Raw genomic sequence first — 922,746 nt, forward strand, 5'->3', positions numbered from 1 at the left:
TGTGTACAAGTAACGAATTATAAGTTAACATAAATAAGTGAAGTATACCAATGTTTAAACTATGGTAAGAGATAGTGTGAGGTGCAAATGTATGAATAAAGGTCAGCGCCATATTAAAATCAGGGAAATTATTGCGAACAAAGAAATTGAAACACAAGATGAATTAGTTGATATTCTACGTAATGAGGGATTTAATGTAACGCAAGCGACAGTATCGCGCGATATTAAAGAATTGCACTTAGTGAAAGTGCCATTACATGATGGTCGCTATAAATATAGCTTGCCAGCAGATCAACGATTTAACCCGTTACAAAAATTAAAACGCAATCTAGTGGATTCATTTGTAAAATTAGACACGGCAGGACATATGCTTGTGCTAAAAACATTGCCTGGTAACGCTCATTCACTTGGGGCACTTATTGATCATTTAGAGTGGGATGAGATTATCGGAACCATTTGTGGTGATGATACTTGCTTAATTATTTGCCGTACACCTGAAGATACAGGTGTTGTCTCTGATCGTTTCTTAAATATGCTGTAACAAAAAATCTTGTTTGCTTTCCTCTGTAAAGTGGAAAGTGAACAGGATATTTTTATTGGTTAAAAACGTGAATTCTTAATTGTAATATAATATTTTCTTTGAATAAAATTAGGAAATAGGTGGATTGACCCGTAAAACAAATGTTTGGTACAATGGAGCGGTTAGAAAAGTAATTTATACATACAAACATATAGTATGACTATTTGAATAAAGAACTGAGAAAAGCCCTTCATAGGGGATTAGTTTATAACGAGGTGAATGGGGCATTGTTATCGGAATTATCGATTAGAAACTTTGCTATTATTGAGGCATTAAATATTTCTTTTCAAAAAGGATTAACGGTTTTAAGTGGTGAAACAGGGGCCGGAAAATCGATTATTATTGATGCGATTAGTTTACTTGTAGGTGGCCGTGGTTCAGCAGAATTTGTTCGATACGGAACAGAAAAAGCTGAGATAGAGGGGCTATTTTATGTGGAAGATGATAAGCATCCATGTATTGAAAAAGCAGAAGAGTTGGATATAGAAATAGAAGACGGCATGATTATTTTGAAGCGTGATATCGCTGCAAACGGAAAAAGTGTATGTCGTGTAAATGGAAAACTAGTTACCCTTAGTGTATTAAAAGAAATTGGAAAAACACTTGTTGATATTCATGGACAACACGAAACGCAAGACTTAATGAATGAAGAACGTCATCTATTTATGCTCGATCATTTTGATGGAGAGCGTATCGTTAAACAATTAGATATATACCAAAACGTATATGCTGACTATGAGAAATTAAAAAAACAGTTGAAATCGTTAAGTGAAAATGAACAACAAATGGCACATCGTTTAGATTTAATTCAATTTCAGCATGAAGAAATCCGTAAAGCGGATTTAAAGATAGATGAAGAAAATGACTTAACTGAAGAACGATTGCAAATTTCTAATTTCGAAAAAATTTACAAAGCATTAGGGGATGCGTATCGCTCGTTAAGTGCTGACGGACAAGGGTTAGATAATGTACGAAGCGCAATGGGACAAATGGAGAGTATTACACATTTAGATGAAGTGTATCAAGAAAATCATGATTCCATTGCCAATAGTTATTATTTATTAGAAGAAGTTGCCTATCAACTAAGAGAAAAGCTCGATATGATGGAATATGATCCGAATCGCTTAGATGAAATTGAAACGCGTTTAAATGAAATTCGTATGCTAAAGAGAAAATATGGAAATACTGTAGAAGAGATTTTAGCGTATGCTGATAAAATTGAACAAGAAATTTTTACGATTGAAAATAAAGACGTTCATATTGAAACGACGAAGAAACAGTTGAAGGAATTAGAAAGTGTTATTCTGAAAGAAGCAACGTTGTTAAGTAATATGCGTCATGAACTTGCAGAACATCTTACAAATGCCATTCATCAGGAATTAAAAGAATTATATATGGAAAAAACAAAATTTGAAGTGAGAATTATGAAGCGAGAAGGAAATGCAGAAGAGCCTCTCGTGGAGGGAGCACCGGTAAGACTTACAGCGGATGGTTACGATCATGTGGAATTTTATATTTCAACAAATCCGGGTGAGCCGCTAAAACCACTTTCAAAGGTTGCTTCTGGCGGAGAGTTATCCCGTATTATTTTAGCTTTAAAAAGCATTTTTTCTAAGCATCAAGGTGTTGCATCTGTTATTTTTGATGAAGTGGATACTGGTGTAAGTGGCCGGGTCGCACAGGCTATTGCGGAAAAGATTTATCGAGTATCAGTAAACTCACAAGTACTTTGTATTACGCACTTACCTCAAGTAGCTTCAATGGCGGATTCGCATTTATTTATTCGAAAACAAGTAGCAAATGATCGAACAATTACATCAGTTACCGTTTTAACTATGGAGGATAAAGTAACAGAAATAGCTCGAATGATTTCTGGTGTGGAAATTACAGATTTAACGACAGAACATGCGAAAGAATTACTTACGCAAGCGCATCATTTTAAACAGACAGCAGAGGCTATCCAGTAATGGATAGCTTTTTTTCTCAAATGATGATTTCTTAATTCTTCCGGTTATAAATAAAGCATTGCAAGGAGAGATTAAAAAGTGAAGCCAAAAGGCTGAATGTGGGGTAGGAGCGAGGAGAGTGAACAAATTGAAATTAGAAAGATTTCGCAAAATAATAGGTATTTTTCTCCTTGTTTCTTTAGTTTTTATTGGGTGTTTTAAACCGCTTCGGACGTTTATTTCATCTCCGAAGCAACTTGTTGTTTTTGAAGGACAACAATCAGAAATAGCTTCATTACCAGTATTTAAAGCTTCATCTACAGATCGTCATGTGTTTACAGTAAGTTCAAATGAACAAAAACAAGGACTTATGGTAAATTCTCATCAAAATGGTGAAGCAGATATGGTGTTTCAGCTTGCTGGTTTTCCAGTGAAAAAAGTAAATGTGAGAGTATTAAAAGATTTCAAAGTTATTCCAGGTGGACAATCAATTGGTGTAAAGTTAAACACAAAAGGGGTACTTGTTGTAGGCCATCATTTAATTCAAACTGAAAAAGGGAAAGTATCTCCTGGTGAAACAGCTGGTGTGCAAATTGGAGATATGATTACTGAAATTAATGGTAAAACAATTGAAAGAATGAGTGATGTAGCACCATTTATTCATAATAGTGGGGAAACAGGCGAACCGCTTAATCTCGTTTTGCTAAGGGATGGAAAGCATATCCGCACTAAATTAACACCACAAAAAGACAGTGGAGAATCGTCTTATCGCATTGGTTTATATATTCGTGATTCGGCAGCTGGAATCGGAACAATGACATTTGTTCATCCTGATTCTATGAAATATGGGGCACTTGGTCATGTTATTTCTGATAATGATACGAAAAAGCCGATTCAAGTCGAAGATGGACAAATTATGCGTTCGACAGTTACATCAATTGAAAGAGGTAGTCATGGGAATCCAGGGGAGAAATTAGCGAGGTTCTCACCTGATCGTGAAGTGATTGGCAATATTACAATAAATAGTCCATTTGGTATTTTTGGCAAATTGAATACAAATATGACAAATGGCGTAATGGATAAAGCAATGCCTATTGCACTATCTCATCAAGTAAAAGAAGGACCAGCAAAAATATTAACGGTTATTGATCAAGATAAAGTGGAAGCGTTTGATATTGAAGTTGTGAGTACAGTACCGCAAAAGTTTCCGGCAACAAAAGGCATGGTAATAAAAGTAACAGATAAACGTTTATTAGCGAAAACAGGTGGTATCGTACAGGGGATGAGCGGAAGTCCAATTGTACAAAATGGAAAGGTAATTGGCGCTGTTACACATGTATTTGTAAATGATCCAACATCAGGATATGGTGTTCATATTGAATGGATGTTACATGAGGCTGGAATTAACATTTATGATCAAGAAAGAAAAGCGAGCTAATTAATAATTAGCTCGTTTTTCTATTGAAAAATTCGTTGAAATTTTGTAAAAGCTCCGCAAGAGGTGTTTTTTGTTGTAAAATAAAAGGAAAGGGTTGAACGTTTCGTTGTTTTTCTATGATGGAATGTGTTGCGAAAAGGAATAATTAAACGATAAACATATTTTTTTGTGATTTTATCGGAAAGTAACAAATTTTAAAAGGGAATTTTCACACAATTGTCGAACAATTCATGTAGCCTAGAAGGATACACATGTCGGAGAATCGATTCGGTAAGGGAGGAAAAGCTGTGGAGAAAATTAAAGTATGTCTTGTGGATGATAATAAAGAATTAGTATCAATGCTAGAGAGTTATGTAGCTGCTCAAGAGGATATGGAAGTAATTGGTACTGCTTATAATGGTCAAGAGTGTTTAAATTTATTAAAAGATAAGCAGCCGGATGTACTTGTATTAGATATTATTATGCCACATTTAGATGGGTTAGCTGTACTAGAGAAAATGCGCCATATTGAAAGGTTAAGACAGCCTAGCGTAATTATGTTGACAGCGTTTGGACAAGAAGATGTGACGAAAAAAGCAGTTGACTTAGGTGCGTCATATTTCATATTAAAACCATTTGATATGGAGAATTTAACGAGTCATATTCGTCAAGTGAGCGGTAAAGCGAACGCTACTATTAAACGTCCACTGCCATCTTTCCGATCAGCAACAACAGTAGATGGAAAACCGAAAAACTTAGATGCAAGCATTACGAGTATCATTCATGAAATTGGTGTGCCTGCTCATATTAAAGGGTACATGTACTTAAGGGAAGCAATTTCTATGGTGTACAATGACATCGAATTACTGGGATCTATTACGAAAGTATTGTATCCAGATATCGCGAAGAAATATAATACAACAGCAAGCCGTGTCGAGCGTGCAATCCGTCACGCAATTGAAGTAGCATGGAGTCGTGGGAATATCGATTCTATTTCGTCCTTATTCGGTTATACAGTATCTATGTCAAAAGCAAAACCTACGAACTCTGAGTTCATCGCAATGGTTGCGGATAAGTTGAGACTTGAACATAAGGCTAGCTGAGAATAGAAGAAGTAAGGGATTTAAGTTTTAATAAAGCTTAATAATTCTTGAAATGTATACTCGATAGTAAATTTAAAACCAATGAACTTTTTAATTAATGACCAATGAATGTTAGAATTCGTTGGTCTTTTTATTGTACATGTTCGAAGTGAAGGTTAAATTGAATCATGGTATATCCAATGAGGGATTTTAGCAAGGAAGCCATCCATGATATAATAGAAAATAATAAAAAGTCCTGCGAAACAGGACTGTATTATTCTTCGTCTTTATTTTGTTTTTCTAATTCAACTAACTTTTGAATTAAAATGTGCTGCGGCATATGCATAAGTTGTTCAAGTGGAACACCTAATGCTTTTGATAGGCGGACTGCAGTGTCTGGAGAAATTTGTAATGGTCTCATAGAAGTACCTCCTTTTTCGTATAGTATAGCATAAGATTGGGGGAGTGAGGATGACTCTTATATTTGCGCATCGTGGTGCAGCGGGAACGTACCCAGAAAATACGATGATTTCATTTGAAGCAGCTGAATCTTTTAAGGCAGATGGAATTGAGCTGGATGTTCAATTAACGAAAGACGGAAAGGTTGTCGTCATTCATGATGAAACAGTGAATCGGACAACGAATGGAAAAGGTGCGGTTCGAAATTATGTATATGAGGATTTATGTAAATTAGATGCGAGTTATAAATTTGGTGATAAAGTAGGATTTTGTAAAATACCTCTTTTAGAAGAGGTGTTAAAATGGATTGAAAAAACAGAGTTGTTACTTAATATTGAACTTAAAAATAATAAAATTCCATACAGAGGTTTAGAAGAAGAAGTTATAACGCTTGTACGGAAATTTAATCTAGAAGATCGTGTTATATTTTCTTCATTTAATCATTACAGTATGAAAAGGTGTCATATGATGGCTCCAGATATTCAAACAGCGATTTTATATCGCGAAGGTTTGCATAGTCCGTGGGCATATGCAAAAAAAATGGGGGCTACAGCAGTGCATCCTAATTATCGTTATCTTCAAGATGCTGTTGCCGAACTAACGATGGAAAGTGATGTAGAGGTTCGGCCCTATACAATTAATGAAGAAACACTTATGCGTAAATATTTTGATATGAATATTTCGGCGATTATTACGGATTATCCTGAAACGGCAAGAACATTATTGCCAATAAAAAAATGAGACCGCTTGTAACGGTCTCATTTTTTTATTTGTAAATAGTAGGGCTTTCCTATCTTCGAAAGCGAGCTTGTACTTTATTTCGTTTACGATCTCGGTGTAAGACGAAACCACCAAAGATATAAAATCCGAGCGCGAAGCAGAGAGCCCCGATTAAAAATTGTAACCATAGTATAGAGAGTGGAGGAAATAAAATCCCGAATACGGTATCTCTCATTAACTTAATGCCAAACACAGCTAATGAAATAGGGATGAGTGCTAATAATAGAGCAAGGTAACGCTGCATATAAACGCTCCTTTTCAGATTATTTTGTTTATTTTAATGATGTTATATGAAAAGGGGGTTTGTCAAGAGGGGGCTGAACGAGTAAGATAAGGGTGTGAAAAATTTTGCAGAGATACTCCGAGAGGAAGTGTAATATATGAAACAAAAAGTTTTAATTGTTGGTGCAGGTGAAGGTGGTAGTACACTGCTGCGTCTGTTACAGAGTTCGAATATATTTCAAATTATAGGGATTATTGATATAAATCCAATAGCAAAAGGGTTACAGATGGCAAAGGAATACGGGATTGCAATTGGAGAGAGTGTGACTCCGTTTCTTTCTATGCACATTGATGTAATGTTTGATATGACAGGTGACGATGATTTACATAAAGATTTATTAAAGAAAAAGCATAAAGATACTCTTCTTATACCAGGTGATATTGCAAAAATTGTTACGAGATTAGCACATGAGAAGGAAAATTTAATTGGAAAGTTAGAAGAGCAGACGCAGCAAGGCGATTTAATTTTAAACTCTACGCATGACGGTATGATAGTGATTGATCAAGAAGGACAAGTTCGCCTATTCAATAAAAGTGCAGAACGTATTATCGGATATAAAAAAGAAGATGCGGTAGGGAAATATATTTTAGAAGTTATTCCGACTAGTAAGTTGCTTCGTATTATACGTACGAAACAAATAGAAGTAAATTATGAACTGACGCTTGAGAATGGAAAGAAAATTATTACAACCCGTATTCCAATATTAAAAGAGGGAGGAGAAGTGCAAGGGGCATTTGCGATTTTTAAAGATATAACAGAGGTTGTAGATCTTGCGGAAGAAGTTACAGATTTAAAGGAGATTCAAACGTTACTTGAGGCGATTATTAACTCGTCTGAGGAAGCCATTTCGGTCGTGGATGAAAAAGGTCGAGGGTTAGTAATTAACCCTGCATATACGAAATTAACAGGTTTAACAGAAGAGGACATTATTGGAAAGCCGGCTACAACTGATATTGTAGAAGGTGAAAGTATGCATATGAAAGTACTTCGAACGCGTAGGGCGGTACGAGGCATACATATGAAAATCGGACAAAAAAAGCGAGATGTAATTGTAAACGTAGCACCAGTTATTGTGGATGGAATATTGAAAGGGAGCGTCGGTGTAATTCGCGACGTATCAGAAATTCAAAAATTAACAAATGAATTGAATAGAGCAAGGCAAATTATTCGAACGTTAGAAGCGAAATATTCATTTGATGACATTGTCGGAAATTCAGATGAAACAACGGCTGCTATTGAACAGGCGAAACTGGGGGCGAATACACCAGCAACAGTGTTGTTACGCGGGGAGTCAGGGACAGGTAAAGAATTGTTTGCGCATGCTATCCATAATGGAAGTAATCGGAAATATAATAAGTTTGTTCGTGTAAATTGTGCAGCTATTTCGGAGACGTTGTTAGAAAGTGAATTGTTTGGTTATGAGGAAGGGGCGTTTTCTGGCGCGAAAAGAGGGGGAAAACGTGGATTCTTTGAGGAAGCGAATAACGGCAGCATCTTTTTAGATGAAATAGGGGAACTATCTGCAAATACGCAAGCGAAACTCCTTCGCGTTTTGCAAGAGAAAGAAATTGTAAAAGTTGGTGGAACGAAAGCGATCCCTATCAATGTCAGAGTAATTGCAGCGACGCACGTGAATTTAGAAAAAGCCATTCTAGAAGGGAAGTTTAGGGAGGATTTATATTATCGATTAAATAAAATTCCAATTCAAATCCCATCTCTTCGTCAGCGTAAAGGGGATATACCGGCAATCGCAGACAGATTAATTCAAAAAATCAACCAAGATTATGGCCGAAATATAGAGGGGCTCACTAATTCTGCTATTTCATATTTACAATCATATGAATGGCCAGGGAATGTGAGGGAACTTGAAAATATTTTGGGGAGAGCTATTATCTTTATGAATTATAACGAGACCTATATTGATGTACAACATTTACCGCCATTACATAACGAAGAGCAAGTGGAGTCAAAACAAGCTCATTTATTGCCTGAGTTAGAAGAAAAGCCACTTGAGCATTTAGTGACGGAGTTTGAAGGGAATATCATTCATGAATATTTAGAGAGATTTGGTGGAAATAAAACACAAACAGCAAGAGCGTTAGGAATTTCGGTTCGAAATTTATATTACAAGCTAGAAAAGTATGAGTGTGCAAAAAATAGCATGCAATAAATTGCGTACCGTGCAATTTATTGCATGGTATACAAAAAGCGACAAAATAAGACAGAATCTTTTGTTATTTTCCAAAGTATTGATTTTACTGTGTTTTGAATGCGTTTTCATTATTGGTAAGACCACTTTTGAAAGTTGGCACGGTATTTGCTTAATAAAAAGACGAGGGACGACGGAAAGGGTTGATTACAAAATATGAAGTTAGAACACTTAATTGATCAAGCGGCAGGCCAGCCTAAAAAAACTGTGGCTGTAGCAGTAGCTGAAGATCATGAAGTAATTGAAGCTGTAGCGAAAGCAATTACATTACAGCTAGCTCAATTTCGTCTATATGGAAATCAAGAAAAAATAATGGGGATGCTACAAGAACATAGTTTACAAACTTCAGAACATATTGAAGTGATTGCAACACAGTCAAGTGCTGAGGCTGCAGAACTTTCTGTTAAAGCTGTAAGAAATGGCGAAGCAGATGTGCTTATGAAGGGGAACATCCCAACAGCAAATATTTTGAAGGCTGTATTAAATAAAGAGTGGGGACTTCGTAAAGGTAGCGTACTTTCACACGTTGCAGCATTTGAAGTTCCAAACTACAATCGTCTCATTTTTGTTACAGATGCAGCGATGAACATTGCACCTGATGTAACACAAAAAGCTGCTATTATACAAAATACTGTAGAAGTTGCCCGGGCAATAGGAATTGATTTGCCGAAGGTAGCACCAATTGCAGCGGTAGAGGTTGTGAATCCTGCGATGCAAGCGACAATTGATGCAGCGATGTTAACTCAAATGAATCGCCGCGGACAAATTAAAAATTGTGTCGTTGATGGACCACTTGCTTTAGATAATGCAGTATCACAAATTGCAGCAGAACATAAAGGCATAGTAAGTGATGTAGCAGGTAAGGCAGACATTTTACTCGTCCCAACAATTGAAGCTGGAAATGTACTATATAAATCACTCGTATACTTTGCGGATGCAAAAGTAGGAGCAATGATTGCTGGCGCAAAAGCACCGATTGTTTTAACATCTCGTGCTGATTCAGCAGAAACAAAAGTATATTCATTAGCATTGGCAGTTGCCACTGCTTCAAAATAAACCAAATAGGGTAAAACATTAGGGGGAAACGACAATGGCATTAGAAATATTCGAATACTTAGAAAAATATGATTATGAGCAAGTAGTATTTTGTCAAGATAAAGAATCAGGTTTAAAAGCAATCATTGCAATTCATGATACAACACTTGGACCTGCTCTTGGTGGAACAAGAATGTGGACATATGATTCTGAAGAAGCGGCGATTGAAGATGCATTGCGTCTTGCAAAAGGGATGACATACAAAAACGCAGCAGCTGGTTTAAACTTAGGTGGTGCGAAAACAGTAATTATCGGTGATCCACGTAAAGATAAGAGCGAAGCAATGTTCCGTGCATTAGGTCGTTATATTCAAGGACTAAACGGACGTTACATTACAGCTGAAGATGTTGGTACAACAGTAGATGATATGGATATTATCCACGAAGAAACTGACTTTGTAACAGGTATTTCACCATCATTCGGTTCTTCTGGTAACCCATCTCCAGTAACTGCATACGGTGTTTATCGTGGTATGAAAGCTGCTGCGAAAGAGGCTTTCGGTACTGATAATTTAGAAGGAAAAGTAATTGCTGTTCAAGGTGTTGGTAACGTAGCATATCACCTATGCAAACATTTACACGCTGAAGGCGCAAAACTAATCGTTACAGATATTAATAAAGAAGCTGTACAACGTGCAGTAGAAGAATTCGGTGCAACAGCAGTTGAGCCAAATGAAATTTACGGTGTTGAATGTGATATTTACGCACCATGTGCATTAGGCGCAACAGTTAATGACGAAACTATTCCACAACTTAAAGCAAAAGTAATTGCAGGTTCTGCAAATAACCAATTAAAAGAAGATCGTCACGGCGACATCATTCATGAAATGGGTATTGTATACGCACCAGACTATGTAATTAATGCAGGTGGCGTAATTAACGTAGCAGACGAGTTATATGGATACAATAGAGAACGCGCATTAAAACGCGTAGAATCAATTTATGACACAATTGCAAAAGTAATCGAAATTTCAAAACGCGATGGCATTGCAACTTATGTAGCAGCTGATCGTCTAGCTGAAGAGCGCATTGCAAGCTTGAAAAACTCTCGTAGCACATACTTACGCAACGGTCACGACATTATTAGCCGTCGCTAATCATTCATATATTACTTTTACAAAAGGTGTGGTTACCTCTTATGAGGTTTCCACTTCCTTTTGAATTTATTAGTGGAGGTAGCAACAGTGTCTGTAAATCGAATTCTTGTTATTAATCCGGGTAGTACATCCACAAAAATTGGTGTTTTTGATAATGAAAGACCCGTTTTAGAAGAAACTATTCGTCATGACGAAGAACAGATTGGAAAATATAAGCGAATTATCGACCAATATGAGTTTCGTAAAGAAACGATCTTAGAAGTTCTACATTCTCACGGTATTAACATTTCAAAATTAAACGCAGTTTGTGGCCGTGGGGGATTACTTCGTCCAATCGAAGGCGGAACATACACAGTAAACGATGCGATGTTAGAAGATTTAAAAAATGGTTTTAGCGGTCATCACGCTTCAAACCTTGGGGGCATTTTAGCATATGAAATAGCTTCTGGATTAAATATTCCGGCATTCATTGTAGACCCTGTCGTTGTAGATGAAATGGAGCCTATTGCTCGTATAAGTGGTATTGCTGGTATGGAACGCAAAAGTATTTTCCATGCATTAAATCAAAAAGCAGTTGCTCGTAAAGTAGCTGAACAGTTAAATCACAAATATGAGGATTTAAATTTATTAGTTACACATATGGGCGGCGGTATTACAGTTGGTGCTCATAAAAAAGGAAGAGTAATCGATGTAAATAACGGTTTAAACGGAGAAGGCCCATTTAGTCCAGAGCGCGCTGGTACAGTACCAGTAGGGCAACTAGTAGAAATGTGTTTCTCTGGTGAGTATTACCGAGATGAAATGATAAAAAAACTTGTCGGACAAGGTGGACTTGTAAGTCTTATCGGTACAAATGATGCGATTAAAGTAGAACAAATGGTTGAAAAAGGTGATCCTGAAGCAACTCTTATTTATAAAGCTATGGCATATCAAGTTGCAAAAGAGATTGGCGGAGCTAGCGCTGTACTTCACGGGAAAATCGATGCAATCGTATTAACTGGTGGACTTGCTTACAGTAAAATCCTTGTTGATGAAATAAAAGAACGAGTAGACTGGATTGCAGATGTTATCGTACATCCAGGAGAAGATGAATTACAAGCATTAGCAGAAGGGGCACTTCGTGTACTACGTGAAGAAGAAGCTCCAAAAGAATATATTGTACGTGAAAAAGAAACGGTAGCTAGGGGTTGAGATAATGGCAAAAGAATATGATTTAGTCATCGTTGGCGGCGGTACTGGTGGATATGTTGCTGCAATTCGTGCATCACAACTAGGGTTAAAAACTGCACTTGTTGAAAAAGAAAATCTTGGTGGTACTTGTTTACACAAAGGATGTATTCCTAGTAAAGCCCTTTTACGTAGTGCGGAAGTATACGCAACTGCTAAAAAAAGCGAAGAGTTCGGAGTTATTGCAAGTAATGTAGAACTAAACTTTGCGAAAGTACAAGAGCGTAAAGAGAAGATTGTAACGCAACTTCATAAAGGTGTTCAGCACTTAATGAAACAAGGTAAAATTGATGTGTTTGAAGGTATTGGCCGTATTCTTGGCCCATCTATTTTCTCTCCGATGCCAGGGACAATTTCAGTTGAACTTGCAAGTGGAGAAGAGAATGAAATGTTAATTCCAAAAAATGTACTTATTGCAACAGGTTCTCGTCCGAATTCATTACCAGGTTTAGAATTAGACGGAGAGTATGTAATGTCTTCCGATCATGCCCTAAAAATGGAAACGCTTCCTAGCTCGATTATTATCGTTGGTGGCGGTGTAATTGGTATTGAGTGGGCATCTATGCTTGCTGACTTCGGTGTAGAAGTTACAGTATTAGAGTATGCGAAAACGATACTACCACTAGAAGACCAAGACGTTTCAAAAGAAATGCAACGTCTATTCAAGAAAAAAGGTATTAAAGTGGTAACTGGTGCAAAAGTATTACCAGAAACATTGGTAAAAGATAATGGAGTAACAATTCAAGCTGAACATAACGGTGAGAATAAAGAATTTAAAGCAGAAAAAATGCTTGTATCTGTAGGACGACAAGCCAATACGCAAAATATTGGTTTAGAGAATACGGATATCGTTGTGGAAAAAGGATACATTCAAACAAATGAGTTTTATCAAACGAAAGAATCTCATATTTACGCAATCGGTGATGTAATTGGTGGCTTACAGCTTGCTCACGTTGCTTCTCATGAAGGAATTGTTGCAGTAGAACATATTGCTGGTAAAGAAGTTACACCAATTGATTATTCTATGGTATCAAAATGCGTATATAGCAGTCCGGAAGTTGCTTCTGTCGGTTTAACAGAACAAGAAGCGAAAGAAAAAGGCTATAAGCTAAAAGTAGGTAAGTTCTCATTCCGTGCAATCGGAAAAGCGCTTGTATACGGCGAATCAGATGGTTTCGTAAAACTTGTAGTTGATGAAGAAACAAATGATATTCTCGGTGTTCATATGATTGGACCGCATGTAACAGATATGATTTCTGAAGCGGGTCTTGCAAGAGTACTTGATGCAACACCTTGGGAAGTAGCACATACAATTCATCCGCATCCATCATTATCTGAGGCGATTGGTGAAGCAGCATTAGCTGTAGATGGAAAAGCGTTACACGCATAAAAATGTGGATTTAGGAGGTTATGAAAAATGGCAGAAGTAAAAGAAAAGCGCCATGAAGAGCTTGGCTTAAGTGATGAGCAAGTATTAGAAATGTTCCGTACGATGTTACTTGCACGTAAAATCGACGAACGTATGTGGTTATTAAACCGTGCTGGTAAAATTCCATTCGTAATTTCTTGTCAAGGACAAGAGGCAGCACAAGTTGGAGCAGCATTTGCTCTTGATAGAGAGAAAGATTATGCATTACCATACTACCGTGATATGGGTGTTGTACTAGCGTTTGGTATGACAGCGAAAGAACTGATGCTATCTGGTTTCGCGAAAGCTGGAGATCCAAACTCTGGTGGTCGTCAAATGCCTGGTCACTTCGGTCAAAAGAAAAATCGTATTGTGACAGGTTCATCTCCAGTAACAACGCAAGTACCACATGCAGTTGGTATTGCATTAGCTGGAAAAATGGAAAAGAAAGATTTAGTAACGTTTGTTACATTCGGTGAAGGTTCTTCCAACCAAGGTGATTTCCATGAAGGTGCAAACTTTGCTGGCGTACACAAGTTACCTGTTATTTTTATGTGTGAAAATAATAAATACGCAATCTCTATTCCAGTTGAAAAACAATTAGCATGTAAAAATGTATCAGACCGTGCAATTGGATACGGTATGCCTGGATATACAGTAGACGGAAACGATCCGCTTGCAGTATATAAAGCTGTAAAAGAAGCAGCAGACCGTGGCCGCCGTGGTGAAGGTCCAACTTTAATTGAAACAGTATCATATCGTTTAACAGCACATTCAAGTGACGATGATGATCGCGTTTATCGTGATAAAGAAGAAGTAGAAGAAGCGAAGAAAAATGATTCAATTGTAACATTTGCTGCTTATTTAAAAGAGGTTGGCGTGTTAACTGAGGAATCAGAAAAACAAATGTTAGACGAAATTATGCATATCGTAAACGAAGCAACAGAATATGCAGAAAATGCTCCGTATGCAGCACCTGAAGATGCATTGAAGCACGTATACGCAGAATAGGGGGGAACGTTTCATGGCTGTAATGTCTTATATTGATGCTATTACATTAGCAATGCGCGAGGAAATGGAACGCGATGAGAAAGTATTCGTTTTAGGTGAAGATGTTGGTAAAAAAGGTGGCGTATTTAAAGCGACACACGGATTATATGATCAATTTGGTGAAGATCGTGCGCTAGATACACCACTTGCAGAATCTGCAATCGCTGGGGTTGCAATTGGTGCAGCAATGTATGGAATGCGTCCAATCGCTGAAATGCAGTTTGCGGATTTCATCATGCCAGCAGTAAACCAAATTGTTTCTGAGGCAGCAAAAATTCGTTACCGTTCTAATAATGATTGGACTTGTCCAATCACAGTTCGTGCGCCATTTGGCGGCGGTGTTCACGGTGCATTGTATCATTCGCAATCTGTAGAAGCGATGTTTGCAAACCAACCTGGTTTAAAAATCGTTATCCCTTCTACACCATATGATGCAAAAGGCTTACTAAAAGCTGCAATTCGTGATGAAGATCCAGTATTATTCTTTGAGCATAAACGTGCATATCGCTTAATTAAAGGTGAAGTGCCAGAAGATGATTACGTATTACCAATCGGAAAAGCAGATGTAAAACGTGAAGGTGATGATATTACTGTTATCACATACGGATTATGTGTTCATTTTGCTCTTCAAGCAGCTGAAAAGTTAGCGCAAGATGGCATCTCTGCACATATTCTTGATTTACGTACTGTATATCCATTAGATAAAGAAGCAATCATTGAAGCAGCTTCTAAAACAGGTAAAGTTCTTCTTGTAACAGAAGACAATAAAGAAGGAAGTATTATGAGTGAAGTGGCAGCAATTATCGCTGAAAACTGTCTATTTGATTTAGATGCACCAATTGCGCGTCTTGCAGGTCCAGACGTTCCAGCAATGCCATATGCACCAACAATGGAAAAATTCTTTATGGTAAATCCAGATAAAGTTGAAAAAGCAATGCGTGAACTTGCGGAATTTTAATCGGGGGGACTATACATGGCTGTAGAAAATATTACAATGCCTCAGCTCGGGGAGAGCGTTACAGAGGGTACAATTAGTAAATGGCTCGTTAATGTTGGCGATCACGTAAACAAATATGATCCGCTTGCAGAAGTAATGACTGATAAAGTAAATGCTGAAGTACCATCTTCTTTCACTGGTATTGTGAAAGAGTTGATCGCTGGTGAAGGTGATACGTTAGCTGTAGGTGAAGTAGTTTGTGTGATTCAAGTAGAAGGCGCAGATGAAGTAGCAGCAACAGCTGTTGAGGAAAAAACAAAAGAAGAACCAAAGGCAGAAGTAGCTACGCCTGAAAAAGCACCGAAAGCAAAACAACCAACTGATGGAAAACCTCGTTTTTCACCAGCTGTGTTAAAACTTGCAGGTGAACATAACGTTGATTTAGATCTAGTAGAAGGTACGGGAGCAAACGGCCGTATCACTCGTAAAGATATTTTAAAGCTAGTGGAATCAGGAAATATTCCGCAAGCAGGTGCGGCGAAGAAAGAGGAAGCGGTAGCGGCAGTAGTAGAAGCGCGTCCGGAAGCACCAAAAGCAGCGCCAGTAGCACAAAAAGTAGAAGCTGCGAAACCAGTTTCTGTACCAACAATGCCTGGCGATATCGAAATTCCAGTAACAGGTGTACGTAAAGCAATCGCAGCGAACATGTTACGTAGTAAACACGAAGCGCCACACGCTTGGATGATGATTGAAGTAGATGTGACAAACCTTGTGTCATACCGTAATTCAATTAAAGGTGATTTCAAAAAACGCGAAGGCTTTAACTTAACGTTCTTTGCTTTCTTCGTAAAAGCAGTAGCACAAGCGTTAAAAGAGTATCCTCAAATTAATTCAATGTGGGCTGGCGATAAAATCGTTCAGAAGAAAGATATTAACCTTTCTATCGCTGTTGCGACAGAGGACGAACTATTTGTACCAGTAATTAAACACGCGGACGAGAAGACAATTAAAGGTATCGCTCGTGAAATTACAGAACTTGCGGGAAAAGTACGTACGAAATCGTTAAAAGCGGACGAAATGCAAGGCGGAACATTTACAATTAATAACACAGGATCATTCGGTTCTGTTCAATCTATGGGTATTATTAATTACCCACAAGCGGCTATTTTACAAGTTGAATCAATTGTAAAACGCCCAGTAATTATGGAAAATGGTATGTTCGGTGCTCGCGACATGGTTAACTTATGTTTATCACTTGATCATCGTGTACTAGATGGTTTAATTTGTGGTAAGTTCTTAGGACGTGTAAAAGAAATTTTAGAAAATACGTCAGAAAATAATACATCTGTATATTAAATAAAAAGCTCGCTTATGCGAGCTTTTTATCATCTTATTTCTTCATCTACATCCTACTATATGTATAATACCTTTCCCAGTAATCTTACAATGAACCATTATGTATTAGGAATTTATGAAAATACATTGCTGATATATGGTATATGGATATAAAATAAGAAAAGAATAATTTTTTTGGCAAATCTTACTGACGAAACTGTAGTATAATATATTGTATTGTATGAAAAAGAGAGTTATTCTATATAAGTGTTTTATAGATAATGTGTAATCAGTCGTCAAAACATGAAGAATGTTGACTCCTGGTTTTTTATTTTGCTGTAACAATGTTTCAGGAGGATGTCATGAAAAGAAGTACCGAGTTTCTAAAAAGTTTAGATGTAAAATTAATTTTAATTTTGTTAGCATTATGTGTTACAAGTATAGCTGCTATATATAGCAGTCAGCAAACTGGCCAATATGGAGAGGCAAACTTTGCGATGAAACAAGGTTTGAACTACATAATTGGGGTTGTATTGTTATTGCTTGTTGCAAGCATCGACTTAGATCAATTACAAAAATTGTCTTGGCCACTTTATATCGTTGGATTTGCTTCACTTATTCTTTTGAAAATACTACCGGTTTCCAATTTCACACCTGAAAAATTAGGTGCAAAAAGATGGTTTGTATTTCCGTTAGTTGGACAAATTCAGCCATCTGAGTTTTTCAAAATTTCATTGCTTCTCGTAGTAGCAAGTATAGCAGTGAAACATAATGCGCAGTATATGGCAAGGACATTTCAAACGGACTTAAAATTAGTAGGTAAAATTATGCTAGTATCCCTCCCGCCTATGGCTGTTGTATATAGCCAACCGGATACGGGGATGGTGTTCTTATACGCTGCTGCCATTGCATGTATTTTATTTATGTCAGGTATTCAGAAGAAATTGATAGCGTTATGTACAGTTATTCCAGTCACCATACTATCCACGTTAATATTTATTTACGTAAGGTATGAGGATTTCTTCTTTAATAAGTTAGTTACGCTACTAAAACCGCACCAACAATCACGTATTTTAGGTTGGTTAGATCCATTTGAACATACAGATCAAGGTTATCAAACACAGCAATCAATTTTAGCTGTAGGTAGTGGCGGTATGGAAGGGAAAGGGTTTGGCGAAGGGAATGTTTATATCCCTGAGAAGCATACAGACTTTATTTTCGCTACAATTGCCGAAGAAGGTGGATTTATCGTAGCAGCGTTAGTTGTATTCTTGTTCTTATTACTACTATATAGAACAATTATTATCGGTTATTCTGCTGATAATTTATTCGGTACATTATTATGTGCTGGGTCAATTGGGATATTAACGGTTCAAATATTCCAAAATATCGGTATGATTGTTGGATTAATGCCTGTAAAAGGGATTGCATTACCTTTCTTATCGTATGGGGGAAGTTCCTTGTTCTCGAATATGATTATGATGGGTCTCATATTATCGGTACGAAAAACGTATAAAAAGTATATGTTTTCCGTTAAGTAAAAAAAGCTGGTTCGTTTTTAAACGAACCAGCTTTTTTACATATATACTCATAAACGTTGCAAACTAAAACAGACTAGCAGTTTAGGATGTAAGGAGTGCAAAGTGATGCATATGCATATTTTTGAGGGAGCACGGCATCTTTCTAATAGTGAATGGGTTATTCGGGCTATTATAGCATACATATTTTTAATATTAGTTGCGAAAGCGATGGGGCAAAGGTCCATCGCACAACTTCGCTTTTTAGATGTTGTATTGGTGTTATTGCTTGGCGGGAATATTTCTAACGCATTGTCTGATGAAAAAGTAGGATTAATGGGCTCGATGATTACAACGTTTATACTCGTTGTACTTCATATTATAAGTTCAGTTTTAATGTTGAAGTGGGATAGATGGAGACGCTTTTTAGAGCCAGCACCTATCATTCTTATACACAACGGCTCCATTGATTTTAGCAATTTGAAAAAAGCGAGAATTACCGTGGAATATTTATTTTCAGAACTTCGTATGCGAAATGTGAGCGATATTCAAACAATCAAATTAGCATTATGGGAAGCGAACGGTGTCGTTTCTATATTTCGGTATCCAGAATATGAGGCAGTTTCCCGACTTGATCTAAAAGTGGCGGGAAAAAAATCTCCAGTTTCTTTTGTATTAGTAAAGGATGGGAGCATTCAGCAAGATGTTCTTGCATTATTAGGGAAAACAGAAGAATGGGCGAGAGAATTTCTAGAGAAAAACGCAGAAGTTGAATCCATTTTGTTAGCTACAGTAGATGAAACACATAAAATAAATATTTTGTTAAAAAAATGAAAAATATACGCATTTTGTCGTTTCATACATATGATACAATAGTGTGGACAACGAAAAAGGAGGGATACGATGGGATATGTAGAAGAATTACGGAAAATAGTTGGTCATCGCCCTTTAATTTTAGTTGGTGCTGTTGTACTCGTTATAAATGAAAATAGATATGTATTATTACAACAAAGAACAGAGCCTTACGGAAAATGGGGGCTGCCTGGTGGATTAATGGAGCTTAGTGAATCACCAGAAGAAACTGCTTTTCGTGAGGTATACGAAGAAACAGGAATAAAGGTGAAGAACCTACGATTAATCAATGTGTTTTCTGGAGCGAACTATTTTACAAAATTAGCAAACGGTGATGAATTTCAATCTGTAACGACCGCTTATTATACGGACGAATACGATGGAGATTTTGTTATGAACAAAGAAGAAGCGGTTCAGCTTAAATTCTTCCCACTAACAGAACTACCTGACTATATTGTTGGGTCGCATAAAAAAATGATTAGTGAATATATGAAGATTATGGAAAAAAAGATATAATAATAGTGAAAGAAATACAAAAACACAGTTCTGGTTGGTAGTCCAGACGCATGATTTCATGTCAGTAACCTTCCCCTCCGGGATGTCCCGTATTTCTAATTTTTTTAGGGGGGGCTGTCAATGGATTTGACAGTATATCACGATGGCCAATTTTTTGTTGGAATCATTACATGTAAAGAAAAAGGGAAGTTGTATGGAGCGAGATATATTTTTGGAACGGAACCTTCAGACGAAGAAGTGCTTATATTTGTGAACGGTTCAATGTTAGCGTATTTTCAGCACTTTGCAAAATGTGGCGTGGAAGTGAAAGAAAAACAGCGTCCCAAAAATATAAAGCGAATCATACGACAAGCTGCAAAAGAAGTAAATGTAAACCGCTTTACTAAGGCGCAAGAGGCAATTAGCTTATCTTATGAACTGCATAAACAAGAAAAGAAAGTGCAATCTAAGGAGAAGCGAGAGGCTGAAAAACAAAGAAGACGTTTAATCAAAGTACAAAAAGCAAAGCAAAAACATCGTGGTCATTGAGAAAAGGTGTTAGAGCAAGAGCTCTAACACCTTTTCTATGCTGAAATACAAGTAAACTTACTTGTATTTCATAAACATTAACTGGTAAGATACAAATAGGTAGTTTTAGAGGAGGGAAAAGATTGATTAATTTTAACTTTTTTATGAATGATGTTGTCCGCCAAGCGCGTGAAGAGATTGTCTCTGCTGGATATACAGAATTGACGACGCCAGAAGCAGTAGACGAAGCGTTTAAAAGAAATGGAACAACACTTGTAATGGTAAACTCTGTATGTGGTTGTGCAGGCGGTATTGCTCGTCCTGCTGCTGCGCATTCTGTACATTATGATAAACGTCCTAACCACCTTGTAACGGTGTTTGCAGGTCAAGATAAAGAAGCGACAGCAAGAGCTCGTGAATATTTCGAAGGGTATCCACCATCTTCTCCATCATTTGCTTTATTAAAAGATGGAAAAATTGTAACGATGGTAGAGCGTCATGAAATTGAAGGTCATGAACCGATGCAAGTTATTGCAAAACTACAATCGTATTTCGAAGAGAATTGCGAAGAACTATAATCAGTGGAGGTGGTTCATCCCAACTGATTATAAGTCCTTATAAAAATAAATGAAAAGGCGGTACGTCCATACTCAAGTGGATGTACCGCCTTTTTTTATTTCGTATTAAAATTTTTGGGATATGCATAGTTTTGTTATTTTATGCATCTTTTTATACACGGATAACTGTATTTTAACTCGTTTTATTTTTATTTTTATTTTATATATTGCATAAAAATAAAAGTGCTGATACAATACAAACATCGAATAAATATTCTATTAAACTTTTAAATATACATTATTAGGGGGAAGAAAGATGAAGAAGTTATTATCAATATCGTTTGCACTTATTTTAATTGTAAGTATGTTCAGTGCTTGTAGTAATGGGGAAGAAAAGGCTACTGGAAAAAATAAAAAAGTACTCGTTATGGGGACTTCAGCAGATTATAAACCATATGAATACGTAGAAGCTTCAAAGAGTGATGAAATTATCGGCTTTGATGTTGATGTTGCTAAATATATCGGAAAAGAACTTGGTTATGAAGTGAAAGTGAAAGATATGGATTTTGGTGGTTTATTAGCATCTCTTAGCTCAGGAAAAGTTGATTTCGTAATGGCAGGTATGACGCCAACTGCAGAGCGTAAAAATAATGTTGATTTCACAGATATTTACTTTGTTGCGAAAAACATGGTCGTTTCTAAAAAAGACTCTAACATTAAATCTATAGAGGATTTAAAAGGGAAAAAAGTAGGGGTACAAACAGGATCTATTCAAGAAGAGAAAGCAGCAGAATTTAAAAAGCAAGTAGATTTCAAAGTTGAGGGACGTGACCGTATACCAGAAATCGTACAAGAAATTAAAGCTGGTCGTTTTGATGCTGCAATTATAGAAGACACAGTTGCTAAAAATTATTTAGAGAAAATGAAAGATTTACAAGGAATTGAAATTAAAGAAGCTCCAGAAGAAGTTGGAGCAGCAATTGCCCTTCCGAAAAACAGTGATAAAACAGCTGAATTTAATAAAGTAATTAAAAAAATGCAAGAAAATGGAGAAATGGATAAATTAGTGAAGAAATGGTTTGGCAGCGAAAAATAAGCTGCCTTTCACTTTTCTGTGAGGGGAATGAAAAGAATGAACTTAGATTTTTCGGCGATTACGCCTTCGATACCATATATATTAAAAGGTCTAGAAGTTACTTTGAAAATTGTAGCAGTATCAGCTTTAGCAGGGTTTCTTTTAGGGACGTTATTAGCACTTTGCAAAATTGCTAGAATACGAGCATTAAATATAGCGGCAGATCTTTATACATCAATTTTCCGTGGTACACCACTTGTATTGCAATTAATGATTATTTATTTCGGTGTCCCGCAAATAATTGGTTATGAAATACCGGCATTCTTAGCAGCTGTACTTGCATTTAGCTTAAATTCAGGTGCATATATGTCAGAAGTAATCCGTGCCGGCATTCAAGCGGTTGATAAAGGACAAACAGAAGCGGCGATGGCTTTAGGAATTCCATACGGAAAAATGATGCGAAATATCATTTTTCCTCAAGCTTTAAAAAATATATTACCGGCACTTGTAAACGAGTTTGCGACACTTACGAAAGAATCGGCTGTAGTAACAGTAATAGGAGCAACGGATTTAATGCGTCGTGCTTATATCGTAGGCGGGGAGACTTTTAAATACCTTGAACCATTACTTTTTGTTGGACTCATTTATTATATGCTAGTCATTATTCTTACATTAGTCGGGAAGGCAATTGAAGGGAGAATGAAGAAAAGTGATTAAAATTGAAAACCTTCATAAATCATTTGGAAAAAACGAAGTATTAAAAGGGATTACAACAACGATTGAAAAAGGGGAAGTAGTAGCAATTATTGGACCGTCTGGATCAGGGAAATCAACATTTTTACGTTGTATGAATGTGTTAGAAGCACCGACAAATGGTCACATTTGGATTGGAACGGAAGAAGTAACGAATCCAAAAACGAATATTATGCACGTTCGTGAAAATGTCGGAATGGTATTTCAGCATTTTCACCTATTTCCTCATATGACTGTATTAGAAAATATTACGTATGCTCCTATCAATGTAAAAGGAGTAACGAAACAAGAAGCTGAAAAGAAAGCCGAAAAACTGTTAGAAAAGGTCGGCTTATTAGATAAAAAAGATACGTATCCAAATCGTCTTTCGGGAGGACAAAAGCAACGTGTAGCAATTGCAAGAGCGTTAGCAATGGAACCAGAAGTAATGTTATTTGATGAACCGACATCAGCACTAGATCCAGAGATGGTAAAAGAAGTGTTAGAAGTTATGAAATCATTAGTTACGACAGGAATGACAATGGCGATTGTTACACATGAAATGGGATTTGCAAAAGAAGTAGCAGATCGTGTTCTCTTTTTAGATGGTGGAAAGCTTGTAGAAGATAGTGCGCCAGCAGAATTTTTTGCAGCACCGAAAAGTGAGCGTGCGCAACAATTTTTACAAAAGATATTGTAATATGTAAAGGTTACGTGAATAATAAGTAGAAAAGGATGACATTGTGTCATCCTTTTTTTATACTAACTGTAAATACGTTTATACATATAGGAGCAATGCTATGTTCAAAATTGGATACCGTACAGTAAAAACAGCAATAGGGACAGGCGCAGCCGTTTTTATTGCACAGTTATTAGGGTTGGAATTTTATAGTTCAGCGGGTATTTTAGTTATATTATGCGTACAAAATACGAAACGTAAATCACTTCAAGTGTCGTTACACCGTTTTTTAGCCTGTGTATTATCAATGGTGTTCGCGTTTTGTATTTTTGAAACAATTGGATATACACCACTAGCAATTAGCGTACTATTACTTACATTTATTCCGACTGCAGTCATGTTTAAAATTCAAGAAGGTATTGTTACGAGTTCAGTTATTGTGATGCATCTATATTCATTGAAACAAATTACATGGCTTATTGTTGGGAATGAAATTGCGATATTAACGATAGGGATTAGCGTGGCTCTATTAGTAAATATGTATATGCCAAGTAGTGAAAATAAGCTAAAAGAGTATCAAGGTAAAATAGAAAATAATTTTAAAACGATTTTGTTTGAAATGGTTGTATATTTACGAAACCGAGAAAGTAGTTGGAGCGGGGCAGAACTTATTGAAACTGAACAGATGCTAAATGAAGCTAGAGATTTATCGTTTAAGAAACTTGAGAATGCATTTATGCGAGAAGATGACTATTACTATCGCTATTTCAATATGCGTATGCAACAATTCGAAATTTTAGAGCGAATGATTCCGTTAGCAGCTTCTTTATCATGGACATATGAACAAGCGGACATGATTGCGGATGTGGTTGAAAACATTGGAAATGCTATTAGCCCTCAGAGTACCGGGGTTATTTCTTTAAGGCAGCTTCAAGAAATGCGAGAATTATTTAGAGATATGCCATTGCCGGCTACCCGTGAAGAATTTGAGATACGTGCGAAACTTGTTCAACTTGTATACGAAATGGAACAATATTTACTCATTAAAAGTCGCTTTAAAGGAAAGGATAATATAAAAGAACTTATATAGAAGGTAGGAATTATCTATGCCGTATCTTCTCTCTTTCCTATTATGTCTTTCTTTATCGCCTATTTGGCCTCTTGGTGATAATCCGCGTGCCGGTGATCCTTTCATTATTGTAAATAAAGCGACGAATAAACTAGCTTATATTGACGATGGAAAGATTCAAAAGGTTTTTCCAGTCGCGACAGGAAAAACAAATGAATTAACCCCAGAGGGAACTTTTGATATTGTAATGAAAGCAAAGGACCCATATTATATTGCGAAGAATATTCCTGGGGGATCACCGAAAAATCCACTTGGATCTAGGTGGATGGGATTTAATGCAAGAGGAACTGATGGGAGTAAATATGGAATACATGGAACAAACCAACCGAGTTCAATTGGAAAGTATATTTCACAAGGATGTATAAGAATGAAGAAAAATGATGTGGAATATTTATTTGATCGCATTCCAATTGGAACGAAAGTATGGATTGTAAAATCGAAAAAGTCATTTCAGCAATTGGCAAAAGAAAAAGGAGCCATTGCATATGAAAAAGTCAACGGAAAAGTTGGCTTTTTCTATTGTAATAAGTTGTCTTGACATGTGTACATAACCATGCGTTAATGAGAGTATAGAAAGATAAAATGAGATAAAGGGGTTGCTCATATGTACTTGAATCCAAAACTTTCGTATATGCAGTTTTTTATGGGATTTCTATTTATTATTACATTCATATTGGCAACTTTTAATATATGTTCTTATCTTGTAGCGATTGTATGTATGGCATTACTTAATCTTACTTTTGTTATTGGGGCATTTCAGCAGAAACAATATACAAGTTTTGTGATAGCACTTGTAATGTCATTTTTCTTTAGTATTGTAGCGATTGTGCTTTACATAAAATAAACCATCTCGATTTCGAGATGGTTTATTTTATTATGTGTAAAAAGTAAAAAAAGGACGAACAGATCGTCCTTTTTACCAAAACATACTTGCGCCAGCAAGTAATGTTGTTACAAGCATAGAAATTAGCATTACATAAATCATAACTTTTTGAGCTTTTTTATGCATCGTTAAACCTCCTTGCAAATCAGTACAATATCATTGTAACGAGAAATGATATTGTGGACAAGGGGGAGAGAAATGACAAAATTCGAGAAGTGTGTGTAAAGTATAACAGGAAATTTGTATGTACGTAGAGAATATATAAGAATGATAGGGTATAAGTTTTTTGTTATGCAAGCTGAAGAATGGAGATACGATGATGAAAATATATGAAACAAATCGTTTACATTTAAGGGAAATTGATGAGTCGTATGCTGAAAAAGTTCTTCAATATTACGACAGAAATCGTGAATTTTTAAAAGCCTGGGAAGAGTATAGACCGGATGATTTTTTTACGTTAGATTATCAAAAGAAAAAGTTACAAAAGGATAGAAAAGAGATCGCAGAAGGTAAAATCATCAGACTTTGGATTTTTAAAAAAGGTGATGATACGAAAATAATTGGATGTATTTCATTTAATTTAATTGTTCGTGGAATTTACCAATCTTGTGTACTCGGCTATAAATTAGATAAGGAAGAGTTAAACAAAGGTTATACGACAGAAGCGCTTAGAAAAGCGATTCAAGTTGCTTTTGAGGAATTTCAATTACATCGTATAGAAGCACCGATTATGCCACGAAATTTAGCATCTATACAAGTTGTAACGAAGATAGGTTTTCAGTATGAGGGCGTGTCTAGGAAGATGTTAATGGTTAATGGAGTGTGGGAAGATCATATGCGCTGGGTATTGTTAAATGAGTAATAGAAAGCAGATGGTTATCTAGACATATAAACCGTCTGTTTTTTGTCTTGTATTTCGAAACTTTTGCGAAATTCTGTTATAATTAATAGTGTTACATACATAATGGTAGTGCAGGAGGCGCAGTCTTATGATTAATCAAGAACGTTTAGTAAATGAATTTATGGAGTTAGTACAAGTAGATTCTGAAACGAAATTTGAAGCAGAAATTTGCAAAGTATTAACAAAGAAATTTACAGATTTAGGTGTAGAAGTATTTGAAGATGATACAATGGCTGTTACTGGGCATGGTGCAGGTAACTTAATTTGTACATTACCAGCAACAAAAGATGGTGTTGATACAATTTACTTTACTTCTCATATGGATACAGTAGTTCCTGGTAATGGAATTAAGCCTTCTATTAAAGATGGATATATCGTATCAGATGGTACTACGATTTTAGGGGCGGATGATAAAGCGGGATTAGCATCCATGTTCGAAGCAATCCGTGTTTTAAAAGAAAAAAATATCCCTCATGGTACAATTGAATTTATTATTACAGTTGGAGAAGAATCTGGTCTTGTTGGTGCAAAAGCATTAGATCGTGAGCGCATTACAGCGAAATATGGTTACGCGTTAGATAGCGATGGGAAAGTTGGCGAAATCGTTGTTGCAGCTCCAACACAAGCGAAAGTGAATGCGATTATTCGCGGGAAAACAGCTCATGCTGGTGTAGCACCAGAAAAAGGTGTATCTGCAATTACTATCGCAGCGAAAGCAATTGCGAAAATGCCACTTGGTCGTATTGATTCTGAAACAACTGCAAATATTGGACGTTTTGAAGGTGGTACACAAACGAATATCGTTTGCGATCATGTACAAATCTTTGCAGAAGCGCGTTCTTTAATCAATGAAAAAATGGAAGTACAAGTTGCGAAAATGAAAGAAGCATTTGAAACAACTGCAAAAGAAATGGGCGGCCAAGCAGATGTTGAAGTAAAGGTTATGTATCCAGGATTTAAATTTGCTGATGGCGATCATGTTGTAGAAGTTGCAAAACGCGCAGCTGAAAAAATTGGTCGTACACCTTCTCTTCACCAAAGTGGTGGCGGAAGTGATGCAAACGTAATTGCTGGACACGGAATTCCAACAGTTAACTTAGCAGTTGGTTATGAAGAAATTCATACAACAAACGAAAAGATTCCTGTTGAAGAATTAGCGAAAACAGCAGAATTAGTTGTTGCAATCATAGAGGAAGTAACGAAATAATATAACAAAAAAGCGTGTAAATCAATTGTGATTTACACGCTTTTTACTTTGATTCGATTGCTTTTACAAGGCGGATAAGCCAATACAAGAAAATCCATGGCAGTATGTAAGTTGTTACTACATGGACTAGACGAGGAAAGAAACCAGCTATGTTTATATCAAATATAGGAAGAAGTAAATAATTGATTGCGACGATTAGTATAATTATGAGAAACGTATAATTGAGTTTATCAGTTGATTTCATAATAATCACCCCTAATTACAAAAATATCCACTTCATTTAAATTATAGCAATAAATATGATGGAAAAGAACAAGTAATAATTATAATTATTGTGCAAAATTTGCTATAATAAAAGAACGAACGTTCTGATTAGGGGGTGAGTACTATGCGAGAAATGTATCCAAAAAAAGGTCGTGTTATTTTACATGTAGATATGAATTGTTTTTTCGCATCTGTTGAAATTGCTCATGACTCATCGTTACAAGGGAAGCCGTTAGCGGTTGCTGGAAATGAAAAAGAAAGAAAAGGAATTATCATAACATGTAGTTATGAGGCGAGAGAATATGGAATACGTACAACGATGCCACTTTGGGAAGCGAAAAGGTTATGTCCGCAATTAATTGTAAGGCGCCCTAATTTTACATTATATCGCGAAGCTTCATTTCAAATGTTTCAAATTCTTTCCCGTTTTACGGAAAAAATACAACCAGTCTCAATAGATGAGGGGTATTTAGATATTACAGACTGTTACGCACTCGGTTCACCTCTTGAAATAGCAAAGATGATTCAGCAGGCGTTATTAACAGAATTGCAGCTTCCGTGTAGCATCGGGATTGCTCCGAACCTTTTCTTAGCAAAAACAGCTTCTGATATGAAAAAGCCTCTCGGTATTACCGTGCTCCGAAAACGAGATATTCCAGAAATGATTTGGCCACTTCCGGTTGGAGCGATGCATGGAATTGGAGAAAAAACAGCTGAGAAATTAAAAGATATTCATATACAAACAATTGAACAGTTAGCAAAAGGAAATGAACATATCATTCGCGCTAAAATTGGAAAGCATGGTGTTGATTTACAAAGAAGGGCGAAAGGTGTGGATGATAGAGAAGTTGATCCGAGTCAAATGGGACAACATAAAAGCGTTGGTAATTCGATGACTTTTTCAAAGGATATGGATGAAGAAAAAGAATTACTTGATATGTTAGAAAGGCTATCAAAATCAGTGAGTAAAAGATTACAAAAGCGAACTCTTGTCAGCTATAATATTCAAATTATGATTAAATATCATGATAGGCGGACAGTAACGAGGAGTAAGCAATTGAAAAATGCCATTTGGGAAGAACGAGATATTTTTCAAGCGGCCTCTCGTTTATGGAAGCAACATTGGGATGGCGATTCCGTTCGTTTATTAGGTGTTACAGCTACTGAAATAGAGTGGAAGACTGAATCGGTGAAGCAATTAGATTTGTTTTCATTTGAAGAAGATGCGAAAGAAGAGCCGCTACTTGCTGTCATTGATCAAATTAATGATAAGTATGGAATGCCGCTTTTACAACGAGGTAGTCAATTATTACGTAAGCAAGAAAAGTCTTTTCAGCAAAAATTAGAAAATAAGTTTATGTAGAAGGTGTCATGAAGCTGTAAATATCATGACACTTTCTATTTTTATAAAAAACAAATTGTCGTTTTGGCACTACAAGCAAAACAATTATTTAATAATAACTCAAGTAAAAAGATAATTTTAGATGAATTTGATTTAAGTATGTATACAAATTTTTTGACGGAATATGCCGATTTGCTAAATAAGTATAAATAAAAAGCACTGTAACCAGTGCTTTTTACGATAGATTAAGAGATTGTATGATTTTCAAAAATAACAATCTCTGAGTTATTTGTTGTTGAAACACGTTGTGCATAATATGTTAAAGCTGAAGAAATATATGTTGGTAACGAGTCATTTGTATGTGTTGTTGTATATTCATGGATTAATTCTTTCAAAGTCGTCCATTCTAATTGTGCTGGGTGATCAGACACGAAAGAACTTACCCAGCGATCAAATGAAGATGAAAAATCAGTTTGTAAACGAAATGCTTCTTTCATAATAAAACGCTCCCTTAAAATGTAGTATAATCATTTTAACATAAAACACGAACGATTGCTAAGTTTTTTGAGTATAACGTTCGTGATATATAGTTGTCTAGATGATTGGTTATGTAAATTCGATTTGCCATTTGAAATAACATTCCGTAAGATGAAAGGTAGATTATATAAAGAGCTGGAGGAAAGAAAGTGGAATTTGTATTTTTAGGAACTGGTGCAGGTGTTCCTTCGAAAGGAAGGAACGTTTCAGCAATTGCTTTGCAATTGTTAGAAGAACGAGGACAGACTTGGTTATTTGATTGTGGCGAGGCGACGCAACATCAAATATTACATACATCAGTACGTCCACGCCGCATTGAAAAAATATTTATTACGCATTTACATGGTGATCATATTTTTGGATTGCCTGGTTTATTAGGAAGCCGTTCGTTCCAAGGAGGGACTACACCTTTAACAGTGTATGGACCAAAAGGAATTAAACAATTTATTGAAGTCGCATTATCAGTAAGTACGACACATGTAAAATACCCGCTTGAAATTGTTGAGATAACAGAAGAAGGTACTGTGTTTGAAGATAATGAATTTCATGTGGAAACGAAAAGATTGTCACACGGTATTGAATGTTTTGGGTATCGTATTATAGAGAAAGATATACAAGGCGCCCTTTTAGTCGATAAATTGCTGGAGATAGGCGTGAAACCAGGTCCACTCTTTAAACGTTTAAAAGATGGAGAAGTGGTTGAATTGGAAAATGGTACGATACTAAACGGAAAAGATTTTATCGGCCCACCTCAAAAGGGAAGAATTATTACCATTTTAGGTGATACGAGATATTGTGAAGCGAGTAGAGAGCTAGCACAAGACGCTGACGTACTTGTTCATGAAGCAACTTTTGCAGCAGAAGATGAACAACAAGCTTATGATTATTTTCATTCCACATCTAAGCAAGCTGCAAGTATTGCACTTCAGGCAAATGCAAAACGATTAATATTAACTCATATTAGTTCTCGTTATCAAGGGGATACATATAAGGAATTATTGAAAGAGGCAAGAGAGCTATTTTCTAATACAGAAATAGCTACAGATTTAAAATCATTTCCAGTGGACAGATAATAATGTTGTGAAAAAATGGTGACGAAAGGTTGCCATTTTTTTATTTCTAAAAAAAAATAAAAATAAAACTGTTATCATTTTACGCTTATATAGGATGAAACAGAAAGTTTTAATGATGTAAAGATATAAGATGAAACAACATAGTATCGATTGTTTAGAAAAACTGTTATATAAGTCGGACGACATACAAGTAGTACAAATAGTAAAAATGGATTGTTATTCAGAACTTTTAAAATTCATTAAAAGTAAGCGTTTTATTAAAAACAAGCTATAATGAGGACAGATTATAATTTACTGTAGGCTACATGTGTTTGAGACGTTTATCATAACAAGTGAAGTTGAATAAATTGTGAGAGGGCAACATGGAAATTATAATAGGAAGGACATTACTATTATTTGTATGAAGCCTTTTTCACTTTTTAGCTTTAAGGCATCAAAAGGTATGAAAGCAATGGGCGTTTCACTTGTTTATGCTATGCTTGTAAGGGGTTCTGTGTTAAACTTTGGATTGCTACAAGGCTTTACTGTAGATTATCTTATATTATGTGTAAATGAAGGTAATGCTAAGTTTCTTATTTCATATTATAACTGGTATTATTTCAGGATATATCGCTTCACTGTTATTCAAAAACGATCCAATTCGTATAGCGGAACAAATTCGTAGTACAACTGGAAAAGCAACCGATTTGGTAGCTTAATAGAATAGTAAAAAATTTTTTCATAGAGGTTTAGGGGGAGTTATGATGAAGTATCGCTCAGTATTTGATATTATCGGTCCAGTTATGATTGGTCCATCAAGTTCACATACAGCAGGCGCAGCAAGAATGGGGCAAGTTGCTCGCCAGCTGTTTCGTCATGAACCAGAAAGAGTAAGCATTTCATTATATGGATCATTTGCAAAAACGTATCGTGGGCATGGTACAGATGTAGCGCTAATAGGTGGGATATTAGGGTTTGAAACAGATGACTTACGTATTCCAGAGGCGCTAGAGATAGCAAAAGAGCGCGAAATTGAAGTGGAATTTATTGAAGAGGATGCCAATGCACCTCACCCAAATACAGCGAGAATTCGTTTGTATAAAGGTGAAGAAGAAATTGAAGTTGTTGCTTGCTCAATTGGTGGCGGTAAAATTGAAGTTGTAGAATTAAACGGATTCGATCTTCAATTATCAGGCACGAGTCCAGCACTACTTATTGTAAATAACGATCGCTTCGGTGCTATTGCAGCAGTAGCTTCAATCCTTGCGAAACACGAGATTAACATTAGTACAATGAGTGTTTCTCGTAAGGAAAAAGGAAGAAGAGCGCTTATGGTCATCGAAACAGATGAAATATTAGCAGATGAAGTGATTGAAGAAATAAAAGCGCAACAAAATATTTGTCAAGTAACTATTATGGAATAATTGCAGGGGGGACACACCATGTTTCGGAACGCAGCGGAACTAGTGGCGCAAGCTAAAGAACAAAATGTAAAAATCGCAGAAATTATGATTCAATGTGAAATGGAAACAAGAAGTATTTCACGTGAAGAAGTAATTGCTGGTATGGAAAAGAACTTAGTCGTGATGGAGCAAGCGGTAGAACGTGGTATTCGCGGAGTGAAATCACCAACTGGTTTAACTGGTGGAGATGCTGTAAAAGTTCAGGCGTATATGAAGAGTGGAAAAGGCTTATCTGGAGATACGATTTTGGACGCAGTGAGTAAAGCTGTTGCAACAAATGAAGTAAACGCAGCGATGGGAATTATTTGTGCAACACCAACAGCAGGGTCTGCTGGAACAGTGCCAGGTGTACTATTTGCACTAAGAGAAAAATTGCAGCCTACACGTGAAGAAATGATTGAATTCTTATTTACAGCGGGAGCTTTCGGTATGGTTGTTGCGAATAACGCTTGTATTTCTGGTGCAGCGGGAGGATGCCAAGCTGAAGTTGGTTCAGCAAGTGGAATGGCAGCTGCAGCTGCAGTTGAAATGGCTGGTGGAACACAAGACCAAGCAGCTACAGCGATGGCAATTTCATTAAAGAACATGCTTGGTTTAGTATGCGATCCTGTTGCAGGACTTGTAGAAGTACCTTGCGTAAAACGTAATGCAGCAGGAGCTGCAAATGCGATGATTTCAGCTGATTTAGCATTAGCTGGTGTAACGAGTACGATTCCATGTGATGAAGTAATTGAGGCGATGTTTAGAATCGGACAAACGATGCCAGTAGCACTTCGTGAAACAGCTGAAGGTGGACTTGCAGCAACACCGACTGGTCGTCGTCTGCAAGAAGAGATTTTTGGGAAGACGAATAACTAAACAATATATGTTTATAAAAAAATGGAGCTCAAGTAAGATTGAGCTCCATTTTTTATTTTTCTTTTGTTAGTTGTTCTAATGTTTTTCCGAGATTATGCGATCGTTGCGCTGCCTGTGTAATACAAGAAATAAGTGCTTGTTGAAATTTATGTTCTTGTAATACTTCAATGCCTGCTTCGGTCGTTCCACCAGGAGAAGTAATTTCCTTTCGCAAAATAGAAGGATGTTTTTCACTTGCTTTTAGCATTTCAGCAGCACCAATCATTGTTTGAAGAATAAGTGACTTTGCAACATCTTCTTTTAAACCGATTTTTTTTGCAGCTTCTTCCATCGCTTCTACTACGTAATAAATATAAGCAGGCCCGCTTCCGGATAATGCAGTGACAGCATGCATCTCTTCTTCCTCTACAACAGAGACGAGACCGATCGTTTCAAATAAAGCTATGGCAGTTTGAATATGTTCCTTTGTTGCATGTTTTGAAGATGAGATAGCAGTAGCTGATTTTAAAATAGCTGCAGATGTATTTGGCATGGCACGAATAATCGGAACGTCTTTTTGAAGTAGATTTCTAATTGAATGAGTAGAAACACCTGCTAATAACGAAATAATAAGCAGGTTATTATGTATGTCTTCTTTAAAAGGGGTAAGCGCTTCTGCAACATCTTTTGGCTTCATTGCTAGAAAAAGAATATTTGTATTAGTAAGTAGTTCTTTTTTATTATGTGTACCTTTGACACCGTATTTGTTATGTAGCTCCTGTAACCTTGTCTCATTAGAACGATTACTTACAGTAATTTGTTCGCCTTTCACAACATTTGCATGTAACAAGCCACCAATAATCGCTTCAGCAATAGAGCCCGCACCGAGAAAGGAAATGTTTTGAATAGACATGATGTTCCTCCTTTAATTTTGGTTAGAAATTCTTATAAATGTACATACATTCGTTTTTTTCTAGGAAACACCTCTTTTTATCTGAAAATAATGACAAATATATAAGGAAGTTGTAAACTGAAGAAGTATTCATTTTTGAACCGGAAAGAGACAGGGGGGCTAAGCATGACGGCAATTCACCGAATGGAGATTCCTGTGCCATTTGCAGTTGAAACTGTGAATGTGTTTTTAGTTGAGGGGGAGACATTAACATTAATTGATACAGGGACGAATACAGAAGAGGCAAGAAATGCGTTAGAAAGTCAGTTAGGTACATTAGGATATACGATAGAAGATATTAAAACAGTAGTTATTACGCATCATCATGCGGATCATTGTGGGCTTTTAAATATATTTTCTGAGAAGACGAACATTATTGGACACCCTTGGAATGAGCCGTGGATCACACAAAATCCAGCTTTTTTAAAGCGATATCATGATTTTTTTAGAGAGACGGCTTTACAATTTGGTGTTCCAGCAGCATTTTTGAAAGACGAGGCGTTATTGACGACAAGGACACTGAAATATTCTTGTAATAGATCGTTAACGCATACTGTGAGAGAGGGAGATCGTATTGATTCAATGCCTGGTTTTACAGTAATTGAAACACCAGGTCATGCTTCCACTCATATTTCATTATATAGAGAATCTGATGGAATACTAATTGGAGGGGATGCTCTCATTAGTCATATTTCTTCGAATCCAATATTAGAACCACCATATGAAGGACAAACAGAAAGGGCGCGCCCGTTATTACAATATAATCAAACGTTAAAGCGTTTAAGTGAAATGAATATTTCGCGCATTTTATCAGGACATGGAGAAGATGTTCTCCATGTGAAACAACTTATTGAAACGAGATTACAAAAGCAAGAAACACGTGCATTTAAAGTGCTTGAGTTATTAAAGGAAAAACCAATGACAGCATTTGAAGTATGTGTAAAACTATTTCCGGTATTGTATAAGGAACAATTGCCACTTACTATTTCAGAAACGGTTGGACAATTAGACTTTTTAGCATATAATCAACAAGTGATGATTGATGAATCTTCGCAACAATTGATTTATTATGCAAAGTAGGTGACAGCAATGACGGGACGTTTACAAAATAAAGTAATCGTCATTACAGGTGCTTCTAGTGGAATTGGAGAGCAAGTTGCAATGCAAGTTGCAGAGCAGGGGGCGACTCCAGTATTAATGGCTAGAACAGAAGAGAAATTAAAAGCGCTAGCAGACAAAATTAAAGAAACTTATAATACGCCTTGCTATTATTATGTATTAGATGTAAGTGAAGAGACGGAAGTACAATCTGTTTTTTCAAAAGTATTACAAGAGGTAGGACGTATTGATATATTAGTAAACAATGCGGGATTTGGTATTTTTAAAACGTTTGAAGATGCGTCAATGGATGAAGTGAAAGATATGTTCCAAGTAAATGTATTTGGATTAGTAGCTTGCACGAAAGCGGTACTACCTTATATGGTGAAAAGAAACGAAGGGCATATTATTAATATTGCTTCACTTGCTGGGAAAATTGCAACGCCGAAATCGAGTGCGTATGCAGCAACGAAACATGCAGTACTAGGATTTACGAATAGTTTACGCATGGAGTTGTCTAGTACGAATGTTTTCGTAACAGCGATTAATCCAGGTCCGATAGATACAAACTTTTTTGAAATAGCTGATCAATCCGGTACATATGTGAAAAATATGGGACGATACATGTTAAAACCAACATATGTAGCAGAGCAAATTGTAAAATCAATGCAAACGAAAAAGCGTGAAGTAAATTTACCGAAATGGATGGGCATTGGTCCGAAACTGTATGCTTTATTCCCAGGTTTATTTGAGCGTGTTGCAGGTAAATCATTAAGTAAAAAATAGGAGATTTCCATATGGAAATCTCCTATTTTTTATTTTCCAGTCACATAATCGTAAACGATATCCTCAACTGCCTCGTATACATCAATTTTAGTATTTGAATGAATTATTGCTTGAATATGTTTAACAAGCATTTCCTGATCCTCATTTGACATAGGACTACATTGATATTGCTGAAAACTTTTTATAATCATTTTCTCAATTAATTTTTCATTCATGTTTTCCTCGCCTGTATGTACGTATGTATTGTTTTATTGTACTTGAAGTGAAATAAAAAAACTACTATGCACTATTTTTGTATAAAAATTCGGTTGTGCATATTATTTTTCTAGTAAAATTAAGTTTTTTAAGTTTGTAAAATTTATAAATATTTAATTGACTCTATAAATATACAATATTATAATCATACTTAATTTAAAGAATCGATATGAGGAGGAGCATATGAAGGTCGCGATTATTGGAGCAACTGGGTATGGAGGTATTGAATTAATTCGGTTATTAGAGCAACATCCATATTTTTCGATAGCATCTCTCCATTCTTTTTCACAAGTTGGCGAGTGTATAACAAATGTATATCCGCATTTTCAAAATGTTCTTGTTCATACGTTACAAGAAATTGATGCGGAGGAAATAGTGAAAGAAGCAGAAATTGTATTTTTGGCAACCCCGGCAGGAGTATCAGCAGAGCTAACTCCAAAATTATTAGCAGTAGGTTTAAAAGTAATTGACCTATCTGGAGACTTTCGTATGAAAGATCCTTTCATATATGAACAGTGGTACAAAAGGGCAGCTGCAAAAGAAGAAATTCTTAGTAAAGCTGTATATGGGCTAAGTGAATGGAAAAGGTCCGAGGTTCAAAATGCAAATTTAATTGCAAACCCAGGATGTTTTGCTACAGCTGCATTATTAGCGACATTGCCATTAGTTCGTAGCGGCATAATTGAAGAAGATTCGATTATTATTGATGCGAAATCAGGAGTATCTGGAGCAGGAAAAACGCCAACAACGATGACTCACTTTCCTGAGTTATACGATAACTTGCGTATTTATAAAGTAAATGAGCATCAACACGTTCCTGAGATTGAGCAAATGCTTGCGGAGTGGAATAGGGAAACGAAGCCAATCACGTTTAGTACACATTTAATACCGATATCACGGGGGATTATGGTTACACTTTATGCGAAAGTAAAACGAGAAATGGAAATAGAACAACTTCAAAAATTATATGAAGAAACGTATGAACAATCGCCTTTCATTCGAATTCGTCTGCAAGGAGAGTTTCCAAGTCCGAAAGAAGTGAGGGGCTCAAATTATTGTGATATGGGGATAGCTTACGATGAAAGAACAGGAAGAGTGACAGTCGTTTCTGTTATAGACAATATGATGAAAGGTGCGGCTGGGCAAGCAATTCAAAATGCAAACATAATAGCGGGACTAGAAGAAACAACAGGTTTACAACATATGCCGCTTTATCTATAAGGGGGGACATGATGATTAAAGTAGCGTCTATTACAAAAGTAGAAAATGGTTCGATTGTAACTCCAAAAGGTTTCTCGGCCATTGGCAATGCAATTGGTTTGAAAAAGGAGAAAAAGGATTTAGGGGCAATCGTTTGTGATACACCAGCATCATGTGCTGCTGTTTATACAACAAATCAAATACAAGCAGCCCCCTTGCAAGTAACGAAGGATAGTATAACGACTGAGGGGAAATTACAAGCTATTATCGTCAATAGTGGAAATGCAAATGCTTGTACAGGGATGAAAGGATTACAAGATGCATACGAGATGCGTGCATTAGGGGCGGAACATTTTGGAGTGAAAGAAAATTATGTTGCAGTAGCTTCAACAGGTGTAATTGGTGTTCCGTTGCCGATGGATATAATCCGAAAGGGAATTGCAACTCTTATCCCGGCGAAGGAAGAAAATGAAGCTCATTCTTTTTCTGAAGCAATCTTAACGACGGATCTTATAACGAAAGAAACTTGCTATGAGATGATGATTGATGGAAAGAAAGTGATGATTGCTGGTGTTGCGAAAGGTTCAGGGATGATTCATCCAAATATGGCAACGATGCTAAGTTTTATTACGACAGACGCTCATATAGAGCATGACGTATTGCAAACCGCATTATCACAAATAACGAATCATACATTTAATCAAATTACGGTGGATGGCGATACTTCTACGAATGATATGGTCATCGCTATGGCAAGTGGATTATCAGAAACGAAACCAATCGATATGGAACATGCAGATTGGGAAACTTTCATATTTGCCTTACAGAAGGTATGTGAAGATTTAGCAAAAAAAATTGCACAAGATGGTGAAGGCGCTACGAAGTTAATAGAAGTAAATGTGCTAGGAGCTCAAACGAATGAAGAGGCAAAGAAAATCGCAAAACAAATAGTCGGTTCGAGTCTTGTGAAAACAGCAATACATGGTGAAGACCCAAACTGGGGGCGAATTATTAGCAGCATTGGACAAAGTGAAGTAGCGATTAATCCAAATACAATTGATATTACTCTTCAATCTATCGTTGTGCTGAAAAATAGTGAACCTCAAATGTTTTCTGAAGAGGAAATGAAAGAGAGATTACAAGAAGATGAAATAGTCATTGATGTGTATTTACATTTAGGTGAAGAGACCGGATCAGCTTGGGGCTGTGACTTAAGTTATGAATATGTGAAAATAAACGCTTGTTATCGTACATAAGGAGAGGGAAGATGAGCGATTATATTGTAGTGAAATGCGGCGGTAGTATGTTGGATCAATTAAATGATGTGTTTTTTGATTGCATAAAGAAATTACAACAGAAGTATAAAGTAGTGATTGTTCATGGTGGTGGCCCAGAAATTGATGCCCAATTAAAAGATTGTAACATCAACGTAGAAAAAAGAGATGGATTACGGGTAACACCAAAAGAAGTTATGGATGTTGTTCAAATGGTGTTATGTGGAAGTACGAATAAAAAACTCGTAATGAATTTACAAAAGCATAATTTACGAGCGGTAGGTTGTTCAGGATGTGACGGCAATCTACTTCAAGTTCAACCTGTCAGTGAGGAGATAGGATATGTGGGAGAAGTAAGGTATGTCGAAACGGCCTTACTAAAAGGATTAATAAATATGAATTATATTCCTGTTATTGCTCCGGTCGGCATAAATGATAATGAGATTTATAACATAAATGCGGATACCGCTGCAGCTGGGATTGCGGCCGCATTATCTGCAAAAGAACTCATTTTTATTACAGATGTAGATGGGGTATTGCATGAAGGAAAGTTAGTAAAGAAAACCGACGAATTTGAGATTGTTAATTTTATAGAAAACGGTGTTATTACCGGTGGGATGATTCCGAAAGTACAGGCAGCACTAGCATCATTAAAAATGGGAGTGCAAAAGATTAGTATCGTAAATGGGATGAAGGATTTTACCGAGGTTACAGGTGAGTGTATCGGAACGACGGTAACGAGGGGTGTGAGTATTGCATGACAAGTCATCTTTTTCAAACGTATGGGAGAAGAAAGATTGAGTTTGTAAAGGGAAAAGGAACGAAAGTCATTGATAATAACAGTAAGCAATATTTAGATTTCACATCAGGAATCGGTGTATGTAATTTAGGACATTGTCATTCTACTGTTATGAAAGCTGTACAAGAGCAACTGCATGAAATATGGCATATATCTAACCTGTTTACAAACAGCTTACAAGAAGAAGTCGCGTCATTATTAACAGAAAACATAGCATTAGATTATGTGTTCTTCTGTAATAGCGGGGCAGAGGCGAATGAAGCTGCTTTGAAGCTAGCCCGTAAGCATACTGAAAAATCTCTCGTCGTAACATGCGAGCAATCTTTTCACGGTAGAACATTCGGAACGATGAGTGCGACGGGACAAAATAAAGTGAAAGAAGGATTTGGTCCGCTCCTTCCATCTTTTTTACATACACCATTTAACGATATAAAGGCATTAGAGGAAGTAATGAATGAAGAAGTTGCGGCAGTAATGATAGAAGTTGTTCAAGGAGAGGGAGGAGTCATACCTGCTGATCTATCTTTTTTGAAAGCGATTGAAGCATTATGTAAGAAGTTCGGGTCCTTATTTATTATAGACGAAGTCCAAACAGGAATCGGAAGAACAGGGACATTATTTGCTTACGAACAAATGGGAATAACACCTCATATCGTTACTACTGCTAAGGCGCTTGGAAATGGCATTCCAGTTGGAGCAATGATTGGCCGGAAAGAACTTGGAATATCGTTTCCTGCAGGGTCACATGGTTCAACGTTTGGTGGAAATTATGTTGCAATGGCTACGGCGAAAGAAGTATTGCAAATAATTAAAAGACCATCGTTTTTAAAAGAAGTAAAGGAAAAGGGCGAGTACGTATTACAGAAGTTGCAAGAGGAATTACGACATGTCGAATGTATTCAAAATATACGTGGTAAGGGGCTTATGGTTGGAATTGAATGTACGCATGAAGTTGCAAGTTTTATAGAACAACTAGAAGAAGAAGGACTTCTCGTATTACAAGCAGGACCTAATGTTATAAGACTATTACCGCCACTTATTGTAACGAATGAAGAACTAGAACAGGCAGTATATATGATGAAAAAAGTAGTTTGTACAAAAAACGTATCAATCATATAAGGGGGAATTTTCATGTCAACTGTACAAGTACCGAAATTAAATACGAAAGACCTTTTAACATTAGAAGAACTAACGCAAGAAGAAATTATTTCTTTAATTGAGTTCGCAATATATTTAAAAAAGAATAAGCAAGAGCCTTTACTGCAAGGCAAAATATTAGGTCTTATCTTTGATAAACATTCAACTCGTACTCGTGTATCTTTTGAAGCAGGAATGGTACAGCTTGGGGGACATGGTATGTTTTTAAGTGGAAAAGAGATGCAAATGGGAAGAGGAGAAACTGTTTCAGATACTGCGAAAGTATTATCGCAGTATATTGACGGGATTATGATACGTACATTCTCACATGCGGATGTAGAAGAGCTTGCAAAAGAATCGAGCATACCTGTTATTAATGGATTAACGGATGACCATCATCCTTGTCAAGCATTGGCAGACTTAATGACAATATACGAAGAAACAAATACATTTAAAGGAATAAAATTGGCTTACGTAGGTGATGGAAATAATGTATGTCATTCATTGTTGTTAGCGAGTGCAAAAGTTGGAATGCATATGACTGTTGCAACGCCTATAGGGTATGAACCGAATGAAGAGATTGTAAAAAAAGCGTTAGCGATTGCCAAGGAAACAGGAGCTGAAATTGAAATTTTGCATAACCCTGAATTAGCGGTGAATGAAGCAGATTTCATTTATACTGACGTTTGGATGAGCATGGGGCAAGAGGGCGAAGAAGAGAAATATACGTTGTTTCAACCATACCAAATCAATAATGAACTTGTTAAGCATGCGAAGCAAACATATCGCTTCTTACACTGTTTACCTGCCCATCGTGAAGAAGAAGTAACAGGCGAAATTATAGATGGGCCAAAATCTATCGTATTTGAGCAAGCCGGTAATCGATTGCATGCGCAAAAAGCATTATTAGTAAGTTTATTTAAAAATGTAGAAGAGCTTTCCTAAATGATGTACACCTCCAGTTGTGAGACACAAATAACAATTGGAGGTGTATTTTTTTTATTGAAATGTCATATGTATATTTAGTTAACTATTTCGATATCATCTATAATAAAAGAGGAAATGAAATTTGTTTTTCGGGGTGTGTAAGGGCATACTAGGTATAAAAATATAGTTAAAGAGATGATGAGAGTGAAAACAACTAAGAAAACATATTCGTTTTTTCAGCGGATGTGGAGAATATTAAAGTTTCAATATTATAAGTTGCTTCGATCACCAGAAGGAGCGAAGAAAGTATCGTTAGGTTTTGCGATTGGTTTTGGTTTAGAGATGTTGGTTATATATACAGCATCGCTCGTCTATTTAATATTTTATCCAATCGTCAGGTTAGCAAAGGGATCTTTTCCTGCCGCGGTGATTGGCAATATTATTGGAAAAATATCGTTTCTCCCAGTAGTTTTATTTCCGCTTGCGTATGCGCTAGGGAAAATGATTTATCCATTTCATGTGCAAAAAATACATCATGAACCCTTTACAATATCGGACTTGTTTTCAAGTCACATTTTTACGATATTAAAGAGCTTATTACAGAGTGAAGTGTATGTATTAATTGGAATGACGATTTTAGGGGTTGTGTTTGGTGTAGTTTCATATTTCGTTGTGCATTATTTATATGAAAAGAACCGTAAGTTACGTTTGAAGAACAGAAAGAAAAGAGTGAGAGAACCACTCATGCAAATATAAAGAGTGTCACACTCATTTTCTCCTTTGAATATGTTTAAGAAAAAGGAGGAGAGAATGAATGTATTATTATTACGTACCGCAAGTATATCCATATGTAAATTATTATCCGGTTTATGATACGAGTAGGCAATATGAATTATATCGACAACAACAACTACCGCAAATACCATCGCAACAACCTACGCAAGATCAAAAACCATATTTAACGACATGGCCATATTCAAATGTATACTATGGCAATTATTACGAATCATAAAGCTGCTTCTATTTAGAAGCAGCTTTATACGTTTGTTTTCAAAATTAAATTTTGAATGGTTTGAAGAGAGTGAATGAGTTTTTCACGTTCTTCCTCAGATAACGTTTGGAAATTTTCTTTTAATTTGTCTAAAATGAATTGTTGATACTGATTTACTAACAATTTCCCTTCAGCTGTCAGGGAAATTAAAATGACCCGTCGATCTTTTTCGCTATAATGACGCTCTATTAGTTCTTCTTGGATCAGTTTGTTTAATAGAGGTGTCATGTTAGGCCGTGAAATCGCTAGCCGCTTGCCGATTTCGGAAACTGCTAATGTGCCATTTTCATGCAGAAGCAGTAATACTTGTGTATGTGATGGCGGCATATGTCTTTGAGAAGAAAATTCTCCAGGAAGCATAAATTTGCGATAAAAAAGAGGCACTAGCGAAAGAAGATGATCAACAATACGTTCCCACTCGCGTGATTCCATATAAAGGCCCCCTTCCACTCTCATTGTAACAAAAAAGACATGTTATAAAAATAGAATTGTTTCATGCGAATTTTAATATTTGTAGGCCAACACTTTTTTTGTAAAGGAATCGGCAATAATCGAATAGCCTTTATCATTTGGGTGTACTTGGTCAAAGAGTAAATCTTTCTTATCATTCGATATTAATTTGCGAATTGGTAAAACGATAGATGGTTGATTTGCTTTTGCAATGGAATAAACGGATTCATTCCATCCGTCTAAAAACATATCTGCATAACTTGCGATGGAGTCATCGAGTTGTAACGGGTTATAGAGTTCAGAAAGAATGAGTAAAGCATCCGGATTTTGATCTCGGACTGTCTTTACAATATTTTTTACATCCGCTTCAAAATGAGCTTTTTCTTTATTTAACATTTTAATACCGTCTATAACACCGACATCACGATTTAAGCGAAATAAATTATTTCCCCCAATGTTAATTGTAATAATATTGGCTGCTCTAATTTTTTGCTTTACATCTTCTGATTCAACCTTTTTAGCGAGACGATCTGTTGTAATACCGTTTATCCCAAGGTTTTCTACAGTAATTGGTTTATGAATTTGTGCTTCTATTTGTTTAGAGGCTAATTCAGCAAATCCACCTTGTGTCGATCCATATCCTTTGGCGAGCGAATCACCTAGTACGAGATGATAAAAGGAATCGTTTGTTTGCTTATCAATCCAACTTGGAGTAGATGTTTTTTCTGTTTTTTCTTCGGGTTCATTTTGTTTTGTCTCATCGTTCTTTTCAAAATAAGAATAAGAAATGATTAGAAGGAGGAGACAAACAATTGTTAAGATGACTTTTTTCATAATTCATCCTCCTTGTAATTGGTAATTGTATCATATTCAGCAGTATTAACAATGTAAGGGCATATTATATGTTTATGAAAAGTTTACAATAACTTTACAGAAAATTTGTAGAAGTATGTCAAAAAATATTGACGATATGAAAGTACATTATATATGATAATGTCAGATAAGGTGAAATTCTACATAGTGGGAGCTTTATCTCCCGTTAATTGCTAGTCTCCATCAATGGATCGTTTAAGGAGACTACTCGTTAGCGTAGGGTGAAATGAAAATCGTGTATCTACTAGAAGAAAAAAGGTATGTGGTTAGAGAATGCTAGAAATTCATTTCATTATTCTTTGGTAATTGTATAAGGGGGATTTTTTGTGAAAAAGTCAAAAAAAATGCTAGCTGGAGCAACTCTTGCTATTGGTGTTATAGCGCCGCAAGTATTGCCAGCAACAGCTCATGCGGATGAGCAAACTGGGGAGAGTACGGTTAACTTACGAATTCTAGAAACATCAGATATTCACGTTAACTTAATGAATTACGATTATTATCAAACGAAAACCGATAATAAAGTAGGTCTCGTGCAAACTGCAACACTTGTGAATAAAGCGCGTGAAGAAGCGAAGAACTCTGTCCTGTTTGATGATGGGGATGCATTACAAGGGACACCGCTTGGAGATTATGTAGCGAATAAAATAAATGATCCGAAGAAGCCTGTGGATCCTAGTTATACGCACCCATTATATCGTTTAATGAATTTAATGAAGTATGACGTCATCTCTCTTGGGAATCATGAATTTAACTACGGTTTAGATTATTTAAACAAAGTAATTAGTAAAACAGAATTCCCGGTTATTAACTCGAACGTCTATAAAGATGATAAAGATAATAATGAAGAGAATGATCAAAATTACTTTAAACCATATCATGTTTTTGAAAAAGAAGTAGAAGATGAATCAGGTCAAAAACAAAAAGTGAAAATTGGCGTAATGGGATTTGTTCCACCTCAAGTTATGAACTGGGATAAAGCAAATCTAGAAGGAAAAGTGAAAGCAAAAGATATAGTTGAAACAGCGAAAAAAATGGTGCCAAAAATGAAAGCAGAAGGTGCCGATGTTATCGTTGCACTAGCGCATTCAGGTGTTGATAAGAGTGGTTACAACGTTGGCATGGAAAACGCATCGTATTATTTAACAGAAGTTCCTGATGTAGATGCGGTATTAATGGGACATTCACATACTGAAGTGAAGGACGTATTTAATGGTGTTCCAGTTGTAATGCCTGGTGTCTTTGGAAGTAACTTAGGTATTATAGACATGCAATTGAAAAAAGTAAATGGAAAATGGGAAGTACAAAAAGAGCAATCGAAGCCGCAACTTCGTCCGATTGCTGATAGTAAAGGAAACCCACTCGTACAATCTGATCAAAATTTAGTTAATGAAATTAAAGATGATCACCAAGCGACAATTGATTATGTGAATACAGCTGTAGGAAAAACGACAGCGCCAATTAATAGTTATTTCTCATTAGTACAAGATGATCCTTCTGTACAACTTGTGACAAATGCACAGAAATGGTATGTAGAAAAGTTATTTGCTGAAAATGGACAGTATAGTAAATATAAAGGAATTCCAGTTTTATCTGCAGGTGCACCATTTAAAGCAGGTGGCCGAAACGGTGCTACATATTATACGGATATTCCAGCTGGAACGTTAGCGATTAAAAACGTTGCAGATTTATATGTATATCCAAATACATTATATGCTGTAAAAGTAAATGGGGCACAAGTAAAAGAATGGCTTGAAATGTCTGCAGGTCAGTTTAATCAAATTGATCCAAAGAAAACAGAAGAACAGCCGTTAGTAAATATAGGTTATCCTACATATAACTTCGATATTTTAGATGGCTTAAAATACGAAATTGATGTAACACAACCGGCGAAATACGATAAAGATGGAAAAGTTATAAATGCAAATACGAATCGTATTATAAATATGACATATGAAGGTAAGCCAGTAGCTGACAATCAAGAATTCATCGTCGCTACAAATAACTATCGCGGAAGCAGCCAAACGTTCCCGGGTGTAAGCAAAGGGGAGGTTGTATACCAATCACAAGATGAAACGCGTCAAATCATTGTGAAGTATATGCAAGAAACGCCAGTTATTGATCCAGCAGCAGATAAAAATTGGACGTTTAAACCGATTGTTGCCGATAAATTAAATACAACATTCGATTCTTCACCAAATGCACAAAAGTATATAAAGAAAGATGGAAAAATATCATATGTTGGACCATCTGAAAATGAATTTGCTAAATATGCAATTGATATAACGAAGAAGAACGATGATGATAAAGAAACTGGTGGAGAGAATCCAACAACACCGCCAACAGGTGAAGGAAATAATGGAGAAAATCCAACGACACCACCAACAAGTGAAGGAAATAATGGAGAAAATCCAACGACACCACCAACAAGTGAAGGAAATAATGGAGAAAATCCAACGACACCACCAACAGGTGAAGGAAATAATGGAGAAAATCCAACGACACCACCAACAGATGAAGGTAATAATACAGGATCTGGACAAACTACAACGGATAATCAAAACGTAAAAGAAACAACAACTGTAAGTGAAAAGAAAGAAGAACGTGATTTACCGAAAACAGGTACAAGTGTTGTTTCTACAATTGGAGCAGGTTTGGCGTTTATTGGAGCAGGATTCCTTCTGTTATTTAGAAGAAAGAAAGCAAATAGATAGTGGAGAAATATAAAAAGGATTACCGATTCAGGTAATCCTTTTTGATATATTATGAAAGTGTTACAGCTTTTTCCTTCTTCCATGAAAGGCCAAATCCAGTAAAGCCGACGATAATTGTTACAACTGGACAAGCTAAGCAGAAGATTGCGAATGGAACGTAATCAAAAGTTGGAACGCCAAGGACGTTCGATAAGAATACGCCACTTACTCCCCATGGTACGAGCGGGTTAATAACTGTACCTGCATCTTCTAATACACGTGATAAATTACGATGTTCTAAACCGACTTCATCATATTTATTAGCGAATGCTTGTCCTGTTAAAACGATAGATAAGTACTGCTCACCAAGTAAGAAGTTCACACCGATTGCAGTTGAAGCAGTAGAAATAATTAAGCGTGTGCTAGTTTTTACGAAGCTAGAGATGATATTCATTAGCTGCGTAATAATACCCATTCCTTGTAATAATCCTCCCATACAAAGAGCTAGGAAAATAAGAGCGATTGACATCATCATACTTTGCAGGCCACCGCGAGATAATAAGCTATCAATATCTTTCATACCCGTTTTAGAAACGTAACCGTCTTGCATAATTTTCATTAAATCAGTTAAAGAAGTACTAGGTTTAAATATAAATAGGATAATGATCCCTACTATAATTCCAGCAAGTAATGTTGGAACTGCTGGAACTTTTTTAAATGCGAATAGGAACAGTAATAAAATTGGAATAAGTGTAAAGATAGAAATCGTTGCATTTTTCTCTAATGTGCTAATGAAGTTTGTGAAGTCAACGTCTCCACTAGTACCGCTTCCTAAAATGAAAAATGCGATAAAAGCAATAATGAAAGCTGGAACTGTTGTCCAAAGCATGTTACGAATATGCTCAAATAAATCTACACCCGTTACAGCTGGCGCTAAATTTGTTGTATCAGATAAAGGAGACATTTTATCTCCAAAGAATGCACCAGAAATAATTGCACCAGCGATTAGAGCAGGATCGTATCCGAGAGCACTACCCATGCCCATAAAGGCAAGTCCTACAGTTGCGGCAGTTGTAAAGGCACTACCGATACTTGTTCCAACAATTGCACAAACAACAAAAACAGTTGGAATGAAAATTTTTGGGGATACAAGCTGGAAGCCGTATACCATTAAAGTTGGGATTGTTCCAGCAGCGATCCAAACACTAATTAATACGCCTACAAGTAAGAATATAAAAATAGATGGAATACCAGCTGAAATACTACTTATCATTCCTTTTTCCATCGTAGACCAATCAATTTTTTTCATAAATCCAAATGCTAATAAAAAAACGATACCAAATAAAATTGGGATGTGTGGTGAAACTTCTAATTGAATAACACTAAAGCCAATGCAGAAAAAGATAAATACTGTTAAAAGAACAGATTCAATTTTTGAAACCATTGTTTTCCCCTCCTAAGTAATCTAAAATAGCTCTTTTTTATATAAAATTCGCCAATATTGTTTATTTCCTTCTAAATTTTAGAATTTTGTGACAAATTACCGGTAATTGTTGTTTCTTTAATATGATACGGAAATGAATGGATAAAAAAACGTCCCTGCATATAATTATGCAGGGACGAAGAAATCGCGGTACCACCCTAGCTTGTGAAATGAATGTATCACAAAATAAAGGGTCGTATGATATGCGCTAATAAAATAAAAACGCCCCTGCAATATATGCAGGGACGAAAAGTTCGCGGTACCACCCTAAATTGTGAAACAGTGTCGTTTCACCACTCTTTAGATATAACGGTCTATAACCGTCTTTCACTACTCCTTACGTTTCGCAAAAGAAGCTCCAGGGGGTAATTCATAATTCGCTCTGTACTGGTTCGCACCGACCACCAGCTCTCTGAAAGCAGAAATCGAAATACTACTAAATCCTATCAATGCCGATTCATATGATGTTAGTTAAATTTTTATCATATATTCGTCTCACATGTCAATAAAAATATTCAATAATTTTTTAGGGAAATAAAGGAGAACGATTTTAATCCTATGAAAATGTGCGTTATAATGAATTTGAAAGGGGAGGAAAGAGTGAAGAAAAAAATAATTCTTTTTACCACTTTACTAGTCATTGGCGGAAGTGCTGGCATTTACACAGCTTTTGCAGCTGAATCAGAGCAGGCGAAGCAAAAGCAAATACAGCAGTTAGAAGTGAAGAAAGCGAAAGAAGCTGAAGAGAAGAAGTCGATGGAAAAAGCAGCTGATAAACTAGGGGTTTCTACGGAAGGAAAAACAAAAGAAGAGGTTGCGAAAGAAGTAAATACCGCAAGATTTGAGAAGCGCCATGATCTATTGATTGAACATGCAAAACAACTTGGAATTGAAACAGAAGGAAAAAAAGACGAAGAGATTATTTTAGAAATCGGAAAGATACAACATGGAAAGTAGAACAACTTATCTTATGATAAGTTGTTCTTTTTTAAGAACTACTTGATTTAAAAATAATTGACAGTCATTTAGATTTAATGTTAACTATATTTATAAACTAGTTAACATTAGGGGTGACAATTGTGACTTTTAGTAAGAGTACGACTGACAAACCATCATATACATATGAAGAGTTATCGGAGAAAAATAAAGCCTATGTATGGCATCCATTTACACAAATGAAGGATTATTTAGAAGAAGATCCTGTCATTATTGAACGGGGAGAGGGAAGAAAGCTATACGATGTAAATGGAAATGAATATTGGGACGGTGTTTCGTCTATTTGGTTAAATGTTCATGGACATCAAGTGCCAGAACTAGATGAGGCAATTCGTGAGCAATTAAATAAAATTTCCCATTCTACTATGTTAGGGCTTGCTAACGTTCCATCTATTTTATTAGCCGAAAAAATAATTGAAGTTGTACCAGAAGGTTTGAAGAAAGTGTTTTATTCAGACTCCGGTTCTAGCGCTGTTGAAATTGCAATTAAGATGGCCTTTCAATATTGGCAGCATAAAGGAAAAACGAAGAAACAAAGATTTGTTACATTAAAAGAAGCGTATCATGGTGACACAATTGGAGCTGTTTCAGTGGGAGCAATAGACTTGTTTCACCAAGTGTATAGTTCGCTTTTATTTGAAGCAATTAAAATGCCTTATCCATATACATATCGTTCTCCTTATGGAAATAATAAGGAGGAAATTGTAAAAAAACATTTAGAAGAAATGGAAGAGCTGCTGAAAGATAAACATGAAGAGATTGCGGCGATTATTGTAGAACCTTTAATGCAAGGTGCTGGCGGTATGATTACAATGCCAAAAGGATACTTAAAAGGGCTACGTAATTTATGTACAAAATATAATGTTCTATTTATTACAGACGAGGTAGCGACTGGATTTGGGCGTACTGGAAAAATGTTTGCATGTGAACATGAAAATGTAACACCGGATATTTTGACAGCCGGAAAAGGTTTAACAGGCGGATATTTACCAGTTGCAATTACTGTAACGACAGATGAAATTTATAATGCCTTTTTAGGAGGCTATGAAGAACAAAAAACATTTTTCCACGGACATAGTTATACAGGAAATCCGTTAGGGTGTGCGGTAGCAATTGCAAATCTAGAACTATACGAGAAAACAAATTTAATAGAAGAGGTGGCACGTAAAACAGAATATGTGGCGACGCAATTAGAAGACCTCTTTGCATATAAACATGTAGGGGACATTCGTCAATGCGGGTTAATGGTTGGAATTGAACTTGTGAAGAATAAGGAAACGAAAGAAGCGTTTGAATGGACAGAGAGAGTCGGTGTTCAAGTATGTAAACGCTCAAGAGAACTAGGTATGATTTTGCGCCCGCTCGGTAATACGATTGTGTTTATGCCCCCTCTTGCTTCTACAATTGATGAGATTGATGATATGTTACGTATTTTGTATAAAGCAATCTCGGATGTTACGGAGGGAGAATAATGAGTGGCTTTTTTATAACAGCAACGGATACTGAAGCGGGGAAAACTGTAGTCGCCGGTGCATTAGCAGGTGTATTTAGAGAACTGGGATATAACATCGGGGTATATAAACCGTTACAAAGTGGACATGTTGCATCAAATCCAGAAGGAGATGCAGCAAGGCTAAAGGCATTATCAGGTGTACCGACAAAAGAAGATGAAATTTGCCCTTACTCTATTGAAGAGCCGCTTGCCCCGAGACTTGCCATGAAAAGAGCTGGAAGGACAGTAACGTTAAAAGACATTATTCATCACTATAATGAACGATTGAAAGATTTTAATAGTCTACTTGTAGAAGGAGCAGGTGGATTAGCTGTTCCATATACAGAGGATGCTTTAGTAATTGATTTCGCAAAAGAATTACAACTTCCACTTATTGTAGTAGCACGCCCTACATTAGGAACAGTAAATCATACAGTTTTAACGATCGCTTACGCAAAGGCATATGGTTTAACAGTAGCAGGTGTCATTTTATCTGGCTGCAAAGAATGCGAAATGGAAAGAGTGCAAGAAAATAAAGAAATGATTGAAGAGCTAAGTGGGGTACCGGTTTTAGGTTTATTACCATTCTTTGCAGGTGAGTTTACAAGAGAAGAAGTCTTGGAATCTGCTAAAGAATATATAATGATTTCAAAATTAGAGGAGCTTATCCGAAATGAATCAAACGTGGCGCACACATCTTCAATCTAAATTGCAACAATTACATGAGCGAGAGCAGTATCGTAATTTGCATGTAACAGAACAAGCAGAAGAGACATGGCTTATTCGAGATGAGAAAAGGATGCTAAATTTAGCGTCAAATAATTATTTAGGGTTAGCTGGAGATGAAAGGTTAAAAGAAGCTGCTATCGCATGTACAAGAAAATATGGAACTGGGGCGACAGCATCAAGGCTCGTGGTAGGAAACTATTCACTGTATGAAGAGGTTGAGAGAAGTATATGCGATTGGAAAGGCACTGAAAAAGCCTTAGTTGTGAATAGTGGATATACCGCAAATATTGGAGTGATCTCTTCATTAGTGAGTCGTCACGATATTGTGTTTAGTGACAAATTAAATCACGCAAGCATTGTTGATGGAATTATATTAAGTGGGGCAGAGCATAAAAGGTATCGTCATAATGATTTGGATCATTTAGAGAAGTTATTGAAAACAGCGTCACCTGAAAAGCGGAAATTAATCGTAACAGATACTGTTTTTAGTATGGATGGTGATACTGCGTATTTGAGGGAGTTAGTAGAGCTGAAAGAGAAATACGGGGCAATTATTTTAGTGGATGAAGCGCATGCGAGTGGAATATATGGAATTGATGGAGCAGGGTTGTCTCATATAGAAAAAGATCTTTCTCAAAAAATTGATATACATATGGGGACATTTAGCAAGGCTTTAGGGTGTTATGGTGCGTATTTGACAGGCGATGCAATTTATATAGAGTATTTACACAATATGATGAGAAGTTTTATTTTTACTACTGCATTACCGCCTGGAACGTTAGGAGCGGTACAAAAAGCAATTGAAATTGTACAAGAAGATCATAAGAGAAGAGAGAATCTTATAGCAAATGGAGAATACTTCAGGAGCAAATTACGAGAAGCTGGATTTGATATAGGGAATAGTTCAACTCATATTATACCGATTGTAGTCGGTTCAAATGAAAATGCTTTACGGTTTAGCAAAAGGTTACAAGAGGTAGGTATTGCAGCTATTGCAATTCGTCCGCCAACTGTACCGATTAATAGTTCTCGAATTCGCTTTGCAGTTACATCGCAACATACAATAGCTGATTTAAAATGGGCTATTGACCGAATTACTCACATTGCGAAAGAAGAGGAGCTTTTCGTATGAAAGAGCTGAAGATTATTTTTATCCCTGGATGGGGAATGGAAGAAAATATTTGGGATTTAGTACTTCCCCATTTTAAAGGATATCCTGTTCAATGCATTAATTGGCGTAACGTGAAAGAACAAAGTGAGTTTGCGAACAGGATTATAGATGTAGCACAGGATGAAAATGTAATTTTAGTTGGATGGTCACTAGGAGCATTAGCGGCAATTCAAGCTTATAAAAAAATTAAGGCAAAGGGTATCGTGCTAATTGGTGGTACTGCTAAATTTACAAATACAAGTGACTATAGTAGTGGATGGAATACTTTGCATGTAGAACGGCTGAAAAGAAATTTGGAGAGAAGGAAAGAAGATACGCTCAAGCGGTTCTATGAAAATATGTTTACGAAAGATGAGTTGAAAGAGAATAAAAGTTTTGAAGACATCGTAAAACATTTTAAAGGTGATTCTATGCAGTCTTTACAATTCGGTTTGGATTATTTAATAGAAACAGATATGAGAGCAGCATTGAAAGAAATTAACGTCCCTATACTACTTATTCACGGAGAGAGGGATGTAATATGCCCATTGTCTGCAGCATGTAGTATGGCTGAGAATGAAACTGCCACACTCAAGGTAGTAAGTGAGGCTGGACATGCATTATGCGTAACGAATTTCGAATATTGCGCAAATGAAATCATTCAATTTGTAGAGGGGATACGACATGATTAACAAAACGTTACTACAAAAACGATTTAACGTGGCAGCTGTATCCTACGATCAATATGCAAATGTACAAAAAAAGATGGCGCATTCATTACTTTCTACATTGAATCGGCGATATAGTGCAAATTCATCGATACGTATTTTAGAACTTGGATGCGGGACAGGATATGTTACAGAGCAATTATCAAACTTATTTCCGAAAGCACAAATTACAGCTATTGATTTTGCTGAAAGTATGATTGCAGTTGCGAGAACTAGACAAAATATAAACAATGTAACATTTTATTGTGAGGATATCGAAAGATTACGACTAGAAGAAACGTATGATGTCATTATTTCAAATGCCACATTTCAATGGCTAAATGATTTAAAACAAGTGATAAGAAATTTATTTCGTCATTTATCTATAGAGGGGATATTACTCTTTTCAACATTTGGACAGGAAACATTTCAAGAATTGCATGCTTCGTTCCAGCGGGCGAAAGAAGAAAAAAATATACAAAATGAAACATCGATTGGGCAACGTTTTTATTCGAAAAATCAGTTGCGCCATATATGTGAGATAGAAACAGGGGATGTACATGTTTCTGAAACGTGTTACATAGAGAGATTTACAGAAGTTAGGGAGTTTCTACATTCTATTCGTAAAGTAGGAGCGACCAATAGTAATGAAGAATCATATTGTCAAAGTCCCTCACTCTTTCGTGCGATGCTTCGCATATACGAAAGAGACTTCACGGGAAATGAAGGGATAATGGCAACGTATCATGCTTTATTTGTGCATATAACAAAAGAGGGGAAGAGATGAAATGAAACAAGTACAAACAAAAAGGGATTGGAAAAAACTTGCATACGACGTAGTAGAAGAGAAAGTGATTACGAAAGAAGATGCAATAGCGATATTAGAGGCTGACGATACAGAGATTTTAGAAATTATGAATGCTGCGTATATCATTCGCCACCATCACTTTGGTAAGAAAGTAAAATTAAATATGATTATTAATACGAAGTCTGGATTATGCCCTGAAGATTGCGGATATTGTTCACAGTCTATTATTTCAGAGGCGCCGATTGATAAATATGCTTGGCTAACGCAGGAAAAGATTGTAGAAGGGGCACATGAAGCAATTCGTCGTAAAGCGGGTACATATTGTATTGTAGCATCTGGTCGTCGTCCGACTGATAAAGAGGTAAATCACGTAATTGGAGCAGTTAAAGAGATTCGTGAAACGACAGATTTAAAGATTTGTTGTTGTTTAGGTTTCTTAAACGAAGATCAAGCAGGACGTTTAGCGGAAGCGGGTGTACACCGTTATAACCACAACTTAAATACACATGCGAATAATTACGAAAGCATTTGCTCTACTCATACGTATGACGATCGTGTTGATACAGTTCAAAAAGCGAAACAAGCCGGTATTTCACCATGTTCTGGGGCGATCTTTGGAATGGGAGAGACAATAGAAGAGCGAGCTGAAATTGCATTCGAATTACAACGTATAGATGCAGATTCAATTCCATGTAATTTCCTTGTTGCTGTAAAGGGTACGCCGCTTGAAGGACAAAAAGAGTTAACACCAGTAGAATGTTTAAAAGTGCTGGCGATGATGCGCTTTGTAAACCCAACGAAAGAAATTCGTATTTCAGGAGGGCGTGAAATCAATTTACGTTCTGTACAGCCAATCGGTTTATTTGCAGCAAACTCTATTTTTGTTGGAGACTACTTAACGACAGCTGGACAAGAACCGACTGCAGACTGGGGTATGATTGAAGATTTAGGATTTGAGATTGAAGAATGTGCATTATAAGATAGAAAAAAGCAAACTTGTAAAAGAGTTTGCTTTTTTGTAAATAAAATGTAATAAATAGTTGTGAATGCTTGATACTAGTGGGTTTTGAGCGAAAAAAAGAATTTTGGTGGACGAATTTTCCAAGCCCCAATTGTACATAGTAAATATGTAATTTATATTGGGTTGGAGGATTTTACATGCACAAATATATATTAGCGATTATGACTTGTCTCATTTTACTAAAAGCAATAAGTGCTGATCCAGTTAAGGCCGCCGAAAATCCTGAACAAAAAGAGATGCAACAACGAATTGAACAACATTTTCGAACGAAAGCTGAACATTTTGGATTGAAAACAGAAGGGAAAGATTTAAAGGAAGTACGAAAAGAAATTACTATTATAGAAGAAGCGAAGAAAAGAGAGAATGTATGGAAAACAGCACAGACGCTTCGTATACAAACAGAAGGAAAGACAATGGATGAATTAATAAAAGATGTACGGAGAAAAGTGAAGAAATAAAAAAAGAGGCTGCAGCCTCTTTTTTTATGCCCATTGTTTTGATAAGTGAGCCATTTCAATTGCAGCGACGGCGGATTCATAGCCTTTATTACCAGCTTTCGTGCCCGCGCGTTCAATCGCTTGCTCGATCGTTTCAGTCGTCAATACACCGAAAATAACGGGGATGTCTGTTTGTAGTGATAAAGATGCAACACCTTTTGCTACTTCATTACAAACGTAATCGTAATGTGTTGTAGCACCACGAATGACAGTGCCTAACGTAATAACAGCATCATATTTCCCGCTATTCGCCATCTTTTTAGCGATTAAAGGAATTTCAAATGCACCAGGAACCCAAGCAACATCGATATCAGCTTCTTCTACACCGTGACGCTTTAATCCGTCTAAAGCGCCGCCAAGTAATTTACTTGTAATAAATTCATTAAAACGTCCAACAACAACCCCAATTTTTAATCCTGTACCAACTAAATGACCTTCGAATACCATAATAAATCTCTCCTTTAATTATAAGTTTAGTAAATGTCCTAATTTGTTTACTTTCGTTTGTAAATACGTTTTATTCTCTTCTTTTGCTGGCATTTGTAACGGTACACGCTCGATTACTTCTAAATCGTAACCTTGTAAGCCAGCAATTTTTCTTGGGTTATTCGTTAATAATCGTAAATGTTGTAAACCTAAATCTTTTAATATTTGAGCGCCAATACCGTAATCCCGCAAATCAGCAGGGAAGCCAAGCTTTTCATTTGCTTCTACAGTATCGAATCCTTCTTCTTGTAACTTATAAGCGCGAAGCTTATTCAGAAGCCCAATGCCTCGTCCTTCTTGTCTCATATAAAGAAGAACGCCCTTTCCTTCACGCTCAATTTGAGCAAGTGCAGCATGGAGTTGTGGTCCGCAATCACATCGGCACGAGCCAAATACATCTCCTGTTAAGCACTCTGAATGAACGCGTACAAGTACAGGATCTCCTGTTGAAATATCACCTTTTACGAGTGCGATATGCTCTTTCGAATCTAAGGAATTAGAATAGCCAATTGCATGGAAAGTACCGAAATCTGTAGGTAATGTAATTTCCACTTCTCGCGTCACTAATGTTTCATGGTGGCGGCGATAAGCAATTAAATCTTCTATTGTAATCATTTTTATATCAAATTGTTTTGCGCACTGTAGTAAATCAGGTACCCGTGCCATCGTACCGTCCTCATTAATAATTTCACAAATGACGCCAGCTGGTTCTGCTCCGCAGAGCTGTGCTAAATCGACAGCAGCTTCTGTATGACCAGCCCGGCGCAAGACACCACCTTCTTTCGCAATTAATGGAAAGATATGTCCGGGACGATTGAAATCAGCACCTTTTGATGCAGGATTTAACATTTCTCGTATCGTAGTTGCACGTTCGTGAGCACTAATCCCAGTTGTTGTAGAAACATGATCAATGCTCACTGTAAATGCAGTATGATGCGAATCTGTATTATGAGCTACCATTGGTTCTAATTGTAGACGTTCTGCGTACCCTTCTGTAATTGGTACACAAACGAGACCACGTCCATGTGTAATCATAAAGTTAATTGTTTCTGGCGTAATATACTCTGCTAAAGCGATAAAATCGCCTTCATTTTCACGGTTTTCATCATCACATACGATCACGACTTTTCCTTGTTTTAAATCTTCTAGAGCTTCTTCAATACGATGAAACATAATGCTTCCCCCTTATAGAAATCCGTTTTCTTGTAAAAAGCTTTCGGTCATTGAACCTGTTCGTTTTACTGGTTTAGAAATAAAGCGTTCGATATATTTACCAATCATGTCACACTCAATGTTTACGATGTCACCGGCATTCTTTTCTCCGATAACAGATTCACTTACTGTGTGCGGGATGAGTGAAATTGTAATGGAAGATTCGTCTATATCAAATATTGTTAAACTCGTTCCATCAACAGCAATGGACCCTTTATGCAAACAATAGCGTAGCAATTCATCAGAAATAGCTATTTTGTAATAGACGGCATTATAGTGTTGTTTTTTGTTTAATATCGTTCCGATGCCATCGATATGTCCTGAAACGAAATGTCCACCGAATCGTCCGTTTGCAGCCATTGCACGTTCTAAATTTACTTTGCATTGCGGTTTAAGCATGCGAAGTGATGTTGATTGCATCGTTTCAGGCATTGCGTCTACTGTGAATGAAGTTGTTGTGAAACTCGTTACAGTCAAGCAAATACCGTTAACCGCGATGCTATCACCTAAGTGAACATCTGATAAAATTTTATTGGCATGAATCGTTAACTTCATCGCTTCGCCGCTTTGTTGCATGTTTGCAATCGTTCCTAATTCTTCTACAATTCCTGTAAACATTCCATCACCTCACTTCTGGCATGCGCAACAATTTTTATATCATCGCCAACTTGTTTCATCTCTTGAATTTCCAAGGAAAGTGCATCTTGTAATGTTGAAAAACCATTGCCGCCAAATAAAGTAGGGGCATTTTTTCCACCAATTAATTTTGGACTTATATAAGTTACAATTTCATTGAAATACTTTGTTTGTAAGAAACTTGCATGAACGGTTTGACCACCTTCGACGAAAAGAGAAAGAATTTGTTTTTCGCCGAGTAGGTGTAAAACATCCTGTATTTCAATCTGTTTCGTTTTCATTTGGAATATAGCTATATTTTCAGATTCATAAGAAGCTATTTTCTCTGGATTTACATCCTTACCAACTATAATCCATGTCGGTGCTAAACCATCTGTTATGACATGAGAAGATGGTGGCGTTCGTAAATGGGTATCTAAAATAACGCGTATAGGATTTTGCCCTCCGTTAGGAATTCTTGTTGTTAAATGCGGATTATCAGCTATAACTGTATTCACTCCAACAAGAATTGCATCGTGTGTATGACGATATTGATGAACATCAGCTCGTGCATCTTCACTTGTAATCCACTTACTTTCACCGGTTACGGTTGCTGTTTTTCCGTCTAAGCTCATCGCTGTTTTTATTGTTACAAATGGATGTTTCGTTTTCATGTAGTGAAAAAAGTAGCGATTTAATAAAACTGCTTCTGCTTCCAGAACACCGGTAGTTACTTCGATGCCAGCTTCCTCTAATCTTTTTTTTCCATTACCAGAAACGAGAGGATTGCAATCAAGAGTAGCAATTACAACCCGTTTGACTTCTTTTTTGATGAGCAATTCACAGCAAGGTGGTGTTTTTCCAAAATGGCTACACGGTTCAAGTGTTACATACACGGTGGCTCCTTTTGCTTTGTCACCAGCCATATGAAGAGCATGAACTTCTGCGTGTTCTTCACCAGCACGTAAATGAGCTCCCATACCGACGATGTTTCCGTCTTTTACAACAACAGCACCAACCATAGGATTTGGACTTGTTTGCCCAGATGTTCCTTCTGCTAATTGCAGAGCAATCCTCATATATTCTTGATCTGTCATTTTCTTCACCTCTCCTAAAAAAATCAAAAAACCCCAAGGATTTTAATATCCTTGGGGTTTGGGAGACGTGATTTCTAGAAATATAGTTCGAATACGAAAGTATAGGAAAGAAACCTAACGATGATTGATATTTTGGCATAAGGAAGAAACCTAGCAAAAATATCAAATTTTTCAAACGCTAGTCGTATCTTTTTATTTCAGCATAGAAAGATAAGTATACAAAATAAAACATATATATAGATTTGAATTGAATCTATAAAAATATGCATACTGAAATAAAAGTGTATTCGCTATATAAAATTACTAGAAAACATATCCTTCTCCCATCCAGACTATACTGTCGGCCCTAGAGTTTCACTAGATCCACCGTTTTCGAGTTGAAAACGGGTCACGGACTTAGAAGTTTGCACTTCATCACCGCCGGTTGGGAATTTCACCCGACCCCGAAGGATGCTGTTTGCTCAAATTATAGCACAAAAAAAATAAAAGGCTAGTAAAAAGTATTCGAATGTGAAGAATTGTGTGAAAATATATGTAGGCTGAGATGGAGGCAAAAGTATTAGAAATGTTGTAAGGAGAAGGGATATAACGGAGTTGCTAAAAAGAAAAAACATGCACAAAAAAATGTGCATGTCACATGTAAAATTATTCTGCCTCTGGTGCTCTAACAACAGATTCGAATTTACCTTTATGCGAAGCATCGCAATAAGGCATATTTTTTGATAAACCACAACGGCATAAAGAAAATGCCGGTTTTGCTGGGAATACATTCCCTTGTGAATCAACTAATTCCACGTCCCCTGTAACGCGAAAAGAGCCATTATCATTTACTTTAATTTGTACTTTAGCCAACGCTATCCCTCCTTCCCAAACGCTTAATTTCATCATATAATCAAGAAAAGTACTTGACAATATGAAAAGAGCACTTTCTTTGGAAGAGAAGAGAGTGTTATAATATTTTTTATAACTGACTAGAGTAAGGTGACGAAAGATGGATAAACAATTACGTACATTACGAAATATTGCAAATGAGCGCACGTGGGCTTCATTTTTGAATGATAATCATCCATATAGTTTGTTACACTGGTCCATTGCTGGTGTAGGACAAGAGTCAAAGGATGTTTGGTTACTGCAAGATGAGGTAACATTTCAAACGACAGAATTTCCAACGCTAGATGATGCAATAAAGTGGATTTCTGAAAATATGGAACAAGTTACAGACGTTTTAGCGCAATAAAAAAACAGGCTTATGCAAGCCTGTTTTTTGTTTCTTTTACATATGAGTTTAAAAATTGATCAACGGCTGCTTCATACTCTTCTTTATTTTCGTTATAAGAGCAAGCGTGTGCGCCGTGTTCTGCAATATAAAGTTGTTTATTGTTTTCCTTCGCTTCATAGAGCGCTTTCGTCATATCAGCTAAAATATAATCATCATCTTTACTATGAATAAAGAGGACGGGATTGTTAATGTTTTTTATACAATCGATTGGTGAAACTTCACGAATCGTATAACCGTCACGCACTTTTAAGAAAGCATTTGCTAAAGGTAATAAAGGCCATTTCGGTAAATGGAATTCAACCTTTAAACGATGTTGTAATTGTCCGTAGAAATCAGAAAAAGGACAATCTGCAATATAGAAATCAGCACCATCTTCTACAAGTCCTGCGTACTGAAGAAGTGTTGCAGCTCCCATCGATTCACCATGAATACCGAGTGTTATATTTGTTCCAAAACGACTTTTTAGCCAGTCAACTACAGATTTTAAATCATGCTTTTCATAGTATCCATAGCTTGTTGTTTTTCCGCCAGTTTTACCATGACGACGATGATCGTAAATAACGACATTATATCCTCTGTTTAAAAATAACCTTGCATATTTTACAGAGTTCATTTTATTTACAGTTACGCCGTGACAGAAAATCATAAACTTATTGGAATGACCAGCAGGAATGTAATATCCGTGAAGATCATATCCGAATTGCGAAGGAATATGAATTTCTTCTTTATGAAGAGCTTCAAAATCCTCTATACGAAAATGTTTTTTCGTTTCTCTTTCGAGTATTTCTTCCTCTGTTTTTTTCTTTAAGTACATCACCTTATTTGTAAAGAAAATCCCAAGGGCAGTTATCGCACCTAGTATAGTAAACAATGCTGCAAAAAAACGTTTCATACTTTACCTCATCCTCCAAATACCGTTACATGTGATACACTTATATTGTATCACAAGGATAGAAAAGGGGAGAAATAGGAAATGGTGCATATACAAAAAATTACGCCAGCGATGAAAGAAACAATTCGAATGTTCATGTGTGAGAACTGGGGAAGTTCATTGATGGTTTCACGTGGTAAGGGACATCAGTTAGAAGAGTTGCCAGGATTTGTTGCGCTCTCAGAAGACAGAATAATCGGAATTGTAACGTATGAATTGATCGGAAATATGTGCGAAATTGTATCGTTAGATAGCTTTGAAGAAAGAAAAGGAATAGGGACAAAACTTGTGGATTGTGTATTACGAGTTGCAGAAGAAGAACGGTGCAGGAAGGTTTGGCTTATAACAACAAATGATAATATGAATGCGTTACGTTTTTACCAAAAACGTAATTTTTTGATGACGAATTTATATGTAAATGCGGTGGAAGAGGCACGAAAAATAAAGAAAGAAATTCCGCGCATTGGGTATGATAATATCCCGATTTTACATGAAATTCAATTAGAATATAGTTTAGTGTAATGATGTAACAATTTTCAGAAATATAAATTATTAACCTTGACGAATATTGTAATTTAGGTTACCGTAAAATTGTAATCTATTACCATATTAAGGGGTGACGATGTGGCAACTATACGTGATGTTGCAAAATTGGCAGGTGTTTCAGTCGCAACCGTTTCACGAGTTATAAATGAAAAAGGATACGTTCATGAGGACACAGTAAAACAAGTAAAGGAAGCAATTGAGGAATTACGTTATAGGCCAAATAGTGCAACAAAGCCACTATTTAAAGAGAATTCAACGATAATTGCATTACTTGTAGATAATCTATATGACCCATCAAACATCACTTTGCTACATTGTATTGAGGAAATAGCGTATAAAGAAGGATATCAAATTATTGTTTGTAATATAGAGAATAAAGATAGATACATACATATGTTGAAGGAAAATAACGTTGCAGGTGTTATTTTGACAAGATCCGTTTTTAAAAGTATAGGAGAAATCCCACTTCCGTTTGTTGTGATTGATGAAAAAAAATCTCATGCAAATTATTATGAAAGTGGCCAAAGAGCGGTCTCTTTATTAAAAGAAAAAGGTTGTCACTTTCTTGCTTATTTCGGTGAGGGCGAAGATAGTGAAGAAATGGAAGAGTACATATCAGGATTTTTAGACGCTGTTTGGGAGGAAGGAATCTCTTATCGAGAAGAATGTGTACAAGGGTATACGAATAAACAGTTTGTTACATTATTGCAAACTTATCCGTATATAGATGGAATTGTAACTTCAAGTGATAAGATTACCTTTGAGTTAATTCGAGCAGCAAAAAAATTAAATATCCGTATACCGGATAAATTGAAAATTATTGGACTGAACGGGAGTATAGACAGTGAGTGGGCAGGTCCGTCATTTATGCAAATGGAAAGTTGTATCGAAGAAAATGGGAAAATAGCATTGCAACAATTAAAGGGAAAAATAAAAAAGTAAAAGGTGCGTATAAAACGCACCTTTTATAATGTAATTGCGGCAATAAAGCCGAATATAAGTAACGGTATATTGTAATGTAAAAAAGTTGGTACACACGTATCCCATATATGATGGTGTTGACCATCAGCATTTAAACCGGATGTTGGTCCAAGTGTACTATCTGATGCTGGAGATCCTGCGTCTCCTAGCGCTCCGGCTGTACCGATAATTGCAATGGTGGCCATTGGACTAAATCCAAGCTGAATACAAAGAGGTACAAAAATTGTTGTTAAAATAGGGATGGTTGAAAAAGATGATCCAATCCCCATCGTAACGAGCAGTCCAATTACAAGCATAAGAAATGCAGCGAGTGGTTTGTTATTCCCAATTATATGTGCACTCGTTTGTACAAGAGATTCAACATGTCCTGTTTTTCGAAGAACAGCTCCGAACCCAGCGGCAGAAATCATAACAAATCCGATAAAGGACATCATACGCATTCCGCTTGTTAAAATTGCATCAGCTTCTTTAAGAGGTAGACTACCACTAACTGATAAAACGATAATCCCCGCTAGAGCGCCGAAAATCATTGATTCTGTTGCTAATTGAACAGTTAATGTAGCTAAGATAGATACTAGCCCGAAAGTAATGCTTCGTTTTGTATAGGGAACGATTTCATTTTCAGTAGTATGAATTTGTTCTGTTTCATACGTACGAGGTTTTCGGTACGTAATAAATACTGCCACACATAATCCGATAATCATACCGATTGCTGGAATGGTCATTGCTTTTGGAATAAGTGCGACATCAAATGTAAGACCGCTTTGCGCAGCATTTGTTTGTAATACATCATGATAAATTTTTCCGAATCCTGCTGGAATCCACATATAAGGAGTAATCAATCCGAATGTAATAATACATGTAACAAGTCTGCGATCCACTTTCAGCTCATTTAATACTTTTAAAAGTGCTGGAATTAAGATGGGGATGAAAGCGATGTGAACAGGAATCACATTTTGTGAGAAACAAGCCATCGTTAAAATGATAAATAGAATAAGTATTTTAGAGTAAACTTGTTTTTTCGTGTCTTGTTCATTGCCAATCCACTTTAATGCAGTTTGAATCATAGCATCTGGAAGTCCGGTTTTGGAAAGAGAAATAGCGAAACCACCAAGCATTGCATAACTTAAAGCGATTGGAGCACTGTTTCCAAGACCAGTTGTAAAAGTGTTAATCGTTTCTGAAATACCGAGTCCACCGATAAGTCCGCCTGTTAAAGCTCCAACAATGATGGCGACAATGACCTGGACACGTAACAAACTAAGCAATAGCATAACTGCTACTGCAATGAGTACAGCATTCATAATAAATGTAATCTCCCCAAAATTTTATTGTGTTAAGGCAAGGAAATATGAATCACCTTGCTAGATTTATACATAGTTGCGACATATTATTATAAATTGTTTCTTATGAAATGTAAAAGAGCCTTTTGTTACTAATGGTGAAAAGCTAGCTCTTGTTTAATGGATTGTAAAGAACGAGCGAATAATTCTGGCTCTTCTAAATCGGGAGAATGTGCTGAATTTGGGAACCAAATCATCTTTTTTATCGGTGCTTCTATTACATCACAATATTCCTGAACGAGTGCATAAGGAGTTTGATAATCATAGCGACCAGAACAAAAATAAACTGGAATAGATAAACTCGTAATAGAAGAAAAGAAATCGATTGTCAACATTTCTTCCCATAAAACGCCAGATTTTAAATTTCCTGCGAGAAACTTGAACCAATCTAATAGTGTATATTCGGGAGAAAAGAAGCCTTTTCGTATGAAAGAAAAGGAAGATCCGTTTTGGATTGCACCTCCGAATGTGCCAAGCCATTTTCTTTGAATAATAAGGCGTCTCGTATCTAAAAATGGCGGTTTTCCTAATTTTAAAAGGGACGCTAATGCTTTTTTATGATTATATTTTTTTGCAGAACGAATTAAATGCTGATATAGTAATTCCTCGTTTTGTTTCATATGTACAATTTGCCCAATACCGATATAAGCCTCGATATATTGTGGATAATAGTGTGCTATGTTAAGCCCGATAATACTTCCCCAAGAATGACCAGCGAGAAATAGTTTCTGTTTATTGAACTTTTTAAGTACATATTGAATCACTTCTTTTGCATCGGAAATGAATTGTTCGATTGTAAAATTTGCTCCGAAATCTTTCATTGAAAAGGATTTACCTGCCCCGCGCTGATCCCAATTAATTACGATGAAGTGTTTCTCCAATTCTTTTTGAAAATGACGAATAAATCCGATTTGTGCCATGCCTGGTCCACCGTGACAGCATAATAAAATAGGCTGCTCTACGTTTTGCCCGCGCATAAGGAGAGTTTGTTTTCGGTTGTTAATCATAACGCTTTCCATCGTAGCGATACTATTGGGAATGAGTTTTTTATTTTCATTATAGAACTGCGGGGTATTGCTACGAAAAAGCATATTGAAAACCTCCTTTTCTAAAATCGTATGAATCGCACAGGCTATTCGTTTTGCATATACTGTTAGAAAATCATTGTAACATACCATACTAGTGTCATTTCAATATGGGAGGAGGGAAATTGTGACGATTGGAGAAATTATCGATTGTTTAAATAGGCGTGAATCCATCGCTATTATAGCAAAACGTCTTGAAATAAGCCCGTATACATTATCGAAGAAATTAAGATTGATTGGATACGAATATGATGGAGAACAGAAAAAGCGTATTTTTGTAGGAGATGGAGAAGAACCGCGTCACTTACAACTCCAAGAAGCGACAGCCCTTCAATATGCGAAAACGGATTATCAACTATTAATTTATGAACAATTACAAAGTATTTATGAGTTATTAAGAAAGAAAGAAGAAGTAATTGCCCCCATGATGAATATAAGTACAGAAAAAAAGAAACGTACCTTTTCTATTAATAAAGAAGTATTAGCAAAACTAGACGTTATATCAGAATCGAAAGGAATTCAAAAATCTAAACTTGTAGAAGAGGCGTTACAACAATTTTTACAACAATATGATTTTAACAACACATCACATATTGATAAATAAAGAAAAGGATACTATGTTCATTGTAAGAACGAGTATCCTTTTTAGGTTTCACATATATGACGGATAAAAGGTTTATGTGTATCTTTTACGATGAAAAATTAAGATTGTTTATTATGAGTGTACTTAATTTGTTTTTTGAATTCTACCATCGATAATTGGCTGAATAGGTTCTTTTAATTGTTTTACGTAATCGACTAGCGCTTCAAAGTCGTTTGGACCAGTCTCTGCATTTTTACCATTTTTAAATGATACAAATCCATCACCGCCAGAAGCTAAAAAGGCATTTGCCACTACGCTATACGTTTTAGATGGAGATAATTCTTCACCGTTTGTTAAACGTATATTTGTAACTTTTTCACCGTTTGGTTTATTTGCATCCCACGTATATTGAATACCTGAAATTTGAAGCATTCTCGTCGTTCCTTTTTGCCATTGTTGATTTAAAATGTCGCGAATATCTTGACCTGTTAAATCTACTTTAATTAATTGGTTTCCAAAAGGCTGAATGCCGTATAATTCGCCCCATGTAATATCGCCAGCATCTAAGTCATTACGAATGCCGCCCGGATTCATAAGTGCGATTTGAGTTTGCATCGTTTGGCGCTGGGCATCGGCAACTAAATTTCCAAGAGTGGACTCACCAGCATCATTTTGTTTACGGTCGATAGGTGCTGTAGATTTTCCGACAACTTCATTTACAAGCGGTGCAATTTTTTCTTTATATTGATCTAGTTTTTTCTTTACTTGTTTATCAGGTTCTACACCTTCATGGTATGTTGTAACAACTTCAGCTTTTTTCTTTACAATATCTTTTGTTTTACGATCAATTGTTACATCTACATCTGAGAAAGCCATTCCGTAAGAGTTCGCTTGGACGATTAGTTTATTATTTACAGTACCATTTACATACGTGTGACTATGCCCACCAAAAATAACATCAACTTCCGGATCTGTTTCATTTGCAATTCGAGTAAGGTCTCCATTTGTCACACCAGACTCATCTGTTGTTCCACCGACATGAGCAAGGACGACAATGGATTTAACGCCAAGACGCTTTAATTGCTGCGTTGATTTATTAATTGCTTCTACTTCGTCAGTGATTTCTACATTTTTAAGCATAGTAGGCATCACGACATTTGGTGTATCAGTTGTAACTACGCCAATGAATCCTACAGGCACACCATTTACCATTTTTACAGTAAATGGCGGTAAAAATAAGCGGCCAGTGGATTTATTATAGAAGTTTGCAGCGACATAAGGGAAATTTGCACCTTTGAAATTCCCTGTTTTTTCGTGATAGCCACCGTAAATGAGACGTTTCATTTCATCAATACCTTCATCAAATTCGTGGTTACCGATTGTACCAACATCAAATTTTAAGTCATTTAAAAATTCAATCGTTGGTTCATCTTGTAACAATGCTGAAACTGGTGGACTAGCTCCGACAATATCGCCAGCGTGTACGAGAAGTGTATTCGGGTTTTGCTTTTTACGTTCTTTTAAATAAGTAGCTAAGTAATCAGCGCCACCAGCTTCTTTGTTATTAATTTTTTTAACAGTATCTAGTTGTCCATGGAAATCATTAATACCAAGCATTTGTACGTCTATGTAGCGGTTTTGTTCAGCTGGAGTCTGGGATGGGGGAGCAGCAAATACGGTTGAAAAAGTAATGGTGCTTAAAACGGCAACAGCAGGAATGATTTTTTTCCACATAATCTAATTCTCCTTTTTTTATAATCTGACATCATACGACATAATTTTAATAGATTCATAGGATTATATCTATACAAAAAAATAGTTTTTTCGAAAAATTAACATATTTACAAAAAGTGAATAATAGAGTAAAGGACCTTTTTTATTGTCGAGTTCATTGTGTATCTACTATAATGGAGAAAAAAGTAAAAGGTGAGTAGTATGAAGAAAAAGAAACAAAGACAAATGCAAAGACAAGCGCAAGTGAATCAACAAAAGAAAGAGTCGCTTACATTAGGTGATCAATTAAATGATTCACTCATGCAGCAATTAAAGAATAAGAAGAAAGAGTTGCAAGTGAGAGAAGAGGAAAAAGTGGCAGCTGAACAGGAAAGAAAGCGCCAAGAACAAAAAGAACGTGAAAAGAATAAATCATTTGAAGAACTGTTAAGTGAAAGTAACCTTACTTGGAAAGACTTTAAATAATAACGAAAATGATCAGTGAATAACGCTGATCATTTTTTTGACGAGCTTGTAAGAAAAGGGGAGTTAGAATGAGAAAAATTGTAGTTGTTCCGCATGAAAATCATTGGGGTGAAAAATTTCAAATGGAGGCTGAAAGATTAAAAGCGGCGATGCCAGAAAAGGTGAAGGTCCATCATATTGGAAGTACGTCGGTGCCAGGACTGGCAGCGAAACCAATTATAGATATGATTATGGAAGTAGAGAGTATCGACAGAGTAGATAGGTGGAATGAACGTTTTGAAGAGCTTGGCTATATCGTAAAAGGGGAGAATGGTATTTCAAGACGCCGTTATTTTATTCATGGAACGGAGGAAAAACGCTCGTATCACTTACACGTGTTTGAAAAAGGAAACCCTGAGATAGTAAGGCATTTAGCATTTCGTGATTATATGATGGCTCATTGTGAAGAAGCTGAGGCATATGCAACTTTAAAGAAAGAATTAGCTGAAAAGTATACATATGATGGTGCGTTATATTCGGAAGGGAAAACTGAGTTTGTACGTAATGTTGATGAAAAAGCGAAGAAATGGATGGAAAATAATGTTAATTAATGAGTTCGCATTATTTTAGAAAGTATATAAGTTTATTATGTAAACTGTACATATGTTTTGACTTTTTGGTTGAATCTTGTTCAAATAAAGTGGTGGCTTATAAAAAAATGTAATGATGAAAGGGAGACGACTGTGCACATTCCAACAACTACACTTCATAATGGCGTAAAAATGCCGATGATTGGTTTAGGCGTTTATAAAGCGAAAGAAGGCGACGAAGTAAAACAAGCAGTAAAAACAGCGCTAGAAGTTGGATACCGTTCGATTGATACAGCAACTGTATATGAAAATGAAAGCGGTGTCGGAGAAGCGGTTCGTGAATCAGGAATTCCGAGAGAAGACATCTTTATTACAACAAAAGTTTGGAACGATGATCAAGGATACGAGGAAACACTTGAGGCGTTTGAGAAAAGCTTAAAAAAATTACAAATGGACTATGTAGATTTATATTTAATACATTGGCCAATAAGAGGGAAGTATGTTGATACGTACCGAGCATTAGAAAAACTGTATGAAGAAGGTAAAGTGCGCGCGATTGGTGTTTCTAACTTCCATAAACATCATTTAGAACTGCTATTACCAAATTGCAAAATAAAGCCGATGGTAAACCAAGTGGAACTTCATCCGATGTTAACACAATTTGAATTGCGTAATTTCTGTCAAGGTGAGCAAATTCAAATGGAAGCATGGAGTCCATTAATGAGGGGCGGAGAAGTATTTCAGCACCCGATTATTCAGGCCATTGCTACTAAATATGAAAAAACACCTGCGCAAGTTATATTAAGGTGGGATATTCAAAGCGGGATTGTGACGATTCCTAAGTCTGTTACACCATCTCGCATTCAGGAGAATTTTTCTATCTTTGACTTTTCATTAACAGAAGAAGAGATGACTCAAATTAATACGTTAAATCGTAATTTACATGTAGGAACGAATCCTGATAAATATGATACGTTATAAAAAGACGCTACCAGTATGGTAGCGTCTTTTTATCGGTGTAATGCGTACGTATCACATTTCACAATTTGCTGAAGCTGTGTATATTCTGCTGTTGTTAACTTTGTTTGTTTACTAGCTTGTACATTTTCTCGTAATTGCCCAATAGAGCTTGCACCAGGTATAACAGCTGCAACAGTTTCGTTATGTAAGCAATATTGAATAGCTGTTCCAGTTAAGGAGTTTTCTCCAATTATTTCTTTTACATTCGCAAGCGTCGCATATAATTCATCGTAAGAATAAGAAAGGTAATCTTTTTCTTTTACTCTTTCTATCTTTCTTGTATTGTTATCAGTTAATATTCCTTTTGCAAGTGGTCCGCGAGCAATGACGCTAATTTGATGTTCATTAAGAAGCTGGAACCATTCTTCAGGGCGACGATTCAAAAGGCTATATTCCATTAGAACACTAACGATATTTGAACGCTGTGCATATTCACGGATGACATTTGGACGTATAGAAGAAATACCGTAATGGCGAATGATACCTTCTTTTTTCAATTCTTCAAAGGCTTCAATTACTTCATCTATAGGATCTTCAATCGTCCCGCCGTGAAGTTGATAAAGATCAATATAATCAGTTTGAAGTCTACGTAAACTTTCTTTCACTTCAGCCTTTATGTAATTTTTAGAAGGATCCCAAGACCAGCCGTTTTTTTCTTCTGTCCATCGATTCCCAACCTTCGTTGTAAGGATAATTTGGTCTCGTTTTCCTTTTAAGGCTTTTCCAACAAATTCTTCGTTTAATCCATAATCATATAAATCCGCTGTATCAAAAAAATTGATTCCTAAATCGATTGCTTCATCGATAATACGCAGGGCTTCTGTTTCAGATGTACCGAGGGACATACAGCCAAGTCCCATTTCTGTCACAAATAAATCTGAGTTTCCTAATTGACGTTTTTTCATAGTTCAACCTCCTTCTCCTTATTGTACGCAAGGGAAAAGAGGTTGACAAACGTTTACTTTTTAGTTGCTGTAATCCACTCTTGTACAGTTGTATACTCTTTGCCATATTGTTTTAGCTTATGGCGAATTTGCCATGCTTTTCCGACTAAAGTGACGCGATTTGGTAAAATATAAACTTTCATTTCTATCACGCTCCTTTCAATGTGGTAAAATGTATGAGGAAAGAATAGGAAATAGAACAGGGAGATGAAGTAGTATGAGTAATCTTGCAGAGAGAACAGTAAAAACTGAGCCGATTTTTGATGGTAGAGTTATAAAAGTTCGTGTTGATGATGTAGTATTACCAAATGGAGCAATGAGTAAACGTGAAATTGTAAATCACCCTGGTGCAGTTGCTATTATTGCTATTACTGATGAGGGGAAAATTGTGCTTGTTGAGCAGTATCGTAAAGCGCTTGAAAAGGCGATTATAGAAATTCCGGCTGGCAAGTTAGAACCAGGTGAAAAACCTGAGGTGACAGCAGTTCGTGAATTAGAAGAGGAAACAGGTTATGTATGTGAAAATATGGAGCTTATTACTTCTTTCTATACATCTCCAGGATTTGCAGATGAAATTTTATATGTATATAAAGCGACAGGTTTGACGAAAAAAGAAAATAAAGCTGCGTTAGATGAAGACGAGTTTGTGGAATTAATGGAAGTATCATTAGAAGAAGCAACTACTCTTATGAAAGATCTTCGTATTCACGATGCGAAGACGATGTTTGCAGTACAATATTTACAACTACAAAAATAAACACTCGCCAAAGGCGAGTGTTTTTAATTAATTTTTGCATATACGCGTGCATCACGTAAGCTACCATCTGGTGCTATGAAATCATTTTCCATTGTACCTTCTAGAATAAATTCTAAACGTTCTGCTAAGTTACATGCATTTGTATTTGTTGCATCAATACGAATTTCAATTCTTCGAGCGCTTAGCTTATCAAAGGCAAATTGAATGGCACCTTTCACAGCTTCGGTCATATAGCCTTGTTTTGTATAAGCGCTATGTAGCCAGAAGTGAAGTGAAAACTTTGGAATATCCCAGTTTTCAGGCTTGAGCGTTATAGCTCCGATGAATGTACCAGATACTTTATCGTATAAGTGAAAATCAAGTGTTTCACGAAGTAAAAACTGTCCGTGAGCGTTACGAACGATTTCTTCAGCACTTTCTTCTGTTTCAGCGTTAATTGGCATCCACGGTACTAAGTCTTCTAGAGAAGCTTGTATTGCTTCATACACTTCTGCACCATCACCTGGAAATGGCTTACGAACCTGTAAGCGTTCAGTTTGAAATAATGTTGGAAAATCTAATAATAATGGTTTCAAGAGAAATCCCTCCTATTCTCTACTTTTTAGTTTAGCAAAGTAGAGCGGAATTTCAATGTTAATTCGTCATACTTTTTTCTTTCTTTCATACATTTTTAGTAAGAGTGTGAACGGAGGGAAGAAAAATGTGGAGAAAAACTTGGCAAGACCGTGTAATGTCTCACATACAGGAAAACTCTTCATTATATATATTTAACGCTGTTTTGTTATTGATGGGAGTAATATTTGGAGCAATTCTTGTAAATAGTTTACAATTAAATCAAAAACAAGATTTATCATTTTATTTGCAACGTTTTTTTGGACAAGTTTCTAAAGGAGAATTTGCCATTGCAGGCGAAATGTTTCGAGAAAGTTACTTTTCACAATTAAAATACATTGGATTTATTTGGATTTTAGGGATTTCAATTATTGGATTGCCACTCATTTTTATTTTATTATTTGCAAAAGGAGTAGTTGTCGGATTTACAGTAGGTTTCTTAGTAAGTCAGCATGGATGGAATGGATTATTATTAGCATTCGTTTCTGTATTGCCACAAAATCTCATTATCATCCCAGTATTTCTCGTTATGACAACAATTGCCGCAAGTTTTTCCTTACGCATGATTAGGCATCAATTTATCCGAAAAATAACTGAGCCGCTATTACCATTATTGATCCGTTATACATGCTTCTTTCTTGTAATTGGAGCGGTGTTAGCTCTTGCTTCTAGTGTAGAGGCTTATGCATCACCAGTTTTAATGAAAGAAGTCGTTGAGGCTATTAATAAACAATAAATACTTTATGAGAATAATTATCAATTTGTTTTTATTGTTTTTCTTTTGACAGAAGCCCTTCTTCTGATATAATGGTGTAAGAGTGGCGAGGAGGGAGTAGTACCGAATGGAAGAAAGAATTGAACGAATTAAGAAGCAATTACATGCAGCGAGCTACAAATTAACACCGCAACGTGAAGCAACAGTTCGTGTGCTGCTAGAAAATGAAGAAGATCATTTAAGCGCAGAAGATGTTTACCTCCTTGTAAAAGAAAAGTCGCCAGAGATCGGATTAGCAACCGTCTATCGAACTTTAGAACTATTATCTGAGTTAAAAGTTGTCGATAAGATTAACTTCGGAGACGGTGTTTCACGCTATGACTTACGCCAAGAAGGTGCGCAGCGTTTCCACCATCATTTGATTTGTACACAATGTGGTGCTGTACAAGAAATACAAGAAGATTTACTTGGTGAAGTGGAAAGGAAAGTAGAACATGACTGGAGCTTTAAGGTGAAGGATCATCGTTTAACATTCCATGGGATTTGTAAAAATTGTCAAGAAAATGAAACGGATGAAAAATAACCTTTTCCTATTTAACTAGGAAGAGGTTTTTTATTTGAATAAGGTATAAATTGGTGAAAGCTTGGCATATGTTGTAATAACTTATATTTTGGAGGAATTTACAATGCGCCGAGCTTTAAAATTAACTTTTGATGGGATAAAAGTATTTTTATTATTTACAAGTTGTACGATTTTGTTTTATTTCGCTATACTATGGATAAATGAAGAATATGAAAGCTATCATCGTTATGAAAAGCCAAAAGAAGAGACTGTAGAAAAAGTATCAGGGAATGAAGAGCCGGCAAAGGATGCTTTCGTAAATAGAATGATGTTTTTCTATGAAAATGGGGAGTAGTGTAGATTGGAAGATCAATTAAAAGATTTTATTCATTATATGGTTGTTGAAAAAGGACTAGCGAAAAATACAGTAGTATCTTATGAACGTGATTTAAAAAGTTATGTAAAGTATTTGCAAAATGTAGAACAAGCGAAAAGCTTTCACGAAGTGACACGCTTGCACATTGTTAACTTTCTGCAGCACTTAAAAGAAAACGGAAAATCTTCGAAAACATTAGCACGTCATATTGCATCGATTCGTTCGTTTCACCAATTTTTACTTCGGGAACGAGCGGTAGAGCACGATCCATCCGTACATATTGAAACGCCGCAAGGAGAACGGAAATTACCGAAAGTATTGTCAGTTGATGAAGTAGAGGCGTTACTGCAGACACCAAAAATGACGAGCGCTTTTGGGGTTCGTGATAAAGCGATGCTAGAGTTATTATATGCAACAGGACTTCGTGTTTCAGAATTAATTGCATTAAATTTAGAAGATGTACATTTAACGATGGGATTTGTTCGATGCATAGGGAAAGGGAATAAAGAAAGAATTATTCCACTAGGAAGTTTAGCGACGGAAGCGATTCAAAAGTATATTGAAAAGGGAAGAAGAGAATTGATGGGGAAAAAAGTAGTAGATGCACTCTTTTTAAACCATCATGGCAATCGATTATCAAGACAAGGATTTTGGAAAATTTTAAAACGATTAGCGAAAGAAGCAAATATTGAAAAAGAGCTTACACCTCATACATTGCGTCATTCTTTTGCTACGCATTTATTAGAAAATGGAGCAGACTTACGTGCTGTGCAAGAAATGCTTGGACATGCAGATATTTCAACGACACAAATTTATACGCATGTTTCAAAAACTAGATTAAAAGATGTATATAAACAGTTTCATCCGAGAGCATAGGTACTATGCTCTTTTTTCATAGATTCAAAAGGCTATAGCACTTCACAGAAACTTCACAAACATTTCGTACATTGTTTTCAGCAGAAGACTAGAATATTACAATGTATTTCCTCTATACTAAATAAAGTATGAAGGAGGAAATGATGATGAAAAAACTTATTATGACTTTATTTATCGCGATGCTAGCATTGGCTGGCTGTAATACAAACAAAGAAGAACCGAAAAAAGAACAGAAACTAGAAGCTGTAAAAGTAGCAGTTCAAACAAATCCGAAAGAAATTAAACCTGGTGAAAAAACAGAAGTACAAGCACTTGTTACACAAGGAAAAGAAAAGGTAACAGATGCTGATGATGTAAAGTTTGAAATTTGGAAAGCTGGCGACGAAAAGCACGAGATGCTAGAAGGTAAGCATAAAGGAAAAGGTGTTTATGCTGTAGAGAAAACGTTCGAGACGGATGGCGTATACCATATTATTGCTCACACAAATGCGCGTGAAATGCATGTTATGCCAGAAGTAAAAGTGGCTGTAGGAAATGCGAAAGTAGAAGATGCGAAAAAAGAAAATAGTGATCATGGTGCAGGACATGGTGATCATAAAAGCGATACAATGATTCACCTTATGGCTGGTGACATAAAAGCAAATGCTGAATCAACAATGAAAGTTCATTTAAAACAAAAAGAAGAAGCTTTAACTGGTGCTGAAGTACAACTTGAGATTTGGAAAGATGGTGTGGAAAAACACGAATTCATTCCAGCAAAAGAAGGAAATAAAGGGGAGTATGAAACGAAACATACTTTCAAAGAAAAGGGTTCTTACAAAGTGAAAGTTCATGTTAAAAAAGGCGAATTGCATGAACATAAAGAAGAAACAGTAGAAGTAAAATAAAAAGGTAGCTCTTTAGAGCTGCTTTTTTTATTTTTATTCTGAAAATGATTAGTGGGAAAGAACAAAACCGCCACTGATTAAAATTTCACTTTATATGAAGAAATAAATCATAAAATGATTAGCACTTCTGTGCATAATGGATTACAATAGAAGTGTGAAGAAAATGAGAAATTCTACGAAAATGTATTAAAAAGAAAGCGTAAACATGTTATGATATCAGTATCAGATGTCTGACATCTGACTTAGAAAAAACTAGAAATGTTTTTGAGTCGTTTCAAGGTAAACGAAATAGGTTAGAGAATGATTTAAAGAAGTACTGTTTGATAATGAGAACGAAAGATAATTCTTATGGAGAACAGTTTCACTTTATAGCGTTTTGAACATACTACAAGAAGTAGAACTGAACTTATAGGAGGTCGCAGTTATGAATAAATATAAACGTATATTCCTAGTCGTAATGGACTCTGTTGGAATCGGTGAAGCACCAGATGCTGAACAATTTGGTGATTTAGGATCTGACACAATTGGTCACATTGCTGAACATATGAATGGGTTACAAATGCCTAACATGGTGAAATTAGGTCTTGGTAACATTCGTGAAATGAAAGGCATCTCTAAAGTAGAAAAACCACTTGGATATTATACAAAAATGCAAGAAAAATCTACTGGTAAAGATACAATGACAGGCCACTGGGAAATCATGGGTCTTTACATTGATACACCATTCCAAGTGTTCCCAGAAGGATTCCCAAAAGAATTACTTGATGAATTAGAAGAAAAAACAGGCCGTAAAATCATCGGTAATAAACCAGCTTCTGGAACTGAAATTCTTGATGAACTTGGTCAAGAACAAATGGAAACAGGCTCTTTAATTGTTTACACTTCTGCTGATAGTGTACTACAAATCGCAGCACACGAAGAAGTAGTGCCGCTTGATGAGTTATATAAAATTTGTAAAATTGCACGTGAATTAACGTTAGATGAGAAGTACATGGTAGGCCGTGTTATTGCTCGTCCATTCGTTGGTGAGCCTGGAAACTTTACACGTACACCGAACCGTCATGACTATGCATTAAAACCATTCGGCCGTACAGTAATGAATGAATTAAAAGATAGTGATTATGATGTGATTGCTATCGGTAAAATCTCTGACATCTATGATGGTGAAGGGGTAACTGAATCACTTCGTACGAAGTCTAACATGGATGGAATGGATAAGCTTGTAGATACATTAAATATGGACTTTACAGGTCTTAGCTTCTTAAACTTAGTTGACTTTGATGCATTATTCGGTCACCGTCGTGATCCACAAGGATACGGAGAAGCTCTGCAAGAATATGATGCACGTCTTCCAGAAGTATTTGAAAAACTAAAAGAAGATGATCTATTATTAATTACAGCAGACCACGGTAATGACCCAGTGCATCATGGTACTGATCATACACGTGAATATGTACCGTTATTAGCATATAGCCCAAGCATGAAAGAAGGCGGAAAAGAGTTACCACTTCGTCAAACATTTGCTGATATTGGTGCAACTGTAGCAGAAAACTTCGGTGTGAAAATGCCAGAATACGGAACAAGCTTCTTAAACGAGCTAAAGAAATAGGGGGATAAACAAATGAATCGTGAACTTATTACAAAATCAGCTTCATATTTAAAAGAGAAATTTCAAGAGACACCACAAGTAGGACTAATCCTTGGATCTGGACTAGGTGTATTAGCGGATGAAATCGAGAATGCAGTAACAGTACCTTACAGTGAAATCCCTGAATTCCCAGTTTCCACTGTAGAAGGCCATGCAGGTCAACTAGTATTCGGTACACTTCAAGGTGTAACAGTAGTAGCAATGCAAGGACGTTTCCACTTCTATGAAGGATATGATATGCAAAAAGTAACATTCCCAGTTCGTGTTATGAAAGAACTAGGAGTAGAAACAGTTGTTGTAACAAATGCAGCTGGTGGTGTAAATACATCATTCGAACCAGGCGATCTTATGTTAATTTCAGATCACATTAACTTCATGGGTACAAATCCATTAATCGGACCAAATGATTCTGAAATGGGTGTACGTTTCCCTGATATGTCTACATCATATACAGTAGAGCTTCGCGAAATGGCGAAACAAGTTGCAGCAGACTTAAATATTAAAGTACAAGAAGGTGTATACGTTGGAATGACAGGTCCTGTATATGAAACACCTGCTGAAATTCGTATGCTTCGCACACTTGGTGGAGATGCAGTTGGTATGTCAACAGTACCTGAAGTAATTGTAGCGCGTCACGCTGGTATGAAAGTACTTGGTATTTCTTGTATTTCAAATATGGCAGCTGGTATTTTAGATCAGCCACTTCACCACGATGAAGTAATCGAAACGACAGAACGTGTTAAAGCTAACTTCTTAGCATTAGTAAAAGCAATCGTAAAACAAATGAAGGGGTGACCTCACAATGAGAATGGTGGACCTAATTGCAAAAAAACGTGACGGACATGCATTAACGACAGAAGAAATTAACTTTATTGTTGAAGGATATACAAATGGTGATATTCCTGATTATCAAGTAAGTTCACTTGCAATGGCAATTTTCTTCCAAGATATGAACGATCAAGAACGTGCAGATTTAACGATGGCAATGGTAAATAGCGGTGATACAATCGACTTATCAGCTATTGAAGGAGTAAAAGTAGATAAGCACTCGACAGGTGGCGTTGGTGATACAACAACACTTGTATTAGGTCCATTAGTAGCCGCTTTAGGTGTACCGGTTGCAAAAATGTCTGGACGTGGTCTAGGACATACTGGTGGTACAATTGATAAATTAGAAGCAGTTCCAGGATTCCATGTTGAAATCGAAAATGATGAATTCATGCGTCTTGTAAATGAAAATAAAATCGCAGTTATTGGTCAAAGTGGAAACTTAACACCTGCGGATAAAAAATTGTATGCACTTCGTGATGTCACGGCAACAGTAAACTCAATTCCGCTTATTGCAAGCTCAATTATGAGTAAAAAAATTGCTGCTGGTGCAGATGCAATTGTTCTTGATGTAAAAACTGGAGCAGGTGCATTTATGAAAACAGATGAAGATGCAAAACGTTTAGCAGAAGCAATGGTGCGCATTGGTAATAACGTTGGTCGTAATACGATGGCTGTTATTTCTGATATGAGTCAACCACTTGGTGAGGCTATTGGTAACGCACTTGAAGTACAAGAAGCAATTGATACATTACAAGGTAAAGGACCGAAAGATTTAGAAGAGTTATGTTTAACGCTTGGAAGTCAAATGGTATACCTTGCTGGACAAGCTTCATCTCTAGAAGATGCACGTGAGAAATTAATTGAAGTAATGAACAACGGTAAGGCGCTAGAATCATTTAAAACGTTCTTATCAGCGCAAGGCGGCGATGCATCTGTTGTTGATGATCCTTCTAAATTACCACAAGCACAATTTAAAATTGAAGTGGAAGCGAAGGAAGACGGTTATGTATCAGAAATCGTTGCAGATGAAATCGGAACAGCAGCAATGCTTTTAGGAGCAGGACGTGCGACGAAGGAATCTGAAATTGATTTAGCAGTTGGCTTAATGCTTCGTAAAAAAGTAGGGGACAGCGTGAAAAAAGGTGAATCCCTTGTTACCATTTACGCAAACCGTGAAAATGTAGAAGACGTAAAAGCAAAAATTTATGAGAACATGAAGATCTCTAAAGAGCATGTAGATGCACCAACATTAGTGCACGGCATCGTTACTGAATAATAAAGAAGGGCCAGGGAGTGTTTCTCCTTGGCTTTTTTTACTATTTTTTGTTTATAATAATAATGGGTGAAAATATGATTAGAATTTGTGCAATAACAAAAACAGATGAAGTATTATATGATGTTTCGCTAGAGGAAACAAAGAAAGACCATATTGTATGGTATTGGCTAGATTTATATAAGCCAACGAAAGAAGAGTATACATACATTTTGCAAGATCATTTTAAGTTCCATCCCCTTGCAATTGAAGACTGCATAGAATATGTACAGAGGCCAAAAGTTGATTTTTATGATGGATATAACTTTTTAGTTCTTCATGCATTTGGTGAGGATGGATTAGAACCTCACGAGATTGATTTATTTATTAGTGATCGTTATATTGTTTCTTTCCACTTTTCTCATAACAATGCAATTGAAAGAGTATGGAAAACGCTTGGAGAAAAGAAGCGTATTAAAAATAGTCCCCTGCACGTAGCGCATACAATTATCGATCAAATTGTAGATGACTATTTTGCGCCTGTATATTACATTGAGGATCATTTAAATGCAATTGATGATAATTTAACGGGTGAAACGGCAGGAAGTGTACTAGAAGAAGTATTTGATATACGTGCAGATTTATCGAAGTTAAGACGTACAATTATTCCGATGCGTGATTTATTGTATCGTATTTTAAATTCGACTCGTTTTTACGGTATAAGTGATCATGAAATTTATTTTAAAGATATACATGATCATTTGCTTAAATTGACCGAAATGATTGAAGCAAGCCGGGAGTTAACAGCAGATATTCGAGATAGCTATTTTTCATTAAACTCGCATCATATGAATAACATTATGAAAACATTAACTGTATTCTCGACTATTTTCATGCCATTAACATTTATTGCGGGAGTATATGGAATGAACTTTACGCATATGCCAGAGCTCGGTGGACAATATAGTTATTTTATTTGTTTACTTATTATGGCACTAATTGGTGGCGGCATGATGGCTTGGTTTTATAAAAAAGGATGGTTTAAGTAAAAAACACCGAGGGAAAATTCCTCGGTGTTTTTACTTAACCAATAGCATGTAATACGAACATGGCTAAGAATAAGCATGTAATGATATACATAGACGGTGCGACTTCTTTACGCTTTCCAAGAGCAACTTTTAAGATAGGATAAGCAATAAATCCGAACGCAATGCCATCAGCGATACTATATGTGAGCGGGATCATGACGATAATTAAGAATGCTGGAAATCCTTCTGAAAAATCGTTCAGAGGAATTTGTTGAATGCTTGTAATCATCAGGCCGCCAATAATAATTAAGATTGGTGCAATGGCACTATCAGGAATTAGTTTGACAAACGGAAGTGCAAACAGTGATGCAAAGAATAACAACCCTGTAACGATAGACGTCAGACCTGTCTTTCCGCCTGCAGTAATACCTGCGGCACTCTCTACTGTTGATACGGTAGGGCTTGTGCCAAATAGACCACATGTCATTGCTGAAATTGCATTGGCTTGGTAAGCACGTGGGAATTTACGGTCATCTTCTAATAAACCGTGCAGAAGTCCCATGTTCTCAAAAATAAGCACCATGCTTAAGGAGAATGTTGCAATCCAAAATGGTAAGGAAGAAAGTTTGCCAAATGACATAGCCCCAAACACATCGCCGTAATTAGCGAATGAGAATGAACTATTTCCGATTTGACTTGTATCAACAAGGCCAAACAGCCATGCAATACCAGTTCCTATTGCAATCGTCCATAAAAAGTTTCCACGTACGTTACGAATAAATAATACGAGTGCAACGATAAGAGTAAGCACGGTCGCAAGAACGACAGGGCTACTTAATTTACCCATTGCAACAGCAGTATTTGGATTCGAAACGACTAAACCACCTTTTTGCAATCCGATAAATGCTAAAAATAATCCGATGCCGACAGTGATAGCTTCCTTTAGTGACTTTGGAATCGATACTGAAAGCACGCGAGCGATTGGTGTAAACGCAGCAATTGCAAAAATAATACCAGAGATGAAGACAGCTGCTAATGCTTCCTGCCAAGCTAATCCGAGCGTATGGACAGCAGTGTACGTGAAGAATGCATTTACACCCATACCAGGGACAAGAATAGCAGGTGCATTTGCCCAAAATGCCATGAGCAGACATCCGACAAATGAACTGAAAACAGTTGCTAAAATTCCAGCTTCAAGAGGAATGCCAGCATCGGATAAAATGGATGCATTTACAATCATAATATATACGATCGTAAAAAATGACGTAACTCCAGCTAAAACTTCTTGTTTTGGTGATGTTTCGTGTAAACCTAATTTAAATGTTCTTTCAAGTATTCCTTTCATGTTAAACCTTCTTTTTCATATCCCTCTCCCACCCGTGATATCTCTTTCGTAAGAGCTCACCGTCCTTTATTATATCAGAACATCATGTTTTTACAACAAGGAAAATGATAACGTTTACTTATAAATGAAATTATTTATAAATACGTAAAAATCGCCCGTATTGTAGAAATGATTTCTAATTCTCCCGATTGAATGGGAGGAGACGCTTGTGCATGTAAAGTAGCATAGGACGCGACTTCCCTTGGTAATTGAGCAGATTCTTCAACGAATGAGAGTGGAACAGGATTAATGTTTAAATTGTATGTACTCGCAATAGCACGAGCTTTTTCTACAGCTTGTTGCAGAGCTTGAATGAGAGCTTGCTCATAATATTTATTTGGGTGAGATATTCGAAACCGTAAACCTTTTGCTACGTTTGCTCCATTTGAAACGGCTATATCATATACTTCCCCTGCTTTTTGTACATTTAAAACGGTAATTTCATACAAGTGTTCCACCCGATATCCTTGTAGTAATGCTTTATCATTTACATACTCGTATTGAGGAGTGATCGTATAAGAAATCGTTTCTATATCTTTATCAGCGATACCAAGCTGTTTAAGTGCATCCAGCAATTGTTTTGATTGTACTGCATTTTCTTCTTGCGCTTGTTTCACATTTTTACTATCAGTTCGAATGCCAAGTGTTAGTATAACAACATTTGGTTTCGCTTTGACAACACCCTCACCTTGTACAGTAATAGTCGCTTCTTTACCAGTATTAGCTGTGCGTACATTGTGTAAATAAGGATTCATTCCACCTTGCATCTTCCATCACCATCCTTTTTATATGTATATGTGTGAACAAAAAAGAAATTTGTATGAAAAAGTTACATAAATGGGAATGTTAAAGAAAGAAAGAAAGCATATACAACGAGGGTATTTATAGATTATAATATGTGTAAATATGATAAAAAAGGGACGAGGCTAGTGAACGAAAAAAGAGAAACACTGATTTTAGAGTTATCCGGATCATTTCGAAAGATGATACGTTTATTACAAAATGATATTAATACACGTTTTGCAGAACATATGCCATATAATGAATTTTCTGTATTACGCGCGTTATTTTTAAACAGTCCACAGATGGCTTCGCAAATTGCGAGTGAAGTAAACGTAACCTCCAGTCATATTACTGCTGTTACAGATCGTCTTGTACGAAAAGGATTAGTAGAAAGAAAACGTTCTAATTCAGATCGTCGTATCGTGTACTTAGAAATTACAGAACACGGAAGAGAAGTAACTGAAAAACTAGAAGCTGTACGAAAAGAATATTATAAAGAGAGATTTAAAGGTTGGAGCGACCAAGAAATAGAAATGGTGTTAGAGCTATTTGGCCGCGTATTATAATAAATGAGGATAGGGAGCGACAGCTTTCCTATCCTTTTTCTTTTGAATAAAAACATTTTGAAACTCCAATACTTTAATTAAAAAGAATCGGAGTGAAAAATAATGAAACGTATTTGTACGCTTTTCATTATGATCGGAAGTTTTTTCTGCTTTCATCAATTCGCGGATGCCGCAACGCCTCTTCAAGTCGTTCAAAAAGAATTACAACATATTTCAAATAAGCAACCTGTTTTATATTCAAAACTATGGATTCGCTCTATGCAGAATGCTATTTTATTTCATCACAGTGATAACATTCGGCATGAAGATACGATAAGCAATGTAACGAAGTCTTCTCTTGTAAAAGTAAAACAACTTCCACTTCAAAAAGCATCACAGTACATCCCGAGATTATCACAATATATTTCTAAGTTTGAGGCTGAGAATGTGCAAGTGTATTATGTTGCAGCGCGTTATGAAGTAAAAAAAGAAAATCCGTATCAATTAAATGGAATGAATTATTTTATGCAAGTGTTTATTCAACAAGGTGGAGAATGGAGAATTGCTGAAAGTATAGTTGCTCCAACAGATCAAATTGTCGCAAATGGTGACGGGTTTGGAACGAAACAAGAAAAAGAGTATGGGAAAAGAAGAGAAAATGTGAAATAACCTCCTCATCGAGAGGAGGCTATTTTATTTAAAATTCCAAGAGACTTTCCATTTTAATATTTTAGGTAGGAAGAAATACGTAATGAAACTAGTTACTAAAAATCCGATGTAAAAGCTGGACAATGAGTGCGCTCGACTTAGTATTAAACCTCCAACAATCCCACCAAAGAAAATAGCGCATGCCATTACTAACTTTTGTAACTTTGGATATAATAGATAGTTACCATTTCGCTCATTGATTGAACGGGCATATAAATATATACCGAGTGGTAATAAAAGAATAATATGTGCAATAGGTCCAATCAATGTTTTTGCCGGTGGAATCTTTGTAAAGTTTGGTTCGTTATGACGTACTCCATTTTGATCAGTATAAGCGCTCTGTGGATCATAATTAAAGTAAATACGAAAATCTTCTGCTGGGCTAGAGATACGTATGTTTTCCATCACATCATGTATAAGGCTGTTGTCTTCATGAAATTCAGTGTTTGAGTGAACAGCAATGACTCCGGAGATAAGTGATGGAAGTAAAGCTGGAAAGATTAATATAGTTGTAGTGAGAAATCCTTGCGATATAATATTCCCTGTAATTGTACCTACACATAAGGTAATTGTATAAATAGCGATTAATACAATTAACATGTATATAAAATAACTATGAAAGGGAGAGAATACTTGATATTTATTATGAAAAGTTAACTTTTTCATAATAGCAAATAGCCCCCAGTTTAAAATGACAACTGCGACGATATTACAGATTCCAAATAACCACTTTGTTATATAAAGGTGCGAACGTTTAAAGGGCATAGACCATAACAAGTCGCTAGCGTTATTTTGTCTTTCCCATCCAATTAACGTACAAGCTAGAACGATAAGTACACTACCTAACAGCAGAACAGAATCTAGAAGTGTTAAATCAAAATGGTAATGATATACATAGTTCCACTTTTTATTGTCATTTAGAAATTGTTGCTCTTGAATAGAAGTCATATAGTATTGATATGACAAAGTATAGAAGCTGACGAGCCAAAATAACCATACAACATATTTACTTTGTTGATACGTTCTTAGCCACAGTGCTTTTTGAAACATAGGATCTCTCCTTTAAAAAACTTTATAATTTGTTAGGCGTGATAATATAACATAAGTAATGATTCCGGTTAGAAACAAACCGACATAGTAACTAGGTAGGAAATTAAAATGGTTTATTTTATAGCCGCCTAGTAATGCAAAGTAAATGGTTGAGCCCCATATCCATATCGGTAAACTCTTTTGGAACATAAATATCTTCTGAGTGTTTTCATTTGGTGATCTTGTATATAAATATGTTCCAAGTAGTAAGTAAACTAATGTATAAAAAATCGGAACTAACATTGATTTTGCTGAATAATATATATGAGATGCTGGATCTCTTAAAGCAGTTGGATTGTTCTCGATCTTACGGGATTCCGGATCATAGTAATAATTGATAGAAAAATGACTAATTGGTGCAGCTGTATTTGTTTTTTGATTGATTTCATAAAGTTGTCGATATAAGTTTTCATTTTTAATATTTGCAGCGTATAAATGGTTAGTTGTAAAAGTGTATAGTAATGTAATAAATGTAACCCCTGCTAGTAACCATGGAACACAAAAAATAATCTGCGAAACGATGCTTCCAGTAAAAGTACCGATACATAAGGAAGCTGTATAGACTGCAACATAAGAAACTATCGCATAAAGAAAGTATCGATGAAACGGACTAAAAGATTGATAATCAAAATGAATCGTTGTTCTATAAATAACATACATAAGAACCCAATTGATAAGTAATGAGCCCACAATACAAAATGAACCGAAAGCCCATTTTGATAAGAAAACATCTTTTCTTTTAAATGGCAATGTCATAAGTAGTGTATTAGATTGGTAGCTGCGTTCCCATCCTATCAATAAGCAGGCTAAAGCGATAATAAGAATAGTTAACCAAAAACTATTACTTTCTCCTGAAGAAAAAATATAAAAATAATAATACTGTTTCCCCTTTTCTTGTAATTCATAATACGCATCAAGTTGTTGCTGAGCACTTCTATAGTAGCCAAAAGGTAACAAGTAAAACGAACTAAAGAAGAATAGTAACACAGCATATTTCCCGCGCTTCCAATTCCACATCCATAACGCCTTATGAAACATACCCATCCTCCTCCAGTGTCGTAACGAAGACATCTTCAAGCGACATTGTTAATTCTTCAATGAGCAGTGGTTGTTCTTTATAAAACTTTTCCAGTGTTGTAGCTACATTTCCCTCGATTAAGATTGTATATACTTTTCCTGTTTGATTTAATATTTTAATATTGCTTAAGTTTTCTAGTTTTTGAGGTAGTGAACGTTCATAAGCTACTTGGATTTTAGCAAATCGTGATTTGGCATCGTCTAGTGATGTAATAGACGAAATAGTATGGCCTTTTAATATAATGATTGTATCTGCAATTTGTTCCACTTCATCTAAATGGTGAGTGGAGATGAAAATGGTAATCTCTTTTTCTGCAACTTCTCCAACGAGAAACTGTAAAATTTTCCTTTTCACGATAGGATCAAGTCCATTTGTCGGTTCATCTAAAATGATATATTCTGCTTTTGTAGAAACAGCTAAAATGATGGCGAGCAGTGCTTTCATTCCTTTTGAGTAACTACGAATTCTTTTGTTTGGTAAGTTAAAACGTTCTAACAGTTCATAGAAATATGCTTCATCAAATGCGGTATAAACCTCTTTGTAAAACTTTACAATTTCTTTTACCGTATATCCGTTCAATATGTTAGTAGAATCCGGAACATATACGATTTTTTGCTTTATTTCAGGACACTGATGAACGTTTGTATCTTCATATGTAACAGTCCCTTCATCAGGGTCTAAAATGCCGACCATCGTTCGTAATAAAGTTGTTTTCCCCGCACCGTTTCTTCCGAGTAATCCGATGATACTCCCTCTTTGCAATGTGAAAGAAACATCATCTAAAATCGTTTGATTATCAATTGTTTTCTTCAAGCTTGTCACTTTCAGCATCCGCATTTCCTCCAATCTCTTTATAGTATGAATCTATCCAATCATGAATTTTATCTTTCGTAACACCAAGATAAGAGGCTTCTAATAGTAATTGATGAAATTGCTTTTCAACCATAGCGATTTTCCTTTCGTCTAATGTTGGGGTAATCGATTGGGATACAAATGTTCCTTTTCCTCGTAATGTTTCAATAATCCCTTGTCGCTCTAACTCTTGATACGCTTTACTCACTGTATTTGGATTTATAACGAGTAAAGAAGCGAGTTCTCGTACAGAAGGTAGTTTGTCACTTGGAGCTAACATGTTCTTTAATACGAGTTCTTTTATATTTTGAACAATTTGTTCCCATATCGGAGTGTTGCTTCTTGGATCAAGTTGAATATGCAAGAGCAATGTCTCCTTTCTAACTTGTATTAAGTGTACTATTTCGAGTAATACACTTAATACAATAAAGGTGATGAATTTGTTTGTCAACTGAAAATGTTAGAAAAATATGGTATTAAAAAACAGTGAATTGGAAAAAATAGGTTTGATATAGAATGGAGGGTTAGTCATGAAGCGAGTTTTTGGAATACTTGTTTGTTTCATGTTATTGCTTTCTGGTACTTCAGTTAGTTTCGCACAATCTGAGAAGACGAAGCAGGATAAAACAGAAGAAACAACGCCGAAGTTAGCAGAACAAGCGTCGTCAGCAATCGTAATTGAACAAGATACAGGTAAAGTTTTGTTTGATAAAAATCCAAATGAGAAATTACCGCCTGCTAGTATGACGAAGATTATGACAATGCTATTAATTATGGAACAAGTTGAAAAAGGAAAACTAAAACTGACCGATAAAGTGAGAGCAAGTGAGCATGCAGCTTCAATGGGTGGATCACAAATCTTTTTAGAGCCTGGAGAAGAGATGACCGTAAATGAAATGCTAAAGGGTATTGCAATTGCATCTGGAAATGATGCGTCTGTTGCAGTAGCAGAGCATATCGCTGGTTCAGAAGAAGGTTTTGTAAATATGATGAACAAAAAAGCGAAAGATTTAGGACTGAAAAATACTCATTTTCAAAATCCGACAGGTCTTCCGGCTAAAGATCATTATTCCACAGCAAATGATATGGCTATAATGGCGAAAGAATTGATGAAGTACCCACTTATTCGCAAATACACAGGAAAATACGAAGACTATTTACGTGAAGATACGGATAAGAAGTTTTGGCTCGTTAATACGAATAAGTTAGTGCGTTTTTATCCTGGAGTAGATGGTGTAAAAACGGGCTTTACGACAGAAGCAAAATATTGTTTAACAGCATCGGCTGAAAAGAATGGGATGCGTGTTATTTCAGTTGTTATGGGAGCACCTACATCGAAAGAACGGAACAATCAAGTAACGAAGCTTCTTGACTACGCATTTGGTCAATATATGACAAAGAAATTGTATACACGAGGCGAAAAAATTAAGACTGTCCAAGTAGGAAAAGGGAAAAAAGAAAAAGTAGATTTAGTTGCGTCAGATAATGTATCTCTTCTTATGAAGAAGGGCGAAAATATGGACAAGGTAAAGCAAGAAGTAATTGCTGAAAAGAAAGTGAAAGCGCCGATTAAAAAGGGCGATGCGCTTGGTACACTTGTTATAAAAAAAGATCAAGATGTTTTATTAAAACAAACAATTGTAGCAAAAGAAGATGTTGCTGCAGCGAGCTGGTGGGAGTTATTTAAAAGAAGTTTTGGGATGTTTTCAACATCAAAATAGCGGCAAATATTTTGCCGCTTTTCTATTCGTATGTAAGTAAATAATTGCTGAATGGTTTCACTTTATGGCGAAATAGTTCTTCTTTTGTCAGTAGGAAGGATTCTTATGTTGTATCACGAAAATCTTTATGTATGTAAATGAGTAAAGTTTGAGCATAAGGAGGAAATCGTGTGAGTCTTTCCATGCAATTAGAAGTAAAACGTGACGTCCTATGTGTGAGGCTAGCGGGTGAATTAGATCATCATACTGCTGAAGAGTTGCGAACGAAAGTAACAGATATGATTGAGACACATGGTGTTCATCATATTGTTTTGAGCCTAGAGAACTTATCGTTTATGGATAGTTCTGGTTTAGGTGTTATATTAGGCCGATATAAGCATGTAAAGGGATTAGGTGGAGAAATGGTTGTTTGTGCAATTTCACCGCCTGTTAAACGTTTATTTGAAATGTCGGGCTTATTTAAAATTGTTCGCTTAGAAGAAAGTGAAGCGCATGCGCTCGCGACGTTGGGGGTGGCATAAATGAGAAATGAAATGAACCTTCAATTTTCAGCGTTAAGTCAAAATGAATCGTTCGCTCGCGTTACAGTAGCTGCTTTCATTGCACAAGTAGATCCTACGATGGAAGAACTTACAGAGATTAAAACAGTTGTGTCAGAAGCGGTTACGAATGCAATTATTCATGGGTACGAAGGAAATGCAGAAGGTGTTGTTTATATTTCTGTAATTTTGGAAGAAGCAATGGTGAAACTCACGATTCGAGATGAAGGGATTGGTATCTTTAATTTAGATGAAGCGAGACAACCCCTTTTTACAACTAAACCTGAATTAGAGCGTTCCGGAATGGGATTTACTATCATGGAAAATTTTATGGATGAAGTAGAAGTTATTTCAAACGAATCTTTCGGGACAACAATCCATTTGACAAAATACTTATCAAATAGTAACGCTCTATGCAATTAAGGAGAATAGCCTATGGACATAGAGGTCAAAAATGAGAAGAAGAAACCTCAGTTAAAGGACCACGAGCTAAAAGCGTTAATTCAAAAAAGTCAAGATGGAGATCAACAAGCAAGAGATACAATTGTTCAAAGTAATATGCGTCTCGTATGGTCGGTTGTGCAACGTTTTCTTAATCGCGGATACGAACCAGACGATTTGTTTCAAATTGGATGTATTGGACTCTTAAAATCGGTAGATAAATTTGATTTATCTTTCGACGTGAAATTTTCAACATATGCAGTTCCCATGATTATTGGCGAAATACAACGATTTTTACGTGATGATGGATCAGTGAAAGTAAGTAGGTCTTTAAAAGAAACAGGAAACAAAATTCGAAAGATGAGAGATGAGCTTTCGAAAGAATTCGGAAGGGCTCCAACGATTAATGAAGTAGCTGAAGCGTTAGAACTAACGCCAGAGGAAGTGGTTCTGGCGCAAGAAGCAAGTCGTGCCCCTTCATCCATACATGAAACGGTGTATGAAAACGACGGAGATCCAATTACTATTTTAGATCAAATTGCAGATCAATCTGAAACGAAATGGTTTGATAAAATTGCTTTAAAAGAAGCAATTAGAGAATTAGATGAGAGAGAGCGTTTAATTGTATATTTACGCTATTATAAAGACCAAACTCAATCAGAAGTAGCAGAGCGAATAGGTATTTCGCAAGTGCAAGTTTCAAGACTTGAAAAGAAAATATTAAAACAGATGAAAGATCGAATAGATGAATAGTTATCTATTCGATCTTTTTTTATGACTTTAATAGGAGGAGATTGTAAACTTTCTTAAAAATTAACAGAATTTATTGATAATTTAGTAAATTTAAAATATAATCCAATTATGAACTTGTCACAAAGGGGGAAGGAAATATGGAAACGAGGCAACAATGGGGAACGAGGGCTGGATTCATTTTTGCAGCGGTCGGCTCTGCCGTTGGATTAGGAAACATATGGCGTTTTCCTTATACGGCGTATGAAAATGGGGGAGGCGCATTCTTTTTACCGTACTTATTCGCATTATTAACGACTGGTATTTCATTATTGGCGTTTGAATTTGCTCTTGGGCACCGTCACCGTGGTTCAGCACCACTTACGTTCTTCCGTATTCATCCGCGTGCTGAATTTATCGGTTGGTGGCAAATGTGTGTAACATTTATCGTTTCAACATATTATGCAGTAATTATTGCTTGGTCTATTTCATATACGTATTTTGCAATTACTGGCGCATGGGGGAAAGATACGGAATCATTTTTATTTAAAGAGTATTTACATGTTGCAGATAAACCGGGACAGTTTGGAGGGCTCGTACCGGAAGTATTAATTCCACTAGCTCTCGTTTGGATTATTGTGCTTGGTGTTGCTTTTAAAGGAGTTAAAAAAGGAATCGAAGTTGTGAACCGTATTTTCATCCCTTTACTAGTTGTTATGTTCCTTATTATCGTAGTTCGTGCAGTGACGATGGAAGGTGCAATGCAAGGATTAGATGCATTCTTTAAACCAGATTGGAGTCGTATTTTTGACGGAAAAGTATGGCTTGCTGCTTACGGTCAAATCTTCTTTAGCTTATCTTTAGCATTTGGAATTATGATTACGTATTCTAGTTATTTACCGAAAAACTCAGATACAACAAATAATGCCTTTATTACTGGATTTGCAAACTCAGGATTTGAATTATTAGCAGGGATTGGGGTCTTTGCGGCTCTTGGATTTATGGCAAATAATATGGGAGTACCAGTTGATAAAGTGGCAAGTGCTGGTGTAGGGCTTGCGTTCGTAGTATTCCCGCAAATTATTAATGAATTACCGATGTCACCTTTATTTGGCGTATTATTTTTCTTATCATTAACGGTTGCCGGAATTACATCCCTCATCTCGCTTGCGGAAGTATGTTTTGCTGCTGTATCTGAAAAGTTCAGCTTAAGTCGCCAAAAAACAATTGGAATTATGGGGACGCTTCTCGTACTCGTTTCTCTCGTTTTTGCGACACGTGGCGGGCTTATGTTCCTAGATGTTGTGGATTACTTCGCTAATAACTTCGGATTAATTACAATTGCTCTAGCGGAAGTAGTTACGATAGGACTCATTTTACGTCGTTTACCAGTTTATCAAAATCACGCAAACTTCGTATCTGATATTAAGTTAGGGACGTTTTGGAGAGTGAGTTTACTCGTTATTACTCCGCTTATGTTAGGGTACATGTTAATTGATGGTACAATCCAAAATATTAAAAAGAACTATGGAGGTTACCCAACGGAGTTTGTCGTAACATATGGTTGGTCAATTGCAGCAGCGTTCCTTATCATTGCGCTAATCATTAGTTTAAAGAAATGGAATGCACAAATACATTCAGATTCTGCTAAGCTTGAAAAAGAATGGAAAGATCGAGGTGTTTCATAATGAGTGGATCAGCGATTATGATGATGGTTATTGGAATAGTAGTCATTTGGGGAGGGCTCGCATTAAGCATTGCAAATTTATTTAAGAAAAAAGCATAAACTAAAAAACATCTGTACCGAAATGGTACAGATGTTTTTTTATGAAAAAATTGTATTAGAAAAAAATTGAATAACCATACTACAACTACGAGGAAGAGTGAAGAGGTGAATGGAAATTGGAACAAACAATTTATATTAAAATGCGTAATCGATTAAAAGTTTCTCCTACGTATGAAGTAAAGCTGGGAGATGTTGCTCAACTTGCCGGAGATGCTGCAGTAGTTCAGTCGTTACAGGATGAGGTAATTTATAAAATTACAGCGCGTGATAAAACGCATGTTGTAATTGATGTTATGAAAATAATTGAGATTATTAGGCGAAAAACCGCTCATATACAAATTAATTTACTCGGTTCTGGACAAACTCTTGTTGAAATTATATATGAAAAAAAGAAAGTACATCCGATTTTTTTCGGACTTGTATGGTTGTTACTTTTCATTGGAGCAGCTCTTGCCATCATATATTTTCATGAAGATGTAAGCATGCAACAAGTGCACCAACGGTTATATTACATGATTACGGGAGAATTTAAGGCGCAACCACTTTTATTTCAAATTCCTTATTCATTAGGTCTTGGGCTAGGCATGGTTTTATTTTTTAATCATGTATTTCAAAAGCGTATTAATGAAGAGCCGAGTCCGTTAGAAGTGGAGATGTTCCAATACCAGCAATCACTTGACCAATATGTAATTGTTCATGAAAACAAGGATAATATGAAACAACTTACCGATGATTGAGTCTGGATTCGTTATTTTAATTGCTTTAGCAGGAGGAATTGCTGTAGGTAGCGGATATGTTGCGTTTTTAGCTGTACTTGGTATAATCCCTCGTCTAGCTCAATTAACGAGAAGTGGAAAGCACATTCAATATTTTGAGTGGGCAGTTATTGCAGGTACGTTAACAGGAGCTTGGTGTAGTTTGAAAAACATTACATTTCAAACGTCGCAATATTGGCTTGTTATATTAGGAATATTTTGTGGTACATTCATTGGAATGCTCGCTGCCGCATTAACGGAAGTGTTAAATGTTCTACCTATTTTAGCGAAACGAGTAGGGGTAGAGGGGAAGATTGTTGTTTTACTCGTTGCTCTTGTACTTGGAAAAGTAATAGGCTCGTTGTTTCACTGGATTTATTTCGTAAAGTAGGAGGCAATATATAAATGACAGGGCGAAAACTAAAGGACGATTACGTAAATAAAGTGAAGGAATACCATCCGAAGCCAAATTATTTTATAAATTGTGTTAAGGCATTTTTTGTAGGTGGATTCATTTGTACAATCGGAGAAGTATTGATGAAATTTTATATACATTATTTTCATTTTAGTGAACAAGAGGCAGGGAATCCAACAGTCGCAACTCTTGTACTATTATCGGCGATTTTAACAGGTTGTGGTGTATATGATAAAATCGGTCAATTTGCTGGAGCAGGTTCGGCCGTACCTGTTACGGGATTTGCGAATTCTATGGCAAGTGCTGCGCTAGAGCATAAGAGTGAAGGAATTGTACTTGGGGTTGCTACAAACATGTTTAAGCTAGCGGGAAGTGTAATCGTTTTTGGTGTTGTCGGTGCGTACATTATTGGGTTAATAAGATATACTTTTAAAATTTTTATGTCTTAAAGGAGGGGCTAGTATGAGGTTGACAGGAAAACAAACGTGGGTATTTCAAAATGATATTTATGTGAATGCAACCGGTACTGCCGTCGGTCCAAAAGAAGCTGAAGGCCCTCTTGGAAAGGAATTTGATATTTCATATGATGATTTACATTGCGGAGAGGAAAACTGGGAGCTTGCGGAACGAAGATTAATGTCAGATTCTATTCAACAAGTCATGCAAAAAGCAAATGTAGAAACATCACAAATTGATTTCTTTTTAGCGGGTGACTTATTAAATCAAACAGTAACAGCAAATTACGTTGCGCGTAAGTGGGGAATTCCCTTTTTAGGCATGTTTAGTGCTTGTGCGACCTCGATGGAGACTTTAGCGGTCGGATCAGCCTTTATAGATGGCGGATTCGCAAATCGTGTTTTAGCGACGGTAAGTAGTCATAATGCAACAGCTGAAAGACAGTTTCGTTATCCAACAGAGTATGGGGGACAAAAACCAGGAACAGCAAATTCCACTGTTACAGGTGCGGGATCCATATTAATTAGTAAAGAAAAAAGTGCCATTAAAATCAAGGCGGCTACGATTGGAAAAGTGCAAGATTTAGGAATTGCGAACCCTTTAGATATGGGATCGGCGATGGCACCTGCTGCAGCTCATACAATTCAGCAACATTTTGAGGATTTGAAGAGAAGTGCAGCCGATTACGATTTGATTGTTACCGGTGATTTATCAGCTATTGGGACACCAATTGCGAAACAACTGTTACTGGAAGAAGGTTATGATATTGGGCATATATATAACGATTGCGGATTAATGATTTATGATCCCGGTCAAGAAGAAGTATTTGCTGGTGGTAGTGGTTGTGCTTGTTCAGCTGTTGTCACATATGGTCATTTATTAAGCGAGATGCAAAAAGGGAATTTACAACGAATTTTTGTCGTTGCTACTGGTGCGTTATTAAGCCCGATGATGATGCAGCAAAAAGAAACAATTCCAACAATTGCACATGGTGTCGTATTTGAGAGAGTGAAGGGAGAGTGAATTGTGGATTATATATATGCATTTCTTGTAGGAGGCGCTATTTGTGTAGTTGGGCAAGTATTGTTAGATTTCGCAAAGTTAACACCAGCCCATTTAATGGCTACCTTTGTAGTGATAGGAGCAGTTTTAGATGGATTCGGATTGTACGATAAGCTTATAAAGTTTGCTGGTGCTGGGGCGACAGTTCCTATTACAAGTTTTGGACATTCCCTATTACACGGGGCAATGCATGCTGCAGAGAAACACGGATATATAGGGATTGGTATGGGTATGTTTAGTTTAACGTCTGCAGGTATTTCAGCAGCAATATTATTTTCATTTTTTGTAGCACTTATATGTAAACCGAAAGGATAAATCAAATGAGACGAAGGGTTGTTTTGGTCACAGATGGAGATGAATATGCAAAGCGAACAATTGAGCTTTTAACGAAGGAATTTGGGGGAAGGTGTATTTCAGCATCACAAAGTAATCCAACCAAATTAACAGGGAAGAAAGTTGTTGAGCTTATTATGCAAACGCCATATGACCCTGTATTTGTCATGTTTGATGACAGTGGATTTATTGGAGAAGGATCTGGTGAAAAAGCTTTAAAATATGTAGCCACGCATAAACAAATTGATGTACTTGGGATTTTGGCAGTAGCGTCTAATACACACCATTGGGAATGGGCACGTGTAGATGTAAGTGTAGATCGGAACGGGAATTTAACGGAATATGGTGTTGATAAATTTGGACTTCCAGATGGTGAAATTGGCAGAATTAGCGGAGATACAATTTATTGTTTAGATGATTTGAATGTTCCCGTCATTGTTGGTGTGGGTGATATTGGTAAGATGTGTGGAAACGATGAATGGGAGAGAGGCTCACCAATTACGAAAAAAGCAATTCAGTTAATTTTGGAAAGGAGTGGATTTTATGACGAAGCCTAAAAAAATAGATATTCCGATTTCAACTTTCATAAGTGACAATGAAAATTATTTAAAACAAACGGCTGGATTAGGCGTCACATTTGATGTTGGTATTCGTAAATTTCAAATTTTGAATAAAGAAATTGCAGTGTTATTCGTAAATGGACTTTGTGATACAAATTATATTATTCCTATTTTAGAAGAAGCTGTGGATACGAATGAAATAAGGGATGTTGAAGAAGACACTGTAAAGCTTTTAGAGAATCGTTTAATTCATCAGCAAGTAAGTAAAGTGAAAACGATGGATGAAGTAATGCTTCAAGCGTTATCAGGGCTTATTGTTATATTTGTGGAAGGCGAAACAGAAGCGTTCGTGATAGATGTTCGTAGCTATCCAGGACGAACACCGACAGAGCCAGATACTGAAAAAGTAGTACGCGGTGCGAGGGATGGATTTGTTGAAAATATCGTTGTAAATACAGCGTTAATTCGTAGAAGAATTCGAGATCCACGTCTTCGAAATGAAATTATTCGAGTAGGGGATCGATCGCAAACGGATATTTGTATTACATATGTACAAGATGTTGCAAATCCAGATTTAGTAAAGATTATAAAACAAGAATTAAATAACATCGATGTCGATGGCATTACGATGGCGGATAAAACAGTGGAAGAATTTGTTGTAAAGCAAAGCTATAATCCATTCCCGCTTATTCGATATACAGAAAGACCGGATGTAGCAGCAAATCATTTATTAGAAGGACATGTTCTAGTACTAGTTGATACATCACCGAGTGCTATGATTACGCCAACAACATATTTTCATCATTTACAGCATGCAGAAGAGTTTAGACAAAATCCAGCTGTCGGAACATTTTTACGTTGGGTACGCTTTTTAGGTGTTTTATTCTCCTTGTTTTTACTACCGTTTTGGTTAGTATTTGTATTTGATCCAACTCTTTTACCAGAAAATCTTGCTTTTATTGGACCGACTAAGATGACACATTTACCAATTTTATTACAGGTGATAATGGCAGAAGTAGGACTTGAATTTTTAAGGATGGCAGCCATTCATACTCCAACGCCGTTATCGTCAGCAGCAGGATTAATTTCTGCCATATTAATTGGTCAAATAGCAATCGATGTAGGTTTGTTTGTACCAGAAGTTATTTTGTATGTAGCAGTTTCTATGATCGGTGCTTATGCAACACCGAGCTATGAATTAGGGCTAGGGAATAAGGTTGGAAAATTATTTGTTATTATTTTAACAGGTCTCTTCCATGAGATGGGCTTTGTAATTGGTATGACGATATTGATTTTATTTTTAACGTCTATAAAAAGTTTGCAAACCCCTTATTTATGGCCGTTTTTACCATTTGATTGGGGCGCATTAACAAAAATTCTACTCCGTCCGACGATGTCTAGTTTAAAAGTACGACCAAGTATTGTAAGACCTCAAAATGTAAAAAGACAAAAATAAACGGGATTATACACCCGTTTATTTTTTTAGCAAAAATTTATTGTTTTTTAACAAAAATCAAACATTTTCTGTGTACACTTAGAGTAGATATTGTGTATGGAAGGGGAAGAGGACATGATTAAATTATTTGTAAGTGATTTAGACGACACGCTCGTTTACGATGTAAATCATATGCAAAAAGAAGATGAACGTGCAATTTGTTGGTTAGCTGAAAAAGGGACAAATATTTGTTTTGCCTCAGGCCGCTTTACTCATCGAATTGATGAAGTCGTAAATAGGTTTGAATTCCCATATTACACAACTGGCTTAAATGGAGCGACAATGTTACTTCCGGATGGGAATTTGTTTTATGAATCGAGTTTTGAAAATACGGTTGCCCAGGAAATATATCGATATATACATAAAAAAGGACTAGCGGATATTGTTTGTGCAAATGAGCAGCGATATACAAAAAGGAAGAATGAATATCACCATAATTTTGAAGCGTATATGGGCGTGCATATCGCTGAAATTGAAGCGTTAGAAGAGGAATTTGGTAAAACTGTACATCCTGCGAAATTGTTTGTTTTTGGGGAAGAAGAGACAATTGAAGCATTAGATCAAGAATTACGAGATACATTTCAGAATGAAGCGGAAGTTTTTATGTCTGGTAAACGCTATGTTGACATTATGCCAAGGGGAGTAAGTAAAGGGAGTGCTTTAAGACGACTAATGGAACATTTGCAAATTGAAGCAAATGAAGTTGCATGCATTGGAGATTCTTTCAATGATATTTCTATGTTTGAAGTAACCCCGCATTCATTTACTCTGCACCATGCTCATCCATATGTGAAGGAGAAAGCGAATCATATTGTTCGTTCGGTTGAAGAAGCTATTATGAAATTGCCGTTACTTGTATAAAAAAGAAGCTCGCTACTAGCGAGCTTCTTTTTACTTGAATAACGATTTAACAAAATCAATGATACTTGAGAAGAAATCTTTCACTTTATCTAGGAAACTTTGCCCTTCTTCAGATCCTAAAAAGGCAGAAACGTGTTCTTTTGCTTTATTTAACTGACTGCCAACTTGATTCCAATCAATGTTAAGATTTTTCATTTTATCAAATAGAGCAACTAAGTTATCTAACTGTTCATCCGTTAATGTAATACCAAGTTGATCCGCAATTTTTTTAATTAATGAACGTAAATCTTCAGTCGTTTTTGGCTGCTCTTTCGCAATTTCTTCTTTAATTTTCGCAACAAGTTGAACTGCTTTTTCTTCACCAATTTTATCGCCGAGCTGGGATGTTTGCACCATTTCTTCATTGGCTACTTTTTTTACTTCCTCAGGAATTGCTTTGTTTGATGTTGTCTCATAGGCTTTCATTAAACCAGTTAAAGCAGCAGTTCCAGAAACTTTAAATGGTGCAGTAATTTGAATTTCTGCATCTTTCACACCTGCTGTAATAAGTGCGTTTGTGTACATTGCATCTGTTATTGAATTAATGTTTTTTGAACGTACAATGAGACCAGAACCTGGCTTTGTGTATGTGATCATAGAAGAGGAAATTGCTCTCGTACCAATTTGCGCTTTTGGAACAATCCCTTCTAGAAATTTATGTTCTTCCGCATTAGACACAGTAATAATTGTAGCATCTTTTGGTGCTTTCATTTCTTTTAACAGATCTTGTTTTTGTTGTTCAGACAAGTTTTCTCCTAGTGTAACAATTGATTCTCCTTCGATGATGTCTGCAAACGAAGCTGTTGGCATAATAAATACTGCTACAGCTAATAGCAGAGCTAGTAATTTCGTTTTCACGAAAAATCGCTCCCTTTCTCTTTCTAAAATTTTCGGGCAACACAGTTATTATAGTATATATTTCTTATTTGTCACCTAGCTTTTTCCACATTTCAAAAAAGAAGTATGTAGATTGTCGGATTCTTTTTGTTTCTAGTCATGAATGTGGTAATATAGTGCTGAGATAGTTGAAAGGAGACATATACGTATGAAAACTTTAGGATACATAGTAATGGAAAATGGTGAAAAAATCGATTTGGAATTTTTCCCAGAAGAGGCACCAAAAACAGTAGAAAACTTTAAAAAACTAGCAGAGCAAGGATTTTATGATGGTGTGACATTCCACCGCGTTATTCCTGGCTTCGTAAGCCAAGGTGGAGACCCAACAGGAACAGGTGCGGGTGGCCCAGGTTACTCTATCCCATGTGAAACTGATGGAAATCCTCATAGACACCTTGTAGGATCACTTTCTATGGCTCATGCTGGCCGTAACACAGGCGGTAGCCAATTCTTTATCGTTCACGAGCCACAGCCACACTTAGATGGTGTACATACTGTATTCGGTAAAGTAACAAGCGGTATTGAAACAGTATTAAACATGCGTCAAGGTGATGTAATGAAAGAAGTTAAAGTTTGGGAAGAATAAGTGAATGAGAAAAGAGAGCTATTGCTCTCTTTTTTTAATAGGAATGGGTATTTCGTTTACGGTACATGATACAAGTAGTAATGTGATTGTAGTGAAAATAAGTCGCTTATGAGAACAAAATATTAACAAATTACATAGAATACATTAGATTACACATTTCAATAAAAGTTGTTTATTACATTCATTTTGCTAGAATTCATCTGCTCTAAGGTGATGAATAGTGAAGTGATAATGAGCGGTGGATGTTTTTTTCACTTTCATATAACAGTGTTTCTTCTTTTATCTACTTAACAAAAATAGTAATGAAACGTATATTTGACTTTCTTCTTTTCGCTTTGTATGATTATCAAGTTGTTTTAAGCTCTTCTCACTCTGTTGAAAATATTGTAAAATGAATGTGATATGAAAAGAGTGATTGAGGGGATTTAATAGTTTGTAACTTTTGTAAGAAGGGATAAGGGTTATGTTAATTCGTTTTAAAAAAAGTTATGAAAAGATTGCAATGGGGCTTCTTTCATTTATGCCAACTGAAAAAGATGTGAAAACATTACAATTGACTATGAAAGATTATGAAGCAAAGGATGATTGGCAATTGTATTTGTGGAAACAAAACGAAGATTTTGTTGGGATAATGGGGATTGTAAAAAAAGAGAATCAAGTTTTGGAAATTCAGCATTTGAGTGTGAATCCATCTCACCGTCATATGGGTATTGGGACGAAGATGGTTCAAGAGTTAAAGAGTAAATTTCTTGAATTTACAATTTGCGGAAATGAGCAAACAGCAAGTTTTTGCAAAAAGTGTAAAGGGCTTGAACAAAATATACATTCGTGAAAGCAGAGATAAGTAGTTTATTATCTCTGCTTTCTTTTTTGTAATTGTTCGTTTCGTTCAGCGATGACTTCTGTTCGATCACGTAATGTATGCTTATGTATTATAAATTCATTAGAAGTAGCATTCACGTCTTTCCAAGGAAGGTTTTGTTTCTGACATAATTCTATGCAGTACTTTTCTAATGTTGTATCCGATAATGGTAAAAATAACGGTGTAAAACTTTCTTTTTTCTGGATAGATTGCAATTTATCTTTGAGTAAGAACAGAAGTTGTGCCTCATTTATTCCTAAACGAAGTAAATGTGCACTGTTTTTTTCTAAAATCGTTATGGCGCTTTTCATCATCTTCTCTGCGCCATTCCAGTTAGAGCGTCTGTGATGGTATAAAGAAACTGCAATTTGAATGAGGCCGACTAAATAATGATCCCGATTTCCTCTCGGTTTTGTTTTCCAATATTCTTCCAGTATTTCGTGGCATTCAAAATAATCATAATCTCCGTGAAAATGAATTAAAAACTGTATGTATTCCGTAGGATACATTTTCTTCGCCCCTATCTAACGGTTATAAGTATAAGTTTATCATAGAAATATGAACAATAAACGACTAGGGAATTTCTCCCTAGTCGTTATTGTTCATATTAGCAGAAGCAAGCTGCCCCTACAATAATGAGTAAAATAAACAATACAACAAGTAATGCGAACCCACCGCTAAAACCACAATCAACGTGACCCATAGTTTTTTGACCTCCTACATTGTTCTTACTACACTGTTATCATATGAAGTGGTGGGCATGATGCCATAGGCATAGGTCTATTTTTAATTAAATTTCTTAAAAAGGTTGGATAGAACATGAGTATGCTCTATACTTATGTTGTTATAGAAAAAATGTGGTGGGATGCTTTGTGCAGTATAATTTTAAAGTAGAGGCTTTTGAAGGGCCTTTAGATTTATTGTTACATTTAATACATCGTTATGAAATTGATATATATAATATTCCTGTAGCGGAAATTACAGAGCAATATTTATCTTATGTTCATACGATGAAAGAACTACAATTAGATGTTGCAAGTGAGTATTTAGTAATGGCTGCAACATTATTACAAATTAAAAGTAAAATGTTGTTGCCGAAACATGAAGAAGATGTACTTGATAACGGTGATGACTTTATAGATGATCCTCGTCAAGAATTGATGGAGAGGTTAATTGAATATAAGAAATATAAGCAAGTTGCTACTGAACTAAAAGAAAGAGAACAAGAAAGAGCACAGCTATATACACGTCCGCCAATTGATTTTACATCGTTGCAACAAGAAGAGGAGACAAGCTTGCCTCTTGATGTTACGTTATATGATATGCTAGCGGCATTTCAAAAATTAATGCGCCGTAAAAAAGCAAAGAAACCTGTGACAACACGTATTACTCGTCAAGAAATACCAATTGAACAGCGTATGACGGATATTTTAAAGCTGTTAGAAATACAAGGTGGTCGTCAAAGTTTTTATGATTTGTTTGTTGATGATGAACGGGAAATAATGGTTGTAACATTTTTAGCGGTTCTTGAGCTTATGAAAAATCAACAAATCGTAATTGAACAAGAACATAATTTTGATGAAATTTTCGTATCAAGCTATACTAAATCTGCATAGAGTTAGTATGGAAAATGGGATAGAAATAGTATATCTCATGCTAGGTTTGAATGTATCGTTTGGAACAAGAGAAAAAATATTGAACCGAACGCATTGATTGTGATTCGGTTTTTTGATGTGTATTTTTATGGAGAAAATAGGAGGAAGGAGCTCGTAAGATGGATAGAACAGAACAGAAATCAATCATTGAAGGGCTTTTATTTGTTTCTGGTGATGAAGGGATTTCTCCTGAACAAATAGCAAAAGTCCTTGAAATTGAAGGAAACGAAGTAATCGATATTTTAGAAGAAATGCAAAAAGAATGTGAAGGTGCACACCGAGGTTTGCAAATTGTACAGTATGCAAAAGTATATCGTTTTGCTACAAAGAAAGAACATGCGTCGTACTATCAAAAACTAATAGATATCCCAACAGCTGCTTCACTCTCTCAGGCTGCGCTAGAAACGTTAGCAATTGTTGCATATCGTCAACCCATTACAAGAACAGAAATGGAAGAGATTAGAGGAGTAAAAACCGATAAGGCGTTACAAACGTTAGTATCACACTTACTTATAAAAGAAATGGGAAGAGCAGAAGGACCTGGGCGTCCGATTTTATATGGAACGACGAAAGAATTTTTAGACACATTTGGATTAAAAACATTAGATGATTTACCTCCGCTTTCTGAAGAAAACGAACAAATGAATGAAGCGGATTTATTCTTTGGTTCTTTACAAGAGATATCGAAATAAAAGCTTAGCATTTTGCTAAGCTTTTTTTTGTATATCAATTATATACCGTGCCATACTAATTGAAAAAAGGAGACGAGTTATGAGAGGTATACGAAGTATTTTATTATTAGTTTCTGTTTTGTTATGCTTTTCTTTAAATAGTGCATCGGCAAAAAGGTATATGATGTCTATTCATACCGCGTCTCCTTTACATATGCAGCGGCAACATCTTGGTAAAATGAAAGTGAGTTTCTTAAAAGTTGGGCAAGGTGATGCAACACTTATTATATTGCCAAATGGACAAACGATGTTAATTGATGGAGGACCTTATGAAGCTGGTGAGGTTATCATCCAAAAGCTAATTGAAAAAGGAATTAACCATTTAGATGCTATCGTCAGTACTCATCCTGATATGGATCATATTGGAGGGCTTATTCCGATTGTAGAGCAAATGCCGGTATCACTTATATTAGATAGTGGAAAAACATATAGTTCTCTTACTTATCATACGTATCGAAATCATATAAAGAAAAGGGGAATCCCTTTCATTTCAGTAAAAGAGGGCCAATACATACCGCTAGATCCGCATGTTTCCATACAAGTATTAAACAATGGGAAGTCCAAAGATGAAAATAATGAATCTTCAATTGTATTAAAGGTTCGGTATGGTAAGGCAGATTTTTTACTAATGGGTGATGCTGATGTGCGGACGGAAACTGAAATATTAAAGCAATTTGATGTACATGCAGATGTGCTAAAGGTGGGACATCATGGCTCATATACTTCAACAAGTGAAAGGTTTATAAAGAAGGTAGAACCACAGTTCGCGATTCTTTCTTATGGTAGCAAAAATCCGTATGGGCATCCGCATCAAAGTGTAGTGAGACGATTAAAACGGCGTGGTATAATGATGTATGGAACAAATAGACGTACGGTAGAAATAGAAACAGACGGCGAACATATTACAATAGGGTCTAGCGGATTAATGCCATTACTTAAGTGATTCATACGTTAGATGATATAGTTCCTTTTTGGAAAAAATGAATAACATATATTATAATTGCGAGAGACGTACTAAGCTTCCTTTTTGTTAAGCAAAGAGGAAATTTCATTAGAATGTATAGACAACTACTCGTGCATATATTAAGATGGAATTAGGCGAATAAGGTAATAATAACAAGTAGGTATTTCATGGGAAAGGATCGATGAAAATGAAAACGCAAGTTGTCATCAATGCCAAAATTTATACAGGTCAAGAAGTAGTAGAAAACGGATTTATTCGTTACGCAGAAACAATTAAAGAAATTGGTTTGATGGCTCAATATGTATCACAAGAAAATGAAACTGTTTTAGATGCGGCAGGGAAAATTGTGATTCCAGGTATGATTGATGTTCATATTCATGGTGGATACGATATTGATGCGATGGATGCAAATAGCGATGGGTTAGTAACTCTAGGGAAAGAAATGTTAAAAGAAGGAGTTACAACTTACTTCCCAACAACAATGACACAAGCTCCAGAAGCAATTGAAGCAGCACTACATGCTGCGAAGGAAGCGAAAGAAAAAGGAGCGCATTTCGAATATATTCACTTAGAAGGACCGTATGTTTCAAAAAAACGTGCAGGTGCACAACCACTTGAACATATTGTTCCTGCGAATATTGAACAATTTAAACAATGGCAGGAAGCAAGCGGAAATTTAATTAAATTAGTAACATACGCACCTGAAGAAGAAGGAGCGTTAGAGTTTGAGCAGTATCTTGCTGAAACTGGTGTTGTCGGCACAATGGGGCATACAGATGCAATTGATGCGCAACTAAAAAATAGAAACATTACACATGCAACGCATTTATACAATCAAATGCGTGGATTACATCACCGTGAACCAGGAGTTGTTGGTCATGTGTTATTAAATCCAGATGTAATGGTTGAAGTAATTACAGATGGTATTCACATACACCCAGATATGGTGAAATTAGCATATAAATTAAAAGGACCGAAAAAAGTAAGTGTTATTACTGACGCAATGCGTGCAAAAGGTCTTGAAGATGGATTATATGAGCTTGGCGGACAGCCAGTACATGTAAAAGATGGTAGTGCTCGATTAGAAGATGGAACGTTAGCTGGTAGTATTCTAAAAATGGATCAAGCTTTCCGAAATGTAATTGAATTTACAGGTTGTTCAATCGAAGATGCAGTACTAATGACATCAGTGAACCAAGCAGAAGAGTTTGGATTAAATAATAAAGGTGCATTAGCGGTAGGAAAAGATGCAGACTTTGTTGTGATGAATGAAGATTTACATGTATATGATACGGTTCGTTTAGGAATTCATATGAAGGAAGGGAAGTAATGAAATGAATATTCTTGTTGTAAAAACTCCAGAAGAACTAGCAGAAGCAGGTTATAAATTAATTGAAGAAGTTGTAAAAACAAAAGAAAATCCAACATTAGGAATGGCTACAGGAAGCTCTCCATTAGGTATTTATGCAGAAATGCGAAAAAATAAACTTGATACAAGCCGTGTAACCACTGTAAACTTAGATGAGTACGTAAATTTACCACATGAAGATAAAAACAGCTATCACTATTTCATGCAAGAACAGTTGTTTGATCATCTTCCATTTAAACAAACTTATGTACCAAACGGGATGGCAAGTGATTTAGAGGAAGAGTGCAAACGTTACGAGGGCATTCTAGCTGCTAACCCAGTTGACCTACAGATTCTTGGAATCGGTGAAAACGGTCACATCGGATTTAACGAACCAGGAACACCGTTTAATTCTCCAACAAACATTGTTGAATTAACAGAATCTACACGCCAAGCAAACCTTCGCTTCTTCGAAAAAGAAGAAGATGTGCCAACTCATGCAATTACAATGGGAATTGGAAGCATTATGAAAGCGAAACAAATTCTACTTGTTGCTATGGGTTCTAAAAAGGCAGAAGCTGTTAAAGAATTATTGCAAGGTGCATATAGTGAAGCGTGTCCTGCTACAGTTTTACAACGTCATCCGAATGTAACCGTAATCGCTGATCAAGAAGCTCTATCTTTATGCAGTGAGGCGATTGCTGATGAACATCGACAAGTATTCACCATTTCCGATCTATTATCAGATTCAAGAGTGGGTGAAACAGCTAATTGAGGACGGCGAATGGAAGCCGGGAGATAAAATCCCATCTGAGAATGAACTTTGCGATAAGTTCGAAGTGAGTCGTATGACAATCAGACAGGCGATTAATAATTTAGTGGAACAAGGTTATTTATATCGGAAACGTGGAATCGGTACGTTTGTCCAACTTCCGAAAGTGGAACAAAAACTGCAAGGAATGACAGGATTCACGGAAGATATGATTTCTCGTGGGATGAACCCAAGTAGTCAATTATTAAGTTTCCGCCTAGTTCCAGCTACTGTGAAAATAGCAGACCGGCTGAGAATACAGGAGGGAGAGTCGGTTTATGAAGTGAGGCGTATTCGCTTAGCTGACGATGAACCGATTGCTTTTGAGACGACATATTTGTCGCCAGCTCTTGTAAAAGATATTAACGAAGAAATATTGCAACAATCTTTATATGAACATTTAGAGAAAAAACTGGGCTTCAAACTTGTTAGCGCTACTCAATCAATTGAAGCTTCAATTGCAACGGATAATGAAGCGGAACATCTGCATATTCCTAAAAAGGCGCCAGTGCTTGTCATGCGTCAATGGTCATATTCAGAAGGTGAAGTACCGTTAGAGTATGTGAAATGTATTTATCGTGGAGATCGTTATAAGTTTATTACAAACATCGCACGTAACAAATAATATATTTCAGTTTGTGAAGTACAGTAAATGTCAAATTGTTTAACATGTAAAGAAAAAATACGACTCATCCTTACAAGGAGTGAGTCGTATTTTTATTATGAGCAATTACGTGGTTAACAGCATCTTTAACTGTATTTACTACATAGTGAGCGTGTTCTTTTACTGCGTCATCTGCTTGAGCCATAGCAAAACTGTGAGGAGTTAGAGCAAACATTGGAATATCATTATAAGAATCCCCTATGCAAGCAACTTCCTCTGGTTGTAATTGAAACTCTTTTAATAAAACAGAAATAGCAGAACCTTTACTAATATTAGGTGGCATTACATCTAAGCATTGTTCTGCTGAAATGAACGTACTAACTTTTCCATGAAATTTTTCATCAATTTTTTTCTGAAGGAGTTGTAAGCTCTCCTTTGTGCCACCGACAGAAATTTTATTCGGGAAAATTGTATCATCTATTTTCTGTAATAAATTTGGTTCTTCGACAGAAGTCATCGTTACTTGTTGCTCAAGTTCGTGAATAAACGGTGTTTTTTCTTCAATGTAGTAATTATGTTCATCACTAACATAACGGAAATAAGGATCTTCATTCGTCATGTGTAACAATTCAGGAAGAATGCTGGAATCAAAAGTTGCAGATAATAGCTGCTTATTTTCATTTGTATATACAAAAACACCATTAACACTAATGCGGTGGAAATTTGTATTTACAGCTTTCATTAAGTCTGCAATTTCATTATCAAGTCGGCCAGAAGCGAAACAAAGAATCACATTTTGTTCAGCAAGACTACGAAGTGCTACAATATCCTGTTCGTCAATTAAACCTCCGTGTTGCATCATTGTACCGTCGATATCACTTACAAACATTTTAATCATGTTGTTATCTCCTTTCTATGTACAGTTGCTCTTACATTATACGCATCATATATAAACATGTCTAAAAAATGAATTTTTATGAAATGGTAGATGTTTTACATTGACGACAAAGAAGAATATTCTGTAACATAAAAGCAGGCTATTTAAGTACGAGGGTGGTGTTATATGAGTAATTATCTAGAAATTAAAAAAGTTTTAAATAATAATGTCATCATTGCTAGCCATCCTGAACATGAGGAAGTAGTAGTGATTGGTAAAGGAATTGGATTTGGGAAAAAAGCGAAAGATGTATTGGAGCAAGAACAAATTGAAAAAATGTTTGTTCTAAAAAATGAACGTGATCGTGAACAATACAAACTGCTAGTTCCGCATGTGAGTGAAAAATTAATTGAATTAATGAATGATATTATGTTCTATATTCAAGAAAAAGCAAAATCCCCATTGAATGAACATATTCATATCGCTTTAACAGATCATATTTCTTTTGCAATTAAGCGTTTAAAACAAGGGTTTACAATTGATAATCCTTTTTTAGTTGAAACGAAAATGCTCTATCCAGAGGAATATAAAATTGCTGAAGGTGTTGTAAACCTTTTAAATTCTCGTTTGCAAATTACATTGCCAGAAGGAGAAATCGGGTTTATTGCACTGCATATTTACAGTTCACTTACAAATTCAGATTTATCTTCAGTTAATCAAAACTCCCGTCTCATCGCACAGCTTGTATCTTTAATTGAGACGAACTTACAAATTACATTAGACCAAGAAAGTATTCACTATTTACGCCTTATTCGTCATCTTCAATATGCTATTGAGAGGGTGAAAAAAGGAGAAAAAGTAGAGGAATCGCAAAGTTTTGCTGATTTATTAAAGGCGGAATATCCTGTCTGTTATAATTTAGCTTGGAAGCTAGTTAAGGTTATGCAAAAAGAATTGCAACTTCCTGTTTATGAAGCAGAGAGTATATATTTAACGATGCACCTGCAGCGCTTAGTGAAGGCAGAGCATGTGTAAAATGACATATATTTTTGTCGAAAATGAAAACGTTAAAAAAAATCATTGAATCGCTTACAATAGTTATGTATAATAACTATTGCAAAGTTATACAAATTTCGACAAACACATTAAGGTATAAAACGAAAACGTTTGCCTTAATTATAGTGAACTTATACGTAAACCTATTTTTGACACGTGTTACTGATTCGATCAGGCATGAGTGGAGAAAAGTAAGGAATGTAAGCTAGAGAAAGGGATATACTACCCTTTGTATAGCTATCGTTCTATCTTTTTTTCCTCATGCCTTTTTGGCGTTTGTCGGAAGGTATCAATATAGATAAGAGAGGAAGGGTTTCCATGTTTAAGAAGATCTTTGGTGTTCTTCAAAAAGTCGGAAAAGCGCTTATGCTTCCAGTAGCGATTTTACCGGCAGCAGGTATTTTACTTGGATTTGGTAATGCATTTCAAAATCCACAGTTAACAAATGTTATTCCTGCTTTAAAAGCAGATTGGTTCGTAATGGTAGCAAAAATTATGGAACAATCTGGTGATATTATTTTCGCTAACCTTGCATTACTATTCGCAGTTGGGGTAGCAATTGGCTTAGCTGGTGGAGACGGAGTAGCTGGTTTAGCAGCATTCGTTGGCTACTTAATTATGAACAAAACGATGAGTGTGTTCTTAGAAGTAGATAAGCTAGTGAAAGTAACAAGTTCTGGAGCAGACCCAGTAAAAGTTGGATTTGCAGATCCAGCGTATGCAAACGTATTAGGAATTCCAACGCTACAAACTGGAGTGTTTGGTGGTATTATCGTCGGGATAGTAGCGGCATATTGCTATAATAAATACTTCAACATTGAATTACCATCATACTTAGGTTTCTTTGCAGGTAAGCGTTTCGTACCGATCGCAACTGCAACATTCTCTTTAATAGTAGGTATTATCATGTGCTTCGTTTGGCCATACATTCAAGGTGGCTTAAACACGTTCTCACATCAAATGATTGATGCAAATAGAACGTTAGCAGCATTTATTTTCGGTTTAATTGAACGTTCACTAATTCCATTTGGATTACATCACATTTTCTATTCACCGTTCTGGTTCGAATTCGGTCAGTATACAAATGCGGCTGGCGAATTAATTCGTGGTGACCAAAAAATCTTTATGGCACAGTTAAAAGACGGTGTAGAATTAACAGCAGGTACATTTACAACTGGTAAGTATCCGTTCATGATGTTCGGTCTTCCAGCGGCAGCTTTAGCAATGTACCATGAAGCACGTCCAGAAAATAAAAAATTAGCAGCTGGTATTTTAGGTTCTGCTGCATTAACATCTTTCTTAACAGGTATTACAGAGCCACTTGAATTTTCATTCTTATTCGTAGCACCAGTATTATTCGGAATTCACGCTGTATTCGCTGGTCTATCATTTATGACAATGCAAATTTTAGGTGTTAAAATTGGTATGACATTCTCTGGTGGTTTAATCGACTTCCTATTATTCGGTGTACTACCAGGCCGTACGGCATGGTGGTGGGTAATTATTGTTGGTCTTGTACTAGCGGTTATTTACTACTTCGGATTCCGATTTGCAATCCGTAAATGGGATTTAAAAACACCTGGCCGTGAAGTTGCAAATGGGAATGAAGGTACAGGAAAAGCAGAAGCTGGTGAACTTCCTCGTGAAGTATTAGTAGCACTTGGTGGTAAAGAAAACATTGCTTCTTTAGACGCTTGTATTACTCGTTTACGTGTTCAAGTTAACGAACAAAAGAATGTAAATAAAGATCGCTTGAAAGAACTTGGAGCAGCTGGTGTACTTGAAGTTGGAAATAACATTCAAGCTATTTTTGGACCGAAATCTGACACATTAAAATCACAAATTCATGATATTATGTCAGATCGTACACCTCATGTTGAAAAAGCAGAGCCTGTAAAAGTAGAAGAAGCTCCTCAAAAAGTTGATGAAAACGAAACAATCGTTTCACCAATTGAAGGGAAAATCCTACCTATTACAGAAGTGCCGGATCAAGTATTCTCAGGAAAAATGATGGGAGATGGATTTGCAATTGAGCCAACAGAAGGAACAGTAGTTTCTCCAGTTAATGGTGAAATTGTCAACGTATTCCCTACAAAGCATGCAATTGGTATTCAATCTGAAGGTGGAAAAGAAATTTTAATCCACTTCGGTATTGATACTGTAAAATTAAATGGTGAAGGTTTTGAAGCACTTGTAGCGCAAGGTGACAAAGTGAAACAAGGACAACCATTATTAAAAGTAGATCTTGCATTTGTAAAAGAAAATGCACCATCTATCATTACACCAATTGTATTTACGAATTTACAGCAAGGGCAGCAAGTCGAATTGAAAAAAGATGGAAATGTTAAGAAGGGCGAAAACGCTATTATTGACATTCAGTAGGAATTTGACGCAAAATGTTTATAATTATAATAGGTGATGTGGTTGACCGAACATCGCCTATTATATACAATAGATGATGTAGTACTCACGTCTATACAACTAAAAAAATACTGTAATTTAAAGGAGATAAATTATCATGGAAAAAATCTTTAAAGTAACTAGCGACTCAGGAATTCATGCTCGTCCAGCAACTCTACTTGTAAACACTGCAAGCAAATTTGGTTCTGACATTAACTTAGAGTATAACGGAAAGAACGTTAACTTAAAATCAATCATGGGCGTTATGTCTTTAGGTATTCAACAAGGCGCGGAAATTAAAATCACTGCAAATGGTGATGATGCAGCTCAAGCACTAGCAGCTATCGAAGAAACTATGAAAAACGAAGGATTAGGAGAATAATGACTCTTAACATTCAAGGGATCGCTGCATCAAGTGGGATTGCTATTGCAAAGGCTTTCAGACTTGAAAATCCTGAATTTAACATCGAAAAGAAATCAATTACAAACGAAGCTGCAGAAATTGCACGCTTAGAAGCTGCGCTTGAGAAAGCAAAAACTGAATTAGAAGCTATTAAAGACCACGCTTTTGCTGAGCTAGGTGCTGACAAAGCTGCGATCTTTGAAGCACATTTATTAGTGTTAAATGATCCAGAACTAGTAAACCCAGTAAAAGATAAAGTAAATAGTGAAAAAGTAAATGCTGAATTTGCAATGGATGAAGTTGCATCAATGTTTATTTCTATGTTTGAAAACATGGATAACGAATATATGAAAGAACGTGCTGCGGACATTCGTGACGTAACAAAACGTGTTCTTGCACATTTACTAGGCATTAACTTCTCAAATCCTGGTACAATTTCTGAAGAAGTAATCATTATTGCTGAAGATTTAACACCATCTGATACAGCTCAGTTAAACCGTAAGTATGCAAAAGGTTTTACAACTGATATCGGTGGACGTACATCTCACTCTGCAATTATGGCTCGCTCTATGGAAATTCCAGCTGTTGTTGGTACGAAAGTTGTTATGGAGAAAATCCAAAACGGCGATATCGTAATCATCGATGGTTTAGATGGAGAAGTAATTGTTAATCCATCAGAAGAAACTCTTCGCTCGTTTGAAGAAAAGAAAGCGAAATTTGAAGAGCAAAAAGCTGAATGGGCAAAATTAAAAGATCAAGCTACTGTAACAAGTGATGGACATCACGTTGAGCTTGTTGCAAATATCGGAACACCAAATGATGTACAAGGTATTATCGATAATGGCGGAGAAGGCGTTGGTTTATACCGTACAGAATTCTTATACATGGGCCGTGACAATCTTCCAACAGAAGAAGAGCAGTTCGAAGCGTATAAAGCAGTTCTTGAAGGTGTAAAAGAAGGTCAACCTGTTGTTGTTCGTACACTTGACATCGGTGGAGATAAAGAGCTTCCATACTTACATTTACCAAAAGAAATGAACCCATTCTTAGGATACCGTGCAATTCGCTTATGTCTTGATGAGCAAGATGTGTTCCGTACACAACTTCGTGCATTACTTCGTGCTAGCGTATACGGTAACTTAAAAATTATGTTCCCAATGATTGCAACTCTTGATGAGTTCCGTCAAGCGAAAGCGATCTTATTAGAAGAGAAAGCAAAACTTGTAGAAGCGGGTACAACTGTTTCTGATTCTATTGAAGTTGGTATGATGGTTGAAATCCCAGCTTCAGCAGTATTAGCAGATCAATTTGCAAAAGAAGTTGATTTCTTCTCTATCGGAACAAACGACTTAATTCAATACACAATGGCTGCAGACCGTATGAACGAACAAGTATCTTACTTATACCAACCATATAACCCATCTATTTTACGTCTTGTAAAAATGGTTATCGATGCTGCTCATAAAGAAGGCAAATGGGCTGGTATGTGTGGTGAGATGGCGGGAGATTCACTTGCGATCCCATTATTATTAGGATTAGGTTTAGATGAGTTCAGTATGAGTGCAACATCTATTCTTCCTGCAAGAACACAACTAAGCAAGTTGTCAAAAGCAGAAATGGAAACATTAGCAGAAAAAGCATTAATGATGTCAACTGCTGAAGAAGTTGTTGAACTAGTTAAAAGTATATAATCAATAAAAAAACCTGAGTCGATTTGAAATCGGTCTCAGGTTTTTTCTATGAGAAAAGTAAAACTTATTTTCTTACTTTTGAAGATAAGGAACAAAATTAGATAGCGATAGCAACGATATCAGCTGGGCATACACGTAAAATACCAGTAAAAGTATTTCGGTTTTGATTGTGCTTATCGTCTTTATTGTTATCTTTGTTATCTTTGTCATTGTTATTACGAGCTAAAGCAGAGAAAAGAGCAACACCGTTACAGAAACCTTCAAAAATTACATTGTTGAAAGATCCAACACCTTTAACGCTTAATAGAGAAAGCTCTGTTCCAACTGAAATGCTAGCAAGTACGTTACATACAGCTGGTTGTTGTGGTCTAACTACTTCTTTCTCTTTCTCTTTCTCATGATGTCTGCACTCTCTTTCATGATGATGACAGTCTCTAAAGTTATCACAGCATCCAAATGATCCAAACATAATCCTCATCACCCCCTTCACACTTATAATCTATGTAAGTTCGGTAGTGAGTGACTGGACAGAGAGTGGAATTTTTTCTAGGGGAATTTCTCATTTTAAAAGACTAGCTGGGTGTTTATTACGGAATGATGTTTAAAATAGGATAGATATCACAAAAAAGTGTAAAGACCACCGAAATGAATGAAATAGGTAGCCTTTACACTTTTTTGCTTTTATATAAAACGATGATATATACAGGAAGAGCTAACAGTAGCGGTACAATGGATCGTGCAGTATGTTTTTCTGATTCTAATTGGAATGCTTCTTCTTTTGGAAATTGTAAAACTGAAATATTTGCAGCATCGCCAATAAAATATAGAAGCAGTACAGTTACTATGTAACATAAAAGTGCAATAAAGCTTCCGTATGAACTCAATGAAAATCCCTCTCTTGTTATCTATTTGTTATCATTGTATCATAATTGTAACAAAAACACACGGTTATATTTCGATGCTTTAACAAAATTCGACACGAAACGTCATTTATATGTATGTGAATAGCATGAAATTTACTGTTTTTTATGTGTGGATGTCGAATCATACATTTTAGTATTACGGATGTGTGACAGAATAAAAAAGAAACGAAGGTAATGAAATTACCTTCGTTTCTTTTTTATTCGTATGAAAGGGCAGTAAGACCCTCACACTGATTCAAGTTTCGCTTTATTATTTTGCCCATTCACTCACTTGTTCTACGCTCATTCGTGGTGCAGGATGGCCTTTTAAAGTTGATTCCCCAATTGTAATAAGCATAATTGGTACGTAGCGAGATGAAACATTGAATTCTTCTGTAAGTGCTTGTGGGTTGAAACCACCAATCGCACAAGTATCCCAGCCAGTTGCTTTAGCTGCAAGCATAAGTTGCATTGCTGCTAAAGATGCATTTGAAAAGGCTGCATCTCTTGGGAATTGCTCACGGGCATATGCAGACTCAATATTTTTAGCTAAGCGTTCTTTTGCTTCTTCTTTCATAAATCCTTGTTCTACAATTGGACCATAAACGGGTTCAACGTTTTTATAAGCTTCTAAATCACCTAAAATAGCGACTACAGCAGAAGCATCAAGAATTTGTTGTTGGTTATAAGCAATTGGATGTAATCGTTTCTGTACATCTTCACCTTAGAATACAAGGAATTTCCAATGCTGTAAATTCCAAGCGGAAGGTGCTTGAGCAGCTCCCTTTAAAATCTCGTGTAACTCTGTAGATGAAATTTCTTTCTCTGGGTTGAATGCACGTGTAGATGTGCGTTCATATAAAACATTAAAAAAGTTTTCGTTTGTCATTATATATCCTCCAAATTACATATCAAATTATGAAAAAAATACATGTAATATATTCTACTTACATTTTGTAAGTTATCGAATTTAAGAATATAATATCTTTATTTTAATTGTCAAGTTTTCAAGCGGAAGCTAGGGCATTCATACAAACGATACAATTCCTATAATCATACACTAAAAAAGGAATTTATAGAGTGAAAAAGCAAAGATAACATTCTCAATTAGCTTGTTAACATGTATCCCTCACTCATTAAAGTTTTTAGAGAACAGTTTTTTATAAAATGTTTGTGAGGAATTCTGTAGAACAAGATATATGAAGTGAGTGAAGACTAGTGATGAACATACTACATTTTTTATTAGAGAATACGGTTTTCCAAAATGTATTACAAGATCTTCAGTTAAATGTCCTTTATATAGAAAATGGATGCACACATCAACAAACGATAGAAAATATCCATCCAAAATGTATGTTTATAGCAAATAGTTTTGAAGAAGGAGAAGTATTATTTCAGAGGACTAAACCACATATTGTAATTATGTATGTAACAGATTTTTCTCAAATAAAATATATAAAGAATATGTATAATCCACAGAGTACATTTATTGTCATTTGGGATCAACAAATAACAAGCGAGTTTGCAGAGGTGCTTACGTTAGGAATACGTAATATTGTGATAGCCCCTGTGACTCCGCAAATGGTGTTAGAGGAAGTAAATAAAAGTTTATATCAGCTTTCTTTAGTGCGGCAAGTAAGTTTGCAACAAGAACTACTTCAAACGATGTTTGATTTTCGAAATGATCTATTATTTATAGTAGAAGACGATGAGATTGTTGATTGTAATACAAATTTTTTAGAGTTTTTCGGATATGAAAATTTGTTTGCTTATCGTGAGCAACATTTAGTATTTGCTGAACATCTTATTAGAGAAAATGGATACTATTCAACAACTCATGATATAACATGGTTAGATGATACATTATCATACGATAGAAGAATTAAGATGTCCAACTATGAAGGGGAAGTGTCAACTTTTTTATTGCGTGCGACACCATTGCCAGAAGATTTATCAAGATTTATTGTGAAGTGTACAGAGATTACCGAATTAGATGAAATCTATCAAGAACAAGAAAGACTTGCTATGATAGATTCGTTAACAGAGATTTATAATCGTTTGAAATTCCAACAAATACTCGAGGCAGAATGGGATAATGCGATGCGTAATAATGAAAACATAGCACTTATTTTATTTGATATAGATAATTTTAAAGCAGTAAATGACACGTATGGCCATGATTTTGGTGACTTAGCATTAATTGAGCTTGCAGAGCTCATGAAATCTAAAGTGGAGCAGCAACATGTATTTGCTAGGTGGGGAGGAGAAGAATTTATTATTTTAGTAACGAATACAGTAGAAAAAGAAGCATTTCAAGTTGCGGAATCATTACGATTTTTCATTGAAACAAAGCAATTCTCAGGAATTTCGAAATTAACAGCGAGCTTTGGAGTTGCATTATATGAAAAAGGGATTACAAGAGAAGAATTAATGCAACGAGCGGATATTGCATTATATGAAGCGAAAAAAAATGGGAAAAATCAAGTGTGTGTATATAGAAAAGAAAAAAAGTGATTTTTCGCAACAAATTGTTGCGATTTTTTTTTATTACTTGATAATAGAGTGTAGGGGGGATTTTGAACGAAGGAATTATGGAGGAACAAAATGATAAAAAAAATAATGATGATAGTTTCAATATGTGCTTTAGTTTGTGGAGGAGTATACTATTTTCTCTATAATTCTAATATAAAGGAAAATAAAGAATTAACAACTAAGGTGAATCCTGCTGTTGAATCAGAAGTACAAGAGAATATAGAAGAAGAAAAAGAAAAGCAAATTGATTACGCTAGCATATCTCAAAAATTAGATCAATATTTAGTCGGAAAGCAATTCAATGGAACAGTTTTGGTAACAGATAAAGAGCATGTTATATTGAATAAAGGATATGGGTATGCTGATGTTCAAAATAAAATAGAAAATACGCCTCACACAAAATATCGTATCGGTTCTATTACGAAAACAGTTGTGGCTACATCTATTTTACAACTGCAGGATCAAGGTAAGCTAAATATTCAAGATAATGTAAATAAATATATTCCTTCATTTCCGGAGAATAAAAATATTACGTTATATCATTTATTAACGCATACCTCTGGTTTACCTGAACACGCAAAAGGCAATGTTAATGCTGCTTCCCGTTTACAGTTAATTAATTGGATTGGACGTCAAAATTTAGAATTTCCTGCAGGAACAGGTTGGAGATATACAGATTATAATTATATGGTGCTTGCCTATATAATAGAACATATATCGAAAAAAACTTTAGGAGATTATATAAAAGAAAATATATTTACAAAAGCAGATATGTATGAATCTGGTATGGGAAATATGGTACCTGGAGATAAAAATTTTACAAAGGGTTATGTGAAAAAAAATCAAGAGCTTGTACCAGCGCAGAAGGTAGGCATAGATTGGCTATATGGTTGTGGTGAGATGTATACGACAGTTGGAGATATGAAGAAATTAGACGAAGCAATTATAAATGGAAAACTTCTTTCTGAACAAAGTATACAAGCGATATTTTCACCTTCACCAGAACGAAAATATGCATTTAGTTTTTACATATATCCGGATTATTTTCATAATCATGGTGTACTATCTGGTTGGAACACTTTCAATAATTTTAATAAAGAAAAAGGGACTTTTGTTATTTTATTTTCAAATGTGAAAAATAGTATGGATGATGACTTCAATAAAGATTTCCGAAAGATGGTAAGTGATTTATTAGAACAAAGGGGATGAGAAAATGAAACATAAAAATGTATCAATTGGTTTCATTGGTATTGGTGTAATGGGAAAAAGTATGGTGCGTCATTTCATGCAAGACGGTCATACAGTATATGTATATAATAGAACAAAATCGAAAACAGACTCTTTAGTACAAGATGGTGCAAATTGGTGTGATACACCGAAAGAGTTAGTAAAGCAAGTTGATGTTGTAATGACTATGGTTGGGTATCCACATGATGTAGAAGAAGTGTACTTTGGGATAGATGGAATTTTGGAGAATGCAAATGAAGGTACGATCGCAATTGATTTCACGACATCTACACCAACATTGGCAAAACGTATTAATGAAGCCGGTAAAAGTAAGAATGTATATACGTTAGATGCACCTGTATCTGGAGGAGACGTTGGTGCGAAAGAAGCAAGACTCGCAATTATGGTCGGTGGAGAGAAAGAAATATATGATAGATGTTTACCGTTATTTGAAAAACTAGGAACAAATATTCAGTTGCAAGGGCCTGCTGGAAGTGGACAACATACAAAAATGTGCAATCAAATTGCGATTGCTTCTAATATGATTGGAGTATGTGAAGCTGTTGCTTATGCAAAAAAGGCTGGATTAGATCCTGATAAAGTATTGGAGAGTATTTCAACGGGAGCAGCAGGTAGCTGGTCATTAAGTAATTTAGCTCCTCGAATGTTAAAGGGAGATTTTGAACCAGGTTTTTATGTAAAGCATTTTATGAAAGATATGAAGATCGCGTTAGATGAGGCTGAAAGATTACAATTACCAGTACCAGGTTTAAGTTTGGCGAAGGAATTGTATGAAGAGCTAATAAAAGATGGGGAAGAAAATAGCGGAACACAAGTGTTATACAAAAAATATGTAAGGGGGTAAATGAGATGGATCTTCAAAAATTTGATGAGATGATTGATACTGTACAAAGAGCAACATGTATACAAATTAATGAAAAACAAAAAGAAGCTTTTAAACAAAAATATGATTTTGAACCGAATTTCGAATATGGAAGAGATGAGAAAGGGCATTACGTTATTCGAACTTCAAAAAAGATGCTAGAAGAAATGGAATTTTATTTGGCATTGAAATATGATCGAGATGGAGTTGACCTTTACATGGAAGCGGAGATTGATGGTATATATCATGTATCTGTTAGCTATAGTGAAGACGCTTTGCACCTACAAGAATTGTTTCAATTTCTAGAAGAAAAAAAATAAAAGTCCTCATTTGAGGACTTTTATTTTTAATTTTGTAATTATAAGCTAGAAGCCCGGCGGCATCGTTCCATTGGGAATGGAATAACTTGCGCGATGTGATTAGGACCAAATTGTTTTGTACGAGCATGGCGTATTATATAAAATGCACACAGAATTGAAACAGGAATAGCACCGAACAACCCGAAAAATAAAGCGCTTACACAAGATGCAACAAAACCTAAAACACCAACTTCTAATTCTTCCATAATAGCTCCTAGAATAATAGGAAGTGCTCCACACGTAACCCCTAGTATAAGTGCGATAAGTAAACTCATGATTATCCCCCTCTGTTTGCGATATTTTTTCCTTCTTAGTTAATTGTAGTATATCATATATAAAACAGAATTTTCAGAAAAAAATCAAAAAAAGTTCAATAAATGTTCAAAAAGTATTAATAAATATACTTGAAAAATTGAAGGGAGAGATTGTACTGAAAAGAAGGAATAATACGGTTAGAACCATAAAAAATCAGGCTTATTTCAAAATGAAATAAGCCTGTTCCATAGGAGGATGTATATATGTAGAGTGAATAAAAGGTTGGAAAAGGGGGTCCAAGACCTTTTATTCAACTAACTACCTTAATAGATTGGAACCCAACCTTCAGTTGTAACAAAAATACGAATAGCTACAACTTGACGATCATCTTGCAAGGTAAAATAATGTCTTGCATTTTCAGGAACAGATATGAGATCGCCTGGCTCAAGTTCAACGTCAAAGAATGTCCCATCTTTTCCTTCAATGGCAAAGATGCCATGACCACTAACAATAAAGCGAACTTCATCATCAGTATGATGGTGTTCTTTTTGAAAATTAATTAATAATTCGTCAAGGTTAGGTGTGCTATTTGAAAGTGAAATTACATCATGTGCTTTATAACCTCGGCGTGCTGAAACATCAGCAATTTCTTTTGAAAACACAGCTAATATTTCAGCTTTGTTTTCATCTGTTAATGAGTAATTTTCTTTTAAATGAGTAGGAAGTTTGGAAATATTCCATTTCTCATATAAAACGCCTTCCTCTTGTAGAAATTTTGATACTTCCACTTCATTTTCAATGCGAGTATTTATTTCATGAATACGAATTTGCGCCATTAGAAACGCCTCCTTGAATTGATAATAGTTTTATATGAAATTGGAATAAAAACTCATAAGCTTCTAATCTTTTCTTTGCATCAAAGCTATCTCGGCCCCATACGGTAATACCATGGTTACGGATTAATACTGCCCCCGAATCTCCCTGTATATGCTTGCGGAAGTTTTCTCCAAGCTTTGGGATATGAGCATGGTTTTCGATAATAGGAATGTGAATTGTTGCATCTTCTTCCCAAATATCGAGAGCTTTAATAATTTCTTGATTTTGAAGTGTGACTGCATCACTATATAAATTTGTGATAACATTGTTATCAGTTGTATGAACATGAAGGACACACCCAGCATTCGTATTGTTATAAATATGTGTATGCAAGATTGTTTCTGCTGAAGGGCGTAATTCAGTCTCTAATACGGGAACCCCTAGATGATCTACTAGTAGAAAGTCATCTGGAGTCGTTTTTGTTTTATCTTTACCGCTTGCTGTAATGAGAAAAGTGAGTGGTTCATGACTAACCTTTATAGAAATATTACCACTCGTTGCTGGAAACCAATTTCGTGTTGTTAATTCTTTTTTTATCTCGCTTAAGTCATACCATTGACGAAAAAGTTGTTTCATAATTTCACCTCCAACAAATGTTTTAATTCAGTTTGAACATCGTGAAACGTTTCAAATGCTGTATAAGAAATATGATTTTCTTCGCATTTTGTAATAAGGAAATCACGAGCGAACACTTTATCCGCTTGTTTCGCAGCTTGTAAATCGGTAATTGAATCTCCAATTACAATATGGAAGTCATTCGTATCACTCAATTTACGGATGAGTGATGATTTACATAATCCGCAATGATTTTGACAAAGACGATCACAAGGATGAGGCCAATTCACCGTAATGTATTCATTTGAAAAATCTGTTTCATTACAGTAAATTTGCTCTTTTGGAATGAGTCCTTGTAAGAGTGGATAGACGAAGAAATCCATTCCACCTGATATAACATAAAAGGAAATATTGTTTTCATTTACAAATTGTATAAATTCATGAAAACCGTTACGAATTTCAGCAGTCTCTATTAAAAATTGAATAATTTCATCGTGCAGATTAGTAGGTATGAATTGAAATAATTGAGAAACACCTTCTTGAATAGATAGCTCTTGTGATAAAATTTTATTCTTTACTTCTTCAGCTTCTGGTGGTGCGAATTTTTCCATAATGGACATAATGTTATCATTATTTGTAATCGTGCCATCGAAATCACAAAATACTTGAATACTCATAATTTCACCTCATGAGAGGGATTTCCCCATATTTGTAGTGCGCTATGCAAATTTATGTCATCTACTTCATGGAGTGGTTTATTTTGCAAAGTAGCATCAATTGCAGCACGGAAAGCTTTACCGCCGCCCTGCGCCCCATTTGGATGTCCATGTATTCCGCCACCAGCATTAATAACAACATCTTTACCGAAATCTCGTACAATAAAGGGAACGAAACCAGGATGAATACCAGCAGACGGAACAGAAAAGCTCTTCTTGAAAAATACATCGTCTTCAGTTAAATATTTTGAGATAGCAAGAGCCTCCTCTTTTTCTAGCGCAACACTTCCGTATGGAGATGGGAATAATGAAAAGTCAGCCCCAGCATAACGTAGTAGCTTTCCAAGTAATAATGGTGATGAAACTCCATATAACTTGGATGCTGAATAAGCACCACTTACAGCGGGATGTGCCATAATAGGAACTGGGATTTCATCATCTTCTGCAAGTGATTGTAGTACATCTAGTCCGTAAGAGAATACGTTAAATAATAGAATATCGGCTCCAGCTTGCACTGCACGTTTCGCATTTTCTTTTAAATCAAAAGTTCGTCCTGTTAAATTTACGGCATATAACGTTTTATGTCCGTACGTTTCATATACGGATTGTAAAACTTCTTTTCCAGATATGATGCGTTTCGTAAGTGGTGTTAATGCATTTTCAAATAATATTTCATCATCTTTTACGATATCTACACCACTAATTGCTTGATCGCGTAATTGCGTTTTTAAATACCCAATATTTCGTCCAATCATTCCTTTAAAAATACTCATTAAAAGGGGACGATCATGTACTTGTAAAAGATTTCGAATACCATCTATCCCGAATTTTGGACCAGGAAAATGTTTTTTTAACTCGTCTGAAAAAGTTAAGTCAATTAATTTTACTTCGCCATCAAGGGATAGCTTTCCGAATGTAGTTGTTAAAATAGCTGGTAAATCTGGACTGAAATTTAATAACGGATATTCAATTTTAATAATCCCGCGTGTTACTTTTTTACGTAAATACGAATTGGTATGTTCATGTTCAGCTAATTCCTCAACATGAATGACGTTGCCTTTATGTTGTTTTAATTGTTCTTGCAATAAATGCGGCAAATGAGTCCAAGAGCCAATTGTTAAACCGAGTGCAATTTGTTCAGCTTTTTTTTCTAAGTTATGTGAATCATCATGGATTAAATATGTCGCTATAATTCCGCTCATTGTTATAACCTCCTAGTTAAATAAAAAAACCTCTCAGCTAAGGAGAGGTTTTTTTACAACCAGCTCCTTATCTGTCAGCGTAATGCTGCGAGAATTAGCACCGTGTCTACAATTGTAGATCGGTTGCCGGGTTTCGTCGGGCTCGTCCCTCCACCTGCTCTTGATAAGAAGTATTTAGAAATGTTTAAATTTTTAAGATAACTGAATTTTGTCAGATATTTTTCATGTTGTCAATTACTTTTTGAAAAAATTTAATTTATCGATTCGATTAATGGCTTCTCGTAATCTATCTTCTGTATGCAAGAGACCAACGCGGACGTATCCTTCACCATGCTCACCAAATCCAACACCAGGAGCAACTGCGACATGTGCTTTTTCTAGTAAAATATTAGAAAATTGCTCAGAAGTATATCCTTTTGGAACAGGAAGCCATGCAAAAAATGACCCTGTTGGAATGTCTACATTCCAACCAATTGAGTGACAAGCTGAAATAAGAGCGTTTCTTCGAGATTCGTAACTATTTACAAGGTCTATGACGCAAGACTGTGAACTTAATAGTGCTTCGCGGGCAGCATCTTGAATGGCACCAAAAATACTAACATACATATGATCTTGTAATAAGTTAATTGTTTCAATGACACTTTCATTCCCTACCGCAAAAGCGATGCGCCAGCCAGCCATATTGAAAGTTTTCGATAATGTGTAAATTTCGATTCCTGTATCTTTGGCACCATCTGCTTGTAAGAAACTAACAGGTTTTTGACCATCGAATCCAATCGCACCGTAAGCAAAATCATGAACGACTAATATATTATGTTTATTAGCAAAATGAATGGTTTCATCAAAGAAATCTTTTGATGCAGTAGCACCGGTCGGATTATTTGGATAGTTTAAAAACATTAATTTTGCACGCTCGGCAATAGAGTCGTCAATTTTTGTATAATCTGGTAAAAACTTATTTTCTGCAATAAGCGGCATTGTTTCAAATTGTGCTTTCGCTAAAGCAACTCCTGATAAATAATCTGGATAGCCTGGATCGGGAACGAGAATTGTATCACCAGGGTTTGTAAAGCAAACTGGTAATTCTACTAATCCAGCCTTTCCACCAAACAATATAGCAACTTCAGTTTTCGGATTTACTACTACATCATATTCACGTTGATAGAATGTTGCCACGGCTTCTTTTAAGCTTTCATGTCCGCGAAATGGCGGATATTTATGATGAATGGTCTTTTCTGCAGCATCTTGCAAAGCTTTTACGATATGCTGCGGTGTTGGTTGATCTGGATTACCTTGACCTAGATTAATAACATCGTGACCAGCTGCTACAACTTTGTTAACTTTTGCAACAAGTGAAGCGAAAAATTGTGTTGGCAATGATGTTACTATCTCAGAAGGTTGAAATGATTTCATACTTTCCACCTCTTTTGAAAGTTGTTACAATTCTAGTGACAAATGATATAATCTTTCCAGTATTTTGTAAAGAAAAAAATAAGAATGGGGCTGAAAAAATGAAAGTCGCATGTATTCAAATGGATATTGTCTTTGGAGATGTAGAAAAAAATATTGAGAATGCTAAAAATAAAATAAGTGAAGCGATGAAAGAAAGACCAGATGTTATTGTTTTACCAGAACTATGGACAACAGGTTATGATTTAACGAGACTCTCTGAAATTGCAGATAGGGATGGATTGGAAACGAAAGAAAAGTTGATAGAATGGTCGAAACAATATGGTGTACATATTGTTGGTGGTTCTATAGCAAGGCAAACGGAACAAGGTGTTACAAATACAATGTATGTTGTAACGAATAAAGGAGAACTAGTCAATGAATATAGTAAAGTGCATTTATTTCAGCTTATGGATGAACATAAATATTTAATCGCTGGAAATCGTACTGGTGAATTTAAGTTAGATGATGTAGAGTGCGCCGGCACCATTTGCTATGATATTCGTTTTCCGGAGTGGATGCGCGTTCATACTGCTAAAGGTGCAAAAGTTTTATTTGTTGTAGCTGAATGGCCATTAGTTCGTTTAGCGCATTGGCGTTTACTATTACAAGCAAGAGCAGTTGAAAATCAGTGTTATGTTGTAGCATGTAATAGGGCAGGGAAGGATCCAAATAATGAGTTTGCTGGCCATTCTTTAATTGTCGATCCTTGGGGCGAAGTTGTTGTAGAAGCAAATGAAGAAGAATCAATTCTATTTGGAGAGCTTACACTCGAGAAAATTAAAGAAGTACGCAAAGGAATTCCAGTTTTTGCGGATCGACGTCCAGAATTATACAAATAAAATGTTGACAAGTGATTTTTATTCTTGGTATAGTCTTCAACATAAAGTTAAAAATTCTAAAAAATTATACAACTCTTATCAAGAGCAGGTGGAGGGATTTGGCCCGATGAAGCCCAGCAACCGACCGTAATACCATTGTGAAATGGGGCGTTTATGACGCCAAAAGGCACGGTGCTAATTCCAGCAGAAAGTAAAACTTTCTGGCAGATAAGAGGGGAGAAGATAAACTTCAAACCTCTTTCTTAGTGGAAAGAGGTTTTTCTGTGTTAGAAAAACCTCTGAATTAAAAAAAGGGGGAGAAGACGATGGGATATTATTCATTAACAGAAGTAACCGCTGTACAATATGCGAAAGAACATGGCTATTTTGAAAAGAAAGCAAATGTAGTTTGTCATGAAATTGGAGATGGAAATTTAAATTACGTGTTCAAATTAGATGATGGAGAGAAGTCTATTATAATAAAACAAGCACTACCATATGCGAAAGTAGTTGGTGAGAGCTGGCCGTTGTCTATAAAAAGAGCGACGATTGAAAGTAAGGCGCTGCAAATTTTTGCAAAGTATGTGCCGGAATATGTGCCGGTAGTGTATAGTCATGATGAAGAATTAGCGGTAACAATCATAGAAGACTTATCAAAATTAACTATTACAAGAAAAGGATTAATAGATGGAGAAGAGTATCCACTTCTATCCCAGCATATCGGTCGTTTTCTAGCGAATGTTTTATTTTATACTTCAGATTTTGGTTTACAGTCAGAAGAGAAAAGGGTACTAGAAGGTACATTTGTAAATCCAGACCTTTGCAAAATTACAGAAGATTTAGTGTTTACAGATCCGTTTGGGCATTACGATACGAATGATTATGAGTCGGAGTTACAATTGGCTGTAGATGAACTATGGAGTGATAAAACTTTAAAACTAAAAGTAGCGCAATATAAATATAAATTTTTAACGAGAAAAGAGGCACTCATTCATGGAGATTTACATACTGGAAGTATTTTTTCATCACCTTCTGAAACGAAAGTGATTGACCCAGAATTTGCAACGTACGGTCCATTTGGATTTGACATCGGGCAATTTATTGCAAATCTATTATTAAATGCTCTATCTAGAGAGGAAGAACAGAGAAGTGTGCTATTTTTCCATATTGAGAAAACATGGAGCTATTTCGTAGACACTTTTACGAAGTTATGGATTGGAGAAGGTGTAGAAGCATATACGAAAGAGAAACAATGGTTGCCGATTATTTTGCAAAATATTTTTACGGATGTGGTCGGATTTGCTGGATGTGAGCTTATCCGAAGAACAATTGGCTTAGCACATGTAGCTGATTTAGATGAAATAGCAAATAAAGAAACGAGAATTCAAGCTAAGAAACAAGCGTTATCCTTAGGTAGAGAACTAATAAAATATGAATCTAAAAACGCTGATATTCAACTGTTCCGAGCATTATTCCAACAGACAGTTTCTGGAGGGGTAAAAGCATGAGTACAGTTGTTACGATTCCGAGGTCTGTCAGTTGGAAAGGTGATGCCATTGCAGTATTAAATCAAACAAAGTTGCCGCATAGCACAGAATACAAAACATTAACGACGATTGAAGAGGTATGGAAAAGTATTGTCATGCTAGAAGTACGAGGAGCACCTGCAATTGGAATTGTAGCTGCATTTGGCTTGGCGCTTGCATCAAAAAAATATACTACTTTACATATTGAAGAATTTCAAAAGAAGTTTAATAGAGATTGTAATTATTTAGGGACGTCACGCCCGACAGCAGTCAATTTATTTTGGGCAATCGATCGTATGAGAGAATCTATTCAAGAAATTACTACAATAAAAGAAGCGCAAAAAATATTAGAAGAAGAAGCGCTTCGTATTCAGCAAGAAGATGAAGCGGTATGCCGGAGTATTGGAGAACATGCATTAACATGCTTTAAAGACGGTGATAACATTTTAACAATTTGTAACGCTGGCAGTATTGCAACTGCTAAATATGGTACTGCATTAGCACCGTTTTATATTGGGAAAGAAAAAGGTGTACATTTACATGCATATGCATGTGAAACGAGACCGGTTTTACAAGGCGGTCGCTTAACGACTTGGGAATTAAAACAGGCAGGTATTGATGTAACACTTATTACAGATAATACGGCAGCTCATGCTATTCAAACGAAAGAAATCAACGCAATTATTGTAGGAGCGGACCGAGTTGTCGCAAATGGGGATACAGCAAATAAAATCGGAACGATGAATTTAGCTATATTAGCAAAGTATTTCGATATCCCGTTCTACGTTGCAGCTCCACTATCTACATTTGATATTACGAAACAAACAGGTGCAGAAATTGTTATTGAAGAAAGAGATGAAACAGAAGTTACGAAAATTTTTGGGAAACAGGTAACGCCAGTTGGAACTACTGTTTATAATCCTGCATTTGATGTAACACCGAATGAATTAATTACAGGTATTATTACTGAGCAAGGTATTATACGTGGAGATTATAAGCGAGAAATTGCATCATTGTTCGAAAAAACAAGCTAATACATAATAGCTTGTTTTTCTATGCCTAAATGTGTTCTTTTTTCTTATTTATATAATGAAAGGAGGAGAAAAAGATGGAAGAGTGGATCAAGATGATAGGTAATGTAGGGTTTCCAATTGTTGTAACATTATATTTACTTCATCGAATTGAAAGTAAATTAGATGGGGTAATTGTTGCAATAGAGAAGTTGCCACGGCAATTACTACAGTATGATGATCCTCGCGATAAAAAATAAAGTTTGCTCTTCGTGAGCAAACTTTATTTTTTATTGAGCAGTATAACCACCATCGATAACGACAGCTTGTCCAGTTATACCTTTAGCTTTTTCGCTCGCTAAAAACATCGCATAATCAGCAATCTCTTGTACTTGTAATAAGCGTTTTTGTGGGACAAGTGGATAAATGACATCCTCTAGAACATTTTCAAGTGGTACATTTCGTGTAGTGGCCAAGTCTTGTAATTGATTCCGTACGAGAGGGGTATCGACATAACCGGGACAAAGCGCATTAACAGTAATTCCGTGAGTAGCCCCTTCTAAAGCGGCAACTTTTGTTAATCCAATTACACCATGTTTTGCGCTATTATAAGCAGCTTTTCCAGCGAATCCAACGAGGCCATTAATGGAAGCTACATTAATAATTCGGCCATATTTTTGCTTTTTCATAATGGGAAAGGCATGCTTAACGGCGATAAAAGGAGCGATTTGCATAATTTTAATTAGTAGCTCGAATTTTTCGGTTGGAAAATCTTCAATTGGTGAAACGTGTTGCATGCCTGCATTATTAATTAATATGTCTAATGAACCGAAATGAGTAACAGTTTGAGAAATGGATCCTTCTATTTCTTCTTCGGATGTAACATCACATTTTAAGCCGATAGCTTGAAAGCCCTCTTTTTGTAGTTGTTCAGCAGCTTCTTTTGCACGTTCTTCAAGACGATCGGTAATAACAACTTTTGCCCCTTCTTTTGCAAAAGCGTTTCCCATTTCATATCCAATACCACTTGCAGCACCTGTTAAAAAAACAACTCGATTTGTAACCATGATGAAAAACATCCCTTCGTAATAAAGTTCTCATATTGCTCTATTTAGAGAGTGGATAAGAAAAATCCTGCAAAGATTTGGAAAAATATTGTTAGCTATCTTGTTTTGCAAAATAGTCTCTGCTATACTATTTTGTAAAGCAAGATACTTACGCTTATCTATCTTGTAAAACAAGATAGTAGGAGGATTTGAATTATGTCGACAAGTCAAATGCTGAAAGGGATTTTAGAAGGATGCTTACTTGCTATTATTTCTGAAGGTGAAATATACGGTTATGAAATGAGTGAGAAGCTAGCAAAGTATGGCTTTACAATGGCGAGTGAGGGAAGTATTTATCCGTTATTAATACGAATGCAAAAAGAAGGATTCATAAAAAGTGTAATGAAGGAATCCCCATCTGGTCCAAAACGGAAGTATTACACGTTAACAGAAGATGGCGAAGATGCACTGGATGAATTTATGGATCGCTGGGAAGCGATGCAAAGTAGTGTGGAACGTCTACTTGAAGGGAAGGGGAGAAGAAAATAATGCTATCAAATGAAGCACGAAAGTTTTTATTAGATATGAGGTTGTTTTTGACTGCAAAGAGTGTGAAAGAAAGCGATATTGAAAGCTTTATTGAAGACGCAGAACTTCATTTAATAGAAGGTGAGAGTAATGGAAAAAGCGTAGAAGAAATTTTCGGAAGCTCACCGAAAGAATACGCAAATGAACTTGTAAAAGTGATGGAAAGAGATAGACAGGAAACGTGGAAGCAAATTGGTTTTACAGTAATGAATATCGTATCGTTTTGGATTATTGCTTCTGTTCTAATAGTAAATAACGGACTATTACAGATGTCACTTATTCAGTGCGTTGGATATAGTTTGTCATTAATTTTAGTTGTGATAGGTCCTAATTTTCTACTTCGCAAAATGACTTTCGTAACAAGTTTTACAAAAACATGGTTTGCTATGTGGTCGTTAGTCATAATCGCACCAATGTTTCTAATAGGGGCTGTAACGATATTAGATGTGATTTATCCTACAAAAATGTTTATATTCACCCAAATGCAAAGTTATATATTAGCTGGTAGTATTTTCATCATTACAGTAGCAATAAATATATATTTTAATGGATGGTTTAAAAACTTATATTTAATCATCCCGCTTTCTATTATGTTAGTGTTTAAAACATTTACATCAGAAGACCTTGTTCCAATGTTATTTCAAATTATATGTTTATACGGAAGTTTGTTTATTTTAATTTTCCTTGAAATTATGATGAAGACGAATAGAAGAGAAGCGATTAAATAAGGGAGGGATTATCATGCAGATTTCTAAAGAAGGAGAAAAATTTTTAATTGATACGAAAGTGTATTTAATAACGAAAGGAATGAAAGAAGAAGATGTTGACGCTTTTTTAGAAGATGCAGAACTTCATTTAATTGAAGGTGAGAAAGAAGGGAAAACGGTAAGTGATATATTTGGTGATTCGCCAAAAGAGTATGCGGAAGAATTAGCGAAAGAGATGGAGAAAGATAAAGGCGGGAGTATAAAGAGTATTTTAGGAATGATAATTGGTATTGGCGGGTATTGGTTACTTACAAATATTTTATTTGAAAGCCCAAATCATGAATTTACATTAACGAATGTACAATTAATTGGATACCCAATTGTTTTAATGATTACGATTGTAGGAATTATATTTGCTTTTAAAATGTCATCATTTAAGAGTAAAATAAAAGAATTTAGCATTATTTATGTAGCAGCATTGCTACCGATTTTATTACTAGTATTATTAATGTTTATGAATAAATGGTATGGGACACCTGTATTACAATTAACGACTATACAAAGTTATATACTAGCTGGAGTTATCTTGTTAGTACTGTTAATTGGAGAAGCATACATACTTGGCTGGATTGGGATATTAACTGTTATTGTCCCGCTATTCATTATGTTTGTATTTAAAGGATTGGGAGAAAAAAGTCCATACATGGGAATGTTAGAATCTTTACTTCTGTATGGAAGTTTATATGTATTAATGCGATGGTCTTTCAAAAATGAGGAGAGAAAAAGTGTAAACTAGTAATTTGGAAGGAGGGAATGCGATGCTTTCTCAAGAGTCACGAGATTTCCTTGCAAATACAGGTACTTATTTAACGGCAAAGGGGATAAGTGAAAAAGATATTGAATCCTTTTTAGAAGATGCAGAATTGCATTTAACTGAAGGTGAAAAAAGAGGCAAGAATGTAGAGGATATATTTGGTGATTCACCAAAGGAATATGCAAATCAACTTGTAAAAGAAATGCAAGTTGATTATAAACGGAATTTAGGATGGCTAGCTACAGCTGTTATGAGTATATTATGCTATTGGACTATTCCAGATCTTTTATTTCGAAATTTAAATGAACCTTATACCATTTCTTTAATAGGATTAATCGGATATCCGGTTATCTTACTGTTAATGATTATGGGAGGGGTTTTATTTTTAAGAGGTGCTAGTTTTCAAAGGAGTATGTTGAAAAAAGGCTTACTGCTATTTGGAGCAGTAATACTCACTTATTTACCAATATTAATAATGTTCTTAAAGGGTTGGTACAGTTTTCCTTTATATGAACTCCCTCAATTAGGAAGATATTTAATTGGAGGAGTTATGCTATTGATAACAACGATTGTGAATGTTCGGTCTCTTGGTTGGATTGGTTTACTTGTTTTAGGAATCCCAATTTTTATGATATTTATGGTTGAACAAATAGTAAGAGTGTATTTCTAAGAAGAAGCTCTAGAAATACAAAGGATAATCATATTTGTATTTTATATTATAATATTGTGATATATTTTGTTCTTCGGTTTAATAGGAAAGTGGCTGCTCTGGATATGCAAAAAAATATTTCCAAAGAAATATTATATAGAGATTTTTAGAGTAATTGTATTTATGTTTAGTTGTATATTTGCATCCGTTGCAGCCGGAATGTGGTTTATTGATTGGAATCTATTGTTTTAAACAGTAACAAGGGCGTTACTGTTTTTTTCTTTGCAATAAAGAGCTTTGTAAAGAGAGAGCTTTTTGTTCGTTCGTTAATAGAGACTGAATATGGACATTTTCAGGGCGAGGGACGATCGGATACATAAGATTTGTTGGAGAAGGATGGTGCTCCGAGCCAGTTGGGGAATGAGGATCTGCGTGAGTAAGTTTTCCGTGAACACGTCTTGTAAATAAAATATGACCAATTTCATGAGCGAGCGTATATATATTTTTCATAGGAGCAGCCGAGTTTGTTAAAACGATATACCCTGTAAGTTGCTGTTGTTTTGCTAAAGAGTAGGCACAGGCAATTACTGCTGTTTCTTTGAAATAATCACTGCCAATATAACAAATGTAAAGGTCGCATTCAGGAGCTTCATTTACACAAGTTTGAAAAAAGGATGCTAATTTTTCCTGACTTTGAATAGAATCTTTATAACTAATTTCACGGTCAGAAAAACGAAAAAGTTCATTTAAAACAATTACTTCTTGAATTTGAAATGTAATGGGGTGCCAAATTGATTCTGCAACTGCTAAATCTTTTGCAATACGGTCATCAGAAATATCGGCGCCTGGCGTAATGCAAATACATATATTGACGTATGGATCCATAAGGAACACCTCAACTGAAAAAATTCTTTCTATAATATATGTTGGGAAAAGATCCTATGTATGGATAAACGCCTTGTTTATTACAAGTCGAAAAAATTTCATAGTTCTATAACATGGTTTGGCTGTCTTTTTGATATAGTAAAGGAAAGGGGGAGAATATATGTATACATTAAAAATCGTTTCAGACAGAGAAGCACTGTATCAATTTGCAAGTTATGTAAGAGTTGTACAAGGGGTGGAAGATGTATATGTAGAGGTGGGAGAACCTTTATATGAACATCCTTTAATGAAATTTTATGTACATATTAAGCTTGAGGAAACATATGAGCAACATAAAGCGTTACAAGAAATAGCAAGATTAGTAGAATTAGGGCGTTTTACATATGTCCATTATCGTAATGATGAAATAGAAGAAGCTTTTGAAGCTGTAAAATATGAAAGTTTTAAGAAATAAAGGTGAAAAAAGGGAGCGAAAGCTTCCTTTTTTTCTTTAAAATTACATCAACAAAAGGAGAAAAATTTTGTTATGATAAGGGAGGGTGAGGAAAGGAGAGTTTACATATTGGGGTATATTGAAGAGTTACGCAAAGTCGTTGGTACAAGGCCGCTTATTCTAGTAGGATCAGCAATTATTATCTTAAATGATAATCAAGAAGTATTGCTTCAATATCGTTCAGATACATATGATTGGGGTGTACCTGGTGGAGCGATGGAGCTAGGAGAAACGACAGAAGAAACTGCTCGTAGAGAACTATTTGAAGAGACGGGACTAAATGCGAAAATTATGCAATTTATCGGGGTTCTTTCGGGAAAAGAAGTGTACTTCCAATATCCAAATGGAGATGAAATTTTTAATGTCATTCATCTGTATCAGGGGCATCATGTGAGCGGGGAATTAAGGCTTGACTATGAAGGATTACAGCTTCAATATTTTCCGGTAGATAAGTTACCGAATTTGAATAAAACAACAGAGAAGATTTTACAAAAATTCCTATACGCATTAACAGAATAGAAGGTTAATTCCTTCTATTTTTATTATATTAAATATTTTGATTTTTTAGTATGTTTATAGTATGATAGTTGTAGACATACATCTTATGGAATTTCACCTAAAAACTGACTAGGGTACATAAGAGAGGGGCAAGTGCAAAATGCATAATGTTGTTATTACAGCTGCAGTTCGTTCGCCAATTGGAACTTTTGGGGGAGCGCTAAAAAATGTAACGCCAGTAGAATTAGCTGTTCCTGTACTTCAGGAAGCTGTAAAACGAGGCGGGGTAGAACCACACGAAGTTGATGAAGTGATTTTAGGTCATTGTATTCAAAGAACTGATGAAGCAAATACGGCAAGAACGGCTGCATTAGCGGCAGGATTTCCTGACACAGTTACAGGTTATACAATCCAACGCCAATGTTCTTCAGGTATGCAAGCAATTATGTCGGCTGCAATGCAAATTCAATTAGGTGTAAGTGAAGTTGTCGTTGCAGGTGGAGTAGAAGCAATGAGTTCAAGCCCTTATGCATTAAAACAACACCGCTGGGGACAACGCCTACAACACGGAGAAATTCGTGATACGGTGTGGGAAGTATTAGAAGATCCAATTCATCATATTATGATGGGGGAAACAGCGGAAAATTTAGTTGAACAATATGAAATTACAAGAGAGGAACAAGATGAAGTTGCGCTTCGTAGTCATACATTGGCATTGAAGGCAATCGAGTCTGGATACTTTGACGATCAAATTGTTCCTATTACAATAAAAGAACGTAGAAAAGAAGTAGTATTTTCAAAGGATGAACATCCACGTGCTGACATTACAGCAGAAAAATTAGCAGGATTAAAACCAGCTTTCCGTAAAGACGGATCTGTAACGGCAGGGAATGCATCTGGCCTGAATGACGGAAGTGCGGTTCTAGTATTAATGAGCGAAGAAAAAGCGAAAGAAAAAGGCTTACAACCGTTAGCTAGAATTGTTGGATATTCAGTAGCTGGAGTAGATCCAAAAATTATGGGTATTGGACCAGCACCAGCAATTCGTAAAGGGTTAGAAAAAGTAGATTGGTCATTAGAAGATGCAGATTTGCTGGAAATTAACGAAGCTTTCGCTGCACAATACTTAGCTGTAGAGAAAGAATTAGGTTTAGATCGTGAAAAGGTGAATGTAAACGGTAGTGGTGTAGGACTTGGACATCCAATCGGTTGTACAGGAGCTCGTATCACTGTAAGCTTAATTCATGAATTGAAAAGACGCGGATTAGAAAAAGGAATTGCCTCTCTATGCGTCGGCGGCGGTATTGGGGTAGCATTATTTATAGAAGCACTATAAAAAAGAAGCAGCAATCGCTGCTTCTTTTTTTATGATTCAAATAAATGATGAAATAATCGATCACGATTTTCAAAGAAAAGTTTCGTCGTTTGGTAATGCTCAGTTTCTTCTAATGTGGATTCATGAATCCCTTCTTGTGTTAAAGAATATATAGTGGATTCGGGATAAGCCATTAAAATAGGAGAATGCGTTGCGATAACAAATTGTGAACCTTGTTCCGCTAGTTCATGCATTCGAATGAGCATAGAAAGTTGTCTCATTGGTGATAGAGCGGCCTCGGGCTCATCTAAAATGTATAAGCCTTGTCCTGAAAAACGATTCATAAATAAGGAGAAGAATGATTCACCATGGGATTGCTCGTGAAGTGAAACACCGCCATAAGATTTTATAGCATCTATTTCATCAATATAAGAAGCAACGTTATAAAATGATTCAGCACGAAGAAAGAAACCATCGTTTGGTGTATTGAAACTTTTGGAAATTCGAAGATGTTCATGTAAAGATGAATGTGAATCGTTTGTACTAAAACGGAAGTTTTTCGTTCCACCTTCTGCATTAAATCCTAAAGCAATTGCAATCGCTTCGAGTAATGTTGACTTCCCCGTTCCGTTTTCTCCAATAATGAATGTTACATTTGGATGGAAAGCTAGTGATTGTAATGTTCGAATAGCGGGTAAACAGTAAGGATATGCGGAGAAACTAGGGATATTTTCTTTTTTTAATGTGACATTTTGTAAAAAGGGTACGTCAATCAATATAGAAACCTCAATTCATAACGGATTTTGATTCTAAAAAAGCAGCAAATACAAGGGGAAGACAACTTGCAAATAGTATTGTATATTGAAGTGCGCCAAAGCCAAGACCTTCCCAGCCGAAAGTCATTCTCTTCCATATGAAAATAAAAAGAATGCTTATAAAACCAACGAGAGCAGGTATATATTTTATAATTTTGTAGTGCTTCCATAGATAGAAGCCAATGTATGTACTTAAAAACAAGGTAAACAGAACAAGAAAAAAGACAAGTGTTAATGACACGTGAATCCCTCCTTATTTTCTGAATATTTTATGTGGATTATATCATTTAAACTATCATATTCCAATGTGAAAATAAATATTGCATGGAGATTATTCATGTCGTTATGATAGTATGTAATCTATTGTAATTATAAAAAGGAGTTAAAACATGCCGTTTACATTTGCACATCCAGCAGCAGTTCTTCCTTTTGCAAAAAAGTATTCTCAACATATTTCAGTAACGGCTCTTATATTAGGTAGTATGGTGCCTGACTTTGAATATTTCCTACACTTTAGACCGTATGGTGTAATTGGGCATACGTGGCTTGGATTCTTATATTTTAATTTACCACTCGTATTTTTATTAGCATACATATATCACTACATTTTAAAAAAGCCGTTTATAACACATTTACCTAAACCATTTGCTGGCTACTATACATATGCAGTAGATGAGAGGTGGGGGCTTTACACAAGGAAAGATTTCTTTGTATTTTGTTATTCAGCATTATTCGGTATGTTAACGCATGTTGTTTGGGATGCATTCACTCATAAGACAGGCTATTTTGTTATGAAAATACCATTATTGCAAAGAGAATGGTACGGTATCTCTGTTTATAAATATATGCAACATGGAAGTACATGTATTGGTTTTCTGTTATTAGTATACGTTTTATGGAAGTGTAGAAATGAAATGGGTAAAGACCTTATTTTAGCTTCGGAAAAAATAAAATATTGGATTTCGGCAATTGTTGTGGCAACTATTATATTTATCGTGCACGCGTTCGTAGATCCCTATTTTCATATTTTCCAAATAGGGGGTATAATAGTATCTGGACTGACAAGTTCGTTTTGTGGACTTCTCATTGTTTCTATAGTTTACAAAGCAAAGGACTAATTAATATTAATGAATGATAGTGTTAGGAGAAATTATATGATGAAAGCATGGAAAAGTATTTTTGTTTTATGTAGTTTTCTTCTTATGTTAAGTGGTTGCTTCCATCAAGAAGAAAAGAAAGCTGAACCGAAGAAGAAAGAATCTATTCCTGAAACAAAAGAATATGGTGGGCGTGAGCTGAAAAAAGTAGGACAAAAAGTGAAAGAAACAGGATGGGGTACTTTTAAATTAGAACAAATTCATTCTGTGAATCAAACATTTGAAGTAGCACCAATGAAAATTCACGTACAAGATGTGAAAGTAATCTCTTTATCGCAGATGAGTAAAGATGCAAAAAATACATTAAAAGTATATACGGCATTAACTCCTGAAGAAGTAAAGCGTAGATTAGGAGATAAAGTCAGTCAAGAAGATGCGGAGTTATATGCATCGCTAAGTGGTACAGAGATTAGTGATACGATTCGTTACGTTGAAATTACATATAAGGTGGAAAATAGCGGGAATAAAAATATACAATTTTTCTCTATGAATGATGTTGCGATTAATGATAAACAACATTTTAAAGTAGCAACGCAAAACTTTTTATATGATGAAGATACGCTCGTTGGTACAAAAAATGTATCAAGGGAAGACTATAAGCCAGGTGAAACAAGAGATGGTATTATCGGCCTAATACTTGATGATGGAAAAGAAAAGGTAAAGGATATTAAATTTACAACAGATAATGTAATCGCAGCAAATACAGAAACGCAAGATGTTGTAAAAGAGCCACAAACTTTTAATATCTCACTTTCTGAGTAAGTTGTTTTTAAATATATGCAAGAAAAAACAGTCAGCGCTCAAACTATTATGCTGACTGTTTTTTCTGTTCTTCTATGTATGAATCTACACTTTGAAAAGGTACCTTAATTTTAAACGCATCTTTTTGTTCATGAAATTGTTTTTCATTATAGGGGCCAAAACGTTTATTATGCTTTACGTCAATAATCCAATAATGCTCGCTTTTTTTATTTGCAATTGCTGCGTCAGGATTATTAGGATCTGACTTTTCCTCAGTTTGTTTTGCAATAATGTATTTATCATCCCAGGCTATGTCTGTAATTTTTGCAGGAATGTATTGTGTGGCATATACAGCATCTTGCGTGGGGAAAAGTTCAAATGCATTTCCAGAAGTACGTATGAGTTCGTATTCATCGTTAATCGTATATGTTATATGATTTGTATTTCCAGCACAACCGGCTAATAGGAATGCGACGAATAGGATTATCCATTTTTTCAATATGGGAACCTCCTTTACAATGCTGTTGTAACACATTGTACAAGAAAAGTAAGAGAAACGCTAGTTTACAATGTTTTTTAGAAGTGGTACGATGAGACGGGTAAAGAAGGATATGAAGGAGTCGACATAAAAATGAAGTTAAAGATGCATCGTCCAGCGCTTGTAATGAACCGCATAGGTGCTTCCCTAATTGACATGTTTTTAATCTCGGTTATGTATGGTGCAGTAGTAGCTGTTATGACTGGAAATTATAGTGCTATTTTTAATCGCTTTAATATTAGTTTTGGCGATTATAGATATGATCTTGCAGTAGTTTTTATATTAATGGCGATATATTTTATTTTGCTACCCTTTATTTGGAACGGTGTAACACTTGGTAAAAAGGTAACGAGAATAAAATTAATTTCATTGAAGAGTGAAAAGTTAACATTACAAACATTAACGATTCGATTTTTTGTATTGTTATTACCGAACATATTACTGCTTGGAATTCCGGTATTATGTAACGTATATATGATGTTATTCCGCAAAGATAATTGTGGTTTTCAGGACTTAATTACAAAAACGAAAGTGATAAGTCTTGTATAACAAAAAGAGACCTTTTTATGTAAAAAGGTCTCTTTTTGTTATACAAATATATTTTAATGGATATATAAAAAAGTTAATCTATATCATTTTCAAATTTAATAGATTGAAAATTAAGAAAATGTTATAATGATTAAAATAATATGTTTATATAATAAGGGGGAAATTGAAGTGACTGGAGGTAGCGTAATCTTTTGGGGGATTTTAATTTTCATCGGTTTAGTTTTCGATCAGCGTAATAGTAAGAAAAAAGAAGGAGTAAAAAAGTAACCGTTTACAAATGAATAAGCAACTTTTCTTGCTTGCAGACTAATCTCATAAAGGAGTATACTGAATGACGGTAAGACTTATAGAAGGGGTAATGAAAATGAAGCTTGCAGGAAAAGTTGCTATCGTAACTGGCGGTGGCATCGGTATTGGACGTAATACAGCTCTTTTGTTGGCTAAACAAGGCGCAAAAGTAATTGTGACGGACATTGATCAAGAAAGTGGACAAGCAACAGTGGAGGAAATTACGAATCTAGGCGGAGAAGCACTTTTTGTATCCTATAATATGGAAAAACAAGGAGATTGGCAACGCGTAATCAGCATTACTTTGAATGCATTCAGTCGCATTGATATGCTTTTTCAAAATGCTGGTTTATATAAAATAGATTCTATATTTTCACGCCAACAAGAGAACGATTCCAATGTACTTTGTATTAATGACGTATGGATAGAGATAAAACAATTAACGTCATCTTTTATGAAACAGCAAGAAGAAGTGGTGCTAAGTGACTTACCGATTTTCGGTATTATTAGCACGAAAGGACAATCATTTCATACAGTAGAAGCCCTCGTATAATAGTGAAAACCGCCCTCAATATATGTGGACGGTTTTTTTGTATGAAAATTATTTTTTAACGAATGCGTTGTTCGTTTTGACTATCAAAGAAATGCGCTTTATTCATATCAAATGCTAGTTTAATTTGGTCACCAGGTGAAAATGTATGTCTTGCATCAACACGTGCTGCAAAATCTTGATTTCCAAGTTTCATATATAAAATAGATTCAGCACCTAATAACTCAGCAACTTCAATTTTTGTTGTGAAGGCAGTAGATTGTGAAGCTTCTAAAAATAATAGTTCATCATGAATGTCCTCAGGACGAATACCTAAAACAATGTCTTTATTTACATAGCCTTGTTCACGTAATATCTTCATTTTTCCTTCAGTTACTTTAATTTTTGCAGCATTGTCTATAACGAAATCGGTTTCAGTTAATTTACCACGGAAGAAATTCATCGCTGGAGAGCCGATAAATCCACCAACAAAAATGTTTTCAGGTGTTTCATATACTTCTTTTGGAGTACCGATTTGTTGAATTTTTCCGTCTTTCATAACAACAAGACGAGAAGCCATTGTCATCGCTTCAGTTTGATCATGCGTTACATAAATTGTTGTCGTACCAAGGCGGTGGTGTAACTTAGAAATTTCTGAGCGCATTGCAACACGTAATTTAGCGTCTAAGTTAGATAATGGCTCATCCATTAAGAACACTTTCGCGTCTCGAACGATTGCTCTCCCTAACGCAACACGTTGACGTTGTCCACCAGATAATGCTTTCGGTTTTCTATCTAAATATTGTTCCAGTCCTAAAATTTTTGCTGCATCTTTTACACGACGATCAATTTCATCTTTTGGTATTTTTCTAAGTTTTAATCCAAATGCCATATTATCATATACACTCATATGTGGATATAGGGCATAGTTTTGGAAGACCATTGCGATATCGCGATCTTTTGGAGGGACATCATTCATTAGCTTACCATCAATTGAAAACTCTCCTTTTGAAATATCTTCTAGTCCAGCAACCATTCGTAATGTTGTAGATTTTCCGCATCCAGAAGGACCGACAAATACGATAAATTCTTTATCTTGAATGTGTAAATTGAAGTCTGTTACAGCTGTTACATTATTATCATATATTTTATAAATGTTTTCTAATTTCAGTTCTGCCATGGTATTTCCCCCTAGAAATAATTATGCAAACGTTTTCTTTGAGTTCATTATAAACGAATAGATTCAAAAAATAAACAAAAAAATAAAACGTTTTCATATATTGGATAGTTATTAGTGATTTTCATATGTTTTCTTAGAAAAATAAGAATAAAAGTTGTAAGCGCTATTTTAAATTAAGATAGAATCTGTTATCATTCATTAATGAAAACGTTTGCGCCTTAAAAAGAGAAAATCGAATTATGAATGAAATGGGGTAGCATAATGGAAAAACAGTGGTGGAAAGAAAGTGTAGTATATCAAATTTATCCTCGTAGCTTTATGGATAGCAACGGTGATGGCATCGGGGATCTTCGCGGTATTATTTCAAAGTTAGATTACTTAAAAGAATTAGGGATTGATGTAATTTGGTTATCACCAGTCTATGAATCTCCAAATGATGATAATGGTTATGATATAAGTGATTATTGTAAAATTATGAATGAGTTCGGAACAATGGAAGATTGGGATGAGCTATTACATGAAATGCATGAACGTAATATGAAACTTATGATGGACTTAGTTGTTAATCATACTTCTGATGAACATAATTGGTTTATTGAATCACGTAAATCAAAAGATAATAAATATAGAGATTACTATATATGGCGCCCTGGAAAAGAAGGAAAAGAGCCGAATAACTGGGGAGCAGCGTTTAGCGGATCTGCATGGCAGTATGATGAAATGACAGATGAATATTATTTACATCTGTTTTCTAAAAAACAGCCAGATTTAAATTGGGATAATGAAAAGGTAAGACAAGATGTTTATGAAATGATGAAGTTTTGGTTAGAAAAAGGAATTGATGGCTTCCGTATGGATGTTATTAATTTTATTTCTAAAGAAGAGGGATTACCAGCTGTTGAAACAGAAGAAGAGGGGTATGTTTCAGGTCATAAGTATTTTATGAACGGTCCAAACATTCATAAATATTTACATGAAATGAATGAAGAAGTATTGTCTCATTATGATATTATGACGGTTGGTGAAATGCCTGGTGTAACGACAGAAGAAGCGAAATTGTATACCGGGGAAGAACGAAAAGAACTGCAGATGGTATTCCAATTTGAACATATGGATTTAGACTCAGGAGAAGGCGGAAAATGGGATGTAAAACCATGTTCACTTCTTACTTTAAAAGAGAATTTAACGAAGTGGCAAAAAGCATTAGAACATACAGGCTGGAATAGTCTGTATTGGAATAACCATGATCAGCCTCGTGTTGTATCTCGTTTTGGTAATGATGGAATGTATCGCATTGAATCTGCGAAAATGTTAGCGACGGTGCTTCATATGATGAAAGGAACACCTTATATTTATCAAGGCGAAGAAATCGGAATGACAAATGTTCGATTTGAATCGATTGATGAATATCGAGATATTGAAACATTAAATATGTATAAGGAAAAAGTGATAGAGCGCGGTGAAAATATAGATAAAGTGATGCAGTCTATTTATATAAAAGGCAGAGATAATGCTAGAACACCGATGCAGTGGGATGATAAAGATCATGCTGGATTCACAACAGGTGAGCCTTGGATTACGGTAAACCCTAACTATAAAGAAATCAATGTGAAACAAGCGATCCAAAATAAAGATTCAATTTTTTATTATTATAAAAAACTAATTGAGTTACGCAAAAATAACGAAATAGTTGTGTATGGATCATATGATTTAATATTGGAGAATAATCCATCTATTTTTGCATATGTAAGAACGTATGGAGAAGAAAAACTTCTTGTTATTGCAAACTTTACTGCGGAAGAATGTGTATTTGAATTGCCTGAGGACATTAGTTATAGTGAAGCAGAGTTATTTATACACAATTACGACGTAGAGAATGGACCGATAGATAACATGACATTACGTCCGTATGAAGCAATCGTGTTCAAATTGAAATAAGAAAAATCCTTATACCACTTTGGTATAAGGATTTTTTTGGTTACCATTTTAATATGGAGAATCCATATGGAGGAAGTGTAACTTGTAATACACTTGCTTCCGCTGAAAATTCTTCGTTTGTATAAATATTAATGATTTTCTTTCCAGTAACATGGAGAGGCAGTGAAGCTGTAATATCACTATTAGTCGGATTTAAAACGAAAAAGATAGTTTCATCTTCATATGTTTTTGTATAAGAAATATAATTATGTTCATCATTTGCTTCAATGAATTGGAAAGTACCATGTCCTCCAAATGCTTTATATTGCTTTCGTAACGAAATTAATGTTTGTACATGTGTAAATAATAGATGATCTTGTTCTTTCGTATCCCAAACCATACATTTGCGGCAATTAGGGTCCATACCGCCATCCATACCAATTTCGTCTCCATAATAAATACAAGGAGAGCCGATGAAAGAAAGGTGGAATACATAAAGTAACTTTAACTTATTTTTATCTCCGTTACATGTTGTCAATATTCTTGGTGTATCATGGCTGTCTAATAAATGAAATGCTGCTTCATTTACATTCATAGAGTAGGAATGTAGAGATTCTATAATTTGTTTCATAAATTCATTTGCCTTAATGGAACTGTTAGCAAAGTAAGACAGTAGAGCGTTTGTAACAGGGTAGCTCATTACAGCATCAAATTGATCTCCTTGTAGCCAAGGAAGTGCATCGTGCCAAATTTCTCCTAAAATATATACTTCAGAATTTAATGCTTTTATCTCACTTCGGAACTCTCTCCAAAATTTATGGTCGACTTCATTTGCTACATCAAGGCGCCAACCGTCTATATTGAATTCTTTTACCCAATAACGCCCTACTTCAAGTAAGTATTCTTTTACATCCGGGTGTGCAGTGTTTAATTTCGGCATATACGGTGTAAACGCGAAAGTATCATAATTCGGAAGTGGCTCAGTTCTAATTGGGAACTCATGAATATGAAACCATTCTTTATATGCTGACTGTTCACCATTTTCTAGTACGTCTTGAAATTTATCGAAAAAGTATCCACTGTGATTGAATACGGCATCGAGCATTACTTTTATACCGTGTGTATGACATGCCTCAACGAGTTCTTTGAATGTTTCTTTTGTGCCAAATTGCGGATCGATTTCCATGTAGTCAATTGTGTCATATTTATGGTTTGAATGTGCTTTGAAAATAGGTGTGAAATATATTCCCGAAATTCCAAGCTTAACAAGGTAATCGAGGTTTTGCATAATACCAGCAAAATCTCCGCCGAAAAAATTAGTTGGAGTTGGTTCAGCGCTTCCCCAAGGAAGGGTGTTTTCTGGATTCAACGTATGATCTCCATTAGCGAACCGTTCTGGGAAAATTTGATACCAAACAGTATCTTTAATCCAGGAAGGTGCTTTGAATACATCATTTGCATGAATAAATGGAAAACAGAAAAAGTTACCAACGTCATCATTTGGAATGCTAGAAAAAAATCCGCGTTCTGCATAAATAAGCGTTTCTGTCTCTGCTTTTAATTCAAATCCATAACGTAAGCGCTTAAATTTTGGCTCGATGGAAATGGACCAATAATCAAATAATGCAGTAGAACCAGTTTTTTTCATCGGTGCACTTGAAGAAATCCACTTCCCGTCTGTCCATTCATAAGGATCACCATAAATAAGATTGGTGCTTTGAACATCGTCTCTTTTCGTACGTATTCGGATATGAATCGTTTTTTCATCGTAAGCGTATGCGTAATTATCTTTTGGCCTATGATAGATGGCGTCTTTAAGCATATAAAAAATCCCCCTTTACTATCTCTATGCATATTGTTCCCTTAAGTATAATAATAAAGCATATGTTGCAAACGATTGCTTTTTGCATAGCTTTAATATTGCTTATAAGAGTAGTATTCATTTCATATAAAGTCAATCTATAAAGAGTGTAGTAATAATATTTTAAAAATTAATATTTGCAAAATGAATAAAAGAATGTATAATGATAGACAAATAGCGCAAACGTTTTCATAAATTGAGATATCGTTTGCGCTTCTATTAAACTATTCAATGCAAACGTTTTCAATTGGTAAGGTACATATACAATTCAGGGAGGTTTTTGGGATGAAGAAAGCATTATCATTATTAACGGTTTCAGCATTATCAATTGGTATGTTATCTGCATGTGGACCGAAAGATTCAGGGAAAAAAGAAGAAAGTAAAGCAAAGAAAGATTACGATCTACTCGTTTGGGAAGATGATAAAAAAGGTGTTGGTTTAGAACCAGCAGTGAAAAGCTTTGAGGAAAAATATAAAGTAAAAGTAAAAGTTGTTGAAATGCAAATGACAGATCAAGTGAAGAAGTTACGCCTTGATGGACCAGCGGGGACGGGACCAGATGTTGTAACATTGCCACATGATCAAATCGGAAATGCAGTAACAGAAGGTTTACTTTCTGAAGTGAAAGCTGATGATGCTGTAAAGAGTAAATTTACTGATTCATCAATAGAAGCACAGACATATAACGGAAAATTATATGGTTTACCAAAAGCAATTGAGACACCAGTCTTTATTTACAATAAAAAACTAATGCCAAAAGCGCCAGAAACGATGGACGAGCTGTTTAACTTCTCAAAAGAATTTACGAAAGATGGCAAGTACGGATTTTTAGCATTAGGAGATAACTTCTACTTTGCTAATGCATTCATGGCAGGTATGGGTGGTTATGTGTTTGGTGAAAAAGATGGAAAGCCAAATGCAAGTGATGTTGGATTAAATAATAGCGGAGCAGTACAAGGTGCTGAGTATCTTCAAAAATGGTACAAAGAAAAGTTATTCCCGAAAGGTATTATCGGTGAATCTGGTGGACCTGCTGCTGATGGGCTATTTAATGAAGGAAAAGCAGCATCTATCATGAACGGCCCTTGGGCGTTCCAAGCAATGGAAAAGAACGGAATTGATTATGGCGTTGCTCCAATGCCGAAATTACCAAATGGTCAACCAATGAAAACGTTTGTTGGGGTTAAAGGATGGCATGTAACAAGTTTCTCTAAACAAAATGATTTAGCTACAAAGTTCACTGAATGGGTAACGAATGAAGAAAACGCAAAAATTCGATTTGAGAAGACGAAAGAAATTCCTCCAGTAAAAGCAGTAATGGAAGATCCAATTATTAAAGATAACGAAGCTGCAAAAGCAGTCGCAACACAATCTGAAAATGGAATTCCAATGCCAAACATTCCAGAAATGCAAGAAGTATGGAAACCAGCTGGAGATGCGCTTCAATTAGTTGTTACGGATAAAGAGGCACCAAAAGCAGCACTTGATAATGCAGTGAAGCAAATTAAAGGTAATATTGAGGCAAATCATAGTAAGAAAAAATAAGGTGAAATTCGTGCCTCTAATATGAGGGGCACGAATTCTCTCCCAAGAAAAAAGGGGGAAGGAACATGCAAACATCTATGGAACCAGCAAACGGCTTAAACGGTTCAAAACATAGGAAAATGGCAACCATGTTATCAATCATTCCAGGCGTGGGCCAAATGTATAATAAACAATTTGTAAAAGGTCTTATTTTTCTAGTATTAACAGGTTCATTTATTGTAGCCTTTGCTGATTTATTAAATATGGGATTATGGGGAATTGTAACGCTTGGTACAGAAGTTCCACGTGACCATTCTGTCTTTCTATTAGTAGAAGGAATCTTGGCACTCATTGTCATCGTGTTTGGACTCGGAATATATGCATTTAATTTATATGATGCATACCAAAACGGAAAGAAACGGGATATAGGAACACCGTTAAACTCTGTAAAAGAGCAATACCGTAATTTACTAGACCAAGGTTTTCCGTATTTAATGGTTTCACCAGGGTTTTTATTACTTATCTTTGTCGTTGTATTTCCAATCATTTTCGTAATTTTAATTGGATTTACGAACTATGATTTATATCATTCTCCTCCAGCTAAATTAGTAGATTGGGTAGGATTTAAAAACTTTATTGATATCTTTACATTACCGATGTGGAGAGAAACGTTTTTAAGTGTATTTTCTTGGACTGTCATCTGGACATTCGTTGCAACGACATTACAAGTTGCACTTGGTATTTTCTTAGCGATTATCGTAAATCAGCCTGGTATTAAAGGGAAGGCGATTATTCGAACAATCTTCATTTTACCGTGGGCGGTCCCAGCATTCGTATCTATTCTTGTTTTCTCTGGTATGTTTAATGAAACATTTGGAGCGATTAACAATCAAGTATTAGCTTTATTCGGAATTGAAAAGATTGCTTGGATGACAGATCCATTTTGGGCGAAGATTGCTTTAATTATGATTCAAACGTGGCTTGGATTCCCGTTCGTCTTTGCAATGACAACAGGTATACTGCAATCGATTCCAGGAGAATTATACGAAGCGGCTACAGTAGATGGAGCTACAGCTTGGCAACAGTTTCGTAAAATTACATTGCCACTTGTTCTATATGCAACAGCACCAATATTAATTACGCAATATACGTTTAACTTTAATAACTTTAGTATCATCTATCTATTTAACGGCGGAGGTCCTGCTGTAGCTGGACAAGACGCAGGTGGAACAGATATTTTAATTTCATGGATTTATAAGTTAACGATGACTTCCGCGCAGTACGGAAAAGCAGCAGCTCTTACAATGATCTTATCGTTAATCGTTATTACAGTTGCGTTATGGCAATTTAAGAGAACAAAATCATTCCAAGAAGAGGATATGATGTAAATGAATATTAAAAGACAAAAGATGTTACGTCTCTCATTAAGTTATCTCGTTATTTTCGTAATGTGTGCCATCATTTTCTATCCATTATTATGGATTATTGGCTCATCGTTTAATCCGGGTGATAGTTTATCTGGATCAAGTATTATTCCGCAAAATGCAACGCTAGATCATTATCGTAAGTTATTAGATTTAGAGAATAGTAATTATTTACTATGGTATAAAAACACATTAAAAGTAAGTGTTTTAACGATGATTTTTTCAGTGTTAGCAATTAGTTTTACTGCTTATGCATTTTCGAGATACCGTTTTGTTGGAAGAAAAAATGGTTTATTAACATTTTTAATTTTGCAAATGATTCCAAACTTTGCAGCGTTAATCGCTTTATACGTATTAGCACAGTTAACAGGATTAATTGATACGCACCTTGCATTAATTTTAATTTATGTAGGCGGGGCAATTCCAATGAATACATGGCTTATGAAAGGGTATTTTGATACGATCCCGAAAGAATTGGATGAGTCAGCTCGTATGGATGGAGCAGGACATTTTCGTATTTTTTGGCAAATCATTATGCCACTTGCAAAGCCAATCGTAGCGGTTGTAGCGTTATTTACTTTCATCGGCCCATTTACAGATTTTATTTTAGCGAGTATTATTTTGCGCACACCAGAAAATTATACGTTAGCAGTTGGATTATATGAAATGGTGGCGAAGAAATTTGGGAATGAATTTACAACGTTCGCAGCGGGTTCCGTATTGATTGCAATCCCAATTTCAATTTTATTCCTATCACTACAAAAATACTTTATCTCTGGTTTAACTGCTGGAGGTACGAAAGGATGAAAAATGGGACATTATGTCCCATTTTTCTTTTCATCTTCCTATAAAACATTTTATAGGGAGATGAAAAGAGATTTGACATCCCATATGAAAAGAAGTGAAATAAATAGTATATTATAGTATAGGAAAAAAGAGCTCTATCCCTTACAATACATGGAGAGGGAGAATATGATAGGTTTTACAAGATAGAATCAATGAAAGTTTATGACTTCCCCTATTACTTGCAACGGGTGCAAGATGAAAATATATAAAATGGCAGAGAAGTGAAAGGAGGGGGATTTTTATGACAGTTACAATTAAAGATGTGGCGAAGAAGGCGAATGTAGCACCATCTACCGTTTCTCGTGTAATTGCTGATAATCCAAGTATAAGTGAAAAAACAAAGCGTCGTGTTCGGAAAGTAATGAGTGAACTAGGGTATCATCCTAATTTAAACGCAAGAAACCTAGCTAACCAAACAACAAAAACACTTGGCCTTGTTATGCCAAGTTCTGCAAGTAAAGCTTTTCAAAATCCGTTTTTCCCAGAAGTTATAAGAGGGATTAGTTCGTTTGCACATGTGGAAGGGTATGCGCTTTATATGTCGACAGGTGAAACGGAAGATGAAATTTTTAATGGTGTTGTAAAGATGGTGCAGGGGCGTCAAATTGGTGGCATTATTCTTTTATATTCAAGAGAGAATGATCGGATTATTCAATATTTACATAAACAAAATTTCCCGTTCGTATTAATCGGGAAACCATATGATCGTAAAGAAGAAATTACATATGTAGATAATGACAATTATACAGCTGCAAGAGAAGTAGCAGAATATTTGATTTCATTAGGTCATAAACAAATCGCGTTCATCGGCGGTGGATCAGATTTACTTGTGACGAGAGATCGTTTGGCTGGTATGAGTGATGCTTTAAAATTAGCAGACATTGTATTGCCGAAAGAGTATATTTTACATTTTGATTTTTCAAGAGAAAGTGGTCAACAAGCCGTGGAGGAATTAATGGGGCTAAAGCAACCACCGACAGCAATTATGGCAACGGATGACTTGATTGGACTTGGTGTGCTAAGTGCACTTTCTAAAAAAGGATTCGTTGTACCGAAGGATGTTTCAATTGTAAGCTTTAATAATGCTTTATTATCAGAAATTGCGAGTCCTCCGCTTTCAACAGTTGACGTGAATATATATCAGCTAGGATATGAGGCAGCAAAAGCTTTAGTTGATAAAGTAGAGAATGCGGAGTCTACTGCAAAGTGTATCATTATTCCGCATAAATTACTGAAGCGTCAAACTTGCGATCATTATGCATAAAAAAAGCTAAGAGTTTAACTCTTAGCTTTTTTGTTGTAGAAAGGCTTCTAAACGGTCACAGCCTTCTTTTAAAGTTTCAATACTATATGCATAGGATAAGCGAAGGTAGCCTTCACCATATTCAGAGAATGCTGTTCCAGGAACGACGGCAAGTCCAGCTTCTTTCACAAGATCAAGTGCAAAATCAAATGATGAAGATGTTAAATGACCAACATATGGGAATAAGTAAAATGCACCTGTTGGCTTTTCAACTGTTAAGCCCATTTGAATAAGTCTATTATATACGTAATCACGGCGTTTTTTGTATTGATGACGCATCATTTTTGGTGCATCTTTAGCAGCTGTTAATGCTTCAATTGCAGCATATTGAGCGATTGAAGTAGCGCACGTTACGTTGTATTGATGAACTTTTAATATATGCCCAGCTAAATAGTTTGGTGCGAATAATAGACCGATACGCCAGCCAGTCATAGAATGCGATTTTGATAAACCGTTAATGACGATAGTCTTTTCGCGCATTTCTGGGAAATGAGCGATCGATGTATGTGTTTGTTCATATACAAGTTCGCTATAAATTTCATCAGAAAGGACGAAAATATTTTTATCTTTTAAAACATTTACAATATCCTGTAGTTCTTCTTTTGATAAAGTTACACCAGTTGGATTAGAAGGATACGGCAGTACGACGCATCTTGTTTTTTCTGTAATGGCATTTTTTAGTGCATCGGCTGTTAAACGGAAGCCAGTTTCACGAACATCTATAAATACAGGGGTTGCACCGCATAATCGAATAATCGGCTCGTACCCTGGATAAATAGGGGCAGGTAAAATGACTTCTGTTCCTGGCTCTAAAATCGTTCGAAATGCAACATCAATTGCTTCACTAGCACCGATTGTAACGATGGTTTCGTTTTCAGGTGAATAATGTAAATCATAGTTATCTTTTACAAAGTTACAAGCTGCCTTGCGTAACTCTAGTAAACCAGCGTTATGTGTATAGCTTGTATAATTTTCTGTAATAGCCCGTTTTGCCGCTTCTTTTACGAGAGAAGGTGTAGGAAAATCAGGTTGTCCAATTGTTAAAGAGATAAGATTATCATAGTTTTGAATCATGTTAGAGAATTGACGGATTCCAGAAATTTGGATGTCCTTTACTCTAGGGTTAATGAATTGTTCCATTGTATCTCCCTTTCTTCCGTTTGAAAATTAAGTTCATTTTAACATATTTTCTATCATTTCGCTTGCGTATATGGTATGTAGAAAGAGAGGAATAATAGAAAAAAAGCCGCTGTAAGCGACTTTTTAATATCCGTATTCCCAATCTATTTCATCTTCATTCCAAAGTACAGAGGATACTTTGCCAAGGTGAACAACTGATTCATTCACAGCGCATGTGCAATTTTCTTCTCCTGTTTTATGCTGTAACTCTTCATACACTGATTTTTCAACGTTTTCTAGAACGACCAAATTTTCTTCTTTTAAAACAAGCGTAGTACCCGCCATATTTATCTTCCTCCTACTAAAATAATGATCACTTATTTGTAAACATAGATAGTATGGATTATATGCTGTATTTTGCTATAGTTGTCCGTCTTATGAAGTATTTTTTATTTTCTTTGTAATCCGTATTCATTGTATACTGTCGGGCAGAAATTTGGTACAGGGTTTACATTCATTTCGAAAATCTGTAACAATTATTATGTGTTGTTAACAAAGAATTAACAAATATGTTAAGAAAAATCAAAATTTTAAAACAAACAAACCTGTAAAATGATATAATCATATCAAAATACATATAGGGGATGAGAGGCTATGGAGCTTATCCGTGATTTAATGATCCAAATTGCAATCATTATTTTGCCACTATTTTTATACGAAGCGATTCGTTTAAATCGTTATCAAGAAATGCCTCCGAAGCCGAACCGCTACTTTATTATGTTTTTATCTAGCATTACACTCGTTCTCTCTATGACATATTCTATTTGTTTTGGGGACGTTTGCGGGTATAACTTTCACCCAATCCCAATTGTTAGTGGTTTTTTATATGGTGGGATTGTTGGTTTAATCCCGGCCGTTATTTTTGTTATCTATGAATGGGCGCTAAAGGGCATAAACCTTCTTCCAGTCATAGAAGTAATATTTCTATTGATAGTTCCATTATTTTTATCAAAGAAATGGTCTCTATTTTCAAGGGATAAGAAGCTAATTTTAGCATTTATGATTTCATCATTGTACGTACTTGTTTCTTTAGTGATTGGTATGATTAACGTTCTGTTAGAAACGGGGTTTACACCATATGTTTCACACTTATATAGCGGATATATATTTGCTTCGCTTATTATGGTTATGACAATGGTATTTCAGGTGTACTTAACAGAATATTTAAATGAAAATGCAATACTACGTACAGAGATGCAAAAGTCAGAGAAACTTAATATTGTAAGTGAGTTAGCAGCAAGTGTTGCACATGAGGTTCGAAATCCGCTCACTGTTGTTCGTGGTTTTATTCAATTGCTAGAAAGTACGGAAGATGTGAAGAACAAGGATTATATGCGTCTCGTATTAGCTGAATTGGACCGGGCAGAACAAATTATTTCAGATTATTTAAATTTAGCAAGGCCACAAATTGAGAAAAAAGAACATATTTGCTTATCAGCTCAATTAATAGAAATGACGACTCTTATGTCATCATTTGCAGCGATGCAAGGTGTATATTTGCAAGTTGAGATTTCTGAAAGTCTTTATACGATCGGTGATAAAACGAAATTGAAGCAAGCCATTATGAATGTTGTTAAAAATGGTATTGAAGCAATTCAAGGAAATAAAGGATATTTAAAAGTAACGGCTATACAAAAAGATGAAACGATTGTAATAAGAGTTAAAGATAGTGGTGTTGGAATGACGAAAGAACAATTAGCAAGGCTCGGACAACCGTATTATTCTTTAAAAGAAAAAGGGACAGGATTAGGACTAATGGTAACATTTAGTATTTTACAAGCGCATAATGGTACGCTGGAATATAAAAGTGAAAGTGGGAAAGGAACTGAAGCGATTATTATATTGCCAGCTGTAAGAAATAAGGAATAAAAGTTACCGATAGAAGGTAACTTTTTATTTTATATTAGAAAAAATATATTATGCTATTCAGTTGTTTTTTCTTGTTTTGTTCGGCTAAATAAACTTCTAAATGATTGGAAAAAGCTTTGTTCTTTTGAAGCGGCGACTAATCTTTTTGTTTCTTGAATTTCGCGAATTACTTGCATAAGTTGTGCATCACGGTTGCTATCTTTATTATAAATTTGATTTACGAGTTTATTCATTTTTTCTTCTTGTTTAGATTCTCGTTTATACATATGATTCATTAATAAGTCCATCTTTTCTTTTTGCAGAGCATCTGTTTGAGCGGCATGATCCACTAACTCTTGTAGCATTTTTTCCTGAGATCCTTCTTTTACATAAACTTGTTGCATCAACTCATCTAGCTTTTCATCTTTTAAACGATTTTGGGTAATAAGGGTAGAATTTTGATGAATAATGGCTTCATTTAGTTGAGCGAGCATTTCAAGTTTTAACATGAATTCCTCGAAGTTGCGCCCATCTTCTTTTTCTTTCGGTTGTATTTCTTGCGTATTTTGTATAACTGGTACAGGTGGGGCCTCTTTTTCTTTTAAAATAATTGGTATCGTTTCTGAAATATCTTCCTGCAATGTAGCAGCTCTTTCATGTATAGATTTCAATAGTTTTAAATCATCAAGTTTATAAATACGAGCATCAGCTGTTTTGGAAATTATATAACCATGTTCTTCTAACAGTTGACTATATTTGCGGACTATATGTTTTGGGATGCCTGTTTTATTCGTCACATCTTTCGTTTTATAGGTAGCTTCCATAATATTTCCTCCCCAAAAAGTATCGTATATATCATTTCAATCTTTTATGAGGACTTCCTTTGAAAAAGAATGTCGGAAGGTTATTAGTTTTCTACAGCATTAGTGAAAAGATGAAGAAAAATGAGAGTTTTTGGCGGAATGGCGAAGAAGAGCTAAAATAATGTCTGAAAACATATACAGGAGAAGTTTGTTATAATAACTGAGGAAAAGAAACTGGTAGAATCATGGAGGTATACATGAAGCAATTAAAAGGTATTATCATTTCAATTATTGCAATTCTTTCTATTGTAGTAGCGGTGTATGAAGTGCTTGTTCCAGAGGAAACAAGTATTAAAAAAACAAATGCGTATGATCAAGTTCTAGAATTTCCGAAAGATCGATACCCAGAGACAGGGAAACATATTACGGATGCTATAAAAGAAGGGCATTCAGAAGTGTGTACAATCGACCGTGGTGGCGCTGCGGATAGAAGAAAATTATCGTTAGCTCCATACCCATCAAAAAAAGGGTATGATCGTGATGAATGGCCAATGGCGATGTGTAAAGAAGGCGGAAAAGGAGCGCACATCGAATATATAAGTCCAGCAGATAATCGCGGAGCAGGCTCTTGGGTAGGAAATAAGTTAGATAAATACCCAGATGGTACGCGTGTAAAATTTGACGTAAAGTAGTAGTTGTATATTTCATAATGAAGGAGGAGGGAAACGATGGAGTTAACAATTTCGTATTCGCAATTAATGTTGATGAACTATGACGGTGATCAGCCTTACGTTGACTGGACGGATGAAGATTTTGAGAGAGGTTATGCGAAGACGGATGGAACTGTTATTTTTGAAGCACTTTCTGATTATACTTGTGAAGTAAAAGTGACCCCAGGGAAACATATTGAGAAAGAAGAAGTAATTAGAACGGTTACAGTTCCTTTTACAGTTGAAAATGAATGTATCGTTGTAACAAGTATTCTTTCAAATAAATTTCAAATTCCTATTCCAAATGGTGAGTATACGGTTGTATTACAGGCAACACCCCTTGAAGAACCAACGGATGATGAATTATATAAAATACAATATGAATTCTTTTTTGAAAGTAAAGAATAAAAAATGGGGTATCCTCAAAAAGGATACCCCATTTTTATTATGCGTTTGTTTTTAGCAAGGAACGAGCGTCTTTTGCCGCTTGCACCATGTGCTCTAAAGCTGGAATAACTTCTTCTGTTCTTCTCGTTTTTAAACCACAATCAGGATTAATCCAGAAATATTTAGGATCGCATACTTTTAAAGATTGTTCTACGATTTTATACATTTCATCTTTACTTGGTACACGTGGGCTATGAATATCATATACACCTAGACCGATGCCTTTTTCATATGTTGTATGTTTTAATGTATCAATAAATTCACCGTGACTTCTTGATGTTTCGATAGAAATCACATCTGCATCTAATGCGCGAATCGCATCAACGATATCTTCGAAGTTACTGTAACACATATGAGTATGAATTTGTGTTTCATTTGCTACAGATGAAGTGGCTAAAAGGAAGGATTGTACTGCCCATGTAATATAAGCGTCCCAATCTTTTTCTTTTAGTGGCATTCCTTCACGAAGTGCTGGCTCATCGACTTGAATTACTCGAATTCCGGAAGATTCAAGTAGTTCAATTTCATGACGAAGAGCTAATGCAATTTGATATGAAACTTCTTTTCTTGGAATGTCATTTCGAACGAAGGACCAATTTAAAATCGTAACAGGTCCAGTTAACATGCCTTTTACAACTTTCTCTGTTAAGCTTTGTGCATAAACAGTTTCCTTAATAGTCATTCCGTTAATAAAGGCTACATCACCATAAATAACAGGTGGTTTTACGCAGCGGGAACCGTATGATTGCACCCAACCGTTTTTAGTGAATGAGAAACCAGCAAGGCGTTCACCAAAATATTCGACCATGTCAGTTCTTTCAAACTCACCATGTACAAGAACATCAAGACCAATTTCTTCTTGGTAACGAATCCATTTTTCTGTCTCTTTTTCAATAAATTGTTCATATTGTTCATTTGAAATAACACCGTTACGCCATTCTTTTCGCGTTTGGCGAACTTCAGTTGTTTGCGGGAAGCTACCGATAGTTGTTGTTGGTAACAACGGTAACTTCAGAGCAACTTGTTGCAATTCATATCGTTTTTCAAATGGAAGAGGTCGTGAAAAATCTTCTTCTTTTAGTGCTGTTCGTGCTGCTTTGACATCTTTTCGATTACGTGCAGCAGATGAACGAATCGTATGATGTACATTTCGATATGTTTCCAGCTCATTACGAATGCTTTCTGTACCTTGAGTTAGAGCGGAATGAATAAGAACTAACTCTTCTAATTTTTGATTTGCAAATGCCAACGCGTCAAATAGCTCAGTCGATAAGTGAGTTTCTTCTGTTTTATCGATTGGCGTATGCAATAAGCTACAAGAAGGCTGAACGATGAAGTTTTTCGTTTGGACTTGTTTTTGTAACGTTGTAAATAACGTAAGAACTTCATCAAGATCGGCTCTCCAAATGTTACGGCCATCTATACAACCAACAGCTAAAGTTTTATCAGCTGGGAATCCATATTTTGAAATAGCATGTAGATTACCTTCTTTACCATGAATGAAATCTAATCCAATACTTGATACTGGGAATGTAATGATTTCTTCATAGTTTTCTTCTACACTATCAAAATATGTTTGTAAAAGAAGATTCGCATTTGGAATTTCTTTACGAATAGCTTCATAAATTTCTTTTGCTTGTTGAACTTCTTCTTTCGTTAAAGAAGCGAAAATCGGTTCATCAACTTGAATGATTTGTGCACCAGCTGCATGTAGTTCTGAAAGCAGTTGTACGTAAGGTGCAACTAACTGTTTTAAAATAGTAGCAAATTGCTCTTGTGTATAGCCTTTAGCTAATTTCAAGAAAGTATATGGTCCTAAAATAACAGGTTTTCCATCTACTCCTAATTCTTGTTTTGCCTCTTCGTATAAGCGAAGTGGACGATTATCTTTTAAAGAGATTTGTAATCCTTCTTCATATTCAGGAACGATATAATGATAGTTTGTGTTAAACCATTTTGTCATTTCGGAAGCTACGTGATCTTTAGAGCCACGCGCCATTGCGAAATATACATCAAGGTAAGATGTAAACTGAGAAAAACGTGATGGGATAAATCCTAGCATATAAGCAGTATCCAAAACGTGATCATAATATGTAAAGTCGCCAATTGGAATAAGTTCAATCCCTTTTTCTTGCTGTGCTTTAACGTGTTTAAGACGAATTTCTTTCATTGTTGTTAAAAATTGTTCTTCATCGATTTTATTAGACCAAAAAGCTTCCAATGTTTTTTTCCACTCTCGTTGTAGTCCGATACGTGGATAACCTAAGTTACTTGTTTGAATAGCCATTTCAAATTCCTCCCTAATTGAAAGTAAGCATTTCCGTTTACTAGGAAATACCTATAACAAAAAGTATAAAGGCATAGAAAATAAGCCTTCCTTTTTGTTTTAACACCTCATCATCATCCGTGAATCTATCAGTGTTGTTAAAACAGGCAGGTCTCCTGACTTATGCTTCATATGATTTCTTTCACCTTCCCGTTTTCACAGTGGCATTAAAAAGAAATCTCAGCATTTACAGTGGCGGGACCGTGTTGGAGTTTCACCAAGCTTCCCTTTTAAACACGAAACAAACTGTTCGTGTACCCATTTTCCTTTTGAAAGGAATTTAACAAGCGATATGATATTGAAACAAATTCTAACACAATTTTTGGAATTTTGTCTACTGTTTTGAAATAAGAAAATTCTAAAGTTTTTTATTTTAATTATTTTCATTTTTCTGATTTTTTTAGAGTGAAGAAACATGAGGAGAATTGAAATAAAGTGCGATTAAATTTATAAAGAAATGGGTACCTATACATACATAAGATGCCAGTTATGTTATTAAATAATTGGTTTATCTTATATAGAAAATTAAACAAGCATAACCCCAACCTAAATTAGAATGGGGTTATACTTGTTTTAGACTTTGAAATAAAATAACTATATTGTCATTTTACAGTTTCTATTTTAAAAGTTTAATCCGTATCTATATCAATTTCTGAAAGTCGCCCGGCAACAGCATCTGCAAGAAGGGTGTTTAACCATTGCAATTCCACTGTAATATGTTCAATAACGCTTTGCAAAATATATAGTTGTGCACGTGGAATTTTTCCTTTGCTACAATCATAAATAGTTTGCATATTATGTAAATATTGAATGGTGTCATTTTTCTTCTTTTCTAAAATAGGAACTAACTCTTGATCATTACCAAAATGAGCGAAAGAGAGTGCCGAATAAATTGGTTTATATATTTGATTTTTTGCCTCGAATTGTTTTAATAGTAACGTGTGAAATAACCGCTTACCTTCGTCTGTTATATGAAAAATTGTTTTATCTGGTCTATTTGTATCTCGAACAATAGTTGTAACACGAATTGCCCCTTGTTTTTCTAATTGCTCAAAGGCATAGTAAAGTGATCCTTTTGCATATTTAATGTAACAGTCCATTTGTCTTTCTTTCATGATGTGCTGCACTTCATATGGATGTTTATCTCCTTCGAGTAGTAAGCCGAGAATGACTAATTTCATGCTCATGCTGTCTCAACTGCTACTAAAAATATAGACAAATGTATATTCTTAGAGTATTCCTGCTTCTACGTGCCCTGCCTCGCTAATCACTTGCTACTACAGTTTGCTGTGACACTCCACAGGCGTAAATTCCGATGTAGCCCACCGTACATATATACAAACTATTTACGTTAGTATTGTATATTCTTTTGCTTGTAAAAGGTTGATCGCTGCGTTCAAATCTCTATCCATTACATTGCCACATTCACATGTATATACTCGGTCAGATAGCTTTAAATCCGCTTTCTTTTGACTGCAACATGAGCATAACTTTGACGATGGATAAAACCGGTCTACTTGACGTAATTCAATTCCATATTCCTCACATTTCGTCAAAAGCCACGTTTTAAAAGTAAAAAAAGACTGCTTGGCAATTGTTTTAGATAAATGTTTATTCTTCATCATACCTTTCACATTCAAATCTTCTACTGTAATAAACGTTGGTTTGGTTTTCACCACATTCGTTACAATAGACTTTACATATTCTATTCGAATATTCGCTAATCGAGCATGCAACTTTTGCACTCTAAGAACATTTTTATCTATATTCACTCTTTTATTAGTAACAGATTTTTCACCTCTTTTTTTTAGATTTTCAAATTTACGTGCTAAAGAGCGTTGTTCACGTTTTAACCGTTTTTCTATCTTTTTTACTTTTATTGTTTTGTTGATGTTTTCATGAACGATACCATCGCTACGTGTAGCAAAATCCTTCACTCCTAAATCAATCCCTAGACCTATTTTATTGAGTGCTAACTTTGTTGCCATTTCTTCCAATTCGCAAAGTACAGATACAAAATATCTTCCTTTTGGGTTTCGGTAAGCAGTTAAAACACCTTGATTGTCCCACCTTTGCAATGTCTTAACAGAGACATTAAGCATTTCTGAAAATTCTTTTGGTTTATATTGTTTCATAATTACTTTTTTGCTATATATGCACACTTTTGTCTATGTTTTTGTTTACTGTTTCTTTCTCCTGTATATAGAAACTTGATCCCGATTGGTGAGGGATAATAACCAGTAGGAATGGTTCCTTACTGATCAAAGATTTACTTTATATATTATAAACGGCATACCCTTTTTCATAAAGGGTATGCCGTTTCTTTTTTCTATACTAACTTACCTGCTTTTGTTTTTGTTTCGTTTTTGGTCCTGTAAAAAGACGCTCATTTCCCATAAGTAAAATGCAAATAATACTTAGTACAGCCGGGATCAGTGCCCAGAAGAATGTACTGGCAATAGATGTAGCTAGAGCTTCTTTAATACCAGTTAATATTTCAGTTGGTATTTTATCGGTAGCACTTGGTGATAATAAGAAACTTGTGTCTCCACCCTTTGGAGCTAATTTTGCTAGTTCAGGTGGGAAGAGAGTGTTTAGTTTATCTGTAAAAATATGATTTTGAATTGTACCGAAAATCGTTACACCAAGAGTCATACCGAGTGAACGGAAAAATGAGTTTGTTGATGTAGCAGAACCACGGTCTCTCATTTCTAATTTGTGAATCGAAGACATACTTAAAACTGAGAATGAGAAACCAACACCAAGTCCAGCGAGAACCATAAATAGTGTTACGAGTAGGCGAGGTGTGTCCATTGTTAAAGTGCTTAGTAAATAAATGCCAAGAACGAAGAAAACTCCAGATGCCATCATAATGTTACGATAACTTGTTCGAGAAGCTAACTGTCCACCCGTTTGACTTCCAATTACAGAGCCAATCATCATAGGTGTTAAAATTAATCCAGCATTTGAGGCTGAACCACCGAGAACACCTTGAACGAAGATTGGGATATAAACTGTACAGATGATAAAAGCGGCACCATAGAAAAAGGCAACACCTTGGCTAGCTGCGAATAAAGGTTTTTTAAATAGATGGAAAGAAATGATAGGCTCGGTTGCTTTTCGTTCTACGAAGAAGAAAATAATAAGCATAATAACAACTGTTGTAAATAAGCCGATAATTACAGTGGAATCCCATGCGTATTCTTTACCACCAAGTTCTAATGCGAACATTAAGCAAACGATACTAATAACAAGTGTAATAGCGCCAGCCCAATCAATTTTTTGTTTTCTAAATTCTAGAGATTCACTATAATATTTCGTAATGAAGAAGAAGGAGATAAGTCCTAATGGAATATTAATATAGAAGACCCAATGCCAACTTATATAGTCTGTAATATAAGCACCTAATAAAGGGCCGAATACACTAGATGTTCCGAAAACAGCACCGAATAGCCCTGTCATTTTTCCGCGCTTTTCTGGTGGGAATATGTCGTACATAATAGTGAAGGCGATAGGCATAAGAGCTCCGCCACCAATTCCTTGAATTGCTCTATAAATACTTAATTGCTCAATACTAGATGCTGTTCCACAAAGTGCAGAACCGAACAAGAAAAGAATAAGGCCACCAATATAAAAGCGTTTCCGTCCGTACATATCAGAAAGTTTTCCGAAGATAGGCATTCCTGCCATTGTTGCTACCATATATGCAGACGTGACCCAAACGAACTTGTCAAATCCTCCTAGGTCTCCAACGATTGTTGCCATTGCTGTTGCAACGATTGTATTATCCATTGCCGCCATTAAAATACCAAGTAGTAAACCCGCAACAACAAATTTTGTCTTGCTGGAGTCTTTTTTTGATAATTGAGATTCCAAAGATAACCCTCCTTTAATAATAAGTAAACTATATTAAGTTTTGAGTGCAGCGCATAAAAATTATAAATATATTTTTAAAAATCAATTTACACAAGTGCACTGACAAAGCCATAAAGAATATTATAGTCAAGTTTGACTAAAAGGCAAACTTTTTCTTCCGTCAAAATATTCTGTTGTATGGACAGCGAAAGAGTGAGTAATACTTAGTATTGGTAAAAGTCAATGAAGGAAATTGTAAAAAAATATTTCAGTAAGAATACCTGCTGTTAACAGATGAAAAATGGTTTTTTCTTTACTTTGTCGAATAGGATAAAAGGAAGAGTAATAACTATATATCGTTTGTAACGAGCTTTATTAATATTGTGTAGAGAGGCAGAATAAGGTCGTATGGATATGATGCATCTGAAATGGGGTGAATATTATTATGAAAATATGGAAACGAATTCCGGATCAAGGAAGGCGTTCAATACCGCTACAACCGGTATTATGGATTGATGGCTCAAAAAAGGAAAATGAATGTCCTAACGTAGCAGTTACATTACAAATCCGTAGTATGTATAAAGAAAAATTTTCATATGAACTGACCTATGATGTAAACGACATACTTATTATTCGAATTGAAGTTGAAAATAAAGGAATGGAAATGATTTCACGAGTTGTAGTAAGTCATATGATTCGAGATTATTTTGCCTATATTCCAAATTCATTAAAGGTTGATAAGGGGATGAGCGAGTTTCTGTTCCAGCTTGTAAGGTGGAGAATTGATAATTTATTACCAAATGAGAAGGTAGAATTAATTTGTAAAATAAAAGCAAATAAAGATAAAGAACTCAAAAACACACTATTTCAGGCTACATATACATTTCAATATAACGGAGTATCATATGGTCCGTTGCAAACAAATGAAGTTGTTGTACGGCAATGATAAAAAGGAACCTGTATGAAAGGTTCCTTTTTGATTCCCTTTTTGATTCCCTTTTTTGTTCGATCCATATTTACAATAGCGTCGATTTGATTGTATGTAATGAAGTTTACTCCGAAAGAATTAAATAGTAATTTTAGCGACTACAGAAACCCCGATAGTAAACGTATAATATCTGATAGATTTTTCTTTTGTAGCATGTAGGTCACCATATTTCTAAAATGATGCATGGCATATATATGAAATAGAATAGAAATGGTAGACAAGCTTAAGCGGAAATGTACACTCAATATGTACATTTTTTATTTTGTAGAAAAACATAATTGTTATAGAAACATATATTGGTATAGAAGGGAGGTGAAGTATGAAACATAAAGGGAAAATTAGTGGATTATTACTTGGGAATACAGTGGCAGTTACAGAATGGATTGCGCTTCAGGATGTAATTACAAAACTGGATTCGCGATCATTTTATACCGTCTTTATTATTTATATATTGCAAATGATACTCAGCTATTATTTTGGACATTGGTATGATAAAAAAGCGAGTGGGCGTATGGATACGGAAGTAGGAGGAATGGCAAGTAATGATTTTGTAGTTGATTTTTTTGAGAAAGTAGCTGCTTTATCAGAACGAGATTCTCATAATATTACAGTGTACATTCTTTCTGTGAAAGAATGGAAAGGACTAAAAGAAACAGTGCAAGAAAAAAAATTGGAGGTGTTAGTACAAAAATTGGAGAGCACGATTGTAAAGACAATTCGTAAAGGTGATGTCGTTACGAAGTGGGATGAAAATAAGTATGTGATTGTGGCGATTGATAACGGACATGAAAAGTCGACAATAACAAACCGATTAATGAAAAATATTGAAAGTGAAATAGAAAATGGTTTGGTAAGTATGACTCTATTATTTGGGGCTGCTAGTTATCCTATAGAAGGAAAAACGTTTGAAGAATTGTTAAGAAAGGCACAAAATCAATTGTACCAGCATAGAAATTTGTAAAAAAATAAGTGAAATTTTGATTTGAAGAAATATGATATGAAGAAGTTTTTATTGTAACATTTTTTTGACTTTTATTACAAAAAGAACTTTTTTTGTAATAAAAGTCTTTAAAAATATATGAAATAGGCATATAATTATGATGGATGTGTCAATGCATTTTGCACAATGTGTTTCATTTTAAAAGTGTAGAGGAAAGTATACTCTACACTTTTCCTTTTTAGGGAATGGCAAGAATAATTGTAAGTTGTTGCAAGATAGCATTTATACTGTGTAAAATGAACGAAGAGATTATTTGATAGAAAGCGGGAAAGGGAATGATAGACGTGTGAGAACAACGAACATCTTTTATCAGGTGAATGATTACTGTTGTTCTTCAAATTATTATGGTTGTGATGAATTCCGTTGTACTTTTGTGTAATACATAATATCAATAGGTTTTAAAAAGTGCCAAGTAAAAGATGGATATGGAACTACTATTTAGTTCAAAAACGGAAAATGTAATTTCAAGTAATACAATTTGTACAAGCATTATAAACAATATGAATGATTTTCGTGAAAAAGGTGCGAGTGTGGAGTTTATAGAAGGTTATATAATTTCATAGCTTTTTACACGATGATCGTATATAAGTAGGAGGAAAAAGATGTTGAAATATAGTAAATTAGCAATTGTAACTGCATTATCAATGACTTTACTAGCGGGTTGTTTCGGACCGAAACCAGAAGAGGAATTATATGTTGCATTTGAAAATGCTGCAAAGCAAGAAAAAACAATGTTTGAAGATGCAAAAAAACTTGAAACTTTAGAGAAAGAGGGACAAGAATTATATAACCAGATTGTTCAAGAAGGAAAAGATAATAATCAAACTGTTAAGGAAAAACTAAACCAAGCAGTGAAAAATACAGATGAACGAGAAAAAGTGCTTAAAAAAGAAAAAGAATCTTTAAATAAGGCACAAGAAGAAGTGAAATCGGCAGATAAATATGTGAAGAAAATTGAAGATAAGAAATTGAAAGATCAAGCGGATAAAGTGAAAAGCACATATGAGAAACGACATGATTCATTTAACAAAATGTATGATAGCTATAATAAATCGTTAAAACAAGAAAAAGAATTATATACAATGTTACAAGATAAAGGTACGAAATTAAAAGATATTAGTGAAAAAGTAAAAGTAGTAAATCAGTCTTATAAAGATATTGAATCAGAAAAAGACAAGTTTAATGAATTTACGAAGTCTTATAATACAGAAAAAATTGCTTTTTATAAACAAGCAAATATTAAAATTAAAGAAGAGAAAAAATAAAACAGTTTGGCCTACAATTGGCCAAACTGTTTTATTTTTTTGTATAGGTACGACTATACCATGGGACAGGTTCACTTAATTTTTTTTCTTGTTTTAGCGCTTCAGGACCAATATAATCTTGAAGTGTTTTTTTTGCTACTGTTAAAGATAAGGTTGTTTTCGGATTTCGATAGGAGGATTCAAGATGACCGAGATGTGGTAGGATTCGAAAATCTTCTTTTGTAGGAGGAATATGGAAAAAGTAATCACCTAAACGTATAAGAACATCAGATTGTTGTTGGCTAAAACGTGGATTTCTAGAGAAATGTAATCCTTCTTTAATAGCTTTTTTTTCAGTAATTAGGCGTTCTAAAGCTGTCTTTTTTAACCAGTATAAATACTTCGGATTAGTTGCAGCTTTAGCATGACGATTCACAACGAAAATAGATTGAGCTAGTCGATTAATAGAATGTTGGTTTTGTAATTGAGATTGTGGTTGTGAAGGTTTCATATTAAATCTCCTTTCAATTTTTCATTATTATACCATAAGTAAAAGCGATTTTTATTATATGCAAAAAGTGATTGTATATATTTTCAATATTAAAGCAATATTGTTACAAAAAACAACTATTTTGTATAATAGTAATAGAATGTGTTTTAGAAATTTGATAATGAAAGAGTGAGAAGTTTGAAAGAAATATTAAAACAGCAATATGCCATTATAGATATTGGATCTAATACAATGCGTTTAGTTATTTATGAAAAGCAAAACGGAGGTTTTTATAAAGAGATTGAAAATACGAAAGTGGTTGCAAGGTTAAGGAATTACTTAGTCGATGGTGTGTTGATTGAAGAAGGAATAGAGGTATTGTTACAAACATTATTTCAATTTCAAGAAAGTACACGATTCCATCAGTTGCGCCATGTACTTTGTGTTGCAACAGCAACAATTAGGCAGGCTGAGAATCAAGAGGAAATTAAAAAACTTGTTGAAGGACAAACAGACTTTACTCTTAGAGTATTATCAGAATATGAAGAAGCACGTTACGGCTATTTAGCAGTTATGAATTCAACTTCGTTCTCTGAAGGAATTACAGTAGATATTGGTGGAGGAAGTACGGAAGTTACATACTTTCGAAATAGAGAGATTTTAGAGTATCATAGCTTTCCTTTTGGAGCACTTTCTTTAAAGCAGTTTATTAAAGAGGACATACCTACTGAAGAAGAGTTGGAAAAGATTCGAACGTACTTAGAATATCAATTTCGAACATTACCATGGTTAATTGATAAGAAGTTGCCTCTTATTGCAATTGGTGGTAGTGCGAGGAACTTAGTGAAAATTCATCAAAATTTAATTTGTTATCCTATAGCAGGGGTACATTTATATAAGATGAAAGAAGAAGATATTAAAAATGTGAAAGAAGAATTAGAAGCATTGTCGTTCATAGAACTTCAAAAATTGGAAGGATTGGCAAAAGATCGAGCAGATACAATTGTTCCAGCAGTCGAAGTATTTCATACGCTTGTTAATGTTATAGAGGCGCCATCATTTGTATTAAGTAGAAAAGGATTACGAGAAGGTGTTTTCTATGAAGAGTTGACAAAAGATTTGGGGATTTCATATTATCCGAACGTGGTCGAAGAAAGTTTGTATTTATTATCACATGAATATGAAATGGATATGGAATTTGTAATGCAGCTTATTAAACATGGAAGATTGATTTGTCAACAACTTGAACAAACAGGGCTGATTTCTATGTCAGTAAAAGACTGGGAAGTATTCCATCAAGCAGCGAAAGTATTTAATATAGGCAAATATATAGACGAAGAAGCGAGCCGCTTACATACGTTTTATTTATTAGCGAATAAAACAATTGATGGTATGATGCACAAAGAGCGAGTAAGATTAGCGCTTATTGCGTCTTATAAATCAAAAATGTTATTCAAACAACATTTGTCACCATTTGAAGGATGGTTTGATAAAAATGAACAAAAGAAAATTCGCCTTTTAGGGGCTGTTTTACAATTTTCAGCAGCTTTAAATATAAGACAAAGATCGCTTGTTGAATCAATATCTATAACAGAAAGTAAAGAAGGATTAACATTTGAAATTGTATGTGAACAATCGGCGTTAGCGGAAAAAGTGCAAGCTGAAAAGCAGAAGAAACAGCTAGAAAGAGTATTGAAAACAAATATTAACTTATTATTTAAATTAAAGCATTGAGTTGTACGGATGTCTTTACAAAAAATTTACACTTTATAATATTGTAATTTGCTAAAATGAAAGTAACTAAATTATAGTAAAAAAGTTTCAAGGGGAAGTGTGAAGAGAATGGAATTATCGAAGGGGAATATAGTAAATTTAAATGATACAGCTTATTACAACAATCGAGAGTTAAGTTGGTTAGCATTTAATGAACGTGTACTACAAGAAGCACAAGATGAAACGAATCCACTCTTAGAAAGATTAAAGTTTATTAGCATTTTTAGCTCAAATTTAGATGAATTCTTTATGGTACGCGTGGCAGGATTGAAGGATCAAGTGAGTGCCGGTTTTAACCAACCAGAAAATAAGGCCGGCTTAACACCAAAAAAGCAACTAAATAAAATTGCGATAAAAGCACATGAATTAATGACCGTACAGTATGGTACGTTTAAAAATTATGTGTTGCCAGCGCTGGAGTTAGAGGGGATTGAGCGTTTAACATTCCATGATTTGACGAAAGAACAGAGAGAATTTATAGAAGAGTATTTTGATGAACAAATTTTCCCAGTCTTAACACCTGTTGCTATCGATGCATATCGTCCATTTCCGATGTTATTAAATAAAAGTTTAAATTTAGCTACTCTTTTATATGATGAGAAACAAGTGGAAGAAGAAAACCGCACGAAGTTAGGAATTGTACAAGTTCCTTCACTACTGGAACGTTTCATATTTTTACCGAGTGAAGGACAAAAGCATAAATTTATTTTATTAGAAGACGTAATTAGTAGTTTTACTCATAAATTATTTACAGGATATAAAGTATCATCTGTTACTCGTTTCCGTATTACACGCAATGCGGATTTAACAATTCACGAAGAAGGTGCGAGAGATTTATTAAAGGTAATTGAAAAAGAATTAAAAAAGCGTAAGTGGGGAGCTGCTGTACGTTTAGAAGTTGGCAAAGAGCATATTGATGAAAGAGTATTAGCATTATTATATGAGGTGTTGGAAGTAAAGGATGAAGATGTGTATATAATGGATGGACCGTTAGATTTAACATGTCTATTTTCTTTATATAAAAAACTAGCTCCTTTATATGAGCATCTAGTATATCCGGCTCTTATTCCGCAACGGCCTCAAGACTTAGGGGATGCAGAAGATGTATTTGAAAAAGCGATTGAGCATGATATTTTATTACATCATCCCTTTGAATCGTTTCAGCCAGTAGTTGATTTTGTTCGTGATGCGGCAGACGATCCGAATGTACTTGCAATTAAACAAACATTATATCGAGTAAGTGGGGATTCGCCGATTATTCAGGCGCTAAAGGTAGCGGCTGAAAAAGGGAAGCAAGTGACAGTATTAGTTGAATTAAAGGCAAGATTTGATGAAGAAAATAATGTGCATTGGGCTAAAGAATTAGAACAGGCGGGATGTCATGTTATTTACGGTGTAAGTCATTTGAAAACACATAGTAAAATTACACTAGTTGTAAGAAGAAAAAACGGAAAAATCGAAAGGTTCGTACATCTTGGGACTGGAAATTATAATGATGCAACCGCAAAGCTATATACCGATTTTGGCTATATTACATCGCGAAAAGACTTTGGGGTCGATGCAACAAATTTCTTTAATTATTTGAGTGGTTATACAACAAAACCGCATTTTCATCATTTATCGGTTGCGCCATTTGATATAAGAGAGCAATTTATCGATTTAATAGATGAAGAAATTCGTTATCATAGGCAATATGGAAATGGATATATCATTGCTAAAATGAATTCGTTAACTGATAAACCACTCATTAAAAAAATGTATGAAGCATCACAAGCTGGAGTAAAGGTAGAGCTCATCGTTCGAGGAACATGCTGCCTACGACCTGGTATTCCAAATGTAAGTGAAAATATTCGGGTAGTTAGTGTTGTCGGGAGATATTTAGAACATAGCCGTATTTATTATTTCCATCATAATGGAGAAGAGAAAATATATTTATCTTCAGCTGACTGGATGACAAGAAATATGGAGAAACGTGTAGAAATATCTTTCCCGATATTAGATATTGAAATGAAGGCACGAATTAAGGCGATTTTACAGCTTACTTTAGCTGATAATGTGAAAACACGTGAACAAAATAAAGACGGTGACTATTATTATGTTATTAATAATGGGGCAGAAGAGATTGATAGCCAAGTGAAGTTATTTAAGATGGCGTATCAAAACACAGATGCCGAATAATGAGAACAAAGTAAAAACCTCTTTTTAAAAAGAGGTTTTTACTTTGTTCTCTACTTATTGTATGTTCTCAAAATAGAAGCATGCGTAGAGAGAATAGTTTTTATTGTAAGCATGTTAATGGATTATGAATCGGTTAAGAGAGGGAATAACATTGGTAGAATTGTTGCGGTACATTAATAATAGTATGGCTGTTGACAAGGTCCACCATAACAAGGGTAAGGTGCTGGCGGTGGAAAAGGTGGTGGATATGGTGGGTAATATGGTCTAGGACCGAAAGCTAATGCCCCGCCAAGCAGTCCACCAGCAATACCAGCTAGAAATGGAACTCCAAAAAATGGAAAGAAGCGTGAGTCGCCTACTGGACCAATAGGTGCTGAACGGACTGGGATTGGTTGATAATATGGATACATGAACAAACCTCCTTTATTGGACTCACTTTTATCATATGGTAAATGAAACGTGGATGAGCGCGTACAAGAAAGGATATGTAAGAAAATAGGCGAATGATTACGAATGTTGGAGCGTGAAAATCGTAATTTCAGGTTTTGACATAAATCGGAAGGGGACACGAGTTCTTCCAAGGCCTCGGTTGACATAGAGAGCTAAATCTTGGATCGTATAGAAACCTTCTACATAGTTTTTAGCAAGTGCTGGGGTAATAATAGCGCCCAAAAAAGGAATTTGTACTTGTCCGCCATGACTATGACCAGAAAGCTGTAAGTTAACTGGATAGTTAGCGATTTGCGGTGCAATATCTGGTTCGTGAACAAGAACAATGTTATAAGTGTTTTTCCGAGCGCGCTGTAGTGTCTCCTTTATTTTTGGTTTGCCTAATAGTATATCATCAAGACCGAAAATGGAAATCTCACTATTATCCAGCAGACGGATTTTCTTTTCGCTATTTAGTAATAGTTCAAATCCAGATTCACGCATGATGTGTTCGTAGTACTCCGTTCCATATCCGCCGTGATCATGGTTACCATAAATAGAAAATTTACCGAAGGGAGCTTGTATATTTTTTAAAATGGATGCAACGAAAGGAGTGTCAGTATATGTTTGATAATTATCAATGAGATCGCCAGTAAAAAGAACAATGTCGGGTTTTACAGCATTAATTTTAGAAACGATTTTAGATAAATGGTGGAGAGAGAAATAGTATCCGAGATGTAAATCGCTGAATTGAAGAATCTTCATACCATGAAAACTTTTTGGTATGAGTTGTGATTTCAGTGTATGTTCTGTAAAAGAGAGTAGATGAGGCTCAATATATTTAGCGTAATAGTATCCGATGCTAGTCGTTATAAATGAATATAGACAAGTTCGCGTTCCAGTTTTTAAAAAATCTCTTCTTGTAATTTTCTTCATAAAAATATGAGTATACCTATTTGACTTATATCATATATGTTCGCTCTATTTACAGGTTACTCAAACCTCCTTTTCAGTTTATTTGAAATATATTTTAAATAATAAAAAAGTAGTATTGATTACGAAAAAACGAATGAAAAGAAATCTCTTTACGTTAAAATATCAGAAAAGTTTAAAAATATAAAGATTTCTATTAAATAAAATGATAAAATGAATGTGTATTCATTTTTTGGAGGGGATATATATGAAAGAAAAAGTAGTTATTATAACAGGTGGATCGAGTGGAATGGGAAAAGGAATGGCGACTCGTTTTGCAAAAGAAGGGGCACGAGTTGTTATTACAGGACGTACAAAGGAAAAACTAGAGGAAACAAAATTGGAAATTGAACAATTTCCAGGACAAATATTACCGGTACAAATGGATGTAAGAAATACGGATGATATTCAGAAAATGATTGAACAGATTGATGAGAAGTTTGGACGAATTGATATTTTAATAAATAATGCAGCTGGAAACTTTATTTGTCCAGCAGAAGATTTATCCGTGAACGGCTGGAATTCGGTTATTAATATTGTGTTAAACGGTACATTTTACTGTAGCCAGGCTGTCGGAAAATATTGGATTGAAAAAGGTATAAAAGGAAATATCATTAACATGGTAGCAACATATGCGTGGGATGCAGGTCCGGGAGTTATTCATTCGGCTGCAGCGAAGGCTGGAGTATTAGCAATGACGAAAACACTCGCTGTTGAGTGGGGACGTAAATATGGAATCCGAGTTAACGCTATTGCGCCAGGACCAATTGAACGTACGGGCGGTGCTGATAAATTATGGATTTCAGAAGAAATGGCTAAGCGTACGATACAAAGTGTTCCGCTTGGAAGACTGGGTACGCCAGAAGAAATTGCAGGTCTAGCTTATTATTTATGTTCAGATGAAGCTGCGTACATAAATGGAACGTGCATGACAATGGATGGAGGACAACATTTACATCAATATCCATTTTAAAAGGGATAAGAAAAATGTGACGGAATTGTGACATATGAAAGAAAAGTGTTTACAAGAGGTCATATATACGTTATATTTAAGACCTCTTTTTTCTTCATAGTAGAATTGCTAATTCCCCTTAGCATTTTACCCCTCTAATCCCTTCAGGAAAACTGAAGGGATTTTTTATTATTTTTCCGTAAATATCATGTTATAATTTTTGAAAAGTAAAGGGAGGGAAGCACGTTGATAGATGCATTAGATGTAATGAGTAACTTGGATAAAGTCCTTCCTTATTATCAAGCAATTTTTAGTGCTGATGAACATACTGTAATTGGATATGAAGTAGTAGGGCGTATTCAAACAGAAGAGGGCATACAAAGTTTAGCTTCTTTCTTTCATGATGACTCTATTCCAAGTGAGTTTCAACTAGAAGCGGATAACATTATAGTAGAAAAAGCTTTAAATCGTTATTTAGAAAGTGATCAAAAACTATTATTATTTATACATCGGAATGCTAACGTATTAATGAACGATGATGATGAAAGTTTGCTTCAACTTTTATTGATGTATGAAAAACAAGGTTTAAATTTGAAAAACATTGTTTTAGAGATTACAGAACATGAATGTAAAGAAGATATAGAGCAATTTAATCATTTGCTTATGTATTATCGTACATACGGTATTCAAATTTCGATTAATAAAGTCGGAACAGGTACAAGTAATTTAGAACGTATTAGCGTGTTAGCACCTGATATTTTAAAAGTAGATTTAACAAATTTAAGGCAAACTGCACTTTTACAATCTTATCAAGATATTTTATATTCTTTATCATTACTTGCTAGAAGAATTGGTGCGACATTGTTATATGAAGAAATAGATGCTTTTTATCAATTACAATATGCATGGAAAAACGGTGGTAGGTACTATCAAGGGAATTATTTGAAAGAATGCTTACCTGATTTTATTGAAACGAACGTTTTGAAAGAACGACTTGGTAATGAGTGTCATCAATTTATTCAACATGAGAAGAAAAAACTACAAAAGATTTATAATTTAACAGAAATGTTACGTGATCGAATTGGCGATGTTTTAGCCAAACAGAAAAAGAATGAAGATATAAATGATTGGTTATTACAATTTAGCCAAAGTGTATCACAATGTAGTTTTCGTATATTTATTTGTAACGAAGATGGTTTCCAACAATCAGGAAACGTTATGAAAAAAGATGGGGAATGGATTGTGATGCCTGAGTATTATATGAAGAACTGGAGTTGGCGCCCGTATTTTCTAGAGAATATTATGAAAATGCGTTTTGAGAATAAGGCAAGACTTTCAGATTTATATGCTGATATTGAAACCGGTGAGATGGTACGAACATTTTCTTTCCCGATTGATGATGAAAACTTTTTATTTATAGATTTATCGTATGAATATTTATATGAAGAAGATGTTTTATTTTAATGCACGAAGAGATTCGTGCATTTTTTGTTTGTTTTTATCATAAATTGGTAATAGTGAAAATGGTGCCGAAAATGCTGTCTATCGTTGTAAAGATTTTACGAACGAAACCAGCCCTTTCTTTGCATAATCATTGTTACAATGAATACTACAAAGACAAGTTTTCTTAAAAGGAAGGTGAAAAAATGAGAAAATATGGAATATGGTTAGTTCTATTTGTATGCGTTGCCTTTCTAGTTGGTTATAGTGTTACAACTGTTTTAGGAAAAGAGGAAGTGAAAGTCGATCGGAAAGAAGTGTTTGTAACGATACAAAAAGGCTATGAAAGCCAATTTTCAATTCGTGGGAAGCGTTTGCCGATGAATAAGATGATAGAAACGTTATCACCATATTTTACAGAGAATTTCCTTCAAGTATTTACAGATGAAAATAGTAGAAGTGATAAACAAAGTGGTGAATATTTACTTCCAGCAAAAGAAGCGCCATTTTCTTTTAATTCAGAAACGAAAATGTCATATGATGAAGAGCATAAAATTTTATATGTTTATGAGCGGGCGAAAAGTGGACAATATCAAATTTTAACATTGCAAAGAGATCAAGGGAAGTGGAAATTGGCTGGATATCATGAAAGTCAAGAACTTTTAACTGAAATAAAAAGGTTACAACAATTATAAAGTGAAACTTTAATCAGGGGCATATCCCGTTTAATATGAACTTGCCACAATCAGATGCATACTTCCAAAATATATCGGGATAAAAATAGGAATAGGTCTTTACCTATTCCTATTCTATATTAAGAAGTTGTTGTAATTTTTCAATTTGAAAACCAGCAACAACTTCTCCATCAATTACAACCGTCGGAGTTGAATAAGAATCATAGTCATATAAAAGACGATTGCGAGCAGCGGCGTCTTTTTTTACGTCAAACTCTTCGTATACAACGTTATTATGCTTTAAAAATTCTTTCACAATAACACATGGCGGACAATCAGGTTGTGTGTAAACCTCAATTTTTTTCATTGCAATTCCTCCTTTTTACTGTTTTTTATTATATTCTTCCAGTATAAAAATCGCAATAAAGAAGGGAAAAGATGTTCTTTCTGTTTTTTTCTTCGTATTTCGACAAATTTTTAGTTGAGTTTCTGGCCAATAACCTTTATCCTAGAGTGTGGAACATTTTTTCTGTTATGACGGATAGAATGAGTATAGCTGTAAAACCTATTGGTAGGAAGATCAGAGAAAGGAGAGATTTCATGTCTCTACTCCAAGGAATTTTAACTCGACTTGTTAGTCTACAAGAACAAGCTGAAAGCGGTGAAGTAGCACAACGCTATTTTGAAGTGAACGGTGAGCGCAAATGTAGCGTGAAATTTTTCGATAAAAGTGAAATGTATGAGTTAGAAGTGTATCAACAAGGTGAAAAACCTCAAGTGTATCAATTCGATAATATCGACATGGTTGCAATTGAGATTTACGATATCATTTCTTGATACATATAAAAAAGGTGTTGCCATAGGGCAACACCTTTTTTAGTTCTATTACTTTTAGTATATATGTATAAGGATTTTTCATTTTTCCTACAATGGTAATAAAGTGAAAGTGTAATTAGTAGGGTTTCTTCGTCCTATACAGCTTATTATCCATCACCAATTGAGGACGGATAGTAAATAGCGGGATGAAAATAGTGAGGAGGTGTGTTATATGGAACGTTTACCAGTTGTGATTTGTCCTAATTGTCACAATTCTGCTGAGATTATTCATGTACTAACGGCTCAATCGAATCAAAACGTAATTTATACGTGCCAAGTTTGCCATTATGTAATTCGGAATATTGAAACGAATAAAGGGTAGGGAGTTATAATTTTTGTTTTTGTCCCATACAATGAGAATACGAAAAGTCTGTCTAATTGAAAGGACGTGACTATGTGGCCGGTGAACATAAATTTTATAATGTTTCAGAGAGGCATTTAAATTTTGATATGGTCTTTACCCGTATTTGTAACTTCATTGAAAAGGATCCGCGAAATTTATATCGTTTATCCATTGGGACAGACTCACAAGCACATCAAAAGGATACGAGGTTTATTACAGCAATTCATATTCATCGCGTTGGAAAAGGAGCCTGGGGGTGTTTACACCATCAATCAGTAAAAGATAAGCCAGCAACTTTACGTGAGAAAATATATTTAGAGACGCAGTTTAGTCAAGAAATCGCATGCCTATTTACTCCAAATCATATACAAACAATATGGGATTTATTGCATCCATATGCTCAAGATGGGGCTGGTTTTATAATGGAGATTCACTTAGATATCGGAAATGATGGTTTAACAAAAGAATTTATTCTAGATATGACAGCGAAAATTCAAGCGATGGGATTAACTGCAAAAATTAAGCCAGATGCTTATGCGGCGTTTAGTTATGCGAATCGATATACGAAATAAAAACAATTTATATATTTCTTCCACTAAAAACTGAATATTACATCTATTAAATAGGCTGAAAATTTTATATAATAATGGTAACGATGTGAGTATAAGGAGAGGGGTATATGAAAAGGGATTTTGTTTTAACGGAAGAAGAGGAAAGTTTGTTACTAGATATTTTATTTCAGCAAAATTATGCGAGTGAAATTTTAGCTGTGGAACTTACAGATATCGAGAATGGTTTAAAAAAGACAGACGTGATGCAATATAAAAAAATCACAAGGTTATTTTACAGATTAAAAAATAAAGGGTATTAAGCGCTACCGGAATGGTAGTCTTTTTTTTGTGTTATATGCTAAAATAGCTGTGTAATTTTGTTTTTTACTGAAAGAATGTAAGGACAAAATAATAATATGAAAACGCTGTCATAAAATGTGAATAGAGCCGGTGATTATAAGCAGGAAAAAGGGAAAATGGGGGATGTAATATGATTAGTATTCCAAAAGACGAGTTTCAACAAATTTTTGTAAAAGATTTAATGATTTCATCAGAAAAAGTAGCACACGTTCAAATAGGGAATGGTTTAGAGCATGCTTTACTCGTACTTGTGAAATCTGGATATTCGGCGATACCTGTTTTGGACCCGATGTACAAATTGCACGGGTTAATTAGTACTGCTATGATTTTAGACGGTATGTTAGGGCTAGAACGCATTGAGTTTGAAAGACTTGAAGAGATGAAAGTAGAGCAAGTAATGAAGAAAGATATTCCGGTTCTTAAGTTAGAAGATTCGTTTGCAAAAGCATTAGAAATGACTATTGATCATCCATTTATTTGCGCTGTCAATGAAGATGGGTATTTTGAGGGGATTTTAACACGTCGAGCGATTTTAAAATTGTTGAATAAAAAAGTAAGGCAACATAATCGATAATGTGAGAAAAGTGACTTCATAGAACCGAAGAAGTCACTTTTTTTTCGTGCATATCAGTTGTGTATGTATTATATTTAAAAAGATAAAAAATATAAGCGTATGTAGTTAAATTACGGATGAAAAGCTTATTGAGATAAGGTGTATGGAAGCTAAGGAAAGAGGGAGAAAGTTGCAAATTGATGATTTTCAAATGATGGTTGTGTTAGCACAGGAATCAAATATGAGAAAAGCGGCGGAACGTTTATTTGTTTCACAACCTGCGCTTAGTCAACGATTACAATCTATGGAGAAACAATGGGGAATGAAGTTTTTTATTCGCTCGCAAAAAGGATTGACAATTACACCTGAAGGGGAAAAAGTTGCAAATTACGCAAAAGAAATGCTACAAAGGGAAGAGGATATTAAAAGTGAACTAGCTGTTTTTAGAACAGAAACTCACGGGACGTTAAAAATAGCTGTCGCATCAGTTATTGGTCAATATTGGCTTCCTCCTGTTTTGAAGAAGTTTGTACATAAATATCCTTCTGTAAAAATATCGCTGTTTACTGGCTGGAGTAGTGAGGTGCAAAAGCAATTTTATGAAGGAGACGTGCATGTTGCTATATTGAGAGGAACACAAGAATATAAAGGCCAGAAGCAACAATTATTTGAAGATGAACTTTATTTAGTGGATAAAGAAATAAAAGATATTTCGATGTTAAAAGAAACAAATAGACCATTTATTCAATTTAAAAGTGATTCGACTTATTATGGACAAATACAAAATTGGTGGTATGGTTTATTTTCTAATCCACCTAAGAGAACGATTGTCGTTGATCAAATTGAGACTTGCAAACAACTCGTTTTAAATGGTATAGGTTATGCTCTTTTACCTTCTACTGTTCTAAAAGAAGTACAGGAAAATATGTATAAAACACCTGTCCAATTAACGAGAGAAACATGGTTATTGACGAGTGAATCAGCTAGACAATTGAAGCAAGTACAAGCATTTTTAGAAATTATAGAAGAAATTCAAATGGAAAAATAGGATTATTATCTTGCTACTCGCCCTATCGTTTGGTAGAGTAACATTATAAATGGATTTAGGAGGCAACAAGAATGAAAATGATGGACGCTAACGAAATTATTTCGTTTATTCAAAAAAGTGAAAAGAAAACTCCTGTAAAGGTATACATAAAAGGGGATTTAAAAGAAGTAACATTCCCTGAAACGGTACAAGCATTTGTAAATAAAAAGTCTGGTGTATTATTTGGAGAATGGTCTGAAATTAAGACAATTCTAGATGAAAATAGCAAGTACATTGTTGATTACGTTGTTGAAAATGACCGTCGTAATTCTGCAATTCCAATGCTTGATTTAAAAGGTATTAAAGCTCGTATTGAGCCAGGTGCGATTATTCGTGACCACGTTGAAATCGGCGACAACGCTGTTATTATGATGAATGCAACAATTAATATCGGTGCTGTAATTGGTGAAGGGTCTATGATCGACATGAACGCGGTACTTGGTGGACGTGCAACTGTTGGTAAGAACTGTCACGTAGGTGCAGGCGCAGTACTTGCAGGTGTTATTGAGCCACCTTCAGCAAAACCAGTTATCGTTGAAGACGATGTTGTTATTGGTGCTAACGTAGTTGTGTTAGAGGGAGTTACAGTAGGTAAAGGTGCAGTTGTAGCAGCAGGAGCTGTTGTAACAGAAGATGTACCTCCATATACAGTTGTAGCAGGTACTCCAGCACGTGTAATTAAAGAGATTGATGAGAAGACAAAAGCAAAAACTGAAATTAAACAAGAACTTCGTCAATTAAACCCAGAGAAATAAAAACAAAAAAGCGTAAGAGCATAAACAGGCTCTTACGCTTTTTATAGATAGAGGTGCAAAAATGGTAGTAAGCAAATTCGTTCAAATTCGTAGAGACTTACATAAAATACCGGAAATTGGATTTAAAGAGTGGAAAACACAACAGTATATTTTAGATTACATAGGAACGCTTTCGAATGAACATGTGGAAGTGAAAGTGTGGAGAACAGGTGTTATTGTTAAAGTAAAGGGAAGGAATCCAGAAAAAGTTATAGGTTATCGCGCAGATATAGACGGTTTACCAATTACAGAGGAAACTGGATATGAGTTCGCTTCTGTTCATGAAGGAATGATGCATGCATGTGGACATGACTTACATACGACAATCGGTTTAGGCCTCCTAACAGCAGCTGTAACAGAAAGAATAGATGATGACCTTGTATTTCTATTCCAACCAGCTGAAGAAGGGCCTGGAGGGGCTCTTCCTATGTTAGAGAGTGAAGAGTTAAAAGAATGGAAGCCAAATATTATTCTCGGCCTTCATATTGCACCTGAATACCCTGTAGGGACAATTGCTACAAAAGAGGGGCTATTATTTGCAAATACATCAGAGTTATATGTTGATTTAAAGGGGAAAGGTGGACATGCAGCTTATCCTCATACTGCAAATGATATGATTGTCGCAGCTAGTCACCTTGTTACACAGCTTCAGTCTGTTATTAGTCGTAATGTAAACCCACTTGATAGTGCAGTAATTACAATCGGAAAAATAACAGGCGGTACAGTTCAAAATATCATAGCAGAAAAGTCTCGATTAGAGGGAACGATCCGAACGTTATCAGTGGAATCGATGAGCCGTGTTAAAAGTAGGATTGAGGCAATTGTTGCAGGTATAGAAGCTTCCTTCCAATGTGAAGCCGTTATTGACTACGGAGCGATGTATCATCAAGTATACAATCATGAAGCATTAACGAGAGAGTTTATGCAATTTGTAAGTGAACAAACTGATATGAAAGTAATTACATGTACTGAGGCAATGACAGGTGAAGATTTTGGTTATATGCTTCAAGAGATTCCTGGATTTATGTTTTGGCTTGGGGTAAATTCAGAATATGGTTTACATCATGCAAAATTAAAGCCAGATGAAGAGGCTATTGAGAAAGCTATCGTATTTTTAGATCAATATGTAAAATGGAAGGGAACTAGAAAGTAAATTTGCTCGCCAACTTGGTGGGTATTCGTTAGTTCCAAGGTGAAAACATTTTTCATATTTGTTTTGAATACACATCGGCATACAAATGGATAAAATAATGAGCAGTGGTTTTGAGCCGCTGCTCATTATTCATTATCGCTTATTGAGAAGATGATTAGTTAACTAGCTTATATATGTTTACAATTCGTGTGGAAAGTGTGTAAAATCAAGGTGAAACGTAGAAAAAAGGGTGGGGAATTACGTGCAGATTAGCAGTGCGATTTTATGTTTTGTTTTATATACATATGTTATTATTGCGGCGGTTTATTTTGGGATAAGTTTTTATGCCTACCGTTTAGCGAATAATAATGAATATGAAGAGACATACAACTGGGTGAAAAGGTATTTATCACCTGTACTAGAAATTATGAATGGGTTTGTTCTTTTTTTATTTATTGGATTAATTGCTTTTTCAACGAGCTTAGTAGGAAATAAGACTACATTATTTGTACTAGGTATCATTATTTTTATGCTATTAGGAATTCGTATTGGTAATACGGTATTTTGGAATGAGAGAAAAGTAGATGGTTGGACGGGAATGCTAATACCGTGTATGCTAGCTGCTATCGTGACGAATATAGAACATGAATATTATCAGTTGCATTTTTGGCTCATAATTGTTTTAACAATTCTCTCTGTGTTGTATATAAGTACTGTCGTGCTAACATACATTGCAAATGAAAAGGGAGATGTAAAAGGTACGCATTTCTTTAGAGGGCGTGCATTGTTATGGAGTGTGCCAACGATGGCGGTTATAGCAATTATTGCGATATTAGTAAATGGGTATCAATTTACGAATTGGCAACTGTTTTTAGAAAATTGGTGGATTTTCATTCTTTCGTTTATCGCTTTTTTAGGTGCAACGCATTATTTATTTCATCAACACCATTATATATTGGCATTGCTATTCGCATTCACACAACTATTATTTGCTTTCTTCGGACAAGAAACGTTATTATTCGTTTTTGAAACGTTTAGTTCATTTGGAAACATATTTGTATTTGGTATGTTAATTTTCAGTATCGCATTTTATTTACAACAGTATTTTTATATGCAAAAACAAAAATAAAGAATGATATACAGGTTTTTGTAGCAAATCTAAAGTATGTTACAATAAAAATACATAGTATTCGATGTTATTGGAGGAATTCCTGTGGGTGAAAAAGAGAAAGAATTTGCTGTCATTGGGCTTGGGCGTTTTGGTGGAAGTATTTGTCGAGAACTTGCTCAATTAGGTATGGAAGTAATGGCAATTGACTCAGATGAGGATAAAATTAATGAGTTTGCAAATATAGCTTCACATGCTGTAATTGCAGATTCAACAGATGAGATGGTATTAAAAAGTCTTGGTATTCGTAATTTTGATCATGTAGTCGTTGCGATTGGGGACAATTTGAATTCAAGTATTTTAACAACGTTAATTCTGAAAGAGTTAGGTGTAAAAAATATTACTGTAAAAGCTCAAAATGATTACCATGAAAAAGTATTAAGTAAAATAGGAGCAGATCACATTGTGCACCCAGAGCGTGATATGGGAAAAAGGATTGCTAATAATATTGCATCAAGTAATGTATTAGACTATCTTGAGCTTTCAGATGAGCATAGCATTGTAGAGATTATTGCAAATAAAAAAATCGATGGTCATTCTTTAATCGAATTAGATATTCGTGCGAAGTTTGGATTGAATATTGTAGCGATTAAACGTGGTAAAGAAGTTATTGTATCTCCTCGAGCTACGGAAAACATTCAAGCGGGAGATATATTAATTGTAATTGGTCATGACGATGAAGTAGATCGTTTCAAGCACTTTTTAAGATAAGAGAAAAGGACAATACCATAAAGGTATTGTCCTTTTTCTTATATCTCCATAATGATTGGTAAAATCATTGGGCGACGTTTCGTTTTCTCATATAGGAATGGTGCTAATGTATCTGTAATTTCATTTTTAATTTCAGACCATTGCGTTGTTTTACGTTCCATTACTTTTTCTAAATGAGTTGTAATTAATGTTTGAGCATCATTAATTAAATCACTACTTTCGCGCATATAAACGAAACCACGTGAGATAATATCAGGCCCTGCTGCAACTTTAAATTCTTTCATATCAATGCTTACAACGACAATAACAAGTCCTTCTTCAGAAAGGATACGACGATCGCGTAATACGATATTACCGATATCTCCAATACCATTTCCGTCAATATAAACAGATCCAGATGGTATTTTACCAGCTACACTTGCTTCATCTGAACGTAAGGCAAGAACATCACCATTATCCATAATGAAACAGTTTTCTTCTGGAATACCACAATCATTTGCTAATTTCATATGCATACGTTGCATACGATATTCACCATGAATTGGCATGAAATACTTCGGTTTAATTAGACGAAGCATTAGTTTTTGTTCTTCTTGTCCACCGTGTCCACTCGTATGAATGTTTGACAGTTTTCCGTGGATTACATCAGCACCAGCACGGTACAACATATTAATTGTACGGCTTACACTAATTGTATTACCAGGGATTGGTGAAGAAGAGAACACAACTGTGTCGCCAGGAATAATTTGAATTTGACGATGGGTACCATTAGCAATACGTGAAAGTGCTGCCATTGGCTCCCCTTGACTACCTGTACATAAAATAACAACTTTATTAGCCGGTAGACGATTTAATTGAGATGCATCTATGAATGTATCTTTCGGACAGCGAATATAACCGAGGTTTTGTCCGATTTCAATCGCTGCCTCCATACTTCGGCCAAATACAGCCACTTTACGATTGTTTTCAACAGCCGCTTCAACGACTTGTTGCAAGCGATGGATATTTGATGCAAAGGTTGCGAAGATAATACGACCTTCTACTTTGCGGAAAATATCTTGAATACTATCACCAACACGGCGCTCAGACATTGTAAAGTTTGGAACTTCACTGTTTGTACTGTCAGATAAGAGACAAAGTACACCGTCTTTTCCGATTTCAGCCATTTTTGTTAAGTCCGCTGGTTCACCAACCGGTGTGAAGTCAAATTTGAAATCTCCAGTATGAACCACTTGTCCTTGAGGTGTTTTCACAACAACTCCGTATGAATCTGGGATACTGTGAGTTGTACGGAAGAAGGAAACAGATGTCTTTTTAAATTTAATAACATCATCTTCTTGAATTTCATAAAGCTTTGCTTTACGAAGTAATCCGTGCTCTTCTAATTTGTTTTTGATTAGTGCAATTGCTAATTTTCCGCCATAAATCGGAATGTTCACTTGACGTAATAAGTAAGGAATTCCACCGATATGATCTTCGTGACCATGTGTAATGAATAATCCTTTAATTTTATCTTCGTTTCGCACAAAATAAGTGTAATCTGGTATTACATAATCGATTCCGAGGAGTTCGTCTTCTGGAAACTTAATTCCAGCGTCAATTATAATAATTTCATCTTGAAATTGAACAGCATATGTATTTTTACCGATTTCACCAAGACCACCTAAAGCAAAAACGGCTGCTTGATCATTCTTTAGAAATTTCATATGACTATACGATTTCCGCTAATGTTAAATCAGCGTTTTCTTTTTCATATTCAAGATGATTGCCAGTCACAGACTGAACGAATTCGATATTATATGCGAACTTATTTAATTTTGTACGAACATCCTTCTCAGACGTAGCCTCTAAATATAAAACTTTTGTATTTTCACGTACTGGAACCTCAGTCATTTTTTCTTGATAAAATACTTTAAAAATCATTTGGAAAACCTCTCCTTGTCTATGTTTTGCATTATCTGTTACTTATTATAAAGCAAACAGTCACGATTTTCATGTTTTTTCGAATGAGAATGAAGAAAAAGCCCGAAATGGGCACAATTTAAGCGATCGTCTTTTTACGGACTAGATCTTTTAAATAACGCTTCAGCTTTTTCTTCAGCTTCTTCAGCATGATTACTCCTTCCTTTCCTTATTTTAAACATGCATATTACTAGTGAAAACGCCGTCTCTGATATAAGAAAGAGGACAAAAGTGAATGTTGAATCTTGTCTTTTCTCATACAGAGAAAGTTATTCTATAGTAACGATTAGTAGCCGTTAGTTATAGCTATAGTATGAGAAAGAATAGAAAAGAAAATTCATACGAACAAGTATCCACATTTTTTACTAATATATATATGCAGGTTTCATAAATAAGGTCAGAAAGTGAACGCTTTCTTCACAGATGTTTAATATGTTATACTTTTTTTTAGTATTTGAAAAGCGATAATCAAAATAGGAATATAGAGTAACAGAAAGGATTTTGACAAATGAATGATAAAATTGTCTTTTTTGATATTGATGGAACATTATTAGATCATGATAAGAAGATTCCGCAATCTACGCGAGACGCAGTAAGGCAGTTACAAGAAAAAGGCGTGCATGTAGCAATTGCGACAGGACGTGCGCCATTTATGTTCGAAGATATTCGTAAGGAACTTAATATCCACAATTATGTTAGCTTTAATGGACAGTACGTTGTATTTGAAGATGAGGTAGTATTTAATAACCCATTACATCCAGCTGCTCTACATAAGTTTACTCAGTTTGCAAAACAAGAAGGATATCCACTTGTATATCTTGATCATCAAGAAATGAGAGCATCAGTGGAATATCATGATTATGTGAAAGAAGGGTTTGGCAGTTTACATTTTGAGCATCCGGCATATGAACCTGATTTTTATGAGAAGCGTAATATTTATCAAACACTTCTTTTCTGTGAAGTAAATGAAGAAGAAAAGTTTATAAATCAGTACCCAGACTTTCATTTTATTCGCTGGCATGCGTATTCAATGGATATTATTCCAAATGGTGGTTCTAAGGCAAAAGGGATTGAGAAATTCATTGAAAAATTAGGATTTAACCGTGAACAAGTGTATGCATTTGGGGATGGCTTAAATGATTTAGAAATGATTGAAGCAGTTGGGACAGGTATTGTGATGGGGAATGGTCATGAAGACTTGAAAAAACTTGCAAATCATGTGACAAAGGATGTTAGTGAAGACGGTATATATCATGGTTTAAAATGGGCTGGATTGCTATAAGTGAATATGGAATCTATTTCATATAGTAAAAAGGCGGAAGAGTATATTCCGCCTTTTTTACTATCGCTCTAGAGGTTTTGAATCGTCAGGAGCGGCAAATGGATTTTCTTTATTAATGTGATCATAGAACATAACACCATTTAAATGGTCAATTTCATGTTGAAATACAATTGCTGGTAACCCTTTTAAACGTAACTTTACTTCTTCGCCGTTAATAGAAGTTGCTTTCACTGTAATTCTTGTATAACGAGGGACATAACCAGGTACTTCACGGTCTACTGATAGACAGCCTTCACCACTTTGTAAATATGTACGTTCAACAGAATGGCTAATGATTTTTGGATTGAATAATGCATGACTATATAACGTACCGTCCGTATCTGTTACATGAACCGCAATCATTCTTTTTGAAATACCGATTTGCGGAGCCGCTAATCCGATTCCAGGGCGTAAACTATATTTTTCAGCCATTTCAGGATCTTGGCTATTTATTACAAATTCAATCATTTCCTTAAGAGTATTTGTATCTTCTTCGCTCGCTGGTAGTACTACCTCTTCTGCAACGTTTCGCAAAATAGGATCTCCTTCGCGAATTACATCTTTCATTGTAAGCATATGTAATCTCTCCTTTCCTTTTTAGTCTACCAAAGGAGATGGAAAAAGTCATCGGCAAGTAAGGGGAAGATAGATCGGTTATGTAGGAATAAAAAGAAAGAGACGGCAGAGCCGTCTCTTTCTTTCCATAGTTGTTTCATTTTACATTAGCGAATGCAAGCAGCACCAACGATAATTAAAAGAATAAACAACACAACGATTAAGGCGAAGCCGCGTCCAGACCCACCACAAGAACCGCCATAACCGTAGGAAGGATATGAACAAGTTGGATAGCAATATGAATATCCGTACATGAGATGACCTCCTTTATCATTTCCCGCTAATACTGCGGTTACTATAATGTATGGAGGGAAGAGTAGAAATGTATGGGTAATTACCTATAAAAGGAAGAAGAGTTTGTATATTTTTGCTAAGAAGAGAGAAAAACTAAAGGGAATTAAATCGTTTACATATTATTCTAAGAGAAAAAACAAGTTAAAAAGGGAATAATATAACAGTAGGTTAATGCTTACTAATACAGATGTGAAAAATAAAAACACGTTTGTGTAGGAGAAACCTGCAGATTATTTATAAAAAAACGTATTCAAAGTAATTGACATCGTAATTAGAATAGTTGTAAACTAAAAAACGTGATCAAGATTGTATTAATATGTTTCTGAAAAAACATTAGTACAGATTGTTAGGTACACAAAATTATTCTCAACCGGCAAATAAATTTGTTGGTTTACATTGTTGCGGTTTCCATCTAGCTAATAGATAGTGAAAGCGTTTCAGAATATGGTTCAAGAGAGGAAGAGGTGAACGGAATGGGTACTAAAACAAAAAAGACCCTATTTAATGTTGATGAGCAAATGAAAGCTATCGCAGCTCAATTTGAAACATTACAAATTTTAAATGAAAAAGGCGAAGTTGTGAATGAAGCAGCTATGCCTGAATTATCTGATGATCAATTAAAAGAATTAATGCGCCGTATGGTGTATACTCGCGTACTAGATCAACGTTCTATTTCTTTAAACCGTCAAGGACGTTTAGGTTTCTACGCACCAACAGCTGGACAAGAGGCTTCTCAATTAGCAAGTCATTTCGCACTTGAAGCAGAAGATTTCATCTTACCAGGATATCGTGATGTGCCACAATTAGTATGGCACGGTTTACCATTATACCAAGCATTCTTATTCTCTCGTGGACATTTCATGGGTAACCAAATGCCTGAGAACGTAAATGCACTTGCTCCACAAATCATCATCGGTGCGCAAATCATCCAAACTGCTGGTGTTGCGTTAGGTATGAAATTACGTGGTAAAAAATCTGTTGCAATTACTTACACTGGTGACGGTGGTGCTTCACAAGGTGACTTCTACGAAGGTATGAACTTTGCGGGTGCATTCAAAGCTCCAGCAATCTTCGTTGTACAAAACAACCGTTATGCAATCTCTACTCCAGTAGAAAAGCAATCTGCAGCTAAAACTGTAGCACAAAAAGCAGTAGCAGCAGGTATTTACGGAATTCAAGTAGACGGTATGGATCCATTAGCTGTATACGCAGCAACTGCTTTCGCTCGTGAGCGTGCAGTAAATGGTGAAGGTCCTACTTTAATCGAGACTTTAACATTCCGTTACGGTCCACATACAATGGCTGGTGATGACCCAACTCGTTACCGTACAAAAGATATCGAGAACGAATGGGAACAAAAAGATCCAATCGTACGCTTCCGTGCATTCTTAGAAAACAAAGGCCTATGGTCTCAAGAAGTTGAAGAGAAAGTAATCGAAGAAGCAAAAGAAGATATCAAACAAGCAATTGCTAAGGCTGACCAAGCTCCAAAACAAAAAGTTACTGATTTAATGGAAATCATGTACGAAAAAATGCCTTACAACTTAGCTGAACAATATGAAATTTACAAAGAAAAGGAGTCGAAGTAAGCCATGGCTCAAATGACAATGATTCAAGCAATCACTGATGCTTTACGCGTTGAAATGAAAAATGACCCTAACGTACTTGTGTTTGGTGAAGACGTTGGTGTAAACGGCGGTGTATTCCGTGCTACTGAAGGTTTACAAGCTGAATTCGGTGAAGACCGTGTAATGGATACTCCACTTGCAGAGTCTGGTATTGGTGGACTTGCAGTTGGACTTGCACTTGAAGGATTCCGTCCAGTTCCAGAAATCCAATTCTTCGGTTTCGTTTATGAAGTAATGGATTCAATTTCTGGTCAATTAGCTCGTATGCGTTACCGTTCTGGTGGACGTTGGACTGCTCCAGTAACAGTTCGTTCTCCATTCGGTGGTGGTGTTCATACTCCTGAACTACATGCTGATAGCTTAGAAGGTTTAGTGGCTCAACAACCTGGTCTAAAAGTTGTTATTCCATCTACTCCATACGATGCAAAAGGTCTTTTAATCTCTGCGATTCGTGACAACGATCCAGTTATCTACTTAGAGCATATGAAATTGTACCGTTCATTCCGTCAAGATGTACCAGAAGGTGAATACACAATTGATTTAGGCAAAGCTGACATCAAACGTGAAGGTACAGATGTATCTGTTATCGCTTACGGTGCTATGGTTCACGCTGCATTAAAAGCTGCTGAAGAACTTGAAAAAGAAGGTATCTCTTTAGAAGTTGTTGACTTACGTACAGTTCAACCATTAGATATCGAAACAATCATCGCTTCTGTTGAAAAAACAGGCCGCGTAGTTGTCGTTCAAGAAGCACAAAAACAAGCTGGTATTGCAGCTAACGTTGTAGCGGAAATTAACGACCGTGCAATTTTAAACTTAGAAGCTCCAGTTGTACGTGTTGCAGCTGCTGATACAGTATTCCCATTCTCTCAAGCTGAGAGCGTATGGTTACCAAACCATAAAGATATTGTTGAAGCTGTTAACAAAGTAATGAACTTCTAATTTTTACTTATTCATGTGCAAAAGAAATCAGCACATGCTGATTTCTTTTGCCATATTCCATAATAAAGAAATGAATCAGGGGGCTGAATTCCGTGGCATTTGAATTTAAACTACCAGATATCGGTGAAGGTATCCACGAAGGTGAAATCGTAAAATGGTTTATTAAACCAGGTGACGAAGTAAACGAAGACGACGTACTTCTTGAAGTACAAAATGATAAAGCAGTAGTAGAAATTCCTTCTCCTGTTAAAGGTAAAGTACTTGAAGTACTTGTAGAAGAAGGTACGGTTGCAGTAGTTGGAGATACATTAATTAAATTTGATGCTCCTGGATACGAAAACCTTAAATTTAAAGGCGACGATCATGACGAAGCTCCTAAAGCTGAAGAAGCAAAAGAAGAAGCTCCTAAAGCTGAAGCTACTCCAGCAGCAACTGCAGAAGTAGTAAATGAGCGCGTAATCGCTATGCCATCTGTTCGTAAATATGCTCGTGAAAACGGCGTAGACATTCATAAAGTAGCTGGTTCTGGTAAGAACGGTCGTATCGTAAAAGCTGACATCGATGCATTTGCAAATGGTGGACAAGCAGTAGCAGCAACTGAGGCTCCAGCAGCAGTAGAAGCTACTCCAGCAGCAGCGAAAGAAGAAGCACCAAAAGCACAACCAATCCCAGCTGGTGAATATCCAGAAACTCGTGAGAAAATGAGTGGTATCCGTAAAGCAATTGCGAAAGCAATGGTTAACTCTAAACATACAGCTCCTCACGTAACATTAATGGATGAAGTAGATGTAACTGAACTTGTTGCTCATCGTAAGAAGTTCAAAGCTGTGGCAGCTGACAAAGGTATTAAATTAACTTACCTTCCATACGTTGTTAAAGCTTTAACATCTGCATTACGTGAATATCCAATGTTAAACACTTCTTTAGATGATGCTTCTCAAGAAGTAGTTCATAAACATTACTTCAACATCGGTATCGCAGCTGATACAGACAAAGGTCTATTAGTACCAGTTGTTAAAGATACAGATCGCAAGTCTATCTTCACAATTTCTAACGAGATCAATGATCTTGCTGGTAAAGCACGTGAAGGTCGTTTAGCTCCTGCTGAAATGAAAGGCGCTTCTTGCACAATTACAAACATTGGTTCTGCAGGTGGACAATGGTTCACTCCAGTTATCAACCACCCAGAAGTAGCAATCCTTGGTATCGGCCGTATCGCTGAGAAACCAGTTGTGAAAAACGGTGAGATCGTTGCAGCTCCAGTATTAGCATTATCTCTAAGCTTTGACCATCGTTTAATTGACGGCGCAACTGCTCAAAAAGCATTAAACCAAATTAAACGTCTATTGAATGACCCACAATTATTAGTAATGGAGGCGTAATAACAATGGTAGTAGGAGATTTCCCAATTGAATTAGATACAGTCGTTGTTGGTGCAGGTCCTGGTGGATACGTTGCGGCAATTCGTGCAGCACAATTAGGTCAAAAGGTAGCGATTATTGAAAAAGCTAACCTTGGTGGCGTATGCTTAAACGTTGGATGTATTCCTTCAAAAGCGTTAATCAATGCAGGTCATCGTTATGAGAATGCAATGCATTCTGATGACATGGGTATCACTGCAGAGAACGTAAAAGTTGACTTTACAAAAGTTCAAGAATGGAAAAACGGCGTAGTTAAGAAATTAACTGGCGGTGTTGAAGGCCTTCTTAAAGGTAACAAAGTTGAAATCATTCGCGGTGAAGCTTACTTCGTAGATGCTAACACATTACGCGTAATGACTGAAGATGCAGCTCAAACTTATACGTTTAAAAATGCTGTTCTTGCAACTGGTTCTACACCAATCGAAATTCCAGGATTCAAATACTCTAAACGTGTTATCAACTCTACAGGTGCTTTAAGCTTACCTGAAATTCCTAAAAAACTTGTTGTAATCGGCGGCGGTTACATCGGTATGGAATTAGGTACTGCATATGCTAACTTCGGTACAGAAGTTACTGTAGTAGAAGCTGGCGACGAAATCTTAGCTGGTTTCGAAAAAGCTATGAGCTCTGTTGTTAAACGTGCTCTACAGAAAAAAGGTAACGTAACAATCCATACAAAAGCTATGGCTAAAGGCGTTGAAGAAACAGAAACTGGCGTAAAAGTTAGCTTCGAAGTTAAAGGTGAAATCCAAACTGTAGAAGCAGATTACGTATTAGTAACTGTAGGTCGTCGTCCAAACACTCAAGAAATCGGTCTTGAGCAAGTTGGAGTTAAAATGACTGACCGCGGCATCATCGAAATCGATGAGCAATGTCGTACAAATGTACCAAACATCTATGCAATCGGTGATATCGTTCCTGGACCACCATTAGCTCACAAAGCTTCTTACGAAGGTAAAGTAGCTGTAGAAGCAATTAGTGGCCATGCGTCAGCTATCGATTACATCGGAATTCCTGCAGTATGCTTCACTGATCCAGAATTAGCATCTGTTGGTTACACTAAGAAACAAGCTGAAGAAGCTGGAATGACTGTAACTGTATCTAAGTTCCCATTCGCTGCTAACGGTCGTGCATTATCATTAAACAGCACTGACGGTTTCTTACAACTTGTAACACGTAAAGAAGATGGTCTTCTTGTAGGTGCTCAAGTTGCAGGTGCAGGCGCTTCTGATATTATTTCTGAGATTGGTTTAGCTATCGAAGCTGGAATGACAGCAGAAGATATCGCTCAAACAATCCACGCTCACCCAACATTAGGTGAAATCACAATGGAAGCAGCTGAAGTTGCTCTTGGAATGCCAATTCACATTGTAAAATAATTTAAGTAATGAAAATAGCCCATCTCTTATTTAAAGAGATGGGCTATTTTTTATTTTATAATAAAAGTGGCTTGCAAGGTCTTTATACGTACTTGTCGAATGAATATATAATAATTTAATTGAATTGTTAAAACATATATAAATCCAAAAGCCATATATATGCTTTCGTGTAATATGTAATTGATTCAAACTTAATACCATATATTAATAAAATAGAGCATGTCAAAGGAGAAGGTTCCATGAGAATATTACATGTTATATTTTATCATTTTTTATTATGGAGTGGTTTTTCCGTTGTATTATCATTGTCAAATGGTGATAAGTTGCATTATAAAGTTATTCTATTTTTTGTATTTCTTTATTTAGCATATGTGATCGCATATTTTGTATTGCAAATTAGAAAGCAGGCATTATTCCTTACGTGTTCAAATTGCATACTTTTCTTAATTATATTTTCTATTTTTTAAATTAACGTTTATAGAAATACATTGTTCTTCCATTAAATAATTTTAACTCTCCTTCTAATTTCTTCGCTAGAAAACGGCAAAATTCATTTGCTTTTCCTTTATCACCAAATGTTGCATTAGGTGGTAAAGAAACTTGAATATAAGTTTGTTCCTTTTCTATACCGACACCAACATAAATGGAGTCATATCGATCGTGAGTAGATTGTAGTTTGAATGTTGTTGCTGATGTATCTAAAATTTCATACGGAAAAGCGGTATTTGTATAAGCGTAATTAATTTGAACACCGGTTTTGGAAGTAACTGTTTTATAATAATGAAAAAGTTGTTTTATATCATCTATTGAAACAGATTGTTGATTGGATTTAGGTACAAGCGTAATAAAGGCATGTTGCATATAAGTTCCCCCTAACTTAGTAGAATACTCTCATTCTACATCCTACTGAATTTTTTGACAATTAAAAGGAGTATTCCTTTTTTTGTTTAATATACTAATGAAAGGTGATGTAGAAAGGTGGAAACCGATGTTTGAAAAATTGTATGATGAGCATGAAAGTGTGAAGGTACGATTTTTGGGGTTTATGACACATGATAATCGTTATGATTTTGGTGTTATTTATACAAATATGTTCTTTGGAAAGCCACTTATTGTTTGCATGCAAACAGGAAGGTCTACTTTACTTGGACGAGATGATGTAGAGAATGTTCAACATTTACAGGAAGTTTTCAAATTAGGCTCAGAAGAGGAAGCAGCTGAGTTATCTCAGTTTTTCTCATTTCTAGTTCCATCTACATCTTTGCATGCGGAATACGAAGAATAAATAATGTAAAACAGTCGTACGTATAAATATGGCTGTTTTTTTATTTGAATATCGCATACTAATTTAAATTTAAAATATTTAATGTGTTATACTAAAAACCTATTGACGTAAAAAGTATAACATATTAAAATAAAGACAGAAAGTTAAGCGGTTACAAAAAGTTTTTGGGATTATAAACTTAGGGGGAAATGAAAAATGGGAACAATCGTATGTCAAGATTGTGAAGGTACAATTGCACACTTCGAGGATGAGAAAGTAACAGTACTTTACGGGAAATGTGGATCTTGCGGATGTGATCACACAGAGCATACAAAAGCCCAATAATTGATAGGAAATGGACAGCTGAAAGTTTTTAGGACCATAAACTTAGGGGGAAATGAAAAATGGGAACAATCGTATGCCAAGTATGTGAAGGAACAATCGGACATTTTGAAGATGAAAAAACGACAGTGCTTTACGGAAAATGCGGAACAAATTGTGACTGTGCTAGTAGAGATAATGCGAAAGCTTAATGATAAATAAATAGATTACTATTAAAACTCAGGGGGAAATGAAAAATGGGAACAATCGTATGCCAAGTATGTGAAGGAACAATCGGACATTTTGAAGATGAAAAATCAACAGTACTATACGGGAAATGCGGATCTCATTGCGACTGTGACCATAAAGAACATTCAAAAGCTTAAATAAAAAAAGCGCCTACATATGTAGGTGCTTTTTTTTAATAAACTGTAGTTGTGTTGCCAACTGTTGCAACAATTGCATCATCTCTAATCGGAATAAATCCTATGGATGTCTGTGGTGTGCTAGGAGAAGCATGGTAGCTCATGAGACGGCTATCAATACGGGTAATAGTATCGGTTAAGAAAGCGGAAATGAAAGCGTAAGGGACTCGTCGCTCATTTAATGCGTATATAATTTCTTCTTTTGTTTTTACACCTACGCCATGCCCATAAAAAAAGAAATTTCCTAGATAGATAGTATTTTCTCCTTGCCACTCGATTGTAGCTGGATTCACTTGTGGATTTTTAAAGTAAACGAGATCACCTGGGACAAGATCACCACCTGTCTTTGTTATGAGCTTTAAATCTTGATCGTAGTCCCACGTATAAAGTAAAAGGTTTGCAAAGAGACGGTTGAAAGTTTCTTCCTCATATAATGCTAGTAAAGCTTTGTAAAAAATAATGATCATAGCGGTGGCACATTCAGTTCCATATAGTTTTCCGTTTTTGAAAATATCTTGTATGGCAATGGAAGGGGGTATGTTTGGAAGGAGCTCGAATCCTCCAAGAGATGTTCTTTTCCAATACTGAGGGTTACAAAAAGATTGTTGAAATGTACGAAACTGAAAACCACTTTGAAAAAGTTCTAATGCAGAAGTAATAATATGAACACGCAAATTTAGATCAAAGCTGAGTTCACCAGATGTTCGGAAGGAATAGATTTCTTGATTTCCTGCCATTATAGATAAAATTTGTTGTTTCTCATTTGCAAATGGCTCATATTCATTTGTGATATAAGGATGTACAATAGAACGGCCTATTACAATCATAATAGTATCCCCACCTATACGTTACATTACATAATATCGTATGAGAAAGGGCCAAAAGGGTGAAAGAAAAGCCTATCAACTGATAGGCTTGTACTCTTTAATCACGCGTAATGTTTGTAATGTCATATCTTCAGGACCTTGTACAGGTAAACCTGCTTCTAAGTTTTTACGAATATAATCTAAGTTATCTTGTGTAATAATTTCCCCCGGAGTAAAGATTGGAATCCCTGGCGGATAAACCATAACGAAATCAGCTATAATACGACCTGCTGCATTTTCAAATGGGATGACTTCTGTTTCCGAATAAAAAGCATCTCGAGGAGAAAGTGCTAACACAGGTATTTCTGGAATTTCTACTTGCACTTGAACACCTTTATCAGCTTTATTTTTAAATGTTGCTGATAAATCTTGTAATGCCGCAATAAGTGTATTCGTTTCACTTTCTGTATCCCCAAAAGTGACAAGACATAGTATGTTGTATAAATCTGAGAGTTCTACTTCAATGTTATATTGCTCTCTAAGCCATACTTCAGCCTGATGGCCTGTAATACCTAAATCTTTTACAGATACAATTATCTTTGTAGGATCATAGTTAAAAGTAGCATCCGTACCTAGCATTTCTTTCCCTGGACAGTAAAGATGTTCAATATCATTTATAGCATTACGAACTTGTTCCGCTAATTGTATTGTTTGTTCTATGAGCGCCTTTCCTTCTGTAGCAAGACGTTTTCTAGCAACATCTAGGGAGGCTAACAAGATGTAAGACGTTGATGTAGTCGTAAGCATGCTAATAATAGATTGAACATGTTTTACGTTCACAAGGCCTTCTTTTACATTAAGAATAGAACTTTGCGTTAAAGATCCACCTAATTTGTGAACACTCGTTGCTGCCATATCTGCACCGGCTTGCATCGCTGACATCGGCAGTTCATCGTGAAAATGAATATGAACACCATGAGCCTCATCAACGAGTACAGGGATATCGTAAGAATGTGCTAATTGTACAATCTGTTCTAAGTCCGCAGCAAAGCCAAAGTATGTTGGATTAATAACAAGTAAGCCTTTCGCATCTGAGTGCTCTTCAAGTGCTTTTTTGACAGATTGGATTGTGATTCCATGTGAAATACCAAGTTTTGGATCGATTTCAGGATGCATGAAAATAGGTTTTGCACCTGAGAAAATAATAGCTGACATTACTGATTTATGCACGTTTCGTGGCACTAGTATTTTGTCACCAGGACCGCAAACGCTCATCACCATTGTCATTATTGCGCCACTTGTACCTTGAATAGAAAAGAAAGTATGATCCGCACCAAATGCAGCGGCTGCTAAATCTTGTGCTTCTTTAATCATACCTTTTGGATGATGTAAATCATCGAGCGGCGCAATGTTAATTAAATCAATTGCTAATGCATTATGCCCAATAAATTCGCGAAATTCAGGATCCATGCCTTGCCCTTTTTTATGACCTGGAATATGGAATTGAATTGGATTTCGCTTACTGTGCTCAACTAAAGCGGTAAACAATGGTGTTTCGTATTGGGACAATCTATACACCCCTTCTTTTTTTATATTTATTAGAGTTTGTTTTATATAATCTTGTTCTAAAAAAGTTAAGTTCTTTTTTAGAATGAGACTTGTTTTTCTGCCATTCACAAAAGCTTTTTTGAGATGGGAGCTTCACTTTATTTCCTATAAAACAAAAGCATTATATCACCAATAATTATAGATGTATAGCAAAAAATATTTTTACGGTGAGTATGTTAAATAGTAGCTGCCTACTAACTTCTAGTGGAAGGCAATTCCATTAAAATGAATAAATAGTGTATAATGCAAAGTGACTATAGTGAAGTAGAAAAAATCACTTTAAGATAGCGTATTGAAATAAGAAGAAATGATAAATGAGGTGCGAAATGGAATATCAATATCCGTTAGATTATGATTGGTCAAATGAGGAAATGGTTACAATTGTGAAGTTTTATGAAGCGATTGAGAAAGCATATGAAAAAGGAATTGTAAGAGAAGAATTAATGGGTTTATATCGTCGTTTTAAAGAGATTGTTCCATCGAAAGCAGAAGAAAAGAAAATTGATAAAGAGTTTCAAGAAGTAAGTGGATATTCTATATACCGTGCGATTCAGAAGGCTAAAGAAATTGAAGAAGAAAAGCTTGTGAAAATGTAAAAAATATTTTGAAAAATAAAAACTGAAGTGATATAATGTGATAACAACTAAAAACGGACAATATAAATTGTCCGTTTTCTACTATCGATTACAAAGTGCATATAAAGGAAGGAGTGATTGCATCGTAGATTCAATCTTAGCAAGGAATTGTTCGTTGGTCATTGCTGAAAACTCCTCTGGTGATATATGAATACCAACTAATAATTCTGCTTTTTTTACAGTAGCTAGACGTTCAATCATCTTTTGTAAATCATTTGTTTCAAGTGTTTTATGTAATTTTACACTTGGTTTAGTATGGTCAATGGACCAAACGAAGTCATTTGGAATATTTGTTTTTAAATCATTTATATGTTCTAAGAAGGCGTGAGCCGTCTCCACTTTTTGTGGACACTCATAGATTAAACCAAAGTATATGAAGGCATGAGTACCCCATAATCCAATTTGGAAATGTGGTAGCATTTTATATCCGCGTTTATTTGTTGAAAAAGCAACCCAAGTATCGTTTGGTGGATTGACTTTGCGACGTGCGTGTTTTGCTACATGATAAAAAAAGTTCTCATCAGTTTGTTTGGATAAATACGCTGCAAACTGTTCCCCTAAAGCTTCTAGCTTAGGATGAATGTTCGTTTTAATTGCACTCATTCGTTCTTCGAGACCATCAACTGTAAAGACCTCAAAATCAGTTGATTTGAATGTTTGTAGTGTCATGATTGTTCCTCCAACTCCTATTTTGCTTTTATTTTAGCATAGCTTGTACTATTCATAAAAAAAACAGCACAAAAAAATTTAAATAAAAAAATATAATTTTGTTGCATAGATGATTTATCCAACATAGTATAGTATAAAACAAAAAATCAGAAAATTGAATTAATTCTAGTCCGAGGGCAGACGAATATTGGGAGGAGGCAAATAATATGAGACAGGTGATTAATGCGTTAAAGAGAACAGATGCTGAAAAGAGAATACCGGTGCTACGTTTGGAGCTAGATTATGAATTAGCAACTTTATATGATGCGATGATGGAAGATGATAAACAGAAAAAAGAAGAGTGTGTACAAAAGTTAGAAGTGTTAAGACTTGAAATGATTCGTTTAGAAGCGTAATAATAGTATATGTATAAAAAATTAGTTGGTGCGAACCTTATAAAGGGTTCGTTTTTTCTGTGAACAGTATAGATCGGAGTGTTTAAACATGCAAGAAGTATGGAAAGACATCGATGCACACGCCAAACAGTGGATTCGGGATGCGGGAGAGCATTTAATGGCATCAATGAAAAAAGCACTTATTATAGAAACAAAATCAAATGCAGCTGATTTAGTAACAAATATGGACCGAGAAATAGAACAGTTTTTAATTGGGAAAATTAAAGAAACATTCCCACATCATCATATTTTAGGTGAAGAGGGCTATGGAGACGAGGTAACTTCTTCTGACGGGGTTGTTTGGTTAATTGATCCAATTGACGGCACGATGAACTTTGTTCACCAAAAAAGAAATTTTGCAATTTCAATTGGAATTTATGAGAACGGTATCGGAAAGATTGGACTTATTTATGATCCAGTTCATGATGAATTATATCATGCGTTAAAAGGGGCTGGAGCATTTTGTAATGAAGTACCGATACCTTTATTAGAAAAAGGTACTGTAGAGCAAGGTATTGTAGCTTTAAATGCGATATGGCTTACCGACAATCCATTGCTTAATATGGAAAGTATGATGGCACTTGTTAAGAAAGCAAGAGGCACGAGATCATATGGCTGTGCAGCATTAGAGATGGTATACGTTGCAACTGGAAGAATCGATGCATATGTAACACCTAGGTTATCGCCATGGGACTTTGGCGGGGGACAGATAATTGTAGAGGAAGTTGGAGGCAAGGTAACAACATTCTCCGGAGCGCCACTTTCTATCGTAGAGAAGAGTAGTGTATTAGTTGCGAAGCCAGGGGTGTATGAAGAAGTGTTATCGTTTATCCCGATTGGTGAGGGCTGATAATCAGTGGGGGATGAAGAAAAAAACCACTGATTAAAGTTTCACTTTATATCCAAGTAACAAAAAAAGTAAGAGGCTGTATACAGGCTTCTTACTTTTTGACGTTATTGCGATTTACGCATTTTTCTTTTTGTTACAAAACCGTATCCAACTGTAACAAATGTGCCGATAATGCAAATAATAATACCGATTGGACTATTTTCAGCAATCATAATGCCGATACCAATTAAGAAAATAACACCGATAATTGCAGTTAATAAAAAGCGATATTGAATGTGTTCCATTTCTTCACCCTCCAATCTCATTTTACTTTCACAAAAGTAAGAATACAACTATATTTTCATTCTTGATTTTATTTTAATTGCTATTGTATCCCCTTCGCTCTTATAATAGAGAAGGATTAAAAAGACATTAGGAGTTGGACATGTTGAAAAAACGACAAGATTTACGTAATATAGCAATTATTGCCCACGTTGACCATGGTAAAACAACACTTGTTGACCAGTTATTACGTCAAGCGGGGACTTTCCGTGCGAACGAACACGTTGAAGAGCGCGCAATGGATTCAAATGATCTAGAAAGAGAGCGCGGTATTACAATTTTAGCGAAAAATACTGCGATTCACTATGAAGATAAAAGAATTAACATTTTAGATACACCAGGTCACGCTGACTTCGGTGGAGAAGTAGAACGTATTATGAAAATGGTTGATGGTGTTTTACTTGTTGTTGATGCATATGAAGGTTGTATGCCACAAACACGATTTGTTTTAAAGAAAGCTCTTGAGCAAAACTTAACTCCAATCGTAGTAGTAAATAAAATTGACCGTGACTTCGCTCGCCCTGATGAAGTAGTTGATGAAGTAATCGACTTATTCATCGAACTTGGTGCAAACGAAGATCAATTAGAGTTCCCAGTTGTATTTGCATCAGCAATGAACGGAACAGCAAGCTTAGATTCAAACCCAGCAAATCAAGAAGAGAATATGAAATCATTATTTGATACAATTATTGAACATATTCCTGCACCAATTGATAACAGCGAAGAGCCACTTCAATTCCAAGTAGCACTTCTTGATTACAACGACTATGTTGGACGTATTGGAGTTGGACGCGTATTCCGCGGTACAATGAAGGTTGGACAACAAGTTGCTTTAATGAAAGTAGACGGAAGCGTAAAACAATTCCGCGTAACAAAATTATTTGGTTACATGGGATTAAAACGTCAAGAAATTGAAGAAGCAAAAGCTGGAGACTTAGTAGCTGTTTCTGGTATGGAAGACATTAACGTTGGTGAAACAGTATGTCCAGTTGAACATCAAGATGCGTTACCATTATTACGTATTGATGAGCCAACACTACAAATGACGTTCCTTGTAAATAACAGTCCATTTGCAGGTCGTGAAGGTAAATACATTACATCTCGTAAAATTGAAGAGCGTCTTCGTTCACAATTAGAAACAGATGTAAGTTTACGTGTAGATAATACAGAGTCTCCTGATGCATGGATCGTATCTGGACGTGGGGAACTACATTTATCTATCTTAATTGAAAACATGCGTCGTGAAGGTTATGAACTACAAGTATCTAAGCCAGAAGTAATTATTAAAGAAGTTGATGGCGTAAGATGTGAGCCTGTAGAGCGTGTACAAATCGATGTACCTGAAGAATACACTGGTTCTATTATGGAATCTATGGGTGCTCGTAAAGGTGAAATGTTAGATATGGTGAATAACGGAAACGGTCAAGTTCGCCTTACTTTCATGGTTCCAGCACGTGGTTTAATTGGTTACACAACAGAATTCTTAACATTAACTCGTGGTTACGGTATTTTAAACCATACATTCGATTGCTACCAACCAGTACACGCTGGACAAGTTGGTGGACGTCGTCAAGGTGTTCTAGTTTCACTTGAAACAGGAAAAGCATCACAATACGGTATTATGCAAGTTGAAGATCGTGGTGTAATCTTCGTTGAACCAGGTACAGAAGTATATGCTGGTATGATTGTCGGAGAACACACTCGTGAGAATGACTTAACAGTTAACGTTGTGAAAATGAAACAACAAACTAACATTCGTTCTGCGACGAAAGATCAAACTTCAACAATGAAAAAACCACGCTTAATGACTTTAGAAGAATCATTAGAGTACTTAAACGATGACGAGTTCTGTGAAGTAACTCCAGAATCAATTCGTTTACGTAAAAAGATTCTTGATAAGAGCGAACGTGAAAGAGCTGCTAAGAAAAAGAAATCTGTAGAAGCGTAAAATAGTAAAACAGCTACCTTTAATTAAGGTAGCTGTTTTTTTATGTTTATTTTTTAGAATATTTACTCTTTTTGTGGACAGTATTTTTTTCACAGGTTACTCTTGTATTAAGTACATAAAGAAAAATGGTTTGATTTATGAGGAAGGGGGATAAATGGTGTTAGAAAGAATGTCGTTTTTTGCGAAGTTATGTAAAGTCGATGGAAATCCAGAGCTAGGGATGTGGTTACTGTATGGCGTCATTATTATATTAAGTGCACTTGTGTATAATTTAGGTTTTGCAAGAAAACTATCTATAATAAAAAATATAGTGATATATATATCGTTAGCGATTGGGTGTACAGTATTAACTTTCTTTGCAGTTTTTTTACCTGTTGGAGAGGGGCTTGTTGTAGCAGCAATTGTACTTGGGATTTATAGGTTGCGATTACGTCAAGCAAGACAACAAAAAGCAGGATGAGGGGGAGTTTTATGCGTTCCGTACAAGATGCGTTATATAATTGGTTAACAATTAAAACAGTTGCCGAAGCACGTCCGGATGATAGTGCTGCAAAAGAAACGTATTTGTTATTTCAAAATATGATATATGAAGAACATAAATTGAGAAATGTGGAAGTTAAGAAGAACGAGGAAATGTATTTAGTTACATATGAAATAAATGGAGAAAGAAAATCTGCAAGGTTTCCATTAGAAGCTATTGATTGTTTTTTGGATCAAATGAATCGTGAACCTGAAAAATATAAATAAGTCCTTTATCATATTGATAAAGGACTTATTTATATTTTACCAATCGTCTTCGACTTTTTTATCACGATATAATCGGAAATTACCACTTGCATGACGTTCCATCGTACGTTCAGCAATTCGTTCCGAACATTCCATGCACATATATGTATGAATAGGGCGATTACGCAGCTTTTTTGCCATAGGATTTTCATCATCTAACATATCTTTTTTATCACAAATCATACATTTGACTCTCATTTCGTCACCTCAATACGAATTCTATCAGTATAAGTATATCATGGAAGTGTAATGTTTTTGAATAATAGTGGGAAAAAATAATATTTTCGCAATTCAAAAAATAGGTTATGATAAGGATATATGAAGTATATTTGGAGGTGGAAATATGGCGAATGTAGTAGAGCCCACATTAACAGATGATTTAGTACAAACGTTACGTAAAGAGTGTATTGTTATGGTAGCAACAACAGATTTTGAAAAACAAGTTCCTAACGTAAGTGCTATTTCTTGGGTGTATGCAGTGAGTAAAACTAGTATTCGATTTGCAGTAGATCAACGTTCACGTATTGTGGAAAATATAAGACATAGTACTGGAGTGGTATTGACTATAATGGCGAATGAGTCCGTATTTTCCATAAGTGGTGCAGGTGAAATTTTGACTGATAGAATGGAAGGCATTCCTCTAAAATTAACTGTAATAGAAGTAAATGTACAAGAAGTACGTGATGTTATGTTTTATGGTGCAAAACTTGCAATTGAGCCAACATATGAAAAAACGTATGATCTTCGTGCAGCTAAAAAGCTCGATAACCAAGTGTTAGCAGGAATGAAAGAATTATAAATGTGATAAATAAGAAAGTCAGTTATTAACTTTTGTAATCGCTTATTGTGATTTTATGTTAATAATTATAATTAAAAGTAATATATTGAATAGAAATGAATAAAAAATAAATAAAAGGTTTAATGGCTATAAATTTCGATTCTACCTCGTTTATACGGTACATATAATTATAACAATGGTTCGTCCATATTTTATGGATGAAACCCTTGTTCTACAAATTTAAAAGTGGAGTCAGGGGGTAACAGGTTGGATAAAATTTATGTGTTAGATACGAATGTACTTTTGCAGGATCCTTTATCTATTTTTTCATTTGAAACCAATGAAGTAGTGATTCCAGCAGTTGTATTAGAAGAGGTTGATTCGAAAAAACGTTATATGGATGAAGTAGGACGAAACGCTCGTTATGTATCTAAGTTAATAGACAAATTTCGTGAAATAGGAAAACTGCATGAAAGTATTCCGCTAGAAAACGGCGGTACATTTCGTATTGAATTAAATCATCGTTCGTTTGTCCAACTACAAGATATTTTTGTAGAAAAAACAAATGATAATCGAATTTTAGCTGTAGCAAAAAATCTATCTTTAGAAGAACAAGAAAAAGAGGACGGGAAGTCTGTTATTTTAGTAAGTAAAGACGTGCTCGTAAGGGTAAAAGCAGATGCAATAGGTTTAAAGGCGGAAGATTATTTAAGTGATCGGGTTATTGAAGTGGAAAATATATATTCAGGATTTTTAGAAGGATATATATCAAAAGAACAATTGGATTATTTTTATGAAAAAGGCGAATTGCCTTTATCCGAAATTGCAAATCATCCTTTTTATCCAAATCAGTTTGTAGTAATGAAAGATGCGTTAGGTGGATCTAGTTCAGCACTAGGCATTGTGGATCATTTAGGTAAGAAGGTAAAGAAACTTATTTTTCCAAATGAACAAGTATGGGGAATACGACCACGAAATGTGCAGCAAATTATGGGATTAGAATTGTTGCTTCGTGAAGATATTCCACTAGTTACGCTAACAGGGAAAGCTGGTACAGGAAAGACATTACTAGCTTTAGCTTCGGGGCTCATGCAAACGGAAGATTTAGGGTTATATAAAAAACTACTCGTTGCACGGCCAATTGTTCCAGTTGGGAAAGATATCGGTTATTTACCGGGAGAAAAAGAAGAAAAGTTAAGACCGTGGATGCAACCGATTTTTGATAATCTAGAGTATTTATTTAATACGAAAAAACCAGGAGAGTTAGATGCTATTTTAGCTGGAATGGGTTCGATAGAAGTAGAAGCTCTTACGTATATACGCGGGAGAAGTATTCCAGATCAATTCATTATAATTGACGAAGCACAAAATTTAACGAAGCATGAAGTGAAAACGATACTAACGAGGGTAGGAGAAAAAAGTAAAATCGTATTAATGGGAGATCCTCAGCAAATTGATCATCCGTATTTGGATGAATATAATAACGGTTTAACATACGTTGTAGAGAAGTTTAAAGAGCAACGTATTAGTGGTCATGTAAAGTTTGTTAAAGGGGAGCGATCTAATTTAGCTCAACTAGCCGCAGATTTACTATAAAAAGGAGTGAGCAAAAGCTCACTCCTTTTCTTTAAATAATTGTAAATTTGCGGATGTTACGGATTGGATTTTGTCTATTAGATCCATCATTGTAATATAAATGAACAGGTCCATCTTCTTTTAATGGTTTTCCTTCTTTTGAAAAACCAAGAATAGCATGTTTGACAGTTTCTAATGGAAGCGTTATTGTATCATCTACTGTTTCGATCTCGACTTGCGTAGCGTCATCTGAAATTTCGGCATTAGCAAGAAAAGGTTGAAATGGTATACCGAACGTTCCAGTAATTAGCTGTTCTTTTTTAAATTTCTTTACACTTTGTTGTATCGGCGGGAAAGCAGCACCATCACGGATTTCGCGATCCCAATGTTCCGAAGTGTTTTTTAAATAAGCTTCTAGTTCTGAAGTGTTTTCTCTCGTTTCATCAAAGTAAGTTGTCAAATCTACTTTTCGATCATCAAAGATCCAAACGGTTGGATCGATAGTGATTGGAAAACGAACTTTTCCATTAATAAATAAAATTTCGCTCATTGTTGTTCCCCCATTTGTGTTATACTCCCACTTTTCAGTATAATAGTATTAGACACTATTGTCACAAAAAATGTTTCTATTGCAATTTATTAAAACTATCGCTAATATTAATAGATAGGAGAGAGTAGGACGGAAACGGAGGGAATCAATTTGGCGTCTGAGACAGTATCAAATCATCAGGAAAAGGCACTAGCCCTTCTACAAGCGGATGCGGAGAAGATTTTAAGACTTATTAAGGTGCAAATGGACCATCTTACAATGCCGCAATGTCCATTATATGAAGAAGTGTTAGACACACAAATGTTTGGACTATCCCGCGAAGTCGATTTTGCAGTTCGCCTTGGTCTTATTGCAGAAGAACAAGGGAAAGCAATGTTAGGAGAGCTTGAACGTGAGTTATCTGCACTTCATGAAGCATTTACAAACAAACAACAATAACGGGTTCAAATAAGGGGGCTCAAACTGAAAAAGTTTGAGCTTTTTATTTGTATAATAAAGCAGGAAGAATCAATGTACATATGGAATACAACAATAATTAAATTGAAACAGAGAGAGGAAATGAAATGAAAAGAGTATGGAAATCAATGGATTATTCATTATTACTTCCTCTTGTTATCTTATGTGTGCTGGGAGTTATAATGGTATATAGTTCTAGTTCCATTGTTGCGATTTCGAGGTTTGATAAACCAGCAAATTTCTTTTTTAAAAGACAATTAATTACTTTAGCTGCTGGGACAATAGTATTAATAATTCTTGTTATTATCCCATATAAAGTGTGGAGAAAACGAATCTTTTTATTGGGGAGTTATGGAATTAGTGTAGCATTATTAGCAGCAGCTGCCTTCTTTGCTAAAGCGGTAAATGGTGCAAATGGATGGATATTTGGAATACAGCCTGCGGAATTTGTTAAGATAACAGTTATTCTCGTATTGGCCCATTTCTTTGCGAAAAGGCAAGAAACGAATACGTCTGTTTTTAAAGGATCAGGACCAGTACTTTTAGGTGTTGGTTTAATCATGTTTTTAATTTTAAAGCAAAATGACTTAGGTACCGATATGTTAATTGCGGGAACAGTAGGAATTATGTTTCTTTGTTCAGGAGTTAATGTAAATTTATGGATAAAGAGATTCTTGTTAACATCTATAGTATGGGCTCCGGCGTTGTATTTTCTTGGGAGTTATAAATTAAGTCAGTACCAAAAAGCACGGTTTTCTGTTTTTCTTGATCCATTTAGCGATCCGCAAAAGGATGGATTTCAATTAATAAATTCGTTTATTGGAATTGCTTCGGGAGGGCTAAATGGTAGAGGATTAGGAAATAGTGTACAAAAGTATGGTTACTTACCAGAACCACAAACGGATTTTATAATGGCAATTATATCTGAAGAACTTGGTTTTATAGGTGTGGCTATTATTTTAATCTGTTTATTACTTATAATTATTCGGGCCTTTAGAGTTGCACAAAAGTGTAAAGATCCATTTGGAAGTTTAATAGCTATCGGAATTGCAAGTTTGTTTGGAGTCCAAACATTTGTTAATGTTGGTGGTATGTCTGGATTAATACCACTTACAGGAGTTCCTTTACCGTTTGTTAGTTATGGCGGGAGTTCCTTATTAGCTAATCTACTCGCGATGGGGATATTACTCAATATTGCTAGTCATGTAAAACGACAAGAGAAGCAACAGAACGAGACAGTTAAAGAAAGAGAACAAGGTGGACCACATCTTGTAGTTGTAAAATAAAACACATTGTGCTTTAGAGCATGATGTGTTTTTTATTTTTAAGTAGTTTTAAATATGATGTATTAATTTATCTTTCAGGTGAATTGTATATCACATTAATGAAAAAGTGATATACAATTAAGTTGTTAGAAAAGGAAGAGGTATGCTATACTATTTTTGTGAGACAAATTGCTCAGAAAACTTATCATTTGTTAAAAAATAAGGTATGATGGATAAAAATAAAGTGAAGCTTTCTAAGTATAATATAATGTGGAAAGTGAAGAACTTCACGCTCTTTATGGTGTGTATATATTTTATCTCTAGAGTGGTAGGAAAGTAGAGGGGGAAAATCATGACAAAGCTGCAACGTATTCAAAAAGTATTGGTAGCTAACCGTGGAGAGATTGCAATTCGTGTGTTTCGAGCTTGTTCGGAACTGGGATTAAAAACAGTTGCAATCTATTCTAAAGAGGATAGTGGTTCTTATCATCGTTATAAAGCCGATGAATCCTATTTAGTTGGGGAAGGAAAAAAGCCAATTGATGCTTATCTAGATATTGAGGGCATTATTGAGATTGCGAAAAGTAATCATGTAGATGCAATTCACCCTGGATATGGTTTCTTGTCAGAAAATATTCAATTCGCAAAACGTTGTGAAGAAGAAGGGATTATCTTTATCGGTCCAAAAAGTAAGCATTTAGATATGTTTGGAGATAAAGTAAAAGCAAGAACACAAGCGCAGCTAGCACAAATTCCAGTTATTCCTGGTAGTGATGGGCCAGTAGATTCATTAGAAGAAGTCGAAAAATTTGCTGAAAAGTATGATTACCCGATTATTATTAAAGCTTCCCTTGGCGGGGGCGGTCGTGGTATGCGTATTGTACGTACTAGTGAAGAATTAAGAGAATCGTATAATCGAGCAAAGTCAGAAGCAAAAGCAGCCTTTGGTAATGATGAAGTATACGTAGAAAAATTCGTTGAAAAACCTAAACATATAGAAGTTCAAATTTTAGCAGATGAAGAGGGCAATGTTGTTCATTTATACGAGCGAGACTGTTCTGTACAACGTCGTCATCAAAAAGTAGTAGAAATTGCACCTAGTGTGTCGCTTTCAGATGATTTGCGTCAGCGTATTTGTGATGCTGCTGTAAAGTTAACGAAAAATGTAAATTATTTAAACGCAGGAACAGTTGAATTTCTTGTAAAAGATGATAATTTCTATTTCATTGAAGTGAATCCGCGTGTTCAAGTAGAACATACAATTACAGAAATGATTACAGGAGTCGATATCGTTCAATCACAAATTTTAATAGCTGATGGACATGCATTACATAGTAAAATGGTAGGTGTTCCAAAGCAAGAGGAAGTTGTTGTACATGGATTTGCAATACAATCTCGTGTAACGACCGAGGATCCACTAAATAATTTCATGCCGGATACAGGAAAAATTATGGCATATCGATCAGGTGGTGGATTTGGGGTTCGTCTTGATACAGGTAATAGTTTCCAAGGTGCTGTTATTACACCGTACTATGATTCTTTACTCGTAAAAGTTACAACATGGGCGCTTACTTTTGAACAAGCTGCTGCAAAAATGGAACGTAACTTAAAAGAATTCCGTATCCGTGGTATTAAAACGAATATTCCATTCCTAGAGAATGTAGTAAAACATAAAAACTTCTTATCAGGGGAATATGACACTTCATTTATTGATGCGTCACCTGAACTATTCTTGTTCCCGAAACGTAAAGACCGCGGAACGAAAATGTTAAATTACATCGGGACAGTAACAGTAAATGGCTTCCCGGGGGTAGGGAAAAAAGAGAAACCAATTTTCCCAGATGCTCGTATACCGAATGTATTACACTCAGAGCCAATCCAAAATGGAACGAAACAAATTTTGGATGAGCGTGGGGCAGACGGATTAGTAAAATGGGTACAAGATCAAAAACGTGTACTTTTAACGGATACAACGTTCCGTGATGCGCATCAGTCATTACTTGCAACGCGTATTCGCACAAAAGATTTACACCAAATTGCAGAGCCGACAGCGAGAATGTTACCGAACTTATTCTCAGCAGAAATGTGGGGCGGTGCAACGTTTGATGTTGCATATCGTTTCTTAAAAGAAGATCCGTGGGAACGATTACTAGATCTTCGTGAAAAAATGCCAAATGTTTTATTCCAAATGTTACTTCGTTCTTCAAACGCGGTTGGTTACAAAAACTATCCGGATAATTTAATTCAAAAGTTTGTGGAGTGTTCTGCCCAAGCTGGAATTGATGTGTTCCGTATTTTTGATAGCTTAAACTGGGTAGAAGGTATGAGAGTTGCGATTGATGCTGTACGAGATACTGGTAAAATTGCAGAAGCAACGATGTGTTACACAGGGGATATTCATGATCCACTGCGTAGTAAATATGATTTAAATTACTATAAAAATTTAGCAAAAGAATTAGAAGCATCAGGAGCTCACATTTTAGGTATTAAAGATATGGCGGGCTTACTAAAACCAAATGCAGCATATGATTTAGTTTCAGCATTAAAAGAGACGGTATCGATTCCGATTCACCTGCATACACACGATACGAGTGGAAATGGTATATTAACGTATACGAAGGCAATTGAAGCAGGTGTTGACATTGTCGATGTAGCAGTAAGTTCTATGGCTGGTCAAACGTCACAACCAAGTGCGAACACGCTATACTATGCGTTAGGTGGAAACGAAAGACAGCCAGATGTTAATATAGATTCATTAGAAAAATTATCTCATTACTGGGAAGATGTACGTAAATACTACGCACCGTTTGAAAGTGGTATGAATGCTCCTCATACAGAGGTATATATGCACGAAATGCCAGGCGGACAGTATAGTAATTTACAACAACAAGCGAAAGCGGTTGGCTTAGGCGATCGTTTCGATGAAGTGAAAGTAATGTACCGCCGTGTGAATGACATGTTTGGTGATATTGTTAAAGTAACACCATCATCTAAAGTTGTTGGTGATATGGCATTATTCATGGTTCAAAATCACTTAACAGAACAAGATGTTTTAGAGCGTGGACATTCTATGGACTTCCCAGGATCTGTTGTTGAAATGTTCTCTGGAGATTTAGGACAACCATATGGTGGTTTCCCGAAAAAGTTACAAGAAATTATTTTAAAAGGGAAAGAGCCATTAACAGTAAGACCAGGTGAATTATTAGAACCAGTAGATTTCGACGCGTTAAAAGAAGAGCTATTCCATAAACTTGGACGCGAAGTGACGATGTTTGATGTAGTTGCATATGCATTATATCCAAAAGTATTTATGGATTACGAAAAAGTTGCTGAGATTTATGGAAATGTATCTGTGCTCGATACACCGACATTCTTCTATGGTATGAGACTTGGTGAAGAAATCGATGTGGAAATTGAACAAGGTAAAACATTGATGGTTAAACTAGTATCAATTGGAGAGCCTCAGCCGGATGGAAATCGTGTGCTTTACTTGGAGTTTAACGGTCAACCACGTGAGATTGTTGTGAAAGACGAAAGTGTGAAAGCGACAGTTGCACAACGTGTGAAAGGAAACCGTGAAAATCCAAACCACATTAGCGCAACAATGCCAGGAACGGTTATTAAAGTAGTTGTAAAAGAAGGCGATGAAGTGAAAAAAGGCGATTCTATGGCAATTACAGAAGCGATGAAAATGGAAACGACAGTTCAAGCGCCGTTTAATGGTAAAGTGAAAAAAGTATATGTTAACGATGGAGATGCAATTCAAACGGGTGACTTACTCATTGAATTAGATCACTAAAATAAAAAAGAGTTGTGGAAACACAACTCTTTTTTATTACGAAAAAAATACCTTGCCAATTCGGGCAAGGTATTTTCATTTATTTTGTTTGTTTAGAAATTGATGCAGCTTCTTTTGCATTCACTTTACTTCTTGTACCTAACATAACTAAATAGCATAGTACAGCAAACAAGCAAGAAATGAATAGGGAATGTAATAATGCCATTGATAAACTAGCATTTGTAAATACGACTAAAATTCCTACGATAGCTTGAAGTGTAACAAGGATAAATGAGATGATCCATCCCCAGTATACGACAGGCTGCTGTTTGTAATGGCGGATAGCGAGAATCATCGCGTATAGTATCCAAGCGAAAATTAACATCGCTGCAACTCTATGTCCCATTTGAACCCATTCATGTAATTGAGTTGGCATAGGTCTATTTTTGCTGCATAAAGGAAAGTCTGGACAGGCTAAGCTAGCTCGTTCGTGACGTACTAAAGCCCCTGTGTAGACGACAATATAACTGTAAATTGTTACACCATAAATATGAAATTTCATTTTTTTGTCCATAATAAGTGAACGTGCATCGAATTTTTGGTCAATTTCAAAGATAAGACACGTTAATAAAATGACAGAAGCAAATGAAATTAAGGAAATACCGAAATGGATAGCAAGTACAGCTGGCATTTGCCCCCAAACAACCGCTGCGGCTCCCATTAATGCTTGTGCAACTAAAAATACGAAGGATAAAATTGCTAACGTTTTTGTTTCGCGCACATGTTTATAATATTTCCAGGACAAAATACAAAGGAGAGTGACAAGAATTCCTGCTGATCCTGATGTAAGGCGATGACTTAGTTCAATAATAGTTTCCATTGATAAATTAGATGGAACAAATTCACCGTTACAAAGTGGCCATGATTTACCGCATCCTTGGCCAGAGCCTGTTTTTGTAACTAAGGCGCCTCCTAATAAAACTATTAATAAATCAAGACTCGTAATGACTGCTAACCATTTAATAAAGCGTTGCAATCTCTTTCACCATCTTTCTGCTATGAAGTTATTGCGAAATATTTTCATTCCATTATGTATAGAATAAAACGCGCTAGTTCCTATGATATATAAAAAATAATAAAATAGCAAAGAAATGGAGGGGGAAGACAGGGAAGAGAAAACGGGTGTGGAAATAAGGTTTATAAGGAAATTTTTAGGTGAAAAATAGGCTATTTTGAAAAGAAATGGGAAGAATACGTGTTAAATATGACAAAAAAGTTTATTATAGAAGGTAACATCATGTTATGATATGGATAAGTAACAATTAAGTTTTTTATGTTCGACACAAAAAGTTCATGTTTTCTTCACAAAATGTTCGGGAAATATGATTTAATATATTGGAGTATGGGCGTAGATTAGTAGTAGAATGGGTTAACAATGTTTCTACTGTAATAATATTGCTATATAGAAGCGAAATATTTCAATTTGAAATAGGCGCAAAAAGAAAGACGAAAGTTTTAAGAGGGGGTTAAAGTGATGAACCATGCAACAAGTGAGCTGCATGATGAGTCTGCTGTTACAAGCGTACCGGAAACAACTCGGTTACAAGATTTAAAAGCGCTCGTTAAAATGGGGATTGTAAACTCAAATACACTTACTGTATTTACAGGATTTTGGTTGGCATTACACTTTAATGGATTAAGTGTAATGGACAATCTGGATAAGTTATTCTTTACAATCGTTGGTTCTGGATTAGTTATGGCAGGGGTATGTTGTTTAAACAACTACATTGATCGAGACATCGATCCATTAATGGAAAGAACAAAGACCCGTCCAACGGTTACTGGAAAGTATAAACCAGGATTTGCACTTACATTTGGACTAGTTATATTACTTCTTGGTTTTGTATTTTTATTATTAACAACACCAATGGCAGTCTTAATGGGATTTATTGGTGCTTTCACATATGTTGTTCTATATAGTTTATGGACAAAGAGAAAGTATACACTAAATACTGTTGTAGGTAGTATATCTGGTGCAGTTCCACCTTTAATTGGATGGGCAGCAATCGATCCATCTTTAGGCCATCCAATTGCTTGGATGTTATTTTTAATTATGTTTATTTGGCAAATCCCACATTTCCTTGCATTAGCAATGAAACGTGTTGATGAATATCGAAACGCAGGAATTCCAATGCTTCCTGTAGTTCATGGATTTGAAATTACGAAACGCCAAATTATGATTTGGACAGTATGTTTATTACCACTACCATTTTATATGAGTGGACTAGGGATAACATTTATGGTAATTGCAACACTGCTTAACATCGGATGGATCGTTTTAGGTTTTTATGGCTTCCGTAAGAAAGATGACATCAAATGGTCTGTGCAAATGTTTGTTTATTCCCTAAATTATTTAACAATCTTATTTGTATCAATGATTGTAGTTACATTCTTCTAAGACAACGACATAATTGGATTTCTTTACGTTGAGATTTACTTTACTTAACTATAAAGTACAATCTAATTCACAAGGAAAGTGGGGGTTGTTTGTATGAAGAAACAGTGGCGACTGCTTTCGTTCGTTTCACTGCTGGCTTTACTGTTAGGGGGATGCGGTAAAGCCTTTCAATCTACTTTAATTCCGCAAGGAGAAGTAGCAAAAATGCAATATGATCTGCTCTTACTAGCAAGTGCGATCATGGTAGGAGTAGTACTAGTAGTTACTATTATTTTCTTATATGTAATTGTGCGTTTCCGACAAAAGAAAGGTCAGGAAGATTATATTCCGGAGCAAGTTGAAGGGAATCACAAACTAGAAATTATATGGACAGTTATTCCGATTATTCTTTTGCTAATCTTAGCTGTTCCGACGGTTACATATACATTCAAACTTGCTGATGTAAGTGCGATGGAGAAAAAGAATATTGATAAAGATACTATCGTTGTTGATGTAACAGCGAATCTTTATTGGTGGGAATTTTCTTATAAATCAGAAAAGATAGTAACTTCTCAAGATTTAGTCATCCCCACAGGTAAGAAAGTGTATTTGAATTTGAAGGGTGCCGATATTAAACATTCGTTTTGGGTTCCATCTTTAGCTGGGAAAATGGATACAAATACAGATAATGTGAACAAAATGTGGTTAAAGGCAGATAAATCGGGCACTTATAATGGTTTTTGTACAGAATTTTGCGGCCCATCACATTCTTTAATGCAATTCAAAGTGAAAGCTTTAGATGAAAGCGAGTACAAAAAGTGGCTTGCTGATATGAAGAAAATTGATGGGAAGAAAGAAGTAGCTTCAACAAAGGCGCAAGAAGGCCAAGAAATATTTAATAAAAGCTGTATTGGTTGTCACGCAGTTGGATCTAATGATAGTAGACCACCTTCCGCTCGTATCGCACCAAACTTAGCAAACTTTGCGGATCGCGATACAGTTGCCGGCATTGCTGAAAACAATGAAGAAAACTTAAAAAAATGGCTGAAAGATCCTGAAAATATGAAACCAGGAAATAAAATGACTGGTAAATATGGCAACTTAACAGACGATCAAATTGATGCATTAAATGCATACTTACAAACGTTAAAAGTTGAAAAGTAAAGAGGGATTATTCGCGAAGGGGAGGTTGAAAACGTGAGTTCTGTAGCAAAAAAACAGGGGATGGGTGCTGTCATATGGGATTATTTAACGACAGTAGACCATAAAAAGATTGCCATTCTCTATTTAATTGCAGGTGGATTGTTTTTTATAATAGGCGGAATAGAAGCTCTATTTATTCGCCTTCAATTAGCGATTCCTAACAACGCTTTTCTTGTTGGGGATGCTTATAATCAAGTATTAACTATGCACGGTACAACAATGATTTTCCTCGCAGCTATGCCACTCGTGTTTGCATTTATGAACGCCGCTGTACCACTTCAAATTGGTGCACGTGATGTAGCGTTCCCGTTTTTGAATTCACTCGGATTTTGGTTATTTTTCTTTGGTGGAGTATTTTTAAATTTAAGTTGGTTTTTAGGTGGAGCGCCTGATGCAGGATGGACATCTTATGCATCTTTAGCTTTAGCCTCTAAAGGCCATGGTGTTGATTTTTATGTGCTTGGCTTGCAAATCTCCGGTATAGGTACATTAATTGGAGGTATTAATTTCCTTGTAACCATTATTAATATGCGTGCGCCAGGGATGACGTATATGCGTATGCCGATGTTTACGTGGACGACATTTGTAACATCTTCATTAATATTATTTGCTTTTCCGCCGTTAACTGTAGGATTAGGACTTTTAATGTTAGACCGCTTATTTGGAACAAGTTTCTTTAATCCAGCACTGGGCGGGAATACAATTATATGGGAGCATTTATTCTGGATTTTCGGTCATCCAGAAGTATACATTCTTATACTCCCAGCTTTCGGAATATTCTCAGAAATCTTCGCGACGTTTTCGAAAAAACGATTATTTGGTTATTCGTCGATGGTGTTTGCGACAGTATTAATTGGATTTTTAGGGTTTATGGTATGGGCGCATCATATGTTTACTGTTGGGCTTGGTCCAGTTGCAAATGCTATTTTCTCAGTTGCAACAATGGCGATTGCCGTTCCGACCGGTATTAAAATATTCAACTGGCTCTTTACAATGTGGGGCGGAAGTATTCGTTTTACGACACCGATGATGTGGGCAGTAGCCTTCATTCCATCATTCGTAATGGGAGGAGTTACAGGTGTTATGCTAGCATCTGCACCAGCTGATTATCAATTTCATGATAACTATTTCGTAGTAGCTCACTTTCATTATGTAATTGTCGGTGGTGTTGTATTTGGTTTACTTGCAGGAGCCCATTATTATTGGCCGCTGATGTTTAATAAAGTATTGAATGAAACGTTAGGAAAGATAACATTTTGGTTATTCTTTATCGGTTTCCATTTAACGTTCTTCATTCAGCATTTCCTTGGCTTAATTGGTATGCCACGTCGTTACTACACATATCTTGAAGGGCAAGGGTTGGAAATGGGCAATATGATTAGTTCTATTGGAGCGGTATTTATGGCTCTTGGAACGATTGTTCTTCTATTCAATGTAATTAAAACAACAGTATCAAAAGAAAAGGCTGGTCGTGATCCGTGGGATGGACGTACATTAGAATGGACAATGCCAGCACCTACACCAGAATATAACTTTAAACAATTACCATTTGTTCGCGGGTTAGATCCGTTTTGGATTGAAAAACGTGAAGGGAATAAAGAGATGACAGCGGCGGAACCAGTGGGTGATATTCATATGCCAAATCCATCATTTTCACCATTTATCATTTCTTTAGGATTGTTTATAGCGGCATTCGGTGCAATGTATATGCAGGGTGGAAAAGATAAGTTTTGGTTATTAGTAGCAATTATCGGTTTAATTATTACGTTTGGTACAATGTTCCTACGTTCAGTAATTGATGATCATGGATATCATATTCATAAAGAAGATTTAGAAGATAAGGGGGGCAAGGCGTAATGCATGTAGATGAAAAATTAACGAATGAAACATTTCCAGCAGAGCCTGAAAAAGCAACCCTTGAGGGGAAAAATAAGTTTGTCGGTTTTTGGTTATTTCTTGGAGGCGAAACAGTATTGTTCGCTTCCTTATTTGGCACATATTTAGCATTAAAGAATTCTACAAATGGCGGACCAACATCTCAAGAGATGTTCCAAATGCCACTCGTTTTCATTATGACGATGCTTTTATTAACGAGTAGCTTAACGAGCGTATATGCGATGTATCATATGAAAAACTTTAATTTTAAGAAAATGCAACTTTGGCTACTAGTAACAGTGCTGCTAGGTTTAGGGTTTTTAGGATTTGAGATATATGAGTTTTATCATTATACGCATGAATTTAAGCATACTATGAGAAGTAGCGCATTTGGTTCCGCGTTTTATGCTCTTGTTGGTACACATGGACTCCACGTATTGTTTGGATTGTGTTGGATTTTAACATTAATCTTTAGGAATGCGAAGAGAGGTCTAAATTTATACAATGCACCGAAGTTTTATGTTGCATCGATTTATTGGCACTTTATTGACGTAGTTTGGGTGTTTATTTTCACTGTAGTATATTTAATGGGAATGGTGGGATAAACAATGGCGATAAAGCAAACGAATAATCCTAAAGTTGATCTTGTTTATCGGAAAAGAAAAAGTGCGGAGGAAATGAAGCATCAAGTTATTACATTTGCATTAATGATTTTTTTAACATTAGTTGCATTTGCAGCGGTAGCATATCCGAAAACTTTTAGTCCGACTTTTTCAGTACCATTTATTTTACTATTAGCGGTGGTACAAGTAATTTTTCAATTGTATTATTTTATGCATATGAGTCATAAAGGACATGAAGCGGCAAGTTTCTTTCTTTATTCTGGTCTGTTGATCGGATTAATTACAATTTTAGCTTTTATGACAATTGTGTGGATTTGAAAAGTGAAGAATAAGGGAGCTTGTGTTGACACAGCTCCCTCTTCATATTATGTGAACGGATAACCTTAAGAAGGTAGGTGTGAAAATGAGTAACTTGTGGATATTTGGTTTTCAAGCGCTATGGAGTCCAATCTTTTTATTATTTATGCTTTCGATCCTCATTGGATATTTTTTAATTATTGGGCCGTATAGAATGCGATTTGAACATGCGACAAAGGTAAGTAAGAAGCAAGTTTTTTATTTTACGACTGGAATTGTTCTTTTGTATTTTGTAAAGGGAGGGCCTATTGATTTAATTGGTCATATTATATTTAGTGCACATATGTTTGAAATGGCAGTTATGTATATTGCCGTTCCGCCTTTGTTGTTGCTTGGTATACCAGTTTGGTTATATCGTTATATTACTTCTTTTAAGTTCGTTCAAATTATATTAAAGATATTTGCTAAGCCACTTATTGCATTGTTTGTATTTAATGGCCTGTTTTCTTTTTATCATTTACCAGTTGTTTTTGATGCAGTAAAACAAAGTCAAATTGCTCATCCTATCTGTCTCGCTATATTGTTCTTTACGGCAATCATGATGTGGTGGCCGATGCTAAATCCATTACCAGAATATCAAACGTTAAGTGATATAAAGAAACTTGGTTATATGTTTGCTAACGGTATATTATTAACGCCAGCTTGTGCGTTAATTATTTTTGCAACGGCGCCGTTGTTTGCAACGTATACGGATCCGGCTGCTTGGATGAAGGCGATGGAACTATGTGTACCGGCGGGAACTTTATCTGATTTAAATATAACTGGACCAGAATTTTTACACTGGATGCCGATCGTACAAGACCAACAAACAGGCGGCATCATTATGAAAATTGTCCAGGAAATAGTGTACGGTACAATTATTGGTTATGTGTTCTTTCGATGGGCGCGTCGAGAGCGTGAAAAGGATAAAGAGCAGTTACAACAATTGCCGCCGTATTTACAAACGAAGTAAAAAAGTGTATGGGTTTCCATACACTTTTTTAGTTTTACTAAACTTTAATAGATTGAATTTTCTAATTATTTATGTTAAGTTAGTGTAGGCATGTACTAAAAGTGGATATAAGATTTACTACTAGCTTTAATGCATAATAATTCCATGTGTAGTACAAGTTTTTTAGAGAGTTACAAATTTATATTGTTATCTTTAATAAAACAAGGACTATTTTAAGGGGGAATTTAAATGGGTAGTAGTGGAAGTATGGTAAAGCCAATTAGTGGTTTTTTAGCAGCATTAATACAATATCCAGTACCGGTAGTAGAGTCACGTGCAGACATTGATAAACAAATTAAACAGATCATAAAAACAATTCATTCAACTAAAGCAGGGTATCCTGGATTGGAATTGATAGTATTTCCAGAATATAGTACGCAAGGGCTTAATACAAAAAAATGGACTACAGAAGAGTTTTTATGTACGGTCCCTGGGCCAGAAACAGACTTGTTTGCTGAGGCATGTAAAGAGTCTGAAGTATATGGTGTTTTTTCTATAATGGAAAGAAATCCTGATGGTGGAGAACCGTATAATACAGCAATAATTATTGATCCACAAGGTGAAATGATTTTGAAGTATCGTAAGCTAAATCCTTGGGTGCCAGTTGAACCTTGGAAGGCTGGAGATTTAGGTTTACCTGTTTGTGATGGGCCAGGAGGAAGTAAATTAGCTGTTTGTATTTGTCATGATGGTATGTTTCCTGAAGTAGCTCGTGAAGCAGCTTATAAAGGTGCAAATGTCTTGATTCGTATTTCTGGATATAGCACACAAGTTAGTGAACAATGGATGTTAACTAATCGTTCGAATGCATGGCAAAATTTAATGTATACATTGTCGGTGAACTTAGCCGGTTATGATGGTGTATTTTATTATTTTGGTGAAGGACAAGTATGTAATTTTGATGGGACTACTTTAGTGCAGGGACACCGAAATCCTTGGGAGATTGTTACTGCTGAAGTATATCCAGAGCTAGCAGATCAAGCTAGATTAGGATGGGGTCTCGAAAATAATATATATAATCTAGGTTCAAGGGGATATGTAGCGACTCCTGGTGGGGTGAAAGAAAACCCATATACGTTTGTAAAAGATTTAGCTGAAGGTAAATATAAGGTTCCTTGGGAAGATGAGATTAAAGTAAAGGATGGAACTATTTATGGGTATCCAGTCAAAAAGACGATTCATTCTTAAGTAAGATAAATAGAACAAGCGCATCATATTGATGCGCTTGTTCTATTTACTCAATGATTTGGAATTCTTTTAACTCTTTTTCGATATTTTGTAGGAGTTGTTCGCTTTTTTGAATTACATTCGTTGGGAAAGTTTCACCATCACCATATTCAACGCCGTGAGGATAATAATGTTTACCTAATAAGGGAGGGAGTAGCTTTATTTCAGCGTGTCTGCTGCCAATGTCACCTTCAACAGCTAAACCTTGTACACGTAAATAATAAACATCGTTTAATATTTCGAATTTATAATCGTATGTAACTCGTTCATAATCCCACTGTCCAGCAAGTACAAAATGGTTCTTTTCCATAATCTCTGTTAATAGTGTTAAATCAACGACTGCCCCATTAAATTTCGTATTTGTAAATTGCATAAAATACCTCCTTTTTTAATGTTACACCATTATTTTTATAATAGTATGAATAATAAGAAAGTGCAATTCATATTGAGAGAAAAGGGATAATCCAGACTTTTTTTGCGAAAATATGATATAGTGAAAAGAGTACGGTACACACAAAAAAAGGAAAGAAAAGGATTTGTGTATATCTCAATTTTATGTTTTTTGCAGGAGGTATATCGATTGAAGAAATTATTGCGTATCGTAATGATTACAATTTTAATTTTAGCTGTTGATTTATACGGGAAATTACTCGTTTCACAATATATATTAACCCCATCTCAATCAAAGCAAGAAAATAAAATTGTGAAAAAGAAAAAACAAGTAAATGAAGACTCTTCTGATACGGTTTTAAATATGATTGGTGGGGACTCTGAAAATTTATTAGCAAAATGGGGCGAACCTTCTCGAATAGAACCATCTGCTTACGGATATGAATGGTGGGTATACAATCAAGATTTAGCTCAGTATGTTCAATTTGGGGTTGCTGAACGTAAAATTGTAACGGCGTATGTCGCTGGTGAGCAAGTTAAGGTGCCACCTTATTATATAAATGAAAAGTATGAAGATGTGTATAAAAAGAATCCACTTTCTCATGAGATTTCGTTAAAAAGAGGAAAGAATAGTTATCAATTTGAGTTATCTGATACCGAAGTGATGGAACAACCATTAGTACCAGTAGAAGATGGTTGGGCACAATTATATTTTGATCATTTTACGCATGAGCTTGTCGGTGTTCGTTATATGGATGACGAAACGTTATTGCGTCAAAGACCGTATCAGCTCGTTTATTCGGGTGAATTATTAGCAGAACAACCATTAACTCCAGATAAAATGAAACAAATAGAGAATGGGAATATGCAACAAATTTTTGATTTAACAAATATTATTCGAAGTCGTCATAATTTACCGTTATTAGCGTGGGACCAACAAACGGCAGAGGTGGCAATCGGTCATAGTAAAGATATGAAGGATAATAATTACTTTTCACACGATTCACCTACATTAGGTACGTTAGGAGATCGTTTACAGCGCGGGAAAGTAGGATTTCAACTTGCCGGTGAGAACATAGCGGCGCAACATAGTGATGGGGTTGCGGCATTGCAAGGTTGGTTAAATAGTGAGGGACATCGAAAAAATTTATTGAATGAACAATTTACAGGATTAGGTGTTGGCGTATACGATAAGTTTTATACACAAAACTTTATTCGGAAATAAAATGAAACTGTAAATTGTGGATGGGAATCTTCCCCTATGCAAATAGTAGGATAAAAAGGTGCATGAATCGTCTAAAAATAGGCGAACCATGCGCCTTTTTTTTCTTATTATATAGTAGATATACATGAAGAGGTGAGGATTATGCCGACAACAAAAGGACCGTTACATCCATCGGTTCAACAGTTTAAAGAGTTTGTAAACCATCACCCTAAAATGCTTCATGAAGTTCGAAGTGGTCATAAAACTTGGCAACAGTTTTATGAGGAATGGTACTTACTTGGTGAAGAAGATCCAATATGGGCAACTTTTAGACCGGATGGAGCGCCTGCTTTTTCTTCGGTAAAAGAAAAGAAAAAAGAAAATGGAAAAGAAAAGGATACTCGAACTGAAGAGGAAAAAACTGCTGATGTGATGGGACAAATGCTTTCTTTCTTTAAAAAGTTAGACGTGGAACAAATGCAACATCATTTAGCCAATGTGACGAGTGCTATTGGGAGTGTGCAACAAGTTTTTCAACAATTTCAAGGAAAACGCACGCAGCAAGAAGAGAGTACTTCCGAAAATAATCCATTTTTCTTTCAGAAGGATTAGGAGGAAAGCGGATGAGAGCAGAAATTATGGAGTTTATAAAGGCTGATGAGGATTTATCTCGCTATATTAGGGAGCAACCTTACTGGTATAGAAAACTAACGCGAAACCCTGAAGAAAAAGAGGCATTTGAGTTAGCAGCTATGCAACATTTCAAAAAAACGATACCAGATAAAGTTGAGAAATTTCAAAATCAATTGGCAGTTGCTTCCATTATGATTGATATGTTTCAGTATATGAAGCAGCAAAATGCAACATAATTGGAAGGGAAAACTATGTCCGTCATGCAGAACTTTTGATACAATAGAAGCGGATTATTTAAAAAGGAGTTGCAGCATGAGCATGACGGAAATTTGTTTAGTACGACATGGACAAACTGATTGGAATTTTCAAGAGATTATTCAGGGACGTGAAGATATTCCGCTTAATGAAGTGGGGAAGAAGCAAGCGAGTCAAAGTGCAGCTGCTTTGCAAGCGGAGGCATGGGATATAATTATAAGTAGCCCATTAATTAGAGCGCAAGAAACAGCTAAGGAAATTGCAGAGGCAACTGGATTACAATCAATTTTATTAGATGAGCGATTTGTTGAACGTAATTTTGGTGAAGCTTCTGGGAAGCCAGTTGCGACTGTTAGGGAATTAATTGCAGAAGGTAAAGTAGAAGGTATGGAGCAAGATGAAGAAATTGTAGCTCGTTGTTTTGCTGCGGTAAAAGATGTTGCAGAAACTCATTCTGGCAAACGTATTATTATTGTAGCCCATTCTCATGCGATAAAAGCAATTTTACATGCAATTGCTCCGGAAGATATTTCGTTTAAAACACCGTTAAAAAACGCATGTATTAGTTATGTGAATGAAAATAGTGGGAAGTGGGATGTTGTTAAATACAACATCGCGGAACATATTAATGTATAAATGTGTACTGAAATTATTAAAAAATAGTTAGAATGATATCTTTCTGTTTAGTGAGACACTTCAATTAGTAGTTCTATTCTAAATGTGGTATGATAAATACTCGGAGGTGTCTCTCATGATTGTAGCGACGCTAGAAAGCGTATTAATATTAGATAAGGCAGAGCAGCTTGCAAAAGCGATCATCTGTTCAGATATAGCAGAAGATTACCGTAAATGTTATAAAGACTTGCATGAAGATATGGAAGTTCAGACGTTAATTCAGCAATTTACAGCGATGAAAGAACGATATGAGGAAGTGCAACGTTTCGGTAAATATCATCCTGACTATACTTTCGTTTCGACGAAAATGAGGGAATTGAAGCGTTCTGTAGATTTACATGATAAGATTGCAGCTTTTAAACGAGTAGAAACGGCTTTACAAAAGTTGTTAGATGAAGTTAGTGTAGCAATCGGTTCTGAGGTGTCCTCTTCCATCAAAGTTCCAACAGGAAATCCATTTTTTGATGCTGGTGGCTGTGGTGGCGGTTGTGGTACCGGCGGAGGTTGCGGTTGTAAAAAAACGGGGTAAATCACCCCGTTTTTTAGAAGGTAGAAGAAAACGTATACAGAGTTTGTCCTGTAATGTCATAAATTTCTGATTGGTTTTCATAAAATATAAAATATATGTTTTTAAAAGGAGAAGATGGAGAAGATTATGTTCGGGCAACGACAAAGTATGATTGTTTATTTACATTCATTGAAACATGCCAAGATTTTAAGAAAATATGGTAACATACATTACATATCAAAACGTTTAAAATATGCAGTAGTATATTGTGATATGGAACAAATTGAGCATATGATGCAAAAGTTGAACAAACTTCCTTTTGTGAAAAAGATAGAACAGTCGTACCGCCCGTATTTAAAAACGGAATTTGAAAATTCACGTCCTGATCGGGCAAAAGAATACGATTATAGCTAATAGAAAAAATCCCCTGCTAATTTTAACAGGGGATTTTTTATTTGAAATAACACATTATTTCATTGGAGGAATAAAATTATTCATTCGTAAAATACCAATTAAATGATTGAAAAACAGTTCTTTTTCTGGGAAAGTTGTGGATGGTTTTACCGTAAAGGTAGTCACTTTTTTTCCAAGTTGTTCTGCCGTTTCTTCAAATAAAATGACGCGTTTACTTTTTTTATTTTCAAGTACAGGAATGCCTTCACGACATATGTATAATGGTTGGAAATCACCAGTAGTAGTTGGTTTTAATATTACAACAAGTGAGCACACTTTTTTTTCATTTTTAATTGTTTCAAATTGTAACATATGTGTTATACGTTCTTGATTTGCTTTGGCAATTTCAAGTAATTCATATAAATCAGAGTAGCCCTCTCCGAGTTCTATAAAGCGTTGAATCATATCTTTTCCTCCTCTTTCTTTTACTGTACCATCTCACTTTTTAAATGAAAAGTAGACAAAGAAAAAAAACCCTGCAAAGCAGGGCCCTTCTTATACTAGCATGTACTAGTAAGAAGGCAAAGGGAGAGGAGAAACCGGAGGAAGAACTTATGGGGAAACGTAAGTCTTCTCCGCGGTTGGCAACAACATCGAAGGTGATGTTGTTATAGTTATTTATGTCCAATCTAAATGAAGATATACATGATGAAATTAAATTTTATGTTGGGCTTTTTATTTTTCTTTTTTTTATTTTATGATAGGATAAAAAAGATAAAGTGAAACGAATAGTTCGTGTTAGCGAATGGTGAGATGAATACATAAAAATGCAGAGCGGTTATTTTAAGCTAAGTTCTTCTAGTCTTCGTTGGAAGATGAATGGAATCGTAAAGTTTGGTAGCGGTTACCGAATGGAGAAGGGCTTTCTATAATTGCTCTATAGATTGAAATAAAGGTAGTGACAACAGATGAGAGTAGTTTCAGGAAAATGTAAAGGACACCCACTTAAAGCGGTGCCAGGTAATACAACACGTCCAACGACTGATAAAGTAAAAGAATCCATTTTTAATATGATAGGCCCTTATTTTGATGGGGGTGTCGCTCTTGATTTATTTGGTGGTAGCGGTGGTCTTGGAATCGAAGCTATAAGTAGAGGGATTGATAAAGCGATTTTTGTTGATCGAGACAATAAAGCGATAAAGGTAATCCATCAAAATTTAGAAAGTTGTAGAATACAGGAACAAGCTGAAGTATATCGGAATGATGCAGAACGTGCGATAAAAGCACTTATAAAACGTGAAATATCATTTGATCTTATATTAATTGATCCTCCATATAAAGATCAAAAAATTGTATCTTTAATTAGTGTAATGGATCAACATGGATTGCTACATAACGATGGTTTAATTATGGCGGAGCATGGTAATGATGTAGTTTTACCTGAGGCTATAGGAAGACTTGTAAAAGTGCGAGCTGAAAATTATGGCATTACAGCGATATCGATTTATAAGTATGAAGGTGAGGGGACGGAATGACAAGTATAGCTATTTCTTCGGGAAGTTTTGATCCAATTACCCTTGGGCATCTGGATATTATTAAAAGGGGAGCAAAAGTATTTGACGAGGTATACGTAGTAGTTTTAAACAACTCGTCAAAAAAACCGTTCTTTTCAGTGGAAGAGCGTTTAGATTTAATTCGAGAAGCAACAAAGGATATTCCTAATGTCAAAGTAGATTCACATAGTGGACTATTAGTTGAGTATGCAAAAATGCGTAATGCGAACGCGATTTTACGTGGATTACGCGCAGTTTCTGATTTTGAATATGAGATGCAAATTACTTCTATGAATCGAAAGTTAGATGAAAACATTGAAACCTTTTTTATTATGACAAACAATCAATACTCATTTTTAAGCTCGAGCATTGTGAAAGAAGTTGCGAGATATGGAGGAAGTGTAGTAGATCTTGTACCTCCTGTTGTAGAACGTGCTTTAAAAGAAAAGTTTCAAACCCCGTTAAAGTGAACGGGGTTTTTCTTTGTTGCTCCGAAAAAATAATAAGATGACATATACATATAAGCAAAATAATGTAAATATCGGTCCGTAGTGTATAAAAGATGTCCAAAATTCATGCAGAATAGAAGAATGATTCGATAAAAAGACAGGGATATCTTTTTGCATAGGTGAGAAAGAGCTTACTTTTTCATAAAATGGTTTCCAAAATATAAAAGTAAAAATAGGGGCAAGAATACTTTGGATAATTCGTGCGAAAAAATAGGGCTTAAATCTAATGTCTGTTTCAGCTAATATGCTAGCGACTTGTGCCTGAATAGAAAGGCCGCTAAATGCTAAAATAAAGCTTGTTACCATAGCTTGCTGCAGGAGGGGTGTTTCAGTTATTTGACTAATCATTTGGCTTCCAAGTGTCATTTCAAACATGCCAGATAATATTGGGATACTAAATTCAGTAGTTAGTTGGAAGAATGATAAAATATGTTGCATAATAAAAGAAAGGGCTGCTGTAATATGAAATACAGTAATCATTTTATTTAAAACAGAGAATAAAATAATAAATCCACCAATCATAAGTAGCGTTTGAATAGAAGAAACGATAGCGTCCCCAAGTAATTTTCCTATTGGTCTTTTTTCTTGCATACGTGTCTCGTGTAGAATTGAAAAAGGGTTTTGAAAAGGGTGTTTTTTAGTAACATGTTTATCATGCGTGGAACTGTTGTTATTGCCATAAAAACGCATCAGTAACCCGACAGCAAAATTACTTACATAATGTGCAGCAGCTAATACGATTCCTAATTTCGGATTATTGAAAAAACCGATAGAAACAGCGCCAAAAATAAAAAGTGGATTGGATGAGTTTGTAAAAGATACGAGGCGCTCTGCTTCAATTTGTGTTAGTTGATTGCTTTTGCGCAGTCTAGCGCTTAATTTGGCGCCAGCGGGAAAGCCTGAAGCCATTCCCATTGCCCAAACAAATCCGCCTATTCCTGGAACGCGGAAAAGTGGTCGCATAAGTGGTTCTAATATAACGCCTATAAATTTTACAACACCAATACTAATGAGAAGTTCGGCAATGATGAAAAACGGTAAAAGTGAAGGGAATACAACTTCCCACCATATATTTAACCCTCGAATGGAAGCTTGTAAAGCAGCTTGGGGGTGGAGTACAAGAGAAAAGGTTAAAAAAAGTGTTGATATGGTAAGGAAAGCCGTTTTCCATTTTTCATACATGTAAGTAAATCCCCCTTTGTCCCAAAAAACGTTCATTTCAGTATACGTGGATACGTAGTGAATTTAGACCATAAGTATGAAAAAGGAACGAAAAAAATTAAAGGGTGAGAAAAGTGAAAGAACCGAAAATTGGCTTAGCTCTTGGATCTGGGGGCGCAAAAGGTTTTGCTCATATTGGTGTTATAAAGGTTTTAAGGGAAAATGATATACCGATTCATATGATTGCAGGAAGTAGTATGGGGGCTTTAGTAGGTACATTTTATGCGGCTAGTTCAAACGTTGAAAGACTGTATAAACTGGCAAATGTTTTTAAGAGGAAATATTATTTAGATTTTACGGTTCCGAAAATGGGATTTATTTCTGGAAAACGTGTCAAAGATATGATTAAAATGTTTACATATAATAAAAATTTAGAAGAATTAGATATCCCGACGGCTGTTGTGGCTACTGATATCTTAAAGGGGGAAAAAGTAGTTTTTACAAGTGGTCCAGTTGCAGAGGCGGTGAGAGCAAGTATTTCTGTACCCGGAGTGTTTGTGCCAGAGAAAATAGATGGACGATTATTGGTAGATGGCGGAGTAATTGATCGCATCCCAGTATCGGTTGTGAAAGAGTTAGGTGCCGATATTGTCATTGCTGTTGATGTATCCCCGATTAAAGTAAATGGAGAGGTTACGTCTATTTATGATGTAATTATGCAGAGTATTGAAATTATGCAACATGAGCTTGTGATAAATCGGCAAATTGCATCTGATTTAATGATGCGACCAGCTGTAGAACAATTTAGTTCCCGGGCTTTTACAAACATTGAAGACATTATTCGAGTTGGAGAGGTAGAAGCGGAAAAGCATGTTGCAAATATTCATTTATTAATTGAGCAGTGGAAGGAGAAACATAATGTTTAAGCGTTTTCGGTTTATATATGCAATTTTAATAGGGGTTATATTGGCAATGTTACTTGTTTATGTACGTCTGCCGTATTATGTAACGAAACCAGGAATGGCTGCCAAATTAGAGCCTTACGTTCAAGTTGAAGGGGGAACAAAAGAATCAGGTGATTTTATGCTTGTTACGGTTTCAATGGGACCGGCAAATGTAGTGAATTTAATAGCGGCACAGTTTAATAAATATACACATATTTCAAAAGCGGAAGAAATATTGCAAAAAGGTGAAAGTGATGAAGAATATCAATTTCGCCAAAATTATGCGATGAAAGATTCGCAAAATGCAGCGATTTATAATGCTTATAAACGTGCACATCGTACTGTTTCTTTTGAAAATAAAGGTGTGTTGGTTGCTGGTGTAGCGAAAGGGATGCCTTCAGAAGGAAAGCTTAAACTTGGAGATGTTATCATTGCCGTCGACGGAAAAACATTTGAAAAGACAGAACAATTTATTGAATATATGACAGGGAAAAAAGAAGGAGATACAGTAAATATTGAGTACAAGAGGGATGGGAAACAGTTAAAAGAAAATTTAAATGTAAAGACTATTCCGAATGGAAATGGACGTGTTGGTATAGGTGTTTCTATCGTTACGGAAAGAGAATTAGTGGTAGATCCGAAAGTGAAAATTGACTCTCATGAAATAGGCGGACCATCGGCAGGCCTAATGTTTACATTAGAAATATATAATCAACTGGTGGAAGATGATTTAACAAGAGGGCATGAAATAGCTGGAACAGGGACGATCAATGAAAAGGGAGAAGTTGGCCCGATTGGCGGTATTCAGCAAAAAGTGGTTGCTGCAAGTGATGCTGGTGCTGAAGTGTTCTTTGCACCAAATGAAAAAGGTGCAGAGAAATCGAATTATAAAGATGCACTTGAGGCTGCGAAAGATATTAAAACGAAAATGAAAGTTGTGCCAGTTGATACGTTGGATGATGCATTAATGTATTTGGAAAAAATGGGCAATAAATAAAAAAATCTCTCTTTTTCAGAGAGATTTTTTTATAGGAATTTTGCAGTTGTTTCATCGTAACGAATTGGGTGATGTGTTGCATCTTGTTTTAGTAGTTGTGTTCGTAATGGTTCTTGTATGATGGAGAAATATACAGAATTGGCTTTTCGATCTATGTGTAAAGTAGGATGGTCAAATGTTTTTGTATGGGTAAGGATTGGAAGCTCTATTTTTTTCTTGTTTTTTGAAAGGTACGTTTGTCCTTTTTGTGACATGCCTAATAGACGAATGTATGGTGCATGTTGCTCTATATTTGCGCAATGTATTTCTTCTTTTGTTGTATTTGTTAAAATATGTGTACAAGCTCTTTGTAATCTAGTCCACGTATAACGTTTCGTTTTTAACGCTTCCATGAATGAATGGAAGGAGGAACTGGTTTGTATTTTTGATAAAATACGATGCTCTAAACCTTCCTCAATTTCATATATATGTCGTAAGTCTTCTGGAGACATCGTCATAAGTTTGTATTTAAAAAATGAAAAGTATTGTTCCCAATTATGTAATGTCCCGTAGTTTTGTTTATAACTTGCTAAAAGAGAAGCGGTCGCTTTTGGGATGAAAGGCTCAATTTCTGTAAAGGAACTATTTTCACTAAAAAGTTGTTTGCGAATACTTGTTGCGCTTGCAATATGTTGGTCGTTAAATGTTTCATCATGATAATGAGATGCGAATCTTTTTATCGTTTGTGCTTGCATAGAACTATTTTGCATTAGAATTGCTTTTATGTATTGGAAGCCTAAAATGTTATTTGGTTGTGACATGTCTATATTTTTTTCAGAAGATAAAATGTGTAGGAAAGCTTCAGATGTAGCTTTTGCGTAACTATTACCTGCGTTCATAAATTGCTTTACAAGACGATTAAAAGTCTCTTCTTCATTTTTCTGCACAGAGATGGTGTTATAAAAATTTTCGATTTGTCCATCTTCACTGCCGAAACAAATTTCAGAAACGTGTAGGGCGTTTAATATAGAAATAGCGCCATTTGCAAAGGTTTCGGCCTTTTGCGTTGAAAAGGCATAAGGAAGCTCTACAACGAGGTCTACACCGCATGCTAAGGCCATTTTGGTACGATACCATTTGGATACGAGTGCTGGCTCACCACGTTGTAAAAAAGGGCCACTCATAACAGCGATTGTAATATCAGAGTGTGTTAACTTTTTTGTTTGTTGCACATGATAAGCATGACCGTTATGAAAAGGGTTATATTCAACAACAATACCACTGGCTTTTATGGTAATCTCTCCTTTCGATGTAGCATCTTTTTGAAAAACGTGATACTCTATATATTATTTACTATGATGACTTCATTATAGTGTAAAGAAAAAACTTACACTATAAATGCATTATATCACTTATACCTTAGGGTTTAACCATCTTGTTTTTCCTCATTGACCACTTTTTGACCACTTTGACCACTTTTCAGTACATTTCCTAGCATTTCAGTCACTTCAATTTGACGTTCTTCATAAACATCAGTATAAATATTTAAAGTTGTAGAAACATTTGTATGACCAAGCAATTTTGAAACAACCTTTGCATTTGCGCCAGAATCGATTAAAATAGTTGTAAACGTTCTTCGGATATCGTGGAATCTAATATACGGTACGTCAATTGCTTCGCACAAAGCTTTCATTTGGTAGCGTATCGTATATGGATGCACGATTTTTTTATTTCTTGTGCAAATTAACAAGTCGAAAGAGTTCTCCTTCTTACGACTTTGATATTCTAACAACTCTCCCATTAATTCTTCTGTCATCGGGATTATGCGATTAGATGCTTCAGTTTTTGTCTCACCTAATTCATATTTTCCATCAACAAGCGTTAATGTTCTTTGTACATGGATAGTCTTATTTTTGAAATTAATATCATCCCACTGTAAAGCTAATACTTCTCCGATTCGCATGCCTGTATGCAAAGCTAAAACAAACGCAATATAATAGCTTCCTTGTATTTTTGCATACTCCATAAACTTCATGGCTTGTTCAACTGTCCAACTAGCTTGCGACTTCTTTTTAACTTTAGGGCGCTTAGCTTTCTTAGCAGGATTAGAGTTAATCATTTCTAGTTCTACGCCTTTATCGAGGATTTGTTTTAACATAACATCAACAGATGAAATGTATTTCGTAGTTAGACCCTCTTTAAGTAGCTTCTGGTGAAAATTATGAACGGTCAATGGTTTTATATCTGATAACCTCTTCTCACCAAATTCAGGCATAACACGGGAGCGTAGAATGCGTTTGTATTGATACAATGTGGATGGTCTACATGATGATTCTTTCTCTTGCATCCAGATTTCTACGAGCTGAGAAAAGCGAATATCACTATTCTCGTAATCCCCATTTGCTAAATCATTTGTTACTCTTGCCACTTCTTCTTGAGCAGCTTTCTTTGTTTTAAAGCCACCTTTAGTGATTTGTTTCCGTTTACCTGTGATAGGGTCTTTGCCGACATCCATAGTAAAAGACCACTTCTCACCACGTTTACGAAAATATGCCATGATTTTTCACCTCGTCATAATCGTTTTCTAGATACAAGCTGTGATATGTGGTAGTGGTATAAGAAATGATAGCATGTATGCCTAATTTCTGTAAAAGGAAATTTACAGATATAGAACAAGTGAGCTACAATATTTATACACGAAAAGAAAGGGGGATAAAAAATGGGAGCGTTCACAAAAGAACCTGGTGGACATAAAGTTACTGATCCAGGTGTAGGCTGGCACAATGAACCAGGTGGTGGTGGTTGGAAATGCAATGAAGACCCTGGGACGGGTTGGAAAACAATTTTTGGACCAGGGACAGGTATATAAGAAAAGAGGGATAATGAAATGAAAAGGTACATAAAAGATCCAGGTGGTTCAAAGATGATTTCTGATCCAGGGACAGGTATAGGGATTTTTGACCCAGGACCTGGCGGCGGGTATACAGCTGATCCAGGGGGAGGATGGCGAAAAGAACCAGGAGGTTTGAGGAAATGAGGAGAGATAATTTTGATCCAGGCGGTTTAGGTGGAAGTCAATTGAAGTATGATCCGAATCCGGGTGGAGGATATCGAAAAGATCCAGGTGGCGGAATGGGTATGTATGATCCTGGAGTAGGTGGAGGGTACATAAAAGCCCCAGGTACAGGAATATAAAAAAGAGAGCTAAGTGCTCTCTTTTTTTTGTTGATAAAAATTTGTTAATTTTTACCGTTGTGATTGGAAATGTTTTCTACTACAATCGACTCATAACAGCTCGTTATGAGTTTTAAGGAACTTTGCATATAAAACGAGGTGTTTACAGAATTGCTCTCGTTGAGATTCATCCAGGCCTGCGAAAACCGTTTGAATTTCATCGAGGGCATTTGCTATGTTCTTTTCATGTGGTGTACTCGTTCTACCCATTAACGCATCAACAGAAACACCTAGATATGTTGCAATACGATCGAGGGTGTCGAGATCGGGTTGATTATAGTTAGTTTCTAAATTGCCAACTTGACTACGACTTAACTGTACTTTTTCACCGAACTCTGATTGAGTAAGGGAACGGCTTGCTCTAAACTTTTTTAAATTTTCTCCAAATGTATTCATAGTTTTAGTATAAATACATGAGAATTTTTAGACTATACATGTCACGAAATCTGTCTGTATAATAGTAAATGCCACATAAATTGACATTAAAGTTTAAAAAATATAGAACAAATGTTCTTTTGGTGGTAAAATATTCTTAGTGAAAAAATGGATTTTTTGAAAAAAACTTTCTCAACATGATTTGACTATAAATGAAATGAAGATTCTAAATCTTGTGATAAACTGATTTTAAAGAATAAATTAGAACAAAAAAGACCCATAGCGCAGCAAAAGTAGTGTGCAGCCACTCTTATGCTGTTCCCCTAATACGGTAGGGAAAACACTTGCCATGAGTCAGCACAAGTATAACATATTAAATTCAAAAAAACTTAAGTGGTATAGTTTTTCTATTGAGAAATTTCAGGGAAGGTGTCTCGCGTTCAAAGGAGGCTTCATTATGAATAAAGTATCTAGTTTAAGCGGTATTATTTTAGAGGATGAATTAAATTCATTAAAGCTTTCAAAAATAACAAATTTATCGCAATCAAATTTATGGAAAACACTGAATGGAAAAGTGCCTATGACTTTCGCAAAATTAGTTAAGATATTAAATGGTCTTGATTCTGAAGAACAGAAGATGGAAGTAGTTAAAGAATTTTTAAAGTGTACTGATAAAGAGGCAGATATAAGAACTGCAATGTATTATTTATATTTGTCAGGTTATACAGAGTTACTTCAAGACCTCGTGAAGAAAGAATATAAACAATCAGTAACTAATAATTACAGAGATGTATTCCGTGTCTGTTTAGATAGACAAACACATTCATTAAGAGCAGGAGCATTTCTTAAAGAAATTGAAATATTACGTACAAAGGTAAATCTAAATAAAACAGGTGTGAATATTCTTGTGAACACCTTAAGTGTATATGGCTATTTTGATTTAGGAGCATATAATGTGTTAACAGTTATACAAGGAATGATACAAGAAAAAATTAATGGAATGCCAAAAGGTTTGGAAAAGACATTAAATGAAGTTGAATTAAATATAATTTGCGCATATGCATATTTAATGCAAGACGAAGTAAAAACAGCAAGGGAATTGTTACAGAATGTGCTAGAAAAACAAGAGATTCCACGTTTAATGAAAGCTACAGCACTAAGTATATTTGCTGAAAGTTATATTTTTTGTGATCCTGATAAAGCATTACATTTTTTTGAACTATCACTTTCAGAATTAAGAAAAATAAAAAATAACAAATCATTACTAAAAAGAAAATTAGTGGAAAATACGACTGCTTTTTGTTGTATTATTCATAATATTCATGTAAAATTAGAATATATACATGATAACGCTGAAATTGCGTTACAGTATATCCGTCAAAACAAGAAGAGCGAAGCTTGTGAAATATTAAATCGGATTAGTAATCGAACTGCAATCCAAGATTTTTATTTATCTGTTGCAACGAATGATGAAGAACTGCGCAGAAAAGCATATCATCGGTTTTTAAAGGACGGAAACTTATTCTACATAAAAATTTTTGATATTTTAAAGTGAGGGATAGTGACAATGAAAAAAATAATTGCTAGTGTAGTTATTGCATGTACGCTCGCATTATCAGTGATATCGATTAGTTCGGTACCAACTAAAGATGCTCAAGCTGCAGGAAACGTAAAAGAAACACAATTAATGAAAATGGATCCGGGTACTTTAGGATAATAAATAAATGAAAATGCCATTGCATCTAAGGGTGCAATGGCATTTCGTACGTTTAAGGGGTTATTCATTTTCTGCATTTTGATATTTTTGAATAATTAAGGATGATGGGGGAACCGACGATGGAAAATGTACTAGAGAGCACATTATGGGAAATGTTAAAATTAGGAGTATTAACAACAGATGAGAATGAAAAAAAATTGGTAGAGAACATAAAAAATATAGTTAAAAAAGAAAAAAATGATTGTTAGCCCAATTGCTGACAATCATTTTTTGTTATGGCCTACAGCAGCCTTCATCATATCTAGTAACATATCTTGTTTTTCTTTTGGCATTTTTTCTAACATGTCCATTAGCTCGTTAAATTCTTTTCTTAATTCAGTGAACTGAACTGCATTTAATTCTGGATCATCAGATCGACCTAATAAATAATCGACAGATACGTTTAATACATCTGAAATGATAACTAAAGTTTCATTAGATGGCGAACTATAGCCTGTTTCATAATTAGAAATTGTAGTTTTCGTTACTTTAGTTTCTGTATCCATTTTTTCTTTTATCTTTAATGCTAATGCATCTTGTGTTAATCCACGTTTTTTTCTAGAAAGTTTTATCCTTTGCCCTAAAATAGTCATAAATTCACCCCATATATATTATATCCAAAACTGTAAACTGTTTTTCTAATTTGAAAGTACAACTAAATTGTACTTTGTTTGTAAAAGTTTTGCATTAGTTTTTTGAAACTTTGTTTAAAAATCCAAAAAACTCAAATATTATTATTGACAGTACAAAAAACTTGGATATATAATAAGTGTAACAAGTTCAAGAAAGTTGGATTTTAGGAGGTGTCATCATGGGAAAGAAAAGACATAATTTAATTAAAGCTCGCAAACGTAAAAATTTTACCCAGGAACAACTAGGGGCATTGATAAATAAGCAGAAAACGGTAATCAGTAATTGGGAAACCGGCTACGCAACTCCAACATTAGATGATGCAATGCAAATAGCGCAAATATTAGAAGAAGACATATATAATCTTTTTTTAGGTGTTGAAGTTCAAGAAAATCAAACTTCATTTTAAAAAGTTCAATTGTAGGATGAATTAAATAAAAAATGAAAAGGAGCTAAAAACATGTACCAAATAAAACAATTACCATTCTCACTGAAAGCAGAGGATGTACAAGAATTCTTAAATATTTCTCGATCAGCCGCTTATGCACTTATGAAGAGAAAGGACTTCCCAACGATCGTAATTGGAAAAAGTAAACGTGTTAAAGCGGAAGACTTTCTTAAATGGGTAGAAGCACAAAAGGTGGGAACAAATGCTAGTTAAAACAGAATTTCAGATGTTTAACAAAATTACCGTTTGATAAATAAGGAGGTGATTTAGTGGAAGATACAACATCGTTAGTAGTATTCGCAATGTTTATCGCATGCAGTGTATGGTTGCTTTACATTACTTACGAACCGATAAAACGATGGGCTTGGAGTGATGGAAAACAAAATAAAAAGACCCATGGCAGTGGGTCCTTTGAAAAAAATAAGTTGTTATAAGTATATCACGGAAAGTAGGGAAATAGTACATGGATTTAATTGAATATCAAGTGCTATTACCTAGTAAGTTCTGGGAATTAGCAAGAAGCGAAGATGGATTAAAAGAAATGATCCAAAAGTATTTCAAGATTGGTTATCCGCATTATGAAATACAACGTATTATCCAAAGTGGACAAGCATATGTGGCGATTTGTACGAGGAGGTAAAACAATGGGGATTTTTAGAGTTAAGAAAGATGTTAATTATTCAGTTATTCATAATACACCATTACGCGATGAGAAATTAAGCTGGAGAGCAAAAGGGTTATTAGCATATATGCTTTCTTTACCAGATGATTGGACGTTTCATGCAACTGAACTCAGCCAACACGCTAAAGACGGAAAAGAAATAACCACCAAAACTATACAAGAATTAAAAAAAGCAGGGTATTTAAAAAGGTATCCTGTTCAAAATCCAAAAACAGGGAAAATATCACATTGGGAAACAGCAGTTTACGAAGTCCCATCCACGGAGTCAGAAAACCAGTCAGTGGAAAAACCAGTCAGTGGAAAAACCATTCGACGGGAATCCAATGACAGGGAAACCAGTGATATGGAAAACCATCCAGTGGAAAAACAGACACTACTAAGTACTGATAATTTACCAAGTACAAATAAACGAAATACTAATATACAAAGTAGTAGTAGCATCTTCTCTTTTTACGAAAATAATTTCGGGATTTTAAATTCATTCATAGCTGAAAGTATTTCACAGTGGGTAAACGATACAAGCGAAGAACTTGTACAAGCAGCGATGGAACGTACTTTGAAACAGCAGAAGAAATGGAATTATGCTGAGGGCATTTTAAAACAGTGGGCTAACAATAACGTGAAGACTTTAAAAGATGTTGATGCTTTAGAAACTGAATATCAACGAAATAAAGGAGTGAAAAAGCGTGTCGGAATCAATCGGAAGAGTGATGACTCGGATAGTGAATACATCGGCTTGTAGTGAAGAAACGGAAGGGTATACATGCGAACACTGTAATAAATATATCGCAGCAATTACTGTAGAAGTTCCGCAGTTATGTATTAAAAATAAAATACTTCCTACATGTGAGTGTGTTGTAGAACGTGAAGAAGCAAAAATACGTGAAGCTCAAAACTTCGCTAAGAAACGAGAAATAGAAAAGTTGTTCAGCATCAGTAACTTAGGAGAAAGGTTCTCCAAAAGTACATTTGAATCATTTCTAGATAGAAATGGATCAGAGACAGCTTATAAAGTTGCAGTGAAATACGTGAAGACGTTTAAAGAGTGGAAAGGTGAATCGTTACTACTTTGGGGAGAACCTGGTAATGGTAAAACACATTTAGCAGCCGCAATTGTAAATGAGCTTTCTAAAAAAGGATACATCGTAGTATTTCAAAGTGTTCCAGAATTATTACAACGCATTCGCAGTACGTTTAACAGCGAAAACAAAGAAAATGAAACACAAATTATGAGAGCTCTTTTAGAATGCGACTTACTTATATTAGATGATATTGGAGCTGAAAAAACTACGGAATGGGTAGAAGAAAAATTGTTCAATATCATTGATGGTCGATACAGAAAAGAACTTCCTACTTTATATACGAGTAATTTGGAACCAAAAGAGCTGAAAAACCAAGTTGGAAAACGTTCATATGACCGAATGGTTGAAACAAGTCTAACTGTAAAAAATGAAGCTGCGAGTTATAGAAGAGAGATAGCGAAGCAACGTTTACAAAGATTTGTAGAAGCATAAAAGGAGGAATAAGCATGTGTGTATCATGTCGTAATACAGGCATTATTCGTAAAAAAACTTATCCGGGTGTAATCGAAACGAACGGTTGTAATTGTGAAGTAGCAAAGCAACAGCAAGCAGAAAATGATAAGCGTTGGCAAGCATGGTTAATAAAATTTGAATCCATGAAACAAGAGTTGCAACGTAATAAACAACAAAAAGTTAGTTAATAAGGGGGAGAAAGCTATGAAAAATACAGGTATTGCAAGAAAAGTGGACGAACTAGGGCGTGTAGTAATTCCAGTAGAGTTACGCAGAACTTTGGGGATCGCTGAAGGAACGGCATTAGACTTTCATGTTGATGGGGAAAATGTTGTTTTAAGAAAACAAGAAAAGTCATGCTTTGTAACAGGGGAAGTTTCTGAACACAACATTGAATTGATAGATGGGCGAATGTTTTTGAGTAAGAAAGGGGCAAGTGAGTTGCTGGACCTTCTTCAAAAGAATGTGATGGAACGTGCCTAAACAACTAAATATTTTCGATGTAGAACCAGAAATTTGTCAGTTCGATGTAATGAAAGCAAATGTGAAGAAAGGGATTGGCCGCGTTACATATGCTGATGTACGTGTCCAAGTTCCAAGAAACGCAAAGGGTACGGATGAATTACCACGCACAACTAAACAAGATGATCGTTATGACATTTTTGAACAATATGTAATGGCAATTTGGAGATTTCAACGAGCTGTAGATAAGTTCTTTAGTTGGGAAACAGCGGAAGAGTTGTGTAAGGCAGCAAGGGATAAAAAAGAAGCTATTCCAGCACGGATTTATCTGGGAAGTGGCTTTAAACCAGATGTTGTCGAGTATATGCGGTAGTAAAAGGGAGAGGAACACATGAAAAAAATAGAAATTGATACTAGTAGTAATAAGCTCTTTGTTGTTAATAATGGTGAAATTCTTGCATTTAATCCACCTGCAAGTGGCTATGGTGAACAAGTTGTAGTTTGGGTTAGCGGTAAGGTTGGTCATATCAAAACTACTTCTAATGAAAAGATAAAATAATTATTTGCTAAGAAGGTAGGTTCGATTATGAGTGTAGCAAGAAATCATGAAGCGATGAAGGAATCAAGGTTGAAAATTTACATTGCTTTAGAAGAAGCTAACTTCATTTGGGATGAAAGAGATGTAGTTCGTTTTCGTGAAATGTGGAGTCAAGGTATGAGTTTACCGAAGATTGCAAAAGCGTTAAGGAGACACCAAGCGGAGGTTGCACTCCTTGTAATAGATCAGGCTGATAAGTATTTAATTGAGAATCGTTCAATTGGGTTGGGCACATAAGAGGTGAACTACTTCCCTCTTATGTACTCTTCAGCGTAATCTGTTGTATCAGTTTGACACATTTCAGCAGAAACTTTTAATAAAAATGTTTCGCCACCACAAGACTCACAATAGAAAGCGTCGGGTGGATTAATGTTTAAACAAGTATCTTCAGAATCATTACAACTATTGTATAAAGAAGTACCGCAACGTTTGCAGAAATGCGCATCTGGTGAAAAATCTTCATTTTCACAGTAAATACATTTGGAAAATCTTAATTTAGGATCATCTTTCATTAGTGATTACACCTCCTTTTCTAAATATAGTTTATAACAAAATGTTGAGGTTAGCACGTGTGAAATAGATTAGTTCGATAAGTATATGATTGAACATTTGGTAAATAGGAAGGGGAAAATAAAATGAATTTAACTAAAATATTCGGAATGCAAAAGGTATTAGATACAAGAATCATCAAGGAGCATGGATTGGAAGGACAAAATTTATTTTACAATATGATCCTTGCTTTACAGGTTGAAATTGGAGAACTTGCAAATGAAACAAGATGCTTTAAGCATTGGAGCAATAAAGGTCCTAGTGATAAAGAAGTCATTTTAATGGAGTATGTAGATGGATTTCATTTTATAGCTTCATTAGGGAACGGTATCGAATTTAATCCTAATGAATATAGCCTGAAGTTATTAGAACATAATACAAACGTCTATACCGCAAGTACGTTAGTCAATCAATTTAACAATGTATATGAAGCTGTATCGGAATTTCGTGCAACTCAAGACATTGAGCTTTATGAGGAATTATTGTACTCGTTCTTAGGGTTAGGTAAGAAATTAGGATTCACATTTGAAGAGATTGAGCAAGGTTATTACAAAAAGAATGAAGTGAACCATCAGCGCCAGGAAAACGGATATTAAGACCAAATTTGAATTTTATTAAAAAAGGAGAATGAGAGATGAATATGTATGTAGTCACATTAAGTCATTATACGGACGAAGCATACTTTGAAATAGAGTGTGTTTGTCCAACAAAGGAAATAGCAAAAGAACAAGTAGCTAAACTACAAAGGGAAAAAGACCCTGATCATAATGAATGGAAATATAGTTGGGACATTGTAAAAGTCATAAGCGAATAAAAGCGTTATTTGAATAGAAAATGGCAGGTAAGTGACTAAGTTACCTGCCGCGATCCAAAACAGTACGGAGGAACAAGCTCCGTTTTGAAAGAGTGTAGTCATGGGAAGTTGACTTACAGATAGTTTGTGTAATGTAAACAATATTATTCGTAAAGGAGAATGAAAATGGAAGAGATATTAGTGCAAGGGAACATAACTGAAGATTTAAAAAGATTAGGGGTTAATGCAAAGAGAACGTATGGTGATGAAAATACATCGTACCAAGTATATGAGGTATCGGAAGAAGATTTTCAAAAGTTAAGTGATGATGCGGATAACAGAGATTTAGATGATGGTCATTGGAAGAACGGTGGTTGGCGCTGGTGTAAGGGAAGTAATCAACCTATTCCAACTGATATGGCGGAAGTTAATCATCAAGAATTAGTGTGTTGGGTAGAAACGTTGAATGATGGTGAAGAGACGTATCGGAATGACTGGCATGTGAACTTGCTAGAGTACCTTGAAATTGAAATGGATTGTTCATCCTTTAAAAATGTATGTGCTGTCACGAAAGATTTAGCAAAATACAACAATATGACAATGGCTGATTTATTCCAAAAGTATCAAGGGTAATTTGTACAAAATAGTTATTCGAATAAGAAAAGAGGAGCGGCGATGAAGAAACAAAGATGGAGAAAAACAAAAGTTAAAACTTGTTACTTATGTGACAAGAAATTAAATATAAACCAGATCCGAGGCATAAATGATTGGAGTTATAAAAACAAAATTTTGTATTGGTGTGAGGATTGCGTAGAGTATTAAAACAAAATTCTTATTGTATGACCAAAAATAAAAGAACCCGTTTGCTATAAACGGATTCTTCTCTCAAGGTCTGCAAGAAATTCAAGGTAACTGGACCAGAGCACCATATTGAATTTCTTATGATATTAATGTATTCAAAGAAATCTAAAAGGTGAATGGGAATTAAATAAAATCTTTATTTGGTCGGAAAGTGAGTGAGATAAATGAAAGATAAATTAGAAGGTGTTATGCGCTGTTCTCGATATGAATACGAGCAACTCAATAGAAAAGTCAAAAAGTTAAAAGAAGAAAAAAATGAACTTTTAGAACAATTGGCATCATGTAGAGAGCATTTGCTCCCATTAATGGAAAATCACAATGACTATGAAGAATTACTTGCTTTGACTGTATCTGATCCACTGCAAATATCATATTTGTGTAAACGTGTAGCAGAAGAGTTTTATGCATTGAAATAAATTTATTATTTGATAGGGGAATGAAGCAGATGAGACATACAAGAAATAGACAAATGACAAAAATAGGTGAAGAAAATTTTATGAGAATGAAGAATATCAAAATCTCAACGATACGAAAGCCTGATGGGAAGTTTCCTAATAGATTAGATCCAACTTTTAAATGGATCAGAAAATCACTTGTGACTGGCGGGAATACCGTATTTTTTAGGAAAGACTTATGTTTGCACGTTATAAGAGTTAAAACACAATAAAAACGCTATTTTGTACTTAGTAAATGGTAATGTTTATTTTAAATGATAAAGCAGCTAGCTCAATGAACTAACTGCTTTATCGTCCAACAAGAACAATACCCACAATACATTGTAACTAAAGGTTACAACTATAGTATGAGCAGAAGTGAAAAAGTTATGTAAGAAAGCAAAAAAATTTCATTAAGCACAACTAAGCAGCTAGTTAATAAAACTAACTGCTCGTTGTACAAAAGAAATTTAGGCCCTACAAGTAAATGATATGTAACTTTAAGTTACAGCTATATTATAAGCAGAATTAAAAATATTATGTGGAAGTGAAAAAGAACTAAATAAAAACTTCATTTTGGAGAGAAAGGAGGGATAGGATGGTCCTTTTATATGATCCTAAAACAAATATATTATCTGAAACTACTTATGAATATTTAGTTGAATTAACAGGAATGATGAAAGGTTCTCTTATGAGTGCGCGAAGCAAAGGGAAGAGGATTAGGAGTATTGGCTGCTATCTTGCTAAAGATGATTTGACAGTGCAGCAGAGGCGAGAATGGTATGAAAAGGAAAAGTATCATAACGAAACTTGGAAAACGATTAAAGGGTCTGATGATACATTTCTCATTTCTAATTACGGCAGGTTCAAGCGAATAGGTAAGAAGAAGATATGGTTCCTTCTCCCGATACTTAAAAAGAAGAGCGGATACTTAGAAATTAAGGTGAAATATAAAGGCGTGTACAAGAATTATATAATAGCTCAATTAGTCGCTGCGCATTTCCTTGGCGCTCCAAAACAAGGAGAGTCAGTCAGATATAAGAACGGGATAAAGACAGATACCTTTGTTGGAAATCTAGAATACATTTCAAAAGAAAAATTAGGTAAGTTAACAGGTTTTAGATCTCGTAGTAAACCAGTTGTTCAATTGGATATGAATACAAAAGAAATTATTGGAGAATTTAGGTCTGCAAGAGAAGCCGGAAGGAAAAGTTATCTTTCTTATCAAGCGGTACTAGACAATTGCAATCATAAATCACGGACAAGCGGTGGATATATCTTTATGTTTGCTGACGAATATGAACAAATAGCCAATTAGAATAAAAATTTCATTTTGTAGAGAAATGAGGTGCTAGGATGAAAGGCTCTACAAAGTATCAATTATTAAAAGCTGATTTCGATCATGCTGTAAAGCAGCTTAAACAGAGGAATAAAGAAATTGGGCTTCTTAGAGCAAGTCGTGATTCATCTATACACGAATATCGCCAATTGTTTAACGAACGGATGAAACTTAAAGAGGAAATTGAGTTTTTAAAAGATGATGTTCAAATAAGGGATGAACATATTGAAAGACTCGAGAAGGAATTACAGGAATATAAAAGAGCAGCTAGCAAAGGCTAACTGCTCTACGAAAGAAACGTTAAGAAGAAAGTTCAATCATTAAGTGTTATTTATAGTATGGCCAAGATTTTGGGCTTTATTCAAGGGGGAATAAAGATTGGAAGATATAAAGTGGCATGAAGCAGAAGAGAATAATGATGGTATTAAGACAATTGCAATGATTGAACTTGATAAGAAATTAAAAGGTGTAACAATGTATGGATACAACAGGATAGTTGGTTATAACGGTATTTTAAAAGGTGAAAAAGTTTTCTATAAAGGAGAAGAATATACCGTGGTAATGGTATCGAGATTAGGGGACTTTGGTTTATCTAAAACAGGAGAATTGCCATACATTTTACGTGCTTGCCCAAAAGATGTTGTAAAAAAAATAAAAGAGCAGCTAGCAAAAGCTAACTACTCCTTTTGACAAAAGATTCCGGGCTGCCAACACTGTTAAGAAAGCAGCTTATAGATAGTATGCACAAAGTTATGCTAATTATTCAAATGAATAAAGGACAGCTAGCGGAAACTAACTGCCCAACCCTTAAAAAAAGGGAGGAATTAACGGGTATGTAAAAATTCCTCACCTATAGTGTTAACGAAATATTGAGTTTTATTCAGAAGGGACCGAAATATTGTGAGTAATTTTAACGGTGAGAAGTTAACGGAACTTCGGCATTTATTCGGAATGACTCAAGGACAAGTTGCTGAATTGTTAGAGGTTGATATTAATAAGTTGATTGAGATAGAGCGGTCAAGAATTATCCCATCGTTTAATCAAATACAAGTACTATGCAGAACATTTCATGTTAAATCAAAGTATTTTTATAGCAAATCATTTGTAACTAGTGTGGTAGATCCGAGTTATATTTCTTTTCGATACTAAAAAGGAGGTAGAGGGAAATGAGAGCAAGATATTGTGAGTATTTTATTAATTACACTTTTTATGATGAAAAAGACAAAAGTGAGTATGAGAGTAGCGCTACAATAACGATCACTAAGAAAATGAACAGAAATATGATATTTGCAATCGCCAATGATATAGAGGAAAGAAATAACGTTAAGGGCGTCATTATACGTAATTACCAATTACTTCGAGAAAAACGAGGGCGGAAAATTTAGAACAAAATAATCCTTTTGAAATTATATAGGCATAATGCATATTCAATCAATTTTTTGAATGTAATAAGGTATTAAATTAATGAAAACACCCAAAAATGGACAGTAAAACTGTTTCGTACGAAGGAGTGAGAGGATTGAATAATTTAAAAAAGAAGAAATTGAAAAAAGCAATTTCTCGTCGTACAAAGGCTATACAAAAATATGAGAAAGAAAGATTAGATAAAGCATGGAGGAACCTTTTCATGCAGACAAGTATGACGAAATAAATATAGTCCGGCTAGAAAACTAGAGGACACCAATTCATTAAAGCGGCAATTAAGGCTGTTTTAGGAATAGGTGTCCTTTTTATTTTGAAAAGACCAACTATGAGAAGTCAAGAGGAATTTTATAAATAGGAAACTTAAAAAAGGGTGCACCAAATAACCCTAAGAGATGTTAAAAAAAATAAAAGTATCAAACTTCTTTTGAATATTGAGGGATTTCATACGGTTTATTGTTTTTTAGGATGGCATAGATAATGTAGCACAACTTTCTAGCTACAGCTCCTATACAAACATAGTAGTGCTTTCCTTGTTTTCGTTTCTTCTCATAAAAAGCTTTCAAGACAGGGTCATGTTTATGGGCTGTAATAGCGGCTTGGAATAAGGCTCTACGTAAATGAGAAGAGCCACGCTTAGATATAGACATACCTGATGATTCAAATTGTCCAGATTGGGACACAGAGGCATCAATGCCTGCGTAAGCGACAAGTTTAGATGGTTTATCAAAGCGGTGTATATCCCCAATTTCACTTAGTATAGTGGCACCTAAAATTGGTCCAACGCCAGGTACTGTCATGATAGGAGTATCTAAATCAATTAAAAGTTGTGACATTTCGTCTTCACATTCTTTGATTTGATCTTCGATAAAACGAATTTGCTCCATCAACATTTTTAGTTGGAAGGAAAAAGCGTTTTTACAGAAGGTAACACCAAACGAATTAGAGGCTAATTCCATTAGCTTGTTAGCTGTTTTCTTTCCTAGTCGGTTACGACTGGTTTGCTCAATTATTTGTGTTAAATCATCAATAGATATCTGTTCATAGTCACTAGGAGAGGCATATTCAAGTAAGATTTGCGAAGAAGTTTTACCAAAAACATCCGAAAAGATGCTTTGGTACTCTGGGAAAGTCTGATCTAATACGACAAGAGCTTTTCGTTTTAAATCACTCATATTACTTACAAGCGCATTACGAAAGCGGCTCATTTGTTTTAGAGCGAACATTTTTTCGTCCACAAGTGGGGTTTCAACAAAACGGCCGAATCGAATGATATCGGCAATCATAGTGGCATCAATGGCGTCTGTTTTTCGCTTTCTAATTTCTGTTCCTTTTCGCCAGGCATTGGTTTGAATGGGGTTTAATACAATGACTGAAAATCCATGATCCAGTAGAAAAGAATAAACAGCTAACCAATAATGTCCGGTGGCTTCCATTCCAATCAGTATTTCTGTAGGAGACTCAATGTATTGGTAGATCTGATTTAAAAGGGTTTGTCCACCTTCTTTGTGATTCTGAAAAGGAAATGGCTTAGTAATAGGTTTTCCCGCTTGATCGATAATGGACGCATAATGTTTATGTTTAGCGATATCAATACCTAAATAGAACATAGCTTACACCCCTATATTAATTAGTGTTAGATAGTGCTTTCCTCCCCTGAACTAATAAGCGCTACTACCTCGTAAGAGATACGAAGAATGACCAATGGTCATCAACATCCAACTCATTCGTAAACTACTTATTAGACAGAGGTACCGCTCTTTTTTACGAATACAAAGATTCAGGGAGATGGTCGGCAACACTCTATCTACAAATATTAGTATCTCATAAAAATAGATACCCTTGGGTTTATAGGTACATCCCGTCCCTAAAAACCTAACTTAATCATACGAGGGAGATGGGGAAATGAAGGCACTAAGAGATCAATTACGTGAATGGAAAAAGCAATCCAAGCAAGGAAAGAAGAAAAACCAGAAAAAAAGAAAAGAAAAATTAAGTACTCGTGACATTGAAGATTTAATGGGGATTCGTGGTCCGCGTTATGAACGTAGACGCGGAGCTTTAAGACAAAAGTAAAATTATTTAAGGAGGAACTCAAAATGAGAGAACAGTTATTTTTTAATATGCCAGTTGTTGATACAAAGAAAACAAAGAAAGCGGTAGAAGAAGTGTTGGAGAATTATCGTGAGTATTTGAATACATTGCCAAGTAATCTAATGCCGAAAGTAACGACAATGTTTTCAGAGGTTCCTCCGACATTTACAAATCAATTCCATAGTTCTACTGAAGACATTGCTATTGAAAGAATTGAACTAGAGCAACAAAGAAAAGAATACATGGATTGGGTACATCAAGCTGTGAATACGTTAAAACCTGATGAAAGATATATTATTTTTAAAAGCTATATGGAAGAAGAAATTGAATCAGATTTAAATATTTGGCTTGAATTAGGTGTAGGAAAGACAAAGTATTATAAGTTAAAAGGTTCAGCGTTACTACGTTTAGCGTTTAATTTAAAAGTGGAAGTATACAAGAAGAAAGCAAAACGTAAGGAGGAGGTGAAGAATGTATGAATCTTGTTCAGCCCATTAGAGATAGGGAAGCAATCCAGGAAATGAAGGAGTTTTTCAAGGAGCAGAATGAAAGAAACTACATTCTGTTCCTTCTTGGTATTAATACAGGATTACGCATATCGGATATATTACGTCTTCGCATTCGTGATGTGGAGGGTTGGAGTATCTTTATTCGTGAAAAGAAGACAAAGAAGGTAAAGGAAGTGAAGATGCCTCCAGAATTAAAGAAGGCAATACGTGAGTATGCGAAAGGGCGACCGAAAAATGAGTTTCTTATTAAGAGTAGGAATGGTAAGAATAAACCAATTACTCGATCCATGGCCTACATCATATTGAACCAAGCAGCAAAAGAGTTTGGCTTAGAACGTATTGGGACGCATTCTCTCCGAAAAACATATGGATACCATCACTATAAGCAGTTTAAAGATGTGGCAGTGTTACAACAAATGCTCAACCATACTGATCAAAAAGAAACGCTAAGGTACATTGGGATAGAACAAGATACGCTAAATGATTATCAAAAGAAATTTAAAATCTAGAGACCTATATTTTTTTAGGTCTTTTTTGAATTAGCTACAAAAGAAAAGTGTCAAATTCATTTTGAAGAATTAAAGCAAAGCCTTGTTACTCTAGGAAAAAACGGAATAGGTCAATTCAACACTCTATGGTTTATAGTGAATTCATTTCTAAGGATTAAAGAACATATTTGTTCAAAACTATGCAAAAAGGGACTGAAAAACGGTGCGGAAAAACGCAGAAATAAAAACGCGAACTATTTGCGAACTATTTACGGACACGTTTTGGTTTTTAACATGATATATTTGTATTGTGAGAAGTGGCGGAAAACATTTCTCACAGAATTCCTGATAATGAAAATGGATCGTCATGACCGGTGGCGATGGTTGCAGATTGGATGAATAGTTGTTTCTTGATTTCGCATTCAACTGTAATTTATGTTATTCAAGCGAAGAGGGGCTTTTGCTCTTCTTCCAGTTACTTAATAATGTTGGCGCGGATATATGTAACAACACTAGGTGATTGGAAAAAGAATAAAACTTCACGTACCACAATTAAAATACAAATGAATAATCGAGAGAAAAGCATCCATTCGGGTGCTTTTTTATTTTAGAGGAGGATGAAGAATGAACTATAAAACGCAATTAGAATGTAGAGGTAAAGAATGTCGTACAGTAATGTTTGGTCATTTTTTAGAAGGAATGAACTGTGTTAAGTGTGGCGGCCCGACAATAGAGAAACCGTATAGACCAGTCGAAAAGCAAGTAAATCAAAATAAGAATAGTGAACTAATAATACAAGTAGGTGTAGATACAACTGAGGCGTTAGAAGGAATTAAAGAAGTAACTGAAGCTGCTAATGGATGTACAGATGCGTTGGAGAAGTTAGAAAAGGTAATGGATAAGTTTATAAATAGAAGTGATACAGTGGAACTCTATTGTGAAGGTAAATTGTTATCGAAGTCTACAGTTAATCATACAGCTGATTCAATCCAAAGTCGGGTAATTAAGGGAGAAGAACTTAGGAGTGACATAAATGAAACTAACTAAACAAGAACAAGCAGTTATAATCAGCACATTCATTTCGATGCTAGGGACAGATCTTGTAAATGAGCGAATCGATAAACAAAAATTAGAAAGTGTGCTCCCTATTTTTAATGAGATGGAAGATAACACAACACCAAGGCAAAGAAGAGAAGCAATGGTTAGTTTGCTCGATAAAACAATAGATGAATTCTTAAAACAATAGCCATAAAAAAAGGAAAAGCAACTCGCATGGGGGCGAATCACTTTTCCAGATGGCAATGTTAATTTCATTATAACAACTTGTATTTATTTGTAAATATATAATCGGAATATTCTTTCAAAGGGGGCGAGGAAAGATGATTAAGTTCAACGGTATTGATAATACACAAGTAGATAAAGAGCGGCAAAAAATAGAAGGTATAAGGAAGTTAGAATTAACGTTAACAGAAGAAGGAGACGTTGGTACGGTATCAATTGAGCGATATCCTTTTGCATGTAACTGGAGTAATGAAGATGAGAAACAATGAACGAATATAAAACCAAGCAACAACGAAAGTTCTACGATAAATACAACAGGGATAAAGAAGCGAAGAAGTTCTATGACAGTACAGCTTGGCGAAGGTGTAGAGAGTTAGCATTGATACGAGACAACTACCGTTGCCAAGAGTGTATGAAGCATGATCCATTGATACCAGTACCTGCTGATATGGTCCATCATATCAAAGAAAGAAGTGAATATCCTGAACTTGCATTAACATTAGATAATTTAATTAGTTTATGTAATGCATGTCATAATAAAGAACATCCTGAAAAGGGTGGAGGGAAAAAGAAAAACAAAAGAAAGATTCAGTTTGTAAAAGTAAAAGCGAACAAAGAATTCATATAGCCCCCCTCCTTTTATTGTTCAGATCCGTTTCCGCCCAGACCGGCTGCCACCTTCGTGTGCAGCGCAAGTGGTTTTTCTAAAGGGGGGTAAACCCTAAAAATAAGAGCTTTTTAATTTTAGATCGATACTTTTTATCCATAAAATGTAAGTGGGGTGATGTCGTGGATAAAGGATTGAATGAAAGGAAACCGCCTACTCATTTAAAGAAGGTAGGAAAAGACACTTGGATTCGTATTTGGTCTGTTTTAGAAGGAGAAGGTAAGGCTGATATCAATGATCCAATTGTAGTTGAAGCGATTGCCTTCAGTTATCAAATGTTTAGGGAAATGGCAGCCAATGTTAAAAAAGAAGGTCTGACAATGGAGTATACAAATAAAGCAGGCGCTACAAATCTAACTAAGCATACTTTAATTCCAGAGATACCTAAGTATTTACAGCAGATTCGTCAATATTTAGGGGAGCTAGGGTTGACTGGGGCAAGCCGGAAAAAGCTTCAGGAAGAGTTAACTGGAGATTCTGATGATGATTACGACAACTTCTAAGCCATCTGAAATAGCTAAGTGGTATAAAAATTGGCGAAATGAACAGATACAGCATTTTAATATTTTGATCGATCCATCTCCTGAACTAAGAACAACATGGTATGCCGAACAAGTTGTGAAAGGAAACATAATAGCTAGTAAGAAAAACATCTTGTCTTGTCAGCGTCATCTAAATGATTTAAAGAGACAGGGGACTGAGGAGTTTCCTTGGATATTTGATGAAGAAAAGGCTCATAGACCAATACGATATATCGAAAAATTTTGTCGTCCATCAAAAGGTGACTATAAAAGGTTAGTTCTTCAACCGTGGCAACACTTTGTTATAGGTTCTTTATATGGATGGATTCATAAGGATACTGGTTATAGGCGCTTTCGTGAGGGTCTTATTTTTATTGGGCGTAAAAATGGGAAAACGACAATGATTTCTGGTTTGTCTAATTATGCTGTTGCTAAAGATAATGAGCCAGGTGCTCGTGTTTATGTTTTGGCAAATACAAAACAACAAGCTGGAGAATTGTTTGATGAAAGTCGTGCAATGGTTCAAAAATCCCCCCTTCTTCGGAAGCATTTACGTGAAAATCAGAAAGGCATTTTTCATGATAAAACGCATTCTAAAATTGAACCTCGCGCATCTGACAGTAAGAAGCTAGACGGATTAAATACACATCTTGGTATTTTTGATGAAATACATGAATTTAAGAATTTCAAGTTAATCAATGTTATTAAAAAATCACGTGGTGCACGTAAACAACCAATGATTGTTTATATCACTACAGCAGGGTATCAGCTTGAAGGACCGCTTGTTCAATACTATGAAATTGCAACGGATGTTTTGGAAGGGGTTATCGACCAAGATAGAAAGTTTTATTTCATGGCTGAAATGGATAATGTAGATGAAATTGAGAATCCTGAACTATGGATTAAAGCAAACCCTAATATGGGAGTTTCGCTAGACCTTCCATCGCTTATTGATGATTGGAATACAGACAAGCATACGGATGCTGAAAAAAATGACTGGATTACAAAGCAATTTAACATCTTTGTTGATAATGATGAAATGTCCTTTGTTGGTATTGAGATATTAAAAAGGAATGAAGGAGTTATTGATATAAAGGGATTAACTGGTAAAGAATGTGTTGCAGGTTATGATTTATCTGCAACAGAAGATTTTACAAGTGCTTGTTTAGAGTTCCCTTTAGATGATGGAAATGTTTTTGTATTATCTCATAGTTGGGTTCCGCAGGCTAAAGTTGATCGTGATAACGAAAATATTAGCTTTAAAGAGTTTAAAGATAAAGGTTGGCTCACTATTATCCCTGGTGAGTATGTGAAATATGAGTATGTGTATGATTGGTTTGTTGAGCAATCTGAACACTATTTCATAAAGAAAATTACTTATGATCCAGCCAATGCTTATCGTTTAAATGAAGATTTGAAAGCATATGGATTTAAAACTGAACCAGTTCGACAAGGTCATTTAACTTTAAGCCCAGCATTAAAGGATGTAAAAGAATTGTTGTTAGATGGAAAAATAATTAGTAATAAAAACCGTCTTTTCCGTTGGTATATGAATAATGTAAAGCTTGTGGAAGACAGGAACGGGAACTTTTTACCATCTAAACAGAGTAAATATCGAAAAATTGATGGTTTTGCAGCGTTTTTAAATGCTCACACAGAAGTAATCCCTATGTTATCTCAATTACAAGGTGATGGAAATATTGAATTTATATCAGTTAACGATCTTTTTAAATAGAAAGGCGGTGAGAAATTGAAACTGATTAATCGTGTTAAGGGGGCAATTAAAGGAGCTTCATTGGGATGGAAAGGTGCTGGATATGACTTCACTTCATGGTTTGGAAGGAAGTTTTGGGGTATTGATAATGCGAAGTTAGCTACAAATGAGACGATTTTTAGTGTGATTAGCAGATTATCTAATACAGTAGCATCTTTGCCATTAAAGCTTTACAAGGATTATGACACGGTTTTTAACCAAGTGTCTGATGTTGTGATTAATGAACCGAATCCAAACATGACCGGATTTGAATGGATAAATAAAATTGAAGTTTCAAGAAATGAGACTGGAAATGGATATGCAGCTATTATCCGTGACATTCGATTTCAAGTGGAATCATTAATCCCTATTGAATCCGCTTATGTAACGCCTTTTTTAAACACTGATGATAATAATTTGTGGTATGAGGTACGTGGGATTGAAGGTACATATTATATCCACAATATGAACATGTTTCATGTTAAACACATCACAGGTATTTCAAGATGGAAAGGTATTTGTCCAATTGATGTATTGAGAAATACTCTTGAATATGATAAGGCAGTACAAGAATTTAGTTTGTCAGAAATGCAGAAGAAAGATAGTTTTATTTTGGATTATGCAACACAGGTAGATAATGACAAGAGACAAAAAATCATTGATGATTTTAGACGATTCTATCAAGAGAATGGTGGTATTTTATTCAGGGAACCAGGTGTGAATATAGAAGAAATGGAGCGGAAATACTTCGCTTCAGATACGTTAGCATCAGAACGGATTACTCGTTCAAGGGTTGCTAATGTTTTTAACGTTCCGGTTACATTTTTAAATGACACGGAAGGACAGAGTTATAGCAGTAATGAACAGCTGATGATTCAGTTTGTTCAAATGACTTTAACTCCTATTGTTCGCCAGTATGAGCAAGAAATGAACCGTAAGTTGCTGAATAAAAAAGAACGGCAAGAAGGCCATTACTTTAAATTTAACCTTGGAGGGCTGTTAAGAGGTGATACGGCTTCAAGAACAGCTTATTATCAAGCTGCAATTAGGAGTGGATGGTTATCACAAGATGATGTTCGTCAAAAAGAAGATGAACCGCCTGTGGGTGGTAATGCTTCAAAACTTTGGGTAAGTGGTGATCTATATCCGATTGATATGGACCCAACTCAACGGAAGGGGGTGAAAAACGGTGGCAAAGAACAAACAGAATAAGTTTTTTCAAATGAAAGCATCTGCCAATGGTAAAACGGCCGATGTTTTTATTTATGGAGAAATTACAAAGTATGCATGGGAAGAGTATGGAGAAGTATCTTCTATTACGTTCAAAAATGAACTTGATGAATTAGGTGACGATATTGAAACGATCAACCTTTACATCAATAGTCCAGGTGGATCTGTCTTTGAAACGATGGCTATTATCGCAATGTTACAAAGGCATCAGGCGAAGGTTATCTCTTATATTGATGGAATAGGCGCTTCATGTGCGTCAGTATTACCAATGATTTCAGACAAAATTATTATGTATGCTAATTCAATGATGATGATTCATAATGCGTGGACATACGCATCAGGAAATGCCAATCAGTTACGTAAAGCAGCGGATGACATTGAACGTATTAACCAGTCGATGGTACAACACTATTTAACTCGTGCTGGCGATAAGTTAGATGAAGATACATTAAAACAATTACTAGATGCAGAGACATGGTTATCAGCTGAGGAAGCAATGAATTATGGACTTTGTGATGAAATTATCTCAGAAAATAATGCGGCAGCATGTCTAGATGAAAAATGGATGAAAGAATACAAAAATGTTCCACAACAATTAGTAAACGCACAAGCTAACATACCATCCAACGAAATGTTAGAAAGACAAAAAATTGCCGAAGAAGCGAAAGCTAATGCGGACTATATAAAGACAATTTTAGGAGGAATTCATTTATGAAAATGAAAAATAAATTTCGATTATCTCTTGGTAACTTTCAATACTTTTCAAAAAATACATTATTTGAATTAAAGCAAAATTTATCCACTATTGGTCAACAGCTCCAAAAAGTAGAGAATGAGCTTTCTCAGAAGGCAATTGATCCATCCGCAACCATGGATAGTCTTCAAGCGTTACAACAATCTAAGAAAGACCTACAAATGCGTTTCGATGTAATTAAAGAACAACATGATACGATGGAAGCTGAACAAAAAGCACAATTCCAAAGTCAAACTGGTTTGCAAGCTATTGAAGATCCAAAACAAAAGGTAGTTGCAGCGAAAGCAGAATTGGTTCGGGCAACAATTCGCGGTGGTACCTTATCACAAGAAGCGCGAGCGGCTCTTGGTGATAAAAATTCCACAGGTGGAGAAAAGATTCTCCCAAGTACGATGACGAACGAACTATTACATGAGCCATTTGTTAAAAATCCATTAAGAGAGGTATCTACATTTACAAGTGTGACTAACCTTGAAATTCCCAAAGTTACATTTACATTAGATGATGACGATTTTATTGCTGATACAGAAACAGCGAAAGAATTAAAAGCTGAAGGTGATGTTGTAATATTTGGGCGCAATAAATTCAAGATTTTTGTCCCTATTTCAGAAACTGTTTTAGCAGCAACTGACACAAACTTAGTACAAACAGTAGATCAAGCACTAGAAAGTGGTTTAGCAGCAAAAGAGAAAAAAGTAGCATTCACAACAACTCCTAAAGCAGGAGAAGAATCCATGTCATTCTATAAAGCTGGTATTAAAACTATTAAAGGTGCTAATTTATACAAAGCTATTAAGTCAGCAATTGCAGATTTACATGAGGATTTCCGTGCAAATGCAACTATTAAAATGCGTTACGCTGATTATCTAGATATAATTGAAATGCTTGCAAATGGTAGCGCTACTTTATACAATGCTCAACCAGAACAGGTTTTAGGTAAACCGGTTAAGTTCTGTGATTCAGCAGTAAATCCTGTTGTGGGTGACTTCCGATATTCGCACTTCAACTACGATCCGAAGATGATTTATGATCGTGACAAAGATGTGAAAACAGGTATTGAACTGTTTGTTTTAACAGCTTGGTTTGATCATAAAATTAAGCTAAAATCAGCATTCCGTATCGCAGAAGTACAGACTACACCCTAATCCTCCCCAGGGACCAACAGGATTAAAAGTTGATTCAACTACGGTAACAACGGCCAACATTAGTTGGTCTCCTGTTGTCTATGATGGGGGCATTAAAGAATATCAAATAATCCGTAACGGAAAACAAGTAGGAACATCGGTAACAACAACATATAAAGATACAGGTTTGACAGGTGATACAACGTATTCTTATCAAATAAAAGCTGTAGCCAATAATGGGTTAATTTCATCTTTAAGTGATGAATTATCAGTAAAAACAAATGCTTCAGGATCGTAGGTGATAGTATGCTGGAGCTTATAAAAGGGAAATTAAAAATTGATGGGAATGAAGAGGATACTGTTATTCAGCTTCTAATTGATGGAGCAAAAGAAGCTTTATTAGGATCTGGTGTTCCTGAAAGTGAAAAGGCACTCTACAAAATAGCAGTAATTACACATGTCTTATTAAACTACGAGAATCAAGATAAGTCATTAAATGTCCCTGCATTAAAACAGTCATTAGAAACTACTATATTGCAATTAAGGGACTATAATAATGGTGATAATCATGAATCCAAGTAAATTAAATAAACGAATAACAATTCAACAAGAAATTACAAATAAAAAAGATGAAGAGGGGAATCCAATTCCATCTGAATGGAAAGGTGTTGTCACTGTTTGGGCAAGAGCAAAAACACCATTTGGAAAGGGATTTAATTATGAAATATTCGCTGGAAATACCGAGAATGCGGTACGTACAGTGAATTTTTTTATGCGATTTCGTAGGGGGATTGATTCGAAAATGCGAGTCTTGTATGATGATCGACTCTTTGAAATAAAAGCTGTTGTAGATGTTGATGAACAACATAAAGAAACATGCTTGGTGTGTGAGGAGCGATCTATATGGCAGAAGTAACGACCTTTGGAATACAAGAAGCAATTCAGCGTTTTGAAGCTTTAGGAAGAAGTGTAAAAACAATTGAAAACTCAGCATTAAAGAAAGGTGCTGGGGTAGTAAGGGATGCTTTAGAGGCAGAAAGTCCAGTAAGTGCACATCCGAAACCACCTTCACCAAAAGAATCATGGAGAACAGGTAAACATGCAAAGGATGAGGTGCTTGTCGGAAAAATAAAAACTCGAAATGGAGTCAAATCAATTAGTGTGGGGTGGGAAAAAGATGATAATTCTCCACACTTTTATATGAAATTCCAAAATTGGGGAACCAGTAAAATGCCCCATCCACCACATAAAGGGTTTATAGAAAAGACAGTAACTCACACGGAAGTAAAGGCAGTTCATGAGATGCGAAATGTCTTTGCAGCGGCATTGCAAATCGTATGAGATTTTTAGAAAAGGATGTGTTACGTGCTCTTACAAATCCTTTTATTGTAGAAAAAATTGGTGGAGAATATATCTACAATATGGTTCGTGGTGATGATAACGGAAAAACATGGATTACTTATTCTGAGCTAGATAATGGTGCTGGGAGATACGCAGAGGGTGTGGAATCTACCAGCATTATTTTATTTCAAGTAGATATTTGGTCCTTTAGTCCCGTGAAGGGGGATTTAAAAGAAGCGGTAAACACCTGTATGAAAAATATAGGATTTCAGCGTATTACAACAGCAAATTTATATGAACCAGATACGAAAATCTATCATTATGGTATGAGGTTTCGTACAGAATTAAAAATTTAGGAGGAAAACAAATATGGCAATTGCAGTCGATTTTAGAGATTTACATTATGCGATTTTGACAGAAACACCAGATGGTAAGTTTACGTATGCAGCACCTAAGAAAATTGGAGATGCAGTAAGTGGCAAAGCTTCACCTAAAAATGAATCTGTAACGTTCTATGCAGAAGGAGGTCCACTAGCAACAGCAAGTGCTTTTGGTGGTGTAGAAATCGAATTAGAAACAGCGGATATTTCATTATCTACTTACGCTGAACTATTAGGAAAGAAACTAATTAAAGGTCAGGTAATCGATAATGTAAATGATGTGGCTCCGTATGTAGCGTTATTATATCGTTTACCAAAAGACAATGGGAAAAACCGTTTTTATTGCTACTACAAAACGAAATTTGAAATTCCTGAAGATGAGCACAAGACAGCTGAAGATAAACCAACTTTCCAATCAGCTAAAATTAAATGCAAAGCGATCCAACGTTCAGATGGAAACTGGAGACATCGTTTAGATGAAGAAGAAACAGGATATGATGCAACCGTTGCAGCGAACTGGTTTAAAACAGTTCCAGCACCACCAACAGAAACAGCGCCGTCACTTAGCAAATAAAATTATAAAAAAAGGTACAGCTAATGCTGTGCCTTTTATTTATGAAGGGAGATTCAATCATGCAAGAAAATCAAAAGACAGAATCATTTAAATTGGTTTTAAATCTACCTACTGGTAAAAAAACTTTTTTCTTACCAACATATATTTCATCTACGGATGGTTTTGAAGCAGCTGAATGGACAGAAAAATTAAATGTTGAAAATGTTCGTTTTGATGTGCTAAAAGAGGCTACTCATTTTGTTGTCAAAGTGTTTGGAAATCGATTTACGGTGGAAGAATTTCTTGAGGGAGTACACATTTGGTTTTTAACATCAACTATTTATGCTATTTGTTTAGCCATTGTAGGTCGTATAGCTGAGGCTGTGGCAGTTATTAATGCTATTGACTCAAAGACAAATTCAGCAAAAAAAAAGAGACAGAGGAACAGAAAGAACCGTTCAAACCAACAGAAATGATGTTAGGAATATACAATATGTTACAAGATTCAGGAATATCCCAAGCAGATATTAATCAGATGGATTTAGTGCTTTTCTTTAAAACATTAGCTTATAAGAAAAAGCAAGAAGATAAAAAAGTAGTCCGAACAGCAAATCAAGCACCAGATTGGTTGTAAAGGTAGGTGAGATAAATGGCTGGAGATATGGAAATTGGCGCACGAGTTACGCTTGATACCCAACGTTTTGAAAATGGAGTAGCAGGAATTAATCGTGGTTTACGTTTGCTAGATTCAGAGTTCAATTTAACAAGTGAAAGAGCTAGATTGCTTGGTAATTCTGTTGAACAGTTACAAAACAAGTTAACTCATTTGAATGAAAAATTCACATTACAAGGTCAAAAGATAGAACATTACCGCCAGAAAATTGAACAAGCAAGACAAAAACAAGAGCAATTACAAGCCACAAATCTAACATTGGCAGCATCAATGGAACGTCTTGAAACACAATATAATCAAGCAGTTCAGACATTTGGGAAAAATTCGCAAGAAGCGAAACAATTGAAACAAGAATTAAAGCAATTGCAAGCTGAATATACAGCGAACGGACAGGCGTTACAAAGATTAAATACACAAATTGATAACAATACAATTGCTATGAATCGTGCTGAAACAGCTCAGGCACGAATTCAAAATGAGATAAGAGAGACAAATCGTGAATTAGCTGAACAACAAAATCGCCTTCACCGTACTGGAGAACGGATGCGTGATACAGGGAATAAAATGCAAGATGTAGGCGGACAGGTGGGTACTACCTTTGCAGCCATGACAGGCGTTATTGGTGCTGGGCTTGCGATGGCTGTTAAAGAATCTATGAACTTCGAACAGAAAATGGCTGATATTCAAGCAGTTTCTGGTGCGACTGGAGAAGAGATGAAACAAATTGGTGACCTAGCAGTCACTATGGGGGAAAAAACAAAATACTCTTCTGTGGAAGCAGGACAAGGAATAGAGGAATTAATTAAAGCGGGGGTAAGCCTCACTGAGATTATTAATGGCGGTTTGGAAGGTGCCTTAAACTTAGCGACAGCTGGAGAACTAGAATTAGGAGAAGCAGCTGAAATTGCATCGACAGCTTTAAATGCGTTTAAAGCCGATCATCTTTCAGTAGCAGATGCAGCCAATATTTTGTCGGGAGCAGCAAACGCATCAGCTACTGATGTAAGAGAGCTTAAATATGGTTTATCGGCATCATCAGCAGTAGCAGCAGGAGCTGGTTTGACATTCAAAGATACAGCTACAGCTTTGGCAGTATTTGCGCAAAACGGATTAAAGGGTTCCGATGCAGGTACATCTTTAAAAACCATGCTAATGCGGTTAAACCCATCTACAAAAGAAGCATACAACAAAATGCGTGATTTGGGTCTTATTACGTACAATGCACAAGCTGGCTTTGATTTCTTGGTTAAAAACGGTATTCAACCAGCTTCCAGAAATGTAGGGGATATAGAGGTAGCTTTAGAAAAATATGTAATGAAAACAGAAGGCGTTACGAAATGGAATGATAAATGTGATACAACATTCCGCGAATTAGCGACCAGTTCCGCTTTTTTATCTTCAAAATTCTATGATCAGCAAGGACATATTCAAGGATTGGATAAAATTTCTGGATTATTAAACGAATCTATGAAAGATTTAACGGATCAACAAAGAAGTATGGCATTAGAAACATTATTTGGTTCTGATGCAGTACGTGGTGCAACAATCCTTTATAAAGAGGGCGCAGAAGGCGTTAATAAGATGTATGGAGAAATGTCGAAAGTCACAGCATTAGAAGTTGCTGAGACGAAGATGAATACAACTAAAGGTAAAATTGAACAGCTAAGCGGTGCTGTAGACACTCTTAAAAAGTCCTTTGGAGATGCTTTGTTACCGATATTAGTTGACGTTGTAGAGGGTGTTCAAGGGGTAGTGGATTGGTTTAATAATTTAGATGAATCTACACAACAAATGATTGCTAAAAGCTCGTTATTAGCTTTTGGGATAGCAGGAGTAACAACAGCTGTAGGATTTTTAGCGATGGGTATCGGTGCTTTATTAGCAAATCCAGTCGCTTTAGCAATTACGGGAGCTGTTCTTGCTGTAGGAGCGCTAGGTATAGCAATTGTTGATCTGAACGAAAAATCCAAACAGGCACAAAATGATATGGATAAGTTTGGACAAAGAGTAAGTGACGCAACGAGTAAAGCGGCTGGTGCCTATGTGGATTTAAAAGATAAGGCTATCAATAACATGATGGATTTAAAGCTTAAAACAGGTGAAGAGGCGAATAAAGCAGCTGACGAAACCATTAAAGCTTTTCAAAGAATGACAAATGAAGTCATTAAAGAGTTAGAGGGAAAGAAAAGTGAATTTAATAAGATGTTTAGTCAGTTAATGGGAGCTGTCCCTGAGAGTGCCAAACAAACCTTAGAACAAGTTAAGAATAATGTCATTGAATCCATTAATAAAGAGATTGAAGTTGCTACACAAGCAGAAAAGATTTTGGAAGAGGGTATTAAAAGGTATCAAGGAGATACCATGAAAATGCCAAAAGATTTCGCTCAAAAATTCGAACAAGCATTACAGGTCGCTGACAAAAACGTTCAACAATTCTATACAAAAGCAAAAGAAATCACATCGATTTCGAAAGAGATTGAAGCTGGCGGAATGTTATCTTTAGATGCTGGAAAAAAACGGTTTGAAAGCATCATAAAAGTATATGAGGACGGTGTTAAATCTTTAGAGAAGCAAACTAAAGGTTGGCGTGAAAATGTAGAAAAAGCGTTTAAATTAGGTGAAATTAAGCCGGAAGAAAGAAAAGCAACTTTAGATGCTATTGCACTTTATGAATCTAAGCATGTGAATGATTTACAATCTATTAGAAATGATGGATTTAAAGTATTGCAACAGCATATGAAGGAAGAAGATGCTGAGATTTTAGCGTCACAAGCCAAAAGGATTGAAGCAGAAGATAAAGGCTGGAGCGCACGCTTTAAAGCTGCATATGGATTTCGAGAAAAAGCAGCTGATTTAGAGCAAAGATTTAGAAGTGATCAAGAAAAGGCAGAAAAAGATTATCAAGATAAATTACTTCAGTATGAGTTGCAATATGGTAAATCTAAAATTGAAAGCATAGGAATGTATCTTTCTGAATTAAAAAAGGGTACAGAGTCATCTAGATTGTTAGCTGAATCAATGGCAAAAGAAATTGATGGGAAAATGAAAATTGATTTAGGACCCGCTGGGCAATTTACAATTGATACATTCTTACAGAAGCTTCAAAAGGGAGAATTAGATTCTTCAGCTGTAGCAACAGCAAATGCTAATAAACTGAAAGAAGTTTATAAAGTGGACCTATCACAAAGTGGTATTGAATCCATGCAAAAATGGATTGATGGTATTAAAACCAAAGATACTGGTGAAGTGAGAGAATTCCTAAGTAAAAATATGCAGGGTAATACCACAATTGATTTAGGAATCTATGGGAAAATGACAATGGACTCATGGATTACAGGACTTCAAACAGGTACTTTATCTTTTGATACTGTATTTCAGTTTTTCCAGCAGCAAGTAAAAAATGGCGTGAAAGTAGATGCCACTCAAGAAGGTCAGAATAATATTCAAACTTTAATTAACGGGATGCAAATTGGAGCTTTATCTTTACCACAAGTAGCACAAACTATGGGGTTAGATATTAAAAGTAATGTTCAAGTTGATCTTGGAGAAGCTGGTCAATTTAATGTGCAGACGCTTGTGCAAGGGATGCAAAATGGCTCTATTAATGCTGAGCTAGCAGCAAAGGCGATTGCACTGTTAGTTGAAAATGGAGCTAAGTTAGATCTAACTCAGGTCGGATTTGATATAAGTCAAACACAGGCTAATGGAATTTCTGGTAATATGGCTCCAGAGAATGCATCGACAGGAAAAAAACAAGCTGTGGAAGGAATTATGGGTAGTACCACTGATGGCGGTGGCGGAAGTAAGAGTGGTAGCGAACTAGGGCAAGGGATAATAAGCCAAGATGGCTATATTAAAGGGAGCGCATTGCAAGTAGTTGCTAGTGCTCATAACGCTTTTAGCACTATTAATGGAAACCCAGCAGGTAATCAAGGTGGACAAGGTGTTGGAAGTGGTATTGTTAATCAAAAAGGCTACATTAGAGGAAGTGCTCTGGAGGCTGTTACGTCGGCTCATGCTGGTTTTAATACAATCAATGGTACTCCACAAGGGCAAAAAGGTGGTAGTCAGTTTGCTCAAGGGATGGAAAGTACAAAAGGACAAGCGAGATCAAGTGGTTCTAATGTAGCGGAAAGTGGAAATTCCGGTCTGAAAAGTGTTAGTTCGGTGAGTCCTGGTGAAGCATTCTCAAGTGGATTTGCTAAAGGTATTTCCAATGGTCAATGGAATGTACAAACTGTAGCCGCTAGTTTAGCACGAGGTGCGTTTGAAGCATTGAAAGCTACACTTAATGTAAACTCTCCGTCAAAGTTAACTAGGGATCAAGGGGGTAAACCTTTTAGTGAAGGGTTTGCTCTAGGTATTCAAAAGGGATCTTATATGGCTGAACGAGAGAGTCGTACACTTGGCTCAAAGGCAAATAAAGCTTTAGTGAACGAGTTAGCATTAGGTAGTACTTCGAACAAGATGCAATTTACAGGGGTTCAAATGGCAAATGGAATTGCAGAAGGAATTAAAACACAATATTCCGTTGTAAGGGATGCATTACAAAATACAGTATCAGGAGCTGTTAATAGTATACGTTCTTTAAAACCCGAAGAAATATTTAGTTTTCAGGGAGATGATCCGTTAACTAAATATTTTAATGCTATTTTTGTAGATGGAGATTGGCAAAACGATTGGATTACACATATTCCTGAAAGTATGCGTGATATGGTCAGAGAAATTGGTCGTCAAATGGAAAGGTTTGAAGGGCTTTCTGTTTATGATGTTGGGAACCTTTCTAGATGGAGAGAGGTGTTATCAGACAACCCTAATGTTGTTCAATATAGACCTGACAATGATAATCCAGACAAACAACCATATACAAAACAAAAACCTGTATATATTGAGATTCCAGTTGTATTGGAAGGACGGGAGATAGCAAGAGTAAGTCATCAATATATAACTGAATATCAAAATAGAGCACAAGAAAGAAACTCAGTCTTTTAGATTTGGGTTTCTTTTTTTGACAAAAGGAGTGATATGATGAGTTCTTTTTCATTTAATGGGGAACGGAAGAATTATATTCACATCGAAAGAGGATGGAAAAGACCAATATGGGCACCGTTAAGAAGGAATTTCCTAAGTGTTCCGAGTTATCCAGGAGCAAGATTATTAAATACACAGACTGAAATGCGTGTGTTTTCTGTTCCTGTTGGTATTATTGCTCCATCTGGAGTTGATATGAAAATACTTAGTGAAGATATAGCGAGTTGGTTAATTACAGATCAACCAAAAGAACTTATTTTCGATACAGAACCTGACAGAACTTATTTAGCTGTTGTAGATGAAGAGTTCGATGCTGATGAGTTTGTAGAAATTGGACAAGGAAATTTAAAATTCATTTGTCCAATGCCATATAAATTAGGCAAAACAAATACTCATAAGTTTACTCAAGAGTGGTCTACAGAAACAACTTCTTATTTCACGAATAAAGGAAGCGTAGAAGCTCCAGCATTAATTGAAATGACTGTAAAAAAACCAAGTACCTTTTTAGATGTATGGTTTGGTGAGTATCCGTATAATCGTGATTATTTTAGAATCGGTTATCCGTTGAAAACAGAGCAACTACCTGTAGAGAGAAATCAAAGGCTGATATGGGATGAAATGACTACCACTGTTGGGTGGAGTAAAGTAAGTTCAATGGAAGATGGCAACCCAGTCGGTGAAATGGAATCAGACGGTTATCAATTTTATTGCTCTAATTATGGTACAGGGACAGGAAAAGGATGGAATGGTGCAGCTGTTAAAAAAAATATACCTAATGGGCCAGTGCAAGATTTTATTATGCAGGCTTATGTTACATGTAAAAGTAAACGTATCAATGAGATGGGTCGAGTGGAAATAGCAATATTAGATGAAAACAGTAAAGTGCTTTCGAAAATAGCTATGACTGATGTATTTTGGCAAGCTGAACAAAACTTCGGAACAATGGTAATCGGTTATGATAATAAACCAGGAAGAAGAAGTTTAATTCATGAAAGTGGAGATTATCCAAACACTTGGAACCAGTATCAAGGGCGATTGTGGATAGCTAGAACAGGAAATGTATGGGAAGCGTATATTTCGAAATTCCTCCCGGGGACGGAAAAAGATGATTCTGAACGATTTGTGCGGTGGACGGATGAAAATAACTATCACATGGAAAAAGCGGCGCAAATTCAAATCAGTATTATGCAATGGCAAGATGTACCGCCAGTAGAAGCGATGACCGTTTCAGATTTAAAGTTTTGGAAAGTGAATTTAAATACTCAAAATAATCCGCCTTACATTTTTGATACGGGAGACAAGATTATAATTGATACAGAAAAAAGTCTTGTAACCATTAACGGTAAAAATGCGATTAATTTAAAAGACATTTTTAGTAATTTTCCAAATATCATACGTGGTGAGAATCGTATTGATATAATGCCACCAGATGTTAAAGCGACTGTTAGTTATAGGGAGAGATACAGATGAGAACACCAAGCGGGATTTTGCATGTTGTGGATTTCAAAACAGATCAAATCGTTGCAGCTATTCAGCCAAATGACTATTGGGATGATAATAGGCGTTGGGAACTAAAAAACAATGTTGATATGCTGGATTTCACTGTTTTTGATGGAACTACTCATTCAGCTACACTACAACAACAAAATCTTGTTCTAAAAGAAGTTCGCGATGGAAGAGTTGTACCATATGTCATTACAGAAACAGAGAAGAATTCAGACAAACGATCCATTACCACATATGCTTCAGGAGCTTGGGTTCAAATTGCTAAATCAGGCATTATAAAACCACAAAGGATAGAAGGTAAAACAGTAAACGAATTCATTGATATGGCTCTTGTAGGCATGAAATGGAAACGTGGAAAAACAGATTATGCAGGTTTTCACACTATGACCATTGATGAATTTATGGATCCGTTAACTTTTTTAAAGAAAATAGCTTCTTTATTCAAATTAGAAATTCAATATCGCGTTGAGGTTCAAGGGTCACAAATAGTTGGATGGTATGTTGATATGATTCAAAGGCGTGGCCGAGATACTGGTAAAGAAATAGAGTTGGGGAAAGATTTGATAGGTGTTACACGTATTGAACATTCAAGAGATATTTGTACAGCACTAGTCGGATTTGTAAAAGGTGAAGGCGATAATGTAATTACCATTGAAGGTATTAACAGGGGACTTCCGTATATTGTTGATAATGATGCATTTCAACGATGGAACGAACGTGGTAAGCATAAGTTTGGTTTTTATACGCCAGAAACAGAAGAGTTAAATATGACTCCGCAACGTTTAATGACATTAATGGAAATAGAACTGAAAAAACGTATTAATTCTTCAGTTTCGTATGAAGTAGAGGCACAATCGATTGGTCGCATTTTCGGACTAGCACATGAACTAATCAATGAAGGCGATACAATCCGAATCAAAGATACAGGCTTCATACCTAAGCTATATCTTGAAGCTCGTGTTATTGCTGGTGACGAATCATTCACTGATCCTGAACAAGATAAATACGAATTTGGGGATTATAGAGAGATAGTAGACCAAAACGAGGAATTACGGAAGATTTACAACCGAATCCTTAGTAAATTCGGTGAGAAACAAGAAATGCTGGATCAGCTAGATAAATTGGTGAAAGAAGCTAATGAAACAGCAAGTAACGCTAAGAAAGAATCAGAAGCAGCGAAAACACTTGCCGAAAAGGTACAAGAGAATATTAAAAATAATACTGTTGAAATTATAGAAGCTAAGAATCCACCAACAACAGGACTTAAACCTAATAAAACGCTTTGGCGTGATATTAGTAACGGAAAGCCCGGCATTTTAAAAATATGGACAGGTACAGCGTGGGAATCGGTTGTACCCGATGTGGAATCAGTCAAGGAAGAAACACTAGAGCAGGTTAATAAAGATATTGAGGCCACAAAAATAGAGTTAAATCAAAAGGTTCAAGAAGCACAAAATCAAGCAACAGGACAGTTTAAAGAAGTGAAGGAAACCTTGCAAGGTGTTAGTCGTACAATTTCAGATGTGCAAAACGAACAAGGAAATATTAATAAAAAAGTGACTCAAATAGAACAAACTTCAGATGGATTTAAAACTTCTATCGAAACGTTAACGAAAAAAGATAGTGAAATAAGCAGTAAATTAAATACAGTAGAGCAAACTGTGGAAGGCACAAAAAAGACTATTTCTGACGTGCAACAAAAAACAGGTGAACTAAAGCAAACAACAACTGAACTTAAAGAACAAGCAGGGAAAATCACCGAAAAGTTGACAAGTGTAGAAACAAAGGTTAATAACGATAAAGCAGGAGGACGTAATCTTTTATTAGATTCAAATATTAAGTATGAAAAAACAGATTATCTAATCAATCAATATTCTCTAACTGAAAATTTCTTTGCAGGTGAGGAATATACCTTTGTAATTAAGGGGAGTGTCCCACAAGGTCAGAAATTTGGGATTTGGCAGAATGGTGGTTCGAATAACGTTGGATATGCAACAAGTGTTTATGCTAATGGAATAACGTATGTAACCTTTAAAGCTGTTGCAACTACAAGCGGGAATGAACGAAAGTTAAGTTTATATAACTACCCAAGTAATACTACAAAGGCAATTGTAGAATGGGTTGCTTTATATAAAGGGAATAAGCCGCAGGATTGGACACCAGCCCCAGAAGATCAGGTAACAAACGATGAATTCACCAAGAAAACAACCGAGATTGAAAAAAGTGTAGATGGCGTAAAAAACACTGTAACCACTGTTCAAAATAGCCAAGCCGGATTTGAAAAGCGTATGTCTACAGTGGAACAAACAGCAAGTGGATTATCTTCCACAGTAAGTGATTTAAACAATGTAGTATCAGATCAAGGAAAGAAGCTTACTGAAGCAAATACAAAAATTGAACAACAAGCAACGGCAATCGGGGCGAAAGTTGAGCTTAAACAAGTAGAGGATTATGTTGCGGGTTTTAAGATTCCTGAGTTGAAACAAACAGTTAATCAGAATAAACAAGATTTATTAGATGAATTAGCTAATAAGCTTGCAACTGAACAATTTAATCAAAAGATGACTTTGATTGATAATCGTTTTTTTGTCAATGAACAGGGTATCAATGCTTCCGCTAAAAAGACAGAGGTATATACAAAAGAGCAAGCAAATGGACAATTTGCCACATCATCGTATGTAAGAGATATGGAAACCCGTCTTCAGTTAACTGAAAAGGGCGTTAGTATATCTGTAAAAGAAAATGATGTCATTGCAGCATTCAATATGAGTAAAGAAAACATTACTTTGAATGCAAACAGGATTAACTTAAGAGGTTTTATTACAGCAGACCATATCAAAGGGCAAGTTTTAGAAGGAGTAACACTTAGAACTACTGGAAGTAGATTTGTTGAAATAAACCAGCAAAACTTTAAGATTTTTGATGCAAACAAACCTCGCGGTTATATGGGATTTATGGAGACGACAGATGGAAGTATTCAACCGTCCATCGTTCTGGGTTCTGACAATACTAAATATAGAGGTACAGGGTCATTCTATATGTATCAAGCGATACCCCGAATAGATGGTGTTGAGCAACCTTCTAAAGCATGGGCGAAACTTGGAATATCTAAAGGGGAAAATGCTGAGGGGAATAATATTTGGTCAAATTATATTCAAATGCAGAATGACGGTGGACATCTGAGCGTATATTCAGATGGACAATTTCGTTTTAAAAACTTGAATGATATTATTTTTGAATCTGAAGGATGGGCTCCAGGATATGGTTACTTCTCTGTAACTACAACTGAACCACATATTTTTACAAATAACTCGGGGCAGTTTACTTTCAACAGAAAAGGCAGTGACTATAAAATACATTTCGTAAACGGCGCCACCGATCATGATTTAATCATGGGTAATGCAATGATAAGGTCAAGTTTTGTACAAGGTTATAACAATGGCTTGCAGATTAAAGATATGATGGGGCAAGGGTGGAAAGATATAGAATTAAGAACGCTGCGAGCTAAAGAAAATATATCTGCTACAGGGCGTATGTGGGCGCAAGAATTTATCCCTAATTCTTCTCGTACGCTTAAAACGGACATAGAAGACCTTCCGTTCTCTGCTTTAGATAAAATCAACTCTGTAAACATCAAACAGTATCACTTTATAAGAGATGTTGAACGCTTCGAGTCAGGGGAGTCTATTACACTTCCAATTAATTACGGTATGATTGCGGAGGACTCTGACGATGTATTCACCACACCACAGAAAGACGCTGTAACACTTTATAGCTCGGTTGCAATTTCTATTCAAGCAATACAAGAAGTTGACTTTAAAGTTAAAAATCTTCAATTTGACCACGGTATGTTGAAGCAGGAAGTTGTCACTCTTAAAGAACAACTTGAAGCAGAAAAACTTGAGAAAGTTTCAATGAAAGCTGAAATTGATGAATTAAAGGTATTAGTACAACAATTAATAAATGAGGAACCAAAGCAGCCATAAGCTGTTTTTTATTTTGCATAAAATACGGCTTTGAGTAAAAATTCAATTCATAGATCAGGAGGAGCGACTTCGCTTCTCTTTTTATTTTGAGGAGATGATCAGTGTGAAACGAATAGTAGACCAAGCAATTTATGAAAAGTATGTTAGCCAAGAAAACAAAAACCTAGTCAAAGATTTTCTAATCGAAAAGAAAGCACAAGGGAAAGCGGCAAGCACTTTACAGCAATATCATTGGGATTTACGAATTATTTTGTTTCTATTACATCAACACTTCGAAAATAAAAATCTAATTGAATTAACACGTAAGGATATTCGAAACTTATCTATTATTTTTCAAGAGCTGGGAATGTCTAATGCACGTGTAAATGGACTGATGAGCGCATTAAGGTCCGCGTTAGAGTTTTGTGCGGATGATGACGACTATGATTATGAATTTAATGTAGGCTCACGGGTTAGAGGATTACCTAAGAATCCAGTCAGAGAAATCACTTTTATAACTGAAGAACAAATTGAGTGGTTAATCGATGAATTACTTGAACAAGAGAAATATATGTTAGCAACCTATTTAGCGCTTTCTTACTACAGTGCAGCAAGGAAGAATGAAGTTTACCAAGTTCAAAAAGAAGAACTAACAGAACGTTATTTTACGAATGTAGTACGTGGTAAGCGAGGTAAGAAATTCAGATTGTATTATAATCCCCGAGTACAGAAATGTATTCGTTTATATATAGAACAGCGCGGTAAAGATGCTATTCCAGATTTGTTCGTACGAGTTTATAAGAATGGTGAACGAAAACTTTTAAATAAGAGCGCATTTAATTACTGGTGCAAGATATTTTCTAAGATGTTATACGAAAAAGAAGGTAAGGAATATAAAATGAATCCTCACTGTTTTCGTCATAGCAGATTAGATAATTTAAAAGTGCAAGGTGTACCACTCGAAAAATTAAAATCACTTGCAAATCATTCGGATATTTCGACAACACAATCCTATTTAAAAGATAGGAGTGAGGAAGATATTGCAGATATTTTCGGAATGGATCCAAGTTGCTTTGCAGCTTAAAAGGAGGCTTAATAAATGCCAGAACAAAAACATGATGACTTTAAGGAATTATTAGTTGGATTAACAAGGGTGGAAACAAAGTTAGATACGCTTGGTAACGTTAAGGATGTTGCAATTGAAGCGCAGCAGTCAGCGAAAAGTGCTCATTTGAGGATTGATCGATTAGATAAATTAGTATTTTGGATTGGTACTACAGTAGTTGGAGCTATTATCACCGGTGGGATAATGGCTCTTTTTAAATTCGCAGGGAAGTGATCGTATATACGGTCACTTTTTTTATTGAAAGGAGGTGAGATTATGAAAAACTTTGATGCAGCTTCAATTAGTCGTTATGTCGTATTAGTAATCGCTGTGATTAACAGTGTTTTGAATCTTATTGGGTACCAAACGATTGATGACAAAATTACAAACGATTTAGTGGCAGTAATTACAGGAGCTTTCACTCTATATATGGCATGGAAGAACAACTATTTAAGCAATAAAGGATTACAACAAAAAGATGTATTACAAAAAAATAACTTACACTAAAAGGAGATGTTGAACAATGGGTTGTTTTGCAGGATCAGGTGGTCACAATAGTATCGTGCAAGGTGCAAATAGCGCTTATGGGAAAGAACATGTGGAGGATAGAAAGTTCCTTGATGCAGTTGCTAAGTATGTACAAGCAGCTGGATGGAAATATGTGAATTGTTCTGATGAAGTTGGAACAACACAAACTGCAGTTTGGAGCAATGCAGCAAATAATCATTTACGTGTAGCGGATAGTAATGTAGATTTGCAATTTCATTTGAATGCTACACCTGGTGGTACAGGGTGTGAAGTTTGGTTACATCCTTCGTACGGAAATAGAGAATTAGCAGCAAAGATTTCAAAGGCAATGGCTGATGCATTTGGATTGAGAGATCGAGGGATTAAATTTTCTACGGATTTAGGATGGATTAATAAAACTAAGACTGGATTACTCCCTGAAATTTGCTTTATCGATAATGAAACAGATATGCAAAAATACCGTGCTAACTTTGATAAGGCAGCTAAAGCGGTAGCTGAAGTTATTGTTGGCAAAACAATTCAATCAAGTACAAATAATGGAGAGGTGGAGATCACAGTGAATAAATTTAATAAAGTTGTTACGTATGAATTTGGAACAGCGTTAGTACCAGAAATGTTAGGAATGATGGATTCTTTAGGATATGAATCTCGTATTATTTCTGGTGGGGACAAGCAAGGTCTAGTTAGATTTGAGACAAATTACCGCCAAGGGAATGAATTAGATCGAGCAACAGTATGGTTAGATGCGAAAGGACTTAAATACTTCTATACAAAAGAATAGTTTGATTAACAAAAAAGCCGTCATGTGACGGCTTTTTTTATTGTTCAATTACTGTTGCACTAATTTTAGGCATTCCTGTTTTATCTTTTTCATCATAGGCGCCATAAATCGTTACTGTTGCACCTTTAGATATTTTTAGCCCGCTTTTGAGTGTTATGTCATTTTCATTTGATTGCACACCACTTTGTGCAATTTGAATAGTGTACATACCTTTTCCATCATTTTCATTTGTACTTAAGACAAAAGAAGGTAACGCTGAAGATTTTAATAATAAATCTACCGTTCCCGTAGCTTTAAGCCTTTTTCCTTTTTCGTATTGACCTCCATTTGCTTTAACAAAACTAACTTCTTCAGCATTTTGCTTTATCTTCTTATTTAATTCATCCTGAGATGTTAAATCTTTTTTAGTTTCTGGTTGGGATTTGACGTTTGCTTTTTCGCTTGATTCACTTTGTTTAGAAGAATCACAAGCTGTGAGACCTAACAATAAGGTACTTCCAATGCAAATACCTATAAGTTTTTTATACATTTTCATTATCCCCCTCTATATCCTCTACCCAAATTTCTTCCATGTGCAATTTTAATTCTTTTGCAATTTTGTAAGCCGTAAGAAAACTAGGGAGCGTCGTATTATTAACAAGTGAGCTCATTGTAGTTTGACTAATTCCAATAAGTTTTGAAAATTCCTTTTGACGTATTTCCCTTTCAGCAAAAATAATACGAAGTTTACATTTTAATCGCACAATATCACCTCTTTAATTATATACAATTCGCATATGGAAATGTGTCCTCCTTTAATTTAATCAACGAATATTTAGAAAAATTTAAATGGACAGGCAATATAGCCCCTTCTAAGTCATATACCTATATCAAGACCACGAGGAACACCAAGTGGGATCGAGGACAACAAGAGGGGAGAGGGCGCGCATGCGTTGGCAATATTCACACTTAAATGAAACGCCTTACCTGTATCCATCAAAAGAATTAAGAAGTATGTATAGAAATTCCGATGGCAAGAAAGAAACAAATGCAATTATGGACCACATGGAAAGACATGAGGTTTTTGATAATCGTGAGTACAGAGGTTATTACCGTTTGTCAAAAGATATAATGGATGATTTATATGAAGATGAGGATGAAGTGCTTGAGTGGGGAGATGTCATTAATGAGTATCAACCGGTTATGACACCGAAGGGATTACAACTCATTCGAAAAGAGGGATTCAAATGACAATCGTAGGAGAAGCAGTAGTAGTATGGACGGCAACAGGCTTGTCAGTTATTACGATGAAGGTTGCAAAGAAAATGGGTCAGAGTGTTCCATATTGGCTTCCACGTATGACCATGTACACAACGCTCACAGGCTCGTTCTTGTATCTTCTACGATATGTTCTCTTTGCGTTTCTATAAAGGAAGAGAGTTATGGAATTTGAGTCGCTAGGGCTAACAACGAAACTCCCTTGTACGAACGATGTTTACTTGCGAGGGAGTTTTATACCCAATTAAGGGTATAAAAAGGGGGAGAAAAATGATCGAATTATTAATGGTGCCAGCTACTGGTTTAACAGTCGCATTGTTCGGTGATAAGTTCAAACGTAAAGATGATGATAAGCGAAAGATACAAGTGTTCTTTGAGGTATCTGGAATTGCTATAAAGAGAGAAGACAAATTGCATTATCCGAAGTTTCAAAAGCAAGTCGATGATGATCGAAGCACAACTTTTATTTATACCTTGCCCGTTGGAATGCCAAGTAAAATTATTCAAAAGGTCGAGGATGTTGTAAGCGAAGGATTAAATAAGCCTGTTCGAATTCAATATGATAATTACAGATTGAATATTCGTGTATTCCATAAAGAAATACCGAAGAAATGGGATTGGTCTACACGATTAGTGACAAAAGGAAAATGGCGTGTACCGATTGGCCAGAGTTTAGAAAGAATTATGTATCATGATTTCGATGAAACGCCACATATGGCAATTGGCGGGTTAATCCGTATGGGGAAAACAGTGTTTTTAAAGAATATGTTTACTACCTTATCATTAGCTAATCCTGATCATGCACATTTTTATTTAATTGATCTGAAAGAAGAAGGATTGGAGTTTAGTGAATATAAGAAACTGCAGCAAGTTGAAATGATAGCAGAAACACCGCAACAAGCGCATGCGATGTTAATAAAAGTCATGGAGAAGATGAGTGAGCGCGGAAAGTTCATGAAAGAGCGCGGCATTAAGAATATTGTTCATACAAAAGAAAGAAATCGGTATTTTATCGTTATTGATGAAGGTGCGGTATTAGCTCCAGCAAAAGGATTACCAAAACCGCATAATCAAATGTTAGAAGAGTGTCAATATATGATCAGTCATATTGCGCGAGTAGGTGGAGCGCTAGGTTTTCGAATTGTTTTTTGTACGCAATATCCAACTAGTGATTCGTTGCCAAGAGTCGTGAAGCAGATGTCTAATGCCAAACTAGGATTTAGATTACCTACACGTACCGCATCTGAAGTTGTAATTGATCAGCCGGGATTAGAAGTATTGCCATCCATTCCAGGAAGGGCCATTTACATGAAAGACACCTTCACTGAGTTACAAGTACCTTTTATTGAAGATGAGATTATGTGGAAACATCTTAGAGAATATGAGGTGGAGAAGGATGAGTACATTGAAACAATTGAAGAAAGAACGTCAGATGATGATACTTGCGACGATTAGAAAGCTGCAGTTTGCCACCAGACGGCATTTAATGTGTGTGCATAATATGGGTGGTATACGGAATGCAAATCGTATTATGAAAGACTTAACGCCTTTTATTAGTCGTGTTACTTACTATAAAGAATATGTTTACTACTTAAATAAAGAAGGGCATGCATTACTAGGGGAAGGAAAGGTTGTTTCTAGAAATAGAATGGAGCATGCGATATTGAGAAATGAAGCGTGGCTGCATTTATTTTGTCCTGATGATTGGCAAATAGAAACAGAAATAAAATATAGAAAAAATGGTGAGAAAAAAAGAATTATTCCTGATGTGAAGTTTCGTGATGAGGAAAGTATACTTCATGCAGTTGAAATAGATCGCTCACAGAAAATGAAAGTGAATGAAGAAAAGTTGAAAAAATATGAAGAACTCACACAAATTTATAAACAAAAGCATAACGGGAAAGTACCAGTTATTCATTTCTTTACAGTGACAAAATACAGAGAAACGAAACTAGAAGAGTTGGCAGCTAAATACGATGTTTTTGTGAAGGTTTATGTAATAGAAGAATTTTAATCACAAAATAAATTATGGGCATATATATAAGAAGAGAGTGGCGAATAAAACGACCACTCTCTTTTGACCACGTTGACCACATTGACCACAACTTGTACCACATTTATTATTTACTTTATGTCCATTTTGTCTAAAATAGAAAATATAGCTGGACAAGAATACACGTTTTATCACATAATGGACACAATGCATCTTTAGAGGTGTAAAGAAAAAACATTGACAAATATAAAATGGCTAGCTATAATTTTGTTTGTTGCCTTGAGGTGATATGATATGAAATGGTCCATCCATCAATTGAATAAATTGAGAAATAAAGGATTGACATTGGATGAGATGGTAGATGTAAGTGAGCTAAAAGAGGTCGAGAAAGATATTCGTGAAATTAATCCTGTTCACGTAACAGGAAGAGTTGATTTTGGCTCCGGTAAGTTTACGTTCCATCTACATATAACTGGAAGCATGGTTTTACCATGTTCTCGCTCTTTAGTAGATGTGACATTACCATTTGACATTAAAACAACTGAGGTGTTCCAAACTTCACAAGAAGAATTTGAAACTGAAGCTGAAATTCATTGTTTAGAAGGAGAAGTACTTGACTTACTGCCCGTAATCAAGGAAAATATACTTTTGGAGATTCCAATGCAAATTTTCAGTGATGATGTTTCTGGTGGAGCACCGACGCAAGGTCAAGACTGGCAAGTGATTTCGGAAGAAGACAAAGAAAAGCCTGTTGATCCAAGATTGGCAGGACTTGCAAAGTTTTTTGACAAATAATCGGAAGACTGGTTCAGGCCTTCATATGAAAATAACTATTTCTTTTAAGGAGGTGGGAAGAATGGCTGTACCTTTTAGAAGAACTTCTAAAACAGTAAAAAGAAAGCGTCGTACGCATTTCAAATTATCAGTACCTGGTATGGTAGAGTGCCCAAGCTGTGGTGAAGCGAAATTAGCTCACCGTGTATGTAAAGCATGCGGTACTTACAAAGGTAAAGAAGTAATCAGCAAGTAATTGCGGGAAAATAAACGTAGAAGATATCTTCTACGTTTATTTTTTTTGTCTTATTCTTCATTTGTTGTATTCTATCTTTTCTAGTAACTGCATATGTTTAATAAAAAATGCATAGGGAGGACTAGAGAGATGGCGACAACAAGACAAGATGCTTGGACTGATGATGAAGATTTGCTTCTGGCAGAAGTAGTACTCCGGCATATTCGAGAAGGTGGAACGCAATTATCTGCCTTTAAAGAAGTGGGAAGACATTTATCTCGTACACCAGCAGCATGTGGCTTTAGGTGGAATTCTTACGTTAGAAAGCAATACAAAGAACGTATTGAAGAAGCGAAGCAACTGCGTAAAGTGGAAAATTATGAAGTGAAAGAGACGAAGGTATTAGAACCTACGTCAATTACATTGAATGATGTTATTGATTTCTTGCAAAATTATAAAGATGAAAACTCTTTAGTGGTGTTGCAACAGCAAATTGAATCGTTACAAACAGAGAAAGAGAGCCTGTTGGAGCGATTATCAGTATATGAGGAAGAATATAGAACATTGCTTGATTATATCGATCAAAAAAGAAGTGTAATGGTAGCGGAAAGAAATAGCGCTCGTTCGAATGGGAAATTAGAGAAGTTAAAGAAATAAAAAAACAGCTGCTATGTAGCTGTTTTTTTATTTCTTATGCAGACTCTTCATTTGTAACCGCATTCAAATTTGTTTCTGGGTGCCAAACGTAAAAATCACCATCAGGTACTGACACAGGTTGGAAATTTAATTTATCCCAAAAACCAGCTGAATGGATACGTGCGATCGTTTTAATTGGGAACTGCAGTCCCTTCGCATAATTTACAAGCATTTCTCCGAATCCTTGTTTTTGGAAAGTTGGTAATACTTCAAGTTTATAAAGTTCTAGGTAAGTACCTGTAATTTCGAATGGTTCCCCGCCGTTCCTTTTCATGTATAGACTCATACGTGCAATGAGTGATCCACCGTAATAAATACCGTAAAATGGAGATTCACTATTGTTTTCAATAATGTTTGCTTGTAATTCTTCTAACATGGATAGTTCTTGAGCTCCGCAGCCTTTAAATTTTTTAAACTCGTCTAATGTTTTATAATTGATGAGCAAGCGCTCAACTTTTGGGAATCCCATAACATCACATCCTTTTTGTCTCATTGAATGCAGAAAAGTGAAAATATTTATAATAATATTATAACTCATTTTTTTATTTTTATGAAGATGATAGTGTATTTCTTTTATTATTTTTTTGAGGATTTGCTAAACTAAGAGTAGAAGTATAGTAATAAGTAGTATATACATATTGAAAGAAGAGGTGGCATTTGATCATCTTTAGTTAATTATGATTCCGTATGAATCGGGGGTTCGCGGAATAAAAGAGGAGGGGAAAAAGGGACTTATGTATCGTGTTCAAATGAGTTCCTTGTGTGAAAATGAAAATTGGAGTTGTGGGACCAGGAGCTATTGGTCTATTGTATACATTTTATTTACAAAAAAGTAATCAAGATGTTACGTTGTTTACAAAGACAGCTAAGCAGGCTGACGAATTAAATATAACGGGTGTAACTTGTATTAGGGAGGGGAAACGTGAAACGGTATTCCCGCCAGTATTACCAATAGAAAGCATGCTAGACCAGCAGCTAGATTATATATTTATTGCTGTTAAGCAATATCATATAACTGACATACTACCTTTTGTGCGAGGGAAATCCTCAGTAGTCTTTTTGCAAAACGGAATGTCACACCTTCATGCTATGCAGAAAATAGAGAATGAAAATATTGCAGTTGGAATTGTAGAGCATGGTGCGAAAAAAGAAGAAAGACATACCGTTTATCATACAGGGATAGGTGTAACGAAGTTTGGAATCGTGCGCGGTCGGTCTATACATTTTGAAAAAATATTTAATTGCTTTCCTTTTCCGCATTTTCCAATTCGAATAGAAGATAATTGGAAGGATGTTATGCACAAAAAATTAGTAGTGAATGTATGTATCAATCCATTGACGGCATTATTACAGGTCAAGAACGGAGAATTGATCACGAACCCGTTTTTTTATCAGATGATGGAGCAAGTATTCAAGGAAGTCGTTTTTCTCGTTAAAGAAGAAAAAGAAATGGTATGGGAAATGGTACGTCATGTATGTGAAAGAACATCTCATAATACATCATCTATGCTGGCAGATGTAAGGGCGAATAGACAAACAGAGATTGGTGCGATTGTTGGATATGTATTAGAAGAAGCTAAGAAACAGCAACGATCCGTTCCGACACTTCAATTTTTGTTCGATGCAATAAAAGGGTTAGAAGTAAAAGTATAAGTGTAATTCTTTGCTTTTACGTGAAACATTGACTACAATGTGGATTGGTGAGAGAACAGGATACGAAAGGAAGAATTATATGGAGATAAAAGAAATCTCTGTTCCGCAACAAGGTGTTGTAGCGGACTATATGAACGGTAAAAAAGAGATACAGTCGTGTTTTGATTATATGTTAACAGAAGATGCTTTTAAACAGCGTGTACAAGATTTGCGTGAGAGGGAGTTTTTCCGCCAAGATTTAGTAGCGCATTTATTAGAATATAATACAAAATTACAAGCGGGAGAAGCTACAATTCAAAATGTAAAAGCGCTTGAAGATGAAGATACATATGTTGTTATAGCTGGACAACAAGCTGGGTTATTAACTGGGCCACTTTATACGATTCATAAAATTATTTCAGTTTTACAGCTTGCGAAGGAAAAGGAAGAAAGTTTAGGCGTTAAAGTTGTTCCTGTTTTCTGGATTGCTGGTGAAGACCATGATATGGATGAAATTAATCATACTTTTGTAACGAAGAATAAAAAAATAAAAAAGACCATTTTTCATGATCGTAATCCGAAAAAGGCGAGTGCTTCAGAGTCTGAGCTTTCTTTGGAAGACTGTAGAAAGTGGATTGAAGAAATTTTTAAAACATACCCTGAAACGAATTTTACAAAGGATGTACTGCGATTTATTGATGATTCTTTACGGAAATCGAATACGTATGTAGATTTCTTTGGTCACCTTATTATGAAAATGTTCATGAATTCTGGTTTAATTCTTGTCGATTCGCATCATCCTGAATTAAGAAAATTAGAAGTGCCGTTTTTTAAACAAATTGTAAGTAAGTATAAAGAAGTGCAAGAGGGGCTTCATAACCAACAGGAAGTAATTAAAGAATTAGGATATAAGCCAATTATTGAAACAAAGTCTAATGCAGTACATATATTTATGGAAATTGATAATGAGCGAGTGTTGCTTGAAGACAATCAAGGGAAGTTTGTTGGGAAAGATGGGACGTATTCCTTTTCATATGAGGAATTGATTGAAGAGATGGAAAGAAGCCCAGAGCGCTTTAGTAATAATGTTGTAACGCGCCCTCTTATGCAAGAGTATGTATTTCCTACGTTGGCGTTTATTGGAGGTCCAGGGGAATTAGCTTACTGGAGTGAATTACAACAAGTCTTCCATACTATCGGCTTCCGAATGCCTCCTGTCGTTCCTCGTATTACAATTACTTATATTGAGAGGGATATAGCGACAGATTTACACGATTTACAATTGCAAGAGAGTGACCCGTTTTTGAATAACGTAGATAAGTTGCGTGAAAACTGGCTATCTAATCAAATAGAGGAACCGATAGATGAACGATTTGTAGAGGCGAAAAAAGAAATAATTGATATTCATAAGTCATTACAACAGTTTGTGAAGAAAATAGATCCTGGATTAAGTTCGTTTGCAGGGAAAAACGAATTCAAAATTAATGAACAAATTGAACTGTTGGAAAGAATGTTGAAAAGAAATGTTGAGAAAAAACATAAAGTGGAACTAAATAAATTCCGTCGTATACAATTTGCACTACGCCCATTGGGAGCGCCACAAGAGCGTGTGTGGAATGTATGTTACTATTTAAATCAGTTCGGTTTAGATTTCGTTGATCGTGTAATGGAAAAACCGTTCTCTTGGAATGGAAAACATCACGTTATAAAACTATAGAATCTTGCTCTTAGGAGCAGGATTTTATTTTTATTCCGTTGAATTTACTGTGAAGTGAAATTTTTCTGAATTATTAATTTTAAAAAAGCTAATATCGTAATTATGCAGGATACTTAAATATATGACAAAATAGCACAAAATGTAAACGTATTATTATCTTTTTCGACAGTTTTTTATTTAAATTCCCGCAAAAGATGATAAAATTTAGTATATAATAAAAGAAAATGGCGATTTGTATAGTATGCTGCCTTTGTAGGCAAGTTAAATGAGTCGTTCTTTCATAGTATTTCGTTCTCTAGTCGTGAAATATGCGTTTAGAGGAGGAGATACATTCAACATAATTAATTGGAAAAAGAGTAGGTGCAACAATGTTTAATCACGTAACAGTGCTTTTGAAGGAAACAGTAGATGGCTTAGATATAAAGCCAGGTGGTACATATGTAGATTGTACACTGGGGGGAGGAGGACATAGTTCTTATTTATTATCCCAATTAACTGAAGGCGGAAGATTAATCGCGTTTGATCAAGATGAGATAGCAATTCAAAATGCGAAAGAAAAATTCTCTTCATACGGTGAGCAGTTCATAACAGTAAGGAGTAATTTCCGTTACCTATCTGAAAAACTACAGGAATTAGGTATAACAGAAGTAGACGGTATTTTATTTGATTTAGGTGTTTCATCCCCGCAATTAGATACACCAGAGCGTGGCTTTAGTTACCATCATGATGCACCGTTAGATATGCGAATGGATCAAGATGCCCCATTAACAGCCTATGATGTTGTAAATAGTTGGTCATATGAACAACTTGTAAGAATTTTCTTCCAGTATGGCGAAGAGAAATTTTCAAAACAAATAGCAAGAAAAATTGAAGCGTATCGTGAGAATAAAGCTATTGAAACGACAGGGGAATTAGTAGAACTAATTAAAGAGGGTATTCCAGCTCCTGCTCGTAGAACGGGTGGACATCCTGCGAAGCGAGTGTTCCAAGCGATCCGTATTGCGGTAAATGATGAATTGAAAGTATTTGAAGAAGCGTTGGAATCTGCAATTGAGATGGTTAAGCCAGGCGGAAGAGTTAGCGTTATAACATTCCATTCTTTAGAAGACCGTATTTGTAAAACGACGTTTAAGCGAAATAGTACAACGCCACAATTGCCACCAGGATTACCAATTATTCCTGATGAATTTAAGCCGAAATTAAAGCTTATTACAAGAAAACCGATTTTACCTTCTGATATAGAGTTAGAAGAAAATAATCGAGCGCGTTCTGCGAAATTGAGAATCGCTGAAAAACGATAAAAAGGGGAGAGAGGTATGAGTAACTTAGCTGTAAAGTACAAGCAACAAGCGCAAGAAGAGGTTCAGATTCAAACGCCCCCACAGCAGATGGTTCAACCAAAAGCTAAAGCGAAGATTACAAGAATCGAAAAACTGTTGTATGTAGCGTTTATTGGCTTTTTATTGTATGCCTGTGTAGCGTTTATTGGAAATAAAGCAGGCCTTTATCAAGTTAATGTAGAAGCTGCGACAATAGAACAAAAAATTGTACAGCAGCAAAAAGAAAATCAAGAGTTACAGGCTGAAGTAGAGAAGTTAAGTCGTTATGAACGAATCGCTGAAGTTGCAAAAAAACACGGGCTAGAAATTAATGCGAATAATGTGAAAGGCCTCAAATAAGGCAATAGGTGTGAAGGGAAAATGAAGAGAAATATGACTAAATTTCATACCAATAAGGGAGCAGGGTATTTTATGATTTTATTCCTCCTGCTCTTTTTGCTGTTATTAGCCCGATTTTTTTACATACAAGCGACAGGAACAGTGCATAATCAGGATTTGGATAAACTCGCTCAGCAAAAACATAGTAAAACAGGAATTCTCGAAGCAAATCGCGGGACGATTTATGATCAAAACGGCCATGTATTAGCACAAGATGCAAACTCTTATAAACTTGTAGCGGAATTAAAAGGTGCGAATCCGGTTGAGAATAAAGAGGATACTGCAAAGAAAATTGCGGGAGTGCTCGGAAAAGATGAAGAGAAGATTTTAGCTACATTAAATAAAAAAGATAAAAGTCAAGTTGAATTTGGAACGCTAGGTAAAGATTTGACAAAAGAACAGAAGGAACAAATCGAAGCATTGAAATTGCCAGGTATATCATTTATTACTGAAAATGCAAGAGTGTATCCAAACGGTGATTTTGCATCTTACGTCATAGGACATGCAAAACCAAATGATAAAGGAACCTCAGTAGGTTATTTTGGTTTAGAACAAAGCTTAGATAAATATTTAAGTGCTTCTAACGGAGAAGTAGCTTATACAGGCGATCGTAGAGGCGTATCTCTTGATGGCGGGAAAGTGAATGTAAAGGCACCTAAAAATGGAGAAAATGTATATTTAACGCTTGACCAACGTATTCAAAGTTATTTAGAAGACGCAATGAAAGAAGCGAGTAAACATTATGAACCAGAAAGCTTAATAGGAATCGTTGCGGATCCAAAAACAGGGAAAATATTAGCGATGTCTACTAAACCTAGTTATGATCCAAATGATCGTCAAATTAAATATTTTTTCAATGACGCAATTGCAAATGCATTTGAACCTGGATCAACAATGAAAATTTTCACGCTAGCAGCAGCTATTAATGAAGGTGTGTATAAGGGACAAGATTATTATCAGTCTGGTACATATCAAGTCGGGAACCGCAAAATAAAAGATCATAACGGCGGCGCTGGATGGGGCTCTATCACATTTGATGAAGGGGTAGAGCGTTCTTCCAATGTAGCGTTTGCTATTTTAGGGGATCAAAAACTTGGTCCAGACCGTTTCCGGAAATATATCCATGCTTTCGGATTAGATGAAAAAACGAATATTGATTTACCTGGTGAAGGTTCAAATACCATTTTATTCGATCAGCAAATACAGCAAGTAACAACAGCTTTTGGACAAGGTTCTACTGTAACACCAATTCAGCTTGTACAAGCTGCAACTGCTATTGCGAACGATGGGAAAATGATGAAACCTTATACAATTGATAAAATTGTAGATCCGATAACAGAGGAAGTAAAATTAGAACATAAACCAGAAGAAGTGGGAAAACCTGTTACAAAAGAGACAGCAGCGCAAGTAAGACAGTTATTAGAACGCGTTGTTACATCTCCGAAAGGAACAGGAACTGCTTATAAAGTCGATGGCTATTCAGTTGGTGGTAAAACAGGAACAGCGCAAATTCCGGATGGAAAAGGAGGCTATATGACAGGAAGGGCGAATTATATATTCTCATTCTTAGGTATGGCACCCATGGACGATCCGCAACTTGTTGTGTATGTAGCTGTTAAAAAGCCGAAATTGAAAGATGATGAGAGCGGCGCACAACCTTTAGCTGATATTTTTAAATATGTAACGAAGAATAGTTTAGAGTATTTAAAGATTAAGCCTAATGAAGTGAAAGATCCGAAGAAATATGTGAAAGAGCAACAAACTGCTGTTCCAGATGTAACGGGAAAAACGATGGAAGAAGCGAAAAAGGCTATTGATAAAGCAAAACTTCGTCCGATCGTATTAGGTGAAGGGAAAGTACAGCATCAAGTACCGAAAGCGACTGAACAAACATTGAAGGGTGATCGAGTCTTCTTAGTGGGAGATAAACCTACAATGCCAAATATACAAGGCTGGGCACTTCGTGATGTTATGAATTTAGCAAAAACATTAAAGCTTAATCTAAAACCTACTGGTACAGGATACGTAACCGAACAAAGTGTACCAGAAGGAACATTGTTGCAACCTGGTACAGAGTTAGGTGTAACACTTGTACCGCCACTTGAACCACAACAAGAAGCAGAAAAGCCGTAATGGTAAAAGAGAAGAAGTTCTAATTAAATAAGTACAAGCATATATTGGAACAAGCTAGGCGTAAGGGAGGCTTGTTCCAATATGCGTGTATCAAATGTAACAGTTAGAAAACGACTTATTTTTATACTCATATCAGGTATACTTATTTTCACTATCATCGATATTCGTCTTGGATATGTGCAATTTTTTCTTGGGAATATGTTAACGGATCGTGCGAAAGATTCATGGAGTCGTAATATTACTTTTGAACCTGAACGTGGAAAAATTTTAGACCGAAATGGTGTGGAACTTGCCACGAATAAAAGTGCTCCAACTGTCTTTGTTGTACCGAGGCAAATTGAAAAACCAGCAGAGACTGCAGAGAAGTTAGCTGCAGTATTAGGTGTGGAAAAAGATGAGATTTATAAGAGGATTACAAAAAAAGAATCAATTGTAAGGTTAGATAAAGGCGGAAGGAAAATATCACATGATAAGGCGAAAGAGGTAAGAGGATTAAGTTTGAAAGGTGTTTATATCGCAGAAGACTCTATCCGGTACTATCCATTTGGCAACTTTTTATCACATGTATTAGGGTTTGCAGGTAGTGATAACCAAGGTCTTATGGGACTAGAAAAATATTATGATAAAGAACTGAATGGTGATGAAGGTCATGTGCGCTTTTTTGCAGATGCAAAAGGGCAAAGGATGCCTAATGTTGGCGATGATTTCAAAAAACCAGAAGCTGGTTTGAATTTAGGCTTAACAATTGATGCACGTATTAATAGAATTATGGAAAGAGAAATGAATATCGCAGAGTCGACATATAATCCAGATGGTATGATTGCGATTGCGATGAATCCGAAAAATGGTGAAATTTTAGGTATGTCGAGTCGGCCGAGTTTTGATCCGGCAGATTTTCAAAGTGTTTCTCCAGAAGTGTACAATAGAAATTTACCAGTATGGAGTACGTATGAACCTGGTTCAACATTTAAAATCATTACGTTAGCCGCAGCTTTGAATGAAAATTTAGTAGACTTAGAGAAAGATACGTTTTATGATGATGGAGCAGCTGAAGTTGGTGGAGCAAGATTGAAATGCTGGAAAGCAGGAGGCCATGGTAGCCAAACGTTTTTAGAAGTAGTTCAAAACTCTTGTAACCCAGGATTTATTGAGCTGGGTGATCGTCTTGGTAAAGATCGATTGTTTAAATACATTCGTAATTTTGGCTTTGGACAAAAAACCGGAATTGACCTGCAAGGTGAAGGTAGTGGGATTTTATTTAATTTAGACAAAGTCGGTCCAGTCGAGCAAGCAACAACTTCATTCGGTCAAGGTGTTTCTGTTACGCCAATTCAACAAGTGGCGGCGGTAGCAGCAGCTGTAAATGGTGGAACATTGTATCAACCGTATATAGCTAAAGAATTTATTGATCCGAAAAACAATCAAGTTGTAAGTAAAAAGACACCTGTGGAAAAAAGAAAAGTTATTTCCAAGGAAACTTCAGAAAAAGTTCGGTATGCATTAGAGAATGTTGTAGCAAAGGGATCTGGTAAAGGTGCTTTTATTGATGGGTATCGTGTAGGCGGAAAAACAGGTACAGCCCAAAAAGTGAAAGATGGTAAATATTTAGAGAATAATTATATCGTATCTTTTATCGGTTTTGCTCCAGCAGATGATCCGGAAATTGTTGTATATGTTGCTGTTGATAATCCGAAAGGTGTAACGCAATTTGGTGGAGTAGTAGCAGCTCCAATTGTTGGGAATATTCTGCGGGATGCACTTCCTGTTATGGGAGTGAAACCGAGAAAAGAACAAGTTGAGAGAGAATATAAATGGGGCGATACACCAACTGTGGAAGTTCCAAATTTAATTGGTATGAAAAAGAAAGACTTACAGACGCAACTCGTTGATTTGAAGCTTGATATAAGCGGAGATGGAGAGAAAGTCATTAAACAGTCCCCAGAAGCAGGAGCTAAAGTGAAAGAAGGCTCAAAAATTAGAATTTACTTCGGGAATTAAAGGTAACCTAGTACGTTTTATGGTACAATTGGTGGAAGTGAGTTCTTTATAGAAGAGTTACTTAATTTGAGACCGCAAGAGTCTCGGTTATAAATAGGTCTATTTATTAGACACAGTAGCACTTACCTCCTATTTTACATAATTAGGAGGTAACGTGTTGCTTATTAATAAAAGAGATAAATACACAATGTAGAGAGGGTTTAGTGAAATGAAGTTGCATACACTTGTATCATGTTTGCATGATTTTCCAGTTGTTCCAAAAGAAAATCCAGAAATCACATCTATAGAAGCTGATTCACGTAAAGTGAAAGAAGGAAGCTTATTTGTATGTATGAAAGGATATACGGTTGATAGCCATGATTTTGCTAAGCAAGCAGCGGCACAAGGAGCGGCTGCTATTGTTGCGGAAAGACCAATTGATGTTGACGTTCCAGTTGTACTTGTGAAAAATACTTTTCGTTCGTTAGCGGTTTTAGCTGATTATTTTTATGGTCAACCAACACACAAGTTACATTTAATCGGTATTACAGGTACAAATGGAAAGACAACAACATCGCATATTATGGATGAGATTATGCGCGCACATGGTCATAAAACCGGGCTAATTGGAACGATTAATATGAAAATCGGTGATGAAACATTTGAGGTGAAAAATACAACACCAGATGCACTAACACTTCAACAGACGTTTGCAAAAATGGTTGAACACGGTGTGGATAGCACAGTAATGGAAGTTTCATCACATGCTTTAGATCTTGGCCGTGTACACGGATGTGATTACGATGTCGCAGTGTTTACAAATTTAACACAAGATCATTTAGACTATCATAAAACGATGGAAGAATATAAACATGCAAAAGGGTTGCTATTTGCGCAACTTGGCAATAGTTATAATCATAATCGTGAAAAATACGCGGTATTGAATAACGATGATGCTGTAACAGCGGAATATATGAGAAGTACTGCAGCAACTGTTGTAACGTATGGAATTGATACAACAAGTGATGTTATGGCAAAAGATATCGTTATGACAAGTGGTGGAACTACATTTACGCTTGTAACACCGTATGAGAGTGTAAATGTTACGATGAAATTAATTGGGAAATTTAATGTATATAACGTACTAGCTGCGACAGCGGCAGGACTTGTTTCTGGTGTAAGTTTAGAAACAATCATTGATGTAATAAAGGAACTAGCTGGAGTTCCAGGACGTTTTGAAGTAGTTGATGGTGGACAAAATTATACAGTTATTGTTGATTATGCACATACACCAGATAGCTTAGAAAATGTATTAAAAACAGCAAAACAGTTTGCAAAAGGTGACGTATATTGCATCGTCGGTTGTGGCGGTGATAGAGATAGAACGAAGAGACCAATCATGGCAAGTGTTGCAACACGATATGCAACTCACGCCATTTACACTTCAGATAATCCAAGAAGTGAAGAGCCAGGAGCTATTTTAGATGATATGGTACATGGTGCAAATGGAAATAATTATGAAGTAATTATTGATAGAAAAGAAGCGATATACCATGCAATTGCTAACGCAAAAGCTGAAGATATTATCATTATTGCTGGTAAGGGTCATGAAACATATCAAATTATTGGTAAAGATGTTCATCATTTTGATGATCGTGAAATCGCTAAAGAAGCAATTACAGAGCGTTTAAACAACGAAGAGTAACAACGTGAGAGGAGGACTACATGTGCTTGAGCAAGGTTTATTAGTAACGGCTGGGGTAGCATTCTTAATTTCTGTTGCCCTTTCGCCATTGTTTATTCCATTTTTAAGAAAATTAAAGTTCGGACAGAGTATTCGTGATGAGGGACCAAAATCACATCAAAAAAAATCAGGGACACCGACAATGGGTGGTATCGTCATATACGTATCTATGATGGTAACTTCACTTATTATGGCGATTAAGTTTAATCATTTAGGTGCAGAGGTATCGTTATTACTATTAGTGACATTTGGTTACGGATTGATTGGATTTTTAGATGACTACATAAAGGTAGTTAAGAAGAGAAATCTTGGTTTAACATCAAAACAAAAATTAGTAGGTCAGCTTGTTATTGCTATTGCGTTCTTTTTAATTGGAAAAGGGCAAGCGTTCCACACATACATCATGATTCCGGGAACGGATGTTAAGTTTGAATTAGGTTGGGCGTATTTTGTACTTGTACTATTTATGCTTATTGGTGGATCAAATGCAGTTAACTTAACTGACGGTTTAGATGGTTTATTATCAGGAACTGCTGCTATTGCATTTGGAGCATTTAGTATTATTGCTGTGGCACAAGAGCAATTTGGAGTAGCGATATTCTGTATGGCAGTTGTAGGAGCTGTACTTGGATTTTTAGTATTCAATGCGAATCCAGCAAAAGTGTTTATGGGAGATACAGGTTCATTAGCTTTAGGTGGAGCCATTGCAGCTGTAGCAATTTTATTAAAACAAGAATTGCTACTTGTAATCATTGGCGGAGTATTCGTAATGGAAACTTTATCGGTTATTATTCAGGTCATTTCATTTAAAACAACAGGAAAACGTGTCTTTAAAATGAGTCCACTACACCATCATTATGAATTATGTGGTTGGTCAGAGTGGCGTGTCGTTGTGACGTTTTGGTCTGTAGGATTTTTATTAGCTGTGTTAGGAATTTATATCGGGGTGTGGATGTAATTGAAAACTGTAACTGAATTTCAAAATAAAAATATTCTTGTATTAGGCATTGCAAAAAGTGGTTATGCAGCAGCTACATTGTTACAAAAGTTAGGGGCAAATGTTATTGTAAATGACGGAAAGCCTTTAGCAGAGAATGTACTTGCTGCAGAATTACAAGCAAAAGGAATGGACGTTGTATGCGGTGGTCATCCTTTAGAATTATTAGAGAGAAATATTTCTCTTGTAGTAAAAAATCCAGGAATCCCGTATTCTAATCCAATATTAGTTGCTGCGAAAGAAAAGCAAATTCCAATTGTTACGGAAGTTGAATTAGCATATCGTATTTCAGAAGCACCATTTGTTGGGATTACGGGGTCTAACGGTAAAACGACGACGACAATGCTTACATTTGAAATGCTAAAAGAAGGACAAAAGCATCCCGTAATTGCAGGGAACATTGGAACTGTAGCGTGTGAAGTTGCACAGGATGCGAAAGAAAATGAAGTTGTAGTTACAGAACTTTCATCGTTCCAATTGATGGGAGTAGAATTGTTCCAACCTAAAATTGCTGCGTTTTTAAATTTATTTGAGGCCCACTTAGATTATCATGGGACGAAGAAAGAATATGGTTTAGCAAAAGCGAATATTTTTAAAAACCAAACAGAAAATGATTATAGTGTAATAAATGCAGATGATGCAGATGTGATGGCTTTATCTGCTTATAGTAAAGGTCAAAAAGTACTGTTCTCAACAACGAAAGAAATTGAAGATGGTGCGTGTATAAAAGATAATGCTCTTTATTTTAAAGGTGAAAAAGTTGTTGAAGTAGGCGATATCGTTTTACCTGGTCAACATAATTTAGAAAATATTTTAGCAGCGATGAGTATCTCAAAATTATTGGGTGTTTCTAATGAAGCGATTACGGCAGTTTTAAAACGTTTTACAGGTGTAAAACATCGTTTAGAATACGTAACAACTATAAACAACCGTAAGTTTTATAATGACTCAAAAGCAACGAATATGTTAGCGACAGAGAAAGCTTTATCTGCGTTTACACAACCGACTGTGTTATTAGCAGGTGGGCTAGATCGTGGAAATGAATTCGATGATTTAATTCCGTATTTCAAAAATGTTAAAGCGATTGTAACATTTGGACAAACAGCTCCAAAATTAGTAAGAGCTGCAGAAAAAGCGGGATTAGATACAATTGAAAGTGTCGATACTTTAGATGAAGCTGTAGTGAAAGCTTATGCTCATTCTACAGATGGCGATGTAATTCTTCTTTCTCCAGCATGTGCAAGCTGGGATCAATTTAAAACATTTGAAGAAAGAGGAGACATTTTTATACAAGCTGTGCATAAACTTATATAAAGTAAATCAAAACATCAGTAGGCTAACACCTACTGATGTTTTGTTACATAGGGCAAAAGTTTCTGCCTAAAGAGGTGGTGTTTATGGGTAATGAAGAAAACGCCTGATTTTATTCTCATCATCGTTACACTTGCGTTGTTAACAATCGGAATGATTATGGTTTATAGTGCGAGTGCGGTTTGGGCCTCTTATAAAATGGGGGACTCATTCTTTTTTGCAAAAAGGCAATTGCTATTCGCAGGTCTTGGTGTAGTGGCTATGTTTTTTATTATGAAAATTGATTATTGGGTGTGGCGTACGTATTCAAAAGTAATTTTGCTAGTTTGCTTCATTCTTCTTATTCTCGTTCTTATTCCTGGAGTAGGTCTTGTTCGAGGAGGAGCGCGAAGTTGGATTGGAATCGGGGCATTTTCCATTCAACCGTCCGAATTTATGAAGTTTGCGATGATTATTTTCTTAGCGAAATTTTTAGCGGAACGACAAAAATTAATTACCTCTTTTAAACGTGGTTTACTACCAGCTTTAGGTTTTGTATTTCTTGCTTTCGGAATGATTATGTTACAGCCCGACCTTGGTACAGGGACGGTAATGGTTGGGACATGTATCATTATGATATTTATCTCAGGAGCAAGAGTCTTTCACTTTGCAATGTTTGGTTTGCTTGGTGTAGCAGGATTTGTAGGGCTAATTGCATCAGCACCGTATCGGATGAAACGTATTACATCATATTTAGACCCGTGGTCAGATCCGCTTGGAAGTGGATTTCAAATTATTCAATCGTTACTCGCAATTGGACCAGGTGGATTATTCGGGCTTGGACTTGGACAAAGTAGACAAAAGTTTCTTTATTTACCTGAACCGCAAACAGACTTTATATTTGCAATCTTATCCGAGGAATTAGGTTTTATTGGTGGTTCATTTGTGTTATTATTATTTAGTCTATTATTATGGCGTGGGATTCGTATAGCTTTAGGAGCGCCAGATTTATATGGTACGTTTTTAGCAGTAGGTATTGTGGCGATGATTGCGATTCAAGTAATGATTAATGTTGGTGTTGTAACAGGATTGATGCCTGTTACGGGTATTACTTTGCCGTTTTTAAGTTATGGTGGATCAAGTTTGACATTAATGTTAATGGCAGTAGGTGTATTATTAAATATAAGTCGCCATTCTCGCTACTAAACCCTGTTTTATAAGACAGGGTTTTTCGTATGTGTACGAAGAAACAATATGTATATAGAAATAAATACGACTGTAATAAGAAAAAGAGAAGCGGAGGAGTTAGTAGTGCGTGTATTAGTAAGTGGTGGGGGCACTGGAGGTCATATTTATCCGGCTCTTGCTTTAATAAGAGAAATAAAAAAATTAAATCCGGAAGCAAGGTTTTTATATATTGGTACGGAGAATGGATTAGAGAGCACAATCGTGCCCAAAGCAGGTATACCGTTTCAATCTATTGTTATAAGTGGATTTAAGCGTAAAATATCGTTAGATAACGTGAAAACGGTGATGCGTTTTCTAAAAGGTGTACAAGATAGTAAACGATATATTCGTCGTTTTAATCCAGATATTGTAATTGGAACAGGTGGATATGTATGTGGACCTGTTGTATATGCTGCGGCAAAATTAGGTATTCCAACTATTGTACATGAACAAAATAGTGTACCTGGTGTAACGAATAAATTTTTAAGCCGCTATGTTGATAAAGTTGCAGTTTGTTTTGAAGCGGCTGCAGAACATTTTCCGCAGTCAAAAGTGGTCATGACAGGAAACCCACGAGCGTCAGAAGTAATGGATCAAAATGGAATGAAAGGAAAACGTTCAGTAGGTTTATCTCTTCCTAAAAAATCCGTGCTTATTTTTGGTGGCAGCCGTGGGGCTAGACCAATTAACGATGCTTTCGTAGAGGCAATTGAACAGTTTGGAAATAAAAGTTACGAAATATTGTATGTAACAGGTGAAGTTCATTACGACAAAGTGATGGACGCAGTGAAGCAAAAAGGGAACCCGAATAATGTTATTATTAAACCTTTCATTCATAATATGCCAGAAGTACTTACAGGTGTAGACCTTGTTGTCTCAAGAGCTGGAGCAACAACACTTGCAGAATTAACAGCGTTAGGTAAGCCAAGTGTGTTAATTCCGAGTCCTTATGTAACAAATAACCATCAGGAAAAAAATGCACGTTCTGTTGTCGATAAAGGAGCAGCAAAAATGTTGCTTGAAAAAGATTTAACAGCTGAAACACTTATTCGTGATATTGACGAGATTTTATTAGATGCACAAACATTACAAAATATGAAGCTTGCTGCTGGGCAATTAGGTATTCCAGATGCAGCAAATAAGTTGTATGAAGTAATGAATAAGCTTGTAAAAAAATAACGTTAGGTGAACGCCCTGCATACTACTGTAATAAGGATGCTTAGTATGGGGGAGATTGTTTATGGAGCAATTAGTAAATGAGCTTATAGAAGCAAATGTTGGTCGTGTGTTAGTGGATGAACCGTTAGCACGTTATACAACTATGAAAATAGGTGGACCAGCTGATATTTTAATTGTGCCAAAGCATGTTGCCGGTATTGAAAAAACGTTGCAGTTAGTAAAGAAATATAAAACAAAGTGGACTGTAATTGGTCGCGGTTCGAACCTTCTTGTATCTGATCTAGGTATAGAAGGTGTCGTTATTCGTTTAGGAGAAGGATTAGACCACTTAGAAGTCGAAAAACATAGAGTAAGAGTTGGTGGTGGGTATCCCCTAATTAAATTATCAACTTTACTTAGTCGGCAAGGGTTAGCCGGTCTGGAGTTCGCAAGTGGTATTCCAGGAAGTGTTGGCGGTGCAGTGTATATGAATGCAGGAGCACATAATTCGGATATATCAAACATATTATCAAAAGCTCTTATTTTGTTTGAAGACGGAACAATTGACTGGTTAACGCATGGAGAAATGGAGTTTTCCTATCGTACATCTGTATTGCAAACGAAACGTCCTGGTATTGTTTTGGAGGCTGAGTTTCAATTACAAATAGGTGAGCGTGAGAGAATTGTAAGTGTTATGCAAAAGAATAAAGATTACCGTCGTGAAACACAGCCATGGAATCATCCGTGCGCAGGAAGTGTGTTTCGGAATCCAACTCCATACTTTGCAGGAGATTTAATAGAAAAGGCGGGGCTTCGTGGTTATCAAATAGGTGGAGCTCAAATTTCTGAAATGCATGGGAATTTTATTATTAATACTGGGGGAGCCAGCGCGCAAGATGTCTTATCTTTAATTGCATTAATAAAACAAACAATTAAGGATGGATTTGGCGTAGAAATGCATACAGAAGTAGAAATCATTGGAAGATAACGGTTATTCGTTCCGCTCATTATCATTTATGTTATAATAAGAAGATAAGAACGGCATGAGGAACATGCCGTTCTTTATGTTACGTAGGGGGATCGTACATGAAAAATAGTAAAGTAATTAAACTACAGGATCGTGTACCAAAGTTAAAAAATCAACAGAAAAAAAAGAAGAAAAATGTTAATCATCGGTTGATTTTATACATATCAATTTTATTTCTATTAGTTCTCTTTTTAATTTATTTTCGGTCTCCACTTAGCAATATAAAAAAGATAAGCGTGTTTGGAAATAATTATATGACAGATGAACAAGTGATGAAGGAATCAGGTGTGACATATGATACAAGTTATTTCCGAGTGACAGCACATAAAGCAGAAGAAAACTTAACGAAACGAAAAGAAATTAAAGCAGTAAATGTAAAGAAACGTTTTCCAAATAAAATTGACGTTCATATTGAAGAATATTTAACGATTGGTTATATAAACAAAGATGGGAAATTACAACCGTTATTAGAGAACGGGAAAACACTTGATGTACTCCCGAACGGAAAACTTCCTGTTGCAGCGCCAATTTTTGAACCTTTTAAAGAGGAAAAAATGAAGGAGTTAATTGCTGAGCTTGAAAAATTAACCCCAACTATTTTAAGGTCTATTTCTGAAATTCGTTATTCACCGACGAATGCGAATGAAGACCACCTTACTTTATATATGAATGAAGGGTATGAAGTGAGCACTACGATTCAAAATTTCGCAAAACGTATGGAAGCTTATCCACTTATCTTAAAAACAATTGAGCCAGGTAAAAAGGTATTAATTGATTTAGAAGTAGGGGCGTATACGAAAGAATTAGGAGCAGAAGAAAAAAAAGAATAGAATGATAGTTTTCACTACGTTATTGTAGAAAAAAACGAAACAAATGTTCTGCTTGGTGCATAGGAGTTTACAAGAATGGTTCATTTGATGAAAAAGATGTAAAAATTCTTAGATTCATACTAGGATTGGTACAAGTTTCACTTTTCTATGAGTACATCTTAGTGTAGACTTATACTTGGCGGTAATCTTTACACTTGAAATGGAATTATTTCAAGATAAGCAGTTATTCACAGTTTACTGCGATATTCTTAAATGAATGTTAAATAAAAATAAGAAAAATATAGGGTTAAAAAAGGGAAACGTATAAAGACGTTGAATATTTTTCTTATAAATAGTAAAGTTGCGATTGTTGTTCCATATATTGAGTTGTATGGTATAAATAAAGAAGGAGGTGCCAAAGAATGAACAGCAATGAAATATATGTTAGTCTTGACATCGGTACATCCAATGTTAAAGTCATCATTGGTGAAATGGTTAATGACAGCTTAAACATTATTGGTGTTGGAAATGTAAAATCAAATGGTTTAAAGAAGGGATCGATAGTTGATATAGACGAGACTGTTCGATCAATTAAAAAAGCAATTGAACAAGCTGAGCGCATGGTGGGAATCCACATTGAGCAAGTTGTAGTAGGTGTCAATGCAAACCAGGTACAACTACTTCCTTGTCACGGAGTAGTCGCTGTTTCAAATGAAGATCGTGAAATCGGGAATGAAGATGTCTTACGCGTTCTAGATGCAGCACAAGTTGTGTCAATTGCTCCAGAACGTGAGTTTATTGATGTGGTACCTCGACAGTTCATTGTAGACGGTCTTGACGAGATTAACGATCCACGCGGGATGATCGGTGTAAGATTAGAAATGGAAGGTACACTTATTACAGGCTCGAGAACTTTACTACATAACCTACTTCGTTGTGTAGAAAAAGCAGGTCTTGAAATTGTTGATATTTGTCTTCAACCTTTAGCGGCTGCAACAGTTGCTATATCTTCGGATGAAAAAAATAGAGGAGTAGCCCTTGTTGATATGGGCGGAGGATCTACAACTTTATCTATTTTTAAAGATGGAGAGTTACAAGCGACGAGCGTATTACCATTAGGTGGAGACCATATAACGAAGGATATTGCAATTGGGTTGAAAACTTCAACAGAAAATGCAGATCAAATTAAGTTGAAATATGGACATGCTTTTTATGATACAGCATCTGAAGAAGAGATGTTTACGGTTCCTATTATGGGAAGCGATCAAACAGAACAATATTCTCAGTTGGAATTATCGGATATAATAGAGGCTCGTGTAGAGGAAATTTTAATGTTTGTTCAAGATGAAGTGCGTAAGTTAGGAGTAAAGCAAGTAGCTTCTGGTTATGTACTAACTGGTGGAATTGCTTCTATGCCAGGTGTCCTTGATCTTGCATATGATATTTTACATGAAAATGTTCGTATAGCAACTCCTGATTATATTGGTGTGCGTGAGCCACAATATACAAGTGGAGTAGGATTAATTAAACATTCTTATCAAAAAGCTAAATTACGTGGGAAAAATGTACAGGAAAAGCAAGAGCATTTTGAACCAGTACCAGCACAAGCTCCAGCGCCGGTACAACAGCAACCTGCGAAACAAAAAACTCGTAATCAAAACAATAATAATCAAAATGATGACCGTATGATGTCAAAAGTAAAACGTGTATTCCGTTATTTATGGGATTAAAATTGGACACGAAAAATGAGGTTCTAGGGGGATTTCGACATGTTAGAGTTTGATACTACTCAAGATCAATTAGCGAATATAAAAGTTATCGGTGTCGGCGGTGGCGGAAACAATGCTGTAAACCGTATGATTGAACACGGTGTACAAGGTGTAGACTTTATCGCTGTGAATACTGATGCACAAGCATTAAATCTATCAAAAGCTGAAACAAAAATGCAAATTGGTGGAAAATTAACACGTGGACTTGGTGCAGGTGCAAACCCTGAAGTAGGGAAAAAAGCTGCAGAAGAAAGTAAAGAACAGATCCAAGAAGCACTTCGTGGTGCTGATATGGTATTCGTAACTGCTGGTATGGGCGGCGGAACTGGAACTGGTGCAGCGCCAGTTGTTGCTCAAGTGGCAAAAGAATTAGGTGCATTAACAGTTGGTGTTGTAACACGTCCATTTACATTTGAAGGACGTAAGCGTGCAACACAAGCGGCATCTGGTATTGCAGCATTTAAAGAAAATGTAGATACACTTATTGTAATTCCAAACGATCGCTTATTAGAGATTGTTGATAAAAACACGCCAATGTTAGAGGCATTCCGTGAAGCGGATAACGTATTACGTCAAGGTGTTCAAGGTATTTCTGATTTAATTGCAACACCAGGTTTAATTAACTTAGACTTCGCAGACGTAAAAACAATTATGTCTAATAGAGGTTCTGCTTTAATGGGTATTGGTTCTGGTAATGGAGAAAATCGTGCTGCTGAAGCTGCGAAAAAAGCGATTTCTAGTCCATTATTAGAAACATCTATTGATGGAGCTCAAGGTGTTATCATGAATATTACTGGTGGAGCTAACTTAAGCTTATATGAAGTACAAGAAGCGGCAGATATTGTAGCTTCAGCTTCAGATCCAGAAGTAAATATGATCTTCGGTTCGGTTATTAATGAAGGATTAAAAGATGATATCGTTGTAACTGTAATTGCAACTGGTTTTGATGATACAATTGCAACTCAACCACCAAAACCAATTATCCGTCCGAATGTGAATCACACGCAACAACAGCAACAGCCAGTAGCTCAACCACCAAAACAACGTGAAGTAAAACGTGAAATGAAGCGTGAAGAGCCAGTTGTACATGAGCGTCATTCAGATTCAGATGATATCGATATTCCAGCATTTTTACGTAATCGTCGTAGACGATAAAAGAAAAGGAGCATTTATGCTCCTTTTTTGTTTTATACGGGGAAAAGATCTGCCTAAGCAGGTCTTTTTTTATTTTATATATTTTAATCTATTTCGCTATTTGCCGGATAACATGATTGGTGCGTGGTGATTAAAGTTTCACTTTATATGTAAGTAAAAAGTATATAGCATTCTATGAAACATATACTTTTATTTTTTACCGACAGATTATGTCTAGAAAGCACAAAATAACAAAAAAACACCTCCGCAAATTGACACACTTTCCTATTGGATATGCATTATACTAGTCTCAACTTAAAAAAAGAGGTGAATTGTTTGGTTGTTTACGCCGACGTTGTTTGGTTGTTAAACGCCTGCATTGATTTTCTTTTACTTTTATTAACGGCTACCGTGTTAAAAAAGAAGATCAAAAGATGGAGGCTTGTGTTAGGGGCATTGATAGGTTCAACCATTGTTATTTTTGCCTTTACTCCTTTTGCTTCTATGATGACACATCCGATTATGAAACTACTGTACTCGTTACTTATTGTGTATACAGCATTTGGGTTTACAACATTTAGAAATTATGCACAAACTGTTTTTACTTTTTACTTTGTAACCTTTATGGTTGGCGGAGGATTAATGGGCACTCATTTCTTTTTGCAAACGAATGAAATGGTAAATGGGTTGGTTCAATCTCAATCAATTTCTTATGGTGGCCCAATTAGTTGGTTGTTCGTTATTTTTGGTTTTCCAGTCATTTATTATTTTTCTAAAAAGCGTATTGAAAGCGTAGAGGTTACAAAAATACACTATGATCAAATTGTGAAATTGAAAATTCAATTAGCTGAAGAGGAACTAGAACTCGCAGGTTTAATTGATAGTGGGAATCAACTTTACGACCCGTTAACGAAAACACCTGTTATGATTATGCATATTTCATCGTTAGAACATTGTTTACCAGCTTGGTTAACAGAACAAATTTATTCCAAAACACAGATTCCTCAAATACCAGAAAATGATTCTGGGTGGGCGACAAAATTACGCTTAATTCCTTTCCGAGCAGTAGGAGTAGAGAATCAATTTTTATGGGCAATTAAGCCAGAAAGTGTACAAATTTATCATGAAGGTAGTTCTATTGTCGTCAATAAAGTATTGATTGGATTAAATACACAACAGTTGTCAACCAATGGAGAGTATCAATGTATTGTGCATCCGAAAATGTTAATTTCGCAAAAAATGGTAATTGCTTAATAATGGGAGGCGGGATAATATGATGAAATTAAAATTTTATTTAGTATACCTTTGGTATAAAGTATTGTTGAAATTAGGAATTAAGACCGATGAAATTTATTACATTGGTGGAAGTGAAGCGTTACCACCACCGTTAACGAAAGAAGAAGAGGAAGTTCTTTTGAATAAATTGCCAAAAGGAGATCAGGCAGCAAGGTCGTTACTGATTGAACGCAATTTACGGCTAGTTGTATATATAGCAAGAAAGTTTGAAAATACAGGGATAAATATTGAAGATTTAATTAGCATTGGAACAATTGGGCTTATTAAAGCGGTAAATACATTTAATCCAGAAAAGAAAATAAAATTAGCAACATATGCATCACGTTGTATAGAAAATGAAATTTTAATGCATTTGCGCCGGAATAATAAAAATCGTTCAGAAGTTTCTTTTGATGAACCGCTTAACATCGATTGGGACGGGAATGAACTTTTATTATCAGATGTATTAGGGACAGACGATGATATTATTACAAAAGATTTAGAAGCTACGGTTGATCGTCATCTTCTAATGAAAGCATTACATCAATTAAATGATCGTGAAAAACAAATTATGGAACTTCGGTTTGGGCTTGCTGGAGGAGAGGAAAAGACGCAAAAAGATGTAGCGGATATGCTTGGGATTTCACAGTCATACATTTCGCGTTTAGAAAAAAGAATCATAAAAAGATTACGAAAAGAATTTAATAAAATGGTGTAAAGAATAAGACCAGCCGTTATGTAGGCTGGTCTTATTCTCTTTCGTTGTATGAGGGAGGACAACGAAAATGAAAAATGAAGAGAAAACCGCATGCATAAAATCTCCTTCAAAGGAAATACTTTACACTGTACAGCAACTCCCGATAGGAGGGAACACTTTGACGAGAAACAAAGTAGAAATTTGCGGTGTTGATACAGCTAAACTTCCCGTACTAAAAAATGATGAAATGCGTAAATTATTTCGTGAAATGCAAAGTGGAGAGATAAGCGCAAGAGAGAAATTAGTGAATGGAAACTTACGTCTTGTACTGAGCGTCATCCAAAGATTTAATAACAGAGGAGAATATGTTGACGATTTATTTCAAGTTGGTTGCATCGGACTTATGAAATCCATTGATAATTTTGATTTAGGCCAAAATGTAAAATTTTCAACGTATGCTGTGCCGATGATTATTGGGGAAATACGCAGATATTTGCGTGATAACAATCCGATTCGCGTATCTCGTTCATTACGAGATATTGCGTATAAAGCGTTACAAGTAAGAGAAAAGTTGATTGCAGAAAATTCAAAAGAACCAACAGCAATGGATATTGCAAAAGTGCTTGAAGTGACTCATGAAGAAATCGTTTTTGCTTTAGATGCAATTCAAGATCCAGTTTCATTATTTGAGCCGATTTATAACGATGGGGGAGATCCTATCTTTGTTATGGATCAGTTAAGTGATGAAAAACAAAAGGACGAGCAGTGGGTTGAAGAGCTAGCACTAAAAGAAGGAATGAAGCGTTTAAATGATCGTGAGAAAATGATTATTCGCAAACGTTTCTTCCAAGGGAAAACACAAATGGAAGTTGCAGAAGAAATTGGGATTTCTCAAGCACAAGTGTCACGTTTAGAGAAATCAGCTATTAAACAAATGAATAAGACAATTCAAGGATAAGGTTTCACCATTTATGGTGAAACCTTTTTATATGTCATATAGTTTGTTTGCGCTCATAGTAGGGTAGCTGTGTTCATATAATGAAAATAATATGAAGTTGGTAAGAGGTTGCTTCCTGTTCATTTGAGAAACAATGTTTTTTCGATTCGTCATATATAAGGGAGAGGATGAAAGTGATACAAATTTCGGAATTGCAGATGAAAGATATAATAAATGTTTCAGACGGAAAAAGGCTGGGTAATATTGGTGATATTGAAATTGATATGAACACAGGGAAGATCGATTCTATTATTATTTCTAAACAGGCACGTATGTTTGGGATTTTTGGGAAAGACGTAGAAATTGTAATTCCTTGGAAAGAAATTGTGAAAATTGGGGAAGATGTCATACTTGTTAGAGTAAATCCTGTTAATTCTGTAACAGAATCAATACAAACACCGACAATTTCATAAAGAATATTACAAATTCCTCTTTTTTTTCTGTTAGGATTATGAAAAAATAAAAGTATGGTAAAATAGACAGGAAGTACCATGCTTTTTTATGTTATTTTAATTAAAAGGAGCCGCTGTTATGAGAGAACCATTTAAATATGTGGACGGTATACTGTATTTAGAAGCGTGGAAAGAACTTGGAAACATTACTGCTGGATTTACGACAAAAGATGGTGGGATAAGTACGGGCTCCTTTCATGCAATGAATTTAGGATTACATGTGAATGATATTGCCGAGAACGTTCATGAAAATAGACGCATTTTAGCAAATAAGTTACAAAAACCATTAGAAAACTGGATTTGCTCTGAACAAGTTCATGATCATCATGTTGAAAAAGTAGGACAACAGGAAAAAGGAAGTGGCGTTTATTCATATGAAGACGGCATTTCAAAAACAGATGGCATTTATACGACTAATAATGATGTTCTTTTAACATCTTGTTATGCTGATTGTGTTCCACTCTATTTTTATGCACCATCACATGGTATGATAGGACTTGCGCATGCTGGATGGAAAGGGACTGTAAAAGAGATTGCAAAAGAAATGATTCAAAAATGGAATGCAGAAGGGATTTCGAGTGATGAAATTCATGTTGCGATTGGACCAGCAATTGGATCTTGTTGTTATGTTGTTGATGATCGAGTGTTAACAGCAGCAGAGCAAGTAGTAAACGGTTCTGTTCCTTATAAAAAAGTTTCTGACGGACAGTACGCAATTGATTTAAAAGAAATTAATCGTATATTATGTGTACAAGCAGGCATAAAAGAAGAGAATATTGTAATGTCATCTCTTTGTACAAGCTGTGAAGAACAACTGTTTTTCTCTCACCGTCGTGATCAAGGTAAGACAGGGAGAATGTTGAGTTTCATAGGTTTTAAGGAGGATGAAAGCAAGTGACAGTACAAACAAATTTAACAACTGTAAACGAAGCAATTAAACAATCTTGCGCGCGAGCGGGACGTTCTTTGCAAGATATTAAACTCGTTGCAGTTACAAAAACGGTAGGAATTGAAAAAACAAACGAAGTAATTGAAGCAGGAATTATCGATTTAGGTGAAAATAGAAATGAAGGTTTCTTACAGAAGTATGAACATTTCGGTTCAAAAGTGAATTGGCATTTTATTGGATCATTACAAACGAGAAAAGTAAAAGAAATCATTAATGAAATCGATTATTTACATTCATTAGATCGTCTTTCACTTGCAAAAGAAATTCAAAAACGTGCGGATAAGAAAGTGAAATGTTTTATTCAAGTGAAAACATCATCTGAAGAATCAAAGCAAGGATTGGCAATAGAAGAAACCGTTTCTTTTATTCAAAGTTTGCAAGAATTGGATAAGATTGAAGTGGTTGGACTAATGACAATGGCTCCGTTTACAGAAGAAGAGGAAGAAATCAGACGCTGTTTTAAGACATTACGTATGCTACAAACAGAGGTGCAGGAGTTAGAATTATTACATGCGCCATGTAAAGAATTATCAATGGGAATGTCTAATGATTACACGATTGCAATTGAAGAAGGTGCTACATACATTCGTTTGGGGACGATTTTAGTAGGAAAAGCGTAAAAGGAAGGAGAATCTTATTATGAGTTGGTCAAAAGTAAAATACTTCTTTTTTGATACACCTGAAGAAAAAGAAGCAGCTCAATATAGTTATGAAAAGGAGCAAACGGACATGAAGAAGCAGCAAGATCCGCCAGAACAACAAGATGTTACGTTTCCAAAAGCGCAAACGAAACAAAATGTTGTGAGCATTGAAACAGCGAAGCAATCCTCAAAAGTTGTTTTATTAGAACCACGCACATATTCGGAAGCGCAAGGAATTGCGGACCATTTAAAAGGTAGACGAGCTGTTGTAATTAATTTACAACGAATGTCTACGGATCAAGCTGTACGTATCGTTGACTTTTTAAGTGGTACTGTATACGCTATAGGCGGGGACATTCAAAAAATAGGACCGAAAACATTTATGTGTACGCCTGAAAATGTAGATATAGTTGGTGCAATTTCAGAGTTATTCGGTGAAGAAGAAGACACAAATATAAAGAGGTGGTAATACGCCATGGAAACCGTTTTAAGACTTTTAGTTTATGCTATCGAGATTTACTCGTGGGCACTTATTATTTACATTCTCCTATCATGGTTCCCAGGTGCAAAGGAATCAACTTTCGGAGAGTTTCTTGCGCGTATTTGTGAACCATATTTAGAACCATTTCGCAGATTTATTCCGCCGCTTGGTATGATTGATATTTCGCCACTCGTTGCGATCTTTGCTTTAAGACTTGCGACAAATGGTTTAATAAGTTTATTCGGCTATTTCTTATAGTAAGAGGTTATATGTATGAGCATCTACGAGCATTTTAGACCTGATGAAGTGGTCTTTGTGGATAAAGTGTTAGAGTGGAAGCGAGCAGCGGAGTACCATCAAGTGAAATTAACAGATTTCCTTGATCCAAGGCAACAACAAATTGTCACGATGGTAATAGGCCAAGGGGATGTTGCTGTACAATTTGATGGTGCAACGTCTCAAGCAGAGCGCAAAAGAGCACTCATTTATCCGGACTATCTAGTAATAAATGAAGAGGAATTTCAAGTAGAAGTATTGGAAATTGACTATCCTTCCAAGTTTTATACGCTAGAGCATAGGCAAATATTAGGTACATTTATGTCTCTCGGTTTAACGAGAGAAAAATGTGGTGATATTTTGCTTCAAGAAGATCGTGCCCAAATTGTAGTCGCGAAAGAAGTTGTATCTTATATTGAGATGAACTTACAATCTATAGGAAAAGTGAAAGTCTCCTTATCACCAGTGCAAGGGGAAAAAATTCTACAGATACAAGAAACGTGGGGGGAGAAATCCGGAACGGTTTCTTCACTTCGTTTAGATGTTATGTTAGCTGAAATGTTACATATATCTAGGCAAAAAGTACAACCTTTCATAAAAAATGGTTTAGTAAAAGTGAATTGGAAAACAGTGGAGCAAACCTCTTATGAATGTTATCCAGGAGATGTTTTTTCAGTGAGAGGATATGGACGCAGTAAATTGTTTTCTGTAGAAGGTAGAACAAAGCGCGACAAATGGAGAATTTTGTATGGTATACTAAAATGATTGGTTTTTTAGAAGGAAATCCTCCTATTTTGTCGAAGAAAAGATATAATTGAAAGAGGAAATTTAGATAACTACTTGGAGGTGGCGTTGTGCCGTTAACACCATTAGATATTCATAACAAAGAATTTGGTCGCGGATTCCGTGGCTATGATGAGGATCAAGTAAATGAGTTTCTTGATCAAATTATCAAAGATTATGAATTAGTCATTCGTGAGAAAAAAGCTTTAGAAGAACAAGTTGCGCAATTAGAAGGGAAGTTAGATCATTTCTCTAATATTGAAGATACGTTAAACAAATCTATCGTTGTTGCACAAGAAGCAGCGGAAGAAGTAAAACGTAATGCCCAAAAAGAAGCGAAATTAATTGTACGTGAAGCTGAAAAGAATGCAGACCGTATTATTAACGAAGCTTTAGTAAAATCAAGAAAAGTTGCTTTTGATATTGAAGAGCTAAAGAAACAAGCGAAAGTATTCCGCACTCGTTTCCGTATGTTATTAGAAACACAGCTTGAAATGTTAAACAACGATGATTGGGATAAACTAATTGAGTTAGAAGACGAAGTAGACGAGCTGTTGAAAAAAGAAGAAACAGTGTAAGCTTGACGTTTTTCTCATTATTACATATAATTTTAAACAACATATTTATTAAGAAAAACGAAGATAGGGATAAGTACCTTTTTCATACCTTATATAGCGAACTGAGGATGGTGTAAGCTCAGGATAAGGAGATAATGGGAATATCACCCTGGAGTTCCGCGCTGAACAAATAGAGTAAGCGTAGGCGTATATTCGCGTTAAGAATATAAAGAGGATTGTATACATACGTATAGAATCTACTAGGGTGGTACCGCGGGAGACTTTCTCGTCCCTTTTTGGGATGAGAAAGTCTCTTTTTTATTCCGTTTTTTAGGTCTTTCTTTTATACATGTAAGGAGGAATTGAGCATGGAGTACAAAAATACATTACTAATGCCAAAAACAGAGTTCCCGATGCGTGGGAATTTACCAAAACGTGAGCCTGCAATGCAAGAAAAGTGGGCGGAAATGAATATTTATGAAAAGGTACAAGAACATACGAAAGGTCGTCCTTTATTTGTACTGCATGATGGACCTCCATATGCGAATGGTGACATTCATATGGGACATGCATTAAATAAAGTATTAAAAGACTTTATCGTTCGTTATAAATCAATGACTGGTTTTTGTGCACCATATGTCCCAGGTTGGGATACACACGGTTTACCAATTGAACAAGCTTTAACAAATAAAGGTGTGAAGCGTAAAGAAATGACAGTTGCTGAGTTCCGTAAGTTATGTGCAGAGTATGCATATGAACAAGTAGAACGTCAGCGTGAGCAATTTAAGCGTTTAGGTGTACGTGCTGATTGGGATAACCCATACATTACTTTAGAGCCAGCATATGAAGCACAACAAATTAAAGTGTTTGGTGATATGGCGAAAAAAGGTTATATCTATAAAGGGCAAAAGCCAGTTTATTGGTCACCAACGAGTGAATCAGCTTTAGCAGAAGCTGAAATTGAATACCAAGATAAAAAATCTGCATCTATTTACGTAGCATTTCCTGTAAAAGATGGAAAGAACGTATTAGAAGGTGATGAGAAATACATTATCTGGACAACAACGCCTTGGACGTTGCCTGCAAACTTAGGTATTTCTGTTCACCCAGAACTTGAATACGCTATTGTAAAAGTAAATGATGAAAAATATATTATTGCTTCTGAACTACTTGAGACAGTTGCAAAAACGTTAGAGTGGGAAAACGCTGAAGTTGTGAAAACAGTAAAAGGTAGCGAGCTTGAGTATACAGTTGCAAAGCATCCATTCTACGATCGTGATTCATTAGTTATGCTAGGAGATCACGTAACAACAGATGCAGGTACAGGTTGTGTTCATACAGCACCAGGACACGGGGAAGATGACTTTATTGTTGGTAAAAAGTATGGCTTAGAAGTACTTTGTCCAGTTGATGATAAAGGTGTATTAACAGAGGAAGCACCTGGATTTGAAGGCTTATTCTATGATAAAGCTAACAAGCCAATTACAGAAAAATTAGAAGAAGTAGGCGCATTACTGAAGCTAACATTCATTACGCATTCATATCCACATGATTGGAGAACGAAAAAACCTATTATTTTCCGTGCGACAGCACAGTGGTTTGCATCTATTGAAGCATTCCGTAAAGAGTTATTAGAAGCTGTTGCGGAAACAAAATGGGTACCAGCATGGGGCGAAACTCGTCTTCATAACATGGTTCGTGACCGTGGTGACTGGTGTATTTCTCGTCAACGTGCATGGGGTGTGCCAATACCTGTATTCTATGCTGAGAATGGTGATCCAATCATTACGGATGAAACAATTAACCATGTAGCTGATTTATTCCGTGAACACGGTTCTAACGTATGGTTTGAGCGTGAAGCGAAAGATCTATTACCAGAAGGATTTACACATCCAGGTAGCCCAAATGGTGAATTCCGTAAAGAAACAGACATCATGGATGTATGGTTCGACTCAGGTTCTTCTCACCAAGCAGTATTAGAAGAGCGCGATGACTTACAACGTCCAGCAGATTTATATTTAGAAGGATCTGACCAATATCGTGGTTGGTTTAACTCTTCATTATCGACAGCAGTTGCTGTAACAGGAAAAGCGCCATATAAAGGCGTACTAAGCCACGGTTTCGTATTAGATGGTGAAGGACGTAAAATGAGTAAGTCGATTGGAAACATCGTCGTACCGAAGAAAATTATGGATCAATTAGGCGGAGATATTTTACGATTATGGGTATCTTCTGTTGACTATCAATCTGATGTACGTATTTCGGATGATATTTTAAAACAAGTAGCAGAAGTGTATCGTAAAATCCGTAACACATTCCGTTTCTTATTAGGAAACTTAGACGACTTTAAGCCAAGTGAAAATACAGTAGCTATAGCTGAACTTCGTGAAGTAGATCGTTACATGTTAGTGAAATTAAATGACTTAATTACAAAAGTAAAAGAAGCATATGAGACATACGACTTCGCTGCTGTATATCATGCAATTCATAACTTCTGTACAATTGATTTAAGTTCATTCTACTTAGACTTTGCAAAAGACATTTTATACATTGAAGGTGCGAACCATGAAGATCGTCGTGCAATTCAAACTGTATTATATGATGTTCTTGTTGCATTGACGAAACTTGTAACACCAATCTTACCGCATACAGCTGATGAAGTATGGCCATACATTCCAGGTGTAACAGAAGAAAGTGTACAATTAACTGATATGCCAGAAGCTGTACAATTAGATGGTGCAGAAGCATTAAAAACAAAATGGGATGCATTTATGACATTGCGTGATGACGTATTAAAAGCGTTAGAAGTAGCTCGTAATGAAAAGGTAATCGGTAAGTCATTAAATGCAAGCATTACGCTATATCCAACTGCAGAAATGAAAGCTATGTTAGAGTCTATTAACGAAGACTTAAAGCAATTATTCATCGTTTCTGAGTACAAACTTGGTGGTATGATGGAAGAGGCGCCAGCAGATGCACCGAAGTATGAACATACAGCGGTTGTTGTTGTTCAAGCAACTGGTGAAACATGTGAACGTTGTTGGGTAGTTTCAGAAACAATTGGTAAAGATGCTGAACATGAAACATTATGTGAGCGTTGCGCAACGGTTGTTAAAGAAAATTATGTAAAATAACAAGGGGTGACTGCACGTAAAGTGCAGTCATTTTTTTGGTTAACAGTATATTGAAATAACTTTCACTCTCTTTCCTATGAAGGAAAAATGTGTGAGAGGTAAGCATATAAATTTCGGACACACTAATCGTACATTGCAACTGGGAGGAATGTACACGTGAATGAAATGTATATGGAAATCAAAGAAGAATTGCAATTGATGCGAAAAGAGTTACAAGAGAGGCTAGCTAAAGAGGTTATGTACAAATATAATACAGAGTTTAGCGAAGAGCTTGGGTATGAAATTAAGGAAGAGATAAAGAAAAAACTTTTATTACATGATATAAAAGAGGATTTAAAAGATGTAGAACGTGCATTATTTAAAATGGAAATAGATATGTATGGTATTTGTGAAGACACAGGGAGAGTAATGTCGGTAAAACAAATGAAAACGATGCCGACTGCACGTACCATTCATGAATTTTTCTATGAAAAAGTAAATGTATGAATGTGCACAACGATATTATATTACCTTTTTTTAATTTATTTTATTCTTCTATAAAGGTTCATTGTGAAAAGGTTGCAGCTATGCTAAAATTTTGAGGTACACTGTCTTTGTGGGGGAAATGAAAATGATATATTATGTAATAGCGTTATTTGTCATTGCCATCGATCAAATATCGAAATGGCTAATTGTAAAGAACATGGAATTGGGTACGAGTATTCCGATTATCGATAATGTATTATACATAACATCACATCGAAATAGAGGAGCTGCTTGGGGTATTTTAGAAAATAAAATGTGGTTTTTCTACATTATTACAGTCGTTTTTGTAGCATTTATCGTATTTTATATGAAAAAATATGCAAAAACAGACAAGCTTCTAGGAATTTCATTAGGTCTAATTTTAGGCGGAGCAATTGGTAATTTTATTGATCGTGTATTTAGACAAGAAGTAGTGGATTTCATTCACGTGTATATTTTCTCGTACAACTATCCAGTATTCAATATCGCTGATTCAGCATTATGTATTGGTGTTGTATTAATTATTATTCAAACATTATTAGAAGGCAAGAAAACGAAGGAGTAATTGAATGAGTGAAGTAGTACAAGTAACAGTTGCAGAAGAACAAAAAAATGAGCGAATTGATAAATTCGTTGCAGGAATAAATAATGAATGGTCACGTACACAAGTACAACAATGGATTAAAGATGACGTTGTTACAGTTAATGGAAAAGCTGTAAAAGGGAATTATAAAGTTAGAGAAAATGATGAAATTACAGTGACGATTCCTGAGCCAGAAGAGTTAGATATTCAGCCAGAAGATATGAATTTAGAAATTTATTATGAAGATGCAGATGTACTTGTTGTTAATAAGCCGCGTGGTATGGTTGTGCATCCAGCACCAGGTCATACAAGTGGTACACTTGTGAACGGTCTTATGCACCATTGTACAGACTTATCAGGCATTAATGGTGTGATGCGTCCGGGTATCGTACATCGTATTGATAAAGATACGTCTGGTCTATTAATGGTTGCTAAAAATGATATGGCACACGAATCACTTGTAAATCAACTTGTAGCAAAAACAGTAACGAGACGTTACAAAGCGATTGTACACGGTGTTATTCCGCACGATAAGGGAACGATTGATGCTCCGATTGCTCGTGATAAGAAAGAACGCCAAAGTATGACGGTTGATGAAAATGGTAAGCATGCTGTTACGCATTTCCAAGTGTTAGAGCGATTCAAAGATTTCACACTTGTAGAATGTCGCTTAGAAACAGGGCGTACACATCAAATTCGTGTTCATATGAAATATATTGGCTATCCACTTGCAGGAGATCCAAAGTATGGACCAAAGAAAACATTAGATATGAACGGACAAGCACTTCATGCAGGTATTTTAGGCTTTGATCATCCTCGTACTGGTGAATATATTCAGTTTGAGGCACCGATTCCAAAAGTGTTTGAAGACGCATTAAATATTTTGCGAAAATAGTATTGACAAATCATAAGAAAACTGAGATACTGACAACAGTTAAATAATGATCCTTTAACACAGCCCCGTGAGGTTGAGAAGGTAACGGTTTGAAATGCATAGGGTATGCTATACCCTTTTTCAAAAGTCCTCTCGCACACGCTGAGAGGACTTTTTTTATACCATTACTCTCACGCAAGAAAAAAGCTTGGAGGTGTAGAGCATGCAAGAGAAAGCTGTCGTTTTAGATGACCAAATGATTCGCCGCGCTTTAACACGAATTAGTCATGAAATCGTGGAACGAAATAAAGGTGTCGATAATTGTGTTCTTGTCGGAATTAAAACTCGTGGAATTTTTATTGCACAACGTTTGGCAGAACGAATTGGTCAAATTGAAGGAAAAGAAATAGAGGTTGGAGAGCTAGACATTACGTTATACCGTGATGATTTAACGCTACAATCGAAAAATAAAGAACCACTTGTAAAAGGTTCTGATATCCCTGTAGATATTACGAAGAAAAAAGTTATCCTTGTGGATGATGTATTATATACAGGCAGAACTGTTCGAGCAGCAATGGATGCTCTTATGGATTTAGGTAGACCATCACAAATCCAACTAGCGGTTCTTGTTGATAGAGGTCATCGTGAACTACCAATTCGCGCTGATTATGTAGGAAAGAACATTCCAACATCAAGTGAAGAGCGTATCGAAGTTGATTTGCAAGAGACAGATCAACAAGATCGAGTAAGCATATACGATAAGTAAAGCCCTTTTAAATGTAGTCCTGTGAGGCTGCCAAAGGGTCTTGGCTTTCATATGTCAAATTTGGCATACGAAAGTGTAGGACTCTTTGTGCACAGGCACAAAGAGTTTTTTTATTGCAAAGATTTAAACTGAAGGAGGATGTAACAATGGAACAAAAGCCAGTGTTAGACGTTAATGAAGTACCGAAACCGGGAAAATGGTTATTTTTAAGTATACAACATTTGTTCGCGATGTTTGGATCAACAGTGCTTGTTCCGTTTTTAACAGGATTGAATCCGTCAGTAGCATTAATATCAAGTGGATTAGGAACGTTAGCGTTTCTTCTTATAACGAAAGGTCAAGTACCTGCCTATCTTGGGTCATCATTCGCCTTTATCGCACCGATTATAACAGCGAAAACGGCAGGGGGACCTGGAGCAGCAATGCTTGGTGGTTTGCTAGCAGGACTTGTATACATCTTAATCTCACTCGGAATTAAGAAATCAGGATCAGAGTGGATTATGAAATTACTACCACCAATCGTAGTTGGTCCAGTAGTAATGGTAATCGGGCTAGCTTTAGCACATACAGCAGTTAACATGGCGATGAATGGTGCGGATGGCAAATATAGCTTTACACACTTTTCAGTAGCATTAGTAACATTAGCAATTACAATTATATGCTCAATATTCGGAAGAGGATTTTTCAGTATCATACCAGTGTTACTTGGCATTATCGGCGGATATATCTTCGCTTACTTCCAAGGGTTAGTAGACTTAAAGCCGGTAGCTGAGGCAAAATGGTTTGTTGTACCAGATTTCACAGTACCATTTGTAACATACACACCAGAGTTTTCATGGAAGATTGTACTCTTGATGGTACCAGTTGCACTAGTAACAATTTCAGAACATATCGGACATCAAATTGTATTAGGAAATGTTATTAAAAGAGATTTAATTAAAAAACCAGGTTTACACCGTTCAATCTTCGGTGATGGAGTAGCCACATTAATCGCATCACTAATCGGTGGACCACCGAATACAACGTATGGTGAAAACATCGGTGTGCTAGCAATTACAAGAGCGTACAGTGTATACTTATTCATCGGTTCAGCGGTATTCGCAATCATGTTCGGATTTATCGGTAAGATTTCTGCACTGATTCATTCGATCCCCACACCAGTTATGGGTGGTGTATCAATCTTACTATTCGGTGTAATCGCATCAAGCGGATTACGCATGATGGTAGACGATAAAACAGATTTAAGTGACAAACGAAACTTAATGATTGCATCAGTAATACTAGTAATCGGTATTGGTGGAGCGGTACTTCACGTAGGAGAATCATTCCAAGTAGAAGGAATGGCACTAGCAGCAATTGTAGGTGTACTGTTAAATCTACTACTACCGGAAACGAAACAAATAAAACAATCTAAGCAGATTGCTTCATAATAATAACCTTTTAATTCAGTCCTGTGAGACCGGAAAGGGTGGCTTCTTTCTTGCACCCTAGTCTCACATGACTAGGGTATTTTTATGCAAAGGTTGTTATAAAAATACAAAAGTGGTAACATAAAAATCAGAAAGATGAGGGATGACGATGAGCCATTTGTTAACGATGAGTGAATTATCGGAAGTAGAAATTTCAGAAATCCTAAAAGACGCAGAAGATTTTGCGAATGGAAAAGAGAGCAAAACGACAGAGCAAACTTTTGTTGCAAACTTGTTCTTTGAGAATAGTACGAGAACGAGATTTAGCTTTGAAGTTGCTGAGAAGAGATTAGGACTTGATGTTTTAAACTTTTCAGCGGATGCATCTAGCGTACAAAAAGGAGAAACTTTATACGATACGATAAGAACACTAGAATCAATCGGAACAAAAGCAGTGGTCATCCGCCATGAGCAAGATCGCTACTTCGATGAACTAAAAGATCAGGTGAATATCCCGATCTTAAACGCTGGAGATGGATGTGGAAACCACCCAACGCAGTGCCTACTCGACCTTCTTACAATTAAACAAGAGTTTGGAAGATTTGAAGGTTTGAAGATTGCGATAGTAGGAGATGTTCGTCATAGCCGAGTAGCACGTTCTAATGCAGAAGCATTAACGAAGCTAGGTGCAACAATTTACTTTGCAAGTCCAGAAGAGTGGAAAGATGAAGACAACACATTTGGAACATACAAACCATTAGATGAACTTGTTCCGGAAGTGGATGTAATGATGCTACTTCGTGTACAACATGAGCGTCATGATCATTATGAAACAGACATTATGAAAGAGTATCATGAGAAACACGGATTAACAGTAGAAAGAGAAAAGCGTATGAAAGAAGGAAGCATTATTATGCATCCAGCTCCTGTAAACCGAGATGTTGAAATTGCAAGTGAACTTGTTGAGTGTGAGCGTTCACGCATATTTAAACAAATGGAAAATGGAGTTTACGTAAGAATGGCTGTACTAAAACGCGCCTTACCAAATGTATTAGGAGGAATGAAACATGAATTATTTGTTTAAAAATGGTCGTTATATGAATGAAGAAGGAAAAATCGTAGCAACGGATCTTCTCGTACAAGACGGTAAAATCGCTAAGGTAGCAGAAAATATTACGGCAGATAATGCTGAAGTAATCGATGTGAACGGAAAGTTAATCGCACCTGGATTAGTAGATGTACACGTACACCTTCGTGAACCAGGTGGTGAACATAAAGAAACAATTGAAACAGGTACGCTAGCAGCGGCAAAAGGTGGATTCACAACAATTTGCGCAATGCCAAATACACGCCCAGTACCAGATTGCAGAGAACATATGGAAGACTTACAAAATCGTATTAAAGAAAAAGCACATGTTAACGTACTACCATATGGAGCAATTACAGTACGTCAAGCGGGTTCTGAAATGACAGATTTCGAAACATTAAAAGAGCTTGGAGCATTTGCTTTCACTGATGACGGTGTAGGCGTACAAGATGCTAGCATGATGTTAGCTGCTATGAAGCGTGCAGCAAAACTGAATATGGCAGTAGTTGCGCACTGTGAAGAGAATACTCTTATTAATAAAGGTTGTGTACATGAAGGGAAGTTTTCTGAGAAACACGGATTAAACGGTATCCCATCAGTATGTGAATCTGTACATATTGCAAGGGATATACTGCTTGCTGAAGCGGCAGATTGTCACTATCACGTATGTCATGTAAGTACGAAAGGATCTGTACGTGTAATACGTGATGCGAAACGCGCTGGAATTAAAGTAACAGCAGAAGTAACACCCCATCACTTAGTGTTATGTGAAGATGATATCCCATCAGCTGACCCTAACTTTAAAATGAACCCACCGCTTCGTGGAAAAGAGGATCATGCAGCATTAATTAAAGGTTTATTAGATGGAACAATCGATATGATTGCAACTGATCATGCACCGCATACAGCGGAAGAGAAAGCGCAAGGAATTGAAAGAGCACCGTTCGGAATTACTGGTTTTGAAACAGCATTCCCACTTCTATACACAAACCTTGTGAAAAAAGGAATTATTACACTAGAACAGTTAATTCAATTCTTAACAGAAAAGCCAGCTGATACATTCGGCTTAGAAGCAGGTCGCCTGAAAGAAGGTAGAACAGCTGATATTACAATCATTGATTTAGAACAAGAAGAAGAGATTGATCCAACAACATTCTTATCAAAAGGAAAAAATACACCATTCGCAGGTTGGAAATGCCAAGGATGGCCGGTAATGACAATCGTTGGTGGTAAGATCGCATGGCAAAAGGAGAGTGCATTAGTATGAAAAGACAACTTATCTTAGAAGATGGAACAGTATTAATTGGAACAGGTTTCGGAGGAGAAATCGAAAAGTCAGGTGAGGTTGTATTTACAACAGGAATGACTGGATATCAAGAAACATTATCTGATCCATCATATTGCGGTCAAATTGTAACATTCACGTACCCATTAATCGGAAACTACGGCATCAACCGTGACGATTTTGAATCGATTCACCCATCTGTAAATGGTTTAATCGTAAACGAAATTTGTGATCACCCATCAAACTTCCGTAATGAAATTTCGTTAAATGACTACTTAAAAGAAAGAAACATTCCAGGATTAGCAGGAATTGATACGAGAAAATTAACGAGAAAAATTCGTCAATACGGTACATTACGCGGACGCCTTTGTAACATGGATGCAGATGTAGAATACATCGTAAGCCAATTAAAAGCGACAGTATTTACAGACCATGTAAAACGCGTATCAACGAAAGATCCATACCCAAGCCCAGGCCGCGGACATCGTGTTGTATTAGTAGACTTCGGTATGAAACATGGTATTTTAAGAGAATTAAATAAACGTGATTGTGATGTAATTGTAGTTCCTTACAACACGACAGCTGAAGAAATTTTACGCCTTAGCCCAGATGGAATTATGTTAAGTAACGGACCTGGGGATCCAAAAGATGTACCAGAAGCAATTGAAATGTTAAAAGACATTATCGGTAAAGTTCCTTTATTCGGAATTTGCCTAGGACACCAACTATTTGCTTTAGCATCTGGTGCGAATACAAGTAAGTTAAAATTCGGTCACCGTGGTTTAAACCATCCAGTAAAAAATCTTGCAACTGGAAAAGTAGCAATTACATCTCAAAACCATGGTTACGCAGTAGAAGAAGAATCAGTTGAAAATACAGAACTTGAAATTACACATGTTGCTTTAAATGATGGAACAGTAGAAGGTCTTCGTCATAAGAAGTTCCCAGCATTTACAGTTCAATACCATCCAGAAGCTTCAGCAGGACCAGAAGATGCAAATGATTTATTCGAAGATTTCTTAACAATGATTGAAAACTTCAAGAAAGAAGGGGAAGAGTTATGCCAAAACGCCTAGACATTAACACAATTTTAGTAATCGGATCAGGACCAATTGTAATTGGGCAAGCAGCGGAGTTTGACTACTCTGGAACACAAGCTTGTCAATCTCTTAAAGAGGAAGGTTACAAAGTAATCCTTGTTAACTCTAACCCAGCGACAATTATGACAGATACTGCAACTGCAGATAAAGTATACATTGAGCCTTTAACATTAGAATTCGTAAGCCGAATCATTCGTAAAGAACGTCCAGATGCAATCTTACCAACATTAGGCGGTCAAACAGGTTTAAACATGGCTGTTGAACTTGCAAAATCAGGCGTACTTGAAGAGTGCGGAGTTGAAATTTTAGGAACAAAATTATCAGCAATCGAGCAAGCGGAAGATCGTGATTTATTCCGTACATTAATGCAAGATTTAAATGAACCAACACCACCAAGTGAAATTATTCATAACCTTGATGAAGCATATGGCTTTGTAAACGAAATTGGTTATCCAGTAATCGTTCGTCCAGCATTCACATTAGGCGGAACGGGCGGCGGAATTTGTCATAACGAAGAAGAGTTAATTGAAATCGTAACAAGTGGTTTAAAACATAGCCCAGTAACACAATGTTTATTAGAGAAAAGTATTGCTGGCTGTAAAGAAATTGAATATGAAGTAATGCGTGATTCAAATGATAACGCGATTGTAGTATGTAACATGGAAAACATCGATCCAGTTGGTGTTCATACAGGTGATTCTATCGTTGTAGCACCGAGCCAAACGCTAAGCGACCGTGAATACCAAATGTTACGTAACACGTCATTACGAATTATTCGTGCACTAGGAATTGAAGGTGGATGTAACGTTCAGCTTGCACTAGATCCATATAGCTTCCAATACTATGTAATCGAAGTAAATCCACGTGTAAGTCGTTCATCTGCACTAGCGTCTAAAGCAACTGGATATCCAATTGCGAAATTAGCAGCGAAAATTGCAGTCGGCTTAACATTAGATGAAATCGTAAACCCGGTAACACAAAAAACTTACGCTTGCTTCGAGCCAGCATTAGACTATGTTGTTTCAAAAATTCCACGCTGGCCATTTGATAAGTTTGAATCAGCGAACAGAACACTTGGAACGCAAATGAAAGCAACTGGTGAGGTTATGTCAATCGGACGTAACTTAGAAGAATCATTATTAAAAGCGGTTCGTTCTTTAGAACTTGGTATTTATCACTTAGAATTAGACCACTTAAAAGAACTTGATAAAGAAACAATGAAAAAACGCATTATTAAAGCAGATGATGAGCGACTGTTTATCGTAGCAGAAGCAATTCGTCAAGGTGTAACGAAAGAAGAGATTAACGAATGGTGTGAAATGGACTTCTTCTTCTTACAAAAAGTTGAAAATATCGTAAATATGGAACGCGAAGTAAAAGCGAATGTAGGAAATATGGAAGTACTACAAACTGCAAAAGAAATGGGCTTCAGCGATCACTACATTGCAGCAGCTTGGAACAAAACGGAGCGCGAAATTTACGATATGCGTAAAGAAAATAATATGACGCCGGTATTCAAAATGGTAGATACTTGTGCGGCAGAGTTTGAATCTGCAACACCGTATTACTACAGCACATACGCTGATGAGAACGAATCAATTGTAACAGATCGTAAGAGTGTAGTAGTTCTAGGATCTGGTCCAATCCGCATTGGTCAAGGTGTTGAGTTTGACTATGCAACAGTTCACTCAGTATGGGCAATTAAAGAAGCTGGATATGAAGCAATTATCATTAACAATAACCCAGAAACTGTTTCAACAGACTTCAGTATTTCTGACAAATTATACTTTGAACCATTAACGATTGAAGATGTAATGCACATCATCGATTTAGAAAAACCAGAAGGTGTTATCGTTCAGTTCGGTGGACAAACAGCAATTAACTTAGCGGCAAAATTAGAAGAACATGGTGTGAAGATTTTAGGAACATCACTTGAAGACTTAGACCGTGCAGAAGATCGTGATAAATTCGAAGCTGCTTTAACAAAACTTGGTATCCCACAACCAGTTGGTAAAACAGCAACGACTGTAGAGCAAGCGGTAGCAATCGCAGAAGAAATTGGTTACCCAGTATTAGTAAGACCATCTTACGTACTAGGTGGACGTGCGATGGAAATCGTATATCGTCAAGAAGAACTACTGCACTACATGAAAAATGCAGTTAAAGTTCACGCAGATCACCCAGTATTAATCGACCGTTACATGGTTGGTAAAGAAATTGAAGTAGATGCAATTTCAGACGGTGAGAATGTATTCATTCCAGGTATTATGGAACATATTGAACGCGCTGGAGTTCACTCTGGTGACTCAATTGGAGTATATCCACCACAAAGCTTATCTGAAAAATTAAAAGAACAAATTATTGAACATACAATTGCACTTGGAAAAGGATTAAACATTGTTGGATTACTAAATATCCAGTTTGTCGTATTCGAAGATCAAGTGTACGTAATTGAAGTAAATCCACGTGCGAGCCGTACAGTACCATTCTTAAGTAAAATTACAGGTGTACCAATGGCAAACGTTGCAACGAAAGTTATTCTAGGGCAAGACCTAGTAGAGCAAGGATACGGAACGGGCTATCACCCAGAAGAGAAAGAAGTGTATGTAAAAGCTCCGGTATTCTCATTCGCGAAATTACGCTCAGTGGATACAACATTAGGACCTGAAATGAAATCAACAGGGGAAGTAATGGGTAAAGATTTAACGCTTGAAAAAGCATTATACAAAGGTTTAGTTGCTTCTGGAATTAACATCCCAACGCACGGATCAGTAATCATTACTGTAGCGGATAAAGATAAAGAAGAGGCGATGGAAATTGCAAAACGTTTCCATGAAATCGGCTATAACTTATTAGCAACAGCTGGAACAGCAAAATCGTTAACAGAGCAAAATATCCCAGTACAAGTTGTAAACAAAATTGATTCTGAAGACTACAACTTACTAGATATTATCCGCCAAGGAAAAGCACAGTTTGTAATCAATACATTAACAAAAGGCAAACAACCAGCGCGTGATGGTTTCCGCATTCGCCGTGAATCAGTAGAAAATGGTGTAGCTTGCTTAACATCACTTGATACAACGAGAGCAATCTTACGAGTATTAGAATCTATGACATTCTCAGCTCATTCAATGAAAGAAATTACGCAAACAAAGCGTCACGAGGTGGTACATGCATGATGCAAAAGCAAAATATGATCGTCGTTAATCAAAAAGAAATCGCAAAGAACATTTACGAATTAGTGCTTCAAGGAACTTTAGTACAGCAAATGAACGAACCAGGGCAGTTTGTACACATTAAGGTAGCAGAGGGCATTGCGCCCCTTCTGCGCCGCCCAATTAGTATTTGTAATATAGATCAAGAGAAGAACGAATTTACAATGCTATATCGTGCGGAAGGACAAGGAACAAAAACATTAGCCACTAAAAAACAAGGTGAAATGGTAGACGTACTAGGACCATTAGGGCACGGTTTTCCTGTAGAAGAAGCAGAAGCTGGTCAAACAGCTTTACTAGTAGGTGGGGGGATTGGTGTACCACCACTTTATGAATTATCACAGCGCCTCGTTGCAAAAGGTGTACGCGTAATTCACATCTTAGGTTTTCAAACGAAAGATGTTGTTTTCTATGAAGAAAAATTTGCAGAACTTGGTGATACGTACGTTGCGACAGTAGACGGTACACACGGTACAAAAGGATTTGTCACAGATGTAATTGATCATTACGGAATTGACTTTGATATTCTTTATTCATGTGGTCCGTTAGCGATGCTTCGTGCATTAGAAGGACGTTACAAAGAGAAAAAAGCCTATATTTCATTAGAAGAACGTATGGGCTGTGGTATTGGAGCTTGTTTCGCATGTGTATGCCACTTACAAGAAGATCCAAGTGGACATTCTTACAAGAAGGTGTGTAGCGACGGACCAGTATTTCCAATCGGGGAGGTTGTACTATGAACAGATTGCAAGTTGAATTACCAGGATTATCATTAAAAAATCCAATTATACCGGCATCTGGATGCTTTGGATTTGGTCGTGAATATGCACAGTTTTACGATTTAAGTGTACTAGGATCAATCATGATCAAAGCGACGACAGAACAACCACGCTATGGAAATCCTACGCCTCGTGTTGCTGAAACACCGGGTGGCATGTTAAATGCAATCGGACTTCAAAACCCAGGATTAGAAAAAGTAATGAATTCTGAATTACCATGGTTAGAACAATTTGACCTTCCAATCATTGCAAACGTTGCAGGTTCACAAGCTGAGGATTACGTAGCGGTTGCAAAGGAAATTTCTAAAGCGCCTAATGTCCATGCACTGGAATTAAATATTTCTTGTCCAAACGTAAAAACAGGTGGTATCGCCTTTGGTACAAATCCTGAAATTGCTGCTGATTTAACGAAGCGAGTAAAAGAGGTTTCTGAAGTACCTGTATATGTGAAGTTGTCACCGAACGTGGCAAACATTGTGGAAATTGCAAAAGCGATTGAAAATGCAGGTGCAGATGGTTTAACGATGATTAATACATTGCTTGGTATGCGTCTAGATTTAAAAACAGCTAAACCAATTTTAGCAAACCGTACAGGCGGATTATCAGGTCCTGCGATTAAGCCAGTAGCAATTCGTATGGTACATGAAGTAAGCCAAGCGGTTAACATTCCAATTATCGGAATGGGTGGTATTGAAACAGCGGAAGATGTAATTGAATTCTTCTACGCTGGCGCAAGCGCAGTTGCAGTAGGTACAGCGAACTTTATCGATCCGTTCGTATGTCCGACAATTATTGAAGAGTTACCAGCATTACTAGATGAATTAGGATTTGATCACATTTCGGAATGTCAAGGAAGGAGCTGGAAGCAAACATGTCACAGTCGTTAATCGTTGCACTAGATTTTCCGGGGAAACAAGATGTAGAACAATTCTTGCGCCACTTTGAAGGGGAAGAGTTATTTGTCAAAGTTGGTATGGAGTTATTTTACAAAGAAGGCCCTGCGATTATTACGTACTTAAAAGAAAAAGGGCATAAGATCTTTCTAGATTTAAAACTTCATGATATTCCAAATACGGTAAAAAGCGCTATGCGTAGCCTAGCTAGTCTAGATGTTGATATGGTAAATGTTCATGCTGCTGGGGGAAGCAGCATGATGAAAGCTGCAATTGAGGGATTAGAGGAAGGTAAGCAAGAAGGAAAAGAGAGACCGATTTGTATTGCAGTTACACAACTAACAAGCACTTCGGAAGCTATGATGAAAAAAGAGATCGGCATTGAGAAAACGTTAGAAGAAGCGGTTGCTCATTATGCAAAATTAACGAAAGAAAGTGGACTGGATGGCGTTGTTTGTTCAACGCTCGAAGTTCCAAAATTACGTGAAGTATGCGGAAATGAATTTGTAACAGTAACACCGGGGATTCGTCTTGCAAGCGATGATGTAAATGACCAGGTGCGCGTAGCAACACCGAAACGTGCGAGGGAACTTGGCTCAAGCTATATCGTAGTTGGACGTAGTATTACAAAAGCAGAAAATCCGCTTGAAGCGTATAAAACAGTAAAACAACAGTGGGAAGGTGTAACAGTATGAAAAAAGAAATCGCATCGCATTTATTAGAAATTGGAGCAGTATTTTTACAACCGAATGATCCATTCACATGGTCTTCAGGTATGAAATCACCAATTTATTGTGATAACCGTTTAACTTTATCTTATCCGAAAGTACGTCAAGCGATTGCAGCTGGATTAGAAGAGTTAATTAAAGAGCACTTCCCAACTGTAGAAGTTATTGCAGGAACAGCAACTGCTGGTATTGCGCACGCTGCATGGGTAAGTGATCGTATGGATTTACCAATGTGCTACGTACGTAGTAAAGCAAAAGGTCACGGTAAAGGGAATCAAATCGAAGGAAAAGCTGAAAAAGGTCAAAAAGTTGTAGTAGTAGAAGACTTAATTTCAACTGGCGGCAGTGCAATTACATGTGTAGAAGCACTTCGCGAAGCTGGCTGTGAAGTATTAGGAATCGTATCAATCTTCACATACGAGCTAGAAGCAGGAAAAGAAAAGTTAGAAGCAGCGAACGTAGCATCATATTCTTTAAGTGATTACAGTGCATTAACTGAAGTTGCAGCAGAAAAAGGTATGATCGGACAAGCTGAAACGAAAAAATTACAAGAGTGGCGTAAAAATCCAGCTAACGAAGCTTGGATCACAGCGTAACACGAAAAAAGACGACTGCGGGGGAACGCGGTCGTTTTTTTTTATTATTGTTAAAACTTCATGTAAAGTTCCATCAATATCAAAGAAAATCATATTCCTGTCTCCTTGCTAACAACTATTTAGCGTTTTCAGCAACCTCATATCCTTTCACAAACAATAGCGTCATATAAGAAACAATAAATGAGAAGATGCTGTACATGCCAACCCAAAAGAAAAATTTTGGAGTAAAGGCGATAACACCTATTATTAAAAAACTAGCAAACGTTACAATCGGCATTACGTAATACGTTTTCGTTTTGCGTGTTCCAATAACAGATACGATAAAGATAAATAACGGACAAATTAATAAGACGAAAATCAATTCATTCATAGGTATGTCCCCTTTTCTAATTGCAGTAATCTGTTTCTTATAAACGTTTTGAAATAATTACTCTCCTAATATAATTTCGCTAAGTAATAACGAATCCCTCTTGAAAACTGATCATTCATGATGAATTTTACAAGCAAAAAACGTAAGCAAGAGAACACTTGCTTACGCTATAGAATAAACATCGCAACGATCGTGGTGACAATTAAGCCAATCATAACTGGTAAAAAGTTTCGACGTGCAAGTTCAAATGGATCGACTTTACAAATCGCAGCGGCAGGAATAAGTGCCCAAGGAATTAACGTCCCGCCCCCGGTCCATATAGCTGCAATTTGCCCGAGTGCTGTTAATGTAGCTGTTCCATGGCCAAGTGCTGTTCCGAAAAGATTGGCAATGGAACCAGCAAGTGATATACCTGAAAAACCTGATCCATCTAAGCCGGTAATGACACCAACGATAGTTAATGTCCCTGCCGATACATATTGATTTAAAGGAACAGTTTGAGATAAAGCGATGCCTAAGTCGTTAATGATTCCGTGTGAACCTTTCGGTAAATAGTCCCCGATAATTTTCACAAAGCCACTATCTCCTAAATAAAAGAGTGCAGCGATAGGAATAACTGGTCCGAAAATTTTAAAGCCAAATTGGAGCCCTTCTATAAAGTAATCGGTCGTTTTATTCAGTCCATTACCTTTGTAGGCGATGAGAGAAATGATGATAATCATAATAACAGTTGTTCCGCCGATAAGTGCAGTTGCGTCGCTTCCTTGTAGTTTAAATTGAATCATGCAAAGGATATCGATGGCATATACGATCGGAATACAAATAGCGAGCCATTTTTTTGTCCGAGTAGATAATGAAGTGAGTGTTTTAGAAGACGCAGTTGATGAAATAGACTCTTGTATAGATAAGCCTGTATGAAATTCTTTTCGTAAGAAGAAAAAAGCGACGGAAGTTGTCACAATGCCCATAACGATAACGAGTGGAACACTTGCAGAAACAACGCTAAAAACAGGAAGACCAGCAGCGTCTGCGGTTAATTTTGGTGCGCCTTGTATAACGAAGTCGCCGGATAAAGCAATCCCATGACCGAATAAGTTCATAGCAATTGCCACTCCAATTGGCGGAAGGCCGACACGTACAGCAACCGGTAATAAAATAGCTCCCATTAAGGCAACAGCTGGAGAAGGCCAAAAGAAGAAAGAAATTGTCATCATCAAAAGACCGATAATCCAGTAGGCGAGGGTAGGGGTACGAATCATCTTTGTAAATGGTGAAATCATTGTATCATTTATGCCAGTATGAACGAGTAAATTGCTCATGGATACGATAATGGAAATGATTAATATAGTTGGTAATAGCTCAGTAATAGCGTAAATAAAACTTTGAAAAATGCCGCTAACAGCAAGAGGGATAGAACTTGTAGCAGTTAATGCTAATAAAAAGATGAAAACGATACAAATAATCGTCGTATCCTTTCGAAAAATAAAAAAGGTAATAATGGTGAGTAAACAAATAACATAGAGAGCGTGTAATAGCGTTAATTCAACTCCCATAACATTCACATCCTTTAGGCATTCGTGTAGTTTATTGTATGAAAGTAGGGAAAGTATGTGAGTATAGGAAACCGAAAAACCAAAATTTCATGTACCGTAGTGGCAAGGTTAAAAAATGGATGTTAAAATACAATTAATCCTAAAAATGGAATTAAAGGAGGGCTTATGCGCAAAATAATTGGGTTTTGGGGCTTTATTCTCTCTTGTAGTCTATTAATCATTTTAAATTTGTTTACAAGCAATGAATGGATCAGTATTATACCTGTTTTTGGGTTTGTACTTATACTTTTATATAACTGGGATGATATGAAACAATATAGCAAGAAAAGTATTGGAATTATGATAGGTATCATCGTTGTTTGTTCATTATTCGTAGGAGTTATTTTAATAGAGGGTCAGAAACAAATGAAGAAAATGTCTATTTTTCAAGAATGGATGTCGTCTGCAAAAAGTCTTTATATTGTAATTGTAGTAGTTATTTTTCTAAGAATTGTTATAAGCATAGCAAGTTACATATTAAAGGAGAAGTAGAATGGGGGAGTACGAATGAGAGAGAAAATAGGTTATTATGGTGTGCTCGTTTGTTTACTATTATCAGTTATTTCAGGGCAATTTTTTAAAAATGAATGGGTACCAGTTATATTATGTATAGGAGTATTGATTTTTGCTCCTATGTATCGCTGGGATGAGTGGAAAGCATATAGCCGAAAAAAGAAAATTGTATTCAGTATTGAGTTTGTCATGATAATTAGTACGATTCCGTTTTTGTTACTGAAGGGAAATGAGATAATAGATGGAATTGTAATGTTTCAAGGGTGGTTATTTATTGCGAAATTGCTATATTTAATTTGCATTTTAATGTTGGTAGCGGTAGTCACTAAAACAGTAAATGAAAAGCTATTCGTTAATGAATAGAAGAAAGTGCCACCTTATCTGGTGGCACTTTCTTACTTTATTGAATGAGCTTTTTGCATCTTCTTAATTAAACGAATTTGTCCGCGATGATTGATTTCATCTTCAAATACGTGAAACCACTTAAAATAGTTATTTGCTTGTTTGTCATACCAAAAGTCTGTCGTTTTAAACAGCCATTCATCAGGTAACGATTGGAATGTTTCAATTGTTTTGGAACGTACTTCTTGTAATGTATCAATATAAAATTCTATAGAGTTTCCTTTTATTTCCTCACGTCCAAGAGCTTCTAACTCGAGGCCAGGTAACCATCTTTCTAGTTCGGCCTCCGTTGGTTCGCGGTCTTCAAAAGTATGAATCTGGTAGTAAAATTCAACAGCAGCCATGTGATATAATAGCATGCCGATTGAATTTGCTTCCTCATTATATAAATAATCAAGTTCTTCCATTGTTAAATCTTCCACCGCTTGCATTGTTGTATAGCGAGCGTAATTCATCATGGAAACTAGTTTGGAAAATTCAGGATGTAAACCATCTATTTTATCGATTACAAAGTTCAATTACAATTCCCCCTCTTGAAACGAATACTCCAGAGAAGGAATTCTATGTGCAGAGAAAAAATCCTGTTGGAAATTTCAAAATATTAACAAGGGATTACAATTAGTTCTCTATTTGATTTTGTAATAACTTCATATCCGTCTTTTGTAATGACAATATCATCTTCAATTCTACAACCGCCCCAGTTCGGTATGTAAATACCTGGTTCAACTGTAACGACCATACCCTCTTCTAAAGTAGCCTTACTTTCTTGGGATAGGCGGAGAGGTTCATGAATTTCTAATCCAAGACCATGACCAGTAGAATGTCCAAAATATTGACCGTATCCATGCTCAGTAATGTAGTTTCTCGTTATATCATCGATACGTTTTGCAGTTTCTCCAGGTTTAATCGCTTCAGTCCCGCGTTTTAATGCTTCAAGTACAATATTGTATATCTTTTTGAATTCTTCTGATGGTTCCCCGATTACTACAGTACGTGTTATATCGGAACAATATCCGTCGTAAAGTGCACCGAAATCTAATGTAACGATGTCGCCTCGTTCAATTATTTTATTTGATGCAACTCCATGTGGAAGGGAAGAACGAACACCAGAAGCTACAATAATTTGAAATGATGAAGATGCAGCACCTTTTTTTCGCATGAAAAACTCTAATTCATCTCGTACAGTATTTTCACTTATTCCTAGTTTTAGAAACGTAAGAATGTGGTGAAATGCTTCGTCCGCAATATTAGCTGCAATTTTCATTATTTCTATTTCAGGCGTGTCTTTAATGATACGAATATTTTCGATAATTTCGCAAACTTGAATCATTTCCGCCTGTACGTACTTTTGCAAGTTTTTATATTGTTGCAATGTCATGTTGTTTTCTTCAATTCCGAGTTTTTGAATGTTTAATTTTGACACTTGATTTGCAACTTCTTCCTCTAAATTTCCTTTATGCATAATAATTTCAGCATCTTTTATTTGTGATTTTGCTTGATCTACATAGCGGAAATCTGTTATAAAAACAGCTTGATCGGCAGAGATTAAGACGGCGCCAGCACTACCTGTAAAGCCTGTTGCATATTGGCGGTTTTCTTTTTTTGTAATAAGTAACCCGTCAATTCCGTACTTATGTAGTTGTTTTTGGATATTAGTTATTCTTATATTCATTTTAATGCCTCCTTTTTATATTTAATAAAGCAAAACTTGTGCCAATATACTTATTGACAATAAAAGAGAAGCGGGAGTTTTGTGTCAAAAAAACTAGACAAATATAAAATGAGGATGTCAAAAATTTATACAGTAATGTAAACTTGCATATTATAATCTTTCAATTCTAATATTATATTTTTTGTATAAATAAATGGTGATAATTGGTATAATAAGAGGTCGTTATGTTTTCTTGTAGATAAAGGTGCGTAACGAATAAATAGGAATAAGGAATGTGAGTATATGAAGAAATTAAGTAAAGTCATGTCATTTTGCTTCGCTGCTAGTATGCTAGTTGTAACAGGGTGTGAAAAAAGTGAAATCAAAGTTCAAGCAAATGAAACGATTGAACAGCTTGATGAAGCCCCAGAAGTGACAGAAAAAGAAGCGAAAAAGATTGTAAGAAAGAGTGTAGATGCAATAGCAAATGCATTTAGTGAGATGGAAAAAGAAAATGGATGGAGTCGAAATAATCCAGGAGATTTGGCGACAGCGAAAAAAGGAGTTAAGGGATTGGTTACAGAAAAATTTGTAGAGAACCAGCTTCCTAATTCGCTTGAAACATTTAATAGATCTAGAGAGACAGATATGTTGCCATTCCCTATTAATATTGAACCAGAAATGAGATTAACGTATACACAGAAAGATAAAAATTTAACGATTGAAACGATTATACCTTCAAATGATATGGGAAATGAAGCAGAGATATGGGAATTTATTTTCGTTTATAAAGATGGAAAATGGTTAATGGATAAATGGTCATCGCATACACCGAGAGATTTAAAACTTACGAAGGAAGAAGCTAGTGAGTTTCTGAAAATTCGAGGCTTTAAGAATGTCGATTTTGTTAAAGAGGAGAACAGTGGTGACAAAAAATATATTTTTAAAGAAAATGCTAGATTAATTGCTGTAGATGCAAAAACATCGGTTATTACATATGATTTAGATGAGCAAAAGCAGGAAAAAGAAACGAAAGAAAATAATAGTCAAGAACACGAAAACATTAAGGAAAATAGCATGAGTACGCATGCTATTTCTAAAGAAGAGAAGCAGACTAAAAAAGAAACTTCGTCAGCAGTAGGTAAAACTAAAGTTTTAAATGAGTTAGCGGCTCTAGAAAACCAAGAAAAACATACAAATGTCATGTCAACAAATGACATAGTAAATGAAATAGAAGGAAATTATGAACTGTGGGATAATAAACTAAATGAAATTTACAGTACATTAAAAAATACGATGTCCCCTGATGCATTTCAGTCATTAAAAACGAAACAAATTGCGTGGGTTAAAGAAAAGGAAAGTAAGGTTAAAGCAATTGGTACTGATACAAATAACGGGACGATGAGACATATAGATGCTTCAGAAGAGAAATACAAGATGACAAAAGAAAGATGTTATGAATTAGTGAATGGGTATATGAACTAGTTGGAACGAATAAAAAAATGCGCTGCTTATAAGCAACGCATTTTTTTATTTAAGCTTTTAATTTCATTACAGTATCAGCATCGGGTGTTACATAAACAGTTTGCTGATTGTCGTACGTAACAAAACCAAGTTTTGCACCACTCGGTTTTTTCACATGGCGTATTTTGGTGAAATCAACAGGTACAGAACTAGACTCTTTTGCTTTACTGTAATAAGCAGCAATTTTGGCAGCTTCTAGTAAAGTTTCTTCAGCAGGTTCTAAAGAACGAATGACAACGTGAGAACCAGGTATATCTTTCGTATGTAACCAAATTTCATCACGACGGGCAAATTTCGTTGTTAAATAATCATTTTGTTTATTGTTTTTACCGACGAAAATCTCTGTGCCATCACTTGCTACATATTTATCTAATACTGGTTTAGTAGGCTTTTTCTTTCCGTTTTTCGTTTTACGATTGCGCATATAACCTTCTTCAGCTAATTCCTCACGAATTTCTTCAATATCTTTTGAAGAAGCAGCTTCCATTTGTTGAAGTAAGCTATCAAAATAAAGAATTTCTTCCTTTGTTTTTTCGATTTGTTCTTCTACAACAACAACGGAATTTTTCGCTTTTTGGTACTTTTGGAAATAGCGTTGTGCATTTTCAGATGGCGTTTTTAAAGGATCTAATGCGATCTTTACAGTTCCGCCATTTTCATCATAATAGTTAACGACTTCAATATCTTTATCGCCTTTTTTCAAAGCGTACATATTGGCTGTAAGTAGTTCTCCAAATAGTTGATATTTATCTGCTTTTCCAGCATCTTGTAATGTTTTTTCTAGTTTAATGAGTTTTTTCTCATTTTTATTTTTTTCGTTTTGCATAAAGCGCTCTAAATCATGAGCTTGTTGTTTTACACGGTCACGCTCTGCTTTTCCAAAAAAGAAACGGTCTAGCAATTCACTAACAGATGAGAATGTCTTGTCTTCTCCAGCTAAGTGCGCAAGAGGGAAAAGATAAAAGAATTCTTTCCCATTTGAAGTAGTCATTGTTGGTGAATATGTATGAGTTAATAATGGTTTTTGTATGGAGAAAAATGCGTCAGCTAATGCTTTTTCATTTACCATACCTGCTTTTTTCACTACTTCTTTTGCGAATAACGGTGATATTCCGGTAAAGGTTCCGACTAGCTGTTTATCCATGTTTCCAGATAGAAAGTCCAGCGGTCTAATAAATTCATCATTTGTTTCGATCTGAAGTGGGTTAATTTTATGTTGTGCTGGTGGTGCAATATATTCAGCTCCAGCGTATACAGTTCGATGTCGGTTTACTGCTAAGGAAACGTGTTTTAAGCTATCTAAAATATTGTTTGTTTTTGTGTCTACTAAAATGATGTTACTATGTCGTCCCATAATTTCAATTACTAATGTTTTTAGCGATTCATCACCAATTTCATTTCTGCTACGAACGGTAATTTGAATAATACGCTCTAAATCAATTTGTTCAATTTTTTCAATGAATCCACCTTCTAAATGCTTACGAAGAAGCATACAGAACATTGGCGGAAGTGCAGGTGAATCATAATTTTGATTTGTTAAGTGTAAACGTGCATATGTCGGATGAGCGGAAAGAATCAGTTTTTGATTTTTTCCGTTTGCTCGAATATGTAATAAAATCTCGTATTTTGAAGGTTGATATATTTTTGAAATTCTTCCCGTGTAAAGAGAATTTGCAATTTCATGTGTAATCGCTCTTGTAAATAATCCATCGAATGCCATAAATGAACACTCCTTTCTAACTAAAAGTTAATTATAGCATTTTTTTGGACGAGGCTGAATAAGCTTTCAATAGAGTATGTCTGGAATCAGGAGGTCGATAGCAGGATGAACTGGTATGGAATGCGTGCACATGAAGTGGAAGAAAGAACGAATACGAATGTGAAGGTTGGACTTACAGAGAAAGAAGCAGAAGGGCGAATTAAAAAATTTGGTACAAATGAACTAGATGAAGCAAAGAGGCCTTCTGCACTAATGGTATTTTTGGCGCAATTTAAAGATTTTATGGTGCTTGTTTTGTTTGGTGCAACAATCGTTTCGGCTTTTTTAGGGGAATACATTGATTCTATTGCGATTGTGGCAATTGTTATTATCAATGGTATTCTCGGATTTTTTCAAGAAAGAAAGGCTGAAAAGTCATTGGAAGCTTTAAAAGAGCTAGCCGCCCCGCAAGTAACTGTACTGCGAAATGGAAAGTGGGTAAAGGCACCGTCTAAAGCACTCGTTTTAGGTGATGTTATTAAATTTTCTAGTGGCGATCGTATTGGAGCTGATGTACGTCTTGTTGAGGCGTCGAGTTTATATATTGAAGAATCAGCTTTAACAGGAGAGTCAGTTCCAGTGCAGAAGAAAGTAGAAGCGTTGCAAGGGCAAGATGTTTCAATTGGTGATCAAAAAAATATGGCTTTTATGGGTACGATGATTACACGAGGGTCTGGAACAGGAGTCGTTGTAGCAACGGGTATGAATACAGCGATGGGCCAAATTGCAAATATGTTGCAAAATGCAGAGCAAATGGAAACACCATTGCAAAGAAGATTAGAGCAACTTGGAAAAATATTAATTATTGTGGCTCTTATTTTGACAGCGCTTGTCGTGTTAGCTGGTGTGTATCAAGGGAATGAAGTATATCATATGTTTTTAGCTGGCGTGTCGCTAGCTGTTGCTGCTATTCCAGAAGGGTTACCAGCAATCGTTACAGTAGCTTTATCGCTTGGTGTACAGCGTATGATAAAAAAGAGAGCAATTGTAAGGAAGTTACCAGCAGTAGAAACGTTAGGCTGTGCTTCTGTCATATGCTCTGATAAAACAGGAACGATGACGCAAAACAAAATGATGGTAACACATATGTGGTCAGGTGGAGAATTGTGGAAAGTGACAGGCCAAGGGTATGAACCTAATGGCTCTTTTATGAAAGGTGAAAAAGAAATTAATCCAGCTAAGACGAAATCACTTTATCAACTACTTACATTTGGTTCGCTATGTAATAACGCAAATATTATTCAAAAGAAAAAGGCGTATGTATTAGATGGAGATCCAACTGAGGGGGCGCTTGTAGCTGCAGCAATGAAAGCGGGGATAACGCGTGAGGCGCTGAAAGGGAAATTTGAAATTATTCGTGAATTTCCGTTTGATTCAACTCGAAAAATGATGAGTGTTATTGTACGAGATCGAGAGGGGAAAAAGTTTGTCGTTACGAAGGGAGCACCAGATGTCCTTCTGCAAATGAGTCAAACGATTTTATGGGGGGATAAGCAGCAACCATTAAGTGAGTTGTATAGAAAAGAAGTACAGGCGGCTATTCATAGCTTAGGTAGTCAAGCACTTCGAACAATTGCAGTTGCTTTTAAGCCTTTAAAAGTAACAGACTCAATTGAACATGAAAGAGATGTTGAAAAAGATTTTATGTTAGTTGGAATACAAGGAATGATTGATCCGCCAAGACCAGAAGTAGAGCAGGCAGTAAAAGAGTGCAGAGAAGCTGGTATTCGAACAGTGATGATTACAGGTGATCATAAAGTGACTGCAATGGCGATTGCAGAACAATTAAGCATTTTACCACCAGGTGGACGCGTTGTTGAAGGGGTAGAACTCGCAACTATGGATGTAGAAGAATTAGAAAATGTTGTAGAAGATACGTATGTATTTGCTCGTGTATCACCAGAACATAAATTAAAAATTGTTAAGGCGTTGCAAAATAAAGGACATATAGTGGCGATGACAGGTGATGGAGTAAACGATGCTCCAGCTATAAAAACTGCGGATATTGGGATAGCGATGGGAATTACAGGGACAGATGTTGCAAAAGAAGCTTCATCTCTCGTATTGCTGGACGATAATTTCGCTACGATAAAATCAGCAATTAAAGAAGGTAGAAATATATACGAGAACATACGTAAGTTTATTCGTTATTTATTAGCATCGAACGTTGGAGAAATTTTGGTCATGTTATTTGCCATGTTACTTGCACTACCGCTGCCGATGGTTCCAATTCAAATTTTATGGGTGAATTTAGTTACTGACGGTTTACCGGCGATGGCGTTAGGTTTGGATAAGGCCGAGGGAGACGTGATGAAGAGAACGCCGCGTCATCCGAAAGAAGGGGTATTTGCTAGAGGGCTTGCCTGGAAAATTATAAGTCGTGGCTTTCTAATTGGGGCAGTGACGCTAGTAGCATTTATTATTGCGTATAATCAACATCCAAATGAACTGAAATATGCACAAACTGTAGCGTTTGCAACATTGGTACTTGCTCAGCTGATTCATGTATTTGATTGCCGAAGTGAGCATTCTGTTTTCCACCGCAATCCGTTTGGAAATGTGTATTTAGTAGGAGCGGTTATCATTTCATTACTACTCATGCTAGTCGTTATATATTATCCACCGTTACAACCGATTTTTAGCACGATGCCAATACAAGCGAGAGATTGGTTGTTAATTGGAGGTTTATCGTCAATTCCGACCTTCTTATTAGTAGGCTCTTTATTAACAGGGAAGAAGGGGAAGAAGGAAAAGCCAATATTATATAAGAAGGGATTAAACTTGAAATAGTCAATGATATGAAAATGTGATATAATTTACAGAAGGTAGTAGAGCCTTGTCTCTATTACCTTTTTCATTGAGTTATTTCATGGCTTGGATGTGATAAAAAATGATTTGTAGTATGACAGGATTTGGAAGATCGAAAGTAGAGAGTGATACTTTTCAAATTACAGTAGAAATGAAATCGGTGAACCACCGTTTTCTAGAGATGAGTATTCGACTACCGAAGCAAATGACGGTATTTGAAGACAAAATTCGTAAAATAATTGCACAGCAAGTTCGCCGTGGACGTATTGAAGTGTCTATTAGTATAGCGGGTGAAGGGCTTGTTGAAAGAAAATTAAGTGTGAATTGGTCGCTTCTTGAGCAGTACCAATCGATTATGGAAGATATAAAAGGAAAATTTCAATTACAAGATTCTATTACACTCGAGCAATTAATGGCAATGCCAGAAGTAACAGCGATTGAAGAGGTAGAAAACGTAAATGAACAATTTGAGAACAGTTTATATGAGGCTGTTCGCCAAGCTGCTCATATGTTAAAAACGATGAGAGATGGCGAAGGAGAACGATTACATAAAGATATAGCGTATCGCTTACAAGAGATTCATAATTGTGTAAATGCTATTATTCCGCATGCACCAATTGTTACACAAAAATATCGTGAACGATTAGAAAATCGCTTAAAGGAATTACATAATCAAGATCTAGATGAACAAAGATTGCTAACAGAAGTTGCAATTTTTGCTGAGCGTTGTGATATTCACGAAGAGTTAGTTCGTTTGCAAAGTCATTTAGAACAATTCCATGAAACACTGCAGATTGAAGAGCCTGTTGGAAGGAAAATGGATTTCATCGTGCAAGAGATGCATAGAGAAATTAATACGATTGGTTCTAAGGCAAATGACTTAACAATTTCAAAATATGTTGTAGAAATGAAAAATAACCTTGAAAAAATTCGTGAACAAGTACAAAATATTGAGTAGCTTTCAAAAAATATATAAAGTTATACGTGGTGGAGAAATCGGATAGACTTACTAGGAGGCGCAAACTATGGCCATGCGGTTTTTAAATATTGGATACGGAAATATTGTATCTGCTCATCGAATTATTGCTATTGTAAGTCCGGAGTCAGCTCCTATTAAACGAACAGTACAGGAAGCACGCGAACATAATGCTTTGCTTGATGCTACGTATGGGAGAAAAACAAGGGCGGTTATTGTTATGGATGATGGGCATGTTGTATTAAGTCCAATTCAGCCAGAGACGATTGCACATCGTTTGAATAATAAAGAAGAGTTAAGTGAGGAAGGGTAGGTTTTACATATTTATGAGAAGTAGAAGAGGATTGCTCATCGTTCTTTCAGGACCTTCTGGGGTTGGTAAAGGAACGGTTCGAAAAGAGCTGTTTAGTCATGAGGATACACGTTTTCAGTACTCCATTTCAGTAACGACACGTAAGCCACGTGAAGGTGAAGTGGATGGTGTGGATTATTTCTTTAAAGAGAGAGAAGAATTTGAGGAAATGATTCGTAATGAAAAATTACTTGAGTGGGCTGAGTTCGTAGGTAATTATTACGGAACACCAATTGACTATGTTGAAAAAACATTACAAGAAGGAAAAGATGTATTCTTAGAAATTGAAGTGCAAGGAGCAATTCAAGTTAAGAAAGCTTTCCCAGAAGGTGTATTTATTTTCTTAGCACCTCCAAGTTTATCTGAACTAAAGAACCGAATTGTCGGTCGTGGTACAGAAACTGAAGATGTTATTGAAAATCGTTTAACGGTAGCGAAAGAAGAAATTGATATGATGGACGCTTACGACTACGTTGTAGAAAACGACCAAGTTGAACTAGCTTGTGAAAGAATTAAAGCAATTGTGGTTGGCGAACATTGCCGCCGCGAAAGAGTAGCAAAATATTATAAAGAAATGACGGAGGGTCTATAATTATGTTAAATCCATCAATTGATTCATTATTAACAAAAATCGATTCTAAATATACACTTGTAACAGTGGCTGCAAAACGTGCGCGCGAAATGCAACTTGCTAATAACTGTGTTGTAGAAAAACCAGTTTCTCATAAATGTGTAGGTAAAGCATTAGAAGAAATCGATATGGAAGCGTTAAGCTACGTACCAAGTGAAGATAAAGTAACTGAATAAGACTTTGTCTTCGACAATTTAAAACATAGACTTTATAATTTTCTATGTAACGGTAACAACCTATTTACAAGTAGGTTGTTATTTTTTTACGGTAGGGAAGAAATATTGATACTGATGAGCTGATAATCTTGTTTCAGTATTATAAGTTTGAAAAAGAAAGAGGACGAGCCATATGCTAAAAGGGAAAAAGATACTTTTATGTGTAACAGGAGGCATTGCGGTCTTTAAAGCGGCTGCGTTAACGAGTAAATTGACACAATCTGGTGCTATTGTAAAAGTAATGATGAGTGAGTCGGCAATGAAGTTTGTTACACCTCTTACATTCCAGGCGCTTTCTCGCCATGATGTATATACGGATACATTCGATGAGAAAGACTCAGCTGTTATTGCTCATATCGATTTAGCAGATTGGGCAGATGTTGTACTTGTTGCACCTGCTACAGCCAATTGTATTGGAAAGTTAGCTAACGGTATTGCAGATGATATGATTACAACTACTTTGTTAGCTACTACAGCCCCAGTGTGGATTGCACCTGCTATGAATGTGCATATGTATGAAAATAAAATTGTTCAAAAAAATATGATGACGTTAAAAACGTTAGGATATACATTTATTGAGCCTGGAGAAGGTTTTTTAGCGTGTGGTTATGTAGCGAAGGGAAGATTAGAAGAACCTGAAGCGATTATTGCACGGTTAGAAGAGGCTTTTTCAGAGCAAAAACCACTACAAGGAAAAAGAATATTAATAACTGCTGGCCCAACTCGTGAAAAGATTGATCCAGTCCGTTTTATGACTAATTTTTCTTCTGGAAAAATGGGATACGCGATTGCGGAAGTGGCAGCGAACTTAGGCGCTGATGTTATACTCGTTTCGGGACCGACAGCATTACATCCACCATTACATGTAACTACGGTGCAAGTGGAATCTGCACAAGATATGTTAGAGGCGGTTATTCAACATTATGAAGACGTAGATGTTGTCATTAAAACAGCAGCGGTTGCAGATTATCGTCCGAAATATGTTCATGATAATAAAATGAAAAAGAAAAATGGCGATGCTGTAATTGAACTTGAGAGAACAGTAGATATTTTAAAAACGTTAGGTGAGATGAAAGACAAACAGTTACTTATCGGTTTTGCGGCTGAAACGACAAACGTAGAGGAATATGCAACGAAAAAATTACGTGAGAAAAATGCGAATATGATTGTTGCAAACGATGTAAAGGCGCAAGGAGCTGGATTTGGTACAGATACGAACATTGTAACAATGTATAGAAAAGATGGAGAAGTTATAGAGTTGCCACTTTTAACGAAGAAAGAGGTTGCTCGTGAAATATTAAAGCAAATTGAAATAATGTTAGAAGATGATCGTCTATGAAATTTGCAAGTGTAATTGTTGATGTACCTGCACGTCAGACAGATCGACCATTTGATTATATTATTCCCAAAAAATGGGAAGATATTGTCCAGACAGGCATGCGTGTAGTAGTTCCGTTTGGCCCAAGGAAATTGCAAGGTTTTATTATTGGGATTAAAGATTCGGTTGAAGTAGAAAGTAAGAAGTTAAAGACAATTCATGAAATTTTAGATGTAACACCCGTTTTAAATGAAGAGTTGTTAAAGCTAGGGTATTGGCTTACAAGTGAAACGTTATGTTATATGATTTCAGCTTTTCAAGTTATGCTTCCAACGGCGATAAAAGCAACATATAAAAAACGTCTACAACTTCGTAAACAAGAAGAAGTAGCACCTGAACTACTGTTTTTATTTCAGGACAAAGAAGCGATAGATTGGGAAGCGATTGAGACGCAGCCACAGCTATACCGCACGATTCAACAAGAAATTAAACATGGCACGATTGAAGTCGTTTATCAAGTAAAAGATAAGGTACAAAAGAAGAAACAAAGAGTCGTTCAACCGGAGTTGCCAGAAGATAAATTAGAATTAGCAGCATTTGAACTGAAAAGTAAAAAACAACAAGATGTCCTCTATTATTTTGTGGAAAATTATAAAAGTGTACCGTTGAAAGTAATAACAGAAGAGTTACAAATAACAGATGCTCCAATTAAAGCACTTGTTAAAAAGGGACTACTCTCAGAAAAGTATGTGGAAGTGTACCGAAATCCGTATGACGATGACGATTTTGAACAAACGAAACCATTCCCACTTACTGAGGAACAAAAGCAAGTTATTACACCGATTTTATCATCAATTACAAATGAAACTTACAATCCATTTTTACTATATGGTGTTACAGGAAGCGGAAAAACAGAAGTATATTTACAATCTATAGCAGCGGTGCTCGAGAAAGGAAAAGAAGCTATTGTACTTGTTCCTGAAATTGCACTAACGCCTCAGATGGTAGATCGTTTTAAAGGTAGATTTGGCTCACAAGTTGCAGTTCTTCATAGTGCGCTGTCTGTTGGAGAAAAATATGATGAATGGCGTAAGATTTTAAGAAAAGAAGTGAAAGTCGTAGTTGGTGCACGTTCAGCTGTATTTGCTCCTTTTGAAAATTTAGGGATTATTATCATTGATGAGGAACATGAATCGAGCTACAAGCAAGAAGATAATCCGAGGTATCATGCAAGGGATGTAGCTGTGTGGAGAGGACAATATCATAAATGCCCTATCGTTCTTGGTAGTGCAACACCGACGCTTGAATCGTTTGCAAGAGCGAAAAAAGGTGTGTATGAATTACTGACGATGGAAAAACGTATGAACGAACAAGCTTTACCGACAGTAGAGATTGTTGATATGCGTGAAGAACTTCGTGACGGGAATCGCTCCATGTTTTCAAAGGCACTGCATGAAAAAATAGCAGATCGGTTAGAAAAGAAAGAACAAATGGTGCTCTTTTTAAATAGAAGAGGTCATTCTACATTTGTTATGTGCCGTGATTGCGGGTACGTTGTACAATGTCCGCATTGTGATATCTCGCTGACATATCATAAAATGAATCATCGTTTAAAATGTCATTATTGCAGTTACGAAGAAAATATGCCGACTGCGTGTCCTGCTTGTCAAAGTACATACATTCGTTTCTTTGGTACAGGTACGCAAAAGGTAGAAGAAGAAATTACAAAACTATTTCCAGAGGCACGAGTCATTCGAATGGATGTAGATACGACGAGTCGTAAAGGGATGCATGAGAAATTATTAAAGGCGTTCGGGGAAGAAAAAGCAGATATATTACTTGGAACACAAATGATTGCAAAAGGGTTAGATTTTCCGAAAGTAACGCTTGTTGGTGTTTTAACTGCTGATACGATGCTTCATTTACCTGATTTCCGGGCGAGTGAAAAGACTTATCAGTTATTGACGCAAGTAAGTGGACGAGCAGGCCGACATGAATTGCCAGGGGAAGTTATAATTCAAACGTATACGCCAGAACATTATAGTATAGAGTTAGCAAAGAACCAACAATATGATGTGTTTTTTGATCAAGAAATGCAAATGAGGCGAACGAGACAATACCCACCTTATTACTATGTTGTACTTGTGACGGTATCTCATCCGGAATTATTAAAAGCAGTACAAGTGACGGAAAAAATTGTCGGTCATTTACGGACGCACTGTTCGCAGCAAACGATGGTGTTAGGACCGGTTGCTTCAGCAATTCCAAGGATAAAAGATAGATATCGTTATCAATGCATGATAAAATACAAACGGGAACCAAACTTAAAGAACGTGCTCAAAATGGTAAATGAACATTATCAAGCAGAAATGCAAAAAGAGCTACAAATCTCAATTGATTTTAATCCAACAATGTTAATGTAGCGGAGGGAAATATGGCAGTTTTAGAAATAGTAAAGCATCCAAATGAAGTGTTAGAAACACCGTGTGAAAGAGTAATTAACTTTGATAAAAAGTTAGTGAAATTGTTGAAAGATATGCATGAAACAATGTTAATTGCGGACGGAGTCGGTTTAGCTGCGCCTCAAGTAGGGGTAAGCTTGCAAGTGGCGGTAGTTGATATCGGTGATGATACTGGGAAAATTGAGTTAATCAATCCATCGATATTAGAAAAACGTGGTGAACAAGTAGGTCCCGAAGGCTGTTTAAGCTTCCCGGGACTTTATGGTGAAGTGGAACGTGCGGATTATATTAAAGTGCGTGCGCAAAATCGTCGAGGCAAAGTATTTTTACTAGAAGCAGAAGGGTTTTTAGCGCGTGCAATTCAACATGAAATCGATCATTTACACGGTGTGTTATTTACATCGAAAGTGACAAGATATTATGAGGAAAATGAATTAGAATAGGTATTAAAAGGAGCGGTTTTTAAATGATAAAAGTAGTATTTATGGGAACACCGGACTTTTCAGTGCCGGTGCTTCGTCGTCTTATTGAAGATGGCTATGATGTAATAGGTGTTGTTACGCAACCAGATCGTCCGGTAGGCAGAAAAAAAGTATTAACACCTACACCTGTTAAAGTGGAAGCAGAAAAGCATGGTATTCCGGTGTTACAGCCGTTAAGAATTCGTGAAAAAGACGAATATGAAAAAGTATTGGCATTAGAGCCAGATTTAATTGTAACAGCTGCGTTCGGTCAAATTGTACCAAATGAAATTTTAGAAGCACCGAAGTATGGATGTATTAACGTCCACGCTTCTTTACTTCCTGAACTTCGTGGCGGTGCACCAATCCATTATGCAATTATGGAAGGGAAAGAAAAAACAGGTATTACAATTATGTATATGGTAGAAAAATTGGATGCTGGTGATATTTTAACGCAAGTAGAAGTGGAAATTGAAGAGCGTGAAACGACAGGTTCGTTATTTGATAAGTTAAGTGAAGCAGGGGCACATCTTCTATCTAAAACAGTACCTTTACTAATTCAAGGTAAGTTAGAACCAATTAAACAAAACGAGGAAGAAGTAACGTTTGCATATAATATAAAACGTGAGCAAGAGAAAATTGATTGGACAAAAACAGGTGAAGAAGTATACAATCACATTCGCGGATTGAATCCATGGCCAGTTGCTTATACAACTTTAGCAGGACAAGTTGTTAAAGTATGGTGGGGAGAAAAAGTCCCTGTAACGAAATCAGCTGAAGCAGGTACGATTGTTGCGATCGAAGAAGATGGTTTCGTTGTAGCAACTGGTAATGAAACGGGTGTTAAAATTACAGAATTGCAACCTTCTGGTAAAAAGCGTATGAGCTGTTCACAATTTTTACGTGGAACAAAACCTGAAATTGGAACAAAGTTAGGAGAAAATGCATGAGACAAAATGTTCGTGAATTAGCTCTTGATGGTTTAATTCAAGTAGAAAAAAGTGGTGCATACAGTAACTTACTTTTAAATAATCTAATTGAAAAAAGTACAATTGATAGAAAAGATATTGGTTTATTAACTGAGATTGTATATGGAACAATCCAACGTCGTGATACATTAGATTATTATTTACAGCCTTTTTTAAAAAAGAAAGTTGAAGCGTGGGTAAGAGTATTACTTCGCTTATCTTTATATCAAATGATTTATTTAGACCGAGTGCCTGAAAGAGCGGCTATTCATGAAGCCGTTGAGATTGCAAAGCGTCGCGGGCATAAAGGAATTGCTGGTATGGTGAACGGTGTATTACGTTCGATTCAAAGAGAAGGTGTACCTTCTGTAGATGAAATCAAAGATCCAGTAGAACGTTTGGCAATTGCAACAAGTCATCCAATTTGGCTTGTCCAAGAGTGGACTTCAGAATATGGTTTAGAAACTGCTGAGAAAATGTGTGAAGTGAACATGTTACCGCCTGTACCAACAGCGCGTGTAAATGTTGATAAAATAACAGTAGAAGAAGCAATTGCATTATTAGCTAGTGAAGGTATAGAAGCGAAGCGTGGCGATTTATCAGATGATGCAATTCAAATTGAAAAAGGGAATGTAGCGCACACAGATGCGTTTAAAAAAGGTTTTCTTTCTATTCAAGATGAAAGTTCTATGCTGGTAGCACGTGCCTTAGAACCAGATGAGGGAGATGTAGTTCTTGATAGTTGTGCTGCTCCAGGTGGAAAAACAACACATATCGCAGAGCGATTAAAAGGAACTGGTCAAGTCATGTCCCTTGATTTACATGCACACAAAGTACGTTTAATTAAACAACAAGCAGAGCGACTTGGTCTAGGAAATGTCGAAACAAAGGCATTAGATGCTAGAAAAGTGCAAGAACATTTTGCAAATGAAACGTTTGATAAAATATTAGTAGATGCCCCATGTTCTGGATTTGGTGTAATTAGACGTAAGCCTGATATTAAGTTAGGTAAAGATAAAGGCGATAGTGAAAGATTATCGACGATCCAACTTGCAATACTAGAAAAAATCGCACCGTTATTAAAACAAGGTGGTCGCCTTGTTTATAGTACGTGCACAATTGAAAAAATAGAAAATGAACAAGTAATAGAACGATTTTTACAAGAGCATCCTGAGTTTGAGTGGGATACTACGATAAAAGAGCGTATGCCAGAAAAGTTAAGTCCGTATATTGATGAAGGTCAAGTACAAATTTTACCGCATTATTTTGCAACAGATGGCTTTTATATTGCTTGTTTAAGGAAGAAGGTGTAGCATCGTGGAAACGACTGTGAGAAAACAAAAGAAAAATTTAGAAACGAAAAAACCATCAATTTACTCTTTACAACTTCATGAAATGCAAGATTGGTTAAAGGAGCAAGGAGAACCAAAGTTCCGTGCTGGACAAATTTTTGATTGGTTATATAAAAAACGTGTAAAAAATTATGAGGATATGTCAAACCTTTCTAAAGGATTGCGTGAAAAATTGTCGAATTCCTTTGATATTACTACTTTAAATACGTTAGTAAAACAAACGTCTTCGGATGGAACAATTAAATTCTTATTCCAATTATACGATGGATATTCTATTGAAACGGTATTAATGCGACATGAATATGGAAATTCCATTTGTGTAACAACGCAAGTAGGTTGTCGTATTGGATGTACGTTCTGTGCTTCAACGCTTGGCGGTTTAAAGCGAAACTTAGAAGCTGGAGAAATTGTAGCGCAAGTAGTAGAAGTGCAACGTGCACTTGATGAATCAGAAGAACGTGTAAGTTCTCTTGTCGTTATGGGAATTGGAGAACCATTTGATAACTATGATAATTTAATGGGATTCTTACGCATCATTAATCATGAAAAAGGACTTCATATTGGTGCGAGACATATGACAGTTTCGACAAGTGGAATTATCCCGAAAATTTATAAGTTCGCTGAAGAAGACTTACAAATTAATTTTGCGATTTCACTGCATGCTCCAAACTCAGAATTACGTTCAAAATTAATGCCGATTAACCGTGCTTATAAGCTACCAGATTTGATGGAAGCTATTAAATACTATGTAAATAGAACAGGGCGTCGTATTACTTTTGAATATGGACTATTTGGAGGAGAAAATGACCAAGTTGAGCACGCTGAAGAACTTGCTGCGCTCTTAAAAGGTGTAAAATGTCATGTGAACTTAATTCCGGTAAACTACGTACCTGAACGTGATTATGTACGTACGCCACGTGAACAAATTTTCTTGTTTGAAAAAACGTTAAAAGATCGTGGAGTAAATGTAACGATTCGCCGTGAACAAGGTCATGATATTGATGCAGCCTGCGGTCAGTTGCGTGCGAAGGAGCGCAAAGAAGAGACGAGGTGACGAGATGAAAGCCGTGTTTCTATCAGATAAAGGAAAAGTTCGTCAACATAATGAAGATAGTGCAGGAGTTTTTCATAATTTAGATGGAAATATTTTAGCGGTAGTAGCAGATGGAATGGGAGGTCATCGAGCTGGTGATGTAGCTAGCTCGATGACCATTCAATTATTCCATGATTATTGGAAGCAAACGCATAATATGAATGAGCCAAAAAAAGTAGAAGAGTGGTTACATACTAGTGTTGGGATTATTAATGAGCGTATATATGAGTACTCTAAGCAACATGTAGAATGTAATGGCATGGGAACAACACTTATAATAGCAATTTGTACGCCGAGCTTTGTGACAATAGGTCATATAGGGGATAGTCGTTGTTATATGGTATCAGAGGGAGAAATCTCGCTTGTAACGGAAGATCACTCACTTGTAAATGAACTTGTGAGACATGGTGAAATTTCAAAAGAAGACGCAGAATATCACCCGAAAAAGAATGTTTTATTAAGGGCATTAGGAACAGAAGAGAAAGTCGGATTAGATGTTAAAACGTTGGTGCTAGAGGAAGATGATCAGTTACTTCTTTGCTCTGATGGATTATCTAACAAAGTTTCTATTGCTGATATGCAACAAATTTTACAGTTAAATGAACAGCTAGAAACTAAGGGGCAACGTCTCATTCAATTGGCGAATGATCGTGGTGGGGAAGATAATATTACCCTTGTTCTGATTGATTATGCGGGTTCGACAAACGAAAGTAGGTGAAGTGCAACGTGCTGATTGGAAAACGCTTAAATGACCGTTATAAGCTGCTGAAAATGATTGGTGGCGGTGGAATGGCCAATGTATATTTAGCTCATGATGATATACTGGGCCGGGATGTAGCGGTAAAAATATTACGACTCGACTATTCAAATAACGAAGAGTTTATTAAACGTTTCCATCGAGAAGCGCAGTCTGTTACAACGTTGTCGCATCCAAATATTGTGAATATGTATGATGTCGGAGAAGAAGATGGTATATATTATCTTGTAATGGAGTATGTACCAGGACAAACATTGAAGCAATACATAATTGAGCGAGGGATGTTATCGATAGGAGAAGCTCTTGATATTATGGAGCAGTTAACATCCGCCATGGCACACGCCCATCATTTTGAAATTGTGCATCGTGATATTAAACCGCACAATATTTTAATTCGAGCTGATGGAGTAATAAAAGTAACAGATTTTGGAATTGCGACAGCTACAAGTGCAACAACAATTACACATACAAATTCAGTACTCGGTTCGGTGCATTACTTATCACCAGAACAAGCGCGTGGCGGGATAGCAAATAAACAATCAGATATTTATTCCCTAGGGATTGTTATGTTTGAGTTGTTAACAGGAAGACAACCGTTTTCTGGTGAATCTGCTGTTGCTATAGCTTTAAAACATTTACAAAGTGAAATTCCGTCTCCAAAAAGATGGAATGAAAATATTCCGCAAAGTGTCGAAAATATTATATTAAAGGCAACTGCGAAAGATCCGTTTCATCGATATCAATCTGCCAATGCGATGAAACGAGATATTGAAACGGCGCTATATCCAGAGAGGATAAATGAGCAGCCATTTTACATACCGGAAGATATGGAAGCGACAAAAGCGATTCCGATTATTCAACAAGAACAATTATTTGAAAACGTTACTGATGAAACAATTGTTTTAAAAGGAAGTAAAGTGGATGAACAGACAAGAAAAGAAGAAACGGATTTAAATAAGAAGAAAAAACGAAGTAATAAATGGCTCAAAATTTTAATTACAATATTTTTACTTTTAGCAATCGGAATAACGTTAGCGCTTACTGTTATTCCAGGATTCTTTATTCCAAAAGATGTAAAAGTCCCTGATGTGTCTGGTATGAAATATACGACAGCAGTAAATACATTAGTTGAAAAAGGTTTTGAGGTTACGGAACCTAATATTGTATATACAGATGATGTTGAAACTGGTGATGTCATAAAAACAGACCCTGTGGCAGGAAGAGTCGTGAAAGAAAACTCTAAAATTACTATCTATCAATCAGGTGGAAAAAAGAAAAGTAAGATGAGTGATCTTACAGGGAAAGATTTTGAGAGCATAAGGTCTGAATTAGAAGAAAAATATAAACAAGTTACAATAAATTATATTGAAAATGATAGACCAAAAGGTGAAATCGTTGAGCAAATTCCGACGCCAGATCAAATGGTAGTAGAGGCGGAACAAGACCTGAAAATTTGGGTAAGTAAAGGTCCTTATCAAATTAGACCAGGTGACTTTTCAGGATGGACTGAAAATAGTGTCAATGGTTATTTGAATGAGAGGAAACTAACTCCAGATATAAAACGAGAGTATTCCGATACTGTTGATAAAGGACTTGTAATTTCGCAATCTCCAAAACCAGGAACTCCGTTAAAAGAAGGAGATAAAGTGACGATTGTTATTTCAGATGGTCCTAAGCCGAAAGTAACGAAAACAGTGAAAGTGGATAATATTTCTATTCCGTATGAGTCTTCTATAATAGGTGAGAAAAAACCGCAAACGATAGAAATTTATAAAGAAGATATGCAACAAAAAATGGATAGACCAATTGAAACTAGAACAATTTCAGAGTCGGCAACTATTTCATTAGAATTTGTAATTCAAGAAGGTACAAAAGGACACTATAAAATTGTACGAGATGGTGTAACGATTATTGACAAAGAAGTACCATATCCAACTCAATAATAATGAATTCCATTTTCTTTCTAGAGGGAATGGAATGTATTACTCCTGCCTGTTATGCTGTCTACATATAGTGGACCGTATAACAGGCAAAAATATATGGTTCAAAAAGCTATAAAAGTGATACTGTTATAAATAATATTTTAAATTTAATGGTAGATTAAACGTATTAACTTGTATATATGACGGGTTTTGAAATCTTTATTTAAAGAATGATAATCCATTCAATAGGAATTACAGCTTCACTTTATACAGAATAAAGGAGAATTATATGCCAGAAGGAAAAATTGTAAAAGCTCTAAGTGGATTTTATTATGTGCAGCATGAAGAAGGGATTACACAATGTCGCGGGCGTGGTGTGTTTAGAAAAAATAAAATTACACCATTGGTAGGAGACCAAGTTGTTTTTCAGGCTGATAATCCAAGTGAAGGATACGTGCTTGAAGTATTTGATCGAAAAAATGAACTTGTTAGGCCTCCTATTGCTAATGTTGATCAAGCGATACTCGTATTTTCTGCAGTAGAACCAGATTTTAATCCGGGACTGTTAGATCGATTTTTAGTGCTGATTGAATATCATAACATTAAGCCGATTATTTGCATTAGTAAGATGGATTTAGTGGATGAAAAAATGAGAGAGACTGTTGAATCTTATGCAAATGACTATCGTGAGATGGGATATGATGTATTATTTACTTCTATAAATACATCGGAAAGTATTGACATTTTAAAACCATTCTTAGAAGGTTGTGTTTCCGTCGTTGCGGGGCAATCTGGTGTTGGAAAATCTTCTATGCTTAACGTCTTACGTCCAGAATTAGAACTGAAAACGAATGATATTTCCTCACATTTAGGACGCGGGAAACATACGACAAGACACGTAGAATTAATTGCGATTGGAAGCGGACTAGTTGCAGATACACCTGGTTTTAGTTCACTCGATTTCATAGATATAGAGGTAGAAGATCTTACATATTGTTTTCCAGAGTTGAAAGAAGCGAGCCAATACTGTAAATTTAGAGGGTGTACACATCTTTCTGAACCGAAATGCGCTGTGAAGGCTGCGGTTGAAGAGGGGAAGATTACAGAATATCGTTATAAGAATTACAAACAATTTGTAGAAGAAATTAGAGAGAGAAAGCCGAGGTATTAGTTATGATTAAAATTGCACCATCGATCTTATCAGCAGATTTTTCAAAATTAGGGGAAGAGATTAAAGATGTAGAAAAAGGCGGGGCGGATTACATTCACGTCGATGTAATGGATGGACATTTCGTACCAAATATTACGATTGGACCATTAATTGTAGAAGCAATTCGTCCGATCACATCGTTACCGTTAGATGTACATTTAATGATTGAAAATCCTGATAACTATATCCCGACTTTCGCAAAAGCGGGAGCGGATATTATTACTGTTCATGTAGAGGCGTGCCCTCATTTGCATCGTACAATTCAGTTAATTAAATCTCATGGCATTAAAGCAGGAGTTGTATTAAATCCGCATACGCCAGTTTCAGTGATTGAGCATGTATTAGAAGATATTGATATGGTATTACTTATGACAGTAAACCCTGGATTTGGTGGGCAGAAATTTATCCATTCTGTATTACCGAAAATTAAACAAGTTGCAGAAATGGTTAAAGAGCGCAATCTAGAAGTAGAAATTGAAGTTGATGGTGGTGTAAACGCTGAAACAGCAAGACTTTGTGTAGAAGCAGGAGCAAATGTACTTGTAGCTGGGTCAGCAGTATACAATCAAAAAGACCGCGGTGAAGCAATTCGTGTCATTCGTGGATAATGAATGAACGAGTCTTTATCCCAGTGAATCTTCTAGTGTAGTAAGTTTTCACTATTTATAAAGGGTAGAGAAAAAATATATAAAAAGGCAATCTACCGAATGGCAGATTGCCTTTTTACAATAGAAGGGGAAGGAAACATGATTATTCATATTTTAGCGGGAGGACCCGCGGAATATTGTGCAGATTTTTCTTCATATGAAAATGAGAAAGTAGTGTGGGCGGCAGTTGATAGAGGAGTATATCGTTTATTAAAAAGAGGTATTACTCCTGCTGTTGCGTTTGGAGATTATGACTCGGTTACGGAAGAAGAATTAGCATGGATGGGGCAACAAACAAATGATTTACATATTGTTCCTCGTGAAAAAGATCAAACTGATTTAGAAATTGCGATTAACTGGGCGTTAGAACAAAAGCCGGCACTCATTCGTATTTTTGGTGCTACTGGCGGAAGACTTGATCACGGTTTAGCGAATATACAAATGCTTTTAAAAGGATTAGAAGTAGGAATAGAGATGTGTATTGTAGACAATCAAAATGAAATAAGTGTAAAAAGAGTAGGTACACATATAATTGAAGAAAATAAAAATTTCCCTTATGTATCTTTTGTGCCTGTTACTGAAATAGTGGAAGGGATTACATTACTTGGTTTTAAATATCCTCTAACGAATAAAAAAATAGAGTGGGGATCCACACTTTGTATTAGTAATGAACTCGTTGAGGAAAAAGGTACTTTTTCATTTACTTCTGGCATATTAATGGTGATAAGAAGCACTGATTAAAGAAACAATTTTGCTCCTTACATCATATAGTGACCAAGTGGAGTAATGGGGATTAGGAGGGAAACCATGAGATTTTATACAATTAAGTTACCTAAATTTCTTGGTGGAATTGTTCGTGCCATGTTAAATACCTTCAAAAAAGATTAAAAAAAGCACCTATTACCGGTGCTTTTTCCATTGGTATAGTAAAAAAAGAGCCTAGCGGCTCTTTTTTTTATTATTAAACACGTTCGATTTTGCCAGATTTTAATGCTCTAGCAGAAACGTAAACACGTTGAACTTTTCCGTCGATGCGTACGCGAACTTTTTGAAGGTTAGCGCCCCACTTACGTTTTGTAGCGTTCATTGCGTGAGAACGAGAGTTACCAGAACGAGCTTTTCTTCCAGTAATAGCACAAACACGAGCCATTTATATTTCCCTCCCTTGATACCTTACCATACGTAATTTTTCAATGTTAGTCTTTTATGCGATGCTAAAAACACTACTATAATTTAACACAACTAAAAAGAGAATGCAACACTGTAGAAAAAAGAAATCAAGAAAAATTACTTGACACTATATGTCAATGAAGAAAAGTTGAAATCAAGAAAAATTGCTTGACATATTATAGTGATACATGTTGTATAATAACAATGGACTATTTTGCTCATCATAAAAAAGTGTAGTTTTCAACATAAAATATGAGAGTGAAAAAGAAAGAACGATGGAATTTTCTTTAAAAAGATTATATGATAGTAACTAAAGTAGTCTAACTCACTTTCACCATTTATGAAGGGGGAAAACGAGATGTCAATTGAAATTAAAACGAAGTACGGTCAAATTGATATTAGTACAGATGTAATTGCAACAATTGCTGGAGGTGCCGCGGTAGATTGCTACGGTATCGTAGGTATGGCATCAAAAAATCAGTTAAAAGATGGATTAACAGACATTTTACGAAAAGAAAATTTCACTAGAGGTGTTATTGTTCGTAAAGATGAAGATGAAGTACATATTGATATGTATATTATTGTGAGCTATGGTACGAAAATTTCAGAAGTAGCACATAACGTGCAGACGAAAGTGAAATATACATTAGATCAAACTGTAGGACTAGCAGTAGATTCTGTAAACATCTACGTACAAGGAGTTAAAGTAATAAACTTGTAATGTGCATTAAGGAGGAAAATCTGTGTCAATTCAAAAAATTGATGGAAAACGTTTATCACAAATGATCATTCAAGGAGCGAATAATTTAACGAATAATGTTCAGCTTGTTGATGCATTAAACGTATTTCCAGTTCCAGATGGCGATACCGGTACAAACATGAACTTATCTATGACTTCAGGCGCACGTGAAGTGAAAGCAAATCCTTCACAACATGCTGGTAAAGTCGGCGTAAGTTTAGCCAAAGGATTATTAATGGGAGCTCGTGGTAACTCTGGAGTTATTTTATCTCAGTTGTTCCGTGGTTTCTCGAAATCCATTGAACAAAAAGAAGAATTAACAACAGTTGATTTTGCTGCAGCTTTAGAAGCTGGAGTAGAGGCGGCTTACAAAGCGGTTATGAAACCGATTGAAGGAACGATTTTAACGGTTGCAAGAGAAACGGGTAAATATGCAGTAACAGTTGCGAAAAAACAGCGCGACTTTGTTTTGTTTATGGAAGACGTTGTGAAAGAAGCAAATGCATCGTTAAATCGTACGCCAGATTTATTACCTGTATTAAAACAAGTTGGCGTTGTAGATAGCGGTGGTAAAGGTCTTGTAGTAGTTTACGAAGGGTTTTTAGCTGACTTAAAAGGAGAAACGATTTCTTCTGATGCACCTGCCCAACCATCTATGAATGAAATGGTGCGCGCAGAACATCACCGTAGTGTACAAAGCCAATTGAGTACAGAAGATATTAAGTATGGATATTGTACGGAGTTCATGGTGAAATTAGAAGCTGATAAAGTGAAAGAACATAATTTCTCTGAACAAAAATTCCGTGAAGATATTAGTGTGTATGGTGATTCACTACTAGTTGTATCTGATGATGAAATTGTAAAAGTTCATATTCATGCAGAACATCCTGGAGACGCTATGAACTACGGACAACGTTACGGTAGTTTAATCAAGATTAAAGTAGAGAATATGCGTGAACAGCATACCGCTTTATTAGATGAGCCTGCTATGATGCCTGAGCCAACTAGCCAGCCTAAAGAGAAACAACCGTACGGTATCGTAACTGTAGCTATGGGATCTGGTATTAAAACTTTATTTGAAAGCATTGGCGCGACGAAAGTTATCGAAGGTGGCCAAACGATGAATCCAAGTACTGAGGATATCGTGAAGGCGATTGAAGAAGCAAACGCTGAAAAAATCATTATTTTACCGAACAACGGGAATATCGTAATGGCAGCAGAACAAGCAGCGTCAGTTGTGGATCAAGAAGTGATTGTAGTTCGTTCAAAAACAGTTCCTCAAGGTATGGCTGCAATGTTAGCATTTAATCCAGTTGGAACGCTAGAGGAAAATGAAGAAAACATGAAAGAAGCTTTATCTCATGTGAAAACAGGTCAAATTACGTATGCTGTACGTGATACGGAAATTGATGGTGTGGCAATTCAAAAGGATGATTTCATGTGTATCGCAGATGGAAAAATCGTATCAACAAATTCTGAAAAAGTAGGAGCTGCGAAGCAATTACTAGAAGCACTAATTGATGAAGATTCTGAAATCGTAACGATTCTACAAGGTGAAGATGCAACTGATGAAGAAGTAGCTGAATTAGTTGAGTTTGTAGAAGAGAATTTTGAAGATGCAGAAGTAGAAGTACATGCTGGAAACCAACCGGTGTATTCTTTCATCTTCTCTGTAGAATAAGAAAAAATTCGTTTTGAAAATAAATGGATTACTTACTTGCTAATGGATAATAAGTAGTAATATGAAGTTTATTACTAGTTTTTATTCAAAAGGCTAGCATATTGAAGATAAAAAAGAGCCTTGCTGCTAATAGTGAGGCTCTTTTCTTTCGTGTTGTTTATGAGGGATTTGAGTAGTTTCTCTTAGAATGCCTATGATAGAATATATAGGGTGAAAGAGAGCGATTACAGATGTCAATCATGTTAATGGATAATGAATCAAAAAATAATGTGACGGAGCGTGAGAATCTTGAATGAAGTTGTACAAGTTCCTGTTACGGATGTAAAGGGAATCGGAGGAGAAACATCTGAATTACTACACGAGATGGGAATTTATACAGTTTCTCATCTATTAGAACATTTTCCGTACCGTTATGAAGACTATGCGATGAAAGATCTTGCTGAAGTAAAGCATGATGAACGTGTAACAGTAGAGGGAAAAGTTCATAGTGCTCCTTTACTGCAATATTATGGGAAGAAGAAGTCGCGTCTTACGGTTCGTGTCCTCGTAGGTCGTTATTTAATTACAGCTGTATGTTTTAATAGGCCGTACTATAAGCAGAAGTTAAATTTAGATGAAACGGTAACGATTACTGGTAAATGGGACCAGCATCGTCAAACGATTGCGGTATCAGAACTTCATTTTGGACCGGTTGTACGTCAACAAGAAGTAGAGCCTGTGTACTCAGTGAAAGGGAAACTTACAGTAAAACAGATGCGCCGTTTTATTGCACAAGCGTTAAAAGAGTATGGAGATTCTATAGTTGAAGTGTTACCTGATGGATTGCTAAGTCGATATAAATTATTGCCGCGTTATGAAGCGCTTCGGGCGTTGCATTTTCCAACAGGTCAGGAAGATTTGAAGCAAGCGCGTCGCCGTTTTGTATATGAGGAGTTTTTCTTATTTCAGTTAAAAATGCAAACGTTACGGAAAATGGAGAGGGAAAATTCGAAAGGGACGAAAAAAGAAATTCCTTCAGAAGAATTGCAAGAGTTTATCGATGCACTTCCGTTTCCATTAACTGGTGCGCAACGCCGAGTTGTAGATGAAATTATGAAAGATATGACATCTCCTTATCGAATGAATCGTCTGTTGCAAGGTGATGTAGGTTCTGGTAAAACTGTGGTCGCTGCAATTGGTCTTTATGCAGCGAAATTAGCGCATTATCAAGGTGCTTTAATGGTTCCAACAGAAATTTTAGCAGAACAACATTATCAATCGCTCGCAGAGACGTTCTCGCACTTTGGTATGAAGGTTGAATTGTTAACAAGTTCAGTTAAAGGTGTGAGACGCCGAGAGATTTTGGCAAAATTAGAACAAGGAGAAATAGATATCCTTGTTGGAACGCATGCTTTAATTCAAGATGAAGTTATTTTTCATAGGTTAGGTCTCGTGATTACTGATGAACAACATCGATTTGGTGTAGCGCAGCGACGAGTTTTACGTGAGAAAGGTGAAAGTCCAGATGTATTATTTATGACAGCAACACCAATTCCACGTACGTTAGCAATTACTGCATTTGGAGAGATGGATGTTTCTATAATCGATGAGATGCCAGCTGGTAGAAAGGTAATTGAAACATACTGGGCAAAACATGACATGTTAGATCGTGTTCTCGGTTTTGTAGAGAAAGAGATAAAAAAAGGAAGACAAGCATATGTTATTTGTCCTCTAATTGAAGAATCTGAGAAACTTGATGTACAAAATGCAATCGACTTACATAGTATGCTGACTCATCATTATCAGGGGAAATGTCAAGTCGGATTAATGCATGGAAGATTATCATCTCAAGAAAAAGAAGAGATAATGGGGCAATTTAGTGAAAATAAAGTGCAAATTCTTGTGTCGACAACAGTTGTTGAGGTGGGTGTGAACGTACCAAATGCGACTGTAATGGTTATTTATGATGCAGAGCGTTTCGGTTTATCACAGCTTCATCAGCTAAGAGGCCGTGTTGGGCGTGGTAGTGAACAATCGTATTGTTTATTAATCGCGGATCCAAAATCGGAAACGGGAAAAGAACGAATGCGTATTATGACCGAAACGAATGATGGATTTGTATTGTCAGAAAAAGATTTAGAATTACGAGGTCCTGGAGATTTCTTTGGGAGTAAGCAAAGTGGTTTACCAGAATTCAAGGTTGCTGATATGGTACATGATTATCGGGCGCTAGAAACAGCTAGACAAGATGCGGCGTTACTAGTAGATTCAGAAGCGTTTTGGCATAATGATCAATATGCGTCGTTGCGTACGTATCTTGACGGGACAGGTGTGTTCCAGGGAGAGAAGCTCGATTAAAGGGAGGCAACAAAAGTTTTTGTTGCATTCTACTTTTAATGATTATATACTACTGTTAGTACCTAGTCATAAAAATGGATGGTGCGGTATGAAAAAAAGAAGAAGTAAAAAAGAAAGACAAGAATTATTACAACAAACGATAGAAACGAATCCTTTTATTACGGATGAAGATTTAGCAGAAAAATTTCAAGTGAGTATACAAACTGTACGTCTTGATCGTATGGAATTATCTATTCCTGAATTAAGAGAAAGAATTAAACATGTAGCTACAAAGCAACATGAAGAAGATGTGAAATCTTTACCGTTAGAAGAGGTTGTCGGAGAAATTATTGATATAGAATTAGATAGACATGCGATTTCTATTTTTGAAGTGAAGGTAGAACACGTATTTAAAAGAAATCAAATTGCCCGTGGGCATCATTTGTTTGCACAAGCAAACTCACTAGCTGTTGCGGTTATTGATGAAGAATTAGCTTTAACTGCAAAGTCTACCATTCGATACATTCGTCCTGTAAAATTAGGAGAGCGTGTTGTTGCAAAAGCGCGCGTGGAAGATGTAGAGAATGATAAAGGACGGACGGTTGTCAAAGTGCGTAGCTTCGTTGGAGAAGAACTTGTTTTTACAGGCACTTTTGAAATGTATCGATCTAGTAATTATAGTGAGGAAGGTAACAACTTATGAAAATCGCAATAGATGCAATGGGCGGCGATCATGCTCCAAAGGCTGTCGTACTAGGAGCAATGAAAGCTATTAAGGAATATTCTGATTTACATATTACGTTAGTGGGGAAAGAAGAGGAAATTCGTCAATACTTAACGAGTGAAGAACGAATTACTATACTTCATACAGACGAAAAAATTGAATCGACAGATGAACCAGTAAGAGCGGTTCGTCGAAAAAAACAAGCTTCAATGGTACTTGCGGCGCAGCAAGTGAAAGACGGTGTAGCGGATGCTTGTATATCAGCTGGTAGTACAGGAGCTTTAATGGCGGCTGGATTGTTTGTTGTAGGTCGTATGGAAGGAATTGAGCGACCAGCTTTATCCCCTACAATGCCAACTGTTGATGGAGAAGGTTTTGTTATGTTAGATGTTGGAGCAAACGTTGATGCAAAACCAATTCATTTATATCAATATGCAGTAATGGGATCTGTATACGCTGAGAAAGTAAGAGGAATTAAAAATCCTCGCGTTGGACTTTTAAACGTTGGAACAGAAGATGGTAAAGGTAACGAGCTTTCAAAACAAGTCTTTGCAATGCTTAAAGATGCCCCAATTAATTTCGTTGGGAACGTTGAATCAAGAGATTTATTGCAAGGTGTAGCAGATGTTGTTGTATGTGATGGTTTTACAGGGAATGTAGCACTGAAATCATTAGAAGGAACAGCACTTGCATTATTCTCTATGTTAAAAGAACAGTTAATGAGTTCGTTTACGAGCAAATTAGCAGCAGCGGTATTAAAGCCAAAACTTATGGTATTAAAAGATAAAATGGATTATTCGGAGTATGGAGGAGCGGCATTATTTGGATTGAAGGCTCCTGTCATTAAGGCTCACGGTTCTTCCAATGACCAATCAATATTTAGTGCGATTCGTCAAACGAGAGAAATGGTAGCGAAAGAAGTTATTCCTACTATTTCAAGCGTAATGGAGAAAGAGCCACTCCAATAAGAGGAGGATTTGAAATGGGAAAACTAGCATTTCTTTTTCCGGGCCAAGGTTCACAGGCAGTTGGAATGGGTAAACAGTTAGCAGAGAATAATAAAGAGGTTGCAAATGTATTTGCAAAAGCAGATGAGGTGTTGCAAGACTCACTTTCAGAAGTGATTTTTGAAGGGCCGCAGGAAAAGCTTACGTTAACAACAAATGCGCAACCTGCTTTATTAACAACGAGTTTTGCTATTTTGACAGCTTTAAAAGAGTATGATATTACACCAGACTTTGTCGCAGGGCATAGTTTAGGTGAGTATAGCGCTCTTGTAGCAGCAGGTGCATTAACTTTTGAGGATGCAGTATATGCTGTAAGGAAACGTGGGGAATATATGGAAGAAGCTGTTCCTGGCGGAGAAGGTGCAATGGCGGCTATTTTAGGTGCTGATCCACATATGCTGAAACAAGTTACAGAAGAAGTAACAAGTGAAGGGTATGCAGTACAAATTGCTAATATGAATAGTACGAAGCAAATTGTGATTTCTGGAACAAAGCAAGGAGTCGAGATTGCTTCTCAAAGAGCGAAAGAACATGGTGCAAAGAGAGCAATTCCGCTTAAAGTAAGTGGACCGTTCCACTCTGCGCTTATGAAGCCAGCGGCGGAGAAATTCCAAAGTGTCTTAAATGAAATTACAATTCAAGATACGAATATTCCGGTAATCGCAAATGTAACAGCAGACGTTATTACAAGTGGTGCGCATATTCAAGAAAAGCTAATCGAGCAGCTCTATTCGCCTGTCTTATGGTATCCATCCATTGAATATATGGTGAGTCAAGGGGTAGATACATTTATTGAGATTGGACCTGGGAAAGTACTTGCTGGACTTATGAAGTCAATTGATTCATCAGTGAAAGCATACGCGATATACGATGAAGAGACATTACAAGATACCATTTCGAATTTGAGAGGAGAAAACTGATGTTAAAAGGGAAAGTAGCATTAGTAACGGGTGCTTCACGTGGAATTGGTCGCGCAATTGCGATTGATTTAGCAAAACAAGGGGCAAATGTTGTAGTAAATTATGCTGGTAACGAGCAAAAGGCAAATGAAGTAGTTGATGAAATAAAGAAATTAGGTTCGGATGCAATTGCAGTAAGAGCAGATGTTGCAAATGCTGAAGACGTTACAAATATGGTGAAACAAACTGTAGATGTATTTGGACAAGTTGATATTCTTGTAAATAATGCAGGTGTAACAAAAGATAATTTATTAATGCGTATGAAAGAAGAAGAATGGGATACAGTTATTAATACAAACCTAAAAGGTGTATTCTTATGTACAAAGGCAGTATCTCGATATATGATGCGTCAACGTCATGGGCGTATTGTAAATATCGCTTCTGTTGTCGGAGTAACGGGAAACCCAGGACAAGCAAACTATGTTGCTGCTAAAGCAGGTGTAATCGGATTAACAAAAACATCAGCAAAAGAGTTAGCAAGCCGCAATATTACTGTAAATGCAATTGCTCCTGGATTTATTGCGACAGATATGACAGACGTATTAGATGAAAATATAAAAGCTGAAATGTTAAAATTAATTCCTGCAGCTCAGTTTGGTGAAGCGCAAGATATCGCAAATGCTGTAACGTTTTTTGCTTCTGATCAAAGCAAATATATTACAGGTCAAACGTTAAATGTTGATGGCGGTATGGTAATGTAATAAAAGAATCGATTTCAGCTAGTTTTTTTGGACAATATTTAATATAATATTTGAGGGGAGGTGAATGGAATGGCAGATGTTTTAGAGCGTGTAACAAAAATTATCGTTGATCGTTTAGGAGTAGAAGAAACAGAAGTAGTACCAGCTGCAAGCTTCAAGGAAGATTTAGGAGCAGACTCCCTAGATGTAGTAGAACTTGTAATGCAATTAGAAGACGAATTCGAAATGGAAATTTCTGATGAAGATGCTGAAAAGATTGCTACTGTTGGCGATGCTGTGACTTACATAGAGAGTCATCTATAATGCTTGAATGAAGTCCCGTTTTTTAGCGGGGCTTCTCGGCTTATATCTGGAGGGACCTATGCCGTACCGTAAATATAGAGAAAAAAAATACGAAACAAAATATCGTGAAGCGTTTAAAGTATTTCAAGAAAAAATAGGTATTACGTTTACAGATGAAAAATTATTGATTCAAGCATTTACGCATTCATCGTATGTGAATGAGCATCGAAAAAAACCGCATGAAGACAATGAGCGTCTCGAATTTCTTGGAGATGCAGTATTGGAACTTACTGTATCGCAGTATCTGTTTCAAAAATATCCGACAATGAGCGAAGGAGAGTTAACAAAACTACGTGCAGCTATTGTATGTGAACCATCTCTTGTTCGTTTTGCAAACGAGTTGTCATTTGGTAGCCTAGTTTTATTAGGAAAAGGTGAGGAAATGACAGGCGGACGTGAACGACCAGCTTTATTAGCGGATGTCTTTGAAGCGTTTATTGGTGCCCTTTATCTTGATCAAGGGTTAGAAACAGTATGGGGCTTCTTAAAAGAAATTGTATACCCTAAAATTAATGAAGGTGCTTTTTCTCATGTGATGGATTATAAGAGTCAATTACAAGAGTTGATTCAGCGTGATGGTAGTGGCAATATTGAGTATCAAATTTTGCAAGAAAAAGGACCGGCTCACAATCGAGAATTTGTGTCACGTGTTACGTTAAATAACGTGGCCTTAGGTCTTGGTAGTGGCAAGTCGAAAAAAGAAGCAGAGCAACAAGCTGCTGCAGAAGCGTTGAAAAAGTTAAAAGAACAACTATAAGGAATCCCCCTTTGAATGAGGGGGATTCCTTGTGCATAGAATGAAACTTTCCTTTCGTTTATCAATGTAAGGAAATGAAATCCGTATAATCGTTTGTTTTTGTATAAACAACATTTATAGCAACGGAGAATAGGAGGAAGGCCTTTCGTGTTTTTAAAAAGATTAGAAATAGCAGGATTTAAGTCTTTTGCTGAGCGTGTATCTGTCGATTTTGTCCCAGGTGTAACGTCTGTAGTAGGACCTAATGGAAGCGGGAAAAGTAATATTACTGATGCCATTCGTTGGGTACTTGGTGAACAATCGGCAAAATCATTACGTGGTGCAAAGATGGAAGATATTATTTTTGCAGGTAGTGATACGAGAAGAGCGGTTAATGTTGCTGAAGTAACATTAACTTTAAATAATGAAGATCAACGTTTACCGATTGAATATAATGAGGTGTGTGTAACGCGTCGTGTATCTCGTTCTGGTGATAGTGATTTTTATATTAATAAACAATCATGCAGGTTGAAAGATATTATCGATTTATTTATGGACTCTGGTATGGGAAGAGAAGCTTTTTCGATTATTAGCCAGGGGAAAGTTGAAGAAATTTTAAGTAGTAAATCAGAAGAACGTCGTGGTGTATTTGAAGAAGCGGCGGGAGTGCTGAAATACAAACTTCGTAAAAAGAAAGCTGAAGGTAAATTAGCAGACACACAAGAAAACTTAAATCGTGTACAAGATATAATTCACGAATTAAGTAGTCAAGTAGAACCTTTAGAAAGACAAGCTTCTATTGCAAAGGATTATCTCGAGAAAAAAGAAGAATTAGAGAAAGTAGAAGCGGCGCTTATTGTACATGAAATTGAAGAATTACATGAGAAATGGGAAGCGCTTCGAAATCAGTTTGGGCATAATAAAAACGAAGAAGCGAAAATGTCAACGCATTTACAAAAAGGTGAAGAAGAGCTAGAGGAATTACGAGGCCAATTACAAGCAGTAGATGAGTCTGTAGATTCCCTGCAAGAAGTACTTTTACTTTCTAGTAAAGAGCTAGAAAAGTTAGAAGGACAGCGTGAGCTATTAAAAGAGAGAAAGCAAAATGCAACGACGCATTGTGCACAACTCGAACAGTTAATTGTTGAATTAACAGAGAAAGCTACAAGTTATGATGGTGAAATTGAATCGAGTACAGAAGTATTGATGCAATTTGTAAATCATGTAAAAGAGTTGGAGACGAAATTGCATGATAATGAGCAATTACTTGCAACGTTTGCTGACAATTTAGAAGAGCAAATTGAGAATTTAAAAGGTGACTATATTGAACTTTTAAATCAACAAGCTAGTCATCGTAATGAGTTATCTATGATTGAAGAACAATCTAAACAACAAAACTCAAAAAATGAACGCCTTGATGAAGAAAATGCGAAATATGTAGAAATGCGTATGGAAATTACAGCGAAAAAGACAAAACTTGTGGAAAGTTATGAACAAGTAAAAGAAAAAGTAGCTGGAATCCTTTCGAATATACAAAAGACAGAAGCGGCACTTGGGAAATGCAAGGCGCAGTATAGTGAAAACGAAACAAAACTGTATCAAGCATATCAATTTGTACAACAGGCACGTTCTCGAAAAGAAATGCTAGAAGAGATGCAAGAGGACTACTCTGGTTTCTATCAAGGGGTACGTGAAGTATTGAAAGCTAGAGAAAATAGGTTGCAAGGTATTGAGGGTGCTGTTGCAGAACTGCTAACGGTACCGAAAGAATATGAAATTGCAATGGAAATTGCTCTAGGTGCAGCGATGCAGCATATAGTTGTACAAAAAGAAGAACATGCTCGTAATGCAATTGCGTTTTTAAAACAAAATAAACATGGACGAGCAACGTTTTTACCGCAAGCTGTTATTAAAGGTAGATCGTTATCATTTGAGCAATTACGTATTGTAAATCAGCACCCATCGTTTGTAGGTGTGGCAGCAGAACTCGTGCAATATAACAATAAATATGAAAATGTAGTTTCAAATTTATTAGGTACTGTTATTGTTGCAAAAGATTTACGCGGAGCGAATGAGTTGGCGAAACAATTGCAATACCGTTATCGCATTGTAACAATCGAAGGTGATGTAGTAAACCCTGGCGGTTCTATGACGGGTGGAGCGGTAAAACAGGCGAAATCATCTTTATTAGGACGTCAACGTGAACTAGAAGAGTGGACGAGTAAGTTAACTGATATGGAAGAAAAAACAACGAAGTTAGAAAACTTTGTTAAAGCAGTAAAACAAGAGATTCAAGAAAAAGAAGTGCAAATACGCGAACTAAGGCAAAGTGTAGAAGCAGAGCGTGTAGATGAACAGAAATTAAGAGAAGAAATTAGTCGCTTAGAATTAGAAGAACATCGTATTAATGATCGGTTATCTATTTACGATTTAGAGATTGAAGGGTTCTTGCAAGACCAAGTGAAAATGCAAGGCCGTAAAGAAGAGTTAGAAAAGATTTTAGCGACTCTTCAGGCAGAGATTACGGAATTAGATAGCAAAATCACAGCTTTAACAAAACAAAAAAGTGAGCAACATTCTTCGAAAGAAAAAGTTCAAAAAGAAATGACTGAGTTAAAAGTGTTAGCAGCTGAAAAGCAACAACGCTTATCTAATCAAAAAGAAAAAGTAGAACGATTGACGAAGGAAAAAGAAGAAACCGATGCAACGCTTGTCAAAACGAAAGAGGATTTAGCATTCTTAAAACAAGAAATGACATCGAATTCAAGTGGTGAAGAACAAATTACGAATATGATTGAGAAGAAAGCATATGATCGCAATCAAACTTCAGAGTTAATTCGCTCTCGTCGTGAACAACGTGTATCGTTACAAGAGAGAGTAGAACAGTTAGAGCGTAACCTGAAAGAAACAACAGGTAAACATAAATACATTCTTGAGATGTTGAAAGATCAAGAGGTAAAAATAAACCGACTTGATGTAGAGTTAGAAAATAGATTACAACATTTACGTGAAACATATACGATTTCATTTGAAGCGGCAAAACTGAAGTATACAATGGTGATGCCTGCTGAGGATGCACGTAAAAAGGTGAAACTAATTAAACTCTCCATCGAAGAGCTAGGTACAGTAAACTTAGGAGCAATTGATGAGTATGAGCGTGTGGCAGAGCGTCATACATTCTTACTAGAGCAAAAAGATGATCTAGAAGAAGCAAAAACGACATTGCACCAACTTATTACTGAAATGGATGAAGAAATGAAAAAACGCTTTTCTACTACGTTTGAAGGAATTCGAATGGAGTTTCAATCGGTGTTCTCTGAATTATTTGGAGGCGGTAGAGCGGATTTAGTTATGACGAATCCAGAGGACTTATTAAATACGGGTATTGATATCGTAGCGCAACCGCCAGGGAAGAAACTGCAAAACTTAGGTTTACTTTCAGGTGGAGAGCGTGCTTTAACGGCAATTGCGCTGCTATTTGGTATTTTAAAAGTACGCCCAGTCCCATTCTGTGTATTAGATGAGGTAGAGGCTGCTCTTGATGAGGCAAACGTTGCCCGTTTTGCTCAGTATTTAAAGAAATTTAGTGATGAGACACAGTTTATTGTAATTACACATAGAAAAGGTACAATGGAAGAGTCTGACGTATTGTACGGTGTAACAATGCAAGAGTCAGGGGTATCTAAACTTGTTTCGGTTCGTTTAGATGATGGAGAAGAACTAGTTGCAAGCAAATAGAAAGGATGGGACAGTATGAGCTTTTTTAAAAAACTAAAAGAAAAAATTTCAAAACAAACAGATACGGTAACAGAGAAGTTTAAACAAGGATTAGAAAAAACGAGAAATTCGTTTGCAGATAAAGTAAATGATTTAGTCTTTCGTTACCGTAAAGTAGATGAAGATTTCTTCGAAGAATTAGAAGAAATTTTAATCGGTGCAGATGTAGGCGTTTCGACAGTGATGGAATTAATCGACCAGCTGAAAGAAGAAGTGCAACGTCGTAATATTCAAGATCCAAAAGAAGTACAAGCTGTTATTTCGGAAAAATTAATAGAGATTTATAAAGGTGACAGTGATTTTACTAATGAAATTAATGAGCAAAAGGATGGCTTGACAGTTGTTTTATTTGTTGGTGTGAATGGTGTAGGTAAAACGACAACAATTGGTAAGATGGCTCATAAGTTTAAATCAGAAGGTAAGTCTGTTTTATTAGCAGCAGGAGATACATTCCGTGCTGGAGCGATTGAACAATTAGAAGTATGGGGCGATCGCGTTGGGGTAGAAGTGATTAAACAAGGATCAGGGTCTGATCCAGCAGCGGTTATGTATGACGCTGTACAAGCTGCAAAAGCACGTAAAGTAGATGTATTACTATGTGATACAGCAGGACGTTTACAAAATAAAGTAAACTTAATGAAAGAGTTAGAGAAGGTAAAGCGTGTAATTGAGCGTGAAGTACCAGGAGCTCCTCATGAAGTATTACTTGTTATTGATGCAACAACAGGACAAAACGGTTTAAGTCAAGCGAAAACATTCCGTGAAGCAACGAATGTGACTGGTATTGTTTTAACGAAGTTAGATGGAACTGCTAAAGGTGGTATTGTATTAGCAATTCGTAACGAAATGGATGTACCGGTGAAATTCGTTGGATTAGGAGAGCAAATGGATGATCTGCAACAGTTCGATCCAGAACAATATGTATATGGTTTATTTGCGAACTTAGTAGAAACAGAAGAAGTATAAGTGAAAGAAGCGGTATTTTCCGCTTCTTTTTCTATAAAAATATGAGATGTTAAGAAAAAAACTTGACACTCTTTTGTACTCCATGTAAACTAATTCATGTAAAGGGAAATCACTTAACAAAGGATGATCCAACATGCTCGAAAAAACAACGAGAATGAACTATTTATTTGATTTTTATCAATCGTTGTTAACGCAAAAACAAAGAAGTTATATGTCGCTTTATTATCTAGATGATTTATCTCTTGGTGAAATTGCGGAAGAATTTGATGTAAGTCGCCAAGCCGTGTATGATAACATTAAACGGACTGAAGCGATGCTTGAAGAATATGAAGAAAAATTAGTATTACTTCAAAAGTTTCAAGAGCGACAGCGACTTGTTGCAAAGCTAAAACAGCTAATCAGCGAAGAAGAGCATGTGAATGAAGAAATGAAACAAGTTGTTGAAGCTATCGAAAAATTAGATTAGGAGGGCGGCAATATGGCATTTGAAGGATTAGCCGACCGACTTCAACAGACGATGCAAAAAATCCGCGGCAAAGGAAAAGTTTCTGAAGCCGATGTGAAAGAAATGATGAGAGAAGTTCGTCTAGCTCTTTTAGAAGCGGACGTTAACTTTAAAGTAGTAAAAGATTTTGTAAAGCGTGTATCTGAACGTGCTGTCGGACAAGATGTAATGAAAAGTTTGACACCTGGACAACAAGTAATTAAGGTTGTACAGGAAGAACTTACAGAACTTATGGGCGGAGAGCAAAGCAAAATTGCTGTTGCTAATAAGCCACCGACTGTTATTATGATGGTTGGTCTGCAAGGTGCAGGTAAAACAACGACGACAGGTAAGCTTGCGAATTTGCTTCGTAAAAAGCATAATCGTAAACCGATGCTTGTTGCGGCGGATATTTACCGTCCTGCAGCGATTAAACAGCTTGAAACATTAGGGAAGCAATTGGACATGCCTGTATTCTCTTTAGGAGATCAAGTAAGTCCTGTTGAAATTGCGAAACAAGCGATTGCAAAAGCGAAAGAAGATCATCATGATTATGTTTTAATTGATACAGCAGGTCGCCTGCATATTGATGAAGAACTAATGGATGAATTAGCGAAAGTGAAAGAAGTTGCGAAACCGGATGAAATTTTCCTTGTTGTCGATGCGATGACAGGACAAGACGCGGTTAATGTTGCACAAAGTTTCCATGAACAGCTAGGTTTAACAGGGGTTGTATTAACGAAGCTGGATGGTGATACGCGCGGTGGTGCGGCATTGTCTATTAAAGCTGTTACAAATACGCCAATTAAATTTGCTGGTATGGGTGAAAAACTAGATGCACTTGAAGCGTTCCATCCAGAACGTATGGCATCCCGTATTTTAGGGATGGGAGACGTCTTAACATTAATTGAAAAAGCGCAAGCTACAGTTGATGAAGAGAAAGCAAAAGAACTTGAGCAAAAAATGCGTACGCTTTCGTTTACACTTGACGATTTCCTAGAACAACTTGGACAAGTGCGTCAACTTGGACCGCTTGATGAATTGTTAGGAATGCTTCCTGGTGCAAATAAAATTAAAGGGCTGAAAAATGCACAAGTTGATGAAAAACAAATTGGGCATATTGAGGCAATTATTCGTTCTATGACTAAATTAGAGCGAGAACAACCGGAAATAATCAATGCTAGTCGCAAAAAACGCATTGCCAAAGGTAGCGGTACAACGGTACAAGAAATCAATCGTTTAATCAAGCAATTTGATGATATGAAAAAAATGATGAAAACGATGACTGGAATGCAAAAAGGTAAGAAAAAAGGACTAGGTGGATTGAAGTTTCCATTCATGTAAGGAAAAAAGATGGCTCTGTTAAGAAAAAATACTTTACAAAGCAATAGTCTTTTTGCTAATATAATTATCTGTGTGAAATAAATTCGGAGGTGCTTTATAAATGGCAGTTAAAATTCGTTTAAAACGTATGGGAGCTAAAAAAACTCCTTTCTATCGTGTAGTTGTTGCAGATTCTCGTTCTCCTCGTGACGGACGTTTCATTGAGGAAATCGGTACTTACAATCCGGTTGCTCAACCAGCTGAAGTTAAGATCAACGAAGAAGCAGCATTAAAATGGTTAGGAAATGGTGCTAAACCATCTGATACAGTTCGTAACTTATTCTCTAACCAAGGTATCATGGAGAAATTCCACTTATCTAAACAAGGTAAGTAATTGAGGCAATGACTATGAAGAAGTTAGTCGAGACGATTGTCAAGCCTCTTGTCGATTATCCTGAAGATGTAAAAGTTACACAGGAACTTTACAACGGAGAGATAAAGTATCGATTAACTGTACATCCTGAGGATGTTGGAAAAGTCATTGGAAAACAAGGGAAAGTTGCGAAAGCAATTCGAATGCTCTTGTATTCAGTGGGACATCACAATAGTGAAAAAGTAACACTGGAAATTCAATAAACGTAAAAAGGGCGAGGAGTTATTCCTCTCCCTTTTTTAACATTTAAAGAGAAGTTGCATGTTCCATATGTGAAATGGGGATGCTTAATTTATATAGAAACCAGGGGTGACATACTGTTTATGACAAAATGGTTTAACGTAGGAAAAATTGTAAATACTCATGGCGTAAAAGGAGAAATTCGTGTGGTTTCTCGTACGGATTTTCCAGAAGAGCGATATAAAGTAGGGAATACGTTATACATATCGAATGAAAAAGGTGGAGAGCCTTTCCCAGTAAAGATTACTTCTCATCGTCAACATAAAACATTTGATTTATTGACATTTGAAGGATATGGGAATGTAAATGAAGTAGAACAGTTTAAAGGTTCTCTTTTAAAAGTGCCTGAAGATCAATTAGGCGAACTAGCTGAAGGTGAATACTACTATCATGAAATTATTGGTTGCAACGTTGTAACGGAAGAAGGAGAAGCGCTAGGGACAATAAAAGAAGTTCTATCTCCTGGTGCAAATGATGTTTGGGTAATTAAACGTCCAAAAGGTCAAGATTTGTTAATTCCTTATATTGATGATGTTGTGCTTCAAGTTAACATTGAGAATAAATTAGTAACCATTCATGTAATGGAAGGGCTACTATAATGAAAATTGACATTTTAACTTTGTTTCCAGATATGTTTACAGGTGTGTTTGGATCTTCAATTTTAAAGAAAGCACAAGAAAAAGAAGCGGTAGAGCTTCGTGTTGTCAATTTCCGCGATTATACAACGAGTAAGCATAATAGTGTGGATGATTATCCGTATGGTGGCGGCGCTGGGATGGTGTTAACTCCTCAGCCTATTTTTGATGCTGTAGAAGATTTAACGAAAGAGACAGAGCGGAAGCCGCGAGTTGTCTTAATGTGTCCGCAAGGTGAAAGGTTTACTCAGAAGAAAGCGGAAGAGCTTGCAGAGGAAGAACATTTAATCTTTGTATGTGGGCATTATGAAGGATATGACGAACGAATTCGTGAACATCTCGTAACAGATGAGATTTCTATCGGTGACTATGTATTAACGGGTGGAGAGTTAGCCTCTATGGTTATAACTGATAGTGTCGTACGTCTCCTTCCAGGAGTACTAGGAAATCATGCTTCACAAGTCGAGGATTCGTTTAGTACAGGTTTATTAGAGCATCCTCATTATACACGTCCAGCTGATTTTCGTGGTATGAAAGTGCCAGATGTATTAATGTCGGGAAATCATAAAAATATTGATGAATGGCGACATAAAGAATCGTTGCGTCGTACGTACACGCGTAGACCGGATTTACTAGAAGAACGAGAATTGTCTAAGCAAGAAAAGAAGTGGCTAGAACAGATTAAAGAAGGCAAATAAGTGCTTGATATATTTTCTATTGCAACAGCCTTAGCAATATGCTATTATAACACTTGTGCTGCTGAAATCAGTAGCCGTATTAACGATGTTCCGCTGTAATTTATTTAGACTTTATAAGAGCATCTGTTTAAAGGAGAGAATTTAATATGCAACAATTAATCGCAGAAATTACAAAAGGCCAATTAAAAACTGACCTTCCTTCATTCCGTCCTGGAGACACTTTACGTGTACACGTAAAAGTAGTTGAGGGAACTCGTGAAAGAATTCAGCTTTTCGAAGGTGTTGTAATTAAACGTCGTGGTGGCGGAATCAGTGAAACATTCACAGTTCGTAAGATTTCTTACGGTGTAGGTGTAGAGCGTACATTCCCAGTTCACACGCCAAGAATCGCGAAAATCGAAGTACTTCGCCGTGGTAAAGTACGTCGTGCTAAGTTATATTACTTACGTAACCTTCGCGGTAAAAAAGCACGTATTAAAGAAATTCGATAAGACATGTATGGGAGCTTGTAAATGCACAAGCTCCCTTTTTCCAATCTATATAAAATTTTGATATAATACGATCAGCTTACATAATCGTGGAGGGGAAAAGCATGAAGAAAGAAAAGAGTTCACTTTGGGAATGGATCAAGGCAATTTTGATAGCTGTTGTATTAGCAGGTGTTATTAGACAGTTTTTCTTTGCGCCAATTCTCGTAGATGGAGTATCGATGGCGTCTACATTACATGATCGCGATCGAATGATTGTTAATAAAATTGGTTATCACATAGGAGATCCGAAACGATTTGATATTATTGTATTCCGAGCAACGGAAGATAAAGATTATATTAAGCGTATTATCGGCCTGCCAGGCGATGAAATAGAGTATCGTAATGATAAACTATATGTTAACGGAAAGGCTTATGAGGAGCCGTATTTAGACAAGCAGAAAAAACAAATTGCTGACGGACCGCTTACATATGATTTCACTCTTGAAGAAATGACAGGAAAGAAAACTGTTCCAGAAGGTCAATTATTTGTTTTAGGCGATAATCGTCGTTTTAGTAAAGATAGCCGTTCGATTGGTACAATTTCAATGGACCAAGTGATTGGAAAGGCAAATATACTATATTGGCCGTTAAAAGATGCTCGTATTGTGAAATAAAAGAAAAAGAAGGTGGCAACATGGTAATTCAATGGTTCCCGGGACATATGGCAAAGGCTAGACGCCAAGTAACAGAAAAATTAAAGTTAATTGATGTTGTAATTGAGCTTGTAGATGCTCGATTACCCTTATCTTCTCGAAATCCGATGATCGATGAGATTATTACACATAAACCGAGGCTTGTTGTTTTAAATAAAGCGGATATGGCAGATGATCGTTTAACAAAGCAATGGATCGCATATTTTAAAGAAAAAGGCCATATGGCAATTTCAATTAACGCACAGGCTGGACAAGGTATGAAGGAAATTGCAGCGGCTTGTAAAGTGTTAGTGAAAGAGAAATTTGATAAAATGGTTGCAAAAGGTATTAGACCGAGAGCGATTCGTGCATTAATTGTGGGGATACCGAATGTTGGTAAATCTACGTTGATTAATAAGTTAGCGAAGAAAAATATTGCTAAAACAGGAGATCGTCCTGGTGTGACAACAGCTCAGCAATGGATTAAAGTTGGGAAGGAAATGGAATTACTTGATACACCAGGTATACTATGGCCTAAATTTGAGGACCAATTAGTTGGATTACGTCTAGCTACGACTGGTGCAATTAAAGATTCTATTTTAAATCTACAAGACGTAGCTGTTTATGCGCTACGTTTTATGGAGAAACATTACCCAGAGCGATTAAAAGAGCGCTATAATTTAAATGACATTCCAGAAGATATCGTGGAGTTATTTGATGCGATTGGAAAAAATAGAGGCTGTTTAATGGGCGGCGGAATGATTGATTATGATAAAACATCTGAACTTGTACTTCGTGAGCTTCGTGGTGGCAAACTTGGAAAAATGACGTTTGAAACACCAGAAGAGTTTGCAGAGCAGACAGAAGATGCAGAAAAAGTAGAAGAAGTATAAGACGTGCGTTTGTACGTCTTTTCTTTTTTGTATATAAAGGGAGTGGCATGAATGCAAAAAGTGACGATTCAAGAGGCGGAACATTTACTACAAGAAATTATGAGTGAAGAGGACGACCGCTTTCAGATATTAATGAAAGATGAGCGAAAAGGGGTACAAAAGCTCATTTCGAAGTGGTATAAACAAAAAGAGTTAGCACAAAAGGAAAAAGAAAAATTTCTAGAAATGTCTAAATATGAAAATGCATTACGTGAAAAAGGTCTCACATATATCGCAGGTATAGATGAAGTAGGTCGTGGACCGTTAGCTGGGCCTGTTGTGACGGCAGCTGTCGTTCTTCCTAAGGATTTTTATATTCCGGGGTTAAATGACTCGAAAAAGTTGAGTGAAGCGAAACGTGAGCGTTTTTATGATGAAATTAAAGCGCAAGCAATTGCAATTGGAGTTGGAATTGTATCACCGCAAGTTATTGATGAAATAAATATTTATCAAGCGACGAAACAAGCGATGTTAGATGCTGTTGCGAATTTATCTTGTACACCACAATATTTATTAATTGATGCGATGAAACTCCCTACACCAATTCCGCAAACATCTATTATTAAAGGTGATGCAAAAAGTATTTCTATTTCAGCTGCATCCATTATTGCGAAAGTAACGAGAGATCGTATGATGAAAGAGCTTGGAGAAAAGTATCCTGCATATGGATTTGAACAACATATGGGATATGGCACAAAACAACATTTAGAAGCGATTGAAGCGCATGGCATATTAGAAGAACATCGAAAATCGTTTGCGCCAATTAAAGATATGATTCAAAAATAAGCTGCGAAAACGCAGCTTATTTTGTATTTTGACATATAAACATTACTATTTTCCAAAAAGAATAAAGCGATTTCAGTTTTCTGACACTTTATTGTAGACAGCGTGCCAATCATCTTATACAATGGCAATGTAATGTTTTTTAAACATTAAAAAACTTTTCGAGTAAAACAGGAAAACAGGGGAGGATGGGACCATGAATATCCATGAGTATCAAGGTAAGGCAGTCCTTAGAAGCTATGGGGTTAGCGTTCCGAACGGGAAGGTTGCATTTACAGTAGAAGAAGCTGTAGAAGCGGCGAAAGAATTAGGAACGGATGTATGTGTAGTGAAAGCACAAATTCACGCTGGTGGACGCGGCAAAGCTGGCGGAGTAAAAGTTGCAAAAAATTTAGATGAAGTTCGTACATATGCAGAGAGCATTTTAGGAACTACACTTGTGACACATCAAACAGGTCCTGAAGGTAAGGAAGTAAAACGCTTACTTATCGAAGAAGGTTGCGATATTAAAAAAGAATATTATGTAGGTCTTGTTTTAGACCGTGCAACTTCTCAAGTTGTTTTAATGGCTTCTGAAGAAGGCGGAACAGAAATTGAAGAAGTAGCAGAAAAAACACCTGAAAAAATCTTTAAAGAATATATTGATCCAGCAGTAGGCTTACAAGGCTTCCAAGCACGCCGAATTGCATTTAACATCAATATTCCAAAAGAGCTTGTAGGACAAGCTGTGAAGTTTATGATGGGCTTATACCGTGCTTTTATCGAAAAAGATTGCTCTATCGCAGAGATTAACCCACTTGTTACAACAGGTGATGGTAAAGTTATGGCATTAGATGCGAAATTAAACTTTGATTCTAATGCTTTATATCGCCATAAGGATATTTTAGAACTTCGTGACCTTGATGAAGAAGATGCAAAAGAAATCGAAGCTTCTAAATATGACTTAAACTACATTCCTTTAGATGGAAATATCGGTTGTATGGTTAATGGTGCAGGTTTAGCGATGGCTACTATGGATATCATTAAACATTACCATGGCGATCCAGCTAACTTTTTAGATGTTGGTGGCGGTGCGACAGCTGAAAAGGTTACAGAAGCATTCAAAATTATCCTTTCTGACAAAAATGTAAAAGGTATCTTCGTTAACATTTTTGGTGGCATTATGAAGTGTGATGTTATTGCAGAAGGTGTTATTGAAGCAACGAAACAAGTAGGTCTTGAATTGCCTTTAGTTGTACGTCTTGAAGGTACAAACGTAGAGTTAGGTAAGAAAATTTTAAATGAGTCTGGCTTAAATATTGTTGCAGCAGAATCTATGGCAGACGGTGCACAAAAAATTGTTTCACTAGTGGGCTAATAGAAAGCGGGGGAGAAAAATGAGCGTATTAGTTAATAAAGATACAAAAGTTATTGTTCAAGGTATTACAGGTTCTCAAGGGTTATTCCACACAAAGCAAATGATAGAATACGGTACGAAAATTGTCGGTGGTGTAACGCCAGGTAAAGGTGGCACTGATATTGAAGGTGTACCAGTATTTGATACTGTAGAAGATGCAGTGAAAGCAACAGGCGCAAACGCTTCAGTTGTATACGTTCCACCCGCTTTTGCGGCTGATGCAATTATGGAAGCAGTTGATGCAGAAATTGATTTAGTAGTATGTATTACTGAAGGAATTCCTGTATTAGATATGGTAAATGTAAAGAGATATATGGCTGGTAAACATACACGTTTACTTGGACCGAACTGCCCAGGTGTTATCACACCTGATGAATGTAAAATTGGTATTATGCCAGGGTACATTCATAAAAAAGGTCATGTAGGTATCGTATCTCGCTCTGGTACATTAACGTATGAGGCTGTACATCAGTTAACACAAGAAGGTATTGGTCAATCTACGGCTGTAGGTATCGGCGGAGACCCTGTTAACGGTACAGACTTTATTGATGCGTTAAAAGCATTTAATGAAGATGAAGAAACACATGCTGTAATTATGATTGGTGAAATCGGTGGTACAGCGGAAGAAGAGGCAGCTGAATGGGTGAAAGCTAATATGACAAAACCGGTTGTAGGCTTCATTGGCGGCCAAACAGCGCCTGCTGGCAAACGTATGGGTCATGCTGGTGCAATCATTTCTGGCGGTAAAGGAACTGCTGCAGAAAAGATTAAAACGATGGAAGCTTGTGGTATTAAAGTAGCGGAAACTCCAGCAGTTATGGGTGAAACGCTAATCTCTGTCTTAAAAGAAAAAGGTCTATTTGAGACTTGTAAAAACTACTAATCTGTTGAAAGACACCTTCTTGCTTGAAGGTGTCTTTTTACAAACTTCTTGTTAACATAATAAAAATTATGGGTAAGGAGAATTGGGATGAAAAGAGAACGATTATTACATCTTCATTACTTGTTAGCAGACCATTGGAAGGCGATAGAGAGGCTATTACATGTCGATCCAGAATTGAAGGAAATATACAGTTTTAATGCAAAACAAATTGAATGTTACACTGGAATATCCTCGAAAAAATCTTCAGAATTAGTAAATTTTCTTCAAAGTTCAAATCTCCCACAATATATATCTTATTTAGAGAAAAATCGATTCTTTTATATGACAATATGGGATGAAGATTATCCAAAATTATTACGTGAAATACAAGATCCTCCCTTTGTATTATATGGAAAAGGAGAAAAAGATTTTCTCAATAAAGTGAATAAATTAGCGGTTGTTGGAACGAGAGAACCGACTTTATATGGATATGAAAGTTTGAAATTTATTTTACATCCATTATTAGAAAAAGAATGGCTTATTGTCAGTGGATTTGCAAGAGGGATAGATGCGATGTCTCATGAAATTACAGTAAGACGGCATTGCCCAACAATTGCGATACTAGGACATGGATTATCGTATATATATCCAAGAGAGAATCGATATTTATATGAAGTGTGGAATGAATATATATTGTTATTAACAGAGTATCCTCCGCACTATGCACCGAAAAAATGGTATTTTCCAAAAAGGAATCGCATTATTAGTGGCATAAGTAAAGGTGTTTTAGTTGTAGAAGCGAAATCAAGAAGTGGAACACTTATTACCGCAGACCTTGCTCTAGAGCAAAATAGAGAGGTATTTGCACTGCCTGGACCTATATTTATAGATAGTGCATCAGGAACAAATCATCTCATTCAACAAGGAGCGAAACTAGTAAGAAATACAGAAGATATACTGGAAGAGATTTTAAATTAACCTTATATTTTTATGTTTTTATTAAACAATTATTGACAAATGGTAGATAGGCACTGTATGGTATATTCATTCTTGATTGACAAAAACAAGAGAAATCAATAAGATTAATGAAGACTTGAATCCACCTCTTAAGGAGGCACTAGCATGTCAGATTACCTCGTAATCGTGGAGTCGCCTTCTAAGGCGAAGACCATTGAGAAATATTTAGGGAAAAAATACAAAGTTGTCGCGTCTATGGGACACGTTCGCGATTTACCTAAAAGCCAAATGGGGATAGAAGTAAAGAACAACTTCACCCCGAAGTATATTACCATTCGTGGTAAAGGTCCCGTCTTAAAAGACTTAAAATCAGCAGCAAAAAAAGCAAAGAAAGTCTATCTCGCGGCCGATCCAGACCGCGAAGGGGAAGCTATTGCTTGGCATTTAGCCAATACGTTAAATGTGGATGTTGAATCAGATTGCCGAGTTGTGTTTAATGAGATTACAAAAGATGCAATAAAAGAATCATTCAAACATCCTCGCGCGATTAACATGAATTTAGTAGATGCACAACAAGCAAGACGTATACTAGATCGTCTTGTTGGTTACAATATTAGTCCTTTATTATGGAAGAAAGTAAAAAAAGGATTAAGTGCAGGACGCGTACAATCTGTAGCAGTTCGTTTAATTATCGAACGTGAAAGAGAAATACAAAGTTTCGAGCCTGAAGAATTCTGGACAATTAAGACAGAATTTGTGAAAGGGAAAGACACATTTGAAGCAAGCTTTTACGGTGTAGATGGTGAAAAAGTTCAATTAACGAATGAAACACAAGTGAATGAAATAATTGAACGGCTGAAAGATAATGCGTTCTCAGTTGAAAATGTAACGAGAAAAGAGCGAAAACGTAATCCAGCATTACCATTTACAACATCTTCCTTGCAACAAGAGGCGGCGCGTAAGTTAAACATGCGAGCAAAGAAAACGATGATGCTTGCGCAGCAATTGTATGAAGGAATTGATCTTGGAAAACAAGGAACTGTAGGTCTTATTACGTATATGAGAACTGATTCAACACGTATCTCAGAAACAGCTCAAACAGAGGCACGTACGTACATTACTGAGGCGTTTGGTACGGAATACATAGGAACAGAAAAGAAGAAAGAAACGAAGAAGTCGAACGCACAAGATGCGCATGAGGCAATTCGTCCTACTTCGGTAATGAGAAAGCCAGAGGAACTAAAGAGTTTCTTAAGTCGTGACCAACTTCGATTGTATAAATTGATTTGGGAGCGATTTGTTGCAAGTCAAATGGCGTCTGCTATAATGGATACTGTGACAGCGAGACTCATTAATAATAATGTTCAGTTCCGTTCAAGTGGATCGGTTGTAAAGTTCCCAGGATTTATGAAAGTGTATGTAGAGTCGAAAGATGATGGGGCTGAAGAAAAGGATAAGATGTTGCCACCTTTAGAAGTAGGGGAAACCGTATTTTCGAAGGATTTAGAACCGAAGCAACACTTTACACAACCTCCGCCGCGCTATACAGAGGCTCGTTTAGTAAGAACACTTGAAGAGCTTGGAATTGGAAGACCGTCGACTTACGTACCGACACTTGAAACGATTCAAAAACGTGGATATGTAGGTTTGGATAATAAACGCTTCGTTCCAACTGAACTAGGTGAAATAGTAATTGAACTTATTTTAGAGTTTTTCCCGGAAATTATTAACATTGAATTTACTGCTAACATGGAGCAAAGCCTCGATGAAGTAGAAGAAGGAAATGCGAATTGGGTAAAAATTGTTGATGATTTCTACGTAGGATTTGAACCGCGTTTAGAAAAAGCGGAAAAAGAAATGCGTGAAGTGGAAATTAAAGATGAACCAGCTGGGGAAGATTGTGAATTATGTAATCACCCAATGGTCTTTAAAATGGGTAAATACGGGAAATTTATGGCTTGCTCGAATTTCCCAGATTGTCGTAATACAAAACCGATTGTGAAAGAAATCGGTGTTACTTGTCCGAAATGTGATAAAGGTCAAATTATTGAACGTCGTAGTAATAAAAAGAAACGTCTTTTCTATGGGTGCGGTACGTATCCAGAGTGTGACTTTGTATCTTGGGATAAGCCGATTGGCCGTAAATGTCCGAAGTGTGAAGGTATGCTAGTAGAGAAGAAGTTGAAAAAAGGCGTACAAGTACAATGTATTTCGTGTGATTATGAAGAAGAACAACAAATGTGAGCGTAACTGCTCACATTTTTTTCGGGAAGAAAAGGAAAGGTGATAAATATATGACAACACAAGTAGTAAACGTCATTGGCGCAGGTCTTGCAGGAAGTGAAGCAGCTTACCAAATTGCAAAACGTGGTGTCCAAGTAAGATTATACGAAATGAGACCGGTAAGGCAAACGCCAGCTCATCACACAAATAAATTTGCAGAATTAGTATGTAGTAACTCGCTTCGCGCAAATACATTAACAAATGCTGTTGGTGTTATTAAAGAAGAAATGCGTTTAATGGATTCTGTTATTATTCGTGCAGCTGATGAGTGTTCTGTACCAGCAGGAGGGGCTTTAGCGGTAGATCGTCATGAATTTGCGGCAAAAGTAACGGAATATGTGAAAAATCATCCGAACGTAACTGTGGTGAATGAAGAAATCACTGAAATTCCAGAAGGTCCTACTGTTATTGCGACAGGTCCACTTACGTCGCCTGATCTTTCTGCGCAATTAAAAGAATTAACGGGTGAAGACTACTTTTATTTCTATGATGCAGCAGCACCGATTGTTGAGAAAGACAGCATTGATATGAATAAAGTGTATTTAAAATCTCGTTACGATAAAGGTGAAGCGGCATATTTAAATTGTCCAATGACGGAAGAGGAATTTGACCGTTTTTACGAGGCTTTAATCGCTGCTGAAACAGTACCTTTAAAAGAATTTGAAAAAGAAATTTTCTTTGAAGGTTGTATGCCGGTAGAAGTTATGGCAAGTAGAGGAAGACAAACACTAGTATTTGGACCGATGAAACCTGTTGGATTAGAAGATCCAAAAACAGGGAAAACGCCATATGCTGTTGTTCAGTTACGTCAAGATGATGCAGCGGGGACGTTATACAATATCGTAGGTTTCCAAACGCATTTAAAATGGGGACCGCAAAAAGAAGTGTTACAGTTGATTCCGGGACTGGAAAACGCAGAGATTGTACGTTATGGTGTAATGCATCGTAATACGTTTATTAATTCACCTAACTTACTTCGTCCAACATACCAATATAAACAACGTGATGATTTATTCTTCGCTGGTCAAATGACTGGAGTAGAGGGGTATGTTGAATCGGCGGCTTCAGGATTGCTAGCAGGTATCAACGCTGCTCGACTTGTAAAAGGTGAAGAGCCGGTTGTATTGCCACCTGTAACTGCAATGGGAAGTATGGCGAATTATATTACTGCGACAAACGCGAAAAACTTCCAGCCAATGAATGCAAACTTCGGTCTGTTTGCACCGTTAGAGAAGAAAATTAAGAAAAAAGCAGAACGTAATGAAGCCTATGCAGCACGCGCTTTAGAAACGATTCGAAATTTTGTAAATATTTAGTTAAATTTCTTGCAAAGGCTACTAAGTTGTGATACGATTTAGTAGCCTTTATTGAGGTGAATTGTGTGAATGTGAAGAAATTGTTACAATTATTCGTTGGATATTTACAAATTGAAAGAAATTATTCAAAATATACAATTGCAAGTTATCAAAATGATTTAGAACATTTTGTGCAATTTATGGAGCGAGAAGGCATATCCTCTTTTTTAGATATTACATACGCGGATGTTCGTTTGTACTTAACGACGTTGCACGATGAAAAGTTAGCCCGTAAATCTGTCGCAAGAAAAGTATCAAGCTTACGAAGTTTATATCGTTTTTTGATGCGTGAAGGTTATCGGAAGGATAATCCGTTTGCACTTGCGTCACTCCCCAAAAAAGAATTGTCAATCCCAAAGTTTTTATATGCTGAAGAATTAGAGGAATTATTTGAAGTTTCTGATACGGAAACCCCGTTAGGTCAAAGGAATCAAGCTTTATTAGAGTTGATGTATGCGACCGGGATCCGTGTGAGTGAATGTGTCAATTTACAACTTACCGATATTGACTTTGCGGTGGGAACAATTTTAGTAATGGGAAAAGGAAAAAAACAAAGGTATATTCCGTTCGGGAGCTATGCACAAGATGCTTTAATTACTTATATAGAGAACGGGAGAAAACAGTTAGCCAAGAAAACTGAAGAACAATCTCATATGGTATTTTTAAATGCGAAAGGCACGCCGCTGACAAGTCGAGGAGTACGCTATGTATTAAATGAACTCATTAAGAAAGCTTCACTGACAATGCGTATAAGTCCTCATATGTTAAGGCATACATTTGCTACACATATGTTAGATGAAGGGGCAGATTTACGTACTGTACAGGAGCTACTCGGTCATGAAAATTTGTCTACGACACAAATTTATACGCATGTCTCTAAAGAAAGATTGCGTTCTGTCTACATGAAGCATCACCCACGGGCATAAATTGCTTTTAAAGCTATAAAAACATATAAAGGAGTTTTTTCTATGGGAAATTTCCACGCTACAACGATATTTGCAGTTCATCATAATGGAGAATGTGCAATGGCTGGAGATGGCCAGGTGACAATGGGAAATGCTGTTGTAATGAAACATACAGCTCGTAAAGTTCGTAAACTTTTTCAAGGGAAAGTTTTAGCTGGTTTTGCAGGTTCAGTTGCTGATGCATTTACTCTTTTTGAAATGTTTGAAGGGAAATTAGAAGAGTATAATGGAAACTTGCAGCGTGCTGCTGTTGAGATGGCGAAGCAATGGCGCGGTGACAAAATGTTACGTCAGCTAGAAGCGATGCTCATTGTCATGGATAAAACAACGATGCTCCTTGTTTCAGGTACGGGAGAAGTGATTGAACCGGATGATGGTATTTTAGCAATTGGATCTGGCGGAAATTATGCGCTTTCAGCAGGTCGTGCTTTAAAACAATATGCAAGTGAACATTTAACAGCGAAGCAAATTGCGAAAGCGAGTTTAGACATTGCAGGCGATATTTGTGTGTATACAAACCACAATATAATTGTGGAAGAATTGTAGAATCGTAAGGGAGGCATTTTATATGCATTTACATTTTACTCCGCGTCAAATTGTGGAAAAATTAGATCAATACATTATCGGTCAAAAGGATGCGAAGAAAGCGGTTGCTGTAGCTTTAAGAAATCGATACCGCCGAAGTAAATTAGTTGAAAATCTACGTGATGAAATTGCACCTAAAAATATTTTAATGATTGGACCGACAGGTGTTGGTAAAACAGAGGTAGCACGACGAATGGCGAAACTCGTTGGAGCACCTTTTATTAAGGTTGAAGCCACGAAATTTACAGAAGTTGGATATGTAGGTAGAGATGTAGAATCGATGGTACGTGACCTTGTGGAAACGTCAGTTCGCATTGTGAAAGAAGAAATGGTAGTAAAAGTACAAGACAAAGCAGAAGAACAAGCGAACCAACGTCTTGTTGAAATTTTAGTGCCGAGTCCGGAGAAGCAATCTGGATTTAAAAACCCATTAGAAATGCTATTTGGTGGCGCTCAAAATTCGAATCAAACAACAGATTCACAGGAAGATGTTGAAATCGAAAAGAAACGTCAAGATGTGGAAAGAAAGCTTGCTGCAGGACTTCTTGAAGATGAAATTGTATCGATTGAAGTGACTGAACAACAGTCTTCCATGTTCGATATGCTGCAAGGAACTGGCATGGAACAAATGGGGATGAATTTTCAAGATGCATTAGGAAGTTTTATGCCGAAAAAAACAAAAAAACGTAAACTTTCTGTAAAAGAAGCAAGAAAAGTCTTGACAAATGAGGAAGCACAGCGCTTAATTGATATGGATGAAGTTACACAAGAGGCTGTTTATCGTGCTGAACAGCTCGGGATTATTTTTATCGATGAAATTGACAAAATTGCTGGTAAGCAGTCGAATAGTGTAGATGTATCACGTGAAGGTGTGCAACGTGACATTTTACCAATTGTAGAAGGATCAAATGTTGCGACAAAATACGGATCAGTAAAAACGGATTATATTTTATTCGTTGCAGCTGGAGCGTTTCATATGTCTAAACCGTCAGATTTGATTCCGGAATTACAAGGGAGATTTCCGATTCGAGTAGAATTAACAAAATTATCGACGGATGATTTTGTTAAAATATTAATCGAGCCTGATAATGCGTTAATTAAACAATATATTGCTTTATTAGCGACTGAAGGTATAGAAATTGAATTTTCAGACGAAGCTATTCGTAAGATTGCTGAGATTGCTTATCAAGTTAATCAGGATACAGATAATATTGGAGCAAGAAGACTTCATACGATTATGGAGAAGCTCCTTGAAGATTTATCGTTTGAAGCATCTGAAATTACGTTAGAGAAAATAACGATAACGCCTCAATACGTTGAGGAAAAATTAGCAACGATTGCTAAAAATAAAGATGTGAGCCAGTTTATTTTGTAATAGTGTCATCAGGTGACTCGCCCTAGTTTCCAAGTGATGAAAAAATATGTGAGTAACATGTAGGAGGAACTTTTGAAATGGAATTATTAGCAAAAACAAGAAAATTAAATGCGTTATTACAGAGCGCAGCAGGAAAGCCTGTAAACTTTAGAGAAATGTCTGACACAATGTGTGAAGTAATCGAAGCGAACGTATTCGTAGTAAGCCGTCGTGGTAAATTACTAGGTTATGCAATTCACCAACAAATCGAGAATGAGCGTATGAAACAAATGCTTGCAGAGCGTCAATTCCCAGAAGAGTATACACAAAGCTTATTCAACATTACAGAAACATCTTCAAACTTAGATGTAAACAGTGCTTACACAGCATTCCCAGTAGAAAATAAAGAATTATTTGGTCAAGGCTTAACTACAATCGTACCGATCGTTGGTGGCGGTGAGCGTCTAGGTACATTAGTTTTAGCTCGTCTTGGTCAAGAGTTCTTAGATGATGATTTAATTCTTGCTGAGTACAGCTCAACTGTTGTAGGTATGGAAATTTTACGTGAAAAAGCAGAAGAAATTGAAGAAGAAGCACGTAGCAAAGCTGTTGTTCAAATGGCGATCAGCTCATTATCTTACAGTGAGTTAGAAGCAATCGAGCACATCTTCGAAGAATTAAACGGAACAGAAGGTTTACTTGTTGCAAGTAAAATTGCTGACCGCGTAGGAATCACTCGTTCGGTAATCGTAAATGCACTTCGTAAATTAGAAAGTGCTGGTGTAATTGAGTCGCGTTCTTTAGGTATGAAAGGAACATACATTAAAGTACTAAACGACAAATTCTTACATGAACTTGCTAAATTAAAAACAAACTAATTTATAAAACTCTTCTCATTTTTTGAGGAGAGTTTTTTTGTATAACAGATTGATGTTGTTCGTACATAGCGTCATAATCGCATTTTTTTGAAAGGCCATGAATTGCATTTCACTTTTTTTGCTTAAAAGAAATGTAGGTTGGTAATACTAGAATTCGAGTATGAACAAAGAAAGTTTTACATTGTTCGCATTTTCGACTTGATTGTAATATTTCAGTATGATATAGTAAGCAGTGGTGTCAGTACAAAGTACACACGTTTACTGATTTAAGTGTTGGTGCTACGTTTGTAGTTTCGCTTAGAGATGAAGTAAACGGAGGATATCAAAAACCATTTAGGAGGAACTATATTATGTCAGTAATTTCTATGAAGCAATTGCTTGAAGCTGGTGTTCATTTCGGACATCAAACTCGTCGTTGGAACCCAAAAATGAAGCGTTACATTTTCACAGAGCGTAACGGTATCTACATCATCGACTTACAAAAAACTGTGAAAAAAGTTGAGGAAGCTTTCAAAGTTATGCGTGACATCGCTGCTGAAGGCGGAGACATCTTATTCGTAGGTACTAAAAAACAAGCACAAGAAGCTATTAAAGAAGAAGCAACTCGTGCTGGTATGTACTTCGTTAACCAACGTTGGTTAGGTGGAACATTAACTAACTTCCAAACAATCCAAAAGCGTATCAAGCGTCTTAAAGACATCGAAAGAATGCAAGAAGATGGTACTTTCGAAGTACTACCTAAGAAAGAAGTTGTTCAACTTAAAAAAGAGTTAGAGCGTCTTGAGAAATTCTTAGGCGGTATTAAAGATATGAAAGGTCTTCCAAGTGCATTATTCGTAGTAGACCCTCGTAAAGAGCGTATTGCAGTTGCTGAAGCACGCAAATTACACATTCCAATCATCGGTATCGTTGATACAAACTGTGATCCAGACGAAATCGATCACGTTATCCCAGCGAACGATGATGCAATTCGTGCTGTAAAACTTCTTACATCTAAAATGGCAGACGCGATCCTTGAAGCAAAACAAGGTGAAGAAACTGTTACTGCGTAACAAAGTTGGAAAGGTGATAAGGGGTTCGGCCTTTTATCACCTTTTTTAAGGTATAAACACCTTTATAAAAGGTATAAATACATATTTTAGGAGGATGAAAAGTATGGCAATCACTGCACAAATGGTAAAAGAATTACGTGAAAAAACTGGCGCAGGTATGATGGACTGCAAAAAAGCTTTAACAGAAACTAACGGCGACATGGAGAAGGCAATTGACTTCTTACGTGAAAAAGGTATCGCGAAAGCTGCTAAAAAAGCAGACCGCATCGCTGCTGAAGGTTTAACTTTCATCGAAACAAACGGTAACGACGGTTTAATCTTAGAATTAAACTCTGAAACTGATTTCGTTGCAAAAAACGAAGGTTTCCAAACATTAATTAAAGAATTAGCTGCTCACCTATTAGCTAAGAAGCCTGCTAACGTTGAAGAAGCTATGGCTCAAACAATGGAAAACGGTAAAAAAGTTGAAGAGCACATCAACGAAGCAATCGCTAAAATTGGTGAAAAGCTTACACTTCGTCGTTTCGAAATCGTATCAAAAACTGATGCAGATGCATTCGGTGCTTACCTACACATGGGTGGACGCATTGGTGTTCTAACAGTTCTTGAAGGTTCTACTGATGAAGCGGCTGCTAAAGACGTAGCAATGCACATCGCTGCAGTTAACCCAAAATACATCGATCGTGATGCTGTAACAGCTGAAGAAGTTGAGCATGAGCGTCAAGTATTAACACAACAAGCATTAAACGAAGGCAAGCCTGAAAAAATCGTTGCAAAAATGGTTGAAGGCCGTCTAGGCAAATTCTTCGAAGAGATTTGCTTACTTGACCAAGCATTCGTTAAAAACCCTGATATGAAAGTTCGTCAATTCGTTGAGTCTAAAGGCGCAACATTAAAAGGATTCGTTCGCTACGCTGTTGGTGAAGGTATCGAAAAACGCGAAGACAACTTTGCTGAAGAAGTAATGAACCAAGTAAAAGGTAGTAACTAATACAGATTAGGGAACACATTGTGTTCCCTTTTTTAAAATAAAGATGTAAGCAATTGGAGGTTCATTATGAGTAAACCGAAATATAATCGTGTCGTTTTAAAGCTAAGTGGAGAAGCTTTAGCTGGCGAGCAAGGATTTGGAATCAACCCAGCTGTTATTAAGTCAGTTGCGGAACAAGTGAAAGAAATTGCAGAACTAGATGTAGAGGTTGCTGTTGTTGTTGGCGGCGGTAACATTTGGCGTGGAAAAATTGGAAGTGAGATGGGCATGGATCGTGCAGGAGCGGATTACATGGGCATGTTAGCGACAGTTATGAATTCATTAGCTCTTCAAGATAGCTTGGAGAACATCGGAATTCAAACTCGCGTACAAACTTCAATTGAAATGCGTCAAGTGGCAGAGCCTTACATTCGTCGTAAAGCAGTTCGTCACTTAGAGAAAAAACGTGTTGTTATCTTTGCAGCAGGTACTGGTAACCCATACTTCTCTACAGATACAACGGCAGCATTACGTGCAGCGGAAATTGAAGCTGACGTAATTTTAATGGCGAAAAACAATGTGGATGGCGTATATAATGCAGATCCATCTATTGACCCAACAGCTACGAAATACGAAACACTTACTTACTTAGATGTATTAAAAGAAGGTTTAGGTGTAATGGATTCTACAGCTTCTTCTCTATGTATGGATAATGATATTCCATTAATTGTATTCTCAGTTATGGAAAAAGGGAATATTAAACGTGCCGTGTTAGGCGAAAATATCGGAACAGTTGTAAGGGGGAAATAAATATGGGACAACAAGTATTGAAGTCTGCAAATGAAAAAATGGAAAAAGCGGTTGCTGCTTATTCACGCGAATTAGCAACAGTTCGCGCTGGTCGTGCAAACGCGTCTGTATTAGATAAAGTACAAGTTGATTACTATGGTGCACCAACACCAGTTGTGCAATTAGCGAACATTACAGTTCCAGAAGCACGTTTACTTGTAATTCAACCGTATGATAAAACTTCTATCGGTGATATCGAAAAAGCAATTTTAAAAGCAGATTTAGGCTTAAACCCTTCTAATGATGGAACTGTAATTCGTATTGCATTCCCTGCATTAACAGAAGAGCGTCGTCGTGATCTTGTAAAAGTTGTGAAAAAATATGCTGAAGAAGCAAAAGTTGCTGTTCGTAACGTACGTCGTGACGGTAACGATGATCTTAAGAAGCTTGAAAAAGCTGGCGAGATTACAGAAGACGATTTAAGAGGATATACTGAAGATATCCAAAAAGAAACAGATAAATATATTGCAAAAGTTGACGAAATCGCAAAAAACAAAGAAAAAGAAATCATGGAAGTGTAATAGCGATACTTTCGCAAATATGACCCTCTTCTTAAGGGGGTCTTTTTACACTTTTAGGCATACGTCTGCTTGTTGGAGGGTATGAATGATGTTTAAAAACTTTCCTTTTTTTAAAGGTAAAAAGGACACATCGTTTGATCATCTCGTTGAAGAAGTGAAAAAAGGATACATCCCAGAACATATTGCCATTATTATGGATGGTAATGGAAGGTGGGCAAAGAGGAGAGCGATGCCTCGTATTGCGGGACATCATGAAGGCATGCAAGTTGTAAAGAAAATCACAAAATTTGCAAGCAAACTTAATGTGAAAGTATTAACTCTTTATGCTTTTTCAACTGAGAACTGGAAAAGACCAAAAAAGGAAGTTGATTATTTAATGAAGCTTCCAGAAGAATTTTTAGGTACATTTTTACCAGAATTGATTGAAGAGAACGTACAAGTCCGTGTAATAGGGCAACAAGATCGTCTTCCTACGCATACACGCAGAGCGATGGAGAAGGCCATGGAAGAGACGAAAGAGAATACGGGATTAATTCTGAATTTCGCGTTAAACTATGGAAGTCGAGATGAAATCGTTTCTGCTGTGCAACATATGATGAAAGATAGTGAGGAAGGAAAAGTTCGTGTTGAAGATGTAAGCGAAGAAATGCTTTCTTCCTACCTAATGACGAGTTCTTTACCTGACCCAGAATTGTTAATCCGTACGAGCGGAGAGCTACGTATTAGTAATTTCATGTTATGGCAAATTGCATATTCGGAATTTTGGTTTACAGATGTGTATTGGCCAGATTTTACCGAGGAACATTTGCTAAATGCGATTACAGACTTTCAGCATAGAGGGCGCAGATTCGGAGGCGTGTAGAAAGAGAGGGTTTGGTAGTGAAACAGAGAATTATTACTGGAGTGGTTGCTGCCGCGCTATTCATTCCCATCGTAATTTACGGTGGCGTGCCTTTTACGGTTTTAGTGTATGCACTTGCTTCTATAGGTTTATATGAATTAATTCGTATGAATAAGCTTACGCTTATTTCAGTACCAACAGTTTTAGCTGCAGTATTATTATGGATTATTTTAATTCCAAGTAGTGCATCAGAACTGTTTACTTGGATTGGATTAGGTAAATTAGAAATCACATTTGTGATTGTTCTATTACTTTTATCATATACAGTCCTTTCTAAGAATACATTTACTTTTGATAATGCTTCATTTTTACTAATGGCGACAACATATGTTGCAATGGGATTCTTATATTTGAATGAAACGAGAATTTTAGGAATTAAATATGTGTTTTGCGCATTATTTGTTATATGGGCTACTGATTCAGGTGCATATTTCGTAGGAAAAGCATTAGGAAAAAGAAAATTATGGCCAGAAATTAGTCCAAATAAAACGATTGAAGGTTCATTAGGCGGCATCGTTTGTGGAATTATTGTGGCGCTTGTTTACAACATGTTCTTCCCAGTGGAATCGAATGTAGTAATTTTAATTGTGCTGACAATTATCATTTCTATTTTTGGACAAATTGGTGATTTAGTACAATCTGCATTTAAACGTCATTATGGCGTAAAAGATTCAGGTACAATTTTACCTGGACATGGTGGTATATTAGATCGAACAGATAGTTGGTTATTCGTTTTACCAATTCTCTACTTCTTATTACAATACAATTAATAAATGAACGAGGGGTTGGAGTCATGAAAAACATTAGTTTATTAGGTGCAAGCGGATCAATTGGTACACAAACTTTAGATGTATTACGCTCGCACCCAGACCAATTCCGTCTCGTTGCTTTTTCTGTAGGGAAAAATATTGACTACGCAGTAAAGGTCATTCAAGAATTTTCTCCGCAAATTGTCTCTGTGCAAAGAGAGGAAGATGTTTTAAAATTACAAGCTGTCTCTGGTAATACAAAGATTGTATATGGTAGTGAAGGACTTTTAGAAGTAGCATTACATCCAGATGCGGAGATAGTAGTAAATGCTGTTGTAGGTAGCGTAGGGTTGTTACCGACACTTCGTGCAATTGAGGCGAAAAAAACAATTGGAATTGCAAACAAAGAAACGTTAGTAACTGCAGGGCATCTTGTAATGGAAGCAGCGCGAAGACATAATGTTTCGTTACTTCCAGTAGACAGTGAACATTCAGCTATTTTTCAATGCTTGAATGGTGAAAATGAAAAAAGAATTTCTCGACTAATTATAACGGCTTCTGGTGGAAGTTTCCGTGATAAAACGAGAGATGAATTGCATCATGTGACCGTAGAAGATGCGCTTCGACATCCAAACTGGTCAATGGGTTCGAAAATTACAATTGATTCTGCTACAATGATGAATAAGGGGCTAGAAGTAATTGAAGCACATTGGCTTTTCGGTATCCCTTATGAGCAAATCGATGTTGTTTTACATAAAGAAAGTATTATTCATTCTATGGTTGAATTTGAAGATCGTAGTGTGATGGCACAGCTTGGCTCACCTGATATGCGAGTGCCAATTCAATACGCACTTACATATCCTGATCGATTGCCTCTTTCAGACACAAAGCAGTTAAATTTATGGGAAATGGGTACATTGCATTTTGAGAAAATGAATCAAGAACGTTTCCGTTGCTTGCGCTTTGCGTATGAAGCTGGAAAAACAGGTGGAAGTATGCCAGCTGTAATGAATGCAGCGAATGAAGTAGCTGTTGAAGCTTTTTTACAAAAGAGAATTGGTTTCTTAACAGTGGAAGACCTCATTGAAAAAGCAATGAACCATCACAATGTCATTGCACGTCCAAGCTTAGAGGAAATTCTGGAAATTGATGCAGCCACAAGACGGTTTGTGATGGAACAAATTTAGCAAAGGTGGTATGGAATTGAATACAGCGATTGCCTTTATATTAATTTTCGGTGCACTCGTATTTTTCCATGAGCTAGGGCATCTATATTTCGCAAAACGAGCAGGTATTTTATGCCGTGAGTTTGCGATTGGTTTTGGTCCGAAAATATTCTCATTTGAAAAGAATGAAACGGTGTATACGATTCGATTACTGCCCCTTGGCGGCTATGTAAGAATGGCTGGCGAGGATGCAGATACAGTTGAGTTAAAGCCTGGGAAAAAGGTTGGACTTGTATTAAACGAAAAAGACGAAGTTGTAAAATTAGTTTTTGATGGATATGAAAAGTATCCAAATGTTCGCGTTATTGAAGTCGAACAATCTGATTTAGAGCATAATTTAACAATTTCGGGTTATGAAGAGTACGAGGAAGAGCTTCAAACATTCCGAGTGAATGAAAAGGCCCGTATTATTACTGCTGGTGAAGAAATTCAAATTGCTCCGTATAATAGACAGTTTGGCTCTAAGAAATTAGGTCAACGTGCTTTAACGATCTTTGCGGGTCCTGCAATGAACTTCATTTTAGCATTTGTTATTTTTGTGATTCTTGGATTTGTACAAGGTGTTCCTGTTGACAAACCAATGGTCGGAAAAGTGATGGAGAATAGTGCAGCAGAGCAAGCTGGATTAAAAGAAAATGATACAATTCAAGCTATTGATGGGAAAAACACAAGTACATGGAAAGATGTTGTTACCATTGTACGTGAAAACCCGAATAAAGAACTTACGTTACAAGTAAAGCGTGATAGTGAACAGTTTAATGTGAAAGTAACGCCAACGCTTGATAAAGAAGGTAAAGAAGAAATTGGTAGAATTGGTGTTTACACTCCAGTAGAGAAAACAGTAATGGGTTCGATTAAATCAGGTTTTGAACAAACATATTATTGGACGAAACTAATTTTTGAATCTCTTGTGAAATTAGTAACGGGTCAATTCTCTATTAATGAGTTGTCAGGTCCAGTAGGAATTTATAATCTTACAGATCAAGTGGTAGATTATGGATTTACGCGTGTATTAAATTTAGCAGCCGTTTTAAGTATTAACCTTGGTTTATTTAATTTACTACCAGTTCCTGCTTTAGACGGTGGACGTTTGTTCTTCTTCTTAATTGAAGCGTTACGCGGGAAACCAATTGACCGTCAAAAAGAAGGAATGGTTCACTTTATTGGTTTTGCATTATTAATGTTACTTATGTTAGTTGTAACTTGGAATGACATTCGTAAGTTTTTCTTGTAAAATAAAGTGAAACTTATAATGAAATAGAGCTCGTAGAATAAAATCCCTCACCTAACTCGAGGTGAGGGGTTTTCCTGCGTGTAAGAGTAAAATGAAGAGGTGCGAATAAATGAAACAAAGTATGGTATTTAGTCCTACATTACGTGAAGTTCCAGCTGATGCGGAGATTAAGAGTCATCAGTTATTACTTCGTGCAGGTTTTATGCGTCAAAATGCTTCTGGTATTTATAGTTTTCTACCATTTGGATTAAAAGTACTACACAAAGTAGAACGTATCGTTCGAGAAGAGATGGAGCGCGCAGGTGCTGTAGAATTATTAATGCCAGCGATGCAAGCTGCAGAATTATGGCAAGAGTCAGGTCGTTGGTATTCTTACGGATCTGAATTAATGCGTATGAAAGATCGTAACGCTCGTGAATTTGCATTAGGAGCGACACATGAAGAAGTAATTACGGATCTTGTACGTGATGAAGTGAAATCGTATAAAAAATTACCGTTAACATTATATCAAATTCAAACAAAATTCCGTGATGAACAAAGACCTCGTTTCGGTTTATTACGTGGAAGAGAGTTTCTAATGAAAGATGCATACTCTTTCCATGCTACGCAAGAGAGCTTAGATGAAGTGTACGATCGCTTATACAAAGCATACTCTAACATTTTTGCTCGTTGTGGCTTGAATTTCCGTGCGGTTATTGCTGATTCTGGAGCAATGGGTGGAAAAGATACACATGAATTTATGGTATTATCTGATGTTGGTGAAGATACAATTGCATACTCTGATACATCTGATTATGCAGCGAACATCGAAATGGCTCCTGTTGTAGCTACGTATACGAAGAGTGACGAAGCAGAAAAAGAGCTTGAAAAAGTAGCAACACCAGACCAAAAAGCAATTGAAGAAGTATCTGCATTCTTAAACATCGAAGCTGAAAAGTGCATTAAGTCTATGGTATTTAAAGTAGATGAGAAATTAGTAGTGGTACTTGTTCGTGGTGATCATGAAGTAAACGATGTAAAAGTGAAAAATGTATACGGTGCTTCCGTTGTTGAGCTTGCCTCTCATGAAGAAGTAAAAGAATTATTAAATTGTGAAGTTGGTTCATTAGGTCCAATTGGTGTAACAGGTGATATCGAAATTATTGCTGATCACGCTGTAGCATCAATTGTCAACGGATGTTCAGGAGCGAACGAAGAAGGATTCCATTATGTAAATGTAAATCCAGAACGTGACTTTAAAGTAAGTCAATATACGGATTTACGATTCATTCAAGAAGGAGACCAATCTCCAGACGGAAACGGAACAATTCTTTTCGCACGCGGAATTGAAGTTGGTCATGTATTTAAATTAGGAACTCGTTATAGTGAAGCAATGAACGCAACATTCCTAGATGAAAACGGAAAAACACAACCACTTATTATGGGTTGTTACGGCATTGGTGTGTCTCGTACAGTGGCAGCAATTGCAGAGCAGTTTAATGATGAGAACGGTTTAGTTTGGCCAAAAGCTGTTGCACCGTTCCATGTGCATGTAATTCCAGTGAATATGAAGTCTGATGCACAACGTGAAATGGGTGAAAACATCTACAACTCATTACAAGAGCAAGGATATGAAGTATTACTAGATGATCGTGCAGAACGTGCAGGTGTTAAATTTGCTGATGCTGATTTATTCGGCCTTCCAGTTCGGGTGACAGTTGGTAAAAAAGCAGACGAAGGTATTGTAGAAGTGAAAGTACGTGCTACAGGTGAGTCTGAAGAAGTAAAAGTAGAAGAACTTCAAACATATATTGCTAATATTTTAAAATAGGAAGAGGTACCTCGTAATGAGGTACCTTCTCTTTCTTTGTAAACGTATTTTGTAAAAGAAGAAGGGAGAAATCTTTCTTTGTAGTACGTTTCAATTTATAATAGCAAATGGAAGGAGAGTGCTTATGTCTTTAACAAATGAACAAAAAGAGCGATTTCAAATTTTGCTCCAGCAGTTGCAAATACCAGACGACCTTATAAATCAATATTTACAAGGCGGTGGTATTGAAAGGCTCGTTATCGATAAAGCGAATAAAAGTTGGCATTTTAATTTACAAGTGCCACGTATTTTGCCTACAGAATTATATGAATTGCTAGAGACAAAGCTTAAGCAATCATTTTCTCATATTGCAAGAACAACATTTGCATTAGAAACAGAGAACAAACAATTTACTGAAGAAGAAGTGAGGGCATATTGGCCACTTTGTACGGAACGAATTACATTTTCACCTATGTTTGCTTATTTAAAGAAGCAGCTTCCGCAGGTCAATGGAGTGAAGTTACTTATAAATGTGAATAATGAGCTGGAATCTACTGCTTTAAAGAAAAACGTTGCGAAACCAGTAGGGGATCAATACGAGGCTTTTGGATTCCCGCGTTTCCAGTTAGACACACATATACAGCAAAATACAGAAGAAATGCAAAAGTTTCGTGAGCAAACGCAGCAAGAAGACCGCGAGCGTGTTATACAAGCTATGGAAGAAATGGCGAAGAAGCAAGCTGAAGAAAGCAGCGTTGTGCATGAAGGGCCGATCACACTCGGGTATCTTATTAAGCCAGATGAAGAGATTACACCAATGCGAGAAATTCAAGATGAAGAAAGAAGAAAAACAGTTCAAGGATATGTCTTCCATGTGGAAACGAAAGAGCTTCGTAGTGGACGTACGTTATTAACTTTAAAAATAACGGATTATACAGATTCGATTATGATCAAAATGTTCTCACGTGATAAAGAAGATATTCCAATGCTACAATCCTTGAAAAAAGGAATGTGGGTGAAGGCTCGTGGTTCTGTTCAAAATGATACATTTGTTCGAGATTTAGTAATGATTGCAAATGATATTAATGAAATAACAGGACCGTCTCGTAAAGATAAAGCACCAGAAGGTGAAAAACGAGTAGAGCTCCATCTTCACACGCCAATGAGTCAAATGGATGCTGTTACTCCAGTTTCTAAGCTTGTTGCTCAAGCTGGTAAATGGGGGCATGAGGCTATTGCCATTACAGACCATGCTGTTGCACAGTCATTCCCAGAAGCATATTCAGCTGGGAAAAAAGCTGGAATTAAAGTTATATATGGTGTGGAAGCAAACTTAGTGAATGACGGTGTACCAATAGCGTATAACGAAGCGCATCGTTTACTTGCAGAGGAAACGTATGTTGTTTTCGACGTTGAGACGACAGGTTTATCAGCTGTATATGATACAGTTATTGAGTTAGCTGCTGTAAAAGTAAAAGGCGGCGAAATTATTGACCGCTTTGAATCTTTTGCAAATCCGCATCAACCATTATCGGCAACGATCATTGAATTAACAGGTATTACAGATGATATGTTAACCGACGCACCAGAAGTGGACGAAGTGTTTAAAAAGTTTGAAGAATGGATGGGCGACCATACACTTGTTGCTCATAACGCAAGCTTCGATATGGGCTTTATTAACGTAGGATTTAAAAAAGCTGGTTTAGAAAAAACAAAAAATCCAGTAATAGATACGTTAGAGCTTGCACGATTCTTATTCCCAGAAATGAAAAATCACCGTTTAAATACGTTGTGTAAAAAGATGGACATTGAATTAACTCAGCATCACCGTGCAATTTATGATACAGAAGCAACGGGATACTTACTAGTGAAAATGTTAAAAGATGTAATTGAAAAAGGTTTTGAATATCACGATCAATTAAACGATAGTATGGGACAAGGGGATGCATATAAGCGCGGGCGTCCAAGTCATATGACATTACTTGCTACATCGGATGTTGGATTGAAAAATTTATATAAACTTGTTTCATATTCTCATTTAAATTACTTTTACCGTGTACCACGAGTACCAAGATCACTATTAAAAAAGTATCGTGAAGGTATTTTAGTAGGAACGGCTTGTGATAAAGGTGAAGTGTTTGAGGCGATGATGCAAAAAGCTCCTGAAGAGGTAGAAGAAATTGCGCAGTTCTACGATTACATTGAAGTAATGCCACCAGAAGTGTTACGTCATTTAGTAGAGCGTGAACTCGTTCGAGATGAGGGACAATTAAAAACAATTATTTCTAACTTAGTAAAACTAGGTGAGACGTTAGATAAACCAGTTGTGGCTACAGGAAACGTGCATTACTTAAATCCAGAAGATGCAATGTATCGTAAAATTTTAGTAAGTTCACAGGGTGGAGCGAATCCGTTAAACCGACATTCATTACCACCTGTACATTTCCGTACAACGGATGAAATGTTAGAGTGTTTCTCATTTTTAGGTGAAGATGTAGCGAAAGAAATTGTCGTAACGAATACACAAAAGATTGCATCATTAATTGGTGATGTTCATCCAGTAAAAGATGATCTATATACACCGAAAATTGAAGGTGCAGATGATGAAACGCGTGATATGAGTTATAAAATGGCGCGTAGCATTTATGGTGAAGAGTTACCTGAAATTGTAGAAGCTCGTTTAGAAAAAGAATTAAAAAGTATCATCGGGCATGGATTCGCCGTAATTTATTTAATTTCACATAAGCTTGTGAAAAAATCGTTAGTAGACGGATATCTAGTAGGTTCGCGTGGATCGGTAGGTTCATCATTCGTTGCAACGATGATGGAAATTACAGAAGTAAATCCATTACCACCACACTATGTATGTCCGAAATGTAAGCAATCAGAATTCTTTAATGATGGTTCTGTAGGTTCTGGTTTTGACTTACCGGATAAAGAATGTCCAACTTGTAATATTCCATATGTAAAAGATGGACATGACATTCCGTTCGAAACGTTCCTTGGATTTAAAGGAGATAAGGTACCCGATATCGATTTGAATTTCTCCGGGGAATACCAACCACGTGCCCATAACTATACGAAAGTACTATTCGGTGAAGATTATGTATATCGTGCAGGAACGATTGGTACAGTTGCGGAAAAAACTGCTTATGGATATGTAAAAGGTTATGCAAATGATCATAACTTAACAATTCGAAATGCAGAAATTGACCGCTTAGTAGCAGGATGTACCGGTGTAAAACGTACAACAGGGCAGCATCCAGGTGGTATTATCGTTGTGCCAGATTATATGGACATTTTTGATTTCTCACCAATACAGTATCCAGCAGATTCAATAGGTGCTGAGTGGAGAACAACACACTTTGACTTCCACTCTATTCATGATAATTTACTGAAGCTTGATATACTAGGACACGATGATCCGACAGTTATTCGTATGTTACAAGATTTAAGTGGTATTGATCCAAAAACAATCCCAACGGACGATCCAGAAGTAATGAAAATTTTCTCAGGGCCAGAATCGTTAGGCGTAACGGAGGAACAAATTAACTGTAAAACAGGTACACTTGGTATACCAGAGTTTGGTACGAAATTCGTAAGACAGATGTTAGAAGAGACGAAACCGACGACGTTCTCAGAGTTAGTCCAAATTTCTGGGTTATCACATGGTACGGACGTATGGCTTGGTAATGCAAACGAGTTAATTTATAACGGTACATGTACGCTGAGTGAAGTTATCGGTTGTCGTGATGACATCATGGTATATTTAATCTATCAAGGTTTAGACCCATCATTAGCCTTCAAAATCATGGAGTCAGTACGTAAAGGTAAAGGTGTACCAGAAGAATGGGAAGAGGACATGAAAAGTAATAATGTACCAGGTTGGTATATTGATTCATGTAAGAAGATTAAGTACATGTTCCCGAAAGCCCATGCGGCTGCTTACGTACTTATGGCTGTGCGTATCGCATACTTTAAAGTACATTTCGCGCTTTTATTCTATGCGGCATACTTTACGGTTCGTGCAGATGACTTTGACGTAGAAGCGATGGCAAAAGGTTCAGCATCTATACGTGCAAGAATTGATGAAATTGCGCAAAAAGGTTTAGATGCAGCACCGAAAGAGAAGAGTTTATTGACTGTACTAGAAATGACACTTGAAATGTGTGAGCGTGGATACTCATTCCAAAAGGTGGATTTATATCGCTCACATGCAACAGACTTTATTATTGATGGAGACTCATTAATCCCTCCATTTAATGCGGTGCCTGGTCTTGGTACAAACGCAGCTTTAAGTATTGTGGAAGCACGCAAAAATGGAGAATTCTTATCAAAAGAAGACTTGCAGCAGCGTAGTAAGGTTTCGAAAACAATTATTGAGTATTTAGATAGTCAAGGTTGTTTAGGTGATTTGCCGGATCAAAACCAGTTATCGCTGTTCTGATAGGTAGGAAAAGTCTTTGCAAATCAACATTTGGTATGGTATACTATTAACCGAGATAACCATGTCATGTATATTGTGTGAAAAGAAGAGTGGGGAAACCCACTCTTTCGTGTTACTATCTACATTTTATTGATGTGGAGAGGTAAGAAATTTCTGTCGTATATACATATTTTGTTACAAGTTTTACTTCTTAAATTTGGTAATACTAAGACAGATATTCCCTGCTTAACGGCAGGGGCTTTTGTTAGCTAACGAGAAAGAATAAGATAGACCGTTCTATGGACGGGGTCTTTTCTTGTGAATGGTACATGGCGGCAGGAAGGAGGCTGTTTATGGATAAGAAAGTCACAGAAGTTGTAGAAGCATTTGCGCAGCCAATTGTTGAAGAGTTAAATCTTGAACTTGTAGATGTAGAGTATGTGAAAGAAGGACAAGACTGGTTCTTACGCGTATTCATCGATTCTGAAAAGGGAGTCGACATTGAAGAATGCGGTGCGGTGAGTGAACGTTTAAGCGAAGCTTTAGATAAAGAGGATCCAATTCCTCATCTTTACTTTTTGGATGTGTCATCTCCTGGAGCAGAACGTCCATTAAAGAAAGAGAAAGACTTCCAGCAAGCGGTAGGAAAACAAGTGGCAATTAAAACATATGAGCCGATTGATGGTGAAAAGATGTTTGAAGGAAAAATGCTTTCCTACGATGGTACTACAATTACACTATTATTAACAATTAAAACACGTAAAAAAGAAATCCAAATTCCAATGGACAAAGTTGCAAATGCGCGACTTGCTGTTACGTTTTAGTTAGAAGGGGGATCTTCATGAGCACTGAGTTGTTAGATGCCTTGCTCGTATTAGAGTCAGAAAAAGGAATTAGCAAAGATATTATTATTGATGCGATTGAAGCAGCGTTAATCTCTGCTTATAAACGCAATTTTAACCAAGCACAAAACGTTCGTGTGAGCTTTAACCCACAAGTGGGAACAATCCAAGTTTTAGCACGTAAAGACGTTGTTGATAATGTGTTTGATCCACGTCTTGAAATTTCTGTTGAAGAAGCAAGACAAATTAATCCAAACTATCAAGATGGTGACGTACTAGAAATTGAAGTAACACCAAAAGATTTCGGTCGTATTGCAGCACAAACTGCAAAACAAGTTGTAACACAACGAGTGCGTGAAGCTGAGCGTGGTGTTATTTACTCTGAGTTTAGTGACCGTGAAGAAGATATCATGGTTGGTATCGTACAACGTCAAGATGCTCGTTTCATCTATGTAAGCTTAGGAAAAGTAGAAGCTTTATTACCTGTAAGTGAGCAAATGCCAAACGAACAATACAAACCACATGATCGTATTCGCGTATTCATTACGAAAGTAGAAAAAACAACAAAAGGACCACAAATTTACGTATCACGTACACATCCTGGTCTTTTAAAACGTTTATTCGAAATGGAAGTTCCTGAAATCTATGATGGAACGGTTGAAATTCGTTCTGTAGCACGTGAGGCAGGAGATCGTTCTAAAATCTCTGTACATGCAGAGAACATTGATGTAGATCCAGTAGGTTCTTGTGTAGGACCGAAAGGACAACGTGTACAACGCATTGTAGACGAACTAAAAGGTGAAAAGATTGACATCGTTCGCTGGTCAAATGATCCAGTAGAATATGTTGCCAATGCTTTAAGCCCATCACAAGTTGTGAAAGTACTTGTAGATGAAGAAGAAAAAGCAACAACAGTTGTTGTTCCAGACCACCAACTGTCATTAGCTATCGGTAAACGTGGACAAAATGCACGTCTTGCAGCTAAATTAACAGGTTGGAAAATTGATATTAAGAGTGAGTCTGATGCGAAACAACTTGGTATTGTAACAGAAGAAGATAGCGTAGTCGCATTCGGATTCGATTCTGTTGAAGACGAAATCGAATAGAGGTGATGAGTATGAGCAATCGAAAAGTTCCGTTACGAAAATGTGTTGCAACGCAAGAAATGAAATCAAAACGAGAGCTCGTTCGCATTGTTCGTTCCAAAGAGGGAGAAGTGTCTATTGATTTAACTGGAAAGAAATCAGGACGAGGTGCTTATTTATCAAAAGATAAAGAAAGCATTCTTCAAGCTCAAAAGAAAAATGTTTTGGAACATCATCTAAAAGCGAAAATCGACAGTTCTCTTTATGAAGAACTTCTTGAGCTTGTTGAGAAGGAGTCGAAATAAGTGTCCGATTGGAAATCGTTTTTAGGACTAGCAAACCGGGCTCGAAAAATTATTTCGGGTGAAGAACTCGTTTTAAAGGAAGTACGAAGTGGCAAGGCAAAACTTGTGTTGCTATCTGAGGATGCGTCAGTAAATACTACAAAGCGTATCACGGATAAAACGACGTACTACAACGTACCAATGAGAAAGGTCGAAAATCGACAACAATTAGGGCATGCGATTGGGAGAGATGAGCGAGTCGTTGTAGCTGTGTTAGATGAAGGCTTTGCGAAAAAGCTGCGTAGCATGCTCGATACAAATTACCGGGGGTGAAGGTATGAGTAAAATTCGAGTGCATGAATATGCGAAAAAACATAATATCTCAAGTAAAGATCTTATGACAAAACTAAAAGAAATGAATATCGAGGTTTCGAATCATATGACAATGTTAGACGATGAAGTAGTAAACAAATTAGATAATGAGTATCAAGCTGAAAAACTTTCTGTTGCAGATGAGTTTGAAGTAGAAGAAAAAGTTGTTCGTAGTAAAAAGAACAGCAATAAGAAAAAGAAAAAAGGCAAAGGAAATGAAGATAAGCGTCAAGAGAACTTTGCTGGAAGACAACAAACACAAACTGTAGAAACACCAGATAAAATTACTTTCTCTGGAAGTCTTACAGTAGGTGATCTTGCTAAGAAATTAAGCAAAGAGCCATCTGAAATTATTAAAAAGCTCTTCATGCTTGGAATTATGGCAACAATTAACCAAGATTTAGATAAAGATACAATTGAGTTAATTGCTAACGACTACGGTATTGAAGTAGAAGAAGAAGTAATTGTAAGCGAAACTGAGTTTGAAACATTCATCGATGAGCAAGATGATGAAGAGAACTTAAAAGAGCGTCCAGCTGTAGTTACAATCATGGGACACGTTGACCATGGTAAAACAACATTGCTTGACTCTATCCGTAACTCTAAAGTAACTGCTGGTGAAGCGGGTGGAATTACTCAGCATATTGGTGCATACCAAGTTGAAGTAAATGACAAGAAAATTACATTCTTAGATACACCTGGTCACGCGGCGTTTACAACGATGCGTGCTCGTGGTGCACAAGTAACGGATATTACAATCCTTGTTGTTGCAGCTGATGACGGTGTTATGCCACAAACAGTTGAAGCAATTAACCATGCGAAAGCAGCAGGAGTACCAATTATTGTTGCTGTGAATAAAATGGATAAACCAGCTGCGAACCCTGATCGCGTAATGCAAGAACTAACAGAATATGAATTAGTTCCAGAAGCATGGGGCGGAGACACAATTTTCGTACCAATTTCTGCGATTCAAGGCGAAGGAATTGACAACTTACTAGAAATGATTCTTCTTGTAAGTGAAGTAGAAGAGTATAAAGCAAATCCAAACCGCTATGCAACTGGTACTGTAATCGAAGCCCAGCTTGATAAAGGTAAAGGAACTATTGCGACATTACTTGTTCAAAACGGTACGCTTCGAGTAGGAGATCCAATCGTTGTTGGAACTACATTCGGTCGTGTTCGTGCAATGGTAAGTGATATTGGTCGTCGTGTAAAAGTTGCTGGTCCATCAACTCCTGTTGAAATTACAGGTTTAAACGAAGTACCACAAGCAGGAGATCGTTTCATGGCATTCGCTGATGAGAAGAAAGCTCGTCAAATCGGTGAATCACGTGCACAAGAAGCGTTACTTGCTCAACGTGGTGAGAAATCTAAATTAAGCCTTGAAGATTTATTCCAACAAATCCAAGAGGGCGATGTAAAAGAAATTAACTTAATTGTGAAAGCGGACGTACAAGGTTCTGTAGAAGCAATGGCAGCATCACTTCGTAAAATTGATGTTGAAGGTGTTAAAGTTAAAATTATCCATACAGGCGTAGGTGCGATTACAGAATCTGATATCATTTTAGCTTCTGCATCTAATGCAATTGTAATTGGATTTAACGTACGCCCAGATGTAAATGCGAAGCGTACAGCTGAATTAGAGAACGTTGATATTCGTTTACACCGCATTATTTATAAAGTAATCGAAGAGATCGAAGCAGCGATGCAAGGTATGCTAGATCCAGAATTTGAAGAAAAAGTAATCGGTCAAGCAGAAGTACGTCAAACGTTTAAAGTAACAAAAGTTGGAACAATCGCAGGTTGTTACGTAACAGATGGTAAAATTACACGTGATAGCGGCGTGCGTATTATCCGTGATGGTGTGGTAATCTATGAAGGTCAACTTGATACGTTAAAACGTTTCAAAGACGACGTAAAAGAAGTTGCTCAAAACTATGAGTGTGGTATTACAATTGAGAAATACAACGATCTTAAAGAAGGGGACATCATTGAAGCGTACATTATGGAAGAAGTGAAGCGATGATTATCGCTTCTCTCTCATTTGAGTGTATGATTTACGATGTGCATTCTTTAAAAGAGAAACGAGCAATTTTGCAACGGGTGTTAACTCGTGTGAAACAGCGTTATAACGTAGCTGTTTCAGAAGTAGGGCATCAAGATGTATGGCAACGTACAGAAATTGCGATTGTTTCCGTATCCTCAAATCGTGTTATTTGTGAAAAAGAAATGAATCGTGTACTTGAATATATCGATTCATTTCCTGAAATTGAACGTACGATAACACAATTGGAATGGTATTGAATGAGGTGAAGAGTTATGAAATTACGTGCAAACCGTGTAGGCGAGCAAATGAAAAAAGAATTAGGCGACATCATCAGTCGTAAAATTAAAGATCCACGTGTCGGATTTGTTACTGTAACAGATGTACAAGTGAGTGGAGATTTACAAATTGCTACAGTGTATATTTCTGTTTTAGGTGATGAAGAGCAGAAAGAAAGTACACTAAAAGGTTTAGCGAAGGCAAAAGGCTTCATTCGTTCAGAAATTGGCCAACGTATTCGTCTTCGTAAAACGCCTGAAATTTCCTTTGAATTTGATGAATCTATCGGATATGGTCATCGAATTGATACACTTTTACATGAAATTAATAAAGAAGGTAAACGTGAAGAATAATGGATAGACATTTGTCTATCCATTTTTTCAATGTAAAATAAGTTTTAGGTAATGATTATGAAAGAATTACGATGAGGTGAACATATATGGAAGGTGTAGTATTATTACATAAGCCAAAAGGCATGACATCACACGATTGTGTATTTAAATTAAGAAAGATATTGCGTGAAAAACGAATTGGTCATACAGGAACATTAGATCCAGATGTAACAGGAGTATTGCCTATTTGTGTTGGACGAGCAACGAAGATTGCACAATTTTTAACAAGTGAAACGAAAACATATGAAGGTGAAGTAACATTAGGGTTTTCAACAACAACTGAAGATGCTTCAGGTGAAGTTGTGGAAACGAAACATGTAGATCGTGTTATTACTCGTAAAGAAGTGGAGGAGGTTCTTGCCACATTAACAGGTACGATTGAGCAAATGCCTCCGATGTTTTCGGCTGTAAAAGTTAACGGAAAAAAATTATATGAATATGCAAGAGCAGGACAAGAGGTTGAACGTCCAGTTCGTACAATTACAATTCATGAATTTGTATTACTAGATGATCGTGAAGTGTTTGAAGGAGAAAATATTTCATTCCGTTTCCGTGTAACGTGTAGTAAAGGAACATATGTAAGAACATTAGCGGTAATGATTGGTGAAAAACTTGGTTTTCCATCACATATGTCACACCTTGTAAGAACGGCTTCTGGTGAATTTTTATTAGAGGATTGCATATCATTTGAAGAAATTGAGGAAAACGTGCAAAATGGAACAGTAGAGTCTATCTTCATTTCAATTGATGAAGCATTAAGTAAATTCCCAAAAATGGTTGTAGATGAAAAGCAAGCAGAAAAAATAAAGAATGGTATGTTCTTAAAAAATGAATTGCAAATAACGGCGCCATTTATAACAGTGTTTGATAAAAACGATCGTTGCCTTGCAATTTATGAGCACCATCCAAAGCACCCTGGTATGCTAAAGCCGATGAAAGTACTTGTGAATAATCAAGAACTAAAGCTATAATGAATTATTGGAAGGATTATTACAGAAAAAGGTGAATTCAAGCGTGAAACTTATTCATTTAACTCATCCACATGAACAAAATAAATTAGAATTACCACCTACTGTAATGGCATTAGGATTTTTTGATGGCATTCATTTAGGACATCAATGTGTGATTCGAACTGCGAAACAAATAGCGGATGAAAAGGGATATAAAAGTGCAGTGATGACATTTTATCCGCATCCATCTGTTGTTTTAGGTAAAAAGGAAGCGCATGCGGAGTATATTACACCAATGTGTGATAAAGAAAAAATAGTCGAGAGTTTAGGAATCGATATATTATATGTTGTTAAATTCGATGAATCATTTGCAGGCTTATTGCCACAACAATTTGTAGATGATTATATTATTGGTTTAAATGTAAAGCATGTAGTAGCAGGGTTTGATTATTCATATGGACGTTTAGGAAAAGGAAAGATGGAGACTTTACCATTTCATGCAAGAGGGGAGTTTACACAGACTGTGATTGAAAAAGTTGAATTTCAAGAAGAGAAAGTAAGTTCTACGGCATTACGAAAGTTAATTCGAAATGGCGAAATGGAGCAAATTCCATCTATTTTAGGTAGAGCATATACAGTAGGAGGAACGGTTGTACACGGTGATAAACGTGGACGTCAAATTGGTTTCCCAACAGCTAATGTAGGTTTAAGTGATGAGTATCTATTACCACCTGTAGGTGTTTATGCAGTGAGATTAAAAGTTCACGATGAATGGTACGATGGTGTATGTAATATTGGATATAAACCAACCTTTAAAGAAGATGAGCGCCAACTATCTATTGAAGTGCACTTATTTGAATTTAACAAAGACATATATGATCAAAATGTTACAGTAGAGTGGCATATGCGTATAAGAGAAGAGAAGAAATTCAATGGCATCGATGAGTTAGTTGAACAAATCGCAAAAGATAAGAAAACAGCACAAGAATATTTTGCGAACGAAAATAATATACTTGCTTTTTCAAATGAAAAGTAGTATTCTATGTTATGTACTTTATGACAACCATTGCTTGGCATTGCGACTCACCGACGCTTGCTAGGTAATCGGGGGTTTAATTAATAGGAGGTGAAATAGGATGGCTTTAACACAAGAGCGTAAAAATGAAATCATTGCACAATTTAGAACTCATGAGACTGATACTGGTTCTCCAGAGGTTCAAATTGCTGTCCTAACGGAGCAAATTAACACTCTAAACGAGCACTTACGTACTCACAAGAAAGATCATCATTCACGTCGTGGTCTATTAAAGATGGTTGGTAAACGTCGTAACTTACTAACTTACCTTCGTAATAGCGATATCACACGTTACCGTGAATTAATCACAAAGCTTGGCTTACGTCGATAGTCAAAGAAGCGGGAATATTCCCGCTTTTTTGTTAGGTAAAAATATATCTTCTACTCTTTATAGCTTACTTCATTTTCGGTAATACTAGAGGTAGAATATTGTGATATACTATCCATTTACATAGAAGAATTGAATACTTTAAATTGAGAGGGGTACTTAAATGAGTCAAGAAAAGCAAGTCTTCTCGATAGATTTAGCTGGTCGCCAGCTAACAGTTGAAACAGGTCAGCTTGCAAAGCAAGCGAACGGAGCAGTATTAGTAAGATATGGCGATACAGCGGTTCTATCTACAGCAACTGCATCAAAAGAAGCAAAAAATGTAGATTTCTTCCCACTTACAGTAAACTATGAAGAGCGTTTATATGCAGTCGGAAAAATTCCTGGCGGTTTCATTAAACGTGAAGGTCGTCCAAGTGAAAAAGCAATTTTGGCAAGTCGTTTAATCGACCGTCCAATTCGTCCACTTTTCGCAGATGGATTCCGTAACGAAGTACAAGTTGTCAGCATCGTAATGAGTGTTGATCAAGATTGTTCTTCTGAAATGGCAGCTATGCTTGGTTCTTCATTAGCGTTATCGATTTCAGACATTCCATTTGAAGGTCCGATCGCGGGTGCAACAGTTGGTCGTATTAACGGTGAATTCGTTATCAACCCAACAGTAGAACAGCAAGAACAAAGTGATATTCACCTTGTTGTAGCTGGTACGAAAGATGCAATTAACATGGTTGAAGCAGGAGCAGATCAAGTGCCTGAGGAAACAATGTTAGAAGCAATTATGTTTGGTCATGACGAAATTAAACGTCTAATTGCATTCCAAGAAGAGATTGTACAAGCTGTAGGTAAAGAGAAATCAGAAGTGAAACTTTATGAAGTTGACGCTGATCTTAACCAAGCTGTACGTGAAATGGCTGAGAAGGATATGCATTCTGCAATTCAAGTACATGAGAAACATGCACGTGAAGATGCAATTAACGAAGTGAAAAAGCGTGTAATTGAGCATTACGAAGCGCAAGAAGCTGATGCTGATACATTAGGACAAGTAAATGAGATTTTATATAAAATTGTAAAAGAAGAAGTACGTCGTCTTATTACAGTTGAGAAAATCCGCCCAGATGGCCGTAAAGGTGACGAAATCCGTCCATTAGCATCAGAGGTTGGCATTTTATCTCGTACACATGGTTCTGGTTTATTCACACGTGGACAAACACAAGCATTAAGTATTTGTACATTAGGCGCATTAGGCGATGTGCAAATTTTAGATGGCCTTGGTGTAGAAGAATCAAAACGCTTTATGCACCATTACAATTTCCCATCATTTAGTGTTGGTGAAACAAGACCAATGCGTGGACCAGGTCGTCGTGAAATTGGTCACGGTGCACTAGGAGAACGTGCTCTTGAGCCTGTAATTCCGTCTGAAAAAGATTTCCCATACACAGTACGTCTTGTATCTGAAGTATTAGAATCAAATGGTTCTACTTCACAAGCGAGTATTTGTGGTAGTACTTTAGCAATGATGGATGCTGGTGTTCCACTTAAAGCTCCAGTTGCAGGTATTGCAATGGGTCTAGTTAAATCAGGTGAGCATTACACAATTTTAACTGATATTCAAGGTATGGAAGATCATTTAGGTGATATGGACTTTAAAGTAGCAGGTACAGCACACGGTGTAACTGCACTACAAATGGACATTAAAATCGATGGTCTATCTCGTGAAATTTTAGAAGAGGCATTACAACAAGCGAAAGTTGGTCGTATGCACATTCTAGATCATATGTTATCTGTAATTGCAGAGCCACGCACTGAATTATCAGCGTACGCTCCAAAGATTATTACAATGACAATTAACCCGGATAAAATCCGTGACGTTATCGGACCAAGCGGTAAACAAATCAATAAAATTATTGAAGAAACTGACGTTAAAATTGACATCGAGCAAGATGGTACAGTATTCATTTCTTCAATAAATCAAGAAATGAACGATAAAGCTAAGAAAATTATCGAGGATATCGTTCGCGAAGTACAAGTAGGTGAAATCTACGAAGGAAAAGTGAAACGTGTTGAGAAATTCGGTGCTTTCGTTGAATTATTCAGCGGTAAAGATGGATTAGTTCACATTTCTGAACTTGCACTTGAGCGTGTAGGTAAAGTAGAAGACGTTGTGAAAATCGGTGATGTAATTACAGTTAAAGTTATCGAGATTGACAAGCAAGGTCGCGTGAATTTATCTAGAAAAGTATTGCTAAAAGAAGAGCAAGAAAAAGAAGCTGCTAAAGAAGAAAACAAACAAGAGCAGCAATAAGCAAAAGCCAGTTTAACTGGCTTTTTTTGTTATGTAAAAATATGATTTGCATATATTTTTATGTCAGTATAGGTATAGTTTTCATTATAACGCTCAAATTAACAAAGATAAGAAGAAAAATGGTTTTTTATATAGTTAATGGGAGGGTTTATATGAAAACTCGTATATTGGCATACATATGTATATTCTTTTTATATGTCAGTGCAGGTTCTTATTCTGTTTTTGCACAGGATCACTTATATGAAGAAATTCAAAAGCATGCAAAACAATATGAGATTGCACCGCAAAATGCGATGATTGATAAGATATGGAAAGCAACACCAGGATATAATGGAAGACAAGTTGATATGGAAGCATCCTATAACAATATGAAGAAATTAAAGCAGTTTGATCAAAAACATCTTGAATTCAAGGAAGTATCACCGAGTGTCCACTTAGAAGATTTATCACCAGCACCAATTTATAGAGGTCATCCGGATAAAAAGATGGTCGGGTTAACAATAAATGTGGCATGGGGAAATGAATATTTGCCTCGTATATTAGAAATATTGAAAAAGCATGATGTGAAGGCGACTTTCTTTTTAGAAGGACGTTGGGTGAAAGAAAATTTACGATTTGCAAAAATGATTGTCGATGCAAATCAAGAAGTTGGAAATCATTCTTACACACACCCTAATATGAAAACGTTATCGTCTGATGAAATAAGAGATCAGTTACAAAAAACAAATCGAATGATCGAAGCAGCTACGAATCAAAAGGTAAGATGGTTTGCACCGCCGAGTGGAAGTTTTCGGGATGAAGTCGTGAAAATTGCAGATGATTTTCAAATGGGAACGATTATGTGGACTGTTGATACAATTGATTGGAAGCGACCTGAGCCAGGTGTACTATTGCAGAGAGTAATGAGAAAAATACATCCAGGTGCTATCGTATTAATGCATCCTACTTCGTCCACAACAGAAGCATTAGATACAATGATTACAAAATTGAAGGAACAAGGATATAAAGTAGGGAATATAACAGAATTACTGGATGAAAAACGTGTAGATTAAATACATTTGCATGACATTCATCCTTAAACTTGTTATCATTAAATAATAGCACTTATTTAGAGAAACTGGCAGTAGGAGGAAAGTTTTTGATTAAAAAATATACTTGTAAAAATGGTGTAAGAATAGTTATGGAGAATATACCAACTGTAAGATCGGTTGCGATTGGTATTTGGATCCATGCAGGATCAAGAAATGAAAATGAAAAAAATAACGGGATTTCTCACTTTTTAGAGCATATGTTCTTTAAAGGAACAGAAACACGTAGTGCACGTGAAATTGCAGAATCATTTGATAGCATTGGTGGGCAAGTGAATGCTTTTACTTCAAAAGAATACACTTGTTACTATGCAAAAGTGCTAGATGAGCATGCTAAATATGCTTTAGATGTATTAGCAGATATGTTCTTTAATTCAACATTTGATGAAGAAGAACTGAAAAAAGAGAAGAATGTCGTATGTGAAGAAATTAAAATGTACGAAGATGCTCCAGATGATATTGTGCATGATATGTTAACGAAAGCAACATATGAAACGCATCCGCTTGGATATCCTATTTTAGGAACAGAAGAAACGCTTAATACGTTTACAGGTGATACGCTACGTCAATATATTAAGGATCATTACACACCTGAAAATGTAGTTGTATCAATTGCAGGAAATATTGATGAAGCCTTTTTACAAACAGTAGAGCAATATTTCGGTAGTTATGAAGGAACGACAAACCGTGAACAAGTACATAGCCCAATTTTCCATTTTAATAAGGTAGCACGTAAAAAGGAAACAGAACAAGCTCATTTATGTTTAGGATATAAAGGCTTACAAATGGGACACGAAGATATTTATAACTTAATTGTATTAAATAACGTTTTAGGCGGTAGTATGAGTAGCCGTTTATTCCAAGAAGTACGTGAGCAACGCGGGTTAGCTTACTCAGTATTCTCTTACCATTCTTCTTATGAAGATACAGGTATGTTAACGCTGTATGGTGGAACAGGTAGCCAACAATTGGATACACTGTATGAAACAATGCAAGAAACATTAGAAACATTGAAAAATACAGGTATTACAGAAAAAGAGCTTATGAATAGTAAAGAGCAATTAAAAGGAAACTTAATGTTAAGTTTAGAAAGTACGAATAGTCGTATGAGCCGTAATGGTAAAAATGAATTGCTACTTCGTAAGCACCGTTCACTTGATGAGATTATTGAAAGTGTAAACACGGTAACAAAAGAAAATGTAGATGAGTTAATTCGTAACATGTTTACAGATGAATTTTCTGCAGCATTAATTAGTCCAGATGGAAAACTTCCAAAAGGAATAAAACTGTAATTACTATATATGATTTAAAAATAACCGTATCTCTTTTAAATGAGATACGGTTATTTTTTGTGGGTATATAGAATAGGTACTAATTATGGATAACTTAAATGAATAATTTGGGTAGGGGGAGAGAGTATGCGATTAAGTGAACTAAGTGGGAAAGAAATTGTTAATTTAGAAAGAGCAGAAAAAATGGGGGTTTTAGGTTATGTGGATTTAGAGGTTGATGAGAAGGATGGACAAATACAGGCTCTTATTATACCTGCTGGGAAATGGGGAGGTTTCAAAAAGGAACCACAAGAAATAAGAGTAGCATGGAGGCAAATTAAAAAAGTGGGGCATGATATGATTCTTTGTGATATTACAGATCGTTCAAATTCGAAGTGAAAGATGGCCATTTTGGTCATCTTTTTTTGTTCATTTTACTCAGAGCAAAATCCAACAGAATATCTTTCCTATGCCGAATTTTGAGGTAGGGCCTTCCTACATACAAATAGCGGGATACATGATAGGTGCTTTTTGTTTTTCAATCACCTAAAACTCGTACATTACATATGATGTGGAGGAAAAAGAAAAAGTAGGCACTTTTCTTATAAATGACAGAAAAAGAAGGTGAATTAGGGAATGTTGACTGAGATGCATATTGCTGTCATAGGAGGAGATGCAAGACAGCTAGAAGTAATTCGCAAGCTCGTTGAATTGGATGCGAAACTTTCATTGATAGGGTTTGATCAGTTAGACCATGGCTTCACAGGGGCAGCAAAAGAAAGTATACAAAATTTAGATTTCACTTCTTTAGATGCAATTATTTTGCCAGTTGCAGGTACAAATGCCAAGGGAGAAGTAGATACTATTTTTTCAAATGAAAAAGTTTCTATAACGAAAGAACAAATTGAAAATACACCAGAACATTTTACTATATATTCAGGTATTGGTACGCCTTACTTGGAAAATCTCGTATCTACTACAAACCGTAAACTAATTAAATTATTTGATCGTGATGATGTGGCAATCTACAATTCTATACCAACTGTAGAAGGTACATTAATGATGGTAATTCAACATACCGACTATACAATTCATGGTTCTAATGTAATGGTTTTAGGATTTGGTAGAACAGGGATGAGCGTTGCCAGAGCATTTCAATCATTAGGAGCCCATGTCAAAGTTGGAGCAAGACGATCGGAACATATTGCACGTATTACAGAAATGATGTTTTCTCCTTTTCATATGCAGAACATTGAGAAAGAAGTAGGGGATATCGATATTGTCATTAATACAATTCCGCATCTCGTTGTGACAGCGAATGTCATTTCAAAAATGCCGGCTCATACGTTAGTAATTGATTTAGCTTCTAAACCAGGCGGTACCGACTTTAGATATGCAGAAAAAAGAGGAGTCAAAGCGTTGTTAGCACCTGGATTACCAGGTATTGTTGCTCCAAAAACAGCAGGACAAATTTTAGCGAACGTTCTTTCTCAGTTATTAGCAGAAGATGTAATCGCAAGAAAGGAGAATGGGGAATGAATTTAAAAGGGAAAAGAATAGGGTTTGGTTTTACGGGTTCACATTGTACGTACGAAGAAGTAATGCCTCATTTAGAAAAGTTAATTGCTGAGGGAGCTGAAGTGCGTCCAGTTGTTTCTTACACTGTTCAATCAACAAATACGAGATTTGGCGAAGGGGCAGAATGGATTAAAAAGATTGAAGAAGTAACAGGTTTTAAAGCGATTAATTCAATCGTTGGCGCAGAACCACTTGGACCTAAAATCCCATTAGATTGTATGGTAATTGCTCCTTTAACAGGAAATTCTATGAGTAAATTTGCGAATGCAATGACAGACTCTCCAGTACTAATGGCAGCAAAAGCGACGCTAAGAAATGGCAAGCCTGTCGTATTAGCCGTTTCGACGAATGATGCTTTAGGGCTTAATGGAGTAAATCTCATGCGCCTAATGGCCACAAAAAACATCTACTTCGTCCCATTCGGTCAAGACGCACCAGAGAAAAAACCGAACTCAATGGTAGCACGCATGGAGCTGCTTGAAGATACAGTATTAGAAGCACTGCAAGGGAAGCAATTGCAACCGGTTGTCGTAGAAAAATTCAGATATATGAATTAAAAAACGAAAAAAAACGGACAATTTTTGATGAAACCATCATTCTTACTGTAGAATATGATAAAATTAACGTTATTAAGATTAGAAGGGGTATTCTATACTCCTTCTCATTCTAAGTTATAGAAGGATTGGTATCTAGAAAGGGGCATAGTGATGGAAAAGCAAAAAACTTTTCATGTCGCTGTAGTTGGAGCAACCGGCGCAGTTGGTGAACAAATGTTAAATACTTTAGAGAAACGAGAATTTCCAATCGGGAAGTTAACGTTACTTTCATCTAAACGATCTGCAGGTAAGAAACTTGTATTTAAAGGCGAAGAATTTACAGTTCAAGAGGCAACTCCTGAAAGTTTTGAAGGAGTAGATATCGCACTATTTAGTGCTGGTGGATCTGTATCAAAACAATTAGCGCCAGAAGCAGCAAAGCGCGGTGCGATTGTTGTTGATAATACAAGTGCATTCCGTATGACAGAAAACGTGCCACTTGTTGTACCTGAAGTAAATGAAAACGACTTAAAAGAACATAACGGTATTATTGCAAATCCAAACTGTTCTACAATTCAAATGGTAGTAGCTCTTGAGCCAGTTCGTCAGCAATATGGTTTAAAACGAGTAATCGTTTCCACATATCAAGCTGTATCAGGTGCTGGTGCGGCAGCGATTGAAGAACTTCATGAACAATCACAAGCAATCTTAAATGGTGAAGAAGTGAAGGCGAATGTTTTACCTGTATCAGGTGATAAGAAACATTTCCCAATTGCTTTCAACGCGATTCCACAGATTGATAAGTTCCAAGATAATGGATTTACATTTGAAGAAATGAAAATGATTAATGAAACGAAAAAAATTATGCATATGCCAGAGCTAGAAGTAGCGGCAACATGTGTACGTTTACCAGTTGTATCAGGTCACTCTGAGTCTGTTTACATTGAAGTAGAAAAAGAGGGCGTAACAGTAGAGGAATTAAAGAACTTACTTGCAAATGCGGAAGGTATCGTTCTGCAAGATAACCCAGAAGAGCAATTATATCCAATGCCAGCTACTGCAGTAGGTAAAAACGAAGTATTCGTTGGAAGAATCCGTAAAGATTTAAATAACGATAAAGGATTCCATCTTTGGGTCGTATCTGATAACTTATTAAAAGGCGCTGCATGGAATTCTGTTCAAATTGCAGAGCGCTTAGTAAAATTACAATTAGTGTAAACGGCTAAGAGAAGGTGCAAAATATGAAAATTATTGTTCAAAAATTTGGTGGCACATCTGTACGTGATGAAAATGGACGTAAGCATGCGCTTCATCATATAAAAAAATCGCTAGATGCGGGTTATAAAGTAGTGACTGTCGTATCTGCTATGGGTCGTAAAGGTGAACCATATGCAACTGATACGTTGTTAAGTCTTGTAAATCAAGAGGAATCTCACATTTCTAATCGTGAGCAAGATTTATTATTATCATGCGGAGAATTAATCTCAGCAATCGTTTTCTCTAACATGTTAAATGAGAACGGTATAAAAGCGGCGGCATTAAATGGTGCACAAGCTGGTTTTGTAACAAATGATGATTTTACAAATGCTAAGATTATTGAAATGAATTGTGATCGTATACACGAAGAGCTAGAAAATGTAGATGTAATCGTTGTGACAGGATTCCAAGGACAAACGAAAAAAGGTGATACGACAACACTTGGACGCGGAGGTAGTGATACTTCAGCTTCAGCTTTAGGTGTTGCGCTTCATGCTGAATATATCGATATCTTCACAGATGTAGAAGGTGTGATGACTGCGGATCCTCGCATTGTAAAAGATGCACGTCATCTTCAAACTGTAACGTATAACGAAATTTGTAACATGGCATACCAAGGTGCAAAAGTCGTTCATCCACGTGCAGTTGAAATTGCGATGCATGCAAAAGTACCGCTTCGTGTACGTTCTACGTACTCTGATAGTGAAGGTACGCTTATTTCAGCATCTGACGGCGCTACAAAAGGCCGTGATGTAGAAGAACGTCCTGTTACAGGTATTGCACATGTATCAAATGTGACGCAAATTAAAGTACTTGCAAAAGAAACAGCATATGATTTGCAGCAGCATGTGTTTAAAGAAATGGCGAATGAAGGAATCAGTGTCGATTTAATTAACATTTCACCTACTGGGGTAGCTTATACGGTGAGTGATAATGTATCAAATCGTGCAGTTGAACTATTACAAAACCTTGGATATGAGCCAATTGTGACAGAGCATTGTGCGAAAGTATCTATTGTAGGAGCTGGAATGGCAGGATACCCAGGGGTTACTGCGAAAATCGTTACAGCTTTAGCTGAAAAAGGTATTCAAATTCTGCAATCAGCAGATAGTCATACAACTATTTGGGTTCTTGTAAAAGAAACTGATTTAGTGGAGGCTGTAAATGCATTACATAGTGCGTTTGAGCTTTCAAAAGAAAAGCAACTGGAACAATAAGGAGTGAGACCATGATAGATTTTGGGACAATTGCAACCGCGATGGTAACACCGTTTGATATAAACGGCAATATCGATTTTGCAAAGACAACGAAATTGGTAAATTATTTAATTGATAACGGTACAACAGCAATCGTGGTAGGAGGAACGACAGGAGAATCTCCTACATTAACTTCAGAAGAAAAAGTAGCGTTATATCGCCATGTCGTATCTGTTGTCGATAAAAGGGTGCCCGTAATCGCTGGAACAGGTAGTAATAATACGCATGCTTCTATTGACTTAACAAAAAAGGCAACAGAGGTTGGTGTTGATGCAGTAATGCTAGTAGCACCGTATTATAACAAACCGAGTCAAGAAGGAATGTATCAGCACTTTAAAGCAATTGCTGAAAGCACGCCGCTTCCGGTTATGCTATATAACGTTCCAGGACGATCTATTGTACAAATCTCCGTTGATACAGTTGTTCGTTTATCAGAAATAGAAAACATTGTTGCGATTAAAGATGCAGGCGGCGATGTGTTAACAATGACAGAAATCATTGAAAAAACAGCGGACGACTTTGCAGTATACAGCGGTGATGACGGTTTAACGCTACCAGCTATGGCAGTTGGAGCGAAAGGTATCGTTTCTGTAGCATCTCATGTTATCGGAAATGAAATGCAAGAAATGATTGCAGCGTTCCAAGCAGGTGAATTTAAGAAGGCGCAAAAATTACATCAATTACTTGTAAGAGTAACGGATTCATTATTTATGGCGCCAAGTCCAACACCAGTAAAAACAGCGTTACAAATGGTTGGATTAGATGTAGGTTCTGTACGTTTACCACTTCTTCCATTAACAGAAGAAGAAAGAGTAACGTTACAATCTGTTATGCAATCTATCCCTCGTTAATAAAAAATGACCTAGTATAGAACTAGGTCATTTTTTATTTGTATGAAAGTCTTTCCCTCTCTTTTCTTATCTTGCCTATATATGTTTTTATAAGATCATTAACTGGTTTTTCATTATATATTGCAACATGTAAAAGAAAATAATCTTAACCCTTTAAAGGAATTAAAAAGTCATAGTTATTTATAGAATGAACGCTTATATAAACGTAATAAAGTACCAATTCTATTTTTGAGAGTAATTACTTCAAATATGACGTAATTCATAAAAAAACTCCATTTTATAAGTATTTTTGTTCAATTCTAGAAAAATAAGTCTTTAAAATCTATATTATGAAATAAATTTAGAGTATTTATAGCTATTTCTTTAAAACGATATGGGGTACGAAATCGGAGTAAATATAAAGGACATCAGTTCGATAAGTTTGTTGGGAATGCGTTCTTTTCCTTTTTCTTTCGCACGATTTAACTTGTGTTCTATTTCTTGTATCAGGTATAATATGGCTAAGTAGCTTAGTACGGGTATGCTTAGCAAAATTGGTAAAAATTATAATTTGATTACATTTTCATATCATATCGAATAAGATATTTGATTTATATAATGAAAGAGAGGTGAAACCTGGTTTAAAAAATAAACAAGGACATGATATCGCATAACGGTAAGGACATTCGTCTTGGACGGTGAATATATGGTGGTTGTAGAGTTTCCCCTGGTGTCTCTGCAATTTTAGTGAAATCAGTGTTTGAAAGATTTTTAAACCAGGCAACAACATGAAGAGAAAAGAGAATGAGTCTGTTAAAGTATTTGCTCTTGGTGGAGTAGGTGAAATCGGGAAAAACATGTACTGTGTTGAAATTGATTCTGAAATCTTTATTGTAGATGCAGGGTTAATGTTCCCGGGAGATGAAATGTTTGGAATTGATATCGTTATTCCTGATATTACATATTTAGTAGAAAACCAAGAGCGAGTAAAAGGTTTATTTATTACTCACGGTCATGAAGATCATATTGGTGGCATTGTTTACGTACTTCGTAAATTATCAATTCCAGTGTATGCAACGAAATTAACGGTAGGACTTATACAAGAAAAACTTGGCGAAGCGGGTATGTTAGGCCGTGTAGATTTAAAAACAATCGATTCAAATTCAACAGTAGAGTTCAATACTACAACGGTGTCATTCTTTGGAACGACACATAGTATTCCAGATTCTGTTGGTGTTTGTTTCCATACATCAAAAGGTGCGATCGTATATACGGGAGACTTTAAATTCGATCAAACTCCAATTGGAAATAGTGGAGCAGACCTTGGGAAAATGGCTCAAATCGGAAATGAAGGCGTTCTATGCTTATTATCTGATAGTACAAATGCTGAGCGTCCAGGCTATACAGGTTCTGAAAAAGAAGTTGGTGTAGAAATTTCTAAAGTGTTCTACGGCGCAGAAGGACGTATTATCGTTGCTTCATTTGCATCGAATGTACATCGTATTCAACAAGTATTTGATGCAGCTGCTGAAACAGGACGAAAAGTAGCGGTTGTAGGACGTAGTATGGTGAAAGTGGTAGATATCGCAAGACGTCTTGGTTATTTAGATGTTCCAGAAGGTATGGTTATTTCACTACAAGAAGTAGACAATTTCCCAGAGAAAAAGGTAGCTATTTTAACGACAGGTAGCCAAGGTGAACCGATGGCAGCCCTTTCTAGAATGGCAAAGCAAGCTCATAAACAAATTTCAATTCGTAAAGGTGATACGGTTATTATCGCGGCATCTCCAATTCCAGGTAATGAAATATCTGTATCAAAAATTATTGACTTGTTATTTAGAGCGGGAGCTGAAGTTGTTTATTACGGTGAAAGAAAAGTTCACGTTTCAGGTCACGGTAGCCAAGAAGAATTAAAATTAATGTTAAATTTAATGAAACCGAAATATTTTGTACCCGTACATGGTGAGTTCCGTATGCAAAAAGCACATGCATACTTAGCTGAAGATGTAGGTATTGCAAGAGAAAATATCTTTATTGTAGAAAAAGGCGATGTAATTGCTTTTGGTGACGATGAAGCAAACTTAGTTGGCAAAGTGCAAGCTGGTAATGTGTTAATTGATGGATTAGGTGTAGGTGACGTTGGTAATATCGTTCTTCGAGATAGAAAAATGTTATCTCAAGATGGAATATTAGTAGTTGTTGTAACACTGGGTAAAGATGAAAAGAAAATTATCTCTGGTCCAGAAATCATCTCACGTGGATTTGTATATGTACGTGAATCAGAAGCGTTAATTGACCGCTCTACAGAGATTGTACGTATGATTGTTGAGCAATCAATTAAAGAATATTCAATTGAATGGTCTATGTTAAAACAAAATATTCGTGAATTATTAGGGCAGTTCTTGTACGAAGAGACGAAGAGAAAACCTATGATTTTACCGATTATTATGGAAGTATAAAAAAAATCACCTTTACGGGTGATTTTTTTTCTTTTTTCACTCTATCGAATGAAATTTATAACTTAAGAAATACTAATTATATACGAGTGAAAGGGGATGCGATATGACAGAACGTGATCGTTATACAAATGAAGAGAAAGAGGCTGAGCCGAAAGAAACCGGAAAAGAAGCTTCAATAGTGGAAAAAATTCAGCAGCTTGGACAAACGAATGTACCGCAAATGAATGAATCACGTATTCATTGTTTAACAATTGTTGGACAGGTGGAAGGTCATGTTCAGTTGCCACCGCAAAATAAAACAACAAAATATGAGCATATTATTCCGCAAATTGTTGCGATTGAACAAAATCCGAAAATTGAAGGCTTGCTTTTAGTGTTAAATACAGTTGGAGGTGACGTTGAAGCTGGGCTAGCAATTTCTGAGATGGTCGCTTCACTTTCAAAACCGACAGTATCTTTAGTTTTAGGCGGAGGGCATTCTATCGGTGTACCGATTGCCGTTTCTACAGACTATTCATTTATTGCAGAAACTGCGACGATGACAATTCATCCGATTCGTCTAACAGGTCTTGTTATAGGTGTGCCGCAAACATTTGAGTATTTAGATAAAATGCAAGAAAGAGTCATTCGCTTTGTGACGAAGCATTCGAAAGTAACGGAAGATCGTTTTAAAGAGCTTATGTTTGCGAAAGGGAATTTGACGCGAGATATTGGTACGAATGTAATTGGTGGAGATGCAGTGAAGTATGGTCTTATAGATGATGTCGGTGGTATCGGAAATGCGATTCGAAAATTAAACGAATTAATAGATAATCGCGCGGATGATCATGTAGAAGGGACAATGTTACAATGATTTTATATACAATTATGCCAGAGCAACTCGTGTATCCAGCCGATTATTCGCAATGTGAAAGTCAAAAAGTCGTAAATATAAATGGTGTTGAATTAATGGTTTCAGAGGAAGAACATGGGTATTATTCTATTGTACGCGTGTTAAGTACGGATCCGCTTCACTACTTAGAGTTTGAGCCGGGACAGAAAATAACCTTTTAGCAAAAAGAAGGATTTTGTTTAGAAGCTATGGTATAATATAAAAAACAAGACGGTTGAGCAGCCATGAGAGGGCTGCTTTCTTCTGTTTATTTAACATTTTACAAGAAGTGTAAAAATAGAAGATATAAAGACCTGAAAAAATAGAGAAAACAAACATATAAGCAGAGTTTTTTAGGAATTTTTACTTATATGTAGATCACGAGGTGAAGAAATGGCAAAACAAAAGCAAAGAGGGACGAAGGCAAAGGCAAGACGTACGATAAAGCCAACTTTGTATTATGAAATCGTCGGTTTAACTCTTTTTGCACTTTCAATCATTACGATTTTACAGCTAGGCGTTGTAGGAAAATCGTTTGTGTTATTTTTTCGCTTCTTCTTTGGTGAGTGGTACATAATTGGTGTGTTAGGTGTAATAGCTTTATCCGTTTCATTCGTTATAAAACGTGGATGGCCGAACCTTTTAAATAAACGGTTAATCGGTTTTTATTTAATAGTATTGGCGATATTAATGTTTAGTCATATTACATTATTTAACCTTCTTACGAAAGATGGAGCAGTGCAAAATACTTCTGTTATTGTAAGTACGAAAGATAATTTCTTTCTTGAAATGAAAAAAGGGCCAGATAGCGTTCATTTAGGTGGTGGCATGTTTGGTGCACTTATGTTCGCCACTTGTTACTTCTTATTTGACGAAGTTGGAGCTTATATTATTGGTATTATTTTAGTTATTCTCGGTATACTTTGTATAACAAATAAGCATATTGGAGAAGTGTTAGCTCCAGTTGGTAGAATTCTTAGAAGTCAATTTCAAGTGATGCAAGGGGACTATAAAGATTGGAGAGCCAAAAGAACGGCTGAACAAACAGAAAAGAAAAAAACAACAAGAAGCACAAGGAGCAAACGTGCTGCAGAACATGAAGAAATTATTGAGCCGATGGAAGAAATCTCAATTGATCCTCCGATTATTTCGAATTTCACTGAGAATTATCCTGTAAATGAAGAAGAGGATAAACGAATTGAAGTAGAGGAAGAAGAGTTAATCACTTCACCGTTTATTGAAGAGGCTCCACCAGTTGAAGAGCCGAAGAAAAAGCGTGGAGAAAAAATCGTTGAATCGCTAGAGGGGGAAACACAAGCACCTCCTATGCAATTTTCAAATGTAGAAAATAAAGATTACAAGCTTCCTGCGCTTGATATATTGAAATTTCCAAAGAATAAGCAAGTTACAAATGAAAATGCGGAAATTTATGAGAATGCTCGTAAATTAGAACGTACTTTCCAAAGTTTTGGAGTGAAAGCGAAAGTAACAAAAGTACATAGAGGTCCTGCAGTTACAAAATATGAAGTGTATCCTGATATGGGAGTAAAGGTAAGCAAAATCGTCGGTTTAAGTGATGATTTAGCACTTGCGTTAGCGGCGAAAGACATTCGTATTGAAGCGCCTATTCCCGGGAAATCAGCTGTAGGAATTGAAGTTCCGAACTCAGAAGTCTCCATGGTAACGCTTAGAGAAGTTCTTGATTCTAAAGCTAACAATCATCCGGAAGAGAAGTTGTTAATAGGTCTTGGACGAGATATTACAGGTGAAGCTGTATTAGCCCGCTTAAATAAAATGCCCCATTTGCTAGTGGCAGGTGCGACAGGTAGCGGGAAAAGTGTATGTATTAACGGTATTATTGTTAGTATTTTAATGCGTGCAAAACCACATGAAGTAAAATTAATGATGATTGATCCGAAAATGGTAGAGTTAAATGTATATAACGGTGTGCCTCATTTGTTAACACCAGTTGTAACGGATCCGAAAAAGGCATCGCAAGCATTGAAAAAAGTTGTAAGTGAAATGGAGCGCCGTTATGAGTTATTTGCTCATAGTGGCACGCGAAATATTGAAGGATATAATGATTATATAAAAGAGCATAATAATCAGTCAGAAGCGAAACAACCGGAATTACCTTATATTGTCGTAATTGTGGACGAGTTAGCAGATTTAATGATGGTTGCTTCGTCGGATGTAGAGGATGCGATTATGCGTCTAGCGCAAATGGCTCGTGCTGCCGGTATTCATTTAATTATTGCAACGCAACGTCCATCAGTTGATGTCATTACGGGAGTTATTAAAGCGAATATTCCGTCACGTATTGCATTCGCTGTATCATCTCAAACAGATTCTCGTACAATTCTTGACGGCGGTGGTGCAGAGAAACTGCTAGGTCGTGGGGATATGCTATTTATACCAATTGGTGCATCGAAACCTGTACGTGTACAAGGTGCGTTTTTATCAGATGATGAAGTTGAGAGAGTTGTAGAATATGTTATTGGTCAGCAAAAAGCGCAATATCAAGAAGATATGATCCCGCAAGATGTTCCTGATACGAAGCAGGAAGTAGAAGATGAATTATATGATGAAGCAGTTCAGCTCGTAGTGGAAATGCAAACAGCCTCTGTTTCTATGTTGCAACGTAGGTTTAGAGTTGGTTATACCCGTGCTGCCCGATTAATTGATGCAATGGAAATGAATGGTGTAGTAGGTCCTTATGAAGGTAGTAAACCACGAGAAGTGCTCATTAATGATGTACAAGAAAAAAGTTCATAAAAAAAGCCTAATTGTTTTTACAATTAGGCTTTTTTATATGCTGGTTTTGTTATATACTATATTCAGCGATAAAGAAAGGGCTTACATTTAAGGTGGTTCTTTAGAATACGAATACTTTGGTATGGTTTTTTGTGAATGTTCGATATTTCATGTAGAAAAATGTTAAATTTTGTTGACACGTATGGGAGCAAGTGGTAAGATTACTTCGAAAAGAATCACTGCCTCATATAATCTTGGAGATAAGGTCCATAAGTTTCTACCTGGCAACCATGAATTGCTAGACTATGAGGGGAAAAGTGTGTAACAAAGGATGTAAGAGATCTTTGTGCCGAACTTTTTCTCGCTATGAGGAATGTTTATGGTGCAAAGTTTTTTTTATGCAGTAAAGAGTGAAAATTTTTTTTAAAAAAATTATTAATATTTATTCGACAATTATGCTTATTTTTAGTATTTAGCAATTTTTATTATGTTGTAAGTTGAAAAAAGAGAAAAGAAGTCTTACATCAGAGGTCGAATAATTGAAATGCGGGGGAGTCTTATGTCAGTAAAATCCGATAGTCGTCACCTATATTTACGGGTGATTGATCACATCAAAGAAAAGATTAAAGATGGGGCTTACAAAGAAAGACAAAAGTTGCCATCAGAGTTTGATTTAGCGAAAGAACTTGGCGTAAGTAGAGCGACTTTAAGGGAAGCGCTGCGTATTTTAGAAGAAGAAAATGTTGTCATTCGTAGACATGGTGTAGGAACATTTGTAAATGCAAAACCGCTATTTTCTTCTGGGATTGAACAACTTTCTAGTATTACAGATATGATTTCTAGTGTGGGGAAAACACCAGGAACTATCTTTTTATCATCATCTACAACAAGTTTAACAGAAGAAGAAAAAGAGAAGTTTAATAGTGAAGATGGTTTTAATGCAGTGATGATTGAGCGTGTGCGTACAGCAGATGGGGAACCTGTTGTATATTGTATCGATAAACTTGCAAAAGAAATCTTGCCAGATTTATCGGGATACAACGAAGAATCATTGCTTACAGTGATACATAACAATACGCACAAACGTATCACATACGCAGTTGCTCATATTGAGCCAATTGGCTATCATCCGAAAATCTCACCGATTTTGGAATGTGAACCGGAAACGGCACTGCTAGTATTAAAACAAATGCACTATGATCAAAATGATGAGCCAATCTTATATTCTATCAATTACTTTAGAGCTGATAAGTTTAGCTTCCACGTATTAAGAAAACGTATGTAGGTAGGTTCCTTTTTAGGGAGGTGACAGCAAGAAGTTAGGGACAGCAGCGAAAAAATAAATAAATATATATCATTTTTGGAGGGGTTTCTAGTATGAAGAAAAAAGCAGGTCTTTTATTATCATTAACATTAGCAGCAAGTGCGGTGTTAGGTGCATGTGGTAACTCGGATAAAGCGAGTAGCGACAAAAAAGAGTTTAAAGTTGGTATGGTTACGGATGTTGGGGGCGTTGATGACAAATCATTTAACCAATCAGCTTGGGAAGGTTTAACGAAATTCGGTAAAGACAATAATTTAAAGAAAAATGAAGGATATCGTTATCTTCAATCAAGTAAAGATGCTGATTATATCCCGAACTTAACGAAGTTTGCGAAAGATCATTATAACACAACATTTGGTATTGGTTACTTAATGGAAAAATCAATTGCAAAGGTAGCTGAACAATATCCAAAAGAGCAATTTGCGATTGTAGATACAGTTGTAGAGAAGCCAAACGTAACAAGTATTACATTTAAAGACCATGAAGGTTCATTCCTAGTTGGTGCTGTAGCAGCGATGACGACAAAATCAAATAAAGTTGGGTTTGTTGGTGGTGTAAAAAGCCCATTAATTACAAAATTTGAATCAGGCTTTAAAGCTGGTGCAAAAGCAGTAAATCCAAATATCGAAATCGTATCACAATATGCTGATGCATTTGATAAACCAGAAAAAGGCTCTGTATTAGCTTCAGCAATGTACGGTGGTGGAGTTGACGTAATTTATCATGCTTCAGGTGCAACTGGTAACGGTGTATTCACAGAAGCGAAAAACCGTAAGAAAAAAGGTGAAAACGTTTGGGTAATCGGTGTTGACCGTGACCAAAATCAAGAAGGTATGCCTGAAAACGTAACTTTAACATCAATGGTAAAACGTGTTGATATTGCAGTAGCAAAAGTAGCGCAAGAAGCGAAAGACGGTAAATTAAAAGGCGGTAAAGTAGAAGAATTCGGATTAAAAGATGACGGTGTTGGTATTGCGAAAACTACTGACAATGTGAAAAAAGTAAATCCAGAAATCTTAACAAAAGTAGAAGAGCTTGAGAAGAAAATCACTGACGGTGAAATTAAAGTCCCTGCAACTGATGAAGAATATAAAACATATGAAGCTTCTCTAAAGAAATAATAATAGAGAAATAGCAAAGGTTAGTTCGTAGAACTAACCTTTGCATATATAAAAATACTTTTAATAGAGTGTAATTAGGGAGTGTTCCCTGCTAAAAGGAGGAACAAAATGGAATACGTAATTGAGATGAACAATATTACAAAAGTATTCCCAGGCATTGTAGCGAATGACGATATTACGCTGCAAGTAAAACAGGGAGAAATACATGCTTTACTTGGAGAAAATGGTGCAGGGAAATCCACATTGATGAATGTACTATTTGGTTTGTACCAACCAGAACAAGGTGAAATTAAAATTAAAGGAAAACCTGTAAAAATTACAAATCCGAATATAGCAAATGACCTTGGTATTGGGATGGTCCATCAGCATTTTATGCTTGTTCATAATTTTACAGTTACAGAGAATATTATTCTTGGAAATGAGCCGAAGAAAAACGGGAAAATTGCTGTTGAAGAAGCGGCAAAAGAAATTAAGCAATTATCTGAACAGTATGGTTTGGCTGTTGATCCACATGCGAAAATTGAAGATATTTCTGTTGGGATGCAGCAAAGGGTTGAAATATTAAAGACTCTTTATCGTGGTGCTGAGATTTTAATATTTGATGAGCCAACCGCGGTGTTAACTCCTCAAGAAATTCATGAGTTGATTCAAATTATGAAAAAGCTTGTGCAAGAGGGGAAATCTATTATCCTTATTACACATAAGTTGAAAGAAATTATGGAAGTTTGCGATCGTTGTACAATTATTCGTAAAGGTAAGGGGATTGGTACTGTTGATGTAGCGGAAACGGATGAGCATAAACTTGCAGAGTTAATGGTCGGACGTCAAGTGAATTTTAAAACAGAAAAAATAGAAGCTAAACCAATGGAAGAAGTACTATCTATTGCAAACCTAATTGTTCATGATACGCGCAAGTTACCTGCTGTAAAAGGCCTTGACTTAACTGTTCGTGCAGGAGAAATCGTTGGGATTGCAGGGATTGATGGAAATGGTCAAAGTGAATTAATAGAGGCGATTACTGGTTTACGAAAAGTTGAGTCAGGTTCTATTGCAATTAAAGGAAAAGAAATAACGAATTGGCCTGTTCGAAGAATAACAGAAGAGGGGATTGGTCATATTCCTGAAGACCGTCATAAACACGGGCTTGTTCTCGATTTTTCTGTTCGGGACAATATTGTTTTACAAACATACTATAAAAATCCATTTTCAAAGAAAGGGATTTTAAATTTTAGTAAAATTACAGAAAAAGCGAAAGCACTTATTGAACAGTTTGATGTACGTACACCTAGTGAACAAACGTTAGCTCGCGCTCTATCTGGTGGAAACCAACAAAAGGCAATTATTGCACGTGAGGTAGATCGTAATCCAGATTTACTAATTGCAGCACAGCCGACACGTGGTTTAGATGTAGGTGCGATTGAATTTATTCATAAAAAATTAATTGAGCAGAGAGATAATGGTAAGGGAGTATTGCTTTTATCTTTAGAACTGGATGAAATTTTAAATGTAAGCGATCGAGTGGCTGTTATATATGAAGGGAAAATTGTAGCAATTGTGGATGCGAAAGAAACAAATGAACAACAGCTTGGATTATTAATGGCCGGCGGGACAGGGAAAGAGAAGGTGAACACAAATGGCTAAAAAATTTTTAACAGAACGAACAATTAATATTTTAGTACCTGTGTTATCCGTAGTTTTCGGTTTACTTGTTGGTGCCATTGTAATGTTAGTTAGTGGATATGATCCAATTGTTGGATATGCCGCGCTTTGGGAAGGGATGGTTGGCAATCCACAAGCTATCGGTGAGACGTTGCGTACGATGATTCCGCTTGTATTAGCTGGTCTTTCAGTAGCATTTGCATTTCGTACAGGTCTTTTCAATATTGGGGTGGAAGGACAGTTATTAGTTGGGTGGCTCGCTGCTGTTTGGTTTGGATATGCAGTGTCGTTACCAGCAATTTTGCATATTCCGTTATCTATTTTAGTGGCGGCAATTGTCGGCGGTTTATGGGGCTTTATACCTGGATATTTAAAAGGGAAACTTAAAGTAAATGAAGTAATTGTTACAATTATGATGAACTACATTGCACTTTATGTTACGTATGATCTTATTAAACGTTTTATCCACGAAGGTAATGAAAAATCTTATGACGTACAAGCAAGTGCTTCGTTAGCTTCTGATTGGTTATCTTCATTGACAGATGGATCTCGTTTACACTGGGGAATTGTTGTGGCTATTATCATTGCGATTGTAATGTGGTTCTTATTAGATAGAACAACGTTAGGGTATGAATTAAAATCGGTTGGTTTTAACCAAAATGCCTCTCAATACGCAGGAATGAAAGTATCGCGTAATGTTGTATTATCAATGACAATTGCTGGTGCTTTTGCAGGAATTGGTGGAGCTATGGAAGGATTAGGGACATTCCAAAGTATGACAGCAATGTCTTCGTTTACTGGTATTGGATTTGATGGGATTGCGGTAGCACTTTTAGGCGGAAATAATCCATTTGGTATACTATTAGCAGCTTTACTGTTTGGTGGTTTGAAAAGTGCAGCACCACAAATGAATTTCGAAGCAGATGTACCTTCGGAGTTAATTAACGTTATTATTGCATGTATTATTTTCTTTGTAGCGTGCAGTTATGTTTTACGCTGGGCACTTACACGCATGAGCAAGGAGGGGAAATAAATGAGCTTTTTAGATATTTTAGCCATTCTTGTGACGGGTACGTTATATACGGCAGCGCCACTTATTTTTACGGCGTTAGGTGGAGTGTTCAGTGAACGTTCTGGAGTTGTAAATATAGCGTTAGAAGGTTTAATGTTATTTGGTGCATTTATTGGTATTGTTACAACGTTATTAATGGGTGATACGTGGGGATCGATGACTCCTTGGATTGCATTATTATTTGCAGCAATTGGTAGTGGATTGTTTGCACTTCTTCACGCAGTAGCATCCATTACATTCCGTGCAGATCAAGTAGTGAGCGGAGTAGCAATTAACTTCTTAGCACTTGGTTTAACAGTATTTGCGATTAAGAAAATCTTTGGCAAAGGACAAACTGATTTCATTCAATACCGCATTGAAAAAATCGATGTTCCGGGTCTTTCGGATATTCCGGTAATCGGAAAAATCTTTTTCTCTAATGTACCGTTAACATCATATATTGCTATTATTTTAGCGTTTGTCGTTTGGTATATCATTTATAAAACACCGTTCGGTCTTCGTCTTCGTGCGGTTGGTGAGCATCCAATGGCAGCGGATACGATGGGGATTAACGTATATAAAATGCGTTATATTGCAGTTGCTATATCTGGAATGTTTGCAGGAGTTGGTGGAGCGGTCTTCGCTATGTCGATTTCTGGTAACTTCTCAGGTGCTACAATTACTGGACAAGGTTTCTTGGCGTTAGCAGCAATGATTTTCGGTAAATGGAATCCACTCGGTGCTCTTGGAGCGGCTCTGTTCTTCGGATTTGCTCAATCATTAGGAATAACAGGCGGTACAATTCCAGTACTAAAAGAAATTCCAAGTGTATTCTTAACGATATTGCCGTATGTATTCACAATATTAGCGCTTGTTGGTTTTGTAGGTCGTTCTGAAGCTCCGAAAGCATTAGGAACTCCTTATGAAAAAGGAAAACGATAAGTATAAAAAAGCTCGCACATTAGTGCGGGCTTTTTTACATAGACTATATTTAATACGGAATTTTACTATGTTCCTTACATATTACAGTTTTTAGAAAGGGCCTAATGTAAGTATAGTGAGGAAGAAAAGTTGATTTTTCATTTCTAAAAACTGTATATTGAAGAGGAATATTCCTATATACGTAAAGGAGGGCTATAAATGAAACTGATGGAACAACAGTTACATGAGTTAGGTGGTTTACGAGTACATATTATTCCAACTGATAAATATAAAACAAATACATTTGTATTTCGTTTTAAAGCACCTTTAAATGAGGAGACGGTGACAGAGCGTGCCCTATTGCCATACGTATTGCAAAGTGCGACAGAAAAGCTTCCTTCTGTAATTCGTCTTCGTCAATATTTAGAAGAATTATACGGATCTTCTTTGGCAGTAGATGTAAGTAAAAAAGGAGAAGATCATATCATCTCTATTTATGTAGACATTGCAAATGAAGTATATTTACATGATGCACCACCGTTATTTGAAAAAGCGCTTTCTATGTTATCGGATATCGTTTTACATCCAGCGAAAGAGGGGAATGGTTTTCTGCCTTCTATTGTAGAAAGTGAAAAGAGAGCGCTCTTACAACGAATTGAAGCGACGTATGATGATAAAATGCGTTATGCAAACGAGCGTTTAATTGAAGAAATGTGCAAAGTAGAACCGTATCGTTTAAGCGCAAATGGGAAAAAAGAGAGTGTTTCTTCTATTACAAATGAAAGTTTGTATCAATATTATCAAAAAGTGTTAGCGGAAGATGAAATGGACCTATACATTATTGGTGATATTTCAGAAAACGCAGTTGATCTTGTAAGTAAGTATTTTTCTATTTCAGCACGTCCTGTGAGGGAAAGAAATGTACTTCTTCATAAGAGAAATAATGAAGAAAAAGAAGTTGTGGAAAAACAAGAATTAAAACAAAGTAAATTACACATCGGATATCGTACATTTATTACGTATAAAGACGAAGATTATTTTGCGCTGCAATTGTTTAATGGATTGTTTGGAGGATTTTCTCATTCGAAGTTATTCGTTAATGTTCGTGAAAAAAATAGTTTAGCGTACTATGCAGCATCTCGCTTTGAAAGTCATAAAGGTTTATTATTTGTCATGTCAGGAATCGAAGCGAAAAATTATGAAAAAGCGGTTGAGATTATTAAAGAGCAAATGCTTGCAATGCAAAATGGTGATTTTTCTGAAGAAGAGATGCATCAAACGAAAAGTGTTATTCGAAATCAAATATTAGAAGCAATTGATACACCGCGTGGATTTGTGGAAATGCTGTATCATGGTATTATTTCAGATCGTACGCGTCCGGTTGAAGAATGGCTTACAGGTATTGAAAGTGTGACGAAAGAAGAGATTGTGAAAGTTGCTAAAAATATTGAATTAGATACAATTTACTTTTTACACGGAACGGAGGGAGAATAAATGGAGAAAATTGTTTATGAGCAATTAAAAGAGACACTCTATTATGAAAAACTTCCTAATGGATTAGATGTATATATTTTACCGAAGCAAGGATTTAATAAAACATTTGCAACGTTTACGACAAAATATGGTTCTGTGGATAATACATTCGTACCACTAGGTAAAGAAGAAATGATTCGTGTGCCGGATGGGATTGCTCATTTTCTTGAGCATAAACTATTTGAAAAAGAAAATCACGATGCCTTCCAATTGTTTAGTAAACAAGGGGCATCGGCAAATGCTTTCACATCATTCACAAGAACAGCTTACCTTTTTTCATGTACATCAAATGTAGAACAAAATTTAAATACATTGTTAAATTTCGTACAAGAGCCTTACTTTTCTGAAAAAACAGTTGAAAAAGAGAAAGGTATCATTGGGCAGGAAATTCAAATGTATCAAGATAATCCAGATTGGCGCTTATATTTTGGGTTAATTGATAGCTTGTTTGTAAAGCACCCGATTAAAATTGATATTGCGGGTACAATCGAGTCTATTAGTAAAATTACAAAAGATCTACTATATGAATGTTATGAAACGTTTTATCATCCAAGCAATATGTTAATGTTTGTTGTAGGTGCAATTGATCCAGAGAAAACGATGGATTTGATACGTGAAAATCAAGCGAAAAAAGATTATAAAAACCAACCAGAAATAGTACGTTCATTCGAAGAAGAACCAGATGAGGTGAATGAAAAGAAGAAAATTATTTCAATGCCTGTACAAACTCCGAAATGTTTAGTTGGTATTAAAGCGACAAACTTAAAAGAAAAAGGGGAAGCCCTTTTAAAACAAGAAATTGCGCTTACGTTACTTTTAGATTATTTATTTGGGAAAAGCTCCGTTCATTACGAATCTTTATATAATGAAGGGCTCATTGATGATTCGTTCTCGTATGATTATACGGAAGAGAATAACTTCGGTTTTGCAATGGTTGGCGGCGATACGAAGCAACCTGATGAGCTGGAAGAGCGTTTGAAAGGTATTTTATTAAATACAAATTATGATCAATTAGATGAGGCGGCATTAGAACGAGTAAAGAAAAAGAAAATAGGTGGCTTTTTACGTTCCTTGAATTCACCGGAATATATTGCAAATCAATTTACAAGATATGCGTTTAATGAATCGAGTCTGTTTGATGCATTGACTGTATTAGAAAGTTTAACTGTTCAAGATTTACAAGAAGTAGCCAAATTACTATTATCAGAAGAAAAAATGAGTGTTTGCCAGGTTTTACCGAAAAAATAAAAGATTTTATAATAATACCTTCATCTTATCATTGATAAATTGTAAGATGAGGGTATTATTTATTTGTAGAAAAAAGATTTTGTTGAGATAAGAGAGGAATTGTATGAAAAAGTATGCATTAGTAACTGGAGGGAGCGGAGGGATTGGCTCTGCTATTTCGAAACAATTAATTCAAGATGGATATACAGTATATGTTCATTATAATAACAGTGAAGAGAAAGTGAATGAGTTGCAGAAAGAATGGGGTGAAGTAATTCCTGTTCAAGCAAATTTAGCTTCTACTGATGGAGCAGAGCAATTGTGGAAACAAATTGAACATCCTCTTGATGTTATCGTATATGCAGCTGGGAAGAGTATTTTTGGACTCGTAACAGATGTAACGAACGATGAATTGAATGATATGGTAGAACTTCAAGTGAAGAGTATCTATAAATTATTATCGATGGCATTGCCATCTATGATTCAACGGAGAAGCGGTAATATTGTACTTGTTTCGTCTATATGGGGACAAATTGGCGCGTCATGTGAAGTTCTTTACTCGATGGTAAAAGGTGCGCAAAATTCATATGTGAAAGCTTTAGCAAAAGAGGTTTCATTAAGTGGAATAAGAGTGAACGCGGTGGCGCCAGGTGCAATTGAAACGGAAATGTTAAACGTATTTTCAGAAGAGGATAAGAATGAAATTGCGGAAGAGATTCCGTTAGGACGATTAGGATTACCGGAAGAAGTAGCAAAAACTGTGTCATTTCTCGTATCATCAGGTGCATCTTATATAACTGGACAAATTATTGGAGTAAATGGCGGGTGGCATTGCTAAAAATTTCTTACATAAAAAATGAAAAACTGTACAAATTAAGCATGATTCTATTACTAAGTAGTGAGGTGCTTACACATGTCAGTTTTAGATAACTTTGATCAATGGAAGAGCTTTTTAGGAGAACGTTTAGAACAAGCGCAAGGAAAAGGTCTTGATGGTGGTGCTGTATCAGATATGGCATTTCGTGTTGGTGATTATTTAGCAAATGAAGTAGAAGCACGCAACGATCAAGAGAAATTATTAGCTGAACTTTGGAAAGTTGCTGACGAACAAGAGCAACATACAATCGCAAACTTAATGGTAAAGTTTGTACAACATAAGTAAAAAATAGAGAGGGGATTCTCCTCTCTATTTTTTTTGTATAATAATTGAAAGGGATAGATTATACATTTAGCTTCCCTATTAAGGTGAAATCATATAATATAGTACGTAGGTGTAAAGTAAGCAAGGGGAGTGATCTTGGATGATTGAATGGTATTTTGAATATGAAATACATAAAAACCGACCTGGCTTGCTTGGTGACGTTTCTTCGTTAATCGGTATGCTCGGCATTAATATTGTCACAATTAATGGTGTAGATAATGCAAGGCGTGGATTACTCCTTATGTGTGATAATCAAGAGCAAATCTCTAGACTAGAATCAATTTTAAATACGATGGATAACATAACGGTAACGAAATATCGTCCGCCAAAGCTAAGAGATAAGCTAGCGGTTAGACATGGTAGGTACATACAACGAGATGCAGATGATAAGAAGACATTTCGGTTTGTGCGTGATGAATTAGGGTTACTTGTAGACTTTATGGCTGAAATAATGAAAAAAGAAGGCCATAAGCTAATTGGTATACGAGGAATGCCTCGTGTTGGAAAAACAGAATCCATTGTTGCCGCAAGTGTTTGTGCAAATAAAAGATGGTTATTTGTATCGTCTACTCTTATTAAGCAAACTGTTCGTAGTCAATTGATTGAAGATGAGTATAGCGACGACAATATTTTCATCTTAGATGGAATCGTGTCAACAAAGCGTGCTAACGAAAGGCATTGGCAGCTTGTTCGTGAAATTATGAGATTGCCTGCAACGAAAGTTGTGGAACATCCTGACGTATTTGTGAGTCAGTCAGAATACACATTGGATGATTTTGATTATATTATCGAGTTGCGTAACGATTATGATGAAGAAATTCAATATAATTTAGTAGATGAAATTGAGCAAGGTACGCAAAATAATTTCTCTATGTTTGACTTTTAAAGAAATATTGAGGTGTTAGTAGTGACAGAATTAGGACAAAAGCTGAAAGAAGCAAGAGGAACGAAAGGCTTGTCTATTGATCAGCTGCATGAGATTACAAAAATTCAAAAACGCCATTTAGTAGCAATTGAGGAAGGCAGTTATGATGTATTGCCAGGAGCTTTTTATGCGCGTGCATTCATTAAACAATACGCAGATGCGGTTGGATTAAATGGAGAGGAACTGCTTGTAGAATATCAGAGTACGATACCACAATCTGAAAAACGCGACGTTCCACAAGTGTCAACCGGACAAAAAACACAAGAAACAATGCAGAAATCTTCATCATGGCCAATTGCAGATCATATGCCGAAAATCTTAGTTGCGCTGCTAGTAATCGCAGTTGGAGTGGTAATTTGGTTTATTTTCCAAGCGTTAACTGGAAAAGGTGATGAGAAGGTTCCGAATGCTCAAAGTGAGAAAATTGAAGTTAAAAAAGCGGAAAATTCTCCGTTAGATACGAAGAAAGATGAAGTGAAAGCGGAAGAGCCGAAAAAAGAGGAACCAAAAAAAGAAGAATCGAAAAAAGAAGAGCCAAAGAAAGAAGAACAACCAGCGCAACCAACAGGACAACAAGAAATCAAAGTAGTTGGGACAACTGGTAAGGAGTCCACTTTGGAAATTCATAACAATAAAACGTTAGAATTAGAAATTACAACAAAAGGTGCAAGTTATGTAGGTATTAAAAATGAGGCAGGAAATGATATCTTTAGTGGAACAATAGAGGAAGGTCAAACTCAAAAATATGATTTATCAACAGCGAAAGTGGTAAACCTTAATATAGGAAGTGCACCGAATGTTGAATTTAAATTAAATGGCCAAGTGGTTACATTCCCGTTGAATCCAGAAGAGAATTATCATCAAAAATTCTTGATTAAAAATCTAGGGATAGAGCAACCTGCACAATAACAGTCATCGCTTCGATGACTTTTTTCAATGAACAAATGTTTTTGATATGATGGAGGAATAGCTGTGAATTTACCAAATAAAATTACAATATCTAGAATCTGCTTAATTCCAATTTTTATGGTAATTATGTTAGCGCCCTTTGATTGGGGTTCATACACAATTGGTGATGTTGATTTACCAATTCAACATTTAATAGGAGCGCTTATCTTTATTGTTGCTTCGGCTACAGATTGGATTGATGGACATTACGCAAGAAAGTATAATCTTGTAACGAATTTAGGGAAGTTCCTTGACCCGTTAGCTGATAAATTACTTGTTTCAGCGGCACTTATCACGTTAGTTGAGATGCAATACGTACCTGCTTGGATCGTTATTGTCATTATAAGCCGTGAGTTTGCGGTCACTGGTTTACGTCTTGTACTTGCTGGAACAGGGGAAGTAGTTGCGGCAAATCAGCTAGGGAAAATTAAGACGTGGACACAAATCATCGCGATTGCGGCATATTTATTACACGATGTACCTTTAAATTTAATCCATATTCCAGTTGCTGATATCTTTATATGGATTGCATTAATTTTTACTGTTATTTCAGGATGGGATTATTTCTGGAAAAATAGAGCTGCTTTTGTAAACTCAAAATAGAAGTTTATGGGGGAATTGGGATGAACGCTGAAATTATTGCGGTTGGAACAGAATTATTACTTGGACAAATTGCAAATACGAACGCCCAGTTTTTGTCTGAAAAGTTAGCTTCAATTGGAATTAACGTGTACTACCATACTGTAGTTGGTGATAATAACAAGCGACTGCAGCAGGCGATTGAAGTTGCAGAAGAACGTGCGGACATGCTTATTTTTACAGGTGGATTAGGACCGACAAAAGATGATTTGACGAAGGAAACAATTGCGTCTAGCTTAGCGGAAGAGCTTGTATATGATGAAAAGGCATTGGCATCAATAAGCGATTACTTTAAGCGAACAGGTCGAGAGTTCACGGAGAATAATAAAAAGCAGGCACTCGTTTTGGATGGAGCGACTGTATTTGCAAATGATCACGGTATGGCACCTGGTATGGGATTAAATAAGAACGGAAAAGTTTATATTTTATTACCAGGACCACCGAAAGAAATGAAGCCGATGTATGTAAGTTATGTGGAGCCTTTTTTACGTAACTTTACAACAGGAGAAAACATTTATTCTCGCGTGCTTCGTTTTTTCGGAATTGGGGAATCTCAATTAGAGGTGAAAGTTCAAGATTTAATTGATGGACAAACGAATCCGACAATCGCCCCGCTTGCCAATGATGGAGAAGTGACATTACGTTTAACGGCTAAACATCAAAATGTTCATGAAGCGGAGAAACTCATTCAGCATGTGGAAGATTTGATTTTAGAAAGAGTTGGAGAATTTTTCTACGGGTATGACCAAGAGTTTCTACATTATAAGGCGATAGAGTTATTGAAGAAAAAAGGATTAACTTTAGCGTGTGCGGAAAGTTTAACAGGTGGTCTCTTTGGTAATCAAGTAACAGAAAACGCTGGTGTGTCTTCCGTATTTAAAGGCGGTGTCATTTGTTACCATAATGATGTGAAGCAACATGTATTACATGTACCTGAGGAAGTCTTGTCTACTGACGGTGCAGTTAGTAAAGAATGTGCTCGTTATCTTGCTGAAAATGTTAGAGAATTATTAAAAGCGGATATCGGAATTAGTTTCACTGGGGTAGCAGGACCAGATGCTTCAGAACATAAAGAGCCGGGAACTGTATTTGTTGGATTGGCGATTAAAGATGAACCAACTGTAGTCTTTCCTCTAAATTTAAGCGGAAGTCGTCAACAAATTAGGGAACGCTCAGCAAAATATGGATTTTATCATTTGTATAAAAAGCTAGAAGAGATATAAGTCTCTTTTAGCTTTTTTTAATGGTTAAATGTGGTTATATTTAATGAAAAATAAAAAAATCGAATAAATGTTCGATTTTTGTTGGCAAATTGAATTGAAAATAGGTATAATAAGATTAGCAATTCAGTTAAGGAGGAATTTTGAATGAGTGATCGTCAAGCGGCATTAGATATGGCGTTAAAACAAATAGAGAAGCAATTCGGTAAAGGTTCAATTATGAAATTAGGAGAACAAGCGGAGCGTAGAGTTTCTACAGTTTCTAGTGGTTCTTTAGCACTTGATGTGGCATTAGGGGTAGGCGGATACCCACGTGGCCGTATTATCGAGATTTATGGACCTGAGAGTTCAGGTAAAACAACAGTTTCATTACATGCAATTGCAGAGGTACAGCGTCAAGGTGGACAAGCAGCATTCATCGATGCGGAGCATGCAATGGATCCTGTATATGCACAAAAATTAGGTGTTAACATCGATGAATTACTATTATCACAACCTGATACAGGGGAGCAAGGTTTAGAAATCGCAGAAGCACTTGTACGAAGTGGTGCGGTTGATATTATCGTAATTGACTCTGTAGCAGCTCTTGTACCAAAAGCTGAGATTGAAGGAGACATGGGTGACTCACACGTAGGTTTACAAGCTCGTCTAATGTCTCAAGCACTTCGTAAACTTTCAGGTGCAATCAATAAATCAAAAACAATCGCAATCTTTATTAACCAAATTCGTGAAAAAGTTGGGGTTATGTTCGGAAATCAACTACAAGTTGCTTAATCAAAGTGATGTACTTGAGTCTTTATTTGTCTTCTTCGACTAAGTCTTTATAAGGGATTTCTTATAGGGAGAGATTAAAGTGGCAGTGACAATTGGTAATAGAACTTATCGAAACATAGAACAATGGCAAGTGGATTTTATTGTGACACATGCGGATAGAAAATTGAAAGATATAGGTAAAGAAATTAATCTTGATGAAAGGCGAGTAGGTGAAATATTAAAGTTACTCGGAATTAAAAGAACCAGACATAGAAAGATTTACTTGCCTAAAACCGCAGAAGTTGAACAAGAATTGAAAAATCCATATTTATCACATGTTGAAATTGCTATTAAGTATGGCGTATCTGATACATGTGTTGCTAAAAGGAGAAAAGAGCTTAATGTAAAGGTCAGAAAGAAAAATTATGATACTTTACTGGAACAACAGGTTGAACAGATGTTGCTAAGTTTAGATCTGGCGTTCATTAAGCAAAAAAGAATCGATAAGTGGTCTATTGATTTCTACTTAGGTAGAAAATATTGTTTAGATGTCCATGGGAAATGGGCACACTCACTCCAAAAGATAAAAGAACGAGATAAAAGAAAACTTTTATTTATGGAAGAGGGCTGCTATAAATATCTTGTTATACATGAAGAAGAGTTAGCAAATAAAGAAAAAGTCTTGCAAAAGATTAAGGAGTTTACCATGGGTTTCCCTTGCTAGTGATAGCATGTTAAAAAACCTTGTGAACCTTATTGCCTAAGGGTGTAACTATTCATATAGTTGCTAACGGTGAAGCCCACCATTATTTAGGGTAATACCGTGCCAAGCTCCATAGTGATATGGGGAAGGTGTAGAGACTACCGAAAAGGACTTTTAGTTAACTGAGTAGGGTACGGCAGATGATAGGCTACTGCTGGAAGTGCAAGGCTCTCTGTAAAGAGATGAAGAGATAGTCCGGACTATAGAGATGGAAAATCTATAGATAGTGCCAGAAACAACTCCAGGTGGTCGTGCGTTGAAATTCTATTCAACTGTTCGTCTTGAAGTACGTCGTGCGGAGCAATTAAAACAAGGTAACGACATTGTTGGTAATAAAACAAAAGTAAAAGTAGTTAAAAATAAAGTGGCACCACCATTCCGTGTTGCGGAAGTTGATATTATGTACGGAGAAGGTATTTCAAGAGAAGGTGAAATCTTAGATATGGCTTCTGAACTTGATATCGTTCAAAAGAGCGGTGCTTGGTACTCTTATAATGAAGAACGCTTAGGACAAGGTCGTGAAAATTCGAAGCAGTTCTTAAAAGAAAATACGGATTTAAGAGAAGAAATTGCCTTCTTTATTCGTGAGCATCACGGAATTAGCGAAGATTCAGGTGCTGAAGATATGGAAGATCCAAGTCTTCTTGATTAAAGTGGGATAAAAGACACGGCTTCGTGTCTTTTATTTTTGTATCATTATGAAAGCGTTGTATATCGTTGGAGATAAAATATTTAATCCATCTAAAACAGTATGTGTACAGAGGGATATATGCGTGTTTTACATGAATAAACTGGAATTTACTAAGGTTTTCCAGGATAATATGCTCTCTGCTTTTTAAATTCCTATATAAATTAGAGCTGAAGGTAAAGAAAGTAAAAGTAGACAACGCTTGACAATGAAAATTGCGATAGATACAATGAGAATGTATATTTTTTCTTATATACGAAACACTCTTCTCAAGAAGAGAAGTAATATTCGGAGTAAGACTTAAATCTTGCCGAAATAATAATATGACATTTTAATTGTGAAATGAAGAAAGTCCCTTAAAAAAGCGGGACGACGGTCTTTGCTGTATGTTGTTATTCAATGTACATGCCGACAGTCTTTTTTCATTCATAGCAAGGGGAGGTGAAATCATGAGTAGTACTGCAGTTTGGATACTCATCTCCATTTTGCTTGCAACAGTCGGTGCAGTTGTTGGCTTTTTTGTTCGAAAGTCTATTGCTGAAGCGAAGATTAATGGTGCAGCTAATGAAGCGAAACGTATTATAGATGAAGCGAATCGTGAAGCTGAAGCACTTAAGAAAGAAGCGCTTTTAGAAGCAAAGGATGAAATTCATACACTTCGTACAGAAGCTGAATTAGAAATTCGTGACCGTAGAAGCGAATTACAAAAACAAGAAAATCGTTTAATGCAAAAAGAAGAGAACCTTGATCGTAAAGACGAAACGCTCGATAAACGCGAGCAACAGTTAGAAAAGAAAGAGGATTCTCTTGTAGCGAGACAACAACAGATTGAAGAGTTGGAAAGCAAAGTGGGAGAGTTAGTTCAAAAGCAACAAACAGAATTAGAGCGCATTTCCAATCTGACACGCGAACAAGCGAAAGCAATTATTCTTGGTAAAGTAGAAAGTGAAGTTTCTCATGAAATTGCCGTAATGGTAAAAGAAAGTGAAGTTCGTGCGAAAGAAGAAGCAGATAAGAAAGCAAAAGAGATTTTATCTCTTGCAATGCAGAGATGTGCAGCTGATCATGTTGCTGAAACAACCGTTTCGGTTGTAAATCTTCCAAATGACGAAATGAAGGGACGTATTATCGGACGTGAAGGTCGAAATATTCGTACGTTAGAAACGTTAACAGGTATTGACCTAATTATCGATGATACACCAGAAGCGGTTATCCTTTCTGGATTCGACCCAATTCGTCGTGAAACAGCTCGTATCGCTCTTGATAAACTAGTACAGGACGGACGTATTCACCCAGCGCGTATTGAAGAGATGGTCGAAAAATCAAGACGTGAAGTGGACGAGTATATTCGTGAAGTCGGAGAGCAAACAACGTTTGAAGTGGGTGTTCACGGTTTACATCCAGATTTAATTAAGATTTTAGGTCGTTTAAAATACCGTACAAGTTACGGGCAAAACGTCTTAAAACACTCTATGGAAGTTGCATATTTAACTGGACTTATGGCAGCAGAGCTTGGTGAGGATGAAAAACTAGCAAGACGTGCTGGTCTATTACATGATATCGGTAAAGCGATTGACCATGAAGTAGAAGGTAGCCACGTTGAAATTGGTGTTGAACTCGCAACGAAATATAAAGAGCATCCTGTAGTTATAAACAGTATTGCATCTCACCACGGAGACACAGAACCAACTTCTATCATTGCAGTTTTAGTTGCAGCAGCAGATGCATTATCAGCTGCAAGACCTGGAGCTCGTAGTGAAACACTTGAGAACTATATTCGTCGTCTTGAAAAGTTAGAAGAGATTTCAGAGTCTTATGAAGGCGTAGAAAAATCTTTCGCAATTCAAGCAGGACGAGAAGTTCGTATTCTGGTAAAACCAGATACAATTGATGATTTAGAAGCTCATCGTTTAGCTCGTGATATTCGAAAACGTATTGAAAATGAACTGGATTACCCAGGGCATATTAAAGTAACTGTTATTCGTGAAACACGCGCAGTGGAATACGCAAAATAAAGTGGTGAAACACCACTTTATTTTTTTGTGTTGGAATTGGTTAAAATAAAGGAAATTAGTTATACCTAGCATACAAGTGAAACAAACTTATAATAAATATATTGTAAGATAATTACTTGAAGCTATAGTAATAAAAAATGTAGTACATAGGAAGGGTAAGACATATGAGAATATTATTTGTTGGGGATGTAGTAGGATCTCCTGGTAGAGGTATGATTCAACAATACGTACCGGCATTAAAGAAGAAATATACACCTACAGTAACCATTATTAATGGGGAAAATGCAGCAGGTGGACGTGGAATTACGGAAAAAATATACCGAAACTTTTTAGAATGCGGAGCACAAGCGGTTACACTTGGAAATCACGCTTGGGATAACCGTGAAGTATTTGAATTTATTGATGATGCAAAATATCTTGCAAGACCAGCTAACTTCCCAGAAGGCACTCCAGGAAAAGGGCTTATTTTTGTGAACTGTAATGGAACAGAAGTTGCAGTTATTAACTTACAAGGACGTACGTTCCTTCCTCCAATTGATTGTCCATTCCGTAAAGTGGATGAATTAATTAACATTGCGAAAAAACGTACGAATATTATTTTTGTTGATTTCCATGCGGAAACTACAAGCGAAAAACAAGCGTTAGGTTGGTATGTAGATGGTCGTGCTACAGCGGTAGTAGGTACACATACGCATGTTCCTACAGCAGATAATCGCATTTTACCAAGCGGAACGGCATATATCACAGATGTTGGTATGACAGGGCCGTACGATGGAATTTTAGGTATGGACCGAGAAGCAGTATTGAAGAAGTTTTTAACAAACTTACCAGTACGATTTGAAGTGACAAATGGTAGAACACAATTAAGTGCAGTGCTAATTGATGTGGACCCTAATACGGGAAAAGCTAAGAAAATTGAGCGTATCTTAATTAATGATGATCAGCCATTTTTTGAGTAATTCCTATTAAAATTTAGATAAATTATTATTTTTTAATTTTTTAGAAAAATTACAGAAATTTAGCAGGAATACGTGTCATTCCTCGTGAATATAAGTTAAAGTGAAATAATTGCTAATACTTTTTATAGAAACGAGGAGGAAACGCGGAATGGAAATATTAAAAGTTAAAGCAACGTCGGTCCCTAATTCTGTAGCTGGTGCACTTGCAGGTGTTATTCGCGAACGCGGAACAGCAGAAATTCAAGCCATTGGTGCAGGTGCATTGAACCAAGCGGTAAAGGCAGTAGCAATTGCAAGAGGATTTGTAGCGCCTAGTGGTTTGGACCTGATTTGTATCCCAGCGTTTACGGATATTATGATTGATGGGGAAGAACGTACAGCAATAAAATTAATTGTAGAACCTCGTTAAGTTTAAACAACCTGTTTGCAGTATGCAAACAGGTTGTTTTTATAATGGAGGAATGAAAATGAAAATTTTTGATGCTCATTGTGATGTGCTTCTTCAGTTATGGAGTGCACAAGGGAGAAAGGATTTTAAACATGATTCGCAATTACATATTACATTTGAACAGTTAAAGAACAGAAAAGGAAGTATACAATGTTTTGCTATATATGTGCCAGAAACAGTGGCATATGAAAACCGATTTGAAGTAGCATTGCAAATGGTAGATATTTTTTATAATGAAATTTTATCCCTACCAGGTGTGAAGTTTATTCAGACAAAAGATGATATTAACATGTTAAAACAGGACGAGATTGGAGCGATATTAACACTAGAAGGATGCGAAGCAATTGGAAAAGATGCAATGAAAATACGGTTGTTGTATCGCCTAGGAGTACGTTCTTTTGGACTAACATGGAATTATGCCAATCTATTAGCTGATGGTGCGCTAGAGACACGTGGGGCAGGTTTAACGACTTCTGGTAAACATGTTGTACAAGAACTGAATGCGTTACATGTATGGACTGATGTGTCTCATTTGAATGAAAGAAGTTTTTGGGATGTTATAGAAATTGCAAAAAATCCTATTGCTTCCCACTCAAATTGTATGAAACTTTGCCAGCACCCACGTAATTTAAACGATGAACAACTTAAAGCTCTTATAAAGCGAAATGGCATGATCGGTGTCACTTTTGTACCGCAGTTTCTAACAAATGAAAAACAAGCGAATGTAGCAGATATAGTAAGACATATCGAATATATTTGTTCATTAGGTGGAGAGAACAATATAGGGTTTGGTTCGGATTTTGATGGGATAGTAGAAACAGTTGTAAATGTATCAGCGTATCGAGATTATGAAAATGTAATGAATGAGCTTTGTAAACACTATGCTGCATCTACTGTAGAGCGATTTTTATATGATAATTTTGTTGAACATATCGGCTTTTAAGATTTTTGTTTTAAAAATCCAGAAAAATTAGAATTAATTCATTTGATATTATTGCTTTTTTTAAGACCTAATACTAGAATGAAAAACAAAATAGCTTTATACTAAAGATTCAGGGAAATCAGAAGAGGCATAATTTGCGTCCATTGTAGTTTATTTGCATAAAAAATGCTAAACTATTACTGTAAAAAAATACACTACAATGAATGCAGCCAAAAGGGGTGTAGGAGATGATTAGTCAACTTTCATGGAAAGTTGGAGGCCAACAAGGTGAAGGAATTGAAAGTACAGGAGAAATCTTCTGTATTGCATTAAACCGATTAGGATATTACCTATACGGTTACCGCCACTTCTCATCACGTATAAAAGGCGGCCATACAAATAATAAAATTCGTGTAAGTACAACAGAAGTACGCGCGATCTCAGATGATTTAGATATTTTAATTGCTTTTGATCAAGAAACAATTGATTTTAACTTCCACGAACTACGTCCGGGCGGGATTGTAGTTGCAGATGCGAAATTTAATCCGACAATACCTGACAATACAGATGTAAATCTATATGTGATACCGTTTACAGATATTGCTTCAGAATTAGGCACATCATTAATGAAAAACATGGTTGCTGTTGGAGCATCAAGTGCGGTATTAGGATTAGATGAAACAGCTTATTTAGATGTTGTTGAAGAGATCTTTGGTCGTAAAGGAGAGCAAGTTGTTCAAAAGAATATGGACGCAATTAAGCGCGGCTCTCAATATATGAAAGAGTTACTAGGTGAGAAAGTAAACATGATGCAGCTTGAAAAAGCTGATGGTCAGAAGCGCATGTTTATGATTGGGAACGATGCGATCGCATTTGGTGCAGTAGCTGGTGGTGCTCGCTTTATGTCTGCATATCCAATTACACCTGCATCTGAAATTATGGAATACTTAATTAAAAAATTGCCAAAAGTCGGCGGAACAGTAATCCAAACTGAGGATGAAATTGCAGCTTGTACAATGGCAATCGGTGCAAACTATGCTGGTGTTCGTACATTAACTGCATCTGCTGGTCCAGGTCTATCTTTAATGATGGAAGCGATTGGTTTAGCAGGTATTACAGAAACGCCATTAGTAATTGTTGATACACAACGTGGTGGTCCAAGTACAGGATTACCAACGAAACAAGAGCAGTCTGATTTAATGGCAATGATTTACGGTACGCACGGTGAAATTCCAAAAATCGTAATGGCGCCAAGTACAGTGGAAGAAGCTTTCTATGATATTGTAGAAGCGTTTAACTTATCTGAAGAATATCAAGTACCTGTTATTTTCTTAACAGATTTACAGCTTTCTTTAGGGAAACAGACAGTAGAACCACTTAAGTTAGATAAAGTGGAAATTCGTCGTGGTAAGCTTGATTTAGAAGCGGAATTACCAGAACGTGAAAATAAAGCATACTTCAAGCGTTATGAAGTAACAGAAGATGGCGTTTCACCACGTGTTTTACCTGGTATGAAAAATGGTGTTCACCATGTTACAGGTGTAGAACATGATGAAACTGGTAAACCATCTGAATCAGCATTAAACCGTAAAGATCAAATGGACAAACGTTTCCGTAAAATGGAGAACTTGAAGTTTAATACCCCTGTTTATAAAAATGTTAAGCATGAAGAAGCAGACGTATTGCTTGTTGGATTTAACTCAACTCGTGGTGCGATCGAAGAAGCAATGGAGCGCTTAGAACAAGAGGGTATGAAAGTAAACCATGCTCATGTGCGTTTAATTCACCCGTTCCCAACAGCTGAAATCGATCCACTTGTGAAAAATGCGAAGCGTGTTGTAGTGGTAGAAAACAATGCAACAGGTCAACTTGCTAACATTATGAAAATGAATCTTGGTAACGGTGAGAAAATTTCTAGTCTTTTAAAATATGATGGGAACCCATTCTTGCCGAAAGAGATTTACAACGAATGCAAAAAAGGGGTTGTATTAAATGGCAACATTTAAGGACTTTCGTAACAGTGTAAAACCAAACTGGTGCCCAGGTTGCGGAGACTTCTCGGTGCAAGCTGCAATTCAACGTGCGGCAGCTAACGTTGGCTTAAATCCAGATGAACTTGCTGTTATTTCTGGTATCGGCTGTTCAGGTCGTATTTCAGGTTATATTAATTCATATGGTGTGCATAGTATTCATGGTCGTGCCCTTCCAATTGCACAAGGTGTAAAAATGGCAAACCGTGATTTAACAGTTATCGCATCAGGTGGTGACGGTGATGGATTTGCGATTGGTATGGGACATACGATCCATTCTATTCGTCGTAACATTGACATTACGTACATCGTAATGGATAACCAAATTTATGGATTAACAAAAGGACAAACTTCACCACGTAGTGAAGCTGGATTTAAAACGAAAAGTACACCACAAGGTTCAATTGAACCGTCACTAAATGTTATGGAAATGGCTTTAACAGCTGGTGCAACATTTGTGGCACAAAGCTTTTCAAGTGATTTAAAAGAATTAACACAAATTATTGAAGCTGGTATTAACCATAAAGGATTTTCATTAATTAACGTATTCAGCCCATGTGTTACTTACAATAAAGTAAATACTTACGATTGGTTTAAAGAGAATTTAACAAAACTAAGTACAGTAGAGGGATATGATCCGTCTAATCGCATGATGGCTATGCAAACATTAATGGAAAACAACGGATTAGTAACAGGGTTAATTTATCAAAATACAGCGCAACCTTCATACCAAGAACTAGTAAAAGGCTATAGTGAGAAGCCTTTAGTGCAATCTGATTTAAACATGGATCAGAAAATGTTTGATGAACTTGTTGCTGAATTTATGTAATATAAGAAGAGGAGGTTGCCATTTGGCAACCTTTTTTTATGAGTGAAAATATAAGGTAGTCTTATTTACTTAGAAAATTCAGAATGGTAAAATAATATATAAATCGTTGTATGAAAATTGCATGTTCATTAACTAGGAAATGTAATAATAGGATAAGCCTTCTTCTTTGTAAAAATTGGCGAAACACTTCATACTATGGTAATGTGTATAGGGATAAAGCAATATGTTTTTGAGTAGGACAAAAGAAATACAAAAAGGGAATGTCTATTTGTGTGGGGAAGACTTCATTCTTATAGATGATTAGATTGATTACTCAAGTTTCAAAGGACAAGTATCTCTCAAGCTATCTAACCATTTTTGAGGTGGGTCTAAGCGCATTAAAATGGACTATAAAGTGTGTATAGTTAAGGGTGAAAGGAGATTACCGATGAACGAGCAACAACGATTAGCAAGTCAACAAGTGAATTCCTCTACGAAAAAAGAAGAGAAAGATTATAGTAAATACTTTGAAAGTGTATACCAACCACCTTCCTTAAAAGACGCGAAAAAACGAGGGAAAGAAGAAGTTAAAATTGAACGGGATTTTGGCTTACCTGAAGAGTTTCGCAATTTCGGTACAGGAAGAAAGTTTTATATTCGTACATATGGTTGTCAAATGAATGAGCACGATACAGAAGTAATGGCGGGTATTTTCACTGCACTTGGATATGAACCAACCTTTTCAACTGAAGAAGCAGATGTAGTATTATTAAATACTTGTGCTATTCGTGAAAATGCTGAAAATAAAGTGTTCGGTGAACTAGGGCATTTAAAGGCACTAAAACGAAGAAATCCTGATCTTTTAATTGGTGTATGTGGTTGTATGTCCCAAGAGGAATCTGTTGTAAATAAAATTATGCAAAAAAATCAGCATGTAGATATGGTGTTTGGAACGCATAATATTCATAGATTACCGTACATTCTAAAAGATGCAATGTTCTCGAAGGAGACGGTAGTTGAAGTTTGGTCCAAAGAAGGAGACGTAATTGAAAATCTTCCGAAAGTACGTCGTGGTGATATTAAAGCTTGGGTAAATATTATGTATGGCTGTGATAAGTTCTGTACATATTGTATCGTACCGTATACACGCGGAAAAGAGCGAAGCAGACGTCCAGAAGACATTATCCAAGAGATTCGTCATTTAGCTGCGAATGGTTATAAAGAAATTACGTTACTTGGACAGAACGTAAATGCATATGGTAAAGACTTTGAAGATATAGAATACGGTCTTGGCGATTTAATGGACGAGCTCCGTAAAGTTGATATTGCCCGTATTCGTTTTACAACGAGCCATCCACGCGATTTCGATGATCACTTAATTGAAGTGCTTGGAAAAGGTGGCAACTTAGTAGAACATATTCACTTACCAGTTCAATCTGGAAGCACAGAAATGTTAAAAATTATGGCGCGTAAATATTCACGTGAGCATTATTTAGAGCTTGTAAGAAAAATTAAAGAAGCAATTCCAAACGCGGTATTAACAACTGATATTATTGTCGGTTTCCCGAATGAAACAGATGAGCAATTTGAAGAAACGATGTCGTTATATCGTGAAGTAGGGTTTGATACTGCCTTTACCTTTATTTATTCTCCGCGTGAAGGTACACCAGCTGCAAAAATGAAAGACAATGTACCGATGGAAGTAAAGAAAGAACGTCTTCAACGCTTAAATGCATTAGTAAATAAATTGGCAATTGAAAAGAATAATCGTTATAAAGGTCAAATTGTAGAAGTGTTAGTTGATGGAGAGAGTAAAAATAATCCAGAAGTACTTGCAGGTTATACTCGTACAAATAAACTTGTAAACTTTGTTGCTCCAAAGTCTTTAATTGGTCAGCTTGTGAAAGTAAAAGTAACGGATGCAAAAACTTGGTCTCTTAACGGAGAATTAGTTGAAGAGCCGATTGAGGTGGAATAATAGATGAAAGTATATTCGAAAGATGAAATTGTTGAGCAAGCGAAAGAATTAGCAAAAATGATTTCTGAAACAGAAGAAGTTGATTTCTTTAAGAAAGCAGAGGCACAAATTCATAAAAATGAAAATGTGAAGCGCGCAATTGATGAAATTAAAGCACTGCAAAAACAAGCAGTAAACTTGCAACATTACGGGAAATGGGAAGCTTTGAAAAAAGTAGAAGCTGAAATTGATGCCCTGCAAGATAAGTTAGATAGCATCCCAGTTGTACAAGAATTTAAATCTTCACAAACATATGTAAATGACTTACTACAGCTAGTTGCAAGTACGATTTCTAACAACGTAACAGATGAAATATTAATTTCAACTAATGGCGATGTATTGAAGGGTGAAACGGGCGCAGCGGTAGAAAGTAAAAAAGGAAATTGTGGTTGTTAAAGAGATGTCGAATTGACATCTCTTTTTTTAGTGGATTAAACGTAAGTTCTTCTGAAAAAAAGAATGACACATTCCGCTATTGTCACGCATATGATTAAGTGAATAGTGATTGAGGAGGGTTACGAATGTCCGAATTTAGAGAGATTATTACAAAAGCAGTGGTTGGAAAAGGACGTAAGTATACAAAGTCAACGCATACATGTGAATCGAATAATGAGCCAACAAGTATTTTAGGGTGCTGGGTAATTAACCACTCGTACGAAGCAAGAAAGAATGGAAAACATGTGGAAATTGAAGGTTTCTATGATGTGAACACTTGGTATTCATTCGATGGCAATACAAAGACAGAAGTTGTAACAGAACGTGTAAACTACACAGATGAAGTAAGCATTGGATATCGTGATAAAAACTTTTCTGGTGATGATTTAGAAATTATTGCTCGTGTCATTCAGCCACCAAATTGTTTAGAAGCTCTTGTATCACCAAATGGTAATAAAATTGTTGTAACGGTAGAACGTGAATTTGTAACAGAAGTAGTTGGCGAAACGAAAATTTGTGTAAGTGTAAACCCTGAAGGTTGTGTAGAATCAGATGATGCTTTCCAAATTGAAGATGATGAGTTTGAAGAGTTAGATCCGAACTTTATCGTTGATGCAGAAGAAGAGTAATAGAAAGCTAGGGAGAAGTTCTTCCTAGCTTTTTACTTTACATAAGTGGTGCTTAGATGAACATGATTGCTAATGAAATGTGCTATAATGAAGAAAGACTCCTGAAATAGGAGATAAGAGTGTCCGTGAAATGTGACATATATGAATATAGATTATTATGTAAGAATTATGGAGGATAAGTATGACGCAATATACGCCTATGATACAGCAATATTTAAAAGTTAAGGCAGACTATCAAGATGCCTTTTTATTTTTCCGCTTAGGTGATTTTTATGAAATGTTCTTTGAGGATGCGGTTAAAGCAGCCCACGAACTTGAAATTACATTAACGAGCCGAGACGGTGGTAGTAGTGAACGTATACCGATGTGCGGTGTACCGTATCATGCGGCTAAAAACTATATTGAACAACTTGTTGAAAAAGGATATAAAGTAGCGGTTTGTGAGCAAGTAGAAGACCCAAAAACAGCTAAAGGTGTAGTGCGCCGTGAAGTAGTACAATTAATTACGCCAGGAACGATGATGGAAGGGCGTACGATTGATGAGAAAGAAAATAACTTTTTAGCCGCATTAACACATTTTGAAGATGGATCATATGCGTTAGCTTGTAACGATTTAACGACTGGGCAAAATACAGTAACGTTATTGACTGGTTCAGTAGAGGATATTTTATTAGAAGTGTATGCAACTGGTTCGAAAGAAATTGTTGTAGATTCTTCCTTTTCTAAAGATGAACTAAACAAGTTAACGGAAACGTTAAAAATGACGATTTCATATGAAGATGCAACGGCAATCCCAGAAGGGTTAGAACATCTTGTGAAAAACGTTTCACAAGCAAAGTTAATTAAAGCAGTTGGACGCTTATTTAACTATGTAATAAGAACGCAAAAACGTTCATTAGATCATTTACAGCCTGTGGAAATTTATTATACGAATCAATTTATGAAAATTGATGTGCATTCAAAGCGAAATTTAGAGCTGACAGAAACACTTCGAACGAAAGAAAAAACAGGATCATTATTATGGCTATTAGATAAGACGAAAACGGCTATGGGTGGTCGTATGTTAAAACAGTGGATGGAACGTCCACTTATACAGAAAGAACGAATCGAAGAGCGTTTAGAAATGGTTGAAACGTTTGTAAATGATTACTTCTTGCGTGAAGATTTAAAAGAAAAGTTAAAAGAAGTATATGATTTAGAACGTTTAGCAGGGAAAGTTGCATTCGGTAATGTCAATGCAAGGGACTTATTACAGTTAAGACGATCTTTACTGCAAGTACCAGCTATTTTAGAAGCGATTAGTTTGTTAGATAACGCGTATGCAGCGAGATTAATTCAAGGTGCAGATCCATGTGAGAACTTAACAGAATTACTAGGAAGAAGTATTCAAGAAAATCCACCGCTTTCTATTAAAGATGGAGATATTATTAAAGATGGTTATAATGACAAGCTTGATCAATATCGCTATGTGAGTAAAAACGGAAAAACGTGGATTGCTGAGCTTGAAAAACGAGAGCGTGATATTACAGGAATTAAATCGTTGAAAATTGGATACAACCGTATTTTCGGTTACTACATTGAAGTAACGAAAGCGAACCTTGGAGCATTACCAGAAGGCCGCTACGAGCGTAAACAAACGCTTGCTAATGCGGAACGTTTCATTACAGATGAACTAAAAGAAAAAGAAACATTAATCTTAGAAGCTGAAGAAAAAATTGTACAACTAGAATACGATTTATTTACAGCGCTTCGTGAAGAAGTAAAAGTATTTATTCCGAAATTACAGCATTTAGCGAAAGTAATTAGTGAATTAGACGTACTGCAAAGTTTTGCAACAGTTAGTGAAGAAGAACAGTTTGTAAAACCTGTACTAACAACGAAGCGCGAAATCTTTATTAAAGATGGTCGTCATCCTGTCGTTGAAAAAGTATTGAACGGGAAATTGTATGTACCGAATGATTGTATTATGCCAGAGAATATGGATGTATTTTTAATTACAGGACCGAACATGTCTGGTAAAAGTACGTATATGAGACAATTAGCACTTGTAACGGTTATGTCGCAAATTGGTTGTTTCGTACCAGCAACAGAAGCAGTATTACCTGTATTTGACCAAATCTTTACGAGAATTGGCGCGGCGGATGATTTAATTTCAGGTCAAAGTACATTTATGGTCGAAATGTTAGAAGCGAAAAATGCCATTGCAAATGCATCAGAAAGAAGTTTAATTTTATTCGATGAAATTGGACGCGGTACATCTACGTATGATGGTATGGCACTTGCACAAGCAATCATTGAACATATTCACGACCAAATTGGTGCAAAAACGTTATTCTCTACACATTATCATGAATTGACAGTGCTAGAAGACAGTTTAGATCAACTGAAGAATGTACACGTTTCAGCTATTGAAGAGAACGGAAAAGTAGTATTCCTTCATAAAATTCAAGACGGGGCAGCAGATAAAAGTTACGGAATTCACGTTGCGCAACTTGCAGAGCTTCCAGATAGCTTAATCGCTCGAGCGAAAGAAGTATTAGCGCAACTTGAAGGACAGGAAGAAATTATTATTCCAAAGCGTGTAGAAGTGAAAGCGCAGGCGCAAGAAGTTATTCCAGAGCCTGTAGTTGTAAAAGAAGAACCAGTAGAAATAGAAGAGACGAAAGCAGAGACTGAAGAAGAATCACAACTATCATTCTTTGGTGGAGAACAATCTTCGAAAAAACAAGACAAGCCAGTTTTAGATGCAAAAGAAACGGCAGTACTGACGCAAATTAAAAAAATTGATTTACTTGATATGACACCTTTAGAAGCGATGAACGAACTGTATCGCTTACAAAAAAAGTTAAAGAAAGGATGAGTAAGTAGATGGGTAAAATTCGCAAACTAGATGATCAACTCTCTAACTTAATTGCGGCAGGGGAAGTAGTAGAGCGCCCTGCCTCAGTCGTAAAAGAACTTGTGGAAAATTCTATCGATGCGAATAGTACATCTATTGAAATCCACTTAGAAGAAGCTGGTTTATCGAAAATTCGCATCATTGATAATGGGGACGGCATTGCAGAAGAAGATTGTATCGTCGCTTTTGAACGACATGCGACGAGCAAAATTAAAGATGAAAACGATCTGTTTCGCATAAGAACACTCGGTTTCCGCGGCGAGGCATTACCGAGTATTGCCTCAGTTAGTGAATTAGAATTAATCACTAGCACAGGTGATGCACCTGGTACGCACCTTATTATTAAAGGTGGAGACATTATAAAGCAGGAGAAAACAGCGAGCCGAAAAGGAACAGATATTACAGTACAAAACTTATTCTTTAATACACCAGCGCGTCTTAAATATATGAAAACCATTCATACAGAGCTTGGGAATATTACAGATATCGTGTATCGTATTGCAATGTCACACCCAGAAGTATCGTTAAAGCTATTTCATAATGAAAAGAAATTGCTTCATACATCAGGAAATGGTGATGTAAGACAAGTACTTGCATCGATTTATAGCATTCAAGTTGCAAAGAAGCTTGTTCCAATTGAAGCGGAATCTTTAGATTTCACAATTAAAGGCTATGTAACATTACCAGAAGTAACGAGAGCATCTCGAAATTATATGTCAACAATCGTAAATGGTCGTTACGTTCGAAATTTCGTATTAATGAAAGCTATTCAGCAAGGATACCATACATTATTGCCAGTCGGACGATATCCAATCGGCTTCTTATCGATTGAAATGGATCCAATGCTAGTTGACGTTAACGTACATCCTGCGAAATTAGAAGTTCGTTTTAGTAAAGAACAAGAATTACTAAAGCTTATCGAAGAAACATTGCAAGCAGCATTCAAAAAAATACAGCTCATTCCAGATGCAGGTGTAACAACGAAGAAAAAAGAAAAAGATGAAAGTGTGCAAGAACAGTTTCAGTTTGAGCATGCGAAGCCGAAAGAACCATCCATGCCGGAGATCGTTTTACCGACGGGCATGGATGAAAAACAAGAAGAACCGCAGGCTGTGAAACAGCCAGCGCAGCTTTGGCAACCGCCAAAACAAGAATGGCAACCACCACAATCGCTCGTAAGAGAAGAACAAAGTTGGCAGCCATCTACTAAACCGATAATGGAAGAACCGATTCGAGAAGAGAAATCGTGGGACAGTAACGAAGAGGATTTTGAACTAGAGGAATTAGAAGAAGAAGTTCAGGAAATAGAAGAAATCGAAATGAACGGTAATGATTTACCGCCGCTTTATCCAATTGGACAAATGCATGGAACATATATTTTCGCTCAAAATGATAAAGGCTTATATATGATTGACCAACATGCCGCGCAGGAACGTATTAATTATGAATACTTCCGTGATAAAGTAGGACGAGTAGCACAAGAAGTACAAGAACTACTCGTACCATACCGTATCGATTTATCTCTTACCGAATTTTTACGTGTCGAAGAGCAACTAGAAGAACTAAAAAAAGTTGGACTATTTTTGGAGCAATTCGGCCATCAATCCTTTATCGTTCGCTCGCATCCAACGTGGTTCCCAAAAGGGCAAGAAACAGAAATTATCGATGAAATGATGGAGCAGGTCGTTAAACTAAAAAAAGTTGATATTAAAAAATTACGTGAAGAAGCAGCCATCATGATGAGCTGTAAAGCTTCAATTAAAGCAAATCAATATTTAACGAACGATCAAATATTTGCTTTACTGGAAGAACTTCGTACAACAACAAACCCATACACATGTCCGCACGGAAGACCAATTCTTGTGCATCATTCTACTTATGAGTTGGAGAAGATGTTTAAGAGGGTTATGTAGGGATAATATGATTTAATAAAAAGAAGCGATGAAATAAATCGCTTCTTTTTTGTTTAGATATTCTTTTTTTATAAATTCTTCATCTGTAACCAATTATAGAAAAATTATATGAATCCATAGTTTTCATACAGGTTGCATGTAAAAACTTCTTTTTCTCTCAATGTTTTTTCTTTTCCTTATAGAATCCTTATAATTATCATTTATTCTAGAATTACAATATACGAGGAGGAAGTTTAGGATGAATGAGATTATGTTAGAAACAAAAAATCTTTGTAAAACATTTAGAAAGCAAAGTGTCGTACAAAATATTTCGCTTTCTGTACCGAAATATTCAATCTATGGATTGTTAGGTCCTAATGGAGCGGGGAAATCGACCACTTTAAAAATGATAACAGGCATGCTTACACCTACTTCTGGTGAGATTTACTTTGATGGTCATAAATGGACGCGGCACGATCTACATTCTATTGGTGCTTTAATTGAGTCTCCTCCGCTTTATGAAAATTTAACAGCAAGAGAAAACCTGCAGGTTCGTACGACTGTTTTAGGTTTGCCTAAATCAAGGATTGATGAAGTATTGCATATTGTGGAGCTAGAGAATACAGATAAGAAAAAAGCGAAGGATTTTTCTATGGGGATGAAGCAACGACTGGGAATTGCGATTGCATTGCTGAACCATCCGAAATTTTTAATATTAGATGAGCCGATGAATGGACTGGATCCTTTTGGAATTCAGGAATTAAGAAAACTCATTCTATCCTTTCCTGGAAAAGGAATTACGGTCATTTTATCGAGTCATATTTTAAGCGAAGTAAGTCAAATTGCAGATCATGTTGGGATTATATCAGGTGGTGTATTGGGGTATCAGGGGAAATTGAATAAGAATGATGACTTGGAAGATTTATTTGTACAAGTGGCTGGAAAGTATAGAAGGGAGGCATAAGAAATGAATCTATATATTGCATCTGAAAAAATTAAAATTAGACATACTTTTTTGAATAAACTTATATGGCTAGTTCCATTTGCTACAATACTAATTGCCTTTTTATTATCGGCGGATTATTTTCAATTATCTAGTTACAACTGGTGGTACATTACGATGCTTCCGGGAATGGTTTCTTTAAGTTGTGTACTTCTTGCGGAGAAAGATAAAAAAATGAATAATCGTTCCATTTTATCGTTACCAGTTTCATTAAAACGAGTGTGGATTTCTAAAGTATTACTAATTTTAGGGATTTTGAGTTTTTCATGCATACTGTTTTTCTGTGGAATCGAGTTATCTAGTTTACTAGTAAATAAAGAGAATTTCCGCATCATTCCTACGGTAAATGCACTATTAGGAAGCGTTCTTTTAATCGTTACTTTTATGTGGCAAATTCCAATCTGCTTGTTTTTAGGTAACAAAATAGGTCTATTTCCGACGCTTCTGTTGAATGTAGGGGCAAATGGAATTTTTGGAGTTGTATTGGCAACAAAAAATATTTGGATGATTAGTCCATACACATATCCAAGTAGACTGATGATCCCTATTTTGAAAATACTACCAAATGGTTTGTATGCAGAAACCGGAAGTGTAACGTTTAAACCAGAACTACTTTCCTACGATGTGATTTTGCCAGGCATAGTAATTTCTGTTGTGTTGTTCCTGTTATTCACTTATGTGACGGCAAAGTGGTTTGAAAAGCAGGAGGCAAAATAATATGGCGGTTTTGTCGAGGATATTAAGAGCTGATTTTATAAAAATGAAACACACGATTTTTTTCTGGATACATGTAGCGATGCCAATCATCGGTATTGCTCTTTTTTTAAGTTATTATTCCTTTTCAAAATTTGATTCTATAAATAAAGTTTCAGGCTATATACAAGTATTATCGATATCTTTTCCGTTGCTAATTAGCATAGTGTGTTCTTCTGTCGTGGAACAGGAAGCTTTGGCAGGAAATTTTAAAGAACTTTTATCAACGGAATACGGAAGACGTAAAGCGTTAATTAGTAAAGTATGTTTACTTTTAATATGTGGGTTTTGTTCCACTATGTTGGCAGTCGTTGGGTTTACGACAGGTTTTCATTTTCTGTTAGGACAAAATGAAATTCCATTTGCTTTGTATGTTGAAATTTCATTCATTCTTTTTAGTTGTCAAATCTTTATGTATATATGGCATCTGTTCTTAAATTTTCGCTTTAGTAAAGGTGTTTCCATTGGGATTGGAATTATAGAAAGCTTGTTGGCAGCTTTAATGCTTACAGGGATGGGGGATGTAATTTGGAAATACATACCATGTGCATGGGGCGCGAGATTATGCAATTATTTTTTGGGATACAAATTAAGTCCTAGTTCTATTCGTGTCTTAGCAGTAGAGGCAGCAACTGGAGCAGTGATTTGTGTTTGTTTCACGATCATTGCATTTGTTATTTCTCTTATGTGGTTTTCCTTTTATGAAGGACGCAAAGAAATGTAAGTGTAATTGTATTATAATGGAAGAGTGGGGAGGGATTCTATATGGCAAGAATATTAGCAATTGATGATGAAGACGGCATCCTTTACATTATAAAAAGTGCTCTAGAGAAAGAAGGTCATGAGGTAACAGCCGTTAGTAATCCTCTTACTATACCAAAGGAAAAATTTTGTCATTTTGATTTAATTCTGTTAGATGTCATGATGCCAGAAATAGATGGTTTTACACTTTGTAAGGAAATACGGGATTTGGTTGATAGTCCAATTGTATTTCTAACAGCCAAAACAATGGAGAAGGATCTAATCACAGGGCTTAGTCTCGGTGGAGATGACTATATTACAAAACCTTTTGGAATTGGAGAACTGCGTGCGAGGGTATCCGCGCATGTAAGGCGTGAGCATAGAGAAAAGCAAAATGCATTTTTCCTGTCAGGTCTTACATTTCATCTGTCATGTAAAGAAATATGGTATGACGATACATCTATCGCATTTACGAAAAGTGAGTATGGAATTTGCGAATATCTAGCTTTGAATCATGGACAAGTATTTTCAAGAGAAAAGATTTACGAAAATGTTTTTGGTTATGAGGGAGAAAGTGATAACCAAGTAATTGTGGAACATATTAAAAATATCCGTCATAAATTATCTAAGTATGGCATGAATCCAATAGAAACAGTATGGGGAATTGGTTATAAATGGAGAAAATGAAAAAGCAAGTCAACCTTAGTAAGATTTTAATACAGTATATTTTTGCATTTTCAATAGGGACGATTGCTTTAGTGACTTTTTTTATGATTCTATTCCAAGTTGGAGTTAACGCAGAAATAATCTTACCAGCAAATTATTATGAAAAACAGATTGAGTCGCAAAGAGATGCTATAGTTAAAGCGGAACAGGAAGATGATCAAATTTTAAAACAATATAAATATGCTCTGTATGATTTTTCAGGAAACGTTATACAAGGGAGTATTAATAAAGATTATGCAGGACAAATATGGAATAACATACATAATGATGAAAAAGGTGACAGTACGTACTACTATGCAATTATAGAACGCGATAAAGATATTTGTGTCATTCTATATACGTTACACGCTACTTTTAAAAATCCTATTTTGCAGAAGTATTTACCGAGTCCGGAAGTTTGTGAAATTGTTCTTTTTATTCTACTATTTGTTGCCGAAGTGATATTTCTATCTCGCTCTTTTGGTAAATCATTGTCAAAGGAAATGATGATTTTGAGAAAGGTAACAGATAAAATTCAAAAGGAAGATTTAGATTTTCAAGTGGAACAATCTAAAATAAAAGAAGTGAATGAAGTATTAACTTCTTTAGTAAAAATGAAAGATGAATTAAATCATTCGTTACGTACACAGTGGAATATGGAAACAAATAGAAGAGAGCAGATTGCTGCTTTGGCACATGACATTAAAACGCCGTTAACGATATTGAGAGGGAATGCAGAGCTATTAAATGAATCAATGCTAGATTCAAATCAGAAGAAATGTAATGAGCATATTTTGAAAAGTATTGATGAGATGGAAATATATATGAAATCTTTACTCGATATTACGAAATGTGAGGAAGGCGCTCCACTTCAATTCAAGCAAACAGATCTCCGAGACTTTATTCATAATATTATAGAAGAAAGTGCAATTTGTGTTTTAGGCAAACAGTTAAATCTAATTGAAAATGTTCAGGACATACCAAATTTTATTCCTATTGACGAGACCGCTTTGAAAAGAGCAATTATGAATATAATGATGAATGCAATTGAATATTCTCCGACAAAGGGTGACTTGATGTTCTCAGTGGAAATGATTAGTGAAAAACTGCAATTTATTGTAGAGGACTCGGGAAGAGGGTTTACAGAAGAGGAAATGCATTCAGCTACAGAGCAGTTTTATAGGGGAGATAAAAGTAGAAACTCCAAAGATCATCATGGAATGGGGTTATACATTGCTAAAAGCTTTGCAAAGCAACACGGTGGAAATCTTTACTTAAGTAATTCGAAAAAGCTGTACGGTGCAAAAGTTGTTTTGGAAATATCAGCGAAGTAGAGGGAGGGGGGCAGATTATAACAATTCGCTCCTTTTTAATATACTTCTTTTACAACTATATGTTAAAACTTCATTTATAAACTAGAGATAACCTCAACCTATTTGTAATTTATATGTACGTTCTTAATTTGTTTGTAAGGAAAGAGGTTTTTAATTTACAGACTTATCGGAATTATGTAAAGTGTAGATAAAACCATAAAATGGGGTGTTCTTTATGTGTACTAGTTTGACATTAGAGACAAAAAACGGTCAGCATCTTTTTGCAAGAACGATGGACTTCACATTAGATATGAATCAAGAAGTAATAATCATTCCTCGACATTACCAGTGGAATAATATAACTGGTGAAATCATTAATACGAAACATGCTACGGTCGGAATGGGAATTAATCATCAAGGAAGGATCATTATGGCGGACGGAGTAAATGAAGCAGGTATGACATGTGCAACACTCTATTTTCCAGGATTCGCTACGTATAGTCAAAGCATAGATGACAATAAAACGAATTTAGCTCCATTTGATTTTGTGACTTGGAGTCTTACACAATTCAATTCTGTCAAAGAGTTAAAGAAATCTGTAGATAGCCTTACCTTTTTGGATATACCGTTACCGGATTTAGGACTTACGCCACCACTACATTGGATTTTGGCAGATAAATGGGGAGATTGTATTGTACTGGAGCCGACAAATGAAGGATTAAAAATGTATGACAACCCACTAGGAGTGATGACGAATAGTCCGGAGTTTAATTGGCATTTGCAAAATTTAAGACAATACATAGGTCTTAAATCGCAGCCATTCGCGCCAACAGAGTGGAGTAACTTACCATTAAGTGCTTTTGGTCAGGGATCGGGCTCAATGGGACTTCCAGGGGATTTCACTCCACCCTCAAGATTTGTGCGGGCAGCATATGGCAAACAAAACATTCAAGGTATAGATAGCGAAGAAGAGGGAGTATCAGCCCTTTTTCATATCTTATCAAATTGTGAGGTTCCTAAAGGTGGAGTAATAACAGAAGAAGGTGCATTAGATAATACCATATATACAAGCGTAATGTGTATGGAATCCGGAACATATTATTATCATACTTACGATTGTAGACAAATTATAGCTGTTCATTTATTTCATGAAAATTTAGATACAGATGAGATTAAAGCCTATCCGTTCCAACGGAAACAAAAAATATTTTATGAAAATTAAGTAGCTTTGAAACAACGTTTGGTAAATTTTTAAATATATATAATAGAGCAATAATGGCCTATATAATTCATGGGTGCTTCTTTAACTTTGGGATTTATCATAAATCTACTCCTTTCTTCAATGACTCCAACGAGTAGAATTTTGCTGCTAGGAGCATTAGCTAAGGAGCAGTGAAGGTGGAATTTATTTATAAATAGTAAAGAACCAAAAAGGTGTGGAAAATATCCATACCTTTTTGGTTCTTCTATTATCTATGTATAAAAAAGCGCTGTATATCAGCACTTTTTAAAAGTACATGAGTTGTATAAGAAAAACTTATATATTACCTATAACTATACAAGGTCTAATATAGATTCTTATTTGATTAATTGTTATAAGAGCCTATACGCTTATTTATTTTTATTATTATTAATTTTTTCCGTATATAGCACCTGCTCTTTATAATGCTTCTTAATTGGGAAAGTATGTGTACCAGAGCCGTTTTTGAAATTTTTATTGATAGGGTTTTTTAGCGGGATTGTTGTAGTTTCGGTAAATTCATATGGGTAGTTTATTTTAGATTTATCTTCAAACATGAAAATGCCTCCTTTTAGGATTTCCTGAATTCTTTACTATAACATGATATGCATATAGATTTTTTTTGGACTAGTTATTTATAGAGGTTAATGGAATTTAATTACGAAACTACTGAAATATTTTAAAGGAAAATAATTTGTGAAATATATGATATTGATTTTTGTTATTTGTTTGGGGAGGTGTTTTTGCATATATATTCGTTATAAATTGTTTTTATAATATGATTCATATAGGTTTTTCCTGATAATATAATGCGGAATATTATAGTGTTATTATGTTATTAGGAACATTTAATGCTGTTTCATAACTGAAAGGGAATTGAAAAAAAACTGAAACTTTTCTCATAAAAATTCAATCTAACTTGAAAAATGAAAGGAAAATGAAATTTTCCAAAAGATATTCTTTGTTAAGATAAAAAGCATACATAAATAAAGTGTTGACATATCTTAAAAATGTATTTTCAAGATATAGTGGGGGAAAAGATGAGAATAGAAAAACAATTAATAAAAAAGATGTATTATGAAACATTCCTAATGGAGAATGTAACAAAACCACCTCTTGACGTACTTGGAGAAGCTTATGTAAACGAAGAAAAAATGAGATTTCTGATGGATCTTATATTCGTTTTGCGCAAGGTGAATTTTATTATCAGCATCAAGATTTTGAAGCAGCTATTTTTAAATGGGAGAAGGTTAGTAATGAATTAGCACCATGGGCACAAAAAAATATTGCGGATGCTTATTTCGAACTGAATCAATTAGCAGTTGCTGAAAATGTTTATACTTCCATTGCTACTGATAATATAATATTGATGACAGAAATTAGATTACAATTACTTTCTCTTTACATAGAGCAAAATAATTTTGAAGCAGCTTTCGCTGTTATTAAAGAAGCGGTTTCTTTAAATCCGGATTATCCGAATGTCACAAAAATTGCCCGTTCCTTTTATGAGGAACAACAAGATTTTGATAGTGCAGTAGAGCTTGCTGTGAATGAGTTAATTCGAATAGAATCTTATCCTTGGTTTGAGGTGTTAAAAGGATATATCGATAAAGGATTTACTAAACATATTTCACCAGATTATTTTTATGATGCATTAGTTACATTAAATAATGTAGATCAAGTACAATTTACGCAAATGGTTTCATCACTTTGGAACAGTTATAAAAATGAACAAAATTACTTATTGTGGCTTAACACAATAAATGAATTTTTCTTACATATTGAAATAGAGTCGTCCGATATATGGGACAAAATTTCTTCTCTTTACGAAGAAACATACTTTGCATTAATTCAAGGGCAATATATGCTTAAACAATTACACGATATCATTCCAAGTCTTTTAACAAATTGGTTAAAAGTAGTCAATCCGTCTTATGCTGTATTTCCATCAGCAGCTGTATTGGCATGGGATGAGATTTTTCCATCTAAAATAGATTCAGGCGATATACAACATGCGGAAAAGCTACTGTTATATTCTATGAATCATGTGAATGGTTTAGAGTACAGTCTACATCTTTTTGAATCTATTACACAGTGGGCACAAAAGAACAATATAGAAATAGGTCAACGATTTAGATGGTTAGTTGACGAACTTGCAGATTTAAGAACAAATCGTATTTTAGTAACAGGAACTTCAGGGAACGGAAAAACTACATTTATCAACTCTATATTAGGAGAAAATCTATTAGAAAAATCAATTTCAAATGTAGTAGTTTTAAAAAATGATGCCCATACAGAAATTAACGCCATAACAGATGCTGCAATTACAACAACGGAAGATATCTCTGATTATCATAATATGATGTCTCAACACCATCAAACGTATAGAGATAGAGCATGTGTTGAATTTAAATTACCATGCAAATTTTTAAGTGAAAATAAACTTACATTTGTAGTTACACCTGGCTTTAATAGGAATAACGACACTAGGGATGAGGTATTTGAATATCTAAATTCCGTGGATGAATTATTGTTTGTATTGAATGCGGATTCACCTTTTACTGATAAAGAGCGTGATATTCTATTAAGCATTCAAGAACATACACCAAATTTACAAATTCATTTCTTATTAAATAAAATCGATAACATTTACAGTGAAGCAGAAGTGAAAAGAGTATTACAAGATACGGCAGCGAGAATAAACACATATTTCCCGCAAGCGAGAATTTTTCCTTATTCTTCGTTATATACAAGTAGTCAACAATTAAATGAGTTAAGTGAGTTTATTCATTTTAACTTTAATCATAAAAATATTGATGCAGAACGTACTGAAAAGCTATTGTTCTTCATCCGAAAAACAATTACATATCTTTTAGCTAAACGCGTTGAGAAAGAAAACAATCTAGTGGATGCGATTAAGTGGAATGAAGATATGCTAGTGAAACTAAACGGTAGCATGAATAACCTTACTGCATTTGAGAGGGAAAAAATTCATTTCATTACAGAGTCATATCGTACAATGAAAACGGAAATTACAAATGATCTTACTGAAAATATACCGAAGGTATTACAGAGTTGTTCTGATTTAATAAGTGAAGAAAGCGATTTCGGTCACATGGATACGCAACTAAATAAAGCAATGAATGAAAGAGTGCATAAATATTTAGAACAAACGGTATTACCTCATCTTGCTCTTTCTATGCAAAATTGGATTGCAACTTCTCATAATGAGCTCCTTCAAAGTCAATCGTACTTAGAAGAACTTAGTGAAGGACTTAATTCTTTATTTGGAGAAAATCGAATACAGTTAGAATGTGACTTTAAAGTGTTGGATGACTGGCGCAGAGATACTGACAGAATGACGACTAGAATACAAATGGATGAAGTAAATATTTTACGTCGATTTACGCCAGCACAATTTTTACTGAAAAGTGCCGGTAAATTATTTGGAGTTCTTCCTAAAAATAAAACTATGTTATATAACAAATACAAACAGTATGTAGAAAATGAAGATTATACTGAGGTAACGGATTCTATTATGAAGAAATTTTTCTTGCAATTTGAGCTATTCGAAAACACACAAGAGCGAGATATTCATATCTTCTTTAGGAATCCATTTAACTCCTTGAAACAAGCTGTAGAAAATATGCAATTAGAAATACAAGAAAAACAAGAGATGTTACATAAAATGAAATCAAATCCTGAAGTTTATCATGATTCTATCATGCTCTTTGAATTGAGATTACGTCAATGTGAAGTAATTTTACATATGGGTGATGATCATACTTATACAGATGTAATTTTAGAAACAAGTGCAGAATAAAAGTAAAATATTTAAGATTTTTTATGTGAAATTGCATCACATGTTATAAGAGAGTAAAAGGGAGCAACTGTAATGAGTTGCTCCCTTTGCATATTCACATTATTTTTCAGTTTCTTTAATTTTAGTTTGTACTTCGCCAGTTTTAATTTTATTACTTTCTGAGAAACGTAGTAAATCTCCTTCAATAATTTTGTCAGACATTCGTAATTCATTTTGTGCACGGTTAATGAGTGCTTGAGCTTCTTTTTTTGGTAAATCTACAATTTCACCTGTTATGCGGTCATAGAAAGTGTTGTTTTTGTATGCATATTTGTCTGTAATGAAGCTACCATCACGTAAAACAACAAAACCGGTATATTCATCTGAAAACATATCATGACCAAAACGAATATCGTTCGTAGTATCAATCCCTAATAAATTGAGAATAGTAGGTTTCATATCGATTTGTCCCGTAGGCTTTGAAATCGTTTGACCTTCTGTTTGTCCAGGGACATGAATATATAAAGGTGTACGTTGTAAATTTAAAGTATCAAATTCTGTTATTTGATCTTTTTCTAAAAACTGTGCCATTGCACGATTATGTTTTTCAGAAATGCCATAATGATCACCGTATAATACAATAATAGAATCATCATACATTCCCTCGGCTTTTAAACGCTCAATAAATTTTTTAATTGATTCGTCTAAGTAACGTGCTGTTACGATATAACGATCAAATACGCCATTACCAGAGTTATATGGTTCAATGAATTTTGTATCTTCATCATACGTAAATGGATAATGGTTCGTTAAAGTAAGGAAACGAGCATAAAATGGTTGATCAACAGTTTTTAATATATCTACTGATTGATCAAAGTATTCGATATCTTTTAATTCCCAATTTAAATTAGTTTCGGGCGTAATTTTGTAATCAAGTTCATTATAGTAACGATCATAACCGAGAGCAGAGTACATGATATTACGATTCCAAAATGTTGCGTTATTCGCATGGAATACAGAAGTGAAATAACCTTGCTGACGTAAAATTTCTGGAGTCGCAGTATAATCATTGTTACCGTGTGTGAAGAATACAGCTCCTCGATTTAATGGATATAACGACGTATCGATTAGAAATTCAGAATCGGATGTTTTTCCTTGCCCGGTTTGGTGGAAAAAGTTATCAAAGTAATAGCTTTCATTTATGAATTCATTCAAAAATGGTGTAACTTCTTGTCCGTTAACTGTTGCGCCTATTAAAAAGGTTTGTAAGGATTCAAGAGTAACAACAATTACGTTTTTTCCTTTTGCTACACCAAACATGTTAGGATTCGGCTGACTTTCGTTTGCCTTCACGTAGTTTTCTGTTTCTTGTAATTTACTACTATCAGCAAGTGCCTTTTGTGATCCTGCTTTTACTTGTAGTGTTAAATCATATACTTGATGCGTGTATAGTCCTAAATTTTTAACAAGCATGACTCGGTCGAATGATCTCGTTAGTAATTCAGGTCGCTCTTTTTCTGCAAGATGTAGATTTGCAAAAAATACACCAATCGTTAAGAGAAAATATAACAAGCGTGCCGAATGAGTTACGCGCCCCGTTTGGAAGACTAGTGCCTTCTTCTTTAATAAAATAAAGAAGAAAATAATGTCTGCGAATGCGAGTATAATTTTGTAGTTCAATATTTCTATAATACTACCGCCTAATTGGCCAAAGTTTGATGTTTGTCCAAGTACTGGTAACGTAACGAAATCACTATAAAAATCATAGAACATTACATTCCCAACAAGTACAATTGTTAATAAGAAATTAATACATAGCGCGATATAATTTCGCTTTTCACCGGTTGCAAATAATGCGAATCCGACAAAAGCTAATGAAGCAGCGAGAGGGCTAATAAACAAAATAAGCTCTTGTGTAGAAGATTCAATTTTTAAATCAAAACTGAATCTTGTAATAAGATATGTTTTTAACCATACTGCTAAAGCAATTATTAAAACAAAGCTTATATTTTGCATTTGTAAATTGATTTTATTTTTCATTTTTACTCCTTCTTTATATAATTTATTTAACTTGTGTTATATATTATATTTTTATAACTATTAGAGTGTAATGAATCAATTAGCTAATGGTTTCTAAAGGTAAAAATATAAAGTATTCACATACGTACAATGAGGAATTTTCAAGCGCCAATCTATTTTTTAGAACAGGCAGAAAAAGTCATAGTTGTAGTAAAAAATACTTATAGACATCCTAACATATTAAACACTATGATGATGTTACAAAATATCGAACAAATGAAGGTGGAACTGAATAGAGGCTTGTAAAACTATTGACATTCAATTTGTTAGAATTGAATGTCAATAGTTTTATATACACGTTTATATTACATATGTATCTCATGAAATCTCGATTCCTTGTGGGATAATCGTTAGCGGAGGGAGGATAGTGATTTATGCTATTACTACATAAATAAAACGTTGTGAAACTTAAAATATTTGATTGGTATCTTAATTATGCAATTAGATGTCAGATAAATATTTTCCAACATACAACCCACTTGCAGCAGCTTGAGATAATGAATGAGTGACGCCTGAACAATCTCCAACTAAAAATAGACCATGTATACTCGTTTCAAAATGATTATTGAGTCTTATCGTAGGAGCATAAAACTTTCCGTCAATTCCATATAATAAAGTATCTGTATCGATCGGTTCTTGGATGAATTGTTCTAATCGTAATAAAAATTCTTTAAGTCCTTCAATATATAACTGAGGAATTTCTGTATTCAAATTTCCATAATCTCCTTGTAGCGTAGGTTGTATACGGTTATATTTCATGTCGTTCGCTATTGTAGGCTGTTTATTTAGTAAGTCCTCTAAGCGCTGTATAACAATCCGATCTCGTCCTTGGTTAATGTTTTTAATAATTGAACTTGCATATATATTTGCTTCTTTGAGAGTTGGAAAATAGCGCGGGATGAATAAAGTGAAATTTAAGTTAGGTGTGCTAGTTCCTTTCTCTCGAAAATTTTGACCGTCAGGCATAACTAAACCTTCTTCGTACTTTCTAATAATGCGTCCTTTTGGATTCATACAGTACGTAGTCGCTGTGAAATCCTCATGCTCATAAGAAAGTTTAGTCTCAAATGTATCTTTTAATATAGAACGTAATTGGTGTTCTTTCATCTCTACTCTAATACCTAAATCTACACGAGTTTGTTCCTGAGAAATATGTAGAGAAGTGCACATCTCCTTTAACCAATCTGCTCCGGAACGCCCAGTTGCAAATACTAGTTGCCTAGATTGAAATGTTCCTTCATTTGTATCTATAGTAAAATGATCTTTCTGTTTCATAATATGTTGTACATCTATATGAAATTGTATATTTATTTTCGTAAGTAAAAATTCGTAGAGTTGCTGAAAAATTTCCTTTGAAAGGGTAGTACCAAGATGCCGTACTTCTGTTGTTAGCATTTGTAAACCACACGATTCAGCTCTCTTATTGAGATTTGGATTTTCTGTAGAATATTTTGAAACTGAATTTCCTCCGAACTGACATAGAATTTCATCTACTTCAGCCATAAGTTGTATAAAGCCCTCTTTACCAACTTTTTGCTCAAGTTCTCCACCAAATCCGTTTGTATAATTAAATTTCCCTTCAGATTTTCCTAAACCAGCAAATCCGAAATATTTATCACATGTAGTACAATTACACGCTTTTCCTTCGTCTAAAGGACAATGGCGAGCTCCTAGCGCTTTACCTTTATCAAGAATTAAAACTTTTTTGTTACTTTTAACTAGTGAATAAGCCAGAAAAATGCTACTTACTCCAGCGCCGATAATTGTAACATCATACATATTCTTTCACCTGCTAACGAATAGTTTGTTTTTTATTTTTTAGTGTATAACAATTTTATGAAGGTAAGAAATAAATTTTATTAATAAAGGGGAGTTTTTGAACTTGATGCTTTTTTAATTTCTTAGAGTGATGAAGTAAATACAAGTGTCTTTATTTACAAGAAGAATTAGTTTTCAAAGACCACTATATCACATGATAAATAAATTCTTACATACAAAAAAACAGACCTTTTAAGTGAAGAGGTCTGTTAATGATTTTAAATGTTATTTAGCGAAGACGTGGTTACCAATTACTGCTACTGTTTGACGTGTCGTAATCCATTTGTCTGTTGATGTTTTCGGATTATAGAAATAAAGCCAATCAGAATGTATTCCATTTGTGGAGATAGCCTCTTCTACAGCCATTTTTGCTTCTGCGCTTGCAGGTTGATTAATTCTTCCATCTGTAACAGGAGTAAATGCATATCCGTATTTAATAGGTTCATAAATAACGCCTGTTATTGTATTTGGAAAACCTTTTGCGTTTACACGGTTTAGTATAACTTTCGCTACTGCTACTTTTCCTTTATACGATTCGCCACCTGCTTCAGCGGTAACTAAGCGTGCCATTAAGTCTTTTTCTTTTTCTGAAATGCTTGAGCTTATTTTTATATGTTGTCCTGTATAAAGCTTGTTTCCGACTGTATTGTTAATTTGTTTTATAGATTGAACGGTAACATTGTAACGCTTTGCTATCGTTTCTAATGAATCTCCCGGTTGTACTTGATAAATAATTTGTCCAGAAATGTTCGCAGGCTTGGCGTTTTGGTGAACAGTGATTTCATTTGAGTTGACGGAACTCGGGATATGTAACTGTTCGCCAATGAAAGTTTGATCGTTTCCTTTATTATTAGCCTGTTTAATGGATTGTATTGAAACGCCGTATTGTTTACTGATGCTCCAAAATGTATCATTCTTTTTTACTGTGTGAATGGTAGAAGCTTCAGCTGTACTTTGATTACATACGAATGTAATTGCAGCTGCAGATAAAGGGATTATATGTTTTGTTTTTAATAATTTCATTGTAAATCCTCCTAGGAAAAATAAGGTGAAACGGTTAAGTAATGTAGTTCAAAATGTCTATATATAATATTTTAATGTAAGTATATTAGCACATGCGAAATAAATAATCATTATAAGTTTCTTATTTATTTAGTGTAGAGTCCGAATATGAAATATTGCATATGAAAATACATTGAAGTTCATATTGCTGATTACTATAATCTATTTAGTAGAAAGGGAATATGTTATATAAATAAAATCATTATAGATTAATATAATGATTAATTATTATTAATAGGAGGATTGATGTAATGAAAATATTTCAAAAAATGTGTACGTCAACTGTAATTATTACAACACTTTTAGGAATAGGAGGTACTGTCAATAGTGTACATGCTGATTCTATAGAACAGCAGAGTAAATTAGGAATAGAACAAGAAACAGATAAGCAAATCATTGTAAAATTTAAAGCGGATTTGAAATTTCCATATGAAGATGGTATTGAAAAACAAATACAATCTCAAACGAACGATAAAGTAATAGAAGATCTTTTGGCAGAATACCCAGATGTAACATTTACTCGTTTATTCACATCTGTAAGCCCGGAACAAATACAAAACCTTGAAGTGAAAGCACCTAATCATGTATCTACAAGTTTATTAAACTACTATATTCTTCAAAATCAAAATAGTGGGTATGAAGAAGAAATAGTAGATAAGTTAAAGGCATCTTCTTTAATAGAAGATGTCTATATGAAGAAACAAGAGAAAATAATGCCACCTGAAGTGCAATCATCAAGTGTAGCTCTTACTCCTAATAATAATCCTAGATTTAAAAAACAAGGTTATCTTGAAGCAGCCCCATACGGTATTAATGCGCCTTTCGCCTGGGGAATTCAAGGTGGTAATGGAAATGGTATCACTTTTGTTGATATGGAATACGGATGGTTATTAAATCATGAGGATTTAGTACATCAAAATATTGAATTAATGTCTGGAATAAATATAGATCAACATGTCGGTCATGGGACGTCTGTACTAGGAATTGTATCCTCTGAGGACAATGAAGTTGGGAATATTGGGATTGCGCCAAAAGCGAAAGCAAAGGTGATTTCTCAAATAAGAGATAACGGACAGTATAATACAGCTGATGCAATATTAAGTGCTGTAAATCAGTTAGAAGCTGGGGATGTTTTATTGTTAGAGGCACAAGCATCTTTCGATGGATATGGTGATAAATATTTACCTGTTGAAGTACAACCAGATATCTTTGATGCGATCCGTGCTGGTACAGATAAAGGTGTTGTCATTATAGAAGCTGGAGCAAATGGTTGGAATGATTTAGATCAATTTAAAGATAGAAATGGTAAACAAATTTTAAATCGTAATAGTAAAGATTTTAAAGATTCAGGTGCAATTATGGTAGGAGCGGGCTCTTCATCTCTCCCTCATGAGCGTATGTGGTTTTCGAATTATGGCAGCCGTATTGATGTGTATGGTTGGGGAGAAAACGTAGATACAACTACAGCAGAGCAAAGTCGAAGTGCTGTAAACCTGTATACATCTAGCTTTAGTGGCACGTCGAGTGCGTCGCCTATTATTGCCGGAGCAGCGACTTTAGTACAAAGCATTGCGAAAGAAAATTTAGGACAACCATATAGACCGAGTGAACTAAGAGCGATATTAAGCAACCAGAGCACAGGAACAAAATCTAAAGATCCATATGCAGATAAAATTGGTGTTTTACCAGATTTGAAGTCTATACTAGTTAACTTAGGGTATGGAAAAAGAAAACCAAACGGTGGGAATGAGTTACAAGTAACAGAAAATGAACCAAATAATGAACGTATACAGGCAAATAAAGTTAACTTTCATACACCGGTGAAAGGAACGTTACATAATAGTGATAGAGTAGATGTATTTACTTTCCAAATTGACTCTATGGAAAATATTAGCATATCCCTACTAAATGAACAAAATATCGGAATGACATGGGTACTTCATCATGAATCAGATTTAAATAACTATGTAGCATATGGTGAAAATGAAGGAAATGTAGTGAAAGGAACTTATAATGCAAAGCCAGGTAAATATTATTTATACGTCTATAAGTATGAGAATAAAGATGGTTCATATGTATTGAATATAAAGTAAACGAAAGGAGCTTCAGATGAAGTTCCTTTAAATTTTTCTAATTTAGGATATGTGAATGATTTTTTAACTTTACTTCTATGTAATATTTCATATTTATGAAATGTTATTTATTTTTTACTCACCAGATTATATTATATTCAATAAGTTTGATATAACACAGAAAAAGGAGGAATAATAATGAGCAGTAAGAAATTTATTTTGAAATTATTCATATGTAGTACGATATTTATCACCTTTGTATTTGCTTTACATGATAAGCAAGTAGTTGCAGCAAGCTCTGTTAATGAGTTTGAAAATTGGTCAAAGTGGATGCAACCTATACCTGATAATATCCCATTAGCACGAATTTCAATTCCAGGAACACATGATAGTGGGACGTTCAAATTACAAAATCCAATAAAGCAAGTATGGGGAATGACGCAAGAATATGATTTTCGTTACCAAATGGATCATGGAGCTCGTATTTTTGATATAAGAGGACGTTTAACAGATGATAATACGATAGTCCTTCATCATGGGCCATTATATCTTTATGTAACCCTGCATGAATTCATAAACGAAGCGAAACAATTTTTAAAAGATAACCCAAGTGAAACGATTATTATGTCTTTAAAAAAAGAGTATGAGGATATGAAAGGAGCAGAAAGTTCCTTTAGTAATACGTTTGAAAAAAGTTATTTTGTGGATCCTATCTTTTTAAAAACAGAAGGAAATATAAAATTGGGAGATGCTCGTGGGAAAATTGTACTACTAAAAAGATATGGTGGTAGTAATGAATCTGGAGGATATAATAATTTCTATTGGCCAGATAATGAGACGTTTACCACAACTGTAAATCAAAATGTACATGTAACAGTACAAGATAAATATAAAGTGAGTTATGATGAGAAAGTAAAATCTATTAAAGATACGATCAATGAAACGATGAACGATAGTGAGGACTTACATCATCTATATATTAATTTTACAAGCTTGTCTTCTGGTGGTACAGCATGGAATAGTCCATATTACTATGCCTCTTATATAAATCCTGAAATTGCAAACTATATAAAACAAAAGAATCCTACAAGAGTAGGTTGGATCATTCAAGATTATATAAATGAAAAGTGGTCACCATTACTGTATCAAGAAGTTATAAGAGTGAATGAGTCACTTATAAAAGAATAAAGATGATGAGAGTAAGAAGCGATAAAATACGGCGCTTCTTATTAAAAATACAGTTTGTCTTGTAAACGGGACAATTTTCGAATTATCTCAATCGATGTTTCATTATGAAAAGGCCAAACTTTTAAATCGGATCAATTTTAAGTGAAAAATGAATGTAATTAACTTTACGAAAAAGCAACTGATTATAAGTGATCAGTTGCTTTTTATTTTTAAAGTGGATGAGCAAAAAAACATGAAAGTGGTTGGTCCGTTTTTGGCAAACATCCATTATGATAAGAGAAGAAAGGTAGTATGTTATTAACATTTTAAAGAGGAAATTCTTTATTAAAATAGATTGTCTTTAGAGAGGTGAAAATACAATGATTTTTGCAATTTCACTAGTCGTTATTATTGTAGTTGGATCGCTGTTTGGGACCGTGCTAGTTGCGCGAAATGTGGAGGAGAATTACGGCAAGTCTACAAAGAGAAATGTGAAAAACTTATCAACTATTTATATTATCCTTCTTTTCGTACTACTTGTTGGGGTAACGTGGTATGCGGTAATAATTTGATAGTTTGTAACAGAACTGCAACGAGAGTATGAAGCTGGAATTTCAGAAGCTATCGAGTAATCAGAAACGGGGCTATTTTAATATATCCATTTTAGGATGAGAAAATGTGACTAATTAATACTATTTTTACGGTAAATACTGTTAGTAATAAATTGAGGATAGTTAGCTTTGAAAGGAGGCAACTATATGGAATGGAAACCAAATCGTGCAGATAAGACGCCTGTATATAAACAAATAGCGGATTATATTGAAAGAGGTATTTCTTCAGGTGAGTTTCCTTCTGACAGTAAGTTACCTTCTGAGCGCATGTTAGCAAAAGAATTACAGGTGAATAGGAGTACGATAGTAGCTGCATATGAAGAATTAAAATCACTTGGAGTAGTAGAAGGGCAAAAAGGAAGCGGAACACGGGTGAATACAGACATATGGGGTGTTTCACATAAACGAATACCGAACTGGGGTAGGTACGTTGAGGATGGATCGTTCTTACCTAACGTACCACTTGTTCAACAAATTAGAACGGAAACACAAAAAGAAGACTTAATTAATTTAGCGAGTGGTGAATTGTCACCAGAATTAATTCCGAGTGATAGATTCCGAACAATTTTGTCGGAGAAAACATTTATGGAAAACCTCGGTTATGACCATCCACTTGGAAATGAAATGTTGAGAAAAACAATTGCGGCACATGTTCAGCAATATAAACAAATTGAAGCAGATTCGAATTCTATCCTTATTACATCAGGAGCACAGCAGGCACTTAATCTTATCGTTCAATGCTTATTAAAACCTGGCGATGCGATTGCAATTGAGGACCCTTCGTATTGTTTTTCACTGCCGATGTTTAAATCTGCTGGCTTAAAAATATTCCATTTACCTGTTGATCAGCATGGAATGAATCCAGAAGACTTAATTGATTTGCATAAAAAGCATCGTATTCGTATGGTATTTTTAAATCCGGATTATCAAAATCCAACTGGAACTGTGCTTTCATTAGCAAGACGTAAAAAGATTTTAGAACTGTCTTCTGAATTTGGTATACCGATTGTAGAAGATGATCCGTATAGCTTAACTTCATTTAATGGAGAAGTGAATCCAACATTAAAATCAATGGATCAAAACGGCAATGTTCTTTATATAAGTTCATTATCAAAAATTGTTGCATCAGGATTACGTATTGGTTGGATAATTGGCCCAATGCGTGTAATAGAACGTTTAGCGGATGCAAAGCAGCAAGTTGATTTTGGCCATAGCGTATTTACGCAGTGGGTGGCAAATCAATTTTTAGAATCAGAAGATTTTCATGCACATATTACAATGCTCCGTGGACAATTGAAGGAAAGAAGAGATGCGTTAATTAGAAAGCTTGAAGAAATATTAGGGGACCAGGTTGAATTCTTTGTTCCAGAGGGTGGAATACATTTGTGGTGCAAAGTGCAAGGAACGTTTGATGAATATCATTTATTAGGTGAATCTATACGAAATGGTGTAGCGTTTGTCCCGGGGAGTGTTTTAGGTACTAAAAGTGAATATGTTCGTTTTACTTTTGGGAGAGTAAATGTCGAACAAATTCAGCTGGGAATGACGAGATTTGCGGAAACGTTAAATGAAATTTCATAATAGTAATGCGTAATATTGAAATGAGGGAAAGAAATGAAGTACGTGATGCTTTTACTTCAAGTAGGCGTGCTATATGTATTTAGCTTAGTTGGTACGTGGATTCAAGGGGTATTCCATCTATCAATGCCAGGAAGTTTAATAGGGATGTTAATGCTTTTTCTACTCCTTTCTATTCGTATTTTACCATTAAAGTGGTTTGAAGAAGCGACAATCGGTTCGGTGACTATGATTGTAACAGGGATACTCATCAGTATATTTAGACCATATGGAACGAAATTTATATTTTAAATTGTAATGGAGATGATGAAAGTGACAACATGGTTTATAGTTACATTATTTATTTTTGGTGCCCTTAAAGTACTCGTTTCTAGTATGCCAACTTCAGTTGTAGAATCTATTATTAGTAGATTTGAATTACATCAAAAACTTGATGAGGAGAATACCTCTATATCGATAGATGGAAAAAATATAGAGGGGGAAATGAAACTACAAGTTATTCATGAATTTAATGAAGCTTTATTTTTAGATAAACATTATTTTCCACCGCGCGGAGAAGGAATACCAATCGTCATTGATACGAAAAAAGGGAATAAAGAGATTAGATTTTCTCTATACAGCTATGAGGAACACGTTGACGTAATAAAGCAATATAAGAAGAAAGTCGTTGCCTATCGTTTACGATCTAAAAGCCTTCAAACCCGTGCACCATTAGCAATAACTAAAGATTATGCTTAAGAAGAGATCTATAATGATCTCTTTATTTTTTTATACAATGATATACTTTCCAAATAAAAAAAAAGAATATCATATAGCCAAATAAAGAGTATGTATGATTCCAATCTACACTATGAGTAAAGAAACCTAATCTTTCAGCAATCTGTTCAAAAATGCTAGCACAAATACCTATTGTAAGAATAAATAGAATCCTAGAAAATACAGATAGGTTTTTTGAAATGTGTATGAAAATTGTTGTTAAAATCGGTAGTACAAACAAAGTAAAGCCTATGTTAACTGAAAATATGGATGAGAATGGTCTAACCGGAAAGGAATATATTTGTTTCGCAACAAAGAAAGCATCTAAGCAAGTGCCGATAATAGAAGATAGTAAGATTGTAACGACTAATGCGAAAAGGTTATTCTTCTTCTCGAAGAAGAACATTTTTCTTTGCAAGAATGGCCAGTTCAATCTTTTCGAGTGTTTTACAGTAGTCTTCTGTGATTTGTCCATGTATCCTTTCCTCCTTATCAGTTAAATAATGTATGACTTGCCAGTCGTTAAACCAATCTTCATATTCTGCTTCTTCATGTTTCATATTTTTCCATGCATACATAAGTGCAGGGCTATATATACGGTAGGCATCACTTTTTAATTGGCATTTCTTTATTCTTCGTTTATAAAACTCTCTTGAAAAGGATTCATTTACGCTTGAAAATAAATGTGGCCAATAATCTTTTCGTGATCCAGTGTGTGGATGAGTGTCAGCCCATTGTAGTATACGAGCTAAAACATGCTCATCATGAAATAATAGTGCATATAATCTTTTTCCGAGCAAAATTCGTTCGTGTAAGGAAGTGAAGTGTTTCATTGTATCACCAATTAATTTTGTTTTCTGTATAGGCTTTTCTTCGCAGAAAGGGAAGAGGATATGATTAAATTGAAAGAAATCAAAAAGTTTGAATCCAATACTATTTAGTACATTTTTTTTGAAGTGTTTATTTTGAATTACTCTTTTTTCTAAGTAGTTTTGTTCATTAATAATAGTGGAAATAGCTAATATTTGTTTGTTTCCGGTTTTCCAAAAAAAGTTCCATATCGTTTCCATAAATGTTGACACATTGAGATGAGGGAGGAGATAAAAAAGATTTTTGGATTTTTTTACACTCTGTTCATATAACAAAAATTGTGGATACACATCTTGAAAGATAAGCCAATTCCCCCGTTCTAAAAAAGAAAAGAAAGTAAATTGATCTTTCTCAGATAACAACTTCGTATATAAATCCCCCTTTAAATCTGTCATGTTCCAACCGCCGTTACGCGAAACCATATGTCCAAGTAATGCCCAATGTATTTCAGGATACCTTTTGTAAAATTGATAGTAAGCGCGAGTTCTTGTCACATTATTTTGATTTAATAATTTTGTTCTTTCTTTAATTGTATGTATTAATATTTCTTCTTCTTTCGAAAAGGGGTAAAGAAAGTTATTTGCGTTGGTGCATTTTTGTTTTAGCTCATTTTTTATTGAGAAGAGGGATAGGGGAATGTTTTTGTAAAGTTTATGATTTGGATTGTCGTGCTGCATGTAATTCCCTCCAATTCAAGTCTGTTATCATAAATATATTAGTAACTACTTACATAAATGATATGTGAAGGAAATGAAAAGTTGCAAAGCACAAAAAAAGAAAGAGGAGACGGGCTCTTCTTCCTTTTTCTTGTATGTATTTGCGCTAATGGTTATAACGAACACCTTTTTTGAGAAGAGTAGAAAATGAATCAGCATGAATAGGCTTGCTGTAGTAGTACCCTTGAATAAACTGACATTTATTTTTTTGAAGGAAACTCACGTGTTCTTTCGTTTCTACACCTTCAGCAATGACAGACATTCCTAATGTATTTGCTAATGTGATGATTGTCTTAATAATTTCCATTCCATCGTCACATGTTTCAGACATTGTAATAAATTCTCTTGGGATTTTTAACGTATCGATTGGATATAAAGGTAAGTAAGCTAGCGAAGAATAGCCTGTACCAAAGTCGTCGATTGAAATGTGAATCCCTAAACTTTTTAGTGTACGCAGTTTTATCAATGTTTCTCGCTCATCCATCATTGCAATTCGCTCTGTTAACTCAAGATCGAGAGAACTTGCTGGTAAACCTGTATTTGCTAAAGTAGAAGAAATAGACTTTACAAAATCCTCTTGTTCAAATTCTTTAGCAGATAAATTCACACCTATTTTTAAATGTGAATATCCGAGTGAGTGCCAACGTTTCATTTGCTCACAAGCCTGCTCTAATGTCCATTTTCCTATTGGAATGATTTGTAGTGTTTCTTCTGCAATCGGAATAAACTCGTATGGAGAAATAACGCCTAATTCGGGATGATTCCACCTGATTAGAGCTTCTGCACCGATAATTTTATTAGATTCACTATTAACTTGAGGTTGATACAAAAGGAATAATTCTTCATTTTGTATTGCATTTGGTAAATCTTTCTCTAATCGTAATCGTCTTTCAATTTTTTTAGCGATTACATCGTCATAAATAGAGACAGCGTTAAGCTCTTTTGCCTTTGCATCATACATTGCAACATTAGCGTTTTTCAAAAGTGTAGCGGTATCGATTCCAGAATGTGGATAAATAGCGATGCCGATACTCAGTGATAAAGTTAATGTATATTCATGTATGACAAACGGCTTTTCTATGCTTTCAAATAATTGGTTACATAACTCGAATAAGGCATATTCGTCAGTATAATTTTCAATTAAGATTGTAAACTCATCACCACCAATTCTTGACAGATGAGTATGTGATGGAAGACATGATTGGAATCGCTTTGCAACTTCTTCTAATATGTAATCTCCGGCCGAATGTCCAAGTGTATCGTTGATTGCTTTAAAGCGATCGAAGTCTAAATATAATAATGCAAACTCGTTTTCTGTTTTTTTAGCACTTTTTATAACTTTTTTTAATTTCTTATGGAAAAAGGCACGGTTCCCAATTTTCGTTACAGTATCATGGAATGCTAAATATTTAATTTCTTCTTGCTGTTTTTTTAGTGCAGTAATATCTTTCACCATAATATAGCTTCCTGAAATTTGACCGTCTATCATAATAGGGACGATGGTAACGTATAAAAAATAAGTAAAGCCATCTTTATATTGAGAACTAAGTTGTATGGATGCCGATTCTTGTTGTTTCACTTTTTCTAATGCTGATGCTAGTTTATGTTTATCTTCATCTAAAATAATCGAAAAACAAGTTTCACCAAGTAACTCATCCGTTGGTGCACCGAGTAGTATACTTCCAGCTTTATTTACATTTAAGAATACGCCATTTAAATCAATTGTAAAAATAGGGTCAGGATGATATTCATATAATGATTTGAATTTTTGTTGCTTTTGAGATAGAGCCTCTGATTTATGAACTAAATCTGAAGTTCGTAATCTAACTTTTTCTTCCAATTGGGCATTGAATACTTGTAAACGTTTGGTTAGAGAATTGTTTTGCATACGTACAATAGAATGACGAATGAGTACGAAAATAAAAGCAATACAATTTCCCGTAATGAGAATGGAAGATGCTGTTTGTTCTTTTAACGTAAACCCGATTAGTATTGCAACAGCAAGATAGGGAAATACAACTAAAGCCTTTTTTCCTATTATAGGGTTTACAATGAAATAATTTTTATGACTATTACGATCTTCTGAAATAGATCCAGCTATTGCAATAAGTAATATAGGTATTCTATATAAAAGACGTAATAGTGTTATCGTTTCAGTTGATAAATGGTTATGTAAGTAAAAATAAATATAGTTAAAAGTTGCAGAACTTATTAATACAAAAATAAAGATATAAATTTTCCGTTTAGAATTAAAAATTGTTGGACGGAAAAAGAGACTAACACCTAGTAGAAGAAATAATAAATCTGCAATTGGATATAGAAATGAAAGGAAAACATCTCCTAGTGAAAGAGAGAATATATTTAAATTTGGTTGATTAAATAAATACCACTCCAATGTGAATATGGAAGTAAGTACTATGCATATATCACAAATAAAGAACGCTTTTTCCCATTTATCGCATTCTTTTAGGATTTTATAGCAGAAAGCGATAAGACAGAAGAGTAGAAAAAGCATATAAAACACATCAGAAATAGTAAAACGATGTATTGGAATTTTGAAGAAACTCTCTTGATATGTATATACTATTTTTCCTAATAAAAAACTACCAATTGCTATCGTGATACATATCCAAAACGGATTTGAACTAACTTTTTTAGAATATATAGAATAAATGATTGATACAAATGTAATGGCTTCAACAATAAGGGAAGCAAAGCGTACGTCTGAATTTGAAAAATGAGTAGGGAACAGATAAAAAAACATAAAATAGATTGAATAACATATTAATGTTCCAATTAATATACATATTTGTAAATTTTTATTGAATTTCAATGAAATCACCTTCTTTAATTATGCACTATGTTCGTAATATCTATACATAATAATATTATTTAAGAATTGTATCAGATTTCCTTATAAAAATCATGTTTATAAGGAAAGTATCGAAAAGTATAATTATTCTTAAGTTTTAAAGATATTGAGTTTGATAGTATATACTGCATCAAGATTTTAAATAGAAATTGTATATTTAGTCATCTTTTGAATTGTAAAGGTTTTTTATTGATTTGGAAGTGGAGATGCAAAATTGCATATAAAATGATGAGGATCTTCTTCTTAGGTGATCTTTTGATTGTTATAGGCTATTTTAAGTAAGGATTTTATTTGTAATCTGAAAATTAACTCTTGTAAAAATATTAGTGGGCTATATAAAATAAGAACGTGTATTCTTATAGAGTATATAGCGTTTCGATTAAATAGGGAGGACTTTTTATGTTATTTCGAATTGAAGGTGCAGAAATATACTATGAAATTGTTGGAGAAGGAAAACCAGTCATTATCATACATGGCTGTGCTCCTGACCATAGGTTAATGATGGAATGTATGGAATCAGTATTTCAAAAGTATGAAGGTTATAAGCGAATATATATTGATTTACCTGGAATGGGAAAATCGAATGCTCCAGATTGGATAAATAGTTCAGATCGTGTAGTAGAAGTGCTTATCCCATTTATTGAAGAAATCATTTCTACTGAAGAATTTTTATTGGTAGGAGAGTCATATGGAGGTTATTTAGCCAGAGGAATACTCACAAAGTTGTTTGAAAGAGTTAACGGATTATTATTAGTATGCCCTGTTGTTGTAGCGGAGCCAGAAAAAAGGATCCTTCCAGATAAACAAGTAATTTTACAAGATGAGGAACTTTTAAATAAGCTCACTTCTATGGAAAGAGAAGCATTTTGTGAGTTAGCAGTGATAGCAAATGAATATACATATAAGCGATTTCAAGAGGAAATTAAGCCAGGACTAGATATTGCTAATTATGAATTTATTGAAAGATTGCAAAAGAATTACTCTCTTACTATGGATTTTCACCGTAAGAAATATGAGAAACCCGTTCTTTTATTAGCCGGAAGACAAGATATATCGGTAGGTTATCAAGATATTATAGAAATTATTGATGATTACCCAAGAGCGACATTAGCGGTGTTAGATATGGCAGGGCATAATTTGCAAATTGAACAGCCTGAATTATTTGAGAGTTTAGTAGGAGAATGGATTAGACGAACAAATCAGCAAAGTTTATAAAAAACGAATGAATATTTTCAAGGAGGAAGTATGAATACATATATTTATATGGTTAGGCATGGTGAATCACCAAAATTAGAAGGGAGTGAAAGAACACGGGGATTAACTGAAAAGGGAAGTTTAGACGCTCATAGAGTAACGGACATATTAAAAGCAGAGGCAATTGATACTTTTATTTCAAGTCCGTATAAAAGGGCTGTGTTAACGATAGAAAAAGCAGCCAATTTCTATGAAAAAGAAGTATTAATATATGAAAATCTCAAAGAGTGTATGTTTTTAAGTGAGGATCAGGTTATATCAGATAAAGAAGTGTATCCACTTGTAAAGAAGATGTTCTCTAATCCGGACTTTGCACGAACGGAAGGAGAGTCATATACGGATTGCCAGAGAAGAGTAGTGAAAGTATTAAGAGAAATCTTAATGGATTTTCAAGGACAAAAAATTGTAATTGGTACACATGGGCTTGTCATGACATTAATGATGAACTATTTTGATGAACAATATGATTTTGAATTTTTAATGAATACGTCAAAACCAGATATATATAAGATGGAATTTAATGAAGAACAATTAATGAATGTAGAGAGATTATGGAAAGCGGAATAAAGTTGGTTGTATGGATTTTGTTGTAAAAGTTACTTTTATAGCAAAATCTTTTTTATTTCAATAGAAAGCATTTTTATCAACTATTTTTAGAATGTTAAATCAATAAGTAATTATTCAGTTTCTGAATAATATAATTGAAAGTTGGTTTAAGTAAACAATTTTAAATGTGACAAAACTCCAAACGTTGGATTTATATTCAATAGGAGAAAAAGATGTAGAAGTTTGTCTTACTGTCCTCGTTTACTTTTTATTTCATTACATATAGGCTTTGTGGTGTAAGGGAGGACATCACCTTTACGCAAAATCTATAAGGAGGTCATTGTAATGAAACAAATTAAAAAGTTTGCGGGAGTTGCTTTAGCGGGGACGATTGGATTAAGTGGACTACTGTTTTTAGAACCAAGTATAAGCGCTGCGGAATCACAGCAAGTGAAAGAGGAGAATTTCAATGCAATTGATGTATCGATGAATCTAAATGAATTATATGTATTAAGTGGCAGAAGCATTGATATTCTTTCTGGAGATAAAGAAGCAATTCAGCTAAATAAATACACAATTCGTTTTAGTAAACCCGGGAAGTACGTTATTAGGGTAAATGGTTGTATTTATAACGATGTATATACTTTTATTGTGAATGGTTAGTATATCTTCTTAAATTATGGAATAAAAAAGAAACACCCTATTTGCGGTGAGAATCGTAAATAGGGTGAATTTATTTGTATTAAATTGTACTTTAAACATGTTCACTAATTTTCTTTTTGTTATGTAGAGTATGTAAAAGTGTTTGAAATACCTTAAATGATTGCTGAAAGATTGGACTTTGAATAAAGGTATACAGAAAAGTTACGATAAAAACAGGACCACCTAGCATAAATCCAATAACTAGTACAATGCATTCTACAATGATTCGAGCACGGCTAATAGATAGACCTGTTTTGTCGGAAATAGTAAGCATGAATCCATCACGAGGTCCAGCACCAATTCCAGCCGCAACATACATACCTCCACCGATACCTGTAATGGCAATACCAGAAAATAAAATGAGTAAGTTTATCCATAAATAATCACTAGCGTTTGGAAGAATATTTGATTGTAAGAAAAAGTCCATAATGGGACCGATAAGTAGTGCATTTAAAAATGTTCCCACATTTATATATTTTCGATCTACTAGTAAAGAAATGAGAACGAGACATAACCCACATATGACACTCCACGTACCAATCGTCCATCCAAACCTTTGGTAGAGAGCCATATTTAAAACTTCCCAAGGATGTAAACCGAGAAATTTTACTTTGACTGCAAGAGCATTTCCAAGCCCAAAGAAGATTAACCCTAAGAAAAAAAGAAAATAGCGAAAGAGAGTTAGCCTCATTTTTAAAACCTCCCATATTGTATAATTATGTATATTACATGTAAGGGTTTTAATGTACAAATTTTACGACTTTTCAGACGGTATTTAAAATAGCTAAAATACAAATGAAATATATGTATTCACAGTCAAAAAAGTTAAAATATTTCGTCTCAAGGATTATAATAGAGAAAGAAGTATAAAAGGGAGTGAATGAATTTGAAACAAGAACTTATTGAAAGATTTACGAGATATGTAAAGATTGATACGCAATCAAATGAAGACAGTCATACAGTGCCAACAACACCAGGACAAATTGAGTTTGGTAAGTTATTAGTTGAAGAGTTAAAAGAAATTGGGTTAACAGAAGTAACGATGGACGATAACGGATATGTAATGGCAACACTTCCGGCTAATACGGATAAGGATGTTCCTGTAATCGGCTTTTTAGCACATTTAGATACAGCAACAGACTTTACTGGAAAAAATGTAAAACCACAAATTCATGAAAACTTTGACGGGAACGCAATTACATTAAATGAAGAGCTTAATGTTGTATTAACGCCAGAACAGTTCCCAGAATTACCGTCTTATAAAGGACATACGATTATTACAACGGACGGTACAACACTGTTAGGAGCAGATGATAAAGCTGGTCTTACAGAAATTATGGTTGCAATGAATTATTTAATACATAATCCGCAAATTAAACATGGGAAAATTAGAGTTGCGTTTACGCCGGATGAAGAAATTGGCCGCGGCCCAGCGCATTTTGATGTAGAAGCGTTTGGCGCTTCATTTGCTTATACGATGGATGGAGGTCCATTAGGTGGTTTAGAGTATGAAAGCTTTAATGCTGCAGGTGCTAAGTTAACGTTTAACGGAACGAATACACATCCTGGAACAGCGAAAAATAAAATGCGTAACGCAACTAAACTTGCTATGGAGTTTAATAGCTATTTACCAGTAGAAGAGGCACCAGAATATACAGAGGGGTATGAAGGATTCTATCATTTACTTTCTTTAAATGGTGATGTTGAGCAAAGTAAAGCGTATTATATTATTCGAGATTTTGATCGTGAAAATTTTGAAGCGCGTAAACATAACGTTGAAAATATTGTGAAGCAAATGCAAGAGAAGTATGGACGAGATGCAGTCGTTTTAGAAATGAATGATCAATACTATAACATGCTTGAAAAGATTGAACCAGTGAGAGAAATTGTTGATATTGCATATGAGGCAATGAAAAGTTTAAATATCGAACCAAATATTCATCCGATTCGTGGTGGAACAGATGGATCACAATTATCGTATATGGGATTACCAACCCCAAACATTTTCACAGGTGGTGAAAACTATCACGGTAAATTTGAGTATGTTTCGGTAGATGTTATGGAAAAAGCTGTTCAAGTTATTATAGAAATTGCAAGACGATTTGAAGAACAAGCTTAAAAAAGAACCAAGTAGTGCAAAAACGCTACTTGGTTTTTTAGTATAATACTCGCCACAAATAAAAAGTTGCGTAAGACTCCCAGTTGATCCAATTTGCCGCAAAATCTTTTATTTCCTGTTTAGTCGGTTTACTTTTAGAACCTGTTATATATTTAATTGCATTGTGCAAACCAACATCGTCAATTGGAAAAGCGGAAGGGAATCGTAAACAGCGCATTAAAACATAGTGAGCGGTCCACGGACCTATACCATGTATAGCAGTTAATTGTTTTTCAGCAATCTTTACATCTTGTGTTTGTAGTAAAGATTCTTTTGATAGTTTTCCTTCTGTAATAAGCTTTGCAATACCGATTAAATATTCACATTTTCTAGTCGTCATTTTTAAATTTTTGAGATCCTCTACGTGTAAATTGGCAATTGTTTCATGTGATGGGAATATCCAATGCTTTCTATCGTTCCATTCTACATAACTTCCAAATGTCTCGACTAATCTTCTTTTTAGTGTATAAGCATAAGTGAGGTTAATTTGCTGCCCGATAATTCCCCAGGAAAGTGCCTCAAATAAGTCTGGAATACCTAAAGTACGAAGGCCATAATATTGTTCAATTGGTCTTTGAAGGAGTACATCATGTTTAGCTAATGTATAAAAGGGAGCTAAATCAGTAGTTAAATCAAACCATTCAGTTACATAGTTAGCTACAGCATCGCGTATCGGTTTTGCAGAGATATAGGTTTCTCCTAAAAAACGTATTTGAATAGTATCATCCGCATTCATACTAATTTCAACTAAAGGATTTACATCGTGAACAGGGATAACTTTATAAATTTTGTTATCTTCAATGTGGAACATACATTCATTGTTAGAACGGGATAGATAGCGTAAATTTTCTTGAAAACTAAATTCTGTTGGAACTGTTAAAGTTAATGCGTTACTATATTCGGCTGTCATATGAATTCCACCTGTAATTTTTCTAATGCAAGCAATTCTTTCTTCATTTCTAATCCCCCTCTAAAACCAGTTAGTTTACCATTCTTTCCAATAACACGGTGGCAAGGAATCATAATGAGAATTGGGTTGGCAGCAATAGCAGACGCAACGGCACGTACCGCTGTAGGTTTTTGAATTTTATCTGCAATTTCTGTATAAGAATATGTTTTTCCATAAGGAATTTCACGTACCGTACTCCAAACAGATAATTGAAATGCAGTTCCGTAAGCAGCGATAGGGGATGTAAAGGTTTCTCTCTTGTTTTCTAAATACTCGATAATTTCTTTTGTATATATTTGTAAGTAATCTGGACTATGGATCAATATATGTTGAGGCAGTTTTTTTCTAGCCCATATATTTACTTCTTCAAAGGTTTCGTTTTGTGATCCAATGAAACATAGTCCAGTTTCAGTTGCAGCAATATGAAACTTCCAATTTGCATGTGTCAGTAGCGTCCAATATATATAATTATTTTTGTAAGAATTCATTATTGTATCCCTCTTTCATTTCATTCTTTTTTCGATATTCAGTAGGGGTAAATCCAGTTTTCTTTTTAAATAAAGTTGCGAAATATTCTGGGTTTTCTATCCCGACGGCAGTACTAATTTCTTTAATGGGTTGATTTGTGTGTAAAAGGTGTTCTGCTGCTTTAACAATTCTGAACTGCTGTATATATTCTATCGGACTTATTCCTGTCATTTTTTTGAAAGTGCGTTGTAAATGAAAGGGGCTACCATGGCACATTTCCGCAAGTATGTCTAGAGTTAATAATTCATCAAAGTGTTTTTCGATATACTCTTTAATTTGTTCTACCCACTCTTCATTAGGTAAAGTGAGCCCATTTGGTTTACAACGTTTGCACGGGCGAAAGTTTTCACTTAATGCTTGCTCTGCATGATGAAAAATTCGTACATTGTTTTTATTCGGTATTCTTGATTTGCATGACGGTCGGCAAAAAACCCCGGTTGATTTCACGGCATAAAAGAATTTGCTATCATAGGAAGAATCATTATGAATAATTGCTTGCCAATGCTCATTTGTTAACGTAACTCCTTCATTGTGCAAAGAACATCACCTCTGAAATTAGTATAACCTGAATAAAGTGTGTATGTATGTATTCATAAATGTAAGAGCAAGATTACAAAGGTGAAAATATTGGATGGCGTTTAGATTATTTTGTTGTTTCCGAGAGAATGAAAGACCAAATAACAGCGGCGAAAATTAATAGTGAAGTAATGGGGTAAGACCATTGCCCAGTTGAATTACATATAAATTTCTAAAAAAAGAAGTATCTACCTAACATGAGGCGGATACTTCTTTTTTAATTCAGTTTGTTAAAATTTTTCAAATCTTTCTTGAAATAATTGCATATTAAATATATAATTAGTAACGATAATCATTATCAATGGGTGAGGTATAAAAGAATTATAGCTTAGGGGAAGTGAACGAGAATGAGTTCTGGATAGAATTATTAATCTAATAAAATATATATGTAGGACAAGTTTCATATAGTTAAATTTTATTGAGAATATAGTTTGGAAATTCGAGAGGAGATATTTAAAGATGAATAAGAAGTTATTTACATTAGGTATGGTAACAGTTTTAAGTGTAGGACTAGCAGCATGTAATAGTGCGGATAAAACTTCAGGAGAAAAAACTCAACAGACAAAGGCTAGTGAGACGAAAAAAGACGAAAAACGAAAAATTACATATTTAGGTAAAGAATATACAGTGCCAGCAAAAGTAGATAAAATTGCAACAGCTAGTTTAGAGTCAATGGAAGATGCAGCAGTACTTGGAATTAAACCAGTTGGTGCGATTACGGTTGGTGGTAAATTACCAAAGTATCTGGAGAAAGATTTAGAAGGTGCGAAATCTGTTGGTGAGAAAATGCAACCAAATTTCGAAACATTACTTCAATTAAAACCAGACGTTATTACATCTAGTACGAAATTCCCAGCAGAAACAGCTGAAAAGTTTACGAAAGTAGCTCCTACATTCCCGGTATCACATGTTTCAACAAATTGGGAGGATAACTTAAAGTTAATGGGAGAATTAACTGGCAAAAAAGATAAAGCAGAAAAAATTATTAAAGATTACAATGCGGACGCTGAAAAAGCAAAAGCAAAACTAGGAGATAAGTTAAAAGACAAAAAAGTCCTTGTAATCAGACTAAGAGCAAACGAATTATTCCTATACCCAGAAGGAGTATACTTCAACCCTGTAATTTATAAAGATCTTGGATTAACTGTTCCAGAACAATTGAAAACTGTAAAAGCACAAGAGAAAATTTCATTTGAAAAACTTGCTGAACTAAACCCAGATTATATTTTCTTACAATATGAAACAACTGAAAATAAAAACCCGAAAGTGCTAGAAGAAATTGAAAGTAATCCAATTTGGCAAAGTATGAATGCTGCGAAAGAAAAGAAAGTATTTGTAAACGTTGTTGATCCAATGGCACAAGGTGGTACTGCTTGGAGTAAAACAGCGTTCTTAAAAGAAGCAGTGAAAAATTTATCTAAATAATACAATAAGTAAGGTGCGTTGAATGATATGCAGAAAACAAATGCAGTACCAGTAACTATATTATGTATAGCACCCATACTCATCTTATTTACAGTTATACTTTCTATTTTGTATGGGGCGAAAAGTATTGATGCTGAAACGGTGTGGAACGCGTTATTTCATTTTGATTCAAGTGATGTAAATCATAATATTATTATTACTTCACGTTTACCAAGGGTAGTTGCAGCTCTTTTAGTTGGAGCATTTCTAGCCATATCAGGAGCACTTATGCAGGGGATGACAAGAAACTATCTTGCATCCCCTTCTATTATGGGTGTGACGGATGGGGCAGCTTTTGTTATTACACTTTGTATGATTTTTCTTCCGGGAATGTCATCGATTGGTATGGTTGTATGTTCAATGATTGGTTCTGCATTAGGAGCCGGTATCGTATTTGGTTTTGGTTCGCTCCTTCAAAATGGTTTATCGCCAGTTCGGTTAGCGATTATTGGGACAGTTATTGGAACATTTTTAAGCAGTGTGTCTGCTGCAATGGCTTCATACTTCCAAATTTCTCAAAATGTTAGTTTTTGGTTTAATGCAAAATTAGACCAAGTAGACCCTAATATCATTAAAATTACGATACCGTTTGGGATAATTGGAATAGTTTTAGCGCTGTTAATATCAAAATCTATTACGATTCTTTCTTTAGGAGAAGAAGTTTCTATTAACCTAGGGCAGCGTACAAAACTAGTTAAAGCGATGGCTATTTTATCAGTTATCTTTTTAACAGGAACGGCAGTTGCTTTAGTGGGGAAAGTTGGTTTTGTAGGTTTAATTATTCCGCACATTACTCGCTTTATAATTGGGGTAGATTATAAGTGGATTTTGCCATGCGCAGGCGTTATTGGCGGCGTTTTTCTAGCGTTATGTGATATTTTAAGTAGGTTTGTAAACTATCCATTTGAAACACCGATTGGAGTCGTTACCTCCTTAATTGGAATTCCTTTCTTCCTTTATTTAATCCGTACAAGAGGAGGAGAGAGACATGCTTAAAAGTTCAAGTCAACGTTTTGGAATGACGATGGGGATTAGTATATTTTTAATACTATGTGCTATTTATATTAGTTTAACGAATGGTACGTTTGATATTACGATTACAGATGTATGTAAAACACTCCTTAGAATAGATCCAGTACCAGACCATGATTTAGTTATTTTTGAGTTTCGTCTCCCGCGCATCATAATTGCGGGATTAGTAGGGGTAGGTCTCGGTGTTGCAGGTGCTGTTATTCAAGGAATTACGAGAAATGGATTGGCAGACCCAGGTATTTTAGGAGTTAATGCAGGAGCAGGAACAGCAATCGTCATTTTTATGTTTTTCTTCCAAGGGCAATTAAAAAGCACAGACTGGGTTTCTATTATGATGATGCCAATGTTTGGTTTAGTAGGCGGATTAGGTGCAGCTATCATCATTTATCTGTTTTCTTGGAAAAATGGTAAGTTAGATTCGCAGCGTCTTTTATTAACAGGGATTGCGATTGGATCAGGATTTGGAGCCTTTTCTATGTATTTATCACTCAAAATGAAGTCAACCGATTTCGAGATGGCTGCAGTTTGGGTGTCAGGCAGTATATATAGTGCAAACTGGAAGTATATTATTGCAATGTTACCGTGGCTTATCATACTGATTCCACTTATACAAAAGAAAGCTTATTTATTAGATTTATTTCAATTGGAAGAAACGAGTATTACAAGTTTAGGTGTTTCAGTAGAAAGAGAGAAATCAATTTTACTACTAAGTAGTATCGGACTTGTAAGCGCATGTGTTGCAGTTTCAGGAAGTATTGGTTTCATCGGATTAATGGCACCGCATATAGCGAAAAGACTTGTCGGTATTCAGCATAAGCATATCATTCCTACGTGCGGAGTAATTGGAATGTTTCTTGTAATTGCTTCAGACTTTATCGCAAAAACAGTTTTCACACCTGTAGAGTTACCAGTTGGAATCGTTATTTCTATTGTCGGTGTACCTTATTTCTTATATTTACTTTATAAGGCGAAAGCGTAAGAGGAGGAATAAAAGTGAGTATTTTAAGTGCGAAAAATTTAGAAACAAGTTATGAAAAGCTTACAGTGTTTCGCGATTTAAATGTGGAAATACAAGAAGGAAAAGTAACGACAATTATAGGACCAAACGGGTGCGGTAAATCGACACTGTTAAAAACGATGGGAAGAATTTTAAAGCAAAAGAGTGGTAAAGTATATTTGCAAGGACAGGATTTACATACAATTCCAACGAAAGAAATTGCGAAGCAGTTAGCTCTACTTCCGCAAACTCCAATTGCACCAGGAGAGCTTAAGGTAGAAGAATTAATTTCTTATGGACGTTATCCACATCGAAATAATGTAAATAAGTTAACTTCAAAAGATAAAGAGATGATTGACTGGGCATTAGATATAACGAAAACTTCTGCATTTCGAACGAGACAAATTGCAAATCTATCAGGTGGTCAACGACAAAAGGTATGGCTAGCGATGGCTTTGGCACAAGAGACAGAAGTGTTGTTATTAGATGAGCCAACTACATATCTTGATATGTCTCATCAATTAGATGTATTACAAATTGTGGAGAAATTAAATAAAGACCATAATTGTACGGTCGTTATGGTATTACATGATATTAACCATGCAGCAAGGTTTTCAGATGAAATTATTGCAATGAAGGAAGGAGAAATCGTTACAACTGGTAGCCCAGAAGAAATCATTACAAATGAAGTGTTAAAAGAAGTATTTCATATTGATGCGCGTGTCATGATTGATCCGTATAATGGGTCTCCTGTTTGCTTCGGTTATGATAGCGTTGTATTTCAAGAAGAAAAAGTAGAAATATATGTAACGAGTTAAGAAGGGGGGATATAAGATGAACACTACGATTGAAAAACAGCAGATTGTAACATCTAATACTGAACAGTGGAACATGTATTCAAAATTAGATGGTAAGGAATATCAAATTCATATTTCAAAGCCGAGGCAACCAGCACTGGATTCAGGATATCCTGTCATTTACGTATTAGATGGTAATGCCTTTTTTCAAACATTCCATGAAGCGGTTAAAATACAATCAGTTAGAGCGGAAAAAACAGGTGTTTCACCAGCCATTATAGTAGGTATTGGTTATCCAATCGAAGGGGCATTTTCAGGTGAAGAAAGATGTTATGATTTTACGCCTAGCGTAATTTCAAAAGATGCGGCTTTAAAACCAGATGGTAAACCTTGGCCTAAAACAGGAGGAGCACATCATTTCTTTACTTTTATTGAAGAAGAATTAAAGCCGCAAATTGAAAAGAATTTTGAAATTGATAAAGGAAAGCAAACACTATTTGGGCATTCTTTAGGTGGACTATTTGCTTTACATATATTATTTACAAACATAAATGCCTTTCAAAATTATTTTATTAGTAGTCCATCTATTTGGTGGAATAACCAATCTGTGCTTGAAAAAGAAGGGAATCTTATAAATGAATTAAACAAGGCAAAGGTTAAAACAGGAGTATTTCTTACAGTTGGTTCACTTGAACGAGAGCATATGGTTGTAGGGGCAAACGAATTATCAGAGCGCCTTTTCAAAGTAAAACACGATCAGTTTCGATTTACGTTTTATGAGGCGGAAGGGGAGAACCATGCATCTGTTGTACCGACTTCTTTAAGTAAAGGATTGAGGTTTGTTAGTCACATATAGAAGAGGGAAAAGGTGAGCGATTGCTTACCTTTTTTTCATTATTGTTTAAAAGCAACGTATCCATCAATTAAAAAGCTAGTGAGAAAGCGAGTAATTTAATATAAACGAGAAACATTCAAATAAACATTTGAATGTTTCTCGTTTATAAGGTATACTACATACATAATCAAATATATATTTGAATAAGAGGTGTTACATATGAGTGAAGAGTATTGTGAACTTTGTTATCATGATGAGCAAAAAGTAAAACATGCAAGTGATATGCTAGAGAAAGAGAATATAAGTAGTGTAGCGAAGATGTTTAAGGCACTTGCAGATGAAACACGTTTAAAAATTGCTTATGCGTTGTATACAGAAAAGGAACTTTGCGTACGTGATGTCGCAAGTATTATTCATAGTAGTATTGCAACAGCTTCACATCACTTAAGACTATTACAAACGATAGGATTGGCGAAAAAGCGTAAAGAGGGGAAACTTGTTTTTTATTCATTAGATGACTCTCACGTAAATGGATTAATTGAATTAGCGTTTAGTCATAGTAGTGAAATAAACAAAAAAGAACTAAATATGTAACAATGCATTTTCATAAAGATACTTCTTTATGAAAATGCAACTTTCAAAGGAGAGGAGATAATAAGTATGGTTAAACTTGTATTAATAAGACATGGACAAAGTGAATGGAATGTTGAAAATCGGTTTACAGGTTGGACAGATGTTGATTTATCAATGAAAGGTATGAAAGAAGCAAGAGAAGCTGGAATAATGCTGAAAGCTAATGGTTTCTCGTTTGATATCGCATATACATCTGTTTTGAGAAGAGCGATGCGTACTTTATGGATTACTCTCGAAGAAATGGATTTGATGTGGATACCTGTTCATAAAACATGGAAATTAAATGAGCGACATTACGGTGCGCTTCAAGGATTAAATAAGGAAGAAACAGCGAGAAAATATGGCGATGAACAAGTAACATTATGGAGACGTTCAACAAATGTACGCCCACCAGCACTTACAAAAGATGACGAAAGATATGAAGCAGCACATCCGAAATATAGAGATGTAAAAGATTATGAGTTTCCTCTTACAGAAGATCTAGAAGATACAGAAAAACGAGTTGTTTCCTATTGGAATGAAGAGATAGCTCCTAACGTAAAAGCTGGTAAACAAGTAATTATAGCAGCACACGGCAATACAATACGTGCTTTAGTAAAACATTTAGATCAAATTTCAGATAAAGATATAGAAAATGTGAACATTCCAACAGGAACACCATTGGTTTATGAATTAGATAGCGATTTAAAACCGATATGCTATTATTATTTAACTAGAGAAATAGAAACTTTAGAAGGAAGTTTGGTATAAATATACCCTACCTATGTATTGTATATTTATATCGGAGGTGATTTATAGTGTTATATTATACGGTTGTAAATAAAAAGAATTGTGAGGCATGTGGACTATGTATTTCTATAGCACCTGATATATATCAGGTAGACGGAAGAGGAAAATCATTTGGTGTATTAGATAATAACCAAGGAATAATGGGTATTCCAAAAACTTTCTTGCAAGCAATGTTGGCGGCAAGTGACGGCTGTCCAACAAGTTCGATTCAAATAAGAAAAGAGCCATTTGTAAATAAAATAAAAATTTAATAGTGGAATTATGAAAGACAAACAAAATTAAAAGGAGGCATTTATATGGGACATCATCACGGTCACCAACATCATGGGCATGCTCACGGGCATTCCCATGGCCATCATCATTTTGAGGAAAGTAGGAAAGGTAACAGAAAAGGATTAATTACAGCCTTAGTGATTACAGCAACTATCATGTTCCTTGAATTTTTCGGGGGACTAGTTACAAATAGTTTGGCCTTATTATCTGATTCAGGACATATGTTAAGCGATACAAGTTCCTTATTATTAAGTTTAATTGCTATTGGATTAGCAGCTAGAACGGTTACTTCTAAAAAAACGTATGGATATTATCGTTTTGAGATTTTGGCGGCATTAATTAATGGAATTACGTTATTTGTTGTAGCAGGGCTTATCGTATGGGAAGCAATTGGTCGGTTTTTTGAACCACCAACTGTTTCAAGTGGTCCAATGATGTTAATCGCATCAATTGGTTTACTAGCAAATTTAATTAGTGCATGGGCACTGATGAGACAAGGTGATGTGAAAAGTAATGTAAATTTACGTAGCGCGTATTTACATGTTCTTGGAGATGCTTTAGGATCAGTGGGAGCATTAGTAGTTGGGGTACTTATGTCGTTATTCTCATGGTATATAGCAGATCCAATTATTTCAGTAGTTGTTGCTTTATTAATTTTAAAGAGCGCGTGGGGAGTAACAAAACATTCCATTCATATACTTATGGAGGGTACACCCGTTGCAATTGAACTAGAGAAAGTGAAGCAAGCGATTAAAGGAGTAGAAGGTGTACGTGATTTACATGATCTTCATATTTGGACAATTACATCTGGATTAGACGCATTAAGCGTCCATGTAATGATTGATAAAAAACAGGATGATCAAGAAGTACTTCAAAATATTATTGATATGTTAAAACAAGAGTTTCATATTGAACATGCTACCATTCAAATTGAAACACTTACTATTAAACATAATGAAATGATCGTCTAATTAAATGTAAGCAAAAGGCTATGGGGAAATTCTCCATAGCCTTTTGTTTGCGTAAGTAGAATTGTCCTTTTTGAAAGTTTTGTTTCAATTTTTCGTCTAAAGAGACAAAAAGTTGTCACAATTCGTTCACAATTAGCATAAACATAAAATAGACGAAATGAACTTATTTCCGAAAAGGCTTGGTTCATTCCAATTATGATTCGTAGAGCTGAAAAAGCACGGATGAAAAGTTCACTATATTCTCAAGGAGGTAGATCGTATGAAAACTATTCTCGCTATCGCTGGACTTATTTGGGTTTTATCGCATGGTATCCCAATTTATGAAGGAGAACAAATTCGCAGTGCTCTAAATAAAAATTTTAATGAATATCATATCATTGATCGGCAAGATAATGTTGTGACAGTTCGTGTAAATGACTGTTTTCATACGGTAACCGTTGAAGGAACTTCAGTAGTGAATGATACAAAAGTATGTGATCAGCAATAATTATATATAGGAAGAAAAAGTCTCAATTTACATGTGTGAAGATTGAGGCTTTTATATTTGGGAATGAATAATAAGCGGGGATGGACAACCCTCGCTTATTATTGTTTTTTGAAAAAAGGAAAGGGTATAATGAAAATTAAGACTGAGAAGCTAACAATGTGTTAAGAATAATCATAAAGTGGAAATATACTCATATGGGGTATCATGCATAGATATTTAATGCTATAATTGGTATACTCGTAAAAGTAATTGTTTTATTGGATGAAGAGAAACTTTAAGAAGGTGATAATATGGGGCATAAAGAGCATGAAGCAGTAACACATAGATCAGAAAAAGAAAAAGAGCAAATTATAAATAGATTGAAGAGAATTGAAGGGCAAGTTCGGGGTATTCAAAATATGATTGAAAATGATCGGTATTGCGTGGATATTTTAGTGCAAATTTCAGCGATTAATGCAGCGATGAAAAAAGTAGGAATGGGTGTATTAAAAAACCATACGAGTCATTGTGTTTCAGGTGCAATTAAAAATGGTAATGGTGACGAAGCAATCGAAGAATTAATGACAGTATTTGAACGTTTTTCAAAAGCGTAAAAACAAGCTAGTGTGTAACTAGCTTGTTTTTTGTTTATCCTTGTATTGGTGTGAAAAAGTGTGTGTAAAATAAACTTTTAGAAAATAATTGAAAAATCATGATAAAAAACCATTGATTACCTTAGGGGGGTATGGTAAGATGTAACTGTGATTAACAAACAATGAATAAACAAGAGGAGGATTTTAAATGGAACAGTTAACATTACAAGTTGAAGGTATGTCTTGTGGACATTGTGTAAATGCTATCGAAAGCAGTGTGAAAGAGCTAAACGGTGTTGAACAAGTGAAAGTTCAATTAGCAGAAGGAACTGTTGAAGTTACTATCGACTCGTCAGTTGTAACATTAAAAGATATCGTTGCTGTAATCGAAGATCAAGGATACGATGTTCAATAATTATTTTTAGATATGGAAATAAATCGTACTTTATAGGAAGTACGATTTATTTTGCTAATAATTATACCTCATAAGGGTATATAGAGGTGAGAGACATGAATGAACAAAAAGAGGCCAATCTTCAAATATCAGGAATGACATGTGCCGCATGTGCAAATAGAATTGAAAAAGGCCTAAAAAAAGTAGAAGGTGTTCATGATGCAAATGTAAATTTTGCACTTGAAAAAACGAAAATAATGTATGATCCCCAAAAAACAAATCCGCAACAGTTTAAGCAAAAAGTTGAATCGTTAGGATATGGAATTGTAAGTGATAAAGCTGAATTTACTGTTTCAGGAATGACATGCGCAGCATGTGCCAATAGAGTAGAAAAGCGTTTAAATAAGTTAGAAGGTGTGAACGGGGCGACAGTAAATTTCGCTTTGGAATCAGCTACAGTAGATTTTAATCCTGATGAAATTAATGTAAATGAAATGAAGAGTGCAATTACGAAATTAGGATATAAATTGGAAGTGAAATCAGATGAGCAAGATGGATCAACTGATCATCGCTTACAAGAAATTGAGCGACAAAAGAAGAAGTTTATTATTTCGTTTATTTTATCATTCCCGTTACTGTGGGCAATGGTAAGTCACTTCTCATTTACATCGTTTATTTATTTACCTGATATGCTTATGAACCCTTGGGTGCAGCTAGCTCTTGCAACGCCAGTTCAATTTATCATTGGTGGACAGTTTTATGTTGGGGCTTATAAAGCGTTACGTAATAAAAGTGCTAACATGGATGTTCTTGTGGCACTTGGAACGTCGGCCGCCTATTTCTATAGTGTATATTTAAGCATTCAATCTATCGGTTCTTCGGAACACATGACAGATTTATATTTTGAAACGAGCGCGGTACTTATTACACTAATTATTTTAGGTAAATTATTTGAAGCAAAAGCAAAGGGACGTTCATCAGAAGCAATTAAAAAGTTGATGGGTTTACAAGCAAAGACAGCTACAGTTGTGCGAGATGGAACAGAAATGAAAATTTTAATCGAAGAAGTAGTAGCTGGTGATATCGTTTATGTAAAGCCTGGTGAAAAAATTCCGGTAGATGGTGAGATTGTAGAAGGAAAGTCAGCAATAGATGAATCGATGTTAACAGGTGAAAGTATTCCAGTTGATAAAACAATTGGGGATGTAGTAATCGGTTCTACAATGAATAAAAATGGATTTTTAAAAGTGAAAGCAACTAAGGTAGGAAGAGATACTGCATTAGCTCAAATTATTAAAGTAGTAGAAGAGGCTCAAGGTTCAAAAGCTCCTATTCAAAGGGTAGCAGATCAAATTTCAGGTATTTTCGTACCGGTTGTAGTTGTGATTGCTATTATTACATTTGCAGTGTGGATGATATTTGTTACACCAGGTGATTTTGGCGGAGCACTTGAGAAAATGATAGCAGTACTTGTTATCGCTTGTCCATGTGCATTAGGTCTTGCGACACCTACATCTATTATGGCTGGATCAGGAAGATCAGCTGAGTATGGTATTTTATTTAAAGGCGGAGAGCATTTAGAAGCAACGCATCGATTGGATACAGTTATTCTAGATAAAACAGGTACTGTGACAAATGGAAAGCCAGTGTTAACGGATGTAATTGTCGCAGATGGATTCCATGAAGAAGAAATGCTACGTTTAGTAGGTGCGGCAGAAAAAAATTCTGAACACCCACTTGCAGAAGCGATTGTAGAAGGAATTAAAGAAAAGAAAATTGATATTCCAAGTTCAGAAACGTTTGAAGCGATTCCTGGATTCGGTATTGAATCAGTCGTAGAAGGGAAACAATTATTAATTGGTACACGCCGATTAATGAAGAAATTCAATATTGATATTGAAGAAGTTTCTAAATCGATGGAAGAGTTAGAACGAGAAGGTAAAACAGCAATGCTTATTGCAATTAATAAAGAATATGCTGGTATAGTGGCTGTTGCAGATACTGTAAAAGATACTTCAAAAGCAGCTATTACAAGGCTTAAGAAAATGGGTCTAGACGTTGTGATGATTACAGGAGATAATACGCAAACTGCTCAGGCGATTGCGGGGCAAGTTGGTATTGAACACGTAATTGCAGAAGTATTACCAGAAGGAAAAGCAGAAGAAGTGAAAAAACTTCAAGCGCAAGGTAAGAAAGTAGCGATGGTTGGAGATGGAATAAATGATGCTCCAGCACTTGCTACGGCGGATATCGGTATGGCAATTGGAACAGGAACGGATGTAGCGATGGAAGCGGCAGATATTACGTTAATTCGTGGCGATTTAAATAGTATTGCTGATGCAATCTTTATGAGTAAGATGACGATAAGAAATATTAAGCAAAATTTATTCTGGGCACTAGCTTATAATGGCTTAGGAATCCCGATTGCAGCGCTTGGTTTCTTAGCGCCTTGGGTTGCAGGAGCAGCGATGGCATTTAGTTCTGTATCGGTCGTATTAAATGCATTACGATTGCAAAGAGTGAAGTTAAAATAATAAAACTTTAAATCTATAGAGTAATTGCATATGCTTTTAAACAAAAAACAATACTTTGAAACAAGTATTGTTTTTTGTTTATATAGAAAGAAAAAAGATATAATAAAGCAGAAATATTGAATACTAGATGGTAGAAAAGTTAAATGATAGTGTAGTAAGGAGGTTCATATATGTTAAAAGATATGATCATTAGAACATTCCATAAAGAGGATTTAGAACAAGTATTACAGTTGTTCTATGAAACAGTTCATACAATTAATGCAAAAGATTATAACGTGTTACAGCTACAGGCATGGGCACCAGATCAACTAGATAGGGAAAGCTGGTTAAAGTCTTTAGAAAAGAATATTAGTTATGTAGCGGATTATAACGGTATGATAGTCGGATTTGGGGATTATAATGAGGATCATTACGTAGATCGTTTATTTACACATAAAGATTATCAAAGGAAAAGGATAGCTTCATACATACTACAAAAGTTAGAACAAGAAGCAGTGAACTTGGGGCATAGGGGGATTTATACAGAAGCAAGTATTACAGCAAAACCCTTTTTTGAAAGTAAAGGCTTTATTTGCATAAAGGAACAAAAGAAAGAGCATAATGGTCAGATTTTTATTAATTATGTAATGAAAAAAATAGCCCTCTCGTAAACGAGAAAGCTATTTTTCATTATTTTACAGCTTCTTTTAGTTCTTTACCAGCTTTGAAAGCAGGTACTTTAGAAGCTGCGATTTGCATTTCTTCACCAGTTTGTGGGTTACGGCCTGTACGAGCAGCTCTTTCGCGAACTTCGAATGTACCGAATCCGATAAGTTGTACTTTTTCACCAGCAGCTAAAGTGTTAGTGATTGATTCTACTACAGTTTGTACAACTACAGTAGCTTCTTTTTGAGAAATCTCAGCATTTTGTGCTACGTTTTTGATTAATTCTGTTTTGTTCATGTTTTTCACCTCATATGTAAATAATGCTATTTAAGTTGTTATTATAACGTATAAAACATTCGAGAACAAGTGTACGCACATATATTCATAAAAAAAATGGAATTTGTAATATTTTTCAGGATTGCTGTATAGTCGTTCCATTTAAGCGGATACAGATTTTTTCTTTAATTCCGTTTGTTCTTTAGTAGAAGGTAGTTTCTTATTATAAGATATGAAATAAGGTAACGCTACAAATAACATACCTCCTACTAAGTTTCCGAAGAAAACAAAAATGAAGTTTGGAAAATATTCAAACCAAGTTAAATGACCTGCAAAAATTATAGCTGGGATGACAAACATATTGGCTACAACGTGTTGAAATCCAATTGCAACAAAAGTCATAACTGGGAACCAAATGCCGATAATCTTTCCGATAAATTCTTTACTTCCCATACTAAGCCAAACAGCTAAACAAACGAGCCAATTACATCCGATTGCAGAAATGAAGGCTTGTAGTGGTGTATCTTGTAGTTTAGCTTGCGCAATAGAAACTGTTTTTGCTAAAAAAGCTCCCTCTGTTAATCCGACGATATGACCGAAAAAATAAGCAACGAATACAGCACCTATGAAATTGCTCAATGTAACAATAATTAAATTTCGTATGAAATAAAATAAAGTAATTTTCTTTTGAAGCCAGGCCATGGAAACTGTCATCATGTTACCAGTTACTAGTTCACCGCCTGCAAGAATAACGAGAATAAGACCGATAGGGAATACAGCAGCGCCTAGAAAACTAGTAAATGATCCCCAAGCCTTTGGCATTGTTCCAATAACATGAATATCGAGTAAATACCCTAATGCTATGAAAGCACCGCCAAAAAAACCGAGAATTAGCATAGGGAGTAATGATAAATGAGCTTTTTTTCTTCCGGAATTAGCAGCAAGTTCCGTAATTTCTTCTGGTGTAAATACAGACATGAATAATCTCTCCTTAATAAAATGATAAAAGAATAAATGGAACATTTTTAAGAATCTATGTATTATAAAAATATGTTATGACTTCTGTATAAATTTGTCAAAGTGAGCAGGGCTGGAATTAAATATAACTAACATTGTTCGTGTTGTCACATTCATGTAACAATAAGGTTTTAAAGTACTTCTAGAGGTGAGAACATGAATACGTATCACGTAAAAGAAGAACAAAAAAAATCAATCGTCAAGGTATCTATAATCAGTTTTGTAAGTGTAGTAATGATTTCTATAAGTTTGTATTTCTATGCGACAGAAATAGAACGAAAACTAGTAACAGTTACGTGGAATGAAATAGAATCTTCTACAATTCCTAAAGAGTTTCATAATAAAAAAATATTGCAGTTCTCAGATGTACATTTAGGGCCAGAATTCACACTGAAACAATTAGAAAATTTGGTGGAGAAGATAAATGCATTAAGTCCGGATGTAGTAGTTTTCACAGGGGATTTAATAGATAAGTTTGGATCGTATAAAGCCGAAAGAGAAGAAGCGAAAGGGATTTTACAAAAAATACATGCACCCTTAGGGAAATATGCAGTGTTTGGGAATCATGATAGAGGCGGCGGAGGTAGTTTATTTTATAAAAAATATATGGAGGAAGCTGGTTTCGCTGTGTTAGTCAATGAAGTGCAGAAAATTAAAGCGGAAAACGGCAAATATATTACAATATCAGGTTTGGATGATTTTTTATTAGGTAAGCCGCAAATAGACTCAACTTTAAAACATGTAAGGCAACAAGATTTCAATATGTTATTAGTACATGAGCCGGATGTTGTAGACAAAGTAGCACGTTACCCAGTTGATTTTCAAATGTCAGGCCATAGTCACGGAGGACAAGTTCAAATTCCTTTTATCGGTCCATTCATTACGACAAAACTAGCTGAGAGTCATGTTGAAGGTATGTATGAAGTAGAGGGGAAGAGTAAGCCGTTATATTTATATGTAAATCGTGGTATTGGGACAACCCGAATGCCTGTTAGATTTTGGAGTGTACCTGAACTTTCAGTATTTATATTGAAGCAAAAGAGTAACTAATGTATTCAATTCCACATCATCATTCTCAATTTGATTTTGATGAACGAGCGATGTTAATTGGTGGTAAATAAAAAACAACAATAGGTCATATAAAACCTATTGTTGTTTTCATTATTTTTGCAAGGGAATCGTATCGAAATATGTTCTATAGTTACTAGAGAATTCAAAGTTGTTTTTTGCATCCCAATTAATAGACCAAGACATTAGGCCGCGGAATGCAGGATAGCCACTCTCATTTGAAAGTTTATACTTTCCTCCGAAAGGAATTCCCTTAATGATATAATCTAAAGCTTTTTTCATTTCAGTTGGAGAAATATACCCACCACTTGGAGCGGCCGCTGGTGCTGCAGGAAGTCCAATCATTACTTGATCCGAACGAAGAGCTGGGAACATGTTATTTGCATTACCACCTACAGGAAAACCATGTAAGAGCATATCTGCCATAGCGACCTCGTAGTCTGCAGTACCTTGATTGTAGTTATTACCGTCCATTCCAACCCCGCTGCCAGCGTTGTAGTGTTGAACGTGAATGTATGTCAGTTTGTCTTTCACTCCGTAAATAATCGGTAAATATGCACCCCAGATGCTTCCGTATGCACTATAACCGCCTTGAACATAAGCTGTTTCAGGAGCCATGCTTAATAGAAAGTCGGGACCGTAATGATCTGAGATTGTTCGAATAGCCGAAATAAGATTTACGATTTGAGGAGTAGTTGGGTTTTTGAAATTAGTGTCATTTCCGTTTAAGTAAATACCTGATTCAAGGTCAATATCTATTCCATCAAAACCGTATTTATCAATGAGAGATTGTATGGAATTAATAAAGCGTTGCTTAGCGGCATTGTCAGGAAGTAAAACGACTCCATTTTGTCCACCAATTGAAAGAACTACTTTTTTTCCTTTACTCTTTAAATAAGAAATATCTGATTTGAATTCTGCATCTGTACCATACACAGGAGAAAATTCAACAGTAGAACGATCACCACCAGTTTCCCCGAAAGATACATTAATTACATCCCATTTTGGTGAAACGTCTCTTAATTTAATAATGCCAGTACCGTTATCAAAGTTATGCCAGTATCCAACGAGTAGTTTTGATCCTAAATTGTTTGCTGCTTGTGCTTGAAAGGGGGCTAGTGGTAGCAGTAAAAAAATGAATAACGTACAACAAATGAATTTGAACTTGTTTAACATATCAACACTCCTATACAAAAAGTTGTCTAGATGTATAATCTTGTTTATTTGATGATATCTGAAAATTCGTTCTTTCGTAAGGTAGCTATAATTTTCTCAACAATTGTATATGGAAAATTATTAAACCTAATGTAATAATTTTTATAGGAGCTTGCATTACAATTGTTAAATTCAGAATATTTTGATATATTTTAAAGTGTAGGCAAGGTTTTCACATAATACTCTTACATAAATTTCAAAATTACGTTTGGAAGGGGATGTATAAGAGTTGGATAAAAATCTTAAGAAAGACCTCAAAATACGCCACATTACAATGATCTCAATTGGCGGCGTAATAGGAGCTGGTTTGTTTGTTGGAAGTGGGGCAGTTGTGCATTCAGCAGGGCCAGGTTCTATCGTTTCATATGCATTAGCAGGACTTCTAGTCGTTTTCGTTATGAGAATGCTTGGGGAAATGGCAGCTATTAACCCGACAAGTGGGTCATTTGCAACATATGCAAGAGAAGCAATTGGTCCATGGGCCGGTTATACAATTGGGTGGCTATATTGGTTTTTCTGGGTAATTGTTATTGCGATAGAAGCCACAGCAGGTGCTGGTATTATTCAATACTGGATTCCAGAAATCCCACTTTGGTTATTAAGCCTAATATTAACGATTTTATTAACATTGACGAATGTTTTTTCGGTGAAATCATTTGGAGAGTTTGAATATTGGTTTTCTTTTATTAAAGTAATAAGTATTATTTTGTTCCTTTGTCTTGGACTAGCTGTTATTTTAGGATTTGTACCAGGAACGGAAGCACCTGGCACTTCGAATTTAGTAGGACAAGGAGGATTTATGCCAAACGGTATAAGTTCGGTGCTACTTGGAATTACTGTCGTTATATTTTCATTTATGGGATCTGAGATTGTTGCAGTAGCTGCTGGAGAATCTGCTGAACCTGTAAAAGCAGTAAAAACAGCAACAAATAGTGTAATTTGGCGTATTCTCGTATTTTTCATTGGATCGATTGCTGTAGTTGTTACACTTCTTCCATGGAATTCAGCGAACATATTAAAAAGTCCGTTTGTAGCGGTACTGGAACATATAGGGATACCAGCGGCAGCACAAATTATGAATTTTATCGTTTTAACAGCTGTACTTTCTTGTTTAAATTCTGGTTTATATACGAACTCAAGAATGCTTTTTTCAATGGCAGAAAGAGGAGATGCTCCAAAGGCATTTTTGAAATTGAATAGTAGTGGTGTTCCAGTTCGGGCCGTTTTATTCGGAACGTTCTTCGCTTATATTGGAGTTGTTTTTAGTTATATATCTCCAGATAAAGTCTTTTTATTTTTAGTCAATGCATCTGGCGGAATTGCGTTACTCGTTTATCTCGTTATAGCTGTTTCGCATTTAAAGATCCGTAAAAAAATGGGGAAAGTAGAACAACAAAATTTGAAAGTGAAAATGTGGTTTTTCCCGTATGTAACGTATGTTACAATTGCCGCTATTATAGCTGTTTTAGTTGCGATGCTTGCAATTGAATCTTTACGTTCACAAGCACTTTTGACGATGCTTGTTACTGTTCTTATAATACTTTCTTATTTTATTTTTAATAGAAATAAAAATAGTACAGTATCGAATACTACAAGTAAGAATGAGGAATCTGTGCGATTCTAATTTCTTGTTTTCGAAGAGAGTTACACCCAATCATTGCTATAAAAGAATCATATATAATCATAAAAATGAGTAATTACTATTGTCATAGTGAATATAAACTTTTTTCTTGACTTTTTATGCGAAGGCGAGCAAAATGATAAAAAAGGAAGGGGGGATGACGATGGAAGAGTACGTATTAGAGCTGTATAACCTGCTATATACGACAGAATGGCAAGATATTGTTTCGTTTCTAGGAATCGTATTTTGTATGAAAATTGTAATTGTATATATGGAAGAGCAAGGTATGTTCTATTCCTTCTCATCCCCGTTCGATATGCAACGCGAGCCGTTGCTGAACTATGCCAAGGTAAATTACGAACAATTTCCTTTTGTATTTTTCTTTATGATTCGATTTATTACAGCAATTGTAAAGAAAAAGGAAAGTGACGATGAAGAGTGCCACTCAACTTGTAATATAGCGAATGTTCTTTAAGCTAAATACAAGGAGGAGATTTATATGTGGTTTCGATTTCTTATGATTGGTTTCTTTTCATTAACAGCAATTTCTTTAATGGGATATCAAGTGTCTGAAATTTTTCAAGCATATAGCGATACATTTTTTAACAAAAACTAATCGCATTGCTATTTGAATAATAAAGCGATAAAATCCTTCTTAAGAAGTTTTATTAAGAAGGATTTTTTCTTTGTTTTGTCTTGCTGTGTCAAACTATTGTCACATTTACACTGTGAATAGTATGTTAAAATAGTGAGGTTACGTATACATATTTGAAGGAAGAGGGAGTGACCATTTTGGTGGATCAATCAACAAATCAGAAAAGCTATGCTCCTATTGTGATAACGCTTTCTGTAATTGTAAATGCGATTATTTTATTTTTGTTCTTTGGACCTGTTGGCTATGAAGGAGAAGTACATTTTGATGTAACGATTTTACCAATGTTAAACGCAATTTTTAATAGCTTTACGTTCGTATTTTTATTAGCAGCGTTATTCTCTATTATTAAGAAGAATGTGAAAATGCATCGTGGCTTCATCCTAGCAGCATTTACAACGACGTTGCTATTTTGTGTTTCTTATTTATCGTATCATTACTTGGCGCCAGCAACACATTTTGGTGGCGAAGGATTCATTAAATATGTGTATTTCATCATTTTAATTACACATATTATCCTTGCAGCAATTATCGTACCACTTGCATTGTTTGCACTTGTATTTGGTTTTACAAATCAATTAACACGTCATCGTAAAATTGTACGTTGGACGATGCCGATTTGGTTATATGTAAGTTTATCTGGTGTTATTGTTTACTTAATGATCTCACCTTATTATCAATAAAAAATCTCAGCCTATAGGCTGGGATTTTTTTGTTAGGCAAATGTTTTTGTAAAATGAAAAAAATATGGTATACAAAAGTATAGTTGCTTTTCATATAGAAGGGATGGTAAAGGGATATGCAAAATTTTGTATTTCGTAATCCAACGAAACTTATTTTCGGTAAAGGTCAATTAGAGCAATTGAAAACTGAAATTCCACAGTTCGGTAAAAAAGTTCTTCTCGTATACGGGGGAGGCAGCATTAAAAGAAACGGTATTTATGATAATGTAATTTCTATTTTAAAGGAAATAAATGCAGAAGTATTTGAATTGACAGGTGTTGAACCGAATCCACGTGTATCAACTGTAAAGAAAGGGATTCAAATTTGTAAAGATAATGGTGTTGAATTTATTTTAGCAGTTGGTGGAGGTAGTGTAATCGACTGTACGAAGGCAATTGCAGCTGGTAGTAAGTACGATGGAGATGTGTGGGATATTGTAACGAAAAAAACATTTGCCAGTGAGGCATTACCATTTGGTACTGTGCTTACTCTTGCGGCAACAGGATCTGAAATGAATGCTGGTTCTGTCATTACAAACTGGGAAACGAATGAAAAATATGGCTGGGGTAGCCCAGTTACCTTCCCTCAGTTTTCAATTTTAGATCCAGCTCATACTGCGTCTGTACCGAGGGATCAAACAATTTACGGTATGGTAGATATTATGTCACACGTATTAGAACAATATTTCCATCATGGAACAAATACAGAATTACAAGATCGTTATTGTGAATCTGTTTTAAAAACAGTCATTGAGACAGCTCCTAAGCTTTTAAATGATCTAGAAAATTATGAGCATAGAGAAACGATTTTATACTGCGGTACTATGGCGCTAAACGGTATTTTAGCGATGGGAGTAAAAGGAGACTGGGCAACACACAATATTGAGCACGCGGTTTCAGCGGTTCATGATATACCACACGGAGGTGGCCTTGCGATTTTATTCCCGAACTGGATGAAGCATGTTGTAGATGAAAATGTAAGTCGTTTTAAACAGTTCGCTATTCGTGTATTCGATGTAGAAACAGATGGAAAGACTGATCGAGAAATTGCGTTAGAAGGAATTGAGGCGTTACGTCAATTTTGGACTTCAATTGAAGCACCAGTAACGTTATCTGATTATGCTATTGGAGAAAATGAAATTGATGTAATGGTGGATAAAGCGATGGCTTATGGCGAATTTGGTAACTTTAAAAAATTAAATAAAGACGATGTTTTAAGCATATATAAAGCTTCCTTATAAGTGAAGCGAGTAAAGGAACCCATTTGATATAACAATCCAATGGGTTTCTTTTTTGTTGTTTATAACTGTTTGTGATTGTTTTTGGTTATTTGTGAATGTTTATGGTTGATTTTTGTGATCGTTTTCATTATACTGTAATCAAAGAAGAGGTGAATAAAATGTTAACTCCTGAACGTCATCAAATGATATTGCAACTTGTAAAAGAGCAGAAGGTTGTTAAATTACAACAATTAGTGGAAAGAACAGAAAGCTCTGAATCAACAATTCGTCGTGATTTAGCGCAATTGGAAAAACAACGGTTATTAAAAAGAGTTCACGGTGGTGCAGCTGTTTTAACAGGAAAAGGACAGGAGCCGACGATGGTTGAAAAATCATCCAAAAACATTCAAATAAAACAACAAATTGCGAAGTATGCGGCTAACGTTGTGGAACAAGGTGATTGCATTTATTTAGATGCAGGAAGTACAACATTTGAAATGATTCCATTTTTAATAAATAAGGATGTTACCGTTGTTACGAATGGACTTATGCATATTGAAGCTTTAGTTGAAAATCATATTCGTGCATATTTACTAGGCGGAATGATGAAGAGTAGGACGAAAGCTTTAATCGGTGCAATGGCGCAGGAAAGCATGCAAAAGTATCGTTTTGATAAATGTTTTTTAGGAGCGAATGGTGTACATGAACAGCTTGGTTTTACAACACCAGATCCAGAAGAGGCACTTTTAAAGCAAATGGCATTAACATTAGCAAATGAAGGATATTTCTTAATTGATGAAAGTAAGTTTTCGGAAGTTGCGTTTGCGAAAATTGCCAATGTGGAAGAGGCGAATATTATTACAAACCATTTAGAAATTGATTTAGAAAAATATAAAAGACAAACCAATGTAATTGAGGCTGATAAACAATGATCTATACAGTAACTTTAAACCCATCTATTGATTATATAGTACAAGTTAATTCCTTAGAGTTAGGCGCAGTAAATCGAGCGGAAAAAGATATGAAGTTTCCTGGAGGGAAAGGGATTAATGTTTCTCGCGTTCTTCATCGTTTAGGTGTGGAAAATGTAGCGCTAGGATTTACTGGTGGATTTACCGGTCGATTTATTAAAGATGTATTACAGACGGAAGGTGTAATAACAAACTTCATCCAAGTAAATGAAGATACTCGAATTAATGTGAAAATAAAAGGGCAAGAAGAAACAGAATTAAATGGGCAAGGACCTAGTGTGACTAAGGAACAATTTGAACAATTAATGAAACAAATTGAAAGTATGCAAAAGGGAGATTGTGTTGTACTAGCTGGAAGTGTACCAGCGTCTATCCCAACTACTTTTTATGAATCAATCGCAGCGTTCGGAGCTGAAAAAGGCATTCGTGTAGTAGTAGATGCAAGTGGTAGTGCGCTGCAGCATGTAGTTAAAAATAAACCATTTTTAATAAAGCCTAATCATCATGAACTTGGTGAGTTATTCGGAGTAGAGATTTCCACAGTAGAAGATGTTTTACCATATGGAAGAAAATTAGTTGAACAAGGTGTAGAGCACGTTATCGTATCAATGGCCGGAGATGGAGCTTTATTATTTACGGCAGAAGGTATATATGAAGCAACTATTCCAAAAGGCGTTGTAATTAATTCGGTTGGGGCTGGAGATTCTCTCGTTGCGGGATTTGTAGGAAGATATGAACAGACAAAAGATATTGAAAAGGCATTTCAATATGGCGTTGCAACAGGGAGTGCAACAGCATTTTCAGCCGATTTATGTGAAAAGGAAAAAGTAGAAGAATTATTGTCGCAAGTAATTGTAACTAAGCGATAGGGGGAAGCAACATATGAAAATTACAGAACTATTAAAAAGGGATACAGTTATTATGAATTTGACAGCTTCAAATAAAGAAGCTGTCATAGATGAGTTAGTTGAGAAATTAAACGGGGCAAATCGTTTAAATAGCAAAGCTGAATTTAAAGAAGCTATTTTAAAAAGGGAGTCACAAAGTACAACCGGCATTGGTGAAGGGATTGCTATACCTCATGCGAAAACAAAAGCTGTTAAGCAACCAGCGATTTGTTTTGGTAGAAGTGTAAGCGGTATCAACTATGAATCGCTTGACGGACAACCTGCGCATTTATTTTTTATGATTGCTGCAAGTGAAGGGGCGAATAATACGCATTTAGAAACGTTATCACGCCTATCTACACTATTAATGGATGAAGGGTTTCGTAAGCAATTGTTAGAAGCGAAGGATGAAGAAGAACTTCTTCGTTTATTTGATGAAAAAGAAAATGAAAAAGAAGAAGAAGAGGTTGAAGTTGCAAAACCAGAAGGGAATGAACCGTACGTATTAGCTGTTACAGCTTGCCCGACTGGAATCGCTCACACATATATGGCTGCAGATAGCTTGAAAGCAAAAGCAGCAGAGCTAGGAATTGCAATTAAAGTTGAAACGAATGGATCAACAGGTATAAAAAACGGTTTAACGAAAGAGGATATTGAACGCGCAACAGCTATAATTGTTGCGGCAGATAAACAAGTAGAAATGAATCGTTTTGCTGGTAAACATGTTATTCAAGTGCCAGTCGCTGACGGGATTAGAAAAGCTGAAAAACTTCTTAATCGGGCTGTAAAACAAGATGCACCAATCTTTAAAGGTGTAAAAGAGGATGGAAAGGCAGAAAATACGGAGAAAGAAAATGGATTAGGAATTTATAAGCATTTAATGAACGGCGTAAGTAATATGCTTCCATTCGTTGTTGGTGGCGGGATTTTAATTGCGCTAGCGTTTTCGTTTGGTGGTATAAAAGCAGAAGGTCCTTTAGCTGAATTGTTCATGTCTATTGGAGGAGGGGGAACAGGGGCATTTTTATTCCTTGTACCAATTTTAGCAGGGTTTATTGCTAGTTCTATTGCTGATCGTCCTGGTTTTATGCCCGGTGTTGTCGGAGGATTTTTAGCGGCACATGCGAATGCTGGATTTTTAGGTGGATTAATTGCTGGTTTCTTAGCCGGATATGTTGTTTTAGGATTGAAAAAATTATTTTCAGGCCTACCAGTACAATTAGAAGGAATTAAACCTGTATTGTTATATCCGGTCTTTGGATTATTGATTACAGGAGTTGTTATGCAAAAAGTAGTAATTCCGCCTGTAGTAGCATTGAATGAAATGTTAACAGGATGGTTAAATGGTTTGAACGGTACAAATGCTATATTACTAGGTCTTATTTTAGGTGCGATGATGGCAATTGATATGGGTGGTCCAATTAATAAAGCAGCATTTACGTTTGGTATTGCTGCGATAGAAGCGAAGAACTTTGGGGTACATTCAGCGGTTATGGCTGGTGGTATGGTGCCACCGCTTGCAATTGCGTTAGCAACTACCTTCTTTAAATCGAAGTTTACAGAAGCGGAACGTAAGTCTGGTTTAACAAATTATATTATGGGGGCATCGTTTATTACAGAAGGTGCGATTCCGTTTGCAGCAGCAGATCCGGTTCGGGTAATTGTCAGTTGTGTTGTCGGTTCAAGTATTGCAGGTGCATTATCAATGTTATTCCAAATTACATTACCAGCACCGCATGGTGGATTGTTTGTTATCGCTTTAGTAAATAAACCAGTGTTATATATTTTATCGATATTGATAGGGGCAGTTGTTTCTGCTCTTATGATGGGAATTTGGAAAAAGAAAGTTAAATAATACGTGTAAAGGGAGTAGCTTTTATTAGCTGCTCCTTTTTATTACAAAAAAGGAGGTTGATAATTGGAGAATGATGAATTTTGGTAAAAGATGTAATGAAATATGATTTTTTTGTAACAAAAAAGTAATACTGTAATTTTTTCTGGAAAAAAATTCTGGTGCTTGTATGTGGAAAATATATGAAAACTATTGGGAATTCTATTGGAAATGTAATTCATTAATATGGAAATTTATGTTACAGCTCATTAATCGTATATTACGAATGGTTTGTAATTGTGTGTTTTCTAAAAATCTTAAAAATCCGTTGCTATAATAAAAATACGAAAACAAAGCAAATGGAGGCTATTCATGAAAAAATTATTAGGTATAGCAACGGCGGCAGTTTTTGGTCTTGGGATTTTTGCAGGTTCTGCGAAAGCGGAAACGATTGTAACAACAGACGTATTAAATGTTAGAGAAAACCCAACTGTAGAGTCTAAGCTTGTAGGTAAAATGTTAAGTGGAAATAAATTAGATGTTGTAAATACAGAAAACGGATGGACAAAAATTAAATTAAATGGTCAAGAAGCATTTGTAAGTGCTGAATTTACAAAAAGTACATATTATGTGACGGCGGGTGTGTTAAATGTTCGCGCTGGAGCGAATACTGACTCAGAAATTCTTGGAAAACTGAATAAAAATGATGTAATTGAAACGACAAATCAAGTTCAAAATGAATGGTTGCAATTTGACTATAATGGAAAAACAGGATATGTTCATGTGCCATTTTTAACAGGAACGGCACCAGTGATTGAAAAGAAAGAAGTTGCAACGAAAGAAGAAGCGCCGGAAAGAGTAAATACGCCGGTTAAAAGTAATAAAGTAGTTAAGAGTAAAGAATCTGTTAAGAATGTAGAATCAAGTAAACCTGTGGCAAAACAGCAGTCAACTACGAAACAAGTTGCGAAATCTAATGAAACAAGTGCACCGACTAGTGGACGTGAAATAACGGTAGAAGCGACAGCATATACAGCAGATCCGAGTGAAAATGGTTCGTATGGTGGTCGTGTATTAACTGCAATGGGGCATGACTTAACAGCGAATCCAAATATGAAAGTAATTGCTGTTGATCCTAAAGTAATTCCACTTGGATCAAAAGTATGGGTAGAAGGATATGGAGAAGCGATTGCTGGAGATACTGGTGGTGCGATTAAAGGAAATCGTATTGATGTTTTAGTTGGCTCAGATGGTAGTGCGAATAGCTGGGGGCGCAAATCTGTAAAAGTGAAAGTTATAGAGTAGTATATGTGTATTAATATAAAAGGCGGTTGCTTGAAAGTATGTAAGCAATCGCCTTTTATGGATTATTGAAAAGGATAAATAGTTTTACCTGTAATAATTTTATATGCGCTGCAAAATTGGTTTTGTATATACTCTGTATCTTTATTTTCTAGATGTAATGTTGTTTCTTGGAGAGCAGAATGAAAAGAACGTAGTAAACAATTTAAGGCGAAGTATAATTCTTCTTGTGAACAATTGTGTTCTTTTGTAGCAGTAGCTAAAATGAGGTCTTTTGTCAAAGATGAAAAATTGATAGTGGATTGTTTCATAGTTAACTCATCCTCTCGAAGGTATTTTTAATCATGTATATGCGGAATTGGACAAACTATGTTCTTTTTTATTTATAATTTCATGTACCGTAATGAAAGAACTTGCAATCATGCCGTTAAAATTGGTAAGATTGGATATAATCAATAGATGGAGTACATTACATAAAGAGAGTTGAATGATATGGGAGAAGTGCAACGTGAAAAAGTTGCTGTCATCATTGGACCAACTGCTGTTGGGAAGACGAAGTTAAGTATTGATCTTGCCAAAGCGTTAAATGGTGAAATTATAAGTGGAGATTCCATGCAGATTTATCGTACGATGGATATTGGAACCGCAAAGGTGACGAAAGAAGAGATGGACGGAATTCCACATTATATGGTTGATATAAAAAATCCAGAAGAATCATTTTCGGTTGCCGAATTTCAAGAACGTGTTCGTAAGCATATTCGCGAGATTACAGAGCGTGGTAAATTGCCGATTATCGTTGGTGGAACTGGTCTGTATATACAATCTGTTTTATTCGATTATCAGTTTACGGATGATGCTGGTGATGCTATATACCGAGAACAAATGGAAAAGTTAGCATTAGAACGTGGTGTGGAATATGTACATAAGAAATTACAGGAAGTAGACCCAGAAAGCGCTGAGCGTATTCATGCAAATAATGTACGCCGTGTCATTAGGGCGTTAGAAATTTTCCACACGACGGGTGAAAAAATGAGTGATCAACTTGAAAAACAAGAAAACGAGTTATTATACGATGTTTCCTTAATTGGCTTGACAATGGATCGTGAAATGCTATACGATCGCATTAACTTACGAGTTGATATAATGATGGACCAAGGTTTATTAGAAGAAGTAGAAGGGTTGTATAATCGAGGGATACGAGATTGTCAATCTATTCAAGCGATTGGGTATAAAGAGATATATGATTATTTTGAGGATCGTGTCTCTTTAGAAGAAGCGGTATCACAATTAAAGACGAATTCACGTCGTTATGCAAAACGTCAATTAACGTGGTTCCGTAATAAGATGGATGTCACATGGTTTGATGTTACAGACGGTGAAAAAACGTCAGAAATTTTACGATACATAGAAGGAAAGCTACAACTAAAGTCGAATAATAGTAAGTAGAGAAAAAGAGGAGGATTCGACATGAAGCAATCAATCAATATTCAAGATCAGTTTTTAAATCAACTCCGTAAAGAGAATACGTTTGTTACGCTGTACTTATTAAATGGTTTCCAGCTTCGTGGATTAATTAAAGGATTTGATAATTTTACAGTCCTACTGGAAACAGAAGGTAAGCAACAGCTTATTTATAAACACGCAATTTCTACATTTGTACCACAAAAAAATGTTTCAATTGAATTAGAATAGTAATGAATTATTGTACATAACAAAAAAAGAGCGAGTTTCTCGCTCTTTTTTTATTTGCCATAAACGATAAATAGTGAAATTTAAGCGATTCTAAATACAGTTAGACGAATGTTAGTATTTCCTGTTGCAGGGATCGTAATCTCGTTAAGAGTAGATTGGACAGAAATGTTTGCTCCGGCAGCTAATGTTTCGATTGTAGTAAATGAAAGTGAGTCGCCTATTAAATTTGAAGAGAAGTTGTCAGTTGCGACTGCTCCATTTATTGAAATTCCTACTCCGAGTGGCGCACATCCTGGTGCAGTTGTAGAGATGGATACGCTAATTACATAAATACCACCGTTGATAACTGTAACTGTGTCTGTGCCATTAAAGATAATATTATTTACGTTAATTGCAGTACTGAAGATAAAGTTATTAAATTGTAGTACTGTTTGTTGAATGTTGTTTGTTACAACAATTGTTGCTATAGGGAAGCTAGGTCCAGTAGGCCCAGTAGGTCCGGTAACTCCTATACCAGTAGCGCCCGTTGGCCCTTGAACGCCTTGAGGTCCAGTGGCACCAGTAGCACCCGCCGGTCCTTGAGCACCTTGAGGCCCAGTGGCACCAGTAGCACCTGCCGGTCCTTGAGCACCTTGAGGCCCAGTGGCACCAGTAGCACCTGCCGGTCCTTGAACGCCTTGAGGCCCAGTGGCACCAGTAGCACCCGCCGGTCCTTGAACGCCTTGAGGCCCAGTGGCACCAGTAGCACCCGCCGGTCCTTGAATACCTTGAGGTCCGGTAGCACCTGTATTACCTTGAGGTCCCTGAGGTCCAGTAGGTCCAGGAGGCCCACCAGAAGGTCCAGTAGGTCCGGTAACTCCTATACCGGTAGCACCCGTTGGCCCTTGAACACCTTGAGGTCCAGTAGCACCAGTAGCGCCCGCCGGTCCTTGAGCACCTTGAGGTCCAGTGGCACCAGTAGCACCCGCCGGTCCTTGAACGCCTTGAGGCCCAGTGGCACCAGTAGCACCTGCCGGTCCTTGAACGCCTTGAGGTCCAGTAGCACCCGTGTTACCTTGAGGTCCAGTAGCGCCAGTAGCGCCCGTGTTACCTCGAGGTCCGGTAGCACCAGTAGCGCCTGTGTTACCTTGAGGTCCAGTAGCACCAGTAGCCCCCGTATTACCTTGAGGTCCAGTAGCACCAGTAGCACCCGTATTACCCCGAGGTCCGGTAGCGCCAGTAGCACCGGTAGCCCCTGCTGGCCCAGTAGGTCCAGTAGGTCCTTGAATGAATGAAGCAGAATTAACTAGAGCGGTTTGTAATGCTGCGATTAATTTAAGAAGCTCTTGAAGTGTGCAAGGGTCAATTCGGAATAGTTTTGTAATGGATAGTAAATAATTAATTAGATTTTGAAGCTCGATAAATACAGCGCTTGCTACGAAAGTTGGATTTTTTAATATAGTTATTAAGTTTTTAATAATAGCTAACCCTTGTGCTTTCAGGGAGGAAGTAGCATCTAGTGAACAAATAAATTTACTTAGTAGGTTCAATGTATCAATTAGATCTTCAATATTTTGGGGAGATGGATTTGCGAAAAGTTTTGGGATTATTTTTGTTAAATCGATAATGATTGCGCGGAATGTTCTAAGTTGTGCCTTAGTAACTGGGATTGATGGAGTATTTGGAATTCGTCCAGCGCTACTTGGAAAGCATGGTTTGGAGAATTTGTTCTGACTGTCGTTATAATGAGACATTAAATCTCTCCTTTCTAATGAGGATATGAACGAAACTCATCATAGTAGATGCAAAAATTAGTTAAATGGTCATAGTAAAATCGTTTGTTTGAAGAAAAAATAGAAAAAACGCCTTATAATAAGGCGTTTTTTCTATTTTCTGCGTATTGATAATATCGTTTTAGTGAAATCTTTGATTTGAAGCCAGCTAGCTTTATAATTTCTGACTCCGGAGTTTCTTTTTTTATTAAGTTTAAAATATAGGTGTTACGAAAGTGTTGTCCTGAGATTCCTTTGCGTAAATTAGCTCTGGATACTTCAAGGCGAATCATTTTTTGGATAGCGATTTCTGTTAATCCCTTCGGTGCATCATTTTCGTATACCCATCTATATGTTCCGCGATTAAAATCGAATGCGACAAATAATGGGTCATTACTATGATATTTTGGACGAACGGGTTCGGGGATGCTTTTGTAATAAGTATATAGTTGTTTTTTGTCTTCGCTAGTTAAAGTAATTGTTCTTTCTACTCCTGCGGTTGCAGGTATAGATAATGTGTTAGTTTCAAAGTGGACGTGATGCATAGTTAATGCTGTAAGTTCCTGTAAGGATAATCCATAGTCAATTAATAAATTTAAAATAGCGATATTACGATCCGTCAATAAAGGGCGTACAGGACGTTGTTTTTCTGAAAGTCCTTCTAATGAAGTGACTATATGTTTTAATCTTTTTTCTTCATCAGATGAAATGAAATCTTCATTGCGGAGTGTGCGGTCTGGTTGAATAGAAATTTCCATGTTCTTTAATGGGTTGGGAATATTTAGAAAGTGATGCATTCGATTTAATACAATGAATACACGGTGCATCGTTTTCTCTGAGTAATGTCGATTCTTTTTTAAGTCGGAAAAGTAATCTTCGTAGTCTTTTGTACAAAGTGTAGCCCATATATTACTGGAAGGGAGCTTTTTGTTTTTTTCTAACCAATGTCCGAAATCTTCAATGTCATAAACATAACGTTTAATGGTTGAAGGTTTTCGGCCTTTATTCAATAAAAAAATAGAAAAGGCTTGTATTGTATCATGGAATTCCGTTGTCTCCATAGTCCCACCACCTTCATTATTTCTTTTATTATAGCAAACTTTTCTGAAAATAGTCATTTGCAAAGGAGACAAGAATAATAATATTTGGTGAGTGGATAAAATGAGGTGATTGTATGGAACAATCGATGCGAAAGAAAAATAATAATCAAATTAACATTGTGTTAAATCATCGAAAGAAAATTTCTTTACCGGCTGCAGAAAATAAAACAGTAATTTCAAATGAAACTACTACGAAACATGAGATGCTGCAAAGAATTGAAGAAGAGATGGGAAAACTCGTTGGGATGGATGATATAAAAAAGATAATAAAAGAAATATATGCTTGGATTTATGTGAATAAAAAAAGACAAGAAATAGGATTGAAGTCTGAGAAGCAAGTACTCCATATGTTGTTTAAAGGCAATCCGGGTACAGGGAAGACAACTGTTGCTAGAATGATAGGAAAATTGTTATTTGAGATGAATATTCTATCAAAAGGGCACCTAGTTGAAGCTGAACGTGCAGATCTTGTAGGAGAGTACATCGGTCATACGGCTCAAAAAACAAGAGATTTAATAAAAAAAGCAATGGGGGGAATTTTGTTTATTGATGAGGCTTATTCATTAGCACGAGGGGGAGAAAAAGATTTTGGAAAAGAAGCAATTGATACGCTCGTAAAACATATGGAAGATAAGCAACACGGTTTTGTATTGATTTTAGCTGGATATTCCAGAGAGATGAATCACTTTCTTTCATTGAATCCAGGACTGCAATCTCGTTTTCCGTTTATAATTGAGTTTGCGGATTACTCAGTAAATCAGCTGTTAGAAATAGGGAAGAGGATGTATGAAGAACGTGAATATCAGTTATCGAAAGAGGCTGAATGGAAATTTAGAGATCATTTACATGCTGTAAAGTACTCATCGCAAATTACATCCTTTAGTAATGGACGATATGTCCGGAATATTGTTGAAAAATCAATTCGTACACAAGCTATGCGGTTGTTACAAGAGGATGCGTATGATAAATATGATTTGATTGGAATATCAAGTAGTGATTTGATGCTTGAAGAGGAGACGCACAGTACGTAAACTGTGCGTCTGTTTTTTTATATAAGTGCTCTACTATTTTTTTGCTTTTTCTTGATAAGATTTATGGAAACGTTCCATTTTAGCGCTTTTTTCGTGTGCAGAATTAGGATCATGTCCAATTTGACCTACTGAGCTTTTTTGAGCCCCTTTATTCACATGGTTTGTCATTTGTGTTCACCTCGCTTTGAGAATTAGTATAAACATTATGTAAGGAAAAACTCGTTAGAAAAGAAAAACCTCTTTACGATCTGTAAAGAGGTTGGATTGCTATTTATGCATTGAACGTTCGTTTGTGTCGATGCGTCTATGCGGTAAATGCCATTTGTAATGAATAGAAACCATGCGGAAGCAAACAATTAAAATGAATAAGGTGTATAGAGCCCAATCGCTAACAATAATTTGAGCGCCGATTAAGAAACCTGCCAGAATCGTCCAAAAAGCATATACATCAGCTCGAAGAACGAGAGGTTTTCTACGGGCTAAAAGATCGCGGATAATACCGCCTCCAATGCCAGTTAAAACGGCTGCTACGATTGTAGCGCTAATTGGTAAATTTAATTTTTGAGCGTATAATGCCCCTTGTACGGCAAATGCTGATAAGCCGATAGCATCAGTGATGTTTTCCCACTTTTTCCAGTGTCTAATTAATTTATTTGGAAAAAGAAAAATAATCGTCATTGATAAAAGTGCGATTTGGAATAACATGTCTTGTTGCCAAAACGCGACAATCGGATAACCGATTAATAAATTACGAAGGGCACCTCCCCCAAATGCGGTTGCCATTCCTAAAATATACACCCCGAAAATATCATAATCCTCTTCCATTGCAACAATAGCCCCGCTTAATGCGAAAGCAATTGTGCCTATGATGCTAAAAATCTCCCATGCCATGAATTTTCTCCCCCGCTAACTAGATGAAATGTGCTTCCTCTGCTATTATATTAGAAGGTTTAAATTTCGAAAAGGATGAGTGAACATATTTGATGGAAGAAAAAGAGAAAGTCATATTAGTGGGCTGTCAATTGCCGCAAGATGATGATGGAAAATTTATGCATTCCATGAAAGAACTTGCATCATTAGCGAAAACTGCACGAGCAGAATTGTTAGTGTCTACAACGCAAAAACGACCGAAGTTTCATCCGGCGACTTATATAGGTAAAGGTAAATTAGAAGAGCTTACAATGTTAACTGAAGAACTAGAACCGGATGTTATCGTATTTAATAACGAATTAACACCGAGTCAAATTCGGAATTTATCCGCAGTATTAGATGCGAGGGTAATTGATCGAACGCAACTCATATTAGATATTTTTGCGCAACGTGCGAAGTCGAGAGAAGGGAAGCTTCAAGTAGAATTAGCTCAGTTGCAATATACAATGCCGCGTCTTATGGGGCAAGGATTGTCTTTATCACGTCTTGGTGGTGGTATTGGAACGAGAGGGCCAGGTGAAACGAAACTTGAGACTGATCGTCGTCATATTCGAGCGCGCGTTGATGAAATAAAGAAGCAACTTGCAGTTGTTGTGGAGCATCGAAAAAGATATCGTGAAAGAAGAAAAGATAATAAAGTATTCCAAGTTTCATTAATAGGATATACGAATGCGGGAAAATCTACACTGTTTAATAGATTAACGGAAGCTGATACGTTTGAAGAGAATTTGTTGTTTGCGACGCTAGACCCGACGACAAGGAAGATGCCGTTACCTTCTGGTTATACAGTATTACTAACTGATACGGTTGGTTTTATACAAGATTTACCTACGTCATTAATTGCTGCATTCCGTTCGACGTTAGAAGAAGCTGGTGAAGCGGATGTTATTTTACATGTTGTGGATTCTGCAGATCCTAATTATGTAGGGCATGAGAAAACAGTAAAACAATTATTGTCAGAACTCGAAATAAATCATATTCCTATTATTACGTTATATAATAAAAAAGATGAATTACATCAAAACTTTATTCCGTTTCCGAAAAATGACTTCTTAATGACTAGTGCTTTTGAAGAAAAGGATCTATTACATATAAAAGAAGCGATAGAAACGAAAATGAAGGAAGAAATGAATCGTTATCAAGTGGAGATTCCTCCGAGTGAAGGTAAGTTATTAACTCTATTAAAGACGGAGACGCTATTAACAAAAATGGAGTTTTTGGAAGATAAATTTGTGTATGATTGCGCAGGGTATATTTTTGCTCATTCATCACTTAATGCGCAATTAAAGAGATTTTTAGTGGAAGAAGGAGAAAATAAAAATGTTTGATCGTTTGAAAAATGGAGAAAAAATTGCTCCAATCGTAAAAGAAGTAGAGAGCCAAATTACAGAAGTACATAAACGTGCGGATGAAGTAATTGAAAGTAATCAGTTTCGTGTGTTAGAAAGTTTTCGTAAACATAAAATTAGTGATTCACATTTTATTCCGACGACAGGTTACGGTTATGACGATATTGGTCGTGATACGTTAGAAAAAGTGTATGCAGATGTATTTGGAGCGGAAGCGGGCCTAGTTCGTCCGCAAATCATTTCAGGTACTCACGCTATTTCTACAGCGCTATTCGGTATTTTACGTCCAGGAGATGAGTTATTGTACATCACTGGTAAGCCGTATGATACGTTAGAAGAAATCGTTGGTGTACGCGGAAAAGGTGTAGGATCATTCAAAGAATATAATATTGGTTATAATGCAGTTCCGCTTACTGAAGAGGGGCTTGTTGATTTAGGAGCTGTTGCGGCTGCCATTCATAGTAATACGAAAATGATCGGTATTCAGCGCTCAAAAGGTTATGCTACTCGTCCGTCTTTTACTATTTCTCAAATTAAAGAAATGATAGCGTTTGTTAAAGAAATTAAACCGGATGTTGTCGTGTTTGTAGATAACTGTTATGGCGAGTTTATTGAAGAACAAGAGCCATGTCATGTTGGTGCAGATTTAATGGCAGGTTCGCTTATTAAAAACCCGGGCGGGGGAATTGTTAAAACTGGTGGTTATATTGTTGGTAAAGAACAGTATGTTGAAGCGTGCGCCTATCGTTTAACATCTCCAGGAATCGGTGCGGAAGCAGGTGCATCTTTATACAGTCTGCAAGAAATGTATCAAGGTTTCTTCTTAGCGCCGCATGTAGCAGGACAAGCGCTAAAAGGTGCGATTTTTACAGCTGCATTTTTAGAAAAGTTAGGAATGAATACATCACCAGCGTGGAATGCACCAAGAACAGATTTAATTCAATCTGTTCAATTTGATGACAAAGATCGCATGATTGCATTCTGCCAAGCAATTCAATATGCATCCCCGATTAATTCTCACTTCACTCCATATGCTAACTATATGCCGGGGTATGAAGATGATGTAATTATGGCTGCGGGAACTTTTATTCAAGGTGCAAGTATTGAATTGTCAGCTGATGGTCCAATTCGTCCGCCTTATGTTGCTTACGTACAAGGTGGGCTAACTTATTCGCATGTGAAGATTGCGATCTGTTCTGCAATTGATGCATTAATTGAAAAAGAATTATTAACAATTTCTTAAAGGGAAGCTGTCGATTTCGACAGCTTTTTTTCGTGTGAAAGTAATGATTTATTGCATTAGAAAAAAGAATGAAAAAACTTTTAAAAAAATCATGTAAGAAAAGCTAACATCTATTGACATCAAACATAACATGGTATAAAATGAGAAGCAGTTAAGGCGAAGGAGGAACTGAAACGATGAAAGAAGATAGACGTTCTGCCCCGCTGTTTCCTATTGGTATTGTTATGGATTTAACACAATTATCTGCACGTCAAATTCGCTACTATGAAGAGCATAATCTTGTTTCTCCAACCCGTACAAAGGGGAATCGTAGATTATTTTCATTTAACGATGTAGATAAGTTGTTAGAGATTAAAGATTTATTAGATCAAGGCTTGAATATGGCTGGTATTAAACAAGTGTTACTAATGAAAGAAAATCAAACAGAAGCAGTGAAAGTAAAAGAAGAAACGAAAGAAATTTCAAAAACTGAGCTTCGCAAAATACTTCGAGACGAACTACAACATACAGGTAGATTTAATCGAACTTCATTGCGACAAGGTGATATTTCAAGGTTTTTTCACTAAAGAGAACTGATTCTGAAGGTGTTTAGAGGGACTAAGGAGGAATTTATAATGGCTAGGTACACAAAAGAAGATATTTTCCGTTTGGCGAAAGAAGAGAATGTAAAGTATATACGTTTACAATTTACGGACCTTTTAGGAGTAATTAAAAACGTAGAAATTCCAGTGAGCCAATTAACAAAAGCTCTTGATAACAAAATGATGTTTGATGGATCTTCTATTGAAGGTTTCGTACGTATTGAAGAATCTGATATGTACTTATATCCAGACTTAGATACTTGGGTGATTTTCCCTTGGACAGCTGAAAAAGGTAAAGTAGCTCGATTGATCTGTGATATTTACAATGCAGATGGCACTCCATTTGAAGGGGATCCACGTAACAACTTAAAACGTGTATTAAAAGAAATGGAAGCTTTAGGATTCTCAGATTTCAATCTTGGACCAGAGCCAGAATTCTTCCTATTCAAAGTAGATGAAAAAGGAAATCCAACATTAGAATTAAACGATAACGGTGGATACTTCGACCTTGCGCCGATGGATCTAGGGGAAAACTGTCGTCGTGATATCGTTCTTGAACTTGAAGAAATGGGCTTTGAAATTGAAGCGTCTCACCATGAGGTTGCTCCAGGGCAGCACGAAATTGACTTCAAATATGCAAATGCAATTCGTTCATGTGATGACATTCAAACATTCAAACTTGTTGTAAAAACAATTGCTCGTAAACACGGTTTACACGCAACATTTATGCCAAAACCATTATACGGTGTGAACGGTTCAGGTATGCACTGTAACTTATCACTATTCAAAAATGGTGAGAACGTATTCTATGATCAAAACGGTGACTTACAATTAAGTGATGATGCTCGTCACTTCATCGCAGGTATTTTAAAACACGCACCAGCATTTACAGCGGTGGCAAACCCAACTGTAAACTCTTACAAGCGTTTAGTACCTGGATACGAAGCTCCTTGTTACGTAGCATGGTCTGCACAAAACCGTAGTCCATTAGTACGTATCCCTGCATCTCGTGGTATTAGTACACGCGTAGAAGTACGTAGTGTTGACCCAGCTGCAAACCCATATTTAGTAATGGCTACATTATTAGCAGCAGGTCTTGATGGAATTAAAAACAAATTAACTCCACCAGCTGCAGTAGATCGTAACATCTACGTAATGACAAAAGAAGAGCGCGAAGAAGCAGGTATCGTTGACTTACCAGCAACATTAGCGCAAGCTTTAGTTACATTACAATCTAACGAAGTAATTAGTAACGCATTAGGAGATCACTTACTTGAGCACTTCATCGAAGCGAAAGAAATTGAGTGGGATATCTTCCGTACGCAAGTTCACCAATGGGAACGCGATCAATATATGTCTCTTTACTAAGAGGTGAGGAGCCCTGATACTACGGTATCAGGGCTTTTTTATTTGTTGGCAATATAGGTGTTAGTTGAAATGAATTGAATAGATGTCTGAAAAAATTATGACGGTATTTAAATTTCTATTCCATAACTTTAATGTAACGTGGTGAAATTCGAATTGTTTTGTGTTCCAAAAGGGTGGATAAGTAAAAGTAACATGCGTAATATCTATGGATATAAAAAATTGAATGATATGTTGTGTTCGGTATTGGATATGTTTCATACTAAAGTTCGAGTGTTTAAAAATATAGTACCTTGCAATAAACAATACTAAGTGGTATATTATGGATAAGGAAGGTACTGTGTATTGAACAGTACTGAAATGAGAAAGGGGGATTGTCCTTGAACGTTCAGTTTAAAAAAGGTGTGTTAGAACTATGTGTACTGGCACTTGTGAAACGTAAGGATTGTTACGGCTATGAACTTGTTCAGCAAATCTCAAATAAATTTTTAATATCGGAAGGGTCAGTATATCCTTTATTACGCCGTTTAACGAAGGAAGGATATTTTCAAACGTATTTAAAAGAATCTACGGAAGGACCACCTCGCAAATATTATCAACTAACTGAGCAAGGGGAAACGCAACTGAATTTGTTAGTAACAGAGTGGCGTGATTTTGCGAAAGGTGTACAAGAAATTATTGAAGGGGTGGAATGGGATGAGTAAAGAACAGTTTCTTAAGGAATTATCAGGTCATCTTAGAAAGTTACCGGACGAAGAGAGGAAAGATATTTTATTTGATTATGAAGAGCATTTTCAGTTTGGGATAGAAGAGGGGAAAACTGAATCGGAAATAATAAAGGGTCTTGGCTCTCCGAAAGTAATTGCAAAAGAATTACTTGCGATGTATCGATTTGATGAAATGAAAAAAGATCCGTCAACTTCAAATGTGACAAGAGCTGTCATGGCAGCGATTGGACTTAGTTTGTTTAATTTCATTATTGTATTAGGCCCGTTAGTTGCAATTATCGCTTTTATATTCTCTTTTTGGGTCGGTGGGATTGTTAGTGTAGTGACACCATTTTTCGTTATTGGAAAAGTATTTATGGGCACATTTATATGGTTAGATGTATTCGTAAGTATAACATTTGTTGGGATAGGTTTGTTGTTATGTATTATCGCTTATTATAGTACGAAGTGGTTTAAAAGGTTATGTGTACGTTATGTCATATGGAACTTCAAAATGATAAAAGGGGAGTAGATGATGAAAAAAATATTGTTAGTAGCGATCGCTTGTATCATTATTGGAGTAATAGGAATTTCACAAACATATGAAAAAGCAGTGCAAACTGCAGAAAAAGGAAACAAAGAAGATATAATTAAAAACGAAACACTAAAAAATATAGAAGTTAAGTTAGATGTCGGGGATATTGTTGTCCAAAAATCTCCTGACGCTTCTTTTTATGTAAAGCAATTAGGAGATGCGCGTAAACAAGAGATTCATATTACTGAAGATGGTGACACATTAAAAATCATTGGGGAAAGAGAAAAAGGTGCTTCATTTGATTTTTCTTTTTACGATTTTAGGTTTCAAACGTCTACATTGACTCTCCTTGTGCCTGAACGCTCTTACCAAGATGTAAAAGTAAATTCATCTGCGGGACAAATTGAAATAAGTGATGTGAAAAGTGACCGTGTAAGTGCTAGAACACTTACTGGAGAAGTGGATTTGAAACATGTAACGGCTAAGAATGTGGAGGGATCTACAAAAGCTGGTGAAGTAAACTTTAAAAAAGTAATAGGGAAAGTGACTGCAAAAACGACCAGTGGGGAAATAAATATTCTAGATCATGATTCTAAGTACAATCTAGAAGCAAGTTCAACTGCGGGAGATGTAAATATTACTTTATCGGAAAAACCAAAAGATGCGGTAATTACTGGGCAAAGTGCTGCCGGGGATGTAACAATTTTTAATGAAGAAAATAAAGACGTAACGATTGGTAATGGGAGTAAAAAGATTAGCGGTAAAACAGCTGCGGGCGATGTGACGATTGAAACGCGTTCGTAAGAAATAGAATGTGTGAAAATCTATCAAAATACAAAAAAGAAGATAATTACCTTATATAAATAAGGTAATTATCTTCTTTTTTATTCTTAATGTAAATCACGATATACGCCAATTACTTTACCGATAACTGACACTTGCTTTAAAATAATAGGTTCTAATGAAGAGTTTTCCGGTTGTAGACGGAAATGGTCTTTTTCTTTATAGAAACGTTTAACAGTTGCTTCATTATCTTCTGTTAAAGCGACTACAATTTCACCATTATATGCAAACTGTTGTTGGCGAACAACAACTAAATCTCCATCGAAAATACCAGCTTCAATCATACTATCTCCAGAAATACGTAACATAAACACTTGATCTGCTCCTGCGACAATGCTAGCTGGAAGAGGGAAGTGTTCCTCAACGCTTTCGACTGCTGTAATTGGTAATCCAGCAGTAACTTTCCCGACAATTGGAACTTGAATAACAGATTGTGTTTCTGTATCCATTCGGTCTTCACCTAAAATTTCAATTGCGCGTGGTTTTGTTGGATCGCGTCGAATGTATCCTTTTTCTTCTAATCTTGATAAATGTCCGTGCACTGTAGAACTAGAAGCGAGGCCGACTGCTTGGCCAATTTCACGTACGGAAGGTGGATATCCTTTTTCTTGTACTTTTAGCTTAATAAAGTCGAGAATGTCTTGCTGGCGTTTCGTTAACTTTTCCATGTTTTCTAACACCTCGTTTTCTTTCATTTTTCTTATTAATAAGTATAACATGTGAAAAAACATTCTACAAACATAAGTTCGAACAAAAGGCGAATTTATGTTACACTAAAGGGAAATTATAGTGAGAAAGAGGGGTTCATAATGAATGCAATTATTTATGCGCGTGTGAGTACAACAAAAGAAGCGCAAGAAACATCATTATTACGTCAAAAAGATGAATTATTGCATTTAGCGGAGCGCTATCAAATGAATGTTACTAAGGTGATTGAAGAGCAGGCTAGTGGCTATACAATTGAACGTGATGGCATATTAGAAGTGCTAGATACAATTCGAGACGAACAAATTGATGTGCTACTTATACAAGATGAAACGCGCCTTGGTAGGGGGAATGCAAAGATTGCGTTAATGCACTGTTTACATAAAGAAGGAATAAAAGTATATACGCATACACATAATGGTGAATTGCAATTGTCGGATTCTGATTCAATGGTATTAGATATTATTGGTATTGTTGAAGAGTATCAAAGAAAGATTCATAATTTAAAAATTAAACGTGGTATGCAACGAGCAGTAGAAAAAGGCTATCGTCCAGAAAATAATTTAAAGAATCGTCATTTAAGTGTAGGACGAGAGAAGAAAGAAGTGCCAATTGAGGAAATTGTACGTTTACGTAAGAGTGAACTTACTTTCGAAGAAATTGCAGCAACACTACGTGGCTTTGGTCATAATGTTTCAAAAGCGACGGTACATCGTAGATATGTAGAGTATACAAAGCAATTGCTTGATAAAGAAGAGTAACTATTGTATGATAATAATCAGTTTTGAGTAGAAGGGGGATTCGAGATGCTTAGTCACGAACTCGTTGAACGCATTAACTTCTTAGCGAAAAAAGCAAAAGCTGAAGGTTTAACTGAAGAAGAACAACGTGAGCGTCAATCGCTACGTGAACAATATTTAAAAGGATTTCGTCAAAATATGTTAAACGAACTAAAAGGAATTAAAGTCGTTAACGAACAAGGTACTGATGTTACACCGGCGAAATTAAAAGCTTTAAAAAAGCAAGATAATGCAAAATTAAACTAAAAGATGGGCGAAGCCCATCTTTTTTTATTTATTTATTTAATAACTTTCCAGTTGTTATTAACTGTTGCTTCTATCTTTTTATGCTTCAATATATAGTTAGCGATAAGTTCAGACATATCTGTTGGTATATCTTTTATTACGGGCTTATTTTGAAACATAAAGAAGTTCCCTCCGCCGCTCGCGCGATAATTATTCATAACGACATCATATTCTTCACTCATATTAAGAGGAGTGCCTTTATGCTGTAAAGATTCTACTCTGTCGCCAATTGGTTTGGAAATGTTTAATACGTACGAAATTCCTTCCCACATATCGTAATTATAGTGTTGCGGTTTTGGTTCTATGTAGCTAGGGTTTACGATGATGGTTCCATCTTCTTTTAATGTGAAATAAGAAGCAGAGAGTTCGAGAGCATCTTTTATATCAGCTCCAGTTATTCTAATTACTTTTAATGTATTTGGATAAATATAATTAGAAACGATGTCACGCATTGTTACATATGTCGGGAAACCTGGAGATGTATTATGGAATAAGCTTGTACAAGAAATAGAAACATTAGCCATATCCATCTGTATTTTATTTATGAATTCAATAAAAGGATGGTCTTGCAAACGAGTTTGCATAGCATCTGAAATTTGCATGTCACCGTGGATGGTTCCAATAGGTTGATCAAGCCATTTTTGTGTTTTCTCTTCATAATCAGTTACCAAGTAAAGAACATCTGGATCTGCCTCGATTTCTTGCACAGTCAATAGTTCGGAATAACTCTCTTTTTTTACCCACTCTTGTTTCATTTTTTCAAATGTTACAGTTACTTTTCCAACTGAATGTCCGTTACATCCAGTCTGTAAAATTGTTACATCATTACCCACTGTTTGAGCCATTTCTCGGTGCTGATGGCCTGTTAATAAAATATCTATGCCCTCAATTTCATGACACATAGCATACCCTTGGTTTTCGCCTGTTAAAACTTCAGTCGGTTCTCCAGTTTGTAAATCGCGTTCAAATCCCCCATGATACGCTACGACTAGTAAATCTGGTTTCTCATGTTCGTGAATGTAAGAAACCCAATTTTTTGTTGTTTCTAACGCATCTTCAAATTGCAAGTCTTTAATGTGATGGGGTTGTTCCCAATTTGGAATATAATGCGTTGTCACCCCTAAAATAGCAATTTTTATATTTGCTTCAATATGTTTTATTATATATGGTTTCCCGAAATAAGGTTTTTTATTGCTTTTGTCTAAAATATTTGCTGATAAATATGGGGAGTTTGCAGTAGAAATAGCATTGTTTAATACATCCATTCCATAATTAAATTCATGATTCCCAATCACTGCAGCGTCATAACGTAAATAGTTTGCTATTAATGACATTGGGTTTTTCTTATCTTTTTCATATGTAGCGTAATGGTAAGTAAATGGTGTTCCTTGTATGAAGTCACCGTTATCAATTAAAAGAACGTTTTTATTTTGGGACCGTTCTTTTTTTATAAGAGTAGAAATCTTAGCTAAACCAATTTCTGCTGGAGAGTTATCTTGGTAGTGAATTGGATAAACAGTACCATGTATATCACTTGTTAATAGGATGTTTAAAGTTACAATTTGATTTTGATTCAATATCATTCACCTTTTCTATTATTATCTACTGATTAAGCATATCAAATATATGGAGAGAATTTTAATGTGAGTGTATAGAATGTGTAAAGATTCTGTAAATAATCAATTATTTGTAAAAATGTGTGATATATTTCTTCATGTTTATGAAAGGTTATTTTATAACAATGAAAAATGGAGGCATTAACATGTTGAAAAAAGTTTTTGCAATGAGCACAACAGTTGTATTAGCAGCGGGTTTGTTAAGTGGCTGTGGAACGAAGGAATCAAGCGCAAGTAAAAATGAAGATACGAAAAAAGGGTATGTACCGAAGACTTTAAATGTTCAATTTGTTCCTTCTCAAAATGCAGATACGTTAGAGGCGAAGGCAAAACCACTTGAGAAGCTATTAAGTGATAAGTTAAATATTCCAGTAAAAGTTAGTATTTCAACGAATTATAATACAATTGTAGAAGCGATGGCATCTAAGCAAGTAGATGTGGGATTTTTACCCCCAACAGCGTATGTGTTAGCACATGAGAAAAAGGCAGCAAACGTAATTTTACAAGCGCAACGTTTTGGCGTAGATGATGAAACGGGAGCTCCTACAAAGGACTTAGTAGACTTTTATAAATCTGAGTTTGTTGTTAAGAAAGATTCAAATATTAATAGTGTAAAAGATTTAAAAGGTAAAAAAATTGGCTATCAAGATGTAACGTCATCAGCGGGATATGTGTGGCCTGCGGCTGTACTATTAAAAGAGGGCGTTGATCCGTTAAAAGATGTGAAACCTGTTACATTAAAAGGTCACGATCAGTCGCTTATTGCTCTTTTAAATGGTGACGTAGATGCAGCTGTTGTATTCCAAGATGCTCGTAATATTGTAAAAAAAGATTATCCGAATATATTCGATCAAACGAAAATAGTGAAATTTACGGAGAAAATTCCAAACGATACGATTTCGGTACGTTCTGATTTAGATGAAGAGTGGAGCAAGAAATTACAGGATGCTTTCATTGAAATTGGAAAGAATGAGGAAGGTCACAAAATCATTAAAGAAGTATATTCACATGAAGGATATGTTAAATCTGATGATAGTAAATTTGATATCGTTCGTGAATATGGAAAGAAAGTAAAAACGCAATAATACATATGGAAATGGCAACTAGCTGGAAAGGTATGTTTTCAGTTAGTTTGCCGTTTTGAATACATAGAAGGTAGGTAAGATGTGTGATAGAGTTTCGAAATGTTTCCAAAGTGTATCCAAATGGTACAAAAGGATTGAATAATATAAACTTGAAAATTCAAAAAGGTGAGTTTGTTGTAATGGTAGGGCTTTCCGGAGCTGGAAAGTCTACACTTCTAAGATCGGTAAATCGTCTTCATGAGATTACAGAAGGAGAAATCATGATTGAAGGTGAGTCTATTACGGCTGCGAAAGGAAAAGGATTACGCCGCATGCGCCGGGATATTGGTATGATTTTTCAAAGTTTTAACCTTGTAAAGCGATCAACAGTATTAAAGAACGTATTAGCTGGCCGTGTTGGGTATCATTCGACGTTGCGTACAACGTTAGGTCTATTTCCGAAAGAAGATTTGGAGCTTGCTTTTCAATCGTTAAAAAGAGTAAATATTTTAGAAAAAGCATATGCGCGTGCTGATGAATTATCAGGAGGACAACAGCAACGTGTATCGATTGCTAGAGCGTTGGCGCAAGAAGCAAAAATTATATTGGCAGATGAACCTGTTGCATCGTTAGATCCGCTAACAACAAAGCAAGTATTAGATGATTTGAAGAAAATTAATGAAGATTTTGGAATTACAACAATTGTAAACTTACATTCTATTGATTTAGCTAGGCAATATGCGACGCGCATTATTGGATTACATGCAGGAGAAATTGTTTTTGATGGTTTAGTAGAAGAGGCAACGGATGAAAAGTTTGCTGAAATTTATGGTGACGTAGTACAGAAAAGTGAATTGTTAGAGGTGGCAGTTAAATGAATGACGTGACGATATATTTGAAATCGATACCGAAGCCACCGAGTAAGTTGAAACATATGTTAACGGCTGTTCTAGTCATTTTACTGTTGTGGGGAAGTAGTGTACAGGTCGATGCATCATTGTCAAAACTAGTAGTTGGTTTTCCTAATATGATGGATTTGTTAAAAGAGATGGTGCCGCCAGATTGGAGTTATTTTCAAGTTATTACAACAGCAATGTTAGATACAATACGTATGGCGATTATCGGGACGACTTTAGGAGCGATTTTAGCTATTCCACTGGCACTGTTTGCGGCAAGCAATGTGTTTACTAGTGCATTTTTGTACAGTCCAGCTCGATTGATTTTAAATTTTATCCGAACGATACCAGATTTATTATTAGCGGCAATTTTCGTAGCGATTTTTGGAATCGGACCACTTCCAGGTATTCTGGCTCTTACTTTTTTCTCGATTGGGCTCGTGGCGAAATTGTTGTATGAGTCAATTGAATCAATTGATCCAGGTCCTTTAGAGGCGATGACAGCAGTAGGAGCAAATAAAGTGCAATGGATTGTTTATGGAGTAATTCCGCAAGTGAAAGCGCATTTTGTCTCTTATGTTCTGTATACATTTGAGGTGAACGTACGTGCAGCAGCTGTTTTAGGTTTAGTAGGAGCAGGTGGTATTGGATTATACTATGATCGTACACTTGGATTTTTACAATATCAGCAAACTGCATCTATTATTATCTATACCCTTGTTGTTGTATTGTTAATTGATCATGTAAGTACATTGTTGCGGGAGAAATTATAATGAGTAAAACGACGATAATCGTACCAAAACCGAAGAAACCGAGTGTGTATCGCTTGTTTATTTTTATAGCACTTATATTTGTTTACGTATGGGCTTTTTCAGGAGTACCGCTAGAAGGAATTAAGGATACGGCAGGAGAAATTACAAAAGCAATTATGACAGGTGTATTGAATCCAGATTGGGCGTATGTATCTTTGCCAGATGGTGAAGATTTATTACATGGTTTAATTGATACGTTGGCAATAGCAATATTAGGTACATTTATTTCTGCCTTTTTATCTGTTCCATTTGCTTTTTGGGCGGCGACGAATATGAGCAGTGGAAAACTAACTTCAGGAACTGGGAAATTTGTACTTAGTTTTGTTCGTACATTTCCTGAATTAGTTATGGCCCTTTTATTTATAAAGGCTGTTGGACCAGGCTCTTTTGCCGGCGTCCTAGCTTTAGGATTACACTCTATTGGAATGTTAGGGAAATTATATTCAGAAGGAATTGAAAATATAGATAAGGGGCCGACAGAGGCGTTAATAGCTACAGGCGCAAACCGGTTCCAAATACTTTGGTATGCAGTATTGCCACAAGTATTACCAGATTTTCTATCGTATACATTATACAGGTTCGAAATTAATGTACGATCCGCTGCCATTTTAGGTGTTATTGGAGCAGGTGGTATTGGTACGCCCTTAATTTTTGCACTGAGTTCACGTAATTGGTCTCGTGTGGGAATTATTTTATTGGGCATCATTTTAATGGTCATTATCATTGATTTTATTTCAAGTTCGATTCGGAAACGGATTGTTTAACTGATTTGAAAAGCATCGAATTTAGATGCTTTTTTGTATTTTTAACGCATTATCCGAAAGAAATCTCCTTCCTGGGGCGTGTGAAAGACGAATTTCGGTTTGGCGTAGCCAAACATTTGGTTTTCCTATTTATTTGACCCCTGATATAATCAGTCTTATAAGAGGTAAAGTTTGGTATAACAATGAAAGTAGATAATAATCATGTTAAGTGTGGGTAGTTCACAAGTGGGTTAAAAAAAGTTAGTATTGAAGAATTTTGTATATCTGTATAAATATACAGATAATTCCCTTTCTTTTCAAAATAAAAATAATGAAAAAGTATGTCATATTGAATACCCATACATTCCCGAAAACATTGATTTTTTTATAAAAAATCAAAAAAACATCAACATATTTGTCGATACATGTTGTATAATCTTGCGTGGGAAGCTATCATATAAATGTATAAAACGTTTACTAATATAAGCGAAGGGAAGAATAGCATGTCACATTCAATCGAACAACTTTCTATCAACACGATTCGCACATTATCCATCGATGCGATTGAAAAAGCAAACTCTGGTCACCCAGGAATGCCAATGGGTGCAGCACCAATGGCTTATACATTATGGACTCAATTTATGAAACACAATCCAAATAACCCAACGTGGTTTAACCGTGATCGTTTCGTATTATCTGCAGGTCATGGTTCAATGTTATTATACAGCCTACTTCACCTATCTGGTTATGATGTAACAATGGATGACTTAAAGAACTTCCGTCAATGGGGAAGCAAAACTCCAGGACATCCTGAGTACGGTCATACAGCTGGTGTAGATGCAACGACTGGTCCACTTGGACAAGGTATTGCAACTGCTGTAGGTATGGCAATGGCAGAAAGACATTTAGCTGCTAAATATAACCGTGATGCGTATAATGTAGTAGATCATTATACATACGCTATTTGTGGTGATGGAGATTTAATGGAAGGCGTTTCTGCTGAAGCATCTTCATTAGCTGCTCATTTACAATTAGGTCGTCTTGTTGTGCTTTACGATTCAAACGATATTTCATTAGATGGCGATTTAAATCGTTCATTCTCTGAAAGTGTAGAAGATCGTTACAAAGCATACGGATGGCAAGTAATCCGTGTTGAGGATGGAAACGATATTGAAGCTATCGCGAAAGCAATCGAAGAAGCGAAAGCTGACGAAAAACGCCCAACGCTAATTGAAGTAAGAACGACAATTGGTTTCGGTTCTCCAAACAAATCAGGAAAATCAGCTTCACATGGTTCTCCACTTGGTGTAGAAGAAACAAAGTTAACGAAAGAAGCATACGCTTGGACTGCTGAGCAAGACTTCCATGTAGCAGAAGAAGTATATGACAACTTCCGTAAAACAGTACAAGATGTTGGTGAAACTGCGCAAGCTGAGTGGAACACGATGCTAGGTGAATATGCACAAGCATACCCAGAATTAGCAAACGAACTGCAAGCAGCAATGAACGGTCAACTTCCAGAAGGTTGGGAGCAAAACTTACCAACTTATGAATTAGGATCAAAAGCAGCAACTCGTAATTCTTCTGGTGCTGTAATTAATGCAATTGCAGAATCTGTACCATCATTCTTCGGTGGATCAGCTGACCTTGCTGGTTCTAACAAAACATACATGAATAACGAAAAAGACTTTACAAGAGATGATTACAGCGGTAAGAACATTTGGTACGGTGTACGTGAGTTCGCAATGGGTGCAGCAATGAACGGTATTGCACTACATGGTGGTTTAAAAACTTACGGTGGTACGTTCTTCGTATTCTCTGACTACTTACGTCCAGCAATTCGTCTTGCAGCATTAATGCAATTGCCGGTAACATATGTATTCACACACGACAGTATCGCTGTTGGTGAAGATGGTCCAACACATGAACCAATCGAGCAATTAGCAGCGCTACGTGCGATGCCAAATGTATCTGTTATCCGTCCAGCTGATGGTAACGAATCTGTTGCAGCTTGGAGACTAGCTCTTGAATCTACAAACAAACCAACTGCTTTAGTATTAACTCGTCAAGATCTTCCAACATTAGAAGGTGCAAAAGACGATACGTATGAAAAAGTAGCAAAAGGTGCATATGTAGTTTCTGCAAGCAAGAAAGAAACAGCTGATGTAATCTTACTTGCAACTGGATCAGAAGTAAGTCTAGCTGTTGAAGCTCAAAAAGCATTAGCAGTAGACGGTGTTGACGCATCTGTTGTCAGCATGCCATCTATGGATCGCTTTGAAGCTCAAACTGCTGAGTACAAAGAATCTGTATTACCAAAAGCAGTAACAAAACGTTTCGCAATCGAAATGGGTGCTACATTCGGATGGCACCGTTACGTAGGTCTTGAAGGAGATGTGTTAGGTATCGATACATTCGGTGCTTCTGCTCCTGGTGAGAAGATTATGGAAGAGTATGGATTTACTGTAGAGAACGTTGTTCGTAAAGTAAAAGAAATGCTTTAATGATTTTAGAAAAATCTCTCCGGCATGGAGAGGTTTTTCTATGTAAATGAGTTTTTTCGACAGAAAAAGTTTTTTCTCTCTCCGCAGTCAGACAATCATTGCAAAATTTCTTCTATATAATGAAGAGAAAAGGTTGTCCAGATTGGGAGGCGAAAGATGAAAACGTATGAATTGTATTTAATTCAAGAGGATATTGCGAAAGCTTACTTTGGTCGTGAATATTTGTTTTTTGATTTATTTGCTCGATTTTCAGAATCTGGGTCCCTTTCGGAGAAAAAAGTGTTATATAAACAAATGATGTATATAACGATGCCATTACAAGTAATGAAAATTCATCATAAATTAGAACAAGCTTTGCGCGTTCTTGGTAAATATGATCGAACACATCATACACATACACTTTATACAGGGGCGGAATATGGCGAAATAATGGTGAAACCACACTATATTCGCATGAATACCTCTGGAAATGTTTCTATGGAAACGACTTTCTTTGAGGTGCTTCGGAAGTGTGAATTAACATTTTTAGCTATGGATTATGAAAATACAAAGTACGGATGGCTGAATCCTCTAAAACAAGTACGAACATATGTGTAAAAATGTCGAATTGTATCTTGTCTTATTGAAAAGGTTTTAGTACACTGTAAGGTAGACAACATGAAGGAGGAAAATATATGCCAATTTGGTTAGGTATTCTAGTGGGCGTAGTAGCACTAGTAGCAGGCGTGGCGTTAGGATTTTTCATTGCCCGCAAATACATGATGAATTACTTACAAAAAAATCCACCAATTAACGAACAAATGTTAAAAATGATGATGATGCAAATGGGACAAAAACCTTCCCAAAAGAAAATCAATCAAATGATGAGCGCGATGAATAAGCAACAAATGAAATAAGCGCTAAAAGACACTCGCTAAGAGTGTCTTTTCTTTTTGATATGGACAGAGTTTAAAACTTTTAAAAATTCTGTATTTTTGGTAAACTGAAAACATCGCTCATTTTAAGAGAGGGGGAAAAATATGAAAGTGTTTATGAATTTAGCGTGGTTTTTTAAACAAGAAAAACGAGCGTACATAACCGGAATTATTTTATTATTTGGCGTTGCACTTTTAGAACTTGTAGCACCAAAAGTGATTGGGATTGTTGTAGATGAAATTAATGAGGGAACATTAACGACTGATAAGTTACTAAAATGGGTTGTACTCTTAGTACTCGTAGGTATTACGATGTACATATTACGTTACGTGTGGCGTATTATGATTTTCGGATCTTCATTAAAATTAGCTCGCCAATTACGGAAAAATTTGTATGAACATTTTACAAAGATGAGTCCATCTTTCTATCAGTCAAATCGCACAGGTGATTTAATGGCGCACGCGACCAACGATATTCAAGCAATTCAGCAAACTGCTGGGGCGGGTGTTTTAACACTTGTTGATTCATTGGCTGTTGGAGGATGTGTACTCGTAGCAATGGGTTTTACAATTAGTTGGAAGTTAACATTGTTAAGCTTAATTCCAATGCCGATTGTAGCAATATCGACAAATTATTACGGCACTTTATTACATAAAAGGTTTCATAAAGCACAGCAATCGTTTTCGGAAATCAATGATAAAGTGCAAGAGAGTATGAGTGGGATGAAGGTAATTCGATCGCTTGGACAAGAAAAAGAAGATTTGCAAGCGTTCCGAAAAAAATCAGAAGATGTCGTACATAAAAATATGTTAGTTGCACGTATTGATTCGTTATTTGATCCAACAATCGCTCTTATCGTAGGATTTTCATTTTTAATCGCAGTATGTTACGGGTCAGTATTAGTTGTGAGAGGTGAATTAACAGTAGGTGATCTCGTTACATTTACGACGTATTTAGGTACCCTCGTTTGGCCGATGTTAGCGTTTGGATGGCTGTTTAATATTATGGAGCGTGGGCGTGCTTCGTATGACCGTGTAGAAAAAATTCTCTCACAAAAATCAGATGTAGTAAATAGAGAAAATGCTGTGCATACAGTAGCGAGCGGTGATGTTTCATTTGCGGTCGATTCGTTTTCGTATAAGAAAAATGAACTGTTACATTTAACAGATATTCATTTTGATTTGAAGAAAGGGGAAACGTTAGGGATTGTAGGACGTACAGGTGCAGGGAAAACGACTTTATTAAAATGTTTAATCCGTGAGTATGATCATTTTAATGGTGAATTAAAAGTTGGAGAGCGGGATATTCGCGATGTAACACTTTACGGTGTCCGTTCTGCTATTTCATATGTGCCGCAAGATCATTTTTTATTTTCAGCGAGTATTGGGGAGAATATTGCCTTTGGAAAGGCGGATGCTACATATAATGAAATTACCCGTGCTGCAGAGATTGCTTGTATTCACAATGACATCCTTCAATTTTCAGAAGGATATGAAACAGTAGTTGGGGAAAGAGGCGTTTCTTTATCTGGAGGTCAAAAACAGAGAATTTCTATTGCGCGTGCTTTATTAACGGATGCTGAAATATTAATTTTAGATGATTGTTTATCAGCGGTAGATGCAAAAACAGAAGAAACGATTTTAAATGCTTTAAAGAGGGAGAGAGCAGGGAAAACGACAATTATTACTGCCCATCGTTTAAGTGCAATTCAGCATGCCAATCTTATTCTTGTTGTGGATGAAGGTAAAATTGTACAACGAGGTACACATGAACAACTAATGAAAGAACATGGTTGGTATAAAGAAATGTATGAGAGCCAGCAGTTAGAAGCATTAGTCGAGAAAGGAGGCGTATGATGGCTGAGAAAAAACAGAGCGATTTAAGAAGATTACTGTCTTATATGAGGCCATATAAAGGACTGTTAGCATTAGCATTTTTATTTCTAGTTGGTGCAACTGTAACAGAAATGATGGGTCCTTTTTTAATTAAACAATTCCTTGATGAACACTTAGTACCACGTAACTTTGATCAATCAGCACTTGTTACTCTATTTGTAGTGTATATTGTTGCTCACTTATTAAAAGTATTATTTACTTATTTAGACTTGTTATATTTTCAAAATATCGCTTTTAAAATTGTTCAAGATATGCGTGTTGAAGTATATGAGCATGTTCAAAAGTTGTCATTAAGTTTCTTTGATCGTACGCCGATTGGTACGCTTGTATCGCGCATAACGAATGATACAGAAGCAATTAAAGACTTTTATGTCAGTGTATTATCAACATTTGTTAAAAATATCGTATTTTTAGTAGGGATTTTAGTAGCGATGTTTTTATTAAATGTAAAATTAGCGCTATTTTCTCTCGTATTAATTCCGATCATGTTTGCGATTATGGTATTATATCGCCGGAAAAGTGCAGCTTTTTATTTAGAAGTCCGTAATCAATTAAGTGTGTTAAATGCAAAGTTAAACGAGTCCATTCAAGGGATGAATATTGTTCAAGTGTTCAGACAAGAAAAGCGCATGAGAAAAGAATTTGAAGAAGTGAATAATAAACATTATAGTGCAGGGCGACGTACATTAAAGTTAGATGCATTGCTTTTACGTCCAGCAACTGATTTAGTTCATATTGTAGCTATTGCGTTAGTACTTGGTTTATTTGGAATTGATGCTTTGAAGAGTCCTGTTGAAGTAGGCGTTTTATATGCGTTTGTTAACTATATCCATCGTTTCTTCCAGCCTGTAAATGAGATGATGATGAAATTATCATTTTTCCAACAGGCACTGGTTTCATCATCACGTGTATTTCATTTAATGGATGAGAAAGATTTAGCGCCAGTTCAAAAAGGGGATGGAAATCCTCAAGTTATTAATGGAGATATTGAATTTAAAAATGTTACTTTTTCGTACGATGGAAAACGTGATGTTTTAAAAAATGTATCTTTTCACGTGAAACAAGGGCAAACGGTTGCTTTCGTTGGGCACACTGGTAGCGGAAAGAGTACCATTATGAATTTATTACTGAGATTCTATAATATTAAGTCCGGAAATATTGTAATAGATGGTGTAGAGTTAGAGAAATTTGAAGAACAAGAAATTAGAAAGAAAATAGGACTTGTATTGCAAGATGCATTTTTATTTGCGGGAAATGTAAAGCAAAATATTCGTATGTATAATGAAGAAATTACGGATGAAGAAGTAAAAGAAGCGGCACAATTTGTGCAAGCGAATACGTTTATTGAAAAATTACCAGAGCAGTATGAAACGGAGGTAGTAGAAAGAGGAGCTGCATTTTCTAGTGGTCAACGACAATTAATTGCTTTCGCTAGAACGATAGCAACGAATCCGAAAGTGTTAGTATTAGATGAAGCAACAGCAAATATTGATACAGAAACTGAAGATGCAATCCAAACAGCGTTACAGCAAATGCGAAAAGGACGGACTACGATAGCGATTGCACACAGATTATCTACCATACAAGATGCAGATCAAATTTTTGTTATGCACGATGGAGAGATAGTAGAGAGAGGGACACATCAAGAATTACTGAGTGAACAAGGATTGTATTATAATATGTACTTACTACAAAATAAAGGAAGTTTACAAAAGGCCTTGTAGAATTACAAGGTCTTTTGACTGCGTGTGAAATTTTTACAAAAAATATAGGAATTACATAGTATAATGTAGTAGAAATGTGAATGGAAAAAAGCAGGAAATGAAATAAAGGAGAAGAATTATGGATTACGTGTTAATAGGTGTAATTTTATTATTATTAGCTGCAGTATTCGTGCTGTTTTATAAAAATAAACAGCTAGAATCAGAGAGTCAGCAAGCGGAATTTGAAAAAAAACAAGCAATTGAAACGTACGAAAATGAAATTGCAGCTACGGTTACAGAACATAAAGAGCAGCAAAATACATTAAAAAATATGGAACAGAAAAAATACAATGATTTACAAATAAGTGCAGCGAGAGAACTTGAAAATATGCGTATGATGAAAAATCAATTAGCTGTGCAACATAGTAAAGAACGCAGTGAAATGCAAGAAAAACATAGTAACGAAATACATATGTTTCAAAAGTTAATTGCAGATTTGCGAGAGTATACGAAAAATGGAGCCGAAGTGAGTACACACGAAACATTACAATATATGAAGCGTGGCTTCGTAGAGCAAGGCATAATACTAGATAATGAATTTCATATAATGCCGAATGTTTTTATGAGGAATCAGCATGGAAGAAATGATTTTCGAATTCATCATCTTGTTTTAAGTAAAACGGGTATGTATGTACTTGAAACGAAAGAATGGACAGGGAAATTAATTCATGGCTTAACGAAAGAAAATGCTAGTACATATTCATTTATGATTGATGAAATTGGCAAGTATCAACAAGAGATAGAGAAAGAAGAGACGTTTGAATATATTACAGGTGAAGATTCATTAACGATACAAGTGAAAAATGAAGGGAACCCAGTATATAGAGCGAAGAAACTATCTCATATTCTATACAATTGTTTGAAAGAAATGCAAGTTGATATTGTAAAGGAAAACATAAATCCGATTGTATATTTTTATAATGAGAATGGGAAAGAAGTGCTAGATCTTTCTGAAGAAAAAACGCCGAGATTAAAAGATAGAGAGCAAATTGTATCGTTCTTCAGAAATGAATTCTTAACGGGGAAAGTAATATATACAGGTCAAGAGTTGGAAAAACTTCGAGAAACCATTAATCGAATGAATTATATAATGAATTAAAAAGAGGTGGGCTTTCTGAGTGTTATATTAAGGGGTATTTTGTATGTTTATTAATAGAATGTTAAAAGTAATAGAAAGTAAATAATGAAAAAGCATTCGCGATTGCGAGTGCTTTTTTTATTTTTCAATACGTTATGGAAGGGAGAGAAGGGTTTTGAAGGGAATAAGGAATGAAAGCGGAGGTGATGCATATATATAGATGCGTTAAGTTGTTTTTTGCATATTGTATAAATGAAAAGGAGGTAAGACGGTGAAAGCTATACCGACTGATGTCCTGAGTAAAGAATTGATGGAAAGAGAAGGCGTTATATCTATTACAGTAAAGGAATTTGAAAAAATCGAAGTAGCTGGAGTAGTAGTCGCTGGTCCCGCGGTTATTTTGATTAATCAAGATTAAGTACATAGTATTGAAATAAAAAGTATCCTAGATGGATGCTTTTTATTTGTGTAGAAGAAAGAATATGGTGGATAATTGCCTTACTGGAGGGAGAGTATGTGGCAATTATTATAACGATGTTAGTAATGGGGATTTTATTAGGGTTTGTTGGAGCTGGGGGAGCCGGGTTTATTATCGCGATACTCACTTTAGTATTCCATATTCCTATTCACGTTGCACTTGCAACGTCTTTAACTGCTATGGCATTTACGACATTATCTGGGGTTATAAGTCATTATCGTGAAGGAAATGTAGTACTTACTATAGGTGGGATTGTTGGGGGATGTGGAGCGCTTGGTTCTTATATCGGTTCAAAAATTGGTTCACTTATACCAGGACATCTTCTTCATTGGTTTACAGCTGGGATGCTATTTTTATCTGCAATTTTTATGTTTATTAAATTAATTAAGTTTCAAAATAGGGAAGAGTTACTTTTAGCAGAGATTAAAGATTTTTCGAAAGAGAACATAATGAAATGTATATGTCTTGGATTAGTCACTGGAATGATGGCTGGTTCATTTGGGATTGGTTCTGCACCATTTATTCAACTTGGATTAATGGTTCTATTAGGATTGACGATTCAGCAATCTGTAGGAACAACAATGCTTGTTATATTGCCCATTGCGATTGGGGGTGGGTTAGGGTATAGTTCAGAAGGGTATCTAGATTATATATTATTATTGCAAGTATTAATTGGGACGATGCTAGGAGCTTATATCGGTGCGAAGTTTACAAATTATGCACCACGTATGCTTTTGAAGTTTTCAATGATTATGACACCAGTTTTCGCTGGATGTATGTTATTAATGGGATAAAAATAATATAGCAAACTAATATGTTTTACGAATGAATTATGTAAGTAATTCATATTTCCCATATAAAAGGATTTGCTTTAATATAATGAGTGTAAAGTTCGAGTATTCGAAGTACTACTTGAATTATATCCCTATCCCTTTTCTAAAAATGCGAACAAGTTTTGCCCTATTCTATTCAATATTTAATTGTATAGAAATATATTGTTCGATGACCATTATGGAACGTACATAATGGGAAAATCCCGATCCTTAAAGAGGATGCCCCTAATCTTCATGTGAAAATATGATCGGATATGAAAGCTGACCAATTTATGGTCAGCTTTCTTTTTGTTCAAAAACTATTTCTTCTTTAATTTCAGTTTGTAATAATAAAGCTTTTCCGAAACGACGTTTACATTCTGCACGCACTTTTTCAATGGCTAGTAGCTGAGTAGTAGCAGGAACTGTGACGATAGCTTGGCGAGGTTTTCGATTTTCTTCACAAAAGACACATTCCACAACATATTTAAAAATCATGCTTTCATCCTTCCGTTTTTAATTTCTAAGAAGGAACTGCCTATGAAGTTGATGTAAAATTTCGTCATTGTTTTCCTTTTTTCCTCTTTTTTCAAGGAGAAAATACAAAAGGAGACGAATAGTAGTAGGGGAGGGGTGTATATGGAAAGATGGATAGGTTGCGCAGCAGTATGTGTAAATGAAAGAAATGAAGTTTTAATGGTATTACAAGGACAAAAGGATGAAGAAAAAAGGTGGTCCGTCCCAAGTGGAGGACTTGAAAAAGGAGAAATATTAGAGGAATGTTGTATCCGAGAGGTTTGGGAAGAAACAGGCTACAATGTGGAAGTTGTAAGTAAAATATACGAAAAAGAAGCGATTACATATGGGGTTCCTGTATACGTTCATTATTATGTCGTAAAAAGAATAGGCGGTAGTATGAAAATCCAAGATCCTGATGAGTTAATACATGAAATTGCTTGGAAGAGGATAGATGAAATGAAGGAATTAACGTTATCTTTCCCGGAGGATTATGAGATTTTAAACAAATACATAAATAAAAAAGCGAGTGTGTAAACACTTGCTTTTTCAATGTATCCACGATAAGAAAAGCGGAACGATAACTAAACTAGCTCCTGCAGTTAAAAGCATAGATAAACTTGCAATCGTTCCTTCTACAGGACCGATTTCGAATGCTTTTGATGTACCAGTTCCATTTGCGCTCGTTCCTAACATAATACCTTTTGCAATTGCTGTTTTAATACGGCATATACGAATGAGAGAAGGTCCGAGCAATGCTCCTGTTAACGCAGTTAAAACAACAAATACTGCTGTTAATTGTGACATACCACCAATCATTTCTGAAATGGCCATTGCAATTGGCGTCGTTACAATATGAGGTGCTAAACTATGCTCTAACGATGAATCAATTTGAAAATAATTTGCTAGTAGTGCTGAAGTAATAACTGATAGAAACGAACCGACAATGACATTAAGTAAAATAGCCATTCCATGTTTCTTAAGTAAATCAAAGTATTTATAGATTGGCCATGCAAAAGCAACTGTTGCAGGTTTTAATAATTCTGTTAACCAGTGGCCTCCAGTTTCATACGTTTCATAAGATGTGTCTAGTCCGAGTAATAACGCGATTAAAATAATAGGACAGACGAGAAGAGGAGAAAGTAAGCTCCAATTCCAGCGTTGATACATTTTTTTCGATATCCAATATGTGAATAGTGTTAATAGTAAACAAAGAAAGCCGATCATTGCACGGATCCTTTCCGCTTTAGTAGCAATTCTGTTAAGAGTCCTGTAACGAGAGTGACACAAAGTGTACTAATCATAATAATTAAGATGAGATCGATTCCATATTGTGATAGTGTATCTTTGTAGCGTATGACAGCGACTGCAGAAGGAATGAAAAATAAAATAAGTTCTTTTAATAAAAAGTCTGCACCGTCTTGTATCCACTCTTTTTTCACTAGGTTAAATTTTAACGAGATTAATAATAAAAAAATACCGATAATACTTCCTGGAACTGGGAGGTGTGCCTGTTTTGCAATCCATTCACCTGTCCAAGCGAAACAAAATAATAGTAAAATTTGTCCGCTTAATTTCCACCATTTCATACAGTAAACACCTCTTTCTTTTTTTACATAAAAATTGTAAAAAAGAATTAACAATTTCTACTATACGTTCATTCAAAAAATTTGTCTAATATATAAATTATATGTTATTAATATATTAGACGTATTAATTGAAATGGAAAAGGGTGTCCAAAATGGAATTACGGCATTTGCAATATTTTGTTGTAGTGGCAGAGGAGTTACACTTTGGACGAGCAGCTGCTCGTTTACAAATGACACAACCACCGCTTAGTCAACAAATTCAGCAATTAGAAAAAGAAATGGGAGTTATGTTATTTTCAAGAACGAAGAGAAAGGTTGAATTAACAGAAGCTGGAGAAATGTTTTTGAAAGAAGTAAAAAAAGCGTTTGAACAAATTGAAAAAGCTGTAGAAATTGCACAAAGTGCCCAAAGGGGAGAAGTGGGCTCACTTTCAATTGGTTTTGTAGGTGCGGCGATATATGATATTTTACCATCTATCGTAAGGGAGTATAGAAAGAAATTTCCGAGGGTGTCTGTTGCATTACATGAATTATCTACTCCAGATCAAGTGCATGCACTTCATGATAATCGTATTGATATTGGATTTTTGCGTCCACCAATCCCAACACAATTATTAGAATTAGAGCCAATTCAAAAACTATCTTGTACGTTATGTTTACCGAAGGCTCATCCACTTGCAGAGAAAGATGAAATACATATAGAAGATTTACGGGATGAACCGTTTGTATTTATTACGAGACCAGTATGGCCAGCGTTATATGATACAATTTTATCACTTTGCCGCGACGTCGGGTTTAGTCCGCGTATCGTACAAGAAGCGACGGAATATCAAACAGTTATGGGACTTGTAGCAGCGGGGATTGGAATTACAGTCATACCGGTATCGGCAAATAAATTATATAAAACAGAAGTTGTATATAAAGAGCTATATGATTCTAATTTTGTTGCAGAAATGTCAGTCGCGTACAAAAAAATGAATAGCAATCCAGAGCTTTTAGAGTTTTTAAAAATTGCAAGAGAGAAGAAAAGAATAGAAGTTGAGGATGAGATTAATTCAGTTATTGAAAAATACACCTCGTTAAACACTAAAGCGGAAATGTAATTGCATTTCCGCTTTAGTGTTTTTTTAGTTCTATACGAAAGAGATAAACATGTTCATTTTTGTTTTCTAGGACTAAAGACTTAGAGAAAATTCCGATTGTAGTGCGATGTTTAAAATGTCATATTTTTATACACTAGTAGTATAGAATGCGTATGTAATAAGGTAGGGGAAGAATTTTATGTCTTTATGTCGGTTAGCGAGAAAAAATATAAGAACATTTGCTACCAAAAGGATGAAGCAATTTATGTGGATTGCTATGAGTATTATGATTTTGTTTTTTATGATATCGCTACAATTTAATGAAGTAGTTGCTGGGGAATTAGGGACTACATTTTTATTTCAAATGTGTTTTTACACGTTGTTTATCGTAGTCATTTTCATGTGTACGTTTATTACATATAAAATGACTTATTCTCTTCTGCAAGCGAGGAAAGAAGAAATTAAATCTTATGTAGCAGAGAATAGGAAGAGAAATGATGTACTATGTTTATTATGTCAGGAGCAATTATTTATTTATGGAGCAGCGTTTGTTTTTGGATTAGTTAATGGGATGTTATTTTTAAAATTATTTACGATTATCTTTATGAAAATAACAGGAATACAAGGGATAAATAGTGCACCGATTACAATATATGCAATAGTAGTAGTGAGTATAATTATGATTGTTATTCTTCTATTATCGATGGTGCAATGTATTCGATTTGTTCAAAGTTTACAAGATGAAAATTCATTTCAGTTTAAAGAAAAGGCATGAGAAATCATGTCTTTTTCCATTTTACACATAAAAATAATCATGTTACAGTGTAAAGACCTGACAAAGAATGGGAAGGAAAGGTTGTATAGCATGACAAATGAACAATCGATTGTAAAGGTTGAGCGGTTAACGAAGCGAATCGGTTCAAAGACACTTGTAGAAAATATTAGTTTCGAAGTTAAAAAAGGTGAAGTAGTTGGTCTACTTGGACCAAATGGTGCTGGAAAAACGACTTTAATGAGAATGATGGTCGGCATGATTCGTATGACAGAGGGCGAAGTTTGGATTGATGGTCAATCTGTAAAACAGCAATTTGAAAGTACTGCCTCGAAAATTGGAGCGGTAATTGAGACACCGGAATTTTATCCGTTTTTGAGTGGCTATGAGAATTTAACATATTTCGGACGCATGAATGGTAACGTTACAGAAGAACGTATCGATGAAGTAGTGAAACTGCTAGGTATGGGACAAGTCATTGATCGCAAAGTAAAAGCATATTCACTCGGCATGAGACAACGTTTAGGAATTGCCCAAGCGCTTATTCATGATCCAGATGTATTAATATTAGACGAACCAACGAATGGATTAGACCCTAGTGGAATACATGAAATGAGAATGTACATAAAGAAAATTGCACATGAACAAGGAAAAGCGGTACTGGTATCTAGTCACTTACTTTCGGAAGTTGAATTAATGTGTGATAGAGTTATCATTATTCAGCACGGAGAATATGTCGCGACGCAAAATATTCAGCATAATCAAAGTGAAGAGATGGAGACAATCCGTATACGCGTAGATGATGCGAATAAAGCGGCAGAAATGTTAGACCAAGATGTTTTAATAAAAGGTAATGATTTACTTATTCATGTAAAAGATGAAGAAATCCCAAATGTTATTCGTACATTGCTTGAGAAAAACATTCAAGTGTATCGTGTATATGAAGAAAGAAAAACGTTAGAAGAGCAATTTTTAGAATTAACAGGGGGAAAAGATATTGTTTAATTTAGTGTATAACGAATTGTATAAAATATTTAAGCGAAAGCGAACGATTATTCCATTTGCAGTTATTGCAGTATTAATAATCGGATTAGGATGGGTTACTGTAAAGTATTTGGAGCCGGAAACAAAAGGATGGAAAGCTGATTATACAGAACGAACTGTAGAAATTGAGAAAAAGCTAGGCATGGAAAAAGGAGCAATTTTAGCGGAACGATCTGGGGATGAGCTTGTAAAGGAATATCAGCTCAAGATGAAGCATTTAGACACAGATACAGCACCGGCAAGTAGTTCTCCACTTTCTTTCATGAGAGATACAGGCTTTATCGTATTTCCAATATTACTTCCGTTTATCCTCGTGTATGCAAGTACAATTTTTGCGAATGAATATAGCTGGGGAACATATAAATTTTTAACAATACGACCAGCGAGTCGCTTTAAAATTTTGACAGCTAAGTTTTTAGCAATTGTCATATTTGCAGCATTATTGTTTATATTTAATATGATTTTCTCCATTTTATGTGGACTGGTTATTTATAAATTCCAGCAGCCTGCATGGAGCGAGTTTATTTTCCAAGATGGAAATATTATAAAACAAAATATTTTTGTAGAAGCTAGTAAGTATTATATTTTATCGTGGTTGCCGACGATTGTGTACGCAGCGTTTGCGTTTATGATTTCTGTGCTAACAAGATCTAGCGGAGGCGCGATTGGTATTTCACTATTTCTTGCTTTATCAGGAAACATCGCATTACTAGCAGCAACTAGATATGCTTGGGCGAAATATTTATTGCCAGCAAACACAGATTTATATAGTATTGCAAAGAATGGAAGCTTTATTGATGGAGTAACGTTCCCGTTTGCATCATGTATGTTATTACTGTATTTATTTGTATTTTTAATCATTTCCTATACAGTATTTTTAAAACGTGATTTAACTTAAAAAAGGAGCCGTTAAATATGTCTTAACGGCTCCTTTTTTATGCAAATTGTTTAAGTGCCCTTTCAGCTAGCAAAGCGAAGTATTCTGCACTTATAGGTAATGCTCGCTCATCTACTGTAAAGCTTGGATGATGCCATTCATGTGTACCACTCGTTCCCATAAAGACGAATGATCCTGGTATGTGTTGTTGATAAAAAGAGAAATCTTCGCCAGCCATGGAAGGAGTAGGGGTAATCACGTCTAGTGACATTTCCTGTGCAGTTTGTGTACATAAATGAGTAAGACTTTCATCATTATGGACGGCAGGAGGACCTGAATGAAAATGGAATTCTGTTTTTACACCTAGTGCATCAGAAACGCCCTTAATGATACGTTCCATTAAGGCTGGAATTTTTTCGCGTGTTTCAGCTTGGAAAGTACGAACAGTACCTTCTAATATTGCTTTTTCAGGAATAACGTTCCATGTATTTCCTGAGTGGATGTTTGTGACACTAACGACGGCATTATGTGAAGAACTTATATTTCGGCTTACAATTGTTTGGAGTGCCATCACAATTTGAGAAGATGCGACAATAGGGTCTACCCCAGCATCTGGTACAGCTGCATGTGTACCAACTCCGTGAATTTTAATTTCAAATCGATCAACTCCGGCCATAAGTGGACCATCTTTAATACCGATTGTACCTACTGGTAAATCAGGTTTGTTATGCATACCGAAAATAGCTTGTACGCCATGTAAATGCCCAGCTTCAATAACTTTGCAAGCGCCATTACTACTCTCTTCAGCTGGCTGGAATATAAAGCGAACAGTTCCATTTAGGGAAGGTTCCCTTTCTTTTAATAAATAAGCTGCACCTATAATAGCAGCTGTATGAAAATCATGCCCACAAGCGTGCATTTTTCCATGGATTTTTGAAGCGTAGGATAAATTTGTTTCTTCCTGAATAGGAAGGGCATCAATATCAGCACGGATTGCTATAAGCGGTCCGTTACGATTCCCCGAAATTTCAGCAATAACGCCCGTTTCTAAATTAGAATTTATAATCGTAATGTTTTTCTCTTCCAACCAATTCTTTATAGCTTTCGTCGTTTCAAATTCTTCGTATGATAGTTCTGGATGCTCATGTAAATTTCGACGAATAGAAATTAGCGTCTCAGTTAATTGCTCTAGATTTGCTGCCACTTATAATGCCTTCTTTCTTAAATAAAGTATTTACATTAAGTATACAATATTAAAAGAGAGGATTCTCAAATGAAAATCCCCTCTCGTTTATGCTGCCAATTTTTTGTGTGTATGATGTTTACGATAACGTCCACGCATTGCATAAGCAATTTGCGGGATTGCAATCCCGATTAAAATAAGTGATACACCGAACCATTGTGAAGATAGTACAGCTTCTTTTAAAACGAATACAGACATAATTGTTGTAACTGGTAGTTCCGCAGCGCCAAGAATAGTCGCTAAGCCAGAACCAATCTTTGGAATACCAATTGTAAAGGCGATAGAAGGAATGACGATACTGAATGTTCCTAAACCTAAACCGTATTTCCAAAGTCCTTCAGAAATTGCACCGTTAAAAATAAATGTTGGAGGGAATACGATCATTACTAAAGTTAAAGCACCAGCCATTAAAAGAACACCGCGTGGTAATGAAGGTACTTCAACAGCAACTTTTCCGCTCACGAAAATGTATGTTGCAAATGTAACAGCAGATAATAGGCCTAATATAATTCCAGTCGTATCGAAATCACCTGCTGATTTTTCTAGTAAACCACTTGATAAAAATGTACCTGCAAGTAAGAAAATAACAGAAATAACTTTTTCTCTTGAAGGTAAAGTTTTTGTTGCGACTGCTTCAATAATAATTCCGACCCAAACGAATTGGAATAAAAGTATAATGGCGATAGATGCTGGTACAGTTTTTAATGAAGCATAATAAAAAATTCCAGTGAAACTTGCAGATGTACCTGCAACGAATAAAATTAAAGCTTGTTTTAATGGAACACGATGTCTAGAAAATAGAAGTGTAATAGCAAGCAAAATAATCCAACCGAACAAATATTGGCTGCCAATTACCTCTCCAAGTGAAAATCCTTCTGCATATGCAAGTTTAACGAAAATAGCTAAAATTCCATAACTACACGCTCCTAATAAAACTAAAAGAGAATAACGAAGCATGAAATATTCCTCCCATCTATATGAAATTGTTCCGTAACGGACATATATAACTAGAGGGAAGTATACAAAATTAAAAATGAAGGGTCAAATAAAAGAAAAGTGTGACATTTTATAGAATAATAATAAAAGTATGATATTTATGCATAATCTTGAAATTAGTAATAATAGAAGTATTGTAAAATCAAGTTTGTATTGTATAAAGACAGCATTTGAAAAAAATATTTTTTAATCAATATGTATATAAACGTACGAATAACATGCTAATCATTTGAGAAACTATATTACCTTTGTTATGTTAATAACATTAGAGAGGTTTTGTAGTGTAATTGAGATTTTTCTATATAAATAGAAGGAAATGAAAACGTTTTTTCAGAAAAAGTGTGAAAGGGTAGTTTTTCTTATTATCATGTTGGAAAAGTGATTTCACGAATTGTTCATAGTATTTTTATATGTTTTTGCTACAATATGTAAGGAGAGGAGTGGAATAATGCAAGATATTAGTATTTTTTTAGCGTTTGGTGCTGGGTTTTTATCATTTATTTCCCCATGTTGCTTACCGCTTTATCCGGCATTTTTATCGTACATAACAGGTATGTCGGTTTCTGAGTTGAAAGAAGAAAATGCAATGCTTCGCAAAAGAAGTATGATACATACAGCGTTTTTCTTACTTGGATTTTCAATTATATTTATTGCAATTGGATTTGGTACAAGTTTTATTGGAGGCATCTTTACAAATTATAAAGATTTAATTAGACAGTTAGGTGGTATATTTATCATCGTGTTCGGTCTTATTATTGTCGGTGTGTTTAAGCCGAAGTTTTTAATGCAAGATCGTAAATTCACGTTTAAAAATCGTCCGAGTGGTTATTTTGGATCTGTTTTAATTGGGTTGGCATTTGCTGCAGGGTGGACGCCTTGTACAGGACCTATTTTAGTGTCTGTAATCGGATTAGCAGCAACAAATCCAGAATCAGCAATGATTTATATGATTGCATACATACTTGGATTTGCTATCCCGTTCTTCGTACTATCATTCTTTATTACGAAAATGTCTTGGATTAAAAGAAACAGTATGAAGTTCATGAAAATCGGGGGATACATTATGATTATCATGGGTATCTTCTTATACTTTAACTGGATGACAAAAATTATCGTATATTTCTCAAGTTTATTTGGTGGTTTTACGGGTTTTTAGTATTATTCTGTGAAAATGTTGGAAATACTAACGGAAAAGCATATAATGAAAGTATATTTTGCATATAGCCACAAAAAAGGATGAGAAAATATGAACATAGTTGTTTTATCTAGTATCGTTGCTGTTTGTATGGCTGTTGGTGCGATGTTTATTCGTTTAAAAGCAGCTAAGAAACCTGCAACATTGAAAAAAATTATACTTCCACCATTTTTTATGAGTACGGGAGCGTTGATGTATGTTTTTCCTGAATTTCGATTAACTCCAGCAGAAATGTTAGAAGCAATTGGCGTCGGTTTGTTTTTCTCTATTTTTCTTATTAAAACATCTAAATTTGAGATTAGAGGACAAGAGATTTATTTGAAGCGTTCGAAAGCATTTGTCTTTATTTTAATCGGATTACTTGTCGTGCGAATTGTATTTAAAACATACTTAAGTCAATCTCTTGATTTGGGACAACTTAGTGGGATGTTCTTCTTACTGGCGTTCGCGATGATTGTGTCATGGAGAATTGCCATGTACCGTTCCTTTACGAAATTACAGAAGGAAATGGAAAAAGAAGATGGTTTTTATAATGAAAAAGATATGAAACTAACTTAAAAACTGTATATGTATAAAATAAAAAGACAGCGTTTTTTGACGCTGTCTTTTTATTTTATATTGTTAACACCTTCTATCCCAGCCGCGGCGTATAAAACGTTCCCCATTAAAGAAACAATTTAAATTTGGTGAGACGAACGGACCGATAAACGGAATAATGTTTGGCTCTGAAGTTTCATCAACGAAAGTCGGTGGTTTAGTAGGATCTGGTCTGAGTGTATAGCGAATGCGGGCGGTATTTTGAATGAGACCATTTCGTGGCTCTGCTGTTACTTGAACGATAAAACGAACAACAACGGATTCACTTGGATTAACAGTATTGATAAGAATACCGATAGTTGGGCTAGTTCCGGGACGTGCTACTCCATTTACTGTTACTGAATTTGGATAGAAAGTAACTTCAGGAGGAAGTGGGTCGGTAATGAGTACGTTATTTACTGGGAGGGTGCCATTGTTAGTAAAGGTAAGTGTATATGTGATGAAATCACCGAGATGGGCGCTATTTACATTTGCGGTCTTAATAAATGTGTTTGGCTCATTAGGGTTTACTTCTATCGTAATTGGTGGTGTTGTAGTCGTTGTTGTGATAGGTGGTCTAGTAGAGTCGGGTTGAGAAGTATACGTAATGGATGCGATATTTGTAATCATTCTATTAGCTGGAAGTGTAATAACCTGTACTTTGAATGAAATAGTTACGGATTCTGTTGGATTAAGAGTTCCGACTGGAATGCCTGTGGATGGATTTGCGTTTGGAACGGGAATGTTATTAATTGTGACACTATTTGGAACGAATGATGTGCCGACAGGAAGTGAGTCTGTAACAGAAATGTCAGTGACAGGAATCGTACCTTCATTTTGGAATGTGATAGTAAATGTAATCGTATCACCTACTGAAACGATGGATTTATCAGCGGTTTTTATCGGGTTAATAGTCCCAACGTTTACAGGAGTAATTGTAGTAGGTGTAGGCGTAGTAACGGATACAGGTGGTTTAGTAGGATCGGGTTGGTACTGGAAGGAAACGTTACCTTGGTTTTGAATTTCTCCGCTTGGTGGAATTGAAGTAACTAGGACACGGAAAGAAATCGTTGCGGATTCAGAAGGAGCAAGTGTTGAAATTGGGATGCCTGCTGATGGATTTGCAGTTGGTTGCGGCACGTTGTTAATTGTGACACTATTTTGGATGAACGAAGTACCGATAGGAATTGTATCAGTTACAAGTATATGATTAGCAGGAATGGTACCTGTATTTTGGAGAGAAATCGTATACGGTGCGAGACGTTCTCGAGTAAGTAATGCGGGAGCATAGGCGACAACGAGGACTATTCTTAATTGTAGAAACATCGAAAACAATAAAGAGTAGGATAACTGTTCAGGCGAGTGAGAGGAATGAAGGAGTAACGCCCCGAAACTCTCCCAGTGAGATTCCCAACTGCATACACTCGGCAGAGTGAGATGTTGGAAGCAGGGTAAAACATGCGGTTACGGTTCGTAGTGTCTATATGGATAACCGAAAGCCAGCAGGAATAATAAACCGGCTGGAACTAACTAAGTACCGTATGCTGTCAACCGACAAGGTGAGAATGTGTAAACACTGACGAACTTGCGAATGTACACCTCGATAGGTTTACGGGTCAGAAATGATTCGGAGTCTGAAAATAAGACTTGTCTAATGGATTGGAAACATCGCATAGTGACCAATCCTAACGTTGTTACAGGCAACGGAGCTAGACACGGGGTAAAGCAAGCACCTAAATCGGAGATTGAAAGATCTTTAAAACAACGATAGTCTGAACGGAACGTCGAAAGCCACTAACGTTGGGTCTATGACTCTATCGGCGGATATAGTTGAATACGAAACGGGTAACCGAGGGAAGTATTCTTAATAGTGGTGAGAGTAGTGGCACGACCGTTGAAGATTCTGTAATGGAATTGGAGGAACAGCCACAAGCCTATTTGTAGGAACTGAAATTTCATCTAATCTTGCATGGATTCTGGTAAGACTCAAAAGGTCACCAAATCAATATGAGAGTAGGTGATAGACCATGAATGATAGAACTAAGTCCACGCCAAAGAATAAGAAACTAAGACACAACGAATACTACGGTATCCAAACTTTCTTAGATAACTTATACCAGAAGGCAACAAAGAAAAATTCTTTTAAAAATTTAATGCCTATCATTATATCAGATGAAAATATACTCCTCGCGTTTCGTAATATTAAAGGAAACAAAGGGAGTAAAACAGCAGCTTGTGACAATGTAAACATTAAGGATATTGAGAGAATGGAACAAAGCTATTTCTTGAACGAAGTAAAAAGACGCTTTCAAAACTACCAACCGCAGAAAGTAAGGCGCAAGGAAATACCGAAACCCAATGGGAAAACCAGACCTCTGGGAATACCAAGTATGTGGGATAGGATTATCCAACAATGCATCTTACAAGTAATGGAGCCTATCTGTGAAGCACACTTCTGTAACCGAAGTCATGGATTTCGCCCAAACAGAAGTGCTGAAAATGCTATAGCAGACGCAACAAAACGGGTAAATCAGCAAAACCTTACATATGTGGTGGATATAGACATTCAGGGATTCTTTGACGAAGTAAGTCACGTCAAACTCATGCGCCAACTATGGACACTGGGTATTCGTGACAAACAACTACTAGTCATTATCCGGAAAATATTGAAAGCGCCAGTGCAACTGCCTAACGGCAAAACGATATTTCCGACCAAAGGTACCCCGCAAGGTGGTATCCTTAGTCCACTACTCGCCAATGTTAACCTTAACGAATTTGACTGGTGGATTAGTAATCAATGGGAAACTTTCAAAGCCAAGAAGGTAAAGCCGAGATTGAAAGATGGGATTTGGAGTAATGACACTGTAACATATTGTCTATCCAAAACATCCAAGATGAAACCAATGTATATCGTAAGATACGCAGATGATTTTAAAATCTTTACAAATACACGTAGGAATGCGGAGAAAATTTTCGAAGCAACTCAAATGTGGTTAGAAGAACGTCTAAAACTGCCTATCTCAACCGAAAAGTCTAAAGTAACCAATCTGAAAAAGCAACAGAGTGAATTCTTAGGTTTCACTCTTAAGGCTGTAAAGAAAGGTAAGAAGAACGGTAACACACGATACATTGCAGTAACACACATCTCTCCAAAAGCACTGGAAAAAACAAAACAAGATTTAGCAAAACAAGTGAAAAGGATACAGAGAACCCCAAACTCTAATGAAACAATTAAGAGAATCAGTATATACAACAGCATGGTCATTGGTAAGCACAACTATTATAAAATAGCAACGCATGCTTCCCTGGATTTCAGTAAAATGAACCATAGTCTTGGTCACATGATGTATAACAGATTCCCAAAGTCAAAAATTAGAGGAAAAAGCAACACAAACGGATACACGAATATAGGGAAATATAAAGGGAAAGACAGAGGTATTAAACCATACCTAAAGTCAAAAGCGATGAGATTTCTCATGAAATGTCCTATTTTACCAATCTCCTATATTCAACACAAAAAACCGATGATGAAAAAGCAATCTATTAACAGATACACCGCAGAAGGACGAGCCCTTATACACAAAAACTTGGCAGAAATAACCGAAGCGGAACTGAAATGGTTAAGAGAAAACCCAGTTATAAATGAACGGGCAACCATAGAATACAATGATAATCGAATTTCTCTTTATATTGCACAAAAAGGAAGATGCAGTGTAACAGGTGAGAAACTCTCGCCTTGGGACATCCACTGTCACCATAAGCGATTATGGAGTGAAACAAGGGATGACAGCTACAAAAATCTTACCATCATCAAGCCAAGTGTCCATACACTAATACACGCGACCAATATAGAAACCATAAACCAATTCCTCAATAAATTAAAACTCAACGAGGAACAGTTAGGCAAACTTAATAAATTGCGGAAATTAGTCAAAAATGAGGAAATCTGTATGTAATCACAAAATGAAGTGGATATGGAACATGAACAACTAGCGTTGTTTGCTTAGAGCTTATCATTATTAGATGAAAAGAAAACTACAATATAGGTGGACCGCGGTATGCCGTGAAAGTGGCACGTACCGTGCGGATCGGGGGAAAAGTTGGAGATAACCTCAAAGACTTACCTATCGACAATTAATGATATCACCTAAAGTAACTGTTTCCGGCGTGGCTGTTTTTTTCGGATTTAATATAGCTGTAGTTACATTCGTTGTGTTAATTGGAGTAGGGTCTGTAATTGTAATAGGAGGTTCACCAGGACCTGGTTCATATGTGAAAGTAACAGTTGCTTGATTTCGAATAATACCACCAGGTGGTACACTTGTGACTCTTGCTTGGAATTGAACAGTAATTGTATCGTTTGGATTGACTGTTCCAACAGGTATACCTACAACAGGATTTGCTCCAAGATCTGAAATGTCATTTATTACAACAGTACCTGGAAGAAACGTTAACCCATTTGCTAACGGATCAGTAATGATAACGGAAGTTGCAGGGACTGATCCGCGATTTTGGAAGGTTACAGTATACGTTATGATTTCATTTATATCTACAATTTGTTTGTCGGCTAGTTTATTTGGGTTAGGTGTAGGTGTAATAACGGATACTTCAACAGTTGGAGTAGGATCTGTAATAGTAATAGGGGGTTCGCTAGGGTTTGGCTGGAATGTGTAAGTGACAGTTGCAGTGTTTTTAATAATACCGTCTGGTGGGAGTTCAGTTACAGTAACTTGATAAGTTAATGTAACAATTTGTCCTGGAGTTACAGTCCCAACGTTTACACCATTATTTGGATTTGTTCCAGGTTGCGTGACGCCATTAATCGTAACGCTATTCGGAATGAAAGTAGTACCAGATGGAGTAGGGTCTGTAATAATAACATCTGTCGCATTAATATTCCCGACATTTTGGAACGTAATTGTATATGTGACAGTATCACCAAGATTAATAGTTTGAGGGTTACCTTGTTTGTTAGGATTAATAGTAACTTCACTTACTTGCGTCTTTGTAGTAGGTGTAGGCGTAGTAACAGATACAGGTGGTCTAGTAGGATCTGGCTGATATTGGAATGAAACGATCCCTTCATTTTCGATAAAGCCTGTCGGTGGTATCGAAGTTACTTGAACTTGGAAAGTTACGACGGCTGAAGTGTTAGGTTCTAATGTACCGATAAGAATTCCGGAACTAGGAACGATACCAGGTTGCGTGACGCCGTTAATCGTAACGCTATTCGGAATGAAAGTAGTACCAGCTGGAATAGGATCGGTTACAAGTACATTTGTTGCAGGGACAGTTCCTGTATTTTGTAAGGAGATTGTATAGGTGATTGTGTCACCTAATAAAGCAAATACTTTATCAGCGGATTTTGTAGGGTTTGTTGTTGCCGTGTTGACATTGGTAGTAGTAGGAGGCGTTGGAGTAGTCACTGTTACTGGAGGTTCTCCAGGATTAGGTTGGAATGTGTAGGTGATAGTAGCTTCATTTATAATAATTCCGTTAGGTGGTATGGAAACAACGCGAACTTGAAAAGTTACAACAACTGATTGACTAGGATTTAATGTGCCAAGAGGAATGCCAAGAGCTGGATCAACATCACTAGTTGGGATACCATTAATTGTTACACTATTTGGAATGAAAGTCGTACCAACTGGAATCGAATCTGTAAAAATGATATTTGTTAGTTGAACAGTTTGTAAGTTTTGGAATGTAACGGTGTACGTAATGATATCGTCTATATCAACGTTGTTTCGATCAGCCGTTTTCGATGGATTAATAATACTATTAATGATTTCAGTATTAACTGGTGGTGTTTCTTCTGTTTTTGTAATAGGAGGTTCATTTGGATTAGGCTGAGAGGTAAAGTTGATTGAACCAACATTTGTAACAACCCCATTAGGGGGTATATTCGTAATCGTTACTTGGAACGTAATGGTTATTATTTGATTTGGTTGTATTGTACCAATGAGTATCCCAATGCTTGGATCAACACCTGGTTGTGAAAGGCCATTTACTGTAACAGAATCTACAATAAATTGTGTGCCTACTGGTGGTTGATCAATGACAGATACATTTGTCATAGGAATATTTCCAGTGTTTTCAAGGGTAATTGTATAAGTGAGTGCATCGCCAATGTTAGCGATTGGCAAATCTACTGTTTTTGTTGACTCTAATTCTGCATTTTGTACAATTGTTTCTGCGATTGGAGTCGGTGTGGTTGTTGTAATAGGCGGGAGTGTCGGATCTGGTTGAGATGTGTAAGTGACATTTGCTTCATTTGAGATAATGCCATTTGGTGGTAAAGCTGTTATTTGTACTTCTAAAGTAACAGTCACTACTTGTCTAGGGTTTAATGTGCCAACTGGGATTCCTGTTTCAGGGGTCAAATTAGGTTGTGGAATGCCATTAATCGTAACGCTACCAGGGATAAATGTAGTTCCAGTAGGGATAGAATCTGTAATAATGACATTAGTTGCAGGTATATTACCAGTATTTTGAAGGGTGATTGTATAAGTGAGCGTATCACCAATACTTGCAAACTCACGATCCACTGTTTTTTGCGGGTTCGGGTTAGCGGTACGAACAGGTAAAGTTACGGTAGGAGTCGTTTCTGTTGTTGTAATAGGAGGTTCGCTAGGATTAGGCTGAGAAGTGTAGGTAACACTTGCTGTATTTTCTATTTTTCCATTAGGAGGAATAGCGTTTATTTGAATCTGGAATGTAACAGTAACTGTCTCGCCGGGATTAACTGTTCCAACAGGAATTCCTGTGACTGGACTTACGCCGGGTTGAGCGACATTGTTTACAGTAACACTATTCGTAATAAAAGTTGTACCCGGTGGTAAAGAATCTGTAATTGTTACACCAGTAGCAGGTATAGTTCCTTGGTTTGTAAATGTGACAGTATAAGTTACAATATCGCCAATTTCTGCAAACGTAAGGTTTGCTGTTTTTGTTGGACTTATGACTACAGTTTGGATAGGAGTTGTTGTTTCAGGAGTTGTTTCTGTTTTTGTGACTGGAGGTAAATTTGGATCCGGTTGATAATTAAATGTTGCACTACCTTGATTTCGGATTTCGCCGCTAGCAGGGATGTTTATTACTCGTACTTGGAAAGTAATCGTTGCGCGTTCGGATGGCGCTAAAGTTCCAAGTGAAATTCCTGATGATGGATTTGTTCCTGCTTGAGGAATCCCATTAATCGTAACACTATCTGGAATAAATACAGTACCGGCAGGGATAGAATCTATTACTGTTATATTCGTAGCAGGAACAGTACCGGTGTTTTGAAATGAGAGAGTATAGGTAATGACATCATTTAATGCAACGAAGGAGCGATCTGCTGTTTTTTGTGGATTTAGTGTAGCGGTATTAACTGCTGTTTCTGTTTCAGGAGTTGTAATAGTTGTCGTAACGGGAGGTTCATTTGGATTTGGCTCGTATGTGAATGTAACATTTGCTTGATTTCTAATAACTCCTCCGGGCGGGATACTATTTACTACACCTTGGAACGTAACTATAATACTTTGACCGGGATTTACAGTGCCGACGGGTATACCAATTTCAGGGTTTTCTCCAAGTTGTGATGTGCCATTTACGACAACGCTACCTGGAACGAAAGAAACACCAGATGGAAGTGTATCTTTTATAATAATATTTGTAGCGGGGACGGTCCCTCTATTTTGGAATGTTACAGTAAAAGTAATCGTATCCCCTATATCAACAACTTGTCGATCAGCAGATTTTGTAGTCGTTGGATTAGGATTATTAATTGGAATGTTTACACTTGGAGTGGTGGTAGTTGTTGTGACAGGAGGCTCACTTGGGTTCGGTTGATATTGGTAAGTGAAGGATGCTTGGTTTCTAATTATTCCATCAGGTGGTAAGTTTGTAACGACAACTTGATACGTGATTGTTTTCGTTTCTCCGACAGAAATGGTACCAAGTGGTATACCAAGTGATGGGGCTGCTCCTGGCGTTGTAATGCCATCGATTGTAACACTATTTGGAACGAAAATAGTTCCGTTAGGTGTAGGGTCTGTAACGACTACATTTGTAGCCGGAACGGTCCCGTTATTTGTAAATGTGACCGTGTAGGTAAGGTAATCGTATCTCCTAAATCAGCAACTTGTTTGTCGGCAGATTTTGTAGGCGCTGTAATAACGGTCCCAACTTGAGTTTCTGTTTTAGGAGTTGGGGTAGTTGTTGTAACAGGAGGCTCATTTGGATTAACAATATAATTAAATGATACACTGCCTTGGTTTTCTATAATTCCATTTGGCGGGACACTTGTAACTTGAACTTGGAATGTAATTGTTTTTGCTTGATTTGGATTTAAAGTACCAATCGATATACCGTTTTCAGGATTACTGTTAGGTTGTGAGACACCATCAATCGTGACGCTATTTGGAATAAATGTTGTACCGTTTGGAATTGGATCTGTTAGTACAATATTTGTTGAGGGAACAGTGCCGTTATTTTGTAAACTAATTGTATACGTAATAACATCACCAATATCAACGAAAGTACGATCAGCAGATTTTGTAGGGTTAACTGTAGCGGTATTAACGGAGACTGTAGTAGGTGCTGTCGGTTCGGTTGTGGTAACCGGCGGCCTTGTTGGATCTGGCTGGTACGTATATGTCGTTGAAGCTTCGTTTGCAATAACGCCGCCAGCTGGAATTTGTGTAACAAGAACTTGGAAAGATAGTGTTTTGGTTTCACCGGGATTAATTGTTCCAACCGGGATTCCTAGTGCGGGATTTGAATTTGGAACCGGTACATTATTTAAGATTACGCTATTCGGAATGAATGTTGTACCAGTAGGAATGGTATCAGTAAAAACTACATTTGTAGCAGGGATCGTACCATCATTAGTGAAAGTAATCGTATACGTAATAACATCACCAATATCAACAGTAGTTTTATCCGCCGTTTTAACAGGGTTTGTAATAGCGGTGTTAACAGGAGTAGTAGTAGGTGGTGTAGGGTTTGTTGTTGTAATAGCTGGTTTTGTAGGATCTGGTTGATACGTAAATGTTGTGGTTCCGATATTTCGGATTAGGCCATTCTCTGGGAGAGCGGTAAATTGAACTTGGAAAGTGACAGTGACAGTATTACCAGCTGCGATTGTTCCAATTTGTATACCACCAGAAGGGTTTACGCCAGGTTGTGAAGTACCGTTAATTGTGACGCTATTCGGAATAAATGTAGTGCTACTTGGAATTGGATCAGTTACAATAACGTTCGTTGCAGCGATGTTTCCTGTATTTGGTACAGTAATCGTATACGTAATAATATCACCGATATCAGCAATTTGTGGACTAGCAGTTTTTGTTGGATTTACAATTGCAGTTCGTACAGAAGTAGTTGTTGGAGGTGGTGTTATCGTAGTGGTTGTTGAGGGTTCAGCCGGATTCGGTTGCGACGTAAATGTTACATTTGCTTCGTTAGTAATCGTTCCGTTAGCTGGGAGGGAAGTGACTTGGACTTGAAATGTGACAGTTGTAGTTTGACCAGCAGGAATTGTACCTAGCGGAATATTTGTTGGAGTTACGCCAGATTGTGCCGTTCCATTAACTGTAACACTGTTTGGAATAAAAGTAGTGCCAGTAGGGATAGGGTCGGTGATGGAAACATTTGTCGCTGAAATATTACCGTTATTTGGAACAGTAATCGTATACGTAATGATGTCACCAATATTCACAATTTGTTGGTTTGCACTTTTAGTTGGATTTATGATAGTAGCATTAATTTGTGTTTCAACTATATTACTTGTAGAGTTTCTGTTAATTGGTGGTTGGTTTGGTGGATTATATTGAAAGCCTGAAGTTGCACTATTTGGAATAGGGTTAGGTGTAGGGAGAGTATTAACTTGAACTTGAAACGTAATTGTAGCATTCCCGTTTGCAGCAATCGTTCCTACATTTATTCCAGTAGCAGGATTATCTGTAGTAGAAGTACCATTAACTGTAACGCTACCCGGTACGAACGATGTGCCGGCAGGAGGCGTGTCTGTAATGATAACATTATTAGCAGCTAATGTGGCTTGATTTGTGGCCGTAATTGTATACGTAATCGTATCACCGATAGTAGCAATTGTTTTATCTACTGCTTTTGTTAATGCGACATTAGCTGTGAAAATATCTGTATTAACAATATTGCTTGTTGTCGTACGTGTGATAGTGGGTGCGTTAGGTGCAGGTTGAAATTCGTATCCAAATGATGCTACGTTACTTGCAACTGGTGGGGTAGGGACACTTGTAACATCTACTTGAAAGGTAATTGTAACAGAGCCGCCAGCAGGAATGTTGCTAATGGGAATACCAGTAGCAGGATTTCCAGCTGTTGCAACGCCATCAACTGTAACGCTGTTTGGAACGAAAGTAGTGCCAGCGGGTATGGGGTCTGTAAATGTAACGTTTTGGGCAGGAAGTGTTCCGGTATTTTGGACAACGATTGTATAGGTTAAACGACTTCCTATTGTTGCTATTGCCATTAGATTCGTCCTTTCTGTATAAATTTAAATCCGGTCAAGGCATGGAATATTTACAAATAGCATTATTTAATAATCTAGAAACAATACTATGTGTAAATATTAGTATAAAATGAGCTCGTCATTGCATCCTATTCAAATTTAAATGAATAGGAATAGGCAAAGGCTTTTTTTTTGCCCAAATTAGTCTGTGCATATACAAATGGAACTTTTTTTACTTGTTTGCATTAAATGAAATAGCGAATAAATATTTATCTTATATGGAAGGGGAGTGGAATTGTTGGCTTTTGTACAAACATATACGAAAACGGACTCTTTATTTATGGTACACACAGGGAATACAGTTGGCATGCGTGGTATTACAACAGCGACGGCGTATCAATACAATGCATTAATAACAAGAGATACAAATTTAAGTTTTGCAGGAGTTCCTTCTTCGGTAGATCCATTAACTTTTGCGGGAACGACAAATGATTGGACATTAAATGGTTCTTGGGCAAGACTTAATCCTTCAGTAACAGATGTACCAGCAACAGCAACTATAGACTTTGCAATGCTAGTATGGCAAGGAACATTGAGTGCAACTGTGACAGAAACGGTGGTAAATAACAATATACCTACTTTACAAACACCGGATGGGGTCACTCATACAATTACGAGTGTTCCTGCATGGGGAGAGACGAGATCAAGCGGAACATTTCAAGGTACCATTTATACACGTGCTGCAAATGTAACAAATATTCTACAAGGGCTTTCAAATCGAGCAGCGGGGGATTATTTTGTAGAAAGGGTTCCCACGGCAAATCCTCCGACGCAAGGGACAGGCGTAGGATGGGCATTGGTTGTTGTATATCGCGATAATTCATATCCTATTAGGAATGTTAGTTTATATACTGGTTTACTCATTTCTACATTGGGTGAGACAGCAACGATTTCAAATTTTATCACTCCAGCTGTAGCGCCGGTTAATGCTCGTGTATTTACAATGGCAATTAATGGTGATACTGATGCGACAGGTGATAGATTTAACTTAAACGGTACGGGACTTTCAGGACCTAATAATTTAATAAATAACTTTTTTGCTTCACAAGTAAATAATTATTTGGGAAATTTAAATACAGTCGGAAGTTTTGGGGATAGAAATATGCCAATTGGTACTTCTGCGACTAATCGGCGTGCAGAGTTTGATGTGACAAATGTACCCGCAAATGGCGTGTTAACAGCCGGCTCTACTTCTACTATCGTGAATATCCCAAATACATTTGATTATCTTTACGCTGGTGCTGTCGGTTTACAAATAGATTTAGCGGAGGCACGTTTAACTGCTACAAAATCAGTAATAGTGAGTTAAAAAATTGAAAACTTTAATAAAATTTTTTATCCTAATAGGAGTGAATTCTATTGGCTTTTGTTCAAGCTTACGGTAAAAACGATAACTTATTTATGATGCATACGGGTAATACGATGGGAATGCGCGGTACTGCAAATACAAACTTTGCTTACAATGCACTTATAACATTAAATACAGATTCTACTTTTGGAGGAGTTCCTTCATCGACGGACCCGAATACATTTGGAGGTACAACAAATGATTGGACATTAGATGGCTCATGGGCTGAATTAAATCCATCAACTACTATCGTTCCAGCTACGGCGGTTGTAGATTTTGCGTTACTTGTTTGGTCAGGTGGATTGGATACGGCTGTTACAACTGCTGTTGTTGATGCGAATCCGCCAAATTTAGTTACGCCTGATGGAACGAGTACACAAGTGACAATTAATTCAGCATGGTCATCAGAAGGGACAAATCTCCCTTTTATAGCCAATGTTTATAATCGAGCAGCAGACGTTACATCTTTACTGCAAGGTTTACCGAATCGAGCAGCAGGAAGATATAGTGTGAGAAGATTACCTACGCGTCAGCCAGTTGGTTATGGTGCAGGATGGTCGTTGATTGTTGTATATCGTGATTCCTCATATCCGATGAGAAATGTGAGTTTATTTCCAGGTTTTTTATTATCCGGTACACCACAAACCATTTCAGGATTTTTTACACCAGCTACAGGGACGGTGACAGCAAGAGCTTTTGTAATGGCGGTAAATGGTGATCCGAATTTTACAGGTGATAATTTTCAATTGAACTCTGTGACATTAACAGGACCAAATAATCCAATAGGGAACTTTTTTAGAGGGCAAGTAAATGATATTAATGGAAATTTAAATACAATTGGTAGTTTTGCAGATCGGAATTTTTCTGGAACGACTACAACTGCAAATGCAAGAGCTGAGTTTGATATTACAAATGTAAATGCAACAGGTTCTATTGCACCAAATACGACATCTACACAAGTAAATATTACAGGTACCGGAGATACAATTTATACAAGTGCGGTTGGATTACAAATAGACTTGGCGGAGGCTAAATTAACAGCAGTAAAATCAGTAACTGTAAGTTAAAAAAGATTGCTATAAGTTAGCAATCTTTTTTTATGAGGTAGATTTTGTTAGTAAAGATTGATAATGAGAATAATCAATCTTTTTTTCTTGTAGTTTTTTTACTAAAAATTTATGATCACGCTTCGGTGTAGCAATAATATACCCTTTAATAATTAAATCTTGTGTAATTTGAGAGGCTTTTTCTTGTAAGGCTAGTTCACCGATTTTGCCAGCAATTTTTGATTTAGCAACATCGCGAAATAGCTCTGGAACAGGACTGACGAGCTCTTCTAACAATTGTTTTTGTTCGTCATCCCATAAATGCCTCGTTTTATTAATATAGTGCTCTTCCCAATCTAAAATGGACATACCATCTTCTTTTGGTAGTCGTTTTAAAAATTTTCTGAACATAAAGTATCCACCGATAGACATAAGTCCTAATAAAATAACAGTCCACAGTACAATAAACCAACTGAACCATCCTTCGAGCAAGAGTATCCCCCCTTAATGATTGCGGTTTTCTTTTATTTATATTATAAACAGTGAGATTGATAGAAAGCAAGAACGCTTGGTCATTTTGACCAAGCGTTATCATTTAAACGAAGTATAGTTGTTCCACACATAAATTATTATTATCATCTTCTACATATTCAATGATTAATGTGCCAACTTTACGATCTTTATCTTCAGTTGTGAAAATAGAGTAAGAAGTAAAACGTGCTGTTGATAGGCCGCTTATATGTGTAGGTAAAGAAATGTAGTCGTTATCGCGGAAGAATTCCATCAGTTCAATATCCTCAAATTCTTTTCGGTCAACTTGTTTGTTTGTATAGCGGCGTTGAAGTTGTTTTAAAGACTCGTTCCAAGAAATTGCTTTTGTATCGTATACCATTGTCTTATCTCCTTACTGTATGTAATCATTAAGAACATACGTTCTAATCTAGTATACTCTTTTTATTTGAAAAGGGAAAGCAAAAAATAATGTAAGCTTGGATTTCCAAGCTTACATTATTAATGCGTCCGTCATAATCTCTATTTTTTATTATATGTTAGATAAGAATAAGAAACAAGATGATATATATTTTGTTGATAGTTTTCAAGATTCTGTATATTATAGTTTTACTAAAGCGCAAGGGAATGAGAGGAATGGCATATGTAATTTCACTCCAAGGACCGATGGCAAGCGGAAAAACGACATTGACTAAAAGGTTAGAGCGATGTGGGTTTTCAGTTATATATGAAAACCCTTATCCAATTGTAGAAAAGCGAAGAGTATTAAATTTGGATATAAATTCAAAAGAAGGGTTTATTCTAAATCAAAAAATGTTTATGGAAGCAAAAATAAAGGAGTTTCAAAATGTAAAAGATTCAGTTGTAATTTTTGATCGCGGGCCAGAAGATATTAAGTTTTTTACGCTCTTTTATCCAAAGATTATAGGAGAAGAGTGGGATATAGAAACTGCATTAAGAGATGAATTATATAAATTAAGAGAATGTCGTTCAGATGCTATTTTTTATTTAGATGGCTCGGAAAGTAATTTATATAATAGAAAAAATAATGATAGAACAAGAAACAGAAGTACATTTGAGGAGCAATTTAAATTAGTAGAAACTGAAAAAGACTGGTATAAACAATTTCCTGTAACTTATGTGGACACGAATAGATTAACAGCGGAAGAATTAGAGGGATATTTTATGGATTGGTTAAAGGAGAGAGGGATATGAAAAAAATACTTTTATTTGTATACCCAACATTTGCGGAGTTTGAAATAACAGTAGCAACGGCATTGTTGAAAAATAAATATGAAATTATTACAGCGAGTTTAACGAAAGAATTGATTATAAGTGAAACAGGTTTGCAAGTGCAACCGCATATAGAATTAAGTGAAGTACGTGTAGAAGAATATGAGGGGATTATTATTCCAGGCGGAGATGCGATACATATGAAGGATGCAGAAGGACTCTTTTCAGTCATCCGTCAGTTTCACGAACAAGAAAAATTAGTAGCTGCTATTTGTGCGGGACCGTATGCACTAGCAAAAGCAGGCTTATTCAAAGAAAACCCGTATACAGTAACTATAGATTATAGAAAATTAGATTGTTTTCCAGTAGAAAATTTTGTGTATGAAGAAGTTGTGGAACATTCAAACATTATTACAGCGCAGGGGCATGCATTTGTACCATTTGGAATAGCGATTGCCTCTTATTTTGGGATAGCGAACGAACACAATATAAATTTTTACAGTGGTAAGGGGAATGTGATGATGGAGGAGCTTTTGCCTGAGAATGTATAAAAGCTAGCATTTGCTAGCTTTTTTCTTTTTGACATCGATAAATGGCTAACGTTTTCGGATCGCGCCATATACCGTTATGAATTGCCAATTCATTTTCTACTTCTTCTTTTAGCCATTCCTTCATTTCGGCGTGAAGATGTGTATTATCAGGTATATTTAGCGACGGAAACATGCTAGAAATATAGTTTACAATTGGAGTAGCATGATGAAAAACGAGAGCATTATGAATAACTGCTTCTTCAACAGTTGAAAAAACAGACTGTAATATCTCTTTACCATTTTCCAAACAAAATGGCGTGACTGAAGATGTTGTTTTCGGTAAATCAAATGCGTCTAACATGCGATTACACATTTCAACTATACGAGGTAATGTAACGTCAGAATTTGTAGTAGCTAAAAGTGAGCCACCAGGACGTATTACTTTATGGAACCCTTGGATAGTTCTTTCAACATCTTTCATATGATATAACATATGTCTTGCGACGATCCAGTCGTAGCAATTGGCTTCAAAAGGAAGTTTTTCAGCGTCACCTAGTCTCCATTCAATTAAAGTATTTGTTTTAGTGGCTTCACAGAGCATGGCTTCTGATTGATCAAAACCTGTTAATTGACCTTTATGGCCATTCGCTTGCAAAAAGGAAAGAAATTTTCCGTTAGCGCACCCAACCTCTAATATTTTCTCGTCTCCTTGAAGTTGTAAATGATCCATGACGACTTCATCTAAATTCACTTGTTTTTCTTCGTAATGTTTATGCGTATCAATACGTATTTGTAAATGGTTGCTTACATTGTACTGGCGTTTTACATCATTCATCTTTTCGCATTCCACCTTCGTGCAAAATTGCTGAATTGCGTGCGTTAATACGTCGGTTTTCTTTAAGCCTTCGTAATGGAGTGCAGCTTCAAACCTTTCAAGTAATTTTTCTTCAATTCGAAAATGAATATTTTTTCGCTTTGTCACTGAAATCTCTCCCCTTTGTATCGGTTAGTGAGACTATAACACGCCTGAAAAATTTGTGTAAATCATTTGTGTACACAAATGGAGGGGATGAAAAAATTGTTTGAATGTGAGTTTAAACTATTGACGATTTAACCGTTTTCATATATTCTTAAATTAAGAAATATTCAAATAATTAAAAGAAATGAGAGAGTCACATGCTTCTTCAAGGAACACATCGAATTGGTCGTATGGCCATGCTGTTGGCACTTGCGGATGAGAATGAAAGCCCTGTATTATCTATCCCAAAAGGTTGGAAGTATTGTACGGGGAAAGTGGGTTCGATGAATTCGCAAAAGGTTGTCGCAGCAATGGAAACAGCGGCTAAGAGCAACCAAGTTATTGAAACAGACGTTTACAGAGAAACACATGCACTTTATCACGCAATTATGGAAGCTTTGTACGGAGTGACGAGAGGTCAAATTCAGTTAGCAGACGTTCTTCGTACAGTAGGACTTCGCTTTGCGATTGTGCGCGGTACACCATACGACGGAAAAAAAGAGGGCGAATGGGTTGCTGTTGCATTATATGGAACGATTGGTGCACCTGTAAAAGGATCTGAGCATGAGGCGATTGGTTTAGGAATTAATCACATATGATTTGCCCATAGTCTATTAGTTAGAAGGGGGCCTTACTTTTTTAGGACAGAAGTCTGTCTTAAAAAGATAAGGTCCCCTTTTGCCTTTTTAAGGAGGAAAAACAATGATTACGTTAACAGGACACACATTGACAATTGAAGAAATGAAGAGGTTGTTACTTGAAGGAGAAGGTGTAACAGCTTGTCCAACTAGTATGCAAAAGGTGGCAGAGTGCCGCGAAGTAGTTGAGAAAATTGTAGAGGACGGAAAAGTTGTTTACGGTATTACAACTGGATTTGGAAAGTTTAGTGATGTGCTAATTCAAAAAGATGATGTAAAGGCACTTCAACATAATTTAATTCAGTCACATGCATGTGGGATAGGCGAGCCATTCCCTGAAGAAGTATCACGCGGTATGTTAATTTTACGAGCAAACACGATGCTTAAAGGAGTATCTGGTGTTAGACCGCTCGTTGTAAATATGCTTCTTGAGTTTGTAAATCGTAAAATTCACCCAGTTGTTCCACAACAAGGCTCACTTGGTGCGAGTGGCGATTTAGCACCTTTATCTCATCTTGCGCTCGTATTATTAGGCGAAGGTGAAGTGTTCTATAAAGGAAAACGCGTTCATGCAATGGTCGCTCTTACAGAAGAAGGTCTTGAGCCAATTGAACTTGAAGCGAAAGAAGGTCTGGCGTTAATTAATGGTACGCAGGCGATGACAGCGCAAGGAGTTCTTTCTTATATAGAAGCAGAAGCAACGGCTTATCAAGCTGAATTAATTGCATCTATGACAATTGAAGGTTTACAAGGCATTATTGATGCATTTGATGAAAATGTTCATAAAGCACGTGGTTATAAAGAGCAAGTGGAAGTAGCAAGCAGAATTCGTGACATCCTTCATGATAGTAAATTAACAACGAAACAAGGAGAACTACGTGTGCAGGATGCCTATTCACTTCGCTGTATTCCGCAAGTACACGGTGCTTCTTGGCAAGTTTTAAATTATGTGAAAGAAAAATTAGAAATTGAAATGAATGCCGCGACAGATAATCCGCTTATTTTTGATGGCGGAGAAAAAGTAATTTCAGGTGGTAATTTCCACGGTCAACCAATTGCATTTGCGATGGACTTCTTAAAAGTTGGAATGGCAGAACTTGCAAATATTTCAGAGCGCCGTATTGAGCGTTTAGTGAATCCGCAGTTAAACGATTTACCACCATTTTTAAGTCCAGAACCAGGACTTCAGTCTGGTGCAATGATTATGCAATATGCTGCAGCGTCACTAGTTTCTGAAAATAAAACGTTAGCACATCCGGCGAGTGTTGATTCAATCCCGTCATCAGCTAACCAAGAAGATCACGTAAGTATGGGAACAATTGCTTCACGCCATGCACATCAAATTATTCAAAATGTAAGACGTGTTCTTTCGATTGAGATGATTTGTGCGATGCAAGCCGCAGAATATCGCGGTATTGAAAACATGAGTACAGTGACGAAGAGTTTCTATCATCAAGGTCGTCAGCAAGTACCTTCTATTACAAATGACCGTATATTCTCAACAGATATTGAAAATATTACGCATTGGTTAAAAACGAATTATTCGATAAAAGAAAGATTAGATGTAAACGCAGCACTATAAAATGAGAAAAGGGAGAGATTGAAATGGAAAAAGTACAACAAACAATTCGCGCGCCAAGAGGTACTGAGTTACAAACGAAAGGGTGGGTGCAAGAAGCTGCACTTCGTATGTTAATGAACAATTTAGATCCGGAAGTTGCTGAAAAGCCAGAAGAATTAGTTGTATATGGTGGAATCGGCCGTGCAGCTCGTAACTGGGAAAGCTACAATGCAATTGTAGATTCATTAAAAACGTTAGAAAGCGATGAAACATTACTTGTTCAATCAGGAAAACCAGTTGCAATCTTTAAATCACATGAAGATGCACCTCGCGTTCTTTTAGCGAACTCAAACTTAGTACCGAAGTGGGCGAACTGGGATCACTTCCGTGAACTAGAGAAAAAAGGTCTTATGATGTATGGACAAATGACAGCAGGTAGCTGGATTTACATCGGGACACAAGGTATTTTACAAGGGACATATGAAACGTTTGGTGAAGCGGCACGTCAACATTTCGGTGGTTCATTAAAAGGTACATTAACACTTACTGCTGGTTTAGGTGGTATGGGCGGTGCACAACCTCTTGCTGTAACGATGAATGGCGGTGTTGTTATCGCTATTGATGTTGATAAGCGCAGTATCGATCGCCGTATTGAAAAGAGATACTGTGATATGTATACAGAATCATTAGAAGAAGCATTAACTGTTGCGAACGAGTATAAAGAGAAGAAAGAACCGATTTCTATTGGTTTATTAGGAAATGCGGCAGAGATTTTACCAGAGCTAGTGAAGCGTAATATTACGCCAGATTTAGTTACAGATCAAACATCTGCTCATGATCCATTAAACGGTTATATTCCAGTAGGTTACACATTAGAAGAAGCAGCAAAACTTCGTGAAGAAGATCCGGAGCGCTACGTACAATTATCAAAAGAAAGCATGACAAAACATGTAGAAGCAATGCTTGCTATGCAAGCAAAAGGCGCAATTACATTTGATTACGGAAATAACATTCGCCAAGTTGCTTTTGATGAAGGTTTGAAAAATGCATTCGATTTCCCAGGATTCGTTCCAGCATTTATCCGTCCATTATTCTGCGAAGGAAAAGGACCATTCCGCTGGGTAGCACTTTCTGGTGACCCAGAAGATATTTATAAAACAGACGAAGTAATTTTACGTGAGTTTGCTGATAATGAGCATTTATGTAACTGGATCCGTATGGCTCGTCAGCAAGTTGAGTTCCAAGGTCTTCCGTCACGTATTTGTTGGCTTGGTTACGGTGAGCGCGCGAAATTTGGTCGCATCATTAATGAAATGGTTGCAAATGGTGAATTATCAGCACCAATCGTTATCGGTCGTGACCATTTAGATTGCGGATCAGTAGCATCTCCAAACCGTGAAACAGAAGCGATGAAAGATGGTAGTGATGCAGTAGCTGACTGGCCAATTTTGAATGCATTAATTAACAGTGTAAACGGTGCAAGCTGGGTATCTGTTCACCACGGTGGCGGCGTTGGTATGGGTTATTCACTTCACGCTGGAATGGTTATCGTTGCAGATGGAACAGAAGCAGCAGCAAAACGTATTGAGCGCGTATTAACTTCTGACCCTGGTATGGGTGTTGTTCGTCACGTGGATGCAGGATATGACTTAGCTGTGGAAACTGCGAAAGAAAAAGGCGTTAACATTCCAATGATGAAATAAGGAGGAGAAAACATGCTGGACACTTTACTAATAAATATCGGTCAATTGCTAACAATGGATCAAGAAGATGGCTTGTTAAGACGGGAAGCGATGAACACGCTTCCTGTTATCGAAAACGGTGCGGTTGGAATTGAAAACGGCGTAATTACCTTCGTTGGAACAGCGGAAGAAGCGAAAGGATTACAAGCGAAAGAAGTTATTGATTGCGGCGGGAAAATGGTTTCTCCTGGTCTTGTTGACCCGCATACTCATCTTGTATTTGGTGGATCTCGTGAAAATGAAATCGCGCTAAAATTACAAGGAGTTCCGTACTTAGAAATTTTGGAACAAGGCGGAGGTATTCTTTCGACGGTAAATGCAACGAAACAGGCGTCGAAAGAAGAACTCGTTCAAAAAGCGAAATTCCATTTAGACCGTATGCTATCTTTCGGAGTTACAACTGTAGAAGCGAAGAGTGGTTACGGATTAGATGATGAGACAGAATGGAAACAATTAGAGGCAACTGCACAATTACAAAAAGAGCATCCAATCGATTTAGTTTCTACATTTTTAGGTGCTCATGCAGTTCCGAAAGAGTATAAAGGTAGATCGAAAGAATTTTTACAATGGATGTTAGACTTACTGCCAGAAATGAAAGAGAAGCAATTAGCTGAATTTGTTGATATTTTCTGCGAAACAGGCGTGTTTTCTGTTGAAGAGTCAAAAGAGTTTTTATTAAAAGCGAAAGAGCTTGGCTTTGATGTGAAAATTCATGCGGATGAAATTGATCCTCTTGGTGGTGCGGAAGCGGCAGCTGAAATTGGTGTAGCATCAGCGGACCATTTAGTTGGTGCTTCTGATAAAGGAATTGAAATGCTTGCAAACTCTAATACAGTAGCCACTTTATTACCAGGAACAACTTTCTATTTAAATAAAGAAAGCTTTGCTCGCGGTCGTAAAATGATCGATGAAGGTGTTGCGGTAGCTTTAGCTACAGACTTTAACCCAGGCAGCTGTCCAACGGAAAACATTCAGCTTATTATGAGCATCGCAATGCTGAAGTTGAAAATGACACCAGAAGAAGTTTGGAATGCCGTAACAGTTAACTCTTCTTACGCAATTAATCGTGGTGACGTAGCTGGGAAAATTAGAGTAGGTCGCAAGGCAGATCTAGTGCTATGGGATGCTTACAATTATGCTTACGTACCGTATCATTACGGCGTAAGTCATGTAAATACAGTATGGAAGAATGGTAATATCGCATATACAAGAGGTGAACAATCGTGGAGCACGGCCACTATTTAAAGAAAAATGCCAAGTTTATCGATCGTGAAGTGACAAAATGGAGTGAAATGATTAAAGATTGGGAGGAAGGCGTGGAAATATTCGGTGCGGCCTTAATTGGAGCACCCCTTTCTAAACCGTCTATTAGTCATTCAGGAGCAAGTTTTGCTCCAAAAACAATTCGTGCGATGTTAGATGCATATAGCACGTACGCAATTACAGAAGAACATGATATGAAAGAAAGTGTCTTATATGATTGCGGCGATATTACGATGCATGTGACGGATATAAAAGAAAGTCATAACCGAATTGCGAAAACAGTTGGTCATGTAACGAAAGTAAATCCGAACATGATACCAATCGTTCTTGGTGGGGATCACTCGATTAGTTTTCCGAGTATAACAGGATTTGCAAATAGTAAAGGGAAGGTCGGTATTATTCAATTTGATGCCCATCATGATTTGCGCAATTTAGAAGATGGTGGTCCGTCAAATGGTACACCGTTCCGTAGTTTATTAGAAAATGGTGTTATTACAGGAAAACAACTCGTTCAAATCGGTATTCGTAATTTTTCAAATGCACGAGCGTACCATGAATATGCAAAAGAACACGGTGTGATAGTGTACACAATGAAAGATGTACGAGAGCGAGAAATCAAAGATATTATTATAGAAAGTATTGAAGTATTAAGAAAGCAAGGCGTGACCTCTATTTACATTTCTCTTGATATGGACGTACTAGATCAAGCATTCGCACCAGGTTGTCCAGCAATCGGTCCTGGCGGAATGGACAGTATGACTTTACTTGATGCGATTGAATTGCTTGGTAAAGAACCGCTTGTGCAAGGGATGGATATTGTAGAAATTGATCCAACTCTTGATTTCAGAGATATGACGAGTCGAGTAGCTGCGCAAGTGATTATGAGTTTTCTTTTAGCGAGGGAAACAGTTAGTAAGCAGGTTAGTATATAGAAGGAAAAGTAGATTTTTATTTACGCTTTATCAAAAACACATTACTACTCAAATGTAGTGATGTGTTTTTATGTTAAAAGAGAATGAATGTGTGTGGAACCGTTAATAAAATTGCGGTTTTTTATAGTGTATTGTGTGAATTTAATTTCTTGCTTCTGAAGTGTTGACGTATAAAATATTTTTGTGATAAAATAAAAATTTTGCTAAAAAACTAAAAGTATGTTAAACTTGAGAAGGTTACCATATATGGAGGTGGATTATTTGTTTCAAATTGGCGATAACATTGTTTATCCAATGCAAGGAGCAGGTATAATTAAAGCCATAGGAGAGAAGGAAATCGCAGGAAAAAAACAACAGTATTATGTTATAAAAATGTCGGCTAGTAATATGGAAATAATGATTCCTGAAGGGAAAATATTGAGTTCAAATATACGACCAGTAACGGATATCACGGCATTAATACACATAATAGATATTTTTCAACATGGAGAATCAGATAGATTACTTACGTGGAAACAAAGATATAAATTGAACACTGATAAAATAAAAACGGGTAAAATGCAAGAAGGTGCTGAAGTTGTGCGTGATTTAATGCGTATACAGAAAGAAAAGGCACTTAATGCAAGCGAAAAGAAAATGTTAGATAACGCACATGAATTTTTGATTAGTGAACTGGGATTAATTGAAGGTATCACAGAAAATCAAATAAAAAGCTTTTGTTAAGGTTCATTACAAATAATATATGGCATCCCAAAAAAGGTTTTGAATTTTTTGGGAACATAATTATAGACAATCAATCATTTCAAAGACATTCAACTCTTTCAAACCACTTTTAGAGCATTAACCTCTTTTGTTATTACTACAATCATATCCATTTTTATTTTTTAATTCTTTTACGAATGTTCGAAGTTTAATTCAATACTTCGATAAAATAGTTACTTGATTTTTGCAATCCTGATTCACACTGGCACGGACGAGGAGCCGTAAGGATGAAAGAGAGGTAGGGCTTTCATTGTTTTAGGTATATAAGTTATTATTTTTAGAAGAATACTGAACCATTTTCACTTCTATTGATAAGGGATTCTTTATATTAAAGAGATGAAGAAATTGACAGCCATATATGATCAACTAAAAAAGGTTTCCTACTAAGGAAACCTTTTTAGTTTATTTATAGCATTCTGTTTTTTGGATATTCGAATGTTTTATAGAAAAGTCGTATAAATTGACGTTACTATTTAAAAGTAAGTATGATGCGATTATAGCAAGAATTTTTAAGGGGGAAGAAAAATGGCAAGTTCTAATAATAAAGCGGCAAGTATTTATGAAGGAACAAATGTAAACGCTTGGGGATCTTTTGAAAATATTGAAGAAACGAAGTTGTTTGATCAGATTCAAGTCGGAGCTTGGTCTCTTCGTAATCGCATAGCAATGGCACCGATGACAAGATGCTTTGCAGACAATGAAACTGGAGTAGTTGGTGCTGATGTAGTGGAGTACTATAGAAAGCGTGCTGCTGACGGAGTTGGATTAATTATTACAGAAGGAATTGTCATTAGTCCGAGAGCGAAAGGCAATCCAGGAGTACCAGGGATTTATACGCAAGAACAAATTGATTCATGGAAACCTGTTACAGAGGCAGTACATAAAGAAGGCGGGACAATTATTGCTCAAATATGGCATGTTGGTCGTATGAGTCATCATGAAATAATTGGTGGGCAAATGCCCCAAGCGCCTTCTGCCATCGCTGCAGAAGGGAATGTTCCACGTTTTCGCAAACCATTCGATACACCAGAAGCAATGACATTAGAAGAAATACAAGAAGTTATCAGTCAATACGCACAAGCAGCAAAAAATGCGATTGAAGCTGGGTTTGATGGGGTAGAAATTCACGGTGCACACGGATATTTAATTGATCAATTTACTTATGAGTTTGCTAATAAGCGTACTGATAAATATGGCGGTGACTTAAAGCAAAGATTAACGTTTATGAAAGAAGTAACTGAGGCTGTAATAGAAGCAGTTGGAGCTGATAAAACACTTCTTCGTTTCTCTGCTTTTAAAGGGGATAATCCTACTTATATGTGGGAAAACCCTGAGCTGGCAATTGAAACATTTGTAAATATGTTTAAAGAAGTTGGGTTAACGATGATTCATCCTTCAACGATGAATTATACGCAAGTGATTGCTGACGGAAAGAATTTTCATCAATTAGTAAGAAAATATTGGGAGGGTACGATTGTTGGGGTTGGTAATTTGAATCCGAAAGAAGCTGAAGAAGCGTTGCAAGAAGGAACAATTGACGTAGCTGCATTCGGAAGACCGTTAATTGCTAATCCAGATTTTGTTCATCGAATTAAACATGCTGAAAGTTTAGTTGAATATGACGCGAAAGAGCATCTTGCTACATTAATTTGAATAAAGATAAAAGGAGAACACATGGAGTGTTCTCCTTTTATTATGGAATTTCATAGGGGGAAGCGAGATGAGTGAAACGCTACTCGTTATTATTAGCATATTACTATTATTAATGTTGCTTTTAATCGTCTTTTTTATTATCACATTTTTTATAAAAAAACGGACGCATCATTCTATTTTAAAATTACATCCATACTTAGGAAGAATGCGTTACTTACTGGAAAAGATAGGGCCGGAATTCCGACAATATTGGTTTGATCACGATACAGATGGAAAACCTTTTTCACGTTACGATTTTCAAAGTGTTATGTTTTTAGCGAAGTATCGCTCTGAAATACTTGGTTTTGGGTCGAAACGAGATTTTGAAGCATCTGGTTATTATATTGCTAATACGTTGTTTCCGGTATTAACAGAAGAATTAAGTGTGAACGTAACGCAAGAACGTGAAGGGAAAAAGTATGTGATTCATAAAGAAGGATTATTTTCACGGAGAGAAAAATTGACAGCGGATACAACGAATATTTGGTTATACGAAGAAGACGATGCAATTATCGTCGGCGAAAATCGTAAATATCCGTGGAAACTGTATGGCATGTTTGGGGCATCAGCAACTTCTTACGGTGCGATTGGCGAAAATTATATTTTAGCGAGCGGCTTTGGAGCGAAAATGGCAGGCGGATCGTGGATTAATACTGGTGAAGGTGGCGTTATTCCAGAACATTTACATACAGGGGCGAATATCGTTGCGCAAATTGGTCCAGGGCTATTTGGATACCGTGATGAGGACGGGAATTTTTCAATGGAGAAATTTATGGAGAAAGTGAAAGAAAGTAATATTAAAGCATTTGAATTGAAATTTGGGCAAGGTGCGAAAATACGTGGTGGTCATTTAGAGGGGCAAAAAGTAAACGAGAAAATTGCTTTTGTTCGGAATGTACGAGAGGGAGAGACAATTAATTCACCGAATCGATTTTCATTTTTAAATAATGCAGCAGAGACACTTTATTTTATTCAACAGTTGCAAGAAACTGGCGGGAAACCAATCGGTATGAAAATTGTAATTGGACAGCAGGAGCCGTTGGAAGATTTATTTAAAACGATGAAAGAGTTAAATATCTATCCGGATTTTATTACAATTGACGGTTCAGAAGGTGGATCAGGAGCAACATATAAATCGATGGCAGATAGTATGGGGATGCCGCTTATTCCAGCGTTACTGACATGTATTGATACAGCGAATCAGTATGGTGTTCGTGATAAATTCAAAGTGTTTGCCTCGGGGAAATTAATTACACCAGATAAAGTGGCAATTGCTTTAGCGATTGGTGCAGATGCTGTAAACTCGGCACGTGGTTTTATGATGGCAAGCGGTTGTATTATGGCGCTTCAATGTAATTCTGGCCAATGTCCATCTGGTGTGGCCACGACGAATCCGCACTATCAAAAAGCGTTAGATCCGTATGAGAAGAAGTGGCGAGTTATGAATTATATTATTAGTATGAGATATAGTTTGTTTTCGTTAGCAGCAGCAGCGGGAGTAAAGAGTCCGCGTCATTTAACGAGGGAGCATATTGTATTTAAAGATGAGATGGGAGGGATAGTTCCTCTCTCAGAATTGTTTCCTACTAGTAAATAGAAGTAAGCTATGTTTAATAGATTAAAAGTCATACATTTGTATGGCTTATTTTTATTAAAAAAATAGGTGTTTTATTTTCTGAATATTTTTACTTTAATTTCTTTTAAAAACCGGGTAATCCACTGGGATAAAGGCGTTTATGAAGGGTTTCACATGCAGTAAAAAACACCTGTTCACTTGAAAGAACAAAAAATGTTTGTTAAGGTAGGGAACCATAAGCGAAAACAAGAAAATAGAAAAAGTCATTTTTCGAAATTTTGAATGGCTTATGTAACTAAGGGAGAGATTTGGTGAAGATTGAGATTATGGCTTCGCTTGCTATTTATATGGCAGGTATGTTGTATATCGGTTATTGGTCTTATAAGAAGACATCCGATTTATCAGATTATATGTTAGGCGGAAGGGGACTCGGTCCAGCAGTTACAGCTTTATCAGCTGGTGCTTCTGACATGAGTGGTTGGATGCTAATGGGATTACCTGGTGCGATGTATGCGACAGGGTTATCAAGTGTGTGGATTGCGATAGGTTTATTAATAGGTGCTTATGTAAACTATTTAATTCTTGCCCCGCGTTTGCGAACGTATACAGAAGTGGCTAATGATTCAATTACGATTCCAGACTTTTTAGAGAATCGATTTAAAGATCGTACGAAAATACTTCGTTTTGTCTCCGCTATCGTCATTTTAGTATTTTTCACATTTTATGCGTCGGCTGGTTTAGTATCAGGTGGACGTTTGTTTGAAAATTCTTTCAACCTTGATTATAAAATTGGTTTATTTGTAACTGTTGGTGTCGTAGTTGCTTATACACTATTCGGTGGTTTTTTAGCAGTAAGTTGGACCGACTTTGTGCAAGGGTGTATTATGTTTATTGCTCTCGTATTAGTACCAATTGTTGCTTTTACAGATGTCGGTGGTGTAACAGAAACATTCAATACGATTAAGCAAGTTGATGCATCGCATTTAGATATGTTTAAAGGGACCACAATTCTTGGTATTATTTCCTTTTTAGCATGGGGTCTTGGGTATTTTGGTCAACCACATATTATTGTCCGCTTTATGGCAATTACCTCTATTAAAGATTTGAAAACTTCTCGTAGAATCGGTATCGGTTGGATGACGATTTCAATTATAGGTGCAATGCTTACTGGTCTAGTTGGTATTGCTTATTACGCTAAAAATAATGCGACATTACAAGATCCGGAAATGGTCTTTGTAACATTCTCAAACATTTTATTCCATCCGTACATTACTGGATTTTTATTATCAGCTATTTTGGCTTCGATTATGAGTAGTATTTCCTCGCAATTACTTGTTATTTCAAGTGCAGTAACGGAAGATTTCTATAAAACATTTTTCCGTCGTAACGCAAGTGATAAAGAACTTGTATTTATCGGTAGACTGTCAGTTTTAGTAGTAGCTATGATCGCAGTTGTTTTAGCGTATCATCCAAGTGATACAATTTTAACACTCGTCGGTTATGCTTGGGCAGGATTTGGTTCAGCATTCGGACCTGCCATTTTATTAAGTTTATATTGGAAGAGAACGAACAAATGGGGCGTTCTTGCTGGGATGATTGTTGGTGCAGTAGTTGTAATTACTTGGGTACAAATTCCAAGTTTAAAAGCGAATATGTATGAAATGGTACCTGGATTCTTCTGTAGCTTATTAGCTGTGATTGTTATAAGTTTATTAACGAAAGAACCAGTTAAAGCAATTCATCGTGAATTTAATGAGATGGAAGCAGTGCTGGAAGAAGAAACGAAATGATTAGCGAAGAGAGTAAACGAAACTGGCGTTTACTCTCTTTTTATTTAAAATGAAAATAAGGAACTTGTTGACAACTAAAAGTAAGTAACTTATAATAAATTTGAGTTCGAGTTAATTTGTACTTTGAATAAAGATTTCAAATGGATTAAATATTTTTTAAATAATTATCTCGAATTTGAGATAATTTAAGGAACTGGAAGTTAATGTATAATTTTAAAATCAATATCTCGAATTCGAGATAAAATTATCATGACGGATTTTACTAGTCAGTATGGACAAAATGAATAATGAATCTTAATGTAAAGCAATTTTTATAATGGAATAAAAAAGGAGTGGAAGAAATGGAAAAGAAAACAATGGGCATCCACCATATTACAGCGATTGTAGGGCATCCACAAGAAAATGTAGATTTTTACGCTGGTGTGTTAGGTTTACGTTTAGTGAAACAAACAGTGAATTTTGATGATCCAGGTACGTACCATCTTTATTTTGGTAATGAAGGGGGAAAACCGGGAACAATCATTACGTTTTTCCCATGGGCAGGTGCTCGTCAAGGAGTTATTGGTGACGGTCAAGTAGGAATCACTTCTTATGTTGTACCAAAAGGGGCAATGGAGTTTTGGGAAAATAGATTAGAAAAATTCGATATTTCGTATACAAAAATGACTCGATTTGGAGAACAGTACTTAGAATTTGATGATCCACATGGTTTGCATATAGAATTAGTAGAAAGAGAAGAAGGCGAATTAAATAATTGGACTTTTGGGGAAGTTACGCCAGAAGTAGCAATTAAAGGATTTGGTGGTGCAGTTCTTTTATCAACGCAGCCTCAAAAAACTGCTGAACTGTTAGAACATATCATGGGTCTTGAGAAAATTGGAGAAGAGGGTGAATTTGTTCGATTCCGTTCTTCTGCTAATATTGGCAATATTATTGATTTGAAATTATCGACAATCGGACGCGGTCAAATGGGTGTTGGTACAGTTCATCATATTGCTTGGAGAGCGAGTGACGATGCTGATCAGCTAGACTGGAAAGAGTATGTGTCCCGTTTTGGATACCACGTAACTCCTGTACAAGATCGAAATTATTTTAACGCAATTTATTTTAGAGAACACGGTGAAATTTTATTTGAAATTGCAACAGATCCCCCTGGTTTCGCTCATGATGAATCGTTAGAGACGATGGGTGAGGAATTAAAGTTACCGGAACAATATGAAAAACATAGAAAACAGATTGAACAAACGCTTTTACCATTTGAAGTGAGAAATTTAGATTAAAGTGATTGAAAGGGGAAAAGGATTATGATGAAACATGTTTTTCAAAAAGGAAAAGATACGTCAAAACCAGTATTGCTATTACTTCATGGTACAGGAGGTAATGAATTAGATTTATTACCACTTGCAGAAATAATGGATCCGGAAGCTTCAGTATTAAGTGTCCGTGGAAATGTATTAGAGAATGGGATGCCACGTTTCTTCCGTCGATTAGCAGAAGGTATTTTTGATGAAGAGGATCTTATTTTCCGTACGAAGGAATTAAATGAGTTTTTAGACGAAGCTGCAAAAACATATGAATTTGATAGAAACAACATTGTAGCTATCGGTTATTCAAATGGAGCAAACATTGCGGCAAGCTTATTATTCCATTACGAAAATGCGTTAAAAGGTGCTGTGCTTCATCACCCAATGGTGCCTAGAAGAGGAACACAATTGCCTAATTTAGCTGGGAAATCCGTGTTTATTGCTGCTGGGACAAATGATCCAATTTGTTCATCTTCTGAGTCAGAGGAATTGAAGCTACTATTAGAAAATGCAAACGCTAATGTAACAATGCATTGGGAAAATAGAGGACATCAATTAACGATGGGTGAAGTAGAAAAAGCAAAAGAATGGTATGGAAAAACAGTTCTATAAGTATAAATAATAAAAGAAGCATCTGCTAATCGTTAGCAGATGCTTCTTTTATTATTTAAGACTGGATTGCAAGGTGAGGTGAAGAAAGTGGTAGGTGAATATCAACGACCGTACCTTTATTTAATTCACTTGAAATGTGTAATTTACCATGATGTTCTTCAATTATTTTGTAACACATCATTAATCCTAGCCCTGTGCCTTTTTCTTTTAAACTATAAAAAGGTTCGCCTAAACGGGAGATACGATCTTCTGGGATACCGCAACCTTCATCGATGATCCGTATTAAGATGAAATTACCCTCTAATGGTTTTGTTTGGATGAAAATATTTCCGCCATTTGGCATTGCTTCAATCGCATTTTTTAATATATTTATAAAAACTTGTTTTAATTGGTTACCGTCACATTGAATGTCATATACGTAATCAAAATGATCCATAATGATATGAACGCTATGCATAATTGCGGTTGGTAAAATAAATGTAACTACCTCTTCAATTAAAGTTTGTATGTTACAAGTTTGGATTGCTAATACTTGTGGTTTAGACATCGCCATAAATTGACTCGTGATAGATTCCATCTGTGAAATTTCACTTAACATAACATCGATATACCACTTCTGCTCCTCATTTATTTCAGGGAGTAGCAATGTTAGAAAACCTTTTAGAGAAGTGAGTGGATTTCGAATTTCATGAGCAATTCCAGCTGTCAGTTGTCCGACTACTGCGAGCTTTTCAGATTTTCGTAATAACTTTTCCGTTTCCTTTAGCTCAGTAATATCTCTTCCCATTACGATAAGACCTTTACGGGAGCCGTCAGGGTGATAGAGAGGAACTTTCGATATACTTAAGATTAGGTCGAAATCATCTCTATGAATAATAAATTCTTCACCATGAAGAATTTGTCTTTGTTGCCATGCTAATTCATCGACTTCTTCACAATGTAAAAAAGCTTCTCGGTACGCTTCATTATATTGAATGAGTTCACTATCTTTTTTTCCGTGGTAAGGTACATGATGGAAATTGAAGCAAGAAAGTGCGTAGTCATTTGCCTCAAGCCAGCGCCCTTCATGATCTTTAAATATAACAAACGCAGGCATGGAGTTTACTAATGTGCGTAATCTCTTCTCACTTTCTTTCAGCTTTTTCTCAATTCTTTCTGATTTTTCAAGAGGCTTCATAATGGCATATACGCCAGTTAGACGATTTTGGACAAAAATAGGAACTAGTTTTGTCACGACATCTAATAAGAATCCATCTTTATGATAAATAGATAAAATATACTCTTGTTGATTATCCGCTTCCGTATTCTTTATATTTTGTAATACTTGCTCAGAAATATGAGCTTCTAAAATCGAGGTAATGCTTTTTCGCTCTAATTCTGAAGAAGTGTAACCTAGTATTCTTTCAGCAGAAGGATTAGTGTGTATAATAATTCCCTCTAAATTTAATGAAATAATACCATCAGGGTTGTGTTCGAACAGAGATGCGTACATTTCTGCTAATGAACGATCTTGTATATGGTTTCGCAAACGTCTAGAAATGTTCGGATGACGTTTTTTTTGAGTTGATGAATATTTTTTACGACTCATAATAGTTCCTCCGTACAAATAGCATCTAAAAAGATTTGTCTATTCATAACTATAATATAGATGTAACGTGTATTTCTATAAAAAATGGAAGTTATATAATAAATTTTGTTTTCTTTATTTTGGAAAAGTACGTATAGGGTGGTAATAAGGGGAGCTTATATTGTTTTATAAATCATTTGTAAGTTACAGGAGTAGGTTTTCCTTATAACATTAGGGTAGAAGAGGGGGAGAGAAAATGAGAACTTATATTCAAGGGATCGATCATGTACAAGTAGTTGCGCCTGTAGGGTGTGAAGAAGAAGCGCGAGAGTTTTATAGTAATAAAATTGGTATGGAGGAAATCCCAAAGCCAGAGGAATTAAAGAAGCGCGGTGGGTGCTGGTTTAAGTGTGGAAATCAAGAGATTCATATCGGAGTTGAGCAAAACTTTACCCCAGCTAAAAAGGCACATCCGGCTTTTTATGTTTTAAACATAGATGAATTTAAACAAGCGTTAATACAGCAAGGCATTGAAGTAATAGATGATCATGCACGACCAGATGTAATTCGATTTTATGTGTCAGATCCGTTCGGAAATCGAATTGAATTTATGGAAAATAAAAACTAGGTGGAAATCCACCTAGTTTTTTAACCTTTTCTAAACAATCCTAATACTTCAACCGTTTCTGTAATGTTAACAAATGCATGAGGGTCAATTTCAGAAATTGTTAATTTCATACTTGCTAATTCTTCACGAGAAATGACTGTCATAAGTACACGTTTCTTTTCGCTAGAATAAGCACCTTCGCCATCAAGTAATGTAATGCCACGTACAACAGTTGAAAGAAGTTGTTTTTTCATTTTTTCTGCTTCATTTGTTACAATCATAAGTGTAACCTTCCGATGTTTCGTATGAATAGCATCAATAACTTTACCAGTTACATAAATCGAAAGTAAGCTTGTAAGAGCAACATCCCAAGTGAAGAAGAATCCTGCAATGATTACAACGACTGCATTTAAAATAATAAGGAATCCGCCAAGTTTAATATCTCTTTTGCGAGATAACAACATACCGATAATATCAAATCCACCAGTTGATCCATTACAGTTAAAAACAAGACCGATACCAGCTCCGGCAATAACACCACCAAAGATAGATGATAAAAGTGGATCTGTTGCTACGACTTTCACTGGAACATAGTATAATGCAACAGATAATACAATAACAGAGACAATCGTGTTAAAAATGACTTTTTTTCCAAGACCTATGTATCCTAAAATAAGGATAGGTAAGTTTAATACAAAGTTAATAATACCTGTGTTTACAGGAGTTACAATCCCTAAAATAATAGCAATTCCGCCAATTCCACTACTTAAAATTTTGTGGGGGATAAGGAAAAGATTAAAGGCAATCGCAATAATAATAGAACCAATAATAACACCAAGAAATCTGACCATCTCTTTCCCGTCCTTCACTGAAAAATTCATATTATTTCAAGATTATATATGATATTGAAAGTTTTGGGTAAAAACAGTTTATTTCGGAAAATTAGATTAATCAAAAGAATTTGAGTATTTTACCATTTGAAAGGAGATACAGTTGTGAAAATAAAAACATATCAACAGAAAAGCCCGTTGAAGCAAGAATGTGAGGATTCTTATTTTTGTAATGAAGAAAAAAAGATTTATGGTGTATGTGACGGTGCAACACCACTTGTCCCGTTTCATGATGAAAAGGGACATAATGGAGCATACATCGCTTCACATTTATTTGCAAGTTATTTTAATTCATTCCGCGAAAATCATAGTTTACAAGTTGCAGTTGCAAAAGCAAATGAAGCATTGCAAAGAAAAATGTTAGCATATGGAGTAGATACGAGAAAGAAAGAGCATTTGTGGTGCACATGTATCGCGGCAGTCCAAATAGTTGGTGAGAAAATTGAATATGCACAGTTAGGGGACTGTATGATTGTCGCAATATTTCGAAAAGGAACGATGCAAGTATTAACGAAAGATACGGTTGAAGGAATTAGTAAACGAGCAAAAAAGAAAAGAGAAGAAGATCGTAAAAAAGGGTTATCTGTACCAGAAGAACATGTTTTTCAAGATGTGCGAGAACAGTTAAAATACAATCGTTATCTTGCAAATGTGAAGGGGGGATATTCCGTTGCGAATGGAATGAAAGAAGTGATTCATTATTTACAGCATGGGGAATTACATGTAGATGAAGTGAGTGGGATTTTTATTTGTTCAGACGGATTATTCCACCCAGATTGGCCACTCGAACAAACTGTTGCATATATAAGAAAGAATAGTATAAATGAATATGTAGCAATTATTGAAGAGTTAGAAGGGGAAAAGAGAATACGACCAGATGATAAAACAATTATGATGATTGATTTTTAAGGGGGATATTCAAATGGAAATTAAATGTGTAAATTTAGCATTTCAAGATGAATTAGTTCCTTTAGAAAAAGTAAACAAACTGATTATTCACCATACATCCGAAGATGGATGGGATGTGTATAAAACACATGAATTTCATCAAAAAGTAAGAGGGTGGAGCGGGATCGGTTACAATTATTTTATTGAAGAAGATGGAACTGTAGTCGAAGGACGTGGTTTACATATTGGAGCACATGCGAAAGATCATAATAGAGATACAATTGGAATATGTATGACGGGTAATTTTGATAAATATGATCCAACTACCGCACAAATGAATGCATTATATTCTTTATGTAAAATGTTTATGAATCGGTTTGCTATAAAGAAAGAAAATATACTCGGTCATAGGGAGCTAGAAGGCGTTACAAAAAGTTGTCCTGGAAAGCGTTTTTCTATGGTAGAGTTAAGAAACATACTATCTTACATATAGAGGAGTAATAAATGATGATGAATATAAAAATACCAAATGATAAAAAAGAAGAGCTTGTAGCACAAATTCAGCAATTTTTCGTTGAAGAAGATTTAGATGAAATTGGGCGTTTTCAAGCAGAGCGTTTAATAGAAGAAATGATTAAATTAGTTGGACCATTTGCATACAATCAAGCAATTGGAGATGCAAGAAAGCTTGTAACAGAGAAACTATCTAATATTGAAGAAGATTTGTATGTGTTAGAAAAAAGTGAAGGGAAGTAAACTTCCGTCAATTATAAAATAAGTGTTATGTCACGTCCTTTTCCGATGTTTTATTTGGAAAAGGCCGTGACATTTTTTTATTGTCATCAGGAAAATAATGAAACTTATTCCTCTATCTCGTACTCCATTCTTTTGCCATTTCATCATGATATGCTTCTGTCCAATGATATGGTTGCAACTCTTTTAAAGGTTTAAAAATAATATCTTGTTTAGCATTTGTAATCGCACACTGTACTTCTAGTCCCCAATAAAATAAACGTTCTTGGCATACACCACAAGGCGAGAGTACCTTTAATTCAGAATGCTCATTTTCTCTCGCAAGACAAATAGAATGTGTAACTTTCTTTTGAAATTTATGAGCTTCTAAAATTGCACCTGTTTCCATACAAAGTTCAGTTGAAGCATTTATTACATCCGGAGCAACGCTTGTATAAATTGTTCCATCTTCTACACGAATCGCTGCGGCTCCACCCCAATCGTTTGGATATCTTTGTTCAATTAACTGTTTCACCACATCATATAATTGTTGCTCAATATTCAATTTCTTTTCCTCATTTCTGCCCAAATTCAATTTTTTTATTTCGAAATATTCTTTCTTTTATCATGATAACATAAACAAAAAAATAGAATGAACTTTTAATTTCAAGCCATCTTTTTTGCTAAAAGGAACGTTTTTTTATAAAAAAGTTGAGATTAAAAATATATTATCTTAATTTTATCTTTTTTTAATAATTTGTTTATGGGCAATTTATAGTTGTTATTTATAATTCCTATATATAGCAGCTATTGATACTATAAATAAGAAATTTGAATGTGTAACACTTTGTATTCCATTAGCTGTAATCAAAATTTATAACATAAATTGCGCACATAGAATCTTCTTTTGAAAGAAAAGTGGTGTAATTCTTTGTTAAATGAAGGAAGGGTTTGGGAAGCTATGAATAAAACAATTTTAAAAACATGTATCATATCAGCAGTTTTAGGTGGAAGTCTATTAAGTGAAACGACTGGAGTGGTGAAAGCAGAAGAGATTACACCAAAAACGAATCATACTGGTGTATTTAAAGATGTTCCAAAGGGGCACTGGGCATATGAGGCGATTCAGCAATTAACAGACGAGAAAATCATTTTCGGCTATGATGATGGAAGATTTGGTTTTGGAGATAACGTGACACGCGAACAAGTTGCAGCTTTACTATATCGTTATTTTAATTTGGCAGAAGACAAAAATTATCAGAACCCATATGGAGACGTAAGTGAAGATTCGACAAGTTATATAAAGGAGATTTTGTCTTTAACAGAAATGGGCGTTTTTAAGGGTGACGAGCATGGGAACTTTAGACCGAAGGCTTCCTTAACGCGTGCAGAAATGGCACAAGTTCTTACAAATGCTTTTCATTTAAAGGCAAAGAGTGATCACACTTTTAATGACGTTTCAACGAACTCATGGGCAAGCAATGCAATTAGTGCTGTTCAAACAAATAATATTGCAAAAGGAGTAGGCGGAGGAAATTTTGCTCCAAATATGGATGTGACGCGTGAACAGTATGCACAATTTTTATACAATGCAATACAAGAAACTAAGCAAACTCAAAAGACGAAGGGGCAACAACTAGCTAGTATACTTGGTGAAACAAACTGGCAAGGGACAAAAGTCTATGACAAAGATCATAATGATGTAACGAAAGAAAATCAAAATTTCATCGGGCTTGCAAAGTATGATGCTAAAACGGCAAGGTATGAATTTTTTAATGCAAGTACAGGAGAGAGTCGTAATGATAGCGGTACCTTTTTTATAACGAATGATGGAAAGAAAAGAGTACTAATTTCTGAGACGCAAAATTATCAAGCAGTTGTTGAATTAACGCAATTAGATAAGGAGAAATTTACATATAAAAGAATGGGGAAAGATACAAAAGGGAACGATGTAGAGGTGTTTGTTGAACATATTCCGTACCATGAAAAAGAACTTTCTTTCACGCGGCCTGATAAAAATTTAGAAAGTTCGACAGGTAAAATAGTTAAAGATGTTGATGGAGATGAAATTTTATCTAGTACACTATGGAACGGAACGGTGGTATTAGACGACCAAGGTAATGATGTAACAAAATATAACTCAAACTTAATCAGTCTAGCAAAATACGATAAAAATACAAATAAATACGAATTTTTCAATGTGAATACTGGAGAAAGTCGTGGAGACTACGGTTTCTTTGATGTTGTACATGGTAATAAAATAAGAGCTCACGTTTCGTTAGGAAATAATAAATACGGTGCAGTTCTTGAACTTACAGAATTAAATAAAGAAAAATTTACGTATACAAGAATGGGGAAAGATGCGAATGGAAAAGATATAAAAATCTTTGTTGAGCATGAACCGTATACAGGTGATCTAAAACCAAATTTCACAAAGTAAGCCTTTACTGTAGCAAAGGCATTATGTTAGAAAATGTTAGTAAGGAAAAGCTTAAGGGTTGGGTAATTAAAATAGTTATTTATAGACAAATAGATGCCTTGAGGCATCTATTTGTCGTTTTAAAATGATTTTTTATGGGTGCAATTTCTCTTTTCTCAAATCTAGTAACTTACTACTTGCACAACCCTACATTTTCGTTTTTTATTTATTTTCTTTATTCTCTTTATATTCATTAACTTTCTTTTTTACATTACCGACAGTATCTTTAGCAGTGCCTTTTACCTTATCCCATTTTCCTTCAGCTTGTAATTTCTTATTGTCAGTTACTTTCCCGACAACTTCCTTTACTTCACCTTTTACTTTATCAATGGCACCTTCTACTTTTTCTTTTAAACCATGATCATGCTTTGTCATACATTTCTCCTCCTTGTAGTTTGATTAGAATTCTCTTTTCATATTGCAAGTTGAATGATGTATCTAGCAATAGCGTAACAGATTTAGTTTGAATATTCAAATGGTTAATAGAGTTGAAAAGGAATTGTCATAAAGTGTATAAAGTAGTAATGAGAAGAGAAAGGATGTTAATTATATGTTTTTGGCGGTCCAGATTGATTTTGTATAAGCGATCTTCATATGGGCACGTTCCATATTATTTTGACTGCTGCTACCGAATCTTGCTTGTCCGACTATTAAATGACAATTGGATTCAATAGCTGTCTCAATTCGTTTTTGAATTAATGCAGTGTGACAACCTTTACGCTGAAATTCTGGCAAAGTAGCAGAAGCAGCTAATGATGCGACACCCTTATTTATATACAGGACACCAATGCCCGCAGGAATGTTTTGAACTTCAGCTATGAAAAAATGCCATCCTGGTTTATTGTGGAGAATTTCGTTATTTTGGCGCACGCCATCTTTTGTAAAGGATGGCATGTTAAATCCACGTACATATATGTCTGCAAAAACATCAAACTCATTTTCTTTTAGTTTGCGTACTGAAATGTTAGAAGGAAGAAGGGACGGATCTTCTCGCGGTGTACTATATAAAGCGGTATGGAAGCTAGATTGATAAAAACCTTTTTCAGATAAGTATTGAAATAGTTCAGCTGTACCTTGCGCTGGTGTAATTTCAAAACGGCAAGGAATTTGTAGTGATTGATAATAAGAGAGAATCGCATCTATCTCATCTGTATTTGTAAAGGTAACGCCTTTTACTGTATTAAAAGCAGGACCAGCAATTACTTTTGATGAAAAGGCAGTGGCACTACCGAACTTTTTCACTTGTACCTGCATTGGATTTCCGTCCATTGCTTGTAATAGTGCTAATCTAGAAGAAAGCATATGTATTTCTGCGTTTTCAATTTCTTGTGCGGTATTGATTGTCATAATTGTACTCATGAGATTCCCCCGTCAATAAATATATTTCATAGTACATATACGATGTTTGTTCTGAGATTCCTGTTGAAATGTAAGAGAATAAGAGGTTTTTTGGAAGGGAAATGGAAGTGAACTGTCGAAGGGAGTAGAAACAGATTAAAGGTGGTGCTCTCATGAAACAGAAAGACGTGCAGACATGCTCTAATTGTGGTTCTCAAAATATAGGAGAAGGTGAGTTTGTCGGTTATGCACAAATACGGAAAAAGGAGACGATGTTCACATCTTCACCAGTAGATGCTTATATTTGTACAGATTGCGGGAATGTCCTTTTATTAAAAGTACGACATTATGAAAAGTTTAAGCAGAAGCCGTTATGATTATTAAAAAGTGTTTTTATTAGGGAAGTTAATAGGAGAAATATTTACATATATATGAATATGCCTTATATAAAGAGATGACAACATATACTGTGTGGGATGCTTATGAATCGTTGCACAACGTACAAAAATGTATAGAAGAAATTGTGAATTAGTATGAGAAAGAAAAATTAGCTCATCTTAGAATATTTCATATCGAAAACTCCTTTAAATAAATAAAGGAGTTTTTATTTTCGGGTAACAATAATTACCTTTAATTGTTATAATTGGTTATTGAGATGGGAGGTTTTTATTTACACCATAATCATAAAAGAAAACTAGCTAAATTGTATAGAAAACCGCTATATAACACATTCGCAACCGTAAGTTGACAAAGTGCAACCGCAGGAAGATAGAGATAAAGGCAATGTTTACATACAATTTAGGTAAGAAAACAAAGGGGGACACACACATATGGGATTTGGTGAAAAGCTTTTTAAATTAAGAAAGGAAAAGGGCCTTTCTCAAGAAGCATTAGCTGAGAAATTAAACACAACAAGGCAAGCGGTTAGTAAATGGGAAAACGGTCAAGGTTTTCCTGAAACTGAAAAGTTAATAATGATTGGAAATGTTTTTGAAGTATCACTCGACTATTTATTAAAAGAAACTGCAGAGAAAAGTAATGAAAATGTGGATGGCTATTACGTAAGTCAGGAAATGGCAGAAGGGTATGTAGCGTATGGACAAAAAATTTCTAAATATATAGCGCTAGGATTTAGTTTACTCATTTTATCTACAATACCATATTTACTATTTAAAGAAGATGCAACAATGTCGACATTCCTTGTTATTATTATTGCTGTCCTTGGAATTGGAGCGATGATGGTACCTGTAATGATAGAAGAGAGTCGATACAATGTATTAAAAAAGGAAGAATTATTATTTGATCAAAACTTTCTAAAAGAATTGACAACAAGATATGCAATTATTAAGAAAAAGTATGCTGTAGTAATAATCGTTGGATTTTGTTTTATAGCAGCAGGAGCGCTACCTTTTTTATTTGAGAAAAAGCATATCACTTCAGGAGAATTAGTCCAGTATCACCCTTATTGTGTTGTACTTATTGCTATTGGAGTTTATCTTTTTGTTCGTGTGTTAGGAGTATTAGAGGCGTATCGAATTTTAGTAGAAAATAAAGAATATAGTAATCGTCTTATTTTTAAACTGAAAAAGAAAGTGAGAGAAAAAGTGGATAATTTTTAATAAATGAAAACATATTTTTATGAAAAGTTAAGATAGGAGTGTAATGATGTCAAATCTTCTAGAAATTGAAAATTTAAGTAAATCATTTGGAAACAAAGTTGTTTTAAGAGATGTTTCCTTCAATGTGCCGTCTGGATCAATTGTTGGATTCATTGGTGACAATGGAGCAGGGAAATCAACAACCTTTAAAACAGTACTAGAATTAATTTCTAAAGATAGTGGTACAGTAAAAATATTTGGTGAAGAAAATATAAATAAAGATGCCAAGATTAAGGAAAAGATAGGAGTCGTATTTGATGCTATGAATCTACCGGCTCATCTTACGATAAAGCAACTAAACAAAGTTTTTGAAAAGATGTTTGAATCTTGGGATCAAGATAATTTTTATCGATTAGTTCATACTTTTTCTTTACCTACTAATGAGAAAGTAGGTAAATTCTCGCGTGGAATGTCCATGAAACTAACTATAGCTGTTGCGTTATCGCATAATGCAAAATTATTAATTCTAGATGAAGCGACGGGTGGTCTCGATCCTTCATCTAGAGAAGAGGTGTTAGAGGAATTAAAAAGTTTTGTGAGTAAAAGTAATGGTGGTATACTACTTTCTTCTCATATTATGAGTGATGTAGAAAAAATAGCTAACCATCTTATCATTATAAAAGATGGAGAAATTTTATTGAACGAAGAAAAGGATAAAGTTTTGAAAAGTTACTCCATTGTAGACGTTGATGAAGAACAATTAGCTTTAATTAACAAAGATATAGTTGTGGCTAGAAGGAGACTTGGTTCATATTTCAATGTACTCGTATCAGATATATATAAATTACCAAGTGGTATTGCTCATAGAACCATTTCGATAGAAGAAATGAGTGTCTTATTAACGAGGAGTGAAAAATAAATGAGAGGTTTATTATTGACAAACTATTATCTAGTGTATCGAACTTTCTTTACGTTCATGGGAATAGCGATATTAGGATCGGGATTTGTTTTTTATTTTGGTAATGCTTCAATGTACCGTTTAATTGCTACATTCATTATCTTATTTGCTGCAATTCCTGCACTTGAAGTTATTAAATATGAGAGTAAGTCAGGTTATGAAAAATATGTACTTACTTTACCGGTTACTAGAAATAACATTGTACAAAGTCATTACCTTTTCTATTTTTTAGTTGTAATTATTGGTACTTTATTGTCGTATGGCATATTTTATATACATAGTTTCGTTTCAGATACACCAATTGATGATGGGATATTTAAGAGTGTTTCTTTAGGGACGTTCATCATCCTTAATGCCGGAGCAATAGCCTACCCACTTCTCTATGTTTTTGGAGCAGAAAAATCTGATGCTATTACAATTGGAGGCGCATGCGGGGGACTTGTTACTTATTTTGGATTACAAAGTGTAATTGGCTATCTAATAGAACAATTTCCAATATCAAATTTAAATTCATCTTTATATGCTTCCATTCTATATACAATATTTGGCGTTATCATATATATCTTTTCTTTTGTTATTTCGGTATTTATATATCGTAAGAAGGAATTTTAGCATATCTTCTCTTAGTATTTTCTGAATTATTTCCAAAGAAATAATTCAGAAAATACAGAAAAATGTCGTGATTATTTGTAGAAGTCTGTTATAATAAACGAAAAATGAAAACGCTTTAAAGGGGGATATAACCAATATGATGATGAATGTACCGCTAACAATTAGTTCTATGATGGAAAGAGCAGAAAAACTGTTTTCGAAGAAAGAAATTGTTTCACGGACACATGACACAGTTACGACATTAACGTATAAGCAGTTAGGTGAAAGAACGAGAAGGCTTTCCAGTGCGTTAAAAAAATTAGGAATTAAAGAAGGCGAGCGTATAGGAACGTTAGCGTGGAATCATCATCGACATGTGGAAGCGTATTTTGCTATTCCTGGTATTGCTTCCGTTTTGCACACAATTAATATTCGTTTATCTCCTCAACATATTTCATACATTATTCAGCATGCAGAAGATCGAATTCTACTTATTGATGAAGATCTCGTACCGCTCATTGAAAATATTCAATCACAATTATCAACTGTACAAGCTTACATTATTATGACTGATAAAGATGAAATTTCAAATACTACGCTAGAACCTGTATATCATTATGAAAAACTATTAGAAGAAGGCGATCCAAATTTCCAATTTGTAAAAGATATTGATGAAAATACACCTGCTGGTATGTGTTATACGTCAGCGACTACAGGAAATCCAAAAGGTGTTGTATATACGCATCGTAGTACTGTACTGCATTGTATGGCACTCGGTTTAGCAGATACAGCTGCTTTATCGGAAAGTGATGCGGCAATGGCTATTGTACCGATGTTCCATGTGAATGCTTGGGGACTACCTTTCGCAGCTACTTGGTTTGGATCAAAACAAGTGCTTCCAGGACCGATGTTTACGCCAAAAATTTTATTAGAAATGATTCAAGCTGAAAAAGTGACGTTAGCTGCTGGTGTGCCGACAATTTGGCTTGGTGTATTACAAGAGTTAGAAAATAATAGTTACGATTTATCTAGTATGACGAGAATACTATGCGGTGGTGCAGCTGCACCGAAGAGTGTTATTAAAGCATTTGAACAGAAACATAATGTTCCGTTCATCCATGCATATGGTATGACCGAAACAAGCCCACTCGTAACACTTGCACGTTTAAAAAGTTATGAAACAGAATTATCGTATGAAGAGCAATTAGAAATTCGATCAAAACAAGGGTATCTTGTTCCTGGTGTAGAGATGAAAGTAGTCGGTACAAATGGTGAAGTGAAGTGGGATAGTACGGAGATGGGAGAACTATGTTTACGAGCACCGTGGATCGCTGAAAGCTATTATAACGATGATCGTACTGTTGAAGGCTTTCGTGATGGATGGTTATATACAGGAGATGTTGTCACAGTCGATGAGGAAGGTTGCGTAAAAATTGTCGACCGCACGAAAGATGTGATTAAAAGCGGAGGCGAGTGGATTTCTTCAGTAGACCTTGAAAATGCTTTAATGGCACATGATGCTATATTTGAAGCGGCTGTCGTTGCTGTTCCTCATCCGCAGTGGCAAGAGCGCCCAGTTGCCTGTGTCGTTCAAAAGAAAAATAGTACAGTAACAAAAGAAGAAATATATGAGTTTTTAAAACCACAGTTTGCGAAGTGGTGGTTACCAGACGATATTGTATTTATGGAAGAAATACCGAAAACATCTGTTGGGAAGTTTTTAAAACAGGCGCTTCGGAAAGAACTCGAGCATTTGCATAAAGAGAAATAATGGAATTTATATTTGTAAACCTATTTTAAAAATAAGTTGACAAACGCTAGATAGAAAGATAATATAACTCCTATAATATGTTATCTAAAAATCATTTTGAGTTTACAAATAGGAGAAGCAAATATGAATACAAAAAACTTAGTTTTCGTCGCTTTATTTAGTTCTATTATGGGAGTGTTAGGGTTAATACCTCCAATTGCTCTTTCTATTACACCAGTTCCAATTACATTACAATCACTTGGTGTTATGCTTGCTGGTGGATTGTTAGGATCACGTCTTGGTGCATTAAGCCAGCTTATTTTCTTACTTATTGTAGGAGTTGGAGCGCCATTACTTGCTGGTGGACGTGGTGGCTTTAGCGTATTTGTTGGGCCAAGTGCAGGATATTTACTTGGTTATATCGTTGGAGCATTTGTCATTGGTTACTTAATTGAGCGTTTGCGTGAAGTTTCTATTATAAAAGTATTATGTATTAATATAATTGGTGGTATTTTCGTAGTTTATGTATTTGGTATCCTTGTGCAAGCTTTCGTAATGGATATTTCTGTATGGGAAACGATGAAAGTAAGTGTTGTGTTTTTACCAGGTGATTGCATAAAAGCGATTATAGCAGCAATTCTTGTAACGAAATTACATCGTTCATTGAAACATATTATTACGCCTGCTCTAAAGAGAAGCAAATATACAAATGCGGGATAAGAAAGAGAAGAAACACGTTCGTTGCGTGTTTCTTTTTATTATTTTGGAAAGAAAGGACGTCTCATATGGGTATTACAAAAGAATATAAAAAACATGCCTCTTTACAACCAAATAAAATAGCAATTAAGGAAAATGATCGAATTTTAACATACAAAGAGTGGTTTGAGTCAGTGTATAAAGTAGCAAACTGGTTGAATGAAAAAGAATCGAAGAATAAAACGATAGCGATTGTATTAGAAAATCGTATAGAGTTTTTAGAACTATTCGCTGGTGCCGCTATGGCCGGATGGGTTTGTGTGCCATTAGATATAAGGTGGAAACAGGATGAGCTTAAAGAAAGGATTGCAATCAGTAATCCGGATATGATTGTGACAGAGCAATATAAGTTAAATGATCTATTGGATGAAGAAGAAAGAGTAATTGAAATTGATAGATGGAAACAAATAATAGAGAACTATCTTCCTACAGAGCACATTGTAGAAAGTTTACAAGATGCTCCTTTTTATATGGGATTTACGTCAGGATCAACTGGGAAGGCAAAAGCATTTTTACGTGCGCAACAATCGTGGGTTCATAGTTTCGATTGTAATATACATGACTTTCATATGAAAGAAGAAGATTCTATTTTAATAGCTGGGACGCTCGTTCATTCTCTTTTTTTATACGGTGCAATAAGTGCACTATATGTAGGGCAAACGGTGCATATTATGAGGAAGTTTATTCCAAAACAAGTGTTGGACAAGTTAGAAATGGAACATATTTCGGTCATGTATACAGTTCCGACAATGCTAGAATCTTTATATAAAGAAAAAAGAGTAATAGAAAATGACATGAAAATTATTTCGTCAGGAGCGAAATGGGAAGCTGAAGCGAAAGAAAAAATAAAGAATATATTCCCTGTTGCAAAAAAATACGAATTTTACGGTGCATCAGAACTAAGTTTTGTAACAGCATTAGTTGACGAAGAGAGCGAAAGAAAGCCCAATTCAGTAGGGAAACCTTGTCACAATGTGCAAGTGCGAATATGTAATGGAGCAGGAGAAGAAGTAACGAAAGGCGAGATAGGAACTGTTTATGTGAACAGTGATCAGTTTTTTATGGGCTACATATTGGATAAGGTTTTAGTTCCAGAGTTGACTGCAGATGGCTGGATGACAGTGCGAGATGTAGGTTATGAAGATGAAGAAGGCTTTATTTATATTGTCGGTAGAGAGAAGAATATGATTTTATTTGGAGGAATTAATATTTTTCCAGAAGAAATAGAAAGTGTATTACATGAACATCCAGCTGTTGATGAAATAGTTGTAGTTGGTGTGAAAGATAGTTATTGGGGTGAAAAACCTGTGGCCATCGTAAAAGGAAGTGCTACGAGGCAACAATTAATAAGTTTTTGCTTACAACGATTATCCTCGTTTAAAATACCGAAAGAATGGCATTTTGTAGATGAAATACCGTATACAAATAGCGGGAAAATCGCTCGTATTGCAGCAAAAAATATGATTGAAAACCGGGAGAAGATATATGAATAGAGCGGTTATTGTAGAAGCAAAAAGGACACCTATTGGTAAGAAGAATGGGATGTTAAAAGACTATGAAGTTCAGCAACTATCAGCGCCGCTTCTCACATTTTTAAGTAAAGGAATTGAGAGAGAAATAGACGATGTTATATTAGGGAATGTTGTTGGACCAGGAGGGAATGTTGCGAGATTATCTGCGTTAGAGGCAGGACTTGGTTATCATATCTCTGGTGTAACGATTGACCGTCAATGTGGTGCCGGATTGGAAGCGATTCGCACCGCATGTCATTTTATTCAAGGCGGAGCAGGTAATTGTTATATTGCAGGAGGAGTAGAGAGTACAAGTACGTCACCTTTTCAAAATAGAGCACGATTTTCACCAGAAACAATAGGCGATCCTGATATGGGAGTAGCGGCTGAATATGTTGCAGAACGTTATAACATCACGAGAGAAATGCAAGACGAGTATGCTTGCCTCAGCTACAAACGAACACTGCAAGCGTTAGAAAAAGGATATATACATGATGAAATATTGTCTTTTAATGGATTGTTAGATGAGTCTATGAAGCCAGAAATGAATTATGAACGAATGATTAAAAGAACTAAACCCGCATTTCTACAAAATGGTACAGTAACGGCAGGGAATTCATGTGGTGTAAACGACGGGGCGTGTGCAGTTCTTGTAATGGAAGAGCGGCAAGCTCGAAAATTAGGATACAAGCCTATTCTTCGTTTTGTTTGTAGTGCTGTAGTTGGAGTGGATCCCAACCTTCCGGGAACTGGTCCGATATTTGCGGTGAACAAATTACTAAACGAAAGGAATATGAAAGTAGAGGACATTGATTATTTTGAAATAAATGAAGCATTTGCTTCAAAAGTTGTAGCTTGTGCAAAGGAGTTACAAATTCCGTATGAAAAATTAAATGTAAATGGTGGTGCAATTGCGCTCGGTCATCCGTACGGTGCATCTGGGGCTATGCTTGTAACGCGCTTGTTTTATCAGGCGAAACGAGAGCGTATGAAATACGGAATCGCGACGTTAGGAATAGGGGGCGGAATAGGGCTTGCACTATTATTTGAGAAAGTAGAAGACTAGCAAGGAACTAGTTCTCTACTTTTTGAGGAACATAAGCATTGCTACCAGGCTTTGCTTTTATTTCGTTCCAAGCAGCGATAGCATCAGCTTTTGATTTCCCTTTGTTATTTGGATCTTCGAAAAAGTCGCGAGTGAAACGATTGTATTCAAACTGAGAGCTGATAGTTGTTTTATAAGTAGGATCTTTTTTTCGTTCGTTTTCTTCATACCAAAACGTTATCGCGTCTTCATATGTTTTTCCAACATTCTCTTTAAAAAACTTTTGAAGAGCTACTGTAAAGCGGAAGTTTGCTCCGATTTTTTCTTTGAAAAAAGCACGAACATCTTCGCTACAGCGGTGATTTTCAGTAATAACAGTTTGAAGAGAAAGGTCTTTATAAGAGAGAGAAGTTTTACTCGCTTTTGGACCAGAGCTGTTTTTTAATATTTTACCAGTATGTAAATAATGGGAGATACGATTGGCTATTTCAATCTTAGAGCCACTAGCTGGCAACCCATGCTCACGACGAAATGTTTGCAGTTCTTCTTTTAACCAATAATAGTTTTGGAAATCTTCAATTGATATAGACTTTGTTAAAGATGGACGCATGAATGTAACAACTTCTTTCTTTCATAATTTTCTTTAATTATAAAACGTACGTTCTTTTTATGGAAGGATTAATTTGTAAATATAATAGGAAGAGGAGATTACATATGGAAAATGTAATGCAAGTTCGTGTTACTGGAATTTTAATTGAAGATGAAAAAGTATTGCTAGTAAAGCAAAAAGTTGCTAATCGGAATTGGTCTTTACCTGGGGGAAGGGTAGAGAATGGTGAAACGTTAGAAGAAGCAATGGTTCGAGAAATGAGAGAAGAAACAGGGTTAGAAGTTAAAATTAAGAAGCTACTCTATGTTTGTGATAAACCAGATGCTAGCCGATCTTTATTGCATATTACATTTTTACTGGAAAAGATTGCAGGGGAAATTATGTTACCATCAAATGAATTTGATCATAATCCGATTCATGATGTACAAATGATGCCAATAGACGAATTAAGTCAGCATGGTTTTTCGGAAACCTTTATAAAGCTTGTAAATGAAGGGTTTGCAAATGCAGGGAGTTACCAAGGATTGAAACAAAATATTGGCCTGTAAATATAGTTGAAGGATAGCCGTTCGCTATCCTTCATAACATGTTTTACACTGCTGACTGTAAAGAAGAAACAAGTTGATTTAAAAACTCATCCCCAGTCATAATCGCTTTCCCACCGCCACGAGCACTTTTTTTATTTCCGCCACCTTTTCCTTCAATTGCAGGAAGTGCATCTTTTAAAAGAGCACTCATATCAAGCGTGACTGTTTTTCCACAAGCAAGAATACATTGTAATTTGTCCTCGTTTTCAATAATGAAATATGTAATGGCATGTTCTTGTTGTTCTGTAATAATAGCAGAAAGCTTTGCGATTTCTTGCATAGAACGATTTGTAAATACTTTAGAAATAAGTATGCCAGCATGTATTTCGGCAGGGTGTTGAAGTAGTTCATTTGCTTCTGTATATAATAATTTTTCATTCATTGTTTGCATTGCTTTTTCAACTTCTTTTTGAGAAGTAAGAAGTTGTGTTACTTTTGCTGGAATATCAGCTTCGCTACTGTTTAATTGTTTAGAAACATCCTTTATAATTTGTTGCTGTTGTCCCATTAATTTAAGTGTGCGCCAACCAGCGATAAATGTTAATCGTATGCTGCCTTTATTACGTTCCCATCCTAGTACGTGAATAGGACCTACTTCACCTGTACGTTTCGGATGCGTTCCACCACAGCCGTTATAATCAAAGTTTTCGATCATAACAACGCGTATATTTTCTGTCATATTCGGTTCTTTACGAAGTGGTAATGTTTTCGCTTCTTCTAAGTTCATCCATTTAATAAGAATTGGATGATTTTCAAAAACAATTTTGTTCGCAATTTGTACTGCTTTTTCAACCGTTTCTGCATGTAAATTTTCTGTTTCTAAATCAATTGTTACCGTTTCTTTACCAAGATGGAATCCAATCGTAGGTATGTGAAAGTAGTCCCAAAAAGCAGCAGATAAAATGTGCTGAGCTGCATGTTGTTGCATATGATCAAAACGGCGCTCCCAATTAATTTTACCTTCTACTTCTTCTGTATGTAATTGTTCTGCAATGAAGTGGTGGATTTCTTCGTCGACTTCTTCAACACCAAGTACAGCAATGCCATTTAAAGTTCCAGTATCATGGGGTTGCCCGCCACCTGTTGGGTAAAATGCCGTTTCGTTTAAAATAACGTATAAGTTACCGTCTTTATCATAATCTTGCTTTATAACTTTTGTAGTAAAGTCTTGCTTATAAGCGTCAGTGTAATATAATTTTTGCTCCAATTTTCTTTCTCCTCTCGCATTAACTAGTTTCATTGTAAAGCAATTGAAATTCGTTTCCTAATATTTCAGAAGAAAGAAGCTTTTTTTAGAATTTTCTTGCTATAATAAGAAAAAGAAAATGCGGGGGTGGAATGAATATGTTGTATGAAAACGGCGTAGATAAACTGCTTAGTTTAAGCAAAAATATTTCTGAATTGTATCGAGAATTAAACGAAATGACCCGGATTTTAACGGATTGTAACCGCGAAAGTGTGAAGTTTGATCGGTTATATGTAAAAGAGTTACTGTGGAAGAAAGAAGATGTAATAGAGAAATATGACCAGCTACTTGTGCAACTTTGTATAAATGAATGCTTTGATTTAAAAAGTGTCATTACAGGGGAATATAAGTATACATATGAAGAAGTAGAAAACATCGTTTTACAATTTAATGAAAAGTATAATGTCGCAATTTTAATTAAAGACGTTTGTAAAGAATTACAGTTTACATATGGCATAGATATGGATATAACGAGAACAGCTCGAGTATCAACAGCTCAAGTATAAAAAGGGAAAAGAAAGCAGATCCTTTGCTTTCTTTTTTTATGTGATAACAGGGAGAGTAGGTTTTTAAGATGAAGGGGAAGTTACAAAATATTCATCCGTTAGGAATGACAATTATAATAGGGACTTTATTTGCGAGGTTCGCCACGTCAATGAGTATTCCTTTTTTAGCAATTTATTTAACGACTGTTAAAGGCGTATCAGCTGGAATGACGGGTGCTATTATTGGAACGAGTGCACTTGTTGGAGTGTTTGCTAGTTTTATCGGAGGGAATTTATCTGATCGATTCGGTCGAAATATGATTCTAATATGGTCCATGATCGTTTGGGTATTTGTATTCATAGGATTTTCACTTGCAGATCATGTTTTAAGTTTCTTTTTATTAAATGCTTTAAATGGATTATGTAGGTCCTTTTTTGAACCGACGTCAAGAGCGTTATTATCAGATTTAACGAAACCAGAGTATCGTTTACTCGTATATAATTTGCGTTACGGTGCAATCAATGTTGGAGTAGCGATTGGGCCACTTGTCGGATTACAGATTGGAAGCGCAAAATCAACAATTCCTTTTTTAGTAGCAGCTGGAGTATATATTCTATATACAGTTATACTAGCGTTTCAATTCAAGAAATATCCAGTGGAACAAAAGAAAATCAATAAAGAAAAGCCTGTTACAATGCTAAATGCGCTGCGTATATTACGAAAGGATGTCGTATTTTTAGTTGCGTTAGTTGGTATTATTTTGAGTAATTGTGGTTTTTCTCACTTAACGACGACAGTATCACAATATTTTGCAAATGCACATATATTCCAGGATGGAGTGAAATTATTTTCATATATGTTAGCATTAAATGCGATTGTTGTAGTCGTAATTCAATATCCTGTTATTCAAATGTGTAAAAAGTATACACCATTAGCATCCATTATGGTTGGAACTTTATTTGTGAGCGGGGGATTATTTGGATTTGGAATAGTAGAATCTATGCTAGGTGCTGCTATTTGCACAATTATTTTTACAATTGGAGAAGTCTTAATGTTTTCGATGACGGATGTATTTATTGATGATATAGCTGTTGCGCATCTAAAAGGAACGTACTTTGGAGCAATGGGCTTTTCAGGAATTGGAGCAGTAATTGGTCCATGGTTTGGGGGAGTACTTCTCGATTATTACGGGTACCAAAATGGATTTGTAGTATTTTCAGCGCTAGCTATATTTTCAACTGTAGCGTTTCCAGTACTGTTAGTTACGAAAGGTTTATTGAAAAAAAGATATGATGGGAATTCTAATATGGAAGTACATGCGAAATAAAATAAGCCCCAGTCAACGACTGGGGCTTATTTTTGTATTTATTTTACTTCTCAATTTGAAAAAGAACTTTCTTTTCATGTTTATTAGCTACTTCATTTTTGGAAATATGAATGGCTAAATATCCATTCTCTAAGCAGGCTAGCATCTTTTTATAAATAATATTATCGGGTAAAGGAATGATCCTCTGCAAAGAAATATTTTTATGAAGTATGCAAATGTTTAGGCCTGTCTTCATCTTTTTAATGACTACATTTTGTTCTGTCACATTTGGTACATCTGTTTCCAAAATGTATTCTTGTTCCGTTTCACAAAGGTCAATATGAATTTGATTTGGGAAACTAAAGTTGCTACAAGAATCAGAACAAAACTGATCCATCCATTCTTCGAAACCATCAACATGAAAAAGACAATCCTTCTTTTTCTTGCCCATGTAAGACACCCTCCGTAAAATCTCAATTCATACTATGTTATGCATGAATGAAGCAGGGGTGAAGAATAAATGGAAAAATATAAACATTGTATGTGGAAAAGGTAGCTAGTGTGCATTTTTTGTTTTACATATCATGATGTGCATGATGTTTTTGACGTGAATGGTTACGGTTTTTTACTTTATGAGATCCGCTTAATGGTTCGGGTTGTCCTTTTTTTTCTTTCGCTTCACGATTGTTTTTTCCCATTGTATGTGACACCTCCTCTTTCTTTTTAGAATGAGAGAAGTTTGCAAATTTATACGAGAATGTTTTTAGAAAAAAAGGTAAAGATAAGTGGGACTAACTATTATGGAAAGGGGATTGTATAATGCCATATCATAAAGATAAGCAACAAGCTTTTCAAGCAGCGCAGCAAGGTGTTACACAAGCAGAAAATGCATTTAACAACATTGTAAAAAATGATCCAAACTACGGTCATGATTTAAAAGAATTACGCCAAGAGGTTCAGGAAGCGTATGAACAGATTCAAAATGCACTAGAAGTAGCTTCGGAAACACAACGCCCACAACTTGAGCAATACGAAAATAATCTTCAAAATATTATGCAGCATGTAGATCAATTAGAAAAGTAAATGAGGTTGTTGTGTATTCGACAACCTCTTACTTTAACGAATATTATGCGAAAACAGAAAATTTTTCTACTCATTTTTTCTTTATTATGCGCAGTACATATATTTCAAGTTGAAAAAGTGGAAGCGAAAATGTTGCTCAGAAAAGAGCTAGAACCAACTGGCTATGTAACATGGGAAGTACCTAATAATGAAAAGATTATTGCTATTACATTTGATGATGGACCGGATCCAACTTATACACCACAAATTTTAAATTTATTGCGCCAATATAAAGCAGAAGCGACATTTTTTATGATTGGATTTCGAGTGCAGCGTAATCAATATTTAGTGAAACAAGTGTTAAAAGAGGGGCATGAAATTGGAAATCATACGATGAACCATTTGTATGCGAGTAATTCATCGGATGAAAAATTAGAAAATGATATTTTAGATGGAAAGAAATTTTTCGAAAAATGGGTGAAAGAGCCTTTGCTATTCCGTCCTCCTGGCGGTTATATTAACGATGCTGTATTTAAAACAGCGAAAGAAGCTGGTTATCAAACGGTTCTATGGTCGTGGCATCAAGATCCGCGTGATTGGGCAAATCCAGGGGTTGAATCTATCGTAAATCATGTAGTGAAACATGCTAAAAGTGGTGATATCGTATTGTTACATGATGGAGGAAATGATCGTAGTCAAACAGTAGCAGCATTAGCAAAAATTTTACCTGAACTGAAAAAGCAGGGCTATCGATTTGTAACGGTTTCTGAATTGTTACGTTATAAACATTAGAAAAAATCCCAAAAGGTGAATGTTCCTTTTGGGATTTTTCGTTACTGGTTCTTTTTGCGTTTCTTATTATTTTGTCGTTCTGCAGCAGTTAAGTTTTCATTTGCAAACTCTTCGTTATAACCAGCACCTTGTCCTTGTGCGGATGCAGCATTCATTCCTGAAATAGTATGATTAGCTTTTCTTTTACCCATTTTATTTCACCTCTATAACTTTTTTTGTAAGTTGAATGATGAGCAGTTCATAGTGCATATGAACTGTAAGTAAAGCGCTAATAGAGCACTTTACTTTATGGTAATAGTATTTATAAGGAGCATGAAAGCTATTCAAATTTAGAAACATAAAGAAAACTTATGATAATCTATAAGTTTCTTATTATTTACTTATTTAGAAAGTTGTAATAAGATATTATCGTAAGGTATTGAAAAGTTTGTCTACATTTTATATTCAGACAACTTAGTCACGTTTAACAGGGGGGAAACATAATGGTCAAACATAATCCATTTCAATCACGTGCAACTTTTGAAGTAGATGGAAAAACGTATCATTATTATGATTTGAAAGCGCTTGAAAATGCAGGGGTTGGCAACGTATCTCAATTACCATATTCCGTGAAAGTTTTACTTGAATCAGTACTTCGTCAAGTAGACGGACGTGTAATTACAGAAGAGCATGTTACAAATTTAGCGAAATGGGGAACGAAAGATGTGCAAGATATCGATGTTCCATTTAAACCATCTCGTGTAATTTTACAAGATTTCACTGGTGTTCCAGCTGTTGTTGATTTGGCTTCGCTTCGTAAAGCAATGGCAGACATGGGTGGGGATCCTGATAAAATTAATCCGGAAATTACTGTAGACCTTGTAATTGATCACTCTGTACAGGTTGATAGAGCGGGTACAGCAGACGCGCTTGCATTCAACATGGACTTAGAGTTTAAACGTAATGAAGAACGTTATAAATTTTTAAGCTGGGCACAAAAGTCATTTGATAACTACCGTGCAGTTCCACCAGCTACAGGTATTGTACACCAAGTAAACCTTGAATATTTAGCACCAGTTGTTCACGCGGTAAAAAATGCTGAAGGTGACTTAGTTGCATACCCAGATTCATTAGTTGGAACAGACTCACATACAACAATGATTAACGGTATCGGTGTTCTTGGATGGGGCGTTGGTGGTATTGAAGCAGAAGCGGGAATGCTTGGACAGCCTTCGTACTTCCCAGTACCTGAAGTAATCGGTGTAAAATTAACTGGTACACTTCCAAGTGGTACTACAGCAACAGACGTTGCATTAAAAGTAACACAAGTATTACGTCAAAAAGGTGTAGTTGGTAAATTTGTTGAGTTCTTCGGTAATGGCTTAAAGAGCATGCCTTTAGCTGACCGTGCAACAATTTCAAACATGGCACCAGAATACGGCGCAACTTGTGGATTCTTCCCAATCGACGAAATTTCATTAGAATACTTACGTTTAACAGGTAGAGATGAAGAGCAAATTCGCGTTGTTGAAGAATATTGTAAAGCGAACGGCTTATTCTATACAGCAGACAGCAAAGATCCAATTTACACTGATCTTGTTGAAATTGATTTAAATACAATTGAATCTAACCTTTCTGGACCGAAACGCCCACAAGATTTAATTCCACTTTCAGACATGAAAGATGCGTTCCACAAAGCTGTTGTAGCACCAGTTGGAACACAAGGACTTGGATTTAATGAGCAAGAGTTCGATAAAGAAGTGAAGGTTACATTAGAAGATAAAGAAGTAACGATGAAAACAGGTGCAATCGCAATCGCTGCAATTACAAGCTGTACAAATACATCAAACCCATACGTATTAATTGGGGCAGGTTTAGTTGCGAAGAAAGCAATTGAAAAGGGACTTAAAGTACCTGAATACGTAAAAACATCATTAGCACCAGGATCTAAAGTTGTTACGGAGTACTTAGATAAATCAGGTTTAACAACGTATTTAGATCAATTAGGTTTCCAAACAGTTGGTTACGGCTGTACGACTTGTATCGGTAACTCTGGCCCATTAGCACCGGAATTAGAAGAAGCAATCGCAGCAAACGACTTACTAGTAACATCTGTTTTATCTGGTAACCGTAACTTTGAAGGTCGTATTCACCCGCTTGTAAAAGCAAACTACTTAGCATCACCACCACTTGTTGTGGCATATGCACTTGCAGGTACTGTTGATATTGACCTGAAAAATGATGAAATCGGTAAAGATGCAAATGGCAATGCTGTTTACTTCAATGATATTTGGCCATCAGCTAAAGAAATTGAAGATGTAGTTCAAAGCGTTGTTACATCTGAGCTGTTCAAGAAAGAATATGCACAAGTATTTAACAGCAATGAGCGTTGGAATGAAATCCAAACTTCAAACGAAGCTTTATATACTTGGGATAATGATTCAACATACATTCAAAACCCACCATTCTTTGAAGGTTTATCTAAAGAACCAGGTGAAGTTGAAACGTTATCAGGCTTACGCGTAGTTGGTAAATTTGGTGACTCTGTAACGACTGACCACATTTCACCAGCAGGTTCAATCGGTAAGCATACACCAGCTGGACGCTACTTATTAGAAAATGGCGTACAACCAGTTGACTTCAACTCTTACGGTTCTCGTCGTGGTAACCATGAAGTTATGATGCGTGGTACATTCGCGAACATCCGTATTAAAAACCAAATCGCACCAGGAACAGAAGGCGGATATACAACATACTGGCCAACTGGTGAAGTAACATCAATCTATGATGCTGCTATGAAGTATAAAGAAGATGGCACAGGCCTTCTAGTTATTGCAGGTAAAGATTACGGTATGGGAAGTTCTCGTGACTGGGCTGCGAAAGGTACAAACTTATTAGGTATTAAAGCAGTAATCGCAGAAAGCTTCGAACGTATTCACCGCAGTAACTTAGTATTAATGGGCGTATTACCACTTCAATTTAAAGATGGCGAAAGCGCTGAAACGTTAGGTCTTGTTGGTAACGAGTCATTTGAAATTCAAATTGACAAAACAGTTAGACCGCGCGATCTTGTAAAAGTAGTTGCAACTGATGCAGATGGCAACGAAAAACAATTTGAAGTAGTAGCTCGTTTCGATAGTGAAGTTGAAATTGACTACTACCGTCACGGTGGTATCTTACAAATGGTTCTTCGTGAGAAAATTGAAGAGTCTAAAGTGTCGAACTAAATAATTGAAATGAATGATAAGGAAGCTAACAACTGTTAGCTTCCTTATTTTATGGAAAGGGATGAAACCAAATGGTTTCATCCCTTTCTTTTTACTATAAAAATGGAGGGAATACTATGAAAGAATATAAAAGAATTTTGTTACCGTTACAGAAAGAAAAAATATTAGTAATAGCAGCTGTATGCAGTGGGATTTTTGCAGCTATTTTAAATCTATCCCGTCCACTATTCATGGGACTAATTGTAGATAACCTAATTCAACGAGAGCTGAAGGGAGCGTATTTTTACATTACTTTGTTTACAGTTACCCGCTTATTGATGTGGGTGAACAATCTTTCATTTGATTATGTAAGCTCAAAAGCGAGCCAGCGAATATTACGAGAGAAGCGTATAGATGTATTGCGCCATTTTTTCCTATTACCGTTTGAAGAGAGTGAGAAAATCAAACAAGGAGAGCTAGAAACGTTAGTCGTATCTGATATTCCGAACTGGGTCAGGCTATATGGTTCTATATTAATAGAATATATACACGCCATTGCGCAATTTATCGGTGCGATCATAGCACTACAACATATAGATATACAGTTTATATTGTGGGTAACTCCATTTTTATTTTTAAGTGCAATGGTTCCAATGCTTTTAGGGAAAAAGATAAGAAATATTGCCAGTATTGCTCAAAAAAATCAATCAACTGTTGTAGAGATGGTGTCACAGTTTGTAAAAGGAGCGCAAGATTTACGTAGTTTGCAAAAAGAAAAATGGGCTATTGGCTTATTTAAAGGAGTAACGGCACAATCTTATAAAACAGAAGTAAAGAAGACGATGATGCAGCATTGCATTGGAGTAGTTGGAACAGTGATTGAAACAGGAGCATATATCGTTGTTCTTATTATAGGTGCGCAAAAAATAATGCAGGGCGAAATGGAGGTTGGTTCACTTGTTGCAGTTTTAGCGACAATTGAGATGCTCTTTTTCCCTGTCCGTTACGTGGGCGATTTATTAATGATGTCACAAGTTGCAGTTGCTTCGGCAAGTAGAGTGTTTTTCTTTTTAGATAAACGAGTGGCAAATAGTAATGTAGAAAGAGCGATGGGGATGACAATAACAAATGTCACATTTCAGGAAAATGATGAAGAGACATGCAGAATTCATAATATTGATTTGCAAATTAATCCTGGTGAACTCGTTATGATTGTCGGAGAAAGTGGTGCAGGAAAAACAACGCTTTTAAAATTAATGACAGGTTTGTATAAACCATCTAACGGTAGCATTGCTTATTATGGAAATGAGGCTCGATTGACTACAGTGTGGCAAGAACCTCGATTCTTTCGGACGACAGTAAAAGAGAATATGTATTTCGGGGAAGTGGGCTTAGAAAACGAGTTAGAAAAAAGTGCTGAACTTGTAAATGTAACGCCGATTATTAGGGGGTTACCTGAAGGAATTCAAACTGTACTACATAAAAGCGGTGAAGAGTTTTCGGGAGGAGAAAGAAAACGGCTTGCATTATTGCGAGCAATTGGTTCAAATCCGAATTTTATTATTTTAGATGAACCGACTGCGGGATTAGATCCGGGCAATCAAGAATTTGTTTGGAATATGATAGAAGGACTAGGAAGCGATGTAACGAGAATTGTGGCGACACATGATGTCGAGAGGGCGATGATAGCGGATTGGATTGTTGTCATGAATAATGGAATTGTTGTGGAATGTGGGGATCCTAGAGAGTTATTAACATATAAATCATTTTTCAAAAAGATGTTAATAAAAAGATAAGAGCGACATAATGCTCTTATCTTTATTCATTCTTATTAAGTTGATACGTATAAGATTCAGTATCGTTAGTACTAAACTCTTTCATTAGAGTCAGTTGGTTTGTATCTGGATTATATTTGAAAATTTTGACCGTATGTTCGCTACTTAGAGATGGATTATATTCTTGAATGGCAAATGTATTTTCAGCAATCTGTGTCATATTACTGGTCGAAACATTTTCTATAGAATCGTGATTTGTAGAAATTTCAACGACTTGTTTGCCGTTAAAAAATAAAAGAACAATCCCTAAAACAACTAAATATATTCGTATATATCGAAGTTCTTTGCAAATTGGATGTTCTCCCAAAACAGTCATCCTTTCTATAATTATTCTGTAGTAGTGATGGTGGTCGTCGTGAAGAAAGTAAGAACACCGAGGCCTGCTAACAGGATAAATGAAATTAAAGCGATATAGAGACAAATACGACCAACTTGTTTTTTCTCAGGGTCTTTACTGAATAGTGAGATGATCCATGTGATAATACCGATTGGGGAAAATATAAAACTAAGAATATATAGAAGTACTTTTTCAAATAAATTCATAGGAGCTCCTTTCATTATGAAACATTACATATATTTCTAATTATATGATAAAAAGGTAAATATTTCATCTTGGTTATAAAAATTCTGATTATTTAGACTGTGAATATTTCCAAGCTTGTCCGTATAAGCTAAAATAAGGTATATAGCATTTTGGTGAATATGTTACAAGACAAACACGTTAGGGTGATATAAAATGTGGCGGAAGCTTACGATTATTGTAGTGTTACTTTGTTTAGCGGGATATGCAGCTTATGAACAGTTTGGTAAAAACGATCAGGCGGTACAAGGGGAACAAGAAAAAAGTGAAGCTGCTATGAAAGAGATGATTGCAAGTAATGGTATTGAAATAGGGAAGAGTGCACCAGACTTTGCATTAACGAAGTTAGATGGAACGAATGTAAAGTTATCAGATTTAAAAGGAAAGAAAGTGATTTTAAACTTTTGGGCAACGTGGTGTGGACCTTGCCAGCAAGAAATGCCGGATATGGAAGCTTTCTATAAAAAACATAAAGATAACGTAGAAATTTTAGCAATAAATTATACGCCTTCCGAAAAAGGTGGAGGAGTAGAAAAGGTAAGTAATTTTGCGAAGGAAAAAGGAATTACATTTCCTATCTTATTGGACAAGAACATTGATGTAACAACAGCCTATAAAGTCATTACGATCCCAACTTCGTATTTTATAGATACAAAAGGTGTCATTCAAGATAAGTTTATTGGGCCGATGACGCAAAAAGAGATGGAGAAACGAATTGCTAAATTAAAATAACAGTGAAAAGGTAGAGATGGAATATAATCATTTCTGCCTTTTCTTTTTCACGTAGTGAAAGCTTCATGATATGATAAAAGAAATATAAACGTTGAGAGATAAAGGAGTGTATTTGGAGTGGGGAATATATCCTTACCGTTAGATTATGTTGTAATTGACTTTGAAACAACAGGATTTAACCCTTATAATGATAAAATCATTCAAGTGGCAGCAGTGAAATATCGTAATCATGAACTAGTAGATCAATTTGTTTCCTATGTGAATCCAGAGCGTCCAATTCCAGACCGAATAACGAGTTTAACGGGTATTACAAATTATCGTGTTTCAGATGCACCGACGATTGAAGAAGTGTTACCTTTATTTTTAGCATTTTTACATACGAATGTAATTGTCGCTCATAATGCATCTTTTGATATGCGCTTTTTGAAAAGTAATGTGAATATGCTGGGGTTGCCGGAACCGAAAAATAAAGTGATTGATACTGTATTTTTAGCGAAGAAATATATGAAGCACGCTCCTAATCATAAACTTGAAACGTTAAAGCGAATGCTTGGAATTCGTTTAAGTTCTCATAATGCATTTGATGATTGTATTACTTGTGCAGCAGTTTATCAAAAATGTGCCTCTATTGAAGAAGAGGCGAAAAGGAAATCGAATACAGAAGTACTTGATGAGACAGCAGTATATGAAGCGGTAAAAGAGATACTTGTACGAAATAAACGTGATATCGAATGGATTCGTTGCATGAATGTAGGAAGCTATTTAGATATAAAAGCTTTTTATCCAGTTATGAGATTAAAGGTAAAAGGGCGAAAGAAATACGTATTAACAGACATATTAGAAGATGATGTGAAAGAAATATGTACGAGTTTAGCCTGTGAACCGGCGTTAAAAAGTGAAGTTGGTAATACGAGAATTATGCTGAATAGCTTAGAGGATGTCTTGAAATTAGAAAGTTATATTTTAGAACAGTATGATTTCGTACTGCAAGCGCTGCATGATTATAAACAAAGTGAAATGAATGCAGATGAAAAGTTAAAAGAGTATTTAAATATTATGGTATGAAAAACTCCGTGTACGTTTTATTGTACACGGAGTTTTTTTAGGAGTATTAAAACATAAAATTTTCTTGCAAATCTGATTAAAGAGTTTTTCCTTTGCTCATACTATGTATAGTAAGAATGAGAAGGAGAGAGGGTGAACAGCATGAGAAGAAGTCGTCGCAAATCATTTGACGAGCTTGTGAAAGAAAATAAACAACAATTATTAAGCGATCGCGATGCAATCGATCGTATTGAAGAACGTATTGAAAAACGTTATGAAATGAAACTTTTTAAGCAAGCTGAATAATTCTTAACGCTAGTACGATACTACTGTTAAGGAGGCGATAGTAATGAGTAATCCGAAAAAGAATTCAAAAGACTTTGCACCGAATCATATTGGAACACAATCAAAAAAAGCTGGTGGCAATAAAGGGAAGCAAATGCAAGACCAAACGGGTAAACAACCGATTGTTGATAACGGTTAAAGAAAAGGAGAATATTGTATTCTCCTTTTTTATGTATAAATTTGAGGGAAGATAGGTAATTTAAGATGGTGTGTATATACAATATTAGGAGGAAAGTACATGCCAAATCCAGATAATCGAAGTGATAACGCTGAAAAGTTACAAGAAATGGTGCAAAATACAATTGATAACTTTAATGAAGCGAAAGAAACAGCGGAACTTTCTAATGAAAAAGATCGTTCTGCTATTGAAGCAAAAAATCAAAGACGTTTAGAAAGTATTGACTCATTAAAAAGTGAAATCAAAGATGAATCTTAACAGAATGTACAAAAAGGGCTGACTTTTGTCAGCCCTTTTTCGTAATCGTAAAGTTTTCAACAAGTAAACGCCAATTTTGCGGGAATGGTAAACCAATCTTCCAATAACTAATACCACCTATACCTTGTTCTTTCATTAAATTAAACTTACTTTGAACAGACCGTGAATCTTCAAACCAAACTTCGTGTTGTACACCATTTTCATCGAAATAATTAAAATGAGGAGCCTGTGCTGTGAAATCATAGCGGATCGGAACATTGTATTTACGAGCTAGTGCAACAGCTGCGACAGAGCTAATTGCTTTTGCAGGCGGATTTCCTTCTTTGAATGGAAGTTTCCAATCGAATCCGTATAAATTTTGTCCCATCATAATTTTTTGCGGAGGCATTTGAGATTTTGCGTATTGAAGTACTTCTTTTACAGGACCGATAGGAGAAATAGCCATCGGTGGTCCGCCCTGCCAACCCCAGTCGTATGTCATAATGACGACGAAATCAACAATTTGACCTTGTGCTTTATAATCATGAGCTTCGAAAAATTTTCCCTTTTGATTTGAACTTGTTTTCGGTACAAGTGTTGTACTTAGTGTGTACCCATTAGGTAAGCGTGTTTTCACATTTCGTAAAAAACGATTATACGCTTCGTGATCTTCAGGTGCAACACTCTCGAAATCAAAATGAATATCTCGCATACCGTACTTCTCAGCTGTTTGCAAAATGTTTGTAATAAATTTATTTTGAATCGTTGCATCACGTAAAATAACGGATGTTAGATCGGCACTAAAGTTTCCATTTTCAATATTTGTAATAACGAGCATAGGAATGGTGTTTCCTTGCGTTGCAATATTAGCAATTTTAGCTGTTTCAGTTGGTTCTTTTAACGTACCATCTCTTTTTGCCTCGAAACTGAAGTAGGCTAAATATGTTAAAAATGGATTAATAGCACGTGTAGAATTAACTAAACTTTCTTTAATGGGGATAGTTGAAGGTTGTAAATAAGCGATGGATTCTACTGCTCGTTTCGTCCCTTTTGGAATATATAATTGCTGGCCAACATGGAGAATGGATTTTAAAGATAAATTATTCACTTTAGCTAAACTAGCGAGAGGAACGTTATATGTTTGAGAGATTCGATATAAGCTATCGCCAGGCTGTACATAATAATTATTTCCTTTCGTATTCACAATTAGTGCCTGACCAACAACGAGTGTTTCAGCTGGATTTAATCCATTGTCTTTTACTATCTCGTCAGGTGTTGATCCATATTTTGATGCCAAGCTATATACGCTATCACCGCTACGAACCGTTACAATTTGAATCATATGCTTGCTCCTTTCGGTAAAAGATTCACTATTTTTATTTTATTTTTGATGTCACTGTATTATGATTAAATGTATGCAAGGTAGCAGAAGTGAAAGAAGGCGAATACATATGTTTGTAGCAGAACATGAAGTTGAAATCCGTTATGCGGAAACAGATCAAATGGGTGTTGTTTACCATTCAAACTATTTAGTGTGGCTTGAACTAGGTCGCACGAAACTTATACAAGATTTAGGGTTTTCATATGTTGAAATGGAGAAGGAAGGAATTATTTCTCCTGTTTTAGATTTGCAAATTTCTTATCGTAAAGCGATGCGCTACGGGGAAAAAGCAATTGTAAAAACGTGGGTTGATACAGTGAGCCCGCTTCGCGTTGTATATGGATATGAAATTTATAATGGTGATGGCGAACTTTGTATTACTGCAAGTACAACGAATATTTGTGCAAAAAAAGAAGGGTTCCGCCCTGTATCATTTAAAAAGTTCTATCCAGAGTGGTATGCGAAATATGAGGAAATTAAGAAAAAATAAAAAAGCGTGGCGGAAGCCACGTTTTTTTATTTTTCATAATTAAATTGCGGGAAATCATCACCGTCGTTAAATGTAACAACTAAATTATGTCCATCGAAGAACCACTCATCATCGCTTTCAATAAAGAAGTTAATATCTTCTTCTTGAATTTGAACAGCAGGGTGTGCAGGGTCATCTTTTCGAATACCTAAAGAAAGTCCTTTTTGCACAGTACTACAACCACCGTATTGTACGAAAAAGCGTAGTGTTTCACCTGATTGTAAGTTTAATTCGTTTTTATACCATTGTGCTGCTTCTTTTGTTACGGAAAGATTCATGTATAGTTCCTCCAAATTATGTTGCTTTTTCTTTAGTATAAAAAATAACGCAAAAAGACGCTATTAATATGCTTCACGTTTTCTTTTTGCGTTATGTGGGTTACGATCTTATTTTTGCTTTTTTGAAAAGTTTGCTTTCGGTTCAGTTTTATTTATAATTCGGCCAATATTTGCACGGTGTTTATAAATAACCATACCTGCTAATAAACACATCGCAATAATGAAGATTTTATCCCCGCTAACAATTGATGCGATAACGGCAACGACAGCTGTTACCATAGAAGAAAGTGATACGTATCTTGTTGTAAATAAAAGGCTGAAAAAGACAACAGCTAAAATTGCAAAAACAACTGGTGAGTAGCATAATAGCACGCCAGCAGAAGTTGCAACAGCTTTACCACCACGGAATTTCGCGAAAATCGGATACACATGTCCAAGAACAGCTGCTAGTCCGAACCATAGTGGGTGAACATCTAACGCGAAAATAATTGGTAAACTTGTTGCTAATGTACCTTTTAAAATGTCAGCAATTGTAACGATAAAACCTGCTTTTTTCCCTAATGTGCGGAATGTATTTGTTCCGCCTAAATTACCGCTTCCGTGCTCACGAATGTCAATTCCATAACCAATCTTTCCAACGACTAATGCAAATGGAATCGAGCCAAGTAAGTAGGCAACGATAAATAAAAGATATGTAGTAACCATAAGTTCAGTCTCCTTTATTCAAATGTGTTGATAAAGGGTAAAAAGAGTTTTTCCCGTATATTGTACCATACATTTGTAAAGAGCACATTTCTTTTTTGTAAATGAAAAATTCATTATTTCGTGCAAAAAATTTCACAGGAATGTTACATTTCTCACAGAAACCATAAGACTATATGTAGTAACATTTTAATCAAAATACAACAACATATTGGTGGAGGGTTATAAATGTTACAAAAAAATACACGTGGAGAAGAATTAATGAGAGTGTTTGAGACGATTGTCCACGGCAATGAACAAGATTTAATGCAAGAAAATGCAAATGTAGACGGCCGCTCTCCAATGGGAGTAATGGGAACGTTCGCATCTGAGAGTGCAAAATATTATGCTGTGGAAAATTTATTGTCAGATCAAGTGAAAAAAGCGATAAATGAAAATATATTATATCCACATGATTTAGATTTTTATGCGACAGGAACGACGACTTGTTCACAAATTCCGTTAGCGCAAATGCTTGCGAACGGTTTTCATACCGGACATGGACATATGAGACAACCGCAAGACATTAAAAGTGCATTAGCTCTTTCATCTATTATTTTTCAAGCGAATCAAAATATGCAGCACGGTGGTCAATCGTTTGCACTCTTTGATGTTGATTTAGCTCCATATGTGAGAAAAACAGTAGAGAGACATAAGAAACGATTACAGTCATATCCGCTCACGAAAGAACAAATAGAAGAATTTGCGTGGAAAGAAACAGAAAATGATACGTATCAGGCTTGTGAGGCTTTCATTCATAATTCAAATAGTATGCATAGTAGGGGCGGCGGACAAGTACCGTTTATTTCTATTAATTATGGAACAGACACATCAAAAGAAGGAAGACTTTTAATTAAACAACTTTTAAAAGCGACACAAGCTGGTCTTGGTAAAGGAGAAACACCAATTTTTCCTATTCAAATTTTTAAAATGAAAAAAGGTGTGAACTTTGAAGAAAGTGATCCGAACTATGATTTATTTGAATTAGCGTTAGAGACAACGGCTGAACGATTATTCCCTAACTTTTCATTTTTAGATGCGCCATTTAATGCTGTGCATTATGATGGACGACCGGAAAGTGAAGTATGTTACATGGGATGTCGTACTCGTGTTATGTCGAACATACATGGAGAAGAAACGGCGATTGGAAGAGGGAATTTATCATTTACATCTATTAACTTAGTGAAATTAGCATTAATTAGTGGTTCAAAAGAAGCGTTTTTTGAAGCGTTAAATTATTATTTAGATTTAGGAATTAAGCAATTATTAGAGCGATTTGAGTATCAATGTACGAAACGAGCAAGAGATTTTCGATTTTTATACTCACAAGGTGTATGGCGCGGTGGAGAAAAGTTACAGCCTGAAGATTCTGTAGCATCCATTTTAAAGCAAGGGACGTTAAGTCTTGGTTTTATCGGTCTTGCGGAGTGTTTAGTAGCTTTAACAGGAAAGCATCATGGAGAAGATGAAGAATCATGGAAACTCGGGTATGAAATTATTTCCTTTATGAGGGATAGAATGGATAAAGCGACAGAAGAACATGAACTGAATTTCTCGGTAATTGCAACTCCGGCAGAAGGATTATCAGGGAAGTTTGTGAAAAAAGATAGAGAAGAATTTGGCGTGATTATCGGTATAACAAATCATAATTACTATACGAATTCATTCCATATTCCAGTTTATTATAACATTCAAGCGATAAATAAAATTCGTTTAGAAGGCCCGTTCCACGCTCTATGTAACGGGGGACATATTACGTATATTGAACTAGATGGAGCAGCAATGCATAACAAAAAGGCATTAAAACAAATTGTACAAGCGATGGCAGAGAATGGCGTTGGATACGGTTCAATTAATCACCCTGTTGACCGTTGTAAGTGCTGTAGTTATCACGGAGTTATTGGAAATGAATGTCCGAGCTGCGGAAATGAAGATGAGGCTAACATAGAAAGAATTCGCCGTATAACAGGTTATCTTGTAGGAGATATGTCGAAGTGGAATAGTGCGAAACGTAGTGAAGAGATGGATCGGGTGAAACATAAATGAAAGTGATGAACATCATTCATGATAGTGTAGTAGATGGAGAAGGGTTGCGGACAGTCGTGTTTTTTGCGGGCTGTCCGCATCGTTGTTTCGGTTGCCATAATCCGAAATCGTGGAATATTTGTAATGGAACTGAAATGACAGTAGAAGAAATTGTGAAAGAGATTGCAAGTAATCCATTAACTGATGTAACATTTTCAGGTGGAGACCCATTTTTCCAAGCTGCTGAAGTGAAAAAAGTAGCAAAAGCTGTGAAAGATTTGAAAAAAAATCTATGGATGTATACAGGTTATACGTTAGAAGAGATACAGAGTTCTCAAAATAATGATATGATAGAGTTGTTACATTATGGGGATGTTTTAGTCGATGGAAGATTTGAAATCGAGAAAAAAGATTTAACACTTCCATTTCGCGGAAGCTCCAATCAACGTATTATTCGATTGAAAGAGTAAAAAGGCGGGATAGATTATTATGAATAAAACAGTATTACTTGTTGAAGATGAAAGAAGATTACGTGAAATTGTCAGCGATTATTTTCGCAATGAAGGCTTTGAAGTAATCGAAGCAGAAGACGGAAAAAAAGCGTTAGAATTATTTGCAGAGCATGAAATTGATTTAATTATGTTAGATATTATGTTACCAGAAATAGATGGATGGTCTGTTTGTAGACGAATTAGAAAAGAATCAGCAGTACCAATTATTATGCTAACAGCACGTTCGGATGAGGATGATACATTACTAGGGTTCGAATTAGGTGCAGATGAATATGTAACGAAACCTTTCAGCCCGAAAGTGTTAGTAGCTCGCGCGAAGACGTTACTGAAACGTGCGGATGGCGTGGTAGGGGTAGCAGAAGAAAATGCTATGTCTTTAGCTGGAATAGAAGTGAATCGTCTATCTAGAACTGTTTTAGTAGATGGAGAAGAAATTATATTAACACATAAAGAATTTGAACTTCTCGTTTATTTAATGGAGAACAAAGGAATTGTGTTGTCACGTCAACATTTATTAGATCAGTTATGGGGATATGACTATTACGGTGATGACCGAACTGTTGATACTCATATTAAAAAACTACGAAATAAGCTAGGAGATAAAGCGAAGCATATCGGTACTGTTATTCGTGTTGGTTATAAATTTGAAGAATAACTTGGAACGTATTGTGTGCTTCAGTCTAGGAAAATAACAATTTTATATCCTCTTTTGCAGGTGGAATGTACAAAAAATGCTTTTTTTGTCTACAATGTTAAATAAGTGTATTTTTTTAATTGGATTTCACGATGAGTTCACAAGAAGGACACAAAACGTGACTATACTAAAAATACGAATTCACCAGAGAGGGGAAGTAAACATGGGATATTACGACGGACCAAATTTAAATGAAGAGCATAGTGAAACGAGAGAAGTGAGAAAATCGGGCAGTAAAAAAGGCTATTTTTTCACAGGTTTAGTCGGAGCTGTAGTTGGGGCTGTTTCAATTAGCTTTGCGGCACCATATATGCCATGGGCTCAAAATAATGGAGCGACTGTATCATCTTTTAGTTCAGATTCAAAAGTTGAAGGTACTGTAGTTCCTGTTGTCAATAAAGCAAAAAATGAAACGGACTTACCTGGTATGATTGAAGGCGCGAAAGATGTTGTTGTAGGTGTTATTAATATGCAACAAAGTATTGATCCATTTGCAATGCAACCGACGGGTCAAGAACAACAAGCTGGTTCAGGATCAGGTGTTATTTATAAAAAGGCAGGAAATAAAGCATATATTGTAACGAACAATCATGTAGTAGATGGTGCAAATAAACTTGCTGTAAAACTGAGTGATGGCAAGAAGGTAGATGCGAAGCTTGTAGGGAAAGACCCTTGGTTAGATTTAGCTGTTGTTGAAATTGATGGTGCTAATGTAAATAAAGTTGCCACTTTAGGTGATTCTAGTAAAATCCGTGCGGGTGAAAAAGCAATTGCAATCGGTAACCCACTAGGATTTGATGGAAGTGTAACGGAAGGTATAATCAGTAGTAAAGAACGCGAAATTCCGGTTGATATTGATGGCGATAAACGTGCAGATTGGAATGCTCAAGTTATTCAAACAGATGCAGCAATTAACCCTGGTAATAGTGGTGGTGCGTTATTTAACCAAAACGGAGAAATAATTGGGATTAATTCAAGTAAAATTGCACAACAAGAAGTTGAAGGAATTGGATTTGCTATTCCAATTAATATCGCAAAACCAGTTATTGAATCTCTTGAAAAAGATGGAGTAGTAAAACGTCCAGCGCTTGGAGTAGGTGTTGTTTCATTAGAAGATGTGCAAGCTTATGCAGTCAATCAATTGAAAGTACCGAAAGAAGTAACAAACGGTGTTGTATTAGGTAAAATTTACCCAATATCACCGGCTGAAAAAGCAGGTTTAGAGCAATATGATATTGTAGTAGCATTAGATAATCAAAAAGTAGAAAATTCACTTCAATTCCGTAAATATTTATATGAAAAGAAAAAAGTAGGAGAGAAGGTAGAAGTTACATTCTATCGTAACGGTCAAAAAATGACGAAAACAGCTACTTTAGCAGATAACTCAGCTACAAAGAATCAATAATCGGAATAAAAGAAAGTCTCTTTCATATTGAAAGAGACTTTCTTTATCGGCTATACTAAAGGAATAGGAGGGATAATTTATGACAATTGAAAACCCAACTCGTACGGAAATTGGTGAAGTATTAAAGAAAAGCAAAACGATTGCAGTTGTTGGTTTATCGGATAAGCCAGAACGTACATCGTATATGGTTTCAAAAGCAATGCAAGATGCTGGATACCGCATTATTCCAGTTAACCCAACAGTAGATGAGGTGCTTGGAGAAAAGGCAGTTGCTTCACTAAAGGATATTAAGGAACACGTTGACATTGTAAATGTATTTCGTCGCTCAGAGTTTTTAATGGATGTTGCAAAAGAATTTGTAGAGATTGATGCAGATGTTTTTTGGGCACAATTAGGAGTACAAGATGAAGATACATACAAACTTTTAAAAGAAAAAGACTATACTGTAATAATGGATCGTTGTATAAAAGTAGAACATGCGATGACAAAATAGTATAGATTGTAAAGGTAGGAAGATTGCTTCAGCCCTCATGATAATAAGTAGGGCCGATGAACGAGGTGTTCATCATGAGATTTTTTAAAGGCTGTTTTTGGGGATTGTTACTTGTAATCCCGTTTTGGATATTGATCATTTGGATCATAATAAAGGTTTGGAATGTGTAATCTTGGAATACATATCCATTTCTCGTTGACAAACGATTATTTTTCTGAAATAGTAGCCTAGAGGAATCCTTGTGAAAAAACAAGGATTTTTCTATTGAAAATGGTATATAAAAGAGATAAGATAACTTGCCAAAACGATAGTCGAGGCGTTATTCTATAATAGAAACATATGTTCTGATTTTGGATTAGGAAAGGGGCAAGGAGTTTGGCGAAGCATCAGTTCCAATATAATGAAGATGCGATTCAAGTGTTAGAAGGACTTGAAGCCGTTCGAAAACGCCCGGGTATGTATATCGGGAGCACGGACAGCCGTGGATTGCATCATTTAGTATACGAAATAGTAGATAACTCCGTTGATGAAGCGTTAGCGGGATTTGGCGACGAAATTTCTGTCGTAATACATAAAGATAATAGTATTAGCGTTATAGATAAAGGGCGAGGAATGCCTACGGGAATGCATAAGCTTGGAAAACCTACACCAGAAGTTATTTTAACTGTACTTCATGCCGGTGGTAAGTTTGGTCAAGGTGGTTACAAAACGAGTGGTGGTTTACACGGTGTTGGGGCATCAGTTGTAAACGCCTTATCTGAATGGTTAGTCGTAACGATTAAGCGTGACGGAAATATTTATGAACAACGCTTTGAAAATGGCGGTGTTCCTGTAACGACGCTTGAGAAAATCGGAAAGACGAAAGAATCTGGTACAACAATGCATTTCAAACCAGATACAACGATTTTCAGTACAACAAATTACAATTATGAAACATTATGTGAGAGATTACGCGAATCTGCATTCTTATTAAAAGGGATGAAAATCTCAATAAAAGATGAAAGAAATGATTTAGAAGATGTCTTTCATTATGAAACAGGAATTGAAGCTTTCGTTTCCTATTTAAACGAAGAAAAAGATTCAATTCACCCAGTTGTATACTTCACTGGTGAACAAAATGGGATTGAAGCAGAACTAGCATTTCAATTTAACGATGGCTACTCAGAAAATATTCTTTCGTTTGTAAATAATGTACGTACAAAAGATGGTGGAACACATGAAGCTGGATTTAAGACAGCAATGACGCGTGTGTTCAATGAGTATGCTCGCAAAGTTTCACTATTAAAAGAAAAAGATAAAAACTTAGAAGGTACAGATATTCGTGAAGGTGTAGCGGCTATCGTTTCTGTACGTGTACCAGAAGAAGTACTTCAGTTTGAAGGGCAAACAAAAGGGAAACTAGGTACAAGTGAAGCTCGTTCTTCAATTGATGCCATTGTATCAGAGCATTTGGCTTACTTTTTAGAAGAAAACCCGGACGTAGCCACACTTCTTGTGAGAAAAGCAATTAAAGCAGCGCAAGCACGTGAAGCTGCTCGTAAAGCGAGAGAGGAAGCGCGTACTGGTAAAAAGAAAAAGAAATCAGAAGGTACATTAAGTGGTAAGTTAACACCTGCACAATCACGTAACCCGCAGAAAAATGAACTATACCTAGTAGAGGGTGACTCTGCCGGTGGTTCTGCAAAACAAGGGCGAGATCGACGCTTCCAAGCGGTATTACCATTGCGTGGTAAAGTAATTAATACAGAAAAAGCAAAGCTTGCTGATATCTTTAAAAATGAAGAGATTAATACAATTATTTATGCGATTGGCGGCGGTGTAGGCAATGAATTCGATGTGGAAGACATTAACTACGATAAAGTTGTAATCATGACCGATGCCGATACAGACGGAGCGCATATTCAAGTATTGTTATTAACATTCTTCTACAGATATATGAAACCACTTATCGAAGCTGGTAAAGTGTTTATCGCACTTCCTCCTTTATACAAAGTAAGTAAAGGAAAAGGAAAAAGTGAAGTAATTGAATACGCATGGTCAGATGATGAATTAGATGAAGTAACGAAAAAAGTTGGAAAAGGTTACATGTTACAGCGTTATAAAGGACTTGGCGAAATGAATGCGGATCAATTATGGGAAACAACGATGAATCCTGAAACGCGTACATTAATTCGCGTGAAAATTGATGATGCAGCAAGAGCAGAGCGCCGCGTAACAACATTAATGGGCGATAAAGTAGAACCGCGCCGTAAATGGATTGAGCGCAATGTACAGTTTGGTATGCAAGAAGAAGGAAATATTTTAGAAAATGAAATGATTATGGAGACGGAGGTGGAATAACATGCAAGCAGAGAAGTTTCATGACCTCCCGCTTGAAGACGTGTTAGGTGATCGCTTTGCACGTTATAGTAAATATATTATTCAAGATCGCGCACTTCCAGATGCGCGTGACGGCTTAAAACCAGTACAAAGACGTATTTTATATTCTATGTATGTAGAAGGAAACGTGCACGATAAAGCGTTCCGTAAGTCAGCTAAAACAGTCGGTAACGTTATTGGTAATTATCATCCGCATGGTGATTCCTCTGTATATGAGGCGATGGTACGTTTAAGCCAAACTTGGAAAGTACGTAATGTTTTAGTTGAAATGCATGGTAATAACGGCAGTGTTGATGGGGATCCGGCAGCAGCAATGCGTTATACGGAAGCACGATTATCACCAATTGCATCGGAGTTATTACGTGATCTTGATAAAGAAACAGTAGAATTCGTATCAAACTTTGATGATACGAGTGAAGAACCGGTTGTTTTACCAGCAGCGTTCCCGAACTTATTAGTGAACGGATCTACAGGAATTTCCGCAGGTTATGCAACAGAAATTCCTCCGCATCATCTTGGAGAAGTTATTGACGCTACAATGATGCGTATTGATAAACCGAATAGTACTGTTGATGATTTATTAACAGTTATGAAAGGACCAGATTTCCCAACAGGTGGTATTATTCAAGGGATTGATGGTATTAAAAAGGCGTATGAAACAGGTAAAGGTAAAATTATTATTCGCGGGAAAGCAGAGGTTGAAACGGTTCGTGGCGGGAAACAGCAAATCGTAATTACTGAAATTCCATACGAAGTAAATAAAGCAAACCTTGTTAAGAAAATGGATGAGTTACGCCTAGATAAAAAATTAGATGGCATTGCTGAAGTACGTGATGAGACAGATCGTACAGGTCTTCGCATTGTCGTAGAATTAAAAAAAGAAGCAAATTCTGAAGGTATTTTAAATTATTTATATAAAAATACAGATTTACAAATTCCATATAACTTTAATATGGTAGCGATTAATAATCGTCGTCCAACGCTTATGACATTACCGAAAATTTTAGATGCATATATTGGCCATCAAAAAGAAGTTGTTACGAGACGTTCACAATATGAATTACGAAAGGCAGAAAATCGTCAACATATTGTAGAAGGTTTAAAGAAAGCATTATCGATTTTAGACCAAGTTATTGAAACGATTCGTGCTTCAAAAGATAAGCGTAATGCAAAAGATAATTTAAGTGCGAAATTTGGTTTTACAGAAGCGCAAGCGGAAGCAATTGTATCCTTGCAATTATATCGTTTAACGAATACAGATATTACAGCGCTACAACAAGAGGCAGATGAGCTTAATAAGAAAATTATTGAGCTACAGGCAATTTTACAAAGTGAAAAAAGATTACTTCAAGTTATTAAAACAGATTTAAAGAGAGTTAAGAAAACATATAGTGATGATCGACGCGCGATTATTGAAGATCAAATCGAGGAAATTAAAATCGATGTAGAAGTGATGATCCCACAAGAAGATGTCATCGTTACTGTAACGAAAGAAGGATATGTGAAACGTACTGGATGGCGCTCACATAATGCCTCAAATGGCAAAGACTTCGGTATGAAAGAGGGTGACATCTTACTTGAACGATTCGATACGAATACGACAGAGACAGTCCTCTTATTTACGAATAAAGGAAACTATATATATCTGCCAGTATACGAAATGCCAGATATTCGTTGGAAAGATTTAGGGCAGCACGTTGCTAATATCGTTTCACTCGACCGGGATGAAACCATTATTTGGGCAACTGTCGTACCGAACTTTGAGGAAGAAAAGCGATTTATCGTATTTGTAACGAAGAACGGTATGATTAAGAAGACAGAATTAAACCAATATAAAGTACAACGTTACTCTAGAGCATTCGTTGCTGTAAACTTGAAAAAAGATGATGAAGTTGTTGATATATTTGCGACAGATGGAACGAGTGATATCGTTCTTGCTACACATGGTGCATATGCACTTATTTTCCATGAAGATGAAGTAAGTCCAGTCGGTGTAAGAGCCGCTGGTGTGAAAGCAATTAATTTAAAAGAAGATGACTATGTCGCTTCTGGTAAACCATTAAATGCTGATAAAGATCAACTTATTCTCGTAACGCAGCGCGGTGCTGTAAAACGCCTAAAAGCATCAGAAATTGAGAAATCAACGAGGGCGAAGCGAGGTCTTGTTATTTTCAAAGAATTAAAACGTAATCCATACCGCATTGTCGGTATTGAAATCGTTCGAGACGATGAACTAGTTTATATGAAGACAGAGAAACATATCGTAGAAGAAATTGATCCGAAAGCGTATCGAAATAAAGACCGGTATAGTAACGGTAGTTTAGTGCTAGATGTTAACGATACTGGTGAAGTTATTGAAACGTGGACGAAAAAAAGACCGGAATAAAAAAAGCATCTTGCCATGAATAATGGCAAGATGCTTTTTTCTAGGCAACTTATTATGTAAATAATAATAATCTTGTTATAATAACTGAATGAAATCGTTCTCATGAAGTGGACTTACTACCCACAAATAGCGGGATAAATGGAGGGGCAACATGAAAAAAATAGGTGTAGGGATTGTAGGGTTTGGATTTTCTAGTACAACATTTCACATCCCATTATTACAAACGATAGAAGAATACGATATTCGTGCCGTATTATCTTCAAAAGAAGAGGTAGTAAAAGAAACATTACCGAATGCTAACGTCTTGAGTACAATTGATGAATTGGTGAAGCGAGCTGATATTGATTTAGTTGTTATTACTTCACCAAATACAACTCATTTTCCATATGTAAAAGAAGCAATATTAAACGGTAAGCATGTTGTTGTAGAGAAACCATTTGTTGTTTCAATTGAAGAAGGAGAAGAGCTTATTTCATTAGCAAAGAAACATAATGTGGTATTAAGTGTATATCATAATCGCCGTTTTGATAATGATTTCTTAACGATAAAGAAATTATTAGAAGAGGATAGAATAGGAAATGTATACGCATATGAGGCGCATTTCGATCGCTTCCGTCCACATGTACGTGATCGATGGAGAGAAAAAAACTTACCAGGATCAGGTATATTATATGACTTAGGCTCGCATTTAATTGACCAAGCATTATCATTATTTGGGAAACCAAATGCAATCAGTGCAGATGTAATCAAACAACGACCAGGTGCAGAAATTGATGATTATTTCCACATAGTACTTCATTACGGAGTTAAACGTGTCATTTTACGTAGTAGCAGTTATGTGAAAAAGGCAGGTCCACACTTTACACTGCATGGAGATAAAGGTTCTATCGTGAAATACGGTATGGATTCACAGGAAGAACAATTAAAAAATGGAATGAAGCCAGGCGATAACGGTTATGGGGTAGACATTGAACAGAATTTTGCTACTCTAGAAACAGAAGAAGAGTCAGTACGTATTCCAACAGAAGTCGGCTGTTATGACATGTACTATAAAGGTGTAAGAGATAGTATTATAAGTGGTGAGAAATTACCTGTGATAGCACAAGAAGGTTTAGAAGTTATTAAGTTGATTCAATTAGCGGTTGAAAGTAGTGAAACGGGTAGAGTTATCATTATAAAATAAAAAAGACACGAATTTCGTGTCTTTTTATTTTTGTGGAACAGAAAGACCATAGAAGAACATAGTGACTATATCTTGTATATGTTTTTCACGATCCCCTTCAAGAAGCTGTGCCCCGAAATCATCACCTAATTTAGTAAACATTTGAATGTAAAGTAACATCATTTCTTTAGTAAGGTGGGGATTAATTTCATTTTTTTGCTGTGCTTGTTCTAATATTTCTAAATACCAAGGCAAGATTTTTTCGTTTTGATAACTATAAATAAACTTTCGGAGCTCTTCATCTCTTTGCATCATTTGTAGTAACATATCCGGCTGAAATAACCCACCAGTATTCATTTTTCTTACAATCATTTTTTGCATCATATCATGAAAAGGTAATTTTTCCGCTGCAAGATCTTTATAATATTGAAATTCACATATGATAAATTCTTGTATAAGTTCTCTAAATAACGCATCTTTACTTCCAAAATGATTATAAATTGTAACTTGAGAAACGTTTGCTTCTTTTGCGATATGTTCTATTTTTACTTCATTAAATCCACGTTCTGAAAATAATAAGAAAGCTGCCTCTTTAATAGCGCGTTTTTTCTTCTCTTTCACTTTTTCAAAGCCATTCAATACAATCACCTCAATAAAAATATACAGGAAAATATAGGTGAAAACAATAATTTTGAAATATGGACATATAAATATTTCAAAAAGTTGTTGCGAATATGGAAGAGGAGGAGTACAATAATTTTGAAATATCATACATTAAATATTTCAAAAAATGAGGTGGATTTATGATTTCAGTTCAAAATGTCACAAAACAATTTTCGAACGGAAAGGGCTTGTTTCATATTACATTTGATGTAAAAGAAGGAGAAGTGTTCGGTTACTTAGGACCGAATGGTGCAGGTAAATCAACGACGATTCGTAATTTAATGGGATTTATAAAACCGACATCTGGAAAATCTTCAATTTTTGGATTGGATTGTTGGAATGAAGCAGCGAAAATTCAAAGGGAAGTTGGTTATTTGCCGGGTGAAATTTCTTTTATTGAAGGAATGAACGGATTAGAATTTCTGAAGTTAATGCAAGGAATGCGTGGGCTAAAGGATACGAAAAGACGAGATGAATTAATAGAACGTCTACAATTCGATGTGAAAACACCGATTCGAAAAATGTCTAAAGGAATGAAACAAAAAGTAGGGATTGTTGCTGCTTTTATGCATGATCCAGAAGTGTTAATTTTAGATGAACCGACTTCAGGGCTCGATCCACTTATGCAGCAAGTGTTTATAGATTTAATAGTAGAGGAAAAGCAAAGGGGAAAAACGATTCTTATGTCTTCACATATTTTCACTGAAATTGAGCGTACATGCGACCGAGTAGCGATTATTAAAGATGGGTGCCTTGTAACGGTTGAAAATATTCATGATTTACAAAGTATGAGACGACAAGTGATAGATGTAACCGTATCATCAGAGGAAGAGATTAAATCTCTTACGCAATGTAATTTGCAATTTGAAGCGGTAAAAGGTAGAGAGGCATCGATTATCGTACAAGGAAACTATCAAACTGTTTTACAAATACTTTCAAACTATAATGTAACGGCACTTCAAACGAGAGCAATGGATTTAGAACATTTATTTATGCATTATTACGATAAGAAAGAAGGGGTAAAGCATGAATAAGCAATTGTTTTTAGCTAGTTTGAAAGAGACGCAAAAAAGTATTTTGAGTTACGCAACTGGTGCAGCCCTATATTTATGGTTGTTAATTTGGATATTCCCTTCAATGGTATCAGCGAAAGGTTTAAATGAATTAATAAGCGCTATGCCTGATAGTGTGAAAAAAATTGTTGGCATGGAAAGTCCGATTCAAAACGTAATGGATTTTTTAGCTGGTGAGTACTATAGTCTATTGTTTATTATCATATTAACAATTTTTTGCGTTACAGTTGCAACACATTTAATTGCCCGGCATGTAGATAAAGGGGCGATGGCATATTTATTAGCGACACCTGTATCTAGAGTGAAAATTGCAATCACACAAGCCGCTGTTCTCATATTAGGACTACTAATTATTGTAGTTGTTACGTATGTAGCGGGCATAGTAGGTGCAGAATGGTTTTTAAGTGATAATAACTTAAATAAAGAATTATTCCTAAAGATAAATATAGTAGGAGGGCTCATATTTTTAGTCGTTAGTGCATATTCATTTTTCTTTTCTTGTATATGTAATGATGAAAGAAAAGCACTTAGCTACTCAGCAAGTTTAACTATTTTATTTTTTGTACTAAATATGGTAGGTAAATTAAGTGATAAGTTAGAGTGGATGAAAAGTCTATCGTTATTTACACTGTTTCGTCCAAAAGAAATTGCGGAAGGAACGTATAATATATGGCCGGTAAGTATAGGTTTAGCTGCGGGAGCGCTTTGTATTTTTATAGTAGCGATTGTATTGTTTAAGAAGAGGGATTTACCGTTGTAGAGTAGAAAGTCCACTATATGAGTGGACTTTTTTTGATGAGGAGGAAACGAATGGGTTGCAGCTATATGTAAATGATGTAGAAAAGTCATTATTGTTTTATAAGAAAATAATTGCTTTGAAGTTGTCGATCCAAATGGATATCTCCTCAGAGTTACGTATAAAAAAGGTAAACATGAAAAATGTTTACCTTTTTTTATGAAAATATTCAAAAAAATGAACCTTTTTCTAGGCTCATACGTCTAATACATGTAAAGTTAAATTTGAAGCGAGGATGAAACAGGAGGAGCAATTGTGAAAGTAATCCCTTTATATAAAATGTTGGTAAAAGAAGAAACAGATGTTTCCTTAGCGAAAAAAGGTGATCATGAAGCTTTTATGACGCTTATACATACAGAAAAAGTGAAGATGTATCGCATTGCAAAGGCTATGTTACGTGATGAGACAAATATAGAGGATGCGATACAAACAACAATTTTAAAAGCCTATGAAAATATAAAAAAATTAAAGAAGGAAGAGTTTTTTCAAACTTGGTTAATTCGAATTTTAATGAATGAATGTAACAACATTATTAGAACGTATAAAAAGGTAATTGTGACAGAAGAGAATGATTACAATATGAGTGCGTGCGATCAGTATGAAGATATAGATTTGTGTAATGCGATTCAATCGTTACATGAAGAGTTAAGAGCTGTTACGGTGCTTTATTATTATGAAGATATGAATCAAGAGAGTATAGCGAAGCTTTTAGAAGTACCAAAAGGAACAGTGAAATCGAGATTGGCACGTGCGAGGGAACAACTACAGAAACGATTAAAGATGGAATAGGAGGTGCAAAGGATGGATAATGAAAAAATATTTGATGAGAAATTAAAAAAGAGAATAAACGAAGAGAATGTTATAGTACCACCAGAGTTAAATGAAAAGATTAATCGTACACTACATAGTCTTCCGGTAAAAAAGAAAGGTTACAGAGTTTATATGATGGTTATAAGTGCTGCTGTTCTAGCACTTTCCATTGTGTCTATGTCGGAGTTTTCTGATCAAATTTTTGCTCAAAACGGCGGAGTGTTTGAATATGTAAAGAAAAAGGCATTTTCTGATTACGAAAATGAAGAGGAAATAAAAGCGAATGCAAATTATCCAGATAAAGAAAAGATTCATGAAAAGATGCTAGATTCCATTGATCATTTTAATAATATTTCAGGACAATTTGAGGAATATTCTAGTTCGTCAAGAATTGCTACAACATACAAATATGCGATTGATACGGAGCAACAAAGAGGAATCTCTTCAAAAGAAGACAAGCTAACGAAAAAACGAACCATTATATATAACGAGGGCAAGAAAAAAGAATTTGATGATGAGAAGTATACGTACAAAGAAACAAAATGGAGCCCGAAAGAAAGAAACTATGAACTATTAAAATTAAATCCTACGGGAAGGTTATTGAGAAAATCAGGTGAGAAAAAAAGATATGATGATGAATATGTGGGATTCGCGAAGTATAGTATTCAATCCGAATTTGCTGATTTATTAATTCGATATAAAGATTGGAATTATAAAGAAACGAAGTATCTTGGACTGGATTGCTACAAAATAGAAGGGACAATAAATATAGAAATGCCTGTAAGTACATCTGAAGATTTAAGAGGGAAATTTGAAATGGTTGTAGAGAAAAATACAGGGATTATGCTAAAATTCCTTAGTTTCCACGAAGGTATGATTCAATATTCGATTACAACAGAATGGATACAAATAAACAAAGGATTGAAAGAGAATACATTTCAAAAGGAAAGCACTAATTATGAGAAAGTGAAAAATATATTAGATGAATAGAAAACGGAGGAAACTATATGGAGAATCATTCTTCTTCAAGAGAAAAGAAAAATAAACGAAAATATAAAAAGACAACGATAATAAGTGTATTGTTAGCGATATTATTATTTGGCGGATTTGGATATGGTACTTACGTATATATGAAAACTTCTAATCTCGTACAAAAATCAAATGTTAATTTGGCACGTGGTGAAAAATCAAATTTACGTGAGGAAACGGTAAAACCGATTACTAATAATGTTTCACTTTTAATTATGGGAATTGATGAAAATCAAGAGCGACAAAAGGAGTATAATGGTGCATTTCATACAGATGCACTGCTGTTAGCTACTTTTAATAAAGATGATAAGACTGTGAAATTGACGAGCATACCACGTGATACATACACATATGTTCCGGTTGAAAAGAAAAAAGATAAAATAACGCATGCATATGGAAGTGGTTTCGTTAAAAATGGTAAAGATGGAGGGCCGCAAGCTTCAGTGGAAGCGGTAGAAAAGTTATTACAAGTGCCTGTTGATTATTTTGTAAAGTTTAATTTTAATTCATTTACTAAAATTGTTGATGGATTAGATGGGATTGAAGTAGATGTCCCAGTTGAATTTACGGAGCAAAATAGTAAAGATGAACCTGACGCAATCCATTTGAAAAAAGGACTACAAAAATTAACAGGGGAAGAGGCACTTGCCTTAGCAAGAACGCGTCATATTGATAGTGATGCAATGAGAGGGCAGCGGCAACAACTTGTTATGGAAGCGATTTTAAGTAAATTAAAAAGTGTAGGATCGATTACGAAGCTAGAAAAAATAGTTGAGGCGGTTGACGGTGATTTTAAAACAAATTTAGTAATGGATGATATTTTATCTTTTTATAAATACGGTTTAAACAGTTCAGTTGAAAAAATACAATTAGCTGGTGATGATTTATACTTACCTAATGGCCCAAACGGCCAACGTGTATATTATTATAATCCTAATAAAAAAGATCTACAGAGTTTGAGCAATACTCTTAGAACACATCTAGGATTAAGTGAAAAGCAGATTGAGGAGAATTAAAGCAGATGTGATGTCTGCTTTTTATTACGTTAAATAGTATGTCGTTTATATACAAATGTTATATACTATTTTCAAAATTAACATAATAGTGTAACATAAAGTTAAGGTTTAAGTTACATAACAGAGGGCCATCACATAGAATAAATGTTAGTGATGAAAATAGTTTGGGAGAAATGAAAAAATAAGGGAGTATTAAAAATGAGAATTGTAAAGAATTTAACATTTCAAGTTATTGTGGCCATTATTTGTGGTATTGCAGTAGGAGCGATTTGGCCGAGTGTTGGACAAGAGATGAAGCCAATTGGTGAAACGTTCATCAATATGATTAAAATGGTTATTGCACCGATTATCTTTTTAACAATTGTGCTTGGTATTGCAAGTATGGGAAGTATGAAAAAGGTAGGTCGTGTTGGCGGGAAGGCACTATTATATTTTGAAATTGTTACAACAGCGGCTTTAATAATTGGTATCATTGTAGCGAATGTTGTGCGTCCAGGAGACGGATTAGACCCTTCAAAACTAAAGGGCGGAGATGTTTCACAATATGTACAAAGCGGACAAGAAATGAAATGGATGGATTTCTTTTTACATATTGTGCCGTCTAACATGTTTGAAGCATTTGCAAAAGGTGATATTTTACAAGTTTTGTTTTTCTCCATTTTATTCGGTGCAGGGTTAACGATGTTAGGGAAAAATGGACAACCGGTAATCGACTTTTTTGAAAGATTATCGAAAGTATTTTTTAACATTTTATCAATTGTAATGAAATTAGCACCAATAGGAGCATTCGGCGGGATGGCGTTTACAATTGGTAAATATGGTTTAAGTACACTTATTCCACTTGGTAAATTAATGATTTGTGTATATGCAACAATGGCATTATTTGTTTTTATTGTTTTAAATTTCATTTGTAAATTTTACAAATTTAGTTTGTGGAAATATTTAGCATACATTAAAGAAGAATTACTTATTGTTCTTGGGACATCATCATCAGAATCAGTATTGCCGCGAATGATGACAAAGATGGAAGACTTCGGATGTTCGAAGCCAGTAGTAGGTTTAGTCATTCCGACAGGTTACTCTTTTAACTTAGATGGAACAACAATTTATTTATCTATGGCTACTATATTTTTAGCACAAGTCTTTCACGTCGATCTTTCACTAGGTCAACAATTAACTATAATAGCTATTTTATTAGTTACATCTAAAGGAGCAGCCGCAGTAACAGGTGGAGGCTTTATTGTACTAGCGTCTACTTTATCTGCGATGAATGTTATTCCATTAGAAGGGTTAGCACTATTACTTGGTGTAGATCGTTTCATGTCAGAAGCACGTGCTATCGTTAATTTAATTGGTAACGGTATTGCGACTGTAGTTGTTGCAAAAAGTGAAAATGAATTTGATGAAGAGAAGTATACGAGAGTAATAGAGGAAATGAAAAAAGAGAAAATGGTCGGATAAAAAAGTCAGCAAAGCTGACTTTTTTATTTTTGTAGAAAAGAGGTTTGTTACGGTATACATTATTTATTAACAATAATTTACAAGTGTTTTATGGTGGAGGGATATAAAGACTATTAAATCAATACATAGAATTCAATGAGATATAGTGTTTCGAAAGATTATGGAATTTTTATGAATATTACTGTAAGAAAATAATTTTTTTAAAATTTTCAATAATAACACTTTACAAAACTCGAAAAATTAGTAGAATAATAGTTAATAAGAATCTTCTGATAAATATATAAAGAAAAACAGAATTATCAGAAAATTCTTAAATGAGAGCGTTAAGAATTAGGGAGGGTACAGAAAGTGAAAAAGAAAAAAATGAAAAAACTAACAGCAGTTGTAGCACCAGTTTTAGCAATGAGTATGGCATTGACAGCATGTTCTACATCAGGTGGAGATAAGAAGACAAGCACAAATTCTAGCTCTGGCGGAGATAGCAAATCAGAAGAAAAATTAGCAGCGAAACAAGTGTTCAATAAAACAGAAAATCAGGAAATTCCAACAATGGATACGTCGAAGAGTACAGATACTTTGGGCTCTCAAATTTTAGGGAACACAATGGAAGGCTTATACCGTTTAGATAAAGAGAATAAACCAATCCCAGCTGCGGCAGAATCAAGCACGAAGAGTGAGGATGGTAAAAAATATACATTTAAATTACGTAAAGATGCAAAATGGTCAAATGGTGATCCTGTAACAGCGAAAGATTTCGTATTTGCATGGCAACGTTTATTAGATCCAAAAACAGCTGCTGAGTATGCATTCATTGCATTCCCAATTAAAAATGCAGAAGCGGTTAATAAAGGTGAAAAACCTGTAACAGAACTTGGAGTTAAAGCAGTAGATGACCTTACTTTAGAAGTTGAATTAGAACAAGCAGTACCATACTTCTTAAACTTAGTAGCATTCCCATCGTACTATCCATTAAATGAGAAATTCGTAAAAGAAAAAGGGGATAAATACGGTTTAGAATCTGATACAACTGTATATAACGGACCGTTCGTTCTTACTGATTGGAAGCATGAGCAAGGTTGGAAACTGAAGAAGAATGATCAATATTGGGATAAAAAGACTGTAAAATTAGATGAAATTAACTATAGTGTTGTAAAAGAGCCAGCAACTAATGTGAATTTATATGATAGTGGTCAAATTGATTTCTCCTTATTAACAGGTGAATTTGTTGACAAATATAGAAATAATAAAGAGGAATATGGGGTGTATAACGAACCAAGTACGTTCTTTATACGTTTAAACCAGAAACGTGGTGGACAAGATACACCATTAAAGAGCAAGAAATTACGTGAAGCAATTGCGCTATCAATTGATAAAAAGAATTTAACAAATGTTATTTTAAATGATGGGTCAAAACCTGCAGATTATTTAGTGCCGAAAGGCTTAGCAGCTGGACCTGATGGGAAAGACTTCCAAGAAACGTTTAAAAACGGTGTTAAACCAGATGCGAAAAAAGCAGCTGCTGCATGGGAAGAAGCGAAAAAAGAACTTGGAAAAGATCAAGTTACAATTGAGTTTTTAAACTATGATACTGGTAATGCGAAAAAAGTTGGGGAATATGTAAAAGATCAAATTGAGAAAAACTTAAAAGGTGTAACAGTAAATATTAAACTGCAGCCGTTTAAACAAAAACTTAAATTAGAATCAGATCAAGATTATGATATTTCATATGGTGGATGGAGCCCAGATTATGCGGATCCAATGACATATTTAGATATGTTTGAAAGTAAGCACTCTCATAACCAAATGAGTTTCTCTGATCAGAAATATGATGAAATAATTAAAAAAGCTGGTGGGGAATTAATGAGTGATGCGAAGAAACGCTGGGAGGAACTAGGAAAAGCAGAGAAATTACTTCTTGAAGAAGATGTAGCTCTTGTACCTTTATATCAAAGTGCTAGATCTTATGTTATGAAACCGCATGTAAAAGGTGTTGTTAAGCATAATATTAGCCCAGAATACAGCTATAAGTGGGCATATGTTACTGAAAAATAATAGAGTTGAAAAAGTACTTCAAAGCAGTCTACATGCCTTGAAGTACTTTTTTGTTGTACCATTGAACGTGAAAATGAAAGAGTAGAGAAGAAATGAAATGTAGTAGATGGAGGATACGTGTAGTATGGTCATAGATAATAGAATGTTACTATTGTTAAGTAAAATAAATTTTCTAAATATTTTAAAAATAACTTTACAAAACCGGAAAAATTAGTAGAATATTAATTAATAAGAATTTTCTGATAACTGGTTATTAGAAAATCTCTCAAAAACAGCTTCGTACATATAATTGGGGAGGGTACAAAAATGAAGAAAAAGATGAAAAAGTTCACGGCGGTTGTAGCGCCAGTTTTAGCGATGAGTATGGCGTTGACAGCTTGTTCTGGATCTGGTGGGGAGAAGAAATCAACTACGACGTCTAGCGGTGGTGGGGAAGAGAAAAAATCTGAAATTAAATACGCAGCGAAACAAGTGTTAAATCGTACAGAGAATCAAGAGATTCCGACGATGGATGTTTCGAAATCTACTGATACATTAGGTTCTCAAATTTTAGGGAACACAATGGAAGGTTTATATCGATTAGATAAAGATAATAAGCCAATCCCAGCTGCGGCAGAATCTAGTACGAAAAGCGAGGATGGCAAAAAATATACATTTAAACTACGTAAAGATGCAAAATGGTCAAACGGTGATCCTGTAACAGCGAAAGATTTCGTATACGCATGGCAACGCTTACTTGATAAAAATACAGCGGCAGAATATGCGTTTATCGCTTACTATATTAAAAACGCAGAGGCAATTAATAAAGGTGAAAAACCTCTAACAGATTTAGGAGCAAAAGCGGTAGATGATTATACGCTAGAAGTAGAATTAGAAAAACCAGTGCCATATTTCTTGAATTTAATGGCATTCCCATCGTACTATCCTTTAAATGAAAAGTTCGTAAAAGAAAAAGGAGATAAGTTCGGTTTAGAAGCAGATACAACGTTGTATAACGGACCGTTCGTTATGGCTTCATGGAAACATGAACAAGGATGGCAGCTAAAGAAAAATGATAAGTACTGGGATAATAAAACTGTGAAATTAGAAGAAATTAACTATAGTGTAGTAAAAGAAGTTGCGACGAAAGTAAACTTATATGATACAGGATCAATTGATTTCACGCTATTATCAGGGGAGTTCGTTGATAAATATAAATCGAATAAAGAAGAGTATGGTGAATATTCAGAAGCAAGTACATTCTTCTTACGTTTAAATCAAAAACGTAATGGACAAGATACACCGTTAAAGAGTAAAAAACTACGTGAAGCAATCGCATTATCAATTGATAAAAAAGGTTTAGCAAACGTTATTTTAAATAACGGTTCAAAAGCAACAGATCAATTAGTACCAAAAGGGCTTGCGACAGGACCTGACGGTAAAGATTACCAAGATACATTTAAAAATGGTCTGAAATATGATCCGAAAAAAGGTGCAGCAGCTTGGGAAGCAGCGAAAAAAGAGCTTGGAAAAGATCAAGTGACAATTGAATTACTAAGCTATGATGATGGAACAGCGAAAAAAATTGCTGACTACTTTAAAGATCAAATTGAGAAAAACTTAAAAGGTGTAACGGTTAATACGAAAATTCAGCCGTTCAAACAAAAACTAAAATTAGAATCAGCACAAGATTATGAAATTTCATTTGCTGGTTGGAGCCCAGATTATTCGGATCCAATGACATTTATTGATATGTTCGAATCGAAGAGCCCATATAACCAAATGAGTTATTCGAATCCGAAATATGATGAAATGGTGAAAAAAGCAGGTAATGAGTTAATGTCTGATGCGAAGAAACGTTGGGAAACGTTAGGTAAAGCAGAAAAATTATTACTTGAAGAAGATGCAGGGATGGTACCTTTATATCAAACAGGTAGAGCATATGTAATGAAACCGAATATAAAAGGCATTGTGAAACATAACATTAGTCCAGAGTATAGCTTTAAGTGGGCTTATGTAACGGAAGGTAAATAATAAAAAGAGCGTGTTTAAAAGTAGATAAGTTATTTTTAACACGCTCTTTTTATATTCAATTAAATAGAGAAGAATAAGAAATGTGGTACTGACATATAGTAGATGGGGGAGAATTCGTATAGTAATAATAGTAAAATACATAGTTACTATAAAAATAAGATAATAAAAACTTTAAAAATGAGGGTAATTTATAGCGTGTTAATTGGTGAAAAAGTATTAATGATTATGTTCGTAGAAAATCTCTCAAAGTTAGTTTCGTACATATAATTGGGGAGGGGACAAGAATGAAGAAAAAGATGAAAAAGTTTACGGCGGTTGTAGCACCAGTTTTGGCAATGAGTATGGCTTTAACAGCATGTTCTTCTGGATCTGGTGGGGAGAAGAAACCGACTACAACGTCTAATAATGGTGGGGAAGAGAAGAAATCTGATATTAAATATGCGGCAAAGCAAGTGCTAAATCGTACAGAAACGAATGAAATTCCAACGATGGATACTTCAAAAAATACAGATACACTTGGCTCACAAATTTTAGGGAATACAATGGAAGGTTTATATCGCCTTGATAAAGATAATAAGCCAATCCCAGCTGTAGCGGAATCTAGCACAAAAAGCGAGGATGGCAAAAAATATACATTTAAATTACGGAAAGATGCAAAATGGTCAAATGGTGATCCTGTAACAGCGAAAGATTTCGTATTTGCATGGCAACGTCTAGTAGATCCAAAAACAGCTGCTGAGTATGCATTTATTGCTTACTATCTTAAAAATGCAGAAGCGATTAATCAAGGAAAAGGAGAAGTTTCGACATTAGGTGTAAAAGCGGTAGATGATTATACGCTTGAAGTAGAACTAGAAAGACCTGTACCATATTTCTTGAACTTAATGGCATTTGCGTCATACTATCCATTAAATGAAAAGTTCGTAAAAGAAAAAGGAAATAAATTCGGTTTAGAGTCTGATACAACACTGTATAATGGTCCATTTGTGCTTACAGACTGGAAACATGAGCAAGGCTGGAAATTAAAGAAAAATGATCAGTATTGGGATAAAAAGACTGTAAAACTAGAGGAAATCAACTATAGTGTAGTAAAAGAACCAGCTACTAGAGTAAATTTATATGATACAGGTGCAATTGATTTCGCGCTATTATCAGGTGAATTCGTGGATAAGTATAGAAACAATAAAGAAGAGTTTGGGGCCTATTCGGAAACAAGTACGTTTTACTTACGTCTAAATCAAAAACGTGGTGGTCAAGATACACCTCTAAAGAGTAAAAAATTACGTGAAGCAATTGCGTTATCAATTGATAAGAAAGCTTTAACGAATGTTATTTTAAATGATGGTTCAAAACCAGTGGATTACTTAGTACCAAAAGGTTTAGCAAGTGGACCAGACGGTAAAGATTTCGCAGAAACGTTTAAGAATGGTTTAAAACAAGACTCCAAAAAGGCAGCAGCAGCATGGGAAGAAGCGAAAAAAGAACTTGGAAAAGATCAAGTGACAATAGAGTTATTAAATTATGATACTGGTAATGCGAAAAAAGTTGGGGAGTATGTAAAAGATCAAGTTGAAAAGAATTTAAAAGGTGTGACAGTAAATATTAAGTTGCAACCATTTAAACAAAAACTAAAATTAGAATCAGACCAAGATTATGATTTTTCATATGGTGGCTGGAATCCAGATTATGCGGATCCAATGACATATCTTGATATGTTTGAAACAAAAAATTCGCAAAACCAGATGAGCTACTCAAATTCAAAATATGATGACATTATTACTAAAAGTAAGACAGAATGGATGGCTGATGCAAAAAAACGTTGGACAGAGTTAGGTAAGGCAGAGAAATTATTACTTGAGGAAGATGTAGCACTTGTACCTTTATATCAAAGTGCTAAATCATATGTTATGAAACCGAATGTAAAGGGAATTGTGAAACATAATATTAGTCCGGAATATAGCTTTAAATGGGCGTATATTGAAGAGAAATAAAAAAGAGAAGAGCATTTTCAAGTTGCGGTATCGCACTTGGGAATGCTTTTTTATGTGCACTAATTATGGATGGGTGAATATATGTATTATAGAAAATTTAAAGGAGAATTTTATGAAACGAAACACATACATTGATTTCCTAGCTTATTATGGAATAGGGAGTGCTCATCCTGGTGGTTTTACGTTAACAAAACAACTGTTAGCACAATTGCCTTTTAGATATGGAGCAAATGTCCTTGAACTCGGCTGCGGTACGGGGAAAACAGCAGCGTATATGACAAAAGAGTGTGGTTATAAAGTAACGGCGGTTGAAAAGAATGAAATTATGATTCAAAAGGCGAAAGATAGATGGTTGTTTGAAGGACTAGACATTCAATTAATTGAAGGAAATGTAGAGCAATTACCTTGTTTACATGATTCATTTGAGTTCGTACTCGGAGAATCGATACTCGCTTTTACAGAAAAAGAAAAGGTTATTTCAGAGTGCTATCGTGTATTACAGAAAGACGGTAAGCTTGTTGTCATTGAAATGATTATTGATAGGCACATCGATAAGGGAGAGGAAGAAAAAATCGCTCAATTATACGGGATGAAAGAACTATTAACTGAGAGCGAGTGGGTACAATTATTTCAGAAAGCAAATTTTCGGCGGGTTACTATTGCTGGCGGTGGTACAATTGCAGAAACAATCTCTAGCTATATAGAAGAGCCGGAATGGAATGTATCACAATTTATTCCGAATGAGTTATATGAGGCATGGGTGCAACATGAAAATGTACGACTTATGTATCAACATATTTTAGGTCATCGTATTTTTATATGTGAAAAATAAAGAAAAAGAGTTGGCTAAAGATAGTCAACTCTTTACTTATGTTAAATGAAAAATAATGCAGCTAATGTAATTCCGAAGATGAAACCAAATCCGAGTTCAACACCCCAGCCACAACCGCCGCCACCCCAGCCGCCGCCACCACAATTACTACAACCACGACCGCCACATCCACAGCCGCTGAATCCACCACCACAACCAAATCCGCAACTATCACATCTGCTAAGGCCGCCGCAAAGGTCGCAACCACCATTTGCATAAGCGTCATAGTATCCGAATCCTGAATCAAAAGATGAGCGCTGTTGCACCGGTTCAATCCATACAGAGCTTTGTGTCACATCGATTATTTTACCTAAATGTATACGGCCATCACGGTCTTCAATCCGAACCACTTTTCCGAAGTAACGTCGGCATGTATCATAACATTTTTGTCTATGCATATTCATTCCTCCTTCCCCATTACAGTAATACGATATGTAAGGGGGACAAGTGCGGCTTGTACGAATGCCCTAACTATCATAATTGTTATAGGAAAGGGGAAATATAGGAAGAGGATATATAAGGAGGAAAAGGCATGAAATCTACAGATCAGTTTCAGACATACGAAGTACCGTGGGAAGAATTTATTGAAGCATTGCGAGAGGAAATGAAAAAACAAGTAGGGACAGATATTATTGATACAGTAGTTTGCAATTTAGAAGATGGTTTTGAAGTGTATACATATGTGCAGGGGGATTTGGATTTTGAATATAAGGAAGCGCTGGAAAGGAAATACGGGAGTGATGCAAAAACTCCTAACGTGTTAACGATTATGTTATTAGCTGGCATTTATCGTACAAGTGAAGAGAATATACGCTTACATGCGGATCATAAAGATAATCCGATTGTTGAAGTGTATGTGAAGAAATGAAACACGCTGTGAAAGGCGTGTTTTTTAATTTTATGATAAAATGTTAGAAAATTAAGAAAGATGGTGGTGGTTTGAAAATTAAACATCTTAATTTAACAGTTGCAGATGTAGTAGCCGCGAGAGAGTTTTTAGAAAAGTATTTTGGCTTAACTTGTAGCGGAACAAGGGGAAATGGCTTTGCAGTTATGCGTGATAATGATGGATTTATACTAACTTTAATGAAAGGAAAAGAAGTTCAGTATCCAAAAATATTTCATGTAGGATTTCCACAAGAAAGTGAAGAACAAGTAAATAAGATAAATCAAAGATTGAAGGAAGATGGATTTTTGGTTGAAGCTCCTAAACGTGCACATGCGTATACGTTTTACGTTGAAGCACCTGGTGGATTTACAATAGAAGTGATGTGTTAAGTCAAAAATCAAACTTTTTGTTATGTGTTTTTAAAATAAAAAGTAGGAAAAGTCTGTTTTAAGTGTAGAGCTTAAACAGGCTTTTTTACTTATATGATCGGATAGAAAACGCTAGAAGGAATCATATTCAGTTTTTATAACTGTTTACATAATAAAGTTATGCTGCGTTCGTTGTCCTAAAATACAAGTCATATATCTTGTATCCTCTCATAAATTTAAACATAGGAATTTGTCTACAAAGGTGGCGAAGCCTCATCATGAAAATTCGAATTTGTGCCACATTCATGTTGTTTCTATTTATATGGTTACATCCTTTTTGGACTTTTGCAAAAGGAGAGGAGGCAAAGGAAAGGGTCGTTTCACTTGTATATGATGATTCGGGCAGCATGAGAAATAACGATCGCTGGAAATATGCCAATTATGCTTTGCAAAGTTTAGTTGCGCTATTAGATGAAAAAGATACATTTTCTTACGTTCCAATGAGCAAGCCGAATGATCCATTAAACATTTCGTTAACGAAGGATAAGAGACAAACGGAAATTGAGGGAATTGGAGCGTGGAAAACGTATTTAAATACTCCGTTTAGCGCAGTAGAAACGGCGATGCAATCTATAAAAAAGGAAGCAGATATAGATGGGAAACGTGAATTTTGGCTTATTGTCTTAACTGACGGGGCATTTAATGATTTAGAGAAAGATAAGATTGGCGGAAAAGAACAAATTACACAGAAGTTAGCACAGTTTAAGAAAGAAATGGATGCAAAAAAGATATCATTACATCCAATTTTAATTACGATGGAAGAGGATTTAGGACAGCAAGAAAAGGCACAACTAAATACGTTTAAAGAAATATGGAAGAAAGAGATAAATGGAGTTACGATGCCATCTAGTGGAGAGGATGGTATTGTAAAAAGCGTCAATCAAGTGGCGGCATTAGTTGCAAATCGTGATCCGTTCTCCTCTGTTGAATCGATTGTAAAAACGAAAGTAGTAGGGAAGAAAGTAGAGATTACAACACCATTTCCGTTAAAGCGTATGACGCTTGTGCGACAATCGCCTTCTCTGCCCGATTATCAGGTCACACAAATTTCTAAACCATTACAATTACAATCTTCTTTTTCCATACATGCACCAGGTGAAGCGAAATTGTTCGGAAATATAGTTCATATCAGTACGGAAAATGAAGAAGTTATTAAACCAGGAACGTATACGATAGAAGTGGACCGAGATATTGAGAAAGAAGGATTACAAGTACTAGTCGAACCGGCACTTAATTATACTGTTTCTACTTATGACAAAGAGGATAAGGATAGAAAAAATGTTGAGGAAATGTATGAAGATGTGACAGCTGTTATTGAAGCAAAACCTACTGAGTTGCCAGTTCAGTCTTCTTACTTTCAGGCCGAAGTAGAAATAGACGGGAAGCAATATGCGATGAAGTGGGACGATAAAAGACATGTATTTTATTACGAAACGAAGCTTACTAAAGGATTAGTACGCGGGAAAGTTCATATGAACATAAAGGGGTTTTACAGACAGACGAAAGAATTTAAAATCGAAACAACGAAAAAGCCTAAATTATCACTTCAAACTGTCACGAAAGATTATGAAGAAAAAGTAACAAATTTAGAGAATAGTAAACCATTTATTATACAACCACAGTTAGATGATAAGCCGATGACAGAAGAGGCTGTAAAAAAACTATTAAAATCTACTGGTGTCACATCTAAACAATCAATCAACTATGAAATAAAACAGCATGGTAATCAAATTTACATTTATCCTCGACCGCATTACTCCGACACGTTCAATTTTACAGATACCGGCACCGTAGAAGCTACCATCGTAGTGCAGGATTCAAAATTACCAAAAGTAAAGAAAGATATAACACTCCATATTCAAAATGCGCTGTTTTATGAAAAGTATGCGCTTATTTTTAAGTTTGTTATTCCTATCACTTTATTACTGTTAATAGTAGGAATAATCGTTTTAGGATGGATTGTCCGTCCAAGATTTCACCGGAAAGCATTATTGTATTACGAATGGGATCAAGAGGTAGCGAAAGATTGGTTATATCAATCTGAGCCAGAGTTACTCAAAAATAAATGGTGGAAACATTATTTTGGTATTCCGTATAGAGCAGAAAGAAAGACTGTGCAATCCGTTACGTTTATAGCAAAGAAAGGATCGAAATCGATATTTGTAGCGAAAGAGTCACAAGTAGTAGGAATGATTATTGATGGGATGTTTATAACAGAGGATGAGGTTGGAATGGAACATAAGACACTATATCCAAATGAACTTTTAGTAATTGATAGAGGATATGGTAAGGAGATTTACAAATACGAGTGTGAATAGTAGATGGGGAAAAGAGGAGAGTATTATTTTTCCCTCCTTTTTTCAAACAAGCAAGAATAGGAAGGTGGTTCACATGACGTTACAAGTTCCAACAATATTAATTGGTTTAGGTGGAATCGGTAGTACTGTGACACATCAAATATATGAAAGACTACCTGAGGAGCGCCGGAAAAAAGTAGCAATGCACGTATTTGATACAGATGTGAATACATTGAGTAAATTCGATCATATTCGAAAGTTTAAGACGCAAACGAGCTCTAGTAAAACACCTAGGGAGTATATTGCGGGAGATCCGACGATTCCAGAGTGGTTTCCGATGGATCCAACTATACTTGATAAACCATTAACAGAAGGAGCAGGACAGTTACGCGTCATTTCCCGTTTAGCGTTACGTGCTGCGATGAAAGAAGATAAATTAACGTCCTTTTGGCAAGAAATCGAGAAGATTTTTCCAGTTACAAGCGATCAAACGGAATATGGAGTACGTGTCATTATCGTAACATCACTAGCGGGCGGAACAGGTTCAGGAATGTTTCTACAAATTGCATTATATTTACGTGAAATGCTTCGAAAAAAACTGCAACATCACAACATTTTAATACGTGGTGCGTTTCTAATGCCGGATGTGTTAGTGAAGACGAGAACAGTTAGTGCGAAAGAGTTTGAAACGGTGCAAGCAAACGGCTATGCCTCGTTAAAAGAATTACATGCCATTACGCTCGGTTCTACAGGAGAACTATCCAAACGCGGCGGGGTTACGATTGAATTAGAGTATCGACCGGATCAAGTAGATGAGGATGGGAGAACAAATCACACGATTAAACAACACCATTTACCGTACAATTATTGTTTTTTATACGATTACGAAAATTTACATGGACACCATCTGCATAATTTATCAGATTATATGGAGCAAATGGCAAATACGATTTATTTACAATTATTTAGTCCGATGTCTGCAAATCATTTTGCACAGGAAGATAATCAAATTCAGCAATTAGCAGAATCAAGCGGGAAAGGGCGATATTGCGGGGCCGGAACGGCAAAGATTATTTATCCATATGAGCATGTGTTAAAATATTGTGCTTTAAAATGGGCCGTGCAAGGTTTAGATGAATCGTGGCTTCATTTAGATCAATTGTTTCAAGAGAAGAAGTATAGATATGACCAAGATGTAAAGCGTGGTATGCAGCGTGAAAAGCCAGAGCGCGGGAAAAGTTATTTAGAAGATTTAGAACATCTTGCTACTCGTCCAGAGCAGGCTCATATTTTCTATAGACAAATGTACAATGAAACGCGTGAAGGAGCAGAAGGCGGCAAGGTTGGTGTTGCGAAATCTAAACTGTTTTTAGAAGCTGTAGAGAGTTATGTACAGCGTACGGTACAAAAAGACGAGGAATTAAATCGTCTGCAGCATGAGTGTAAAATTTCGGCTGCGAAGCTAAAAATGACGGAACAAATGAAAGGTGAAGTAGCAAGGGTCGATCATGCGGTTCGTTTATATGCGTATGCGATTCCGAGCCGTGTACATGAACATGTAACGACACTTTTATATGACATGATTGAATCAGACCGTTTTTCACCAAGTGGTTCTGAAGGCCAGTCATATCAATTAAATACATGGTTTTTAAAGAAAACAGATCCAGTTCATCCAGTAGCAGCTCGTTTTATGTTGTATGAAATTCGAAAGCAGTTAGTGGAAAAAATGAATCGACTACATGAAAATAATGAACAAAAGCGTAATTTAATTCAAAATTACGATAAGAAATTTAATGTGAGTAACATTGATGGAACGGTAACAGCTGTACGTCGAGTAGAAATTGCGCAACAACAAGGTTGGTTCGGAAAAATGATTAATAACCAGCAGCGTTTATTTAAAAAGGAATTTGAGGATATTGTAACGCAGTACGTACACAAATTAAACGAATACCGTAAAGAAATGCTATTAGAACTCGTTTATCAATCGTTATATCAAGCGGTTAATAAAATGATTCAATATTGGGAAAGGTTTTTTGATAATTTACATGAAACACGTGAAAATTTATTGTTCGAAATTCAAAAGCGAAGCAAAGAATTTGAAGGGAAAACAAACCCAACGAATGTATACGTATTAGCGGAAGAGAAGTTACAAGAAAAGATATGGCAAGATATGCAACAACATTTAAATTTAGGTGTATTACCGAAAGATATATCAGCAGAAATTTATATGAGCTTATACGGGGAATATTGCCGGGATGCGAAAACAGAAGAAATTCAATCGAAAAAGGTAGAAGACTTTTATCGTGAGCACATACTAAGTTATTGCTATGATGAATTACAAATACGCTATCGCGATAAATTAGAGCTGAATATCGTTGAGGCATTACGAAAAGAAGCGGATTATAAGAATCGTGATCGTGATGAATATGTTCGTGAAAAAATTGAAGACTTGTTCCATTTAGCAAGTCCATTCGTGCCGAAAGTTTCTCATCATAGGGAATTACAATATTGGGGTATACACCCATCTTTAAAGAAAGAACTGCAAGAGGAATTAATGCAAGAAATGTTTAAAGAAAAAGATACAGTAAATGAAGCTTTCTCGCCATTTGAAGTCATTTGTTATCGTGCACATTACGGTTTATCACTACAAGACTTTCCTAAGCTTTCGTCTGGACATATTGCAAATGGATTTATGAATGATAAAGGTGATTATTTTCAGTCGTACTATCGCCGTGTAAACAAGTTGAATAGTAAAAAATCTAGTTTAACACCGCATTTAGATAAGTATTGGCACTTACCAGCATTCATGCCAGACTTAAATGCAACGCAAACGAAGTTAGATTATGATAAATGTAATCGAGCTCTTCTATACGCGTATATATATCGCTGGATTAGTTTAGTTGCTGTTGATGGTCAATTCGTGTATCAATATAACGGCGTTGGACGTAGTTTCTTAATTCAGTCGATGGGGAAAAATATTTCAAGCGAAAGTTATAAATTGCACAGAGCGTTACTTCATAATCCGTTCATTTATGAAAACATCTTATCCAGGTTTGAAGAAGAACAAGAAAAGGCGATGATACAAGGTGGGCATTTATATACACATCCATTTGTATTAGGTGCTCAAGATATTAGATGGCTACGTAAAGAGCATGTCCATAATATTTTAGATATGATTTTAATGTATGACCGTGAAGCGAAATATGATCCAACGTTAGAAGAAACTTCTGATGAATTATTAAGGTTATTCCTTGATGAAATTGAGTTATATTTCCAAAACTATTACGGTACAGGTGCCGATATGGTTGCCAAGAAAGAGAAAGAAATGTTTATTAAACAATTGTGGGATCGTTCGTACGCGAAAGGATACGTAGATCCAAATAGTGCGCCTTATAAAAAATGGCAAAATTTATTAAGCGTTCATGATGAAGAAGAAACGCCAAAAACGAATGTATAATGAATGAAAAGGGAATCCTTAAAAGTGGCAATACAACTTTAGAAAAGAGGGATTCCGATGCCGTTTTTAGGAAGTGTATATCAAATATTTGGATTGTATCCAGAAATTTATTATGGGATGATTTCAGCTGAAATTGCGGAGCAGCAAAGATTGGAACAAGCGGAAAGTGAAGAACAAGAAACAGAAGTGTAACTGTATAAGAAGCTTCAAAATAAAAATGATAACACGCTACTTACTCTTTAAACGTATAAGAGCAAGTAGCGTGTTTTTTTGCTATTTAATAATCCCATTTTCTAAAATTTTAATCGTAGGTGTTACTTTCACGTTAGCTTTTGAAAAGACACTCGGCCAAGCGTCTTCAACTTTTTTCCATTCTTCATATTGAAACGCTCTCGCATAATCACCAAATCCGAATGGATCGAGTTGTTGTTTTTGAATTTTGTGGATTAAATTGTTCAAATCTTTGTTTAGTTGTTTTGTAATAAGAGAAGTTAATTTCTTCCTATCTTTATCTATATCCATATTGAATGTAAGTTCAGATACGGCAATTTTTAAATCCATTTTAACATTAAATTTGAAGTGGTTATCGCTATAGCCTGTACGGATATCACGATTCATGCTAAGAACGTTTATTGATACGAAATCTTCACCTTCTGTATCTTTTAGATGACTATTACTTTCAACTGAATGCGAAGGGATTTTCATTGTAAGTGAAACAGGTATATTAGCTTTTTTTTGCAACATGAGCAGAAGGGCACTTTCATAGCGATTTAAAGACATCTTATAAATTCCGCGAGAAGTTAAAAGTGCAGAGCCTGTAACGATAACATCTTTTTTTCCTTTTTTTATTTCTGAAATAGCAGGTGTTATACCTTTATTAAACGTTTGTCTATGAAATTCATGAAATGGTGTGAAAACTGTCCGATTGTATAATTTATTTGTATTAATTAAATCTGTTAAATACTCAGGAAGAGCAGGTTTATCTTTAAAGTTATTATATATAACAGAAGAAATTGGCCCGTCTACTGCAACCATGCGCATGTTTCCGGTATTTTTAGGATCGCGGTACCAAACATCAAGGTAAGGCATAGCACCTTCTTGTTTTAAAAATTTCGTGCTAAATAAAATGAGCTGTAACTTTTCTGTAGACACTAAACCGCTACTTGAACTATTAAACGTTGCTTTTGCTTCTCGGGGTGTACGTACTTTCGCTTCATGAGTTTCGTACTTTTTCTCCACATCTTCATTAAAAATAGGGTTTACGTGGTACACAATTAATTTACCTTTTGCTTTTGCGTCAAAGCCGTAAATTAATGAAATCGATTGTTTTTCTAAGTCTAGACGATCTCCACAGCCTGTTAAAAAGGTTATGAGAAAGCAAAGTATAGTGAAATGAATAAAGCGCCTCATTTAAACTCTTCTCCTTTCCCAATACTGATATAGTGTCATGTATAAGAGAAATACGACTGGAAATAGAAAAACGATAAAATAACTGGCAGCTCCCCAAAATTCTCGCAACGCACTTATTTGGTAAGAGGAAGGGATATAAAAGAATAGAACGAAAATGCATCCGAATAATAAAATCCAAACAGGTAACGAACTCCCTTTTTTGTTAAGTAATTGATTGATTCCATCTGAAGCGGTAAAAATATAAGGAATGCACGAATCGAAAATAATGAAGAGGTAAAATGACAAAAAGATAATTTCAAACCGTTCCAGAAATGAAAAGTGAAATGGTGTAATAAGAGAAAGAGTCGGCCATAAAAACTTAGTTATACCATCTGGGCTAAAATAAACGAAAGAAACGAACGTAACTTGTAGGTAGACGAATAACGTAATCATATTTGCAAGAACGATGCCTTTTTTTGCAGCTGATTTGTTAGTTAGATAGGGATAAAGGACGAATGCAAACTCGAATCCGAGAGATGCAATGATAGTTGATTTCACTGTGGTTACAACTGGTAGCCATCCTTCCTTTAGAAAGGGAAGAAGATATATCCAATGACCATCTTTAAGAGGGATAAACAATAGTAATGGTATCCAGAGGGTAAAAAGCACAGTGAAAACGGCAAAGCGACTAATAATAAGTACACCTTTACATGCAAGCATAAGCATTGGAATAGAAAGCAAAATCATAATTAAAAACATTGGAGTTCTAGGTAAAATCCAAATGTGAATGACATATAAAAGAGAAAAGATTAAGGAGACCGCAGCAAGTATAGCGTATAAAATCCAAAGAAGCATAGCGAATTTTCCTAGCCACTTCCCAAGATAACGAGTCAGCACATCAAGTAAAGTATACCCAGGATGATTTTCCATAATTTTCACAATACATAGACTGACTAAAGTAGTGATAGCGCATCCAATAATAATAGAAATCCATCCATCTGTATTCGCCCCTTGTGCAACTTCACGAGGAAGTGTAAGGACACCGAATCCTACTTGAACACCACTAATCGTTAAAATGTATTGAAATAAACTAATCTCCCTCTTTGCACGCTTTGTCACTTCTCTTCCTCCGTTCCTTCTATATCGCGTTGTCGATTCTCTTGTTTTAAGTTAAGGGATAGTGGACGCTTCTTCATTATTTTCCATGGTAAACGTATAAGAATATCTTTTAAATCCGAAGCAAATAACGGAGAAAAAGGACTACCATAAGGAACACCGAGAGATTCCATAGAAAGTATATGAATAATAATGATTGCCATCCCAACCATAATGCCAATGACACCAAATAAAGAGGCAATTATCATCATTGGGAAGCGAAGAAGTCGAATTCCTGCAGACATTTCTAGATTAGGGATGATGAAAGAAGCGACTGCAGTAATAGATACGACGATAACCATGACATTACTTACTATTCCTGCTTGAACTGCAGCTTGTCCGATGACAATCCCTCCTACGACGCCAATGGTTTGTCCAACGGGACCCGGAAGCCGAACTGCAGCTTCGCGGAGCATTTCAAGTACTAATTCCATCAAAAGTGCTTCTAATATAGGAGGAAAAGGAATTTTAGCTCGAGATTCTCCAATCGTTAACAATAATTTAAGTGGAATCACTTCATAATGAAAGGAAATCATAGCAATATAAAGAGCAGGAGCAAAAATTGCAATAAATAATCCAGTGAAACGAAGTAATCGTATAAAAGATGGAATCATTGGCCTGAAGCTGTAATCATCTATCGTCTGAAAAAAAGCTGAAAAAGTCATTGGTCCAATTAATACGCCTGGTGAACGATCTACAACAACAGCAATTCGCCCATCTAGAATATGATGTGCTGTTGTGTCAGGGCGTTCAGTTATTGATAATTGCGGAAAGAGAGTAAAGGAATTATCTTCAACAAACCCCTCTAATTCACCAGTAGTAAGAATTGCATCCACTTTTACTGATTCGATACGGGATGCCATTTCTTTTACGACATCTTCGTCCGCAACATCTGCTAGATAAAGCAAAAAAACCTTTGAAGTAGCTCGTTCACCAACAGTGAATTCCTTCACTTTCAATTCGCGATTTGGAATATATCGACGAATAAGTGCAAGGCTGTCGCTCGCTACTTCATTAAATCCTTCGTGTGAGCTTTTTATGGAGCTCTCTGTTGTAGGCTCTTCAATGCTCCTTTTTGGTGCCGCTTGCGTATCAAGCTCTAAAGCGGATAATTGCCCGTTTATAAATAAAATACTTTTGCCGTGTAAAAGAGATTGTTCAATGTCTGTCCACTGCTCAATCTTTTTAATATTTCCGATAGAAACAGAGGCTTCCCAAAAATCGTCTTCATTCCACTCTTTAAATAAGAGAGGACGAAGGATGTTTACGTTAATAACAGTTTTGTCTACAAGTCCTTCCATATATATAAGTGCAGCTTCCTGTCCGTTTTTTAATGGAAAATTGCGTGTTATTAATTCTGGAATACCGCTAAACAGTTTGGACAAGTGCTTTAAATTAAGGGAAAGGGAAGAAGAAATAGATTTATTTAATGTGTGATCAGCTTGCTCTTGGTTAGAAAAAGATTTTTCACCACGAATCCATTTATTAAAAGACCCCATTTGTTTGCTTACTCCTTGTTATGTTTTATCCCGATTGGTGAGGGCTGATTAAAGTTTCACTTTATATGGGTTATTATGGATAGTTCCATACGGACATATGCGTAGTTTAAATTTTATATTGTATATTTTTAACTTTAACGCTATAATTATAGTGTTAAAGATGGAATCGTGATATGACCTGTTATGACTCTATCGTTTTATTTATGAATAAATGGATTGGTATTTTAGCAAGATGTGCTAATAAACTACTCCACCATGATAATAACGTGCCGAAATGTGGTGCGTATATTTTCGTGGTGGAGTTTTTTTATTCTCAAAAAGGGGGAAAGACCATGAATAACAACATGGTTCATATTACAATTGACGGAAAAAAGTATACAGCGGAGCCCGGTTCAACGATATTGGGTGTTATGAACGAGAACGGGATTGAACATCCGCAAATTTGTTACGTGCCAGAAGTAGATCCTATTCAAACATGTGACACTTGTATTGTAGAAGTTGACGGAAAGTTAATGCGCTCTTGTTCGACAGTAGCGACAGAAGGTATGAACATTGAACGTAATTCTACTCGTGCGAAAGAAGCACAAACAGAGGCGATGGATTGGTTACTAGAAAATCATTTATTATACTGTACAGTATGTGACAACAACAATGGGAACTGTAAACTGCATAATACAGCAGAATTAATGGAAATTGAACATCAAAAATATCCTTATGAACCGAAAGTAGATGTAAGTGAAGTTGATATGACGCATCCGTTTTATCGTTATGACCCGAATCAATGTATTGCATGTGGTCAATGTGTAGAGGTGTGTCAAAACTTACAAGTAAATGAAACATTATCGATAGACTGGGAAGCGGAACGCCCACGAGTGATTTGGGATGAAGGAGTAAATATTAATGATTCTTCATGCGTTAGTTGTGGTCAATGTGTAACGATTTGTCCTTGTAACGCTTTAATGGAGAAAACGATGCTCGGTGAAGCTGGATTTATGACGGGACTAAAGCCAGATATTCTTGAACCGATGGTAGATTTAATTAAAGAAGTAGAGCCTGGATATAGCGGTATTTTTGCGGTATCAGAAGTGGAAGCGGCCATGCGTGATACTCGTACGAAGAAAACGAAAACAGTATGTACATTTTGTGGTGTAGGTTGTTCATTTGAAGTGTGGACGAAAGGGCGTAAAATTCTTAAAGTACAACCTTCTTCTGATGCGCCAGTTAACGCAATTTCTACTTGTGTAAAAGGAAAATTTGGTTGGGATTTCGTAAATTCTAAAGAACGAATTACGAAACCTTTAATTCGTAAAAATGGAACGTTTGTTGAATCAACATGGGAAGAAGCGTTGAATGTAGTTGCAAGTAAATTAGGATCGATTAAAGAAGAGTACGGTAAAGATGCTATCGGTTTTATTTCTTCATCTAAAATTACGAATGAAGATAATTATGTGATTCAAAAATTAGCTCGACAAGTATTTGAAACGAATAATATTGATAACTGCTCACGTTATTGTCAATCACCAGCGACAGACGGATTATTCCGTACAATTGGTATGGGCGGAGATGCTGGAACGATTAAAGATATTGCACAATCTGGTCTTGTTATTATTGTAGGTTGTAATCCGACAGAAGGTCATCCTGTTTTAGCTACACGTATTAAACGTGCACATAAATTACACGGACAAAAATTAATTGTGGCTGATCTTCGTAAAACAGAAATGGTAGAGCGTTCAGATGTCTTTATTAGTCCAAAACAAGGAACAGATCAAGTATGGTTAATGGCTGTTACGAAATATATGATTGATCAAGGCTGGCACGATCAACGATTTATTGATGAGAATGTAAATTTCTTTGAAGATTTCAAAGAGAGCCTTACAGCATATACACTTGAATATGCAGAAGAAATGACTGGTATTTCAAAAGAAACACTGATTCAAATGGCTGAAATGATTCGTGATGCAGATGGTACATGTATCCTTTGGGGAATGGGGGTAACGCAAAATACAGGTGGATCTGATACTTCCGCTGCGATTTCAAACTTACTACTTGCAACAGGTAATTATCGTCGTCCAGGCGCTGGTGCATATCCGCTTCGAGGTCATAATAACGTACAAGGTGCTTGTGATATGGGTACTTTACCAGGATGGCTTCCTGGATATCAACACGTTACGAACGATATGGAACGTGCGAAATTTGAAATGGCTTATGGAGTGAAAATTAATAGTGAACCAGGTCTGAATAATATTGAAATGCTTCACGCGATTGACGAAGGGAAAATGAAAGCTATGTATCTTGTCGGAGAAGACATGGCTCTTGTAGACTCTAATGCGAATCATGTACATGAAGTATTATCAAGCCTTGATTTCTTCGTTGTGCAAGATGTTTTCTTATCTAAAACGGCTCAATATGCAGATGTTGTATTACCAGCAGCGCCATCTCTTGAAAAAGAAGGTACTTTTACAAATACAGAGCGTCGTGTTCAAAGACTATATCAAGTTCTTCCTACGCTTGGAGATGCGAAGCCAGACTGGTGGATTGTGCAGGAAGTTGCGAATAAATTAGGTGCAAACTGGAGTTATAGTCATCCAAGTGAAATTTTTGCTGAAATGGCAAGTTTATCACCACTATTTTCACAAGCAAACTATGAAGTATTGGAAGGATGGAATAGTTTCCATTGGGGAAGTTTTGATGGAACGAATACACCGCTTCTTTTCCAAGATGGATTTAACTTCCCGGATAAAAAAGCTCGTTTTGCGATTGCTGACTGGGTGCGCCCAGCTGAATTCCCAGCTGAGTTCGACCTTCATATTAACAATGGTCGTATGCTTGAGCACTTCCATGAAGGGAATATGACAAATAAATCAACAGGTATTCAAACGAAAGTACCTGGCGTTTTCGTTGAAGTTTCTCCAGCACTTGCAAAAGAACGTGGAGTAAAAACTGGTTCATTAGTCCGTCTTGTCTCTCCGTTTGGAGCGTTAAAATTACGTGCACTTGTAACAGATCGTGTAAAAGCGAATGAGTTATATTTACCGATGAACTCTACAGATAATGAAACAGCAATTAATTTCTTAACAGGTCCTGCCGTTGATACGCGTACGAACACACCTGCTTATAAACAGACGAAAGTGCGTATGGAAGTGCTGGAAGTTGATGGCGAAAATCCGATGCCAAAAGCGAACCCGCGTAATAAAAAACGTCATCCTCAATCTGGTATTGAGGTACATCGTAAGTGGGCACGTCCAGGGTATGTGCATTTAACGGATAAGTAGGAGGAGAAAAATATGGCTGCACCTATAAAAATGATTCAAAAACAAGAATTAACTGAGGAAGAAATAAAACAGAAAAAATTAGACGATTTAAAAGAGCTTCTAGCTAATAATGAAGACGCTCTAAATCAAATGTTTAATATAGTAGGGGAATTGAATGATATTGGCATGCTAGAAGCAGCAAATTCTATGCTAAAGGCGAAAGAACCAATCGCAAAGATTGTTCTTGGTCAAGTGACTCGTGAGCCCGTTACAAATTTAATTAATAATATGATGGGGGCTGCGGGTGCTTTAACAGAACTTGATCCGGAGCTTACGAAAAAGCTTATAGGTAGCTTATTAGTAGGGCTAGAAAAAGGTAATGAACATCTAGAGAGTAATAAAAAAGTAGGGGTATTCGATCTTATGAAAGTATTGAAAGATCCAGACATTAACCGTGCTATCGGGTTTGGGCTTCATTTCTTAAAAGGTATGGGAAAAGGATTAAAAGAAGAGTAAACTTCATGAAGTGAACCCTTTCGCCCAAATGTTTGTACGAAATAGTTTGGGCGGAAGGCTCATTTTGGTAAAATATATAATAAAGTAAAATGAGGTTTTTTGGGAGGTATAATTGTATGTCAAAAAAAGTACATGAATTTAATGATATGATTCGAAAACTTCGAAAGGAACTTTTCGGAAAAGGGCCAGAACGAATTCATACTGTTTTCGCTGAAAATATGGCGATTGCGACTCTTTACGGAAACTTAACACCTACTGAAAAATTCATTTCAAGTACAATGGACGGTGCGGAAATGGTTCATATGGCTAGAACGAAAATGATTCAAGAAGTGTATGCTGCAAATTCCCGTGAACATTTGGAGGAACTTGTTGGAGCGAAATTAGTGAATTTGTTTTCAGATATGAAAGTAGAAGAAGATATTGCAGTTTCGGTATTTGTTTTTGATAAAAATATAACGTGAGAGAAGGATATTGATCGTGAAACCGATACAGGTAGAAAGAGAAATCTTTCGTTATGAACAAGGGGCGTTTAAACATATAGAGGACAGCATTGTAACAGAGTTTCCAGTCACGATTAAAATGAACGGACAGGAGTTTGTTACAATGGTTAGTACTCCAGAATATATAGAAGATATGGTAATAGGCTTCTTAGCATCTGAAGGAATCATTCGGAAGTATGAAGATATTGATGACATATGGGTACAAGAGAAAGAAGGATTTGTACATGTCACGACGGCAAAAGTAAATCCGTATTACGAACAAATGCAAAATAAACGTTATATTACTTCATGCTGTGGTATGAGTAGACAAGGATTTGTTTTTGCGAATGATGCATTAAGTGCAAAGAAAATGAATGGCGTCCATGTACAGGTTACTGCAGAAGACTGTTTTCGATTAATGAAAGAAATGCAGCAATCTGCGGAGACATTTCGTCATACAGGGGGCGTTCATAATGCATCTTTGTGCAATGTGAATGGTATTATTTTAAGTCGAATGGATATCGGAAGGCATAATGCGTTAGATAAAATTTACGGTTATTGTTTAAAAAATAATATTTCTATAAGAGATAAAATTATTGTTTTTAGCGGTCGTATTTCTTCGGAAATATTATTGAAAGTTGCAAAAATTGGTTGTGAAATTATACTGTCAAAATCAGCTCCAACTGAGTTGGCTTTACAGCTAGCTGAAGAATTAGGTATTACTACGATAGGATTTATTCGGAATGAATCCTTAAATGTATATACGCATCCGGAGCGTGTTTTAAATATAAACTAAGTAAAAGCGAGGCAATAAATATGAAATCTGTCACATTAGACAAACTACAACGTCCGTTAAAGGATTTACGTATTTCAGTTACTGATCGCTGTAATTTTCGCTGTCGATATTGTATGCCAGAAGAAATATTTGGTCCTGATTACTCGTTTTTGTCTAATGATAAAATTTTATCTTTTGATGAAATTGAAAGGATAACGCGTATTTTCGTTTCTTTAGGTGTTAGAAAATTACGGATTACAGGCGGAGAACCGTTACTTCGAAGAGGTCTTCCGCAGCTTATCGAGCGCCTGAATAAAATAGATGGTGTGGAGGATATCGGTTTAACAACTAATGGATCGTTACTTAAAAAGTTTGCTCCTGATTTATATAAGGCGGGTTTATCACGTGTGACAGTTAGTTTAGATTCCTTAGAAGAAGAGCGGTTTTTCTATTTGAATGGTAATAGAAGCAAAGTACAAAGGGTTCTGGAAGGAATACAAGCTGCAGCTGAAGTCGGTATGAAAATTAAAATAAACATGGTCGTTCAAAAGGGGAAAAACGAACAGGATATCTTGCAGATGGCGCAATACTTTAAGAAAAATAAACATATTCTTCGTTTTATTGAGTATATGGACGTTGGAAATTATAACGGTTGGGATTTAAAAGAGGTTGTCTCTAAACAAGAAATAGTAGATACGATTCATCAAGTTATGCCATTAGAACGAATAGAAGCGAATTATGCAGGAGAGGTTGCGACTCGCTATCGTTATATTGGAAGTGATGAAGAAATAGGTATTATTTCATCAGTAACAGACTCCTTCTGCTCCTCATGTACGAGAGCTCGTATTTCTGCAGAAGGAAAATTATATACTTGTTTGTTCGCTTCTAAAGGAAATGATTTGAGAGAACTGCTTCGATCAGAATACACTGACGAGGAAATAACAGATGTCGTACGCGATATATGGAACAAACGAGAAGATCGTTATTCAGATGAACGCTTAAGTCATACAAGTAAAAAAAGAGCACCTAAAATTGAAATGTCACATATTGGTGGTTGATATATATAAGTGACAATATGATGAAGTATATACAAAATGGAAGATGTGCAATGGTTGTAGATTTTCTATTTTATAGTAAAAGTGATGGTTGATCTCTCTGTAAAAGATGTGCAGAGAAATTAAGCAGCATTCAAAAACCTTTATTTTGAGGAGGTTTTTTGAAGCTGCTTTTTTATTTGGAGAAAATGGAGGAATTAGTAATGGCATTTCATAAACCGGAACAAATTGCTGAGCTTGTCATTGAGGCCGGTGTTCAAAAAGTAAGTCAGACCTTGCCAGCAATGCTTATTCTCGGTTTTTTAGGAGGAGCGTTTATTTCGCTAGGTTTTTTACTTAACATTCGCGTTTTAGGTAATTTGCCTGAGCGCTGGGGGAGTTTAGTAAATGTTTTAGGAGGAGCGGTTTTTCCTGTTGGACTCATGCTCGTTGTATTAGCGGGAGGAGAATTAATTACCGGAAATATGATGTCACTGTCTATGGCGCTATATGCAAAGAAAATTACATTGGTTAGTGTGCTAAATAACTGGATTTGGATTACTTTCATGAATTTTGTAGGAGCTATTTTCGTAGCGTATTGTTTCGGTCATCTTGGCGGATTAACAGAGGGGGATTATTTAAATAAAACGGTAGCGATAGCAGAAGGCAAGTTACATGAATCTTTTGGAAGAACTTTAATTTTAGCAATTGGGTGTAATTGGCTCGTTTGTTTGGCGCTTTGGCTTGCTTATGGGACGAGTGATTTTGTCGGAAAAATAATCGGAATTTGGATTCCCATTATGGCATTTGTAGTGATTGGATTTCAGCAAGTGGTAGCAAATATGTTTGTCATCTCAGCAGTTATTTTTGCAGGTCATCTCACATGGATGGATCTTGCTAAAAATTTTGTTCCTGTCTTTATCGGAAATGTAATTGGCGGGGCTGGTTTTGTTGGATTTGCGTACTTTGCTTGTTATCAAAAACAACATTCTAATATGAAATAGAGTTCGTGAGAGGAAGGGTATATGTAATGGCTGAGCGGTATTCACGACAACATTTGTTTAAATCAATTGGGAGTAGAGGGCAAGAAAAAATTCGAAATAAACATGTGTTAATTGTAGGAGTAGGCGCATTAGGAAGTGCAAGTGCCGAAAGTTTCGTACGTGCAGGTATTGGCAAGTTGACGATCATAGATCGTGATTACGTTGAATGGAGTAATTTACAAAGGCAACAATTGTACTCTGAACAAGATGCAAGAGAGAAATTGCCAAAAGCAATCGCTGCTAAAAATCGGTTAGAAAAACTTAATTCGGAAGTACAAATACATGCTTTCGTAATGGATGCGTGTGTAGAAAACTTGGAAGGGCTATTAGAAAATGTCGATGTAATCATTGATGCAACAGATAATTTCGATATCCGATTTATAATAAATGACTTATCACAAAAACATAATATCCCGTGGGTATATGGTTCTTGCGTTGGCTCGTACGGTATGAGTTGTACAATTATTCCGCAAGAGACACCTTGTTTACATTGTGTGCTGAAGAACGTTCCAGTTACAGGTGTGACGTGTGATACAGCTGGAATTATTAGCCCGACTGTACAAATCGTCGCAGCATATCAAGTGGCGGAAGCACTCAAAATTTTAGTAGAAGATTTTGCAGCAATTAGAAAAACATTTTTCATATTTGATATATGGAGTAATCAAAACCATTTTATAAAACTAGGGAAAATCAAGACAGACAATTGCTCTTCATGCGGTTTGAATCGCATTTATCCTTATTTATTATACGAAAATCAAACGAAGGTAGCTGCTTTATGCGGAAGAAATACAGTTCAAATTAGACCAGTAGACAATAGAAAATACAATTTTGATGATATAGAAAAAGTATTAAAAAAAGTGGGGGAAGTAAATCGGAATCCGTATTTACTATCTTGCCAATTAGATGAGTACCGCATCGTTGTTTTTCGGGATGGTCGTGTTTTTATTCATGGCACAAATGATATTTCGAAAGCGAAACAACTATATTATCGCGTATTCGGCTAATAGAAAGGGTTGTCAACAATGGAAAGAAGAGTACCAATCACAGTTGAAGAGGCTGTTCGTAAAGTGATGGGATTTGCTCATAACGGCTTAAAGGAGCTACTACCTATTGAATTAGCTTACGGACGTATATTAGCAGAGGATTTAGTAGCTGACCATGATGTGCCGTCATTTAATCGTTCACCGTATGACGGGTTTGCTATTAGAGCAGAAGATACGAATTTAGCAAGTTATGAAACGCCAATTGTATTTGAAGTAGTGGGTGAAATTGGTGCAGGATCGCTATTCGATGAGAAAGTAGGTCCGTTTCAAGCAGTTCGAATTATGACGGGAGCACAGATTCCGAGTGGATGTGATGCAGTTGTTATGCTAGAGCTGACCCGTCAATATGAGGAGGCTGGCAGTAAGTATATGGAATTGAAACGGTCATTCAAAACGGGCGATAATATTTCTTTTCAAGGTGAAGATGCTCGTAAAGGAACGGTTCTTGCAAAGAAAGGAACATACATTCATCCAGGCATTTCAGCTCTTCTTGCTACGTTTGGGTATAGCGAGGTGCCAGTTGCGAGAAAGCCTGTAGTTGGACTATTAGCGACTGGCAGTGAATTACTGGATGTAAACGATTCATTACAGCCAGGGAAAATCCGAAATAGTAATACGTATATGATATTGTCTCAAATCCGAAGAGCAGGCGGAAGAGTAAAGTATTTTGGGAAGTTTAGCGATGATTTTTATACGTGTTTTACGGCTGTAAAAGAAGCAATAAGCCAAGTAGATATGCTCATTACAACAGGTGGTGTATCAGTAGGGGATTACGATTATTTGCCAGCTATATATGAAAAATTAGGTGCATCAGTTCTTTTCAATAAAGTTGCAATGAGGCCAGGAAGTGTTACGACTGTAGCGCAATTAAATGGCAAGTTATTATTCGGTTTATCAGGAAATCCATCTGCTTGTTACGTAGGATTTGAATTGTTTGTAAGACCTTGTATTCGAACGTATATGTTTAGTGAAAAAGCACATGTAAAAAGAGAAAAAGCGTTATTAGGAGAAGACTTTTTAAAGCCAAATCCATTTACAAGATTTGTACGAGGAAAACTAACATATAACGAAGGGCAGTTAATCGCTTATCCGTCAGGGTTTGATAAATCTAGCTCAGTTTCTTCTCTAGCAGAGACAAATATATTTATTGTACTTCCAGGTGGTACGAGAGGGTATAAAAAAGATATGTTCGTAGATGTTCTCTTGTTGGAAGATAACGAAGGTAGTGAATGGCCTTGGACATTTTATAAAGTGAGAGGTGATTCTAATGCGACAAGTGCTATTTGAAATTGTAGATATACCGATTGTAGTTGAAGAAGTAACAAATAAGGTTGCAAGAAGAGACGCAGGTGCGATTACAACTTTTATTGGTACAGTGAGAGAATTAACAAAAGGAAGACGAACGCTACATTTAGAGTATGAAGCATATGAAACGATGGCAGTAAAACAACTTATGAGAATTGGTGAAGAAATTAGTGAAAGATGGCCGGACGCAAAAATAGCAATTACGCACCGAGTAGGCCGGCTAGAAATAATGGATATTGCGGTAGTCATCGCAGTTTCATCACCGCATCGCAAAGTAGCTTATGAAGCGAATGAATACGCAATTGAACGTATAAAGCGAATCGTCCCAATATGGAAAAAAGAATTTTGGGAAGATGGGACGATGTGGATTGGCGATCAACTTGAAAATACACCATATCCAGCAGGAAAACCGAAGAAGGAAGAATGAGAAAATGATTACAATTTTACTGTTTGCAAATTTGCGTGAGGAAGTCGGGTTAGATCGATTCGTAATTTCCGAAAAACAAGAAATGACTGTGCAGCAATTAAAAGAATGGCTCAAAGCAAACTATAGTTTACAATCGCTTGATAGAGTGATGGTGGCTGTTAATGAAGAGTTTGTAACGAATGAAGAGATGATACGAGCTGGAGATATTGTCGCATTCATCCCGCCTGTTAGTGGTGGATAATAAGCGTTTCTTGAAACGATAAGAAGATGCTATATATAAATTCGAATACGAGAAGGGATGAGTTCTATGCTTACTCAAGAACAAATAATGAATGCGTTAAAACATGTAGAGGATCCAGAATTACACAAAAGTATTGTGGAGTTAAACATGGTTAGAAATATACAAATGAATGGAACAGAGGTTAAACTTGAAGTAGTGCTAACGATTCAAGGATGTCCGTTAAAAGCAAAAATTCAACAAGATATTGAAGAATCACTTTACGCAATTGGTGCATCAAAAGTAGATTTAACATTCGGTTCTATGACAAAAGAAGAACGTGCAGTCTTAACAGAGAAGTTAAAGAAAAATACTAGAACAGAAACTGGTATGCCAAGCATGCTTCGTCCTGATTCAGGAGTACAATTTCTTACTGTAACGAGCGGAAAAGGTGGAGTCGGAAAATCAACTGTAACAATTAATCTTGCAACGGCTTTAGCTCGTATGGGCAAAAAAGTGGGGATATTAGATGCAGATATATATGGTTTTAGCATTCCAGCTATGATGGAAACGAATCAAAAACCAACGATGATTGATCAAACAGCAATTCCAGTTATTAGTCACGGTGTTAAAATTATGTCTATGGGATTTTTTACAGAAGGAAATAATCCGGTTATGTGGCGCGGACCGATGTTAAATAAATGGATTCAAAATTTCCTTGCGAATACGCACTGGGGAGAATTAGATTATTTACTTCTTGATTTACCACCTGGTACAGGAGATGTTGCTATTGATGTTGCAGCAATGATTCCGCAGGCGAAAGAAATTATCGTTACAACACCACATAATGTAGCTTCATTCGTAGCATCTAGAGTAGGCGTAATGGCAAAACATACGAAACACGAGATTTTAGGTATTGTGGAAAATATGGCTTATTATGAAGAACAAGATGGATCGAAAAATTATCTGTTTGGAAAAGGCGGCGGCGAAATGTTAGCAGAACAATTGCAAACAGAAGTAATCGCACAAGTACCTTTTGCAAAACGTGAAGAAAATAGCGGTTCATCTGTATATGATGAAGATTCTCTTGTTGGAGAAGTGTTTACATCGTTAGCAGAAGATATTATTTATAAAGGATAGAGGAGGGATTTTTATGGTGTGTAATATCGATCATTCTATTGAAGATGTAATGAATAAACTTGAAAGTCAAAAGAGTTTTTTATCTGAAGAGATTTTTAAAGGATTAAAAAATTTTTTGCAAGGTAATCACTCACAAGAAATATTAAATGATGTCTTTCATCTTCTAAAAAAGTATGACTTAGTTAGTGAAGAAGAAAGAGAGACGAGAAATACTCAATTATTGCTGATTATAAAATAAATAAGCTTTGGCTTTTGTTTTGTAACAGGAGGGGTAAATGTAATGAATATGAAGAAGATGATTGAAACGATAGAAGCAACAAAAATGACTGATGAAGAATTATCGATTGCTCATTTACATCAAAAGCTCGTGAAGCTATATAGTCAAAAAAATGTTGCTCATTATACGGAGTTATTAAAATATATTTTATCCTTATCCGTGCAGCTTGATTTACATTTCGTATTGAAATATTTTGGTGTGCGACCGGTTGTTGCTATAGACGAGCGTATGCAATTTCAAGAGATATTTAAATGCTTAGCTAATAAGGATGATAATGGGGAATGGTTTTTAAATTTCGTTTCTTTATATGTAGGGCTAATTGTAGTTCTTCACTTTGATGAAAAAGTGATTGAGAGAAGTTTTTTTGATGCTATGGTAGTGGGTGAAGGGAATGAAATATAAGGATCTTGCCCATAACATCTTTCTATTTAATAGCTATAATTAGTCTTTTGATTGGCTATGTAAATATGAAGGTAACGAATTAATAAAAAGTGTTCTTCAGTTGTTTCCATCGTTTTTTCATGTTACCATTAAGCGAATTTTTCATAGGGAGAGAAAGCGATGAAATGGATTTATTTTATTCTTATTAATGTTATAGCTTTTAGCCTTATGGGGCTTGATAAACGGAAAGCGAAGAAGAAACAGTGGAGAACGCCAGAAAGTACGTTGTTTTTATCAGCAGCAGCTGGGGGAGCAGTTGGAGCTTGGATCGGTATGTATATGTTTCATCATAAAACTCATAAAAAGAAATTTGTTTTCGGCATACCGTTACTTGTTGTAATAACGGTATGTTTATTATTCGTTGTATGAGAAATGTCGAAAGAAATGCAGATTGATTATTGGTAAAGTGAGCACGTGGGAACGTATAATGGAGAAAAAATGAGAAGAGGAGAAAAAGGAAGATGGGGAGTCAATCAGCAGAGCAAAAAAAAGGGATTATATATGCGGCTGGTGCGTATACGATGTGGGGAATACTACCAATCTATTGGAAATGGGTTGAGGAAGTTCCAGCAGATGAAATATTAGCACACCGCATCGTTTGGGCGTTCGTGTTTATGTTAATCGTATTAGGTGTTACGAAGAGATTTCGTCAGTTTATTGGAGAGTTCGTGAATCTTTTTAAACGACCTAAATTATTAATGTCATTAACAATAGCTTCAGTCTTGATTAGCGGAAACTGGTTTGTCTACATATGGGCCGTTAATCATAATCATGTTATTGAAGCAAGTCTTGGCTATTATATTAATCCGCTTATTAGTATTTTACTTGGTACAGTCGTTTTAAAGGAAAAGTTAAACTTTTGGCAATACGTTGCAGTTGGTTTAGCTGGAGTAGGGGTTATCATTTTAACAGTACGTTTCGGGGCTATTCCGTGGGTTTCTTTATCACTTGCCCTTTCATTTGGATTATATGGATTAACAAAAAAAATGTTAAACTATGATGCGACAATTGGACTTACGATGGAAACGATGTTAGTAACGCCGTTTGCGATTATTTATTTAGTAATGACAGGAGTACATGGTTTCGGCTCATTTGGCTCGATCTCAATGTCATCGACATTACTATTAATAGGAGCGGGCATTGTTACAGCATTGCCACTTTTTTATTTTGCAAAAGGAGCCCAACTTATTCCGCTTTATATGGTAGGTTTTTTACAATATATTGCACCAACAATTAGTTTGATTTTAGGTGTATTCGTATTTGGTGAACATTTCACATCTACTCATATGATTGCATTTTTCTGTATATGGGTTGCATTAGTTGTATTCTCGGTAGCGAAAACAAAGTTCTTGGTGCAGAAACAACCGAAATTTATAAAAAATAAATCAGCAAAAGTATCGTAATGCGTAGTATTTTCTACGCATTTTTCTTTATACTGATACTATAGGATTTCCATTATAGCTAGTAGGGAGCTGAGAACGTGGAAACGATTTTACATAACGATCCGCTTATGGCCGCTGTAATTTCATGGTTTTTAGCACAATTAACGAAAGTAGTCTTTAAATTATTTAAAACGGGTGAATTTGATTTTGCAAAGTTTTTCGCTTCAGGTGGGATGCCAAGTTCTCATGCTTCAACTGTTACAGCACTGGCGACAGGTGTTGGCGTTGTGGAAGGTGTGGAAAGTACTTTATTTGCAATTGCTGCTATTTTTGCCATTATAGTTATGTATGACGCTTCAGGAGTAAGGCTTGCAGTAAGTAAACAGGCGAAAATATTGAATGAGTTTTTTCACGGTAGACAAACAGAATATAAGAAGTTAAATGAACTTGTCGGGCATACGCCGTATGAAGTAGTAGTTGGTGCTTTATTAGGGATTATTGTCGGAGTAGGATATTGTTTATAAGCAGAGCATCTTATATGTTCTGCTTTTCTTTGTATTCATACATATTCAGCTACTTTCTTGAATATCGTTATACGGATTTCGAAAGGGTGGGTGAGTAACTTGTTATTATATGAAAAAGTGCATGAAGAAATAGCGAGAAGAGCAACTGCACTTCAAACGATGCAACGGCAAGATGGTACGTGGCGATTTTGTTTTGAAGGAGCTCCATTAACAGATTGCCATATGATTTTTTTATTAAAATTATTAGGTAGAGATAAAGAGATAGAACCGTTTGTAAAAAGGTTAGCATCACTTCAAACAAATGAAGGAACGTGGAAATTGTATGAAGATGAAGTGGGAGGTAATTTATCAGCTACCATTCAATCTTATGCCGCCTTACTTGCTTCGCAAAAATATACAAAAGAAGATGCGAATATGAAGCGAGCGGAAAATTTCATTAAGGAACGCGGAGGCGTGGCGCGTGCTCATTTTATGACAAAGTTTTTATTAGCAATTCATGGAGAATATGAATATCCTTCACTCTTTCATGTACCAACACCAATCATGTTTCTACAGAATGATTCCCCCCTCAGTATATTTGAATTGAGTAGCTCAGCACGTATCCATTTAATTCCGATGATGGTGTGTTTAAATAAAAGATTTCGAGTAGGGAAAAAGTTATTGCCAAATTTAAATCACATTGCGGGCGGGGGCGGAGAATGGTTTCGGGAGGATCGGTCTCCTTTGTTTCAAACGTTATTAAGTGATGTAAAACAAATTATCTCGTATCCACTTTCGTTACATCATAAAGGATATGAGGAAGTCGAACGTTTCATGAAAGAGCGTATTGATGAAAATGGAACGTTATATAGTTACGCAACTGCCTCGTTTTATATGATTTATGCTTTACTTGCGTTAGGGCATTCTCTTCAATCATCAATGATTCAAAAGGCTATAGCTGGTATAACATCTTATATATGGAAGATGGAAAGAGGGAGTCACTTGCAAAACTCTCCTTCAACTGTATGGGATACGGCTTTACTCAGCTATGCGTTACAAGAGGCACAAGTTCCGAAAGATCACAAGATGATTCAACAGACAATAACATATTTATTAAAAAAACAGCATACAAAAAAAGCTGATTGGAGCGTACATGCTCCCGTACTTACTCCTGGCGGTTGGGGTTTTTCGGATGTAAATACGACAGTTCCAGATGTTGATGATACAACCGCTGTACTAAGAGTGTTGGCAAGAAGTAGAGAGAATGAAAAGGTAAATAATGCTTGGCAGAAAGGGATTGATTGGGTTAAAGGATTACAAAATAATGATGGGGGCTGGGGAGCGTTTGAAAAAGGTGTGACGAGCAAATTATTAGCAAATTTACCAATCGAAAATGCAAGTGATATGATTACAGATCCTTCCACACCAGATATTACAGGAAGAGTGTTAGAGCTTTTCGGGACATATACGCAAAATGAATTACCTGAGAAACAAAAACAAAGTGCGATAAATTGGTTAATGAATGCACAAGAGGAAAATGGATCATGGTATGGGAAATGGGGGATTTGTTATATATATGGTACGTGGGCTGTTATCACAGGTTTACGGTCACTCGGAATTCCATCTAACAATCCATCATTGAAACGAGCAGCTTTATGGCTTGAACATATACAGCATGAAGATGGTGGATGGGGAGAATCATGCCAAAGTAGTATGGAGAAAAGATTCATTACTTTACCATTTAGTACACCATCTCAAACAGCATGGGCGTTAGATGCTCTCATTTCTTACTATGATACAGAAACGCCAGCTATTCGAAAAGGCATTTCATATTTGCTTGCGAATCCTTATGTGAATGAAAGATATCCTACTGGAACAGGTTTACCAGGTGCGTTTTATATTAGATATCATAGCTACGCTCATATATATCCCCTACTTACTTTGGTACATTATACAAAAAAATATAGAAAATAAACCGAGAGATATCTCTCGGTTTATTTTGTTGGGTAGTAGGTCCCTGTTGAAAAGAATAAGGTTGTGCTTCCTTATTTTTCTGTTGACTGGCGTTTTTGACGTGCATCAGCGGCATTTGCACGTGCGTTTGCTTCTAAGTCATTGTGGTCAGCAAGTTCACGAGAGAACTCTACATCAATGCCATCAGTAGCTTTGTTTTGTTTGAAATTTTTTTTGTTCATTCGACACAATCTCCTTGCACTTTATCCCGCTTTAATGGGCAGTAAGACCCCCACCTTAAAATTCAGTGAAAGCAAAGAAGTTAGGGGGGCGGGATGCCCATAAAAGTCCGATTGGTGAGGGCTGATAATCAGTGGGGATGAAGAAAATCCCCACTGATTAAAGTTTCACTTTATGCGACGTTGCAAAGTTAGTTTGACACAAATAGACTTTTTTATACAAAGAGGAATTGGAAAGTAAAAAGCCGAAATATACAGTATAAGTAATAGAAATGGGGGATAGGTATGGAGTTTTTAAACGGGAAAACAGCTGTTGTAACAGGAGCTGCACAGGGAATTGGAAAAGAGATTGCAAGGGTGTATGCAAAACTAGGGGCGAAAGTATTAATTAGCGATGTAAATGAAGAGAAATTACAAAAAACGACACGTGAGTTCTTGGATGAAGGATATGAAGTGAGCTTATATCGATGTGATGTGAGTAATCAAAATGAAGCAAAGTCGTTAATTGAATATGCCGTTCAAAAATTCGGGACATTACATATTTTGGTGAATAACGCTGGGATTACAAGGGATGCAATGTTACATAAAATGGAGAAGTCTGCTTGGGAACAAGTATTACAAGTGAACTTAACTGGAGTTTTTTATTGTATGCAACCAGCGCTGCTTTACATGAGACAACAAGGGTATGGACGTATTATTAATATATCTTCAATTAGTAGAGAAGGAAACATAGGTCAAGCAAACTATGCAGCTACGAAGGCAGGCGTTGTAGGTTTAACGAAAACGGCAGCGAAAGAAGTTGGAAATTTCGGTATTACGTGTAATGCGATTTGCCCAGGATTTATGGATACAGATATGACAAAAACGATACCAGATAAAGTGAAAGAAAAGATGGTCGGCGCGATTCCGGTTGGTAGAATTGGAACGCCAGAAGATATTGCGAACGCAGCTGCCTTCTTAGCATCAGAATACGCATCCTATATTACAGGAGAAGTATTAAATGTGAGCGGGGGACTGCAAGTTTAAAGACATACATAATGAAAAGAACCTGACCTATCCGGTCAGGTTCTTTCTCTTTAATTTAAGTTAAGCCAAACGCTCTTCACTTCTGTATAGTTATTTAATGCATAAGATCCCATTTCACGACCAAGACCGGATTGTTTAAATCCTCCAAATGGAGATGCTGCATCAAAGACGTTATAACAGTTTACCCATACTGTACCAGCACGTACTTTACTTGCAACGTAGTGTGCTGTTTTAACATTTTCTGTCCACACACCAGCTGCTAAGCCGAATTGTGATTTATTTGCACGTTCAATTACTTCATCAATATCGTTAAACGGTATAGCAGAAATAACTGGACCGAAAATTTCTTCTTTTGCAATCGTCATTTCATCATTTACGTCAGCGAATACTGTAGGAGAAACGAAGTAGCCTTGATCAAATGGATTACTTCCTCCGCAAAGTACTTCAGCACCTTCTTCAATCCCTTTTTCGATGTAGCCCATTACACGTTTTTGTTGTTCTTCGGAAACGAGAGGACCGATTGTAGTTTCTGGACTTAAGCCAGCACCTTGATTTAATTTTTTAGAGTAAAGGACAAGGTCAGCCATGACATTATCATACATTTTCTTCGGAACAAATAAACGTGATCCAGCAGAGCATACTTGTCCTTGGTTAAACATAACACCAGAAAGTGCACCAGGAATCGCGCGAGATAAATCAGCATCTGGCAAGATGATATTTGGTGATTTACCGCCTAACTCAAGTGTAACACGCTTTAATGTTTCAGATGCTTGGCGCATAATTTGCTTACCGACTGGAGTAGAACCAGTAAATGCAATTTTATCAACGAGTGGATGATTAACAAGAGCTTGTCCAGCTGATTCACCGAATCCAGGAACGATATTAATAACACCTTTCGGGAATCCAGCTTCTTCAATTAATTCAGCTAAGTATAAGGCAGATAGTGGAGTTTGTTCTGCAGGTTTTAAAACGATTGTACATCCTGTAGCAAGCGCTGCTCCCATTTTCCACATTGCCATAAGAAGTGGGAAGTTCCAAGGGATAATTTGACCAACGACACCAACAGCTTCATGACGTGTATAGTTAAAGTAATCACCGGAAACAGGGATTGTTTGACCAACGATTTTCGTCGCCCAGCCAGCATAATAGCGCATATGCTCAATTGCAAGTGGTATGTCTGCTGCCATTGTTTCACGGATTGGCTTTCCGTTATCTAACGTTTCAAGCTGTGCAAGCTCTTCTTTATGTTCTTCCATTAAATCAGCTAACTTGTACATAAGCCGGCTTCGCTCAGCAGTGCTCATGCGAGACCAAGGACCTTCGTCAAAAGCCATGCGAGCTGCAACGACAGCTTTATGAATATCTTCGCGACCAGCTTCAGAAACGACGGCAAGTGTTTCGCCAGTTGCAGGGTTAGGTGTGTTAAATGTTTTACCGGAAGCGCTTTCAATGAAGGATCCATTCACATATAACTTTTTTGTACCTTGAAGAAACTTTTCTACCTTTTCATGAAGATTTACAGCTAGTTGACTCATTGTATAACCCCCTTGAAAATATAATGTAAACGCAGTACGAGACGGCGTTTATTCCGAAATCAAGGATGTGGAAACTAGATGGAAAGCCTCTAATTAAAATCATAATTAACAAATACTGAAAATTCAAATTTCATTTGTGTTACAATTGTAAAAAATATGTAATGTAAGAAAGTCTTCTATATGATTATAAAAAATCCTGCTTGTTTTTGCTTTCTAGTAGGAAAAACTAGAAGAACAATGGTACAATAATACATCGTGAGAGGAGGGAGAAAATTGAAGAATTATCATGATGATCCACGCTTTCGAATCGCCCATAGAGAAGCGTTAATTGGTCTTGGACTTGCTATTATCAATTTTATAATATGGTACGGATTTGCTTATGGGCTTGGTAGTAAAAATCCAAGTGAATATACATATGTATTTGGTTTTCCAGCATGGTTTTTTTATAGCTGTATCGTTGGATTTATCGTTATGGTTATTTTACTTAGTTTAGTTGTTCGTTTTGTATTTCAAGATATTTCACTCGATGAGGAAGAAAAAAGTGAGGAATAATAGATGAATTGGTATGTAATCATTCCAATGATAATTTCGTTTATCGTTGTATTTTTAATTGGTGTATATGCTTCAAGACGTGTACAAGCGACTGCCCATAATAAATTTTTGCAAGAATATTTTTTAGGTGGGCGTGAGCTCGGTGGTTTATTATTAGCAATGACAATGATTGCTACGTACGGTAGTGCTAGTAGCTTCATTGGTGGCCCTGGTATAGCATACAATATGGGGCTTGGATGGGTATTGTTATCTGCGATTCAAGTTGTAACAGGTTATATCGTTTTAACAGTTATCGGTAAAAAGTTTGCAATTATCGCTAGGAAGATGGAAGCCATTACTCTTATTGATTATTTAAAGGGAAGATATAATAATAAAGCAGTTGTCATACTTTCTGCGTTATGTATTATTATCTTTTTATTTTCAGCAACAGTAGCTCAGTGGGTCGGCGGTGGCCGATTAATCGAGTCGCTAACGGGTCTTTCTTATACAACAGCACTATTTTTATTTACTTTTTCTGTACTTGTGTACGTATTAATTGGTGGATTTCGTGCAGTTGCTTTATCAGATACGTTATTAGGTATCATTATGTTAGTTGGAACGACAATCATCTTAATTGCTACTGTCGTTGCCGGTGGTGGAATTGAAAAGATTATGCAGGAACTTGTTCAAATCAATCCGAATTTAATTACACCATTCGGAGCAGATGGTAGTTTAACGAAATCATATGTGACATCATTTTGGATTTTAATTGGAATTGGCGTTGTCGGTTTACCGCAAATTAGTGTGCGTGCCATGTCTTATAAAAATTCAAAAGCGATGCATCAAGCGTTAATAATTGGGACGATTGTTGTCGGTACAATTATGATTGGTATGCATTTAACGGGTGTGTTCGCACGAGTCGTACTTCCAGGTATAACGGTACCAGATAAAGTAATGCCGCTACTCGCGATGGAAGTGTTGCCACCTTGGTTAGCTGGGGTTTTCTTAGCTGCACCAATGGCAGCGATTATGTCTACAGTAAACTCGTTATTGCTACTTGTAAGTTCATCAATCATTAAAGATATATACGTAAATTACATAAATAAAGATGCGGCAGATAGTACGATTAGAAAAGGGAGTTTATGGATTACTGCTATCGTAGGACTGCTCGTTTATGTAGCAGCAATTAAACCACCTGATTTTTTAATATGGTTAAATTTATTTTCTTTCGGTGGATTAGAAGCAGCATTCATTTGGCCAATCGTATTAGGATTATATTGGAGGAAAGGAAATGCAACAGGAGCGCTTGCATCTATTTTAGTTGGGGTAAGCTCATATATGTGTATCCATCTTTTCTATCCAAATCCGTTCGGTATACATACAGTTGTCTTCCCAATTTGTTTTGCGTTTATCGCTTATATCGTTGGAAGTATGAGTGCTGTAAAGAAAACAGTATAGGTTAGTGGGAGAACGTAGTCCTTAGAGGACTGCGTTTTTTCGTATAAATTTGTTCTTTTTATTCTGTAATCCTGTGAATATTCATAAATTAATAACAATTGAGGGGATGGAGTTGAGGGTGATGAAAAAAGTATTGTTTTTAGGAGACCCGGGAATTGATGACTCTTTGGCAATTATGTATGGATTGTTACATCCTGATATTGATATTGTTGGTGTAGTAACTGGATATGGAAATGTAACGCAAGAAAAGGCGACAAGTAATGCGGCATATTTATTGCAACTGGCAGGGCGGGAAGACATACCTGTTATTAATGGTGCAAAAATCCCTTTATCTGGAGATATTACAACATACTATCCAGAAATTCATGGGGCGGAAGGTTTAGGACCAATTCGACCGCCAAAAAATCTTTCTCCAAATATAAAGCCTTTTTGTGAGTTTTTTGACATACTTGAAAAATATAAAGGAGAATTAATTATAGTTGATGCTGGTAGGTCAACGACACTTGCGACAGCATTTATTTTAGAAAAACCATTGATGAAGTATGTGAAGGAATATTATATAATGGGCGGTGCTTTTTTAATGCCTGGCAATGTGACACCAGTCGCAGAAGCGAATTTTCATGGTGATCCTATTGCGTCACAATTAGTAATGCAAAATGCCAAGAATGTGACATTGGTGCCGCTTAATGTTACATCTGAAGCTATAATTACGCCAGAGATGGTAAAGTACATTACGAAACATTCTAAAACGAGTTTTAATAAATTAATTGAACCGATTTTTACGTATTATTATAAAGCTTATAGAAAATTAAATCCGAAAATAACAGGGAGTCCAGTACATGACGTCGTTACAATGATGGTTGCGGCAAATCCCTCTATTTTGGACTATGTATACCGCCGTGTCGATGTAGATACAGTAGGGATTGCAAAAGGAGAGAGTATTGCTGATTTTCGTCCTCAACCTGATGCAAAAGCTTTAAAGAATTGGGTTCGAATTGGTTGGTCGTTACACTATAAAAAATTCCTCGAAGATTTCGTTAAAATTATGACGTAGACATAATGGGAGAATACAAGTTAAAATAATGGAGATGATTACTAAAATAATCATCTCCATTATTTTGTTTGTAAGAGATAGATAGAGAAGAGCTACACAATAGGAGAGGAATTTTACTTGAAAAAAACTATAGTATGCGCAGTGATTGTGGGTATTTTCGTTTTGCTAATATCGGGTAATTTTTTAGTGAAAAAAGTTTGGAGTTCGAATAATGATGATGCGCAGTATATCGCATCCTTTATTGAAGAACATAAAGATGAAAAAAATAGCGCGCTTCTAGTAAAAAGAAATGATAAAGTCGTTTATTCTGTAAATCCGAATGTTGTATTGCCAGTTGCTAGTACAATGAAATTAATTGTGGCGCTTGAATTTACGAAACAAGTTACGGAAGGGAAAATTGATTCGTCTAGTTTTGTTTCCATAAATGATGTGAATCGTTATTATGTACCGAATACAGATGGTGGTGCGCAAGATAGATGGCAAAGGTATTTGGAGAAGACAGGTAAGATAACTGAAGGAGCGATTTCTTTAGAAGAAGTGGCAAAAGGAATGGTTAAGTTTAGTTCGAATGCGAATGCTGAATATTTAATGGAAGTGTTAGGATTAGATAATATTAATCGGAATTTACAAAGTTTATCGCTTCCAGCACATCAGCCGCTATTTCCAATCGTTTCATCTTTATACATTCCAGGATATTTGCATAAAGAACTACACGTTCCGAAATATAAAATAGAGAAAAAGTTAAAAGAAATGTCTCAAGAGCAATATCGTCAATATGCGATGATTATTCATGAGCGCTTAAAAAAGAAGGGACCATTATTACAGAAGGAAATTCCTCTTTATTTAGAGGAACGTTACGATAAAATTTGGTCAGATCGATTGCCAGCTGCTTCTGCAAACGATTATATGGTACTGCTTCAAAAGGCAAATCATAAGGGTGGACTGACAGAAGCAGAAGAAAAAGTATGGGCTAACATCGTTGAAACAGATATGAGCGCTAAGAAATACCGTAAAACATTTAGACATGCAGGGCAAAAAAACGGCTATACGCCATGGACAGTTACAAAAGCAGTTTATGCGATGGATAAACGGGGGAACTGTACAGAAATAGTGTTTTTAGCAAATAATTTAAATGAGGACGACAGTGCAGAAATACGGAAACATTTAGCAAACTTGCATTTCCAAGTGTTGCAAAGTGATAAGTATGATGCGACTTTTATTAAATAAACTCGGTGCAGAGAGCACCGAGTTTATTTTTGTGTACAAGCACTTTTTTGCTATCGCTGGGTATGATGGGTAGTAATACTTAGGTGAAAGGGGAAAAGGTGATGAAACAAAGTAAAGAAGAGTTTATAAAGAGTGAAGGCGCTGATTTCCCTGGGAAAACATATGTGGATTGTGTATTACAACATGTATTTAATTTTCAACGAAATTACTTATTGAAAGATATGTTTCAAGTGCATAAAGCGCATATTACGATGCTGATGGAAGAAAATTTAATGAAAAAGGAAGAAGCTAAAGTTATATTACACGCGTTAAAAAAGGTAGAGGGAATGCCAGAAGAGCAATTGCTCTATACAGAGCAGCATGAAGATCTCTTTTTTTTAGTGGAACATTTAATTTCTCAAGAAGCAAAAAGCAATTTTGTAAGTAATATGCATATTGGTAGAAGTAGAAATGATATGGGTGTCACGATGTATCGCATGAGTTTAAGACGGTATGTATTACGATTAATGGAACATCATTTGTTATTGCAAGAGAGTATATTGCAACTTGCTGCTGATCATAAGGAAACGATTATGCCAGCTTATACCCATACACAACCAGCGCAGCCAACGACATTTGGTCATTATACGTTAGCGATTTATGATACGATGCAGAGAGATTTAGAACGCATGAAAAAAACGTACAAACTTTTAAATCAGTCCCCAATGGGAGCCGCTGCGCTAGCTACAACAAGTTTCCCAATTAAACGAGAGCGAGTTGCCGAGTTGCTTGGGTTTACAAATGTAATTGAGAACTCATATGATGCTGTTGCTGGAGCGGATTATTTATTAGAAGTTAGCTCTTTACTTATGGTAATGATGACGAATACGAGCAGATGGATCCATGACTTCTTACTATTAGCGACGAAAGAATATGATGGTATTACTGTGGCGAAGCCATATGTGCAAATTAGTAGTATTATGCCGCAAAAGCGAAATCCAGTTTCCATTGAACACGCCCGTGCAATTACGAGTAGTGCTTTAGGAGAAGCATTTACAGTATTTCAAATGATTCATAATACACCATTTGGTGATATTGTTGATACAGAGGATGACTTGCAGCCATACTTATATAAAGGGATTGAAAAGACTATTCGTGTTTTTTCTATTATGAATGCAGTTATTCGAACGATGAAGGTTGAGGAAGAAACGTTGAAAAATCGTTCCTATAAACATGCAATTACGATAACTGATTTCGCAGATGCTTTAACAAAAAACTATGACATTCCATTTCGGCATGCGCATCATGCAGCGAGTGCTATTGCAAATATGTTATTGGAGCAGAAAAAGGAGCTTCATGAATTACATTTGAAAGATGTGAATATGTACTTACAAGAAAAATTTAATATAACTTTATTAGAAAAAGAGTGGAAAGAAATTATATCGCCAGAAGCTTTTATACAAAAAAGAAATGTATACGGTGGGCCGAGTAAAAAAGAAATGGAGCGCATGATTAACAATCGAAAAGAGTCATTTCGACAAGAAGAAGAGGTATTTGAAAAGGAAAAACAGAGAATTTTACAAGCTGAAAATAATTTGAATACGTTAGCTTCGAATATTATTGAATCGTAAAAGAGGGATTTAGTGAATTAATCGCCAATACCTTAATAAAACTATAAATAGAGAGAAGAGATTGTCGATGATTCAATTGCATGTATATGAAGAGATTGTTAATTTTAAAGAAGAGGTTACACCATTTCTAGAAAAGAATGAGCAGGAAAATAATCTCATATTAGGCGTATTACAAATGGTCCACCAACCGATATTTATGGGGATAGCGAAACAAGGAGAAGAAATTGCGGTTGTATTTCTTCAAACAGAAGAGAAGAAACAAATTATTGTTGCTACGTCTGAAATTGCGGAAGAGGACATCGTGGAACTTGCAAAAAAATTAGCGGAAGTATATCCAAATGTTCCTGGATTAATCGGTAATAAGAAAATTGTACAGAGATTAGCCGAAGAGATTGCAGTGTTAGCAAATAAGAAAACTACTGTTGCGATGGAGCAAGGTATATATGAATTAAAACAAGTGAAGAAAAAGTGGAACGGAGATGAAGTCTTTCGAGAAGTAAATAGTGATGAGCTAACATTAATAGAACAGTGGATATACCAATTTTGCGAAGATGTGAATCTTCCTACTACGAAAGAGGAAGCAAAACAAACGGCACATACATTAATTACTAATCATCGTTTATTTGGTCTAGAAGTAGATGGAAAACTTGTTTCTGTAGCAGCAAAAACACGTCCAACTAAAAATAATATAACAGTTAATTTCGTATATACGCCGAAAGAAGAAAGGAAAAAGGGATACGCATCTAATTGTGTAGCGGCACTTAGTCAACGTATGTTAGATGAAGGTTACAAAACAACGACATTATATACGGACCTGGCAAATCCAACATCGAATAAAATTTATCAAGAAATTGGTTATGAACAAATTGCGGAGTCTGTGCTTATATTTTTAGAGAAGTAGAACAAAAAGGCGTGCTAAAATAGCACGCCTTTTTGTTATTCATCAATTCTAATAACCTCGCCTTGAGGGAAGTCTTCGGTTTCTAGTAAGTTACGAATAGCTTTTGCAACGTATTCAGGTGATAATAGCTTTCCTTCTTCTTTTAATGCGATGAATCGATCTAAATTTGTGAAGTCTTCTTTATTTGTTTCCCGAATTTGTGCTTGCATATTTGTATCAACAACACCAGGTGCAAAAGCGACGATTTTTACTGGGAATTCTTTTGCTGCTTCTTCCGTTGCTACGCACTGTGTAAACATATTTACGCCAGCTTTCGTTGTACAATAAGCGCCCCATCCGAAGTAAGGATTTTTTCCTGCACCAGATGAAATGTTTATAACACGTTTATCTACTTTCCATTCTTTCGTATGTTTCATGAAAGTGGAGGTGAGAATCATAGGTGCAAGTAAATTAATGTGAACGTTCGTAATGAATTGTTCACTTTCTGCTTTTTCAATTGGCTTCATAGGAGCAACCGTACCCGCATTATTAATTAAATGAATAGAAGATACACTGTCTTCTTGAATAGATGAAATGATTTTGTTAAAGTTCGTTTCTAAATTATGTACATCTTGAAGATCTAAGGAGTGGAAAACACAATTGCTATTATATTGTTCTGCGAGTTTCGTAAGCTCTTTATTTTCTCTTCTAGAAATAGAGATGACAGTTGTATTTTTTTCTAACAATTGTGTGGCAATAGCCTCACCTAAACCTTGTGAAGTTCCTGTTATAATAACGTAGCGCATAGTTTTATAAACCCCTCTCATATGTGCGGAATTTTGTTGGACAACGTACATTGTATAGTTTGTCTACATTTTATAGTATAGAGCACTTTTTACTATAATTGAAATGAGATGATTGTGTGCCTTTTATAAATCGGTTTACGACAACAGTACCTGGTGCCGTCACGTTTACTGGGAATACGCTGGGACTTAGCCCTACATCGCCTGCACCAGGTAATATTTTTGGTACACTTGCTGTGTTTACAACAGTAAATACAGCGTTGCAAGTACCAGGATTCCCAGCGGGGACAACAGATGAGTGGCAATTGAATTCTTCAAGTGCAATTTTAAATCTTCCAGCGGGAAGCAGTGTGTTATATGCAGAATTAGTTTGGGCTGGTACTTTCCGGACTGATACGGAAGATGTTTTACCATTTTTAAATGATAACATTACATTTACAACGCCAGCAGGGACGTTTTCTGTTACGCCAGATCCTGCTACCGCGCAGCAAGGTTCAGTAGGAAACCAGTTTTATTATGCTCGCTCTGCCAATGTAACGAATCTTGTTAGTGCAGGTGGGGGAGGCACATATACAACGGGTGCTGTGCCAGCTGCAAGAACTTCAGCCGACCCAACAATTAGTCGTTCAGCGGGCTGGACGCTTGAGGTTGTGTATCAAAATGCAAGTTTACCACTTCGAAATTTGTCAGTATATGCAGGTCAAGAAATTATTGATGCTTCATCACCACCAGTTGATGCTACTATTTCCGGATTTGCTACGCCAGCTACAGGAGCTGTAACAGGAAGGGTACTTGTAACTGCTCAAGAAGGTGATTCTAACATTTCTGGAGATCAACTTCGCTTTGGACCGAATGCGAGTGCTACAGTTGCATTATTCGGGCCGAGAAACCCTGCAAATAATTTCTTCCAGTCTCAAATTTGTAATGACAGCGGAAATTTAGATACGAGCGGTACATTTGGAGATTTAAATCAGCCGTTAGGGGTAGCTTTGGCTGTCCGAAGACAGGGGTGGGATATTACGAATGTAGATGCCTCCGCATCTTTAGTAAACAATCAAACGTCAGCAACTGTTCGATTTGTTACAAATGGAGATGGATACGCTGCAGCTGGTTTTGGTGTTCAAATTGATGCAACAGGTCCAATTATTAATCCTGTTAAATCGGTCAATAGAACAGTCGCAGGGGTAGGGGATACTCTCACTTATACGATTACGGTCCCAAATACAGGAACAGGAAGTGCAGAAAACGTTGTATTACGTGATAGTATTCCGAGCGGAACGACGTTTGTTGCAGGTAGTGTAACGGTAGGAGGGGTAACACAGCCGAATGCGAACCCTGCTACTGGAATTAATTTAGGTACAATCCCAAATAATACGCAAAGAATTGTTACCTTTCAAGTGCGAATAACATCGTTTCCGAACCCCAATCCTATTCCAAATCGTGCAATGGTATCATATCAATTCCGTCCTTTCGTCGGTAGTCCACTTATTACTAGTATGTCTTCTTCGAATACAGTACAAACGACAGTGAATCAAGCAACTATAAGTATGCAAAAATCTGTAGATCTACAGACGGCAACGCTTAATGATGTATTAACGTACACGGTTAATGTGACGAATAATGGAAACGTTACTGCAAACAATGTTATTTTTGTTGATAGTATTCCTGCAGGAACAACATTTGTAGCAAACAGCGTTACGGTAAACGGAGTAGCACGTCCAGGAGCGAATCCAGCAAGTAGTATTAATCTAGGCAGTATTAATGCTTCGCAAACGACCGTAGTGCGCTTTCAAGTTCGAGTAACATCGAACCCTCTTGTCAATCCAATTCCGAACCGTGCAAGTGCAACATTTACCTTTACTCCAGTGCCTGGTCAACAACCAGTTTCAGGGCAAGCGACAAGTAATACTGTAGTTACGACAATTAATATAGCTGATATAACAACGAGAAAAACAGTGGATAAAGCTTTTGCAACGGTTAACGACGTTCTTACGTACACGGTAACAATTCAAAATACAGGAAATGTACTTGCAACGAACGTTATTTTTCAAGATCCAATCCCAATTGGAACGACATTTATCGCAAATAGTGTGACTGTGGATGGGATTTCACAACCTGGAGCAAATCCAGCGACTGGGTTTACAGTAGCTAATCTATCTCCTGGCGGAAGTAGGACTGTTACATTTCAAGTACGAGTTACATCGACGCCATCAGGAGGTACGATTGCGAATCGCGGAAATGTATCTGCTAATTTCGTCGTTATTCCGAATCAGCCACCGATAACAATTAATAGACAAACGAATACAGTTGTGACACAAGTTAATACAGGCGGTTTAAATGTAATAAAAGAAGTAAATACAACGCAAGCGGCGGTAGGTGATACTTTAACATACACAATTGCCGTCCAAAATACAGGAAACGTTTCGTTAACAAATGTATTTTTCCAAGACGCTATTTCTTCTGCTGTTTCATTTGTTGCAAATTCTGTAACAATTAATGGAGTACCACAAAGTGGATTGAATCCGAATACAGGATTTTCTCTTCCTAATATCCCTGCGGCTCAAACAGTCGTAGTTACATTTGATGTAGTAATTGTACAGGATCCAGAAAATGAAGATATTTTAAATCAAGCAAATGTAACAGCAAGTTTTCAAGTGAATCCGAGTGAACCACCCGTAACAATCAATGTTCCGAGTAACATTGTGAATACAACTGTACAATCAGGTAACTTTGAAGTTGTGAAATCAGTGAATACAGATGTTGCAACTGTAGGGGATGTTTTAGTATATACAATTGAAATCATAAATGCAGGTAGTGTGCCAGCTACGAATGTATTTTTCCAAGATTCAATTCCACAAGGGACATTATTTATTGAAAACAGTGTATTGGTTAATGGTATTTTACAAGAAGGTGCAGATCCAGAACTTGGATTCCCGTTAAATGATTTGCCTACTGGCGCGAATGTAATTGTTTCATTTGAAGTGTTAATTGATGAAATTCCTCAAGGAAACAATGTTGTAAATAATGCGAATGTAACTGGAGATTTCCTTGTAAATCCAACAGAGCCACCGATTACTGTAACAGAACCAAGTAATACTGTTATGACAGTCGTGAATTCTTCAGGGTTAAATGTAATAAAAAGTGTAAGTGCTACTGAAGCCGGTGTAGGAGATACGTTAACGTATACAGTTCGTATACAAAATAGTGGAACAGTAGTAGCGACAAATGTATCATTCCTTGATCCGATTCCAGTTGGAACTACTTTTGTAGCGAATAGTGTAACAATAAATGGGACACCTCAACCAGGTTTGAACCCGACAACTGGATTTCCACTTGCTAATATTCCAGTAGGAGGGATGGTAACAGTTACTTTCCAAGTAACAATCACGAGTGTACCACCAAATAGAGTTCTTCCGAATAATGCGAATGTAACTGCTGATTTCCAAGTAAGTCCTCTCCAGCCACCAATTACAATTGTAACGATTAGTAATATTGTTGTGACGCGAGTGAATGTAGGATCACTTAATATAATGAAGAGTGTAAATACACCACAAGCAGGAGTAGGGGATACGTTAACGTATACGATTCTTATTCAAAATACAGGAACTGTTCCTGCAACGAATATTATTTTTCAAGATCCAATTCCGTCCGGTACTGCGTTTGTAGCAAATAGTGTGACGATAAATGGAGTCGTTCAGCAAGGCGCGAATCCTATGGCAGGTTTCCCAGTACCAAATATTCCGGTCGGGCAAACGGCTACGATTACGTTTCAAGTTACAGTGACGAGTGTTCCGAGCGGTGGAAATGTTAGAAACCAATCGAACGTTACTGCCAGTTTTCTTATAAATCCAGCAAACCCTCCAATAACGACTGTTACAAATAGTAATTTTGTAGTGACGCAAGTAAACACAGCACAGTTAAATATACAAAAATCTTCTTCTGTACAACAAGCAGCACTTGGAGAAATTTACACGTATTCTGTTGTCATTCGAAATAACGGTACAGTAACAGCAACGAATGTCTCTTTCCTTGATCCAATTGCTCCAGAAACAACATTTGTAGCAAATAGTGTAACGATAAATGGAACGCAACAACCAGGATTTGACCCAAATGTTGGTTTTCCGCTTCCTAATATTGCAGCTGGAACATCAGTGACAGTAACGTTCCAAGTTACGGTAGTTGCACCGTCTACACGTGGAGCAGTATTAAATACAGCATCTGCTACAGCCACTTTCTTATTAAATCCTTTACAGCCACCTGTAACAACAACGAACTCAAGTAATACAACGGTAGTTACAATACCATTACCTCCTCCTGGTGAAGTAACAGCAACAAAAACAGTTGACGTTGCAACTGGAGCGGTTGGGGATGTATTAACGTACACTGTGCTCATTTCAAATGTAGGAATTATACCAGTTACAGATGTGTTCTTCCAAGATGTCATCCCAGAAGGAACGACATTTATAGAAGGTAGTGTAACGATAGGTGGAGTGCAGCAACTTGGTTTAAATCCGGAAATAGGATTTACAGTTACTCCATTATTAATCGCTGGTGGAAGTATTGAGATCACATTCCAAGTGACGATTACAGAAATTCCAGATAATGAAGTCATATTAAATGATGCAGACGTTACATTTACTTCACAACCAAATCCGCAAGAACCACCGATTACGGAAACGATATTAACAAATTTAGTCGTTACGACGATTAATATAGCGTTTGTTTTTCCATTGAAACTAGTAGATAAAGAAGTAGCGACTGTAGGGGAAATATTAACGTATGATGTATTGATTTTTAATTTCGGAACAGTGCCAGCGACGAATGTTCAATTTATTGATACGACTTCCGCGGGAGTAGCATTTGTACCAGGAAGTGTGAGCGTAAACGGGGTACCGGCACCAGGGTTAGATCCTTTCATTGGTTTTACAGTTCCCAATATACCTGTAGATGATTTTGTAGTTGTCACATATCAGGAAGTGGTTACAAGCATACCAGAAGGTGGAACGATTGTTAACTTTGTAGACGTTACAGCGACATTCGCTGTAAGTGAAACAGAACCACCGATTACGGAGACGGCGACAAGTAATACGACATTAACAGAAATCAATGAGCCTGGTTTGAATGTTTTAAAATCAGTAAGTCAGCCGGTTGTTGCAGTAGGCGATACAATCACATATACAACAGTAGTTCAAAATACAGGGACAGTGCCAGCAACGAATATTCAATATAGTGATGTACTACCTTCCTCTATAGCATTCGTGCCGAACAGTGTAACGATAGACGGTGTGTTACAACCTGGATTCAATCCGAATAATGGATTCCCGCTTCCAGATATAAACCCAGGTGAAAGTGTAGAAGTCACATTCCAAGTAACTGTTGTTAGTGTTCCGTCAAACGGAACAATTGCCAATACGGCAAATGTAACTGGAAGTTTTGTATTAGTACCAGGAGAACCACCAGTTATAGTAACAGAGCCGAGCAATACAACACTCACAACTGTAAATAGAGGACGCTTTAATGTTATTAAACAAGTAAATAGAGCCGCTACTCTAGTTGGAGATGTATTGACGTATACAGTGCAAATAACGAATACAGGAACAGTAACAGCTAATGATGTTCAGTTTATTGATACCATTTCAGCAGGAGCGTCATTTGTACCAAATAGTGTAACGATAAATGGAGCCCCGCAACCAAACTTAAATCCGATTACTGGATTTGGAGTTGGAGATATACCAGTTGGTGAAACGGTTATAGTGACGTTTCAAGCGACAGTTACAAACATCCCGTCATCAGGAACAATTACGAACGTTGCAAATATAACAGGAAGCTTTACTTTAGTGCCAGGAGAACCACCAGTTGTAGTAACAGAGCCGAGTAATACGACGATAACTAGAGTGAATAGAGGACGATTTAGCGTTATAAAATCTGTAAATAAAGAAGCGACACGTTTAGGAGATACGTTAACGTATAGTGTGCAAGTTACAAATACGGGAACGGTAACAGCAACGAATGTTCAGTTTATCGATTTTCCGTCACCTAGTTTAGAATTCGTTCCTGGAAGTGTACAAATAAATGGGATTCCGCAAGTAGGATTAGATCCATTTGTAGGCTTTTCATTACCGGATCTTGCAGTAGGGGATAGCGTATTAATTACATTTGAAGTAAATGTAATCTCGGTTCCGTCTTCTAGTAGCATTATGAATACAGCGAGAGTAACGGGTGATTTCGAATTGATTCCAGGAGAACCTCCGTCTACAATTACAAATTCAAGTAATACGACGGTTACGCCGGTAAATAGAGGTAGCTTAGATATGCTAAAAGAAGTAGACCATTCAATTGTTGGCGTAGGAGAAACGGTAACGTATACGGTTCGTATATTAAATACTGGTACTGCTGATGCAATGAATGTTCAATTTATCGATGTGCTATCTCAGGAAGCTGATTTCGTTCCAAATAGTGTAACGATAAATGGGGTTCTGCAACCGGGGGTAAATCCGCAAATTGGATTTACGATACCAGATATTCCAGTTGGTGAGACGGCACTTGTAACATATAAAGCTACGATTACAAGTTTTCCGGATAGTGGAACAGTAGTAAACGTTGCTGGAGCGTTAGCAGAATATATTTTAGTACCAGGAGAGCCTCCAGTTACAGTGATGGACACGAGCAATACAGTTATTGTAACGGTAAATACTGCAATCTTATTTGTTGCAAAAGGAGCAAACTTTGAAGTAGCGATGGTAGGGGATGTTGTCACTTACGGAATTGCCGTTATAAATGATAGTACAGTTCCTGTGACCAACATTGTGTTAACGGATATCATTGATCCAAATACGTTATTTATAAATGGCACGGTAACGGTAAATGATGTAGCTCTTCCATTTGCTAATCCAAATACCGGTATTCCATTAGGTGATTTTCAGCCAAATGATGCGGCAATTATTAATTTCCAAGTTGTCATAACAGGAGGGCAAATAAATAATTTAGTCACAAATACTGCTATAGCAAATGGGCTCGCAATTGTAAATCCGAATGAGTTACCAGTAGTAGTGGAAGGTGATAGCAATACAGTTGTTATCCCGTTTATTCCTCAAAATGTCTCAACGACAGTCGTAAAAACGGCAGATTTACAGGCAGCAACGATTGGAGATGTTATTACCTTTACGACAGTTATTACAAATACGGGTGATACTGTCATACAAAATATTCGTTTTCAAGATATGTTAGATAGTAGTGTTCGATTTGTCCTTGGAAGTGTAACGGTTGATAATACACCAGTACCAAATGTAAGCCCGGTATCAGGATTTCTTATAGGGAATTTAAATCCAGGTGAAGCACGAACAGTTTCGTTCCAAGTAGTAGTTCAGAGTGCCCCAAGTGGTTCGGGGAATTATATAAATCAAGCAAGTATTCGTTTCGAACATCAAGTAGGCACAGTGTTACCACCTGTTACACAAATAGTAGAAAGTAATATAGTTGTTATTCCATTTGTTCCAACGATAGAACAAATTTGCGAAACGAATCTTAATTGTTTAGGGAAAATTTCTTTTCAATGTTCTCCGTGTGATCACTTGCAAATAAAGAGAAAATAAATGCAGAAAGAGCATCCTGTAAGAGAAGGATGCTCTTTCTGTATGAATCAAGTAGATTCTTTTTCGGGTGAGCTGAAAAATTCATCAATTTTGTCGGAGAGTAGAAATGGAATAGCTCCTTTTATAACAGAAATGTCCCAGTCCCACCATGAGATATTTTCTAGTTTGTCAATTGTTTCTTGTGGGAAACGATATCGAACAAATTTTGCAGGATTACCAGCTACAATTGCATATGGCGGTACATCCTTTGTAACAACACTCTTTGCGCCAATAATGGCACCGTTACCAATCGTAACACCAGATAAAATGCAGGATTGATAACCAATCCATACATCATTGCCGACTACAATATCACCTTTTGAAGAGGGGTGACCAGTAATATGGGCTCCTTCGCTGAAAAGAGCGTTAAATGGATAAGTCGTTATCCAGTCCGCGCGATGTTCTCCGCCAAGTATGAAAACAACTTCTTCTCCTAATGAACAAAACTTACCTATTTTTAATTTCGTTTCATCATTCCAAGAAAAAATAGTTGGACCTACTTTACTATAAGTATAATCACCGATATCATACTTACTATATTCAGGTTTTTGATTTAAATATAACATGATTCTTCAACCTTCTTTCTCAATCAAGAAATAAGCGTGGAATATTATATGCAAGGTGTAGTAAGGTGACCAGTGTTAATAGGTAAAATAAATAAATGGGAGTGGAATGTATGAGATATGAAATGGGATTATATAATAAACCTTTTCAGTCAATTCAATCAGGAAAAAAAGTGTATGAAGTGCGCTTATACGATAAAAAGCGTCAACTCATAAAACAAGGCGATCATATTGTATTTACGAACCTTACGACAGCAGCAACGATGGTTGTAAAAGTAACGGAGATAAAACGATATAAAAACTTTCAAGCAATGTACGAACAAATTGATAAAAAATTATTGGATTGTGAAAATGATAGTTTAGAGGAAATGTTAGAAAGTACATACAAAATATATACGAAAGAACAAGAACAAAAGTGGGGAACAGTTGCGATCGGTATTGAGGTAATAAAATGACAAGAAATCGCGGCGCGGCTATCATTGTGCAGGAAGGGAAAATTGTTCTTATAAAACGTATCCGAGAAGATGAAACGTACTATGTTTTTCCAGGTGGAGGAATTGAAGAAGGAGAAACACCTGAAGAAGCAACAAAGCGAGAAATTTTTGAAGAATTAGGGGTACATATAAAAGTGGAGCATCTAATTGCAAAGGTGGAGTATAAGAGTACGGAGTATTATTTTAATGCCGATATTGTAGGTGGAGTTTTTGGAAGTGGTAAAGCTGAAGAATTCGAAATGAAAGATAGAGGGATTTATATTCCGTTATGGTTGCCGATATATGAGTTGGAAAAAGTGAATATAAAACCGTATGAAGTGGTTGAAAGTATATTAGAACATTATAAAATATAAGGTCTGACAACATACAAAAAAAACCATTGACATAGTCTTCTGATTTAAGTATTGTATTCGAGTATGTTTATAATCAGGAGGTTTATATGAGCAATCAAACAACTACACATCATGTGAAAATGACAACAGCAGATCCATCTGGAATTGGTCTATTTGGATTAGCGATGGTAACACTTGTAGCATCATCTCAAAAGTTAGGCTTAACAGATGGCGTTTCACTAGTATTACCATGGGCAATCTTTTTAGGAGGATTTGCACAAATCTTTGCTTGCATTCACGATGCAAAGCATAACAATACATTCGGTACAACAGCATTCGGTGCATACGGTCTATTTTGGCTAGGTGTTGGAATGACTTGGTTAATTCAACTTGGAGTATTTGGCGAAAAATTAGCACAAGCTGCAGATTCAAAACAGCTTGGTGTAGCCTTTATCGGATATTTAATTTTCACAATCTTTATGACAATTGGTGCAATGGAAACACATAAAGTATTATTTATGATTTTCGTCCTTATTGATTTCTTATTTATCGGTCTTTCATTAAGTACTTTAGGTGTTATGCCGCATGCAATGCATAATTTAGCAGCATATTCTGAACTTCTTATTTCATTATTATCTTTCTATGGTTCAGCAGCAGCAGTGTTAAACACACACTTTGGTAAAGTTGTTTTACCAGTTGGAAAGCCGTTTGGTATTTTTAAAAAGTAATAAAAAGCACAGATGATTGTATAGTCATCTGTGCTTTTTTATATGAATAAATAAAAATAAAAAATACAATTGAAATTGATTCTCATTATTAATATAATGAGAATGAGAATCATTTATTGAAAGAGGGGGATGCCAAAGTGGCGAAAATTTTAATAGCTTATGCAAGTATGTCAGGAAATACAGAGAGTATTGCTGATTTAATTAAAGTTAGTTTAGATGCTTTTGATCATGAAGTAGTATTGCAAGAAATGGAAGGCATGGATGCTGAAGAATTATTAGCTTATGATGGAATCATTTTAGGATCTTATACGTGGGGAGATGGGGAATTACCATTTGAAGCGGAAGATTTCCATGATGACTTAGAAAATATAGATTTATCAGGGAAGAAAGTAGCGGTATTCGGATCAGGTGATACGGCGTATGAACTATTTTGTGAAGCGGTAACGATATTTGAAGAAAGACTTGTAGAGCGCGGTGCAGAGCTTGTACAAGAAGGGTTGAAAATCGAACTAGCTCCAGAAGATGAAGAGGATGTTGAAAAATGCAGTAATTTTGCAATTGCATTTGCTGAGAAGTTCTAAGAATGGGAGTGTCAACGTGGAGACAATGTTAAGTGCGACCGCTATTACAAAGTTAAGAGATGGAAAGCTTATGTTAGCTACTACATATAATGGTTTATTTATTGAACAAGACGGAGAATGGAAACAAATTTTAAATGGTTTTCAAAAACGAATTAGGGATTTACATAGCGAAGATAATGTAGTGTATGGTGTAGGTGACGAAGGAATTTTTATTCGTAGTATGAATGGTGGAGAGAATTGGACGGTTCAACGTTTTCCAACAAAGGCAACGAGTTGGAACGTGTGTAGTAATATAGAAGGAACTGTCATTGCTCATGGAGATAAAACGTTGTATCATTCGAATGATTTTGGTTCGACATGGGAAACCATTCATCCATTTCTTGAATATGGTGGCGGAGCACCATCTATTCGATCGTTGTTTTTATATAAACATTACTTATTTATCGGTACGAAAATACATGCTAAATATGGTGGTGTTTGGCTCTTTAATTTGGAGACACGTAAGTTAAAGAGGATTAAAATCGTAATGAATCAGATGATTTCAGCGTTGACGTTACACAATTCTTATTTAGTAGCAGCCAGTGGGTCGTGCAAGGGGATTAGCGGTAATATTTCTTTTTGTAAAATAGATGAAAGTATAGAGAGTGAAAAAACATATTGGCACACATGTCAAAGTGAGCAAAAAGCAAGTAGCTATTTAGACTTAAGTGTAGATCAACATGTGCTATATACAACGTCAACGCAAAATAAGGCGGGGATTAGTACCGTTTGTCGTGTACTTCTAGAAGAAGGAATTGTTACAGTATGTGACTCAGTTAAAGGGCATGGTTGGCGCATCGTGAACGAAAAAGAAGGCTATGTTGTAGCTGGATCAGGTGAATCAAAAGCAATGCAATGGAAGAAAAAAGTTGTATAGTAAAAAAAACTTTGCTTTTATTATATTGATATGATATATTATATTTAAACCATTTTACTTTTAATAATATAGAGATTTAAATGAGCTGTAACTTCCGAGGAGGATAGCAATGTTAAATCTCCTCAGAGTTGCAGTTTTTTTAATGTCTGACTTATTTTTGTAAAGTGGTTGAAAATGAATATGTACATATAGGTACATTGTAGGAGGATTTTTTTCATGCAAAACGGTAAAGTAAAATGGTTTAACTCAGAAAAAGGTTTCGGATTCATCGAAGTTGAAGGCGGAGAAGACGTATTCGTACATTTCTCAGCTATCCAAGGCGAAGGCTTCAAAACTTTAGAAGAAGGTCAAGAAGTTACTTTCGAAGTAGAACAAGGTAACCGTGGACCTCAAGCTACTAACGTTAACAAGAAGTAATTGTGGAAAAAAGAAGGGCTTGCCCTTCTTTTTTTTTTGCGTTTTAATTGAAGAACCTCCTATGTACATAGCATAATGAGATTGAATTTTCGTTTTTTAGATGAAGTATTACATGCATAAAGTGTATGAATAAATAAATACTGAAAATAAAGTATGTGTGTGAAAAGGAATGTAGAAAGAGGTAAATAAATTGGAAAACGCTACACATTTTATTGTGTTTGATATAGAGAGAAATTTTAGGCCATATAAATCAGAAGATCCGTCAGAGATAGTTGATATCGGAGCTGTAAAAATAGAAGCAAGTACAATGAAGATAATTGGAGAATTTTCGGAGTTAGTAAAACCCGGTGCACGACTTACTCGTCATACGACAAAATTAACGGGAATTACAAAGAAAGATTTAATGAATGTAGAGAAATTTCCGCAAATTATAGAGAGATTTATTCAGTTTATCGGAGAAGATTCTATATTTGTTACATGGGGAAAAGAAGATTATCGATTTCTATCTCATGATTGTACGTTACATGCTGTAGAATGCCCTTGTATGGAAAAAGAAAGAAGAATTGATTTACAAAAATTTGTTTTTCAAGCGTATGAAGAATTGTTTGAGCATACACCAAGTTTACAATCTGCAGTAGAACAGCTCGGTTTAATATGGGAAGGGAAGCAGCACCGTGCTTTAGCGGATGCTGAGAATACAGCGAACATACTTCTTAAAGCATATAGCGAGAGAGATATTACTAAAAGATATAAAAGACATGGTGAACTCGAGCTTGTAAAGGACGGAAAACTAACAGAAAAAGCGAAAAAAAAGATGCGAAAATGGGTATTTAAAGAAATGAGAAAAAATACTGAGCGTCCTTTCGTTTGGAGTACATTTGAAAGTAGCGACACGTGGGAAAGTATAACGGAAAGATATTATATAAGTGAACCAACAATAGAACTTCTGAAAAAACATTTTCGTACGGCGGTTCGAAAAGCGGAAAGGCAGATTAGGTATTTGGCTGAGATGGAGAAGAATGCAGAGGTTAAATGACATTCTTCTCTATTTCTAGCTACATAAATTTACTGTCATTGTATTGATGGATGAATAAAGTATTCATATAAATAGGAATTGATTTGTTGTGCTACTTTGAAATTTAAGGTGTGGTAAGAAATTTTTTAATATATTCATAAAATTAGAGCCCATAGAAATGAAAGAGGGTAAAGTTGAATGGAAGCAATCTTTAACATTGTAACAGTTTTAGTTTTTGGGATAATATTTACCACGCTATTAGCGGTAATTACACTTCCTTTCATAGCACAGAAGAAGAATTGGAAAAGGCTTAATATATCTTTAAATCGTGGTGTATTAAAGATTAAAATAGAAGAGTAAGCTAAGAGTCTTATATATATGGGAGGTGTGATAGTGATAGACTTGGATATTAACGATGTTACCGTACAGATGGAATTAAACGGAGTCTTTTGGAATGAGGATGGGATTGCTGAAATGACGGTGACTACAAAAGAAGAACATTCTCTTATTCTTCGTCTAGTAGTTGATTTAGAAAGGAAAACGATTAGGGCGACGAGTGCTGAAATAGTGAATGGATTCTGTCCTCTGTGTAAACAGAAAAGGAACGAATGTAGTGAACTTAATGACTTACAAAATAAAATGGAAATTTTAGAAGAGGCCTACGATTGGGTGAGAGAGCATCCGGAATATCGTTTTCAGTTATCCTTTTACGAGTACAATAAGTTTGAGGTAGTGAAGTGAAATTTTCACTTGAACAACATACATAGTGACTAAAAGAACTCGGTCCACTAAAAATATTGAAGAAGATACTTTTAATGGAAATGAGCTTGTACAACAAGGAAGCGATATACTTAATACTGCAACAAATGTCTTCTTGAATCAAAAATAAACATATTTTGTTATAAAGCAGAAAAACCGATTCTTAGTAGAATCGGTTTTTAATATAAATGAAAACTATGCCCCAAATAAAAGAGCGCTTATTAAAAGCGCCCAGTAAAAACAGTTAAATAGAAGAATTTATTCAATCCCGTTCGGATCATAAGAATACTGCTGCTTATTCTCAATCCGCTCAATTACGTCTTGCAACTCGTCTGGCTTCAGAAACTCAATTGGAGAGAAGCCTTTCTCAAATGTAAGTGTATCAGCCTCAATCATTAATACGTATCGGTCATTTACCTTTGCGATATGTATTTGATCCCCGAAATCAGCAAGTAGGGCCTTTACAGAGATATGATCTGCTTTTAGCTTTAATTCCACTTCAGGCGCATGCTCGACGATTTGAGCGGTAGCTTCCATTACTTCTTCGGTTGAAAATTGTTCCATAATTTCGCGTTTCGGACTGGCAGCCCATACTTCCATTGCTTGGTCGAATTGTTCGCGTTCTTCCGTACCTTCTTCAAATACATCTTCAATTTGGTCATATACCATGTCCATTACTTGTGTTTTCATAATTTCAGGCATAGAGCGTTCGTATTCGACGAATTTTAAGAAGTCTTCAAAGTAACGGGCGTGTGATGCTTGGTGAATCTTTAGCTCGCCCACTTCGACCATACCTTCTTCGGGCATGTACGGATATTGGATAGATTTCATATTTTTTGTTGTGATGGCCATTTCAACGTTACGAATTAGTGTGGATTCATCGGAAATAGAAGCGACTTTTGGCTCGAAGTCACATTTCATAACGAAGACGAATGGATCATCAAAGTATTTGCGTAGTTTTGCTTGCGCAATTAAAAATACACCACCGCGCACAGCACTTGTGTCAAGATATGTATAAACGAGAGGTTCGCTCATATCTTTGAAGTTTTCCTTCGTTTCCGCAAAGCGGATGCGATTAAATAAGTTGTAATGAGGATTTGAATCAAGTTCGTGCCCTTCTTCTACAATAAAGCGACCGATCTTTGTCGGAGCTTGTTCTGTTTTCGCATGACGTTCTACTTTTCTCTTTGAAATTTTTAATAATTCTCCATTCAAAAATTCTTTTAAGGAGCTATCTTCATATTCTTCAGCGTCTAATGTTTGAAAATGTTTGTAGCGTTTATCAACAGCTTCGCCTTTTCCTTCTACTTGTACAACATAAAAGGAAAGATAATTTATTTCAAAATCCATATTTATCACCTTGTTTCATTTCATTAACTCTTATCAGTATAGAGATGGAAAAAACTTTCGTCAATTTATATAAGGAAGGGGAAGCCCCCTTCCTTCATATATTTTTTATTTTCGAAATTAAAATCCGTCTTCTAATGCTGAAAATGGAATGTTCAGTCTGTTTTCTACTGTACGTAAACGTTGGTTTAAGCGGTTTAATCTACGTGTATGACGTTCAACCGTGTTTTCTAATTGACGTACTCTTTGTTCAAGCTCATTTACTCGTCTTTCTAATTGACGGTTTCCAGCACCAGGAAAAGAGATTGGAAGTTGGAATTGTCGAGTTTGATCATATGGATTAACTTGTTCTACTGGATCTATATATTGTTGGTATTGTGCTTGTAAATCATATTGAGGTTGATAACCAGTTTGGTTATATGGATCGTATGGATTGTAGGGGTACATAAAAACATCCTCCATTTCTTTAAAATAGGTTAATTCACCATAATGTATGTGTAAAAGCGGAGTGTGGCACGGCAAATACCTATTTATGTTCACAGGATGTTTTTTATAAATACGAATATGGAGTTTTACATTTGTATTTCGTTCGTTTTATGGTATATACTGGATAATAGGGAGAGGTTACGTAAAGGTTACAATTCTATCAAACTCAAACTTTTATGTAAATATATATAGACATTTGGAAAAGAAAAGAGTAATTTATATAGAGTAAAAAATAACTTGTAACAATTTATAAATATATTGTAAAATGATTGTAACAAAACATACATAAAAATGAAATAATACATAAAAGTAGTATTGGGGAAAAGGGGAGAGTATATTGTTCCGTAAAGTAAAGGGTATATTAGTTGGGGTTTTATGTGTAGCTGTAGTGAGTGGCTGTGGTACAAAAGTAAGTGATGTTGCATTAGTAAGTGATATTGGTGGCCACACGGTAGAGGCTAAAGCAGAAGTACAGGATTCTATTAGTTTAGTAGATGGGCGTACAGGTACGGAAGTAAAAAAGTTAGATTTGTCGAGTCTAGGTTATTTTGAAGATGAAGCGAAATTTAAAAAATCAGTTGAGAAGGTTGCTAGGGAAGTTGGGAAAAATGTTGACAAAAAGATGGTCCCTTCACGTCTAGGATCTGATGGAAGTTGGCAAGAAGGGAAACCTTCTTATGAATTAATGGAAAAAGAATTAGTAGATAAATTATTAAACGTAGGTATGTGGGATTCTTCCTATCAATTACCTATTGTTGAGAAGAAGCCTACTGCAACATTAAGTGATGCGCAAGGAAGTGGTACGGTAATTGGTAGATATGAAACGAATTTAGGTGGCTCAACAGGTGGCCGTATTGAAAATATTCGTTTATCAGCAGCGAGCATAAATGGAGTTGTATTAGCAAAAGGAGACCGTTTCTCTTTCAATGCATTAATTGGTGATACAACGCCAGATAAAGGATATCAATTAGGAAAAGAAATTGTAGATGGTAAATTAGTAGATGGATATGGCGGTGGTGTTTGTCAAACATCATCAACATTATACAATGCGGCAGATCAAGCTGGTTTGAAAATGGTAGAGAGAACAACACATTCTAAAACGGTAGGTTACGTTCCACAAGGAAGAGATGCTACAATTGCATATCCATACTTAGACTTAGTGTTTGAAAATACGAATGATGCACCTGTGAAGCTTTATATGGGCATTCAGGGCGGAAAGTTAGTTGCTGAAGTACATAAAATGCGATAAGAATTAGAACAGACTATTTTTGTAAAGTCACCTTTTCTGAAAGTTAGAAGAGGTGACTTTTTATTATGAACATAAAAATAAGTGTAAATTCTGACTTTTCTTATTTACATAGGATGATTTTAGTTGTATCCTTCATAGTAACGGTTATATGTAATGGAAGAATATTGGGATAAGGAGATGGAGTTATTTATGGTACAGATTCATCCGAAAACACGTATTGGTCATGTTGAATTTAAGGTGATAGATTTAGAACGTCAAATTGCCTTTTATGAGAATGTTGTAGGCTTAGAAGTAATTAAGCAAGAGGGGAATAAAGCATATTTATCTGGAAAAGGTGGAAAGAATACATTACTTGTTCTTGAAAAGTTAGAGGACGGGGTACTGCAAGAGCCGCGTACGACTGGTATATATCATGTAGCCTTTTTAGTTCCGACTCGTGAGGCTTTTGCGTCGGCATTATTTGGTGTGATTCGTAATAAGAATGTAATTGATAGTCCGGCTGAGCAAGAGGGACGTTATACATATTCAAATGAAATTTTACCAATTTCAAGGTTTAATAGCGCGAGTGATCATACGTATAGCGAAGCGTTTTATTTACAAGACTTAGAGGGAAATGGTATTGAAATTTATGCGGATCGTCCGCGCGATCAATGGGGAGAAGGGCCAGGAGGAAGTACCCCGCTTGATTTAAAAGAACTAGCAACGCTTGTTGATTATGAGTTTGATGGATTACCTGCTAATACTGTCGTTGGACATGTACATTTACGAATAGCTAATGTAGAAGAGTCACATGACTTTTATGTAGATACAGTAGGCTTTGAAGTGCAGCAACGTGAAGATGACTGCTTATTCATTTCTGCAGGAGGATATCATCACCATATAGGCGCAAATACGTGGAACGGAGTAAATAACCCGCATTCACCAGCACATGCAACTGGACTTAAGGTATATACGATTGTATTACCGCATAAAGAAGCGTTAGATGAAGTGAAAGAAAGATTAATAGAAAAACAACATGGAATAAATGAGATTTTAACTGGATTTACTGTAGTAGACCCGAGTGGTATTACAGTACAGTTTGAAATAGAAACAGCATAAAAGAAGTCGGAAGGTGTATAATTACCTTCCGATTTCTTTTTGATACGTAATCCAGGTAGCACAAGGATTGAAAGGAACGGATTTTAATATCTCCATTGCATATATACTTGTTGAATCGAATTCACCTTGAATGAAGGAATAACCGTGTTTACTTGCATACATAGCTTGTTTGAAAACGAGCAATTTCAGTAAAGATATATCGTCTATAGTGTGAGTCCCACACCATCCTAGTTCTACCGTATTATCCTTTTCTGATGTATGGAGGAAAGAGTATACCATAATTTGATGCTCTTCATTTATAATGAGAAAGCTCCCATCTAGTAGTACGTCATCAGCTAAAATCATCTCTTGCCAAGTTTGTAGTGGGAATGAGGCAACGGGATTTGCTAGGTGGGTTTGCTCATAATTTTCTTTTACTAAGTAGGCTAGTTTTTCTAATAAATTATTATTTGATACGATGTTCGATAAAGTTTGTACATGATAATTTGAATTAGGGACTATATCGATAGAAACTATTTTTTGTAAGTCTAATATCGGCATATATGTTCTTCGAATTTCCGTAAAATTATGTTCTTCAAAAAACGTTTTTAAATGAGCTGATGTTTCCCATATAGAGGTTTGTAATGGGAGTTTAAAGTTTTCTCGCTTTTGAATCTCGTTTAATAAAAATTCTTCAATGTGTAGCTCTGCATAGAAAGGATTCGTATATATTCGAAAGTATGTGCAGTATGGATGGAAGTTACTGCCCCAGGTGAAAAAGATGCCTACTACATCTTTTTTATAGTAGGCAACATACGCACATTTTGTTTTATTATCTCGTAATAAGTGAAATACGTACGATTCTTCATTGTATAAATCAATAAGTTGTTTTACTTGTAGCTCATTACTTCTACTATACTTCTCTATAACAAGGTTATTTTCATTGGAGGACTTCTTCATAGCTCAATCCAAAATCTTCTTACTACATTCCCATCTTCCTCAATGAAATCATCATCACGAACCCCGCCGTTATGTAAAATTGTTTTTTCTGAAGCAGTATTTACTGCATCGCAAACGACAAGTGCTCTCGTGATGTTTAATTTCTTAGTTTTTTCTAGGGATAATTCTAATAACTTCGTAGCGTAACCTTTTCTTCTTTCAGAAGGGCGAATGCCATAACCGATATGACCGCCAGCGTTAAATAAATGTTCGGTTAAACTATGGCGTATATTAACAGCTCCTACAATTCTATTATGATCTGTAACGAGCCAATATGTAGAGTCTGGTACCCAAGATTCAGGAAGGTTTACTCCGTTATGTGCATCGAGTAGTTCTTGCACCATAGCTGGGAAGTTAGAAGGGTCCTTTGTAATAACCCACGGAATCATCGTTTCACCGCTATCTTTCCATTCGTTATAAAAATCTAAGTATTCGTCTTGTAAATCGGTAGTAGGTGTAAGCAAAGAGACGTTCATTGTGAGTAAGCTCCTTTATTTATGTAGTATGTATAAAAAAATCACGACATGAAATGAAAACGTTTTCTTAATTTTCTCAACCTCATTTCATGTTATCCACCTTTGTTTTTTCAAGAAAATGAGTGGATGTTTAAAATTAGAAGTTATTTATTTTATGTTAATATTTAAAATATTAACATAAAATGGCCTAGGTATTAAGTGTATTTTAGTAAAATTCCTTCATATCGATACATGGATGTGTGTGATAATTTTTATTTTATCTATCTATAATGAATGAAAGGGGGAAGGGCTCGTGAGTGTAAATATTGATTTCATTATACGAATCGGTGTTGCTGGTTTGTTAGGGGCAATAATCGGTATTGAAAGGGAAATTCGATCAAAAGAAGCGGGCTTAAAAACACATTTCCTAGTAGCGGTAGGAAGTGCTTTAATAATGGTCGTTTCGAAATATGCTTTTTCAGATATTATGAATGAAGATCATATGGCACTAGATCCGAGTCGTATTGCAGCGCAAGTTGTTAGTGGAGTAGGTTTTTTAGGTGCAGGTACAATTATTATTCAAAAGCAGGCGGTGAAAGGATTAACGACAGCAGCTGGTTTATGGGCTACAGCAGGAATTGGATTAGCAATTGGTGCTGGTATGTATGTAGTAGGAATTGGAGCGACGATTCTCGTTTTAATTGGTTTAGAGATTGTAAGTCGTATTTTTAAGGTGCAATTTTTATTTCCGCAAAATATAATGGTGCAAATGTGTATAAATAAACGTGAAGCAGTACAACAAATATTAGAAACACTTCATATGAAAGGCATTCCAATACTTTCATATGAAGTGGAAGCTTCACAGCAAGGGATAGAAATTGTTTATAAGGTAGGGATGCAACTGAAAAATATATCGTCAGAAGAAAAGAATGAGTTTATTCAGCATATGCAAACATTACCAGAAGTTACATTCATAAAGTTAAAATCATAGTTTTGAAAACGAGGATAGATGTAGCGGGAATTTCGCTATTATCTATCTTTTTTTGATATAAAACGCACATAAAGTCAAGTGTTAATTTTGCATGGTATGGATACACGTGTGAACGTTACCTTATTTTTTCTCAATACAGTATAAAAAGTAAAAATAGTAAAATAATGGTGCGGTACACTAAAAAATGTAAGGTAGGGGAGAGCATGAAAGGCTATTCAAAAAAAGTGTTAGTAGGGGTAAGTTTTGTTAGTTTCATGTTAGGGAGTTTTCAAGGGGACGCATTGGCAGAAGGTACAAAGGGAGAGCAAGTTTCATATCGGAATGTGCTCAAAATGGAGCCGATTGGTTTACAATTACCAGTGCAAGAATTAGCTCATTCATCAAAAGTGCTGGAAAATAAGTCTTTTGAGAAAAGGCTACAATTTGCTGATTTGTCACAAAGACCGCCTGAAGTGAAAAAGGAAAGTAAGCAATTAGCTGTAGCGAAAACGTATACAATTGCTGAATTAAATCAATTGAGCAATCAGCAGTTAGTGGACTTACTTGTAACAATTGATTGGGAGCAAATTACTGGGCTATTTCAGTTTAATAAGGATAGTCTTGCATTCTATCAAAATGATAGTAGAATGCAGGCAATTATTGATAAATTGAACCAGCAAGGACAAGCTTATACGAAAGATGATTCAAAAGGGATTGAGACTTTAGTAGAGGTGTTACGATCTGGTTTTTATTTAGGATTTTATCATACAGAATTAAGTAAACTAAATGAGCGAAGCTATCATGATAAATGCTTACCTGCACTAAAAACGATTGCGAATAACCCGAATTTTAAACTCGGTACGTTAGAACAAAATAGAGTTGTCTCATCATATGGAAAATTAATTGGAAATGCTTCAAGTGATGTGGAAACGATCACATCAGCTGCAAAGATTTTTAAACAATATAATGATAATTTTTCTACATTGGTAGATAATCTTTCAGCTGGAAATGCGATTTACGATATTATGCAAGGTGTTGATTACGATATTCAATCGTATTTGTACGATACGAGAAAAGCACCGAAAGATACAATATGGTATCAAAAAATTGATAGCTATATTAATGAATTAAGTCGTTTTGCCTTAATTGGAACGGTGACAGCGAAAAATGGTTGGTTAATTAATAATGGTATTTATTATACAGGTAGACTTGGTACGTTCCATAGTACAGAAACGAAAGGATTACAAGTTGTAACAGATGCCATAAAAATCTATCCGTATTTAAGTGAGCAATATTTCGTAGCTGCTGAGCAAATTGCGACGAATTATGGCGGGAAAGATGCGAATGGTAAAGTGGTTGATCTAGATCAAATAAGAGAAGATGGTAAGAAAAAATATTTACCGAAAACGTATACGTTCGATGATGGAGCAATTGTGTTAAAAGCTGGAGATAAGGTGACTGAGGAAAAAGTAAAACGTCTATATTGGGCGGCAAAAGAAGTGAAGGCACAATTCCATCGTACGGTTGAAAGTGACCAGCCGTTAGAAAAAGGAAATCCTGATGATGTATTAACGATGGTTATTTATAATAGCCCAGCTGAATATCAATTTAACCGTCAATTATACGGGTATGAAACGAATAACGGCGGTCTTTATATAGAAGGAACAGGTACGTTCTTTACTTATGAACGTACGCCAGAAGAAAGCATTTATAGTTTGGAAGAATTGTTCCGACATGAGTTCACGCATTATTTACAAGGTAGATATGAAGTGCCAGGACTTTGGGGACAAGGGAAGATGTATGAGAATGAGAGATTATCTTGGTTTGAAGAAGGAAATGCGGAGTTTTTTGCAGGTGCAACGAGAACAGATAATGTTGTACCGAGAAAGAGTATTATAGGAAGCATATCTTCAAATCCAGCAGAACGTTATACAGCAGAGAGAACGTTAAACGCAAAGTATGGAACGTGGGATTTCTATAATTATTCCTTCGCTTTACAATCGTACATGTACAATAAGAGATATGATATGTTTGACAAAATTCATGATCTTATTAGGAAAAATGATGTAACAGCATATGATGCATACCGCTCTGCTTTAAGTAAAGATGCGAATTTAAATAAAGAGTATCAAGACTATATGCAAATGTTAGTAGATAACCGTGAGAAATATAATGTTCCATTAGTATCAGATGATTATTTAGCGACGCACGCACCGAAACCAGTTTCAGATATTGCAGCAGAAATTACAGCAGAAGCAAAATTAAGTAATGTATCAGTTAAGAAAAACAAATCACAGTTCTTTCATACATTTACACTACAAGGAACATATACAGGTACGACTGCAAAAGGAGAATATGAAGACTGGAAGACAATTACACAAAACGTAAATGATACGTTAAAACGTTTAAGTGCGAAAGAATGGACAGGCTATAAAACAGTAACAGCTTACTTCGTAAATTACCGTGTGAATGCATCAGGACAATTTGAATATGATGTTGTATTCCATGGTATTAATACAGAAGAAGGTGCTGTGAATAAAGCGCCAGTTGCGGTTATAAACGGCCCATATAGCGGAAATGTAAATGCAGCAATTTCGTTTAAAAGCGATGGATCGAAAGATGAAGATGGAAAAATTGTTGCTTATAAATGGGAGTTTGGTGATGGTACTGTAAGTAATGAACAAAATCCGACTCATGTATACACAAAAGAAGGAACATATACGGCAAAATTAACAGTAACAGATGACAAAGGATTAACGAATACTGTTACAACGAATGTAACGGTTCAAAAGAAAGAAGATAATAGTATAGAAAAAGAACCGAATAATTCATTCCAGACAGCAAATAAACTGCAACTCAATCAAGTTTTACGTGCTAGTTTAGGAAATGGTGATACGAGTGATTTCTTTGAAATAAATGTGGAAACGGCGAAAAACCTGCAAATTAATGTAACGAAGGAAAATAATATTGGAGTAAACTGGGTTCTTTATTCGGAAGCAGATTTAAATAATTATGTTACGTATGCCCAGCAAGAAGGAAATAAGTTAGTAGGAAGTTACTACACGTATCCAGGAAAGTATTATTTACATGTGTATCAGTATGGCGGGGGAACAGGGAATTATACGGTAGAAGTGAAATAGTAAAAAGGTCGCCGTAAGTGGCGACCTTTTTGTTGCGTGTTATACAAAAAAATTTACAAAAGCTTGATAGGCACTACCAAGAGAAAATAACGTAGCTACCATATGTGCAGTCCATTTAGGCATATTTAAATTCAATACGACATTATACAAGATTCCATATAAGATACAAATGATTAATATAAATGCAATGAATTGAAGAACTAATAAAAATAGTGGTTGTCCCATTTATTCTCACCTCTTTATTTAATATATTAATATAATAAATTTATAAACGGAAGAATTATTTCTATAAAGTACCAAAAATGCGATATGAAAGGATCATCACCAAAAGATGGGGTTGATAAAATCAACGTTCTGTTTCTAAGCGAATGCGCAAGAAAAGATGGTCATCACTTCTGTAGCCAAACCCACGCCGTTTGATAAGTTTAATCTTATTGTTTGTTCCCTCCATGATTCCATTGGATAAAGGTGACACAATTGTATCGAGCATCGCTTTCTCACGTAATACGAAGCTTTTCACAATTTTCGCAACTGCACCGCAAACATGGAATTGATAGCGTTTTATCCAATCAGCTAATCGTATTTTTGCCTGTTTCGATTGCCTCTTGATTACGATTCGGAACGACAGTTAAAACACGCCCTGTATCTGCATTTGGCACACTTGTTGCATACGTGTGCCCTTTACGAATCGCAAACTCATCTACACAAATTCGAGTAGCTATTTCATCATGGAATTGTTCAGCTGCATACCAATAAAACCAGCGCTCTACCGTGGTGTAAGGCAAGTTATATTCGCAGGCAACATCTGACAAAGCGCGCCCCTTACAACGCTGTACAATTTCACGACGAAATGAGGCTGTTGAAGAGTGAATCCGCTCTAACCCGTAATCAAAAGTAAATGTATAATTGCACTGTGTACAACGTTGACGAGGTACCGCTAATTCAATCCAAAGCACTCCAATTCATGCTAAGCATAAGTTTACCGATAAAATAAAAAACAAAGTCTGTAAATTTATGTAAAATAATGATATAATTTAATTGAATATAAAGAAAAAGGAAACGGATACAGCTTGTGCGTATGCAGTGCATTTTGGTCTAGGTCGCAGTCTTTTAATGTGCTCGAACTACAGGAGGAGTAAGCATATTCCCGATGGATCCATTTCTGCACTTCCATTATTTTGGGAAACCCCTGGTATCCAAGACTACATTTTACCCTTACATTATTTTTTTGATGTAGCTCTTGAAGATAAAAACTATTTAATTTTCAAGGAACAGTTATTAACTTAAAACTTATTATACTAGGAGGGTGTATCATGAAAAAAATATGCTTTGTATTAATTGTCGACGCTGGTATAAATTATGGTTCAATATTTTCTCTACCATTTTTAAGGAATCACGATGATTTGAAGGGGTATTTTTCTGAGTATTATGATGTTTCGATTAATTATATTAGGGATAAAAACTCAGTTGACTATTTGGTAGTTCCCAAACCGTGTCCACCTTTTGATAATGAAAATAATCTTCCAATAATTGAAGTACCAGCAAACTTATTTATGGAAAAGGATTTTGAAAAAATAAAGACTTATATAGACAATTATTTTTCTAATAACTCATAAAGAAAATAAAAGTATAAAAAGAAGTCCGATAAAAAACGAGTGGTGAAGATTCAATGAATAAGGCACAAGCAACATTAGTAAATTACCAGCACCAACTAGATTTAGCTTCTTATTGGGGAGATGGTACCACTTCGTCTTCAGATGGGATGGGCATGCAAATGGAGGTTTCATCTTTACATGCAGACGCAAATCCACAGTACGGAACAGGTAAAGGTGCTACCATTAAAGTCCGATTAGTGAAGGCTAATAATCAGTGGGAGATGAAGAAAACCCCCACTAATTAAAGTTTCACTTTATCGCTTTATGAGTGATCAATTCTCTAGCTTTCATACAAAAGTGATTAATCCGAATGCTAGGGATGCCGTTCATGTCATTGATGGTTTACTACATCACGAAACAGATTTACATATTGAAGAGCATTCTATTGGATTATTACGCCTCTTAGAACATAAATAAAACCCTTGATTTTCTGCTTAGCGTAGATAAATCAAGGGTTTTTCTTTCAAAATCTTTTTACGCGTTATAGCCGAATAATTTTAAATCTTCCCCTGAGTTCGAAATGATCTCTTCGAACTTCAATCCTACTTTTTCTAAAAGCTTTCCTGACTGGATGTTATCAGTAGTAGTAATGGCTACAATTCGTTTCAGACCTAGTTTTTGTACTCCGTATTCGATTACAGCAGAAGCTGACTCGTAGCCATATCCTTTCGAACGGAATTTCTCTAAAAAGGCAAAGCCAATATCAACATCTTCTAATGAATCTCTTTTAATAAGGCCACACATACCGAGCGGAGTGAGATCTTCTTTTCGTTCTACTAAGTAAAGGCCGAAGCCCATTTTATTATACATATCAACGGGTCCGTTTAAGATGTATTTTTTTGCATCTTCTAAGTTTTTAATCCTTTTATCACCGATATACTGAATCCATGCAGGATCGTTTACTAACTCGAGAATAAATGGAGCATCTTTTAGATGAAACCAGCGAAGAACGAGTCGTTCCGTTTCAAGAACTATCACAATCTACTGCACCACCTTTAACATTTATAATCATTAGTATGGATTGTGTAATACAAAATCGCAACATATTTTACAAGAGCCCGGATTGTTCACATAAAGTTCGTTTGTTTTGTATAAAGGGATATTTTATAATTAGAATTGATTGTAAAGAGTGAGATGCTTATACAATGACTCCTAGGTGACTAGGAGTTTTTACTATATAACTATCATTATTACTAAATATGACACACTACACATTCTACCCAAGGAGGTACATAATGAAGAAATTATATAATGCATCGTTTACGTATTTGATTATCGGTTTATTATCAGGGATTTTCGCTAGGGAATATGGAAAGTATAAGGGGATTGTAGGATCTACTTTGTTAAACCTTTTACATACACATACACTTGTACTCGGCTTTTTCTTCTTTTTAATTGCTTTAGGATTAGCAAAAGTATTCGCGTTTCATGAAGCGAAAAGTTTTAATAAGTGGTTTGTTGTACATAATATCGCATTAATATTAATGTTAGGTTCATTGGCAGCAAGAGGGCTTCTTCAGTTAAATGGAGCGGACTTTAAAGGGTTAACTTATATTGTTGGGTTTTCTCATTCGCTGATGGCATTTACTTTAATTTGGTTTATGTTGTTAATAAAGAAGTCATTTAAAATATAGTTTTATAGAAAAGAACTTGCAGTAATTGTTGCAAGTTCTTTTTTTATTCGAAAGTAAGAAATGAATTTCGTATATGTAAAACTTGAATTATTTAATTTTTCGGATTATTATGTATAAAATAGTTAACATATTTTGTAATTCAAATTTATAGAAAGTAGGAGAGTGTAAGATGGAAATAACGGTAGAGCGTTTAGTAAATGAATTAAAGGGTGTACTTCCCGAAGATCGAGTAGTAATCAATACAACAGTAAGAGAGTTACATAGTAAAGATGAATCTTATCATGCTAGTAGTTTACCTGATGTAGTAGTTTTTCCGAAAACGACCGAAGAGGTTAGCACGATAATGAAAATAGCGAGTGAGCACGGGACACCCGTCGTTCCGTTTGGGGTAGGTTCTAGTTTAGAAGGACATGTAATTCCTTATGAAAAAGGAATTACGGTTGATTTTTCATTAATGAACAAAATTCTTGAAATAAGAGAGAAAGATTTTCTGGTGAAAGTACAGCCAGGAGTGACTCGTTCTCAGCTCAATAAAGAATTGAAGAAATACGGATTGTTTTTTAGTGTGGATCCAGGAGCAGATGCAACGTTAGGGGGAATGGCTGCTACAAATGCAAGCGGAACGACAGCGGTTAAGTATGGAGTAATGCGTGATCAAGTTCGTGATTTAGAAGTCGTTCTTGCTGATGGGGAAGTAATACATACTGGGAATTTAGCTGCGAAGTCGTCATCAGGTTACCATTTAAATGGTGTTTTCGTAGGATCAGAAGGTACGCTTGGATGCTTTACAGAGTTAACATTAAAAGTATACGGCATACCAGAGCATGTTATGGCCGCGAGAGCATCGTTTCCAACTATAAATGATGCAGTAGAAGCTGTTATTAACATATTGCAAGCGGGTATTCCGATTGCGAGAATTGAACTCGTTGATGAACTATCTATGAAACAAGTCAATCATTACAGTGAAACAAGTTACAGAGAAGAACCTACATTGTTTTTAGAGTTTCACGGTAATGAAGCAGGGTTAAAGCAAGATGTTGAGTTTACGAAAGAAATTGTTTTTGATCATAAATGTAAAGAAGTTGCTTTTGAAACGGAAACTGCAGCGAGAAATAAATTATGGGATGCACGGCATAACCTAGCATACGCTTACGTTCATAGCTATCCTGGTAAAAAGCTTATGAGTACAGACGTATGTGTACCAATTTCAGAATTGGCTGGGGCAATTCAACATGCGAAAGATACATTAGATAAGGTTGGGCTTGTTGGTGGTATTCTTGGTCATGTAGGAGACGGGAATTTCCACGTGCTCTTAATGGTTGATCCAAACGATAAAGAAGAAGTGGAAAAAGCAGATGAAATAAATGAAAGTATCGTTTTGTATGCTCTTAAACGAGGGGGAACGTGTACAGGAGAACATGGCGTCGGAGTCGGAAAAAGGAAGTATCAAGAAGAAGAACATGGGGCGGCATTATTCGTAATGGAAAAAATAAAGAGAGCTCTTGACCCGCAAAATATTTTGAATCCGAATAAGGTGTTTCAATTAAAGGATAGGGGCTGATTGGGTGAAAGTACTAGAGGCGATAAGTAATATAGCTGGAAAGTATTTTGCATTTTGGGTTATTTGTATTGCAGCTATTGCATATTTTATTCCTGCTCCATTTCTGGGGTTAACTAGTTACATAACGATTTTACTTGGGGTTGTCATGTTTGGGATGGGATTAACATTGAAGGCTGTTGATTTCAAAATCATAGCTACAAAACCATTACCAGTTATTATCGGTGTATGTGCTCAGTTTATTATTATGCCACTTGTCGCATACGTACTAGCCTACGTTATGAATCTGCCAGCCGAATTAGCAGCTGGATTAGTGTTGCTCGGTTCAGTACCGGGTGGCACCGCATCAAATGTTATGGTTTATTTAGCAAAAGGGAACTTAGCGTTGTCTATTGCAATGACGTCATTATCAACGTTACTAGCACCAATTGCTACACCTCTTATTTTATTATTACTTGCAGGGCAATGGATGCCAGTGAATGCTATGTCCATGTTTCTTTCTATCGTACAAGTCATTATCATACCGATTATTTTAGGATTAGTAGTGAAGAAGTTATTCCCTAAAACTGTTACGAAAGGAATGACCGTTATCCCTTTCATATCGGTTGTAGCAATTATCATTATCGTTTCTGCAGTTGTTTCAGCGAATGTAAGTAGCATTACTTCTTCAGGCCTTCTTATCTTTATTGCCGTTATGCTTCATAATGCTTTCGGTTTTTTACTCGGATATATAACAGCATTCATACTTAGACTAGACGAAGGGACAAGAAGAGCTATTTCAATAGAAGTAGGAATGCAAAATTCAGGTTTAGGTGTTGCGCTAGCAACAGCACATTTTGGACCAGCTGCCGCCCTCCCAAGTGTGTTAGCAGCAGTATGGCATAACATTGCAGGACCGATTTTAGCAACCATCTGGTCAAAAAATGCAAAGGATACTTTCAGTGATGAAACTTTATCGGTAAATATAGAAAAATAGGAATGATAAAGAATGCAAAAACGTATTGTACATTTTGAAGGGCTAGTTGTTTTCATAGCTGCGATTTATGCGTATTCATTATATGAATTTAGTTGGATAATATTTTTTCTGTTCCTTTTAGCTCCGGATTTATCAATGTTAGCGTATGGTATAAATAATCATGTTGGGGCTAACATTTATAATTTATTTCACACATATATCATATCGATATTAATTGTTATCATAGGTGCTTATTTTAAGATAGATATAGTTATTATGATTGGTTTAATATGGACCGCACATATTGGAATGGATCGAATGTTTGGATATGGATTGAAATATGAGACGGATTTTAAGGATACTCATATTCAGAGGTTATAGTTGCTTTTGAGGAGAGGGATACTTTGAAACAGAGAATTACTATCGAAGAGTATAACATCAAATGGGAAAGTGAATTTAATAAGTTACAAACTCTCATTAACGATGTAATGGAAGACAGTATTTTATCCATTGAACATGTTGGGAGTACATCTATTAAAGGACTTGCAGCAAAACCAATATTAGATATTGATATCGTAATAGAAGATTATGGTTTTTTTCCTAAAGTAGTAACAAAGCTTGAAGCGATAGGATACTATCATCAGGCAGAATGGAGCTACAAAGGGAGAGAGGCGTTTGGCAGAAAGGACGCTTTCGTTCCGTGGGACGGAGAAAGTACAGATTGGATGGAACATCATTTGTATGTGTGTGATAAAGAAAGTGAAGAGCTAAGAAGACATATAGCGTTTCGGGATTATCTTCGTGAACATGAAGGTGTTGCTGTTGAATATGGACATTTAAAGGAAGAGTTAGCAAGAGAGGCAAAAAGTAGAACGAGCTATAGTGAAGGTAAGACAGCATTTATTACAAATATATTAGAAAAGATAAACTAAGGCGGCATGGAATACATGCTGCCTATTCTTTTGAAATAGAACGCTGCCATTGTAAAAGAAATACAAACTGGCCCTGTTGAATGCTACGATACTTAAATATAATGAGAAATAAAAGATCGGAAAAGAGGGAACTTATGTATATACCAAAATATTTCGCAATACAAGATGAAGAAATGAAGTACGAAATAATGGAACAAAATAGCTTTGCAACGTTATTTTCTCAACATAATGGGGAACCATATGCAACGCATTTACCATTGTTATTAAATAGGGAGACCCTTACTTTACATGGTCACTTCGCACGGCCGAATGAACAGTGGAAAGATATTGGGAATCAGCAAGTACTAGCTATATTTCAAGGACCACATAGTTACATCTCTCCGTCATGGTATGAAACAAACAATGCAGTACCAACATGGAATTACGTTGCAGTGCATGTATATGGTGAATTAGAAATTGTTGAAGATGAACAGGAATTAATAGACTCTCTTCAAGAGTTAGTACATAAGTATGAAGATCCGGAGAGCACCTACTCACTTAATGATGTAGACCCGAATTATATGGGAGGATTAAGTAAGGGAATAGTGGGCTTTAAAATAAAGATAAATAAAATAGAAGGAAAAGCGAAGTTAAGTCAAAATCATTCTGTGGAGAGACGGAATTTAGTTGTGGAGGAACTTGAGAAAGTTGGTAGTGAGGGGAGTAGGGGGATTGCAGGGTTGATGAAAGATTAACGATTAACGATTATATAAAGGATATGTGCGTTTAATTTATATAAATTAAAAATTCGTGCTAATAATTAGCACGAATTTTTGTTATGCTTGTTTAAGCCCGTATGCTGGAGACCATGTATCGCCTTTATTTAAGGCTACATCTTTGGAATTATGACTAAATCCAAAACTCAAAATTAATGTCAATGCTACTGCCGATAGTGCTAAACCAATTTTTTTCATTATTTTAACGCCCCTTTAGCTAATGATTTTTTACGTGCTTGATTGCTTAAATAAAAATATTTACTTGCTTTGAAGTGATTTTCTTCTGCATAAAACTTATTTGCTATTCTTTCTGTATACTCTTCGATGCATTCCCATAACTCTTCTGTTTCGAAATAAGAAACTCCTGCTAAAACTACTTTTTCTATTTCAATTGTATTTGATTCTTTACAAAGCTCGTCTAAGATTTTAAATCGATATTGATATTCTTTAATTTCTAGTTTGTTACAGACGGATAAACCTCTTTCAATAAATTGAGATGCAGATTCTTTTTCACCTAATTTCAAATATTCATCTGCTTGCAGATAAAGAGCTTTAAAATGATTCGGCATACTTTCAGTAACTTTGGATAGATGACGAATTGCTAAAGAAGAAAGATTTTGATTTGCGTACAGTAAACCAATATTATTTCTTGTACGTAAAAGTAATGATTTTTCGCCTTTCTTTTTAAGAATATCGATAGCGGAGTTAAAACTTTCTTCAGCTTGTTCATATTGTCTTAAATCTAGACAAGATAGCCCGAAAACATTGTCACATGCAGCTAAATTAACTTCATATCCTGAGTGTGTAGAGAAAACTTTTTTAGCTTTTTGTATATAGTTGATTGCTAATAATGGGTTGTATATTTGGTAATAAAAAGAGGCGATACGATAATTGAATTCAGCAAGTTCTAATTCTTCAGGTACATATTTTAAAAGTTTTTCAGCTTTCTCGAAGTGATTTTTAGCTTCATTATAGTCTGCAAGAATGGTGCTATGAATGGCTTTAAAGAAGTGATAATAATAAGCAAGACAATTATTTTCGGGTACTGGATAAATATCAATTTTATTAAAAGCATCTTTAGTAATATTTAAACCATCCGTTAAAACTTCATATCTAAAATTAAAAAGTGAATAATACAATAGTAGATTAGTATCTTTTTCAGAACTAGAGATTTTATCCTCAATATCATTTTTAATCTTTGTTGCTTGAATAGTTTGATGTTTCAATATTACTCTATACCAATCATTAAATAATTTCGTAATTTGTTCATTACCTTGTAGTTGAACGTTCATGAAATCCCCTCGCTTTTTGAATATTCTTATAAAATATAGTATCAAAAATAACAATATTTAGAAATACGATTTTTATTTCTCAATATTTGTTTAACAAACTTTTCAGTAAGCCGATTGGAATAGTATTAATTTGTTTTGGAGTAAAGAAAAGGTGTCGGGGGAGGGGGCATTTTAAATTTCTAGTTGAGAGGTGAAAATATAAAAAAGGGTGCGTTCACACAATTTGTATGAACACACCTTTTTACAGATTAAACAATCAAGTCCCACAAAAAGTACGATAAGGGCGATTCGTAGGCGCAGGTGGAAGGCAGTATTCTTCTTGATCTGTAGAATATGCATAAGGATTTGCTAGAGCTTCAAGAAGTTTTTCCATTACGCTATAGTCGCCATTTGTGACAGCGGCTTCTAGTGCTTCTTCTACGCGATGGTTTCTTGGGATGATTGATGGGTTATTATTTTTCATCATTTCGTAGGCATTTTCTTTCGATTCATCTTGTTTTTCTAATCGAGATTGCCACAGTTTGTACCATTCTTTAAATTCAGGGCTATCGAATAGAGGGGTATTTTCTAACGTATTAAGAGTTAATGAACGGAATGTATTTGTGTAATCCGCTTTAAATTTCTCCATCATTTTTAAAAGTTGCTCAATAAGTGATTGATCTTGTTCTTCGTTGCTAAATAGTCCTAATTTCTTTTTCATTCCAAGGAACCACTGGTTTTCATACTGTACGCTAAATTTTGAAATTTCGTCTTGAGCAATCTTTAATGCTTCTTCTTCATCTTCGTGTAGGATTGGTATTAAGGATTCAGCTAGTCGCGCGAGATCCCATGCGGCCATATATGGTTGATTTCCATATGCGTAGCGACCTTGTGTATCAATGGAGCTAAATACAGTTCCTTGGTCGTAATTGTCCATAAATGCACAAGGGCCGTAATCAATCGTTTCACCGCTAATCGTTATATTGTCAGTGTTCATTACGCCGTGAATAAATCCAACAAGTTGCCATTTTGCGATAAGACTTGCTTGTCTTTTAATGACCTCTTGTAGCAATGCAGTATATCGGTTTTCATGATCTTCAATTTCTGGATAATGCCTTTTTATTGTATAGTCAGCTAGTGATTGAAGATCCTCGATAGAACCGCGAGCTGCAGCATATTGAAATGTGCCGACGCGTATATGGCTGCTTGCTACTCTAGTTAAAATAGCTCCAGGTAACTTTGTTTCACGATATGTTGGTTCGCCTGTTGTGACAACTGCTAAACTGCGGGTAGTTGGAATATCAAGTGCATACATTGCTTCGCTAATAATATATTCACGTAGCATTGGACCGAGTGCAGCACGACCATCACCGCGGCGTGAATACGGAGTAGGACCAGAACCTTTCAGTTGAATGTCAAAACGTTTACCTGAAGGAGTCATTTGTTCACCAATTAAAAGAGCACGACCGTCGCCTAACATATTAAAATGTCCGAATTGATGACCGGCATATGCTTGTGCTAATGGACGAGCTCCTTCTGGGAGTGCATTACCAGCGAAAATAGCGATTTCGGCTTCCTTCTTCAATTCTTCAGGATTAAAGCCAAGAGATATCGCAAGTGAATGGTTTAGCTTAACTAACTCCGGTGAACTTACGGGAGTAGGGGGGATTTCTGTATAAAATGATTGTGGTAAAGTCGTATAACTATGGTCTAAATTCCAACCAGCTTCATTATTTTTAGTCATTTTATCTACTCCTTGTTTATTTTTTTTATTATGTATTTGTACGTATGTATTCTTTGTAAAATTAGCTAAAAGTATAATATGATATTTCCCCTTGCAATCTATTGTAAGGACTTCACTGCACTATGTCTATTTAACAGTAAATATAAAAACTCCATTTGAAGAAAATGGAGTCTTTATTATTATTTCATTTTTACAATTATTTTTCCTTTTGCTCTTCCGGCCTCTGAATATTCCATTGCTTTTTGCGCATCTTCAAAAGGGAAAACTCGATCGATTACAGGTTTGATTTTTCCGGCTTCAATATAGTTTGCGATAGTACGTAATTGATCTCCGCTTGGCTTCATAAATAAAAATGAATATTGAGCATTATGCTTTTTTTCAAGTGCAGTAAGTTTTTTACTTGCTAATGAAAATAAGAATGTTTTAAAAAATCCAGAACCAAATTCTTTACCGAAACGAGCGTTTGGCATTCCTGAAACGGAAACAATGTTGCCGCCGCTTTTTATAATATTGAATGATTTTTCAAGTGTTGTACCACCAATGGTATCAAATACTGCATCATAATCTTTTAGTATTTCTTCAAATTTTTCTGTTTTGTAATTAATAATTTGATCTGCTCCAAGAGACTTTACTAAATCGGAACCAGCTTCACTAGCAGTTGTTGTAACGGTAGCGCCCATTATTTTTGCTAACTGAATTGCGAAAGTACCAACACCACCAGATCCAGCGTGAATTAAAATCTTTTGATCTTTTTGTAATTGCATAATGTCATGTAATGCTTGATAGGATGTTAAGCCAACAAGTGGAATTGAAGCAGCTTCTTCAAAACTTAAATTTTTCGGTTTTAAAGCTATGTCATCTTCATGAATGGCTATATACTCCGCAAAAGTACCAATCTTATTTTTTCTTGGACGTGCATATATTTCATCGCCGACTTTAAAACGAGTTACTTTTGAGCCAACCTTTATGATGACACCAGCAAAGTCATTCCCAAGGATTAGGGGCATTTCATATTTAAGTAACACCTTTACTTTTCCATCGCGTATTTTAAAATCAATTGGGTTAATACTAGCTGCATGAATTTCTGCGAGCACTTCATGCTCATTTATTTCAGGAATAGGTACCTCGGCCATACGCATTGGGACTTTTCCGTACTTATCAATTATCATCGCTTTCATTTCTTATACCTCCAAATTTCAATAAAGTGAAACTTTAATCAGTGGGGGGTTCTTCATCCCCCACTGATTATTAGTTGAACCAATCGGACTTTTATGGGCAGTTGATCCCCTATCTAAATTCTTTGCTTTCGCTGAATTCTGAGGTGGGGGTCTTACTGCCCGTTAAAGTGGGATAAAAGTTGTGCAATAGCTTTTCGATATCTAATACAAGATTTTTTAATAAACTTAATTTTGTACGTATATCAATATAATAAAAGTTTTTTGTACCTTCTTTTCGCATTAAAATAATACCGGCTTCTCGTAAAATTCTAAGGTGATGTGATACCGCTGGTCGAGAAAGGTGTGTTTGTTTCGTAATTTCACCTACACGTAATCCTGTTTGACATTCCGTTTCCAGGAGAACTAACAAAATAGCTTGACGTGTTTCATCGCCAATTGCTAATAATACTTTTTGAGAATCAATAAAATCTTTTTTTATAACATTTAATTGTTCTTGTTTATTCATTTCAATTACTTTACCTCCTGCTAATGAGTCGAAAGGTTTAAGATGATGGACCATTACTTCGATACGGTAATGCTACATGATTGTTGTATGAGCTGCAATATTGGGAAAGAAAATCGAGACGAATGAAATTTTATGAGTTGAAAATGGTAGGAGATAGAAAAGGCTTAATAATACGTTGTTTACAGATGAGGATGGTTAAGTCATTGCACAAAAAATTAAGCGGTCGTAACCCTATATAATTTATTGGGTTACGACCGCTTATCATGTTTTTATTATTTTGAAGTGAGTTGTTTCGTTTTACTCTTTCATACATGCATACTTCAAGCAGATTATAGATGTATGAAAAAGTAAAAGTAATTTGGGGCGTAATCTATCTATATGATAATTTAAAATGAAATATAAGTCTATATCTTTGTTGTTTTTTTGATTATATTTATGTCACTGAGCTCAGAACAATGATGTGGAGGATAAGTATATGGAATTGAATTATGTACCAGTTTTAATTGTTGGAGGGGGATTATCAGGATTAGCGTCTGCGTTATTCCTTGCAAAACATAATATTGAATACTTGCTTATTGAAAGGCATCCGTCTACTGCCATTCATCCGAAAGCAGGTGGAATCACTTTTCGTACGATGGAGTTATTTCGAGAATTAGGTTTAGAACAAAGAATTAGATCAGCGGGTAAAACATTAGAAAATTGCCGAGGAAGAATAGCTGTTCATACAATAGCTGAGGCGAATCAGGAAGAATTCGCACAATTGAGGGTGACTCAGTATGGAAACGATGAAAAATTACTTCGAAAAGTAAAAGAGATTAGTCCATCAAAACAAACTGCTTGTTATCAAATTACTTTAGAAGAGATGATGTTACAAGAAGCGAGAACATTAGGCGGAGAATTATCTTTTTATCATGAATTGGTTTCTTATGAACAAAATGAGCAAGGAGTAATCGCAACGATTCGAAATCGTGAAACGGAAAAAGAGAGCGTTGTTCATTGTGACTACGTAATTGCAGCGGATGGAGCGAAAAGTAAAATACGTGAGCAGCTAGGGATTAGTACCGAGGGCCGTGGAACAATTGGTGGTTATTATATGAATATTTATTTTGAAGCGGATTTAAGTGAATTTATACAAGGAGATGCATTTGGTTTTACTATGGTACTTCATCCTGAAGTTCTTGGTGCGCTTATTCCAGTTGATAACGAAAGAAGATGGATTTACCATGTATCCTACGATCCATTAAAAGGAGAGCAACCAGAAGATTTCACTATAGAACGTTGTAAACAAATTATTCAAACCGCAATAGGAAGTACAAATGTTGAGTCAGAAATAGTAAGTGTTTTACCGTGGGAAGCGACTGAAAGTACTGCTACAAAATTTCAAGATAATCGCATTTTTTTAGTTGGTGATTCTGCACATATTATGCCGCCAACAGGAGGGTTTGGTTCCAATACAGGAATACAAGACGCACACAATCTAGCCTGGAAATTAGCGGCTGTTATAAAAGGAAAGGCAAAACCAAAATTGTTAGAAACATATCATGAAGAGAGATATCCTGTTGCAAAATTAACGACAGATTATGCGAGTAGTTTACTGTTTCGTGCTGCGAATAGAGAAGAAGGTATTTTAAATAATATGGACGGTTTAGCTGTTACAGTTGGATATCAGTATTGTTCAGAAGCGATTATAGATGACTCAGTCACTCCACATAGAATGGATAGCGTAGAGTTGAACGGGAGACCTGGAACGCGAGCGCCACACTTTTGGGGGATGTATAAAGGGAAAGAAGCTTCTATATTAGACTTATTTGGTAACAATTTTGTATTACTTACTGGAGTAGACAATAGCTCTTGGGCTGAAGCTGTATTTGATGTTTCATCTAAATTAGGAATAAATATTAAACTGTATCGAGTAGGTGGAAGTGGAGACTTTATTGCTCAAGAAAATGTTTTTCGTGAATTATATAGGATAGAGAATGGAGGAGCTGTATTAATTAGACCAGATGGCTTTATAGGAAGGCGTTTGGCAAAAGCAGTGGTAAATCCAGATGTAATGCTGGAAGAGGTAATGGGTAATTTATTATGTGATTTTTAAGTAACTACGGAAGTATTGTCTTATATAGGACGATACTTCTATTTTTTTAGCTTACAAAATAAAGATTGTGTAGTGAAGAGACATTACTATTATAAAAATATATGTAAATTAATTCCCTTTATTTTTTGTTGTTAGAATTTTTTAAGTTTTTAGTTATAAGTGTTGGTAATTACTAGATTGAATCATTTTTTTATTGTATTATATTTCCTAGAGGTTACAGACTACATTACCTTTAGCCGAAGTAAAGCAAATAAATGATGTAAAAAGACATGTTTTATCACCAAAAGAATTTTTTAAAGGTTCATTGAAATTAAAAACAAATGCTTTAGGTTATGCAGCTGTAGGATGGGATGTAATTAATGATACAAAGGAAAATATTGAAAATAAAGCGTCAAAAACTAAGCTAGCTGGTGATATTATTGGTGATGCAGCAATTGGGGTTGGTTCTACTGCTGCTAGTGCATTAACTGGTGCTGCAATAGGTACAGTAATTGGGGGACCAATTGGAACTGTAGTTGGGGCCGGAATTGGCTTTGGTGTTTTTATCGGGATAAGTTGGTTAACAGATGGAATCAAATTTAACAAAGGTGATTGGAATCATGATGGCAAACAGGATTCGGTAAAAGATAGAGTTAAATCAGGAATTGGAAATGTATTAGATAAAATTTTTAAATTTTTATGGGGTGTATAATGGACAAATATAATGGCAACAGCATAGATGATTGTATGCGGATATTAATACCATTTGATATAAGAAATATTGTAGGGGCCTTTGTGTGGGTTATCATGAATTTTATGCTACTCATCATTTTATTCATATTTCCACCGTACAATATATACTCTTACGTAGCTTTACCATTTTATGTGATATGTAATCTATGGGGAATTTGGGTTTCTATTCATAAGCCTCGGCAGCCTCAATTGCAACATTTATTATATTCTGGATTTGTTGCGTTAAGTATTTCATTTTGTAGTTTTATAGCTGTGCAAAAGTTAGCTTACGAATTCGTAGAAATAGAATCTCCTTTATTTTTTATTCTATCGCTTATTGCATATAGTTTAATTGTTTATAAATCTGAATTATTCTGGATTAAATATTTTACAGCTCGCTTAAGGGGGATCACTGATCAAGATGTGAAAATCTCTAAAATTGTATATTTTTCGGGTTTAGGTTATATGATTGGTCAAGTTAGTATTGGAATTTTGAGCCAAAAAGCTATGGCGATTGTGCTAATCGTTATTTTTTCATTTATTTCAGTTGTTTTCCTAGCGCTAAGTACACATTTGTATTTTTACTTTGATTTCAAAAAACAAGGTATTACTTCGCGACATTTAAAAGAATTATATTTTCAAAAGAAGCCTAAACTGTCAAGGAAGGAAAGGAGACAATCCGTGGCTGCTTTGGGACATGTAAATATACCACATTCTCAAAAGAAACCTAAACTTGCAAGAAAGGATATACGAAATTAAGAATTTGTAATTAAGTAAAGCCTAGATTTACGTAAATATCATGTCAAATGACAATAGAATTTTATCTTGTATGAATTGAAATTAAAGAAGTTAGATAGGAATCGGGCTGTTCGGAAAAATTCGATGTGTTCAAATACTAATTAGTATAAGATAGATATATAACTTATACTGATTAAAGCTTTACCGTACTGAAAAAATAATATTCACAAATATTAATAGGTTTGGTATGATTAATTTCGACAAGTTAATCGAGGCCGGAGATATTTGAGATAAGCCATAAATTTATTTAAGGATACAGAAGTGTCCTCTAAATAATTTATGGCTTTTTTTATTGATGAAATGTAATCAATAGGAAGTTACATGTGAATAGGGGGATATGGAAAATAAATAGTATAGTAATAACATAGGGGAATTATATTTGTAAGATTGGAATTTTAATATAAACTTATAAAAATGATGAAAGTATATCTTCTATTTCGTGTAAATCTCATTAACTTGTTGAAATTTGTAACGTAGGAAGGGTTAGAAGGATGAGAAAAATTATTAGCGTTTTAGTTATCTTCTTTATGACGGGAAGTATCTTTGCTGGGGGAGCTGTTCATGCGAAAGCAGAAGGAAAGCATGAGTGGAATAAGAATAAGTTTTTAAATATTGCACATCGCGGAGCAAGTGGACATGCACCTGAGCATACTTTTGCTTCTTATGATTTAGTGAAAAAAATGAAAGCGGATTATTTGGAGTTAGATATTCAATTAACTAAGGACGGCCAGTTGATTGCAATGCATGATACGGCAGTTGATCGCACGACAAATGGTACAGGTGAAGTACGAGATAAAACATTAAGTGAAATAAAGAGTTTAGATGCAGGATCGTGGTTCAATAAAGCGTATCCAGAAAAGGCTAAGCAAGAGTACGTTGGTCAAAAAGTTCCGACTCTTGAAGAAATTTTCCAAAAGTACGGAAGAAGCATGAAGTATTACATTGAAACAAAATCACCAGATGTGTATCCAGGAATGGAAGAGAAATTATTAGCTTTATTAGAAAAATATAATTTAATAGGTCAAAACATGTCTTCTAGCCGTGTGATGATTCAATCATTTAGTAAAGATAGTTTAACAAAGATTCATAGTATGAATGAAAATATTCCGTTAGTTCAACTGCTTTGGTATTATCCAAATGAAAACAATGAGATTGTTGAATGGTCTGCTATTACACATGAACCGAAACATGTAACGAATGAAGATTTTCAAGAAATTAAAAAGTATGCAGTTGGTATTGGACCAAACTTACGTAATGATAACGGAGAATTAATTATTGATGAGTCATATATGAAAATAGCTAGAAATAATGGACTGCTAATTCATCCTTATACAATTAATGAGAAACCAGATATGAGATTGTTAATAAAATGGGGTGCTACAGGAATGTTTACAAATTATCCTGATCGATTACATAGTGTGTTAAAAGAAAAATAAATAGGAGAAAAGGTATACCGACATTTTGGTATACCTTTTTTTATTATGCTAGATTATAGTAATAGGATACATATTCTTCTAAACCTTCAACCTCATTTTCAGGTGGCTCAATGCCGCCCTTTCTACCGTAGCAAACATTTCTCAAGTATTCTCCAAAAATCATAGAGCGACTTTTTTCATTTTCCATCCAATTATATCTATTAATGATAAACTCACCATCGAAACTTGTATCAAATGTATATGGGATACAAGTAATAGTTTTAGGTAAATGTTTTTTTAATACTCGATATTGCCGACCAGCGCCTAAACTTTTGCAAACAAATAGTAGCTGATTAATCTTTGTAAAATCAAAAATCTTTTTCGCTTCCATTACATTAGCGATAGAATGGAGGGAGTTTTTCTCGAATAGGATAGCATCTTTTGGTACGCCATGTTCAAGTAATTTATTTACAATTACTTCTGCATCTGACAAATCCCCGTAATTCCAGCTCGGATGTTTCATGCCATGTAAACTAGTACCACCTGTAACGATAATTTTATTTCCTAAACCTTGTCGATAAGCTTCTAGAGGAGCTTGCCAATTGCCAGGGTGTGAACCGCCGAAAACGAATATTGCATCACATTTTTGTGGTGTTATTTCTTTTAGAAAAGTGATTTCTGTAATTTGATCGATTTGTTTTTTCGTAAGAGTAGGGACATCAGGATATTTAGGTATTACCATTTGAAAACCTCCTATATAATAAAATGACAAATTCATTATATAGCGATTTTAATAAGTAGAAAAAGGGAAGCTTTTCATTTGAAAGTACCCCTTTTAAGATAACTCTCCAATAAACCAAATCTCTTTTTTATCGATTGTATCTTCATCATAAATGACTTCTTGAAAGTGAAACAGTTGGGCAGTAGGGCGAATTGAAATTCCCCATGTTTCCCAAAAATTAATTTCATTTGAAAGAGGGATCCATGTTTGAAATTCATTATTTCTATTGAAAAAATTTTGAAAGTAGTCATCGTTTTTAAATACGATAATTTGCGATCTCCATAAATTTTCTATAGAAATTATAGTAACAACTCGATATGTATGTGTATCATTCGGTTTTATTTTTATTAAATGATTCACTCGATCTATTAAGGTTTGTATACATAATCGTTTTACTTTTCTAGGTGTTTTATGAGACTCGATAAAAGCTTGAGAAACTGGTAAAGGCATATACCAATATTCATCGTTATAGAAAGTAGAAGGGAATATTTTTGTATGTTCCTCAATGTGTTTAATCATAGTGTTTGTTTTTCGTTTCATCCCACGTATTTTCTTTTCATGCATTGTGAGTCATCTCCATAAATTTTTGTAATGCAGCTGAGCGAAATATATCGTTTCTAGTAATGAAAGTAGTAGGAACCTTTTTGAAGCTATTTGGTAAAGGGTTGAATGATACGTCATGTTCATGTCCCTTTAAAATTGATTTCATCATAATCGCTACGCCTATATTTGATTTTACACATGCAAGTATCGCTTCGATTGTTCCGAATTCTAATACTCGTTTAGGCGAGATGTCTTCTTCTTGAAGCCAGTCTTCTAATAAACTTCTATAATAGCACCCGTGACTAAAAGCGAGTAAATTCATATCTTCTATGTCTGTAAGAGAGGATAAAGGTTTTTTACTAATGAGAACCAATTCTTCTTCATGAAATACAGTTGTATGGAGTTTATTATGCTGAGTAGAGCCAGCTATAAACGCTCCGTCTAGTTTTCGCTCTAATACAAGCTTAATTAGTTGTTCAGTCGTATTTGTTTCCAAAATCAATTCGACTTCTGGGTACCTCTCATAGTAGGCCGTTAATATAGAGGGAAGCCTTACCGCAGTTGTAGATTCTGTACACCCAATTTTTAAAGTACCTTTAGGATCAGTTCCATTACTTTGAACCGCTTTTATAGATTGATCCATTAAGTGGATAATTTGTTTGGCATACGTTAATAAAATCTCACCGTTAGAAGTTAAAGTTACACCTTTTCCGTTTCTGTAAAATAAAGGAACACCTAATTCATTTTCTAGTTGTTTCATACGCATCGTTACGCCTGATTGCACATAGTTCAAATTTTTCGCTGCGTGAGAAATATTATTTTCCTTCGCGACTTCGTAAAATACAGTTAAATCTTTTATGTCCACGTATCATCCCTCCGAAAAGGTATCAATTTTTTTGATGGATTATATGATGAATCTTTATTTTATATGATATCAGAACTTTCATACAATGGAAGGGGGAGGGATTATTATGTTGATTGAAGAAAGGGTGAATAGTACTTATAAATGGGTTATGTTAATTGTTGCGACGATTGCTCAAACAACAGCGACACTTATAACGTATGGTGTCGGGGTTTTCGCTTTATTTTGGAAAGAAGAATATGCACTTACGAATACGGAGAGTGGATTATTAGTAAGTGTTGTAAATGTTGGACCGTTATTTTGTATGCTTTTTGTCGGTCGGCTACTTGATCAATATAATGAAAAAATATTAATTTCTATCAGTTCATTTTTGCTAGGGAGTTCGCTTTTACTAACTAATATAGTAAGTGGATTTAATGGGTTATTATTTGTACTTTTATTAATAGGAATGTTTTATAGTGTTTCCCAGCCAGGAGGAAGTAAAGTGATTTTAAAATGGTTCCGAAAAGAAAATCGTGGGTTAGCGATGGGAATAAGGCAAGCGGGTATACCGATTGGTGGCGCGTTAGCGGGAGTGTTAATCCCGTTTCTTACAGTACAATATAATATGACTTACGCGATCAATAGTATCGCATGCATTTGTATAATGGGAGGAGTATTATTTTTTGTGTTTTATAAAGAGCCATATGTTCAGGAGGAAGCGAGGAAAGGACATAATAACATTTCCTTTTGGATGGAGCTAAAAGTAGTGATATGCAAAAAAGAGTTGTATCCAATTTATATAACGGGTATTTGCATGATTTCATTACAAATGGTGTTAGTTGGACACTTCATGAAATTTTTAGCAGGGGAACAATCGATTACATCTATTGTAGCCGGAACAGTATTTTCGGTTATGTTCTTTTCTGGAATGATTGGTCGTATTGCATTAGCAGCTATTAGTGATGTGTTGTATAAGGGGAATCGGCGTATACCTTTATTTATAGCTGTCTGCGCTTCTATCGGCTTGATTTTATTGTTAGTAATGAATATACATACAATAATGAGTGGAGTCTTGTATAGTGTAAGTGCATTGTTAGGATTCTTTTCAATTGGATGGTTTAGTCTTTTTATAGCCGAAGTTGCTGAATTGGCAAGTGAAGAATCTGTAGGAATAACAGTGAGTGTAGCACTTACATTAAATCAAATTGCTATTATTGTTGCACCTGTTTTATTTGGTTATATTGTGGATGAGAAAGGGTATGCGTATGCGTGGTTATGTATAGTAGTATTGTTAAGTATCTCGGCAGTCAGTTTATATAGAAAAAACAAGAAAATAAAAGAAAGTTAGCAATGTAAATTTTTTATGAAGAAAATATAAAGAAATGCCGAGTGAGCGACATTTCTTTTTTTATTTGTTGTATAATCAAAGTATAAATGAGATTCATTTTCAATGAAGTTCATTGCCTGTAATTTTAGCTATAATGATTTGTTTTTCTTTATCGTTATTTACATGATTTATTTTGTTTGAAAATTTTTAGTATCATTTCCTTTTAAAGTTATAATCTATTTTACTTAATATTAAATTATAACTATATTTTATTGTAGGATAATGAAACGTCATATCATCTAAACGATTGTTTTTATCTGTGTTTTTCATCTTAACAACTCCGTTTCTTATCTTGTGTAACAAATGTTACATAAGATGTTGAAATTATAGTAGGGTGCATCCGATTGTATGGTGGAAATTTTGCGAGAAAGAAATACAATAGAGAGTAGCCGAAAACTGAATATGAGAAAAAGGAATCTAGTTCATTTAGGTGAATAATAGGTAGTATTATAAAAAATTTAAAAATTAATAGATATAGAATAGAATGGATGCGCGTTAAGTGAAACTATATAAAAGAGGGTTCCTATTATGCTAAAGAAATGGTTAATCGTTTTCTTTGTTTTTGCTATTTTTTGTGGGAGTGTCGTTGCACTAATACATGCAAATAAAGGTAAGAAATATGATATAAAGGCATTTTCTAATTTAAATAGTAAGCAAAAGGACGATATGCAAGAAGTTGATGCAACTGAGAAAAAACGCTATGAAGCTGTAGCTGGAAAACTAGATCAATATTTAAAAGATAAAGGATTTAATGGGAGCGTTCTTGTAGCTAGTAAAGATCATGTGATTTTACGAAAAGGTTATGGATATGCGAATGTGAAAGATAAAGTAGTAACAACGCCAAGAACGAAATATCGTATTGGTTCTATTACGAAAACGGTCGTTGCAATATCTATTATGCAGCTAAAAGAAAAAGGGAAATTAAATATTGAAGACAATGTAAATAAGTATATCCCATCGTTTCCAGCAGATAAAAACATTACGTTACGAAATCTATTAACACACACATCTGGCTTGCCAGATCAAGGACAAGGTAGGGTGGATGCAGGGTCACGTTTAAAGTTAGTAACGTGGATTGGAGCGCAAAAATTGCAATTTCCTGCAGGGACAGGCTGGAAATATACAGACTATAATTATATGGTGCTTGCATATATTGTAGAAAAAATTACGAATAAACCGCTCGCTGAATACGTGAAAGAAAATATTTTTACTTCTGCTGGCATGTATGAATCTGGAATGGGGGCGACTCTCCCAGAAGATATTTTTTTAGCAGAAGGTTATACGAGAAAAGATAATGAATTAATAGCTGCCCCCCGCTTAAAAATGAACTGGTTGTATGGGTGTGGTGAAATGTATACAACTGTTGAAGATATGAAAAGATTAGATGAGGCAATAATGGATGGAAAGCTGTTATCTAAACAAAGTGTATTAGATATGTTTACTGCATCACCTGCAAGAAAATATGGATTTAGTTTCTATACGTATCCAGATTATTATCATAACCACGGGGTATTAGCAGGCTGGAATACTTTTAATAATTTTAACTGGGATAAAAAAACATTCGTCATATTGTTCTCTAACGTTCAAAATGGTATGAATGATACATTTAATCAAGAGTTTAGGAAAATGGCGAATGATTTAATAGAAGGAAACGGAGCATGAAAGAGAAAGAGCCTCTAGCGAGAGGCTCTTCTTTTTTATAAAGTTGAAAACTCTTCAACAAGTTCACTAAAACGATTTAATGCACTTTCAATCGGTTCTGGCGTAGTTAAATCAACGCCAGCTTTTTTCAGTAGATTTAATGGATAATCTGAACTTCCACCTTTAAGGAATTCGAGATAGTTTTTCTGTGCATTTGGATCGCCGCTTAATAATTTATCAGCAATTTGGATTGCAGAAGCGAATCCAGTTGCATATTTGTACACGTAAAATGGACGATAGAAATGCGGTATTCTAGCCCATCCGTATTTTACTTCTTCGTCAAATACGAGGGAGTCGCCGTTATATTCTCTAAACAAGTTTTCGTAAACCTCGCTAAAGGTTTGGGCATTTAATGATTTACCTTGCTGTGCCATTTCATGCGTGATTTTTTCAAACTCAGCGAACATGATTTGTGTAAAGAAAGTGCCTTTAAATTTCTCGATGAAGTGATTTACTAAATGGTTACGTACATTAGCATCTTTTGCTTCTTTTAATAAATGATGAATTAATAGCACTTCATTTACTGTAGAAGCGACTTCTGCGACGAAAATAGTATAGTGTGCAGAAATTCTTGGTTGATATCCGTGTGAGTAGTGCGTATGCATGCCATGCCCACATTCGTGAGTAAGGGTGAAAAGGCTATTTAAATCATCGTGATGATTTAAAAGAATGAATGGATGAACGCCGTATACACCAAAGTTATAAGCACCGGAACGTTTTCCTGGCGTTTCTCTTACGTCAATATAACGTTTATCTTTAAAGCTTTTTAATGTTTCAATATATTCTTCACCTAAAGGAGCTAGTGATTCAATCATGATGTCAAACGCTCTATCGTATGGAATATCTTGTTTTACACCTTTTACTAAGTCGACACTTAAGTCATATTGTCTTAGTTCATCGACATTTAATTTCTCTTTTCGAAGTTCATTATATGTATGTAAAGATTGAATGTTTTTTTTCGTCGTTTCAATTAAATTTTCATATACTTCTTTCGGAACCATGTCGCCAAATAATGATTTCTCTAACGCTGATGGATATTTTCTTAGCTTAGAAACAGTAACATTATTTTTAATAGCTGCAGATAAAGTAGAAGCGATAGAATTCTTTAATTGAACGTATGGTTTGTAATAAGCTTTATAGGCTTCTTTACGTTTTTCGCGGTTCTCATCTTCTATTAACTTTGCATACATTCCTCGTGTTAAAGTAACTTTTTCTCCATCATTAGTAGTCACTTCACCAAATAGTATATCTGCATTATTTAGCATGCCATATGTATGTTGCGGAGAGGAGAGTGCTTCGCCCATTTGTGATAAAATCTCTTCTTGGTCCTTATTCAATACGTGTTTTTTATAACGGTATAATTCAAATAAATCTTCTTTATAATATTGTAAGCCTTCAGCTTCTTCTATGTAAGTGTGTAATGTGTTTTCATCTACGCTAAGTAAGAATGGAGAAAAGAAAGATTTAGCTGCACTTACTTTCACTTGTAATTGTGTTACTTTATCGACAAGAGATTGAGCGTCAGTATCGCGTGTATCAAGATCAGATTGTAATCGTGCATAAGCGAATAGTAAAGATATGATGCTAGAAATTTCTTCACTCTTTGTTAAATAGGCTAATAAACTATTGCCATCGTGAATATTTCCATTAAACTCGTGTAGTTCTTTCGTTAATACTTCAATTTTATGAAAATCACTTTCCCAATCTTCAATGGTATCATAAATATCCGTTAAATCCCATTTTTCTTTCTCATCTACTTGTAGTCGATCTTTAAGTTCTGTCATAATCATTTCCTTTCTAAATATGTAGTTATATTTCTATATAACTATGAAATACAACAAATTGCAAAAAATCCCTGCTGAAAATTAAAAAGCCTTGCTAAAAGGCAAGGCTTGAAAAATTATAATGTAATTCCGAATTTTGAATGTAAAAGGTTTTTATATTGCCCATCTGTAACTTTTTCTTTCGTTTTTTTACCGTTTTTCGCTATTGTGAGACTATCCTTCGTTAAAGAGGCATGCCCATCTTCAGTTAGTTTTACAATAAGAGGTACTTTGTTAAATGGTGAGCACTCATGTTCAACGATAATTTTTTGTGCTGCATTTGCTTTTTCTTCATCCACTTCTTCTATATAAAATGCATAGCCTAACGTCCAATCATCAGTAGAAGATTGATCCAAAAACTCATTGTTTTTACGCATCTCTAACATGTAGTTTCCTTTTTCGGTCATTTCTTTACGAATACGATAATCTCCTGTAACGGAGTGAATGACTTCACCTGAGAAAGGAACAGGTGCAAGTGGTAAGTATGATCCGAATCCAACTTCAATTAAATAAAGCTCATTATGATGTGTTAAAACGGTTGCGATATGGCCAGAATCAACAGCCCATATAGAATTTGCAGCGTTATACACTGTTCCTGAAACGAGATGAACATCGAATCCAGCGTCTTTAAGGAAGTGATACATAGTAGGATTGAGTTCATAACAAAGACCACCACGATTGTTTACTAAAATTTTTTCTTTTAGATTTTCTTTTGATATTTCCTTAAAATTCTTTTCGAGAACATTTAAGTTTTCAAATGGGACAGTTTGTGCCATCGCGTACATAATGTTAGGTAAATCTTCAAATGAAACTTTGTCTTTTTCTTCTATATGTAATCGTGCGAAAAATTGTTTTTGAAAGTCTGTCATAGAAACCCCTCCGTTAAACGATTTATATATATTGTATCTAATATCGCAAGAGGAAACATCTGCATATGTGCGTACGACTAAAGTATGACACCTTTACTTCTTGCTATACATATAGTATGATGATTTCAGTAAATTAGATTTCAATGACCATAATATAAAATAATGAGAGGTGCTTTTTGTGAGTGCGGTAGGTACTAAATAGGAAAAATTGAATGAAATAAATCGGATAAGAACAGGGGATTTTTATGTATACCATACCCCTAATTTTGTCATGGATTTATTTCGATACCTATGAAGATACCTACAATACTTTATAAAGCGTGTAATAAGGGGATTGCCATCCGTTTTTTATGGTTTATTTCCTCATATGTTATTACTCATGCCTTGTAAATGTAAAAGCTGCGGTATCCCCGCAGCTTTTTTGTGTATATTTTTAATGTTTAAAAAGGGTAATTGAATAATGTAGAACTCATTGGAATCTAATGAGTAGGTATCTTCATTTATGATAGAAATCAATCATAGTGAGGAGAAACAAAATGAATACAATGACTTTTGAAAAGTTACAATATAACGAATTAAAGGATATAGTGAAATCTTATTGTGTAAGTGGATTAGGAAAAGAATTAATAAATAAATTAGAGCCGAGTGCAAGTATAAAAGTAGTAAGGAATCGATTGAATGAAACAACCGAAGCGCGAGCTATATTAGATGCAGAAGGGCATGTTCCTTTCTTCGGTATTTCAAATATCGCAAGTGCAATTCAAAAATTAGAAAAAGGGATGATTTTAGATCCAGAAGAATTAGTCAGTGTTTCAGACTTTTTACGCGGATGTAGAAAGATTAAAAAATTTATGTTAGATAAAGAATTTTTTGCACCAGTATTAGCTTCTTATGCAAATTCAATGACTGAATATAAAAGTATTGAAGAAGAAATTAACTTTTCAATTAAAGGAAATAGTATTGATTCTGCCGCTAGTAAAGAGTTAAAACGAATTCGAAATAACATGGATTCGGTAGATGGGAAAATAAAAGAACGTTTAACGAAGTTTTTAAATAGCAGTGCAAATAAGAAGTATATTCAGGAGTTCTTTATTAGTAAAAAAGATGATCGTTATACGATTCCGATTAAATCTTCTTATAAAAATCAAGTTGCCGGAAGTATTGTTGAAGCGTCGGCTAAAGGTTCTACTGTATTTATAGAACCGCATACGGTTACAAAGTTAAATGCGGAACTGGCAAGTTTGAAAGCAGAAGAAGCGATGGAAGAATATCAAATTTTAGCGACTTTATCAGGAATGGTAGTAGAAAATATATATCATATAAAAATTAATATGGAATTAATTAGTCAGTATGATATGGTGTTTGCGAAAGCGAAGTTTAGTAAATCGATTGATGGAATAGAGCCGAAGTTAAATGATCATGGCTACGTTCATTTAGTAAATTGTAAGCATCCGCTTTTAAGTGGAAAAGTAGTACCATTAAACTTTGAAATCGGTCAAAACTATCGTAGTTTAATTATTACAGGGCCGAATGCGGGCGGGAAGACAATTGTGTTAAAGACGATTGGATTGTTAACATTAGCGACAATGTCAGGTTTGCATATTGCCGGAGATAAAGAAACAGAAATTGCTATTTTCGAAAATGTATTTGTAGATATTGGTGATAATCAAAGTATCGAAAATGCACTAAGTACATTTTCATCACATATGAAAAATTTATCTGAGATTATGAGGATGTCAAATAATAATACGTTGCTATTATTTGATGAAATAGGAAGCGGGACTGAACCGAATGAAGGAGCAGCACTTGCAATTTCTATTTTAGAGGAGTTTTATCTTGCAGGATGTATTACAGTTGCGAGTACGCATTACGGTGAAATTAAACGCTTCTCAGAAATGCACGATGATTTCATGAACGCAGCCATGCAATTTAATAGTGAGACGCTAGAACCGCTTTATAAATTAGTGATCGGTAAATCAGGTGAAAGTAATGCACTTTGGATTGCAAATAAAATGAACGTAAGAGAACGTGTACTGAAAAGAGCGAAAGAGTACATGGAAAATAAAGAATATACTTTAGAAAAAGTGAATGAAAGTAAAATTAGAAAGCCGAAATTCCTGCAAGAAAAAAGAGAAAATCATTACGAGTATAAAATTGGCGACCGTGTAAATTTATTGGATCATGATGATTTTGGTATCATCTATAAGGAAAAAGATAACTTCTATAATGTCGTTGTATATTATAACGGTGAATTCATTGAAGTGAATGTAAAACGTATTACTTTAGAGGTATCAGCAAAAGAATTATATCCAGAGGGATACGATTTAAATACGCTATTTGTCGATTATAAAGAAAGAAAAATGCAACATGATATTGAGCGGGGATCGAAAAAAGCACTTCGTAAAATTCAAAAAGAAATGAGAAAGAATAGAGGGTAATCCAGAGTGGTAACGATTAGACAAGAACGACAAACCGATTATAGAAAAACGGAAGAAGTTGTACAACAAGCATTTTTAAATGAAGAATTTAGTGATAAAAAGGAACATGAACTTGTAAAACGTATTAGAGAGTGTGACGCATTTATTCCAGAGTTATCAATCGTTGCAGTAGATGAAGAAATAGTCGGTCATATTATGTTATCTAAAATTACGATAGAACAAGATGGAGCTTCTGTAGATTCATTAGCGCTTGCACCAGTATCAATTGCTAGGAGCTATCAGAAAAAAGGAATTGGTGGAAAGCTTATAGTAGCTGCGTTAGAAAAAGCGAAAGAACTTGGATACGGATCAGTTGTAGTATTAGGACATCCAGAGTACTATCCGAAATTTGGTTTTAAGAAAGCCAGTGAGTGGAATATAAAAGCACCATTTGAAGTGTCTGAAGAAGTGTTTATGGTAATGGAATTAACAGAGAATGCTCTTGAAAGTGTAGAAGGAGTTGTACAATATTCGAGTGCATTTGCTGAGTAGGAGTATCGGTTAAGAAATATAATCATAAAAGACGCTATCTTTTTGTATGGATATACAGAAAGGTAGCGTTTTTTATTAAGCGAAGCTACTTACATATATTTTGCTCAATGAATAATTGAGGTGTTAAAATTGAGATAGAAATGTAAAGGGAGAGAAAAAAGAATGAAGAATCGAGAAACAGATAGCAACGTAGTTACGTTATATGTTACAAGACATGGTAAAACAATATTAAATACGAACCATCGCGCGCAAGGTTGGGCAGACTCTCCGTTAGTAGAAAAAGGTGTGGAAGTTGCCTCTAATTTAGGAACGGGATTAAAAGATATTCATTTTACAAGTGCGTATAGTAGTGATAGCGGCCGCGCGATTGAAACTGCTAATTTAGTATTAAAATATAGTGAGCAATCAAAATTGAAACTTGAGCAAAGGAAAAATTTAAGAGAATTAAATTTTGGTATTTTTGAGGGTGAAAAGCTTGAAAATATGTGGGATGTGGTTGGAAAAGCTGCGGGCGTTGCATCACCAGAAGAACTCATGAAGTTTTCTATTCAAGAAGTTATTGATCTTATTAGAGCAGCAGATCCTACGAAACAGGCGGAAGATTGGGAATTATTTTCTACTCGTATAAAAGCAGAGATAGATAATATTAGTGAAGAAGTAGCTAAAGATGGCGGCGGTAACGTTTTAGTTGTTGTTCATGGGCTGTTGATTACTACCTTAATAGAAATGCTAGACAGTAGTAAAACGAAGCTTGGAGTGGAAAATGCTAGTGTGACGAAGATTTTATATCAAGATGGAACATATACAGTCGAGTCAGTTGGAGATATGAGCTATGTTGCAAAAGGGAAAGAAAGTGTGGAAATATAATCCTATCTCAAATAGATATAAGAAAAGGGAGTTAGTAAAATCTAGCTTCCTTTTTATTTTTTAGTGCATCATTTGAAATATTGTATCTTTATATTATGATTTTGTTTTTAATGTGTAGAATGTTTCTTTGTTCAACAATTGGGTCATTTAATTGAATAAGGGCGTATTTTTTTGAATAGGACCACTTTGTTAAAAAGGATACATCCAATTTTTAGCGAATACAGGGTTATAAATAAGAAAAGTGGTGAGGTAAATAGGAAAAGAATGTAATTCCTTTTTGGACAATAAAACAGAAAAATGTATAATTAACAGGCTTCAGAGCGCGGGGTGTGTTTTCGCAGAAGAAGAGACCAGGTTACTTATTTCAGTAGCCCAAACTCCAGAGGACCTCAAGAGAATGGTGGAAATGCGAGCCGATGGTTTACCACTTGAATATGTTGTTGGATACGCAAAATTTTGTGGGATGCGGATAGAAGTGGAGCGGGGTGTTTTTGTGCCTCGTCAACGAACCGAATTTCTTGTTCACCAAGCCGAAGCGCTGTCATGTTTTGGTGATATTGTCGTTGATCTCTGTTGTGGTTCAGGTGCTGTCGGTGCAGCTCTAGCGGCAGCTTTAGGAAGAGTTGAATTATATTGTGTTGATATTGACCCTATTGCGGTACGATGTGCAAGCCGCAATGTAACGAGTTTCGGTGGCCATGTTTTTGAAGGTGATTTGTATAAATCGTTGCCTCATTCACTTAAAGGCAACGTGAATACCATACTTGCAAACGCACCTTATGTTCCTACTGATGCAATAAAACTGCTCCCACAGGAAGCTCGCCTATATGAACCAAAGGTGGCGCTTGATGGGGGAGAGGATGGACTTGACATTCAGCGAAGAGTAGCGAAAGAAGCATTTCTCTGGCTAGCACCTGGAGGTCATCTTTTAATAGAGACGAGCGAAATGCAGGTAGATCAGACCTTTGAAATCTTTGCTGGTGCTGGGCTTACCACGAAAGTGGCTCGAGATGAGGAATTAGATGCTACTGTTGTTATAGGTTCGAAAGCTAGTTTTTAATTTAAATGGGTATGTATAGCCTTATTCATAAATAAAATGATAATTTCCTAGCGATATACAAATAAAAAACATATGCTTTTAATTGAGAAAAGAGATCGAAAATTATCCGAGTGATTTGAAGAAGAAAGGACATAACACATTAGTTATGTCCTTCCATTTATCAACTTTTTTCACTATAGGTTTTCATAAAACTTAACCTAGATTCCTTTTCATTTTGTGAATTATGGAATCAATAAAATCTTCCCTGTACTTTTTCTGCTCTCTAATAATTCATGGGCATGGGCGCCGTCTTGTAAAGAGAATGTAGTAGCACTCGCAATGTTTAATTTTCCACTAGCGATCCAATCAAATAATTGAGTAGAGCGTTTTTTTCGTTCTTCAAAGGTAGTAAGCACGTTCCAAAGGTCCCCGCCAGTTAAAGTTTTTGAAGTATCCATAAGCATGCGCGGATCAACGGGAGCAGGATTGCCGCCGGCCATTCCGTAAAATACAACAGTACCACCAACTTTAGTAGCGTTAAAACTTTCCTCAAGTGTAGATCCTACTGATTCATATACAACATTTACCCCGGTACCATTTGTTATTTCAAGTACTTTCGTAGCCCATGATTCCGTATATAAAAATACGTGATCGGCACCAGCTAATGTGGCTACTTTTCCTTTTTCGTTTGATGAAGTTAGGCCGATTACTTTTCCGCCTAGCAGTTTAATCATTTGAATAAGAAGTTGCCCAACACCGCCAGCTGCAGCGTGCACTAAAGCTATATCACCTTGTTTTATTTCATAGCTATCTTTCGTTAAATAATGTGCTGTTAAGCCTTGTAATAAGACAGAAGCGGCTGTTTCAAAAGAAATTGAATCTGGAAGCGGGATTGCTTTTTCTGATGGAACGGCAACTAATTCTGCATTTGCAAATGGAACATCAGCAAATGCAATACGGTCTCCAGGATTGATATTTGTAACGTTAGCTCCTACCTCTTCAACAATACCAGCCCCTTCATAACCTAATATATAAGGTGGATTGCCAGCAAGATGATAATCACCGCGGCGTCTGTAAATATCAGCGAAGTTTAATCCAATTGCTTTTGTACGGAGAAGAATTTCATTTGGATTTATGATTGGATCATGTATTTCTTTATATTGTAGTACATCTGGACTTCCAAACTGTTCGAAACAAAGTGCTTTCATATGGAATACCTCCATTATATTGTTTGTCGATGCTCTTTATCATACAATACAAATATCAATAGACAAAGAGGATTATTTCGATGAAATCAATCGGGAATTCCGATTGAAAAGAGGGATGATAAATGGAGATAAAACAATTAATTACCTTTAAAATCGCCGCGGACACTTTGAACTTTACCCAAACTGCGAAGAAATTAAACTTTGCTCAATCAAGCGTAACGGCGCAAATTAAAACGTTAGAAACTGAGCTAGGTACGCCGTTATTTGAAAGATTAGGGAAACGTCTTTTCTTAACCGAAGCAGGAAGAAAGTTTCAACTATACGCGGACAAGATAATCGCACTTAGTAACGAAGCGAAGACGGCTGTGAAAGATGATGAAGAAATAGCTGGTACGTTAACGATTGGTGCGCAAGAAAGCCAATGTACATATAGACTTCCTTCTATATTAAAGAGATTTAAAGCACAATTTCCTCAAATAAAACTTATATTTAAACCCGCACATTCCAATAAAGATGCGAAGGAACAATTGATGGAAGGAAAAGTCGATCTTGCATTTATTTTGGATGAATGTAAAACAGAAGATGCTTTACATGTTGAGCCGCTTATGAAAGAAGAATTAAAAGTAGTAGCTGCTCCAGGGCATCATTTACTCCAGCAAACTTCTGTTTCGATAAAAGATTTAGAGACGGAAACACTTTTATTAACAGAACTAGGGTGCTCATATCGGACTTTATTTGAAGAGTTATTTCGCATCCAAGATGTGTATCCAGCAAATAAGATTGAGTTTGTTAGTGTAGAGGCAATAAAACAATGTGTTATTGCAGATTTAGGTATAGCCGTTTTACCGGCGATAGTAGTAGAAAAAGATATACGAGAGGGGACGATAAAAGAGTTACATCTAGAAAATACTATCAATCCAATTTTCACACAAATTGCTTGGCATAAAGATAAATGGATGACAGTGTCACTGCAGCAATTTATTGATGTGACGAGGGAGTTTTTTACAACGGATTAAGTGGAGAAATATTTATTTTCTATAAAAGAAGAAATGGTAATTTTGTATTGAGAATCGATGCTTGCATGAAACGAGTATCGGTTCTTTATGTTTTAAATAAAGGATGTTTTCAAATGTGTATTTCTCAACTTTTTTTCTTACAAGGGTAAGTAAATTTCTTCGTATATTCCAATAATCGTAAGGGAATTTACAACTTTTATTCGTTTCTGTAAGATGCCTCTAGGCAGCATGAAAGGAGGGGCGTACATAGGGGATAGATATACGTACTTATTTTGAGGGAGGAGATTTACAATGTTTAAAAAGTTAATGAAAATATGTGTGTTAAGTGTAGCGAGTGTAGGGGTATTATTTAGTTTTCAAGGAAGTACATTTGCAGCTACCGATCTGAGTAGTTATTATGACGGGAAAAATCCAGCAACAACGAAAGTATACGGGGGAAGTACAACGTGTGATGCAGATGGATTTAATGCAAAGTCTACAGCGGTATACGAAGGTAGTAAAAAAGTAGGGACAGTGTATTTACGTTACAGTAATAAATGTCATGCAGCTTGGGCTAAGTTTGTTTTAGATCAACCAGCACCAGCTGTTTCAGGAGGAGTGTATGCGTACGCTGTTGTGAATAAATACAAAAATGGTGTGTTTCAAAAATCAGTCACTTCCAATCAAGGAAATGGCACAATTAAAACTGCTCAAACGAGTACTTATACAGGAATGGTATTTGATTTAACTGCTGATTTCGGATACACAGCAGATGCTGAAGCAGTTACGTTTAATAACGGTTACGGGAAAACAGCACGTTATTAATAAAGGAGTGAAATTATATGAAGCTATTAAAAAAGGTGAGTGCATGTTTATTGTTATCTTTACTCGTTGTAACTAGTATGTTTAGTACGACTAATAGCGATAAAGCATACGCAGAAGACCACTCATATGATGGGAAAAGTCCTTATTATAATAGCTGTGATCAATCAGCAGTAACGAAAGAGAAGAAGTGGATTGATTCAAATTCTTATGTGGAATTAAAATTTAGCACGACGTGTAAAACAGCATGGGCAAAAGTTACTGTAACTCGCCTGGCAGTTTATAATAACGAAGCTGATGCAAGAATTGTTAGAAAAACAGATGGAAAGGCATATACTTGCGGAAGTGCTGGAGGAAATGGTGTTGTAAATAAAGGGCAAACATCATGCTATACACCAATGGTATATGATTTAGATCCAAGAAAGGCACAAGCACAAGGGAAACATGCTATACCAAATAGTGATGCTTATAATTATGCCGAGACTATTTGGTATTGATGAGGATATGGAGATTGTAAGGTAGAATATTTTAAGAGCATGTTTTGATTGGTTTTCAAAACATGCTCGATTTGTATTCATCCTAAGCTTTTTGATATCAACTAATCAGGTCTGTATCAGGAGGAACATATCCAAGGTGTCTAGCCATAGATACAATTTGTCCTTTATGGTGAAACTCATGCGTCTCCGTATGAGTTAAAAGCCATAGCGGCGTTGTACTCCAAGGTTCTTTTTGCCATTTTACTTCATTTGCTATATTGTCGAGCCAGCGGTCATTGTATTCATCTAAAAAGCGTTGTACGGTCGCATCTACTAACTTAAATCTAGTACGAACTTTTTCCACATCTGCATGCTCAATTTCGTAATCGCTAGCAAATGAAAAGTCTGCTCGCTTTTGTTTAAATGCGAATGATCCAAGCCAGTATCGGTAGCAATCGGCTACATGAATATGTGTCTTTATAATGCTACCGCTCCCGAAATTCGGAATTGTGCTATGTAATTTTTCTAGTGGAATTTCTTCCAAAAACGAAAATAGAGTTTCTCTTGTAGAGCTAATAAGGTTATATTGTTGTTTTAAAATGTGTAACATGCAAGTACACTCCTCCTTTATTTACATAGTAAGTAATTCTATATTTACGAGGAGTGAACCTTTTTATTATTTTTAATAAGCATATTAGATGTATTTCTTATTTGTTTCTGATAGATTAAACAAGGTAAAACTTTAATAAGTTGAACATTCTTAGTTCATAATAAATGGTACATGAAGAAGGGGAACGATAAAATGAATAGACTAGTTGGCTTAAAACAATTTGAAATAACGCGCGGTGCGTTACTTACATTTATGGAGACGCTAGATGATAAAACTGCAGATACGCAGCCAAAGGGTTTTAACAATACAATTCGCTGGCATATCGGTCATGTGTTAACGGCAGCAGAAGTTTTCATGTTTGGAAAAGAATTCAAACAATTACCAACGGAATATCCAGGTATGTTTGGATATGGATCAAGACCATCTAAATGGACAACAGCAGGACCATCGTTAGAAGTGTTAACGGTTCAATTAAAAGAACAAGCAAAACGTATTAAAGAAATTCCAGCAGAAGCATTTGAAAATAAACTGCCAGAGCCATTCCTAGGATTGGAAACAGTAGGGGAACTTTACGGTATGATGCTTTATCATGAAGCTGATCATATTGGGCAAATGAAGGCGATGGAACGTATTATTAAAGCTCTTTAGTCTTAATTGCATATAACGAGCAATACAGGTGTAATGTTAAATAATATATACAAAAAAGGTAGATAAATTATTATCTACCTTTTTTGTATAACTTCTTGAAGGATTAGGGATTATCATCGTGATGCTGATGAAGAAGGGCGTAAAAACAATATATAAGGATAAAAAAATATTATTTTTATGATGGATTATTAATTATAGTATTCCTAAATATGGAATATGCGTATAATAATAGAGAGGAACTAGAAATAGGGGTGAATACTATGATTACATTAGAACAAAAGCTAGAGCAATATATACATACATATTCACAGTTAAAGGGAGAACTAAAATGGAAAACGAGTGATTCTCGAATAGGAATGATGATTGCTGCTATGTATGCAAGTAGTGATAAATTGCTTGATCTCGGACGTTTTTTAGAAATTAGTAGTTATATTAAGAATGAGGTAGGGATGTTTTCATATTTAAAGTCTTATCATCGCTTTGTAGTGGCCGCAACATTAGATATTCACTTTACAGATTATAAGAAAGCTTTTCGAGAGTTTTTAGACTTATATGAACAATTGGTCGCTGGTGGCTTTAGCCGCAGTATATTTACTTATCTTGCAGCAGCTGTGCTTTTAACAGAAGATAATGAGCATCATGGCACGCACATTCAGCGTTCGATGCAAGTATATAAACGTATGAAAGAGGATCATCTTTTCCTAACAGGTACAAATGATTATCCGCTCTCCGTTTTATTAGCAGGACAATCAGAGCATGTAGAAACACTTATGGACCGAGTGGAGCGTCTTTATCAGAAACTAGCAAAAGCTGGCTTGCGCAAAGGGAATGACCTCCAATTTCTAAGCCATATTCTTTCACTAAAGAAGGATGTCAGGGAAGAAATATTAGTTGCAACATGCACAAACATATGGAATTTGTTAAAGCAAGAAAAGGTAAAAGTGAAACAAATGCATTACCCAGCAATCGGGCTATTAGCGTTACTTGAGGATGGAGAAAAAGAGATTCATTCTATTAAAGCGTTGATTGAAAAATTGCAGGGAGAGAAATTATTCCGTTGGCATACAGATACGAATATTCTTATTGCTATTCAACTGTTCGTAAGTCAGAAAGGTGAGGAAAGTAAAGCTACCAACACAGGTTTACAAACTATGATAGAAGTCCTTATCCAAGCACAACAAGCAGCTATGATGGCAACGATTGCCGCTTCATCTGTAGCAACCTCCTCTGCTAGTAGTAGTTCATAATGTGTAACTGTTTATGCTGTTGTAAATTATAACTCCTTTGATAAGGATGGTTTAAAAAATATTACTAAAAAAAGCCCATCAAATGAGTGATGGGCTTTTTTTATATAATCAGTATTATCTTTTCAACTGCTTCAAATGTTTGAGTTGTGTAACAATCATAATGCTAATAACAACGAGTAAAAACCATGAGCTGATTTTACTTAAGTGAACGAGATTCCAAGCTTCCCGTTGGTTTGGATATTGCCATGCACCGAAAAATGTTGCGATGTTTTCTGCAATCCAAATAAAGAATCCGATAAGAAAAAAGGAGAGAACGAGCGGCATTTTATATGTAACGCCTCGTAATGAAAATTCCACAAATGTTCGAAAGAAAACGATGAATAGAAGTAACGTTAAGAACCATCTAAAATCGTATAGAAAATGATGTGTGAAAAAATTGAAGTAAATCATTGCTCCTAGAGGTATTACAAAAATAGCTTTCGGCCAATGATACATTTGTAAATGTAGTCTTCTCCACGCTTGGCATATGTAACTTGCAACACTTGCATACATAAAGCCGCTGTAAAGTGGAACTCCAAAAACCTTTGAATATGCCTCTTCCGGATAACTCCATGAACCGAAATGAACTTTATATATTTCTAGTAAAAGGCCGATGAGGTGGAAGACAGTAATTACTTTTAATTCGTCTTTCGTCTCAAGGCCAGTCTTGTACATAACCCACTGCATAAGAAGGCATACGATGAGTATGAAATCGTAGCGGTATAACCCTGGGATCGAAACGATTTTTGAAAGGGCCAGTGTTAAGAAAATAACGACTGGGAATAAGCAGGATAATGCTTGTTCATAGGTAAAATAGAGTAGTTGTTTTATATATAACATTGCATCACCTTAGATATTTTTATTTGAAAACTCAAAATAATGATTAAGTATACTACACTTTTAAAAATAAGCTAGTAGTCTATTTTGCGTGTATTTGTAAGTTTTGGAAGGGAATTGTAATAAGTATTTTAATATTTAGCGAAGTGAAAAATAGTTTGCTATTTAAAAAAAGTGGGGATATAATATCTAAATGAAAATGATAATTATTATCAATATTAATTATAAATAAAAAATAATTATAAAAAACAACTGAATATAAAGGATGAAATGAAACATGTTACATAAGTCTACTATACGTGCTGGCAATAACCGCTGGATACAGATTAAGTTTATATGTTTTATGAGCTTAACAATTGTATGTTTAATTGGATCTATATTTTTGGCTGTCGCATTTGGTGCAAAAGATATTCATTTGCAAACAGTGTGGACAGCGGTTTTTGATTATAATCCGAAATTAACACAGCACCAAATTATTTATGAATTAAGACTCCCAAGGGTAATTGGTGCAGCAGTTGTAGGAGCGGCTTTTGCAGTGGCTGGAGCTGTTATGCAAGGAGTAACACGAAACCCTTTAGCGGATGCAGGTGTGCTTGGCATAAATGCAGGTGCGATGTTTGTAGTAGCACTTAGTTTTGCCTTTTTCCCGCATATGCCGTATTCCTATTTAATGATTGTCTCCTTTATTGGAGCGATCTTAAGTACAGTGCTTATTTTTATTATCGGATCAGCAACATCAGGCGGATTAACACCGATGAGATTAACGATCGCTGGGGCAGTTATGGCTGCGCTTTTACATTCGTTAAGTTCAGGTGTCGCGATTTATTATGACTTAAGTCAAGATTTAGCTTTTTGGTACGCTGGTGGTGTTGCAGGGGTTAAGTGGGAACACTTGAAATTTTTGGTTCCTATTATTCTCATAACCATTGTTTTTGCGACAATTTTAGGGCGGTCTATTTCACTCATATCAATGGGTGATGATGTCGCTACGAATTTAGGAGTAAAAACGAACCGAACGAGAATACTAGGGATGATTATAGTAGTCATTCTTGCAGGTGTATCTGTTTCAGCTGTTGGCTCTATTGGATTTGTAGGACTAGTTATCCCGCATATTGCTAGAAAATTAGTTGGTGTTAATTATCGACTCATTATTCCTATGTCAGCATTTTTAGGAGCCATGTTATTAGTTGTAGCTGACTTAGGGGCAAGAACAGTAAATCCTCCTAAAGAACTTGCAATAGGAATTATGGTGGCTCTTGTTGGAGTTCCGTTCTTCCTCTATATAGCACGTAAAGTTGGGAGGGAGTTGTAAGTGAAGAAGATTTTAAACACAGATAAAACGAGAGCCGTTACTGTAACTACAATATTCGGTTGTATTGGTATCGCTGTCATTTTGCTTAGCTTAAATACGGGGACACTTAGCATTGCACCGCTCAAAGTAATTCAAACGCTTTTCGGTCATGGTGATTTTGAGAGTGCAACCGTGCTATACGATTATCGTATGCCAAGAATTATAATCACAATGTTAGCTGGTATTGGCCTTGGGATTTCCGGTGCGATTTTGCAAGGGTTATCAAGGAATGCGTTGGCCGATCCTGGTATTCTTGGACTGCATTCAGGTGCATCTTTCGGGCTAATTATATTCGTTACTTTCTTTCATTCTATTAATGAGAATGCATCGATTTTAATACCGTTATTTACATTTGGTGGAGGAGTATTAGCTGCATTTCTTATTATTTTACTTGCGAGTGATCGTTCGAAAGGTTTACTTCCCATTAGACTTATTCTCGTTGGTATTGCTGTTTCAGCTGGCTTTAGTGCAATTTCGTTATTTTTCTCTCTCAAGTTAAATGATGAGACGTATACATTCGCTTCTAGATGGCTAGTTGGTAACGTGTGGGGAAGGGATTGGATTCATGTCCTAGCATTATTACCTTGGATTTTCATACTTACCCCGTATGCATGGTTAAAATCTAAAACGTTAAATGCATTGTCACTAGGTGATAGTGTGGCAGCGGGACTTGGTGTTTCTGTTCAAAAAGAACGGTTACTACTTTTAGCTACAGCGGTTGGATTATCTTGCGGGAGTGTATCGATGGCAGGAGGGATTGGTTTTATCGGTTTAGTTGCTCCGCATATCGCCAGAAAGTTAGTAGGTACTACCTATCAACATTTCCTTCCACTGGCTGGTATTATCGGAATGATTATTTTAGTACTAGCAGATACGATAGGTCGTTCTATATTTGAGCCAAATTCTATTCCAGCTGGTGTAGTAGTGGCCGCATTAGGAGCACCGTATTTTCTTTATTTACTTACAAAAACAAAATAAATACTTCAAAGAGGAGAACATATGAAAAAGAAACTTACTATTTTATTTAGCATCATGTGTATTTTAGTATTAGCAGCATGTGGTCAAACGAAATCTAATGAAGAGACAACGAAAAAAACGGAAAAAAGTAATGACCCAAAAATTGCTTCAATGTCTATTCATTTAACGAATAATTTACTTGCATTAGGAATTACACCAGTAGGTTCTGTAATTGGTGGAGATTTAAAAGATTTCTTACCACACGCAAAAGAACAACTGAAAGATACGAAGAAACTGGGTGTTGTAACTGATCCGAATATGGAAGCATTACTTCAATTAAAGCCTACTGACATTTATGTGGATGAAAAATACGCGGGTAAAGATGTAGCGAAATACGAAAAAATTGCAAAAACGCATACTTTCAATTTAGATGAAGGTACGTGGAGAGACCATTTAAAACAAGTTGGTAAACTTGTAAACCGTGAGAAAGAAGCGGATCAATATATTCAAGATTACGAAGAGCAATCAAAACGAGTAAAAGGTTTAATAGATAAAGAGCTAGGTAATAACGAAAAAGTAATGGCAATTCGCGTTACTGCCAAAGAATTACGTGTATTTAGTACGAAAAGACCGATGGGACCAATTTTATTCCAAGACTTAGGATTACAACCTGCAAATGGTGTAGAGAAAATCGATGGAAACCGTCCTTTCGAAGTCATTTCACAAGAAGTATTACCTGACTTTGATGCAGATGCTATTTTCGTTGTTGTAAACAGAGACGATAAAGCAAAAGCTGCATTTAAACAACTTCAAGAAACACCAATCTGGAAAGACTTAAAAGCAGTTAAAGGCAAGCACGTATACATTATCAATGACCAACCGTGGCTTGACTATTCTGCTTTAGGAAACAAAATGGCAATGGATGAAGCGGAGAAAATGTTTACGAAATAATATCGATTCGTCGTTAGGAAGATCCTCTAAATTTAGAGGGTCTTTTTTTATTGTTAGAATAAATGAAAAATTATACAATGAATTTAATTTAACGTAGAGGAGATGTGCCAATGTCAGCGCTTATTGTAAGTATCCCGTTTATGAAACAGTTTATGAAACGAGGGGGTAAATAGGCTCGAATAATTATCCCTGTTATTTAATAAAGGGGGAGTTTGAAATGATGATGAATCTTTTTCAAAATAAAACGATTAAATTATCAGCTATTAGAGAAGCTGATACTGCAGTAATGGCAATGTGGCAAGAAGATAGTGAGTATTTAAGAAATGTCGATACAGATGTAGCGTTTCCGCAATCGTTACAAGAAATAGCAAGTGATGGGCTATTAAAGGGACGGAGATCGAATAGTGTATCTTTGATGTTGAGGACAGTTCAAGATGATCGTTTAATTGGTTTTGTTGCAATTCATGGCATAGAGTGGAATAACAGAACAGGGTTATTAGCAATTGGTATAGGAGCTGCAAATGATAGAGGTAAGGGATATGGAAGAGAAGCAATCCATCTTATTTTAAAGTATGCTTTTTATGAATTGAATTTACACCGTGTCGGTCTGGATGTTATTTCTTATAACAAAGCTGCTATTGAGTTGTATAAAAAGATGGGTTTTCAAATGGAAGGCTGTATGAGAGAAGCAGTGCAAAGAGATGGGAAGTGTTTTGATCGCATGATTATGGGGATATTGCGGGATGAATGGATAGAGCTACAAGGTTAGAAAGTATATTCGAAATTATATATGTAGTATGCAGGAGATATAATGAGAATTGGCGAAAATTTACAGTGTACGGATTGAATTTATAAGGAGTCATGCAAAATGAATTTAGAAAAAGCAAAACCAGTAAATGAAGAGGTCGCTGAATTAAAGGAGTTAATTAAAGAATTGCACGGAAGTGTACATCAATTGCAAAGCGAAGTGCAGCAACTAAGGCACGAAAGACCGGTTGTTGAAGTGAGGAAAGGTGTCCAATTATCGCCAGCAATCGTTGGACAAATTGGTGGTATGATTTTAGGTGGTTTAGCAATTATCGGTATATTTTGGTGAACGAAAAAAGGTATGCAGTTTAGCGCTGCATACCTTTTTTCGTTGTCGTTATTTGTCGGTAAGTCGATATTCTCTGTCGAATCGTCGATATACTTAGAAAATCGTTGATATATTTTAAAAATCGTCGATATAATTTCATGCAATCCAACTTTTACATTAAATAACGTAAATATATATAAGCATGTGATAATAGTAATGCAATGATTGTTAACGGCAAACCAATTTTTAAGAAGTCCATATAAGAGAAAGCATGTCCTTCACGTTTAGCAATACCAGCAACGACTACGTTTGCTGATGCTCCGATTAACGTTCCGTTTCCTCCTAAGCAAGCTCCAAGTGATAATGTCCACCATAGTACTTCGATTTGCGGAGAATCAACAGATAGTCCGAGTCCTGTAGCTAAGTCTTGAATAAGTGGTATCATCGTTGCGACAAATGGGATATTGTCAATTGTCGCAGATGCGATACCTGATACCCATAAAATAAGTATCGCAGCGAAACCGATATCGCCATTTGTGACGCCGATTACTTCTTTTGCGAGTGAAGAAATAAGTCCGATATCAATTAAACCACCAACGAGAACGAATAGTCCGGCGAAGAAGAAAATAGTTACCCATTCAACGTGGGTAAATACATCTTCAATATCATGTTCTTTCACACCGATTAACATAAGAAGTGTAGCGCCTGTCATCGCGATAACTGCAGCATCTACATGAATAATCGAATGAAGTACAAATCCTAAAATAGTTAGTCCTAAAATCGAAATGGATTTTAAAAGGAGGCTTTGATCTTTAATATAATCTTTTTCATTTAATGCCATTAGTTTTTCGATTTGTTCAGGTGTTGTTTTTAGTTTGTTACGGTACATGAAGTAAATAATGCCAAGTGTCACAATAGAAATAATAATTACGATTGGAGCTAAGTTAAGTAAAAAGGCGTTAAAGTCTAAATGCTTGTTTGCTGATCCAATCATAATATTAGGTGGATCACCGATTAATGTTGCTGTTCCACCTATATTTGAAAATAGTACTTCTGAAAGTAAATAAGGAATAGGATTAACTTTTAAAATACGTGTAATGGATAATGTAACAGGAACGATTAATAAAACGGTCGTTACGTTGTCCAAAAATGCTGATCCGACAGCGGTTAATAGGGATAGCAGTAATAAAATACGGATTGGTTTTCCGCCAGCTGCCTTCGCTGCTTTAATGGCCACAAATTCAAAGACGCCTGATTGACTCGTAATATGTACGAGAATCATCATCCCAATTAAAAGGGTGATTGTTTCCCATTGAATATGTGATGTGAAAGCGGTATGCAAATCTACAATTCCAAAAATAATCATAATAGCAGCACCGAATAGTGCAATTACAGCACGATTCAATTTCTCAGAAATAATAAATCCGTACGTGACTAAAAATACGGCAATTGCAAAATAATATTGCCAATTTGCTACTTCATGTGCTGATTGTTCCAATCATGTCACCTTCTTTAAAGTATGTATTCAATTGTAAACATGCATCCTTCTGCATAATTTATATTGTAGCAAATTCAAAAAAGAAAGAAAACTATTTAACAAAGTGAAGGAAAAAATGTGTTTTTTACATATGATATAAAAAAATAAAGAAACACAGTGCAAATTATTAGGAAAAGTGAGAGTTGTCCTCTAATATAGAGATAGCAATTTACATTATTTTTGCGTAAAATGGTTTAAAGAGGTGAATTCCGATGGAAATAGTAAAAGATAGTTCTCTTATTCAAAATGAAATTGAACGTTTTGTAAATAAAGATGTATATATTCATTTAGAAACGACGAATGGAGCGTACGCGTCACACTTTAATGAAAAGATGATGACAGTTGGAGCATTCATTCGAAATGCAATTATTCGCTTTGAGCGCGGGAAAATAACTGGAACAAACCCATACCGAGTTGGTCTAAAGATGGATCATGGCTGGGTATATGCAGAAGGTATTACGCACTGGGAAGTAGACGATAAAGAGCGTTTATTACTAGCAGGGCACGATAATCAAGGCCGCTTAGCAGTTGCACTTGAGTTAAGCTTAACGCCATTTAAGTAAGAAGGAGGGAAACTTATGGAGAGACATGTACTTGTTGTATTTCCGCATCCAGATGATGAAGCATTTGCGGCGGGAGGAACAATTCGCTTATTAACAGATCAAGGAGTACCTGTAACGTATGCGTGCGGTACGCTAGGACAAATGGGACGTAACATGGGTAAGAACGTATTTGCTAACCGTGAAACGATTCCGAATATCCGTGAAAAAGAATTAAAAGATGCATGTGAAGCGATGGGAATCAAAGATTTAAGAATGCTTGGTTTCCATGATAAAACGTTAGAATTTGAAGATATTGATTTCGTTGCAGACAAAATTGAAGCGATTATTCAAGAAGTAAATCCATCTCGAATTATTACATTTTATCCAGAGCACGGCGTACATCCAGATCATGATGCATTTGGCCGCGCTGTCGTTCGCACCGTATCACGTATGTCAAAAGAAGAACGTCCAGTTATTCATGCGGTTGCGATTACGAAAAATCGCGAAGCTGTACTAGGTGAGCCGGATGTTGTAAATAATATTAGTGAAGTATTCGAGCATAAATTAGCTGCACTAGGTGCGCACCGTTCGCAAACAGAAGCGATGCTTGAAGAAACGCATGTAAAAATCAAAAACAAAGATGCAGCAACATTAAAATGGCTGCAACTGGAACAATTTTGGACTTATAAATGGGAGTAGACTAGAAGGGAACCTTCTAGTAGCTCTTACATAGAAAAAGCGCCGTCACTTGTGACGGTGCTTTTTTGTGCTATTAACAATATTAGCATCATCCCTTTCTAAAGATAGGACAGCTTTAGCTACTTTCTTACTAGAATGAGGATGTTATAAGAAAGTTTGTTGCTTTTATCATTATTTGGAATCTGTATTATTACATAAAGTTCAAGTGGAGAAGAGAGTATACTTTTTGTATGGTGTAATAAAGATATAGCCCGCCTACAGAAATAGGCAGGCTATTTTTTATAAAGAAAAGACAAGTTAAGGCTAGAGCCCTTGTTAAGAAATAGGGTGAAAACAAGATTTTTTAACGAGAGATAAGGTCGTTCAACAGATAAAGATATCGTATTTGAAACATGTGATTATTCGTGGGTTAAGTTATATTTTTGATAAAAAATCTTTAAAAAGCATTACAATTCCTAGAAGAGATAAGACTTCAATCGAAAACCAAAATACACTTTTTTGAGGTTTTTTAAATTCCATTATTATGGAGAAAAATAAAAAGATAGCAATGAGAAAAAAAATTAAGAGACGAAGTATATCAAACATCAATAGCACTCCTAATAGTTAATTTGTTTCACTATATAGTTATTTCCAATATTACAGAACTTAAGAAGCGACTAATTAATATTAAAGCAAAAAGTTCTCAGAATCCATGAATTAAAAATGAAAAAATTTGAGCCACTGAAAACAGGGGGATTATATATTAATTAGTTTAGCGATTGAAAGAGTAATTTTTTAATCTTGTAAATGTCTGGTTAGTTCAACTAAACAATTAGTGGGGGATAGATACCCCTCTTAATGATTAGAATTTCATTTTATTTGTTTTCTTTTTTATATAAAGTCTTAGAACTGGAATTTAGTAATGGTTTATAAGAAACATATATTTTGAATTGTTTAATAGAATAATATATATTTATATAGATTTAATGATTTTAATTTGTTAAAAATGGGGAAATCGATATGAAGGTTAAATTTGCTGTAATAAAAGATGAAAACTTTGACTGTAGTTTATTAAAAACAAAATTACTGAAAACTTTTAAAGAAGTAGATTGTGAAGCAGATATTGTAAAGGTTGAGGATGGAATTTTTGAAAACAATGGTATACAAACGCATTTATTAGAAATAACCATTCATGTTACTGGAAAAAATATTGGGTATAGGTCTGTTTCCGCCAGTATATTTATTGTTCTAGAGAGTTTATCAATGGAACTATTTCGTATTACTATTAGTATACATTAAGCAGCTAACAAAGTAGACTCTTCATAAAATCATACTGACTATATTGAGTTAGTAAACATGAAAATGGTGATGAAAACAATAGAAATTATCTTAGGTGCTCTCATATGCTGGAGAGCACCTTGTTTGCTGTTACATAAACAAGGGATTCCTTTTCTATATTTAATTTATCCTAACGCTAATTTAAATATAGAAGAATGGAAACATAATTAGATTGTACAAATAATTTGGTGCGCACATATACGGAATGTATTCACCGGTAAGAGGGTTGTCTCATAATATATATATATAGATTTTTCTATTAAGATGAACAGAGGGTGTGAATATATGGAAGATGTTTACGCTAAAATTGACAGTCTCAAGGCGGAGCAAAAAGAAATGATGAGAGACATTCGAAATTTAGAAACGCGTACCACTATTAATGAGAAAGACATAGCAACAATCAATAAGCAATTAGAAAAAATAAGTACAAATACGACTTGGATTTTGCGAATTATTATTAGTGCGATAATAATGTCAGTTTTAGGATTGATATTAAAAGGAATGATTTAAAAGAAAGAGGGGAGCTCCCTCTTTCTTTTAAATAAATAAGAAACTATAAATTTTCCGTTTCCTTTTCATCTGCATACTTATCCTCTAAGGAAATTAATAGAGGGATTGATATAGTTACAAGAATGATTAAAGTGGTGATAAAAGATTTAGAAAGAGAAAAAGAACCTTCAATTAAAGGTAATAAAAACTTGAACGAAAGTATACTTGTTAGTAAGGAAATTACTAACAAGCTAAAAAGTAATATATTTTTATTCTTTATAGATGCCTCTATAAAGTCTTTAATACAGGCTATTACGACAAATATAGTTAATATGATCAGAGAAATAAAATAATGTGTTACATTTGTCATACTAATAGTAGGATCGTCTATGATATAAGCAAGTAACTTAGATACTAACATGCCTCCAAACAATAAAATAATAAAAGCGAGTAATCCTTCCGATATATAAGTGCTGAAATTATCTTTCTTGTTAAAAAGCTTATAGTTCAGAGTAGATTGGGTTATTTGAATTAGGAATAGGCTAATAATCCATACATAATATACAATTGGTAATTCTCCTGAGAATAGAGAGATTAGGAAGTTTAATAGTGTCCTTAAAATTTCAATCATTACGAAAGTCCTCCTGTTTGTAAGCTTGGCGAAATTAGAAATATGCTAGTCTATCGTTTAATAATTAGATCTAATTATTCAAACTATTTCTAATTATTCCATAAAAAGGTTGTTGATTCAAGGTATCTCTTTAATAAATCTGCCAAGGCCGAGTACTAGAAAAAGAAACACAATATGTAATATAATTGAAAAAGTATATTTAAAAATTAATGTTAATATTACCCTCCTATAAGTATTAACATACGTAATTGAGGTGTTTTCTTTGTTGTTTTATGAGCGAATTTCTATCATGGCCCCTCCTGTTCCGTAGCTAAAGAAAGTCTTTTTATTTCTGAGATTTTCAAAGTTATAGGAGGGTATGAAAAATGAAAAAAGTCTCAGTACCATCACTGTTGTTAATGATTATTCTTGTCGCATTTCCGCAAATTAGTGAAACGATTTACACACCGTCTTTACCGGACATTTCAAAGGCGTTACATGTAAGTAATAATGAGGTACAGTTAACACTTAGTATGTATTTTGCTGGATTTGCTTTAGGTGTATTTTTTATTGGATGGTTATCAGATATAATTGGCCGTCGCCCGGCAATGTTACTTGGAATTGTCGTATATGGCGTTGGGAGTTTCTTATGCTTTATTACAAATTCCATTGAAGTTTTATTAGTAAGTCGTTTTATTCAAGCGTTTGGAGCAAGTGCAGGATCAGTTGTGACACAAACGATTCTACGTGAAAGTGTAGAGGGGCATAAGCGCCACGTTATGTTTGCTCAAATTTCGGCAGTTATTGCTTTTACACCAGCGATAGGACCGTTAATTGGTGGCTTTCTTGATCAAATGTTTGGATTTAAAATAGTATTTTTAAGTTTAGTAGTTATGAGTATCGGTATTTTTCTGTATACATTTGTTTCTCTTCCAGAAACAAAAACGGACTCGGTAACGAATAAAATAAATGTGTTTGCAGTTTTAAAGAAGTTAATTACAAATCCGAAAGTAGTAACGTATGGGCTATTAATTGGAGGAGCAAATGGTGTTTTATTTAGCTATTATGCAGAAGCACCGTTTATCTTTATTGAATACTTTCAATTATCGCCTAGTATGTATGGATTTTTAGGAATTGTTGTAGCGTCTGCTTCTATTGTTGGAGCGAAAGTTTCGAAACGTTTACTTGCTACTTATAAACCAGAGAAAATTATATATATCGGTTGTCTCGTAATGACAGGAGGAGCTATCCTTTTATCTGTTATTACGTTTGTTGGACCAAATCCGAATGCAATATATATGGTTGTATTTTTAGTAGCGATGTTTATATTGCTATTAGGAATCGGAGTAGCGCTACCTAACTGTTTAAGTTTAGCATTAGTAGATTTTCAAGATGTTATTGGTACAGCAGGTGCATTGTTTAGCTTAGGGTACTATGTAATTGTAACGATGACAATTTGGGGAATGAGTCAGCTGCATACGGGCTCGTTACTAGTGATGCCACTTTATTTTCTAGCTATAGTCGTTATCATGACAGTGTTTACTAAAGTGTTTATTTTAGGTAAACAAACTTCAAAAACGATTTAAATATGTAATGGTAAAAGGGTCTCATTAAAAATGAGACTCTTTTATATTTTATCCCGCTGTTTTGAGGCAGTAAGATTCCTGCCTCAAAATTAGATTAAAAAAGTTAGTAGTTTATTAATATATTAAATTTCTGGTTGGTATATGAATTGGACGCGTGGGAAATTACGTTATTAACTATAATGATTGAAGTACATGAGATGTGAAACCGAGGAAAAAATGCTCTCCTCGGTTATTTATATTGTAATAATATACATACCGGAATCATATTGAATAGATGTATTTTATTGTTAATTCAGTTAAAATTTAAACGTAATCATGCATATTAATTTATTGAAAAAATAATTGAATTTTTCAGATTAATAAATTAATATAAGGTAAGTAATTTTAAGATTTATAGAATATTGGAAGATGAAAGGTTTTGAGAATTTTATTAGGAGCACAAAACGATTTTAGGATAGCTTTAAAGCTAGTGTAAAATGACGTTTGCTTCATCATTTTCAGGGCCGAAAAGAATTAGGGGAAAGCATCTTGTTTTAAAATGCGGCTATGAATCATCTAAGAGGGGGAAGTGAAGTGGCAAACAAAGAATTGAAAAGAGGTTTAGAAGCACGTCATATTCAAATGATTGCTTTAGGCGGAACAATTGGTGTTGGTTTGTTTATGGGTTCAGCCAGCACGATTAAATGGACAGGTCCGTCAGTTATGCTTGCGTATGCAATTGCAGGTATTTTTATCTTCTTCATCATGCGTGCCATGGGAGAAATGTTGTATATGGAGCCAAGTACAGGATCATTTGCAACGTTCGGTCATAAGTATATTCACCCGTTAGCTGGTTACATGACAGCGTGGAGTAACTGGTTCCAGTGGGTTATCGTTGGGATGTCAGAGATTATCGCGGTGGGGGCGTATATGCAATATTGGTTCCCGGATTTACCAGCTTGGATACCAGGTGTAATCGCAATGGTTATTCTTGGCGCAGCTAACTTAATTTCTGTTAAGTCATTTGGTGAATTTGAATTTTGGTTTGCGATGATTAAAATCGTTACGATTCTATTAATGATTATTGCGGGATTTGGACTTATTTTCTTTGGAATTGGTAACGGTGGAGAAGCGATTGGCATATCGAATCTTTGGTCAAATGGCGGTTTCTTTACAGGTGGTTTTTCTGGATTCTTCTTTGCATTATCACTTGTAGTTGGAGCGTATCAAGGTGTGGAATTAATTGGTATTACTGCTGGTGAAGCGAAGGATCCGAAGAAGACACTTACAAGAGCGATTCAAAGTACAATTTGGCGTATTTTAATTTTCTACATCGGTGCGATTTTCGTTATTGTAACTGTGTATCCGTGGGATCAATTAAGTACAATTGGAAGTCCGTTCGTAGCAACTTTTGCGAAAGTTGGTATTACGGCAGCTGCGGGACTTATTAACTTCGTTGTTATTACAGCAGCAATGTCTGGTTGTAATAGTGGTATTTATAGTGCTGGTCGTATGCTATATACGTTAGGTGTAAATGGACAAGCACCGAAATATTTCACGAAACTTTCTGGAAATGGTGTACCTTTATTCGGTACAGTTGGCGTAATTATCGGTTTAGCGGTCGGTGTAGTTCTAAGTTATATTGCACCAAAAAACTTATTCGTATATGTATATAGTGCGAGTGTACTTCCTGGTATGGTACCATGGTTTGTCATTTTAATTAGCCAAATTAATTTTAGAAAAGAAAAGGGAGCAGAGATGAAAGATCATCCGTTCAAAATGCCGTTTGCTCCTGTTACAAACTATTTAACAATTGCCTTTTTAATTATGGTATTAATCGGAATGTGGTTTAACGATGATACGCGCATTTCACTAGTTGTAGGTATTATTTTCTTAGCTATCGTTACAATTAGTTTCTATGCTTTCGGAATAGGGAAGCGAACTCCGTTAGACGTTCAAAATGATCAAGAGATTTCAAGTAAATAAAGATAGTAAAAAGTCCGATTTCTTATTTGGAAATCGGACTTTTTGTTATTAAAACTTTTCTAAAACGATCTTCCCAATTGTACTTCCGCTTTCAAGCAGGGCATGTGCTTTTTTTACATTTTGAGCGTTAATTGGTGTGAATGTTTCATTTAAAGTAGTCTTTAAAATGCCTTCATCTAGTAGTTCGCTTACTTTATTTAATAGTTCGTGTTGCGTAATCATGTCTCCAGTTTCATACATCGCTTTTGTAAACATAAATTCCCAAACGAGTGTAGCACTTTTACTTTTTAAAATACCCATTTCAAGAGGGTGCTCATTTTCTACGATAGAGCAAATTTTTCCTTGTGGTTTAATGAGGTCACATATTGCTTGCCAATGTTGATCTGTATTGTTTAAACAGAAAATATAATCTACATCTTTTAGCCCAAACTCTAATATTTGTTCTTGTAAAGGTTGGTGATGGTTAATGATATAATCGGCACCGAATTTTTCAACCCAGTGTATCGTTTCATTGCGGGATGCAGTTGTGATAACATTTAGTCCGGCCCATTTTGCAAGTTGAATGGCAATTGAACCTACACCACCAGCACCGCCTATAATTAAAATGTTTTTAAAGGAGTTCGTATCTTTCTTATTATAATCAATACCTAAACGTTCGAATAAACCTTCCCAAGCTGTAATAGCTGTTAACGGAAGTGCTGCAGATTCAGCATCACTTAACGTTCTTGGTTTTTTACCAACAATTCTTTCATCAACTAGGTGGTATTCACTATAGGTACCTTGTCTCGTAATGCTTCCAGCGTAAAACACTTCATCGCCTTCTTTAAATAACGTACAACTTTCGCCAGTTTGCACAACAACACCACTCGCATCCCAGCCAAGTATTTTCGCTACTTCTTCTTTTTTATCTTTCGGAGAGCGAACTTTTGTATCAACTGGATTAACGGAAATAGCGTTAATTTTAACGAGTATATCTCTTCCTGTAGCAACAGGTTTTTCAACTTCCATATCAATTAAACTGTTTTCTTCTTCAATAGGTAAGTATTCATGTAAACCAATTGCTTTCATTTGTATTCCCTCCATTAAAGTAAGAGTCATTTACTCTTTTATTTTTATTATAGTAGGTGGAGTGTCATTATGTAAAAAAGTTAAGTCCCTTCTATTTTGTAAAAGGCCTGTTTCAGCATCATGTAGTACCGTGTAACTGGAGAGGATCCGCCATCGTTTTGATTTTATAGGCGTTGGATGAAAGTTATACTTATTTTTCCAGTGTACCTTGCAATGAACAATACCAAGTGTTATATTATACTTGTGGTTACTTATTATAAAACAGTACTGAATAATAAATAGTAGTGGACATCAATTAGAATAGGGTGAATGAATATTGAATGTACAATTTAAAAAAGGAGTTTTAGAACTTTGTGTTCTTGTCTTACTTGATAAGCAAGACCGTTATGGGTATGAATTAGTTCGAAGTATTTCCAATCGAATTGAAATATCAGAAGGGTCTGTTTATCCTCTACTGCGTAGATTAACTAAAGAAGAATATTTTACAACGTATTTACAGGAGTCTTCAGAAGGTCCTTCAAGGAAGTATTATACGCTGACGGATAAAGGTAGAACGTATTTGTACCAACTTTTGAGGGAATGGAATGAGTTCTCACAAGGTGTCAATCAATTAATAAAAGAAGGTGTAAGTAATGACGAAAAATGAATTTTTACAACAATTAAATGCATCTCTAAAAAGATTATCTGAAAAAGAGCGTGCAGATATTTTAAAAGATTATGAAGAACATTTTACTTTCGGATTAGAGGAAGGGAAAAGGGAAGAAGAAATTGTAGCTTCATTAGGTTCTCCAGCTCAAATCGCCAAAGAGTTATTAGCAGATTATCATATTGAGAAAGTAACAACAAGTGCAACAACAGGAAATGTTTTTCGTGCAATTTGGGCAGTAATTGGATTAGGTTTTTTCAATTTGTTAATCGTACTTGCACCTGCAATTACATTAGCGGCATTGATTTTTTCAGGTTGGGTTCTAGGTATCTCATTTTTAGGTGCACCATTACTTGTTTTAGTTGATACGATTATACATCCAAATACATTCTTGTTATTTAATCTTTTCGTTTCTTTAGCACTTTGTGGACTTGGATATTTCATTGTTATTGCTATGTTATTTTTAACGAAGTTAGCAACGAAAGGATTTGTTCGTTATTTAAAGTTCAATATAGCACTAGTAAAAGGTGGTTTGAAGCATGATAAATAAGAAGAGTTTCTCAATCATTGCAGGTATTATTTTCATTATTGGTATTATCGGAAGTTTATTCACTTATCGTTCAATTGCTGGGGTACCAATTTCAGAAGAAAAGGTCATTAATAATAATGTGTCAAGCGTCATTATCGATACGAATAATGTTCGTGTTAACATCAACCCTACAACAGGTAGTAACGTGAAAGTAAAATTAGATGGTGAGGTTAATCCAAACGTAAAAAGAACATTAGCTACGGATGAGAAAGATTCAACGCTTCTTATTTCTTATAAAGAAAAACAACAGAGTTGGTTCAACTTTAATATTTCTGAAGTGTTGGCGCCATTAACATTAAATGTGTATCTACCTGAAAAACAATATGAATTATTAAAAGTTTCCAATAATAATGGCTATGTTTCTGCTAAAAAACTAAACGCAACAAATTTTAATATCAATACAAGCAATGGACGTGTTGAATTAAGAGAAATCAATTCGCCAAAAATTATCGCGGAAACAAACAATGGAATTATGGATTTCAAAGATGTATTGGCACAAAATATTCATGTGAAATCGAACAACGGACGAATAATGCTAGACCATGTTGAAGGTGAAATAGAGGGGCAAACTAAAAATGGAAGTCTTACTCTGAAAACGAATGAACTGGATCGAAATCTCAATTTTACGACTCACAATGGAAAAATTAATATTGAAACTGAAAAAGAACCAACTAATGTTCAATTTAATGTTGCTGTTGATAATGGTAGAGCGAATATCCTTGATAAATATAATGGAAATACCGTTATTGGAAAAGGAGAAAATGTAATTAAATTAAATACACATAACGGAAATATTACAGTGGAAAAACAATAGCATATCTGCCAAATTTAAACTGCAAAATTATTGAAGGTGATTATGAAGTGGTACCTGGTGTTCGGTTATTGTATACACCAGGACATTCTCCAGGACATCAGTCATTATTAATTGAGACGGAAAAAAACGGTCCTGTACTATTAACGATTGATGCATCTTATACGAAAGAGAATTTTGAAGATGAAGTGCCGTTTGCGGGATTTGATTCGGAATTAGCTTTATCTTCAATTAAACGTTTAAAAGAAGTTGTGACAAAAGAGAAACCAATTATTTTCTTTGGACATGATATAGAACAGGAAAAGGGTTGTAAAGTGTTTCCTGAATATGTATAGTGCAAAAAGTCATGAGCTCACGTGCTCATGACTTTTTCGTTTAAATAATTTTTTTTAATAAGTTATAAACTTTTTTGGAACTATCTTCATTTAGTTGATAGTACGTTAGGTTTACATCATCAGGAGTATCTTGCTGAGCAATCATCACTTCGTTATTGTGATGATCAACTACCCAAATGAAATATTTTTTATAAGTTCCATCTTCGAAAGTAATCCACATATCACAATCTATTAAATCTGATCCTTCTTCATCTAATATTAATTTTCCTTTTTTTGCGGTATCCATACTATTAATAAACGTTTTTAATTCATCTGTTTTTGTGAGGAAGAGATCCTTTTTTGTTTTAATGGATTCGACATGTATATCTTTTATTTCCTGTTTTCCTAAAAAGACAGGGGGCTCATTTGGATCCCTTTGAGTGGAAATAATAGTAGCTTTTTTCTTGGGCTTATTTGCTGTATAGAGATCTTGAATAGATTTTCCAGAGTTTATAAACCATATGATCCCACAAATAATCAATGTGCTACAAAGCAGTAAAATAATTTTCTTAATAGAATATTCTCCTCTCTATTACTTCGTATAAAGAGCTTTTCTATTAATATATGATAGGTAAGCGTAAAGTATTATAGTTGAACGTGGCTATTCTTAACAGTTTTAAGAGGGCGATCAACGAGTAAATTGTAAGTAAGCCCAATTAATACGAAAACACCGCCGATAATCTTTCCAGTTGAGAGTTCATTTGTCAGGAAGAAATCAATGATAGTCCCTGCAAATAACTGTCCGATAAAGATGAGTAACGTTAAATAAAATGCTGATATTTTAGGAGTGATATAGTTCGATAATGAAATAACGATAACGCCTACTAATCCGCCTAAATATACAGCGATAGGTATGGATTGTAACGTATGCATTGGAATATACATTGAATCTGAACTGAAAATTAAAAATAACATAGAGAAAAATAAGCCAGTAATATAATTAAAAAACGTGCCTTCCCAATTTCCAATTTTCGCTGCTAAATTTGCGTTAATAATTCTAGCAACGACGATAGAAACACCAGCTAAAATAGCGATCGTAACATATAACATTTTCTTGCCCCCATTAATAAATTGTCATGATTATAATTCCAGAAGAGATGAAACATAATCCAATTAGTTTTTTCTTTTCAAACTTTGCAACTTTCATTCCTAATAAACCGAAATGATCAATAACGATGGAAGCAATGGATTGACCGAGTAAACTTAATGCGATCGTAATAGAGGCACCAAGGACGGAGAAGCTTATATTGTTAAAAAGAACAGTGAATACTCCAATCGCTCCAGCGCTATATAAAAAAAGTGAAATACTTTTATCAAAATGGATTTTATGTTTGTTTATGATTAAAACGAAAATAACTGCAATTAAACCGACAAAGTGAATGACAACACTTGCTGTATACTTGCCAATTAACTCAGATAAAATCCCATTCAATGGAAGCATAACGGCGATGAGCACACCAATAAAGACAGAAAGAAAGTTATACAATGTAATATCCCCTTTGTATTTCATATTTGTAATGACTGTATCATGCTGAAATTGTGTATTACTATGACATATGTCATAGTGGAAGGAGAAAATTTTGATTACAATGGGGAGTAGTTGTAAAGGCGGGGGAACTATGAAGAAAATATGTAATTCTATTAAATTAGCAGAGTATATGAAACAAAATAATATTGACTCATTTTTTAGTAATGATATGAAACCATATATGGAACTTATATTTTTTAAGAAGAATGAGTTTATTTGTAGAGAAAATGAAGAGATAGATTATTTATTTTTCTTCGTTGAAGGAAAAGCGAAAGCGTTTAATACATTAAGTAACGGGAAATCTGTATTATTATGCTTTTATGATAGCTTGCAGCTGTTAGGAGATGTAGAGTTAATTCATTCTCAAAAGACAACTTCAAACGTACAAGTGATGGCAGATTCATATTGTGTTGGTTTGCCTTTAGGGAAAGTGAGAAATCAACTATTTCATGATGCGAAATTTTTACGATGTATTTGCGGATCGTTAGCGCATAAGTTAAATCGGCTTTCAAAAAATAGTACAATTAATTTACTATATCCTCTTGAAAATAGACTTGCGAGTTACATGTTAGCAGCAGGAGAACGGGCAGTACAGCACGGAAATAGAATCGTATTTAGTGGGAATTTAACGGAAACAGCGGAATTGTTAGGAACGAGCTATCGGCATTTGTTGCGCACATTAAATGTTTTTTGTGATAAAGAGATAATAAAGAAGAATGATGGTTGTTTTGAAGTAGTAAACGTGGAAGTTTTGAGAGAATTGGCGGCAGATGTTTATAAATAATATAGTAAAGTGGGGATTTAGATGAAAATAGCAATCATTTCAGATGTTCACGGAAATAGTCACGCTTTACAAGCAGTATTAAAAGATATTGCACGTCGTAAGGCCGAAATGATAATAAATTTAGGGGATAGCGTGTATGGGCCATTAGATCCTTTAGGAACCATTGAAATATTAATGAAGAACGAGATGGTACATATTAAGGGAAACTGTGATCGCATGCTTTGGGAACCTATACAAGAGCAGTCGGCTACACTAACTTTTGTCCAAAATCAATTAACAAAAAATCATATAGATTGGTTACAACAACATCCGTCACAATTTATTATAGAAGATATGTTATGTTGTCATGGTACGCCAATTTCAGATGAAGTGTATTTGTTAGAAGAGATGAATGAAAATGGTGCGATATTAAAGAATGAAAAAAATATAATGGATCAACTTCAAAATATTGAGCAAAAAATAATAGTATGCGGTCATACGCACATTCCTAGAGTTGTGTATTTAGCAAACGAAAAAATCGTTATAAATCCGGGGAGTGTAGGACTTCCAGCATACAAAGATGAGTTACCTGTTATGCATAAAATGGAATCAGGAACTCCGCATGCAAAATATGTAGTGATAGAAGAGGTTTTGGGAGAATGGATAATTGAACAAATTTCAGTTCCGTATAATTGGGAAGAAGCTGCTCGGTTAGCTACTCAACATGAAAGGCATGATTGGGCACAGGCGATAAAGACTGGGAAGATAGAATGAAGGGGAGCTTACTTTATGGTAAACTGCTCTTTTTTATTTTGAGTACATATTGAATTATATAAAAATAAAATGTTATGATTATGGAAACGTATGAATATATGAACAAGTATTCATATATTTGAGAAGAGGAGGGATTAGAATGAAAGACCTAATTATTATTGGAGCGGGTCAAGCTGGATTAACAATGGGATATTACTTGAAACAAGAAGGGTATAATTTTTTATTACTTGAGGCAGGAAACCGAGTTGGTGATTCATGGAGAAATCGATATGATTCTTTACAGCTTTTTACTCCGCGGCCTTACAGTAGTTTACCAGGTATGGCGTTAATAGATGAAAAAAATGAATTTCCATATAAAGATGAAATTGCAACGTATTTAGAAGAATATGCAAGACATTTTCAATTACCGATCCAATTACAAACTAAAGTTTTTAAAATAAAGAAAGAAAGAGATATATTCGAATTACATACCCCTACAGAAATTTTACAAACGAAAAAAGTTATTATCGCAACAGGTGGTTTTCAGCAACCGTTTATTCCCTCAGTTTCAGCAAATCTATCATCACATGTTTTTCAAATACATTCATCACAATATAAATCACCATCACAAATTCCTAAGGAGAAAGTACTCGTAGTAGGTGGCGGGAATTCAGGAATGCAAATTGCAGTAGAACTGGCAAAAACTCATGAAGTTACACTGTCTATTAGTCATCCTTTAACGTATTTACCGTTACATCTTTTTAGAAAAAGTATTTTCAGTTGGTTAGAAAAATTGGGTTTATTGTACGCCGAAGTAAATACAAAGAGGGGGAAATGGTTTCAAAAGAGAAAGGATCCCATTTTTGGATTTGAAGGTAAGGAACTCATTCGTAATGGATCAATACAACTACAAGAAAAAGTAGTAAGTGCATCAGAAAATAACATTATGTTTCAGAACGGTGAAACATATAGTGCAGAAAGCATTATATGGTCAACAGGCTTTATTCAGAACTATAACTGGATTGAAATAGAAAAGGCAGTGGATGAGAATGGATTGCCTAATCATGTAAAAGGAATAAGTCCAGTAAGAGGATTATATTATATCGGCTTGCCATGGCAGTCTCAAAGAGGTTCTGCACTTATTTGTGGTGTAGGAAAGGATGCGGCGTATTTACTTTCTGAAATCAAAAAAATAGATCAGTAGCAGCGACTACTGATCATCCATATGTACATGAATTAGGAGAGGTCAAACATTTATTGACTTTATTATAATTGATTTTCATAAGAATAAAAACTGAAAATTCTAATTTCGTGTTGAGAAAGTTTTTTGTATCGAAATATATAAAAGAATAGGGGGTTTTTAGTAAAAAGAAATATGATATTTATATTTTAATAAATTATGATATAGTTTATAAAGAGTAGATTACATAAAATGTTATTTTATTACATATAAAGTAAGGGGGATGGCTGTGAAGTTTGATGATCAACGCCTACTAGGAGTACGATTAGGTTCTGTACTTGTAACAGAAGAAAATCAATATTTAGTAATAAAGAAAAAAGATCATTATGCACTTTTAAATATACATAATTTAGAATGCACACATGTTGAAGTGCAGCTAGAACATATTGAAGAAATGTTGCAGGAAGATTTCCAAGAAAGTATAACGGAGATTATCGCACCAGAACATATAAAAATTGTTGCGAAAAATGTAATATAGAGAATGAGAGAAAAAGAAAAAACTTCATCTTTTATCGATGAAGTTTTTTTAGTTAATTCGAAGTGAATGTTTTAAAAAATTTATCGCGGTACATGTACATAAGCCATGAGGCTGTAATTAATGAAATAATGATTTGTTTGTTTTGAATTGGTGCCTTGAAAACAAGCCAGCCAACGATATCAAATAATAAATGTAGTGCAATTGAAAGAACTACAAATTGTAGTAACGTCTTAAAAAATCTTTTCATAAAGTGTCCCCCTGAAATAAAAGGTTTATCAACAGTGTTGTATATTACTATTATACATTAAATGTGTTTGGTGGTAAAATTTACATAAGTTAGTGAAATAAAACAAATGAAAGCTAGTGAGGAGGAATAGTCATGGAATTTTGGATGATCATACCGATAGCGATCTTTGGGTTTATTTATATCGTCGAAAAGTTAAATAAAATTGAAAAGAAAACGGATGCACGTTTAAAGCGAATGGAAGATAGGTTACAGCTAATTACGAAAGAAATGGGAATTGTAGATAGAGAACCGGAAATTAATAAAGAGTTGCGGCAGCTTATGGAAGAAGGAAAAACAGTTACAGCAGTTAAGAGAGTAAGAGAAGCTTTTGGTTTTTCTTTACTAGAAGCGAAGCAATATGTTGATAAATTATAAAAAGATCATCCGTGTGGGTGATCTTTTTTCACTGCACCATGCGTGTATTTACATAAGCAGCGATTATAAAGTGTCCAATTATAATGATAGGAAATAAGATTTTTACATTAGGAGTAAGGAAGACGCTACCAATTGTGGCAATAACACCAGCAGTTAAATTATAAAGACCAACTATTTTTGATAACTTATCTTTTTCTGGTACACGGCGTTCATTGAATCCTGATAAGAGCCAAGTGTATTGTTTTACTCCGATGAAATAAGCTAGTGCAAATGAAATGATTGCTAGTATGAATAATGATGGGGAAGCGAAGAGAGTCATTGAGAACACCTCCGTTAAAGGGCTATAAATCAATTATAGTATGAATGTTATAATTTAACAAAATATAAGTGTAATAGAAAATGGAGTATGTATCATGAAGGGGGATTAAGTATGAATATTGTGGAATTCCAGAGATATGTATCAAATTTCAGTGAAGAAAAAGGATTTCAAGATACAACAATTGAAGAGCGTACAATGTATACAATGGCGGAATTAGGGGAATTAGCGGAAGTTATATTAAAGCGCGATAAAATACAAGATGCAAAAAGAGAAATCGGTTTAGAAATGTTTGATGTCATTTGGAATATATGTGATTTAGCAAACAAGTTAGAAATTGATTTGGAGAAGGCATTTGAAGAAAAAATGATGATTAATAAAAAACGTGAATGGTAAAAGGGAAGTTAAAAAGCGTACAAAATTTTGTGCGCTTTTTATTAATGGTATGAAAAAAATATGTAAGAAAAGATGGAACAAACACTGAAGATGAATTGTCTATTATAGGTAATAACTATTTCGTTTGAAAGAAAGGGTGGAGAAAATGAAAAATACATTATTAAAATTAGGGGTATGTGTTAGTTTACTAGGAATAACTCCATTTGTTAGTACAATTTCTTCTGTACAAGCAGAACGAACGGTAGAGCATAAAGTAATAAAAAATGAGACAGGAACTATTTCGATTTCTCAGTTAAACAAAAATGTATGGGTTCATACGGAGTTAGGTTATTTTAGCGGAGAAGCAGTTCCTTCGAACGGTTTAGTCCTTATTACTTCTAAAGGGTTAGTACTTGTCGATTCTTCTTGGGATGATAAGTTAACGAAGGAATTAATAGAGATGGTAGAAAAGAAATTTAAGAAGCGCGTAACAGATGTCATTATTACACATGCACACGCTGATCGAATTGGTGGAATGAAAACATTGAAAGAAAGAGGCATTAAAGCGCATAGTACAGCGTTAACTGCGGAATTAGCAAAGAAAAATGGATATGAAGAACCACTTGGAGACTTACAAAGCGTTACAAATTTGAAGTTTGGAAATATGAAAGTAGAAACATTTTATCCAGGGAAGGGACATACAGAAGATAATATTGTTGTTTGGTTGCCACAATATCAAATTTTAGCTGGAGGCTGTTTAGTTAAGTCTGCGTCCTCGAAAGATTTAGGAAATGTTGCTGATGCTTATGTAAATGAATGGTCCACATCGATTGAAAATGTGCTGAAGCAATATGGAAATATAAATTTAGTAGTGCCTGGTCATGGAGAAGTAGGGGATAGAGGATTACTTTTACATACATTGGATTTGTTGAAATAAAAAAAGCGAGGAGAAACAATTTTCTCCTCGCTTTCTTCTAACTATATTTAAATGCGAAGTCCGCATACGTTACTGAGATTTTAATTCCAAGTATACAAATACCAGTACCGTCATAATTGCGATAACAACGTAAGTAGCATCAAGCATAATAAGTGTTTTTAAAGTTTCAGTCATCCTCATTCACCCCTGGTATAAAAAATATAACATAATCTCTTATCAATTAAATCAGAGATTATAAAGATAACAATGTACATGAAATTTATTAAGTAGATTCTATATAAATATATCATATAAATAATGTAAACAATGTTAAGATAATGTAAATGTATTGTAAAGAAAAGGACGGTTCATCATGTCTGTAAATCTATTCATTTATAAATGCTATGTATCTCTCGTGTGCCGGATAGAACGCAGTTATAATATATGAAAAATAAATTCATTTTGATAAATCAATCACGATGCTAGATGTTACTACATTTTCCTCTATTACTTCTACCTGTACTTGTTCATCGTTTCTCCAATTGATATTGAAGTTGTCTGTCGTATACATTTCCTTAAGAGTGACCTCTTTATATTTTTCTAAAATGCTACCTCTTTTCCCATAATAGATTCTTACAGTTGAGCTGGGACTTGGTCCTTTTGATTTTATTGTTTCTCTAAGCTCGATAATATTTATGAGATTTGGAGATTCACTTTTTTGAAAGGTAAAGGAACTGACCACTTTTTGTACCTTCTTAAAAACAGGACCATTGGATTTATTTGATATGTTAAATTCCACAACTTCAGGTACGGATTCTTTTCCTCGTAGTGTTATCGTTGCTTCATAATCGTTTTTCCAATCTACGAAAACGTTTGAGGAATCGAGGCGTTCTCCCTCATTTGCAATACTTATGTCAAAATGTTCCCATAAGCCGTATTTAATTCTGACAGGAGAGGAACCATGAGAAGAGTCTGAATCTATTTTCACTACTTTAATCGTATTTTTATTATTTGGAGAATGACTTTTTTCTAGTGTAATGTCCTGTAAATACAAAATGTAAGACAAACAGCCTACTACTAAAATAATCGAAATTACAATACGTAAGGCAGTAATTGGACGGATTCTTTTCCTTTTTTTCTTAGTGCTTTTACTATCTTGTTCAAGTTCTTTTTCAATACTCGTTTGAACTGTTACTTTTGGCGGGCAAATAAACCACCAAACGAAAGCTATAAGTAGTAAGAAAAGAGGTATTCCTTGAATAAAGAAAAATCCTTTCCAAAAATCAAGTGCAGTACTATATGGAGAATCTGTTGCCATCCCCCCTATAAAAAGTGCCACTGGACTTGCAAGTATATTTATCCCTAAACCGATCAATACGAATGAAAGATTTTTATTCCTAATTTTTCGTGCCCCAGCCATAATAAACAGAAATACTGCAATACCAAGTATAAGAAACAGTATTCCGTAATAAAACATCATATATACCATCATATTGTCCCTCCATAACTTTAATTGTACCATTAGTAAGGAAAAATTTGTGAAATGTTAGGTGGATATGATATTTGTATTCCTTAAAAGTGTACCGATATATGATGCAAATAAATCATGTGCAAGTATGAATGCCAGGATATAGTAAAAATATTATGTCAACAATATGAACTGTCACAAATCTTTATATATTATTGTGATTGATATCACATCACTTTTTTTCAATGGATATTATGCTTAGGGTGTAATGAATGATTGGGAGAGGGTGGGATGATATGTTTTGTTATCAATGTGAGCAAACCCCAACAGGCGGATGTAAAGTAATGGGTGTTTGTGGCAAGAATGAAACGATTGCGAGTTTACAAGATACGATTGTTTTTGGGTTAAAAGGAATTGCGGCTTATCGTACGCATGCTGCTCAGCTAGGGTATACGGATGCTTTTGTAGATGCTACGACGCAAGAAGCACTGTACATGACATTAACAAATTCTAATTTTAATGAACAAGAACATATTGATATGGCTATGAAAGTTGGGAAATCAGCTTTACGAGTAATGGAGTTGTTAGATGAGGCACATACGAATCACTTTGGTGTGCCAGAGCCTGTTCAAATTACACAAAACCGTGTAGAGGGTAAAGCTATTGTAGTTACAGGCCATAATTTATTTGCGTTAGAAGAATTATTAAAACAAACAGAAGGAAAAGAAATTAATATTTATACGCATTCGGAAATGTTACCAGCACACGGGTATCCGCAGCTGAAAAAATATAAACATTTAAAAGGAAACATCGGTAAGGCATGGTATGATCAAAGACGCCTTTTTGAAAAATTTACAGGTGCCATATTAGCGACAACGAACTGTGTTATGCCAATTAAAGGATCATACTCTGATCGATTTTATTCATATGATATTGCCGGCCTAGAGGGCGTACAAAAAATTGAAAATGATAATTTTGCACCATTGATTCAAAAAGCGCTAGAACTTCCAGAAGTACATATGGAGTCGGATGAACAGTTAGTAACAGGGTTTCATCATAATACAGTCTTATCATTAGCTCCAGAAATTATTGAGGCAGTAAAAGAAGGAAAGATTAAGCGTTTCTTTGTCATCGCAGGTTGTGATGCACCAGGAAAAGGCGGGGAATATTATCGTGAATTAGCAACGTCACTTCCGCCTGAAACAGTGATTTTAACGACTTCTTGCGGAAAGTTCCGCTTCAATGATGTGGATTACGGCGTTGTACCTGGTACCGAGATTCCGCGCTACATCGACTTAGGACAATGTAATAATTCCATTTCTACAGTGAAAATAGCGGCTGCTTTAGCTGATGCTTTCCAATGCGAAGTGAATGAATTGCCAGTAAGCATTGTCTTATCTTGGTTTGAACAAAAAGCGGTTGCTATTTTGCTTGGGCTATTTAGTCTTGGAATTCAAGATATTCGCATCGGTCCAAAGGCGCCTGAATTTATTTCAGCTGGCGTGCTCGATGTATTACAAGAAACATTCGGTTTGAAATTAATTACAAATGCAGCAGAAGATATGGATATGATGTTATCGTAACAAGAGGATGATTGGTCTTATTCAGAAGAAGAGCTAGCTTATAGCGCCCCAAAACAATAATATAGAATTATTGTTTTGGGGTATTTTCTTTTCTTAGCGGGGTGGGTAGTAGTTGATTTTAGAAAAATATAAAAATCGAGTTGACATTTACAACTACTCAGTCATACAATGTAGTTGTAATAGGTGATACTGAGTAGTGTTGTTTCTTAAAAAAATTTTCACTAAGTAATAGGTAATAGCGGATTTTAGAAGAAATTTGAAAATCAGTTGACATGTACCGCTACTTAGTCATACAATGTAGTTGTAATAAGTAATACTGAATAGTGTGGTTTTACTCAAAAGCTATTCAGTAAAAATTCGCCTTAGTACTCTGTAATACTGAATATAAGTCAGACAGAATAGGGGGTAAAGGAGGATCAGAACATGGAAAATTTAACTGAAATGTTGAAAGGTTCACTGGAAGGGTGTGTGCTGGAAATCATTAGTCGCCGTGAAACGTATGGTTATGAGATTACTCGCCACCTGAATGATCTTGGGTTTACAGAAGTCGTGGAAGGAACAGTCTATACTATCCTCGTACGATTAGAGAAGAAAAAGCTTGTGAATATTGAAAAGAAACCATCAGATATGGGACCGCCTCGTAAGTTTTATTCATTAAATGAAGCTGGACGTCAGGAACTTGAATTGTTTTGGAAAAAATGGGATTTTGTATCGTCAAAAATTAACGTCTTGAAGTCAAACTAGCCTCATAATATAAAATGTTTCGGCTCATATTTGGAGAGTTTCTGGTTCTGCTTTATAAAAAAAGGAGGAAAATAAGATGTTGGAAATATTCAAAAAATTAATTGGTGATAAAAAAGAGTATAGAATGATGATGGCACGTGTTGCAGCACTGCCAGAGGACTATCAGTTTGTGTTTAAGAAAATTCAAAACTACATGTGGAATTTTTCGACCGGAAACGGGATGGATATGCTGCACATTCAGTACGAATTAATCGATTTGTTTGAAGCTGGTGCAGCGGAAGGCAGACAAGTGTTAGATATTACTGGGGAAGATGTGGCATCTTTTGCTGACGAACTAGTGGCAAACGCTAAAACGTATGTTTCTAAGTATCGTGAAGATTTGAATGAAAGTATTATGAAGAAATTGAGAAAAAAATAAATGCAACAAGTAATACCGACTGATTAGCTGGTCATAAATGTGAATTAACGCCATCGCTATTCAGTTATATTTTTAAACCACTACTAAGTAATACAGATTATCAGTGGTACTAAATAGAGGGTGCAGGTAATTTAATTTTATAAGGGGGAAAAAGTATGAGTAATGCAGCGATTTCTGTAAAAGGGTTAAAAAAAGCTTTTAGAGATAAAGAAGTCTTAAAGGGAGTGGATTTTGAGGTGCAGCGTGGAGAAATTTTCGCGCTGCTAGGCTCAAATGGAGCGGGAAAGACGACAACGGTTAACATCCTTTCGACGCTACTGAAACAAGATAGCGGTGAAGGAAGTATTTGCGGATTTGATATTAAGCGCCAACCAGATCATGTTCGTCAAAGTATCAGTTTGACAGGACAATTTGCAGCTTTAGACGGCATGCTTACCGGGAGGGAAAACTTAATCATGATTGCCAAGTTACGTGGTGTTTCCAATCCTGCTCAAGTTGCTGACGATTTGCTTGATAGATTTAGCCTGACAGATGCGGCCAATCAAAGGGCAGATCAGTATTCAGGCGGGATGAAGCGCCGGCTTGATATCGCGATGAGTTTGATCGGGGCGCCAGCAGTTATTTTTCTTGACGAACCAACGACTGGGCTTGATCCTGAAGCGCGCATTGAAGTGTGGGATACAGTTAAAGAGCTTGCTGGTGGAGGAACAACTATCTTACTAACAACCCAGTATTTAGAGGAAGCAGAACAATTAGCTGACCGTATCGCTATTTTACATGGTGGAAAAATTATTACGACAGGTACTCTTACTGAACTGAAAGAGATGTTCCCGCCAGCAAAAGTGGAGTATATCGAGAAGCAGCCTACATTGGAAGAAATATTCCTTGCGATCATTGGCAAAAAGGAGGAGATGTAAATGAAAAGCAAAACAGGGGTATTACTTGGGCGCTTAATGCGCAATATTATGCGTAGTCCAGATACAATTATTACGGTAGCGATTACACCGATTATGATGATGCTATTGTTTGTATACGTATTTGGTGGGGCTATACAAACAGGAACAGATAACTACGTCAATTATTTATTGCCAGGAATTTTGCTAATGGCTATCGCATCTGGTGTCGCTTACACTTCTGTACGATTATTTACGGATGTAAAGAGTGGGCTTATGGCACGTTTCATTACGATGCCTATTAAGCGCTCATCGATATTGTGGGCTCACGTTTTAACCTCTCTTGTTGCGAATGTACTTACTATCTTAGTTGTTATTCTTGTTGCGCTCTTAATGGGTTTCCGTTCCAGTGCGAATATTCTAGATTGGCTTGGAGTAGCTGGGATACTAGGGATGTTTACGTTAGCGCTAACATGGTTGGCTATCATTCCAGGGCTGAAAGCGAAGTCTATGGAAGGGGCGACAGCATATTCGTACCCACTCGTTTTTCTTCCATTTATTAGTTCGGCCTTCGTACCTACCGAAACGATGCCGAAAATTGTTCGTGCATTTGCTGAAAACCAGCCTGTAACTTCAATCGTGAATGCGATTCGTGCTCTTTTATATGAAGGATCTGTTGGAAGCGATATTTGGATTGCGCTCGCTTGGTGCGTAGGGATCATGATCATCTCTTACTTTTTCGCTAGTAAAGCATTTAAACGTCAGTTAGGGTAAGTGAAATAAATCGTCCGAAATAATATATATCTTTGAAAAAGCACGGAAAGATTTTCCGTGCTTTTATTATTTGTTGTGCTCTCGCTGTAGTAAATAAAATGATATTAAAAAAGGATATCTACCCAGTGACAATGGCTCACTGCTTATGGAGTGTAAAAGCACAATTGCTTTTGTAAATTCTCTAGTATTTCTTCAGGCATTTCCCTAATTGTAATATCTTTCCCTAGGAAAAGTAGCCAATTTACTATTTCCGTTACTTCATCCGAATTGTTAACATTGATAAATGTTTTTAAAATGGCTGTGGATTGGTAAGGATTTGTATAAGATATTGAAATTTTGAAAGGGTGGTATTTTTTGAATTGGGCAATTGCTTTTGGACCAAGTTCAAGTATAAGGTTAATCACTTCATCCTTCTTACTTAGTTTTTCTAAAATCTTTTTCTTATTTAGCTTTTTTTTCGTCGTGTATGGTTCGATATGGATGAGATGATCGACAGGAAACATTCTCTTCTTTTCTTCTTTTAAGTCAAAACCTTCAATGATCCATTGACTTTTTTCTTGATACAGGTGTAATAGATAAATGGAATAAGACTTGATTTCTTTCTCTTCTTTAATGGAAATCAATAAATGTCTATCCAAAAGAAGGATTTGGATGAGTTTTTCTAACATAGGGTGAGGGAGGTCAGAAAGCTCAAGTAGATCAGGGTTATATGGGTTAGTCCCTTCAAACAGCAAGAGTTGATTTAAAAGAACGATATCATCTTGCTGGGTTTCTGAGATGAGTCCTAACAGTTTTTCGGCTAAAGATTGACGACTTTTTAAATAGGGAAGTTGTTGATTTCTTGTAGCCATAAAGGCAATAAAAAGAGCTTTCACTTCGTTATCAGTAAAGCGAACAACGGGCAGGATAGAGTTATGCATAACAAAATATCCCCCAGTCCTCCCAACTTCAGCAACAAGTGGCATGCCCATAGCTTCTATTTCTCTAATGTCCCTAATAGCTGTCGATCGAGAGATGTTAAATTCTCGTATGATTTCTGAAATTGTAAAGTGGGAGCGATTGTTGATATACCGCATAATTGTATTAATCCGTTCAACTTTTTTCATTTGGTTCTCCTAAACAGTATCATTTTTTGACATGATTTAAAGTTATTATAAACTCATCAGATGAAAAGATAAATCATTTGATTCATTTTAAAAGAAGGAAGGTTTTGAATATGAAAAATTATACGATTGAAGAAAAAGATAGCTTTATTGTGTTAGGTATTGGAACTGAAATTAAGAGTGAATATACAGATTTTGTTGGAATAAAAAAAGAAAAGGAAGACTTTTGGTCGGCTGTTAAAGAAGATGGAAGGTTGGATACTTTAAAGGCTCTAGCTACAAATGATTACATTTTTTCTGTGAGCGAAGCGGTGAATAACAAGATGATGTATTATGCGGGCGTCATGACAGAAGCACAAATAGAAGAAGAATCTAGAGTGATTCAGTTTCCTAAGGGAGAATACTTAGTAGTAAAAGGGGAAGACAAAACAGCTGAAGAGCTAAGTAATAAGCTTACTGGTATCGCCTTCGGTCAGGCTTTACGAGAAGCAACAGATTTTGCTTATGTTGGTGGACCAAATACGACGGTTGAGATGGGGAAAAGAAACGGTTTAGTGTTTGGTGAAATGTGGATTCCGGTTGTTAGGAAGTAAATAGTTAAAAGGAGAGATGAAATTGTCCTGTATCGTTGATTTTAAAAATGTAACTACAGTTGGTTTAGAGTCTTCACCTATAGTAGAAGCGCTAGCTGGTTTACGTGCTCATGAAGCCCGTTACTTTATGAATAAATACAAGCATGAATTTATAGTTGTACCAGCTAGTGCAAGCCAGAAGACTCTTGATTATGTGAACCGCATTTTGAAGGAAGAACGTGATATTGAATTTGCGGCGAAACCTTTAGAAACATCGTATTTTCAAGTGGAAAATATTAAGTTTGCATACGTCTTTTATGAAGATGGTCTTGTGATTAACGTCATGTATACATTGGATAACCCGAAGAAGAGGGCTGTTGGATTTAAGCTTTCTGATGGAATGGAGGTACCAACAGAATTGGCAGAGAAATTTAAGTTTGCTAGGCAGAAGTCTAAATTAGCTGGAACAATTCGGGGTTCGTTTTTTGTAATTAAAGGAGAATATAGTGTAAGTTGAAGAATCCAGTCGTTTGTAGTATTTTAAAATGCACGATTATGGAATATGGAGGCTAACAATCTTGAATTGTTGGCCTTTTTTACATTCTTTTAAATAGGGAAGCGGCGCATCGCTATCAAGCTAAGAACATGTGAGATTTTATAAAGTTTTTGGTTAACCAGTAACAAATAAGAACCTAAAATCCACGTCAAGATAGTGAGGAGAGGTATGTAAAAAAATAGATTGGTTGTATGCATAATATACAACGCCTAAAAAGCTACCTTTGCTAAAAACTATTCACCCCTCACATAAATAGAAAGCATTCTTTATGTGAGGGGTTTATTCAATTTAAGTCTATAAAAATTGAATGAAAGCAATGCAAGTTCTCACTTATTTAGAATAAGAGAAAAGATGATGTTTTATTTGTTCAATAAAATAATGATGGTGTATATTATCGTTAGATACACGACTTGCCATAATAGCGCCCTCCATTGAAGAGGCAAGGAAAGAAGCGAGCGAAATAATGTTTATCTCTTCTTTAAGTTCTTGTTTCTCTATTCCTTCTTTTATGAGAGAAGCCATTAACATTACTGTATCATCATAGCCTTTTGCTGCTGCTTTTTGTAATTCTGGAAATACTCCAGTACTTTCAATTGCGCTATTAAGCAATGGACAGCCTCCGGCGATAGGGGGGTTATTAGCTGCATCTTGATATACAAGGAAAATTGCAAGGATTTTATCGATTGCTGTCTTTTTATTTTCCATTGCTTTATGAAAATGACTCCACATAATCTCACCACTTTTGTCGTAGGCAGCAAGAACAATTTCTTCTTTATTTTTGAATCTACGATAAATAGATCCTTTCGGTAGTTCAGTGGCTGTCATTATATCCTGAATGGATGTGCGAGTTATCCCATTAGTATTAAATAAATATAAAGATGTTTCAATAATTTTTTCTTTTACCTTATCAACTTTAGTCATGCTTTATAGTCCTCCTAATAAAAACGAGCTTAATATTCCAGGTAATGTTTACCCTCTATTTTCTTGATTTTTTGTGAGTATAAATAAGTTTGGAACAAAAAATATCTTATCAATTCCTATCTGATGGAAACCTCAAACTGTATTATCCATACTATTCGAATGAATTTTCTGTCAAAAACAATATGACCAGTTGGTTAATTCAGTCATATCATGCAACTAATTTTACCGTATCGACATATGAGTATTATATATAATTTTAATTAATATGTTTAGCTAAAATGTTTGAACTACTCTCATTTTCACTTCGTTTAATTAGGAGATCTTGCGGTTAAAAGCCGTATCACTTCATACTATAAAAGATTAATTGTTAATAATGAATGAGTACTGGAATTTGATTGTAAATCAGGAGCTGAAATATAAATTTATTTGCTTTGTACCGTTTTGATTTTGTAAATAATTTATAAAGCGGGTTTAAAAAACTAGAAACTTATAGTATCATTAGTTTTCAGACCGAACCGTCCGGTCTGGAATTTATATAAGTATATTTAGAAGGAGAACGTTATGCAGAAAGAAAAATCAAAGATTCTAAGTAATTTCATTATGGAGGTAATAAAGTGAGCTTTATAAAAACGAATACAAAAGAACTTATTATGCTAATAGTTTATATACTGTTTGCACTACTTCAAATTGGCTTGTTCATATTATTTGGCATATCCCTTTTAACTAACAGCAACTTAGTTGAATCAGAATTTGCTCTTAGTGCCATCGGTGTGACTGTACCTGCTATTGTAGGAATCATTTTCTTTAGGAAAGAAATTATTGAAAGTTTTACTTATTTTAAAGAGAAAACAATTTTGAAAATAGTAAGCATTCCTATGGTAGTTTTACTTATGATAATTGTGGAAAATTCTATTATGCATTTTCTAAATACAGGTCAGCCAGAGAACCAAGAACAGATCCTTACAAATGGCGCAGAGATGCCTATTATATTCACATTACTTGTATTTGGGATTATAGGACCAATAATTGAAGAAATTATATTTCGCCATATATTAGTAAATCGTTTTTCGGAATATGTTGGTACTGCTATTGCATCCATCGTTTCGATTATAATTTTTACACTTCTTCACACGAACCAACTTTCGGATATTGCTATCTATTTACCTGGCGCGGTGATGCTTACTGCAGCTTATCTTATTTCTAATAGATCCCTTGCATATGTTATAGCGATACATATGTTAAACAATTTTATTCCTTTTATTTAATTGCATATGTCATAGAGAGACACATGCAGTTGAATATTATAAAAAATTAGGAGGGTGTCAAACATGATTGTAACAACAACGTCTGGAATTCAAGGTAAAGAAATTATTGACTATATTGATATTGTAAATGGTGAAGCTATTATGGGGGCCAACATTGTACGCGATTTATTCGCTTCTGTTCGTGATGTTGTCGGTGGTCGTGCTGGTTCTTATGAAAGTAAGCTAAAAGAAGCTCGTGATATCGCAATGGACGAAATGAAAGAACTTGCAAAACAAAAAGGTGCGAACGCTATCGTTGGTATTGACGTAGATTACGAAGTTGTTCGTGATGGAATGTTAATGGTTGCGGTAAGTGGTACAGCTGTACGTATATAAGTAAATAAAAAAACGGATTCCCTCCTTGGAATTTATACTTTCAGGAGGGATCCTGGTTCTGTTGCAGATTTTAAGACTAAAAACAGAAGTTGATAAATCATTGTACGTCAAAAAACCACAGTTTGGGTGTAAACTGTGGTTTTTTATATAGAGGCCCCAACACGTCCCTATTAAGCTAAGCTTATGCAACGTCAATTTTTGTTAGCTTAATAGTAGCCCTATTACAATTAAAATAATATGTCTATATTGTTTTAAGTACTTTTTTATAATAAAACTTAATCAATTTTAATATATGTTATGTATAACATATATTTATCTAAAATAAGGGGGAATATTATGACTGAAATAAACGAATCTTCAGGAAGCGATTTACAAAAAGATGTGAAGTTTTCTATTATAATCCCTGCACATAATGAAGAAAAGTACATTAGAAAATGTTTGGATTCAATTGCAAAAGCATCAGTGGCATATAAAGAGCAAACGGAAGTTATAGTTGTTTTAAATCGTTGCACAGATAAAACAGAGGAAATAGCAAAATCTTATGATTGTATTACATTAAAAAATGAAGATAAAAACTTATCTAAAATCCGAAATGCAGGGGCAGAAATAGCTAGTGGAGAAATAATCGTTACTATAGATGCTGATACGATAATGACAGAGTCTTTGTTATCTAATGTAGATAAATATTTATCTTCAGGTAAATATATTGGTGGTGGGGTGAATGGGAAGTTCGAAAGAATGTCTTTTGGAATATTCTTTTCTGCAATTCTAATTATAATTCCCTTACTTTTTAAGTACGGAGCTATATCTGTGGGGATTTTTTGGTGTTATAGAAAAGATTTTATGGCAATTAACGGATTTAATGAAAACATGCTTATGGCAGAGGATGCAGATTTCGCGAAACGCTTAAAAGAATGGGGAAAACGAAATAATAAGAAATTTGGTACCATTAAAAATGGCATGATAACTTCATGCAGAAGATTTGATGCATATGGAGACTGGGCTTTACTTAAAAATCCAAAAGTAATATTAGCTTATCTAAAAGGAAATGATCAAAAATATGCAGATAAGACATATTATGATAATCAAGAAAGATAACGATGGAGAAAAGCGGCAGGAAATAGGGAGAACAGCAGATTTTTTTATACATAATGAGAGCCGAACTTAATTTAATAGATATGATAAGAAAACCATCAATTTGATTAGTCCTTTTCAAATCAATGGTTTTTATTTTTGAAATAAATATGTATTTTTTATAAAAAATATTTTTTGACCCCCATAAAACTTTGTATTCCTCCGAATATGTATAGTGAAGAAAATAAATAGAAGAAAATTGATTATGAAAGAATATTGACGTGTTAATAAAATTACTAGATTAAGTGGGGCATCCGAAATAAAAGGGTGAAATTACCAATGATATAGAGAAGAGTTATTCAAGGATTGCAGATAAAATAGAAACAGAGCAAGCAAAACAAGCGGAAGAAAATAAGAAAGTAGAGTGAAATGTAAGCCTAACTGTAAGAACGATAGAAAAGTTGGCTTTGAAAAATATGAACAACAAGAAGACAAGCCTAAAGAAACTGTGGTTGAATGGTCACTTGTTTAGTGACCATTTTTCTATTTCAAGCAGAAGGAGGGAGAGAGATTACCCGTGTTGAGTTTAGTAATGAAGATCTTAAGAAAACCGAAAATAGAAGATATCGTATGTAACATACAAAATAATGAAGAAGATAAAGAAGCTTTTATCGTACAGTATCAGCCGTTTATTAGAAAATCAATCTCGTCTGTCTGCCGCCGATATATTACAGAACAGGATGATGAATATAGTATTGGATTGTTTGCGTTTAACGAAGCAATTGAACAGTATTCATATAAAAAAGGGAAATCTTTTCTAGCGTTTGCTGATCTTCTTATAAAAAGAGATGTAATTGACTATATACGCAAGGAGTCTAAGCATAACCTTGTCTTTTTAAAAGAAGATGAGCAAGAGGAAATGTTAGAAATGCAAGTATCGCTTACGGAGTATATGAAGGAAATAGAAAATGGTAACCGTAAGGAAGAAATTCTCCATTTTCAAAGTGTGTTAGCTGAGTTTAAAATCACATTTTCAGAGCTTGCTAAAGAATCTCCTAAGCATCGTGATACGCGTGAACACTTAATAGAAATTGTAAAGATGATTATAAAAGAAGAGGAAATGATGGAGGAGCTGTTCCGGAAGAAAAAGTTACCGCTTAAACATATTGAACCGCGTGTTAGGGTAAGTCGTAAAACGTTGGAACGGCATAGAAAATATATCATTGCAATGTGTATTATCTTCGCAAACAACTATACATACATTCTTGATTATATAAGGGGAGGGAAGCATGATGAATAAAGGAATTGTGATGGATATAAAAAAACATAGCGTAGTTGTTTTAACGCCAAATGGAGAGTTTATTACGTGTAAAAGAAAAGGGGATTCTTGCATGATTGGAGAGGAAATTTCATTTGATGAGCAAGAACAAAAAGCATCGCGTTTTTCAATCCCTTATTTCTTAAAGCCGGCATCATTACTTGTTGCTTGTTTTCTATGTGCGCTGTTATTTTTCTACAACCAACCGGAAGAAAAAGTATTCGCTTACGTCTCAGTTGATATAAATCCAAGTTTAGAAGTGAGCGTAACGAAGGATCTTCGCGTTATAGATTTACAAGCTTGTAATGATGATGGAAGGCGTATTTTAAAAGAATTGAAGCAATGGGAAAATAAACAATTGCAAGAAGTAATACGTACAATTATAAAGCAGAGTCAAGAGGATAAGTATTTAACGAATGATAAGCAAGTTATGCTAACCGCTATTGCAAAGGATAAGTTGCTAGAACCGAAGTTGGAAAAGGTAATGAAAGAATTAAAGAAAGAATATGAGCTAAAACATATTACAGTCGAATATCAAAGTAGCACGATGCAAGTACGAGAGAATGCTAGAAAAGCTGGAATTGGTACAGGTGTCTATATAATGCAAGAGAATGAGAAGAACAAATCGGTTACGCCGCCTGCCACGCCGTCTAATCCGGTGGAAAACGAAGAAGAGGTGCAATCACAGCCGGAGTCATCTCCTGATGTATCGCCAGATTTGTCTTCTGTAAAAGACAAAAAATATGAGAAGCCAGAGCATAAAGAACAAAAGAAAATAGAGGAACAGCCAACGAAGCAAATAAAAGAAAACAATGGTAGAGGATCTCAGCAAGAAAATAGAGGGAATAAGCAGGAGAATAACGGTAGGGAATCCCAACAAGGAAATAATGGGAATCAGCAAGGAAACAACGGTCGAGAATCCCAACAAGGGAATAATGGAAATCAGCAAGGAAACAACGGAAGAGGGTCCCAAGGAAATAATGGGAATCAGCAAGGAAATAACGGAAGAGGGTCCCAAGGAAATAATGGGCACCAGCAAGAGAACAACGGAAGAGGATCGCAAGGGAATAATGGGAATCAGCAAGGAAATAACGGAAGAGGGTCCCAAGGGAATACTGGGCACCAACAAGAGAACAACGGAAGAGGGTCCCAAGGAAATAATGGGCACCAGCAAGAGAACAACGGAAGAGGATCCCAGAAAGAAAGTGTTGGAAACGAGCAAGGGAACAACGGAAGAGGATCTCAACAAGAAAATAGAGGCCACCAGCAAGGGAATGAAAAGAAGAATCAATAGAAATATAGAAGTGGGAGATTCATTTTAAAGTGAAAAGGAGTTATCTCACTATTGCGGGCAGTAAAACTCCCATCTCAAAATTTGGCTAGGGCAAAGAAGTTAGGTGGGAGTTGGGCTGCTTAAAGTTGCACTTTATTATTCTATCGTTCTATTAAGAAGGAGTATGTGAAAAATATAATGGAGAAAAACATTCAACAAGAGAAAGATAAAGTAAAACCTGTTTTTTATGATCCGAAAGGAAGAAGAAACATAGCTTTTATTTCGTTTCTATGTATTTCAATAGTTAGCGTAAGTATTGTATTTTATTTTTTCTTTCGAAGTATTTTTTCAACACCAGAAATTCCAAATATGAATACAGCTGTACAACAAGATACTAAACTTGTACCAATTAATCAAAAACTTAGTGATCAGCAGTTAAAGAAGGAAGAGTTTAAACCAAATACCGAAACGAAGGATAATAAAAATTTGGTGAATTCGCCGAAGGATAGTAAACAACGTAAAGAAGTGTATGGTTTTTATGTAAACTGGGATGAAAATAGTACCGCTTCTTTAAAAGAAAATATTGATTCATTAACCACGCTAGTACCGGAGTGGTATCATTTAAAAGCAGATTTAACGATTAGAAGTGAGATAAAACCTGAGATAGTAAAGTTAGCAGAAAAAAATCAAGTGAAAATTATGCCTTTACTAACTAACTATACTGAGGAAGCTTCTGGTCCGGATAGTGGGCTAATTCATAAGTTGCTGAATTCCTCAAATGATGTAAAGACAAAGTTTATAAATGATTTAGTAAAGCAAGTTGAAAAGAATCGATTTGCGGGTATTAATATTGACTTTGAGGCCGTACCTGAAAGTGATAGAGAAAACTTAACAAATTTTATGAAAGAACTTACTACGGTCTTTCATAAACATGATTTGCTCGTTACACAAGATGTTCCAGCTAATGATAAGGCTTTTGATTATAGTGCGTTAGCAAAAATAATAGATCGAATGATTGTAATGATGTACGATGAGCACTATGGAGCAGGAGAGCCAGGACCAATTGCTTCAAATAAATGGTTTCAACACACATTGAAAGAACTGAATATTCCGTCTGATAAACTTATAGTTGCTTTCGGTAACTATGGATATGATTGGAAAGTAAATAGTAAGGAACCGGCGAAATCTTTAACTTTTTCAGAAGTTATGGTAATGGCTCATAATTCAGATATGAATATTCAATGGGATAAGATGAGTGGAAATCCTTATTTTAGATATAAAACAGGAGATAAAGAACATACTGCTTGGTTCTTAGACGGCGTTACTCTCTATAATCAAGTGAAAATCGCAATGGACAACAAAGCAAAGGGGTTTGCGTTATGGAGATTAGGAGCAGAAGATCCTACAATATGGAAAGTTTTAAAAAATCCGATTGAGGCACAAAAAAATCCTGATGTATTACATAAAATCACTAGTTTAGATGAAGTGAATTATTCTGGACAAGGTGAAATTTTACAGATTGAGAATGAAAAGCAAAATGGATTGAGAGATTTTAAAGTAGGTAAAGATGGTTATCTTACAGATGAAGTATATCAATCCTTACCATCTGCATACGAAGTGCAACGATATGGAAAACCGAAAGGGAAACAAGTAGTACTAACATTTGATGATGGACCAGACCCGAAATATACGCCGGAAATTTTAGATATATTAAAAGAGAATAAAATAAAAGCTGCTTTTTTTGTCCTTGGTGAAAACGCGCAACTAAATACTAGTATTGTGAAAAGAATATACGATGAAGGGCATGAAATTGGCAATCATACTTTCAAGCATCCTAACGTAGCTGATACGTCTTTACTACGAACAAAAGTAGAACTTAATACGACACAACGTCTGATCCAGGAAATAACTGGGCATTCTACAGTTTTGTTTAGGCCACCATACGAAGCGGATGCGAACCCGGATTCCTCAAATGAAATATTGCCTATTTTACGGGCACAAAATATGAACTATACAATGGTAGCAGAAAAAGTGGATCCTGAGGACTGGGCAACACCATCAACAAATGAATTAGTAAAGCGTGCTCTTAATCCCGTTTATAAGGGAGAGGGAAATATTATTCTTCTCCACGATGCGGGAGGGAATCGTACCCATACGGTAGAGGCGTTGCCGATCATTATTAAAGAGCTTAAAAAGCATGGATATAGTTTTGTAACAATTTCAGATTTAATGAATAAAGAACGAGATGAAATTATGCCCCCAGTTTCTTCTGAGGGTGAGCAATATTTACTTTACAATAAAGCTGTCTTTTCAGGGGCGGGATACTTTAAACATATATTAACAACTATTTTTTATATTGCTATTGGATTAGGGATTTTTCGATTCTTATTCTTAATTTATTTTGCGTGGAAGCAGAAAAGAAAAACGCTATCTCGCTCTATTCATTCGTCCTATCAACCTTTTGTTAGTGTTGTCATAGCAGCATATAATGAAGAAAAGGTAATAGCTAAGACAATTCGCTCAATTTTGGATAGTAAGTATGGAGAATTTGAAGTTATTGTTGTGGATGACGGATCGACAGATGGTACGTCAAAAGTAATGCAAGAAACATTTTATAAACACCCTAAAGTTCGTTTCATTCAGAAAGAAAACGGCGGGAAATCATCGGCAATGAACTTAGGGTTTCAACAATCGCGAGGAGAGATCATTGTCACTTTAGATGCGGATACTATTATTGCGCAAGACGCCATTTCTCTCATGGTTAGACACTTTGAAGATCAAAATGTAGCAGCAGTTTCAGGTAATGTCAAAGTGGGGAATAGACGAAACTTGTTAACTACTTGGCAACATGTTGAATATATAACAGGATTTAATTTAGAACGTAGAGCTTTTGATGAGTTAAATTGTATTACAGTCGTTCCAGGGGCTATTGGGGCGTGGCGTAAGAAGAATGTAGTTGAATCTGGATATTTAAGCGAAGATACATTAGCAGAAGATACAGATCTTACTATTACATTTTTACGTCAAGGACATAGAATTGTATATGAAGAAAAGGCGTATGCTTTTACGGAGTCACCTGAAGATGTGAAAAGTCTCATTAAACAGCGATATCGTTGGTCATATGGTACACTTCAATGTCTTTGGAAACATCGAAAAGCGTTATGTAATTCAAAGCATAAAACGTTAGGGTTTATTGCATTGCCTAACATGTGGTTATTCCAATATGTTTTGCAATTCATTGCTCCTTTTGCAGATATATTAATGATTATGGGGTTATTTAGTAGTGATCCGCTAAAAGTTTTAGGATTTTATTTTGTATTCTTTTTAATGGATCTTCTCGCATCTCTATTTGCATTTAAATTAGAGGAAGAGAATCCGAAACCATTAGTATGGTTAATTTTACAACGCTTTATTTATCGTCAATTTATGACTTATGTTGTCGTTAAATCTATATTCTCATCGATTCGAGGAGTAGCGGTAGGTTGGAATAAGCTAAAGAGAATAGGAAGTGTAAAACATTCCACGGAACATAAGGAGGCATCTTAAGAGAGCAGGTTATCTGCTCTCTTTTTTATTAATTTTAGTGAGCTGAGTGTAGAGTACATACATCTGTATCTATAAGAGTTCTAATAGTGAGACATTATGTGAAGATACTCCTTTAGTTTCGAGAAAAAGTTTTTTTATATTTTTTTAAAATGACGGACATAAAATTGTATATACCTTCGAATTATATATATGGATAACATAAATATGTATATAAAAGGGGAGCAATAAGATGAAAGAACAAAAAGAAATGTTTGAAGAAATCTCTGAAGTACTAAAGGTATTGGCGCATCCTGTTCGTTTATCATTAGTAAAAATAATGCTTGCAAAAGGTCCTACTAATGTAACAACAATGTATGGGGATTTGGAAATGCCTCAAAGTACAATTAGTCAACATTTATCTAAACTAAAGGCTGCTAAAATGGTTACAGGTACTCGGAAAGGATTAGAAATTTATTATGAAGTAACTGACAATCGCACAAAATCAATATTAGCATGTTTAGTTTAAATGCTGACTTCTATTTCAAAATAAGAAACGCTATTCTTTTCTATGATTTTACAGAGAGAATAGCGTTTTTTATTTTTAAGGAGTATCTTTTTATTAGCTTGATGGTGATATGGTATTATCTCTAAAATAAAAAAATATTGATTTCGCTTTTATTCTTTCTCAGGAGTTTGAGCTCAAAAGGCCGACTATCACTTTGTTTCCAATGCAGTGGACAGTGGAAGAACTTATATTTTTGAATAGAGGGAATTATATGTTTTTGATATATTAATAGTTAGGAACCACAAATAAGGGGTGAAGATATAGAAATGGAATTATTTGATTACTATAAACGAAAAGGAAAGTTGAAACTGTTAATTGGGACGGGTATTTTTATTCTTGCTTTATGCGCTGTATATGAAGATTGGGGACATATTAATTGGGGGCAGTTTATCTTTTTTGTTATCGCTGCTTCTATCTTTTTTGGGATTGGATTTTGGCAGTTAAGAAAAGGAAAGTTGATACAAAAGAATATGATAAAAAGTAATGCAACATTTTGGGATGTTGATACTTTGGTTGTATTAGAATTACCAAAACGAAACAAGCAATTTGGTCTATATCATCCTGATGGTAAGTATATAGCAGGAACAAAGATGGTTTCATCAAATATTCTTTTTTCAGTAATACCCTTTTTACATAATAAAGATGTTTACGGATTAGAAACGAGTAGCGGGGAAATTCTAGCTTATTTTCATACTGAAGTGGACGGATATGATTGGGTAGTCTATGATTCAAATTATAATCAGATTGGTATGTTTAAAGAAAAAATGATACAAGGATTTACTATGATACGAGGTACTTTGATGACAGATAAAGCCACAAAATTGTCAGATGTAGAAGTTGAGTTTGATTTTATTCAAAGTACTCTCCGTACAATAGATGGACGTACATTAGTAATTGGTAAGCAGGGATATATGCCTATAGAATGGAGTGAAAGGTTTATGGGTTTAAATGTACCTACTATTACCTTAGGTTCTAATGCGTCTAATAACGAAAAAATTCTCGGTTTAGGTGTGCTCCTTTATAGTTTACGTACAATTGAGATTAGAAAAAGTCGGGCAAGTGTTTAATGAGGTAGAAGTAGTGTTTATATGCGAAATTGTATAGAAATCTCATTTTTCTAATTATATCTTTTTAGATTGATGGATGTGGGGTCACGTCCATCAATCTAAGAAAACAAGTTAGCCCAAAAACGATAAAAATAAAATTTATAAAAACACAAAATATAAACATTGAGGATTAAACAAAGTATATAGTGCCTTTTTAGTCATGTAATCTTTTGAGCTGATGATCTTTTCCCCATTCAAATAGTTCATTCATAATTTGCATTAAAGATTTCCCGTATTCGCTTATTGTGTACTCAACCTTTGGTGGTACTTCTTGATATACAGTACGATGGATAATCCCATCAGCTTCAAGTTGCCGAAGTTGTTGAGTCAGAACTTTTTGCGTAATGTTTGGGATTTCTCGTCGGATTTCATTTGTTCGCATTTTTCCATCCATCAAAACACATAAAATATGAACTTTCCATTTTCCACCGATTACATCGAGCGTCGTTGCAATTGGACAGTTATCATTTTGATGCATATAACACCTCCAAAGGTACCTCAAGGTTCCTATAGCACCTGAAAGTACGTACTTTTCAATTATATGTAATGCATTCATACTAATATGTAAAGGATTGATTCATTTATAAAGGGGATGGAAAATGATGAGAACACTTGTAATTGTAGCACACCCTCATATTGAAAAATCAAAAATTAATAAAAGATGGATAGAAGAACTTGAGAAACATTCAGATGAAATTACGGTGCATGAATTATATAAAGTGGCACCAAACTGGGAGTTTAATATTGAAGAAGAGCAAAAGTTATTAGTAGAACATGACAGATATATATTCCAATTTCCGCTTTACTGGTACAGCACACCGCCATTATTAAAAAAATGGTTTGATGATGTATTAACATATGGATTTGCATACGGATCAAAAGGGGATAAAGTGAAGGGAAAAGAGTTTGGTGTAGCAGTTTCTATAGGTGGATTAGAAAAAGATTATGAAAATAGCGGAATTACGATGGATGAGTTGACGAAACCATTCCAAGCTACATGCTTATATACAGACATGAAATTTATACCTTCATTTTATTTATATGGTGCCGAATATAAATTAAGTGATGAAGAGATTGATAAAAGTGCACCTGAGTATGTGCAATATGTAATGAACAAGAAGTATTCTAATATATAAGAGGAAATAGCCATTTACTTGTGAAGTAAATGGCTATTTTATATTCTTGTTATATTCACTAAGTGTAATCTTTAGTAAATTAATAGTTAATCTGGTAAAATAAAAAACCTAACATATATAAAGGGGAGTTTTACTTGAGAACGATGCAAAAATTATTACAAAAAAGAGCAATGCAATCACCAAATTTGGAAGCGCTTGTAGGCGGAGGGAAAAGATATTCGTTTCAGCAATATAATGAACGAGTAAATCAGCTTGCACATTATTTATTACATAATGGTGTGCAAAGAGGAGATCGTATAGGAATACTATGCAAAAATAATCACCCATTTCCAAGCGTTATGATGGCAAGTTTAAAAATTGGAGCGGTATGTATTCCGCTAAATCATCAGCTTACTGTATATGAATTAGAAACGATTGCAAAAGAAGCGAAATTAAAAGTGTTAGTTATTGATGAAGAATTTAGTGAAGTGTTATTAAATGTTGATGCTGTTAAAGAAATTCCTTATGTAATTCAAACGACAAAAGAAGGCTTTGGTTCATTTGAATTAGAGTTGCAAAAACAGCCAATGACAGAACCGAACGTAGAAGTTCATGAAGAAGATGATGCCATTTACTTATTTACTTCAGGAACGACTGGACAGGCAAAAGCATGCGTAATTGGACATAAAAACTTACATCATTATTTTGCAGAGATTGCAGGACAAAGAGAAATTCCAGCAGGTGAACGCTTTTTATCCGTGCATCCATTATTTCATATGAGTGGCATGCTTTCTATTTTAAATTGTATTTATCATGGTGTTACGATGATCTTCTTAGCTGATTCGAGTCCTACTCTTATTTGGGATAAGATTGAAGAAGAGAAAATTACTACGATGCTTGCATTCCCGGCTGTTTATAGCTATATGCTTGATGAACTAAATAAAAAAGAACGTAACATTTCAACCTTTAAAGTAGCACAAAGTGGTGGAACAAAAGTGCCAGAAACACTCATCCAAAAATATATGGAAAAAGGAATCTATATGGTGCAAGGATATGGTAGTACAGAAGGTTGGGTTGTAACATCATGGCATCCAATGATGGGAAAAGAAAAGATGTCTTCTGTAGGAAAAGCCTTGAAAAATGTAGAGGTGAAAATTGTTCATCCAGAAACAGGACATGAACTTAAAGCAAATGAAGTTGGAGAGATTCATGTAAGAAGTCCATACATGTTTAAAGGGTATTGGAATAATGAAAAGGCGACAAAGAAGGTAGTAAAAGATAATTGGTTTAACATGGGCGATGCTGGCATGATAGATGACGACGGATTCCTGCACATAATGGGAAGATATAAAGACGTTATTATACGTGGTGGTGACAATGTATATCCAGACCAAGTAGAAGATGTTATTCATGAAATACATGGTGTTTTAGAAGTTGCAGTAGTTGGAGTTCCAGATGGATTTTGGGGAGAGATTCCAAGAGCTTACATTGTGAAGGATGGCGAAACAACAGTAACAGAAGAAAGTATTATTCAGTATTGTAAGGAGAAATTAGCAAGTTACAAAATTCCAGAAGTGGTATTCGTAGAAGAGTTACCGAAAAATGCTTTAGGGAAAGTGTTGAAGAGAGAATTAAGAGAAAATGTACTTGTAAAATAAAAAACGATTAGGTAATGAGGAATCCAGTTATGTATAAAGCATAACTGGATTTTTTGTTTATGATTCTGTTGGTTGATATTGTAAATATTTAAAACCTTTTATGTTTTTTTAGTGTAATATTGAAAATAAAGGGAGCTAACTAATTTCAGTACTAGGGGGAGAAACTATGGCTATAAAATTAGAAACTGAGCATTTATGTATAGAACCTTTTACTAATGATGACGTGTTTAGAATTAAAGAGTTAGCTAATGATAAGGAATTAGCTAATATTCTTGGCCTTCCGCACCCATATAAATTAGAGTTCGCGCAAGATTGGGTTGATATGCAACCAGAACTTATAAGGAAAGGAATTGAATACCCTTTAGGAATTGTCTCTAAAGAATCAAGAGAAATTGTAGGTACAATTACACTAAGAATTGACAAGGGTAACAATAGAGGTGAACTTGGTTATTGGATTGGTAAGAATTATTGGGGAAAGGGTTTTGCAACTGAGGCTGTAAACAGAATAATTCAATTTGGTTTTATCGAATTAGGTTTAAATAGAATTTGGGCATCTGCCATTTCTAGAAACCGATCATCAATTAAAGTGTTAGAGAAGTCGGGCTTACGTAAAGAAGGCACATTGAGAAAAAATAGACTTTTATTAAATACATATGAAGATGTTGATGTGTATGGAATATTAAAGACAGAATACAAAGGTTTAAATTACAGATAAGATTGAGAGTATGATGACAAAAGGAAACCCTTCAGAACAGGGTTTCCTTTTGTATTTCTCAAAAATCAATATTGTAGTTTAACAGGTCATTGTTTATCAAAAACATAATAATTTACTAGATTTTGTATTTTGTGTAAGATAATAAAGAATATTCAAATATTAATTAAGGGAAGAGATGTAAATGAAGCTACCGCTATTACAGGTAGAGACAGAGAGATTGATGATCCGTCCGTTCCAAAATGATGATTATGAAAATTGGTTAGATGGATTTCATAAGAGGTTACCATCGCAGTATAAATATGACGATGGTTATCAAGTTATGGCATCATCAACGAAAGAATGGTTCACGGAATGGATAAGGGGCTTTGATGAAGCAGCACATCGAGATGAGATGTACGTATTAGGTATTTTTCGTAAAGAAGACGGAGCTAATATTGGTAAGCTAGAGCTGATTAAAATTTTACGTATGGACTATCAATGGGCGATGATGGGATATTCCATACATAATCAATACTGGAAAAACGGATATGGCATGGAAAGTGTGAAAGCTGCAGTATCGTTATTTTTTAATCGTCTTCATTTTCATAGAATCGAATTACATATACGTGTTGATAATGAGCCATCCGTTCGTCTTGCGGAAAGAGCCGGTTTTTCTTTTGAATGCAAGAGAGAGGCGTTTTCATTAGAGAATGGTAAGTGGATGGATTTTCTTATTTATTTTAAAAATAAGGAGATGAATATATGAGAGTTCTAATTACAGGTGGAAATCGCGGATTAGGGTTACAGTTAGTAAAAGTGTTTCATGAAAATGGACATATCGTTTATCCGTTAGTTAGAACTGAGGTTGCGTTAACACAATTGAAGAAAATGTTTAGTTGCAGATGTTTTCCTATATTAGCAGACTTATCGGCTGATGAAAGTACAGAACAAATTAAGAAACAGCTTGAGGAATATACAGAGTATATTGATCTAGTTATAAATAACGCAGGAATTACTGGAAAGGAGACTGAGGTTTTACATACGAATTCAGAAGAGTTAACGGACTTATTTAATATTCATTGCTTAGGTGTAATTCGAGCTGTAAAAGGTACATATGTGGCTTTAGCTAAATCGGATCATCCGAGAATCATAAATGTGTCCTCTCGGTTAGGTTCATTGCATAAAATGGCCAACAAAGAGTTTCCGCAAGGCCATTTCTCATATTCATATCGAATTGCTAAAGCTGCACAAAACATGTTAACGCTCTGTTTACAACAAGAGTTTGAGGATAAAGGAATTCGTGTAACTGCTATTCACCCTGGAAAATTAAAGACTGAAATTGGTGCTTTTGATGCGAATATGACCCCGGCTGAAGGAGCAAAAAATATATATGATTGGATAATAGATTCAAATGAGGATGTTTCAGGGAAGTTTATTGAGCCAGGTGTAGGTGAATTAAAGTGGTGATATACGATCTTGCAATCATTCAGAATTTGTTTGGCCCTTCTAAAAAAGTATTAAATGGCTTACCACATGCAGTAACGATTGAAGAAATAGAAGAAGATGTTTTGTATAACGTACAAACATATAAAGAAAAGATAAGTAGATTTGAAGAGGTTTGTTTTAATTGGGAGTTAAAAAGAGCGAGTATTGTATTAAACAAAAGGTTTAGTAGTTATAACTCAAGTGTGAGGGTGTTACTTGATGCAGGTTTTTCTTTGCACGCAGCAAAGGTAGAAGTATGTAGAGAATTGAACAATATAGAAGAACTTGAAAGACAATATACATATCGATCAATAGCAGAAGGAACGTTATCGGAAAAAGAATTTAAATATATTTGGGAACAATGTATGTCGGGTTCAGGGAATCAAACTTCAATTTTAACTATCGATGAACATTTTTATTCTGTACAAACAGAGTTAGGTAAGGGTTGGGAAAAGTCATGTATTGTTTTTTATGATAAAAATGAGCTGATTGGTATGTCCATACCGCATATAGAAACTGGAACAGAAAGTGAAGGACGATTATTTTATTTTGGGGTAATGCCTTGTTATCGTGGGAAAGGAATTGCTTCCCGGCTGCATCTTCAATCTTTACATATGTTAAAGGAAATAGGGGCTACTTATTACATCGGAAGCGCACATACTTCAAATGAAAAGATGCAGAGAATATTTTGGAGAAATAATTGTTCGTTGAAAACGGAGATAGAGCTTTATTATAAAATTTTTAAAGAAGGTTAGGAGAAAAGAAGATGAAGACTATAAACGTATTTCATTATGACGCATTTACGAATAAACCGAATATGGGTAATCCAGCAGGTATTGTATTAGATGCAGATGGATTAACAGAAGAGGAAATGCAGCGTATTGCTGAAAAAGTTGGATTTAACGAAACAACTTTTGTTCTTTCCTCAGAAGTAGGAGATATAAGAATGCGCTACTTTACACCTGGTTTTGAAATGGATTTATGTGGTCATGGGACAGTTGGGACAATATTTGCCTTGCGTGAAAGAGGTTTATTAGAAGAGAAAGCAAGCCTTACGATTGAAACGAAGGCCGGGATTTTACCGATACAAATAGGTGTAAATGAAAATGGAGAAACCTTTATTAAAATGAGGCAGGCAGCACCTCAGTTTAAAGAATTTACAGGTTCAAAAGAAAAATTAGCTCATAGTATCGGTTTAGAAGTAAATGATTTAGATGTAAGTTTACCGATTGTATATGGAAGTACGGGGAACTGGACCGTAATTGTACCGGTTAAAAATCTAGATGTATGTGAGAGAATGAAACCTAACAATGAGGTGTTTCCATCGGTATTAAAAGAAATACCTAACGCTTCTATTCACCCAATTTGTCTAGAAACTTATGACGAAAAGGTACATATGCATGGGCGTCATTTCTCATCAGCTTATGCTGGAACGATTGAAGATCCCGTGACAGGAACAGCTTCAGGTGTAATGGGAGCATATTATGCGACGTATGTGGAGAAAGATTTTGACCATGAAATGGAGTTAATCGTTGAACAAGGGCAAGAAATACATAAAGATGGTCGTGTAACGGTATATGTAACGAAAGATGTAGAAAATGAGAAGTTACAAATAGATATTGCTGGTACAGCTGTGTATGTGAAAGAGTTTGAAGTTTTACTATAAAAAAGAAAGCCCGGCATACATCCGGACTTTCACTATCTGTTCAATACTTCAATATACGAAGCATCTCCAGTTGTTCTTAAAGCAGAGCGGAAATTGTTATTTTCTAACGTTTTAGCGACTTGTTGTAACTGCTGTGCATCATCATGATGGATGAGTAAGCTGTCAGCACCGCTTTCCTCTATATGAATGTGTTCGACATTTCCGATGGCATCATGTACAGCTTTTAAAAATTCAGGTTTCATATTGTCCTCCTATATGTATGTAACGTTGTTGTTAGTATTTCCTTATTTTTGAAATATAAAAGTAAATGAAAGGAGAAATAAAAATGAATATAACGCAGTTTAATGAATATATAACATCATTATTTGGAGAGCATCTTCATAAATACGGTGATGGTGAATATGGATTTACTCATATAAGTAAAGATGAATTTCACAAAATTGGTTACACAACAAATTTGACGTTAGAGACGATTGAAGAAGGGTATAAAAATGGAATCGACATGATAGTTACACATCATGCACCGTGGAGTTTTTTATTTGGAATGGAAGAGGCTTGTATTGAGAAATTAAAACAATATGAAATGAATCATTTTTGGATTCATTTGCCTTTAGATTTTATTGAATTTGGTACGTGTACATCATTATTTAATGAAATTGCGATAGATACAATTTTAGAATACTCTACGTATGAGGAAGAGGAATTACCTGGAATAGGAGAATTTAAAGCACCGATTGCATTTTTAAACTTGGTTGAAAGACTTGAAGAAAAAATGGAAGAGAAAGTGAAGAGCTGGAGAAACCATGATAAACCAGTAAAACGAATTGCGATTTTAACTGGTGCAGGGAACAATACAAATTTGATTGAACGTGCATTAGAAAAAGGGTGTGACACGTATATAACTGGAGAAAAAACATTATACACAGTGCAACATGCGAAATTTAAAGGCATTAACTTAATAGTAGGTAGCCACACATTTACAGAAGTTTTTGGTGTAGAAAGTTTAGCTCGTAAGTTAAAAGAAAGAGATAATTTAATAGAAATTACTAGATTAAATGAAGATCATTTGGAGTGAAGAAATTGTATCACATTATCATAAATGGAATGAATTATTTGATGAAATATTGAAGGAAGCAGTTGCAATGAAATAAAATTATTTTTTGTTATATTAAGATTTTTAGGAGGAATTCCCTTATGTTTGTCAAATAATAGTAAAGTTGTCTTTTGAATTGAAGAAATCTTCGGGATTAAAGGGTGAGGGAATGGACATTTCAACAATCGCTGCACAACTAGTTAAGGAGAAAGTGATTTCACATTATCCAACTAGCGTAAAAGTGCTGAACGGGGGAACGGCAAGTACTGTATATTTGTTGGATGAAAAATACGTTGTAAAACTTAATGAAGCGGAAGTAATACGTGAAGAAGCTATTTTTCTTTCTTTTTATGAAAGGAATACTTTGTTTGCAAATCTTTTGTATAAGGAACCTTTACATACATATATTGTGTATTCTTTCCTTGAAGGTAGTACTTCGTGCGGACGAGGACAAAAAAGAATTACGCTTAGTACCCTTGTAAAAGAAGTTATTAATAAGTATGAAATAGTTTCACGTATAGATGGCTGGGGTTGGAAAGAAAGTCCGGTTCAATCTTGGAGTGCATTTTTAACGAAAAATGTGATGGAAGCTTATGAAAATGTAAGACGTTACATAAGTGAGGAAGAGTATAGAACAGTTCTTAAGTTAGCAAATAGCCCAAATAGAGGGACTGGAATAAATCATCCATTTTTACTGCATGGTGATCTTGGATTTCATAATTTTATATTTCAAGAGAATAAGCTGCATGGTGTAATTGATCCTTTACCAGTGTTAGGAGATCCTATATACGATTTAATTTATGCGTTCTGTTCAACCCCGGAAGATGTAACGAAAGAAACGATTGATTATGCGATGAAACAATGTGTATTTCATAAAAAAGACCGTGATTTATATGAAGAAATAGTCATAGGATTATATTTGCGTATAGATACATGTTTACGGCACCACCCGAAAGATTTAGAAGATTATTTAGCAGCTTGGCGTTATTGGATGGACGAGGTTGAGGTGACTTTATAGTACAAATATTTTTGGGGGGATCGTGAAATGAATGTTTCAGAAGCGAAAAAGGATTTAGCAATCAAAACGAAGCGAGGATTACCGATTATATTAGCTGGTGTTTTATTTTGGATAGTTATGAGTATAATGGGCTTTGTTCTTTCTGAAAAACAAGTGGTGTGGGTATATTTAATCGGTATGGGATGTGTGTTTCCTTTTGGATTAATGATAGCTGCTATATTGAAAATTGATATGTTTGCGAAAGGAAACCCGTTAGGGGTTTTGGCAGGATTAATTGGTGGGATAAATGTATTGAATATTCCGCTTGTATTACTTGCCTATTTTCAATTTCCAGAATGGTTACCTTTTGTAGTAGCGATGTTAATAGGTGTTCATTTTATCCCGTACGTATGGATTTATGAAAGCAAAAGTTATGGTTTATTATCCGTAGGGACTGTATTCGTAACGTCAGTTTGCGGGATTCTTTTTGCAGAAAAAGGATTTACTGTCATTCCATTATCCGTTACAGGTGTTTATTTACTTACTTTTATCAGTTTATTAATTGAAAATAAAAAAGCAGATCATTATCAACAAAAATCAGCTTAATAAAAATAGAGGGATAGGGGAAATTATGATGAAAAATTTCGTTTGTACAACGTGTGGCGTGCAGTATGCAGCGGGTGTAGAAGAACCAGTGAGTTGTCATATTTGTGATGAAGAGAGACAATATGTAAATCCGAAAGGGCAGTCTTGGACGACGCTAGAAAGCTTACAAACAAGTGATACATATAAAAATGAAATAATCGAAGAGGAAAATGGGCTTTTTAGTATTACAACAAAACCAGGATTTGCGATTGGTCAAACGGCATATGTAGTGAAAACAGAATCATATCGTTTACTATGGGACTGTATTACTTATTTAGATGAAACGACAATTGCGAAAATAAAAGAGCTTGGTGGACTAGATGCAATTGCCTTGTCTCATCCTCATTATTATTCAACACAAGTAGAATGGGCAGAGACATTTGATGTACCAATTTATATACACGAAGATGATAAAGAGTGGGTGATGCGCCCGAGTAGTCGTATTATTTATTGGTCTGGTGAGTCTTTACAATTAGCGGATGGATTGGTTATTCATCGTTTAGGTGGTCATTTTAAAGGTGGATCTGTCTTACATTGGGAAGAAGGTAATGATGGGAAAGGAATTTTGTTAACAGGTGATATTATTCAAGTTGTAGCGGATGAACGATGGGTAAGCTTTATGTACAGCTATCCAAACTTAATTCCATTACCAGCGAGAAAAGTGGAAGAAATGGTGAATCGAGTGAAGCCGTTACAGTTTAATCGGTTATACAACGCTTTTCATCGAGTAGTAAAAGAACATGCAAATGAGGCAGTGGAACGTTCTGCTGAAAGATATATTAAGGCGGTAGAAGGAAAGTTGTTTCATACGTAAAAGGAGAGTTAGTTTTATGAAAACGTTAGTATGCTTTGGGGATAGTATTACAGCTGATGAAGTGTTTTTCAATGGAACGCCGAGGTTAACACCACGTTTGCGAGAGATGTTTCCGAATTGGAACGTAGTGAATGCAGGTGTTCCAGGTGATAATACGTTTGATGCGTTAAAAAGGATTAAAGAAGATGTATTATCACATAAACCAGATTTCGTAACAGTTTTTCTTGGCACGAATGATGCAGTCTCTTTTTCGCAAGGGTCATTACAAGCATACAAAGAAAATTTAGAGAAGATTGTGAACCATATTTCTTCAGGTAAAGTACTGCTTATTAGTCCTGCCCCAGTTGATGAAGAAAGACAGCATAATAGAACAAATGAAGTACTCGGTCAGTATGCAGACGTGGTAGAGGAAGTGGCGAAAGAAACAGGAAGCTATTTTCTAAATTTGTATGCTGAAATGATTCAAGAACGGAATTATAAAAGGTTTGTAGAAAATGATGAAAGAGATGGGCTACACTTTGGACCAGAAGGCTATGAGTATGTAGCGAAGTTAATTGGTGAAAAGTTAAAAGGGATTTTATAAAAAAGCAAAGCGATATCGCTTTGCTTTTCATTGTTTTTAATAGCTCAATCTAGAAATGCTTGTTGCAATGCTTTCAGTCCATCACTGTAAATACTATGAAAAAGGTTTATTGCCTCTTCATCACTAACTTCAACAGGAGTGAACGTACCAGACCACTCTACTACCGATGTGTTACTTTCAGTACCTTCTTTCACCTGGATTGTAGATAAATAATTAGTGACTGGGAATGGTGCATTCATGATTGAATACGTGTAGTATCGTTCTTTCTCATTGAATACTTCTAATCGTTCTATAATCGTGTCACCATCTGGATTAGCTAGGTGACGTACACGACCGCCTTCCGTTAATTTACTGTTAGGTATATAAGGTAACCAGTCTGGAAGGGAGTTGAAACCTCCGATTAATTGCCATACTTGTTCAGGTGAACCGAAAATTTCCATAGATGTAGTAGTCTGTGCCATGTTCATTACGCTCCTTTTCATCCCGGTATTTGCGGGTAAATAATCAGTGGGGATTGCCCCACTGATTAAGGTTTCAATTTATTTTACGTTGATTGGTAGTGGTGCATTAGGTGCTACTAGTTTTTGTTCGCGCATTTCTTCCCAGAATACTGCTGGAATTACTGTATTTAAGGCGTTTTGGTCTTCTACAATTCGTTCCGGTTTACTTGCACCAGGAACAACGGCAGCAACTGCTGGATTCGCTAGTGAAAATTGTAATGCAGCAGCTTTGATACTGATTTCGTGACGATCTGCAAGAGCTTTGATTTTCTCAACTTTTGCAATGATTTCTGGTGATGCTTTTTGATATTCGAAGTGAGCACCTCCAGCAAGAATACCTGAGCTATATGGGCCACCAACAACAATATCCATATTATGCTTAACAGCCGCAGGCATTACTCGTTGTAATGCACGCTCGTGGTCTAGTAATGAATAACGACCAGCTAGTAAGGATATATTTGGCTGCGCTTCTTCTAAATCAAGCATCAGTTCAATTGATTCTACTTTGTTTACTCCAAGTCCCCAGCCTTTAATAACGCCTTCTTCACGTAAACGTGTTAGTGCACGGAATGCTCCTGTTCGAGCTGTTTCAAATTGTGAAATCCACTCATCACCATAAAAGTCTTGTGCTAAATCATGAATGAAAACAAAGTCTAGACGATCTGTTTTTAAACGTTTCAAACTTTGCTCGATAGAACGAAGTGTTGCATCTGCACTATAGTCATTGATCATTTTATTTTTGCGGCCAAATTCGAAAAGTCCGCCTTTTTCACCTAAATCACGTGCAGATGGATCTTCTAGTTCATCTGAAATCGTTCGACCGACTTTTGTGCTTAAAAAGTAATCATCACGATTTCTTTTTGATAGTGCTTCGCCAAGACGAATTTCTGCTAAACCAGATCCATAAAGCGGAGCTGTATCAAAGTAACGAACGCCATTATCCCAAGCAGCATCCACTGTAGCGATTGCTTCTTCTTCTGGAATATTACGGTACATATTTCCTAGTGGTGCTGTACCAAAACCAATTTTTTCTTTTAGTAATTTACTCATTATTAATATCCTCCTAAAATGTATTTGAAAATTAATTCATCATTGTGAATGGATGTGAAAATGAAAATATGTCATTTCATCGTCGGACAAAATGTATGATAAAAATACTCACTTTAAAGTACCGGGACAAGAATGTAATTTCTAATACTGCATGACTCACTCAACTCTTACAAATGCTATTATGAAATGTATTTTACATAATGAAAAGTACGTACTTTAAAGTGATATAGATACTAAAAAGTAATACAGGTACTTTTTAGTGCCGTACTACTCATCTGCTGTTTACGTATGCTATTATGAAACATGTTTAATAGGATAAAAAGTACGTACTTTAAGGTGCTATAGATACTTAAAAGTAATATTTAAATCTTTAGCTTACTTGCCTTATCACATTATTAAAGGAGATTTTTATATGAAAACATACAATATTCCTGTAGAGGCGACTTTACAGGTTATCGGTGGGAAGTGGAAAGTAGTGATCCTTTGTCATTTAAAGAAAGATAAAAAGAGAACGTGCGAATTAAAACAATTAATGTCTGGTATTACACAAAAGATGTTAACGCAACAATTACGTGAATTAGAAGAAGATGGTGTAATCGAGAGAAAAGTGTATAACCAAGTGCCGCCAAAAGTAGAGTATTCGTTAACGGAATACGGTCATTCTTTAGATGCTATACTCGATTCTCTTTGTAACTGGGGAGAACATCATCTTGAAAAGAATGGCAACACGTCTATGCTCATTACAGCAGAATAAACAAGAAAAAAACGAACGAGAATACGTTCGTTTTTCTTTTTGTATATAGAAATATTTTTAAACGGCATAATTACTTTTTGGTAATATAGGTACTTTTTTGTGCTGTAGGAACTAAAATGTGCCGTATAGAAAATTATTTGTTTTTACGTAACAATAGAGAAGAAATTTAGAAAAAAGGAGGGAGATCGTGTGAAACAATACAATATACCGATAGAAGCAACTTTAGAAATTATCGGGGGAAAGTGGAAAGTCGTCATTTTATGTCACTTAACGAAAGGAACGAAGCGAACGAGCGAGTTGCAGCGTCTAATTCCTGAAATTTCTGTTAGAATGTTGACGCAACAATTACGTGAGCTAGAAGATGATGGTGTGATTACACGTGAAATCTATAAAGAAATTCCACCCCGAGTAGAATACTCCTTAACTGATTATGGGTGGTCTTTGCAAAATGTATTAAATCAATTGACCGTATGGGGAGAACGATGCATAGATAGAAAAAATAGTAAAGTTAAGTGAAATCTATATATGTAATATTGAAACGCCACCTATTGATGAGGTGGTGTTTTTTCAGTATAAAACTTTAGAAAGTTACTACGGTGAAAAGTAGGGATCTATACCAGAATAGCAGTTGTTTTAGCCGTGATGAATAATGGATTAAAGTTTTCATAGGTACTTAAAAGTGCCTTCATCACTTTAAAGTACGTACTATGCTTCATAATATAACCGTTTTATAATGACACTCGTAGCAAGAAGTCATAACGGTTTTAAGCTATGTTCAAAAAGACTTATTAACTAGTATAGTTTTTTGTTCAATTTTTTAGTAGGAGATGTTTATATGGTTGAAGAACTTTTTTATAAAAAAATACTTAAAAATCTTTTTTCAGATCCAGTTCAAATTACACTTTGGAATGGAGAAACAATACAATATGGAGAAGGGGAACCTCAATTTCATGTAACATTCCATAAGCCGCTTTCAAAAAAAGAGATTGCTAAGGATCCTTCTATTGCATTCGGTGAAGCATATATGAATGGGGATCTTGAAATAGAAGGGAATCTTGAAAAAGCAATTCAATCTATTTATAAAAGGCAGGATAGCTTTTTAGGTGATAGTAAGTTGCAATATTTCAAAAGTAAATGGAATTTCTCAAAACAAAAAAATAAAGATGATATTGCTTATCATTATGATATTGGGAACGATTTCTATAAATTATGGCTTGATGAAACAATGACATATTCTTGTGCGTATTTCCAAAATGAGCAAGATTCTTTAACGACAGCTCAGGATAATAAAGTGAATCATATTTTGAAAAAGTTGAACCTTCAAAAAGGTGATACGCTATTAGATATTGGTTGCGGGTGGGGTGAGCTCATTACAGCTGCCGCTAAGCAGTACGGTGTGAAAGCGATGGGAGTAACGTTAAGTGAGGAACAGTATGCTAAGACTTCCGAACGAATTAAACAAGAGGGACTTACGGATTTAGTTGAAGTATCTTTACTTGATTACCGTGATATTAAGAATCGTAAATTTGATAAAATTGTTAGTGTAGGTATGATTGAACATGTAGGAAAAGACAACATTACACAATACTTTGAGACAGTGAATGCACTACTAAATGATGGTGGGATTTCGCTACTTCATTGTATTACTTCTCCGGCCAATGGTGGTGCTACGAATGGTTGGATTGAAAAATATATATTCCCTGGCGGATATGTTCCTGCTGTTAACGAATTAATCACGAACATGACAAACGAACAATTTTACATTGTTGATGTGGAAAGCTTACGTAGACATTACGGGAAAACATTACAGCATTGGGCTCGAAATTTTGAAAACGTACTGGAGGAAGTTCGCAAAACGAAAGATGAGCGATTCATTCGTATGTGGCGCTTATATTTAAATGCATGTGCAGCTTCGTTCTTTACAGGTAATATTGATTTACATCAATTTGTATTTACAAAAGGTATTAACGATACAATTCCGATGACACGTTCTTATATGTATGAATAAGAGCATGTAATGAAGCAGCTCTGTAACTACTCATCGAGTGTAAATAAAATGATGGTAGAACATAAGTCTATAACTTAAAGTCGAGATCGGAATCAGAAAATGATTTCCATCTCGACTTTTTTATATATAATTTTAAAAACAAAACTATATACTTTTAATGATAAAAATATATAATAAATATAGAATCAAAAATTTATGAGCAAGGAAGTTGAAGAATATGACATTAACAATGGGCTTTATTGGATTTGGAAAATCAGCTAACCGCTATCACTTACCGTATGTGAATATACGTAAAAATATAAAAGTAAAAACGATTTTTGCTCGCCAAATTAATGAAGAATTAGCGGCTCCATATAAGGAAAAAGGTGTTAGTTTCACTACTAATTTGAACGAATTGTTGAATGATAAAGAAATCCAAGTGGTGACGGTCTGTACGCCAGCACATACGCATTACGAATTAGCGAAAAAAGTTATACTTGCTGGAAAATCAGTTATTGTGGAAAAACCATTTTGCGATACAGTGGGACATGCGAAAGAATTATTAGCTTTAGGACGAGAAAAAGGTGTAGTAGTTATGCCTTATCAAAACCGCCGTTTTGATGGTGATTTTTTAGCGGTGAAGCAAGTTGTGGAACAAGGATTCCTTGGTGATATTGTCGAGATTGAATCACATATTGATTATTTCCGTCCTGGTTCAATCACTCACGAAGGTCCGAAAGAAGAAGGTTCATTTTACAGTTTAGGTATTCATACGATGGACCGTATGATTTCACTGTTTGGCCGTCCAGATACGGTGACATACGATATTCGTAATAATGAAGTGGAAGGTGCGGTTGATAATTATTTCGATGTTGGTCTACATTACGGAAATAAGTTGAAAATTAAATTGAAAACGAACCATGTTGTAGCGAAAGATTATCCGCGCTTTATCGTTCATGGAACAAATGGATCGTTTATTAAATATGGTGAAGATCAGCAGGAAAATGATTTGAAAGCGGGTATTATGCCTGAGAGTGCAGGATTTGGTGAAGATTCGCCGATGTACTATGGAATTGCGAAATATCGCAATGCAAACGGTGATTGGATTGAAAAACAAATTAAAACGCCGCTTGGTGATTACGGTCGTTTTTATGATGCAGCGTATGAAACAATTGTAAATGGTGCACCAAAGCTTGTGAAAGACGAAGAAGCGGTAACGAATATTGAAATCTTAGAAAACGGATTTGCTGCGCCATCACCTTCCGTTTACAAACTTGAGGCTTTAAACTTAAATGAATAGAAGAGGGAATACAGCATAAAGGAGGTATGGAAATGGCAAGCGGATCCACACAAGTAAAATACCTCGGCATTTATCAAAAAATGAAACAGCAAATTTTAGACGGCGAATATAAGATTAACGAAAAAATTCCAAGTAGCCCCGTCCTTGCTGAAGAATTTGATGTTTCTGTCCTTACTATAAAAAAGGCGCTGGATCTGTTAGTTAGAGACGGCTACATCATTCGCCGGCGCGGAAGTGGAACGGTCGTTCAAGATTGGCGTCAGCAAGAAAAGGCGCGAATGATTCAAACTTTAACAGGTACAAAAGCTGTTTATGGCAGTGAGGTAGAAAGTAAAATTATTGAGTTTACGATTGTCGGTGCCGATGAAGTCATTGCTGAAAAATTGGGTATTTCAGTAGGGGATTTTGTATATAAAATCATCCGCCTCCGCATCATTCACAGTATTCCAACGATTATGGAGCATACATGGATGCCGATTTCGGTCATTCCAGGTGTTGATGTTTCTGTTTTAGAGGAATCAATCTACTCCCACATTCAAAATAAACTAGGTCTTCAAGTGGGAACATCCGTTGTTAGGGTTAAAGGAATTCGCCCGGATGATAAAGAAAAGCAGTTTATGAACTTAACAAATCAAGATTTCCTAATGAGAGTGGAACAGGTGGCCTACTTAACGGATGGACGCACTTTTGAATACTCTTACGCCGATCATTTGCCGGAAACCTTTGAATTCGAAACAGTTATTACTGCAAAAAGTTATAAAGAGGTATAAAAAATAGGTTGGGGCACGTATTGCCTCAACCTATTTTCTGTTTTCAATATAGTAGGAACAGCTATTATTCATCTGCTGTAATCAGCATGGATGTGTTCCCGGTTTTTTCAAGATGAACTTCTCCCCAAGTGCAGAGGGAATCAAGTATGGCTCCTAAAGACGAACCGTAATCCGTTAAAGAATACTCTACTTTCGGTGGCACTTGGTCATATACTTTCCTTTGGATTACACCATCTTCTTCTAGTTCCCGTAATTGTTGTGTTAACATTTTTTGTGTAATACCAGGCATTAAACGTTTTAATTCACTCGTTCTTTTTGTTCCTTTTTTTAAATGGCAAAGAATAACAACCTTCCACTTTCCGCCAATAACTTCTAAAGTCGCTTCTACAGGAATATTGTATGTCTTCATAAAAAAACTCCTTTGATGAATGTAGATTACAGTTTTGGACTTACATACGCTTTAATAATAAAATTATTTCTTTTTAGTGCCTATAACACTTTAAAGTGCGCACTATTTATTGTGCGAAATATCGTTCATAATAACCGATGTAGAACTGCACTAGAAAGTTTATATGTTACTTTTTAGTACCTATAACACTTTAAAGTACGTACTTTTTATTATGCGGAATATCGTTCATACTAACACATGTAAGTAAGAAATGAATAAAATGTACTTTGAAGTGCATTTGGAATGGGTCGGCATAACACTATGGGGACATTCACAAAAAATGATTAATTAATCCAAGACTTAACATTTGATTAATAGAACTGTAAGGTTTAAAATTACAGTATAGATTTAAGAAGTGAGTTGTCATCATCTGTAAAATGTAGTTTCAACTATTTTATAAAAGAAGCATGCAAAGAACTGAGTAGTAAAAAATAAACGAAACATTGCCGAATAACTAACATTACGTGAATTTGATTCTAAACTGTAATTTTTTTTAATACATTTCAACAAACGATATTTAAAGTGTACATTTTATAAAGAACATTAAAGGAGTGAGTGAAATATGGTGGTTTTATATACAACAGCAAGCTGTGGTTCATGCCGAAAAGCGAAAGCATGGCTGGAAGAGAATCAAATTGATTATACTGAAAAAAATATCGTATCCAATTCTATGACAGTGGATGAACTTAAATCCATTCTTCGTTTAACTGAAGAGGGTGCCACTGAAATAATTTCAACTAGATCCAAAACTTTTCAAGACTTAAATATAAATATAGATGAGCTTTCGCTGAATGAATTTTATCAATTAATAATTGAGCATCCGCTAATGTTGCGTCGCCCAATTATGCTGGACGAGAAAAGATTACAGATTGGTTTTAATGACGAAGAAATTCGTAAATTTTTACCACGTAGCGTTCGAACATTTTTAAATATTGAACTGCAAAAGTTGGCTAATTAATAAGTAATGGTATGAGAGAGAAATTTTTTGAAAGGAGGAAACTGAAGGTGATAGAAGTATGCGTTACAGTGAATTATAAAGATAGAAACTATCAAACAAATGTTATTGTAAGCAAAGATACGGTGTGGACAAAAATTAAACAATTGGCAGAAGAACAAGTCAAAAAACAGTGGGATTTTTAAATATGATTATCAAAAAAATGAAGTTATAGGTTAGAGATTATAACTAAATCCAAGACTTTTCAGGACTTAAATATAGATAAGAAATTTGTTTGAAAGGAGGAAGCAGGAAATGATAGAAGTATGTGTTACAGTCAATTATAACGATAGAAATTATCAAACAAATGTTATTGTAAGCAAAGATACGATATGGACAAAAATTAAACAGTTGGCAGAAGAGCAAGTGAAGAAACAATGGAGTCTTTAAATGTATGTTTAACTTAAAAAGCTAAAGGGAGTTATGGAATCTATTTCTTTATGCTAAGAGTGGTTCTTATATATTTTAACGTCTGGCTAACCTATCTGTAATATTTATGGCTACAGTATGTTAATATAGGAGAAATAATATTTTTGATCGTAGGAGGAAAACAATGAGCAGCGACTTTACTTTGGCCATACACAGTTTAACTTATTTAGCTTTACAGCCAGACAGGATGTCAACAAGTAATGCTATTTCAGAAAGTGCGGGGGTTCACCCAGTACGCATTCGCAAAGTGCTAAGTTTGTTAAAAAAACATAAGTTTATACAATCGAAAGAGGGGACTGGTGGCGGTTTTATTTTCGCCCGAGATTTAGATGAAGTTAATCTTTGGCATATTTATCAAATAACCTCTGAAGGTGCATTGCAGCCTAAGTGCCCAGAATCAAATGATCAGTGTATTGTAGGTTCAAACATGCGAAAAGTGCTGTTCACTATTTTCTTAGGTGCGGAAGAACATCTAGGTGAATACTTAAAGAATTATACAATGAAAGAAGTTGTTGATCTTATCAATCAAGAACGTTAAGTGGCTTACTTGTTATATAGAGACGTAAGTTCTTACCATTGAAATGTAATGGAAAATATTACAGTTTAATTTCGTTTTTATCGTCACAAAAAATATTTATAAGAAGGTGAAAAAGTATGATGTCAAATAATAATCAAGTTTTAAAAGTAGGAGATTGGGTTCGTGGAATATCAAATGAGGGCGAATTCATAGTTGGTTACATTGTATCACTTGATGAAGCGGAAGATATAGTTACAGTTAGTATTGTGAAACGTGACGACAAGTACACAATAAACGAAGCGATTTTACTCTTTAGTAAACATGTTAACAAACTTCCTGAATCAAAGGTAATCAATAAGGAGCAAATCCTTTATCTGATAGACCTTGCATTATTAACAGGAGACGAAGAATGGTTTATCGAGCTTTCTTCAAAATTAAACTCAATAAAAGAGCTAGTTAACGAAGGATTTTAAAGATTACATGATTTGCTTTTAATAGGTTGAATCGTGCAATAATCAATAATATCATCTCTAAGGAAATGATATAAAAACGATTCATTATAAATATAGCAATATTCCTGAAGAAGAGTTGAAAAAACTCGAATTAAGATTACATTGCATTCAGTTGTTTGCACACCTCTGATAACAATTGTTATGTAAATAAGCTGCCCGATATGGGCAGCTTATTGTATTTTTGCGTTTAGCGTAGGTTTTTGTAAAATGTTAGCGGTCCTCTTATTGCCATCAAGTAAAAGGTAGCTTCCTAAAAATGTATATGAATGCAATGTCGATAATATATATCCTGAAAATTGGTTGGTATATTCAAAAAGATATTTCTTTTTAACCACATTAATTATTTGTTAGAATATCTTTTTAAATTAAAATAAATTTTTTTGACAAAGAAGAATATAAGTATCTTTATAATAAGTAACTTGGATAAATAATATGTGACTGTGTTTTATGCTAATTCATTCAGTTTTAAGCGATAGGAACAAGGGTTGCATGCGAACTGTAAAATGTTATCTATGTAAAATTATATCCAATTAATATTTCTGAAAATATAAAAATATTAATTTTATAAATATACACGTTATAATGAGGGCGTCGAGAGAAATTTTATTATCTCTGGAGAAAATATAAAAAATGCGATTATTAGTAAGAAAGGTGTGTGATTAGAGGCGAAATGAATGTAATGTGCTTCAGTGGCTTGTGTAAGCAATATTATCAGTGCTACCGAAGTTATGAAAGTTAATGTATAGAATTGAGAAAGAAATGCCTCGCAAATGAAGAGAGGCCGGTTTAGCTAAAATTACTGTTAAAAGTAAAAAAGAGAAACCATTAAAGTAATACACTGTTATTAGAAATGTTGCAACGTATTTATGAAGTCTATTCTATATTGTTCTCTTAAGGGGTCTTTATATAAAGAGCGGATATTACGAGTAAACTTTTTTGTGAACGCTAACAATTATATTAGGACGCTAATTAGCGAATGTTTCAATTTGGATTCATTATGATGAAGGACATACAATGTGGGGCAACTTGTAAGGAATTCATTTTCCGGAAAGGGAATATTTGTTAGATGCAAAGAGAGATGCAGGAATAGATACAAGGGGGAGTTATTATATGAACGGGAATACTGCAAAGAAAATAGAAGTTCAAGCTGAAAATACCGCACTAAACAATGAGCAATATGCAGATCCGAAAAAGTGGCATAAGCAGGATACTACATGGGCACTCAGTCTATTTGGAACTGCAATTGGAGCAGGGGTGCTCTTTTTACCGATTAATGCAGGTTCAGGTGGTTTATTATCTTTACTGCTAATTACATTGCTTGCATATCCAGTTATGTACTACTCACATAGGGCGCTTGCTAAAATGATATACGCTTCTAATTCTGCTGATGAGGGGATCACAGGTACAATTAGAGAGTATTTTGGAAATAAAGCGAGTATCATTTTTAACATCGTATATTTCGGTTCAATTTATACAATCGTACTAATGTATTCGGTTGCGCTTACAAACACTGCAAGTAGTTTTATCGTGCATCAATTGCACATGCCAGAACCTCCAAGAGCAATTTTATCACTTGTATTAGTTCTTGGTCTTATCGCTATACTAAATTTTGGTCAAGATATTACTGTAAAGGTAATGAGTATGTTAGTGTATCCTTTCATCGTTTCTCTACTGTTTATCGCAATATCTTTAATTCCACAGTGGAATACGTCAATGCTTAGTTTTTCAGCTGTTTCAACTGCTTCAACAGGAACAGGCTATTTTGGGACGATATTGATGATTCTACCAATCATCGTATTCTCATTTAATCATTCACCTATGATTTCATCATTTGTTGTGAAACAGAGAGCTACGTATGGAATCGAAGCCACTGATGCGAAATGTGCGCAAATACAAAAGGTTTGTTATATCATGACATTCGCTGTTGTTATGTTCTTCGTTTGGAGTAGCGCATTGAGCTTGACTCCAGAGGATATAAAAATGGCAAAAGAACAAAACTTATCAATTCTTTCATATCTTGCGAATGAGCTTAATTCGCCTGTAATCACGATTGCAGCTCCAATTATTGCTTTTGTGGCTATTACAAAGTCATTCCTTGGCCATTATATCGGAGCATTTGAAGTAATGCGTGACATGATTATTAAGTTTGGTAAATCACGTGGAAAAGATATTGAAGAAAAAACAATTAAGACAATAATCCTTACTTTTGTTGTATTATCATGCTGGTTTGTTGCTTATACAAATCCAAGTATTCTTGGACTTATTGATTCTCTAAGCGGTCCATTAGTTGCTGCTATCTTATGTCTATTACCGATGTATGCGATTCAAAAAGTACCGGTATTAGCTAAGTACAAAGGGAAAATGAGTAACGTATTTGTTATTATTGTAGGTGTACTTACTGTTTTAGCAAGTATTAAGTCATTATTCTAATTCACGATTTTTGATTTTAGTGTCAAAGTAGTGGAATATGAAATATCTATTTTGGGACAAACTTCTCACGTTGGAGAGTTTGTCCTTTTTATTTAATCTATCAACAAACAGCCACCTTTTCAGAGATAAGGTGACTGTTTCGGTATTAATTTGTTTTAATTATTCACGTCTAAATGGACCTTTTGGAGCAATTAGCTCTAAATTAGTACCATCTGGATCACGGAAGTAGGCAACGCCTGTACCAAATCCAGATTTCAAGCCATCTTCTTCTTGGAAGATAATTGGCTCTCCATCTGGTTCTACCCCAATTGCTTTTAGACGTTCTACAGCGGCATCGATATCTTCTACTTCAAAACAAAGATGCATCGCACTAATTTGATCATTTGAGTAAGATGCTTTATCTGATTTAGGGGCAACGTATTCTAGAATGTCGATGTTCAAATTGTCTAAGTGTAGATTGGCATATTTAATACGAGTATCTTCAAGTCCTTGTGTTTGCGCCATTCTTGTTCCGCCAATTTCATCAATGTTTGATACTTTCTTACCTGTTAATGCTTCATAAAAAACGATAGATTTTTCTAAATTGCTTACTGTAATTCCGACGTGATTTACTTGTGAAAAGCCTGCTGTTTTTTCACTCATTTTTGTTACCTCCTATTTTTAGGTGGTGTAATGTATCGTTTCACCAATCTTTTACTGTAATTAAAATGGGCCTTTAGTTGAAGTTCTATTCTAATTCGTTTTTAACAACTCAAAAGAAATATAAGAGTATTTTGTAGATAAGAAAAGAATCTAGTATCGGCTAGGTTCTTTTATTTTTCGTTTGTTTTTATACAAAAATTTGATGGGCTTGCATTACAGCCATTGAGCAAAAAAGTTTGATATGAAAAATATTATTCTTTAGTACATACATTTTTAAGATGTTAAATATATTTCATAGTAGTCTCTGTAAGATAGGGATAAGTAAAATAGTACTTTAAAGTACCTATAGCACTTTAAAGTGCGTACTTTTTATAATTTTGAATATCATTCATAATAGCACCAGTAAGAAGAAAACAAGCTTTTCGGTACTAATTACCAATGATGTTATAACAGTTTATTTAGATTCAGATTGTTTAAAAGGTTGTACGATATGGCCTAATAATTTCAAAAAAATGTCGGTGTGGCATAAAACAATTATGGAGGTTAAAAATATGAGTTCTTCAAATTTGAATGAAATAAGTAAACAAATTTTAAAAGAGGAGGAAACACTTCAATTTTCCTCTTTTACAAATGAAGATGCGTTGCAACTAGGTTTATTTATCGTGGAAACAGCAAAGCAAGAGGGTAAAGTGATTGCTGTTGATATAACAAAAAACGGTGTGCAATTATTTCATTTCAAGATGACAGGGACAAATGCGGAAAATACGAAATGGATTGAGCGTAAAAAGCGAGTCGTTTCCCTGCATGATCGTAGCTCGTATTATATGCAGATACAAAGTGAAATAACTGGAATTTTATATAATGAAAAATATCTTTTAGATACTTCAGAATATGCTGCGTTTGGTGGATGTTTTCCTATCAGAGTAAAAAACGTAGGGGTTATTGGAATGATAACAGTATCAGGACTACCACCAGAAGAAGATCACGAATTGGTAATAAGAGCAGTTAAAAATCATTTGAATCAATAGCTGTAGTTAGTGAATAGATAATTAATTTTAGGGGGCAATACTATGCCATTAATTGAACTAAATACTTGGCCAACGATGTCAACAGAAGAAAAGAAGGAATTCATTTATAATGTAACGGAACTTACAATAAAACGATTAAAAATTGTCCCTGACAAAATTCAAGTGTTGATAACGGAACTTGAGAAAGAAAATTGGGGGAAAGCTGGGGCTGTAGCAAGTGATGCTACCTTTGCTGAGAAAAGTAGGGTGTCCAATTGGGAGACAAAAGAGTCCTACGATACATCGTCTGGTAACGTTGATGGAATGGCTATTATTAAGATTGATATATGGAATACATTTGATCAAGAGACGAAGGATAAGTGGGTAAATGAGCTTACACAATTAACCTCTAAATATACGCATGCACCTTTGGATAAAGTGCTAATTCTTATTCGTGAAATGATTCCAGGAAACTGGGGGCAAAGTGGTGTAACGGGAGCCGATAAAGATTTCCTTTCCAAAAGTCGTACATTTTAATGAATTAATAAAAAGGCAAAAATGAACATATTTCTGTTCGTTTTTGCCTTTTTTATTATTTGTTTGTGATAATGAACATGATCCTTTACATTTTCAAGTAATAGCCTCTAAAGTCGCCTCTCTAGGAAGAGAGTATTTCTCCATATGAAACCTTTCTTCGTTGAATGTAGATGTTAATTTTGGAGCAAAATAAGCTAGGTTATATAAATGTTACTTTTTAGTACCTATAGTACTTTAAAGTACGTACTTTTTATTATGTTAAATATGATTCATAATAGCACATGTGAGAGGGAAACAAGCTTTATGGTACTAGTAATTAACTATGTTACTTTTTAGTACCTACAGCACTTTAAAGTGCGTACTATTCATTATGTTAAATATATTTCATAATAGTACATGTAGGAGAGAGACAAGCTTTACGGTACTAAAAAGTATCTATAGTACTTTAAAGTGCGTTCTTTAAAAAGAGAATGAAACCATTCATAATAGCGTTTGTAGAGATTAAATATATGTTTTGAAAGATAAAAAGGCCTTTTTATCGCACTATTATGATAGGAATTATAGGGAAGAGGGGAAATCAATTGAATTCATATACAGCATCGTCTTCAGAAGTTCAGACGAATCGAAGAAGTATATTTGCGTTATTAGCGCTAGCAATTAGTGCGTTCGGGATTGGGACAACTGAATTTGTTAGTGTCGGTTTATTACCATCTATTTCGGAAGATTTACATGTGTCGGTGACAACAGCTGGTTTAACAGTTTCTTTATATGCGTTAGGCGTAGCATTTGGTGCTCCGGTATTAACGTCGTTAACAGCTAATATGTCACGAAAAACGTTATTAATGTGGATTATGATTATTTTCATTATTGGTAATGGAATTGCAGCTGTCGCAACAAGTTTCACTGTATTACTTATTGCGCGAATTGTTTCTGCACTTTCGCATGGTGTGTTTATGTCAATTGGTTCAACGATTGCTGCGGCACTTGTACCAGAAAATAAACGTGCTAGCGCCATTGCCATTATGTTTACTGGTGTAACAGTTGCAACTATTACAGGAGCACCAATTGGAACATTTATTGGTCAACAATTTGGCTGGAGAACATCATTTTTAGCAATTGTAGTAATTGGAATTATTGCCTTAATCGCAAATAGTATTCTCATTCCATCTAATATGAAAAAAGGTGCGTCTGTATCATTCCGCGATCAGTTTAAATTAATTACAAACGGAAGACTGTTACTAGTTTTCATCATTACTGCATTAGGATATGGGGGAACATTCGTAACATTTACGTATTTATCTCCGTTATTACAAGAAGTAACAGGATTTAAAGCTAATACGGTTACTATCATTTTATTAGTGTATGGAATCGCCATTGCAATAGGGAATGTGATTGGCGGGAAATTATCGAATCATAATCCGATTCGAGCGCTATTTTACATGTTCTTTATTCAAGCGATTATATTATTTGTTTTAACATTTACAGCACCATTTAAGGTAGCGGGGTTAATCACAATTATTTTTATGGGACTATTCGCATTTATGAATGTTCCAGGGTTACAAGTATATGTCGTAATGTTAGCTGAACGATTTGTACCGAGTGCTGTCGATGTTGCATCGGCAATTAATATTGCGGCGTTTAACGCCGGGATTGCTCTTGGTGCTTATTTAGGTGGTATTGTAACGAATTCGTTAGGGTTAATTCATACTGCTTGGGTAGGCGGCATTATGGTAGTAGGTGCTGTTATTTTAACAGCATGGAGCATGTCATTAGAAAAACGAGATCAAGTAAAATAAAAGGAGAGAAAATATAATGAAAAACTTACAAAGTACAACAACATTGCATAACGGTGTAGAAATGCCTTGGTTTGGTTTAGGTGTATTTAAAGTAGAAGAAGGACCAGAGCTTGTAGAAGCAATTAAATCAGCAATTAAGGCAGGATACCGTAGCATCGATACAGCTGCGATTTATGGAAATGAAGCAGCTGTAGGTGAAGGAATTCGCGCTGGTATTGAAGCGACTGGAATTTCAAGAGAAGAATTATTTATCACTTCAAAAGTATGGAACGCAGACCAAGGATACGAAGAAACAATTGCTGCATATGAAGAGAGTTTAAAAAAATTACAACTAGATTATTTAGATTTATATCTTGTTCACTGGCCTGTAGAAGGGAAATATAAAGATACGTGGAGAGCGTTAGAAACGCTTTATAAAGAAAAGCGTGTACGTGCAATTGGCGTAAGTAACTTCCAAATTCATCACCTGCAAGATGTAATAAAAGATGCAGAAATTAAGCCAATGATCAACCAAGTAGAATACCATCCTCGTTTAACACAAAAAGAATTACAAGCTTTCTGTAAAGAACAAGGTATTCAAATGGAAGCATGGTCACCACTAATGCAAGGTCAATTATTAGATAATGAAACATTACAGGCAATTGCTGAGAAATACGGTAAAACAACAGCACAAGTGATTTTACGTTGGGATCTTCAAAATGGAGTAATTACAATTCCAAAATCAACGAAAGAACACCGTATTATTGCAAACGCTGATGTATTTAACTTTGAATTAACGAAAGAAGATATGGAAAAAATCGATGCGTTAAACCAAAATCACCGCGTTGGTCCAGACCCTGATAACTTTGATTTCTAAGATTAAAGAATGAGTAAAAAGAGTGCAAAGTTGCACTCTTTTTTATTTTCTATTCAATAAAATGTTTCTGTTTATTTGATTAGCGTTTATATTATGGCTGTTGAATTGCTTTTGGCTATGTAGAGAACTTACTCTAAGACAGTATTAAAGTTTGCCATGTAATCATGCATTCTATAATATGTATGCTATAGCATGTATATTGCAAGTTATTTGGAGGTGGCATATGGACTTATATGAGTGAACAGGGTATCTTGTTCATCGCACTGATGTGAAATTAACAAAATATATAATGTAAGTTTTTAATCACATATTGATTATAAATTTTATCTTTTATATGCTATAGCATATAAAATTCGCCTCTTAAATTGTAATGGCGAAAATTTAAATAATACAGTAGATATATTATGAAACGAGGAGATTTTAGTTATGGAAAAATTTATATTAGCGTTTGATAGAGAGCTTGTAATTGCAGAAAAAAAAGACTCAACATGGAGTGTCCAATCACAGTTTGTAGGTGCGAATCCAGTTGCGTTAGCTTTAGATCCATACGATTCAGAAAGAATGTATTGTGGTACTTTTGATAGAGGATTATGGAGAAGTAAAGATGGAGGAAGTTCATGGGAAGCGATTGGAACTTTACCTTCCTTCGGTGAAGTGTTCCCAGCTAATGCTATTCATATGAGAGCTATTACAGCAGTTGCTGTATCTCCAGCAAAGGGAGATGACGGTAACGGGATCGTATATGTAGGAACTGAACCGAGCGCCATGTTTGTATCTAAAAATGGAGGAGACAGCTTTGAACTGCTAACGGATTATCGACAAATGCCATCGTATTCATCATGGTTCTTTCCTCAACGAACATATACGCACCACGTAAAACATATTGAAATTGATGCTAATAATTCAGAAACTATATATACAACGATTGAGGTTGGGGGATTAATTAAAAGTGTAGATGGAGGTAAGACGTGGACTGAGGAAAAAGAGGGGAACTACCCTCAAGATATTCACATTCTTACATCACATCGCAATGCTCCAAATCGTTTATACGGGGTGTTAGGTGATTCATTCTTGAAAGAACCAGGTCAAGAGTATGCGGAGAGTAATGATGGAGGTAAGACGTGGAACTATATGTGTAGTGGGCTAAAGCATCATTACGCATATCAAATGGCAGTTAATCCAAATGATCCAGAAAATATTATTATCGCGACATCTTCAAATCCACACGTAGCACACGATTACAATAATGGAAATTGTGAATCATTTATTTATAAGAAAGAAAAAGATCAGCCTTGGTCAGAAATGAATGCAGGTTTACCAACTCCTAAGGGCACAATCATACCAGTATTAAAGGCAACAAGTGATGGAACGTTCTATTTATTTAGTAATAAAGGGGTTTATAAGTCGGTAGATGGCGGTTCAAATTGGACGTCATTAGATATTCCATGGGAGAACAGATTTATGGAACAACACCCTTATGAGATGTTAATTATTAAATAAGTAATGAGTATAATTTTTACAACTATTCATTAAGTATGGTTATTTGAATTGAATTTGAAAATGTAAAAAGCTAGGTAATGCGTTATTCGTGTTACCTGGCTTTTTTGACTATCAATTTAAGGTTATTTTCATATTTGTGTAAATATGAAACACGTAGAATATCTGAATGGAGAATGGGTAAAATAGTACCGAATAATGTTATAAGGCTTTTTAGGGAAACTGAAGAAAGCAGTGTGTTTAGATTTAGAATGACTGGCAATGGGTGTTAAGAAGTTCAATGATTTAAAAATGAACTCTTTTAAACGCATATTATCTATGAGATGTATGATTTTGAAGAATATTAAAACTCAGGAGGAATTGAATTATGACAAAAGATTTCTATACTGCACTGAAAGAAAGACGTACTTACTATGGGATTAATAAAGAGGTAAAAGTATCGGATGAAAAAATTAAAGAAATCGTGGAGTTTGCTGTGAAATATACTCCATCTGCTTTCAATTCTCAAACTGCGCGATTAGTTGTATTATTTGGTGAAGCTCATGATAAACTATGGGATATTACAACTGAAACATTAAGAAAAGTAGTAGGAGATGGAGATTTTTCAGGAACGCAACAAAAAATGGATTCCTTTAAAGCTGGTTATGGAACAGTACTATTCTTTGAAGATGAGGCAATAGTGAAATCGCTTCAAGAAAAATTTGCTGCATATGCTGAAAACTTCCCAATTTGGTCACACCAAGCATCAGGTATGCACCAACTAGTCGTGTGGACAGGTTTAGAAGCAGAGGGATTAGGGGCATCTTTACAACATTATAATCCATTAATCGACGATGAGGTAAAACAAGAATGGAATGTTCCTTCTAATTGGAAACTCATTGCACAAATGCCATTTGGTAATCCAACAGCTGCACCAGGAGAAAAAGAATTCCAACCGCTTGAAGAGCGTGTGAAATTTCATAAATAATTAACTGTTCTCTAAAGGATAATTTAAAATTCATATCCTAATTAGGATACATACAAATATTTTTGTGAAAAAAGAATCCATTTTCAAAATGGATTCTTTTTTAGGTAATAGGAAAATATTCGTATTTATAAATTAATTAGTAATTCTTTAAGATGTATATATTTTATATAGGAGAGAAACAATAATTTTTGGGGACGGGGTGTAATAGTAACTATGTAGGAGGGATAGGGGTGATGAAAAAATGGATATTTTATTAGCGATTTTACCAGCGTTATTTTGGGGGAGTATTGTACTCTTTAACGTTAAATTGGGCGGAGGACCCTATAGTCAAGTACTTGGAACAACTTTTGGTGCACTTCTTTTCTCAATAGGTATTTATATTTTTGTAAAACCAGTGTTAACGCCAATGGTAATTGGAGTAGGAATTGTATCAGGGTTATTTTGGGCATTGGGACAAGCTAATCAATTAAAAAGTATTGATTTAATTGGAGTTTCTAAAACAATGCCTATTTCAACCGGGATGCAATTAGTGTCAGCTACTTTATTTGGAGTAATCGTATTTCATGAATGGTCCACAACAACGTCTGTTATATTAGGTGTTCTGGCACTTATTTGTATCATAATCGGAATCGTTCTTACATCACTCCCAAATTCAGAAGAGAAACAACAAGCACAAGCAGGGAACTTAAAAAGAGGGATTTTAATTTTATTGGTATCTACTTTTGGCTATTTAGTTTATGTAGTCGTAATACGATTATTTAATATAGACGGATGGTCAGCATTATTGCCGCAAGCAATCGGCATGGTGTTAGGTGGAATCCTGCTAACATTTAAGCATCGACCATTCAATAAATATGCCATTCGTAATATTATTCCTGGCTTAATTTGGGCAGCCGGAAATATGTTTTTATTTATATCACAGCCGCGTGTAGGGGTAGCTACAAGCTTCTCCCTTTCCCAAATGGGGATTGTAATCTCAACTTTAGGTGGCATTTTTATATTAGGTGAAAAGAAAACAAAACGTCAGTTTAATGCGATTATCATTGGAATTATTTTTATTGTCGCAGCTGGAGTTATGTTAGGAATTGCAAAAGGATAAAGAGGAGGAAAAAATTATGTATACAGATTTAAAAGGAAAAGTAGTTGTTATTACAGGTGCTGCAAAAGGTCTTGGAAGAGCAATGGCAGTTCGTTTTGGAGAAGAACAAGCAAAGGTTGTAGTAAATTATCGATCTGATGAATCGGAAGCGAAAGAATTAGTAGACGAGATTAAAAAAGTAGGGGGGGAAGCTATTGCGATAAAAGGAGATGTAACAGTCGAATCGGATGTTATCAATCTCGTGCAGTCAGCAGTGAAAGAATTTGGTACACTAGATGTCATGATTAATAATGCAGGTATCGAAAATCCGGTACCTTCACATGAAATGCCATTACGTGATTGGAATAGAGTAATTAATACGAATTTAACAGGCGCTTTCTTAGGAAGCCGCGAAGCAATTAAATATTTCGTAGAGAACGATATTAAAGGGTCAGTTATTAATATGTCAAGCGTTCACGAGCAAATTCCATGGCCATTATTTGTTCACTATGCAGCAAGTAAAGGTGGTATTAAGCTAATGACAGAAACATTAGCACTAGAGTATGCACCAAAAGGAATTCGTGTAAATAATATTGGACCGGGTGCTATCAATACGCCAATTAATGCTGAGAAATTTGCAGATCCAGAAAAACGTGCGGATGTTGAAAGTATGGTTCCAATGGGATATATCGGAGAACCAAAAGAAATTGCAGCTGTAGCGGTATGGCTTGCTTCTTCGCAAGCGAGTTATGTAACAGGTATTACACTGTTTGCTGATGGCGGCATGACTCTATATCCATCCTTCCAAGCTGGACGCGGATGAGTAATTGTATAACAGGATTTTTTCAGAGATTATAGAATCAGTCTTTAAAGTGATTTTTTACTTTAGGAATATCTTTCAGAGTGACGGATATAATGAATCTCATATAAAAAATCATGCGAAAAATATGGATTAATTTTTATATAAAATTCTTATATTAAAACAAAAGGGCATCCAATTAGAGGGTACCCTTTGTTTTATAGTTTTTATTTTTAACGATGGTAAGGTATTGGAAATTATTGATGCCATTGTTGCCATGTTTGATGAGGATAATGTTGATGCCATTGATTCCAATTCATATAATGTGGCCACATTGTATGATGCCATTGTCCCCAAGGTACATAATGGGAAGGGTACATTGAATTATCAGCTCCTTTATAAAGAATCTATATATTTTATGTTTTTTTACTTTTAAGGAGCTTGTTTCTGTATAATATGGGCATCTTGCATTAGAACCCGATGAGCTGGGGATTTAGTTGAAATGGTTACAGAAGATAATTTAAAAGAAATTTATTGGGAAAATAATAATTATAAGCTTGTAACAGCGGAGAATTATTATTTTCTTCTCGATAAGTTAACTAGAGATAAATGGTTTAATCGTGAAGTAAATGAATAGAGAAAACATGAATAAAAACGTTATTTTAATCTCAAAGAGAATTGAAAAAATAGAAGAGAACGGCATCAGTAATGACACCTTGCGCTAGCGTACTTACGTAGATGATTGAACAAAGGAAAAAGCAATTACTAAACATATTCCAAAAGAACAAGGTTGGAAGGTAATAACTATTGTTAAGGAATTCAGAGTTATGATTTGTAAAAGATTACATGGGGGAGGTTAAGTACTTCGACATTAGAAGCTAAAGTGTAAATACCATTAATAATTTATGTTCGTGTCAGTTTTCAGAAGTATTTGTAGTATACATGTGATTTACTGAGGCTTTGATTAAGAAGATGCATAAATCGCTAATAAATACCTAATTTCATTAGAGTATATGTTTATAAAAACGAAAATTAGGCCCTGCCTGTAATAGAGGTGGAACATAAAGCTACAGTTATAGTGTAATGAGAATGAAAATGTTATACGGAAATGAATCTAATAAAAATTCATTTATTTTTTTAAAGGAAAAGCAGTTAGTAAAAGCTAACTGCTTCGTGAATAAGAAGAACACAATGGTTATTCGTATTCGACCTTGGTGTATCTATAGTATTACCATGTATTTAAAAAATTATTCAATACAAAAGCAGTTAGCGAAGGCTAACTGCTTCATTTAAACTTATTAAAACCAAACAACTCAATTATTGATTAATCAACCACGTCCAGCTTGGAAGGATGGATATAGAGTCATGCCGCCATCAGCAAACAGTGTAATACCTGTTACATAACTCGCTTGTGAAGAAGCAAGCCATGCTGCTACTGCTGCAATTTCTTTCGGTTCTCCGATATATCCCATTGGAACCATACTTTCAACATCGGCACGTTTTTCTGGATCTGCAAATTTTTCAGCATTAATCGGTGTATTAATGGCACCTGGTCCAATATTATTTACACGAATTCCTTTTGGTGCATATTCTAGTGCTAATGTTTCTGTCATTAGCTTAACACCACCTTTACTTGCTGCATAGTGAACAAATAATGGCCATGGAATTTGTTCGTGAACGCTTGACATGTTAATAACTGACCCTTTAATATCGTTCTCCACAAAATATTTAATTGCTTCTCGGCTTCCTAAGAAAGCCCCTGTTAAATTCGTATCAATGACTCTATTCCAATCACTTAATGGCATTTCATGTGAAGGTACCGGATTTTCAATACCTGCATTATTAATCATGACATTTAGTGTACCAAATTCTTTTACAGCAGATTGAATTAGATTAATCATATCTGATTCAACTCTTACATCTCCTTGTACAGCAATGGCTTCTCCACCAGCTTGCTTAACTGCTTGTACTACTTCATTTGCTTCTGATTCGTTTGAATAATAATTAATTACAACTTTCGCTTGTTCTTCTCCAAAACGGATTGCCATTGCTCTTCCAAGACCAGTTGCACCACCTGTAATAACAACTACTTTATCTTTTAAATCTGTATACATAATTTTTTCCTCCTCTTTATCCTTTTGCAATTCCTAACATAACTCCAGCTGCGACAATAAAGATAATCCCAATGATAATCGCATTAAACTGACGTTTTGTTTTCTTTTCACCTAAAATAAAAATGCCACCTAAAGTTGAGATTACAATCCCCATTTGGGAAAGGGAGAAGCTTGTAGCTACCCCTACACGTGGCTGTGAAATAAATAAAAACATATTTCCGGCTGCCCAAATTAAGCCAGGAATAATATTGCGAATGGCATATTTATTAAATGGTTGATGCTTAAATGTTAGCATCAGTCCACCTAACACCATGCCGATCGCTTGCGGCAATAACGCCGACCATCCGTCTATATCGAATAAGCGGATAATTACTACATACACTAAGTAACCAAGAGTTGAGATGAATAACATCACAATCCCTTTTTTGAAATTTCCTGTTTGTTCTTCGTTTTTCTCCTCGTTGCTTTGAAGAGATGTGAGAACGATTCCAACAATGATACAAATAAGTGCCAGAACACCTAATACAACAGACGTTGTTGTGGACCATTCATGAAATACGATTACTCCAAATAAAGTAGCTGACACTAATTGCATTCCTGTTGAAATAGGCATTGTTTTAGAAACCCCTATTAAATCAACACTTTTCAATTGATTGGCTTGTCCTACTGCCCAAAATAGGCCTGAAATAATCCCGATGATTATAACCATTGGCGTCAAAACGGGCTTCATAAAAATATAAACACCGATAGAAAAAACTAGAGCGCCAAGGGTAGTTCCTAGTATTTGACTGTAGGGTCCACCACCTAGTTTAACGTTGAAGAGTACAATACTTCCCCAAAATAACGCTGGTAAAATCGCTAATAAAATATCCATTTTTTAACCTTCCTAAAACATATTTATTTAGCTGAATTCATATAAGAGACAGCAAGCTTAGTTTGTTTGGTATCTAATTACGTCCCCCTTTTATTAAAAATAAGCACCTATTTAAAAATATGTTTTGAAATTAATTTATATTAAATATATTTTTGTTAACAGGTTACTTTATGTAACCGATAATAACTACACAATAATTTTATGTCAAGAATTAATTTTCGATTTTAAAAGGGTAAATAAAAAAATTCGTAATAAGCAAGTCTAATAAAATGGACTTGCTTATTACGAATTTCAATTTTTGAATGATTTAAATATACTTCCCAGTAAAAAAAATTCTCAATTCAAGATAAATAAAAGAAAAAAGTAATACAGTTATATAAATGCGTAAAAATTCTAAAGGAAGTGAGACTGTGCAATCACATCCAAACGAATGGATTTCGGTTATACCGTTGGAGCAAATGACTAATAAAGAATATGACGTTTTGATTGTTGGCAGTGGAGCAGGAGGCGGGGCGGTTCTATGGAGATTATGTGAACAATGGAAAAATAAAAAAAAACAAATTGGTCTTCTGGAAGCAGGGGATTTGCTTTTACCAACTCATGGGCAAAATCTTCCCACAATGAATATTGATCGGCTTTTAAACAATTATTTTCCTAAAGTCGCAACACCTATTGGGAAGCGGTTGCCTCAATATTCGGAAGCAACACTGGTTTTTGCTCTTGGAGGTAGAACCTTGTTTTGGAGTACGGCATCTCCCCGAATGCCTACTTTTGAAATGGAAAAATGGCCTGTGACAGCAAACGAGATGAAATTCTATTATGTTATCGCAGAAAAAGTAATGAATGTCACTCCGTTTTTCGCCCGAGGATCATCTATGCAAAACATCATGTTAGAGCGTCTTAAGAAAAATGGATTTCCGGAAGCTATAGACTTACCAATGGCTGTTAATCTTAAAGGAACACAACAAGGACAAATTGGTTCCGATGTTTTTTTTAGCTCAATCCATTTTTTAGCCTATGCCTTGAATTGGAGGGCTTTTGATTTAGCAGTCAATTCTCGTGTCGTTCAAGTAGTAATCGATCAAGGAAGAACAGTCGGAGTTCACGTGATTTCTCCTGATAAAAAGTCCTATTTCATTAGAGCAAAAACAGTTGTATTATCAACGGGTGCTCTAGAAACACCTCGAATTTTGCTTTACTCAGGAATTCAAGGACCAGCAATTGGCCATTATTTGACGAATCATTCCCTTCTTAGAGCTATAGGGCAAATAAACCGTAGAAACTTTTCAGAGGAACTAGGAAACTTAGTAATAAATATCCCTCAAACAAAACAATCTCCTTTTCAAATTCAAATGCTCGGATCGGAAAAATACTATGCTTATCAGCCTTTTGAGGAAAAACCATTTCTTGAGGAAGTGAAAATTGCGTTAAATACCTTCGGTAAAGTAGAATCCCGATTTGAAAATAGTGTTTACTTAGACCCTACCGAACGTGATGAATATGGTATACCACAGATTCAAGTCAGTTTTTCCTACAGTGAAAGAGACAATATGATCATCCAACAAATGGCACAAGCTAAGATACAAGCTACCTCAGCAATGAAATTATCCTTGACTTCACAAGAGAATAGGCCTCCAATCTCTCTAATGTCTCCTGGAAATGATTATCATGAGTCAGGTACATGCCGTATGGGTGATGATCCTTTAACTTCTGCAACCAATCAATTTGGTCAAATTCATGGCATTCCGGGTCTTTATGTAGCTGATAATAGTGTACTTCCCTCCATTGGAGCAGCTAATCCTACTCTAACTACAATTGCATTGTCTATTCGTACGGCTGATTACATTATCCGACAACTAGGGTAATATGGGGTGATTTACTTATATAAATTTCAATACATAATGGAACGTACAAAGAAATTTTGTACACAGCATATTAACTGCCACTTTCGGATTTCACTTCAAATACCCTCTTTTGTGGGGGCTATTTTTTTGCGTATCGTGTTTTTTCTAAATGCTGAAGATATCCCAAGTTGCACGAGATAGTTAGGTTATCGGAATTAAATAAACATAAAAAAGCTATCAGGAATTGATAGCTTTTTTATGTTTATCTATAGTGCAAAATAGCGAGTACATATTATTTGAATCAGCAGCTAATTGTAGACTGCAAGGATCTGATTTTGAAATTACCTTATTCTTTAGAGTTTCGTATTTAAAAATATTTAGCAATTTCTTTCGCTTTAAGAATAGCATTTTCCTTAATTTCTAATGCTTTTTCAGGAAACTTGTTATGCCCCTCGATAAAGATACCCTCAAAAGATGAAGTTCCAAAAAACTCCATCATAACTTTTAAATAGCGGTGCCCCATTTCTTTTGATGCTTCTGGTCCGTCAATATAAATATCGCCACTCGCTTGAATGTGCAATGCTTTTTTACCTGTTAATAATCCAACTGATCCTTCTTTTGTATATTTGAATGTTTTTCCAGATACAGCTACAGCATCTAGATATGTTTTTAAAATGGCAGGGATGGAGAAATTCCACATAGGAGTAACAAATACATATTTATCAGCTAAGACAAACTGCCCACCTAATTCAGCTAGACGTCCGACTTTTGAAATTTCAATAGGTTTTAATTCGTTCAATGGGGTCCCGGATCTAAGTTTATTCCATCCGTTAAAGACATCAGCATCCAGATATGGAATATCAGCCTTATATAAATCAAGATGAACGATTTCATCATTAGGGTTTAGTTTTTTATAAGATTTAATAAATTCTTTTCCAACCGCCATACTGTATGATTGAGTATCATCAAATGGATGGGCTGTAATATAAAGAAGATTTGCCATATATTTATTCCAGCCTTTCTAAAATGAGGTCAGTTATTACTTGAATATTAAACAGTGTAAATTTTATAAGATAAATTGTCCATTTATTGAACTTATTAAGTATAATTTTTAGTGAATTATAATTTGTCTTTGTTTGAGAGTTATTTCGCTTGTGAATATGAAAGGAGATCTACATTTATTCTTTCATCCAGCTTTCTGCCCATTGACTAATTGGTCCCAGAATTTCCCCTAATGCTACGCCTTTTTTGGTAAGTGAATATTCTATTCTTACAGGGCGTTCTGCGAGTACATGTCTTACCACTATATCGTTATCCTCAAGTTCTTTCATTCTTTCTGTGAGCATACGTTTACTTAAATCTGGAATTATTGTATGAATCTCACTAAAACGTTTAGGACCACTCATTAGTACATAAATAATTAATCCCGTCCATCTTTTTCCTATTAATTCAAAGCTTCTTTCTATTTTAGGTTCTATGTCTCGTTGATTATTCATTTCTCACACCTCCGTGCCAATAAATTGTAATTGTGTGTTTCTATATATGTATTGTAACCATATAAATTATATCAAACAAATAGGATAATTCCGTTATTTATGTAGGGAATTATAAATAATTAGCGGGGGAAAGCAATCTGCGTGTTTCTATTTTAATAATATTTTTTTATAATGTGAAGGTTTCTCCGTATTATATCTAATTAATATACAAAATTTACAATTATTAAGAAAAGTAGTTAGAGATGGAGATTTTTCAGTGGCCTCGAATTTTTCTGCGAGGTTTTTTGAACGTTATCTTATAGATGTGTTATATAATTTGTAGTTAATTAGGATAAAAATAATCCTATAACTGTATGTAAGAATATATAATTTTACACTCTTTTCTATGATAGAAAAGGATACTACGTTAGTAAATATAAAGAGTTAGAAATTATAGTTTATAGGGCACTTTTTTGTTCCTATGGAACTTTAAAGTGCGTAATTTTCTTTATCGTTAATATATATCATAATGGTATTTATTAGTTGGTTTTAGCTTTACTCTGCTGTTGATGTGATTTTTTAATTCCGTACAGAGTGCAATAGCTACATAATTTTCGTTTATACTCTTTTGAAAAAAGGGTGGATCAGCTTATTTTCTGTTAAAGATAAGAGAAATGAACCACAATATAAACGTAATTATTTATTCCAACGTAAGTCAATCATGTAGCACATGAATTTGGAGGGATCTATATGCATATGCAATTAAAAGGAAAAACAGCACTGGTTACTGGATCTACGGCAGGCATTGGAAAAGCAATTGCCACTTCATTAGTAGCGGAAGGAGCTACTGTACTTATTAATGGACGCCGTGAAGAAAATGTTAATCAAACGATAAAAGAAATTCGAATGCAGTATCCAGATGCTATCCTTCAACCCGTAGTAGCTGATTTAGGAACAGAACAAGGGTGCCAAAATGTGATTGAAAAGTACCCTGAAGTAGACATTCTTATTAACAACTTAGGAATTTTTGAACCTGTAGAATATTTTGATATCCCTGATGAAGATTGGTTTAAATTGTTTGAAGTCAATATTATGAGTGGTGTTCGACTTACTCGCTCGTACTTGAAAAAAATGATTGAAAGAAAAGAAGGAAGAGTTATCTTTATTGCTAGCGAAGCAGCTATTATGCCATCTCAAGAAATGGCTCATTATAGTGCGACTAAAACGATGCAACTCTCACTTTCTCGTAGTTTAGCTGAGCTGACGACAGGAACGAATGTGACTGTTAATACTATCATGCCTGGTTCGACTTTAACGGAAGGAGTGGAGACTATGTTAAATAGTCTTTATCCTAATGAGCAATTGACAATAGAAGAAGCTGAGAAGCGATTTATGAAAGAAAATCGACCAACCTCTATTATTCAAAGACTTATTCGACCAGAAGAAATTGCCAATCTTGTCACTTTCTTAAGCAGCCCACTATCTTCAGCGATTAATGGTTCCGCGTTGCGAATAGACGGGGGATTAGTACGTAGTGTATTTTAATAAATTTAAAACAATATAATATGCTGTTGAAGGTAAAGATGGTAAGGCAAATGAGTTGTATTTTACTTATTAACAGAAATATACAAAAAATAAATTGTGATATGACAACAGCCGGATTTTCTACTATAAGAAAAATTCGGCTGTTATTTTTTTATTTGTTGTAAAGGATGGGAAGCTTTTAAGGTTGTGGCACGCCTCTTAAGACAAAGATAAGGCGAAGTGATCCTGCTGTTATTTGTATTATTTAGTGAAAGTTACCAAACGTTTTTCAACACTATTTTCCCTATTGCTTTATTTGATTCCAAATATTCATGTGCTTGTGCAATTTCATCAAACGTAAAAGTTTTCGAATCTAGCAATGGGCGAAGTTTTCCTTCTTCTACTATTTGCGTTAGTTTATTTAAAATTTCCCCACAAGCGTCACGTTTATCTGTATGTAATATTTTTAACGCCATAAAAGTAACGTGCAGAGAGAGTCCTTTTGCGTGTAAAGGAGAGAGGTCATGGGTTGAACGAGCTGCAATTGTTACGACAGTTCCGTTGATTGCAGCAGCTTCGAAAGAGTTATCGAGATTTTTGCCACCTACTGTATCAAATATAACTTCAAATCCGTTGCCATTCGTATGTTTTTGCACATATTCTTGAACAGATTCTTCTTTATAGTTAATAGCTACGTCAGCTCCGAGACGATGGGCTATTTCTATTTTGCTTTGCTGAGAAGCGGTTGTAAAAACTTTAGCACCAGCCCATTTAGCTAGTTGAATGGCTACGTGTCCTACGCCACCAGTAGCTCCATGAATGAGAACATTTTGACCAGGTTTAATATTTGCACGATCAAATAAAGATTCCCAAGCTGTAATTGCCACTAATGGTAGAGCAGCTGCTTCTTCCATTGTTATATTGTTAGGTTTGTGAGCAATTAATCGCGTATCAGCAAGCATAAACTCTGCAAGTGCACCACCAGTTTCTTTAAAACCTCCGGCACATCCGTATACTTCATCGCCAGCTTTGAATTTCGAAACACCTTCTCCTACTTCAATAACAATACCAGCTACATCGCCATGTAATATAGCTGGAAACTCAGGAGCGACTGCTGAAACGGCACCACTACGCATTTTCGTATCGATTGGATTTACACTTGTTGCTTTTACATCGATTAGAACATGACCTGGTAAAAGTTTTGGTTTTGAAACTTCTTCTAATTGAAATACAGATGAATCCCCAAAAGAATGGATAATTTGTGCTTTCATAGTTTATACCTCCTGTTTATGGTTATAGCATAGCAAAGTACGAAAAATAAGTATAATATTTTGAATTTGGTTAGTGAGAATTTTATATAGAGAAGGGGAAAGTACGTGAAATCATGTAACGTACTTGCAAAAGCAACAGTAAAGTTTTTTGAAGAAAGGATAGATGTTATTTTTGCAGCACGATTTATTCATTATGTTTATTACTACTTACTTAGTATAGGTACTTTTAAGTGCCTACATCACTTTAAAGTACGTACTGTTATTCATGTTATGGCCGATTTATAATAACATTCGTAGCACAAAGAAAGTTATGACGATGACAATCGGCAACAATGTGGTGCTACAGTATTGCTTATGAATTTTGAGAAGAAATATGAAAAGTATAGATTTATATAAATAAAGGAAAGTGAGTGAAACAAATGGAAAAGTTTGCGAATCATTTTGGATATAATCGTATGTTTGCGAAAGATCAGCTTACATTAGGAGTTCACATTCCGATTGAAAATTATCAGTTTCATGCTCCAACGATGGAAAAACAAGTAGAGTTAGTACAAAAAGCAGAACAATATGGTTTTACAGGTGTATGGCTTCGCGATGTTTTACTGCAAGACCCTGACTTTGGTGATCCTGCAACAGGTCAAATTTACGATATGATGATTTATTTAACGTATTTAGCAAGTAAAACAGAGAAAATCGCATTTGGAACGTCGGCAACCGTATTGTCACTTCGTCATCCATTGCGTGTAGCAAAAGAAATTGCTACATTAGATCAACTATTTCCAGAAAGAATTATGCTTGGCGTTTCATCCGGTGACAGACGTGCCGATTTCAAAGCGCTAGGTGTTAGTCATGAAACACGAGGTGAAAAGTTTAGAGAAGCGTTTGCTTACTTGGAAGAGATTTTGTATAAAAACTTCCCGTCTATCCAGTCGACACTAGGAGAAGTGAATGGAGCGAATTTGGTTCCAAAACCGTCTAAACGTGTTCCAACCTTTATTACAGGTTTTAGTCAGCAAAATATGGATTGGTTCGCTGAACATGGTGATGGATGGATGTACTACCCACGTAGTCCAGTGCATCAGGCAGCAGCAATTGGACAATGGAGAGAACTAGTAGAGGATTATCATCCAGATGTATTTAAACCATTTATCCAACCGATGCATTTAGACTTATCTGAAGATCCAAATGAACGTCCTACACCGATACGTTTAGGTTACCGTACAGGGCGTAAGGCACTAATTGAATTACTTGATATATATAAAAGTATTGGTGTGAATCATTTATTCCTTGCTCTATTTGATGGTCAACGTCCAGCTGACGAAGTATTGGATGAGCTAGGAGAAGAAGTACTACCTCATTTCCCAGCATTGTAAAGGAGTGAAAAGAATGAAAGCGATAGGACTTATGCAATATGGAGATAAAAGCGTACTACAAGAGATTGAAATGCAGACACCGCTATTAGGAGACACCGATGTACTAATTGAAGTATATGCAGCTGGTATAAATCCCGTGGATTGGAAAATACGTGAAGGTTTACTGCAAGACGTAATTTCTTATGACTTCCCGCTCGTTTTAGGATGGGATGTTGCAGGTGTAGTTGCTGCTATAGGGCCAAACGTAACAGCATGTAAAGTGGGGGATGAAGTATATAGTCGTCCGGATATTGAACGAAACGGTGCTTATGCAGAGTACGTGGCTGTAGATGAGAAATATGTGGCGAAAAAACCGAGGAATTTATCTTTTGAAGAGGCGGCATCAATCCCTCTTGTAGGTTTGACAAGTTGGCAAAGCTTAGTGAAGTTCGCAAATGTTCAAAAAGGTAATAAGGTTTTAATTCATGCTGGATCTGGCGGAATTGGTACGTTTGCTATTCAGCTAGCGAAAAGTTTCGGTGCACATGTTGCAACTACGACTAGTACGAAAAACATGCAGTTTGTAAAGGATCTAGGCGCTGATACTGTCGTCGATTACAAAACAGAAGACTTTTCTTCGCTTTTGCATAATTACAATATTGTTTTTGATGTGTTAGGCGGAGATGTACTAAAGGATAGTTATAAAGTGCTTGCACCAAATGGAAAGTTAGCGTCTATTTATGGTCCGAAAGGTATGGAAATTCCGCAAACCGAGATATCAAGAGAGAAAAATATTGAGAGTGACCATATATTTACTGAACCTAACGGATATGAACTTTCTCTTATTACAGAATTAATTGAGGACGGGAAGATTAAACCCGTTGTAACGCATGTGTTGCCTTTACATGTAGAAGGTGTAAAAAAAGCGCACCACATAAGTGAGTCAGAGCGTGCTCGTGGCAAAATAGTATTGAAGAAACATTGGTAAAGTATGAGGTTTTAGAGACAGTATTGTGCTAAGTAGCAAATGAGTTTATATATTCTATTCTAGCAATTGTTTTAAAAGGGAGAGAACAAATGGATTCAATGACATTTCTTTTATTTGGAGCGACAGGGGATTTAGCGAAACGCAAAATTTACCCTGCTTTATACAAATTATTTAGTAATGGGAATATACCGCAATCTATTTCTATTATCGGTATTGGTAGAAGGGTAATGTCAGATGTGGAATTTCAAACAAAGGTAGAACAATCCCTTGTTACATTTTCTAGAAGATCTACTGATGACGAATTAGGAGTAGAAGAATTTATTAGCACATTTCGTTATTGTCAATTAAATACAGCGAATATAGAGGACTATCAAGATTTGTTGAGTCTTGTAAAGAGACGTGAAACAGAATTGAACATTCCTGAAGACCGCATGTTTTACCTATCTGTTATACCAGAAGTATTTGATGTCATTGCTTTAAATATTAAGGAAAGTGGATTGTGGGCTACAAAAGGATTGAACCGTCTTATTATAGAGAAGCCTTTTGGTCATCATGTAACGTCTGCTCACGAGTTTAACAAAAAATTAATTGAAGATTTTGATGAAACTGATATTTTTTATATCGATCATTATCTTTGAAAATGAGTGGTAACTAAGGATAAACTTAGAAAAGTATTACGAAATAAATAGTATGTAATTTAAGACATTTTTATTGACGATAATAATATATGTGGTTAATATACTAGACATAAGATTATTTAATTACTAAAAGTAATTAAATATATGTTATTTCGTAAAGTATTATAAATAAGTAAGTCGTGGTAGAAACGCTTTGAATTGCCACTATTAATATTGGGGACAATTAGAAAGCGAAAGGTATAAAAAGAATTGGAATTTGATAACTCTTTGTTTTTATAAAAACATGAGCTTCTGTACAATTCATTTTTAATATATTGACCAGGATTATACAACAAGAGGGGGACTGAAATTGGAATCAATGACCTTTGTTTTATTTGGAGCGACAGGGGACCTAGCGAAACGCAAAATTTACCCCGCACTATATAACTTATATAGAGATCAAAAGCTTCCAAAGCAAATATCCGTTATCGGGCTTGGGAGACGTGAAGTATCTCATGTAGATTTTCAAAAAAGAATAAAAGAATCAATAGAGACGTTTTCTCGTCATAGAGAAGAAGGTACTCCAGAACTCGAAGGTTTTTTAGATAATTTTCGCTATTGTCCATTAGATGTGAGTAAGCCGGAAGACTATGAGAGATTATTACAAGTCGTTCGTGAAAGGGAAGAAGAACTACATATAAAAGGGAATAGAATGTTCTATCTTTCCGTTGCTCCTGAATTTTTTGAGACAATCGCTTTAAATATTAAGGAAAGCGGACTTGATAAAACGGATGGATGGAAACGCCTAATGATTGAGAAACCGTTCGGGCACGACCTTACATCTGCTCGTGAGCTGAATGATAAGCTTAGTCGCACGTTTGAAGAAGACGAGATATATCGTATTGATCATTATTTAGGTAAGCCGATGATTCAAAACCTTGAAGCACTAGAGTTTGCAAATCCTGTTTTACAATCGATTTGGAATAAAGAACATATAGCAAATGTACAAATCACAGCGAGTGAAACAGTTGGGGTTGAAGAAAGGGCAGGATATTATGATCAGGCAGGAGCCATTCGAGATATGGTTCAAAATCATATGTTACAAATATTAATGATGACTGCTATGAATTTGCCGGAAAAGGTTAATGCATGTGAAATTCGAGAGGAAAAGCGAAAGGTAATGGAGGCGCTTCGTAAAGTGAAAAAAGAAGACGTTCAAAACCATATCATTCGCGGACAATATGGTGCAGGTGAGATAAATGGCGGGCAAGTTGTAGCATATAAAGAGGAGCCAGGAGTAAATCCTTCTTCTAATATAGACACATTTATTGCTGCTCGCTTGTGGATCGATAATCCATTTTGGACTGGCGTTCCCTTTTATATACGAACAGGCAAACGAATGAAAGAAAAGTCTACTCGTATTGTAATCGAATTTAAAAATACGTTAAAACAGCAATATCAAGATAGTAATCCAAATGCAGCACCTAACTTGTTAATAATTGAAATTAGCCCAGGTGAGAACGTTTCATTACAGTTAAATAGTAAAAATCCATTGAAAAATGGAGAAATTGAACCGATCCGTATTAACTTTACTTGTGAGCAAGCGGATGTGGGAGTACCTGAAGCGTATGAAAGACTCATTCACGATGCTGTGAGTGGAGACGCTACATTCTTTGCACATTGGAGAGAAGTTGAATTGTCATGGGAATGGGTACAACCAATTCTTGAAGCATTCGAGGAAAACTTATTACCACTTCATGAATATGAGTCTGGTTCATATGGTCCAGAGGCATCTAATGAATTATTGCAAGAAAGTGGATTTAAATGGTGGTTAGATCAAGAAACGAAAAAATAAGTACTTTCTTTCATGAAAGCATGTAGGGGGACGATTACTATGACACAAAACATAAATCAATTAGCAGTGAATACAATTCGTACGTTATCAATTGATGCTATTAATGCGGCAAATTCAGGTCATCCAGGTCTTCCGATGGGAGCAGCGCCAATGGCTTATGCATTATGGGCGAATCATTTAAATCATAATCCTAATCATCCAAAATGGTTTAACCGTGATCGCTTCGTTTTATCGGCGGGACATGGATCTAGCTTATTATATAGCCTACTTCATTTAGCTGGATATGACGTTTCAATTGATGACTTGAAAAACTTCAGAAAGTTAAATAGTAAAACACCAGGTCATCCTGAGTTTGGTCACACTTCTGGAGTTGAAGCGACGACAGGACCGTTAGGACAAGGGATTGCCAATGCTGTCGGAATGGCAATGGCAGAAGCGCATTTAGCGGCGAAGTTCAATAAGGGTGGTCACTCTATTATTGATCACAATACGTACGCTTTAGTTGGAGACGGTGATTTAATGGAAGGTGTCGCTTATGAAGCGATGTCAATGGCAGGACATATGAAACTTGGCAAGTTAATTGTGCTGTATGATTCAAATGAAATTTCACTTGATGGTGAATTAAACATTGCTTTCTCTGAAGATATGCAGAAAAGAGTAGAATCTGCACATTGGCAATATGTAAGAGTTGAAGATGGAAACGATGTTGATGCGATTACAAAAGCGATTCAATTAGCGAAAGATAATACGGACCAACCTACTCTTATAGAAATTAGAACCATTATAGGTTACGGAAGTCCAAAAGTTGCTGGAACGAACAAAGCACATGGTAATCCGCTTGGAGTAGAAGAAGCGACAGCGACAAAACAAGTGTATGGTTGGTATTATGAAGAAGACTTCTTTGTACCTGAAGAAGTAACAGCTCATTTTAATGAACTGAAACAAAAAGGTATTGAAAAAGAAAATGGCTGGAATGAGCAGTTCAACTTATACAGAGAGTCAAACCCTGCACTAGCAGATGAATTAGAAAAAGCGATTACAGGTGAAGTTTTAATCGAAGCGAAAGACATTTTATCCTTCGATACTGAAAAAACGATTTCAACTCGTGTTGCAAGTGGGGAAGCTATTAATCATTATGTGAAATCGATTCCTTCTATTTTCGGTGGAAGTGCGGATCTTTCTCATTCTACGATGACAGATATAAAAGGTGAAGCAGTGTATGCAGTAGAATCGTATGCTGGTCGAAATATATACTTCGGTGTACGTGAACATGCAATGGGCGCAGCAGCGAATGGACTGGCTCTTCATGGAGGAGTAAAACCGTTCGTGAGTACATTCTTTGTATTTAATGACTATCTTCGTCCATCTATTCGACTGGCTGCATTGCAAAAGTTACCTGTTACGTACGTATTTACACATGATTCGATTGCTGTAGGAGAAGATGGTCCAACGCATGAACCTATTGAACATTTAGCAGCTCTTCGGGCAATTCCTGGTTTAACAGTTATCCGTCCGTCAGATGCAAATGAAACAGCAAGTGCGTGGGCGTATGCTTTACAGCAAACGGATGGTCCAGTCGTTTTAGTACTTAGCCGTCAAAATTTACCGGTGTTTCATGAAACGAAAGCAAACATAGAGAATCTTTCTAAAGGGGCTTACGTATTAACACAAACGAATGAAAATCCGGATGTAATTTTAATTGCGACAGGTTCTGAAGTATCCTTAGCTGCTAGTGCAAAAGCGAAACTAGAAGAAGACAATGTCTCTGTTCGCATCGTTGCAATGCCAAGTTGGGAGTTATTCGATCGTCAATCGAATGAATATAAAGAATCCGTTCTTCCGTCTTCTGTAACGAAACGAGTATCTCTTGAGATGGGTGTATCTCTCGGGTGGGAGCGTTATGTAGGAGAAGAAGGAAAAGTACTATCAATTGAAACATTTGGAGCTTCAGGAACTGGTGCTGAAGTCATGAATCTATTTGGATTTACGACAGAAAATGTTGTTCAAATTACAAAAAATGTATTGAATTCTTAAGCTATGACTGTGAATACCTTTCCGTACATATCAGTGCTGCAAGGTATTCCAGATTGTAGTGATATGAATTTTTAATAAAAGATGATTTGAGGAGGAATTATATTATGCAAGTAGGATTAATTGGCTTAGGTAAAATGGGATTAAACTTAGGGAAAAATTTAATCGATCATAAACATGAAGTAGCAGCATTTGACTTGAATGCAAGTGCAGTGGAAGAAATGAAAGAGTACGGGGCAACAGGTGCATCTAGTTTAAATGAACTTGTTCAGTCATTACAATCACCAAGAGTTCTTTGGGTTATGGTACCACACGCTGTTGTAGATTCTGTTATCGATGAGGTTACACCACTTTTATCAAAAGGAGACATTTTAATTGAAGCGGGTAATTCACATTATAAAGAGTCTATTCGCCGATATGAGCAACTAAAGAAAGATGGTATTCACTTTATGGATGCAGGAACTTCTGGCGGAATGGAAGGCGCTCGTAATGGTGCTTGTTACATGATCGGAGGAGATCAAGAAGCTTGGGATATCGTTGAACCTATCTTCCGAGATACTGCTGTAGAAAATGGATACTTATATGCTGGAAAAGCTGGTAGTGGTCACTTCTTAAAAATGGTTCACAACGGAATTGAATACGGTATGATGGCTGCTATTGGTGAAGGATTTGAGATTCTAGAGAAAAGTGAATTTGACTACGATTATGAAAAAGTATCAAGAGTATGGAACAACGGTTCAGTAATCCGTTCATGGTTAATGGAATTAACAGAAAATGCATTTTCTAAAGATGCAAAACTAGATGAAATTAAGGGTGTTATGCATTCTTCTGGTGAAGGAAAATGGACAGTAGAAACAGCATTAGACCTTCAAACAGCAACTCCTGTTATCGCAATGTCTCTATTAATGCGCTACCGCTCATTAGACAATGATACATTTACAGGAAAAGTAGTAGCAGCTCTGCGCAATGAATTTGGCGGACATGCAGTAGAAAAGAAATAAACATCTTAAAAATTTAACTCATTGACGTTTAAAAAATGGAGGGAATGAATCATGAAATTTTTTATTGATACTGCAAATCTTGAGGACATAAAAAAAGCATATAAACTTGGAGTTTTAGCTGGTGTTACAACGAATCCTTCTTTAGTAGCAAAAGAGGGCATTAAGTTTGAAGACCGTATTGCAGAAATTTGTCAGGCAGTGCCGAAAGTTGAATCTGTTTCGGCAGAAGTAACGCCAGATGCTGTGACGGCTGAAGAAATGATTGCTCAAGCAGAAGAGTTGATTAAGATTAACGGCGGCGATGAGAAAGTTACAATAAAACTTCCAATGACGCTAGCAGGATTAGAAGCTTGTCGCTATCTTACTGAAAAAGGTGTGAAAACGAACGTTACACTTATTTTCACTGTGAACCAAGCACTTTTAGCTGCCAGGGCAGGTGCAACGTATGTTTCTCCATTTTTAGGACGTTTAGATGATATTTCTGAAGATGGCGTATTATTAGTTGCTAAAATTGCTGAATTATTCGATGTTCACCAATTAGATACACAAATTATTGCGGCTTCTGTTAGACATCCAGATCATGTAACTCGTGTAGCGATGGCAGGTGCTCACATTGCAACAATCCCTTATAAAGTAATTGAACAACTTGCTATGCACCCATTAACAGATCAAGGTATTGAGAAGTTTGCTGCGGATTGGGCGAAAGCACCTAAATTATAATGTATAAAAGTAAGAGGCTTTCCGAAAATTGCTTTTCATGAGAGGAAAGATTCCTAGGTAACTTCATCGTTTAACTTGGATCCCGAGTTTGGAGTCTTACTATGTGAAAATAGCAAGAGAAGAAAGTGTCATTCACTTTTGAAGAAGGAAAATTTGCTTACGCGTAGCGTTTATCACAATAACATTACAATTATGAAAGAGAAATCCCCTTATCAGAGAGAGTAGGTAACATGTATCTCTGGTAAGGGAGATTCTTTTTATATAAATTATTATGTTGTGAAGGTGAGTTGTATATCGTTATATAAATTTTTACTCAAAAAAGAACTATATAGGTTCTTTTCATTGTATATCATTTTTGAAAGGGTTTACATAAAGGGGTGGAATTGCGTATGAATATGTACCTTTTAATGATTACATTATTATCAATTGTAATTGTTATTTTAGGGGTATCGTGGTGGAGATGGCATGCGTTTATTAGTTTAACGATTGCAAGTTTATTTTTAGCAATTATGTCTGGAATGCCAATGGATAAAATAGTGAGTGCTTATGAAACGGGAGTCGGAAGTGTTCTTGGGCATTTAGTAGGTATTTTAGTATTAGGTACAATTTTAGGGAAAATGATGGCAGAGTCAGGTGCTGGAATGCAGGTGGCAGAGTTCTTTATTAAAACCTTCGGAATAAAAAACTTACCATGGGCGATGTTAATTGCGGGTTTTATTATTGGAATTCCGGTGTTTTTTGAAGTAGGTATTTTAATATTATTGCCGTTAGTAATTTCTATTCATAAAACAACGAAACAAAATATTTTATTGATAGCATTACCAGCAATTGCTGGGTTATCTGTCGTACACGGCCTTGTTCCTCCGCATCCAGGGGCAATCGTTGCAATAGGTATTTATAAAGCGAATCTTGGGAAGGTATTATTGTATTCACTCATTATTACATTTTTTGCAGCGATTATTGCAGGTCCTATATTCGCTAAATGGATTCACAAACGTGTAATTCCTGAAAATGAGCCAGAATTGATTCGTGTAAATACAAAATCAACGAAATTACCAGGAATAGGAGTTTCGTTTTTAGTTATATTGTTACCTGTAATGTTAATGGTGTTAGCGGCAGCAGCTCCTTATGTTCCGCTTTCTACTACTTTGATGAAGATGGTCACCTTAATCGGTAGTCCTATCATTGCACTTTTGATTGCATGTTTTGCAGCATTTTATTTTCTTGGATTTCGTCAAGGTATCGATAAAAAGGCTATTAAGAAGGTAACAGAAGATAGCTTATTACCAATCGGTTCAATCGTTGCGATTATTGGTGCCGGCGGGGGATTTAAGCAAATTCTGATCGATAGTGGTGTAGGCGATGCTATTGCTCAAATGTCTGAGCATTTAGCCTTATCTCCAATTGTATTAGCATTTATGGTAGCTGGATTAATTCGAATTGCGACAGGGTCAGCGACAGTCGCCTTAACAACAGCAGCGGGTATCGTTTCGCCAATCGTTGAAAATACGACAGGTGTGAATTTAGAATTACTCGTCATTGCAACGGGTGCAGGAGCATTAATGTTTTCTCACGTAAACGATGCTGGGTTCTGGATGGTAAAAGAATACCTAGGTTTAACAGTGAAAGAAACATTTAAAACATGGACAGTATTAGAAACATTACTTTCATTTATCGCTTTTGGAGGAGTTTTACTACTCGATATGTTTGTTTAAAATAAGGATGTTTTTATAGTGGGATACTGTAGTAATTTTTTGTTAGGAGGAAGAAATGGTGAGTTCAAAATATATGATTGGTGTAGACATTGGGACAACTAGTACAAAATCAGTTCTATTTTCTACGGATGGATCTGTTATTGCAAGTCATGGAATTGAATATCCTTTATATTCTCCTACGCCGGAAACAGCAGAACAAGACCCAGAAGAAATTTTTCGTGCAGTAATACATACGATTAAAGAAACTGTACAGACAAGTAGTGTACAGCCGCATGATATTCTTTGTGTTTCTTTTAGTTCGGCAATGCATAGTATCATTGCTGTAGATGAGAAGGGAAAGCCGTTAACGAGATGTATTACTTGGGCAGATAATAGAAGTGCAAGCTGGGCAGAGAAAATAAAGAATGATATGAATGGCCATGAAATTTATTTGCGGACTGGGACACCAATTCATCCGATGTCACCACTTTCGAAATTAGTTTGGTTACAGAATGAACAGGCAGAATTGTTCGCAAAAAGTTATAAATTTATTTCTATTAAAGAGTATGTTTTTTATAAGTTATATAAGGAGTATGTAATTGATTATTCTATAGCATCAGCGACAGGAATGTTCAATTTGAAATCTTTAAAATGGGATGAAGAGGCTTTACGTGTAGCGGGCATTACAGATGATAAGCTTTCTAAACTTGTTCCAACGACGCACAGCTTAACAGGATTAGATGAAGAGCTTGCCAAAGAAATGAATGTACTTGTTTCTACTCCATTTGTAGTAGGAGCGAGTGATGGAGTCCTATCCAATTTAGGTGTAAATGCAATAGATCCTGGCGTTGTTGCTGTGACAATTGGTACAAGCGGTGCGATACGTGCTGTAACAAATCGTCCTGTAACAGATCCAAAAGGTAGAATTTTTTGTTACGCCTTAACTGAAGACCATTGGGTAATTGGTGGACCGGTTAATAACGGTGGTATGATTTTCAGATGGGCTCGTGATCAATTAGGTACTTCAGAGATTGAGCTTGCGAAGCGTTTAGGAAAAGATCCATATGAAGTGCTTACTGAAATAGCAGCAAAAGTGAGTCCGGGGTCCGACGGTTTATTATTTCACCCGTATTTAGCAGGAGAAAGAGCGCCTTTATGGAATGCAAATGCGCGAGGATCTTTCTTTGGACTTGGATTGCATCATAAGAAAGAACATCTTATCCGTGCTGTTTTAGAAGGAGTAATTTATAATTTATACACCGTTCTTCTCGCTTTAAAAGAACTCATTGGTGAACCGAAAAAAATTCAAGCGACAGGTGGTTTTGCAAGATCGGAACTTTGGAGACAGATGATGGCAGATATTTTCCATCAAGACGTATATGTTCCGGAAAGTTTTGAAAGCTCTTGCTTAGGAGCAGCAATCCTCGGTTTATATAGTTTAGGTGAAGTAGATACGTTGCATGTAGTTTCTGAAATGGTAGGGGCGAATTTCCACCATGAACCAAACATGGAAAGTGTAGAAAAGTATAAAGATTTAACACCAATCTATATTCGTCTGTCTCGTCAATTGGAAGAAGAATATGAAAGTATAGCAGCGTACCAAAAAAAGTGGGTTTAAAAGCTATTTAACAAGAAAATATGGTAACGTATAAAGAGGTACTCCGATTTTTTAGGATACTCTTTCAACATAAAACATTATAAGAAGTAAGATGAATGAAAAATATAGGGAGAGAGGGTTATGAAAATGAAGGATAATAAAGAGTTTATTGGGTATGTTGGAACTTACACGAAAGAAAAAAGTGAAGGAATATATAAGTTTATTTTAGACACGGAAGCAAAGAAAATTAGTAATGTAACACTTGCGGCCAAGTTGGATAATCCTACATATGTAACGATTAACCGAAATAATGAATATCTCTATTCCGTTGTTAAGGAAGGAGAATCTGGTGGTGTAGCTGCTCATTCGATTGATAGTAAAACTGGAGAGCTAAAGGAGAAAAATAGACAAGTGGTAGAAGGGGCTTCTCCTTGTCATGTGAGTGTTGATAGTGGGACTCACACGGTAGTTACAGCAAATTATCATAAAGGAACGATTGAGTCTTTCGCAGTAAATGAAGAAGATGGATCTGTAAATCCTGCGACCTCTATTATAATGCATAAAGGTTCAGGTCTGAATGAAGAAAACCAAGAGAAACCACATGCGCATTACGCAGGATATACGCCTGATGAAAAATATGTGGTAGGTGTTGATTTAGGGATAGATAAAATAATTACGTATGAAATAAAAGATAGTGTATTAAAAGAAGTGAATAGCTTGGCTGTAAATCCAGGAAGTGGTCCGAGACATATTACTTTTCATCCGAATGGAAAGTATGCGTATGTGATGACGGAGCTTAGTTCAGAGGTTATTGTGTTAACATATAATCCGACAGAAGGAGCTTTTACAGAAGTACAGTATATTTCTACTATTCCTGCCGCGTTTGATGAAAATAATCAAGGAAGTGCGATTCATATTTCTTCTGACGGCCAGTTTGTATATGTAGGCAATCGTGGTCATAATAGTATCGCTGTTTTCAGTGTGGATCAAAACTCAGGTGAGCTTACATTTGTGGAACACACATCTACAGAAGGAAATTGGCCAAGAGACTTTGTATTAGATCCTACTGAAAAGTTCCTTATTGCTTCAAATGAAAAGTCGCATAATCTTGTATTATTTTCAAGAAATGAAACGACAGGGAAGTTAACACTTTTACAATCTGATGTTGTTGTGCCGGAGCCTGTTTGTGTTAAGTTTTTAAATGTTTAAGTTGTGTTGAAGCTGAATGCATGCAGAGGTGTCGTTATTTGTCGGTAAGTCGATATCCTTTGTCGAAACGTCGATATATTAAAAAAATCGTTGATATATTTGAATTTGTGTTCGATATATTTGAAAAATCGTTGATATAATTTCATATGCCTAAAAAAAGCAAAGCGATATCGCTTTGCTTTTTACTGTTTCTTTTTCGGTCTACGTACTAACTCGCCGCCGCAGTTTGGGCAAACGTTATGTCTTTCTTCTGTACATGGTGCGCAAAATGTACATTCATATACGCAAATGTATGCTTCAGAATCTTGCTCCAGCGATTGATCGCAAATTTGACAGTTTGTTTTCATTTGTAGTGCCATAGTAACTCTCCTTTTAGTTTGAATATTTATAATTTAATTATAATTCAATGAGCAGAGTTAGTCCTTTTCAATTGAAAGGAAATAGAATGATAAAGTTGTGATTTGAAATGAAAGGCGCTCGTTTATTTTTAAATTGATTATTTCATGCAGTTAGAATATTATGAAATAGTCAAAAGACAACAGGGGGTATACATTTTGACTAATCATAACGATCATTTAAAAGCAAACTGCGAAAAATGCTTCGGTTTATGTTGTGTGGCGTTACCGTTTGCAGCATCGGTAGATTTTGCAGTGAATAAAGATGGTGGTAAACCATGTTCCAATTTACAATCAGATTTTAAATGCAGTATACATAAAAATCTTAGAGGAAAAGGTTATAAAGGCTGTACAGTATTTGAATGTTTTGGCGCTGGACAGAAAATTTCTCAAGTTACTTTTAACGGGATGGATTGGGGGAAAGATGCTAAGCATGCGAGAAAAATGTATGATGCTTTTCCAGTTATGCATCAGCTCCATGAAATGCTTTGGTATTTAAATGAGGCTATTTTATTAAAGGCGACACAATCGATCCATAAAGAATTAAGGAAAGCAATTGAAGAGACGGAGCGACTTTCGAATTTAAATGCGGACGAGTTAATGAAAGTAAATATCCCATTACATCGTGCAGAAGTGAATATTTTACTTGTAGAAACGAGCGAACTAGTATGGAAAGAAATGAATACTGCGCGTAGGAAACGAATCATACACCGCGGCGCAGATCTTATGGGAGCAAACCTGAAAAAGAAAAATTTACAAGGGGCGAATTTAAGAGGAGCATATTTAATTGCGGCAAACTTAAATGGTGCAGACTTACGAGGGGCGGATCTCATTGGAGCAGATTTACGAGATGCAGATATTCGTGGGGCTGATTTTACAAATAGTATTTTTCTGACGCAAGTTCAAGTTAATGCGGCAAGAGGGGACAAACATACGAAATTACCGAAATTATTGTCTCGTCCATCGCATTGGAGTGTGTAAAGAGTGTATACGAACAGGCAGAGATTAAGTATCTCTGCCTATTTTTCATTTCTTTTCAAAAGTAGTAATAAAAACACTACATATAATAAGAATACCACCAATAAAAAAGTTACTACTCAATGTTTCGTTTAAGAGTAACCAACCAAGCAACGATCCGACGATAGGTTGGAAGAAGAAAAATAACGAACCGATGCTAGCGTCCATTAATTCTAATCCTTTATTCCAAAGGAAAAAGGCACCTGCCGTTGAGACGATTCCTAAATAAAGTACGCCTAATACTACATATAGGTTCATATGTTCAATAGGGTTTGATTGAAATTCCCATACCATAAAAGGTGTAATAAAAAAGAGTGAAAAGAATATAGCGTACGTTGTAATCACTAAAGATGAAAATCGAGCTGAAGCAATTTTTACATAAATAGATAGTAAAGCCCACGTAATAGCTGCCCCGACTAATATGATTGTACCGATAAAATAGGAGCCAATTTCAATATCCCATCCGATGACGATAATGACACCGATTGTCGCTATGATGGTAGATAGTAATCTACGAGCGGTTAGTTTTTCTTTTAAAATGATCGCTGCAAATATAACCATAAATGCAGGTGTAGCTGATGTTACTAAAGATCCTGTATGAGCGTCGGATAATTTTGTTCCGATAAATTGACAAGTGATCGAAATGAAATATCCGATAAATCCAATCCAAGCGAATAATAGCCAATCTTTTTTACGAATGGTTACTGTTTTCTTTTGCTTTTTCTCAGTAATTTTTAAAATCATATACAAAACAACAAAAGCAATGATAAAGCGTAGCCAAACGAGTGTGAGTGGTGGGATAAAGTCGAGTACATATTTGCTAACAACATACATACCGCCCCATATACTAGCTGCTAGTGATAAACATATAGCTCCTAAAATGGTTTGTTTCATGTAAAGTACCTCCGTCTATTTTTAGGGTATGATGAGTTCCCTAAGACGAGGCATAGTGCACGTGTTATATGAATGCCCGTCTTAGTTTATAGACGGCCTACAGGTTGATCGTTTTCGAATGAAGTGTTGTAGTACATGTGTATTCCTCCTTCTTAAGTTATAATGATATTATAACTTAATTTTCTGATTATTGGAGGTTGTTATGAAATATATCGTTATAAAATCACATGTTAGCAATTATCCTGATCCAATTCGCTTAGAAGAGGGGGATGTAGTGAAAATGATAGAGAGTTACGATGGTCCTGAAAATTGGGAAAACTGGATGTTTTGTCACGAAGAGAAATATGACCGGAAAGGGTGGGTTCCGGAGCAAATTATAATGAAAAATATAACTGATGTAGGAATCATTACGAAACAATATACTGCCAAAGAATTAAATGTAAGTATTGGAGAAAGATTGATTGGGTTAGAAGAATTGAATGGATGGGTTTGGTGTGAAAAAACAGGTGGTGAGGATGGCTGGGTACCAAAGGAAAACTTACAAAAATATTAGTAATACGATTTGGTTATTAATATAGGAAACATATTTTTAGTTTATGAGTATATTGGTTGTAGGATGAAAAATAGATTAATAGAGAAAGAGGAGATTATTATAACTACAACCGTTATTTCTCATTTTTATAATGAAGAGTATTTATTACCGTGGTGGCTTGCTCATCATACGAAACTGTTTGATCATGGTATTTTAATTAATAAAGGCTCAACAGATCGTTCGGTGGAGATTTGTAAGAAATTCGCACCGCATTGGGAAGTGCGAAATTCTGTAAATCCAGAGTTTGATGCATATGCGACGGATCATGAAGTGATGAGGGTAGAACAAGAAATACAAGGATGGAAAATGATTTTAAATACGACTGAGTTTCTTTGTGTGCAAGATAAAAATCAGTTTTGGAAATCACTAAATGAATTGGGAGGGAGGATGTATTGGCTAGAAGGGCTTATTATGGTTGATGATCCTAACTACAGTTATCCGGACCTTAACTTTGGACTCCCTTTAATGAAACAGCGATTTCACGGTTATTTACCAGAAGATTGGCCGTTGTGGAGAAGAGGTAGATTTATTCATAATCATGAACACGGAAGTTATACAGTTGGAAGACATTTATCCGCGCATGAATCTATGATTTATCCGCCTCTTGCTTGTATATTATGGTTTGGATTTAGTCCGTGGAACGATGCGATGAGAAAGAGAAAGTTACAAATTGGTCCGACTCTTTCTGAAGCTAGTAAGCATGGGGGAATGGGGACGCATCATATTATTACGCCGGAAAGATTAGAAGAATGGTATAAGGAATTAGCGAGAGGAACGAAGGATTTACGTTTTAGTGATGCGTACCGTTATGTTTTTGTATAAATGATTCCCACCATGAAATTGTTTCTTCGATTCCTGTATTTAGATCGTATGTCGGTTTCCAGTTTACTTCAGTTTTTAAACGCTCTACATGAACGCCGACAAATAAAGGTTCATCTTTAGAGAAAGGTATTGCACCCAGTTTAATTAGATGTTCTTTTCCTATCTTTTTAGCGATGATAGAAGCTAACTCTTTAATTTGTACAGATTGACCAGAAGCGATATTGATTGTGTCTGTAACGCCATGTTCTAATACTGTTATGAGAGCATCAGCGACGTCGCTCACATGGAGGAAATCTCTTGATTGTTTTCCATGTGTACATAGTGCTTCCTCATTTTTTAATAAAGAAGTGATGATGTTAGAAACGAGTCGATTCCCTTGTTCGTGAGGGCCATACATATGAAAAATGCGGCCCCAACACATGCTGAGGCCTGATTGCTCAGCGTACGTTTGGAGCCAGGAGTGTAGTGCATTTTTACATAATGAATACGGGGTTTTATAAGAAAGAAGCGGTGAATCTTCAAACAATACACCGTTAAACCATTCATACTCTGCGCCAGTACCGGCAACGACGACTCGCTTTCCGCCGCATGTTGTGAAGTGTTGAATCAATGAGATACTAGACGTAAGCCAATAGTAATTATTGATAGATACATAACACGCTGGCGGCACTGCTTCCCAAGCTAAATGAATGAGATGACTAGGCTTCATGTCGTAAATGAGTTTTTTTACTTCTTCATCGCAAAGTAAGTTGACTTTATGCCAATGGCAAGAAAGATGGGAAGGCTTATTTGTATTGTAAGTGGCGTGCACTTCATAGCCCTTTTGAATAAGAGAATGTACAACATATTTACCAATCCATCCGCTACCGCCTGTTACAAGGATTTTTTTCATGGCTCAATTACCTCAACTTCTGGTATTGTTACTAAAAATTTGCCGCCCCACTCACGAATGAAAGAGCATTCTTTCATAATCTCGTCTTTTAAATTCCAAGGAAGTATAAGAATGTAATCAGGTTTTGTACGTTTTATTTCTTCTGGAGATTTTATTGGAATGCGGGTTCCTGGTAGAAGGAGATTTTGTTTATGAGGGTTTTTATCTACTGTATAAGCTAGAAATTCTTTTCCTATCCCGCAATAATTTAAAAGGGTGTTTCCTTTAGCTGGCGCACCGTAACCGATAATTTGTTTGTTTAAAGCTTTCGCTTCGATAAAAAACTGTAAAATATTTATTTTCAATTGTTCGATGCGTTTAGAAAAAAGGAGATAACAATCTAATGTATTTAGCCCGTGATCCACTTCTTTTTGAATTAATTTTGTAACACTAGAATGGATAGTTGATTCGTCACTATGATGTTTTACAAAAATACGTAAGGAACCACCGTGCGTTGCAAGTTCTTCTACATCGACAATTTGTAAATGATGGTGAGATAAAACTTTTTGCAGGCTTATAAGTGAGAAATAGGAGAAGTGCTCATGGTATATCGTATCAAACTGTTTAAAGGATATGAGGTTTAGTAAGTGAGGGAATTCAATTGTTATCGTGCCATCTTGTTTTAATAACGTTTTTAAACCGGCGACAAAATCATGCAAGTTTGGAACGTGTGCTAATACGTTATTAGCGATGATTAAATCAGCTTGTGGTAATTTTTTTGCTAAGTCGTTGCTGAAAAAATTCACTTCAGTAGGAATTCCTTTTTGGATAGCGATTTCTGCTACATTTTTTGCAGGTTCAATTCCCAATGTTTCGATATTTTCTTTTTGAAAGTATTGTAATAAGTACCCATCGTTACTCGCGATTTCAACCACCTTGGAGTCTTTCTTTAAATAGAAACGCTTAATCGCCATTTCTACATATTGTTTAGCATGCAGTAGCCAGCTTGATGAGTAAGAGCTAAAGTATAAATAGTCATGAAAAATATTGTGCGGAGATTCAAATTCATCTAATTGTACGAGTAAACAAGAGTGACAAACAAATGTGTGCAATGGATAAAATGGTTCCATTTTATATGCGTTTTCTGGAGAAACAAATGAGTTAGCGAGAGGAGAAACACCTAAATCTAAAAAAGTGTTGCTGAGTAATGAGTGGCAAAAACGGCATTTTTTCTGTTCCATTTTATAGCCCCCTTATAAATTTTTGAATGCATCGATTTGTTGCCGCGTGAAAGATTCGATATTTTCACCAGATGCATATTTTTTGTACCAATCAACAGTCCAAGTGATAGCCTTATCTGTTGATAACTTAGGAGTCCAGCCGAGTTTAGTTACTGCTTTTGTACTATCGAGTGTTAAAACAGGCGATTCATAAGGAGTGTTTGTAGAGGGGGAAGTGATTGTTAGTTGTTTATTCCATAATTTTATTACAGATTGAATGACATCATGAACGGTTCTGTTAGGTTCGTTCAACGGGCCGAAATTCCATGCTTCTGCATATGCAGCGTCTGTCCAAAGTTTTTCAGCTAAAAGGATATAGCCGTGTAAAGGATCTAATACGTGTTGCCACGGGCGAATAGCCTTTTTGTTTCTAATCGTTAATGTACCATCTTGTAAATATGCACGAATGACATCTGGGAATAATCGGTCTTCTGCCCAATCCCCACCACCGATGACGTTACCTGCTCTTACTGAGGCGAGTTTCTGAGTATTAGTGTGGAAGAATGATTTTTGATAGGATGTTGCCACTATTTCAGCGCAAGCTTTACTAGCACTATAAGGGTCGATACCTCCTAGCCGGTCAATTTCCACGAATGCCCGGTTACCGCTCCCTTCATTTTCATAACATTTATCACTTGTAACATTAATGATGCCACGTATACTTTCTGTATGTTTTGCAGCTTCCAATACGTGAACAGTGCCTAAAACATTCGTTTTAAATGTTTCGATAGGATCTTTGTATGAAGTGGTGACGATTGGCTGGGCAGCTAAATGAAATAGTATGTCAGGGTTATGATGTTTTAGGGCGTGTAATAAAGAATCGTAATCTGTAATGTCGCCTTTAATTGTTATGCACTCTTTTGCTACGTTACATTGTTCAAAAAGATTAGGAATCGATGGGGGATGAGAAGAAAAGCCAACTACTTCTGCACCTAAAGAAGTTAAGAAAAGGGTGAGCCAAGAGCCTTTAAATCCAGTATGTCCCGTAATAAATACTTTTTTCTTATTCCAAAAAGATGAAGAAGCCATATTACCAAACCTTCCACGGAGCGTTATTACTTTCCCATAGCTCGACTAATTTATTTTTATCGCGCAATGTATCCATCGGATGCCAAAAACCAGTATGTTGATATGCTGATAGTTCGTTTTTGTTTACTAACTGAACTAAAGTGTCTGTTTCAAAAACAGACTTATCTCCACTAATGTAATTGAAAACTTCAGGGTTTAAAACGAAAAATCCACCGTTAACCCATCCGCCATCCCCGAGTGGCTTCTCTTGAAAAGATGTTACAGACTGTTTATTTAATATGAGAGAACCGAATCTACCAGGAGGTTGTACGGCGGTAACAGTTGCCATTTTTCCATGTTTTTTATGAAATGCAATAAGTTCTTTTATATTTACGTTGCTTAATCCATCACCATAAGTGAGGCAGAAAGGTTCGTCTCCAACAAAATTTTGAATTCTTTTCACTCGTCCTCCCGTTTCGGTATTTACACCAGTATCGATTAGTGTAACTTTCCACGGTTCTACACGTTGAGAATGGCTAGTAATTGTATTATCGCTTAAATGTATCGTGAAATCTGACATGTGTAAGTTGTAATTTAGAAAGAACTCTTTAATTGCATATCCTTTATAGCCTAAGCAAATAATAAATTCAGTAATACCGTAATGGTTATACAAACTCATAATGTGCCATAGAATAGGTTTTGTTCCAATTTCAATCATAGGTTTCGGTTTTAAATGTGTTTCTTCCCCAATCCTTGTCCCGTATCCACCAGCAAGAATAACAGCTTTCATTTTTTCCTCCTAAAATAAAAATTTATAATATATACAGTATTCATATTGTATGCAAATGGTTTTGTTTTTGACTAAGTGCGTAAAAATGTGTGGAAAATGATGGTGTGAGAAATATTAAGGTTTAAATTTAGGGAATAATTGTTGATATTCAGGGTGGTTACGAAGATCTTGGGTTTATGCTACTAAGCTCTAAAAATCGAGTTTCGAGTTGCTCAGGGGACTGACCATAATGTGTTTGAAGTCCCATTCGAACGCCCTTTTTTGAAAGGGTGGGTGTAATTTGTAATTTTCTTGCCTTTGTATGTTCGTTCCAAGGACTAAAGTAAAATTTAACAATGAATGAAGGGGAGTTATAAACGACATGTTGATGCCGCGTAAAATGTCTGCCTGGTAAATATGCACCATCAAGATGGTTGTGTATAAATCTCCAGGCACAGCCGATTTCTGGGTTATAAGGAAAAAGCCCATGATATCGTTGTTCTACTAAAGGAATGGAATATCTTAGTTTTGAATAATTGTAATCATGCTTATCAATCATGACAATCATTCTAATCGCATACATATTTTGACCTAACGTATGAAGTGATGAGAAAAATTCTTCTACATTGTTACAGCAAAGAAATTCTGTAGTATTTAATACCATCTTCCAACCTGAAACTTCTCTTTCAATTTCCATTACCTCAATATCAGTATTAGTGGGATCGAATTCAAGGAATCTTGAATCTCGTACTTCCCAGTGGGGAGCAAATAATTTACAAATTTCAACGGAACGATCTGTAGAACCTCTATTAATTAATATACCGTGATCAAATATTTTTGTATGATGCATAAGCCACCATGGTAATAAATACTCCTCGTTATAAAAGTGAGAGATAATAGTTTTAGTAATTTCAATCTCCTCCAATAGCATGAATAATAATTTTAATTAAATATTATTATCATATGTTTTGTATTAAAAAAGGTTGAAAGGAATATGCGATTCTATGATGATATTTTCATAGTAATGTAGTATGGGAAATGTAATTCGATTATAAGAATTAAGTAATGTATTGTTAATTTACAAAATGATAAAATGGTAAGTGGAATTGTGTATAAATTATGAATAATAAACCGTCACGTTTGACTGTACAGTTTATGTATTGTATGATGTTAGTAATATAAACAAGGGGGGAAGATCGTTGGGAAGGTGTATCGAATCGGACAGTTGGCTCTCATGGCTCACGTGTCGAAACGAACGATTGATTATTATACGAATCTAGGTATCTTAAAAGCGGAGCGATCTCAATCTAATTATCGCTATTACGACAAAACAGCATTTGAGACATTACAATTTATTGAGAAGTGCAAAGAAATGCATATGCCGCTTTGTGAGATTAAAGAGAAAATCGAGGAGAAGAAGAAGCTGCTCGGTATCAATGAACACGTTTCGAAACAAGTGAATGAAGTGACAGACCATATTCATCGATTAGAAGTAGAGCTAACGGAATTAAAGCCGCTTTTAGATGGATTGACTGATTCACAACGTGAAAAAATATCGAAATCTTTATCTGGTCAAACGACAGCTTTAATACAGACACTTGCTCTATTATTATAGAACAAGTGAAATCCGACCTCTTTAATTTTTGTATCGGGCTATGTTTTCTAAGAAAGAAATAAGAAAACATTATAGTATACAGGAGGTGGACACCTTAGTTTTTTAACTAAGGGGATTCATTGGAAATATTTAATTTAGTCATGGTTGCGATTTTAATCGCATTTACTGGATTTTTCGTAGCAGCTGAGTTTGCGATTGTAAAAGTACGTTCAAGTCGTATTGATCAGCTTGTTGCAGAAGGAAAACGCGGTGCTTTAGCAGCGAAAAAAGTAACAACAAATTTAGATGAATATTTATCTGCTTGTCAATTAGGTATTACAGTTACAGCTATGGGATTAGGTTGGTTAGGTGAACCGACAATTGAAAAGTTATTACACCCGTTATTTGAGAAATGGAACTTAAACCCTTCTATTTCATCAGTATTAACATTTGGTCTTGCTTTTATGATTATGACGTATTTACACGTTGTAGTAGGAGAATTAGCTCCGAAAACGATGGCAATTCAAAAGGCTGAAAAGGTAACGTTATTATTGGCAGGTCCATTAATGATGTTCTATAAAGTAATGTATCCATTTATTTGGGTATTGAACGGTTCAGCTCGTGTTGTAACTGGCTTATTCGGTTTAAAACCAGCTTCAGAACATGAAGTAGCTCATACAGAGGAAGAATTACGCCTTATCCTTTCAGATAGCTATGAAAGTGGCGAAATTAATCAAGCTGAATACAAGTATGTAAATAACATTTTTGAATTTGATAATCGTATTGCAAAAGAAATTATGGTACCGCGAACAGAAATCGTTGGTTTCTACCTGGAAGATTCAGTAGAAGAACACATGAAAGTAATCCAAAATGAGCGATACACACGTTATCCGATTTTTGGAGAAGATAAAGATGATATTATCGGTATGGTCAACGTAAAAGATTTCTTTATTCGATATATGACCGAGGATCAAAAAGATTTATCATCCATTCGCTCGTATATGCGTCCAATTATTGAAGTGATGGAAACGACTCCAATTCACGATTTATTACTTCAAATGCAGAAGAAGCGAATTCCGATGGCTGTTTTATATGATGAGTACGGAGGAACAGCTGGAATTGTAACGCTTGAGGACATTTTGGAGGAAATCGTCGGCGAAATTCGTGACGAATATGATGAAGATGAAGCACCACCAATTCAACATGTGAACGAGCAACATATCATTGTTGATGGAAAAGTGCTTATCTCAGAAGTGAAAGATTTATTTGGATTACACATTGAAGAAGATGATGTGGATACAATCGGTGGATGGATTATGATGCAAAATCATGAAATCGAAGAAGGACAACACGTTGAGGCGGAAGGTTATGAATTTAAAGTGTTAGAAAAAGACGCTTACCAAATTAAACGTGTTGAAATTCGTAAGATGGAACAAGAACAAGAAGAAGAGAAAGCAGCAACTGTGTAAGTTGCTGCTTTTCTTCTAAAGTATAAAAAATGAGAAATTAGGAGCGGATATTTTGATTCAAGTAGCCTTACGTGTATATCGATTACAATTGTATGTGATCTTTAGTGGTTTACTACTTATGTGGACGATTACTCCGTTTGGAAAACAAGTAACAGGGTTTGGGATCGGATTAGCTGTAAGTGCATATTGCCTTTGGTTATTAGCTCGCAGAGTGGAGAAACTTGGGAAAAGTATTGTAATGAAGGAAAAGGCTCCAGGGTTAGGAGTTTTAAACCGATTTGCAGCGGCCATTTTAGGAGCTATTATCATGTATGAAATTGAGCATGAAATGGAAATGTGGGCATTTGGTACAGGCATTTTAGGTGGTCACTTTTTAATGATTGCGAATTTAGCTTATGCAAATATGCAGGTAGTGAAAGAAGAAGAGAAGAAAAGGGAACATGCTTCGAAAAACATAGAGCTATGATGAGAGGGACCTAATGGGGTTCCTTTTTTAGTTTAGCGATATGATACAAGTAATTAAATTAACGACAAATATAATACGCTTCTTTTTTGCGTTTTTCAATAGTATGAAAAATAATAAAAAAAAATTTAAAAACCCATCGATTTCTAAAGGTTATGTATGTTATCATGACAAAAGACTTTTTGAAAGAGGTGGATACCAATGTTACAAGCGCTACTTATTTTTGTGCTTCAAATTATTTACGTTCCCATTTTAACAATCCGTACGATTTTGCTTGTAAAGAATCAAACAAGATCCGCTGCTGCTGTTGGATTGTTAGAAGGAGCTATTTACATTGTCAGTTTAGGTATTGTGTTTCAAGATTTATCAAATTGGATGAACATCGTTGCCTATGTCATTGGCTTTAGTGCGGGACTGTTATTAGGCGGTTATATAGAGAATAAATTAGCAATTGGTTATATTACGTATCAAGTTAGTTTACTAGACCGTTGTAATGAATTAGTAGATGAGTTACGTCACTCTGGATTTGGCGTTACAGTATTTGAAGGTGAAGGTATTAATTCGATACGTTATCGCTTAGATATCGTTGCAAAACGTTCTAGAGAAAAAGAACTATTAGAAATCATTAATGAAATTGCACCGAAAGCGTTTATGTCTTCTTATGAAATTCGTTCATTTAAAGGCGGATATTTAACGAAGGCGATGAAGAAAAGAGCGTTAATGAAGAAGAAAGATCATCATGCATCGTAAAGAAAAGGGAGTAGTGCCGTTTTAAAAGTTCCCATATGTAAAAGAGAGGAATCTACATTAAAATAGATTCCTCTCTTTTTTATTGTTAATTGAAAAACTAAATCGTATAATTATTTTTTTTACTCATCCTCAAATTAATGATTAGCCATATAACTTGAAAAAATACAGGTATGATAAACGCGATTAATATAACGATAAGTGATATGGATTTAATTTCGGGTGTTTGAATGACACCAGCACCATCAACATCTCGTAGCCAAATAATAGCTGCCCATATTCCAAAAACGATAATCCAAAATAGGTTACCAATCCACCAAGAAATCCATCGTTTTTTCATGTTAACACCCCTTACATGTATCTACTGTTAAAAGTATATTTTCGTTCGTTACATTTATAATGAAACAACTTTAAAATTAGTTTTTAACTGTATATCTAACTTGTTTGAAGGTGACTATTTCTCCATCATCATTATTATCTTTCGTTTGCAAAAGTTGAACTTTTGGTTTGTAGTCTGTCCGATGAGCGTGTTCGATATCTTTAATGTTAAGCTTGTAAGATTCACCATTCTTTAGCTTTTGTTCCAACACTTTTTTATTAGCAACATAAATAAAAGTCACTTTATTTTCATCAATACCTTCAGTCTTAATTTCTAATTCATTATCTTTTGTTGTAATCGTTGGTGTTAATAGTTCCATACTGGCGTTTCCGGTTTCTAAAGAATTTTCTGCTATAGTTGAACATCCTGATAGTATGATTCCAGTGAATAGAAGAACAAGTAATTTCCTTTTCATAACATTCCCCCGATTCTATGTGATTTCTGATTTTGGCATTGTTAGATTGCTAGTGTTTTATGTAAACGTTTAGTGAGCATTCTTTTTAATTGTACCATAATATGTAAAATGATGCAGGCTGTATATCCAATTTAAAGGAGATTGAAAGTTTACTTATTGCTGTAAATTAGTATTTTTACAGTAGGCATATATCTTCTTTAGGAAATCCTTTTTCGTATTTAAAATATGTAATGAAATAAAACCAATAAGTCCTATTCCGCCAAAAATAAGCCATGGTGTATACACTCCGCTTAAGTTGGATGTAAAAGATGTACCAGTATAATTACCGATGATAAAACCAAATGCGAGTGATAGTTGATAAAATCCAAAGAAAGTGGCTGTATATAATTCATTACTGTAATTTGCAATAGCGATATCAGCGTTAGGTAATACGAGTGTTTCACCGATTGTAAATAAAATTACACAAATAAAGAGCCAATATGGGTGTTGAAATAAAGGAATGAGTAAAAAGGAAATACTCATTAATAAAACACCGTATTTAATAATCGAAAGTGTGTTGTATTTGTGGAATAATTTTCGGAATAATACCATAAATATGACGCCTGTTATTGCATTTATCGTAATAACGAGTGTAGCAAGTTGATTGCTATTACTAATGTTTTTCATATGAAGTGGAAGTGCGACAGTAAGCTGAGTAAACATAATATAGAAGAAAATCATGATAAAGGAAAACAGAAGAAAAGACTTGTTTTGTAAGATGGCCTGTATTCCTAATGTAATAGACGTGTTTTCAGTAGTGACTTGGAAGTGATTTTTAAGTAAGTAAAAGATTAAAGCAAATATCAGCATAAGAGATCCTGTTAGAGAGAAAGCATAGATTGGATCGAGTAAGAGTAAAAACCCTCCTGCAATTGGTCCGATTATTGCACCGCAATTAAAGCTAAGGTTTAAATATGTAAATAAATTTTTTCTCAAATGAGCTGGCTGTGAGCCAAATATAGCGCGAGCGGCAGGTTCGTAAAATGCAGTTCCGAAGCCAATAAGTGCAGAAGAAATAGAAATTGTATAGAAATCAGAGCATATTCCTAAAGCGATAAATCCGATTCCTCTCAAAAATAATCCGGCTATCATCATAATGATATAGCCTATTTTGTCAGCAATTAATCCTGAGAATAAAGGGATAACTCGTGATGTAATTATTATAACCGTCAACACTGTTCCTACTTGAAAAGCTGAAAAATGGAGAAAGGTTAATAGATAAATAGCTAAAAATGCGTATACTGCAAAATAACCAAAAGACATAAAAAATGAAGAAATAAGCATGAAACGTATCGGTGTTGAGAAACTTTTCATAGAACTCCTCCTAATATTGTAACCAGTAAATTTTTTTAGTGGTTAACTATTTTATATTATAATTATACATAAAGTCAGAAAAAAGTAAAATTTAAGAAGAAGGTGAATAGAATTGAGTCAAAACGCACCAAACGAATTAGAGTATATTCGAGAATTTTTAAATACATGGAGAATACCAAACGATACGAGAGAGCCAATTGATTTGCTGCAAACAGAAGAGGATATAAAGAAATTTATGAAAGAATCTTTTCATGAAGAGCTTCTATTTCATACGATAGAGGAATTAAAAAGTTTTCGAGAAGATATTCGGGCGGCAATTGAAGGTGAGGGATCATTGCAACAATGGTTAGAGAAATACCCATTTTATGTACATATAAAGGAAGATATGAAAGGTATTACATATGAACCAGTATACGAAGAGAATGTGTATACAAAAATATTAAGCATTGTGTTTATCTCGATTCAAGAAAATTTGTGGGGAAGGTTAAAAGCATGTCCAGATTGCCGTTGGGTATTTTACGATCATTCGCGAAATGGAAGCAAAAGATGGTGCGGTATGTATGCTGGTGAAGAAGGAGGCAGAGCATGCGGTACAATTGCAAAAGTGAAAAATTACCGCGCAAAGAGAAAAGGAAGAACGGGTTATAATGTGTAATTTAAATTAGGGGAAGAAAATGGAATGGGGGAATGTAGCATATGAAAGGTACACAAATGTTAGCTTTAAATAAAAAGTGTTGGGACACAGTTGCACCTTATTTCTTTCAAGTAGATTGTTTGCCGAAATATGGTCCGTATACAGCATCTGAAGAGGAGATTCATTTGTTCGATTCAATTAGAAATAAAAAGGTTCTTGATATTGGATGTGGAAGTGGGCATTCGTTGCAATATATGGCGGAACATGGCGCAGAAGAATTGTGGGGACTTGATCTTTCGAGCACACAAATTGAAACGGCACATAAAACGTTACAGTCGTGGAATCCGAAGTTAATATGTGGAGCAATGGAAGAGGAAGTGGATATTCCGAAAGGGTATTTTGATATTGTATATTCCATTTATGCATTAGGTTGGACTTCAGATTTAAGAAAAACGTTGGAACTAATATATTCATATGTAAAGCCAGGAGGAAGCTTTATTTTTAGCTGGGAGCATCCCGTATATTCAAACTTAATGTATGGAACAGAGGAGATTGCTTTCAGCTCGTCTTATCATGAAGAAACTCCTATTACGTTTGAAACATTTAAGGGGGAGGATGTACAAGCGACATTATATAAGAGAAAAATAAGTACGTACATAAATGAGTTAAATAGAGCAGGATTTACAATTGAGAGAATAGAAGAGCCTGAACCATCGAGCTTGTTTGATGAAGAACTAGCTGAGCCGTCTACGAAATATTATTCTTTATATAAAGCTAGAATGGTGCCGACTACTTTTATTATTAAGGCGAGAAAATGAAAAATACAGCGTACACTGAAAAAAGCGTACGCTGTATTTTATTAAAGGTTAGTACTTATCTCTTCGGTTGAAAAATATGTTGAAAGAAGTATTTGTGATGTAAGTTATCTACAATTTTATTTGCTTGGTATGTGCGATGTTGTTCGAGTCGAAGTCTTTGCTCCATCATTTTGATTGCGTGATCAGATAAACGTAACATAGCGCATGTCTCCTTTTCTATAAATATAGGTGTCTATTTGGTATCGATCCCATATTTATAATTAAGGAGGCAAAATGTGTAACATAGGCAAAAAGCACCTTCCTCTCCCATTACGCTTACGAGGTTAGCTGTCGGACTCGGGAAGTGAGAGTTTCCCTACTTAAATAAGATTCGCCCCAAGTAGCATAGCTACAAAAATGGTTCCCCCGCTCCAAATTTTGGACTCAGCAAAAGGTTTTATAAAGTAAAAGATAACACAAATAATCAGGTTAGTCAAACTATTTATTGTTTTCTGTCTTTTTTAACGAGGTTAAAATCACACCATCAGGCAATACGATATTTTGTACTTCGATAAAGCCATGTTTTTTATATAAAGACAAAGCAGGTGTATTTTCTTTCCCTGTTTGTACAATATATGTTTTGGAAGGGGAGAACATGTCAAATACATAAAGTAGTAGTTTTGTTGCAATCCCTTTATGAAAATGATCAGGGGATACTACTAAACGATGAATATCCACTTCTTCTTCATCTATTTTAAAAGAAATAAAACCAGCAAGTGTATCTTCAAAAAAATAGCCGTAAAAAATTTCATCACAAGATTGAATATCGGCTACAGTATCATAAAGTCGAGGGATAGCTGTACTATTTATATATTTCGCCTCAATTTCATAAGCGGGTATTTGAATGCTTAAAATAGAAGTTGCAGTTTTGTGAGAAGTTGTTATTAATTTTTGAATCATAGAATAGAAACCTCCTTGTTGGCTGTATTTTCATAGATTTGACAAGATTTTTCTTTTTTGGATATAATAATTACATAGTTACACAATAAGTTAGTAGCTAAATTGAATTACACTATAATAGAAATGGAGGACTAAAGATGGGGTGGATTATCACATTAATAGTTGGTGCTATTATAGGTGCAATTGCAGGTTCTATTACAGGTAAAGACTTTCCTGCTGGCATGTTTGGAAATATAATTGCTGGTTTATTAGGAGCTTGGTTAGGCGGTAAATTATTTGGAGATTGGGGTCCATCACTAGGTGGTATTCATATTGTACCAGCTTTATTAGGATCAATTGTTCTCGTTCTTATTGTATCATTTGTAGTGAAATCTGCAAGGAAATAAAGAGTTATATTATGATAAAAAGCCCTATATAAGGGCTTTTCATCATTCGAAGAGGTGGTTTTATTGGAGAAAGTAAGTTTAAGAAAACGAGATAAGTTGAAAAAATTTTTTAGAGAACACAATTATTTAGCAGTGTTACTTGGGTTTGCACTATTGTTCATTAATATTTTATTACTAACAAAAATATCATTTGTTTTTACGCCGTTTATCGTCTTTTTAAAAACAATTTTCTTCCCAGTATTATTAGCGGGCGTACTATTTTACATTTTGCATCCATTCGTTTCGCTTTTAGAAAAGAAAGGTGTTTCAAGAATCGTATCAATAGCCTCGATATACTTAATCGTAATTGGATTATTTGTGTTTTTAGTTTTAACGGTTATTCCAATTATTAAAGATCAAATTGATGCATTAATAGATAACTTACCGTATTTCGGTCATGAAATTGAACGAGCAGCACGTAGATTTGGGGAAAGTAATTTACTAGGAAAAATTCAGGAGAATTTAAATATTGATGTAGCGAGTATGGTAAAGGACTATACAGTTGATTTTACGAAATCTTTATCATCAGTAACAGGAAATGTAACTGGATTTTTAAGTACTATTACAGAGGTCGTTTTAACGTTTGTAATGGTTCCGTTTATATTGTTCTATCTTTTAAAAGATGGTGAGCAATTACCAAATCACTTTTTAAAGTTTATTTCAGAACAAAGACGACCAGCAGCGATGAGAATACTAGACGATATGCATTATGCGATTAGCTCGTATATTAGAGGACAAATTATCGTTAGCTTATTTATCGGTATTATGCTATTAATTGGTTACCTTATTATCGGTATTAAATATGCAGTACTACTCGCTATTTTAGCGATGATTGTAAATATCGTTCCGTACGTAGGACCAATTATCGCAATTACACCAGCGTTAATTATTGCGTTTATTGATTCGCCGGGGATGGTTTTAAAGGTAATTATTGTAATGATGGTTGTACAATTAGCAGAAGGTAAATTTATTTCTCCGCAAGTCATGGGGAAAAAGCTAGATATTCACCCGATTACTATCATTTTTATTATTTTAACTGCCGGAAATTTATTTGGAATTATGGGGATTATTTTAGCAATTCCAGGGTATGCGATATTAAAGGTGTTAGTAACGCATGGTTATCGATTTGTTAAGTTGAATACGTGAAAAAAGCTAGAACAGATATTACTGTTCTAGCTTTTTTGCTCTTTCTATAGTAGACAGATTAATCTTATGCGTAAGCTTTTAATTCAACAATAGGTAGATTGCTTTCCTTTAGTTTATAATCAAAGATTAAATCGTCCATGCGAAAATTAGCATCCACTTCAAGAGAAATAAAAGTACCTCCGATTTCTACTTGATTTCCGTTCTCATTTTCAAAAGTGAGCGCACCTTCAAACGTTTCTATGTACTCATCGCAAGTGTATAAATATATAGCGACAGGTGTGAAATGTATAATTACTCCTAAAGTATCACCTTGCGTTGTATCATCGTTTTTAAACTCATCAATCTTTTCATCGTTCTTTTTAGTAAACCAACTCATGACATCACCTCTTTTTTGTATTACAAATTGTTTCTGTACATATCGATTATATATTGTGCGGAATAAATTGGTAATGATTATTATTAAAACGCTAAAAAGTTTGAATATTTAGTTTTGTATGGAGGGAAAATGTGATAAACTGTAAAAAAATAACGAAAAGCGATGAAAGAGAAGAGTACATATTCGAAACTTTTCAGAGAGCTGATATGTGGTGGAAATCAGTAAGGGATGAATATGGAATGGGCTCTGGAGCTTCTAACTGAAATGAGTAGGTAAAGACGGTTGCTTCACGTTAAGAAGTTGAAGTGAGCTAACAATAGCTAATTAAGGTGGTACCGCGGGAGTCTCTCGTCCTTTTTTAAGGATGAGGGGCTCTTTTTATTTTGAGAAAGGAGGAGTTAGGATGAGTGAGAAAATAATGTTAACAGGAATTAAACCGACAGGTTATCCGCATTTAGGAAATTATATTGGTGCAATTAAACCTGCGTTGCAAATGTCAAAGAAGAATGAAGGGAAAGCATTGTATTTTATAGCAGATTATCACGCGTTAAATGCTGTGCATGATCCGAGCCAGTTTAGTAGTTATACGAAAGAGGTAGCAGCTACTTGGTTATCGCTTGGACTTGGAGAAGATGTTATTTTTTATAGGCAAACAGAAGTGCCGGAGATTCTAGAATTAGCTTGGATATTAGCTTGCCTAACTCCGAAAGGGCTTATGAACCGTGCTCATGCGTATAAAGCGAAAGTAGAGCAAAATAAAGAAGCGGGTTTAGAGGTCGATGCAGGAGTGAATATGGGATTATATACGTATCCGATTTTAATGGCAGCCGACATATTACTATTCCAGGCTACGCATGTACCCGTTGGAAAAGATCAAATTCAGCATATCGAAATTGCGCGTGATATTGCGACGTATTTTAATCATACTTTTGGCACGACATTTACACTTCCGGAGTATGTCATACAAGAAGAGGGTGCAATATTACCAGGGCTTGATGGAAGAAAGATGAGTAAAAGTTACGGGAATGTGATCCCGTTATTCGCGGAGCAAGAAAAACTACGAAAGTTAATATTTAAAATCAAAACAGATTCTTCACTTCCAAATGAACCGAAAGAACTAGAAACGTTATTTACAATTTATAAAGAATTTGCAACGGAAGATGAAATGCAGTCAATGCGTGAAAAATATGAAACTGGCATTGGATGGGGCGATGTGAAAAAAGAGTTGTTTCGCGTTGTAGACCGTGAATTAGCTGGGCCACGTGAGAAATATGCTATGTATATGAATGAACCGAATTTATTATATGAAGCGTTGGAAAAAGGTGCTGAGCGGGCGCGGACTATTGCGAAGGTAAATTTAACAGAAATTAAGAAACGGATTGGATTTGAGAGGGAGCACTGAGCGTTCCCTCTTTTTTCTCTATAACTTATTCGTCATATCGATGAGTAAAGCAAGGAGTTCGCATATTCTTTTGAAACTTATTAGTTGCATATATTAAAAAGTATGCTACTATAGGGTTGCTTATTAAACATGTTTAATAAGTATAATGAAAGTCACTTAATAAACATGTTTAATAAGTAGGGTTCATTTGATTACGAAGGAGATGATTCTATGAAAACAGAAAAAGAAAAGATGTTAGCGGGAGAAATGTATATTGCAGATGACGAAGAATTAGTGGCTGATAGGGTGGAGGCAAAACGTTTAACACGCCTTTATAACGAGGCGATGGAGACAGGAGATGAGAGACGTTTTACATTATTAAATCAGCTTTTAGGTTCTTCAGCTGACGGGGCATCACATATTAAACCTACTTTTCGTTGTGATTATGGTTACAATATCCATATTGGAAAGAATTTTTTCTCCAATTTCAATTGTGTGATTTTAGACGTTTGTGAAGTGCGAATTGGGGATAATTGTATGTTTGCACCTGGTGTTCACATTTATACTGCTACTCATCCTTTACACCCGGTAGAGCGGAATTCTGGTAAAGAATATGGAAAGCCTGTAAAGATTGGTAACAATGTTTGGGTAGGCGGGGGAGCTATTATTAACCCTGGTATTTCAATTGGAGATAACGCTGTAATTGCTTCAGGGGCAGTTGTGACAAAAGATGTACCTAATAATGTAGTAGTTGGTGGTAACCCAGCTAAAGTTATTAAAACGATAGACTTATAGAAATCGTTTTTTATGAGTGCATGAATAAACGGATGTTGTATCGTATAGAAAATGTGAAAGGTGTTTCATATAAAGAAAAATAGTGCGGAAAATCGTAAGAAGACATTACTTACTTCTTGAAACGCTCTTTTTCTTATTTGTTTTGCTGGTTTTCTCGTTTGCTGTAAGTTTCTATCATAGGTTATACACAATTTTTAAGTATACTAGGAGAAGCATTCGGAATATTGCTAGTAGAAATATATCATCTTTATTGCTTTAGAAAATGATGTATGATATATTGTCAACGCAACTTATTAAAAGTGTTTAATAAGTATGTTGATTAAGGTGGTGAACGATTTGAGTGAACAATTTGTTACTCAAAAATCGATTAAAGAGACAATCCTTCGCGGCATTCGTAAAGTTCTTTTAGAGCGAGGTAGTGCAACGAAAGTTGAGCTTAGTAATACATTAGAAATTAGTTTTCCAACGATAAGTAAATTTATAGAAAAAATGAAACAAGACGGTGAAGTCACTTTAGCTGGTTTAGATGATTCAAGTGGTGGAAGAAGAGCGAAACGATATGAATATAATCCAGAATATATGTTAGGTTTAGCGATATTTTTAGAAAAAAATGAAACAAACTATACAATTTTCAACTGTTTAGGGGAAGTAAAAGAACAGGGGAGTACTTCAAGTATGTTAATTGATACGGGCGTAAATCTATTATCTAAACATATTGAAGGTCTTATCGCTACATTCCCGAAAATAAGCTCTATATCAATTGGTGTGCCTGGTTCGGTTGATAATGGTCGTATTTTTTATATTCCTGGATATGAAAAGTTCCAAAATTTTAATTTGAAAAGTCATTTGGAGGAACAGTTTTCTATACCAGTAGTAATAGAAAACGATATGAATGCTGCTGTGCTTGGTTATTATAAAAACACTGGAAACTATGACAATTCCTCTCTTGTATATTTGTATTCCGGTCAAAATGGTCCAGGTGCAGGTATTATGGTAAATGGAGATGTCGTACGCGGAAGCACATTTTTCTCAGGAGAGATATCTTTCGTCCCGCAGTATAATAATAAAAATTTCTTGCAAGCTTTGAGAAGTGAAGATCCGAATAATCCAGAGGAATATAATATAGATGCTATTACTCGTTTAATCGCTACATGTATAGCTATTATTAACCCGCATGCCTTTATCTTCTGTGATGATGAAGTGAATCAATTTGTAATAGATCAAATTGTAAAAACTTGTCCGCAGTACATCCCGGCGGAACATATTCCGAAAATAACAGTGAGTAATTGGAAAGAAGATTATTTATATGGATTAAAAAGTCTAGGACTTGATCTTATGATTACGAGAACGAATAAAGAAAATTAAATGTCCTGGCAATGAAGCATCCAATTGCCAGTTGAATAACATAAAAGAAAAGGTGTCGATTATGAAAATTGAACATGTAGCAATTTGGGTGAATGATTTAGTAGGAATGCGTGATTTTTATAAACAATATTTTAATGGTGAAGAAAATAGCTTATATGATAATCCGAAAAAGCAATTTAAATCTTATTTTATAACTTTTGAAGGTGGTGCGCGTCTAGAACTTATGAAGCGGGTAGGGATAGAGGATGCATTACAAACAGAAACAATAGGATATGCACATATTGCTTTTTCTGTAGGTAGTAAAGAAAAGGTGAACGAATTAACGAATACATTAAGAGAAGCAGGGTACCCTGTGTTAAACGGCCCACGAACTACAGGGGATGGTTACTATGAAAGTGTAGTAAGTGATCCTGAAGGAAATCAGATTGAGATAACGATCTAACATGAACAACCTCATTTCGCATTATCATGACGGGAGATGAGGCTGTTTTATTTTTATCTTTAATTGGAGTGATGAAAATCGCGAAGAATCCCCTCAATAACTGGATGAAGAGTACTAGGTAATTCATCAAGCGGAAAGAAACGTAATTCTTTTGATTCTGTTTGATCACATACAAGCTCACCGTGGAATTCGCGGCAAATATAAACAACGAGTACACCGTGTACTTGATCGCCGTTTGGATAGATTTGAAAGTAATCTGGTCCAGAGTATGTACGGAATAGTTCTGGATTTTTAATAATAAGTCCAGTTTCTTCATATACTTCTCGCTTTAAAGCGTCTTCTAATGTTTCGTTATATTCTAAAGCGCCGCCAATAATGCCCCAGCGGTTAAAGTCTGTGCGGAGCTGCAGCAATATTTCATTGTTTTCATTTACTATAATGGCGTGTGATCCTATTAAAATCAGTGGCTGATTTCCTACTAAATTTCTCATATCTTCAATATAACCCATAGTTATTCTCCTTATAGCTAATAATAATTAGGAAGTTCTTTTAACATTCTTTCTGTTTTCCGTGCTGTAAAGGCTAAGTTATGATCATCTTTCGTTCTGAAAAATAAAGTGCGTAAAAAGGTTTTAATGTTGGCGCATAAAATACAATATTCATTTAACGAAAGGCGTTTTCTAATTTGAGGAAGCCTTTTTATTTTTTTATGAATAATAGAAATTAACTCGTCTTGCGGAAAGTCATGATACAACATCGCTAGTAAAGGAGTAACGATGCGTTCATCTTCGTTATTATGAAAAAGGTCAGATGGAATGAAGATTTTATTTAATAAACAATGAATTAACTCTTCGTACCATTCAAAAGTTGTATACGTATTATGAACAATTTCCGTAAAGGCATCAGATACGTGAGCAAGACAATGAGCCCATCCTTTATTTTCAATATAGCCTCGGAAATCTGTTTCTAAGTTTGTGTATGTAATGAGTTTGTTTTTTATTTCTTCAATATCCTCCTCCGTACAAAAGTAGTGCGAATTAGCGAATTGGAGTATTAACGCAATTAACGAAACAGTGTAAGAACGTGTGAAAACCCCATCTGAATGCGGGGAGTATATGTCACAATATAAATATTCATCACTTAAACAAGTTTGCAACAGTAATTTCAGTTGATCATCCATAAGGAATTCATGATGAATAAAATGCACAAAACATTTATATATAAGTTGATAACGAACGTAACTATCAGTCGTTCCGATATACTGAAGCATATGGAGCGTTAATTCATTTATATCTATATATCGCAGTTGCGTATAGTCATTTTGTTGTATAAGCTCTAACTGTTGTTGCAGCGCTGTAATATCCAATGGAGAACCTCCTCCGCACTTTAAAGATGCGATGTTTTCTAGTATTCTATATATTCAAGGACAATCCTCCTCATGCAAGGAGAACAAGTAGAAATTCAAGTATGACATAGATGAGGGAAGAATATGACGACGATAGAACAGTTAGTAAAACATTTTAAAATAAGAAGAAATGCTTCTTCTATCATGATAAAAGAAAATAATGCAGAGATTTTTACAGAAGAGCAATTAAAGGGAATCATGCAATATTGCGTTGCTGAGGCTGAAAAAGAGGGAATTGAAAACTTACATTTTGAAGTTTCTTCAAAAAGCCCAAATTATGATGTGTATAAGAAATGTTTCGAAGCGTATTCTTTTGAATATGTTACTGAAAACATGATTGTGTTTAAGGATATATATGAAGTAGAAGATGTAGAAAGTGAAATTGATTTTAAGTTGATTGAAGAAGTTGGTGAAGATGCTTTTTATTCACTTTGGAACGAGATGACAGAAGAACAAGTCACTTATGATCAATTTGTAAATATGATGCTACAAGAAATTGGAGAGCAATGGAAAGAACATTGTTTAACTGCGAGTATTAATGAAGAGCCGATCGGAATTGTAATCCCACATATTGAAAAGGGGACGTTAGAAGAAGGAAAACTTATGTATTTCGCAGTCGCTCCAAATATGCGAAATAAAGGATACGAAGCAGCATTCTTTACAGGAGCAATGTTTGTATTAAAAGAAATAGGAGCATCTTATTATATCGGTGAGACAAATGTACAAAATGAGTGGATGAAGGATATTTTTGAAAATAACGGATGTCAGCTGCTTAGTTCAACTGAGAGATATGTGAGAAAGTTTTAGGAGGATGAACGATGTACTCTCTTGAACTCATTTCGAGGGAATCCGTGTACAACTTATGAACAAGTAAAAGAACTTTTTGCCTGTTTGTAAGATAAAAAGAAAAATGAGAACGACAAAGTAGATATTTGTATAATACAATAGAGTAAGATTCGATTATAAGAGAAAGCGTTGGTGAAAGAATGGGGCAGCAAAGACATTGGTTACAAGCAACTGTAGAAAGAAATGAAGATAATACGTTACAAATAAAGTGGGAAAATAATATAGAGGAAGTTCGCATTTACTGGAGTACTTCGCCAGATCATATTGAAGAAAATGGAGAATTACTTGCAACGGTAAATGGAGAATCATCATATACAATTGAAAACCTGAGCGAAAATGAGCGTCCATATTTTAGACTAGTAGGTAGTAATGGACAAGCAGTAACAGTAGCTGAGCGTAGACTGCCATTACAAGGCGCGTTTAACTTCCGTGATATGGGAGGATATGAAACGACAGAAGGCCGTAAAGTAAAATGGGGTAAATTATACCGTTCTGAAGAATTAGCAGGATTAACAGAGTGGGATATTGCGTATTTACAAAAGTCTGGCTTAAAGTTAATTTGCGATTACCGTACAGACTTTGAAGTGAAGCATAAGCCAAACCCTGAGATTACAGGAGCTCGTCAAGTGTGTTTACCAGTTATGCAAGACTTAGCAAAAGACTTGAACATAAATGAGTTTTTCCAAGTTGGTGACCTTTCTATGTTAGGCAAACCAGGCGAATACCTTGTGAAAATGAATCAAGATTTCGTAAGTGGTAACGAGGCGTTCGTAAGCTTCTTAAACTTAGCGCAAAACCCGGAAAACTTACCGTTAGTAAACCATTGTACAGCTGGGAAAGACCGTACTGGATTTGGATCAGCATTATTATTACTTTTACTAGGTGTACCAGAGAAAACAGTAATGGAAGATTATTTACTAAGTAACGGTTTCCGTGAAAAGTTAAACGAGAAAATGATGGCCTTTTTAGGTGCAAAACTACAAAACGATGAGAGTAGAGCGATATTAGGTGCGATGTTCGAAGCACGTGCTGAGTATTTACAAGCTGCGATTGATGAAGTGAAAAAGCAATATGGTTCAGTTGAAGCGTATGCTGAAAAAGCACTTGGCTTTACGAAAGAGTCGTTAGAACAAATGAAAGTTTTATTGTTAGAAGATAAATAAAGCGGAGGGAGGCTGATTGGATTAGCCTCCTTTTCTTATTGTTGTTATAATTAGGCTATGAGAATATAAGAATTGAGGAGAACATCATGAAATACAAAGTTATATTATTCGACGTAGATGATACATTATTAGATTTCCCTGAAACGGAAAGACACGCATTACATAATGCGTTTGTACAGTTTGGTATGCCTACAGGGTATACTGATTATCTTGCAAGTTATAAAGAGATTAGTAATGGGTTATGGAGAGATTTAGAAAATAAAATGATTACGTTAAGTGAATTAGCGGTAGATCGATTTAGACAATTATTTGCACTTCATAATATAGAAGTAGATGCACAGCAATTTAGTGATGTATATCTTGAAAACTTAGGGAAAGAAGTACATCTTATAGAAGGTGCAGTGCAATTATGTGAGAATCTACAAGATTGCAAGCTAGGCATCATTACGAATGGATATACGAAGGTGCAACAATCTAGAATCGGAAATTCGCCTTTATGTAATTTCTTTGATCATATTATTATTTCAGAAGAGGTTGGTCATCAAAAACCAGCACGTGAGATTTTTGATTATGCATTTGAAAAGTTTGGGATTACGGATAAATCAAGTGTACTAATGGTTGGAGATTCGCTCACTTCTGATATGAAAGGCGGAGAAGATTACGGCATTGATACGTGTTGGTATAATCCGAGTTTGAAAGAGAATAAGGCAAGTGTTAAGCCGACTTATGAAGTGAAGAGTCTGCTGCAAATTTTAGAACTTGTAGAAGTGGCGGAAGAAAAGGTAGTTTCATTTTAATCGTGTCGATATTTGTTGATAAGTCGATATTCTTTGTCGAATCGTTGATATATCGAAAAAATCGTTGATATATTTTAAGTTACGGTAGATATATTGGCAAAATCGTCGATATAATTTGAGTTGCGTTCATTTTATAGGTACGATCGGTGTAATAACTAGAGGTGAGTGAAAGATGTTAACATTTTTATTTGAGTTAGACAAGAATATCCCACAGAAAGATGAGCAGCGGTATGATGCTTATTCAAAGGGCTTTATCGAAGGGGATGTAACGATTCGCGTGAGTGACAGCGTGCTTTTTCAAAAGTCATGCATGAAGGTCGCAGAGCTCGGTATTTATTTAGGACAGTGGATGGAGCAAGTGCAACATGGGCAGAACGTACATATGAGTTATGAAACGCCTGACCGTGATGAGACAATTCTTAGTTTCTTCTATGAAGAGGACAATCAATGGAGAGTTTCTTCCAGTTGGCAACAATTTGAGGTTCAGGAATGTATTTCTACTACAGCATTAGTGGAGAGTGTTCAGCGTTATTTATATGAGTTAAATAAAGAACTGCGCGCGTTAGAATATCCTGTGACGTTTGATCAGTACTTAAGAGGAGAGCGGGTGATGCAGCTTTCTTACAAACGACTGTGTGATAGTAAAGCGGATACGGTGCCTATTGAGGTTTACAAGGGAAGTGACAGAGTAGGCACAGTACGAGGCTATTATAAAAATACGTTGATGAGAGTGCTAGATTTCATTCCGAAAGTCGGTAGTAATATTATTTATGAAATAAAGGATAGTAAGGACAATATGCGCGTCATTGCAAAGGATGTAAGTAGGCAACGTCAAAGAAGAATTTTAGTAACATATAAAGATAATCATGATGCTGAGCATGAAATACTTGTATGTGACGGAAAGTTATTGGATGCAAATTTCTTATTTACCTTTACATATAAGAGAGAAGAATTTGTTGTTCATAAAACTACTTTTGGGATGGGAAAATTATTACGAAAAGGCTATGTAATTGCAGATTGGAATATTCGTCTTGAGGAAGATATGTATCACATCGAGATGAATGTATACGATGAAGATTATATAGAAGACCAATATTTACTGTTGGGCGTATTTCATGCGGTTTTGTATGGGTGATCGTTGTATAAATGAAAAATACCGGTATTCTTTGTGAAAAGAATGCCGGTATTTTTATTTATCCTCAAAAATAAAAACTTCATCAATCGTACTATGAAGTGCCCTCGCAATATCGTGAGCAAGCTGCAAGGAAGGATTATATTTTCCTTTTTCGAGATGGTTAATTGTTTCACGACGTACACCAACTTGTTTCGCTAAATCTTCTTGCGTCATATTCAATTTGGCGCGGTATTCTTTTATTTTCGTTACGAACGCCATGGTGCATCTTCCATTTCGTCAACAGGTTTATCGTAAAAGAACATAGAAAAACCAAACGTAAGAATGAGTGTGCCGAAAATAAGAGCGATATCAATCTCTTGTAGCACCGGGTTTGGAAATAACATTTCAATGAACATAATGATAGCGGTAGTTAGTAACGTAACGATAAAGGCATTGCGGCACGATTTATTGACGATTTGTTCAAACAGTTCATCGTGTTGAACCGTTCTATATGAGGTGAAAAAGGAGAAGAAACAAAACATAGTGAACAATCCTTTTTCATAAAAAAAGCCAAGAAAACCGAAGAAACCGAGAAATCCTAAATATTTTATCCAAGTTGTTTTCATGATAGTTCCTCCTTATCATGTTAGAAATAAATCACGTTATGTTATAAATATATCACATATGGATAGGAATGGTAATAATAGTTTTTTAGTTTGCTTCATAATAATAGTAAAAAGAGGAAATATACTGCGAAATAAAGAGGATAATATTGTAAAATGGTTGTAAGGAGGGGGAGGAAGGTATGCTAAATTGGATCATGATCGTTGTATTACTTGTAGTCATTACTGTAGTCGCGACGGTGTTAATTGGGCGAAAGGGTGATGCAAATTATAGTAAAGCGACAAAGGGGAATATTAGAAGGCTTACGATGATTTATATTATACTAGCTGTCGTTTTAATCGTTGGGTTAGGTCTGTATATTTATTTTAAAGGTTAAAAACTGAAAAATATAAAAATATAAGTATGCTATAATGTTAATATAGTTATTTGGTAATTAAGGAAAGGATTGGATGGAATGATTGAAATTATGAATGTGTCAAAAAGTTATAATGGTTCTACCTATGCAGTAAAAGATTTAAGTTTATCTGTGCCTAGCGGAGAAATCTTTGGATTTTTAGGGCCAAATGGTGCCGGTAAATCAACGACAATTAAGATGATTACTGGTATCCATGGGGTGGACAAAGGGACGATTACGATTAACGGTATAGATATTATGAAAAATCCGATGGAAGCGAAAAAGACGTTTGGTTATGTCCCAGATAGTCCAGATATGTTTTTACGATTAAAGGGAATTGAATATTTAAACTTTATGGCAGATATGTATGAAGTGCCGAAAGAAGTACGCCAAGAACGAATTGAGTCCTTAGCGAAGAAATTTGATCTTTATAATGCTTTATCAGATCAAATTCAAAGTTACTCGCACGGTATGAGACAAAAGATTGTTATTATTGGTGTGCTCGTGCATGAGCCAGATGTATGGATTTTAGATGAACCGTTAACGGGGCTTGATCCGAAATCTGCATATATTTTAAAAGAAATGATGAGAGAACATGCGGATAAAGGAAAGATTGTATTCTTCTCTACACACGTATTAGAAGTGGCAGAAAAATTATGTGACCGCGTCGCGATTATTAATAAGGGGAATTTGCAGTTTAAAGGGAATTTAGATGAAATGAGAGATCATTTTAAATCCAACGAATCACTTGAAAAAATGTTCTTGGAGATGACGGGCAATGAGTGAAATTTGGACGTTAACGAAAGTATTATTGAAATTAAATTATGCAGATTTTATAACAGATAAGAAGAAGCGATGGGCGTATGTATTTTCATTTGCGGCTATTTTATTTGTCGGATTTTTACTGTTTGGTTCTATCACGCATGCAATGTATGAGGGAATGATACATTTAGGGCAAGATCCAGGAATGATTATCGCAATGGGACTTGCGATTGCGAGTATATGGGTATTTTTAATGAGTATTACGAACATTTTAACTGTATTTTACTACAGCAATGACATTGAAATGTTATTACCATTACCATTAAAACCAGCGCAAATTATTTCAGCCAAATTTTTAACGGTATTAATTACACAATACGTAATGAGTTCATTTATTTTACTACCAATCTTTATTACGTACGGTTTAAAAAGTGGAGCGTTTATTACATATTACATATATATGATTTTCATTTACTTACTCTTCCCGATTGTGCCGTTAGTACTAGCTTCGTTACTCATGACAGTTATTATGAGGTATACAAATATAGCGAAAAATAAAGACCGAGGAAATATATTTATCGGAATCGTAAGTATACTATTTATTGTAGGAATTAACGTATTTTTGCAGTGGAAAAATAAAAGTTCGTTTTCTGAAGATGCAATTGCGGATTACCTTGCAAACAACCAGTCTTCTCTTTTAGTACAAATGACAAACTATTTTCCAACTACATATTTTGGAGCAGTAGCATTAGTAGAAAATGCAAATTGGAAGGGTCCTTTATACGTAATAATCTTTGCAGTTATTTCATTTGTATTTTTTGTGTTGTTTTATTACATTGCAGAGCGTACATATTTAAAAGGGGTTATTGGACTTTCAACGAGTACAGCAAAAAAAGAAGTCATTTCAGCAGAAGGTTTACAAAAATCAACGGTACAAAGTTCACATTTGAAAGCGTATGTGAAAAAGGAATTTAAAACATTATTCCGTACACCACAATTTTTCTTAAATTGTATCGTACAAACTTTCGTTATGCCGATTATGTTGTTCTTCGTTTTATTTGTACAAGATGGAAATTTAAAATGGGTTACGAGTTATATTAATAATCCAAAATCAGCAGGTCTTGCAATTGGCGTTGGCCTTTGTGCCTCTCTATTTTTAATGGGAAGTAACGTCATCGCAACAACTTCATTCTCACGTGATGGAAGCTCTTGGTTTGTGAATCGATATTTACCTGTAAAAGCTTCGGATATCTTTTTTGCAAAAGCAATCACGGCTTGGTTAATTAATGTAATTATTTTAGCAGTGTTCGGTATTACGATGGCAGTTGTAGCGGGAATTTCTCCTGTTTTCATGTTACTGTGGTTTTTACTAAGTGCGAACGGCTTACTGTTAATTAATTTAATTGGTACACGCTGGGATGCACAAACTGCAGATATACATTGGGATACAGAGCAGAAATTATTTAAGAGCCGCTATACAACTTTGTGGAATTTTTTAGCTAATATTTTAATAGCTTTAGTTATTGTAGCGGGAGTAAGTTTATTATACTTCTTCCTTCATGTCGGACTGTGGGTTATGTTTATCGTTTTATTTGTAATGTTTGCGATTGTAAATTATATCTTTATTAAAATTTTAAAATTAGGTGCAGAACGTATATTGTCAAATATTGAATAAAAAGATAGATCCTCTGTATTCGTGCAGAGGATTTATCCATAGGTGGAGGAGAAAAGGTGAAGAAAATAGCAATTGTAACAGGGGCCACTCGTCTGAATGGAATTGGTGCAGTTGTATGCAAGGTGCTTGCTCAAAAAGGAATAGACATTTTTTTCACGTACTGGTCTCAGTATGATAAAGCGATGCCATGGGGAATGCATGACAAAGAGCCCTTTTTGTTGAAAGAGGAGATTGAAAGTTACGGTGTTCGATGTGAAATGGCAGAAATCAACTTATCGCAGTCGTATTCGCCCAATCGTTTGTTTTATATGGTATCAGAACGGTTAGGTGATCCATCTATTTTAATTAATAATGCAGCGTATGCTACTCATACGAGAATTGAGGAATTAAATGTAGAACAGTTAGATAAACATTATACGGTTAATGTTCGGGCTACTATGTTATTAAGTTCATTATTTATAAAACAGTATGCAAGCAAGGCGAGTGGAAGTATTATTAACCTTACTTCAGGACAGTCACTAGGGCCGATGCCTGATGAATTAGCATACGCAGCAACGAAAGGGGCAATTGAAGCATTTACAAAATCAGTAGCACCAGTTGCGATGGAGAAGGGGATTACAGTAAATGCTGTTGATCCAGGACCGACGAATACAGGATGGATTACAGAGGAGCTGAAGCATTATTTAGTATGGAAGTTCCCGCAAGGTAAAGTAGGAGAGCCGGTGGATGCTGCGCGCTTAATATCTTTTTTAGTAAGTGAAGAAGCGAAATGGATTACTGGGCAAGTTATTCATTCGAATGGTGGGTACTCATAAATATATTATGTTAACAATTGTTGAGAAACAAAAAAACGAAAGAAAATTTTATTTTTTTGTATAAATAAAATGTCAAGAAAGATAAAAATTTGATAGAAGAGTATATCGTCATATGAAGATCGTAATTCTTCATGTGACAATATACTCTTTTTCTTTTACTACAGAGAAGAAAAATGAAGTAGAAGAAACTCGAATATTCAAATTGATTTATCAGTTTTTGTACGTATTATTATGAAGATTACTGTCGGAAAGATGGTAATTCGTATGAAAAGGGATTTTTTAAGGGGAAATCGAATCGTAAAGGGGAGGATAAAAACGTAAACATAGGGGGATTTATATGAAAATGAAAAAGGTCGCTATCGCATCGATAACAATTGGTACAATGCTTACTATGGCAGCTTGTAGTCCGTCAGCAGATAAAGAAACAGAAAAGAAAGAGCAAGTAACAGCGCAAAATGAAGGAGAATCAAAAACGACAAGTGCAGATGAAGCGTCAAAAACAACGAAAGATACTGACAAAGAAACAAATACTTCTTCCAACGAAAAAACAGATAAAGATGCAAAAAACACGAAAGAATCATTAGGAACAGAAAGTAACGGTAAAACGTCAACTCAAAACGAGAATGTAAAAACAAAAGAAAAAGAGACGACAGGAAAAACGAATGATCAAACGACTAGCGGGAAAACAACAGATCAAAGTACAAGTACAAACTCAGACGGAAAAACAACGAAAGATCCGAAGAAAAGTGTAGCTGTGAAAACGAGTGTGAAAGAAGTTGCTGCATTAGTGGATAGCTTAGATAAGCAGTTAGCTGCTAATCCGAAATTGGATACAGTAAATAAACTTGGAAAACAAATTAATGCAAAGTGGGATGTAATTGAGAAAGAGTTAGAAACATCACACCCAGCTGAATATAAAACAATTGGACAAAGTATGTATCCGTTAATTGTAGGGGCGGAGAAAGAAAAGATAGATATTACTAAAATGAAATCATTAACGACGAAAACGAAAAAAGATTTAAATCAGTTATTGACGAAACTTTCGTAGTTTCAAAAGCCTACTTGTGGGAGTAGGCTTTTTTTATGTTGAGAGTGTAATGAAAGTTTATGGGAAACCTAACGAAAAAGGATGGTGACAAAAATGACAATCGATCGAATTTGTACAATTGGCCCAGCAAGTAATAATAAAGAATCGTTAGCGCAGTTAATAAGCAATGGTATGAAAATTGTTCGGCTAAATTTATCACATGGGACGCATGAAAGTCATAAAGATATCATTCGTTTAGTGAAATCGTTAGATGATTCTATTAAAATTTTAGGCGATGTACAAGGTCCTAAAATAAGGTTAGGTGAAATGAAAGGAGAACAAATTACACTTCAGGCGGGAGATTCTTTTATTTTGCATACGCAACCAGTTACAGGGAGTAGTACGGAAGCAAGTGTTGATTATGAAGGAATCGCGAATGATGTGAAAGTTGGAAGTAGAATTTTAGTTAATGATGGTGAAGTTGAGTTAATCGTTGAGAAAGTAAGTACGGATAAAATAGAAACGAAGGTGAAAACAGGTGGTAATATCTCCTCTCATAAAGGGGTGAACTTACCAGGCGCAATCGTTCGTTTACCAGCTATTACAGAGAAAGATAAAAAAGATATTCAGTTTCTTTTAGAAGAAGGTGTTGATTTTATCGCATGTTCTTTCGTAAGAAAACCTAGTCATATAAAAGAAATACGAGATTTCATACAACAATATAAAGAAACGTCACCTAATTTAATTGCCAAAATAGAAACGATGGAAGCGATTGAAAATTTTCAAGATATATGTAAAGGAGCAGATGGAATTATGATTGCAAGGGGAGATTTAGGAGTTGAGTTACCGTTTCAATTTATTCCGCTCTTGCAAAAAATGATGATTCAGGAATGTAATCGAACGAATACATATGTTATTACAGCAACACAAATGCTTCAATCTATGGTAGATCATTCTATTCCAACAAGGGCAGAGGTAACTGATGTGTTTCAAGCTGTACTGGACGGAACGAATGCTGTTATGCTTTCTGCTGAAAGTGCTTCAGGAGAGCATCCGGTTGAAAGTGTGAGTACACTACGTCTCGTTTCTGAATTTGCTGAGCATGTAAAAAAAGACGGTCCTTTTGTGATGAAAGATGTACTGGAATTGCTGCATAAGTCTTTGGATGAGTGATGAATAAAAAAGAGGGCGGATATGTATCCGTCCTCATGTGTGTCATTCTATTCTTGCTCTTGCTCATCCAAAATCTTTTCAAACGCAGCAGATACTTTTTCAAATTCCTCGTCATTCTCAATGTATGAGAATTCACTATCTTCTTCTACTTTTAAAAAGAAAATATCAATGTCTTCCTCGGTTTCTGTTTGGATATCTTCAACAAAGGCAACTGCAATATATTCAGCGCCTTCGACATCCATCGCTCCAAGCACTTCTACTTCTTGCTCTTCGTTATTCTCATCACTAAGAGTAAACACTTCGCCAACTTCAATATCAGACATATTCATTCTCCTCCTGTCCAACTCTAATAAATAGAGTGTTTAAACTGCATACATACTAATATATCTTTCCATGAAAAACCAATTTCATACATAAGAGAAATGAAATTCTACTTTTTTCGTATGAGTATACAGCTATAAGGAGCGCGTGTTATCTTAATAAATCTATTCAACAATTGCATCCATAGTCTGTCTTGTTTTATCACGTTTTGGCTCTTCTTTACGGTAACCAAAGGCAACCATAACAGATACTTCAAAGTTATCTCCATTGATAATGCCTTCTTGACGAAGTAAAGAATCTACTTTCTCTTTATCAAATCCTTCTATTGGACAAGAATCAATCCCGATTTGAGCTGCGCTCGTCATCATATTCCCTAAAGCAATATAAGTTTGCTTAGATGCCCAATCAAATACAGCACGATCAGATTGTAATAAGTTAAAATCTGTTTCCTGGAACTTTTTGAAGAATTCATATCTAATTTTTTGCGCGTCTTCAGGTAATTCAATAATATCATTCATCATATGTTTAATATAATCTGCATCATAATGCATATCTTTAATATTTCTTGAAAGAACAATGACAAAGTGGCTAGCTGTTGCAAGTTGCCCACCAGCGCCCCATGAATATGGTTGTAGTTTTTCTCTTAATTCTTTATTTTGTACGACAACAAATTTCCAAGGTTCATATCCGAAAGAAGAAGGGGATAATCTGCCTGTTTCTAAAATGAAGTTAAAATCTTCTTCTGAAATTTTGTGCATAGGATCGAACTCTTTACATGCATGTCTGAAATGAAAAGCATCCATAATTTTTTCTTTTGTAGTTTGATTTGTATTTGTCATAAAAGTTCCTCTTTTCATTAATTTATTTTGTAACCAAATTATATTTTTAAAGTAACATAGAAACAAGTACGCACATTTATGTGGTATAGTATCAAAAAAGATACTAATGTTAAGGGAAGGGATTTATTATGGATTGTTCAAACGAAAATAATGTAAATTACCCATTTTTAAATAAATATTCTTGTCCAGTGGAAGCGATGGTTGAGGTCATTGGAGGGAAATGGAAAGGGGTAATTTTGTATCATCTATTAGATGGGACAAAGAGGTTTAATGAATTAAAAAGATTAAAACCTAATATCACACAAAGAATGTTAACATTACAGCTGAGAGAACTTGAAGCAGATGGCATCATACATCGTGAAGTGTACCGTGAAGTACCTCCAAAAGTAGAATATTCGTTAACGGAGCTTGGTGAATCGCTTCGTCCAATGATTCTATTAATGATGGAGTGGGCGACTCATAATATGGAGAAAGTTTTGGAGAGTAGGAATACGAAAAATAATAGGAAAGAGTTGTAGAAATAAAAGGTGTTTTCCATATGTGAAGACACCTTTTATTTTCATGTTTTTACTTTTTAACATCAACTGCTGAAATTGCGAAGTCATGCAAGTTTACAGTTTTGCCATACCAATCAGCGTGTTTAAAAACAACACCTTTTCCATATCCTTCAGTTGAAGTATGTTCCCATAGCGTTGTTGAATAGCTAGCAGTAGGGGATGCTGTACTTACAGAAGAAATTCTATTTTGCCAACTAAGAGGCAAATTTTTAAAACCGCTACTAAGAGAAAAATACTCGCCACCTTTATTTGCATGTTCATAGAAATCTGTATTATTAGGTCCGCTTCCTCCGACACCAAGAGGAGTGATTGTATGATTCAACCTTTGTTTATCTTTTTTAATAAAAGACTCTAAACTTTCTTTGGTCGAAAATCCATAAGATAACCAGTTTCCATTTTGATTTTGTTTCGGTAGAACTAAAGTTATTTTTATGTCTTCCTTTGATGGAGCATCCAATTTGTTAAACGAATCTACAGTCTTTTCATCTACAGTTACATATTCAAAAGAGGTAATCGAATAACCCTTTTCGGTACTAGCTGATACTGATCCTAACCCTACAGTTAATGATGAAATGGCTACCACTGCACCTACTATCATTTTTTTTAGCATGAATTCATCTCCTTTACACTTAGTTTTTTATATAACTAAAATGTATGTTAATTTGAATATTTTATAAATATTTAGAAATTCATAAAAATTAAACATAATATTCTTTTATTGGTCTGGGGTAAGGAGGGTAATTTGAAAAAGGATTTACTTAAAAAGTAAATCCTTTTTGGGTGTTAGCAATAACGTTATTATGTAAATTTTGCAATTTGCTAACTGACTTCAAAACTCTACTGATTAAAGTTTCATTTTATCCTGTTATGAATCATACACTTCTTTTGCATTCATAGAAGCCGCATCTAATAAAAGGAAAATGGCTGCTATAATATGTAGAACGATTACTATATAAGGAAAGAAGGCAACTAGAGTAACGATAATGCCAATATAATGAGGGTACGTATTCATGTCTACTTTTTTAGCTAATAAAATAGTAGTGATATGTAACACAATCAATAAAAGTAAAGGTATCCCATATAGGTTAACGTGACTTAGAAATAAATAATAACAAGGAAGTAATAAAAGATGATAGATCCCTGTAGTCCACTTTAGTGCTTGGATGTAGGTTTTCAAAGTGAATCCTCCTAAAATAATTCATATCTATATATTACCAAAAATAATAGGTAATTGGATATTATATATTTGTAGATTTTAGTAGATTTTAGTAGAATGTAATTTTTTTATGTTAACTAATTATGAGTTATTTATAAAATAGAAAAACCACCCAAACGAGGGTGGTTCGTATTACAAATAATTACTTAAAGAAGAAAGCGGAACCTTCACTTCACTACCTTCCTTCATATTCCGCAGCACAACAGTTTCTGTACTAAGTTCTTCTTCCCCAATAATAAGCACATAAGGGATATTCTCTTTATTTGCATAATTAAGGGCGCGTTTTAATTTGCGTCCCGCTAGTTCAAGTTCGATTTTTAAGGAAGTGGTAGAACGTAATTGCTGGGCGATTTGTAAGCATTGTAATTCTGTTCCGAGCGGGATGATAAATACATCCGCTGTAGATGATACTGTTTCTTTCTGTGATAGTGCTGTATAAATAACGTCTAAACCGAATGAAATACCGACTGTTGGATAGTTCATATCATCACCACGGAATGCTCCAATAATATTATCGTAACGACCACCGCTACCGATGCTAGATGTAATTGATCCATCTTTTAAAAAGATTTCATATACGGTACCTGTATACATTGTGAGTCCTCGCGCTAAAAACGGATTAAATATAGCATTTTCATTTATTCCAAGTGCGATTAAATATTGCTGTAATTGTTGTAATTCGTTTACTCCATCGGCAACGAGTGGATTATTGAAAGCTTCTTTAAAGTCAGCAATTGAAAGCTGTAGACAAGATAATACGGTATTACATATCGTATCAGCCATTTCTTCAGAAATTCCGCGCTCTAATACATCTTTTTGTACGCCATCAATCCCAATCTTTTCGATTTTGTCTAATGATAAAATGACGTCACTTGTTAATTCAGTAGGGATGTTAATGGCCTGAAGAATACCATTTAACAATTTGCGGTTATTATATTGGATCGTTACTTCTAAGTTTAACGTTCGGAACAGTTCAAACGCCATGCTCATAAGTTCCGCTTCTGCCATGACAGATTCAACACCGACAATATCAACGTCACATTGTATAAACTCACGAAATCTCCCTTGTTTAATAGGGCCATCTCGAAATACTTTCCCAATTTCATACCGTTTAAAAGGAAGGCGTATGTTTGGATTCATTGCCACAACTTTTGCGAATGGAATTGTCAAATCGTAACGTAAGGCAAGTGCGCGTTTTCCTTGATCCTGAAGTGTATATATTTCTTTTAATATTTCATCACCACCGCCGTACTTGTAAGACATAAGCTCATACATATTTAATGTCGGCGTTTCTAACGGTTTACATCCGTATCGTTCAAACGTGTCTTCGCACGCTCTTTTAATTTTATTTCGTAGTACTTGTTCCTCTGGTAAATAGTCTTTCGTTCCTTTTACATTTCTCATTTCCACCATAATCACTCCTTTTTAAATTAAAAAAAGCTATGCAGGTATAAAAATACCCACATAGCTTTATGAACGCTTCGTGGGTCAACAGGAAAAGCCCTGTACCCACGAAGAAAAATTTTTCTTCGGATACACGGCGTTACGTATGATGATGAAGTTGGAAAGAAGTATTAAAATTTTGCATTACAAATCTCTCCTTAACATAAGTTTTTCCAAATTATATCAGATGATTTTTGAATTATCAATATTTTTAGTTTTGAAAAATACGTGAAGTTATGTAGGAGAAATGGAAAAGGGTGTATAATAAAACTTAATAATATGAAATAACTTTTTAAGGAGAACGTTATGAAAAAAGATAAAACAAATGCGATGCGAATATTAGATAAAGAAAAAATTGAATATTCGATGATGTCATATGATCCAGACGATGGGAAAATTGATGGCGTATCAGTAGCCGAGAAAATTGGACGAGAAGTGAGAGAAGTATATAAAACGTTAATCGCTCAAGGGAATAGTAAAAATTATCATGTGTTTATCATCCCGGTAGATGAGGAACTAAATTTAAAAGCTGCCGCAAAAGCAGTAAGTGAAAAGAAAATTGAAATGATTCCTGTTAAAGATATTACGAAAGTTTCAGGATATATTCGCGGCGGCTGTTCACCAGTCGGAATGAAGAAGTTATTTTCTACATGTATTGATGCGAGTGCCCAATTACTTGAAACGATGATAGTAAGCGGCGGAAAAATAGGTATACAAATTGAGCTGAAAGTGGATGACTTGGCGAAAGTGACGAGAGCGCAGTTTGGTGAGGTAACGAAGTAAATATACATAGGGAAAGAAGTTCTAGTTTTATTAACTTTAGATAAAGATTTATAGGATAGTTAGTCCATTATGGGGCTGATTATCCCTTTTATTTACATACCTATATTAAAATGAATAAAGATTGAATATTCAGTTTGAAATAGACTGTAATATGAATCATTTGTTTGGATTTGGGAGGAGGACAAAGGCTCGGTGCGTTACCCTTAAAGATAGACAAGTGACAGAAGATTGTTTAATGGGGGCAAGAAATACCCATAAGAAAGCACGTATTGGGGTCCAATATTTTGGGGGAATCTTACGCTAAGAGTTTGCAAGATGTTATACAGTTTTTTTTGCTAATCCAGTAACATACACGAACACTAAAACCGCATTAGGATAGGAATGTATAAAAAATGTATAGATTTATAGAACTAAAAAAGAAGATTCTCTTGTGAGAGCAGGGTTCTCCTTTTTTCATGCTACTGATAATAGGACGTTATGTTAACCTGATATGTATAGAATATACATCCAAAAATATGAACAAATCAGTTACCTCAAATGGTACAATAAGGAAAATGATTAGATGTGAAGGAGAAACTATATGAAAGAAAAGACTTGTAATCAATGCGGAATATCATTGACAAAATCCCTTCTGAAATCTGTGGGAGGCAGTGTTGGTATTTTGAATAAACCATCCCAACATGCTGTTGTAAATGCAACGTATAGTGAGGTAATTCCATATGTTTGTTCCAAATGTGGAGAAGTTCGTTTCTTTATTAATGATCCAGAAAAATATAAAGAATAGTAAACCTTCTCTTAAATAATGGGGGATTGCTATGGCGTTTTATTTTATAGGAGGAGGTAGGGGAATTATGGGGAAAGAAATACTGTTTGATAATGAAGGTGTGATTCTAAAGCTAAATGGGGTAACAGGATTACTTGCATTTAAACTAAAATTAAAAATGCCTTATAACACGATCAAGAGTGTCTATGTTGACTATTTTGATGCTCCACAATGGATGCTTCGTATGCCTGGAACATCAATTTCTTCTCTCAATATTTTTGAAGGAAGTTTTAAATATGCTGACGAATGGTACTTTCTCTCTTATGAAAATAGAGTCCCTCTCGTAATGATTGAATTAGAAGGTCATGAAAAATATAAATATATCTTTTTTGAGATTGATGATCCTACCAAAATAGCCGCAGATATTAGAAAACATATAAAAGATTTTTAATTATTGTTGCACCTATCTATATATTACTTCCGCTAATGAGACGTTATGTTAACCGAGCATGTATAGAATATTCATCTTATGTTGTTCCATTAAAGGGCCAGTTTAATTCAGCAAAAAGGAAAATTTATTAGACATAGAGAAATACAAGTTTGTTAGCAATTGAGTAAGTTAAGGAGATTATATTTATAATGAATACTATAAAAACCACAGGGTGCTTTACTATTGTTGATAATAATGAAGGCAAAATATTGCTAGTTAAACGAAATGATTATCCTATCTGGGATTTGCCTGGGGGAAGATTAGAAGAGAACGAACAGTTAGATAAATGCGCTATAAGAGAAACTGAAGAAGAAACGGGCTATATAATTGCTATTGAACGTAAAATAGGAGAATATCACCAGCCTGAATACAATGATATGCAACATATATTTTCAGGAAAATTACTAGGAGGAGAACCAATAAATAATGGACCTGAAACTGCAAAAATTGGATGGTTTAATCCTAGTAGATTACCTTTTTTAATGGTTCCAAATAGAAAAAAACAGATCAATAATTTTATGAAACACAAAAATTCACTAATAAAAGAGACATTAAAGACACCATTTATGGTAAAGGTATTGAAAAAAATTATGTGAGATGGTTATTGAATTAACGGGTGCTTTTCTTGAATAAGGATCAGTTCTTAATTTCTTGTATCTATCAAAAAAGATAATTTGTACTTCCGACTTCGAAAGTTATGTAAATAAGCTGTTCACTGGAATCTCATAGAAAACTATGGTGAGATGAAATGTTTGATTTTGAAGCACTTCAAACTCTTAGCTAGATGGCTATGTATCGGTACCCCACAATAAAAAGGCAGGGACATATCAAATATGTTCCTGCCTTTGATTTTAGAGACATGTTTCCTAACAGTTGATTTTGTTAACGAAAGTCGACTTCAAATCCATATTTTGTGTGAAATAAAAGCATATAATAAAAGTATGAGGTGATGATGTGAAGGAGATAAACATTCATAAAATAATTGCGGATAAGAGAAAAGAAAAGGGGATTACACAGGAAGAGTTAGCGGCGTATATCGGTATTACGAAGGCATCTGTTTCTAAGTGGGAGACAGGGCAGAGTTATCCGGATATTACATTTTTACCACTGCTAGCATCGTACTTTAACATAAGTATAGATGAACTAATCAGTTATAAACCGCAAATGGAACAGGAAGATATTAAGGATTTATATCATAGACTAGCGGAAGCTTTTAGTGAAAAACCATTTGATGAAGTAATGATGGAGTGTAGGGAAATCGTAAAAAAATATTATTCTTGCTTTCCATTATTAATTCAAATAGGAATACTTTTTATTAATCATCACATGTTAACGGAGGACACGGATAGAAGAATTGAAATTTTAGAAGAAGCAATGAATCTCTTTAGCAGGGTTCAGGAAGAAAGTGACGATGTTTCTCTTGTGAAAGAGGCGGTATCGTTTCAAGCAACTTGCTATCTTATACTCAATAAACCGAATGGAGTATTGAAATTGCTTGGCGGAACGATACGTCCTAACGTTCCAGAAGAGGATTTAATTGCCCAAGCATATCAAATGCTTGGAAATGCTGAAAAGGCAAATGAAATAATGCAAATTAGCATGTACCAACATTTAATACAACTCGTTGCGACAATACCGAATTATGTAGTAGTAAATGCCTCAAGCGCTGAAAAGGTAGAGGTAATTTTAAATAGAGCTTACATGTTAATAGATATATATGAAATAGAAACATTACATCCCAATATGACTTTAAAAGTATACTATGCTGCTGCGCAAGTATATTGTATGCAAGGGAATTTTGAAAGAGCATTAGAAATGTTACGTAAATATGTAGCAGTTTGTGCGGCAAGCTTCACAGTAAATAGTCTGCATTTACACGGTGATTCCTATTTTGATGCGATTGATGGATGGTTTGCAGAGTTTCCGCTCGGCGCTAAAACAGTTAGAAATGAAGAGATTATAAAGCGAAGCATGCTACAAAGTATTGCAGAGAATCCAGTTTTTGCTCCAATGAAAGATATAAGAGAGTATAAAAATATAATAACGAGTTTGAAATTTAAATTGGATATAAAAGAATAGGGGGACAAAATGATGACCTTTGACGAATATGAAGTAGCGATAAAGAGTGAATTAACTTTGCAAGGTACGATTACAAAGCCAAAAGCTGACGGGAAGTATGCGGCTGTTGTCATTATCGCGGGATCTGGAGAAATTGACCGTGATGGAACAATCGTACCGCTAAAGCTTGAGGCGAACATATATAAAGATTTAGCGCATGTAATGGCGAGACTTGGGGTAGTGACGCTCCGCTTTGATAAGCGCGGAGTAGGAAAGAGTGACGGAGAATTTCTAAAGACTGGAATGTGGGATTTAGTTAGTGATATAGAGTCTACGATTACGTATTTAAAAGAACAACCATTTGTTGATCCGGAAAATATCATTTTAGCTGGTCATAGTGAAGGTTGTATGTTGGCAACTGTAGTAAACGCAAGAACACCAGTTAATGGGCTTATCCTTCTTACAGGAGCTGCGGAATCATTAGAAGAGGCTACGAAAAGACAAAGAGAAATTGCTTATAAAGAATTAAAAGAACAAAAAGGAATAAAGGGAAAACTAATGCGCCTTCTCAAGGTGGAGAAACGTGGAGAAAAGCAGATGGAAAAAATAAAAGAGAAAATGATGAATACAGAAAAAGATACGATTAAAGTTGGTTTTAAACCGATGAACGCAAAATGGTTTAGAGAGCATTTTCAGCATGACATTTATAAAGACTTACAACAAGTAACATGTCCAGTGCTAGCAATTGCTGGTGATAAAGATATTCAGGCTGACCCTGAAAAAGCGAAGCGAATTGGTGATTATGTGAAAGGTGATTCTGAGGTACATGTAATAAAAGATATGGATCATAGTTTGAAAAGTTTTGAGGGGGATTTTAAAGCTTTAGAGTTTAAAAAGAATTACGAAGAAGGGGCGGGAAAGCCACTTCATCCAGAGCTGGAAGAAATAATTGCGAATTGGATGGATACGTATTTTATCTCGCAGTATGCTGGCAGTAAGACATCCACCTTAAAAATCTGCGTTAGAAGGGAGAGTAACTGCTTGTAAAAGCCTGATTGGTGTGGGTACCTATGAATCCTACACCAATCGGGCTTTTTTGTAATTGTCGTTTCAATCCCACGAAGGAAACAGCATTCTTCAACTAACTCTATTACAGAAGCCGATACACCCTCATCACAATGATTCTTGAAAGAACCTATCATAAGAAATTTTTCTTTTTAATTTATAATAAAGATAAAAAAAATGTGAATTTTATAGAAAAAGAACGACATATGAAGTAAAATGTCATGTATAGTTTCTATCATTCTCTTTTATAATTGTTTGAAATGTTCTTACATATTGATTTATCTGGGAGAATGTATAGATTTCGATTGATTATATGTAATGAAAAATGAAGGTGTTATGTAACTATTAGGATGTACATTAGAAGAAGTGTGAGGAGGAAGGTATATCTATTAAAATAGCAAGATATACTAAATTAAATATGAGTATTAAATTGAATAAAAAAGTAGTAGCATTAACAGCAGGACTAACAGTATTATCTTCATCGATGGTATCGTTCGCAGAAGAACAGCCATCTGTAAATAACCATCAATCTATAAGTATTCAGGAACAAAGCGGGACAGATCAACTTCAAGTATCAGAAGAACAAGTTTTAAAAAGTATTGAAGAAAGTTTTGAAGGGGTAGATGGACGCGGTGGAGGTACTATCAATAATAAGAAAGTGGACAGTCTTCAAAGTTCAGAAGGTATTTATGAAGAAACGGGTACATTAACGGTTCCTCACAATTCAAATAGAACAAAGCGTAGTCTTGCTTTCTCAGCACCTACAGTTTCTAGTACGATAAACGGGGTTCCATTCACGGAATGGATTGTTCCAACAGGTAACGATAATATTCGCCCTCAAAATCATATGATTCCAAAGTATATTACAATTCATGAGACTGATAATAAAAGCGTAGGAGCAGGAGCTAAAAGCCACGCTCAATACTTATATAACCAAGCAGTAGGAGAAACAGACCGAGCTGCATCATGGCACTTTACAGTAGATGATAAAGAAATTTATCAACACTTACCATTGAACGAGAATGGATGGCACGCAGGAGATGGTGATGGGCCGGGTAATAGAGAATCTATTGCAATTGAAATTGCAGTTAATAGTGATGGTGACTACAATAAGGCAGTCGATAACGCTAAGAAACTTGCAGCTTATTTAATGAAAGAAACGGGTGTACCATTAAACAACATCGTAAAACATCAAAAATGGAGTGGTAAAAACTGTCCCGATATGTTGATTAATAGTGGACAATGGGTACCATTCGTAAATGGCATTGAAGGATATTATAATAAATTTTATCAACCGACAGACGATATAACAGGAGGTTGGTATGAATCGGCTATTCGTGATTTGAACAGAAGAGGTATTATGGTAGGAGAAGGAAACGGCATTTTTGCGCCTAATAGATCTGTAACAAGAGCTGAGTTTGCGCAATTAATCTCGAATTCTTTAAGTCTTCCAGCTGGAGATGCAACGTTTAAAGATTTAAATGATGTAAATTCAACTTTACGAGATGGTATTAAACGTACTGCAAGTGCAGGCATCATTTCTGGTAGAGGAGACGGTAATTTTGACCCTAACACACCTATTACAAGAGAAGAAGCAACGGTTATTGTAAATAAAGCTTTACAGTACAAAGGAATAAATGGACCATTGGTAAACTTACCATTTACAGATAAAGGTCAAATTATCTATAAAGAAGCTGTACAAAGATTATACGGCTTAGGTATTGTAACAGGTATGGGAGATAACCTATATGTCCCTAAAGGAACAACAACTCGTGGTGAAACTGCAGCATTCATTTTAAACATGCTTCAAGTTATTGAAACTGGGAATGTTCAAAAAGGAATTGGTACGGTTGAAATAAATGGTATTGGAGTAAATGTTCGCAGCGGAGCAGGATCTAGCTACTCTGTTGTTAGAAAAGCAAGCAAAGGTGAAAAAGCTACAGTATACGAAGAAAAGAATGGTTGGCTAAGAATTGGTACAGGTGAGTGGGTTTATAATGAGCCTAGCTACATCGTCTATACGAAAGATAAAAATTAAATAGTTACGAGTAAGTCATACATCACATATCTCATGTATTCCCAGGCAATGGACAGCATTTTCTCCATTGCCTGTTTTTGTGTTTCAGTTTTTTTATAGTTAAATAAAAATTTGAAATGGGGTTAGAAGGAAGAGTAATTGCCTGTAAAACATTGACCGTTTTAGGTTAGTTTAGTATATAGGTTTTTCAGTTTTTTCGTAATTTTGTATTTGTGAACGAGAGCTTTTGTTATTACACTATCTTCATTTTTTATCGGCAGAGTGGGGTGAAATATAGGATACTTCACTGCAATCCAATTAAAGTTTTACTTTTTCCATAATGCAGTTTTTATATAATATGAAAGTGAATGGTTATAACTACTTAAAATATAGCCGTTTCTTTTTTACACATAGAAAGGAAATAAAATCATGGAAAAATCAATGAAAAGTGAATGAATTGGAATGTTTATCTTTAATGAAACTTTACATACATATGAACAAAACGAAGGAAAAGTACATTGGGAATTGGATGTTAGAAATGAGCATGTACAAGTACATGAAATGATGAAAAGGGCAGAAAAACTTTATGTATGTTTAGAGGAATTTGATAAAAAAGCTAAGCTTGCTATAGTGGAAGAATTAATAGAGTATAAAAATGATTTTTGGCCTGAATATGATGAGAATGATGAACATTTAGATTGGGATGCTGTAGATGCAGGAGAATATGATATGACGAAAGAAACATTTGAGCAATCTATTACTCTTATGGACATTGTAATTAGGGAAAATGATATATATTGCGAGTATAATGATGGAGATTTGTTTGGAGGACATAGAATCCATGCTTCTTTTGACAATGAGTACAATTTATTAGCAGCAGAGATTTAGTTTTGAGAGATGAAAGTGAAAAGGATTGATTACTATAATCAATCCTTTTTGTCATTATTATAAGGTAACGGTGAAATAAATAGGTAGAGAGTTGCATAGTTTTAATACGGTCCCCACTCAATATTCACGCCAACAATAAGAAAAATAAGTCCAATAATAAACCAGATGAATGCAAGAGGAGCCATAAATCGAATCCATTTTCCGTAAGAAATACCGCTCGCCGCGAGTACTCCCATTAAAACACCGGAAGTTGGATTGAGGCAGTTCACTACACCTTCTCCGAGCATAACAGCTTGTACTGTAACTTGGCGTGTAATGTGCATAAAATCAGCTAATGGAGCTAATATCGGAATGAAAATCACAGATTCACCTGTCCCGGATGAAATGAGGAAATGTAATGCGGCACTACTTACATACATACCGATAACGCCAAATACAGGGCTTTGTCCTTCGAGAGACTGTGCGAGTTGGTTAACGATTGTATCAAGTAATTTCCCTTGTTCCAAAATGACTGAAATACAACGAGCCATTCCAACGATTAGAGCACCATATATGAGATTTTGGCAGCCTGCTAGAAAAGTAGAAGCGATATCGTTTGCTTTCATTCCACCTATTATTCCGGCTGTAATTGCTATGAAAATAAAAGTAGCAGTCATTTCTGCGTCTGTCCAATGTAGACGAAAAGCACCGATTAAAAATGCAATTAATGATAAAGCTGAAACGAGTAAAATTAATTTATGACGTATTGTCCAAGGAACTTCTGTTTTCTTCGCCTCTTTTCCACTTGAAAGAGCATTACTTGGAAACCAGTTGTCGCCGAGAATGCTTCCTTTATTCGATTTCTTTAAGCGTTTTATATACCAACTAATATATAAAATGGTAGCGAGTAAAAAAGATATATAGATTGCTGTGCGTAAACCAATTCCTGAAAACATTGGGAGTTCCGCGATTTTTTGTGAAATGCCTAAAGGTGAAGGAGATAATATAGTAGCATTAAAACCAGCATAAGTGCCTAAATAAACAATTGCTACGCCGACGATAGCGTCCCATTTTAATGTGCGTGCAACGATGATGCCGATGGGGATAAAGCCGATAACCGAGTTAACGATAATACCAGTCGTTCCGAGAATAGAAAAGAGTGCGGCGACAATGCATATAAAAAGTAATTGCTGGTTACGAAACTTGTTAATAACATGATAGATTAAACCGTCAAGAGCACCGGTTTTTTCAAGAATCGCAATGGCACCGCCTGTAAATAAAATTAAGAAGATGATCGGAGCAGCAAGTGTCATTCCTTTTTCAATAGCAGTAAAAAAAGAAACAAATCCTACCGGTGATTGCGGAACAGAATGGTAACTTCCTGGTATTGTCGTTGTAACAGTACCGTTTGTAACTCTTTTAAATTCTCCAGCAGGGACGAAATATGTAGCTATGGCACAAAGTAAGGCAATAAAAAATAGTAGTACGTACGCGTCAGGCATTTTAAACTTTCGTTTACTAGGCTGTTTTTTTGCCTCGGTCTGTAATTGCATAAAACTCCTCCTTTTTTCACTTGGTTAATTTTTAATATTCTGAAATTTATCTGTGAAATAGATTATAATAAAGGTGGCTTCTTAAGGCAATAGTTTTTCTGTCTTTTTCCCGCACATACAAATTCTTGCAACATTAGACAGGGAAACGAAAATAATCCAAGAATATGTTAAATAGAAAGTAAAAAGAAAAGAGGGAAAAAGATGTGGAAAACTACGGATCTATGTGATGAGTTTGAAAATAAATTACAAATATGTCGCCAATCTTTTCGGTCTTTTGGGAAGAAAGAAAAATTCTACGGGAAAATTGCAACGGTAAAAGTGAAGGATGATAATGTACTAGTGAAGGAAGGATTACAAACATTACCAGAAGGAACGGTATTAGTTGTTGATGGGGGAGCGTCTACGAATTGTGCGTTACTCGGTGATAATTTGGCAGCTATTGCGGAGGAAAGAAAGCTAGCAGGAATTATTGTATATGGATACGTTCGTGATTCTAGTGAACTAAAGAATATAAATATAGGTATTTTAGCGTTAGGGACAATGCCGAATAGAAGTGTAAAAGAAGGGAAAGGAGAACGAAATATTTCATTGCAATTTGGGCAAGTTGAATGGAAGCCGAATGAATATGTGTATGTGGATGAAGATGGCGTCATTATTAGTGAAAAGAGTTTGCATCGTTAAAGGTTAGTAAGTTACTATTCTTAGAAAATAAATCCGATAAAGCATGGACAAAATTCTTTGTCAATAGTAAAATAATACAGAAATTTAAAATTAACAGAATGTATAGGTTTATCGTTTTACGATAACTTAAATGGAAGTAAGTTGTGCCTAGAAAAGTGAATGTTATCACAATGATACGTTCATGAACAAAATTATTTTTCCTATACAAATATAGCCGCGAATGATGCGGGTAGGAGGTGTTGCACAGTTTGTTCGACACTTACAAAAAAAGAGTGTCAATTGCACGCCCTTGAAGGGCCTTTTTTTGTGTGAATAGTAGTAAGGGAGGAAATTTTGGGATGGCAATATTAAAAAAATGGCTGCTTACGTCGTTAATGGCAGTTACACTTGTATTTGTTTCTTTTGCGAATACAGTACATATTACGTTTGCTGAAGGAAATACAGCAAAACTTGCAATTATTGGTGAATCACAAAAGGGCATTATGTTATGTCCGAAAGAAGAGCAAATTAAAGATGGGGAAACAGCTTTAAGCTTGCTACAAAAAGTCATGGGGGACAAAGTAGAAGCTGAAACGATGTCGTTTGGAACGTATGTAAAAGGCATTGATGGGCTAATGGCCGGGGCTACAAGTGGCTGGCTGTATGATGTAAATGATAAATCTGCAGAAGTTGGAGCGGATAGTTATAAATTAAAATCTGGAGATGTTGTTGTTTTCCGCTTTGTTTCAGACTGGAACAATATGAGTCAAGAAACATTACAACAAACATTAGATAAATTTGGTACTTGTAAAACTGTAGAAGAACCAAAAACAGATGATCCAAAACAAGAAAAACCAGAAGAACCAAAGACGGATGATCCAAAGCAAGAGAAACCAGAAGAACCAAAGACGGATGATCCAAAACAAGAAAAGCCAGAAGAACCAAAAATGGATGATCCAAAACAAGAAAAGCCAGAAGAACCGAAGACGGATGATCCAAAACAAGAAAAACCAGAACAACCAAAGCAAGAGAACATTCAAATTCCAGCAGCACAAGTAAATGACGCGATCTCTAAGACGTCTGAAAAGATGTTACAAGATGGAATTGAAAGTGATTGGGTAGCGCTAGGTCTTTCTCGTTCTGGAAAGAATATACCAATCGAGGCGAAATTAAATTATGTTAAGGCTGTAACTGAAAAGGTAGAAAAGCGCGTTAATCGTTTTTCAGCGACAGATTTAGCTAGAACGATTATTATGATGAATGCAATGAATGCAGACCCAAAAATGGTAGGCGAACATAATTTAGTTCAAAAATTGTACGAATCAGATAAAGTGAATTCTGTTACAGGTTATACATTTGCTTTACTTGCATTTGATACGAAAAAATATGAAATTCCAGTAGATTCAAAATGGAATCGAGTTGCTTTAGTAGATGCACTTTTAAACGCGCAGCATACGGATGGCGGCTGGACTTATGATAGTGCAAGCAGTAAAGACAGCGCGAGTAGCGTTGATGTAACAGGTATGGTTTTATCAGCATTAGCTCCTTATCAAGACCGTGAAGATGTGAAACCAGCTGTGCAAAAGGCTGTCGCATACTTATATAATGAACAACTAGAAAATGGCGGTTTCTCTGCTGATGGACAAGAGAATTCTAATAGTGTTGCGCAAGCAATTATTGGATTATCCCTTGTGAAAGATGTAGATCAAAACCGTCTTCATAAGGCAGTACAAAATCTATTGTCATATCAACTTCCAAATGGTGAATTTAAATGGTTACCAGGCGATCAAACCGGTAGCGGAATGGCAACAGAGCAAGCATTATTAGCTTTACTTCAGTTTAAAGACCCTGGAAAATCGATTTATGACTGGTCAACTGAATCTGTTACTGAAATTAATCCAAAACCAAATGTAGATTCAGAAAATGTTGTGGTGGAAAAAGAAGTTACTGAACAACCAGAAGAACAAAAACAAGTGCAACAAGAAACAAAAGATGACACTTTAAAAGTTGTTGTGGATAACGAACCGGTTAAAAATAAAAAATCCGGAAACGGTAGCACATTACCAAAAACAGGAGCATCTTCTCATAGTGCAGCGACAGAAGTAGGTATGGGTGTATTATGTATTGCTTCTGCATATGTATTATGGAGACGTAAAGCAGCTTAACAAAAATTAGGAGCAATCATTTGCTCCTAATTTTTAATATGAAAGGTGAGAGGCAACATGAGTAAGATGAAATGGTTTATTTCTTTACTGCTTTCACTTGGGCTACTTGCCGGATGTGAAGAGGCAGCGGTAAAGCCTGAGAAGAAAGTAGAACCGAAGCAAGAAGAAGTAGCAAAACAAGAAGAGAAAAAAGATGAAGCGAAGCCGGAAGAAAAACCGGAGGAAAAACAAGCTGAACAAGAGCAAAATAAGCAAGACGAACAGAAAGAGAAACAAGAACAAAAAGTAGAAGAGAAGCCGAAAGAAGAAAAGCCGCAGGCACAGCCGGAAGTAAAGAAGGAAGAAAAACCTCAGGAACAGCCTGCTGTTAATAAACAACCAGAACAACAAAAAGCACAAGAAGAGAAACAACAAGAGCAACAACCGAAAGCACCAGAAGTAAAAGAAGAAGCGAAGGTTGTAAATCAACCGAAAGAAACACCGAAGCAGGAGCAGAAGATTGATCCGAATAAAGAGGAGAAAACGATACCGACTCCGCAAGTACCAACTCCTGAACCACCAAAACCAAAACCAGATCCAGTACCAGTACCTAAAGCAAAACAAGTTACGATCTCAGTAAAAGGTAATGAAGGATATTTATTAGGTGCAAAAAAGGTGGATGTACAAGAAGGCGATACAGTTTATAAAGTATTGCAGCGTACAGGATTAGATGTGGATGCAATGGGCTCTAAAGATGGAGTTTATGTAAAAGGTATTAATGATTTATATGAAAAAGATATTACCGCTACTAGTGGATGGAAATATTGTGTGAACGGTGCGTTTCCAAACCATAGTGCAGGTGTAGTTACAGTAAAACCAGGCGATACAATCGAGTGGGTGTTTGTATTAAAATAAGAAAGGCATTCGGTAAAGGACTATGAAAATAAGTTTTTCTTCTTTACATCCTTTTGTGAATTTTTTCTATTATATCGGGGTGATGATACTATGTATGATGTGTCTTCATCCTCTTTTTTTAATTGGAGCAATACTATTAATTGTTATTTTAAATGTGATGCAAGGGAATAGCGAAAAGGTAAGAAAGATGTTACCGAGCACAATCGTTTTCTTTTTTATGGTCATTTTATTTAATTCGCTATTAACACATAGAGGCCGAACTACGTTATTTTGGTTAGGTGATAGCCGTATTAAACTTGAGGCAATTATGTTTGGAGTAGTAATGGGGTTATTACTAGTTGCGATTATGTTTACGTTTGCTTCGTATAATGATATTATTTCAAGTCATAAATTTTTATATTTGTTTTCTAGAATTTCACCGAAAGTAGCATTGTTAACGATGATTACAGTGAGATTTGTTCCTTTGTTTATGAGAAGATTACAGAAAATAACACTCGTCCAAAAGACGAAAGGTGTACAGGTAGATGCAGGTTCCATTGTGGAACGTGTGAAAAATGGTATGCAACTATTGCAAGTATTATTAATTTGTTCATTAGAAGATGCACTGCAAACAGCAGATTCTATGCAAGCTCGTGGATTTGGTGTAACGAAGCGTACGACATATATTCGGTATAGAATGGAAAGACGCGATTGGTACACGCTCAGTTATTTAAGTATTTTATTTATAATTGCTATTATATGTAGCAATTATGGCGGAGGAAAGTTAATCATTTATCCGAAAGTCGAATCTGTTTTATTTCAGCAATATGATGGGATGATGTTTGTTGTATTTACGATGTTTATTAGTTTACCAATCATAATGGAAGGAAGGGAATGGGTATGGTGGCGCATGCAGAAATAAACAATTTATCATTTGTATATGCTGATGAAAACGAAGAAGCGTTACAGCATATTTCTCTTTCTGTTCAAAAAGGAGAGTTTATTGCACTTGCTGGAGGATCAGGATCTGGAAAGACGACTTTATTAAAACATTTTAAAAAGGAATTACTTCCAATCGGTAAGCGTACTGGGGATACATATTATGATGGTACTTTATTAGAAAATGTACCGGATTTGTTATCTGCTCAAGAAATTGGTATGGTATTTCAAAATCCAGAAAATCAACTCGTAATGGATACAGTAATTCAAGAATTAGCGTTTTCTTTAGAAAATATTGGATTACCATCACATATTATTCAAAAAAGAATAGCAGAGCTCATTAGTTTCTTAGGATTTCAAGATTTATTGCATCAATCTGTTCATACGTTATCTGGCGGACAGAAGCAACTTGTTAATTTAGCTGCCGTATTAGTAATGCAACCGAAATTGTTATTATTAGATGAACCGACAGCGCAGTTAGATCCAATTGCCGCAAAAGAGTTTTTAGGATTGTTAAAGCGTATTAATGAAGAACTTGGAATTACGATTGTTTTAAGTGAACATCGTTTAGATGAAGTAATACCACTTGCAACGCGCGTTATTTGTATGAGTAACGGCCAAATCGTGTATGACGGTAGTCCGAAAACGGTTGTAGCAAATATGTGGGAAGTAGAAAAGTTCCGGCCATTTATTCCGCAAATTCCAAGATTGTTTTTAGAGTGGAATACGAAAGATATTCCGTTTACAGTGCGAGAAGCGCAAATGAAAATGAATGATTTTTCAGCGATGTCATATGTAAGTGAGCCAATAGCACAAAGTGAAAAGCAAGAAGTCATTTTAAGTGCCGAGCATATTTCATTCCAATATGAAAAAAATAGTCCGCTCATTTTACGAGATTTAACAGTATCGATTGAAAAAGGAAAATGGGTAGCTCTCGTTGGAAAGAATGGGACAGGGAAGTCTACACTGTTAACGCTTTTAGCTGGATTGCAAAAAGCGAGAAGAGGGAAAGTAAAGTGGAATGGGAAAGTGATACATAAAGTTGATTCGAAAGAACGATTTAAATGTATTGGGTATGTATCACAGCATCCGTATTATCATTTTACATTTGATACAGTGTGGGACGAAGTGTATGAACGAGCGCGTGAATTATATGGAGAACAAGGAAACGAAATAGCAGAACATCAGCTTAAAAAGTTTTGGCTATATGCACTTAAAGAACGCCATCCACATGATTGTAGCGGGGGAGAGCAACAACTACTTGCATTATGTACAACGTTATTATCAAAGCCGACTTTATTATTACTGGATGAACCGACAAAGGGACTCGATCCATGGAAGAAAGAGAGAGTAGGAGAGTTATTTAGGAAACTGCAAAAAGAAGGTACAACAATTGTAATGGCAACGCATGATATTGAGTTTGCAGCGAAATACGTGGATCAATGTATGATGTTATTTGATGGAGCAGTCATTATGAATGATGCACCGAAAGAATTTTTTAGTGGCAACTTCTTTTATACAACATCTATCAATCGATTCATTCGAAAAGAATTGCCATATGCATTAACGTGGGAGGATGTGTACGAAGCGTGTCCAAACGATATGTTGCATTCATAATATGTATTTTTGCAGTAATAATAGGCACATTACTCTTTACTACACTTATCATGGATGGGTATTACATGTTAAGTAGTTTGTTTTTATTAGTCGTTATTATGTTACCTTTCTATATCCGCTTTGAAAGAAAGGCGTTTGTTTCACGTGAAATTGTTCTCGTTGCCGTGTTAGCAGCAATTGCAGCAGTGAGCCGCGTACCATTTTCTATTTTACCGAGTGTACAACCGACTTCTTTTGTTATTATCGTTTCTGCAATCGTGTTCGGAAGTGAAACTGGATTTATGATCGGGGCAACAGCGGCGATTGTGTCTAATATCTTTTTAGGACAAGGTCCGTGGACGCCGTGGCAAATGTTTTCATGGGGTATGATTGGCTTTATAGCTGGATTATTACGTAATACGTTCTTAATGAAAAAGCTATGGGGAAGACTACTATACGGATTGTTTGTTGGATTTTTATTTGGCTGGATCATGAATTTCTGGGGACTTCTCGGTTTTATACGAGAGGCAACGTGGGAAACAGTCATTTCGTATTATATCGCAAGTTTTTATTTCGATTTGAGCCATGCAATTTCGAATGTTGTTTTCTTACTATTATTTAGTACGTCTTGGATTACGATTCTTACAAGATTTAAAAAGAAATATGGCATATTGGATAAGCATAACATGGTATAGAAAAGCATACTCATATAAGGTAGGGTCGCGACTTACATATTCGTTTGCCTCTTTCATGCTTCTTACATATTGTAAGGAGCATTTTTTATTGTCAAAAAATAGTCCAATATATATCCGTTACCATATAAAATTATTTGTATAATAGTAGGTGAGAATTATTTTCAAAAGGGAGGTGTATAGTTAATGAAGTTAGTTATTCCGAAGCAACATGGTGCATGGGCGATGCTTGTTATACCATTTCTATTAAGTGTCATACTTGGGAAACCTACTATGTATCATATTCCATTGTTTTTAGCTTGGTTCTTTATCTATTTAGCTACGTATCCATTTCTTATGTACATAAAACAAAAACGGAAAAAAGAGTATTTACATGCTTCAATTGTATATTTTATTATTGCGGTCATATTTGGGATGATTTCTCTATTATATGAATGGCGCATTCTTTTATTCGTAATAGTCATGATTCCATTCTTTATAGTAAATATGTATTACGCTCGTCAAAAAAATGAAAGAGCATTATTAAATGACGTTAGTGCAATTATTGTTTTCTGTATAGGTGGTTTAGTTAGTTATTATTTTTCAATGAAACTGATAGATAAAACAGCATTATTTATTGCGCTTATTTCATTTTTATATTTTTTAGGAAGTACGTTTTATGTGAAAACGATGATACGTGAGAAAAATAATCCGAAGTATCGTTATATATCTTGGGGTTATCATATCATGTTAACGGTCATCGTATTTGCTATTAATCCGTTGTGTTCTCTTATTTTTATACCAAGTGTCATTCGAGCCATTATATTGTATGGCAAAAAAATTTCTATTATAAAAGTAGGGATTTTAGAAATTGTGAATTCTGTATATTTTTTAATCATAACGGCAATAATTATGAAGTATGCCATTTGAAAAAACTTCCCACCTTATGATGGGAAGTTTTTTCAATCTTGTTCTAAAATGTGAACGGTGTAATCGCAGCGTTGAATAGCTTGTTCGATCGCATAAAGAGATTGCTCAATACGAGCGCGATTAAAATCTTTTTCAACAGTCTGTAATGCTGCTTCTAAACATTGTTTTGCTTCTTGTAATGATTGAAAAGAGTCTTGGACATATCCGCGGGCATTTTCGTGCATTTCATAATCCTCCTTGCATACTCATATATGTATAGTATGAACAGTAAAGAAGAAAATATAATTTGTTATATTTGTTTGACAATTGAAATGAAATTACGTATAGTAAGAATTAAGTGAATATTTTCTTATCCAGAGAGGTGGAGGGACTGGCCCGATGAAACCCAGCAACCGCGATGCAGGTGCTAATTCCAGCAGAACATATTTGTTCTGGGAGATAAGACGAAGATATATACGTAACTTCTTCTTATCGGAGAGGTTTTTTTATTGCAAAAAAACCGATTACGAAAATTTATATTAAGAAGAAAGGGGTTGCGCGTTACTGTGACACTCGAAAAATACGTAAAACTGCGTAGTACAGTTTATGAATATATGATAGAGCAAGATAAGCCGATATCATTGTTAGATATTCAAGAACATATCGTTTCGCATCATGAAGGAAAATTCACGAAAAAGATGTTACATCAATTTTATTTATCAAGACTATTAGATGAACTGAAACTGGATGGGAAAATTACATTAGCTGATGAATATCTCTATACTGAAAAAGGGGTATTTTATAAGGCGAGAAAAGGGAGCTAAGCTCTCTTTTTTTGAAGTATGTAGAGTAAAAGACTGCTTAAGCAGCCTGATACAGGGAATGGTGTTGAGTGTGTAGTGTCAAAGATTGAATGTGCCTGAAAGAGGCACTTCATATCGGCTGCAAATGAAAAGAGACACCTTCGCCGAATAGGTGTCAGTCGTTTTTGTCATATAGACTTGCTATTTGACAGTTATTAGAATAACATGCAGAGGCTCTAGAAGTCAAAAGGGAATTAAAGGAAGAGGGGTTGTTATGTACGCTTATTTAATAAAAGAACTATATAGGCATATTCCGAAATATATTATTGATAGAGGATATGAATATTATGAAGATGGACATGTAGAAGATGTAGAAATACATAATAATAAAGTATTTGCATTTGTAACTGGAAATGCAGGGGATTATGAAGTGGTCATCGATCTCGAAGATTTTTCAGAAAGTAATTGTGAATGTCCATATGAAAATTATTGTAAGCATATGGCGGCAGTTGTTTATGATATGCAAGATGCTGGTGAGAGTAAGGTGAAAGAGAAACTGAAAGATTTAGAAAAGGAAGAGTTACTCACAGTATTAAATCGTTTATTGCAAAGTTCAAAAAACGTGCAAATTGTAGAGAAGATGTTAAAGAAGGGGAAACTTTAACTTATAGAGGGAGTTGTTTTGTAGTGAATGTACTCATTATATATGCTCATCCTAGTCCTTCAAGTTTTAATGCGGCAATTTTAAATCATGTGCAAAAGGGACTACAGGAAACAAATCATTCAGTTACCGTACTTGATTTATATAAGGAGCAATTTGATCCAGTCCTTGTATTTAATGAAGAGAAGAAAAGACGTGACTTAGTAAATGAAGAAGAAACAGCTCGGTACAGGACATTAGTAGAAGAAGCGGATATGCTTCTATTCATCTATCCGATATGGTGGTGGGGGATGCCAGCTATTTTAAAAGGATTTATTGATCGTATTTTCGTTGCTGGATTTGCTTATAAATATGAAGGTGCTCTGCCGAAAGGATTATTGAAAGGGAAGAAGGCGTGGGTGATTAATACGCTAGATTCACCGTTATGGTACGTCGCACTATTATATCGATCAGCAGATTGGATTATAATGAAGAGAGGTGTCTTACGTTTTTGCGGCATTCGCGATATAAAACGGTCAGTATTTCAATCTGTAAAAACGAGTAAACGAGAGAAGCGGGAAAAGTGGTTATTACAAATAGAAGAAAAGGCTCGTACATTATGAATGAAATGGAACGTATTATAAACTGTTGTGGGTATGATAACGAACTTTTTCGAACGTATATTACATGTTTACTTCAATTGAAGAAATGTAGCGAAACATTTCAGCAAATTCAAATACAATTAAGAAATGACTACTTGATAAGAGGAATTTGTGAAAGAGAAGTGGATGAAGTAGTAAGGGGAAGTAAAGAATATGATACATATTTTCTTCCTAAAGCATTACAGTGGGATTTCCTTAAGAACAATCCACATTTAATTGAAAAAGTATGTGAAGATTTTTTTGCATTTGAGGCATTACATCTTACGGAGATAGAGTGGAAGACCATAATAAATTGCGTGGGAAATAAATGATTTATTATGTAAAAAAGCTAGTATAAAACTAGCTTTTCGTTTAAATAAATAAGAAACATAGACTAATGATAAAACCTGCATATAGTAAGTTCACAACGCAAAATCCCATAATATCACGAGCACCTAAACCAGCTATCGCTAATGCTGGTAATGCCCAGAAAGGTTGAATTAAATTTGTCCAAGCATCGCCCCACGCAATGGCCATTGCTGTTTTTGCAGCAGGTACACCAAGTTCAGCGCCAGCTGGAATCATAATGGGTGCTTGCACAGCCCATTGACCGCCACCAGATGGAACGAAAATATTAACGATGCCAGCACTTAAAAAAGTAAAGAGCGGGAAAGTCGTTTCGTTTGAAATGCTAATAAAGAAATTCGAAATAGCTCCTCCAAGTGAAAGGCCTTCACTATTTGCTCCAATCATCATCCCCATAATTCCTGCGTAAAACGGAAATTGAAGTAGAATGCCAGAAGCGCTTTTCGTAGAGTCTGAAAAAGCGCGAATATATTGAATCGGAGTACGGTGGAAAACGAGTCCAGCAATTAATAACATAAAAATAACGATGTCTAGCGTAAGGTTAAAGCCTTTCGTATAAAAGTAGTTGAAAATATAAATGAGACCTAACAATCCAACGCAAAGTGTAATAATGATACTATTTTCCATTTTCTCAGCGAACGTATTTTTCCCTACCTCTTGAGCGGCAGCTTCTTCATGAAACACGCTAGGGTCTACTGTAATCGTATGTTTTTCATCTGGATGCATCGCCTTATTAATGAGAGGCATCGTAACTAAAAAGATAATAACTGGAACGAGGGCGTATGGTGAGAATAACGTTTCAGTGATTGGAATCGCTTCTTTAATACTTCCAGCTGTCGTTTTCATTAACGTTTCTCCGCCTGTTGCTAACGTAAGAGGGATAGAAGCAGAAAGCCCCGCATGCCAAATGAGAAATCCAGAGTAAGAAGAAGCAATTGCCAGTCTATAATCTAATCCTTCCAGCTGTCTTGCTACTTCTTTTGCATATAAAACAGATACAACAATACCAAATCCCCAGTTTATGTACGCCCCTAGTAAACTTACGATTGAAATGGCAATAATACCTTGTCCATTCGTTTTCGGTAGTCTTGCCGCTTTCGTTAATCCTTTTTTAATAAGAGGGGCGTTTGCTAAAGCAGATCCTGTCACGAGTACAAGTGCCATTTGCATAGAAAAGGCGAGAAGTCCCCAAATGCCATTACCCCAGTGATTAATCATTTCCACAGGTGTTTGATGCGTTGCAAACATACCAAAGAAGATAACGAAAACAGTTAATAAACATGATAAAATAAACGGTTCTGGCAAGAAGCGTTGCACTAAGGCGACGCAACCATTAGTAAAAGAACGAAACAAAATAGATCAGCCTCCTTATGTATATGTATTACAATTATTCGAGGTTGTTTCGTTCATAACCTCTTAAAAGTAGAAAATTCTGATATTTTTAGAAGGATTGAAATATGTTCAAGAAGAGTGGTAGCATCATCACCCTGACAGAAAAAGTTGCTTTTTCCCTAATATGAAATATTGCATATAAAAATGAATTGATGCAAATGTAAAAGCTTATTATAATGAAAGCATAAATATACAACACATCTTAATACAGCAAAGAGGAGGAAGGAATATGGAAATCGCAATGGCAGTTTTAAAATTTTTAGGTGGAGTAATTCCTTTAGTTCAAGAACTTTTAAAAGCGTTTATGTAAGTTTATTCGTTAGCTATCATATATCCATCATTATTATATCTTACTAAAAAAAGAATGGGGTGATTTTTCTGAACATTAAGAAAAATACCAAGAAAAGAAAGTTCCTTACATGTGTATTAGTTAGTCTATGCACTCTTAATTATTCATCTATTTCTTTCGCAGAAACACAAATCGGTCATGCAAATGATATAAATAAAAATGCTAGTAGCATTGATACTGGTATAGGGAATCTTACATATAATAATCAAGAGGTTTTAGCTGTAAATGGTGATAAAATAGAGAGTTTTGTTCCGAAAGAAAGTATCAATTCAAATGGTAAATTTGTAGTAGTGGAACGTGGGAAAAAATCACTTACAACGTCACCAGTCGATATTTCGATTATTGATTCTGTAGCGAATCGTACGTATCCAGGAGCTGTACAACTTGCCAATAAAGCTTTTGCAGACAATCAACCGAGTTTATTAGTGGCTAAGAGAAAGCCTTTGAATATTAGTATAGACTTACCTGGTATGAGAAAAGAAAATACAATCACTGTCCAAAATCCGACATATGGTAATGTAGCTGGAGCAGTAGATGATTTAGTATCTACTTGGAATGAAAAGTATTCCGCAACACATACGTTACCTGCAAGAATGCAGTATACAGAATCTATGGTTTATAGTAAATCACAAATCGCAAGTGCTCTTAATGTTAATGCTAAATATCTTGATAACAGTCTAAATATTGACTTTAATGCAGTTGCAAATGGAGAAAAGAAAGTGATGGTGGCGGCATATAAACAAATATTTTATACTGTAAGTGCTGAACTACCTAATAATCCATCTGATCTCTTTGATAATAGTGTTACTTTTGATGAGCTAACTCGTAAAGGAGTAAGTAATTCGGCTCCACCTGTTATGGTTTCAAATGTAGCTTATGGTAGAACGGTTTATGTAAAATTAGAAACAACATCTAAGAGTAAAGATGTACAAGCTGCTTTTAAAGCTTTACTGAAGAATAACAGCGTCGAAACGAGTGGACAGTACAAAGATATTTTTGAAGAAAGTACCTTTACTGCTGTCGTATTAGGTGGAGATGCGAAAGAGCATAACAAGGTTGTTACAAAAGATTTCAATGAAATCCGAAATATCATTAAAGATAATGCTGAATTAAGTTTTAAAAATCCAGCATATCCAATTTCATATACAAGCACGTTCTTAAAAGATAATGCAACTGCTGCTGTTCATAACAATACAGATTATATCGAGACGACAACTACAGAATATTCAAGTGCAAAAATGACACTTGATCATTACGGTGCTTACGTTGCACAATTTGATGTATCTTGGGATGAATTCACATTTGATCAAAATGGGAAAGAAGTACTAACACATAAAACATGGGAAGGTAGTGGCAAAGACAAAACAGCCCATTACTCTACAGTAATCCCTCTTCCACCAAATTCAAAAAATATAAAAATCGTAGCAAGAGAATGTACAGGTCTTGCATGGGAATGGTGGAGAACCATTATTAATGAACAAAATGTTCCATTAACAAATGAAATAAAGGTTTCAATTGGAGGAACAACATTATATCCGACGGCTAGTATTAGTCATTAGGTTGGAGCAAAGCGCCCTGTTTATAGGGCGCTTTTTTAATTAGGTGAAAGGTAGATCGGCGTTTCTCCCCATCAAGCTAAAAAAGAATATTTACCAACATAGCCTTATACAATTGCATTTAACTTTAGTTAAACTTTCATGTATGAGTGTTATTTTATACATTCACTTGATTGTTAAATATGCAGGTATGATTCTCAACGCTCTTATGTTTACCTGTTTTGAGCTAAAAATAAGAAAATTTGAAATGTTAGTTGTATACATTGTGTTAAATATTGTAAAATGGAATGGTACCAAAAAAACTAAATTGGTACCAAAGGTTTAGGGGGCGGATTATGAAACAAAGAATAGTAACAGAAACCATTCATCAAATTCAAACGAAGGGGTTTACATTTACAATTAGTGATTTAGCAAAACAATTAGCTGTCAGTAAGAGGACAATCTATGAGCACTTTTCTTCAAAAGATGAAATAGTAGATGAAGTTATTCGTAATGTAATAGAAAGTATTCAAGAAAAGGAAAAAAATATCGCTGAAGATGATACGTTACAAATAGTTGAAAAAATAAGACTCATCTTAATTTGCATTCCACAACAATTTACATTCATGGATGCACGTTTATTAGTAGAACTAAAAAAACATCATTATTACCAATGGTTAAAATTAGATGAGTTTTTACGTGAAGGCTGGTCTACTGTAATTGGTTTAATAGAAGAGGGAATGAGAGAAGGTAGCATAAGAAAAATTCAAATTCCGTTTTTTATTGAAGTGTATTTAGGGGCACTGAATCGCATATATGATCCTATGTTTATTGAAAAGAGTGATTATACATTGGGAAGTATGCTTGAATCGATTATGGACATGTTACTATATGGCATTTCTAATTCGAAATAGAAGGTGGGAGAGTAGTGCAGTGGATTTATTTATGTTTAGCAATTTTATTTGAGGTAGCAGGTACAACTGCGATGAAACTATCTGATGGATTAACGAAACTTGTACCAAGCATTCTTATTTTTGTATTTTATGTAGTAAGTTTTGTATTTCTGTCATTTGCATTAAAAGGGATGGAAATGTCCGTAGCATATGCGGTGTGGTCAGGTATGGGAATTGTAACGATTACAACAATTGGTTTTATTTATTTTGGAGAAAGTATCAATATAATTAAGATACTAGCAATTCTTTTTATTTTAGTTGGAGTCGTAATATTAAATTTTAATAGTACGGCACATGAAGCGAAGAAAAAAGAAATGGTGGAGGAACGTATACATTGAATCGATTAAAGTATTTTTTCTTTATTACTGATGTTGGGTTTGTTATATATTGGCTCATAACAATTTTTCATATGATTCCGCAAGAATATTTGTTTAAAGATTATGAAGATCCTATTTTAGTAGCGTGGAATTGGTCTTTCCTGCCTCTAGATTTGTTAATCTCGTTAACGGGATTTTTAAGTTTGTATTTGCATTCTAAACAAAAACATACTTGGAGCCACTTTGCATTTCTATCATTAATTTTAACTTTTTGCTCAGGGTTACAAGCTCTAGCATTTTGGACAATTCGTTTAGATTTTGATATGTCTTGGTGGATCCCTAATTTATATTTGTTAGTTTACCCATGCTTCTTTTTTAAAAGTTTTTGGAGAGAGTGTGGATCGTATGAGATTAACACGAGAAAAGAATTCATGTAATATAGATAGCAACTTTAAGCACATTCGAATTCTAGATTTTAAAACATTTCAGTTTCTAGATCCGTTTTTTTCGCCAGCCATACAGCAAAAGTCAAAATGAAGATAGCCGATGATTCCTACGGTAAGGAATCATCGGCTTGTATTATGCATGTTGAGTGAGTTCACGTTTCTGGAATAATTGTAATAGCGATGGTCCGAACCGGAGCCTCTATTTCATCTTTATTTTGGCTATTGTAGTATTTAATCATTAATTCGTTAAGTTCGCTTTGAAATTTTCCAAAGCGTTCTTCATCTAGCTTTAATTCCACTACAGAAAAAGTAGCAGTATCTTCTTGACTGTTTTGTTCCTCTAATTTCTTAAGGTAACTTTGATATTGTGTCATAAGTGATAACTGATAATAGGAAATGTAGTTTAATTTTTCATCATCAGATAAGCCTTTCCATTCACTTCCTTCAATTTTTGCATCTTCTTCATTGATTGCGTAATATTTTTCAGAAACAGATTTTACCTTTTTTTCTTTAATTACATGGACGATACCAGAATCAACCATAGTTTGTAGCTGTCTATATAGTGTAGCTTGTGGTACATTTTTAATGATTTTTACCATTTCTAATGGTGTTAGCCCATTTTCCTTATTTCTCATTAACACTTGGCAAATTTTCATTCTTACTGGATGCATTAAAATTTCAACTTTATTACTCATTCGCTCACCTTATTTATCATATATTTTTATTCTCATTATAAATAATGAGAATAATGTTTGCAATTCATTCGTTTATGATTTATCATTATCAATAATGAGAATGAATTTAGGGAGGAATGACAATAATGCAACTACATTATGGATTGAATGATCTTAAAGACATTGATATTATGACTTTTCTACCTATTATATTGCCAGTTATTGCAGTGGGGGCACTTTTAGTTTTTATTGCATTCATTGATTTATACCGACATAGAAAAACAAGAAAAAATGTACTTGTATGGACGTTCATTATTCTTTTCGTTAATGTATTGGGACCTATTTTCTACTTCGTTATAGGGAGAAAGGACAGTGAGAAATTATGAAACTAGAGATTAAAAATGTAACAAAATCATTTAAAGGAAAAACTGCTGTCAATAATTTCTCGATGGAACTGCAAGCGGGGGAATGCGTCGGATTAATTGGACCAAACGGAGCAGGAAAATCTACATTAATAAAAGTAATTTCGGATATTACTAATCCAACTGCTGGTGAAGTTTTATTGAATGGGATAAAAATATCAAAAATGAAAAGTGAAATTGGTTATCTACCTCAATATCCTAATTTTTTTCATTGGATGACAGCGAGAGAAACGCTTATGTTTATGGGCCAACTTTCGGGATTGAATAAAGTAGAGTTGTCAAAGTCAATTCCAGAAATTTTAGAGAAAGTTGGACTAAAAGGGGAAGAAAACGAAAAGGTTAGTACATTTTCTGGTGGAATGAAACAACGACTTGGTATTGCACAAGCATTATTGCATAAACCTTCGCTTATTGTCATGGATGAACCGGTATCCGCATTAGATCCAATCGGCCGGCGAGAAGTATTGAATCTGATTGAAGAAATAAAAAAAGATACAACCATTTTATTATCAACCCACATCTTAAGCGATGCAGAAGAAATCTGTGAACGATTTGTCATTATAAAAGATGGAACAAAAATAGAAGACACAACGATTACCGAACTTTTACACCGTAATAGTAAAAATAAATTGATTATTGAAATAACAACTAAAGATCAAAAGTGGATTGAAGTTGTAAAAAAATTACCGTATGTGAAGGACGTAGAAGTGGTTGGGCTTAAAATCAAAGTAAAGGTTGAAAGTATTGAAATAAATAAAAATATGTTACTGCAAAATGCACTCGAACATAAAGTGAACATCGTTAAATTTGAAATGAGCAACGATACTTTAGAAGAAATTTTTTTGAAATTGGTGGTGCAAAAATGAATAACACAATGGTATTGATAAAAAAAGAATATGTTCAAATGTTACGTGATTTTAAGATCATTTGGCTACCAATTGTTTTTATATTTTTAGGCGCGACACAACCGATAGTAACTCATTATTTACCATCCATTCTAGAAGCATTAGGTGGAGGGCAGGGAATTATCATTGATCCAAATATGGCAACACAAAAAGGAGGCGAAGTATTAGCAAGTACTTTGGGATCCCAGTTTGATCAGCTCGGACTTATGATTCTAGTGATATCTATGATGGGTACTATTCAAACAGATAAAGCCAATGGTATGTTGGCTTTTATTTTAACAAGACCCGTTACTGTTACTTCATATGTAGGTGGGAAAATAGTGGCCAACTATTTAATGGTAGCTTGTAGTGTAACAATTGGATACGTTACTTCTTATCTATATGTAAATTTTCTTTTTAGCGCTGTTCCATTCGCGCACCTAATTACTGGATTACTATTGTATCTAATTTGGATTCTTTTTATCGTATCTTTCACAACAATGATAAGTACTATTTTTCACAGTCAAGGTATGATTGCATTAATTTCAATTGTTTTCCTGTTAGCCTGTAGAGTAATCGTCGGTTTGAATCCAATAATGGATTTGCTTAATCCAGCAAGTATGAGTAAGGATGCAATGGAAACGTTAGTTACGGGGGGCGTACATTCAAACGCAATAATTACAGGAGTACTAACTATAGTTTGGATCTTATTGACACTCTTCGTAACGTATTATTGGATTGCTAATAAAAAGTTTCATTATGAATAAACGTGATGAGGGTAATGGTTTTAAGTAAAACACCCCAACAAGAAAAAGCTTCCACTACTGTGGAAGCTTCTCTAACTGAAAGTGTTGGAAGTACTACGAGAACAGTAGTGCCATACGAATAAGGGACAATAAAAAAATTCTGGATGCAAGAGGATTTTTTTATTGGGAATAGTAAGGATGAGGGGAGGTGTATTACATATGGGAAAAGGTAGAAGTAATAATGCTGGTAAAAAGCAACCAAATTTCGATGATTCATCTAATTTCGCTAAACAAAGTCAACCGACAGAAAAGAAGAAGAAATAAAAAAAGGAGCTCTCTTTATGAAGAGAGCTCCTTTTTTTAGATATATTGATGTTTCAACACAACAGATTGTGTGTTCAATTAAATAGTCATACATGTAAGGTTTAAACTCCTGCTTCCACTACTGTGGAAGCTTTTCTAAATGATGTGCAATATCAATATACATATTGGAGTAAACGGAATGGATTTCATTACTTGGCGTAGCATTAGAAGAGAAGTGGACAATTACCATATTCGCTTTCGGATCGATGTAAAGTGTTTGTCCGTAACTACCTAACACTTCGAAAGCACCTTGTTCATTGTGCGGAATCCACCATTGATTATGATAAGAAATGGAAGCTCCAGGGCCAACTGCAAGTTCACCTTCTTGGACATTTTTTATATCTTCAGTAATAGAAGAAGGGAGAATTTGTTTTCCGTTATATTCCCCGTTGTTTAATAGTAATTGCCCGAATCTAGCCATATCTCTAGCAGTTGCATTTAAACCAGCACTAGCTTGTTCAACTTTTGTTTCATCTGTTACGTAATACGCGTTTTCTTCCATACCAATTTGAGACCAAATACGCTCACTAACATTTTCAGCTAATGATTTACCAGTGATCGTTCGAATCACCCAAGCGAGTGTTTCTGCTGATCCGTTATCGTAAGAAAAATCGGAACCAGGCGGTGCAGTTTCTTCTGCTTCTCGTAACATATCATAAATTTTCATTGGGCCGTCGTAATTTTTACCTCGAGGTAAAATATTGCTCGCTAAATATAGTTGTGCATCTTGATTTTCTAATGCTGGATGTTCATATCCGTGAGTAGGATATTCTACAGAAACTTGCATATCCAATAATTGCTGAAGCGAGGCTTTACCAAACGGTGTATTTTTTAATTCTTTTATATATGTGTCAGCTGTTTTTTCTAAGTCAATACGGTTTTCTTCAGCGAGAGATTGTATCATTGCTCCGGTAAAAACCTTTGCTAATGACGCCATACCATGCGGTTCGCTCTCGTTATATCCATTGAAATATCGTTCATAAACAAGTTGTCCATTGTGTACAACGACAAACGCATCAGTTTTGTTATCATCTAAAAGTTTTTTTAGAGGAGTTGTATTTCCAAATCTACGCTCTACAGCAAAATCGTCTAAGTTTTGCAATGCGGTAGAGAAGTGAAAAACGTGATCCGGGTTATTTTTCACCTCGTTAATTAAAGTGAATTCTTTCATATGTGTATACGACCAACGTAAGTACGGATCATCTAACCAATTTTTTTTCGTCACATTATTTTTCGACGGAATTGTTTTATTATGTTTGAAGTATGTAAAACCGAGCCCTGTAATTACAAATATGAATGTGATTATGAGTAAGAGTAGGGGAGATTTTTTAAGTTTCATATCGGTCCCTCCTTTTTATTTCTACTATTAGTATACGCGTCTATTGAAAGAAATACAAAATAAGGAAAGTAAACGGGGAAGTTTACTTTCCTTATTTACGTTAAGCGGATATTTGTCCGTCTGTACGTTGTTTCTTGAATTTTTGTTTTCGTCCGTGTAATCCATAGTATAAAAGTAAAGTGAACGCAACGATAATAGCTGCGATAAAATACATATTATGATAGCTTGATTTCGCTGCGACGATACCTAAAATGAAAGAACCAAAGCCAATACCACTATCAAAGAATGAGAAGTACGTAGCTGTCGCAGAACCACGTCGATGGTTTGGAGCAGCAGAAATCGCAATCGTTTGGAAGCTAGGAATTAATGTTCCATAACCTAAACCGATTAACATACCTGCGCCAAGGAACCAAAATGAAGTTTGTGCTTGGCTTAAAATGAACATCCCAATTGTGAAAATAATGATAGCTGGATAAACAAGTACGTTTTCACCGAAGCGATCAAAAATCTTACCTGTAAATGGACGAGAAATGACAACAACAAGTGCATATAAAATAAAGAAGTAACTTGCAATATCAGCTAAACCGAGCTCTTTTGCATAAATAGGAATAAAGGATAAAATACCACTATAAGAAAAGGCTAAAACAAATCCTGTAAGAGCGATTGGAATAGAAGATGGTTCAAGTAAGTCTTTCCATTTCATTTTTTCTCGTTTTTGTTTGCTTACAGGTGCTTCATGCGGAATATTGACAAGTAGTCCTAATAAAAATGCAAGTAATGAAAATACGGAACAAACGATAAATAATACAGTAAACGAAAAATGAGAAATAATTGTTAAACCTAAAAAAGGACCAATTACCATCGGCAGACTCATAAATACGCCGAAATAGGCAAGTGCTTCGCCTCGTCTATGAGCTGGCGCAACATCTGTGACAATCGTACCAGTTGCAGTTGTTGCCATACCGAACCCAATACCATGTAAGAAGCGAAGGGCTAGTAATAAAAATAAACTTTGTGCACCGAAATACATAACGGTAGCGGCTAAAAATAGTGAAAGTGAAATAAATAATATTTTCTTTCTTCCTAAATCATCGAGCCATTTTCCTGTGAATGGTCGACATAAAACAGATGAAATAAGAAAAACAGTTGCAACTAAACCAATTTCCTCAGGTTTTCCTTTTAGGCCGTCTATTACATAGACGGGTAAAGTAGTCATAAGCATATAAAATGTTAAGAAGAGAAATAGACTACTAAAACAAGTTCCGAGGAAATCCTTCGTCCAAAGTTTCTCACTTTGCATGGTCATCCCTCCAAGTTAATCTAAGTTTTTAATAATTTGTTGTAACACTTGAAATGCTTGATGTAAATCATCTTCGTTAATACCTTCTAGCGTCTTTTCTTCAAAAGTATCAACTTCTTCTTGCCATACCGGAATCATTTTTATCGCTGTTTCTGATAAAGAAATGAGCTTCTCACGGCGATCTTTTCCTTCAGTACGAATAATCCATCCCATCGTTTCCATACGTGTTAACGTACGAGTCATCGTTGGTGATTCAACATTTAAATACTGACATAATTCTGTTTGCGTACAAGAACCAGTTTGATTAATACGGAAAATTACAGCCCATTGCGCACTAAATAACCCAGTGGGAGATACGCGTTCATTAAATTTCTTCGTAAACTTGCGAGAAGTCTGGCTGACAATGTGAAAAAAATGTTGTTTTTCGTCCATGTATGTTGATCCTTTCAAATTAGTTACCTAGCTAACTATATACTTTTTTATTATAATTGTCTAGTAATAGACATGTTGATTTATGTAAAAAATTCTTATAGGTTTTATGTTGCGAACGTATATTCTACGTGCTATTCTTTAAGTAAGTAAAGAATTTTCTTTCTATTTAAATAGAATGGGGGAACTTGTGATGATTAAGCCTGCAACAATGAAGTTTGTTTCACTATCGAACGGAGAAACGATTGCGTATCAGGAAGTTGGAAGGCAAAATGCAGAAATTCTTGTACTTATTCACGGGAACATGACATCGTCACAACACTTTGATTTAGTTATTGAAAAGCTGCAAGATCAATACCATATTTACGCTCTCGATTTAAGGGGATTTGGTCAATCAACGTATAATAAAGCGATAGATTCAATACAAGACTTTGCAGAAGATGTAAAATTATTTATCGACGGGTTAAAACTAAAGAAATTTTCATTAATGGGCTGGTCAATGGGCGGTGGTGTTGCAATGCAATTTACAGCGAATCACCCAACTTTTGTAGAAAAGTTAATTTTAGTAGAATCAGTGGGCATGAAAGGGTATCCGATTTTTAAAAAGGATATAAACGGGCAACCAATCGTATCAAGCTTAGTAAAGACGAAAGAAGAAATTGCACAAGATCCCGTACAGATTGCACCAGTGTTAGATGCGATAAAAAATATGAATAAATTATATTACCGTACAGTATGGAATTTATTAATATATACACATAATCAACCTGAACCAGACCGTTATGAAAAGTATTTAGACGATATGTTAACGCAACGTAATTTCGTAGATGTGAATTATGCGCTCATTACATTTAATATTTCAGATGAACATAATGGGGTTGTAGAGAGAAGTAAGCAAATTCATCATATTAAAGCACCAACACTCGTCATACAAGGTGACAGAGATTATGTCGTACCACAAGTAGTCGGTGAGGAGTTAGCAAAACATTTGCCAAATGCAGAGTTGAAGGTATTAGAAGATTGCGGTCATTCGCCGTTTATTGATTGTTTAGATGTATTTATAAAGCATGTAGAGGATTGGTTAGAACAGAAATAATCCCCGAAATGAAAGGTATTGCATATACTATAACATTGTAAGTAAAAGGGGAGATTATCCATGCATCATCCGTTCTTCATTGCGCATTCTCCATATAATCATCATGTGTATACAAAAATGATGATAGCTCCGCTGTATATGCAAGTTTCACCAGTTGTAGTTCCGTTACAAATACAACAGCCACCAATTGTTCATTCGCATCATTATTTGTATGAAACTGCTTTTTATAAACATCCGTATTTCAAGCAATTCCATAACAATGTGAAAGCACAAGTTTGGGAAGGATAAGAAGCTAAAAGATTCATTCTTTTAGCTTCTTTTTTATTGCGAATATTCGTACACGCATTTGCAGAAACAGTTTATAATGAGAAGTGGAAAGCGTGAGAAGGAGAGGGAAAGGGAATGTCGATACGTTTTACTTTTTGGATTATGGTTGGGATTGTAGCAATCTCGGGTTTGTCACAAGGAATGCTTTTACCGGCCATTGCAATGATTTTTGAACAAGAAGGGGTTAGTTCAAGTATTAACGGTATTCATGCGACAGCACTATACATTGGGATATTAGTGATCTCACCGTTTCTTGAAAAACCGATGCAAAAGTTTGGAATGAAGCCAATTATCGTGATTGGTGGGTTTCTCGTTATTATTTCATTATTCTTTTTTACACAAACATTTTCGTTTTGGGTATGGTTTATCCTTAGATTTCTAGTTGGCGTGGGAGATCATATGCTACATGTCGGAACACAAACATGGATTACGACAACATCGGATCCGAGTAAAATAGGTAGACAAGTATCGATATACGGTGTATTCTTCGGAATTGGTTTTGCCGTCGGTCCATATTTAGCAAGCACAGTTCAGTACGGTCTTGCAACGCCATTTATTATATCTACTATACTTTGTCTAATAGGTTGGCTGTTATTATTACCAACAAAAAATGCATTCCCGGCGCAAGATGAAAGAGAAGTGAAGAGTGAATCATCATTTTCTCGTTATAAACAAGTTGTTGGATTAGGATGGATTGCACTGCTGGGACCACTTGCATATGGCGTACTGGAAGCAATGTTAAACAGTAACTTACCAGTATACGCGCTTCGAAAAGGATGGTCTGTTTCAGAAGTATCCTTCTTATTACCAGCATTTGCAGTTGGGGGCATTATTACACAAATTCCGCTCGGTATATTAAGTGACAAATACGGAAGGGATCGTATTTTAACGTGGACGTTCTGCATAAGTACGGGCATTTTCTTGCTTGCAGCCGTATTTGATCAATATTATTGGATCGTCTTTGCCTGCATGTTGTTAGCGGGTATGGTCATTGGATCGTGCTTCTCGTTAGGACTTGGATTTATGACAGATTTATTACCGAGACACTTATTGCCAGCAGGTAATATATTATCTGGAATTGCCTTTAGTTTAGGAAGTATACTGGGACCTGTATTAGGAGGCGTATTTATAGAAAAAATACAGTATACAAGCTTTTTTATTGCGGTTATGATTATAATGGGAATTCTCGCAATGTTATATATGATTTACATGAAGAATCAATTCGCATCAAGAAAAATAGAAAGTAGGTTAGGGCATGACAAAACAACCTAATAAAAAGAAATTTGAAGTACTCGAAAATGAAACAATTACAGACTGCTTAGCACGTATGGAACAAGAAGGCTACGCACCGTCTCGTCGCATGGAAGAGCCAATCTTTCATGAAGTGAAGAAAGACGGTAAAACAGTAGTTGAACCGTGCGGTAGGAAGATTGTTTTTGAGGGGAAATTGAAGTAATACGTTATATAAAAAGAATGTGCTTTTGGGTACAAGTAAGATAAAACATATGGTCACATAAGAACGCTACTGATTTCAATATCAATAGCGTTTTTATTTTTAACAAATATATAGATCAAAATGAATTTCTGCTTGAATGGAACTAGCAAAATCAATAATGTTTTTTTGTAAATATATCGTGGGTGATTCGTTATTCTCCACTTGAATCACTACCATAAAAAGAAACTCTAAACTATACTTCTTCTTGAGATGTTTTAATTGTTCTGTTTTTCCTTCAAGGGATTGTAGAATAACATGTAACTGATTATTTATATCGTATGATTCTTGATAGCCAGTGCTTAAAGTCCAATTAGTTTCTTTTCTATATAGGGTTTTGGTGGATACAAGATTCGGATTATCACGTCTTGCAACAACATCACCTTTTTTATAAGTTCTTGTAGGCTCGATACTTAGGGCATTGGTAATTGCTTCAACAGGAAACACATCACCCGTTGCACTAAAATAAGCCATAACTTTGGTTTTATCCAGAATGGTTCCTCCTCTATTATTAAGATGTTACTTTTATTACATTATAAAAATTTATGAATGTATTTGCTAGAATGTAAATATGTTTTTTATTGAATTTTGGCGTTGGTATATGAATGATAAAGCTAGATATATACCTTTGTAGGAAAGAACAATGATACAAAAGTAGGATGCTTAAAAATATAAATATTTGTATGATAAAAACAAAATATATTTTAAAAATCAGAATGTAGAGGAGGGAAAATATAATATGATACAAAGCATATATGAAACGCATTTATATGTAAGAAATTTAGAAAAGGCAATAGATTTCTATCAAGATAAATTAGGTTTATCATTAGCAAAAAGACTATCGAAAAGACGAGTTGCATTCTTTTGGGTAGGAGAAAATAAAGAGCAAATGCTCGGGTTATGGGAAGTACATAGTAATGAAAATTTTGAGACGAAACACTTCGCTTTTCGTGTAGATTTAGAGTTTTTAAAGACTTCTAAATTGTGGTTAGAGAAGTGTGGAATAGAGGTAGTAGGGAGTCAGGGGAAAGGAAATGAAGAGCCAATTGTCCAAAGGTGGATGCCAGCTGCAAGTGTATATTTTCTAGATTGTGATGGAAATAAATTAGAGTTTATTTCTATACTAGATGATGATCCAGATGAATTAGAATATGCAACGTATTTAAGTGAATGGAATGCGGAGCACTAAGAAAAATAAAGTGGAACTTTAATCAGTAGTGGTTTTACAGCTTTGTATTATGTTAAATAGGTAGGAACAAAATAAAATCCCTCAAGAAAAGGCACGTTCTTGAAGGATTTTTTTATGCTTTATATATTTTATATTGCTTGTAACGTATTAATGGTGTTCACTTTTAGATATTTCAGCGCGTTGAATATAACCATCAGAGAAGCTGAAATAAAGAGAATAGCTTCCTCGATTATATATAAAGCCTTCGCTAGTCATATCCTCTCCGATTAAATCGGGCTCACCAAACCACTCTTTTAATTCATTGATAGGGATATCCATTTTCACCCATATATATCTAGCGTCCCAAGGGTACATATCAATATTATAATCGCCGTATACCGCTGTATTAGGTGCATCACATTCTGTACATGGTGCTTTTTTCAAAACATCAGGCACTCCATATTCTTTTTTTACGTCAGATAGCTCTTTACCCAATGAATTTAATTTAAATGGACCAAACGTCCCATTCTCTAAAGCTGTTGTTAACATTTGTTTCATTTCTTCTTTTGTATTGATGTTGAAATTATAATCTCTGTTTTTTGCTATTGCATTATATAAAAATTGTGCATACTCCTCACGTTTCACAAGCGTGTTGCCATTGTAATTACCTGCCTCATCACCGTAGGATATTCGGTTACTACGTAGCGTATTTACAAATTTATAAGCCCAATGATCTTGAGGTACATCTTTAAAGTTATTTTGTCCTTTTGATTGTAATTGAAATGCTTTTTGTAATACTACTGCCATTTCATACCGAGTTAATGCATCATCTGGACGAAAAGCACCTGTTCCATCACCTGTCATAATTCCAGCTTGCGCAATGGCTTTAATATCCTTTTCAAACATATGATTTTTAATATCGTTAAACATATTGCTCTGTTCATTGTTTGCTGTTAAACCTAAATAACGAGCGATTAAAGAAGTTACCTGGCCTCTAGTAATATGATCCCCAAAACCAAATTTTCCATTTCCATATCCGTTAAAAAGTCCTGCTGCTGCTAAGTAATCAATAGCATCTTTTGACCAGTGATCCTTTGGTACATCTGTAAATACAGTGTTCGCATTGCCAGCTACCTTATAGTTATTCGTAGTTGTTTGTGCGTTTGCTGTGCCTACCATCATTGTAGTTGTTAGTGCTGTGGTGATTAAGAATCCGAAAATTTTTTTAGCTTTGCTTGTTTTCTTACCCATTTGCGAAAGCCTCCCCAGTTTAATTTAACTTTATTAAACATACGTATTACACATATACATTTAATACAATTAAATGTATACATCGCAATTATAACATGTAAATGATGGTTATTTGTTATTCATTTCCTTAATGTGGATAAAATTTCAATAATCTATATGAAACTACAATTTTTAGATAATAAATATTCATTGTTATTTAATTGAAGAAAAATGCGAAACCTTTTTATAAAATATGGAAATGTTAAAACCCCTTTGATAAAATAGCAATATGCAAAAATAATTATTTATAAATTCTCAATGTAATGAATATTCATGTTCAAATATACGAATTTAACTACATAGTTATTGTAATAAAGGGGGAGAAAGATGTTAGATGAATTGTATAATGCTTTTTTAAATGCATCGGGTTTTACAGAAAGCGCGAGGAAACGAGATCAGTATGATACATTACATGATTATTTAAAAGATCAAGAAAGAGAGTTAAAGCAATACATTCAAGAGGCTGAATCAGCGAAGAGAGATTATGAGAGTAAAAGTAATGGCTTAGAAGCAAATAAAATTCCAGCAGTGGAATTTGAACAAAAACGTCATGAAAAGGATGAAGACTTAAATACAGTACTATCCTATTTTAAAAGTGAATTAAGCAATGTTGGATCTGCGATAGGTACAGCTTATGCAAAGTATTTGGAATATAAAGCGAAAGCAGAAGCGGAGAAAGCGTCAGCATACGCTGCAGCGACCAGAGCTTTTGAAGAAAAGAAAAAGGAAATTGAAAAACTTATCCATTAAGTATACAAAGAATGGAGGGAACTAATATGAGTGGTAAAGAGGTTGAAATTATAGGAAGTAACACTGCAAGTGCCATTTCTTACGCACAAAACATAGAGAACGGCATGAAAGATTCTTTAAATCAAGCGAAAAACTTAAAAGCATACGTTACATGTGCGAAGTGGAATGGAAAAACGAGAGATGCCTTTTTAAGTTATCTTGATTTAATCATTCAATACAACTCAGAAATGGTAGAGGCATTTGAAGGACATACGAAAGCTTTGAAAGAGTTAGAGAAAAGTATTCAAACGTATGGCGATATACCGGAAGTAAGGGCGATAAAAAAATTGTGATGGAGAAATGAGGAATAAAAGAATGGGGAAAGAAATGATTTTTGCACCTGCTGAATTATATGTTCTCGCAGGTGCAGCTGGGGTTACCGATATATTTGGATTGCCAAACCGTGACGCAATTATTTTACTTGATGAAGAATGTGTCACGAAAGCAACTACGAGTTTAAAAGAAAAAGGCTTACTTACAAATGAAAACGGAATTACCCCTGCCGCTTTTCAAATGATTGAGCTATTAAAAGAATATGAAAATTGTCATGAATACACGAGAATGAATAATGTATTAATTGGCTTTTTGAAAGAGGATAAAGACCGAGTGGCTGTATTAACGGAAATAGAGCCAAATAAAAAATACGAGATCGACTACATACCAAAGCCAGACGTATATTTTTCCTTATTAACACGCATCCCTTTCTTATTGAGAGAACCGAGGGACATAGAAGATACATTTTTCTCAAAGAGAATGACAGAAGAAGAACAACAAACATTTGAGGAAAAAGATTTATCAAATAAAGATGTTATAGCGATAGAAACATATACGAGGCCTCGGAGTAACAGAGGAGGAAAATGGGAATGTTTCTTATATTTCACTGAAGGAGAAGATTTCGTTCAAATTGATGTAGAACGTAATCGGTATGACTGGGTGAGTCTCTATGCGGTAAATAAGAAATTGTATGACGTGTTAAAAATGCCGTATAAAAAATTAATTGACCCGAGACAATTTTCGTTAGGAGGTATTGAATAATGCAAGTATCAATGGGAGATGGTGGTTCTGGTGGTGGAGAAGAAGTATTAGTTAATTTTCAAGAACTACTTGATATAGTAATGAAATTAGAAGATATATATAAAATCCATGTAGACGTCATTGGAACGAATATTGAGAGTTTATTAAGCAGTGATTTTTATCAAAAAGGTGAAGCGATGAGAGTAATTGAAAAATATCCTGATATATTACACAAAACACTTGAATTTGCTGAACACTATTCTAGGTCGGCGAGACTTGTAAGGGTCGCATGTGTAGAAATGCTTGAAAAGGACGAACAATTACGTGAAATATTAAGTAAGTTGTAGAAATCACCATACGGCTGGGGGGATGAAAACGAAATGGATGTGAAATATAGACCTGAACCATGGCAAAACATGGGGGATGGTATGAATCGAATTACAAAAGATGCACTCATAAAATTACAGCGCGCAAATGAATTATTGAAAAAAATTGATGGAAGAATACGAGATTTAGACTCAGATGGCAGTATACATTTTAACCCAAAAGATCAATCGCAAAAAATCGGGGAATTACTTGATAGCTATTCGACATTACAAAGATATTGCGGAGAAGTAGGGCGATTGGTCTCTGAACATATAGATAAACCTTTTTTAGTAGAAATGGATAAATTCGCTCAAAAAATGAGAGATACATCTATTCTCAGTTTCGAAACAGATAACCGAATTGGCTCCACAACAACGACAGTATTACCAGATGCGCACGCAGGGTACGGAAGTGTACCACAAACAATAAAAACAAAAAAAGATAAAATAACAGTAGAAGATATTTTTAGAGATTCACCTGCATTTGATAACGTACTGAGAGAGGAATACAAAGAACTAAAAAAACAAAACCCAGATGCAAAATTAAATTATGAAGAATACAAGAAAGTAGTCCCATCCACACGAGGATTTGAATATAAATCGATAGAAGATGAACAGAAAAAACTAGAAATGGTGCGAGACATAGGAATAGGCGTAGGAATCATCATCACAACAATCCTTTGCCCACCACTCGGAACCGCTGCGGCAGTTGTATACGGCGCTGTACAAATCAAAAGTGGTATCGACGGAGAAGACTGGGGAACACACCGGAAATTGAGCCAAGAAGAGCGGGTAGGAAACATCATTTTTGGCGGATTAGACGCAATCCCAGTTGTTGGAGCAGTAGGAAAAGGAGTAAAAGCATTCAAAGACACGAGTGAATTAGCTGATTTAGCGAAATTATTAAAATTCAAAGAAGGAATGCCTGGTTTTAATCCAAATTTGGGTGGAAATGTGGTACAATCATTGCGTGATAATAAAGCTATTATGCTTGACCGTTTGAAACTAGTAAGCCTTAAAATGGAGAAATCCGGAAATGAAAAGATGTATCAACTTGGCGAAAAAATAGCCAAAAGCATAGATGATAGGACAGCCAAATCGGCAAGTTTTGAAGTTGACGGAAATGGCTTACTATTATCTAAACAAGGTGGTACAGATTTCCAAAGCTGGGTGAATAAGCATCATACAGAAAGTAATAAGATTATAGATGATAAGATTAAGGGTGTAGAGGCTTCTCTTGCTAGTAAGGGTACGGGTGAAGGTACTAGGCTTATTCCCGGTACTCCCGGAAAGGTGACAGGAGGAAGTTCTACAAAACTGGGGAAAAATATGTTTGAAGAAATGGGTTTGCCTAAAACTACAAAACGAACTCCTTATGAAGCGCAACATATTATTCCTAAGGAATTTAGACGTCATCCTGTATTACAAAAAATAGGTATGGACATGGACGATGCCTCAAATGGATTTTTTCTTCGAGTTCCAGATGCTGATGTTAGTGTAACTTCTAGACATAAAGGATATCACGCAGTTTATAGTAATTTTGTGAGGGGAAAATTGGATGAAATAGATATTAGGCAAGATATATCTATAATAGAAAAACAAGTTTTTGAATTGCAACAAAAGTTAAGACTACTTCAAGAAAAGGGATTACCACTATACATGAAGGGTAATTATCTTGAAAAAGAACTTAAAAGGATTAAAGAAATTGGATTGGAACAATACAAAATAGAAAGAATGGACAAAGAGGTTGCGACCCCTGTATGGAAAAGAGGAGGAGGGGCAACAGTTGACCTTTGGGAAAGGTGGTATAATAAGTAATGAACTATGGTGTATTTAATAATTTAGTTGAAGAGGTAATTCAGTTCTCGAAAAAATTCCAGAGCGAACTTACTAATAATATTTCTAATGAGATTGTTATTATTAATGATATAAAAAAGGCAGAGCATTTAGCTTATGATGAAACTTTTGGCGAGGATGAGTATAATTGGAAAGATATCAGAGAATTGGAAATGAGTGAAGTTTGGGGTATTTATTACGCAATGTCAGAAAATGAAAAGCCTAAAGGATTGGAAGAATTATTAGAAATTATTGCTGATAATGTGAGAAAAAGCCCATTTAAATATAGTATATTTTATAACGATGTTGTAGCTGACCTTACTAATTGTGCCATCAATAGAGCGATAAACGGAAAGAGTAGTTCCTTTTTTGAAGAATTGTTTGAGATATATCAACTCGGTGCGTTTCCTTGCGGTTGGAATGGTGATTATCCAGAAGGAAAAATTGTTGCGTTTAAATTGGATTAATGAAATTTGTCAAGACATATAGGGTACTATACTGTAATTATCAAATGATTGTACGTATAAACCTAAAGTGATTAACGACTTATAAACTTAGAAAACACTTGAATTTAAAGCACTTGATTGTCGACTAAAGGCAACAATCAAGTGCTTTTTTAATAGGTAGGCATGCTATAAATTAAAGCTAACACAAATTACTAGTATTATATAATTGAAAATACATTAGCAAAAGGTGTGGACTCCGTAACCCCATTCGCTAAAGGTGTAGAAATAATGCCAGATGGAAGTGTCGTTAGATCTGGAACGAACTATAGCGGGAAATTCCAAGAAGCCCATGATGCCTCAAAGGCGAGTATTCAGAGTAGGATTTCGAATTTGGAGAGTGGTGGGGTTAAGGGTACGGGGGATAGAAGTAAGACAGCAAGTGAAGTTAATTTAAATAATATAGCTGATTTTATTAACGGAACTAAGAATTTTGATGATGTATTAGATGATTATGCTCGACATTATATTGAGGCAATAGATATTAAAAACTGGTCTTGGGCCAATAATATTAAAGGTGGGAACAAATTAACAAGTAATAAAAGGAAAATGATAAAACAAAGAGCTGAAGAATTAGGTCTTATCCCGAAAGTTGAAGTGAAAAAAGTAGAAGGTATGCGCTATGGATTTGCTGATTTTGAAGGACTGGGTCTAGTAGTACATAAAGATGAACTTCCAAAAGATTTATGGTTAAAAAGAGATGTGGAGCAATTTGACTGGTTGAATAACAGGCTTCCAGAGGATATAAGGGCTATGGTGGAAAATGGTTCTTATACGTGGCATCATACTGAAGTACCAGGGAAAATGCAACTAGTTCCTTACGGAATCCATGGTATTACTGTTCATAATGGTGGAAGGACTAAAGGAATGTGGGCAGATGCGCCAAGATAATAAAAAAGGAGTGTTTTGAATGGAAATTAAAAAAGAATCTATAATTTATCCGTTACCGTCTGATAGTTTAATATTAAAGAAAGAAGAATTTTGGAGAGTTCAACTACCGGTAGATTATAAGAATTTCATAAAAGTTAATAATGGTGGTTCCCCAGAAAAGAAATCTTTTGTGTGTAATAACCATAGCTATGCAGTTATTAGGTTTTTATGTATTCTTGAAGCCCCAGAAAATATTGAAATAGGTATGTTTGATATTGATGTAACATGGACCCAGCTAGATGAGAGACTTACAGATGATGGAGATTTACTGGGAGTAGCTTTATTACCAATTGCTGTATTATTTGCCGGTGATTTTTTATGTTTAGATTTTAGAGAATCAAGAAGTAACCCGAAAGTTTGTGTGTGGGATCATGAGAATTCTGCTGAACTTGAACCAGTAAGTCATCATGTTGCAGATACATTTGCTGAATTTATGGGTATGCTTCACTAATACATCTATCTAGACAAATCACATGATTAAAACTAGATAAAGGAACTCCAAAAAGATTTTTGAGTGATACAGAAAAACAATGAGAAGCTTGAAAATAATGACTCATGATGGTTGTACCATCATAGAGTATTATGTGCAATGATAGAATAGAAAATAAAGTACGAGCTTAGGCGAGATGACATTTTATCGGGCGATAAATATAAACACATGGAATGTATATGAAACTAACGAACTCGTACAAACTCGTAAGTTTTAACATAGTATTTGTTATGAAGTATAAAAAGTGTCATATTGTTACTACAAAACTTATAAATTTATGCTGCTTAAAAACAAATGAACTTAAAGCGCTTGATTGTCTACGAAAGACAACAAGCGCTTTTTTATTAGATAGGCATGTTATAAATGTTTAAAAATTATTTTTATGAATTAAGGTTAACAAAAATTACTAGTATTATATAATTGAAAATACATTAGCAAAAGGTGTGGACTCCGTAACCCCATTCGTTAAAGGTGTAGAAATACTGCCAGATGGAAGTGTCGTTAGAACTGGAACGAACTATAGCAGGAAATTCCAAGAAGCCCATGATGCCTCAAAGGCGAGTATTCAGAGTAGGATCTCGAATTTGGAGAGTGGTGGGGTTAAGGGTACGGGTAATAGTAAAATCCAATTAGGTAAAGAAGATTTGGATGCTTTACGGAAAAAGTGGAATGTTCCAGAGACTAATACAATAGCAGTTGGTAAAACAGATGTAAAAGGCCTTAGGGATTTGGCTTTTGAAGGAGGGTCTCCAGAAGTTAGAAAAGAAGCTGGACTGCCTTCATTGGATACAATCTTACCAAATAGGGAGATTAGGGCTCCATATGACCATTTAAAAAATCCTAAGTTAGCACAGTTTACAAGACATGCTGAAGAAGGAGTTTTAAATGAGTTTGATTATGCTATAAAAAAAGCAGGAATCGAACCAACGGAAGTAACGGGTACACTTAGAATTCATCAATCTAACCCAAGAGGTGTATGTAATAAGTGTAGCAAAGGATTGCTGAAACCACATCCTATTGAAAAGAGTGGTATATTTTATCAAGCTAGCAAAAAATATCCTAACTTAACAATAGAAGTAACATCGGAGATTGATGGCAGTGTTAAAACTAATGGATTGTTATCTTTTGTTTTAAAAGATGGAAAGATCATTGAATAATTTAAGGAGGAAATCATGGGTAATATATTAATCGAGAATTTACAAAAAGAAGTTAAAGTAGGCTTTGTTTTAGCAGTTGCTGAAAGAGTATTTTCTATAATCAGCAAGGATGATGAAAGATATCCGGATGGAAGGGAAGCCTTGGACAAATGTTGGTTATGGATTGAATCTCATGCTGTTACTGGGGATGAATTATATGAGCTTATTGATAACGCAGACTTTACAGGAATTTCAGAATTTGCAGAGGAAGAAGAAGATTTGAATATTTCTAGGATCTGGTCACTATTAGTTGATGCTGTCGCTTATACTTCTTGGGAAGCCTATAAAAATGAAAAAGTAAAATATTTACCACAGTCATTAGAAAGTATTACTACCGATAGTATTACAATTTTCTTAAATAGTGCAGTGGAAACCAGCTTTATTACTGTAGAGGAAATCAAAGAAATGGAAACAGTTATTAATAATTACTCGAGTACAAATACTGAAATTCCAACAAAAAGAGAAGATTTTATAAATATATTTTAAGTAAGTAATAAATTTGGGGATTTTTTATAATATTTAGCTCTTGGTTTGTTTATAAAGAATAATTAAGCTAGTTTGCATATATTAGACATATAGAGCATTGCTATTTGTAATAAATTGATATAGGTTTCTTAATATTTTTTTGTTAAACTGCACTTAAAGTTTAAAAAAACACTTGATTGTGAAGTGAACCCAAAAAGTTAGACAAATATTATAAGCATCTAGTGAGGAATGAATCTTGTATTGTGTAGGATTCATTCCTTTTAATTTTGTCTTAGCAAGTGTCAAAGTTCCTGTTTACAGAACAAATGATAACGGAACTCTCGAACGTGTTGGAACTAACGTAGAAGGCTGGGTACATGGGCACTGCATTGATAGTAATCAGAAGATACAAGATGAGATTGATAGTGTTAGAGCTTCGCTTGCGGAGATACGGGGAAGTGGTGGTACTAAGGGTACGGGTGAAGCTATAGGGAAAATAAATATTCCTTCTATTAGGAATGGAGAGTTCAATAAATGGTTTGACGAGTTATCTTCAAAAGAGTTTAATAAAATGTGGGAGGACCCTAAGTTAAGAAAAAGGATTGAAGATAGAATTCGAAGACCGGGAGGATATCATGAGTGGCATTTGGTGGCAAGAACTCCAAAGTTTAAAGAGTGGGGAATATCAATGAATGATATAAAAGAAATGAGAACTTTAACAAAATATGTAAAATTTGTTAATCCACCTGGTGTTCATGGTGGCGAAGGTTCTACAGTAGCTCATAATCAAATTCTAAGAATTATAGATACATCAAAAGATTATGAAACCTTTGTAAAAAGATTAAATAATTGGGCAGAAGATAGATTGGAAAGCGGAAAGATGGGATTACCAATTGAATTAAGGAGGTAGTAAAATTATGAATGACCATGTATCAATATGGATTGGGAATTTTGAGAATGAGGAAGAGTTAATGAATTATACAAATATTGAGTATACAGAAGATGGAGACAGTATTTCTTCAACTTTCGAAAAAGACTTTAACTTAGATTATTATGATCGCGATTTAATTGAAAAGAAATGGATTAGTAAATCGACAAACAGTGTGAAGGATTTATTAGATGGATTTTCTTACTCCGATCAATTTTTAGAACAGTTTGATACTATAAGATATAGTGAAGAATTTAATGCTGCTATTCTAATTTACAATTTGGAATATGATGCTCAAAAAACAAAAGGTAAATTTAGAAATAGTGATTTGAAGTTTATCGGTGTGGCACAATATACAATTACTGTAGATGATAGATGGTAATTTTTTAACTTTATGAAAGTATATGAGTTAAATTAAGCGTATTAAAAACCTTGAGTGGCTGATTGAAGTGAACCCGAATAGTGGTACATGAAAAAAACACCTCCTGAATTCGCATACTAAGTATGCAAATTCAATGGAGGTGTTTTTCGTTTGAAGACAAGAGTTCATTACCCAGAAGAAACAAAGTGGAAAGTGATTGAAATGAAGAAAGACGGCTATTCAAATCGTACAATTATGGAGAAACTCGGAATTAAAAATGTTTCCCAAATTAAGACATGGATGAAATGGTATCGTACAAATCAAACGTATCGTTTTCAACAACCTGTAGGAAAACAATATTCTTATGGAAAAGGACCAAAAGAGCTCAGTGAATTAGAACAGCTACGTTTAGAAAATAAACATCTAAAAACAAAATTACTTGTATGGGGAAAGTATCTGGAAATCGAAAGGGGCTGAAACCAGAAACTGTAGTTACTTTATGGGAAAATGTAAAAACAAAAATAACGGTAAAAGAATTGTGTAACGTATTAGAATTACCCCGTTCCACATTTTATCGTTGGTTACAACGAACGGAAGATTTGAAAGATGGTATAGAAGAGAAAATAAAGGACGTTTGTCTTAGGCATAAATTCCGGTATGGATATCGAAGAGTGACCGCTACTCTTCGAAAAATGGGACTGTGTGTCAATCATAAAAAAGTATTACGAATCATGAGACAAAATCACATTCTTTCAAAAGTACGTCGAAAGAAAAAGAAATATATCAATGGTGCGGAGCCAATGGTAGCCCCTCATCGATTGGAGCGCCAATTCGATGCATCCAGACCAAATGAAAAATGGTTTACGGATGTGACGTATCTCTTATTTGGAGAGCGTACTTTGTATTTATCAACGATTATGGATGCCTTTAATGGTGAAATTATTAGTTGTGTCATCAGCGAATCACAAACACTGACATTAGCGATGAAGATATTAAAACAAGCAATGAGAGGGCGAAAAGTAAAAGATGTCCTTCTTCACTCAGATCAAGGAAGTATTTATACAGCAAAAGAATTTCAAGCGTATGCCAAAGAAAACGGCATTATCACCAGCATGTCCCGGAGAGGAAATTGCCATGATAATGCCGTCATGGAAAGCTTCTTTGGTCATTTAAAAAGTGAAGCTTTCTATTCACAAAAGATAACAAAAGTATCCAACACAACTGTGCGAAAGATTGTGCTAGAATACATTCATTACTACAATTGTGTGCGAATTCAAGAAAAATTAAACCACCTATCCCCTAAAGAATTTAGGGAACAAGTGGTTTAGGTGTTTTGATTGGTGTCCCGTTTTCGGGGGTCACTTCAGATTGCCTTTCAAGGTTTTTTTACTTTAGTTTAAATTTAATAAGCTAATATTTGAGTGGGACAATTTGTTAATCCAATAGGTAAACATGGTGATATAGGTTCTACTACAACACATAATGAGTTGTTAAAAATTATTGATAGTTCTTTAGATTATAGTACATTTAAAAGAAGATTAAAAAATTGGGCACATTTTAGATTGAAAGGTGGAATAAATTCATTACCTGAAGGCTTAAGATAAGTGATGTTACTATAATTTATATATAGGGGGATTCATTATGGAAAATCCGGGCGTAATGTCTTTATGGATAGGTAATTTTAGAACTAAGCAAAGTCTAAAAGAATATGTTGAAATTAAGTTTGATGAAGTTGGGGACAGAATTCAATCTAAATTCATGAGAGACTTTAATATTGATTTTATTGATTATAACCAAGATTTATTAGAGAGTACCTTGATAGAGGGCTCCACTACATCGTTGACTACCCTTTTAAGTGGTTCCTCTTACGAAGCGGAAATTTTATCACAATTTGTGGAACATTATGGGGAAGAATTGCCAGAAACCTATGATTCTGTTATTAGATTATATGATTTTGAGTACGATGGAGATATAGATGAAGTTAAATTTAAAAGTGGAAATTTAATTTATATGGGGTCAGTTGTATATGAGGAATGGGATGAATAGTTTGTGATTTAGTGAAGGAAACCAATACAATTAGCTATAGTAACTGCCTAAGTATTTATTACAGGACTTATAGGTTATATACTAGAGTGATAAAGCATGTGGTACTAAAATTGTATACACAGTCAGGTAAGGCATGAGAACGAAAAAGAATAGGCTGTTAAAAAGTAAAGACCTCATGATGGTTGTACCATCATAGAGTGTTATGTGCAATGATAGAATAGAAAATAAAGTACGAGCTTAGGCGAGATGACATTTTACCGGGCGATAAATATAAACACATGGAATGTATATGAAACTAACGAACTCGTACAAACTTGTACAAACTCGTAAGTTTTAAGATAGTATTTGTCATGATGTACACAAGGTGTCATACTGTTACTACAAAACTTAGAAATTTACGCTACTTAAAAACAAATGAACTTAAAGCGCTTGATTGTCTACGAAAGACAACAAGCGCTTTTTTATTAGATAGGCATGTTATAAATGTTTAAAAATTATTTTTATGAATTAAGGTTAACAGAAATTACTAGTATTATATAATTGAAATTAAACTAGCAAAAGGTGCGGACTCCGTATTCCCAATCTTTAAAGGTGTAGAAATACTGCCAGATGGAAGTGTCGTTAGATCTGGAACGAATTATAGCGGGAAATTCCAAGAAGCCCATGATGCCTCAAAGGCGAGTATTCAGAGTAGGATCTCGAATTTGGAGAGTGGTGGGGTTAAGGGTACGAGTGAAGGTGAAAAGCTTCAAAGAGGAAAATATGCAAATCGCTTGGATAAACTGCATGATAAATTTGGTAAGTTAACACCTGGACAAATTAATGAACGAATTAAGACACATTATAAAAAGGGAACACCAGATGAAATAGAAGTTAGTCCTGATTTTAGGAGCAAGATGATTACAAGAGAAAAACAGATTGAAAGAATATTGCAAAAACAAATTAATGATTTTAACAAAGAATAATATAAAATAATATTAAAAAGGATGGGAAAAAATGAGTTCTAAGTTAGATATATTAAGAGAGTATAATGAAGATATTCAATTGATTAATGCAAATGAATTTAAGAATATAAATTCACCTTTAATTCCTGATTTATGGGTGGAAGTATTTAGTGAACAGGATAGAGAAAAGAGAATCAAGAAAATTTTGAGTAGATGGAAAAAATATGTAGATAATAATTTATCTAATACTATTGCTTACTTATCAGAATACCTTGAGGATATTGAACTGATGGTAAGTGAGGACACCTATTCAATCTTGTATACAATAAAAAATCAAGGTGGAGAAGATTTATATTATGAAGGAAGAAATCCTAAAGATAGTTTTAATAATGAGGAATTAGAATCTTCATGGAGAGAAATTCCTGAATCTATTAGGGACTTTTACGAAAATGTTCATAATGGATTTTATGATTACACAAATGAATCAATGGGATTGATGCCATTAGAAACTATAACTTACTTTGGGGATGATGACTTAGAGTGGGGGATTATAGATGAATTGGAAGAACCTATAAGGATTAATTTAAAAACATCTTTTGGATTCTTTAGTAATGGCATGGGGAGCTACATAGCTATAGATTATGAAAATTGTAAGAATAACAATGCTACTTTTTGGTCAGCTAAGAGCCAACCTAAATATAATGTTGACTTTTGGAATTTTGTAGATGAATGGATTGTTATCGGTTTTGAATAAAAGGGTCTTAAAATTTTGATACAAAGTCTATAAACTTAAAGAGATTTTTAGGTTTAGAAAACATTTCTACCAATATGATTTAAAAGAATTATATAATGACACTTTATTACATCATCACATTGGTGGTGGAGGTCAAACTGTTGATGTACCCTCAAAGCTACATCCAGGTTTAGGAGGGATTCATAATGCTGAAAAAAGCGCAGGAATTTGGGGGAATAACCAAAATATGCTGAACTATTAGAAAAGTAAGGGTGATTATTTTGGGAATGAAGGATGGTATGAGCAAATATTTTAATTTAAGAAAAGAATATTTTGATAAAGGGTTAGATTTTTTATTTAAAACGCCATATAACGAAGAAGTGGGTTCATTTATATATATAGGTGAAATGGATGATGAAGAAGAAATTTCATGGAAACCTATTGAAAAAAATAATAAGAATGATTTAACGACGATTGAGGAAAAATTTGAAATTAAATTGCACACTTCAATTGATGATTATTTTAATTCTTATTGGTTTGCTGATTTAGATGGATTTGTTGAAAATCATTATATTAGGTTAGAACCTGTATTACCAAATATTGAATTGGATTCCTTCGAAAGTAATTTAGAAGGGTATAAAAACAATCATAATAAGGTTGATAAGACTCCAATAGGTGTAGAAGGGAACGGTTTGATAGTTGTGTTAGATAATGTAAGTGGTAAGGTTGAATTGGAGGATTTTGAACGAGGTTCGTTTGAAGCGCTTTCGGATAGTCTAGATGAGTTAATTTCTAATTTAAAGTTACAAAAATAATATACTAAGAACATTTATATGAAAAAAGGTTTGATATGAAGTGTAGACCGAGTGTTAGCTACAATTGGACTGCAGTATTTTATAGAAAGATGTGATTAAGATCAAGCTAAGACCTACAAAATTTAAGCTATTAAAAAAACATATGAAATTAAAGCACTTGATTGTCTACGAAAGGCAACAAGTGCTTTTTTATACATAGGCATGTTATAAATTTAATTATTTTTATGAATTAAGTCTAACATATATTGGTAGTATTATATAATTAAAAATAAACTAGCGAAATATTGTGATAATAACTCTTCATTAAAGGGGTAGAAGTATGAATTAATGAAAGTGTAAAAAGAAGTTCTTGTGGCCTGTAAGGAGGGTATTCAGTATGCAGAGTAGAACCTCGAACTTGGAAAGGTGTGTTGTTAAGGGAACAGGTAATATTGTAAAAGAAGTAGCTTCAAAAAACTGTTACCAAGAGAAGGTGACATAGGAACGTATAAAAATCTAAATAAAGCAGGATCGGTTAGCTCAAATAAATGCTAGTTAAAGAAAAAGAACTTGAAAGAAAGATACAAAAACAGATTAACGACTTTAATAAACAATGAAAAATGGGAGATGGATAGTAGATGGGTCAAAAACTTACTTATTTAAAAAGGTACAATAAAAATGTTCGAATATTAACAATCGATGAAATTAGTAGACTGGGTGATAATGAGATACCAATTGAATGGAGAGAACTGTTTTATAATGACGATATTAAAGGGCGAATTGATTTACTTCTGAACATATGGGGGAGAAATGTAGGGACTGAATTACGGAATACGATCTCTTATCTAAATAAACATCTAACAAATGTTGAAATTATGGATGTAGAAGGGGCTTATTCGATTTTATACACAATAAGAAATTCCAAAGGAGACATATTATATTACGAAGGGTGTAATCCTCAAAAGGGACAAAAAAATATAGAATTAGAGGATGCATGGGATAAAATACCTGCTTCAATTCGAAGTTTTTATAAAAATGTTCATGATGGATTTTATTACTATGCGAGTGAATCAATGGGCTTAGTTCCACTTGAATCAGTAACATATCTTGGGGACGAGGGTATTGAATGGAGTATTATTGATGATTTAGAAGAGCCTATAAAAATCAACCTAGATTCATCGTTTGGCTTTTTCACTAATGGTATGGGGAGTTACGTAGCTATAGATTACAATAATTGTATTGATAACACTGCTACCTTTTGGTCTGCAAAATTAAAGCCCAAATATAAAATCAGTTTTTGGAGTTATGTAGATGAGTGGATTGTAATTGGCTTTGAAGCGTAACTAGGTAAAGGTGTTTTTATCATAGTATTTGTCCACGATAACGACAAAGATCTTGGTGATAAAGATTGGACTATTGAAAAAATAATAGTGACGGATTAATGTTACTTATAAAACATATGAAATTAAAGCACTTGATTGTCTACGAAGGGCAACAAGTGCTTTTTTAATAGGTAAGCATGCTATAAATTAGGGCTAACACAAATTACTAGTATTATATAATTGAAAATACATTAGTAAAAGGTGTGGACGAAACAACCGCCTTCATTAGAGGTGAAGAAGTATTACTTGATGGAAGCGTACGTAGATACGGTGGAATGAACTTCAGTGAAAGCGTAAAAGAAGCCCATGATGCCTCAAAGGCGAGTATTCAGAGTAGGATCTCGAATTTGGAGAGTGGTGGGGTTAAGGGTACGGGTAAAGGTAGTAATGCAAAACCCAAAAAAGTTAAACTAACTCCAGAACGAGAAAAATACTATCGAAAGAAAATAGATGAAGCTGAGGCTCAGGGAGAGTATAAAGTAGCAAATGATATTAGATATGAACGTCATTGTAAAGAAACGATCCCACCTTTAGATCGTGAAAAATGGGATGTTAGGAATGAGAATCTAAAAAAAATCACAGAGTGTGGTAGGGAAGAAGAAATAAAAGGAAGAAAAGCTTTAGGAGAACATCTTGACCGTAAGCTAGAGAACAATAACCTTGGTAAGGTTGTTACGTATACATCCAGTGAAGGGCATCTTACGCTATAGGTCGTAATGCTAAGGATGAAATCGATTTAGTTCATGATCACAAACACAAAATAAGTGACAAAGAACACGTTATTCATAATGACAGTCAAATGCGAGCTGAAAGGGAAATGCTCGAAGATAAAAATGGAAGTCATATTGTGACAATATCAAGTGATAAACCCGATTTGAATGGGATTCCTCCTCATCCAAGACCAAGTGGGCCTTTAGGAGAAAAGAGTGAGATTTACTACACTGATCCAAATAGCGGTAAAGTGACTCATAAATGGGAGAACAATACACGTTTACCTGGTGGAGGTAGGTGGAAAAAACTATGAATAAAAATTATTATGTGACTATATTTTTTAGTATTAAGGAGGATATACATGAAACCTGATTTTTTCTCAATTACAATGTATCCTACAGTATCTTTTAACGAAGAAGAAGTATTAGGTCGTCTTTTGGATGTGTTTGAGTCAAATGAAAAATTTGCTCCTACTCATTGGGGTAACAGTGAAACCGTACGGGTAGAATATAATCGTCAGGAAATCCTGGAAAAAGTAGTTTCAGAGCATAAAGTATCAGAAGTTTACCTTTATCGTGATAAATCGGTGAACTATAGTGGGAGTTTTGAAGTTAACTGGAGTCATCGCTCATTTTTGAAGTTTGAGTTTCATAAATCGATACCTAAAAAATTATGGCCTGCTTTTTTTGAGTTATCTGACCAAATTGCAGAAATTGCGAAACCAAGTTATGGAGTAACTCAAATTTTTTGGCCTTTATCATATCCGTGGAATACCGAACGTGAACGATTACAAATGTGGATGGAAATATCTTCCCAACCAATACCAGTTAGGTTTCTTCCTAACGGTCCCTTAGGGGTAGGGGCTAGAACATACTTTAGTGGTTATATTTTAGAAATGTTTGATAAGGAATTATTACAAAATAGTCCAGCTGTGGTATCTGAGCTAGATTGGGGTGGCCTTTGTATTGATATTTTAAATAATCCATTAGGGAGTGATAGTGATACATTACTTGATAATTGGCTACAAGTAATGAAGTATTTGGAACCAGCACAAGTAATGGCTATACCAAGTTTTGATGAAGATCAAATGGGTGTAACTTATTCTCCAAATATTGCTTGGAAGGACTATCTGAAAAGCTAAATGAAAGGAGATCGTAATAATGAATGAGAATGGTAATGATAGAATAAGAGTCATGGAAATATTAAATAGATCTCAATACAATGATGAGGTTATAGATGGGCTAGATATGAGCAATTTAGATCTTACTTTTTCAGATTTTTCAGAGGTGATGGCAGAGGGTAATGGCAAAACAAGTCCATTTAAGAGCTTCTTCACTAATGAGAGCATCTTTTTTTGATTGTGATTTTGAGTTTGCTGATTTCAGGAGCTGTAATTTAGAGGAAATACATATTGCAGATTGTAGATTTGGTGAAGCTAATTTCTCTAAAGCCAATATGAAATATGCAAAGGTAAATATAAGTAGTTGTTTTGAAACATGTTTTGATGAAGTTGATTTTTCATATGGAGAATTAGTTGGAACGATATTAAATCATGCTACTTTTCGACGAGCAAATTTATATAAAATAGATGCAAAACAGGCCGACTGTACGGGAACGGATTTCAGCAACGCGAATCTTACAGAAGGTAACTTTGAAAAAGCATATTTAGAAGATGCTAATTTATCAGAAGTAGATGCTAGAAATACAGATTTTACAAACGCGGATTTAACAGGAGCGAATCTTTTAAATGGGAATTTCACGGATGCGAATTTTACCGGTGCCAAACTAGACAATGTAGTTTGGAAGGGAGCACAGGTAGAAGGAGCCAAGTTTGACGAAAATGTGAAGGAACAAATCTTAAAAATGATTTAAATATGATGGGAAGTATATACATTTGAGCACTCGAAAACCTATGATTGGTAGCGAGTGCTTTTTTCGTAGAGATATTAGAGATTACTAAATTAGTGAAAATCAATATAGATTATTTTTAAGGATTATTAGATAGATTAAGTCGGGAATATTATATAATTGAAAATACATTAGCAAAAGGTGCGGACTCCGTATCCCAAATCTTTAAAGGTGTAGAAATACTGCCAGAGGGAAGTGTCGTTAGATCTGGAACGAACTATAGCGGAAAATTCCAAGAAGCCCATGATGCCTCAAAGGCGAGTATTTAGAATAGGATCTCGAATTTGGAGAGTGGTGGGGTTAAGGGTACGGGTGAAGGTAGTAGGATTATTCCTGGTACTCCGGGTATTGTAACAGGAGGAAATTCTACTAAATTAGGAAAAAATATGATGACAGAAATGGGGCTTAGACGTTCAACTAAATGGAGTGGATATCAAGCACAGCATATTATTCCTTCTGGAATGGCAGATAACCCCATAATTAAAAAGATAGGTATGAACTTTGATGACTCATCAAACGGTATTTTTCTAAGAGTACCAGATGATAATATAAGTACAATGGCTAGACACAGAGGATATCATTCTGTTTACAATGAAGTAGTTGCAAGAGCATTAAATAAAATGGATATTAACCAAAGTATTGATAGTTTACAAAAGCAGGTATATGATTTGCAAAAAAATTTAAGAAAATTACAGGGGAATGGTTTACCATTGTACCCAAGCCAAGGTGCAACAGTAGAACTCTGGGAAAGAAAGCAAAACAATTGGAAATACAAAATAAGTAAATATCAGTAAGGTGGTAAGGTGTAATGGAAAGTAAAGATATTAGTTTGCTTGAAGAATTACTTTATAATACAAATAAAGAGGATACAATTAGCCGAATAAAGAATATAGATAATCCAATACTCCTTCATTGTTTTGCAGCAAATTATAATTGGAATAGTGGATTTGATATACCAAATGCAATTCTTGAAAACAAAGATTGTGACTTAGGGACGGGATTACTAATGTTTCATTATGCAGACGGATATCGATTATTAGAAAGTCCAGAGGAAGTTTTGAATTCTCCATTACAAGAATGGAAGGTTTTTATATTAGAACTTCAAAATAAAATTATGAATTTGGAGTTTAAAACACAAAATATATCATTTAGCCCTGAATTAACAAAAATTCAAATATTCAAGTTGAAAAAAAGGAACCCAAGTATTTCAGATATTCTTATTAATGAGTCACCAGGAAATATAATTGATATTTCTACAATATAAATAAATATTAAAAACTCATTACAGTAAATAAATGAGTTTAGTTATAGTGATTTTATAAAGCTTACTATACTAAATTATATTTTATGTACGAATATGATAAAGTTCGCGGTGCTAAATTTAAATACGCATAAGTATATATGAATAAAAAATAAAGTATATTTGCAGTGAAAAAAAGCATAGGCTGTTAGAAAATACGTACTTCATGATGGTTGTACCGTCATGGAGTATTATGTGCAATGATAGAATAGAAAAAGAATTACGAGCTTAGGCGAGATGACATTTTACTGGGCGATGAATATAAACCATGGAATGCATATTAAACTAACGAACTCGTACAAACTCGTAAGTTTTAAAGTAGTAGTTGTTACCACAGATAAAAGGTGTCATACTGTTACTACAAAACTTACAAATTTATGCTGCTTAAAAACAGATGAAACTTAAAGCACTTGATTGTCTATTTGAGGCAACAAGTGCTTTTTTTATACATAGGCATGTTATAAATTTAATTATTTTTAAGAATTAAGGCTAACATATATTGGTAGTATTATATAATTAAAAATAAACTAGCGAAATATTTCGATAATAAACCTTCTTTCATTAAAGGGGTAGAAGTATGAATTAATGAAAGTGTAAAAAGAAGTTCTTGTGGCCTGTAAGGAGGGTATTCAGTATGCAGAGTAGAACCTCAAACTTGGAAAGGTGTGTTGTTAAGGGAACAGGTAATATTGTAAAAGAAGTAGCTTCAAAAAACTGTTACCAAGAGAAGGTGACATAGGAACGTATAAAAATCTAAATAAAGCAGGATCGGTTAGCTCAAATAAATGCTGGTTAAAGAAAAAGAACTTGAAAGAAAGATACAAAAACAGATTAACGACTTTAATAAACAATGAAAAATGGGAGATGGATAGTAGATGGATCAAAAACTTACTTATTTAAAAAGGTACAATAAAAATGTTCGAATATTAACAATCGATGAAAATTACTTGCCACCAAATAAATAATTATTGGGAGGATTTATATTGGAACTTAACGATCAAGTGTATGACCGAATTGTGAGATTATGTAACGAAGGAGATGCTTTTGTTGAAAAAGGAAAAGATGATAAAGCAATAGAGAGCTATATTGCTGCTCTGGATTTGGTTCCGTTGCCGAAGACCGATTGGGAAACAAGTACATGGATTTATACAGCATTAGGAGATACTTATTTTTTAAATCGTGAGTATGAGAAAGCGAAAAGTAATTTATATAATGCACGAAACTGTCCGGAGGGTATTTCAAATCCATTTATTTTACTGAGACTTGGAGAGAGTTTATTCGAGTGCGGGGAGCTTGATAAAGCTAGAGAGTATTTGCTAAGAGCATATATTTTAGAAGGCTATAAACTCTTTTTTAATGAGGATGATAAGTATTTTGAATTGATTAAGGATATGATTTGAGGAGGGTAAATATGGCTATTTTACAATCGCATATAAAAGAAGAATTCGAAAGTCTTTTGGAAAAAAGCAATGAAGAATTCAATAATGGTAACTATAATGACTCTATTGTGTTATTAGAAGAGGCATGGGATATAATTCCTGACCCTAAAGGTATTTATTGTGAAGAGAGTTACCATTTAGTTAAGGATATTATTTCCACTTGTTTTATGGTAAATGATTTAAAAAAAGCAAAGGAGTGGGCAGATAAAATATTTTTAACTGGATTTGCACGTATAGATTCTGGTGATAAGGAATTTATTGCAGGAAAAGTTTCTTTTGAATTAGGTGATTTAGAAACCGCAAAAGAATTTTTTAGTATTGCCAATAAAAAATCAGAGGGTAGATGTTTTGGGAATCCGAAGAATACTAAGTATCTGAAAGTTTTAAAAAGTTAAATGTTTAGCTGCGTAAAAAGAATTTAAGAAGCTGATTACATTATATCTGAAACAGTATGCCTGATTTATTACCATTAGAACATAGAAAAATTGGAAAGGAGGATTAATATGGAAAGTCCAGGAGCTGTTTCTCTTTGGTTTGGAAGTAGTACTAGCGAAATGGTGTTAAGAAAGTATGTAGAAATAAAATATGATAATGAGGGGAACAGAATTCCTTCGCGTTTTATGAATGATTTTCAAATAGATTTCATTGAGTATAACCAAGACTTATTAGAATGTACATATAATGAACATGTTACATCTTCTTTGTCTGAATTACTACAGAATGCTTCGTATTCTGAATCAATTATAAGTGAACTTATAGACTTTTATGGTGAAAATTTAGAAGAACAATACAATACTGTCATTAGGTTATATGATTTTGAGTATGAAGAACTTGTTGAAGAAGCAAAACTGGATGGTAGAAACCTGAAGTATATGGGGTCGGTAATGTATGAAGATTAGAAGTCTAATGTAATAATGGGGATGGAGTAAAAATGACAATGATACAATTTAATTCTTATCATCAAAAAGTAGAGATAAAGAGAAATTTAGAACTTATGAACTTAGAACATAAAAAAATTAGAGAGTATGTAAATTTTGATGTATGTTCTTTTGAGCAATTAGATGAATTTCAAGTAGGATACAGCATTGCCACCAATGGAAACTCCCTTGTAACCGATGAGGAAGATACTTGGGATGCAAATTGGATTGTTATTGCATATGAAACTATGTGTGGAGATCCAATTATTATTGACTTAAGTGAAGAAGGATACCCTATATTTTCCCTCATGCACGGAATGGATAGTTGGAGTGGTGGCGATTTTCTTGCAGATTCCATGGAATCATTTATTAATTTTATGAAAGATATAGGTGATTTTCTTACTGAGAAACAAGTGTTAGAAGGTAAAAGAATGATACAAACTAAAGAATTGGAAATATTGCTAAATGAGTTTTTGGAAAGAAATAAATTTACTGATTTTGAAATATGGCACTCTTTATTAAGTCCATTATTTGATATTGCAGAAGAATATGAGCAAACAATGGAGAGAAAAGTAAAAAAGATGAAGGAAGAAGGAAAGAAAATAACGGAAATTGCCCACATGCTTAATATAAAGCCTAAAGAAGTGTATGAGTATATTAAAAAATTTTAATAGAAACTCTTCACTTTTAAGAGAATAATCAAGCACGATGAATGGAGCAATACAGGCAGAAAATGCTTGGATTTTTTATAAAGCCGAAACAAAAAATCTGCTGAAGAAGACTCCATTTTGCTCAATCTTTTTTTCAAGATGGATGTTTTTTATTTATCGTAAAACTTAGGATTAAGAGTTGTTTTTGATTAGAATTTATTTCGAAGCAAGAGCAATGGGGTTTCGAGGCAGCTCTGCATGAGTAAAGATACTTACAAAAAATCAATGAATTTCAAAAGAATATCCATAAGTGAATTCGGTATGGAGAAAGGGAATGAAAGACGAGGGACGCGAAAGGTGGCTACAGGGATGAAGTATGGTGAAAATACTAAGTTAGTTGAGGAAGTTATCGAGTATATACAAAAGAGAAGCTTATTTGATAGGAATGATATAAAGTTACATGAATTTTCACATGACATTGAAATAATTCATGATTTTGATAAAGCACAGGAATTGGCTTGGTCTCAAGATTTGGATGTTACACAAATCGTTTGGGATGATATGAAATCGGATGAAAGTGCAAAATTATTAGAAGGAACTTATAACCTTAATATGGAATCAAAAAAAGATATGTTATATGAAGTTTTTTCTGATAACTATAATTATAATCATGGATTTATTTCTATTGATCATATAAACATTCTTGAAGAAGTAGAAAGAGACCTTGAGATGTGTGCACTAAATCGTTTAGTAAATGGAAAAGTGGATAATTTTTATGAAAAGGTATTTGAGGTGTATAAAATGGGAGGATGGCCTTGTGGATGGAAAGGTGAGTACATGAATGGGAAAATTATTGTCTACTTACCAAATGAAAAATGAAGGCTTACATACTGACATACTTTATGAATTTAATGAACTCTATTGCGAAATGATTATAGAGAGAGGGCAGGCGATACGTTTAAATATCTTAATAGTTTAGGAGGGATTATTAAATGATTAATCTATCTAATATTCCAGATTTGATAGAAAAGTCAGCAGCGAGTGATATTGAAATTCAAGCAGTAGAAAATCGCATGAATGTTACATTACCTAATGTATATAAAGAATTATTGAGATGTACAAATGGCTTTTCAATCGGTAGTGGATTACTTATTTATGGTACGGAGCATATTGCAGAAAGGAACGAGGTTTGGGAAGTAGATGAGTATGCGAGGGGATATGTCTCAATTGGTGATGACGGTGGGGGTAATGTATTTTTAATGGCTCAACATGCAGAGGAAAAAGAGGTGGTAGTAATTGATTCTGGGGATATGAATCCAAGCCATGCTACTGTAATTACCGCTGATTTTAAAAAATGGGTGAATAGTGGTTGTGTAAGTGAAATAGAACAGAAAGCGATACATAAGTCGTCTGATATATGTAATATAGTGTTAGTGAAAACTCCTAGTGAAGGTTTGAAAGATTTAATAAGAATAAAGAACATATTAGGGCTTGAGATTTCCGCAATTGATTTGCTAAAGGGTTCAAAAAATCTTCCTTATATATTAGTAGAGAGATTTCCATACGGTAAGGCGAAAAAACTTATTGAAAAATTAGCAATTGATAGTACTATACTGAGTATAGAAACGACTGGAAAAAACAGTTAATATCAGAGGGTAACTTTCATACGAATAGAGAAATCGATATGAATCCAAGGGAGTAAATAGGGAGAGTTAAAAATGATTATAAATGATGCAGTTTTTGGTGAGATTGAGTATACATATGGATGGATTAAGGACATTAACGTTGAATTTTGTGGAAAAGAAGTTGAAATAGCATTGATAGTGAAAGGTGAAGAAGACGGTAAGTTTGATGAAGGACAATATACTGCTTATAATTCATTATTGCAAAATTGGGAACAATTGCAGCAAGGTTTTTTACAAGCGATTTTAGACTATTACAAGCAAGAGCGTCAACAATTAGGGTATGATATTGGATTTAATGAAAATTATCCGTATATCGAAACAATTGACCAATTACTTAGGAGGATCACATTAGTTGGAATTGTAGTCCCATATGGAGATATTCATGAAGAACGAGATATTGGGATAACTTTCGATTGTACGTGGGATGCAGAGAATGGATTAGGAATACGTTTACTAAATGAAAAAGTAACTGAAGTGGGGTATCAAGACGTTGCTATTTGAATTTTAATCTAAGGAGTGAAAAAGTAATATGAAAGAATTTGAGGAAAGGTTTAGTGAATTGCAAGCTGATATGGTATCTATATGTATGGAATATGTTGAAAATAGAGCTGATAAAGTATATGTGTATGCTTCATGTGAAGAAGATATGATTTCTAGTAGTTTCTTTTATTTCATTAACAATAAGTATGTAGAGTGTCACAAGGTTAATGATGCATTGAAAAATGGAGAAAAAAGATATGATGTATCTCCAGAACGAATGTTTCAGGTTCTACAAATTATAAGTGAAGATATTGAAGGAATTGAAATGTTATGCAAAGAATACGAAAAAGATATGCCAACTGAGATGAAATTAATATACGATACTAAGAGTGGTAAGTTTAAAGCTGAATATGAGTATGATTTAATCCATACAAATGATGATATAAAAACGGCGGATGATTTTGCTGATGAGTGGTTTGAGGAAGTGAAAAATAATAACCTTTAAAAGGAGGACAGTAATAGTTATATCTTAGTTAAATAGATAATGAGTGGGAGGAGAAAATGGAGAAATCAGTATTAGAAAAAATAGAATTAATTAAGGATATTTTAAATAATGATCCATTTTGTTTGCTTATTGGTGAAATTATAGAGGTAGAAAAAAAGATTGATGAAAGATTAGAAGAAGGCCCTTTGAAAGATTATAATTGTATTATAAAAAAATATGAAATGTTGAACGGTGGAGTAATTACTATATATGGTCATCTAAAACGCGAAAGTATTCAATTTTATACGGAGGACATGCCAGGTGGTACTGATAAGTGGATTTGTATAGGGAAAATTGAAAGATATCCATTGTTTATTAATAAGGTTAATGGAGAAGTTTCTTGTTTGTATGGAGATTTAATTAATCAAAATTTTATTATTGAGTCATATGGTGATTTTAATAATTTCTTACAATATTATTATGTAGGAAAAAGATATTGTGAATTAGGTAATAAGTTTGTTCAATTTGGAGGAATTAGTGAAACCGTAGGAAGCAAAGAGGATGATTGGTATCAGTTATTAGAAAGTAATAATTTATTATAATAGATTAGTTGAACGTATTATGAACATAATGATGTGAAGATATGTGATAAATTATAATAACGATGTTGTAAAAAGGAGGAGAAGTTAATAGATTTTAAAGGGGAAATTTCCGTTCTATATAAAATGCGTTTTCTAGAGAATGAAGGGGATAATATTGAAGTTTTTGAGAGTATTCTTAATGAATTAGCAAATAAAGGGACAAATGATATAATTCCTGATCTTTGTATAATTTTTGAGGATCATATTGCTGAGCCATCAGCGGGTGACTACCTTATTGAAACGATTTTTTATATTGCTGAGCCATCAGCGGGTGACTACCTTATTGAAACGATTTTTTATATTGCTGAACATTCCGGAGTAGAGGAAGGGCTATGCAAATTAGCTATTAGTATTCCTAAAATGTTACCTCATGCAGAATTCTGGGTGGAAAGAATTCATCGGACACTTTTAGATTCAAAAGATTTAGTCGTATCGTATATGAATGTTTTAGAAAATATAAATAGTTCAACAAAGCAAATAATTAAAGGAATTCTTCTCGAGATAAGAGAGGACGATCCAGATTTATATTTAGAAAAAGTAAATTTAATCTTAGAGAAATTGTGATAAGGGGATACTATGGAAAAGAACACATATTCAGTAGCATTTGACTTTAATCGAGAGAATACTTGTAAATAAAATAGAATTCAGCCTTTTTTCTAGTATAAGGGGGGATAGTTTGTGAGAAAAGATGAAATTGCAAACTTATTAGACAGTATGTTAGATAAAGAATTAGAGGATTTAGATTCCCCTTCAGATAATGATTGGAGGGAACTGGAGAAAAAATTTGGATGTCAATTTCCTAAAGAATTTAAATGCTTTATTGAACTAATGTCTGAATATGTATTTCCAGGGGATATTTTAAATGTTTCTAGTGGTAAGACGAACGGAAATGATACTATTGAATTTATTTATGATTATGAAATGAAAGAAGGTTTTTGGAAAAACGAACTAATCCCTTTTTATAGTATAGGTAATGGAGATTACTTTTGTCTTCATTCAAAAGAGGGCCAGCGAACGGGAGTTTACTTTTATTTTCATGAAGAACATGGTGTAACTAAGGAAGCGGATAATTTTGAAGAATGGTTAAATCAATTACCAACCTATTTGAATTAATAACTAAAGATAGAATTGTATTCTAGAAATTAATTCTTTTATTAAACTATAAATTTTTTGAAACTCTTCAATAAACTCTACTCAAAGTATGGAGGGAAATAAATGTCATTAGAAAAAAAGATATTTATTTTAAAAAGAATATGTTTTCTGGATCATGAAGATGATAGTATTGAGCTATTTGAGGAAATCTTAAATGAAATATTGCAAACGGCAGATAATAAAGTGATTATTGATTTGTGCAGTGTATTTCATGATGAAATAGATGAACCTTCGATTGTTGGTGATTTAATTGAATCGATTTTTTATATAATCGAAAAAAATGGAGTTGAAGATGGTTTAAGTAAACT

The 922,746-nt window shown here is 35.5% G+C and carries 966 protein-coding genes, 25 pseudogenes, 7 riboswitches and 3 other annotated features (1 of these 1001 cut by a window edge); of the genes and pseudogenes, 771 read left to right on the top strand and 220 right to left on the bottom strand.

The features are described from left to right. Positions 1-91 precede the first annotated feature (91 nt). The 4 genes from argR (at position 92) to spo0A (ending at position 5,046) form a co-directional block, all read left to right on the top strand. Positions 92-541 carry an arginine repressor ArgR gene (gene argR, locus QCI47_RS06670; RefSeq protein WP_001032581.1) on the top strand — a complete coding sequence of 150 codons (450 nt, stop codon included), beginning with the start codon at positions 92-94 and terminating at the stop codon, positions 539-541. Positions 542-807: 266 nt separating this feature from the next. Next, complete coding sequence (gene recN, locus QCI47_RS06675; RefSeq protein ID WP_000947749.1) at positions 808-2,547, top strand: DNA repair protein RecN; 1,740 nt, start codon at positions 808-810, stop codon at positions 2,545-2,547. Between the two features lie 118 nt (positions 2,548-2,665). Next, positions 2,666-3,964 carry a SpoIVB peptidase gene (gene spoIVB, locus QCI47_RS06680; RefSeq protein ID WP_002028467.1) on the top strand — a complete coding sequence of 433 codons (1,299 nt, stop codon included), beginning with the start codon at positions 2,666-2,668 and terminating at the stop codon, positions 3,962-3,964. A 287-nt stretch (positions 3,965-4,251) separates the two neighbouring features. Continuing rightward, complete coding sequence (gene spo0A, locus QCI47_RS06685) at positions 4,252-5,046, top strand: sporulation transcription factor Spo0A (protein WP_014297988.1); 795 nt, start codon at positions 4,252-4,254, stop codon at positions 5,044-5,046. A 253-nt stretch (positions 5,047-5,299) separates the two neighbouring features. On the opposite strand, the gene QCI47_RS06690 is transcribed toward spo0A, so the two are convergent. Further along, positions 5,300-5,446 (bottom strand): YycC family protein, encoded by a 147-nt coding sequence (locus tag QCI47_RS06690; RefSeq protein ID WP_001247671.1) that lies wholly within the window; start codon positions 5,444-5,446, stop codon positions 5,300-5,302. A 50-nt stretch (positions 5,447-5,496) separates the two neighbouring features. Here QCI47_RS06690 and QCI47_RS06695 point away from each other — a divergent pair, with 50 nt between their 5' ends. After that, on the top strand, positions 5,497-6,225 hold the full coding sequence (locus QCI47_RS06695) for a glycerophosphodiester phosphodiesterase (RefSeq protein WP_000172563.1): 729 nt from the start codon (positions 5,497-5,499) through the stop codon (positions 6,223-6,225). 49 nt (positions 6,226-6,274) lie between these two features. On the opposite strand, the gene QCI47_RS06700 is transcribed toward QCI47_RS06695, so the two are convergent. Beyond that, the gene (locus tag QCI47_RS06700) at positions 6,275-6,508 is read right to left on the bottom strand and encodes a DUF2627 domain-containing protein (RefSeq protein ID WP_001190187.1); all 234 of its coding nucleotides are present in this window, start codon (positions 6,506-6,508) and stop codon (positions 6,275-6,277) included. A gap of 136 nt (positions 6,509-6,644) precedes the next feature. On the opposite strand from QCI47_RS06700, the gene QCI47_RS06705 reads away from it, so the two are divergent. From QCI47_RS06705 to QCI47_RS06795, 19 genes are all read left to right on the top strand, one after another. Beyond that, positions 6,645-8,717, top strand: a complete 2,073-nt coding sequence (locus QCI47_RS06705; RefSeq protein WP_000811008.1) for a sigma-54 interaction domain-containing protein — start codon at positions 6,645-6,647, stop codon at positions 8,715-8,717. A 195-nt stretch (positions 8,718-8,912) separates the two neighbouring features. Next, positions 8,913-9,812 carry a phosphate butyryltransferase gene (yqiS, locus tag QCI47_RS06710; protein ID WP_000763079.1) on the top strand — a complete coding sequence of 300 codons (900 nt, stop codon included), beginning with the start codon at positions 8,913-8,915 and terminating at the stop codon, positions 9,810-9,812. 34 nt (positions 9,813-9,846) lie between these two features. Continuing rightward, positions 9,847-10,947, top strand: a complete 1,101-nt coding sequence (locus QCI47_RS06715; RefSeq protein ID WP_001162675.1) for a leucine dehydrogenase — start codon at positions 9,847-9,849, stop codon at positions 10,945-10,947. Between the two features lie 87 nt (positions 10,948-11,034). Next, on the top strand, positions 11,035-12,138 hold the full coding sequence (gene buk, locus QCI47_RS06720; RefSeq protein WP_000115774.1) for a butyrate kinase: 1,104 nt from the start codon (positions 11,035-11,037) through the stop codon (positions 12,136-12,138). Positions 12,139-12,142: 4 nt separating this feature from the next. After that, complete coding sequence (lpdA, locus tag QCI47_RS06725; RefSeq protein WP_001051291.1) at positions 12,143-13,564, top strand: dihydrolipoyl dehydrogenase; 1,422 nt, start codon at positions 12,143-12,145, stop codon at positions 13,562-13,564. A gap of 27 nt (positions 13,565-13,591) precedes the next feature. Then, on the top strand, positions 13,592-14,593 hold the full coding sequence (bfmBAA, locus tag QCI47_RS06730) for a 3-methyl-2-oxobutanoate dehydrogenase subunit alpha (RefSeq protein WP_000852555.1): 1,002 nt from the start codon (positions 13,592-13,594) through the stop codon (positions 14,591-14,593). Between the two features lie 13 nt (positions 14,594-14,606). Further along, entirely contained in the window at positions 14,607-15,590 is a 984-nt protein-coding gene (gene bfmBAB / locus QCI47_RS06735) for a 3-methyl-2-oxobutanoate dehydrogenase subunit beta (RefSeq protein ID WP_000290076.1), read from the top strand. 15 nt (positions 15,591-15,605) lie between these two features. Continuing rightward, positions 15,606-16,925 carry a dihydrolipoamide acetyltransferase family protein gene (locus QCI47_RS06740; RefSeq protein ID WP_000257652.1) on the top strand — a complete coding sequence of 440 codons (1,320 nt, stop codon included), beginning with the start codon at positions 15,606-15,608 and terminating at the stop codon, positions 16,923-16,925. A gap of 341 nt (positions 16,926-17,266) precedes the next feature. Continuing rightward, positions 17,267-18,445 (top strand): FtsW/RodA/SpoVE family cell cycle protein, encoded by a 1,179-nt coding sequence (locus QCI47_RS06745; protein WP_000831200.1) that lies wholly within the window; start codon positions 17,267-17,269, stop codon positions 18,443-18,445. Positions 18,446-18,550: 105 nt separating this feature from the next. Further along, on the top strand, positions 18,551-19,255 hold the full coding sequence (locus QCI47_RS06750; RefSeq protein WP_000550968.1) for a DUF421 domain-containing protein: 705 nt from the start codon (positions 18,551-18,553) through the stop codon (positions 19,253-19,255). A gap of 69 nt (positions 19,256-19,324) precedes the next feature. Then, the gene (locus QCI47_RS06755; protein WP_014481752.1) at positions 19,325-19,789 is read left to right on the top strand and encodes an NUDIX hydrolase; all 465 of its coding nucleotides are present in this window, start codon (positions 19,325-19,327) and stop codon (positions 19,787-19,789) included. A 120-nt stretch (positions 19,790-19,909) separates the two neighbouring features. Next, on the top strand, positions 19,910-20,317 hold the full coding sequence (locus QCI47_RS06760; RefSeq protein ID WP_000366594.1) for a YjdF family protein: 408 nt from the start codon (positions 19,910-19,912) through the stop codon (positions 20,315-20,317). Between the two features lie 143 nt (positions 20,318-20,460). Beyond that, on the top strand, positions 20,461-20,874 hold the full coding sequence (locus tag QCI47_RS06765; RefSeq protein WP_001998211.1) for a BrxA/BrxB family bacilliredoxin: 414 nt from the start codon (positions 20,461-20,463) through the stop codon (positions 20,872-20,874). Between the two features lie 295 nt (positions 20,875-21,169). Next, positions 21,170-21,949 (top strand): transporter substrate-binding domain-containing protein, encoded by a 780-nt coding sequence (locus QCI47_RS06770; protein ID WP_000735471.1) that lies wholly within the window; start codon positions 21,170-21,172, stop codon positions 21,947-21,949. A gap of 36 nt (positions 21,950-21,985) precedes the next feature. Then, positions 21,986-22,645: an amino acid ABC transporter permease gene (locus QCI47_RS06775; RefSeq protein ID WP_001046921.1), complete on the top strand. Its 660-nt coding sequence runs from the start codon at positions 21,986-21,988 to the stop codon at positions 22,643-22,645. Then, a complete protein-coding gene (locus tag QCI47_RS06780) occupies positions 22,638-23,360 on the top strand; it encodes an amino acid ABC transporter ATP-binding protein (RefSeq protein ID WP_000590218.1) in 723 nt (240 codons plus the stop codon). The genes QCI47_RS06775 and QCI47_RS06780 overlap by 8 nt, the downstream gene beginning before the upstream one ends. 100 nt (positions 23,361-23,460) lie before the next feature. Continuing rightward, positions 23,461-24,429, top strand: a complete 969-nt coding sequence (locus tag QCI47_RS06785) for an aromatic acid exporter family protein (protein WP_000472680.1) — start codon at positions 23,461-23,463, stop codon at positions 24,427-24,429. Positions 24,430-24,445: 16 nt separating this feature from the next. Further along, the gene (locus QCI47_RS06790) at positions 24,446-25,006 is read left to right on the top strand and encodes a L,D-transpeptidase (RefSeq protein WP_001146559.1); all 561 of its coding nucleotides are present in this window, start codon (positions 24,446-24,448) and stop codon (positions 25,004-25,006) included. A 66-nt stretch (positions 25,007-25,072) separates the two neighbouring features. After that, positions 25,073-25,312: a DUF3894 domain-containing protein gene (locus tag QCI47_RS06795; RefSeq protein WP_000281163.1), complete on the top strand. Its 240-nt coding sequence runs from the start codon at positions 25,073-25,075 to the stop codon at positions 25,310-25,312. 72 nt (positions 25,313-25,384) lie between these two features. Here QCI47_RS06795 and prli42 read toward each other — a convergent pair whose 3' ends face one another. After that, entirely contained in the window at positions 25,385-25,477 is a 93-nt protein-coding gene (gene prli42, locus QCI47_RS06800) for a stressosome-associated protein Prli42 (protein WP_000549038.1), read from the bottom strand. Positions 25,478-25,667: 190 nt separating this feature from the next. Between prli42 and QCI47_RS06805 the strand changes: the two genes are divergently transcribed. Further along, entirely contained in the window at positions 25,668-26,213 is a 546-nt protein-coding gene (locus tag QCI47_RS06805) for a GNAT family N-acetyltransferase (RefSeq protein WP_001993297.1), read from the top strand. Positions 26,214-26,340: 127 nt separating this feature from the next. Then, complete coding sequence (locus tag QCI47_RS06810) at positions 26,341-27,459, top strand: tripeptidase T (protein ID WP_309422219.1); 1,119 nt, start codon at positions 26,341-26,343, stop codon at positions 27,457-27,459. A gap of 43 nt (positions 27,460-27,502) precedes the next feature. On the opposite strand, the gene QCI47_RS06815 is transcribed toward QCI47_RS06810, so the two are convergent. Next, positions 27,503-27,703, bottom strand: coding sequence for a hypothetical protein (locus QCI47_RS06815; protein WP_000842869.1), 201 nt, complete (start codon positions 27,701-27,703; stop codon positions 27,503-27,505). Between the two features lie 144 nt (positions 27,704-27,847). Between QCI47_RS06815 and QCI47_RS06820 the strand changes: the two genes are divergently transcribed. Next, positions 27,848-29,086, top strand: a complete 1,239-nt coding sequence (locus QCI47_RS06820; RefSeq protein WP_001208839.1) for a DNA polymerase IV — start codon at positions 27,848-27,850, stop codon at positions 29,084-29,086. Between the two features lie 42 nt (positions 29,087-29,128). Next, positions 29,129-29,278, top strand: a pseudogene (locus QCI47_RS06825) (DNA polymerase IV); the annotation flags it as partial. Between the two features lie 32 nt (positions 29,279-29,310). On the opposite strand, the gene QCI47_RS06830 reads toward QCI47_RS06825, so the two are convergent. After that, positions 29,311-29,562 carry a DUF3932 family protein gene (locus tag QCI47_RS06830; RefSeq protein WP_309422217.1) on the bottom strand — a complete coding sequence of 84 codons (252 nt, stop codon included), beginning with the start codon at positions 29,560-29,562 and terminating at the stop codon, positions 29,311-29,313. Positions 29,563-29,751: 189 nt separating this feature from the next. Here QCI47_RS06830 and rnz point away from each other — a divergent pair, with 189 nt between their 5' ends. The 4 genes from rnz to sdaAA all read left to right on the top strand — a co-directional run bounded on the left by rnz (position 29,752) and on the right by sdaAA (position 32,975). Continuing rightward, positions 29,752-30,675: a ribonuclease Z gene (gene rnz / locus QCI47_RS06835; protein WP_076868264.1), complete on the top strand. Its 924-nt coding sequence runs from the start codon at positions 29,752-29,754 to the stop codon at positions 30,673-30,675. A 551-nt stretch (positions 30,676-31,226) separates the two neighbouring features. Further along, complete coding sequence (locus QCI47_RS06840) at positions 31,227-31,373, top strand: hypothetical protein (protein WP_001998205.1); 147 nt, start codon at positions 31,227-31,229, stop codon at positions 31,371-31,373. Positions 31,374-31,418: 45 nt separating this feature from the next. Next, positions 31,419-32,078, top strand: coding sequence for an L-serine ammonia-lyase, iron-sulfur-dependent subunit beta (gene sdaAB / locus QCI47_RS06845; protein ID WP_000877446.1), 660 nt, complete (start codon positions 31,419-31,421; stop codon positions 32,076-32,078). A gap of 18 nt (positions 32,079-32,096) precedes the next feature. After that, positions 32,097-32,975: an L-serine ammonia-lyase, iron-sulfur-dependent, subunit alpha gene (gene sdaAA, locus QCI47_RS06850; RefSeq protein WP_000489462.1), complete on the top strand. Its 879-nt coding sequence runs from the start codon at positions 32,097-32,099 to the stop codon at positions 32,973-32,975. Positions 32,976-33,027: 52 nt separating this feature from the next. On the opposite strand, the gene proI is transcribed toward sdaAA, so the two are convergent. Then, the gene (gene proI / locus QCI47_RS06855) at positions 33,028-33,867 is read right to left on the bottom strand and encodes a pyrroline-5-carboxylate reductase ProI (protein WP_076868267.1); all 840 of its coding nucleotides are present in this window, start codon (positions 33,865-33,867) and stop codon (positions 33,028-33,030) included. Between the two features lie 165 nt (positions 33,868-34,032). On the opposite strand from proI, the gene QCI47_RS06860 reads away from it, so the two are divergent. Continuing rightward, positions 34,033-34,986, top strand: a complete 954-nt coding sequence (locus QCI47_RS06860) for an MBL fold metallo-hydrolase (protein ID WP_076868268.1) — start codon at positions 34,033-34,035, stop codon at positions 34,984-34,986. A gap of 9 nt (positions 34,987-34,995) precedes the next feature. Then, the gene (locus tag QCI47_RS06865; RefSeq protein ID WP_000147804.1) at positions 34,996-35,790 is read left to right on the top strand and encodes an SDR family oxidoreductase; all 795 of its coding nucleotides are present in this window, start codon (positions 34,996-34,998) and stop codon (positions 35,788-35,790) included. A gap of 29 nt (positions 35,791-35,819) precedes the next feature. On the opposite strand, the gene QCI47_RS06870 is transcribed toward QCI47_RS06865, so the two are convergent. Then, positions 35,820-36,005 (bottom strand): YqzH family protein, encoded by a 186-nt coding sequence (locus tag QCI47_RS06870; RefSeq protein WP_001003229.1) that lies wholly within the window; start codon positions 36,003-36,005, stop codon positions 35,820-35,822. 223 nt (positions 36,006-36,228) lie between these two features. Between QCI47_RS06870 and argC the strand changes: the two genes are divergently transcribed. The 7 genes from argC to QCI47_RS06905 all read left to right on the top strand — a co-directional run bounded on the left by argC (position 36,229) and on the right by QCI47_RS06905 (position 42,394). Further along, a complete protein-coding gene (gene argC, locus QCI47_RS06875) occupies positions 36,229-37,266 on the top strand; it encodes an N-acetyl-gamma-glutamyl-phosphate reductase (RefSeq protein WP_000861218.1) in 1,038 nt (345 codons plus the stop codon). An 11-nt stretch (positions 37,267-37,277) separates the two neighbouring features. Then, positions 37,278-38,501, top strand: a complete 1,224-nt coding sequence (gene argJ / locus QCI47_RS06880; RefSeq protein ID WP_061132221.1) for a bifunctional glutamate N-acetyltransferase/amino-acid acetyltransferase ArgJ — start codon at positions 37,278-37,280, stop codon at positions 38,499-38,501. A gap of 11 nt (positions 38,502-38,512) precedes the next feature. After that, entirely contained in the window at positions 38,513-39,280 is a 768-nt protein-coding gene (gene argB, locus QCI47_RS06885) for an acetylglutamate kinase (protein ID WP_001286784.1), read from the top strand. Then, positions 39,277-40,437, top strand: a complete 1,161-nt coding sequence (locus tag QCI47_RS06890) for an acetylornithine transaminase (RefSeq protein WP_309422216.1) — start codon at positions 39,277-39,279, stop codon at positions 40,435-40,437. The genes argB and QCI47_RS06890 overlap by 4 nt, the downstream gene beginning before the upstream one ends. Before the next feature lie 12 nt (positions 40,438-40,449). Beyond that, entirely contained in the window at positions 40,450-41,400 is a 951-nt protein-coding gene (gene argF, locus QCI47_RS06895; protein ID WP_000108891.1) for an ornithine carbamoyltransferase, read from the top strand. Positions 41,401-41,577: 177 nt separating this feature from the next. Next, complete coding sequence (locus tag QCI47_RS06900) at positions 41,578-42,138, top strand: DUF2062 domain-containing protein (protein WP_002028428.1); 561 nt, start codon at positions 41,578-41,580, stop codon at positions 42,136-42,138. A gap of 58 nt (positions 42,139-42,196) precedes the next feature. After that, entirely contained in the window at positions 42,197-42,394 is a 198-nt protein-coding gene (locus QCI47_RS06905) for a hypothetical protein (RefSeq protein ID WP_000291952.1), read from the top strand. Positions 42,395-42,418: 24 nt separating this feature from the next. Here the strand turns inward: QCI47_RS06905 and QCI47_RS06910 are convergent, their stop codons facing one another. Together QCI47_RS06910 and QCI47_RS06915 are read right to left on the bottom strand one after the other, a co-directional pair. Then, positions 42,419-42,865, bottom strand: coding sequence for a MarR family winged helix-turn-helix transcriptional regulator (locus tag QCI47_RS06910; RefSeq protein WP_000445819.1), 447 nt, complete (start codon positions 42,863-42,865; stop codon positions 42,419-42,421). A 72-nt stretch (positions 42,866-42,937) separates the two neighbouring features. Then, a complete protein-coding gene (locus tag QCI47_RS06915; RefSeq protein ID WP_076874254.1) occupies positions 42,938-43,717 on the bottom strand; it encodes a GDSL-type esterase/lipase family protein in 780 nt (259 codons plus the stop codon). Between the two features lie 365 nt (positions 43,718-44,082). Between QCI47_RS06915 and cpdB the strand changes: the two genes are divergently transcribed. After that, positions 44,083-46,467 carry a bifunctional 2',3'-cyclic-nucleotide 2'-phosphodiesterase/3'-nucleotidase gene (gene cpdB / locus QCI47_RS06920; RefSeq protein ID WP_353811727.1) on the top strand — a complete coding sequence of 795 codons (2,385 nt, stop codon included), beginning with the start codon at positions 44,083-44,085 and terminating at the stop codon, positions 46,465-46,467. 49 nt (positions 46,468-46,516) lie between these two features. On the opposite strand, the gene nhaC is transcribed toward cpdB, so the two are convergent. Continuing rightward, a complete protein-coding gene (nhaC, locus tag QCI47_RS06925) occupies positions 46,517-47,890 on the bottom strand; it encodes a Na+/H+ antiporter NhaC (RefSeq protein WP_353811728.1) in 1,374 nt (457 codons plus the stop codon). Positions 47,891-48,167: 277 nt separating this feature from the next. Continuing rightward, positions 48,168-48,388: a binding site (T-box leader), on the bottom strand. Between the two features lie 141 nt (positions 48,389-48,529). Here nhaC and QCI47_RS06930 point away from each other — a divergent pair. From QCI47_RS06930 to QCI47_RS06965, 8 genes are all read left to right on the top strand, one after another. Next, on the top strand, positions 48,530-48,886 hold the full coding sequence (locus QCI47_RS06930; RefSeq protein ID WP_000726889.1) for a hypothetical protein: 357 nt from the start codon (positions 48,530-48,532) through the stop codon (positions 48,884-48,886). Between the two features lie 122 nt (positions 48,887-49,008). Then, on the top strand, positions 49,009-50,397 hold the full coding sequence (bioA, locus tag QCI47_RS06935; protein WP_061132226.1) for an adenosylmethionine--8-amino-7-oxononanoate transaminase: 1,389 nt from the start codon (positions 49,009-49,011) through the stop codon (positions 50,395-50,397). After that, on the top strand, positions 50,397-51,125 hold the full coding sequence (gene bioD / locus QCI47_RS06940; RefSeq protein ID WP_309422212.1) for an ATP-dependent dethiobiotin synthetase BioD: 729 nt from the start codon (positions 50,397-50,399) through the stop codon (positions 51,123-51,125). Before bioA ends, bioD begins: the two co-directional genes overlap by 1 nt. Next, positions 51,091-52,278 (top strand): 8-amino-7-oxononanoate synthase, encoded by a 1,188-nt coding sequence (gene bioF / locus QCI47_RS06945; RefSeq protein WP_001077309.1) that lies wholly within the window; start codon positions 51,091-51,093, stop codon positions 52,276-52,278. Before bioD ends, bioF begins: the two co-directional genes overlap by 35 nt. Then, positions 52,275-52,988: an alpha/beta fold hydrolase gene (locus tag QCI47_RS06950; RefSeq protein WP_000661275.1), complete on the top strand. Its 714-nt coding sequence runs from the start codon at positions 52,275-52,277 to the stop codon at positions 52,986-52,988. The genes bioF and QCI47_RS06950 overlap by 4 nt, the downstream gene beginning before the upstream one ends. After that, positions 52,981-53,790 carry a malonyl-ACP O-methyltransferase BioC gene (bioC, locus tag QCI47_RS06955; RefSeq protein ID WP_000608932.1) on the top strand — a complete coding sequence of 270 codons (810 nt, stop codon included), beginning with the start codon at positions 52,981-52,983 and terminating at the stop codon, positions 53,788-53,790. The genes QCI47_RS06950 and bioC overlap by 8 nt, the downstream gene beginning before the upstream one ends. A gap of 1 nt (position 53,791) precedes the next feature. Continuing rightward, the gene (gene bioB / locus QCI47_RS06960) at positions 53,792-54,790 is read left to right on the top strand and encodes a biotin synthase (RefSeq protein WP_000815866.1); all 999 of its coding nucleotides are present in this window, start codon (positions 53,792-53,794) and stop codon (positions 54,788-54,790) included. A 179-nt stretch (positions 54,791-54,969) separates the two neighbouring features. Next, positions 54,970-55,290 carry a hypothetical protein gene (locus tag QCI47_RS06965; RefSeq protein ID WP_000549777.1) on the top strand — a complete coding sequence of 107 codons (321 nt, stop codon included), beginning with the start codon at positions 54,970-54,972 and terminating at the stop codon, positions 55,288-55,290. A gap of 24 nt (positions 55,291-55,314) precedes the next feature. Here QCI47_RS06965 and ribH read toward each other — a convergent pair whose 3' ends face one another. The 5 genes from ribH to QCI47_RS06990 all read right to left on the bottom strand — a co-directional run bounded on the left by ribH (position 55,315) and on the right by QCI47_RS06990 (position 59,591). Beyond that, positions 55,315-55,776 (bottom strand): 6,7-dimethyl-8-ribityllumazine synthase, encoded by a 462-nt coding sequence (gene ribH, locus QCI47_RS06970; RefSeq protein ID WP_098946798.1) that lies wholly within the window; start codon positions 55,774-55,776, stop codon positions 55,315-55,317. An 18-nt stretch (positions 55,777-55,794) separates the two neighbouring features. Then, complete coding sequence (ribBA, locus tag QCI47_RS06975; protein WP_000468997.1) at positions 55,795-56,988, bottom strand: bifunctional 3,4-dihydroxy-2-butanone 4-phosphate synthase/GTP cyclohydrolase II; 1,194 nt, start codon at positions 56,986-56,988, stop codon at positions 55,795-55,797. 12 nt (positions 56,989-57,000) lie between these two features. Then, a complete protein-coding gene (ribE, locus tag QCI47_RS06980; protein WP_000493917.1) occupies positions 57,001-57,645 on the bottom strand; it encodes a riboflavin synthase subunit alpha in 645 nt (214 codons plus the stop codon). After that, positions 57,627-58,739, bottom strand: coding sequence for a bifunctional diaminohydroxyphosphoribosylaminopyrimidine deaminase/5-amino-6-(5-phosphoribosylamino)uracil reductase RibD (gene ribD / locus QCI47_RS06985; protein WP_074540529.1), 1,113 nt, complete (start codon positions 58,737-58,739; stop codon positions 57,627-57,629). Before ribD ends, ribE begins: the two co-directional genes overlap by 19 nt. Positions 58,740-59,050: 311 nt before the next feature. Beyond that, a riboswitch (FMN riboswitch) is annotated at positions 59,051-59,194 on the bottom strand. A gap of 190 nt (positions 59,195-59,384) precedes the next feature. Further along, positions 59,385-59,591: a CDGSH iron-sulfur domain-containing protein gene (locus tag QCI47_RS06990; RefSeq protein ID WP_001151582.1), complete on the bottom strand. Its 207-nt coding sequence runs from the start codon at positions 59,589-59,591 to the stop codon at positions 59,385-59,387. Positions 59,592-59,730: 139 nt separating this feature from the next. Between QCI47_RS06990 and QCI47_RS06995 the strand changes: the two genes are divergently transcribed. Further along, positions 59,731-59,976, top strand: a complete 246-nt coding sequence (locus QCI47_RS06995) for a YqkC family protein (RefSeq protein ID WP_000360809.1) — start codon at positions 59,731-59,733, stop codon at positions 59,974-59,976. A 10-nt stretch (positions 59,977-59,986) separates the two neighbouring features. On the opposite strand, the gene QCI47_RS07000 is transcribed toward QCI47_RS06995, so the two are convergent. Next, positions 59,987-60,910 (bottom strand): alpha/beta hydrolase, encoded by a 924-nt coding sequence (locus tag QCI47_RS07000; protein ID WP_000819219.1) that lies wholly within the window; start codon positions 60,908-60,910, stop codon positions 59,987-59,989. Between the two features lie 81 nt (positions 60,911-60,991). Between QCI47_RS07000 and QCI47_RS07005 the strand changes: the two genes are divergently transcribed. After that, on the top strand, positions 60,992-61,471 hold the full coding sequence (locus QCI47_RS07005) for a GNAT family N-acetyltransferase (protein WP_000233414.1): 480 nt from the start codon (positions 60,992-60,994) through the stop codon (positions 61,469-61,471). 102 nt (positions 61,472-61,573) lie between these two features. After that, the gene (locus QCI47_RS07010) at positions 61,574-62,437 is read left to right on the top strand and encodes a LacI family DNA-binding transcriptional regulator (RefSeq protein ID WP_353811729.1); all 864 of its coding nucleotides are present in this window, start codon (positions 61,574-61,576) and stop codon (positions 62,435-62,437) included. Positions 62,438-62,460: 23 nt separating this feature from the next. Here QCI47_RS07010 and QCI47_RS07015 read toward each other — a convergent pair whose 3' ends face one another. Together QCI47_RS07015 and QCI47_RS07020 are read right to left on the bottom strand one after the other, a co-directional pair. After that, positions 62,461-63,780, bottom strand: a complete 1,320-nt coding sequence (locus tag QCI47_RS07015) for a Na+/H+ antiporter family protein (RefSeq protein WP_000994774.1) — start codon at positions 63,778-63,780, stop codon at positions 62,461-62,463. Between the two features lie 131 nt (positions 63,781-63,911). After that, complete coding sequence (locus tag QCI47_RS07020) at positions 63,912-64,910, bottom strand: alpha/beta fold hydrolase (RefSeq protein ID WP_000898953.1); 999 nt, start codon at positions 64,908-64,910, stop codon at positions 63,912-63,914. Positions 64,911-65,031: 121 nt separating this feature from the next. Between QCI47_RS07020 and QCI47_RS07025 the strand changes: the two genes are divergently transcribed. Further along, positions 65,032-65,508 carry a ribbon-helix-helix domain-containing protein gene (locus tag QCI47_RS07025; protein WP_309422209.1) on the top strand — a complete coding sequence of 159 codons (477 nt, stop codon included), beginning with the start codon at positions 65,032-65,034 and terminating at the stop codon, positions 65,506-65,508. 123 nt (positions 65,509-65,631) lie between these two features. Here the strand turns inward: QCI47_RS07025 and QCI47_RS07030 are convergent, their stop codons facing one another. Next, positions 65,632-67,221, bottom strand: a complete 1,590-nt coding sequence (locus QCI47_RS07030) for a bifunctional metallophosphatase/5'-nucleotidase (protein WP_074531973.1) — start codon at positions 67,219-67,221, stop codon at positions 65,632-65,634. Positions 67,222-67,422: 201 nt separating this feature from the next. Between QCI47_RS07030 and QCI47_RS07035 the strand changes: the two genes are divergently transcribed. From QCI47_RS07035 to QCI47_RS07045, 3 genes are all read left to right on the top strand, one after another. After that, positions 67,423-67,686, top strand: a complete 264-nt coding sequence (locus QCI47_RS07035) for a YqkE family protein (RefSeq protein WP_000727549.1) — start codon at positions 67,423-67,425, stop codon at positions 67,684-67,686. Between the two features lie 68 nt (positions 67,687-67,754). Further along, entirely contained in the window at positions 67,755-68,276 is a 522-nt protein-coding gene (locus tag QCI47_RS07040) for a GrpB family protein (protein ID WP_001227170.1), read from the top strand. 132 nt (positions 68,277-68,408) lie between these two features. Beyond that, positions 68,409-69,236: an aldo/keto reductase gene (locus tag QCI47_RS07045; RefSeq protein ID WP_000547999.1), complete on the top strand. Its 828-nt coding sequence runs from the start codon at positions 68,409-68,411 to the stop codon at positions 69,234-69,236. 29 nt (positions 69,237-69,265) lie between these two features. Here the strand turns inward: QCI47_RS07045 and lolS are convergent, their stop codons facing one another. Beyond that, the gene (lolS, locus tag QCI47_RS07050; RefSeq protein ID WP_000747198.1) at positions 69,266-70,180 is read right to left on the bottom strand and encodes an aldo/keto reductase; all 915 of its coding nucleotides are present in this window, start codon (positions 70,178-70,180) and stop codon (positions 69,266-69,268) included. A gap of 53 nt (positions 70,181-70,233) precedes the next feature. Continuing rightward, entirely contained in the window at positions 70,234-70,362 is a 129-nt protein-coding gene (mciZ, locus tag QCI47_RS07055) for a Z-ring formation inhibitor MciZ (protein WP_000870299.1), read from the bottom strand. A 74-nt stretch (positions 70,363-70,436) separates the two neighbouring features. Between mciZ and QCI47_RS07060 the strand changes: the two genes are divergently transcribed. Beyond that, positions 70,437-70,976, top strand: coding sequence for an NUDIX hydrolase (locus QCI47_RS07060; protein ID WP_000067038.1), 540 nt, complete (start codon positions 70,437-70,439; stop codon positions 70,974-70,976). 23 nt (positions 70,977-70,999) lie between these two features. On the opposite strand, the gene QCI47_RS07065 is transcribed toward QCI47_RS07060, so the two are convergent. Further along, entirely contained in the window at positions 71,000-71,551 is a 552-nt protein-coding gene (locus QCI47_RS07065) for a GNAT family N-acetyltransferase (RefSeq protein WP_000803491.1), read from the bottom strand. Between the two features lie 155 nt (positions 71,552-71,706). On the opposite strand from QCI47_RS07065, the gene spoIIM reads away from it, so the two are divergent. The 9 genes from spoIIM to corA all read left to right on the top strand — a co-directional run bounded on the left by spoIIM (position 71,707) and on the right by corA (position 79,784). Next, positions 71,707-72,324 carry a stage II sporulation protein M gene (spoIIM, locus tag QCI47_RS07070; RefSeq protein WP_223290733.1) on the top strand — a complete coding sequence of 206 codons (618 nt, stop codon included), beginning with the start codon at positions 71,707-71,709 and terminating at the stop codon, positions 72,322-72,324. 106 nt (positions 72,325-72,430) lie between these two features. Further along, complete coding sequence (gene fur / locus QCI47_RS07075; RefSeq protein ID WP_000392655.1) at positions 72,431-72,886, top strand: ferric iron uptake transcriptional regulator; 456 nt, start codon at positions 72,431-72,433, stop codon at positions 72,884-72,886. Positions 72,887-72,989: 103 nt separating this feature from the next. Beyond that, a complete protein-coding gene (locus tag QCI47_RS07080) occupies positions 72,990-73,220 on the top strand; it encodes a YqzK family protein (RefSeq protein WP_001250432.1) in 231 nt (76 codons plus the stop codon). Positions 73,221-73,226: 6 nt separating this feature from the next. After that, on the top strand, positions 73,227-74,117 hold the full coding sequence (gene xerD, locus QCI47_RS07085; RefSeq protein WP_000390084.1) for a site-specific tyrosine recombinase XerD: 891 nt from the start codon (positions 73,227-73,229) through the stop codon (positions 74,115-74,117). A 143-nt stretch (positions 74,118-74,260) separates the two neighbouring features. After that, positions 74,261-75,004 carry a FixH family protein gene (locus tag QCI47_RS07090; protein ID WP_001993299.1) on the top strand — a complete coding sequence of 248 codons (744 nt, stop codon included), beginning with the start codon at positions 74,261-74,263 and terminating at the stop codon, positions 75,002-75,004. A 424-nt stretch (positions 75,005-75,428) separates the two neighbouring features. After that, positions 75,429-76,613 carry a phosphopentomutase gene (deoB, locus tag QCI47_RS07095; protein WP_001046082.1) on the top strand — a complete coding sequence of 395 codons (1,185 nt, stop codon included), beginning with the start codon at positions 75,429-75,431 and terminating at the stop codon, positions 76,611-76,613. A gap of 12 nt (positions 76,614-76,625) precedes the next feature. Next, positions 76,626-77,447 (top strand): purine-nucleoside phosphorylase, encoded by an 822-nt coding sequence (locus tag QCI47_RS07100; protein WP_001078446.1) that lies wholly within the window; start codon positions 76,626-76,628, stop codon positions 77,445-77,447. Between the two features lie 7 nt (positions 77,448-77,454). Further along, positions 77,455-78,759 (top strand): pyrimidine-nucleoside phosphorylase, encoded by a 1,305-nt coding sequence (locus tag QCI47_RS07105; RefSeq protein WP_001243079.1) that lies wholly within the window; start codon positions 77,455-77,457, stop codon positions 78,757-78,759. A 62-nt stretch (positions 78,760-78,821) separates the two neighbouring features. Next, positions 78,822-79,784, top strand: coding sequence for a magnesium/cobalt transporter CorA (gene corA / locus QCI47_RS07110; protein WP_001998197.1), 963 nt, complete (start codon positions 78,822-78,824; stop codon positions 79,782-79,784). 34 nt (positions 79,785-79,818) lie between these two features. Here the strand turns inward: corA and QCI47_RS07115 are convergent, their stop codons facing one another. Together QCI47_RS07115 and QCI47_RS07120 are read right to left on the bottom strand one after the other, a co-directional pair. Continuing rightward, entirely contained in the window at positions 79,819-81,108 is a 1,290-nt protein-coding gene (locus QCI47_RS07115; protein WP_071741827.1) for an NCS2 family permease, read from the bottom strand. A gap of 134 nt (positions 81,109-81,242) precedes the next feature. Beyond that, complete coding sequence (locus tag QCI47_RS07120) at positions 81,243-81,914, bottom strand: SIMPL domain-containing protein (protein WP_001161455.1); 672 nt, start codon at positions 81,912-81,914, stop codon at positions 81,243-81,245. A 162-nt stretch (positions 81,915-82,076) separates the two neighbouring features. On the opposite strand from QCI47_RS07120, the gene QCI47_RS07125 reads away from it, so the two are divergent. Together QCI47_RS07125 and QCI47_RS07130 are read left to right on the top strand one after the other, a co-directional pair. Beyond that, the gene (locus tag QCI47_RS07125; protein WP_001003315.1) at positions 82,077-82,496 is read left to right on the top strand and encodes a MarR family winged helix-turn-helix transcriptional regulator; all 420 of its coding nucleotides are present in this window, start codon (positions 82,077-82,079) and stop codon (positions 82,494-82,496) included. 102 nt (positions 82,497-82,598) lie between these two features. Continuing rightward, the gene (locus QCI47_RS07130) at positions 82,599-83,144 is read left to right on the top strand and encodes a hypothetical protein (protein ID WP_000820919.1); all 546 of its coding nucleotides are present in this window, start codon (positions 82,599-82,601) and stop codon (positions 83,142-83,144) included. Between the two features lie 24 nt (positions 83,145-83,168). On the opposite strand, the gene QCI47_RS07135 is transcribed toward QCI47_RS07130, so the two are convergent. The 4 genes from QCI47_RS07135 to QCI47_RS07150 are packed head-to-tail and all read right to left on the bottom strand — an operon-like array spanning position 83,169 to position 86,566. Continuing rightward, the gene (locus QCI47_RS07135; protein ID WP_000486552.1) at positions 83,169-84,233 is read right to left on the bottom strand and encodes an ABC transporter permease subunit; all 1,065 of its coding nucleotides are present in this window, start codon (positions 84,231-84,233) and stop codon (positions 83,169-83,171) included. A gap of 12 nt (positions 84,234-84,245) precedes the next feature. Beyond that, the gene (locus QCI47_RS07140) at positions 84,246-85,310 is read right to left on the bottom strand and encodes an ABC transporter permease subunit (RefSeq protein WP_074543084.1); all 1,065 of its coding nucleotides are present in this window, start codon (positions 85,308-85,310) and stop codon (positions 84,246-84,248) included. Continuing rightward, a complete protein-coding gene (locus QCI47_RS07145; protein WP_000922152.1) occupies positions 85,300-86,181 on the bottom strand; it encodes an ABC transporter ATP-binding protein in 882 nt (293 codons plus the stop codon). The genes QCI47_RS07140 and QCI47_RS07145 overlap by 11 nt, the downstream gene beginning before the upstream one ends. Next, the gene (locus tag QCI47_RS07150) at positions 86,147-86,566 is read right to left on the bottom strand and encodes a GntR family transcriptional regulator (protein ID WP_000548033.1); all 420 of its coding nucleotides are present in this window, start codon (positions 86,564-86,566) and stop codon (positions 86,147-86,149) included. Before QCI47_RS07150 ends, QCI47_RS07145 begins: the two co-directional genes overlap by 35 nt. Before the next feature lie 166 nt (positions 86,567-86,732). On the opposite strand from QCI47_RS07150, the gene dacF reads away from it, so the two are divergent. The 14 genes from dacF (at position 86,733) to QCI47_RS07220 (ending at position 97,355) form a co-directional block, all read left to right on the top strand. Next, a complete protein-coding gene (dacF, locus tag QCI47_RS07155; RefSeq protein WP_000831986.1) occupies positions 86,733-87,923 on the top strand; it encodes a serine-type D-Ala-D-Ala carboxypeptidase DacF in 1,191 nt (396 codons plus the stop codon). 170 nt (positions 87,924-88,093) lie between these two features. Then, a complete protein-coding gene (gene spoIIAA, locus QCI47_RS07160; protein WP_000059133.1) occupies positions 88,094-88,444 on the top strand; it encodes an anti-sigma F factor antagonist in 351 nt (116 codons plus the stop codon). Next, positions 88,445-88,885, top strand: coding sequence for an anti-sigma F factor (spoIIAB, locus tag QCI47_RS07165; RefSeq protein ID WP_353811731.1), 441 nt, complete (start codon positions 88,445-88,447; stop codon positions 88,883-88,885). A 12-nt stretch (positions 88,886-88,897) separates the two neighbouring features. Continuing rightward, positions 88,898-89,656: an RNA polymerase sporulation sigma factor SigF gene (sigF, locus tag QCI47_RS07170; protein ID WP_000350729.1), complete on the top strand. Its 759-nt coding sequence runs from the start codon at positions 88,898-88,900 to the stop codon at positions 89,654-89,656. A gap of 137 nt (positions 89,657-89,793) precedes the next feature. After that, positions 89,794-91,320, top strand: a complete 1,527-nt coding sequence (locus tag QCI47_RS07175; protein ID WP_000450064.1) for a sodium-dependent transporter — start codon at positions 89,794-89,796, stop codon at positions 91,318-91,320. Next, entirely contained in the window at positions 91,320-91,418 is a 99-nt protein-coding gene (locus tag QCI47_RS07180) for a methionine/alanine import family NSS transporter small subunit (RefSeq protein ID WP_000016826.1), read from the top strand. Before QCI47_RS07175 ends, QCI47_RS07180 begins: the two co-directional genes overlap by 1 nt. 116 nt (positions 91,419-91,534) lie before the next feature. Further along, positions 91,535-92,155, top strand: a complete 621-nt coding sequence (gene spoVAA, locus QCI47_RS07185) for a stage V sporulation protein SpoVAA (protein ID WP_000438355.1) — start codon at positions 91,535-91,537, stop codon at positions 92,153-92,155. Beyond that, positions 92,148-92,564, top strand: a complete 417-nt coding sequence (gene spoVAB / locus QCI47_RS07190; protein ID WP_000572932.1) for a stage V sporulation protein SpoVAB — start codon at positions 92,148-92,150, stop codon at positions 92,562-92,564. Before spoVAA ends, spoVAB begins: the two co-directional genes overlap by 8 nt. 14 nt (positions 92,565-92,578) lie before the next feature. Continuing rightward, the gene (gene spoVAC / locus QCI47_RS07195; protein WP_000147735.1) at positions 92,579-93,037 is read left to right on the top strand and encodes a stage V sporulation protein AC; all 459 of its coding nucleotides are present in this window, start codon (positions 92,579-92,581) and stop codon (positions 93,035-93,037) included. A 13-nt stretch (positions 93,038-93,050) separates the two neighbouring features. Further along, complete coding sequence (gene spoVAD, locus QCI47_RS07200) at positions 93,051-94,067, top strand: stage V sporulation protein AD (RefSeq protein ID WP_001241148.1); 1,017 nt, start codon at positions 93,051-93,053, stop codon at positions 94,065-94,067. Positions 94,068-94,070: 3 nt separating this feature from the next. Next, complete coding sequence (gene spoVAE, locus QCI47_RS07205) at positions 94,071-94,421, top strand: stage V sporulation protein AE (RefSeq protein WP_000384637.1); 351 nt, start codon at positions 94,071-94,073, stop codon at positions 94,419-94,421. A gap of 5 nt (positions 94,422-94,426) precedes the next feature. Further along, complete coding sequence (gene spoVAEA, locus QCI47_RS07210) at positions 94,427-94,996, top strand: stage V sporulation protein SpoVABEA (RefSeq protein WP_001254415.1); 570 nt, start codon at positions 94,427-94,429, stop codon at positions 94,994-94,996. Beyond that, a complete protein-coding gene (spoVAF, locus tag QCI47_RS07215) occupies positions 94,983-96,455 on the top strand; it encodes a spore germination protein SpoVAF (protein ID WP_000165582.1) in 1,473 nt (490 codons plus the stop codon). Before spoVAEA ends, spoVAF begins: the two co-directional genes overlap by 14 nt. A gap of 96 nt (positions 96,456-96,551) precedes the next feature. Continuing rightward, a complete protein-coding gene (locus tag QCI47_RS07220; protein WP_353811732.1) occupies positions 96,552-97,355 on the top strand; it encodes a Cof-type HAD-IIB family hydrolase in 804 nt (267 codons plus the stop codon). 30 nt (positions 97,356-97,385) lie between these two features. Here QCI47_RS07220 and QCI47_RS07225 read toward each other — a convergent pair whose 3' ends face one another. Further along, the gene (locus QCI47_RS07225) at positions 97,386-98,252 is read right to left on the bottom strand and encodes a DUF1002 domain-containing protein (RefSeq protein WP_000850502.1); all 867 of its coding nucleotides are present in this window, start codon (positions 98,250-98,252) and stop codon (positions 97,386-97,388) included. A 187-nt stretch (positions 98,253-98,439) separates the two neighbouring features. Here QCI47_RS07225 and QCI47_RS07230 point away from each other — a divergent pair, with 187 nt between their 5' ends. From QCI47_RS07230 to ribT, 3 genes and pseudogenes are all read left to right on the top strand, one after another. Then, positions 98,440-98,877: a peptidylprolyl isomerase gene (locus tag QCI47_RS07230; protein WP_000853792.1), complete on the top strand. Its 438-nt coding sequence runs from the start codon at positions 98,440-98,442 to the stop codon at positions 98,875-98,877. Positions 98,878-99,090: 213 nt separating this feature from the next. Further along, positions 99,091-99,272 (top strand): annotated as a pseudogene (locus QCI47_RS07235) (hypothetical protein). Between the two features lie 68 nt (positions 99,273-99,340). Continuing rightward, positions 99,341-99,709, top strand: coding sequence for a GNAT family N-acetyltransferase RibT (ribT, locus tag QCI47_RS07240; RefSeq protein ID WP_000908397.1), 369 nt, complete (start codon positions 99,341-99,343; stop codon positions 99,707-99,709). 20 nt (positions 99,710-99,729) lie between these two features. Here ribT and QCI47_RS07245 read toward each other — a convergent pair whose 3' ends face one another. After that, on the bottom strand, positions 99,730-100,248 hold the full coding sequence (locus QCI47_RS07245; RefSeq protein WP_000283586.1) for a DUF309 domain-containing protein: 519 nt from the start codon (positions 100,246-100,248) through the stop codon (positions 99,730-99,732). Positions 100,249-100,346: 98 nt separating this feature from the next. Further along, complete coding sequence (locus QCI47_RS07250) at positions 100,347-100,442, bottom strand: YjcZ family sporulation protein (protein WP_000510194.1); 96 nt, start codon at positions 100,440-100,442, stop codon at positions 100,347-100,349. 169 nt (positions 100,443-100,611) lie between these two features. Here QCI47_RS07250 and scpA point away from each other — a divergent pair, with 169 nt between their 5' ends. The 6 genes from scpA (at position 100,612) to QCI47_RS07280 (ending at position 105,873) form a co-directional block, all read left to right on the top strand. Then, complete coding sequence (gene scpA, locus QCI47_RS07255) at positions 100,612-101,355, top strand: segregation/condensation protein A (RefSeq protein ID WP_001199760.1); 744 nt, start codon at positions 100,612-100,614, stop codon at positions 101,353-101,355. Positions 101,356-101,513: 158 nt separating this feature from the next. Further along, on the top strand, positions 101,514-102,086 hold the full coding sequence (gene scpB / locus QCI47_RS07260; RefSeq protein WP_000376222.1) for a segregation/condensation protein ScpB: 573 nt from the start codon (positions 101,514-101,516) through the stop codon (positions 102,084-102,086). 79 nt (positions 102,087-102,165) lie between these two features. After that, the gene (locus QCI47_RS07265; RefSeq protein ID WP_309422204.1) at positions 102,166-103,068 is read left to right on the top strand and encodes a ComEC/Rec2 family competence protein; all 903 of its coding nucleotides are present in this window, start codon (positions 102,166-102,168) and stop codon (positions 103,066-103,068) included. Positions 103,069-103,276: 208 nt separating this feature from the next. Continuing rightward, positions 103,277-104,419: an N-acetylglucosamine-6-phosphate deacetylase gene (gene nagA, locus QCI47_RS07270; protein WP_001983978.1), complete on the top strand. Its 1,143-nt coding sequence runs from the start codon at positions 103,277-103,279 to the stop codon at positions 104,417-104,419. Positions 104,420-104,423: 4 nt separating this feature from the next. Continuing rightward, on the top strand, positions 104,424-105,212 hold the full coding sequence (gene nagB / locus QCI47_RS07275; RefSeq protein WP_001024206.1) for a glucosamine-6-phosphate deaminase: 789 nt from the start codon (positions 104,424-104,426) through the stop codon (positions 105,210-105,212). Beyond that, complete coding sequence (locus tag QCI47_RS07280; protein WP_012644586.1) at positions 105,142-105,873, top strand: GntR family transcriptional regulator; 732 nt, start codon at positions 105,142-105,144, stop codon at positions 105,871-105,873. The genes nagB and QCI47_RS07280 overlap by 71 nt, the downstream gene beginning before the upstream one ends. 70 nt (positions 105,874-105,943) lie before the next feature. On the opposite strand, the gene QCI47_RS07285 is transcribed toward QCI47_RS07280, so the two are convergent. Beyond that, on the bottom strand, positions 105,944-106,750 hold the full coding sequence (locus tag QCI47_RS07285; RefSeq protein ID WP_000594235.1) for a Cof-type HAD-IIB family hydrolase: 807 nt from the start codon (positions 106,748-106,750) through the stop codon (positions 105,944-105,946). 165 nt (positions 106,751-106,915) lie between these two features. Between QCI47_RS07285 and glcT the strand changes: the two genes are divergently transcribed. From glcT to ptsP, 4 genes are all read left to right on the top strand, one after another. After that, positions 106,916-107,764, top strand: coding sequence for a glucose PTS transporter transcription antiterminator GlcT (gene glcT / locus QCI47_RS07290; protein ID WP_000073863.1), 849 nt, complete (start codon positions 106,916-106,918; stop codon positions 107,762-107,764). A gap of 339 nt (positions 107,765-108,103) precedes the next feature. Beyond that, entirely contained in the window at positions 108,104-110,167 is a 2,064-nt protein-coding gene (gene ptsG, locus QCI47_RS07295; RefSeq protein WP_353811733.1) for a PTS glucose transporter subunit IIABC, read from the top strand. A gap of 136 nt (positions 110,168-110,303) precedes the next feature. Then, positions 110,304-110,567 carry a phosphocarrier protein HPr gene (gene ptsH, locus QCI47_RS07300; protein ID WP_000411079.1) on the top strand — a complete coding sequence of 88 codons (264 nt, stop codon included), beginning with the start codon at positions 110,304-110,306 and terminating at the stop codon, positions 110,565-110,567. Then, positions 110,567-112,279, top strand: a complete 1,713-nt coding sequence (gene ptsP / locus QCI47_RS07305) for a phosphoenolpyruvate--protein phosphotransferase (protein ID WP_000174221.1) — start codon at positions 110,567-110,569, stop codon at positions 112,277-112,279. The genes ptsH and ptsP overlap by 1 nt, the downstream gene beginning before the upstream one ends. A 97-nt stretch (positions 112,280-112,376) precedes the next feature. On the opposite strand, the gene QCI47_RS07310 is transcribed toward ptsP, so the two are convergent. The 3 genes and pseudogenes from QCI47_RS07310 to QCI47_RS07320 all read right to left on the bottom strand — a co-directional run bounded on the left by QCI47_RS07310 (position 112,377) and on the right by QCI47_RS07320 (position 114,070). Then, the gene (locus tag QCI47_RS07310) at positions 112,377-112,748 is read right to left on the bottom strand and encodes a DUF3915 family protein (protein ID WP_000468014.1); all 372 of its coding nucleotides are present in this window, start codon (positions 112,746-112,748) and stop codon (positions 112,377-112,379) included. A 196-nt stretch (positions 112,749-112,944) separates the two neighbouring features. Next, a complete protein-coding gene (locus tag QCI47_RS07315) occupies positions 112,945-113,163 on the bottom strand; it encodes a hypothetical protein (protein ID WP_000100487.1) in 219 nt (72 codons plus the stop codon). 289 nt (positions 113,164-113,452) lie between these two features. Continuing rightward, positions 113,453-114,070 (bottom strand): annotated as a pseudogene (locus QCI47_RS07320) (nitroreductase family protein). Between the two features lie 332 nt (positions 114,071-114,402). Here QCI47_RS07320 and QCI47_RS07325 point away from each other — a divergent pair. The 4 genes from QCI47_RS07325 (at position 114,403) to QCI47_RS07340 (ending at position 118,143) form a co-directional block, all read left to right on the top strand. Continuing rightward, positions 114,403-115,695 (top strand): GGDEF domain-containing protein, encoded by a 1,293-nt coding sequence (locus QCI47_RS07325; protein ID WP_001023204.1) that lies wholly within the window; start codon positions 114,403-114,405, stop codon positions 115,693-115,695. 90 nt (positions 115,696-115,785) lie between these two features. After that, positions 115,786-116,922, top strand: a complete 1,137-nt coding sequence (locus QCI47_RS07330) for a serine hydrolase (protein WP_353811734.1) — start codon at positions 115,786-115,788, stop codon at positions 116,920-116,922. 4 nt (positions 116,923-116,926) lie between these two features. After that, complete coding sequence (locus tag QCI47_RS07335; RefSeq protein WP_000681095.1) at positions 116,927-117,805, top strand: NAD(P)-dependent oxidoreductase; 879 nt, start codon at positions 116,927-116,929, stop codon at positions 117,803-117,805. A 5-nt stretch (positions 117,806-117,810) separates the two neighbouring features. Further along, complete coding sequence (locus QCI47_RS07340; RefSeq protein WP_000365613.1) at positions 117,811-118,143, top strand: DUF3909 family protein; 333 nt, start codon at positions 117,811-117,813, stop codon at positions 118,141-118,143. Between the two features lie 38 nt (positions 118,144-118,181). Here QCI47_RS07340 and QCI47_RS07345 read toward each other — a convergent pair whose 3' ends face one another. The 6 genes from QCI47_RS07345 to QCI47_RS07370 all read right to left on the bottom strand — a co-directional run bounded on the left by QCI47_RS07345 (position 118,182) and on the right by QCI47_RS07370 (position 123,199). Beyond that, the gene (locus QCI47_RS07345) at positions 118,182-118,457 is read right to left on the bottom strand and encodes a hypothetical protein (protein WP_000054669.1); all 276 of its coding nucleotides are present in this window, start codon (positions 118,455-118,457) and stop codon (positions 118,182-118,184) included. Between the two features lie 303 nt (positions 118,458-118,760). Further along, entirely contained in the window at positions 118,761-119,273 is a 513-nt protein-coding gene (locus tag QCI47_RS07350; RefSeq protein WP_000057306.1) for a 1,2-dihydroxy-3-keto-5-methylthiopentene dioxygenase, read from the bottom strand. Next, positions 119,251-119,889 carry a methylthioribulose 1-phosphate dehydratase gene (locus QCI47_RS07355; RefSeq protein ID WP_061132241.1) on the bottom strand — a complete coding sequence of 213 codons (639 nt, stop codon included), beginning with the start codon at positions 119,887-119,889 and terminating at the stop codon, positions 119,251-119,253. Before QCI47_RS07355 ends, QCI47_RS07350 begins: the two co-directional genes overlap by 23 nt. Then, on the bottom strand, positions 119,886-120,545 hold the full coding sequence (gene mtnX / locus QCI47_RS07360; RefSeq protein WP_000027458.1) for a 2-hydroxy-3-keto-5-methylthiopentenyl-1-phosphate phosphatase: 660 nt from the start codon (positions 120,543-120,545) through the stop codon (positions 119,886-119,888). The genes QCI47_RS07355 and mtnX overlap by 4 nt, the downstream gene beginning before the upstream one ends. Then, entirely contained in the window at positions 120,542-121,786 is a 1,245-nt protein-coding gene (gene mtnW, locus QCI47_RS07365; RefSeq protein WP_309422200.1) for a 2,3-diketo-5-methylthiopentyl-1-phosphate enolase, read from the bottom strand. Before mtnW ends, mtnX begins: the two co-directional genes overlap by 4 nt. A 64-nt stretch (positions 121,787-121,850) precedes the next feature. Next, positions 121,851-121,956: riboswitch (SAM riboswitch) on the bottom strand. A gap of 64 nt (positions 121,957-122,020) precedes the next feature. After that, complete coding sequence (locus tag QCI47_RS07370) at positions 122,021-123,199, bottom strand: pyridoxal phosphate-dependent aminotransferase (RefSeq protein WP_000834736.1); 1,179 nt, start codon at positions 123,197-123,199, stop codon at positions 122,021-122,023. Positions 123,200-123,213: 14 nt separating this feature from the next. On the opposite strand from QCI47_RS07370, the gene QCI47_RS07375 reads away from it, so the two are divergent. From QCI47_RS07375 to QCI47_RS07390, 4 genes are all read left to right on the top strand, one after another. Then, entirely contained in the window at positions 123,214-124,077 is an 864-nt protein-coding gene (locus QCI47_RS07375; RefSeq protein WP_033671968.1) for a carbon-nitrogen family hydrolase, read from the top strand. Positions 124,078-124,149: 72 nt separating this feature from the next. After that, positions 124,150-124,291, top strand: a riboswitch (SAM riboswitch). Positions 124,292-124,382: 91 nt separating this feature from the next. Further along, the gene (mtnK, locus tag QCI47_RS07380) at positions 124,383-125,564 is read left to right on the top strand and encodes an S-methyl-5-thioribose kinase (RefSeq protein ID WP_000542705.1); all 1,182 of its coding nucleotides are present in this window, start codon (positions 124,383-124,385) and stop codon (positions 125,562-125,564) included. After that, positions 125,561-126,616, top strand: coding sequence for an S-methyl-5-thioribose-1-phosphate isomerase (gene mtnA / locus QCI47_RS07385; RefSeq protein WP_309422344.1), 1,056 nt, complete (start codon positions 125,561-125,563; stop codon positions 126,614-126,616). The genes mtnK and mtnA overlap by 4 nt, the downstream gene beginning before the upstream one ends. A 74-nt stretch (positions 126,617-126,690) precedes the next feature. Next, on the top strand, positions 126,691-126,852 hold the full coding sequence (locus QCI47_RS07390) for a YvrJ family protein (RefSeq protein ID WP_000393331.1): 162 nt from the start codon (positions 126,691-126,693) through the stop codon (positions 126,850-126,852). Between the two features lie 30 nt (positions 126,853-126,882). On the opposite strand, the gene QCI47_RS07395 is transcribed toward QCI47_RS07390, so the two are convergent. Further along, positions 126,883-127,659, bottom strand: a complete 777-nt coding sequence (locus tag QCI47_RS07395; protein WP_309422343.1) for a 3-hydroxybutyrate dehydrogenase — start codon at positions 127,657-127,659, stop codon at positions 126,883-126,885. A gap of 195 nt (positions 127,660-127,854) precedes the next feature. Here QCI47_RS07395 and QCI47_RS07400 point away from each other — a divergent pair, with 195 nt between their 5' ends. The 5 genes and pseudogenes from QCI47_RS07400 to QCI47_RS07420 all read left to right on the top strand — a co-directional run. Further along, positions 127,855-128,187 (top strand): PadR family transcriptional regulator, encoded by a 333-nt coding sequence (locus QCI47_RS07400; RefSeq protein WP_000107963.1) that lies wholly within the window; start codon positions 127,855-127,857, stop codon positions 128,185-128,187. Next, positions 128,187-128,954, top strand: coding sequence for a DUF1129 domain-containing protein (locus tag QCI47_RS07405; RefSeq protein ID WP_000950449.1), 768 nt, complete (start codon positions 128,187-128,189; stop codon positions 128,952-128,954). Before QCI47_RS07400 ends, QCI47_RS07405 begins: the two co-directional genes overlap by 1 nt. Positions 128,955-128,967: 13 nt before the next feature. Next, the gene (locus QCI47_RS07410; RefSeq protein WP_061132244.1) at positions 128,968-129,729 is read left to right on the top strand and encodes a DUF1129 domain-containing protein; all 762 of its coding nucleotides are present in this window, start codon (positions 128,968-128,970) and stop codon (positions 129,727-129,729) included. A 22-nt stretch (positions 129,730-129,751) separates the two neighbouring features. Further along, the gene (locus QCI47_RS07415; protein WP_000951074.1) at positions 129,752-130,417 is read left to right on the top strand and encodes a DUF1129 domain-containing protein; all 666 of its coding nucleotides are present in this window, start codon (positions 129,752-129,754) and stop codon (positions 130,415-130,417) included. Positions 130,418-130,477: 60 nt separating this feature from the next. After that, a pseudogene (locus tag QCI47_RS07420) lies at positions 130,478-130,648 on the top strand (DNA-binding protein); the annotation flags it as partial. Between the two features lie 15 nt (positions 130,649-130,663). On the opposite strand, the gene QCI47_RS07425 reads toward QCI47_RS07420, so the two are convergent. Continuing rightward, positions 130,664-131,281 carry an ImmA/IrrE family metallo-endopeptidase gene (locus QCI47_RS07425; RefSeq protein WP_000371612.1) on the bottom strand — a complete coding sequence of 206 codons (618 nt, stop codon included), beginning with the start codon at positions 131,279-131,281 and terminating at the stop codon, positions 130,664-130,666. A gap of 160 nt (positions 131,282-131,441) precedes the next feature. Here QCI47_RS07425 and QCI47_RS07430 point away from each other — a divergent pair, with 160 nt between their 5' ends. The 3 genes from QCI47_RS07430 (at position 131,442) to QCI47_RS07440 (ending at position 133,608) form a co-directional block, all read left to right on the top strand. Beyond that, on the top strand, positions 131,442-131,735 hold the full coding sequence (locus tag QCI47_RS07430; protein WP_000288327.1) for a DUF3928 family protein: 294 nt from the start codon (positions 131,442-131,444) through the stop codon (positions 131,733-131,735). Positions 131,736-131,843: 108 nt separating this feature from the next. Then, positions 131,844-132,293: an NUDIX hydrolase gene (locus tag QCI47_RS07435; RefSeq protein WP_071741819.1), complete on the top strand. Its 450-nt coding sequence runs from the start codon at positions 131,844-131,846 to the stop codon at positions 132,291-132,293. Between the two features lie 139 nt (positions 132,294-132,432). Continuing rightward, positions 132,433-133,608 carry an acetyl-CoA C-acetyltransferase gene (locus QCI47_RS07440; RefSeq protein WP_000552083.1) on the top strand — a complete coding sequence of 392 codons (1,176 nt, stop codon included), beginning with the start codon at positions 132,433-132,435 and terminating at the stop codon, positions 133,606-133,608. Positions 133,609-133,637: 29 nt separating this feature from the next. On the opposite strand, the gene QCI47_RS07445 is transcribed toward QCI47_RS07440, so the two are convergent. Both QCI47_RS07445 and QCI47_RS07450 read right to left on the bottom strand, forming a co-directional pair. Next, on the bottom strand, positions 133,638-134,363 hold the full coding sequence (locus QCI47_RS07445; protein WP_061132246.1) for an AAA family ATPase: 726 nt from the start codon (positions 134,361-134,363) through the stop codon (positions 133,638-133,640). A gap of 10 nt (positions 134,364-134,373) precedes the next feature. Then, positions 134,374-134,643, bottom strand: a complete 270-nt coding sequence (locus tag QCI47_RS07450) for a hypothetical protein (RefSeq protein WP_000059968.1) — start codon at positions 134,641-134,643, stop codon at positions 134,374-134,376. Between the two features lie 148 nt (positions 134,644-134,791). Here QCI47_RS07450 and QCI47_RS07455 point away from each other — a divergent pair, with 148 nt between their 5' ends. Beyond that, entirely contained in the window at positions 134,792-135,520 is a 729-nt protein-coding gene (locus QCI47_RS07455) for a DUF4184 family protein (RefSeq protein WP_001116881.1), read from the top strand. Positions 135,521-135,556: 36 nt separating this feature from the next. Next, positions 135,557-136,321: a hypothetical protein gene (locus QCI47_RS07460; protein ID WP_000973892.1), complete on the top strand. Its 765-nt coding sequence runs from the start codon at positions 135,557-135,559 to the stop codon at positions 136,319-136,321. Between the two features lie 46 nt (positions 136,322-136,367). Here the strand turns inward: QCI47_RS07460 and QCI47_RS07465 are convergent, their stop codons facing one another. Continuing rightward, positions 136,368-136,799, bottom strand: coding sequence for a DUF3997 domain-containing protein (locus QCI47_RS07465; protein ID WP_000758783.1), 432 nt, complete (start codon positions 136,797-136,799; stop codon positions 136,368-136,370). Between the two features lie 132 nt (positions 136,800-136,931). On the opposite strand from QCI47_RS07465, the gene QCI47_RS07470 reads away from it, so the two are divergent. The 3 genes from QCI47_RS07470 (at position 136,932) to QCI47_RS07480 (ending at position 138,228) form a co-directional block, all read left to right on the top strand. Continuing rightward, positions 136,932-137,387, top strand: coding sequence for an RDD family protein (locus QCI47_RS07470; RefSeq protein ID WP_048550602.1), 456 nt, complete (start codon positions 136,932-136,934; stop codon positions 137,385-137,387). Between the two features lie 168 nt (positions 137,388-137,555). Further along, positions 137,556-137,654, top strand: a complete 99-nt coding sequence (locus QCI47_RS07475) for a hypothetical protein (RefSeq protein WP_000145657.1) — start codon at positions 137,556-137,558, stop codon at positions 137,652-137,654. A gap of 64 nt (positions 137,655-137,718) precedes the next feature. After that, the gene (locus QCI47_RS07480; protein WP_000218426.1) at positions 137,719-138,228 is read left to right on the top strand and encodes an SDR family NAD(P)-dependent oxidoreductase; all 510 of its coding nucleotides are present in this window, start codon (positions 137,719-137,721) and stop codon (positions 138,226-138,228) included. A 55-nt stretch (positions 138,229-138,283) separates the two neighbouring features. Here the strand turns inward: QCI47_RS07480 and QCI47_RS07485 are convergent, their stop codons facing one another. Beyond that, complete coding sequence (locus tag QCI47_RS07485; protein WP_000818923.1) at positions 138,284-139,384, bottom strand: ABC transporter ATP-binding protein; 1,101 nt, start codon at positions 139,382-139,384, stop codon at positions 138,284-138,286. 261 nt (positions 139,385-139,645) lie between these two features. Between QCI47_RS07485 and malL the strand changes: the two genes are divergently transcribed. Next, complete coding sequence (malL, locus tag QCI47_RS07490; RefSeq protein WP_000415194.1) at positions 139,646-141,322, top strand: oligo-1,6-glucosidase; 1,677 nt, start codon at positions 139,646-139,648, stop codon at positions 141,320-141,322. Between the two features lie 40 nt (positions 141,323-141,362). Here the strand turns inward: malL and QCI47_RS07495 are convergent, their stop codons facing one another. Continuing rightward, the gene (locus QCI47_RS07495) at positions 141,363-143,123 is read right to left on the bottom strand and encodes an alpha-glycosidase (protein ID WP_309422342.1); all 1,761 of its coding nucleotides are present in this window, start codon (positions 143,121-143,123) and stop codon (positions 141,363-141,365) included. A gap of 324 nt (positions 143,124-143,447) precedes the next feature. Here QCI47_RS07495 and QCI47_RS07500 point away from each other — a divergent pair, with 324 nt between their 5' ends. The 4 genes from QCI47_RS07500 to malR all read left to right on the top strand — a co-directional run bounded on the left by QCI47_RS07500 (position 143,448) and on the right by malR (position 148,220). After that, a complete protein-coding gene (locus tag QCI47_RS07500) occupies positions 143,448-144,707 on the top strand; it encodes an extracellular solute-binding protein (RefSeq protein WP_000709918.1) in 1,260 nt (419 codons plus the stop codon). Positions 144,708-144,772: 65 nt separating this feature from the next. Continuing rightward, on the top strand, positions 144,773-146,074 hold the full coding sequence (malC, locus tag QCI47_RS07505; protein WP_001194989.1) for a maltosaccharide ABC transporter permease MalC: 1,302 nt from the start codon (positions 144,773-144,775) through the stop codon (positions 146,072-146,074). Continuing rightward, a complete protein-coding gene (gene malD / locus QCI47_RS07510) occupies positions 146,075-146,917 on the top strand; it encodes a maltosaccharide ABC transporter permease MalD (protein ID WP_001022608.1) in 843 nt (280 codons plus the stop codon). A 280-nt stretch (positions 146,918-147,197) separates the two neighbouring features. Beyond that, on the top strand, positions 147,198-148,220 hold the full coding sequence (gene malR, locus QCI47_RS07515; protein ID WP_000219043.1) for a maltose operon transcriptional repressor MalR: 1,023 nt from the start codon (positions 147,198-147,200) through the stop codon (positions 148,218-148,220). 21 nt (positions 148,221-148,241) lie between these two features. Here malR and QCI47_RS07520 read toward each other — a convergent pair whose 3' ends face one another. Together QCI47_RS07520 and QCI47_RS07525 are read right to left on the bottom strand one after the other, a co-directional pair. Then, complete coding sequence (locus QCI47_RS07520) at positions 148,242-149,399, bottom strand: aminotransferase A (RefSeq protein WP_000434580.1); 1,158 nt, start codon at positions 149,397-149,399, stop codon at positions 148,242-148,244. A gap of 123 nt (positions 149,400-149,522) precedes the next feature. Then, positions 149,523-149,723: a hypothetical protein gene (locus tag QCI47_RS07525; protein WP_000929285.1), complete on the bottom strand. Its 201-nt coding sequence runs from the start codon at positions 149,721-149,723 to the stop codon at positions 149,523-149,525. Between the two features lie 309 nt (positions 149,724-150,032). On the opposite strand from QCI47_RS07525, the gene kinB reads away from it, so the two are divergent. Continuing rightward, on the top strand, positions 150,033-151,307 hold the full coding sequence (kinB, locus tag QCI47_RS07530; RefSeq protein ID WP_000420384.1) for a sporulation sensor histidine kinase KinB: 1,275 nt from the start codon (positions 150,033-150,035) through the stop codon (positions 151,305-151,307). Between the two features lie 53 nt (positions 151,308-151,360). Here kinB and QCI47_RS07535 read toward each other — a convergent pair whose 3' ends face one another. Next, positions 151,361-152,110 (bottom strand): DUF3967 domain-containing protein, encoded by a 750-nt coding sequence (locus QCI47_RS07535; RefSeq protein WP_000388462.1) that lies wholly within the window; start codon positions 152,108-152,110, stop codon positions 151,361-151,363. Positions 152,111-152,346: 236 nt separating this feature from the next. Here QCI47_RS07535 and nucA point away from each other — a divergent pair, with 236 nt between their 5' ends. Both nucA and comJ read left to right on the top strand, forming a co-directional pair. Then, positions 152,347-152,781, top strand: coding sequence for a DNA-entry nuclease (gene nucA / locus QCI47_RS07540; RefSeq protein ID WP_000811499.1), 435 nt, complete (start codon positions 152,347-152,349; stop codon positions 152,779-152,781). Between the two features lie 36 nt (positions 152,782-152,817). Further along, entirely contained in the window at positions 152,818-153,207 is a 390-nt protein-coding gene (gene comJ, locus QCI47_RS07545; protein WP_000424017.1) for a competence protein ComJ, read from the top strand. Between the two features lie 37 nt (positions 153,208-153,244). Here comJ and metE read toward each other — a convergent pair whose 3' ends face one another. From metE to QCI47_RS07565, 4 genes are all read right to left on the bottom strand, one after another. After that, positions 153,245-155,533, bottom strand: coding sequence for a 5-methyltetrahydropteroyltriglutamate--homocysteine S-methyltransferase (metE, locus tag QCI47_RS07550; protein WP_242290942.1), 2,289 nt, complete (start codon positions 155,531-155,533; stop codon positions 153,245-153,247). 128 nt (positions 155,534-155,661) lie between these two features. After that, positions 155,662-155,849: riboswitch (cobalamin riboswitch) on the bottom strand. 352 nt (positions 155,850-156,201) lie between these two features. Continuing rightward, positions 156,202-156,759: a PadR family transcriptional regulator gene (locus tag QCI47_RS07555; RefSeq protein WP_242290940.1), complete on the bottom strand. Its 558-nt coding sequence runs from the start codon at positions 156,757-156,759 to the stop codon at positions 156,202-156,204. A gap of 159 nt (positions 156,760-156,918) precedes the next feature. Further along, positions 156,919-157,707 (bottom strand): RNA-guided endonuclease TnpB family protein, encoded by a 789-nt coding sequence (locus tag QCI47_RS07560; RefSeq protein ID WP_074543989.1) that lies wholly within the window; start codon positions 157,705-157,707, stop codon positions 156,919-156,921. 199 nt (positions 157,708-157,906) lie between these two features. Next, on the bottom strand, positions 157,907-159,448 hold the full coding sequence (locus QCI47_RS07565) for an MDR family MFS transporter (protein WP_048557615.1): 1,542 nt from the start codon (positions 159,446-159,448) through the stop codon (positions 157,907-157,909). A 424-nt stretch (positions 159,449-159,872) separates the two neighbouring features. Here QCI47_RS07565 and QCI47_RS07570 point away from each other — a divergent pair, with 424 nt between their 5' ends. Continuing rightward, complete coding sequence (locus tag QCI47_RS07570) at positions 159,873-160,373, top strand: hypothetical protein (RefSeq protein WP_000708168.1); 501 nt, start codon at positions 159,873-159,875, stop codon at positions 160,371-160,373. Here QCI47_RS07570 and QCI47_RS07575 read toward each other — a convergent pair. Then, positions 160,313-160,570 (bottom strand): annotated as a pseudogene (locus tag QCI47_RS07575) (hypothetical protein). The gene QCI47_RS07570 and the pseudogene QCI47_RS07575 sit on opposite strands and share 61 nt — an antisense overlap. A 164-nt stretch (positions 160,571-160,734) precedes the next feature. On the opposite strand from QCI47_RS07575, the gene QCI47_RS07580 reads away from it, so the two are divergent. Next, entirely contained in the window at positions 160,735-161,376 is a 642-nt protein-coding gene (locus tag QCI47_RS07580; RefSeq protein WP_000680837.1) for a diguanylate cyclase domain-containing protein, read from the top strand. Positions 161,377-162,017: 641 nt separating this feature from the next. Next, the gene (locus QCI47_RS07585; protein WP_000922491.1) at positions 162,018-162,680 is read left to right on the top strand and encodes a YkyA family protein; all 663 of its coding nucleotides are present in this window, start codon (positions 162,018-162,020) and stop codon (positions 162,678-162,680) included. 31 nt (positions 162,681-162,711) lie between these two features. On the opposite strand, the gene QCI47_RS07590 is transcribed toward QCI47_RS07585, so the two are convergent. Next, positions 162,712-163,170: a YkyB family protein gene (locus QCI47_RS07590; protein ID WP_000804868.1), complete on the bottom strand. Its 459-nt coding sequence runs from the start codon at positions 163,168-163,170 to the stop codon at positions 162,712-162,714. Positions 163,171-163,347: 177 nt separating this feature from the next. On the opposite strand from QCI47_RS07590, the gene ppx reads away from it, so the two are divergent. Together ppx and QCI47_RS07600 are read left to right on the top strand one after the other, a co-directional pair. Beyond that, positions 163,348-164,883 carry an exopolyphosphatase gene (gene ppx, locus QCI47_RS07595; RefSeq protein WP_000658867.1) on the top strand — a complete coding sequence of 512 codons (1,536 nt, stop codon included), beginning with the start codon at positions 163,348-163,350 and terminating at the stop codon, positions 164,881-164,883. Positions 164,884-164,991: 108 nt separating this feature from the next. Further along, entirely contained in the window at positions 164,992-167,100 is a 2,109-nt protein-coding gene (locus QCI47_RS07600; RefSeq protein ID WP_000423563.1) for a polyphosphate kinase, read from the top strand. A 173-nt stretch (positions 167,101-167,273) separates the two neighbouring features. Here the strand turns inward: QCI47_RS07600 and QCI47_RS07605 are convergent, their stop codons facing one another. Beyond that, positions 167,274-167,510: a hypothetical protein gene (locus QCI47_RS07605; RefSeq protein WP_000283743.1), complete on the bottom strand. Its 237-nt coding sequence runs from the start codon at positions 167,508-167,510 to the stop codon at positions 167,274-167,276. A gap of 97 nt (positions 167,511-167,607) precedes the next feature. Further along, positions 167,608-168,465 carry a metallophosphoesterase gene (locus QCI47_RS07610; RefSeq protein WP_353811735.1) on the bottom strand — a complete coding sequence of 286 codons (858 nt, stop codon included), beginning with the start codon at positions 168,463-168,465 and terminating at the stop codon, positions 167,608-167,610. A 244-nt stretch (positions 168,466-168,709) separates the two neighbouring features. Between QCI47_RS07610 and fadH the strand changes: the two genes are divergently transcribed. The 3 genes from fadH (at position 168,710) to QCI47_RS07625 (ending at position 171,588) form a co-directional block, all read left to right on the top strand. Then, positions 168,710-169,474 carry a 2,4-dienoyl-CoA reductase gene (gene fadH / locus QCI47_RS07615; protein WP_000660909.1) on the top strand — a complete coding sequence of 255 codons (765 nt, stop codon included), beginning with the start codon at positions 168,710-168,712 and terminating at the stop codon, positions 169,472-169,474. A gap of 225 nt (positions 169,475-169,699) precedes the next feature. After that, positions 169,700-170,917 (top strand): EAL domain-containing protein, encoded by a 1,218-nt coding sequence (locus tag QCI47_RS07620; protein WP_000564304.1) that lies wholly within the window; start codon positions 169,700-169,702, stop codon positions 170,915-170,917. A gap of 182 nt (positions 170,918-171,099) precedes the next feature. After that, entirely contained in the window at positions 171,100-171,588 is a 489-nt protein-coding gene (locus QCI47_RS07625; RefSeq protein WP_076875544.1) for a DUF3993 domain-containing protein, read from the top strand. Positions 171,589-171,697: 109 nt separating this feature from the next. On the opposite strand, the gene QCI47_RS07630 is transcribed toward QCI47_RS07625, so the two are convergent. Further along, on the bottom strand, positions 171,698-171,934 hold the full coding sequence (locus QCI47_RS07630; protein WP_000717880.1) for a glutaredoxin family protein: 237 nt from the start codon (positions 171,932-171,934) through the stop codon (positions 171,698-171,700). 233 nt (positions 171,935-172,167) lie between these two features. Between QCI47_RS07630 and QCI47_RS07635 the strand changes: the two genes are divergently transcribed. From QCI47_RS07635 to QCI47_RS07680, 10 genes are all read left to right on the top strand, one after another. Beyond that, positions 172,168-172,404, top strand: coding sequence for a YkuJ family protein (locus tag QCI47_RS07635; RefSeq protein WP_000055151.1), 237 nt, complete (start codon positions 172,168-172,170; stop codon positions 172,402-172,404). 211 nt (positions 172,405-172,615) lie between these two features. Then, a complete protein-coding gene (locus tag QCI47_RS07640) occupies positions 172,616-172,765 on the top strand; it encodes a hypothetical protein (RefSeq protein WP_000440537.1) in 150 nt (49 codons plus the stop codon). A gap of 74 nt (positions 172,766-172,839) precedes the next feature. After that, a complete protein-coding gene (locus QCI47_RS07645; protein ID WP_000896650.1) occupies positions 172,840-173,358 on the top strand; it encodes a ribonuclease H-like YkuK family protein in 519 nt (172 codons plus the stop codon). A 107-nt stretch (positions 173,359-173,465) separates the two neighbouring features. Next, a complete protein-coding gene (gene abbA, locus QCI47_RS07650) occupies positions 173,466-173,657 on the top strand; it encodes an antirepressor AbbA (RefSeq protein ID WP_000817428.1) in 192 nt (63 codons plus the stop codon). Between the two features lie 170 nt (positions 173,658-173,827). After that, positions 173,828-174,271 carry a cyclic-di-AMP-binding protein CbpB gene (gene cbpB / locus QCI47_RS07655; RefSeq protein ID WP_000623568.1) on the top strand — a complete coding sequence of 148 codons (444 nt, stop codon included), beginning with the start codon at positions 173,828-173,830 and terminating at the stop codon, positions 174,269-174,271. Positions 174,272-174,413: 142 nt separating this feature from the next. Beyond that, positions 174,414-175,298 (top strand): transcriptional regulator CcpC, encoded by an 885-nt coding sequence (locus QCI47_RS07660; RefSeq protein ID WP_001984809.1) that lies wholly within the window; start codon positions 174,414-174,416, stop codon positions 175,296-175,298. A gap of 71 nt (positions 175,299-175,369) precedes the next feature. After that, positions 175,370-176,092 carry a 2,3,4,5-tetrahydropyridine-2,6-dicarboxylate N-acetyltransferase gene (dapD, locus tag QCI47_RS07665; RefSeq protein ID WP_000783248.1) on the top strand — a complete coding sequence of 241 codons (723 nt, stop codon included), beginning with the start codon at positions 175,370-175,372 and terminating at the stop codon, positions 176,090-176,092. A gap of 61 nt (positions 176,093-176,153) precedes the next feature. After that, a complete protein-coding gene (locus tag QCI47_RS07670; RefSeq protein ID WP_000261645.1) occupies positions 176,154-177,284 on the top strand; it encodes an N-acetyldiaminopimelate deacetylase in 1,131 nt (376 codons plus the stop codon). A gap of 241 nt (positions 177,285-177,525) precedes the next feature. Beyond that, entirely contained in the window at positions 177,526-178,392 is an 867-nt protein-coding gene (locus tag QCI47_RS07675) for a hypothetical protein (RefSeq protein WP_001167329.1), read from the top strand. An 84-nt stretch (positions 178,393-178,476) separates the two neighbouring features. Next, positions 178,477-179,142, top strand: coding sequence for a potassium channel family protein (locus QCI47_RS07680; protein WP_000504032.1), 666 nt, complete (start codon positions 178,477-178,479; stop codon positions 179,140-179,142). A gap of 38 nt (positions 179,143-179,180) precedes the next feature. Here QCI47_RS07680 and rnjA read toward each other — a convergent pair whose 3' ends face one another. Together rnjA and QCI47_RS07690 are read right to left on the bottom strand one after the other, a co-directional pair. Then, positions 179,181-180,848 (bottom strand): ribonuclease J1, encoded by a 1,668-nt coding sequence (gene rnjA / locus QCI47_RS07685; protein ID WP_000670368.1) that lies wholly within the window; start codon positions 180,846-180,848, stop codon positions 179,181-179,183. Between the two features lie 4 nt (positions 180,849-180,852). Next, positions 180,853-181,065 carry a DNA-dependent RNA polymerase subunit epsilon gene (locus QCI47_RS07690; RefSeq protein ID WP_000576444.1) on the bottom strand — a complete coding sequence of 71 codons (213 nt, stop codon included), beginning with the start codon at positions 181,063-181,065 and terminating at the stop codon, positions 180,853-180,855. A gap of 547 nt (positions 181,066-181,612) precedes the next feature. Here QCI47_RS07690 and QCI47_RS07695 point away from each other — a divergent pair. Then, complete coding sequence (locus tag QCI47_RS07695; protein WP_000998288.1) at positions 181,613-182,386, top strand: Cof-type HAD-IIB family hydrolase; 774 nt, start codon at positions 181,613-181,615, stop codon at positions 182,384-182,386. Positions 182,387-182,446: 60 nt separating this feature from the next. On the opposite strand, the gene def (QCI47_RS07700) is transcribed toward QCI47_RS07695, so the two are convergent. Beyond that, positions 182,447-183,001 (bottom strand): peptide deformylase, encoded by a 555-nt coding sequence (gene def, locus QCI47_RS07700; protein WP_000957059.1) that lies wholly within the window; start codon positions 182,999-183,001, stop codon positions 182,447-182,449. Positions 183,002-183,147: 146 nt separating this feature from the next. Beyond that, on the bottom strand, positions 183,148-183,294 hold the full coding sequence (locus QCI47_RS07705; protein WP_000274562.1) for a YjcZ family sporulation protein: 147 nt from the start codon (positions 183,292-183,294) through the stop codon (positions 183,148-183,150). Between the two features lie 513 nt (positions 183,295-183,807). Here QCI47_RS07705 and pdhA point away from each other — a divergent pair. From pdhA to QCI47_RS07730, 5 genes are all read left to right on the top strand, one after another. Further along, positions 183,808-184,923, top strand: coding sequence for a pyruvate dehydrogenase E1 component subunit alpha (gene pdhA, locus QCI47_RS07710; protein WP_000536893.1), 1,116 nt, complete (start codon positions 183,808-183,810; stop codon positions 184,921-184,923). Positions 184,924-184,926: 3 nt separating this feature from the next. Beyond that, positions 184,927-185,904 (top strand): pyruvate dehydrogenase complex E1 component subunit beta, encoded by a 978-nt coding sequence (gene pdhB / locus QCI47_RS07715; protein ID WP_000068166.1) that lies wholly within the window; start codon positions 184,927-184,929, stop codon positions 185,902-185,904. A gap of 92 nt (positions 185,905-185,996) precedes the next feature. Beyond that, entirely contained in the window at positions 185,997-187,286 is a 1,290-nt protein-coding gene (pdhC, locus tag QCI47_RS07720; protein ID WP_000863427.1) for a pyruvate dehydrogenase complex dihydrolipoyllysine-residue acetyltransferase, read from the top strand. A gap of 5 nt (positions 187,287-187,291) precedes the next feature. Continuing rightward, positions 187,292-188,704: a dihydrolipoyl dehydrogenase gene (gene lpdA / locus QCI47_RS07725; protein WP_000260111.1), complete on the top strand. Its 1,413-nt coding sequence runs from the start codon at positions 187,292-187,294 to the stop codon at positions 188,702-188,704. A gap of 239 nt (positions 188,705-188,943) precedes the next feature. Next, positions 188,944-189,171 carry a hypothetical protein gene (locus tag QCI47_RS07730; RefSeq protein WP_001221351.1) on the top strand — a complete coding sequence of 76 codons (228 nt, stop codon included), beginning with the start codon at positions 188,944-188,946 and terminating at the stop codon, positions 189,169-189,171. A 1-nt stretch (position 189,172) separates the two neighbouring features. Here QCI47_RS07730 and QCI47_RS07735 read toward each other — a convergent pair whose 3' ends face one another. After that, positions 189,173-189,565 (bottom strand): DUF1885 family protein, encoded by a 393-nt coding sequence (locus QCI47_RS07735; protein WP_001163309.1) that lies wholly within the window; start codon positions 189,563-189,565, stop codon positions 189,173-189,175. 127 nt (positions 189,566-189,692) lie between these two features. Here QCI47_RS07735 and QCI47_RS07740 point away from each other — a divergent pair, with 127 nt between their 5' ends. The 4 genes from QCI47_RS07740 to QCI47_RS07755 all read left to right on the top strand — a co-directional run bounded on the left by QCI47_RS07740 (position 189,693) and on the right by QCI47_RS07755 (position 190,675). Next, complete coding sequence (locus QCI47_RS07740) at positions 189,693-189,989, top strand: DUF3055 domain-containing protein (RefSeq protein ID WP_001993838.1); 297 nt, start codon at positions 189,693-189,695, stop codon at positions 189,987-189,989. A gap of 195 nt (positions 189,990-190,184) precedes the next feature. Continuing rightward, positions 190,185-190,313 (top strand): GapA-binding peptide SR1P, encoded by a 129-nt coding sequence (locus QCI47_RS07745; protein ID WP_000536778.1) that lies wholly within the window; start codon positions 190,185-190,187, stop codon positions 190,311-190,313. Positions 190,314-190,372: 59 nt separating this feature from the next. Further along, positions 190,373-190,501, top strand: a complete 129-nt coding sequence (locus tag QCI47_RS07750; RefSeq protein WP_000536805.1) for a GapA-binding peptide SR1P — start codon at positions 190,373-190,375, stop codon at positions 190,499-190,501. A 45-nt stretch (positions 190,502-190,546) separates the two neighbouring features. Next, entirely contained in the window at positions 190,547-190,675 is a 129-nt protein-coding gene (locus QCI47_RS07755) for a GapA-binding peptide SR1P (RefSeq protein ID WP_000536793.1), read from the top strand. Positions 190,676-190,710: 35 nt separating this feature from the next. Here the strand turns inward: QCI47_RS07755 and QCI47_RS07760 are convergent, their stop codons facing one another. Both QCI47_RS07760 and speA read right to left on the bottom strand, forming a co-directional pair. Next, positions 190,711-191,541 carry a protein-glutamine gamma-glutamyltransferase gene (locus tag QCI47_RS07760; protein ID WP_309422338.1) on the bottom strand — a complete coding sequence of 277 codons (831 nt, stop codon included), beginning with the start codon at positions 191,539-191,541 and terminating at the stop codon, positions 190,711-190,713. Between the two features lie 75 nt (positions 191,542-191,616). Next, entirely contained in the window at positions 191,617-193,089 is a 1,473-nt protein-coding gene (gene speA, locus QCI47_RS07765; protein WP_000084881.1) for an arginine decarboxylase, read from the bottom strand. A 365-nt stretch (positions 193,090-193,454) separates the two neighbouring features. Between speA and QCI47_RS07770 the strand changes: the two genes are divergently transcribed. Then, positions 193,455-193,724 (top strand): UPF0223 family protein, encoded by a 270-nt coding sequence (locus QCI47_RS07770; protein ID WP_000456556.1) that lies wholly within the window; start codon positions 193,455-193,457, stop codon positions 193,722-193,724. 81 nt (positions 193,725-193,805) lie between these two features. On the opposite strand, the gene QCI47_RS07775 is transcribed toward QCI47_RS07770, so the two are convergent. After that, entirely contained in the window at positions 193,806-194,432 is a 627-nt protein-coding gene (locus QCI47_RS07775) for a YktB family protein (protein WP_000175082.1), read from the bottom strand. A gap of 206 nt (positions 194,433-194,638) precedes the next feature. On the opposite strand from QCI47_RS07775, the gene QCI47_RS07780 reads away from it, so the two are divergent. Continuing rightward, positions 194,639-194,827, top strand: a complete 189-nt coding sequence (locus QCI47_RS07780) for a hypothetical protein (RefSeq protein ID WP_001250164.1) — start codon at positions 194,639-194,641, stop codon at positions 194,825-194,827. Positions 194,828-194,915: 88 nt separating this feature from the next. Further along, positions 194,916-195,716: an inositol monophosphatase family protein gene (locus tag QCI47_RS07785; protein WP_001158692.1), complete on the top strand. Its 801-nt coding sequence runs from the start codon at positions 194,916-194,918 to the stop codon at positions 195,714-195,716. 104 nt (positions 195,717-195,820) lie between these two features. On the opposite strand, the gene QCI47_RS07790 is transcribed toward QCI47_RS07785, so the two are convergent. Continuing rightward, positions 195,821-196,000: a DUF5325 family protein gene (locus tag QCI47_RS07790; protein WP_000400127.1), complete on the bottom strand. Its 180-nt coding sequence runs from the start codon at positions 195,998-196,000 to the stop codon at positions 195,821-195,823. 140 nt (positions 196,001-196,140) lie between these two features. Here QCI47_RS07790 and typA point away from each other — a divergent pair, with 140 nt between their 5' ends. The 3 genes from typA (at position 196,141) to QCI47_RS07805 (ending at position 198,732) form a co-directional block, all read left to right on the top strand. Next, entirely contained in the window at positions 196,141-197,985 is a 1,845-nt protein-coding gene (gene typA / locus QCI47_RS07795; protein ID WP_000914763.1) for a translational GTPase TypA, read from the top strand. A 157-nt stretch (positions 197,986-198,142) separates the two neighbouring features. After that, entirely contained in the window at positions 198,143-198,445 is a 303-nt protein-coding gene (locus tag QCI47_RS07800; protein WP_353811737.1) for a YlaH-like family protein, read from the top strand. A gap of 11 nt (positions 198,446-198,456) precedes the next feature. Further along, positions 198,457-198,732, top strand: a complete 276-nt coding sequence (locus tag QCI47_RS07805; RefSeq protein ID WP_001258148.1) for a hypothetical protein — start codon at positions 198,457-198,459, stop codon at positions 198,730-198,732. A 36-nt stretch (positions 198,733-198,768) separates the two neighbouring features. Here the strand turns inward: QCI47_RS07805 and QCI47_RS07810 are convergent, their stop codons facing one another. Next, the gene (locus QCI47_RS07810; RefSeq protein WP_001995040.1) at positions 198,769-198,969 is read right to left on the bottom strand and encodes a YlaI family protein; all 201 of its coding nucleotides are present in this window, start codon (positions 198,967-198,969) and stop codon (positions 198,769-198,771) included. Between the two features lie 145 nt (positions 198,970-199,114). Between QCI47_RS07810 and QCI47_RS07815 the strand changes: the two genes are divergently transcribed. Continuing rightward, the gene (locus QCI47_RS07815) at positions 199,115-199,570 is read left to right on the top strand and encodes a pyridoxamine 5'-phosphate oxidase family protein (protein ID WP_000024588.1); all 456 of its coding nucleotides are present in this window, start codon (positions 199,115-199,117) and stop codon (positions 199,568-199,570) included. Between the two features lie 246 nt (positions 199,571-199,816). Then, the gene (locus QCI47_RS07820) at positions 199,817-201,145 is read left to right on the top strand and encodes a PhoH family protein (protein WP_000358084.1); all 1,329 of its coding nucleotides are present in this window, start codon (positions 199,817-199,819) and stop codon (positions 201,143-201,145) included. 31 nt (positions 201,146-201,176) lie between these two features. On the opposite strand, the gene QCI47_RS07825 is transcribed toward QCI47_RS07820, so the two are convergent. Further along, the gene (locus tag QCI47_RS07825; protein WP_001289788.1) at positions 201,177-201,674 is read right to left on the bottom strand and encodes a molybdopterin-binding protein; all 498 of its coding nucleotides are present in this window, start codon (positions 201,672-201,674) and stop codon (positions 201,177-201,179) included. 150 nt (positions 201,675-201,824) lie between these two features. Between QCI47_RS07825 and QCI47_RS07830 the strand changes: the two genes are divergently transcribed. From QCI47_RS07830 to pyc, 3 genes are all read left to right on the top strand, one after another. Then, complete coding sequence (locus QCI47_RS07830; RefSeq protein WP_000135695.1) at positions 201,825-202,112, top strand: Fpa/YlaN family protein; 288 nt, start codon at positions 201,825-201,827, stop codon at positions 202,110-202,112. A 125-nt stretch (positions 202,113-202,237) separates the two neighbouring features. Further along, positions 202,238-203,416, top strand: coding sequence for an FtsW/RodA/SpoVE family cell cycle protein (locus QCI47_RS07835; RefSeq protein ID WP_000832767.1), 1,179 nt, complete (start codon positions 202,238-202,240; stop codon positions 203,414-203,416). Positions 203,417-203,747: 331 nt separating this feature from the next. Further along, a complete protein-coding gene (gene pyc, locus QCI47_RS07840) occupies positions 203,748-207,194 on the top strand; it encodes a pyruvate carboxylase (RefSeq protein ID WP_000164061.1) in 3,447 nt (1,148 codons plus the stop codon). Positions 207,195-207,273: 79 nt separating this feature from the next. Here pyc and ctaA read toward each other — a convergent pair whose 3' ends face one another. Then, positions 207,274-208,209, bottom strand: a complete 936-nt coding sequence (gene ctaA / locus QCI47_RS07845) for a heme A synthase (protein ID WP_001188736.1) — start codon at positions 208,207-208,209, stop codon at positions 207,274-207,276. Positions 208,210-208,707: 498 nt separating this feature from the next. Between ctaA and ctaB the strand changes: the two genes are divergently transcribed. The 7 genes from ctaB to QCI47_RS07880 all read left to right on the top strand — a co-directional run bounded on the left by ctaB (position 208,708) and on the right by QCI47_RS07880 (position 215,847). Continuing rightward, on the top strand, positions 208,708-209,631 hold the full coding sequence (gene ctaB, locus QCI47_RS07850; RefSeq protein WP_001015058.1) for a protoheme IX farnesyltransferase: 924 nt from the start codon (positions 208,708-208,710) through the stop codon (positions 209,629-209,631). A gap of 93 nt (positions 209,632-209,724) precedes the next feature. Then, complete coding sequence (gene coxB, locus QCI47_RS07855) at positions 209,725-210,774, top strand: cytochrome c oxidase subunit II (RefSeq protein ID WP_000745271.1); 1,050 nt, start codon at positions 209,725-209,727, stop codon at positions 210,772-210,774. Positions 210,775-210,834: 60 nt separating this feature from the next. Then, positions 210,835-212,670, top strand: a complete 1,836-nt coding sequence (ctaD, locus tag QCI47_RS07860) for a cytochrome c oxidase subunit I (protein ID WP_011040617.1) — start codon at positions 210,835-210,837, stop codon at positions 212,668-212,670. Then, positions 212,670-213,293, top strand: a complete 624-nt coding sequence (ctaE, locus tag QCI47_RS07865; protein ID WP_000557861.1) for a cytochrome c oxidase subunit III — start codon at positions 212,670-212,672, stop codon at positions 213,291-213,293. Before ctaD ends, ctaE begins: the two co-directional genes overlap by 1 nt. A 3-nt stretch (positions 213,294-213,296) precedes the next feature. Further along, positions 213,297-213,629, top strand: coding sequence for a cytochrome c oxidase subunit IVB (gene ctaF / locus QCI47_RS07870; RefSeq protein WP_000985699.1), 333 nt, complete (start codon positions 213,297-213,299; stop codon positions 213,627-213,629). Positions 213,630-213,714: 85 nt separating this feature from the next. Then, the gene (gene ctaG, locus QCI47_RS07875) at positions 213,715-214,620 is read left to right on the top strand and encodes a cytochrome c oxidase assembly factor CtaG (protein WP_000069012.1); all 906 of its coding nucleotides are present in this window, start codon (positions 213,715-213,717) and stop codon (positions 214,618-214,620) included. A gap of 228 nt (positions 214,621-214,848) precedes the next feature. Next, a complete protein-coding gene (locus QCI47_RS07880) occupies positions 214,849-215,847 on the top strand; it encodes a formamidase (protein WP_000535781.1) in 999 nt (332 codons plus the stop codon). A gap of 46 nt (positions 215,848-215,893) precedes the next feature. Here the strand turns inward: QCI47_RS07880 and QCI47_RS07885 are convergent, their stop codons facing one another. Continuing rightward, positions 215,894-216,259, bottom strand: a complete 366-nt coding sequence (locus QCI47_RS07885) for a YugN family protein (protein ID WP_001160940.1) — start codon at positions 216,257-216,259, stop codon at positions 215,894-215,896. Positions 216,260-216,466: 207 nt separating this feature from the next. Here QCI47_RS07885 and QCI47_RS07890 point away from each other — a divergent pair, with 207 nt between their 5' ends. From QCI47_RS07890 to QCI47_RS07915, 6 genes are all read left to right on the top strand, one after another. Further along, positions 216,467-217,501, top strand: a complete 1,035-nt coding sequence (locus QCI47_RS07890) for a CAP domain-containing protein (RefSeq protein WP_000735391.1) — start codon at positions 216,467-216,469, stop codon at positions 217,499-217,501. Between the two features lie 141 nt (positions 217,502-217,642). After that, the gene (ylbD, locus tag QCI47_RS07895) at positions 217,643-218,092 is read left to right on the top strand and encodes a YlbD family protein (RefSeq protein WP_001143326.1); all 450 of its coding nucleotides are present in this window, start codon (positions 217,643-217,645) and stop codon (positions 218,090-218,092) included. 11 nt (positions 218,093-218,103) lie between these two features. Further along, positions 218,104-218,349: a YlbE-like family protein gene (locus tag QCI47_RS07900; protein WP_001200990.1), complete on the top strand. Its 246-nt coding sequence runs from the start codon at positions 218,104-218,106 to the stop codon at positions 218,347-218,349. An 82-nt stretch (positions 218,350-218,431) separates the two neighbouring features. Beyond that, the gene (locus QCI47_RS07905; protein WP_001998138.1) at positions 218,432-219,004 is read left to right on the top strand and encodes a histidine phosphatase family protein; all 573 of its coding nucleotides are present in this window, start codon (positions 218,432-218,434) and stop codon (positions 219,002-219,004) included. 115 nt (positions 219,005-219,119) lie between these two features. Next, positions 219,120-219,572 carry a YlbF/YmcA family competence regulator gene (locus QCI47_RS07910; protein WP_000634351.1) on the top strand — a complete coding sequence of 151 codons (453 nt, stop codon included), beginning with the start codon at positions 219,120-219,122 and terminating at the stop codon, positions 219,570-219,572. 126 nt (positions 219,573-219,698) lie between these two features. Next, entirely contained in the window at positions 219,699-219,965 is a 267-nt protein-coding gene (locus QCI47_RS07915; RefSeq protein ID WP_002080814.1) for a YlbG family protein, read from the top strand. 54 nt (positions 219,966-220,019) lie between these two features. Here QCI47_RS07915 and QCI47_RS07920 read toward each other — a convergent pair whose 3' ends face one another. Next, positions 220,020-220,409 carry a DUF7147 family protein gene (locus QCI47_RS07920; protein ID WP_000616011.1) on the bottom strand — a complete coding sequence of 130 codons (390 nt, stop codon included), beginning with the start codon at positions 220,407-220,409 and terminating at the stop codon, positions 220,020-220,022. Positions 220,410-220,912: 503 nt separating this feature from the next. Here QCI47_RS07920 and rsmD point away from each other — a divergent pair. Both rsmD and coaD read left to right on the top strand, forming a co-directional pair. Beyond that, positions 220,913-221,479: a 16S rRNA (guanine(966)-N(2))-methyltransferase RsmD gene (rsmD, locus tag QCI47_RS07925; protein WP_001266987.1), complete on the top strand. Its 567-nt coding sequence runs from the start codon at positions 220,913-220,915 to the stop codon at positions 221,477-221,479. After that, on the top strand, positions 221,476-221,967 hold the full coding sequence (gene coaD / locus QCI47_RS07930) for a pantetheine-phosphate adenylyltransferase (RefSeq protein ID WP_000200598.1): 492 nt from the start codon (positions 221,476-221,478) through the stop codon (positions 221,965-221,967). Before rsmD ends, coaD begins: the two co-directional genes overlap by 4 nt. On the opposite strand, the gene ylbJ is transcribed toward coaD, so the two are convergent. Beyond that, entirely contained in the window at positions 221,959-223,188 is a 1,230-nt protein-coding gene (gene ylbJ / locus QCI47_RS07935; RefSeq protein WP_000273104.1) for a sporulation integral membrane protein YlbJ, read from the bottom strand. The genes coaD and ylbJ overlap by 9 nt on opposite strands. Positions 223,189-223,301: 113 nt before the next feature. Between ylbJ and QCI47_RS07940 the strand changes: the two genes are divergently transcribed. Together QCI47_RS07940 and QCI47_RS07945 are read left to right on the top strand one after the other, a co-directional pair. After that, the gene (locus QCI47_RS07940) at positions 223,302-224,093 is read left to right on the top strand and encodes a patatin-like phospholipase family protein (protein ID WP_000662598.1); all 792 of its coding nucleotides are present in this window, start codon (positions 223,302-223,304) and stop codon (positions 224,091-224,093) included. Continuing rightward, entirely contained in the window at positions 224,086-225,108 is a 1,023-nt protein-coding gene (locus QCI47_RS07945) for a SepM family pheromone-processing serine protease (RefSeq protein ID WP_074539883.1), read from the top strand. Before QCI47_RS07940 ends, QCI47_RS07945 begins: the two co-directional genes overlap by 8 nt. A gap of 29 nt (positions 225,109-225,137) precedes the next feature. Here the strand turns inward: QCI47_RS07945 and QCI47_RS07950 are convergent, their stop codons facing one another. Both QCI47_RS07950 and QCI47_RS07955 read right to left on the bottom strand, forming a co-directional pair. Beyond that, positions 225,138-226,379 carry a nucleotidyltransferase gene (locus QCI47_RS07950; protein WP_162837648.1) on the bottom strand — a complete coding sequence of 414 codons (1,242 nt, stop codon included), beginning with the start codon at positions 226,377-226,379 and terminating at the stop codon, positions 225,138-225,140. A gap of 134 nt (positions 226,380-226,513) precedes the next feature. After that, positions 226,514-227,644, bottom strand: coding sequence for a site-specific integrase (locus QCI47_RS07955; protein WP_088120854.1), 1,131 nt, complete (start codon positions 227,642-227,644; stop codon positions 226,514-226,516). A 162-nt stretch (positions 227,645-227,806) separates the two neighbouring features. Here QCI47_RS07955 and QCI47_RS07960 point away from each other — a divergent pair, with 162 nt between their 5' ends. From QCI47_RS07960 to QCI47_RS07970, 3 genes are read left to right on the top strand one after another with little or no spacing between them, the layout of a single operon-like run. After that, positions 227,807-227,956 (top strand): hypothetical protein, encoded by a 150-nt coding sequence (locus QCI47_RS07960; RefSeq protein WP_319609239.1) that lies wholly within the window; start codon positions 227,807-227,809, stop codon positions 227,954-227,956. An 18-nt stretch (positions 227,957-227,974) separates the two neighbouring features. Continuing rightward, the gene (locus QCI47_RS07965) at positions 227,975-228,124 is read left to right on the top strand and encodes a hypothetical protein (RefSeq protein ID WP_319609240.1); all 150 of its coding nucleotides are present in this window, start codon (positions 227,975-227,977) and stop codon (positions 228,122-228,124) included. Next, positions 228,121-228,282, top strand: coding sequence for a hypothetical protein (locus QCI47_RS07970; RefSeq protein WP_176268586.1), 162 nt, complete (start codon positions 228,121-228,123; stop codon positions 228,280-228,282). Before QCI47_RS07965 ends, QCI47_RS07970 begins: the two co-directional genes overlap by 4 nt. 90 nt (positions 228,283-228,372) lie before the next feature. Here the strand turns inward: QCI47_RS07970 and QCI47_RS07975 are convergent, their stop codons facing one another. Continuing rightward, complete coding sequence (locus tag QCI47_RS07975) at positions 228,373-228,717, bottom strand: helix-turn-helix domain-containing protein (protein WP_319609241.1); 345 nt, start codon at positions 228,715-228,717, stop codon at positions 228,373-228,375. 436 nt (positions 228,718-229,153) lie between these two features. Here QCI47_RS07975 and QCI47_RS07980 point away from each other — a divergent pair, with 436 nt between their 5' ends. The 3 genes from QCI47_RS07980 to QCI47_RS07990 all read left to right on the top strand — a co-directional run bounded on the left by QCI47_RS07980 (position 229,154) and on the right by QCI47_RS07990 (position 230,661). Next, positions 229,154-230,251, top strand: a complete 1,098-nt coding sequence (locus QCI47_RS07980) for an AimR family lysis-lysogeny pheromone receptor (RefSeq protein WP_088120853.1) — start codon at positions 229,154-229,156, stop codon at positions 230,249-230,251. A 12-nt stretch (positions 230,252-230,263) separates the two neighbouring features. Further along, complete coding sequence (locus QCI47_RS07985) at positions 230,264-230,413, top strand: hypothetical protein (protein ID WP_319609242.1); 150 nt, start codon at positions 230,264-230,266, stop codon at positions 230,411-230,413. Positions 230,414-230,532: 119 nt separating this feature from the next. Beyond that, positions 230,533-230,661 carry a hypothetical protein gene (locus QCI47_RS07990; protein ID WP_000432513.1) on the top strand — a complete coding sequence of 43 codons (129 nt, stop codon included), beginning with the start codon at positions 230,533-230,535 and terminating at the stop codon, positions 230,659-230,661. Between the two features lie 15 nt (positions 230,662-230,676). Here the strand turns inward: QCI47_RS07990 and QCI47_RS07995 are convergent, their stop codons facing one another. Further along, a complete protein-coding gene (locus QCI47_RS07995; protein ID WP_319609243.1) occupies positions 230,677-231,045 on the bottom strand; it encodes a helix-turn-helix domain-containing protein in 369 nt (122 codons plus the stop codon). A 218-nt stretch (positions 231,046-231,263) separates the two neighbouring features. Between QCI47_RS07995 and QCI47_RS08000 the strand changes: the two genes are divergently transcribed. From QCI47_RS08000 to QCI47_RS08050, 11 genes are read left to right on the top strand one after another with little or no spacing between them, the layout of a single operon-like run. Then, positions 231,264-231,491 (top strand): helix-turn-helix transcriptional regulator, encoded by a 228-nt coding sequence (locus QCI47_RS08000; RefSeq protein WP_076867869.1) that lies wholly within the window; start codon positions 231,264-231,266, stop codon positions 231,489-231,491. Positions 231,492-231,542: 51 nt separating this feature from the next. Further along, positions 231,543-231,743: a helix-turn-helix domain-containing protein gene (locus QCI47_RS08005; RefSeq protein ID WP_000284333.1), complete on the top strand. Its 201-nt coding sequence runs from the start codon at positions 231,543-231,545 to the stop codon at positions 231,741-231,743. Between the two features lie 56 nt (positions 231,744-231,799). After that, positions 231,800-231,964, top strand: a complete 165-nt coding sequence (locus tag QCI47_RS08010; protein WP_044791479.1) for a hypothetical protein — start codon at positions 231,800-231,802, stop codon at positions 231,962-231,964. 29 nt (positions 231,965-231,993) lie between these two features. Beyond that, positions 231,994-232,170 carry a hypothetical protein gene (locus QCI47_RS08015; RefSeq protein WP_088120848.1) on the top strand — a complete coding sequence of 59 codons (177 nt, stop codon included), beginning with the start codon at positions 231,994-231,996 and terminating at the stop codon, positions 232,168-232,170. Between the two features lie 4 nt (positions 232,171-232,174). Beyond that, the gene (locus QCI47_RS08020; RefSeq protein ID WP_319609244.1) at positions 232,175-232,954 is read left to right on the top strand and encodes a DnaD domain-containing protein; all 780 of its coding nucleotides are present in this window, start codon (positions 232,175-232,177) and stop codon (positions 232,952-232,954) included. Then, the gene (locus QCI47_RS08025; RefSeq protein ID WP_046940943.1) at positions 232,923-233,726 is read left to right on the top strand and encodes an ATP-binding protein; all 804 of its coding nucleotides are present in this window, start codon (positions 232,923-232,925) and stop codon (positions 233,724-233,726) included. The genes QCI47_RS08020 and QCI47_RS08025 overlap by 32 nt, the downstream gene beginning before the upstream one ends. A 14-nt stretch (positions 233,727-233,740) precedes the next feature. Beyond that, positions 233,741-233,935: a hypothetical protein gene (locus QCI47_RS08030; RefSeq protein WP_046940945.1), complete on the top strand. Its 195-nt coding sequence runs from the start codon at positions 233,741-233,743 to the stop codon at positions 233,933-233,935. Positions 233,936-233,951: 16 nt separating this feature from the next. Then, a complete protein-coding gene (locus QCI47_RS08035; protein ID WP_046940947.1) occupies positions 233,952-234,230 on the top strand; it encodes an AbrB/MazE/SpoVT family DNA-binding domain-containing protein in 279 nt (92 codons plus the stop codon). Further along, positions 234,223-234,582, top strand: coding sequence for a cell division protein SepF (locus QCI47_RS08040; RefSeq protein ID WP_319609245.1), 360 nt, complete (start codon positions 234,223-234,225; stop codon positions 234,580-234,582). Before QCI47_RS08035 ends, QCI47_RS08040 begins: the two co-directional genes overlap by 8 nt. A gap of 18 nt (positions 234,583-234,600) precedes the next feature. After that, on the top strand, positions 234,601-234,768 hold the full coding sequence (locus QCI47_RS08045; protein WP_046940950.1) for a DUF3954 domain-containing protein: 168 nt from the start codon (positions 234,601-234,603) through the stop codon (positions 234,766-234,768). Between the two features lie 27 nt (positions 234,769-234,795). Next, a complete protein-coding gene (locus QCI47_RS08050) occupies positions 234,796-235,044 on the top strand; it encodes a hypothetical protein (RefSeq protein WP_046940952.1) in 249 nt (82 codons plus the stop codon). A gap of 8 nt (positions 235,045-235,052) precedes the next feature. On the opposite strand, the gene QCI47_RS08055 is transcribed toward QCI47_RS08050, so the two are convergent. Next, complete coding sequence (locus tag QCI47_RS08055) at positions 235,053-235,319, bottom strand: hypothetical protein (RefSeq protein ID WP_046940954.1); 267 nt, start codon at positions 235,317-235,319, stop codon at positions 235,053-235,055. A gap of 123 nt (positions 235,320-235,442) precedes the next feature. Between QCI47_RS08055 and QCI47_RS08060 the strand changes: the two genes are divergently transcribed. From QCI47_RS08060 to QCI47_RS08110, 11 genes are all read left to right on the top strand, one after another. After that, positions 235,443-235,952 carry a dUTP diphosphatase gene (locus QCI47_RS08060; protein ID WP_046940955.1) on the top strand — a complete coding sequence of 170 codons (510 nt, stop codon included), beginning with the start codon at positions 235,443-235,445 and terminating at the stop codon, positions 235,950-235,952. Positions 235,953-235,990: 38 nt separating this feature from the next. Continuing rightward, positions 235,991-236,170 (top strand): hypothetical protein, encoded by a 180-nt coding sequence (locus QCI47_RS08065; RefSeq protein WP_001057639.1) that lies wholly within the window; start codon positions 235,991-235,993, stop codon positions 236,168-236,170. 165 nt (positions 236,171-236,335) lie between these two features. After that, positions 236,336-236,782 (top strand): hypothetical protein, encoded by a 447-nt coding sequence (locus tag QCI47_RS08070; RefSeq protein ID WP_046940958.1) that lies wholly within the window; start codon positions 236,336-236,338, stop codon positions 236,780-236,782. 392 nt (positions 236,783-237,174) lie between these two features. Then, positions 237,175-237,426: a hypothetical protein gene (locus QCI47_RS08075; protein ID WP_073569281.1), complete on the top strand. Its 252-nt coding sequence runs from the start codon at positions 237,175-237,177 to the stop codon at positions 237,424-237,426. Positions 237,427-237,455: 29 nt separating this feature from the next. Next, entirely contained in the window at positions 237,456-237,677 is a 222-nt protein-coding gene (locus QCI47_RS08080) for a hypothetical protein (RefSeq protein ID WP_076874890.1), read from the top strand. Positions 237,678-238,042: 365 nt separating this feature from the next. Then, on the top strand, positions 238,043-238,762 hold the full coding sequence (locus tag QCI47_RS08085; protein WP_000243721.1) for an NUMOD4 domain-containing protein: 720 nt from the start codon (positions 238,043-238,045) through the stop codon (positions 238,760-238,762). A 38-nt stretch (positions 238,763-238,800) separates the two neighbouring features. Then, entirely contained in the window at positions 238,801-239,064 is a 264-nt protein-coding gene (locus QCI47_RS08090; protein ID WP_016718364.1) for a hypothetical protein, read from the top strand. Positions 239,065-239,161: 97 nt separating this feature from the next. Continuing rightward, positions 239,162-239,473: a hypothetical protein gene (locus QCI47_RS08095; protein WP_061182770.1), complete on the top strand. Its 312-nt coding sequence runs from the start codon at positions 239,162-239,164 to the stop codon at positions 239,471-239,473. Between the two features lie 210 nt (positions 239,474-239,683). Then, positions 239,684-239,932, top strand: coding sequence for a helix-turn-helix transcriptional regulator (locus QCI47_RS08100; protein ID WP_016718362.1), 249 nt, complete (start codon positions 239,684-239,686; stop codon positions 239,930-239,932). Between the two features lie 17 nt (positions 239,933-239,949). Next, positions 239,950-240,168: a hypothetical protein gene (locus QCI47_RS08105; RefSeq protein WP_016718361.1), complete on the top strand. Its 219-nt coding sequence runs from the start codon at positions 239,950-239,952 to the stop codon at positions 240,166-240,168. 134 nt (positions 240,169-240,302) lie between these two features. Beyond that, positions 240,303-240,434: a DUF3983 domain-containing protein gene (locus QCI47_RS08110; RefSeq protein WP_001061241.1), complete on the top strand. Its 132-nt coding sequence runs from the start codon at positions 240,303-240,305 to the stop codon at positions 240,432-240,434. A 187-nt stretch (positions 240,435-240,621) separates the two neighbouring features. On the opposite strand, the gene QCI47_RS08115 is transcribed toward QCI47_RS08110, so the two are convergent. Continuing rightward, positions 240,622-241,815 carry an IS110 family RNA-guided transposase gene (locus QCI47_RS08115; RefSeq protein ID WP_049106919.1) on the bottom strand — a complete coding sequence of 398 codons (1,194 nt, stop codon included), beginning with the start codon at positions 241,813-241,815 and terminating at the stop codon, positions 240,622-240,624. 295 nt (positions 241,816-242,110) lie between these two features. Here QCI47_RS08115 and QCI47_RS08120 point away from each other — a divergent pair, with 295 nt between their 5' ends. The 27 genes and pseudogenes from QCI47_RS08120 (at position 242,111) to QCI47_RS08250 (ending at position 266,489) form a co-directional block, all read left to right on the top strand. Then, entirely contained in the window at positions 242,111-242,281 is a 171-nt protein-coding gene (locus QCI47_RS08120) for a hypothetical protein (protein ID WP_000645945.1), read from the top strand. A 23-nt stretch (positions 242,282-242,304) separates the two neighbouring features. Beyond that, on the top strand, positions 242,305-242,778 hold the full coding sequence (locus QCI47_RS08125) for an ArpU family phage packaging/lysis transcriptional regulator (RefSeq protein WP_001209121.1): 474 nt from the start codon (positions 242,305-242,307) through the stop codon (positions 242,776-242,778). Further along, positions 242,775-243,317, top strand: a complete 543-nt coding sequence (locus QCI47_RS08130) for a tyrosine-type recombinase/integrase (protein ID WP_001055139.1) — start codon at positions 242,775-242,777, stop codon at positions 243,315-243,317. The genes QCI47_RS08125 and QCI47_RS08130 overlap by 4 nt, the downstream gene beginning before the upstream one ends. A 603-nt stretch (positions 243,318-243,920) precedes the next feature. Continuing rightward, entirely contained in the window at positions 243,921-244,343 is a 423-nt protein-coding gene (locus tag QCI47_RS08135; RefSeq protein WP_229137025.1) for a hypothetical protein, read from the top strand. Then, positions 244,330-244,542 carry a hypothetical protein gene (locus QCI47_RS08140; protein ID WP_048548537.1) on the top strand — a complete coding sequence of 71 codons (213 nt, stop codon included), beginning with the start codon at positions 244,330-244,332 and terminating at the stop codon, positions 244,540-244,542. The genes QCI47_RS08135 and QCI47_RS08140 overlap by 14 nt, the downstream gene beginning before the upstream one ends. A 133-nt stretch (positions 244,543-244,675) precedes the next feature. Next, complete coding sequence (locus tag QCI47_RS08145; RefSeq protein ID WP_162839803.1) at positions 244,676-244,846, top strand: hypothetical protein; 171 nt, start codon at positions 244,676-244,678, stop codon at positions 244,844-244,846. Further along, a complete protein-coding gene (locus QCI47_RS08150) occupies positions 244,843-245,205 on the top strand; it encodes an HNH endonuclease (RefSeq protein WP_048548534.1) in 363 nt (120 codons plus the stop codon). The genes QCI47_RS08145 and QCI47_RS08150 overlap by 4 nt, the downstream gene beginning before the upstream one ends. Positions 245,206-245,366: 161 nt before the next feature. Beyond that, positions 245,367-245,747 carry a phage terminase small subunit P27 family gene (locus QCI47_RS08155; RefSeq protein WP_000357495.1) on the top strand — a complete coding sequence of 127 codons (381 nt, stop codon included), beginning with the start codon at positions 245,367-245,369 and terminating at the stop codon, positions 245,745-245,747. Further along, a complete protein-coding gene (locus tag QCI47_RS08160; RefSeq protein WP_000633618.1) occupies positions 245,728-247,500 on the top strand; it encodes a terminase large subunit in 1,773 nt (590 codons plus the stop codon). Before QCI47_RS08155 ends, QCI47_RS08160 begins: the two co-directional genes overlap by 20 nt. 15 nt (positions 247,501-247,515) lie before the next feature. After that, positions 247,516-248,730: a phage portal protein gene (locus QCI47_RS08165; protein WP_000767176.1), complete on the top strand. Its 1,215-nt coding sequence runs from the start codon at positions 247,516-247,518 to the stop codon at positions 248,728-248,730. Then, positions 248,708-249,463, top strand: coding sequence for a head maturation protease, ClpP-related (locus QCI47_RS08170; protein ID WP_001107318.1), 756 nt, complete (start codon positions 248,708-248,710; stop codon positions 249,461-249,463). Before QCI47_RS08165 ends, QCI47_RS08170 begins: the two co-directional genes overlap by 23 nt. Continuing rightward, on the top strand, positions 249,460-250,647 hold the full coding sequence (locus tag QCI47_RS08175) for a phage major capsid protein (RefSeq protein WP_000782636.1): 1,188 nt from the start codon (positions 249,460-249,462) through the stop codon (positions 250,645-250,647). The genes QCI47_RS08170 and QCI47_RS08175 overlap by 4 nt, the downstream gene beginning before the upstream one ends. A 25-nt stretch (positions 250,648-250,672) precedes the next feature. Then, positions 250,673-250,924, top strand: a pseudogene (locus QCI47_RS08180) (fibronectin type III domain-containing protein); the annotation flags it as partial. Between the two features lie 8 nt (positions 250,925-250,932). After that, a complete protein-coding gene (locus tag QCI47_RS08185) occupies positions 250,933-251,208 on the top strand; it encodes a head-tail connector protein (protein ID WP_000891191.1) in 276 nt (91 codons plus the stop codon). Further along, positions 251,195-251,542 carry a phage head closure protein gene (locus QCI47_RS08190; protein ID WP_001069940.1) on the top strand — a complete coding sequence of 116 codons (348 nt, stop codon included), beginning with the start codon at positions 251,195-251,197 and terminating at the stop codon, positions 251,540-251,542. The genes QCI47_RS08185 and QCI47_RS08190 overlap by 14 nt, the downstream gene beginning before the upstream one ends. Then, positions 251,530-251,967, top strand: a complete 438-nt coding sequence (locus QCI47_RS08195) for an HK97-gp10 family putative phage morphogenesis protein (RefSeq protein ID WP_000852722.1) — start codon at positions 251,530-251,532, stop codon at positions 251,965-251,967. Before QCI47_RS08190 ends, QCI47_RS08195 begins: the two co-directional genes overlap by 13 nt. Continuing rightward, positions 251,964-252,323, top strand: a complete 360-nt coding sequence (locus QCI47_RS08200; RefSeq protein WP_001211423.1) for a hypothetical protein — start codon at positions 251,964-251,966, stop codon at positions 252,321-252,323. The genes QCI47_RS08195 and QCI47_RS08200 overlap by 4 nt, the downstream gene beginning before the upstream one ends. 13 nt (positions 252,324-252,336) lie before the next feature. Next, positions 252,337-252,921, top strand: a complete 585-nt coding sequence (locus QCI47_RS08205; RefSeq protein ID WP_000952020.1) for a major tail protein — start codon at positions 252,337-252,339, stop codon at positions 252,919-252,921. A 59-nt stretch (positions 252,922-252,980) separates the two neighbouring features. Beyond that, the gene (gpG, locus tag QCI47_RS08210; RefSeq protein ID WP_001157384.1) at positions 252,981-253,376 is read left to right on the top strand and encodes a phage tail assembly chaperone G; all 396 of its coding nucleotides are present in this window, start codon (positions 252,981-252,983) and stop codon (positions 253,374-253,376) included. A gap of 17 nt (positions 253,377-253,393) precedes the next feature. Further along, positions 253,394-253,534 carry a hypothetical protein gene (locus tag QCI47_RS08215; protein ID WP_000938712.1) on the top strand — a complete coding sequence of 47 codons (141 nt, stop codon included), beginning with the start codon at positions 253,394-253,396 and terminating at the stop codon, positions 253,532-253,534. 15 nt (positions 253,535-253,549) lie between these two features. Next, positions 253,550-258,565 carry a phage tail tape measure protein gene (locus QCI47_RS08220; RefSeq protein ID WP_319608724.1) on the top strand — a complete coding sequence of 1,672 codons (5,016 nt, stop codon included), beginning with the start codon at positions 253,550-253,552 and terminating at the stop codon, positions 258,563-258,565. A gap of 36 nt (positions 258,566-258,601) precedes the next feature. Beyond that, a complete protein-coding gene (locus QCI47_RS08225; RefSeq protein ID WP_353811741.1) occupies positions 258,602-260,074 on the top strand; it encodes a distal tail protein Dit in 1,473 nt (490 codons plus the stop codon). Next, positions 260,071-264,096 (top strand): phage tail spike protein, encoded by a 4,026-nt coding sequence (locus QCI47_RS08230; protein WP_001260175.1) that lies wholly within the window; start codon positions 260,071-260,073, stop codon positions 264,094-264,096. Before QCI47_RS08225 ends, QCI47_RS08230 begins: the two co-directional genes overlap by 4 nt. Before the next feature lie 103 nt (positions 264,097-264,199). After that, entirely contained in the window at positions 264,200-265,159 is a 960-nt protein-coding gene (locus QCI47_RS08235; protein WP_319608725.1) for a tyrosine-type recombinase/integrase, read from the top strand. Positions 265,160-265,174: 15 nt separating this feature from the next. Continuing rightward, on the top strand, positions 265,175-265,414 hold the full coding sequence (locus QCI47_RS08240) for a hemolysin XhlA family protein (RefSeq protein ID WP_001115042.1): 240 nt from the start codon (positions 265,175-265,177) through the stop codon (positions 265,412-265,414). Positions 265,415-265,456: 42 nt separating this feature from the next. After that, positions 265,457-265,687 carry a phage holin gene (locus QCI47_RS08245; protein ID WP_000787571.1) on the top strand — a complete coding sequence of 77 codons (231 nt, stop codon included), beginning with the start codon at positions 265,457-265,459 and terminating at the stop codon, positions 265,685-265,687. A gap of 16 nt (positions 265,688-265,703) precedes the next feature. Beyond that, positions 265,704-266,489 (top strand): N-acetylmuramoyl-L-alanine amidase, encoded by a 786-nt coding sequence (locus tag QCI47_RS08250; protein ID WP_048532957.1) that lies wholly within the window; start codon positions 265,704-265,706, stop codon positions 266,487-266,489. 37 nt (positions 266,490-266,526) lie between these two features. Here the strand turns inward: QCI47_RS08250 and QCI47_RS08255 are convergent, their stop codons facing one another. Together QCI47_RS08255 and QCI47_RS08260 are read right to left on the bottom strand one after the other, a co-directional pair. Further along, positions 266,527-267,018 (bottom strand): hypothetical protein, encoded by a 492-nt coding sequence (locus QCI47_RS08255; protein ID WP_000277067.1) that lies wholly within the window; start codon positions 267,016-267,018, stop codon positions 266,527-266,529. Then, a complete protein-coding gene (locus QCI47_RS08260; RefSeq protein ID WP_001237237.1) occupies positions 267,011-267,232 on the bottom strand; it encodes a helix-turn-helix transcriptional regulator in 222 nt (73 codons plus the stop codon). The genes QCI47_RS08255 and QCI47_RS08260 overlap by 8 nt, the downstream gene beginning before the upstream one ends. Before the next feature lie 184 nt (positions 267,233-267,416). On the opposite strand from QCI47_RS08260, the gene QCI47_RS08265 reads away from it, so the two are divergent. The 7 genes from QCI47_RS08265 (at position 267,417) to QCI47_RS08295 (ending at position 271,405) form a co-directional block, all read left to right on the top strand. Beyond that, entirely contained in the window at positions 267,417-267,719 is a 303-nt protein-coding gene (locus QCI47_RS08265) for a hypothetical protein (RefSeq protein WP_001267642.1), read from the top strand. After that, entirely contained in the window at positions 267,716-267,898 is a 183-nt protein-coding gene (locus tag QCI47_RS08270; RefSeq protein ID WP_000156986.1) for a hypothetical protein, read from the top strand. Before QCI47_RS08265 ends, QCI47_RS08270 begins: the two co-directional genes overlap by 4 nt. A gap of 118 nt (positions 267,899-268,016) precedes the next feature. Then, the gene (locus QCI47_RS08275) at positions 268,017-269,201 is read left to right on the top strand and encodes an FtsK/SpoIIIE domain-containing protein (protein ID WP_000571542.1); all 1,185 of its coding nucleotides are present in this window, start codon (positions 268,017-268,019) and stop codon (positions 269,199-269,201) included. Further along, positions 269,143-269,760: a replication-relaxation family protein gene (locus QCI47_RS08280; RefSeq protein ID WP_000105686.1), complete on the top strand. Its 618-nt coding sequence runs from the start codon at positions 269,143-269,145 to the stop codon at positions 269,758-269,760. Before QCI47_RS08275 ends, QCI47_RS08280 begins: the two co-directional genes overlap by 59 nt. 273 nt (positions 269,761-270,033) lie before the next feature. Beyond that, positions 270,034-270,534 carry a YceD family protein gene (locus QCI47_RS08285; protein ID WP_000872145.1) on the top strand — a complete coding sequence of 167 codons (501 nt, stop codon included), beginning with the start codon at positions 270,034-270,036 and terminating at the stop codon, positions 270,532-270,534. 61 nt (positions 270,535-270,595) lie between these two features. Continuing rightward, on the top strand, positions 270,596-270,769 hold the full coding sequence (gene rpmF / locus QCI47_RS08290) for a 50S ribosomal protein L32 (RefSeq protein ID WP_001984764.1): 174 nt from the start codon (positions 270,596-270,598) through the stop codon (positions 270,767-270,769). A 129-nt stretch (positions 270,770-270,898) separates the two neighbouring features. Further along, entirely contained in the window at positions 270,899-271,405 is a 507-nt protein-coding gene (locus QCI47_RS08295; protein ID WP_000246478.1) for an RsfA family transcriptional regulator, read from the top strand. Between the two features lie 34 nt (positions 271,406-271,439). Here the strand turns inward: QCI47_RS08295 and QCI47_RS08300 are convergent, their stop codons facing one another. Beyond that, on the bottom strand, positions 271,440-271,913 hold the full coding sequence (locus QCI47_RS08300; protein ID WP_000506707.1) for an N-acetyltransferase: 474 nt from the start codon (positions 271,911-271,913) through the stop codon (positions 271,440-271,442). 293 nt (positions 271,914-272,206) lie between these two features. Here QCI47_RS08300 and panE point away from each other — a divergent pair, with 293 nt between their 5' ends. From panE to pyrE, 39 genes are all read left to right on the top strand, one after another. After that, positions 272,207-273,097, top strand: coding sequence for a 2-dehydropantoate 2-reductase (panE, locus tag QCI47_RS08305; protein WP_353811742.1), 891 nt, complete (start codon positions 272,207-272,209; stop codon positions 273,095-273,097). A 79-nt stretch (positions 273,098-273,176) separates the two neighbouring features. Continuing rightward, a complete protein-coding gene (gene bshC / locus QCI47_RS08310) occupies positions 273,177-274,793 on the top strand; it encodes a bacillithiol biosynthesis cysteine-adding enzyme BshC (RefSeq protein ID WP_262718295.1) in 1,617 nt (538 codons plus the stop codon). Positions 274,794-275,161: 368 nt separating this feature from the next. After that, a complete protein-coding gene (gene rsmH / locus QCI47_RS08315; RefSeq protein ID WP_000481790.1) occupies positions 275,162-276,094 on the top strand; it encodes a 16S rRNA (cytosine(1402)-N(4))-methyltransferase RsmH in 933 nt (310 codons plus the stop codon). Between the two features lie 15 nt (positions 276,095-276,109). Next, entirely contained in the window at positions 276,110-276,472 is a 363-nt protein-coding gene (ftsL, locus tag QCI47_RS08320) for a cell division protein FtsL (RefSeq protein WP_000067081.1), read from the top strand. Between the two features lie 21 nt (positions 276,473-276,493). Then, positions 276,494-278,644, top strand: coding sequence for a penicillin-binding protein (locus QCI47_RS08325; RefSeq protein WP_440044142.1), 2,151 nt, complete (start codon positions 276,494-276,496; stop codon positions 278,642-278,644). Between the two features lie 81 nt (positions 278,645-278,725). Next, a complete protein-coding gene (locus QCI47_RS08330) occupies positions 278,726-280,642 on the top strand; it encodes a stage V sporulation protein D (RefSeq protein ID WP_001266227.1) in 1,917 nt (638 codons plus the stop codon). 208 nt (positions 280,643-280,850) lie between these two features. Beyond that, positions 280,851-282,326 carry a UDP-N-acetylmuramoyl-L-alanyl-D-glutamate--2,6-diaminopimelate ligase gene (gene murE / locus QCI47_RS08335; RefSeq protein ID WP_000766300.1) on the top strand — a complete coding sequence of 492 codons (1,476 nt, stop codon included), beginning with the start codon at positions 280,851-280,853 and terminating at the stop codon, positions 282,324-282,326. A gap of 22 nt (positions 282,327-282,348) precedes the next feature. Continuing rightward, positions 282,349-283,323 (top strand): phospho-N-acetylmuramoyl-pentapeptide-transferase, encoded by a 975-nt coding sequence (gene mraY / locus QCI47_RS08340; RefSeq protein WP_000893058.1) that lies wholly within the window; start codon positions 282,349-282,351, stop codon positions 283,321-283,323. Continuing rightward, entirely contained in the window at positions 283,324-284,676 is a 1,353-nt protein-coding gene (gene murD, locus QCI47_RS08345) for a UDP-N-acetylmuramoyl-L-alanine--D-glutamate ligase (protein ID WP_000860124.1), read from the top strand. A gap of 90 nt (positions 284,677-284,766) precedes the next feature. Beyond that, on the top strand, positions 284,767-285,858 hold the full coding sequence (spoVE, locus tag QCI47_RS08350) for a stage V sporulation protein E (protein WP_000753510.1): 1,092 nt from the start codon (positions 284,767-284,769) through the stop codon (positions 285,856-285,858). A gap of 105 nt (positions 285,859-285,963) precedes the next feature. Then, positions 285,964-287,058: an undecaprenyldiphospho-muramoylpentapeptide beta-N-acetylglucosaminyltransferase gene (gene murG / locus QCI47_RS08355; RefSeq protein ID WP_001265415.1), complete on the top strand. Its 1,095-nt coding sequence runs from the start codon at positions 285,964-285,966 to the stop codon at positions 287,056-287,058. A gap of 61 nt (positions 287,059-287,119) precedes the next feature. Then, entirely contained in the window at positions 287,120-288,025 is a 906-nt protein-coding gene (gene murB, locus QCI47_RS08360; RefSeq protein WP_000437042.1) for a UDP-N-acetylmuramate dehydrogenase, read from the top strand. A gap of 98 nt (positions 288,026-288,123) precedes the next feature. Then, the gene (gene divIB / locus QCI47_RS08365; protein WP_353811743.1) at positions 288,124-288,894 is read left to right on the top strand and encodes a cell division protein DivIB; all 771 of its coding nucleotides are present in this window, start codon (positions 288,124-288,126) and stop codon (positions 288,892-288,894) included. A gap of 401 nt (positions 288,895-289,295) precedes the next feature. Then, positions 289,296-290,603: a cell division protein FtsA gene (ftsA, locus tag QCI47_RS08370; protein WP_001087555.1), complete on the top strand. Its 1,308-nt coding sequence runs from the start codon at positions 289,296-289,298 to the stop codon at positions 290,601-290,603. A gap of 39 nt (positions 290,604-290,642) precedes the next feature. Continuing rightward, the gene (ftsZ, locus tag QCI47_RS08375) at positions 290,643-291,797 is read left to right on the top strand and encodes a cell division protein FtsZ (protein WP_000888991.1); all 1,155 of its coding nucleotides are present in this window, start codon (positions 290,643-290,645) and stop codon (positions 291,795-291,797) included. Between the two features lie 315 nt (positions 291,798-292,112). Then, entirely contained in the window at positions 292,113-293,030 is a 918-nt protein-coding gene (gene spoIIGA, locus QCI47_RS08380) for a sigma-E processing peptidase SpoIIGA (RefSeq protein ID WP_353811744.1), read from the top strand. 19 nt (positions 293,031-293,049) lie between these two features. Further along, on the top strand, positions 293,050-293,769 hold the full coding sequence (gene sigE / locus QCI47_RS08385; protein WP_000976948.1) for an RNA polymerase sporulation sigma factor SigE: 720 nt from the start codon (positions 293,050-293,052) through the stop codon (positions 293,767-293,769). Between the two features lie 157 nt (positions 293,770-293,926). Then, positions 293,927-294,706: an RNA polymerase sporulation sigma factor SigG gene (gene sigG, locus QCI47_RS08390; RefSeq protein ID WP_000197753.1), complete on the top strand. Its 780-nt coding sequence runs from the start codon at positions 293,927-293,929 to the stop codon at positions 294,704-294,706. 167 nt (positions 294,707-294,873) lie between these two features. Continuing rightward, positions 294,874-295,158: a YlmC/YmxH family sporulation protein gene (locus QCI47_RS08395; RefSeq protein WP_001998116.1), complete on the top strand. Its 285-nt coding sequence runs from the start codon at positions 294,874-294,876 to the stop codon at positions 295,156-295,158. A 118-nt stretch (positions 295,159-295,276) separates the two neighbouring features. After that, positions 295,277-296,095 (top strand): peptidoglycan editing factor PgeF, encoded by an 819-nt coding sequence (gene pgeF / locus QCI47_RS08400; RefSeq protein ID WP_001208999.1) that lies wholly within the window; start codon positions 295,277-295,279, stop codon positions 296,093-296,095. Beyond that, positions 296,092-296,766: a YggS family pyridoxal phosphate-dependent enzyme gene (locus QCI47_RS08405; RefSeq protein WP_000218169.1), complete on the top strand. Its 675-nt coding sequence runs from the start codon at positions 296,092-296,094 to the stop codon at positions 296,764-296,766. Before pgeF ends, QCI47_RS08405 begins: the two co-directional genes overlap by 4 nt. Before the next feature lie 19 nt (positions 296,767-296,785). Beyond that, on the top strand, positions 296,786-297,256 hold the full coding sequence (locus QCI47_RS08410; protein ID WP_000119138.1) for a cell division protein SepF: 471 nt from the start codon (positions 296,786-296,788) through the stop codon (positions 297,254-297,256). A gap of 6 nt (positions 297,257-297,262) precedes the next feature. Beyond that, positions 297,263-297,526: a YggT family protein gene (locus QCI47_RS08415; RefSeq protein WP_000450920.1), complete on the top strand. Its 264-nt coding sequence runs from the start codon at positions 297,263-297,265 to the stop codon at positions 297,524-297,526. 15 nt (positions 297,527-297,541) lie between these two features. Then, entirely contained in the window at positions 297,542-298,309 is a 768-nt protein-coding gene (locus tag QCI47_RS08420; protein WP_000029725.1) for a YlmH family RNA-binding protein, read from the top strand. Between the two features lie 89 nt (positions 298,310-298,398). Continuing rightward, positions 298,399-298,905, top strand: coding sequence for a septum site-determining protein DivIVA (divIVA, locus tag QCI47_RS08425; protein WP_001131612.1), 507 nt, complete (start codon positions 298,399-298,401; stop codon positions 298,903-298,905). 51 nt (positions 298,906-298,956) lie between these two features. After that, positions 298,957-299,181, top strand: a binding site (T-box leader). Between the two features lie 71 nt (positions 299,182-299,252). Beyond that, positions 299,253-302,018: an isoleucine--tRNA ligase gene (gene ileS2 / locus QCI47_RS08430; RefSeq protein ID WP_309422562.1), complete on the top strand. Its 2,766-nt coding sequence runs from the start codon at positions 299,253-299,255 to the stop codon at positions 302,016-302,018. A gap of 156 nt (positions 302,019-302,174) precedes the next feature. Beyond that, positions 302,175-302,504 carry a TraR/DksA C4-type zinc finger protein gene (locus QCI47_RS08435; protein WP_001004664.1) on the top strand — a complete coding sequence of 110 codons (330 nt, stop codon included), beginning with the start codon at positions 302,175-302,177 and terminating at the stop codon, positions 302,502-302,504. Between the two features lie 124 nt (positions 302,505-302,628). Next, the gene (gene lspA / locus QCI47_RS08440) at positions 302,629-303,087 is read left to right on the top strand and encodes a lipoprotein signal peptidase LspA (protein ID WP_000642177.1); all 459 of its coding nucleotides are present in this window, start codon (positions 302,629-302,631) and stop codon (positions 303,085-303,087) included. 4 nt (positions 303,088-303,091) lie between these two features. Further along, positions 303,092-304,000 carry an RluA family pseudouridine synthase gene (locus QCI47_RS08445; RefSeq protein ID WP_000005840.1) on the top strand — a complete coding sequence of 303 codons (909 nt, stop codon included), beginning with the start codon at positions 303,092-303,094 and terminating at the stop codon, positions 303,998-304,000. 202 nt (positions 304,001-304,202) lie between these two features. Continuing rightward, positions 304,203-304,745 (top strand): bifunctional pyrimidine operon transcriptional regulator/uracil phosphoribosyltransferase, encoded by a 543-nt coding sequence (pyrR, locus tag QCI47_RS08450; RefSeq protein WP_001156487.1) that lies wholly within the window; start codon positions 304,203-304,205, stop codon positions 304,743-304,745. A gap of 146 nt (positions 304,746-304,891) precedes the next feature. Further along, positions 304,892-306,175, top strand: a complete 1,284-nt coding sequence (gene uraA, locus QCI47_RS08455) for a uracil permease (RefSeq protein ID WP_000435929.1) — start codon at positions 304,892-304,894, stop codon at positions 306,173-306,175. 148 nt (positions 306,176-306,323) lie between these two features. Next, entirely contained in the window at positions 306,324-307,238 is a 915-nt protein-coding gene (gene pyrB, locus QCI47_RS08460; protein WP_000018849.1) for an aspartate carbamoyltransferase, read from the top strand. Continuing rightward, on the top strand, positions 307,222-308,508 hold the full coding sequence (pyrC, locus tag QCI47_RS08465) for a dihydroorotase (protein WP_001108378.1): 1,287 nt from the start codon (positions 307,222-307,224) through the stop codon (positions 308,506-308,508). Before pyrB ends, pyrC begins: the two co-directional genes overlap by 17 nt. Next, a complete protein-coding gene (locus QCI47_RS08470) occupies positions 308,505-309,602 on the top strand; it encodes a carbamoyl phosphate synthase small subunit (protein WP_000828682.1) in 1,098 nt (365 codons plus the stop codon). The genes pyrC and QCI47_RS08470 overlap by 4 nt, the downstream gene beginning before the upstream one ends. Next, entirely contained in the window at positions 309,587-312,805 is a 3,219-nt protein-coding gene (carB, locus tag QCI47_RS08475) for a carbamoyl-phosphate synthase large subunit (protein WP_001126106.1), read from the top strand. The genes QCI47_RS08470 and carB overlap by 16 nt, the downstream gene beginning before the upstream one ends. Further along, complete coding sequence (pyrK, locus tag QCI47_RS08480) at positions 312,802-313,581, top strand: dihydroorotate oxidase B electron transfer subunit (RefSeq protein ID WP_071741806.1); 780 nt, start codon at positions 312,802-312,804, stop codon at positions 313,579-313,581. The genes carB and pyrK overlap by 4 nt, the downstream gene beginning before the upstream one ends. Next, positions 313,578-314,507, top strand: a complete 930-nt coding sequence (gene pyrD / locus QCI47_RS08485; RefSeq protein WP_001081057.1) for a dihydroorotate oxidase B catalytic subunit — start codon at positions 313,578-313,580, stop codon at positions 314,505-314,507. The genes pyrK and pyrD overlap by 4 nt, the downstream gene beginning before the upstream one ends. Further along, positions 314,492-315,208, top strand: a complete 717-nt coding sequence (gene pyrF, locus QCI47_RS08490; protein ID WP_000083496.1) for an orotidine-5'-phosphate decarboxylase — start codon at positions 314,492-314,494, stop codon at positions 315,206-315,208. Before pyrD ends, pyrF begins: the two co-directional genes overlap by 16 nt. Continuing rightward, on the top strand, positions 315,205-315,837 hold the full coding sequence (gene pyrE / locus QCI47_RS08495; protein WP_000711449.1) for an orotate phosphoribosyltransferase: 633 nt from the start codon (positions 315,205-315,207) through the stop codon (positions 315,835-315,837). The genes pyrF and pyrE overlap by 4 nt, the downstream gene beginning before the upstream one ends. Positions 315,838-315,952: 115 nt before the next feature. Here the strand turns inward: pyrE and QCI47_RS08500 are convergent, their stop codons facing one another. Both QCI47_RS08500 and QCI47_RS08505 read right to left on the bottom strand, forming a co-directional pair. Beyond that, on the bottom strand, positions 315,953-316,207 hold the full coding sequence (locus QCI47_RS08500) for a YbeF family protein (protein ID WP_001003915.1): 255 nt from the start codon (positions 316,205-316,207) through the stop codon (positions 315,953-315,955). Positions 316,208-316,374: 167 nt separating this feature from the next. After that, positions 316,375-317,760 (bottom strand): hypothetical protein, encoded by a 1,386-nt coding sequence (locus QCI47_RS08505; RefSeq protein WP_076873517.1) that lies wholly within the window; start codon positions 317,758-317,760, stop codon positions 316,375-316,377. Positions 317,761-317,925: 165 nt separating this feature from the next. Between QCI47_RS08505 and QCI47_RS08510 the strand changes: the two genes are divergently transcribed. Together QCI47_RS08510 and QCI47_RS08515 are read left to right on the top strand one after the other, a co-directional pair. Further along, positions 317,926-318,291 carry a YoqO family protein gene (locus QCI47_RS08510; RefSeq protein WP_001226108.1) on the top strand — a complete coding sequence of 122 codons (366 nt, stop codon included), beginning with the start codon at positions 317,926-317,928 and terminating at the stop codon, positions 318,289-318,291. Between the two features lie 15 nt (positions 318,292-318,306). Next, entirely contained in the window at positions 318,307-318,675 is a 369-nt protein-coding gene (locus QCI47_RS08515) for a YoqO family protein (protein WP_074544061.1), read from the top strand. Positions 318,676-318,707: 32 nt separating this feature from the next. On the opposite strand, the gene QCI47_RS08520 is transcribed toward QCI47_RS08515, so the two are convergent. Next, the gene (locus tag QCI47_RS08520) at positions 318,708-319,232 is read right to left on the bottom strand and encodes a DinB family protein (protein ID WP_001012018.1); all 525 of its coding nucleotides are present in this window, start codon (positions 319,230-319,232) and stop codon (positions 318,708-318,710) included. A gap of 83 nt (positions 319,233-319,315) precedes the next feature. After that, complete coding sequence (locus tag QCI47_RS08525) at positions 319,316-320,386, bottom strand: M24 family metallopeptidase (RefSeq protein ID WP_309422557.1); 1,071 nt, start codon at positions 320,384-320,386, stop codon at positions 319,316-319,318. Between the two features lie 282 nt (positions 320,387-320,668). Here QCI47_RS08525 and QCI47_RS08530 point away from each other — a divergent pair, with 282 nt between their 5' ends. Further along, positions 320,669-321,850: a lysozyme inhibitor LprI family protein gene (locus QCI47_RS08530; protein WP_353811747.1), complete on the top strand. Its 1,182-nt coding sequence runs from the start codon at positions 320,669-320,671 to the stop codon at positions 321,848-321,850. A 49-nt stretch (positions 321,851-321,899) separates the two neighbouring features. Here QCI47_RS08530 and QCI47_RS08535 read toward each other — a convergent pair whose 3' ends face one another. Further along, positions 321,900-323,609 (bottom strand): Rqc2 family fibronectin-binding protein, encoded by a 1,710-nt coding sequence (locus QCI47_RS08535; RefSeq protein WP_000863254.1) that lies wholly within the window; start codon positions 323,607-323,609, stop codon positions 321,900-321,902. A 105-nt stretch (positions 323,610-323,714) separates the two neighbouring features. Here QCI47_RS08535 and QCI47_RS08540 point away from each other — a divergent pair, with 105 nt between their 5' ends. From QCI47_RS08540 to spoVM, 17 genes are all read left to right on the top strand, one after another. Further along, positions 323,715-326,438 (top strand): calcium-translocating P-type ATPase, SERCA-type, encoded by a 2,724-nt coding sequence (locus QCI47_RS08540; RefSeq protein ID WP_001104746.1) that lies wholly within the window; start codon positions 323,715-323,717, stop codon positions 326,436-326,438. A 100-nt stretch (positions 326,439-326,538) separates the two neighbouring features. Then, entirely contained in the window at positions 326,539-327,414 is an 876-nt protein-coding gene (locus QCI47_RS08545; RefSeq protein ID WP_071741801.1) for a YicC/YloC family endoribonuclease, read from the top strand. Positions 327,415-327,481: 67 nt separating this feature from the next. Beyond that, positions 327,482-327,745, top strand: a complete 264-nt coding sequence (gene remA / locus QCI47_RS08550) for an extracellular matrix/biofilm regulator RemA (RefSeq protein WP_001251458.1) — start codon at positions 327,482-327,484, stop codon at positions 327,743-327,745. A gap of 13 nt (positions 327,746-327,758) precedes the next feature. Then, entirely contained in the window at positions 327,759-328,376 is a 618-nt protein-coding gene (gene gmk / locus QCI47_RS08555) for a guanylate kinase (protein WP_001257738.1), read from the top strand. A 2-nt stretch (positions 328,377-328,378) separates the two neighbouring features. Next, positions 328,379-328,591, top strand: a complete 213-nt coding sequence (rpoZ, locus tag QCI47_RS08560; RefSeq protein ID WP_000933970.1) for a DNA-directed RNA polymerase subunit omega — start codon at positions 328,379-328,381, stop codon at positions 328,589-328,591. 172 nt (positions 328,592-328,763) lie between these two features. Further along, entirely contained in the window at positions 328,764-329,969 is a 1,206-nt protein-coding gene (gene coaBC, locus QCI47_RS08565) for a bifunctional phosphopantothenoylcysteine decarboxylase/phosphopantothenate--cysteine ligase CoaBC (RefSeq protein ID WP_000911757.1), read from the top strand. Then, complete coding sequence (priA, locus tag QCI47_RS08570; protein ID WP_000666727.1) at positions 329,966-332,371, top strand: primosomal protein N'; 2,406 nt, start codon at positions 329,966-329,968, stop codon at positions 332,369-332,371. The genes coaBC and priA overlap by 4 nt, the downstream gene beginning before the upstream one ends. 11 nt (positions 332,372-332,382) lie before the next feature. Beyond that, entirely contained in the window at positions 332,383-332,853 is a 471-nt protein-coding gene (gene def, locus QCI47_RS08575; RefSeq protein WP_000279468.1) for a peptide deformylase, read from the top strand. 23 nt (positions 332,854-332,876) lie between these two features. Further along, positions 332,877-333,821, top strand: a complete 945-nt coding sequence (gene fmt / locus QCI47_RS08580) for a methionyl-tRNA formyltransferase (protein ID WP_000598790.1) — start codon at positions 332,877-332,879, stop codon at positions 333,819-333,821. After that, on the top strand, positions 333,818-335,152 hold the full coding sequence (gene rsmB / locus QCI47_RS08585; protein WP_001249672.1) for a 16S rRNA (cytosine(967)-C(5))-methyltransferase RsmB: 1,335 nt from the start codon (positions 333,818-333,820) through the stop codon (positions 335,150-335,152). The genes fmt and rsmB overlap by 4 nt, the downstream gene beginning before the upstream one ends. A 4-nt stretch (positions 335,153-335,156) precedes the next feature. Then, on the top strand, positions 335,157-336,245 hold the full coding sequence (gene rlmN / locus QCI47_RS08590) for a dual-specificity RNA methyltransferase RlmN (protein ID WP_000450543.1): 1,089 nt from the start codon (positions 335,157-335,159) through the stop codon (positions 336,243-336,245). Positions 336,246-336,249: 4 nt separating this feature from the next. Next, positions 336,250-337,002, top strand: coding sequence for a Stp1/IreP family PP2C-type Ser/Thr phosphatase (locus QCI47_RS08595; RefSeq protein ID WP_000648697.1), 753 nt, complete (start codon positions 336,250-336,252; stop codon positions 337,000-337,002). A gap of 8 nt (positions 337,003-337,010) precedes the next feature. Continuing rightward, complete coding sequence (gene prkC, locus QCI47_RS08600; RefSeq protein ID WP_000904769.1) at positions 337,011-338,984, top strand: serine/threonine protein kinase PrkC; 1,974 nt, start codon at positions 337,011-337,013, stop codon at positions 338,982-338,984. A gap of 268 nt (positions 338,985-339,252) precedes the next feature. After that, positions 339,253-340,134 (top strand): ribosome small subunit-dependent GTPase A, encoded by an 882-nt coding sequence (gene rsgA, locus QCI47_RS08605; RefSeq protein ID WP_001113936.1) that lies wholly within the window; start codon positions 339,253-339,255, stop codon positions 340,132-340,134. Positions 340,135-340,136: 2 nt separating this feature from the next. Next, the gene (gene rpe, locus QCI47_RS08610) at positions 340,137-340,781 is read left to right on the top strand and encodes a ribulose-phosphate 3-epimerase (RefSeq protein WP_000589966.1); all 645 of its coding nucleotides are present in this window, start codon (positions 340,137-340,139) and stop codon (positions 340,779-340,781) included. A gap of 99 nt (positions 340,782-340,880) precedes the next feature. Next, on the top strand, positions 340,881-341,561 hold the full coding sequence (locus tag QCI47_RS08615) for a thiamine diphosphokinase (RefSeq protein WP_001998094.1): 681 nt from the start codon (positions 340,881-340,883) through the stop codon (positions 341,559-341,561). A 66-nt stretch (positions 341,562-341,627) separates the two neighbouring features. Beyond that, positions 341,628-341,708, top strand: a complete 81-nt coding sequence (gene spoVM / locus QCI47_RS08620; protein WP_001213599.1) for a stage V sporulation protein SpoVM — start codon at positions 341,628-341,630, stop codon at positions 341,706-341,708. Between the two features lie 73 nt (positions 341,709-341,781). Here spoVM and rpmB read toward each other — a convergent pair whose 3' ends face one another. Next, positions 341,782-341,970 (bottom strand): 50S ribosomal protein L28, encoded by a 189-nt coding sequence (gene rpmB, locus QCI47_RS08625; protein ID WP_000124776.1) that lies wholly within the window; start codon positions 341,968-341,970, stop codon positions 341,782-341,784. Positions 341,971-342,348: 378 nt separating this feature from the next. On the opposite strand from rpmB, the gene QCI47_RS08630 reads away from it, so the two are divergent. The 96 genes and pseudogenes from QCI47_RS08630 to QCI47_RS09105 all read left to right on the top strand — a co-directional run bounded on the left by QCI47_RS08630 (position 342,349) and on the right by QCI47_RS09105 (position 447,597). Further along, positions 342,349-342,711, top strand: coding sequence for an Asp23/Gls24 family envelope stress response protein (locus QCI47_RS08630; protein WP_000021109.1), 363 nt, complete (start codon positions 342,349-342,351; stop codon positions 342,709-342,711). A 22-nt stretch (positions 342,712-342,733) separates the two neighbouring features. Next, positions 342,734-344,410 (top strand): DAK2 domain-containing protein, encoded by a 1,677-nt coding sequence (locus QCI47_RS08635; RefSeq protein ID WP_076868143.1) that lies wholly within the window; start codon positions 342,734-342,736, stop codon positions 344,408-344,410. A gap of 288 nt (positions 344,411-344,698) precedes the next feature. Beyond that, entirely contained in the window at positions 344,699-346,747 is a 2,049-nt protein-coding gene (recG, locus tag QCI47_RS08640) for an ATP-dependent DNA helicase RecG (RefSeq protein WP_001006883.1), read from the top strand. An 88-nt stretch (positions 346,748-346,835) separates the two neighbouring features. Next, complete coding sequence (gene fapR / locus QCI47_RS08645) at positions 346,836-347,429, top strand: transcription factor FapR (RefSeq protein ID WP_000747352.1); 594 nt, start codon at positions 346,836-346,838, stop codon at positions 347,427-347,429. After that, positions 347,426-348,418, top strand: a complete 993-nt coding sequence (plsX, locus tag QCI47_RS08650) for a phosphate acyltransferase PlsX (RefSeq protein ID WP_000684108.1) — start codon at positions 347,426-347,428, stop codon at positions 348,416-348,418. Before fapR ends, plsX begins: the two co-directional genes overlap by 4 nt. A 14-nt stretch (positions 348,419-348,432) precedes the next feature. Next, the gene (gene fabD / locus QCI47_RS08655) at positions 348,433-349,377 is read left to right on the top strand and encodes an ACP S-malonyltransferase (protein WP_000516951.1); all 945 of its coding nucleotides are present in this window, start codon (positions 348,433-348,435) and stop codon (positions 349,375-349,377) included. Continuing rightward, complete coding sequence (gene fabG, locus QCI47_RS08660) at positions 349,377-350,117, top strand: 3-oxoacyl-[acyl-carrier-protein] reductase (protein ID WP_000911784.1); 741 nt, start codon at positions 349,377-349,379, stop codon at positions 350,115-350,117. The genes fabD and fabG (QCI47_RS08660) overlap by 1 nt, the downstream gene beginning before the upstream one ends. A gap of 69 nt (positions 350,118-350,186) precedes the next feature. Further along, on the top strand, positions 350,187-350,420 hold the full coding sequence (gene acpP, locus QCI47_RS08665; protein ID WP_000786062.1) for an acyl carrier protein: 234 nt from the start codon (positions 350,187-350,189) through the stop codon (positions 350,418-350,420). A gap of 58 nt (positions 350,421-350,478) precedes the next feature. After that, entirely contained in the window at positions 350,479-351,216 is a 738-nt protein-coding gene (gene rncS / locus QCI47_RS08670) for a ribonuclease III (protein ID WP_001146876.1), read from the top strand. A 147-nt stretch (positions 351,217-351,363) separates the two neighbouring features. Beyond that, positions 351,364-354,933, top strand: a complete 3,570-nt coding sequence (gene smc, locus QCI47_RS08675) for a chromosome segregation protein SMC (protein WP_000479000.1) — start codon at positions 351,364-351,366, stop codon at positions 354,931-354,933. Between the two features lie 15 nt (positions 354,934-354,948). Next, positions 354,949-355,938: a signal recognition particle-docking protein FtsY gene (gene ftsY / locus QCI47_RS08680; RefSeq protein ID WP_000007646.1), complete on the top strand. Its 990-nt coding sequence runs from the start codon at positions 354,949-354,951 to the stop codon at positions 355,936-355,938. A gap of 133 nt (positions 355,939-356,071) precedes the next feature. Continuing rightward, positions 356,072-356,404, top strand: coding sequence for a putative DNA-binding protein (locus QCI47_RS08685; protein WP_000891062.1), 333 nt, complete (start codon positions 356,072-356,074; stop codon positions 356,402-356,404). Positions 356,405-356,416: 12 nt separating this feature from the next. Beyond that, positions 356,417-357,766, top strand: a complete 1,350-nt coding sequence (gene ffh / locus QCI47_RS08690) for a signal recognition particle protein (RefSeq protein ID WP_000863461.1) — start codon at positions 356,417-356,419, stop codon at positions 357,764-357,766. A 100-nt stretch (positions 357,767-357,866) separates the two neighbouring features. Further along, complete coding sequence (rpsP, locus tag QCI47_RS08695; protein WP_000268750.1) at positions 357,867-358,139, top strand: 30S ribosomal protein S16; 273 nt, start codon at positions 357,867-357,869, stop codon at positions 358,137-358,139. A 14-nt stretch (positions 358,140-358,153) separates the two neighbouring features. Continuing rightward, positions 358,154-358,381, top strand: a complete 228-nt coding sequence (locus tag QCI47_RS08700; RefSeq protein ID WP_000737403.1) for a KH domain-containing protein — start codon at positions 358,154-358,156, stop codon at positions 358,379-358,381. A gap of 120 nt (positions 358,382-358,501) precedes the next feature. After that, positions 358,502-359,017: a ribosome maturation factor RimM gene (gene rimM / locus QCI47_RS08705; protein ID WP_000170268.1), complete on the top strand. Its 516-nt coding sequence runs from the start codon at positions 358,502-358,504 to the stop codon at positions 359,015-359,017. Further along, complete coding sequence (gene trmD / locus QCI47_RS08710; protein WP_000686892.1) at positions 359,017-359,751, top strand: tRNA (guanosine(37)-N1)-methyltransferase TrmD; 735 nt, start codon at positions 359,017-359,019, stop codon at positions 359,749-359,751. The genes rimM and trmD overlap by 1 nt, the downstream gene beginning before the upstream one ends. A gap of 146 nt (positions 359,752-359,897) precedes the next feature. Next, positions 359,898-360,242, top strand: coding sequence for a 50S ribosomal protein L19 (gene rplS, locus QCI47_RS08715; protein ID WP_001186516.1), 345 nt, complete (start codon positions 359,898-359,900; stop codon positions 360,240-360,242). A 101-nt stretch (positions 360,243-360,343) separates the two neighbouring features. Beyond that, positions 360,344-360,895, top strand: a complete 552-nt coding sequence (lepB, locus tag QCI47_RS08720) for a signal peptidase I (RefSeq protein ID WP_000711857.1) — start codon at positions 360,344-360,346, stop codon at positions 360,893-360,895. A 20-nt stretch (positions 360,896-360,915) separates the two neighbouring features. Beyond that, complete coding sequence (gene ylqF, locus QCI47_RS08725; protein WP_000236700.1) at positions 360,916-361,806, top strand: ribosome biogenesis GTPase YlqF; 891 nt, start codon at positions 360,916-360,918, stop codon at positions 361,804-361,806. A gap of 51 nt (positions 361,807-361,857) precedes the next feature. After that, on the top strand, positions 361,858-362,631 hold the full coding sequence (gene rnhB / locus QCI47_RS08730) for a ribonuclease HII (RefSeq protein WP_001174725.1): 774 nt from the start codon (positions 361,858-361,860) through the stop codon (positions 362,629-362,631). 193 nt (positions 362,632-362,824) lie between these two features. Beyond that, positions 362,825-363,985 (top strand): ADP-forming succinate--CoA ligase subunit beta, encoded by a 1,161-nt coding sequence (sucC, locus tag QCI47_RS08735; RefSeq protein WP_001020785.1) that lies wholly within the window; start codon positions 362,825-362,827, stop codon positions 363,983-363,985. 19 nt (positions 363,986-364,004) lie between these two features. Further along, positions 364,005-364,907, top strand: coding sequence for a succinate--CoA ligase subunit alpha (gene sucD / locus QCI47_RS08740; protein ID WP_000115178.1), 903 nt, complete (start codon positions 364,005-364,007; stop codon positions 364,905-364,907). Positions 364,908-364,994: 87 nt separating this feature from the next. Continuing rightward, a complete protein-coding gene (dprA, locus tag QCI47_RS08745) occupies positions 364,995-365,864 on the top strand; it encodes a DNA-processing protein DprA (protein ID WP_309422551.1) in 870 nt (289 codons plus the stop codon). A gap of 144 nt (positions 365,865-366,008) precedes the next feature. Continuing rightward, positions 366,009-368,087, top strand: a complete 2,079-nt coding sequence (gene topA, locus QCI47_RS08750; protein ID WP_001286973.1) for a type I DNA topoisomerase — start codon at positions 366,009-366,011, stop codon at positions 368,085-368,087. 50 nt (positions 368,088-368,137) lie between these two features. Continuing rightward, the gene (gene trmFO / locus QCI47_RS08755; protein ID WP_353811749.1) at positions 368,138-369,442 is read left to right on the top strand and encodes an FADH(2)-oxidizing methylenetetrahydrofolate--tRNA-(uracil(54)-C(5))-methyltransferase TrmFO; all 1,305 of its coding nucleotides are present in this window, start codon (positions 368,138-368,140) and stop codon (positions 369,440-369,442) included. Between the two features lie 65 nt (positions 369,443-369,507). Beyond that, complete coding sequence (xerC, locus tag QCI47_RS08760; RefSeq protein WP_001101228.1) at positions 369,508-370,407, top strand: tyrosine recombinase XerC; 900 nt, start codon at positions 369,508-369,510, stop codon at positions 370,405-370,407. 42 nt (positions 370,408-370,449) lie between these two features. Then, on the top strand, positions 370,450-370,992 hold the full coding sequence (gene hslV / locus QCI47_RS08765) for an ATP-dependent protease proteolytic subunit HslV (protein ID WP_000526271.1): 543 nt from the start codon (positions 370,450-370,452) through the stop codon (positions 370,990-370,992). A 22-nt stretch (positions 370,993-371,014) separates the two neighbouring features. Beyond that, entirely contained in the window at positions 371,015-372,406 is a 1,392-nt protein-coding gene (hslU, locus tag QCI47_RS08770) for an ATP-dependent protease ATPase subunit HslU (protein ID WP_309422549.1), read from the top strand. Between the two features lie 77 nt (positions 372,407-372,483). Continuing rightward, a complete protein-coding gene (gene codY / locus QCI47_RS08775; protein ID WP_000421288.1) occupies positions 372,484-373,263 on the top strand; it encodes a GTP-sensing pleiotropic transcriptional regulator CodY in 780 nt (259 codons plus the stop codon). A 350-nt stretch (positions 373,264-373,613) separates the two neighbouring features. Further along, entirely contained in the window at positions 373,614-374,315 is a 702-nt protein-coding gene (rpsB, locus tag QCI47_RS08780) for a 30S ribosomal protein S2 (RefSeq protein ID WP_000111483.1), read from the top strand. A 103-nt stretch (positions 374,316-374,418) separates the two neighbouring features. Continuing rightward, positions 374,419-375,306 carry a translation elongation factor Ts gene (gene tsf, locus QCI47_RS08785; protein WP_001018580.1) on the top strand — a complete coding sequence of 296 codons (888 nt, stop codon included), beginning with the start codon at positions 374,419-374,421 and terminating at the stop codon, positions 375,304-375,306. Between the two features lie 66 nt (positions 375,307-375,372). Continuing rightward, the gene (gene pyrH, locus QCI47_RS08790; protein WP_000042663.1) at positions 375,373-376,095 is read left to right on the top strand and encodes a UMP kinase; all 723 of its coding nucleotides are present in this window, start codon (positions 375,373-375,375) and stop codon (positions 376,093-376,095) included. Between the two features lie 2 nt (positions 376,096-376,097). Then, a complete protein-coding gene (gene frr / locus QCI47_RS08795; protein WP_000531500.1) occupies positions 376,098-376,655 on the top strand; it encodes a ribosome recycling factor in 558 nt (185 codons plus the stop codon). Positions 376,656-376,740: 85 nt separating this feature from the next. Then, positions 376,741-377,517 (top strand): undecaprenyl pyrophosphate synthase, encoded by a 777-nt coding sequence (gene uppS, locus QCI47_RS08800; protein ID WP_000971301.1) that lies wholly within the window; start codon positions 376,741-376,743, stop codon positions 377,515-377,517. A 17-nt stretch (positions 377,518-377,534) separates the two neighbouring features. Next, positions 377,535-378,326 carry a phosphatidate cytidylyltransferase gene (gene cdsA, locus QCI47_RS08805; protein WP_000813584.1) on the top strand — a complete coding sequence of 264 codons (792 nt, stop codon included), beginning with the start codon at positions 377,535-377,537 and terminating at the stop codon, positions 378,324-378,326. 23 nt (positions 378,327-378,349) lie between these two features. After that, on the top strand, positions 378,350-379,492 hold the full coding sequence (gene dxr / locus QCI47_RS08810) for a 1-deoxy-D-xylulose-5-phosphate reductoisomerase (protein WP_061185434.1): 1,143 nt from the start codon (positions 378,350-378,352) through the stop codon (positions 379,490-379,492). Positions 379,493-379,508: 16 nt separating this feature from the next. Then, complete coding sequence (rseP, locus tag QCI47_RS08815; protein ID WP_001090249.1) at positions 379,509-380,765, top strand: RIP metalloprotease RseP; 1,257 nt, start codon at positions 379,509-379,511, stop codon at positions 380,763-380,765. A 109-nt stretch (positions 380,766-380,874) separates the two neighbouring features. Beyond that, on the top strand, positions 380,875-382,575 hold the full coding sequence (locus tag QCI47_RS08820; RefSeq protein ID WP_000814314.1) for a proline--tRNA ligase: 1,701 nt from the start codon (positions 380,875-380,877) through the stop codon (positions 382,573-382,575). Positions 382,576-382,699: 124 nt separating this feature from the next. Continuing rightward, complete coding sequence (locus QCI47_RS08825) at positions 382,700-387,001, top strand: PolC-type DNA polymerase III (protein WP_000059980.1); 4,302 nt, start codon at positions 382,700-382,702, stop codon at positions 386,999-387,001. A gap of 332 nt (positions 387,002-387,333) precedes the next feature. Continuing rightward, on the top strand, positions 387,334-387,804 hold the full coding sequence (gene rimP / locus QCI47_RS08830) for a ribosome maturation factor RimP (protein WP_000359097.1): 471 nt from the start codon (positions 387,334-387,336) through the stop codon (positions 387,802-387,804). Between the two features lie 17 nt (positions 387,805-387,821). After that, positions 387,822-388,928, top strand: a complete 1,107-nt coding sequence (gene nusA, locus QCI47_RS08835) for a transcription termination factor NusA (RefSeq protein WP_000102609.1) — start codon at positions 387,822-387,824, stop codon at positions 388,926-388,928. A gap of 11 nt (positions 388,929-388,939) precedes the next feature. Continuing rightward, positions 388,940-389,212 (top strand): RNase P modulator RnpM, encoded by a 273-nt coding sequence (gene rnpM, locus QCI47_RS08840; protein WP_000071128.1) that lies wholly within the window; start codon positions 388,940-388,942, stop codon positions 389,210-389,212. Then, entirely contained in the window at positions 389,213-389,524 is a 312-nt protein-coding gene (locus QCI47_RS08845) for a YlxQ family RNA-binding protein (RefSeq protein WP_001286523.1), read from the top strand. It abuts the gene before it with no gap. Positions 389,525-389,528: 4 nt separating this feature from the next. Then, the gene (gene infB, locus QCI47_RS08850) at positions 389,529-391,589 is read left to right on the top strand and encodes a translation initiation factor IF-2 (RefSeq protein WP_353811750.1); all 2,061 of its coding nucleotides are present in this window, start codon (positions 389,529-389,531) and stop codon (positions 391,587-391,589) included. Next, entirely contained in the window at positions 391,586-391,867 is a 282-nt protein-coding gene (locus tag QCI47_RS08855) for a DUF503 domain-containing protein (protein WP_000582364.1), read from the top strand. The genes infB and QCI47_RS08855 overlap by 4 nt, the downstream gene beginning before the upstream one ends. 15 nt (positions 391,868-391,882) lie before the next feature. Next, positions 391,883-392,239 carry a 30S ribosome-binding factor RbfA gene (gene rbfA / locus QCI47_RS08860; protein ID WP_000776443.1) on the top strand — a complete coding sequence of 119 codons (357 nt, stop codon included), beginning with the start codon at positions 391,883-391,885 and terminating at the stop codon, positions 392,237-392,239. A gap of 86 nt (positions 392,240-392,325) precedes the next feature. After that, positions 392,326-393,249, top strand: a complete 924-nt coding sequence (gene truB / locus QCI47_RS08865) for a tRNA pseudouridine(55) synthase TruB (protein WP_086707489.1) — start codon at positions 392,326-392,328, stop codon at positions 393,247-393,249. 43 nt (positions 393,250-393,292) lie between these two features. Continuing rightward, positions 393,293-394,264, top strand: a complete 972-nt coding sequence (gene ribF / locus QCI47_RS08870; RefSeq protein WP_000766710.1) for a bifunctional riboflavin kinase/FAD synthetase — start codon at positions 393,293-393,295, stop codon at positions 394,262-394,264. 100 nt (positions 394,265-394,364) lie between these two features. Continuing rightward, the gene (gene rpsO, locus QCI47_RS08875; RefSeq protein ID WP_001229392.1) at positions 394,365-394,634 is read left to right on the top strand and encodes a 30S ribosomal protein S15; all 270 of its coding nucleotides are present in this window, start codon (positions 394,365-394,367) and stop codon (positions 394,632-394,634) included. Positions 394,635-394,794: 160 nt separating this feature from the next. Further along, positions 394,795-396,933: a polyribonucleotide nucleotidyltransferase gene (gene pnp / locus QCI47_RS08880; RefSeq protein WP_353811751.1), complete on the top strand. Its 2,139-nt coding sequence runs from the start codon at positions 394,795-394,797 to the stop codon at positions 396,931-396,933. Between the two features lie 152 nt (positions 396,934-397,085). Then, positions 397,086-397,985: a polysaccharide deacetylase family protein gene (locus tag QCI47_RS08885; RefSeq protein WP_000857421.1), complete on the top strand. Its 900-nt coding sequence runs from the start codon at positions 397,086-397,088 to the stop codon at positions 397,983-397,985. A gap of 86 nt (positions 397,986-398,071) precedes the next feature. Next, complete coding sequence (locus tag QCI47_RS08890) at positions 398,072-399,313, top strand: M16 family metallopeptidase (RefSeq protein WP_000592994.1); 1,242 nt, start codon at positions 398,072-398,074, stop codon at positions 399,311-399,313. 126 nt (positions 399,314-399,439) lie between these two features. Continuing rightward, positions 399,440-399,691, top strand: a complete 252-nt coding sequence (locus QCI47_RS08895) for a YlmC/YmxH family sporulation protein (protein ID WP_001239753.1) — start codon at positions 399,440-399,442, stop codon at positions 399,689-399,691. Between the two features lie 237 nt (positions 399,692-399,928). Beyond that, positions 399,929-400,831, top strand: coding sequence for a dipicolinic acid synthetase subunit A (gene dpaA, locus QCI47_RS08900; protein WP_000954725.1), 903 nt, complete (start codon positions 399,929-399,931; stop codon positions 400,829-400,831). Continuing rightward, entirely contained in the window at positions 400,828-401,427 is a 600-nt protein-coding gene (gene dpaB, locus QCI47_RS08905; protein WP_001049480.1) for a dipicolinate synthase subunit B, read from the top strand. The genes dpaA and dpaB overlap by 4 nt, the downstream gene beginning before the upstream one ends. A 150-nt stretch (positions 401,428-401,577) precedes the next feature. Then, positions 401,578-402,624, top strand: coding sequence for an aspartate-semialdehyde dehydrogenase (asd, locus tag QCI47_RS08910; protein ID WP_000414848.1), 1,047 nt, complete (start codon positions 401,578-401,580; stop codon positions 402,622-402,624). A gap of 23 nt (positions 402,625-402,647) precedes the next feature. Beyond that, positions 402,648-403,880 carry an aspartate kinase gene (gene dapG / locus QCI47_RS08915; RefSeq protein WP_000692473.1) on the top strand — a complete coding sequence of 411 codons (1,233 nt, stop codon included), beginning with the start codon at positions 402,648-402,650 and terminating at the stop codon, positions 403,878-403,880. 11 nt (positions 403,881-403,891) lie between these two features. Beyond that, the gene (gene dapA / locus QCI47_RS08920; RefSeq protein ID WP_000564761.1) at positions 403,892-404,770 is read left to right on the top strand and encodes a 4-hydroxy-tetrahydrodipicolinate synthase; all 879 of its coding nucleotides are present in this window, start codon (positions 403,892-403,894) and stop codon (positions 404,768-404,770) included. Between the two features lie 767 nt (positions 404,771-405,537). Next, positions 405,538-407,208 (top strand): ribonuclease J, encoded by a 1,671-nt coding sequence (locus tag QCI47_RS08925; RefSeq protein WP_000823084.1) that lies wholly within the window; start codon positions 405,538-405,540, stop codon positions 407,206-407,208. A 103-nt stretch (positions 407,209-407,311) separates the two neighbouring features. Next, positions 407,312-408,061 carry a translocation-enhancing protein TepA gene (gene tepA / locus QCI47_RS08930; protein ID WP_048557655.1) on the top strand — a complete coding sequence of 250 codons (750 nt, stop codon included), beginning with the start codon at positions 407,312-407,314 and terminating at the stop codon, positions 408,059-408,061. Further along, positions 408,058-408,261 (top strand): YlzJ-like family protein, encoded by a 204-nt coding sequence (locus tag QCI47_RS08935; protein ID WP_000605027.1) that lies wholly within the window; start codon positions 408,058-408,060, stop codon positions 408,259-408,261. The genes tepA and QCI47_RS08935 overlap by 4 nt, the downstream gene beginning before the upstream one ends. A gap of 211 nt (positions 408,262-408,472) precedes the next feature. Further along, positions 408,473-410,854 (top strand): DNA translocase FtsK, encoded by a 2,382-nt coding sequence (locus tag QCI47_RS08940; RefSeq protein ID WP_001118775.1) that lies wholly within the window; start codon positions 408,473-408,475, stop codon positions 410,852-410,854. 203 nt (positions 410,855-411,057) lie between these two features. After that, positions 411,058-411,159: riboswitch (purine riboswitch) on the top strand. A gap of 233 nt (positions 411,160-411,392) precedes the next feature. Continuing rightward, positions 411,393-412,118 (top strand): GntR family transcriptional regulator, encoded by a 726-nt coding sequence (locus QCI47_RS08945; protein WP_000114176.1) that lies wholly within the window; start codon positions 411,393-411,395, stop codon positions 412,116-412,118. A gap of 92 nt (positions 412,119-412,210) precedes the next feature. Continuing rightward, positions 412,211-413,278 (top strand): BMP family lipoprotein, encoded by a 1,068-nt coding sequence (locus QCI47_RS08950; RefSeq protein WP_098671490.1) that lies wholly within the window; start codon positions 412,211-412,213, stop codon positions 413,276-413,278. Between the two features lie 108 nt (positions 413,279-413,386). After that, the gene (locus tag QCI47_RS08955; RefSeq protein ID WP_074544053.1) at positions 413,387-414,919 is read left to right on the top strand and encodes an ABC transporter ATP-binding protein; all 1,533 of its coding nucleotides are present in this window, start codon (positions 413,387-413,389) and stop codon (positions 414,917-414,919) included. Then, positions 414,912-415,970, top strand: coding sequence for an ABC transporter permease (locus QCI47_RS08960; protein ID WP_001074499.1), 1,059 nt, complete (start codon positions 414,912-414,914; stop codon positions 415,968-415,970). Before QCI47_RS08955 ends, QCI47_RS08960 begins: the two co-directional genes overlap by 8 nt. Then, complete coding sequence (locus QCI47_RS08965; protein ID WP_000008842.1) at positions 415,971-416,930, top strand: ABC transporter permease; 960 nt, start codon at positions 415,971-415,973, stop codon at positions 416,928-416,930. A gap of 198 nt (positions 416,931-417,128) precedes the next feature. After that, a complete protein-coding gene (gene yfmF, locus QCI47_RS08970; RefSeq protein WP_076873511.1) occupies positions 417,129-418,403 on the top strand; it encodes an EF-P 5-aminopentanol modification-associated protein YfmF in 1,275 nt (424 codons plus the stop codon). Continuing rightward, entirely contained in the window at positions 418,404-419,690 is a 1,287-nt protein-coding gene (yfmH, locus tag QCI47_RS08975; protein ID WP_163072828.1) for an EF-P 5-aminopentanol modification-associated protein YfmH, read from the top strand. A gap of 103 nt (positions 419,691-419,793) precedes the next feature. After that, positions 419,794-420,507 carry an elongation factor P 5-aminopentanone reductase gene (gene ymfI, locus QCI47_RS08980; protein ID WP_139867003.1) on the top strand — a complete coding sequence of 238 codons (714 nt, stop codon included), beginning with the start codon at positions 419,794-419,796 and terminating at the stop codon, positions 420,505-420,507. Between the two features lie 75 nt (positions 420,508-420,582). Further along, positions 420,583-420,831 carry a DUF3243 domain-containing protein gene (locus tag QCI47_RS08985; RefSeq protein ID WP_000114454.1) on the top strand — a complete coding sequence of 83 codons (249 nt, stop codon included), beginning with the start codon at positions 420,583-420,585 and terminating at the stop codon, positions 420,829-420,831. 139 nt (positions 420,832-420,970) lie between these two features. Continuing rightward, positions 420,971-421,756, top strand: coding sequence for a DUF3388 domain-containing protein (locus QCI47_RS08990; RefSeq protein WP_000574107.1), 786 nt, complete (start codon positions 420,971-420,973; stop codon positions 421,754-421,756). Positions 421,757-421,777: 21 nt separating this feature from the next. Beyond that, a complete protein-coding gene (locus QCI47_RS08995) occupies positions 421,778-422,704 on the top strand; it encodes a helix-turn-helix domain-containing protein (protein ID WP_000137489.1) in 927 nt (308 codons plus the stop codon). A gap of 63 nt (positions 422,705-422,767) precedes the next feature. Then, the gene (gene pgsA / locus QCI47_RS09000) at positions 422,768-423,346 is read left to right on the top strand and encodes a CDP-diacylglycerol--glycerol-3-phosphate 3-phosphatidyltransferase (RefSeq protein ID WP_001052963.1); all 579 of its coding nucleotides are present in this window, start codon (positions 422,768-422,770) and stop codon (positions 423,344-423,346) included. Between the two features lie 20 nt (positions 423,347-423,366). Then, positions 423,367-424,605: a competence/damage-inducible protein CinA gene (gene cinA / locus QCI47_RS09005; protein ID WP_000990717.1), complete on the top strand. Its 1,239-nt coding sequence runs from the start codon at positions 423,367-423,369 to the stop codon at positions 424,603-424,605. A 144-nt stretch (positions 424,606-424,749) separates the two neighbouring features. Continuing rightward, positions 424,750-425,358: pseudogene (recA, locus tag QCI47_RS09010) on the top strand (recombinase RecA); the annotation flags it as partial. Between the two features lie 97 nt (positions 425,359-425,455). Next, positions 425,456-426,079: a PDDEXK family nuclease gene (locus QCI47_RS09015; protein ID WP_163072830.1), complete on the top strand. Its 624-nt coding sequence runs from the start codon at positions 425,456-425,458 to the stop codon at positions 426,077-426,079. 268 nt (positions 426,080-426,347) lie between these two features. Continuing rightward, positions 426,348-426,770: pseudogene (locus QCI47_RS09020) on the top strand (recombinase RecA family protein); the annotation flags it as partial. A 485-nt stretch (positions 426,771-427,255) separates the two neighbouring features. Next, positions 427,256-428,821 (top strand): ribonuclease Y, encoded by a 1,566-nt coding sequence (gene rny, locus QCI47_RS09025; RefSeq protein ID WP_000099355.1) that lies wholly within the window; start codon positions 427,256-427,258, stop codon positions 428,819-428,821. 164 nt (positions 428,822-428,985) lie between these two features. Continuing rightward, positions 428,986-429,780, top strand: a complete 795-nt coding sequence (locus tag QCI47_RS09030; RefSeq protein WP_001221095.1) for a TIGR00282 family metallophosphoesterase — start codon at positions 428,986-428,988, stop codon at positions 429,778-429,780. A 148-nt stretch (positions 429,781-429,928) separates the two neighbouring features. Further along, on the top strand, positions 429,929-430,189 hold the full coding sequence (gene spoVS, locus QCI47_RS09035; RefSeq protein WP_000404341.1) for a stage V sporulation protein SpoVS: 261 nt from the start codon (positions 429,929-429,931) through the stop codon (positions 430,187-430,189). 58 nt (positions 430,190-430,247) lie between these two features. Beyond that, entirely contained in the window at positions 430,248-431,171 is a 924-nt protein-coding gene (locus tag QCI47_RS09040; RefSeq protein WP_000688053.1) for a dipeptidase, read from the top strand. Between the two features lie 227 nt (positions 431,172-431,398). Next, positions 431,399-433,156, top strand: coding sequence for a 2-oxoacid:acceptor oxidoreductase subunit alpha (locus QCI47_RS09045; protein WP_000625425.1), 1,758 nt, complete (start codon positions 431,399-431,401; stop codon positions 433,154-433,156). Further along, a complete protein-coding gene (locus QCI47_RS09050) occupies positions 433,143-434,009 on the top strand; it encodes a 2-oxoacid:ferredoxin oxidoreductase subunit beta (RefSeq protein WP_000190154.1) in 867 nt (288 codons plus the stop codon). Before QCI47_RS09045 ends, QCI47_RS09050 begins: the two co-directional genes overlap by 14 nt. Positions 434,010-434,436: 427 nt before the next feature. Continuing rightward, entirely contained in the window at positions 434,437-435,966 is a 1,530-nt protein-coding gene (gene miaB / locus QCI47_RS09055; protein WP_001005403.1) for a tRNA (N6-isopentenyl adenosine(37)-C2)-methylthiotransferase MiaB, read from the top strand. A 3-nt stretch (positions 435,967-435,969) separates the two neighbouring features. Further along, the gene (locus tag QCI47_RS09060) at positions 435,970-436,401 is read left to right on the top strand and encodes a YlbF/YmcA family competence regulator (protein ID WP_000870462.1); all 432 of its coding nucleotides are present in this window, start codon (positions 435,970-435,972) and stop codon (positions 436,399-436,401) included. Between the two features lie 125 nt (positions 436,402-436,526). Further along, on the top strand, positions 436,527-437,069 hold the full coding sequence (gene cotE, locus QCI47_RS09065) for an outer spore coat protein CotE (protein ID WP_001288798.1): 543 nt from the start codon (positions 436,527-436,529) through the stop codon (positions 437,067-437,069). Between the two features lie 181 nt (positions 437,070-437,250). After that, positions 437,251-439,929 carry a DNA mismatch repair protein MutS gene (mutS, locus tag QCI47_RS09070; protein ID WP_242231504.1) on the top strand — a complete coding sequence of 893 codons (2,679 nt, stop codon included), beginning with the start codon at positions 437,251-437,253 and terminating at the stop codon, positions 439,927-439,929. Between the two features lie 8 nt (positions 439,930-439,937). Continuing rightward, entirely contained in the window at positions 439,938-441,881 is a 1,944-nt protein-coding gene (gene mutL / locus QCI47_RS09075) for a DNA mismatch repair endonuclease MutL (protein ID WP_000516472.1), read from the top strand. 238 nt (positions 441,882-442,119) lie between these two features. Continuing rightward, positions 442,120-442,824, top strand: coding sequence for a lantibiotic protection ABC transporter ATP-binding protein (locus tag QCI47_RS09080; RefSeq protein ID WP_001002802.1), 705 nt, complete (start codon positions 442,120-442,122; stop codon positions 442,822-442,824). A gap of 3 nt (positions 442,825-442,827) precedes the next feature. Continuing rightward, positions 442,828-443,580 carry a lantibiotic immunity ABC transporter MutE/EpiE family permease subunit gene (locus QCI47_RS09085; protein ID WP_001055399.1) on the top strand — a complete coding sequence of 251 codons (753 nt, stop codon included), beginning with the start codon at positions 442,828-442,830 and terminating at the stop codon, positions 443,578-443,580. 1 nt (position 443,581) lies between these two features. After that, positions 443,582-444,340: a lantibiotic immunity ABC transporter MutG family permease subunit gene (locus QCI47_RS09090; protein WP_309422542.1), complete on the top strand. Its 759-nt coding sequence runs from the start codon at positions 443,582-443,584 to the stop codon at positions 444,338-444,340. Positions 444,341-444,381: 41 nt separating this feature from the next. Continuing rightward, positions 444,382-445,044: a response regulator transcription factor gene (locus QCI47_RS09095; RefSeq protein ID WP_000101080.1), complete on the top strand. Its 663-nt coding sequence runs from the start codon at positions 444,382-444,384 to the stop codon at positions 445,042-445,044. Further along, positions 445,032-446,396, top strand: coding sequence for a sensor histidine kinase (locus tag QCI47_RS09100; RefSeq protein WP_000413918.1), 1,365 nt, complete (start codon positions 445,032-445,034; stop codon positions 446,394-446,396). Before QCI47_RS09095 ends, QCI47_RS09100 begins: the two co-directional genes overlap by 13 nt. A 214-nt stretch (positions 446,397-446,610) precedes the next feature. Further along, the gene (locus tag QCI47_RS09105; RefSeq protein WP_061131611.1) at positions 446,611-447,597 is read left to right on the top strand and encodes a choloylglycine hydrolase family protein; all 987 of its coding nucleotides are present in this window, start codon (positions 446,611-446,613) and stop codon (positions 447,595-447,597) included. 389 nt (positions 447,598-447,986) lie between these two features. On the opposite strand, the gene QCI47_RS09110 is transcribed toward QCI47_RS09105, so the two are convergent. Beyond that, positions 447,987-448,172: a hypothetical protein gene (locus tag QCI47_RS09110; protein WP_000461128.1), complete on the bottom strand. Its 186-nt coding sequence runs from the start codon at positions 448,170-448,172 to the stop codon at positions 447,987-447,989. Between the two features lie 483 nt (positions 448,173-448,655). Here QCI47_RS09110 and QCI47_RS09115 point away from each other — a divergent pair. Further along, positions 448,656-451,438, top strand: a pseudogene (locus QCI47_RS09115) (dynamin family protein). 99 nt (positions 451,439-451,537) lie between these two features. Here the strand turns inward: QCI47_RS09115 and QCI47_RS09120 are convergent. From QCI47_RS09120 to QCI47_RS09130, 3 genes are all read right to left on the bottom strand, one after another. Further along, entirely contained in the window at positions 451,538-453,457 is a 1,920-nt protein-coding gene (locus QCI47_RS09120) for an LTA synthase family protein (protein ID WP_309422539.1), read from the bottom strand. Positions 453,458-453,937: 480 nt separating this feature from the next. Beyond that, positions 453,938-455,275, bottom strand: coding sequence for an NAD(P)/FAD-dependent oxidoreductase (locus tag QCI47_RS09125; RefSeq protein WP_220778402.1), 1,338 nt, complete (start codon positions 455,273-455,275; stop codon positions 453,938-453,940). Positions 455,276-455,539: 264 nt separating this feature from the next. Next, entirely contained in the window at positions 455,540-456,337 is a 798-nt protein-coding gene (locus QCI47_RS09130) for a cell wall hydrolase (protein ID WP_098486984.1), read from the bottom strand. A gap of 290 nt (positions 456,338-456,627) precedes the next feature. Here QCI47_RS09130 and QCI47_RS09135 point away from each other — a divergent pair, with 290 nt between their 5' ends. The 7 genes and pseudogenes from QCI47_RS09135 (at position 456,628) to QCI47_RS09165 (ending at position 462,542) form a co-directional block, all read left to right on the top strand. Next, complete coding sequence (locus tag QCI47_RS09135; RefSeq protein ID WP_309422536.1) at positions 456,628-458,469, top strand: S8 family peptidase; 1,842 nt, start codon at positions 456,628-456,630, stop codon at positions 458,467-458,469. Between the two features lie 177 nt (positions 458,470-458,646). Then, a complete protein-coding gene (plcA, locus tag QCI47_RS09140; RefSeq protein ID WP_098486986.1) occupies positions 458,647-459,636 on the top strand; it encodes a phosphatidylinositol diacylglycerol-lyase in 990 nt (329 codons plus the stop codon). A gap of 31 nt (positions 459,637-459,667) precedes the next feature. After that, a pseudogene (locus tag QCI47_RS09145) lies at positions 459,668-459,781 on the top strand (GntR family transcriptional regulator); the annotation flags it as partial. A gap of 214 nt (positions 459,782-459,995) precedes the next feature. Further along, entirely contained in the window at positions 459,996-460,187 is a 192-nt protein-coding gene (locus tag QCI47_RS09150) for a hypothetical protein (protein ID WP_074542349.1), read from the top strand. A gap of 186 nt (positions 460,188-460,373) precedes the next feature. Then, entirely contained in the window at positions 460,374-461,807 is a 1,434-nt protein-coding gene (pdxR, locus tag QCI47_RS09155; protein ID WP_353811752.1) for a MocR-like pyridoxine biosynthesis transcription factor PdxR, read from the top strand. Between the two features lie 33 nt (positions 461,808-461,840). Further along, a pseudogene (locus tag QCI47_RS09160) lies at positions 461,841-462,041 on the top strand (CidA/LrgA family protein); the annotation flags it as partial. A 75-nt stretch (positions 462,042-462,116) separates the two neighbouring features. Further along, on the top strand, positions 462,117-462,542 hold the full coding sequence (locus QCI47_RS09165) for a YfmQ family protein (protein ID WP_000214617.1): 426 nt from the start codon (positions 462,117-462,119) through the stop codon (positions 462,540-462,542). A 22-nt stretch (positions 462,543-462,564) separates the two neighbouring features. On the opposite strand, the gene QCI47_RS09170 is transcribed toward QCI47_RS09165, so the two are convergent. The 3 genes from QCI47_RS09170 to QCI47_RS09180 form a co-directional block, all read right to left on the bottom strand. Next, positions 462,565-463,035: a CBO0543 family protein gene (locus QCI47_RS09170; RefSeq protein WP_113732388.1), complete on the bottom strand. Its 471-nt coding sequence runs from the start codon at positions 463,033-463,035 to the stop codon at positions 462,565-462,567. Then, on the bottom strand, positions 462,941-464,107 hold the full coding sequence (locus QCI47_RS09175; RefSeq protein ID WP_074544026.1) for a DUF2515 domain-containing protein: 1,167 nt from the start codon (positions 464,105-464,107) through the stop codon (positions 462,941-462,943). The genes QCI47_RS09170 and QCI47_RS09175 overlap by 95 nt, the downstream gene beginning before the upstream one ends. Before the next feature lie 145 nt (positions 464,108-464,252). Next, positions 464,253-466,979, bottom strand: coding sequence for a putative bifunctional diguanylate cyclase/phosphodiesterase (locus tag QCI47_RS09180; RefSeq protein ID WP_309422531.1), 2,727 nt, complete (start codon positions 466,977-466,979; stop codon positions 464,253-464,255). 438 nt (positions 466,980-467,417) lie between these two features. Between QCI47_RS09180 and QCI47_RS09185 the strand changes: the two genes are divergently transcribed. The 3 genes from QCI47_RS09185 (at position 467,418) to QCI47_RS09195 (ending at position 469,481) form a co-directional block, all read left to right on the top strand. Next, on the top strand, positions 467,418-468,233 hold the full coding sequence (locus QCI47_RS09185; RefSeq protein ID WP_076875492.1) for an alpha/beta fold hydrolase: 816 nt from the start codon (positions 467,418-467,420) through the stop codon (positions 468,231-468,233). A 30-nt stretch (positions 468,234-468,263) separates the two neighbouring features. Then, on the top strand, positions 468,264-468,839 hold the full coding sequence (locus tag QCI47_RS09190; protein ID WP_001099569.1) for a histidine phosphatase family protein: 576 nt from the start codon (positions 468,264-468,266) through the stop codon (positions 468,837-468,839). Between the two features lie 324 nt (positions 468,840-469,163). Beyond that, entirely contained in the window at positions 469,164-469,481 is a 318-nt protein-coding gene (locus QCI47_RS09195; protein WP_000809488.1) for a hypothetical protein, read from the top strand. A gap of 91 nt (positions 469,482-469,572) precedes the next feature. Here QCI47_RS09195 and QCI47_RS09200 read toward each other — a convergent pair whose 3' ends face one another. Next, positions 469,573-470,211 carry a YczE/YyaS/YitT family protein gene (locus tag QCI47_RS09200; RefSeq protein WP_001241263.1) on the bottom strand — a complete coding sequence of 213 codons (639 nt, stop codon included), beginning with the start codon at positions 470,209-470,211 and terminating at the stop codon, positions 469,573-469,575. A 195-nt stretch (positions 470,212-470,406) separates the two neighbouring features. Here QCI47_RS09200 and pepT point away from each other — a divergent pair, with 195 nt between their 5' ends. Further along, the gene (gene pepT, locus QCI47_RS09205; protein ID WP_000806991.1) at positions 470,407-471,639 is read left to right on the top strand and encodes a peptidase T; all 1,233 of its coding nucleotides are present in this window, start codon (positions 470,407-470,409) and stop codon (positions 471,637-471,639) included. A gap of 37 nt (positions 471,640-471,676) precedes the next feature. Here pepT and alkA read toward each other — a convergent pair whose 3' ends face one another. From alkA to adaA, 3 genes are read right to left on the bottom strand one after another with little or no spacing between them, the layout of a single operon-like run. After that, a complete protein-coding gene (gene alkA / locus QCI47_RS09210; RefSeq protein ID WP_061131624.1) occupies positions 471,677-472,588 on the bottom strand; it encodes a DNA-3-methyladenine glycosidase II in 912 nt (303 codons plus the stop codon). After that, entirely contained in the window at positions 472,585-473,115 is a 531-nt protein-coding gene (locus QCI47_RS09215; protein WP_061131625.1) for a methylated-DNA--[protein]-cysteine S-methyltransferase, read from the bottom strand. The genes alkA and QCI47_RS09215 overlap by 4 nt, the downstream gene beginning before the upstream one ends. After that, positions 473,096-473,692, bottom strand: a complete 597-nt coding sequence (adaA, locus tag QCI47_RS09220) for a bifunctional transcriptional activator/DNA repair enzyme AdaA (protein ID WP_000551319.1) — start codon at positions 473,690-473,692, stop codon at positions 473,096-473,098. Before adaA ends, QCI47_RS09215 begins: the two co-directional genes overlap by 20 nt. A gap of 77 nt (positions 473,693-473,769) precedes the next feature. On the opposite strand from adaA, the pseudogene QCI47_RS09225 reads away from it, so the two are divergent. The 15 genes and pseudogenes from QCI47_RS09225 to QCI47_RS09295 form a co-directional block, all read left to right on the top strand. Continuing rightward, a pseudogene (locus QCI47_RS09225) lies at positions 473,770-473,871 on the top strand (exodeoxyribonuclease III); the annotation flags it as partial. A gap of 319 nt (positions 473,872-474,190) precedes the next feature. Further along, complete coding sequence (locus tag QCI47_RS09230) at positions 474,191-475,156, top strand: iron-hydroxamate ABC transporter substrate-binding protein (RefSeq protein ID WP_001035495.1); 966 nt, start codon at positions 474,191-474,193, stop codon at positions 475,154-475,156. A 27-nt stretch (positions 475,157-475,183) separates the two neighbouring features. Beyond that, the gene (locus QCI47_RS09235) at positions 475,184-476,191 is read left to right on the top strand and encodes a FecCD family ABC transporter permease (protein WP_001173060.1); all 1,008 of its coding nucleotides are present in this window, start codon (positions 475,184-475,186) and stop codon (positions 476,189-476,191) included. Then, the gene (locus QCI47_RS09240) at positions 476,184-477,206 is read left to right on the top strand and encodes a FecCD family ABC transporter permease (protein WP_000920465.1); all 1,023 of its coding nucleotides are present in this window, start codon (positions 476,184-476,186) and stop codon (positions 477,204-477,206) included. Before QCI47_RS09235 ends, QCI47_RS09240 begins: the two co-directional genes overlap by 8 nt. 14 nt (positions 477,207-477,220) lie before the next feature. After that, a complete protein-coding gene (locus QCI47_RS09245; protein WP_000025757.1) occupies positions 477,221-478,042 on the top strand; it encodes an ABC transporter ATP-binding protein in 822 nt (273 codons plus the stop codon). A 16-nt stretch (positions 478,043-478,058) separates the two neighbouring features. Then, positions 478,059-478,877, top strand: coding sequence for an alpha/beta hydrolase (locus tag QCI47_RS09250; protein ID WP_001098336.1), 819 nt, complete (start codon positions 478,059-478,061; stop codon positions 478,875-478,877). A 198-nt stretch (positions 478,878-479,075) separates the two neighbouring features. Continuing rightward, positions 479,076-479,450 carry an ArsR/SmtB family transcription factor gene (locus QCI47_RS09255; protein ID WP_061131629.1) on the top strand — a complete coding sequence of 125 codons (375 nt, stop codon included), beginning with the start codon at positions 479,076-479,078 and terminating at the stop codon, positions 479,448-479,450. 66 nt (positions 479,451-479,516) lie between these two features. Continuing rightward, positions 479,517-480,239, top strand: coding sequence for a 2,3-diphosphoglycerate-dependent phosphoglycerate mutase (gene gpmA, locus QCI47_RS09260; RefSeq protein WP_000240140.1), 723 nt, complete (start codon positions 479,517-479,519; stop codon positions 480,237-480,239). Between the two features lie 47 nt (positions 480,240-480,286). Then, entirely contained in the window at positions 480,287-480,529 is a 243-nt protein-coding gene (locus tag QCI47_RS09265; protein ID WP_000967685.1) for a ferredoxin, read from the top strand. A gap of 45 nt (positions 480,530-480,574) precedes the next feature. Continuing rightward, positions 480,575-481,522, top strand: coding sequence for a cation diffusion facilitator family transporter (locus QCI47_RS09270; RefSeq protein WP_309422527.1), 948 nt, complete (start codon positions 480,575-480,577; stop codon positions 481,520-481,522). Between the two features lie 259 nt (positions 481,523-481,781). Next, positions 481,782-482,009, top strand: a complete 228-nt coding sequence (locus QCI47_RS09275; protein WP_000849103.1) for a hypothetical protein — start codon at positions 481,782-481,784, stop codon at positions 482,007-482,009. Between the two features lie 290 nt (positions 482,010-482,299). Next, entirely contained in the window at positions 482,300-482,602 is a 303-nt protein-coding gene (locus QCI47_RS09280) for a metal-sensing transcriptional repressor (RefSeq protein WP_000509877.1), read from the top strand. A 187-nt stretch (positions 482,603-482,789) separates the two neighbouring features. Beyond that, positions 482,790-482,996 (top strand): copper chaperone CopZ, encoded by a 207-nt coding sequence (gene copZ, locus QCI47_RS09285; protein ID WP_000436976.1) that lies wholly within the window; start codon positions 482,790-482,792, stop codon positions 482,994-482,996. A 95-nt stretch (positions 482,997-483,091) separates the two neighbouring features. Further along, complete coding sequence (locus tag QCI47_RS09290) at positions 483,092-485,509, top strand: heavy metal translocating P-type ATPase (protein ID WP_309422525.1); 2,418 nt, start codon at positions 483,092-483,094, stop codon at positions 485,507-485,509. A 170-nt stretch (positions 485,510-485,679) separates the two neighbouring features. Further along, on the top strand, positions 485,680-486,159 hold the full coding sequence (locus QCI47_RS09295; protein ID WP_000910300.1) for a GNAT family N-acetyltransferase: 480 nt from the start codon (positions 485,680-485,682) through the stop codon (positions 486,157-486,159). 19 nt (positions 486,160-486,178) lie between these two features. Here QCI47_RS09295 and QCI47_RS09300 read toward each other — a convergent pair whose 3' ends face one another. Together QCI47_RS09300 and QCI47_RS09305 are read right to left on the bottom strand one after the other, a co-directional pair. Then, complete coding sequence (locus tag QCI47_RS09300; protein ID WP_001043904.1) at positions 486,179-486,451, bottom strand: HU family DNA-binding protein; 273 nt, start codon at positions 486,449-486,451, stop codon at positions 486,179-486,181. Between the two features lie 141 nt (positions 486,452-486,592). Beyond that, positions 486,593-487,408 (bottom strand): formate/nitrite transporter family protein, encoded by an 816-nt coding sequence (locus QCI47_RS09305; RefSeq protein WP_000110527.1) that lies wholly within the window; start codon positions 487,406-487,408, stop codon positions 486,593-486,595. A 195-nt stretch (positions 487,409-487,603) separates the two neighbouring features. Between QCI47_RS09305 and QCI47_RS09310 the strand changes: the two genes are divergently transcribed. Further along, a complete protein-coding gene (locus QCI47_RS09310) occupies positions 487,604-488,497 on the top strand; it encodes a metallophosphoesterase (RefSeq protein ID WP_001099528.1) in 894 nt (297 codons plus the stop codon). Between the two features lie 111 nt (positions 488,498-488,608). Here the strand turns inward: QCI47_RS09310 and QCI47_RS09315 are convergent, their stop codons facing one another. Continuing rightward, complete coding sequence (locus QCI47_RS09315; RefSeq protein ID WP_353811753.1) at positions 488,609-489,691, bottom strand: chitinase; 1,083 nt, start codon at positions 489,689-489,691, stop codon at positions 488,609-488,611. A 268-nt stretch (positions 489,692-489,959) separates the two neighbouring features. Between QCI47_RS09315 and gabP the strand changes: the two genes are divergently transcribed. The 8 genes from gabP (at position 489,960) to entD (ending at position 498,939) form a co-directional block, all read left to right on the top strand. Next, positions 489,960-491,354, top strand: coding sequence for a GABA permease (gene gabP, locus QCI47_RS09320; RefSeq protein ID WP_000360117.1), 1,395 nt, complete (start codon positions 489,960-489,962; stop codon positions 491,352-491,354). Positions 491,355-491,487: 133 nt separating this feature from the next. Continuing rightward, complete coding sequence (locus QCI47_RS09325) at positions 491,488-491,826, top strand: hypothetical protein (protein ID WP_002028298.1); 339 nt, start codon at positions 491,488-491,490, stop codon at positions 491,824-491,826. A 317-nt stretch (positions 491,827-492,143) separates the two neighbouring features. After that, on the top strand, positions 492,144-492,686 hold the full coding sequence (locus QCI47_RS09330) for a DUF420 domain-containing protein (RefSeq protein WP_000228315.1): 543 nt from the start codon (positions 492,144-492,146) through the stop codon (positions 492,684-492,686). A gap of 116 nt (positions 492,687-492,802) precedes the next feature. After that, positions 492,803-493,966, top strand: a complete 1,164-nt coding sequence (locus tag QCI47_RS09335) for an iron-containing alcohol dehydrogenase (RefSeq protein ID WP_309422520.1) — start codon at positions 492,803-492,805, stop codon at positions 493,964-493,966. 158 nt (positions 493,967-494,124) lie between these two features. Continuing rightward, positions 494,125-494,877, top strand: coding sequence for a DeoR/GlpR family DNA-binding transcription regulator (locus QCI47_RS09340; protein WP_000957275.1), 753 nt, complete (start codon positions 494,125-494,127; stop codon positions 494,875-494,877). Beyond that, positions 494,874-495,785 carry a 1-phosphofructokinase gene (gene pfkB, locus QCI47_RS09345; RefSeq protein ID WP_048557671.1) on the top strand — a complete coding sequence of 304 codons (912 nt, stop codon included), beginning with the start codon at positions 494,874-494,876 and terminating at the stop codon, positions 495,783-495,785. Before QCI47_RS09340 ends, pfkB begins: the two co-directional genes overlap by 4 nt. A gap of 13 nt (positions 495,786-495,798) precedes the next feature. Next, the gene (locus QCI47_RS09350) at positions 495,799-497,658 is read left to right on the top strand and encodes a PTS fructose transporter subunit IIABC (RefSeq protein WP_309422518.1); all 1,860 of its coding nucleotides are present in this window, start codon (positions 495,799-495,801) and stop codon (positions 497,656-497,658) included. Positions 497,659-498,006: 348 nt separating this feature from the next. Further along, positions 498,007-498,939 carry a cell wall-binding protein EntD gene (gene entD / locus QCI47_RS09355; protein ID WP_000734633.1) on the top strand — a complete coding sequence of 311 codons (933 nt, stop codon included), beginning with the start codon at positions 498,007-498,009 and terminating at the stop codon, positions 498,937-498,939. Positions 498,940-499,001: 62 nt separating this feature from the next. On the opposite strand, the gene QCI47_RS09360 is transcribed toward entD, so the two are convergent. Continuing rightward, positions 499,002-499,247 carry a hypothetical protein gene (locus QCI47_RS09360; protein WP_000814415.1) on the bottom strand — a complete coding sequence of 82 codons (246 nt, stop codon included), beginning with the start codon at positions 499,245-499,247 and terminating at the stop codon, positions 499,002-499,004. Between the two features lie 181 nt (positions 499,248-499,428). On the opposite strand from QCI47_RS09360, the gene miaA reads away from it, so the two are divergent. Beyond that, complete coding sequence (miaA, locus tag QCI47_RS09365) at positions 499,429-500,382, top strand: tRNA (adenosine(37)-N6)-dimethylallyltransferase MiaA (protein ID WP_000504941.1); 954 nt, start codon at positions 499,429-499,431, stop codon at positions 500,380-500,382. A 21-nt stretch (positions 500,383-500,403) separates the two neighbouring features. Further along, on the top strand, positions 500,404-500,628 hold the full coding sequence (hfq, locus tag QCI47_RS09370; RefSeq protein WP_000813896.1) for an RNA chaperone Hfq: 225 nt from the start codon (positions 500,404-500,406) through the stop codon (positions 500,626-500,628). Positions 500,629-500,708: 80 nt separating this feature from the next. Here the strand turns inward: hfq and QCI47_RS09375 are convergent, their stop codons facing one another. Together QCI47_RS09375 and QCI47_RS09380 are read right to left on the bottom strand one after the other, a co-directional pair. Next, entirely contained in the window at positions 500,709-502,361 is a 1,653-nt protein-coding gene (locus QCI47_RS09375; RefSeq protein WP_353811754.1) for a Gly-Xaa-Xaa repeat protein, read from the bottom strand. Between the two features lie 113 nt (positions 502,362-502,474). Continuing rightward, positions 502,475-503,440 carry a tyrosine-type recombinase/integrase gene (locus tag QCI47_RS09380; protein ID WP_076855436.1) on the bottom strand — a complete coding sequence of 322 codons (966 nt, stop codon included), beginning with the start codon at positions 503,438-503,440 and terminating at the stop codon, positions 502,475-502,477. A gap of 113 nt (positions 503,441-503,553) precedes the next feature. Here QCI47_RS09380 and spoVK point away from each other — a divergent pair, with 113 nt between their 5' ends. Beyond that, a complete protein-coding gene (gene spoVK, locus QCI47_RS09385) occupies positions 503,554-504,510 on the top strand; it encodes a stage V sporulation protein K (protein ID WP_000438181.1) in 957 nt (318 codons plus the stop codon). A gap of 33 nt (positions 504,511-504,543) precedes the next feature. Here the strand turns inward: spoVK and QCI47_RS09390 are convergent, their stop codons facing one another. Together QCI47_RS09390 and QCI47_RS09395 are read right to left on the bottom strand one after the other, a co-directional pair. After that, entirely contained in the window at positions 504,544-504,678 is a 135-nt protein-coding gene (locus QCI47_RS09390) for a hypothetical protein (protein WP_000181496.1), read from the bottom strand. Between the two features lie 99 nt (positions 504,679-504,777). Next, positions 504,778-505,401, bottom strand: coding sequence for a trimeric intracellular cation channel family protein (locus tag QCI47_RS09395; RefSeq protein WP_000312265.1), 624 nt, complete (start codon positions 505,399-505,401; stop codon positions 504,778-504,780). A gap of 92 nt (positions 505,402-505,493) precedes the next feature. Between QCI47_RS09395 and hflX the strand changes: the two genes are divergently transcribed. The 7 genes from hflX to QCI47_RS09430 all read left to right on the top strand — a co-directional run bounded on the left by hflX (position 505,494) and on the right by QCI47_RS09430 (position 512,024). After that, on the top strand, positions 505,494-506,768 hold the full coding sequence (hflX, locus tag QCI47_RS09400) for a GTPase HflX (protein ID WP_353812004.1): 1,275 nt from the start codon (positions 505,494-505,496) through the stop codon (positions 506,766-506,768). Beyond that, the gene (locus tag QCI47_RS09405) at positions 506,761-508,032 is read left to right on the top strand and encodes a methionine gamma-lyase family protein (protein ID WP_000460300.1); all 1,272 of its coding nucleotides are present in this window, start codon (positions 506,761-506,763) and stop codon (positions 508,030-508,032) included. Before hflX ends, QCI47_RS09405 begins: the two co-directional genes overlap by 8 nt. Before the next feature lie 176 nt (positions 508,033-508,208). After that, the gene (glnR, locus tag QCI47_RS09410; RefSeq protein WP_000656783.1) at positions 508,209-508,598 is read left to right on the top strand and encodes a transcriptional repressor GlnR; all 390 of its coding nucleotides are present in this window, start codon (positions 508,209-508,211) and stop codon (positions 508,596-508,598) included. Between the two features lie 48 nt (positions 508,599-508,646). Further along, positions 508,647-509,981, top strand: a complete 1,335-nt coding sequence (gene glnA / locus QCI47_RS09415) for a type I glutamate--ammonia ligase (protein ID WP_000135330.1) — start codon at positions 508,647-508,649, stop codon at positions 509,979-509,981. A 377-nt stretch (positions 509,982-510,358) separates the two neighbouring features. Continuing rightward, positions 510,359-510,682: a PadR family transcriptional regulator gene (locus tag QCI47_RS09420; protein WP_001102620.1), complete on the top strand. Its 324-nt coding sequence runs from the start codon at positions 510,359-510,361 to the stop codon at positions 510,680-510,682. Further along, positions 510,675-511,217: a DUF1700 domain-containing protein gene (locus QCI47_RS09425; RefSeq protein WP_309422902.1), complete on the top strand. Its 543-nt coding sequence runs from the start codon at positions 510,675-510,677 to the stop codon at positions 511,215-511,217. Before QCI47_RS09420 ends, QCI47_RS09425 begins: the two co-directional genes overlap by 8 nt. After that, on the top strand, positions 511,218-512,024 hold the full coding sequence (locus QCI47_RS09430) for a DUF4097 family beta strand repeat-containing protein (RefSeq protein WP_000976123.1): 807 nt from the start codon (positions 511,218-511,220) through the stop codon (positions 512,022-512,024). Between the two features lie 86 nt (positions 512,025-512,110). Here QCI47_RS09430 and lexA read toward each other — a convergent pair whose 3' ends face one another. Continuing rightward, the gene (gene lexA / locus QCI47_RS09435; protein ID WP_353812005.1) at positions 512,111-512,731 is read right to left on the bottom strand and encodes a transcriptional repressor LexA; all 621 of its coding nucleotides are present in this window, start codon (positions 512,729-512,731) and stop codon (positions 512,111-512,113) included. A gap of 141 nt (positions 512,732-512,872) precedes the next feature. On the opposite strand from lexA, the gene QCI47_RS09440 reads away from it, so the two are divergent. Together QCI47_RS09440 and QCI47_RS09445 are read left to right on the top strand one after the other, a co-directional pair. Continuing rightward, entirely contained in the window at positions 512,873-513,529 is a 657-nt protein-coding gene (locus tag QCI47_RS09440) for a YneB family resolvase-like protein (protein WP_000991471.1), read from the top strand. Positions 513,530-513,574: 45 nt separating this feature from the next. Continuing rightward, positions 513,575-513,814, top strand: a complete 240-nt coding sequence (locus QCI47_RS09445; RefSeq protein ID WP_000948565.1) for a DUF896 domain-containing protein — start codon at positions 513,575-513,577, stop codon at positions 513,812-513,814. 32 nt (positions 513,815-513,846) lie between these two features. Here the strand turns inward: QCI47_RS09445 and QCI47_RS09450 are convergent, their stop codons facing one another. Then, on the bottom strand, positions 513,847-515,430 hold the full coding sequence (locus QCI47_RS09450; protein WP_076873489.1) for a bifunctional metallophosphatase/5'-nucleotidase: 1,584 nt from the start codon (positions 515,428-515,430) through the stop codon (positions 513,847-513,849). Positions 515,431-515,615: 185 nt separating this feature from the next. On the opposite strand from QCI47_RS09450, the gene QCI47_RS09455 reads away from it, so the two are divergent. From QCI47_RS09455 to QCI47_RS09510, 12 genes are all read left to right on the top strand, one after another. Then, positions 515,616-516,554 (top strand): phosphate/phosphite/phosphonate ABC transporter substrate-binding protein, encoded by a 939-nt coding sequence (locus QCI47_RS09455; RefSeq protein ID WP_000915052.1) that lies wholly within the window; start codon positions 515,616-515,618, stop codon positions 516,552-516,554. Between the two features lie 83 nt (positions 516,555-516,637). Then, the gene (phnC, locus tag QCI47_RS09460; protein ID WP_000569254.1) at positions 516,638-517,411 is read left to right on the top strand and encodes a phosphonate ABC transporter ATP-binding protein; all 774 of its coding nucleotides are present in this window, start codon (positions 516,638-516,640) and stop codon (positions 517,409-517,411) included. Then, a complete protein-coding gene (phnE, locus tag QCI47_RS09465) occupies positions 517,408-518,202 on the top strand; it encodes a phosphonate ABC transporter, permease protein PhnE (protein WP_076873488.1) in 795 nt (264 codons plus the stop codon). Before phnC ends, phnE (QCI47_RS09465) begins: the two co-directional genes overlap by 4 nt. Then, a complete protein-coding gene (gene phnE, locus QCI47_RS09470; protein ID WP_000047888.1) occupies positions 518,202-519,005 on the top strand; it encodes a phosphonate ABC transporter, permease protein PhnE in 804 nt (267 codons plus the stop codon). Before phnE (QCI47_RS09465) ends, phnE (QCI47_RS09470) begins: the two co-directional genes overlap by 1 nt. 482 nt (positions 519,006-519,487) lie before the next feature. Beyond that, positions 519,488-521,488, top strand: coding sequence for a transketolase (tkt, locus tag QCI47_RS09475; RefSeq protein WP_000019772.1), 2,001 nt, complete (start codon positions 519,488-519,490; stop codon positions 521,486-521,488). A 156-nt stretch (positions 521,489-521,644) separates the two neighbouring features. Next, entirely contained in the window at positions 521,645-522,085 is a 441-nt protein-coding gene (sirA, locus tag QCI47_RS09480; protein ID WP_000860645.1) for a sporulation inhibitor of replication protein SirA, read from the top strand. A 77-nt stretch (positions 522,086-522,162) separates the two neighbouring features. Next, complete coding sequence (locus QCI47_RS09485; RefSeq protein ID WP_001123317.1) at positions 522,163-522,384, top strand: YneF family protein; 222 nt, start codon at positions 522,163-522,165, stop codon at positions 522,382-522,384. A gap of 123 nt (positions 522,385-522,507) precedes the next feature. Beyond that, positions 522,508-524,259 carry an ABC transporter transmembrane domain-containing protein gene (locus QCI47_RS09490; protein WP_061131640.1) on the top strand — a complete coding sequence of 584 codons (1,752 nt, stop codon included), beginning with the start codon at positions 522,508-522,510 and terminating at the stop codon, positions 524,257-524,259. Further along, a complete protein-coding gene (locus QCI47_RS09495) occupies positions 524,259-526,022 on the top strand; it encodes an ABC transporter ATP-binding protein (RefSeq protein WP_000818391.1) in 1,764 nt (587 codons plus the stop codon). Before QCI47_RS09490 ends, QCI47_RS09495 begins: the two co-directional genes overlap by 1 nt. 118 nt (positions 526,023-526,140) lie before the next feature. Next, positions 526,141-527,160 carry a nuclease-related domain-containing protein gene (locus QCI47_RS09500; RefSeq protein WP_000386802.1) on the top strand — a complete coding sequence of 340 codons (1,020 nt, stop codon included), beginning with the start codon at positions 526,141-526,143 and terminating at the stop codon, positions 527,158-527,160. Positions 527,161-527,410: 250 nt separating this feature from the next. Then, the gene (locus tag QCI47_RS09505; RefSeq protein ID WP_000644411.1) at positions 527,411-527,557 is read left to right on the top strand and encodes a BC1881 family protein; all 147 of its coding nucleotides are present in this window, start codon (positions 527,411-527,413) and stop codon (positions 527,555-527,557) included. 98 nt (positions 527,558-527,655) lie between these two features. Continuing rightward, positions 527,656-528,411: a sulfite exporter TauE/SafE family protein gene (locus QCI47_RS09510; RefSeq protein WP_000974648.1), complete on the top strand. Its 756-nt coding sequence runs from the start codon at positions 527,656-527,658 to the stop codon at positions 528,409-528,411. 315 nt (positions 528,412-528,726) lie between these two features. On the opposite strand, the gene QCI47_RS09515 is transcribed toward QCI47_RS09510, so the two are convergent. Next, on the bottom strand, positions 528,727-528,927 hold the full coding sequence (locus QCI47_RS09515) for a DUF3903 domain-containing protein (RefSeq protein ID WP_000576449.1): 201 nt from the start codon (positions 528,925-528,927) through the stop codon (positions 528,727-528,729). A 141-nt stretch (positions 528,928-529,068) separates the two neighbouring features. On the opposite strand from QCI47_RS09515, the gene QCI47_RS09520 reads away from it, so the two are divergent. Further along, entirely contained in the window at positions 529,069-529,482 is a 414-nt protein-coding gene (locus tag QCI47_RS09520) for an NUDIX hydrolase (RefSeq protein ID WP_309422898.1), read from the top strand. A gap of 12 nt (positions 529,483-529,494) precedes the next feature. Here the strand turns inward: QCI47_RS09520 and QCI47_RS09525 are convergent, their stop codons facing one another. Both QCI47_RS09525 and QCI47_RS09530 read right to left on the bottom strand, forming a co-directional pair. After that, complete coding sequence (locus tag QCI47_RS09525; RefSeq protein WP_000578958.1) at positions 529,495-530,172, bottom strand: LrgB family protein; 678 nt, start codon at positions 530,170-530,172, stop codon at positions 529,495-529,497. Then, positions 530,169-530,534, bottom strand: coding sequence for a CidA/LrgA family holin-like protein (locus QCI47_RS09530; protein WP_000872364.1), 366 nt, complete (start codon positions 530,532-530,534; stop codon positions 530,169-530,171). Before QCI47_RS09530 ends, QCI47_RS09525 begins: the two co-directional genes overlap by 4 nt. Before the next feature lie 152 nt (positions 530,535-530,686). On the opposite strand from QCI47_RS09530, the gene alsR reads away from it, so the two are divergent. From alsR to QCI47_RS09550, 4 genes are all read left to right on the top strand, one after another. Further along, on the top strand, positions 530,687-531,637 hold the full coding sequence (gene alsR, locus QCI47_RS09535; protein ID WP_353811755.1) for an acetoin biosynthesis transcriptional regulator AlsR: 951 nt from the start codon (positions 530,687-530,689) through the stop codon (positions 531,635-531,637). Between the two features lie 178 nt (positions 531,638-531,815). Beyond that, positions 531,816-532,391 carry an FtsX-like permease family protein gene (locus tag QCI47_RS09540; protein ID WP_309422896.1) on the top strand — a complete coding sequence of 192 codons (576 nt, stop codon included), beginning with the start codon at positions 531,816-531,818 and terminating at the stop codon, positions 532,389-532,391. Between the two features lie 90 nt (positions 532,392-532,481). Then, positions 532,482-533,393, top strand: a complete 912-nt coding sequence (locus QCI47_RS09545; protein ID WP_000180642.1) for an ABC transporter ATP-binding protein — start codon at positions 532,482-532,484, stop codon at positions 533,391-533,393. Next, positions 533,386-534,330, top strand: a complete 945-nt coding sequence (locus tag QCI47_RS09550; RefSeq protein ID WP_353811756.1) for an ABC transporter permease — start codon at positions 533,386-533,388, stop codon at positions 534,328-534,330. Before QCI47_RS09545 ends, QCI47_RS09550 begins: the two co-directional genes overlap by 8 nt. 37 nt (positions 534,331-534,367) lie before the next feature. On the opposite strand, the gene QCI47_RS09555 is transcribed toward QCI47_RS09550, so the two are convergent. Together QCI47_RS09555 and QCI47_RS09560 are read right to left on the bottom strand one after the other, a co-directional pair. Continuing rightward, complete coding sequence (locus QCI47_RS09555; RefSeq protein ID WP_000729803.1) at positions 534,368-535,513, bottom strand: M20 peptidase aminoacylase family protein; 1,146 nt, start codon at positions 535,511-535,513, stop codon at positions 534,368-534,370. An 87-nt stretch (positions 535,514-535,600) separates the two neighbouring features. Then, entirely contained in the window at positions 535,601-536,509 is a 909-nt protein-coding gene (locus tag QCI47_RS09560; protein ID WP_000947030.1) for an EamA family transporter, read from the bottom strand. Positions 536,510-536,835: 326 nt separating this feature from the next. Here QCI47_RS09560 and QCI47_RS09565 point away from each other — a divergent pair. The 3 genes and pseudogenes from QCI47_RS09565 to QCI47_RS09575 all read left to right on the top strand — a co-directional run bounded on the left by QCI47_RS09565 (position 536,836) and on the right by QCI47_RS09575 (position 538,301). Further along, positions 536,836-536,980 (top strand): annotated as a pseudogene (locus QCI47_RS09565) (peptidase T). A gap of 16 nt (positions 536,981-536,996) precedes the next feature. Beyond that, complete coding sequence (gene ccdA / locus QCI47_RS09570; RefSeq protein WP_001152681.1) at positions 536,997-537,704, top strand: cytochrome c-type biogenesis protein CcdA; 708 nt, start codon at positions 536,997-536,999, stop codon at positions 537,702-537,704. A 90-nt stretch (positions 537,705-537,794) separates the two neighbouring features. Continuing rightward, on the top strand, positions 537,795-538,301 hold the full coding sequence (locus tag QCI47_RS09575) for a CcdC family protein (protein WP_001028639.1): 507 nt from the start codon (positions 537,795-537,797) through the stop codon (positions 538,299-538,301). A 63-nt stretch (positions 538,302-538,364) separates the two neighbouring features. Here the strand turns inward: QCI47_RS09575 and QCI47_RS09580 are convergent. Further along, positions 538,365-539,573 (bottom strand): annotated as a pseudogene (locus QCI47_RS09580) (hypothetical protein); the annotation flags it as partial. A 773-nt stretch (positions 539,574-540,346) separates the two neighbouring features. On the opposite strand from QCI47_RS09580, the gene ltrA reads away from it, so the two are divergent. After that, positions 540,347-542,275: a group II intron reverse transcriptase/maturase gene (gene ltrA, locus QCI47_RS09585; RefSeq protein ID WP_000999901.1), complete on the top strand. Its 1,929-nt coding sequence runs from the start codon at positions 540,347-540,349 to the stop codon at positions 542,273-542,275. A 180-nt stretch (positions 542,276-542,455) separates the two neighbouring features. On the opposite strand, the pseudogene QCI47_RS09590 reads toward ltrA, so the two are convergent. After that, positions 542,456-548,814: pseudogene (locus QCI47_RS09590) on the bottom strand (DUF7507 domain-containing protein); the annotation flags it as partial. 277 nt (positions 548,815-549,091) lie between these two features. On the opposite strand from QCI47_RS09590, the gene QCI47_RS09595 reads away from it, so the two are divergent. Both QCI47_RS09595 and QCI47_RS09600 read left to right on the top strand, forming a co-directional pair. After that, positions 549,092-550,162: a hypothetical protein gene (locus QCI47_RS09595; protein ID WP_000896243.1), complete on the top strand. Its 1,071-nt coding sequence runs from the start codon at positions 549,092-549,094 to the stop codon at positions 550,160-550,162. Between the two features lie 50 nt (positions 550,163-550,212). Next, positions 550,213-551,268, top strand: a complete 1,056-nt coding sequence (locus QCI47_RS09600; protein ID WP_309422890.1) for a hypothetical protein — start codon at positions 550,213-550,215, stop codon at positions 551,266-551,268. 30 nt (positions 551,269-551,298) lie between these two features. Here the strand turns inward: QCI47_RS09600 and QCI47_RS09605 are convergent, their stop codons facing one another. Both QCI47_RS09605 and QCI47_RS09610 read right to left on the bottom strand, forming a co-directional pair. After that, positions 551,299-551,739 carry a DUF2621 domain-containing protein gene (locus QCI47_RS09605; RefSeq protein ID WP_000889384.1) on the bottom strand — a complete coding sequence of 147 codons (441 nt, stop codon included), beginning with the start codon at positions 551,737-551,739 and terminating at the stop codon, positions 551,299-551,301. Positions 551,740-551,842: 103 nt separating this feature from the next. After that, positions 551,843-552,139, bottom strand: coding sequence for a hypothetical protein (locus QCI47_RS09610; protein ID WP_000262403.1), 297 nt, complete (start codon positions 552,137-552,139; stop codon positions 551,843-551,845). Positions 552,140-552,384: 245 nt separating this feature from the next. Here QCI47_RS09610 and QCI47_RS09615 point away from each other — a divergent pair, with 245 nt between their 5' ends. After that, entirely contained in the window at positions 552,385-552,972 is a 588-nt protein-coding gene (locus QCI47_RS09615) for an AAA family ATPase (RefSeq protein WP_353811757.1), read from the top strand. Continuing rightward, the gene (locus QCI47_RS09620; protein ID WP_309422888.1) at positions 552,969-553,541 is read left to right on the top strand and encodes a DJ-1/PfpI family protein; all 573 of its coding nucleotides are present in this window, start codon (positions 552,969-552,971) and stop codon (positions 553,539-553,541) included. Before QCI47_RS09615 ends, QCI47_RS09620 begins: the two co-directional genes overlap by 4 nt. Positions 553,542-553,554: 13 nt before the next feature. Here the strand turns inward: QCI47_RS09620 and QCI47_RS09625 are convergent, their stop codons facing one another. Beyond that, complete coding sequence (locus tag QCI47_RS09625) at positions 553,555-554,502, bottom strand: class I SAM-dependent methyltransferase (RefSeq protein ID WP_139303695.1); 948 nt, start codon at positions 554,500-554,502, stop codon at positions 553,555-553,557. Between the two features lie 194 nt (positions 554,503-554,696). On the opposite strand from QCI47_RS09625, the gene hutP reads away from it, so the two are divergent. The 11 genes from hutP (at position 554,697) to QCI47_RS09680 (ending at position 568,410) form a co-directional block, all read left to right on the top strand. Continuing rightward, positions 554,697-555,137: a histidine utilization transcription antiterminator HutP gene (gene hutP / locus QCI47_RS09630; RefSeq protein ID WP_000926516.1), complete on the top strand. Its 441-nt coding sequence runs from the start codon at positions 554,697-554,699 to the stop codon at positions 555,135-555,137. A 103-nt stretch (positions 555,138-555,240) separates the two neighbouring features. Further along, positions 555,241-556,758, top strand: a complete 1,518-nt coding sequence (gene hutH / locus QCI47_RS09635; RefSeq protein WP_076870305.1) for a histidine ammonia-lyase — start codon at positions 555,241-555,243, stop codon at positions 556,756-556,758. A gap of 23 nt (positions 556,759-556,781) precedes the next feature. Next, a complete protein-coding gene (hutU, locus tag QCI47_RS09640) occupies positions 556,782-558,440 on the top strand; it encodes a urocanate hydratase (protein ID WP_073540761.1) in 1,659 nt (552 codons plus the stop codon). A 12-nt stretch (positions 558,441-558,452) separates the two neighbouring features. Beyond that, entirely contained in the window at positions 558,453-559,724 is a 1,272-nt protein-coding gene (gene hutI, locus QCI47_RS09645; protein WP_353811758.1) for an imidazolonepropionase, read from the top strand. Then, positions 559,703-560,674, top strand: a complete 972-nt coding sequence (hutG, locus tag QCI47_RS09650) for a formimidoylglutamase (RefSeq protein WP_061131651.1) — start codon at positions 559,703-559,705, stop codon at positions 560,672-560,674. The genes hutI and hutG overlap by 22 nt, the downstream gene beginning before the upstream one ends. A 261-nt stretch (positions 560,675-560,935) precedes the next feature. After that, positions 560,936-561,397 (top strand): CarD family transcriptional regulator, encoded by a 462-nt coding sequence (locus QCI47_RS09655; protein ID WP_309422922.1) that lies wholly within the window; start codon positions 560,936-560,938, stop codon positions 561,395-561,397. Positions 561,398-561,961: 564 nt separating this feature from the next. Then, positions 561,962-563,089: an alkene reductase gene (locus QCI47_RS09660; RefSeq protein ID WP_061184789.1), complete on the top strand. Its 1,128-nt coding sequence runs from the start codon at positions 561,962-561,964 to the stop codon at positions 563,087-563,089. 67 nt (positions 563,090-563,156) lie between these two features. After that, entirely contained in the window at positions 563,157-564,725 is a 1,569-nt protein-coding gene (locus tag QCI47_RS09665; protein ID WP_309422887.1) for a glutamate synthase-related protein, read from the top strand. A gap of 290 nt (positions 564,726-565,015) precedes the next feature. After that, positions 565,016-566,494 carry a sodium/proline symporter PutP gene (gene putP, locus QCI47_RS09670; RefSeq protein ID WP_309422886.1) on the top strand — a complete coding sequence of 493 codons (1,479 nt, stop codon included), beginning with the start codon at positions 565,016-565,018 and terminating at the stop codon, positions 566,492-566,494. A 341-nt stretch (positions 566,495-566,835) separates the two neighbouring features. Beyond that, positions 566,836-567,774, top strand: a complete 939-nt coding sequence (locus tag QCI47_RS09675) for a ring-cleaving dioxygenase (RefSeq protein WP_353811760.1) — start codon at positions 566,836-566,838, stop codon at positions 567,772-567,774. Positions 567,775-567,798: 24 nt separating this feature from the next. Continuing rightward, positions 567,799-568,410, top strand: coding sequence for an alpha/beta hydrolase (locus tag QCI47_RS09680; protein WP_000975470.1), 612 nt, complete (start codon positions 567,799-567,801; stop codon positions 568,408-568,410). 55 nt (positions 568,411-568,465) lie between these two features. Here QCI47_RS09680 and QCI47_RS09685 read toward each other — a convergent pair whose 3' ends face one another. Beyond that, complete coding sequence (locus QCI47_RS09685) at positions 568,466-569,998, bottom strand: BA3702 family sensor histidine kinase (RefSeq protein ID WP_000087671.1); 1,533 nt, start codon at positions 569,996-569,998, stop codon at positions 568,466-568,468. Positions 569,999-570,233: 235 nt separating this feature from the next. Between QCI47_RS09685 and QCI47_RS09690 the strand changes: the two genes are divergently transcribed. Further along, the gene (locus QCI47_RS09690; RefSeq protein WP_309422885.1) at positions 570,234-570,605 is read left to right on the top strand and encodes a VOC family protein; all 372 of its coding nucleotides are present in this window, start codon (positions 570,234-570,236) and stop codon (positions 570,603-570,605) included. 20 nt (positions 570,606-570,625) lie between these two features. Here the strand turns inward: QCI47_RS09690 and QCI47_RS09695 are convergent, their stop codons facing one another. Next, positions 570,626-571,465 carry a YitT family protein gene (locus QCI47_RS09695; RefSeq protein ID WP_001997999.1) on the bottom strand — a complete coding sequence of 280 codons (840 nt, stop codon included), beginning with the start codon at positions 571,463-571,465 and terminating at the stop codon, positions 570,626-570,628. Between the two features lie 96 nt (positions 571,466-571,561). Between QCI47_RS09695 and QCI47_RS09700 the strand changes: the two genes are divergently transcribed. Genes QCI47_RS09700 through QCI47_RS09710 form a run of 3 tightly spaced genes read left to right on the top strand, consistent with a single transcriptional unit; the run spans position 571,562 to position 573,118 of the window. After that, positions 571,562-572,383 carry a protein phosphatase 2C domain-containing protein gene (locus QCI47_RS09700; protein ID WP_139339251.1) on the top strand — a complete coding sequence of 274 codons (822 nt, stop codon included), beginning with the start codon at positions 571,562-571,564 and terminating at the stop codon, positions 572,381-572,383. 13 nt (positions 572,384-572,396) lie between these two features. Further along, positions 572,397-572,855, top strand: a complete 459-nt coding sequence (locus QCI47_RS09705; protein ID WP_000402952.1) for a peptidoglycan recognition protein family protein — start codon at positions 572,397-572,399, stop codon at positions 572,853-572,855. Positions 572,856-572,866: 11 nt separating this feature from the next. Further along, positions 572,867-573,118: a DUF2164 domain-containing protein gene (locus QCI47_RS09710; RefSeq protein WP_001983516.1), complete on the top strand. Its 252-nt coding sequence runs from the start codon at positions 572,867-572,869 to the stop codon at positions 573,116-573,118. A 112-nt stretch (positions 573,119-573,230) separates the two neighbouring features. Here the strand turns inward: QCI47_RS09710 and QCI47_RS09715 are convergent, their stop codons facing one another. Next, positions 573,231-573,659, bottom strand: a complete 429-nt coding sequence (locus QCI47_RS09715; RefSeq protein ID WP_076868615.1) for a cytidine deaminase — start codon at positions 573,657-573,659, stop codon at positions 573,231-573,233. A gap of 396 nt (positions 573,660-574,055) precedes the next feature. Between QCI47_RS09715 and QCI47_RS09720 the strand changes: the two genes are divergently transcribed. Continuing rightward, complete coding sequence (locus tag QCI47_RS09720) at positions 574,056-575,534, top strand: DUF4822 domain-containing protein (protein WP_142243353.1); 1,479 nt, start codon at positions 574,056-574,058, stop codon at positions 575,532-575,534. A gap of 201 nt (positions 575,535-575,735) precedes the next feature. Here QCI47_RS09720 and QCI47_RS09725 read toward each other — a convergent pair whose 3' ends face one another. Both QCI47_RS09725 and QCI47_RS09730 read right to left on the bottom strand, forming a co-directional pair. After that, positions 575,736-575,948: a CsbD family protein gene (locus QCI47_RS09725; RefSeq protein ID WP_000160413.1), complete on the bottom strand. Its 213-nt coding sequence runs from the start codon at positions 575,946-575,948 to the stop codon at positions 575,736-575,738. Positions 575,949-576,119: 171 nt separating this feature from the next. Then, entirely contained in the window at positions 576,120-576,932 is an 813-nt protein-coding gene (locus tag QCI47_RS09730; protein ID WP_074532757.1) for a GNAT family N-acetyltransferase, read from the bottom strand. 152 nt (positions 576,933-577,084) lie between these two features. Here QCI47_RS09730 and QCI47_RS09735 point away from each other — a divergent pair, with 152 nt between their 5' ends. The 9 genes and pseudogenes from QCI47_RS09735 (at position 577,085) to QCI47_RS09775 (ending at position 585,141) form a co-directional block, all read left to right on the top strand. After that, positions 577,085-577,288, top strand: coding sequence for a hypothetical protein (locus QCI47_RS09735; protein ID WP_000810212.1), 204 nt, complete (start codon positions 577,085-577,087; stop codon positions 577,286-577,288). Positions 577,289-577,365: 77 nt separating this feature from the next. Next, positions 577,366-577,440 (top strand): annotated as a pseudogene (locus tag QCI47_RS09740) (GNAT family N-acetyltransferase); the annotation flags it as partial. Positions 577,441-577,741: 301 nt separating this feature from the next. Continuing rightward, positions 577,742-578,530: a helix-turn-helix domain-containing protein gene (locus QCI47_RS09745; RefSeq protein WP_071742831.1), complete on the top strand. Its 789-nt coding sequence runs from the start codon at positions 577,742-577,744 to the stop codon at positions 578,528-578,530. 46 nt (positions 578,531-578,576) lie between these two features. Next, on the top strand, positions 578,577-579,428 hold the full coding sequence (locus QCI47_RS09750; RefSeq protein ID WP_353811761.1) for an ABC transporter ATP-binding protein: 852 nt from the start codon (positions 578,577-578,579) through the stop codon (positions 579,426-579,428). Next, a complete protein-coding gene (locus QCI47_RS09755; protein WP_071742834.1) occupies positions 579,429-580,079 on the top strand; it encodes an ABC-2 transporter permease in 651 nt (216 codons plus the stop codon). A gap of 136 nt (positions 580,080-580,215) precedes the next feature. Next, positions 580,216-581,829: a long-chain fatty acid--CoA ligase gene (locus QCI47_RS09760; protein ID WP_353811762.1), complete on the top strand. Its 1,614-nt coding sequence runs from the start codon at positions 580,216-580,218 to the stop codon at positions 581,827-581,829. A gap of 123 nt (positions 581,830-581,952) precedes the next feature. After that, positions 581,953-582,528, top strand: a complete 576-nt coding sequence (locus QCI47_RS09765; protein ID WP_046198966.1) for a biotin transporter BioY — start codon at positions 581,953-581,955, stop codon at positions 582,526-582,528. Positions 582,529-582,593: 65 nt separating this feature from the next. After that, entirely contained in the window at positions 582,594-584,057 is a 1,464-nt protein-coding gene (locus QCI47_RS09770; RefSeq protein ID WP_309422884.1) for an acyl-CoA synthetase, read from the top strand. Continuing rightward, positions 584,050-585,141, top strand: a complete 1,092-nt coding sequence (locus tag QCI47_RS09775; protein WP_309422883.1) for an acetyl-CoA C-acyltransferase — start codon at positions 584,050-584,052, stop codon at positions 585,139-585,141. Before QCI47_RS09770 ends, QCI47_RS09775 begins: the two co-directional genes overlap by 8 nt. A gap of 7 nt (positions 585,142-585,148) precedes the next feature. Here the strand turns inward: QCI47_RS09775 and QCI47_RS09780 are convergent, their stop codons facing one another. After that, positions 585,149-585,730 carry a DUF6434 domain-containing protein gene (locus QCI47_RS09780; RefSeq protein WP_309422882.1) on the bottom strand — a complete coding sequence of 194 codons (582 nt, stop codon included), beginning with the start codon at positions 585,728-585,730 and terminating at the stop codon, positions 585,149-585,151. Positions 585,731-585,834: 104 nt separating this feature from the next. On the opposite strand from QCI47_RS09780, the gene QCI47_RS09785 reads away from it, so the two are divergent. Then, complete coding sequence (locus tag QCI47_RS09785) at positions 585,835-586,278, top strand: NUDIX hydrolase (RefSeq protein ID WP_309422881.1); 444 nt, start codon at positions 585,835-585,837, stop codon at positions 586,276-586,278. Positions 586,279-586,321: 43 nt separating this feature from the next. Here QCI47_RS09785 and QCI47_RS09790 read toward each other — a convergent pair whose 3' ends face one another. Then, positions 586,322-587,524: an alanyl-tRNA editing protein gene (locus QCI47_RS09790; RefSeq protein ID WP_309422880.1), complete on the bottom strand. Its 1,203-nt coding sequence runs from the start codon at positions 587,522-587,524 to the stop codon at positions 586,322-586,324. Between the two features lie 137 nt (positions 587,525-587,661). Between QCI47_RS09790 and QCI47_RS09795 the strand changes: the two genes are divergently transcribed. Next, positions 587,662-588,069: a hypothetical protein gene (locus tag QCI47_RS09795; protein ID WP_000965133.1), complete on the top strand. Its 408-nt coding sequence runs from the start codon at positions 587,662-587,664 to the stop codon at positions 588,067-588,069. Between the two features lie 68 nt (positions 588,070-588,137). After that, positions 588,138-589,376, top strand: coding sequence for an MDR family MFS transporter (locus QCI47_RS09800; protein WP_061536686.1), 1,239 nt, complete (start codon positions 588,138-588,140; stop codon positions 589,374-589,376). Positions 589,377-589,419: 43 nt separating this feature from the next. Here the strand turns inward: QCI47_RS09800 and QCI47_RS09805 are convergent, their stop codons facing one another. Then, positions 589,420-589,806 carry an Hsp20/alpha crystallin family protein gene (locus tag QCI47_RS09805; protein WP_061536685.1) on the bottom strand — a complete coding sequence of 129 codons (387 nt, stop codon included), beginning with the start codon at positions 589,804-589,806 and terminating at the stop codon, positions 589,420-589,422. A 124-nt stretch (positions 589,807-589,930) separates the two neighbouring features. Continuing rightward, entirely contained in the window at positions 589,931-590,053 is a 123-nt protein-coding gene (locus QCI47_RS09810; RefSeq protein ID WP_000517649.1) for a small acid-soluble spore protein P, read from the bottom strand. A gap of 121 nt (positions 590,054-590,174) precedes the next feature. On the opposite strand from QCI47_RS09810, the gene QCI47_RS09815 reads away from it, so the two are divergent. Beyond that, a complete protein-coding gene (locus tag QCI47_RS09815) occupies positions 590,175-590,438 on the top strand; it encodes a hypothetical protein (RefSeq protein WP_001146294.1) in 264 nt (87 codons plus the stop codon). 45 nt (positions 590,439-590,483) lie between these two features. Then, positions 590,484-591,209, top strand: a complete 726-nt coding sequence (pdaB, locus tag QCI47_RS09820) for a polysaccharide deacetylase family sporulation protein PdaB (protein ID WP_309422919.1) — start codon at positions 590,484-590,486, stop codon at positions 591,207-591,209. 41 nt (positions 591,210-591,250) lie between these two features. Here pdaB and sspO read toward each other — a convergent pair whose 3' ends face one another. After that, positions 591,251-591,400, bottom strand: coding sequence for an acid-soluble spore protein SspO (gene sspO / locus QCI47_RS09825; protein WP_000518051.1), 150 nt, complete (start codon positions 591,398-591,400; stop codon positions 591,251-591,253). Positions 591,401-591,691: 291 nt separating this feature from the next. Here sspO and acnA point away from each other — a divergent pair, with 291 nt between their 5' ends. Both acnA and QCI47_RS09835 read left to right on the top strand, forming a co-directional pair. Continuing rightward, complete coding sequence (gene acnA, locus QCI47_RS09830) at positions 591,692-594,415, top strand: aconitate hydratase AcnA (protein ID WP_000238570.1); 2,724 nt, start codon at positions 591,692-591,694, stop codon at positions 594,413-594,415. 71 nt (positions 594,416-594,486) lie between these two features. Beyond that, entirely contained in the window at positions 594,487-596,190 is a 1,704-nt protein-coding gene (locus tag QCI47_RS09835; protein ID WP_080450297.1) for an ABC transporter ATP-binding protein, read from the top strand. A 22-nt stretch (positions 596,191-596,212) separates the two neighbouring features. Here QCI47_RS09835 and QCI47_RS09840 read toward each other — a convergent pair whose 3' ends face one another. Both QCI47_RS09840 and QCI47_RS09845 read right to left on the bottom strand, forming a co-directional pair. Further along, a complete protein-coding gene (locus QCI47_RS09840; protein ID WP_074570690.1) occupies positions 596,213-596,545 on the bottom strand; it encodes a YmzC family protein in 333 nt (110 codons plus the stop codon). An 11-nt stretch (positions 596,546-596,556) separates the two neighbouring features. Then, positions 596,557-596,772 carry a hypothetical protein gene (locus tag QCI47_RS09845; protein WP_016125104.1) on the bottom strand — a complete coding sequence of 72 codons (216 nt, stop codon included), beginning with the start codon at positions 596,770-596,772 and terminating at the stop codon, positions 596,557-596,559. Between the two features lie 193 nt (positions 596,773-596,965). Here QCI47_RS09845 and QCI47_RS09850 point away from each other — a divergent pair, with 193 nt between their 5' ends. The 5 genes from QCI47_RS09850 (at position 596,966) to tlp (ending at position 599,366) form a co-directional block, all read left to right on the top strand. Beyond that, a complete protein-coding gene (locus tag QCI47_RS09850) occupies positions 596,966-597,541 on the top strand; it encodes a redoxin domain-containing protein (protein ID WP_061536681.1) in 576 nt (191 codons plus the stop codon). Between the two features lie 117 nt (positions 597,542-597,658). Continuing rightward, the gene (locus QCI47_RS09855; RefSeq protein WP_061536680.1) at positions 597,659-598,606 is read left to right on the top strand and encodes a 3'-5' exonuclease; all 948 of its coding nucleotides are present in this window, start codon (positions 597,659-597,661) and stop codon (positions 598,604-598,606) included. Between the two features lie 141 nt (positions 598,607-598,747). Then, positions 598,748-598,891 carry an FbpB family small basic protein gene (locus tag QCI47_RS09860; protein WP_001254697.1) on the top strand — a complete coding sequence of 48 codons (144 nt, stop codon included), beginning with the start codon at positions 598,748-598,750 and terminating at the stop codon, positions 598,889-598,891. Between the two features lie 43 nt (positions 598,892-598,934). Further along, the gene (gene sspN, locus QCI47_RS09865; RefSeq protein ID WP_000070190.1) at positions 598,935-599,069 is read left to right on the top strand and encodes an acid-soluble spore protein SspN; all 135 of its coding nucleotides are present in this window, start codon (positions 598,935-598,937) and stop codon (positions 599,067-599,069) included. A 99-nt stretch (positions 599,070-599,168) separates the two neighbouring features. Then, positions 599,169-599,366, top strand: a complete 198-nt coding sequence (gene tlp / locus QCI47_RS09870; protein ID WP_001133509.1) for a small acid-soluble spore protein Tlp — start codon at positions 599,169-599,171, stop codon at positions 599,364-599,366. A 28-nt stretch (positions 599,367-599,394) separates the two neighbouring features. Here the strand turns inward: tlp and QCI47_RS09875 are convergent, their stop codons facing one another. Beyond that, positions 599,395-600,687, bottom strand: a complete 1,293-nt coding sequence (locus QCI47_RS09875) for a glycoside hydrolase family 18 protein (RefSeq protein ID WP_353811764.1) — start codon at positions 600,685-600,687, stop codon at positions 599,395-599,397. Between the two features lie 109 nt (positions 600,688-600,796). On the opposite strand from QCI47_RS09875, the gene QCI47_RS09880 reads away from it, so the two are divergent. Next, complete coding sequence (locus QCI47_RS09880; protein WP_000495810.1) at positions 600,797-601,216, top strand: acyl-CoA thioesterase; 420 nt, start codon at positions 600,797-600,799, stop codon at positions 601,214-601,216. A 26-nt stretch (positions 601,217-601,242) separates the two neighbouring features. Here the strand turns inward: QCI47_RS09880 and QCI47_RS09885 are convergent, their stop codons facing one another. Both QCI47_RS09885 and plsY read right to left on the bottom strand, forming a co-directional pair. After that, entirely contained in the window at positions 601,243-601,533 is a 291-nt protein-coding gene (locus tag QCI47_RS09885) for a HesB/YadR/YfhF family protein (RefSeq protein ID WP_001054442.1), read from the bottom strand. A gap of 108 nt (positions 601,534-601,641) precedes the next feature. Then, positions 601,642-602,238 carry a glycerol-3-phosphate 1-O-acyltransferase PlsY gene (plsY, locus tag QCI47_RS09890; protein WP_000258966.1) on the bottom strand — a complete coding sequence of 199 codons (597 nt, stop codon included), beginning with the start codon at positions 602,236-602,238 and terminating at the stop codon, positions 601,642-601,644. Between the two features lie 225 nt (positions 602,239-602,463). Here plsY and QCI47_RS09895 point away from each other — a divergent pair, with 225 nt between their 5' ends. From QCI47_RS09895 to QCI47_RS09930, 8 genes are all read left to right on the top strand, one after another. Further along, the gene (locus QCI47_RS09895) at positions 602,464-604,320 is read left to right on the top strand and encodes an anaerobic ribonucleoside triphosphate reductase (protein WP_309422879.1); all 1,857 of its coding nucleotides are present in this window, start codon (positions 602,464-602,466) and stop codon (positions 604,318-604,320) included. After that, entirely contained in the window at positions 604,317-604,769 is a 453-nt protein-coding gene (gene nrdG, locus QCI47_RS09900; protein ID WP_000867061.1) for an anaerobic ribonucleoside-triphosphate reductase activating protein, read from the top strand. The genes QCI47_RS09895 and nrdG overlap by 4 nt, the downstream gene beginning before the upstream one ends. A gap of 19 nt (positions 604,770-604,788) precedes the next feature. Continuing rightward, a complete protein-coding gene (locus tag QCI47_RS09905; protein WP_001044683.1) occupies positions 604,789-605,466 on the top strand; it encodes a response regulator transcription factor in 678 nt (225 codons plus the stop codon). Between the two features lie 202 nt (positions 605,467-605,668). After that, positions 605,669-606,910, top strand: a complete 1,242-nt coding sequence (locus QCI47_RS09910) for a S1C family serine protease (protein ID WP_000542648.1) — start codon at positions 605,669-605,671, stop codon at positions 606,908-606,910. 79 nt (positions 606,911-606,989) lie between these two features. Continuing rightward, positions 606,990-607,403, top strand: coding sequence for a CoA-binding protein (locus QCI47_RS09915; RefSeq protein ID WP_000151382.1), 414 nt, complete (start codon positions 606,990-606,992; stop codon positions 607,401-607,403). A 375-nt stretch (positions 607,404-607,778) separates the two neighbouring features. Beyond that, the gene (gene parE / locus QCI47_RS09920) at positions 607,779-609,743 is read left to right on the top strand and encodes a DNA topoisomerase IV subunit B (protein ID WP_001062205.1); all 1,965 of its coding nucleotides are present in this window, start codon (positions 607,779-607,781) and stop codon (positions 609,741-609,743) included. A gap of 1 nt (position 609,744) precedes the next feature. Next, complete coding sequence (gene parC, locus QCI47_RS09925; RefSeq protein WP_001147475.1) at positions 609,745-612,168, top strand: DNA topoisomerase IV subunit A; 2,424 nt, start codon at positions 609,745-609,747, stop codon at positions 612,166-612,168. 151 nt (positions 612,169-612,319) lie between these two features. Further along, a complete protein-coding gene (locus QCI47_RS09930) occupies positions 612,320-613,351 on the top strand; it encodes an oxidoreductase (protein ID WP_309422878.1) in 1,032 nt (343 codons plus the stop codon). Positions 613,352-613,375: 24 nt separating this feature from the next. Here the strand turns inward: QCI47_RS09930 and QCI47_RS09935 are convergent, their stop codons facing one another. Further along, positions 613,376-613,978: a TetR/AcrR family transcriptional regulator gene (locus tag QCI47_RS09935; protein ID WP_235061219.1), complete on the bottom strand. Its 603-nt coding sequence runs from the start codon at positions 613,976-613,978 to the stop codon at positions 613,376-613,378. 155 nt (positions 613,979-614,133) lie between these two features. Here QCI47_RS09935 and QCI47_RS09940 point away from each other — a divergent pair, with 155 nt between their 5' ends. The 10 genes from QCI47_RS09940 (at position 614,134) to QCI47_RS09985 (ending at position 627,066) form a co-directional block, all read left to right on the top strand. Beyond that, positions 614,134-615,027, top strand: a complete 894-nt coding sequence (locus tag QCI47_RS09940) for an ABC transporter ATP-binding protein (RefSeq protein WP_071742851.1) — start codon at positions 614,134-614,136, stop codon at positions 615,025-615,027. Beyond that, positions 615,020-615,826, top strand: a complete 807-nt coding sequence (locus QCI47_RS09945) for an ABC transporter permease subunit (RefSeq protein WP_071742852.1) — start codon at positions 615,020-615,022, stop codon at positions 615,824-615,826. Before QCI47_RS09940 ends, QCI47_RS09945 begins: the two co-directional genes overlap by 8 nt. 291 nt (positions 615,827-616,117) lie before the next feature. After that, complete coding sequence (locus QCI47_RS09950; RefSeq protein ID WP_000864754.1) at positions 616,118-616,651, top strand: sigma-70 family RNA polymerase sigma factor; 534 nt, start codon at positions 616,118-616,120, stop codon at positions 616,649-616,651. A 12-nt stretch (positions 616,652-616,663) separates the two neighbouring features. Further along, a complete protein-coding gene (locus QCI47_RS09955) occupies positions 616,664-617,662 on the top strand; it encodes an anti-sigma factor (protein WP_071742853.1) in 999 nt (332 codons plus the stop codon). Between the two features lie 17 nt (positions 617,663-617,679). Continuing rightward, complete coding sequence (locus QCI47_RS09960; protein ID WP_000427602.1) at positions 617,680-618,717, top strand: LCP family protein; 1,038 nt, start codon at positions 617,680-617,682, stop codon at positions 618,715-618,717. A gap of 198 nt (positions 618,718-618,915) precedes the next feature. Beyond that, positions 618,916-620,178 (top strand): dicarboxylate/amino acid:cation symporter, encoded by a 1,263-nt coding sequence (locus QCI47_RS09965; RefSeq protein ID WP_061131677.1) that lies wholly within the window; start codon positions 618,916-618,918, stop codon positions 620,176-620,178. A 348-nt stretch (positions 620,179-620,526) separates the two neighbouring features. Continuing rightward, positions 620,527-622,230, top strand: coding sequence for a peptide ABC transporter substrate-binding protein (locus QCI47_RS09970; protein WP_000727510.1), 1,704 nt, complete (start codon positions 620,527-620,529; stop codon positions 622,228-622,230). Between the two features lie 306 nt (positions 622,231-622,536). Beyond that, the gene (locus tag QCI47_RS09975; protein WP_000728446.1) at positions 622,537-624,243 is read left to right on the top strand and encodes a peptide ABC transporter substrate-binding protein; all 1,707 of its coding nucleotides are present in this window, start codon (positions 622,537-622,539) and stop codon (positions 624,241-624,243) included. Positions 624,244-624,527: 284 nt separating this feature from the next. After that, the gene (locus tag QCI47_RS09980; RefSeq protein WP_071742854.1) at positions 624,528-626,234 is read left to right on the top strand and encodes a peptide ABC transporter substrate-binding protein; all 1,707 of its coding nucleotides are present in this window, start codon (positions 624,528-624,530) and stop codon (positions 626,232-626,234) included. Between the two features lie 112 nt (positions 626,235-626,346). Further along, positions 626,347-627,066 carry a class I SAM-dependent methyltransferase gene (locus QCI47_RS09985; protein WP_000828279.1) on the top strand — a complete coding sequence of 240 codons (720 nt, stop codon included), beginning with the start codon at positions 626,347-626,349 and terminating at the stop codon, positions 627,064-627,066. A 41-nt stretch (positions 627,067-627,107) separates the two neighbouring features. Here the strand turns inward: QCI47_RS09985 and QCI47_RS09990 are convergent, their stop codons facing one another. Beyond that, the gene (locus tag QCI47_RS09990) at positions 627,108-627,503 is read right to left on the bottom strand and encodes a hypothetical protein (protein ID WP_000554990.1); all 396 of its coding nucleotides are present in this window, start codon (positions 627,501-627,503) and stop codon (positions 627,108-627,110) included. A gap of 134 nt (positions 627,504-627,637) precedes the next feature. Between QCI47_RS09990 and QCI47_RS09995 the strand changes: the two genes are divergently transcribed. From QCI47_RS09995 to QCI47_RS10015, 5 genes are all read left to right on the top strand, one after another. After that, the gene (locus QCI47_RS09995; RefSeq protein ID WP_000842907.1) at positions 627,638-627,973 is read left to right on the top strand and encodes a hypothetical protein; all 336 of its coding nucleotides are present in this window, start codon (positions 627,638-627,640) and stop codon (positions 627,971-627,973) included. A gap of 71 nt (positions 627,974-628,044) precedes the next feature. Further along, positions 628,045-628,383, top strand: coding sequence for a VOC family protein (locus tag QCI47_RS10000; protein WP_353811765.1), 339 nt, complete (start codon positions 628,045-628,047; stop codon positions 628,381-628,383). Positions 628,384-628,640: 257 nt separating this feature from the next. Further along, positions 628,641-630,740 (top strand): vWA domain-containing protein, encoded by a 2,100-nt coding sequence (locus tag QCI47_RS10005; RefSeq protein ID WP_076874958.1) that lies wholly within the window; start codon positions 628,641-628,643, stop codon positions 630,738-630,740. Between the two features lie 73 nt (positions 630,741-630,813). Continuing rightward, positions 630,814-634,176 (top strand): tubulin-like doman-containing protein, encoded by a 3,363-nt coding sequence (locus tag QCI47_RS10010; protein WP_000175152.1) that lies wholly within the window; start codon positions 630,814-630,816, stop codon positions 634,174-634,176. A 57-nt stretch (positions 634,177-634,233) separates the two neighbouring features. Beyond that, positions 634,234-634,368 (top strand): hypothetical protein, encoded by a 135-nt coding sequence (locus QCI47_RS10015; RefSeq protein ID WP_001116173.1) that lies wholly within the window; start codon positions 634,234-634,236, stop codon positions 634,366-634,368. Between the two features lie 81 nt (positions 634,369-634,449). On the opposite strand, the gene gerSC is transcribed toward QCI47_RS10015, so the two are convergent. From gerSC to gerSA, 3 genes are read right to left on the bottom strand one after another with little or no spacing between them, the layout of a single operon-like run. Next, positions 634,450-635,586: a spore germination protein GerSC gene (gerSC, locus tag QCI47_RS10020; protein ID WP_001252193.1), complete on the bottom strand. Its 1,137-nt coding sequence runs from the start codon at positions 635,584-635,586 to the stop codon at positions 634,450-634,452. Next, complete coding sequence (locus QCI47_RS10025; RefSeq protein WP_163257945.1) at positions 635,587-636,684, bottom strand: endospore germination permease; 1,098 nt, start codon at positions 636,682-636,684, stop codon at positions 635,587-635,589. Beyond that, positions 636,681-638,219 carry a spore germination protein GerSA gene (gene gerSA, locus QCI47_RS10030; RefSeq protein ID WP_000534503.1) on the bottom strand — a complete coding sequence of 513 codons (1,539 nt, stop codon included), beginning with the start codon at positions 638,217-638,219 and terminating at the stop codon, positions 636,681-636,683. Before gerSA ends, QCI47_RS10025 begins: the two co-directional genes overlap by 4 nt. A 332-nt stretch (positions 638,220-638,551) precedes the next feature. On the opposite strand from gerSA, the gene fdhF reads away from it, so the two are divergent. The 17 genes from fdhF (at position 638,552) to QCI47_RS10115 (ending at position 654,026) form a co-directional block, all read left to right on the top strand. Next, positions 638,552-641,491 carry a formate dehydrogenase subunit alpha gene (gene fdhF / locus QCI47_RS10035; protein ID WP_353811766.1) on the top strand — a complete coding sequence of 980 codons (2,940 nt, stop codon included), beginning with the start codon at positions 638,552-638,554 and terminating at the stop codon, positions 641,489-641,491. Positions 641,492-641,503: 12 nt separating this feature from the next. After that, entirely contained in the window at positions 641,504-641,986 is a 483-nt protein-coding gene (locus QCI47_RS10040) for a helical membrane plugin domain-containing protein (RefSeq protein WP_000729889.1), read from the top strand. 116 nt (positions 641,987-642,102) lie between these two features. Continuing rightward, entirely contained in the window at positions 642,103-642,447 is a 345-nt protein-coding gene (locus tag QCI47_RS10045) for a Na-translocating system protein MpsC family protein (protein WP_000039582.1), read from the top strand. Positions 642,448-642,463: 16 nt separating this feature from the next. Further along, the gene (fdhD, locus tag QCI47_RS10050) at positions 642,464-643,261 is read left to right on the top strand and encodes a formate dehydrogenase accessory sulfurtransferase FdhD (protein ID WP_000802675.1); all 798 of its coding nucleotides are present in this window, start codon (positions 642,464-642,466) and stop codon (positions 643,259-643,261) included. Positions 643,262-643,281: 20 nt separating this feature from the next. Beyond that, complete coding sequence (moaA, locus tag QCI47_RS10055; RefSeq protein WP_076868366.1) at positions 643,282-644,298, top strand: GTP 3',8-cyclase MoaA; 1,017 nt, start codon at positions 643,282-643,284, stop codon at positions 644,296-644,298. Between the two features lie 200 nt (positions 644,299-644,498). Then, on the top strand, positions 644,499-645,278 hold the full coding sequence (locus QCI47_RS10060; RefSeq protein ID WP_000864003.1) for a formate channel: 780 nt from the start codon (positions 644,499-644,501) through the stop codon (positions 645,276-645,278). 26 nt (positions 645,279-645,304) lie between these two features. Continuing rightward, positions 645,305-646,321, top strand: coding sequence for a molybdopterin-synthase adenylyltransferase MoeB (locus QCI47_RS10065; protein WP_071741773.1), 1,017 nt, complete (start codon positions 645,305-645,307; stop codon positions 646,319-646,321). An 18-nt stretch (positions 646,322-646,339) separates the two neighbouring features. Beyond that, on the top strand, positions 646,340-647,647 hold the full coding sequence (moeA, locus tag QCI47_RS10070; RefSeq protein WP_309422876.1) for a molybdopterin molybdotransferase MoeA: 1,308 nt from the start codon (positions 646,340-646,342) through the stop codon (positions 647,645-647,647). Continuing rightward, a complete protein-coding gene (locus tag QCI47_RS10075) occupies positions 647,628-648,092 on the top strand; it encodes a molybdenum cofactor biosynthesis protein MoaE (RefSeq protein ID WP_309422875.1) in 465 nt (154 codons plus the stop codon). The genes moeA and QCI47_RS10075 overlap by 20 nt, the downstream gene beginning before the upstream one ends. Positions 648,093-648,096: 4 nt before the next feature. Beyond that, positions 648,097-648,333 carry a molybdopterin converting factor subunit 1 gene (moaD, locus tag QCI47_RS10080; RefSeq protein ID WP_000628477.1) on the top strand — a complete coding sequence of 79 codons (237 nt, stop codon included), beginning with the start codon at positions 648,097-648,099 and terminating at the stop codon, positions 648,331-648,333. Positions 648,334-648,399: 66 nt separating this feature from the next. Then, complete coding sequence (locus QCI47_RS10085) at positions 648,400-649,449, top strand: P-loop NTPase (RefSeq protein WP_048557168.1); 1,050 nt, start codon at positions 648,400-648,402, stop codon at positions 649,447-649,449. A gap of 13 nt (positions 649,450-649,462) precedes the next feature. Continuing rightward, positions 649,463-649,687 (top strand): hypothetical protein, encoded by a 225-nt coding sequence (locus QCI47_RS10090; protein WP_000227057.1) that lies wholly within the window; start codon positions 649,463-649,465, stop codon positions 649,685-649,687. Positions 649,688-649,729: 42 nt separating this feature from the next. Beyond that, complete coding sequence (locus tag QCI47_RS10095; RefSeq protein WP_048557167.1) at positions 649,730-650,128, top strand: hypothetical protein; 399 nt, start codon at positions 649,730-649,732, stop codon at positions 650,126-650,128. A 159-nt stretch (positions 650,129-650,287) separates the two neighbouring features. Next, complete coding sequence (locus QCI47_RS10100; protein WP_000871337.1) at positions 650,288-650,536, top strand: DUF1294 domain-containing protein; 249 nt, start codon at positions 650,288-650,290, stop codon at positions 650,534-650,536. A 92-nt stretch (positions 650,537-650,628) separates the two neighbouring features. Then, complete coding sequence (rarD, locus tag QCI47_RS10105; protein WP_000535534.1) at positions 650,629-651,570, top strand: EamA family transporter RarD; 942 nt, start codon at positions 650,629-650,631, stop codon at positions 651,568-651,570. A gap of 77 nt (positions 651,571-651,647) precedes the next feature. Continuing rightward, entirely contained in the window at positions 651,648-652,073 is a 426-nt protein-coding gene (locus tag QCI47_RS10110) for a divergent PAP2 family protein (RefSeq protein WP_000447815.1), read from the top strand. Between the two features lie 99 nt (positions 652,074-652,172). Continuing rightward, entirely contained in the window at positions 652,173-654,026 is a 1,854-nt protein-coding gene (locus tag QCI47_RS10115) for a terpene cyclase/mutase family protein (protein WP_309422874.1), read from the top strand. Between the two features lie 71 nt (positions 654,027-654,097). Here QCI47_RS10115 and QCI47_RS10120 read toward each other — a convergent pair whose 3' ends face one another. Continuing rightward, on the bottom strand, positions 654,098-654,247 hold the full coding sequence (locus QCI47_RS10120; RefSeq protein ID WP_001035808.1) for a YfhD family protein: 150 nt from the start codon (positions 654,245-654,247) through the stop codon (positions 654,098-654,100). A gap of 282 nt (positions 654,248-654,529) precedes the next feature. On the opposite strand from QCI47_RS10120, the gene fabG (QCI47_RS10125) reads away from it, so the two are divergent. Continuing rightward, positions 654,530-655,270 (top strand): 3-oxoacyl-ACP reductase FabG, encoded by a 741-nt coding sequence (fabG, locus tag QCI47_RS10125; RefSeq protein ID WP_000395021.1) that lies wholly within the window; start codon positions 654,530-654,532, stop codon positions 655,268-655,270. Between the two features lie 50 nt (positions 655,271-655,320). Here the strand turns inward: fabG (QCI47_RS10125) and dhaS are convergent, their stop codons facing one another. Then, the gene (gene dhaS, locus QCI47_RS10130) at positions 655,321-656,805 is read right to left on the bottom strand and encodes an aldehyde dehydrogenase DhaS (RefSeq protein WP_042514765.1); all 1,485 of its coding nucleotides are present in this window, start codon (positions 656,803-656,805) and stop codon (positions 655,321-655,323) included. 273 nt (positions 656,806-657,078) lie between these two features. On the opposite strand from dhaS, the gene QCI47_RS10135 reads away from it, so the two are divergent. From QCI47_RS10135 to QCI47_RS10160, 6 genes are all read left to right on the top strand, one after another. Continuing rightward, the gene (locus QCI47_RS10135) at positions 657,079-657,357 is read left to right on the top strand and encodes a YhdT family protein (RefSeq protein ID WP_000800722.1); all 279 of its coding nucleotides are present in this window, start codon (positions 657,079-657,081) and stop codon (positions 657,355-657,357) included. A gap of 3 nt (positions 657,358-657,360) precedes the next feature. Continuing rightward, on the top strand, positions 657,361-658,794 hold the full coding sequence (panF, locus tag QCI47_RS10140) for a sodium/pantothenate symporter (protein WP_309422873.1): 1,434 nt from the start codon (positions 657,361-657,363) through the stop codon (positions 658,792-658,794). Between the two features lie 106 nt (positions 658,795-658,900). Then, a complete protein-coding gene (locus tag QCI47_RS10145; RefSeq protein WP_155005152.1) occupies positions 658,901-659,848 on the top strand; it encodes a nucleoside hydrolase in 948 nt (315 codons plus the stop codon). A 117-nt stretch (positions 659,849-659,965) separates the two neighbouring features. Continuing rightward, positions 659,966-661,075: a serine hydrolase gene (locus QCI47_RS10150; protein ID WP_000751358.1), complete on the top strand. Its 1,110-nt coding sequence runs from the start codon at positions 659,966-659,968 to the stop codon at positions 661,073-661,075. A gap of 101 nt (positions 661,076-661,176) precedes the next feature. Further along, positions 661,177-662,685 carry an argininosuccinate lyase gene (argH, locus tag QCI47_RS10155; RefSeq protein WP_074570065.1) on the top strand — a complete coding sequence of 503 codons (1,509 nt, stop codon included), beginning with the start codon at positions 661,177-661,179 and terminating at the stop codon, positions 662,683-662,685. 67 nt (positions 662,686-662,752) lie between these two features. Continuing rightward, a complete protein-coding gene (locus tag QCI47_RS10160; RefSeq protein ID WP_000615394.1) occupies positions 662,753-663,586 on the top strand; it encodes a GNAT family N-acetyltransferase in 834 nt (277 codons plus the stop codon). Positions 663,587-663,621: 35 nt separating this feature from the next. On the opposite strand, the gene QCI47_RS10165 is transcribed toward QCI47_RS10160, so the two are convergent. Continuing rightward, positions 663,622-664,371: a (S)-benzoin forming benzil reductase gene (locus QCI47_RS10165; protein WP_001271062.1), complete on the bottom strand. Its 750-nt coding sequence runs from the start codon at positions 664,369-664,371 to the stop codon at positions 663,622-663,624. A 116-nt stretch (positions 664,372-664,487) separates the two neighbouring features. On the opposite strand from QCI47_RS10165, the gene QCI47_RS10170 reads away from it, so the two are divergent. Further along, positions 664,488-671,960, top strand: a complete 7,473-nt coding sequence (locus tag QCI47_RS10170) for a DUF7507 domain-containing protein (RefSeq protein WP_353811768.1) — start codon at positions 664,488-664,490, stop codon at positions 671,958-671,960. 47 nt (positions 671,961-672,007) lie between these two features. Here QCI47_RS10170 and QCI47_RS10175 read toward each other — a convergent pair whose 3' ends face one another. Beyond that, on the bottom strand, positions 672,008-672,565 hold the full coding sequence (locus QCI47_RS10175; RefSeq protein ID WP_000966320.1) for a CatB-related O-acetyltransferase: 558 nt from the start codon (positions 672,563-672,565) through the stop codon (positions 672,008-672,010). Between the two features lie 110 nt (positions 672,566-672,675). On the opposite strand from QCI47_RS10175, the gene QCI47_RS10180 reads away from it, so the two are divergent. The 9 genes from QCI47_RS10180 (at position 672,676) to QCI47_RS10220 (ending at position 677,786) form a co-directional block, all read left to right on the top strand. Further along, positions 672,676-673,017: an ASCH domain-containing protein gene (locus tag QCI47_RS10180; protein ID WP_061131696.1), complete on the top strand. Its 342-nt coding sequence runs from the start codon at positions 672,676-672,678 to the stop codon at positions 673,015-673,017. Then, positions 673,014-673,409: an NUDIX hydrolase gene (locus tag QCI47_RS10185; RefSeq protein ID WP_353811769.1), complete on the top strand. Its 396-nt coding sequence runs from the start codon at positions 673,014-673,016 to the stop codon at positions 673,407-673,409. The genes QCI47_RS10180 and QCI47_RS10185 overlap by 4 nt, the downstream gene beginning before the upstream one ends. An 86-nt stretch (positions 673,410-673,495) precedes the next feature. Further along, the gene (locus QCI47_RS10190) at positions 673,496-674,116 is read left to right on the top strand and encodes an acetate uptake transporter (protein ID WP_000070938.1); all 621 of its coding nucleotides are present in this window, start codon (positions 673,496-673,498) and stop codon (positions 674,114-674,116) included. Between the two features lie 137 nt (positions 674,117-674,253). Then, positions 674,254-674,697, top strand: coding sequence for a flavodoxin (locus tag QCI47_RS10195; protein WP_001062756.1), 444 nt, complete (start codon positions 674,254-674,256; stop codon positions 674,695-674,697). Positions 674,698-674,713: 16 nt separating this feature from the next. Beyond that, the gene (locus QCI47_RS10200) at positions 674,714-675,613 is read left to right on the top strand and encodes a WD40/YVTN/BNR-like repeat-containing protein (protein WP_000449509.1); all 900 of its coding nucleotides are present in this window, start codon (positions 674,714-674,716) and stop codon (positions 675,611-675,613) included. A 216-nt stretch (positions 675,614-675,829) separates the two neighbouring features. Beyond that, a complete protein-coding gene (gene cspB / locus QCI47_RS10205) occupies positions 675,830-676,030 on the top strand; it encodes a cold shock-like protein CspB (RefSeq protein WP_001179150.1) in 201 nt (66 codons plus the stop codon). 190 nt (positions 676,031-676,220) lie between these two features. Continuing rightward, positions 676,221-677,066, top strand: a complete 846-nt coding sequence (locus tag QCI47_RS10210; RefSeq protein ID WP_095842756.1) for an exonuclease — start codon at positions 676,221-676,223, stop codon at positions 677,064-677,066. A 177-nt stretch (positions 677,067-677,243) separates the two neighbouring features. Further along, positions 677,244-677,405 (top strand): hypothetical protein, encoded by a 162-nt coding sequence (locus QCI47_RS10215; RefSeq protein WP_000387292.1) that lies wholly within the window; start codon positions 677,244-677,246, stop codon positions 677,403-677,405. A gap of 33 nt (positions 677,406-677,438) precedes the next feature. Beyond that, positions 677,439-677,786, top strand: a complete 348-nt coding sequence (locus QCI47_RS10220) for a hypothetical protein (protein ID WP_000566120.1) — start codon at positions 677,439-677,441, stop codon at positions 677,784-677,786. A 276-nt stretch (positions 677,787-678,062) separates the two neighbouring features. Here the strand turns inward: QCI47_RS10220 and QCI47_RS10225 are convergent, their stop codons facing one another. After that, complete coding sequence (locus QCI47_RS10225) at positions 678,063-679,154, bottom strand: DUF3900 domain-containing protein (RefSeq protein ID WP_000345047.1); 1,092 nt, start codon at positions 679,152-679,154, stop codon at positions 678,063-678,065. 117 nt (positions 679,155-679,271) lie between these two features. Further along, positions 679,272-679,613, bottom strand: a complete 342-nt coding sequence (locus QCI47_RS10230; protein WP_001997954.1) for a hypothetical protein — start codon at positions 679,611-679,613, stop codon at positions 679,272-679,274. Positions 679,614-679,974: 361 nt separating this feature from the next. Between QCI47_RS10230 and QCI47_RS10235 the strand changes: the two genes are divergently transcribed. Together QCI47_RS10235 and QCI47_RS10240 are read left to right on the top strand one after the other, a co-directional pair. Beyond that, the gene (locus QCI47_RS10235) at positions 679,975-680,886 is read left to right on the top strand and encodes a VanW family protein (RefSeq protein WP_000488988.1); all 912 of its coding nucleotides are present in this window, start codon (positions 679,975-679,977) and stop codon (positions 680,884-680,886) included. A gap of 189 nt (positions 680,887-681,075) precedes the next feature. Next, the gene (locus QCI47_RS10240; RefSeq protein ID WP_071741765.1) at positions 681,076-681,984 is read left to right on the top strand and encodes a VOC family protein; all 909 of its coding nucleotides are present in this window, start codon (positions 681,076-681,078) and stop codon (positions 681,982-681,984) included. Between the two features lie 21 nt (positions 681,985-682,005). Here the strand turns inward: QCI47_RS10240 and QCI47_RS10245 are convergent, their stop codons facing one another. After that, on the bottom strand, positions 682,006-682,923 hold the full coding sequence (locus QCI47_RS10245) for a GNAT family acetyltransferase (protein ID WP_220778496.1): 918 nt from the start codon (positions 682,921-682,923) through the stop codon (positions 682,006-682,008). Next, on the bottom strand, positions 682,920-683,438 hold the full coding sequence (locus tag QCI47_RS10250; RefSeq protein WP_074543553.1) for a GNAT family N-acetyltransferase: 519 nt from the start codon (positions 683,436-683,438) through the stop codon (positions 682,920-682,922). Before QCI47_RS10250 ends, QCI47_RS10245 begins: the two co-directional genes overlap by 4 nt. Positions 683,439-683,730: 292 nt before the next feature. On the opposite strand from QCI47_RS10250, the gene QCI47_RS10255 reads away from it, so the two are divergent. Then, positions 683,731-684,408, top strand: coding sequence for an MgtC/SapB family protein (locus QCI47_RS10255; protein WP_000115697.1), 678 nt, complete (start codon positions 683,731-683,733; stop codon positions 684,406-684,408). Positions 684,409-684,611: 203 nt separating this feature from the next. Further along, the gene (colA, locus tag QCI47_RS10260; protein WP_309422870.1) at positions 684,612-687,527 is read left to right on the top strand and encodes a collagenase ColA; all 2,916 of its coding nucleotides are present in this window, start codon (positions 684,612-684,614) and stop codon (positions 687,525-687,527) included. A gap of 39 nt (positions 687,528-687,566) precedes the next feature. On the opposite strand, the gene QCI47_RS10265 is transcribed toward colA, so the two are convergent. From QCI47_RS10265 to QCI47_RS10275, 3 genes are all read right to left on the bottom strand, one after another. Beyond that, positions 687,567-687,752 (bottom strand): hypothetical protein, encoded by a 186-nt coding sequence (locus QCI47_RS10265; RefSeq protein WP_049113234.1) that lies wholly within the window; start codon positions 687,750-687,752, stop codon positions 687,567-687,569. A gap of 121 nt (positions 687,753-687,873) precedes the next feature. After that, positions 687,874-688,155, bottom strand: a complete 282-nt coding sequence (locus QCI47_RS10270) for a transposase (protein ID WP_080494061.1) — start codon at positions 688,153-688,155, stop codon at positions 687,874-687,876. After that, a complete protein-coding gene (locus QCI47_RS10275; RefSeq protein ID WP_161490997.1) occupies positions 688,097-688,483 on the bottom strand; it encodes a transposase in 387 nt (128 codons plus the stop codon). Before QCI47_RS10275 ends, QCI47_RS10270 begins: the two co-directional genes overlap by 59 nt. Before the next feature lie 357 nt (positions 688,484-688,840). Between QCI47_RS10275 and QCI47_RS10280 the strand changes: the two genes are divergently transcribed. Together QCI47_RS10280 and QCI47_RS10285 are read left to right on the top strand one after the other, a co-directional pair. Beyond that, a complete protein-coding gene (locus QCI47_RS10280) occupies positions 688,841-689,143 on the top strand; it encodes a hypothetical protein (RefSeq protein WP_000717603.1) in 303 nt (100 codons plus the stop codon). 44 nt (positions 689,144-689,187) lie between these two features. Next, positions 689,188-689,563, top strand: a pseudogene (locus QCI47_RS10285) (Tn3 family transposase); the annotation flags it as partial. 93 nt (positions 689,564-689,656) lie between these two features. Here QCI47_RS10285 and QCI47_RS10290 read toward each other — a convergent pair. Further along, positions 689,657-690,160: a GNAT family N-acetyltransferase gene (locus QCI47_RS10290; protein WP_000636234.1), complete on the bottom strand. Its 504-nt coding sequence runs from the start codon at positions 690,158-690,160 to the stop codon at positions 689,657-689,659. 257 nt (positions 690,161-690,417) lie between these two features. On the opposite strand from QCI47_RS10290, the gene QCI47_RS10295 reads away from it, so the two are divergent. The 6 genes from QCI47_RS10295 to QCI47_RS10320 all read left to right on the top strand — a co-directional run bounded on the left by QCI47_RS10295 (position 690,418) and on the right by QCI47_RS10320 (position 694,995). Next, positions 690,418-690,816 (top strand): DUF2871 family protein, encoded by a 399-nt coding sequence (locus tag QCI47_RS10295; RefSeq protein ID WP_000737903.1) that lies wholly within the window; start codon positions 690,418-690,420, stop codon positions 690,814-690,816. 169 nt (positions 690,817-690,985) lie between these two features. Then, the gene (locus tag QCI47_RS10300) at positions 690,986-692,377 is read left to right on the top strand and encodes an FAD-binding oxidoreductase (RefSeq protein WP_061131703.1); all 1,392 of its coding nucleotides are present in this window, start codon (positions 690,986-690,988) and stop codon (positions 692,375-692,377) included. Positions 692,378-692,381: 4 nt separating this feature from the next. Then, positions 692,382-693,350: a bile acid:sodium symporter family protein gene (locus QCI47_RS10305; RefSeq protein WP_071741758.1), complete on the top strand. Its 969-nt coding sequence runs from the start codon at positions 692,382-692,384 to the stop codon at positions 693,348-693,350. 12 nt (positions 693,351-693,362) lie between these two features. Beyond that, a complete protein-coding gene (locus QCI47_RS10310) occupies positions 693,363-693,710 on the top strand; it encodes a DUF4260 domain-containing protein (RefSeq protein ID WP_001172036.1) in 348 nt (115 codons plus the stop codon). Between the two features lie 23 nt (positions 693,711-693,733). Further along, positions 693,734-694,261, top strand: coding sequence for a GrpB family protein (locus QCI47_RS10315; RefSeq protein ID WP_074540696.1), 528 nt, complete (start codon positions 693,734-693,736; stop codon positions 694,259-694,261). Positions 694,262-694,395: 134 nt separating this feature from the next. Next, positions 694,396-694,995 carry an FMN-binding negative transcriptional regulator gene (locus QCI47_RS10320; RefSeq protein ID WP_076868357.1) on the top strand — a complete coding sequence of 200 codons (600 nt, stop codon included), beginning with the start codon at positions 694,396-694,398 and terminating at the stop codon, positions 694,993-694,995. 81 nt (positions 694,996-695,076) lie between these two features. On the opposite strand, the gene QCI47_RS10325 is transcribed toward QCI47_RS10320, so the two are convergent. From QCI47_RS10325 to QCI47_RS10345, 5 genes are all read right to left on the bottom strand, one after another. Then, positions 695,077-695,214 (bottom strand): Phr family secreted Rap phosphatase inhibitor, encoded by a 138-nt coding sequence (locus QCI47_RS10325; protein ID WP_071741755.1) that lies wholly within the window; start codon positions 695,212-695,214, stop codon positions 695,077-695,079. Then, positions 695,214-696,308 (bottom strand): response regulator aspartate phosphatase, encoded by a 1,095-nt coding sequence (locus QCI47_RS10330; RefSeq protein WP_353811771.1) that lies wholly within the window; start codon positions 696,306-696,308, stop codon positions 695,214-695,216. Before QCI47_RS10330 ends, QCI47_RS10325 begins: the two co-directional genes overlap by 1 nt. Before the next feature lie 256 nt (positions 696,309-696,564). Beyond that, entirely contained in the window at positions 696,565-698,031 is a 1,467-nt protein-coding gene (locus QCI47_RS10335; protein WP_000164891.1) for a protein adenylyltransferase SelO, read from the bottom strand. Positions 698,032-698,210: 179 nt separating this feature from the next. After that, the gene (locus QCI47_RS10340; RefSeq protein WP_000646405.1) at positions 698,211-699,209 is read right to left on the bottom strand and encodes an NADP-dependent oxidoreductase; all 999 of its coding nucleotides are present in this window, start codon (positions 699,207-699,209) and stop codon (positions 698,211-698,213) included. A 109-nt stretch (positions 699,210-699,318) separates the two neighbouring features. Beyond that, complete coding sequence (locus QCI47_RS10345; RefSeq protein ID WP_309422869.1) at positions 699,319-699,714, bottom strand: ArsR/SmtB family transcription factor; 396 nt, start codon at positions 699,712-699,714, stop codon at positions 699,319-699,321. Positions 699,715-700,189: 475 nt separating this feature from the next. Here QCI47_RS10345 and QCI47_RS10350 point away from each other — a divergent pair, with 475 nt between their 5' ends. The 4 genes and pseudogenes from QCI47_RS10350 (at position 700,190) to QCI47_RS10365 (ending at position 704,754) form a co-directional block, all read left to right on the top strand. Beyond that, on the top strand, positions 700,190-701,809 hold the full coding sequence (locus tag QCI47_RS10350; RefSeq protein ID WP_353811772.1) for an FAD-dependent oxidoreductase: 1,620 nt from the start codon (positions 700,190-700,192) through the stop codon (positions 701,807-701,809). 217 nt (positions 701,810-702,026) lie between these two features. Beyond that, a pseudogene (locus QCI47_RS10355) lies at positions 702,027-702,500 on the top strand (WXG100 family type VII secretion target); the annotation flags it as partial. Continuing rightward, a complete protein-coding gene (locus QCI47_RS10360; protein WP_050541425.1) occupies positions 702,488-703,279 on the top strand; it encodes a hypothetical protein in 792 nt (263 codons plus the stop codon). The pseudogene QCI47_RS10355 and the gene QCI47_RS10360, both read left to right, overlap by 13 nt. Positions 703,280-703,809: 530 nt before the next feature. Further along, positions 703,810-704,754 (top strand): glycerophosphodiester phosphodiesterase, encoded by a 945-nt coding sequence (locus QCI47_RS10365; protein WP_074543562.1) that lies wholly within the window; start codon positions 703,810-703,812, stop codon positions 704,752-704,754. Between the two features lie 43 nt (positions 704,755-704,797). Here the strand turns inward: QCI47_RS10365 and QCI47_RS10370 are convergent, their stop codons facing one another. The 3 genes from QCI47_RS10370 to QCI47_RS10380 form a co-directional block, all read right to left on the bottom strand. Further along, the gene (locus QCI47_RS10370) at positions 704,798-705,475 is read right to left on the bottom strand and encodes a YdcF family protein (protein WP_061131711.1); all 678 of its coding nucleotides are present in this window, start codon (positions 705,473-705,475) and stop codon (positions 704,798-704,800) included. A 93-nt stretch (positions 705,476-705,568) separates the two neighbouring features. Beyond that, entirely contained in the window at positions 705,569-706,078 is a 510-nt protein-coding gene (locus QCI47_RS10375) for a DUF3916 domain-containing protein (protein WP_309422868.1), read from the bottom strand. After that, positions 706,071-706,922, bottom strand: a complete 852-nt coding sequence (locus tag QCI47_RS10380) for a LysR family transcriptional regulator (protein ID WP_061131713.1) — start codon at positions 706,920-706,922, stop codon at positions 706,071-706,073. Before QCI47_RS10380 ends, QCI47_RS10375 begins: the two co-directional genes overlap by 8 nt. A 106-nt stretch (positions 706,923-707,028) precedes the next feature. On the opposite strand from QCI47_RS10380, the gene QCI47_RS10385 reads away from it, so the two are divergent. After that, positions 707,029-708,249 carry an MFS transporter gene (locus QCI47_RS10385; RefSeq protein WP_061131714.1) on the top strand — a complete coding sequence of 407 codons (1,221 nt, stop codon included), beginning with the start codon at positions 707,029-707,031 and terminating at the stop codon, positions 708,247-708,249. Between the two features lie 99 nt (positions 708,250-708,348). Here the strand turns inward: QCI47_RS10385 and QCI47_RS10390 are convergent. Further along, positions 708,349-708,558: pseudogene (locus tag QCI47_RS10390) on the bottom strand (hypothetical protein). A gap of 258 nt (positions 708,559-708,816) precedes the next feature. On the opposite strand from QCI47_RS10390, the gene QCI47_RS10395 reads away from it, so the two are divergent. Continuing rightward, complete coding sequence (locus tag QCI47_RS10395) at positions 708,817-709,950, top strand: serine hydrolase domain-containing protein (RefSeq protein ID WP_000915219.1); 1,134 nt, start codon at positions 708,817-708,819, stop codon at positions 709,948-709,950. Between the two features lie 35 nt (positions 709,951-709,985). On the opposite strand, the gene pepF is transcribed toward QCI47_RS10395, so the two are convergent. Then, positions 709,986-711,773, bottom strand: coding sequence for an oligoendopeptidase F (gene pepF / locus QCI47_RS10400; protein ID WP_270691567.1), 1,788 nt, complete (start codon positions 711,771-711,773; stop codon positions 709,986-709,988). Between the two features lie 116 nt (positions 711,774-711,889). Continuing rightward, positions 711,890-712,681, bottom strand: a complete 792-nt coding sequence (locus QCI47_RS10405; protein WP_000129178.1) for an arylamine N-acetyltransferase family protein — start codon at positions 712,679-712,681, stop codon at positions 711,890-711,892. A gap of 536 nt (positions 712,682-713,217) precedes the next feature. Between QCI47_RS10405 and QCI47_RS10410 the strand changes: the two genes are divergently transcribed. From QCI47_RS10410 to QCI47_RS10425, 4 genes are all read left to right on the top strand, one after another. Next, on the top strand, positions 713,218-715,119 hold the full coding sequence (locus QCI47_RS10410) for an endonuclease MutS2 (protein ID WP_353811773.1): 1,902 nt from the start codon (positions 713,218-713,220) through the stop codon (positions 715,117-715,119). A gap of 6 nt (positions 715,120-715,125) precedes the next feature. Beyond that, complete coding sequence (locus QCI47_RS10415; RefSeq protein ID WP_000256494.1) at positions 715,126-715,650, top strand: GNAT family N-acetyltransferase; 525 nt, start codon at positions 715,126-715,128, stop codon at positions 715,648-715,650. 162 nt (positions 715,651-715,812) lie between these two features. Further along, positions 715,813-716,517 (top strand): histidine phosphatase family protein, encoded by a 705-nt coding sequence (locus QCI47_RS10420; RefSeq protein WP_076875729.1) that lies wholly within the window; start codon positions 715,813-715,815, stop codon positions 716,515-716,517. Between the two features lie 277 nt (positions 716,518-716,794). Then, entirely contained in the window at positions 716,795-717,577 is a 783-nt protein-coding gene (locus QCI47_RS10425; RefSeq protein ID WP_000369198.1) for a putative protein N(5)-glutamine methyltransferase, read from the top strand. 221 nt (positions 717,578-717,798) lie between these two features. Here QCI47_RS10425 and QCI47_RS10430 read toward each other — a convergent pair whose 3' ends face one another. Then, positions 717,799-718,764 (bottom strand): quinone oxidoreductase family protein, encoded by a 966-nt coding sequence (locus QCI47_RS10430; RefSeq protein ID WP_076875324.1) that lies wholly within the window; start codon positions 718,762-718,764, stop codon positions 717,799-717,801. A 122-nt stretch (positions 718,765-718,886) separates the two neighbouring features. On the opposite strand from QCI47_RS10430, the gene QCI47_RS10435 reads away from it, so the two are divergent. The 3 genes from QCI47_RS10435 to QCI47_RS10445 all read left to right on the top strand — a co-directional run bounded on the left by QCI47_RS10435 (position 718,887) and on the right by QCI47_RS10445 (position 721,078). Then, positions 718,887-719,780 carry a LysR family transcriptional regulator gene (locus QCI47_RS10435; RefSeq protein ID WP_074540709.1) on the top strand — a complete coding sequence of 298 codons (894 nt, stop codon included), beginning with the start codon at positions 718,887-718,889 and terminating at the stop codon, positions 719,778-719,780. Positions 719,781-720,071: 291 nt separating this feature from the next. After that, on the top strand, positions 720,072-720,584 hold the full coding sequence (locus QCI47_RS10440) for a DUF2690 domain-containing protein (protein WP_353811774.1): 513 nt from the start codon (positions 720,072-720,074) through the stop codon (positions 720,582-720,584). A 17-nt stretch (positions 720,585-720,601) separates the two neighbouring features. After that, positions 720,602-721,078, top strand: a complete 477-nt coding sequence (locus QCI47_RS10445) for a DUF2690 domain-containing protein (RefSeq protein ID WP_000771169.1) — start codon at positions 720,602-720,604, stop codon at positions 721,076-721,078. A 97-nt stretch (positions 721,079-721,175) separates the two neighbouring features. Here the strand turns inward: QCI47_RS10445 and QCI47_RS10450 are convergent, their stop codons facing one another. Beyond that, positions 721,176-721,667, bottom strand: a complete 492-nt coding sequence (locus tag QCI47_RS10450; RefSeq protein ID WP_071741746.1) for a DinB family protein — start codon at positions 721,665-721,667, stop codon at positions 721,176-721,178. A 171-nt stretch (positions 721,668-721,838) separates the two neighbouring features. Here QCI47_RS10450 and QCI47_RS10455 point away from each other — a divergent pair, with 171 nt between their 5' ends. Both QCI47_RS10455 and QCI47_RS10460 read left to right on the top strand, forming a co-directional pair. Continuing rightward, on the top strand, positions 721,839-722,315 hold the full coding sequence (locus tag QCI47_RS10455) for a DinB family protein (RefSeq protein ID WP_001997933.1): 477 nt from the start codon (positions 721,839-721,841) through the stop codon (positions 722,313-722,315). A 209-nt stretch (positions 722,316-722,524) separates the two neighbouring features. Beyond that, a complete protein-coding gene (locus QCI47_RS10460; protein ID WP_071741745.1) occupies positions 722,525-723,562 on the top strand; it encodes a DUF4003 domain-containing protein in 1,038 nt (345 codons plus the stop codon). 114 nt (positions 723,563-723,676) lie between these two features. Here QCI47_RS10460 and QCI47_RS10465 read toward each other — a convergent pair whose 3' ends face one another. After that, a complete protein-coding gene (locus QCI47_RS10465; RefSeq protein ID WP_000965758.1) occupies positions 723,677-724,441 on the bottom strand; it encodes a DUF817 domain-containing protein in 765 nt (254 codons plus the stop codon). A 274-nt stretch (positions 724,442-724,715) separates the two neighbouring features. On the opposite strand from QCI47_RS10465, the gene QCI47_RS10470 reads away from it, so the two are divergent. The 5 genes from QCI47_RS10470 to QCI47_RS10490 all read left to right on the top strand — a co-directional run bounded on the left by QCI47_RS10470 (position 724,716) and on the right by QCI47_RS10490 (position 728,793). After that, positions 724,716-725,750 (top strand): FecCD family ABC transporter permease, encoded by a 1,035-nt coding sequence (locus QCI47_RS10470; RefSeq protein ID WP_071741744.1) that lies wholly within the window; start codon positions 724,716-724,718, stop codon positions 725,748-725,750. Next, positions 725,751-726,767 carry a FecCD family ABC transporter permease gene (locus QCI47_RS10475; RefSeq protein ID WP_071715717.1) on the top strand — a complete coding sequence of 339 codons (1,017 nt, stop codon included), beginning with the start codon at positions 725,751-725,753 and terminating at the stop codon, positions 726,765-726,767. Positions 726,768-726,788: 21 nt separating this feature from the next. After that, positions 726,789-727,697: an iron-hydroxamate ABC transporter substrate-binding protein gene (locus QCI47_RS10480; protein WP_071741743.1), complete on the top strand. Its 909-nt coding sequence runs from the start codon at positions 726,789-726,791 to the stop codon at positions 727,695-727,697. Between the two features lie 217 nt (positions 727,698-727,914). Beyond that, positions 727,915-728,466 (top strand): GNAT family N-acetyltransferase, encoded by a 552-nt coding sequence (locus tag QCI47_RS10485; RefSeq protein ID WP_061130371.1) that lies wholly within the window; start codon positions 727,915-727,917, stop codon positions 728,464-728,466. 99 nt (positions 728,467-728,565) lie between these two features. Further along, positions 728,566-728,793, top strand: coding sequence for a coiled-coil domain-containing protein (locus tag QCI47_RS10490; protein ID WP_001047302.1), 228 nt, complete (start codon positions 728,566-728,568; stop codon positions 728,791-728,793). A gap of 151 nt (positions 728,794-728,944) precedes the next feature. On the opposite strand, the gene QCI47_RS10495 is transcribed toward QCI47_RS10490, so the two are convergent. Beyond that, a complete protein-coding gene (locus tag QCI47_RS10495; protein ID WP_309422866.1) occupies positions 728,945-730,270 on the bottom strand; it encodes an ArsB/NhaD family transporter in 1,326 nt (441 codons plus the stop codon). 251 nt (positions 730,271-730,521) lie between these two features. Between QCI47_RS10495 and QCI47_RS10500 the strand changes: the two genes are divergently transcribed. The 4 genes from QCI47_RS10500 to QCI47_RS10515 all read left to right on the top strand — a co-directional run bounded on the left by QCI47_RS10500 (position 730,522) and on the right by QCI47_RS10515 (position 733,377). Continuing rightward, on the top strand, positions 730,522-730,872 hold the full coding sequence (locus QCI47_RS10500; protein ID WP_000407039.1) for a YojF family protein: 351 nt from the start codon (positions 730,522-730,524) through the stop codon (positions 730,870-730,872). A gap of 15 nt (positions 730,873-730,887) precedes the next feature. Further along, positions 730,888-731,550, top strand: a complete 663-nt coding sequence (gene bshB2, locus QCI47_RS10505) for a bacillithiol biosynthesis deacetylase BshB2 (RefSeq protein WP_076875319.1) — start codon at positions 730,888-730,890, stop codon at positions 731,548-731,550. Between the two features lie 999 nt (positions 731,551-732,549). Next, positions 732,550-732,828, top strand: a complete 279-nt coding sequence (locus QCI47_RS10510) for a hypothetical protein (protein ID WP_061130367.1) — start codon at positions 732,550-732,552, stop codon at positions 732,826-732,828. Between the two features lie 324 nt (positions 732,829-733,152). Then, positions 733,153-733,377, top strand: coding sequence for a hemolysin XhlA family protein (locus QCI47_RS10515; RefSeq protein ID WP_000390469.1), 225 nt, complete (start codon positions 733,153-733,155; stop codon positions 733,375-733,377). Positions 733,378-733,420: 43 nt separating this feature from the next. On the opposite strand, the gene QCI47_RS10520 is transcribed toward QCI47_RS10515, so the two are convergent. Continuing rightward, entirely contained in the window at positions 733,421-733,987 is a 567-nt protein-coding gene (locus tag QCI47_RS10520; protein ID WP_061130366.1) for a DUF5823 family protein, read from the bottom strand. Between the two features lie 365 nt (positions 733,988-734,352). On the opposite strand from QCI47_RS10520, the gene QCI47_RS10525 reads away from it, so the two are divergent. Together QCI47_RS10525 and QCI47_RS10530 are read left to right on the top strand one after the other, a co-directional pair. Then, positions 734,353-735,552: a multidrug effflux MFS transporter gene (locus tag QCI47_RS10525; RefSeq protein ID WP_061130365.1), complete on the top strand. Its 1,200-nt coding sequence runs from the start codon at positions 734,353-734,355 to the stop codon at positions 735,550-735,552. 573 nt (positions 735,553-736,125) lie between these two features. Further along, a complete protein-coding gene (locus tag QCI47_RS10530; RefSeq protein WP_001284419.1) occupies positions 736,126-737,517 on the top strand; it encodes an amino acid permease in 1,392 nt (463 codons plus the stop codon). A gap of 48 nt (positions 737,518-737,565) precedes the next feature. Here QCI47_RS10530 and QCI47_RS10535 read toward each other — a convergent pair whose 3' ends face one another. After that, entirely contained in the window at positions 737,566-738,585 is a 1,020-nt protein-coding gene (locus QCI47_RS10535; RefSeq protein WP_000643770.1) for a zinc-binding alcohol dehydrogenase family protein, read from the bottom strand. 316 nt (positions 738,586-738,901) lie between these two features. Between QCI47_RS10535 and QCI47_RS10540 the strand changes: the two genes are divergently transcribed. The 4 genes and pseudogenes from QCI47_RS10540 to QCI47_RS10555 form a co-directional block, all read left to right on the top strand. Then, on the top strand, positions 738,902-739,231 hold the full coding sequence (locus QCI47_RS10540) for a PadR family transcriptional regulator (protein ID WP_001102641.1): 330 nt from the start codon (positions 738,902-738,904) through the stop codon (positions 739,229-739,231). Further along, positions 739,218-739,781, top strand: coding sequence for an HAAS signaling domain-containing protein (locus QCI47_RS10545; protein ID WP_000164531.1), 564 nt, complete (start codon positions 739,218-739,220; stop codon positions 739,779-739,781). The genes QCI47_RS10540 and QCI47_RS10545 overlap by 14 nt, the downstream gene beginning before the upstream one ends. Beyond that, positions 739,771-740,634: a DUF4097 family beta strand repeat-containing protein gene (locus QCI47_RS10550; RefSeq protein WP_000608745.1), complete on the top strand. Its 864-nt coding sequence runs from the start codon at positions 739,771-739,773 to the stop codon at positions 740,632-740,634. Before QCI47_RS10545 ends, QCI47_RS10550 begins: the two co-directional genes overlap by 11 nt. Positions 740,635-740,639: 5 nt before the next feature. Continuing rightward, positions 740,640-740,966, top strand: a pseudogene (locus QCI47_RS10555) (MBL fold metallo-hydrolase); the annotation flags it as partial. A 40-nt stretch (positions 740,967-741,006) separates the two neighbouring features. Here QCI47_RS10555 and QCI47_RS10560 read toward each other — a convergent pair. The 3 genes from QCI47_RS10560 to QCI47_RS10570 form a co-directional block, all read right to left on the bottom strand. Next, positions 741,007-741,501 (bottom strand): hypothetical protein, encoded by a 495-nt coding sequence (locus tag QCI47_RS10560; protein ID WP_071741739.1) that lies wholly within the window; start codon positions 741,499-741,501, stop codon positions 741,007-741,009. A gap of 89 nt (positions 741,502-741,590) precedes the next feature. After that, complete coding sequence (locus tag QCI47_RS10565; RefSeq protein ID WP_073541280.1) at positions 741,591-742,055, bottom strand: DMT family transporter; 465 nt, start codon at positions 742,053-742,055, stop codon at positions 741,591-741,593. Between the two features lie 13 nt (positions 742,056-742,068). Beyond that, positions 742,069-742,515 carry a DMT family transporter gene (locus QCI47_RS10570; RefSeq protein ID WP_061130361.1) on the bottom strand — a complete coding sequence of 149 codons (447 nt, stop codon included), beginning with the start codon at positions 742,513-742,515 and terminating at the stop codon, positions 742,069-742,071. A gap of 109 nt (positions 742,516-742,624) precedes the next feature. Here QCI47_RS10570 and yeiL point away from each other — a divergent pair, with 109 nt between their 5' ends. From yeiL to QCI47_RS10590, 4 genes are all read left to right on the top strand, one after another. After that, positions 742,625-743,317 (top strand): transcriptional regulator YeiL, encoded by a 693-nt coding sequence (gene yeiL / locus QCI47_RS10575; protein ID WP_033702248.1) that lies wholly within the window; start codon positions 742,625-742,627, stop codon positions 743,315-743,317. 21 nt (positions 743,318-743,338) lie between these two features. Next, positions 743,339-744,070, top strand: a complete 732-nt coding sequence (locus tag QCI47_RS10580) for a metallophosphoesterase family protein (RefSeq protein ID WP_000684261.1) — start codon at positions 743,339-743,341, stop codon at positions 744,068-744,070. Between the two features lie 139 nt (positions 744,071-744,209). Then, positions 744,210-745,253: a flavin-containing monooxygenase gene (locus QCI47_RS10585; protein WP_071741737.1), complete on the top strand. Its 1,044-nt coding sequence runs from the start codon at positions 744,210-744,212 to the stop codon at positions 745,251-745,253. Between the two features lie 265 nt (positions 745,254-745,518). Further along, positions 745,519-745,767, top strand: a complete 249-nt coding sequence (locus QCI47_RS10590; RefSeq protein WP_000666946.1) for a hypothetical protein — start codon at positions 745,519-745,521, stop codon at positions 745,765-745,767. A gap of 52 nt (positions 745,768-745,819) precedes the next feature. Here QCI47_RS10590 and QCI47_RS10595 read toward each other — a convergent pair whose 3' ends face one another. After that, on the bottom strand, positions 745,820-746,014 hold the full coding sequence (locus QCI47_RS10595) for a hypothetical protein (RefSeq protein ID WP_000819249.1): 195 nt from the start codon (positions 746,012-746,014) through the stop codon (positions 745,820-745,822). A 132-nt stretch (positions 746,015-746,146) separates the two neighbouring features. On the opposite strand from QCI47_RS10595, the gene QCI47_RS10600 reads away from it, so the two are divergent. Beyond that, positions 746,147-746,428, top strand: a complete 282-nt coding sequence (locus QCI47_RS10600) for a hypothetical protein (protein ID WP_000397700.1) — start codon at positions 746,147-746,149, stop codon at positions 746,426-746,428. 28 nt (positions 746,429-746,456) lie between these two features. Here the strand turns inward: QCI47_RS10600 and QCI47_RS10605 are convergent, their stop codons facing one another. Next, entirely contained in the window at positions 746,457-746,747 is a 291-nt protein-coding gene (locus QCI47_RS10605; RefSeq protein ID WP_000171761.1) for a DUF3784 domain-containing protein, read from the bottom strand. A gap of 111 nt (positions 746,748-746,858) precedes the next feature. Here QCI47_RS10605 and QCI47_RS10610 point away from each other — a divergent pair, with 111 nt between their 5' ends. Next, positions 746,859-747,140, top strand: coding sequence for a MazG nucleotide pyrophosphohydrolase domain-containing protein (locus tag QCI47_RS10610; protein ID WP_001028126.1), 282 nt, complete (start codon positions 746,859-746,861; stop codon positions 747,138-747,140). Between the two features lie 145 nt (positions 747,141-747,285). Continuing rightward, positions 747,286-748,056, top strand: coding sequence for a BcII family subclass B1 metallo-beta-lactamase (gene bla2, locus QCI47_RS10615; RefSeq protein ID WP_250670120.1), 771 nt, complete (start codon positions 747,286-747,288; stop codon positions 748,054-748,056). Between the two features lie 436 nt (positions 748,057-748,492). Here the strand turns inward: bla2 and QCI47_RS10620 are convergent, their stop codons facing one another. Continuing rightward, positions 748,493-749,524 (bottom strand): hypothetical protein, encoded by a 1,032-nt coding sequence (locus QCI47_RS10620; protein WP_061536207.1) that lies wholly within the window; start codon positions 749,522-749,524, stop codon positions 748,493-748,495. Between the two features lie 275 nt (positions 749,525-749,799). Between QCI47_RS10620 and hcp the strand changes: the two genes are divergently transcribed. From hcp to QCI47_RS10645, 5 genes are all read left to right on the top strand, one after another. Beyond that, positions 749,800-751,086 (top strand): hydroxylamine reductase, encoded by a 1,287-nt coding sequence (gene hcp / locus QCI47_RS10625; RefSeq protein WP_002170193.1) that lies wholly within the window; start codon positions 749,800-749,802, stop codon positions 751,084-751,086. Positions 751,087-751,509: 423 nt separating this feature from the next. Beyond that, positions 751,510-751,830 carry a PadR family transcriptional regulator gene (locus QCI47_RS10630; RefSeq protein WP_000429483.1) on the top strand — a complete coding sequence of 107 codons (321 nt, stop codon included), beginning with the start codon at positions 751,510-751,512 and terminating at the stop codon, positions 751,828-751,830. 76 nt (positions 751,831-751,906) lie between these two features. Next, entirely contained in the window at positions 751,907-752,248 is a 342-nt protein-coding gene (locus QCI47_RS10635; protein WP_000889650.1) for a DUF1048 domain-containing protein, read from the top strand. 155 nt (positions 752,249-752,403) lie between these two features. Then, positions 752,404-753,165, top strand: a complete 762-nt coding sequence (locus tag QCI47_RS10640) for an ABC transporter ATP-binding protein (RefSeq protein WP_000063321.1) — start codon at positions 752,404-752,406, stop codon at positions 753,163-753,165. Continuing rightward, on the top strand, positions 753,166-753,915 hold the full coding sequence (locus QCI47_RS10645; protein WP_000837823.1) for an ABC transporter permease: 750 nt from the start codon (positions 753,166-753,168) through the stop codon (positions 753,913-753,915). A 143-nt stretch (positions 753,916-754,058) separates the two neighbouring features. Here QCI47_RS10645 and QCI47_RS10650 read toward each other — a convergent pair whose 3' ends face one another. Continuing rightward, positions 754,059-755,021, bottom strand: a complete 963-nt coding sequence (locus QCI47_RS10650) for a helix-turn-helix transcriptional regulator (RefSeq protein WP_000755048.1) — start codon at positions 755,019-755,021, stop codon at positions 754,059-754,061. 110 nt (positions 755,022-755,131) lie between these two features. Between QCI47_RS10650 and QCI47_RS10655 the strand changes: the two genes are divergently transcribed. Beyond that, positions 755,132-755,611 (top strand): GyrI-like domain-containing protein, encoded by a 480-nt coding sequence (locus tag QCI47_RS10655; protein ID WP_000801047.1) that lies wholly within the window; start codon positions 755,132-755,134, stop codon positions 755,609-755,611. Between the two features lie 16 nt (positions 755,612-755,627). Next, positions 755,628-756,107 (top strand): hypothetical protein, encoded by a 480-nt coding sequence (locus QCI47_RS10660; RefSeq protein WP_025991629.1) that lies wholly within the window; start codon positions 755,628-755,630, stop codon positions 756,105-756,107. A 369-nt stretch (positions 756,108-756,476) separates the two neighbouring features. On the opposite strand, the gene QCI47_RS10665 is transcribed toward QCI47_RS10660, so the two are convergent. After that, on the bottom strand, positions 756,477-757,067 hold the full coding sequence (locus QCI47_RS10665) for a TetR/AcrR family transcriptional regulator (RefSeq protein ID WP_047376240.1): 591 nt from the start codon (positions 757,065-757,067) through the stop codon (positions 756,477-756,479). 614 nt (positions 757,068-757,681) lie between these two features. Between QCI47_RS10665 and QCI47_RS10670 the strand changes: the two genes are divergently transcribed. From QCI47_RS10670 to QCI47_RS10705, 8 genes are all read left to right on the top strand, one after another. Then, positions 757,682-758,332, top strand: a complete 651-nt coding sequence (locus QCI47_RS10670) for a CPBP family glutamic-type intramembrane protease (RefSeq protein ID WP_000008257.1) — start codon at positions 757,682-757,684, stop codon at positions 758,330-758,332. 63 nt (positions 758,333-758,395) lie between these two features. After that, on the top strand, positions 758,396-758,707 hold the full coding sequence (locus QCI47_RS10675; protein ID WP_000637502.1) for a YbjQ family protein: 312 nt from the start codon (positions 758,396-758,398) through the stop codon (positions 758,705-758,707). Positions 758,708-759,043: 336 nt separating this feature from the next. Then, positions 759,044-759,805, top strand: coding sequence for a glycosyltransferase family 2 protein (locus tag QCI47_RS10680; protein WP_144532891.1), 762 nt, complete (start codon positions 759,044-759,046; stop codon positions 759,803-759,805). A 553-nt stretch (positions 759,806-760,358) separates the two neighbouring features. Continuing rightward, entirely contained in the window at positions 760,359-761,081 is a 723-nt protein-coding gene (gene sigI / locus QCI47_RS10685) for an RNA polymerase sigma factor SigI (protein WP_013246469.1), read from the top strand. Beyond that, positions 761,071-762,393, top strand: coding sequence for an anti-sigma-I factor RsgI (gene rsgI, locus QCI47_RS10690; RefSeq protein WP_076875315.1), 1,323 nt, complete (start codon positions 761,071-761,073; stop codon positions 762,391-762,393). Before sigI ends, rsgI begins: the two co-directional genes overlap by 11 nt. Before the next feature lie 177 nt (positions 762,394-762,570). Further along, entirely contained in the window at positions 762,571-765,918 is a 3,348-nt protein-coding gene (locus QCI47_RS10695; protein WP_242227892.1) for a trifunctional glycoside hydrolase family 18/polysaccharide deacetylase/glycosyltransferase family 2 protein, read from the top strand. Between the two features lie 229 nt (positions 765,919-766,147). Continuing rightward, positions 766,148-766,423 (top strand): ArsR/SmtB family transcription factor, encoded by a 276-nt coding sequence (locus QCI47_RS10700; protein WP_000662957.1) that lies wholly within the window; start codon positions 766,148-766,150, stop codon positions 766,421-766,423. A gap of 305 nt (positions 766,424-766,728) precedes the next feature. Continuing rightward, positions 766,729-767,529: a hypothetical protein gene (locus QCI47_RS10705; protein ID WP_000418468.1), complete on the top strand. Its 801-nt coding sequence runs from the start codon at positions 766,729-766,731 to the stop codon at positions 767,527-767,529. Between the two features lie 193 nt (positions 767,530-767,722). Here the strand turns inward: QCI47_RS10705 and QCI47_RS10710 are convergent, their stop codons facing one another. Continuing rightward, positions 767,723-768,046, bottom strand: a complete 324-nt coding sequence (locus tag QCI47_RS10710; RefSeq protein ID WP_000554057.1) for a winged helix-turn-helix transcriptional regulator — start codon at positions 768,044-768,046, stop codon at positions 767,723-767,725. A gap of 124 nt (positions 768,047-768,170) precedes the next feature. On the opposite strand from QCI47_RS10710, the gene QCI47_RS10715 reads away from it, so the two are divergent. The 7 genes from QCI47_RS10715 (at position 768,171) to QCI47_RS10745 (ending at position 774,186) form a co-directional block, all read left to right on the top strand. Then, positions 768,171-768,704: an NAD(P)H-dependent oxidoreductase gene (locus tag QCI47_RS10715; RefSeq protein ID WP_002170196.1), complete on the top strand. Its 534-nt coding sequence runs from the start codon at positions 768,171-768,173 to the stop codon at positions 768,702-768,704. Between the two features lie 143 nt (positions 768,705-768,847). Continuing rightward, positions 768,848-770,341, top strand: coding sequence for a class I adenylate-forming enzyme family protein (locus tag QCI47_RS10720; RefSeq protein WP_353812006.1), 1,494 nt, complete (start codon positions 768,848-768,850; stop codon positions 770,339-770,341). A gap of 166 nt (positions 770,342-770,507) precedes the next feature. Beyond that, positions 770,508-771,056: a GNAT family N-acetyltransferase gene (locus QCI47_RS10725; protein WP_000985516.1), complete on the top strand. Its 549-nt coding sequence runs from the start codon at positions 770,508-770,510 to the stop codon at positions 771,054-771,056. 181 nt (positions 771,057-771,237) lie between these two features. Next, on the top strand, positions 771,238-771,801 hold the full coding sequence (locus QCI47_RS10730) for a GNAT family N-acetyltransferase (RefSeq protein ID WP_000775364.1): 564 nt from the start codon (positions 771,238-771,240) through the stop codon (positions 771,799-771,801). After that, positions 771,798-772,502 carry an SDR family NAD(P)-dependent oxidoreductase gene (locus tag QCI47_RS10735; RefSeq protein ID WP_001264490.1) on the top strand — a complete coding sequence of 235 codons (705 nt, stop codon included), beginning with the start codon at positions 771,798-771,800 and terminating at the stop codon, positions 772,500-772,502. The genes QCI47_RS10730 and QCI47_RS10735 overlap by 4 nt, the downstream gene beginning before the upstream one ends. After that, positions 772,499-773,275 (top strand): GNAT family N-acetyltransferase, encoded by a 777-nt coding sequence (locus tag QCI47_RS10740; protein WP_000638674.1) that lies wholly within the window; start codon positions 772,499-772,501, stop codon positions 773,273-773,275. Before QCI47_RS10735 ends, QCI47_RS10740 begins: the two co-directional genes overlap by 4 nt. An 11-nt stretch (positions 773,276-773,286) precedes the next feature. Continuing rightward, positions 773,287-774,186, top strand: a complete 900-nt coding sequence (locus QCI47_RS10745; protein WP_076873430.1) for a PhzF family phenazine biosynthesis isomerase — start codon at positions 773,287-773,289, stop codon at positions 774,184-774,186. A 32-nt stretch (positions 774,187-774,218) separates the two neighbouring features. Here the strand turns inward: QCI47_RS10745 and QCI47_RS10750 are convergent, their stop codons facing one another. Next, on the bottom strand, positions 774,219-774,428 hold the full coding sequence (locus QCI47_RS10750) for a hypothetical protein (protein ID WP_000801653.1): 210 nt from the start codon (positions 774,426-774,428) through the stop codon (positions 774,219-774,221). A gap of 83 nt (positions 774,429-774,511) precedes the next feature. On the opposite strand from QCI47_RS10750, the gene QCI47_RS10755 reads away from it, so the two are divergent. The 5 genes from QCI47_RS10755 to QCI47_RS10775 all read left to right on the top strand — a co-directional run bounded on the left by QCI47_RS10755 (position 774,512) and on the right by QCI47_RS10775 (position 778,318). Continuing rightward, positions 774,512-775,261, top strand: coding sequence for a Nif3-like dinuclear metal center hexameric protein (locus QCI47_RS10755; RefSeq protein WP_048557280.1), 750 nt, complete (start codon positions 774,512-774,514; stop codon positions 775,259-775,261). A 187-nt stretch (positions 775,262-775,448) separates the two neighbouring features. Next, a complete protein-coding gene (locus tag QCI47_RS10760) occupies positions 775,449-776,297 on the top strand; it encodes an aminoglycoside phosphotransferase family protein (RefSeq protein WP_098671922.1) in 849 nt (282 codons plus the stop codon). 27 nt (positions 776,298-776,324) lie between these two features. Next, a complete protein-coding gene (locus QCI47_RS10765) occupies positions 776,325-776,882 on the top strand; it encodes a DUF7010 family protein (protein WP_001102937.1) in 558 nt (185 codons plus the stop codon). Positions 776,883-776,907: 25 nt separating this feature from the next. Then, positions 776,908-777,735, top strand: coding sequence for an MBL fold metallo-hydrolase (locus QCI47_RS10770; protein WP_001992904.1), 828 nt, complete (start codon positions 776,908-776,910; stop codon positions 777,733-777,735). 16 nt (positions 777,736-777,751) lie between these two features. Then, positions 777,752-778,318, top strand: a complete 567-nt coding sequence (locus tag QCI47_RS10775; RefSeq protein WP_000855219.1) for an SGNH/GDSL hydrolase family protein — start codon at positions 777,752-777,754, stop codon at positions 778,316-778,318. 44 nt (positions 778,319-778,362) lie between these two features. Here QCI47_RS10775 and QCI47_RS10780 read toward each other — a convergent pair whose 3' ends face one another. Together QCI47_RS10780 and QCI47_RS10785 are read right to left on the bottom strand one after the other, a co-directional pair. Continuing rightward, positions 778,363-778,779 carry an SRPBCC family protein gene (locus QCI47_RS10780; protein WP_000079489.1) on the bottom strand — a complete coding sequence of 139 codons (417 nt, stop codon included), beginning with the start codon at positions 778,777-778,779 and terminating at the stop codon, positions 778,363-778,365. Positions 778,780-778,857: 78 nt separating this feature from the next. Continuing rightward, positions 778,858-779,868 (bottom strand): aldo/keto reductase, encoded by a 1,011-nt coding sequence (locus tag QCI47_RS10785; RefSeq protein ID WP_309422862.1) that lies wholly within the window; start codon positions 779,866-779,868, stop codon positions 778,858-778,860. 412 nt (positions 779,869-780,280) lie between these two features. On the opposite strand from QCI47_RS10785, the gene QCI47_RS10790 reads away from it, so the two are divergent. The 5 genes from QCI47_RS10790 (at position 780,281) to QCI47_RS10810 (ending at position 784,679) form a co-directional block, all read left to right on the top strand. Further along, positions 780,281-780,622, top strand: a complete 342-nt coding sequence (locus tag QCI47_RS10790; RefSeq protein ID WP_000860838.1) for a winged helix-turn-helix transcriptional regulator — start codon at positions 780,281-780,283, stop codon at positions 780,620-780,622. A gap of 189 nt (positions 780,623-780,811) precedes the next feature. Beyond that, positions 780,812-781,138 (top strand): winged helix-turn-helix transcriptional regulator, encoded by a 327-nt coding sequence (locus QCI47_RS10795; protein WP_000816333.1) that lies wholly within the window; start codon positions 780,812-780,814, stop codon positions 781,136-781,138. 319 nt (positions 781,139-781,457) lie between these two features. Then, positions 781,458-782,630, top strand: coding sequence for a cyclopropane-fatty-acyl-phospholipid synthase (locus QCI47_RS10800; RefSeq protein WP_098671917.1), 1,173 nt, complete (start codon positions 781,458-781,460; stop codon positions 782,628-782,630). Positions 782,631-782,847: 217 nt separating this feature from the next. Further along, on the top strand, positions 782,848-783,909 hold the full coding sequence (locus QCI47_RS10805; protein ID WP_214328233.1) for an oxidoreductase: 1,062 nt from the start codon (positions 782,848-782,850) through the stop codon (positions 783,907-783,909). 32 nt (positions 783,910-783,941) lie between these two features. Next, complete coding sequence (locus tag QCI47_RS10810; protein ID WP_000146304.1) at positions 783,942-784,679, top strand: GntR family transcriptional regulator; 738 nt, start codon at positions 783,942-783,944, stop codon at positions 784,677-784,679. A 64-nt stretch (positions 784,680-784,743) separates the two neighbouring features. Here QCI47_RS10810 and QCI47_RS10815 read toward each other — a convergent pair whose 3' ends face one another. Next, positions 784,744-785,088 (bottom strand): winged helix-turn-helix transcriptional regulator, encoded by a 345-nt coding sequence (locus tag QCI47_RS10815; RefSeq protein ID WP_000860835.1) that lies wholly within the window; start codon positions 785,086-785,088, stop codon positions 784,744-784,746. Positions 785,089-785,689: 601 nt separating this feature from the next. Here QCI47_RS10815 and spxA point away from each other — a divergent pair. From spxA to QCI47_RS10845, 6 genes are all read left to right on the top strand, one after another. Then, positions 785,690-786,085 carry a transcriptional regulator SpxA gene (spxA, locus tag QCI47_RS10820; RefSeq protein WP_000261183.1) on the top strand — a complete coding sequence of 132 codons (396 nt, stop codon included), beginning with the start codon at positions 785,690-785,692 and terminating at the stop codon, positions 786,083-786,085. Between the two features lie 47 nt (positions 786,086-786,132). Continuing rightward, positions 786,133-786,267: a BA3454 family stress response protein gene (locus QCI47_RS10825; RefSeq protein WP_000573519.1), complete on the top strand. Its 135-nt coding sequence runs from the start codon at positions 786,133-786,135 to the stop codon at positions 786,265-786,267. 109 nt (positions 786,268-786,376) lie between these two features. Beyond that, positions 786,377-786,511, top strand: coding sequence for a BA3454 family stress response protein (locus QCI47_RS10830; protein WP_000573531.1), 135 nt, complete (start codon positions 786,377-786,379; stop codon positions 786,509-786,511). A 163-nt stretch (positions 786,512-786,674) separates the two neighbouring features. After that, the gene (gene saiR, locus QCI47_RS10835) at positions 786,675-787,088 is read left to right on the top strand and encodes an Rrf2-family transcriptional regulator SaiR (RefSeq protein WP_000093217.1); all 414 of its coding nucleotides are present in this window, start codon (positions 786,675-786,677) and stop codon (positions 787,086-787,088) included. Positions 787,089-787,204: 116 nt separating this feature from the next. Beyond that, positions 787,205-787,540 carry an IDEAL domain-containing protein gene (locus QCI47_RS10840; protein ID WP_000987468.1) on the top strand — a complete coding sequence of 112 codons (336 nt, stop codon included), beginning with the start codon at positions 787,205-787,207 and terminating at the stop codon, positions 787,538-787,540. 1,149 nt (positions 787,541-788,689) lie between these two features. Next, positions 788,690-790,009 (top strand): aromatic amino acid transport family protein, encoded by a 1,320-nt coding sequence (locus QCI47_RS10845; RefSeq protein WP_001014180.1) that lies wholly within the window; start codon positions 788,690-788,692, stop codon positions 790,007-790,009. 159 nt (positions 790,010-790,168) lie between these two features. Here QCI47_RS10845 and QCI47_RS10850 read toward each other — a convergent pair whose 3' ends face one another. Beyond that, positions 790,169-790,651 (bottom strand): VOC family protein, encoded by a 483-nt coding sequence (locus QCI47_RS10850; protein WP_001291681.1) that lies wholly within the window; start codon positions 790,649-790,651, stop codon positions 790,169-790,171. A gap of 512 nt (positions 790,652-791,163) precedes the next feature. Here QCI47_RS10850 and QCI47_RS10855 point away from each other — a divergent pair. The 10 genes from QCI47_RS10855 (at position 791,164) to QCI47_RS10900 (ending at position 799,825) form a co-directional block, all read left to right on the top strand. Further along, a complete protein-coding gene (locus tag QCI47_RS10855; protein ID WP_141543446.1) occupies positions 791,164-791,679 on the top strand; it encodes a heme-degrading domain-containing protein in 516 nt (171 codons plus the stop codon). Between the two features lie 42 nt (positions 791,680-791,721). Further along, positions 791,722-792,195: a tautomerase family protein gene (locus QCI47_RS10860; RefSeq protein WP_098671914.1), complete on the top strand. Its 474-nt coding sequence runs from the start codon at positions 791,722-791,724 to the stop codon at positions 792,193-792,195. Between the two features lie 581 nt (positions 792,196-792,776). Continuing rightward, positions 792,777-793,991 carry an MFS transporter gene (locus tag QCI47_RS10865; RefSeq protein WP_001089895.1) on the top strand — a complete coding sequence of 405 codons (1,215 nt, stop codon included), beginning with the start codon at positions 792,777-792,779 and terminating at the stop codon, positions 793,989-793,991. Positions 793,992-794,007: 16 nt separating this feature from the next. Then, on the top strand, positions 794,008-794,847 hold the full coding sequence (locus tag QCI47_RS10870; protein ID WP_000793586.1) for an aldo/keto reductase: 840 nt from the start codon (positions 794,008-794,010) through the stop codon (positions 794,845-794,847). 426 nt (positions 794,848-795,273) lie between these two features. Further along, the gene (locus tag QCI47_RS10875) at positions 795,274-796,347 is read left to right on the top strand and encodes a WD40/YVTN/BNR-like repeat-containing protein (RefSeq protein ID WP_353811776.1); all 1,074 of its coding nucleotides are present in this window, start codon (positions 795,274-795,276) and stop codon (positions 796,345-796,347) included. A gap of 364 nt (positions 796,348-796,711) precedes the next feature. Next, positions 796,712-797,311, top strand: a complete 600-nt coding sequence (locus tag QCI47_RS10880) for a nitroreductase family protein (protein WP_000158931.1) — start codon at positions 796,712-796,714, stop codon at positions 797,309-797,311. Between the two features lie 241 nt (positions 797,312-797,552). After that, positions 797,553-798,410: a RhaT/GlcU family sugar-proton symporter gene (locus QCI47_RS10885; RefSeq protein ID WP_000353541.1), complete on the top strand. Its 858-nt coding sequence runs from the start codon at positions 797,553-797,555 to the stop codon at positions 798,408-798,410. A gap of 16 nt (positions 798,411-798,426) precedes the next feature. After that, positions 798,427-799,212, top strand: coding sequence for a glucose 1-dehydrogenase (gene gdh, locus QCI47_RS10890; RefSeq protein WP_000287793.1), 786 nt, complete (start codon positions 798,427-798,429; stop codon positions 799,210-799,212). A gap of 226 nt (positions 799,213-799,438) precedes the next feature. After that, a complete protein-coding gene (locus tag QCI47_RS10895) occupies positions 799,439-799,624 on the top strand; it encodes a hypothetical protein (RefSeq protein WP_353811777.1) in 186 nt (61 codons plus the stop codon). 66 nt (positions 799,625-799,690) lie between these two features. Next, positions 799,691-799,825, top strand: a complete 135-nt coding sequence (locus QCI47_RS10900) for a hypothetical protein (protein WP_255285332.1) — start codon at positions 799,691-799,693, stop codon at positions 799,823-799,825. 691 nt (positions 799,826-800,516) lie between these two features. On the opposite strand, the gene gdh (QCI47_RS10905) is transcribed toward QCI47_RS10900, so the two are convergent. Both gdh (QCI47_RS10905) and QCI47_RS10910 read right to left on the bottom strand, forming a co-directional pair. Further along, entirely contained in the window at positions 800,517-801,302 is a 786-nt protein-coding gene (gene gdh / locus QCI47_RS10905; protein WP_098671912.1) for a glucose 1-dehydrogenase, read from the bottom strand. A 16-nt stretch (positions 801,303-801,318) separates the two neighbouring features. Continuing rightward, a complete protein-coding gene (locus QCI47_RS10910; protein WP_000353538.1) occupies positions 801,319-802,176 on the bottom strand; it encodes a GRP family sugar transporter in 858 nt (285 codons plus the stop codon). A gap of 410 nt (positions 802,177-802,586) precedes the next feature. Here QCI47_RS10910 and QCI47_RS10915 point away from each other — a divergent pair, with 410 nt between their 5' ends. Continuing rightward, on the top strand, positions 802,587-804,041 hold the full coding sequence (locus tag QCI47_RS10915) for a GMC oxidoreductase (RefSeq protein ID WP_001190592.1): 1,455 nt from the start codon (positions 802,587-802,589) through the stop codon (positions 804,039-804,041). A gap of 346 nt (positions 804,042-804,387) precedes the next feature. Here QCI47_RS10915 and QCI47_RS10920 read toward each other — a convergent pair whose 3' ends face one another. Further along, positions 804,388-805,023 (bottom strand): FMN-dependent NADH-azoreductase, encoded by a 636-nt coding sequence (locus QCI47_RS10920; protein ID WP_000002013.1) that lies wholly within the window; start codon positions 805,021-805,023, stop codon positions 804,388-804,390. Between the two features lie 175 nt (positions 805,024-805,198). Then, positions 805,199-805,516, bottom strand: a complete 318-nt coding sequence (locus QCI47_RS10925) for a winged helix-turn-helix transcriptional regulator (protein ID WP_250670113.1) — start codon at positions 805,514-805,516, stop codon at positions 805,199-805,201. A 729-nt stretch (positions 805,517-806,245) separates the two neighbouring features. On the opposite strand from QCI47_RS10925, the gene QCI47_RS10930 reads away from it, so the two are divergent. Further along, entirely contained in the window at positions 806,246-807,040 is a 795-nt protein-coding gene (locus QCI47_RS10930; protein WP_000551090.1) for an SDR family NAD(P)-dependent oxidoreductase, read from the top strand. 254 nt (positions 807,041-807,294) lie between these two features. On the opposite strand, the gene QCI47_RS10935 is transcribed toward QCI47_RS10930, so the two are convergent. Then, a complete protein-coding gene (locus QCI47_RS10935) occupies positions 807,295-808,290 on the bottom strand; it encodes a zinc-dependent alcohol dehydrogenase family protein (protein ID WP_000647245.1) in 996 nt (331 codons plus the stop codon). Positions 808,291-808,395: 105 nt separating this feature from the next. Between QCI47_RS10935 and QCI47_RS10940 the strand changes: the two genes are divergently transcribed. The 11 genes from QCI47_RS10940 (at position 808,396) to QCI47_RS10990 (ending at position 821,354) form a co-directional block, all read left to right on the top strand. Next, the gene (locus QCI47_RS10940) at positions 808,396-808,575 is read left to right on the top strand and encodes a hypothetical protein (protein ID WP_000833784.1); all 180 of its coding nucleotides are present in this window, start codon (positions 808,396-808,398) and stop codon (positions 808,573-808,575) included. Positions 808,576-808,709: 134 nt separating this feature from the next. Then, positions 808,710-809,663, top strand: coding sequence for an LLM class oxidoreductase (locus QCI47_RS10945; protein ID WP_000410338.1), 954 nt, complete (start codon positions 808,710-808,712; stop codon positions 809,661-809,663). Positions 809,664-809,676: 13 nt separating this feature from the next. Continuing rightward, entirely contained in the window at positions 809,677-810,630 is a 954-nt protein-coding gene (locus QCI47_RS10950; RefSeq protein ID WP_000643802.1) for an NADP-dependent oxidoreductase, read from the top strand. 89 nt (positions 810,631-810,719) lie between these two features. Then, positions 810,720-811,268, top strand: a complete 549-nt coding sequence (locus QCI47_RS10955; RefSeq protein WP_250670111.1) for a glucose-6-phosphate dehydrogenase — start codon at positions 810,720-810,722, stop codon at positions 811,266-811,268. A 349-nt stretch (positions 811,269-811,617) separates the two neighbouring features. Beyond that, the gene (gene zwf, locus QCI47_RS10960) at positions 811,618-813,102 is read left to right on the top strand and encodes a glucose-6-phosphate dehydrogenase (protein WP_000445339.1); all 1,485 of its coding nucleotides are present in this window, start codon (positions 811,618-811,620) and stop codon (positions 813,100-813,102) included. A 39-nt stretch (positions 813,103-813,141) separates the two neighbouring features. Then, positions 813,142-815,136, top strand: coding sequence for a transketolase (gene tkt, locus QCI47_RS10965; protein WP_353811778.1), 1,995 nt, complete (start codon positions 813,142-813,144; stop codon positions 815,134-815,136). A 104-nt stretch (positions 815,137-815,240) separates the two neighbouring features. Further along, the gene (gene gnd / locus QCI47_RS10970; protein WP_001195906.1) at positions 815,241-816,134 is read left to right on the top strand and encodes a phosphogluconate dehydrogenase (NAD(+)-dependent, decarboxylating); all 894 of its coding nucleotides are present in this window, start codon (positions 815,241-815,243) and stop codon (positions 816,132-816,134) included. 51 nt (positions 816,135-816,185) lie between these two features. Then, complete coding sequence (gene fsa, locus QCI47_RS10975; RefSeq protein ID WP_000667676.1) at positions 816,186-816,854, top strand: fructose-6-phosphate aldolase; 669 nt, start codon at positions 816,186-816,188, stop codon at positions 816,852-816,854. 389 nt (positions 816,855-817,243) lie between these two features. Next, the gene (gntP, locus tag QCI47_RS10980; protein WP_076875561.1) at positions 817,244-818,569 is read left to right on the top strand and encodes a gluconate permease GntP; all 1,326 of its coding nucleotides are present in this window, start codon (positions 817,244-817,246) and stop codon (positions 818,567-818,569) included. A 55-nt stretch (positions 818,570-818,624) separates the two neighbouring features. Next, on the top strand, positions 818,625-820,166 hold the full coding sequence (gene gntK, locus QCI47_RS10985; RefSeq protein WP_000254937.1) for a gluconokinase: 1,542 nt from the start codon (positions 818,625-818,627) through the stop codon (positions 820,164-820,166). Positions 820,167-820,292: 126 nt separating this feature from the next. Next, positions 820,293-821,354 (top strand): lactonase family protein, encoded by a 1,062-nt coding sequence (locus QCI47_RS10990; RefSeq protein WP_483299110.1) that lies wholly within the window; start codon positions 820,293-820,295, stop codon positions 821,352-821,354. 182 nt (positions 821,355-821,536) lie between these two features. On the opposite strand, the gene QCI47_RS10995 is transcribed toward QCI47_RS10990, so the two are convergent. Further along, on the bottom strand, positions 821,537-821,713 hold the full coding sequence (locus QCI47_RS10995) for a DUF1272 domain-containing protein (RefSeq protein ID WP_001207874.1): 177 nt from the start codon (positions 821,711-821,713) through the stop codon (positions 821,537-821,539). A gap of 195 nt (positions 821,714-821,908) precedes the next feature. Here QCI47_RS10995 and QCI47_RS11000 point away from each other — a divergent pair, with 195 nt between their 5' ends. Further along, positions 821,909-822,730 (top strand): pentapeptide repeat-containing protein, encoded by an 822-nt coding sequence (locus QCI47_RS11000; RefSeq protein WP_076875563.1) that lies wholly within the window; start codon positions 821,909-821,911, stop codon positions 822,728-822,730. A gap of 45 nt (positions 822,731-822,775) precedes the next feature. Here QCI47_RS11000 and QCI47_RS11005 read toward each other — a convergent pair whose 3' ends face one another. Then, positions 822,776-823,660, bottom strand: coding sequence for a DMT family transporter (locus QCI47_RS11005; protein WP_000814745.1), 885 nt, complete (start codon positions 823,658-823,660; stop codon positions 822,776-822,778). A gap of 202 nt (positions 823,661-823,862) precedes the next feature. Here QCI47_RS11005 and QCI47_RS11010 point away from each other — a divergent pair, with 202 nt between their 5' ends. Then, the gene (locus QCI47_RS11010) at positions 823,863-824,213 is read left to right on the top strand and encodes an SH3 domain-containing protein (RefSeq protein WP_000875277.1); all 351 of its coding nucleotides are present in this window, start codon (positions 823,863-823,865) and stop codon (positions 824,211-824,213) included. A gap of 63 nt (positions 824,214-824,276) precedes the next feature. Next, positions 824,277-825,074 (top strand): glycosyltransferase family 2 protein, encoded by a 798-nt coding sequence (locus QCI47_RS11015; protein WP_000797329.1) that lies wholly within the window; start codon positions 824,277-824,279, stop codon positions 825,072-825,074. Here QCI47_RS11015 and QCI47_RS11020 read toward each other — a convergent pair. The 5 genes and pseudogenes from QCI47_RS11020 to QCI47_RS11040 form a co-directional block, all read right to left on the bottom strand. Next, positions 825,043-825,966, bottom strand: coding sequence for an NAD-dependent epimerase/dehydratase family protein (locus QCI47_RS11020; protein ID WP_000723103.1), 924 nt, complete (start codon positions 825,964-825,966; stop codon positions 825,043-825,045). The genes QCI47_RS11015 and QCI47_RS11020 overlap by 32 nt on opposite strands. Next, positions 825,963-827,186, bottom strand: coding sequence for a class I SAM-dependent methyltransferase (locus QCI47_RS11025; RefSeq protein WP_071743302.1), 1,224 nt, complete (start codon positions 827,184-827,186; stop codon positions 825,963-825,965). Before QCI47_RS11025 ends, QCI47_RS11020 begins: the two co-directional genes overlap by 4 nt. Before the next feature lie 12 nt (positions 827,187-827,198). Next, positions 827,199-828,254 carry a CDP-glucose 4,6-dehydratase gene (gene rfbG, locus QCI47_RS11030; RefSeq protein WP_309422859.1) on the bottom strand — a complete coding sequence of 352 codons (1,056 nt, stop codon included), beginning with the start codon at positions 828,252-828,254 and terminating at the stop codon, positions 827,199-827,201. A 1-nt stretch (position 828,255) separates the two neighbouring features. Continuing rightward, positions 828,256-829,023, bottom strand: a complete 768-nt coding sequence (gene rfbF / locus QCI47_RS11035) for a glucose-1-phosphate cytidylyltransferase (protein ID WP_071743301.1) — start codon at positions 829,021-829,023, stop codon at positions 828,256-828,258. Between the two features lie 114 nt (positions 829,024-829,137). Continuing rightward, a pseudogene (locus QCI47_RS11040) lies at positions 829,138-829,852 on the bottom strand (glycosyltransferase family 2 protein). 357 nt (positions 829,853-830,209) lie between these two features. Between QCI47_RS11040 and QCI47_RS11045 the strand changes: the two are divergent. The 4 genes from QCI47_RS11045 to QCI47_RS11060 all read left to right on the top strand — a co-directional run bounded on the left by QCI47_RS11045 (position 830,210) and on the right by QCI47_RS11060 (position 833,278). Then, positions 830,210-830,617: a MerR family transcriptional regulator gene (locus QCI47_RS11045; RefSeq protein WP_353811780.1), complete on the top strand. Its 408-nt coding sequence runs from the start codon at positions 830,210-830,212 to the stop codon at positions 830,615-830,617. Positions 830,618-830,736: 119 nt separating this feature from the next. Beyond that, entirely contained in the window at positions 830,737-832,065 is a 1,329-nt protein-coding gene (locus tag QCI47_RS11050) for a hemolysin family protein (RefSeq protein ID WP_000402268.1), read from the top strand. Between the two features lie 52 nt (positions 832,066-832,117). Beyond that, positions 832,118-832,531 (top strand): ATP synthase subunit I, encoded by a 414-nt coding sequence (locus tag QCI47_RS11055; protein ID WP_000616837.1) that lies wholly within the window; start codon positions 832,118-832,120, stop codon positions 832,529-832,531. 198 nt (positions 832,532-832,729) lie between these two features. After that, entirely contained in the window at positions 832,730-833,278 is a 549-nt protein-coding gene (locus QCI47_RS11060) for a DUF2179 domain-containing protein (RefSeq protein ID WP_000938434.1), read from the top strand. 97 nt (positions 833,279-833,375) lie between these two features. Here the strand turns inward: QCI47_RS11060 and QCI47_RS11065 are convergent, their stop codons facing one another. The 3 genes from QCI47_RS11065 to QCI47_RS11075 all read right to left on the bottom strand — a co-directional run bounded on the left by QCI47_RS11065 (position 833,376) and on the right by QCI47_RS11075 (position 835,422). Beyond that, entirely contained in the window at positions 833,376-833,615 is a 240-nt protein-coding gene (locus tag QCI47_RS11065; protein ID WP_000747691.1) for a DUF3923 family protein, read from the bottom strand. 76 nt (positions 833,616-833,691) lie between these two features. Then, on the bottom strand, positions 833,692-834,069 hold the full coding sequence (locus tag QCI47_RS11070; RefSeq protein WP_000823782.1) for a hypothetical protein: 378 nt from the start codon (positions 834,067-834,069) through the stop codon (positions 833,692-833,694). Between the two features lie 153 nt (positions 834,070-834,222). Beyond that, on the bottom strand, positions 834,223-835,422 hold the full coding sequence (locus tag QCI47_RS11075; RefSeq protein WP_000834845.1) for an MDR family MFS transporter: 1,200 nt from the start codon (positions 835,420-835,422) through the stop codon (positions 834,223-834,225). Positions 835,423-835,534: 112 nt separating this feature from the next. Between QCI47_RS11075 and QCI47_RS11080 the strand changes: the two genes are divergently transcribed. Continuing rightward, positions 835,535-836,077, top strand: a complete 543-nt coding sequence (locus QCI47_RS11080; protein WP_000081063.1) for a CGNR zinc finger domain-containing protein — start codon at positions 835,535-835,537, stop codon at positions 836,075-836,077. A gap of 41 nt (positions 836,078-836,118) precedes the next feature. Further along, on the top strand, positions 836,119-836,874 hold the full coding sequence (locus QCI47_RS11085) for a class I SAM-dependent methyltransferase (RefSeq protein ID WP_061131013.1): 756 nt from the start codon (positions 836,119-836,121) through the stop codon (positions 836,872-836,874). Positions 836,875-836,929: 55 nt separating this feature from the next. Here QCI47_RS11085 and QCI47_RS11090 read toward each other — a convergent pair whose 3' ends face one another. Both QCI47_RS11090 and QCI47_RS11095 read right to left on the bottom strand, forming a co-directional pair. Beyond that, positions 836,930-837,073 (bottom strand): hypothetical protein, encoded by a 144-nt coding sequence (locus tag QCI47_RS11090; RefSeq protein ID WP_000945244.1) that lies wholly within the window; start codon positions 837,071-837,073, stop codon positions 836,930-836,932. Between the two features lie 97 nt (positions 837,074-837,170). Further along, positions 837,171-837,313, bottom strand: a riboswitch (cyclic di-AMP (ydaO/yuaA leader). A 38-nt stretch (positions 837,314-837,351) separates the two neighbouring features. Then, positions 837,352-837,813 (bottom strand): GNAT family N-acetyltransferase, encoded by a 462-nt coding sequence (locus tag QCI47_RS11095; protein WP_061131012.1) that lies wholly within the window; start codon positions 837,811-837,813, stop codon positions 837,352-837,354. Positions 837,814-837,950: 137 nt separating this feature from the next. Between QCI47_RS11095 and QCI47_RS11100 the strand changes: the two genes are divergently transcribed. Together QCI47_RS11100 and QCI47_RS11105 are read left to right on the top strand one after the other, a co-directional pair. Then, the gene (locus QCI47_RS11100) at positions 837,951-838,199 is read left to right on the top strand and encodes a GlsB/YeaQ/YmgE family stress response membrane protein (protein ID WP_000539718.1); all 249 of its coding nucleotides are present in this window, start codon (positions 837,951-837,953) and stop codon (positions 838,197-838,199) included. Positions 838,200-838,262: 63 nt separating this feature from the next. Next, positions 838,263-839,384: an AI-2E family transporter gene (locus QCI47_RS11105; protein ID WP_000416969.1), complete on the top strand. Its 1,122-nt coding sequence runs from the start codon at positions 838,263-838,265 to the stop codon at positions 839,382-839,384. Between the two features lie 64 nt (positions 839,385-839,448). On the opposite strand, the gene QCI47_RS11110 is transcribed toward QCI47_RS11105, so the two are convergent. Then, positions 839,449-839,760, bottom strand: coding sequence for a hypothetical protein (locus QCI47_RS11110; protein ID WP_000118346.1), 312 nt, complete (start codon positions 839,758-839,760; stop codon positions 839,449-839,451). Positions 839,761-839,913: 153 nt separating this feature from the next. Next, positions 839,914-840,119: a binding site (T-box leader), on the top strand. A 44-nt stretch (positions 840,120-840,163) separates the two neighbouring features. Between QCI47_RS11110 and QCI47_RS11115 the strand changes: the two genes are divergently transcribed. From QCI47_RS11115 to QCI47_RS11130, 4 genes are all read left to right on the top strand, one after another. Next, positions 840,164-841,162, top strand: a complete 999-nt coding sequence (locus tag QCI47_RS11115) for a tryptophan--tRNA ligase (protein ID WP_071743295.1) — start codon at positions 840,164-840,166, stop codon at positions 841,160-841,162. A gap of 210 nt (positions 841,163-841,372) precedes the next feature. Continuing rightward, positions 841,373-841,936: a maltose acetyltransferase domain-containing protein gene (locus QCI47_RS11120; protein ID WP_000845609.1), complete on the top strand. Its 564-nt coding sequence runs from the start codon at positions 841,373-841,375 to the stop codon at positions 841,934-841,936. 336 nt (positions 841,937-842,272) lie between these two features. Next, complete coding sequence (locus QCI47_RS11125) at positions 842,273-843,301, top strand: ROK family transcriptional regulator (protein WP_309422858.1); 1,029 nt, start codon at positions 842,273-842,275, stop codon at positions 843,299-843,301. 61 nt (positions 843,302-843,362) lie between these two features. After that, complete coding sequence (locus QCI47_RS11130) at positions 843,363-843,743, top strand: VOC family protein (protein ID WP_061131009.1); 381 nt, start codon at positions 843,363-843,365, stop codon at positions 843,741-843,743. A 59-nt stretch (positions 843,744-843,802) separates the two neighbouring features. On the opposite strand, the gene QCI47_RS11135 is transcribed toward QCI47_RS11130, so the two are convergent. Both QCI47_RS11135 and QCI47_RS11140 read right to left on the bottom strand, forming a co-directional pair. Next, on the bottom strand, positions 843,803-844,252 hold the full coding sequence (locus QCI47_RS11135) for an NUDIX hydrolase (RefSeq protein ID WP_061131008.1): 450 nt from the start codon (positions 844,250-844,252) through the stop codon (positions 843,803-843,805). A gap of 17 nt (positions 844,253-844,269) precedes the next feature. Next, the gene (locus QCI47_RS11140; protein WP_000355462.1) at positions 844,270-845,109 is read right to left on the bottom strand and encodes a DUF2785 domain-containing protein; all 840 of its coding nucleotides are present in this window, start codon (positions 845,107-845,109) and stop codon (positions 844,270-844,272) included. A gap of 123 nt (positions 845,110-845,232) precedes the next feature. Between QCI47_RS11140 and QCI47_RS11145 the strand changes: the two genes are divergently transcribed. The 4 genes from QCI47_RS11145 (at position 845,233) to QCI47_RS11160 (ending at position 849,089) form a co-directional block, all read left to right on the top strand. After that, positions 845,233-845,955: a GNAT family N-acetyltransferase gene (locus QCI47_RS11145; protein ID WP_163072538.1), complete on the top strand. Its 723-nt coding sequence runs from the start codon at positions 845,233-845,235 to the stop codon at positions 845,953-845,955. A 179-nt stretch (positions 845,956-846,134) separates the two neighbouring features. Continuing rightward, positions 846,135-847,157, top strand: coding sequence for a tyrosine-protein phosphatase (locus QCI47_RS11150; protein WP_061131005.1), 1,023 nt, complete (start codon positions 846,135-846,137; stop codon positions 847,155-847,157). 86 nt (positions 847,158-847,243) lie between these two features. After that, positions 847,244-847,954, top strand: coding sequence for a YjjG family noncanonical pyrimidine nucleotidase (locus QCI47_RS11155; protein ID WP_000875919.1), 711 nt, complete (start codon positions 847,244-847,246; stop codon positions 847,952-847,954). 172 nt (positions 847,955-848,126) lie between these two features. Beyond that, positions 848,127-849,089 (top strand): tubby C-terminal domain-like protein, encoded by a 963-nt coding sequence (locus QCI47_RS11160; RefSeq protein WP_309422857.1) that lies wholly within the window; start codon positions 848,127-848,129, stop codon positions 849,087-849,089. Between the two features lie 54 nt (positions 849,090-849,143). On the opposite strand, the gene QCI47_RS11165 is transcribed toward QCI47_RS11160, so the two are convergent. Together QCI47_RS11165 and QCI47_RS11170 are read right to left on the bottom strand one after the other, a co-directional pair. After that, on the bottom strand, positions 849,144-849,347 hold the full coding sequence (locus tag QCI47_RS11165; RefSeq protein WP_000896292.1) for a helix-turn-helix transcriptional regulator: 204 nt from the start codon (positions 849,345-849,347) through the stop codon (positions 849,144-849,146). Beyond that, positions 849,335-849,694 carry a DUF3796 domain-containing protein gene (locus QCI47_RS11170; protein ID WP_000859221.1) on the bottom strand — a complete coding sequence of 120 codons (360 nt, stop codon included), beginning with the start codon at positions 849,692-849,694 and terminating at the stop codon, positions 849,335-849,337. Before QCI47_RS11170 ends, QCI47_RS11165 begins: the two co-directional genes overlap by 13 nt. Before the next feature lie 179 nt (positions 849,695-849,873). Between QCI47_RS11170 and QCI47_RS11175 the strand changes: the two genes are divergently transcribed. The 6 genes from QCI47_RS11175 (at position 849,874) to QCI47_RS11200 (ending at position 855,538) form a co-directional block, all read left to right on the top strand. Beyond that, the gene (locus tag QCI47_RS11175; RefSeq protein ID WP_000935861.1) at positions 849,874-850,068 is read left to right on the top strand and encodes a hypothetical protein; all 195 of its coding nucleotides are present in this window, start codon (positions 849,874-849,876) and stop codon (positions 850,066-850,068) included. A 78-nt stretch (positions 850,069-850,146) separates the two neighbouring features. After that, positions 850,147-850,872 (top strand): ABC transporter ATP-binding protein, encoded by a 726-nt coding sequence (locus tag QCI47_RS11180; RefSeq protein WP_000570055.1) that lies wholly within the window; start codon positions 850,147-850,149, stop codon positions 850,870-850,872. Beyond that, positions 850,865-852,523 (top strand): putative ABC transporter permease subunit, encoded by a 1,659-nt coding sequence (locus tag QCI47_RS11185; protein WP_353811782.1) that lies wholly within the window; start codon positions 850,865-850,867, stop codon positions 852,521-852,523. The genes QCI47_RS11180 and QCI47_RS11185 overlap by 8 nt, the downstream gene beginning before the upstream one ends. A gap of 56 nt (positions 852,524-852,579) precedes the next feature. Then, positions 852,580-853,338: an SDR family oxidoreductase gene (locus QCI47_RS11190; protein ID WP_000716987.1), complete on the top strand. Its 759-nt coding sequence runs from the start codon at positions 852,580-852,582 to the stop codon at positions 853,336-853,338. Between the two features lie 337 nt (positions 853,339-853,675). Further along, entirely contained in the window at positions 853,676-854,386 is a 711-nt protein-coding gene (locus QCI47_RS11195) for a hypothetical protein (RefSeq protein ID WP_061131002.1), read from the top strand. 81 nt (positions 854,387-854,467) lie between these two features. Further along, positions 854,468-855,538 carry a pyruvate kinase gene (locus QCI47_RS11200; protein ID WP_353811783.1) on the top strand — a complete coding sequence of 357 codons (1,071 nt, stop codon included), beginning with the start codon at positions 854,468-854,470 and terminating at the stop codon, positions 855,536-855,538. A 47-nt stretch (positions 855,539-855,585) separates the two neighbouring features. Here the strand turns inward: QCI47_RS11200 and QCI47_RS11205 are convergent, their stop codons facing one another. Both QCI47_RS11205 and QCI47_RS11210 read right to left on the bottom strand, forming a co-directional pair. After that, positions 855,586-855,867, bottom strand: a complete 282-nt coding sequence (locus tag QCI47_RS11205; protein WP_001997837.1) for a DUF1292 domain-containing protein — start codon at positions 855,865-855,867, stop codon at positions 855,586-855,588. Positions 855,868-856,023: 156 nt separating this feature from the next. Continuing rightward, complete coding sequence (locus QCI47_RS11210; protein WP_353811784.1) at positions 856,024-856,698, bottom strand: NAD(P)H-dependent oxidoreductase; 675 nt, start codon at positions 856,696-856,698, stop codon at positions 856,024-856,026. Between the two features lie 128 nt (positions 856,699-856,826). Here QCI47_RS11210 and QCI47_RS11215 point away from each other — a divergent pair, with 128 nt between their 5' ends. Continuing rightward, the gene (locus QCI47_RS11215) at positions 856,827-857,216 is read left to right on the top strand and encodes a winged helix-turn-helix transcriptional regulator (RefSeq protein WP_000340663.1); all 390 of its coding nucleotides are present in this window, start codon (positions 856,827-856,829) and stop codon (positions 857,214-857,216) included. Between the two features lie 49 nt (positions 857,217-857,265). On the opposite strand, the gene QCI47_RS11220 is transcribed toward QCI47_RS11215, so the two are convergent. The 3 genes from QCI47_RS11220 to QCI47_RS11230 form a co-directional block, all read right to left on the bottom strand. Beyond that, positions 857,266-857,865: a hypothetical protein gene (locus tag QCI47_RS11220; RefSeq protein WP_000914519.1), complete on the bottom strand. Its 600-nt coding sequence runs from the start codon at positions 857,863-857,865 to the stop codon at positions 857,266-857,268. 255 nt (positions 857,866-858,120) lie between these two features. Then, positions 858,121-858,432: a hypothetical protein gene (locus tag QCI47_RS11225; RefSeq protein ID WP_000860710.1), complete on the bottom strand. Its 312-nt coding sequence runs from the start codon at positions 858,430-858,432 to the stop codon at positions 858,121-858,123. A gap of 171 nt (positions 858,433-858,603) precedes the next feature. Beyond that, positions 858,604-859,881, bottom strand: a complete 1,278-nt coding sequence (locus QCI47_RS11230; protein WP_214328216.1) for a histidine--tRNA ligase — start codon at positions 859,879-859,881, stop codon at positions 858,604-858,606. A 339-nt stretch (positions 859,882-860,220) separates the two neighbouring features. Between QCI47_RS11230 and ybaK the strand changes: the two genes are divergently transcribed. From ybaK to QCI47_RS11270, 8 genes are all read left to right on the top strand, one after another. Beyond that, the gene (gene ybaK, locus QCI47_RS11235; RefSeq protein ID WP_000710855.1) at positions 860,221-860,697 is read left to right on the top strand and encodes a Cys-tRNA(Pro) deacylase; all 477 of its coding nucleotides are present in this window, start codon (positions 860,221-860,223) and stop codon (positions 860,695-860,697) included. A 580-nt stretch (positions 860,698-861,277) separates the two neighbouring features. Then, positions 861,278-861,481: a hypothetical protein gene (locus QCI47_RS11240; protein WP_071743279.1), complete on the top strand. Its 204-nt coding sequence runs from the start codon at positions 861,278-861,280 to the stop codon at positions 861,479-861,481. Positions 861,482-861,548: 67 nt separating this feature from the next. Beyond that, complete coding sequence (locus QCI47_RS11245; protein WP_012644491.1) at positions 861,549-861,911, top strand: hypothetical protein; 363 nt, start codon at positions 861,549-861,551, stop codon at positions 861,909-861,911. A gap of 188 nt (positions 861,912-862,099) precedes the next feature. After that, the gene (locus QCI47_RS11250) at positions 862,100-862,546 is read left to right on the top strand and encodes an NUDIX hydrolase (RefSeq protein ID WP_001092198.1); all 447 of its coding nucleotides are present in this window, start codon (positions 862,100-862,102) and stop codon (positions 862,544-862,546) included. 358 nt (positions 862,547-862,904) lie between these two features. Further along, positions 862,905-864,029, top strand: a complete 1,125-nt coding sequence (locus tag QCI47_RS11255) for a helix-turn-helix domain-containing protein (RefSeq protein ID WP_073530227.1) — start codon at positions 862,905-862,907, stop codon at positions 864,027-864,029. Between the two features lie 9 nt (positions 864,030-864,038). Then, positions 864,039-865,055: an alpha/beta hydrolase family protein gene (locus QCI47_RS11260; protein WP_071743276.1), complete on the top strand. Its 1,017-nt coding sequence runs from the start codon at positions 864,039-864,041 to the stop codon at positions 865,053-865,055. Between the two features lie 436 nt (positions 865,056-865,491). After that, the gene (locus tag QCI47_RS11265; protein WP_353811785.1) at positions 865,492-867,111 is read left to right on the top strand and encodes an S-layer homology domain-containing protein; all 1,620 of its coding nucleotides are present in this window, start codon (positions 865,492-865,494) and stop codon (positions 867,109-867,111) included. Between the two features lie 441 nt (positions 867,112-867,552). Continuing rightward, positions 867,553-867,978, top strand: a complete 426-nt coding sequence (locus QCI47_RS11270) for a DUF2262 domain-containing protein (RefSeq protein ID WP_071743272.1) — start codon at positions 867,553-867,555, stop codon at positions 867,976-867,978. Between the two features lie 101 nt (positions 867,979-868,079). Here QCI47_RS11270 and QCI47_RS11275 read toward each other — a convergent pair whose 3' ends face one another. After that, a complete protein-coding gene (locus QCI47_RS11275; RefSeq protein WP_309422854.1) occupies positions 868,080-869,510 on the bottom strand; it encodes a YfcC family protein in 1,431 nt (476 codons plus the stop codon). 201 nt (positions 869,511-869,711) lie between these two features. Between QCI47_RS11275 and rraA the strand changes: the two genes are divergently transcribed. The 7 genes from rraA to QCI47_RS11310 all read left to right on the top strand — a co-directional run bounded on the left by rraA (position 869,712) and on the right by QCI47_RS11310 (position 877,344). Continuing rightward, entirely contained in the window at positions 869,712-870,191 is a 480-nt protein-coding gene (gene rraA, locus QCI47_RS11280) for a ribonuclease E activity regulator RraA (RefSeq protein ID WP_000266068.1), read from the top strand. A gap of 338 nt (positions 870,192-870,529) precedes the next feature. Continuing rightward, on the top strand, positions 870,530-872,335 hold the full coding sequence (locus QCI47_RS11285; RefSeq protein ID WP_086717993.1) for a DUF4430 domain-containing protein: 1,806 nt from the start codon (positions 870,530-870,532) through the stop codon (positions 872,333-872,335). Between the two features lie 57 nt (positions 872,336-872,392). After that, positions 872,393-873,229 (top strand): DUF4430 domain-containing protein, encoded by an 837-nt coding sequence (locus QCI47_RS11290; protein WP_353811786.1) that lies wholly within the window; start codon positions 872,393-872,395, stop codon positions 873,227-873,229. Positions 873,230-873,251: 22 nt separating this feature from the next. Further along, positions 873,252-874,130, top strand: a complete 879-nt coding sequence (locus tag QCI47_RS11295) for an energy-coupling factor transporter transmembrane component T (RefSeq protein WP_061130527.1) — start codon at positions 873,252-873,254, stop codon at positions 874,128-874,130. Beyond that, positions 874,103-875,764 carry an ABC transporter ATP-binding protein gene (locus QCI47_RS11300; RefSeq protein ID WP_140385476.1) on the top strand — a complete coding sequence of 554 codons (1,662 nt, stop codon included), beginning with the start codon at positions 874,103-874,105 and terminating at the stop codon, positions 875,762-875,764. The genes QCI47_RS11295 and QCI47_RS11300 overlap by 28 nt, the downstream gene beginning before the upstream one ends. Beyond that, positions 875,737-876,438, top strand: coding sequence for an ECF transporter S component (locus QCI47_RS11305; RefSeq protein WP_002170204.1), 702 nt, complete (start codon positions 875,737-875,739; stop codon positions 876,436-876,438). The genes QCI47_RS11300 and QCI47_RS11305 overlap by 28 nt, the downstream gene beginning before the upstream one ends. Before the next feature lie 183 nt (positions 876,439-876,621). After that, complete coding sequence (locus QCI47_RS11310) at positions 876,622-877,344, top strand: YwiC-like family protein (protein ID WP_061130529.1); 723 nt, start codon at positions 876,622-876,624, stop codon at positions 877,342-877,344. Positions 877,345-877,376: 32 nt separating this feature from the next. Here the strand turns inward: QCI47_RS11310 and QCI47_RS11315 are convergent, their stop codons facing one another. Next, positions 877,377-877,568, bottom strand: coding sequence for a hypothetical protein (locus QCI47_RS11315; RefSeq protein WP_000545001.1), 192 nt, complete (start codon positions 877,566-877,568; stop codon positions 877,377-877,379). Positions 877,569-877,690: 122 nt separating this feature from the next. Continuing rightward, a riboswitch (SAM riboswitch) is annotated at positions 877,691-877,789 on the top strand. A 100-nt stretch (positions 877,790-877,889) separates the two neighbouring features. Here QCI47_RS11315 and QCI47_RS11320 point away from each other — a divergent pair. The 4 genes from QCI47_RS11320 (at position 877,890) to QCI47_RS11335 (ending at position 879,739) form a co-directional block, all read left to right on the top strand. Next, positions 877,890-878,147: a hypothetical protein gene (locus tag QCI47_RS11320; protein WP_000171478.1), complete on the top strand. Its 258-nt coding sequence runs from the start codon at positions 877,890-877,892 to the stop codon at positions 878,145-878,147. A 253-nt stretch (positions 878,148-878,400) separates the two neighbouring features. Further along, entirely contained in the window at positions 878,401-878,790 is a 390-nt protein-coding gene (locus QCI47_RS11325; protein ID WP_048556804.1) for an SWIM zinc finger family protein, read from the top strand. Between the two features lie 23 nt (positions 878,791-878,813). Beyond that, a complete protein-coding gene (locus QCI47_RS11330) occupies positions 878,814-879,389 on the top strand; it encodes an NAD(P)H-dependent oxidoreductase (RefSeq protein WP_001101584.1) in 576 nt (191 codons plus the stop codon). Then, positions 879,386-879,739 carry a group-specific protein gene (locus QCI47_RS11335; protein WP_061130531.1) on the top strand — a complete coding sequence of 118 codons (354 nt, stop codon included), beginning with the start codon at positions 879,386-879,388 and terminating at the stop codon, positions 879,737-879,739. Before QCI47_RS11330 ends, QCI47_RS11335 begins: the two co-directional genes overlap by 4 nt. A gap of 40 nt (positions 879,740-879,779) precedes the next feature. Here the strand turns inward: QCI47_RS11335 and QCI47_RS11340 are convergent, their stop codons facing one another. Continuing rightward, a complete protein-coding gene (locus QCI47_RS11340) occupies positions 879,780-881,126 on the bottom strand; it encodes a short-chain fatty acid transporter (protein WP_046198436.1) in 1,347 nt (448 codons plus the stop codon). Positions 881,127-881,534: 408 nt separating this feature from the next. On the opposite strand from QCI47_RS11340, the gene alo reads away from it, so the two are divergent. The 4 genes from alo (at position 881,535) to QCI47_RS11360 (ending at position 884,756) form a co-directional block, all read left to right on the top strand. Next, positions 881,535-883,073 (top strand): anthrolysin O/cereolysin O family cholesterol-dependent cytolysin Alo, encoded by a 1,539-nt coding sequence (gene alo / locus QCI47_RS11345; RefSeq protein WP_353811787.1) that lies wholly within the window; start codon positions 881,535-881,537, stop codon positions 883,071-883,073. Positions 883,074-883,405: 332 nt separating this feature from the next. Further along, entirely contained in the window at positions 883,406-883,963 is a 558-nt protein-coding gene (locus tag QCI47_RS11350; RefSeq protein ID WP_000813654.1) for a TetR/AcrR family transcriptional regulator, read from the top strand. A 14-nt stretch (positions 883,964-883,977) separates the two neighbouring features. Continuing rightward, positions 883,978-884,340 (top strand): DMT family transporter, encoded by a 363-nt coding sequence (locus tag QCI47_RS11355; protein WP_001198611.1) that lies wholly within the window; start codon positions 883,978-883,980, stop codon positions 884,338-884,340. Next, entirely contained in the window at positions 884,337-884,756 is a 420-nt protein-coding gene (locus tag QCI47_RS11360; RefSeq protein WP_001080897.1) for a YvaD family protein, read from the top strand. Before QCI47_RS11355 ends, QCI47_RS11360 begins: the two co-directional genes overlap by 4 nt. A gap of 161 nt (positions 884,757-884,917) precedes the next feature. Here the strand turns inward: QCI47_RS11360 and QCI47_RS11365 are convergent, their stop codons facing one another. Beyond that, positions 884,918-885,460 carry a transcriptional regulator gene (locus tag QCI47_RS11365; protein ID WP_000066859.1) on the bottom strand — a complete coding sequence of 181 codons (543 nt, stop codon included), beginning with the start codon at positions 885,458-885,460 and terminating at the stop codon, positions 884,918-884,920. A 125-nt stretch (positions 885,461-885,585) separates the two neighbouring features. Here QCI47_RS11365 and QCI47_RS11370 point away from each other — a divergent pair, with 125 nt between their 5' ends. The 3 genes from QCI47_RS11370 to QCI47_RS11380 are packed head-to-tail and all read left to right on the top strand — an operon-like array spanning position 885,586 to position 887,512. Continuing rightward, positions 885,586-885,825 (top strand): PLD nuclease N-terminal domain-containing protein, encoded by a 240-nt coding sequence (locus tag QCI47_RS11370; RefSeq protein ID WP_001175969.1) that lies wholly within the window; start codon positions 885,586-885,588, stop codon positions 885,823-885,825. Further along, positions 885,822-886,727 carry an ABC transporter ATP-binding protein gene (locus QCI47_RS11375; protein ID WP_000764115.1) on the top strand — a complete coding sequence of 302 codons (906 nt, stop codon included), beginning with the start codon at positions 885,822-885,824 and terminating at the stop codon, positions 886,725-886,727. The genes QCI47_RS11370 and QCI47_RS11375 overlap by 4 nt, the downstream gene beginning before the upstream one ends. Then, positions 886,724-887,512: an ABC transporter permease gene (locus QCI47_RS11380; protein WP_061130534.1), complete on the top strand. Its 789-nt coding sequence runs from the start codon at positions 886,724-886,726 to the stop codon at positions 887,510-887,512. Before QCI47_RS11375 ends, QCI47_RS11380 begins: the two co-directional genes overlap by 4 nt. A 421-nt stretch (positions 887,513-887,933) precedes the next feature. Here the strand turns inward: QCI47_RS11380 and QCI47_RS11385 are convergent, their stop codons facing one another. From QCI47_RS11385 to QCI47_RS11395, 3 genes are all read right to left on the bottom strand, one after another. Further along, a complete protein-coding gene (locus QCI47_RS11385) occupies positions 887,934-889,193 on the bottom strand; it encodes a serine hydrolase domain-containing protein (RefSeq protein WP_220779514.1) in 1,260 nt (419 codons plus the stop codon). Positions 889,194-889,293: 100 nt separating this feature from the next. After that, entirely contained in the window at positions 889,294-890,493 is a 1,200-nt protein-coding gene (locus tag QCI47_RS11390; RefSeq protein WP_001190334.1) for an MFS transporter, read from the bottom strand. 15 nt (positions 890,494-890,508) lie between these two features. Beyond that, entirely contained in the window at positions 890,509-890,925 is a 417-nt protein-coding gene (locus tag QCI47_RS11395) for a MarR family winged helix-turn-helix transcriptional regulator (RefSeq protein ID WP_000343680.1), read from the bottom strand. A gap of 175 nt (positions 890,926-891,100) precedes the next feature. Here QCI47_RS11395 and phaZ point away from each other — a divergent pair, with 175 nt between their 5' ends. The 4 genes from phaZ to QCI47_RS11415 all read left to right on the top strand — a co-directional run bounded on the left by phaZ (position 891,101) and on the right by QCI47_RS11415 (position 893,801). After that, entirely contained in the window at positions 891,101-892,018 is a 918-nt protein-coding gene (gene phaZ, locus QCI47_RS11400; RefSeq protein WP_353811788.1) for an intracellular short-chain-length polyhydroxyalkanoate depolymerase, read from the top strand. A 60-nt stretch (positions 892,019-892,078) separates the two neighbouring features. Then, positions 892,079-892,306 carry a hypothetical protein gene (locus QCI47_RS11405; protein ID WP_000546480.1) on the top strand — a complete coding sequence of 76 codons (228 nt, stop codon included), beginning with the start codon at positions 892,079-892,081 and terminating at the stop codon, positions 892,304-892,306. Between the two features lie 114 nt (positions 892,307-892,420). After that, positions 892,421-893,617 (top strand): MFS transporter, encoded by a 1,197-nt coding sequence (locus QCI47_RS11410; protein WP_074543637.1) that lies wholly within the window; start codon positions 892,421-892,423, stop codon positions 893,615-893,617. Beyond that, a complete protein-coding gene (locus tag QCI47_RS11415; RefSeq protein WP_000166303.1) occupies positions 893,601-893,801 on the top strand; it encodes an NETI motif-containing protein in 201 nt (66 codons plus the stop codon). The genes QCI47_RS11410 and QCI47_RS11415 overlap by 17 nt, the downstream gene beginning before the upstream one ends. 99 nt (positions 893,802-893,900) lie before the next feature. On the opposite strand, the gene QCI47_RS11420 is transcribed toward QCI47_RS11415, so the two are convergent. After that, positions 893,901-894,311, bottom strand: a complete 411-nt coding sequence (locus QCI47_RS11420) for a DUF4279 domain-containing protein (RefSeq protein ID WP_061130538.1) — start codon at positions 894,309-894,311, stop codon at positions 893,901-893,903. A gap of 265 nt (positions 894,312-894,576) precedes the next feature. On the opposite strand from QCI47_RS11420, the gene QCI47_RS11425 reads away from it, so the two are divergent. Next, positions 894,577-895,026 carry a VOC family protein gene (locus QCI47_RS11425; protein WP_309422851.1) on the top strand — a complete coding sequence of 150 codons (450 nt, stop codon included), beginning with the start codon at positions 894,577-894,579 and terminating at the stop codon, positions 895,024-895,026. A 147-nt stretch (positions 895,027-895,173) separates the two neighbouring features. On the opposite strand, the gene QCI47_RS11430 is transcribed toward QCI47_RS11425, so the two are convergent. After that, positions 895,174-896,256 (bottom strand): S-layer homology domain-containing protein, encoded by a 1,083-nt coding sequence (locus QCI47_RS11430; protein WP_076867974.1) that lies wholly within the window; start codon positions 896,254-896,256, stop codon positions 895,174-895,176. Positions 896,257-896,622: 366 nt separating this feature from the next. On the opposite strand from QCI47_RS11430, the gene QCI47_RS11435 reads away from it, so the two are divergent. The 38 genes and pseudogenes from QCI47_RS11435 to QCI47_RS11625 form a co-directional block, all read left to right on the top strand. Beyond that, on the top strand, positions 896,623-897,045 hold the full coding sequence (locus tag QCI47_RS11435; RefSeq protein ID WP_000883453.1) for a hypothetical protein: 423 nt from the start codon (positions 896,623-896,625) through the stop codon (positions 897,043-897,045). A 26-nt stretch (positions 897,046-897,071) separates the two neighbouring features. Further along, on the top strand, positions 897,072-897,377 hold the full coding sequence (locus QCI47_RS11440; RefSeq protein WP_016134989.1) for a WXG100 family type VII secretion target: 306 nt from the start codon (positions 897,072-897,074) through the stop codon (positions 897,375-897,377). Positions 897,378-897,399: 22 nt separating this feature from the next. Then, positions 897,400-898,119: a DUF5081 family protein gene (locus tag QCI47_RS11445; protein WP_270727419.1), complete on the top strand. Its 720-nt coding sequence runs from the start codon at positions 897,400-897,402 to the stop codon at positions 898,117-898,119. After that, the gene (locus tag QCI47_RS11450; RefSeq protein WP_001198193.1) at positions 898,119-898,445 is read left to right on the top strand and encodes a hypothetical protein; all 327 of its coding nucleotides are present in this window, start codon (positions 898,119-898,121) and stop codon (positions 898,443-898,445) included. The genes QCI47_RS11445 and QCI47_RS11450 overlap by 1 nt, the downstream gene beginning before the upstream one ends. A 33-nt stretch (positions 898,446-898,478) precedes the next feature. Beyond that, on the top strand, positions 898,479-900,281 hold the full coding sequence (locus QCI47_RS11455; protein WP_270727416.1) for an AHH domain-containing protein: 1,803 nt from the start codon (positions 898,479-898,481) through the stop codon (positions 900,279-900,281). Continuing rightward, positions 900,281-900,766 (top strand): hypothetical protein, encoded by a 486-nt coding sequence (locus tag QCI47_RS11460; protein WP_270727413.1) that lies wholly within the window; start codon positions 900,281-900,283, stop codon positions 900,764-900,766. The genes QCI47_RS11455 and QCI47_RS11460 overlap by 1 nt, the downstream gene beginning before the upstream one ends. Before the next feature lie 201 nt (positions 900,767-900,967). Continuing rightward, positions 900,968-901,693 carry an HNH endonuclease gene (locus QCI47_RS11465; protein WP_270727496.1) on the top strand — a complete coding sequence of 242 codons (726 nt, stop codon included), beginning with the start codon at positions 900,968-900,970 and terminating at the stop codon, positions 901,691-901,693. 19 nt (positions 901,694-901,712) lie between these two features. Further along, positions 901,713-902,183 (top strand): SMI1/KNR4 family protein, encoded by a 471-nt coding sequence (locus tag QCI47_RS11470; protein WP_000403325.1) that lies wholly within the window; start codon positions 901,713-901,715, stop codon positions 902,181-902,183. A 218-nt stretch (positions 902,184-902,401) separates the two neighbouring features. Then, positions 902,402-902,593, top strand: coding sequence for a hypothetical protein (locus QCI47_RS11475; RefSeq protein WP_071743237.1), 192 nt, complete (start codon positions 902,402-902,404; stop codon positions 902,591-902,593). Positions 902,594-902,665: 72 nt separating this feature from the next. Next, positions 902,666-903,379 (top strand): hypothetical protein, encoded by a 714-nt coding sequence (locus tag QCI47_RS11480; protein ID WP_353811789.1) that lies wholly within the window; start codon positions 902,666-902,668, stop codon positions 903,377-903,379. A 15-nt stretch (positions 903,380-903,394) separates the two neighbouring features. After that, positions 903,395-903,904, top strand: a complete 510-nt coding sequence (locus QCI47_RS11485; RefSeq protein WP_076874018.1) for an Imm6 family immunity protein — start codon at positions 903,395-903,397, stop codon at positions 903,902-903,904. 235 nt (positions 903,905-904,139) lie between these two features. Then, positions 904,140-904,793, top strand: coding sequence for a hypothetical protein (locus tag QCI47_RS11490; RefSeq protein ID WP_240814055.1), 654 nt, complete (start codon positions 904,140-904,142; stop codon positions 904,791-904,793). A 7-nt stretch (positions 904,794-904,800) separates the two neighbouring features. Then, complete coding sequence (locus QCI47_RS11495; RefSeq protein WP_073530252.1) at positions 904,801-905,193, top strand: immunity 22 family protein; 393 nt, start codon at positions 904,801-904,803, stop codon at positions 905,191-905,193. Positions 905,194-905,343: 150 nt separating this feature from the next. After that, positions 905,344-906,500 (top strand): IS3 family transposase gene (locus QCI47_RS11500; RefSeq protein WP_140385531.1). Its coding sequence is split into 2 segments (ribosomal slippage): positions 905,344-905,596 and positions 905,596-906,500, totalling 1,158 coding nucleotides; the frame shifts between segments, so codons are not numbered across the junction. A 93-nt stretch (positions 906,501-906,593) separates the two neighbouring features. Then, positions 906,594-906,776 carry a hypothetical protein gene (locus QCI47_RS11505; protein ID WP_014481648.1) on the top strand — a complete coding sequence of 61 codons (183 nt, stop codon included), beginning with the start codon at positions 906,594-906,596 and terminating at the stop codon, positions 906,774-906,776. A 37-nt stretch (positions 906,777-906,813) separates the two neighbouring features. Continuing rightward, on the top strand, positions 906,814-907,218 hold the full coding sequence (locus tag QCI47_RS11510; protein WP_000431156.1) for an immunity 22 family protein: 405 nt from the start codon (positions 906,814-906,816) through the stop codon (positions 907,216-907,218). Between the two features lie 545 nt (positions 907,219-907,763). Continuing rightward, positions 907,764-907,953 (top strand): annotated as a pseudogene (locus QCI47_RS11515) (HNH endonuclease); the annotation flags it as partial. Between the two features lie 261 nt (positions 907,954-908,214). Further along, the gene (locus tag QCI47_RS11525; RefSeq protein ID WP_353811791.1) at positions 908,215-908,916 is read left to right on the top strand and encodes an SMI1/KNR4 family protein; all 702 of its coding nucleotides are present in this window, start codon (positions 908,215-908,217) and stop codon (positions 908,914-908,916) included. A gap of 43 nt (positions 908,917-908,959) precedes the next feature. Then, a complete protein-coding gene (locus tag QCI47_RS11530) occupies positions 908,960-909,157 on the top strand; it encodes a hypothetical protein (protein WP_353812007.1) in 198 nt (65 codons plus the stop codon). Positions 909,158-909,194: 37 nt separating this feature from the next. Then, entirely contained in the window at positions 909,195-909,710 is a 516-nt protein-coding gene (locus QCI47_RS11535) for a SecY-interacting protein Syd (protein ID WP_174888012.1), read from the top strand. A gap of 617 nt (positions 909,711-910,327) precedes the next feature. Further along, positions 910,328-911,032: a hypothetical protein gene (locus tag QCI47_RS11540; RefSeq protein WP_061182336.1), complete on the top strand. Its 705-nt coding sequence runs from the start codon at positions 910,328-910,330 to the stop codon at positions 911,030-911,032. Between the two features lie 242 nt (positions 911,033-911,274). Beyond that, positions 911,275-912,095 (top strand): annotated as a pseudogene (locus tag QCI47_RS11545) (ADP-ribosyltransferase). A gap of 48 nt (positions 912,096-912,143) precedes the next feature. After that, entirely contained in the window at positions 912,144-912,923 is a 780-nt protein-coding gene (locus tag QCI47_RS11550) for a hypothetical protein (RefSeq protein WP_250670703.1), read from the top strand. A 19-nt stretch (positions 912,924-912,942) separates the two neighbouring features. Next, a pseudogene (locus QCI47_RS11555) lies at positions 912,943-913,654 on the top strand (pentapeptide repeat-containing protein). Positions 913,655-913,806: 152 nt separating this feature from the next. Further along, positions 913,807-914,484, top strand: a pseudogene (locus QCI47_RS11560) (AHH domain-containing protein). Positions 914,485-914,498: 14 nt separating this feature from the next. After that, the gene (locus QCI47_RS11565) at positions 914,499-914,954 is read left to right on the top strand and encodes a DUF4274 domain-containing protein (protein ID WP_240814059.1); all 456 of its coding nucleotides are present in this window, start codon (positions 914,499-914,501) and stop codon (positions 914,952-914,954) included. A 1,019-nt stretch (positions 914,955-915,973) separates the two neighbouring features. After that, positions 915,974-916,390: a tetratricopeptide repeat protein gene (locus tag QCI47_RS11570; RefSeq protein WP_128975173.1), complete on the top strand. Its 417-nt coding sequence runs from the start codon at positions 915,974-915,976 to the stop codon at positions 916,388-916,390. A gap of 11 nt (positions 916,391-916,401) precedes the next feature. After that, the gene (locus QCI47_RS11575; protein WP_000996343.1) at positions 916,402-916,824 is read left to right on the top strand and encodes a hypothetical protein; all 423 of its coding nucleotides are present in this window, start codon (positions 916,402-916,404) and stop codon (positions 916,822-916,824) included. Positions 916,825-916,932: 108 nt separating this feature from the next. Continuing rightward, the gene (locus tag QCI47_RS11580) at positions 916,933-917,328 is read left to right on the top strand and encodes an immunity 22 family protein (RefSeq protein ID WP_001989107.1); all 396 of its coding nucleotides are present in this window, start codon (positions 916,933-916,935) and stop codon (positions 917,326-917,328) included. 32 nt (positions 917,329-917,360) lie between these two features. After that, the gene (locus tag QCI47_RS11585) at positions 917,361-918,017 is read left to right on the top strand and encodes an SMI1/KNR4 family protein (RefSeq protein ID WP_270727388.1); all 657 of its coding nucleotides are present in this window, start codon (positions 917,361-917,363) and stop codon (positions 918,015-918,017) included. 237 nt (positions 918,018-918,254) lie between these two features. Next, complete coding sequence (locus QCI47_RS11590) at positions 918,255-918,875, top strand: cytoplasmic protein (protein ID WP_316250988.1); 621 nt, start codon at positions 918,255-918,257, stop codon at positions 918,873-918,875. A 113-nt stretch (positions 918,876-918,988) separates the two neighbouring features. After that, on the top strand, positions 918,989-919,642 hold the full coding sequence (locus tag QCI47_RS11595; RefSeq protein WP_070171159.1) for an SMI1/KNR4 family protein: 654 nt from the start codon (positions 918,989-918,991) through the stop codon (positions 919,640-919,642). Between the two features lie 72 nt (positions 919,643-919,714). Next, positions 919,715-920,182: a DUF2004 domain-containing protein gene (locus QCI47_RS11600; protein WP_270727381.1), complete on the top strand. Its 468-nt coding sequence runs from the start codon at positions 919,715-919,717 to the stop codon at positions 920,180-920,182. Positions 920,183-920,210: 28 nt separating this feature from the next. Beyond that, on the top strand, positions 920,211-920,666 hold the full coding sequence (locus tag QCI47_RS11605) for an immunity protein YezG family protein (protein ID WP_262718357.1): 456 nt from the start codon (positions 920,211-920,213) through the stop codon (positions 920,664-920,666). A gap of 56 nt (positions 920,667-920,722) precedes the next feature. Beyond that, on the top strand, positions 920,723-921,247 hold the full coding sequence (locus QCI47_RS11610) for a hypothetical protein (protein WP_262718356.1): 525 nt from the start codon (positions 920,723-920,725) through the stop codon (positions 921,245-921,247). Positions 921,248-921,334: 87 nt separating this feature from the next. After that, on the top strand, positions 921,335-921,850 hold the full coding sequence (locus QCI47_RS11615) for an Imm30 family immunity protein (protein ID WP_353812008.1): 516 nt from the start codon (positions 921,335-921,337) through the stop codon (positions 921,848-921,850). A 114-nt stretch (positions 921,851-921,964) separates the two neighbouring features. Continuing rightward, the gene (locus tag QCI47_RS11620; RefSeq protein ID WP_270727376.1) at positions 921,965-922,399 is read left to right on the top strand and encodes an SMI1/KNR4 family protein; all 435 of its coding nucleotides are present in this window, start codon (positions 921,965-921,967) and stop codon (positions 922,397-922,399) included. A gap of 102 nt (positions 922,400-922,501) precedes the next feature. Then, positions 922,502-922,746 carry the 5' portion of an Imm30 family immunity protein gene (locus tag QCI47_RS11625; protein WP_220779524.1) on the top strand. It continues 226 nt past the right edge of the window, so the window shows 245 of its 471 coding nt (coding positions 1-245); it begins with the start codon at positions 922,502-922,504; its stop codon lies beyond the right edge, outside the window.

This window comes from Bacillus cereus group sp. RP29 (assembly GCF_040459765.1).
Classification (GTDB): Bacteria; Bacillota; Bacilli; order Bacillales; family Bacillaceae_G; genus Bacillus_A; species Bacillus_A paranthracis.

Bases quoted from the DNA above. Each gene is read 5' to 3' on its own strand.
- QCI47_RS10930 (WP_000551090.1), top strand. From the start codon at position 806,246: ATGCATATGCAATTAAAAGGAAAAACAGCACTGGTTACTGGATCTACG.
- QCI47_RS10310 (WP_001172036.1), top strand. From the start codon at position 693,363: ATGCAAAAACGTATTGTACATTTTGAAGGGCTAGTTGTTTTCATAGCT.
- rfbF (WP_071743301.1), bottom strand. From the start codon at position 829,023: ATGAAAGCTGTTATTCTTGCTGGTGGATACGGGACAAGGATTGGGGAA.
- QCI47_RS11285 (WP_086717993.1), top strand. From the start codon at position 870,530: ATGGCAATATTAAAAAAATGGCTGCTTACGTCGTTAATGGCAGTTACA.
- pdxR (WP_353811752.1), top strand. From the start codon at position 460,374: ATGGAATGGAAACCAAATCGTGCAGATAAGACGCCTGTATATAAACAA.
- QCI47_RS10770 (WP_001992904.1), top strand. From the start codon at position 776,908: ATGATGAAAAATTTCGTTTGTACAACGTGTGGCGTGCAGTATGCAGCG.
- QCI47_RS11370 (WP_001175969.1), top strand. From the start codon at position 885,586: ATGCAACTACATTATGGATTGAATGATCTTAAAGACATTGATATTATG.
- QCI47_RS11170 (WP_000859221.1), bottom strand. From the start codon at position 849,694: ATGAAAACAACTTGGATAAAATATTTAGGATTTCTCGGTTTCTTCGGT.
- QCI47_RS07455 (WP_001116881.1), top strand. From the start codon at position 134,792: ATGCCGTTTACATTTGCACATCCAGCAGCAGTTCTTCCTTTTGCAAAA.
- malC (WP_001194989.1), top strand. From the start codon at position 144,773: ATGCAAACATCTATGGAACCAGCAAACGGCTTAAACGGTTCAAAACAT.
- QCI47_RS08220 (WP_319608724.1), top strand. From the start codon at position 253,550: ATGGCTGGAGATATGGAAATTGGCGCACGAGTTACGCTTGATACCCAA.
- QCI47_RS10815 (WP_000860835.1), bottom strand. From the start codon at position 785,088: ATGAAGACATACAATATTCCTGTAGAAGCGACTTTAGAAGTTATTGGC.
- QCI47_RS10925 (WP_250670113.1), bottom strand. From the start codon at position 805,516: ATGAATAATCAACGAGACATAGAACCTAAAATAGAAAGAAGCTTTGAA.
- QCI47_RS10840 (WP_000987468.1), top strand. From the start codon at position 787,205: ATGATGTCAAATAATAATCAAGTTTTAAAAGTAGGAGATTGGGTTCGT.
- QCI47_RS10295 (WP_000737903.1), top strand. From the start codon at position 690,418: ATGAAGAAATTATATAATGCATCGTTTACGTATTTGATTATCGGTTTA.
- QCI47_RS10435 (WP_074540709.1), top strand. From the start codon at position 718,887: ATGGAGATAAAACAATTAATTACCTTTAAAATCGCCGCGGACACTTTG.
- fapR (WP_000747352.1), top strand. From the start codon at position 346,836: ATGAAAAAAAGAAGAAGTAAAAAAGAAAGACAAGAATTATTACAACAA.
- QCI47_RS11435 (WP_000883453.1), top strand. From the start codon at position 896,623: ATGTTAGATGAATTGTATAATGCTTTTTTAAATGCATCGGGTTTTACA.
- QCI47_RS10085 (WP_048557168.1), top strand. From the start codon at position 648,400: ATGCTTACTCAAGAACAAATAATGAATGCGTTAAAACATGTAGAGGAT.
- QCI47_RS11160 (WP_309422857.1), top strand. From the start codon at position 848,127: ATGTTAACATTTTTATTTGAGTTAGACAAGAATATCCCACAGAAAGAT.
- argB (WP_001286784.1), top strand. From the start codon at position 38,513: ATGAGCGATTATATTGTAGTGAAATGCGGCGGTAGTATGTTGGATCAA.
- QCI47_RS06805 (WP_001993297.1), top strand. From the start codon at position 25,668: ATGATGAAAATATATGAAACAAATCGTTTACATTTAAGGGAAATTGAT.
- QCI47_RS11290 (WP_353811786.1), top strand. From the start codon at position 872,393: ATGAGTAAGATGAAATGGTTTATTTCTTTACTGCTTTCACTTGGGCTA.
- QCI47_RS11485 (WP_076874018.1), top strand. From the start codon at position 903,395: ATGGGTAATATATTAATCGAGAATTTACAAAAAGAAGTTAAAGTAGGC.
- QCI47_RS07690 (WP_000576444.1), bottom strand. From the start codon at position 181,065: ATGATTTTTAAAGTATTTTATCAAGAAAAAATGACTGAGGTTCCAGTA.
- QCI47_RS07570 (WP_000708168.1), top strand. From the start codon at position 159,873: ATGAAAATATGGAAACGAATTCCGGATCAAGGAAGGCGTTCAATACCG.
- ftsY (WP_000007646.1), top strand. From the start codon at position 354,949: ATGAGCTTTTTTAAAAAACTAAAAGAAAAAATTTCAAAACAAACAGAT.
- QCI47_RS11425 (WP_309422851.1), top strand. From the start codon at position 894,577: ATGATACAAAGCATATATGAAACGCATTTATATGTAAGAAATTTAGAA.
- QCI47_RS10445 (WP_000771169.1), top strand. From the start codon at position 720,602: ATGAAGCTATTAAAAAAGGTGAGTGCATGTTTATTGTTATCTTTACTC.
- QCI47_RS10045 (WP_000039582.1), top strand. From the start codon at position 642,103: ATGTCAAAAAAAGTACATGAATTTAATGATATGATTCGAAAACTTCGA.
- QCI47_RS10710 (WP_000554057.1), bottom strand. From the start codon at position 768,046: ATGCATCAAAATGATAACTGTCCAATTGCAACGACGCTCGATGTAATC.
- QCI47_RS09745 (WP_071742831.1), top strand. From the start codon at position 577,742: ATGGGATTTGGTGAAAAGCTTTTTAAATTAAGAAAGGAAAAGGGCCTT.
- ctaF (WP_000985699.1), top strand. From the start codon at position 213,297: ATGGCGATAAAGCAAACGAATAATCCTAAAGTTGATCTTGTTTATCGG.
- prli42 (WP_000549038.1), bottom strand. From the start codon at position 25,477: ATGCATAAAAAAGCTCAAAAAGTTATGATTTATGTAATGCTAATTTCT.
- rraA (WP_000266068.1), top strand. From the start codon at position 869,712: ATGTGGAAAACTACGGATCTATGTGATGAGTTTGAAAATAAATTACAA.
- QCI47_RS09860 (WP_001254697.1), top strand. From the start codon at position 598,748: ATGAGAAGAAGTCGTCGCAAATCATTTGACGAGCTTGTGAAAGAAAAT.
- QCI47_RS09350 (WP_309422518.1), top strand. From the start codon at position 495,799: ATGAAAATTACAGAACTATTAAAAAGGGATACAGTTATTATGAATTTG.
- QCI47_RS09530 (WP_000872364.1), bottom strand. From the start codon at position 530,534: ATGAAATGGTGGAAATTAAGCGGACAAATTTTACTATTATTTTGTTTC.
- QCI47_RS08245 (WP_000787571.1), top strand. From the start codon at position 265,457: ATGAAAAACTTTGATGCAGCTTCAATTAGTCGTTATGTCGTATTAGTA.
- acnA (WP_000238570.1), top strand. From the start codon at position 591,692: ATGGTCAAACATAATCCATTTCAATCACGTGCAACTTTTGAAGTAGAT.
- QCI47_RS10635 (WP_000889650.1), top strand. From the start codon at position 751,907: ATGTTGGAAATATTCAAAAAATTAATTGGTGATAAAAAAGAGTATAGA.
- QCI47_RS09725 (WP_000160413.1), bottom strand. From the start codon at position 575,948: ATGACAAAGCATGATCATGGTTTAAAAGAAAAAGTAGAAGGTGCCATT.
- QCI47_RS08250 (WP_048532957.1), top strand. From the start codon at position 265,704: ATGGGTTGTTTTGCAGGATCAGGTGGTCACAATAGTATCGTGCAAGGT.
- QCI47_RS07120 (WP_001161455.1), bottom strand. From the start codon at position 81,914: ATGCAAGGTGGAATGAATCCTTATTTACACAATGTACGCACAGCTAAT.
- QCI47_RS11115 (WP_071743295.1), top strand. From the start codon at position 840,164: ATGAGTGAGAAAATAATGTTAACAGGAATTAAACCGACAGGTTATCCG.
- QCI47_RS09290 (WP_309422525.1), top strand. From the start codon at position 483,092: ATGAATGAACAAAAAGAGGCCAATCTTCAAATATCAGGAATGACATGT.
- QCI47_RS10570 (WP_061130361.1), bottom strand. From the start codon at position 742,515: ATGAAATACAAAGGGGATATTACATTGTATAACTTTCTTTCTGTCTTT.
- QCI47_RS06705 (WP_000811008.1), top strand. From the start codon at position 6,645: ATGAAACAAAAAGTTTTAATTGTTGGTGCAGGTGAAGGTGGTAGTACA.
- QCI47_RS11510 (WP_000431156.1), top strand. From the start codon at position 906,814: ATGGAAAATCCGGGCGTAATGTCTTTATGGATAGGTAATTTTAGAACT.
- QCI47_RS10645 (WP_000837823.1), top strand. From the start codon at position 753,166: ATGAAAAGCAAAACAGGGGTATTACTTGGGCGCTTAATGCGCAATATT.
- QCI47_RS09985 (WP_000828279.1), top strand. From the start codon at position 626,347: ATGAAACGAAACACATACATTGATTTCCTAGCTTATTATGGAATAGGG.
- QCI47_RS10460 (WP_071741745.1), top strand. From the start codon at position 722,525: ATGGAATATGCGTATAATAATAGAGAGGAACTAGAAATAGGGGTGAAT.
- QCI47_RS09215 (WP_061131625.1), bottom strand. From the start codon at position 473,115: ATGAATTCTTACAAAAATAATTATATATATTGGACGCTACTGACACAT.
- QCI47_RS07035 (WP_000727549.1), top strand. From the start codon at position 67,423: ATGAAGAAAAAGAAACAAAGACAAATGCAAAGACAAGCGCAAGTGAAT.
- QCI47_RS08065 (WP_001057639.1), top strand. From the start codon at position 235,991: ATGAATATGTATGTAGTCACATTAAGTCATTATACGGACGAAGCATAC.
- rpmF (WP_001984764.1), top strand. From the start codon at position 270,596: ATGGCTGTACCTTTTAGAAGAACTTCTAAAACAGTAAAAAGAAAGCGT.
- QCI47_RS10725 (WP_000985516.1), top strand. From the start codon at position 770,508: ATGGCTATAAAATTAGAAACTGAGCATTTATGTATAGAACCTTTTACT.
- QCI47_RS11020 (WP_000723103.1), bottom strand. From the start codon at position 825,966: ATGAAAAAAATCCTTGTAACAGGCGGTAGCGGATGGATTGGTAAATAT.
- kinB (WP_000420384.1), top strand. From the start codon at position 150,033: ATGGAGCTTATCCGTGATTTAATGATCCAAATTGCAATCATTATTTTG.
- QCI47_RS11350 (WP_000813654.1), top strand. From the start codon at position 883,406: ATGAAACAAAGAATAGTAACAGAAACCATTCATCAAATTCAAACGAAG.
- QCI47_RS10610 (WP_001028126.1), top strand. From the start codon at position 746,859: ATGAATATTGTGGAATTCCAGAGATATGTATCAAATTTCAGTGAAGAA.
- rncS (WP_001146876.1), top strand. From the start codon at position 350,479: ATGCCGTACCGTAAATATAGAGAAAAAAAATACGAAACAAAATATCGT.
- dapG (WP_000692473.1), top strand. From the start codon at position 402,648: ATGAAAATTATTGTTCAAAAATTTGGTGGCACATCTGTACGTGATGAA.
- QCI47_RS07030 (WP_074531973.1), bottom strand. From the start codon at position 67,221: ATGTGGAAAAAAATCATTCCTGCTGTTGCCGTTTTAAGCACCATTACT.
- QCI47_RS09405 (WP_000460300.1), top strand. From the start codon at position 506,761: ATGTTTGATCGTTTGAAAAATGGAGAAAAAATTGCTCCAATCGTAAAA.
- QCI47_RS06760 (WP_000366594.1), top strand. From the start codon at position 19,910: ATGGATTTGACAGTATATCACGATGGCCAATTTTTTGTTGGAATCATT.
- QCI47_RS09175 (WP_074544026.1), bottom strand. From the start codon at position 464,107: ATGCAGCACGACAATCCAAATCATAAACTTTACAAAAACATTCCCCTA.
- QCI47_RS10440 (WP_353811774.1), top strand. From the start codon at position 720,072: ATGTTTAAAAAGTTAATGAAAATATGTGTGTTAAGTGTAGCGAGTGTA.
- QCI47_RS08190 (WP_001069940.1), top strand. From the start codon at position 251,195: ATGAATCCAAGTAAATTAAATAAACGAATAACAATTCAACAAGAAATT.
- QCI47_RS06815 (WP_000842869.1), bottom strand. From the start codon at position 27,703: ATGAAATCAACTGATAAACTCAATTATACGTTTCTCATAATTATACTA.
- nusA (WP_000102609.1), top strand. From the start codon at position 387,822: ATGAGCACTGAGTTGTTAGATGCCTTGCTCGTATTAGAGTCAGAAAAA.
- QCI47_RS11295 (WP_061130527.1), top strand. From the start codon at position 873,252: ATGAAAATAAGTTTTTCTTCTTTACATCCTTTTGTGAATTTTTTCTAT.
- QCI47_RS11215 (WP_000340663.1), top strand. From the start codon at position 856,827: ATGGATTGTTCAAACGAAAATAATGTAAATTACCCATTTTTAAATAAA.
- hfq (WP_000813896.1), top strand. From the start codon at position 500,404: ATGAAGCAATCAATCAATATTCAAGATCAGTTTTTAAATCAACTCCGT.
- entD (WP_000734633.1), top strand. From the start codon at position 498,007: ATGAAAAAATTATTAGGTATAGCAACGGCGGCAGTTTTTGGTCTTGGG.
- QCI47_RS11010 (WP_000875277.1), top strand. From the start codon at position 823,863: ATGAAATATATCGTTATAAAATCACATGTTAGCAATTATCCTGATCCA.
- bfmBAB (WP_000290076.1), top strand. From the start codon at position 14,607: ATGGCTGTAATGTCTTATATTGATGCTATTACATTAGCAATGCGCGAG.
- gerSC (WP_001252193.1), bottom strand. From the start codon at position 635,586: ATGAGGCGCTTTATTCATTTCACTATACTTTGCTTTCTCATAACCTTT.
- QCI47_RS09910 (WP_000542648.1), top strand. From the start codon at position 605,669: ATGGGATATTACGACGGACCAAATTTAAATGAAGAGCATAGTGAAACG.
- QCI47_RS07135 (WP_000486552.1), bottom strand. From the start codon at position 84,233: ATGTTTCAAAAAGCACTGTGGCTAAGAACGTATCAACAAAGTAAATAT.
- QCI47_RS07880 (WP_000535781.1), top strand. From the start codon at position 214,849: ATGGGTAGTAGTGGAAGTATGGTAAAGCCAATTAGTGGTTTTTTAGCA.
- QCI47_RS09850 (WP_061536681.1), top strand. From the start codon at position 596,966: ATGTGGCGGAAGCTTACGATTATTGTAGTGTTACTTTGTTTAGCGGGA.
- def (WP_000957059.1), bottom strand. From the start codon at position 183,001: ATGCTTACAATGAAAGATGTAATTCGCGAAGGAGATCCTATTTTGCGA.
- gpmA (WP_000240140.1), top strand. From the start codon at position 479,517: ATGGTTAAACTTGTATTAATAAGACATGGACAAAGTGAATGGAATGTT.
- QCI47_RS10175 (WP_000966320.1), bottom strand. From the start codon at position 672,565: ATGTTATATTTAAATCAAAAACCTGAATATAGTAAGTATGATATCGGT.
- bla2 (WP_250670120.1), top strand. From the start codon at position 747,286: ATGAAAAATACATTATTAAAATTAGGGGTATGTGTTAGTTTACTAGGA.
- lolS (WP_000747198.1), bottom strand. From the start codon at position 70,180: ATGAAAAAACGTCAATTAGGAAACTCAGATTTATTTGTGACAGAAATG.
- QCI47_RS11415 (WP_000166303.1), top strand. From the start codon at position 893,601: ATGACAAAACAACCTAATAAAAAGAAATTTGAAGTACTCGAAAATGAA.
- QCI47_RS10360 (WP_050541425.1), top strand. From the start codon at position 702,488: ATGGGGTGTATAATGGACAAATATAATGGCAACAGCATAGATGATTGT.
- ctaE (WP_000557861.1), top strand. From the start codon at position 212,670: ATGCATGTAGATGAAAAATTAACGAATGAAACATTTCCAGCAGAGCCT.
- QCI47_RS08885 (WP_000857421.1), top strand. From the start codon at position 397,086: ATGAAAACTCGTATATTGGCATACATATGTATATTCTTTTTATATGTC.
- uppS (WP_000971301.1), top strand. From the start codon at position 376,741: ATGATGTTTAAAAACTTTCCTTTTTTTAAAGGTAAAAAGGACACATCG.
- QCI47_RS10370 (WP_061131711.1), bottom strand. From the start codon at position 705,475: ATGGTAATACCTAAATATCCTGATGTCCCTACTCTTACGAAAAAACAA.
- argC (WP_000861218.1), top strand. From the start codon at position 36,229: ATGAAGGTCGCGATTATTGGAGCAACTGGGTATGGAGGTATTGAATTA.
- lspA (WP_000642177.1), top strand. From the start codon at position 302,629: ATGATATATTATGTAATAGCGTTATTTGTCATTGCCATCGATCAAATA.
- QCI47_RS06700 (WP_001190187.1), bottom strand. From the start codon at position 6,508: ATGCAGCGTTACCTTGCTCTATTATTAGCACTCATCCCTATTTCATTA.
- QCI47_RS09685 (WP_000087671.1), bottom strand. From the start codon at position 569,998: ATGAGTCGTAAAAAATATTCATCAACTCAAAAAAAACGTCATCCGAAC.
- QCI47_RS11085 (WP_061131013.1), top strand. From the start codon at position 836,119: ATGAAAGGTACACAAATGTTAGCTTTAAATAAAAAGTGTTGGGACACA.
- rarD (WP_000535534.1), top strand. From the start codon at position 650,629: ATGGGGAGTCAATCAGCAGAGCAAAAAAAAGGGATTATATATGCGGCT.
- dhaS (WP_042514765.1), bottom strand. From the start codon at position 656,805: ATGAGTCAACTAGCTGTAAATCTTCATGAAAAGGTAGAAAAGTTTCTT.
- QCI47_RS07970 (WP_176268586.1), top strand. From the start codon at position 228,121: ATGAGGAGAGATAATTTTGATCCAGGCGGTTTAGGTGGAAGTCAATTG.
- QCI47_RS06755 (WP_014481752.1), top strand. From the start codon at position 19,325: ATGGGATATGTAGAAGAATTACGGAAAATAGTTGGTCATCGCCCTTTA.
- bioD (WP_309422212.1), top strand. From the start codon at position 50,397: ATGAGTGGCTTTTTTATAACAGCAACGGATACTGAAGCGGGGAAAACT.
- QCI47_RS09360 (WP_000814415.1), bottom strand. From the start codon at position 499,247: ATGAAACAATCCACTATCAATTTTTCATCTTTGACAAAAGACCTCATT.
- fur (WP_000392655.1), top strand. From the start codon at position 72,431: ATGGAAGAAAGAATTGAACGAATTAAGAAGCAATTACATGCAGCGAGC.
- QCI47_RS07355 (WP_061132241.1), bottom strand. From the start codon at position 119,889: ATGAAACAACTTTTTCGTCAATGGTATGACTTAAGCGAGATAAAAAAA.
- QCI47_RS08185 (WP_000891191.1), top strand. From the start codon at position 250,933: ATGCTGGAGCTTATAAAAGGGAAATTAAAAATTGATGGGAATGAAGAG.
- QCI47_RS07780 (WP_001250164.1), top strand. From the start codon at position 194,639: ATGAGACAGGTGATTAATGCGTTAAAGAGAACAGATGCTGAAAAGAGA.
- QCI47_RS07740 (WP_001993838.1), top strand. From the start codon at position 189,693: ATGTTTGAAAAATTGTATGATGAGCATGAAAGTGTGAAGGTACGATTT.
- QCI47_RS11315 (WP_000545001.1), bottom strand. From the start codon at position 877,568: ATGCACGAAAATGCCCGCGGATATGTCCAAGACTCTTTTCAATCATTA.
- QCI47_RS07625 (WP_076875544.1), top strand. From the start codon at position 171,100: ATGAGAAAATATGGAATATGGTTAGTTCTATTTGTATGCGTTGCCTTT.
- QCI47_RS08050 (WP_046940952.1), top strand. From the start codon at position 234,796: ATGAGTGTAGCAAGAAATCATGAAGCGATGAAGGAATCAAGGTTGAAA.
- QCI47_RS07060 (WP_000067038.1), top strand. From the start codon at position 70,437: ATGAGTAATCTTGCAGAGAGAACAGTAAAAACTGAGCCGATTTTTGAT.
- QCI47_RS07500 (WP_000709918.1), top strand. From the start codon at position 143,448: ATGAAGAAAGCATTATCATTATTAACGGTTTCAGCATTATCAATTGGT.
- tkt (WP_000019772.1), top strand. From the start codon at position 519,488: ATGTCACATTCAATCGAACAACTTTCTATCAACACGATTCGCACATTA.
- QCI47_RS10470 (WP_071741744.1), top strand. From the start codon at position 724,716: ATGTTACATAAGTCTACTATACGTGCTGGCAATAACCGCTGGATACAG.
- QCI47_RS09705 (WP_000402952.1), top strand. From the start codon at position 572,397: ATGGAAATTAAATGTGTAAATTTAGCATTTCAAGATGAATTAGTTCCT.
- asd (WP_000414848.1), top strand. From the start codon at position 401,578: ATGGAAAAGCAAAAAACTTTTCATGTCGCTGTAGTTGGAGCAACCGGC.
- QCI47_RS09795 (WP_000965133.1), top strand. From the start codon at position 587,662: ATGTTGTATGAAAACGGCGTAGATAAACTGCTTAGTTTAAGCAAAAAT.
- QCI47_RS09380 (WP_076855436.1), bottom strand. From the start codon at position 503,440: ATGGAGACAACGGAATTCCATGATACAATACAAGCCTTTTCTATTTTT.
- abbA (WP_000817428.1), top strand. From the start codon at position 173,466: ATGAAAAGGGATTTTGTTTTAACGGAAGAAGAGGAAAGTTTGTTACTA.
- QCI47_RS11275 (WP_309422854.1), bottom strand. From the start codon at position 869,510: ATGCAATTACAGACCGAGGCAAAAAAACAGCCTAGTAAACGAAAGTTT.
- QCI47_RS09665 (WP_309422887.1), top strand. From the start codon at position 563,157: ATGAGTGAAACGCTACTCGTTATTATTAGCATATTACTATTATTAATG.
- glnR (WP_000656783.1), top strand. From the start codon at position 508,209: ATGAAAGAAGATAGACGTTCTGCCCCGCTGTTTCCTATTGGTATTGTT.
- proI (WP_076868267.1), bottom strand. From the start codon at position 33,867: ATGTCTATTCAAAACATTTCCTTTCTCGGTGCGGGCTCTATTGCTGAA.
- QCI47_RS10180 (WP_061131696.1), top strand. From the start codon at position 672,676: ATGAGATATGAAATGGGATTATATAATAAACCTTTTCAGTCAATTCAA.
- gntP (WP_076875561.1), top strand. From the start codon at position 817,244: ATGAATATGTACCTTTTAATGATTACATTATTATCAATTGTAATTGTT.
- QCI47_RS10910 (WP_000353538.1), bottom strand. From the start codon at position 802,176: ATGGATATTTTATTAGCGATTTTACCAGCGTTATTTTGGGGAAGTATT.
- QCI47_RS07340 (WP_000365613.1), top strand. From the start codon at position 117,811: ATGGATCTTCAAAAATTTGATGAGATGATTGATACTGTACAAAGAGCA.
- QCI47_RS07730 (WP_001221351.1), top strand. From the start codon at position 188,944: ATGAGAATATTACATGTTATATTTTATCATTTTTTATTATGGAGTGGT.
- QCI47_RS11550 (WP_250670703.1), top strand. From the start codon at position 912,144: ATGAAACCTGATTTTTTCTCAATTACAATGTATCCTACAGTATCTTTT.
- QCI47_RS07750 (WP_000536805.1), top strand. From the start codon at position 190,373: ATGGGAACAATCGTATGCCAAGTATGTGAAGGAACAATCGGACATTTT.
- pnp (WP_353811751.1), top strand. From the start codon at position 394,795: ATGAGTCAAGAAAAGCAAGTCTTCTCGATAGATTTAGCTGGTCGCCAG.
- QCI47_RS10785 (WP_309422862.1), bottom strand. From the start codon at position 779,868: ATGAGTAAATTACTAAAAGAAAAAATTGGTTTTGGTACAGCACCACTA.
- QCI47_RS09425 (WP_309422902.1), top strand. From the start codon at position 510,675: ATGAGTAAAGAACAGTTTCTTAAGGAATTATCAGGTCATCTTAGAAAG.
- cinA (WP_000990717.1), top strand. From the start codon at position 423,367: ATGAACGCTGAAATTATTGCGGTTGGAACAGAATTATTACTTGGACAA.
- spoVAEA (WP_001254415.1), top strand. From the start codon at position 94,427: ATGAGACGAAGGGTTGTTTTGGTCACAGATGGAGATGAATATGCAAAG.
- hflX (WP_353812004.1), top strand. From the start codon at position 505,494: ATGGAAGAAAAAGAGAAAGTCATATTAGTGGGCTGTCAATTGCCGCAA.
- QCI47_RS07660 (WP_001984809.1), top strand. From the start codon at position 174,414: ATGGAAGCTAAGGAAAGAGGGAGAAAGTTGCAAATTGATGATTTTCAA.
- QCI47_RS09545 (WP_000180642.1), top strand. From the start codon at position 532,482: ATGACAAATGAACAATCGATTGTAAAGGTTGAGCGGTTAACGAAGCGA.
- trmD (WP_000686892.1), top strand. From the start codon at position 359,017: ATGAAAATTGACATTTTAACTTTGTTTCCAGATATGTTTACAGGTGTG.
- QCI47_RS10520 (WP_061130366.1), bottom strand. From the start codon at position 733,987: ATGATTGAAATTTTAAGGACACTATTAAACTTCCTAATCTCTCTATTC.
- QCI47_RS07810 (WP_001995040.1), bottom strand. From the start codon at position 198,969: ATGAGAGTCAAATGTATGATTTGTGATAAAAAAGATATGTTAGATGAT.
- frr (WP_000531500.1), top strand. From the start codon at position 376,098: ATGGGACAACAAGTATTGAAGTCTGCAAATGAAAAAATGGAAAAAGCG.
- rpe (WP_000589966.1), top strand. From the start codon at position 340,137: ATGATTAAAATTGCACCATCGATCTTATCAGCAGATTTTTCAAAATTA.
- QCI47_RS07980 (WP_088120853.1), top strand. From the start codon at position 229,154: ATGAATAAAGTATCTAGTTTAAGCGGTATTATTTTAGAGGATGAATTA.
- def (WP_000279468.1), top strand. From the start codon at position 332,383: ATGGCAGTTTTAGAAATAGTAAAGCATCCAAATGAAGTGTTAGAAACA.
- QCI47_RS08540 (WP_001104746.1), top strand. From the start codon at position 323,715: ATGAACTGGTATGGAATGCGTGCACATGAAGTGGAAGAAAGAACGAAT.
- QCI47_RS08160 (WP_000633618.1), top strand. From the start codon at position 245,728: ATGATTACGACAACTTCTAAGCCATCTGAAATAGCTAAGTGGTATAAA.
- QCI47_RS07535 (WP_000388462.1), bottom strand. From the start codon at position 152,110: ATGGAAGCTACCTATAAAACGAAAGATGTGACGAATAAAACAGGCATC.
- QCI47_RS07755 (WP_000536793.1), top strand. From the start codon at position 190,547: ATGGGAACAATCGTATGCCAAGTATGTGAAGGAACAATCGGACATTTT.
- tkt (WP_353811778.1), top strand. From the start codon at position 813,142: ATGACACAAAACATAAATCAATTAGCAGTGAATACAATTCGTACGTTA.
- QCI47_RS11260 (WP_071743276.1), top strand. From the start codon at position 864,039: ATGATGACCTTTGACGAATATGAAGTAGCGATAAAGAGTGAATTAACT.
- QCI47_RS09305 (WP_000110527.1), bottom strand. From the start codon at position 487,408: ATGTCTGTATTTACACCAGAAGAAATTACGGAACTTGCTGCTAATTCC.
- QCI47_RS11250 (WP_001092198.1), top strand. From the start codon at position 862,100: ATGAATACTATAAAAACCACAGGGTGCTTTACTATTGTTGATAATAAT.
- QCI47_RS09845 (WP_016125104.1), bottom strand. From the start codon at position 596,772: ATGAATTTATTTGAAAAAGTACTTCTATATATTCTTAGTTTTATATTT.
- QCI47_RS11015 (WP_000797329.1), top strand. From the start codon at position 824,277: ATGAAAAATAGATTAATAGAGAAAGAGGAGATTATTATAACTACAACC.
- QCI47_RS10880 (WP_000158931.1), top strand. From the start codon at position 796,712: ATGACAAAAGATTTCTATACTGCACTGAAAGAAAGACGTACTTACTAT.
- bioB (WP_000815866.1), top strand. From the start codon at position 53,792: ATGAAACAAGTACAAACAAAAAGGGATTGGAAAAAACTTGCATACGAC.
- pyrC (WP_001108378.1), top strand. From the start codon at position 307,222: ATGAATTATTTGTTTAAAAATGGTCGTTATATGAATGAAGAAGGAAAA.
- QCI47_RS09540 (WP_309422896.1), top strand. From the start codon at position 531,816: ATGTCTTTATGTCGGTTAGCGAGAAAAAATATAAGAACATTTGCTACC.
- QCI47_RS08205 (WP_000952020.1), top strand. From the start codon at position 252,337: ATGGCAATTGCAGTCGATTTTAGAGATTTACATTATGCGATTTTGACA.
- parC (WP_001147475.1), top strand. From the start codon at position 609,745: ATGCAAGCAGAGAAGTTTCATGACCTCCCGCTTGAAGACGTGTTAGGT.
- QCI47_RS06860 (WP_076868268.1), top strand. From the start codon at position 34,033: ATGACGGCAATTCACCGAATGGAGATTCCTGTGCCATTTGCAGTTGAA.
- pdhB (WP_000068166.1), top strand. From the start codon at position 184,927: ATGGCTCAAATGACAATGATTCAAGCAATCACTGATGCTTTACGCGTT.
- QCI47_RS10365 (WP_074543562.1), top strand. From the start codon at position 703,810: ATGAGAAAAATTATTAGCGTTTTAGTTATCTTCTTTATGACGGGAAGT.
- QCI47_RS08395 (WP_001998116.1), top strand. From the start codon at position 294,874: ATGAAAGTGATACAAATTTCGGAATTGCAGATGAAAGATATAATAAAT.
- QCI47_RS11175 (WP_000935861.1), top strand. From the start codon at position 849,874: ATGCTAAATTGGATCATGATCGTTGTATTACTTGTAGTCATTACTGTA.
- QCI47_RS07000 (WP_000819219.1), bottom strand. From the start codon at position 60,910: ATGAAACGTTTTTTTGCAGCATTGTTTACTATACTAGGTGCGATAACT.
- pyrD (WP_001081057.1), top strand. From the start codon at position 313,578: ATGAACAGATTGCAAGTTGAATTACCAGGATTATCATTAAAAAATCCA.
- rimM (WP_000170268.1), top strand. From the start codon at position 358,502: ATGACAAAATGGTTTAACGTAGGAAAAATTGTAAATACTCATGGCGTA.
- QCI47_RS07390 (WP_000393331.1), top strand. From the start codon at position 126,691: ATGGAAGAGTGGATCAAGATGATAGGTAATGTAGGGTTTCCAATTGTT.
- QCI47_RS09815 (WP_001146294.1), top strand. From the start codon at position 590,175: ATGCCATATCATAAAGATAAGCAACAAGCTTTTCAAGCAGCGCAGCAA.
- QCI47_RS10450 (WP_071741746.1), bottom strand. From the start codon at position 721,667: ATGTTACACATTTTAAAACAACAATATAACCTTATTAGCTCTACAAGA.
- QCI47_RS06810 (WP_309422219.1), top strand. From the start codon at position 26,341: ATGATTAATCAAGAACGTTTAGTAAATGAATTTATGGAGTTAGTACAA.
- QCI47_RS09190 (WP_001099569.1), top strand. From the start codon at position 468,264: ATGAATACATATATTTATATGGTTAGGCATGGTGAATCACCAAAATTA.
- QCI47_RS06695 (WP_000172563.1), top strand. From the start codon at position 5,497: ATGACTCTTATATTTGCGCATCGTGGTGCAGCGGGAACGTACCCAGAA.
- phnE (WP_000047888.1), top strand. From the start codon at position 518,202: ATGAGTAAAACGACGATAATCGTACCAAAACCGAAGAAACCGAGTGTG.
- ptsG (WP_353811733.1), top strand. From the start codon at position 108,104: ATGTTTAAGAAGATCTTTGGTGTTCTTCAAAAAGTCGGAAAAGCGCTT.
- hutP (WP_000926516.1), top strand. From the start codon at position 554,697: ATGCTTCTTCAAGGAACACATCGAATTGGTCGTATGGCCATGCTGTTG.
- sigE (WP_000976948.1), top strand. From the start codon at position 293,050: ATGATGAAATTAAAATTTTATTTAGTATACCTTTGGTATAAAGTATTG.
- alkA (WP_061131624.1), bottom strand. From the start codon at position 472,588: ATGACAGCCGAATATAGTAACGCATTAACTTTAACAGTTCCAACAGAA.
- QCI47_RS08025 (WP_046940943.1), top strand. From the start codon at position 232,923: ATGACTCGGATAGTGAATACATCGGCTTGTAGTGAAGAAACGGAAGGG.
- QCI47_RS06915 (WP_076874254.1), bottom strand. From the start codon at position 43,717: ATGAAAAAAGTCATCTTAACAATTGTTTGTCTCCTCCTTCTAATCATT.
- dacF (WP_000831986.1), top strand. From the start codon at position 86,733: ATGAAGCGAGTTTTTGGAATACTTGTTTGTTTCATGTTATTGCTTTCT.
- QCI47_RS09805 (WP_061536685.1), bottom strand. From the start codon at position 589,806: ATGGGCAAGAAAAAGAAGGATTGTCTTTTTCATGTTGATGGTTTCGAA.
- QCI47_RS08280 (WP_000105686.1), top strand. From the start codon at position 269,143: ATGAGTACATTGAAACAATTGAAGAAAGAACGTCAGATGATGATACTT.
- QCI47_RS07670 (WP_000261645.1), top strand. From the start codon at position 176,154: ATGGTAGTAAGCAAATTCGTTCAAATTCGTAGAGACTTACATAAAATA.
- QCI47_RS08535 (WP_000863254.1), bottom strand. From the start codon at position 323,609: ATGGCATTCGATGGATTATTTACAAGAGCGATTACACATGAAATTGCA.
- QCI47_RS11460 (WP_270727413.1), top strand. From the start codon at position 900,281: ATGAACTATGGTGTATTTAATAATTTAGTTGAAGAGGTAATTCAGTTC.
- pyrK (WP_071741806.1), top strand. From the start codon at position 312,802: ATGATGCAAAAGCAAAATATGATCGTCGTTAATCAAAAAGAAATCGCA.
- ymfI (WP_139867003.1), top strand. From the start codon at position 419,794: ATGAAAAAGTATGCATTAGTAACTGGAGGGAGCGGAGGGATTGGCTCT.
- QCI47_RS09880 (WP_000495810.1), top strand. From the start codon at position 600,797: ATGTTTGTAGCAGAACATGAAGTTGAAATCCGTTATGCGGAAACAGAT.
- QCI47_RS09775 (WP_309422883.1), top strand. From the start codon at position 584,050: ATGAATAGAGCGGTTATTGTAGAAGCAAAAAGGACACCTATTGGTAAG.
- QCI47_RS10095 (WP_048557167.1), top strand. From the start codon at position 649,730: ATGAATATGAAGAAGATGATTGAAACGATAGAAGCAACAAAAATGACT.
- QCI47_RS09150 (WP_074542349.1), top strand. From the start codon at position 459,996: ATGATTTTTGCAATTTCACTAGTCGTTATTATTGTAGTTGGATCGCTG.
- QCI47_RS10005 (WP_076874958.1), top strand. From the start codon at position 628,641: ATGAAAATTCGAATTTGTGCCACATTCATGTTGTTTCTATTTATATGG.
- QCI47_RS09660 (WP_061184789.1), top strand. From the start codon at position 561,962: ATGGCAAGTTCTAATAATAAAGCGGCAAGTATTTATGAAGGAACAAAT.
- yqiS (WP_000763079.1), top strand. From the start codon at position 8,913: ATGAAGTTAGAACACTTAATTGATCAAGCGGCAGGCCAGCCTAAAAAA.
- QCI47_RS10580 (WP_000684261.1), top strand. From the start codon at position 743,339: ATGAAAATAGCAATCATTTCAGATGTTCACGGAAATAGTCACGCTTTA.
- QCI47_RS07250 (WP_000510194.1), bottom strand. From the start codon at position 100,442: ATGGGTCACGTTGATTGTGGTTTTAGCGGTGGGTTCGCATTACTTGTT.
- QCI47_RS10550 (WP_000608745.1), top strand. From the start codon at position 739,771: ATGATAAATAAGAAGAGTTTCTCAATCATTGCAGGTATTATTTTCATT.
- QCI47_RS07175 (WP_000450064.1), top strand. From the start codon at position 89,794: ATGGAAACGAGGCAACAATGGGGAACGAGGGCTGGATTCATTTTTGCA.
- QCI47_RS10395 (WP_000915219.1), top strand. From the start codon at position 708,817: ATGCTAAAGAAATGGTTAATCGTTTTCTTTGTTTTTGCTATTTTTTGT.
- QCI47_RS08135 (WP_229137025.1), top strand. From the start codon at position 243,921: ATGAACTATAAAACGCAATTAGAATGTAGAGGTAAAGAATGTCGTACA.
- rpsP (WP_000268750.1), top strand. From the start codon at position 357,867: ATGGCAGTTAAAATTCGTTTAAAACGTATGGGAGCTAAAAAAACTCCT.
- comJ (WP_000424017.1), top strand. From the start codon at position 152,818: ATGGAGTTAACAATTTCGTATTCGCAATTAATGTTGATGAACTATGAC.
- hslV (WP_000526271.1), top strand. From the start codon at position 370,450: ATGGGAAATTTCCACGCTACAACGATATTTGCAGTTCATCATAATGGA.
- rsmH (WP_000481790.1), top strand. From the start codon at position 275,162: ATGTTTAATCACGTAACAGTGCTTTTGAAGGAAACAGTAGATGGCTTA.
- QCI47_RS10640 (WP_000063321.1), top strand. From the start codon at position 752,404: ATGAGTAATGCAGCGATTTCTGTAAAAGGGTTAAAAAAAGCTTTTAGA.
- QCI47_RS08125 (WP_001209121.1), top strand. From the start codon at position 242,305: ATGAGAGAACAGTTATTTTTTAATATGCCAGTTGTTGATACAAAGAAA.
- gmk (WP_001257738.1), top strand. From the start codon at position 327,759: ATGAGAAGTAGAAGAGGATTGCTCATCGTTCTTTCAGGACCTTCTGGG.
- argR (WP_001032581.1), top strand. From the start codon at position 92: ATGAATAAAGGTCAGCGCCATATTAAAATCAGGGAAATTATTGCGAAC.
- QCI47_RS10845 (WP_001014180.1), top strand. From the start codon at position 788,690: ATGAACGGGAATACTGCAAAGAAAATAGAAGTTCAAGCTGAAAATACC.
- QCI47_RS11385 (WP_220779514.1), bottom strand. From the start codon at position 889,193: ATGAAACTTAAAAAATCTCCCCTACTCTTACTCATAATCACATTCATA.
- ribD (WP_074540529.1), bottom strand. From the start codon at position 58,739: ATGACAGATCAAGAATATATGAGGATTGCTCTGCAATTAGCAGAAGGA.
- QCI47_RS09915 (WP_000151382.1), top strand. From the start codon at position 606,990: ATGACAATTGAAAACCCAACTCGTACGGAAATTGGTGAAGTATTAAAG.
- QCI47_RS09500 (WP_000386802.1), top strand. From the start codon at position 526,141: ATGGATTACGTGTTAATAGGTGTAATTTTATTATTATTAGCTGCAGTA.
- lpdA (WP_000260111.1), top strand. From the start codon at position 187,292: ATGGTAGTAGGAGATTTCCCAATTGAATTAGATACAGTCGTTGTTGGT.
- QCI47_RS09080 (WP_001002802.1), top strand. From the start codon at position 442,120: ATGAATGAGATTATGTTAGAAACAAAAAATCTTTGTAAAACATTTAGA.
- QCI47_RS11585 (WP_270727388.1), top strand. From the start codon at position 917,361: ATGACAATGATACAATTTAATTCTTATCATCAAAAAGTAGAGATAAAG.
- mtnX (WP_000027458.1), bottom strand. From the start codon at position 120,545: ATGAGTATTCAAGTATTTTGTGATTTCGATGGCACGATTACAAATAAT.
- QCI47_RS08105 (WP_016718361.1), top strand. From the start codon at position 239,950: ATGAGAGCAAGATATTGTGAGTATTTTATTAATTACACTTTTTATGAT.
- QCI47_RS10955 (WP_250670111.1), top strand. From the start codon at position 810,720: ATGGATTCAATGACATTTCTTTTATTTGGAGCGACAGGGGATTTAGCG.
- QCI47_RS08955 (WP_074544053.1), top strand. From the start codon at position 413,387: ATGGAATACGTAATTGAGATGAACAATATTACAAAAGTATTCCCAGGC.
- bioF (WP_001077309.1), top strand. From the start codon at position 51,091: ATGAATCAAACGTGGCGCACACATCTTCAATCTAAATTGCAACAATTA.
- QCI47_RS08685 (WP_000891062.1), top strand. From the start codon at position 356,072: ATGCTCGAAAAAACAACGAGAATGAACTATTTATTTGATTTTTATCAA.
- QCI47_RS07460 (WP_000973892.1), top strand. From the start codon at position 135,557: ATGATGAAAGCATGGAAAAGTATTTTTGTTTTATGTAGTTTTCTTCTT.
- gnd (WP_001195906.1), top strand. From the start codon at position 815,241: ATGCAAGTAGGATTAATTGGCTTAGGTAAAATGGGATTAAACTTAGGG.
- pdhA (WP_000536893.1), top strand. From the start codon at position 183,808: ATGGGTACTAAAACAAAAAAGACCCTATTTAATGTTGATGAGCAAATG.
- argH (WP_074570065.1), top strand. From the start codon at position 661,177: ATGAAACAAAGTAAAGAAGAGTTTATAAAGAGTGAAGGCGCTGATTTC.
- pfkB (WP_048557671.1), top strand. From the start codon at position 494,874: ATGATCTATACAGTAACTTTAAACCCATCTATTGATTATATAGTACAA.
- QCI47_RS07695 (WP_000998288.1), top strand. From the start codon at position 181,613: ATGAATGATAAAATTGTCTTTTTTGATATTGATGGAACATTATTAGAT.
- mutL (WP_000516472.1), top strand. From the start codon at position 439,938: ATGGGTAAAATTCGCAAACTAGATGATCAACTCTCTAACTTAATTGCG.
- QCI47_RS10480 (WP_071741743.1), top strand. From the start codon at position 726,789: ATGAAAAAGAAACTTACTATTTTATTTAGCATCATGTGTATTTTAGTA.
- QCI47_RS08950 (WP_098671490.1), top strand. From the start codon at position 412,211: ATGAAGAAAAAAGCAGGTCTTTTATTATCATTAACATTAGCAGCAAGT.
- QCI47_RS09955 (WP_071742853.1), top strand. From the start codon at position 616,664: ATGGATAATGAAAAAATATTTGATGAGAAATTAAAAAAGAGAATAAAC.
- QCI47_RS10490 (WP_001047302.1), top strand. From the start codon at position 728,566: ATGAATTTAGAAAAAGCAAAACCAGTAAATGAAGAGGTCGCTGAATTA.
- QCI47_RS07015 (WP_000994774.1), bottom strand. From the start codon at position 63,780: ATGAATGCTGTACTCATTGCAGTAGCAGTTATGCTATTGCTTAGTTTG.
- QCI47_RS08175 (WP_000782636.1), top strand. From the start codon at position 249,460: ATGAAAATGAAAAATAAATTTCGATTATCTCTTGGTAACTTTCAATAC.
- murB (WP_000437042.1), top strand. From the start codon at position 287,120: ATGGAGCAATTAGTAAATGAGCTTATAGAAGCAAATGTTGGTCGTGTG.
- phnE (WP_076873488.1), top strand. From the start codon at position 517,408: ATGAATGACGTGACGATATATTTGAAATCGATACCGAAGCCACCGAGT.
- pyrB (WP_000018849.1), top strand. From the start codon at position 306,324: ATGAGCCATTTGTTAACGATGAGTGAATTATCGGAAGTAGAAATTTCA.
- QCI47_RS09730 (WP_074532757.1), bottom strand. From the start codon at position 576,932: ATGAGTACAATTATGACAATCAATACCGCACAAGAAATTGAAAACGCA.
- QCI47_RS10750 (WP_000801653.1), bottom strand. From the start codon at position 774,428: ATGAAACCTGAATTTTTAAAAGCTGTACATGATGCCATCGGAAATGTC.
- colA (WP_309422870.1), top strand. From the start codon at position 684,612: ATGAAAGGCTATTCAAAAAAAGTGTTAGTAGGGGTAAGTTTTGTTAGT.
- QCI47_RS09520 (WP_309422898.1), top strand. From the start codon at position 529,069: ATGGAAAGATGGATAGGTTGCGCAGCAGTATGTGTAAATGAAAGAAAT.
- QCI47_RS09575 (WP_001028639.1), top strand. From the start codon at position 537,795: ATGAACATAGTTGTTTTATCTAGTATCGTTGCTGTTTGTATGGCTGTT.
- QCI47_RS11200 (WP_353811783.1), top strand. From the start codon at position 854,468: ATGGTGACAAAAATGACAATCGATCGAATTTGTACAATTGGCCCAGCA.
- hutU (WP_073540761.1), top strand. From the start codon at position 556,782: ATGGAAAAAGTACAACAAACAATTCGCGCGCCAAGAGGTACTGAGTTA.
- QCI47_RS07915 (WP_002080814.1), top strand. From the start codon at position 219,699: ATGTTCGGGCAACGACAAAGTATGATTGTTTATTTACATTCATTGAAA.
- QCI47_RS06950 (WP_000661275.1), top strand. From the start codon at position 52,275: ATGAAAGAGCTGAAGATTATTTTTATCCCTGGATGGGGAATGGAAGAA.
- QCI47_RS09200 (WP_001241263.1), bottom strand. From the start codon at position 470,211: ATGAGGCTAACTCTCTTTCGCTATTTTCTTTTTTTCTTAGGGTTAATC.
- QCI47_RS09785 (WP_309422881.1), top strand. From the start codon at position 585,835: ATGGAAAATGTAATGCAAGTTCGTGTTACTGGAATTTTAATTGAAGAT.
- mtnA (WP_309422344.1), top strand. From the start codon at position 125,561: ATGAGTACAGTTGTTACGATTCCGAGGTCTGTCAGTTGGAAAGGTGAT.
- spxA (WP_000261183.1), top strand. From the start codon at position 785,690: ATGGTGGTTTTATATACAACAGCAAGCTGTGGTTCATGCCGAAAAGCG.
- QCI47_RS11135 (WP_061131008.1), bottom strand. From the start codon at position 844,252: ATGGGTTATATTGAAGATATGAGAAATTTAGTAGGAAATCAGCCACTG.
- QCI47_RS11070 (WP_000823782.1), bottom strand. From the start codon at position 834,069: ATGAAAAGGAAATTACTTGTTCTTCTATTCACTGGAATCATACTATCA.
- QCI47_RS10300 (WP_061131703.1), top strand. From the start codon at position 690,986: ATGGAAATAACGGTAGAGCGTTTAGTAAATGAATTAAAGGGTGTACTT.
- sdaAB (WP_000877446.1), top strand. From the start codon at position 31,419: ATGAAGTATCGCTCAGTATTTGATATTATCGGTCCAGTTATGATTGGT.
- QCI47_RS07345 (WP_000054669.1), bottom strand. From the start codon at position 118,457: ATGAGTTTACTTATCGCACTTATACTAGGGGTTACGTGTGGAGCACTT.
- QCI47_RS10650 (WP_000755048.1), bottom strand. From the start codon at position 755,021: ATGAAAAAAGTTGAACGGATTAATACAATTATGCGGTATATCAACAAT.
- cspB (WP_001179150.1), top strand. From the start codon at position 675,830: ATGCAAAACGGTAAAGTAAAATGGTTTAACTCAGAAAAAGGTTTCGGA.
- QCI47_RS07220 (WP_353811732.1), top strand. From the start codon at position 96,552: ATGGAAGGGGAAGAGGACATGATTAAATTATTTGTAAGTGATTTAGAC.
- sspO (WP_000518051.1), bottom strand. From the start codon at position 591,400: ATGGGTAAAAGAAAAGCTAATCATACTATTTCAGGAATGAATGCTGCA.
- dapD (WP_000783248.1), top strand. From the start codon at position 175,370: ATGAAAATGATGGACGCTAACGAAATTATTTCGTTTATTCAAAAAAGT.
- QCI47_RS11540 (WP_061182336.1), top strand. From the start codon at position 910,328: ATGGGTCAAAAACTTACTTATTTAAAAAGGTACAATAAAAATGTTCGA.
- QCI47_RS11470 (WP_000403325.1), top strand. From the start codon at position 901,713: ATGGAAATTAAAAAAGAATCTATAATTTATCCGTTACCGTCTGATAGT.
- QCI47_RS09495 (WP_000818391.1), top strand. From the start codon at position 524,259: ATGGCTGAGAAAAAACAGAGCGATTTAAGAAGATTACTGTCTTATATG.
- rnhB (WP_001174725.1), top strand. From the start codon at position 361,858: ATGCAAAAAGTGACGATTCAAGAGGCGGAACATTTACTACAAGAAATT.
- QCI47_RS10420 (WP_076875729.1), top strand. From the start codon at position 715,813: ATGAAGAATCGAGAAACAGATAGCAACGTAGTTACGTTATATGTTACA.
- QCI47_RS07395 (WP_309422343.1), bottom strand. From the start codon at position 127,659: ATGGTTACAAATCGAGTTGTTTTTTTAACAGGTGCTGCAAGTGGTATT.
- QCI47_RS07140 (WP_074543084.1), bottom strand. From the start codon at position 85,310: ATGTTTCATAAGGCGTTATGGATGTGGAATTGGAAGCGCGGGAAATAT.
- QCI47_RS10995 (WP_001207874.1), bottom strand. From the start codon at position 821,713: ATGGCACTACAAATGAAAACAAACTGTCAAATTTGCGATCAATCGCTG.
- QCI47_RS09780 (WP_309422882.1), bottom strand. From the start codon at position 585,730: ATGCGTCCATCTTTAACAAAGTCTATATCAATTGAAGATTTCCAAAAC.
- QCI47_RS08700 (WP_000737403.1), top strand. From the start codon at position 358,154: ATGAAGAAGTTAGTCGAGACGATTGTCAAGCCTCTTGTCGATTATCCT.
- QCI47_RS10165 (WP_001271062.1), bottom strand. From the start codon at position 664,371: ATGCGCTACGTTATTATAACAGGAACTTCACAAGGTTTAGGTGAGGCT.
- QCI47_RS08295 (WP_000246478.1), top strand. From the start codon at position 270,899: ATGGCGACAACAAGACAAGATGCTTGGACTGATGATGAAGATTTGCTT.
- QCI47_RS11420 (WP_061130538.1), bottom strand. From the start codon at position 894,311: ATGGCTTATTTTAGTGCAACGGGTGATGTGTTTCCTGTTGAAGCAATT.
- gerSA (WP_000534503.1), bottom strand. From the start codon at position 638,219: ATGGGGTCTTTTAATAAATGGATTCGTGGTGAAAAATCTTTTTCTAAC.
- QCI47_RS11120 (WP_000845609.1), top strand. From the start codon at position 841,373: ATGAAAACAGAAAAAGAAAAGATGTTAGCGGGAGAAATGTATATTGCA.
- QCI47_RS10350 (WP_353811772.1), top strand. From the start codon at position 700,190: ATGGAATTGAATTATGTACCAGTTTTAATTGTTGGAGGGGGATTATCA.
- QCI47_RS10065 (WP_071741773.1), top strand. From the start codon at position 645,305: ATGGCTGAGCGGTATTCACGACAACATTTGTTTAAATCAATTGGGAGT.
- rpsB (WP_000111483.1), top strand. From the start codon at position 373,614: ATGTCAGTAATTTCTATGAAGCAATTGCTTGAAGCTGGTGTTCATTTC.
- QCI47_RS11095 (WP_061131012.1), bottom strand. From the start codon at position 837,813: ATGATTCAAAAATTAATAACAACTTCTCACAAAACTGCAACTTCTATT.
- QCI47_RS06840 (WP_001998205.1), top strand. From the start codon at position 31,227: ATGAAGGTAATGCTAAGTTTCTTATTTCATATTATAACTGGTATTATT.
- QCI47_RS09255 (WP_061131629.1), top strand. From the start codon at position 479,076: ATGAGTGAAGAGTATTGTGAACTTTGTTATCATGATGAGCAAAAAGTA.
- QCI47_RS11300 (WP_140385476.1), top strand. From the start codon at position 874,103: ATGGGTATGGTGGCGCATGCAGAAATAAACAATTTATCATTTGTATAT.
- ltrA (WP_000999901.1), top strand. From the start codon at position 540,347: ATGAATGATAGAACTAAGTCCACGCCAAAGAATAAGAAACTAAGACAC.
- QCI47_RS09875 (WP_353811764.1), bottom strand. From the start codon at position 600,687: ATGATTCAAATTGTAACGGTTCGTAGCGGTGATAGCGTATATAGCTTG.
- QCI47_RS09945 (WP_071742852.1), top strand. From the start codon at position 615,020: ATGAATAAGCAATTGTTTTTAGCTAGTTTGAAAGAGACGCAAAAAAGT.
- QCI47_RS10325 (WP_071741755.1), bottom strand. From the start codon at position 695,214: ATGAAAAAAATTGGTTTAGCACTATCGGCAGTAGCATTGACATTAATT.
- QCI47_RS07790 (WP_000400127.1), bottom strand. From the start codon at position 196,000: ATGGAACACATTCAATATCGCTTTTTATTAACTGCAATTATCGGTGTT.
- yfmH (WP_163072828.1), top strand. From the start codon at position 418,404: ATGGAGAAAATTGTTTATGAGCAATTAAAAGAGACACTCTATTATGAA.
- QCI47_RS10990 (WP_483299110.1), top strand. From the start codon at position 820,293: ATGAAGGATAATAAAGAGTTTATTGGGTATGTTGGAACTTACACGAAA.
- hutH (WP_076870305.1), top strand. From the start codon at position 555,241: ATGATTACGTTAACAGGACACACATTGACAATTGAAGAAATGAAGAGG.
- QCI47_RS10920 (WP_000002013.1), bottom strand. From the start codon at position 805,023: ATGGCAAATCTTCTTTATATTACAGCCCATCCATTTGATGATACTCAA.
- QCI47_RS10345 (WP_309422869.1), bottom strand. From the start codon at position 699,714: ATGAATAAACAAGAACAATTAAATGTTATAAAAAAAGATTTTATTGAT.
- QCI47_RS08895 (WP_001239753.1), top strand. From the start codon at position 399,440: ATGCGATTAAGTGAACTAAGTGGGAAAGAAATTGTTAATTTAGAAAGA.
- QCI47_RS09185 (WP_076875492.1), top strand. From the start codon at position 467,418: ATGTTATTTCGAATTGAAGGTGCAGAAATATACTATGAAATTGTTGGA.
- QCI47_RS08090 (WP_016718364.1), top strand. From the start codon at position 238,801: ATGAAAGGCTCTACAAAGTATCAATTATTAAAAGCTGATTTCGATCAT.
- QCI47_RS10830 (WP_000573531.1), top strand. From the start codon at position 786,377: ATGATAGAAGTATGTGTTACAGTCAATTATAACGATAGAAATTATCAA.
- QCI47_RS07130 (WP_000820919.1), top strand. From the start codon at position 82,599: ATGAAACGTATTTGTACGCTTTTCATTATGATCGGAAGTTTTTTCTGC.
- QCI47_RS10430 (WP_076875324.1), bottom strand. From the start codon at position 718,764: ATGAAAGCACTTTGTTTCGAACAGTTTGGAAGTCCAGATGTACTACAA.
- QCI47_RS07885 (WP_001160940.1), bottom strand. From the start codon at position 216,259: ATGCAATTTACAAATACGAAATTTAATGGGGCAGTCGTTGATTTAACA.
- QCI47_RS09045 (WP_000625425.1), top strand. From the start codon at position 431,399: ATGATTAGTCAACTTTCATGGAAAGTTGGAGGCCAACAAGGTGAAGGA.
- sucD (WP_000115178.1), top strand. From the start codon at position 364,005: ATGAGCGTATTAGTTAATAAAGATACAAAAGTTATTGTTCAAGGTATT.
- QCI47_RS08055 (WP_046940954.1), bottom strand. From the start codon at position 235,319: ATGAAAGATGATCCTAAATTAAGATTTTCCAAATGTATTTACTGTGAA.
- QCI47_RS08145 (WP_162839803.1), top strand. From the start codon at position 244,676: ATGATTAAGTTCAACGGTATTGATAATACACAAGTAGATAAAGAGCGG.
- ffh (WP_000863461.1), top strand. From the start codon at position 356,417: ATGGCATTTGAAGGATTAGCCGACCGACTTCAACAGACGATGCAAAAA.
- QCI47_RS08530 (WP_353811747.1), top strand. From the start codon at position 320,669: ATGAAGAAATTAAGTAAAGTCATGTCATTTTGCTTCGCTGCTAGTATG.
- mtnK (WP_000542705.1), top strand. From the start codon at position 124,383: ATGGGATATTATTCATTAACAGAAGTAACCGCTGTACAATATGCGAAA.
- QCI47_RS10280 (WP_000717603.1), top strand. From the start codon at position 688,841: ATGAAAAAAATATGCTTTGTATTAATTGTCGACGCTGGTATAAATTAT.
- malL (WP_000415194.1), top strand. From the start codon at position 139,646: ATGGAAAAACAGTGGTGGAAAGAAAGTGTAGTATATCAAATTTATCCT.
- moeA (WP_309422876.1), top strand. From the start codon at position 646,340: ATGGAAAGAAGAGTACCAATCACAGTTGAAGAGGCTGTTCGTAAAGTG.
- plsY (WP_000258966.1), bottom strand. From the start codon at position 602,238: ATGGTTACTACATATCTTTTATTTATCGTTGCCTACTTACTTGGCTCG.
- spoVK (WP_000438181.1), top strand. From the start codon at position 503,554: ATGGAACAATCGATGCGAAAGAAAAATAATAATCAAATTAACATTGTG.
- QCI47_RS07230 (WP_000853792.1), top strand. From the start codon at position 98,440: ATGAAAACTTTAGGATACATAGTAATGGAAAATGGTGAAAAAATCGAT.
- sdaAA (WP_000489462.1), top strand. From the start codon at position 32,097: ATGTTTCGGAACGCAGCGGAACTAGTGGCGCAAGCTAAAGAACAAAAT.
- uraA (WP_000435929.1), top strand. From the start codon at position 304,892: ATGGAACAAAAGCCAGTGTTAGACGTTAATGAAGTACCGAAACCGGGA.
- rsmB (WP_001249672.1), top strand. From the start codon at position 333,818: ATGAGACAAAATGTTCGTGAATTAGCTCTTGATGGTTTAATTCAAGTA.
- murE (WP_000766300.1), top strand. From the start codon at position 280,851: ATGAAGTTGCATACACTTGTATCATGTTTGCATGATTTTCCAGTTGTT.
- QCI47_RS08510 (WP_001226108.1), top strand. From the start codon at position 317,926: ATGCGCAAAATAATTGGGTTTTGGGGCTTTATTCTCTCTTGTAGTCTA.
- QCI47_RS11150 (WP_061131005.1), top strand. From the start codon at position 846,135: ATGGGGCAGCAAAGACATTGGTTACAAGCAACTGTAGAAAGAAATGAA.
- QCI47_RS07090 (WP_001993299.1), top strand. From the start codon at position 74,261: ATGATGAAAAAACTTATTATGACTTTATTTATCGCGATGCTAGCATTG.
- QCI47_RS10250 (WP_074543553.1), bottom strand. From the start codon at position 683,438: ATGAACGTCTCTTTGCTTACACCTACTACCGATTTACAAGACGAATAC.
- QCI47_RS09980 (WP_071742854.1), top strand. From the start codon at position 624,528: ATGAAGAAAAAGATGAAAAAGTTTACGGCGGTTGTAGCACCAGTTTTG.
- QCI47_RS08960 (WP_001074499.1), top strand. From the start codon at position 414,912: ATGGCTAAAAAATTTTTAACAGAACGAACAATTAATATTTTAGTACCT.
- QCI47_RS10585 (WP_071741737.1), top strand. From the start codon at position 744,210: ATGAAAGACCTAATTATTATTGGAGCGGGTCAAGCTGGATTAACAATG.
- bfmBAA (WP_000852555.1), top strand. From the start codon at position 13,592: ATGGCAGAAGTAAAAGAAAAGCGCCATGAAGAGCTTGGCTTAAGTGAT.
- gdh (WP_098671912.1), bottom strand. From the start codon at position 801,302: ATGTATACAGATTTAAAAGATAAAGTAGTTGTTATTACAGGTGGTGCA.
- hcp (WP_002170193.1), top strand. From the start codon at position 749,800: ATGTTTTGTTATCAATGTGAGCAAACCCCAACAGGCGGATGTAAAGTA.
- malR (WP_000219043.1), top strand. From the start codon at position 147,198: ATGACAGTTACAATTAAAGATGTGGCGAAGAAGGCGAATGTAGCACCA.
- QCI47_RS09455 (WP_000915052.1), top strand. From the start codon at position 515,616: ATGTTGAAAAAAGTTTTTGCAATGAGCACAACAGTTGTATTAGCAGCG.
- QCI47_RS11455 (WP_270727416.1), top strand. From the start codon at position 898,479: ATGGATGTGAAATATAGACCTGAACCATGGCAAAACATGGGGGATGGT.
- QCI47_RS06890 (WP_309422216.1), top strand. From the start codon at position 39,277: ATGACAAGTCATCTTTTTCAAACGTATGGGAGAAGAAAGATTGAGTTT.
- spoVS (WP_000404341.1), top strand. From the start codon at position 429,929: ATGGAAATATTAAAAGTTAAAGCAACGTCGGTCCCTAATTCTGTAGCT.
- QCI47_RS10515 (WP_000390469.1), top strand. From the start codon at position 733,153: ATGGAAGATGTTTACGCTAAAATTGACAGTCTCAAGGCGGAGCAAAAA.
- QCI47_RS07770 (WP_000456556.1), top strand. From the start codon at position 193,455: ATGGAATATCAATATCCGTTAGATTATGATTGGTCAAATGAGGAAATG.
- QCI47_RS09675 (WP_353811760.1), top strand. From the start codon at position 566,836: ATGGAAAAGAAAACAATGGGCATCCACCATATTACAGCGATTGTAGGG.
- QCI47_RS11240 (WP_071743279.1), top strand. From the start codon at position 861,278: ATGAAAGAAAAGACTTGTAATCAATGCGGAATATCATTGACAAAATCC.
- fmt (WP_000598790.1), top strand. From the start codon at position 332,877: ATGATAAAAGTAGTATTTATGGGAACACCGGACTTTTCAGTGCCGGTG.
- spoVAF (WP_000165582.1), top strand. From the start codon at position 94,983: ATGACGAAGCCTAAAAAAATAGATATTCCGATTTCAACTTTCATAAGT.
- QCI47_RS09525 (WP_000578958.1), bottom strand. From the start codon at position 530,172: ATGATCGGCTTTCTTTGTTTACTATTAACACTATTCACATATTGGATA.
- QCI47_RS06690 (WP_001247671.1), bottom strand. From the start codon at position 5,446: ATGAGACCATTACAAATTTCTCCAGACACTGCAGTCCGCCTATCAAAA.
- QCI47_RS10755 (WP_048557280.1), top strand. From the start codon at position 774,512: ATGAATATAACGCAGTTTAATGAATATATAACATCATTATTTGGAGAG.
- ccdA (WP_001152681.1), top strand. From the start codon at position 536,997: ATGCAAGATATTAGTATTTTTTTAGCGTTTGGTGCTGGGTTTTTATCA.
- QCI47_RS09300 (WP_001043904.1), bottom strand. From the start codon at position 486,451: ATGAACAAAACAGAATTAATCAAAAACGTAGCACAAAATGCTGAGATT.
- divIB (WP_353811743.1), top strand. From the start codon at position 288,124: ATGAAAAATAGTAAAGTAATTAAACTACAGGATCGTGTACCAAAGTTA.
- ribE (WP_000493917.1), bottom strand. From the start codon at position 57,645: ATGTTTACAGGAATTGTAGAAGAATTAGGAACGATTGCAAACATGCAA.
- ptsH (WP_000411079.1), top strand. From the start codon at position 110,304: ATGGAAAAAATCTTTAAAGTAACTAGCGACTCAGGAATTCATGCTCGT.
- nrdG (WP_000867061.1), top strand. From the start codon at position 604,317: ATGAAAGTGATGAACATCATTCATGATAGTGTAGTAGATGGAGAAGGG.
- gpG (WP_001157384.1), top strand. From the start codon at position 252,981: ATGCAAGAAAATCAAAAGACAGAATCATTTAAATTGGTTTTAAATCTA.
- QCI47_RS10680 (WP_144532891.1), top strand. From the start codon at position 759,044: ATGACTGAAATAAACGAATCTTCAGGAAGCGATTTACAAAAAGATGTG.
- spoIIAB (WP_353811731.1), top strand. From the start codon at position 88,445: ATGAGAAATGAAATGAACCTTCAATTTTCAGCGTTAAGTCAAAATGAA.
- alsR (WP_353811755.1), top strand. From the start codon at position 530,687: ATGGAATTACGGCATTTGCAATATTTTGTTGTAGTGGCAGAGGAGTTA.
- QCI47_RS09835 (WP_080450297.1), top strand. From the start codon at position 594,487: ATGGTTTCATCCCTTTCTTTTTACTATAAAAATGGAGGGAATACTATG.
- QCI47_RS07640 (WP_000440537.1), top strand. From the start codon at position 172,616: ATGGAACGTTTACCAGTTGTGATTTGTCCTAATTGTCACAATTCTGCT.
- QCI47_RS09170 (WP_113732388.1), bottom strand. From the start codon at position 463,035: ATGGACAAATCACAGAAGACTACTGTAAAACACTCGAAAAGATTGAAC.
- QCI47_RS08030 (WP_046940945.1), top strand. From the start codon at position 233,741: ATGTGTGTATCATGTCGTAATACAGGCATTATTCGTAAAAAAACTTAT.
- bioC (WP_000608932.1), top strand. From the start codon at position 52,981: ATGATTAACAAAACGTTACTACAAAAACGATTTAACGTGGCAGCTGTA.
- QCI47_RS09040 (WP_000688053.1), top strand. From the start codon at position 430,248: ATGAAAATTTTTGATGCTCATTGTGATGTGCTTCTTCAGTTATGGAGT.
- QCI47_RS11495 (WP_073530252.1), top strand. From the start codon at position 904,801: ATGAATGACCATGTATCAATATGGATTGGGAATTTTGAGAATGAGGAA.
- sucC (WP_001020785.1), top strand. From the start codon at position 362,825: ATGAATATCCATGAGTATCAAGGTAAGGCAGTCCTTAGAAGCTATGGG.
- tepA (WP_048557655.1), top strand. From the start codon at position 407,312: ATGACAGAACGTGATCGTTATACAAATGAAGAGAAAGAGGCTGAGCCG.
- dpaB (WP_001049480.1), top strand. From the start codon at position 400,828: ATGAATTTAAAAGGGAAAAGAATAGGGTTTGGTTTTACGGGTTCACAT.
- fsa (WP_000667676.1), top strand. From the start codon at position 816,186: ATGAAATTTTTTATTGATACTGCAAATCTTGAGGACATAAAAAAAGCA.
- QCI47_RS11410 (WP_074543637.1), top strand. From the start codon at position 892,421: ATGTCGATACGTTTTACTTTTTGGATTATGGTTGGGATTGTAGCAATC.
- QCI47_RS10745 (WP_076873430.1), top strand. From the start codon at position 773,287: ATGAAGACTATAAACGTATTTCATTATGACGCATTTACGAATAAACCG.
- QCI47_RS07495 (WP_309422342.1), bottom strand. From the start codon at position 143,123: ATGCTTAAAGACGCCATCTATCATAGGCCAAAAGATAATTACGCATAC.
- QCI47_RS10040 (WP_000729889.1), top strand. From the start codon at position 641,504: ATGGCTGCACCTATAAAAATGATTCAAAAACAAGAATTAACTGAGGAA.
- QCI47_RS09800 (WP_061536686.1), top strand. From the start codon at position 588,138: ATGAAGGGGAAGTTACAAAATATTCATCCGTTAGGAATGACAATTATA.
- QCI47_RS08005 (WP_000284333.1), top strand. From the start codon at position 231,543: ATGTACCAAATAAAACAATTACCATTCTCACTGAAAGCAGAGGATGTA.
- QCI47_RS10090 (WP_000227057.1), top strand. From the start codon at position 649,463: ATGGTGTGTAATATCGATCATTCTATTGAAGATGTAATGAATAAACTT.
- QCI47_RS09940 (WP_071742851.1), top strand. From the start codon at position 614,134: ATGATTTCAGTTCAAAATGTCACAAAACAATTTTCGAACGGAAAGGGC.
- ctaD (WP_011040617.1), top strand. From the start codon at position 210,835: ATGGGTGCTGTCATATGGGATTATTTAACGACAGTAGACCATAAAAAG.
- QCI47_RS07825 (WP_001289788.1), bottom strand. From the start codon at position 201,674: ATGAGCGAAATTTTATTTATTAATGGAAAAGTTCGTTTTCCAATCACT.
- phaZ (WP_353811788.1), top strand. From the start codon at position 891,101: ATGGGGGAACTTGTGATGATTAAGCCTGCAACAATGAAGTTTGTTTCA.
- QCI47_RS10100 (WP_000871337.1), top strand. From the start codon at position 650,288: ATGAAATGGATTTATTTTATTCTTATTAATGTTATAGCTTTTAGCCTT.
- QCI47_RS09325 (WP_002028298.1), top strand. From the start codon at position 491,488: ATGATAAAAAAGGAAGGGGGGATGACGATGGAAGAGTACGTATTAGAG.
- QCI47_RS09095 (WP_000101080.1), top strand. From the start codon at position 444,382: ATGGCAAGAATATTAGCAATTGATGATGAAGACGGCATCCTTTACATT.
- pgeF (WP_001208999.1), top strand. From the start codon at position 295,277: ATGAGAGAACCATTTAAATATGTGGACGGTATACTGTATTTAGAAGCG.
- QCI47_RS09430 (WP_000976123.1), top strand. From the start codon at position 511,218: ATGATGAAAAAAATATTGTTAGTAGCGATCGCTTGTATCATTATTGGA.
- QCI47_RS06830 (WP_309422217.1), bottom strand. From the start codon at position 29,562: ATGAAAGAAGCATTTCGTTTACAAACTGATTTTTCATCTTCATTTGAT.
- infB (WP_353811750.1), top strand. From the start codon at position 389,529: ATGAGTAAAATTCGAGTGCATGAATATGCGAAAAAACATAATATCTCA.
- QCI47_RS10735 (WP_001264490.1), top strand. From the start codon at position 771,798: ATGAGAGTTCTAATTACAGGTGGAAATCGCGGATTAGGGTTACAGTTA.
- QCI47_RS08060 (WP_046940955.1), top strand. From the start codon at position 235,443: ATGAATTTAACTAAAATATTCGGAATGCAAAAGGTATTAGATACAAGA.
- yeiL (WP_033702248.1), top strand. From the start codon at position 742,625: ATGAAGAAAATATGTAATTCTATTAAATTAGCAGAGTATATGAAACAA.
- fdhF (WP_353811766.1), top strand. From the start codon at position 638,552: ATGAATAACAACATGGTTCATATTACAATTGACGGAAAAAAGTATACA.
- QCI47_RS09765 (WP_046198966.1), top strand. From the start codon at position 581,953: ATGAATACAAAAAACTTAGTTTTCGTCGCTTTATTTAGTTCTATTATG.
- ctaG (WP_000069012.1), top strand. From the start codon at position 213,715: ATGAGTAACTTGTGGATATTTGGTTTTCAAGCGCTATGGAGTCCAATC.
- ylqF (WP_000236700.1), top strand. From the start codon at position 360,916: ATGGTAATTCAATGGTTCCCGGGACATATGGCAAAGGCTAGACGCCAA.
- QCI47_RS09905 (WP_001044683.1), top strand. From the start codon at position 604,789: ATGAATAAAACAGTATTACTTGTTGAAGATGAAAGAAGATTACGTGAA.
- pepF (WP_270691567.1), bottom strand. From the start codon at position 711,773: ATGACAGAACTTAAAGATCGACTACAAGTAGATGAGAAAGAAAAATGG.
- QCI47_RS08130 (WP_001055139.1), top strand. From the start codon at position 242,775: ATGAATCTTGTTCAGCCCATTAGAGATAGGGAAGCAATCCAGGAAATG.
- QCI47_RS10945 (WP_000410338.1), top strand. From the start codon at position 808,710: ATGGAAAAGTTTGCGAATCATTTTGGATATAATCGTATGTTTGCGAAA.
- QCI47_RS10465 (WP_000965758.1), bottom strand. From the start codon at position 724,441: ATGTTATATATAAAACAACTACTCTATTTTACCTATGAACAAGCATTA.
- QCI47_RS11180 (WP_000570055.1), top strand. From the start codon at position 850,147: ATGATTGAAATTATGAATGTGTCAAAAAGTTATAATGGTTCTACCTAT.
- QCI47_RS06775 (WP_001046921.1), top strand. From the start codon at position 21,986: ATGAACTTAGATTTTTCGGCGATTACGCCTTCGATACCATATATATTA.
- QCI47_RS10655 (WP_000801047.1), top strand. From the start codon at position 755,132: ATGAAAAATTATACGATTGAAGAAAAAGATAGCTTTATTGTGTTAGGT.
- pyrE (WP_000711449.1), top strand. From the start codon at position 315,205: ATGAAAAAAGAAATCGCATCGCATTTATTAGAAATTGGAGCAGTATTT.
- QCI47_RS06900 (WP_002028428.1), top strand. From the start codon at position 41,578: ATGATGAGAGTGAAAACAACTAAGAAAACATATTCGTTTTTTCAGCGG.
- ptsP (WP_000174221.1), top strand. From the start codon at position 110,567: ATGACTCTTAACATTCAAGGGATCGCTGCATCAAGTGGGATTGCTATT.
- QCI47_RS06715 (WP_001162675.1), top strand. From the start codon at position 9,847: ATGGCATTAGAAATATTCGAATACTTAGAAAAATATGATTATGAGCAA.
- QCI47_RS10525 (WP_061130365.1), top strand. From the start codon at position 734,353: ATGAAAAAAGTCTCAGTACCATCACTGTTGTTAATGATTATTCTTGTC.
- QCI47_RS08140 (WP_048548537.1), top strand. From the start codon at position 244,330: ATGAAACTAACTAAACAAGAACAAGCAGTTATAATCAGCACATTCATT.
- rpoZ (WP_000933970.1), top strand. From the start codon at position 328,379: ATGTTAAATCCATCAATTGATTCATTATTAACAAAAATCGATTCTAAA.
- QCI47_RS06740 (WP_000257652.1), top strand. From the start codon at position 15,606: ATGGCTGTAGAAAATATTACAATGCCTCAGCTCGGGGAGAGCGTTACA.
- fabG (WP_000911784.1), top strand. From the start codon at position 349,377: ATGTTAAAAGGGAAAGTAGCATTAGTAACGGGTGCTTCACGTGGAATT.
- QCI47_RS06765 (WP_001998211.1), top strand. From the start codon at position 20,461: ATGAATGATGTTGTCCGCCAAGCGCGTGAAGAGATTGTCTCTGCTGGA.
- tsf (WP_001018580.1), top strand. From the start codon at position 374,419: ATGGCAATCACTGCACAAATGGTAAAAGAATTACGTGAAAAAACTGGC.
- QCI47_RS09610 (WP_000262403.1), bottom strand. From the start codon at position 552,139: ATGGTATACGATACAAAAGCAATTTCTTGGAACGAGTCTTTAAAACAA.
- QCI47_RS10805 (WP_214328233.1), top strand. From the start codon at position 782,848: ATGACATTAACAATGGGCTTTATTGGATTTGGAAAATCAGCTAACCGC.
- QCI47_RS08985 (WP_000114454.1), top strand. From the start codon at position 420,583: ATGTCAGTTTTAGATAACTTTGATCAATGGAAGAGCTTTTTAGGAGAA.
- QCI47_RS11090 (WP_000945244.1), bottom strand. From the start codon at position 837,073: ATGTTACGTTTATCTGATCACGCAATCAAAATGATGGAGCAAAGACTT.
- QCI47_RS08945 (WP_000114176.1), top strand. From the start codon at position 411,393: ATGTCAGTAAAATCCGATAGTCGTCACCTATATTTACGGGTGATTGAT.
- QCI47_RS08255 (WP_000277067.1), bottom strand. From the start codon at position 267,018: ATGTATAAAAAACTTATAGGTATTTGCATTGGAAGTACCTTATTGTTA.
- QCI47_RS08990 (WP_000574107.1), top strand. From the start codon at position 420,971: ATGATTGAATGGTATTTTGAATATGAAATACATAAAAACCGACCTGGC.
- cotE (WP_001288798.1), top strand. From the start codon at position 436,527: ATGTCCGAATTTAGAGAGATTATTACAAAAGCAGTGGTTGGAAAAGGA.
- QCI47_RS08080 (WP_076874890.1), top strand. From the start codon at position 237,456: ATGAGACATACAAGAAATAGACAAATGACAAAAATAGGTGAAGAAAAT.
- QCI47_RS08015 (WP_088120848.1), top strand. From the start codon at position 231,994: ATGGATTTAATTGAATATCAAGTGCTATTACCTAGTAAGTTCTGGGAA.
- QCI47_RS11245 (WP_012644491.1), top strand. From the start codon at position 861,549: ATGGGGAAAGAAATACTGTTTGATAATGAAGGTGTGATTCTAAAGCTA.
- pyc (WP_000164061.1), top strand. From the start codon at position 203,748: ATGACAAAGCTGCAACGTATTCAAAAAGTATTGGTAGCTAACCGTGGA.
- QCI47_RS08615 (WP_001998094.1), top strand. From the start codon at position 340,881: ATGGCAGATTGCCTTTTTACAATAGAAGGGGAAGGAAACATGATTATT.
- QCI47_RS11475 (WP_071743237.1), top strand. From the start codon at position 902,402: ATGAAACTAACGAACTCGTACAAACTCGTAAGTTTTAACATAGTATTT.
- QCI47_RS07955 (WP_088120854.1), bottom strand. From the start codon at position 227,644: ATGGCATATTTTCGTAAACGTGGTGAGAAGTGGTCTTTTACTATGGAT.
- QCI47_RS09995 (WP_000842907.1), top strand. From the start codon at position 627,638: ATGAAATCTACAGATCAGTTTCAGACATACGAAGTACCGTGGGAAGAA.
- QCI47_RS10060 (WP_000864003.1), top strand. From the start codon at position 644,499: ATGGCATTTCATAAACCGGAACAAATTGCTGAGCTTGTCATTGAGGCC.
- QCI47_RS08230 (WP_001260175.1), top strand. From the start codon at position 260,071: ATGAGAACACCAAGCGGGATTTTGCATGTTGTGGATTTCAAAACAGAT.
- QCI47_RS09720 (WP_142243353.1), top strand. From the start codon at position 574,056: ATGAATAAAACAATTTTAAAAACATGTATCATATCAGCAGTTTTAGGT.
- QCI47_RS08595 (WP_000648697.1), top strand. From the start codon at position 336,250: ATGAAAGCCGTGTTTCTATCAGATAAAGGAAAAGTTCGTCAACATAAT.
- QCI47_RS10375 (WP_309422868.1), bottom strand. From the start codon at position 706,078: ATGCATGAAAAGAAAATACGTGGGATGAAACGAAAAACAAACACTATG.
- QCI47_RS08330 (WP_001266227.1), top strand. From the start codon at position 278,726: ATGCGTGTATCAAATGTAACAGTTAGAAAACGACTTATTTTTATACTC.
- QCI47_RS10485 (WP_061130371.1), top strand. From the start codon at position 727,915: ATGATGATGAATCTTTTTCAAAATAAAACGATTAAATTATCAGCTATT.
- QCI47_RS09050 (WP_000190154.1), top strand. From the start codon at position 433,143: ATGGCAACATTTAAGGACTTTCGTAACAGTGTAAAACCAAACTGGTGC.
- QCI47_RS06745 (WP_000831200.1), top strand. From the start codon at position 17,267: ATGAAAAGAAGTACCGAGTTTCTAAAAAGTTTAGATGTAAAATTAATT.
- lexA (WP_353812005.1), bottom strand. From the start codon at position 512,731: ATGGAAAAGTTAACGAAACGCCAGCAAGACATTCTCGACTTTATTAAG.
- QCI47_RS09105 (WP_061131611.1), top strand. From the start codon at position 446,611: ATGTGTACTAGTTTGACATTAGAGACAAAAAACGGTCAGCATCTTTTT.
- bshC (WP_262718295.1), top strand. From the start codon at position 273,177: ATGGAGATAAAAGAAATCTCTGTTCCGCAACAAGGTGTTGTAGCGGAC.
- QCI47_RS08505 (WP_076873517.1), bottom strand. From the start codon at position 317,760: ATGGGAGTTGAATTAACGCTATTACACGCTCTCTATGTTATTTGTTTA.
- QCI47_RS09975 (WP_000728446.1), top strand. From the start codon at position 622,537: ATGAAGAAAAAGATGAAAAAGTTCACGGCGGTTGTAGCGCCAGTTTTA.
- argF (WP_000108891.1), top strand. From the start codon at position 40,450: ATGTCAACTGTACAAGTACCGAAATTAAATACGAAAGACCTTTTAACA.
- QCI47_RS09750 (WP_353811761.1), top strand. From the start codon at position 578,577: ATGTCAAATCTTCTAGAAATTGAAAATTTAAGTAAATCATTTGGAAAC.
- QCI47_RS11535 (WP_174888012.1), top strand. From the start codon at position 909,195: ATGAGCAAATATTTTAATTTAAGAAAAGAATATTTTGATAAAGGGTTA.
- QCI47_RS09990 (WP_000554990.1), bottom strand. From the start codon at position 627,503: ATGCATAGACAAAAATGTTATGATACATGCCGACGTTACTTCGGAAAA.
- QCI47_RS06865 (WP_000147804.1), top strand. From the start codon at position 34,996: ATGACGGGACGTTTACAAAATAAAGTAATCGTCATTACAGGTGCTTCT.
- QCI47_RS10800 (WP_098671917.1), top strand. From the start codon at position 781,458: ATGGTTGAAGAACTTTTTTATAAAAAAATACTTAAAAATCTTTTTTCA.
- QCI47_RS11110 (WP_000118346.1), bottom strand. From the start codon at position 839,760: ATGAGTTGGTTTACTAAAAAGAACGATGAAAAGATTGATGAGTTTAAA.
- QCI47_RS09090 (WP_309422542.1), top strand. From the start codon at position 443,582: ATGGCGGTTTTGTCGAGGATATTAAGAGCTGATTTTATAAAAATGAAA.
- QCI47_RS10145 (WP_155005152.1), top strand. From the start codon at position 658,901: ATGGAGTTGAGGGTGATGAAAAAAGTATTGTTTTTAGGAGACCCGGGA.
- nagB (WP_001024206.1), top strand. From the start codon at position 104,424: ATGAATATTCTTGTTGTAAAAACTCCAGAAGAACTAGCAGAAGCAGGT.
- QCI47_RS10775 (WP_000855219.1), top strand. From the start codon at position 777,752: ATGAAAACGTTAGTATGCTTTGGGGATAGTATTACAGCTGATGAAGTG.
- ftsA (WP_001087555.1), top strand. From the start codon at position 289,296: ATGAACAGCAATGAAATATATGTTAGTCTTGACATCGGTACATCCAAT.
- QCI47_RS09295 (WP_000910300.1), top strand. From the start codon at position 485,680: ATGTTAAAAGATATGATCATTAGAACATTCCATAAAGAGGATTTAGAA.
- tlp (WP_001133509.1), top strand. From the start codon at position 599,169: ATGCCAAATCCAGATAATCGAAGTGATAACGCTGAAAAGTTACAAGAA.
- QCI47_RS11440 (WP_016134989.1), top strand. From the start codon at position 897,072: ATGAGTGGTAAAGAGGTTGAAATTATAGGAAGTAACACTGCAAGTGCC.
- QCI47_RS11100 (WP_000539718.1), top strand. From the start codon at position 837,951: ATGGGGTGGATTATCACATTAATAGTTGGTGCTATTATAGGTGCAATT.
- QCI47_RS09130 (WP_098486984.1), bottom strand. From the start codon at position 456,337: ATGAAATTATTAAAAACAAAACATATAATCCCTTTATCTGCAGCTGCA.
- coaD (WP_000200598.1), top strand. From the start codon at position 221,476: ATGACAAGTATAGCTATTTCTTCGGGAAGTTTTGATCCAATTACCCTT.
- QCI47_RS10225 (WP_000345047.1), bottom strand. From the start codon at position 679,154: ATGGATTTTGAAATAAATTATCTTTCCTTTTATGTTGTACAAGTAGAA.
- QCI47_RS08325 (WP_440044142.1), top strand. From the start codon at position 276,494: ATGAAGAGAAATATGACTAAATTTCATACCAATAAGGGAGCAGGGTAT.
- QCI47_RS11525 (WP_353811791.1), top strand. From the start codon at position 908,215: ATGAGTTCTAAGTTAGATATATTAAGAGAGTATAATGAAGATATTCAA.
- QCI47_RS08035 (WP_046940947.1), top strand. From the start codon at position 233,952: ATGAAAAATACAGGTATTGCAAGAAAAGTGGACGAACTAGGGCGTGTA.
- QCI47_RS07405 (WP_000950449.1), top strand. From the start codon at position 128,187: ATGCTATCAAATGAAGCACGAAAGTTTTTATTAGATATGAGGTTGTTT.
- QCI47_RS10630 (WP_000429483.1), top strand. From the start codon at position 751,510: ATGGAAAATTTAACTGAAATGTTGAAAGGTTCACTGGAAGGGTGTGTG.
- coaBC (WP_000911757.1), top strand. From the start codon at position 328,764: ATGCTAAAAGGGAAAAAGATACTTTTATGTGTAACAGGAGGCATTGCG.
- QCI47_RS07415 (WP_000951074.1), top strand. From the start codon at position 129,752: ATGCTTTCTCAAGAGTCACGAGATTTCCTTGCAAATACAGGTACTTAT.
- QCI47_RS10790 (WP_000860838.1), top strand. From the start codon at position 780,281: ATGAAAACATACAATATTCCTGTAGAGGCGACTTTACAGGTTATCGGT.
- QCI47_RS08275 (WP_000571542.1), top strand. From the start codon at position 268,017: ATGATCGAATTATTAATGGTGCCAGCTACTGGTTTAACAGTCGCATTG.
- QCI47_RS07945 (WP_074539883.1), top strand. From the start codon at position 224,086: ATGTTTAAGCGTTTTCGGTTTATATATGCAATTTTAATAGGGGTTATA.
- spoVAB (WP_000572932.1), top strand. From the start codon at position 92,148: ATGATTGAGTCTGGATTCGTTATTTTAATTGCTTTAGCAGGAGGAATT.
- QCI47_RS10320 (WP_076868357.1), top strand. From the start codon at position 694,396: ATGTATATACCAAAATATTTCGCAATACAAGATGAAGAAATGAAGTAC.
- QCI47_RS09375 (WP_353811754.1), bottom strand. From the start codon at position 502,361: ATGTCTCATTATAACGACAGTCAGAACAAATTCTCCAAACCATGCTTT.
- QCI47_RS10565 (WP_073541280.1), bottom strand. From the start codon at position 742,055: ATGTTATATGTTACGATCGCTATTTTAGCTGGTGTTTCTATCGTCGTT.
- QCI47_RS07585 (WP_000922491.1), top strand. From the start codon at position 162,018: ATGTTGAAATATAGTAAATTAGCAATTGTAACTGCATTATCAATGACT.
- QCI47_RS10620 (WP_061536207.1), bottom strand. From the start codon at position 749,524: ATGGTATATATGATGTTTTATTACGGAATACTGTTTCTTATACTTGGT.
- QCI47_RS11325 (WP_048556804.1), top strand. From the start codon at position 878,401: ATGTACGCTTATTTAATAAAAGAACTATATAGGCATATTCCGAAATAT.
- QCI47_RS09395 (WP_000312265.1), bottom strand. From the start codon at position 505,401: ATGGCATGGGAGATTTTTAGCATCATAGGCACAATTGCTTTCGCATTA.
- QCI47_RS07325 (WP_001023204.1), top strand. From the start codon at position 114,403: ATGAACATACTACATTTTTTATTAGAGAATACGGTTTTCCAAAATGTA.
- QCI47_RS10765 (WP_001102937.1), top strand. From the start codon at position 776,325: ATGAATGTTTCAGAAGCGAAAAAGGATTTAGCAATCAAAACGAAGCGA.
- QCI47_RS11185 (WP_353811782.1), top strand. From the start codon at position 850,865: ATGAGTGAAATTTGGACGTTAACGAAAGTATTATTGAAATTAAATTAT.
- sirA (WP_000860645.1), top strand. From the start codon at position 521,645: ATGAAAACGTATGAATTGTATTTAATTCAAGAGGATATTGCGAAAGCT.
- ftsZ (WP_000888991.1), top strand. From the start codon at position 290,643: ATGTTAGAGTTTGATACTACTCAAGATCAATTAGCGAATATAAAAGTT.
- QCI47_RS10410 (WP_353811773.1), top strand. From the start codon at position 713,218: ATGAATACAATGACTTTTGAAAAGTTACAATATAACGAATTAAAGGAT.
- QCI47_RS09885 (WP_001054442.1), bottom strand. From the start codon at position 601,533: ATGAATCTTTCCGTAACAAAAGAAGCAGCACAATGGTATAAAAACGAA.
- QCI47_RS10120 (WP_001035808.1), bottom strand. From the start codon at position 654,247: ATGAACAAAAAAAATTTCAAACAAAACAAAGCTACTGATGGCATTGAT.
- mtnW (WP_309422200.1), bottom strand. From the start codon at position 121,786: ATGAGCGGAATTATAGCGACATATTTAATCCATGATGATTCACATAAC.
- rbfA (WP_000776443.1), top strand. From the start codon at position 391,883: ATGAAATTACGTGCAAACCGTGTAGGCGAGCAAATGAAAAAAGAATTA.
- QCI47_RS10870 (WP_000793586.1), top strand. From the start codon at position 794,008: ATGAAAAACTTACAAAGTACAACAACATTGCATAACGGTGTAGAAATG.
- QCI47_RS09560 (WP_000947030.1), bottom strand. From the start codon at position 536,509: ATGCTTCGTTATTCTCTTTTAGTTTTATTAGGAGCGTGTAGTTATGGA.
- QCI47_RS09960 (WP_000427602.1), top strand. From the start codon at position 617,680: ATGGAGAATCATTCTTCTTCAAGAGAAAAGAAAAATAAACGAAAATAT.
- QCI47_RS08630 (WP_000021109.1), top strand. From the start codon at position 342,349: ATGTCAATTGAAATTAAAACGAAGTACGGTCAAATTGATATTAGTACA.
- QCI47_RS09280 (WP_000509877.1), top strand. From the start codon at position 482,300: ATGGGGCATAAAGAGCATGAAGCAGTAACACATAGATCAGAAAAAGAA.
- QCI47_RS08500 (WP_001003915.1), bottom strand. From the start codon at position 316,207: ATGAATGAATTGATTTTCGTCTTATTAATTTGTCCGTTATTTATCTTT.
- QCI47_RS09110 (WP_000461128.1), bottom strand. From the start codon at position 448,172: ATGTTTGAAGATAAATCTAAAATAAACTACCCATATGAATTTACCGAA.
- rfbG (WP_309422859.1), bottom strand. From the start codon at position 828,254: ATGGCTTCTTCATCTTTTTGGAATAAGAAAAAAGTATTTATTACGGGA.
- QCI47_RS08070 (WP_046940958.1), top strand. From the start codon at position 236,336: ATGGAAGAGATATTAGTGCAAGGGAACATAACTGAAGATTTAAAAAGA.
- QCI47_RS09695 (WP_001997999.1), bottom strand. From the start codon at position 571,465: ATGAATTTTTCAGTGAAGGACGGGAAAGAGATGGTCAGATTTCTTGGT.
- typA (WP_000914763.1), top strand. From the start codon at position 196,141: ATGTTGAAAAAACGACAAGATTTACGTAATATAGCAATTATTGCCCAC.
- QCI47_RS07145 (WP_000922152.1), bottom strand. From the start codon at position 86,181: ATGCTGAAAGTGACAAGCTTGAAGAAAACAATTGATAATCAAACGATT.
- QCI47_RS11365 (WP_000066859.1), bottom strand. From the start codon at position 885,460: ATGAGTAATAAAGTTGAAATTTTAATGCATCCAGTAAGAATGAAAATT.
- QCI47_RS08825 (WP_000059980.1), top strand. From the start codon at position 382,700: ATGTCTTTAACAAATGAACAAAAAGAGCGATTTCAAATTTTGCTCCAG.
- QCI47_RS09100 (WP_000413918.1), top strand. From the start codon at position 445,032: ATGGAGAAAATGAAAAAGCAAGTCAACCTTAGTAAGATTTTAATACAG.
- QCI47_RS07285 (WP_000594235.1), bottom strand. From the start codon at position 106,750: ATGATTAAAATGTTTGTAAGTGATATCGACGGTACAATGATGCAACAC.
- fabG (WP_000395021.1), top strand. From the start codon at position 654,530: ATGGAGTTTTTAAACGGGAAAACAGCTGTTGTAACAGGAGCTGCACAG.
- rsmD (WP_001266987.1), top strand. From the start codon at position 220,913: ATGAGAGTAGTTTCAGGAAAATGTAAAGGACACCCACTTAAAGCGGTG.
- QCI47_RS07835 (WP_000832767.1), top strand. From the start codon at position 202,238: ATGAAAAGAGTATGGAAATCAATGGATTATTCATTATTACTTCCTCTT.
- QCI47_RS07995 (WP_319609243.1), bottom strand. From the start codon at position 231,045: ATGACTATTTTAGGGCAAAGGATAAAACTTTCTAGAAAAAAACGTGGA.
- QCI47_RS11130 (WP_061131009.1), top strand. From the start codon at position 843,363: ATGAAAATTGAACATGTAGCAATTTGGGTGAATGATTTAGTAGGAATG.
- QCI47_RS07005 (WP_000233414.1), top strand. From the start codon at position 60,992: ATGGTGCATATACAAAAAATTACGCCAGCGATGAAAGAAACAATTCGA.
- QCI47_RS08150 (WP_048548534.1), top strand. From the start codon at position 244,843: ATGAACGAATATAAAACCAAGCAACAACGAAAGTTCTACGATAAATAC.
- QCI47_RS08020 (WP_319609244.1), top strand. From the start codon at position 232,175: ATGGGGATTTTTAGAGTTAAGAAAGATGTTAATTATTCAGTTATTCAT.
- QCI47_RS06995 (WP_000360809.1), top strand. From the start codon at position 59,731: ATGGATAAACAATTACGTACATTACGAAATATTGCAAATGAGCGCACG.
- QCI47_RS10545 (WP_000164531.1), top strand. From the start codon at position 739,218: ATGACGAAAAATGAATTTTTACAACAATTAAATGCATCTCTAAAAAGA.
- QCI47_RS11395 (WP_000343680.1), bottom strand. From the start codon at position 890,925: ATGGACGAAAAACAACATTTTTTTCACATTGTCAGCCAGACTTCTCGC.
- QCI47_RS07975 (WP_319609241.1), bottom strand. From the start codon at position 228,717: ATGAATACATTTGGAGAAAATTTAAAAAAGTTTAGAGCAAGCCGTTCC.
- QCI47_RS08000 (WP_076867869.1), top strand. From the start codon at position 231,264: ATGGGAAAGAAAAGACATAATTTAATTAAAGCTCGCAAACGTAAAAAT.
- QCI47_RS09235 (WP_001173060.1), top strand. From the start codon at position 475,184: ATGCAGAAAACAAATGCAGTACCAGTAACTATATTATGTATAGCACCC.
- QCI47_RS07115 (WP_071741827.1), bottom strand. From the start codon at position 81,108: ATGAAAGGAATACTTGAAAGAACATTTAAATTAGGTTTACACGAAACA.
- corA (WP_001998197.1), top strand. From the start codon at position 78,822: ATGGGTGAAAATATGATTAGAATTTGTGCAATAACAAAAACAGATGAA.
- ylbJ (WP_000273104.1), bottom strand. From the start codon at position 223,188: ATGTATGAAAAATGGAAAACGGCTTTCCTTACCATATCAACACTTTTT.
- QCI47_RS10675 (WP_000637502.1), top strand. From the start codon at position 758,396: ATGATTGTAACAACAACGTCTGGAATTCAAGGTAAAGAAATTATTGAC.
- copZ (WP_000436976.1), top strand. From the start codon at position 482,790: ATGGAACAGTTAACATTACAAGTTGAAGGTATGTCTTGTGGACATTGT.
- QCI47_RS08200 (WP_001211423.1), top strand. From the start codon at position 251,964: ATGAGATTTTTAGAAAAGGATGTGTTACGTGCTCTTACAAATCCTTTT.
- QCI47_RS11265 (WP_353811785.1), top strand. From the start codon at position 865,492: ATGAGTATTAAATTGAATAAAAAAGTAGTAGCATTAACAGCAGGACTA.
- priA (WP_000666727.1), top strand. From the start codon at position 329,966: ATGAAATTTGCAAGTGTAATTGTTGATGTACCTGCACGTCAGACAGAT.
- QCI47_RS07560 (WP_074543989.1), bottom strand. From the start codon at position 157,707: ATGAAACAATATAAACCAAAAGAATTTTCAGAAATGCTTAATGTCTCT.
- plsX (WP_000684108.1), top strand. From the start codon at position 347,426: ATGAAAATCGCAATAGATGCAATGGGCGGCGATCATGCTCCAAAGGCT.
- QCI47_RS06905 (WP_000291952.1), top strand. From the start codon at position 42,197: ATGTATTATTATTACGTACCGCAAGTATATCCATATGTAAATTATTAT.
- QCI47_RS09490 (WP_061131640.1), top strand. From the start codon at position 522,508: ATGAAAGTGTTTATGAATTTAGCGTGGTTTTTTAAACAAGAAAAACGA.
- spoVE (WP_000753510.1), top strand. From the start codon at position 284,767: ATGAAGAAAACGCCTGATTTTATTCTCATCATCGTTACACTTGCGTTG.
- QCI47_RS07020 (WP_000898953.1), bottom strand. From the start codon at position 64,910: ATGCTTTTTCGTAGCAATACCCCGCAGTTCTATAATGAAAATAAAAAA.
- QCI47_RS11405 (WP_000546480.1), top strand. From the start codon at position 892,079: ATGCATCATCCGTTCTTCATTGCGCATTCTCCATATAATCATCATGTG.
- QCI47_RS10335 (WP_000164891.1), bottom strand. From the start codon at position 698,031: ATGACTAAAAATAATGAAGCTGGTTGGAATTTAGACCATAGTTATACG.
- glnA (WP_000135330.1), top strand. From the start codon at position 508,647: ATGGCTAGGTACACAAAAGAAGATATTTTCCGTTTGGCGAAAGAAGAG.
- QCI47_RS07485 (WP_000818923.1), bottom strand. From the start codon at position 139,384: ATGGCAGAACTGAAATTAGAAAACATTTATAAAATATATGATAATAAT.
- gdh (WP_000287793.1), top strand. From the start codon at position 798,427: ATGTATACAGATTTAAAAGGAAAAGTAGTTGTTATTACAGGTGCTGCA.
- QCI47_RS10705 (WP_000418468.1), top strand. From the start codon at position 766,729: ATGGAATTATTTGATTACTATAAACGAAAAGGAAAGTTGAAACTGTTA.
- QCI47_RS07350 (WP_000057306.1), bottom strand. From the start codon at position 119,273: ATGGCGCAAATTCGTATTCATGAAATAAATACTCGCATTGAAAATGAA.
- QCI47_RS08415 (WP_000450920.1), top strand. From the start codon at position 297,263: ATGGAAACCGTTTTAAGACTTTTAGTTTATGCTATCGAGATTTACTCG.
- QCI47_RS07920 (WP_000616011.1), bottom strand. From the start codon at position 220,409: ATGATTCAACGCTTTATAGAACTCGGAGAGGGCTACTCTGATTTATAT.
- QCI47_RS11610 (WP_262718356.1), top strand. From the start codon at position 920,723: ATGGAGAAATCAGTATTAGAAAAAATAGAATTAATTAAGGATATTTTA.
- QCI47_RS09275 (WP_000849103.1), top strand. From the start codon at position 481,782: ATGAAAACTATTCTCGCTATCGCTGGACTTATTTGGGTTTTATCGCAT.
- QCI47_RS09085 (WP_001055399.1), top strand. From the start codon at position 442,828: ATGAATCTATATATTGCATCTGAAAAAATTAAAATTAGACATACTTTT.
- rpmB (WP_000124776.1), bottom strand. From the start codon at position 341,970: ATGGCTCGTGTTTGTGCTATTACTGGAAGAAAAGCTCGTTCTGGTAAC.
- QCI47_RS10265 (WP_049113234.1), bottom strand. From the start codon at position 687,752: ATGGGACAACCACTATTTTTATTAGTTCTTCAATTCATTGCATTTATA.
- QCI47_RS11065 (WP_000747691.1), bottom strand. From the start codon at position 833,615: ATGAAAAAACGATGGATTTCTTGGTGGATTGGTAACCTATTTTGGATT.
- QCI47_RS09135 (WP_309422536.1), top strand. From the start codon at position 456,628: ATGAAAATATTTCAAAAAATGTGTACGTCAACTGTAATTATTACAACA.
- ribBA (WP_000468997.1), bottom strand. From the start codon at position 56,988: ATGTTTCATCGTATTGAAGAAGCTCTAGAAGATTTAAAACAAGGAAAA.
- QCI47_RS07245 (WP_000283586.1), bottom strand. From the start codon at position 100,248: ATGTATCCTACGGAATACATACAGTTTTTAATTCATTTTCACGGAGAT.
- QCI47_RS07785 (WP_001158692.1), top strand. From the start codon at position 194,916: ATGCAAGAAGTATGGAAAGACATCGATGCACACGCCAAACAGTGGATT.
- QCI47_RS11575 (WP_000996343.1), top strand. From the start codon at position 916,402: ATGGCTATTTTACAATCGCATATAAAAGAAGAATTCGAAAGTCTTTTG.
- miaB (WP_001005403.1), top strand. From the start codon at position 434,437: ATGAACGAGCAACAACGATTAGCAAGTCAACAAGTGAATTCCTCTACG.
- gntK (WP_000254937.1), top strand. From the start codon at position 818,625: ATGGTGAGTTCAAAATATATGATTGGTGTAGACATTGGGACAACTAGT.
- panF (WP_309422873.1), top strand. From the start codon at position 657,361: ATGAATTGGTATGTAATCATTCCAATGATAATTTCGTTTATCGTTGTA.
- sigF (WP_000350729.1), top strand. From the start codon at position 88,898: ATGGACATAGAGGTCAAAAATGAGAAGAAGAAACCTCAGTTAAAGGAC.
- acpP (WP_000786062.1), top strand. From the start codon at position 350,187: ATGGCAGATGTTTTAGAGCGTGTAACAAAAATTATCGTTGATCGTTTA.
- QCI47_RS10885 (WP_000353541.1), top strand. From the start codon at position 797,553: ATGGATATTTTATTAGCGATTTTACCAGCGTTATTTTGGGGGAGTATT.
- QCI47_RS09315 (WP_353811753.1), bottom strand. From the start codon at position 489,691: ATGTTAAACAAGTTCAAATTCATTTGTTGTACGTTATTCATTTTTTTA.
- QCI47_RS11380 (WP_061130534.1), top strand. From the start codon at position 886,724: ATGAATAACACAATGGTATTGATAAAAAAAGAATATGTTCAAATGTTA.
- QCI47_RS08925 (WP_000823084.1), top strand. From the start codon at position 405,538: ATGAAGAGAAAAGAGAATGAGTCTGTTAAAGTATTTGCTCTTGGTGGA.
- QCI47_RS06785 (WP_000472680.1), top strand. From the start codon at position 23,461: ATGTTCAAAATTGGATACCGTACAGTAAAAACAGCAATAGGGACAGGC.
- QCI47_RS11005 (WP_000814745.1), bottom strand. From the start codon at position 823,660: ATGAAACAAACCATTTTAGGAGCTATATGTTTATCACTAGCAGCTAGT.
- QCI47_RS10850 (WP_001291681.1), bottom strand. From the start codon at position 790,651: ATGAGTGAAAAAACAGCAGGCTTTTCACAAGTAAATCACGTCGGAATT.
- QCI47_RS08965 (WP_000008842.1), top strand. From the start codon at position 415,971: ATGAGCTTTTTAGATATTTTAGCCATTCTTGTGACGGGTACGTTATAT.
- QCI47_RS07805 (WP_001258148.1), top strand. From the start codon at position 198,457: ATGCGTTCCGTACAAGATGCGTTATATAATTGGTTAACAATTAAAACA.
- QCI47_RS11205 (WP_001997837.1), bottom strand. From the start codon at position 855,867: ATGAATATGTCTGATATTGAAGTTGGCGAAGTGTTTACTCTTAGTGAT.
- QCI47_RS09965 (WP_061131677.1), top strand. From the start codon at position 618,916: ATGAGAATTGTAAAGAATTTAACATTTCAAGTTATTGTGGCCATTATT.
- QCI47_RS07775 (WP_000175082.1), bottom strand. From the start codon at position 194,432: ATGACACTACAAACATTCAAATCAACTGATTTTGAGGTCTTTACAGTT.
- QCI47_RS08940 (WP_001118775.1), top strand. From the start codon at position 408,473: ATGGCAAAACAAAAGCAAAGAGGGACGAAGGCAAAGGCAAGACGTACG.
- rimP (WP_000359097.1), top strand. From the start codon at position 387,334: ATGGATAAGAAAGTCACAGAAGTTGTAGAAGCATTTGCGCAGCCAATT.
- QCI47_RS09445 (WP_000948565.1), top strand. From the start codon at position 513,575: ATGCTTAGTCACGAACTCGTTGAACGCATTAACTTCTTAGCGAAAAAA.
- QCI47_RS11565 (WP_240814059.1), top strand. From the start codon at position 914,499: ATGGAAAGTAAAGATATTAGTTTGCTTGAAGAATTACTTTATAATACA.
- QCI47_RS07605 (WP_000283743.1), bottom strand. From the start codon at position 167,510: ATGTATCCATATTATCAACCAATCCCAGTCCGTTCAGCACCTATTGGT.
- nucA (WP_000811499.1), top strand. From the start codon at position 152,347: ATGAAGCAATTAAAAGGTATTATCATTTCAATTATTGCAATTCTTTCT.
- QCI47_RS07370 (WP_000834736.1), bottom strand. From the start codon at position 123,199: ATGAAATCATTTCAACCTTCTGAGATAGTAACATCATTGCCAACACAA.
- QCI47_RS10665 (WP_047376240.1), bottom strand. From the start codon at position 757,067: ATGACTAAAGTTGATAAGGTAAAAGAAAAAATTATTGAAACATCTTTA.
- QCI47_RS09120 (WP_309422539.1), bottom strand. From the start codon at position 453,457: ATGAAAAATAAAATCAATTTACAAATGCAAAATATAAGCTTTGTTTTA.
- coxB (WP_000745271.1), top strand. From the start codon at position 209,725: ATGAAGAAACAGTGGCGACTGCTTTCGTTCGTTTCACTGCTGGCTTTA.
- QCI47_RS07480 (WP_000218426.1), top strand. From the start codon at position 137,719: ATGACGGTAAGACTTATAGAAGGGGTAATGAAAATGAAGCTTGCAGGA.
- QCI47_RS10730 (WP_000775364.1), top strand. From the start codon at position 771,238: ATGAAGCTACCGCTATTACAGGTAGAGACAGAGAGATTGATGATCCGT.
- fabD (WP_000516951.1), top strand. From the start codon at position 348,433: ATGGGAAAACTAGCATTTCTTTTTCCGGGCCAAGGTTCACAGGCAGTT.
- QCI47_RS08545 (WP_071741801.1), top strand. From the start codon at position 326,539: ATGATTTGTAGTATGACAGGATTTGGAAGATCGAAAGTAGAGAGTGAT.
- malD (WP_001022608.1), top strand. From the start codon at position 146,075: ATGAATATTAAAAGACAAAAGATGTTACGTCTCTCATTAAGTTATCTC.
- hslU (WP_309422549.1), top strand. From the start codon at position 371,015: ATGCATTTACATTTTACTCCGCGTCAAATTGTGGAAAAATTAGATCAA.
- QCI47_RS09710 (WP_001983516.1), top strand. From the start codon at position 572,867: ATGATGATGAATATAAAAATACCAAATGATAAAAAAGAAGAGCTTGTA.
- QCI47_RS10185 (WP_353811769.1), top strand. From the start codon at position 673,014: ATGACAAGAAATCGCGGCGCGGCTATCATTGTGCAGGAAGGGAAAATT.
- QCI47_RS10875 (WP_353811776.1), top strand. From the start codon at position 795,274: ATGGAAAAATTTATATTAGCGTTTGATAGAGAGCTTGTAATTGCAGAA.
- QCI47_RS06750 (WP_000550968.1), top strand. From the start codon at position 18,551: ATGCATATGCATATTTTTGAGGGAGCACGGCATCTTTCTAATAGTGAA.
- QCI47_RS07745 (WP_000536778.1), top strand. From the start codon at position 190,185: ATGGGAACAATCGTATGTCAAGATTGTGAAGGTACAATTGCACACTTC.
- QCI47_RS11590 (WP_316250988.1), top strand. From the start codon at position 918,255: ATGAGTAAAGATACTTACAAAAAATCAATGAATTTCAAAAGAATATCC.
- QCI47_RS11335 (WP_061130531.1), top strand. From the start codon at position 879,386: ATGAATGAAATGGAACGTATTATAAACTGTTGTGGGTATGATAACGAA.
- QCI47_RS06790 (WP_001146559.1), top strand. From the start codon at position 24,446: ATGCCGTATCTTCTCTCTTTCCTATTATGTCTTTCTTTATCGCCTATT.
- QCI47_RS10535 (WP_000643770.1), bottom strand. From the start codon at position 738,585: ATGAAAGCAATTGGTTTACATGAATACTTACCTATTGAAGAAGAAAAC.
- pdaB (WP_309422919.1), top strand. From the start codon at position 590,484: ATGCGAAAACAGAAAATTTTTCTACTCATTTTTTCTTTATTATGCGCA.
- QCI47_RS08270 (WP_000156986.1), top strand. From the start codon at position 267,716: ATGACAATCGTAGGAGAAGCAGTAGTAGTATGGACGGCAACAGGCTTG.
- QCI47_RS08225 (WP_353811741.1), top strand. From the start codon at position 258,602: ATGAGTTCTTTTTCATTTAATGGGGAACGGAAGAATTATATTCACATC.
- bshB2 (WP_076875319.1), top strand. From the start codon at position 730,888: ATGGAGAGACATGTACTTGTTGTATTTCCGCATCCAGATGATGAAGCA.
- QCI47_RS09340 (WP_000957275.1), top strand. From the start codon at position 494,125: ATGTTAACTCCTGAACGTCATCAAATGATATTGCAACTTGTAAAAGAG.
- QCI47_RS07905 (WP_001998138.1), top strand. From the start codon at position 218,432: ATGACGGAAATTTGTTTAGTACGACATGGACAAACTGATTGGAATTTT.
- scpB (WP_000376222.1), top strand. From the start codon at position 101,514: ATGGATAGAACAGAACAGAAATCAATCATTGAAGGGCTTTTATTTGTT.
- QCI47_RS11375 (WP_000764115.1), top strand. From the start codon at position 885,822: ATGAAACTAGAGATTAAAAATGTAACAAAATCATTTAAAGGAAAAACT.
- QCI47_RS09030 (WP_001221095.1), top strand. From the start codon at position 428,986: ATGAGAATATTATTTGTTGGGGATGTAGTAGGATCTCCTGGTAGAGGT.
- pyrF (WP_000083496.1), top strand. From the start codon at position 314,492: ATGTCACAGTCGTTAATCGTTGCACTAGATTTTCCGGGGAAACAAGAT.
- spoVAD (WP_001241148.1), top strand. From the start codon at position 93,051: ATGAGGTTGACAGGAAAACAAACGTGGGTATTTCAAAATGATATTTAT.
- QCI47_RS07310 (WP_000468014.1), bottom strand. From the start codon at position 112,748: ATGTTTGGATCATTTGGATGCTGTGATAACTTTAGAGACTGTCATCAT.
- QCI47_RS09690 (WP_309422885.1), top strand. From the start codon at position 570,234: ATGAGAACTTATATTCAAGGGATCGATCATGTACAAGTAGTTGCGCCT.
- QCI47_RS10855 (WP_141543446.1), top strand. From the start codon at position 791,164: ATGTCGGTGTGGCATAAAACAATTATGGAGGTTAAAAATATGAGTTCT.
- QCI47_RS10160 (WP_000615394.1), top strand. From the start codon at position 662,753: ATGATTCAATTGCATGTATATGAAGAGATTGTTAATTTTAAAGAAGAG.
- QCI47_RS09755 (WP_071742834.1), top strand. From the start codon at position 579,429: ATGAGAGGTTTATTATTGACAAACTATTATCTAGTGTATCGAACTTTC.
- QCI47_RS07440 (WP_000552083.1), top strand. From the start codon at position 132,433: ATGCATAATGTTGTTATTACAGCTGCAGTTCGTTCGCCAATTGGAACT.
- QCI47_RS07600 (WP_000423563.1), top strand. From the start codon at position 164,992: ATGGAATTATCGAAGGGGAATATAGTAAATTTAAATGATACAGCTTAT.
- QCI47_RS06820 (WP_001208839.1), top strand. From the start codon at position 27,848: ATGCGAGAAATGTATCCAAAAAAAGGTCGTGTTATTTTACATGTAGAT.
- QCI47_RS08445 (WP_000005840.1), top strand. From the start codon at position 303,092: ATGAGTGAAGTAGTACAAGTAACAGTTGCAGAAGAACAAAAAAATGAG.
- argJ (WP_061132221.1), top strand. From the start codon at position 37,278: ATGATTAAAGTAGCGTCTATTACAAAAGTAGAAAATGGTTCGATTGTA.
- QCI47_RS07760 (WP_309422338.1), bottom strand. From the start codon at position 191,541: ATGATTGTAATAGGCCGTTCTATTGTACATCCTTATATCACAAATGAA.
- rsgA (WP_001113936.1), top strand. From the start codon at position 339,253: ATGCCAGAAGGAAAAATTGTAAAAGCTCTAAGTGGATTTTATTATGTG.
- QCI47_RS07040 (WP_001227170.1), top strand. From the start codon at position 67,755: ATGAGAAAAATTGTAGTTGTTCCGCATGAAAATCATTGGGGTGAAAAA.
- QCI47_RS09680 (WP_000975470.1), top strand. From the start codon at position 567,799: ATGATGAAACATGTTTTTCAAAAAGGAAAAGATACGTCAAAACCAGTA.
- QCI47_RS06870 (WP_001003229.1), bottom strand. From the start codon at position 36,005: ATGAATGAAAAATTAATTGAGAAAATGATTATAAAAAGTTTTCAGCAA.
- nhaC (WP_353811728.1), bottom strand. From the start codon at position 47,890: ATGGTTTCAAAAATTGAATCTGTTCTTTTAACAGTATTTATCTTTTTC.
- ybaK (WP_000710855.1), top strand. From the start codon at position 860,221: ATGAAAAAAGATAAAACAAATGCGATGCGAATATTAGATAAAGAAAAA.
- QCI47_RS11060 (WP_000938434.1), top strand. From the start codon at position 832,730: ATGTTACAAGCGCTACTTATTTTTGTGCTTCAAATTATTTACGTTCCC.
- QCI47_RS08515 (WP_074544061.1), top strand. From the start codon at position 318,307: ATGAGAGAGAAAATAGGTTATTATGGTGTGCTCGTTTGTTTACTATTA.
- truB (WP_086707489.1), top strand. From the start codon at position 392,326: ATGGAAGGTGTAGTATTATTACATAAGCCAAAAGGCATGACATCACAC.
- QCI47_RS08935 (WP_000605027.1), top strand. From the start codon at position 408,058: ATGATTTTATATACAATTATGCCAGAGCAACTCGTGTATCCAGCCGAT.
- QCI47_RS10600 (WP_000397700.1), top strand. From the start codon at position 746,147: ATGGAATTTTGGATGATCATACCGATAGCGATCTTTGGGTTTATTTAT.
- QCI47_RS10715 (WP_002170196.1), top strand. From the start codon at position 768,171: ATGAGAACACTTGTAATTGTAGCACACCCTCATATTGAAAAATCAAAA.
- QCI47_RS10660 (WP_025991629.1), top strand. From the start codon at position 755,628: ATGAAATTGTCCTGTATCGTTGATTTTAAAAATGTAACTACAGTTGGT.
- QCI47_RS08285 (WP_000872145.1), top strand. From the start codon at position 270,034: ATGAAATGGTCCATCCATCAATTGAATAAATTGAGAAATAAAGGATTG.
- QCI47_RS07280 (WP_012644586.1), top strand. From the start codon at position 105,142: ATGAACATCGACAAGTATTCACCATTTCCGATCTATTATCAGATTCAA.
- QCI47_RS09615 (WP_353811757.1), top strand. From the start codon at position 552,385: ATGAGAGGAATGGCATATGTAATTTCACTCCAAGGACCGATGGCAAGC.
- QCI47_RS09390 (WP_000181496.1), bottom strand. From the start codon at position 504,678: ATGACAAACCATGTGAATAAAGGGGCTCAAAAAAGCTCAGTAGGTCAA.
- rplS (WP_001186516.1), top strand. From the start codon at position 359,898: ATGCAACAATTAATCGCAGAAATTACAAAAGGCCAATTAAAAACTGAC.
- QCI47_RS08240 (WP_001115042.1), top strand. From the start codon at position 265,175: ATGCCAGAACAAAAACATGATGACTTTAAGGAATTATTAGTTGGATTA.
- QCI47_RS07635 (WP_000055151.1), top strand. From the start codon at position 172,168: ATGTCTCTACTCCAAGGAATTTTAACTCGACTTGTTAGTCTACAAGAA.
- QCI47_RS11580 (WP_001989107.1), top strand. From the start codon at position 916,933: ATGGAAAGTCCAGGAGCTGTTTCTCTTTGGTTTGGAAGTAGTACTAGC.
- QCI47_RS09335 (WP_309422520.1), top strand. From the start codon at position 492,803: ATGCAAAATTTTGTATTTCGTAATCCAACGAAACTTATTTTCGGTAAA.
- trmFO (WP_353811749.1), top strand. From the start codon at position 368,138: ATGACAACACAAGTAGTAAACGTCATTGGCGCAGGTCTTGCAGGAAGT.
- QCI47_RS06770 (WP_000735471.1), top strand. From the start codon at position 21,170: ATGAAGAAGTTATTATCAATATCGTTTGCACTTATTTTAATTGTAAGT.
- rsgI (WP_076875315.1), top strand. From the start codon at position 761,071: ATGATGAATAAAGGAATTGTGATGGATATAAAAAAACATAGCGTAGTT.
- ileS2 (WP_309422562.1), top strand. From the start codon at position 299,253: ATGGAGTACAAAAATACATTACTAATGCCAAAAACAGAGTTCCCGATG.
- spoVM (WP_001213599.1), top strand. From the start codon at position 341,628: ATGAGATTTTATACAATTAAGTTACCTAAATTTCTTGGTGGAATTGTT.
- sspN (WP_000070190.1), top strand. From the start codon at position 598,935: ATGAGTAATCCGAAAAAGAATTCAAAAGACTTTGCACCGAATCATATT.
- QCI47_RS08265 (WP_001267642.1), top strand. From the start codon at position 267,417: ATGCGTTGGCAATATTCACACTTAAATGAAACGCCTTACCTGTATCCA.
- QCI47_RS07180 (WP_000016826.1), top strand. From the start codon at position 91,320: ATGAGTGGATCAGCGATTATGATGATGGTTATTGGAATAGTAGTCATT.
- QCI47_RS10075 (WP_309422875.1), top strand. From the start codon at position 647,628: ATGCGACAAGTGCTATTTGAAATTGTAGATATACCGATTGTAGTTGAA.
- QCI47_RS10245 (WP_220778496.1), bottom strand. From the start codon at position 682,923: ATGAAGAAGTCCTCCAATGAAAATAACCTTGTTATAGAGAAGTATAGT.
- miaA (WP_000504941.1), top strand. From the start codon at position 499,429: ATGGGAGAAGTGCAACGTGAAAAAGTTGCTGTCATCATTGGACCAACT.
- QCI47_RS09760 (WP_353811762.1), top strand. From the start codon at position 580,216: ATGATGATGAATGTACCGCTAACAATTAGTTCTATGATGGAAAGAGCA.
- QCI47_RS11145 (WP_163072538.1), top strand. From the start codon at position 845,233: ATGACGACGATAGAACAGTTAGTAAAACATTTTAAAATAAGAAGAAAT.
- QCI47_RS08820 (WP_000814314.1), top strand. From the start codon at position 380,875: ATGAAACAAAGTATGGTATTTAGTCCTACATTACGTGAAGTTCCAGCT.
- QCI47_RS11075 (WP_000834845.1), bottom strand. From the start codon at position 835,422: ATGAAAAGTTTCTCAACACCGATACGTTTCATGCTTATTTCTTCATTT.
- QCI47_RS08410 (WP_000119138.1), top strand. From the start codon at position 296,786: ATGAGTTGGTCAAAAGTAAAATACTTCTTTTTTGATACACCTGAAGAA.
- QCI47_RS10810 (WP_000146304.1), top strand. From the start codon at position 783,942: ATGGCAAGCGGATCCACACAAGTAAAATACCTCGGCATTTATCAAAAA.
- QCI47_RS10700 (WP_000662957.1), top strand. From the start codon at position 766,148: ATGAAAGAACAAAAAGAAATGTTTGAAGAAATCTCTGAAGTACTAAAG.
- dapA (WP_000564761.1), top strand. From the start codon at position 403,892: ATGATAGATTTTGGGACAATTGCAACCGCGATGGTAACACCGTTTGAT.
- QCI47_RS07985 (WP_319609242.1), top strand. From the start codon at position 230,264: ATGAAAAAAATAATTGCTAGTGTAGTTATTGCATGTACGCTCGCATTA.
- QCI47_RS09620 (WP_309422888.1), top strand. From the start codon at position 552,969: ATGAAAAAAATACTTTTATTTGTATACCCAACATTTGCGGAGTTTGAA.
- QCI47_RS09250 (WP_001098336.1), top strand. From the start codon at position 478,059: ATGAACACTACGATTGAAAAACAGCAGATTGTAACATCTAATACTGAA.
- QCI47_RS10935 (WP_000647245.1), bottom strand. From the start codon at position 808,290: ATGAAAGCACAAATTATCCATTCTTTTGGGGATTCATCTGTATTTCAA.
- QCI47_RS07990 (WP_000432513.1), top strand. From the start codon at position 230,533: ATGGAAAATGTACTAGAGAGCACATTATGGGAAATGTTAAAATTAGGA.
- QCI47_RS07735 (WP_001163309.1), bottom strand. From the start codon at position 189,565: ATGCAACATGCCTTTATTACGCTTGTACCTAAATCCAATCAACAATCT.
- plcA (WP_098486986.1), top strand. From the start codon at position 458,647: ATGAGCAGTAAGAAATTTATTTTGAAATTATTCATATGTAGTACGATA.
- deoB (WP_001046082.1), top strand. From the start codon at position 75,429: ATGAATAAATATAAACGTATATTCCTAGTCGTAATGGACTCTGTTGGA.
- QCI47_RS09310 (WP_001099528.1), top strand. From the start codon at position 487,604: ATGAATACGTATCACGTAAAAGAAGAACAAAAAAAATCAATCGTCAAG.
- spoVAC (WP_000147735.1), top strand. From the start codon at position 92,579: ATGACAGGGCGAAAACTAAAGGACGATTACGTAAATAAAGTGAAGGAA.
- QCI47_RS09840 (WP_074570690.1), bottom strand. From the start codon at position 596,545: ATGACTGTTTTGGGAGAACATCCAATTTGCAAAGAACTTCGATATATA.
- rnpM (WP_000071128.1), top strand. From the start codon at position 388,940: ATGAGCAATCGAAAAGTTCCGTTACGAAAATGTGTTGCAACGCAAGAA.
- QCI47_RS10950 (WP_000643802.1), top strand. From the start codon at position 809,677: ATGAAAGCGATAGGACTTATGCAATATGGAGATAAAAGCGTACTACAA.
- QCI47_RS08420 (WP_000029725.1), top strand. From the start codon at position 297,542: ATGAGCATCTACGAGCATTTTAGACCTGATGAAGTGGTCTTTGTGGAT.
- ribH (WP_098946798.1), bottom strand. From the start codon at position 55,776: ATGGTATTCGAAGGTCATTTAGTTGGTACAGGATTAAAAATTGGGGTT.
- QCI47_RS09440 (WP_000991471.1), top strand. From the start codon at position 512,873: ATGAATGCAATTATTTATGCGCGTGTGAGTACAACAAAAGAAGCGCAA.
- QCI47_RS11025 (WP_071743302.1), bottom strand. From the start codon at position 827,186: ATGGAACAGAAAAAATGCCGTTTTTGCCACTCATTACTCAGCAACACT.
- pyrH (WP_000042663.1), top strand. From the start codon at position 375,373: ATGAGTAAACCGAAATATAATCGTGTCGTTTTAAAGCTAAGTGGAGAA.
- QCI47_RS11310 (WP_061130529.1), top strand. From the start codon at position 876,622: ATGAAGTTAGTTATTCCGAAGCAACATGGTGCATGGGCGATGCTTGTT.
- QCI47_RS09810 (WP_000517649.1), bottom strand. From the start codon at position 590,053: ATGGGAAAAAACAATCGTGAAGCGAAAGAAAAAAAAGGACAACCCGAA.
- QCI47_RS08470 (WP_000828682.1), top strand. From the start codon at position 308,505: ATGAAAAGACAACTTATCTTAGAAGATGGAACAGTATTAATTGGAACA.
- QCI47_RS11165 (WP_000896292.1), bottom strand. From the start codon at position 849,347: ATGGCGTTCGTAACGAAAATAAAAGAATACCGCGCCAAATTGAATATG.
- QCI47_RS06965 (WP_000549777.1), top strand. From the start codon at position 54,970: ATGCACAAATATATATTAGCGATTATGACTTGTCTCATTTTACTAAAA.
- QCI47_RS10010 (WP_000175152.1), top strand. From the start codon at position 630,814: ATGACGTTACAAGTTCCAACAATATTAATTGGTTTAGGTGGAATCGGT.
- QCI47_RS11595 (WP_070171159.1), top strand. From the start codon at position 918,989: ATGATTAATCTATCTAATATTCCAGATTTGATAGAAAAGTCAGCAGCG.
- QCI47_RS07265 (WP_309422204.1), top strand. From the start codon at position 102,166: ATGAGAGGTATACGAAGTATTTTATTATTAGTTTCTGTTTTGTTATGC.
- hutI (WP_353811758.1), top strand. From the start codon at position 558,453: ATGCTGGACACTTTACTAATAAATATCGGTCAATTGCTAACAATGGAT.
- QCI47_RS10760 (WP_098671922.1), top strand. From the start codon at position 775,449: ATGGACATTTCAACAATCGCTGCACAACTAGTTAAGGAGAAAGTGATT.
- QCI47_RS10230 (WP_001997954.1), bottom strand. From the start codon at position 679,613: ATGGAGGATGTTTTTATGTACCCCTACAATCCATACGATCCATATAAC.
- QCI47_RS11600 (WP_270727381.1), top strand. From the start codon at position 919,715: ATGATTATAAATGATGCAGTTTTTGGTGAGATTGAGTATACATATGGA.
- dprA (WP_309422551.1), top strand. From the start codon at position 364,995: ATGAAAAGAGAACGATTATTACATCTTCATTACTTGTTAGCAGACCAT.
- QCI47_RS11270 (WP_071743272.1), top strand. From the start codon at position 867,553: ATGTTTATCTTTAATGAAACTTTACATACATATGAACAAAACGAAGGA.
- QCI47_RS10605 (WP_000171761.1), bottom strand. From the start codon at position 746,747: ATGACTCTCTTCGCTTCCCCATCATTATTCATACTAGCAATCATTTCA.
- topA (WP_001286973.1), top strand. From the start codon at position 366,009: ATGTCAGATTACCTCGTAATCGTGGAGTCGCCTTCTAAGGCGAAGACC.
- QCI47_RS11155 (WP_000875919.1), top strand. From the start codon at position 847,244: ATGAAATACAAAGTTATATTATTCGACGTAGATGATACATTATTAGAT.
- QCI47_RS07590 (WP_000804868.1), bottom strand. From the start codon at position 163,170: ATGAAACCTTCACAACCACAATCTCAATTACAAAACCAACATTCTATT.
- mutS (WP_242231504.1), top strand. From the start codon at position 437,251: ATGACGCAATATACGCCTATGATACAGCAATATTTAAAAGTTAAGGCA.
- QCI47_RS10190 (WP_000070938.1), top strand. From the start codon at position 673,496: ATGAGCAATCAAACAACTACACATCATGTGAAAATGACAACAGCAGAT.
- QCI47_RS09060 (WP_000870462.1), top strand. From the start codon at position 435,970: ATGAAAGTATATTCGAAAGATGAAATTGTTGAGCAAGCGAAAGAATTA.
- QCI47_RS11445 (WP_270727419.1), top strand. From the start codon at position 897,400: ATGGGGAAAGAAATGATTTTTGCACCTGCTGAATTATATGTTCTCGCA.
- glcT (WP_000073863.1), top strand. From the start codon at position 106,916: ATGAGTAATTATCTAGAAATTAAAAAAGTTTTAAATAATAATGTCATC.
- QCI47_RS06910 (WP_000445819.1), bottom strand. From the start codon at position 42,865: ATGGAATCACGCGAGTGGGAACGTATTGTTGATCATCTTCTTTCGCTA.
- QCI47_RS10780 (WP_000079489.1), bottom strand. From the start codon at position 778,779: ATGGCACAGACTACTACATCTATGGAAATTTTCGGTTCACCTGAACAA.
- QCI47_RS08195 (WP_000852722.1), top strand. From the start codon at position 251,530: ATGGCAGAAGTAACGACCTTTGGAATACAAGAAGCAATTCAGCGTTTT.
- QCI47_RS10340 (WP_000646405.1), bottom strand. From the start codon at position 699,209: ATGAAAGCGATGATAATTGATAAGTACGGAAAAGTCCCAATGCGTATG.
- QCI47_RS07520 (WP_000434580.1), bottom strand. From the start codon at position 149,399: ATGGAACAATTCATTAACCCTAGAGTAAAGGACATCCAAATTTCTGGA.
- QCI47_RS07410 (WP_061132244.1), top strand. From the start codon at position 128,968: ATGCAGATTTCTAAAGAAGGAGAAAAATTTTTAATTGATACGAAAGTG.
- QCI47_RS07815 (WP_000024588.1), top strand. From the start codon at position 199,115: ATGGCGAATGTAGTAGAGCCCACATTAACAGATGATTTAGTACAAACG.
- mciZ (WP_000870299.1), bottom strand. From the start codon at position 70,362: ATGAAAGTTTATATTTTACCAAATCGCGTCACTTTAGTCGGAAAAGCA.
- QCI47_RS10455 (WP_001997933.1), top strand. From the start codon at position 721,839: ATGAAGAAGGGGAACGATAAAATGAATAGACTAGTTGGCTTAAAACAA.
- cbpB (WP_000623568.1), top strand. From the start codon at position 173,828: ATGATTAGTATTCCAAAAGACGAGTTTCAACAAATTTTTGTAAAAGAT.
- dpaA (WP_000954725.1), top strand. From the start codon at position 399,929: ATGTTGACTGAGATGCATATTGCTGTCATAGGAGGAGATGCAAGACAG.
- QCI47_RS06795 (WP_000281163.1), top strand. From the start codon at position 25,073: ATGTACTTGAATCCAAAACTTTCGTATATGCAGTTTTTTATGGGATTT.
- QCI47_RS09895 (WP_309422879.1), top strand. From the start codon at position 602,464: ATGTTACAAAAAAATACACGTGGAGAAGAATTAATGAGAGTGTTTGAG.
- QCI47_RS07525 (WP_000929285.1), bottom strand. From the start codon at position 149,723: ATGGCGGGTACTACGCTTGTTTTAAAAGAAGAAAATTTGGTCGTTCTA.
- QCI47_RS08300 (WP_000506707.1), bottom strand. From the start codon at position 271,913: ATGGGATTCCCAAAAGTTGAGCGCTTGCTCATCAATTATAAAACATTA.
- QCI47_RS07630 (WP_000717880.1), bottom strand. From the start codon at position 171,934: ATGAAAAAAATTGAGGTTTACACACAACCTGATTGTCCGCCATGTGTT.
- moaD (WP_000628477.1), top strand. From the start codon at position 648,097: ATGATTACAATTTTACTGTTTGCAAATTTGCGTGAGGAAGTCGGGTTA.
- QCI47_RS11390 (WP_001190334.1), bottom strand. From the start codon at position 890,493: ATGCAAAGTGAGAAACTTTGGACGAAGGATTTCCTCGGAACTTGTTTT.
- lepB (WP_000711857.1), top strand. From the start codon at position 360,344: ATGAAGAAAGAAAAGAGTTCACTTTGGGAATGGATCAAGGCAATTTTG.
- ribT (WP_000908397.1), top strand. From the start codon at position 99,341: ATGTTAATTCGTTTTAAAAAAAGTTATGAAAAGATTGCAATGGGGCTT.
- fadH (WP_000660909.1), top strand. From the start codon at position 168,710: ATGAAAGAAAAAGTAGTTATTATAACAGGTGGATCGAGTGGAATGGGA.
- QCI47_RS09485 (WP_001123317.1), top strand. From the start codon at position 522,163: ATGCCAATTTGGTTAGGTATTCTAGTGGGCGTAGTAGCACTAGTAGCA.
- QCI47_RS09930 (WP_309422878.1), top strand. From the start codon at position 612,320: ATGAAAAAAATAGGTGTAGGGATTGTAGGGTTTGGATTTTCTAGTACA.
- rny (WP_000099355.1), top strand. From the start codon at position 427,256: ATGAGTAGTACTGCAGTTTGGATACTCATCTCCATTTTGCTTGCAACA.
- QCI47_RS10405 (WP_000129178.1), bottom strand. From the start codon at position 712,681: ATGACAGACTTTCAAAAACAATTTTTCGCACGATTACATATAGAAGAA.
- QCI47_RS07105 (WP_001243079.1), top strand. From the start codon at position 77,455: ATGAGAATGGTGGACCTAATTGCAAAAAAACGTGACGGACATGCATTA.
- QCI47_RS07555 (WP_242290940.1), bottom strand. From the start codon at position 156,759: ATGAGCATGAAATTAGTCATTCTCGGCTTACTACTCGAAGGAGATAAA.
- yfmF (WP_076873511.1), top strand. From the start codon at position 417,129: ATGAAACTGATGGAACAACAGTTACATGAGTTAGGTGGTTTACGAGTA.
- QCI47_RS07470 (WP_048550602.1), top strand. From the start codon at position 136,932: ATGAAGTTAAAGATGCATCGTCCAGCGCTTGTAATGAACCGCATAGGT.
- QCI47_RS07080 (WP_001250432.1), top strand. From the start codon at position 72,990: ATGCGCCGAGCTTTAAAATTAACTTTTGATGGGATAAAAGTATTTTTA.
- QCI47_RS10240 (WP_071741765.1), top strand. From the start codon at position 681,076: ATGGTACAGATTCATCCGAAAACACGTATTGGTCATGTTGAATTTAAG.
- QCI47_RS07610 (WP_353811735.1), bottom strand. From the start codon at position 168,465: ATGAAGAAAATTACAAGAAGAGATTTTTTAAAAACTGGAACGCGAACT.
- QCI47_RS08120 (WP_000645945.1), top strand. From the start codon at position 242,111: ATGAAGGCACTAAGAGATCAATTACGTGAATGGAAAAAGCAATCCAAG.
- QCI47_RS08075 (WP_073569281.1), top strand. From the start codon at position 237,175: ATGAAAGATAAATTAGAAGGTGTTATGCGCTGTTCTCGATATGAATAC.
- QCI47_RS07705 (WP_000274562.1), bottom strand. From the start codon at position 183,294: ATGTACGGATATTCATATTGCTATCCAACTTGTTCATATCCTTCCTAC.
- QCI47_RS08085 (WP_000243721.1), top strand. From the start codon at position 238,043: ATGGTCCTTTTATATGATCCTAAAACAAATATATTATCTGAAACTACT.
- QCI47_RS10720 (WP_353812006.1), top strand. From the start codon at position 768,848: ATGCAAAAATTATTACAAAAAAGAGCAATGCAATCACCAAATTTGGAA.
- QCI47_RS07965 (WP_319609240.1), top strand. From the start codon at position 227,975: ATGAAAAGGTACATAAAAGATCCAGGTGGTTCAAAGATGATTTCTGAT.
- QCI47_RS10330 (WP_353811771.1), bottom strand. From the start codon at position 696,308: ATGAACGTTCAACTACAAGGTAATGAACAAATTACGAAATTATTTAAT.
- QCI47_RS07910 (WP_000634351.1), top strand. From the start codon at position 219,120: ATGATTGTAGCGACGCTAGAAAGCGTATTAATATTAGATAAGGCAGAG.
- ftsL (WP_000067081.1), top strand. From the start codon at position 276,110: ATGAGTAACTTAGCTGTAAAGTACAAGCAACAAGCGCAAGAAGAGGTT.
- moaA (WP_076868366.1), top strand. From the start codon at position 643,282: ATGAAATCTGTCACATTAGACAAACTACAACGTCCGTTAAAGGATTTA.
- codY (WP_000421288.1), top strand. From the start codon at position 372,484: ATGGAATTATTAGCAAAAACAAGAAAATTAAATGCGTTATTACAGAGC.
- remA (WP_001251458.1), top strand. From the start codon at position 327,482: ATGGCCATGCGGTTTTTAAATATTGGATACGGAAATATTGTATCTGCT.
- QCI47_RS07900 (WP_001200990.1), top strand. From the start codon at position 218,104: ATGAGAGCAGAAATTATGGAGTTTATAAAGGCTGATGAGGATTTATCT.
- pyrR (WP_001156487.1), top strand. From the start codon at position 304,203: ATGCAAGAGAAAGCTGTCGTTTTAGATGACCAAATGATTCGCCGCGCT.
- QCI47_RS10385 (WP_061131714.1), top strand. From the start codon at position 707,029: ATGTTGATTGAAGAAAGGGTGAATAGTACTTATAAATGGGTTATGTTA.
- QCI47_RS11220 (WP_000914519.1), bottom strand. From the start codon at position 857,865: ATGCTAAAAAAAATGATAGTAGGTGCAGTGGTAGCCATTTCATCATTA.
- QCI47_RS10215 (WP_000387292.1), top strand. From the start codon at position 677,244: ATGGAAGCAATCTTTAACATTGTAACAGTTTTAGTTTTTGGGATAATA.
- QCI47_RS10500 (WP_000407039.1), top strand. From the start codon at position 730,522: ATGGAAATAGTAAAAGATAGTTCTCTTATTCAAAATGAAATTGAACGT.
- QCI47_RS09195 (WP_000809488.1), top strand. From the start codon at position 469,164: ATGAAACAAATTAAAAAGTTTGCGGGAGTTGCTTTAGCGGGGACGATT.
- rpsO (WP_001229392.1), top strand. From the start codon at position 394,365: ATGGCTTTAACACAAGAGCGTAAAAATGAAATCATTGCACAATTTAGA.
- QCI47_RS11195 (WP_061131002.1), top strand. From the start codon at position 853,676: ATGAAAATGAAAAAGGTCGCTATCGCATCGATAACAATTGGTACAATG.
- rnjA (WP_000670368.1), bottom strand. From the start codon at position 180,848: ATGAAATTTCTAAAGAATGATCAAGCAGCCGTTTTTGCTTTAGGTGGT.
- lpdA (WP_001051291.1), top strand. From the start codon at position 12,143: ATGGCAAAAGAATATGATTTAGTCATCGTTGGCGGCGGTACTGGTGGA.
- QCI47_RS07960 (WP_319609239.1), top strand. From the start codon at position 227,807: ATGGGAGCGTTCACAAAAGAACCTGGTGGACATAAAGTTACTGATCCA.
- QCI47_RS09125 (WP_220778402.1), bottom strand. From the start codon at position 455,275: ATGTATGATGTTACAATTATCGGCGCTGGAGTAAGTAGCATTTTTCTG.
- QCI47_RS10860 (WP_098671914.1), top strand. From the start codon at position 791,722: ATGCCATTAATTGAACTAAATACTTGGCCAACGATGTCAACAGAAGAA.
- QCI47_RS09515 (WP_000576449.1), bottom strand. From the start codon at position 528,927: ATGATTTTTAAATATGTTGTGGAATGTGTCTTTTGTGAAGAAAATCGA.
- QCI47_RS07425 (WP_000371612.1), bottom strand. From the start codon at position 131,281: ATGGATCCATACGTCAATATATGTATTTGCATTACGCCAGGCGCCGAT.
- QCI47_RS07335 (WP_000681095.1), top strand. From the start codon at position 116,927: ATGAAACATAAAAATGTATCAATTGGTTTCATTGGTATTGGTGTAATG.
- QCI47_RS08115 (WP_049106919.1), bottom strand. From the start codon at position 241,815: ATGTTCTATTTAGGTATTGATATCGCTAAACATAAACATTATGCGTCC.
- QCI47_RS10900 (WP_255285332.1), top strand. From the start codon at position 799,691: ATGGTTACAGAAGATAATTTAAAAGAAATTTATTGGGAAAATAATAAT.
- QCI47_RS08045 (WP_046940950.1), top strand. From the start codon at position 234,601: ATGAAAAAAATAGAAATTGATACTAGTAGTAATAAGCTCTTTGTTGTT.
- ylbD (WP_001143326.1), top strand. From the start codon at position 217,643: ATGCCGACAACAAAAGGACCGTTACATCCATCGGTTCAACAGTTTAAA.
- QCI47_RS11450 (WP_001198193.1), top strand. From the start codon at position 898,119: ATGCAAGTATCAATGGGAGATGGTGGTTCTGGTGGTGGAGAAGAAGTA.
- metE (WP_242290942.1), bottom strand. From the start codon at position 155,533: ATGGCTATTCAAACAAGTAACTTAGGTTATCCACGTATCGGACTACAA.
- QCI47_RS11605 (WP_262718357.1), top strand. From the start codon at position 920,211: ATGAAAGAATTTGAGGAAAGGTTTAGTGAATTGCAAGCTGATATGGTA.
- QCI47_RS07100 (WP_001078446.1), top strand. From the start codon at position 76,626: ATGAATCGTGAACTTATTACAAAATCAGCTTCATATTTAAAAGAGAAA.
- QCI47_RS08215 (WP_000938712.1), top strand. From the start codon at position 253,394: ATGTTACAAGATTCAGGAATATCCCAAGCAGATATTAATCAGATGGAT.
- dxr (WP_061185434.1), top strand. From the start codon at position 378,350: ATGAAAAACATTAGTTTATTAGGTGCAAGCGGATCAATTGGTACACAA.
- QCI47_RS09270 (WP_309422527.1), top strand. From the start codon at position 480,575: ATGGGACATCATCACGGTCACCAACATCATGGGCATGCTCACGGGCAT.
- QCI47_RS07400 (WP_000107963.1), top strand. From the start codon at position 127,855: ATGTCGACAAGTCAAATGCTGAAAGGGATTTTAGAAGGATGCTTACTT.
- QCI47_RS11210 (WP_353811784.1), bottom strand. From the start codon at position 856,698: ATGACAAATACAAATCAAACTACAAAAGAAAAAATTATGGATGCTTTT.
- QCI47_RS11430 (WP_076867974.1), bottom strand. From the start codon at position 896,256: ATGGGTAAGAAAACAAGCAAAGCTAAAAAAATTTTCGGATTCTTAATC.
- QCI47_RS08525 (WP_309422557.1), bottom strand. From the start codon at position 320,386: ATGAATATAAGAATAACTAATATCCAAAAACAACTACATAAGTACGGA.
- saiR (WP_000093217.1), top strand. From the start codon at position 786,675: ATGAGCAGCGACTTTACTTTGGCCATACACAGTTTAACTTATTTAGCT.
- QCI47_RS09240 (WP_000920465.1), top strand. From the start codon at position 476,184: ATGCTTAAAAGTTCAAGTCAACGTTTTGGAATGACGATGGGGATTAGT.
- carB (WP_001126106.1), top strand. From the start codon at position 309,587: ATGCCAAAACGCCTAGACATTAACACAATTTTAGTAATCGGATCAGGA.
- QCI47_RS10595 (WP_000819249.1), bottom strand. From the start codon at position 746,014: ATGAAAAGATTTTTTAAGACGTTACTACAATTTGTAGTTCTTTCAATT.
- QCI47_RS09230 (WP_001035495.1), top strand. From the start codon at position 474,191: ATGAATAAGAAGTTATTTACATTAGGTATGGTAACAGTTTTAAGTGTA.
- QCI47_RS07330 (WP_353811734.1), top strand. From the start codon at position 115,786: ATGATAAAAAAAATAATGATGATAGTTTCAATATGTGCTTTAGTTTGT.
- QCI47_RS07580 (WP_000680837.1), top strand. From the start codon at position 160,735: ATGAAACATAAAGGGAAAATTAGTGGATTATTACTTGGGAATACAGTG.
- QCI47_RS10015 (WP_001116173.1), top strand. From the start codon at position 634,234: ATGCCGTTTTTAGGAAGTGTATATCAAATATTTGGATTGTATCCAGAA.
- QCI47_RS08855 (WP_000582364.1), top strand. From the start codon at position 391,586: ATGATTATCGCTTCTCTCTCATTTGAGTGTATGATTTACGATGTGCAT.
- QCI47_RS07430 (WP_000288327.1), top strand. From the start codon at position 131,442: ATGTATACATTAAAAATCGTTTCAGACAGAGAAGCACTGTATCAATTT.
- nagA (WP_001983978.1), top strand. From the start codon at position 103,277: ATGAAAACGCAAGTTGTCATCAATGCCAAAATTTATACAGGTCAAGAA.
- QCI47_RS10510 (WP_061130367.1), top strand. From the start codon at position 732,550: ATGAAGGTTAAATTTGCTGTAATAAAAGATGAAAACTTTGACTGTAGT.
- spoIIM (WP_223290733.1), top strand. From the start codon at position 71,707: ATGTCTCACATACAGGAAAACTCTTCATTATATATATTTAACGCTGTT.
- QCI47_RS10695 (WP_242227892.1), top strand. From the start codon at position 762,571: ATGGAGAAAAACATTCAACAAGAGAAAGATAAAGTAAAACCTGTTTTT.
- QCI47_RS09735 (WP_000810212.1), top strand. From the start codon at position 577,085: ATGAAACAGAAAGACGTGCAGACATGCTCTAATTGTGGTTCTCAAAAT.
- QCI47_RS09770 (WP_309422884.1), top strand. From the start codon at position 582,594: ATGGGTATTACAAAAGAATATAAAAAACATGCCTCTTTACAACCAAAT.
- ctaB (WP_001015058.1), top strand. From the start codon at position 208,708: ATGAACCATGCAACAAGTGAGCTGCATGATGAGTCTGCTGTTACAAGC.